This is a genomic window from Stenotrophomonas sp. KH_036_B (assembly GCF_057839485.1).
On record NZ_CM174491.1, the window covers coordinates 2,735,019 to 3,657,764 of the forward strand.

Annotated in this window: 776 protein-coding genes, 11 tRNA genes, 2 other RNA genes, 5 pseudogenes and 3 riboswitches (2 of these 797 running past the window's edge); of the genes and pseudogenes, 310 read left to right on the forward strand and 484 right to left on the reverse strand. The window is 66.9% G+C overall.

Annotated features, from left to right (window positions below; all coding sequences use genetic code 11):
• A protein-coding gene (locus tag AC3ITN_RS12295) for an NfuA family Fe-S biogenesis protein (protein ID WP_313346124.1) crosses the window boundary here: on the reverse strand, positions 1-290 show its start. It extends 310 nt beyond the left edge of the window; 290 of the gene's 600 nt are visible here — the first part of the coding sequence; its start codon is at positions 288-290; the stop codon falls past the left edge of the window.
• Positions 291-381: 91 nt separating this feature from the next.
• Here AC3ITN_RS12295 and AC3ITN_RS12300 point away from each other — a divergent pair, with 91 nt between their 5' ends.
• From AC3ITN_RS12300 to zupT, 3 genes are all read left to right on the forward strand, one after another.
• Complete coding sequence (locus tag AC3ITN_RS12300) at positions 382-723, forward strand: 4a-hydroxytetrahydrobiopterin dehydratase (protein WP_313346121.1); 342 nt, start codon at positions 382-384, stop codon at positions 721-723.
• Between the two features lie 11 nt (positions 724-734).
• Entirely contained in the window at positions 735-1,172 is a 438-nt protein-coding gene (locus tag AC3ITN_RS12305; protein WP_489392924.1) for an energy transducer TonB, read from the forward strand.
• 93 nt (positions 1,173-1,265) lie between these two features.
• Positions 1,266-2,075 (forward strand): zinc transporter ZupT, encoded by an 810-nt coding sequence (zupT, locus tag AC3ITN_RS12310; RefSeq protein ID WP_313346115.1) that lies wholly within the window; start codon positions 1,266-1,268, stop codon positions 2,073-2,075.
• 369 nt (positions 2,076-2,444) lie between these two features.
• Here the strand turns inward: zupT and AC3ITN_RS12315 are convergent, their stop codons facing one another.
• Positions 2,445-3,422: an RluA family pseudouridine synthase gene (locus AC3ITN_RS12315; protein WP_489390680.1), complete on the reverse strand. Its 978-nt coding sequence runs from the start codon at positions 3,420-3,422 to the stop codon at positions 2,445-2,447.
• Between the two features lie 404 nt (positions 3,423-3,826).
• Between AC3ITN_RS12315 and rne the strand changes: the two genes are divergently transcribed.
• The gene (gene rne, locus AC3ITN_RS12320) at positions 3,827-7,309 is read left to right on the forward strand and encodes a ribonuclease E (RefSeq protein WP_489390681.1); all 3,483 of its coding nucleotides are present in this window, start codon (positions 3,827-3,829) and stop codon (positions 7,307-7,309) included.
• Between the two features lie 290 nt (positions 7,310-7,599).
• On the opposite strand, the gene AC3ITN_RS12325 is transcribed toward rne, so the two are convergent.
• The 10 genes from AC3ITN_RS12325 to AC3ITN_RS12370 form a co-directional block, all read right to left on the reverse strand.
• Entirely contained in the window at positions 7,600-8,442 is an 843-nt protein-coding gene (locus AC3ITN_RS12325; RefSeq protein ID WP_489390682.1) for an endonuclease/exonuclease/phosphatase family protein, read from the reverse strand.
• Positions 8,439-11,573 carry a discoidin domain-containing protein gene (locus AC3ITN_RS12330; RefSeq protein WP_489392925.1) on the reverse strand — a complete coding sequence of 1,045 codons (3,135 nt, stop codon included), beginning with the start codon at positions 11,571-11,573 and terminating at the stop codon, positions 8,439-8,441. The genes AC3ITN_RS12325 and AC3ITN_RS12330 overlap by 4 nt, the downstream gene beginning before the upstream one ends.
• Positions 11,574-11,620: 47 nt before the next feature.
• The gene (locus AC3ITN_RS12335; protein ID WP_421570268.1) at positions 11,621-12,457 is read right to left on the reverse strand and encodes a carbohydrate ABC transporter permease; all 837 of its coding nucleotides are present in this window, start codon (positions 12,455-12,457) and stop codon (positions 11,621-11,623) included.
• Positions 12,454-13,335, reverse strand: a complete 882-nt coding sequence (locus AC3ITN_RS12340) for a carbohydrate ABC transporter permease (protein ID WP_313346100.1) — start codon at positions 13,333-13,335, stop codon at positions 12,454-12,456. Before AC3ITN_RS12340 ends, AC3ITN_RS12335 begins: the two co-directional genes overlap by 4 nt.
• A complete protein-coding gene (locus AC3ITN_RS12345) occupies positions 13,332-14,633 on the reverse strand; it encodes a sugar ABC transporter substrate-binding protein (protein ID WP_489392926.1) in 1,302 nt (433 codons plus the stop codon). The genes AC3ITN_RS12340 and AC3ITN_RS12345 overlap by 4 nt, the downstream gene beginning before the upstream one ends.
• 27 nt (positions 14,634-14,660) lie before the next feature.
• Positions 14,661-16,274, reverse strand: coding sequence for a glucoamylase family protein (locus AC3ITN_RS12350; protein ID WP_313346097.1), 1,614 nt, complete (start codon positions 16,272-16,274; stop codon positions 14,661-14,663).
• Positions 16,275-16,509: 235 nt separating this feature from the next.
• Complete coding sequence (locus AC3ITN_RS12355; protein WP_313346095.1) at positions 16,510-19,569, reverse strand: TonB-dependent receptor; 3,060 nt, start codon at positions 19,567-19,569, stop codon at positions 16,510-16,512.
• A gap of 114 nt (positions 19,570-19,683) precedes the next feature.
• On the reverse strand, positions 19,684-20,739 hold the full coding sequence (locus AC3ITN_RS12360; RefSeq protein ID WP_313346092.1) for a LacI family DNA-binding transcriptional regulator: 1,056 nt from the start codon (positions 20,737-20,739) through the stop codon (positions 19,684-19,686).
• A 148-nt stretch (positions 20,740-20,887) separates the two neighbouring features.
• Positions 20,888-21,157 carry a BolA family protein gene (locus AC3ITN_RS12365; protein ID WP_313346089.1) on the reverse strand — a complete coding sequence of 90 codons (270 nt, stop codon included), beginning with the start codon at positions 21,155-21,157 and terminating at the stop codon, positions 20,888-20,890.
• The gene (locus tag AC3ITN_RS12370; protein ID WP_313346086.1) at positions 21,154-21,453 is read right to left on the reverse strand and encodes a YciI family protein; all 300 of its coding nucleotides are present in this window, start codon (positions 21,451-21,453) and stop codon (positions 21,154-21,156) included. Before AC3ITN_RS12370 ends, AC3ITN_RS12365 begins: the two co-directional genes overlap by 4 nt.
• Before the next feature lie 374 nt (positions 21,454-21,827).
• Here AC3ITN_RS12370 and AC3ITN_RS12375 point away from each other — a divergent pair, with 374 nt between their 5' ends.
• From AC3ITN_RS12375 to AC3ITN_RS12390, 4 genes are all read left to right on the forward strand, one after another.
• Entirely contained in the window at positions 21,828-22,733 is a 906-nt protein-coding gene (locus AC3ITN_RS12375; protein WP_313346084.1) for a segregation and condensation protein A, read from the forward strand.
• A 15-nt stretch (positions 22,734-22,748) separates the two neighbouring features.
• On the forward strand, positions 22,749-23,843 hold the full coding sequence (gene scpB, locus AC3ITN_RS12380) for an SMC-Scp complex subunit ScpB (protein WP_489390683.1): 1,095 nt from the start codon (positions 22,749-22,751) through the stop codon (positions 23,841-23,843).
• Entirely contained in the window at positions 23,836-25,653 is a 1,818-nt protein-coding gene (locus AC3ITN_RS12385; protein WP_489390684.1) for a pseudouridine synthase, read from the forward strand. Before scpB ends, AC3ITN_RS12385 begins: the two co-directional genes overlap by 8 nt.
• Before the next feature lie 137 nt (positions 25,654-25,790).
• Positions 25,791-26,486: a hypothetical protein gene (locus AC3ITN_RS12390; RefSeq protein ID WP_489390685.1), complete on the forward strand. Its 696-nt coding sequence runs from the start codon at positions 25,791-25,793 to the stop codon at positions 26,484-26,486.
• Between the two features lie 73 nt (positions 26,487-26,559).
• Here AC3ITN_RS12390 and AC3ITN_RS12395 read toward each other — a convergent pair whose 3' ends face one another.
• The 3 genes from AC3ITN_RS12395 to AC3ITN_RS12405 form a co-directional block, all read right to left on the reverse strand.
• Positions 26,560-26,994 carry a hypothetical protein gene (locus AC3ITN_RS12395; RefSeq protein ID WP_489390686.1) on the reverse strand — a complete coding sequence of 145 codons (435 nt, stop codon included), beginning with the start codon at positions 26,992-26,994 and terminating at the stop codon, positions 26,560-26,562.
• Positions 26,995-27,160: 166 nt separating this feature from the next.
• A complete protein-coding gene (locus tag AC3ITN_RS12400) occupies positions 27,161-27,973 on the reverse strand; it encodes an amidohydrolase (protein ID WP_489390687.1) in 813 nt (270 codons plus the stop codon).
• Positions 27,973-29,121: a pyridoxal phosphate-dependent aminotransferase gene (locus tag AC3ITN_RS12405; RefSeq protein ID WP_489390688.1), complete on the reverse strand. Its 1,149-nt coding sequence runs from the start codon at positions 29,119-29,121 to the stop codon at positions 27,973-27,975. The genes AC3ITN_RS12400 and AC3ITN_RS12405 overlap by 1 nt, the downstream gene beginning before the upstream one ends.
• Positions 29,122-29,231: 110 nt before the next feature.
• On the opposite strand from AC3ITN_RS12405, the gene ccmA reads away from it, so the two are divergent.
• The 11 genes from ccmA (at position 29,232) to AC3ITN_RS12460 (ending at position 38,272) form a co-directional block, all read left to right on the forward strand.
• The gene (gene ccmA, locus AC3ITN_RS12410; RefSeq protein WP_313346064.1) at positions 29,232-29,894 is read left to right on the forward strand and encodes a heme ABC exporter ATP-binding protein CcmA; all 663 of its coding nucleotides are present in this window, start codon (positions 29,232-29,234) and stop codon (positions 29,892-29,894) included.
• Positions 29,891-30,586, forward strand: a complete 696-nt coding sequence (gene ccmB / locus AC3ITN_RS12415; RefSeq protein WP_489390689.1) for a heme exporter protein CcmB — start codon at positions 29,891-29,893, stop codon at positions 30,584-30,586. The genes ccmA and ccmB overlap by 4 nt, the downstream gene beginning before the upstream one ends.
• A 145-nt stretch (positions 30,587-30,731) precedes the next feature.
• Positions 30,732-31,508 (forward strand): heme ABC transporter permease CcmC, encoded by a 777-nt coding sequence (gene ccmC / locus AC3ITN_RS12420; RefSeq protein WP_489390690.1) that lies wholly within the window; start codon positions 30,732-30,734, stop codon positions 31,506-31,508.
• The gene (locus tag AC3ITN_RS12425) at positions 31,505-31,690 is read left to right on the forward strand and encodes a heme exporter protein CcmD (protein WP_489390691.1); all 186 of its coding nucleotides are present in this window, start codon (positions 31,505-31,507) and stop codon (positions 31,688-31,690) included. The genes ccmC and AC3ITN_RS12425 overlap by 4 nt, the downstream gene beginning before the upstream one ends.
• A complete protein-coding gene (gene ccmE / locus AC3ITN_RS12430) occupies positions 31,687-32,148 on the forward strand; it encodes a cytochrome c maturation protein CcmE (protein ID WP_489390692.1) in 462 nt (153 codons plus the stop codon). The genes AC3ITN_RS12425 and ccmE overlap by 4 nt, the downstream gene beginning before the upstream one ends.
• Entirely contained in the window at positions 32,149-34,068 is a 1,920-nt protein-coding gene (locus tag AC3ITN_RS12435) for a heme lyase CcmF/NrfE family subunit (RefSeq protein WP_489390693.1), read from the forward strand.
• Positions 34,069-34,072: 4 nt separating this feature from the next.
• The gene (locus tag AC3ITN_RS12440; protein WP_313346047.1) at positions 34,073-34,684 is read left to right on the forward strand and encodes a DsbE family thiol:disulfide interchange protein; all 612 of its coding nucleotides are present in this window, start codon (positions 34,073-34,075) and stop codon (positions 34,682-34,684) included.
• 247 nt (positions 34,685-34,931) lie between these two features.
• Positions 34,932-35,333, forward strand: a complete 402-nt coding sequence (locus AC3ITN_RS12445; RefSeq protein ID WP_489390694.1) for a cytochrome c-type biogenesis protein — start codon at positions 34,932-34,934, stop codon at positions 35,331-35,333.
• Positions 35,327-36,319, forward strand: coding sequence for a tetratricopeptide repeat protein (locus tag AC3ITN_RS12450; protein ID WP_489392927.1), 993 nt, complete (start codon positions 35,327-35,329; stop codon positions 36,317-36,319). Before AC3ITN_RS12445 ends, AC3ITN_RS12450 begins: the two co-directional genes overlap by 7 nt.
• 225 nt (positions 36,320-36,544) lie before the next feature.
• On the forward strand, positions 36,545-37,657 hold the full coding sequence (gene metX, locus AC3ITN_RS12455) for a homoserine O-acetyltransferase MetX (RefSeq protein WP_489390695.1): 1,113 nt from the start codon (positions 36,545-36,547) through the stop codon (positions 37,655-37,657).
• A gap of 3 nt (positions 37,658-37,660) precedes the next feature.
• Positions 37,661-38,272 carry a DUF1294 domain-containing protein gene (locus tag AC3ITN_RS12460; protein WP_489390696.1) on the forward strand — a complete coding sequence of 204 codons (612 nt, stop codon included), beginning with the start codon at positions 37,661-37,663 and terminating at the stop codon, positions 38,270-38,272.
• A gap of 185 nt (positions 38,273-38,457) precedes the next feature.
• On the opposite strand, the gene AC3ITN_RS12465 is transcribed toward AC3ITN_RS12460, so the two are convergent.
• Genes AC3ITN_RS12465 through AC3ITN_RS12475 form a run of 3 tightly spaced genes read right to left on the reverse strand, consistent with a single transcriptional unit; the run spans position 38,458 to position 41,610 of the window.
• On the reverse strand, positions 38,458-39,468 hold the full coding sequence (locus AC3ITN_RS12465; RefSeq protein WP_489390697.1) for a nuclear transport factor 2 family protein: 1,011 nt from the start codon (positions 39,466-39,468) through the stop codon (positions 38,458-38,460).
• Between the two features lie 38 nt (positions 39,469-39,506).
• Positions 39,507-40,625: an alkene reductase gene (locus AC3ITN_RS12470; protein WP_489390698.1), complete on the reverse strand. Its 1,119-nt coding sequence runs from the start codon at positions 40,623-40,625 to the stop codon at positions 39,507-39,509.
• 25 nt (positions 40,626-40,650) lie between these two features.
• Positions 40,651-41,610 (reverse strand): TIGR03571 family LLM class oxidoreductase, encoded by a 960-nt coding sequence (locus tag AC3ITN_RS12475; protein ID WP_489390699.1) that lies wholly within the window; start codon positions 41,608-41,610, stop codon positions 40,651-40,653.
• A gap of 154 nt (positions 41,611-41,764) precedes the next feature.
• Between AC3ITN_RS12475 and AC3ITN_RS12480 the strand changes: the two genes are divergently transcribed.
• Positions 41,765-42,685, forward strand: coding sequence for a LysR family transcriptional regulator (locus AC3ITN_RS12480; protein ID WP_489390700.1), 921 nt, complete (start codon positions 41,765-41,767; stop codon positions 42,683-42,685).
• Here the strand turns inward: AC3ITN_RS12480 and AC3ITN_RS12485 are convergent.
• The 7 genes from AC3ITN_RS12485 to AC3ITN_RS12515 form a co-directional block, all read right to left on the reverse strand.
• A complete protein-coding gene (locus AC3ITN_RS12485; RefSeq protein WP_489390701.1) occupies positions 42,655-43,428 on the reverse strand; it encodes a hypothetical protein in 774 nt (257 codons plus the stop codon). The two genes, AC3ITN_RS12480 and AC3ITN_RS12485, sit on opposite strands and share 31 nt — an antisense overlap.
• On the reverse strand, positions 43,425-44,486 hold the full coding sequence (locus tag AC3ITN_RS12490; RefSeq protein ID WP_489390702.1) for an LLM class flavin-dependent oxidoreductase: 1,062 nt from the start codon (positions 44,484-44,486) through the stop codon (positions 43,425-43,427). The genes AC3ITN_RS12485 and AC3ITN_RS12490 overlap by 4 nt, the downstream gene beginning before the upstream one ends.
• A gap of 3 nt (positions 44,487-44,489) precedes the next feature.
• Positions 44,490-44,969, reverse strand: a complete 480-nt coding sequence (locus tag AC3ITN_RS12495) for a nuclear transport factor 2 family protein (RefSeq protein WP_489390703.1) — start codon at positions 44,967-44,969, stop codon at positions 44,490-44,492.
• 604 nt (positions 44,970-45,573) lie between these two features.
• On the reverse strand, positions 45,574-46,485 hold the full coding sequence (locus AC3ITN_RS12500; RefSeq protein ID WP_489390704.1) for a CPBP family intramembrane glutamic endopeptidase: 912 nt from the start codon (positions 46,483-46,485) through the stop codon (positions 45,574-45,576).
• 234 nt (positions 46,486-46,719) lie between these two features.
• Positions 46,720-47,088 carry a putative quinol monooxygenase gene (locus AC3ITN_RS12505; protein WP_489392928.1) on the reverse strand — a complete coding sequence of 123 codons (369 nt, stop codon included), beginning with the start codon at positions 47,086-47,088 and terminating at the stop codon, positions 46,720-46,722.
• A gap of 255 nt (positions 47,089-47,343) precedes the next feature.
• The gene (locus AC3ITN_RS12510; RefSeq protein ID WP_489390705.1) at positions 47,344-48,549 is read right to left on the reverse strand and encodes an MFS transporter; all 1,206 of its coding nucleotides are present in this window, start codon (positions 48,547-48,549) and stop codon (positions 47,344-47,346) included.
• On the reverse strand, positions 48,546-49,604 hold the full coding sequence (locus tag AC3ITN_RS12515; RefSeq protein ID WP_489390706.1) for an alpha/beta hydrolase: 1,059 nt from the start codon (positions 49,602-49,604) through the stop codon (positions 48,546-48,548). The genes AC3ITN_RS12510 and AC3ITN_RS12515 overlap by 4 nt, the downstream gene beginning before the upstream one ends.
• A 107-nt stretch (positions 49,605-49,711) precedes the next feature.
• Between AC3ITN_RS12515 and AC3ITN_RS12520 the strand changes: the two genes are divergently transcribed.
• Positions 49,712-50,605, forward strand: a complete 894-nt coding sequence (locus tag AC3ITN_RS12520; RefSeq protein ID WP_489390707.1) for a LysR family transcriptional regulator — start codon at positions 49,712-49,714, stop codon at positions 50,603-50,605.
• Between the two features lie 81 nt (positions 50,606-50,686).
• Here AC3ITN_RS12520 and AC3ITN_RS12525 read toward each other — a convergent pair whose 3' ends face one another.
• The 3 genes from AC3ITN_RS12525 to AC3ITN_RS12535 form a co-directional block, all read right to left on the reverse strand.
• Positions 50,687-53,467 (reverse strand): XVIPCD domain-containing protein, encoded by a 2,781-nt coding sequence (locus AC3ITN_RS12525; protein WP_489390708.1) that lies wholly within the window; start codon positions 53,465-53,467, stop codon positions 50,687-50,689.
• A 42-nt stretch (positions 53,468-53,509) separates the two neighbouring features.
• Complete coding sequence (locus tag AC3ITN_RS12530; protein WP_489390709.1) at positions 53,510-54,160, reverse strand: imm11 family protein; 651 nt, start codon at positions 54,158-54,160, stop codon at positions 53,510-53,512.
• A gap of 299 nt (positions 54,161-54,459) precedes the next feature.
• On the reverse strand, positions 54,460-55,365 hold the full coding sequence (locus tag AC3ITN_RS12535) for a LysR substrate-binding domain-containing protein (RefSeq protein WP_489390710.1): 906 nt from the start codon (positions 55,363-55,365) through the stop codon (positions 54,460-54,462).
• A gap of 272 nt (positions 55,366-55,637) precedes the next feature.
• On the opposite strand from AC3ITN_RS12535, the gene AC3ITN_RS12540 reads away from it, so the two are divergent.
• The 3 genes from AC3ITN_RS12540 (at position 55,638) to AC3ITN_RS12550 (ending at position 58,857) form a co-directional block, all read left to right on the forward strand.
• Entirely contained in the window at positions 55,638-56,567 is a 930-nt protein-coding gene (locus AC3ITN_RS12540; protein ID WP_489390711.1) for an aromatic alcohol reductase, read from the forward strand.
• Between the two features lie 501 nt (positions 56,568-57,068).
• Entirely contained in the window at positions 57,069-58,364 is a 1,296-nt protein-coding gene (locus AC3ITN_RS12545) for a S1 family peptidase (RefSeq protein WP_489390712.1), read from the forward strand.
• Positions 58,365-58,689: 325 nt separating this feature from the next.
• The gene (locus AC3ITN_RS12550; RefSeq protein ID WP_313346013.1) at positions 58,690-58,857 is read left to right on the forward strand and encodes a hypothetical protein; all 168 of its coding nucleotides are present in this window, start codon (positions 58,690-58,692) and stop codon (positions 58,855-58,857) included.
• A gap of 125 nt (positions 58,858-58,982) precedes the next feature.
• On the opposite strand, the gene AC3ITN_RS12555 is transcribed toward AC3ITN_RS12550, so the two are convergent.
• Both AC3ITN_RS12555 and AC3ITN_RS12560 read right to left on the reverse strand, forming a co-directional pair.
• Positions 58,983-59,381, reverse strand: a complete 399-nt coding sequence (locus tag AC3ITN_RS12555; RefSeq protein ID WP_489390713.1) for a hypothetical protein — start codon at positions 59,379-59,381, stop codon at positions 58,983-58,985.
• Between the two features lie 70 nt (positions 59,382-59,451).
• Positions 59,452-59,934, reverse strand: coding sequence for a hypothetical protein (locus AC3ITN_RS12560; protein ID WP_489390714.1), 483 nt, complete (start codon positions 59,932-59,934; stop codon positions 59,452-59,454).
• A 1,061-nt stretch (positions 59,935-60,995) separates the two neighbouring features.
• On the opposite strand from AC3ITN_RS12560, the gene AC3ITN_RS12565 reads away from it, so the two are divergent.
• From AC3ITN_RS12565 to AC3ITN_RS12575, 3 genes are all read left to right on the forward strand, one after another.
• Positions 60,996-61,637 (forward strand): DUF1629 domain-containing protein, encoded by a 642-nt coding sequence (locus tag AC3ITN_RS12565; RefSeq protein WP_489390715.1) that lies wholly within the window; start codon positions 60,996-60,998, stop codon positions 61,635-61,637.
• 37 nt (positions 61,638-61,674) lie between these two features.
• On the forward strand, positions 61,675-64,311 hold the full coding sequence (locus AC3ITN_RS12570) for an XVIPCD domain-containing protein (protein WP_489390716.1): 2,637 nt from the start codon (positions 61,675-61,677) through the stop codon (positions 64,309-64,311).
• Positions 64,312-64,390: 79 nt separating this feature from the next.
• Positions 64,391-65,251: an OST-HTH/LOTUS domain-containing protein gene (locus tag AC3ITN_RS12575; protein WP_489390717.1), complete on the forward strand. Its 861-nt coding sequence runs from the start codon at positions 64,391-64,393 to the stop codon at positions 65,249-65,251.
• 130 nt (positions 65,252-65,381) lie between these two features.
• Here AC3ITN_RS12575 and AC3ITN_RS12580 read toward each other — a convergent pair whose 3' ends face one another.
• Entirely contained in the window at positions 65,382-65,714 is a 333-nt protein-coding gene (locus AC3ITN_RS12580; protein ID WP_489390718.1) for a SymE family type I addiction module toxin, read from the reverse strand.
• 640 nt (positions 65,715-66,354) lie between these two features.
• Here AC3ITN_RS12580 and AC3ITN_RS12585 point away from each other — a divergent pair.
• Entirely contained in the window at positions 66,355-75,066 is an 8,712-nt protein-coding gene (locus AC3ITN_RS12585) for a glycoside hydrolase family 94 protein (protein WP_489390719.1), read from the forward strand.
• Between the two features lie 14 nt (positions 75,067-75,080).
• Positions 75,081-75,323, forward strand: a complete 243-nt coding sequence (locus tag AC3ITN_RS12590) for a hypothetical protein (RefSeq protein ID WP_489390720.1) — start codon at positions 75,081-75,083, stop codon at positions 75,321-75,323.
• Between the two features lie 938 nt (positions 75,324-76,261).
• Here AC3ITN_RS12590 and AC3ITN_RS12595 read toward each other — a convergent pair.
• A complete protein-coding gene (locus tag AC3ITN_RS12595; protein WP_489390721.1) occupies positions 76,262-76,579 on the reverse strand; it encodes a hypothetical protein in 318 nt (105 codons plus the stop codon).
• Between the two features lie 118 nt (positions 76,580-76,697).
• Positions 76,698-77,126: an arsenic resistance N-acetyltransferase ArsN2 gene (gene arsN2 / locus AC3ITN_RS12600; RefSeq protein ID WP_489390722.1), complete on the reverse strand. Its 429-nt coding sequence runs from the start codon at positions 77,124-77,126 to the stop codon at positions 76,698-76,700.
• A 529-nt stretch (positions 77,127-77,655) separates the two neighbouring features.
• Between arsN2 and AC3ITN_RS12605 the strand changes: the two genes are divergently transcribed.
• Positions 77,656-78,810: a hypothetical protein gene (locus AC3ITN_RS12605; protein WP_489390723.1), complete on the forward strand. Its 1,155-nt coding sequence runs from the start codon at positions 77,656-77,658 to the stop codon at positions 78,808-78,810.
• A 223-nt stretch (positions 78,811-79,033) separates the two neighbouring features.
• The gene (locus AC3ITN_RS12610; protein WP_489390724.1) at positions 79,034-79,837 is read left to right on the forward strand and encodes a hypothetical protein; all 804 of its coding nucleotides are present in this window, start codon (positions 79,034-79,036) and stop codon (positions 79,835-79,837) included.
• Positions 79,838-79,949: 112 nt separating this feature from the next.
• Here the strand turns inward: AC3ITN_RS12610 and AC3ITN_RS12615 are convergent, their stop codons facing one another.
• The 3 genes from AC3ITN_RS12615 to cydD form a co-directional block, all read right to left on the reverse strand.
• Positions 79,950-80,276, reverse strand: a complete 327-nt coding sequence (locus AC3ITN_RS12615; protein ID WP_489390725.1) for a SymE family type I addiction module toxin — start codon at positions 80,274-80,276, stop codon at positions 79,950-79,952.
• A 267-nt stretch (positions 80,277-80,543) separates the two neighbouring features.
• Complete coding sequence (cydC, locus tag AC3ITN_RS12620; RefSeq protein ID WP_489390726.1) at positions 80,544-82,220, reverse strand: thiol reductant ABC exporter subunit CydC; 1,677 nt, start codon at positions 82,218-82,220, stop codon at positions 80,544-80,546.
• A complete protein-coding gene (gene cydD / locus AC3ITN_RS12625; protein WP_489390727.1) occupies positions 82,217-83,947 on the reverse strand; it encodes a thiol reductant ABC exporter subunit CydD in 1,731 nt (576 codons plus the stop codon). Before cydD ends, cydC begins: the two co-directional genes overlap by 4 nt.
• Positions 83,948-84,174: 227 nt before the next feature.
• Between cydD and AC3ITN_RS12630 the strand changes: the two genes are divergently transcribed.
• The 11 genes from AC3ITN_RS12630 to AC3ITN_RS12680 all read left to right on the forward strand — a co-directional run bounded on the left by AC3ITN_RS12630 (position 84,175) and on the right by AC3ITN_RS12680 (position 96,821).
• The gene (locus tag AC3ITN_RS12630) at positions 84,175-85,764 is read left to right on the forward strand and encodes a cytochrome ubiquinol oxidase subunit I (protein WP_489390728.1); all 1,590 of its coding nucleotides are present in this window, start codon (positions 84,175-84,177) and stop codon (positions 85,762-85,764) included.
• Positions 85,765-85,779: 15 nt separating this feature from the next.
• The gene (gene cydB, locus AC3ITN_RS12635; protein WP_489390729.1) at positions 85,780-86,934 is read left to right on the forward strand and encodes a cytochrome d ubiquinol oxidase subunit II; all 1,155 of its coding nucleotides are present in this window, start codon (positions 85,780-85,782) and stop codon (positions 86,932-86,934) included.
• An 81-nt stretch (positions 86,935-87,015) separates the two neighbouring features.
• Entirely contained in the window at positions 87,016-87,135 is a 120-nt protein-coding gene (cydX, locus tag AC3ITN_RS12640; protein ID WP_313345980.1) for a cytochrome bd-I oxidase subunit CydX, read from the forward strand.
• Between the two features lie 138 nt (positions 87,136-87,273).
• Positions 87,274-87,350, forward strand: a tRNA-Pro gene (locus AC3ITN_RS12645).
• A 139-nt stretch (positions 87,351-87,489) separates the two neighbouring features.
• Positions 87,490-87,566, forward strand: a tRNA-Pro gene (locus tag AC3ITN_RS12650).
• A gap of 226 nt (positions 87,567-87,792) precedes the next feature.
• Complete coding sequence (locus tag AC3ITN_RS12655) at positions 87,793-89,016, forward strand: CynX/NimT family MFS transporter (RefSeq protein ID WP_489390730.1); 1,224 nt, start codon at positions 87,793-87,795, stop codon at positions 89,014-89,016.
• Positions 89,017-89,457: 441 nt separating this feature from the next.
• Positions 89,458-91,494 (forward strand): poly-beta-1,6 N-acetyl-D-glucosamine export porin PgaA, encoded by a 2,037-nt coding sequence (pgaA, locus tag AC3ITN_RS12660; protein ID WP_489390731.1) that lies wholly within the window; start codon positions 89,458-89,460, stop codon positions 91,492-91,494.
• Between the two features lie 10 nt (positions 91,495-91,504).
• Complete coding sequence (gene pgaB, locus AC3ITN_RS12665) at positions 91,505-93,394, forward strand: poly-beta-1,6-N-acetyl-D-glucosamine N-deacetylase PgaB (RefSeq protein ID WP_489390732.1); 1,890 nt, start codon at positions 91,505-91,507, stop codon at positions 93,392-93,394.
• A 7-nt stretch (positions 93,395-93,401) separates the two neighbouring features.
• The gene (pgaC, locus tag AC3ITN_RS12670; protein WP_489390733.1) at positions 93,402-94,649 is read left to right on the forward strand and encodes a poly-beta-1,6-N-acetyl-D-glucosamine synthase; all 1,248 of its coding nucleotides are present in this window, start codon (positions 93,402-93,404) and stop codon (positions 94,647-94,649) included.
• Positions 94,646-95,122 (forward strand): poly-beta-1,6-N-acetyl-D-glucosamine biosynthesis protein PgaD, encoded by a 477-nt coding sequence (gene pgaD / locus AC3ITN_RS12675; RefSeq protein WP_489390734.1) that lies wholly within the window; start codon positions 94,646-94,648, stop codon positions 95,120-95,122. Before pgaC ends, pgaD begins: the two co-directional genes overlap by 4 nt.
• Before the next feature lie 382 nt (positions 95,123-95,504).
• A complete protein-coding gene (locus AC3ITN_RS12680) occupies positions 95,505-96,821 on the forward strand; it encodes an OmpA family protein (RefSeq protein ID WP_489390735.1) in 1,317 nt (438 codons plus the stop codon).
• A 100-nt stretch (positions 96,822-96,921) separates the two neighbouring features.
• Here AC3ITN_RS12680 and AC3ITN_RS12685 read toward each other — a convergent pair whose 3' ends face one another.
• From AC3ITN_RS12685 to AC3ITN_RS12735, 11 genes are all read right to left on the reverse strand, one after another.
• Positions 96,922-98,184, reverse strand: a complete 1,263-nt coding sequence (locus AC3ITN_RS12685; protein WP_489390736.1) for a glutamate-5-semialdehyde dehydrogenase — start codon at positions 98,182-98,184, stop codon at positions 96,922-96,924.
• A gap of 202 nt (positions 98,185-98,386) precedes the next feature.
• Positions 98,387-99,538, reverse strand: a complete 1,152-nt coding sequence (gene proB / locus AC3ITN_RS12690) for a glutamate 5-kinase (protein ID WP_489390737.1) — start codon at positions 99,536-99,538, stop codon at positions 98,387-98,389.
• 13 nt (positions 99,539-99,551) lie between these two features.
• Positions 99,552-99,812 (reverse strand): YciI family protein, encoded by a 261-nt coding sequence (locus AC3ITN_RS12695; protein ID WP_313344872.1) that lies wholly within the window; start codon positions 99,810-99,812, stop codon positions 99,552-99,554.
• Between the two features lie 59 nt (positions 99,813-99,871).
• Entirely contained in the window at positions 99,872-101,167 is a 1,296-nt protein-coding gene (argH, locus tag AC3ITN_RS12700) for an argininosuccinate lyase (protein ID WP_313344869.1), read from the reverse strand.
• Between the two features lie 12 nt (positions 101,168-101,179).
• Positions 101,180-102,139 (reverse strand): N-acetyl-gamma-glutamyl-phosphate reductase, encoded by a 960-nt coding sequence (argC, locus tag AC3ITN_RS12705; protein WP_489390738.1) that lies wholly within the window; start codon positions 102,137-102,139, stop codon positions 101,180-101,182.
• Entirely contained in the window at positions 102,136-102,735 is a 600-nt protein-coding gene (locus AC3ITN_RS12710) for a GNAT family N-acetyltransferase (protein WP_489390739.1), read from the reverse strand. The genes argC and AC3ITN_RS12710 overlap by 4 nt, the downstream gene beginning before the upstream one ends.
• A 4-nt stretch (positions 102,736-102,739) precedes the next feature.
• Entirely contained in the window at positions 102,740-104,068 is a 1,329-nt protein-coding gene (locus AC3ITN_RS12715; RefSeq protein ID WP_489390740.1) for an acetylglutamate kinase, read from the reverse strand.
• 72 nt (positions 104,069-104,140) lie between these two features.
• Complete coding sequence (locus AC3ITN_RS12720; protein WP_489390741.1) at positions 104,141-105,229, reverse strand: acetylornithine deacetylase; 1,089 nt, start codon at positions 105,227-105,229, stop codon at positions 104,141-104,143.
• Positions 105,230-105,621: 392 nt separating this feature from the next.
• Positions 105,622-106,818, reverse strand: coding sequence for an argininosuccinate synthase (locus AC3ITN_RS12725; RefSeq protein ID WP_313344856.1), 1,197 nt, complete (start codon positions 106,816-106,818; stop codon positions 105,622-105,624).
• Positions 106,819-106,995: 177 nt separating this feature from the next.
• Positions 106,996-108,006, reverse strand: coding sequence for an N-acetylornithine carbamoyltransferase (locus AC3ITN_RS12730; RefSeq protein ID WP_489390742.1), 1,011 nt, complete (start codon positions 108,004-108,006; stop codon positions 106,996-106,998).
• 327 nt (positions 108,007-108,333) lie between these two features.
• On the reverse strand, positions 108,334-108,894 hold the full coding sequence (locus tag AC3ITN_RS12735) for a hypothetical protein (protein ID WP_313344851.1): 561 nt from the start codon (positions 108,892-108,894) through the stop codon (positions 108,334-108,336).
• A 228-nt stretch (positions 108,895-109,122) separates the two neighbouring features.
• On the opposite strand from AC3ITN_RS12735, the gene cysS reads away from it, so the two are divergent.
• Genes cysS through AC3ITN_RS12750 form a run of 3 tightly spaced genes read left to right on the forward strand, consistent with a single transcriptional unit; the run spans position 109,123 to position 112,209 of the window.
• Positions 109,123-110,490 (forward strand): cysteine--tRNA ligase, encoded by a 1,368-nt coding sequence (cysS, locus tag AC3ITN_RS12740; protein ID WP_489390743.1) that lies wholly within the window; start codon positions 109,123-109,125, stop codon positions 110,488-110,490.
• Between the two features lie 25 nt (positions 110,491-110,515).
• Positions 110,516-110,959 carry a SufE family protein gene (locus tag AC3ITN_RS12745; protein ID WP_313344848.1) on the forward strand — a complete coding sequence of 148 codons (444 nt, stop codon included), beginning with the start codon at positions 110,516-110,518 and terminating at the stop codon, positions 110,957-110,959.
• Complete coding sequence (locus AC3ITN_RS12750; protein ID WP_313344847.1) at positions 110,956-112,209, forward strand: MFS transporter; 1,254 nt, start codon at positions 110,956-110,958, stop codon at positions 112,207-112,209. The genes AC3ITN_RS12745 and AC3ITN_RS12750 overlap by 4 nt, the downstream gene beginning before the upstream one ends.
• A gap of 164 nt (positions 112,210-112,373) precedes the next feature.
• Here AC3ITN_RS12750 and dksA read toward each other — a convergent pair whose 3' ends face one another.
• A complete protein-coding gene (dksA, locus tag AC3ITN_RS12755; RefSeq protein WP_489390744.1) occupies positions 112,374-113,597 on the reverse strand; it encodes an RNA polymerase-binding protein DksA in 1,224 nt (407 codons plus the stop codon).
• Between the two features lie 271 nt (positions 113,598-113,868).
• Between dksA and yidD the strand changes: the two genes are divergently transcribed.
• Genes yidD through AC3ITN_RS12770 form a run of 3 tightly spaced genes read left to right on the forward strand, consistent with a single transcriptional unit; the run spans position 113,869 to position 116,315 of the window.
• Positions 113,869-114,123, forward strand: coding sequence for a membrane protein insertion efficiency factor YidD (yidD, locus tag AC3ITN_RS12760; RefSeq protein ID WP_313344838.1), 255 nt, complete (start codon positions 113,869-113,871; stop codon positions 114,121-114,123).
• Positions 114,124-115,470, forward strand: coding sequence for a dihydroorotase (locus tag AC3ITN_RS12765; RefSeq protein ID WP_489390745.1), 1,347 nt, complete (start codon positions 114,124-114,126; stop codon positions 115,468-115,470).
• The gene (locus AC3ITN_RS12770; RefSeq protein ID WP_489390746.1) at positions 115,470-116,315 is read left to right on the forward strand and encodes a M23 family metallopeptidase; all 846 of its coding nucleotides are present in this window, start codon (positions 115,470-115,472) and stop codon (positions 116,313-116,315) included. Before AC3ITN_RS12765 ends, AC3ITN_RS12770 begins: the two co-directional genes overlap by 1 nt.
• A gap of 295 nt (positions 116,316-116,610) precedes the next feature.
• Here the strand turns inward: AC3ITN_RS12770 and AC3ITN_RS12775 are convergent, their stop codons facing one another.
• The 5 genes from AC3ITN_RS12775 to efp form a co-directional block, all read right to left on the reverse strand.
• Complete coding sequence (locus AC3ITN_RS12775; RefSeq protein ID WP_313344829.1) at positions 116,611-117,318, reverse strand: squalene/phytoene synthase family protein; 708 nt, start codon at positions 117,316-117,318, stop codon at positions 116,611-116,613.
• Positions 117,319-117,454: 136 nt separating this feature from the next.
• A complete protein-coding gene (locus AC3ITN_RS12780) occupies positions 117,455-118,159 on the reverse strand; it encodes a phosphoglycolate phosphatase (protein WP_489390747.1) in 705 nt (234 codons plus the stop codon).
• A complete protein-coding gene (gene ubiG / locus AC3ITN_RS12785) occupies positions 118,143-118,874 on the reverse strand; it encodes a bifunctional 2-polyprenyl-6-hydroxyphenol methylase/3-demethylubiquinol 3-O-methyltransferase UbiG (protein WP_489390748.1) in 732 nt (243 codons plus the stop codon). The genes AC3ITN_RS12780 and ubiG overlap by 17 nt, the downstream gene beginning before the upstream one ends.
• A 33-nt stretch (positions 118,875-118,907) precedes the next feature.
• On the reverse strand, positions 118,908-120,251 hold the full coding sequence (locus tag AC3ITN_RS12790) for a TRZ/ATZ family hydrolase (RefSeq protein ID WP_313344822.1): 1,344 nt from the start codon (positions 120,249-120,251) through the stop codon (positions 118,908-118,910).
• A 234-nt stretch (positions 120,252-120,485) separates the two neighbouring features.
• Positions 120,486-121,055, reverse strand: coding sequence for an elongation factor P (gene efp / locus AC3ITN_RS12795; protein ID WP_313344820.1), 570 nt, complete (start codon positions 121,053-121,055; stop codon positions 120,486-120,488).
• A gap of 100 nt (positions 121,056-121,155) precedes the next feature.
• Between efp and epmB the strand changes: the two genes are divergently transcribed.
• Complete coding sequence (gene epmB / locus AC3ITN_RS12800) at positions 121,156-122,184, forward strand: EF-P beta-lysylation protein EpmB (RefSeq protein ID WP_489390749.1); 1,029 nt, start codon at positions 121,156-121,158, stop codon at positions 122,182-122,184.
• A gap of 216 nt (positions 122,185-122,400) precedes the next feature.
• Here the strand turns inward: epmB and AC3ITN_RS12805 are convergent, their stop codons facing one another.
• From AC3ITN_RS12805 to AC3ITN_RS12815, 3 genes are read right to left on the reverse strand one after another with little or no spacing between them, the layout of a single operon-like run.
• Positions 122,401-124,527 carry a putative bifunctional diguanylate cyclase/phosphodiesterase gene (locus tag AC3ITN_RS12805; RefSeq protein ID WP_489390750.1) on the reverse strand — a complete coding sequence of 709 codons (2,127 nt, stop codon included), beginning with the start codon at positions 124,525-124,527 and terminating at the stop codon, positions 122,401-122,403.
• Entirely contained in the window at positions 124,524-125,453 is a 930-nt protein-coding gene (locus AC3ITN_RS12810) for a phosphate/phosphite/phosphonate ABC transporter substrate-binding protein (RefSeq protein ID WP_489390751.1), read from the reverse strand. The genes AC3ITN_RS12805 and AC3ITN_RS12810 overlap by 4 nt, the downstream gene beginning before the upstream one ends.
• Before the next feature lie 56 nt (positions 125,454-125,509).
• On the reverse strand, positions 125,510-126,280 hold the full coding sequence (locus tag AC3ITN_RS12815; protein WP_489390752.1) for an RNA methyltransferase: 771 nt from the start codon (positions 126,278-126,280) through the stop codon (positions 125,510-125,512).
• Between the two features lie 121 nt (positions 126,281-126,401).
• Here AC3ITN_RS12815 and AC3ITN_RS12820 point away from each other — a divergent pair, with 121 nt between their 5' ends.
• Positions 126,402-127,229, forward strand: coding sequence for an inositol monophosphatase family protein (locus tag AC3ITN_RS12820; protein ID WP_313344808.1), 828 nt, complete (start codon positions 126,402-126,404; stop codon positions 127,227-127,229).
• Positions 127,230-127,721: 492 nt separating this feature from the next.
• Here the strand turns inward: AC3ITN_RS12820 and htpX are convergent, their stop codons facing one another.
• On the reverse strand, positions 127,722-128,594 hold the full coding sequence (htpX, locus tag AC3ITN_RS12825) for a protease HtpX (RefSeq protein ID WP_489390753.1): 873 nt from the start codon (positions 128,592-128,594) through the stop codon (positions 127,722-127,724).
• A 92-nt stretch (positions 128,595-128,686) separates the two neighbouring features.
• On the opposite strand from htpX, the gene gluQRS reads away from it, so the two are divergent.
• From gluQRS to phaR, 3 genes are all read left to right on the forward strand, one after another.
• Positions 128,687-129,571, forward strand: coding sequence for a tRNA glutamyl-Q(34) synthetase GluQRS (gluQRS, locus tag AC3ITN_RS12830; RefSeq protein WP_489390754.1), 885 nt, complete (start codon positions 128,687-128,689; stop codon positions 129,569-129,571).
• 73 nt (positions 129,572-129,644) lie between these two features.
• Positions 129,645-130,385, forward strand: a complete 741-nt coding sequence (gene phbB, locus AC3ITN_RS12835; protein ID WP_313344800.1) for an acetoacetyl-CoA reductase — start codon at positions 129,645-129,647, stop codon at positions 130,383-130,385.
• 307 nt (positions 130,386-130,692) lie between these two features.
• Positions 130,693-131,223 (forward strand): polyhydroxyalkanoate synthesis repressor PhaR, encoded by a 531-nt coding sequence (phaR, locus tag AC3ITN_RS12840; RefSeq protein WP_489390755.1) that lies wholly within the window; start codon positions 130,693-130,695, stop codon positions 131,221-131,223.
• 85 nt (positions 131,224-131,308) lie between these two features.
• Here phaR and AC3ITN_RS12845 read toward each other — a convergent pair whose 3' ends face one another.
• The 6 genes from AC3ITN_RS12845 to AC3ITN_RS12870 all read right to left on the reverse strand — a co-directional run bounded on the left by AC3ITN_RS12845 (position 131,309) and on the right by AC3ITN_RS12870 (position 138,936).
• On the reverse strand, positions 131,309-132,244 hold the full coding sequence (locus tag AC3ITN_RS12845) for a TraB/GumN family protein (protein ID WP_489390756.1): 936 nt from the start codon (positions 132,242-132,244) through the stop codon (positions 131,309-131,311).
• A gap of 2 nt (positions 132,245-132,246) precedes the next feature.
• Complete coding sequence (locus AC3ITN_RS12850) at positions 132,247-133,185, reverse strand: DUF1684 domain-containing protein (protein ID WP_489390757.1); 939 nt, start codon at positions 133,183-133,185, stop codon at positions 132,247-132,249.
• Between the two features lie 11 nt (positions 133,186-133,196).
• Positions 133,197-135,062: a DNA mismatch repair endonuclease MutL gene (gene mutL, locus AC3ITN_RS12855; RefSeq protein ID WP_489390758.1), complete on the reverse strand. Its 1,866-nt coding sequence runs from the start codon at positions 135,060-135,062 to the stop codon at positions 133,197-133,199.
• 241 nt (positions 135,063-135,303) lie between these two features.
• On the reverse strand, positions 135,304-136,887 hold the full coding sequence (locus AC3ITN_RS12860) for an N-acetylmuramoyl-L-alanine amidase (protein WP_489390759.1): 1,584 nt from the start codon (positions 136,885-136,887) through the stop codon (positions 135,304-135,306).
• A gap of 82 nt (positions 136,888-136,969) precedes the next feature.
• Positions 136,970-137,452 (reverse strand): tRNA (adenosine(37)-N6)-threonylcarbamoyltransferase complex ATPase subunit type 1 TsaE, encoded by a 483-nt coding sequence (gene tsaE, locus AC3ITN_RS12865; RefSeq protein ID WP_489392929.1) that lies wholly within the window; start codon positions 137,450-137,452, stop codon positions 136,970-136,972.
• A 5-nt stretch (positions 137,453-137,457) separates the two neighbouring features.
• Positions 137,458-138,936: an NAD(P)H-hydrate dehydratase gene (locus AC3ITN_RS12870; protein ID WP_489390760.1), complete on the reverse strand. Its 1,479-nt coding sequence runs from the start codon at positions 138,934-138,936 to the stop codon at positions 137,458-137,460.
• 22 nt (positions 138,937-138,958) lie between these two features.
• Here AC3ITN_RS12870 and queG point away from each other — a divergent pair, with 22 nt between their 5' ends.
• Together queG and xseA are read left to right on the forward strand one after the other, a co-directional pair.
• A complete protein-coding gene (queG, locus tag AC3ITN_RS12875; RefSeq protein ID WP_489390761.1) occupies positions 138,959-140,047 on the forward strand; it encodes a tRNA epoxyqueuosine(34) reductase QueG in 1,089 nt (362 codons plus the stop codon).
• A 67-nt stretch (positions 140,048-140,114) separates the two neighbouring features.
• A complete protein-coding gene (gene xseA, locus AC3ITN_RS12880; protein ID WP_489390762.1) occupies positions 140,115-141,443 on the forward strand; it encodes an exodeoxyribonuclease VII large subunit in 1,329 nt (442 codons plus the stop codon).
• Positions 141,444-141,493: 50 nt separating this feature from the next.
• On the opposite strand, the gene AC3ITN_RS12885 is transcribed toward xseA, so the two are convergent.
• Entirely contained in the window at positions 141,494-142,408 is a 915-nt protein-coding gene (locus AC3ITN_RS12885) for a M48 family metallopeptidase (protein WP_489390763.1), read from the reverse strand.
• Positions 142,409-142,479: 71 nt separating this feature from the next.
• Positions 142,480-144,318, reverse strand: a complete 1,839-nt coding sequence (locus tag AC3ITN_RS12890; protein ID WP_489392930.1) for a formylglycine-generating enzyme family protein — start codon at positions 144,316-144,318, stop codon at positions 142,480-142,482.
• Between the two features lie 186 nt (positions 144,319-144,504).
• Here AC3ITN_RS12890 and rnd point away from each other — a divergent pair, with 186 nt between their 5' ends.
• Positions 144,505-145,587 carry a ribonuclease D gene (rnd, locus tag AC3ITN_RS12895; RefSeq protein WP_489390764.1) on the forward strand — a complete coding sequence of 361 codons (1,083 nt, stop codon included), beginning with the start codon at positions 144,505-144,507 and terminating at the stop codon, positions 145,585-145,587.
• A 268-nt stretch (positions 145,588-145,855) separates the two neighbouring features.
• Here rnd and AC3ITN_RS12900 read toward each other — a convergent pair whose 3' ends face one another.
• Positions 145,856-148,183 (reverse strand): TonB-dependent receptor, encoded by a 2,328-nt coding sequence (locus AC3ITN_RS12900; RefSeq protein WP_313344775.1) that lies wholly within the window; start codon positions 148,181-148,183, stop codon positions 145,856-145,858.
• Between the two features lie 329 nt (positions 148,184-148,512).
• Positions 148,513-151,065 carry a Cache 3/Cache 2 fusion domain-containing protein gene (locus tag AC3ITN_RS12905; RefSeq protein WP_489390765.1) on the reverse strand — a complete coding sequence of 851 codons (2,553 nt, stop codon included), beginning with the start codon at positions 151,063-151,065 and terminating at the stop codon, positions 148,513-148,515.
• 448 nt (positions 151,066-151,513) lie between these two features.
• Between AC3ITN_RS12905 and AC3ITN_RS12910 the strand changes: the two genes are divergently transcribed.
• Positions 151,514-151,589: transfer RNA gene (locus tag AC3ITN_RS12910), tRNA-Ala, on the forward strand.
• A gap of 174 nt (positions 151,590-151,763) precedes the next feature.
• On the opposite strand, the gene AC3ITN_RS12915 is transcribed toward AC3ITN_RS12910, so the two are convergent.
• From AC3ITN_RS12915 to AC3ITN_RS12950, 8 genes are all read right to left on the reverse strand, one after another.
• Positions 151,764-152,075, reverse strand: coding sequence for a helix-turn-helix domain-containing protein (locus tag AC3ITN_RS12915; RefSeq protein ID WP_313344771.1), 312 nt, complete (start codon positions 152,073-152,075; stop codon positions 151,764-151,766).
• A gap of 143 nt (positions 152,076-152,218) precedes the next feature.
• Positions 152,219-153,349, reverse strand: coding sequence for an alpha/beta fold hydrolase (locus tag AC3ITN_RS12920; RefSeq protein ID WP_489390766.1), 1,131 nt, complete (start codon positions 153,347-153,349; stop codon positions 152,219-152,221).
• Between the two features lie 76 nt (positions 153,350-153,425).
• Entirely contained in the window at positions 153,426-153,842 is a 417-nt protein-coding gene (locus AC3ITN_RS12925) for a response regulator (protein WP_489390767.1), read from the reverse strand.
• A 35-nt stretch (positions 153,843-153,877) separates the two neighbouring features.
• A complete protein-coding gene (locus AC3ITN_RS12930) occupies positions 153,878-154,039 on the reverse strand; it encodes a hypothetical protein (RefSeq protein ID WP_313344759.1) in 162 nt (53 codons plus the stop codon).
• A gap of 159 nt (positions 154,040-154,198) precedes the next feature.
• Positions 154,199-155,029, reverse strand: coding sequence for an alpha/beta fold hydrolase (locus tag AC3ITN_RS12935; RefSeq protein WP_489390768.1), 831 nt, complete (start codon positions 155,027-155,029; stop codon positions 154,199-154,201).
• 134 nt (positions 155,030-155,163) lie between these two features.
• A complete protein-coding gene (locus AC3ITN_RS12940; protein ID WP_313344754.1) occupies positions 155,164-155,544 on the reverse strand; it encodes a response regulator transcription factor in 381 nt (126 codons plus the stop codon).
• Between the two features lie 98 nt (positions 155,545-155,642).
• The gene (locus tag AC3ITN_RS12945; protein ID WP_489390769.1) at positions 155,643-156,299 is read right to left on the reverse strand and encodes a response regulator transcription factor; all 657 of its coding nucleotides are present in this window, start codon (positions 156,297-156,299) and stop codon (positions 155,643-155,645) included.
• The gene (locus tag AC3ITN_RS12950; RefSeq protein WP_489390770.1) at positions 156,296-158,233 is read right to left on the reverse strand and encodes a PAS domain-containing sensor histidine kinase; all 1,938 of its coding nucleotides are present in this window, start codon (positions 158,231-158,233) and stop codon (positions 156,296-156,298) included. The genes AC3ITN_RS12945 and AC3ITN_RS12950 overlap by 4 nt, the downstream gene beginning before the upstream one ends.
• 253 nt (positions 158,234-158,486) lie before the next feature.
• Between AC3ITN_RS12950 and AC3ITN_RS12955 the strand changes: the two genes are divergently transcribed.
• From AC3ITN_RS12955 to AC3ITN_RS12970, 4 genes are all read left to right on the forward strand, one after another.
• Positions 158,487-159,005 carry a Dps family protein gene (locus tag AC3ITN_RS12955; protein ID WP_313344746.1) on the forward strand — a complete coding sequence of 173 codons (519 nt, stop codon included), beginning with the start codon at positions 158,487-158,489 and terminating at the stop codon, positions 159,003-159,005.
• Positions 159,006-159,040: 35 nt separating this feature from the next.
• A complete protein-coding gene (locus AC3ITN_RS12960) occupies positions 159,041-159,553 on the forward strand; it encodes a peroxiredoxin (protein WP_489390771.1) in 513 nt (170 codons plus the stop codon).
• A complete protein-coding gene (locus AC3ITN_RS12965; RefSeq protein WP_489390772.1) occupies positions 159,550-160,068 on the forward strand; it encodes a DsbA family protein in 519 nt (172 codons plus the stop codon). Before AC3ITN_RS12960 ends, AC3ITN_RS12965 begins: the two co-directional genes overlap by 4 nt.
• Positions 160,069-160,141: 73 nt before the next feature.
• The gene (locus AC3ITN_RS12970) at positions 160,142-161,179 is read left to right on the forward strand and encodes a cupin domain-containing protein (RefSeq protein WP_489390773.1); all 1,038 of its coding nucleotides are present in this window, start codon (positions 160,142-160,144) and stop codon (positions 161,177-161,179) included.
• Between the two features lie 87 nt (positions 161,180-161,266).
• On the opposite strand, the gene AC3ITN_RS12975 is transcribed toward AC3ITN_RS12970, so the two are convergent.
• Positions 161,267-162,289: an NADP-dependent oxidoreductase gene (locus tag AC3ITN_RS12975; protein WP_489390774.1), complete on the reverse strand. Its 1,023-nt coding sequence runs from the start codon at positions 162,287-162,289 to the stop codon at positions 161,267-161,269.
• 149 nt (positions 162,290-162,438) lie between these two features.
• Positions 162,439-163,260 (reverse strand): AraC family transcriptional regulator, encoded by an 822-nt coding sequence (locus AC3ITN_RS12980; RefSeq protein ID WP_489390775.1) that lies wholly within the window; start codon positions 163,258-163,260, stop codon positions 162,439-162,441.
• 74 nt (positions 163,261-163,334) lie between these two features.
• Between AC3ITN_RS12980 and AC3ITN_RS12985 the strand changes: the two genes are divergently transcribed.
• From AC3ITN_RS12985 to AC3ITN_RS13030, 10 genes are all read left to right on the forward strand, one after another.
• Positions 163,335-164,534 (forward strand): YbfB/YjiJ family MFS transporter, encoded by a 1,200-nt coding sequence (locus AC3ITN_RS12985; protein ID WP_489390776.1) that lies wholly within the window; start codon positions 163,335-163,337, stop codon positions 164,532-164,534.
• A gap of 184 nt (positions 164,535-164,718) precedes the next feature.
• A tRNA-Phe gene (locus AC3ITN_RS12990) sits at positions 164,719-164,794 on the forward strand.
• A gap of 349 nt (positions 164,795-165,143) precedes the next feature.
• Complete coding sequence (locus AC3ITN_RS12995; RefSeq protein WP_489390777.1) at positions 165,144-168,032, forward strand: RHS repeat domain-containing protein; 2,889 nt, start codon at positions 165,144-165,146, stop codon at positions 168,030-168,032.
• A complete protein-coding gene (locus tag AC3ITN_RS13000; protein WP_489390778.1) occupies positions 168,032-171,085 on the forward strand; it encodes an RHS repeat domain-containing protein in 3,054 nt (1,017 codons plus the stop codon). Before AC3ITN_RS12995 ends, AC3ITN_RS13000 begins: the two co-directional genes overlap by 1 nt.
• 44 nt (positions 171,086-171,129) lie before the next feature.
• A complete protein-coding gene (locus AC3ITN_RS13005; protein ID WP_489390779.1) occupies positions 171,130-171,468 on the forward strand; it encodes a hypothetical protein in 339 nt (112 codons plus the stop codon).
• Between the two features lie 106 nt (positions 171,469-171,574).
• Positions 171,575-172,542, forward strand: a protein-coding gene (locus AC3ITN_RS13010; protein ID WP_489390780.1) for an IS5 family transposase whose coding sequence is annotated in 2 segments (ribosomal slippage) — positions 171,575-172,034 and positions 172,034-172,542 — 969 coding nt in all. Because the reading frame shifts where the segments join, the coding sequence is not laid out codon by codon here.
• A 121-nt stretch (positions 172,543-172,663) separates the two neighbouring features.
• On the forward strand, positions 172,664-173,716 hold the full coding sequence (locus tag AC3ITN_RS13015; protein ID WP_489392931.1) for an RHS repeat-associated core domain-containing protein: 1,053 nt from the start codon (positions 172,664-172,666) through the stop codon (positions 173,714-173,716).
• A 41-nt stretch (positions 173,717-173,757) separates the two neighbouring features.
• The gene (locus tag AC3ITN_RS13020; RefSeq protein ID WP_489390781.1) at positions 173,758-174,135 is read left to right on the forward strand and encodes a hypothetical protein; all 378 of its coding nucleotides are present in this window, start codon (positions 173,758-173,760) and stop codon (positions 174,133-174,135) included.
• 116 nt (positions 174,136-174,251) lie between these two features.
• Positions 174,252-174,509, forward strand: coding sequence for an Imm40 family immunity protein (gene imm40, locus AC3ITN_RS13025; protein WP_489392932.1), 258 nt, complete (start codon positions 174,252-174,254; stop codon positions 174,507-174,509).
• An 85-nt stretch (positions 174,510-174,594) separates the two neighbouring features.
• Complete coding sequence (locus tag AC3ITN_RS13030) at positions 174,595-175,017, forward strand: hypothetical protein (protein ID WP_489390782.1); 423 nt, start codon at positions 174,595-174,597, stop codon at positions 175,015-175,017.
• Here AC3ITN_RS13030 and AC3ITN_RS13035 read toward each other — a convergent pair.
• Together AC3ITN_RS13035 and AC3ITN_RS13040 are read right to left on the reverse strand one after the other, a co-directional pair.
• Positions 175,009-175,911, reverse strand: coding sequence for a nucleotidyl transferase AbiEii/AbiGii toxin family protein (locus tag AC3ITN_RS13035; RefSeq protein ID WP_489390783.1), 903 nt, complete (start codon positions 175,909-175,911; stop codon positions 175,009-175,011). The two genes, AC3ITN_RS13030 and AC3ITN_RS13035, sit on opposite strands and share 9 nt — an antisense overlap.
• Entirely contained in the window at positions 175,908-176,513 is a 606-nt protein-coding gene (locus AC3ITN_RS13040; protein WP_313344712.1) for a type IV toxin-antitoxin system AbiEi family antitoxin domain-containing protein, read from the reverse strand. The genes AC3ITN_RS13035 and AC3ITN_RS13040 overlap by 4 nt, the downstream gene beginning before the upstream one ends.
• A gap of 185 nt (positions 176,514-176,698) precedes the next feature.
• Here AC3ITN_RS13040 and AC3ITN_RS13045 point away from each other — a divergent pair, with 185 nt between their 5' ends.
• The 5 genes from AC3ITN_RS13045 to dxs all read left to right on the forward strand — a co-directional run bounded on the left by AC3ITN_RS13045 (position 176,699) and on the right by dxs (position 182,857).
• A complete protein-coding gene (locus AC3ITN_RS13045) occupies positions 176,699-177,238 on the forward strand; it encodes a lipocalin family protein (RefSeq protein ID WP_489390784.1) in 540 nt (179 codons plus the stop codon).
• A gap of 207 nt (positions 177,239-177,445) precedes the next feature.
• Positions 177,446-177,934, forward strand: a complete 489-nt coding sequence (locus tag AC3ITN_RS13050; RefSeq protein ID WP_313344707.1) for an LEA/WHy family protein — start codon at positions 177,446-177,448, stop codon at positions 177,932-177,934.
• Positions 177,935-177,991: 57 nt separating this feature from the next.
• A complete protein-coding gene (locus tag AC3ITN_RS13055) occupies positions 177,992-179,782 on the forward strand; it encodes an acyl-CoA dehydrogenase C-terminal domain-containing protein (RefSeq protein ID WP_489390785.1) in 1,791 nt (596 codons plus the stop codon).
• Between the two features lie 403 nt (positions 179,783-180,185).
• The gene (locus tag AC3ITN_RS13060; protein ID WP_313344702.1) at positions 180,186-180,845 is read left to right on the forward strand and encodes an HNH endonuclease; all 660 of its coding nucleotides are present in this window, start codon (positions 180,186-180,188) and stop codon (positions 180,843-180,845) included.
• Positions 180,846-180,958: 113 nt separating this feature from the next.
• The gene (gene dxs, locus AC3ITN_RS13065) at positions 180,959-182,857 is read left to right on the forward strand and encodes a 1-deoxy-D-xylulose-5-phosphate synthase (protein ID WP_489390786.1); all 1,899 of its coding nucleotides are present in this window, start codon (positions 180,959-180,961) and stop codon (positions 182,855-182,857) included.
• A 255-nt stretch (positions 182,858-183,112) separates the two neighbouring features.
• Here the strand turns inward: dxs and AC3ITN_RS13070 are convergent, their stop codons facing one another.
• The 4 genes from AC3ITN_RS13070 to AC3ITN_RS13085 all read right to left on the reverse strand — a co-directional run bounded on the left by AC3ITN_RS13070 (position 183,113) and on the right by AC3ITN_RS13085 (position 186,305).
• Positions 183,113-183,664 carry a DUF3011 domain-containing protein gene (locus AC3ITN_RS13070; RefSeq protein WP_489390787.1) on the reverse strand — a complete coding sequence of 184 codons (552 nt, stop codon included), beginning with the start codon at positions 183,662-183,664 and terminating at the stop codon, positions 183,113-183,115.
• Between the two features lie 138 nt (positions 183,665-183,802).
• Positions 183,803-184,006 (reverse strand): hypothetical protein, encoded by a 204-nt coding sequence (locus tag AC3ITN_RS13075; RefSeq protein ID WP_489390788.1) that lies wholly within the window; start codon positions 184,004-184,006, stop codon positions 183,803-183,805.
• A gap of 272 nt (positions 184,007-184,278) precedes the next feature.
• Complete coding sequence (locus AC3ITN_RS13080; protein WP_313344692.1) at positions 184,279-185,634, reverse strand: sensor histidine kinase; 1,356 nt, start codon at positions 185,632-185,634, stop codon at positions 184,279-184,281.
• Positions 185,631-186,305: a response regulator transcription factor gene (locus AC3ITN_RS13085; RefSeq protein ID WP_489390789.1), complete on the reverse strand. Its 675-nt coding sequence runs from the start codon at positions 186,303-186,305 to the stop codon at positions 185,631-185,633. The genes AC3ITN_RS13080 and AC3ITN_RS13085 overlap by 4 nt, the downstream gene beginning before the upstream one ends.
• 117 nt (positions 186,306-186,422) lie before the next feature.
• Between AC3ITN_RS13085 and AC3ITN_RS13090 the strand changes: the two genes are divergently transcribed.
• The 4 genes from AC3ITN_RS13090 (at position 186,423) to AC3ITN_RS13105 (ending at position 188,734) form a co-directional block, all read left to right on the forward strand.
• Complete coding sequence (locus AC3ITN_RS13090; protein WP_489390790.1) at positions 186,423-187,199, forward strand: MipA/OmpV family protein; 777 nt, start codon at positions 186,423-186,425, stop codon at positions 187,197-187,199.
• A gap of 2 nt (positions 187,200-187,201) precedes the next feature.
• A complete protein-coding gene (locus AC3ITN_RS13095; protein WP_489390791.1) occupies positions 187,202-187,435 on the forward strand; it encodes a hypothetical protein in 234 nt (77 codons plus the stop codon).
• A 38-nt stretch (positions 187,436-187,473) separates the two neighbouring features.
• Positions 187,474-187,896 carry a hypothetical protein gene (locus AC3ITN_RS13100; protein WP_313344682.1) on the forward strand — a complete coding sequence of 141 codons (423 nt, stop codon included), beginning with the start codon at positions 187,474-187,476 and terminating at the stop codon, positions 187,894-187,896.
• A 67-nt stretch (positions 187,897-187,963) separates the two neighbouring features.
• A complete protein-coding gene (locus AC3ITN_RS13105) occupies positions 187,964-188,734 on the forward strand; it encodes a transporter (RefSeq protein ID WP_489390792.1) in 771 nt (256 codons plus the stop codon).
• Positions 188,735-189,223: 489 nt separating this feature from the next.
• On the opposite strand, the gene AC3ITN_RS13110 is transcribed toward AC3ITN_RS13105, so the two are convergent.
• The 4 genes from AC3ITN_RS13110 to AC3ITN_RS13125 form a co-directional block, all read right to left on the reverse strand.
• Positions 189,224-189,397: a DUF1328 domain-containing protein gene (locus AC3ITN_RS13110; protein WP_313344673.1), complete on the reverse strand. Its 174-nt coding sequence runs from the start codon at positions 189,395-189,397 to the stop codon at positions 189,224-189,226.
• Between the two features lie 432 nt (positions 189,398-189,829).
• Complete coding sequence (locus tag AC3ITN_RS13115; RefSeq protein WP_313344670.1) at positions 189,830-190,228, reverse strand: response regulator; 399 nt, start codon at positions 190,226-190,228, stop codon at positions 189,830-189,832.
• On the reverse strand, positions 190,225-191,232 hold the full coding sequence (locus AC3ITN_RS13120) for an HWE histidine kinase domain-containing protein (protein WP_489392933.1): 1,008 nt from the start codon (positions 191,230-191,232) through the stop codon (positions 190,225-190,227). The genes AC3ITN_RS13115 and AC3ITN_RS13120 overlap by 4 nt, the downstream gene beginning before the upstream one ends.
• 264 nt (positions 191,233-191,496) lie before the next feature.
• A complete protein-coding gene (locus tag AC3ITN_RS13125; protein ID WP_489390793.1) occupies positions 191,497-191,934 on the reverse strand; it encodes a GNAT family N-acetyltransferase in 438 nt (145 codons plus the stop codon).
• 471 nt (positions 191,935-192,405) lie between these two features.
• Between AC3ITN_RS13125 and AC3ITN_RS13130 the strand changes: the two genes are divergently transcribed.
• The gene (locus AC3ITN_RS13130) at positions 192,406-192,861 is read left to right on the forward strand and encodes a hypothetical protein (protein WP_313344664.1); all 456 of its coding nucleotides are present in this window, start codon (positions 192,406-192,408) and stop codon (positions 192,859-192,861) included.
• Between the two features lie 53 nt (positions 192,862-192,914).
• Here AC3ITN_RS13130 and AC3ITN_RS13135 read toward each other — a convergent pair whose 3' ends face one another.
• The 12 genes from AC3ITN_RS13135 to thrS form a co-directional block, all read right to left on the reverse strand.
• On the reverse strand, positions 192,915-193,064 hold the full coding sequence (locus AC3ITN_RS13135) for a hypothetical protein (RefSeq protein WP_489390794.1): 150 nt from the start codon (positions 193,062-193,064) through the stop codon (positions 192,915-192,917).
• A gap of 1 nt (position 193,065) precedes the next feature.
• Positions 193,066-193,698, reverse strand: coding sequence for a hypothetical protein (locus AC3ITN_RS13140; RefSeq protein ID WP_489390795.1), 633 nt, complete (start codon positions 193,696-193,698; stop codon positions 193,066-193,068).
• 85 nt (positions 193,699-193,783) lie between these two features.
• On the reverse strand, positions 193,784-193,975 hold the full coding sequence (locus tag AC3ITN_RS13145; protein ID WP_489390796.1) for a hypothetical protein: 192 nt from the start codon (positions 193,973-193,975) through the stop codon (positions 193,784-193,786).
• A 305-nt stretch (positions 193,976-194,280) separates the two neighbouring features.
• A tRNA-Pro gene (locus AC3ITN_RS13150) sits at positions 194,281-194,357 on the reverse strand.
• 67 nt (positions 194,358-194,424) lie between these two features.
• Complete coding sequence (locus tag AC3ITN_RS13155; protein WP_068853353.1) at positions 194,425-194,781, reverse strand: MerR family transcriptional regulator; 357 nt, start codon at positions 194,779-194,781, stop codon at positions 194,425-194,427.
• Positions 194,762-195,061: an integration host factor subunit alpha gene (locus tag AC3ITN_RS13160; protein WP_005410432.1), complete on the reverse strand. Its 300-nt coding sequence runs from the start codon at positions 195,059-195,061 to the stop codon at positions 194,762-194,764. The genes AC3ITN_RS13155 and AC3ITN_RS13160 overlap by 20 nt, the downstream gene beginning before the upstream one ends.
• Positions 195,062-195,087: 26 nt before the next feature.
• Entirely contained in the window at positions 195,088-197,481 is a 2,394-nt protein-coding gene (pheT, locus tag AC3ITN_RS13165; RefSeq protein WP_489390797.1) for a phenylalanine--tRNA ligase subunit beta, read from the reverse strand.
• 58 nt (positions 197,482-197,539) lie between these two features.
• A complete protein-coding gene (locus AC3ITN_RS13170) occupies positions 197,540-198,535 on the reverse strand; it encodes a phenylalanine--tRNA ligase subunit alpha (protein WP_489390798.1) in 996 nt (331 codons plus the stop codon).
• A gap of 192 nt (positions 198,536-198,727) precedes the next feature.
• The gene (rplT, locus tag AC3ITN_RS13175; RefSeq protein ID WP_017355264.1) at positions 198,728-199,087 is read right to left on the reverse strand and encodes a 50S ribosomal protein L20; all 360 of its coding nucleotides are present in this window, start codon (positions 199,085-199,087) and stop codon (positions 198,728-198,730) included.
• 10 nt (positions 199,088-199,097) lie between these two features.
• Positions 199,098-199,295 (reverse strand): 50S ribosomal protein L35, encoded by a 198-nt coding sequence (gene rpmI, locus AC3ITN_RS13180; RefSeq protein ID WP_017355265.1) that lies wholly within the window; start codon positions 199,293-199,295, stop codon positions 199,098-199,100.
• 386 nt (positions 199,296-199,681) lie between these two features.
• Positions 199,682-200,221 carry a translation initiation factor IF-3 gene (gene infC / locus AC3ITN_RS13185; RefSeq protein ID WP_172407481.1) on the reverse strand — a complete coding sequence of 180 codons (540 nt, stop codon included), beginning with the start codon at positions 200,219-200,221 and terminating at the stop codon, positions 199,682-199,684.
• 48 nt (positions 200,222-200,269) lie between these two features.
• Positions 200,270-202,174 (reverse strand): threonine--tRNA ligase, encoded by a 1,905-nt coding sequence (thrS, locus tag AC3ITN_RS13190; RefSeq protein ID WP_313344649.1) that lies wholly within the window; start codon positions 202,172-202,174, stop codon positions 200,270-200,272.
• 452 nt (positions 202,175-202,626) lie between these two features.
• On the opposite strand from thrS, the gene AC3ITN_RS13195 reads away from it, so the two are divergent.
• From AC3ITN_RS13195 to AC3ITN_RS13210, 4 genes are all read left to right on the forward strand, one after another.
• Positions 202,627-203,058 (forward strand): hypothetical protein, encoded by a 432-nt coding sequence (locus AC3ITN_RS13195; RefSeq protein WP_489390799.1) that lies wholly within the window; start codon positions 202,627-202,629, stop codon positions 203,056-203,058.
• On the forward strand, positions 203,058-203,321 hold the full coding sequence (locus tag AC3ITN_RS13200; protein WP_313344643.1) for a hypothetical protein: 264 nt from the start codon (positions 203,058-203,060) through the stop codon (positions 203,319-203,321). The genes AC3ITN_RS13195 and AC3ITN_RS13200 overlap by 1 nt, the downstream gene beginning before the upstream one ends.
• 10 nt (positions 203,322-203,331) lie before the next feature.
• The gene (locus tag AC3ITN_RS13205) at positions 203,332-204,897 is read left to right on the forward strand and encodes a PepSY-associated TM helix domain-containing protein (protein ID WP_489390800.1); all 1,566 of its coding nucleotides are present in this window, start codon (positions 203,332-203,334) and stop codon (positions 204,895-204,897) included.
• Between the two features lie 215 nt (positions 204,898-205,112).
• Positions 205,113-206,189 carry a serine hydrolase domain-containing protein gene (locus AC3ITN_RS13210; RefSeq protein ID WP_489390801.1) on the forward strand — a complete coding sequence of 359 codons (1,077 nt, stop codon included), beginning with the start codon at positions 205,113-205,115 and terminating at the stop codon, positions 206,187-206,189.
• On the opposite strand, the gene AC3ITN_RS13215 is transcribed toward AC3ITN_RS13210, so the two are convergent.
• The 31 genes from AC3ITN_RS13215 to AC3ITN_RS13365 all read right to left on the reverse strand — a co-directional run bounded on the left by AC3ITN_RS13215 (position 206,158) and on the right by AC3ITN_RS13365 (position 239,388).
• Positions 206,158-207,735 (reverse strand): winged helix-turn-helix domain-containing protein, encoded by a 1,578-nt coding sequence (locus AC3ITN_RS13215; protein ID WP_489390802.1) that lies wholly within the window; start codon positions 207,733-207,735, stop codon positions 206,158-206,160. The two genes, AC3ITN_RS13210 and AC3ITN_RS13215, sit on opposite strands and share 32 nt — an antisense overlap.
• Before the next feature lie 74 nt (positions 207,736-207,809).
• Complete coding sequence (locus tag AC3ITN_RS13220; protein ID WP_489390803.1) at positions 207,810-208,982, reverse strand: glycoside hydrolase family 18 protein; 1,173 nt, start codon at positions 208,980-208,982, stop codon at positions 207,810-207,812.
• A gap of 660 nt (positions 208,983-209,642) precedes the next feature.
• Entirely contained in the window at positions 209,643-211,751 is a 2,109-nt protein-coding gene (gene pnp / locus AC3ITN_RS13225; RefSeq protein WP_313344625.1) for a polyribonucleotide nucleotidyltransferase, read from the reverse strand.
• 150 nt (positions 211,752-211,901) lie between these two features.
• Positions 211,902-212,162: a 30S ribosomal protein S15 gene (rpsO, locus tag AC3ITN_RS13230; protein ID WP_313344622.1), complete on the reverse strand. Its 261-nt coding sequence runs from the start codon at positions 212,160-212,162 to the stop codon at positions 211,902-211,904.
• Positions 212,163-212,322: 160 nt separating this feature from the next.
• Positions 212,323-213,231: a tRNA pseudouridine(55) synthase TruB gene (gene truB / locus AC3ITN_RS13235; protein ID WP_489390804.1), complete on the reverse strand. Its 909-nt coding sequence runs from the start codon at positions 213,229-213,231 to the stop codon at positions 212,323-212,325.
• Positions 213,232-213,307: 76 nt separating this feature from the next.
• On the reverse strand, positions 213,308-213,715 hold the full coding sequence (rbfA, locus tag AC3ITN_RS13240) for a 30S ribosome-binding factor RbfA (RefSeq protein ID WP_489390805.1): 408 nt from the start codon (positions 213,713-213,715) through the stop codon (positions 213,308-213,310).
• Between the two features lie 61 nt (positions 213,716-213,776).
• The gene (gene infB, locus AC3ITN_RS13245; protein WP_313344613.1) at positions 213,777-216,422 is read right to left on the reverse strand and encodes a translation initiation factor IF-2; all 2,646 of its coding nucleotides are present in this window, start codon (positions 216,420-216,422) and stop codon (positions 213,777-213,779) included.
• Between the two features lie 95 nt (positions 216,423-216,517).
• Complete coding sequence (nusA, locus tag AC3ITN_RS13250; RefSeq protein ID WP_313344610.1) at positions 216,518-218,029, reverse strand: transcription termination factor NusA; 1,512 nt, start codon at positions 218,027-218,029, stop codon at positions 216,518-216,520.
• A 4-nt stretch (positions 218,030-218,033) separates the two neighbouring features.
• Positions 218,034-218,624, reverse strand: coding sequence for a ribosome maturation factor RimP (gene rimP, locus AC3ITN_RS13255; protein WP_313344607.1), 591 nt, complete (start codon positions 218,622-218,624; stop codon positions 218,034-218,036).
• 440 nt (positions 218,625-219,064) lie between these two features.
• Positions 219,065-219,141: transfer RNA gene (locus tag AC3ITN_RS13260), tRNA-Met, on the reverse strand.
• A gap of 93 nt (positions 219,142-219,234) precedes the next feature.
• Entirely contained in the window at positions 219,235-220,119 is an 885-nt protein-coding gene (locus AC3ITN_RS13265; RefSeq protein ID WP_489390806.1) for an RHS repeat-associated core domain-containing protein, read from the reverse strand.
• Between the two features lie 69 nt (positions 220,120-220,188).
• A complete protein-coding gene (locus tag AC3ITN_RS13270) occupies positions 220,189-221,025 on the reverse strand; it encodes an RHS repeat-associated core domain-containing protein (protein ID WP_489390807.1) in 837 nt (278 codons plus the stop codon).
• Positions 221,026-221,227: 202 nt separating this feature from the next.
• A tRNA-Met gene (locus AC3ITN_RS13275) sits at positions 221,228-221,304 on the reverse strand.
• A gap of 126 nt (positions 221,305-221,430) precedes the next feature.
• Positions 221,431-222,891, reverse strand: a complete 1,461-nt coding sequence (gene nuoN, locus AC3ITN_RS13280; protein WP_489390808.1) for an NADH-quinone oxidoreductase subunit NuoN — start codon at positions 222,889-222,891, stop codon at positions 221,431-221,433.
• Between the two features lie 15 nt (positions 222,892-222,906).
• Positions 222,907-224,415, reverse strand: a complete 1,509-nt coding sequence (locus AC3ITN_RS13285; RefSeq protein WP_313344595.1) for an NADH-quinone oxidoreductase subunit M — start codon at positions 224,413-224,415, stop codon at positions 222,907-222,909.
• A gap of 23 nt (positions 224,416-224,438) precedes the next feature.
• Entirely contained in the window at positions 224,439-226,631 is a 2,193-nt protein-coding gene (gene nuoL, locus AC3ITN_RS13290) for an NADH-quinone oxidoreductase subunit L (protein WP_489390809.1), read from the reverse strand.
• A 7-nt stretch (positions 226,632-226,638) separates the two neighbouring features.
• Positions 226,639-226,944 (reverse strand): NADH-quinone oxidoreductase subunit NuoK, encoded by a 306-nt coding sequence (nuoK, locus tag AC3ITN_RS13295; protein WP_313344589.1) that lies wholly within the window; start codon positions 226,942-226,944, stop codon positions 226,639-226,641.
• On the reverse strand, positions 226,941-227,600 hold the full coding sequence (locus AC3ITN_RS13300; protein ID WP_313344586.1) for an NADH-quinone oxidoreductase subunit J: 660 nt from the start codon (positions 227,598-227,600) through the stop codon (positions 226,941-226,943). Before AC3ITN_RS13300 ends, nuoK begins: the two co-directional genes overlap by 4 nt.
• A gap of 6 nt (positions 227,601-227,606) precedes the next feature.
• Complete coding sequence (gene nuoI, locus AC3ITN_RS13305; RefSeq protein WP_017355930.1) at positions 227,607-228,095, reverse strand: NADH-quinone oxidoreductase subunit NuoI; 489 nt, start codon at positions 228,093-228,095, stop codon at positions 227,607-227,609.
• Between the two features lie 3 nt (positions 228,096-228,098).
• On the reverse strand, positions 228,099-229,190 hold the full coding sequence (gene nuoH, locus AC3ITN_RS13310; protein ID WP_313344583.1) for an NADH-quinone oxidoreductase subunit NuoH: 1,092 nt from the start codon (positions 229,188-229,190) through the stop codon (positions 228,099-228,101).
• Positions 229,187-231,433 (reverse strand): NADH-quinone oxidoreductase subunit NuoG, encoded by a 2,247-nt coding sequence (gene nuoG, locus AC3ITN_RS13315; protein WP_489390810.1) that lies wholly within the window; start codon positions 231,431-231,433, stop codon positions 229,187-229,189. The genes nuoH and nuoG overlap by 4 nt, the downstream gene beginning before the upstream one ends.
• The gene (gene nuoF, locus AC3ITN_RS13320) at positions 231,430-232,770 is read right to left on the reverse strand and encodes an NADH-quinone oxidoreductase subunit NuoF (protein ID WP_313344574.1); all 1,341 of its coding nucleotides are present in this window, start codon (positions 232,768-232,770) and stop codon (positions 231,430-231,432) included. The genes nuoG and nuoF overlap by 4 nt, the downstream gene beginning before the upstream one ends.
• Positions 232,771-232,773: 3 nt before the next feature.
• Entirely contained in the window at positions 232,774-233,301 is a 528-nt protein-coding gene (nuoE, locus tag AC3ITN_RS13325) for an NADH-quinone oxidoreductase subunit NuoE (protein WP_313344571.1), read from the reverse strand.
• A 94-nt stretch (positions 233,302-233,395) separates the two neighbouring features.
• Positions 233,396-234,625: an NADH-quinone oxidoreductase subunit D gene (locus AC3ITN_RS13330; protein WP_489392934.1), complete on the reverse strand. Its 1,230-nt coding sequence runs from the start codon at positions 234,623-234,625 to the stop codon at positions 233,396-233,398.
• A gap of 89 nt (positions 234,626-234,714) precedes the next feature.
• A complete protein-coding gene (locus AC3ITN_RS13335; protein ID WP_313344568.1) occupies positions 234,715-235,464 on the reverse strand; it encodes an NADH-quinone oxidoreductase subunit C in 750 nt (249 codons plus the stop codon).
• 32 nt (positions 235,465-235,496) lie between these two features.
• Positions 235,497-236,051 (reverse strand): NuoB/complex I 20 kDa subunit family protein, encoded by a 555-nt coding sequence (locus AC3ITN_RS13340; protein WP_019182677.1) that lies wholly within the window; start codon positions 236,049-236,051, stop codon positions 235,497-235,499.
• On the reverse strand, positions 236,042-236,398 hold the full coding sequence (locus AC3ITN_RS13345; RefSeq protein WP_038691968.1) for an NADH-quinone oxidoreductase subunit A: 357 nt from the start codon (positions 236,396-236,398) through the stop codon (positions 236,042-236,044). The genes AC3ITN_RS13340 and AC3ITN_RS13345 overlap by 10 nt, the downstream gene beginning before the upstream one ends.
• 113 nt (positions 236,399-236,511) lie before the next feature.
• A tRNA-Leu gene (locus AC3ITN_RS13350) sits at positions 236,512-236,596 on the reverse strand.
• 63 nt (positions 236,597-236,659) lie between these two features.
• Complete coding sequence (gene secG / locus AC3ITN_RS13355) at positions 236,660-237,100, reverse strand: preprotein translocase subunit SecG (protein ID WP_313344565.1); 441 nt, start codon at positions 237,098-237,100, stop codon at positions 236,660-236,662.
• 47 nt (positions 237,101-237,147) lie between these two features.
• Complete coding sequence (gene tpiA / locus AC3ITN_RS13360; RefSeq protein WP_489390811.1) at positions 237,148-237,903, reverse strand: triose-phosphate isomerase; 756 nt, start codon at positions 237,901-237,903, stop codon at positions 237,148-237,150.
• Between the two features lie 549 nt (positions 237,904-238,452).
• Positions 238,453-239,388 carry an isopenicillin N synthase family dioxygenase gene (locus tag AC3ITN_RS13365; protein ID WP_489390812.1) on the reverse strand — a complete coding sequence of 312 codons (936 nt, stop codon included), beginning with the start codon at positions 239,386-239,388 and terminating at the stop codon, positions 238,453-238,455.
• Between the two features lie 202 nt (positions 239,389-239,590).
• On the opposite strand from AC3ITN_RS13365, the gene AC3ITN_RS13370 reads away from it, so the two are divergent.
• The 3 genes from AC3ITN_RS13370 to AC3ITN_RS13380 are packed head-to-tail and all read left to right on the forward strand — an operon-like array spanning position 239,591 to position 243,475.
• Positions 239,591-241,450, forward strand: coding sequence for a sulfatase-like hydrolase/transferase (locus tag AC3ITN_RS13370; RefSeq protein ID WP_489390813.1), 1,860 nt, complete (start codon positions 239,591-239,593; stop codon positions 241,448-241,450).
• A 32-nt stretch (positions 241,451-241,482) separates the two neighbouring features.
• Positions 241,483-242,634 (forward strand): glycosyltransferase family 4 protein, encoded by a 1,152-nt coding sequence (locus AC3ITN_RS13375; protein WP_489390814.1) that lies wholly within the window; start codon positions 241,483-241,485, stop codon positions 242,632-242,634.
• Complete coding sequence (locus tag AC3ITN_RS13380; protein ID WP_489390815.1) at positions 242,621-243,475, forward strand: polysaccharide deacetylase family protein; 855 nt, start codon at positions 242,621-242,623, stop codon at positions 243,473-243,475. The genes AC3ITN_RS13375 and AC3ITN_RS13380 overlap by 14 nt, the downstream gene beginning before the upstream one ends.
• Positions 243,476-243,536: 61 nt before the next feature.
• On the opposite strand, the gene glmM is transcribed toward AC3ITN_RS13380, so the two are convergent.
• The 5 genes from glmM to trpB all read right to left on the reverse strand — a co-directional run bounded on the left by glmM (position 243,537) and on the right by trpB (position 248,836).
• Complete coding sequence (glmM, locus tag AC3ITN_RS13385) at positions 243,537-244,904, reverse strand: phosphoglucosamine mutase (protein ID WP_489390816.1); 1,368 nt, start codon at positions 244,902-244,904, stop codon at positions 243,537-243,539.
• Positions 244,904-245,782 carry an acetyl-CoA carboxylase, carboxyltransferase subunit beta gene (gene accD / locus AC3ITN_RS13390; RefSeq protein ID WP_313344545.1) on the reverse strand — a complete coding sequence of 293 codons (879 nt, stop codon included), beginning with the start codon at positions 245,780-245,782 and terminating at the stop codon, positions 244,904-244,906. The genes glmM and accD overlap by 1 nt, the downstream gene beginning before the upstream one ends.
• A 339-nt stretch (positions 245,783-246,121) precedes the next feature.
• The gene (gene trpA / locus AC3ITN_RS13395) at positions 246,122-246,931 is read right to left on the reverse strand and encodes a tryptophan synthase subunit alpha (protein ID WP_313344543.1); all 810 of its coding nucleotides are present in this window, start codon (positions 246,929-246,931) and stop codon (positions 246,122-246,124) included.
• 1 nt (position 246,932) lies between these two features.
• Positions 246,933-247,613 (reverse strand): hypothetical protein, encoded by a 681-nt coding sequence (locus tag AC3ITN_RS13400; protein ID WP_489390817.1) that lies wholly within the window; start codon positions 247,611-247,613, stop codon positions 246,933-246,935.
• Entirely contained in the window at positions 247,610-248,836 is a 1,227-nt protein-coding gene (gene trpB / locus AC3ITN_RS13405; protein WP_489390818.1) for a tryptophan synthase subunit beta, read from the reverse strand. Before trpB ends, AC3ITN_RS13400 begins: the two co-directional genes overlap by 4 nt.
• Before the next feature lie 96 nt (positions 248,837-248,932).
• On the opposite strand from trpB, the gene AC3ITN_RS13410 reads away from it, so the two are divergent.
• Positions 248,933-249,823, forward strand: a complete 891-nt coding sequence (locus AC3ITN_RS13410; RefSeq protein WP_489390819.1) for a LysR family transcriptional regulator — start codon at positions 248,933-248,935, stop codon at positions 249,821-249,823.
• A 44-nt stretch (positions 249,824-249,867) separates the two neighbouring features.
• On the opposite strand, the gene AC3ITN_RS13415 is transcribed toward AC3ITN_RS13410, so the two are convergent.
• The 12 genes from AC3ITN_RS13415 to prmB all read right to left on the reverse strand — a co-directional run bounded on the left by AC3ITN_RS13415 (position 249,868) and on the right by prmB (position 267,831).
• Positions 249,868-250,965: a toxic anion resistance protein gene (locus AC3ITN_RS13415; protein WP_489390820.1), complete on the reverse strand. Its 1,098-nt coding sequence runs from the start codon at positions 250,963-250,965 to the stop codon at positions 249,868-249,870.
• A 40-nt stretch (positions 250,966-251,005) separates the two neighbouring features.
• Positions 251,006-251,728 carry a hypothetical protein gene (locus AC3ITN_RS13420; RefSeq protein WP_489390821.1) on the reverse strand — a complete coding sequence of 241 codons (723 nt, stop codon included), beginning with the start codon at positions 251,726-251,728 and terminating at the stop codon, positions 251,006-251,008.
• Complete coding sequence (locus AC3ITN_RS13425; RefSeq protein ID WP_489390822.1) at positions 251,725-257,097, reverse strand: DNA repair ATPase; 5,373 nt, start codon at positions 257,095-257,097, stop codon at positions 251,725-251,727. The genes AC3ITN_RS13420 and AC3ITN_RS13425 overlap by 4 nt, the downstream gene beginning before the upstream one ends.
• 84 nt (positions 257,098-257,181) lie before the next feature.
• Entirely contained in the window at positions 257,182-259,200 is a 2,019-nt protein-coding gene (locus tag AC3ITN_RS13430) for a hypothetical protein (protein ID WP_489390823.1), read from the reverse strand.
• A complete protein-coding gene (locus AC3ITN_RS13435) occupies positions 259,200-259,880 on the reverse strand; it encodes a hypothetical protein (protein ID WP_313348343.1) in 681 nt (226 codons plus the stop codon). Before AC3ITN_RS13435 ends, AC3ITN_RS13430 begins: the two co-directional genes overlap by 1 nt.
• Positions 259,881-260,079: 199 nt before the next feature.
• On the reverse strand, positions 260,080-260,736 hold the full coding sequence (locus tag AC3ITN_RS13440; RefSeq protein WP_313348345.1) for a phosphoribosylanthranilate isomerase: 657 nt from the start codon (positions 260,734-260,736) through the stop codon (positions 260,080-260,082).
• The gene (truA, locus tag AC3ITN_RS13445; protein ID WP_313348346.1) at positions 260,733-261,506 is read right to left on the reverse strand and encodes a tRNA pseudouridine(38-40) synthase TruA; all 774 of its coding nucleotides are present in this window, start codon (positions 261,504-261,506) and stop codon (positions 260,733-260,735) included. The genes AC3ITN_RS13440 and truA overlap by 4 nt, the downstream gene beginning before the upstream one ends.
• Before the next feature lie 10 nt (positions 261,507-261,516).
• The gene (locus AC3ITN_RS13450) at positions 261,517-263,433 is read right to left on the reverse strand and encodes a type IV pilus assembly protein FimV (protein WP_489390824.1); all 1,917 of its coding nucleotides are present in this window, start codon (positions 263,431-263,433) and stop codon (positions 261,517-261,519) included.
• A gap of 121 nt (positions 263,434-263,554) precedes the next feature.
• Positions 263,555-264,580 (reverse strand): aspartate-semialdehyde dehydrogenase, encoded by a 1,026-nt coding sequence (locus AC3ITN_RS13455; RefSeq protein ID WP_489390825.1) that lies wholly within the window; start codon positions 264,578-264,580, stop codon positions 263,555-263,557.
• A 173-nt stretch (positions 264,581-264,753) separates the two neighbouring features.
• Entirely contained in the window at positions 264,754-265,809 is a 1,056-nt protein-coding gene (locus AC3ITN_RS13460; RefSeq protein WP_489390826.1) for a 2-hydroxyacid dehydrogenase, read from the reverse strand.
• Positions 265,802-266,905: a chorismate synthase gene (aroC, locus tag AC3ITN_RS13465; RefSeq protein ID WP_489390827.1), complete on the reverse strand. Its 1,104-nt coding sequence runs from the start codon at positions 266,903-266,905 to the stop codon at positions 265,802-265,804. The genes AC3ITN_RS13460 and aroC overlap by 8 nt, the downstream gene beginning before the upstream one ends.
• Positions 266,902-267,831 carry a 50S ribosomal protein L3 N(5)-glutamine methyltransferase gene (gene prmB, locus AC3ITN_RS13470; protein ID WP_489390828.1) on the reverse strand — a complete coding sequence of 310 codons (930 nt, stop codon included), beginning with the start codon at positions 267,829-267,831 and terminating at the stop codon, positions 266,902-266,904. The genes aroC and prmB overlap by 4 nt, the downstream gene beginning before the upstream one ends.
• Positions 267,832-267,960: 129 nt before the next feature.
• Here prmB and AC3ITN_RS13475 point away from each other — a divergent pair, with 129 nt between their 5' ends.
• Positions 267,961-268,611 (forward strand): SCO family protein, encoded by a 651-nt coding sequence (locus tag AC3ITN_RS13475; RefSeq protein ID WP_313348355.1) that lies wholly within the window; start codon positions 267,961-267,963, stop codon positions 268,609-268,611.
• Positions 268,608-269,450: an archaetidylserine decarboxylase gene (asd, locus tag AC3ITN_RS13480; RefSeq protein WP_313348357.1), complete on the forward strand. Its 843-nt coding sequence runs from the start codon at positions 268,608-268,610 to the stop codon at positions 269,448-269,450. The genes AC3ITN_RS13475 and asd overlap by 4 nt, the downstream gene beginning before the upstream one ends.
• 91 nt (positions 269,451-269,541) lie before the next feature.
• Here asd and AC3ITN_RS13485 read toward each other — a convergent pair whose 3' ends face one another.
• Both AC3ITN_RS13485 and AC3ITN_RS13490 read right to left on the reverse strand, forming a co-directional pair.
• Complete coding sequence (locus AC3ITN_RS13485; protein ID WP_489390829.1) at positions 269,542-269,904, reverse strand: ribonuclease E inhibitor RraB; 363 nt, start codon at positions 269,902-269,904, stop codon at positions 269,542-269,544.
• A 70-nt stretch (positions 269,905-269,974) separates the two neighbouring features.
• Positions 269,975-271,579 (reverse strand): transglycosylase SLT domain-containing protein, encoded by a 1,605-nt coding sequence (locus tag AC3ITN_RS13490; protein ID WP_489390830.1) that lies wholly within the window; start codon positions 271,577-271,579, stop codon positions 269,975-269,977.
• 135 nt (positions 271,580-271,714) lie between these two features.
• Between AC3ITN_RS13490 and AC3ITN_RS13495 the strand changes: the two genes are divergently transcribed.
• Both AC3ITN_RS13495 and greB read left to right on the forward strand, forming a co-directional pair.
• The gene (locus AC3ITN_RS13495; protein WP_489390831.1) at positions 271,715-273,220 is read left to right on the forward strand and encodes a helicase HerA-like domain-containing protein; all 1,506 of its coding nucleotides are present in this window, start codon (positions 271,715-271,717) and stop codon (positions 273,218-273,220) included.
• Between the two features lie 48 nt (positions 273,221-273,268).
• Positions 273,269-273,781 (forward strand): transcription elongation factor GreB, encoded by a 513-nt coding sequence (greB, locus tag AC3ITN_RS13500; protein WP_489390832.1) that lies wholly within the window; start codon positions 273,269-273,271, stop codon positions 273,779-273,781.
• Positions 273,782-273,913: 132 nt separating this feature from the next.
• Here the strand turns inward: greB and AC3ITN_RS13505 are convergent, their stop codons facing one another.
• Together AC3ITN_RS13505 and rimO are read right to left on the reverse strand one after the other, a co-directional pair.
• Entirely contained in the window at positions 273,914-274,738 is an 825-nt protein-coding gene (locus AC3ITN_RS13505) for a DUF3025 domain-containing protein (RefSeq protein WP_489390833.1), read from the reverse strand.
• The gene (gene rimO, locus AC3ITN_RS13510; RefSeq protein WP_313348365.1) at positions 274,735-276,102 is read right to left on the reverse strand and encodes a 30S ribosomal protein S12 methylthiotransferase RimO; all 1,368 of its coding nucleotides are present in this window, start codon (positions 276,100-276,102) and stop codon (positions 274,735-274,737) included. The genes AC3ITN_RS13505 and rimO overlap by 4 nt, the downstream gene beginning before the upstream one ends.
• Positions 276,103-276,317: 215 nt before the next feature.
• On the opposite strand from rimO, the gene AC3ITN_RS13515 reads away from it, so the two are divergent.
• From AC3ITN_RS13515 to AC3ITN_RS13525, 3 genes are read left to right on the forward strand one after another with little or no spacing between them, the layout of a single operon-like run.
• Entirely contained in the window at positions 276,318-276,989 is a 672-nt protein-coding gene (locus AC3ITN_RS13515) for a dienelactone hydrolase family protein (protein WP_489390834.1), read from the forward strand.
• Complete coding sequence (locus tag AC3ITN_RS13520) at positions 276,986-277,408, forward strand: HIT domain-containing protein (protein WP_489390835.1); 423 nt, start codon at positions 276,986-276,988, stop codon at positions 277,406-277,408. Before AC3ITN_RS13515 ends, AC3ITN_RS13520 begins: the two co-directional genes overlap by 4 nt.
• Before the next feature lie 16 nt (positions 277,409-277,424).
• On the forward strand, positions 277,425-277,589 hold the full coding sequence (locus AC3ITN_RS13525) for a LiaI-LiaF-like domain-containing protein (RefSeq protein WP_313348371.1): 165 nt from the start codon (positions 277,425-277,427) through the stop codon (positions 277,587-277,589).
• A gap of 127 nt (positions 277,590-277,716) precedes the next feature.
• On the opposite strand, the gene dcd is transcribed toward AC3ITN_RS13525, so the two are convergent.
• Both dcd and apbC read right to left on the reverse strand, forming a co-directional pair.
• Entirely contained in the window at positions 277,717-278,289 is a 573-nt protein-coding gene (gene dcd / locus AC3ITN_RS13530; RefSeq protein WP_313348372.1) for a dCTP deaminase, read from the reverse strand.
• A gap of 39 nt (positions 278,290-278,328) precedes the next feature.
• Positions 278,329-279,186 (reverse strand): iron-sulfur cluster carrier protein ApbC, encoded by an 858-nt coding sequence (gene apbC / locus AC3ITN_RS13535; protein WP_489390836.1) that lies wholly within the window; start codon positions 279,184-279,186, stop codon positions 278,329-278,331.
• 491 nt (positions 279,187-279,677) lie between these two features.
• Between apbC and AC3ITN_RS13540 the strand changes: the two genes are divergently transcribed.
• Positions 279,678-282,620, forward strand: coding sequence for a TonB-dependent receptor plug domain-containing protein (locus tag AC3ITN_RS13540; protein WP_489390837.1), 2,943 nt, complete (start codon positions 279,678-279,680; stop codon positions 282,618-282,620).
• Between the two features lie 95 nt (positions 282,621-282,715).
• On the forward strand, positions 282,716-284,749 hold the full coding sequence (locus AC3ITN_RS13545) for an alpha/beta hydrolase family protein (protein WP_489390838.1): 2,034 nt from the start codon (positions 282,716-282,718) through the stop codon (positions 284,747-284,749).
• An 82-nt stretch (positions 284,750-284,831) separates the two neighbouring features.
• Here the strand turns inward: AC3ITN_RS13545 and AC3ITN_RS13550 are convergent, their stop codons facing one another.
• Positions 284,832-286,427 carry a phytoene desaturase family protein gene (locus AC3ITN_RS13550; protein WP_489390839.1) on the reverse strand — a complete coding sequence of 532 codons (1,596 nt, stop codon included), beginning with the start codon at positions 286,425-286,427 and terminating at the stop codon, positions 284,832-284,834.
• Positions 286,428-286,646: 219 nt separating this feature from the next.
• On the opposite strand from AC3ITN_RS13550, the gene AC3ITN_RS13555 reads away from it, so the two are divergent.
• On the forward strand, positions 286,647-288,761 hold the full coding sequence (locus AC3ITN_RS13555; RefSeq protein WP_489392935.1) for a M13 family metallopeptidase: 2,115 nt from the start codon (positions 286,647-286,649) through the stop codon (positions 288,759-288,761).
• Between the two features lie 133 nt (positions 288,762-288,894).
• Positions 288,895-290,904 (forward strand): M13 family metallopeptidase, encoded by a 2,010-nt coding sequence (locus tag AC3ITN_RS13560; RefSeq protein ID WP_313348381.1) that lies wholly within the window; start codon positions 288,895-288,897, stop codon positions 290,902-290,904.
• Positions 290,905-291,407: 503 nt separating this feature from the next.
• On the opposite strand, the gene AC3ITN_RS13565 is transcribed toward AC3ITN_RS13560, so the two are convergent.
• The 7 genes from AC3ITN_RS13565 to AC3ITN_RS13595 all read right to left on the reverse strand — a co-directional run bounded on the left by AC3ITN_RS13565 (position 291,408) and on the right by AC3ITN_RS13595 (position 298,467).
• Positions 291,408-293,063 carry a saccharopine dehydrogenase family protein gene (locus tag AC3ITN_RS13565; RefSeq protein ID WP_489390840.1) on the reverse strand — a complete coding sequence of 552 codons (1,656 nt, stop codon included), beginning with the start codon at positions 293,061-293,063 and terminating at the stop codon, positions 291,408-291,410.
• Between the two features lie 34 nt (positions 293,064-293,097).
• Positions 293,098-293,769: a rhomboid family intramembrane serine protease gene (locus AC3ITN_RS13570; RefSeq protein ID WP_489390841.1), complete on the reverse strand. Its 672-nt coding sequence runs from the start codon at positions 293,767-293,769 to the stop codon at positions 293,098-293,100.
• Between the two features lie 85 nt (positions 293,770-293,854).
• The gene (locus AC3ITN_RS13575) at positions 293,855-294,325 is read right to left on the reverse strand and encodes an MGMT family protein (RefSeq protein WP_489390842.1); all 471 of its coding nucleotides are present in this window, start codon (positions 294,323-294,325) and stop codon (positions 293,855-293,857) included.
• Positions 294,232-295,146, reverse strand: coding sequence for a DMT family transporter (locus tag AC3ITN_RS13580; protein ID WP_489390843.1), 915 nt, complete (start codon positions 295,144-295,146; stop codon positions 294,232-294,234). Before AC3ITN_RS13580 ends, AC3ITN_RS13575 begins: the two co-directional genes overlap by 94 nt.
• 79 nt (positions 295,147-295,225) lie before the next feature.
• Positions 295,226-296,581, reverse strand: a complete 1,356-nt coding sequence (gene gorA / locus AC3ITN_RS13585) for a glutathione-disulfide reductase (RefSeq protein WP_313348992.1) — start codon at positions 296,579-296,581, stop codon at positions 295,226-295,228.
• A gap of 63 nt (positions 296,582-296,644) precedes the next feature.
• On the reverse strand, positions 296,645-297,889 hold the full coding sequence (locus AC3ITN_RS13590) for a DUF418 domain-containing protein (protein ID WP_489392936.1): 1,245 nt from the start codon (positions 297,887-297,889) through the stop codon (positions 296,645-296,647).
• Between the two features lie 98 nt (positions 297,890-297,987).
• A complete protein-coding gene (locus AC3ITN_RS13595; protein WP_313348996.1) occupies positions 297,988-298,467 on the reverse strand; it encodes an FKBP-type peptidyl-prolyl cis-trans isomerase in 480 nt (159 codons plus the stop codon).
• A gap of 111 nt (positions 298,468-298,578) precedes the next feature.
• Here AC3ITN_RS13595 and AC3ITN_RS13600 point away from each other — a divergent pair, with 111 nt between their 5' ends.
• The 3 genes from AC3ITN_RS13600 (at position 298,579) to AC3ITN_RS13610 (ending at position 301,610) form a co-directional block, all read left to right on the forward strand.
• Positions 298,579-299,118, forward strand: coding sequence for a C40 family peptidase (locus AC3ITN_RS13600; protein WP_313348998.1), 540 nt, complete (start codon positions 298,579-298,581; stop codon positions 299,116-299,118).
• Positions 299,119-299,249: 131 nt separating this feature from the next.
• Positions 299,250-300,029: a C40 family peptidase gene (locus AC3ITN_RS13605; RefSeq protein ID WP_313348999.1), complete on the forward strand. Its 780-nt coding sequence runs from the start codon at positions 299,250-299,252 to the stop codon at positions 300,027-300,029.
• A gap of 243 nt (positions 300,030-300,272) precedes the next feature.
• Entirely contained in the window at positions 300,273-301,610 is a 1,338-nt protein-coding gene (locus tag AC3ITN_RS13610; protein ID WP_489390844.1) for a sigma-54 interaction domain-containing protein, read from the forward strand.
• A gap of 434 nt (positions 301,611-302,044) precedes the next feature.
• On the opposite strand, the gene AC3ITN_RS13615 is transcribed toward AC3ITN_RS13610, so the two are convergent.
• The 7 genes from AC3ITN_RS13615 to AC3ITN_RS13645 form a co-directional block, all read right to left on the reverse strand.
• On the reverse strand, positions 302,045-303,352 hold the full coding sequence (locus AC3ITN_RS13615) for a transporter family protein (RefSeq protein ID WP_313343330.1): 1,308 nt from the start codon (positions 303,350-303,352) through the stop codon (positions 302,045-302,047).
• A gap of 46 nt (positions 303,353-303,398) precedes the next feature.
• Positions 303,399-304,181 carry a hypothetical protein gene (locus AC3ITN_RS13620; protein ID WP_489390845.1) on the reverse strand — a complete coding sequence of 261 codons (783 nt, stop codon included), beginning with the start codon at positions 304,179-304,181 and terminating at the stop codon, positions 303,399-303,401.
• 8 nt (positions 304,182-304,189) lie between these two features.
• Positions 304,190-304,891: a C39 family peptidase gene (locus AC3ITN_RS13625; protein ID WP_489390846.1), complete on the reverse strand. Its 702-nt coding sequence runs from the start codon at positions 304,889-304,891 to the stop codon at positions 304,190-304,192.
• Between the two features lie 136 nt (positions 304,892-305,027).
• Positions 305,028-306,509 (reverse strand): adhesin, encoded by a 1,482-nt coding sequence (locus tag AC3ITN_RS13630; RefSeq protein WP_489390847.1) that lies wholly within the window; start codon positions 306,507-306,509, stop codon positions 305,028-305,030.
• A 43-nt stretch (positions 306,510-306,552) separates the two neighbouring features.
• Positions 306,553-307,191, reverse strand: coding sequence for a hypothetical protein (locus tag AC3ITN_RS13635; RefSeq protein ID WP_489390848.1), 639 nt, complete (start codon positions 307,189-307,191; stop codon positions 306,553-306,555).
• On the reverse strand, positions 307,188-307,721 hold the full coding sequence (locus AC3ITN_RS13640) for a hypothetical protein (RefSeq protein WP_489390849.1): 534 nt from the start codon (positions 307,719-307,721) through the stop codon (positions 307,188-307,190). Before AC3ITN_RS13640 ends, AC3ITN_RS13635 begins: the two co-directional genes overlap by 4 nt.
• 309 nt (positions 307,722-308,030) lie before the next feature.
• Positions 308,031-309,362 (reverse strand): dicarboxylate/amino acid:cation symporter, encoded by a 1,332-nt coding sequence (locus AC3ITN_RS13645; RefSeq protein WP_489390850.1) that lies wholly within the window; start codon positions 309,360-309,362, stop codon positions 308,031-308,033.
• A 151-nt stretch (positions 309,363-309,513) separates the two neighbouring features.
• On the opposite strand from AC3ITN_RS13645, the gene AC3ITN_RS13650 reads away from it, so the two are divergent.
• The 4 genes from AC3ITN_RS13650 to AC3ITN_RS13665 all read left to right on the forward strand — a co-directional run bounded on the left by AC3ITN_RS13650 (position 309,514) and on the right by AC3ITN_RS13665 (position 313,816).
• On the forward strand, positions 309,514-311,226 hold the full coding sequence (locus tag AC3ITN_RS13650) for an alkaline phosphatase (RefSeq protein WP_489390851.1): 1,713 nt from the start codon (positions 309,514-309,516) through the stop codon (positions 311,224-311,226).
• A 138-nt stretch (positions 311,227-311,364) separates the two neighbouring features.
• Positions 311,365-312,651, forward strand: coding sequence for a tRNA lysidine(34) synthetase TilS (tilS, locus tag AC3ITN_RS13655; protein WP_489390852.1), 1,287 nt, complete (start codon positions 311,365-311,367; stop codon positions 312,649-312,651).
• Positions 312,652-312,687: 36 nt separating this feature from the next.
• On the forward strand, positions 312,688-312,948 hold the full coding sequence (locus tag AC3ITN_RS13660) for an exodeoxyribonuclease VII small subunit (RefSeq protein WP_313343313.1): 261 nt from the start codon (positions 312,688-312,690) through the stop codon (positions 312,946-312,948).
• The gene (locus tag AC3ITN_RS13665; protein ID WP_489390853.1) at positions 312,938-313,816 is read left to right on the forward strand and encodes a polyprenyl synthetase family protein; all 879 of its coding nucleotides are present in this window, start codon (positions 312,938-312,940) and stop codon (positions 313,814-313,816) included. Before AC3ITN_RS13660 ends, AC3ITN_RS13665 begins: the two co-directional genes overlap by 11 nt.
• A gap of 171 nt (positions 313,817-313,987) precedes the next feature.
• On the opposite strand, the gene AC3ITN_RS13670 is transcribed toward AC3ITN_RS13665, so the two are convergent.
• Positions 313,988-314,371 (reverse strand): DUF4870 domain-containing protein, encoded by a 384-nt coding sequence (locus AC3ITN_RS13670; protein ID WP_313343307.1) that lies wholly within the window; start codon positions 314,369-314,371, stop codon positions 313,988-313,990.
• 88 nt (positions 314,372-314,459) lie between these two features.
• The gene (gene pmbA, locus AC3ITN_RS13675) at positions 314,460-315,830 is read right to left on the reverse strand and encodes a metalloprotease PmbA (RefSeq protein ID WP_489390854.1); all 1,371 of its coding nucleotides are present in this window, start codon (positions 315,828-315,830) and stop codon (positions 314,460-314,462) included.
• A gap of 68 nt (positions 315,831-315,898) precedes the next feature.
• Here pmbA and yjgA point away from each other — a divergent pair, with 68 nt between their 5' ends.
• Positions 315,899-316,501: a ribosome biogenesis factor YjgA gene (gene yjgA, locus AC3ITN_RS13680; RefSeq protein ID WP_489390855.1), complete on the forward strand. Its 603-nt coding sequence runs from the start codon at positions 315,899-315,901 to the stop codon at positions 316,499-316,501.
• A 79-nt stretch (positions 316,502-316,580) separates the two neighbouring features.
• Here the strand turns inward: yjgA and tldD are convergent, their stop codons facing one another.
• Genes tldD through AC3ITN_RS13700 form a run of 4 tightly spaced genes read right to left on the reverse strand, consistent with a single transcriptional unit; the run spans position 316,581 to position 324,056 of the window.
• Positions 316,581-318,026, reverse strand: coding sequence for a metalloprotease TldD (tldD, locus tag AC3ITN_RS13685; protein ID WP_489390856.1), 1,446 nt, complete (start codon positions 318,024-318,026; stop codon positions 316,581-316,583).
• Positions 318,027-318,079: 53 nt separating this feature from the next.
• Entirely contained in the window at positions 318,080-321,949 is a 3,870-nt protein-coding gene (locus AC3ITN_RS13690) for a YhdP family protein (protein ID WP_489390857.1), read from the reverse strand.
• Positions 321,950-321,994: 45 nt separating this feature from the next.
• Entirely contained in the window at positions 321,995-323,482 is a 1,488-nt protein-coding gene (gene rng / locus AC3ITN_RS13695; protein WP_313343293.1) for a ribonuclease G, read from the reverse strand.
• Positions 323,475-324,056: a Maf family nucleotide pyrophosphatase gene (locus tag AC3ITN_RS13700; RefSeq protein ID WP_489390858.1), complete on the reverse strand. Its 582-nt coding sequence runs from the start codon at positions 324,054-324,056 to the stop codon at positions 323,475-323,477. Before AC3ITN_RS13700 ends, rng begins: the two co-directional genes overlap by 8 nt.
• A 130-nt stretch (positions 324,057-324,186) precedes the next feature.
• Here AC3ITN_RS13700 and AC3ITN_RS13705 point away from each other — a divergent pair, with 130 nt between their 5' ends.
• The 3 genes from AC3ITN_RS13705 to AC3ITN_RS13715 all read left to right on the forward strand — a co-directional run bounded on the left by AC3ITN_RS13705 (position 324,187) and on the right by AC3ITN_RS13715 (position 328,900).
• Positions 324,187-324,921 (forward strand): SIMPL domain-containing protein, encoded by a 735-nt coding sequence (locus AC3ITN_RS13705; protein WP_313343290.1) that lies wholly within the window; start codon positions 324,187-324,189, stop codon positions 324,919-324,921.
• A 309-nt stretch (positions 324,922-325,230) separates the two neighbouring features.
• On the forward strand, positions 325,231-325,890 hold the full coding sequence (locus AC3ITN_RS13710) for an energy transducer TonB (protein WP_489390859.1): 660 nt from the start codon (positions 325,231-325,233) through the stop codon (positions 325,888-325,890).
• Positions 325,891-326,074: 184 nt separating this feature from the next.
• Entirely contained in the window at positions 326,075-328,900 is a 2,826-nt protein-coding gene (locus tag AC3ITN_RS13715) for a TonB-dependent receptor (protein ID WP_489390860.1), read from the forward strand.
• Between the two features lie 199 nt (positions 328,901-329,099).
• Here the strand turns inward: AC3ITN_RS13715 and AC3ITN_RS13720 are convergent.
• The 8 genes from AC3ITN_RS13720 to AC3ITN_RS13755 form a co-directional block, all read right to left on the reverse strand.
• A tRNA-Asn gene (locus tag AC3ITN_RS13720) sits at positions 329,100-329,176 on the reverse strand.
• Positions 329,177-329,233: 57 nt separating this feature from the next.
• The gene (rlmH, locus tag AC3ITN_RS13725; RefSeq protein WP_313343283.1) at positions 329,234-329,704 is read right to left on the reverse strand and encodes a 23S rRNA (pseudouridine(1915)-N(3))-methyltransferase RlmH; all 471 of its coding nucleotides are present in this window, start codon (positions 329,702-329,704) and stop codon (positions 329,234-329,236) included.
• A 65-nt stretch (positions 329,705-329,769) separates the two neighbouring features.
• On the reverse strand, positions 329,770-330,207 hold the full coding sequence (gene rsfS, locus AC3ITN_RS13730; protein ID WP_313343280.1) for a ribosome silencing factor: 438 nt from the start codon (positions 330,205-330,207) through the stop codon (positions 329,770-329,772).
• Positions 330,208-330,265: 58 nt separating this feature from the next.
• Positions 330,266-330,931: a nicotinate-nucleotide adenylyltransferase gene (gene nadD, locus AC3ITN_RS13735; protein WP_489390861.1), complete on the reverse strand. Its 666-nt coding sequence runs from the start codon at positions 330,929-330,931 to the stop codon at positions 330,266-330,268.
• A 5-nt stretch (positions 330,932-330,936) separates the two neighbouring features.
• Positions 330,937-331,974 carry a DNA polymerase III subunit delta gene (gene holA / locus AC3ITN_RS13740; protein WP_313343274.1) on the reverse strand — a complete coding sequence of 346 codons (1,038 nt, stop codon included), beginning with the start codon at positions 331,972-331,974 and terminating at the stop codon, positions 330,937-330,939.
• Between the two features lie 27 nt (positions 331,975-332,001).
• Complete coding sequence (locus AC3ITN_RS13745; protein WP_313343271.1) at positions 332,002-332,598, reverse strand: LPS-assembly lipoprotein LptE; 597 nt, start codon at positions 332,596-332,598, stop codon at positions 332,002-332,004.
• A 152-nt stretch (positions 332,599-332,750) separates the two neighbouring features.
• A complete protein-coding gene (leuS, locus tag AC3ITN_RS13750; protein ID WP_489390862.1) occupies positions 332,751-335,390 on the reverse strand; it encodes a leucine--tRNA ligase in 2,640 nt (879 codons plus the stop codon).
• A gap of 188 nt (positions 335,391-335,578) precedes the next feature.
• Positions 335,579-336,190 (reverse strand): DUF998 domain-containing protein, encoded by a 612-nt coding sequence (locus tag AC3ITN_RS13755; RefSeq protein WP_313343265.1) that lies wholly within the window; start codon positions 336,188-336,190, stop codon positions 335,579-335,581.
• A 121-nt stretch (positions 336,191-336,311) separates the two neighbouring features.
• Between AC3ITN_RS13755 and trxA the strand changes: the two genes are divergently transcribed.
• From trxA to AC3ITN_RS13785, 6 genes are all read left to right on the forward strand, one after another.
• On the forward strand, positions 336,312-337,166 hold the full coding sequence (gene trxA, locus AC3ITN_RS13760) for a thioredoxin (protein WP_313343262.1): 855 nt from the start codon (positions 336,312-336,314) through the stop codon (positions 337,164-337,166).
• A gap of 221 nt (positions 337,167-337,387) precedes the next feature.
• Positions 337,388-339,052 (forward strand): FecR domain-containing protein, encoded by a 1,665-nt coding sequence (locus AC3ITN_RS13765; RefSeq protein ID WP_489390863.1) that lies wholly within the window; start codon positions 337,388-337,390, stop codon positions 339,050-339,052.
• Entirely contained in the window at positions 339,049-340,674 is a 1,626-nt protein-coding gene (locus tag AC3ITN_RS13770; protein WP_489390864.1) for a CHASE2 domain-containing protein, read from the forward strand. The genes AC3ITN_RS13765 and AC3ITN_RS13770 overlap by 4 nt, the downstream gene beginning before the upstream one ends.
• A 72-nt stretch (positions 340,675-340,746) precedes the next feature.
• A complete protein-coding gene (locus AC3ITN_RS13775) occupies positions 340,747-341,205 on the forward strand; it encodes a DUF4442 domain-containing protein (protein WP_489390865.1) in 459 nt (152 codons plus the stop codon).
• 249 nt (positions 341,206-341,454) lie between these two features.
• A complete protein-coding gene (locus AC3ITN_RS13780) occupies positions 341,455-342,132 on the forward strand; it encodes a DUF502 domain-containing protein (RefSeq protein WP_068853557.1) in 678 nt (225 codons plus the stop codon).
• Positions 342,133-342,289: 157 nt separating this feature from the next.
• On the forward strand, positions 342,290-344,194 hold the full coding sequence (locus AC3ITN_RS13785; RefSeq protein ID WP_313343249.1) for a DUF885 domain-containing protein: 1,905 nt from the start codon (positions 342,290-342,292) through the stop codon (positions 344,192-344,194).
• A 52-nt stretch (positions 344,195-344,246) separates the two neighbouring features.
• On the opposite strand, the gene AC3ITN_RS13790 is transcribed toward AC3ITN_RS13785, so the two are convergent.
• The 27 genes and pseudogenes from AC3ITN_RS13790 to AC3ITN_RS13920 form a co-directional block, all read right to left on the reverse strand.
• Entirely contained in the window at positions 344,247-344,537 is a 291-nt protein-coding gene (locus tag AC3ITN_RS13790; RefSeq protein ID WP_489390866.1) for a hypothetical protein, read from the reverse strand.
• Positions 344,534-345,223 carry a hypothetical protein gene (locus AC3ITN_RS13795; protein ID WP_489390867.1) on the reverse strand — a complete coding sequence of 230 codons (690 nt, stop codon included), beginning with the start codon at positions 345,221-345,223 and terminating at the stop codon, positions 344,534-344,536. Before AC3ITN_RS13795 ends, AC3ITN_RS13790 begins: the two co-directional genes overlap by 4 nt.
• Positions 345,204-345,752 carry a hypothetical protein gene (locus AC3ITN_RS13800; RefSeq protein WP_489390868.1) on the reverse strand — a complete coding sequence of 183 codons (549 nt, stop codon included), beginning with the start codon at positions 345,750-345,752 and terminating at the stop codon, positions 345,204-345,206. Before AC3ITN_RS13800 ends, AC3ITN_RS13795 begins: the two co-directional genes overlap by 20 nt.
• Positions 345,742-346,575 carry a type III secretion system inner membrane ring lipoprotein SctJ gene (gene sctJ, locus AC3ITN_RS13805; RefSeq protein WP_489390869.1) on the reverse strand — a complete coding sequence of 278 codons (834 nt, stop codon included), beginning with the start codon at positions 346,573-346,575 and terminating at the stop codon, positions 345,742-345,744. Before sctJ ends, AC3ITN_RS13800 begins: the two co-directional genes overlap by 11 nt.
• Complete coding sequence (gene sctI / locus AC3ITN_RS13810) at positions 346,572-346,859, reverse strand: type III secretion system inner rod subunit SctI (RefSeq protein WP_489390870.1); 288 nt, start codon at positions 346,857-346,859, stop codon at positions 346,572-346,574. The genes sctJ and sctI overlap by 4 nt, the downstream gene beginning before the upstream one ends.
• A 77-nt stretch (positions 346,860-346,936) precedes the next feature.
• A complete protein-coding gene (locus tag AC3ITN_RS13815; protein WP_489390871.1) occupies positions 346,937-347,230 on the reverse strand; it encodes an EscF/YscF/HrpA family type III secretion system needle major subunit in 294 nt (97 codons plus the stop codon).
• A gap of 27 nt (positions 347,231-347,257) precedes the next feature.
• A complete protein-coding gene (locus tag AC3ITN_RS13820) occupies positions 347,258-348,442 on the reverse strand; it encodes a PrgH/EprH family type III secretion apparatus protein (protein ID WP_489390872.1) in 1,185 nt (394 codons plus the stop codon).
• A gap of 176 nt (positions 348,443-348,618) precedes the next feature.
• Positions 348,619-349,230 (reverse strand): lytic transglycosylase domain-containing protein, encoded by a 612-nt coding sequence (locus tag AC3ITN_RS13825; RefSeq protein WP_489390873.1) that lies wholly within the window; start codon positions 349,228-349,230, stop codon positions 348,619-348,621.
• Positions 349,227-349,475, reverse strand: a complete 249-nt coding sequence (locus AC3ITN_RS13830) for an acyl carrier protein (RefSeq protein WP_489390874.1) — start codon at positions 349,473-349,475, stop codon at positions 349,227-349,229. Before AC3ITN_RS13830 ends, AC3ITN_RS13825 begins: the two co-directional genes overlap by 4 nt.
• Positions 349,472-352,168 carry a hypothetical protein gene (locus tag AC3ITN_RS13835; RefSeq protein ID WP_489390875.1) on the reverse strand — a complete coding sequence of 899 codons (2,697 nt, stop codon included), beginning with the start codon at positions 352,166-352,168 and terminating at the stop codon, positions 349,472-349,474. Before AC3ITN_RS13835 ends, AC3ITN_RS13830 begins: the two co-directional genes overlap by 4 nt.
• Before the next feature lie 175 nt (positions 352,169-352,343).
• Positions 352,344-353,411 (reverse strand): IpaD/SipD/SspD family type III secretion system needle tip protein, encoded by a 1,068-nt coding sequence (locus AC3ITN_RS13840; protein ID WP_489390876.1) that lies wholly within the window; start codon positions 353,409-353,411, stop codon positions 352,344-352,346.
• 11 nt (positions 353,412-353,422) lie between these two features.
• Complete coding sequence (locus AC3ITN_RS13845) at positions 353,423-354,700, reverse strand: IpaC/SipC family type III secretion system effector (protein ID WP_489390877.1); 1,278 nt, start codon at positions 354,698-354,700, stop codon at positions 353,423-353,425.
• Between the two features lie 41 nt (positions 354,701-354,741).
• The gene (gene sctE, locus AC3ITN_RS13850) at positions 354,742-356,553 is read right to left on the reverse strand and encodes a type III secretion system translocon subunit SseC family protein (RefSeq protein ID WP_489390878.1); all 1,812 of its coding nucleotides are present in this window, start codon (positions 356,551-356,553) and stop codon (positions 354,742-354,744) included.
• Positions 356,550-357,083, reverse strand: a complete 534-nt coding sequence (locus AC3ITN_RS13855; RefSeq protein WP_313343209.1) for a SycD/LcrH family type III secretion system chaperone — start codon at positions 357,081-357,083, stop codon at positions 356,550-356,552. The genes sctE and AC3ITN_RS13855 overlap by 4 nt, the downstream gene beginning before the upstream one ends.
• 84 nt (positions 357,084-357,167) lie before the next feature.
• A complete protein-coding gene (locus AC3ITN_RS13860; RefSeq protein WP_489390879.1) occupies positions 357,168-358,253 on the reverse strand; it encodes an EscU/YscU/HrcU family type III secretion system export apparatus switch protein in 1,086 nt (361 codons plus the stop codon).
• Positions 358,250-359,044: a type III secretion system export apparatus subunit SctT gene (sctT, locus tag AC3ITN_RS13865; protein ID WP_313343205.1), complete on the reverse strand. Its 795-nt coding sequence runs from the start codon at positions 359,042-359,044 to the stop codon at positions 358,250-358,252. The genes AC3ITN_RS13860 and sctT overlap by 4 nt, the downstream gene beginning before the upstream one ends.
• Before the next feature lies 1 nt (position 359,045).
• Positions 359,046-359,303 (reverse strand): type III secretion system export apparatus subunit SctS, encoded by a 258-nt coding sequence (sctS, locus tag AC3ITN_RS13870; protein WP_313343202.1) that lies wholly within the window; start codon positions 359,301-359,303, stop codon positions 359,046-359,048.
• 2 nt (positions 359,304-359,305) lie between these two features.
• Positions 359,306-359,953, reverse strand: a pseudogene (locus AC3ITN_RS13875) (EscR/YscR/HrcR family type III secretion system export apparatus protein); the annotation flags it as partial.
• Positions 359,954-359,967: 14 nt separating this feature from the next.
• On the reverse strand, positions 359,968-360,927 hold the full coding sequence (locus AC3ITN_RS13880; protein ID WP_489390880.1) for a FliM/FliN family flagellar motor switch protein: 960 nt from the start codon (positions 360,925-360,927) through the stop codon (positions 359,968-359,970).
• A complete protein-coding gene (locus tag AC3ITN_RS13885) occupies positions 360,924-362,009 on the reverse strand; it encodes a SpaN/EivJ family type III secretion system needle length determinant (protein WP_489390881.1) in 1,086 nt (361 codons plus the stop codon). The genes AC3ITN_RS13880 and AC3ITN_RS13885 overlap by 4 nt, the downstream gene beginning before the upstream one ends.
• 41 nt (positions 362,010-362,050) lie before the next feature.
• Positions 362,051-362,497 carry a hypothetical protein gene (locus AC3ITN_RS13890; protein ID WP_313343193.1) on the reverse strand — a complete coding sequence of 149 codons (447 nt, stop codon included), beginning with the start codon at positions 362,495-362,497 and terminating at the stop codon, positions 362,051-362,053.
• Positions 362,481-363,737, reverse strand: coding sequence for a FliI/YscN family ATPase (locus tag AC3ITN_RS13895; RefSeq protein ID WP_489392937.1), 1,257 nt, complete (start codon positions 363,735-363,737; stop codon positions 362,481-362,483). The genes AC3ITN_RS13890 and AC3ITN_RS13895 overlap by 17 nt, the downstream gene beginning before the upstream one ends.
• A 44-nt stretch (positions 363,738-363,781) precedes the next feature.
• Positions 363,782-364,177 carry an InvB/SpaK family type III secretion system chaperone gene (locus tag AC3ITN_RS13900; protein ID WP_489390882.1) on the reverse strand — a complete coding sequence of 132 codons (396 nt, stop codon included), beginning with the start codon at positions 364,175-364,177 and terminating at the stop codon, positions 363,782-363,784.
• On the reverse strand, positions 364,174-366,246 hold the full coding sequence (locus AC3ITN_RS13905; protein WP_489390883.1) for an EscV/YscV/HrcV family type III secretion system export apparatus protein: 2,073 nt from the start codon (positions 366,244-366,246) through the stop codon (positions 364,174-364,176). The genes AC3ITN_RS13900 and AC3ITN_RS13905 overlap by 4 nt, the downstream gene beginning before the upstream one ends.
• Positions 366,243-367,364 (reverse strand): type III secretion system gatekeeper subunit SctW, encoded by a 1,122-nt coding sequence (gene sctW / locus AC3ITN_RS13910; RefSeq protein WP_489390884.1) that lies wholly within the window; start codon positions 367,362-367,364, stop codon positions 366,243-366,245. The genes AC3ITN_RS13905 and sctW overlap by 4 nt, the downstream gene beginning before the upstream one ends.
• Positions 367,345-369,033, reverse strand: a complete 1,689-nt coding sequence (gene sctC, locus AC3ITN_RS13915) for a type III secretion system outer membrane ring subunit SctC (protein WP_489390885.1) — start codon at positions 369,031-369,033, stop codon at positions 367,345-367,347. The genes sctW and sctC overlap by 20 nt, the downstream gene beginning before the upstream one ends.
• 3 nt (positions 369,034-369,036) lie before the next feature.
• Positions 369,037-369,711 (reverse strand): helix-turn-helix domain-containing protein, encoded by a 675-nt coding sequence (locus AC3ITN_RS13920; protein ID WP_313343179.1) that lies wholly within the window; start codon positions 369,709-369,711, stop codon positions 369,037-369,039.
• A 178-nt stretch (positions 369,712-369,889) separates the two neighbouring features.
• On the opposite strand from AC3ITN_RS13920, the gene gloA2 reads away from it, so the two are divergent.
• The 5 genes from gloA2 (at position 369,890) to rnfB (ending at position 374,143) form a co-directional block, all read left to right on the forward strand.
• Positions 369,890-370,294: an SMU1112c/YaeR family gloxylase I-like metalloprotein gene (gloA2, locus tag AC3ITN_RS13925; protein WP_489392938.1), complete on the forward strand. Its 405-nt coding sequence runs from the start codon at positions 369,890-369,892 to the stop codon at positions 370,292-370,294.
• Positions 370,295-370,404: 110 nt separating this feature from the next.
• Positions 370,405-370,854 (forward strand): DUF2147 domain-containing protein, encoded by a 450-nt coding sequence (locus AC3ITN_RS13930; protein WP_313343173.1) that lies wholly within the window; start codon positions 370,405-370,407, stop codon positions 370,852-370,854.
• Positions 370,855-370,979: 125 nt separating this feature from the next.
• Positions 370,980-373,058: a methionine--tRNA ligase gene (gene metG, locus AC3ITN_RS13935; RefSeq protein WP_489390886.1), complete on the forward strand. Its 2,079-nt coding sequence runs from the start codon at positions 370,980-370,982 to the stop codon at positions 373,056-373,058.
• Between the two features lie 52 nt (positions 373,059-373,110).
• Positions 373,111-373,701 (forward strand): HAD family hydrolase, encoded by a 591-nt coding sequence (locus AC3ITN_RS13940; protein WP_489390887.1) that lies wholly within the window; start codon positions 373,111-373,113, stop codon positions 373,699-373,701.
• A 25-nt stretch (positions 373,702-373,726) separates the two neighbouring features.
• The gene (gene rnfB, locus AC3ITN_RS13945; protein ID WP_489390888.1) at positions 373,727-374,143 is read left to right on the forward strand and encodes an Rnf electron transport complex subunit RnfB; all 417 of its coding nucleotides are present in this window, start codon (positions 373,727-373,729) and stop codon (positions 374,141-374,143) included.
• A gap of 91 nt (positions 374,144-374,234) precedes the next feature.
• Here rnfB and AC3ITN_RS13950 read toward each other — a convergent pair whose 3' ends face one another.
• Positions 374,235-374,582, reverse strand: coding sequence for a RidA family protein (locus AC3ITN_RS13950; protein WP_313343162.1), 348 nt, complete (start codon positions 374,580-374,582; stop codon positions 374,235-374,237).
• Between the two features lie 193 nt (positions 374,583-374,775).
• Between AC3ITN_RS13950 and mprF the strand changes: the two genes are divergently transcribed.
• Positions 374,776-377,355: a bifunctional lysylphosphatidylglycerol flippase/synthetase MprF gene (gene mprF, locus AC3ITN_RS13955; protein ID WP_489390889.1), complete on the forward strand. Its 2,580-nt coding sequence runs from the start codon at positions 374,776-374,778 to the stop codon at positions 377,353-377,355.
• 48 nt (positions 377,356-377,403) lie between these two features.
• On the opposite strand, the gene AC3ITN_RS13960 is transcribed toward mprF, so the two are convergent.
• Genes AC3ITN_RS13960 through AC3ITN_RS13980 form a run of 5 tightly spaced genes read right to left on the reverse strand, consistent with a single transcriptional unit; the run spans position 377,404 to position 381,665 of the window.
• Positions 377,404-378,729, reverse strand: a complete 1,326-nt coding sequence (locus tag AC3ITN_RS13960; protein ID WP_489390890.1) for a hypothetical protein — start codon at positions 378,727-378,729, stop codon at positions 377,404-377,406.
• Positions 378,729-380,093, reverse strand: a complete 1,365-nt coding sequence (locus AC3ITN_RS13965) for a virulence factor family protein (RefSeq protein ID WP_489390891.1) — start codon at positions 380,091-380,093, stop codon at positions 378,729-378,731. The genes AC3ITN_RS13960 and AC3ITN_RS13965 overlap by 1 nt, the downstream gene beginning before the upstream one ends.
• Before the next feature lie 59 nt (positions 380,094-380,152).
• Positions 380,153-380,812 carry a DUF998 domain-containing protein gene (locus AC3ITN_RS13970; RefSeq protein WP_489390892.1) on the reverse strand — a complete coding sequence of 220 codons (660 nt, stop codon included), beginning with the start codon at positions 380,810-380,812 and terminating at the stop codon, positions 380,153-380,155.
• 12 nt (positions 380,813-380,824) lie between these two features.
• Positions 380,825-381,004 carry an oxidoreductase-like domain-containing protein gene (locus tag AC3ITN_RS13975; RefSeq protein WP_313343148.1) on the reverse strand — a complete coding sequence of 60 codons (180 nt, stop codon included), beginning with the start codon at positions 381,002-381,004 and terminating at the stop codon, positions 380,825-380,827.
• 58 nt (positions 381,005-381,062) lie between these two features.
• Positions 381,063-381,665, reverse strand: a complete 603-nt coding sequence (locus tag AC3ITN_RS13980) for an HD domain-containing protein (protein ID WP_313343145.1) — start codon at positions 381,663-381,665, stop codon at positions 381,063-381,065.
• Between the two features lie 236 nt (positions 381,666-381,901).
• On the opposite strand from AC3ITN_RS13980, the gene AC3ITN_RS13985 reads away from it, so the two are divergent.
• Positions 381,902-383,041 carry a tetratricopeptide repeat protein gene (locus AC3ITN_RS13985; RefSeq protein ID WP_313343142.1) on the forward strand — a complete coding sequence of 380 codons (1,140 nt, stop codon included), beginning with the start codon at positions 381,902-381,904 and terminating at the stop codon, positions 383,039-383,041.
• A 48-nt stretch (positions 383,042-383,089) separates the two neighbouring features.
• Here the strand turns inward: AC3ITN_RS13985 and AC3ITN_RS13990 are convergent, their stop codons facing one another.
• Complete coding sequence (locus AC3ITN_RS13990) at positions 383,090-383,425, reverse strand: zinc ribbon domain-containing protein YjdM (RefSeq protein ID WP_489390893.1); 336 nt, start codon at positions 383,423-383,425, stop codon at positions 383,090-383,092.
• A 118-nt stretch (positions 383,426-383,543) separates the two neighbouring features.
• Between AC3ITN_RS13990 and AC3ITN_RS13995 the strand changes: the two genes are divergently transcribed.
• The 3 genes from AC3ITN_RS13995 (at position 383,544) to AC3ITN_RS14005 (ending at position 385,642) form a co-directional block, all read left to right on the forward strand.
• The gene (locus tag AC3ITN_RS13995; protein ID WP_313343138.1) at positions 383,544-384,899 is read left to right on the forward strand and encodes an Hsp70 family protein; all 1,356 of its coding nucleotides are present in this window, start codon (positions 383,544-383,546) and stop codon (positions 384,897-384,899) included.
• A 252-nt stretch (positions 384,900-385,151) separates the two neighbouring features.
• Positions 385,152-385,451: a YkgJ family cysteine cluster protein gene (locus AC3ITN_RS14000; RefSeq protein WP_313343339.1), complete on the forward strand. Its 300-nt coding sequence runs from the start codon at positions 385,152-385,154 to the stop codon at positions 385,449-385,451.
• A gap of 11 nt (positions 385,452-385,462) precedes the next feature.
• Positions 385,463-385,642, forward strand: a complete 180-nt coding sequence (locus AC3ITN_RS14005) for a hypothetical protein (RefSeq protein WP_313343136.1) — start codon at positions 385,463-385,465, stop codon at positions 385,640-385,642.
• Between the two features lie 46 nt (positions 385,643-385,688).
• Here AC3ITN_RS14005 and AC3ITN_RS14010 read toward each other — a convergent pair whose 3' ends face one another.
• The 3 genes from AC3ITN_RS14010 to AC3ITN_RS14020 are packed head-to-tail and all read right to left on the reverse strand — an operon-like array spanning position 385,689 to position 387,666.
• Entirely contained in the window at positions 385,689-386,573 is an 885-nt protein-coding gene (locus AC3ITN_RS14010; RefSeq protein ID WP_313343134.1) for a DUF4097 family beta strand repeat-containing protein, read from the reverse strand.
• An 11-nt stretch (positions 386,574-386,584) separates the two neighbouring features.
• Positions 386,585-387,085: a hypothetical protein gene (locus AC3ITN_RS14015; RefSeq protein ID WP_489390894.1), complete on the reverse strand. Its 501-nt coding sequence runs from the start codon at positions 387,083-387,085 to the stop codon at positions 386,585-386,587.
• Positions 387,082-387,666: an RNA polymerase sigma factor gene (locus AC3ITN_RS14020; RefSeq protein ID WP_313343128.1), complete on the reverse strand. Its 585-nt coding sequence runs from the start codon at positions 387,664-387,666 to the stop codon at positions 387,082-387,084. Before AC3ITN_RS14020 ends, AC3ITN_RS14015 begins: the two co-directional genes overlap by 4 nt.
• Positions 387,667-387,800: 134 nt before the next feature.
• Here AC3ITN_RS14020 and AC3ITN_RS14025 point away from each other — a divergent pair, with 134 nt between their 5' ends.
• Both AC3ITN_RS14025 and AC3ITN_RS14030 read left to right on the forward strand, forming a co-directional pair.
• On the forward strand, positions 387,801-387,986 hold the full coding sequence (locus tag AC3ITN_RS14025; RefSeq protein WP_313343126.1) for a hypothetical protein: 186 nt from the start codon (positions 387,801-387,803) through the stop codon (positions 387,984-387,986).
• Positions 387,987-388,044: 58 nt separating this feature from the next.
• The gene (locus tag AC3ITN_RS14030; protein WP_313343123.1) at positions 388,045-388,626 is read left to right on the forward strand and encodes a mechanosensitive ion channel family protein; all 582 of its coding nucleotides are present in this window, start codon (positions 388,045-388,047) and stop codon (positions 388,624-388,626) included.
• A 182-nt stretch (positions 388,627-388,808) separates the two neighbouring features.
• Here AC3ITN_RS14030 and AC3ITN_RS14035 read toward each other — a convergent pair whose 3' ends face one another.
• Both AC3ITN_RS14035 and AC3ITN_RS14040 read right to left on the reverse strand, forming a co-directional pair.
• A complete protein-coding gene (locus AC3ITN_RS14035; RefSeq protein ID WP_489390895.1) occupies positions 388,809-389,075 on the reverse strand; it encodes a DksA/TraR family C4-type zinc finger protein in 267 nt (88 codons plus the stop codon).
• 142 nt (positions 389,076-389,217) lie between these two features.
• Entirely contained in the window at positions 389,218-389,775 is a 558-nt protein-coding gene (locus tag AC3ITN_RS14040; protein WP_489390896.1) for a DUF2058 domain-containing protein, read from the reverse strand.
• 72 nt (positions 389,776-389,847) lie between these two features.
• Between AC3ITN_RS14040 and AC3ITN_RS14045 the strand changes: the two genes are divergently transcribed.
• Complete coding sequence (locus AC3ITN_RS14045; protein ID WP_313343115.1) at positions 389,848-390,345, forward strand: YgjP-like metallopeptidase domain-containing protein; 498 nt, start codon at positions 389,848-389,850, stop codon at positions 390,343-390,345.
• Positions 390,346-390,348: 3 nt separating this feature from the next.
• Here the strand turns inward: AC3ITN_RS14045 and AC3ITN_RS14050 are convergent, their stop codons facing one another.
• Together AC3ITN_RS14050 and AC3ITN_RS14055 are read right to left on the reverse strand one after the other, a co-directional pair.
• Positions 390,349-390,660: an AzlD domain-containing protein gene (locus AC3ITN_RS14050; RefSeq protein WP_313343113.1), complete on the reverse strand. Its 312-nt coding sequence runs from the start codon at positions 390,658-390,660 to the stop codon at positions 390,349-390,351.
• Complete coding sequence (locus tag AC3ITN_RS14055; protein ID WP_313343110.1) at positions 390,657-391,376, reverse strand: AzlC family ABC transporter permease; 720 nt, start codon at positions 391,374-391,376, stop codon at positions 390,657-390,659. The genes AC3ITN_RS14050 and AC3ITN_RS14055 overlap by 4 nt, the downstream gene beginning before the upstream one ends.
• A gap of 107 nt (positions 391,377-391,483) precedes the next feature.
• Between AC3ITN_RS14055 and AC3ITN_RS14060 the strand changes: the two genes are divergently transcribed.
• Together AC3ITN_RS14060 and AC3ITN_RS14065 are read left to right on the forward strand one after the other, a co-directional pair.
• Positions 391,484-392,194 carry an rRNA pseudouridine synthase gene (locus tag AC3ITN_RS14060; RefSeq protein WP_313343108.1) on the forward strand — a complete coding sequence of 237 codons (711 nt, stop codon included), beginning with the start codon at positions 391,484-391,486 and terminating at the stop codon, positions 392,192-392,194.
• Positions 392,195-392,246: 52 nt separating this feature from the next.
• Positions 392,247-393,830, forward strand: a complete 1,584-nt coding sequence (locus AC3ITN_RS14065) for a phospholipase D family protein (protein ID WP_489390897.1) — start codon at positions 392,247-392,249, stop codon at positions 393,828-393,830.
• Positions 393,831-393,886: 56 nt separating this feature from the next.
• Here the strand turns inward: AC3ITN_RS14065 and AC3ITN_RS14070 are convergent, their stop codons facing one another.
• Complete coding sequence (locus tag AC3ITN_RS14070; RefSeq protein WP_489392939.1) at positions 393,887-394,972, reverse strand: HDOD domain-containing protein; 1,086 nt, start codon at positions 394,970-394,972, stop codon at positions 393,887-393,889.
• A gap of 361 nt (positions 394,973-395,333) precedes the next feature.
• Between AC3ITN_RS14070 and AC3ITN_RS14075 the strand changes: the two genes are divergently transcribed.
• Positions 395,334-396,431 carry a Glu/Leu/Phe/Val dehydrogenase dimerization domain-containing protein gene (locus tag AC3ITN_RS14075; protein ID WP_489390898.1) on the forward strand — a complete coding sequence of 366 codons (1,098 nt, stop codon included), beginning with the start codon at positions 395,334-395,336 and terminating at the stop codon, positions 396,429-396,431.
• An 81-nt stretch (positions 396,432-396,512) separates the two neighbouring features.
• Here the strand turns inward: AC3ITN_RS14075 and AC3ITN_RS14080 are convergent, their stop codons facing one another.
• On the reverse strand, positions 396,513-399,410 hold the full coding sequence (locus AC3ITN_RS14080) for a S8 family serine peptidase (protein WP_489390899.1): 2,898 nt from the start codon (positions 399,408-399,410) through the stop codon (positions 396,513-396,515).
• A 285-nt stretch (positions 399,411-399,695) separates the two neighbouring features.
• On the opposite strand from AC3ITN_RS14080, the gene AC3ITN_RS14085 reads away from it, so the two are divergent.
• From AC3ITN_RS14085 to AC3ITN_RS14095, 3 genes are all read left to right on the forward strand, one after another.
• Positions 399,696-400,871 (forward strand): thiolase family protein, encoded by a 1,176-nt coding sequence (locus AC3ITN_RS14085; RefSeq protein ID WP_313343096.1) that lies wholly within the window; start codon positions 399,696-399,698, stop codon positions 400,869-400,871.
• 124 nt (positions 400,872-400,995) lie between these two features.
• Positions 400,996-401,337, forward strand: coding sequence for a hypothetical protein (locus AC3ITN_RS14090; protein WP_313343093.1), 342 nt, complete (start codon positions 400,996-400,998; stop codon positions 401,335-401,337).
• A gap of 151 nt (positions 401,338-401,488) precedes the next feature.
• Entirely contained in the window at positions 401,489-401,893 is a 405-nt protein-coding gene (locus AC3ITN_RS14095) for a hypothetical protein (protein ID WP_313343090.1), read from the forward strand.
• A 107-nt stretch (positions 401,894-402,000) separates the two neighbouring features.
• On the opposite strand, the gene AC3ITN_RS14100 is transcribed toward AC3ITN_RS14095, so the two are convergent.
• Positions 402,001-403,632, reverse strand: coding sequence for an acyl-CoA dehydrogenase family protein (locus AC3ITN_RS14100; protein WP_489390900.1), 1,632 nt, complete (start codon positions 403,630-403,632; stop codon positions 402,001-402,003).
• A gap of 106 nt (positions 403,633-403,738) precedes the next feature.
• On the opposite strand from AC3ITN_RS14100, the gene AC3ITN_RS14105 reads away from it, so the two are divergent.
• Genes AC3ITN_RS14105 through pdeM form a run of 4 tightly spaced genes read left to right on the forward strand, consistent with a single transcriptional unit; the run spans position 403,739 to position 409,443 of the window.
• Positions 403,739-404,746 carry a ligase-associated DNA damage response exonuclease gene (locus AC3ITN_RS14105; protein ID WP_489390901.1) on the forward strand — a complete coding sequence of 336 codons (1,008 nt, stop codon included), beginning with the start codon at positions 403,739-403,741 and terminating at the stop codon, positions 404,744-404,746.
• Entirely contained in the window at positions 404,743-406,347 is a 1,605-nt protein-coding gene (locus tag AC3ITN_RS14110) for an ATP-dependent DNA ligase (protein ID WP_489390902.1), read from the forward strand. Before AC3ITN_RS14105 ends, AC3ITN_RS14110 begins: the two co-directional genes overlap by 4 nt.
• A gap of 14 nt (positions 406,348-406,361) precedes the next feature.
• On the forward strand, positions 406,362-408,809 hold the full coding sequence (locus tag AC3ITN_RS14115; protein ID WP_489390903.1) for a ligase-associated DNA damage response DEXH box helicase: 2,448 nt from the start codon (positions 406,362-406,364) through the stop codon (positions 408,807-408,809).
• Positions 408,799-409,443, forward strand: a complete 645-nt coding sequence (gene pdeM, locus AC3ITN_RS14120; RefSeq protein WP_489390904.1) for a ligase-associated DNA damage response endonuclease PdeM — start codon at positions 408,799-408,801, stop codon at positions 409,441-409,443. The genes AC3ITN_RS14115 and pdeM overlap by 11 nt, the downstream gene beginning before the upstream one ends.
• Before the next feature lie 157 nt (positions 409,444-409,600).
• On the opposite strand, the gene AC3ITN_RS14125 is transcribed toward pdeM, so the two are convergent.
• The 10 genes from AC3ITN_RS14125 to rlmD form a co-directional block, all read right to left on the reverse strand.
• The gene (locus AC3ITN_RS14125) at positions 409,601-409,873 is read right to left on the reverse strand and encodes a hypothetical protein (protein ID WP_313343073.1); all 273 of its coding nucleotides are present in this window, start codon (positions 409,871-409,873) and stop codon (positions 409,601-409,603) included.
• A gap of 128 nt (positions 409,874-410,001) precedes the next feature.
• A complete protein-coding gene (locus AC3ITN_RS14130) occupies positions 410,002-411,240 on the reverse strand; it encodes an FAD-dependent oxidoreductase (RefSeq protein WP_489390905.1) in 1,239 nt (412 codons plus the stop codon).
• 83 nt (positions 411,241-411,323) lie between these two features.
• Positions 411,324-411,884: a hypothetical protein gene (locus tag AC3ITN_RS14135; RefSeq protein ID WP_489390906.1), complete on the reverse strand. Its 561-nt coding sequence runs from the start codon at positions 411,882-411,884 to the stop codon at positions 411,324-411,326.
• A gap of 162 nt (positions 411,885-412,046) precedes the next feature.
• Positions 412,047-412,253: a cold-shock protein gene (locus AC3ITN_RS14140; protein WP_313343069.1), complete on the reverse strand. Its 207-nt coding sequence runs from the start codon at positions 412,251-412,253 to the stop codon at positions 412,047-412,049.
• A gap of 88 nt (positions 412,254-412,341) precedes the next feature.
• Entirely contained in the window at positions 412,342-413,088 is a 747-nt protein-coding gene (locus AC3ITN_RS14145) for an S-methyl-5'-thioinosine phosphorylase (protein ID WP_313343067.1), read from the reverse strand.
• A gap of 9 nt (positions 413,089-413,097) precedes the next feature.
• Positions 413,098-413,652, reverse strand: a complete 555-nt coding sequence (locus AC3ITN_RS14150; protein WP_489390907.1) for a hypoxanthine-guanine phosphoribosyltransferase — start codon at positions 413,650-413,652, stop codon at positions 413,098-413,100.
• Positions 413,652-414,659, reverse strand: a complete 1,008-nt coding sequence (gene nagZ / locus AC3ITN_RS14155; RefSeq protein ID WP_489390908.1) for a beta-N-acetylhexosaminidase — start codon at positions 414,657-414,659, stop codon at positions 413,652-413,654. Before nagZ ends, AC3ITN_RS14150 begins: the two co-directional genes overlap by 1 nt.
• Before the next feature lie 96 nt (positions 414,660-414,755).
• Positions 414,756-415,445 (reverse strand): DsbA family oxidoreductase, encoded by a 690-nt coding sequence (locus tag AC3ITN_RS14160; protein ID WP_489390909.1) that lies wholly within the window; start codon positions 415,443-415,445, stop codon positions 414,756-414,758.
• A gap of 62 nt (positions 415,446-415,507) precedes the next feature.
• Positions 415,508-415,999: a CYTH domain-containing protein gene (locus tag AC3ITN_RS14165; RefSeq protein ID WP_489390910.1), complete on the reverse strand. Its 492-nt coding sequence runs from the start codon at positions 415,997-415,999 to the stop codon at positions 415,508-415,510.
• Between the two features lies 1 nt (position 416,000).
• Positions 416,001-417,335, reverse strand: a complete 1,335-nt coding sequence (gene rlmD / locus AC3ITN_RS14170; RefSeq protein ID WP_313343053.1) for a 23S rRNA (uracil(1939)-C(5))-methyltransferase RlmD — start codon at positions 417,333-417,335, stop codon at positions 416,001-416,003.
• 137 nt (positions 417,336-417,472) lie between these two features.
• On the opposite strand from rlmD, the gene AC3ITN_RS14175 reads away from it, so the two are divergent.
• Entirely contained in the window at positions 417,473-418,195 is a 723-nt protein-coding gene (locus tag AC3ITN_RS14175; protein ID WP_489390911.1) for an Hpt domain-containing response regulator, read from the forward strand.
• A 204-nt stretch (positions 418,196-418,399) separates the two neighbouring features.
• Here the strand turns inward: AC3ITN_RS14175 and recO are convergent, their stop codons facing one another.
• The 9 genes from recO to rpoE all read right to left on the reverse strand — a co-directional run bounded on the left by recO (position 418,400) and on the right by rpoE (position 427,061).
• Positions 418,400-419,122 (reverse strand): DNA repair protein RecO, encoded by a 723-nt coding sequence (recO, locus tag AC3ITN_RS14180; RefSeq protein WP_489390912.1) that lies wholly within the window; start codon positions 419,120-419,122, stop codon positions 418,400-418,402.
• A gap of 30 nt (positions 419,123-419,152) precedes the next feature.
• Positions 419,153-420,049, reverse strand: coding sequence for a GTPase Era (gene era, locus AC3ITN_RS14185; protein WP_313343046.1), 897 nt, complete (start codon positions 420,047-420,049; stop codon positions 419,153-419,155).
• Positions 420,046-420,726 carry a ribonuclease III gene (gene rnc, locus AC3ITN_RS14190; RefSeq protein ID WP_489390913.1) on the reverse strand — a complete coding sequence of 227 codons (681 nt, stop codon included), beginning with the start codon at positions 420,724-420,726 and terminating at the stop codon, positions 420,046-420,048. Before rnc ends, era begins: the two co-directional genes overlap by 4 nt.
• The gene (locus AC3ITN_RS14195; RefSeq protein ID WP_489390914.1) at positions 420,716-421,099 is read right to left on the reverse strand and encodes a DUF4845 domain-containing protein; all 384 of its coding nucleotides are present in this window, start codon (positions 421,097-421,099) and stop codon (positions 420,716-420,718) included. The genes rnc and AC3ITN_RS14195 overlap by 11 nt, the downstream gene beginning before the upstream one ends.
• A gap of 33 nt (positions 421,100-421,132) precedes the next feature.
• Entirely contained in the window at positions 421,133-421,927 is a 795-nt protein-coding gene (lepB, locus tag AC3ITN_RS14200) for a signal peptidase I (RefSeq protein ID WP_313343039.1), read from the reverse strand.
• A gap of 102 nt (positions 421,928-422,029) precedes the next feature.
• On the reverse strand, positions 422,030-423,820 hold the full coding sequence (gene lepA, locus AC3ITN_RS14205) for a translation elongation factor 4 (RefSeq protein ID WP_313343336.1): 1,791 nt from the start codon (positions 423,818-423,820) through the stop codon (positions 422,030-422,032).
• Between the two features lie 147 nt (positions 423,821-423,967).
• Complete coding sequence (locus tag AC3ITN_RS14210) at positions 423,968-425,491, reverse strand: DegQ family serine endoprotease (protein WP_489390915.1); 1,524 nt, start codon at positions 425,489-425,491, stop codon at positions 423,968-423,970.
• Positions 425,492-425,580: 89 nt separating this feature from the next.
• Positions 425,581-426,432 (reverse strand): sigma-E factor negative regulatory protein, encoded by an 852-nt coding sequence (locus tag AC3ITN_RS14215; protein WP_489390916.1) that lies wholly within the window; start codon positions 426,430-426,432, stop codon positions 425,581-425,583.
• A gap of 8 nt (positions 426,433-426,440) precedes the next feature.
• Positions 426,441-427,061: an RNA polymerase sigma factor RpoE gene (gene rpoE, locus AC3ITN_RS14220; RefSeq protein WP_313343032.1), complete on the reverse strand. Its 621-nt coding sequence runs from the start codon at positions 427,059-427,061 to the stop codon at positions 426,441-426,443.
• A 238-nt stretch (positions 427,062-427,299) separates the two neighbouring features.
• Between rpoE and AC3ITN_RS14225 the strand changes: the two genes are divergently transcribed.
• The 5 genes from AC3ITN_RS14225 to AC3ITN_RS14245 all read left to right on the forward strand — a co-directional run bounded on the left by AC3ITN_RS14225 (position 427,300) and on the right by AC3ITN_RS14245 (position 432,333).
• A complete protein-coding gene (locus AC3ITN_RS14225; protein WP_489390917.1) occupies positions 427,300-429,363 on the forward strand; it encodes a 3-hydroxyacyl-CoA dehydrogenase NAD-binding domain-containing protein in 2,064 nt (687 codons plus the stop codon).
• A gap of 193 nt (positions 429,364-429,556) precedes the next feature.
• Positions 429,557-429,829 carry a hypothetical protein gene (locus tag AC3ITN_RS14230; RefSeq protein WP_489390918.1) on the forward strand — a complete coding sequence of 91 codons (273 nt, stop codon included), beginning with the start codon at positions 429,557-429,559 and terminating at the stop codon, positions 429,827-429,829.
• Positions 429,830-429,983: 154 nt separating this feature from the next.
• Positions 429,984-430,847 (forward strand): pirin family protein, encoded by an 864-nt coding sequence (locus AC3ITN_RS14235; protein ID WP_489390919.1) that lies wholly within the window; start codon positions 429,984-429,986, stop codon positions 430,845-430,847.
• Between the two features lie 59 nt (positions 430,848-430,906).
• Positions 430,907-431,629: an aquaporin Z gene (aqpZ, locus tag AC3ITN_RS14240; protein WP_313343021.1), complete on the forward strand. Its 723-nt coding sequence runs from the start codon at positions 430,907-430,909 to the stop codon at positions 431,627-431,629.
• 242 nt (positions 431,630-431,871) lie between these two features.
• Positions 431,872-432,333, forward strand: coding sequence for a hypothetical protein (locus AC3ITN_RS14245; RefSeq protein WP_313343018.1), 462 nt, complete (start codon positions 431,872-431,874; stop codon positions 432,331-432,333).
• Between the two features lie 116 nt (positions 432,334-432,449).
• On the opposite strand, the gene AC3ITN_RS14250 is transcribed toward AC3ITN_RS14245, so the two are convergent.
• Positions 432,450-433,301, reverse strand: a complete 852-nt coding sequence (locus tag AC3ITN_RS14250; RefSeq protein ID WP_489390920.1) for a pirin family protein — start codon at positions 433,299-433,301, stop codon at positions 432,450-432,452.
• A 238-nt stretch (positions 433,302-433,539) separates the two neighbouring features.
• Here AC3ITN_RS14250 and AC3ITN_RS14255 point away from each other — a divergent pair, with 238 nt between their 5' ends.
• A complete protein-coding gene (locus AC3ITN_RS14255; protein ID WP_313343013.1) occupies positions 433,540-435,621 on the forward strand; it encodes a carbon starvation CstA family protein in 2,082 nt (693 codons plus the stop codon).
• Positions 435,621-435,845: a YbdD/YjiX family protein gene (locus AC3ITN_RS14260; protein WP_068853636.1), complete on the forward strand. Its 225-nt coding sequence runs from the start codon at positions 435,621-435,623 to the stop codon at positions 435,843-435,845. The genes AC3ITN_RS14255 and AC3ITN_RS14260 overlap by 1 nt, the downstream gene beginning before the upstream one ends.
• Before the next feature lie 377 nt (positions 435,846-436,222).
• On the opposite strand, the gene AC3ITN_RS14265 is transcribed toward AC3ITN_RS14260, so the two are convergent.
• The 3 genes from AC3ITN_RS14265 to AC3ITN_RS14275 form a co-directional block, all read right to left on the reverse strand.
• A complete protein-coding gene (locus tag AC3ITN_RS14265) occupies positions 436,223-437,473 on the reverse strand; it encodes a DUF819 family protein (protein ID WP_489390921.1) in 1,251 nt (416 codons plus the stop codon).
• Positions 437,474-437,602: 129 nt separating this feature from the next.
• On the reverse strand, positions 437,603-438,916 hold the full coding sequence (locus AC3ITN_RS14270; protein WP_489390922.1) for a sensor histidine kinase: 1,314 nt from the start codon (positions 438,914-438,916) through the stop codon (positions 437,603-437,605).
• Positions 438,903-439,604, reverse strand: a complete 702-nt coding sequence (locus tag AC3ITN_RS14275) for a response regulator transcription factor (RefSeq protein WP_489390923.1) — start codon at positions 439,602-439,604, stop codon at positions 438,903-438,905. Before AC3ITN_RS14275 ends, AC3ITN_RS14270 begins: the two co-directional genes overlap by 14 nt.
• A 95-nt stretch (positions 439,605-439,699) precedes the next feature.
• Between AC3ITN_RS14275 and AC3ITN_RS14280 the strand changes: the two genes are divergently transcribed.
• The 4 genes from AC3ITN_RS14280 (at position 439,700) to AC3ITN_RS14295 (ending at position 446,039) form a co-directional block, all read left to right on the forward strand.
• Entirely contained in the window at positions 439,700-441,451 is a 1,752-nt protein-coding gene (locus AC3ITN_RS14280) for an ArnT family glycosyltransferase (RefSeq protein ID WP_489390924.1), read from the forward strand.
• A 121-nt stretch (positions 441,452-441,572) separates the two neighbouring features.
• Positions 441,573-442,337 carry a phosphatase PAP2 family protein gene (locus AC3ITN_RS14285; RefSeq protein WP_489390925.1) on the forward strand — a complete coding sequence of 255 codons (765 nt, stop codon included), beginning with the start codon at positions 441,573-441,575 and terminating at the stop codon, positions 442,335-442,337.
• Positions 442,334-443,986: a phosphoethanolamine transferase gene (locus AC3ITN_RS14290; protein ID WP_489390926.1), complete on the forward strand. Its 1,653-nt coding sequence runs from the start codon at positions 442,334-442,336 to the stop codon at positions 443,984-443,986. Before AC3ITN_RS14285 ends, AC3ITN_RS14290 begins: the two co-directional genes overlap by 4 nt.
• A gap of 76 nt (positions 443,987-444,062) precedes the next feature.
• A complete protein-coding gene (locus tag AC3ITN_RS14295) occupies positions 444,063-446,039 on the forward strand; it encodes a M2 family metallopeptidase (protein WP_489390927.1) in 1,977 nt (658 codons plus the stop codon).
• A gap of 581 nt (positions 446,040-446,620) precedes the next feature.
• Here the strand turns inward: AC3ITN_RS14295 and AC3ITN_RS14300 are convergent.
• Positions 446,621-447,007 carry a hypothetical protein gene (locus AC3ITN_RS14300; RefSeq protein ID WP_489390928.1) on the reverse strand — a complete coding sequence of 129 codons (387 nt, stop codon included), beginning with the start codon at positions 447,005-447,007 and terminating at the stop codon, positions 446,621-446,623.
• A gap of 84 nt (positions 447,008-447,091) precedes the next feature.
• On the reverse strand, positions 447,092-448,315 hold the full coding sequence (locus tag AC3ITN_RS14305; RefSeq protein ID WP_313342993.1) for a multidrug effflux MFS transporter: 1,224 nt from the start codon (positions 448,313-448,315) through the stop codon (positions 447,092-447,094).
• A gap of 292 nt (positions 448,316-448,607) precedes the next feature.
• Positions 448,608-448,709: riboswitch (glycine riboswitch) on the forward strand.
• Between the two features lie 54 nt (positions 448,710-448,763).
• Between AC3ITN_RS14305 and gcvP the strand changes: the two genes are divergently transcribed.
• Positions 448,764-451,634, forward strand: coding sequence for an aminomethyl-transferring glycine dehydrogenase (gene gcvP, locus AC3ITN_RS14310; protein ID WP_489390929.1), 2,871 nt, complete (start codon positions 448,764-448,766; stop codon positions 451,632-451,634).
• Positions 451,635-451,927: 293 nt separating this feature from the next.
• Here the strand turns inward: gcvP and AC3ITN_RS14315 are convergent, their stop codons facing one another.
• Both AC3ITN_RS14315 and AC3ITN_RS14320 read right to left on the reverse strand, forming a co-directional pair.
• The gene (locus tag AC3ITN_RS14315) at positions 451,928-453,322 is read right to left on the reverse strand and encodes an amino acid permease (RefSeq protein WP_489390930.1); all 1,395 of its coding nucleotides are present in this window, start codon (positions 453,320-453,322) and stop codon (positions 451,928-451,930) included.
• 84 nt (positions 453,323-453,406) lie between these two features.
• A complete protein-coding gene (locus AC3ITN_RS14320) occupies positions 453,407-454,117 on the reverse strand; it encodes an AraC family transcriptional regulator (protein WP_313342984.1) in 711 nt (236 codons plus the stop codon).
• A 154-nt stretch (positions 454,118-454,271) separates the two neighbouring features.
• On the opposite strand from AC3ITN_RS14320, the gene AC3ITN_RS14325 reads away from it, so the two are divergent.
• From AC3ITN_RS14325 to AC3ITN_RS14335, 3 genes and pseudogenes are all read left to right on the forward strand, one after another.
• The gene (locus tag AC3ITN_RS14325; protein WP_489390931.1) at positions 454,272-456,356 is read left to right on the forward strand and encodes a catalase; all 2,085 of its coding nucleotides are present in this window, start codon (positions 454,272-454,274) and stop codon (positions 456,354-456,356) included.
• Between the two features lie 65 nt (positions 456,357-456,421).
• A pseudogene (locus AC3ITN_RS14330) lies at positions 456,422-456,574 on the forward strand (HupB); the annotation flags it as partial.
• 167 nt (positions 456,575-456,741) lie between these two features.
• A complete protein-coding gene (locus tag AC3ITN_RS14335) occupies positions 456,742-457,281 on the forward strand; it encodes a hypothetical protein (protein ID WP_313342981.1) in 540 nt (179 codons plus the stop codon).
• A 42-nt stretch (positions 457,282-457,323) separates the two neighbouring features.
• Here AC3ITN_RS14335 and AC3ITN_RS14340 read toward each other — a convergent pair whose 3' ends face one another.
• The 5 genes from AC3ITN_RS14340 to hflK form a co-directional block, all read right to left on the reverse strand.
• Positions 457,324-458,580 carry a HipA domain-containing protein gene (locus tag AC3ITN_RS14340; protein WP_489390932.1) on the reverse strand — a complete coding sequence of 419 codons (1,257 nt, stop codon included), beginning with the start codon at positions 458,578-458,580 and terminating at the stop codon, positions 457,324-457,326.
• A complete protein-coding gene (locus tag AC3ITN_RS14345; protein WP_313342975.1) occupies positions 458,577-458,837 on the reverse strand; it encodes a helix-turn-helix domain-containing protein in 261 nt (86 codons plus the stop codon). Before AC3ITN_RS14345 ends, AC3ITN_RS14340 begins: the two co-directional genes overlap by 4 nt.
• A gap of 269 nt (positions 458,838-459,106) precedes the next feature.
• Entirely contained in the window at positions 459,107-460,399 is a 1,293-nt protein-coding gene (locus AC3ITN_RS14350; protein WP_313342973.1) for an adenylosuccinate synthase, read from the reverse strand.
• Positions 460,400-460,714: 315 nt separating this feature from the next.
• Positions 460,715-461,578 carry a protease modulator HflC gene (hflC, locus tag AC3ITN_RS14355; RefSeq protein WP_313342970.1) on the reverse strand — a complete coding sequence of 288 codons (864 nt, stop codon included), beginning with the start codon at positions 461,576-461,578 and terminating at the stop codon, positions 460,715-460,717.
• A complete protein-coding gene (gene hflK, locus AC3ITN_RS14360) occupies positions 461,575-462,708 on the reverse strand; it encodes an FtsH protease activity modulator HflK (protein WP_489390933.1) in 1,134 nt (377 codons plus the stop codon). Before hflK ends, hflC begins: the two co-directional genes overlap by 4 nt.
• A 205-nt stretch (positions 462,709-462,913) precedes the next feature.
• On the opposite strand from hflK, the gene AC3ITN_RS14365 reads away from it, so the two are divergent.
• Complete coding sequence (locus tag AC3ITN_RS14365) at positions 462,914-463,909, forward strand: YhdH/YhfP family quinone oxidoreductase (RefSeq protein WP_489390934.1); 996 nt, start codon at positions 462,914-462,916, stop codon at positions 463,907-463,909.
• Between the two features lie 89 nt (positions 463,910-463,998).
• Positions 463,999-464,382 (forward strand): twitching motility response regulator PilH, encoded by a 384-nt coding sequence (gene pilH, locus AC3ITN_RS14370; protein ID WP_313342962.1) that lies wholly within the window; start codon positions 463,999-464,001, stop codon positions 464,380-464,382.
• 45 nt (positions 464,383-464,427) lie between these two features.
• Here the strand turns inward: pilH and AC3ITN_RS14375 are convergent, their stop codons facing one another.
• Positions 464,428-465,321 (reverse strand): DnaJ C-terminal domain-containing protein, encoded by an 894-nt coding sequence (locus AC3ITN_RS14375; RefSeq protein WP_489390935.1) that lies wholly within the window; start codon positions 465,319-465,321, stop codon positions 464,428-464,430.
• Positions 465,322-465,580: 259 nt separating this feature from the next.
• Between AC3ITN_RS14375 and AC3ITN_RS14380 the strand changes: the two genes are divergently transcribed.
• Both AC3ITN_RS14380 and AC3ITN_RS14385 read left to right on the forward strand, forming a co-directional pair.
• Entirely contained in the window at positions 465,581-466,063 is a 483-nt protein-coding gene (locus AC3ITN_RS14380) for a peroxiredoxin (protein WP_313342957.1), read from the forward strand.
• Positions 466,064-466,093: 30 nt separating this feature from the next.
• Positions 466,094-466,693, forward strand: coding sequence for a ferritin-like domain-containing protein (locus AC3ITN_RS14385; RefSeq protein WP_489390936.1), 600 nt, complete (start codon positions 466,094-466,096; stop codon positions 466,691-466,693).
• Positions 466,694-466,900: 207 nt separating this feature from the next.
• On the opposite strand, the gene pbpC is transcribed toward AC3ITN_RS14385, so the two are convergent.
• From pbpC to prpB, 8 genes are all read right to left on the reverse strand, one after another.
• Positions 466,901-469,276 carry a penicillin-binding protein 1C gene (pbpC, locus tag AC3ITN_RS14390; RefSeq protein ID WP_489390937.1) on the reverse strand — a complete coding sequence of 792 codons (2,376 nt, stop codon included), beginning with the start codon at positions 469,274-469,276 and terminating at the stop codon, positions 466,901-466,903.
• Positions 469,277-469,328: 52 nt separating this feature from the next.
• On the reverse strand, positions 469,329-474,248 hold the full coding sequence (locus tag AC3ITN_RS14395; RefSeq protein WP_489390938.1) for an alpha-2-macroglobulin family protein: 4,920 nt from the start codon (positions 474,246-474,248) through the stop codon (positions 469,329-469,331).
• 96 nt (positions 474,249-474,344) lie between these two features.
• Entirely contained in the window at positions 474,345-475,802 is a 1,458-nt protein-coding gene (locus tag AC3ITN_RS14400) for a bifunctional 2-methylcitrate dehydratase/aconitate hydratase (RefSeq protein WP_489390939.1), read from the reverse strand.
• Between the two features lie 65 nt (positions 475,803-475,867).
• Positions 475,868-477,049 (reverse strand): 2-methylaconitate cis-trans isomerase PrpF, encoded by a 1,182-nt coding sequence (prpF, locus tag AC3ITN_RS14405; protein WP_489390940.1) that lies wholly within the window; start codon positions 477,047-477,049, stop codon positions 475,868-475,870.
• Entirely contained in the window at positions 477,046-477,267 is a 222-nt protein-coding gene (locus AC3ITN_RS14410) for a ribbon-helix-helix domain-containing protein (RefSeq protein WP_489390941.1), read from the reverse strand. The genes prpF and AC3ITN_RS14410 overlap by 4 nt, the downstream gene beginning before the upstream one ends.
• 89 nt (positions 477,268-477,356) lie before the next feature.
• Positions 477,357-479,972: a Fe/S-dependent 2-methylisocitrate dehydratase AcnD gene (gene acnD / locus AC3ITN_RS14415; protein ID WP_489390942.1), complete on the reverse strand. Its 2,616-nt coding sequence runs from the start codon at positions 479,970-479,972 to the stop codon at positions 477,357-477,359.
• Positions 479,973-480,089: 117 nt separating this feature from the next.
• The gene (prpC, locus tag AC3ITN_RS14420) at positions 480,090-481,247 is read right to left on the reverse strand and encodes a bifunctional 2-methylcitrate synthase/citrate synthase (RefSeq protein ID WP_489390943.1); all 1,158 of its coding nucleotides are present in this window, start codon (positions 481,245-481,247) and stop codon (positions 480,090-480,092) included.
• A 28-nt stretch (positions 481,248-481,275) separates the two neighbouring features.
• Positions 481,276-482,166 (reverse strand): methylisocitrate lyase, encoded by an 891-nt coding sequence (prpB, locus tag AC3ITN_RS14425; RefSeq protein ID WP_313342930.1) that lies wholly within the window; start codon positions 482,164-482,166, stop codon positions 481,276-481,278.
• Between the two features lie 157 nt (positions 482,167-482,323).
• On the opposite strand from prpB, the gene prpR reads away from it, so the two are divergent.
• The 3 genes from prpR to AC3ITN_RS14440 all read left to right on the forward strand — a co-directional run bounded on the left by prpR (position 482,324) and on the right by AC3ITN_RS14440 (position 490,143).
• Positions 482,324-483,934 (forward strand): propionate catabolism operon regulatory protein PrpR, encoded by a 1,611-nt coding sequence (gene prpR, locus AC3ITN_RS14430; RefSeq protein ID WP_489390944.1) that lies wholly within the window; start codon positions 482,324-482,326, stop codon positions 483,932-483,934.
• A gap of 473 nt (positions 483,935-484,407) precedes the next feature.
• Positions 484,408-487,026, forward strand: a complete 2,619-nt coding sequence (locus AC3ITN_RS14435) for a hypothetical protein (RefSeq protein ID WP_489390945.1) — start codon at positions 484,408-484,410, stop codon at positions 487,024-487,026.
• 696 nt (positions 487,027-487,722) lie between these two features.
• On the forward strand, positions 487,723-490,143 hold the full coding sequence (locus AC3ITN_RS14440) for a hypothetical protein (RefSeq protein WP_489390946.1): 2,421 nt from the start codon (positions 487,723-487,725) through the stop codon (positions 490,141-490,143).
• 12 nt (positions 490,144-490,155) lie between these two features.
• Here the strand turns inward: AC3ITN_RS14440 and pdxH are convergent, their stop codons facing one another.
• Positions 490,156-490,755, reverse strand: coding sequence for a pyridoxamine 5'-phosphate oxidase (gene pdxH / locus AC3ITN_RS14445; protein WP_489390947.1), 600 nt, complete (start codon positions 490,753-490,755; stop codon positions 490,156-490,158).
• Positions 490,756-490,795: 40 nt separating this feature from the next.
• On the opposite strand from pdxH, the gene AC3ITN_RS14450 reads away from it, so the two are divergent.
• Positions 490,796-491,626, forward strand: coding sequence for a kinase (locus tag AC3ITN_RS14450; protein ID WP_489390948.1), 831 nt, complete (start codon positions 490,796-490,798; stop codon positions 491,624-491,626).
• A 17-nt stretch (positions 491,627-491,643) separates the two neighbouring features.
• Here AC3ITN_RS14450 and AC3ITN_RS14455 read toward each other — a convergent pair whose 3' ends face one another.
• Positions 491,644-491,847: a dodecin family protein gene (locus AC3ITN_RS14455; protein WP_313342914.1), complete on the reverse strand. Its 204-nt coding sequence runs from the start codon at positions 491,845-491,847 to the stop codon at positions 491,644-491,646.
• A gap of 96 nt (positions 491,848-491,943) precedes the next feature.
• On the opposite strand from AC3ITN_RS14455, the gene AC3ITN_RS14460 reads away from it, so the two are divergent.
• The 5 genes from AC3ITN_RS14460 (at position 491,944) to mdtD (ending at position 496,651) form a co-directional block, all read left to right on the forward strand.
• Positions 491,944-492,486 carry a shikimate kinase gene (locus AC3ITN_RS14460; RefSeq protein WP_489390949.1) on the forward strand — a complete coding sequence of 181 codons (543 nt, stop codon included), beginning with the start codon at positions 491,944-491,946 and terminating at the stop codon, positions 492,484-492,486.
• Entirely contained in the window at positions 492,483-493,592 is a 1,110-nt protein-coding gene (gene aroB, locus AC3ITN_RS14465) for a 3-dehydroquinate synthase (protein WP_313346813.1), read from the forward strand. The genes AC3ITN_RS14460 and aroB overlap by 4 nt, the downstream gene beginning before the upstream one ends.
• Positions 493,593-493,667: 75 nt before the next feature.
• Positions 493,668-493,919, forward strand: a complete 252-nt coding sequence (locus AC3ITN_RS14470; RefSeq protein WP_313346811.1) for a WGR domain-containing protein — start codon at positions 493,668-493,670, stop codon at positions 493,917-493,919.
• Positions 493,920-493,980: 61 nt separating this feature from the next.
• On the forward strand, positions 493,981-495,054 hold the full coding sequence (gene hemE / locus AC3ITN_RS14475; RefSeq protein ID WP_489390950.1) for a uroporphyrinogen decarboxylase: 1,074 nt from the start codon (positions 493,981-493,983) through the stop codon (positions 495,052-495,054).
• A gap of 193 nt (positions 495,055-495,247) precedes the next feature.
• Entirely contained in the window at positions 495,248-496,651 is a 1,404-nt protein-coding gene (gene mdtD / locus AC3ITN_RS14480; RefSeq protein WP_313346805.1) for a multidrug transporter subunit MdtD, read from the forward strand.
• A 46-nt stretch (positions 496,652-496,697) separates the two neighbouring features.
• Here the strand turns inward: mdtD and AC3ITN_RS14485 are convergent, their stop codons facing one another.
• The 4 genes from AC3ITN_RS14485 to AC3ITN_RS14500 form a co-directional block, all read right to left on the reverse strand.
• Positions 496,698-500,195 (reverse strand): hybrid sensor histidine kinase/response regulator, encoded by a 3,498-nt coding sequence (locus AC3ITN_RS14485; RefSeq protein ID WP_489392940.1) that lies wholly within the window; start codon positions 500,193-500,195, stop codon positions 496,698-496,700.
• Between the two features lie 158 nt (positions 500,196-500,353).
• Positions 500,354-503,572 (reverse strand): two-component regulator propeller domain-containing protein, encoded by a 3,219-nt coding sequence (locus tag AC3ITN_RS14490; protein ID WP_489390951.1) that lies wholly within the window; start codon positions 503,570-503,572, stop codon positions 500,354-500,356.
• Complete coding sequence (locus AC3ITN_RS14495) at positions 503,569-507,063, reverse strand: ATP-binding protein (RefSeq protein WP_489390952.1); 3,495 nt, start codon at positions 507,061-507,063, stop codon at positions 503,569-503,571. Before AC3ITN_RS14495 ends, AC3ITN_RS14490 begins: the two co-directional genes overlap by 4 nt.
• A gap of 160 nt (positions 507,064-507,223) precedes the next feature.
• Entirely contained in the window at positions 507,224-510,784 is a 3,561-nt protein-coding gene (locus AC3ITN_RS14500; protein WP_313346797.1) for a hybrid sensor histidine kinase/response regulator, read from the reverse strand.
• Between the two features lie 152 nt (positions 510,785-510,936).
• Here AC3ITN_RS14500 and AC3ITN_RS14505 point away from each other — a divergent pair, with 152 nt between their 5' ends.
• From AC3ITN_RS14505 to AC3ITN_RS14515, 3 genes are read left to right on the forward strand one after another with little or no spacing between them, the layout of a single operon-like run.
• Entirely contained in the window at positions 510,937-511,623 is a 687-nt protein-coding gene (locus AC3ITN_RS14505) for a YceI family protein (protein ID WP_489390953.1), read from the forward strand.
• Positions 511,620-512,192 carry a cytochrome b gene (locus tag AC3ITN_RS14510; protein ID WP_489390954.1) on the forward strand — a complete coding sequence of 191 codons (573 nt, stop codon included), beginning with the start codon at positions 511,620-511,622 and terminating at the stop codon, positions 512,190-512,192. Before AC3ITN_RS14505 ends, AC3ITN_RS14510 begins: the two co-directional genes overlap by 4 nt.
• Positions 512,193-512,194: 2 nt before the next feature.
• On the forward strand, positions 512,195-512,767 hold the full coding sequence (locus AC3ITN_RS14515) for a YceI family protein (protein ID WP_489390955.1): 573 nt from the start codon (positions 512,195-512,197) through the stop codon (positions 512,765-512,767).
• A 39-nt stretch (positions 512,768-512,806) separates the two neighbouring features.
• On the opposite strand, the gene AC3ITN_RS14520 is transcribed toward AC3ITN_RS14515, so the two are convergent.
• Positions 512,807-513,052 (reverse strand): glutaredoxin family protein, encoded by a 246-nt coding sequence (locus AC3ITN_RS14520; RefSeq protein WP_313346786.1) that lies wholly within the window; start codon positions 513,050-513,052, stop codon positions 512,807-512,809.
• Positions 513,053-513,183: 131 nt separating this feature from the next.
• Between AC3ITN_RS14520 and AC3ITN_RS14525 the strand changes: the two genes are divergently transcribed.
• Positions 513,184-514,566, forward strand: coding sequence for an L-serine ammonia-lyase (locus tag AC3ITN_RS14525; protein ID WP_313346784.1), 1,383 nt, complete (start codon positions 513,184-513,186; stop codon positions 514,564-514,566).
• Between the two features lie 70 nt (positions 514,567-514,636).
• A complete protein-coding gene (locus AC3ITN_RS14530; protein ID WP_489390956.1) occupies positions 514,637-515,599 on the forward strand; it encodes an alpha/beta fold hydrolase in 963 nt (320 codons plus the stop codon).
• Positions 515,600-515,700: 101 nt separating this feature from the next.
• On the opposite strand, the gene AC3ITN_RS14535 is transcribed toward AC3ITN_RS14530, so the two are convergent.
• Genes AC3ITN_RS14535 through metX (AC3ITN_RS14545) form a run of 3 tightly spaced genes read right to left on the reverse strand, consistent with a single transcriptional unit; the run spans position 515,701 to position 519,034 of the window.
• Entirely contained in the window at positions 515,701-516,768 is a 1,068-nt protein-coding gene (locus AC3ITN_RS14535) for a homoserine dehydrogenase family protein (protein ID WP_489390957.1), read from the reverse strand.
• Positions 516,765-518,009: an O-succinylhomoserine (thiol)-lyase gene (locus AC3ITN_RS14540; protein ID WP_489390958.1), complete on the reverse strand. Its 1,245-nt coding sequence runs from the start codon at positions 518,007-518,009 to the stop codon at positions 516,765-516,767. Before AC3ITN_RS14540 ends, AC3ITN_RS14535 begins: the two co-directional genes overlap by 4 nt.
• On the reverse strand, positions 518,006-519,034 hold the full coding sequence (gene metX / locus AC3ITN_RS14545; protein WP_489390959.1) for a homoserine O-succinyltransferase MetX: 1,029 nt from the start codon (positions 519,032-519,034) through the stop codon (positions 518,006-518,008). The genes AC3ITN_RS14540 and metX (AC3ITN_RS14545) overlap by 4 nt, the downstream gene beginning before the upstream one ends.
• Positions 519,035-519,113: 79 nt before the next feature.
• Positions 519,114-519,233: riboswitch (SAM riboswitch) on the reverse strand.
• Between the two features lie 156 nt (positions 519,234-519,389).
• On the opposite strand from metX (AC3ITN_RS14545), the gene AC3ITN_RS14550 reads away from it, so the two are divergent.
• The 4 genes from AC3ITN_RS14550 (at position 519,390) to AC3ITN_RS14565 (ending at position 524,877) form a co-directional block, all read left to right on the forward strand.
• Positions 519,390-520,280, forward strand: coding sequence for a M23 family metallopeptidase (locus tag AC3ITN_RS14550; protein ID WP_489390960.1), 891 nt, complete (start codon positions 519,390-519,392; stop codon positions 520,278-520,280).
• Between the two features lie 75 nt (positions 520,281-520,355).
• Positions 520,356-521,960, forward strand: a complete 1,605-nt coding sequence (locus tag AC3ITN_RS14555; RefSeq protein ID WP_313346768.1) for a peptide chain release factor 3 — start codon at positions 520,356-520,358, stop codon at positions 521,958-521,960.
• A gap of 97 nt (positions 521,961-522,057) precedes the next feature.
• Complete coding sequence (trhA, locus tag AC3ITN_RS14560; protein ID WP_489390961.1) at positions 522,058-522,693, forward strand: PAQR family membrane homeostasis protein TrhA; 636 nt, start codon at positions 522,058-522,060, stop codon at positions 522,691-522,693.
• Between the two features lie 201 nt (positions 522,694-522,894).
• Positions 522,895-524,877 (forward strand): AsmA family protein, encoded by a 1,983-nt coding sequence (locus tag AC3ITN_RS14565; RefSeq protein ID WP_489390962.1) that lies wholly within the window; start codon positions 522,895-522,897, stop codon positions 524,875-524,877.
• 45 nt (positions 524,878-524,922) lie between these two features.
• Here the strand turns inward: AC3ITN_RS14565 and AC3ITN_RS14570 are convergent, their stop codons facing one another.
• Genes AC3ITN_RS14570 through mtgA form a run of 3 tightly spaced genes read right to left on the reverse strand, consistent with a single transcriptional unit; the run spans position 524,923 to position 527,122 of the window.
• The gene (locus AC3ITN_RS14570; RefSeq protein WP_313346763.1) at positions 524,923-525,354 is read right to left on the reverse strand and encodes a CBS domain-containing protein; all 432 of its coding nucleotides are present in this window, start codon (positions 525,352-525,354) and stop codon (positions 524,923-524,925) included.
• Positions 525,314-526,333 carry a glycosyltransferase family 2 protein gene (locus tag AC3ITN_RS14575; protein ID WP_313346760.1) on the reverse strand — a complete coding sequence of 340 codons (1,020 nt, stop codon included), beginning with the start codon at positions 526,331-526,333 and terminating at the stop codon, positions 525,314-525,316. Before AC3ITN_RS14575 ends, AC3ITN_RS14570 begins: the two co-directional genes overlap by 41 nt.
• Before the next feature lie 39 nt (positions 526,334-526,372).
• Positions 526,373-527,122: a monofunctional biosynthetic peptidoglycan transglycosylase gene (gene mtgA, locus AC3ITN_RS14580; RefSeq protein WP_489390963.1), complete on the reverse strand. Its 750-nt coding sequence runs from the start codon at positions 527,120-527,122 to the stop codon at positions 526,373-526,375.
• Positions 527,123-527,206: 84 nt separating this feature from the next.
• Between mtgA and hslO the strand changes: the two genes are divergently transcribed.
• The 3 genes from hslO (at position 527,207) to AC3ITN_RS14595 (ending at position 532,277) form a co-directional block, all read left to right on the forward strand.
• On the forward strand, positions 527,207-528,100 hold the full coding sequence (gene hslO / locus AC3ITN_RS14585; RefSeq protein WP_313346754.1) for an Hsp33 family molecular chaperone HslO: 894 nt from the start codon (positions 527,207-527,209) through the stop codon (positions 528,098-528,100).
• Positions 528,101-528,252: 152 nt separating this feature from the next.
• Entirely contained in the window at positions 528,253-529,077 is an 825-nt protein-coding gene (locus AC3ITN_RS14590) for an XOO1806 family protein (RefSeq protein WP_313346819.1), read from the forward strand.
• A 368-nt stretch (positions 529,078-529,445) separates the two neighbouring features.
• On the forward strand, positions 529,446-532,277 hold the full coding sequence (locus AC3ITN_RS14595) for a TonB-dependent receptor (RefSeq protein WP_489390964.1): 2,832 nt from the start codon (positions 529,446-529,448) through the stop codon (positions 532,275-532,277).
• Positions 532,278-532,422: 145 nt separating this feature from the next.
• On the opposite strand, the gene AC3ITN_RS14600 is transcribed toward AC3ITN_RS14595, so the two are convergent.
• Positions 532,423-533,025: a TetR/AcrR family transcriptional regulator gene (locus AC3ITN_RS14600; protein WP_313346748.1), complete on the reverse strand. Its 603-nt coding sequence runs from the start codon at positions 533,023-533,025 to the stop codon at positions 532,423-532,425.
• A gap of 156 nt (positions 533,026-533,181) precedes the next feature.
• Here AC3ITN_RS14600 and AC3ITN_RS14605 point away from each other — a divergent pair, with 156 nt between their 5' ends.
• The 3 genes from AC3ITN_RS14605 to AC3ITN_RS14615 all read left to right on the forward strand — a co-directional run bounded on the left by AC3ITN_RS14605 (position 533,182) and on the right by AC3ITN_RS14615 (position 537,114).
• Positions 533,182-534,102 (forward strand): alpha/beta fold hydrolase, encoded by a 921-nt coding sequence (locus AC3ITN_RS14605; RefSeq protein ID WP_489390965.1) that lies wholly within the window; start codon positions 533,182-533,184, stop codon positions 534,100-534,102.
• Positions 534,099-536,576, forward strand: coding sequence for an acyl-CoA dehydrogenase (locus AC3ITN_RS14610; protein WP_489390966.1), 2,478 nt, complete (start codon positions 534,099-534,101; stop codon positions 536,574-536,576). Before AC3ITN_RS14605 ends, AC3ITN_RS14610 begins: the two co-directional genes overlap by 4 nt.
• Positions 536,577-536,640: 64 nt before the next feature.
• A complete protein-coding gene (locus AC3ITN_RS14615) occupies positions 536,641-537,114 on the forward strand; it encodes a hotdog fold domain-containing protein (protein WP_489390967.1) in 474 nt (157 codons plus the stop codon).
• A gap of 656 nt (positions 537,115-537,770) precedes the next feature.
• Here the strand turns inward: AC3ITN_RS14615 and AC3ITN_RS14620 are convergent.
• Together AC3ITN_RS14620 and AC3ITN_RS14625 are read right to left on the reverse strand one after the other, a co-directional pair.
• The gene (locus tag AC3ITN_RS14620; protein ID WP_489390968.1) at positions 537,771-538,127 is read right to left on the reverse strand and encodes a DUF1304 domain-containing protein; all 357 of its coding nucleotides are present in this window, start codon (positions 538,125-538,127) and stop codon (positions 537,771-537,773) included.
• A 29-nt stretch (positions 538,128-538,156) separates the two neighbouring features.
• Complete coding sequence (locus AC3ITN_RS14625) at positions 538,157-539,494, reverse strand: NTP/NDP exchange transporter (RefSeq protein WP_489390969.1); 1,338 nt, start codon at positions 539,492-539,494, stop codon at positions 538,157-538,159.
• A 175-nt stretch (positions 539,495-539,669) separates the two neighbouring features.
• Between AC3ITN_RS14625 and AC3ITN_RS14630 the strand changes: the two genes are divergently transcribed.
• Positions 539,670-541,262, forward strand: coding sequence for a GMC family oxidoreductase (locus AC3ITN_RS14630; RefSeq protein ID WP_489390970.1), 1,593 nt, complete (start codon positions 539,670-539,672; stop codon positions 541,260-541,262).
• Between the two features lie 154 nt (positions 541,263-541,416).
• Entirely contained in the window at positions 541,417-542,814 is a 1,398-nt protein-coding gene (locus tag AC3ITN_RS14635; RefSeq protein WP_313346725.1) for a serine hydrolase domain-containing protein, read from the forward strand.
• A 322-nt stretch (positions 542,815-543,136) separates the two neighbouring features.
• Here the strand turns inward: AC3ITN_RS14635 and AC3ITN_RS14640 are convergent, their stop codons facing one another.
• The 10 genes from AC3ITN_RS14640 to nudE all read right to left on the reverse strand — a co-directional run bounded on the left by AC3ITN_RS14640 (position 543,137) and on the right by nudE (position 550,340).
• On the reverse strand, positions 543,137-543,676 hold the full coding sequence (locus AC3ITN_RS14640) for a histone (RefSeq protein ID WP_068853707.1): 540 nt from the start codon (positions 543,674-543,676) through the stop codon (positions 543,137-543,139).
• A gap of 581 nt (positions 543,677-544,257) precedes the next feature.
• Positions 544,258-544,452: a hypothetical protein gene (locus AC3ITN_RS14645; protein ID WP_489390971.1), complete on the reverse strand. Its 195-nt coding sequence runs from the start codon at positions 544,450-544,452 to the stop codon at positions 544,258-544,260.
• Positions 544,453-544,580: 128 nt separating this feature from the next.
• Positions 544,581-544,976 (reverse strand): glycine cleavage system protein GcvH, encoded by a 396-nt coding sequence (gene gcvH / locus AC3ITN_RS14650; protein ID WP_489390972.1) that lies wholly within the window; start codon positions 544,974-544,976, stop codon positions 544,581-544,583.
• Positions 544,977-545,072: 96 nt separating this feature from the next.
• Positions 545,073-546,185, reverse strand: coding sequence for a glycine cleavage system aminomethyltransferase GcvT (gene gcvT, locus AC3ITN_RS14655; protein WP_489390973.1), 1,113 nt, complete (start codon positions 546,183-546,185; stop codon positions 545,073-545,075).
• 171 nt (positions 546,186-546,356) lie between these two features.
• Complete coding sequence (locus AC3ITN_RS14660; RefSeq protein ID WP_489390974.1) at positions 546,357-546,788, reverse strand: NfeD family protein; 432 nt, start codon at positions 546,786-546,788, stop codon at positions 546,357-546,359.
• A gap of 1 nt (position 546,789) precedes the next feature.
• Positions 546,790-547,752, reverse strand: a complete 963-nt coding sequence (locus AC3ITN_RS14665; RefSeq protein WP_313346708.1) for an SPFH domain-containing protein — start codon at positions 547,750-547,752, stop codon at positions 546,790-546,792.
• Positions 547,753-547,847: 95 nt separating this feature from the next.
• Positions 547,848-548,171, reverse strand: coding sequence for a YnfA family protein (locus tag AC3ITN_RS14670; protein ID WP_489390975.1), 324 nt, complete (start codon positions 548,169-548,171; stop codon positions 547,848-547,850).
• Entirely contained in the window at positions 548,168-548,980 is an 813-nt protein-coding gene (gene mazG / locus AC3ITN_RS14675; RefSeq protein WP_489390976.1) for a nucleoside triphosphate pyrophosphohydrolase, read from the reverse strand. The genes AC3ITN_RS14670 and mazG overlap by 4 nt, the downstream gene beginning before the upstream one ends.
• An 11-nt stretch (positions 548,981-548,991) precedes the next feature.
• Positions 548,992-549,795, reverse strand: a complete 804-nt coding sequence (gene cysQ / locus AC3ITN_RS14680) for a 3'(2'),5'-bisphosphate nucleotidase CysQ (RefSeq protein WP_489390977.1) — start codon at positions 549,793-549,795, stop codon at positions 548,992-548,994.
• Positions 549,792-550,340: an ADP compounds hydrolase NudE gene (nudE, locus tag AC3ITN_RS14685; protein ID WP_313346695.1), complete on the reverse strand. Its 549-nt coding sequence runs from the start codon at positions 550,338-550,340 to the stop codon at positions 549,792-549,794. Before nudE ends, cysQ begins: the two co-directional genes overlap by 4 nt.
• A 62-nt stretch (positions 550,341-550,402) precedes the next feature.
• Here nudE and bioA point away from each other — a divergent pair, with 62 nt between their 5' ends.
• Entirely contained in the window at positions 550,403-551,794 is a 1,392-nt protein-coding gene (gene bioA / locus AC3ITN_RS14690) for an adenosylmethionine--8-amino-7-oxononanoate transaminase (RefSeq protein ID WP_489390978.1), read from the forward strand.
• Complete coding sequence (locus AC3ITN_RS14695) at positions 551,785-552,519, forward strand: 16S rRNA (uracil(1498)-N(3))-methyltransferase (protein ID WP_489390979.1); 735 nt, start codon at positions 551,785-551,787, stop codon at positions 552,517-552,519. Before bioA ends, AC3ITN_RS14695 begins: the two co-directional genes overlap by 10 nt.
• Before the next feature lie 79 nt (positions 552,520-552,598).
• Here AC3ITN_RS14695 and AC3ITN_RS14700 read toward each other — a convergent pair whose 3' ends face one another.
• The 7 genes from AC3ITN_RS14700 to pilG all read right to left on the reverse strand — a co-directional run bounded on the left by AC3ITN_RS14700 (position 552,599) and on the right by pilG (position 564,725).
• Positions 552,599-553,069 carry a chemotaxis protein CheW gene (locus tag AC3ITN_RS14700; RefSeq protein ID WP_489390980.1) on the reverse strand — a complete coding sequence of 157 codons (471 nt, stop codon included), beginning with the start codon at positions 553,067-553,069 and terminating at the stop codon, positions 552,599-552,601.
• A 34-nt stretch (positions 553,070-553,103) separates the two neighbouring features.
• The gene (locus tag AC3ITN_RS14705; protein WP_489390981.1) at positions 553,104-554,420 is read right to left on the reverse strand and encodes a chemotaxis protein CheB; all 1,317 of its coding nucleotides are present in this window, start codon (positions 554,418-554,420) and stop codon (positions 553,104-553,106) included.
• Positions 554,407-561,231, reverse strand: a complete 6,825-nt coding sequence (locus AC3ITN_RS14710; protein ID WP_489390982.1) for a hybrid sensor histidine kinase/response regulator — start codon at positions 561,229-561,231, stop codon at positions 554,407-554,409. The genes AC3ITN_RS14705 and AC3ITN_RS14710 overlap by 14 nt, the downstream gene beginning before the upstream one ends.
• A gap of 94 nt (positions 561,232-561,325) precedes the next feature.
• Complete coding sequence (locus tag AC3ITN_RS14715; RefSeq protein ID WP_313346678.1) at positions 561,326-563,362, reverse strand: methyl-accepting chemotaxis protein; 2,037 nt, start codon at positions 563,360-563,362, stop codon at positions 561,326-561,328.
• Positions 563,363-563,406: 44 nt separating this feature from the next.
• Complete coding sequence (locus tag AC3ITN_RS14720) at positions 563,407-563,937, reverse strand: chemotaxis protein CheW (protein ID WP_489390983.1); 531 nt, start codon at positions 563,935-563,937, stop codon at positions 563,407-563,409.
• On the reverse strand, positions 563,937-564,305 hold the full coding sequence (locus AC3ITN_RS14725) for a response regulator (RefSeq protein WP_313346673.1): 369 nt from the start codon (positions 564,303-564,305) through the stop codon (positions 563,937-563,939). Before AC3ITN_RS14725 ends, AC3ITN_RS14720 begins: the two co-directional genes overlap by 1 nt.
• A gap of 18 nt (positions 564,306-564,323) precedes the next feature.
• Positions 564,324-564,725: a twitching motility response regulator PilG gene (pilG, locus tag AC3ITN_RS14730; protein WP_017356958.1), complete on the reverse strand. Its 402-nt coding sequence runs from the start codon at positions 564,723-564,725 to the stop codon at positions 564,324-564,326.
• Positions 564,726-564,973: 248 nt separating this feature from the next.
• Here pilG and gshB point away from each other — a divergent pair, with 248 nt between their 5' ends.
• Together gshB and tolA (AC3ITN_RS14740) are read left to right on the forward strand one after the other, a co-directional pair.
• Positions 564,974-565,924 carry a glutathione synthase gene (gene gshB, locus AC3ITN_RS14735; protein WP_313346670.1) on the forward strand — a complete coding sequence of 317 codons (951 nt, stop codon included), beginning with the start codon at positions 564,974-564,976 and terminating at the stop codon, positions 565,922-565,924.
• Entirely contained in the window at positions 565,921-566,808 is an 888-nt protein-coding gene (gene tolA / locus AC3ITN_RS14740) for a cell envelope integrity protein TolA (protein WP_489390984.1), read from the forward strand. The genes gshB and tolA (AC3ITN_RS14740) overlap by 4 nt, the downstream gene beginning before the upstream one ends.
• A 46-nt stretch (positions 566,809-566,854) precedes the next feature.
• Here tolA (AC3ITN_RS14740) and tsaB read toward each other — a convergent pair whose 3' ends face one another.
• The 8 genes from tsaB to AC3ITN_RS14780 all read right to left on the reverse strand — a co-directional run bounded on the left by tsaB (position 566,855) and on the right by AC3ITN_RS14780 (position 578,702).
• On the reverse strand, positions 566,855-567,562 hold the full coding sequence (tsaB, locus tag AC3ITN_RS14745) for a tRNA (adenosine(37)-N6)-threonylcarbamoyltransferase complex dimerization subunit type 1 TsaB (protein WP_489390985.1): 708 nt from the start codon (positions 567,560-567,562) through the stop codon (positions 566,855-566,857).
• A gap of 5 nt (positions 567,563-567,567) precedes the next feature.
• Positions 567,568-569,622, reverse strand: a complete 2,055-nt coding sequence (yoaA, locus tag AC3ITN_RS14750; RefSeq protein ID WP_489390986.1) for a DNA repair helicase YoaA — start codon at positions 569,620-569,622, stop codon at positions 567,568-567,570.
• Positions 569,623-569,872: 250 nt separating this feature from the next.
• Entirely contained in the window at positions 569,873-570,403 is a 531-nt protein-coding gene (locus AC3ITN_RS14755) for a tetratricopeptide repeat protein (protein ID WP_489390987.1), read from the reverse strand.
• A 22-nt stretch (positions 570,404-570,425) separates the two neighbouring features.
• A complete protein-coding gene (mrcB, locus tag AC3ITN_RS14760; RefSeq protein ID WP_489390988.1) occupies positions 570,426-572,864 on the reverse strand; it encodes a penicillin-binding protein 1B in 2,439 nt (812 codons plus the stop codon).
• Positions 572,865-572,957: 93 nt separating this feature from the next.
• Positions 572,958-574,004: a glycosyltransferase family 2 protein gene (locus tag AC3ITN_RS14765; RefSeq protein WP_489390989.1), complete on the reverse strand. Its 1,047-nt coding sequence runs from the start codon at positions 574,002-574,004 to the stop codon at positions 572,958-572,960.
• On the reverse strand, positions 574,004-574,903 hold the full coding sequence (locus AC3ITN_RS14770) for an SDR family oxidoreductase (protein WP_489390990.1): 900 nt from the start codon (positions 574,901-574,903) through the stop codon (positions 574,004-574,006). Before AC3ITN_RS14770 ends, AC3ITN_RS14765 begins: the two co-directional genes overlap by 1 nt.
• Before the next feature lie 53 nt (positions 574,904-574,956).
• Positions 574,957-576,519: a hypothetical protein gene (locus AC3ITN_RS14775; RefSeq protein WP_489390991.1), complete on the reverse strand. Its 1,563-nt coding sequence runs from the start codon at positions 576,517-576,519 to the stop codon at positions 574,957-574,959.
• 29 nt (positions 576,520-576,548) lie between these two features.
• The gene (locus AC3ITN_RS14780) at positions 576,549-578,702 is read right to left on the reverse strand and encodes a RelA/SpoT family protein (protein ID WP_489390992.1); all 2,154 of its coding nucleotides are present in this window, start codon (positions 578,700-578,702) and stop codon (positions 576,549-576,551) included.
• Between the two features lie 128 nt (positions 578,703-578,830).
• Here AC3ITN_RS14780 and AC3ITN_RS14785 point away from each other — a divergent pair, with 128 nt between their 5' ends.
• Positions 578,831-579,367 (forward strand): hypothetical protein, encoded by a 537-nt coding sequence (locus AC3ITN_RS14785; protein WP_489390993.1) that lies wholly within the window; start codon positions 578,831-578,833, stop codon positions 579,365-579,367.
• Between the two features lie 44 nt (positions 579,368-579,411).
• Here AC3ITN_RS14785 and hrpA read toward each other — a convergent pair whose 3' ends face one another.
• On the reverse strand, positions 579,412-583,509 hold the full coding sequence (gene hrpA, locus AC3ITN_RS14790) for an ATP-dependent RNA helicase HrpA (protein WP_489390994.1): 4,098 nt from the start codon (positions 583,507-583,509) through the stop codon (positions 579,412-579,414).
• A gap of 88 nt (positions 583,510-583,597) precedes the next feature.
• Here hrpA and AC3ITN_RS14795 point away from each other — a divergent pair, with 88 nt between their 5' ends.
• The 6 genes from AC3ITN_RS14795 (at position 583,598) to AC3ITN_RS14820 (ending at position 590,089) form a co-directional block, all read left to right on the forward strand.
• Entirely contained in the window at positions 583,598-584,146 is a 549-nt protein-coding gene (locus AC3ITN_RS14795; RefSeq protein ID WP_313346639.1) for a Dps family protein, read from the forward strand.
• A gap of 230 nt (positions 584,147-584,376) precedes the next feature.
• On the forward strand, positions 584,377-586,179 hold the full coding sequence (gene recQ / locus AC3ITN_RS14800) for a DNA helicase RecQ (RefSeq protein ID WP_489390995.1): 1,803 nt from the start codon (positions 584,377-584,379) through the stop codon (positions 586,177-586,179).
• Between the two features lie 92 nt (positions 586,180-586,271).
• Entirely contained in the window at positions 586,272-586,673 is a 402-nt protein-coding gene (locus tag AC3ITN_RS14805; RefSeq protein WP_489390996.1) for a CopL family metal-binding regulatory protein, read from the forward strand.
• A gap of 103 nt (positions 586,674-586,776) precedes the next feature.
• Positions 586,777-588,561: a copper resistance system multicopper oxidase gene (locus AC3ITN_RS14810; RefSeq protein ID WP_489390997.1), complete on the forward strand. Its 1,785-nt coding sequence runs from the start codon at positions 586,777-586,779 to the stop codon at positions 588,559-588,561.
• Entirely contained in the window at positions 588,558-589,574 is a 1,017-nt protein-coding gene (locus tag AC3ITN_RS14815) for a copper resistance protein B (protein WP_489390998.1), read from the forward strand. The genes AC3ITN_RS14810 and AC3ITN_RS14815 overlap by 4 nt, the downstream gene beginning before the upstream one ends.
• Positions 589,575-589,576: 2 nt before the next feature.
• Entirely contained in the window at positions 589,577-590,089 is a 513-nt protein-coding gene (locus AC3ITN_RS14820) for a GNAT family N-acetyltransferase (RefSeq protein WP_313346628.1), read from the forward strand.
• Between the two features lie 29 nt (positions 590,090-590,118).
• Here AC3ITN_RS14820 and AC3ITN_RS14825 read toward each other — a convergent pair whose 3' ends face one another.
• The gene (locus AC3ITN_RS14825) at positions 590,119-590,418 is read right to left on the reverse strand and encodes a TFIIB-type zinc ribbon-containing protein (protein ID WP_489390999.1); all 300 of its coding nucleotides are present in this window, start codon (positions 590,416-590,418) and stop codon (positions 590,119-590,121) included.
• Between the two features lie 161 nt (positions 590,419-590,579).
• Here AC3ITN_RS14825 and AC3ITN_RS14830 point away from each other — a divergent pair, with 161 nt between their 5' ends.
• Together AC3ITN_RS14830 and AC3ITN_RS14835 are read left to right on the forward strand one after the other, a co-directional pair.
• Positions 590,580-590,981 (forward strand): response regulator, encoded by a 402-nt coding sequence (locus AC3ITN_RS14830; RefSeq protein ID WP_489391000.1) that lies wholly within the window; start codon positions 590,580-590,582, stop codon positions 590,979-590,981.
• Positions 590,982-591,124: 143 nt separating this feature from the next.
• Entirely contained in the window at positions 591,125-591,787 is a 663-nt protein-coding gene (locus tag AC3ITN_RS14835; protein WP_345785090.1) for a DUF3011 domain-containing protein, read from the forward strand.
• Between the two features lie 37 nt (positions 591,788-591,824).
• On the opposite strand, the gene AC3ITN_RS14840 is transcribed toward AC3ITN_RS14835, so the two are convergent.
• Together AC3ITN_RS14840 and AC3ITN_RS14845 are read right to left on the reverse strand one after the other, a co-directional pair.
• The gene (locus AC3ITN_RS14840; RefSeq protein ID WP_489391001.1) at positions 591,825-592,508 is read right to left on the reverse strand and encodes an MliC family protein; all 684 of its coding nucleotides are present in this window, start codon (positions 592,506-592,508) and stop codon (positions 591,825-591,827) included.
• 73 nt (positions 592,509-592,581) lie between these two features.
• The gene (locus AC3ITN_RS14845; RefSeq protein ID WP_489391002.1) at positions 592,582-593,472 is read right to left on the reverse strand and encodes an NAD-dependent epimerase/dehydratase family protein; all 891 of its coding nucleotides are present in this window, start codon (positions 593,470-593,472) and stop codon (positions 592,582-592,584) included.
• 694 nt (positions 593,473-594,166) lie between these two features.
• Between AC3ITN_RS14845 and AC3ITN_RS14850 the strand changes: the two genes are divergently transcribed.
• On the forward strand, positions 594,167-594,721 hold the full coding sequence (locus AC3ITN_RS14850) for a hypothetical protein (RefSeq protein ID WP_489391003.1): 555 nt from the start codon (positions 594,167-594,169) through the stop codon (positions 594,719-594,721).
• Positions 594,722-594,883: 162 nt separating this feature from the next.
• Here the strand turns inward: AC3ITN_RS14850 and AC3ITN_RS14855 are convergent, their stop codons facing one another.
• The 21 genes from AC3ITN_RS14855 to aspS form a co-directional block, all read right to left on the reverse strand.
• Positions 594,884-597,793 carry a TonB-dependent receptor domain-containing protein gene (locus tag AC3ITN_RS14855; RefSeq protein WP_489391004.1) on the reverse strand — a complete coding sequence of 970 codons (2,910 nt, stop codon included), beginning with the start codon at positions 597,791-597,793 and terminating at the stop codon, positions 594,884-594,886.
• A gap of 344 nt (positions 597,794-598,137) precedes the next feature.
• A tRNA-Lys gene (locus tag AC3ITN_RS14860) sits at positions 598,138-598,213 on the reverse strand.
• Between the two features lie 73 nt (positions 598,214-598,286).
• Positions 598,287-598,952: a 7-cyano-7-deazaguanine synthase QueC gene (gene queC, locus AC3ITN_RS14865; RefSeq protein WP_313346610.1), complete on the reverse strand. Its 666-nt coding sequence runs from the start codon at positions 598,950-598,952 to the stop codon at positions 598,287-598,289.
• Between the two features lie 52 nt (positions 598,953-599,004).
• Positions 599,005-599,087: non-coding RNA, sX9 sRNA (locus AC3ITN_RS14870), on the reverse strand.
• A gap of 50 nt (positions 599,088-599,137) precedes the next feature.
• Positions 599,138-599,836 (reverse strand): 7-carboxy-7-deazaguanine synthase QueE, encoded by a 699-nt coding sequence (queE, locus tag AC3ITN_RS14875; protein WP_489391005.1) that lies wholly within the window; start codon positions 599,834-599,836, stop codon positions 599,138-599,140.
• A gap of 148 nt (positions 599,837-599,984) precedes the next feature.
• Entirely contained in the window at positions 599,985-600,806 is an 822-nt protein-coding gene (gene ybgF / locus AC3ITN_RS14880) for a tol-pal system protein YbgF (protein WP_489391006.1), read from the reverse strand.
• A 3-nt stretch (positions 600,807-600,809) separates the two neighbouring features.
• Positions 600,810-601,328: a peptidoglycan-associated lipoprotein Pal gene (gene pal, locus AC3ITN_RS14885; RefSeq protein ID WP_313346603.1), complete on the reverse strand. Its 519-nt coding sequence runs from the start codon at positions 601,326-601,328 to the stop codon at positions 600,810-600,812.
• A gap of 66 nt (positions 601,329-601,394) precedes the next feature.
• On the reverse strand, positions 601,395-602,717 hold the full coding sequence (gene tolB / locus AC3ITN_RS14890; RefSeq protein WP_489391007.1) for a Tol-Pal system beta propeller repeat protein TolB: 1,323 nt from the start codon (positions 602,715-602,717) through the stop codon (positions 601,395-601,397).
• A 185-nt stretch (positions 602,718-602,902) separates the two neighbouring features.
• Positions 602,903-603,961 carry a cell envelope integrity protein TolA gene (gene tolA, locus AC3ITN_RS14895; protein WP_489391008.1) on the reverse strand — a complete coding sequence of 353 codons (1,059 nt, stop codon included), beginning with the start codon at positions 603,959-603,961 and terminating at the stop codon, positions 602,903-602,905.
• Complete coding sequence (tolR, locus tag AC3ITN_RS14900; RefSeq protein WP_313346595.1) at positions 603,951-604,379, reverse strand: protein TolR; 429 nt, start codon at positions 604,377-604,379, stop codon at positions 603,951-603,953. The genes tolA (AC3ITN_RS14895) and tolR overlap by 11 nt, the downstream gene beginning before the upstream one ends.
• Before the next feature lie 23 nt (positions 604,380-604,402).
• Positions 604,403-605,182, reverse strand: a complete 780-nt coding sequence (tolQ, locus tag AC3ITN_RS14905; RefSeq protein WP_313346592.1) for a protein TolQ — start codon at positions 605,180-605,182, stop codon at positions 604,403-604,405.
• Between the two features lie 10 nt (positions 605,183-605,192).
• Complete coding sequence (ybgC, locus tag AC3ITN_RS14910) at positions 605,193-605,624, reverse strand: tol-pal system-associated acyl-CoA thioesterase (RefSeq protein WP_313346589.1); 432 nt, start codon at positions 605,622-605,624, stop codon at positions 605,193-605,195.
• A complete protein-coding gene (gene ruvB / locus AC3ITN_RS14915; protein ID WP_313346586.1) occupies positions 605,614-606,654 on the reverse strand; it encodes a Holliday junction branch migration DNA helicase RuvB in 1,041 nt (346 codons plus the stop codon). The genes ybgC and ruvB overlap by 11 nt, the downstream gene beginning before the upstream one ends.
• Positions 606,655-607,015: 361 nt before the next feature.
• Positions 607,016-608,935 (reverse strand): potassium transporter Kup, encoded by a 1,920-nt coding sequence (locus tag AC3ITN_RS14920; RefSeq protein WP_313346583.1) that lies wholly within the window; start codon positions 608,933-608,935, stop codon positions 607,016-607,018.
• 49 nt (positions 608,936-608,984) lie between these two features.
• The gene (gene ruvA / locus AC3ITN_RS14925; RefSeq protein WP_313346581.1) at positions 608,985-609,572 is read right to left on the reverse strand and encodes a Holliday junction branch migration protein RuvA; all 588 of its coding nucleotides are present in this window, start codon (positions 609,570-609,572) and stop codon (positions 608,985-608,987) included.
• A 10-nt stretch (positions 609,573-609,582) separates the two neighbouring features.
• Positions 609,583-610,104, reverse strand: coding sequence for a crossover junction endodeoxyribonuclease RuvC (gene ruvC / locus AC3ITN_RS14930; protein ID WP_313346579.1), 522 nt, complete (start codon positions 610,102-610,104; stop codon positions 609,583-609,585).
• Between the two features lie 129 nt (positions 610,105-610,233).
• Positions 610,234-610,965, reverse strand: coding sequence for a YebC/PmpR family DNA-binding transcriptional regulator (locus AC3ITN_RS14935; RefSeq protein WP_489391009.1), 732 nt, complete (start codon positions 610,963-610,965; stop codon positions 610,234-610,236).
• 96 nt (positions 610,966-611,061) lie between these two features.
• Positions 611,062-611,694 (reverse strand): lipase family alpha/beta hydrolase, encoded by a 633-nt coding sequence (locus tag AC3ITN_RS14940; protein WP_313346575.1) that lies wholly within the window; start codon positions 611,692-611,694, stop codon positions 611,062-611,064.
• A 119-nt stretch (positions 611,695-611,813) separates the two neighbouring features.
• Complete coding sequence (locus AC3ITN_RS14945; protein WP_489391010.1) at positions 611,814-612,335, reverse strand: GNAT family N-acetyltransferase; 522 nt, start codon at positions 612,333-612,335, stop codon at positions 611,814-611,816.
• 20 nt (positions 612,336-612,355) lie between these two features.
• Positions 612,356-612,703 (reverse strand): DNA primase, encoded by a 348-nt coding sequence (locus tag AC3ITN_RS14950; RefSeq protein ID WP_489391011.1) that lies wholly within the window; start codon positions 612,701-612,703, stop codon positions 612,356-612,358.
• A gap of 290 nt (positions 612,704-612,993) precedes the next feature.
• Positions 612,994-614,745, reverse strand: coding sequence for an aspartate--tRNA ligase (aspS, locus tag AC3ITN_RS14955; RefSeq protein WP_313346570.1), 1,752 nt, complete (start codon positions 614,743-614,745; stop codon positions 612,994-612,996).
• A gap of 423 nt (positions 614,746-615,168) precedes the next feature.
• Here aspS and AC3ITN_RS14960 point away from each other — a divergent pair, with 423 nt between their 5' ends.
• Positions 615,169-615,837, forward strand: a complete 669-nt coding sequence (locus tag AC3ITN_RS14960; RefSeq protein WP_489392941.1) for a DUF3011 domain-containing protein — start codon at positions 615,169-615,171, stop codon at positions 615,835-615,837.
• A gap of 55 nt (positions 615,838-615,892) precedes the next feature.
• On the opposite strand, the gene AC3ITN_RS14965 is transcribed toward AC3ITN_RS14960, so the two are convergent.
• Entirely contained in the window at positions 615,893-616,531 is a 639-nt protein-coding gene (locus AC3ITN_RS14965; protein WP_489391012.1) for a hypothetical protein, read from the reverse strand.
• A 139-nt stretch (positions 616,532-616,670) separates the two neighbouring features.
• Between AC3ITN_RS14965 and AC3ITN_RS14970 the strand changes: the two genes are divergently transcribed.
• Positions 616,671-617,942, forward strand: a complete 1,272-nt coding sequence (locus AC3ITN_RS14970; protein WP_489391013.1) for an MFS transporter — start codon at positions 616,671-616,673, stop codon at positions 617,940-617,942.
• A gap of 62 nt (positions 617,943-618,004) precedes the next feature.
• Positions 618,005-620,251 carry a glucosylglycerol-phosphate synthase gene (gene ggpS / locus AC3ITN_RS14975; RefSeq protein WP_489392942.1) on the forward strand — a complete coding sequence of 749 codons (2,247 nt, stop codon included), beginning with the start codon at positions 618,005-618,007 and terminating at the stop codon, positions 620,249-620,251.
• A 163-nt stretch (positions 620,252-620,414) separates the two neighbouring features.
• Here ggpS and bla read toward each other — a convergent pair whose 3' ends face one another.
• Positions 620,415-621,323, reverse strand: a complete 909-nt coding sequence (bla, locus tag AC3ITN_RS14980; RefSeq protein WP_489391014.1) for a class A beta-lactamase — start codon at positions 621,321-621,323, stop codon at positions 620,415-620,417.
• A gap of 382 nt (positions 621,324-621,705) precedes the next feature.
• Here bla and AC3ITN_RS14985 point away from each other — a divergent pair, with 382 nt between their 5' ends.
• Positions 621,706-622,569, forward strand: a complete 864-nt coding sequence (locus AC3ITN_RS14985; RefSeq protein ID WP_489391015.1) for a LysR family transcriptional regulator — start codon at positions 621,706-621,708, stop codon at positions 622,567-622,569.
• Positions 622,570-622,707: 138 nt separating this feature from the next.
• Here the strand turns inward: AC3ITN_RS14985 and AC3ITN_RS14990 are convergent, their stop codons facing one another.
• On the reverse strand, positions 622,708-624,561 hold the full coding sequence (locus tag AC3ITN_RS14990; RefSeq protein ID WP_489391016.1) for an ABC-F family ATP-binding cassette domain-containing protein: 1,854 nt from the start codon (positions 624,559-624,561) through the stop codon (positions 622,708-622,710).
• A 344-nt stretch (positions 624,562-624,905) separates the two neighbouring features.
• On the opposite strand from AC3ITN_RS14990, the gene AC3ITN_RS14995 reads away from it, so the two are divergent.
• From AC3ITN_RS14995 to AC3ITN_RS15010, 4 genes are all read left to right on the forward strand, one after another.
• A complete protein-coding gene (locus AC3ITN_RS14995) occupies positions 624,906-627,299 on the forward strand; it encodes a TonB-dependent receptor plug domain-containing protein (protein ID WP_489391017.1) in 2,394 nt (797 codons plus the stop codon).
• Positions 627,300-627,541: 242 nt separating this feature from the next.
• Positions 627,542-627,853, forward strand: a complete 312-nt coding sequence (locus tag AC3ITN_RS15000; protein ID WP_489391018.1) for a hypothetical protein — start codon at positions 627,542-627,544, stop codon at positions 627,851-627,853.
• Positions 627,854-628,195: 342 nt separating this feature from the next.
• Positions 628,196-629,896: a YbaL family putative K(+) efflux transporter gene (ybaL, locus tag AC3ITN_RS15005; protein ID WP_313348252.1), complete on the forward strand. Its 1,701-nt coding sequence runs from the start codon at positions 628,196-628,198 to the stop codon at positions 629,894-629,896.
• Positions 629,897-629,993: 97 nt separating this feature from the next.
• Entirely contained in the window at positions 629,994-631,886 is a 1,893-nt protein-coding gene (locus AC3ITN_RS15010; protein ID WP_489391019.1) for a M28 family peptidase, read from the forward strand.
• Positions 631,887-631,924: 38 nt separating this feature from the next.
• Here AC3ITN_RS15010 and AC3ITN_RS15015 read toward each other — a convergent pair whose 3' ends face one another.
• The 3 genes from AC3ITN_RS15015 to clpB all read right to left on the reverse strand — a co-directional run bounded on the left by AC3ITN_RS15015 (position 631,925) and on the right by clpB (position 636,950).
• Positions 631,925-632,821: an AraC family transcriptional regulator gene (locus tag AC3ITN_RS15015; protein ID WP_489391020.1), complete on the reverse strand. Its 897-nt coding sequence runs from the start codon at positions 632,819-632,821 to the stop codon at positions 631,925-631,927.
• 122 nt (positions 632,822-632,943) lie between these two features.
• Complete coding sequence (locus AC3ITN_RS15020; protein WP_489391021.1) at positions 632,944-634,245, reverse strand: O-acetylhomoserine aminocarboxypropyltransferase/cysteine synthase family protein; 1,302 nt, start codon at positions 634,243-634,245, stop codon at positions 632,944-632,946.
• 119 nt (positions 634,246-634,364) lie between these two features.
• A complete protein-coding gene (gene clpB, locus AC3ITN_RS15025) occupies positions 634,365-636,950 on the reverse strand; it encodes an ATP-dependent chaperone ClpB (protein ID WP_313348244.1) in 2,586 nt (861 codons plus the stop codon).
• A gap of 185 nt (positions 636,951-637,135) precedes the next feature.
• Here clpB and AC3ITN_RS15030 point away from each other — a divergent pair, with 185 nt between their 5' ends.
• Positions 637,136-637,846 carry a glutathione S-transferase gene (locus AC3ITN_RS15030; protein WP_489391022.1) on the forward strand — a complete coding sequence of 237 codons (711 nt, stop codon included), beginning with the start codon at positions 637,136-637,138 and terminating at the stop codon, positions 637,844-637,846.
• 230 nt (positions 637,847-638,076) lie between these two features.
• Here AC3ITN_RS15030 and AC3ITN_RS15035 read toward each other — a convergent pair whose 3' ends face one another.
• From AC3ITN_RS15035 to AC3ITN_RS15045, 3 genes are all read right to left on the reverse strand, one after another.
• Positions 638,077-639,666 (reverse strand): SulP family inorganic anion transporter, encoded by a 1,590-nt coding sequence (locus AC3ITN_RS15035; protein ID WP_489391023.1) that lies wholly within the window; start codon positions 639,664-639,666, stop codon positions 638,077-638,079.
• 399 nt (positions 639,667-640,065) lie between these two features.
• Positions 640,066-641,787: a thiamine pyrophosphate-dependent enzyme gene (locus AC3ITN_RS15040; RefSeq protein ID WP_489391024.1), complete on the reverse strand. Its 1,722-nt coding sequence runs from the start codon at positions 641,785-641,787 to the stop codon at positions 640,066-640,068.
• Between the two features lie 116 nt (positions 641,788-641,903).
• Entirely contained in the window at positions 641,904-642,392 is a 489-nt protein-coding gene (locus AC3ITN_RS15045; RefSeq protein WP_489391025.1) for a DUF3574 domain-containing protein, read from the reverse strand.
• 236 nt (positions 642,393-642,628) lie between these two features.
• Between AC3ITN_RS15045 and AC3ITN_RS15050 the strand changes: the two genes are divergently transcribed.
• The 5 genes from AC3ITN_RS15050 (at position 642,629) to AC3ITN_RS15070 (ending at position 650,779) form a co-directional block, all read left to right on the forward strand.
• Positions 642,629-645,076: a TonB-dependent receptor plug domain-containing protein gene (locus AC3ITN_RS15050; RefSeq protein WP_489391026.1), complete on the forward strand. Its 2,448-nt coding sequence runs from the start codon at positions 642,629-642,631 to the stop codon at positions 645,074-645,076.
• 175 nt (positions 645,077-645,251) lie between these two features.
• Positions 645,252-646,016: a trehalose-phosphatase gene (otsB, locus tag AC3ITN_RS15055; RefSeq protein ID WP_489392943.1), complete on the forward strand. Its 765-nt coding sequence runs from the start codon at positions 645,252-645,254 to the stop codon at positions 646,014-646,016.
• Between the two features lie 21 nt (positions 646,017-646,037).
• Complete coding sequence (locus AC3ITN_RS15060; RefSeq protein WP_489391027.1) at positions 646,038-647,819, forward strand: glycoside hydrolase family 15 protein; 1,782 nt, start codon at positions 646,038-646,040, stop codon at positions 647,817-647,819.
• The gene (otsA, locus tag AC3ITN_RS15065; protein WP_313348231.1) at positions 647,816-649,183 is read left to right on the forward strand and encodes an alpha,alpha-trehalose-phosphate synthase (UDP-forming); all 1,368 of its coding nucleotides are present in this window, start codon (positions 647,816-647,818) and stop codon (positions 649,181-649,183) included. Before AC3ITN_RS15060 ends, otsA begins: the two co-directional genes overlap by 4 nt.
• A gap of 324 nt (positions 649,184-649,507) precedes the next feature.
• On the forward strand, positions 649,508-650,779 hold the full coding sequence (locus AC3ITN_RS15070) for an OmpA family protein (RefSeq protein ID WP_489391028.1): 1,272 nt from the start codon (positions 649,508-649,510) through the stop codon (positions 650,777-650,779).
• A gap of 93 nt (positions 650,780-650,872) precedes the next feature.
• Here the strand turns inward: AC3ITN_RS15070 and AC3ITN_RS15075 are convergent, their stop codons facing one another.
• The 3 genes from AC3ITN_RS15075 to rluD are packed head-to-tail and all read right to left on the reverse strand — an operon-like array spanning position 650,873 to position 653,087.
• Complete coding sequence (locus AC3ITN_RS15075) at positions 650,873-651,292, reverse strand: thiol-disulfide oxidoreductase DCC family protein (protein ID WP_489392944.1); 420 nt, start codon at positions 651,290-651,292, stop codon at positions 650,873-650,875.
• The gene (gene pgeF, locus AC3ITN_RS15080; protein ID WP_489391029.1) at positions 651,277-652,092 is read right to left on the reverse strand and encodes a peptidoglycan editing factor PgeF; all 816 of its coding nucleotides are present in this window, start codon (positions 652,090-652,092) and stop codon (positions 651,277-651,279) included. The genes AC3ITN_RS15075 and pgeF overlap by 16 nt, the downstream gene beginning before the upstream one ends.
• Positions 652,092-653,087 carry a 23S rRNA pseudouridine(1911/1915/1917) synthase RluD gene (gene rluD / locus AC3ITN_RS15085; RefSeq protein ID WP_313348224.1) on the reverse strand — a complete coding sequence of 332 codons (996 nt, stop codon included), beginning with the start codon at positions 653,085-653,087 and terminating at the stop codon, positions 652,092-652,094. Before rluD ends, pgeF begins: the two co-directional genes overlap by 1 nt.
• 116 nt (positions 653,088-653,203) lie before the next feature.
• Here rluD and AC3ITN_RS15090 point away from each other — a divergent pair, with 116 nt between their 5' ends.
• Positions 653,204-654,088 (forward strand): outer membrane protein assembly factor BamD, encoded by an 885-nt coding sequence (locus AC3ITN_RS15090; RefSeq protein ID WP_313348222.1) that lies wholly within the window; start codon positions 653,204-653,206, stop codon positions 654,086-654,088.
• 87 nt (positions 654,089-654,175) lie between these two features.
• Here AC3ITN_RS15090 and AC3ITN_RS15095 read toward each other — a convergent pair whose 3' ends face one another.
• The 4 genes from AC3ITN_RS15095 to sucC form a co-directional block, all read right to left on the reverse strand.
• Complete coding sequence (locus AC3ITN_RS15095) at positions 654,176-655,237, reverse strand: hypothetical protein (RefSeq protein WP_489391030.1); 1,062 nt, start codon at positions 655,235-655,237, stop codon at positions 654,176-654,178.
• Positions 655,238-655,345: 108 nt separating this feature from the next.
• Entirely contained in the window at positions 655,346-656,980 is a 1,635-nt protein-coding gene (locus AC3ITN_RS15100) for an NAD+ synthase (protein ID WP_489391031.1), read from the reverse strand.
• 603 nt (positions 656,981-657,583) lie between these two features.
• Positions 657,584-658,459 (reverse strand): succinate--CoA ligase subunit alpha, encoded by an 876-nt coding sequence (gene sucD, locus AC3ITN_RS15105; protein ID WP_313347966.1) that lies wholly within the window; start codon positions 658,457-658,459, stop codon positions 657,584-657,586.
• Positions 658,460-658,635: 176 nt separating this feature from the next.
• Complete coding sequence (gene sucC / locus AC3ITN_RS15110) at positions 658,636-659,805, reverse strand: ADP-forming succinate--CoA ligase subunit beta (protein WP_332808074.1); 1,170 nt, start codon at positions 659,803-659,805, stop codon at positions 658,636-658,638.
• Between the two features lie 349 nt (positions 659,806-660,154).
• Here sucC and AC3ITN_RS15115 point away from each other — a divergent pair, with 349 nt between their 5' ends.
• The 3 genes from AC3ITN_RS15115 (at position 660,155) to AC3ITN_RS15125 (ending at position 664,343) form a co-directional block, all read left to right on the forward strand.
• Complete coding sequence (locus tag AC3ITN_RS15115; protein WP_313347968.1) at positions 660,155-661,768, forward strand: ATP-binding protein; 1,614 nt, start codon at positions 660,155-660,157, stop codon at positions 661,766-661,768.
• A gap of 64 nt (positions 661,769-661,832) precedes the next feature.
• On the forward strand, positions 661,833-663,215 hold the full coding sequence (locus AC3ITN_RS15120; RefSeq protein ID WP_489391032.1) for a sigma-54-dependent transcriptional regulator: 1,383 nt from the start codon (positions 661,833-661,835) through the stop codon (positions 663,213-663,215).
• A 579-nt stretch (positions 663,216-663,794) separates the two neighbouring features.
• The gene (locus AC3ITN_RS15125; protein ID WP_489391033.1) at positions 663,795-664,343 is read left to right on the forward strand and encodes a SymE family type I addiction module toxin; all 549 of its coding nucleotides are present in this window, start codon (positions 663,795-663,797) and stop codon (positions 664,341-664,343) included.
• Positions 664,344-665,147: 804 nt separating this feature from the next.
• Here the strand turns inward: AC3ITN_RS15125 and AC3ITN_RS15130 are convergent.
• The gene (locus AC3ITN_RS15130; RefSeq protein WP_489391034.1) at positions 665,148-665,555 is read right to left on the reverse strand and encodes a hypothetical protein; all 408 of its coding nucleotides are present in this window, start codon (positions 665,553-665,555) and stop codon (positions 665,148-665,150) included.
• Between the two features lie 172 nt (positions 665,556-665,727).
• On the opposite strand from AC3ITN_RS15130, the gene AC3ITN_RS15135 reads away from it, so the two are divergent.
• Complete coding sequence (locus AC3ITN_RS15135; RefSeq protein WP_489391035.1) at positions 665,728-666,108, forward strand: helix-turn-helix transcriptional regulator; 381 nt, start codon at positions 665,728-665,730, stop codon at positions 666,106-666,108.
• Positions 666,109-666,331: 223 nt separating this feature from the next.
• Here the strand turns inward: AC3ITN_RS15135 and AC3ITN_RS15140 are convergent, their stop codons facing one another.
• From AC3ITN_RS15140 to AC3ITN_RS15160, 5 genes are all read right to left on the reverse strand, one after another.
• Positions 666,332-666,706: a DUF6869 domain-containing protein gene (locus tag AC3ITN_RS15140; RefSeq protein ID WP_489391036.1), complete on the reverse strand. Its 375-nt coding sequence runs from the start codon at positions 666,704-666,706 to the stop codon at positions 666,332-666,334.
• A gap of 508 nt (positions 666,707-667,214) precedes the next feature.
• A complete protein-coding gene (locus tag AC3ITN_RS15145) occupies positions 667,215-670,256 on the reverse strand; it encodes a spermine/spermidine synthase domain-containing protein (RefSeq protein ID WP_489391037.1) in 3,042 nt (1,013 codons plus the stop codon).
• A 314-nt stretch (positions 670,257-670,570) separates the two neighbouring features.
• Entirely contained in the window at positions 670,571-672,301 is a 1,731-nt protein-coding gene (gene pilB, locus AC3ITN_RS15150; RefSeq protein ID WP_489391038.1) for a type IV-A pilus assembly ATPase PilB, read from the reverse strand.
• 53 nt (positions 672,302-672,354) lie between these two features.
• Positions 672,355-672,768, reverse strand: a complete 414-nt coding sequence (locus AC3ITN_RS15155) for a pilin (RefSeq protein ID WP_489391039.1) — start codon at positions 672,766-672,768, stop codon at positions 672,355-672,357.
• A 128-nt stretch (positions 672,769-672,896) separates the two neighbouring features.
• Complete coding sequence (locus tag AC3ITN_RS15160; RefSeq protein WP_489392945.1) at positions 672,897-673,310, reverse strand: pilin; 414 nt, start codon at positions 673,308-673,310, stop codon at positions 672,897-672,899.
• 356 nt (positions 673,311-673,666) lie between these two features.
• Here AC3ITN_RS15160 and AC3ITN_RS15165 point away from each other — a divergent pair, with 356 nt between their 5' ends.
• The 3 genes from AC3ITN_RS15165 to coaE are packed head-to-tail and all read left to right on the forward strand — an operon-like array spanning position 673,667 to position 676,416.
• On the forward strand, positions 673,667-674,926 hold the full coding sequence (locus AC3ITN_RS15165) for a type II secretion system F family protein (RefSeq protein WP_489391040.1): 1,260 nt from the start codon (positions 673,667-673,669) through the stop codon (positions 674,924-674,926).
• Positions 674,927-674,933: 7 nt separating this feature from the next.
• Positions 674,934-675,797, forward strand: coding sequence for a prepilin peptidase (locus AC3ITN_RS15170; RefSeq protein WP_489391041.1), 864 nt, complete (start codon positions 674,934-674,936; stop codon positions 675,795-675,797).
• Between the two features lie 10 nt (positions 675,798-675,807).
• Positions 675,808-676,416: a dephospho-CoA kinase gene (coaE, locus tag AC3ITN_RS15175; RefSeq protein WP_489391042.1), complete on the forward strand. Its 609-nt coding sequence runs from the start codon at positions 675,808-675,810 to the stop codon at positions 676,414-676,416.
• A gap of 77 nt (positions 676,417-676,493) precedes the next feature.
• Here the strand turns inward: coaE and AC3ITN_RS15180 are convergent, their stop codons facing one another.
• The 4 genes from AC3ITN_RS15180 to rimK form a co-directional block, all read right to left on the reverse strand.
• Entirely contained in the window at positions 676,494-677,819 is a 1,326-nt protein-coding gene (locus AC3ITN_RS15180) for a sensor histidine kinase (protein ID WP_489391043.1), read from the reverse strand.
• Positions 677,820-677,823: 4 nt separating this feature from the next.
• Positions 677,824-678,501, reverse strand: coding sequence for a response regulator transcription factor (locus AC3ITN_RS15185; protein WP_017356179.1), 678 nt, complete (start codon positions 678,499-678,501; stop codon positions 677,824-677,826).
• 7 nt (positions 678,502-678,508) lie between these two features.
• A complete protein-coding gene (locus tag AC3ITN_RS15190) occupies positions 678,509-678,985 on the reverse strand; it encodes a hypothetical protein (RefSeq protein WP_489391044.1) in 477 nt (158 codons plus the stop codon).
• Positions 678,986-679,213: 228 nt separating this feature from the next.
• Positions 679,214-680,119 carry a 30S ribosomal protein S6--L-glutamate ligase gene (gene rimK, locus AC3ITN_RS15195; RefSeq protein WP_489392946.1) on the reverse strand — a complete coding sequence of 302 codons (906 nt, stop codon included), beginning with the start codon at positions 680,117-680,119 and terminating at the stop codon, positions 679,214-679,216.
• Between the two features lie 196 nt (positions 680,120-680,315).
• Between rimK and AC3ITN_RS15200 the strand changes: the two genes are divergently transcribed.
• The 8 genes from AC3ITN_RS15200 (at position 680,316) to AC3ITN_RS15235 (ending at position 689,865) form a co-directional block, all read left to right on the forward strand.
• Positions 680,316-680,702, forward strand: coding sequence for a hypothetical protein (locus tag AC3ITN_RS15200; RefSeq protein ID WP_489391045.1), 387 nt, complete (start codon positions 680,316-680,318; stop codon positions 680,700-680,702).
• A 37-nt stretch (positions 680,703-680,739) separates the two neighbouring features.
• Complete coding sequence (locus AC3ITN_RS15205) at positions 680,740-681,723, forward strand: ABC transporter ATP-binding protein (RefSeq protein ID WP_489391046.1); 984 nt, start codon at positions 680,740-680,742, stop codon at positions 681,721-681,723.
• Between the two features lie 110 nt (positions 681,724-681,833).
• Positions 681,834-682,796, forward strand: coding sequence for an ABC transporter permease (locus AC3ITN_RS15210; protein ID WP_489391047.1), 963 nt, complete (start codon positions 681,834-681,836; stop codon positions 682,794-682,796).
• Between the two features lie 743 nt (positions 682,797-683,539).
• Entirely contained in the window at positions 683,540-684,847 is a 1,308-nt protein-coding gene (locus AC3ITN_RS15215) for a YcaO-like family protein (protein ID WP_489391048.1), read from the forward strand.
• 583 nt (positions 684,848-685,430) lie between these two features.
• Positions 685,431-687,509, forward strand: coding sequence for a nitroreductase family protein (locus AC3ITN_RS15220; protein WP_489391049.1), 2,079 nt, complete (start codon positions 685,431-685,433; stop codon positions 687,507-687,509).
• A gap of 38 nt (positions 687,510-687,547) precedes the next feature.
• A complete protein-coding gene (locus tag AC3ITN_RS15225) occupies positions 687,548-688,375 on the forward strand; it encodes a hypothetical protein (RefSeq protein ID WP_489391050.1) in 828 nt (275 codons plus the stop codon).
• 22 nt (positions 688,376-688,397) lie between these two features.
• Positions 688,398-688,682, forward strand: a complete 285-nt coding sequence (locus AC3ITN_RS15230) for a hypothetical protein (protein WP_489391051.1) — start codon at positions 688,398-688,400, stop codon at positions 688,680-688,682.
• A 16-nt stretch (positions 688,683-688,698) separates the two neighbouring features.
• Positions 688,699-689,865, forward strand: coding sequence for an ABC transporter permease (locus AC3ITN_RS15235; RefSeq protein ID WP_489391052.1), 1,167 nt, complete (start codon positions 688,699-688,701; stop codon positions 689,863-689,865).
• Positions 689,866-690,053: 188 nt separating this feature from the next.
• Here the strand turns inward: AC3ITN_RS15235 and AC3ITN_RS15240 are convergent.
• Both AC3ITN_RS15240 and AC3ITN_RS15245 read right to left on the reverse strand, forming a co-directional pair.
• A tRNA-Gly gene (locus tag AC3ITN_RS15240) sits at positions 690,054-690,127 on the reverse strand.
• A 140-nt stretch (positions 690,128-690,267) separates the two neighbouring features.
• On the reverse strand, positions 690,268-692,097 hold the full coding sequence (locus AC3ITN_RS15245; RefSeq protein WP_489391053.1) for an autotransporter outer membrane beta-barrel domain-containing protein: 1,830 nt from the start codon (positions 692,095-692,097) through the stop codon (positions 690,268-690,270).
• Between the two features lie 200 nt (positions 692,098-692,297).
• Here AC3ITN_RS15245 and thiS point away from each other — a divergent pair, with 200 nt between their 5' ends.
• The 4 genes from thiS to AC3ITN_RS15265 all read left to right on the forward strand — a co-directional run bounded on the left by thiS (position 692,298) and on the right by AC3ITN_RS15265 (position 696,009).
• A complete protein-coding gene (thiS, locus tag AC3ITN_RS15250) occupies positions 692,298-692,507 on the forward strand; it encodes a sulfur carrier protein ThiS (protein WP_489391054.1) in 210 nt (69 codons plus the stop codon).
• Positions 692,508-692,605: 98 nt separating this feature from the next.
• Entirely contained in the window at positions 692,606-693,400 is a 795-nt protein-coding gene (locus tag AC3ITN_RS15255) for a thiazole synthase (RefSeq protein ID WP_489391055.1), read from the forward strand.
• Positions 693,400-694,134 carry a tRNA (guanosine(46)-N7)-methyltransferase TrmB gene (trmB, locus tag AC3ITN_RS15260; RefSeq protein WP_313347986.1) on the forward strand — a complete coding sequence of 245 codons (735 nt, stop codon included), beginning with the start codon at positions 693,400-693,402 and terminating at the stop codon, positions 694,132-694,134. The genes AC3ITN_RS15255 and trmB overlap by 1 nt, the downstream gene beginning before the upstream one ends.
• Positions 694,135-694,161: 27 nt before the next feature.
• A complete protein-coding gene (locus AC3ITN_RS15265) occupies positions 694,162-696,009 on the forward strand; it encodes an SLC13 family permease (RefSeq protein ID WP_313347987.1) in 1,848 nt (615 codons plus the stop codon).
• A 180-nt stretch (positions 696,010-696,189) separates the two neighbouring features.
• On the opposite strand, the gene AC3ITN_RS15270 is transcribed toward AC3ITN_RS15265, so the two are convergent.
• Entirely contained in the window at positions 696,190-696,543 is a 354-nt protein-coding gene (locus AC3ITN_RS15270) for a Rieske (2Fe-2S) protein (RefSeq protein WP_489392947.1), read from the reverse strand.
• A gap of 183 nt (positions 696,544-696,726) precedes the next feature.
• Here AC3ITN_RS15270 and AC3ITN_RS15275 point away from each other — a divergent pair, with 183 nt between their 5' ends.
• From AC3ITN_RS15275 to AC3ITN_RS15290, 4 genes are all read left to right on the forward strand, one after another.
• The gene (locus AC3ITN_RS15275) at positions 696,727-697,002 is read left to right on the forward strand and encodes a hypothetical protein (protein ID WP_313347989.1); all 276 of its coding nucleotides are present in this window, start codon (positions 696,727-696,729) and stop codon (positions 697,000-697,002) included.
• Positions 697,003-697,144: 142 nt separating this feature from the next.
• Positions 697,145-697,852 (forward strand): fumarylacetoacetate hydrolase family protein, encoded by a 708-nt coding sequence (locus tag AC3ITN_RS15280; protein WP_313347990.1) that lies wholly within the window; start codon positions 697,145-697,147, stop codon positions 697,850-697,852.
• A 54-nt stretch (positions 697,853-697,906) separates the two neighbouring features.
• Positions 697,907-698,311: a large-conductance mechanosensitive channel protein MscL gene (gene mscL, locus AC3ITN_RS15285; protein ID WP_489391056.1), complete on the forward strand. Its 405-nt coding sequence runs from the start codon at positions 697,907-697,909 to the stop codon at positions 698,309-698,311.
• Positions 698,312-698,491: 180 nt separating this feature from the next.
• Complete coding sequence (locus AC3ITN_RS15290; RefSeq protein ID WP_489391057.1) at positions 698,492-699,913, forward strand: M20/M25/M40 family metallo-hydrolase; 1,422 nt, start codon at positions 698,492-698,494, stop codon at positions 699,911-699,913.
• Positions 699,914-700,145: 232 nt separating this feature from the next.
• On the opposite strand, the gene AC3ITN_RS15295 is transcribed toward AC3ITN_RS15290, so the two are convergent.
• The 10 genes from AC3ITN_RS15295 to AC3ITN_RS15340 all read right to left on the reverse strand — a co-directional run bounded on the left by AC3ITN_RS15295 (position 700,146) and on the right by AC3ITN_RS15340 (position 715,338).
• Positions 700,146-701,618 (reverse strand): alanine/glycine:cation symporter family protein, encoded by a 1,473-nt coding sequence (locus AC3ITN_RS15295; RefSeq protein ID WP_489391058.1) that lies wholly within the window; start codon positions 701,616-701,618, stop codon positions 700,146-700,148.
• A gap of 19 nt (positions 701,619-701,637) precedes the next feature.
• Complete coding sequence (locus AC3ITN_RS15300; RefSeq protein ID WP_489391059.1) at positions 701,638-702,633, reverse strand: hypothetical protein; 996 nt, start codon at positions 702,631-702,633, stop codon at positions 701,638-701,640.
• 587 nt (positions 702,634-703,220) lie between these two features.
• Positions 703,221-704,060, reverse strand: a complete 840-nt coding sequence (locus tag AC3ITN_RS15305) for a TrmH family RNA methyltransferase (RefSeq protein ID WP_489391060.1) — start codon at positions 704,058-704,060, stop codon at positions 703,221-703,223.
• On the reverse strand, positions 704,053-705,570 hold the full coding sequence (locus AC3ITN_RS15310) for an alanine/glycine:cation symporter family protein (RefSeq protein ID WP_313347995.1): 1,518 nt from the start codon (positions 705,568-705,570) through the stop codon (positions 704,053-704,055). Before AC3ITN_RS15310 ends, AC3ITN_RS15305 begins: the two co-directional genes overlap by 8 nt.
• Positions 705,571-705,722: 152 nt before the next feature.
• Positions 705,723-706,262, reverse strand: coding sequence for a GNAT family N-acetyltransferase (locus tag AC3ITN_RS15315; RefSeq protein WP_489391061.1), 540 nt, complete (start codon positions 706,260-706,262; stop codon positions 705,723-705,725).
• Complete coding sequence (locus AC3ITN_RS15320) at positions 706,255-709,380, reverse strand: efflux RND transporter permease subunit (protein WP_313347997.1); 3,126 nt, start codon at positions 709,378-709,380, stop codon at positions 706,255-706,257. The genes AC3ITN_RS15315 and AC3ITN_RS15320 overlap by 8 nt, the downstream gene beginning before the upstream one ends.
• Entirely contained in the window at positions 709,377-710,573 is a 1,197-nt protein-coding gene (locus AC3ITN_RS15325) for an efflux RND transporter periplasmic adaptor subunit (protein ID WP_489391062.1), read from the reverse strand. The genes AC3ITN_RS15320 and AC3ITN_RS15325 overlap by 4 nt, the downstream gene beginning before the upstream one ends.
• 694 nt (positions 710,574-711,267) lie before the next feature.
• Positions 711,268-713,328, reverse strand: a complete 2,061-nt coding sequence (locus AC3ITN_RS15330) for a TonB-dependent copper receptor (protein ID WP_489391063.1) — start codon at positions 713,326-713,328, stop codon at positions 711,268-711,270.
• 77 nt (positions 713,329-713,405) lie between these two features.
• Positions 713,406-713,945, reverse strand: coding sequence for a DUF2946 family protein (locus AC3ITN_RS15335; RefSeq protein ID WP_489391064.1), 540 nt, complete (start codon positions 713,943-713,945; stop codon positions 713,406-713,408).
• A gap of 409 nt (positions 713,946-714,354) precedes the next feature.
• Positions 714,355-715,338: a LysR family transcriptional regulator gene (locus AC3ITN_RS15340; protein WP_313348920.1), complete on the reverse strand. Its 984-nt coding sequence runs from the start codon at positions 715,336-715,338 to the stop codon at positions 714,355-714,357.
• Positions 715,339-715,571: 233 nt separating this feature from the next.
• Here AC3ITN_RS15340 and cysK point away from each other — a divergent pair, with 233 nt between their 5' ends.
• Positions 715,572-716,531 (forward strand): cysteine synthase A, encoded by a 960-nt coding sequence (gene cysK / locus AC3ITN_RS15345; protein ID WP_489391065.1) that lies wholly within the window; start codon positions 715,572-715,574, stop codon positions 716,529-716,531.
• A gap of 238 nt (positions 716,532-716,769) precedes the next feature.
• Positions 716,770-717,369 (forward strand): O-acetyl-ADP-ribose deacetylase, encoded by a 600-nt coding sequence (locus tag AC3ITN_RS15350; RefSeq protein ID WP_313348924.1) that lies wholly within the window; start codon positions 716,770-716,772, stop codon positions 717,367-717,369.
• 12 nt (positions 717,370-717,381) lie between these two features.
• Here AC3ITN_RS15350 and AC3ITN_RS15355 read toward each other — a convergent pair whose 3' ends face one another.
• The 8 genes from AC3ITN_RS15355 to gap all read right to left on the reverse strand — a co-directional run bounded on the left by AC3ITN_RS15355 (position 717,382) and on the right by gap (position 729,249).
• Positions 717,382-718,692 (reverse strand): M1 family metallopeptidase, encoded by a 1,311-nt coding sequence (locus AC3ITN_RS15355; protein WP_489391066.1) that lies wholly within the window; start codon positions 718,690-718,692, stop codon positions 717,382-717,384.
• Between the two features lie 157 nt (positions 718,693-718,849).
• Positions 718,850-719,854 (reverse strand): class I fructose-bisphosphate aldolase, encoded by a 1,005-nt coding sequence (locus AC3ITN_RS15360; protein ID WP_313348929.1) that lies wholly within the window; start codon positions 719,852-719,854, stop codon positions 718,850-718,852.
• A 229-nt stretch (positions 719,855-720,083) separates the two neighbouring features.
• Complete coding sequence (gene pyk, locus AC3ITN_RS15365) at positions 720,084-721,550, reverse strand: pyruvate kinase (protein ID WP_313348931.1); 1,467 nt, start codon at positions 721,548-721,550, stop codon at positions 720,084-720,086.
• A gap of 157 nt (positions 721,551-721,707) precedes the next feature.
• Positions 721,708-722,391, reverse strand: coding sequence for an HAD hydrolase-like protein (locus AC3ITN_RS15370; protein ID WP_489391067.1), 684 nt, complete (start codon positions 722,389-722,391; stop codon positions 721,708-721,710).
• Positions 722,392-722,426: 35 nt separating this feature from the next.
• Entirely contained in the window at positions 722,427-723,602 is a 1,176-nt protein-coding gene (locus AC3ITN_RS15375; RefSeq protein WP_489391068.1) for a phosphoglycerate kinase, read from the reverse strand.
• Positions 723,603-723,756: 154 nt separating this feature from the next.
• The gene (locus tag AC3ITN_RS15380; protein ID WP_489391069.1) at positions 723,757-725,118 is read right to left on the reverse strand and encodes a DUF3999 domain-containing protein; all 1,362 of its coding nucleotides are present in this window, start codon (positions 725,116-725,118) and stop codon (positions 723,757-723,759) included.
• On the reverse strand, positions 725,115-727,766 hold the full coding sequence (locus AC3ITN_RS15385) for a DUF2339 domain-containing protein (RefSeq protein WP_489391070.1): 2,652 nt from the start codon (positions 727,764-727,766) through the stop codon (positions 725,115-725,117). Before AC3ITN_RS15385 ends, AC3ITN_RS15380 begins: the two co-directional genes overlap by 4 nt.
• A 478-nt stretch (positions 727,767-728,244) precedes the next feature.
• Positions 728,245-729,249, reverse strand: a complete 1,005-nt coding sequence (gene gap, locus AC3ITN_RS15390) for a type I glyceraldehyde-3-phosphate dehydrogenase (RefSeq protein ID WP_313345957.1) — start codon at positions 729,247-729,249, stop codon at positions 728,245-728,247.
• Between the two features lie 200 nt (positions 729,250-729,449).
• On the opposite strand from gap, the gene AC3ITN_RS15395 reads away from it, so the two are divergent.
• From AC3ITN_RS15395 to AC3ITN_RS15405, 3 genes are all read left to right on the forward strand, one after another.
• Positions 729,450-730,076, forward strand: coding sequence for an OmpW/AlkL family protein (locus tag AC3ITN_RS15395; protein WP_489391071.1), 627 nt, complete (start codon positions 729,450-729,452; stop codon positions 730,074-730,076).
• Positions 730,077-730,264: 188 nt separating this feature from the next.
• A complete protein-coding gene (locus AC3ITN_RS15400) occupies positions 730,265-731,089 on the forward strand; it encodes a S1/P1 nuclease (protein WP_489391072.1) in 825 nt (274 codons plus the stop codon).
• 9 nt (positions 731,090-731,098) lie between these two features.
• Complete coding sequence (locus AC3ITN_RS15405) at positions 731,099-731,905, forward strand: MBL fold metallo-hydrolase (RefSeq protein ID WP_489391073.1); 807 nt, start codon at positions 731,099-731,101, stop codon at positions 731,903-731,905.
• Positions 731,906-731,966: 61 nt separating this feature from the next.
• Here AC3ITN_RS15405 and AC3ITN_RS15410 read toward each other — a convergent pair whose 3' ends face one another.
• Genes AC3ITN_RS15410 through AC3ITN_RS15420 form a run of 3 tightly spaced genes read right to left on the reverse strand, consistent with a single transcriptional unit; the run spans position 731,967 to position 734,120 of the window.
• Entirely contained in the window at positions 731,967-732,527 is a 561-nt protein-coding gene (locus AC3ITN_RS15410) for an energy transducer TonB (protein ID WP_489391074.1), read from the reverse strand.
• On the reverse strand, positions 732,524-733,762 hold the full coding sequence (locus AC3ITN_RS15415; protein ID WP_489391075.1) for a M56 family metallopeptidase: 1,239 nt from the start codon (positions 733,760-733,762) through the stop codon (positions 732,524-732,526). The genes AC3ITN_RS15410 and AC3ITN_RS15415 overlap by 4 nt, the downstream gene beginning before the upstream one ends.
• The gene (locus AC3ITN_RS15420; RefSeq protein ID WP_313345943.1) at positions 733,755-734,120 is read right to left on the reverse strand and encodes a BlaI/MecI/CopY family transcriptional regulator; all 366 of its coding nucleotides are present in this window, start codon (positions 734,118-734,120) and stop codon (positions 733,755-733,757) included. Before AC3ITN_RS15420 ends, AC3ITN_RS15415 begins: the two co-directional genes overlap by 8 nt.
• Before the next feature lie 215 nt (positions 734,121-734,335).
• Between AC3ITN_RS15420 and AC3ITN_RS15425 the strand changes: the two genes are divergently transcribed.
• A complete protein-coding gene (locus tag AC3ITN_RS15425) occupies positions 734,336-736,288 on the forward strand; it encodes an acetyl-CoA hydrolase/transferase C-terminal domain-containing protein (RefSeq protein ID WP_489391076.1) in 1,953 nt (650 codons plus the stop codon).
• 249 nt (positions 736,289-736,537) lie between these two features.
• On the opposite strand, the gene tkt is transcribed toward AC3ITN_RS15425, so the two are convergent.
• From tkt to AC3ITN_RS15480, 11 genes are all read right to left on the reverse strand, one after another.
• The gene (gene tkt, locus AC3ITN_RS15430) at positions 736,538-738,547 is read right to left on the reverse strand and encodes a transketolase (protein ID WP_489391077.1); all 2,010 of its coding nucleotides are present in this window, start codon (positions 738,545-738,547) and stop codon (positions 736,538-736,540) included.
• Positions 738,548-738,838: 291 nt separating this feature from the next.
• The gene (locus AC3ITN_RS15435) at positions 738,839-739,264 is read right to left on the reverse strand and encodes a hypothetical protein (RefSeq protein ID WP_489391078.1); all 426 of its coding nucleotides are present in this window, start codon (positions 739,262-739,264) and stop codon (positions 738,839-738,841) included.
• Positions 739,265-739,345: 81 nt separating this feature from the next.
• Positions 739,346-740,671, reverse strand: a complete 1,326-nt coding sequence (locus tag AC3ITN_RS15440; protein WP_489391079.1) for a dicarboxylate/amino acid:cation symporter — start codon at positions 740,669-740,671, stop codon at positions 739,346-739,348.
• Positions 740,672-740,733: 62 nt separating this feature from the next.
• Positions 740,734-742,413, reverse strand: a complete 1,680-nt coding sequence (locus tag AC3ITN_RS15445) for a BatD family protein (RefSeq protein WP_489391080.1) — start codon at positions 742,411-742,413, stop codon at positions 740,734-740,736.
• Positions 742,410-744,122, reverse strand: coding sequence for a VWA domain-containing protein (locus AC3ITN_RS15450; RefSeq protein ID WP_489391081.1), 1,713 nt, complete (start codon positions 744,120-744,122; stop codon positions 742,410-742,412). Before AC3ITN_RS15450 ends, AC3ITN_RS15445 begins: the two co-directional genes overlap by 4 nt.
• Positions 744,119-745,126: a vWA domain-containing protein gene (locus AC3ITN_RS15455; RefSeq protein WP_489391082.1), complete on the reverse strand. Its 1,008-nt coding sequence runs from the start codon at positions 745,124-745,126 to the stop codon at positions 744,119-744,121. The genes AC3ITN_RS15450 and AC3ITN_RS15455 overlap by 4 nt, the downstream gene beginning before the upstream one ends.
• Entirely contained in the window at positions 745,123-745,584 is a 462-nt protein-coding gene (locus tag AC3ITN_RS15460; protein WP_489391083.1) for a DUF4381 domain-containing protein, read from the reverse strand. Before AC3ITN_RS15460 ends, AC3ITN_RS15455 begins: the two co-directional genes overlap by 4 nt.
• Complete coding sequence (locus tag AC3ITN_RS15465; RefSeq protein ID WP_313345920.1) at positions 745,581-746,507, reverse strand: DUF58 domain-containing protein; 927 nt, start codon at positions 746,505-746,507, stop codon at positions 745,581-745,583. Before AC3ITN_RS15465 ends, AC3ITN_RS15460 begins: the two co-directional genes overlap by 4 nt.
• Positions 746,508-746,514: 7 nt before the next feature.
• On the reverse strand, positions 746,515-747,549 hold the full coding sequence (locus AC3ITN_RS15470) for an AAA family ATPase (protein ID WP_489391084.1): 1,035 nt from the start codon (positions 747,547-747,549) through the stop codon (positions 746,515-746,517).
• Between the two features lie 121 nt (positions 747,550-747,670).
• Positions 747,671-747,961 (reverse strand): YkgJ family cysteine cluster protein, encoded by a 291-nt coding sequence (locus AC3ITN_RS15475; RefSeq protein ID WP_489391085.1) that lies wholly within the window; start codon positions 747,959-747,961, stop codon positions 747,671-747,673.
• Between the two features lie 656 nt (positions 747,962-748,617).
• Positions 748,618-753,306, reverse strand: a complete 4,689-nt coding sequence (locus AC3ITN_RS15480) for an RHS repeat-associated core domain-containing protein (RefSeq protein WP_489391086.1) — start codon at positions 753,304-753,306, stop codon at positions 748,618-748,620.
• 968 nt (positions 753,307-754,274) lie between these two features.
• On the opposite strand from AC3ITN_RS15480, the gene AC3ITN_RS15485 reads away from it, so the two are divergent.
• Positions 754,275-754,469, forward strand: coding sequence for a hypothetical protein (locus AC3ITN_RS15485; RefSeq protein ID WP_489391087.1), 195 nt, complete (start codon positions 754,275-754,277; stop codon positions 754,467-754,469).
• Between the two features lie 171 nt (positions 754,470-754,640).
• Here AC3ITN_RS15485 and AC3ITN_RS15490 read toward each other — a convergent pair whose 3' ends face one another.
• Genes AC3ITN_RS15490 through AC3ITN_RS15510 form a run of 5 tightly spaced genes read right to left on the reverse strand, consistent with a single transcriptional unit; the run spans position 754,641 to position 759,712 of the window.
• Positions 754,641-756,617: a type IV pilus secretin PilQ gene (locus AC3ITN_RS15490; RefSeq protein WP_489391088.1), complete on the reverse strand. Its 1,977-nt coding sequence runs from the start codon at positions 756,615-756,617 to the stop codon at positions 754,641-754,643.
• 20 nt (positions 756,618-756,637) lie between these two features.
• Positions 756,638-757,135 carry a pilus assembly protein PilP gene (locus AC3ITN_RS15495; protein ID WP_313345972.1) on the reverse strand — a complete coding sequence of 166 codons (498 nt, stop codon included), beginning with the start codon at positions 757,133-757,135 and terminating at the stop codon, positions 756,638-756,640.
• 35 nt (positions 757,136-757,170) lie between these two features.
• Complete coding sequence (locus AC3ITN_RS15500; RefSeq protein ID WP_489391089.1) at positions 757,171-757,845, reverse strand: type IV pilus inner membrane component PilO; 675 nt, start codon at positions 757,843-757,845, stop codon at positions 757,171-757,173.
• Positions 757,842-758,654 (reverse strand): PilN domain-containing protein, encoded by an 813-nt coding sequence (locus tag AC3ITN_RS15505; RefSeq protein WP_313345903.1) that lies wholly within the window; start codon positions 758,652-758,654, stop codon positions 757,842-757,844. Before AC3ITN_RS15505 ends, AC3ITN_RS15500 begins: the two co-directional genes overlap by 4 nt.
• Complete coding sequence (locus AC3ITN_RS15510) at positions 758,654-759,712, reverse strand: pilus assembly protein PilM (protein WP_038686523.1); 1,059 nt, start codon at positions 759,710-759,712, stop codon at positions 758,654-758,656. Before AC3ITN_RS15510 ends, AC3ITN_RS15505 begins: the two co-directional genes overlap by 1 nt.
• 224 nt (positions 759,713-759,936) lie before the next feature.
• Here AC3ITN_RS15510 and AC3ITN_RS15515 point away from each other — a divergent pair, with 224 nt between their 5' ends.
• Both AC3ITN_RS15515 and AC3ITN_RS15520 read left to right on the forward strand, forming a co-directional pair.
• Positions 759,937-762,366 carry a penicillin-binding protein 1A gene (locus tag AC3ITN_RS15515; protein ID WP_313345900.1) on the forward strand — a complete coding sequence of 810 codons (2,430 nt, stop codon included), beginning with the start codon at positions 759,937-759,939 and terminating at the stop codon, positions 762,364-762,366.
• A gap of 96 nt (positions 762,367-762,462) precedes the next feature.
• Positions 762,463-763,110 carry a hypothetical protein gene (locus AC3ITN_RS15520; RefSeq protein ID WP_489391090.1) on the forward strand — a complete coding sequence of 216 codons (648 nt, stop codon included), beginning with the start codon at positions 762,463-762,465 and terminating at the stop codon, positions 763,108-763,110.
• Between the two features lie 103 nt (positions 763,111-763,213).
• Here the strand turns inward: AC3ITN_RS15520 and AC3ITN_RS15525 are convergent, their stop codons facing one another.
• From AC3ITN_RS15525 to AC3ITN_RS15595, 15 genes and pseudogenes are all read right to left on the reverse strand, one after another.
• A complete protein-coding gene (locus AC3ITN_RS15525; protein WP_489391091.1) occupies positions 763,214-766,516 on the reverse strand; it encodes a YadA-like family protein in 3,303 nt (1,100 codons plus the stop codon).
• A 98-nt stretch (positions 766,517-766,614) separates the two neighbouring features.
• A pseudogene (locus tag AC3ITN_RS15530) lies at positions 766,615-766,719 on the reverse strand (ESPR domain-containing protein); the annotation flags it as partial.
• 34 nt (positions 766,720-766,753) lie between these two features.
• Complete coding sequence (locus AC3ITN_RS15535) at positions 766,754-767,461, reverse strand: pilus assembly protein (RefSeq protein WP_489391092.1); 708 nt, start codon at positions 767,459-767,461, stop codon at positions 766,754-766,756.
• Positions 767,462-767,484: 23 nt separating this feature from the next.
• Positions 767,485-768,612, reverse strand: a complete 1,128-nt coding sequence (locus tag AC3ITN_RS15540; RefSeq protein WP_489391093.1) for a CblD like pilus biogenesis initiator family protein — start codon at positions 768,610-768,612, stop codon at positions 767,485-767,487.
• A complete protein-coding gene (locus AC3ITN_RS15545) occupies positions 768,609-771,353 on the reverse strand; it encodes a TcfC E-set like domain-containing protein (protein WP_489391094.1) in 2,745 nt (914 codons plus the stop codon). The genes AC3ITN_RS15540 and AC3ITN_RS15545 overlap by 4 nt, the downstream gene beginning before the upstream one ends.
• Before the next feature lie 55 nt (positions 771,354-771,408).
• The gene (locus AC3ITN_RS15550; protein WP_313345882.1) at positions 771,409-771,927 is read right to left on the reverse strand and encodes a CS1 type fimbrial major subunit; all 519 of its coding nucleotides are present in this window, start codon (positions 771,925-771,927) and stop codon (positions 771,409-771,411) included.
• Between the two features lie 211 nt (positions 771,928-772,138).
• The gene (locus AC3ITN_RS15555; protein ID WP_313345879.1) at positions 772,139-773,416 is read right to left on the reverse strand and encodes a citrate synthase; all 1,278 of its coding nucleotides are present in this window, start codon (positions 773,414-773,416) and stop codon (positions 772,139-772,141) included.
• Positions 773,417-773,737: 321 nt separating this feature from the next.
• Entirely contained in the window at positions 773,738-774,004 is a 267-nt protein-coding gene (locus AC3ITN_RS15560) for a type B 50S ribosomal protein L31 (protein WP_313345876.1), read from the reverse strand.
• A gap of 108 nt (positions 774,005-774,112) precedes the next feature.
• Positions 774,113-775,051: a nucleoside hydrolase gene (locus AC3ITN_RS15565; RefSeq protein WP_489391095.1), complete on the reverse strand. Its 939-nt coding sequence runs from the start codon at positions 775,049-775,051 to the stop codon at positions 774,113-774,115.
• 288 nt (positions 775,052-775,339) lie between these two features.
• Positions 775,340-777,451 carry an ATP-dependent DNA helicase RecG gene (gene recG, locus AC3ITN_RS15570; protein WP_489391096.1) on the reverse strand — a complete coding sequence of 704 codons (2,112 nt, stop codon included), beginning with the start codon at positions 777,449-777,451 and terminating at the stop codon, positions 775,340-775,342.
• A gap of 8 nt (positions 777,452-777,459) precedes the next feature.
• On the reverse strand, positions 777,460-777,846 hold the full coding sequence (locus AC3ITN_RS15575) for a RidA family protein (protein WP_313345868.1): 387 nt from the start codon (positions 777,844-777,846) through the stop codon (positions 777,460-777,462).
• A 109-nt stretch (positions 777,847-777,955) separates the two neighbouring features.
• A complete protein-coding gene (locus AC3ITN_RS15580) occupies positions 777,956-780,115 on the reverse strand; it encodes a RelA/SpoT family protein (protein WP_313345865.1) in 2,160 nt (719 codons plus the stop codon).
• A gap of 146 nt (positions 780,116-780,261) precedes the next feature.
• A complete protein-coding gene (rpoZ, locus tag AC3ITN_RS15585) occupies positions 780,262-780,561 on the reverse strand; it encodes a DNA-directed RNA polymerase subunit omega (RefSeq protein WP_017357259.1) in 300 nt (99 codons plus the stop codon).
• Between the two features lie 112 nt (positions 780,562-780,673).
• Positions 780,674-781,339, reverse strand: coding sequence for a guanylate kinase (gmk, locus tag AC3ITN_RS15590; protein ID WP_489391097.1), 666 nt, complete (start codon positions 781,337-781,339; stop codon positions 780,674-780,676).
• Positions 781,336-782,196, reverse strand: coding sequence for a YicC/YloC family endoribonuclease (locus AC3ITN_RS15595; protein WP_313345860.1), 861 nt, complete (start codon positions 782,194-782,196; stop codon positions 781,336-781,338). The genes gmk and AC3ITN_RS15595 overlap by 4 nt, the downstream gene beginning before the upstream one ends.
• A gap of 121 nt (positions 782,197-782,317) precedes the next feature.
• Between AC3ITN_RS15595 and rph the strand changes: the two genes are divergently transcribed.
• The 7 genes from rph to pepQ all read left to right on the forward strand — a co-directional run bounded on the left by rph (position 782,318) and on the right by pepQ (position 789,676).
• Positions 782,318-783,046, forward strand: a complete 729-nt coding sequence (gene rph / locus AC3ITN_RS15600; RefSeq protein ID WP_313345857.1) for a ribonuclease PH — start codon at positions 782,318-782,320, stop codon at positions 783,044-783,046.
• Positions 783,043-783,432, forward strand: coding sequence for a VOC family protein (locus AC3ITN_RS15605; protein ID WP_489391098.1), 390 nt, complete (start codon positions 783,043-783,045; stop codon positions 783,430-783,432). The genes rph and AC3ITN_RS15605 overlap by 4 nt, the downstream gene beginning before the upstream one ends.
• Positions 783,429-784,022, forward strand: coding sequence for an RdgB/HAM1 family non-canonical purine NTP pyrophosphatase (rdgB, locus tag AC3ITN_RS15610; protein WP_489391099.1), 594 nt, complete (start codon positions 783,429-783,431; stop codon positions 784,020-784,022). Before AC3ITN_RS15605 ends, rdgB begins: the two co-directional genes overlap by 4 nt.
• A gap of 106 nt (positions 784,023-784,128) precedes the next feature.
• A complete protein-coding gene (hemW, locus tag AC3ITN_RS15615; protein WP_313345969.1) occupies positions 784,129-785,283 on the forward strand; it encodes a radical SAM family heme chaperone HemW in 1,155 nt (384 codons plus the stop codon).
• Between the two features lie 94 nt (positions 785,284-785,377).
• The gene (locus tag AC3ITN_RS15620) at positions 785,378-787,927 is read left to right on the forward strand and encodes a DUF1631 family protein (protein WP_489391100.1); all 2,550 of its coding nucleotides are present in this window, start codon (positions 785,378-785,380) and stop codon (positions 787,925-787,927) included.
• Positions 787,924-788,271 (forward strand): PilZ domain-containing protein, encoded by a 348-nt coding sequence (locus tag AC3ITN_RS15625; RefSeq protein WP_313345849.1) that lies wholly within the window; start codon positions 787,924-787,926, stop codon positions 788,269-788,271. The genes AC3ITN_RS15620 and AC3ITN_RS15625 overlap by 4 nt, the downstream gene beginning before the upstream one ends.
• A gap of 82 nt (positions 788,272-788,353) precedes the next feature.
• Positions 788,354-789,676, forward strand: coding sequence for a Xaa-Pro dipeptidase (pepQ, locus tag AC3ITN_RS15630; protein ID WP_489391101.1), 1,323 nt, complete (start codon positions 788,354-788,356; stop codon positions 789,674-789,676).
• A 361-nt stretch (positions 789,677-790,037) separates the two neighbouring features.
• Here the strand turns inward: pepQ and AC3ITN_RS15635 are convergent, their stop codons facing one another.
• Together AC3ITN_RS15635 and AC3ITN_RS15640 are read right to left on the reverse strand one after the other, a co-directional pair.
• Positions 790,038-791,363 carry an aminopeptidase P N-terminal domain-containing protein gene (locus tag AC3ITN_RS15635; RefSeq protein WP_489392948.1) on the reverse strand — a complete coding sequence of 442 codons (1,326 nt, stop codon included), beginning with the start codon at positions 791,361-791,363 and terminating at the stop codon, positions 790,038-790,040.
• A 7-nt stretch (positions 791,364-791,370) separates the two neighbouring features.
• Positions 791,371-791,919, reverse strand: a complete 549-nt coding sequence (locus AC3ITN_RS15640) for a UPF0149 family protein (RefSeq protein ID WP_489391102.1) — start codon at positions 791,917-791,919, stop codon at positions 791,371-791,373.
• A 152-nt stretch (positions 791,920-792,071) separates the two neighbouring features.
• Between AC3ITN_RS15640 and AC3ITN_RS15645 the strand changes: the two genes are divergently transcribed.
• From AC3ITN_RS15645 to AC3ITN_RS15680, 8 genes are all read left to right on the forward strand, one after another.
• Positions 792,072-792,293: a TIGR02449 family protein gene (locus AC3ITN_RS15645; protein ID WP_313345841.1), complete on the forward strand. Its 222-nt coding sequence runs from the start codon at positions 792,072-792,074 to the stop codon at positions 792,291-792,293.
• A complete protein-coding gene (locus AC3ITN_RS15650) occupies positions 792,290-792,586 on the forward strand; it encodes a cell division protein ZapA (RefSeq protein WP_489391103.1) in 297 nt (98 codons plus the stop codon). The genes AC3ITN_RS15645 and AC3ITN_RS15650 overlap by 4 nt, the downstream gene beginning before the upstream one ends.
• A gap of 102 nt (positions 792,587-792,688) precedes the next feature.
• A non-coding RNA gene (gene ssrS / locus AC3ITN_RS15655) (6S RNA) lies at positions 792,689-792,873 on the forward strand.
• A gap of 70 nt (positions 792,874-792,943) precedes the next feature.
• Complete coding sequence (locus AC3ITN_RS15660; protein WP_313345835.1) at positions 792,944-793,558, forward strand: 5-formyltetrahydrofolate cyclo-ligase; 615 nt, start codon at positions 792,944-792,946, stop codon at positions 793,556-793,558.
• Entirely contained in the window at positions 793,555-794,031 is a 477-nt protein-coding gene (locus tag AC3ITN_RS15665; RefSeq protein ID WP_489391104.1) for an EVE domain-containing protein, read from the forward strand. Before AC3ITN_RS15660 ends, AC3ITN_RS15665 begins: the two co-directional genes overlap by 4 nt.
• Positions 794,032-794,070: 39 nt before the next feature.
• Positions 794,071-794,718, forward strand: coding sequence for a ribose-5-phosphate isomerase RpiA (rpiA, locus tag AC3ITN_RS15670; protein ID WP_313345829.1), 648 nt, complete (start codon positions 794,071-794,073; stop codon positions 794,716-794,718).
• Between the two features lie 47 nt (positions 794,719-794,765).
• Positions 794,766-795,221, forward strand: a complete 456-nt coding sequence (locus tag AC3ITN_RS15675) for a DUF192 domain-containing protein (RefSeq protein WP_313345826.1) — start codon at positions 794,766-794,768, stop codon at positions 795,219-795,221.
• Between the two features lie 56 nt (positions 795,222-795,277).
• Entirely contained in the window at positions 795,278-796,123 is an 846-nt protein-coding gene (locus AC3ITN_RS15680) for a SirB1 family protein (protein WP_313345824.1), read from the forward strand.
• A 59-nt stretch (positions 796,124-796,182) separates the two neighbouring features.
• Here the strand turns inward: AC3ITN_RS15680 and AC3ITN_RS15685 are convergent, their stop codons facing one another.
• Positions 796,183-796,371, reverse strand: coding sequence for a rubredoxin (locus AC3ITN_RS15685; RefSeq protein ID WP_489391105.1), 189 nt, complete (start codon positions 796,369-796,371; stop codon positions 796,183-796,185).
• A gap of 72 nt (positions 796,372-796,443) precedes the next feature.
• Between AC3ITN_RS15685 and thiE the strand changes: the two genes are divergently transcribed.
• The gene (gene thiE / locus AC3ITN_RS15690; RefSeq protein WP_489391106.1) at positions 796,444-797,088 is read left to right on the forward strand and encodes a thiamine phosphate synthase; all 645 of its coding nucleotides are present in this window, start codon (positions 796,444-796,446) and stop codon (positions 797,086-797,088) included.
• Positions 797,085-798,374, forward strand: a complete 1,290-nt coding sequence (hemL, locus tag AC3ITN_RS15695) for a glutamate-1-semialdehyde 2,1-aminomutase (protein ID WP_489391107.1) — start codon at positions 797,085-797,087, stop codon at positions 798,372-798,374. Before thiE ends, hemL begins: the two co-directional genes overlap by 4 nt.
• A 50-nt stretch (positions 798,375-798,424) precedes the next feature.
• On the opposite strand, the gene azu is transcribed toward hemL, so the two are convergent.
• Entirely contained in the window at positions 798,425-798,883 is a 459-nt protein-coding gene (gene azu, locus AC3ITN_RS15700; protein ID WP_313345812.1) for an azurin, read from the reverse strand.
• Between the two features lie 114 nt (positions 798,884-798,997).
• On the opposite strand from azu, the gene AC3ITN_RS15705 reads away from it, so the two are divergent.
• On the forward strand, positions 798,998-799,609 hold the full coding sequence (locus AC3ITN_RS15705) for an HAD-IA family hydrolase (protein ID WP_489392949.1): 612 nt from the start codon (positions 798,998-799,000) through the stop codon (positions 799,607-799,609).
• A gap of 40 nt (positions 799,610-799,649) precedes the next feature.
• On the opposite strand, the gene AC3ITN_RS15710 is transcribed toward AC3ITN_RS15705, so the two are convergent.
• Entirely contained in the window at positions 799,650-800,879 is a 1,230-nt protein-coding gene (locus AC3ITN_RS15710; protein ID WP_489391108.1) for an acetylornithine transaminase, read from the reverse strand.
• A 64-nt stretch (positions 800,880-800,943) separates the two neighbouring features.
• On the opposite strand from AC3ITN_RS15710, the gene AC3ITN_RS15715 reads away from it, so the two are divergent.
• Complete coding sequence (locus AC3ITN_RS15715) at positions 800,944-801,816, forward strand: ion transporter (protein WP_489391109.1); 873 nt, start codon at positions 800,944-800,946, stop codon at positions 801,814-801,816.
• A gap of 57 nt (positions 801,817-801,873) precedes the next feature.
• On the opposite strand, the gene AC3ITN_RS15720 is transcribed toward AC3ITN_RS15715, so the two are convergent.
• The 3 genes from AC3ITN_RS15720 to AC3ITN_RS15730 form a co-directional block, all read right to left on the reverse strand.
• Positions 801,874-802,848 carry a YiiG family protein gene (locus AC3ITN_RS15720; RefSeq protein ID WP_489391110.1) on the reverse strand — a complete coding sequence of 325 codons (975 nt, stop codon included), beginning with the start codon at positions 802,846-802,848 and terminating at the stop codon, positions 801,874-801,876.
• Between the two features lie 76 nt (positions 802,849-802,924).
• Positions 802,925-803,740, reverse strand: a complete 816-nt coding sequence (locus AC3ITN_RS15725; protein WP_489391111.1) for an SDR family oxidoreductase — start codon at positions 803,738-803,740, stop codon at positions 802,925-802,927.
• Between the two features lie 94 nt (positions 803,741-803,834).
• The gene (locus tag AC3ITN_RS15730; RefSeq protein WP_313345797.1) at positions 803,835-804,497 is read right to left on the reverse strand and encodes a protein kinase family protein; all 663 of its coding nucleotides are present in this window, start codon (positions 804,495-804,497) and stop codon (positions 803,835-803,837) included.
• A 103-nt stretch (positions 804,498-804,600) separates the two neighbouring features.
• Here AC3ITN_RS15730 and AC3ITN_RS15735 point away from each other — a divergent pair, with 103 nt between their 5' ends.
• Complete coding sequence (locus AC3ITN_RS15735) at positions 804,601-806,592, forward strand: bifunctional DedA family/phosphatase PAP2 family protein (RefSeq protein WP_489391112.1); 1,992 nt, start codon at positions 804,601-804,603, stop codon at positions 806,590-806,592.
• A gap of 94 nt (positions 806,593-806,686) precedes the next feature.
• Here AC3ITN_RS15735 and AC3ITN_RS15740 read toward each other — a convergent pair whose 3' ends face one another.
• The 3 genes from AC3ITN_RS15740 to AC3ITN_RS15750 all read right to left on the reverse strand — a co-directional run bounded on the left by AC3ITN_RS15740 (position 806,687) and on the right by AC3ITN_RS15750 (position 809,608).
• Positions 806,687-807,298, reverse strand: coding sequence for an LON peptidase substrate-binding domain-containing protein (locus AC3ITN_RS15740; RefSeq protein WP_489391113.1), 612 nt, complete (start codon positions 807,296-807,298; stop codon positions 806,687-806,689).
• 5 nt (positions 807,299-807,303) lie between these two features.
• On the reverse strand, positions 807,304-808,668 hold the full coding sequence (mpl, locus tag AC3ITN_RS15745) for a UDP-N-acetylmuramate:L-alanyl-gamma-D-glutamyl-meso-diaminopimelate ligase (RefSeq protein ID WP_313345791.1): 1,365 nt from the start codon (positions 808,666-808,668) through the stop codon (positions 807,304-807,306).
• A 376-nt stretch (positions 808,669-809,044) separates the two neighbouring features.
• On the reverse strand, positions 809,045-809,608 hold the full coding sequence (locus AC3ITN_RS15750; protein WP_489391114.1) for an adenylate kinase: 564 nt from the start codon (positions 809,606-809,608) through the stop codon (positions 809,045-809,047).
• A 140-nt stretch (positions 809,609-809,748) separates the two neighbouring features.
• Between AC3ITN_RS15750 and AC3ITN_RS15755 the strand changes: the two genes are divergently transcribed.
• Positions 809,749-811,005, forward strand: a complete 1,257-nt coding sequence (locus tag AC3ITN_RS15755; RefSeq protein WP_313345786.1) for a 6-phosphofructokinase — start codon at positions 809,749-809,751, stop codon at positions 811,003-811,005.
• A gap of 136 nt (positions 811,006-811,141) precedes the next feature.
• On the opposite strand, the gene AC3ITN_RS15760 is transcribed toward AC3ITN_RS15755, so the two are convergent.
• Positions 811,142-811,681: a hypothetical protein gene (locus AC3ITN_RS15760; protein WP_313345784.1), complete on the reverse strand. Its 540-nt coding sequence runs from the start codon at positions 811,679-811,681 to the stop codon at positions 811,142-811,144.
• A gap of 301 nt (positions 811,682-811,982) precedes the next feature.
• Between AC3ITN_RS15760 and AC3ITN_RS15765 the strand changes: the two genes are divergently transcribed.
• Positions 811,983-814,010, forward strand: a complete 2,028-nt coding sequence (locus AC3ITN_RS15765; RefSeq protein WP_489391115.1) for a sodium-translocating pyrophosphatase — start codon at positions 811,983-811,985, stop codon at positions 814,008-814,010.
• Positions 814,011-814,296: 286 nt separating this feature from the next.
• On the opposite strand, the gene AC3ITN_RS15770 is transcribed toward AC3ITN_RS15765, so the two are convergent.
• Positions 814,297-814,659: a YbaN family protein gene (locus tag AC3ITN_RS15770; RefSeq protein ID WP_489391116.1), complete on the reverse strand. Its 363-nt coding sequence runs from the start codon at positions 814,657-814,659 to the stop codon at positions 814,297-814,299.
• A 28-nt stretch (positions 814,660-814,687) separates the two neighbouring features.
• The gene (locus AC3ITN_RS15775) at positions 814,688-815,284 is read right to left on the reverse strand and encodes a biliverdin-producing heme oxygenase (protein WP_313345775.1); all 597 of its coding nucleotides are present in this window, start codon (positions 815,282-815,284) and stop codon (positions 814,688-814,690) included.
• A gap of 179 nt (positions 815,285-815,463) precedes the next feature.
• Between AC3ITN_RS15775 and AC3ITN_RS15780 the strand changes: the two genes are divergently transcribed.
• Positions 815,464-815,724 (forward strand): DUF2789 domain-containing protein, encoded by a 261-nt coding sequence (locus AC3ITN_RS15780; RefSeq protein ID WP_489391117.1) that lies wholly within the window; start codon positions 815,464-815,466, stop codon positions 815,722-815,724.
• Positions 815,725-815,805: 81 nt separating this feature from the next.
• Here AC3ITN_RS15780 and AC3ITN_RS15785 read toward each other — a convergent pair whose 3' ends face one another.
• The 7 genes from AC3ITN_RS15785 to AC3ITN_RS15815 form a co-directional block, all read right to left on the reverse strand.
• Positions 815,806-818,730 carry a TonB-dependent receptor gene (locus AC3ITN_RS15785; protein ID WP_489391118.1) on the reverse strand — a complete coding sequence of 975 codons (2,925 nt, stop codon included), beginning with the start codon at positions 818,728-818,730 and terminating at the stop codon, positions 815,806-815,808.
• Positions 818,731-818,863: 133 nt separating this feature from the next.
• Positions 818,864-819,814 carry a FecR family protein gene (locus tag AC3ITN_RS15790; protein WP_489391119.1) on the reverse strand — a complete coding sequence of 317 codons (951 nt, stop codon included), beginning with the start codon at positions 819,812-819,814 and terminating at the stop codon, positions 818,864-818,866.
• 22 nt (positions 819,815-819,836) lie between these two features.
• Positions 819,837-820,334: an RNA polymerase sigma factor gene (locus AC3ITN_RS15795; RefSeq protein ID WP_313345765.1), complete on the reverse strand. Its 498-nt coding sequence runs from the start codon at positions 820,332-820,334 to the stop codon at positions 819,837-819,839.
• 78 nt (positions 820,335-820,412) lie between these two features.
• On the reverse strand, positions 820,413-821,081 hold the full coding sequence (locus AC3ITN_RS15800) for an NHL repeat-containing protein (RefSeq protein ID WP_489391120.1): 669 nt from the start codon (positions 821,079-821,081) through the stop codon (positions 820,413-820,415).
• Between the two features lie 44 nt (positions 821,082-821,125).
• The gene (locus AC3ITN_RS15805; protein ID WP_489391121.1) at positions 821,126-822,346 is read right to left on the reverse strand and encodes a helix-turn-helix domain-containing protein; all 1,221 of its coding nucleotides are present in this window, start codon (positions 822,344-822,346) and stop codon (positions 821,126-821,128) included.
• 56 nt (positions 822,347-822,402) lie between these two features.
• Positions 822,403-822,903, reverse strand: a complete 501-nt coding sequence (locus AC3ITN_RS15810; protein WP_489391122.1) for a hypothetical protein — start codon at positions 822,901-822,903, stop codon at positions 822,403-822,405.
• A gap of 31 nt (positions 822,904-822,934) precedes the next feature.
• Positions 822,935-823,441, reverse strand: a complete 507-nt coding sequence (locus AC3ITN_RS15815; RefSeq protein ID WP_489391123.1) for a hypothetical protein — start codon at positions 823,439-823,441, stop codon at positions 822,935-822,937.
• Between the two features lie 187 nt (positions 823,442-823,628).
• On the opposite strand from AC3ITN_RS15815, the gene ppa reads away from it, so the two are divergent.
• The gene (gene ppa, locus AC3ITN_RS15820; RefSeq protein ID WP_313345758.1) at positions 823,629-824,165 is read left to right on the forward strand and encodes an inorganic diphosphatase; all 537 of its coding nucleotides are present in this window, start codon (positions 823,629-823,631) and stop codon (positions 824,163-824,165) included.
• Between the two features lie 152 nt (positions 824,166-824,317).
• Entirely contained in the window at positions 824,318-825,436 is a 1,119-nt protein-coding gene (locus AC3ITN_RS15825) for an HDOD domain-containing protein (protein WP_313345755.1), read from the forward strand.
• 149 nt (positions 825,437-825,585) lie between these two features.
• On the opposite strand, the gene AC3ITN_RS15830 is transcribed toward AC3ITN_RS15825, so the two are convergent.
• From AC3ITN_RS15830 to thiC, 5 genes are all read right to left on the reverse strand, one after another.
• Positions 825,586-828,447, reverse strand: a complete 2,862-nt coding sequence (locus AC3ITN_RS15830) for a TonB-dependent receptor plug domain-containing protein (RefSeq protein WP_313345752.1) — start codon at positions 828,445-828,447, stop codon at positions 825,586-825,588.
• A gap of 68 nt (positions 828,448-828,515) precedes the next feature.
• Complete coding sequence (locus tag AC3ITN_RS15835) at positions 828,516-829,397, reverse strand: helix-turn-helix transcriptional regulator (protein ID WP_489391124.1); 882 nt, start codon at positions 829,395-829,397, stop codon at positions 828,516-828,518.
• A gap of 123 nt (positions 829,398-829,520) precedes the next feature.
• Positions 829,521-831,827, reverse strand: a complete 2,307-nt coding sequence (locus AC3ITN_RS15840; RefSeq protein ID WP_489391125.1) for a winged helix-turn-helix domain-containing protein — start codon at positions 831,825-831,827, stop codon at positions 829,521-829,523.
• Positions 831,828-832,087: 260 nt separating this feature from the next.
• Positions 832,088-832,765, reverse strand: coding sequence for an ion channel (locus tag AC3ITN_RS15845; protein WP_313345744.1), 678 nt, complete (start codon positions 832,763-832,765; stop codon positions 832,088-832,090).
• Positions 832,766-832,894: 129 nt separating this feature from the next.
• Entirely contained in the window at positions 832,895-834,772 is a 1,878-nt protein-coding gene (thiC, locus tag AC3ITN_RS15850; protein WP_489391126.1) for a phosphomethylpyrimidine synthase ThiC, read from the reverse strand.
• A 98-nt stretch (positions 834,773-834,870) separates the two neighbouring features.
• Positions 834,871-834,972, reverse strand: a riboswitch (TPP riboswitch).
• A gap of 221 nt (positions 834,973-835,193) precedes the next feature.
• On the opposite strand from thiC, the gene AC3ITN_RS15855 reads away from it, so the two are divergent.
• On the forward strand, positions 835,194-836,765 hold the full coding sequence (locus tag AC3ITN_RS15855) for a BCCT family transporter (RefSeq protein WP_489391127.1): 1,572 nt from the start codon (positions 835,194-835,196) through the stop codon (positions 836,763-836,765).
• A 644-nt stretch (positions 836,766-837,409) separates the two neighbouring features.
• On the opposite strand, the gene ggt is transcribed toward AC3ITN_RS15855, so the two are convergent.
• Together ggt and AC3ITN_RS15865 are read right to left on the reverse strand one after the other, a co-directional pair.
• Positions 837,410-839,128 carry a gamma-glutamyltransferase gene (gene ggt, locus AC3ITN_RS15860; RefSeq protein ID WP_489391128.1) on the reverse strand — a complete coding sequence of 573 codons (1,719 nt, stop codon included), beginning with the start codon at positions 839,126-839,128 and terminating at the stop codon, positions 837,410-837,412.
• 45 nt (positions 839,129-839,173) lie between these two features.
• On the reverse strand, positions 839,174-839,542 hold the full coding sequence (locus AC3ITN_RS15865) for a hypothetical protein (protein ID WP_489391129.1): 369 nt from the start codon (positions 839,540-839,542) through the stop codon (positions 839,174-839,176).
• A gap of 75 nt (positions 839,543-839,617) precedes the next feature.
• Between AC3ITN_RS15865 and ilvC the strand changes: the two genes are divergently transcribed.
• The 9 genes from ilvC (at position 839,618) to leuB (ending at position 849,304) form a co-directional block, all read left to right on the forward strand.
• Positions 839,618-840,592, forward strand: coding sequence for a ketol-acid reductoisomerase (gene ilvC / locus AC3ITN_RS15870; protein ID WP_313345730.1), 975 nt, complete (start codon positions 839,618-839,620; stop codon positions 840,590-840,592).
• 39 nt (positions 840,593-840,631) lie between these two features.
• Positions 840,632-842,365 (forward strand): acetolactate synthase 2 catalytic subunit, encoded by a 1,734-nt coding sequence (gene ilvG / locus AC3ITN_RS15875; RefSeq protein ID WP_313345727.1) that lies wholly within the window; start codon positions 840,632-840,634, stop codon positions 842,363-842,365.
• On the forward strand, positions 842,349-842,609 hold the full coding sequence (locus AC3ITN_RS15880) for an ACT domain-containing protein (RefSeq protein ID WP_313345725.1): 261 nt from the start codon (positions 842,349-842,351) through the stop codon (positions 842,607-842,609). The genes ilvG and AC3ITN_RS15880 overlap by 17 nt, the downstream gene beginning before the upstream one ends.
• A gap of 111 nt (positions 842,610-842,720) precedes the next feature.
• Entirely contained in the window at positions 842,721-843,818 is a 1,098-nt protein-coding gene (locus AC3ITN_RS15885; protein ID WP_489391130.1) for a threonine dehydratase, read from the forward strand.
• Positions 843,815-845,368: a 2-isopropylmalate synthase gene (locus AC3ITN_RS15890; RefSeq protein ID WP_489391131.1), complete on the forward strand. Its 1,554-nt coding sequence runs from the start codon at positions 843,815-843,817 to the stop codon at positions 845,366-845,368. Before AC3ITN_RS15885 ends, AC3ITN_RS15890 begins: the two co-directional genes overlap by 4 nt.
• 73 nt (positions 845,369-845,441) lie before the next feature.
• Positions 845,442-846,209 carry a methyltransferase domain-containing protein gene (locus AC3ITN_RS15895; protein ID WP_489391132.1) on the forward strand — a complete coding sequence of 256 codons (768 nt, stop codon included), beginning with the start codon at positions 845,442-845,444 and terminating at the stop codon, positions 846,207-846,209.
• Positions 846,210-846,253: 44 nt separating this feature from the next.
• Entirely contained in the window at positions 846,254-847,675 is a 1,422-nt protein-coding gene (leuC, locus tag AC3ITN_RS15900; RefSeq protein ID WP_489391133.1) for a 3-isopropylmalate dehydratase large subunit, read from the forward strand.
• Positions 847,675-848,253 (forward strand): 3-isopropylmalate dehydratase small subunit, encoded by a 579-nt coding sequence (leuD, locus tag AC3ITN_RS15905; RefSeq protein WP_489391134.1) that lies wholly within the window; start codon positions 847,675-847,677, stop codon positions 848,251-848,253. Before leuC ends, leuD begins: the two co-directional genes overlap by 1 nt.
• On the forward strand, positions 848,243-849,304 hold the full coding sequence (gene leuB / locus AC3ITN_RS15910; protein ID WP_489391135.1) for a 3-isopropylmalate dehydrogenase: 1,062 nt from the start codon (positions 848,243-848,245) through the stop codon (positions 849,302-849,304). Before leuD ends, leuB begins: the two co-directional genes overlap by 11 nt.
• A 250-nt stretch (positions 849,305-849,554) precedes the next feature.
• Here leuB and AC3ITN_RS15915 read toward each other — a convergent pair whose 3' ends face one another.
• Positions 849,555-852,737 (reverse strand): efflux RND transporter permease subunit, encoded by a 3,183-nt coding sequence (locus tag AC3ITN_RS15915; RefSeq protein ID WP_489391136.1) that lies wholly within the window; start codon positions 852,735-852,737, stop codon positions 849,555-849,557.
• A 4-nt stretch (positions 852,738-852,741) separates the two neighbouring features.
• Positions 852,742-853,872, reverse strand: a complete 1,131-nt coding sequence (locus AC3ITN_RS15920; protein ID WP_489391137.1) for an efflux RND transporter periplasmic adaptor subunit — start codon at positions 853,870-853,872, stop codon at positions 852,742-852,744.
• 122 nt (positions 853,873-853,994) lie between these two features.
• Between AC3ITN_RS15920 and AC3ITN_RS15925 the strand changes: the two genes are divergently transcribed.
• The 3 genes from AC3ITN_RS15925 (at position 853,995) to AC3ITN_RS15935 (ending at position 856,834) form a co-directional block, all read left to right on the forward strand.
• Positions 853,995-854,666: a TetR/AcrR family transcriptional regulator gene (locus AC3ITN_RS15925; protein WP_313345707.1), complete on the forward strand. Its 672-nt coding sequence runs from the start codon at positions 853,995-853,997 to the stop codon at positions 854,664-854,666.
• A 136-nt stretch (positions 854,667-854,802) separates the two neighbouring features.
• Positions 854,803-855,453 carry a protein-L-isoaspartate O-methyltransferase family protein gene (locus tag AC3ITN_RS15930; RefSeq protein WP_313345704.1) on the forward strand — a complete coding sequence of 217 codons (651 nt, stop codon included), beginning with the start codon at positions 854,803-854,805 and terminating at the stop codon, positions 855,451-855,453.
• Between the two features lie 16 nt (positions 855,454-855,469).
• Positions 855,470-856,834: a TolC family outer membrane protein gene (locus AC3ITN_RS15935; RefSeq protein ID WP_313345702.1), complete on the forward strand. Its 1,365-nt coding sequence runs from the start codon at positions 855,470-855,472 to the stop codon at positions 856,832-856,834.
• 186 nt (positions 856,835-857,020) lie between these two features.
• Here AC3ITN_RS15935 and waaA read toward each other — a convergent pair whose 3' ends face one another.
• Entirely contained in the window at positions 857,021-858,319 is a 1,299-nt protein-coding gene (gene waaA, locus AC3ITN_RS15940; protein ID WP_313345700.1) for a lipid IV(A) 3-deoxy-D-manno-octulosonic acid transferase, read from the reverse strand.
• Positions 858,320-858,416: 97 nt separating this feature from the next.
• On the opposite strand from waaA, the gene AC3ITN_RS15945 reads away from it, so the two are divergent.
• Complete coding sequence (locus tag AC3ITN_RS15945) at positions 858,417-859,337, forward strand: LpxL/LpxP family Kdo(2)-lipid IV(A) lauroyl/palmitoleoyl acyltransferase (RefSeq protein ID WP_489391138.1); 921 nt, start codon at positions 858,417-858,419, stop codon at positions 859,335-859,337.
• Between the two features lie 401 nt (positions 859,338-859,738).
• Here the strand turns inward: AC3ITN_RS15945 and AC3ITN_RS15950 are convergent, their stop codons facing one another.
• The 4 genes from AC3ITN_RS15950 to AC3ITN_RS15965 form a co-directional block, all read right to left on the reverse strand.
• Positions 859,739-860,173, reverse strand: coding sequence for an REP-associated tyrosine transposase (locus tag AC3ITN_RS15950; RefSeq protein WP_489392950.1), 435 nt, complete (start codon positions 860,171-860,173; stop codon positions 859,739-859,741).
• 149 nt (positions 860,174-860,322) lie between these two features.
• Positions 860,323-861,645, reverse strand: a complete 1,323-nt coding sequence (locus AC3ITN_RS15955; protein ID WP_489392951.1) for an O-antigen ligase family protein — start codon at positions 861,643-861,645, stop codon at positions 860,323-860,325.
• Positions 861,626-862,738 carry a glycosyltransferase gene (locus AC3ITN_RS15960; RefSeq protein ID WP_489391139.1) on the reverse strand — a complete coding sequence of 371 codons (1,113 nt, stop codon included), beginning with the start codon at positions 862,736-862,738 and terminating at the stop codon, positions 861,626-861,628. The genes AC3ITN_RS15955 and AC3ITN_RS15960 overlap by 20 nt, the downstream gene beginning before the upstream one ends.
• Positions 862,739-862,754: 16 nt before the next feature.
• On the reverse strand, positions 862,755-862,952 hold the full coding sequence (locus AC3ITN_RS15965; RefSeq protein WP_019183790.1) for a zinc-finger domain-containing protein: 198 nt from the start codon (positions 862,950-862,952) through the stop codon (positions 862,755-862,757).
• 325 nt (positions 862,953-863,277) lie between these two features.
• On the opposite strand from AC3ITN_RS15965, the gene AC3ITN_RS15970 reads away from it, so the two are divergent.
• Positions 863,278-866,619 (forward strand): GH92 family glycosyl hydrolase, encoded by a 3,342-nt coding sequence (locus AC3ITN_RS15970; RefSeq protein ID WP_489391140.1) that lies wholly within the window; start codon positions 863,278-863,280, stop codon positions 866,617-866,619.
• Between the two features lie 686 nt (positions 866,620-867,305).
• On the opposite strand, the gene AC3ITN_RS15975 is transcribed toward AC3ITN_RS15970, so the two are convergent.
• Together AC3ITN_RS15975 and AC3ITN_RS15980 are read right to left on the reverse strand one after the other, a co-directional pair.
• Positions 867,306-869,594 (reverse strand): NADP-dependent malic enzyme, encoded by a 2,289-nt coding sequence (locus AC3ITN_RS15975; protein WP_313345681.1) that lies wholly within the window; start codon positions 869,592-869,594, stop codon positions 867,306-867,308.
• Positions 869,595-869,849: 255 nt separating this feature from the next.
• A complete protein-coding gene (locus AC3ITN_RS15980) occupies positions 869,850-871,205 on the reverse strand; it encodes a dicarboxylate/amino acid:cation symporter (protein WP_489391141.1) in 1,356 nt (451 codons plus the stop codon).
• A gap of 260 nt (positions 871,206-871,465) precedes the next feature.
• Between AC3ITN_RS15980 and AC3ITN_RS15985 the strand changes: the two genes are divergently transcribed.
• Together AC3ITN_RS15985 and AC3ITN_RS15990 are read left to right on the forward strand one after the other, a co-directional pair.
• A complete protein-coding gene (locus AC3ITN_RS15985) occupies positions 871,466-872,638 on the forward strand; it encodes an OprO/OprP family phosphate-selective porin (protein ID WP_489391142.1) in 1,173 nt (390 codons plus the stop codon).
• A 56-nt stretch (positions 872,639-872,694) separates the two neighbouring features.
• Positions 872,695-875,343 carry a hybrid sensor histidine kinase/response regulator gene (locus AC3ITN_RS15990; RefSeq protein ID WP_489391143.1) on the forward strand — a complete coding sequence of 883 codons (2,649 nt, stop codon included), beginning with the start codon at positions 872,695-872,697 and terminating at the stop codon, positions 875,341-875,343.
• A 128-nt stretch (positions 875,344-875,471) separates the two neighbouring features.
• Here the strand turns inward: AC3ITN_RS15990 and AC3ITN_RS15995 are convergent, their stop codons facing one another.
• The 11 genes from AC3ITN_RS15995 to AC3ITN_RS16045 form a co-directional block, all read right to left on the reverse strand.
• The gene (locus AC3ITN_RS15995) at positions 875,472-875,807 is read right to left on the reverse strand and encodes a SymE family type I addiction module toxin (protein WP_489391144.1); all 336 of its coding nucleotides are present in this window, start codon (positions 875,805-875,807) and stop codon (positions 875,472-875,474) included.
• Between the two features lie 447 nt (positions 875,808-876,254).
• Complete coding sequence (locus AC3ITN_RS16000; protein WP_489391145.1) at positions 876,255-876,617, reverse strand: hypothetical protein; 363 nt, start codon at positions 876,615-876,617, stop codon at positions 876,255-876,257.
• 72 nt (positions 876,618-876,689) lie between these two features.
• Entirely contained in the window at positions 876,690-877,007 is a 318-nt protein-coding gene (locus AC3ITN_RS16005; RefSeq protein ID WP_489391146.1) for a hypothetical protein, read from the reverse strand.
• Positions 877,008-877,135: 128 nt separating this feature from the next.
• Complete coding sequence (locus AC3ITN_RS16010) at positions 877,136-877,528, reverse strand: hypothetical protein (protein WP_489391147.1); 393 nt, start codon at positions 877,526-877,528, stop codon at positions 877,136-877,138.
• Between the two features lie 218 nt (positions 877,529-877,746).
• The gene (locus tag AC3ITN_RS16015; RefSeq protein WP_489391148.1) at positions 877,747-878,193 is read right to left on the reverse strand and encodes a hypothetical protein; all 447 of its coding nucleotides are present in this window, start codon (positions 878,191-878,193) and stop codon (positions 877,747-877,749) included.
• Positions 878,194-878,298: 105 nt separating this feature from the next.
• Entirely contained in the window at positions 878,299-878,907 is a 609-nt protein-coding gene (locus tag AC3ITN_RS16020; protein ID WP_489391149.1) for a hypothetical protein, read from the reverse strand.
• A gap of 189 nt (positions 878,908-879,096) precedes the next feature.
• Entirely contained in the window at positions 879,097-879,573 is a 477-nt protein-coding gene (locus AC3ITN_RS16025) for a hypothetical protein (RefSeq protein WP_489391150.1), read from the reverse strand.
• Positions 879,566-879,934 carry a hypothetical protein gene (locus tag AC3ITN_RS16030; protein ID WP_489391151.1) on the reverse strand — a complete coding sequence of 123 codons (369 nt, stop codon included), beginning with the start codon at positions 879,932-879,934 and terminating at the stop codon, positions 879,566-879,568. Before AC3ITN_RS16030 ends, AC3ITN_RS16025 begins: the two co-directional genes overlap by 8 nt.
• Positions 879,935-880,067: 133 nt before the next feature.
• Entirely contained in the window at positions 880,068-880,466 is a 399-nt protein-coding gene (locus AC3ITN_RS16035) for a hypothetical protein (protein ID WP_489391152.1), read from the reverse strand.
• A 72-nt stretch (positions 880,467-880,538) separates the two neighbouring features.
• Positions 880,539-880,913 carry a hypothetical protein gene (locus AC3ITN_RS16040; protein WP_313345645.1) on the reverse strand — a complete coding sequence of 125 codons (375 nt, stop codon included), beginning with the start codon at positions 880,911-880,913 and terminating at the stop codon, positions 880,539-880,541.
• A 250-nt stretch (positions 880,914-881,163) separates the two neighbouring features.
• Positions 881,164-881,622, reverse strand: a complete 459-nt coding sequence (locus AC3ITN_RS16045) for an ankyrin repeat domain-containing protein (protein ID WP_489391153.1) — start codon at positions 881,620-881,622, stop codon at positions 881,164-881,166.
• A 114-nt stretch (positions 881,623-881,736) separates the two neighbouring features.
• On the opposite strand from AC3ITN_RS16045, the gene AC3ITN_RS16050 reads away from it, so the two are divergent.
• Entirely contained in the window at positions 881,737-882,192 is a 456-nt protein-coding gene (locus AC3ITN_RS16050; RefSeq protein ID WP_489391154.1) for a hypothetical protein, read from the forward strand.
• Positions 882,193-882,216: 24 nt separating this feature from the next.
• Here the strand turns inward: AC3ITN_RS16050 and AC3ITN_RS16055 are convergent, their stop codons facing one another.
• The 4 genes and pseudogenes from AC3ITN_RS16055 to AC3ITN_RS16070 form a co-directional block, all read right to left on the reverse strand.
• Positions 882,217-882,645 carry a YbbD-related protein gene (locus AC3ITN_RS16055; RefSeq protein WP_489391155.1) on the reverse strand — a complete coding sequence of 143 codons (429 nt, stop codon included), beginning with the start codon at positions 882,643-882,645 and terminating at the stop codon, positions 882,217-882,219.
• The gene (locus tag AC3ITN_RS16060; protein ID WP_489392952.1) at positions 882,642-883,085 is read right to left on the reverse strand and encodes a hypothetical protein; all 444 of its coding nucleotides are present in this window, start codon (positions 883,083-883,085) and stop codon (positions 882,642-882,644) included. The genes AC3ITN_RS16055 and AC3ITN_RS16060 overlap by 4 nt, the downstream gene beginning before the upstream one ends.
• Positions 883,062-883,586: pseudogene (locus AC3ITN_RS16065) on the reverse strand (RHS repeat-associated core domain-containing protein); the annotation flags it as partial. The pseudogene AC3ITN_RS16065 and the gene AC3ITN_RS16060, both read right to left, overlap by 24 nt.
• 1,095 nt (positions 883,587-884,681) lie before the next feature.
• Entirely contained in the window at positions 884,682-884,975 is a 294-nt protein-coding gene (locus AC3ITN_RS16070; RefSeq protein WP_313348752.1) for a hypothetical protein, read from the reverse strand.
• Between the two features lie 206 nt (positions 884,976-885,181).
• On the opposite strand from AC3ITN_RS16070, the gene AC3ITN_RS16075 reads away from it, so the two are divergent.
• The 3 genes and pseudogenes from AC3ITN_RS16075 (at position 885,182) to AC3ITN_RS16085 (ending at position 886,571) form a co-directional block, all read left to right on the forward strand.
• The gene (locus AC3ITN_RS16075; RefSeq protein WP_489391156.1) at positions 885,182-885,700 is read left to right on the forward strand and encodes a hypothetical protein; all 519 of its coding nucleotides are present in this window, start codon (positions 885,182-885,184) and stop codon (positions 885,698-885,700) included.
• A 54-nt stretch (positions 885,701-885,754) separates the two neighbouring features.
• A pseudogene (locus AC3ITN_RS16080) lies at positions 885,755-886,105 on the forward strand (DUF4288 domain-containing protein); the annotation flags it as partial.
• 205 nt (positions 886,106-886,310) lie between these two features.
• Positions 886,311-886,571 (forward strand): type II toxin-antitoxin system Phd/YefM family antitoxin, encoded by a 261-nt coding sequence (locus AC3ITN_RS16085; RefSeq protein ID WP_489391157.1) that lies wholly within the window; start codon positions 886,311-886,313, stop codon positions 886,569-886,571.
• 211 nt (positions 886,572-886,782) lie between these two features.
• Here the strand turns inward: AC3ITN_RS16085 and AC3ITN_RS16090 are convergent, their stop codons facing one another.
• The 6 genes from AC3ITN_RS16090 to AC3ITN_RS16115 form a co-directional block, all read right to left on the reverse strand.
• Positions 886,783-887,286 carry a hypothetical protein gene (locus tag AC3ITN_RS16090; RefSeq protein WP_489391158.1) on the reverse strand — a complete coding sequence of 168 codons (504 nt, stop codon included), beginning with the start codon at positions 887,284-887,286 and terminating at the stop codon, positions 886,783-886,785.
• Between the two features lie 111 nt (positions 887,287-887,397).
• Entirely contained in the window at positions 887,398-887,925 is a 528-nt protein-coding gene (locus tag AC3ITN_RS16095) for a hypothetical protein (protein ID WP_489391159.1), read from the reverse strand.
• A gap of 299 nt (positions 887,926-888,224) precedes the next feature.
• Positions 888,225-888,878, reverse strand: coding sequence for a LuxR C-terminal-related transcriptional regulator (locus AC3ITN_RS16100; RefSeq protein ID WP_489391160.1), 654 nt, complete (start codon positions 888,876-888,878; stop codon positions 888,225-888,227).
• Between the two features lie 340 nt (positions 888,879-889,218).
• Positions 889,219-890,271, reverse strand: coding sequence for an ABC transporter substrate-binding protein (locus AC3ITN_RS16105; RefSeq protein ID WP_489391161.1), 1,053 nt, complete (start codon positions 890,269-890,271; stop codon positions 889,219-889,221).
• Positions 890,268-891,653, reverse strand: coding sequence for a sensor histidine kinase N-terminal domain-containing protein (locus AC3ITN_RS16110; RefSeq protein WP_489391162.1), 1,386 nt, complete (start codon positions 891,651-891,653; stop codon positions 890,268-890,270). Before AC3ITN_RS16110 ends, AC3ITN_RS16105 begins: the two co-directional genes overlap by 4 nt.
• Positions 891,640-892,329 carry a response regulator gene (locus tag AC3ITN_RS16115; protein ID WP_313348768.1) on the reverse strand — a complete coding sequence of 230 codons (690 nt, stop codon included), beginning with the start codon at positions 892,327-892,329 and terminating at the stop codon, positions 891,640-891,642. The genes AC3ITN_RS16110 and AC3ITN_RS16115 overlap by 14 nt, the downstream gene beginning before the upstream one ends.
• Before the next feature lie 214 nt (positions 892,330-892,543).
• Between AC3ITN_RS16115 and AC3ITN_RS16120 the strand changes: the two genes are divergently transcribed.
• From AC3ITN_RS16120 to phbB (AC3ITN_RS16130), 3 genes are read left to right on the forward strand one after another with little or no spacing between them, the layout of a single operon-like run.
• Entirely contained in the window at positions 892,544-893,725 is a 1,182-nt protein-coding gene (locus AC3ITN_RS16120) for an OprO/OprP family phosphate-selective porin (protein WP_489391163.1), read from the forward strand.
• A 33-nt stretch (positions 893,726-893,758) separates the two neighbouring features.
• Positions 893,759-895,084 carry a CitMHS family transporter gene (locus AC3ITN_RS16125; RefSeq protein WP_489392953.1) on the forward strand — a complete coding sequence of 442 codons (1,326 nt, stop codon included), beginning with the start codon at positions 893,759-893,761 and terminating at the stop codon, positions 895,082-895,084.
• Positions 895,085-895,106: 22 nt separating this feature from the next.
• Positions 895,107-895,847 carry an acetoacetyl-CoA reductase gene (gene phbB / locus AC3ITN_RS16130; protein WP_313348772.1) on the forward strand — a complete coding sequence of 247 codons (741 nt, stop codon included), beginning with the start codon at positions 895,107-895,109 and terminating at the stop codon, positions 895,845-895,847.
• A 260-nt stretch (positions 895,848-896,107) separates the two neighbouring features.
• Here the strand turns inward: phbB (AC3ITN_RS16130) and AC3ITN_RS16135 are convergent, their stop codons facing one another.
• From AC3ITN_RS16135 to rsgA, 3 genes are all read right to left on the reverse strand, one after another.
• Positions 896,108-898,402: a TonB-dependent receptor gene (locus AC3ITN_RS16135; RefSeq protein ID WP_489391164.1), complete on the reverse strand. Its 2,295-nt coding sequence runs from the start codon at positions 898,400-898,402 to the stop codon at positions 896,108-896,110.
• 170 nt (positions 898,403-898,572) lie between these two features.
• On the reverse strand, positions 898,573-899,814 hold the full coding sequence (locus tag AC3ITN_RS16140) for a flavohemoglobin expression-modulating QEGLA motif protein (RefSeq protein WP_489392954.1): 1,242 nt from the start codon (positions 899,812-899,814) through the stop codon (positions 898,573-898,575).
• A 180-nt stretch (positions 899,815-899,994) separates the two neighbouring features.
• Entirely contained in the window at positions 899,995-901,086 is a 1,092-nt protein-coding gene (rsgA, locus tag AC3ITN_RS16145; protein WP_313348777.1) for a ribosome small subunit-dependent GTPase A, read from the reverse strand.
• A gap of 148 nt (positions 901,087-901,234) precedes the next feature.
• On the opposite strand from rsgA, the gene AC3ITN_RS16150 reads away from it, so the two are divergent.
• The 4 genes from AC3ITN_RS16150 to AC3ITN_RS16165 are packed head-to-tail and all read left to right on the forward strand — an operon-like array spanning position 901,235 to position 904,179.
• A complete protein-coding gene (locus AC3ITN_RS16150) occupies positions 901,235-902,509 on the forward strand; it encodes a pyridoxal phosphate-dependent aminotransferase (protein WP_313348779.1) in 1,275 nt (424 codons plus the stop codon).
• 1 nt (position 902,510) lies between these two features.
• Positions 902,511-903,134, forward strand: a complete 624-nt coding sequence (locus AC3ITN_RS16155; protein ID WP_313348780.1) for an SGNH/GDSL hydrolase family protein — start codon at positions 902,511-902,513, stop codon at positions 903,132-903,134.
• Between the two features lie 56 nt (positions 903,135-903,190).
• Positions 903,191-903,832, forward strand: coding sequence for a class I SAM-dependent methyltransferase (locus AC3ITN_RS16160; protein ID WP_489391165.1), 642 nt, complete (start codon positions 903,191-903,193; stop codon positions 903,830-903,832).
• Positions 903,829-904,179, forward strand: a complete 351-nt coding sequence (locus AC3ITN_RS16165) for a hypothetical protein (protein ID WP_313348783.1) — start codon at positions 903,829-903,831, stop codon at positions 904,177-904,179. The genes AC3ITN_RS16160 and AC3ITN_RS16165 overlap by 4 nt, the downstream gene beginning before the upstream one ends.
• Before the next feature lie 61 nt (positions 904,180-904,240).
• On the opposite strand, the gene AC3ITN_RS16170 is transcribed toward AC3ITN_RS16165, so the two are convergent.
• Positions 904,241-905,026 carry a polysaccharide deacetylase family protein gene (locus AC3ITN_RS16170; RefSeq protein ID WP_489391166.1) on the reverse strand — a complete coding sequence of 262 codons (786 nt, stop codon included), beginning with the start codon at positions 905,024-905,026 and terminating at the stop codon, positions 904,241-904,243.
• A 59-nt stretch (positions 905,027-905,085) separates the two neighbouring features.
• Here AC3ITN_RS16170 and grxD point away from each other — a divergent pair, with 59 nt between their 5' ends.
• Positions 905,086-906,012, forward strand: coding sequence for a Grx4 family monothiol glutaredoxin (gene grxD / locus AC3ITN_RS16175; RefSeq protein ID WP_313348785.1), 927 nt, complete (start codon positions 905,086-905,088; stop codon positions 906,010-906,012).
• A 565-nt stretch (positions 906,013-906,577) separates the two neighbouring features.
• Here the strand turns inward: grxD and AC3ITN_RS16180 are convergent.
• Both AC3ITN_RS16180 and AC3ITN_RS16185 read right to left on the reverse strand, forming a co-directional pair.
• Positions 906,578-907,117 (reverse strand): DUF924 family protein, encoded by a 540-nt coding sequence (locus AC3ITN_RS16180; protein ID WP_313347570.1) that lies wholly within the window; start codon positions 907,115-907,117, stop codon positions 906,578-906,580.
• A gap of 53 nt (positions 907,118-907,170) precedes the next feature.
• Positions 907,171-907,947 (reverse strand): AMP nucleosidase, encoded by a 777-nt coding sequence (locus tag AC3ITN_RS16185; RefSeq protein ID WP_313347572.1) that lies wholly within the window; start codon positions 907,945-907,947, stop codon positions 907,171-907,173.
• Positions 907,948-908,113: 166 nt separating this feature from the next.
• Here AC3ITN_RS16185 and AC3ITN_RS16190 point away from each other — a divergent pair, with 166 nt between their 5' ends.
• The 8 genes from AC3ITN_RS16190 to AC3ITN_RS16225 all read left to right on the forward strand — a co-directional run bounded on the left by AC3ITN_RS16190 (position 908,114) and on the right by AC3ITN_RS16225 (position 915,820).
• A complete protein-coding gene (locus AC3ITN_RS16190; RefSeq protein WP_313347574.1) occupies positions 908,114-909,523 on the forward strand; it encodes an amidohydrolase in 1,410 nt (469 codons plus the stop codon).
• A gap of 56 nt (positions 909,524-909,579) precedes the next feature.
• On the forward strand, positions 909,580-910,836 hold the full coding sequence (locus AC3ITN_RS16195) for an amidohydrolase family protein (RefSeq protein ID WP_489392955.1): 1,257 nt from the start codon (positions 909,580-909,582) through the stop codon (positions 910,834-910,836).
• Between the two features lie 79 nt (positions 910,837-910,915).
• Complete coding sequence (locus tag AC3ITN_RS16200) at positions 910,916-911,551, forward strand: 2-hydroxychromene-2-carboxylate isomerase (RefSeq protein ID WP_489391167.1); 636 nt, start codon at positions 910,916-910,918, stop codon at positions 911,549-911,551.
• A gap of 83 nt (positions 911,552-911,634) precedes the next feature.
• The gene (locus AC3ITN_RS16205) at positions 911,635-912,579 is read left to right on the forward strand and encodes a DegV family protein (RefSeq protein WP_313347577.1); all 945 of its coding nucleotides are present in this window, start codon (positions 911,635-911,637) and stop codon (positions 912,577-912,579) included.
• Between the two features lie 105 nt (positions 912,580-912,684).
• Positions 912,685-913,020: a hypothetical protein gene (locus tag AC3ITN_RS16210; protein WP_489391168.1), complete on the forward strand. Its 336-nt coding sequence runs from the start codon at positions 912,685-912,687 to the stop codon at positions 913,018-913,020.
• Positions 913,021-913,107: 87 nt separating this feature from the next.
• The gene (locus AC3ITN_RS16215) at positions 913,108-914,073 is read left to right on the forward strand and encodes a L,D-transpeptidase family protein (protein ID WP_489391169.1); all 966 of its coding nucleotides are present in this window, start codon (positions 913,108-913,110) and stop codon (positions 914,071-914,073) included.
• 4 nt (positions 914,074-914,077) lie between these two features.
• Positions 914,078-914,830: a M23 family metallopeptidase gene (locus AC3ITN_RS16220; protein WP_489391170.1), complete on the forward strand. Its 753-nt coding sequence runs from the start codon at positions 914,078-914,080 to the stop codon at positions 914,828-914,830.
• Positions 914,831-914,959: 129 nt separating this feature from the next.
• Positions 914,960-915,820, forward strand: a complete 861-nt coding sequence (locus tag AC3ITN_RS16225; protein WP_489391171.1) for a PA4780 family RIO1-like protein kinase — start codon at positions 914,960-914,962, stop codon at positions 915,818-915,820.
• Between the two features lie 158 nt (positions 915,821-915,978).
• Here the strand turns inward: AC3ITN_RS16225 and fghA are convergent, their stop codons facing one another.
• The 4 genes from fghA to AC3ITN_RS16245 all read right to left on the reverse strand — a co-directional run bounded on the left by fghA (position 915,979) and on the right by AC3ITN_RS16245 (position 919,928).
• A complete protein-coding gene (fghA, locus tag AC3ITN_RS16230) occupies positions 915,979-916,809 on the reverse strand; it encodes an S-formylglutathione hydrolase (RefSeq protein WP_489391172.1) in 831 nt (276 codons plus the stop codon).
• Between the two features lie 14 nt (positions 916,810-916,823).
• Complete coding sequence (locus AC3ITN_RS16235; protein ID WP_313347587.1) at positions 916,824-917,933, reverse strand: S-(hydroxymethyl)glutathione dehydrogenase/class III alcohol dehydrogenase; 1,110 nt, start codon at positions 917,931-917,933, stop codon at positions 916,824-916,826.
• A 55-nt stretch (positions 917,934-917,988) separates the two neighbouring features.
• Entirely contained in the window at positions 917,989-918,264 is a 276-nt protein-coding gene (locus AC3ITN_RS16240) for a metal/formaldehyde-sensitive transcriptional repressor (RefSeq protein ID WP_313347588.1), read from the reverse strand.
• A gap of 119 nt (positions 918,265-918,383) precedes the next feature.
• A complete protein-coding gene (locus AC3ITN_RS16245) occupies positions 918,384-919,928 on the reverse strand; it encodes an arylsulfatase (protein ID WP_489391173.1) in 1,545 nt (514 codons plus the stop codon).
• 446 nt (positions 919,929-920,374) lie between these two features.
• Between AC3ITN_RS16245 and AC3ITN_RS16250 the strand changes: the two genes are divergently transcribed.
• Complete coding sequence (locus AC3ITN_RS16250) at positions 920,375-921,325, forward strand: cation diffusion facilitator family transporter (protein WP_489391174.1); 951 nt, start codon at positions 920,375-920,377, stop codon at positions 921,323-921,325.
• Here AC3ITN_RS16250 and AC3ITN_RS16255 read toward each other — a convergent pair.
• Together AC3ITN_RS16255 and AC3ITN_RS16260 are read right to left on the reverse strand one after the other, a co-directional pair.
• Positions 921,288-921,533 carry a hypothetical protein gene (locus AC3ITN_RS16255; RefSeq protein WP_489391175.1) on the reverse strand — a complete coding sequence of 82 codons (246 nt, stop codon included), beginning with the start codon at positions 921,531-921,533 and terminating at the stop codon, positions 921,288-921,290. The two genes, AC3ITN_RS16250 and AC3ITN_RS16255, sit on opposite strands and share 38 nt — an antisense overlap.
• Before the next feature lie 66 nt (positions 921,534-921,599).
• On the reverse strand, positions 921,600-922,746 hold the 3' portion of the coding sequence (locus AC3ITN_RS16260; RefSeq protein ID WP_489391176.1) for a methyl-accepting chemotaxis protein. Its footprint extends 692 nt past the window's final position; only the last 1,147 of its 1,839 coding nucleotides appear in the window; the start codon falls outside the window, past its right edge; the stop codon is at positions 921,600-921,602.

Consider the following 922,746-nt stretch of genomic DNA (forward strand, 5'->3'; position numbering starts at 1 on the left):
TTCGGCGCCTTGATGGTGAGCTGCTGGCCACCGGTCGCGTTGGTGACGATGTCGATGTCCGCGCCGTCCATCCACGCCACGCTGGTGGCGGCCACGTACAGGGTGAAGCCGTCGCAGTCCACCGCCCACTCGTCACCGAGCAGGTCGGCCGGTTCGGCAAACTCCAGGCGCGCATCGGCACGGGGGGTGCCCGCGTCCACGGCGCTGAGGCGCACGCCCATGCCGGGCACGGCTTCGCGCTCGATGAGTTTGCGGAAATAGGTCTGGGCGGTGTCGGATATCTGGATCATGCGGCTATTCTAGCGGCTTACATGTTATGCGCTCATTCGGTTTATACACTGTCCAGCGCATTGTTCAGGCATACACGAGATGGAGAATTTCATGGCCGACCTGATTCCCTTGGCGCAGGCCCATTGCGTGCCGCGCAAGGGCAGCGACCACAAGCTGGGCGAAGCCCGGATCGCCGAGCTGCTGGCCCAGGTGCCCGGCTGGGAGCTGGCCGAACAGGGCCAGGCGCTGACCCGGACCTTCCGGTTCAAGGACTACCACGCCACCATGGCGTTCGTGAACGCCCTTGCCTGGGTGGCTCACCGCGAGGACCACCACCCCGACCTGGGCGTGCATTACGACCGCGCCGTGGTGCGCTTCTCCACCCACGACGTGGGCGGGCTGAGCGAGAACGACTTCATCTGTGCAGCCAAGGCCTCGGCCCTGACGGAGTGATACCCATGAAAATGCCTCACCCAGCCACCCATGCGGTGGCGCTACGCGTCTTGATCGCCAGCGCTGGCGTTGCCGCCCTCGCCAGCTGCAGCGGCCCGTCCGAACCGGCCGCGCCGGTGGCGGCGCCCACCGAGGTGGCGGCGGTGAAGACCCCGCCGCCGGAGTACCCGATCGAACTGGCCTGCCAGGGCATCGGCGGCACCAGCACGTTGAAGGTGGTGATCGGCACCGACGGCGTCCCCAGCGAAGTAACCCTCGCCAACGGCAGCGGCAACGGCGACCTGGATCACCGGGCGATGCACGCGGTGATGGGGTGGCAGTTCAAGGCCGCCACCCGCGCCGGCCAACCGGTCTCCACCACCATCCAGGTGCCGGTGAGCTTCAACCCGCCGCAGCCCAAGCCTGATGAGTGCTTCGCGGTCGAAGAGCGGCTACGCCGGGGCGGCTGAGCCGCGCCGCGCCCTCAAGACCCGCTGCCGCCAGTCTTCCCTTTGCGCGCCCCGACCGGGGCGCGCTGCACAATGACAAGGACACGGTGGCACATGCCGGACATCTCCAATGAAAACGTCTGGGTCGCCCTGCTGGTGACCCTGGCTGCCGGCCTGGCCACCGGCCTGGGCAGCCTGATGGTGTTGTTCTCGCGCCGCCCCAATCCCCGCCTGCTCGCCTTCGGCCTGGCCTTCGCCGGGGGCGCGATGGTGTTCGTGTCGCTGACCGAGATCCTGACCAAGGCGATCGATTCGTTCACCCTCGCCTACGACGCGCGGGTGGGCTACGCCTATGCCATGGCGGCCTTCCTGGGTGGCGTGCTGCTGATCGTGCTGATCGATCACCTCATTCCCAACCCGCACGAGAGCCTGGACAAGCAGGACCCGATGTTCCGCGAGAACAACAAGGCCTACATCAAGCGCGTGGGCCTGTTGACCGCCGTGGCGATCACCGCGCACAACTTCCCGGAGGGCCTGGCCACGTTCTTCGCGATGCTGGAGAGCCCGTCGGTGGGCATGCCACTGGCCTTCGCCATCGCCATCCACAACATTCCCGAAGGCATCGCCATCGCCGTGCCGGTCTATTTCGCCACGCAGAACAAGTTCTATGCCTTCGGCGCCAGCCTGCTGTCGGGGTTGGCCGAGCCGATCGGTGCCGCCATCGGCTACGTGCTGCTGTCCGGCGTGCTCAACCACGCCACCTTCGGCTGGGTGTTCGGGCTGATCTCGGGGGTGATGGTGTTCCTGGCGCTGGATGAACTGCTGCCGGCGGCCAAGCGCTACGCCAAGGGGCACGAGACCGTGTACGGCCTGGTGGCCGGCATGGCCACCCTGGCGATCAGCCTGGTGTTGTTCAAATGGTGATTGGCCACTCGCTCTCGATCCCGATGACCCCATATCCCTTCTGGGGAAATCGTTCATATGTCCCGAACCCAATGGGCACGTAACGGTTCGTAGATCCACGCCCTGCGTGGAGACCGCGCGCAGCGCGGCCCATGCGACCGGAGACCGTTGTGCAACCGGTCGCGATCAGGCGTCCGGGTGTGTAAACAGAACGAAACCGCGTATCAGGCGCCATGGACGCCTGACGGACGTCTTCGGTTGGTTCACACGCGGGAAAATCACCGTACCCCATGGGTTACGTGCTCCGGACGCTTGAGCCGGGCTTCGCGCGGTGTCCACGCAGGGCGCGGACCTACGCATTGCTACGTCACGTTCGAAGTTCCCGCCCCCTCACCCCAACCGGTTCAACACCTCGACCAGCTCGTCGGCCAGCGGTGCGTTGAGCAGATACGGGGTCTTGCCGGCGTCCAGCGAGAACTCCAGCGAGGCGGCGTGCAGGAACAGGCGTTTCAGCCCGATCTGGTCACGAAGCCGCTTGTTGACGTCCGGATCGCCGTACTTGTCGTCTCCGGCTACCGGGTGCCCGAGGTGCTGGGCATGCACGCGGATCTGGTGGGTGCGGCCCGTCTCGATGCGCACCTCGCAGTAGGAATGGCCACCGCGGCGCTCCAGCACCTTGAAGTGGCTGATCGATTCCTTGCCGATCGCATTGACCTGCACATGGCGCTCCCCGCCCTGGCGCAGGCCCACGTGCAGCGGGGCGTCCACGGTCATGGTGCCATCGGGCATGCGCCCCACCAGCAGGGTCAGGTAGCGCTTGCGGATGCCCGCGCCATGGTCTTCACGCAGCAGCGCCTGCAGCTCGCTCAGCGCCGAGCGCTTCTTGGCCACGATCAGCAGGCCCGAGGTATCCCGGTCCAGCCGATGCACCAGCTCCAGCGTCTTGCCCGGGCGCAGCGCGCGCAGGGTCTCGATGGCGCCGAAACTGATGCCGCTGCCACCGTGGCTGGCCACGCCCGAGGGCTTGTTGAGGGCCAACAGGCGCTCATCTTCGTAGACGATGGCGTCTTCGAGCCGCTTCATGAAGGATGCCGGCGGGCCGGCCTTGTCTCCTTCCTCAGTGAGACGGACGGGTGGCACGCGGACTTCATCGCCCTCGACGAGCTTGCGCTCGGCCTTGGCGCGCCCGCCGTTCACGCGGACCTGGCCGCTGCGGACGAGCTTGTAGACCAGACTGCGCGGCGCACCCTTCAGCTGGCCGAGGAGGAAGTTGTCCAGGCGTTGCCCGGCGCGGTCGGCCGGGACAGTCAGGAGACGGACGCTGGTCTTGCCTTCAGCGGGTTTGGGGGACGGCACGGTATCGGTCATTGGCCTTTTATTCTGTTACACTCGGCGGGCGAGATAAGGGATTGATTTCGTTGGAAGTTGCTGTGGGCCAGAAGCCCGGCTTCCCTCGATTCCGGCACAGTGCGCAGCCACCGCCCCCGGGGCGGCCATGTTAGCGGCTCACCGGCGGTCCCGGCCATCGCCGGATGCCTGACAAGCGTCTGCGCTGAAAAAATGTCCCTGTGGCGCTCCAGCCTGGCTGACAGCTGCCTCCGGCCCGCAACACCCAAACCAACACATAAAGAAGCGCTCCCGCGGCCTGCCGTGGTGTCGTAGCGCTGGAAACCCAAGCCGCCCTCCCCGCGCATGCGCGATGGGCGTCGAAGCGTGACCAGAAGCGAAACCCCATGGCGTTCCGCGCGGTAGCAGCGCGCGAGGAACGCAATATGAAGCGAATGCTGATCAATGCCACGCAGGCTGAAGAGCTGCGGGTAGCCATCGTGGATGGCCAGACGCTGTACGACATCGACATCGAACAGCCGTCCAAGGAACAGAAGAAGTCGAACATCTACAAGGGCCGCATCACGCGCCTTGAGCCTTCGCTGGAAGCGGCCTTCGTCGAGTACGGTGGCGAGCGCCATGGCTTCCTGCCGCTGAAGGAAATCTCCCGCGATTACTTCCAGGCCGGGGTCGACCACAACAAGGCCGGCATCCGCGAACTGCTGCGTGAAGGCCAGGAAGTCGTGGTCCAGGTCGACAAGGAAGAGCGTGGCAACAAGGGCGCCGCCCTGACCACGTTCATCTCCCTGGCCGGCCGCTACATGGTGCTGATGCCGAACTCGCCCACCGCCGGTGGCGTGTCGCGTCGCATCGAGGGCGAAGACCGCGCCGCGCTGAAGGAAGCGCTGGACAAGCTGAACATCCCCGACGACATGGGCGTGATCATCCGCACCGCCGGCGTCGGCCGCGATGCCGAAGAACTGCAGTGGGACCTGGATTACCTGCTGCAGGTCTGGAAGTCCATCGCCGAAGCCGCGCTGACCAAGCCGGCCCCGTTCCTGATCTACCAGGAATCGCGCCTGATCGTGCGCGCCCTGCGTGACTACCTGCGCGCCGATGTGGGCGAGATCCTGGTGGACACCCAGGAGCTGTACGACACCGCCCGCGAGTTCATGCAGCAGGTGATGCCGCAGACCCTGCGCAAGCTCAAGCACTACACCGACGACATCCCGCTGTTCAACCGCTTCCAGATCGAATCGCAGATCGAAGGCGCGTACGAGCGCAACGTGCGCCTGCCGTCCGGCGGCTCGATCGTGGTCGACCAGACCGAAGCCCTGACCGCCATCGACGTGAACTCCTCGCGCGCCACCAAGGGCAGCGACATCGAGGACACCGCGTTCCAGACCAACCTGGAAGCGGCCGAGGAAGTGGCCCGCCAGCTGCGCCTGCGCGACCTGGGCGGCCTGGTGGTCATCGACTTCATCGACATGTCCTCCAACAAGCACCAGCGCGAAGTCGAGAACCGCCTGCAGAACGCACTCAAGTACGACCGTGCGCGCGTGCAGCTGGGTCGCATCTCGCGCTTCGGCCTGATGGAAATGAGCCGCCAGCGCCTGCGCCCGAGCCTGGGCGAATCCAGCCAGATCGTCTGCCCGCGCTGCGACGGCCACGGCCGCATGCGCAGCGTTGAATCGCTGTCGCTGTCCATCATCCGCGTGGCCGAAGAGCATGCGATGAAGGAGAACACCGGGCAGGTGCTGGTCCAGGCCCCGGTCGAGATCGCCAACTACCTGCTCAACGAGAAGCGCAGCGCCCTGCGCGAGATCGAGCAGCGCCACGACGCGCCGATCGTGATCGTCGCCGACGAGCAGCTGCACACCCCGCATTACGAAGTGACCCGCCTGCGTGAGAACGAGCTGGGCGACGAAAGCGGCAAGCCCAGCTACCAGCGCGGCACCCCGCGCAAGCTGCCGGTGCATGCCCTGACCAAGGCCCAGCTGAACATTCCGGTCGCCCCGGCGGTGACCAACGTCAAGCACAGCTCCCCGGCGCCCGTCCGCGAAGTGGCCGAACCGGTGGCCGCACCGGCGCCGGTGGCACCCGCCCCGGTGGTCGCTCCGGCCGCCACCGGCGTGGTGGGCTGGCTCAAGCGCATCTTCGGTGGCGAGCCTGCCCCGGCCACCGCACCGCAGCCGGGCAACCGCCCGGCCCAGGACGGCAGCCGCAACGGCCGCAACAAGGACCGCAACGGCAAGGACCGCAACGGTCGCCGCGATGAGCGTGGCGAACGCGGTGGCAACGGCCAGGCGCAGGGTCAGGGCCGCAACAAGGACCGCCGTGAGGGCGAACGCGCCGGCAAGGGCGAGCGCCGCGAGGAGCGTCGCCCCGACGTGGCCGCACAGGCCGCGGCACCCGCCGCTGGCCAGGCCCCGCAGGGCAAGCCGCGCAACGAGCCGCAGCAGCCCAAGGCCCCGCGCAATGAGCAGCAGCCGAAGCTGAACCAGAAGCAGAAGCAGCCGGGTCAGCCGAGGCAGCAGAACGACGGCGACAAGCCGGCGCGCCAGCCGCAGGCCGACGCCGCCAAGCCGCTGCAGACCGGTGCACCGGTTGCCGAGGCAGCGCTGGTGGCTGCCGCCGCCGTGACCGTGGCCGATGCTGCGACCCCTGGCACCGCCGCACCCACCGCCCCGGTGGCAACGCCGGTACCGGCCGATGAGAACCTGACCACCACTGCAGTGGCTGAAGGCGACGCCGCCGAGCACGGCGAAGCGCCGGGCACGGGCGATGACGCCAGCGGCGAAGGCGCCTCGCGCCGTCGTCGTGGCCGTCGCGGTGGCCGTCGTCGTCGTCGTGGCAATGGCGAGCAGGCTGCAGGCAGCGATGGTCTGAACGATGACAGCGGTCTTGACGACGACGCGGACGACCAGGACGGCGAGCAGGACGGTGACACCGCCGCCCACGCCCCGCGCCCGGTGACGGGTAACGGCGAGCCGAACCCCGAGTTCGACTTCGACGACGATGGCGCAGCCCCGGCTGCACCGGCTGCACCGGTCCAGGCCCCGCGCCCGGCCCCGGTGGCCGCCGTTGCCGCCGCCGCGCCGCTGGCCGTGGTCAGCAGCCCGGTCGTGACCGCCGGCCATGCCACCCCGACCCCGGTGGCAACGCCAGCTCCGGCTCCGGCCCCGAAGGCAGAGCCCGAAGCCGAGCGCACTCCGTCGTACACCGACCGCGTGCCGTTCGTGGAGTCGCCGATGCCGGCGGCCCCGCCCAAGCCGGTGGAGGCTGCTCCGCAGGCACCCGTGGCTGAAGCGCCGAAGGCGGTTGAAGCCCCGGTCGTGGTTGAAGCACCGAAGGCCGTCGAAGCACCGATTGTGACCCAGGCACCGAAGGTCATCGAAACGCCGGTTGTCACCGAGGCGCCGAAGGCTGTTGAAGTCCCGGTCGTGGCCCAGGCACCGAAGGCCGTCGAAACCCCGGTCGTCACCGAGGCGCCGAAGGCTGTTGAAGCCCAGGTCGTCACCCAGGCACCGAAGGCCATCGAAACGCCGGTCGTCACCCCGGCCCCGGCCCCGACCGCACCTGCCGCCGTCGAGGCGCCGAAGGCAGCGGACGTGGCTGTCGATGCCCCGGCCGCCGAGCGCACGGGTCCGACCGAAATCGGTCGCCCGGTGCAGACCAGCATGCTGGACGCCGTGGACGCCGTACCGGCCCCGCAGGCCGCGCCGGCACCGGTTGCCCGTGTCGAGGCTGCCGAAGCCGCACCGGTGGTGCAGAACGGCCAGCTGTTCGGCACCGCCGCCAGCGACGCCGCACCGACCGATGCCGCCGCACAGGCCGCGCATGCCGAAGCCCGCGAAGACATCCCAACCGATGTCGCCAAGGCCGACGATGCCGACAAGCAGGACCCGGAAAAGACCGACAAGGCCTGATCCTGTTCCAGCGGTATGCGTAAACACAAACAGCGGCCTTCGGGCCGCTGTCTGTTTTTGGGTGGCATTCAAAGCTAGGGAGCCTTGGTCTGCCAATACGCGTGTTTAGGGCCGGCGGCGGTGGGTTTGCGGGGGACGCCGTGAACCCATCCATGGGGGCTTGGTCGCGGCATCCATGCCGCTCACACCCCCGCAAACCCACCCCCGCCGACCCTTTGACAGTTAGCTGGGGGCCATCGGCGAGCAAGAGCAGCCACGCATGGCGTGGCTCTACGCGTTGGCGTAGGCGTTTACGGGGCGAACTGCAGCCGTGTCCATACCCCGTAATGGTCCGAGGCCCAGCGGCCTTCGGCGTAGGGCTGGTCGAACAGGATGCGCGCTTCGCGGGCAAGCAGCTTGTCCTGCTGGAAGAAGATGTGGTCGATGCGCGAGGGCGCGTCATAGTAGTGGCGGTTCAACGTACTGATCTGCGCCAGCTCGTTGTTCACATGCACGCTGCCAAAACTGTCGCCGTAGCGCTGGCGCAACGCGCTCAGATCGCCTGCGTCCACCAGTGCGTTGAAATCCCCGGCGATCACCACCGGCGCATCGCCCGACGTGGTCGCGATGAACTTCAACAGGTCTGCCACCTGTTCACTGCGGGTCCGGCTGCCGCGCTCATCGGAGCGTTCGTTGAGGTGGGTGGCGTAGATGTTCACCGCCTGGCCCTCCACATCGATGCGCAGGTGCGCCACCGTCCGGTAGTCCGTGAGCGGTGCCAGCAGGTGCTCGCCACGCGCCAGCACCGGGCGCCGGGTCAGCAGCGCGTTGCCGTAGCGCTTGAAACGGCCCGGCGGATCGGTGGACACGAACGCGTAGTCGTACCCCAGCTTGCCCGCCAGCCACGCTGCCTGGTTGCGCACGTAAGGCTTCTGTATCACCTCCTGCAGCGCGATCGCATCCGGCTGCAGCGCCTGCAGCTCGCGCAGGATCACCTTGCGCCGCTGCGGCCAATCCTCGCGGTCGTGGTGCAGGTTGAAGGTCACCATGCTCATGCCCGGCGAGCCCGTGTCGGCGGCACGTGCGGGCGATGCCGCCAGCACACAGGCCAGCAGCGCCGTCGCAAGCGCGGTCAGCGACCCGCGCCCGCTCATGGCGCCTTGCGTTCGGCGCGGCGCACCGAGGCCGGAATCTGCACTTCGACCGTGGCCGGCACGCGCGCGATGCGCAGCTCGCCGTTCACCCACTGCGCCGGCTCACCGTCGATGGTGGTGTCGCCGGGGTCACCGCTGTACGGCCAGGGCAATACCACCCCGCCCGGCGGCGACATCAGCCCCGGTGCCACCTGCAGGGTCAGCACCTTGTCGCTGCGGCTGAGCGTGTAGCTCAGTTGCCCCTGCGGCGTGCGCAGCCCTTTCACCGCGATGCCCTGCCCTTCCAGCCAACGGCTGGGCACGCCGGCCGCCAGCACCAGGCTGTCGTCCACGTCGCGGTTGTAGGCGAACATGTCCAGCGCCGAACGCACGAAGTCCGACGCCACCCAGGCATGCGGCAGGTCGCCCACGAAGAACGGTTTGCGCGGCGTGTGCGAGACCACCTCGGCCCACTGGTTCCAGGCCTGCGGCGCGCGGTCCTTGAAGAAGAACTCGGTGGCCTGCCAGGCGCGATCGCGCCAGCCCAGGCGCACGAACGCGGCCACGTTGCGCCACTCGTAGGGCGTGTAGTCCTTCCACTCGCGCTTGCCGTCGCGGCGTTCCACGAACTGCGTCCAATAGCGTTCGAACGTGTTGTCCAGGTACGGTTGCGGCAACCGGCCCTGCTCACCGGCCGGGGCCAGCGCGATGGTGGTGGAGGTGGCGTCGAAGTCGCCCAGCTCCGCCGAACCCGGCAGGTAGTCGATCTTGTGCAGCGCCGTGGCCGCCAGCAGCGAGGCCTGCAGGTCGTCACGGAACTGGTCGCGCGATTCACTCATCTGCATCGCCTCCACCTTGCCCAGCGTGCTGGCGATGATGGCCGCGTCCTTGTACCCACGCAGCGCCCAGAAGTTGTCCCAGTACGAATGCATCGGCTTGGCCGAATAGCCTTCGTGGCTGATCGACACCGGCATCATCCCGTAGAACGCCGGGTTGCGCGCCCGGTTCTCCTCGGTGCGCTCGCTGAGGCGCAGCTGTTCCATGTATTGGTAGGCGCCCTGCACGTGCGGCCACATCAGTTCCAGGAAGGTGCTGTCACCGGTGTAGCGCCAGTATTCGGCAATGTTGAAGATCAGCTCGCCATGGCTGTCGTTCTCCGGCACCGGGTCGGCACCGCGCGGGTCAACGCAGCACGGCACCTTGCCGTTGTCGAACTGGTACGGCGCGTACCAGTTCACGTATTCGCGCACCGCGTCGCTGCGGCCCATGCGCAACAGGCCTTCGGAAATCATCGCCCCGTCGCGGATCCAGCTGCGCGAATACGACCGCGTGCCCGGCTGCAGGCTGGGGCCGATCCGCGAGATCAGCATGTGCGCCAGCGCCGTGCGCAGCGTGTCGGCCAGCGGCTTGCCGGCCGCCGGCACCTGCAGCGTCACCTGGTCCAGCTTGGTGCGCCACATCGACGCGACCTGCTGTTGTGCCTTGCCGGCATCGAAGTCCTTCGGCGTGGTCCACTGCCCCGTCTGCGGCAGCACGATGGCCACCTCGCGGCTCTGGCCCGGCTCCAGCCGCCAGCGGTACAGCAACGCGCCAGAGGCCAGGCCGGTGGGATCGCGGACCTCGGTGGCCGTGGGCAGCGTGCCGCTGGCCAGGTGCACCACCTCCAGCTTGCCATCGAACGGCGTGGCGAACGCCGCATCCGGTGCCTGTACCGGGTACAGCCGCGGCGCACCGTTGACCTCGACCTGGCCCGGCGCGATGTCCAGCGTGTCGATCCGGCTCACGCCGCCCACCGTGTTGAGGAACTGCCGCGGCGGGTTGACCTGCCAGGGGCGAACGGCCAGCGCCAGCGTGTAGTCGTGGGCGACCTTGTCCGGGTTGCGCAGCGTGTAGCGGCCCACCAGCTGCGCCTTGTCCGGCGTGCCCTGGACGAAACCGGTGACCTGCAGCGCCGCCTTGGCATGGCGCCAGTCCACGCTGGCGATCGGCAGGTAGTCGTCCTGCAGCGACTGGCGGCTCTCCACGTCGGCCCAGCTCAGCACCTTCTTGTCGACCAGCACGAACGGTTCAACGCTGAAACTGGCCTTGGCCACTTCCAGCGCCCCGTCCTCGCCGATCAACGCCTGCTCGCGGCCACCGTCCAGGCCCAGCAGGGTCCAGTACGGCTGCTCGCCGCTGAAGCCGCGCGGCACGAAACCGCGGGTCAGGTCGGCACCGACCGACGTGACGAATTCATTGGGGGTCTCGGCGAAATCCAGCGGCTTGATCGAAATGTCGCGGATGCCGTAGCGCCAGCTGCGCCCGGCCTGCAGGTCGAACCGCAGGTAGCGGGCCTCGGTATCGGGCAACGCCAGCCAGTCGCGGTCGCCACCGCCGCCGGCGGTGATCTCGCGCAGCATGCGCCAGTTGCGCCCGTCCCCGGACGCGCGCACCACGTACCGCGTGGCCTCCAGCCCCGGCAGCCACTGGATGACCGCGCCGCCGAACTCACGCACCTTGTGCAGGTCCAGGCTGATGGTCTGGTCGGGCACCCCGCCGCTGATCCACACCGTGTCCGGCTTGCCGTCGGCGATGCGGCTCTGCAGCGCCGTGGCGGTATCGGCGATCACCGACGGTGCCAGCGCGGACGTATCGGCCGGCGGCAGTGCCTGCAGGGTCAGCCGGTCGAAGCACACCGTGCCGCGCCCGCCCACCTTGTTGTAGATGGTGAACTCCACCGCCGCGCTCTTACGCAGCGTGGTGTCCGCATCCGGTCCCCAGGCCTTGTCGATCTGGCGCTGGCGGTACTGCACCGGTGTCCATGTCTTGGGGAACGTGTAGCCGGGCCGGTTCACCCACCACACGTTGTCGCCGCTGGCATCGATGAGCTTGAACTGCAGGTCGTTGCCCGGCGAGTCGCCGCGCAGCTGGAAGCCGATCTGGTAGTTCTCCGGATAGGCGATGGGCAGATCGCGGCGGATGCCGACGTAGCCGGAGACCTCGTGGAAGTCGTAATCCACGCACAGCGCGCGCCCGCCATTGGCACCGGCCACGCTGCGCAGTGAACCGCTGACCTGGTCGGACACCACGAGCTTCCAGGGCGACATGTCGTCGAAGCTGTCCAGGACCTTCGGCGCCGGCGGCGGCGCCGGAGGTGCGGCCGTTGCCGCCAGCGACCAGACCACACTCAGACCCAGAACCCCCGCGACGACGGCACGCTTCACCCTTTGACACTCCCCAGCAGAAGACCTTGGATGTAATAGCGCTGCAGCACCAGGAACAGGGCCAGCACCGGAACCACCGTGACCACCGCGCCGGCCATCATCATTTCCACGTCCATGATGTGTTCGCGCGACAACGTAGCCAGGGCAACAGGCAAAGTGTAGTGCTCCTGGTCGGTCAGCACGATCAGCGGCCACATGAAATCGTTCCAGGCGCCCATGAAGGTGAAGATCGACAGCGTCACCAGCACCGGCTTGAGCATGGGCAGCACGATCTGGAAGAAGATCCGCAGCTCCCCTGCCCCGTCGATGCGCGCCGCTTCCAGCAGCTCATCGGGAATGGAGCGCGCGTACTGGCGCACCAGGAAGATGCCGAACACGCTGGCCAGCGCCGGCACGATCACCCCGCCGAAACTGTTGACCAGGCCCAGCTGCTTCATCAGCAGGAACAGCGGCAGCATGGCCACCTGCGCCGGGATCACCAGCGCGGCCAGCAGCACCTGGAAGATGCGTTCGCGGCCGACGAAGCGCAGCTTGGCGAAGGCATAACCGGCCATGGTGTTGAGCAGCAGCGAGCCCAGCGTGATCGCCAGCGAGACGAACAGGCTGTTGACGAAGTTGTTGCCCATCCCGGTACGCGCGAACAGCTCGTGGTAGTTGTTGGTGGTCACCGACGAGGGCAGCAGCGGCGGCGGGAAATGCGCCGCCTCGCCGGTCGGCATGAACGACACCGACAGCATCCACAGCAGCGGTGCCAGGCTGACCGCCGCCAGCACCAGCAACCCGCCATTCACCCACCACGCATGCCAGCGCGACTGGCCAATCTCACGACTCATACCAACTGCCTCTTGCGGCCGAAACGCAGCATGATGCTGGTGACGGCCAGGATGATCAGGAACAGCAGGAACGCCACCGCCGACGCGCGGCCCAGGTTCCACCACTTGAAGCCTTCCTCGAACATGAAGTACAGCACGCTCACGGTGCTCTGCAGTGGGTCGCCGCGGGTCATCACGTAGGGCTCGGCGAACAGCTGGAAGTAGCCGGACACGGTGATCACCCCGACCACCAGCAGCACCGGGCCGAGCATCGGCAGGGTGATGTGCAGGAACTGCTTCCAGCGCGACGCGCCGTCGATGCGCGCGGCCTCGTACAGGTCATGCGGGATCGCCTGCAGACCGGCCAGGAAGATCACCATGTTGTAGCCGAAGTTCTTCCACACCGCGAACAGCATGATGGTCGGCATGGCCCAGTTGGGATCGCCCAGCCAGTCGATCGGGCTGATCCCCAGGTGGCCCAGCCCGTAGTTCACCAGGCCGTAGCTGGTATGGAACAGATAACGCCAGATCACCGCCACCGCCACCAGCGTGGTCACCACCGGGGCGAACAGCGCGGTGCGGAACAGGGCCTTGAAGCGCGCGGCCGGGGCATTGAGCAGCATGGCCGCGCCCAGCGATACGCCGATGGACATCGGCACCCCGACCACCACGAAGTACGTGGTGTTCCACAGCGACTTCCAGAACATCGGGGTCTGCAGCAGGTCGATGTAGTTGCCCAGCCCGACGAAGCGCAGGTTGCCCCCGTCGGCCAGGGCATACAGGTCGAAATCGGTGATGCTCAGCGCCAGCGCCGACGCCACCGGCAGGCCGAAGAACACGCCGATGACCAACAGGGACGGCCCGGCGAAGATCCAGCCGGCAAGCGAACGCTGCTTCACGGGCTCACCTCCGCCGCCGGGGCCGCAGGCGCGTCGGCCTGCGTGCGCTGTTCATGCATCCAGCGGCGTTTGGCCAGCACCTTGTCCACGCGGTCATCCAATCGATTCACAGCCACATCCTGATCCAGCCCACCGCGTACCACCTGTTCGGTGACGATGCGCATTTCCTGCACGATACGTTCCCACTCCAGCACCTTCGGGGTCGGTCGCACCCGCTCCAGCTGGTCGCGGAACGGCTGCGCCAGCGGGTCGTTGGCCAGCGAGGGGTACTCCCAGGTGCTGCGCCGCGGCGGCAGGTCACCGATGATGGAATGGAAGCGCTCCTGGATCGCCGGGCGCGACAGGAACTCGATCAGCTTCCAGGACGCTTCCTTCTGCTGCGAGCCGCGGAAGATCACCAGGCTGGTGCCGCCGGCGATGCCCGCACCGGGGCCGTCCGGACCCGGCAGTGCGGCGGTGCCCCACTTGCCTTCCAGCTCCTTGGGCTGCAGCTTCTTGAACTCGCGGATGTTCCAGGGGCCGGACAGATAGAACACGTTGAAGCCCTTGAAGAACTCGTCCCACACGTTGGAGATCTGCGTCTCGGACATGCGCGGTGCCCAGCCCTGGGCGAACATGTTTTCGTAGAACGCCAGCGTGCGGCGGAAGCCGGGGCTGCGGAAGTTGCCACGGGTGTCGTGGTCGCGCAGCAGCGGATCGGGCTGCTGCAGCGCGAACGACAGCTGCTGCTCGAACTCGTTGATCGGCATCAGCACCGCGTAGCGGTCCGGACCCTGCATCTTCTTGATCGCCGCCATCATCGTGTTCCACTCGTCCCACGTGCGCGGCGGGTGGTCGAACCCGGCCTTGGCCAGCAGGTCCTTGCGGTAGTACAGCAGGCGCGTATCGACATACCACGGCACGCCGACCAGCTCGTCATGGATGACGTTGGTGTCCCAGATGCCCTGGAAATAGTCCGCCGGGTCCACCACCTTGGACTGCGCCACGAACGGCTGCAGCGGCGTGAGCGTGTTGAGTTCAGCGAACTCGGGAATCCAGGTGTTGCCCAGCTGGCACACATCCGGCAGCCCGTCGGCCGCGAACGCGGTCAACAGCTTCTCGTGCGCGGCCGTCCACGGGATGTTCTGCACATCGACGTGGATGCCGGGGTTTTCGGCTTCAAATTCGCGGATCAGTCCGCTGACCACTTCGGCTTCGCGGCCCATGGCCCAGAAACGCACGGTCACCCCTTCCGGTTCCTTCCGGCAGGCACTCAACAACAGGCTGCCGGCAATCAGCAGCAGAACACTCACCCACAGCTTGGGGCGCGACGACAATGGCACTGCTTACTTCCCCTGGGGCTGGTTGCGGTTGGTGTTGGAACTGTTCTTCTGTTCCTGCGCGGCGGCCGCGCGCGATTCGGCGATACCGACCGAACGGGCCGACGCGGCTTTCTCGTCTTTCTGCAGTTCCATCGGCTGGTCCTCGCCTTCCGGGGTAAGCCAGCCGCCGTTGAACCCGGCGCGCTCAAGTCCCCGGCGGATGTGCGGGTTGTTCTTCATCGTGTCCCACACGAAATCATTGCGGTAGTTGGCGATCATGGTGAGGATCGGGCCCTGGTCGATGCCGATGTAATCACTGGCCACCCAGCCACGATCAGGCACCATGCGCCCGGTCTTGAGCGGGATGTCGAAGTTGAAGCTGGGGTTGAACGAATCCAGGAAGCCGTAGCTGGAATAGATGTAGTCGCCGTAGCGCTTGTGCATCTCCACCGTGGCCGGGATCACCTCTTCGGGTGCGAACACCACCGAGGCGATCGCAGCGGTCGGGGCGATGGTGCCGTCGTCGAAGTTCTCGCGCAGGCCCGCGCCGCGCGAGGAGTAGTGGCGGAACTGGCGCTGCTCGCCACGGAATTCCTGCGTGGTGTTCTGCGGACCGTCGCTGGCGGTCAGGCCCCACACGTTCTCACCGTAATCCTTCCACTGCATCGGGTTGGCGATGGCGTACTCGCGCTGGGCCAGTGCGGCCGAACGGCTGTTGAGGAAGTAGGTGCTGCCGCGTTCGCGCATGTACGCGTCCTGGATGTCGCGGAAGTCGATCCAGACGTGGGTGTACTGATGGCCGAACAGCGGGCCGAAGGACAGGTATTCCTGGCCCTGGAACACGCCCCAGTCGTTGTCGTAGGTCCGCGTCCACACCGTCCACGCGTCCGGGCTGACCGGGTGCGTGGGCGAGCCAAGGGCGAGGATGTAGACCATCATCGCCTCGTTGTAGCCCATCCAGTCGTGGTCGATGAAGCCGCTCTCGGGGAACCAGCCCATCGAGATCAGCGGCGCACGCTGCTGCAGCCACGGCCAGTCCACGCGCTTGTACAGCGTGTCGGCGATGTCGCGGATCTCCTTCTCGCGCGCATCGTCACCGGTGTAATAGGACTGCGCGAACAGCACGCCCATCATCAGCAGTGCGGTGTCCACGCTGGAAAGTTCCACCCAGCTGTCGTAGCGGCGGCCTTCCTGCATGTCCAGGAAGTGGTAGTAGAAGCCCTTGTAACCACCCTTGCCGGTGCGCTGCGGGCCCATCGGCAGGTCGCGGAAGAACTTCAGTGTCAACAGCGTGCGGTCCACCGCCTGGGTACGGCTGACCCAGCCGTTTTCCACGCCGATCGGATAGGCGGTCAGCGCGTAGCCCACCGAGGCGATGCTGGCGAACGGGCGCGATGGATAGCGGTCCGGGCTGAGCCCGTTCACTTCGTTGGTGGTGTCCCAGAAGAACTGGAAGGTACGGCGTTCGATATCGTCGAACAGCGGCGGCAGTTCCGGCTTCATCGGGCGCGGCGGGACGTCGGCCTCCACCAGGATCACCGGCGGCTTGGGCTTGGCGGGTTTGTCCTCGGCCTGCGGCGTGCACCCCACGACCGCCACGGCCAGTACAGCGAGAGCCAGAACACGACGTGCCTTCATCGACCACCACCTCTTGCGCTTGTTCGTACCGGAGAGCATAGCGTCCCACGGATTGAAACCGTTTACAGACCTGCCGTTAAAAAAATCCGCGTTTTCAGGCGGATCCGATGCCTTCACCACACACGCATCTGTCGATGATCCAACGACACATGCCTGTGCAGTCCGCCGGCCGATCGAGACCGGCAGGCGGTACCGCTCCGGCACCGTCCACGGGGGACGGTGCCGGATGTTGCGATCAGAAGCGGAAGCCGACTTCTGCCTTCACCTGGCGCGGCGTACCGACGATATCGCCGGTCTCGTTGTAGCTGGCCAGCAGCTTGCCGTTGGACTTGGTGTAGTTGTAGTTGGAGAAGTTGTCGAAGTTGAAGACGTTGATGATGTCGATACGCGCGTACAGCTCGGTATCGCCCGGCATCTTGAACGTCTTCGTCGCCTGCAGGTCGACCGAACGGTAGCCGAAGATCTTGCCACCGACCAGGAACTTGCCGTTGCCGTTGGGCACGGCGGCGCCCGGGGTCGGCAGGTCGAAGCCGGTGGACTGCTGCACCGGGTACCAGTCGTTCACCGCCGTCGGGGTGGCCAGGGTGATCTTGCCGCCGAAGGTGATGTCCCAGAAGCCGGCATACGAACCGGTGACCACCAGGCGGTGGCGCGGCGCGCCGTTGGAACGGATGGTCGGGTAATCCTCGATCAGGCCGCGGTCGAAGGCGTACTTCTCGTTGATGTCGCGGTTGTGGCGCGCGGTGGTCCAGGTGTAGGCCACCGAGGTGCCCCAGCCGCTTTCCTTGGTGAACGGCTTCTGCGCCGACAGCAGCACCTGGGTCGCACGGGTCTTGATGCCCTGCTGGCCAATGATCAGGCTGCCGAAGCCCGGCACGTTGCAGCTCCAGGCCTGGCTCAGGCCCGGGTCGCTGCCACCGCACAGGCGCGGGTCATCGAAGAACTGGCCGGTCGGGTAACGGTTGCCGAGGGTGAACGCGAAGCCGTCGTAGCTCAGCGTGCGGGCGATGGTGGCATCGGTCAGCCAGTCGCCGACCTGGTTGCTCATGCCCAGGCTGAACTGGTCGGAGTACGGCACCTTCAGGTTGTTGTTGAGCAGGTCCACTTCCAGGCCGGCGTTGCTGGTCGAACCCACCAGCGACTGCAGGTTGCCGATGCCGTTGAGCAGGTTCGGGTTCCAGTCATAGCAGGCGGCCTGGCCATTGAGGCAGGAACCGGTGGCCGGGTTGCGGAAGTAGATGGTCGGCTGCGGCAGGGCCAGCTTGGTGGTTTCCAGCTGCAGGTTGTCGAACAGGTCGCGATCGTAGGAACGACCGGCGCCACCGTGGATCACGTGCTGCTCGTCGGCATTGATGTCATACGAGAAGCCCAGGCGCGGCTGCCAGGCATCCTTGAATGCCTTGCGGTTGTGGCCGGTGCTGATGTAGTTGCTGATGTCCAGTCCGCCCAGCGCCAGCGAATCGGCGTAGGTCTGGCCAGCAGCAGCGCGGGGGTCCTGCGAGTAGATCGCGTCGACCACGGCCTGCGGGGTCACGAAGTCCAGGTAGGCCGGGGTCTTTTCGTAGTCCCAGCGCAGGCCGATGTTCAGCTGCAGGTGGTCGTTCACCTGCCAGTCGTCCTGGATGAACAGGCCGATCTGCTTGGACTTCGAACGCACTTCGCCCGACACGCCCGACACGCCGGTCACCGGCTTGACGAACTGCGCCTTGTACGGAATGTCGGACGGGAAGTCCGGATCGCCCAGCGTGTAGGTGAAGGCCGGGTTGATCTGTGCCGCATCCGACGCGTACAGGTCGATCTGCTTGTACTTGGCGCCCATCTTGATGGTGTGGTCACCGGCCCACTGGATGCCATCCAGGGTCAGGTTGTCTTCAATCGCCCAGCCCTTCTGGCCCTTCACCTGCGAATCCAGCGCCGAGGCACCACCGATCTTCACCAGGGTACGGTCTTCGGTGCCGTCCGGCGCGGTGTAGGTGATGCCGTTGGCCAGGGTCAGCGGCGTCGGGTTGTTGAACGAATCTTCATGGGTGAGCATCATTTCGTTGTAGAAACGCTCACCGCTGTGGTTCCAGCGCAACGCATAACGACGGTCGGTGTTGACCACTTCGCGGCCGGCTTCCGGCGCGGTCTGGCCACTGAACTGCTGCTGGGTCTCGTCGCGATCCTGGAAGCTCAGCTCGATGCGATCGTTGTCGGTCGGCTCGAAGTCGATCTTGGCGAAGATCAGGTCCTGCTCGAACGGCTGGCTGGCCGGGCCGAGGCCGGCGGCGGCGTCTGCCGGCAGCAGGCCGACGCGGTTGGTGACCGAGCCTTCCGGCGCGATGGTGACCGGCAGGTCGAAGCGCTTGGCTTCGTAGGTCACGAAGAAGTGCGCCTTGTCCTGGATGATCGGGCCACCCAATGCAAAGCCGTATTCCTTCTCGGCCGACGCTTCCTTGGTCTGGCCAACCTGACGCTCCGCCGGGGTCTTGGCGCGCATGTCTTCGTTGGTATAACGGTAGAAGGTTTCACCCTTGAACTCGTTGGTACCGGACTTGGTCGCCGCGGTCACGGCCGCGCTGGAGACCTGGCCGTACTCGGCCTTGTAGTTGCCGCTGATGACCTTGTATTCGCCGATGGCCAGCTGCGGGAACGGGTTGCCGGCGCTGCCGGACTGGCCGGCCACGCCGCCGCCCTTGACGTAGCTCTTCTGGCCCACGCCGTCGATGTAGACGTTGGTGCCGTCGGCATTGGTGGCACCGCCGCGCAGCGAGGTGTTGCCCTTGGCATCACGGGTGAAGATCATGCCCGGCACCGCGTCGGCGAACTCCAGGAAGTTGCGCGACACCTGCGGGGTGGTCTGGATCTGCTGCAGGCTGACCGTCTTGCCCACTTCGGAGGTCCGCACTTCCTGCAGCAGGGTCGGCGCAACGACGTTGACCGTGTCCAGGTTGGTGGCGTTGGCGGTGCTGCCGTTGGCCGGCGCGCCGCTGAAGTTCAGGGTCGCGGTCGAGGCCACGGTCACCGTCACCTTCTGGGTCTGGCCATTGGCCACGACGTCGTAGGTGCCCGGATCCAGGCCCATCAGCGAGTAGCTGCCGTCGGCGCGGGTGGTGGCGCGGCGCACGGTGCCGCTGGCCAGGTTGGTCGCGGTCACTTCGGTACCGGCGTCAGCCTGGGCAACCTGGCCGCGCAGCGACGAAGTAGCCGACTGTGCCATCAGGCTCGGTGCAGCGCCCAGCAACAGGCAGCTGACCAGTGCACTCGTCAGCAGGCGGCGTGCCGGCATGCGGGTGCTGTGATTGGAATACGTCATGTAAATCTCCGGGTGGTGGTGACCGTCTTTGCGGCCGCCTGTCTTTTTTTTGATTACGTGAATTACCGATACCGCGTTCCGACTTTCCAACGTGTCACGACCGACGGTCGTGACCTACCGCGTTCCGACCGCGTTCCGACCTGCGGTCGGAACGGTTGAATCACGCACGATCAGGGTCGGTACAAGTGTCTGCTTGTCACCGGCCGTTTCCGTGCTGTTGCCATCCATCAACTGCAACAGACGCGTCGCCGCCTTATCGCCAAGCTCGGCGATACTCACCTGCATCGTCGTCAACGATGGGTGAACGAAACGCGCCAGGGGGATGTCATCGAAGCCTGCCAGCGCCACATCGGCGGGCACGCGCACGCCGGCCTGCCCCAACGCGTACAGGCAGCCGAGCGCCATCATGTCGTTGGCCGCGAACACCGCATCGGGCAATGCACCGGCGGCCAGCAGCTCCTGCCCGGCACGGTGGCCGGACGCCTCATCGAAGTCGCCGGGCAGCTCGATGCCTTCGGCACCCGCACCAAACGCCGACAGCGCATCGCGGAAGCCACGCAGGCGTTCGCGCGCATCGAAGTTGAGGTCGGGGCCAGCAATGAACGCAATGCGGCGGTGGCCGACCTCGAGCAGGTGGCGGGTCATCGCCATCGCACCGGCATGGTCATCGATGCTCAGCACCGGATGATCCTGCTCGGGCAGATAGGTATTGATCAGCACCGTGGGCAGCGACTGCGGCAGGTTGTCGGTCAGGAACCCCGGGCTCTCCGCGTACGGCGACAGCACCAGCAGCCCATCCACCCGGCCGCGCATGGCACGCAGGGCGGCGCCCTGCTGCTCCTGGTCGCCGTGGTAGCTGGACACCAGCAGGTGCTGGCGGCGGGCACGGGCGACATTGTCGATGCCGCGCATCAGCTCGGAGAAGAATTCGCCATACAGGTCAGGCAGCACCACACCGATGGTGTTGGTACGCCGGCTGCTCAGGCTGCGGGCGGCCGCATGCGGGGTGTAGCGCAGGCGCGCCGCCACCTCCAGCACCAGCTTGCGCACGGGCTCGGCAACATTTTCATGGCCATTGAGCGCACGCGACACCGTCGCCACAGAGACTCTGGCTTCGCGGGCTACATCTTTGATAGTGATCGCTGCCTTGTTCACCTCGCCGCCCTCCACGGCTTAGAGATCTGGGCTTGGCGCGGAATGTAAGCGTTTTCAGCGCACGATGTAAACACTACGTTAGGCAAATGTCGCACGGCGGTAACCTCGGGATGTCTTGTGGAGGTCGCCCCGGGACTCACCGGGACAAGGCGGGACAAGGGTTTCAGCCCTTTTTGGGAGGTGCTTCGGCACGGATGGACAACGCGTGGATATCGGTCTCCATCAGGGTGCCCAGGGCCGCATAGACGGCCCGGTGGCGCGCAAGTGGCAGCCTGCCCTCGAAGGCGGCGCTGACCACATGCACATTGAAATGACCGCGCCCGTCGCGGGCGCCCTCATGGCCGGCATGGCGGTGGCTGTCGTCCTCCACCTCCAGCAGTTCGGGGTCCAGCGCCGCCTGCAGGGCCGCGCGGATGCGTTCGACCCGGTTCATGGGAGCACCTTGCGGAACGGGCGCACCTGCACCCGCGCATAGACACCGGCGTCCACGTAGGGGTCGGCCGCGGCCCAGTCCTGGGCCTCCTCGAGCGAGCCGAACGCGGCAATGACCACGCTGCCGCTGAAGCCGGCCGGGCCCGGGTCCTCGCTGTCGATGGCCGGACAGGGACCGGCCAGCAGCAGGCGGCCGGCATCGCGCAGGGCCTCCAGACGGGCCAGGTGGGCCGACCGGGCCGCAAGCCGCGCCGCCAGCACGTCGGTGCCGTCATACCCTTCAATGACATAGAACACAGGCAACTCCAAAGGCTCAGCTAAACGAACCGGGCGATTCTAGCCCGGCTCGCTGGACACTGCGGGCGTGAAGCCGTACTCTTGTCCCTATTGCACGTGGCTGGACGCAGCAGCCCGTCGGCAGATGGCTTCACCGCCAACCGACGATCGACCCGCTGCCCCACACCAGTACACGTAGACGACCTCCTGTAGTTCTGCCGCTGCTCCCTGTATCGACCCGCCGTCGATATCAACCCGCAGCGCGAGCTCCTGCTGTTTGAAATGTGAAACCACGCCGGCGCAGGCGTGTCATGGCTTGCGATCCAACCGCCCGGGTGTTCCCGATGCGGATCTGGCGCGGCAACCGGTCCGTTGCAATACAGACGTCAATCTTGATGACCTCCGAACTCGCGCTCGACGCGAACCCGCAAACCCGGCCGACCGCCCCACAGCAGCAGGAAATGCCGCTGGCCGTGGTGCATGGTCAACCGGTCCTGCAGATTCCGCAGGACCTGTACATCCCGCCGGATGCGCTGGAAGTCATCCTGGATGCGTTCGAAGGTCCGCTGGACCTGCTGCTGTACCTGATCCGCCGGCAGAACCTGGATATCCTGGACATCCCGGTCGCCGAGATCACCCGCCAGTACGTCGAGTACATCAACGTCATGCAGGAGCTGCGCTTCGAACTGGCGGCCGAGTACCTGGTGATGGCGGCGATCCTGGCCGAAGTGAAGTCGCGGATGCTGCTGCCGCGCCCGCCGAGCATCGAAGGCGAGGAAGCCGATCCGCGTGCGGAGCTGGTGCGCCGGTTGCAGGAGTACGAACGTTTCAAGCAGGCTGCCGAGGATATCGACGCCCTGCCCCGCCAGGACCGCGACACCAGCCTGGTGCATGCCTTCGTCCCCGATCGTGCGGCCATCAAGCTGCCGCCGCCGGTGGATCTGAAGGAAATGCTGGTGGCGCTGTACGACGTGCTCAAGCGCGCCGAGCTGTTTACCGGCCACGCGATCAAGCGCGAGGCCCTGAGCGTTCGCCAGCGCATGGGCGACGTGCTGGGCCGCCTGGAAGATGGCAAGTTCTACCGGTTTGAAATGCTGTTCACCGCCGAAGAAGGCAAGCTGGGGGTGCTGGTCACCTTCCTGGCCCTGCTCGAACTGGCCAAGGAACAGCTGCTGGACATCGTCCAGGAAGCTCCGCTGGCGCCGATCTACGTCAAGTCCCTGGCCGCCGGCAACACCAATGAACCGCTGCAGTTCAACAGCGAGTTCGACGACAACGACGCCGCCAACGAAACCGACTGAGCACCCGACCCACGCATGGATCAACCGCTGATCAACCGTATTGTCGAAGGCGCGCTGCTGGCGTCCAGCCAGCCGCTGACGCTGGCGCAGCTGCAGGGCCTGTTCCCCGAAGAGGAACCGGCACCGCCGGGCAGCATCGAACGCGCGCTGGAACTGCTGCGCGAGGGCTGCGCCGAACGCGGCGTGGAGCTGGTCGAGGTCGCCTCGGGCTTCCGCTTCCAGGTCACCAATGAAGTGCATGGCTACATCACCCGGCTGTGGACCGAACGCAAGACCCGCTATACCCGTGCCACCCTGGAAACCCTGGCGCTGATTGCCTACCGGCAGCCGATCACCCGCGGCGAGATCGAACAGGTCCGTGGCGTGGCGGTCAGCAGCAACATCATCCAGGCCCTGGAAGAGCGCGAATGGATCCGCGTGATCGGCCACCGCGACGTGCCCGGCAAGCCGGCGCTGTTCGGCACCACCAAGGGCTTCCTGGACTACTTCGGGCTCAAGCGCCTGGACGAGCTGCCGCCGTTGTCGGAACTGCGCGACCTGGGCGAACTGGAACCGCAGCTGCCGCTGGACCACGAAGGCCAGCCGGCCGGCCGCATCGCCGCCGGCGCCGCCAGCCCGGACGCCGAGCTGGACAGCGACGCGGCCAACGATGGCGATGTTGGCGACAACGACAACGCCGACGATGTTGCTGGCCACGACACTGTCGCCGCAGCGCCAGGCCAGGCCTCGCTGAACGACCAGGACGCCCAGCCGGAACCGGACGGCACGCCCGAACCGGACCAGGACCCGGCCGCCGTCCGGTCCGCCGCCCGCGCCGCACTCGCTGCGGCCCGGCTGGCGGAACAGGACGCCGAACAGGACAATACCCAGGCCTCCGCGGATGCGGATGCCGACGACACCTCATCCCACGCGCCGTTGTCGCTCCCCGACGACGACGCTGATACGACCGCCAGCGATGGCGAACCCGTTACCGCGCCGGGAGAGCGCGCGGCGCACCAGAACGAAACCGAAAACAACGCCGTCGCGAAGACGACCGTGGCTGTTGACGAAGCCGATCCCGAACCAGAGGCCGACGAAACCGTCGCCGGCCGGAGCCAAGTAAATGAGTGACACCCCCCGCAAGCTGTCGTTGAACAAGCTTTCGCTCAAGCGCGAATCCGACACCGACCAGCCCAAGCTCGAAGAGCGCCTGCACAAGGTCCTGGCCCAGGCCGGCCTCGGCTCGCGCCGCGCGCTGGAACAGCGCATCGCCGATGGTCTGGTCAAGGTCAACGGAGAAGTCGCCCAGACCGGCCAGTCGATCAAGAGCGGCGACAAGGTCGAACTGGACGGCCGTGGCTTCGTTGCCACCGCGCTGACCGAGACCTCGCGCGTGCTGGCCTACAACAAGCCCGAAGGCGAAGTGACCACCCGCGAAGACCCGGAAGGTCGCCCGACCGTGTTCGAAGCGCTGCCTGCCCTGAAGGGCGCGCGCTGGATTGCGATCGGTCGCCTGGACATCAACACCACCGGCCTGCTGCTGGCAACCACCGACGGTGAGCTGGCCAACGCGATGATGCACCCCTCCTACGAGGTGGAACGCGAATACGTCGTGCGCGTGCGTGCACCGGAAGGCGAAGAGAAGGTGCCGGACAACATCGTCGACCGCCTCGCGCGCGGCGTGGCGCTGGAAGACGGCCCGGCCAAGTTCGACGAGATCGAACGCATCGGCGGCACCGATTCGCACGACTGGTTCCGCGTGGTCGTCAAGGAAGGCCGCAACCGCGAAGTGCGTCGCCTGTGGGAATCGCAGGGTTGCCAGGTCAGCCGCCTGAAGCGCACCCGCTACGGCAAGGTCAGCCTGCCGCGCGAACTGCTGCGCGGCCAGTCCGTCGAGCTGCCGGCCAAGCAGGTGGAAGCACTGCGCGCCGAACTGAAGCTGGAAGAAGGCGCGCCGTCGGCGCTGACCCTGCAGCCGGTGATCGGCCAGCGCCGCGCCGCCAAGACCACCGTGCGCGTCTCGCGCGACGGTGGCCGTGGCAACGCCTACGTCAACGGCCACAACACGGCCGACGAAGGCCGCGAACTGCGTCGTTTCGACAACGTGCGCGAAGAGCGCGGCCGTGGTCGCGGTGGCAAGGGTGGCGGCTTCAAGGGTGGCCTGACGGTCAGCGGCGAAGCGGCGGCCAAGCAGTCGCAGCGTCCGTTCAAGGCGCGCCCGGACAAGGGCAACCGTGCCCTGCCGGAAGGCAATCCGGCCGCGTTCCGCAGCTGGTATGTGCCGGACGGCGTGAGCACCGGCCCGAGCAACCACCGCAATGCCGGCCCGGGCGCCGCCCGTGGTCCGGGTGCGCGTGGTCCGGGTGCCGGCGCAGGTGCCGGCGGCCAGGGCCGTCCGTACGGCAAGCCGAAGGGTCCGGGCGGTCCGGGCGGCGCAGGCGGCCAGGGTCGTAGCGGCTACGGTGAGCAGGGCCAGGGTCGTGGCGGCTTCGGCGGCGAGAGTCGTGGCGGGTACGGCGGTGAAGGCCGTGGCGAAAGCCGTGGCGGCTACGGCGGCCAGGGCCGTCCGGCCGGCGCCGGCGCTGGCGCGGGCAACCGCAGCAGCCAGGGCGGTCAGCGCCATCCGTACGGTCACCCGGGCAATGCCCCGAGCTTCCCGTCCGATCACGCCAATCCGGGCGCCAGCCCGTACGGCAGCGCGCGCCCGACCGGCGGCCGTCCTGCGGGCAACCGCGGTCCGGGCGGCCCGGGTGGCAATCGCGGCCCGGGTGCCCCCAGCGGCAACCGGGGTCCCGGTGGTCCGGGCGGCAACCGTGGCCCGGGTGGTCCCGGCGCACGCGGTCCGGGCGGCCCCGGCGGTCGCCCGAGCGGCGCACGTCCCGGCGGCAACCGCGGCCCGGGTGGCGGCGGTCACCGTGGCGGCGGCCCGCGCGGCGGCTGAAACCTGTCGGCGGACTGTGTAGAGCGGACTGTTAGTCCGCTGGCTCCGCTGGCTCCGCTGGCTCCGCCGATTCCGCCGGTTCCGCTGCTTTTGCGTCCAACCCACCGCCCTGATTCCCAACACGGCCTGGAGGCCATATGACAAGGATGTTGCGTGTATTGGTGCTGTGCGTGCTTGGCCTCGGCTTGGCCGCCTGCGGAAAGCTCCAGGAAGAACTGGCCGCGTCGCAGAACCCCTTCCCGAAGAGCTCCCCGCTGCACGCCCCGGTGGACCGGGTCACGCGCAAGCTGATCCACGAGCCGACGTACATGGCGCGCATGAAGGGCCTCGAACCGGGCAAGGCGCGGGAAATGGGCGCCACGCTGTCGATGAACGGGCTCGGCCGCCTGGAGCTGCCGATGCTGGAGCGTCGCGCGCTGCTGGTGGGCCAACTGCTGGAGAAGCTGCCGGAAGCGCAGTGCGGGGAAATCGCCAAGGCAGTCACCCCCGCCCAGGTCTCCCGCACCACCGACCGGATGCTGGAAACGCTGGCCACCCTGCCGCAGGGCGCGATCGACGAATGGTTCGACATCGCCTACGCAGCCACGCTGGCCGAGCTGCAGCAGCGTCCGAAGACGCAGGTGACCGAGGCGCAGGTCAATGCATCGGCCACAGCGCTGGTGGAGCTGCTTCCGAACGATGCCGAGCGCGAGCGCATCGGGCGGGTGATGAGCAACCTGCCGGGCGCCACCGACGCCGATGCCTGCTGGGCGGTGCGTACCATGTACACCACCCTGCCAGAATTGCCCGAGCCACAGCGCGGACATTTTGCCTGGGCAAGTACGCAGCAGTAACGAAAAAACCCGGCCAATGGCCGGGTTTTTTGTTGCTGCCGTCAACGCCGGCCGTTGGCCGGCCCACGTGACCTCAACGCCGCTCGATGGTAAACCGGCTGCCCGCCACGCCCAGGTCCCAGCCCTTGCCGGTGCCGGCCAGGGCCAGCGACACATCGCCCTTGGTCACCACCTGCGCGCTGCTGGATTTGTCGGCGCCGGCGTGCGCTTCCACCGATGCGTAGGAACCGATCAGGTCGTTGAGCGAATAGGCGCCGGAGAATTTGCCCTTGCCGTCGGTGATGGTCGACTTGCCCACGGACAGGCCGCCGCCCTTGACGCTGATCTTGACCGGAATGCTTGCGCCATTGTCGCAGGTGATCGTGCCCGTGCCCGACGCGGTCTTGTAGAACACCGACCAGCCGGACAGGTTGTACTTCAGCTCGCAATCGATGTTGCCGGCGGCCTGTGCGGCCGGCACCACCGCGATGCCAGCCAGCGCGATCAGTGCCAGGGAGAGTTTCTTCATGGGATGCGCTCGTACGGAGTGGAGAACGGCCCCGAATCTAGCAGCGCGCGCGTGTGGTCCGCATGAGACCGCCAGCCCGCATGCAACCACCGTTCAGTAGTGCCAGGCCCTGCCTGGCAACCAAGCGGTGCCAGGCGGCCCATGCGCCCCCATCCAACGCCTGCCGCTACCGGATATCAAAACTATCCGCATCCAGCATCGCCGGGAACCTTGCCCGGTGCGCGGCCAGTGCCGCCGCCGAGATCCTGGTGGTCACCACCTGCTCGCGTTCGCGGATCTCCACCTGCGGCTGGCCCAGGAAATCGATCACCGCGCTGTCGCCGGCATAGTGCAGGTCGTTGCCGTCCACGCCGATGCGGTTGACCGCCGCCACGTAGCACAGGTTCTCGATCGCACGCGCGCGCAGCAGCGTCCGCCACGGATAGGCCCGGGCCGAAGGCCAGTTGGCCACGAAGATCTGCAGGTCGAAGTCCAGGTCGTCGGCACGCTCCACGTTGTAGCGGTTGCGGCAGAACACCGGGAAACGCAGGTCGTAGCAGACCTGCGGATTGATCCGCCAGCCCTTCCATTCCACGCTCAGCCGCTCACTGCCGGCCGCGTAGCGCAGGTGTTCGTTGCCGTAACGGAACAGGTGGCGCTTGTCGTAGTACTGCAGCTCGCCATCGGGCGTCGCCCACAGCAGCCGGTTGTACACGCCCTCGCCCACCCGCAGCTGCACGCTGCCGGTGACCGCCGCGCCCAGCAGCGCAGCCTGCTCGCGGATCCACGCCACGGTGGGGCCCTGCATGTCCTCTGCCCGGTCGATGGCCTCGTTGGAGAAGCCACTGGTGAAGGTTTCCGGCAGGATCACCAGATCGGTGTGGCCGGCCAGCGGTGCCAGCAACGCACCGTAGTAGGCGCGGTTGCCGGCCGGGTCATGCCAGCGGGTGTCGCCCTGGATCAGGGAGACGCGCAGATCCGGGCGTTCGGCGGCGGTCATCAGAGCACCTGCAGGCGTTCAATCGCCGCGTCGAGGGTGGCGTCGTTCTTGGCGAAGCACAGCCGCACCAGGCGCTGGCCCTGCGGCGCGGTCTCGTAGAACGGCGACAGCGGGATGGCGGCCACGCCCTTCTCGATGGTCAGCCACTTCACGAATTCATGGTCCGGCAGGTCGCTGATCGCCGAATAGTCCACCAGCTGGAAGTAGCCGCCGGGCACCGGCAGCGGCGTGAGCCGGGTGGTGAGCAGCTGCTCGCGGAAGCGGTCGCGCTTGGCCTCGTAGAACGCGCCCAGTTCCAGGTGGTGCTGCGGTTCGTCGCGGATCATCGCGGCGAAGCCGTACTGGGCCGGGCCGAAGCTGGTGAAGGTGTTGTACTGGTGGACCTTGCGGAACTCGGCGCTCATCGCCGGCGGCGCGATGGCATAGCCGATCTTCCAGCCGGTGCAGTGGTAGGTCTTGCCGAAGCTGGAGATCACGAACGCGCGCTCGCGCAGTTCCGGGTAACGCAGCGCCGATTCGTGGCGGCGGCCGTCGTAGATGATGTGTTCGTAGACTTCGTCGGAGATGAGGTAGATGCCGGTGCCACGCAGCACGTCGGCCAGGGCCTGCATGTCGTCGGCAGTCAGCATGGCCCCGGACGGGTTGTGCGGCGTGTTGACCATGAGCAGGCGGGTGCGCGGGGTGATGGCCGCACGCACGCGGTCCCAGTCCACCGCGAAGGTCTGCGGGTCCAGCGGCACGTGCACCGCACGCGCGCCCGCGAGGTCGATGGCGGGTTCGTAGCAGTCGTAGGCAGGGTCGAGGACGATCACTTCCTCGCCCGGGCGCACCACGGCGTGGATGGCGTTGAAGATCGCCTCGGTGGCGCCACTGGTGACGGTGATTTCGGTATCCGGGTCCACCTGCGCGCCATACAGGTCCAGCGACTTCTGCGCGATGGCCTGGCGCAGCGGCGCTACGCCGGTCATCGGCGGGTACTGGTTCAGGCCAGCGTGCATGGCCTTGATGGTTTCATCGACCAGGCGCTGCGGCGCGGAGAAATCCGGAAAGCCCTGGCCCAGGTTCACGGCGCCGTGCTCGGCGGCCAGCTGGGACATCACGGTGAAAATGGTGGTGCCCACCTTGGGCAGCTTGGTCTGGGGGTTCATCGGCAACCGGGGGATCAAAGGCGGAGACCCCGAAGTGTACGAAATCCACCCCGGGCGTGACGGGCAGATGTGGCCAACCTTCCGGCCGGCTGCACCGGTACACTGCGCCGATGCTGAATTCTACGAACACCCCTCCGTTGCTGGCCGCACACGGCCTGGCCTTCAGTCGCAACGATGAACCGGTGTTCGGGCCGCTGGACCTGCATGTGGATGCCGGCGAAGCGCTGCTGGTACAGGGCGACAACGGTGCCGGCAAGACCACGCTGCTGCGGGTGCTGGCGGGCCTGTCGCGCCCGGGCAGCGGCCAGATCCAGATTGACGGGCGACCGGCCGGGCAGCGCGAGCGCGCCCAGTTCGTGGCCTACCTCAGCCACCTGCCGGCCCTGAAGCCGGACCTGGACACGCTGGAGAACCTGAACTTCCTGTGCGGCCTGCACGGCCGGCGGGCGCGCCAGATGCCTGGCAATGCGCTGGCGATCGTCGGCCTGGCCGGGTACGAAGACACCCTGGTGCGGCAGCTGTCGGCCGGCCAGAAGCGGCGGCTGGCACTGGCGCGCATCTGGCTGTCGCCCGCGCCCCTGTGGTTGCTGGACGAGCCCTACGCCAACCTGGACCTGGACGGCATCAACCTCGTGAACCGCATGATTTCCGCGCATCTGCGCAGCGGCGGTGCCGCGCTCGTCACCACCCACGGTGCGTATGCCGCGCCGCCGGTGCGTACGCGGGTGATCAGCCTGTCGGCCACCGCGCCCATCGCCGGAGAACCCGCATGATAGCCCCGGGTACCCAACCGGGCCTCTGGCAGACCGCCCGCGCCCTGGCCGGGCGCGACCTGCGCCTGCTCTGGCGGCGCCGCGGCGATGCGCTGCAGCCGCTGCTGTTCGCCCTGCTGGTGGTGGTGCTGTTCGCCCTGGCGCTGGGCCGCGATCCGCCGCTGATGGCCAAGGTGGCCGCCGCCGTGCTGTGGCTGGCGGTGCTGCTGGCCGGCCAGCTCGCGCTCGACACCCTGTTCCGCAGCGATGCCGAGGACGGGTCGCTGGAACAGTGGCTGCTCGCGCCGGTCCCGCTGGCGTGGCTGGTGCTGGTGCGGGTGCTGGTGCACTGGGCCACCACCGCCCTGCCGATGATCGTGATAAGCCCGCTGCTGGCGGAAATGCTGCATCTGCCACATGACCAACTGCCGATGTTGCTGGCATCGTTGCTGCTGGGGACGCCGCTGCTCAGCCTGATCGGCGGCGTGGTGGCGGCCCTGACGGTGAGCATCCGGCGCTCTGGTATTCTCGTGGCGTTGCTGGCGTTGCCGCTGTATGTACCGGTGCTGGTGTTCGGTGCAGGCAGCGTGGCCGCTGCGGCGCGCGGGCAGGATCCGGTGGGAGCATTGCTGCTGCTGGGAGCGGGATTGGTGGTGGCGCTGGTGTTGGCGCCGCTGGCGACGGCCGCTGCCATACGGATTTCGTTGAGTTGAGGTACGCCTCTTGTTCGCTGGGCCGGTTTTGACACGCATGGCGTGTCATTACGGCCGGATTCGTTCTCGATGACACGCATGGCGTGTCACTACGCCGGGATTGTTCTAGTTTGTTCGTTGCCCCTAGCTGGATAGCCATCGCTGCATGAATAGCCTCGTCCGCTGGTTCCACCAACTCGGTTCGCCGCCCACCTTCGATCGCTTCGCTGCGCGCTGGTCGCGCGTGTTCTACCTGGCCGCCGTGCCCGTGCTGCTGATCGGCCTGTGGCAGGGCCTGTTCGTGGTGCCGCCGGAGCAGAACCAGAACGACGCCTTCCGCATCATCTACATCCACGTGCCCAGCGCGTGGATGAGCCTGTTCGTGTTCGCGCTGATGGCCTTCTACGCGGTCATCGCGCTGGTCTGGCGGATCAAGGTCTGCGAGATCCTGGCCATGGCCTGCGCGCCCATGGGTGCCGGCTTCACCCTGATCACCCTGCTCACCGGCAGCATCTGGGGCAAGGGCACCTGGGGCACCTGGTGGGATTGGGACCCGCGCATGACCAGCGAACTCATCCTGCTGTTCCTCTACCTGGGCGTGATCGGCCTGTACCACGCCATCGAAGACCGGCGCAGCGCCGCGCGCGCCGCCGGGCTGCTGGCCATCGTCGGCGTCGGCCTGCTGCCGGTCATCCGCTACTCGGTGGACTGGTGGGGCGGCCTGCACCAGCGCCAGTCGATCAGCATGTTCGGCGACAGCGCCATTCGCCCCGAACTGATCGCGCCGCTGTGGTGGATGGTGATCGCCACCAAACTGTGGTTCGTCGGTTCGCTGCTGGGCAAGGCCCGCGCCGACAACCTGACCCGCGACGCCGGCAAGGCCTGGGTTGCCGAGCGCTTCGGCAGCCCCGCTGCACCGCCGCTGGAGGACCTGCCGCGATGACCCACCTGCCCTTCATCATCGCCGCCTACGCGGTGTTCGTCGTGGTCCTCGCTGCCGATGCACTGGGCACGCACCTGCGCCTGCGCGCGGCACGCCGCCTGGCCCTGCAGCGCCAGCACCGGCTGCAGGCGCGCGACAAGACCCGGCCCGCCGCCCCGCTGGCCACGGAGCTGAGCCGATGACCCCGGTCCAGCGCCGCCGGCTGGTGTGGGTGCTGCTGGTGCTGCTCGCCTCCGGCCTGGCCACCACGCTGGTGGCCTTCGCCCTGCAGCGCAATATCGCCTACCTGTACACTCCCGCCGAAGTGCTGCGCGGCGACCACGGCACCCAATCCAATTTCCGCCTCGGCGGCATGGTGGTGAAGGGTTCGTTCCAGCGCGCCGAGGGCTCGCTGGACGCACATTTCGTCGTCACCGACGGCGACGCCACGCTGCCCGTCACCACCTCGCGGATCCTGCCGGACATGTTTGCCGAAGGCACCGCCGTGGTCGCCAGCGGGCGGCTGCAGAACGGCACCTTCGTCGCCGATGAAGTGCTGGCCAAGCACGACGAGAATTACGTGCCCAAGGAAGTGGCCGACAAGATGGGCCAGGCGCACCGCAAGCACGATGTGCCGGTGCCCGCCGTGGAGGCACGCTGAGTGCTGCCTGAGCTGGGGCAGGTTCTGCTGGTCTGTGCGCTGCTGGCTGCCCTGCTGCAGGCGGTGCTGCCGCTGTGGGGCGCGCAGCGCCAGCGGTCGCCGTGGATGGCGGTGGCGCGCCCGGCCGCGTTCGCGCAGCTGGCCCTGCTGGTCGGTGCGTTTGTTCTGCTGACCGTTGCCTTCGTGCAGCAGGACTTCTCGGTGCGCTACGTGGCCGAGAACTCCAACACGCTGTTGCCGCTGGCCTACCGCTACTCGGCGGTGTGGGGCGCGCACGAGGGCTCGCTGCTGCTGTGGGTGCTGGTGCTGGCGCTGTGGGGCGGCGCGGTGGCGCTATGGTCCAAGCGCCTGCCCGACACGGTGCGTGCGCGGGTGCTGGGCGTGATGGGCATCATCAGCCTGGGCTTCATCGCCTTCCTGCTGTTCACCTCCAATCCGTTCGCGCGGCTGCTCCCGGCCCCGCTGGAAGGTCGCGACCTCAATCCGCTGCTGCAGGACCCCGGGCTGATCATCCACCCGCCGATGCTGTACATCGGCTACGTCGGCTTCGCGGTGCCGTTCGCGTTCGCCATTGCCGCGCTGCTCGATGGCGCCGTGGATGCGCGCTGGCTGCGCTGGACCCGGCCGTGGACCAATGTCGCATGGGGCTTTCTCACCCTGGGCATCGCACTGGGCAGCTGGTGGGCGTACTACGAGCTGGGCTGGGGCGGCTGGTGGTTCTGGGACCCGGTGGAGAACGCCAGTTTCATGCCGTGGCTGGCGGGTGCGGCGCTGATCCACTCGCAGGCCGTGACCGAAAAACGCGGCAGCTTCGCCAGCTGGACGCTGCTGCTGGCCATTGCCGCCTTCGCGCTGTCGCTGCTCGGGGCTTTCCTGGTCCGCTCCGGCGTGCTGACCAGCGTGCATTCGTTTGCGGCCGATCCGTCGCGCGGCGCCTTCATCCTGGCGTTCCTCGCACTGGTGGTCGGTGCGGCGCTGCTGCTGTATGTGCTGCGCGCCGGCGCGCTGGGCAGCGACGATCCGCGTCGCGGCTTCATGGCCACCTCGCGCGAGACCCTGCTGCTGGCCAACAACCTGCTGCTGGCCAGCGCCTGCGCCATGGTGCTGCTGGGCACCCTGTACCCGCTGCTGGCCGACGCGCTGGGGCTGGGCAAGGTCTCGGTGGGGCCGCCCTACTTCGGCACGCTGTTCATCGTGTTGATGGCGCCGCTGGTGGCGCTGCTGCCGTTCGGACCGCTGGTGAACTGGCAGCGCGACCAGGCCTCGCGGCGCGTGGCCATGCTGGCGCCGTGGGCGGTGCTGGCGCTGCTGCTGGGCGTGATCGCCTGGTTCATGGCGCCGCAGGGCAAGCTGAAGGCCGCCGCCGGCGTCACCGCTGCCGTATGGGTCGCACTGGGCACCGCGCGCTTTGTGTGGACGCGCCTGCGCGGCAACGGCCGCTTCAACGCGGAAATGGTGGGCATGCTGCTGGCCCATACCGGCGTGGCCGTGTTCCTGGTTGGCGCGCTGCTGGTGGAAGCCCTGAACGTGCAGCGTGAAGTGGCGCTCACCCCGGGCCAGACACTGGAGGTGAGCGGCTACACCCTGCGCTTTGAGGGCGTTGACCATCAACAGGGACCCAATTACGTGTCCGACCGCGGTCATGTGCGGGTGCTGCACGGCGGCCGCGAGCTGGCCCTGCTGCACCCGGAAAAGCGCGCCTACGCAAGCGGCGGCCAGATGATGACCGAAGCGGGCATCCTCGCCCGCGTGCGCGGCGATGTGTACGTGGCACTGGGCGAGCCGCTGGGCAACAATGCGTGGGCGGTGCGCGTGCACGTCAAACCCTTCGTCCGCTGGGTCTGGCTGGGCGCATTGCTGATGGCCCTCGGCGGCTTCGTTACCGCCGCCGACCGTCGTTTCCGCCGTTTCCAGGAGTAGCTCCATGTCCGATCCCCGCCCCGCCTCGCGCCCCCTGCCCCCCGTGGCCATCGTCATCGGCGTGCTGTTCTTCTTCGGGCTGCTCGGGCTGATGGTGTACGGGGTGATGAAATCCGGTGCGCCGGACCGCGACATCCTGCCCTCCGCGCTGATCGGCAAGCCTGCGCCCGCCTTCGAACTGCCGGTGCTGCATGACCCCACCATCAAGGTCAGCAGCAACCAGCTGCGCGGCGCACCGTATGTGCTCAACGTGTGGGGCAGCTGGTGCGCGGCCTGCCGCGAGGAACACCCGATCCTGACCCGGTTCGCCGAAACCAAGCGCGTGCGCGTGATCGGCTACAACTGGAAGGACGAACCGGCCGACGCGCTGCGCTGGCTGGAACAGCTGGGCAATCCGTTCGTGCTGGTGCTCACCGATATTGAAGGGCGCACGGCGATTGATTGGGGCGTGACCGCCGCACCGGAGACCTTCCTGGTGGATGCCAGCGGCGTGGTGCGGTGGAAGTACAGCGGCGCGCTAAGCCAGCGCGTGATCGATACGAAACTGCTGCCGGAACTGGAGAAGCTGGAGCGTGCCAATGCACAACCGCGTACTACGCCGCCGCCGGCGAACTGAGTCCGGGACCGGGGGCCGCACGACCAACGGTCGTGCGCTACCGGCTGGGACCCGTTCTGCGCGATGGGTCGGTCCGACGGGGGACCGTTCTGCGCCATTGGTCGGTCCGGCTGGAAACCGTTGTGCGCAACCGACCGGTCGCGCACGACCGTTGGTCGTGCGGCCAGCAACGCCGGCCCGGCGCGGGCGTGCCACCCCGGGACGATTCGGCCTGTTCGTTGCGTTGTTGGCGGTTGCCTTGTTTTTCATGCCCTCGCTCGCGCTGGCGCAGGCTGTCTCCGACCCCACCCCACTGCAGTACCGCGATGCCGCCGAGGAAGCCCGCTTCCATGCGCTGGCCGCCGAACTGCGCTGCGTGCAGTGCCAGAACCAGTCGCTGGCCGATTCCAACGCGCAGATCGCGCACGACCTGCGCCGCGAAGTGCTCGCGCTGATGCAGCAGGGTAAAAGCGATGCGCAGATCAAACAGTTCCTGGTGGATCGTTACGGCGAATTCGTGCTTTACCGCCCCTTGATGGACACGCGCAACAGCCTGCTCTGGTTCGGACCACTGGCGCTGGTACTCGGCGGTGCCGGGGTGCTGGTATGGGTGGTGCGCCGACGCAGCCGCCAGGTGCAGCCGATGGGCGACAGCGAGGAGCGCTGGTGAGCGGGTGGATACCCACCGTGGCTGCTGTAGCCGCGACGCTGGTAGCGCTGGTGGTCTTGTGGCCGCTGCGGGGCCACAGCCGCCGCCTGCCGTTTATCGGGGCGTGCGTGGCAATCGGCGTCGTTGGTTTTTCCCTCTATTCCCTCATAGGTACACCAGAGGCGGTCGATGCCGCACGCGAGGACCCCACAAGCCTGCGTGACGGCGTGCGCGACCTTGAACAGGCGCTGGCGCGCGAGCCACAACGCGCCGATGGCTGGGCGCTGCTGGGCCGTTCGGAACTGGCCTTGGGCAACATCGACAAGGCCAACCAGGCCTTCACCCGCGCCGTCGCACTTGCGCCGGACGAGGCCCCGTTGCTGGTGGAAGCCGCGCAGGCGCGCGCCGAAGGCGATGCCGCCAAACACTTCGACGACACCGCGCTGCAGTGGCTGCGCCACGCACAGCAGGTGGACCCGGCCAGCGAGCGCGCCGGCTGGCTGATCGGCATTGCACAGCGCCAGCGCGGGCAGGATGCAGAGGCGGCAGCCACGTGGGAAGCGCTGCTGCCGCGGCTGGAGCCGGCGGCGGCCACTGCGTTGCGCGAGCAGATTGCGATTGCACGGGCGAAGGCCGGGGAACCACCGGCTGCGGCTTCTGCCGCCGCTTCGGCGACGGCAGTGAATGTGTCGGTGACACTGGGTCCAGGCATCGACAGATCCAAGCTCCCCGCTGACGCCACGGTATTCGTCATCGCCCGCATGCCCGGCGGCCCGCCGATGCCGGTCGCGGTCGAAAAGCACCGGCTGGCAGACCTGCCGCTGCAGATCACCCTGGACGATAGCGACAGCCCCATGCCAACCGCGAAGCTGTCCTCGCTGGACCAGGTAGAGATCTTCGCCAGAATCTCGGCCAGCGGCCAGGCAAACCGCCAGCAGGGCGACATCGATTCCCCGGCGCTAACCGTAAAGCTCCCGCACAAAGCCACGGTAGACCTGACCCTGTAACGACATGCCATGCGTGTCTTCGGGGTGTTGGAACACCCGTAGAGCCACGCCCTGCGTGGCTGCGCGGCGCCCAAACGTAGAGCCACGCCCTGCGTGGCTGCGCGGCGCCCGAACGTGGACCAGCCACGCAGGGCGTGGCTCTACGCCGGTAACCAAACCCCCACCGCGATACACCATGCCGCCCATCACCACAGCACCGCCACCGCGCCCGTTTAGAATGCCCCCATGACCGAATTCATCCCCCCCGGCACCCGCTACCACGCCCTGCCCTCACCGTTCGCATTCAAGCGCGGCGGCCAGCTGCATGGCGCGCACGTGGCCTACGAAACCTGGGGCACCCTGAACGCCGACGCCAGCAACGCCATCCTGATCGTCACCGGCCTGTCGCCCGACGCGCATGCCGCCGCCAACACTGACAACCCGGCCCCGGGCTGGTGGGCGGGGATGGTGGGCCCGGGCAAGCCGATCGATACCGACCGCTGGTTCGTGGTGTGCGTGAACTCGCTGGGCAGCTGCAAGGGCTCCACCGGCCCGGCCACCATCGACCCGGCCACCGGCGAACTGTACCGCCTGCGCTTCCCCGAACTGTCCATCGAAGACGGCGCACGCGCCGCCGTGGACGTCGTGCATGCGCTGGGCATACAGCAGCTGGCGTGCGTGGTCGGCAACTCCATGGGCGGCATGACCGCGCTCGCCGTGCTGCTGCTCCACCCGGGCATCGCACGCAGCCACATCAACATTTCCGGCAGCGCGCAGGCGTTGCCGTTCTCCATCGCCATCCGCTCGCTGCAGCGCGAAGCCATCCGCCTCGATCCGCAGTGGAACGCGGGCAACTACGTGGACGACCAGTACCCCGAATCGGGCATGCGCATGGCGCGCAAGCTGGGCGTCATCACCTACCGCTCCGCCCTGGAATGGGATGGCCGCTTCGGCCGCGTAAGGCTGGACTCGGACCAGGCCGACGACGACCCGTTCGGCCTGGAGTTCCAGGTGGAAAGCTACCTCGAAGGCCACGCACGCCGCTTCGTGCGCTTCTTCGATCCGAACTGCTACCTCTACCTCAGCCGCTCCATGGACTGGTTCGACCTGGCCGAATACGCCGACGGCGACGTGCTCGCCGGGCTGGCGAAGATCAAGGTGGCCAAGGCCTTGGCCATCGGCGCCAACACCGACATCCTGTTCCCGGTGCAGCAACAGCAGCAGATCGCCGACGGCCTGCGTGCCGGTGGCGCCGAGGCGCAGTTCATCGGCCTGGATTCGCCGCAGGGGCACGATGCGTTCCTGGTCGACTTCGACCGGTTCGGGCCGGCGGTGCGCAGCTTCCTCGAGGCGCTCTGATCCATGCGGCAGCAGGGAAAGCTCAGCGAATGGGATGACGCGCGCGGCTTCGGCTTCGTGCAGCCCAATGGCGGTGGCGAGCGTTGCTTCGTGCATATCCGCGCGTTCACCGCGCGCGACCGGCGGCCGGCGCTGGGCGATGTGATCACCTACGAGGTGAAGCCCGACGCGCGGGGCCGGCTCAACGCGGTTGGCGTGCGTTTCGCGTTGCAACACAATGGTGCGCGCCGCACGGCAAGCAAGAGCACCGGCCACGGACCGGATCGACTGCCCCGTACGCCGATAGCGGTGGTGTTCCTCGCCGGCGTGGTCGCGGCGATGTTTGGCGGATTCCTGCCGCCGTGGGTGCCAGCGATGTACCTCGGTCTCAGCGGCGTGACCTACCTAGCCTATTGGCAAGACAAGACGGCGGCTAGGCGTGACCGGCAGCGCACGCCGGAGAACGTGCTGCAGATGCTGGCCCTGTTCGGCGGTTGGCCGGGAGCCTTGATCGCGCAGGCGACGCTGCGGCACAAGAACCGCAAGGTCTCGTTCCAGGTCACGTTCTGGGTGGTGGTCGTGGTCAATCTGGCGGGGCTTGTGTGGATTGCTTCCGGTGGACTGGCGACCACGTAGCCGGATGCCCGGCGAAGATTACGCCTGGATGTCAAATGTCTGCTTTCGGCCAAAAGCAGCCATATGCAGTGACCAAAAGTTTGAGTCGAGCCGAGAAGCGCCCTTTGATGAGAGCGCTCACGGTGGGACAGCAGCTCTGGGCGTGTCAGGCTATGCGGCGCGCCTATCAGGTCACTGGGACAATATCATGCTTCGCTCGTTCCGATCTCGAATCCTGGTAGCTGCGTTGGCGCGAACCAGCCTGGTCGATAGTCAGTCCACTGAATTCGCCACTTTCCGTCCGTCTCCAGGACAGCTTCGATTTGATAGTGCGCGCCGTACACTGGTCCGATGCCTGGCTCGTCCTGGCGTTCGGGAATGATGCGTGCCACGATCATCCGTCCACGTCGTTCACCAGGATCCACCTCAACCAGAAGCACGTCGGCAAAGTGCTGCATCCAAGGCCAGTGGCGTCGAAAGCTCTTGAGCTGCCCTATTACCGCGTGGCGCCCTTTCAGCTGCCCCATGGGTGAGAAGCCGCCACGCACATCGATCGCAAAGCTGTCTGCAAGCAAGGCCATGTCTCCTTGGTCAATCGCAAACGAATATTTGCTGTAGAGCTCGCGAAGCCCTTGCTCCGCTGATAGAGGAAGCGCCGAATGAGGAAGCTTGGCCCAAGGTGAGTCGAGCTCACTTACCAGCGTCGGCGGCTCATCACCGAGCTTCCACCCGGCCCCATCAGGCACGTGCTTCCAATGCTGGACGTCACGGCTCGAACCTCGATACCAGTTGACCGATACACGTATCTCGGTGAACGACCAAACATCATCCACCTTGGAGCATTCGAACACCACTGTGGCACCGAACAGGAAGGGAACCTGCATTCCGGAGCGTCGACCCACCGCGTAGGCACTGGCCACTGCCTTGGAGCCCAAGGCACCTACGTAGTGGTTCGAAGTGCGGATGTGCAGCGGGAGCGGGGAGGTGTCGGTACCCAAGACCGTGGTGATGCCCTCAAAACCCTTTGCGTCTCCGTGTTGGCCGCTGAGCAACACGGTGCCTGAGCCGATCAACGTCGCCATTGCCGACCAGTCGTTGGATGCCCATGCCAAGAAGAATGCCTCAATTGCGCCCTGCAGCTCAGCTCGCGCGTTATCCATCGTCCGTGTCCTATTGATGAAAGGGGCGGTGTACGAGCCGCCCATCTCGCTGATCACCGCATCGACCAGTCGTTTGGGATCCGCTGCTCAAGGCATCACCCTTCGTCGCAGAGTGCAGGCTCCGTGTAGCGGGTGTAGTCGGTGTAGCCCTTCGCTCCGTGCGGGCCGTAGAAGGTGGCTCGGTCGGCCTCCTCCAAGGGCCATCCATTGCGCATCCGCTCGACAAAGTCAGGGTTGGAGATGAAAGGACGCCCGAACGCAACCATGTCCAGGGTTGTGCTCTGCACCGCCGCTTGTGCGCCCTCCAAGGTAAATCCACCTGCAGAAACCAGCGTGCCCTGGTAAGCGCTCCTGAACGCAGACGCAAATTCACGTGGCACCGAGGTGTCGGCCATGCCGTCCCTGTCGCTGCAATGGAGATAGGCCAGCCCACGGCGGTTCAAGGCATGGGCGACTGCGAGCCACGTGTCGGCCTCGTCGGCGAATCCCTTCATGTCGGACATACGGCCGAATGGCGTGATACGGACACCGATGCTGCTGCTCCCAATCTCTTCGCTCATGGCATCAATGGTCTCGAGGAGCAAGCGGATGCGGTTCTCGATGGATCCGCCATATGCGTCGGCCCGGGTATTGAGTTCTCCATTGATGAATTGCTCGAACAGGTAAGCATTGGCGGCATGAAGCTCCACGCCATCGAAGCCGGCATCCATCGCACGCCGGGCTGCGCGCCGGAAGTCGGCAACCAGGCGAGGGATCTCCGCTGCCTCGAGCGCACGTGGTGTATCGGCGGGCACCATCCCTGCTACGTCAGCCTCCAACCATCCATAGGCTGAAGCGCCCGCTGCGGCGCGCGCCACCGAAGACACTGGCTTTCCGCCATGGGGTTGGAGTGATTGATGCGACATGCGGCCGACATGCCAGAGTTGGGCAAAAATCCGACCTCCCGCTTCATGCACCGCACGCGTGACGCCACCCCAGCCTGCCTGCTGTTCGTCCGTGTAAAGACCTGGAATGAACAGGAATCCCGTCCCCTCCTTGGACACAGGTATGCCCTCGCTGATGATGAGTCCAGCAGATGCGCGTTGCTGGTAGTAGAGCGCAGTCTCCCCATCCGGGACGCCTGAGCGTGCGCGGGCGCGGGTCATGGGCGCCATTACGATGCGATTGGGAAGGCGGAGTCCGGCAAGATTGATCGGATCAAATAGCGTTGGCATGGTTTGCTCCAGGGAAGAAGGTATGTCAGAGGCTGAGGTGGTCGCCGCGATCGAGCCCAGGCACGAACGGGAATACGAGCTCGGCCATCTCCGCCATGAGCTCGGCGTAGGGCCGGCGGCTGATCTTCGGATTCAATGCAACGTGCTCGATACCCGACGCTGCGATGGCTTCAAGCAGGGTGGCCAACCCGGCCCGCCCCGTTCTGAAGCCACCTCGGATCTTCTGCAGGGGATGATTGGCTTCCTCTACCAGGTCAAGGAAACCCGCCACGCCAAGAGGCCTGCGGATGCCCGGGTGGTTGACGCGCGCAGCCCGTGCGTTCCAGTCCTGGGAGAGCGCGGGCAGCTCGGACGGGTGCGGCGCGGGCACGATCAGTGCGTCAACGTGCTCCGCGAGCCAGTCGGTGGATTGCTGAGCCCGGCCGATTCCGAGCAGAGGCAACGCCTTGTCGACTGATTTGGGCAGCAGATCGAACTCGCCGCTGGATTTTCCGAACCGGGGTGAGCTGAACTCTGGAAAGTCCTGGTCCGTCACCGTCCGGAGTACCTCGAATGCATCCCGAAACCGTTCACCGCGACTCTCGAAATCGACGTCGAACAGCGGATACTCCGCCGGCCGGTCCCCCGACGAGAGACCGAGCAGCAGTCGCCCGTTGGAGAGCTGGTCGACCGAAGTGGCCTGCCTTGCAAGCAACTTTGGATCGCGAAGGGGCAGAACGATGCCTGCGGTGCCGAGCGCAATGGTCCGGGTTGCTGCCGCCAGCGCGGCCATGTACACCATGGGTTCGTAGATCTGCCCTGCATCGCCGTAGCGCGGGTCGTAGAACGGGATGTCCCGCAGCCACAGCGCGGAGAATCCCAGGGACTCTGCCCTTACTGCCATGGCCAGATGGTCCGCCATCGTGGGCCACGGTGCGCCGGGGTGGGTTTCCAGGGGGAGGATCAGCCCGACAGTGAGGCTGTCGGGCCGAAACACGCGCCCCATGGACGACTGCTGGACGGATATCGGTCCTGTGGGCTCGGTCCTGGAATCGGTGGCTGGCATGTGACTGGCCTGAATGGAAAGGCCACAGTCTATTTATGGTTCAATCGAAGATAATCGTAGTTTCAAGACGATCTTTTGATCCCGGGAGTCATCAATGTCCGATGGTGAGCGTTTCTCAGGCATAGAAGCTTTTGTCTCTTCCGCTCGGCATGGCAGCTTTACCGCGGCCGGAGAGGAATTGGACATGAGCCCCTCTGGCGTTGCCAAAGCCGTGACGCGGCTGGAAGCCCGGGTAGGACTCAAGCTGTTCCACCGCACCACCCGGCGACTGACCTTGACCCCGGAAGGTGAAGCCTACCTGTCGACCTGTCGCGGCATCATCAGCCAGCTGGACGACGTCGAGGCGGGACTCTCGCCCAAGGACACCGCGCCCCAAGGCCGCGTCAGGATCGAGTTGCCTGCGGCCTTCGGGCGGCGGCACATCCTCTCTTCGCTTCTTGCCATGGCTGTTGAGTACCCACGTCTGGATCTCACCGTATCGTTCTCCGAGCGAACCGTTGACCTCGTTGAGGAGCAGTTCGATCTCGCCGTACGGATCGGGGCATTGGCTAGTGACTACAACCTCGTGGCGAGGCGGCTGGGCACCCAGCGACTGGTTATCTGTGCCACCCCGGACTATGTCGCATGCCATGGCCGGATTGAATCGCCGCAGGACATCCTGCAACAGGACTGCATTACCGGCCCCAGACGAGGGCCCAAGGTACCGTGGCTGCTGAAGGGCAAGGATGGCAAACCGATGCGGCTGGAGGTCGAACCCCGCCATGAGTTCAGCGACGGCGAAGCGATGCTGCAGGCAGGACTGGCTGGCTGCGGGATCATGCAGATGCCCACTTGGCTGGTCGGGCAGGCCATCGCTGAGGGGCTGCTGGTTTCCCTGCTTGATGACCATGCCGGTGAAGAGATGCCCATCCATGCGGTATGGCCCAAGTCCCACTACGTGCAGCCGAAGGTGAGGGCAATTGTTGATCGCCTCACCTCACTCGCTCAGATGCCGCGTTCCGGATTTGTACCTTGACGCAAGGCATCTTCAGGGAGGTTCGGTCCGGTGGCGCATATCTCCACATGCGTGATGGTCGGCATGCTGGACTTCACATCATCGGACAGGGCCAGAGTGACCACCCGAACACCGTTCGGCTCTATACCCACCACCGCAACCACGGCCTGGTAGTCGCGGGCGCCTTCGGGGGCGACGACCACTACGTTCACTTCAGAAATCGCGGTGCCCAGCGCCTGGCGAAGCCGGGAATCGACAGGGTCAGGGCTTGCCAGTTCCGCGTGCAGCCGCGCCAGCACCCGGTTGACCGCCCAGGAGGTCTGATACCCATGCCGCGTGTTTGGCAGAACCGGCGTCTTGTCCAGCGACAGGAAGCGTGCCCCCTTTGGGGTGAACTCCACGCGCGTCTGGTAACTGATGATCGACCCATGCATTCCGTCTGGCGCTGGTGCCTGGTAGGCCACCACCATGGACAGTTGCCCGACCCCACCGCCAACCTCGACAAAGCTTGAGTGGACAATATGGTGCGAGCTGACCTCTTCAGGGATCGAAGCGAACCAGCGCACGAGGTTTTCGCGGCCATCGGCAAACACATGGCCACCACGGCGACCGGACAGCTGGACATCGGGATGGAATATCTCGAGGTGTGCATCCAGATTGCCCCCGGCTGCTTCCAGAAAGGCGAACCAGCGGTGTGCCAAATGAAGTGCCATGTGATGCCGAAGACCCATTGGCGCTGGGCCTGGCGAGATCATTGCGCTCATGCAGGCATCACCTTTTTGATTGTCGGTCCACCCATCGTCCCTCCGGAAATGGCGTCGTTGGCCTTGCTGATGGACTCGAGCGCGTACTGCCTTGCCTCCTCACCCGGCATCATGAAGTTCACCATCACTTCATCCGTTTCATAAGCAGCGGCCAGCGCGCGGAGCTGGGCAACGACCTGCGACGGCGTGCCCGAGATCAACCTGCCACGATTTCGCGAGCGGACAGCACGCTCTTCCGGCGCCCATTGATGCTTGCGCGTGGACTCAACTGTGGGAATGCGGTCGAAGGGCCTTGCACTCTCTGCATAGGTGAGCCACAGCTGGAAGGCGTCGGCGTACGCTTCCGCTTCTTCCTCCGTCCTGCCGACCGCCACAAATACGGCAACGATGACGGACGGCGCTGCGGCGAACTCGCCGGGTCTGAAGGCAGCGCGATACGCGTTGGCCGCATGCGCCCCAGTGCTGCCGGGATTGATGAAATGCGCGAAGGTGAAGCCCAATCCCGCCTGCGCCGCAATATCGGCTGTCGCGCCCGATGCACCAAGCACGAAGGGTTGAGGTTTGTGGCAGGTCTCGGGCTGGGCCTGCATGCCGTAATAGCGGGAAGTGGGAGGATGCCGGCCCGTTATGAAGCCCAGAAGGTCCGCAACTTTCTGGGGGTAGGGAATGGATTCCGTTCTCTCATCGTTAAGCGCTCTGTTGGTGCGCTGGTCTGCGCCTGGTGCGCGGCCGAACCCCAGGTCGACCCGGTCCGGGAAAAGCGCCTCAAGGAGCTGATAGTTCTCGGCAATCTTCAGGCTGCTGTAGTTGGGCAACAGCACCCCGCCGGATCCTACCCGTATCGTCCCGGTCGCCGAGGCAATCCGGGACATCAATATTTCGGGAGAGTTGCTTGCGGTCGCTTGGGCGCCATGGTGTTCAGATACCCAGTATCGATGATAGCCATTGGCCTCGGCCGACTGAGCAAGGCGCACCGTGGCCGCAAGCGCTTCGGTCGCGGAGAGGGCTTCGTCGACGGGCGAGTAGTCCAGGATGCTCAGCTTCAATGAACCTTGCATACCTCAGCCCTCCATGACGTCGAGGGCATGCGTTTCGCCACCGTCGGGCCGTTCCGGCCAGACAACTTCCAAGCGGGTACGGGCGATGCGCCACTGTCCACCAATGCGCTTGTATTCGTCTGCATAGAGGCCAAGCAGAAGCAGCGGATTGGGGTCTGACTTACTGGCGGTTTCAAAGTCGATCAGATAGCACCGACCTTCGGCCGTATCCGGCCCGGTCAGACGCACCGAGTGATTGACGATCGCGTGCATGAAGGGATAGCTGCCCCGACGATCACGATCAAAGAGCTTGAACGCATCGCCGAGGCCAGCGCGGATGGCATCAATGCCTTCCATCTTCCCAACGGTGACTTCCACCACCGCGTCGTCAGTGAAGACCTGGTCCATCGCCTGGATGTTGTTGCTGTCCAGGCAATGGGCGTAAAGGATCCGGAGGTCCTTGATTGCTTCCTTGTCCAGGAGTGATGCAAGTTCGGTGTTCATGGTCGATGTCCTCGATTGGCCAGTGCCGTAGCAGGACTCCACTTTAGTCTTGCCTTGGCGCCGGATAATCGGGCATTAGATCCATTCACCTGGGAACCCAGGGATCAAATCGCCCACTCAAAAGCGGTAGCTCATCAGCTCGGCGCCCACGATTCGCGGGTTGCCTGATGACATCAGGCACTCGTGCCGAAACCTTGTCCCGGCCGATGTCTGCTATCGGCCAGGAGCAGTCGTCGCGAAACGTAAGCCGAAGGTGGGCCTGGTCGAGCTTTATAGAGGAAGCCAGATCACCCTTTGTTGACACTTCAGCAAAGGCAGTCTCAGTTCCAGCCGGTATCCGTCTGCAGCTTCGCAGCAACCTCCGTTTCGAGGGCGACGCGCGCGGTGAGTGGAGCGATCTGGCGCGTCCGCCGCAGACGCAAGGCCTTCTCGATTAGCGAGGGCCCGGCCGCGGGTCGGTCGATACCGAGAAGCCCCGAGCGGAGCGTCGATCGGCCCACCGAGCGCTAGCAGACGCTCCATTGCTTGGTCGTCGCCAGTACGGCGCGAACCAGCATCCGATCGGCAAGGGCCCGGACGGGGGGATGCCGCCCGGGCAGTGGCGTTACCTGCTGGTCGGCGAGAAGTTCTGAGCTCCGCGCGTCTTTCGCCACTGGATCCACGCGATCGCGGCGACGAAGAAGACGCTGCACAGGTAACTGCCTTCCGGCCCTTGCGCGCCACCGGTCAGGGTGTCGAGGCCTTGCGGGCGCAGCGCCACCAGCAGCGCCGGCAAGTGCGTATCGATGCCGGTGACGGGCAGTTCGAAGCCGGTCGCGAGCAACCAGTTCCACCCCGCGTGCCAGCCCATCACGCCCCAGATATTGCCGGTCCGCAGCGCCCAGGCGCAGGCGAACAGCGAGAACAGGAACGTGCCGAGCATGACCCGGGGCGGCTGGTGCGGACTGTAATGCAGGAAGCAGAAAGCGAGCGACACCAGCAGCACTGCCACCGCGACATTGGTCTTGCGCGCCACCACCGACAGCATCCAGCCGCGGAAGATGACTTCCTCCACGCTCGCCTGGAACATGAAACTCAATAGCAGCAGACCGATGTGCAGCAGACTGACGGGCGACCGCCAGGCCTGCCCCAAACCCGCCGCCTGCATGCCGCCAGCCATCCAGATCGCGACTACGACCAGCGCGATCGTACCGAATCCAACGGCCATTCCGCGCAGGAAGGTTTTCAGCGGCGCCGGACCGGTCAGCCCGATACTCGCCAGCGAGCGCCCTTCGACGAAGCGTACCCAGGCGAGCACGGCCGCCAGCGTCGGCGCGAAGCCGATCCACAGCAGCGCATACACGCCAGCGAGGCCGATCGGATCGCCGCGCGGCGTCGACCAATGCTGCGACTGCATCCATCCGTCCAGCGCGATCATCGGTACCGCGTTGAACAGGATCATCAGGATCGGCGTCAGCCAGGCCCAGGGCAGCCAGCCGCGGGCCGGATCGGGCGAATACAGGGCAACGGGAGTCATGCGGGATTCCAGGACGGCGTGATCGCCGCTGCAAGTTGCCATCCGCGCGGGGGCGTGGCAACCCGTTTGCGACCAAGCCACAGAAGCCGCCGATGAATCACCCGGGTCGCCGACGAAATGGCGCTGAGTCGTCGCCCGTGGTGTCCGCTGCCGGGCCGACGTACTGACGGCGGTATGCCGTAAGTGAAAGAGAGCACTTGGCGGATCACACGTCCGCGCAGCCAAGCTGCACTGCTACTTGATCTTCAGCTCCGGCAGAAGAGGGTCAACATCAACCAGCTCCAGGGACTTGACCATGTGCAGCGTCGAGTTCTTGTACTTGAGGAAATGCGCGCTCTTCACATGCTGTTCGTATGCCTGCCGACTTGCATATATTTCAAGAATCGTCAGTCTGGTCGGTTCGTCTTTGTCGAAGACGGCGTACAGCGACAGCACGCCTGGCTCACGCTCCATTGAGGCGCGAACCTCTTCAGCCAGGGCGTCTCGATAGGCGGACAAATGGTCCGGGTTCACGGTGATCTTTGACAGCCTTGTCATCTGCACTTCTTCAGCTCCAACACTGAAGGCGCATGCAGCCATGCCGATCAAGGTTGCGATGAGCATCTTCTTCAATCAACCCTCCAATGTGCGCGTGCCACTCGGCGCAGCGTTTTCCGGAACATCATTCCTGCCGAGCCTCGAGCTGGCGTTGAATACCAACGCGGACACGTTCGGCAGCCTCCAGGCTGAAGCGGGCTTCGAGAACATCCGGGCGTCCAGTTCGGTTGTACAAACCCGGTTTGAATTGACGTTCATAGCTGCTCCTTCGTGTGCGAAAGCCATCTGTCCCGGACCGGAGGTCGGACGCAATGCGGACGTCTACCGGGACTCCACGGCGACCGCCGGCCCGGACGTGGGTGCGGCATCGGCCGCCGTGACATAGGCGAGCAGCGCCGCAAACAGCAACAGGCCAGCACTGGCCAGGAACGTACTGGCAAAGCCGAGGCTGTCGAACAGCAGTCCGCCGACGGTAGAGCCCAGCGCGATGGAGCACTGCACCACCGCTACCATCAGCCCGCCGCCGGCCTCTGCGTTGTCGGTGAAAGTGCGCGCCAGCCAGCTCCACCAGCCCACCGGTGCGGCCGTGGCCAGCAGGCCCCATGCCGAGAGCAGTGCGGCGGTTGGCCACAGATGCGGTCCCAGCGGAATCAATGCCATTGCAATCAGCGCCATCAAAGCTGGAATGGTCACCAGCGTGCGGTAGAGCCCGCGCCTGATGAATGCGCCGATGGCAAGCGTGCCCACGAAGCCGCTGACGCCGATGGCCAGCAGCACCAGCGGAACAGCAGCGTCTCCTGCACTGGTCACCCGCTCCAGGAACGGTCGCACATAGGTGAACAGCGCAAACTGCCCCATGAAGAACGCACCGCAGGCAATCATGCCTAACGCCACCACGCGCCGCCGGAACAGCGCAACCAACCCGTCTTGTGACTGCCTGCTCTCCGCGGCCATGGAAGGCAGACAAACCCACTGCCATGCCATGGCTACGGCAGCCACCGGCAGAAGACAGAGGAAAGCACCGCGCCATCCAATGATGCTGCCCAGGTAGCTGCCCAGTGGCGCCGCAACTACCGTTGCAAGCGCGTTGCCGCTGTTGAATATCGCCAAGGCACGCGGAACCTTCGCAGCCGGCACCAGCCGCATGGCCGTCGCCGCAGACAGCGACCAGAACCCACCGATCACCACGCCGATCAGCGCACGGCCCACCATGTAGACCGGATAGTTGGGGGCCAACGCCACCACCAGGCCAGACACCGCCATCAACGCGGTGAGGGTCAGAAGCAACGTTCTCCGGTCAATGGTGCCGGCCAACCGCGAGATCGACAGGCTGGTCAGCACCGCAAACGCACCCGAGATGGCAATCCCGTAGCCGGCAAGCCCTTCGGTCACACCCAGATCTGCCGCCAACGGAGTGAGCAGGCTCACTGGCATGAATTCAGAGGCGATCAATGCGAAGACGCACAGCGTCATTGCGAGCACGCCACCCCAATTGGCGCGACCTGCAGTAGCGTCGGTGCGGCTCATTGTCCCGCCAAGCCGCGCTGGAAGAACGTGGTCAGCTTGTCGAAAGGAATCAGGTTGGTACGGTCATACAGATCGACATGACCAGCATCCTTCACCCAGAAGAGTTCCTTTGGCTGACCGGCCCTTCGGTACGCGTCTTCGCTGAACTCGCGTGAATGTGCGGCGTCGCCAGAGATAAACAGCATCGGCCGCGGCGAGATGGTCTCAATGTCGTTGAAGGGATGGAAATTCATGAATTTGACCAAGCTGCTGAAGAGCGGCTGGGTCGTCAGCTCAGCGTTGTCGCCCTTTGGCGTATAGGCGCCGCGCGGGGTGCGGTAGAAGTCGAAGAACTCACGTTGTATCGCAGGAGTATCAGCATCGATTTCGTTCACCGTGCCGGGCACGAACACTGACGCCCCACCCTTGAACTCGACCAGGCGTTGGTCGATTGCCGACTGGATCACCGTCTTGCGCTGCTCCAGCGACTGCCCGTTGTTCAGCCCTTGCCGTGCCGCCGCCCCCATGTCGTACATGCTCACCGTGGCAATGGCCCGGATGCGCGGGTCGATCTTGGCGGCGCTGATCACAAAGCTGCCGCTGCCGCAGATACCCAGGCCGCCGATCCGGTCCGGGTCTACAAAGGCCTGCGTGCTCAGGAAGTCCACGGCTGCACTGATGTCGTCCGAATAGATTTCCGGCGCCACCAGGTGCCGGGGTTTACCGGCGCTCTCTCCCCAGAAGGAAAGATCGATCGCCAGCGTAACGAAACCCTGCTCGGCCAGTTTCTGTGCATATAGCTGCGAGCTCTGCTCCTTCACTGCGCCCATCGGGTGGCCGACCACCACGGCGGGTGCTCGGGTACCGCGCGCCAAGCCTTGAGGACGGTACAGCGTGCCCACCACTTCCAGCTGGTACTGGTTTCGGAAGCTGACGCGCTCGCCGGTGACCGTGGGGCTGCGGTAGAAGTTGTCGGCGCCGGTCTGACGGGCTGCCGCCGGCGTGTCAGCGGCCAGGGCGGGCAACGGCAGGAAGAGGCTGGTAAGCAGCGCCAACAGCAACGGGGTCGGTTTCATGTGCGGACGGCCTCGGGAGATCAAGGTCGCCACGATAGTCGCCAGCCGCACCCACGATAAGCCGGTTTAACGTTGATGCATTACTGAATTCAGCTCACAATTGACCCATGAGCGCCGTGAAGACCAATGACCTGCAATCCTTCCTGGTCGTGGCACAGGAGCAGAGCTTCACCAAGGCGGCCGCCCGCCTCGGTGTAACGCCCTCTGCCCTCAGTCACTCCATGCGGCTGCTGGAAGAACGCCTGGGCATCCGCCTGCTGGCCCGGACCACGCGCAATGTCTCCCCTACTGAAGCGGGCGAGCGGCTGATGCGCTCCATCGCACCGCACTTCGACGCCATCGGCGCCAGCGTCGAGGCACTGGGAGATCTGCGCGACCGCCCGGCCGGAACCTTGCGGATCTCGTGCACGGACGATTCCATGGAGACCATCATCCGTCCACGGCTTGCCGGTTTCGTGGCCGAGTACCCGGATATCACGCTTGAGTTCTACGTCGACTACGGGTTCACCAATGTGGTGGAGCAACGCTTCGACGCCGGCATCCGGCTGGGCGAGGCGCTCAGCAAGGACATGATCGCGGTCAGGGTGGGACCTGATTGGCGCCTGGTCGTGGTCGCATCTCCTGATTACTTCGAGACGCATCCGAAACCGAGGAAGCCCGCCGACATCATGCAACACCGTTGCGTGCACATCCGGCATCGCCCTAACGGTGCCATTTACGCCTGGGAGTTCGAAGAGAAAGGCAAGGAGTTCACCGTGCGCGGCGAAGGCCCACTGGTCTTCAACAGCATGACCCACGTCATCAATGCCGCCATCGACGGGCTGGGCCTGGCATATGCGCCCGAGCCGATGGTGGCCGAGCACCTCGCGCAAGGCAGACTTGTGGCCGTGCTGGACAAATGGTGCTTGCCCTTCCCCGGCTACCACCTTTACTACCCCAACCGCCGACAGCCCTCGCCTGCGTTTACGGCGCTGGTCGCTTGGCTGAAGCAGGACCAGTAGAAACAAGACGGGCTTACTGAAGATCACGCCGGCGACAGCCTCGGGAGCTTCGCCAGTGGTGGAAATCCGTGCGCGGGGGCATCAAGCCATCCTCGGCCCCTGGCGCGCCTGATCTTCCCGCTGCTGCTGGTCCTGAGCCTGCACCTGCGCGAAGTCCTGCGCACGATCCTGCTGCTGCGCCGTCCGGCTCTGGCTGGCAGCCGCATACTGCTGCTCGGGCGCAGCCGCCAACGCCTCCTGCATCGACATATGCGCCCGGTTCGCCGCCGGGTCCGCCGACGCACCTGGCCCGGACCGCAACACAAACAGAACGCTGCCGGCAGCACGTGTTTCGGTGGCTTCATTCAACGCCATGTCCACCTTGTCGCCGGCCTTGAAGCCTGCGTCGGCCGCAGTACGGTAGGCGCTTGCCAGCAGGCGTTCGCTGCTCTGGTCCCACGGCTTGTTGTGCTTTTCATCCAGCTTGGCCACAGAGGAGCGCAACTGCTCCACCAGGCCGGCGTCTTCCGGGCGTGGGCCCATGCTGTGTCGGCGATCAACGTCGGCCTTGTCCTGCGTGGCAGGTGCAGTGCCATGCGGCGCCGGCGCGCTGGGTGCGGGCGCAGGCGTGCCGGGGGCAGCGGGCGTCACGGTGGTCGGCGGCTGCGCCTCCTGGACTGTCGCGCGGCGGGTGTGCGCCTGTGCCATCTCGTCCGGCGTGGTGATGGATTTGATCTCCATCCGCTCGTCGTCCTTGCCGGCCAGGGTGACCAACGCACCATCCTTCCGCACCTGCAGGGAATACGGCATGCGCTCGGGCATGTCGCGTGCATGGTCCTGGGTCACCGCGTCCACGGCGGCGTCGATCTGTTCGGGCGTGCGGGCAACACCGGCGGCGCCATAGGCCGAGGTCACCAGGCCGCGCAGGCCCAACTCGGTGGGGGTGGGATTGTCGCGGGCAATCTGGGCCATGGTGGCGAGTTCATCCACGCCCGATCGCTGGCTCTGGCGCGTGCGGTTCAGCTCTTCCTGTACGTTTGCGTCGGCGGTGTTGGTGCCGTAGAGCATGCCAGGGGTGGTCCACGTCCCATCATCTCCCCGCGTATAGGCGTGACCATCCGAGGCCATCAACGGCTGCAGCTCGGTCTGGGCGTTGCGGATCACCTCGGGGACGGGCTCAATGCTGGCGAAGTCGCGCCAGGCATATTGCTCATACGCCACCTGGTAGCGGGCGGCGAGCGCCTCGGGCGTGTTGGCCGCGTTCTGGGCCGTGATGCGCAGTGATTCCACTTCCAGCTGCACCGATTGCTCCGGGCTTACCGCCACCGCGCGGTCGATCGGAATGCGGCCATCAATCACTTCATGGATGGAGAGATTCCATTCGCCATTCTGCGGGTTGCGCACGTAGTGGCGGCTGGTTTCAAACGGCTCCGGCGGTGGGGTGCGTCCTCCGCTGGCATCGATGCGGAACGGGTCCTTTGGTTCGGGCAGGTTGGCCATGCCCAACGAATAAGCATCGTTGGCCGATTTGTAGTTCAGCTCGTCCACCAGCCGGCCGCCGGCGACCATCCGCATCTCACGTACGCCACCTTCGGGCGTGGGCGCAGTGACCGTGCGTGTCCAGGCGCTGTCGGGCTTTTCCGGGTCACGGCTCCATTCGTTGCCGCTCCGGTCCACCTGGGTGTAAACGGTCTTCTTGTCTTCCTGCTGCGCCCAGTACTCCCCTGCGAACCCACCCACCACGCCACCCACCAGCCCGGTGACCAAGGCACCCGGGCCGGTTTCGGAGCCGGCAATCAGTCCATATATGAAACCCGCGCCGACGCCGCCGGCGATACCGCCGGTGGTGCGTCCCACGAAGTGGGTGGTCGCCGAGTCCGCCCCCGCCTGGTTACCCTGCGTGCGCAACTCGGCCACGCGGTGGCCGGTTACCGCAAAGTCCACCGCCAGCGCGGCAACACCGGCTGCGGTCAGCATGCCGGCGCCGCTGATGCGCGTGCGCGCGGCCACGGCCACCGCCTCGCTGGCCGCGCCTTCGGTTGCCCCTGCCCTGCCCGCCGTGCCGGCCAGTTCCGCTGCGCTGGCGCCGGGTCTTGTGCCATGACCGGCCACTTCCGCAGGGCTGACCCCAGCGCCGGGCGTGGGCGCAGGCCGCGTGATGGTCAGCGGCTTTTCAAAGGTGAAGGCGTTGCGGGCGCTCGCGGCGGTGTTCTCGGTGAGCGGCAGGCGGCCGGCCTGGTTGGCCTCTTCGATCGCGCTGCCCAGCGATGAATGACCGCCCCAGCGCGGGCTGAGCGCGGACGCGTTGGGCTTGTTGATCGCTTCCAGTGCCAGGTTGACGTTCGCTTCGGACTGGGTAACCGCACGCCAGCGCAGTTCGTCCGGCTTCATGGCCTTGAATTCGTTGATCTGCTCGGCGTGCGCGCGCTCGTAGGCATCCACGTCGCCAAAGAATCGGCGAACTTTGGCGTTGGCCACATCCGTTGACATGCCCTCCGGCGCGTTGGTGACCAGGTCACCGTTCACCAGACCGGCGCGCAGGGTGTGGTCGAGGTTCGCTACGCGCGCGCCCATGCGCTCGGCAGCCGCCGCCTGTTGCTGCGGTGTGCCCAGTTCGCCCAGCGTGGCCTTGCCGTCCGGGGTGTTCTCCAGGTCCTTGAGCAGGGTGGCCAGTTCGTCGGAGTAGCCGGCCAACGGACCGCCGCCATGCGGCGAAATGCCCATCTTTGCCGCCAATGCCTTGTCGACCGGCAGATTGAGGATATTGCCTTCACCGTGCAGGTCGAACAGGCCGCGCTTGGCCAGTTCCTGAAGCAGCCGGCTCTCCTTGAACGCGGCCTGCTCGAAGATGTGGTGTCCACGGAAAACCGGTGTATCAGGCATCGGTCAACTCCCGCTCAGAAGTCCATTTCAGGGGTGGGTGGCTTACAGCGCTGAAGCGTCCCGCAGTCGTACACCGTCCAACGCGGCGTGGCTGAGGGCGTCGAACATCACCCGGTCACAAATGGGGTCGAACCCGCTGTTGGGCTGGCGGAATATGTGCGCGCCGCACACCACCGTTTTCTTGAATACCAGCGAAGCACCGCCGGCAATACTGTAGAACCGGACGTCCTGTTCGGTGATGAAGTCGTGCTCCACCCTGACTTTCACCCGCGAGGCCGGCGCGTCGAGCGCATCCAGCTCGCGAATCACATTGCACAGGTAGTACTGCGGTCCTGCAGTGCCGTCGGCCAACGTGAAGTCACACGCGGCGAACGCGAAGCCCTGCGGGTCCACCGCATCGAACACGTCTTTCAACGCCTGCGAAACAATCCAGATGCTGGCGTACACCTCGAAATCGCGCGGCAGCCCGCCTTCGGCCGGTACGTGCACCAGATGGGGGCGCTCGGGGTATTGGGCAGGGTCGCCGTTGGGCGGATCGACCGTGCGCATACCCGGGCGGCAGAGCGCCGCTTCGTTGGCAAATTGCAGGCCGTGCCCGATGCCGTCGCTCCAGCGGCTGGGTTCCAGAAAGTAGAACTCGCCCTGGTGGGACTCCGTGTCAACCGAAACGGGAATGGCAGTCTGCTCGTTCATGGGCTTCCATCATGGATGCGGGGATAGAACAGTAAGCTGGGGCCGGCTGATCGTAGCTCGGGCGGGCCTTGCGGACAAGGTTGGCATGAAGACCGGCATTCCCGCGCGAATTCCAGTCAACTTGCCCGGCACCTCGAGCGAAATGTCGTGCGGCCGCTTTCGGCCAGGAGCGGACATCCACGATGTCTCGATAAATCCCGTGCATCGTCGCATTCGTAAGTGCTATCGGTTGCGTTTCACGCACGTCCAAGATAAGGAAAGCGGCCAGCGACGCTTTCCTTGGAGAGGCGTCAGCCATTTCACCAATGCTCGGACGCCTGAGCTACCACCTCACCACTCCAGTCAACGAAGGCACGAACGGCCGGAGAGAGGTGCCGGCTGTGCGGGTAAAGCACGGAGATCGGCTCAGGCCTGGCATGAGCGGCCTCTAGAACGCGCACCAGTCGGCCCGTGGCGATGTGTTCGCGCACCATGTAACTGGCCACCCGGATCAGGCCCAAGCCGGCGATGCCTGCGTCCACATAGGCATCTGTATCGTTGACGCGCAGGCTCTCCTGCATAGCGATGCCAATGGTCTGTGCGCCGTTCTGGAATTGCCAATGGGGCACGCGCCCGGCGTGGCCGCCGAGGTAGCCCACCGAGACGTGCGATTTCAAGTCGTCCAAACTGTCAGGCGATCCGTGCTGTGCAAGGTAGTCTGGGGCGCCGCAGACAATCCAGTGGAAGTGGCCAATGCGCCTGGCCACCAACTGTGAGCTGCGCAAGTGGCCGGTGCGTATAACGCAGTCCAAGCCCTGCCGCAACAAGTCTGCCGTCGTGTCAGATAAATGAAGTTCCAGGTCGACTCGAGGGTGACGGCGCGTAAACGCCGGCATCGCGGCTATGAGGCAGTGGCGGGCGAGCGACGAGGTGGTACCGATCTTGATCGTGCCACGCAGCGCCCCTGCCCGTTGGGATGCCTGGGCCTCCGCCTCCTGCAACTCTCGCAGGATCGCCTTACAGCTGTCGTAGAAGCGAAGGCCCGCATCGGTGGCGCTGACGGCACGCGTTGTTCGGTTGAGCAGCCGAGCACCCAGGTGCGATTCCAGCTCCTTGATACTGCGGGTAACGGTCGAAGGAAGCACATTCAGCGTGTCGGCGGCCTGTCGGAAACTGCCGGCCTCGATCACGCGCACGAAGGTCTCCATAGCTTGCAATCTGTCCATTCTGGTCGTCTCCAGGAAAACGCGAGCGAGTGGTGAGGGAGTAATCGCGCCCACTCAACAGAACACATTTGAGGCTGATCATTGTTGCATTTTTTCAAATAGTGAAAGTTGATCCGTCCTGTTTCTCAACTACTACCGGGAGCATAGGATGCGAGCACCTGGACTGTAGAAGCGCTGATATCGAGGCGGATACAGTCAAATAATGGTCCACTCCTCCGTCCAGCGCGCCGCTGCGGAATCACAAAATTATTGTAGTCAAGGGAATTATCGCAATGCATGACACTGAATCCAATCGCCGTGACCTGCTGGTTCTTGGTGCTGGTCAACTGGGTATGGCTGTGTTGCATGCGCTCGGCCCACTCGCGGCCGAGCGCCACCAATCCGTCACGGTTGTCGTCTCGCCACAGACACTATGCAGCTCGACGAGAGACGACATCGAGAGCCTGGATTCCCTGCGGGCGCTGGGGATTGAGGTCATCGGCTTCGATCTGGCGGGTGATGTCACCGCCCTGCAAGCCTTATTCGAGCGATATGGCACTGTGATCAGCTGCACCGGTTTCGTCGCTGGCCCCGGTACGCAGTTGAAGATCACCCGTGCCGCATTGGGCGCCGGGGTCCCGCGCTACTTCCCGTGGCAGTTTGGCGTCGACTACGATGTGGTCGGACAGGGCAGCGGCCAGCCGGTGTTTGACGAGCAGTACCAAGTGCGCCAACTTCTACGTGCTCAAAGTCAGACCGAGTGGGTGATCATTTCCACCGGCATGTTCACAAGCTTCCTGTTCGAGCCTGCGTTTGACGTGGTGAACCTTGCAGCCAAGACCATTAATGGACTTGGCACCTGGGAGACCAAGGTGACGGTCACCACGCCGGAGGACATAGGTAGGCTTACCGCGGAGGTCCTGCTGACCGAGCCCCGCGTATCCAATGAGGTGGTGTATGTGGCCGGTGACACGATTTCTTATGGTGAGCTGGCCGAGGTCGTCGAGCGGGTCACCGGGCAGAGGTTCGAAAAGGCGCTGTGGTCGCTCGACAAGCTGCGTGCTGACTTGGCACAGGCGCCTGATGATGTAATGACGCGCTACCGTGCGGCGTTTGCGCTGGGTGACGGCATGTGGTGGGACAAGGAAAAGACCTTTAATGCCCGGCATGGAATTGAGACTGTTGACGTCGCGGACTACCTGCGAGACCTGTTGAAGGCCTGATCCTGCTCTTCTATTGAGATGCAACATTTTCCAGATAGGGCTACGGAGTACTTCATATGCTCAACGTCCGCTTCCGGCCAAATGCGGACAAACAGATGAGCAGTAGCTGTTCAGAGTCCCCTGGGCGACTCACCTATCTCTGTGGCGCTCAGAAGAATGCCTGATTCGCCGAAGCTGACTAGCGGCTCGACTCGGCCCCCTATCGAACGACGTCGGAACAGTCCCGATTCGGGAGCATGATCACAAGTCGAAAATCATCTCAGTGTTACGGTCAGCCTTCCTCATGGACGAGTGGTACTGATGAACGCATGACACGCAGTCCAAACCTCATTCGCTGCCACGACAGCCGCTCTCTCTTCCGGCTGCCAACACTGGGATCAGATGGTCCAGGTGCATTCCTTTCGCCCGAGATTTCCAGCGCTGGCGGCTGGCGGCTGGCGGCTGGCGGCGCTAACTGGTACCGCCAGTTCGTCTGCAAGATGTTGACTACAAGGAAACGTAATGAGAAACGGAGCACTGCTACTACTCTCGATATCGCTTCTACTGGCGGCCAACGTGGCGGCCGAGCCTGCCCACCGGTCCGATTATCTTGAGCATGAGGCATCTCTGTCTTCGATAGAGGTGAAGACGTATGCGCAGGAAACCGGTCTCAGCGCCGAAGAAGCAAGACTGGCTTTGGCAAGAGAAGATTTGGCTGATCCGCAGATCAGCGCATTGAGAGAAGAGTTCGCGGCTCGGCTTGCAGGACTCTTCTGGGCGCGCTTGCCCGCGCAGCATATCGTGGTGCGCCTTACTGGTTCCGGGCACGTACCGGACAGGAAGATCCAGACAGATGCTGGTGCCGTGCCAGTCAAGTTCATAACCGGAGCAGCCGCCACTACCAAACAGTTGGCCGCTGCTCTTTCTGAAGCTGGTCCGAATCTTCGCAGTACAATCCCGGAACTCCACGGCGCATGGGTGGATGAGACTACTGGGAAGATCGTCCTGGACATCGCGTCGTCCCCGGCTTCCAAGCGCGCTTACGCAACGGAACGCGCAGACATTGAAAGAATGATGGGCTTCCCGGTGGAGTTCAGGTTCATGCCTGCGCCTCAAGACTTGATGTCGCCGCCTGCTGCTCCCAAGCCGGCTGATCAGCCAGGCGCTTCAGCACGAGCGCTACCAAACGTGGGGGGGAGGCAACTATCGGGCGGAGCGGGACAGTTCTGCACCGCCGGCTTTGCAGTAAAACACGCGATCACGGGTGTCAGAGGAGTTCTGACCGCAGGGCACTGCTTCAACGATGCGACGTACACCAACTACCCAGTGCCACCAGAAATCTTGCCTACAGTTATTGCCCCAACCGAGATGGTCATGGAGGCATGGGGCGGCATTGTGGACTTCCAGTGGCATACATTCCCGCCAGGACAGCCCGTAACTTCCGCTTACTGTGTTTCATTTACTGACTGCTCCAACGTGGTGATCTATAGACCCACTCATACCGTTGGCAGAAGTGTGTGCCACATGGGGCTCACTACAGGAAGAAGCTGCGGCATTGTGACCTCTGTTGAATACACGTTTCCCGGGGTCTGTCCAAATGAAGACCAGGCGACGTGCCCGTCAGGCTTCTGGACACGTGTTGAAGGCCCGAATCTGGCTTGCGCTGGTGGCGACAGTGGCGGGCCGGTCTTCAACGGCTATAACGCGTTCGGGTTGGCGAAAGCAGCTATAGGCACAGGGACTTTTCCCGGCGGATGCAATTTCATGATCGTAATGCCGATTGGAAGAATCGCTCCGTATAGCTTGCTGCTTCTCTGAGATGGTTTCACATGCCAGCGCAGCGAGCTTGGAATGTCTGCGCTCAGGTCTACGCGAATATCGCACAGCGGCCCGTAATCGGACTGGATCGGCATTGGCTTTTTGATCGGCACGCTGGCGTGGGCGCTGCTAGCAAGTCACTGCTTCATGGCATCACATGCAGTATGTTTGATCGCGTCAGGCGTCAGCTTGATGGCACAGCTGGTGCGTTGGTTAGCCTTGGGTTATGAATCGCCCAGGGTTCCGTAGACACCTCGCAGCCATAAACTGTGGCTTAGGCGGAGGTGGTTATTAGTACGAAGCGGTCTACCAAAAGCTAAAGATCATGGACCAGTCACTGAGTCGTGCTTCCCGTGAGTTGAGCGAAGCCGGTTGCGATGTACCTCAATACGTGCAGCGGGACGGCACCGTCAGCGATGGAAGCGCGGAGCCACGCTGGTGGCTGGGCCAGCAGGTTCCGGCCATTGCCCAGCTTCGCGCGTCCGAAGTCTGAGCGACGTAGATGGGCCCGTCCGCCACTGGGTGGCCTTTCCTGACGATCTTTGGTCAACGTCCGCTACCGGCCAGAAGCGGACGGTCGCATGAGAAGACTGTCCAGGTCGAAAGACAGTCTTTGCTTCAACGTCCCGTTTGGGCTGTCACTCCGCAAGCAGGCAAAGGCGATGGCGCCGGACTCATGAAGGTAACGCTACCTGCGCATATCTGATAAGCGAAAGAAACAGAGGCGAGGCCGGGATCAGAAACGTTTGCCGTGTGCACAACCTTACCGCCGGACGACACGAGTCTTATGCGGGCGCCATCCTGACTGGCCGGGTTTCCGGCCGTTGTCAGCTCCAGATTGAAGCCGCTGGACAATTGAAGCTTTGCGGCATCTCTGGACGGAAGCTGCAGATCAATTGCTACAGGCGTCAAATCGTTCTGCTGCAGCACTCCCGTGAATTGAACTGTCTCTGGAGTCGCTGCAGATGTAGCCAAAGAAAAGCAGCAAAGTGAGAAGAAGGAAACCAGACTTTTCATTATTCACCTCCAATGTGAAATCTCAAGTTTCGAGCCGAACGACACAATGGCTCATTCCGATGTGCGGCTACTAGCTCCGATTCCTCTGGATGGCTGCAAGCAGCTCAGCACGATCCTCCGCGGGGCCCAACATCAAGGTTCGGATAGCAGGCTTCCGGGCTGGCTCGATATCCAGCGGCAGCTCTTCACTGATGTACTTGGCTGCCGCTGACAGCGCATTGCGGCAGTATGGATCCAAGATGGATTGCCACGCCAAAGAGATCGCCAGCCTGACCCACGCGGGACTATCTGCTCTGGAACAGGCGCGGCGGACGGTGCTGAACAGAGGCACACCTTCCCGGAAAGCCAGCAGCTCGGCTGACATGCCATCAATCATTGCCGAACCGTCTTTGCTCGATGTTTCCTTCGCTTCCAGATGCTCAAACAGCTCAGTGAAAACTTCGAGCGCGATAGTCTTCTCAGCGCGATCTGTAAGCATCGGCGCAGGCTCGAAATGATGCCAGATCATGTCACGAGCCGAGACAACCTCGAGCTTGCCGTCTGCGAACGTCAAGCATATCTCAGGGTGGAAGGATGGCGTCAGCAGTATCCGAACCGAGCGCTTCGCACGCGTACACACCGGGTCATTCGCAAAGGACGGAAGACCCATGCATACGCAGATTGCATCAGCTGTGTAGGCATCTGTACGCATAGTCGTTACCGCCTAAGGTCTACAGGAACAGACGTCGTCCGGATTCTGGCATGGTCGCAGGAATCCGGTGAGAAGCGAAACTGCAGTCCCCATGCCTGTATCGCTTTGTCCACCGGGCGGTTGCCCGTACTTACATACGGCGGGGTCCCCAATGGGAATCTCACGAAGGTCGGCGTGCCATCGCTGGCGATCTCGATCATTACATTGGCATAGGTCCGGTACGCCGAATCTGGCGTTCGGACGCCGGTGGCTTCGTGACTGTGAGGCTGGAACCTGCTTGCAACCTCCCATACGGAATCGAGAGGCGGGCGATAGACGACCTTCGGCTCGCCATCTGACTGGCAAGCCGAGGCGGTCGCTACCGACGTGCAGGCAACCAGAATGAAAGCGCGGATGGATCCGGCGGTGAAGTACCTGGCCAACGAAGTCACGAAGCCCCCCTTCCTGGTCTAAGGATTCTGCAAACCGGACGTTTTCAAGTCACCGGTTCGGGTCCAGACCGGACATTAGCACTTCACCCGCGACTTTACCGGGCCTATTGGGCCTGCCGCGCCTGCAGACGCGCCAACTGGAGTCGGCCCATCTTTCTAAGCCTGGGGCGTCTGCTCCCGCTGGAGCAGGAATCACCACTGGTAGTGATGCCGACGGCATGTGGTTCATAGACGCCTTAGATATCTGACAGCCTAGCGATCGGTGACTGGTAAGGACTCTGAGCAGGGCTGACTTGCGAGAGTTCGACCTGGGAGCTAATTACGACACAAAGGGAAACCAGCTCCACGGCCACCTTAGGCGCTACGCAACCGCGCAAGTGACTCTCCAGCACAAGCCACCTCCTGGCTGCCTCTTGACCCGTCATCCATCCCATCGGGTTAAGCTGAACGCGCGCGGAGAGGCCGCGAGCACTTGGACAGGTCGCAGGGCAAATGGAACCAGCAATGGACAATCAACCCAAGGCGGGAGCGTTCTTCCAGCTCAGGCCAGATGTTGGCCGGGGAGGCAAGGGGCACGGGGTTGTCTTCGAAAACCGAGAAGCACTCCTCACTCCACCCCGACTGATCTTGAAACCTGAGTCGGGAGGATTTCCAACTCTGCGTGAGCAGCCTCGCTTGGTCTATCGTCCTCGCGAAGGCGTACCGCCTGAGGACCTCGAAGGCGGGATGAGTGGCTATTGGCTGGTCTCCGAACGGCTCCGCCAGGTGATGGAGGCAGTAGACCCGGAAGCCTTCGTTTTTGCTGAAACGGACTATCGTCTGCCTGACGGCTCCAAGGGCCCAACCTACTTTCTTTGCGATGTAGTTCGGACGTTGGATGCATTGGATGAAGAGGCCTCAACCCTCCATATCGAGATCAGCGACGAGTTCGAAGAAGGGAAGTACTACGACATGACGGGTGAGCTGCGCTTGGCCTTCAGGCGAGATGTGCTGGGCTCTGCACACGTCTTCAGGCTGCCATTTCACGGAGGTGTGTTCTGTGACCGCGCATTCAAGGATGCTGTTGAAGCAGCTGGCATCTCCACAGCGAATCGCTCTAATGGACTTTGGTTCTACGACGTAGTCAACCGATAGCTTGAGCGCAGAAAGCAGCAAGGAAGGAGCCTTACCGGTGCCCAGTTATCGCACGCATTTCCAAGACCACCACAACATCGAGCAGCAAACGCTGAAGAACAGCGAATTGCTTGACGAGCTACACCGCGCTGGAAGATTCGATATCCATGCCGCAGAAAACAGGCTATTCCTGCCGGCCAGCCCGCAGTTCGCGCAGGAAATGGGAGTCACGCCACATAGTGGTGGCCCACTTCGAGAGTACCAAGGTGGGATGCTGCTTCGCTTGGAGAGAATCCAGGACTCCCGTGATGGCCAGGCCGCGCTTCGGGGCGACCCTGCTGCGCTGGATCGCGTTGTTCAGCGTGTTGAGCAACTGCGTGACACGGTCAAAGTAGGGCTGATCAATGGCGATTTGAACACCAACACGCCAGTCGGCCAGTCGCCTGCACTGACCAATCAAAATATTCAGGAATTCTTTCGCAATGTCCCGGTTTATCAGCAAACTCATGCGCAACAGATTGCAGCCCTGAGAAGCTTCAACGGCGTCGACCATGCTTGGGGCGCCATCACACACTCCGAATCGCGCATCGTCACCACGCTCGACCAGATCCACATTGACGGCAGGGCACTGACGCGCGGCGGGGACATTGAGCTGCAGCGCAACGGCTTGTCCCTGGCCATTGCCAACGCTCATCACGACGGACGGGTGGTCATCTCAGAGCCGGGCATTCGCCAGGTTGAGCTGGTGCTGGGCGAGGAGTCCGGTTATCGGATCCGCGTTCCTCCCAGCCAGCAGGGCGCCGTTTCCCTGCAGCTGCTCATGGGCGAAGCCTCAGCCCGCACCCTTGTCCGCTCCGGGGGCCTGCTGGCCACCGGTGTCGATGCCATCTTGACGGCCCAGCGCACTGCCGAACTGCTGGAACAAGGCAATACTGCCGCCGCGCAGTCGGAGTTCAACCACGCTGTCGCGCGAAATGTCGGCGGATGGGGTGGCGGTGCCGCCCTGTCCTTGGCACTCGGAGGTAGTGGGTTTGTGCCTGCAGCCGTAGTAGCGGCCGATGCCCTGTTGCTGAGCAAGGCATTCGAGAAGGGTGCCGACCTGATGGACAACCGCACCATCTACCACCAGACCGACACGTCGGGCGTGAAGTGGGAGTTCAGCGGCCAACGCTGGGAACGACAGGCATCCTTTGACCTCACCGCGGATGGGCTTAACAACCCAACCCGTGAACGTGTGACGGCCAGTTATGAGAAGTCACAGGAATTGGGCGCCAGGGCCAGCGCAGTGGCGGTGGGTCTGGCACTCGGCAAGGTCCCGCCGCCGCAGGATCCTTTCAGGATTCCTGCCCAAGCCAGCGACCAGCGCGGGCTGGACAACCAGGACTGGCACCGCAATGCCGATACGTCAGCCTGGGAGCGCCAAGTAAAAACCGGCGTGTCCGGTGCCAGCGATCGAGGCACCTACGAAACCCAGACTGCAACGCCCGAGCGCGCCCAGCAACTCAACCAAGAGGCGCTGGGCCGCATCGAGACCAATATCGCCACCGGGCGGGAGTCGATTGCGGCAGCGTACTTGGAGAATCATGCCGCACAGCGGGCGCAGCAGCATGGCGTAGGCGTTCCGGCAGCAGTGTTGTCCGCTCTGGGCAGGCCCGATGCCGTGCTTGGCTCAGACAACCAGCTCTACCGGCGCTATGAAGCCGGGCAGTGGTCCGGGCGGGAGGGGGTCGCCAGCGGGAACCTGGCGATGGAGCTGGAACTGACCAGCCAGATGCGCCAACCCTCGCTGGAACGCTCACAGCAACAGCTGGCGGACATTGAAGCCCTGCCTGCGCCGACGACCGCTCAAGCGGAGAAGAACGAACTGCTGCACCGTTACCGCAGCGCAGGCATTGACCTGAACGTGAACCCGGACACCCAGCAGGCCATCGCCGTCGCGGTGCAACGCACGCGGGACTCCAACGGCATTACCGGCCACACGATGCAGCAGCTTAAGCCCGATGGCATGGACACGCGCGGATACGACAGTCCCATTGCCCACTACCAGGCCGGGCCAGACGGGATCGTCCGCCAGGTCGCAGTGACCAGCAGCGAAGAACTGCAACAAGCTTTGAAGGACGTCCAGGCACAGCGACTGGCCGCCCCTGCTCTCGATCCGTCGCAACTGCGCGCGCACGCTCCTCAAACGGAAACCCTGGCGCCCTCCGCAACGCGGCCAGCACCGACTGTCGACGATTCAGCCCGACCTGCCGCACCCGGCGCACGCGAGCCGATCACCCCCATGCAGGCAGGTCATCCAGACCATGCGTTCTATCAGCAGATACGTGAGCAGGTAACCGCGCTGGATGCCAAGCACGGGCGCAGCTTCGATGCCACCAGTGAGCGGATGACCGCCAGCCTGCTGGTGCTGGCAAAGGGCAACGGGCTGGACCGGGTTGACCACGTGATGTTGAGCAATGCCACCCCCGAGAAGGGCGCGGCGCACCATGTGTTCGTTATCCAGGGCGACCCGAGCAACCCCGCGCACCAGCGTGGCGTCATGCCCACGGAGCAGGCTGTACGGACCCCGGTTGAAGAATCGCTGCAGCGGTTCGAGGTGGTGAGCCAGGAACGCCATCAAGCGCAGCAGCAGGATCAGCAGCTGACACAGACCCGAGAGCAGCAGGGAAGCCAGGCGCGCGCAATGAGAATGTAGCGCGGGAGATTGCGAGCGCCCTTCCTTTTCTCTCAATTCGAGCGGTATTGTTATCGGGCTCCCTTCACTGGACTTCCAAATGATTGTTCCTGATCAGGACGACCTTGTGGGTCCACAACACGAAGTCCAACGCCTCCTCGGCCGATGCCTTCTGCGCCTACAGCAGTACGAGATACTGCTGAAGTCCATGATCGCTGCGCAAACGCTCTCTGGCACGCCGGAGACGCTCACGCTTGCTCTGGACGTCCGGAAAGCTGAAATTGGACGCAACACGCTCGGCAAGCTGGTCGGCCAGCTGATGGGCGACTACATCATGAAGGAAGGCGGTGAACTTCCTGAGGACGCACTGGATCACCACGGCGAATCGTCTCATTTCAGTTTCCGGGTGCAGCTTGATCTGCCAACCGAAAGTTATGAGGCCCTGAAGCACGATCTGCGCGAATTGGTGTCACTACGGAATAGCCTTGTACACCACTTCATTGAACTTCATGATCTCTGGACAGCCGACGGATGCCTGCGTGCACAAGATGCGCTTGGCCACGCTTACGGCGAGATTGATCGACAGTTCGAGCAACTGCGCACCTTTTCTGGCGACATGGACGCGGCACGGAAGGCACTTGCCGAGCTAGTGCAATCGCCCGAATTCGAAGACATGTTCGTCAACGGCATCGCGCCCGATGGCCAGGTTTACTGGCCCACGGCGGGCATTGTCTCAGCGCTGAGGCAAGCCTTCCAGGAACTGGCCACGGACGATTGGGTGAACCTGGAAGCGGCCGCACGCTGGGTGGCTAAAAGCCAACCGGAACAAACCCCGGGAAAGTACGGGTGTTCCAGCTGGCGTCAGGTCGTTCACGAATGCGGACAGTTCGAGTTGCGTCGCTTCACGCAAAACGGAGAAAGTGGGTCGTGGTTTCGTGAGCGGCCCAAGCCAGCTGACTGAAGCAAAAGCCGCGCAGGGCGCAATCGCCAGCCTGCCCTGACCAAGCCACGTTGGTGACAGCATTCCCCGGCCTCCAATCCGCTACGCCCGCTTCGGGCCGAAAACTCACAGCAGCATTGCGGCCAAGGATCTACAGATCTCGCGCAGCTTCCTGCGCCTGCAGCCGTGCCAACTGGAGGCGGCCCATATTTCTGACCTTGGGGGCATCTGCTGCGGGTGACTCCTGCACCGTAAGCAGGATGCAGCCGCGCTTGATGTCCAGCTTCACGCGCGCGCCTATCTCGAAGCCGGCTGCCTGCATCCAGAGGCCGCGCAGCTTCAGGCAGGGAAGGCAGATGTCGTCCGGTTCGGCCGGGCAGCCCGGGTAGTACAGGGTATCGACGCGCAGGCTGTTGGGCGGGTAGCGGTGCAGGGTTTGTTTGCGGCGTTCTAATGACGGCGCTTCAGGCAGTTTGCTGTGCATGGTTGACCTCCGATGGAAGTCTCCCTCGCCGGATGGAGAGGGAGTCGGGAGGTTGAGAACCGTTCAATCATCCGGCGCGACGTATTTCCACGAAGGTGTTGTATTTCGCCACCCTCCCGACGCAGGACATGCTACTTGGTGTTTCTGATTGAGGAGGTCTCACGCTCCGGGGTCAACAATGCGGAAGTCGTGCAGACAATGGAAATCGCTTGTTTCTGTTGGTCGGGGCGGATTGGTTGATGTTGCCTACAGTGGTGTCGTAATGCGCCTCGGCGTCAGCAGAGCAGCGGACTAACAGTCCGCTCTACCCCGTCGGTTCCCGTCGTATCCCGTCGTGTCGTGCCCCGTCGGTTCCCGTCGCATCTCATCGTGTCGTGCACCGTCGTGTCCCGCCGTGCCCGGTCGAGCACCGTCGTGTCCCGCCGCGCACCGTCGTGCCCCGTCGTGCCGCGTTGTGCCCCGCCGTCGCCCGCCGACCCAACCGGCCCAGAGCGCGGACGAGTGCGCAACGATGCCCTGGCGGCGTCGCTGAATTCGTCAGAATCAGGCGGATCGCTTGGTGCTGACCCCGCCTTCACAGGTTCCCCGGTACCCCAAATGCAAGGATGAGGACGCGACCTGCCCTCCCCCCCGGTACCCTATGCCCCACCTTCGTCGTCTTTTTGGTCGTTGGCTTCGCCTGCGTCGTCTCCTGCGTTGGCGCTGGCGTGAGCGCCAGGCCTCGGCCCCGGCCATTGAGGCCACGGAGGGCCCGCTGCGTGCGGCGTTGTACAGCGTTGAACAGATGGAGGTGTACGGCCGCGCGCTTGCGCGCCAGCACCGCGTGCGGACGCGTCCCAGCCCGGAGCGCCTGCTCGATCGGTTGCAGGCCAACGAGCGTGTGCTGGAAGACGCCAACACGCTGCTCAGCAGTGTGGTGCGCGAACAGCGCCCGGTGACGCCGGCCGGGGAATGGCTGCTCGACAACTACTACCTGATAGAAGAACAGATCCAGACCGCGCGGCGCCACCTGCCGCGTGGCTACAGCCGGCAGCTGCCGTCGCTCGCGTCCGGCCCCTCGGCCGGGTTGCCGCGTGTGTATGAATTGTCGATGCAGGCCATCGCGCATGGCGATGGGCGCATCGACGGCGATACGCTGGGCCGCTTCATCGCGTCGTACCAGTCGCTGGCGCCGCTGAGCCTGGGCGAACTGTGGGCCGTGCCCATCATGCTGCGCCTGGCACTGCTGGAGAACCTGCGGCGGATGGCGGCGCGGGTGATGCGCGATGGGGAAGACCGGCGCCTGGCGTCGCAATGGGCCGACGACCTCAATCGCGCGGCGTCCGACACCCCCACCGATGTGGTGCTGGTGGTGGCCGACATGGCGCGTTCCGCGCCGCCCTTGACCGGCGCGTTCATCGCCGAGCTGACGCGCTCGCTGCAGGGGCGTGGCGGTGCGTGGGCCATGCCCGTCGCCTGGCTGGAACAGTGGGCGGCAGCGGCTGGGCAGCGCATTGACGAACTGGTCGCTGCCGAGGGACAGCAACAAGCGGCCGACCAGGTCTCCATCGGCAACAGTATCGGCAGCCTGCGCTTTCTCTCCACCATGGATTGGCGCACGTTTGTCGAAGATATGAGTGTGGTGGAGCAGCGGCTGCGGGAAGACCCCATGGCCGTATATGCGCAGATGGATTTCGGCACCCGCGACGCCTATCGCCACGTGGTGGAGAAGATCGCGCGCGGCAGCCGCATCGCGGAGGAGCAGGTGGCGACCATCGCGCTGGACCTGGCACGGGCGGCCACGCCGCCTGAGGGCCCACGCACGCACGTGGGCTACTGGCTCGTCGGCGAAGGCATGCACGCCACAGTGGATGCAGTGGCCAAGGCGGCACCGCGCCACCGCAAGGCGCGGCGTTTGGCGCATCGCGTGCCGCTTGCGCTGTACCTGCTGCCGATCACGCTGCTGGCGGTGCTGGCCACCGGTGGCCTGTTGGCCACCGGCATTGGCGCGGTGCCCGTCTGGCTGGGCGCGCTGCTCGGGCTGCTGGTGTTCAGTGAGCTGGGCATCGTGCTGGTGAACTGGACCGCGACGGTGCTGGTCACGCCCAGGCCGCTGCCCAAGCTGGATTTCAGCGAAGGTATCCCGGACGCCTGCGCCACCGTGGTTGCGGTGCCGTCGATGCTGTCCAGCGCCGACGGCATCGACGTGCTGGTCGAAGCGCTGGAAGTCCGCTTCCTGGCCAACCGCGATCCGCAGCTGCGCTTCGTGCTGCTGACCGATTTCCTTGACGCCGCAGACGCCACGGCGCCGACAGATGATGCCCTGCTTGCGCACGCCGTTGAACGTATCGAGGCACTGAACCACCGTTACGCGTCCGAGCGCGGCGATCGCTTCTACCTGCTGCACCGCCCCCGCCAGTGGAACCCGGGCGAAGGGGTGTGGATGGGCCACGAGCGCAAGCGCGGCAAGCTGGCCGCGCTCAATGCCCTGCTCCGCCACGGCGATGCGGCCGCGTTCATGCGCATGGTCGGTGATACGGCTGCCCTGGTCGGCGCCCGCTACGTCATCACCCTGGACTCGGATACGCAGCTGCCGCGCGACGCGGCACGTGCGTTCGTCGCCACCCTGGCCCACCCGCTCAACCGCCCGCGCTTCGATCCCACGCTGCAACGCGTGGTGGAGGGCTACGGCATCCTGCAGCCCAGCGTGGGCACCAGCCTGGGCCGGCGCCGCACCTCGCGCTTTGCCCGGATGTTCGGCAGCGAGCCCGGCATCGACCCGTATACGCGCATGGTGTCGGACGTGTACCAGGACCTGTTCGACGAAGGCTCGTTCGTGGGCAAGGGCATCTATGACGTGGAAGCCTTCGAGCATGCACTCGAAGGCCGCCTGCCCGAGAACCGCATCCTCAGCCACGACCTGCTGGAAGGCTGCTATGCCCGCGCAGGGCTGGTCAGCGACGTGCGCCTCTACGAGGACTACCCCGAACGCTACGCCGCCGACGCCAAGCGCCGTGCGCGCTGGATCCGGGGCGACTGGCAGCTGCTGCCCTGGTTGTTGCCGTGGACACCGCGCCCGGGATCGGGCTGGGAACGCAACCGGCTCAGCGTGCTGTCGCGCGGCAAGCTACTGGACAACCTGCGCCGCAGCCTGGTGCCCATCGCAGCCCTTGTCCTGTTGGTGACGGGTTGGCTGCATGCCGAGAACCCGGCTGCATGGACCGCATGGGTGCTGGCGCTGTGGTTCGCACCGCCACTGATCGGCATGCTGCGCGATGCGCTGAGCGTTCCGGACGACACGCCACTGGAAGCGCACTACATCAAGGTCGGGCGCGGCACCTTGCAATCGTTGCTGCGCGCGGCCACCCAGATTGCCTGCCTGCCCTACGAAGCGCTGCTGGCCGGTGGCGCGGTGCTGCGCACGCTCTGGCGCATGACCATCACGCGCCGCCACCTGCTGCAATGGAACCCCTCCAGCGAAGTGGAGCGCCGTCTCGGCGGCGACCGCGGCGCGGAATGGCGGGTGATGGCGCCGGCGTCGCTGCTGGCGCTCGCGCTGGTGGCGGTGGTGGCCAGCCTGCGCCCGCAGGCGCTGCCGATCGCCCTGCCCGTGTTGTTGGCGTGGACCTTCGCGCCTGCGTTGATGGCGTGGCTGGGCCGGCCGCCCGCCGCGAGCGTGGCGGAACTGTCGGTAACCCAGCGGGCGTTCCTGGGCCGGTTGGCGCGGCGCACGTGGTCGTTCTTCCAGGCCTGGGTGCGCGAGCAGGATCATTGGCTGCCGCCGGACAACATCCAGGAGCATCCGACGCTGGTGGTCGCGCGACGCACGTCGCCGACGAACATCGGCCTCTCCCTGCTGGCCAATCTGTCTGCGTGGGATTTCGGCTATCTCCAGCAGGGCGAGGTAGCCGAACGCACCGCGCTCACGTTCGACACGCTGGACCAGCTGCCGCGCCATCGCGGCCACTTCCTGAACTGGTACGACACTGAAACCCTGGCACCGCTGCCGCCGCGCTACGTCTCCACCGTGGACAGCGGCAACCTTGCCGGCCACCTGCTTACGCTGCGCCAAGGCCTGCTCGCGCTGGTGGACGCGCCGGTGCTGGCACCGCACACGTTCGATGGTCTGGCCGATACGCTCGGCGTGCTGGACGAGGAACGGCAGCGCCATCGCCCGGGTGATGCACCCCTGGGCGAAGCACTGAACCAGCTTCGCCAGCAGCTGCTGTCAACGCTTGCCGACCGCCCCCAGGGAACGGCGCAGTCGCTCGCCCGGTTGCAGGCGCTGGTCGGCCTGGCCGACGCCGTGCTGGTGCAGTGGCCCGCACCGGAAACGCCTGAGGATGGTGAGCTGCACTGGCCGGCCCTGTTCGCGGCCGAATGCCATGCCGCCGTAGCGGTGCTCGCCGACCTCCCTGCCGATGCCAGCGCGGTCGCCGATGCGCCGGTGCCCAGCCTGCGCCAGTTGGCCACCCTGCCCGGTACGGCCGGTGCGGACGCGCGCGCACGCATCGAGCACCTGCAGAACCTGGCGCACCGCGCCGGGCAGTTCTCGCTGATGGAATACGGGTTCCTCTTTTACCGCACCCGCAACCTGCTTTCGATCGGCTACAACGTCGACGACCACCGCCTCGACAACAGCTTCTACGACCTGCTGGCCTCCGAAGCGCGGCTGTGCGCCTTCGTGGCCGTCGCCCAGGGGCAGTTGTCCCAGGAAAGCTGGTTCGCGCTCGGCCGGCTGCTCACCGAGGTCAACGGCACGCCTACGCTGTTGTCATGGAGTGGCTCGATGTTCGAGTACCTCATGCCGCAGCTGGTGATGCCCAGCTACCCGGACACGCTGCTGGACCAGACCGCGCGGCACGCGGTGGAGGCACAGATCGTCTACGGTCGTGCCCTGAACCTGCCGTGGGGCGTCTCCGAATCCGGTTACAACGCGGTCGATGCGCGCCTGAACTACCAGTACCGGGCGTTCGGCGTGCCGGGATTGGGTCTCAAGCGCGGCTTGGGCCAGGATCGGGTCATCGCGCCCTATGCCAGCATGATGGCGCTGATGGTGGCGCCGGAAGCGGCGTGCCAGAACCTCCAGGCCCTGGAAGGACTGGGGTTCTCCGGGCGCTTCGGCATGTACGAGGCCATCGACTACACCCCCGCCCGGGTACCGCCGGGGCAGGACCACGTGCTGTTGCGTTCGTTCATGGCCCACCACCAGGGCATGGGGCTGCTGTCGCTGGATTACCTGTTGCGCGACCAGCCGATGCAGCGCCGCTTCGTTGCCGATGTCGAGTTCCAGGCCACCTTGCTGCTGCTGCAGGAGCGCATCCCGCGCATCGGCGTGTTCCATCCCCATGAGGTCGAGGCGCTGGGGGAGCACTCCTCCATGGCCCAGCACGAGACGTCGCTGCGCGTGCTGCGCAACCCGGGTGGCCCGCGCCCGGAAGTGCAGCTGCTCTCCAACGGGCGCTACCACGGCATGCTCACCCATGCCGGCGGCGGCTACAGCCGCCACGGCGATCTGTCGCTCACCCGCTGGCGCGAGGATGGCACCACCGATGCGTGGGGGTCGTTCTGCTACCTGCGCGACATGGACAGCGGCGACTTCTGGTCTGCCGCCTACCAGCCCACCTGCGTGCCGGTGGACAATTACGAGGCGATCTTCTCTGACGCCAAGGCGGAGTTCCGCGGTGCACACCGCGGCTGCGAGAGCCACCTGCAGGTGGCCATCTCCGCCGAAGACGACATCGAGCTCAGGCGCCTGCGCCTGACCAACCGCAGCCGTCGCGCCCGCACGGTGGAGATCACCACCTATGCCGAAGTGGTGTTGGCACCGGCCGCAGCCGACGATGCGCATCCGGCCTTCAGCAACCTGTTCGTGCAGAGCGAGATCCTGGCGGCCAAGCAGGCCGTGCTGTGCACGCGCCGGCCACGGTCGCACGACGAGGTACCGCCGTGGATGTTCCATCTGGTCGCGGTACATGACGCGGAGCTGGTGGCCATCTCCTACGAAACCGACCGGGCGCGCTTCCTGGGCCGTGGCAATACGCCGCGGACGCCGCAGGCGTTGACCACCGATACCGACCTCTCCGGCACGGACGGCTCGGTGCTCGACCCGATCGTGGCCATCCGCGTGCGCGTGGTGCTGGAGCCCGAACAGACCGTGCAGCTGGACATGGTCTTTGGCATCGGCGCCGACCGCCCCGGTTGCGAGTCGATGGTGGACAAATACCGTGATCGCCGCCTGGCCGACCGCGTCTTCGACCTGGCCTGGACGCACAGCCAGGTCGTGCGCCGGCAGATCAATGCAACCCAGGCCGAGGCCTCGCTCTATGAGCGCCTGGCCAGCCACGTGCTGTATGCCGGCCCGCTGCTGCGTGCCGGCACCACCGTGCTCCAGCAGAACCAGCGCGGACAATCCGGGCTGTGGGGCCATGCCATCTCGGGCGACCTGCCCATCGTCCTGCTCAAGGTCACCGACGCGGAGAACGTGGAGCTGGTGAGGCAACTGGTGCAGGCGCATGCCTACTGGCGCCAGAAGGGACTCAATACCGACCTGGTCATCTGGAACGACAGCAAGGCCGGCTATCGGCAGGAACTGCAGGACCAGATCCTGGGGATGGTGGCCGCCAGTTCGGAGACGGGCCTGCTCGATCGCCCCGGCGGCATCTTCGTGCGGCCGGTGCAGAACATGACCCACGAAGACCGCATCCTGTTGCAGGCGGTCGCACGGGTGGTGATCAGCGACGAGGACGGCACGCTGGCCGCGCAGGTCGGGCGCCAGCTCCCGCCCGCACGCAAGATCCCGGCGCTGGTGCCGCCGGCGGTGCAGGACGACCTGGCACTGGCGATGGAGGAGACGCCTGGACTGCCTGTGGTCGCCGACCCGGGACCCGAGCCCGGGCTGCCCCCGGGCCCGGAGCACGACGAAGACGTGGACGACCCATGGCCGTTCCTTCCGTACCGCGGCGCCGGCCACTTCGACAACGGTACCGGCAGCTTCAGCGAGGACGGCCGCGAATACGTGGTGGTGATCCGCGACGGTGCCGAAACGCCGGCGCCCTGGGCCAACGTGATCGCGAACGCCCGCCTGGGCACGGTGGTCAGCGAGAGTGCGCCGGGCTACACCTGGTTCGAGAACGCACACGAATTCCGCCTGACGCCCTGGCTGAATGATCCGGTGTCCGACACGGGTGGCGAAGCCTTCTACGTGCGCGATGAGGACACCGGCCGTGTCTGGTCGCCGATGCCGCTGCCTCGCCGGGGCACCGGCGCGTACCGTACGCGCCATGGATTCGGCTACACGGTCTACGAACATATCGAAGACGGCATCGTCAGCGAGTTGTGGGTGTTCGTCGACGTCGACGCGCCGCTGAAATTCTCGGTCCTGCGCCTGCACAACCTGTCGGGCAGGCCACGGCGGTTGTCGGCCATCGGTTACGTTGAATGGGTCATGGGTGATCTGCGCGCGAAGTCGCGCATGCATGTGGTCACCGAACGCGACCCGCTGACCGGCGCGCTGCTCGCCCGCAACAGTTACAGCGCCGAGTTCGGCAGCCGGATGGCTTTCTTCGATACCGATGCCGAGGGCTGCGGCTGGACCTGTGACCGCTTGGAGTTCATGGGCCGCAACGGCAGCCTGCACGCACCTGCGGCGTTGCGCCGCGAACGCCTGGATGGACGCGCCGGTGCGGGCCTGGATCCGTGCGCGGCGCTCCAGGTGCCGCTGGCGCTGGCCCCGGGCGAGCGCAGTGAAACCACGTTCCGGCTTGGCGCGGGCCGCGACCGCGAGGAAACACTTGCGCTGGTACGGGGCCGCCAAGGCGCTCATGAGGCAAACGATGCGCTGGACGCCGTACGCATCCACTGGCGCCATGTACTGGCCACGGTGCAGGTGCGTACGCCCGATCCAGCGCTGGACGCCCTCGCCAACGGCTGGCTGGTCTACCAGACCCTGGGCTGCCGCTACCTGGCGCGCAGTGGCTACTATCAGTCAGGCGGCGCGTTCGGCTTCCGCGACCAGCTGCAGGACGCACTCGCTCTCGTACACGCGCGCCCGGACCTGGCCCGCGAACACCTGCTGCTCTGCGCTGCACACCAGTTCGCCGAAGGCGATGTGATGCACTGGTGGCACCCGCCGCAAGGTCGCGGCGTGCGCACCCGCTGCTCGGACGATTATCTCTGGTTGCCCCAGGGGGCATGCCGCTACCTGGAGGTCACCGGCGACACCAGCGTGCTGGACGAACTGGTCGGTTTCATCGAGGGACGCGCGGTGACGCCGGAAGAGGAAGGGTATTACGACATGCCCACGCCTTCGGCACTGCGCGGCACCCTGTATGCGCACTGCGTCCTCGCGCTGGAGCGCGGGTGCCGCTTGCTCGGCGAGCGCGGCCTGCCGCTGATGGGCAGCGGCGACTGGAACGACGGCATGAACCGCGTTGGCGACCAGCAGCGCGGTGAAAGTGTGTGGCTCGGTTTCTTCCTGCATGACACGCTTCGCCGCTTCATCGTGCTGGCCAACGCGCGTGGCGATGAACACCGTGCGCACTGGTGCCAGGAGCAGGCCGACACCCTGCGCCGGAACCTGGAACAGCATGCGTGGGACGGCGAATGGTATCGCCGCGCGTGGTTCGACAACGGCACCCCGCTGGGATCGGCACAGAGCGAGGAATGCCGTATCGACTCCATTTCCCAGAGCTGGTCGGTGCTGTCCGGCGTTGCCGCGCCCGAGCGTGCCCGGCAGGCACTGGATTCGCTCTACACGCATCTGGTGCGAAAGGACGCCAAGCTGATCCAGCTGCTCGATCCGCCCTTCGACAAGACCACGGAGGACCCGGGTTACATTCGCGGTTACGTGCCGGGCGTGCGCGAGAATGGCGGCCAGTACACCCACGCGGCCGTGTGGGCGGCCATGGCATTCGCACAGCAGGGCGATGCGCCGCGTGCCTGGGAGCTGGCCAGCATGATCAACCCGCTCAACCACGCGCTGGACCCGGAGGCGGTACAGACCTACCGCGTCGAACCCTATGTGTTGGCCGCCGATGTATACGCCGTGTCTCCGCACGTGGGGCGAGGCGGCTGGACCTGGTACACCGGTTCGGCCGGTTGGATGTATCGCCTGCTGGTCGAATCCCTGCTCGGCATACGTCGGGAAGGCGACCGGCTGTCGCTTGCACCTTGCCTGCCGGATCACTGGCCGTCATTCGAATTGAGCTACCGCTTCGGCCGCAGCCGCTATGAGTTCGAGGTGACCCGGAATGCGCAGGGGCAGCCTACGCTGCACGTGGATGGCACGTTGCAGCCAGACCTCACCGTCCTGCTTCGCGACGATGGTCATCACTACCGGGTGGCGCTCGACCTGGTGGCGCCCACGGCATGAGCGTGGGCTCGGACATGGCGGCAGAGCTGGATGGGCTGGACGCAATGCTGGCCCACTGGTTGGCGCACACGCGCCATCCGGCGCAGTTCTGGCCGCAGTTTGAAACGTTGGCGGCAGAGATCGTGGACCACTGCCCGCTCACGGAAAAGGATGAGGCCCGCGCGCACATAAACGCCATGCTCAAACGCCACGCGCTGGAGCTCCCAGGCTGGCACGAACGTGACGACAGCCTGCCGCCGGGGAGTCCAGGCGCGTGATGGCGCTGGGCGCAACGCCACGTCATGCGTGGCTGCGCGTTGTCATGCCACCAGGTTGACCGTGAGAGGTGAGACATTCGCTGCGCTGCTGCGAGACATGCAGCGCCCTACCCGTGTCCACGACCTCGTACTGCAGCGTCGGCGCCTTGCCGATGTCCGCCGCTACGGCCTCTTTCGGAATCCGATACGCTCGGCCTCCCGCACTGGTCGGCGCCTTCGTGCGGTACGCACCCACCGTGCCCGGCGCACACCACGGCAGCCATACCGCACTGTCCTCGGCGCCGATGTCGGCATGGTATCGCCGGGCCGCGGGCACTGGTACGTCTGCTACGAATGGGAGACGCGATTGCGCAGATGCTTCTGTCGGGTTCTGGTAATGAACTCCACCACCACGAGCGCCTTCGCCCAAGGTCGACCCGGTACACACCAGAGCCCACCAGGACCATGGCGAATATCCCATTCTTGGCCTTCGAGCGTGCAGTCTCGGTCGGGCTCAACATACCCGGCGCGATGAATGGCGTCTGCCATTGCCTCGACTGGGGTATCGAACCATCTGTACCCCAGCGCGCAAATCGCGACCGGCTGGTCTCCAATGCCCGGATACGCAGGCAGGAGCCTCATCTGCCATTGAATGGCATCTCTCAAGGCTTGCCTGCGAAAGCCGGGATCTTGCTGCCAGCGTTGAAAAACTTCTTTCTCTAAGCACTGCATGCGTCCATCCCAACGATAAAAGCAGTGGATGGATGTCTCCCCCGAGACTGAGAAAAACTTTGCTCCCACAAGCATTAAGGTGGCGCGAAGAACACAAGGAACGATGGCGACTGCCCGGGTAGGATGCTGATCGAGGGATCGTCGCAGGGGGCCTACCAGGTAAGACTGATAGCGTGGCGGTCAGCAAACTCTACTTCGGGGGTCCGCTTTCGGCTAGAAGCGGACGCTCATGCTCGCTCCTCGATGATTAAGAAACCAATGCCCTCCAGCTCTTCGCGGACGAGAGCAGCACCGCGAACAGATGCCTCTCGGAACCGTCCGACCTCATCGGCTGACCAGCGGTCGTCGGAGTCGCCCGGTGATGACCAGTCTATCGACGTGTCAAACCAGGCAATGAGGTAGCTGAGCCATCGCCTGGTGTTCTCGGACAGCGGAAGTGTCCAGTGTTCAACCGGATAGCCAAATCGCTCGCGAGCCTCATCATTGTGCGCCCAAAGGCAAATTCCACTACCCGGGTCAAAGAAATATCTAAGCTCTAAAGCCATGCAATAGGTTCCTATGCGCGTCACCTAGGCCCGCTTGGGACGAAAGCGGACTCTAGCATCCTTGGTCGCGTCGTCTGTCGCAAGCACGTCCGCTTTCGGCCAAGAGCAGACATTTTTGCTAAAGGCGCTTGACCATAAACGCTGCAGTGCCAGGACATATCCCTGCGAACTGGCGTGAGCTTCTGATTGATTCCGGCGCTTCGATCCGTGCCACATGGCGGTACCCGCAGCGCTCGAACAAGGGCGCTGCCGTTGTAGTCAGGAGGAACAACTCCGCAACACCCGCGTCGGCTGCCAAACGCTCCGCAAGGCCCACCAGGGCAACGCCAGTGCCCAGTCCCCGGTGGCTCTGGGCGACCGCTAAAGAACGCAGCAGGCCTGCTGGCAAATGAAGCTCCACACCAACAACACCAACAAGCTCATCCTCTTCGTAACCCCCAACAAACACCCGGGACATGCCGTCTTCCAGGTCAGCCACCGGCAACCCCGCCGCTGTCAGTAGCGACAGAGCATGGGCGTTTAGCGTGATCGGCGTGAAAGTTGTCATGGAGTCTCCGCTAAATACTGGGATAGGGAAGTGGGATGTCACGCTACGACTCAAGCGATCCCATTCTTTTTAACGCGACAGAACATTTGCTACGAATTATTGTGACTTACAGCCGCATATCGAACCAGATCATGGGTTCAGCCGACCTCGCTACTACGAGGCTGCGAAGCTTGGCCTGCAATGATCGCCCTCCAGCGGCGACCCAGCCGCATTGCACCATGGGTAGGTCGGCTCCAGCTGAGATCTGCAGTTGACTCATGCGCCCCCCCTTCGCTTCAGAATCGGGCTTCGTCGGCCGGATTTGCTCGAGTCACCTACAGCGGGGACGAGTCTCAGGGAACCCGCGATGGAGATTCAGCGCACCCTTGGAATCAGGGCAGCAGAGCGCATACACTAGCCGCGGCGCCCGCCTTGCTTGCACACGAGCAAAAACAGGCCGTACTGCCTGTTTGACTCTTCTTCTGGCCAGCTGCCGGGGACTTAAACGTGTGCGCCTGACCCGGATCGGCTTGGCCATCGAGGATCAGTCATGACCGTCAAGCAACATGCGTTTCTTGCCCATGCGCACCTTCGTGCGCAGGGCTCCGCGTCACTTACCCGCAGCCAGATCCATGAATTGCTGGCGGCCGCTGCAGGATTTTCCACCCATGCCGCGTTCCATCATCAAGCCGTGTGGTGCGATGTGGCATGGCGCGATACAGGCCTTACGCCGGATGAGTACGGGGTCATCCAGAGGTGTCTCCACTTTGGGATGTCGCCGGATGAGGCTGAGCGCTCAGCCCAACTCTTGGTCAGCTTCATCGGCGCATCCGGCTACGCCCCGGTGCGCTTGGAGGATCTGATTGCCGCGTTCGCAAGCGATGAAGACGATTGGGAGGAAGCTGAGGAACCGGGACCCGCCGTCGCTGCCGACTGGGTGTCGACCGACCTTGTGGGGCGTATGCAGCAAGGGTTCGATGCAATGCTCGGCGAGTTCCCCTTGCTGCTCGAAGGGTTGGAGGCGGCCGCAGCTCGGGGCGTAGCCTCTGCGCACCTTGCGATCGCCTACCTGATCGAGCCGCATGCGGGTCTGTCACACGAGGATGATCGCCGCTTTGGCCAGGAACTGCGCCGGCGTGGTCAGTGGTCGGCCGAGCCCGTAGGCTTCGCGGAGATCGCCGCAGGCACCGACAGGTTCGTTCGGGTGGTGGCCAAACATCGGTACCACCTCCTTGCAGCGGCACGAGGTGGGGATAGGCGCGCAATGCTGCTTACGGCTGAGAGCTACAGTGATCCTAGTGTACTCGACCTTGAGCCGTCGGATGATATGGATCCGTACGAGATGGCTGACCTGGCCGATGCGCATGGCCGACCCGAGCTGGCCTACCAATGGCTGACCGTGCTCGCAGAAGAGGGTGATGTATACGCCATGCGTGCGCTCATTGATGACCGCGGTGAGACACTCTTCCGCGCTTGGGTCTGGATGCACCTCTCGCGCCTTCTGGGTCGTGATCTGAGCCAAGACCGACATGTAGCGATCAACGAGGACGGTAGCGCCTATGACGATGACGTCGGCGGACCAGCGTACGTTGGGGGCGACGACGGAATCGAACTGGCGCCACTCGCGGCCGAGGAGAACACGCGCGCAACAGAGGAGGCTGCTCAGCTGTTCGCCATAATCGAAGGTCGCTACAAACTGACCTGATCAAGTCCGGTCGAGGGCGGGGCGCTCCCAGGCGCCCGTCCGTTTTCTCGCGTAATTGTGCGCGGCATGAGCGCCGGGGAGGTCAAAGGCTCAAAGCTCTGCCAACAGATCGCGTTTGGTCACCTCAGGCGAGCGGCTTTTCAGGAATCGGCGTACTTGAGCGAGAGTTGACGCAGTCGCTTATAAAGCATCAACTTTAAGCTTTCTGCCACCTTGGAAAGCAATGAAGATCGCTTTGTTCCAGCTCGATGCGCACGAGGTTGAGGCCTGTGCGAGCACCGGCGTGCCCACCGATCGCATATCGCAGTTACTCAGCAGGGCAGAAGACTATGACGCCGATCTGGCTGTGTTCCCTGAGGGATTCCCGTTCATAGCTGGAAATGAGGCAGCCGCCGCGCCGTCGCTCGACGAGGCCATATCCGGACTGCGGAAAATCCCGCCTCCGTCGCTGGCCTTCATCGTTGGCGGATACATCATGGAGGGAGGCGACCAGCGAAACGCCAGTTTCTTTGTCCATGACGGGAAGGTGCACGCACCTTACTTCAAGCGCATTCCCTGGTTGGACGAGCCCTTCAAGCCTGGCACAGCCCTGCTGCGGTGGAGCTGGAATGGGCATCAGGTCATTCCACTTATCTGTGCAGACGTCTGCGTCCCGTGGAATGAACCTGATGGCCGTGCAGCGCAGATGCCGGGAGAGGCTGCCTCATTGGGTGCCGGTCCTTCGTGCCCGATCATCGTCTCCACGTTTGGCACTGATTTGCGCACACCGTATTGGACCGAGCCGCTTCGGGCATGGGCACGTGCCTGCAACGCGCCGATGCTGATTTCGGCCATTGCAGGTCGGAGCACTGCTACGTTCATGGAGGGCAGCAAGCGTCGCCATTATGGTGGCGGTGGCAGCGGCATGTACTGGCACGAAGAGGGGCGGGACCGTGTCTGGCCGTGCACCAAAGACAGCAGGTTGGCGGGAATGTACCTCGTGGACACTCTTGAGCCCGAGAGCCTGTGGCTGCCGTTGCGCAATTGACGTTGCCTGCGCGGATGTCCGCTTCCGGCCAGAAGCGGACATCGATAGTCGCGCCACAGACTGTTCGCGCAGGTGATCACGACGATTCGCCGGCCACGAAAAAGGCCCGGAACTATGGGGTCTGCTGCGCCTGCTGTAGGCGCGCCAACTGCAGACGGCCCATCTTCCTGATCTTCGGCATCGCCGACGCGGGCTTTGCATCTACGGTGAGCAGGATTGCACCGGGCTTCACGTCCAGCATGATGCGCGCGCCGATCTCGAAGCCGGCCGCCTGCATCCAGAGGCCGCGTAGCTTTAGGCACGGAACGGATATGTCGCCGGGCTCGGCTGGATAGCCAGGGTAATACAGAGTATCGACGCGCAGGCTGTTGGGCGGATAGCGATTCAGTGCTTGTTTGCGGGGTTCAGACGATGGCGCTTCAGGGCGGTTGCTGTGCATGGTAGACCTCCGATGGAAGTCTCCCTCGCCGGATGGAGAGGGAGTCGGGAGGCTGAGAACCGAACAGAGATCCGGGCGCGGCGTATTTCCACAAGGGTGTTGTATTTCACCACCCTCCCGACGCAGGACGTGCAACGCAGTGTATCTCTGTCGGAATTCTCAGGCTCCGATGGATACCTTGCGAGATATCAGCGAGCGATGGAAATCGTTTGTCTCAGTTGATTGCCACGGATTAGTTAGCGTTGCCTACGATGGTGTCGTAATCGGTCACGCCGGTTGCAAGCTGCCGTCATGCAGCCTGTAGCTGCGATGCACGATGCCTTCAGGCAGCTGATCATGGGTAATCATCACCAGGCTGCGCCCCCCCAGCGCAGCCACCATGTCATGCAGCAACGCATGCGCGGTGTCCACGTCCAGCCCTTCTGTTGGCTCATCCAGCAACAGAAGGGGGGCGCCACGCAACAGCGCGCGCGCCAACGCCAGCCTTCGCACCTGCCCGGCCGACATCGTGGCGCCGTTCTCGCCCACCCACGCCTGCAGCCCACCCATGCGTTCGGCCCACTCGCGCAGGCGCACGTCGGCCAGCACCTGCCACAGCGTTTCGTCACTGGCCTGCGGATCACCCAGCCGCAGGTTGTCGGCAACGCTGCCGGCGAATACCGGCGCATGTTGCGGCAACCAGGCGATCTGCCGGTGCCAGTCCGCCTGCGCCAGGCTGCGGATGTCCTGCCCGCCGTACAGCAGGCGGCCACTGTCCGGGTCCCACAGCCGCAGCAGCAGCGATGACAGCGTGGTCTTGCCACTGCCGCTGTCGCCCCGGATGGCGATGCGGTCGCCGGGTTCAAGCGTCAGCGCTACGCCATCCAGCAGCGCGCGTGCCTGCCCCGGCCAACGAAAGCCGACCTGCTCCAACCGCATCGTTGCGGCCTGAGCGGGTAATGCCACCGGCGCGCTGGTTTCCTGCACGCCCGCCGGTTGGTCAACGATGGCTTCCAGTCGCCCGGCCGCGACGCGCCCCGACAACCACGACTGCCATGCCAGACCAATGCCGGCCCACAGTTCCAGCAACGCCACGGTGAGGAACACCAGCGCCGCCGCCTGTGCGGCATCGATGGCACCGCGCTCGAACCCATGCAGCGCCACCCACAGCATGGCGACCAGCCCGGCCGCCGCGCACAACCCATGCAGCGCGTTGCCGGCCACCAGCCGCCAGCGACGGCGCCGGTCGCGTGAGCGCAGCTGCTTGGCCGCCACCAGCACGCGCAGGTTCCAGTGTTCGCGCGCCTGCAGTGCAGTGAGATCGGCCGCGCCCTCCAGCCCTTCAAACGCCTGCGTGCGCAGTTGGCCGCGATGCAGCGCGCGGTCGCGCTCCTGGCCGCCGGCACCGCGTACGGTAAGCCACGGCACCCCCAGCCCGATCAGCAGCGCCAACACTGCCAGCAGCAGCGCCGCCGGCGGATGGATCAGCGCCGCCGACCCCACCGCCACCAGCGAGATGCCGGCCAGTGCCAGCAACGGGCCGATGGCACGCACCAGCAGCCCGTCCACTTCGCCGATGTCCGACATCAACCGTGCCAGCAGTTCGCCGGTGCGGATGCCGGCCAACCGCGCCGGGGCCAGCGGCAGCGCGCGGCGGAAGAACCACACGCGCAGGTCGCGGGCGATGCGCAGGGTGACGTCGTGGCCGACCAGCTTTTCGAAGTAACGCGACACGATCCGCGCCATGGTCAGGCCACGGATGCCGGCCGACGGCGAGAAGAAATTGAAGCCACTGCCCAGCCCGGCCGCGCCGGCCAGCGCGGCGGCGGTGAGGAAGCCGCCGGACAGGCCCAGCAATGCGGTGCCGGCCAACATCGTGGTCCACAGCAGCAGCACGGTGAGCAGCAGGCGGCCGCGGTGGCGGGTAAACACACTGCGCAGGCTGTCTTCGCGCGGCAGGCTCATGCGGGCTCTCCTGCAGGCTGTGCATGTCCACTGGCGCTGAGCGTCAGGCGCGTATCGGCCCAGCGCATGGCCGTCTCGCTGTGGGTGGCGATGACCACCGCGCGGTCGCGTGCGAACGCGGCGAGGGTCTGCAGCAAGGCCGCCTCGGTGTCCGCGTCGAGGAAGGCGGTGGGCTCATCGAGCAGCAGCACCTGCGGGTCGCGCAGCAGCAACCGCGCCAAGCCGATGCGGCGCGCCTCGCCGCCGGAAAGACCAAACCCCCGCTCGCCGATCACGGTGTCCAGCCCCTGCGGCAGGTGCCCGGCAAAGCGCATCACCTGCGCGGCCTCGGCCACGGCGCGCAGGCGCGCGTCGCTGGCACCGGGATCGGCCAGGCGCAGGTTGTCGGCAATGGTGCCGTGGAACAGATACGGGCGCTGCCCCGCGTAGCCCACTTCCAGCCCTGGGCGCAGCACGATGCTGCCCGAGCGCGGCGGCAACCAGCCGGCCAACGCTTCCAGCAGCGTGCTCTTGCCGCTGCCGCTGGGCCCCACCAGCGCGAGCCGTTGGCCCGCGTCGATCTGGAACGAGAGCTGCTGCACCACATCGTGTGACGCACCCAGCGGGCGCAGCACCAGGTCACGCACCACCACCGGCGGCGCGTGCGCTTCCAGCAGTTCCGGCGCGCGTGGCGGCGGCGCGGCGGCGGCATCGTTGTCGGCCGCAGCCGGCAGCTCGCCGAGCAGCCGCTCGACCTCTGCAGCGGCGCCCAGTGCATTGGCGCGGTCGTGGTAATGCGCGGCCAGCCGCCGCAGCGGCGCGTAGAACTCCGGCGCCAGCAGCAGGCAGAACATACCCGCACCCAGCGTGGGCACCTGTGCGTGCAGCGACATCAGGCCGAGGTAACTCAAGCCCAGGTACAGCGCCACCATGGCCACGCTGACCGAGGCGAAGAATTCCAGCACGGTGGAGGACAGGAAGGCGATGCGCAGCACTTTCATGGTGCGCTCGCGCACGCCCTCGGCCGCGGCGGCCACGCCTTCCAGCTCTGCCTCGCCACGGCCGTACAGGCGCAGCAGGCCCAGGCCCTTGATGCGGTCGGCGAAGTGGCCGCTCATGCGGGCCAGCTCGCCCAGCTGCGCGCGGCCGGCGGCTTCGGCACCCCAGCCCACCAGCATCATGAAGAACGGCACCAGCGGTGCGGTGAACAGCAGGATCAGCGCCACCACCCAGTCCACCCACGCCACCGCCAGCAGGATCAGCAGCGGCACCACCACCACTTCCACCCGCACTGGCTGGTAGCCGGCGTAGTAACTTTCCACCGCATCGGCGTGGGCCAGCATCAGTTCGCCCAGCTCACCGCTGCGCTGCTGGCGCAACCACAAGGGGCCACGCCCGAGCAGGCCACGATAGACACGCTCGCGCAGGGTCAACCGCGCGGTGTCGGCCACATCGCCCGCCGCCGCCTGGGTGGCACTGCCCAGCAGGGCGCGCACGCCCAGCACCAGCAGCAGCCCCAGCAGCGCCGGGGTGGCATCGGCCAGCGGGCGGTGCTCGACCAATACGGTCTGGATCAGCCAGGCGATGGCCGCCGCCTGCCCGATCAACAGCCCTCCGGACGCGCAGATGCACAACGCCGCCATCCTCTGGCGCCCCCGCGCGGCGGTGGCAAGCCCATTCAGCCAGCTGAGGCGCTGGCGGCGCAGGGCGGAGGTCTCGATGGCGGACGCGTCGGGGGGTATGCTCAAAGCGGTTCACTGGCGCCACAGGGAGGTGCCGACCATTGTAATGGGCGCCGGCCATCCTTCCGGTGCGGCGCGCGGTCGCAGGACAAGGATGCCTACGATCACCCTGGGATTCCGTTAAGACATTGATCTCAATCAAGGCTGTTTGAAGTTGCCGGTCACAGAATTCACCCCGTAGACCCCCTTCCCGCCACCTGAAACGGCAAAACCCCCAACGAGGTAGCCAGGCCATGATCGATTCGACAGTCGTAGAACTGTCGCGGCTGCAATTCGCTTTGACCGCGATGTACCACTTCCTTTTCGTCCCCCTCACGCTTGGCCTCTCGTTCCTGGTGGCCATCATGGAAAGCGTGTACGTCATGACCCGCAAGCCGGTCTGGCGCCAGATGACCCTGTTCTGGGGCACGCTGTTCGGCATCAACTTCGCCATCGGCGTGGCCACCGGCCTGGTGATGGAGTTCCAGTTCGGCATGAACTGGTCGTACTACAGCCACTACGTGGGCGATATCTTCGGTGCGCCGCTGGCCATCGAAGGGCTGATGGCGTTCTTCCTGGAAGCCACGCTGATCGGCCTGTTCTTCTTCGGCTGGAAGCGGCTGAGCCCGGTCAAGCACCTGGCGGTGACCTGGTTCATGGCGCTGGGCACCAACCTGTCGGCGGTGTGGATCCTGATCGCCAACGGCTGGATGCAGAACCCGACCGGTGCGGTGTTCAACCCCGAAACGATGCGCATGGAAGTGGTGGACTTCGCCGCGGTGCTGTTCAACCCGGTGGCGCAGGCCAAGTTCGTGCACACGGTCAGCGCGGGCTATGTGACCGGCGCGATCTTCGTGATGGGCATCAGCGCGTTCTACCTGCTGCGCGACAAGCACAAGGACATGGCACGCCGCTCGTTCGCGGTGGCGGCGGCGTTCGGGCTGCTGTCGTCGTTGTCGGTGGTGGTGCTGGGCGATGAGAGCGGCTATGCCGCCAGCGAACACCAGAAGATGAAGCTGGCCGCGATCGAGGCGATGTGGGAAACCGAGCGTGCCCCGGCCGACTTCACCGCCTTCGGCATTCCCAACCAGCAGACCCAGACCAACGACTTCGCGATCAGGATCCCGTACCTGATGGGCCTGATCGCCACCCGTTCGCTGGACCAGCCGATTCCGGGCATCCTGGAACTGGTGGACCGCGCCGAACACCGCATCAAGGGCGGGCAGCTGGCCTACGGTGCGCTGGAGCGCGTGCGCAAGGACAAGAACGATGTTGAAGCGCGCGAGATGTTCGACCGCCATTGGCAGGACCTGGGCCACGGCCTGCTGCTGAAGCGCTACCGCGACGACATCCTCAACGCCACGCCGGAAGAAATTTCCAAGGCCGCGATGGATACGGTGCCGCGCGTGGCGCCGCTGTTCTGGACCTTCCGCATCATGGCCGGGCTGGGCTTCTACCTGATCGCCTTCTTCGCGGTGGCCTTCTACTTCTCCTGCCGCAACAACTTCCATGAGAAGCGCTGGTTCCTGCGGTTGGCGGTGTGGTCGATGCCGGCGCCGTGGATTGCGATCGAATGCGGCTGGTTCGTGGCCGAGTACGGCCGCCAGCCGTGGGCGGTGGATGGCGTGCTGCCCACCTTCTACGCAGCATCGGGCCTGGCCCTGCATGAAATCCTGACCACGCTGGCGGTGTTCACGGCCACCTATACGGTGCTGCTGGTGATCGAGGTCAAGCTGATGCTCAAGGCGATCCGCACGGGTCCGGCCGACATCCTTCCGTCGCTGCAGCCCTCGCGCACCCCGCTTCCCCACAATGCCGCCGTACCGGCTCCCGGTCAGGCATAAGGCAGGAGAACCCCGATGGAAATTCTTGGACTCGATTACACCACGCTGCGCCTGATCTGGTGGCTGCTGCTGGGCATCCTGCTGGTGGGCTGGGCAGTGATGGACGGCTTCGACCTGGGCGTGGGCGTGCTGCTCCCGTTCGTGGCAAAAACCGATGACGAACGCCGCACGGTGATCAACACCGTGGGCCCGGTGTGGGAAGGCAACCAGGTGTGGCTGGTGCTGGGTGGCGGTGCGATCTTCGCCGCCTGGCCGCCGCTGTATGCGGTGAGCTTCTCGGGCTTTTATCTGGCGATCTTCGCCATGCTGTTCGGCCTGATCCTGCGCCCGGTGGGCTTCAAGTACCGCAGCAAGATGCCGAGCAAGCGCTGGCGCACCACGTGGGACTGGGTATTGTTCGTCGGCGGGCTGCTGCCGGCGCTGATTTCCAGCGTGGCGGTGGGCAACGTGCTGCTGGGCGTGCCGTACCACTTCGATGACAGCATGCGCATCTTCTACACCGGTTCGTTCTTCGGCCTGCTCACCCCGTTCGCGCTGCTGGCCGGCCTGGTGGGTGTGTCGATGATGGTGTCGCACGGCGCGGCCATGCTGGTGCTCAAGACCGACGGTGCGGTTGCCGATCGCGCGGCCCGCTATGGCAGCGTGGCTGCGCTGCTCAGCCTGGTGCTGTTCGCGGTGGGTGGTGCCTGGGTGGCCTTCGGCCTGCCGGGGTACCAGATCACCTCGCAGGTGGTGACCGACGGCCCGACCAACCCGCTGCTGAAGACCGCCGAAATTGGCGCGGTGGCCGGTGGCTGGCTGCGCAACTACAGCAGCATGCCGCTCACGCTGGTGTTCCCGCTGCTGGGCCTGGGCGGTGCACTGGCCAGTGCGGTGCTGCTGCGCGCTCGCCGGGGGTTGGCCGCGTTCCTGGCGTCAGGGGCGTCGATCGCCGGCATCATCCTGACGGTAGGCTTTGCGATCTTCCCGTTCCTGCTGCCCTCCTCCAGCCAGCCCAGCGGCAGCCTGACCGTGTGGGACGCCTCGTCGAGCCAGCTCACGCTGTTCATCATGCTGGTCGCCACGGTGATCTTCCTGCCGATCATCCTGGCGTACACGAGCTGGGTGTACCGCGTGATGCGCGGCAAGACCACGGCCGAAGACATGGCTGACAACCCGAACGCCTATTGATTCACCGTACCGACCAACGGTCGGTACACACATCTTGGTAGGTACCGACCGTTGGTCGGTACACATATAAGGAGACGCGTCATGTGGTATTTCGCCTGGATCCTCGGCACCGGACTGGCCTCGGCCGCCGCCATCCTCAACGGCATGTGGTTCGAAGCGCGCGAGGCGGGAAACGTCCCAGACGACGTTCCGCCTCGGTAGACCCGACGGGTAGAGCCGACGGGTAGAGCCGACGGGTAGAGCCGACTGTTAGTCGGCTGCTCCCCTGTCAATCGGCTGCTCCAATCGTAAAAAAGGGTTGCCGATACCACCTTCACACCGTATCCTTGTCGGCTCCTTCGGGGTGTAGCTCAGTCTGGTAGAGCGCTACGTTCGGGACGTAGAGGTCGCAGGTTCGAATCCTGTCTCCCCGACCACTCAGGTGGTCGCATTGAAGCCTGGAAACGCGATTTCCAGGCTTTTTTGTCAACGCCGTGGCAACACGGCACCCGAAGGTGAACAACACGGTCCCCCTTGCCGCCGAAGGGAGGGATCGATACAATAGGCGGCTCCTTACGGGGTGTAGCTCAGTCTGGTAGAGCGCTACGTTCGGGACGTAGAGGTCGCAGGTTCGAATCCTGTCTCCCCGACCATACAAGTGGTCACATTGAAGCCTGGAAGACGAATGTCCTCCGGGCTTTTTTGTATTTGGCCATGCCGCCTGGCCCGACACGGCAGGCGACACGTAGTGCCGGCCGCTGGCCGGCTCCTCGTGCTGCCGGCATCGCCAGGAGCCGGCCAGCGGCCGGCACTACCCTGCATCACGTGGAGCCGGCCAGCGGCCGGCACTACCCCCTGCTTCGTTTTCGAGATGTCCCCATGTCCTCCAGCGCTTCTGATTCCAGCCCCCGTTCCACCGCCCTGCTGCGCGGACGCGTGCTGGCGTTTTCCGCCATCCTGCTGGCCGCGCTGAACCTGCGTACGGCCGTCACCTCGGTGACTCCGCTGCTGGACCAGCTGGGCCAGACCTTCGGGTTCGGCACCACCATGACCGGCGTGTTCGGCATGCTGCCGACCGCCTCGTTCGCACTGTTCGGGGTTACCACGCCGATGGTGGCCCGCCGTATCGGGCTGGAACGCACCGCCCTGCTGGCCATGGCCCTGGCGTCGGCCGGCCTGCTGCTGCGCTCGATGGCCGGCGGCGTGGGCAGCCTGCTGTTCGGCTCGATCGTAGCGTTGGCCGGCATGGGTATCGGCAACGTGGTGGTTCCGCCGCTGGTGAAGCGTTATTTCGCCAACCGCGTGGGCACGGTCAGCACCCTGTACATCACGGTGCTGCAGATCGGCACGATGGTGCCGGCGCTGCTTGCCGTGCCGCTGGCCGAACAGACCGGCTGGCGCGTCTCGCTCGGCATCTGGTCGATCTTCGCCGTGGCCGCCGCCCTGCCCTGGATCGCACTGGCCCGCCGCCGCCCGCACCCGGACCCGCTGGAGGCCGTGGCCGACCCGACCGCCCAGCCACACGGCAAGGTCTGGCGCACCCCGCTGGCCTGGGGCATGGCACTGATGTTCGGCATGACCTCGCTGATGACCTATTCGATGTTCACCTGGCTGCCGCGCATCGTGGTGGAAGCCGGGGCCACGCCGCGCTTCGGCGGGATCATGGTGGCCATCTTCGCCGGGCTTGGCCTGCTGCCGTCGCTGACCATGCCGGCGCTGGCGGTGCGCCTGCGCAACCCGTTCCCGCTGGTGATCGTGGGCTTCTGCGCCTTCGTGATCGCGTTTGCCGGCTTGCTGTTCGCGCCGATGCAGGCGCCGTGGCTGTGGGCGGTGCTGCTGGGCATTGGCCCCTCGACCTTCCCGCTGGCGCTGACCCTCATCAACCTGCGCACGCGCACCCCGGCCGGTTCGGCGGCGCTGTCCGGTTTCATGCAGGGCGTGGGCTATGCCTTCAGCTGCCTGGGGCCGTTCCTGTTCGGCTGGCTGCATGCCGTCAGCGGCGGCTGGCACCTGCCGTTCGGCTTCCTGCTGCTGTGTGCCGTGATCCTGCTGTGCGCGTCGTGGGTGGCGTGCAAGCCGCAGAAGCTGGAAGACGTGTGGTGACCTGACAACACTGGGGCGTGTCTTCGCCGGGCATCGCGGGGACGTCGCTACGCCCAGACCCGTAGGGACACGCCATGCGTGTCCGGGCGTGGTGGGTGGCTCGATGTACACGCGTTGTACGCACCTTGTGACGTAGCGTGTCTGTAACTGACCTGCCGTGCGGGTGGCTGGGGTCGGCAGACCTCCGGGGATCCCGTCCTGCGGGGGCCGATGAACGGTTTCAGGGTGTACAGACCCCGGGAACAGCGCCGTGGCGGCGGCCGGATGGTCTTGTAAATCAATACGTTGAAGCATTGATCGCGTCTGTTCCCACAGCTGCGGAGGCCGAAGTGCGTGTTAATTATTTGTCAGCAAAGGCCAACTAAGGCACGATTGGCATGTGATGTGCGTCACATTTCTCGCACAACAAGATTCTTTTGAAGGGATGCTCCCGGGGGTTCCATGTTCAACCATCGGCCGCTGGCGCTCTGCGTCGGCCTGGCATGCGCCACACTCAGTCTGTCCGCTCCGGCCGCCCCTGCGGCAACGTCGCGGGCCGACCACCTGGCTGAGATCAGCCAGTACCGCGACCAGGCCCGCTGGCTCGACGCCCTCGCCGCGATCGAGCGCGCGCAGGTGGATGCGCCTGGCGATGACCTGCTGTACCGGCTGCAGGTGCTCAGCCTGTCCGATATCGGTAATGCCCACCGCGCGTGGCAGATGTACCAGGCGCGCCCGGACCTGTTCGACGACGCCCAGAAACAGCGCTTCGAGGCCAACTACCTGGCCAAGCGGGTGGGCTGGAGCCTGGCCTACGGCGCCAGCGAAGACACCCGCCTGGACGAGGCCGAAGACGCGCTGGCGCAGATGGAGCGCTACCTGCAGCGCGACGGCCTGACCGTGCAGACCGCGCCGCTGCGGATCCGCTACGACCGCCTGATCCTGCTCAACCGGCTGGGCCGGCATGAGCAGCTGCGCGACGAATACCGCGCCCTGCTGGCCGACGGCCACGAGGTGCCCAACTACCTGATGGCCGCCGTCGGCGATTCGCTGATGGCCAGCCAGCACCCCGATGAAGCCATTCCGGTGCTGGAAGCCGCGCTCAAGGCCGACCCCGGCCGCAGCGAAGTGCATTCCGAACTGGCCTACGCACACCTGGAAAGCGAGCGCGCCGACACCGCCATCGGCGTACTCACCCAATGGCAGGCGCAGGAGCCGGCGTGGCGCTGGGCCAAGGGCGCGCGCGCACCGTATGCGAACTGGCCGCGTTACGAAGCCGACCTCAACCTGTCCATGATCCGCGCCTACAGCGGCCAGCTGCCCACCGCCCAGCACGACCTGGAGAAGATGGTGGAACTGGCGCCGGCCAACGGCGGCACCCAGTCCTCGCTGGGCAACGTGTACATGATGCGCGGCTGGCCGCGGCGGGCGCTGGAACGCTATAGCATGGCCAACACGCTGGACCCGCGCGACGTCTCGGCGCGCCTGGGCCAGTACGACGCCTACGTGGAACTGCAGCGCGACGATCTTGCCCGCCCCATCCACGATTCGCTGCTGGAGCGCTACCCCAACCAGCCCTCGGTGCAGCGCATGGACCGCAGCTGGAAGGCGCACCGCGGCTGGCAGCTGCATGCCTATGCCGAAGGCGGGCGCAGCGAAGGCGGTGGCGGCACCTCGCCACTGGGCAACGACGATGCGCGTTACGGCGTGGAACTGCAGTCACCGGTGATCGACGACCGCTGGCGCGTGGTGACCTTCGCCGACCGCCGCAGCGTGGATTTCCAGGACCAGACCATCCGCCCGCTGTGGGTTGGGTTGGGCACCCGCTACCGCTTCGGCCAGGCCGATGCGGAGCTGTTCGTCAACCGCGCCAACGACGATATCGGCGACACCGGCCTGAGCGGCGCCTTCGGCTGGCAGTTCAACGACCGCTGGCATGCCGGCGTCACCGCCGCGCGCAACGCCGCCGATGCCTCGCTGCAGGCGCGCGTGTCGGGCATCACCGCCGACAGCGTGGCCGTCGCGGTGGACTATCGCCGCAACGAACTCACCCACTGGAGCGCCGGTGCCAGCCAGTTCCGCTACGACGACGGCAATCGCCGCGACACGCTCAGCACCAGCATCGAACAGCGGCTGCTGACCCGCCCCACCCTGCTGCTGGATGGCCTGGGCAGCCTGTACGCCAGCCGTGGCAGCCGCGATGACGTGCCCTATTTCAACCCGTCCGAAGACCGCTCGGTCGAGATCGGGCTGCGCGTGGACCAGCAGCTGTGGCGCCACTACGAGCGTCACTTCCGCCACCGTCTGACGGTGTCGCTGGGCAACTACTGGCAGCAGGGCTTCGGCAGCGCGCTGGTGCCTTCGGCCGAGTACCGCCACGAGTGGCAGCTGGCCGATGGCCGCATCTTCGAGTACGGCGTGAGCTGGTCGCGACCGGTCTACGACGGACAACGTGAACGACATATCGGCCTCGACGCCGGTCTGCGCTGGGGGCAATGAGATGCGACACATGGACTTGAAGCGCTTCACCTCCTGGCTGCTGCTGGCCGTGCTGGCCGTGTGTGCCAGCGCGCAGGCCGCGCCGCCGGTACTGGACTCGGCCGACAACGGCCTGCTGGTGCTCAGCTACCACGACATCCGCGATGACGTGGCGACCAAGGGCGACCCGGATGCGTATTCGGTAAGCACCCAGAACTTCGCCGCGCACCTGGACTGGCTGTCGGCGCATGGCTACCACCCGGTGTCGCTGTCGCAGCTGATCACCGCCTCGCAGGGCGGCACGCCGCTGCCGACCAAGCCGGTGCTGCTGACCTTCGATGACGGCCTGCGCAGCGTGTACACCAAGGTGTTCCCGCTGCTGCGCGCCTACAACTACCCGGCGCTGGTGGCGGTGATCACCGACTACGTGGACATGCCGGCCGGCCGCCAGATCGACTACGGCTACCGCCCCTTCACCCACGACGACTTCCTGACCTGGGAGCAGATCCGCGAGATGCAGCGCAGCGGCCTGGTCGAGCTGGCCAGCCACACCGACAACCTGCACCACGGCGTGCAGTCCAACCCGCAGGGCAACTCGACCCCGGCGGTGATCACGCGCACCTACGACCCGGCCACGCAGCAGTACGAAACCGCCGCACAGTACGAAGCCCGCCTGCGTACCGACCTGGGCCTGAGCGTGAAGCGCATCCAGGACAATGTGGGGGTCAGCCCGAAGGCGATCGTGTGGCCGTACGCGGCCTACAACGCACTCAGCAACAGGATCGCCGAAGATCTGGGCATGCCGGTGTCGTTCGACCTGGAAGGCCGCAGCACCCCGGTCACGCGCGACCTGCACGGGTTGGCGCGGTTGCTGGTGACCGGCAACCCGGCGGTGACCCAGCTGGCCTACGAACTGCGCCGCGACGTGGAACGCGACGGCATGCGCGCCCTGCAGATCGACCTGGACGCGGTGTACGACACCGACCCGGTGCAGCAGGCGAAAAACCTGGACGCGCTGATCGACCGGGTCAAGAAGATCGGCCCGACCCACGTGTTCCTGCAGGCGTTCGCGGATCCGGACGGCAACGGTTCGGCCGATGCACTGTACTTCCCCAACCGCCACCTGCCGATGCGCGCGGACCTGTTCAACCGCGTGGCCTGGCAGCTCAAGACCCGCGCCGGCGTGAAGGTGTACGCGTGGCTGCCGGTACTGGGCTATGAACTGAAGGACCCGGCCATCCGCGCGGCGCTGGCGATCGAGAGTCCGGAGAAGGACGGCATTTTCCGGCTCGACTTCACCCAACCGAAGGTGCGGCGGATCATCGACGACGTCTACGAAGACCTGGCCATCAACTCGTATTTCGAGGGCCTGCTGTTCCATGACGATGCCTACCTGCGCGATACCGAGCTGGCCAACCTGCCGCAGGAGGGCGACGACGGCGCGCGTACCCAGGCGCTGATCGACTTCACCCTGGAGCTGCGCACCGCCGCGCAGCGCTGGCGCCCGAAGCTGGCCACTGTGCGCAACCTGTACGCGCAGCCGGTGCTGCAGCCGCAGAGCGCCAGCTGGTTCGCCCAGCGCCTGGACCTGTTCAACAAGGCCTACGACCACACCGCGTTGATGGCGATGCCGTGGATGGAAGGCAGCCGCAATCCGGAGAAGTGGCTGGACCGGCTGGTGGTGGCCGTGCGCGAGCACGACCCGCAGTTGTCGCAGACGATGTTCGAACTGCAGACGGTGGACTGGCGCACGCAGACGCCGATTTCCGGGGAACGCCTGCGCGCGCAGATCCGACGCCTGCAGGCGCAGGGCGTGCGTCATTTCGCCTGGTACCCGGACGACTTCATTGGCGGCCGGCCGTCCACCTACGATGCGCGCGCAGCGATGTCGGCACGCACCTTCCCGTACGAGGAAAAGTGAGGCCGCCATGCATCCGCTCCTCTATCTGCTGTTCCAGTTCGCCTTCTTCTACCCGATGGTGATGGCGTTCTTCTGGATGTCCGGCGGGCTGTATTACTTCTTCCGCCGCGAACGCAAGGCGCGCCTGCGCGACGACCCGCCGCCGATGACGTACTACCCGTTCGCGTCGATCCTGATTCCCTGCCACAACGAATCGGACAACCTGGACGATACGCTCGGGGCTGCACTGGCGCAGAACTACCCGGACTTCGAGGTGATCGCCATCAACGATGGCAGCCGCGACGATACCGGCGCGCGGCTCGATGCCCTGGCGGCCATGCACCCGCGCCTGCGCTTGGTGCACCTGGACCGCAACCTGGGCAAGGCCAATGCATTGCGCATGGGCGCGCTGGCGGCGCGCTCGGAATACCTGGTCTGCATTGACGGCGATGCGATGCTGGAGGAACACGCCACCCACTGGATGGTGTGGCACCTGACCTCCGGCCCGCGCGTGGGCGCGGTGACCGGCAACCCGCGCATCCGCAACCGCTCCACCCTGCTGGGGCGGCTGCAGGTGGCGGAATTCTCGTCGATCATCGGCATGATCAAGCGCGCGCAGCGCGTGTACGGGCGCATCTTCACCATTTCCGGGGTGATCGCCGGGTTCCGCCGCACGGCGCTGCACCGCATCGGCTACTGGGCCGATGACATGATCACCGAAGACATCGACATCAGCTGGCGCCTGCAGCTGGACCATTGGGACATCCGCTACGAGCCCAATGCGCTGTGCTTCATCCTGATGCCCGAGACCCTCAAGGGACTCTGGCGGCAGCGCCTGCGCTGGGCCCAGGGCGGTGTGGAAGTGCTGCTGCGGCACGGCCGCTCGCTGTTCGACTGGCGCAAGCGGCGCATGTGGGGCGTGCTGCTGGAGTACATCCTGAGCGTGGTGTGGGCGTACACGATGCTGACCATCATCGTGCTGTGGGCGCTGGGCAAGTTCATCCCGCTGCCGCCGCAGCTGTACATCGCCACGCTGCTGCCGCAATGGCATGGCGTGATCCTGGCGCTGGTGTGCCTGCTGCAGTTTGCCAGCAGCCTGATCATCGACCGTCGTTACGAAACGCATATTGGACGTAATTACTTCTGGGTGATCTGGTACCCGATGGCGTACTGGCTCATCAGTCTGTTCACGACCCTGGTGGCCCTGCCCAAGACGCTGATGAAGCGCCGTGGCAAGCGGGCGATCTGGGTCAGTCCTGACCGGGGCATACGATGAACGCCACAAAGCCGACCCGCCGTTACGATTCGCGCCTGATCCGCAAGACGCGCCAGCAGCCCCGCCTGCAGCGCACCGCCTGGGGGTTTGTGACCATCGCCTTCTGGGGGTTCTACTTCTACCTGTGGGCGCCGCTGGTGACGGCGCTGTCCTGGCTGCTGGGTGGCCAGCTGGCGTGGCTGCAGCTGTACGAATACAAACAGCGGGTGGACCCGTTCATCGTGATCGCGCTGCCGGTGATGCTGGTGTGCTGCTCGGTGCTGCTGATCGCGTGGGCCGAGTACAACCGGCTGCGGTTTGCCGGCAAGGAACGGCGCAACCCGCGCGAGGATGTGTCGCTGGACGAGATCGCGCGCAACCTGGGCGCCAGCCCGGCGCTGGCCGCGCAGCTGGCCAGTGGCAAGGCGGTGACCCTGCACATGGACGACCAGGCCCGGCCGATCGGCCTGACCGAGCAGACCCTGCCGGGCTGATCGGGGCTGATCGGGGCTGACGGGCTGACGGGCTGATCGGGGCTAACGGGCCTGACGGGGGTAGAGCCACGCCCTGCGTGGCTGGTCTTCGGCAGGCACCGCGCTCAGCCACGCAGGGCGTGGCTCTACCGCGAAATCTGCACCGCTCAGCCACGCAGGGCGTGGCTCTACCGCGAAATCTGCACCGCGCTCAGCCACGCAGGGCGTGGCTCTACCGCGAAATCTGCACCGCGCTCAGCCACGCAGGGCGTGGCTCTACCGCGCGGGATCGGCATAGCGCGCGGTCACGTCCCCATGTGTAGACATCTTCACATCACTGACCCCGCCCGGGCGTACGCTCCGCCTCGGAGACATCCCGCACTTAACTGTGAGGGGTTATGACATGTCGTCTTTCCAGACTCTGGTCGATGAAATCGCCCGGGCAACCGGTCTTGGCCAAAACGCGCGGACGTTCATCGGTGTAGTCGCCGACTACATTTTCAAACAACCCGGCGGGTTCGCCGCATTTCGAAACAAATTCGAGAATGCCGGCCTCGGCAAGATCTTCACCTCCTGGCTGTCCGGCAAACCCAACATGCATCCGGTGGATGCCAGCCAGATCCTGGATGCCAGCCAGATCCGCAGCGCGTTGGGCAACGAGGATGTGCAGCACATAGCGGAGAAGTCCGGGATTGCCAGCGGGCTGGTGCCTTCCCTGCTGGCCACCACGCTTCCGATGCTGGTGCGGGCGGTGACCGCGGGCGGCGTCATGCCCACTTCGCTGCCGGCCGGGCTGATCGAGGGCAGGCGGAAGGCAACACAGCCCTTCCGCCTCTGGCGCTGGCTGTTGCCGATCCTGGCCCTGCTGGCGCTGGCCTACTGCGGCTGGAACATGCGCAACAAGACCCCCGCCCCGCCGCGGACCACCGCCAGCACGTCCGCACCCGCGACGCCGGCGACCGCCACGCCCGTGGCCAGCACCGAGCCACGCTTCAGCTTCAGCAACAACGGCGGCAAGATCAGCGTCGCGGGCACGCTGGCCAGCGCCGCGGAGAAGTTCCAGTTGTGGGAAGCCTTGGCCGCGACCTTCGGCCGCAGCAATCTGTCGGGCCAACTCGACGTGGATGCCAGCGTGAGACCGGCAGGGTGGCTGGACCGGCTCAAGACGATGCTGCCGGATCTCAAGGCGGACGGATTGAAGTTCGCGTTCACCGGCGACAAGGCGAAACTGGATACCTCGGCCCTGCCGGTCGCCGGGCGTGCTGCGGTCAGCACGCTGTTTCAGCAACGGCTGGGCAATGTGGAGGTGGAGGGCATGTTCGATCGCGGGGTGGAGGCCATCAACAAGCTCGAGGGCGGCTACACCGCGACCGACCTGACGGCGGCGTTGAACCTCACCACGGTCACCTTCGAGACCGGGTCGGCCAGGCTGACCCGCAGCAGCCACGACATCATCGTCAAGGCCGCCGACGCCATCGAGGGCGCGCCGGCCGGGACCAAGGTCGAGGTGGGCGGTCACACCGATCGGCAAGGCGATGCAAGGGGCAACCAGGCGTTGAGCGAGCAACGTGCGAACGCGGTGGTGGACGCGTTGGTGACCCAGGGTGTGCCAGCCGACCGGTTGGTGGCGCGCGGGTTCGGGTCGAACCAGCCGCTGGCCGACAACAACACGGACGCCGGGCGCGCGAAGAACCGGCGGATCAGCTACACGGTGCGGTGATCGCTTGCAGGACGGCGATGCAGGATGCCGGCCAAGGCCCGGCATCCTGCCGTAACGACCAACGGTCGTTACCTGCCCGGTAGGTGACGACTGTTGGTCGTCACGCCCGCACCTGCCCCGCTCCGCGTACCACGAAGCGCTCCACCGTCAGCGCTTCCAGCCCCATCGGGCCGTACGCGTGGAGGCGGGTGGTGGAGATGCCGATTTCAGCGCCCAGGCCCAGTTCGCCGCCATCGGAGAACCGCGACGAGGCGTTGACCATCACCACCGCCGACCGCAGCGCCTGCACGAACCGCTCGGCCGCGGCGGCATCCTCGGTGGCGATCACTTCCGTGTGGTCCGAGCTGTACTGCTGGATGTGCGCCAGCGCCTGCGTGATGTCGTCGACCACGCGCACGGCAATGATCAGGTCCAGATACTCGGCCGCGAAGTCCTCGTCGGTGGCCAGCGCTGCTTCGGGCAGCCACTGACGTGCGCGTGCATCGGCGCGGATCTCAACGCCGCGTTCGCGCAACGCGGCGTCGGCCAACGGCAGGAACGTGGCGGCCACATCGGCATGTACCAGCAGCGTCTCCAGCGAATTGCAGGCCGACGGGCGGCTGCACTTGCCATCCACCAGCAGCGCCACCGCCTGCGGCAGGTCGGCGGCGCGGTCCACGTAGAGGTGGCACACGCCCTTGTAGTGCTTGATCACCGGCACCCGTGCATGTTCGGCCACGAACCGGATCAGCCCTTCCCCGCCGCGCGGAATCGCCAGGTCGATCAGGTCACTGAGCTGCAACAAGGCAAGCATGGTCTCCCGGCGCAGGTCTTCCACGAGGGTCAACGCCGCGTCGGGCACGCCGGCCTCGCGCAATGCGCGCTTCAGCGAGGCGGCAATGGCGGTGTTGGACTGGATGGCCTCCGAGCCGCCGCGCAGGATCACGCCGTTGCCTGCCTTGATGCACAGCGCGGCCGCATCGGCGGTCACGTTGGGGCGTGCTTCGTAGATCATGGCGATCACGCCCAGCGGCACGCGCACCTTCTGCACGCGGATGCCGTTGGGGCGCACGTCGTCGCGGGTGACCGTGCCGACCGGATCGGGCAGCGCCGCTACCTCGCGCAATGCCGCGCTGACGGCGGACAGCCGGGCCGGGTTCAGTGCCAGGCGGTCGAGCATGGCACTGCCGACGCCGTTGGCTTCGGCGGCGGCGAGATCCCGGGCGTTGGCGGCGAGGATGGTGTCGGTGTCGGCGTCCAGTGCATCGGCCATGGCGGCCAGCAGCGCGGCCTTGGCGGCGGACGAGAGCTGCGCAAGGACCTGGGCGGCGTCACGGCAGGCCAGCGCCTGGGTGCGGATATCAGCTGCGGGGCTGCCAACCATCTCAATCTCCTGGGGATAAACAGTGTAGAGCCACGCCCTGCGTGGCTGCGTGGCTGCGTGGCTGCGCGGTGCGTCGGCTGCGTTCGGCAATGCAGCCACGCAGGGCGTGGCTCTACGGGGCAATGCAGCCACGCAGGGCGTGGCTCTACGGGTGAATGCAGCCACGCAGGGCGTGGCTCTGCGGGTGCGGGTGTCGTGATGTTCACACCAGCACCAGATCATCGCGGTGGATCACGTTGCCACCATAGTTGTAGCCCAGTACGCTCTCGATGTCGCGCGAATGCCGCCCGGCCACGCGGCGGATGTCGCTGGCCGAGTACTGCGTGACGCCGCGTGCAAGCCGCACTTCGCCACCGGCGTGGCGCAGCCGCACCTCCACCATGTCGCCGCGGCGGAAGTCGCCCTCGGCACCGGTCACGCCACCCGGCAGCAGCGAGGCCCCCTTGTCGCGCAGCGCGGCGGCGGCACCTTCATCGATGACGATGGCACCGGCCTCCAGCGGCGCATGCCGCAGCCAGTACTTTCGCGCCGCATCGCGGGTCTGCCCGGCGTGGATGCGGGTACCGAACAACCGTCCCTGGGCCAGCGCGCGCACCACGTCGGCATCGCGGCCGTTGAACAGGCAGGTGTCGATGCCCACGCGACCGGCCTTGGCCGCCGCCTCCAGTTTGGTGTGCATGCCGCCGGTACCCGCACCACTGCCGGCACCCCCCGCCATGGCCAGCACCTCGATGGTCAGCTCGGGCACGTCATGGATCGGCCGCGCCTGCGGGTTGCGGCGCGGGTCGGCGCTGTACAGGCCGTCGATGTCGGTGGCGATGAACAGCACGTCCGCATCGATCAGGGCCGCCACCGTGGCCGCCAGGTTGTCGTTGTCGCCGAGCTTGAGCTCGTCCACGGATACCGTGTCGTTCTCGTTCACCACCGGCAGCGCGCCCAGCCGCAGCAGCTCATTGAGCGTGGCGCGTGCGTTGAGATAGCGTCGGCGGTTGCGCAGGTCGTCGTGGGTGAGCAGCACCTGCGCCACCGGGCGTTCGAAGAAGCGCTGCCACAGCCCGATCAGCTGCGCCTGGCCGAGCGCGGCCAGCGCCTGGCGCGCGGCCATGGCGGCGCCTGCCTCGATCGCACGCGGCACGATCGCGCGCCCTGCGGCCACCGCGCCCGACGACACGATCACCACCTCGCGCCCGGCGAGCACGTTGGCCGAAACGAACTGCGCCAGGCCCAGCGCATGCCGCGGCGACAGCCCGCCCCCATCGGCAGCCAGCAGACTGCTGCCGACCTTGAGCACGGCGCGCTTCCAGCCAGGCACGGGCTGTTCGGGAAACGGGGACTGCACGGGACCCAGGCTCATCGCAGCGGCGCCCTCAGCGGGTGGACCATTCGTGGACGGTCGCGGTGGCGCTGCCCAGGGTCATCAGTGGATCGGCATCGACGATGGCCTGCGCGGCGGCGCAGTCGGCCACGTTGTGCAGCACGTAGGCGCCGCCGGTCTTGTCGGTGAAGCCGCCGGTGAGGAGCAGCTGGTCGCGGGTGCGCAGCTCGTCCAGGAAACGAACGTGCTCGGTACCCGCGTCATCGCGGAACTCGGGGGTGCGGGTAACCAGTACGAGATAGCAGATCTTCATGCGGATTTCCGTTGATTCATGCCGATACAGGAACGGCGGCCAGTGGCCGCCGTTCTGCGTTACACCAGCGCCGCCCAGCGCGCGCGCAGTTCATCCAGCCGCAGGTCGGCGGCCGCGCCGGGCGACACGCGCGCGGCCAGACTGCCTTCGGGCGTGCGCCCCTGCCCCGCCGTGTCCGATGCCGCCGCCGCGGCCTTGTAGGCCTCGCGGAACGGCACGCCGGCCACGGCCGCTTCCACGGCAACGTCAGTCGCATACATGCCGGAGTCGATGGCCGCGCGCAGCTTGTCTTCGCGCCACTCCAGGTTGGCCAGCAGCGCCGGCAGCAGTTCCAGCGCCGCCAGGCCACGGCCGAAGCCGTGGAAGATGGCGCCCTTGCTGCCCTGCAGGTCGCGGTGGTACCCCGACGGCAGCGACAGCAGCTGCTCGATCTCGGTACGCGCGGCGGCCACGCTGGCATGGGTGGCGCGCATCAGTTCGATCACGTCCGGGTTGCGCTTGTTGGGCATGATCGAGCTGCCGGTGGTGTACTGCGCCGGCAGCGCCACGAAGCCGTACTCGCCACTGGTGAACAGCGACAGGTCCCACGCCAGGCGCCGCAGGTCCAGGGTGGCACCGCCCAGCGCCTCCAGCGCGGCCAGTTCGAACTTGCCGCGCGACAGCTGCGCGTAGATCGGCGACACCTGCATGCGCGCAAAGCCCAGCGCATGGGTGGTGTGCGCGCGGTCCAGCGGCAGGTTGACGCCGTAGCCGGCGGCGGTGCCCAGCGGATTGGCGTCCACCAGCGCGAAGGTGTCGTGTGCGCGGGTGGCGTTGTCGATGAAGGCTTCGGCCCAGCCGGCCCACCACATGCCCGCCGAGGACACCACGGCGCGCTGGATGTGGGTGTAGCCCGGCACCGGCAGGTCCTTCTCGGCCTCGGCACGGTCGAGCGCGACCTTGGCGATCTCGCGGCTCAGTTCGCCCACACGCCGCAGCTTGTCCTTCAGCCACAAACGGGTAGCCACCAGGATCTGGTCATTGCGGCTGCGGCCGGTGTGGATCTTGCGGCCGGCATCGCCGAGGCGCTCGGTCAACCGCGCCTCGATGGCCGAATGGCAATCCTCGAACCGCTCGTCGAGCACGAAGGCGCCGCTGCGGAAATCGTCGGCCAGGACGTCCAGCTCGCGCTGCAGGTCGGTACGCTCGGCGGTATCGAGGATGCCGATGTTCTCCAGGCCCTGCGCGTGCGCCTTGCTGGCGGCAACGTCGTAGAGGAAGAACTCACGGTCCAGGATGACGTCATCGCCAGCCAGGAAGGTCTGGATCTTCGCGTCTACCGCCACGCCGGGCTTCTGCCAAAGAAGGTCTGCCATGTCTTGCTCCAATCAATGCGGAATTGCGGTGAGTTCGTCCAGGCCCAGGGCCAGGTTGAGGTTCTGCATGGCCTGGGTGGCCGCGCCCTTGAGCAGGTTGTCCAAGGTCGCCACGACGACCACGCGCTTGCCGCCCGGGGCCACGTCGAAGCCGCCGATCTGCACGCCGTGGCGGCCGGCGATGCGGCTCACCCACGGCGCTTCGTCGAGGATTTCGACCAGCGCCTCGTTGGCATAGAAGCGACGGTAGGCGTCCACGATCTGCTCGCGGCTCAGCGGCTGCTGCAGCCACAGGTTGACGGTCATGGTGATGCCACGGAAATGTGGTGCCACGTGCGGCATGAACTCCACCGGCACGCGCAGGTGCGCGGTGACTTCGCGCTCGTGCACGTGGTTGGTGAGCGCATACGGCATGAGGTTGTCGCGCAGCAGTTCGGGGTTGTTCTTGTCCGACGGGCTGGTGCCCGCACCGGAGTACCCGGAGACGCCGAAGCACTGCGGCGGGCCGGCCAGCTGGTCCAGCAGCGGGCTGATCGCCAGCTGCATGGCGGTGGCGTAGCAGCCCGGATTGCTGATGTGCGTCTGCCCGGTGTAGTCGCCGCGGGTCAGTTCGGGCAGACCGTAGTACCAGCTGCCCTCGAAGCGATGGTCGGCCGACAGGTCGACGATCACGGTGCCCGGTCGCGCGGCGTCCAGCGCAGCCACGAACGGCGCGGAGAGGTTGTTGGGCAGCGCCAGGATCACCGCGTCCACGCCCTTGGCGGCAACGGCGTCGGCATCGAGATTCTCGAAGGCGATATCGCCGGTGATCTCGGGATAGTGCTCACCCACGCGCTGCCCGGCCAGCTCGCGCGAGGACACGAAGCCCAGCGACAGCTGCGGATGCGCGGCGATCAGTTTGACCAGCTCGGCGCCGGTATGGCCACGGGCACCGACGATGCCGATGGTGAATGTTGCTTTGGAAGTGCTCATGCGTGTGCGTCCAGGCGGTCCTGCAGGGCGCGCTTCACGTCCTGCCATTCCGAATCGATGATGGAGAAGACGACCGTGTCGCGCGGGGTGCCGTTGGGGTGACGCTTGTGGTTGCGCAGCACGCCTTCCTGGGTAGCGCCCAGCCGCGCGATCGCCGCGCGCGATGCAGCGTTGTGCGAGCTGGTTTCAAACGCCACGCTGATGCACTTCAACCGCTCGAAGGCGTGGGTAAGCAGCATCAGCTTGGCCTGTGTGTTCACGCCGGTGCGCTGCGCGGAGGGGCCGTACCAGGTGTAGCCGATGCTCAGCCGCGGCACGTCTTCCTCCAGCGCGTAGTAGCGGGTGCTGCCCACCACGTTACCGTCTACGTTGAGCACCGCGAACGGCAGCACCTTGCCTGCGGCCTGGTCCTGCAGCGCCGCCTGCACATACCCGGTCATGGTCTTGGCGCTGGGGACCTGCGCGTACCACAGCTCGGACAACGCGCCGTCGCCCAGCGCACCGCGCAGACCGTCGATGTGGGCCATCTGCAACGGCTCCAGCCGTGCATGCCGGCCGTCCAGCGTAGGGACCTTGGTCCAGTCGGCATGATTCATGGGGTCAGCCCTCCAGGCTCGGGGTGCGCGTGGCGCAATGGTCGACATAGGTGCGGATGCGATCAAAGCCATCGGCGCCGAACCAGAACACCTTCCAATGGTCCTGCTTGTAGCAGCCATCGGATTCGGCGTAGTAGAAATGATTGATCGGGTTGCCGTGGCGCGAGCGCCAGAACAGCTGCGGGGTTTCGTCCAGCATCACGTTCCAGACCGCGCGGCCCAGGCCTTCGCCCTGCGCGTCGTCGAGCACGGCGAACTTGTCCAGGTACACGCCCTCGGCCTCGTCGGTGAGGATCACCGCGGCGCGGTAGTTCTCGCTGACGTAGGCGCGCAGCAGCCGGGTCTTGTCGAAGTAGTGCGGCACCAGCGTGCGGCCGAAGCTGGACTCGATCAGGCCCTTCAGCCGCGGCAGGTCGAGTTCGCTCCAGTCGGTGGCGCGCAGTACGCGCTCACCCTTGCGCACCAGCGTGCCGGAGCCCTTGTGGGTGAACAGTTCCTTGGCCAGGTCTGCGGGCCGAGTGATCGACACCGACGACTCCAGCGGCAGGCGGTCCAGCAGATCCTTGATCTGTTCGATCTTGACCCGCATGCCACCGTGGATCCACGGCTGCTGCATGAGCTGGTCGTACTCGGTGGACAGGTTGATCGAGTCGATCACGTTGCCCTCTTCGTCGAGCAGGCCACCGGTGCCGGTAAGGAAGATGATCTTGTACGGCTGCAGTTCCTGCACCAGCTCGTTGGCGGCGAAGTCGGCGTTGACGTTGAGGATCTGCCCGCAGCGGGTCTCGCCCAGGCTGGTGATCACCGGGATGGAGCCGGCCCGCAGGCTGGCTTCGATCGGTGCGAGGTTGACCTTCTTCACCTCGCCCACCAGGCCGTAGGTGGCCTGGTCCAGGTACTCGGCCTCGAACACGCCGCCGGTGATGGAGGTGGCGCGTGCGCCGTTCTGCTGCAGCGCTTCCACCAGCTGCAGGTTGGAGGCCTGGAACACCCGGCGCACGATGGCCAGGCCTTCCGGCGAGGTCACGCGCAGGCCGTTGACGGTTTCCTTGACGATCCCCGCTGCCGACAGCTCGGCATCCAGCTGCGGGCCGGCGCCGTGCAGCACGATCGGGGTGAGGCCGACTTCCTGCAGGAACGACAGCGAGGACGTCAGCGCATCGAGGTCGTCGCGCAGCACCGCGCCGCCGACCTTGACCACGGCGAAGCGCTTGGCGTCCACCTGTGAGAAGCGCTTGAGGTACTGGCTGATCTCTTTCGCGCTGGCCATGCTCGAGAGCAGGCGCACGATGGTCTGGCGGGTCTGGCGGTGGGGCTGGAGGGCAGGAGACATGTCGGTTTCATCACAGGCGGCGGTCGCCGCGTTGCAGGTCCGACCGGCAAAGCCGGGCGGCATGTTCAAGGGTCAGGCGCGGGCGCTGATGATGCGGTGCACGGCGTCGGTGTAACGCTGCAGCTGCTCAAGCGTCACGAACTCATCGGCGGTGTGGGCCTGGGCGATGTCACCCGGGCCATACACCAGGGTGGTGTAGCCACCGGCCGAGAACAGCGAGGCTTCGGTCCAGAAGTCCACGGCGTTGCCGATCGGCAGGTCCAGCGCATCGGCCACGTCGCGTGCGAGCAGGCGGCGGTTCTCCGCCTCGGCAATGTCGCCGGCCGGCAGGCTGGGGCCACGGAAGGTTTCGGTGAACAGCGCGGCCTCGGGCTCGGCGAAACCGGCAAAGGTGGCCAGCAGCGCGTCGATGTCCATCGACGGCAGCGGGCGGAAACCAAACCGCAGTTCGGCGGCCGGGGCGATCATGTTGGCCTTGATGCCGCCTTCGACCCGGCCGATGTTGAAGCGCAGCCCGGTGAGGCCGCCGAAGCGTGCATGCGCCAGCGATTCCACGTGGTCCAGCGCGCGGTTGCCCCAGCGCATGGCCTGGTGCAGTGCACTGGCGGCCGCGTCCTGCTTGCCGGAGGCATGCCCGGCGCGGCCGGCGAAGTTCATCAGCACCGAACTGATGCCACGGTGCGCGAGCACCGCTTCGCTCATGGTCGGCTCGGCCACCAGCACGGCGTCGTAAGGAATGCCGCGCGCCAGGAAGGCGGCGATGCAGCGCGGGTCGTTGGCTTCCTCGTCGCTGGAAAACAGGAACGCGGCGTCGCCATCGCTGGCATTGGCCGCGGCCACCAGTGCGGCGGCCGCGCCCTTGATGTCGCAGACACCCAGCCCGATCACGCGGTCATCGCTACGCCGCATCACGTGCGGGTCGGCGCTCCAATGCGGGGAATCGGGCACGGTGTCCAGGTGCACGTTGAACAGGTACCGCGGCGTGCCCCGCACCGCATACAGGCTGACCGCACCGTCGCCATGGTCGATCACGTCCACGTTGAACCCGGGCAGGTTCGCGCGCAGGTAATCGAAGATGCCACCGGTGGTGATCGCGCGCGGCGGATTGCGGGTGTCGAAGGACACCAGTGCCTGCAGGTGGTTGAGGGTCTGTTCCAACATGTGTCTGAAAATCCATCAAGGAGGGTAGTGCCGGCCGCTGGCCGGCTCTGCAAGCCCGTAGTGCCGGCCACCGGCCGGCTCTGCAAGCCCGTAGTGCCGGCCACCGGCCGGCTCTGCAAGCCCGTAGTGCCGGCCGCTGGCCGGCTCTGCAATGATCCGGCCGTGCTGGGAGCCGGCCAGCGGCCGGCACTACGTTAAATCGGCTTTACGAGGAGCCGGCCAGCGGCCGGCACTACGTTAAATCAGCTTTACGAGGAGCCGGCCAGCGGCCGGCACTACGTAAAATCGGCTTTACGAGGAGCCGGCCAGCGGCCGGCACTACGTGAAATCGGCTTTGCGAGGAGCCGGCCAGCGGCCGGCACTACGCGGAGCCGGGCACGCGTCAATCGCGGTCAGCCGCGATTGACCTGCGCGTACACGGTAGAGCTCATGCCGAACAGCTTGATGAAGCCTTCCGCCTCTTCCACGCCCCAATCGGCCGACTGCGCGTAGGTGGCGCCCTTGGTGTTGAGCAGGTGCGGCGACTTCACCGCCACCGCGTCCACGCGGCCACCACGGGTTTCCAGCACCACTTCGCCGTTGACCTTGGTCTGCGAGGACTTCAGGAATGCTTCGATGTCGGTCTTGAGCGGGTCGTGGTAGAAGCCTTCGTACACCAGCTCCACCCACTTGCGGGCCACGTCGGGCTTGAAGCGGTTCTGTTGCTTGGTCAGCACGGCATCTTCCAGCGCGCGGTGCGCGGCCAGCAGCGAGACCAGACCCGGCGCCTCGAACACGATGCGGCCCTTCAGGCCGATCACGGTGTCGCCGGTGTACACGCCACGGCCCACGCCGTAGGGCGCGAACAGCTTGTTGAGCTTGGCCAGGATCTGCTCACCCGGCAGCGCCTTGCCATCCAGCTCGACCGCTTCACCTTCGACGAACGTCAGGGTCACGGTCAGCGCCTCGGCCGGCCATTCGCTGCGCGGTGCGCACCAGCCGCGTGCGCCTTCGCCCGGGGCTTCCCAACGGTCGATCTCGCCGCCGGACATGGTCAGGCCCAGCAGGTTTTCATTGATGGTGTAGGCCTGCTGCTTGGCGCGCACGCCGAAGCCGCGCTCTTCCAGGTACTTCTGCTCGTAGGCGCGGGTCTGGGTGTGTTCCTTCTGGATTTCGCGGATCGGCGCGACGATCTGGTAGTCGCCCAGCGCCTTCACGGCCAGGTCGAAGCGGACCTGGTCGTTGCCCATGCCGGTGCAGCCGTGGGCAATGATGTTGGTACCCAGTTCGGCGGCGCGCTTGAGCGCGGCATCGACGATCAGGTAACGGTCCGACACCAGCAGCGGGTACTGGCCCTGGTAGCCCTCGCCGGCCCACACGAACGGCTTGACGAAGCCACTCCAGATCGCCGGGCCACCGTCGACGGTGACATGGCTGGCCACGCCCAGTTCGGCGGCGCGCTTTTCGATGAAATCGCGCTCTTCGTCATCCACGCCGCCGGTGTCGGCGAACACGGTGTGCACGGCATAGCCGCGTTCCTGCAGGTAAGGCACGCAGAAGCTGGTGTCGAGTCCGCCGGAGAAGGCCAGGACGATGTCTTTCTTGCTCATGGAGGTAGGGTCCGAAATGGGGGGCGGAAATGGGAAACGGTTATTGCGTTCTGGATCGTAGCGCCACGCCCTGCGTGGCTGCGTTTGGTTCTGGTGTAGAGCCACGCCCTGCGTGGCTAGCCGACTAACAGTCGGCTCTACCGTCGGCGGTAACCCGCCGACCGCGGCCGGTGGCCATCACCGGCCGGCCAGCGCCGACATGATCGCCTTCTGCACGTGCAGGCGGTTCTCGGCTTCGTTGATCGCAATGCACTGTGCGGAGTCCATGACGCCGTCGGTTGCCTTGACGTTGCGACGAAGCGGCAGGCAATGACTGAACACGCCGTTGTTGGTCATGGCCATCTTGGCCTCGTCCACGATGAAGTGCTTGTACTGGTCGCGGATGGGCTTTTCCGGTTCCCAGTTGCCGAAGAACGGCAGCGCGCCCCAGCTCTTGGCGTAGACCACGTCGGCACCGGAATAGGCGCTGGCGATGTCATGGCTGATCTTCAGCGAACCGCCGCTCTCGGCGACGTTCTGCTCGGCCCAGCCCATGTAACGGTCGTCCAGGATGTAGTCGGCGGTCGGGCACAGCAGGGTCACGTCCATGCCCATGCGGGTGGCGATGGTCAGCGCCGAGTTGGCCACTGCGGTGTTCAGCGGCTTGGGGTGATAGGTCCAGGTCAACACGTACTTCTTGCCGCGCAGGTCCTGGGTGCCGAAGTGTTCCTGCAGCGCCATCACGTGGGCCAGTTCCTGGCACGGGTGGGTGATGGTTTCCATGTTGATCACCGGCACCGGCGAGTACCTGGCGAAGGCCTTGAGCACGATGTCCTCGCGGTCCTGCGCCCAGTCGATGAACTTCGGGAACGCGCGCACGCCGATCATGTCGACGTAGCGGCCCAGCACCTTGGCCACCTCGGCCACGTGCTCTTCGGTGTCGCCGTCCATCACAGTGCCCAGGTTGAACTCGATCGGCCATGCGTCCTTGCCCGGCTGCAGCACGATCGCGTGCCCGCCCAGCTGGAAGGCACCCAGCTCGAAGCTGGTGCGGGTGCGCATGGAGGGATTGAAGAACACCAGGGCAATCGACTTGCCCTTGAGCTCGTCGCCCAGCTTGTTGCGCTTGAACAGCGCGGCCTGGGTCAGCAGGGCATCCAGGTCGGTGCGGCTCCAGTCCTGGGTGTTCAGGAAGTGCTTCAGGGACATCGATCGATCCTTTGAGGCGGGGTTCAATGGAAGAAAGGGTACAAATGCAACTTTTCAAATCGTAGAAACGAAAAAACCCAGCGCGGGGGCTGGGTTTTCCGAACAGACAGCACGAAGCTCCGGTTACCCAGCGAAAATGTGGGGTTCCGGTCGGCGGGCACGCGACGTCATGCCCGTGGCCATACGGGCGGCGCTGGTGTCGTGCTGGAAGTCGGTGAGTTTCATGGCCGCCAATCTTTGCATGTGGTTGACGCCGGCGCAACCCTTGGGTGGGGCATCGGGCCGGGCGGCCGCCAGGCAGGGCCTGGCGCTACCGGACAGGGGGGGTTACGGGTTGGCTGCGCTGCCGGGCTCGGCGCCGGTCCACGGGGTGATGGAGACCCGGATCTTGAGCCGGTTGCCGGGGTCTTCCGGCAGCCGCGAACGGTACTTGGTGCCCTTGTAGACGTAATCCACGTCGTAGGCGATGGGGCGGCGGAACTCGCGGCCGACCGGGATGATGCGGCAGTCGCGGGTCAGCAGCGGCCCGTTGTTGGCGGCCGGGGCCTCCACCAGCGGGGCGCCCTCCTCGGTGGTGCCGTCTTCACGCTTGAAGATGGAGCGCACCGAATCCATGAACCGGCCGAAACGCCCCTTGTCTTCCTGCGGCTCCTCGCCGGTCACGTTGACCGGGGCCAGGGTCCGCGTCGAGACGGGTTCGCAGTGCTCCTCGGTGCGGGTGGCCCGCAGGGTCTGGAACACAGGTTCGACATTGAGTACCTGCGCGTAGTCGAACTTGACGTTCTCCACGATCACCACCCGGTTACGGACCTCGCCATCCTGGGCGCACACCATGAAGGCGGCGCTTCCCAGCAGGCAGGCCAGCGTCAGCAACGAAGCGGATTTCATTGGCAACAGGAAAGAGGACAAGGTGGATAGTTTAGGCAGTGCCAGGCACAAGGGGCTGAACATTACCCTTCCGCGACGCATCTGCCCATAGCAGGGGGTGCCGTTTGCGACGCCCGGCCACCCCCGGGTCGGGGCAAAGGGTGCCCTGGCGCGGCACGGGGCCAGCGCTGGCGGCCGTTGTGATCTAAAATCGAGGGCTTGCCCCTACTCCGCCCGGCCCCACGCCCCATGACCCTGCGCCTGCACAACAACCTGACACGCCAGCTCGAACCGTTCACCCCGCTCGATCCGACCTGTCCGACCCTGTATGTGTGCGGCCCCACGGTCTACAACTATGTACATATCGGCAACGCCCGCGGCCCGGTGGTGTTCGGGGTGCTGGCCGACCTGCTGCGGCGCCGCTTTGGCGGCCTGCGCTACGCCCGCAACATCACCGACGTGGACGACAAGATCAACGCCGCCGCGCGTGAGCAGAACGTGCCGATCTCCACGATCACCGACCGCTTCGCTGCCGCCTACCGCGAGGACATGGCGGCGCTGGGCGTGGTGCCACCGGACATCGAGCCGGAAGCCACCGCGCACATTCCGCACATCATCACGATGATCGAGCAGCTCATCGCCGCCGGGCATGCCTATGCGGCCGATGGCCACGTGCTGTTCTCGGTGGCCTCCTACGCCGACTACGGCAAGCTCTCGCGCCGCGACCCGGACGAGATGCTGGCCGGCGCCCGCGTGGACGTGGCGCCCTACAAGCGCGACCCGGGCGACTTCGTGCTGTGGAAGCCGTCCAGCGACGACCTGCCCGGCTGGGCCTCGCCGTGGGGCCGTGGCCGCCCGGGCTGGCACATCGAGTGCTCGGCCATGGCCGCCGCGCACCTGGGCGCCACCATCGACATCCATGCCGGTGGCGTGGATCTGCAGTTCCCGCACCACGAAAACGAGATCGCGCAGAGCGAGTGCGCCCACGGCGGGCAGACCTTCGCCCGGTTCTGGCTGCACAACGGCATGCTCAACTTCGGCGGCGCCAAGATGAGCAAGTCGATCGGCAACATCGAGCGGGTCCACGACCTGGTGCGCCAGCACGCGCCCGAAGCGCTGCGCTACGCGCTGCTGTCGGCCCATTACCGGCAGCCGCTGGACTGGTCCGACGCGCTGATCGAACAGTCGGTGCGGACGCTGGACCGCCTGTACGGCACGCTGCGCGATCTGGTCGACGTGCAGGCGGCGGCGGTGATTCCGGCGGAGATCGAGGCGACGCTGGACGATGACCTCAACACGCCGCAGGCGCTGGCCGAGCTGGCCCGCATTGCCGGCGAAGCGCGCAAGGCCGCGGACAACGACAAGGCGCAGTGGAAGTCGGCCCTGCTCGGCGCGGGCCTGGCGCTGGGCCTGCTGCAGCAGGATCCGGCGGCGTGGTTCGGCACGGCCAGCGGCAGCAACGACGATGCGGCCATCCAGGCCCTGATCGATGCCCGTGCGGCCGCCAAGCAGGCGCGCGACTTCGCCCGTGCCGACGCCATCCGCGACCAGCTGGCCGCCGATGGCATTGTGCTGGAAGACACCGCCCAGGGCGTACGCTGGTCGAGAAAGCGCTAACCCCGCAACAACCGTAGAGACCGCTGTGACTGATTCCCCCTTCCCGCTCGAACCCACCGCCGCTGAAGCGCAGACCGCCATTGCCGAGGAGTTCGCCTTCTTCGGCGACTGGTCGGAGCGTTACCAGTACCTGATCGACCTTGGCCGCAAGCTGCCCGCCTTCCGCGAGGAATGGAAGACGGAAGAACACCGCCTGCTGGGCTGCCAGTCGATGGTCTGGATCGTGCCGGAGGGCAATGCGGACACGCTACGCTTCCATGCGATCAGCGATTCGGCCATTGTCTCGGGCCTGATCTACCTGGCGCTGCGGGTCTATTCGGGGCGTTCGGCGGCCGAGATCCTGGCCACCGAGCCAAGCTACATCCAGGACATCGGGCTGTCCCGCCACCTCTCGCCGACGCGCAGCAACGGCGTGGCGGCGATGCTGGCGTTCATCCGAGAGACCGCGCTGGCGCAGTCGGCACCGTGAGTTCCCCTGCCCCCACCGAGGTCGGCGAGAGCGCCCTTGGCCTGCTCGCGCGGCCGGGCTTTTCGCTGCTGCTGGCCTACCGCATCCTGGCGATGCTGTCCTACCAGATCGTGGCGGTCACGGTGGGCTGGCACATCTACGAAGTGACCCGCAATCCGTTCTCGCTGGGGCTGGTGGGCCTGGCCGAGGTGCTGCCGTTCTTCTGCGTGGCGCCGTTCGCCGGCTACCTGGTGGACCACCTGCCGCGCCGGCGGCTGGGCATGGTGGCCTGCGCGGGACTGGTGCTCACTGCGGTGGTGCTGACGGCGGTGGCCAAGGGCTGGCTGCCGTTCAACGGGGTCTGGCCGATCTATGCGGCGGTGGCGATGACCGGCATGGTCCGTGCCTTCCTGTCGCCCATCTACAACGCGCTGTTCGCGCGGGTGCTGGAGCGCCATCAGTTCGCGCGCGGCGCGGGGTTGGGTTCGGTGGTGTTCCAGGCCGGCATGGTCATTGGGCCGGCCCTGGGCGGCGTGCTGGTGGCCTGGGGCGGCAAGAGCGTGGCCTACGGGGTGGCGGTGGGCGTGGCGCTGGGTGCGTTGGGCTGCCTGGCCGCGCTGCGCGTCTCCGAGCCGGTCCATACCGGCCCGGCCGCGCCGATCTTCAAGAGCATCGCCGAGGGCGGCCGGTTCGTGCTGGGCAACCGGATCATGGTCGGAGCGATGGCGCTGGACATGTTTTCGGTGCTGCTGGGCGGCGTGGTGGCCATGCTGCCGGCGTTCCTGCACGAGATCCTGCACCACGGCCCGGAGGGCCTGGGCATCCTGCGCGCGGCCCCTGCGCTGGGGTCGGTCTGCGTGGGGCTGTGGCTGGCACGGCGCCCGCTGCAGCGCCATGCGGGGCGGGTGCTGCTGTTCGCCGTGGCCGGCTTCGGTCTGTGCGTGATCGGCTTCGGGCTGTCGCACAGTTTCTGGCTGTCGGCGGTGATCCTGCTCTTCTACGGGGCCTTCGACGGGGTCTCGGTGGTGATCCGTTCAACCATCCTGCAGCTGGCCACGCCCGAGGAAATGCGCGGCCGCGTGTCGTCGATCAACGGCATCTTCATCAGCTCCTCGAACGAGCTCGGCGCGTTCTACGCCGGCACGATGGCCAAGCTGCTCGGCCTGGTCCCCGCCGTGGTGCTGGGCGGCTTCGCGGTCTTGAGCGTGGCCGGCATCACCGCCTGGAAGAACCCGACCCTGCGCCGGTTGAATCTGCGCGATCTGCAATAACTGCACCTGCAACCGCCACAGCCTGGGTCTGCTGACCTGCGTGTAGAGGGCCGGCGGGTAGCAGCAAAGACGCTGCTGTTGCCTTCAGGCCGACGACCGCCTCCAAGGCAACAAAAAACCCGGCCGAGGCCGGGTTTTCTGCGTCAATCAACAACGCGTGGGGATCAGTCGCCCTGCTGCTTCTGCAGGTGCTCCCAACGCTCCTGGGCGTCGATGGTGCGTTCGGCGGTCAGACGCGCTTCGAGGCGGTCCAGGCCGATTTCTTCGCCGGTGTCCACGCAGTAGCCGTAGTCACCGTCTTCCAGGCGCTTGAGCGTGCTGTTGATCTTGCCGATCAGCTTGCGGTAACGGTCGCGGGTACGCAGTTCCAGCGAGTTCTCGGTCTCGCGGGTGGCGCGCTCGGCTTCGTCGCCGATGTCACGTACTTCTTCCTGCAGGTTGGCGATGGTCTGCTTGGATTCTTCGACCAGTTCATTGCGCCAGGTCTGCAGGCGCTGGCGGAAATACTCCAGCTGCAGGGGGCTCATGTACTCCTCTTCCGCGCTCGGCTTGTAGCCGGCAGGCAGGATCGGACGGCCGGTGGCTTCGTCAGTCTTGTATTCCACGACCTTGACCTTGGTGCGCGGGGCCGGGGCGGACGAACGCGCGGCCACGGCAACGGCGACCTTGCCGACCGGACGCGACACGGGCTTGGGGGCGGATTCGGACTTCACGGGGGTTTTTGCAGGCGATTTCGAAACGGGCACGGGATTCTTGTTTTGCGGGGCTTTTGGCGCGGGGGCTGCCGCCACCGGCTTCGGCGCGGACGCCGGAGCAGGAGCAGGCTTGGCCGCGGCCTTGGCCGGGACAGACTTGGCCGGCGCCGGCGGAGCCGGCTTCGGTGCGGACTTCACTACGGGTGCTGCGGCCGGCTTGGCCGCCGGCTTGGTTGCCACCGGCTTGCTGGCCGGCTTGACGGCCTTTACCGGCTTGGCCGGGGCAGGCTTGGCAACCGCTTTTTTCACCGGCGCGGGCTTGGCCGCCGGGGTAACGGATTTCTTGGCCACGGTCTTGCTGGCGGGCGCGACCTTCTTCACTGGTCCTTTGACGACCGGTGCTTTGGCGACAGCCTTCTTCGCCACCGTCGTGCTGGTGGCAGCCTTCTTCACCGGCGCTTTAGCGACCACCGGCTTCTTGGCCACGGCCTTCTTGACCGCCTTGGCCGGCGCCTTGGTGGCCGACTTCTTGACGGGTGCCGTCCTGGCCGCCGGTTGTTTGGATGCAGGCTTGCCCGCCGGCTTTGCGGCCGGTTTTTTGGCAACGGACTTGGCCGCCAACTTCGTTACAACAGGCTTGGCGGTTTTCTTGGCGGCCTTGACGGCCTTCTTTGCAGTTTTTTTAGCAGCCACGAAACGCTCTTCCTTGGTTTCCCCGGGGCCCGGGAAAGCGGGCCTTTATAGCCTACCCGACCAGCAGCAGCAACCACACCGCCCACTCCGTTCAGCCGCGGAGCCGGCGGTGCCCGGTCGTCGCCCGGCTGGGGCTGGACCGACCTGCGCAGTTCGGAACCTGACCCGGCGCTGTCGCCGGGGCGGCCCGCCGCATGGATGGTGCGGGCGGGGCCAACACCCCATCCTGCGACAAATGCGGCCTTCATGCCAACTGCTCTAAGATTGGGGGGTGATCTCCCACCTGCTCATCGCCCTGCTGCGCTTCTACAAGCGCTTCATCAGCCCGCTGCTGGGGCCGCGCTGCCGCTTCATGCCCAGCTGTTCTGAATACGCCATGCAGGCCATCGCCACCCATGGCCCCGCGCGCGGCAGCTGGCTGGCCGCCCGGCGGCTGGGGCGCTGCCATCCCTTCCATCCCGGTGGCGTGGACGAGGTGCCGCCGCGCACCGCGCCCGCCGACTGCCGCTGCACAGGAAAACACTGAATGTCCGCCACGCTCATCGTCAACGCCCGCCTGGTCAACGAAGGTCGCATCTTCGACGGCGACCTGCGCATTGAAAACGGCCGCATCGCGCAGATCGGCACTGGCCTGGAGCCGCAGCCCGGCGACAGCGTGGTCGACGCCGCCGGCCGCTGGCTGCTGCCGGGCATGATCGACGACCAGGTGCACTTCCGCGAACCCGGCCTGACCCACAAGGGTGACATCGCCACCGAATCGGCCGCCGCGGTGGCCGGTGGGTTGACCAGCTTCATGGACATGCCCAACACCAACCCGCCCACGCTCAATGCCGAGGCGCTGCAGGCCAAGTACGACGCCGCTGCCGGCCGCGCGCGCGCCAACTACGGCTTCTACATGGGCGCCAGCAACGACAACCTGGCCGACATCAAGGTGGTGGACCCGAAGAACTCGCCGGGCATCAAGGTGTTCATGGGCGCTTCGACCGGCAACATGCTGGTCGACAACCCGGAAACGCTGGACGCGATCTTCAAGTACGCCCCCACCCCGATCATCACGCACTGCGAAGACACGCCGATGATCGACGCCAAGGCGAAGGAATACGCCGAGAAGTACGGCGATGCGCTGAGCGCCGAACAGCACCCGGACATCCGGTCGCGCGAGGCCTGCCTGAAGTCGTCCGAGCTGGCGGTGGCGCTGGCGAAGAAGCACGGCACCCGCCTGCACGTGCTGCACATCTCCACCGCCGATGAGCTGAAGCTGTTCGAGAAGGGCCCGCTGGTCCGCGCCGACGGCAGCCGCAAGCAGATCACCGCCGAAACCTGCATCCATTTCCTGCGTTTCGACCGCAGCGACTACGCGCGCCTGGGCAACCTGATCAAGTGCAACCCGGCGATCAAGGAAGCCAGCGACCGCGAGGCGCTGACCCAGGCCGTGGCCGACAACGTGATCGACGTGCTGGCCACCGACCACGCCCCGCACACCTGGGAAGAGAAGCAGAAGCCCTACCCGCAGGCGCCCTCCGGCCTGCCGCTGGTGCAGTACGCGCTGGTGGCGGCGCTGGAACTGGTGCATGAAGGCAAGCTGGAGATTACCCAGGTCGTGCAGAAGTTCGCCCACGCCCCGGCGCAGCTGTTCGACGTGAGCCAGCGCGGCTACCTGCGCGAAGGCTATTGGGCCGACCTGGTGCTGGTGGAGGACGTGCCGTTCACCGTCAAGCGCGAAGACGTGCTGTCCAAGTGTGGCTGGTCGCCGTTCGAGGGCACCACCTTCCGTTCGCGCATCGCTTCGACCTGGGTCAATGGCCAGCTGGCGTGGGATGGCCAGCAGCTGGTGGGCGCACCGAACGGCCAGCGCATGAGCTACGACCGCTGATGCGGGCTACCGTTTTGGGCCTGGGCCTGCTGGCCCTGGCCCCGCTGGCGGCGCTGGTCGTCGTGCCCACCCCTGCCCTGGCCCAGGCCGACGCCCGCGTGGTGTTCCCGGCCAGCGCCTCGCAGGGTGCCATGGTGATCGGCAAGGTGCCGGCCGGCAGCACGGTGCAGTACGCCGGCCGCACGCTGCGGGTGAGCGGCTATGGCAGTGTCGTGTTCGGCATCGGCCGCGATGAGCAGGGCCCGCTGCAGGTGCAGGTACAGCGCCCCGACGGCGGCAGCGAGACGGTGAGCATCGCCGTGACCGCGCGCGACTGGCCGGTGGAGCGGGTCAACGGCGTGCCGCCCAAGACGGTGAACCCGCCGCCGGCGATCGCCGAGCGGATCAAGCGCGAGCAGGCGCAGGTCACCGCCGCCCGCGCCCGCGATGACAACCGTGCCGATTTCGCCCAAGCGTTCATCTGGCCGGTGCAGGGACGCATCAGCGGCCGCTTCGGCAATGCGCGCGTGTACAACGGCCAGCCCGGGTCGGGCCATTCGGGCATGGACATCGCGGTGCCCACCGGCACCCCGGTCAAGGCGCCGGCCGCCGGCGTGGTGACCTTTGCCGGCCCGGACCTGTACCTGACCGGCGGCACGCTGTTGCTGGACCATGGCTTCGGGATCAGCTCCAACTTCCTGCACCTGTCGCGTATCGATGTGAAGGTGGGTGATCGGGTGGAACAGGGCCAGGTGATCGCCGCGGTGGGCGCCACCGGGCGTGCCACGGGGCCGCACCTGCATTGGGGCATGAACTGGTTCGATACGCGGATGGATCCGCTGCTGGTGCTCGAACGCAATCGGTAGCGGCAAACGCCACGCCGTAGAGCCACGCCCTGCGTGGCTGCGTTTTGTTCCGGCACCGCGCAGCCACGCAGGGCGTGGCTCTACCGCTTGTTTCGGCACCGCGCAGCCACGCAGGGCGTGGCTCTACCGCTTGTTTCGGCACCGCGCAGCCACGCAGGGCGTGGCTCTACCGCTTGTTCCGGCACCGCGCAGCCACGCAGGGCGTGGCTCTACCGCTTGTTTCGGCACCGCGCAGCCACGCAGGGCGTGGCTCTACCGCTTGTTTCGGCACCGCGCAGCCACGCAGGGCGTGGCTCTACCCTCTTGCGGCCCACCACGTGCGCAGCAGCGTGCGCAGCGGCGTGGCCTTCAGCTCGCGGCCGTGCGCCCACGCCTGCTGGCGGGTGCGCGCCAGCGAGGCGTACAGGCGGCGCGGTCGTGGGCCGGACACCCGGGCCGGCCAATCACGCAGCAACTGCTGCGCCCAGCGCTGCGGCGCATGGCCATCATCCTGCGCCAACAGCGAACGCGGCACCGCCGCCACGCCGGCTTCGTGCAGGCGCTGGGCCAGCACCTGCAGCACCACCGGGGTGGCAACGTCGCCGCGGGCCGGCGTACCGAACATCACCGCTTCCACCGCCGCCACGGCCGCGCCGTAGCCCTGCAGCGCGCGCCGCGCCTGCTCCGGGTCGGCCGCCACCGCACGTGCCTCGATCAGGTCAGGCAGGGTCTCCGCCAGCTCGCCCCACGGCGCACGCACCGGCTCCAGCAGCCGCCCAAGCGGATGCCGCGAGCGCTGCGCGGACCAGCTGCGCAGCTCCTCGCCCCACCACGCCAGCTTGGCGTCGGCCGGCATCGGGTCGCCGGCGGTATTGAGGATGTCGTCGAACTCCTGCAGCAGCGCGAACCATGCCACCACGAGGGCGCGTTGGGATTCGGCGATGAACGGTTCGGCCACCTGCCATTCCGGCCAGCGGGTCCGCCATTTGTCGAGGAAACTGTCGAGGGCAGTGGAAGTGGTCATTGCAGATGTCCTGGTGAAGCGCGTACCGACCAACGGTATGCCCGCCTTTGGCGGGCACCCTTGCGGGCCGTCGCGGGCGACGTTGGGAACGACAGTGTCGTTCCTTGCGGTACCTACCCATGTTGAGCCGCCAGCGTTACCGGCGCGACGCTGGCCACGCGGCGGCACGCTGCAGCTTAGCCGGCTGTTCGATCATGACCTCGGCACCCCAGGCCAGCGGGTCGTCGGCGTCCAGGCGGTAGCCCCACAGCGCGGCCACCGAGGCCATGCCGGCGGCATTGGCCGCGACGATGTCGCGCTCGTCGTCGCCGACGTAGATGCAGGTGCCCGGGTCGATGCCCATGCGCTCGGCCGCCGCCAGCAGCGGCAGCGGGTGCGGCTTGCGCTGGGCCAGGGTGTCGCCGCCGATCAGCACCGCACAGCGGGTTTCCCAGCCGAGCTGCGGCAGGATCAGCCGCGCCAGGTACTCCGGCTTGTTGGTGACGATGCCCCAGGCACAGCCTGCCGCTTCCAATGCTTCAAGCATGCCGGCCACGCCGTCGAACAGCACCGCGTGCTGGCCGATCAGTGCTTCGTAACGGTCCAGGAACTCGGGCACCAGCGCATCACGCGCCTCCTGCCCCAGCCCCGGGAACGCCACGGACACCATCGCGCGCGAGCCCTTGGAGACCACCGGGCGCAACGCGTCCAAGCTGATCGGCGCGCGCCCGCGCACAGCCAGCATCGCGTTGGCGGTCGCCAGCATGTCCGGCGCGCTGTCCAGCAGCGTGCCATCCAGATCGAACAGAACCGCCTGCGGGAACAGGCCCGCGTGGACGCCGGACTCAGACACGGGCGGCATCGTCCGGCTTGACCGCGTAGGCCAGGTAATTGATGTCGGTGCGCGAGCTCAGGCGCGCGCGGTTGCGCCACGGCTCGTAGGCCATGCCGCTGACATCGCGCAGGTTGAAATCAGACTCGCGCAGCCACTTGCCCAGTTCGGCCGGCTTGATGAAATCCTGATAGTGGTGCGTGCCCTTGGGCAGCAGGCGCGCCACGTATTCGGCGCCCACGATGGCCACCGCGAACGCGGCCGGGGTGCGGTTGACGGTGGACAGGAACAGCTGGCCGCCGGGCTTGAGCAGGCGGTGGCAGGCGGCGATGATCGCGCCCGGGTCCGGCACGTGCTCCAGCATTTCCATGCAGGTCACCACGTCGAAGCTGCCCGGCTGTTCGGCGGCCAGGTCTTCAGCGGCCTGCACGCGGTAATCCACGCTGACGCCCGACTCCAGCCCGTGCAGGCGCGCGACCTTGACCAGCTCCGGCGCCAGGTCGATGGCAGTGACCTCCGCGCCTTCCTTGGCCAGTGCCTCGCTCAGCAGGCCGCCGCCGCAGCCGATGTCCAGCACCCGCGCACCGCGCAGGCGGGCACGCGTGGCCACGTACTGCAGGCGCACCGGGTTCAGCGCATGCAGCGGCTTCTGCGGGCCGTCGGTATCCCACCAGCGGTTGGCGAGCGCGGCGAATTTGTCCAGCTCGGCCTGGTCGAAATTGGTGGAAGCGTGGGGGGCATTCATGGGGAAATCCTCGGCGCGATCAGGCGCGCGCAATCAAGCACGGATGTGGCGGATACGCTCGCGCCACTGGCGGGCGTTGGCGACGATCGCGGCGGTGTCCATGCCAACCAGCTCGCGCTGGACCAGCTTGGGCTGCCCAGCGATCCAGACATCACTGACCTGGTGGCGGCCGGCGGCATAGACAAGCTGGGAAAGCACGTGGTGCAGCGGCTGGGTTTCCAGCGCGGACAGATCCACGCAGACCAGATCCGCCTGCTTGCCCACTTCGATCGACCCGATCCGGTCGCCGAAGCCCAGCGCGCGCGCACCGCCCAGGGTGGCCGCACGCAGCGTGGTGGCCGCGTCCAGCGCGGTGGCATCGTTGGCAACGGCCTTGGCCAGGATGGCCGCGGTGCGGTTCTCGCTGAACATGTCCAGATCGTTGTTGCTGGCGCAGCCGTCGGTGCCGATCGCCAGGTTCACCCCGGCGCGCTGCAGGGCGCAGGCCGGGCAGAAGCCGGAGGCCAGCTTCAGGTTGGACTCGGGGCAATGCACCACGCTGACGCCACGTTCGGCGCAGAGGTGGATTTCCGCCTCGGTCAGCTGGGTCATGTGCACCGCGATCAGGCGGTCGTTGACCAGGCCAAGACGGTCCAGCCGCGCCAACGGGCGCTGGCCGTGCAGCTTGATCGAATCGCTGATTTCCTGGGCGGTTTCATGCGTGTGCAGGTGCACCGGCATGTCCAGCTGGTCGGACAGCATGCGCACGCGTTCGAAATTGGCGTCGTTGACGGTGTACGGCGCGTGCGGCGCGAACGAGGTGCCGATCAGCGGATCGTTGCGCCACTGATCATGCAGTTCGCCGGCCTTGGCAAAGTACTCATCATCGGTCTTGGCCCAGGCGGTGGGGAAATCGATGATCACCGCGCCCACCAGCGCACGGAAGCCGTGCTGCTTGTAGACGGCCGCCTGGACGTCGCCGAAGAAGTAGTTTTCGTTGGCGCAGGTGGTACCACCGCGCAGCATCTCGGCGATGGCCAGGGTGGTGCCGTCGGCCACGAACTCCGGCCCGATCACCGCCGCTTCCACCGGCCAGATGTGCTGCTGCAGCCACACCATCAGCGGCAGGTCGTCGGCCACGCCGCGCAGCAGCGTCATCGGATTGTGCGTATGCGCATTGACCAGCCCGGGCATCAGCGCCGCATCGGGGCGCGACACCACCTGGCGCGCATCGAACCGCGCGCGGGCCTCGGCACGCGGCAGGATGGCGATGATCTCGCTGCCGCGCACGGCCACGGCATGGTCTTCCAGCACCACCGCATGCGGTTCGATCGGGACCACGTAACCGGCTTCGATCAGCAGGTCACAGGGTTCGGGAATGCGGGAGGTGTCGGTCATGCGGGCTCGCTGTAGCGGTCGGGGGGCTCGCCGGCGGGGCTCGGCGAGGGACTTTCTGGTAGAGCGGACTGTTGGTCCGCTGCCTTTTCCGTTGCTTTTTTGGTAGAGCGGACTGTTAGTCCGCTGCCTTTTCCGTTGCCCGTTGAGAGCCCGTTGAGAGCAGCGGACTAACAGTCCGCTCTACACAGTCCGCTCTACACAGTCGGCTCTACCGTAATCCGGCCTGCGGTCGGATTACTTTCCTGCGCGGGCGGAGTATTCGCCCGAGCGGGTGTCGACCTTGATGATTTCATCCTGGTTGACGAACAGCGGCACGCGGACCACGGCGCCGGTTTCCAGGGTGGCCGGCTTGCCGCCGCCGCCCGAGGTGTCGCCACGGACGCCCGGGTCGGTCTCGGTGATCTTCAGCTCGACGAAGTTCGGCGGCTGCACGAAGATCGGCTCGCCGTTCCACAGGGTCACGATGCAGACTTCCTCGCCCTTCAGCCACTTCTCGGCGCCGCCCATGCCGGACTTGGTGGCCTGGACCTGCTCGAAGGTTTCCGGGTCCATGAAGTGCCAGTACTCGCCGTCGCTGTACATGAAGTCCATGTTGGTATCCACGACATCGGCCTTCTCCACGTCGTCGGTGGCCTTCATGGTCATTTCGACCACGCGGCCCGACTTGATGAAGCGGTACTTCATGCGGGTGAAGGCCTGGCCCTTGCCCGGCTTGACGTACTCGGTCTCGGTGATGACCGCCGGTTCATTGTTGATCAGGATTTTCATCCCGTTCTTGACGTCGTTCATGCCAACAGTGGCCATGCTGAAACTCCTGAATGGGCAAACGCCGCGCAGGCGCGGCGAGCCGGATAGAATGGATGACCCGCCGGCGACGGCGGGTTGACGCGTTTTTCTGACCCATATGATAACCGCAGGCCCCCATTCCATGCAGCTCTCCGCCACACCCCTGCCCTCCCCCGTACGCTGGCAACAGCTGTGGCGCGAGGCGGTCCGCGACCCGCGGATCCTGCTGGGGCAGCTGGGGCTGGACCCGGACGAACTGCCGCTCTCGGCCGAGGCCGCGCAACAGTTCGCGCTGCGGGTGCCCCAGGGCTTCATTGCCCGGATGCGCCACGGCGACCGCCACGACCCCCTGCTGCGCCAGGTGCTGCCGGTCACCGATGAGCTGCAGCATGCGCCGGGCTTTACCCTGGACGCGGTCGGCGACGGCCTGGCGCGTAAAGCCACCGGGGTGATCCAGAAGTACCAGGGGCGGGCCCTGCTGGTGACCACCGGCAGCTGCGCGATCAACTGCCGCTACTGCTTCCGCCGACATTTCGATTACGGCACGGAGAACGCCGCCCGCGAGGGCTGGCGCGAGGCGGTGGATGCGATCGCCCAGGATCCTGCCATCGACGAGGTGATCCTGTCGGGTGGCGACCCGCTGTCGCTGGCCACCCACAAGCTGGTCGAGCTGACCGACGCGCTGAAGCAGATTCCGCACCTGCGCCGCCTGCGCATCCACAGCCGCCTGCCGGTGGTGCTGCCCGAGCGTGTGGACGACGAGCTGGTGCAGTGGATCGCCTCGCTGCCGTGGCCGGTGGCATTCGTGATCCACGCCAACCATGCCAACGAATTCGACACCGCAGTGGATGCCGCGATGGCATGCCTGCGTGGCGCCGGCGCCACCCTGCTGAACCAGGCGGTGCTGCTGCGCGGGGTCAACGATTCGCTGCAGGCGCTGCAGGACCTGAGCGAGCGCAGCTTCGCTGCGGGTGTGCTGCCGTATTACCTGTACCAGGTGGACCGGGTGCAGGGCGTGGCGCATTTCGAGGTGGACGATGCCACGGCCAAATCGCTGCATGCGCAGCTGACGGCCAGGTTGTCGGGGTATCTGGTGCCGAAGCTGGTGCGGGAAATTTCGGGCGATTCCAGTAAACGGCCGGTGTAACGCCGATTTCCACGTAAAGCCAACGCACACGGTCGCCTGCTCTAAATGGGCCGCGCTGCGCGCGGTCTCCACGCAGGGCGTGGATCTACGGATCATTTCCGCGGTCGCAATGGCATCGCGCCGAAACGCGGATCATTTCCGCGCCGGCGAACGCACCCCGCCGAAAAGCGACGCGCGACGCTGCGGGCAGGTCACCACCGAGGGTCGTCACGCCTTTCAGCGCCCGGATTCAATCATCTCCACGACCTCGGTCGCGGTGATCGGCACGCTCAGCAGGTACCCCTGCGCCAGGTCGCAGCCGCGCTGGCTGAGCAGGTCGAACTGCACTTCCTGTTCGATGCCTTCGGCTACCACCGTGATGCCCAGCGCATGGGCCATGGCGATGATCGCCGTGGTCAGGGCCAGGTCGTCCGGGTCGCGCTGCATGTCGGCCACGAAACTCTTGTCGATCTTCACCCCGTCCACCGGCACCTGGCGCAGGTGGCTCAGCCCGGAGAAGCCGGTGCCGAAGTCATCCAGCCAGACCTTCACGCCGGTGCGGTGCAGCTTGTCCAGCAATGCCGCGGCGAGCATCTCATCGCCGATCACCGCCGTTTCGGTCAGCTCCAGATGCAGGCGCGCGGCCGGCAGGCCGGTCTCGCGCAGGCAGTCGGCCACCAGGGTCGGCAGTTCGCCGCCACGCAGCTGGCGCGGCGAGACGTTCACCGAGACGAACATGCCTTCGCCGTCGCTCGAATGCGGCCACTGCACCGCCTCCATGCAGGCCGCGCGCAGCACCTTCGGCCCGATCACCTCGATCAGCCCGCTCTGCTCGGCCACTTCAATGAACACCGACGGCGGAATCGTGCCCAGGGTCGGGTGCTGCCAGCGCAGCAGCACTTCCACGCCGACCATGCGCCGGTCGCGGGTGCGGAAGATGGGCTGGTAGACCAGGCGCAGCTCGCCGCGTTCCCAGGCGCCGCGCAGCTCCTGCTCCATGTGCACGCGGCGCTCCACCGCATGGTCCATGGCCCGGCTGTAATACCGGTAGCAGTTCTTGCCCGCCATCTTGGCCTGGTACATGGCGATATCGCCGTTCTTCAGCAGCGTCGTGGCATCGGCGGCATCGTCGGGGAACAGGGTCACGCCGATCGACGTGCCCAGGAACAGTTCCCTGCCCTGCACCACCAGCGGCTTGCTCAGCTCGCGCACGAGGATCTCGGCGAGCTGGCGGGCACCGGCGGCCACGTCGCCATCGCCGATCAGGATCACGAATTCATCGCCGCCAAAGCGCGCCAGCAGGGCCTCGTCGCCACCGGCCTGCGCCACGGCGGCGCTGATGCGCTGGGCGAACTGCAGCAGCGCTTCGTCGCCGGCCTCATGGCCCAGGGTGTCGTTGACCCGCTTGAAATCGTCCATGTCGGCGAACAGCAGGCCCAACCGGTGGTTGGACGCACGGGCCGCCATCAACCGGTGGTCCAGCGCCTCGCGGAACGCGAGCCGGTTGGTCAGTCCGGTCAGGGCGTCGGTATACGCCATGTGCCGCACTTCACGGTCATGGCGCGCGATGGCCTCGCTCATCCGGCCGAACGCACGGACCAGTTCGCCGACCTCGTCCTTCCGGTCGCTCTGGCTCAGCTGCGGACGGTAGTCGCCCGCCTCGATCTGGCGCGCGGCCGCGGCCAGGCCACGGATCGGCCCCACCAGGGTGCGCTGCACATAGATCACCACCAGTACGCCGATCCCGACCAGCAGGCCCAGCATCAACAGCAGCCAGCCCAGGTGGCGCTTGCCGACCTGCTGCAGGCGCTCGCCCAGGGTCTGGTTGGCGCGCAGCTCCATGGCCTGCACGTCATCCAGCGCCATGCCGACGCGGACACCGCCGATGCGCTGGTTGCCGATCATGATGGGCATGGCGTTGTCGAGCACCTTGGGCGACTGCTGCACCACCAGCGCGCGCGCGCCGACGGCACCGGGCGCCAGCGGGTCCTGCATGGGCCGGCCGAAGTCGACCACCTCGGTGGAGCCGTCGTGGATGAGCTTGCCATCCTCGTCGAACACCAGCACGTAGCGCACCACCTGCTGCCGCGAGGTATTGCGCACCAGCGCGCCGACCTGCTCCAGGTCGTTGTAGTACAGCGGGTTGGCCAGCGCATCGGACAGTTCACGCGCCAGGGCCTCGCCCCGGCTGCGCACGCTGCGGTCGAACAGGTCATGGATGACGTTGCCGCTGAGGTGCTTGACCTCATCCTGCATCGTCGCCTGGCGCCCCAGCACCACCGCCACGATCGCCACCACCACCAACATTGCCCCGCCCATCGCCAATACGAAACGGGACTGCATTCCGGAACCCAACGGCCTCATTCCACTTCCATCCGCACGCGTGTAAGACCCTGTTTCAATTCATCCAAACGGTGCTGCATCTGCGCATCCACCCGATGGAACCCGGACGTACCAAAAAACTTTTCCAGCGCATCCTGCGCCTGCGGATCCGATGCTGCCTCCAGCAACACCTGCTGCAGCCGGTCGCGCACCTTCGGGTCCAGCCCGGCCCGCACCACTTCCACCGCACGCGGGTACGGCTCGGTGCGGTGGATGACCCGGAAGTCCCGACGGAACGTGGCCGGAATGCGGTGCGGGTCGGCCCAGTCCACGCTGCTCACGGCCCCGGCGTCGACCAGCCCCTTGTGCACGAAGGTGGCGATGTTGCCCTCCGAACGTGCAAATACATACCCCACGGTGTCCGGCGCGGCCGCGTCGCGCGCGGACAACAGGATCTCCGGGGTCAGCCCGTTCTGCAACAAGGTCATGACCGGCACCAGGTAGGCGCTGGTGGAGGCCACGTTCTGCAGGGCCAAGGTGTGGCCCTGGAGCTCGGCCAGCGAGGTGATCGCGCTGTCGCGGCGCACGAAGAACACGGTGTGGTAATCGCGCACGCCGCTGCGCTCGGTCAGCAGCAGCGGCTCGGCGCCGCTGCGCAGGCCCAGGTTCACGGCGGTTCCGGAGGTCTCGGTCACCCAGTCCACCCGGCCACGGCGCAGGTAACTGGCCATCTGCTGCGCATCGGGCGCCATCAGGATGCGGCCTTCGGTGATGCCGACATCCCGCATGCGCGGGACGACGTAATCCAGCAGGGGTTGCAGTTGCGCATAGTGTGACTTGGGGTTGTCGCTGATACGGCCCAGGACGAGCACATTGTCAGGGCCTGCGGCGGCCGTTCCGGTCATCGCGATGATGGCCAGACACAGCAACCCTCCCTGCAACAGCCATCGCAGCACCGGCAATCCCATTCGCTCCCCCCAAGGAATCGAAACAGCCTACCCGAAAAACTGAGACGTGCGTCAGCTCATTCGGGCTTCTGGTTCGCCAATCGAGCCATCCGCTGGGCGTCGGACAGGATGCCGCGCAGCAGGCGCACTTCCTGTTCGCTCAGTTCGGTACGCAGGAACAGGCGACGCAGCTTGCGCATGGCCGATTCAGGGGCGCGGCCCTTGTGGAAATCGATATCGTCCAGCGCCTGGCCGAGCTGGCCGAACAGGCCTTCGACCTGGGCGTGGCTGGCCGGCTGCTCACGGTGCTCCGGGTCGGCCGGGGCGGCCGCGTCCACACCGCCCAGGCTGGCCATGCGCAGTTCATAGGCCAGCACCTGCACGGCCGCCGCCAGGTTCAGCGAACTGAAGTCGGGATTGGAGGGGATGTGCACGGCCAGGTGGCAGAGCTGGAGCTCCTCATTGGTCAGGCCGGTGCGCTCGCGACCGAACACGAAGGCCACTTCGCCATCGGCCTCGGCGGTCCTGGCCAGGGCCCGCTGCGCGGCCACGCCGGGCAACAGCTCTTCCAGCTGAACGCGGCGGGCACGGGCAGTGCAGCCCAGCACGAGCCGGCAATCGGCCACGGCCTCGGCCAGCGTCGCCACCACCGGGGCATCGCCCAGCACGTCCTCGGCGCCGGCAGAGCGCCGGAAGGCCTCGTCGTCCAGGGGTTTTTCAGGCGCGACCAGCACCAGCCGGCCCAGCCCCATGGTCTTCATGGCGCGCGCCGCGGCCCCCATGTTGCCGGGGTGCTGGGTGCCGACGAGGACGAAACGAATGCGGGATGGAGCGGTTTCGATAGACATGAACAGGCCAAACGCGAGCAGGACAGTCACAAATGGTAAACTGTGTGACCGGCCTCTGCGCCGGGACCGCTCTTTTCCCCCGCCAGTACCCCCTACTCTGCCTTTCCGGGAGCTTTTCGCCATGCAGAAACCCGCCGTCACCGTCATGGTCAAGGCCGCCCGCCTCGCCGGCAACGTCCTGTTGCGCAACATCAACAAGCTGGAGGCGTTGAACGTCGTTCAAAAGGGGCGCATGGACTATGCCAGTGAAGTCGATGCGGATGCGGAAAAGGTCATCGTCAAGGAACTCAAACGCGCCTACCCTGAATACGGGATCATGGCCGAAGAAGGTGGCGTACAGGGCGCGAACCGCTACATGTGGGTCATCGACCCGCTCGACGGCACCAGCAACTACCTGCGCGGCTTCCCGCATTACTGTGTCTCCATCGCCCTGGTCGAGAACGGCGAGCCGATCGACGCGGTGATCTTCGACCCGCTCCGCAATGAACTGTTCACCGCCAGCCGGGGTGCCGGCGCGGTCCTGAACGACCGCCGCATCCGCGTCGCCGACCGCAAGGACCTGGCCGGCGCGATGATCCACACCGGCTTCGCCCCGCGCGAGCGCAACCGCACCAGCGCCCAGCTGAAGGCCGTCGACGCGCTGCTGGTACACGCCGAAGACGTACGCCGCACCGGTTCGGCCGCGCTCGACCTGGCCTACGTGGCCTGCGGCCGCGCCGACGCCTACTTCGAGGCCGGCGTGAAGGCATGGGACATCGCCGCCGGCGTGCTGCTGGTCCGCGAAGCCGGTGGTCGCGTCTGCGACTACAAGGGCGCCACCCCGGCCCGCATGGACAGCCGCGGCCCGGAGACCCAGCAGATCGTGGCCGGCAACGTGAAGAACACCGACATCCTGCAGAAGGTGCTGGTGAACACCGGTTACGCCGCTGAGTTCGATGCGAAGTTCTGATCGACCTGATGTGTGATTCAAGAACGGCGCCTTCGGGCGCCGTTTTTTTTTGCCTCCGCGCGTAGAGCGTTGGCTGTTTGGTTGTTCCCGCGCGGTGCGAGGACGGGGATGCCCTGGCCGGACACGCGTGAACCCATCCATGGGGCTTATCGCAGCATCCATGCTGCTCAAAGTCCGGCCAGGGCATCCCCGCCCTCGCCCCCTCAGTTCTCCACGACGACCGGACACAAGATCAAAAGCGGAACGCCTCTGCCTTTGACTTCCTTACCGCTGACGCATGCCCGTCTGGGGGAGCGGGGTGGAGGGGGTGGCGGGGCTTTGAGCAGCATGGATGCTGCGATAAGCCCCATGGATGGGTTTACGCGTGCCCCGCTACCCCCTCCACCCCGCTCCCCCGCGCGCAGACACATAAACAGCCAGCGCTTCTGAGCGGAAAAAGAAAACGCCCGACCAACCGGCCGGGCGTTTCGTCACCACATCAAAGCACCCGCGTTACGCCACCGTGTTGCTCGCCGCCTTCAGCGCCGCGATGCGCTCGTCGAGCGGCGGATGGCTCAGGAACAGCTTCTTTGCCGTGGAACCGGCAATGCCGAACGCCGCGATCTGCGTGGGCAGCGTGCTCTGGCCGTTGTTGAGCTTGAGCCGCTCCAGCGCCGCGATCATCTTCTGGCGGCCGGCCAGATGCGCACCGCCTGCGTCGGCGCGATATTCGCGGTGGCGCGAGAACCACATCGCAATCATCGTCGCGAACACACCCAGCACCATCTCCAGCAGGAACACGATGATGAAGTAGGCGAACCCGCGACCACCGCCTTCCCGGTTGCCCGACAGCGCACTGTCGATCACGCCACCGATGAGCCGCGCCAGCACGAACACGAACGTGTTCAACACGCCCTGCAGCAATGCCATCGTGATCATGTCGCCGTTGGCCACATGCGCGATCTCGTGGCCCAGCACCGCCTCGGCCTCGTCTTCGCTCATGTTGTGCAACAGCCCGGTGGACACCGCCACCAGCGCGTTGTTGCGGTTGGCACCCGTGGCGAACGCGTTGATTTCAGGACCCTCGTACACCGCCACTTCCGGCATGCCGATGCCGGCCTCGCGCGCCTGGCGCTCCACCGTGGTCAGCAGCCAGCGCTCGGTCGGGTTGCGCGGCTCGGTGATCACCACCGCCCGCGTGGACCGCTTGGCGAGCCACTTCGACATCAGCAGCGACACGAACGAACCGCCGAAGCCCAGAACGGCGCCAAAGACCAGCAGACCGCTCATCGTGCCGGGATTCACGCCCAGCAGGCGCATCACCACGCTGGCCAGGATCAGCACGGCGAAGTTGGTCGCTAGGAAGAGAGCAATACGACTGAACATGGGAAAAGGACGCTTGTTGGGGGTAGTTGCAGCAAATCTGCGGGGACTTCATGTTGAATTCAAGTCGCAACCTGACCGACGATTCATAGTTCATGTCCATGACTGCCTACCGCGGGCGCTTCGCCCCCTCTCCTACCGGCCCCCTGCATGCCGGCTCCCTGCTCGCCGCCCTCGGCAGCTGGCTGCTCGCCCGCCATGCCGGCGGCCAGTGGCTGGTGCGGGTCGAAGACGTCGATCCGCCCCGTACCGTGCCTGGCGCCATCGACCAGCAGCTGTCCGCCCTGGCCGCTTTCGGCCTGGCCAGCGACCGCCCTGTCGTTTACCAGCGCCAGCGCGATGCCCTCTACCAGGCCGCCCTGGATCGCCTGCTCGACGCGGGTACCGCGTTCGCCTGCCACTGCAGCCGCACCGACCTGGCCGAGCAGCATGGCGTCCACCATCACTGCGTCGCACGCACCGAGCGTGCGCAACCGGCCATCCGCCTGCGCGTGCCCCCGGGCAGCGTCGTGACCTTCCAGGACGGCCTGCGCGGCGCCATCCGCCAGGACGTCCACGCCGACGTCGGCGACTTCGTGCTGCGCCGTGCCGATGGCTACTGGGCCTACCAGCTGGCCGTGGTCGTGGACGATGGCGCCCAGTGCATCACCGATGTCGTTCGGGGTGCCGACCTGCTGGACTCCACCCCGCGCCAGATCCTGCTCCAGCGGGCCCTCGGACTGCCCACCCCGCGCTACCTGCACCTGCCCCTGCTGCTGGACCGCGACGGCCGCAAGCTGTCCAAATCCGACGCCGCCCAGCCACTGGACCCCGACGCTCCCCTGCCCGCCCTGAAACGCGCTTGGGCCCAGCTGGGCCAGGAACCGGCCTGCCTGGCCGGGTGCAGCACCGTCGAAGAAGCGCTTGCCCAGGCCCGCGCCGGCTTCGCCCCGGACCGATTGCCACCGGGAGACATCCGGCCTGACGGCGGTGTCCGTTGAGTCCCCATTCTTCGCCGCGATGTTGCAGAATCGCTGTCCCCCTTGTTGGTCCCGCCCTACGGAGTAGCTGCTCATGACATCTCGCGTCGCACTGGTCACCGGTGGTACCGGCGGTATCGGCACTGCCATCTGCCAACGTCTGGCCGACCAGGGCCATCGGGTTGCCACCAATTACCGCGACGAAGCCAAGGCCACCGCCTGGCGCGAAACGATGCTCGCGCGCGGCTGCGACGTGGCGATCTTCCCCGGCGACGTCTCCGACCCGAGCACAGCCGAACAGATGGTGCATGCCGTCGAGGCCGCGTTCGGCCCGGTCGAGATCCTGGTCAACAACGCCGGCATCACCCGCGACACCACCTTCCACCGCATGCGCGCCGACCAGTGGCACGACGTCATCAACACCAACCTCAATTCGGTGTTCAACGTCACCCGCCCGGTCATCGAAGGCATGCGCCGCCGCGGCTGGGGCCGGGTCATCCAGATCAGCTCGATCAACGGCCTGAAGGGCCAGTATGGCCAGGCCAACTACGCCGCGGCCAAGGCCGGCATGCACGGCTTCACCATCTCGCTGGCCCGCGAGAACGCCGGCTTCGGCATCACCGTCAACACCATCTCGCCCGGCTACGTTGCCACCGACATGGTGATGGCCGTGCCCGACGAAGTGCGTGCCAAGATCATCGCCGACATCCCCACCGGCCGCCTCGGCAGGCCGGAAGAAATCGCCTACGCCGTAGCCTTCCTGGTCGCCGAAGAAGCCTCCTGGATCACCGGCTCCAACCTCGACATCAACGGCGGCCACCACATGGGTTGGTAACGGTTACACCCACGCATTTTCGAATATCCAGCAGCCGGCCAACGGCCGGCGCCACCAGATCCCGACTGGAGGAAAGCCCCCTTCTTGTTGAAGGGGGCGCGCCAACGGCGCGGGGTTAAGGTGGCATGCCGCAGGGGCCCGAGCTTTGCGCAGCAACGCTTGGGCAAGCGCAGCACGCGTTGCGACCCCCCAAAAATGCTGCACCCATGCTGCGCAGCATGAAGAATGGGACTGAATGACCAAAGGCGGTTGCAACGCGTGCTGCGCTGCGCCATGCTTCGCGCTTACTGTGACGAGTGATTGCTTCATGGCTGCGAACCGCATCATCAAGAAGTATCCGAACCGCCGTCTCTACGACACCGAGATTTCCAGCTATATCACCATCGAGGATGTCCGCCAGCTCATCCTGGACGGCGAGGACTTTGAAGTCCGCGACGCCAAGAGCGGCGACGACCTGACCCGCTCGGTATTGCTGCAGATCATCGCCGACCAGGAGCAGGACGGTGAGCCGATGCTCTCCACCCAGCTGCTCAGCCAGCTGATCCGCTTCTACGGCGACTCCCTGCAGGGCTTCATGGGCAACTATCTGGAGCGCAGCATGCAGGTCTTCCTGGACCAGCAGCAGCAGTTCCGCCAGCAGATGGGCAACCTGCTCGGCCAGACCCCGTGGGCCATGATGAACCAGCTGACAGAACGCAACATGGAGCTCTGGCAGGACTTCCAGCGCAACATGGGCACCGGCTTTGGCGGCCGTCCGCCGGGCACGGGGACCGGAACGGGTACCGGCACGGGCACCGGCAAGCCGGAAGCACCCGCCGCGGGCAAGACCCGCCGCTGAGGGCTGCCTGCCCGGCATCGCCCGGGCAGCATGAAAAAAGGCGCAGCCTCACGGCCGCGCCTTTTTCGTGGGTGCCCCGCGCAGTTCAGCGCTTCGGCTTGGCGCAGCCCGTGCAGATGCGCTCCACCTGGTAACCCTTGGCGCGCAGCTTCTCCACCACGCCGTCCTCGCCCAGCAGGTGCAGCGTGCCCACCACCACCAGCGTGCCGCCCTGCCCGGCCTTCAGCTGCTGCTGAAGCTTGGGCACCCAGGCGTCGTTGCGGTCGGTGTTGATGCGCTTGTACAGCTGCGGGTATTGCCCGCGCATTTCCACGGCCATCGACGTCCACAACACCTTGTCGTCGCCACGGCGCCACGCATCGTGCAGCTTGCGCCCCATCACATCGGCCTGGCCGGCCTGGTCCAGCGCCTCGGCCACCATCTGCTGCTGCTCCTGGGCCGACATCTGCGAGAGCACCGCCACCTGCGTGTCGATGTCCTCAAGACCACTGGTCGGCTTGCCGGCGTCGCCAGCGCGGGTCATGAAATGCTGGTCCAGGCCCAGCGCCGGGTCCAACCCCATCCTGGTGAACTGCGCCAGGGTGATGGTCAGCCCCACGAACCAGGGCTTCATGCCCTGCAGCTGGGCCAGCGGCAGGTTGTTGTCACGTGCGTAGGCCTGCAGCTTGGTCCAGGTCGGCGCGTCCAGGTCACGCTTGAGCTCGCTGCCATCGGTGCGCATCGCCGCCTGCAGCATCTTGCGGGTCAGCTCCGGTGACTTCATGTCCTGCGGCGAGAGCTCGAACACCACCCGCTTGGACGCGGCAAACGCCTGGTCGACGTCGGCGGCCACCGGGTAGTCGTCCGCGCGCAGCATGTGGAACGAACCCAGCAGGTACAGGCGGCTGTCGCCCGGGCCGGTCACCTTCCACAGCAGCGGAACGGGCGGGGCGGCGGAGGCGGTCGCAACCGCACCGGCATTGCCCAGCAGCACGCTGCCGGCCAGCAGCACGGGAACCGCCAGTCGCTTCAACATCGACATGCTCAAACCTCTCCTTCAGGGGCGTGGTAAGCCTGCTCACCGGCCTCGACGCGCAGGTCCAGGCGGTTCTCAGGCGGCGTCAGCGGGCACGTGGCGAACGGTGTGAACGCGCACGGCGGGTTGTAGGCGTGGTTGAAATCGATGACGACCTGGCCGCTGGCATCCGGCGGCGGCAGGTCCAGGTAGCGTCCGGCCGGATAACTGCCATGGCCACTGGTGCGGTCGCCGAAGATCACGAACAGGTCGCGCCCCGGCTCGCCAAGCGCTTCCAGCTGCCATGTCTTTCCATCGCGCTCGAATTCCAGGGCGCCCGAATTGGGCATCTCGGTGGTGAGCCCGGTGATGTCCACGATCGGCAGGGTCTTGCCGGGCGGATGCGGCACGAAACGCGCGGTGATCCGCCAATCCGGGCCGCCCGGCCAATAGGTCAGGCCGGTGAAGCCGCTGCGCGAAAAGGCATCGGCGTGCTTCACCCGCAATGCGTAGCGCGCGCCGCGATGGATCAGGCTCAACTGGCCCTTGCCGTCGTCGAAGGCGATCAGGGTCGGCGCCGCGTCACGGTCGCTGTTGAAGCGGATCCGCCCGGTCAGCGGCGTGCCATCCACGCTCAACGCCACGCCGCGTTCCGGCGTGAACGTCACTGTGTCGCCATTGCGCGCCACCATGCCCAGCTTGGCCGGGCCCACCGCCAGGCGGATGCCGCTGCCCGGGCCGCTGCCGATGTAGTGCGCCTTGTGCTCCAGCCAGTGCAGGCCCACCAGGCTGGTCCAGCCGTCGGGGGCGTGCAGCTCGGTATACCGCTGTTGGCGCCATTGCTGCTGTTCGGCGGCAAACGTCGGGTCCACCGCCGCCGGCGCTGCCGGTGCAGCGTCCTTGTCGCCGCAGCCCACCATGCCCAGCGCCAGCAGTGCGGCGCCAAGTCCCCATCCCCATGTACGCATCGTGCTCCCCTTCAACGTCCGCGCAGGAACCAGCGGTCGATTTCCGCCAGTGAAAAACGGGCCCAGGTCGGTCGGCCGTGGTTGCACTGGCCGGACCGCTCGGTAATTTCCATGTCGCGCAGCAGGCCGTTCATTTCCGGCACCGTCAGGCGCCGGTTGGCGCGCACCGCACCGTGGCAGGCCATGGTGGACAGCAGTTCGTCGCGCGCACTGGCGATGCGCCGGCTCTGGCCGTGTTCGCGCAGGTCGGTCAGCACATCGCGCAGCAGGCCTTCGGGTTCGGCGTTGGCCAGCAACGCCGGAATACTGCGCACGTGCAGCGAACCGGGGCCGGACCGGGTGATCTCGAAACCCAGCGCGGTGAGGGTGTCGGCCTCGCGCTCGGCCGTATCGGCGTCGCGCTCGCCCACCGCCAGCGTGATCGGCACCAGCAGCGGCTGCGCATGCAGGCCCATGCCGTCGTGCGCGGTCTTCAGGCGTTCGTAGCCGATCCGTTCGTGGGCGGCATGCATGTCCACCACGATCAGGCCTTCGGCGTTTTCGGCCAGGATGTAGATGCCATGCAGCTGTGCCACCGCATAGCCCAGGGGCGGCACGCCGCTGTCGGCGGCGGTCTGCGGCAGGCCCTGCACGCTCGGCATCGGCGGCAACGCGGTGTCTTCGCTGCCCGCCGGGCGCGCGTACAACGCGGCGTAGGCGGACGGCGCGTCGGCCACGCGCAGCCCCAACGGCGACTGCTGCGGGCGCCACGACTGGCTGCCGCCCATGCCGCCACCGCCACCGCCGCCACCCAGTGCGTACCCCGCCCCGACGGACGCGGTGGCATGCGCCGGGGCGGACGCGTCGGCACCGCCCTCTGCGGCAACGCCTGCCGCCGTCATGCCGGCGCGTGTTTCGGCCAGCGCTTCCTTGAGCGTGCGGTAGACGAAATCGTGGATGAGGCGCGAATCGCGGAAGCGCACTTCATGTTTGGCCGGGTGCACGTTGACGTCCACCCGGGTCGGGTCCAGTTCCAGGAACAGCACGTAGGCCGGCTGGCGGCCATGGAACAGCACATCGCCGTAGGCCATCTTCACCGCATGCGCCACGCTGCGGTCGCGCACGGAACGGCCGTTGACGTACAGGTACTGCTGGTCGGTGCTGGCCCGCGAATAATGCGGCTGCGCGATCCAGCCGTGCAGGCGCAGGCCGGCACCGCTGTGGTCCACGCGCATGGCCTGCAGGGCGAAATCCTCGCCCAGGGTCTCGCCCAGGCGCGCATCGGAATACAGGTCGCCGGGCTTGTAGCGCCGCGACGGCTTGCCGTTGTGCGAGACGCGCAGCTCCACGTCCGGGCGCGCCAGGGCCAGCGAGCGCAGCCACTCTTCGATGTGGCCCAGCTCGGTGCGTTCGGCACGCAGGAACTTGCGCCGTGCGGGCACGTTGTAGAACAGTTCGCGCACCTCCACGGTGGTGCCTTGGGCATGCGCGCGCGGGGTCACCTCACCCAGCTTGCCGCCTTCGATCTGCAGCGCGGAGCCATGCGCGTCGCCGGCACGCCGCGAGGACAGGGTGAACCGGCTGACCGAGGCGATCGACGGCAGCGCCTCGCCGCGGAAGCCGAGCGTGGCCACCGCTTCCAGGTCGTCCAGGCTGGCGATCTTGCTGGTGGCATGCCGCGATACGGCCAGCGACAGTTCCTCCGGGGCGATGCCGCCACCGTCGTCGCGGATGCGGATCAACCGCACACCCCCTTCTTCCAGATCGATATCCACGCGCGTGGCACCGGCATCGAGCGCGTTTTCCACCAGCTCCTTGACCACCGACGCCGGCCGTTCGACGACCTCGCCGGCAGCGATCTGGTTGATGAGGATTTCGGGGAGTTGGCGGATGGTCATGCGGTGATGATAGCGGCAACCGGCGGTAGAGCCGACTGGGTATGGCCAACTGGGTATGGCCAACGTGATATGCGCGACGGGCGCGACGGGCGCGACGGGGTAGAGCTGACTGTTAGTCAGCTGCCGCGCGCAAGCGCGGTGGGTGCCAGGCGTTCATGTCATTGGGACGGAGAGCAGCCGACTAACAGTCGGCTCTACACAGTCGGCTCTACCGCAAATAAAAACCCGCGTTCGCGGGTTTTTATTTGCTTCCACCGGCGACGGTACCGGCGGCGTCTATTTCGGCTTGGGCCTTCGCCGCGTACAGGGTGCCTGGCGGGGGCTGGCGGCTGAAGAAGGTGTGCACGCCATCGAGCACCGCACCGGCGATCTGGCGCTGGTAGGCCGGGTCCATGAGGCGGCGCTCTTCATCCGGATTGGAGATGAAGGCGGTTTCCACCAGCATCGCGGGCATGTCCGAGGTGCGCAGCACCGCGAAGTTGGCGCGTTCGATGTTCGGCTTGTGGTTCTTGCCAATGGCCTTCAGGCCGCCCAGCACATGGCCGGCGGCGTCTTCAGACGCCTTCATGTAGCCGCTCTGGGCCAGGTCCAGCAGCACGTTGGCCAGGGTACCCTCGGTCTGCTGCAGGCGCACGCCACCCACCAGATCGGCGGCGTTTTCCTTGTCTGCCAGCCAGCGCGCGCGTTGCGACGAGGCGCCCTTGGTCGACAGCACATACACCGACGAGCCCTTCGCGGCCCGGTTCTCGGCCGCGTCCGCGTGGATCGAAATGAAGATGTCCGCCTTGGCCGAGCGTGCCTTCTGCGCGCGCATCGGCAGCGGAATGAACACGTCGGTGTCGCGGGTCAGGAACGCCTTCAGGCCCGGCGTGGCGTTGACCTGGCGCGCCAGCTCCCGCGCCACCGCCAGAGTGATGTCCTTCTCGCGCTTGCCGGTCGGGCCCACGGCGCCCGGATCCTGGCCGCCATGGCCGGGATCGATCGCCACCACCAGCGGGCGCATGCCCGGCTGCATCTTGATGCGCGACGCATCGCTGGGCATGACCGGGCGCGGCGGCACGGCCGGCGGCACCGGCGTGGGCGTAGGTACGGGCGCGGACACCACCGTAGCGGTCGAATGGCCCGCCAGGATGGCGGCCGGCGACGCGGAATTGCTGGCCGCATTGGCCGTTCCCGCCGCCGCCACAGTGGCGGTGGTCGCCGTTGGCGTGGCCGCGGTCGGCACCGCCGTTGCCGCGCTGGCACTGGCCTGCTGGCGGGCCGACGCGGTCAGCAGCGCCGTGGCCCGCGCGGCATCGTTGCGCGCCTGCGTGGCTTCGGCCGGGGTCAGCGGCAAGGTCTGGGTGGTCGCCTGGGCAGGGGCGGGCACGGGCGGCGCCGCCACCGGCGCAGGCGCGGCAGGCGTCGGCGCGGCCGCCACGCTGGACGGCGCGTCACCCGGCCACTCGATCACCAGCCGGGAGTCGTCCCCCTGCTTGACCATCTGCGGTTTGAACGGCGCGACCGATTCGGCCAGGTCGAACACCACGCGGAACGTGCCGGGTACCGGCTGGCCGCTGCGCACGGCGGTGACCACGCCCTTGGGCGCAGGCAGCTTGAGGTTGCGCACCGCGCTGGAATCGGGGAAATCCACCACCAGGCGGTTCGGACCGGACAGGGTGAGCGTCTTGTAGCCACCGCTGCCGGCCAGCGCGATCTCGGCGCGGGTGCCGGTGGAACCGGTCTCCAGCGCCACCTGGCGGACTTCGCCGGCCCACGACACGGCGCTCGCCAGACAGAGTCCGACGGCGGCGCAGATGGCGGTGAGCGGTTTACCCATTGGCATGGCTGAGGATTCAATCACCACGCTGAATGAAATGCAACACCTTTTCCCTTAATAATCCGTAACCTGGGGGTGTTTCCTACTGTCAGCCGACAGAAAGGGCCTGCAAGTCACCCCCTTGCGGCAGCCGAAGCAGCCAGTCACGTCCACCCTCGCTATGCGCGGAAAGCCGTGCCCGGCGCCCCTGCCCCTCGATCTCAAGGGCCACCACCAGGTCGGTGGGCGGCAGCGCGCCGGCGCCGCGTTCGGGCCATTCCACCAGCCACAGCGAGGCACTGCCTTCGTCCAGGCCGAGGAAATCCAGCTCTTCGGCCTGGCCGATGCGGTACAGGTCCAGGTGCCACGCCTCGTGGCCGTCGTCCAACGGGTAGCGCTCCACCAGCGTATAGGTCGGGCTGCGGATGGCGCCCTGCACGCCCAGCGCACGCAGCAGGGCGCGCGCCAGCGTGGACTTGCCGGCGCCCAGGTCGCCCTGCAGCTGCACCACCGCGTGCGGTGGCCGGGTGGCGGCCAGCCATTGGCCGAGCAGGTCGGTGTCCTGGGGCTCGGCGAGGAAGAATTCGATCATCGGGTTCATTGTTCTGGATTGACCAGGCGGCGCAGCGGCACCAGCAGGTCGGTGGGAAGCAGGCCGCGCTGGCCTTCACTGGCGGCGGCATCGCCGGCCAGGCTGTGCAGCAGGGCGCCGCTGCTGGCGGCGTCGAACGCCTCCAGTCCCTGCGCGCGCAGGGCCGCGATGATGCCGGTCAGCAGGTCACCCATGCCACCGACGGCCATGCCCGGGTTGCCTGCCGCGATCACCCGCGGCCGCGCATGCGGCGCGGCCACCACGGTGCCGGCGCCCTTGAGCACCACCACCGCGTTGTAGCGCGCCGCCAGCGCCGCGGCAGCCGCGAACCGGTCTGCCTGCACCTGTGCGGTGTCGCTGCCGAGCAGGCGGGCGGCCTCGCCCGGATGCGGAGTGAGAATGGCGTCGTGCAGCGGCTGCGGCGCGGCGGCGAGCAGGTTCAACGCATCCGCATCGATCACCAGCGGCTTGCCGCTTGCCAGCACCAGCCGCCAGAGCTCGCGCGCCCATTCGTCCTGGCCCAGCCCCGGCCCGATCGCCACCACCTTGGCGCGCGGCAGCAGTGCGCGCAGCTCCTGCGCCTCCTGCACCGCATGCACCATGGCTTCAGGAACGCGCGCCAGCAACGGGGCAACGTGCTGCGCCTGGGTCGCCACGCTCACCAGCCCTGCCCCGGCCCGCAGGGCCGATTCGGCGGCCAGCATCACCGCCCCGCCGCTGCCGACGTTGCCGCCCACGCACAGCACGTGGCCGGACTCGCCCTTGTGGGTATTGGCGCGGCGCGCCGGCAGCTGCCGCGTCAGGCGCGAAGCGGCCCAAACGCAGGCCGCAGCGTCCACGCCCGCCGCTGCGCCGTCGGGCAGGCGCAGTGGGGCAAGCCGGCGGTCGCCCACGTAGTCCAGCGCATCGCCGGTGTACAGGCCCTGGTGGCGGACGATGAACTGCAGAGTGAGCGTCGCGCGTACGGCCACGCCCGGCACCGCGCCGGTGCGCGCGTCCACGCCGCTTGGCACGTCCAGTGACAGCACCGGCAGTGCGCTGCCGGCGATGGCCTGGATCAGCCGCGCCGCCTCACCGTCCGGGGCGCGGTTGAGGCCGATGCCGAACAGCGCATCCACCAGCACGTCCGCCTCCGGCAGGCCATCGCCGAACACGTCGGCCTGGCCTCCATCGGCAAGAAAGGCGTCGCGCGCGCCGTCGGCCAACGCCGTCAGCGCTGGCGCGTCGGCCAGCCGCAGCAGTTGTACCCGGCGCCCCGCCTGGCGGGCCAGGCGCGCCAGCACGTAGCCGTCGCCACCGTTGTTGCCGGCCCCGACCACCACGCACACGCGCTGCGCCTGCGGCCAGCGCTCCAGCAGGCACTGCCAGGCGGCCGTGCCGGCCTGCTCCATCAGCGCGGCACCGCCATCGCCCAGCAGGGCGCTGGCCTGCGCATCGAGGCGGCGCGCGGCGGCAACATCGAACAGTTCAGCAAGCTCAGGCATGCCGGGATTCTATACTTACGCCATGTCCGCTGTTCCGCTGCCCGCCCCCCTCCACCTGGCCCGTGCCGCCGAGCGCGTGCGCGCGCTTGCGCGTGAACATGGCTTCCAGCGCTGCGGCGTGTCGGGCATCGACCTGGCCGACGACGAGGCACACCTGGCCGACTGGCTGGGCCAGGGCCTGTACGGCACGATGGAGTGGATGGCGCGCCACGGCACGCTGCGCGCGCGGCCTGCCGAGCTGCTGCCCGGCACCGTGCGCGTGATCTCGGTGGGCATGGACTACGGGCACAAGGACGACACCCAGGCCTGGGACACGCTGCACGATGGCGACCGCGCCTACGTGGCGCGGTATGCGCTGGGCCGCGATTACCACAAGCTGATGCGCAACCGCCTGCAGAAATTCGCCGATGCACTGGGCAGGGAAATCGGCGCGTTCGGCTACCGCGTGTTCGTCGATTCGGCACCGGTGCTGGAGCGCGCATTGGCGCGCAACGCCGGGCTGGGCTGGATCGGCAAGCACACCTGCCTGATCGACCGCCAGGGCGGGTCGTGGTTCTTCCTGGGCGAGATCTACATCGACCTGCCGCTGCCGGTGGATGTACCCGCCACCGCGCATTGCGGCACCTGCACGCGCTGCATCGATGTGTGCCCCACGCAGGCCATCACCGGCCCGCAGCGGCTGGATGCGCGACGCTGCATTTCCTACCTCACCATCGAACACGACGGCGCCATTCCCGAAGAGATGCGGCCGTTGATGGGCAACCGCATCTACGGCTGCGACGATTGCCAGCTGGTCTGCCCCTGGAACAAGTTCGCACGGCGTACCGACGAACCTGATTTCCGCGCCCGCAATGATCTGGACACGGCGTCGCTGGCACAGCTGTTCGCCTGGGAGGAGGATGAATTCCTGCGCCGCACCGAAGGCAGCCCGATCCGCCGCAGCGGCCACGAACGCTGGCTGCGCAACATCGCCGTGGCGCTCGGCAACGCGCCGGGCCACGCCGACACACTGGCCGCGCTGCAGTCACGCAGCGCGCACCCGTCCGCGCTGGTCCGCGAGCACGTGCAGTGGGCCCTGCACCAGCATGCCGCGCGCGGCAACGCCGGCTGACCGCCGCAACGACGCGCCCACCGCCAACATGCGACCATGGGCGCCCGTTCGTACCGTTTGACCGTCCATGGACCGTAGCGCGCAGATCCTCACGCCCAGCCAGCTCAACGTCCTGGCCCGCGACCTGCTGGAAGGCACGTTCCCGATGGTGTGGGTGGAGGCCGAACTGGGCAGCGTCACCCGGCCTGCGTCCGGGCACATGTATTTCACGCTGAAGGATGCGCGCGCGCAGATCCGGGCGGCCCTGTTCAAGCCCAAGAGCCAGTGGCTGAAGTTCGTGCCGCGCGAAGGCCTGCGTGTGCTCGCGCGCGGCCGCTTGACGCTGTACGAAGCGCGCGGCGAGTACCAGATGGTGCTCGACCACATGGAAGAAGCCGGCGAAGGCGCACTGCGCCGCGCCTACGAACAGCTCAAGGCGCGGCTGGAAGCCGAAGGCCTGTTCGCCGCCGAACGCAAACGCGCCCTGCCCGCCCATGTGCGCCGCCTGGCCGTGATCACCTCACCCACCGGCGCGGCGGTACGCGATGTGCTGAGCGTGCTCGAGCGCCGTTTCCCGCTGCTGGAGGTGGATCTTCTCCCCAGCCTGGTGCAGGGCGACAGTGCAGCGGCGCAGATCACCGCGTTGCTGCGCGGCGCCGATGCCAGCGGCCGCTATGACGTGATCCTGCTGACCCGTGGCGGCGGTTCGATGGAAGACCTGTGGGCCTTCAACGACGAGCAGCTGGCGCGCGCCATCGCGGCGAGCACGACCCCGGTGGTCTCGGCGGTTGGCCATGAGACCGACTTCAGCCTGGCCGATTTCGCGGCGGATCTGCGCGCAACCACGCCATCGGTGGCCGCTGAGCTGCTGGTGCCGGACCAGCGCGACCTGCAGCTGCGCCTGCGCCGGCTGGCCGCGCGGTTGGTGCAGCTGCAGCGCCACGGCCTGGGACAAGCCATGCAGCGCGCCGACCGTGCCCTGCTGCGCCTGAACGGCCAGAGCCCGCAGGCCCGCCTGCAGTTGCTGCAGCGGCGCCAGCAGGACCTGGCACGGCGGTTGGCCGGGGTCTGGCAGCAACAGCACGAGCGCCGCTTGGCGCGCCTGCGTCACGCGGCCGTGGTGCTGCGCAATGGCCATCCGCAGCGGCGCCTGGACGCGCTGGGCGAACGCCTGCAGCGCCTGCAACCGCGCGCCGAGGCGGCGATGGCCCGGCAGCTGCAGCGCGACAGCCTGCGCCTGCGCGCGTTGGCGCGGTCGATGGAGGCGGTGAGTCCGTTGGCGACCGTGGCGCGTGGCTACGCGATCCTGACCCGCGAAGAGGATGGGCGGCTGGTGCGCTCACCGTTGGACGTGTCGCCGGGTGATGCGTTGAAGGCACGCGTGCAGGACGGCGTCATCGACGTGGTGGTGTCGTAGGGACACGGATGGCGTGTCTCTACGGTGTTCCGCCCGGGGGTCCGCCCGCGTCATTGGGTCGCCGGCGCCCCCGCCGTTTCACAGAACCGCTGGCGGTATTCCATGGCCTTGGGCATCAATGCCTGCAGGTTCTGGATGCGTGTACCCGGGTTCGGGTGGGTGGAGGAGAACTCCGGCGGTGCCTGGCCGCCACTGGCCTGGCCCATCCGCTCCCACAGCGGCACCGCTTCGCGCGGGTCGAAACAGGCCGCTGCGGCCAGCATCAGCCCGACTTCGTCGGCCTGGGTTTCGTGGCTGCGCGCATACGGCAACAGGTAGCCATAGCCCATCGCCGACATCACCATCTGTTGCTGCTGCGGGTCCATGCCGCTGGCCGCCCCGGCCATCTGCCCGATCTGGGTGAGCTTCTGCTGGGCCATGCGCTGTGCACCATGCCGCAGCAGGGCGTGGGCGATCTCATGGCCCATCACCACCGCCATGGCATCGCGCGTGCGCGCCACCGGTATCAGCCCGGTGTACACCGCCATCTTGCCGCCCGGCAGGCAGAACGCGTTGGCCTGGTCGGACTGGATCACGTTGACCTCCCACTCGAAGTCACGCGAGAAGTGCGCCGGCGTCAGGCCGTGCTCTTCAGCCAGCGCGGTTTCCACCACATCCACCTTGCGAATCAACTGTTCGGCAATGGCGCGCACATCGCGCGACACCTGCGCATTGGGGTCCATCGGCCGCTCTTCGGCCAGGATCTGCTGATAGGCCTGCAGGCCCAGCGCCTTTTCCTGGTCGGCGTCCAGCGAGCTGTCAATCAGCACGCTCTCGCCGGTATAGGGATCGACGCTGCGGTTGGAGAACCAGTAGAACGCGGCATAGCCGGCGAACGCCAGCAGCACCCACCAGCGGATGTTGCCGAACAAGCCCGGGCGCCGTGCACGTTGCTGCTGCTGGCCGCCAAACGGATCGCTGCGCATGTTGGTGGTTCCTGTTGGGGGCCGGCGCACCCTGCCGGCCATGGGGTCAATCCTAGCGCCAAGCCCGGGGCTCAGATACCTCGGACCAGGCGGAAACCGATCCTGGCGCTGGTCGTGTCCGAATCCTGTGATTGCCGCCATGCCGCGCGGGTCTGCTCGGGCGCATTGGCCCAGTTGCCGCCACGGATCACCCGTTGCCGGCAGCCCGGGTTGAACCAGGCCAGGCCGTCGGCCGGCGCGCGCCGGTAGCTGGCATGCCAGCAGTCGGCCACCCATTCGCTGAGGTTGCCCGCCATGTCATGCAGGCCCCAGGCATTGGGCTCGAAGGTGGCCACCGGCGCCGGTCCCCACCAGCCATCGCCATAGCCCACGAATGCGTTGAACCAGCGCCGCCCGGACGGCGACACGTCCTCGGCGCCGGTGAAGTTGCCCGACCGCGGCGGCGGCGTGCCCTCGTCGCCCCACGGATACCGGCCGCTGCTGCCCGCGCGCAGCGCATATTCGAACTCCGCTTCGCTGGGCAGCCGGTATGACCGCCCGGTCTGTTCGGACAACCACATCGCATAGTGTTCGGCATCGCGCACGCTGACGTGCATGACCGGCGAATTGGCGATGGCCGGGGTGCCGTCATAGCCGGATTGCCAGTCCACCCCGCTGCTGCGGGTGAAGTTGCCGCTGCGTTCGTCGTAAATGATCGAATGCCCGCGCCGGGTGGCGCGTGGGCGCGCGTTGGTGGCGGTCACGTAGCGTCGATAATCGGCGACGGTCACCTCGGTGATGGCCAACGCGAACCCGCGCTCGAAGCGCACGTAGTGCGAGGGCTTCTCGGCATCGCTGGCGCCCGGCTCGCTGTCGCCTGCACCCATCTGGAAGCCGCCATGCGGCACCACGATCATCTGCGGGCCACGGCCACCATCGCGCAGCGCATCGCTGAACACCTGGCGCGGGCGGAAGCTGCCGTAATGCGTGACCAGCTCGATGCGTTCGCGCAGCTGCCCCACCACCGGGTCACCGGGCATGGCGATGCGCAGCGCGTCTTCCAGTTTCTGACGGGCCGCTTTCAGCCCCTGCGGCGTAGCCAGGTCGCGCAGGCCCTCGTCGCGCAGCCGCACCAGCGTATCGGCGCGGATTTTCTCGACCCGTTCAAAGGCCTCGACAATGGTGGGGGCGGAGTCGCGCACCTTGGCCGCTTCTGACAGCCAGGTACCGGCCGCGGTGAAGTCCGCCTCGCGCGCGGCCGTTTCGGCGCGACGGATCAGCGCGCTCTCGGCGGCGGCCATGCCCTGGCGGGCACGCGGGTTGTCCGCCTCCAGCGCCAGCGCCTCACGGAAGTTCGGGATCGCCCCATCGCCGTCTTCACCGATGCGGTCGGCGCGCAGGTCGTCCTCACCGGCGCGGTTGTAGGCGATCACCCGCTGGGCGAGCTCCACGCGCGATTGCAGCTGCCGCACCTGCTCGTCATCGGGCGCCAAGGTCAGCAGCACCAGTCCGATTTCGCTGGCCTCGGCCACTGCTTCCCGCTGCTTCAGGGGGCGCGCCAGCAGCGCGGTGGCGTCGGCAAGCAGGCGCTGCCGGGCGCGCTTGAGTCCGGCCTCGGCCTGGCGATCGGCAGGGTCGCGCGCGCGCAACGCCAGCCAGATCGGAATGGCGTCTTCGGCCGTTTCAAACAGCTGCCCCTCCTCGAAGGCCTTGGCCGCGTCACGCCGCGCCTGGGCCACGCCCGCATCCGTGAGGGTGACCGCCGGTGGCTGCCAGCGCTGTTCGGTCTCGGCCGCATCTTCACCGCCGATGGTGACCTGGGCCGGCGCAGGCGCTGGCGCTGGGGCGGCACGCTTCGCAGGCTCGGCCGGGCGCACGGCCGCTGGGCGCGGCGGGGGCGCATCGGGTGAACATGCCGTCGTGGCGGCCATCAGGGTGGCCAGCAACAGCGGAAGAGAACCGGTGGGACGCAAGATCGGGTTCCTCGGGCAAAACCAGGCGCTGCGGGGCGATTCGCCCGCGGCGTACGGCGACGGGTTCATCATAACGGCGCGCGGCTTCGTCGCGGCGCGCTATCCTCCCTCCCTGAGCAAACCTGCAGTAGACGGAACCCCTACGTGGCTTATTGGATCAAAACCCCGGCGGAACTGGACGAGCGCTACCGCCAGCGCCCCACCCGCATCGGGCTGGATACCGAATTCATCCGTGAACGCACCTACTGGCCCCAGCTCGCGCTGGTGCAGATGGCGGTCGGCGATGAAATCCTGCTGATCGACCCGCTCATTCCGGGCATGACCGACGCACTGGCGCCCTGGCTGGCCGACACCTCGATCCTGAAGGTGATGCACAGCGCCAGCGAAGACCTGGTGACCTTCAAGGTCGCCTGCGGCGTACTGCCGCGGCCGCTGTTCGACACCCAGATCGGCGCCTCGCTGGCCGGCATCGGTGGCGGCATGGGCTACCAGAAGCTGGTCACCGCGATCACCGGCGTGACCCTGACCAAGGGCGAGACGCGTTCGGACTGGATGCGTCGCCCGCTGTCCGACGCACAGCTGGAATACGCCGCCGACGACGTGGAGTACCTGTTTGCGATCCACGATGCCGTGGATGCCAAGCTGGGCGAACTGGACCGTCGCCAGTGGCTGCAGGACGATGCCGAACGCCTGCTTGCCAGCGTCGAGCATGACGAGGAGCGCTGGCCTCACGTGGCGATGCGCTCGGCGCAGTTCATGGATACCGCCGCGCAGCTGCGCCTGTTGCGCCTGCTGCGCTGGCGCGACGTGCAGGCCCGCGCCAGCGACAAGCCGCGCAGCTGGATTCTCGACAATGAGCTTGCCGCCGTGCTCGCACGCACCCCGCCGGCCGATGTGGAGGCACTGTCCACGCTGATGGAAGGCTTCCCGAAGGCACCGCGCAAGCTGGCCGCACAGGTGTGGGAGGCGCTCGTCACCCCGCACGCCGACGAAGCCGAGGCCCCGCTGGCGCTGCCGGCCAACGATGCCAACAAGCAGGCGCTGAAGCGTCTGCAGGATGCGGTGAGCGCACGCACGGCCGAACTCGGCCTGCCCGATGGCGTGCTGGCCTCGCGCAAGCATCTGGAAAGCTATCTGGAGAGCGGCCAGTGGCCCGCCGCACTCGCGGGCTGGCGCCAGCCAGTGCTGGAGCCGGTGCTGGCGCCGTTGTTGCCAGACGCAGGCTGATACCGTGCAGCCACGCAGGGCGTGGCTCTACGGAATTGCGGGTACAGCCACGCAGGGCGTGGCTCTACGGAATTGCGGGTACAGCCACGCAGGGCGTGGCTCTACGGAATTGCGGGTACAGCCACGCAGGGCGTGGCTCTACGGAATTGCGGGTAGCAGCCACGCAGGGCGTGGCTCTACGGAGTTGCGGGTAGAGCCACGCCCTGCGTGGCTGCGCACGACCGCGATGAAAAGGCCCTGCTCGCGCGGGGCCTTTTCGTTCAACGTGTTACCAGTTGAGGTTCAGCGAAACACCCACGGTGCGCGGTTCGTTGTACACCGCCGCCATGTAGTTCTCGATCACACCCTTCAGGTTCTTCTCGTTGGTGATGTTGCGCGCGAACAGCGCCGCTTCCCACGCACCGTAGTTGCCCGAGTAGCCCAGCTTCAGGCCGCCTTCGAAACTGCCCTTGGAGTTGAACTCGGCCGAGTCGTACAGCACGAAGCTGGTGTAGCCCTGCTTGTTCCAGTCGGTGGAAACGAAGAACACATCGCTGTCGTTGACCGGAATGTCGTACCGCGCGGCGAAGTTCAGGTTGTACTTCGGTGCGTTCGGCAGCGGGTTGCCGTTGATCTGCGCGAAGGTATTGGCACCGACTTTGATGGTCGGGTCGTTCACCGTGCACACCACCGCGCCGTTGAGCGCGCAGACCTGCGCGTACACGCGGTCATCCTGGATCTCGCTGTGCAGCAAGCTCACACCGGCGCTCAGGCTCAGGTTCGGGATCGGGCGCAGTTCCATGTCCGCTTCAAGACCGTAGGCCTTTGCCTTGTCGGCGTTGAACAGCACGCCGTTGCCGTCCGAATCGTTGCCATTGAGCTGGATATCGTTCACCGCGTAGGTGAAGGCGGTGGCGTTCAGGCGCAGGCGGTTGTCCCACAGGCTGCTCTTGATGCCCGCTTCCCACGACAGGATGGTTTCCGAATCGGCGGTGGTGAAATCGGCATTGAACACCGCCGAACGGCCCTGGATGGTCGGGCCACGGAAGCCGCGGGCCACCTTGGCGTACACGCTCACCTGCGGGTTGAACGCGTACATCGCGCTCAGGTCCCAGCTCGGCGTGGTGTCGGCCATGGTCACGTCGGTACGGCCACGGTAGGTGACCACGCCGGCCGCGGTGTCGGCGGTCTTGAGCAGGCGCGTGCGCTTCTCGTCGCGGGTCTGGCGCAGGCCGGCCGTCAGCGTGAACTTGTCGGTCACGTCATAGCTGACCTGGCCGAAGCCGGCCCACGAGGTGTTGGTGTTGCGCAGGCGCACCCAGTTGTTCGGATTGCGCGCGGCGCCCTTCAGGAACCAGGCGCGCTGGTAGAAATCGGTGGTGTCGCGGCCGTCGAAGTAGAACGCGCCCACCTGCCACTTCAGGCGGTTGTCATCGGCATTGGCCAGGCGCACTTCCTGGGTCCACTGGTCCAGGTCGCGGATCTGGCCCATCGACTGGCCGTAGCCATTGGGTACGCCGTTGACCGGAAAGTTCACCGCCGCGCCGCCGTCGGTATCGCCACGGCTGTAGCCCGAGGTGGTCTCGTAGGCAGTGATCGAGGTCAGCGAGACGTTGCCGAAGTCGTAGACCGCCTTCACCGAGCCGCCGTAGGTCTTGTACGCCTGCGGGTTGTTGTCCGCTTCGTCATAGGCCACCTGGTCGCGCGGCACATCGGTGGTGTTGGAGCCCTTGGTGATGGCATTGCGCAGGAACAGGGTCGAGGTGCCTTCGTAATCGCGTGCGTGCGCCGAGGCCAGCAGCGAGAAGTTGTCGCTCGGCTGCAGCAGCAGCTGCGCGCGTACGTTGCGGTCGTCGAAGCCGCCCATCGCGTTCTTCTTCGGCGCCACCGTGCCATCGGCGCTGGGGCCGGTGTAGGTGTTGTCGACGTAGTCGTCGCGGTGCTGGTACAGGGCCGACACGCGGAACGAGGCGATGTCGTTGATCGGGCCACCGAAGCCGCCGTCCACCGCTACGCTGCCGTAGCTGCCGTAACTGGCCTGCACGCGGCCGCTGTAGTCCTGGCTGGGCCGGATGGTGTCGAACTTGACGATGCCGGCGGTGGTGTTGCGGCCGAACAGCGTGCCCTGCGGGCCACGCAGCACTTCAATCTGGTCCACGTCGTAGACCGGGTTGGACTTCAGCACCACGTGCTCCAGCACCACGTCGTCCTGGATGATCGACACCGGCTGCGAGGCACCCAGGTAGAAGTCGATGTTGCCCAGGCCGCGGATGTAGAACCGCGGGAAGATGCGGCCGGTGGTGGTTTCGGCGTAGAAACTCGGCACGCGGCCGCTCAGGGCCAGCAGGGTGTCATCGCCGCCGGCGGTGTAGTCGCGGATGCGCTCGCCCTGCACCACCCCGACCGAGACCGGGACCTCCTGCAGGTTGCGCTCGCGGTGGTCGGCGGTAACGGTGATCGTATCGAGCGAGGTCGGGCTGGCGTCCTGGGCCAGGGCGGTCCCGCTCAGGCCAAGCAGCGCGGCACAGGCCAGCGCCAGCGCGTGGGGGCGCGGCTGCACGGCGGTGCGGGGGGAGGAAGCGGCGAAACGAACGGAGGTGGTGCGATGGGCAGACATTCAGGGGTCTCGGGCAGTACGGATCAAGGTGGCGTGCGGCGCACGCGGACGAACAACGGCAGCACCGCTGGGTGCGCAGCGATGCGGCAAGATATTGCGTACATGTTTCAAGGGGGTTTCAGGGCGATGCGGGGGACGGCCGTCCGTTCCCTACCCTGGTGTGCTGGCTGAGCCGCCGTAATTCTGGCGCGGATTATGCCTGCTCGGCGCGACAGTCGGAATAGCCGATCCTGTCCATTGCCGGATCCATTGCGGACCCGGCCGTTGCTTTCCGGTTTGATCCGGCGGTGGCGTCTGCGACTCCCCATCGCAGACGCCACCGCACCCGATCAGGCCGCAACGCGCTCCTTGCGCGCGGGCTGCGCGTCGGCCAGGCGGAAGCGCCCGACCGATTGCTGCAGCTCGGACGACTGCGCGTTCAATGCACGCGCAGCGGCCGAAGCCTCCTCGACGAGGGCAGCGTTCTGCTGGGTCACACCATCCATCTGCACGATGCTCTGGTTGACCTGCTCGATCCCTGCCGCCTGTTCCTGGCTGGCGCTGGCGATTTCCTCAATCAGCCCGCCCAGCTCACCTACCGATGCCACCACGCGCTGCAGGGTCTGCCCCGCCTGGTTGGCCAGTTCACTGCCGTCGGCCACCTGGGCCACGGAGGCCTCGATCAGGCCCTTGATTTCCTTGGCCGCACTGGCCGAACGCTGCGCCAGCGCGCGCACTTCCGAGGCGACCACGGCAAAGCCGCGCCCTTCCTCGCCCGCACGGGCGGCTTCCACGGCGGCGTTGAGCGCCAGGATGTTGGTCTGGAACGCAATTCCGTCGATGACGGTGGTGATGTCGGCAATGCGACGCGAGGAGGCCTCGATGCCGCTCATGGTGTCCACCACCTGGGCGACGGCCGCGCCGCCCTGCACCGCAACGTCCGCCGCTTCGGCAGCCAGGCGGTCGGCCCGGCGGGCGTGGTCGGCGTTCTGCTTCACCGCTGCCGTCAGTTCTTCCAGCGACGCGGCCGATTCTTCCAGGCTCGCTGCCTGCTGCTCGGTGCGGCGCGACAGGTCGTCGTTGCCGGCCGCGATCTCCGCCGAGGCGGTGGCCACCGACACGGCCGCCTGCTGGATGCCGCCGACAATGGCGGTCAGCTGCGCCACGGTGGCGTTGGCGTCGTCGCGCATGGTGGCGAACACGCCCTGGAACTGGCCATCGATGCGGCCACGCAGGTCGCCGGCGGCCAGCGCGCGCAGCAGCCCGGAAAGGGCGCTGAGGTTGCGGTCGGCGGTGACCATCAGGGTGTTGAGGCCCTCCACCATGACCCGGAAGTCGTACTGGTAGGCATCGGCGTTGCCGCGCACGCTGAAGTCGCCAGCCGCAGCCGCCGCCACCAGGTGCTTGATCTCGCCATTGATCGCCTGCAGGCGGTCGCGCACGCCGTTCACCGCTTCAGTGATGCGCGCCTTCTCGCCCGGCAGCGCTTCCATCGACTGCGACAGGTCGCCATCGGCGTAGCGACGGACCAGGTCGACCATGCGCATCTTCACCGAGATATGCGCGGCAACCAGTTCGTTGGTCCCGGTCACCATGGTGCCGAACTCGCCCTCGAAACGGCTGGCATCGATGCGGTGGCTGATCGCGCCCTCGGCATGCCGCTGGCTCATTTCGTTCTGCGCCTGGATGATCTCGCGCAGCTTGTCCTGCATCTGCTGCAGCGCACCCATCAGGCGCCCGACTTCGTCCTGGCTGCGCACCACGATGCGCTGGTCCAGGCGACCGGCCGCCACGTCACGCGCCACCTGCCCGGCCTGGGCCAGCGGCACGCTGACCAGGCGCCGCACCACCACGACCAGCGCCACGATCACCGCCAGCAGGCCAAGACCGGAGACCACGCCAATCTGCAGCATCAGCTTGTGCAGCACCGCCTGCAGCACCGAGGTCGGCTCCAGGCCCAGCACCGTCCACTGCCACGGGCCGTAGGTCTGGGCGGTGACGAACCAGGTCTGCGGCGCGGCGTCCTTGGTCGTGCGCAGACGCAATGTGCCTTGGGTGGCCTTGCCGGCCAGCAGTGCATCCAGCGTGGCCTGATCGGCAGGATCCACCAGCGCCGACAGCATTTCGCCTTCGCCGGCGAAGGAAGCAACCAACGTGCCGAGCTGGTCACCGGGGCGGGTGTTGACCGCCACGAAGTGGCCTTCCTTGCCCAGCTTGGAATCGCGCAGGCGCGTCTTCAACGCGGCCAGGCCTTCGGTGTAGTTCTGGCCAACGAAGGCAATGGCGGCCACCTCACCGGCGGCGTCCTTGATCGGCATGTAGTGGGTCATGTAGTCCACCCCGAACAAGCGCACCGGGCCGGTGTAGCCTTCGCCGGCCATCACCTTCGCGTAGGCCGGGCTGGCATGGTCCAGCACGGTGCCCATGGCGCGCGCGCCTTCGGCATTGCGCACCGAGGTGGACACGCGGACGAAGTCGTCGCCATCGCGCACGAACACGGTCGCCACGCCGCCGCCGGTGGCCTCGGCAAAGCGGTCCACGGCGGCTTCCTGCAAGTTGAGCACTTCGCTCCCGAGCCGCAGCGTCGGGGTCGGGCGCTCGCCCACGGTAATGGTTTTGGCGGCGTCCACGCTGACATCGCCGCTCGGCAGCATGGCGTGGAAGATGCCCGCCATGCGTTCGGTGCTGTCGCTCAGGCTGCGGTCGTACAGTTCCACCGTGTCACGCATCAGTTCGGTGGAGGACTGCAGCCCGGCTTCAACGCGCTGCTGGTAGCTGGTGGCAGCCTGGCGGTAGATCAGCACCGCCAGCGCCACGAAGGCCACGGTGGTGATCAGACCCATCAGCAGCGCCAGGCGCGCGCCGATGGAAGTGGAGAAAACGGTGGCGGCACGGGTCGTCATCGTTGGTACTCGAGGGGAAGGTTGTTTGAGAGTTGCGTCACATTTCTTATCGGCACCAAAGTGGTCCTCTTTACGTAAAAAAAGCCAAAATTCGAATTGCTTTCGCTTTACGCAAGTGATTGATTCGGCAGGGATTGATAGGAAACACCCCTTCACAAAGCCGGATTTCCGTTCAGAAAACTGGGTTTTTTTCTCAAGTTGGGCACCCTGCTGCCGCCAACGGCGCCGCCCTTCCCAGCCTTAGGGTCGGATTGAGGGGGGAGCGGTACCGGCCTGCCACGCCTTCCGCGGCGCACGCGTGCCCGGGTCGCTGCGGAGTTGGAAAGGTCGACACGCGATCCATACGCCTGCAGCCGACCGCGACCGCGGCGTGGCCCTTGGCAGCCCGGGGTGCTCGGCGCTACACTTCATTCATCGCGGCTCCCAACCCGCGTCGCAACACCACCACGGGGCCATAGCTCAGCTGGGAGAGCGCGTCGTTCGCATCGACGAGGTCAGGAGTTCGATCCTCCTTGGCTCCACCACATTCCCGCCCCCGTCGACCAGACGGCGGCGACAAAAAAGCCACCCCTCGGGTGGCTTTTTGTTTGCGCAGGCATCTCAACCTTCGCGCGGCGATGCCCCGTAGAGCGACGCCCTGCGTCGCTGCAGGCGATGCCGATCACTGCCGCCAGCCACGCATGGCGTGGCACTACGCGTCAGACCGCCATCGCTTCGTGCACTGCATCCGGGCGTATGGCCGCAATCTTCAACAGCGTCCTGGCTGCACCGGAAGGCTCCCGGCGGCCCTGCTCCCAATCCTGGAAGGTTCGCACCGACACACCCAGCATCCCTGCAAACTGCGCCTGGGACAGGCCCAATCGCTGGCGCGCCTCGGCCGCAATGGACACTGGAACCATGTTCACCTTGCCCACCTTGCCTGCCTTGATGGCACGAACAGACGCCAACAACTCGGCGCCGATATCACGCTTGGCGTCGCGAGCCTCCAACACGTTCTCATTCTTCGGCATGACCAAGCTCCTCTGCCAACTCGCGCAGGACGTGCGATGACATGGCGCGATCATACGGCACTGCCGTATGACTGGCAGAGCTGGGCAACAGCTCTGTCGAACGCAGTTGTTTTTTCTGCCCCATTCGACTGCAGAAAAACGATTCAGCGCGGCGCGTCCCCTGCCCGCTCGGCAATCGGCCGGACCTGCTGCACCAACGTCAGCAGGGTCTTGCCCGGTTCTTCGATCATCACCTCGTGGGCGGACTGCTCGAACCACACCAGCTGCTTGGAAGGTGCCTTCACCGTAGCGAACCACTGCGCCGCCAATTCGGAGGACACGTTGTGGTCGTGCCGACCCTCGAACAGGAACAGCGGCGTTTTCAGTTCGCGCACCGCGCTCATGTCCAGGGTCAACACCTCGCCCAGCAGGTGCTGCATCGAGAAGTCGTTGCCCTTCCAGACATCGGCCACGTCCTGGTCGGTGTACTCGGGCGAGAGCTTGACGGCCGCCGCCTCGGCGTCGCCGCCGCGGCGGTTGTGGACCATGCCGCCATAGTGATTCAGCCACCGGCGTTGCTTGAACAACGCGTCCAGCGGCACCGGGGTGCTGCCCTGCGCATACGGGGCCAACGCATTGAGTTCCGCTACGGCCTCGGCATTGCCATCGGCGCGCGCCTGCTGCAGCGTCCACGCCCAGCCGCGCCGCTCGCTTTCGGGCGCATTCGATATCTGCCCGATGCCAATATAGGCGTGCAGCCACTCCGGCCGGCGCTGTGCCAGTTCCAGACCCAGGTAACTGCCCCAGGACTGGCCCAACACGAAAATCCTGTCCTTGCCGAATTCGCCCCGCAGCCAGGCCACCATCTCTTCGCTGTCGGCGATCATCCGTTCGCGGGTCATGGTCGGCGCGACCACCGCCGGGTCGTTGGCGGCATAGGTCTTGCCCGCGCCGCGCTGGTCCCACTGGACCACCGTGAAATATTCCTCCCAGCCCCGCTGGAAATACCAGCTGGTTGGCATGGCCACCCAGCCCGGTCCGCCGTGCAGCATCAGCAGCACCGGGTTGCGGCGGTCATTGCCACGAATCGACACCCATTGGTCGATGCCGCCGATACGTACCTTTTCCAGACGCTCCACGCCCTGGTCGGACACGACTTTGCGCAGATTGGCGATGATGGCGGTGGACGCCTCGCGGCTGGCGGGCGCCACCGGCGCGGCGACCACCGGCGCGGCGGCCATCGCCGGAGCGACGGCGCTGGCAAGCAGGAACAGCAACGACAGCAGCGGCTTCATCGGCGTCCGGGTCCAGTCATGCAGGCGCCGATTGTGCCACGCCCTTCGGGATGCAGGATGCCCCCGCAGACGGCGCCTAGGACGTCGGCTTGGACCGGTCCAGCACCTCGCGCAGCGTATCCACCAGCTGCCTGGCGCGGTACGGCTTGGGCAGGAAGGCCTCATCCGCAACATCCGGATGGGCGCGGTTGACGAAGGCCGTGGTGTAGAAGAACGGTATACCGCGCTTCCTGAGCAATGCCGCTGCAGGGAAGCTGGTTTCCGAGCCCAGATTCACATCCAGGATGGCCCCATCCACCGACTCGGTCAGGATCAGCTCGATGGCCTCGGCCAACGTGGATGCGGGGCCGATGACCTGCACGTTGCTGTCTTCCAGCAGCTGCGAGGCGAGCTCGGAGATCATGCTGTCGTCTTCAACGAGCAGGATGCGTTCACGGGTGAAGCGGTGCGGCGGCGTGCGTGGCGCGCGCGGATCGACCTTGGATGCGTTCATTTCGATTCCTCGGCGGCAGGGAGACGTTCAGCGACTCAGTCGCTCGCGTTGTCCTTGCGCTCCGGGCGGCGCGTTTCAGCGTCGTGGATCTGCTGGTCGGTCTGCGCGGGCCGCTGCTTGGCCACCTCGTCCTGCTTCCGGTCCTGCTGTACTTCTTCAACGCCCTGCTGCTTGCCGGGCTGTTTTTCGCTGTTCATGTTGCGTGCTCGTCGCGTCAGCCCGCACTGGGCATGGGCTCAACCTAGCGACCCGGGCGTGACGCAAGGGTCAGGAGGATGTTCACTCCTGGTCAGTATGCGCCCGGGCCTGGCGGGTGGCGCCCGACGGTGGGGTCGGGCGACCACGACGGCACGGCATCAGCCCTGGATGAACGCCAGCAGCGCGGCATTGATCGCCTCGGCATGGGTGGTGCACATGCCATGCGGGTAGCCCGGGAACACCTTCAGCGTGCCCTGCGTGAGCAGCTTGATCGTCAGCTCGCTGGCGTCGGCGATCGGCACGATCTGGTCATCGTCGCCGTGCAGCACCAGCGTAGGGACGGTGATGGCCTTGAGGTCCTCGGTGAAGTCGGTCTCCGAGAACGCCTTGATCCCTTCGTAATGCGCCTGCGCACTGCCGGTCATGCCCTGGCGCCACCAGTTGCGGATGACGCCTTCGGACACCGCCGCGCCGTCGCGGTTGAAGCCGTAGAACGGGCCGCTGGCCAGGTCGAGATAGAACTGCGCCCGGTTCGCCGCCAGCTGTGCACGGAAGCCGTCGAATACCGACAGCGGCAGGCCGCCCGGGTTGGCCGGGGTCTGCAGCATGATCGGCGGCACCGCGCTGATCAGCACCGCCTTGGCGACGCGGCCCGGCGGAGCCTTGGCCACGTAGCGCGCCACTTCGCCGCCACCGGTGGAGTGGCCGATGTGCACCGCGTTCTTCAGGTCCAGGTGGTCGGCCACGGCCGCTGCGTCGGACACGTAATGGTCCATGTCGTTGCCTTCGCTGACCTGCGCCGAACGGCCGTGGCCGCGGCGGTCATGCGCTACCACGCGGTAGCCCTTGGCCAGGAAGAACAGCAGCTGCGCATCCCAGTCGTCGCTGGACAGCGGCCAGCCGTGGTGGAACACGATGGGCTGGGCGTCCTTCGGGCCCCAGTCCTTGTAGAAGATGTCGACGCCATCGGAGGTGGTGATCGTGCTCATGGGTGCTGCTCCTGGAGTGGGTGGGGACTGCAGGAACAGCGTAGGCGCGTGCATCACCAGAAAAAATCGTACGCTTGGGTCACCGCGTCATACACAGGTATGGGCGGAGTTGCTTGGCGGACTAACAGTCCGCTCTACACCGTGCGCGCTACACAGTGGAGCGCTTCTGCGAGGCACTGTGACATCGCCTCGCCGTCCACCGGCTTGACCAGGAAGGCGCGCCCGCCGCGGCCCATCACGCGATCGCGCACGGCGTCGTTCGGGAACGCGGTCATGAACAGCATCGGGAAGCGGCAGCCGCGCTCGATCAGCGCGGCCTGCAGCTGGTCGCCGCTCATCTGCGGCATCTGGATGTCGGTAAGCAGGCAGTCCGGCGCATCGCCGTCATCGGCCAGGAACGCCGCCGCCGAGGCATACGTGCGGACCTCGTGGCCCAGTGAACGCACCAGGCTGGACAGCGACTGGCGGACGCCGTCGTCGTCGTCAACAATCGCGATGCGGTAGAGCGGTTTCATCCGGGACATCCTGGGGCCAAGGGCCGGCCATGGCCGACGCTGCCTTTATGCCCCATCCGCGCGCGCGCCGGAACCATACACAGGTTTGCCCTGCCGCCTCAGCGCGCGCCCACGCCCACCCCAAGCAGCTCCGCGTGGCGCACCAGGTCGGCCAGCGAGCGCACCCCCATCTTGCGCATCACGTTGCCACGATGGATCTTCACCGTGATCTCGCTCAGGTTCAGCTCGCCGGCTACCTGTTTGTTCATCAGGCCGGCCACCACGTGCGCCATCACCTCGCGCTCGCGCGGGGTCAGCGTGGCATAGCGTGCGTCCAGGCCATCGCGTGCCGCCAGGGTGTGGCGGCGCTGGGTATCGCGTTCGATCGCCACGCTGACCGCGTCCAGCATGTCCTGGTCGCGGAACGGCTTGGCCAGGAAGTCCACCGCGCCGGCCTTCATCGCCCGCACCGACATCGGGATGTCGCCGTGGCCGGTCATGAACACGATGGGCAGGTGGATGCCCTGTGCGGCCAGCTGGCCCTGCAGGTCCAGCCCGCTGATGCACGGCAGCCGGACGTCCAGCACGATGCAGCCGGGAACGTCCGGCAGCTGCGCCTGCAGCAGTTCAGCCGGCGAAGCGAGCACGCGCGTCTGCAGGCCGATGGAACGCAGCAGGCTGTCCAGCGCGTCGCGCACGGCGCTGTCGTCGTCGACGACCACCACCAGCGGCGGGGCGGGCGCGGGTGTGCCGCGCGGCGGTTGCGGTGGACTCATGACAACAGCTCTCCTGCGTGGGAAGTACCCAGCACCAGCCGGAACGTAGCGCCACGGCCCGGCGCGCTATGCACGGTGAGGTGGCCGCCGTGAGCTTCCGCCGTGGACCGGCAGATCGCAAGGCCCATGCCCATTCCCTGCGCCTTGGTGGTGAAAAACGGCTGGAACAGCGTGTCCAGGTGCGCCTCGTCGATGCCGGGCCCGGTGTCGGTGACGCTGATTGCCACCTGCCCCGCCGCGTCCGGCTGTGCATCGACCAGCAGGTGGCGCCCGCCGGCCTGCCCGGCCATGGCCTGGCTGGCGTTGATCAACAGGTTCACCAGCACCTGCTGCAGCTGCACCGCATCGCCCAGCACCGGCGGAAGATCGGCCGCCACGGCCACGCGCAGCACCACGGCCTCGCGGCTGAGCTCGTGCTGCACCAGCCGCACCGATTCTTCAATGAGCGTGCCCACCGCCAGCGCTTCGCGCGGCGTGCTGCGCTTGGCCAGGAACGAGCGCACCCGCTTGACGATCTCGCTGGCCCGGCGCGCCTCGGCCACCGTGCGTGCGATCGCCGCGCCTACTTCCGGCAGGTCCGGAATGTCGCGGTGCAGCCAGCGCAGGCCCGCCTCACCATTGGTGACCACCGCCATCAGCGGCTGGTTGACCTCGTGTGCGAGCGATGCCGTCAGCTCGCCCAGCGTGGCCACGCGTGCGGCATGCGCGAGTTCGGCCTGTGCGCGCAGTGCGGCGTCCTGGGCCTGGCGGCGCTCGCTGTTGTCGACGATGAACACCAGCACGCAGGCATCGTCGTCGTCCGCGCTGGGGAAGGTGATCGCAAACAACACCGGTACGCTGCGACCATCGGCCGCCACGACCTCCGTTTCGCCTTCATGGAAGGCATCACCGGCCACGAACGCCGCCAACGCCGCCGCGAAGCTGGGGTCCTGCCGGTCCAGCACGTCGTCCAGCGAGGCAAGGTCGCGATGCTGCCCGTCGCGCCCCTGCACCATCGACACGAAGGCTGGATTCACATCAGCGATGCGGGTCAGCTGCCGCGCCTGCACGATGAACTCGGGATGGTCGGCAAGATGGGCCTGCAGTGCCTGCGGATCGGCAATGCCCAGCCGGTCCAGCAGCACGCGCAGCGCGCTCCAGTCTTCCTGCACCACGCCGATCCGGCTGGCATCGAACATGCGCCGGTAACGGCGTTCACTGCGGACCAGGGCCGCGTAGGTCGCGGTGCGCTCGGTCACGTCGGTATGCGTCTCCAGCACCCCGACCGCGCGCCCCTGCGCATCGCGCTGGATCACCCAGCGGCTGTCCAGCACCCGCCAATCACCGTCGCGGGTACGCTGCTCCAGCGTGCCTTCCCAGGTGCCCTGCGCCAGCAGCGCCGCTTCCACCGACTCCCGTGCCTGCGGATAGCGCGTGGCCAGCAACGTGTCGGCGACACAGCCCACCGCTTCGGCGGCGGACCAGCCATACACCTGCGCCGCAGTGCGATTCCAGAACGTGATCACGCCAGTACGGTCGCGCACGAAGATCATGTCGTGCGACAGGTCCAGCAGCGTGGCCTGCGCACGCAGGCGTTGCATTGCATGCTGGTGCTGCAGGGCCAGCACCGCGGTGATGCCGATGGCGGCCAGACTGACCAGCGCGCGGAAGGTCTGCGAACCCACGTGGTTCAGCCCGTGGGAATCCACGTACGCCGCCAGGGTGAGCACGATCCCGGCCAGCGCGGTCACGATGATGTCCGCGCGGCGACCGGTGCGCGCCACCAGCAGCACGGCCACCACGTACAGCACCGCCACCGCACCTTCGAGCGTGGTGAGCACATCGACCAGGAAAACGCCCAGCGTGAGCAGGCCGGCCGCGCACCGGTACAGCGTGCGGCGGCGGTGCGGGGGCACACCAGCGGAACGTTCGCGTTCGGAAGGGGCGGTGGTCACGGTCTGGCGTCCTGGCATCGCGCAGCTCCCGGCAGTGGGGTGACGCCAGTATCCCCCGCCTCCGGGGCCGGCTGATCCCTCCAAAGAGGGATGCGCGGGCAGGCGCGCGGCCGGACCCTCAAACCAAGGTATGAGACGGAGAAACGATGGCGCAATGTTCGCCGCCGCCGTCCCTGCCTAGTCTGGATCCGTCGGCCCCACCGCACTGTCCGCGGCGCCCGGCCCACCCCTCACCTGATGCCGGAGACCTGCCATGAACGAGCTTTCGACCCCGTCCCGCCGCGCCGCCCCGCTGCACACCCCGTCCGATCTCGGCCTGCAGGCCGGCAAGGACATCGCCGGTGCGTTGACCGTGCTGCTGGCCGATGTGTTCGCGCTGTACCTGAAGACCAAGAACTTCCACTGGCACCTGTCCGGGCCACACTTCCGCGACTACCACCTGATGCTGGATGAGCAGGGCGACCAGATCTTCGCCATCACCGACGCCATCGCCGAACGCGCGCGCAAGGTGGGCGGCAACACGCTGCGCTCGGTCGGGCAGATCCACCGCACCCAGCGCCTGCTCGACAACGACGCGGACTACGTCACCCCGGAAGACATGCTCGCCGAGCTGGCCGACGACAACCGCCGCCTGGTCCGGTTCCTGCGCGCCACCCACGCCGTGTGCACCACCCACAACGACGTGGCCACCACCAGCCTGATCGAGAACTGGATCGACGAAGCCGAGCGCCGCAGCTGGTTCCTGTTCGAAAGCACCCGCAGCACCCGCTGATCCACGCGCTGTCCTTCCTGTTCCAGGAGTCCGCCATGTCCACGTCCACCCGCACCACGGTACCGATCGGCACGCCTGCCCCGGCCTTCCAGCTGCCCGCCACGCCCGACCAGCGCGTCAGCCTGGACGAGCTGCGCGGCCACCCGGTGATCCTGGCGTTCTATCCCGCCGACTGGAGCCCGGTCTGCGGCGACCAGCTGGCGCTGTACAACCAGCTGCTGCCCGAGTTCCACCGCAGCGGCGCGCAGCTGGTCGGCATCTCGGTGGATGGCGTGTGGTGCCATGCCGCCTTCGCCGAACAGCGCCACCTGCACTTTCCGCTGCTGGCCGATTTCGAGCCCAAGGGCGAGGTCGCACGCCGCTACGGCGTATACCGCGAACAGGACGGCGTGTGCGAACGCGCGCTGTTCGTGATCGACGCCGAGGGCATCGTGCGCTGGAGCTACGTCTCGCCGCTGGGCATCAACCCCGGCGCCGACGGCATCCTCGAGGCGCTGGCGCAGCTCTCCCCCACCCCGCCTGTCCCCACCGCTGGAGCAACGTCATGAAAGGTCTGCTGATTCCCGTCGACGCACAGGACCATATCCAGGGTCCGGAGAGCGCCGCCATCACCCTGGTCGAGTACGGCGACTACCAGTGCCCGTACTGCGGCGAGGCCTATCCCGTGCTCAAGGCCGTGCAGCAGGCCATGGGCGAGCGGATGCGCTTCGTGTTCCGCAACTTCCCCATTTCCGAGATCCACCCCCACGCGCTGCCGGCCGCACGGTTCGCCGAGGCCGCCGCCGAAGCCGGGCTGTTCTGGGAAGCGCATGACCTGCTGTACCAGCGCCAGAACGCCCTGGGCACGGCCAACCTGGAGGACTACGCCCGCCAGCTGGGCGTGGACCCCGCGCTGGTGCAGGCCGCCGCCAACGGCGCGTTCGACGCACGCATCGAACGCGACTTCATGGGCGGGGTACGCAGCGGCGTCAACGGCACCCCGTGTCTGTTCATCAACGGCGTGCGCTACGACGGCGCCCGCGACGTGGACAGCCTGGTCGATGCACTGAGCGACCTGGCCTGACCTGTTCCGCCGGCGCGCCGGGGTCTTCTCCCTCCCCACCCCGGGCGCGCCGGCACCTGCCAAGGACACTGCCATGCCCGCTTCCCGTCACGTCCGCTCCCTGTGGTCGGCTGCCACCGTCCATGACGATGCCCTGGGCAGCATCCGCCGCCTGACCGCCGACGAATTCCCGTTGCTGGAGCGCCTGTCGATCAAACGCATGCTGCTCGCCGCGGGCAGCATCCGCGAGCCACACTGGCATGCCAACGCCAACGAACTGGGCTACGTGCTGGGCGGTACGGTATTGATCACCATCGTGGACAACGCCGACGCGGTCAGCTGCATCCGCGTGGCCGCAGGCGGGATGTTCCACATCGGCAGTGGTGCACTGCATGCCATCGAGAACGTCGGCGATGACACGGCCGAGCTTGCCATCGTCTTCAGCCATGAGCGCCCGCAGGACTTCTCGCTGCATGCGGCCTTTGGCGCCATGTCCAATGCGGTGCTGGGCAACACCTACGACCTGGCGGCCGGCGAATTCGCAGCGTTGCGTCGCGACACCACATCACCCTACCTGGTGCGGCGGCAGGGCCCGGCGATGGTGCCCGCCGATGCCGACCGCACCGACCCACACCGTTTCGCCATCGAAGCGCAATCGCCGCCGTTGGATTTCGCCTACGGGCAGGCACGCGTGTCGCGCACCCAGTTCTGGCCCGCGCTGCGCAACCTGTCCATGTACTCGCTGCGCATCGCCGACGACGGCATGCGCGAGCCACACTGGCACCCGGAGACCGCCGAGCTGGGCTATGTGCATCGCGGCAAGGCGCGCATGAGCATCCTCGACCCGGACGGTTCGGTGGACACCTACCTGCTGCAACCGGGCGATGTGTACTTCGTCCCGCGCGCGTACCCGCACCAGATCGAGGTGCTGGGCGAGGACGTGCATTTCCTGGTGTTCTTCGACCAGCCCACGCCGGGCGACGTGGGCTACCGGCTGGCCGCCTCGGCGTTCGCGCCCGGTGTATTGGCCGCCACATTCGGCGTGGCGGCGGCCGACCTTCCAACGTTCCCGAGGACCGTGCATGACCCGTTGATCGTGGCAAGGATCAACGCACTGGACCCTTCACCGTAGAGCCACCCATGCGGGGCCTGCTCTTCACCCATCACCGCTACAGCCACGCATGGCGTGGCTCTACAGGGGGATGCCCGCCCACGCCCCTCAATCCAGCTTCACCACCAGCTTGCCGAAATTGCGTCCCTTCAGCAGCCCGAAGAACGCCTCCGGCGCATTTTCCAGCCCATCCACCACGTCTTCGCGGTAGTGCACCCGCCCCTCGCGCAGCCACCCGCGCATTTCCTCCAGGAACCGCGGCTGCAGATCCAGATGGTCGAACTGGATGAAGCCGCGCACGGTCAGCCGCTGGCGAAGCACCTGGCTCATGAAGCCCGGCAGACGGTCCGGACCGGGCAGCACCGCGCCACGTTCGTTGTAGCTGGCAATCACCCCGCACACCGGAATGCGCGCGAAATCATTGAGCAGTGGCGCCACCGCCTCGAACACATGGCCCCCCACGTTCTCGAAGTACACATCGATGCCGTTCGGCACCGCCGCGCGCAGCTGCGCGGGGAAATCGGCCGCCCGGTGGTCCAGCGCCACGTCAAAGCCCAGCGTTTCCAGATAGCGGCGCTTGTCTTCACCACCAGCGATACCCACCGTGCGCGCACCCTGCAGCTTGGCGATCTGCCCCACCGTCGCCCCAACCGGACCGCTCGCAGCGGCCACCACCAGCGTCTCACCGGGCTGCAGCTTGCCGATCTCATGCAGCCCCACGTAGGCCGTGAACCCCGGCATGCCGTACACCCCAAGCGCAGTACTGGGCGGCAGGCCATCATCGGCCAGCGTGCGGGTGATGCGCGTTGCATCGACCACCGCATGGGTCTGCCACTGCCCCGGCGCCAGCACCCGGTCGCCCGCCGCATAGTCTGGATGGTTGGAGACCAGCACGTCCGACACGGTCTGCCCTTCCATGACCGCACCCACCGCCACCGGCGTGGCATACGACGGCCCTTCCTCCATGCGACCGCGCATGTACGGGTCCAGCGACAGGTACCGGTTGCGCAGCAGCACCTCGCCGGGGCCTGGCGTGGGCAGCGGCTGCTGTTCCAGCCGGAAGTTGGCCGCCACCGGTTCGCCCTGCGGACGCGAGGCGAGCACGATGCGGGCGGTCTGGGTGTCGGTCATGAGCGCGGCTCCAAAGGATCAGGTCACGACACTACGCCCTGCGGCGGCGCTCAGGGCGCCGCTGAAAACAGCGTTCCATCGCCGCACGCCCTGACACCGCCGCCCGCGGTGATCGTTGCGCCCACCGGCGCACAGCATTCCGCGCCGGGTCAGTCCACGCCGCGCTGCCGCCGCCACTGCAGCGGGCTCAGGCCCATCTCGACGCGGAACATGTAGTTGAATGCCGACGCCGAGGAATAGCCCAGCGCATGTGCGATCACCGTGGGCGAACGCCCCTGCGCCAGCCATTCGATCGCGCGCAGCAGCCGCAACCGCGTGCGCCAGGTGCGCAGGCTCATGCCGGTCTCGCGTTCGAAATGCCGCGCAAGCGTGCGAGGCGAGGCACCCAACACCCGCGCCCATTCGTCCACGCCACGCCCATCGGCAGGCTGGTCGTACAGCGCCTGGCACCAGCGCTGCAGGCGCGCATCCTGCGGCCACGGCAGGTGCCGTACATGCTGGCGCTGGCGGCGCAGCTGCACCATCACCAGCGCGCACAGGTGCGCGTAGTACGCCGTATCGTCTTCCGGTCGAACCTGCCCCAATTCCACGATCAACTCGCGCAGCAGCGGCGACACATCCAGCACCGCGCAGCGGTCGGGCATGCCCAGCGCCGGGTCATCGGCTACATACAGGTTGCGGAAGGCGGCCGCGCTCAATGCGCCGGTGTGGTGCACCATGCGCGTGGGCACCCACAACGCCTGCTGCGGCGTGATCACATGACGCGCGTTGCGCGCGGTCACCTGCAGCACGCCCTCGGTAGCGAACACCACCTGATTCCAGTCGTGCGCGTGCGGCGGGAAACGCTCGCCGGCCGCCAACTGCTGGCTGCGCGCCATCACCGGCCACGGCAGCGCGTGCAGGCTCGGCACCGGCACCTCGCGCCACGGACCCGCCGGCGACGCACTGCGGGATTGGCTGCTGGTCGACATGATGGGTCATTCTATCGAAAGACAGCCGCCCTGCCCGCGACCGACCATGGCCGCACCTTCTACCGGCCCGCCCCATGTCCGCCTCCCCTGCAGCACCCAGCACCCCGGCCCCCTTGAAGCCTTGGCAGGTCATCGGCGCCGGCATCTGCGCCCTGGTCCTCACCGTCGGGCTGGCCCGGTTCGCCTACACCCCGCTGCTGCCGCTGATGCGCGTGGACGCCGGCCTTAGCGCAGCCCAAGGCGGCTGGCTCGCCACCTTCAACTACCTGGGCTACCTGCTGGGCACGCTGCTGGTGGCGCGGGTGGGCGACATGCGGCAGAAATTCCGTTTCTACCGGGTCGGCCTGCTGTTGGCCGTCGCAGCCACCGCGCTGATGGGCGCCACCACCCAGCCGTGGCTGTGGAGCCTGCTGCGCTTCGTGGCCGGCCTCTCCAGCACCGCCGGGCTGCTGCTCGCCTCCGGGCTGGTCCTCAACTGGCTGCTCGCCCACCGGCAGCGCCCGCGCCTGGGCCTGCATTTCGCCGGGCTCGGCCTGGGCATCGCGGTGTCCGGGCTGGCCACGGCCGCCTTGGCCGGGGTCGCCAGTTCCAGCGCGCAATGGGGCTGGCTGGGCCTGCTCGGCGTGCTGTTCCTGGTGCCCGCCTGGTGCTGGATGCCCGCCCCGGCGCCGGCGTCAGCCAACCATGCGATCCAGGCGCCGACGCCGCCCGGCAAACGCTGGCGACGGCTGCTGGTGGCGGCGTACTTCTGCGCCGGCTTCGGCTTCGTGGTCAGCGCCACCTTCATCGTGGCCATCCTGGAGCAGACCGCCGCCTTCCGCGGCCACGGCAGCGCCGTGTGGGTGCTGGTGGGCTTGGCCGCCGTGCCGTCCACCTTTGCCTGGGACCGCATCGCCGCCCGCGTCGGCATCATCCGCGCGCTCATGCTGGCCTTCGCCCTGCAGGCGGCGTCATTCGTACTGCCGCTGCTGGACGACGGTCTTGCCGCCGGGTTGGGCAGCGCGGTGCTGTTCGGCCTGACCTTCGCCGGCATCGTCAGCCTCACCCTCACCGTGGTCGGCCGCCACTACCCGCAGAACCCAGCCAAGGCGATGGCCACCCTCACCCTCAGCTATGGCGTGGCGCAGATCATCGCCCCTGCACTGGCCGGCACTCTCGCCCGCGACAGCGGTTCCTACCAGGCGTCGCTGCTGCTGGCGGCGATCATCATGGCAATGGGCATCGTGCTGCTGGCGGTGATGCCGGAGGAGCGCAGCGATCACGCACGCCACTGACGTTGCGCGCAGCCTGCAGGGATGAACAAAAATTCATCAGCGGCGCGCTCGTGCGATCAAGCACTTAAGCCGCCGCAGCAGGCCCGCAGCAACGAATGTGAAATTTTTTGGTCGAAAGGCTTGCCGAACCCTGCAGACCTCCGTATTATTCGCGTCCTCGCCAGCGGCAACGCAGCGATGAAGTGGCCGAGTAGCTCAGTTGGTAGAGCAGGGGATTGAAAATCCCCGTGTCGGCGGTTCGATTCCGTCCTCGGCCACCATGATTTCAAAAAGACCTGCAGAAATGCGGGTCTTTTTTTTTGCGTCGCCGCCAGGACGCCGACCAGCACACCCGGAAGCAGACCGCTGCTGCCATTGGTCACACCTCCCTACCCCATTCACACTTGATATAGTCCGGGCAACCAACCGGGGTAGCGGTGCGCAATGCATCGTTGGTGGGGAGGCCAGACGATGCGAGTGACTCGCCATCTGCACTGGTCGGCAACAATGCAACGCGCTGCATGGGAAAAGTGGGGCTGATCGGTCGATGCATTCGTGCCACGGCGACGCCGTGGATGACGCATTGCCGCAGCCATGAGGAAGCTCACGTCTGCATCGATGGAACGTCAAATGCTTGGATCACTTCGGAAGCACTGGCAACACAGGGAACTGGCGAATCATTTGGGTCTCACAGCTGCGCTGCTTGCAAGCGCGATGTGCCTGACGGAATCGGCAGCTGCGCAGACGAGCGTGTCGAATTTTGTCTGGGAGGAGTTCCCTGACCGGATCAGCAAGACCGAGAAGATCACTCCTCTAGGCCCCGACCTGTTCGGCGACAACGTCCGGCTGGCTAACGGCGAGTTGGGATTTGAGATCACGGACGTCACGCTTCCCGGCAACAACGCGCTCGAAGTGAAGCTGACCCGTACTTACGAGGTCGTGAGTCGCAAGACCTACACCCCAGACGCCATGCTTGCGGACTGGCAGATCAGCGTCCCCAACATAAGCGGCAGCTACGCGGCCGACTGGGGAACTGGCGCTGGCGCAAGCGCACCCGGCCGCTGCACGACTAGCTGGCTACCTGTGGATCCATTGTATTTCGACACACGGGAGTTCTGGAACGGGTTGTCCGTGAGCATCCCTAACGGCGGCGGTGAAATGCTGCGGACTGCTCCAGGCGTTACGCAGCCCCAAGACGGCGCGACCTACCCGTGGACGACGTCCAACCAGATCTTCTTTGCCTGCCTTCCCTCCATCAAGAATGCGGGGGGCGAAGGATTCATGGCGATCACGCCGGACGGGACACGCTACTGGTTCGATTGGCTGGCACAGACCGTCGAGCCGACGCTGAAGAAGTACGAGTACTTCTATGACGACGGGTCAGAACCACAGCCGCAGCCCTGGCGCTTTTTGCAGCGCCGAAAGAATCTGCTGCTTGCCACCAAGGTCCAGGACCGCTTTGGCAACACGGTGCAGTACACATATACCAACGCGTGGAACGCCGCCCCCAGGTTGACGTCCATCACAGCAAGCGACGGAAGGCAGCTCACGCTCACTTATAACGGCGACAACGTCAGCAGCGTCAGCGACGGCACCCGCCAATGGCAGTATGTGTACAACAACAGCACATCGCGACGCAGCCTCTCTGCCGTTGTGCTTCCGGACGGAAGCCAGTGGTCGATAGATTTCACTGACCTCACCCGTGCCGTCCTGAAGTACGCCGACGTAATGTCGCCGGAGCCCGGCGAGATGTTCCGCAATTGCATTGAGAATGAGATCCCGATGACTTATCCATCGGCATCCATCACGGGAACCATGGTGCACCCTTCCGGTGCAACCGGTCGATTCACGGTCACTTCGCTTGAACACGGCCGCAGCCATGTTCCCCTCAACTGCCGGGGCATCGACTACTTTCCCGGGTTCGGGAACAATCCGAATGATGACGTGAACACGTACACGATCTCTGGCTACAGTCTGACGCTGACAGAGAAAGCCATCAGCGGCCCCGGGCTGCCTACATTGCGCTGGCAGTACGCGTACACCCCAAACATCAGTTTCGATCGCTATCCGGGCCAGACTGACGCCGATCAGGTGTGCCCATATGGAAACGCAGCCGCGTGCGCAGCGCCCCCCTGCACCAGCGAGAGCTGCGCGCAATCAAGTATCACCACCGTCACCGGACCGGGCGGGGAATGGATCCGCTACAGCCACGGCAATACCTATCGGTACAACGAAGGCAAGCTTCTCAAGGTTGAAGTTGGCACGGGTGCAGGCGACATCCAGCGCACCACTTCCTACCGGTACGATCTGCTCTCTGCCGGCCAGAATTATCCGGCCCGATATGGCACCAGCGTCCAATTCTCTGGTGAAGGGTGGGGAAGCGAGTACCACCGCCCCCAACTGGAGCGCCATATTGCCCAGCAAGGCACCGTCTTTTCATCGGTATCCAGCGAGCTGGACTACTTTGCGCGCCCGCACCGCGTTGCGAAGTACAGCACGCTCGGGTTCGCACGAACCGAGGGGTACACCTACTACGATGACACCTCGCGCTGGATCATCGGCCTGCGCCAAAGCAGCACATGCCTTGCACCCGCAAGCTGTGCGGGCCAAGTGACGTCCAGTGCGGTGTTTGATCCCTCCACAGCACTGCCAATCCAGTTCCATGCATTTGGAGCACTTCAACAGACGCTGACGTATCACCCCAACGGCAGCATCGCCACTGCATCGGATGCACGCGATGGCATGGGCGTAGACACCACCATGACGCTACTTGACTGGAAGCGCGGCATTCCCCAATCCGTCGCCTACGGTGACGGCAACATGGAACTGGCGACCGTGAACGATCAAGGATGGATCCTGCAGTACGCCGACGCCAATGGCTACGCCCGCAACTACGCCTACGACACCATGGGCCGACTGCAGCGAACGGACTTCCCACAGGGCGACACGGTGGCATGGAATCCGACGCTGTCCAGCTTCCAGGCCATACCCTATGAAGAGCACGGCCTGCCAGCGGGGCATTGGCGCGCCACCATCCAGACCGGAAATCAGCGCAAACAGGTGCTCTACGATGCACTTTGGCGTCCTGTAGTGACAATCGAGGAAGACGTCGACAACCCCCAGGCGACGCAGCGCTGGACAGCGACTCGCTATGACGAAATGGGGCGCGTCTCTTTCACGTCATACCCGCGCAATCTGTACCAGGAGGGCAATGCGAGTTACACCGACGCCGGCCTGCAGGGCATCTACACCGTGTCCGATTTGCTGGGACGCCCGTTGAGCGTTCAGCAGGACTCGGAACTGGGGTTGTTGACCACACGCAACGAGTACCTGACCGGCTTCCAGACACGCGCAACGTCCCCCAAGGGGCAGAAGACCACGACCCACTACATGGCATTGGATGAGCCAGACACCAGCCTGCCCGTCTATATCGATGAACCCGGCGGCGTCATCACGACAATTGACCGGGACGCATACGGAAAACCACTCGAGATTTCGCGCAGCGGGGGTGCCCAATGATGCACCAGCATGCCCACCAGAAATCTGACGCCGCGATACGGCTTTTCGGCCTCATCGCGCTTTTCCTGATGCTCCTGGTCGCCAGTGAAGCCTCCGCGCAGGCTTCACTCAAGCTGACAGCTCCGGGCGGCACGACCTTTACTGCACCCTCTGGGTTCGATCTCAAGATTGACGCAAGGGATGGCTACACCGGCAACAACTATGAACAAGTGGAATTCTATTGGCTGAAACGCAACGGGGTCCGTATCGACTTCGACGAAGCACTGCCCACCCGGATCTATAGCGAACCCGAGCTTCCCGCGGGCGTGTACCAGTACACCCTGGAAGGCCGGGCGATGTACTACGACCCGCTCAATGGCAATGAGCGCTATAGAACCATCTTCCCGATCCCGACGCTTACCATCACGGTCATTGCCGGCAGCGGCGGGATCACGGCCTCAACCGCCACCTGCACGATCCCCTGGGGCCAGTCCAACTGCCCAATCACCATCAACTGGTCTTCCAATGCACCAGCGGCCCAGGTGTTGATGTCCGGGTTGGACAACAGCGGCATGCAGCTTGTTGGACAAGGGCAGTCCGGTGCTATTACCGCCTGGGTGACCCAGAATGGTGCGCGCTTCCACTTACGGAATGGCTCAGCCACGTTTGCCACGACCGAAGCCAGAGGAATTCCGACGGTCAACCAAGCCCCAACCGTCAGCGTTGCCGCTCCGGTCCAAGGCGCACTCTTTGCCGCCGGTGCCAGCATTCCCATCAGTGCTGCGGCAGGTGATGGCGATGACGGAGTCAGCCGTGTCGAGTTCCGCGTAGATGGAACGACCGTGGCAACACTGGCCTCACCGCCCTACTCGACTCGGGTAGCCACTCTCAGCCCAGGCACGCATTCCCTCGTCGCCATTGCCACCGACACTCGCGGAACAAGCACAACGTCTGCACCGGTCGCATTCACGGTCTCGTCAATCCCGGGCACATCGCTGTCGCGCAAGTACGTGTACGACGCCCAGCAACGTCTCTGCAAGACCATCGAGCCGGAGACCGGCTCCACCGTCATGGCCTATGACCCAGCTGGCAACCTGATCTGGTCTGCCGCGGGCCTGGACCTGCCAAGCACCACAAGCTGTGATCTGGCTGCCGCCGAGGCGAGTGGCCGAGTTGTCCGGCGCACCTATGACGCTCGCGGCCGCATAGCCACCCTTCGCTTCCCTGACCATAACGGCGACGTTGATTACAGCTACACGCCGGATGGGCTGGCGCATCTGACCACGGCCTACAATGACGGCGGCACAACTACCGCCACCACGACCTATCAGTACAACAAAAGGCGGCTGCTCACTGGCGAAGCTCTTGCCCAGACCGGCGCGACGACGCGCAGCATTGGCTATGGGTATAGCCCCAACGGTCACTTGGCGGGGCAGACCTACCCCAGTGGACGCTTCATCGACTACGCACCAAATGCGATGGGTCAGGCCACACGTGCAGGCGACTACGCCACCGGCGTGAGCTACTACCCCAATGGCGGGATCAAGCAGTTCACATACGGCAATGGGGTCCTGCACACCACCCTGCAGAATGCCCGCAGACTTCCTTACCGTAGCGTCGACAGCAACATTATTGCCCTCGAAACGACGTTTGATGCCAATGGAAACGTAACTGCAATTGCTGATCTTCAGCTGGGCACGAGCTACAGCCGTCAGATGCAATACGACGATCGTGACCGCCTCATTGCGGCAGGCAGCCAGATGTTTGGCGGAGATGGCTGGCATCGCTTCACCTACGACGCGCTGGACAACATGCGTAGTTGGTCGCTCGGGGGAGTGAAGGCCGACCAGTACTGGTATGACGCTCGCAATCGGCTCACCAATGTTCGCAATGCGGACGGCGCGACCACGGCTGGCCTTTCCTATGATCTGCAGGGAAATCTCGAGATCAAGAATGGCCAGGCATTCCGATTCGACTATGGCAATCGGCTCCGAGAGGCATCGGGAAAAGCGAGCTATCGGTACGACGCAAAGGGACGCCGCACCCTTGCCACAAAGATAGCGGGAGCGCCCGAGGAATCACTTTACAGCGAGCAGGGCCAGCTCCTCCATCAGCTCAGCGCCGCCAGTGGCCTGCAAACCGAAACCATATACTTGGCCGGAAGTTCGATTGCACAGCTAGATGCCGGTCCAGGCATGGCTACAATCAGCTACGTACATACAGATGCGCTTGGAAGTCCGGTAGCGACCTCTGGCAGCGCTGGCCAACTATTGGAACGGACGCACTACGCACCCTATGGAAAGGCAATCAATCGCGACGTTGATGGAATTGGCTATACCGGCCACAAGATGGATGCTGACACTGCTCTAACCAACATGCAGCAGCGCTATTACGATCCGAGTTTCGGGAGATTCCTGAGCGTTGATCCGGTTTCCACCAACAGTGACACCGGAGCCAACTTCAACCGTTACTCCTACGCAAACAACAGCCCTTACAAGTTCACAGATCCGGATGGACGTCAGTCCCGAGAGTTCAACTTTGAAAACCGTCGACTTGGCGTTACCCCCCCGCCGCGAAGCGATGAAGACTGGCTAGGTCCAGCTATCGGCGTCAGTCTTGCGGTCGTATCAGCACCTGCCATTGTATTTGGCGGTTGGGAACTAGGAATGGTTGCGCTCGCCAACCCAACAGCGACCATCACGATTGTGAGCGACGTCGGGTCCGCCCTCGGAGTGACGGGTGGAACACGAATCGGAGGAGGGCCGGTATCTACTCTTAGCCCAGGTCCATATGCCGGGGCCTCTATCCCCGCAAGATCGACTGCACAAACCTTCACCGCCGCAGAGCGTGCGGAGATTAATGCAATAGGCAAAGCGACTGGATGCCACACCTGCGGCTCTCAGAACGCAGGAACCAAGAGTGGAAACTTTGTACCAGACCATCAGCCTGTATCATCCCTGAATCTCTCGGGCGCCTCACAAAGGTTGTTTCCTCAGTGCCTCGGTTGCAGCAGGCAGCAAGGGCTAGATTCAGCAAAATTACTCAGAACCATCAAGCAGGAAGAATCTGAATGAAAAGGTCGATAACCACCACGCCCCCAAACTCACTGATTCTGATAATGGATCATTCGACGGGAGTACTCCCAGACGACTTGGGGAGTGGACTGGTTGGAAGCACTCCCAGCTGCGTTGCTGTGGGAACCCTTTCCGAGTTCGACGGCCCAACAACGGTGATTGTTACCAACAATCCCCAGGCGAGCGAAGGAGGAGTGCTGATTTTCAATGGTCATTTGATCGTTCCCAGCCTTGAACTTTCCATCTGCAATGTTCTTGACGAACGGCTTCTTAGCGTAAATATCTCCAAGCCTGAAATTGACATTGAGGTGTACGCCAATGACACGTCGGAGCCGAGCCTTTTAGTGGTACATTTGGATTGCATGCCGACAATTCCAGAATGAGAAGGACCCTAAGGTTGGTCTGAACAATTCTGCGCGAAATATGATGGTAGTGCCGGCCGCTGGCCGGCAAGCTTGAGGTCCATCAGATCACGTCGAAGGATCCTCCATGCAGCTGACATTCGGAGATGCCGAAGGCCTGGGCCAGCGCAAGAAGACGCGCCGCGAGCTGTTCCTCAACGCGATGGATCAGGTGGTTCCTTGGAAGCGACTGCTGGCGTTGATCGAGCCGCACTACCCGATTGCAGGCCGGCGAGGCCGTCAGCCGTATCCGTTGGCAACCATGCTGCGCATCCATTTCCTGCAGCAGTGGTACGCGTTGAGCGATCCGTCGATGGAGGAAGCGCTGTATGACACGGCGGTGATGCGCCGATTTGCCGGCATCAACAGCCTGGACCGCATTCCTGACGAGACCACGATCCTCAATTTTCGCCGGTTGCTGGAGACCCATAGACTGGGCGCGAAGATGCTGGAGGCGGTCAATGCCCACCTGCAGCATCAGGGTCTGAGCCTGCGTGCGGGCACGATCGTGGATGCCACGATCATTCATGCGCCCAGCTCGACCAAGAAGCCGACAAGGCGCGTGATCCGGAAATGCACCAAATCAAGAAGGGCAACCAGTGGTACTTCGGCATGAAGGCGCACATCGGCGTGGATGAGTTCTCCGGCCTTGTACACCACGTGAAATGCACGGCTGCCAATGTAGGCGATGTCACAGTCACGCACGAACTTCTGCACGGTAGGGAGGACTGCGTGCTGGGCGACAGCGGCTATACCGGTGCGGACTCGCGACCAGAGTTACAGGACTCCAAGGCCGCCTTCTTGATTGCGAAGAAACGGGGCAAGGTAAAGGCGATCAAGAACGCACGGGATCGCCGGCAGCACGAGCGATGGGAGAGTTGCAAAGCCAGCATGCGCGCGAAGGTGGAGCACCCCTTCCGGGTCGTCAAACGCCAGTTTGGCTACACCAAGGTGCGCTACCGTGGCCTGGCCAAGAACAGCGCGCAGGTGCTGACGCTGTTTGCATTGTCCAACCTGTGGATGACCCGCCGGCAGTTCGTGCCGACCCAGGGATAGATCCGCCTGGAGGTGCCCAACGGCACCTTCAAAACCTCGTTTTCACCAAAATCTTCCGCTCAGGCAAGGCGCGGACACGCTCGGCTTACGAATTCAGCGCTGCGGACGATCTGCTCAGACCATCCTTAGGGCGGCAACCGGAAAGGCGAACTACCGCTACGACGCGAGAGGTCTGCGCACCATGACCGCAAAGTACTCTGGGGCGTCTGAAGAATCGATGTATAGTGAACAAGGAAAACTCATTTACCAGTTAGACGCTGCGAGCGCCAAGCAAACGGAAACAATCTACTTGGCGGAGAGTTCTATTGCGCAGCTCGAGTCCGTGCAAGGCACCCTCACCACGAGCTTCCTGCATACCGACGCCCTGGGCAGCCCGGTCGCGACATCAAACATTGCCGGACAGATCTTGGATCGGACCCACTTCGAGCCTTACGGGAAAGCAATCAACCGCAACGTTGATGGAGTTGGCTACACTGGCCACAGGATGGATGCAGATACCGACTTAACGTACATGCAGCAGCGATATTACGACCCGCAGATCGGTAGATTCCTGTCGGCGGATTCGGTTACCGCCTACAGCAATCCCGCCGAGGCTTTCAACCGGTACTGGTATGCGAGTAGCAACCCATACCGATTCACCGATCCTGATGGTCGCGAGGTCGACGTAGCTTCAGCGGCAGCAGACAGAGTGTCTGGATGGATTGCGAAAAATTCTGCTGGCAAATTCTCCATTTCGTCTCAAGGAAAGATGGCGCTGGAGCAGCTATCCGGCGGAGAGGGAAAGAGGTCAACCTACTTGCGAGACAGACTGTCACAAGCCATTGACTCACCGTTGACAATGCACATACAGGTATTAGAGGTGTATGTTCACCCTATAACATTTATGCCTATCGATGTCGACGCACAGGCAGGCGGCGGATTGACGGTGACCTATCCAAACGGAGACGTAGATGTGGTTGTTTCCGGAAATCCCAACAATTCGCTTAAGAACGTCTCTGGCGGAAGCTTGGTCGACGGACCAGCTGAGATCTTGGGGCACGAAATTGTTGCGCACGCCGTCCCAATTATTGTCGGCCCCGATACCGGAAATGGAATTAAGAACGAGAACAAATTCAGGAGCGAGGTCCCAGGACTGGACCAAAGGGCCCCCGATCCCGACCATCTTGAGGAATAACTTCCGTGAAAATAAGATCACTGCCAGCCAATTTAACTCTAATGCTCTACCTACTTACTGCGGCAGCTGCCTGCTCCGCGAACGAAGTCGCCACCAAAACCCTGGAAGAGAAGGTTTCCGAATCGGACCTGGTCGTGACTGGCGTCGTTGGGGAGATTTTGCCCTGTGGAACCATTGATGTTGGAGAGTGCTCAAAGTATTCGGTCACCGCCAAGGTTTTGGTACACGACATACTGAAAGGAACCGCGCCCAAAGAGATTCTTTTTCGATGCAAAGAGTCCATTCCCGAATTCAGCCCCCGCGCATGCAACCCGGGCGTAAAGTATCTGATGTTCTTGCAGCAAGATGGAAAGGGAGTGTTTCACTCGGTCAACGGCCCGCGTGGCATCTACAGCCTGACTGAAGTGAACGAAAAATGAGTACTCATGCGCTTTTGCTGCAAGCGAGACGACCCAACGATGAGGGCGCCTTCGTCGCAAGAGATAGACACCGTGCTATCAATCGGCACGTCAATCAATGACGCCAGAGTACACAACTGGCACCGAGCCGGGAGCAGGCCTTTGACGCGCCGGATGCCTTGCAAGCCATGGGAGTGGAGGTGCTAGCGGGCGACGTCTACCTTGCGAGCGGCAGCCAGATGCGTCCAACGCATGACAATTGGTACTACGACGCTGATGGGAGTGAATCGCATGACCAGCGGGTTGCCCACAGCGGCGAGAAGGCCAGAAGTTACATACTCAGGTATTCGGAACACCTGGCCTGTTTCGCACTGATTCCTCATCGAGAGAGTTAGGCTTCGCCGACTTTTTTGCTTCTGCATTAGCGTCGCACGCCGGCACAGGCACAATCCAGACACTGTCATTGAACAAGGATGTCCCATGCGCGTTGCCCTGCTCCTCCCGTTCCTGCTCCTCACCGCCGGTTGTGCACACCAGAGCCGAATGACCGCGCCGATAGCGCCCGGCTGGATAACACCCGCGGAAGCCGTCCATGCAGCCAATGACGATCCGCAACGCGGCATCAGTGGCACCTTCGTGTTTACCGTCAAAAACGTCGACGTCACCGAGCATCGCCTCTACCTCAACAGCGAGCAGGACTACCGCCACCAGGTTGCATTGAACGTGTCCTTGGATGCGTCACAACGCGAGGCCCTGCAGGCGCAGCTGGGCATGCCGCTGGACCGGCTGGTCAACCGCCGCCTGCTGGTGCAGGGCACGGCACGGCACGCCGCACGACCATCGACTTCACCAACGAAGGCAAGCCAACCGGGAAGTACTACTTCCAGACCCAGGTCAAGGTGACGGATCCTCGCCAGGTGCGTTTCGCGCCCTGAGGGGATTTGCGGCCACCAGAGCGGGCATCAGCGCGACCTGCAAGCGACCAACGACATCGCTCAATGGTTCGATCGGCAGACTATTCTTCCGGAGAAACGCAAGCCACAACGCTTGCCGGGATGCATCCTGTCCGAATTCGGAGGTCAGCCCTGCGGGTACACCGCTGGGAACTGCCAAGCCTCTGCGTTCAAAGGTGGCACTGATCGCCTCTGCCAGGAGACGCATATCCAGCGCTTCGCGCTCGAACAAGACCGAAAGGTCGAAGTAGTCCTTGAGTCGGCTGTTGGTCATGCCCAGCAACGCGATGGCATGGAACTTCTCGGCAATGACGGTGTATGTGGGATATACCCGCAGGTTGGGCGCAGGCAGGTCAGCCAAAAGCACCGGATAGATGCACGTTTGAGGCGCTGGGGTCACTGCATCACCAAAGCCGACATCAATCTGCACCTTGCAGCGTGCCCCGGCCAGATCTCCCGCAATGAAGACACGCACGCCGCCGTAGCCAGCCTCTTTGCGAATTTCCTTCACCGCCACCGAGGCAGGATCGAAGGAAACACCATCTTCGACAGCCTGTGCCGCAACCTCACGGAACAGCAGTGCTATCGACGTGACATCACTGGCGCCGAACCCAAGCAGATCAACATCGCGCGTGGCGCGGTGCGGCATGTCGTACCAGAGTGTAAAAAGTAGCGCACCTTTGAGAAGGAAACGCTCGCCATAAGGCGACTTCGCCAGGCGATACAGGATGCGCTCCAAGGCGAACCTCACCAGGATCTGGTTGAAATCGGCCTGTTGATCCCGTGCGACGTTCAGCAGTCGCGCACGAACAGAAGCGGCGACGTTCGTGCGCGGACTGCTCATCCCACGCTCTCAAGATAGGGGCGAATCACGTTGGCCACCCGGCATATCTTTGCGAAGCGCCAGATATCCTCGACGGATGCCTTCTCCCCTGCCCTGGCGTCCTTCAGTGCTTCCAATGCGACATCGAGCCCAATCTTGTTGCGGTACTTGAAGCAGTCGGCCACTGTCTTGGCTGCGCTGTATATCCGCAGACGCGCACCGTCGCGCTCCACTTCCTCGATGCCACTCGCATACGCCTCGCCACTGAACTGCACTGTTTTCAGGGGCGGGTAGTCGATTCGCGGCGGATGGCTGCCACGTGGCAGGGCGATCCAGAGCTGGCGGGGAAGCTGCGTTGTGAGCTCGTGGAACTGCAGCGCCGTAAGCAGGCAGAACACCGCGTTCGGTACTCTGGCGGCAACCGTCGCGAGGCTCGCATACTCCGACGTAAGCGCATTGGGCAGCCGATACATCCCCCTGCCTACCCGATCCAGCAGGCCTGAGGCCACCATACGGGTCAGCACGACCCGCGGCGTTTGAATGTCGTCCAGATCCGCCGCCCGCAGCAGCCCCTTCTGGCTCACCAGATCGAGTACGCGGTGATGGTGGGTCATACCGGTCATGGGGCGATGATGTTCCAATTTCACTTCATTTGCAAATATATGGAGTAACTATGGAACATCGACAGCGGATTTGCCCCATCTATCGTTGCCGTCCCAAGGCCCGCCCATTGCGCGAGGGATGACGAATCCTTTACACCTCGGCTCTTCACGCCCCCTAAGCTCTGGCCTCCTGCCGGGAGACCTCCATGCGCCTTCGCCCTGCCCTGTTTGCCGCTGGCCTGCTGCTGACGACACTCACCGCCCATGCGGCCGAGCCCGTGCAATCGGTGCCGGCCCTGGACATGGGCCGCTACGCCGGCCAATGGCATGAGATCGCACACCTGCCGGTCTCCTTCCAGAAGAAGTGCGTGGGCGACATCACGGCGGCCTATGCGTTGCGCGCCGACGGACGCATCAGCGTGCACAACGCCTGCCGCACCGGCGATGGCGGCCGTATTGCGGCCGAGGGCGTGGCGCGACCGGTGGAAGGCCAGCCCGGCCAGTTGCAGGTGCGCTTCGTGCCGGACTGGCTGGCCTGGGTGCCGCTGGTGTGGGCCGATTACTGGGTGATCGCGCTGGACCCGGACTATCAATGGGCGGTGGTGGGCGACCCGGGCCACAAGTACCTGTGGATCCTGTCGCGCTCGCCGAGCATGGACAAGGCGCTGTTCGCCAGCCTGAAGGCCAAGGCCGAGGCGATGGGGTATGACCTGGCACCGTTGAAGGTGATGGCGCCGCTGGATTGATGAGGCGTAGAGCCACGCCCTGCGTGGCTGGCGGCGCCCATGATCCCTGAACAGAGCGCAGCCACGCAGGGCGTGGCTCTACGCCCCTGCCACCTGAATGGACGTCGCATTGTCATACGATGCGTACCGGTCTCGACACACCCTCACAACCACCATACGCCGTAGTATGCTTCCACCTACGCGGCACCCTGCTCGAGGATTGCGCCCATGTTCCACCGCCTCCGTACCGCCCTCACCGTTGCCCTGCTGGCCGGCACCGCTCTGGCCCTGACCGCCTGCGGCGAAGGCGTGGTCAAGCGCGTCTCGCCTCCGGCCGCCAGCGTGCAGCAGCTGACCGTCGGCGCCAACGGCACCTGGACCCTGGCCCTGCGCCTGCAGAACTTCAGCTCCATGCCCATGACCTTCGACAGCGTGGACCTGCAGATGCAGGTCGGCGACCAGGATGCCGGCAAGGTGACCGCGCGCCCGGCGGTGTCGATCGGCGGTGTCTCGGCCGATGTCATCAACGTCGAGCTGCAGCCGTCCTCGGCCGCGCGCATCGTGGTGGCCGACGCGCTGGCCGGCAACCGCACCCTGGGCTATTCGCTCAAGGGCACGGTGAGCGCCACCCCGCAGGAAAAGAAGCAGCGCAGCTTCGATATCGACAACCGCAGCACCCTCAACCAGGCCCCCGGCCTGCCCGGCGTGCTGCGCTGAAACGCGCACCCTCCGCACCCCTTTGCCTGATTCCCTGCATCTGATCGAGACCTGACGATGAGCAGCTACACCGCCCCGCTTTCCGATATCCGCTTCGCCCTGCACGACGTGCTGAAGGTCGAGCCCTTGTTCACCCGCCTCGGCTTTACCGACGCGACCGCGGACGTGGTCGATGCCGTGCTGGAAGAAGCCGGCCGTTTCAGCACCAGCGTGCTGGCACCGCTCAACAGCGTGGGCGACGAAATCGGCTGCGTGCTCGACCAGGCCAGCGGCGAGGTCACCACCCCGCCCGGCTTCAAGCAGGCGTACACGCAATTCGTGGATGGCGGCTGGACCGGCCTGACCGCCTCGCCGGAGCTGGGCGGCCAGGGGCTGCCGCACACGCTGGGCGTGCCGCTCAACGAAATGATCAACGCCGCCAACCTGGCGTGGGGCAACTTCCCGCTGCTTTCGCACGGCGCGATTGAAGCGCTCAAGCAGCATGGCGAAGCGTGGCAGCAGGACGCGTTCCTCAAGCCGCTGATCGAAGGCCGCTGGACCGGCACCATGTGCCTGACCGAACCGCATTGCGGCACGGACCTGGGCCTGCTCAAGACCAAGGCCGAACCGAATGCTGATGGCAGCTACGCCATCACCGGCACCAAGATCTTCATCACCGCCGGCGAGCACGACCTCACCGACAACATCGTGCACCTGGTGCTGGCCAAGCTGCCCGACGCCCCGGCCGGTGCCAAGGGCATTTCGCTGTTCGTCACCCCGAAGTTCAAGGTCGACCGCGACGGCAACGTCGGCGAACGCAACGCGCTGCGCTGCGGCTCGATCGAACACAAGATGGGCATCAAGGGTTCGGTCACCTGCGTGATGAACTTCGACGGCGCCGAAGGCTACCTGGTGGGCCAGCCGCACAAGGGCCTGCAGGCGATGTTTACCATGATGAACACCGCGCGCCTGGGCGTGGGCCTGCAGGGCATCGGCCTGTCCGAGCGCGCCTACCAGAACGCCTTGAAGTACGCGCGTGAGCGTCTGCAGTCGCGCTCGCTGAGCGGCCCGAAGAACCCGGACAAGCCGGCCGACCCGATCCTGGTCCACCCGGACGTGCGCCGCATGCTGCTTTCGATCAAGTCGCTGGTGGAAGGCAGCCGCCTGCTCGCGCTGCACGCCGCGACGTTGATCGACGTGGCCCACCACGCCGAAGACCCGGCCGAGCGCGAGCGTGCCGAAACGCTGGTGAGCTTCCTCACCCCGATCTCGAAGGCCTGCCAGACCGAATGGGGTATCGAAAACACCTACAACGCGCTGCAGTGCTTCGGTGGCCACGGCTACATCCGTGAGCACGGCATGGAGCAGCTGGCCCGCGATGCGCGCATCACCACCCTGTACGAAGGCACCACCGGCATCCAGGCGCTGGACCTGATCGGCCGCAAGACCGCCGCCAGCAAGGGCGCGGGCCTGAAGCTGATGCTGGCCGAGATCGAGGCCTTCGCCAAGGCCAACGAGGGCAATGCGGCGCTGGCCGAGTTCATCGCGCCGCTGCGCGCCAAGGCCGATGAGTGGGGCACACTGACCGTGGCCACCCTGCAGCGCGCGGCCGCCAACCCCGAAGAACTGGGCGCGGCCAGCCACGACTACCTGTTCTATTCGGGCTATGTGGTGCTGGCGTACTGGTGGGCACGCAGCGTGGCCGCCGCCGACGCATCGGCGCAGAGCGAGGCCTTCAAGCAGGCCAAGCGCGAGACCGCCCGCTTCTATTTCGCGCGCATGCTCCCGCGCACCCTCAGCCACGCCGCCGCGATCCAGGCCGGCGCCGACTCGCTGATGGCGATGGAAGACGCGCGCTTCGGCGAGTAACCGACCCGTAGTGCCGGCCGCTGGCCGGCTCCAGGTAAACCCATCACCCTCCCGTAGTGCCGGCCGCTGGCCGGCTCCAGGCAAACCATCACCCTCCCGTAGTGCCGGCCGCTGGCCGGCTCCAGGCACACCCATCACCATCCCGTAGTGCCGGCCGCTGGCCGGCTCCTCGTGAACCTGGCACCGCGAGGAGCCGGCCAGCGGCCGGCACTACAGCGCGTGAACCTGGCAATGCTAGGAGCCGGCCAGCGGCCGGCACTACAGCGCGTGAATCTGGCACCGCTAGGAGCCGGCCAGCGGCCGGCACTACAGCCCTCGCGTTGTGGATGCGCGGGCAAATGGTCTGCGGGCGCGATCGCCCTATACACAATTCGTAACGATTCGGGTATAAGCTGTTTTCCCGATGGAGACAGACACTACACGCTTAGGTCTGATCGATACCGGAGCCTCGTCCGCCCCGGTCGACGAAGTGTCGCCCATCGCCACGCTGCACCGGCCCGGCAGCGTTCGGCTGCTGTCCCTGGATGCCCACGGGCGCGTCCTGGACTGGATCAACTGGCAGGACGCCGCCTGCCTCTACTCGCGCAATGCCGTTGCCTGGACCCTGGGCGATCCCTGCCTGCACATCCATGGCGGCACCAACCGGCTGACCGGCCTGCGCAGTGGCGTGGACCTGCACCCGATCATTGCCGCACGCGGCCACGCCCGTTCGCGCGCACTGGACCCCACCCCGAACCTGTCCAACCAGGCGCTGTTCGCGCGTGACGCCCACCTGTGCCTGTACTGCGGGCATCAGTTCAACCGCCCCCAGCTCACCCGCGACCACGTCATGCCGCTGTCCAAGGGCGGCCTGGACGTCTGGGAGAACGTGGTCAGTGCCTGCTTCCACTGCAATTCGCGCAAGAGCGACCGCACCCCGCAGCAGGCCGGCATGCCACTGCTGGCGGTGCCGTACCGGCCCAGCTGGATCGAACACATGATCCTGTCCAACCGAAACATCCTGGCCGACCAGATGGCATTCCTGAAGGCGCAGCTGCCCAAGCGTTCCAAGCTGGCCGCCTGAACTGCGTCAAACTGACGCAGCCTCCCTCACCGTTTACTCACTGCGGTGGCGGTTTGCTTGCCCCACCCCGGTTTGGGGGCGAAAATAGGCGCTTAAGAAGAAGCGCGATAAAAATGATCGATTCCGCACGCTATCCCCGCCTGTCGCGCATCCAGAATCCGGATGACCTGCGCAGGTTCGATGAATCCGAACTGCCCGCCATCGCAGACGAACTGCGTGCCTACCTGATTGAATCGGTCGGCAAGAGTGGCGGCCATTTCGGCGCTGGCCTGGGCGTGATCGAACTGACCGTCGCCCTGCACTACCTCTACCAGACGCCGGTGGACCAGCTGGTGTGGGACGTGGGCCACCAGACCTACCCGCACAAGATCCTCACCGGCCGCCGCGACGAGATCCACACCGTCAAGCAGAAGGACGGCGTGGCCCCGTTCCCGAAGCGCGAAGAGAGCGAGTTCGATACGTTCGGCGTCGGCCACTCGTCGACCTCGATTTCCGCCGCGCTGGGCATGGCCATCGCGCGTTCGCGCGAAGGCGACGAGCGCAAGGTGGTGGCGGTGATCGGCGACGGCGCGATGACGGCCGGCATGGCCTACGAGGCGCTCAACCATGCCGGTGGCATGGAGCAGGAGCCGAACCTGCTGGTGATCCTCAACGACAACAACATGTCGATCTCCGAAGCCGTCGGCGGCCTGACCAAAATGCTGGGCCGCGCCACCGGCAGCCGCACGCTCAACGCACTGCGCGAAGGCGGCAAGCGGATTCTCGGCGACAAGAAAAAGTCCCCCTCCGCACGCTTCGTCAAGCGGTGGGAAGAGCACTGGAAGGGCATGTTCGTGCCGTCCACGTTCTTCGAGGAAATGGGCTTCCATTACACCGGTCCGATCGACGGCCACGACGTGCCCGCGCTGGTCGCCACGCTGAAGACGCTCAAGGGCCTGAAGGGTCTGAAGCTGCTGCACGTGATGACCACCAAGGGCAAGGGCTACGAGCGCGCCGAGGGCGACCAGATCGGTTACCACGCGGTGGGTCCGTTCGACCCGGACAAGGGCCTGATCGCCAAAGGCGGCGCCAAGAAGCCGACCTACACCGATATCTTCAGCGACTGGCTGTGCGACGCCGCCGCGGCCGAACCGCGCCTGCTCGGCATCACCCCGGCGATGCGCGAAGGCTCCGGGCTGGTGCGCTTCAGCAAGGAATACCCGGAGCGTTACTTCGACGTGGCCATCGCCGAGCAGCATGCGGTCACGCTGGCCGCCGGCATGGCCACCCAGGGCGCCAAGCCGGTGGTGGCTATCTACTCCACGTTCCTGCAGCGCGCGTACGACCAGCTGGTGCACGACGTGGCGGTGCAGAAGCTGGACGTGCTGTTCGCGATCGACCGCGCCGGCGTGGTCGGCCCGGACGGTGCCACCCATGCCGGCAACCTGGACCTGAGCTTCCTGCGCTGCGTGCCGCACATGGTGGTGATGGCTCCGTCCGATGAGGCCGAGTGCCGCCAGATGCTCAGCACCGGCCTGCAGTACGAAGGCCCGGCCGCCGTGCGCTACCCGCGCGGCAGCGGAACTGGCGTGGCCGCCGGCACCGACCTCGCCACGCTGGAGATCGGCAAGGCCGAACTGCGCGTGCAGGGCAGCCGCATCGCCCTGCTGGCATTCGGCAGCACCCTGCCCGCCGCCGAGGCCGTGGGCCGCGAACTCGGCCTCACCGTGGTCAACATGCGCTTCATCAAGCCGTTGGACCGCGCCCTGCTGCTGGAGCTGGCCAAGACCCACGAAGGCTTCGTCACCATCGAAGACAACGTGGTGGCCGGTGGCGCCGGTTCCGGCGTGGCCGAACTGCTCAACGCCGAAGACGTGCTGCGCCCGTTCCTGCATCTGGGCCTGCCGGACAGCTTCCAGCATCACGCCAGCCGCGAAGACCTGCTGGCCGAAGCCGGCATCGATGCGGCGGGCATTCGTGCTGCGGTGTTGAAGCGCTGGCCGAAGCTGGGTAGTCAGGCATTGAGCGCGTAGCGCTCAGTGCGGCCGGGCCACGCCCGGCCAGGCGTCGTAGAGCCACGCCGTGCGTGGCTGCGTTTCGCTCGGGCACCGCGAAGCCACGCAGGGCGTGGCTCTACCCTCGGGTTCGGGCACCTCGAAGCCACGCAGGGCGTGGCTCTACCCTCGGGTTCGGGCACCGCGAAGCCACGCAGGGCGTGGCTCTACCCTCGGGTTCCGCCACCTCGAAGCCACGCAGGGCGTGGCTCTACCGTCCGGTCGGTGCCGTGGTTACCGCACCTCGAACTGGCCACGGCAGCCGCCGTTGACCCATACGCCGTCGCGGTCGAAGCCCCAGGTGCGGCCTTCAACGCAGGCGGTACGCGAGGTCTGGCGGACCAGCCGCGCGTCGCGGCGGATGCTCACGTTGCAGCGGCGCAGGCGCTGGTCGTTGGAATCGCAGCTGATCACCTGCCCGCCACCACCCCAGCCGCCGCCGTTGTTGTTGCCACCGTTGCCACCCCAGCCACCACCACCGTGCGACGGGCGCCGGCCTTCCGCGATGAACTCGGCGCGGCAGCCCTTGGTCACCCACACCCCGTTGCGGGCCTGGCCCCAGGTATCGCCTTCAACGCACGGCGAGCCGGAAATCTGCCGCACCAGCCGGGCGCGCCCCTGGATGGGGCACTGCTGGGTCCGGCCCTTGATGGATTCACAGCGCACCGGGCCATCGTTGTAGCCGTCATCACGGTACCGCTCATACTGCTGCGCCTGGGCTGCCGCGCCCATCGCCAGCATCGCCGGCAACAAGGCCCATACCCACTTCTGCGTTCCGTTCGCCATCGCGTCGCTCCTCATGCCTGCCTCGAAACCCTATGTGAATGGGGACAGGATCGGGGAAGACGCGCGCTTCGCCTATAGGCCGAAGGTCGCGGATTTCATGCGGGATTTATCTAGCCAACGGGCAGCTGACTGCACGGGTCAGCCGTAACGCACCGCGTCGACGAAGGCGTCCTGCACTTCCACCCGCACCGCAGCGGCGCTGCCGGTCTGCTCGTGGTGTGCCCGGGCCAGCGCGTCGGCCAGGTCGAACGCTGTCGCGCCGCACTCGAAGTCGGCGGCATCGGCACGGCCCGGCTGTACGACCCGCCAGCGGCGATCCTGGCACTGCACTTTGATCATCATGGCGTTCACGTCTCGTGCGGCGCCCTGCGGGCTGACGGCGCTTCATGCCCCGCTGCGCAACGGCAGCGGGGCGGGGTTCGGGTCGGAGGCGGATGCGCTCCTTGACCCGAACGATACGACCCGTCATAGCGCGGCACTATCGGATTAGTCTGATATTGGCACCAGACCTACGCCCCTATGCGGATTTGCCCGATGGCGGTAATCGCACCGCCGGGGACCTACCGGCCAAGCGCCCGGGCCGGTTTGATGCAACGGTGATGGACCCGCCAACGTCAGCCGCGCACAGGCTCGACGTGGTCCACCGGCAGCGTCATCACAAACCGCGCGCCGCCGCCGGCCGCTTCCTCGGCCACGATGCTGCCTGCATGGCGCAGCATGATCTCGCGCGCCAGGTACAGCCCCAGCCCGCTGCCGCTGCCGCTGGGGCGCAGCCGGTGGAACGGCTCGAAGATGGATTGCCGCGCCTGCTCGGGCACGCCGTCGCCTTCATCGCTCACCGACAGCAGACCACCGGGCTGCAGTTCCACCACCACCAGGCCACGGCCACCGCCATGCGCAATCGCGTTCTGCAGCAGGCCGCTGATCACCCGGTGCAGCGCATCGGGATCGCCGCGCACCCATACCGGTGCCTCCGGCGCCTCCACCGCGAATTCATACCCGGCATCGATGAGCAGCGGCGCGACATCGGCGGCCACTTCACGGATCAGGGCCGCCAGGTCGATGCGCTGGTGTTGGCTGCGGTGGTGGTCAAGGCGCTGCAGGTCCAGCAGCTGCTCGGCGATATTGCTCAACCGGCCCAGGTCGCGTTGCAGACGCGAACGCACCTGCCCCGGCGGCAGGTCGGCAATGCGCGTGGCCAGAATGGCGATGGGCATGCGCAGCTCGTGCGCCGCACTCACCAGGAAGCGATCCTGCGCGTCGTAGCTCTCGCCGATGCGGCGCACCGCCGCGTTGAACGCATCCACCAGCGGCACGATCTCGCGCGGCACCGCATGCGTATCCAGCCCGCGCCCGCGCTCGGTGATCTGGATCGACGCGGCCTGCGCAGCCACCCGGTTCACACCGCGCAGCGAACGGTGGATCGCCCACGGGGCCACCACCAGCGTGATCACGATCAGCGGCAGCGTGATCCAGCCGCCCAGGTAGCCGATCACCACCAGCACCTGCCGCCAGAAGCCCCGTTGCGGCAGCCCCCCGACCATCACATGCAGCCGCCCTTCCTCGCGGTCGGACACCCACACCCGCATGGCCAGTTCCAGCCCACGGCTGCGCGTGCGCACGTCGGTGGGTTCCACATGCGCCAACTGCGCCACCAGCGGGCGGTACACGGCGGGCACCGTGCCGTGCACGAGCTGGTGGCCCTGCTCGTCGGCCGCAGCAAACCAGAACGTGGACGGGCGGTCAGGTGCCGCCGCATCCACCGCCGCCCAGTCCACCTCCAACGCCGAGCCCTGCACGCGGATCGCATCGGCCACCGCTTCACTGGTCTTCCAGTCCACGTAAGCGGTGCTGCGGTCGCCGTAGACCAGCGCGATCCCGGTGAGCGCGATCAACACCATGGCCACCTGGATCAGGCAGATCTTCCAGGCCAGGCTGAAGGACAGCGAGCCGGGTTTGAGGAACTTCATGCACTCTCCTTGAGCAGGTAACCGATCCCGCGCATCACGTGCACTTCCACCTGCGCATCGGCATCGGCCAGCGCGCGGCGCAGTTTGGATACATGCGCGTCCAACGCATTGGACTGGATCTCATCGTCGAACCCATACACCGCCTCCTGCAGCGCGGCACGCGCCACGGTCCGGCCCTGTCGCAGCGCCAGCGCTTCAAGCACCAGCAACTGGCGGCGCGGCAGTGCCAGCAGCGCCCCGTCCACGCTGGCCTGGCGCGCCACGAAGTCGAACTGCAGCCGCCCCAGTGCCAGCACCGGCAAGGTGATCTGCGCCGGTCGCCGCGAAATGGCGCGGATGCGCGCCAGCAGCTCTTCCACCGCAAACGGCTTGGTCAGGTAATCATCGGCACCCACGTCCAGGCCGACCACGCGGTCGGCCACCGAATCGCGCGCGGTGAGCATGATCACCGGCAGGTTGGGCACGTGGCTGCGCGCCACCCGCACGAAGTTGGCGCCGTCGCCGTCGGGCAGCTGGCGGTCCAGCAGCAGCACCTGGTGCACGCAGGATTTCAGCGCTTCGGCGGCCTGCGCCATGGACACCACCACGTCCACCACCATGCCATGGCGGCCCAGGCTGGCCTGGATCGCATTGGCCAGTTCCGGATCGTCTTCGAGCAGCAGGATGCGCATGGCGTGGGGGGGCGGTGGGGGCAATGGGTGCCGATGGTACCGCGCTCTCCGGCGCAACGTTCCCACAATGTCCGGCCGACATCATGGGGGTTTGATCGTCCCCAGGAGCACCACCACATGCAGATCGGTTCACGGAAGACAGCGGCAGCGGGCATCGCCCTGATGGGCCTGCTGGCCAGCGGCAGCCTGCTCGCCCAGGCCGCCCCGGGGGCCAAACCCCGCAGCAGCGCGGGCTTGGCCGTGGCCGCGCAGAAGTCGCCCTACGCCGGCTATGACACCGATGTGTTGCCGGTGCCCGTGATCAACTACGAAGGCAGGAAGTTCCACTTCCGTGGCGGCAGCATCGGCTACACGCTGTTCAACACCGACCGCACCGAAGTCTCGCTGCTGGCCTCGCCCTACTTCATGCGCTTCAAACACAAGGACACCGACGACGTGCAGCTGCGCCAGCTGTCCAACCGCAGCCTGTCGGCGATGGCCGGCGTGGCGGTACGGCATACCGCGCCATGGGGCGTGCTGCAGGGCAACGTGCAGGCCGAGGTCAGCGGCCACGGCGGTGGCCTGGCCGCCGATGCGAAATATGCGTACCCGATCCCGACCGGCCGGGTCACGCTGATTCCCGGCGTGGGCGCGAATTACGCCAGCAGCAGCCTCAACGATTATTACTTCGGCGTCAGCACCGAAGAAGCACAGCGCAGCGGTCTTGCACGCTACCGCGCCGGCAGCGGCGTGGCGCCGTACATGGACCTCACTGCCTTCATGCCGCTGGGCCCGCACTGGACCGCCACCGCCTCGCTGCGCCGCACCCTGCTTTCCGATGCGGTCAAGGACAGCCCGATGACCGTGGGCGACCACATGGATTCGGCAGCGCTCGCACTCACCTACGGGTTCTGAGCATGCGCCAGGGCATCGTACGACGCGTGGCCACGCTGGCGCTGCAGATCGAGCCGGACCGCAACCGCGTACTGCAGTGGATCCTGCATACCCCATTGGCCGCACTGGGTGGCCAGACCACCTTCGAACTGGCCTGCAACGGCCAGGGCGAGCGGGTCGTCGCGCTGCTGCGCAACGTGCTCGCACAACCGGGCGCCACCACGCCGCAACTTCCGCACGCACACGCCGCGCAGTGAACCGCGCGGTGGGTCCTTCCCCGCCACCAGGAATCCGCATGAGCCGCCCCTTCCCCCTGCTCAGCACCACCGAACCGACCGATGCACCCGCGCTTGCCACAGCGCTGGTCGAGTTCGACCGCGCGGTCCAGGCGTTGGTGGACCAGGACCCGGACACCCATGGGCGCTTCTCGCGCGCCTATGTCACGGCGTTGTTCCGCGCCTGCCTGCAGCCGCACGATCCGGATGCCGGCGCGCCGCGCGGCCGGCCCGACCCGGAGATCGCACAGGCCCTCAAGCGCTGGATCCAGGCGCAGCTGCTGCGCTATCCCGGCGAAGGCGACGACCACCGGCTCACCGCCGCGCGCCGTGCCGCGCACGGGTTCTGGTTGCAGTCGATGGCCTGCCCCATCGATGACGATGGCCGCCCGCGTGCGGCACGCCTGCTGGACGGCCTGCTTGCGCTGACCCGTCCGGCCTGAAACGCCCTCACGGCGCGTTGCAGGCGCACCGCTAAGCTGCTGCCGTTTCCTGGCGGTGGATGCATCAATGCGTAGTTGGATGGGACTGTTGCTGGTAACGCTGGCCCTGCCCGCCTGGGCGCAACAGGACGACGAAGCGGCCCCCGCCTTCGACCGCCCGGGCCTGGGATTCTCGGCCGAATCACTGCCACGCGGCGGTGTCGCGCTTGAGCTTGGCCTGCCCGATTACGAACGTGACCGCGACGACGACGGCACACTGAGCACGCAGTTCGGCAGCGACCTCCGCCTACGCGTCGGCCTGGGCGCGGACCTGGAGCTGCAGCTGTTCGGCAACCCATGGAACCGCCTGCGCGAGGCGCCCCGCAACGCCCCTTCCACCACCACGCGTGGCGCGGGCGACACCGGCATCGCGCTGAAGTACGCCCTGCCCGTCGGCTCCGATCGCCACGCGCTGGCCGTGCTTGCCAGCAGCAGTTTCGACACCGGTTCGCGCGCGTTCGGCGAGGGCGGCACACAGTACGAACTGGGCGCCAGCTACGAGTACACCTTCAACGAGCGCTGGACCGGCGCGCTGTATGCCAACGCTACCCGCGGCGCCGGCGAGGATGCATTCACCTGGTCGCCCAGCCTCAACCTGGCCCTTACCGACACCGTAACCGGCTTCCTCGAAGCGGGATTCACCCATACCAACGGCGAGCCCTCCACGTCCGTCGCCGGTGCAGGCCTCACCTGGAGGGTGACGCCACGCACCCAGCTGGACGCCTCCGTCGATCTCGGCCTGGACCGCAACAGCCCGGATGTACAGGCCGGGCTGGGGGTGTCATTCTACTTCGATTGAGCGGTGGGGAGCGTCCGGCGCACCGTGGCGTCTGTGGATGCATCGATAGCGTGCTGGCGTCAGCCTGATCGGAATCCTCCGAACGCCAGCCAACTGCAACTCGTTTGGTTGAACGCTGTGCTCTGCCGCGCCACCGTGCTCGTCCCACCCTGTGGCAGCAAACGGCACGCGATGCGACTCCCCCCAACTGTTGAGCAGCAGCCCCCTGGCATGGACACAGATGAAGCCGATCCTGGCGGCGCGGAATCCGCCGCTGACGCCTTCGACGCCGTGCTGCGGCAGCTTCAGGTTGAGGCCGGCATGCCGTCAGGCGATGTCGATGACGAGGCTGCCCAACGTGGCAGTGCGGTGTGTCCTGAAGAAGAAAAGGACGCCCGCCGCCCGTATCTGGACAACGGCTTCTGGATTCTGCCGGACGTGCGCCCGCCGGGGCAGCGAGGGCCTGCGGTGACCCGCAGACCCTTGCTCACGGCTGTGCCCATGGCGATGTCAACTGACCTTCTTGGCCACCGTCATGCCCAGCAGGAACAGGATGACGGCAATGATGATGCCCGCCCAGAACAGGAACTTGGCCACGCCGATGGCCGCGCCACCGATGCCGGCGAAGCCCAGGGCACCGGCAATGAGGCCGATGATGGCGAAAATGATGGCCCACTTGATCATGTTGTTCCTTTACCCGGATCGGGATGACTGACAAGCCTTCACGCTAGCGATCGCCGTGTCCCACGCTCGTGAATGGGTCGCACGCGGCGTGTGAAGACGGCAGATTCGGCGTGAGCGCTAGCACGCTGTCTTCACACTGTCTGTAGGACTTTTCCGACGAACGGTAAGGTCAATGCGTTTGGGACAATCCACAAGCCACTGAATTTGCAGGCTTTTTAAACGCAAAGTCATCACATCGCTAAATGTGTGACCATTGCCGCAATTTCACAGCTTGGTCACAATGATGACGTCCCATCCAGCCCTCGAACGTCATGCGCGCATTCGTCTCCAAGCAGCATCCCGCACTGCTCAAGGTCTATTTTGTAGCCTGTTATGTCGTGCTGATTGAAGAAGTGATCCGCGCCATTACCTGACGCGCGTCGGCCTGCGCGCTCAGCGCAGGACCGGAGCGTCGCCGTCGGTTGCCGTACCGGCGCCGCTTTCCGGCGCCTGCAGGGAGTGCAGCGCGCTATCCAGATCGCGCATGCGGAAGGGCTTCTGCAGCCCATAGCGATGCTGCAGCGGTTCGGGAATCACGCTGCGGTCGTAGCCGGTCAGGAACAGATACGGAATGCCCCGCGCCTCCAGTGCCTGCGCCACCGGGAAGGACATCGTGCCGCCCAGGTTGACGTCCAGCACGGCCAGGTCGATGACCTGCTGCTGCAGCGCGTCCAGCGCACCGTCCACGGTGCCCGCCAGCGCAACAACCTCGTAGCCCAGTTCCACCAGGCAGTCTTCGACCATCATCGCCACCAGCGATTCGTCTTCGACCAGCAGCACACGGGCGCTCATGCGTGCACCTGCTCGCCATCGGCGGCCGGCGGCATCGACACCCGATAGCGCAGCCCACCCGGCTCGAATGCCAGGTCCACCTCGCCGCCCAGGTCGTGCTTGAGCCCGCGTTCCAGCAGGCGTGCGCCGAAGCCCAGCTGCGCCGGTGCCTGCACCGGTGGGCCGCCCAGCTCCTGCCACACCAGCTCGATGCGCTGCTGCCCGTCCACCTCGCGCCGCTGCCACTGCACACATACGCGCCCTTCCGGCGCGGACAGCGCCCCGTGCTTGACCGCATTGGTGCCCAGTTCGTGCAGCGCCATGGACAACGCCACCGCGCGGCGCGGGTCCAGCCGGCACGACTCGCCGTGCACGTCGAAGCGCTGGCCATCGCCTGTGCCGTGCAGCGCTGCCACCGCGCCGACCAGTTCGGTGATGTCCGCGCTGTGCCAGTTTTCGCGGGTCAGTACGTCATGCGCGCTGGCAAGCGCCAGCAGGCGGTCTTCTATCTTGTCGCTGGCATCGTCCAACCCGGCCGCGCTGCGCAGGGTTTGCCGGGCAATGGACTGCACCATGGCCAGTGAATTCTTGACCCGGTGGTTGAGCTCGTTGACCAGCAACTGCAGGTGCTCTTCATGCCGCTTGCGATCGGTAACGTCACGGGTGCTGCCGGCAATGGCCTCCACCGCGCCGTCCGGCCCGATCACGGGGGTGAAGATGTAATCGTAGGTGCGCACGCCCTCGGTAGCGTGCGGGAACGGCACATCGCCGCGCACCGGCAGGCGGGTGGCAATGACCCGCTCGATCTCCGCGTCGTGCATGGCCGCATGCCACGGCTCGTACCCCAGCTCCAGGCAGGTCTTGCCCATCGCCTGGTCCCAGCGCAAGCCCCACATGTCCAGCAGCGCCTTGTTGGCATAGATGAAGCGGTGCTGCAGATCGAACACGTAGGTCAGATCCGGCGTCGCCTGCAGCAGGGCCTCGTAGATGCGCCACTTCGCGGTGTTGTCTTCCTGCTCCAGCAGCACGGCTTGGACCCTGTTCATTTCCACGCAGGATAGGAGCGGCCGCGTGAAAATGGGATCACGTTTGCGGTTTGCCATCCCCATCGTCCGGCGCATGCAGCACTGCGTAGTGACACGCCGCGCGTGTCAACCGCGCGAAGCGCGGCACAAGCCCCCCGAAGCCACGCCAATGCCGCGCCGGGCACCCACCGACGTTTGGCCACGACCGAAGACGTCGATCCGTTCATGACCCCGGAACGAAGCGCAGACACGCATGGCGTGTCCCTATGGCCGCGCCAGCGCCCTCTCCATGGGCTGGTAGACCAGCCCCGCGTATTCCCCGACCGGCCCGGACACCCGGAACCCATACCGCTCGTAGAACGGAACCGACCCCAACGAGGCCCGCACCGTGACAAGGTCGCCACAAGCGCAAGCGAGCAAGGCGCCCATCAGCGCCCGCCCAATCCCCTGCCCCTGGCAATCAGGACGCACGAACAGGGTGGCCACGTGTTGCCCGCCCATCAGCTCGGCCACTCCCACCACGCGCCCAGCCAGCTCGAACACGAACATGTCATTTTCGTCCGACATGCGATTGGCGAACCCGTCAGCCGAGACAATGCCTGCAAACGTCTCCACGCCCAGCGGCGACAGCGACGGTGCAACGGCCGCCATGAAGGACGCCATGCATACCGCGCTGGCTTCCTCCAGATCTTCGGCGCGCAATCGTCTTGTCGTCATATGTTTATCTACCCAGCGTGGTCAGAAATGACGCTATAGACACTAGCTGATCCTGCGTTGCGAATCAGCGAATGGGCGCCACTGGTCCGTCCGATGGCACTTGCGACATAGAAGTCAGATTCGCGGAAGCGAAGTGGTATCCGCGCTCACAGTTCGAACCATTGCGCGTTGACTGCCCTCGCACGCCAAGCGCAGCATCCCCGTGTCGCCGCACAATCGGCGACCGGGTTTTGCAGCCCGCATTCAAAGGCGCACCAGCGCCCATCGACCGATGCACGGCGCTTTCTGCTCGCCGTGTATCGTCGATGGGCGATACTTGCCATGTTCATGGCGGGCGGTGCGCGGAGGCCGCAAGGCCTACCGGGTGTCCTTTGACCGGTCTGCAAACCGCGTACCGTCCGCCACCTCGATTTGCAGCGGGGCAGCGGATTCCAAGAACCCCAAAGGAATCCCGCCATGTCATACGACACCTTGGCCGCACCTACCGACACTACCGTTGATTACGCGAACGACCTCGGCCTGCTGGCTGACGCCCTGGAATGGAACAGCGCCAACTGGGCCGCGCTTGTGACCTATCTCGAAGACCACCTCGATGCCACCGGGAAGACATTCGGCGCCATGACGCTGGACGAACTCCAATTGGCCATCTGGTCCACAGGCCCCAAGGGCCCTTACGTGTCCCACGTGAACTGCCTGATAGGCAAGGACGACGCGACAAAGCACGACCTGTTCCGCGTAGCCCGCAAGCTGCTGCGCATTTACGACCTTCCGATGGTCCACCTGCTCAAGCTGTTTGAGGTACTTGAGCGCTGCCCCGGAACGGTCGAAGACCTGACGCTGAGGAATCTCCTGGCGCTGATCTCCATCGTGGATTTGGATGATGCTCCCTGCATGGCCCTACCGCTGTCGTGACCGACGGATAGCAGCGGACATACACGCCTGCCGGTCGCAGCCAAGCCACGGCATCACTTCGCCCGGCCATCAGATGTCAGGAGCAACGTGACCTTGGCATCGATCAACGCTACCAACTGCGGATCCATGTACCGGTAGTCGTCGGGAATATCAAGGCAGTGCAGGCGCTTGTACGCGAGCAACCGCGCGTAGCCCGCCTGCAACCTATGTTCCGTATTGGACAGTTACCAGTCGCACGCAGCTGTGTCGAGCCCTCTCGGGAGACAGGGACGCCTCACCAATGGAAGAGACGTTTATGCTGAGCCTTGGACGGTCAAAGCGGTCATACACCACAGCGCCGTGCTCTCCATAAATAGTGGTTCGAGTAAATCCACCCTTCTCCAGCTCGGAAGCAAAATGGTAGAAATCGACTTTACATATATCGGTGGCAGCTGCAGAGCGACCAGGCGTTGTATCAATGAAGTCGAGATCTAGTCGAACGTTTGGTGAGTTGCCATCCTCAACGTCAAACGTATAGCTCCATTCCGATGTGAGCCTTCCGCTATAGCCAAAATGATTGGGAGCAAAGATCGTCACCGGCCGCTGCATGATTTCTGCGACGCGATCAGGACTGAAATCCTGGGCAGACCTGCTTTGCTTTATCAGCTCGATAAGTCGAAGGAGAAGGAACTCTGCAGTGGCCCCTTGGTCCTGAGTCGGGTCGGGAGAACTTGTTGACATGCTGGAAGGCCCTTGGGTGATCGACAATTCGCTGGCGGAATGAACACAGGCAGAGAGAATCACCGCACCGAGCGCGGTGAACGCAAGCTGGATGAGTGGTTTTGGCTGCATTTCCATCCTGAGCGCACATACCGCACGCTTACGCACACTAGTGAACACGACCAATAAGAGTTTGGCTCTAGAGCGCTGCATCATTGTTCGATTAGGATCCCCGCCGGAGTTGCACGTCAGTGAAAGCAGAGAGCGCGCTCTCAAGGCCGAACGCCTGAGCAGGCTGGCGATGTAGTGCGTCGGCAATCGATTCGGCGGACGCCGCCAGCTTCTCAGCCTTTTTCTTGCGGATCACCGGCGCATGAGACATCGCGACATCAGCGCTTTTGTTCTGCATCGCCATACGAAGGCCCTGTGAGTGTTCTACTTGGCGATCGTAGCAACGAAGATCTGATTTGGTGTCAAGCGCTGACGAGGCGACTGTAGGGAACCCGCCATCCAGACTTCGAGAAAACACTTACACATCAGAGACGTATCCTGCCGACAGTATCCGTATCAGTGTCCTAAGCCGTTTGTGGCGTCCAGCCCAGAATCGGTCGCTTTCCGCCCAACAGTGCTATCGAGTGTGTCACCCGCATCACTCAAACCGCGGTGAAACAAAAAAGGGCTCGCACCTGAAGTGCGAACCCTTGATCGTGACACCAACAATGGTCGGGACGGCCGGATTTGAACCGACGACCCTCTGCCCCCCAGGCAGATGCGCTACCAGGCTGCGCTACGCCCCGATGATGCTGGTGTTGTCCCTGCTTTGCAGCAGGCCGACAAGTATAACGGGTTTGATCGAAAAATGGTTCAGCGACGGAGCAACTGCAGCACTTCTTCCAGCTCCATGCGCGTCTGCTTGATGATCTGGTTGCTCAGCGCCGACTCGTCGCGGGCGCCGGCACCTTCCAGGCGCAGGCGGGCGCCGCCGATGGTGTAGCCCTGCTCATAGAGCAGGCCGCGGATCTGGCGCACCATCAGCACGTCGTGGCGCTGGTAGTAGCGGCGGTTGCCGCGGCGCTTGGCCGGTTCCAGGCTGGGAAACTCGGTTTCCCAGTAGCGCAGCACGTGCGGCTTCACATCGCACAGCTCGCTGACTTCACCAATGGTGAAGTAGCGCTTGGCCGGTATCGGCGGAAGCTCGCGGTTACTGCCCGGATCCAGCATATGCCTCTACCCTTTCCTTGAGCTTCTGGCCCGGACGGAAGGTGACCACCGTACGGGCGGAAATCGGAATTTCCTCACCGGTCTTCGGGTTGCGGCCCGGGCGCTGGTTCTTGCGCCGCAGGTCGAAATTGCCGAAGCCGGACAGCTTCACCTGACGTCCCTGTTCCAATGCTTCACGCAGCACATCGAAGAACGCGTCGACAAATTCCTTGGCTTCGCGCTTGTTCAGACCCACTTCGTCGAACAGCTTTTCGGCCATCTCGGCCTTCGTCAATGCCATTGCCTGCTACCCCCCATGCTGCCCGCTCAACCGCGGATCCGGGCGTGGTGTTCACGCTCCATTGCAGCCACCGCCTCGGTGACCACCGCATCCACGTCGCGGTCCGTCAGAGTGCGCGACTTGTCCTGCAAAATCAAGCCCATAGCGAGACTCTTGAAGCCCGGCTCGACCCCCTGGCCCACGTAACGGTCGAACAGGGTCACCTGCCGCAGCAACGGGCCCACGGCACGGCGCAGGGTGGCTTCCAGGTCGGCCCAGGCCGCCGCCTCGGGCACCAGGAACGCCAGGTCGCGGCGCACCGACGGGAACCGCGACAGCTCGCTGGCACGCGGCAGGCTGCGGGCCGCCAGCGGGGCGAGGTCCAGCTCGAAGGCGAACACGTCCACGTCGATGTCCATGGCCTTGGCCAGGCGCGGGTGGATCTGGCCGATCCAGCCCAGGCTCACACCCTCGCGCAGCACCTCGGCCGAACGCGCCGGGTGGCCGTACGGGCGGGTCGAGGGCACGAAGCTGAGCGCGGCGCCGGACGCGGCGGCCAGCGATTCGAGGTCGCCCTTGAGGTCATGGAAATCGACCTTGCGGGTGGCCAGGCCCCACTGCTGGGTGTCGGCATCGCCACAAACGGCGGCCGCCACGCGCTGGGTTTCCAGCGGTGCGGGCGTGCCCTCCCCGGCCTGCGGGTGGAACACGCGGCCCAGCTCGAACAGGCGCACGGTGGCCTGCTGGCGGGCGGCGTTGCGGCCCAGCGTGGCCACCAGGCCCGGCAGCAGCGCCGGGCGCATCACGGCGAGCTCGGCCGAGAGGGGGTTGGCCAGTGCCACCACGTTGTCGTGCAGCTGCCAGTGGGCCAGCAGCGCGGCATCGACGAAGGCGTAGTTGATGGTTTCCTGCAGGTCGCGGGCGACCAGCTGGCGGCGGCTGCTCAGCTCGTCCAGGCGGGTCTCGCTGGGCATGGCAATCCGCGCGGCACCGCCCGGCAGGGTGGTGGGAATGCGCTCGTAGCCATGGATGCGGGCCAGCTCTTCAATCAGGTCTTCTTCGATGGCGATGTCGAAGCGGCGGCTGGGGGCGGTGACCTGCCAGCCATCGGCGGCGGCGGCGGCGGCGGCGGCCACGTCCATGCCCAGCGCGCGCAGGATGCGCTCCACCTCGGCATCGGCAATCTGGATGCCCAGCACGCGGGCGATGCGCGCACGGCGCAGCACGATGGTCGCGGTAGCCGGCAGGTCTGCCTCGCGCACCGCCTCGGTCACCGGGGCGGGCGTACCGCCAGCCAGGTCCAGGATCAGGCGGGTGGCGTATTCAACCGCGGTGCGCGGCAGCGCGGGGTCCACGCCGCGCTCGAAGCGGTGACCGGCATCGGTGTGCAGGCCCAGCTTGCGGCCACGGCCCATGATGGCGGCCGGCGCGAAGTGCGCGGCTTCCAGGAACACAGCGGTGGTGTCGTCGGTCACGCGGGTGTCGAAGCCGCCCATGAGGCCGGCCAGCGCCACCGGACGGTCGGCGTCGGTCACGACCAGGAAGCTGTCGTCCAGCGCGGCATCGCGGCCGTCAAGCAGCTTCACGGTTTCGCCGGCACGCGAACGGCGCACGCCGATGCTGCCCTGCAGGGTGCCCAGGTCGTAGGCATGCATCGGCTGGCCCAGCTCCAGCATCACGTACTGGGTGATGTCCACCAGCAGCGACACCGGACGCACGCCGCTGCGACGCAGCCGCTCGGCCATCCACAACGGGGTGGCGGCGCGCGGGTTGACGCCCTCGATGACACGGCCGACGAAACGCGGCGCTTCAGCGCCGGCGTCCAGGGCGATGCTCAGTTCACGGCTGCCCACGGCGGCGACGGGGGCGGCAGCGAACGGCACCACTTCGCTGGCGCACGCGGCGGCCACGTCGAAGGCGATGCCGCGCACGCTGAAGCAGTCGGCACGGTTGGGGGTGAGCTTGATCTCGATGCTGGCATCGGGCAGGCCCAGATACTCGACCAGGGGCTGGCCCACCGGGGCGTCGTCGGGCAGCTCGAACAAGCCCGATGCATCGGTGTCCAGGCCCAGTTCCTTGGCCGAGCACAGCATGCCGTTGGAATCCACGCCACGCAGCTTGGCCGCCTTGATGTTGAGGTCGCCGATCTTCGCACCGATCATCGCCAGCGGCGCGACCAGGCCCGGGCGCGCATTCGGCGCGCCGCACACGATCTGCAGCTGCTCGCCCTGCCCGGCATCGACCTGGCAGATCTGCAGGCGGTCGGCTTCGGGATGGCGTTCGGCGGCGATGATGCGCGCCACCACCACGTGGTCCAGGCCAACGCCGAGGTCGGTGACTTCTTCGACTTCCAGGCCGATGGCGGTCAGCACCGCGCCGAGTTCATCACGCGAGACGGTGGTGGGAACGTGGCTGCGCAGCCAGTTTTCAGAGAATTTCATGGTGTCACCCTGGGGGGCCCGGCGCAGGCGCCTGGAGCCGTGATGAATGTTTTCGGCGTTACGCGAATTGTTTCAGGAACCGCACGTCGTTCTCGAAGAACGCGCGCAGGTCGTTGACGCCGTAACGCAGCATGGCGAAGCGCTCCACACCCAGGCCGAAAGCGAAGCCGGTGTAGCGCTCCGGGTCGATGCCCACGTTGCGCAGCACGTTCGGATGGACCATGCCGCAGCCGAGCACTTCCAGCCAGCGGGTGCTGCCGTCGGGCTGCTGCCAGGCGATATCGACTTCCGCGCCGGGTTCAACGAACGGGAAGTAGCTGGGGCGGAAGCGCATGTCGAAATCGCGCTCGAAGAACGCGCGCACGAACTCGGACAGGGTGCCCTTGAGGTCGGCGAAGGTCGAATGCTCATCCACCAGCAGGCCTTCCACCTGGTGGAACATGGGCGAATGGGTCTGGTCGCTGTCGCTGCGGTACACCTTGCCGGCGGCGATCATGCGCAGCGGCGGCGCGTGGTCGCCCATGTAGCGCACCTGCACCCCGGAGGTATGCGTGCGCAGCAGGCGGCCGTCGCCGAAGTAGAAGGTGTCGTGCATGGCCCGCGCCGGATGGTGCGGCGGGAAGTTCAGGGCTTCGAAGTTGTGCCAGTCGTCTTCGATTTCCGGGCCTTCGGAGAGCTCGTAGCCCAGGCGGCCGAAGATCTCGGTGATGCGCTCCAGGGTGCGCGTGACCGGATGCAGGCCAGCGCGTTCGGCGCGGCGGCCCGGCAGGGTGATGTCGATTGCTTCGGCGGCCAGGCGCGCGTCGAGCGCAGCGTTCTCCAGCACGGCTTTGCGTTCGCCCAGCGCGCGGGTCAGCGCGTCCCGGGAGAGGTTGATGGCTTCGCCGGCGGCCTTGCGCTCGTCGGCGGGCAGCGTGCCCAGCTGCTTGAGCTGTGCGGTGATGCTGCCGCTCTTGCCCAGCAGGGCCACGCGCAGGGCTTCCAGCGCATCGGGGCTCTGGGCGGCGGCCACGTCGGCCAGCGCCTGGGTGGTCAGGGATTGGATGTCACTCATGGATAGCCTGGACCTCGCGTCGGTATGTCTTCGCGATGCGCGCCGGGCCGACCCCCGTCGCCACCGCTGTCGGGACGGCACCCGGTTGGGCTGCCGCCACCACAAAAAAGAATGGGGAAGGACTCGCGCCCTTCCCCATGCATTGCCTTACCCGCAGCCGTTGCGTTTGCACGGCAACGGCGGGGAATGGACTTATGCCGCCAGCGCGCCCTTGGCCTTTTCGGCCAGTGCAGCAAAACCAGCTGCGTCGTGCACGGCGATATCGGCCAGCACCTTACGGTCCAGGGTGATACCCGACTTGAGCAGGCCATTCATGAAACGGCTGTAGCTCAGGCCGTTGATGCGGGCAGCCGCGTTGATGCGGGTGATCCACAGCGAACGGAAGTTGCGCTTCTTCTGCTTACGACCGATGTAGGCGTACTGCTGTGCCTTGATGACGGCCTGCTTGGCAACGCGGAAGACCTTGCGGCGAGCGTTGTAGTAACCCTTCGCCAGGGTCAGAATTTTCTTGTGGCGGCGACGCGCCTGTACGCCACGCTTTACTCGTGCCATGGGTCAGTCCTCAGAGGTAGGGAAGCATACGGTTCAAACGGCCTGCGTCTTCTGCACGAACATGGTTCGTCTGACGCAGATTGCGCTTCCGCTTGGTCGACTTCTTCGTGAGGATGTGGCTACGGTTGGCGTGGCCAGCCTTGAACTTGCCGGACGCGGTCTTGCGGAAGCGCTTGGCCGCCGCCCGGTTGGTCTTGATCTTGGGCATTGCAATGTCCTTGATGATGTTTTGTCACTGACCAGGGCGGTGGCATTGCCACACTTTCCGTCCGTGCCCTTGCCTGCTTGTAAGCCCGGGATCCCCACTGGGAACCAGGCCGGTCCTGTTGCCGTTGAAAAGCTTGAAACCGTTCAAAACAGCAGCCCCGCAAAAAAACGGGGTCGCCCATTATGCATGGGTCGGGGAACGGGTGCAAGCTGTTGATCGGACGGGGTTTGCCGGGCTGAAGGCCGGAAACCTGAACGGGACGCCGCGCCGCTGGGCCACGCGCGCCGTGGCGGCGCGTGGTCCGGGTCCGCGAAGCCACGCAGGGCGTGGCTCTACCGGGCGGCAGTCCGGTACCGCGCAGGACACGCAGCGCGTGTCACCACGGGTTATTTCTTCTTCGGCGCGATCATCATGACCATCTGCCGGCCTTCCAGGCGCGGACGGGACTCGATCACGATGTCCTCGCCCAGATCACCTTCGATCCGGTTGGCCATTTCGCGACCCAGTTCCTGATGGCTCATTTCACGACCACGGAAGCGGATGTTCACCTTGATCTTGTCACCCTCTTCCAGGAAACCGCGCATCTTGCGCAGCTTGATCTGGTAGTCGCCTTCATCGGTGACCGGGCGGAACTTCACTTCCTTGATCTCGACCTGCTTGGTCTTCTTCTTGGCCTCGTTGGCCTTCTTCTGCGCTTCGAACTTGAACTTGCCGAAGTCCATGATCTTGCAGACCGGCGGATCAGCCTGCGGCTGAATCTCGACCAGGTCCAGACCTTCGTCTTCGGCCATCGACAGCGCTTCGTCACGCGTCAACACGCCAATCATTTCACCGTCACTGCCGATCACGCGTACGCGCGGCACCCGGATTTCCTGATTCTTGCGGTTCTGTTTGTTGTCAGGGGTACTGATATTGCAATCTCCCAGAGGAATCAAACCGGCCCTGAGCGGATCATCCGCAGGGCCGGGACTTTCTTACACAGACTGTTCTGCCTGCAACCGCTCGATGAAGGCCTGGACGGACATGCTGCCCAGATCCTCGCCAGAGCGCGTACGCACGGCCACGGCGCCGTTTTCCTTCTCACGGTCGCCCACCACCAGCAGGTACGGGACCCGCTGCAGCGTATGCTCGCGAATCTTATAACCGATCTTCTCATTGCGCAAATCGGCCGTTACCCGGAACCCTTGATCTGCAAGGGTTTTGGTTACTTCCTGGACGTATTCAGCCTGCGCATCGGTGATATTGGCCACCACGGCCTGGGTCGGAGCCAGCCAGGACGGGAACTGACCGGCATGGTGCTCGATCAGGATGCCGATGAAGCGCTCCATGGAGCCCACGATCGCCCGGTGCAGCATGACCGGGTGCTTCTTCTGGCTGTTTTCGTCCACGTACTCGGCGCCGAGGCGGCCGGGCATCATGAAATCGACCTGCATGGTGCCCAGCTGCCAGGTACGGCCGATGGCGTCCTTGAGGTGGTACTCGATCTTCGGGCCGTAGAAGGCACCCTCGCCCGGCAGCTCCTGCCATTCCACGCCACAGGTGGACAGCGCCGAGCGCAGCGCGCCTTCGGCCTTGTCCCAGGTGGCGTCGTCGCCCAGGCGCGATTCGGGGCGCAGGGCGATCTTGATCTGGATGTCGTCGAAGCCGAAGTGCTGGTACACCGCCAGCGCCTGCTGGTGGAAGGCGGTCACTTCCGCTTCGATCTGCGACTCGGTGCAGAACACGTGGCCGTCGTCCTGGGTGAAGCCACGCACGCGCAGGATGCCGTGCAGCGCGCCGGACGGCTCGTTGCGGTGGCACGAACCGAACTCACCGTAGCGGATGGGCAGGTCGCGGTAGCTGTGCAGGCCTTGGTTGAACACCTGGACATGGCCCGGGCAGTTCATCGGCTTGACCGCATAGGTGCGCTTCTCCGATTCGGTGAAGAACATGTTGTCCTGGTAGTTGTCCCAGTGACCGGACTTCTTCCACAGGCTCACGTCCAGGATCTGCGGGCAGCGCACTTCGCCGTAGCCGCTCTTGCGGTAGACCTTGCGCATGTACTGCTCGACCACCTGCCACAGCGCCCAGCCCTTGGGGTGCCAGAACACCAGGCCCGGGGCCTCTTCCTGCAGGTGGAACAGGTCCTGCTGCTTGCCGATGCGGCGGTGGTCGCGCATTTCGGCTTCTTCGATGCGCTTGATGTACGCCTCGAGCTGCTTCTTGTCGGCCCAGGCGGTGCCGTAGATGCGCTGCAGCTGCTCGTTCTGCGCATCGCCGCGCCAGTACGCGCCGGAGATGCGGGTCAGCTTGAAGGCCTTCAGGAAGCGCGTGTTCGGCACGTGCGGGCCGCGGCACATGTCCACGTATTCCTGGTGGTAGTACATGCCCATGGCCTGGATGTCAGGGGACATGTCTTCGATCAGGCGCAGCTTGTAGTCCTCGCCACGCGCCTTGAAGATCTCGACGACCTCGGCGCGCGGGGTGACCTTCTTGACCACGTCGTAGTCCTGGGCGATCAGCTCGCCCATGCGCTTCTCGATCGCGGCCATGTCTTCGGGCGTGAACGGACGCTCGGACTGGATGTCGTAATAGAAACCTTCGGCGATCACCGGGCCGATCACCATCTTGGCGTCCGGGTACAGCTGTTTCACCGCATGACCCACCAGGTGGGCGCAGGAGTGGCGGATGATCTCCACGCCCTCCTCGTCCTTGGCGGTGATGATGCGCAGGCTCGCGTCATGGTCGATGACGTCACTGGCATCAACCAGGGTGCCGTCCACCGAACCGGCGATGGTGGCCTTGGCCAGGCCGGCGCCGATCGACTGGGCGACGTCCATGACACTGACGGGGTTTTCGAACTCACGGCGGCTGCCGTCGGGGAGCGTGATCGCGATCATGACTGGGCTTTGGGCTTTGTGCTTGTGGGCCTGCGAGGCAGGCCGGGGAAACGGAGTCGAGGGTGTCCGGGTGCGCCGCCGGATAAAAGAAAAGCGCCACGAAGGCGCCTGGGCAAGGAGCCGTCGGACGTTCAGCGCTGGGCGGTGGTAGTGCTCATGTCACACGCTGGACCGGCGCTTGGCGCGGGTCACCTTGTTGCCTCGAGGTGGATGCCCTGATCTTAAACCAAACCCGTGGCGATGCCCAATCAGTAGTGCCGGCCGCTGGCCGGCTCCTAGGGTAATGCCGGCCGCTGGCCGGCTCCCTGTAGTGCCGGCCGCTGGCCGGCTCCCTGTAGTGCCGGCCGCTGGCCGGCTCCCTGTAGTGCCGGCCGCTGGCCGGCTCCTAGGGTAGTGCCGGCCGCTGGCCGGCTCCATGCACGACCGGCGCACGCGCGTCTGAATAGGCCCGTGTGGCGCGCGAAAACGGCAATGATTACCATGCGCAGGCTGCCGTCACGCCCGGCCCCTCCTGCTTCCCCAAGGACTCCCATGCCCTGCGCCGCCCCTACGGCCCGCACGCCCCTGCCCTGCACCGCACTTCCATGCTGAGCGCGGACGCCCTTGGGCTGCTGTACTGCGGCCTGGCCGGTGCCGCCTCGGCCTTCTCTGCACTGGCCTTCTACGCCGCCTCCCCGCACTGCCGCTGGCCACGCCTGCGCCGCGCCGGCCGGCTGGGTCGCCAGCTCGGGCTCGTCGCCGCGGCCACGTCGCTGTGGCTGTGGATGGGCCAGCTCGGCCTGGCCACCGGCTTCTGCGTGACGCTGGCCGGCTGGATGCTCACCGCCCTGGCCCTGCCCTACCTGGCCGCGTGGACGCGACCGGACGCGGAGGCGCGACGCTGATGTGGGCACGTGCACTTGCCGGCCTGTGTGCCGGGTTCTTCGTGGCCGCCGCGGCCAGCGGCCTGATCGCCTGGCTGCCGCCGGGCCCGTGGCAGTCGGTGATCGTGCCGAGCATGGTCGCGTTCACGCCCTTGTGGATGCTGGCAGCGCTGTGGGCGTTTGCGTTCCGTACCGGGCTGCGCGCATGGCTCTGGCTCAGTGCCAGCGCCGCGCTCGGCTTTGCGCTGCTGTGGCTGCTGCGCCACTTCCACTGGGTGCAGTGAGGCCTATCCGATGAAATTCAGCTCGCTCACCCTGCGTACGTTCACCACCCTGCACACCTGGGTTGGCCTGGTCGCCGGCTTTGCGTTGTTCGTGGCGTTCTATGCCGGTGCCATCACCGTGTTCCACCACGACCTGCCGCTGTGGCAGTCGCCGCAGGGCATGGAACAGCCCGCGCAGACGCTCGACGATGCGCAGCGCCTGCTCGATGGGGTGCTGGCCAGGCACCCCGATGCCCGCAAACACGTGGGCATGACCTTCCCCGGCGCGGAAACACCGCAGTCCATCGCCTACTGGCAGGACGCCAAAGGCACCTGGCTGTTCGCCTGGGCCGACCACGTGGACGGCAGCCCGACCCCACCGCAGGCCGGCCTGGCCGAGCTGGTCAACGAACTGCACTACACGCTGGGGCTGCCGGTGGCGGGCATCTACCTGATGGGCGTGGTGAGCCTGCTGTACGGGCTGGCGCTGTTGTCGGGGCTGGTGATCCACCTGCCGAAGCTGGTCGGCGACCTGTTCGCGCTGCGCCCGGGCCGCAACCTCAAGCAGATGTGGCAGGACGCGCACAACGTGATCGGCGTGCTCAGCCTGCCCTTCCACCTGCTGTTCGCGGTCACCGGCGCGCTGCTGTGCCTGATGTTCCTGCAGATGGCCGCGCTCAATCCGCTGATCTACGACAACAACCTGCTGGCGGCACTGCCGACGGCGACCGATACCGCGCCGATCCGCGCGCCGGCCAATGCGCCGGTCCGCGCGGGCAGCCTGGCGATGCTGCATGCACGCGCCATCGCGGTGGCCAACGACCATGGCCAGGCGCGGTTCGAGCCGGCCTACCTGAAGCTGGCCAATGCCGGCGATGCCAACGCGACCATCGAGATCACCGGCGACGGCGGCGTGTCGCTGGGTCCGCTGGGTGCGGTGGCGCTGGATGCCAATACCGGCGATCTGCTGCATACCCAGCTGCCCGGCCAGCGCGACGCCAACCACGCCACGCTGGCAACCGCCTATGCGCTGCACTTTGGCGAGTTCGGCAACGGGTTGGTGCCGTGGCTGTACTTCGCGCTGGGCCTGGGCGGTGCGTTCCTGTTCTATTCGGGCAACCTGCTGTGGATCGAGTCGCGCCGCAAGCGCCGCCAGGTCACGCAGGGGCGCGCGCAGATCAACATGGCGCGGGCCACCGTGGGCGTGTGCATCGGCCTGTGCGTGGCGGTGTCGGCGGCGTTCGTCAGCGTGCAGCTGCTGGAGCACCTGGCCCCGGCGCAGGCCGACCGTGGCATGCGCTGGACCTGCTTCCTGGTCTGGGGCGGCTGCGCCCTGTGGGCGGCGCTGCGTGCGCCGTCGAAGGCCGCCGTGGAGCTGCTGTGGGCGGCAGCCATCGTCACCGCGCTGATCCCGGTGGCGCACGGGGCAATGAGCGGGCTGTGGCTGTGGACCAGCGCGGCGCGCGGTTACTGGCCGCTGTTCTGGGTGGACGGTGTGGCGCTGGCGATGGCGCTGGGGTTTGCCGCGATGGCACGCGCAACGCGCCGCCGGGCACTACACGGCGACCCGAACAGCGTGTGGGCCGCAGCCACCTGACACGCGTAGAGCCACGCCCTGCGTGGCTGCTCTTCGGTGTGGACCGCGAAGCCACGCAGGGCGTGGCTCTACGGAATGTTCCAGCACCGCGAAGCCACGCAGGGCGTGGCTCTACCCCCCCCGGGGTGGGCGCCTTTCAGAAATCTTCAGGCGCTTTTCCAGCACTTCAGATGCGCTGCTGGCGTAGTGGGCCCCTCACCCAAGGAGCTCCACCCATGCGTCGAACTACACTGCGTTTCCCCGCCCTGATCCTGTCTCTCACCACCTTCCTGCCCATCGCCACCATGGCGGCGCCGGCGCGGCTGGACCCTGCCCAACTCACCGCGCTGGAAGCCGCCATTGCCAGCGAGGACATCAAGCAGGTCACCAGCGTGCTGCTGCTGGTGGATGGCAAGGTGGCCTACGAACACTACTTCAACGGCGCCGATGCCGAGACCCTGAACGATGTGCGCTCGGCCAGCAAGAGCGTGACCGCGATGCTGGTGGGTGCGGCCATCGGCGACGGCCACCTGCCCGGGGTACAGGCGCGCGTTTACGACTACTTCCCCGAATTCACCGCGCACCACACCGTCGATCCGCGCCTGCTCGGCACCACGGTCGAAGACCTGCTCACCATGAGCAGCCTGTGGGAGTGCGATGACCAGAACCAGTTTTCCAGCGGCAACGAAGAGCGCATGTATGTCACCGAGCGCTGGCTGGACTTCGCGCTGTCGCTGCCGGTGAAGGGATTCGCACCGTGGATGACCCGGCCCGAGGACAGCCCGCACGGCCGCGCGCATGCCTACTGCACCGCCAATTCGTTCGTGCTGGGCGCGGTGGTGGAACGGGCCACGAAGATGCCGCTGGCCGACTACGCCGCGCAGGCGCTGGAGCGCCCGCTGGGCATTGCCAACAGCCACTGGAACCGGTCGCCCGAGGGCATCGGCATGGGCGGCGGTGGCACGCGCTACCGCAGCCGTGACCTGGCCCGGTTGGGCGAACTGGTGCTGGCCGGCGGGCGCTGGCAGGGCAAGCAGGTCATTCCGGCCACCTATGTGCAGGCCATGATCCGTCCGCAGGCGCAGGCCGGCGATGGCAGCGACTACGGCTACCAGTGGTGGGGCTTGAAGCTGCCGGTGGACGGCAAGGAAATCACGGTGTGGGCGATGTCCGGCAACGGCGGCAACTACGTGTTCGTGATGCCGGAGAAGAAGCTGGTCGCGGTGGTCACCAGCCGGGCCTACAACCGCAACTATGCCCACCCGCAGTCGCGCCGCGTGCTTACCGAGTTCCTGCTGCCTGCGTTGCGCTGAGACCCTTCAGGTCATCGGGGCGCCACGGCGCGGACAGCACCTGTGCGCGCTGGGTGGCAACGTCCGCGTCGATGCGGGCGAGCAGACGCTCCCACCCCGCCGCGCTGCGCAGGGGCGCGAACAGCGGGCTGACGCGCAGCCACGCGGCGTCGCGGAAGCCTGCGTCCACGGCAGCGTGCAGGTCGGCCATCGCCGCGCCTGCATCGCCCTGCGCCTGGTGCAGCAAGGCACGCTCAAGCGCGGTGTCCGACCAGCCGTCGTCTGCCTGTTCTTTCAGGGCACGCAGGCGGGCGGTGAGCCACTCGGGCGTGGCCGTGCCGGCACCGTACAGTCCGGCCAGCGTCTGCCCCATCGACTGCTGCGGGCGCAGCTGGCGGCTGTGTTCGAAGGCCTGCGCCGCGCCCTGCGTATCGCCGTCCATCAACAGCAGCTCGCCCTGCAGGCGCAGCAACTCCGGATGCGGGGTGCCGCGTGCGAGGGCCTGGTCCAGTGCCTGCCGTGCCTTGCCCTGCTCGCCCATGGCCAGCAGGCTGCGCGGCCAGGCGATGTTGCTGAAGACGTTGTCCGGAAACAGCTGGAAGTTGTGCGCGTGGCGCCGGGCGGCGGCATCGGTGAAGCCGAGCAGCTCCAGTTCGCGCGCGACCTGCACATCGCGGAACCGGACCCGCTCGGGCGCCTTCAACGCGAGGTTGGCCTGGAGCGCCTGCGCCAGCCGCCCCTTCTCCTGCTGCAGATACGCAAGCGAGGCGCGCGTGCGCTCATCCTGAGGGTCGCGCCGCAGCGCCTGTTCGTAGTCGGCCATCGCCCGCGACATGTCGCCCAGGCAATCGTGTGCATAGCCGCGCGCCGCGAACGCCACCGCATCGTCGGGCGCGGCCGTCAGTGATTGTCCAGCCAGCACCAGCGCCTCCTCCGCATGCTCGCGGGTGCCGTTGAACAGACAGGCGTCGGCCGCCAACGCACGCGCGAGTCCGCGCCGGGCCGCCGCCGAATCCGGATCGATCTGCAGCGCCTGCCGGTACAGCACGATGGCGCGGTCGTTGTTGCTGGCCTGGCCGATGCCGGCGTAGTAGCCCGCACGCTGCAGCACCGGATCGGCCGGCGAACGTGGCGCGCTGCGCGGCCATGCGACGATCACGGCGACCACCGCGACGAGGGCAGCCGCAACACCGGTTGCCGGCCACGCCCAGCGTCGCTTCGGCTCAAGCGCGCGATCCTGCGGGGGTGCGGGTGCCGAATGCTGCAACGGTGCACACAGCTGGTAGCCACGGCCGCGCACGGAACGCACGTAGCGCGGCTGGCGGCTGTCATCCCCCAATGCCTGGCGCAGCAGTTTCACCCGCTGGCTGATGGCATCCTCGCCAACCACCGCCGGCGCCCACACCTGCCGGGCAAGCGTATCGAAGTCGACTACGTCGGTGCCGTGCTCCAGCAGGCAGTCCAGCAGGCGCCAACTGAGCCCGCTCACCGGCAACACCACGTCACCGCGCCGCACCTGTTGCGAGGCGCGGTCGATCTGTAGATCCAGCAGTTGAACGGTACTCATGCGGCAAGCATAGTGCAGGCCCACCCGGGGCGTTACACCCCAGCAACCGGGGTGCAATCAGCGTGCGGTCAACGTCACTTGAACGGTGCGGCCATGGCCTTCAACAGGCTGCCGCTGTCGTCGTCGCCGGTCAGTTCCCAGGTGAACACGCCGCGCAGTTTCTGGGCCTTGGCGTAGTCCGCACGCAGCGCGATCGAGGTCGGGTCTTCGTAGCTGATGAAGACCTTCTCGGCCGCGTTGTACAGCCACGGGGCCTGCGCCACCGGGTGCCAGTGGCGCTGCCAACCGGGCGTGTCCAGGAACTCGCGCTGGATGCGGCGCCAGTCGCCTGCTTCGAACGGGGCGCTGTACGGCTGGTACAGGCCATCGGCAGATTCCGTGGTGACCTTGAAGCCACGCCCATAGAACGGCACGCCCACCACCAGCTTGTCGTCCGGCACGCCGTGCTGGCGGTAGTACTGCACCGCGCCTTCCACGCTGTTCCAGCGGCGCTGTTCCGGTGCGAGCGGGTCCTGCGGCACCTCGCGCAGCGGCGCGTTGAAGGTGGACACCTTGGAGAAGCCGGTGCCCATGTCGTAGCTCATCAGGTTGATGAAATCGAGCGCCTGCCCCAGTGCCTTGAGTTCGTAGCTGAGCGCGGGATCGTAAGGACCATAGGTCTGCACGCGACCGGCGGGCAGCGCGGCGGTGAGCAGCCGGTGCGGCCCACGCCCAGTGTCGAGCGCGTCCAGCTGGCGGCGGAATTCCTGCACCAGCAGGGTCATGTTGCGCCGATCCTCCGGGCGGTCGGTAATCTCCAGCGGGCCGCCGTAGACGGGGAATTCCCAATCGATGTCCACGCCGTCGAAACTGCCGCGGTACTGTTCGAAGAACAAGGCGATGCACGAGCGGACGAACCGCTGGCGGCTGTCAGCGGTCAGTGCGGCATCGGAAAACCCACCTGCATTCCAGCCACCGATGGAGATCATGGTGTGCAACTGCGGGTGTTCGCGCTTGAGCGCGGCCAGCGCCTGGAAGTGCGCCGGGGCATTTTCATCCACGACACACCTGCCATCGTCGATGCGGGCGAAGGCGTAGAACAGATGGGTCAGCGTATCGGCCGGAATGGCGGATACCGGGTAGCGCTCGGCGGAGCCACCGGGGTAGTAGGCGCCGACCACCGCGCCTGACGGCGGCGCGGCATGGCCGGCGAGCGGGAGCGCGATCGCAATGGCGGCGCCCAGCAGGGCGACGAACGGACGGGACATGGCAGCTCCAGCAACGAGGATTAGCGGCAACGTTAGCAGGGCACGATCCCTGTTGGCGCGTTGTCCTGCGAATCTGTCCAGCGGACACGCCTGTGGGGCGCCTGCTGGTCGACTGCGTGGCCTCGGGCCGGGGCAGCTTAGAAGCGTGGTGCGCGGTCTTCGACTGGATCTGCCGCGCGCGTTGAGGGCCTCGCCGCGGCCGGCAGGCCCCTATGCAAATGTCCCCCGGCGTCGGCCTGCGCCGCCGCCTCCTCCTTTACTTTGCCAGGGACCTACCGCCCGCGACGGGGCTCGGCTTGCGGTTCGCAGGGAAAAGCCGGAGCACGACGCAACGCCCGTGGGTCGAGTGCCGGGTCGCCTTGCCCTTGTAGGCGAAGTAAAGGAGGAGGGGGCGGCCGCAGGCCGACGCCGGGGGACATTCGCCGGAAAGGGTAAGGCGGCCCGGCGCTCGATTCACCGGCAGCCGCTGTAGAGGAACCTTCGCAGGCAAGGGTATGGCGGCCCCGGGCTCGCCCCGCCGGCAGCCGCGTCTGACCAAAAAGCGCGCGCGCTCTTCTCGGATGGGAAAAGAACCAAAAAAAACGGGCCGAAGCCCGTTTTTTTCTTCAAGGAGTGACGACCAGCGGTCGTCACCTACCCTCGTAATCAGCCTTCGGCTGGTTACTCGGCGGAAACGCCTTCGCCTTCTTCGACGGCCTTCATCGACAGGCGGATACGGCCCTGCTTGTCGACTTCCAGCACCTTCACCTTGACCACATCGCCTTCCTTCAGCTTGTCGCCGACCTTCTCGACGCGCTCGCTGGAGATCTGCGAGACGTGGACCAGGCCGTCCTTGCCCGGCAGGATGGTGACGAACGCACCGAAGTCCATGATCTTGGCGACCTTGCCTTCGTAGATGCGGCCCGGCTCGACGTCCGAGGTGATCTGCTCGATGCGGGCCTTCGCCGCCTGCGCGGCGATGGCGTTGACCGAGGCGATGACGATGGTGCCGTCATCCTGGATGTCGATCTGGGTGCCGGTTTCCTTGGTGATGGCCTGGATGGTGGAACCACCCTTGCCGATCACTTCGCGGATCTTGTCCGGGTGGATCTTGATGGTCAGCAGGCGCGGCGCGTAGTCCGACAGCTCCTGGCGCGGGGCGGTCAGGCCGTGGGCCATTTCACCCAGGATGTGCAGACGGCCAGCCTTGGCCTGCTGCAGTGCCTGCTTCATGATCTCTTCGGTGATGCCTTCGATCTTGATATCCATCTGCAGGGCGGAGATGCCCTCAGCGGTACCGGCCACCTTGAAGTCCATGTCACCCAGGTGATCTTCGTCACCCAGGATGTCGGACAGGACGACGAAGCGATCGCCTTCCTTGACCAGACCCATGGCGATACCGGCCACCGGCGACTTGACCGGCACGCCGGCGTCCATCAGGGCCAGCGAGGAACCGCAGACCGAGGCCATCGACGAGGAGCCGTTCGATTCGGTGATTTCCGACACGACACGGATGGTGTACGGGAAGGATTCCAGCGACGGCATCACTGCCAGCACACCGCGCTTGGCGAGACGGCCATGGCCGATTTCGCGACGCTTCGGGCCCATCATGCGGCCGGTCTCACCCACCGAGTACGGGGGGAAGTTGTAATGGAACAGGAAGTTGTCCTTGTACTCACCGGACACGGCATCGATGACCTGGCCATCACGGGCGGTGCCCAGGGTGATGGTCACGATGGCCTGCGTTTCGCCGCGGGTGAACAGCGAGGAACCGTGGGTACGCGGCAGGATGCCGGTCTTCACGGCGATCGGGCGGACGGTGTCCAGCGCACGGCCGTCGATGCGGACCTTGGTGTCCAGCACCGAGTTGCGCATGGTGCTGTATTCCAGCTCACCGAATTCCTTCGACAGCTCGGCCGGGTTCCAGCCGTCGGCGGCAACGCGGCCGGCCAGCGACTCCGTCACGTCCTTCTTGATCGCCGAGATGGCGTCACGGCGCTGCAGCTTGTCGCGCACCTGGAAGGCTTCGCCCAGGCGCGGGCCAACGGCTTCCTGCAGGGCGCTGATCAGCGCGTCGTTCTTGGCCGGGGCCACCCAGGTCGACGGCTTGGTGCCGGCTTCCACGGTCAGCTCGTTGATGGCGTTGATGACCTTCTGCATTTCGCGGTGACCGAAGGTCACGGCGCCCAGCATCACGTCTTCGGAGAGCAGCGCGGCTTCGGATTCCACCATCAGCACGGCATTCGAGGTACCGGCAACCACCAGTTCCAGCTCCGAATCCTTCAGCTCGGTCACGGTCGGGTTGAGGATGTACTCACCGTTCTTGTAACCCACCTTGGCAGCGGCGATCGGACCCTTGAACGGGGTACCGGCCAGCGACAGGGCTGCCGAGGCGCCGATCAGGGCAGCGATGTCGCCATCGATGTCCGGGTTCAGCGACATCACGGTGGCGATGATCTGCACTTCGTTCTTGTAGTCTTCCGGGAACAGCGGACGGATCGGGCGATCGATCAGGCGCGAAATCAGCGTCTCTTTTTCGGTCGCGCGGCCTTCGCGCTTGAAGAAGCCACCCGGGATACGGCCACCGGCGTAGAACTTCTCCTGATAGTCACAGGTCAGGGGGAAGAAGTCCTGGCCCTCACGCGCGCTCTTGGCAGCCACGGCGGAGACCAGCAGCACGGTGTCGTCGAACTTGACGATGACGGCGCCACCGGCCTGACGGGCGATTTCGCCGGTTTCAAGCGTGACGGTGTGCTTGCCGTACTGGAAGGTTTTGGTGATTTTTGCCACGGGGGATGTCCTTGGGGAAATGCTGTCTTCGAATGGACCGCAGGCGACCCTTGCCGCCGGCGGGTGACCGGAAGTCCGGTCCTGGCGTTTGATGCGGTACTACCAAAACAAAACCGCGGCGCATTCCTGCGCCGCGGTCGGGGTGTCTGCTTAGCGACGCAGGCCGAGCTTTTCGATCAGGGCCTTGTAACGCACGACGTCTTTCTTCTTCAGGTAGTCCAGCAGGCTGCGGCGGCGGTTGACCATCTGCAGCAGACCGCGGCGGCTGTGGTGATCCTTCTTGTGGGTCTTGAAGTGGCCGGTCAGCAGCTCGATGCGGGCGGTCAGCAGGGCGACCTGGACTTCCGGGGAGCCGGTATCGGCCGAGCTGCGCTTGTTGTCTTCAATGACTTTCTGGGTGTCGATCGACATATCTGTTTTCTCTTGGATGCGTGGCCCGCAGAAACGTCCCATTGACGTACCGCGCGACTCGCCGTTAACGAAAGGATGAACCCGCCTACGCGGGAAGCCTGAAAAGGCCGCGAAATTGTAACGGTCGCGGCCTCCCGGAACAAGCTCCGGGTGACCGCAGTCACAGGTTGAAGCGGCGCTGCGGGGCCAGCAGACCGGTCTCGTCGACCTGGCCAAGCCCCTGGATACGGGCGTCCGGGCCGTAGACGGCCACCGTGCCCGGCGGCCAGGCCGGATCGCGCAGGCGCTGTCCCACGCAGAAGCGCGGTGCCTGTTCAGCGTCCAGCTGGACCTGCGGATAGTGCGCCAGGCCGTCGGCCAGGGGCAGCAGCACGCGCTCCATGGCCGCCTCGTCGCCCTGCTCCGCCAACGCATACAGGGCCTCAAGGGTCACCATGGGGGCGTCGCGGAACGGGTCCACCCACAGCCGCCGCAGCCCGGCGATGTGCGCCCCACAACCCAGGGTTTCGCCCAGATCGCGGGCCAGACTGCGGATATAGGTCCCCGAACCGCAGGTCACGCGCAGCGACAGGCGGGTCGGCTGCTGGTCCAGCACCTCGATGGCATGCACCTCCACGTCGCGCTCCGGCGCTTCGATGGTCTCGCCACGGCGGGCCTTCAGGTACAGCGGTTCACCGCCCTGCTTGAGCGCCGAGTAGATCGGGGCGCGCTGTCGTATATGGCCCTTCAGGGGCGCAAGGGCCGCGTCGAGCTGTTCACGGCTGATGGTCGGCACGGGCCGTTCCAGCAGCACGCTGCCATCGGAATCGTCGGTGTCGGTAGTCTGGCCCAGCACCACGTCGGCGTCGTACGCCTTGGCCGAGCCCAGCAGCAGGCCGGCAATCTTGGTGGCCTCACCGAAGCACAGCGGCAGCAGGCCGGTGGCGAGCGGGTCGAGGCTGCCGGTGTGGCCGCCCTTCTCGGCACGGAACAGACGGCGTGCCAGCTGCAGCGCGGCGTTGGAGCTCATGCCTGGCGGTTTGTCGAGCAGGAGGATGCCGTCGAGGCGACGGAAGGTAATTCGGGTCATGTGTTTCGCCGGGGTCTATCGCGCAGCCAGGCAGGGCCTGGCTCTACGTGACAACAGCCCTTGCGGGCTGTTTTTTTTATTCGGGTTTGGTGTCGCTGTCGTCGCCGTCTTCAGCTTCACGGTCTTTCTCGGCCGCCAGGGTGTCGGGCAGCTCACGCAGGAGGTTGTCGATGCGCTCGCCACGGTCGACCGAGTCGTCGTAGTGGAAGTGCAGCTCGGGCACGTGGCGCAGCTTCATGGCCTTGGCCAGGTCCATGCGCAGCTCCCAGGCCAGCTCCTTGAGCCCCTTCATCGCTTCGGCCGAACGTTCGGGCATCAGCGCGGTGACGAAGATCTTGGCATGGGCCATGTCACGGGTGATTTCGACGTCGGAAACGCTCACCGAAGGCAAGCCGTGCACACGCACAAGGTTATGTACGAGCGTACCCAGCTCACGGCGGATCTGGGCGGAAACACGGTCGGTTCGATGGAAGGTTTTTGGCACGAGGAACTCTTCGATATTGGAATTTCGGTAGGGCCCGACCGTTGGTCGGGCCCCGTCCACATTACAGGGTGCGCGGCACTTCGATACGCTCGAAGCACTCGATCTGGTCACCCGGCTTCACGTCGTTGTAAGCCTTCACGCCGATACCGCATTCGGTACCGTTGCGGACTTCCTCGACGTTTTCCTTGAAGCGACGCAGCGATTCCAGCTCGCCTTCGAACACCACCACGCTGTCGCGCAGGACGCGGATCGGCTTGCTGCGCTTGACCGTGCCTTCGATGATCATGCAGCCAGCGACCGCACCGAACTTGGAGCTGCGGAACACGTCGCGGACCTGGGCGATACCGATGATCTCTTCGCGGATTTCGACGCCGAGCAGACCGGAGGCCACCTGCTTCACCTGATCGATCACGTCATAGATGATCGAGAAGTAACGCAGGTCAACGCCGTTGGATTCAATGATGCGACGCGCAGAAGCGTCGGCACGCACGTTGAAGCCGATGACGGTGGCCTTGGAGGCCACGGCCGAGTTGGCGTCCGACTCGGTGATGCCGCCCACGCCGGAGTGGATCACGTTGATGCGGATGTCTTCGTTGGACAGTGCAACCAGTGCCTGGCTCAACGCCTGCACCGAACCCTGCACGTCAGCCTTGATCACCAGGTTCAGCACCTGCTGGCCATCGCCCTTGCCCAAGGTAGCCATGATGTCTTCCATGCGGCTGCCGGCAGACTGCACCAGGCGCGATTCGCGGCGCTTGGTTTCGCGCTGCTGCGCAACGTCCTTGGCCAGGCGCTCGTCCTCGACCACCACGAAGTCATCGCCGGCATCCGGCACACCGGACAGACCCAGCACCTGCACCGGAATCGACGGGCCAGCCTGGTCGGGCTGCTTGCCGGTTTCGTCGAACAGGGCGCGCACGCGGCCGTACTGGATACCGCAGACCAGGTAGTCGCCCTTCTTCAGCGAACCCTGCTGCACCAGCACGGTGGCGATCGGGCCACGGCCCTTGTCCAGCGAGGATTCGATGACCACGCCGCTGGCGCGGCCCTCGGCCGGGGCCTTCAGTTCCAGCAGTTCGGCCTGGATCGAAATCGCGTCCAGCAGGTCATCGATGCCGAGACCGGCCTTGGCCGAGATCTCCACCATCTGGGTGTCACCACCGAAGTCTTCGGACACGACCTGCTCGGTGAGCAGCTCGTTCTTGACCCGCATCGGGTCGGCGCCGGACTTGTCGATCTTGTTTATGGCCACGATCAGCGGCACACCGGCGGACCGGGCGTGCTGGATCGCTTCCTTGGTCTGCGGCATCACGCCGTCGTCGGCTGCAACCACCAGCACCACGATGTCGGTCAGCTTGGCACCGCGGGCACGCATCGAGGTAAACGCGGCATGGCCCGGGGTATCCAGGAAGCTGATGACGCCCTTGGGCGTTTCAACGTGGTACGCACCGATGTGCTGGGTGATGCCACCGGCTTCGCCCGTGGCAACCTTGGTGCGGCGGATGTAATCCAGCAGCGAGGTCTTGCCGTGGTCGACGTGACCCATGATGGTCACCACCGGCGGACGTGCCACCGGCTCGCCCTGCTCACCGTCGTTCAACGCCAGCAGCGCGTCTTCGGCGTCGTTGGTGTTGGCACGGATCACGTTGTGGCCGAGTTCTTCGGTCACCAGCGCCGCGGTGTCATGGTCGATGGTCTGGGTGATGGTCGCCATGACGCCCATCTTGAACAGCGCCTTGACCACGTCGCCGCCCTTGACGGCCAGCTTCTGGGCCAGATCGGCCACGGTCACGGTGTCGCCGATGGTCACATCACGCACGATCGGTGCAAGCGGACGCTCGAAACCATGGGCACCGCCACCACTACGCGACTGGTTGCTGTCGCGACGGCCACCATGCTGCACGCGACCGGTCGGACGACCACGCGAGTTGCTGTTGTTGCCGCGACGTGCGCGATCGGCGGCCGACAGATGCAGCTGACCGGCGAACCGGTTGCCACCGTCGTCGTCGCGCTTGGCGCCCGGGCGGTTGTTGTTGTTGTTGTTGTTCGAGTTGCGGTCATCCGAACGCGGGGCCGGACGGGCCGCCGACGGCGCAGACGGACGCGCAGCGCGGGCCGGGGCCGCAGCCTCGGCGGCAGGCTTGGCGGCGACCGGTGCAGGCGGCGCGTTCTTCGCGGCTTCCGCAGCGGCTTCGGCCGCCTTGCGCTCGGCTTCGGCGCGATCCTTGGCGTCGATTTCTTCCTGGCGCTTGCGTGCGATTTCTTCGTCACGCGCACGGTCCTTCTCGGCCAGTGCGCGTTGCTCATCCAGATTGCGCTGGCGGGATTCCTCCAGCTTGCGCAGGATGTCGGCGCGCTCCTCATCCGGCGTCATCGCCTTGCCACTCGCGTCCTTGGTGTAGGTGCGCTTCTGGCGCACTTCGACGTTGACGGTGGTCTTGCTGCGGCCGGCGCTGACGGTCACTTCCTGCAACTTGCGACGGTTGAGGGTGATCTTCTTGGCAGCTTCGTCGGCGCTTTCGACGGGCTGTTCGGCCTTGCCATGCGAACGACGAAGGAAGCCCAGGAGCTTCACCTTCTCGGTGCTGGTCACAACCTGGTCGGGACCGCTGAACTTCATGCCGGCTTCGGCAAGCTGTACAAGCAGTTTTTCGACCGGGGTATTGACCAGTTCGGCAAGCTTGCGGATGGTGGTTTGCTGCGACATTCGGATCCTATGATCTGGTTGGCGCTCCTCCGAAACGGGCGAAGGCAGCGCGGAGTCTAAGCCCTGATCGGGTCAGGGCACTGTTCATCGCTGGCTCATTCGCCGCGCTCCAGGCGGGCGATCTCCTCGGCTCGGGCGGCAAGGATCAGGGCGGCGGCGCGCTCCTGGTCCATGTCCTCGATGCCGAACTCGAGGATCTCATCGGCGGCCAGCTCCGACAGGTCCTCACTCGTACGCACGCCATGACCGGCCAGGGCGTAGGCGGTTGCCTCGTCCATGCCTTCCAGGGCGAGCAGGTCTTCGGACGGCGAACCATCTTCCAGACCCTCTTCCACCGCCAGCGCTTCGTTGAGCAGCGCGTCGCGGGCACGGGCACGCAGCTCTTCGACGATGTCTTCGTCGAAGCCTTCCACGGCCAGCAGTTCGCCGACCGGGACGTAGGCGATTTCTTCCACGGTGTTGAAGCCTTCGGTCACCAGGATGGCGGCGATTTCTTCATCCACTTCCAGCTTGTCCATGAACAACTGGCGGGCAACGCCCTGCTCTGCCTCGGACTTGGCGGTCACCTGGTCCTGGGTCATCACATTGAGCTGCCAACCGGTCAGGCGGCTGGCCAGGCGCACGTTCTGGCCGCCCTTGCCGATCGCCTGGGCCAGGCGCTCTTCCGCCACGGCCAGGTCCATCGAGTGCTTGTCTTCATCGACGATGATCGACTGCACTTCCGCCGGCGCCATCGCGTTGATGACGAAGTTGGCGGGGTTGTCGTTCCACAGCACGATATCCACGCGCTCGCCATTGAGCTCGTTGGACACGGCCTGCACGCGCGAACCGCGCATGCCGATGCAGGCGCCGATCGGATCGGTACGCGCATCGTGGGCGAGCACGGCGATCTTGGCGCGGTCACCCGGATCGCGCGCACAGGCCTTGATCTCGACCAGGCCCTGGCCCACTTCCGGCACTTCAAGCTTGAACAGCTCGATCATGAATTCCGGCGCGGCGCGGCTGATGAACAGCTGCGGGCCACGCGGTTCCGAGCGGACTTCGGCCAGGTAGCCGCGCACGCGGTCACCGGCGCGCAGCACGTCGCGCGGAATGCCCTTGTCCTTCGGAATGAAGGCCTCGGCGTTGCCGCCCAGGTCCACATAGATGTTGCCGCGCTCGGCACGCTTGACCACACCGGTGACCAGCTCGCCCACGCGATCCTTCCACGCATCGACAACCTGCTGACGCTCGGCCTCGCGCACGCGCTGGACGATCACCTGCTTGGCGGCCTGTGCGGCGATACGGCCGAAGTCCGGGTTTTCGATCTGCTCTTCGATGTAGTCGCCCACTTCCACGCCTTCGGCTTCGTCGATGGCATCCATCAGACGCACCTGGCGATCAGGCGATTCCATCACTACGTCATCGGCCACCACTTCCCAGCGGCGGAAGGTTTCGTAGGTGCCGTCCTTGTGGTCGATCGACACACGGGCCAGCACTTCTTCTTCCGGGTAACGCTTTTTGGCAGCCGAAGCCAACGCTGCCTCAATGGCATCGAAGATGACTTCGCGCGGAACGCCTTTTTCGTTGGCGACCGCATCCACTACCAGCAAAAGTTCCTTGCTCATTGGCTCACTCCGCGCGCGGCTTTTTAGCCGCCGGCTCGTTGGATGGTTTCTTGTTCGCCTTGCCACCCTGTTTGGGTGCCGGGCCAGTCGGTTTGGTCGGAGCCAGGCCGAGGGCGGCCCAGTCCGGCATGATGCGTGCCTTGTCGATGTTCTCGATATCGGCGGTGAACGGGGAATTGTCGACCTTGAAGGTGACATTGCCCTGTTCCAGGTCAACACTCAGGATTTCGCCCTGCAGGCGACGGCGGCCGTCCTGCGGCAGCTTCAGCGTCACCTTGGCCGATTCGCCGATGGCGCGCTCGAACTGTTCGCCGGTGAACAGCGGACGGTCCACGCCCGGCGAGGACACTTCCAGCGTGTAATTGGCGCTGATCGGGTCTTCCACGTCCAGCTGCGCCGACACTTCGCGGCTCACGCGCTCGCAGTCGTCGATGTTGACGATGCGCTCGGGCTGTTCGGCCAGCGGCACGTCGATATACAGGCGCAGGGTGGCACCACCCGGGGCGGTCAGATACTCCACACCCAGCAGCTCGAGACCCAGCGACTGAACGGTGGGGGCGAGCAGATTCGCGATTTCGGTTGCCTTGTCGCTCACAGTCTGCCTTGATTCGTTGAAAGAGGTACTGGGCCGGCCCGTCACGCTGGCCCGATCCCACTGAACAGGTTCCGGAAACAACAAAGGGCCCGCTGGGCCCCTTGTCCGGTACAACTCCGGTCATGCTGGATTCCGGTTGCGGCGTCACGCGCGGTGCGTGCTGCTGCGAGCCCAGCCTTCCGGGGGGTTACGACTACCTGAAGGGAAGTCGCACGGCCCGGAAGCCGGTCGCGGGACGGTCCGCATTCCGGGGAATGGGGCCAGTCAGGTAGTCCGCTAAGCCGTGGATGATAACGACTGGACGGTCGTGGCGCAATGGCAAGCGCCCTTTTCAGGGACAAAGCTGAACAGGCCGGTTAACGCGCACGCCCCAACGAAAAAAGCGACCCCGTTACCGGAATCGCCGTTTCGTCTACTGCATCTGCACTGCAGATTCTCTGTGGTAGCGGGGGCAGGATTTGAACCTGCGACCTTCGGGTTATGAGCCCGACGAGCTGCCAGACTGCTCCACCCCGCAGCAGAAGCGGAATTGTAATGGCTTTTGAAGATGCGTGCAACCCCAAGGGGTAGAGCCCAGATGAGGCCGGCTATCTCCTCAGAGCCAGTTGCATCAGGGATAGTGTAACCATGGCCCCTCCTCGTACCGATTCAACAATCTATTGCGAATCGCCGAGTTCAACCTTGCAGCGCCGGACTGGGGATAGTAGACGCGTGATGGACTGGGCACTGCCAGCTGTTTCTCACCGGCTCGCCCCGCTACAGGGCCGAGAGGCGCCTTGACCGGGACTCGGGCTGCATTTGCAAACCCTTGGCCTGGTGAGGCATCACCGCCCCACCCGCCCCAACACGATTGAAACTCGACGGGCACTTCTCTGGAGTTTCCGATTCCCGTGTTCTGGTACTTGATGCCTACCTCCTCTCCCGTCAGCCGGTCGGGGCCCCACATGGTCCGACCCTTCCCACCATGTACCCGCACGATGTCCTTGTCGGGGCTTCTCCAGATGATTACGTCGCCCGTCGCAAGATTCTTGTTAACCACCTTCACTGGCGGACGCATTGACCGAACTACATGCATTCCCCCAGCGGTCATCGCCACGGCCCCGAGCACCCCGGCGATCGCACCCAATATGCCGGCCTCTTTGCTTTTTCCCTGCACTGCCATTACCCCCGCTACAGCCCCCACCGCCACCGCACCGACCCCCATGAGTGCAGCAAGAGGCACCAGAAAGTGGCCACTGGGGTCGGTGTGGTTGATCGGGTCGCCTTCGCAGTAGGCGTATGCGTTGATACCGCCTTCGCCAAACGGACTCAGGCTGTCCGGGCTATGAAACCGCCTCAGCACCGGGTTGTACACGCGGTAGCCGTTGCCCAGGATCTGCCAGCAGCTGCGCGGCTCGTGCAACTGGCCGTTGTAGCCGAGTCGCGCCCGAGCGCCTGCGTGTGGAGTGGTGCCTGGGGCGCGTGTTCCGCCGGGCGTGGGGGATGTTGAAGACATGCTCAATCCTCGGTGCGCTGCCCGATGTTGCGTGTGCTCCTACGAGCCGAAGCACTACGCCCCATCAGATCAAAGCTCGGTGAACTGCGACGATTCTTCCCGCGTTACGGAGGGTCTCCGAATATCCGCCACGCGCATCGCAGCTGGCCGCCTGCTGGATGTCTGGTGCGCACGCAACGGCAGTGACCGAGCCGCAACCGCCGGAGGATTCACGCCCATTCCCCACATCTGCTGCTCGGGAATGTGTAACTCCGGACGGCGTAGAGACGGCGGCGGCGGTGTGCCTGGTACAGGTGACGTGGGCGATGGAATCGGCGATGCGGTCGCGGTCGAGAGAGGCGTTGAGCGCGTTGAGTCCGTATTGAGCGTTGACAACGTACTGGGCCTCCGCGCGGTACTGGGCCGCAGCGCCTTGGGATGCTTCCACGCGTAGCGGAAACCAAACCCCGCGCCCACGCCCGCTATGACAGTGCCAACAATCGCAAGTGCACGCTGCGCCTCTTTCTCGGTGGTCAGCGCCACGCCCAGAGCACCCACCGAAACAGCCGTTGCCGCCGACACCGGCGTCAGTTTCAGCGTCTGCAACCTGCGCAGATGGCTCCACGTTTCCTTCAGGGTGGGGAGAATCCTACTGATGAACCAGCGACCATTGGGGTCCAACCGGTTGACCGGGTCGCTCGCGCAGTAAGCGTAGGCATTGATGCCGCCCTTGCCGAAGGGACTCAGGCTGTCGGGACTGTGGAAGCGCATCAGCACCGGGTTGTAGATGCGGTAGCCGTTGCCCAGGAACTGCCAGCATTCGCCTGGCTCATGAAGCTGGCCATTGAAGCCCAGCCGACCGTGCAGGTCTGCGCGCGGGCCTGAATGCGGATGCCGGGGAACGGACATGGGAGACGGTGACGACATGGCAGACCCTCGGTGCAATGCCCGATGTGGCGTGTGTCCCCCGACCACCGCATCAATACGCCCGGGATGATCAAGGCGGGGTGAATGGAGCGGGTTGGGCCTGTCTGGTTGCCACGCCCGGCGTGGCACTACAACGAAAAAAGCGACCCCGTTGCCGGGATCGCTTGATTCGTCCATCACCCCGGTCTGCACCGGGTCGATATGGTAGCGGGGGCAGGATTTGAACCTGCGACCTTCGGGTTATGAGCCCGACGAGCTGCCAGACTGCTCCACCCCGCAACGGAAGTGCTTGAATTGGATTGATCACCAGCAGTGATCAGTACAGCAACGATATTCTGGCGAAACCGCTGCATCAACAACTCAGGAGACGAATATTACACTACTTGCGCAGTTTTGTATCGTTTTTTATGCAAGATGCGCAAAAGCCTGCTGGCACCAGACCATGATCGGGTTCCAGGCCAAGCCCAGTGCCAGCAGCGCCAGAGCGTTCACGCCCAGCACCACGCCCAGCACGCGGTCGTTGTTGGCCGGCAGGGGCTCGCCCACCGGTTCATCGAAGTACATGACCTTGATCACGCGCAGGTAGTAGAAGCAACCGATCACCGCGCAGATCACGCCCAGCAGGGCCAGCCACAACATACCGCCGTTGACGGCCGCGCCGAGCACCGCCAGCTTGGTCCAGAAGCCCAGGAACGGCGGGATGCCGGCCATGGACGCCATGATGCACAGGACCAGGCCCGCCATCCACGGGTTGCGGGCGTTCAGGCCCTTGAAGTCTTCGATCTTCTCGGCTTCAAACCCATTGCGCGACAGCGCGATGATGGCGCCGAAGGCCGCGGTCGACATGATCGCGTAGCTCAGCGCATAGAACAGCGCCGCCGCGTAGCCGCGTTCACCGCCACCGGCGATGCCCATCAGCAGGAAGCCGATGTGTGAGACGGTGGAGTACGCCAGCATGCGCTTCAGATTGCTCTGCGCGATCGCCATCAGGTTGCCGATCACCAGCGAGAGCGCGGCCAGGCCACCAATCAGATACTTCCATTCCGGCGACAGCGGGCCCACGCCCACTTCCAGCAGGCGGTAGGCCATGCCGAACGCGGCCAGCTTGGGGGCCGAACTGATGAACAGTGCGATCGGTGCCGGGGCACCCTGGTACACGTCGGGCAGCCACATGTGGAACGGGGCCGCACCGAGCTTGAAGGCCACGCCGGCGATCATGAAGACCGCGCCGGTGAGCAGCAGCACCTTCTCGTCCGAATGCGGGATGGCCGCATGGATCGCGTCCAGGTGCAGCGAGCCGGTGGCGCCGTAGATCAGCGACATGCCGTACAGCAGCAGGCCCGAGGCCAGCGAACCCAGCACGATGTACTTCATGGCCGCTTCGGTAGCCAGGCCGTTGTCACGGTTGCTGGCCACCAGCGCGTAGGAGCACAGGGCCAGCAGTTCCAGGCCCAGGTACACCATCAGCAGGCTGCCGGCCGAGACCAGGATCATCATGCCGGCGGTGCCGAACAGGATCAGGACCGGGATCTCGCCCTGGAACAGATCGCGCTCGCGCAGGTAGCTCCAGCCGTAGACCAGGGTCAGGCCACTGCACAGCACCACCACGGTCTTCATCACGTCGGCCGCGGTGTCGCGGACGAACATGCCGTGGAAGACCTCGCCCTGCCCGCCTACGCCGGTGGCGAGCATGAACAGCACGACCGCCAGTGCGGCAACAGAGAACAGGTGGGTCCAGATCTTGTTCTCTTTGCTGATGAACAGATCGAGGATCAACAGGGTGAACGCGCTGCCGATCAGCACCAGCTCGGGCGCGAGTGGCGGCAGGTCAGCGGCGGTCAATGGCAACAGCGGCGAGGTGGTCATCATCAAATCCTGGAGTTACAGCAACTTGCTGGATGCGATCTGCATCGCCAGCTTCGCGATCGAGGGTTCCATCAGGTCGGTCAGCGGCTTCGGGTACAGACCCAGCGCCAGCGTACCCACGGCGAACACACCCAACACCAGCCATTCACGGCCGTTGATGTCCTTCAGTTCGGCAACATGGGCGTTGGCCACTTCACCGAAGAACACGCGCTTGTACAGCCACAGCGTGTAGGCCGCGGTGATGACCAGCGTGCTTGCCGCCGCCAGGGCCAGCCACGGATTGCGCTGGAAGCTGGCCATGATGATCATGAACTCGCCCACGAAACCGCTGGTGCCCGGCAGGCCGGCATTGGCCATGAAGAACAGCATGGCGAAGGTGGCGAACCATGGCATGACGTTGACCACGCCGCCGTAATCGGCGATTCGGCGGCTGTGCATGCGGTCGTACAGGACGCCGACGCAGGAGAACATGGCACCGGACACGAAGCCGTGCGAGATCATCTGCACCATGGCGCCCTGCAGGCCCAGGCGGGCCGCGTCCGGGTTGCCGGCGTCACGCACCAGCCACAGCGCGATGAACGTGCCGAGGGTGACGAAGCCCATGTGCGCGATCGACGAATAGGCGATCAGCTTCTTCATGTCGTCCTGGACCAGGGCGACCAGGCCGACATAGATCACGGCGATCAGCGACAGGGTGATCACCAGCCATGCCCATTCCTGCGACGCGTCGGGGACGATCGGCAGGTTGAAGCGCAGGAAACCGTAGCCACCGATCTTCAGTGCGATGGCGGCCAGGATCACCGAACCGGCGGTGGGCGCTTCCACGTGCGCGTCCGGCAGCCAGGTGTGCACCGGGAACATCGGCACCTTGACCGCGAAGGCGATCAGGAACGCGAAGAAGATCCAGGTCTGCTCCTGGGCCGACAGCTGCAGCTGGTACAGGTCGGCCAGCTGGAAGCTGCCGCCCTTCAGGTACAGGTAGATCAGCGCCACCAGCATCAGCACGGAGCCGAGGAAGGTGTAGAGGAAGAACTTCAGCGCGGCGTAGATGCGGCGCGGGCCGCCCCAGACACCGATGATCAGGAACATCGGGATCAGCATCGCTTCGAAGAAGACGTAGAACAGCATCGCGTCCGTGGCGGCGAAGATGCCCACGGTGACGCCTTCCAGGATCAGGAAGGCCGCCACGTACTGGTTGACGCGCTTGTCGATCGCGCTCCAGGCACCGATCAGTGCCAGCACCGAGACCAGCGTGGTCAGCAGGATCAGCGCGATCGCGATGCCATCCACACCCAGGTTGTAGCCGATGTCGTAGGCGGGGATCCAGGCGCGGGTCTCGACGAACTGCAGCGCGTCGTTGCTCACGTCGTAGCCGCTGAGCAGGAACAGGCTGGCCGCGAAGGTGAGCACCGCCACGCCCAGCGACGCCCAGCGGGCGGTCTGCGCATCACGGATGGCAAGGATCAAGGCACCGCCGAGGATCGGCAGCCAGATGAGAACACTGAGTAGAGGCCAGTTCGACACGTCTTCTTATTCCGTACAGGTCATCAACGCAGGTAATGCATCAGGACGCCCAGGAGGGCAATCAGGCCGATGATCATCGCGAAGGCGTAGTGATAGAGGAAACCGGATTGGGTGCGACGCAGCAGGTTGGCCGCCAGGTCGATCAGGCGTGCCGAACCGTTGACCACCACACCATCGACGATGTTCGTGTCGATCGCGCGCGAAACCTTGCCCAGCTTGATGCCGCCACCGGCGAAGCCGCCGATCCAGAGTTTGTCGAAGCCGTACTTGTTCTCCAGCACCGACACCAGCGGGGCGAAGGTCTTGCGTGCCTTCGTCGCCAGTTCCGGCTTCCACAGGTAGAACAGGACTGCCAGCAGGAAGCCTGCCACGGTCAGGAAGAAGGCCGGAGCCATCATGCCGTGCAGGGCGAATGCCACGGGGCCGTGGAACTCTTCGGCCAGCGCGCCAATGGTGTTGCGGGCCGGATCGTAGAAATCGACGACGCCGGTGAAGAACGAATGCACCTGGCCCGGAATGCCGTGCTTGGCATGGTGGCCGGCCCAGTCGGTGCCGTACAGCATCGGACCGATGCTGAAGAAACCGATCAACATCGACGGGATCGCGAGCAGGATCAGCGGCAGCGTCACCACCCACGGGGTTTCGTGCGGCTCATGCGGACCGTGGCCATGGCCGTGGTCGTCATGGTGCGCGTCACCGTGGTGGGCATCGGCATGTGCGTCGGCGGCAGGATGGTCGTCATGGCCATGGCCATGATCGTCATGCGCGTCGCGGAAGCGCTCCTTGCCGTGGAAGGTCAGGAACAGCAGGCGGAAGCTGTAGAAGCTCGTAACAATCACGCCACCCAGCACAGCCCAGTAGCCATAGGTCGCCACCCAGCTCGAGGACATGTGCGCGTGGTGCTCCGCCGCCTCGATGATGGTGTCCTTCGAGTAGAAGCCGGAGAAGAACGGCGTGCCGACCAGGGCCAGCGTACCGATCCACATGGTGATGAAGGTGATCGGCATGTACTTGCGCAGGCCGCCCATCTTGCGCATGTCCTGCTCGTGGTGCATGGCGATGATCACCGAGCCCGCGCCGAGGAACAGCAGCGCCTTGAAGAAGGCGTGGGTCATCAGGTGGAACACGGCGGCCGAGTACGCCGACACGCCCAGTGCCACGGTCATGTAGCCCAGCTGGGACAGCGTGGAGTACGCGACGACGCGCTTGATGTCGTTCTGCACGATGCCGATCAGGCCGGTGAAGAACGCGGTGGTGGCACCGATGAACAGCACGAAGTTCAGCGCGGTCTGCGACAGCTCGAACAGCGGCGACATGCGGGTGACCATGAAGATGCCCGCGGTGACCATGGTCGCGGCGTGGATCAGGGCCGAGATCGGGGTCGGGCCTTCCATCGAGTCGGGGAGCCACACGTGCAGCGGCACCTGGGCCGACTTGCCCATCGCGCCAATGAACAGGCAGATGCAGATGATGGTGGCGATCGACCAGATCACCGGCTCGGCGGTCACCTGGATGCTGGTCAGGCCGAACAGGTTGATCGTGCCCGACCAGATCTGCAGCTGGGCTTCCGGATGGGCCAGGATCGAGGCATTGGCAAACACGCTGGCGTAGTCCAGGGTGCCGAACACCCACAGCACGCCGGCGATGCCGAGGATGAAGCCGAAGTCGCCCACTCGGTTGACCAGGAAGGCCTTCATGTTGGCGAAGATGGCGGTCGGGCGCTTGAACCAGAAGCCGATCAGCAGGTACGACACCAGGCCCACCGCTTCCCAGCCGAAGAACAGCTGCAGGAAGTTGTTGCTCATCACCAGGGTGAGCATCGAGAAGGTGAACAGCGAGATGTAGCTGAAGAACCGCTGGTAGCCCGGGTCATCCTGCATGTAGCCGATGGTGTACACGTGCACCAGGAACGACACGAAGGTGACCACGACCATCATCATCGCGGTGAGCTTGTCGATCATGAAACCGACATGCGCCGAATACTGGCCGACCTCGAAGAACGTGTAGACGTTCTGGTTGAACGGCTGCGCGCCGCCCCACAGCAGCTGGTAGAACACGTAGCTGGACAGCAGGCAGCTGACCGCAACACCCAGGATGGTGACGGACTGGGCGCCGACGCGACCCACCTGGCGACCAAACAGGCCGGCGATGATGCTGCCGAGCAGCGGTGCAAGCACCACGGCAATCAACAGACTCTTGGAGAGAGTGATTTCCATCTACGGATCAGCCCTTCAGCGAATCGACTTCGCCGACATTGATGGTGCGGCGGGTACGGAACAGGGTTACCAGGATCGCGAGGCCGATCGCGGCCTCGGCCGCGGCCACGGTCAGGATGAAGAAGACGAACAGCTGTCCGGCCGTATCACCCATCTCACGCGAGAACCCGACGAAATTGATGTTGACCGACAGCAGCATCAGCTCGACCGACATCAGCAGCACGATGATGTTCTTGCGGTTGAGGAAGATGCCGGCAAGGCTGATGCAGAACAGCAGCGCGCCGAGGGCCAGGATATGACCGAGGGTGATCATGGGGTGGCCTCCTCGTTGCTGGACGGCTTGGTGAGGGTGTGGACCACCGGCTTTTCGGCGTCCATCTTGACCACGCGCAGGCGGTCGTGGCCCTTGACCATCGTCTGCTCGGTCGGGTTCTGGGTCTTCAGGCCGGTGCGGCGACGCAGGGTCAGCATCACGGCGGCGACCACGGCCACGGTCAGGATGACGGCGGCGAACTCGAACGGCAGCAGGTACTCAGTGAACAGGCTGCGCGCCAGCCAGGTGATGTTGGAGCTGTCCGCGGCGACCGCAGCGGCGTTGTCGGCCGGGAACGGGTTGACCGCCCTGCCCTTCACGCCGATCAGGACCAGCATCTGCACCAGCATGGTCACGGCAACCACCAGCCCCACCGGCAGGTAGCGCACCCAGCCTTCGCGCAGGTTGGTGGCGTCGATGTCCAGCATCATCACCACGAACAGGAACAGCACCATGACCGCGCCGACGTAGACCAGCACCAGCGCCACGCCCAGGAACTCGGCCCCGACCAGGATCCAGATGCAGGCCACGGAGAAGAAGGTCAGGATCAGGCACAACACGGCATATACCGGGTTGCGCACGCTGATCACCGCCACGGCGGAGATGCCCGCCACGATGGCGAAGGCCCAGAAGAAGATATTTACCCAATCCATCATGCGACCTCAGCGGAAAGCGGCATCGGCGGCACGACGCTCGGCGATTTCGGCTTCAAGCCGATCACCGATGGCCAGCAGCTGCGGCTTGGTAACGATGTTCTCGCCACGGTTCTCGAAGTGGTACTCGAGAATGTGGGTCTCGACGATCGAGTCCACCGGGCAGCTTTCCTCACAGAAGCCGCAGAAGATGCACTTGAACAGATCGATGTCGTAGCGGGTGGTGCGGCGGGTGCCGTCCTCGCGCTTGGCCGAATCGATGGTGATGGCCAGCGCCGGGCACACCGCTTCGCACAGCTTGCAGGCGATGCAGCGCTCTTCCCCGTTGGGGTAGCGACGCAGCGCATGCAGGCCGCGGAAACGCGGCGACTGCGGGAACTTTTCCATCGGGTACATCAGCGTGTACTTCGGCTTGAAGGCGTACTTGAGGGTCAGCCACAGACCCCCGAGCAGCTCGAGCAGCAGCAGGCTTTTGAAGTAATGGGTAATTCGATTCATCACTTAGACGCCCTTCTGGATCACGCCGTAGAACACCATCACAGCCGTAACAGCAATCCACGCGATGGTGAGCGGGATGAAGACCTTCCAGCCCAGACGCATGATCTGGTCATAACGGAAGCGCGGGAAGCTGGCACGGAACCAGATGTAGGCACTGGCGAAGAAGAACACCTTCAGCAGCAGCCACGGGGCACCGCCCTTCCAGATCCAGTCGATCCACGGCGAGATGTCCGCCGTGATCCAGCCCTGGAACGGGCTCAGCCAGCCGCCGAGGAAGAAGATCGAGATCAGGAAGCTGATCAGGATCATGTTGGCGTATTCGGCCAGGAAGAACAGCGCGAACGCACCGCCGGAGTACTCGACCATGTGGCCGGCGACGATTTCCGATTCACCTTCCACCACGTCGAACGGCGCGCGGTTGGTTTCGGCCACGCCGGACACCCAGTACACGATGAACAACGGGAACAGCGGAATCAGGAACCAGTCGAAGAAGCCGGAGTTGCCGGCCTGCGCCATCACGATGCCGCTCAGGTTGAGGCTGCCGGCGGCGATCATGACACCGACCAGGGCAAAGCCCATCGCGATTTCGTAGCTGATCATCTGCGCCGAGGCGCGCATCGCACCCAGGAAGGCGTACTTGGAGTTGGAGGCCCAACCGGCCAGGATGATGCCGTACACGCCCAGCGAGGTCATCGCCAGCAGGTACAGCAGACCGGCGTTGGCGTTGGACAGCACGATCTGCGCGTCGAAGGGCACCACCGACCAGGCCGCGAAGGCCGGGGCCAGGGTGATCAGCGGCGCCAGGATGAACATCGCCTTGTGCGAGCTCGCCGGCTGGATGATCTCCTTGAACAGCAGCTTGAAGACGTCGGCGAAGGCCTGGAAGATGCCCATGCCGACGTACATCGGACCGTGCCGGACATGCATCCAGCCGATCAGCTTGCGTTCCCAGACCACGTAGAACGCCACCGAGATGATCACCGGCATGGCGATCACCAGGATCTTCAGGATGATCCACAGCAGCGCGCCGATCTCACCCAGGCCCAGGAGCCATTGGTGGAGCGGATCGACCGCGTTCAACAGCAATTCGTTCATGCAGCCACCACCGTTACGCGTGCGGCACCCAGCGGCGCGGTTGCACCGTGGCCCGATTCAATCCAGACCGACCCCACGGCGACGCGGGCGTCGACCACCACCGGCAAGGTGGCCTTGCCGGCATCGGTGCCGACCTTGGCCATCTGCCCTTCGACCAGCTGCAGGCGCGCGGCGTCATCGGCATTGAGCACGATGCGCGGCGCGGTGTTGAGCGGGTGCGACTGCAGCGCCTGGGCGCGACGGACGACCGCATCGGTGCGGTAGATGGCCGCGGTGGACGCGACCTCCAGGCCCTCGCCCGCCACCGGCGTGGCCGCCGAGGCGGACACGGTGACGTTGACCGGGGCCAAGCTGGCACGCAGGCCGGCCAGGTCGGTGAACTCGAAACCGGCCAGGGCCAGTTCGCCGCCCAGCGCGCGCAGCACGCGCCAGCCTTCACGGGCCTCGCCCGGCAGCTTGCCGCCGGCACGGGCCGACTGCTCGCGACCATCGAGGTTGGTCAGGGTGGCGTCGACTTCCGGCAGCGCGCCGATCGGCAGGATCACGTCGGCCACGTCGCGGGTCGAGGCGCAGGCGAACTGGCTGAAGGCCACCACCTGGGCACCGGCCAGCGCCTTGCGGGCGGCGGCGGTGTCGGCGAAATCCAGGCCCGGCTCGATGCCGTACAGGGCATAAGCCTTGCGCGGCTGGGCCAGCATGGCGCTGACGTCCTTGCCGGCCGGCAGTACGCCGGCGCGGGACAGGCCCACGGCATTGGCGCCCTGCGGAATGCGGCACAGCTTGGCACCGGTAGCGGCGGCGAAATCACGCGCGGCGGCGCGGATCGCGGCGGCCTGCGGGTGGTTTTCGGCGATGCCACCGACGATCAGCACGGCAGTGCTGCCGGTGACCGCCTGGCGCAGCTCGGCATTGCCCAGCGCCTCGACGAACTTCGACGGGGCCACGATCTGCTTGCCGGCCAGCTTGAAGGCGAAGTCGAAGTCGACCGGGTTGATCGCGTGGATCTTCGCGTCGCGCGTGGTCTGCGCCTTGCGCAGGCGGGCATGCAGCAGCGGCAGCTCGTGGCGGATGTTGCTGCCCAGGACCACGATGCTGTCGGCGCCTTCGATCTCGGCCAGCGACAGGCCGAAGACTTCGGCAGTGGCGGCATCGGAGAAGTCGCGGTTGTGGATGCGGTGGTCGATGTGGGTGGTGCCCAGGCCGGCGGCCAGACGGGCCAGCAGTGCGCCCTCCTCGTTCGAGGCCGACGGGTGCACCAGCACGCCCAGGTCATCGCCGGTGTTGGCGCTGAGGATCTCGCGTGCGGCAGCCAGGCCTTCGGCCCAGCTCACTTCCTGCCACTCGCCGTTGACCTTGCGCAGCGGCTTGACGGCGCGGTCGGCGCTGTACAGGCCCTGGTGCGAGTAGCGGTCACGGTCGGACAGCCAGCATTCGTTGACCAGCTCGTTGTCGCGCGGCACCGAACGCAGCACTTCGCCGCGGCGCACGTGCAGGAACAGGTTCGAGCCCATCGCGTCGTGGTAACCCAGCGACTCGCGTGCGGTCAGTTCCCACGGACGGGCGCGGAACTGGAACACCTTGTTGGTCAACGCGCCGACCGGGCAGACGTCGACGACGTTGCCGGACAGTTCGGTGGTCAACGGCTTGCCGTCGTAGGTGCCGATCTGCAGGTTTTCACCGCGGTACATGCCACCCAGTTCATAGGTGCCGGCCACGTCGGCGGTGAAGCGGACGCAGCGGGTGCACTGGATGCAGCGGGTCATCTCGGTGGCGACCAGCGGACCGATGTCCTCGTCGGGCACCACGCGCTTGCGCTCGTTGAAGCGGCTCACCGAACGGCCGTAGCCGAGCGACACGTCCTGCAGCTCGCATTCGCCGCCCTGATCGCAGATCGGGCAGTCCAGCGGGTGGTTGATCAGCAGGAATTCCATCACCGAGCGCTGGAACTTCAGGGCCTTTTCGCTGCGGGTGGCGACCTTCATGCCATCCATCACCGGGGTGGCGCAGGCCGGGGCCGGCTTCGGCGACTTCTCGACGTCCACCAGGCACATGCGGCAGTTGGCGGCGATCGGCAACTTCTCGTGGTAGCAGAAGCGCGGGATCGGAATGCCGGCCTTGTCGGCGGCCTGGATGATCATCGAGCCCTTGGGCACGACCAGGGACTGGCCGTCGATCTCGACGGTCACATGCCCTTCCGGCACGATCGCCGGGGTGCCACCAGGATTGTTGGGTTGCGCGCTCATGCGGCGGCTGCCTCCACCTTCTTGCCGTCAACCATCGAATGACCGTTGACGATGTAGTACTCGAATTCGTCCCAGAACTGGCGCAGGAAGCCCTGGATGGGCCATGCCGCCGCTTCACCGAACGCGCAGATGGTGTGGCCTTCGATCTGGCCGGCCACCGTCTTCAGCTGGTGCAGGTCTTCCATGGTTGCCTTGCCGGCGACGATGCGCTCGAGCACGCGGTGCATCCAGCCGGTGCCTTCACGGCACGGGGTGCACTGGCCACAGGATTCCTTGTGGAAGAACTGGCTGATACGGCAGGCGAACTTGACGCAGCAGACGCTGTCGTCCAGCACCACGATGGCGCCCGACCCCAGACCGGTGCCAAGGGCACGCAGAGTGTCGTAATCCATCTGCAGGCCCTTGAGCTCTTCGGCCTTCAACACCGGCATGGACACGCCGCCCGGCACCGCGCCCTTGAGGGTGCGACCCGGCTTGAGGCCGCCGGCCATTTCCAGCAGTTCGTCGAAGGTGGTGCCCAGCGGCACTTCGAAGTTGCCGCCCTGCTGCACGCAGCCGGACACGGAGAAGATCTTCGGGCCGCCGTTCTTGGTCAGGCTCAGGCCTGCAAACCATTCCGGGCCGTTGCGGATGATCGCCGGCACCGAGGCATAGGTCTCGGTGTTGTTGATCGTCGACGGCTTGCCGTACAGGCCGAAGTTGGCCGGGAACGGCGGCTTGTAGCGCGGCTGGCCTTTCTTGCCTTCCAGCGATTCCATCAGCGCGGTTTCTTCGCCGCAGATGTACGCGCCGGCGCCGAGCGCACCGTAGATGTCGATGTCCACGCCGCTGCCGAGGATGTCCTTGCCCAGCCAGCCGTTCGCGTACGCGTCGGCCAGGGCCTGCTCGAAGTTCTCGAACGGCTCGTGGTGGAACTCACCGCGCAGGTAGTTGTACCCCACGGTGCTGCCGGTGGCGTAGCAGGCGATCGCCATGCCTTCCACGACCGAATGCGGGTTGTAACGCAGGATGTCGCGGTCCTTGCAGGTGCCCGGCTCGGATTCGTCCGAGTTGCAGAGGATGTACTTCTGCATGCTGCCCTTGGGCATGAAGGACCACTTCAGGCCGGTCGGGAAGCCAGCGCCGCCGCGGCCGCGCAGGTTCGACTGCTTGACCATCTCGATGACCTGTTCCGGCGAGATCTTCTCTTCGAGGATCTTGCGCAGGGCGGCATAGCCACCGGTCTTGAGGTAGCTCTCATACGACCACGGAGTGTCGTAATGCAGGGTGGTGTAGACCACCTGATGCGGCAACGGTGCGGGACCGACCGGACCACTGGGTGCGTGATGATGTGCCATGTCTTACTCCAACCCGTCCAGCAGCTCGTCGACTTTCTCGACGGTCAGGCGCTCGTGGTAATGGCCATTGATGACCATCATCGGCGCACCGGCGCAACCGGCCAGGCATTCTTCTTCACGCTTGAGGTAGACGCGGCCGTCGGCGGTGGACTGGCCGGTCTTGCAGCCGAGCTTCTTCTCGGCATGCGCAACCAGGTCCTCGGCGCCGTTCAACCAGCAGCTGATGTTGGTGCAGAAGGCAACGTTGTGGCGGCCCACCTTCTCCAGCTCGAACATCGAGTAGAAGCTGGCCACTTCGTAGGCCCACACCGGCGGCAGGTCCAGGTACCTGGCCACGCCGGCGATCAGCTCGTCGGTCAACCAACCGGCGTTCTGTTCCTGCGCGGCGTGCAGGCCCTGCAGCACGGCCGAACGCTTGCGGTCCGGCGGGAACTTGGACAGCCAGTGATCGATGTGCGCGCGCGTCTTGTCGCTCAACACCACCATCGGGTCGACGTCGCGCGCCGCTTCGAAATTACCTGTCGCCTTCATCGGCCGACCTCAGCAAATACCAAATCGTTAAGAACCAGAACCTGCAGCGCCGGCAGCAGCCGGCGGGTGTCAGGCATCGTGCATGCGGTCGTCATTACCGGTCCACCTCACCGAACACCAGGTCGTAGGTGCCGATCATGGCCACCACGTCGGCGAGCATGTGGCCGCGCACGATGGAGTCGATCGAGGACAGATGGGCGAAGCCCGGCGCGCGCAGGTGCACGCGGAACGGCTTGTTGGCGCCATCGGACATCAGGTAGCAGCCGAACTCGCCCTTGGGCGCTTCGACGGCGGCATAGGTTTCGCCGGCCGGGACGCAGTAGCCTTCACTGAACAGCTTGAAGTGATGGATCAGCGCTTCCATGTCGTCCTTCATGTCCTCGCGGCTGGGCGGCGCGACCTTGAAATTCTTGACCATGACCGGGCCGGGGTTGGCACGCAGCCACTGCACGCACTGCTTGATGATGCGGTTGGACTCGCGCATCTCGGCCACGCGGACCAGGTAGCGGTCGTAGCAGTCGCCTTCCTTGCCCAGCGGGATGTCGAAGTCGACGGCGTCGTACTTGGCATACGGCTGCTTCTTGCGCAGGTCCCAGGCAATGCCCGAGCCGCGCAGCATCACGCCGGTCATGCCCCAGGCATGGGCCAGTTCCGGGGTGACCACGCCGATGCCGACCGTACGCTGCTTCCAGATACGGTTGTCGGTGAGCAGGGTCTCGTACTCGTCCACGCGCGAGGGGAACTCGACGGTGAAGTTTTCCAGGAAGTCCAGCAGCGAACCTTCGCGCGAGGCGTTGAGGTTCTTCAGGGCCTTGCCCTTGTGCCAGCGCGATTCCTTGTACTTGGGCATCTGGTCCGGCAGGTCGCGGTACACGCCGCCCGGACGGTAGTACGCCGCGTGCATGCGCGCGCCGCTGACCGCTTCGTAGCAGTCCATCAGCTCTTCGCGTTCGCGGAAGGCGTACAGCATCACGGCCATCGCGCCCAGATCGAGCGCGTTGGAACCCAGCCACATCAGGTGGTTCAGGATGCGGGTGATTTCGTCGAACATGGTGCGGATGTACTGCGCCCGCTCCGGCGCTTCGATGCCCATCAGGGTCTCGATCGCGCGCACGTAGGCGTGTTCGTTGCACATCATCGACACGTAATCCAGGCGATCCATGTAGCCGATCGACTGGTTGAACGGCTTGGACTCGGCCAGCTTTTCGGTACCCCGGTGCAGCAGGCCCACGTGCGGGTCGGCACGCATGATGGTTTCGCCGTCCATTTCCAGGATCAGGCGCAGCACACCGTGCGCGGCCGGATGCTGGGGACCGAAGTTCATCGTGTAATTGCGGATTTCCTGCCGGCTTTCGGCGGGATTGCTGGCGAAGGCCTGGTGGGCCTGCGGTTCAAGCTTGCTCAGATCAGCGCTCACTTTACTGCCTCCGTCTGCGCGCTTTCGCCGGCAGCGGTCTGGAAACGGGCGTCGTCACGGATCACGCGCGGCACGCCGACACGCGGCTCCACCGAGGTCACCGGCTCGTAGATCACGCGCTTCTTCTCTTCGTCGTAGCGCACTTCGACGTTGCCGATCAGCGGGAAGTCCTTGCGGAACGGGTGCCCCACGAAGCCGTAATCGGTCAGGATCCGGCGCAGGTCCGGGTGGCCTTCGAAGATCACGCCGAACAGGTCGAACGCTTCGCGCTCGAACCAGTTCAGGCCCGGCCACACGTCGGTCAGCGACGCGACCACCGGCAGTTCCTCGTTCGGCGCGAAACAGCGGATGCGCATGGTGAGGTTATGCTGGTAGGAACGCAGCTGGGCGACCACGGCGAAACGCTGCAGCGGAATGGGCTGCGCCTGGGTGCCGTCGCTGGTTTCGCGCGTGGGGAATTCACCCCACGCGAAACGGCCGACCGACTTGCCCTCGACGCCACGGCTGAAGCCGTGCGAGGAGACATCGGAGGTGTCCCACTCGTCACTGCCATAGCCGAGGTAGTCCAGGCCGCACAGGTCGACGGACTGCTCGAAACCGAATTCGTCGCGCAGCGCCAAAGCCGTGGCATGCCAGTCAGCGGCGGGCACTTCCAGCGTCACTTCGCCGCGGGGTTCGACCACGAAGACCTGCGCACCGGCAAAGCGTGCGGAAAGTCGGTCGATGAAGGATGCTTGCTCTGCCATGGGGGCTTGGCGTGCTCTTGTCAGGAGGAATGTCAGCGGGCGATGGTCTGCGTACGCCAGATCTTCTTCTGCAACTGCAGGATCCCGTACACCAGCGCTTCGGCGGTAGGCGGACAACCGGGGACGTAGATGTCCACCGGCACCACGCGGTCGCAACCACGCACTACTGCATACGAGTAGTGGTAGTAGCCGCCACCGTTGGCGCAGCTGCCCATGGAGATGACCCACTTCGGGTCCGGCATCTGGTCGTAGACCTTGCGCAGGGCCGGAGCCATCTTGTTGACCAGGGTACCGGCCACGATCATCACGTCGGACTGACGCGGCGACGGGCGGAACACCACGCCGTAACGGTCAAGGTCCAGGCGCGCGGCGCCGGCATGCATCATTTCAACCGCGCAGCAGGCCAGACCGAAGGTCATGGGCCACATCGAACCGGTACGTGCCCAGTTCAACAGCGCGTCAACGCTGGTGGTCACATAGCCCTTCTCGAGCAGCGGGTTGTCGCCTTCGGGGCGCAGGATGTCATCCACCCGCCCTTCCGGGACCGGGTTGTTCATCAGGCCGTCGAGCGTCTGAATTACTCCCATTCCAGCGCTCCCTTCTTCCAGACGTAAATGAAACCGAGGAAAAGCATGCCCACGAACAGGCCCATCGTGACCAGCGAACGTGCGCCCAGCTCCATGAAGACCTGGGTCCACGGCACGATGAAGATGATTTCCAAGTCAAATACGATGAACTGGATCGCGATCAGGTAGTAGCGCACATCGAACTTCATGCGCGCGTCCTCGAAAGCCTCGAAGCCGCACTCGTACGGCGAGAGCTTTTTCAGGTCTGGACGACGGGGACCGAGGAATCGGCCGACCAGCATCAGCGAAACGCCGATACCGGTGGCAACGATCAGAAACAGCAGAGACGGCAAATATTCGGCCAGCACAGCGATTCTCTCTTGCCTCTGCCGCTACGCCTGCAGGCGTGTTGGCATGGGGGAGTGGACGGATACCGCTACCTGGCGCTTTGCGCGCCAGACGAACCCGCTTACAAACAAAATGGTGCCCAAGAGGGGACTCGAACCCCTACGACCTAAGTCGCTACCACCTCAAGGTAGTGCGTCTACCAATTCCGCCACCTGGGCTTACGTATCGCACCGGGGGATGTCCAACTGGATTCCCCGATGCGCCGCATATTGTAACCGTCTTCAGCGAGTCTGGGAGCCTTCGGAAGGCTTTTCTTCACCCGATTTCGGCGTTTCCGCCTGAGCCGGCACAGTGGCCTGCGGAACCGGCTGCTGGACAGCGGTTTCGGGGGCCTTCGGCACGACCGGCAGCTCGCCTGCCGGGACGGCCGGCGCGGTTGCGGCCGGCGCAGACATCACGCCAAGGTCCTGCTGGACCGCCGGGCGCGCGCCATGGCTGGCGTACCAGGCCATGAAGAGGCTGATGCCGAAGAACACCACGGCCAGCCACTTGGTCGACTTGGACAGGAAGTTGGACGCGCCACGCGCGCCGAACACCGTGCCCGAGGCACCTGCACCGAAACCCGACCCTGCGGCCGCGCCGGAACCACGCTGCATCAGGATGAGCGCGATCATGGCCACCGCCACCAGCACGTAGACCACATTGAGGATCAACATCAGCATTTCGAATCCGTCCTCGGACATGTAATGCCGACGGTTAGTCGGCAACCTTAATAATTGGCCGCCGCATCGACGATGGCCAGGAAATCTGCGGCCACGAGCGAGGCACCGCCTACCAGCCCACCATCGACATCGGGCTGCGCAAACAGTTCCCCAGCGTTGTCGGGCTTGACGCTGCCGCCGTAAAGGATGGGCAGTGAATCCGCAATTCTAGCATCGAGCTTGGCCACTTCGCCACGGATGAAGGCATGGACCTGCTGGGCCTGCTCCTTGGAGGCGGTCCGGCCGGTGCCGATGGCCCAGACGGGCTCATAGGCGACGACGGCATGCTGGAAGCCGGCGGGACCCACCAGGTCAAGCACGGGGGCCAGCTGGCTGGCGATCACCTGCTCGGTCTGCCCGGCTTCGCGCTGCTCAAGGGTTTCGCCCACACACAGCACCGGGACCAGGCCGGCATGCAGGGCGGCGGCGAACTTGCGCGCGACCAGCTCGCTGCTTTCATGGTGGTACTGGCGCCGCTCGGAATGGCCCACCAGGCCATAGCGGGCGCCGACGTCAACCAGCATGGCGGCACAGACCTCACCGGTATAGGCGCCCTTCTCGTTGGAGCTGACGTCCTGGGAGCCAAAGGCGATGTTGCGGCCCTCGAAGTCGGCCACCAGCTCGCCCAGGTACGGCAGCGGCGGAAGGATGACCACGTCGACCCCGTCCTTCGGCAGGCTGGCGACGATATCGCTGACCAGGTCGGTCGCGAATTGGCGGCTGCCGTGCAGCTTCCAGTTACCGGCGACGATCGTGCGGCGCATGGCGGGGCTCCTTTGGGGTATCAACGGCCAATGATACCGGATGAAACGAATCGGCGTTTCTGCGAAAACGCTTACATTTCAAATGGATATTGCAAGACCGAGAGCAAAAGCAAGAGCCACGGCCAGAGCAGATCAAGGTGGCCGGCTCGTATGGGTTGCGGCGCCGGGGCGGGCGGGGTTACGGGACACGCCGTAAACCCGTCCTTGGGGGCTTGGCGAAAACATCCATGTTTTCGACAGTCCCTACACCCCACCCACCCCGACCCCGCCCACAGAGGGTCGGTGCGCAGGCGTTAGAGCGGTAGGCCACGACCGTTGGTCGTGGCGCCGTTTCCGTCCGGCATCGACCCACTTTCGGGGGCGAGGGCCGGTATGCCCCGTAGCGACTGTCAAAAACATGGATGTTTTTGACAAGCCCCCATGGATGGGTTCACGGCGTGTCGCGGAGGGGCATACCGGCCCTCGCCCCAGCCGATAGGAACGAATAGCCAAGCTCTTCGCGCAGAAATGACGCGCAGATAAAAAGGCCACCTCTCGGTGGCCTTTCGATCACTTCAGCTTGATCTCACGCAGTCGCTCTTCAAGGAAGCCATGCGCGGTGATCGGCTCCGGGTAACGGCTGGGGTTGTCCGGGGTGATGCAGGTGGGCAGCACGTCGATCAGGAAGTCCGGGTTCGGGTGCAGGAAGAACGGCACCGAGTAACGCGGATTGCGCGCCTGCTCGCCCGGGGGGTTGACCACGCGGTGGATGGTGGACGGGTAGACGTGGTTGGTCAGGCGCTGCAGCATGTCGCCGATGTTGACCACGATGGTGTCCGCGTCCGAGGTGAACGGCACCCACTTGCCCTCGTGCGACTGGACTTCCAGGCCCGCCGCACTCGCGCCCACCAGCAGCGTGATGAAGTTGATGTCGCCATGGGCACCCGCGCGCACGTTCGGGATGTCGTCGGCGGTGATCGGCGGGTAGTGGATCGGCCGCAGGATCGAGTTGCCGTTGTTGGTCTTGTCCGCGAAGAAGTCGATCGGCAGGCCGATGTGCAGCGCCAGCGCCGACAGCACCCGCGAGCCCAGCGTGTCCAGTTCCTGGTACAGGCCGTAGCCCTTCTCACGGAAGCCCGGGACCTCGCTCGGCCACAGGTTCGGCGCCATCACGTCGCGGTACTTCGAGTCGTCCGGAATCTCGCGGCCGATGTGCCAGAACTCCTTCAGGTCGAAGTGCTTGGAACCCTTGGCGGTTTCCACGCCGAACGGGGTGTACCCGCGCGCGCCGCCGGTACCCGGCAGGTGGTACTGCAGCTTGGTGGCTTCCGGCAGCGCGAAGAACGCCTTGAACACGCCATAGGCTGCGTCGATGTCTTCCTGCGGAATGCCGTGGTTGCGTATGCCTGCGAAACCCCATTCGCGGTAGGCCGCGCCCAGCTCTGCGACGAAAGCGTCACGGTCGCTGTCGAAACGGGTGATGTCGAGGGTGGGGATCTGGCTCACAGCGATTCCTGGCTTGTTCAAGGTGGGATATACGGCCACGCCTGTGGCCCCGCTGAACATTGTGCCAGATCAGACGATCGAGACCCCCGATACATTGATACACATCGATACAATGCGCCCTGCCCGCCACGATCCACGGCTGGGCGGTCATGGACGCCGCCGCCGCCACGTCTTCCGTATCCCCTTTTGCGTCAGACCCTGCATGGACGTTTCCCACTCTCCTTCCTACCTACGGGCGCGCTGGCAGCGCCTGGCCTGGCTGAGCCTGTTCACCGCCCTCAACGCCGGCATTGCCTGCGCCATTGCGCTGGGCAACACACCGCTCGGTGACAACCCCGGCGGCGCGCTGGGGCTGGGTTACCTGGCTCTCGCCCTGCCCGGCCATTTCCTCGCGTTCGGCGCGCTGGTGTCGCTGGTGCCCCTGGCCCTCGGGCTGTGGGCGCGTTCGCCACGCCCCCTGCTGGTGAGTGCGGTCGCGTTGCAGGGCCTGTGGCTGTGCCTGCTGCTGGTGGATGCGAAGGTGTTCGCGCTGTACCGCTTCCACCTCAATGCGATGGTGCTGAACATGGTCTTCGGCGGCGCCCTGCAGGACCAGGTCGCCCTGTCGTGGCAGAGCTGGCTCCAGGCTGCGGCGGTGGTCGGCGTGGTCGCCCTGGCCGAGGTGCTGCTGGCCTGGGCGTGCTGGGCGTTGCTGCCGACCGGCCCGCGGCGCCGGTCGGTGCTGGCCGCCTGGGCGGTGGGTCTGGCACTGATGGCGACCGGCCAGGCCGCCACCGCCTATTACGATGCACTGGGTGAACGCGCCGTCACCGGCCAGTGGGCCTACCTGCCTTGGGCGCAGCCGATCACCGCCAAGCGGCAGATGCGCCGGCTGGGCGTGCGCAGCCTTCCCCAGGCCACCCTGCCCGACCCGCGCCACAGCCAGTTGCAGTACCCGCTCCAACCGCTGCGCTGCCAGAGCCATACCCAGCCCAACGTGCTGGTGGTGGTGCTGGAGTCCCTGCGCAGCGACGCGCTCGATGCCACCACGATGCCGAACACCTGGGCACTGGCGCAGCGCTCGGAGGTCTATGCCCACCACTACAGCACCGGCAACGCCACCCGTTATGGCCTGTTCGGACTGCTGTACGGCCTCCCCGGCGGATACTGGCAGAGCATGCTCAGTGAACAGCGCGGCTCGCTGCTGTTCGATGTGCTCACGCGGCAGGGGTACGACCTGCATCTGTATGGCAGTGCCCCGCTGTACAGCCCGGAATTCGACCGCACGGTGTTTGCCCAGGTGCGCGGGCAGCTGCACGCCGCGCCGTCCAGCTTGTCGGTGGCCGACCGCGACCGCCACATCGTCGAGGCCATGCAGGCCGACATCGCCATGGCCGGCAGCGGACACTGGTTCGGGTTCGTGTTCCTGGACAGCACCCACGCGCCTTACCACCTGCCGGCCGGCACCCCGCCGCTGGCCACGCCGATGGCCACGCAGATCAATTTCCTGGCCCTGGACAAGGACCACGACCCCACGCCGGAGCGCAACCGCTACCGCACCGCGGTGCACTACGCCGATGCGCAGGTCGGCGCGCTGCTGCAGTCGCTGCGCGACAGCGGCCAGGCCGACAACACCATCGTGCTGGTCACCGGCGACCACGCCGAGGAGTTCAACGACCTGGGGCTGAACTACTGGGGCCACAACGGCAACTTCTCCGACCATCAGATGCAGGTCCCGTTCGTGCTGCATTGGCCCGGGCGCGCGCCCGGCCGGCAGGCCACCACCAGCAGCCATGAGGATTGGGTGCCCACGCTGCTGCGGCATGGGCTCGGCTGCGAGAACGCACTGGCCGACTTCAGCACCGGCCAGGACCTGTTCGACCCGGCCCGCACCGCGCGTCCACTGCTGGTGGAAAGCTGGTCGCAGCGCGGCATCCATCACGGCGACCGCACCTACGTGTTCGACAGGTTCGGTACCGCCACCACGCTGGACAACCACTACCTGCCCCTTCTCGACCAGCCACCCGACCCGGTCGCGGTACGCACCGCATGGGACGCGCTGACCCACTTCCGCAAGCACTGACGTTTACCGACGTAACCCCTGGATCGTTCATGATGAACAAACCCCTCAAAATCCTGCACACGGAAGCCGCCAAGGGATTCGGCGGCCAGGAAATCTATATCTACCGGCACATGCTGGCCATGCGCGAGCGTGGCCACGATGTCTCGCTGCTGTGCCAGCCCGGCGCGCGCCTGGGGGAGATGGCGCGGGAGGCCGGCTTCACCGTGCACGCACTGAAGATGGGCGGACTGCTGCGGCTGCTGCGCGGAATCTGGTCGGTGTCGCGGCTGGTCAGGCGCAACGCGTACGACGTGGTCAACACCACCAGCCGCCGCGATGCACTGATTGCCGCCGCCGGTGCGCGCCTGGCCGGCGCGCCGCTGGTGGTGCGGTCACGGCATCTGATGAGCCCGGTCAACTCGCTGCTGACCTATACCGGGCTGCCGCATCGTGTGCTGACGGTGAGCAGCTTCGTCAAGCAGCTGCTGGTCACCCGCGGCATTGCCGATGGGCATGTCGGCATCGTGCCGCCGATCGCGGTGCCCCCGCAGTGGTCGCAGGTGGAGAGCGGCGATGCCTGGCAGTGCCTGCAGGACACGCGCGCGGACGTGCGCCGCGAGCTCGGCTTCGACGAAGATCAGATCGTGGTCGGTTGCGTGGCGGTACTGCGCGAACCCAAGGGCCATGCCGACCTGCTCCGCGCGATCGCACCGCTGTGCCGCCAGCATCCGAATCTGCAGCTGGTGATCGTCGGGGACGGCCAGCCGGTGATGGACACGCTGGCGGCGCTGCGCGAGACGCTGGGCATCGCGGCGCAGGTGCACCTGCTGGGCTATCGCCTGGGTGCCTGCCGGCTGATGACGGCCTTCGACCTGTTCGCGCTGGCCAGCCACAAGGAAGCGGCCGGCACAGTGTTCCTGGAAGCGGCCTACGTGGGGGTGCCGATCGTGGCCACGCGGGTGGGTGGCGTGCCGGAAATGCTGGTGGAAGGCAGCAACGCGCTGCTCGCGCCGCTGGGCGACGAAGCGGCGCTGACGCGGGCGCTGCAGACGCTGGTGGAACAACCCGAGCGCCGCCGGCAGATGGGCCGCGCGGGCTGGGAGTGGATGCACAGTGCACACCGCTTCACGCCGACCGGGCACTCCGAGGCGACCGAATACTATTACCACCAGTGGCTGAAGGAGCTGGGCTATGGGCAACGCTAGAACCGTACCGGTGCTGATGCACCACCACGTGTCGCCGTCGCCGGGCATGATCACGGTGTCGCCGGAGAACTTCGAGAGCCAGATCGCCTGGCTGGCGCACCACGGCTGGACCTCGCTGACGCTGGAGCAGTACGCCGGCTTCCTGGCGGGTAAGCCGGTGCCGCGCAGGTCGATCGTGATCACGTTCGATGACGGCTACCTGGACAACTGGGTGTATGCGCATCCGATCCTGCAGAAATACGGAATGCACGCGGTCGTGTTCGTGGTCACCGGCTGGATGGGCGACGGTCCGCCGCGGCCGCATGCCGGCGAGGCCGGCGCAACCTTGCCTGACACGCCCGACCACCGTGGCTGCGAGGCGGCGATCCTGCGCGACAACCGCTGCGACGATGTGATGATGCGCTGGAGCGAAGCGCGCGCGATGATCGCGGCAGGCACGTTCGAGGTGCATTGCCACACACATACGCACACGCGCTGGCTGAAGCAGGACATCAGCCGCGAACAGAAGCGCGAGGGCATCACGCGCGACCTGGCAATGGCGAAGGCGGTGCTGCAGGAGCAGCTGGGCGCGGTATCCGACACCCTGTGCTGGCCCTACGGTGATTTCGACGAGGATTACCTGCCGATCGCACGCGCGCAGGGCTTCCGTTACCTGCACACCACGCACCCGTTCGGGCGCAACGTGGTGGGCGGCGATCCGGAACACATCTACCGCTTCGCCATCCGCAACCGCCCCGCCAGCTGGCTGCGCAAGCGCATCGCCTGGAGTTACCACCCGCTGATCGCACCGGTCTTCAACCGGTTCAAGGCCAGGCAGAAGAAGATGGTGCCGGGGCCGTAGTGCCACGCCCTGCGTGGCTCGCTTCCTGCACAAAAAAACCCGGCCGAAGCCGGGTTTCTCATTACGCTGCGGCGGCCGCCTTCACCGCGCCGGACAGGCTGTCCAGGGTGGCCTGCATCAGCTCGGCTGTGTCGGCCTCGACCGTGACGCGGACCACCGGCTCGGTGCCGGAGGGGCGCAGGAACGCGCGGCCGCGCCCCTTGACCGCCTGCTGTGCGCTGGCCAGTGCGGCCTGCACCGTATCGGCCTGCACGATCGCCTTGGCCGATACATCGCCCAGGCGCACGTTGACCGTCTTCTGCGGCACCTTGGTCAGACCGGCCAGCGACTCGCGCAGGCTCTTGCCTTCGCGGCGCAGCACTTCCAGCACCTGCAGCGCACTGACGATGGCGTCACCGGTCGTGGCGCGGTCCAGGCACAGCAGATGGCCCGATGCCTCGCCGCCCAGCACGCCACCGCCTTCGACCAGCGCCTGGTGCACGTAACGGTCACCGACGTTGCTGCGCAGGAACGGAAGACCGATGCGCTCCAGGGCCTGTTCCAGGCCGAAATTGGTCATCAGCGTGCCAACCACCGGACCGCGCAGGCGGCCCGTGCGTTGCCACGAGGGGGCCAGCACGTAGAGCAGGTCGTCGCCGTCCACCGGGTTGCCCTGGTCGTCGGCCATCAGCACGCGGTCGCCGTCGCCGTCGAAGGCAATGCCCAGATCGGCACCGACCTCGCGCACCTTCGCGGCGAGGTTGTCGATATGCATCGAGCCGACGCCGTCGTTGATGTTCACGCCGTTCGGCTCGGCACCGATCGCGACCACGTTGGCGCCCAGCTCGCGGAACAGCAGCGGCGCGATGTGATACGTCGCGCCATGCGCGCAGTCGAGCACGACCTTCAGCCCGCGCAGGTCGAATGCGCGCGGCACGCTGGCCTTGCAGAACTCGATGTAGCGGCCCACCGCATCGCGGGCGCGGGCGGCCTTGCCCAGGCGGTCCGATTCGGCGGTGGTGAATTCGCCGTCCAGCGCCGCTTCCAGCGCCAGCTCGGTGGCGTCGTCGAGCTTCTCGCCATCGGCGGAGAAGAACTTGATGCCATTGTCATAGTGCGGATTGTGCGACGCACTGATGACGATGCCGGCATCGGCACCCAGCGTGCGGGTCAGGAATGCGACGGCCGGGGTCGGCATCGGGCCGAGCAACTGCACGTCCGCGCCCGCCGCGACCAGCCCGGCTTCCAGCGCGGCCTCGAACATGTAGCCGGAAATGCGCGTGTCCTTGCCGATCACCACCACCGGGCGGTGGCCCGGGCGATGGCCGTTGCGTTCGGTCAGCACGCGGCCCAGCGCATTGCCCAGCCGCAGCACGAAGTCGGCCGAGATGACGCCCTGCCCGACCCGACCGCGGATGCCGTCGGTGCCGAAATACCTGCGCGCACCCATCAGGCAGCCGCGTCCGGTGCGGACTGGCGGCCCAGCATGGCCAGCAGCTCAGACAAGCGGTCGCGCAGTTCGCGGCGGTCGCAGATCTGGTCGATGGCACCATGCTCGAGCAGGAACTCCGAGCGCTGGAAGCCTTCCGGCAGCTTCTCGCGCACGGTCTGCTCGATCACGCGCGGGCCGGCGAAGCCGATCAGCGCCTGCGGCTCGGCGATGTTGATGTCGCCCAGCATCGCGAACGACGCCGACACGCCCCCAGTGGTGGGATGGGTGAGCACCGAAATGTACGGCAGGCCAGCGTCGCGCAGGCGACCGAGCGCGGCGGAGGTCTTGGCCATCTGCATCAGCGAGAACAGGCCTTCCTGCATGCGCGCGCCGCCGCTGGCGGAGAAGCACACGTAGGGCGCGCGCAGTTCCACGGCCTTTTCGGCCGCCAGCGCGAAGCGCTCGCCGACCACCGAGCCCATCGAGCCGCCCATGAAGGCGAAGTCGAAGGCCGACGCCACCAGGGGGCGGCCCTTGAGCAGGCCCTGCATGGCGATCAGCGCGTCGTACTCACCGGTGTTCTTCTGCGAGGCCTTGATACGCTCGCTGTACTTCTTCTGGTCCTTGAACTTGAGCAGGTCCGTCGGGCCCAGGCGTGCGCCGATCTCGCTGGTGCTGTCGGCATCGAACAGCGCAGCCAGGCGCGCGCGCGCGCGGATCGCCATGTGGTGGCCGCACTTGGGGCAGACTTCCAGGTTCTCTTCCAGCTCCGGACCGTAAAGCGCGCTGCCGCAGCTGCTGCACTTTTCCCACAGGCCCTCGGGGACGCTGCGCTTCTTGCTGGGGACGTTGTCGGTGCGGATGCCCGACGGCATCAACTTGCTGAGCCAACTCATGCGGGATGACACTTCCGTTCAGGGCGGCCCGGAGGCCGCAAAGGCGGACAGTCTAGCTCACCCGTTCCGTGGCCGGGACCCCCTGCTCCAGGGGTAACGCCGGCGTGAAAACCATGCTGGGCCGTACGTTGCGGCTGTGGTGCCGGCCGCTGGCCGGCTCCTCACGATATCTGCAGAGGATACGGTAGTGCCGGCCGCTGGCCGGCTCCTCACGATATCTGCAGAGGATACGGTAGTGCCGGCCGCTGGCCGGCTCCTCACGATATCTGCAGAGGATACGGTAGTGCCGGCCGCTGGCCGGCTCCTCACAATGTCTGCAGAGCCGGCCAGCGGCCGGCACTACGCGTCCAGGGCTGCGCGCAACGGCTGCAGGAAGCCGCGGGCGACGCGGGCTGCGGCGTCGGCATCGGGCGTCTCGCCCAACGCCGCCACCAGGGCGCTGCCGACCACCACGCCATCGGCTTCGACCGCCATCGCTGCGGCACTGGCCGCATCCTTGATGCCGAAACCGGCCACCACCGGCACCGTCGATCGGCTGCGCAGGTCACGCAGGCGCGCGCCCGCAGCGCTGCTGTCCAGCCGCTCGGACGCACCGGTGACACCGGCGAAGCTCACGTAATAGAGGTAGCCGCGGGCCATGCCGGCCAGCAGGTCCAGGCGCGCGTCTGCCGTGGTCGGCGATGCCAGCAGGATCAGCGCCAACCCGGCGGCGTTGAAGATCTCTTGGGTTTCGGCCGCCTCTTCCGGCGGCAGGTCGACCAGCAGCACGCCATCCACGCCCGCCGCGATGGCGGACGCGGCGAAACGCGCCGTGCCGTGGATCTCCACAGGGTTCAGGTAGCCCATCAGCACCACCGGGGTGGTCGTATCGTCACGGCGGAACGCGCTGACCGTTTCCAGCACGTAGCGCAGGCCCGCGCCACGGGCCAGCGCGCGTTCGGAGCTGCGCTGGATGGTCGGGCCGTCGGCCATCGGATCGGAGAACGGCACGCCGAGTTCGATCACGTCGGCGCCTGCCGCGGCCAGCGCGTGCATCACCGGCACGGTCGCCTCAAGCCCCGGGTCGCCCGCGGTGATGAAGGGAATCAGCGCCTTGCGGCCGCTGCTGCGCAGGCGGGCGAAACAGGCATCAATACGGTCAACAGGCATCTCAGGCACATCCTTCAATCAATTCAACGGCGCCACTGGCGCCCCAGTACAGCTTCGATATCGCCCCGTCGAAGATCTCCAGCCGGATCGCCAGATCCGAGCCGGGGTCCTGCCAGGTCAGGTATTCACCCGTTTCCGGGTCGTAGGCATGCGGCGTGCGGGTGCTGCCCGGCGGCAGGTGCCTGAGCGCCGCGTCGCGCGACATGCCCAGGCGCAGCCCGAACGGGCCCGGCTGGGCAATGGCCTCGGATGAGCCGTCGATCGTGTCCAGGTCGAAGCGCTGCACGTGGTCGTCCTCGACCATCATCGACACACCTTCAGGCAGGCTGCCGCGCTCGTAGTACTCGCAGGCGCCCTTCCCCAGCCCATCGCTCAAGCCCGCCGAATGCCAGGGGCCGTCGGCGTCGAGCTCACTGAAGCGCTGGCCCACCAGCACCTCGCCGGCATGGTCCAGCGCCACCGAGACCACCGCAGGCGCGTGATCGTCGGCCGCTGCCGCATCCGGGCCGTCCTCGAACGGACGGTTGGCCACCCCGTCGTCGTTGCTGGCCGGCGCGCGCGCGGGCGCGATGGGCGCCGGTGCCGCAGGCGCGGCGGCCAGTACCGGCGGGTCCGGCGGCGTGCAGGCGGTCAGGCCGACCACGATCAGCAGCGCACTTCCCTGGCGCAGCATTGGGTTCACAGGACGAGGCCCTCGCGTGCCGCGATGGTATGCACGTCCTTGTCGCCGCGGCCGGACAGGTTGCACAGCACCAGCTTGTCGCGGGGCAGTTCGCGCGCCAGCTTGATCGCCTGGGCCACGGCATGGCTGGACTCCAGCGCGGCCAGGATGCCTTCGCTGTGCGCCAGCTGATGGAACGCCGCCAGTGCCTCTTCGTCGGTGATGCCCACGTACTCGGCGCGGCCCGTATCGGCCAGGAACGCGTGCTCGGGACCGACGCCGGGATAATCCAGGCCGGCCGAGACCGAATGGGTTTCGATGATCTGCCCGTCGTCGTCGCAGATCACGTAGGTGCGGTTGCCGTGCAGCACGCCCGGGCGGCCGGCGGCGATGGAGGCGGCGTGGCGGCCGGTTTCGATGCCGTCACCGGCCGCTTCGGCACCGACGATGCGGACCTCACGATCGTTGAGGAACGCATGGAACAGGCCGATGGCATTGCTGCCGCCGCCGACACAGGCGGTGATCGCATCGGGCAGGCGGCCGTAATCGGTGAGCATCTGCGCGCGTGCCTCGCGACCGACGATGGCATTGAAGTCCCGCACCATGCGCGGGTACGGATCAGGCCCGGCAACGGTGCCGATGATGTAGAAGGTGTCGCGCACGTTGGTGACCCAGTCGCGCATCGCTTCATTGAGCGCGTCCTTCAGCGTGGCCGAGCCGGAGGTTACCGGCACCACCGTCGCGCCGAGCAGCTTCATGCGGTAGACGTTGATCTTCTGCCGTTCGATGTCGGTGGCGCCCATGTACACCACGCATTCCAGGCCCAGGCGCGCGGCCACGGTGGCGCTGGCGACGCCGTGCTGGCCGGCGCCCGTCTCGGCGATGATGCGCGTCTTGCCCATCCGCGAGGCGAGCAGCGCCTGGCCGATGGTGTTGTTGATCTTGTGCGCGCCGGTATGGTTCAGGTCCTCGCGCTTGAGCAGGATCTGCGCGCCCCCGACCTGCCGGCTGAGCCGCTCGGCGTGATAGATCGGGCTGGGCCGGCCCACGTAGTGGGTCAGGTCCTTGTCATAGGCGGCGATGAAGGCCGGGTCGCGGCGCGCCTCGTCATAGGCCGCGGCCAGCTCCTGCAGCGGCCCGATCAGGGTTTCGGCGACGAAACTGCCACCGTAGCGGCCGAAATGGCCCTGCGCGTCGGGGTAGGCGTGGAAATCAGCGATGGGGGATGCGGGGGATGCGGACATGACGCGACAGCCGGATGGAGACAGGCTGACAATTTAGCGCACATATCCGGACCGGAATATCGATATTATCTGCGATGAACCGTCAGGAAAACTCACATGACCGAGACACCCCTGCCGCCGCTGAACGCCCTTCGCAGCTTCGAGGCCGCCGCCCGCTTGGGCGGCGTGGGACGGGCCGCCGAGGCCCTGCACGTCACCCACGGCGCCATCAGCCGCCAGTTGCGGCTGCTGGAGGAGCACCTGGGGGTGGCGTTGTTCGAGCGCGATGGCCGCGGCCTGCGCCTCACCCGCGCCGGCGAGCAGCTGCAGACCGCCTGCGAGGGCGCGTTTGCCCAGATCCGCCAGGCGGTGGACGGGCTGCACCGACGGCAGCGGTCGGAGGCGCTGGTGCTGGGCTGCAGCGGCAGCATCCTGGCGCGCTGGATGATTCCACGCCTGCCCGCCCTGCAGGCCGACCTGCCACAGCTGCCGCTGCACTGGTCGGCGCAGGACGGTGCGTTCACCGACCACCAGCAGGGGCTGGATGCGGTGCTGCTGCTCGCCCAGCCGCCCTGGCCGCGCGGTTGGAACGTGCGCGAACTGGCGCCCGAACGCGTCGGCGTGGTGGTGAGCCCGCAGCACCCGGCCGCCGCACGCCTGCGCGGGCAGCCGCCGCAGGCACTGCTGGCCGAACCGCTGCTGCACACCACCTCGCGCCCGCATGCCTGGCCGGACTGGGCGGCGTCACACGGGCTGGACCCTTCCGGACTGGAGCTGGGCACCGGGTTCGAGCACCTGTATTACCTGCTGGAGGCGGCGGTGGCCGGGCTGGGCGTGGCGATCGCGCCGGAGCCGCTGGTGGCCGATGAGCTGGCGGCGGGACGGCTGCTGGCGCCGTGGGGATTCGGCGCGACGGGCGGGTTCTGGGTGTTGGCCACGCCGGAAGGCAAGGCCGATGCGCGGGTGGATGCCCTGGCGGACTGGTTGCGCGGTCAACTGGATCGGTGAGGCGCAGCCACGCAGGGCGTGGCTCTACCGGATGCGGGCCCGCGCTACACCGTGGGCTGCGCCAGGCGTTGCTGCACGTCGTCGCGCAGGCGCGCCAGTTCCACCTCGGCCTGCTGGCGCTGCTGCATGCCTTCGCGGTGGATGTTGCGCACTTCCTCCACCGTGGCGATCAGCTGGTCGTGGGCATGGCGCAGGGTGGCCACGTCGATCACGGCGCGCTGGTTGGCCTTGGCGGTTTCCACCGAGGTCTGGCGCATCAAGTCGGCGTTGCGGCGCATCAGGTCGTTGGTGGCATCGTCGATCGCGTTGGACAGCTCCACCGCGTTCTTCTGCTCGCTCAACGACAGCTGGATCGCGAACTGGCGCTTCCACGACGGGATGGTGATGTCGCGCACCGTGTTGAACTTCTCGATCAGCTGGATCGCATTGGCCTGGATCAACCGGATCATCGGCAGCGACTGGTCGGCCGCATGCTGCATCACCACCAGGTCGCCCACGCGCTTGTCGAGCAGGCGGATCGCGTTGTCCAGCTCACCCTGCCGGATGCGGACCTGCGGGTCCTCATTGCCCACATTGGCCTGCTGCTCCACGCGCAGCTCGGCCAGGCGCCACTTGCCGGCGGCAATATGCAGGCCGAGTGCATGGCGTTCTTCGCGCACGATGTCGTGCATGCGGTCGAACTCGCCCACGCGCTGGCCCATCAGTCCCTGCTGGCTGCCGACGTCACCGAGCAACTGCTCGATCTGGCGGTTGGTGTCGCTGAACTTCTGCACCAGCTCGCCCTTGGACGCGCGCAGTTTGTCGATCAGCCCGCCGATCACCGGCACCTTGGAACGTTCGGTCAGGCCCTCCAGCTTGAGCGTGCGCGCAATGCGCACCACTTCGCCGAGCTTGTCGCCGCTGGCATCCAGGTCGCGGTTGCGCACCTGGTCGAGCAGCTGGCTGGAGAACGCCGCGGTCTTGGCGGCCGCATCGCGCCCGAACACCTGCAGGTTGCCCGGGCGGATGTCCTCCAGCCCGCGCCCGATCTCGGCGATGCGCGGCAGATCCTCGCGGACCAGGCCCAGGGCCTGCAGCGTGGCGTCGTCCACGGTGTGGGTCGTTACGGCCAGCGCCGAGCTGTCCTGGGTGTCCTGGGTCATGGATGGATCTCCTTGAAGGGGCAACAGAGGGATGCGTGGATCATTCCAGTCTAGCCTGCGCCGAGGCGACCTCGGCGGCGATCTGCGCCTGCAGCCGCGTGGCCTCCGCGTTGCGCTGGCGCTGGCCGTCGGCATGGCGTGCCAGCATGGCCTGCTGCCAGGCGGGCACCAGCAGGTCGGCGATACGGCGGAAGCGGGCGAGCAGCGCCTCGTCCTGCGCCAGCAGCAACCGCCACTGCGCGGCCTCGGTCTGCTGCAGCGCGGCCAGCCGGCGCAGGTGATCGACGCGTTGGGCGAGGACCGCCTGCAGGGCGTCGGGCAGACCCGACGCCTGCTGCGCACCTGCCGCCGCCCAGGTGTCGAGCGCCAACGCACCGTCCTGTGCCCGGCCCAGGGCTGACTGGCGCAGCGCGCCCTGCGCGTGCAACGCGCGTGCGCAGTCTTCGGCCTGCACCAGCAGCAGGCCCAGCCGCGGTCGCCACGTGTCGCTGTCCAGCTGGTGCTCCACGTCGCGGCCCAGCAGGCGCCCCCACCAGCCGGTCTGCCGGCGCAGCTGGTCGGGATCCGCCGACTGCAGCGTCCGCGCGATCTGTGCCAGCACCGCAATCAACCCGTGCCCGCCAGCGACGTCTGCGGCGGGACATGCCACATCACGTGCGGCCATTGCCTGCAGCAGCACGTCGCCGTATCGCGACAGCACCGCCGCGTCGGCGGCCACCGTGGCCGGCGGTGCCGGCAGCGCAGGCAAGGCGGGCGTGCTCATGCAGGGGGGTCACCGCCGCCGCGCTCCCAACGGGGCGGCAGGCTCGATTCGCCATAGAAATGACGCATCAGCGCCTCATCCAGGGCGCGCTCCTCCGGCGTCGCGGCGCGCTTGGGGCGGGCGCCGATGCGTGGGGCCGGCCCGTTCTCCATCTGCTGACGCACCCAACCGGCCAACAGCGCCAAGGTCTCCCCCGTGCGCTGCTGCTGCTGATGCGAGTCGCCGAGCAGCTGCACCAGCGGTGCCAACCCGGCCTGCAGTCCGTCGGCGAGCGGTTCGGCCAGCGGCGGTGCCGCTACCGGCGCCACCGGCACGGCGGCGGCCGGCACCGGTTCCACGCGTGCGGCCGACAGCCGTTCCAGCGCGGCCAGCAGTGCCGGCCAGGGTGCCGGTTCCGCGGCGGCCACCGGTGACGGCGGCGGCAGCTGCAGCGCGCTGGCGATGTCGGCCAGCTGCGCCACCACGCGGCCGCCGACATCGGCGTCGCCGGCCCCCATCGACTTGTTGCGCAGGAAATCACGCTTGATCTGCTGCCAGCGCTGCGCCTGCTCCGCGTCGAGCGTGGCGCGCAGTTCGCCCAGCTTGAGCAGGTTCTCCTCCGCGCCAGTGGTCAACAGCTGCGCTTCGCCCGTGTAGTGGTCGGAGAGCAGCTGCTGCAGCTCGGCATCGTTCATCACCGGCGAGATCTTCTCGGCCAGCTTGTTCATGTTGCGGTAGCTGCCCTGCAACCGGAACGGCGGCTCGGTACGGTAGCGGTCGTCCTGCGCGGCGCTGGCGATGTACTGCTGGTTGACCCGGTAAACCACATCGCGCACACGCAGCATGCGCTGCAGGGTGGCGACGATCTCGTTGATCTCCGCACCGCTGTAGGCGTGGCTGAGCGCGTTGGTCGACACCTCCTTGCCCATCGCACGGTCCACCAGCAGGTACAGGTCGGCCATCTCGCGGGTGGCCAACGGTGCCAACACCGGGTTGGAGGTGAGGCTGTTTTCGATGTAGCTCAGGGTGAAGGCATCTTCCATGCCGCCCAGCACGTCGCCCAGGTTGTAGATGTCGGCGCGGTTGGCCAGCATGTCTGGAATCTTGAACACCTCGCCAGACTCGGTGTACGGGTTGCCGGCCATCACCACGCAGAACTTCTTGCCGCGCATGTCGTAGGTGCGCGTGCGACCCCGCCACACGCCTTCGATGCGGCGGGTGCCGTCGCAGAGTGAAATGAACTTCTGCAGGAACTCCGGATGGGTGTGCTGGATGTCGTCGACATACAGCATGGTGTTGTTGCCCATCTCCAGCGCCAGGTTGAGCTTCTCCAGCTCCTGCCGCGAGGTGGCGTCCGGGGCCTGTGCCGGATCCAGCGAACGTACCTCGTGGCCCAGCGCCGGGCCGTTGATCTTCATGAAGACCAGGCCAAGGCGGTGCGCCACGTACTCCATCAGCGTGGTTTTGCCGTAGCCCGGGGGCGAGATCATCATCAGCAGGCCCATCAGGTCGCTGCGCTTGTTCTCGCCCACGGTGCCCATCTGCTTGGCGAGGTTGTCGCCGATCACCCCGAGGTAGACATCGTTGATCAGCTTGTTGCGGACGAACGACGACAGCGGGCGCGCCTTGAACTCGGACAGCCGCAGGCTGTCGCGCTCGCGGCCGATGATGCGCTGGCGTACCCCCTGGTAGGCCTGGAAGGCCGGCACGAAGGTATCCACATGGTGCTGGAAGCGCGCCAGGAAATCGTCCAGCGACAGCGACAGGCGCCCCTGCACCACCCGCGCATGTTCGCCCAGCAGGCCGTCCACCTGCACCAGCAGGGCGACGTCGCTGGGGCGGTGCCGCACCGAGCGCTGCACGAGCAGCAGCGCGGCCGCTTCGTCGACATAGCCGGCATGGTCGGCGAACGCCGGCAGCCGGCACAGTGCGCGCAGCCATTGCCCCGCCAGTGCCCAGCGCAGCGCCAAGGGGTCCTGCTCGCGCTGCAGCGCGCGTTCGAACGCCTCGCGCTGGCCCGCCGCCTGCAGGTGCTGGGACAGTGCCTCCAGCAGCGCATGCGCATAGCGGCTGGTGCTGAACACCGGTTCGCCTGCCGACAGCTCCGCGCCCAGGTAGGCCGCGGCCGCCTGCGGATCGGACGTGTCCAGCGCCAGCTGCCGCGCGTCAACGAAGGCGGACAGCGCGGTGGTCATTTCCGCGCGCAGCGCCTGCTGGCCCTCGCGCGAGCCAAACAGCTGGGCGATGGCGTCGGCGCCGGCCTGGCGTGCCGGCCACTGCGCCACAGCGTCGCTACGCTGCTGCGCCGCCCAGAACAGCAGGGCCAGCGCACGTGCACGCGGCGCGTGCAGCAGGGTCCCGGCCGCCTGCTGCAGCGGCAACAACGCGCGCAGGATCAGGCACGCGTCGTGATCGTGGATGCCGCGTTCGTAACCTTCGCGGTAGCGGGGCGCGGCGAAGTCGCGCACGATCCGCTCCAGCGCCTCGGGCTCGGCCGTCGCATGCTGCAGCGCCGCCAGCTCCAGGCCATCGCGGCCGTCCATGGCCGCCTGCAGGACGCTGCCGGCCAGGTATTCGCCGCGGTACAGCGCCGCCGATTCCGAATCCAGCCCGACCTGCCAGTACGCCTTGAGCGCGGCCAGCTCCGGGTCGTGCAGCGTCTCCAGGAAGTCGGTGCCGGTCAGGTGGATGGCGAGCTCGTCGCCGCGCGGCAGCAGGGTCAGGTCCAGCGGCTGGGTGTTGACGCTGAAGCGATGGCGCGGTCCCAGCCGCACCACGTTGCCGCCGGCCTCGAACAGATCGCTGCGATCGCGCAGCGCGCGCACCGCCTGGTCACGCACGCCCTTCAGGCGCGACTCGATGTCGTCGGCCTTGACGCTGTCGCGCAGCTCGCGCAGACGCTCGGCCAGTTCGCGCAGTTTCAGTACCAGCGGGTCGCCGGCGAAAAAGGCATTGAGTTCGTCGGCGCTGGCGAAGCGCTCGGTACGCTTGGCCAGGCCGTCCAGAATGCGGCTGGCCGCGTCCAGGACCGAACGGGCCTTGCGCTGGCGCTCGTCGAGCAGCGCCTGCTTGTGGGTTTCAAAGGCCTCGATCAGCTCCTCGCGCTTGGCCAGGATGTCGCCCAGGAACTGTTCGTGCTCACCGAACTGGCTCTCCAGCTCCTCCAGCTGCACCAGCAGCCGCGACATCTGTTCGTCGGCACGCTCGGGATCGGTGGCCATCGCCAGCGCGCTGGTAATGGCCTGCGAGAACAGCGCGAACTGGGCCGCGAACTGGGCCACGGCCTCGGCCGAACCCAGGCTGCGCCGCCGCTGCTCGGCGCGGGCACGGGTCTGGTTGAGGCGGGCATAGACGGCGGAGATGGCCTCGACCACGCGCGTACGTGCGGTGGCATCGTCCACTTTCAGCCCGGCCATCAGGCCAGACAGCATGTCCAGGTCGGCCGCCATGTCGCGCATGCCGGCCAGTTGTTCGTCCAGCACCCGCGCGCTCTGCGCCTGTTGCGCCGCCTCGTCCAGCACCTGCAGGCGGTCGACCAGCGGGGCGAGCGCGGCGTCGCCGGCAAGGAAGCTGCCGGTGGCCGCGCCGATCGCATCGTGCGCCTGTTGCAGCGCCGCGGTCATCGCATCGATCAGGTCGGTGTCGATGTAGCGGAAGTCGCGGATGGTCAGCAGATGCCCACGTTGGGTGGAGATCGCATTGAGCGCCTCGACGAAGGCCTGCACCTCGGTCCAGTTCTCCGGCTGCAGGCGCGCCAGCAGGGCCTTCTGGCTCGACTGGGCCTGCGCCATGGCCTGCGCCGACTGCTGCCGGATCGACTGGACCTTCTCGTACTCGTCCAGGACCGACTCGCCGGTACCGCTGATTTCACGCAACAGGCCGGCGGCGCCATCGCACTGCGCGTCGTCCAGCCAGTGGTGCGCATCGAACAGGCGCCGGGTGTCCTGCACAAGCCGCTGGTAGCGCTGCACGGAGACGTCGTCGCCTTCGATGGTGCGGGCCAGGTCGAACAGGTTGGAAATGCCGCGAACCAGTTCGGCATTGCCGATGCGGCCCATGAAGGTGTTGCCCGGCGGCCGGCTGGCGGCGAACTCGTCGCTGCTGAAGGGAGTCTGCCAGACCTGCATCGGGTGGATGCGGGTCGGCTCGGTGCCTTCGGCATGGAACAGCACCATGCGCCCGTCGTGCATGAAGGCGTAGCCATGGCCGAACACCGGCACCTGCAGGATGCGCTGGATGGTGTTGTACACGAACAGCGCCGAGCGCCCGCCTTCGCGCTCATAGAAGATGTACAGCACGTCTTCGCCGTTGGGCGAACGGATGGCGCGCTTGAACTGCATGCCCTGCATGGCCGCGTCGAACGCCTTGTGCTCGCCGCTCTGCAGGTAGTAGCCCCCGGGGAAAATGATGCCGTGGTCTTCGGGCAGCTGCACGCAGGCCTGCACGATCGCATCGTTGCGCACCAGGGTGCCGGTGAGCGTGTTGTAGATCAGGCCGCGCCAGACGGTCTCGCGGTACGGCAGCACCTTGAGCAGGACCAGCGAGCCCACCCGGGCGAAATCGAACTGGGCGTCATCCAGCGACTGGGTGCTGTCGTCCACCGGCTCGCTGTAGATGCCCTGCCCGCTTTCGGTGTTGTTCTCGACCTTGATGGTGAGGTCGCCACCGGTGGTTTCGACGAACAGGGTGTCGAGGATGTTCAGGTGCGCATGGCGGCCGTTGACGGCCATGTCGCGCGTGGCACGGGTCCATTCGAAGTCGAACGGCGGCGGCAGCGCAATGTCACGTTCGCCGCGCGCGTCCAGGTAGGTCAGCGCACCGTCGCGGGCCAGCGCCCAACGGAACACGCGCACGTCGCTGCTGCGCTCGCCGATCTGGAAGGCGGCCAGCAGCTTGTCGCCAATGACGATCAGCTGCAGCAGGCGCGCATGCTTGTAGTACGCATACAGCTCGCTGAAGTCGTGGACGAAGCCGGGTTGGGCCAGGAAGCTGCCCTTCGCTTCGACCGGCACCACGTCGTAGCCCTCGCCGGTCTGCACCAGCCGGTACAGGCCGAACACATCTTCGACCCGGGTCTGGGTCTTGAGACCCAGAAAAACGTTGTAGCCGAACAGCAGCAGATCGGGGCCGACCTGCACGATGTCGCGGCCAACACAGTTGTTCTCGCTGCGGATGCGGAAGCGCCCGATGACCTCCAGGCGGCTGTCGCCGAACTCGGCCAGCCGCTGCCGGTTCAGGGCATCGGCAAGCCCGCGCAGGCGGGTGCCCTGCTCGCCCAGGCGGCGGCGCAGCACTTCATAGGCACCGCCCTGGGCAACGGCCTGGTCGACGGTGGCAGTGGCAGTGGCATCCGGCGACGACGGCTCGGGACGGTTGGCGTTCTCAGACATCGGCTTCCTTCCGGCTCACGGACAACCGGCCGGACAGGCCGGCCGGAGGTGGTGCGGCGGTGGCCCGTGGGCCACCGGCTGTTTTCAGCGGGCGTCGACCACGGTCGCCGACACCGTCTCGACCGCGACGGCGGCCTCGTCGGTGATCTGGCGCGGGGCTTCTTCGCGTGGGGCGACGCCGAGATAGCGCTGCATCAGGTCCTGCACGATCGGGCTCTTGCCGGCCAGGCCCTCGATCGACTTGCCCAGCGACACGGCCTTGATCAGGCTCTCGAACATGCCGCCGTCGCCGCCCACCAGGTCGATGTCGGCATTGCGCAGCGCGCTGGCGATGACGCCGGCGTTCTCGCGCGAGACTTCCTTGCCTGCCTCGATCGAGGCCAGTGCCTGCTTGAGGCTGTTGTCGAGCATCATGCGGAACTCCTCATGACCGCGCGCGGTGTCGCTCAGCGAGGCAATGGCCTCGAACTTGCGCACCAGGCCTTCGGCTTCGGCCAGCAGCTTCTTCTGCACGACGCCGGCTTCGGCGCCGCCCACCGACTCGGTCGCGGTGGCGCGGGCACGGCCCATCTGTTCCTCGCCCTGGGCCTGCGCCTGCAGGGTCTCGGCGAGCACGCGGGCCTCGTTGGTGCCCTGCTTGAGGTGGGCCTCGGCCTTGGCCTCGATCACGCGGGCCTCGGCGATGCCAACCTTTTCGATGGCCAGTGCCGATGCCTCACGCACCTGCGCCTCGGCCAGGCCGGGGGCGGCCTGTTCGGCGCGGGTACCGTCGGCAAGCAGGCGCTTGGCCTCGGCCTGCTTGCCGGCCGCTTCGTGTTCGGCCTGGGCCAGCGTGGTGATCTCCACGGCACGGTGCTTGGCGGCGGTCTCGGCGGCCTGCGCCTCCTTCACCTGCCGCACCAGCTGTTCCTGCGCCTTGCCTTCGGCGTCCAGGATCAGCACCTGCTTCTGGCGGTCGGCCTCGGAGACTTCGCGCACTTCCTTGATGCGCTCTTCTTCCTGCGCCACGGTCTTGTCGATGGCGATGCGTTCGCGGGTGATGTTGGCCACGTCCATCTTGCCGGACTCGACCACCTTGTCGCGCTCCACGCCCTGCAGCTGCACTTCACGCTGGGTGGTGACCTGCTCCAGCTGCCGCGCGCGCTCGACGCGCTCGGATTCGATGGCGACGGCGCGCTGGCGGTTCTGTTCGGCCACTTCCACTTCGCGCATGCGGTTCTGTTCGCGGATGTCGATGACTTCCTGCGCTTCGATGCGGGCCTGCTCGGAGAGCTGGCGCTGTTCTTCCTGGACCTTGGCGGTCTCGGCTTCTTCGCGCGCACGGATGGTGTCGATCTCGCGCTTCTGGCGCGCCTCGGCCTCGGCCTGCTGGCGCTCGAGCGCCAGCAGCGCCTCGCGCGCCTCGACATTCTTCTTGGTGATGGCCAGCTTCTCGTTCTGCTCCAGCTCGTTGGTGACCACGTTCTGGGTAGCGGTGAGCTCGGTGATCTTGCGGATGCCCTGGGCGTCGAGGATGTTGTTCTGGTCCAGCAGCGACTTGGGGGTCTGCTCCAGATAATCGATGGCGACGTCTTCCAGCGCGTAGCCGTTGAGGTCGTTGCCGATCACGGCAATGATCTCGTCGCGGAATTCCTGCCGCTTCTCGAACAGCTCGGTGAACTCGAACTTCTTGCCGACCGTCTTCAGCGCCTCGGAGAACTTGGCATTGAACAGCTCGTCCACGGCGTGCTTGTCCGAGGCGCGGTCGGCGCCGATGGCCTTGGCCACGCGCAGCACGTCGGCCTGGGTTTCATTGACGCGCAGGTAGAAGGCGACGGCGATGTCGGCACGCATGTTGTCGCGGCAGATCAGGCCTTCCTTGCCACGGCGGTCGATCTGCAGGGTGATGAGGCTGATCCGCATGAGCTCGGCGCGGTACAGCACCGGAATGATCAGCGCGCCGGTGAAATGCACCTTGGGCTGGGCGCTCATGTCGTTGACGATCAGCGCCACGCCCTGGTCGACCTTGCGGTAGAAGGCCTTGAACAGGCCGGCCAGGCCGAGCAACAGCACCAGCAGGGCGCCAACGCCGATCAGGAAGGGGGCCAGGGTCGCAACACTCATCAGTGGATCTCCTTGTCGCCCGCGAGCAGGCTGTCTTGAAACGAAAGCGCGGGGTGGCCGTGTTCACGGGCCACCAGGTAATGGTTGTGTTCGGGCAGGTAGTCGAGCAGGACCACGCGCTCACCGCGCGGCAAGGCAGCGCCATCCTCGCGCAGGCGCACCTGCAGGATGAGCCCGGCGCCGCCATCGTCGACGGTGGCGTAACCGGTCTGCGCGGTGACCTGCGGCGAGGCGACCACGCCGACCCGACCCAGCAGCGAGGTCTGGGGAACCGGACGCAGGCGCAGCAGCAGGCGGCGGATGGGACGCAGCAGGACGACGGTGATCGGCACCGCAGGCACCAGCGCCAGCAGCGCGGTGGCGCTGCCGGCCAGCCAGCGCATGGCGTCCGGCAGCGGCTGCAGCAGGAACAGGTGCACGAAATAGGTGGCGGTCCAGCCGAAGAAGGCCAGCAGCGCGATCACCAGCATGACCGGTGCGCCGCCCAGGCCCAGGCGCGAGAACATGCCGGAGATGCCATGCAGGCCGTCGTCACCGACGTGCAGGTCCATGCCGTCGCCGCCAATGCCGTCATCGACCACGCCGCACGCGGCCAGCAGCCAGTACACCATCGCGAACGCCAGCACGATGCTGTACGGCAGCGTGGGAAACGTCAGTGCAACATTGAGGAATTCCGCCATTCCACTACTTCCCTGCATCGATGCCGCCCCCGCGGCGTCCTGCGCAACGCACTCCGGCGTTCCGCGACTACGCGCCGTGACGGCCGCGCCCTGTCCTGTCGATGCTACGTGAAATCGGGGTTAGCGCCCATAGGGGTTTTCCGACGCGAAGCGCTCCCGACCAACGGTCGGGAGCTGCCGCGGAGCAGGCGCGTGGCGCCTAATCGGCCTCGTGGCAGTCGGCCCTGCGGACCTCTTCGACGAATTTGCGCATCTTGTAGCCGTCCTTGATGCCCGGCTCGATTTCGATGCCGCTGGAGACATCCACGCCCCACGGCAAGGTGGCGACGATGGCGTCGAAGACGTTGTCCGGGGTGATCCCGCCCGCCAGCAGGAACGGGCGGTGCAGGCCGGTGGGCAGGCGGGTCCAGTCGAACGCCACGCCGGTGCCGCCACCGCCGCCCGGGGCATGGCTGTCGAACAGGAAACCGGCCGCGCTGGGATAGCGCAGCTGCAGCTGGCGGGCGTTGACTTCTTCACGCCCGCCCATCGCCACCGCCTTCAGGTAGGGCATGTTGAAGCCGCGGCAGAACGATTCGTCCTCGTCGCCGTGGAACTGCAACAGGGTGGGACGGACCGTGCGCAGCACCTCGCGCACCTCTTCCTTGCTGTTGTCGCGGAACAGCGCGACCACGTCGACCATCGGCGCGATCGCCTGGCGCATGGCGCGGGCCTCGGCGGGGGCGACGCGGCGCTTGCTCTCCCGCGCGAAGATGAAACCCACCGCATCCACGCCGAGCTCGCCGGCCAGGCGTACATCGCCGGCGCGGGTCATGCCGCAGAACTTGATGCGGGTGCGGTAGAAAGAGCGGCTCATAAAGTGACCTCGGCGGGTAGATGCCAGTTGTCGGGGTATAGCGGACCAACGAACACCAATCCCTGCGGCGGCGCAGTGGGGCCGGCCACGGTGCGGTCCTGGCCAGCCAGCAGCTCGGCCATCCAGGACACCGGCTTTTCCCCCGTTCCGATCAGGATCAGTGAACCGACGATATTGCGCACCATGTGATGAAGGAATGCATTGGCCTGAACGCAGACCTCCACCACGTCGCCCTGGCGGGTCACGCTGATCGCCTGCAGGTCGCGCCGCGCATGCAGTGCCTCGCACTGGACGCTGCGGAACGCGCTGAAGTCGTTTTCCCCCAGCAGGGCCTGCCCGGCCGCGTGCATGCGCGCGGCATCCAGCGGGCGGCGCTCCCAGCTCAGGGTCTGCCGGTACAGCGCCGGGCGGATCGTCCGGTTCAGCAGGCGGTAGCGGTAACGGCGTGCCCGGGCGGAGAACCGCGCGTGGAAGTCGTCGGCCACCGGCACGCACCAGCGCACCGCGATGGAGCGCGGCAGCCGGGTGGTGGTGCCCAGGGTCCAGCCGCGCGGGTCGCGCACCACGTCGGTCTCGAAATGCACCACCTGGCATTCGCCATGCACGCCGGCGTCCGTTCGCCCGGCGCAGACCACCTGGATGGGCGCGTCGGCCACCGACGACAGGGCGTCCTGCAGGCTGGCCTGCACGCTGGGGCAGCCGCTCTGGCCCAGCTGCTGCCAGCCCTTGAATTCGCTGCCGTCGTATTCCACGCCCAGTGCGTAGCGCATGGTCAACCTCTCACCCCAGCCGCGCCAGCAGCTCGCGGGCCTGCAGCTGGCTGTGCAGGTCGCCGGCGGTCGCCACTTCCTGCAGCAGGGTGCGCGCGGTGTCGGCGTCGCCCAGGTCCAGGTAGGCGATCGCCAGTTCCAGGCGGTCGCGGCCCGGCGCACCCAGCGGCGCGGCAACGGGGGCAGGCGCCTCGGCGACATCTTCGGCAGCCGCAGCGGACACCTCGGGGGTCTCTTCCGGGAACTCGAACACACCTCGGTAGGACGGCTGCTCGGCCGCCTCCAGTGCGTGCGCCGGCACCGGGTCCAGGTCGGCGACGCGCGGCTCGGCGGCGTCGATCAGCGGCTCGGCGGCGAATGCCTCGCCCCGACCGGGCTGCGGCTCCAGGGTGAACATCGGCTCGCGGGGGCCTTCATCTACGGCGCGCTCGTTGGCGAGGACGTAGTCCGGGGCATCGCGCAGGTCGTCGCCCTCCTCCTCGACGTCCTGCTGCGCGGCCAGTTCGTCCACGTAATCGGCGGCGGGCACCGCAGCGGCCAGACTGGCGGCGTCCAGCCCCTGGCGGCGCAGCGGCGGCAACGGCGACGGCTTGCGGCGGCGGGCCAGTGCCCAGCCGGCGACCACCAGCAGCAGCACCCCCAGCCCCAGCCAGTACCAGCCTCCACCGCCGGCCTCGCGCGCGGCCGGCGCATCGCCAAGGCGTTGCTGCGCGGCGGCCAGGTCGCTGTCCTTCATCGCGATCAGCGAAGCCTGCTGCTGCTTGAGTTTCTCCAGATCGGCCACGCGGTTGCGCAGTTCCTGGATCTCGGCGTCGCGGGTGGCCACATCTTCCTTGGCCTGCCGCAGTTGTTCATTGCCCAGCATGTCACCCTCGCTGCCGGCGGCAGTGCCGGTGGTTGTCCCTGCATTGTTGTCGGTGGCGGCGACCGCCGGGGCGATCTCCAGGCGTCCGCCGCTGGCGGCTGGCGCGCTGGCCGCAGCCGGCGCAGGCGCGCCCGGCGTGGCAGCGACGCCGCTGCTGGCCGGCTGCGGAATCGCCGAACGGGCCTGGCGCCACTGCGCGGCATGCTCGCGCACGATGGCGGCAGCTTCACTTGGATCGATGGGGGCGCCAGCGTCACTGCCCGGGCTGCGCAGCACCGCGCCCTGCTTGAGCAGGTTCACGTTGCCGCGGATGAAGGCATCGGGGTTGGCGCGCAGCAACGCGATCATGGCCTGGTCGCGGCTGAGACCCTGCTCACGCGCCATGCCGCCGGCGATCTGCGACAAGGTCTGGCCGCGCTGCACGGTGATGCTGCCGTCGGCAGCCGCCGTCGGTGCAGGCGAAGCCGTGGCCTGGCGGCGCGACGGCGCGGCATTGCGCGGCGGCACCGGACTGGTGCGCGAGGGTGTGGTCTCGGCGGCCACGGGCTCGGTGGGTGCCGGGGCCGGCTCGGGCTCCCGCACGATCGCGTTGGACATCGCGCCGGCCGGGGCGACGATCTCGGGCTCGGCCACCGCCAATGCGCTGTCCGGCGCATCGACCAGCGCCGAATACTCCCGCACCAGGCGGCCCTGGCCCCAGTCGGCTTCGATCAGGAAATTCAATGAGGGCGTGGTGACCGGGGCCTGCGAGCTCACCCGCACCACGGCACGCCCATCGGCGTTGCGGGTCAGTTCGAACTGCAGTTCGCTGACCAGCCCGGTCGGGCGGTCCAGCCCTACCCGTGCAAACGTCACCGGCGAGGCCAGCGCCACGCGCAGGTTCTGCAGCTCGGCCGGGTCGGCCGAGATCACCGGGATTTCAGCCAGCAATGGCTGGCCGGGTTTGGAAAGCACCCGGATATCGCCCAGCCCGAGGGCCATGGCGGAACTGCTGGCCAGGGCCAGCAGCAGGGTCGACGCATACTTGATCGGACGCAATGCGCCCGGAACCCGGTTCTTCATGGCGGGCAATATAGCGATTCCCGACCAATACAGCCACGCAGGAATCTCGGCCACGCACGACGTGGCGCTACGCATGCCCACCGGGAAGGAGGTACCACGCACTGCGCGGTACCTTCGTCCGTCAGCCTTCGGCAGCCACCAGCTCGGCCAGCTGCACCGCATTGAGCGCGGCGCCCTTGCGGATGTTGTCGGACACGATCCACAGGTTCAGGCCGCGCGGATGCGACAGATCCTCACGGATGCGGCCGACGTAGACCGCATCATTGCCCGAGGCGTGCGTCACCGGGGTCGGGTAACCGCCGGCTTCGTGCCGGTCGACCACTTCCACACCCGGCGAGCGCGACAGCAGCTCGCGTGCGGCATCCGGGGTGACCTTGTCGCGGGTCTCGATGGTCACCGCTTCGGAATGGCCGTAGAACACCGGCACGCGCACGGCGGTGGGATTGACCAGGATGCTGTCGTCGCCAAGGATCTTGCGGGTCTCCCAGACCAGCTTCATCTCTTCCTTGGTGAAGCCGTTGTCCTGGAAGTCGTCGATATGCGGGATCAGGTTGAACGCGATCTGCACCGGGAAGCGCTGCGGATCGATTTCCTGGAAGCTGAGCAGCTGGCCGGTCTGCTTGCCCAGTTCCTCCAGCGCGGAGCGACCACCACCGGACACCGACTGGTAGGTGGCCACGTTGATGCGCTGGATGCCGTACTGGCGGTGCAGCGGGGCCAGCGCCACCAGCATCTGCATGGTCGAGCAGTTCGGATTGGCGATGATGCCGCGCGGACGGTTCTTCAGCGCCTCCGGGTTCACTTCGGAGACCACCAGCGGCACGTCATCGTCGTAGCGGAAGGCCGATGAGTTGTCGATCACCACCGCACCGGCGGCGGCAAACCTGGGGCCGAACTCCTTGGAGACGCTGCCACCTGCCGAGAACAGCGCGATGTCCACGCCGGCCGGGTCGAAGCTGGCCAGGTCCTGGACCTTGACCTTGCTGCCTTGGAAGTCGATCTCGCCGCCGGCCGAACGCGAGGACGCGAGCAGGCTCAGCGTGGCGATCGGGAAGTTGCGCTCGGCCAGGATGGCCAGCATGGTTTCGCCGACGGCGCCGGTGGCACCGACGACTGCGACGTGGAAACGACGATCAGGGTTGTTCATGGAAACCTCGTTTGATGGTTTGCCGAATGGTGCATTGCCGACTAACAGTCGGCACTACAAGGTCGGCATTAGCGGGATGGCTACCGACCGACGGTCGGTACCTGCCGTGGTGAAGAGGGGACACGCGCTGCGGATTGGGTTCGGGGAACCTCACGTGATGACCGCGCGGTTCCCTATCGTTTTGCGTCGTCGATTTTTTTCGCGCCCACGGCCTGGCCACCGGCTTTCACGGCAGCAACGGCGTCGGCGTTGATCGCGCTCGGCGGGTGGCCGGCGTGCGGCCCCTGCCCCAGCGCGGCAGTCAGGTTGTCCACCGCCAGCTGCACCATGGCCCGGCGCGTGGCCTGGCTGGCGCTGCCGATATGCGGGGTCAGCACGATGTTGTGCAGGGCCAGCAGTTCCGGGCGCACCGTCGGCTCGCCTTCGAATACATCCAGCCCGGCGGCGGCCAGGCGGCCATGGGCCAGTGCGTCGGCGAGCGCCAGCTCGTCGACGATGCCACCACGCGCGATGTTGACCAGGGTGGCGGTCGGCTTCATCTTCGCCAGTGCATCGGCATCGATGATGTGATGCGAGGAGGCGTTGTACGGCAGCACCAGCACGAGGTGGTCGGCCTGCGCCAACAGGCTGTCCAGGTCCACGTACTGCGCACCGACCTCGGCCTCGGTCGCCTCGGGCAGGCGCGAGCGGTTGTGGTAGAGCACGCGCATGCCGAAGCCGTGCGCGCCGCGGCGGGCAATGCCCTGGCCGATACGGCCCATGCCGAGGATGCCCAGCGTGCTGCCGTGGATGTCCGCGCCCAGCATGGTCTGGAAGGACCACTGGCCCCACTGCCCGTCACGCAGCCAGCGCTCGGACTCGGTGATGCGGCGGGCGGTGGCCATCAGCAGCGCAAAGCCAAGATCGGCCGTGGTTTCAGTCAGGACATCCGGTGTGTTGCTGGCCAGGATGCCGGCCGCGCTGAGCGCGTCGACATCCAGATTGTTGTAGCCCACGCCGACATTGGCGATCGCGCGCAGCTGCGGCGCGTTGGCGATCTCGGCCGGGCCGATGCGCTCGTTGAGGGTGATCAGCGCGCCGTCGACGCCGGCCAGCCGCTCGGCCAGCACCTGCGGCGTGTAGCGGGTGACATCGGCGGTCATGGTCAGGTCGAAATGCTGCCCGAGCTGCGCGATGACATCATCGAACAGCGGTTGGCTGACCCACACCTTTGGCCGCGTCTCAGCCATCGATCGACCCTGGAATGCGCGGGGTGATGTCGCCGACATCGCCGCACTGGGCGCGGTGGCGCAGCGCCTGGTCCATCAGCACCAGCGCCATCATCGCCTCGGCGATGGGGGTGGCACGGATACCCACGCAGGGGTCGTGGCGACCGGTGGTGATCACCTCCACGGCGGCGCCGCTGGCGTCCACGGTCGCGCCTGGCAGGCGCAGGCTCGAGGTCGGCTTGAGCACGATCGACGCCGTGACCTGCTGCCCGGTGGAAATGCCGCCGAGGATGCCGCCGGCATGGTTGCTGGCGAAGCCCTCGGGCGTGATCAGGTCGCGGTGCTCGGTGCCCAGCTGCGCGATGCTGGCGAAGCCGTCGCCGATTTCCACACCCTTCACCGCATTGATGCTCATCAGGGCCGCCGCCAGCTCACCATCGAGCTTGCCGTAGATGGGTTCACCCCAGCCGGGCGGCACGCCATCGGCGACCACGTTGACGCGCGCACCGACCGAATCGCCGGACTTGCGCAGCGCATCCATGTAGCTTTCGAGCGCCGGCACCTGTTCGGCCACCGGCCAGAAGAACGGGTTGTCTTCCACCGCCGACCAGTCATGCCCGGTCGGGGTGATCTCGCCCAGCTGCGAGAGGTAGCCACGCACGGTCACGCCGAAGCGCTGCTGCAGCCACTTCTTGGCGACGACGCCGGCGGCCACGCGCATGGTGGTCTCGCGCGCGGACGAACGGCCACCGCCGCGCGGATCGCGGATGCCGTACTTCTGCCAGTAGCTGTAGTCCGCATGCCCGGGACGGAACTGCTGGGCGATGTTGGTGTAATCCTTGCTGCGCTGGTCGGTGTTGCGGATCAGCAGGGCAATCGGGGTGCCGGTGGTGCGGCCCTCGTACACGCCCGACAGGATCTCGACCTCGTCGGCCTCGCGCCGCGCGGAGGTATGCCGGCTCTTGCCGGTGGCGCGGCGCTGCAGGTCGTGGGCGAACTCGTCGACGCTGATCTCCAGCCCCGGCGGGCACCCGTCGATCACGCAGCCGATCGCCGGACCGTGCGATTCGCCGAAGGTGGTGACCGTGAGCAGTCTGCCGAAGCTGTTGGAACTCACGGCCGCTGCGCCGCCAGTTCGGTGATGTGGGCGCTGTGGGCGATCAGTTCGCGGCACTCGACGGCGAAGATGCCCATCTGGCCGACCTTGAACTCGACCCAGGCGAAGTCCACCTCGGGCAGCAGCTTGATCAGGTGCTGCTCGGACTCGCCCACTTCGCAGATCAGCAGGCCGTCTTCGCTGAGGTGCAGCGGGGCGTCGCGCAGGATCTTCAGGACCAGGTCGAGGCCGTCGTCGCCGGCACGCAGGCCCATCTCGGGCTCATACGAGTATTCCTTCGGCAGCGCGTCGGTCTCGTCGTTGGTGACGTACGGCGGGTTGGTGACGATCAGGTCGTAGTGACGGCCGGTAAGACCGTTGAAAAGGTCGGACTTGAGCAGGGTGACGTTGTGCGCCTGCAGGCGTTCCTTGTTCTCTTCGGCCAGGCTCAGCGCATCGTCGCTGAGGTCCACGCCGTCCACGTCCCAGTTGGGGTAGTAGTGGCCCATGGCGATGGCGATGCAGCCCGATCCGGTGCACAGGTCGAGGGCGCGCTGGACGTCACGACCGGCCAGCCAGGGCTCGAAGCCGGTCTCGATCAGTTCGGCGATGGGCGAACGCGGCACCAGGGCGCGGCTGTCGCTCTTGAAGCTCAGCCCCGCGAACCAGGCCTCACCGGTAAGGTAGGCGGCCGGCAGGCGCTCGCTGATGCGGCGCTCGAACAGGGCCAGCACCTCGGCCTTCTCCGGCGTGGTCACCCGCGCCGCACCGTAGGCCGGGCCCAGGTCATGCGGCAGGTGCAAGGCATGCAGGACCAGCTGGGTGGCTTCGTCCAGGGCATTGTCGTAGCTGTGCCCGAACGTCAGCCCGGCGGCGTTGAAACGGCTGGTGCCGTAGCGGATCAGGTCGATGATCGTATGGAGTTCGGCGGCCGTTTCGGCAGTCATGGCAAGGCAACAGACAAAGTGGTCCCCGATTATAGGCGCTGCGGCGCAGCACGGCATCCGTTGCAGCCGAAACGGTGAGACCGGGGCCCCATCCCCTATCATGGTGGCCCCTTCCGGGAACGGGCTTCCATGTTCAATCGCAACGTCGGCATCATCCTGCTCATCGCGCTGGCCGCCGGGCTCGGCCTGGTGGTTGCCCAGAAGGTGTTCGCGCCCAAAGCGGCCGGCAACCGCCCCGCGACCGAGTCGATCACCTTCTATCCGCAGCCGCGGCCGCTGCCGGACTTCAACCTGGGCCAGTCCGACGGCACCCGCCTGATTCCCGGCGAGCTGAAGGGCCACTGGACCCTGGTATTCCTGGGTTTCACCGCCTGCCCGGATGTCTGCCCGACCACTCTGGTTGACCTGGCCCAGGCCCAGAAACAGTGGGAAGCGCTGCCGGAGACCCTGCGCCCGCGGCTGGTGTTCGTTTCCGTGGACCCCGAGCGCGACACCCCCGCCCGGCTGGGCGAGTACGCGCACGCCTTCCACAAGGACACCCTGGCCGCCACCGCAGACGTGCCGTCGCTGGAGCGCTTTGCGACCTCGCTGGGCTTCGTGTTCCAGAAGGTGCCAGGCAGGGACGTCGATACCAACCCCCAGGATTACACCCTGGAACACTCGGCCAGCCTGGCCGTGCTGGACCCGGACGGCAAGCTGGCCGGCCTGATCCGCCCCCCTTTCAACGCGCAGGCCATTGCCCGCGACCTGAACCTGTTGACCGAGAAATCCGCCCCATGAGCCTGACCACCACGCTGAGCTACGCCCTGCCCCACCGCCTGCTGTCGTCCATGGCGCGGCGCCTGGCGTATTCCAGCAATCCGCGTGTCTCGCGCTGGCTCATCGACACCGTGACGGCGAAGTTCGGCGTGAACCTGGCCGAGGCCGCCAACCCGGACCCGCGCAGCTACGCCACCTTCAACCAGTTCTTCACCCGCGCCCTCAAGCCCGGTGCACGCGTGCCCGACGCCGGTGCGCGCACGCTGGTGATGCCGGCCGACGGTCGGATCAGCCAGCTCGGCGCCATCGAGGACGGGCGCATCTTCCAGGCCAAGGGCCAGTCGTTCACCGCCGCCGAGCTGCTCGGCGACGCCGCCGACGCCGAGGTGTTCCACCACGGCCTGTTCGCCACCGTGTATCTCTCGCCGAAGGACTACCACCGGGTGCACATGCCCTGGACCGGCACCCTGCGCGAGACCGTTCACGTCCCGGGCCGGTTGTTCAGCGTCGGCCCGGCCGCGGTGAACAACGTGCCGGGACTGTTTGCCCGCAACGAGCGCCTGGTCTGCCATTTCGACACCGATTTCGGCCCGATGGTGCAGGTGATGGTCGGCGCACTGCTGGTGTCGGGCGTGGAGACGGTGTGGAGCGGCGAGGAGATTCCGCGTTACGGCGACACCATCACGCGCAAGGATTACCGCGGCAAGGGCATCACCCTGGAGCGCTTCGCCGAGATGGCGCGCTTCAACTACGGCTCCACCGTGATCGTGCTGCTGCCGCCGGGCGTGGCCGATTTCGCGCCGCACCTGGATGCCGAGCATGCCGTGCAGCTGGGGCAGGCATTGGCCACCCTTCGTTGAAACGCAGACACGCCATGCGTGTCAACGCCATGACCCTGCGCACATAAACCCGCAACAAAAAAAACGCCCCGCTTTCGCGGGGCGTCTGTTTTCAGGCATTGCCCGCGCCGTGCGCGAACTCGACGGGTCCTACATCCATCCCGTCGTAATCTTCCACGCCGTTGGCTTCGGCCAGCGCCTGCAGCTCGTGGTTGCGGGCATCCAGCGAGGCTTCGGTGTGCACCTCGGCGCGCTCCACGTGCAACACGTGGTACGGCGCCTCGCCTTCTTCCAGCTCCGGCTCGAACACCTCCACCAGGGTGTAGCCGAGGTCGACCAGCTTCTCGCCCAGACCGTGCAGGGGTTCCGGGGTGGTGTTGACGAAGAAGTAGCCCCACAGCATCGGGCCATTGAGGTCCCAATCGGTGTTTTCACGGATGTTGGCGAACATCTCGTTGATTGCGGTGATATCCATCCGTATTCCTCTGGTGTGCTGCTGCCGGTCGGCGCAGGCGCGATGGGGCCGAGCCTACCGGGTTCAGGTGTTATTTGCTGCATCCCTGCAGTTTGATGGCCTGGCCCTGGCGCAGCGCATAGGCCGGCGCCTTGAGCCCGTTGGCGCGCGCCAGTTCACGCACGTCGCAGTTGAACTTGTCGGCAATCCGGCCCAGGGTCTCGCCCTTGCCGACCTTGTGGCTGCGCACCGGCTTGGCCTTGGGCCTGGCCGCCGGCACGGCCACCGGGGCAACCGGGGTCGTGGCGGGCACCGTGGGCTGCACGCCGGCCACCGGCACCACGCTGCCCACCGCAACGTTGCCGGTGTAGCTGGCCGCAGTGGGACGCACGATGGCGGCATTGAGGTCGGCGGTGATCAGCGTACGGGCCAGGTCGGCGCGCGGGCCGCTCACGCAGTAGCGGTTGTACAGCCCGGCAATGCGGGTGGTCGCGTTGATCGTCGTACCGGCCGGAATCCAGCCGTCGGCCTCGTAGCGCGGATTGAGGTTGCGCAGGGCGCGCATGTAGCCATCACGCGTACCCGCGCTGCCCAGGCAGATGGTCAGTTCGTAGATGCTGGTGGACTTGGCCAGGCGGATGGTGGCCGGCTGCGCGTTGATCTTCGGGAACTCCACGCCGTACTGCTGCGGATGCAGGTAGATCCACGCTGCGGCGATCACCATCGGCACATAGTCCTTGGTCTCGGCCGGGAACTGGTTGTAGACGCTGTCGACCCAGAAGCCCTGCCCGGCGCTCTGGCGATACACCCGCGCCGCACGGCCTTCACCGCCGTTGTAACCGGCCAGGGAGAGCTCCACATTGTTGTTGAGCTCGCGCATGCGTTCGTTGAGATAGGTCGCGCTGGCCTCGGCGGCGCTGCGCGCGTCGAAGCGGGTGTCGAAGCCGGTGCCGTCCGGGCCCAGGCCGAACCGGCGGCCGGTGGCGGGCATGAACTGCATCAGGCCCGCGGCGCCGGCGCGCGAGGACGCATGCACGCGGCCGTTGGACTCCTTGGCCATGATCCCGAACAGCAGCGCCTCGGGCAGGCCACGCTTCTCCCACTCCGGCCACATCACCGCACGCAGGTTCTGGTAGTTCTCGTAGGTGGTCATCAGCGCCGGGCGCATGTCGGTCAGCCAGCGACGGATGCCGGCCTGCACCGCCGGGTTGTACTCCACCATGGTGTCGAAGGCGTGGCGCTTGTCATTGAGCAGCGCGGCAGCGCGCGCCGCCTCCGGCACGTCGGCCGTCAACGGACCGATATGGTCCGGATCGGCCTCGAGCAGGCCACCGTCGCTGGCGATCACATCGCTGTTGTCGTCGCGCGCATCGGCATTGTTCTTGAGCAGGCGCTTGTAGGTGACCAGCAGGTTGCTGACCTGGCAGCCCTTCTGCGCCACGCACGCGCTGATCACGTCTTCCATGTCCTCCAGCGCGGCATCGCCTTCGTTCTTGCCCTTCGGGTCGGCGTTGTTCACCAGCACCAGCGCATTGGCATAGCGCTTTTCGGCTGCCGCCATGCGCTGCTCGAGCGCCTCGATCTTCACCCGGTCACGGGAGGAGACGCGCTGGGCATGGGCCTCGGGCACGAACGACAGCACGGCGGCCAGCGCCAACAGCGGCCAACCACGGACAAGCAAGACAGGAACGGGCATTTTTGGCACTGTGGGCGAAAGAACAGGCAGAGTAGCCGCGCCACTCGCATCGGGGCAACCCGGTCAGGCCACCGACACCCGCCGACGTTTAGAATCCCGCCCATTCACATAGCCCGTCCACAGAGCGAGTTGACCATGGATCCGATCCTCCTCGGCAAAGGCATCACCGACGATATCGCCGTGACCCTGCTACCCCGGCTGGGCAATCGCCACGGCCTGGTGGCCGGCGCGACCGGCACCGGCAAGACCGTCACCCTGATGACCCTGGCCGAAGGTTTCTCGCGGATCGGCGTGCCGGTGTTCCTGGCCGACGTGAAGGGCGATGTCTCCGGTCTGGCCGTTGCCGGCGCCGGCACCGAGGCGTTGCTGCAGCGCGCGCGGGATCTTGGCGTGCCCGACTACGCGCCCGCCGGCAGCCCGACGATCTTCTGGGACCTGTACGGCAAGCTGGGCCATCCGGTGCGCACCACCGTCAGCGAAATGGGCCCGACCCTGCTGTCGCGCATCCTGGAGCTCAACGACACCCAGGCCGGCGTACTCGACATCGTGTTCAAGCTGGCCGACGACCGTGGTCTGCTGCTGCTTGACCTGGACGACCTGCGCGCCCTGCTCGGCCTGGTCGCCGATGAGCGCAAGGACATCTCCACCGAGTACGGGCTGGTCAGTGCGCAGACCGTGGCGGCCATCCAGCGGTCGCTGCTGCGCCTGGCGCAGGACGGCGGCGAGTCGTTCTTCGGCGAACCCGCGCTGGAGCTGGCCGACCTGATGCGGGTCAACCACGAGGGTCGCGGCGTGATCGGCATCCTCGCCGCCGACCAGCTGGTGCTCAAGCCGCGCCTGTATTCCACGTTCCTGCTGTGGCTGCTGTCCGAGCTGTTCGAGACGCTGCCCGAAGTGGGTGACCTGGAAAAGCCCAAGCTGGTCTTCATCTTCGACGAGGCGCACCTGCTGTTCGACGACGCGCCGGCCGCGCTGGTGCAGCGCATCGAACAAGTGGTTCGGCTGATCCGTTCCAAGGGCGTGGGCGTGTACTTCTGCTCGCAGTTCCCCGACGACGTGCCGGCCAACATCCTGGGCCAGCTCGGCAACCGGGTGCAGCATGCGCTGCGCGCGTTTACCCCGCGCGACCAGAAGGCAGTGAAGATCGCCGCGGAAACATTCGTACCCAATCCCAAGCTGGACGTCGCCGCCGCGTTGGCCAAGCTGGGCACCGGCGAGGCGCTGGTCTCCACGCTCCAGGACAAGGGCATTCCCTCGCCCGTGCAGCAGACCCAGATCGCGCCACCGCGCTGCCGCATGGGCGCGATCACCGAGGCCGAACGCGCGCAGGTGCGCGCGGGCAGCCCGGTGGGCAGCCGTTACGACACCGCCGTGAACCGCGAGTCGGCGGCGGAGCTGCTGGCCCAGCGCGCGGCCAAGGCCGTGGAACAGGCCGACGCGCCCAAGGCGCGTACCCGCGACCAGGACGAGCAGCAGGAAGGTGGGTTCGGGCAGTCGATCAAGGACGCCATCTTCGGTACGAAGCGCCGCCAGGGCATGATTGAAACCATGGCCAAGCAGACCACCCGGACCGTGGGCACCAAGCTGGGCAACCAGATCGTGCGCGGCATTCTGGGCGGTATTTTCGGCGGCAAGCGCTGATTCTTCGGCTGCGTTTCGGCGCGGCCCTTCCACGAGCACGAGTGATAGATGTCGCGTTGGCGTCCCCCCGCGGAAAAGAGTACGGCCCTGATCACCGCACAGGGCCATCAGCGGTTGAAGCATGAGCTGGACGACCTCTGGCGCGTTCGTCGCCCGGAGGTGGTCAAGGCACTGGCCGCCGCCGCTGCCGAGGGCGACCGTTCGGAGAACGCCGAGTACACCTACCGCAAGAAGCAGCTCGGTGAGATCGACCGGCGCGTGCGCTACCTGACCAAGCGACTGGAATCACTGCGCGTGGTGGACACCGTGCCCACCGACCCACAGGCGGTGTTCTTCGGTGCGTGGGTGGAGCTGGAGAATGTGGACAGTGGCGACACCAGCCGCTACCGCATCGTGGGGCCCGATGAGACCGACGCGGGCGCGGGCTGGATCAGCATCGACTCGCCGCTGGCGCGCGCGTTGCTGAAGAAGCGCGTGGACGACGAATTTGAGGTGGAGCTGCCGAGTGGGCGCACCGGATTCGCGATCCTGGCGGTGGAGTACGAGGCGGCGACTGGGTAGAGCCGACTGTTAGTCGGCTGCTTTCCACGCGGAACGCAACCTGCATGAAGACCGTCGCGCGTTGCGCGACCAGCCGACTAACAGTCGGCTCTACCCAGTCAGCTCTACTCAGCCGGCTCTACCCGGTCGGTATTACATGCTCGCCGGATACGCCCTGCCGTCGCGGACGGGCCGGAAATACCCGGCGTTCCGATAGAACGCCTCGTCCTGATCCGAATGCCACCCTGGAATGCCCATCAACGGCAGCGGCCGCAACTCCAGCGGGTCATTGAGCATGGCACCACGCGCAATCGCCCGCGCCACCTGCTCTACCGCCTCCGCATCATCATCGCCCCGCACCACCAGGCACTTGCCTACCAGCAGTCGCAAAGGCAACAGCGCTTGCTCCATCAGCGCATGCCCGAACACGGCAGCCACCGCGATGGCACCGCTGCGCCAATGCTCCGCGCCCTGCAGAAACAGCTCGCCCCAGGCATGCCGGTCCCACGCACGCAGCACCGCCGCATCGCACACCCGCACGATGACGCCGGTTTCGTCGAACTGGGTCAGCGCGGCCTGCGCGCGGGTACGGCCGCCCGATCCTTCGCGATCCAGGTCGCGGCACTGTCGCGCGTTGAGCGCCTGTTTGACTGCCGGGTAGCGCGCCCACACCAGCGCATTGAACAGGTCGTGCCAGTTCTCCGCGCGGGTGGCGATGCGCCCCTGTGCAATGCGCTGCTCGTAATGCAGGCCGTCGGCCAGCAACGCATCGTCCTGCTCGACCAGCTGCCTGCCAGGAATGGACAGCCGCTGGTCCAGCGCTGCCACGTCGGGCCAGTCGCCTGCGATCATCAGATCATTGACGTCCGCGAACGCAGCGAACACGGGATGCGTGAACCGCACCCGGTCCACGTCGCCGCGTGCCGGCGCAATGAAACGCCGGCGGCCGGCCGCCGGGCTGGCGGCCGTTCCGGTCACAGCACCTTGAGGTCGAGCAGCTTCTTTGCCGGGCTCTCGTCGATCAGCGCGTCGCCGTACAGATCGTGGTCGTCGCTTTCGGTGATCTCCACGTCCACGAACTGCCCCACGCGCAGGCGCGCCTCGTCGGCATTCTGGATGTGTACCAGGCCGTCGATCTCCGGCGCATCGGCCTTGGAACGGGCCACGGCGATGCCGTCTTCAATGGCATCCACCAGGCACTGCTGCACCGTACCGATCTTGGCTTCCAGGCGCGCGGCCGAGATGTCGGCCTGGCGGGCCATGAAGCGGGCCAGGCGTTCCTGCTTCACTTCCTCGGGCACCGCATCGGGCAGGTCGTTGGCCGTGGCGCCGGTCACCGGCGAGTAGGCAAACGCACCCACGCGGTCCAGCTGCGCCGCGTCCAGGAACGACAGCAGCTCCTCGAACTCGGCCTCGGTCTCGCCCGGGAAGCCGACGATGAAAGTCGAACGCACCGTGATGTCCGGGCACAGCTGGCGCCAGCGCTGCACGCGCTCCAGGGTCTTGTCGACGGCACCCGGGCGTTTCATCAGGCGCAGGATGCGCGGGCTGGCGTGCTGGAACGGAATGTCCAGGTACGGCAGGATCCGGTTCTCGGCCATCAGCGGCACGACGTCGTCCACGTGCGGATACGGATACACATAGTGCATGCGGGTCCAGGCATCCAGTTCGGACAGGCCTTCGCACAGCGACTTCATGCGGGTCTGGTAGGCCTTGTCGCGCCACATGCGCTCGGCGTACTTCACGTCCACGCCGTAGGCCGAGGTGTCCTGCGACACCACCAGCAGTTCCTTCACCCCGCCACGCACCAGCCGCTCGGCTTCGCGCAGCACTTCATCGACCGGGCGCGAGACCAGCTTGCCGCGCATCGAGGGGATGATGCAGAAGCTGCAATGGTGATTGCAGCCTTCGGAAATCTTCAGGTACGCGTAATGGCGCGGGGTCAGCTTGATGCCGTAGTCGGGCACCAGATCCACGAACGGATCGTGCTTGGGCGGCAGTGCGGCGTGCACGGCCTCCATCACGCTCTGGTAGTCCTGCGGCCCCGAGACGGCCAACACGTCCGGATACGCCTCACGGATCTGCTCGGGGCGCTTGCCCAGGCAGCCGGTGACGATCACCTTGCCGTTGGCGTTCATCGCCTCGCCGATCGCGTCCAGCGACTCGGTCACCGCCGAATCGATGAAGCCGCAGGTGTTGACCACCACCACGTCGGCCGAGTCGTAGGAGGGAACGATGTCGTAGCCCTCGGCCCGCAGCTGGGTGAGGATGCGCTCGGAATCGACAAGGGCCTTCGGGCAGCCAAGGCTGACGAAGCCGACTTTGGGGTTCAGCTGGGACATGGAATCGCGGGACTCTGGGGGCCTGGGCCCACGCCGGAATGGCGCGGGGACCTGGGGGCCGGAAACGGCGGCAAGTATACCGGCGTTGCGGCCCGAGCCCTGAATGCCACCAGCCGACGCCGCGGCACCATCCCGCCCGATCGTGCATGGCCCCTGACACCCCGCTAACCGGCTGCGCGCGGATAATGAACGCCTGAACCAACAGGAGTACCGCAATGGGTGAGTGGGTCACGCTTGATACGCATCATGGTCCGGTCCGGGCCTGGCAGGCCACGCCGCAGGGCAAGCCGCGCGGGGGCCTGGTGGTCATCCAGGAGATCTTTGGCGCCAACGCGCACATCCGTGAGGTGGCCGAAGGCTTCGCCGCGGAAGGCTATGCCGTGCTGGCCCCCTCCTTCTTTGACCTGATCGACGGCACCGAGGCCGATCCCGACACCCTGCCCTATGACCCGGACGGGGTGAAGCAGGGCCTCGACCACGTGAATGCGCTGGGCGTCGAGAAGGCGCTGGAAGTGGTGCGGGCCGCCGCCTCGCGACTGGCCCCGGCCGGCAAGGTCGGCACCGTGGGCTATTGCTGGGGCGGCAGCATCGCCCTGCTCTCGGCGCTGCGGCTGGGCCTGCCGTCGGTCAGCTATTACGGCGCCCGCAATGTGCAGTTCCTGGACGAAACCCCCAAGGCACCGGTCATGTTCCACTTTGGCGCGCACGACAAGAGCATCCCCCCGGAGGCCATCCAGGCCCACCGCGAGAAGCTGCCGAAGATGGACACCTTCGTCTATCCCGCCGACCACGCCTTCAACCGCAACGTCGGACATGCGTATGATCCGGACAGTGCCGAGCTGGCACTGAAACGCACCCTAGTCTTCTTTGCGGAGCATCTTGGATGAGCGATTTCGAACTGGATTCACGTCTGGCCGCCAACAGTGTGCTGGTGGACCAAGGCCCGTTGTCGCAAGTGCGGTTGATGAACGACGAACGTTATCCCTGGCTGGTGCTGGTGCCGCGCGTGGCGGGCATTACCGAATGGCTGGACCTGGATGGCAACCAGCAGGATCAGCTGCGATCCGAGTTGAACCGGTGCTGCAAGGCCCTCAAGGGCACCGACGGGGTCAAGAAGATCAATTTCGCCACGCTGGGCAATATCGTGCCGCAGCTGCACTTCCACGTGGTCGGCCGGCATGTCGGCGACCCGGCGTGGCCGGCACCGGTGTGGGGCAATGGCCAGCCTCGCCCCTTCGATGAGACGGTCCTGCAGGAACGTGTCGCGATGTGGAAGGAACGGCTAGGATATTCGCCCCAGCCCTAAGCGGACCCTGCCCCTGATGCGCTCCAACCTTGTCGCCGCCATCGTCCTGATCCTCGTCGGCCTGTTTCTGCTGGCCAGCAACCTGGGCTGGACCAACATGAACCTGGGTCGCCTGATCCTTACCTGGTGGCCGGTGATCCTGGTGGCCGTGGGGATCGGGTTGTTGTTCGGGCGGAAGTGATCGGACGGGCAGCGGACTAACAGTCCGCTCTACCGGTAAGGACCGGTAAGAAGAAGCGTTCCTCCGAAACAAGGAAAGGCGCGGACATGTCCGCGCCTTTTCCTTGTCCGGTGTCAGGTGCCGCCGCTTACGTACGCGGCAGCGTCACGCCGGTCTGGCCCTGGTACTTGCCGCCGCGGTCCTTGTACGAGGTCTCGCAGACGTCGTCCTGGTCAGCCTGGAAGAACAGCATCTGCGCCACGCCTTCGTTGGCGTAGATGCGCGCCGGCAGCGGCGTGGTGTTGCTGAATTCCAGGGTGACGTGGCCTTCCCACTCCGGTTCCAGCGGGGTCACGTTGACGATGATGCCGCAGCGCGCGTAGGTGCTCTTGCCCAGGCAGACCACCAGCGTGTCGCGCGGAATGCGGAAGTACTCCACGGTGCGCGCCAGCGCGAAGCTGTTCGGCGGGATGATGCATTCGTCGCCGACGATGTCGACGAAGCTGCCCGGATCGAAGTGCTTGGGGTCGACGATGGTGGAGTTGATGTTGGTGAACACCTTGAACTCGCGCGAGCAGCGCACGTCGTAGCCGTAGCTGGAGGTGCCGTAGCTGACGATGCGCTGGCCGTTGGCCTGCTTGACCTGGCCGGCCTCGAACGGCTCGATCATCGCGTGCTGCTCGGACATGCGGCGGATCCAGCGGTCACTCTTGATGCTCATGGGGGGTCCTGTGTGCGGGTAGGGACGATTCTAAAGCGATCAGAGCAGCGAAGAGAGGATCGGAATGCTGGCGCGCGGGCGCTTGGCCACTTCTTCCACCAGCCGCTCGGCGGCACGCAGGTAGGCCTGCGCGGCGGGGGAATCGGGCGCGGCCGCGGTGATCGGGGTGCCCTTGTCACCCTGCTCGCGGATGCCGATGTCCAGCGGCAGCGAACCCAGCAACGGTACGCCGTACTGCGCGGCCATGCGCTCACCACCGCCGTCGCCGAACAGGTGCTCGATATGGCCACAGTTGCTGCAGGTATGCACGGCCATGTTCTCCACGATGCCCAGCACCGGCACCTCGACCTTCTCGAACATCTTCAGTGCCTTCTTCGCATCCAGCGTGGCGATGTCCTGCGGCGTGGTGACGATCACCGCACCGGCCAGCGGGATCTTCTGGGTCAGGGTGAGCTGGATGTCGCCGGTGCCCGGCGGCAGATCGATCAGCAGGTAATCCAGGTCATCCCAGAGGGTATCGTTGAAGAACTGGGTCATGGCCGAGGTCGCCATCGGGCCGCGCCAGATCATCGGCGTCTCGTCTTCGATCAGGTAGCCGATCGACATGGTTTCCACGCCGAACGCGCGCAGCGGTTCGATCGACTTGTTGTCCGGGCTTTCCGGGCGGCCACTCAAGCCCAGCATCATCGGCACGCTGGGGCCGTAGATGTCGGCGTCCAACACCCCGACGCGCGCGCCCAGCCGGGCCAGCGCAACCGCCAGGTTCACGGCCGTGGTGGACTTGCCCACCCCCCCCTTGCCCGACCCCACCGCGATCACGTTGCGGATCCGCGGATGCGGGGTGAGCCCCTTCTGCACCTGGCTGGCGTGGGGACGACGGGACGGACTGGTGCTCACTGCGGGGACTCCGGGAATGCCAAACGGGGGACCCGCCACTATACAGGCCCCTTTTTCCCACCCCGCCGGAAACGCCTGTTGGCCGCGATACGCAGCGATCCAGCCCGCACGATGTCCCGGGCCTGTCCTGGGGCTGTCCGAGTCAGCCATGCTGAATGCCAAATGCACGCGGAACGAGAACCACGCCCCAAACCGGCCAAGGTGCATGGCAAACAAGTTGCCAATGAAACCAGTTTTATAGCCTTTTATTTCAGATACTTATAGAGCAAATGAGAACGAAAGCTCGGCTTTGCCTAGCTTGTCTTTATGACCTCTTGATGAACAGTTGACAGGTCGCGTTAAGGCCATGTTAACCTCGGGTCATCAGCTCGTGAAGCTGGTGAACAGGGGAAGCATTCAACGCCAAGACCTGTTCCGAGGGCACACGGAGACGCCTGCTGGTCCATGTCACCGGTGTTTGACGCAATCGATCGTTCCAAGGGGATCCACTCATGATGAATCGCAAGTCGCTCAGCCGTAACCCGCTGAGCTTCGCCCTGGCCACCGCGATGGTCTTCGCGGCTTCGGCACCGGTGTTCGCACAGGACAGCACCACCTCGACCGAAACGAAGGAAGAAGCCGCGGCCAAAAAGAAGGCCACCGACCTGAGCACCGTCACCGTCACCGGCTCGCGCATCAGCCGTGACGTGTTCAACTCGGTTTCGCCCGTCCAAGTCGTTACCCGCGAAGAAACCACGCTGGCCGGCTTCAACTCCACGGCCGCCGCCCTGCAGAGCAACAGCGTTACCGCCGGCAGCTCGCAGATCAACAACTCATTCGGTGGCTACGTCACCAACGGTGGCCCGGGCGCCAACACCCTCTCGCTGCGTGGCCTCGGCGCCACCCGTACCCTGATCCTGCTTAACGGCCGCCGTGTAGCGCCGGCAGGTTCGCGTGGTTCGGTCGGCTCGGCCGATCTGAACGTGCTGCCGAACGCCATGGTCGACCGCATCGAAATCCTGAAGGACGGTGCATCGTCGATTTACGGCTCTGACGCAGTTGCCGGCGTGGTGAATATCATCACCCGCAAAAACGTCGACGGCGTGGAAGTGGAATTCCAGCACAATGCGACCGAGAGCGGCGGCGGCGATGAAACCCGCTACTCGCTCGTCTTCGGCAACACCGGCGAGCGTTCGCACTTCTCCGGTTCGTACGAGCACTACCAGCGCAACGAAATGACCGTGGGCGACCGCGGCTGGGCCAGCTGCCCGACCGACAACCTGCGTGACATGGATGTCGGCAACTACTTCGGCAGCGGCGACTACATCGATCCGACCACCGGCAAGTCCAAGTGCTTCACCCTGGATTCCGGCGGCGTGACCATCAATACCTTGGGTACGGCCACTTTTGGTGGTGCGAACCGCTGGCGCCCGAACCCGGCCGTCACCACCGGCCGCCTGCCGGGCTATGAAGCCGTCGGTTATTACGACCGCGACACCTTCGACCCGGGTCTGCTTAAGGAATCGCTGGTCTCCCCGGCTACCACCCACACCCTGTTCTTCCAGGGCGGCGTGGACACCGGCGTGATGGGCGATGCCGAGTTCTACTACGAGTTCCTGGGCAACAAGCGCAAGTCAGAGCAGACCGGCTACCGTCAGCTGTCCTACGACTACTCGGTGGGCAACCCGCTCCTGGGCGGCTTGTCGACCCTGCCGGCCTTCGCCCTGCCGACAGAAACCTCCAACGGCCAGAACGTCGCAGCGCGTACCTTCATCGGTTTCGGCAACGATCGCAGCAAGCAGAGTGTCGACTTCTTCCGCGCTACCGCTGGCCTGCGCGGTGCCCTTAGCTCGGAGTGGAACTATGACTTCATGGTCAGCCACGCCCGCTCGGACGCCGACTACACCTTCAACTCGTTCCTGACCGACCGTCTGGCCCAGAGTTTGAACGTGGTCTCCAACGGTGCAGGCGGCTTCAACTGCGTCAACCCGGCCAACGGCTGCGTCGCCGCGCCGATGCTCAATGCCCAGACCCTGGCCGGCAACCTGCCGTACGCGTGGAAGAACTTTGTCTACACCTCGGTTACCGGCAACACCAAGTACCAGGAATCGACCGCCAACCTGAACGTTAATGGTCCGCTGTTCGACCTGCCGGGCGGCACTGCCGCTGGTGCGTTCGGTATCGAGTACCGCCGCGCGAAGATCGATGACACGCCGAGCATCGAGTCGATCAACCGCAACCTGTACAACCTGACCAGCTCCGATCCGACCCGCGGCAGCGACTCGGTGATGGAAGCCTACGGCGAAATCGAACTGCCGCTCCTGTCCGGCGTCACCGCTGCTGAAGAGCTGACCTTCAACGCGTCTGCCCGCTACACCGACTACAAGTCCTACGGTTCGGACACCACCTGGAAGCTGGGTGGCCTGTGGACCCCGGTCAAGTGGCTGTCGCTGCGTGCCTCCTACGGCACCTCCTACCGCGCCCCGGCGTTGTTCGAGCAGTTCCTGGGTGCCACCAGCGGCTTCCTGGCCGCGTCGAGCGATCCCTGCAACAACTACGGCTCGCGTAACCCGACCACCCCGCGCTACATCAACTGCGCCTCCGAAGGCCTGCCGACCACCTTCACCGCCACCAACTCGGTGCGCGTGGACTCGATCGGTGGCGGTCTGGTCGGCGCGAACCTGAAGGCTGAAACCTCCGACGCGTTCACCGTCGGTGCGGTGTTCCAGCCCGAGTTCGGCAGCGGCTTCGGCGATCTTTCCTTCGCGGTTGACTACTACGACATCGAAGTGGAGAACGGCGTCGCGCAGATGGGTGCAAGCTACATCCTGAGCACCTGCTACAACGGCACCACCGGCGACTTCGCCGCCAACAACGGCGTCTGCCGCCTGATCAGCCGCTCGGCCAACAACACGCTGACGGTTCAGAACGGCTATGCCAACCTGGCCACCGACAAGGTGCGCGGCCTGGACTTCACTACCCGCTTCGTGCGTGACATCGGGCCGGGCGAATTCCGCGCCAACGTCCAGGTCTCGCGGTTCCTGGAGCAGTCCGGCAAGGTCTTCCAGGATGATCCGCTGGTCGACTCCAACGGCCTGATCAACAACCCGAAGTTCACCGGCCAGCTGGACCTGACCTACAAGTTCAAGGAATGGCGCGTGCGTTACGGCCTGAACTGGGTCGACGACATGTCCAGCTACGAGTACTACGAGGAAGATCCCGCAACCTCGGCTTACGATCTGTCGGTGCCTAACTACATCACCCAGGACTTCTCGGTGCAGTACACCGCCGACAAGTGGCAGGCCACTGCCGGCGTACGCAACTTCGCCGACAAGGAACCGCCGACCATCAGCCCGGGTGCAGGCATCTACAACACCATCGGCAACTCGCCGCTGTACAGTGGCTATGACTACTTCGGCCGTACGTTCTTCGTGAACCTCAGCAAGAAGTTCTAAGCCCGCACTACCGGCCGCCGCCCTTCGGGGCGGCGGTCGCGTTTCAGGCAGGCTGCGCGCCTGCCTTCCCACTGCATGGACAAGTGAGACGTCGCATGAAGCATTACCTGCTGTTGGCCGCGCTGGCCGTCGCCGCGCCGCTGCATCTCAACGCCAAGCCGGCCGTCCCCACCATCGAGCAACTGGCCGCGTTCCCGGCCATCTCCAGCCTTTCCCTATCTCCAGACGGCACGCAGATCGCCGGGCTTCAGGCCCGTGGCGAGGAACGCGTGATCCTGGTCTGGAAGACCGCCGACCTCAATGCCCCGCCCAGCACCATCGGTGCGGGCCGCATGAAGTTCCAGAGCGTAAGTTTCATCAAGAATGGCCTGCTGGCTGTCACCCTGTGGCAGCCCTATGACCTGCGTACCGATCGCGTCAACAAGACCTTCATCAGCAAGTTCTTCATCACCGATACTGAAGGCAAGCAGTGGAAGGAGCCGATCAGCGTCCCGCGCGCCACCAGCCGCAATGAGGAACTTGAACAGGCGTTGTCCAATTCCACGGTGCTGGACACGTTGCCCAACGACCCGGACCACATTCTGGTGGTGAACGGGTCGGGCAGCAATTCCGGTGACGTGTACAAAGTCAACCTTCGCAGCTTCACCTCCCAGCGTATCCAGAAGACGGAAGAGCGCGTGGCGGGCTATGTCACCGACCTCAACAGCGAACTGCGCGCGCGCCTGCGCCAGGACGTCGACGGAACCGGCGCCTACATCTCGACCGAATTCCGCAACCCGGCCACGAATACGTGGGAGGAGCACTTCCGCTCGCACGTGAAGGACCGTGACATCACGCAGGTGGTGGGCTTTGCCGATGATCCGAACATTGCTTTCATCCAGAGCAACGTGGGTCGCGACAAGACGGTCATCTACGAGTACGACATCGCCGCGCGCAAGCAGAAGGAAGTGCTGTTCGAGCACAAGTTCTTCAATGCAGGCAACGTGCTTCTGAACCGCTACAAGGGCGTGGAGGGCGTACCGTTCGGTACCCTGCTGGGTGTAGGCTACAGCGGCCCGCGCCAGAATGAGATCCAGTGGACAAACCCGACATTCAAGTCGCTGGAACAAGGCCTGCGCCAGGCGCTGGGCATCACCGCCAGCGAAGTGGCCTTGGTCGACCCGGCAACCGGTCAGCGTGCCGCGACCCAGCTGGATACCGGCAAGGCCATCCGCCTGGTCGACTACAGCGCTGACCTCAAGACATTCCTGGTGGTCGTTTCCGGCCCGGCCAACCCGCCCGAGTACTATCTGTTCAGCAACGGCAAGCTGACCCTGCTCGCCAAGTCCTACCCCCAGCTCGATCCGGCCGCGCTGGGCGACACGAAGCTGGTGTACTACAAGGCGCGCGACGGCCTGGACATCCCGGCCTTCCTCACCACCCCCAGCACCGAGCTGTGCGGTGCCGGCCCGTGGAAGGCGGTGGTGCACCCGCACGGCGGCCCGTGGGCGCGCGATGGCATGGACTTCGACGGTTCCATGTGGGTGCCGCTGATGGCATCGCGCTGCATGGCGGTGCTGCGCCCGCAGTTCCGCGGTTCGGCCGACTGGAGCCGCAAGCTGTGGATGGCCGGCGACGCCGAGTGGGGCCAGAAGATGCAGGACGACAAGGATGATGGCGCCAAGTGGATGATCGAACAGAAGATCGCCCAGCCCGGCCACATCGCCATGTTCGGCTTCTCCTACGGCGGCTACTCCGCGTTTGCCGCCTCGGTGCGCCCGAACGGCCTGTACAAGTGCGCCATCGCCGGCGCCGGCGTGTCGGACATCAAGAAGATCTGGTCGCGCTTCTACACCAACCCGTTCTTCCGCCAGGCCCAGGCCAAGACCGTGGACGGCCTGAACCCGCTGGACAAGGCCGGCGAGATGAAGATCCCGCTGATGGTCTACCACGGTGATCGCGACCGTACCGTGCCGATCGAGCAGTCCGAATGGTTCGTGGCCAAGGCCAAGAGCTCCGGCCAGCCGGTCGAGTTCCACGCCATCGCCGATTACGCGCATGGTCCGGCCTGGACCCGGGAGATCATGGGCGACCAGCTGAAGCTGATCGACGATTACCTCGGCAAGGGCTGCGGCGGCGGCGGCTTGTAACGAACGGTCACCCCACCCACGGTGGGGTGCCACCGGCATGTATATCGGCCACCTTCGGGTGGCCGATGTCGTTTCACCGGTTTCAATCGCGCAGGATCACCTTCGCCGCGTTGTGTCCCGGCGCGCCGGTCACGCCGCCGCCTGGGTGCGTACCCGACCCGCACAGGTACAGGCCAGGCAGCGCGCCGCGGTAATTGGCCTGGCCCAGCATCGGGCGTGCGCTGAACAGCTGGTTGAGGCTCAGCGCACCATGGAAAATGTCGCCGCCGATCAGGCCGAAGGTCCGCTCAAGGTCGAGCGGGCTGAACACCTGCCTGCCCCGCACCAGTTCGGCAAAGCCCGGTGCGTGCTGCGCCACGGTGGCGATCATCAGATCGGCGACTTCCTCGCGGTGGTCGTCCCAGCTGCGCCCACCGGGCAGCACCGGTGCCACGTGCTGGCAGAACAGACTGGCCACGTGCTGCCCGGGCGGTGCCAGCGAATCGTCCAGCGTGCTTGGAATGAGCATTTCCACGATCGGCGCGCGCGACCAGCCATGCGTGCGCGCATCGCTGTAGGCGCGGTCCATGTACGCCAGGCTGGGCGCCATGATGATGCCGGCGGTGAGATGGTCCCCTGCCCCGGGCAACACCGTGAACGAGGGCAGCGCGGACAGCGCCACGTTCATGCGGAACGTGCCCGACCCGCAGCGCCAGTGCGCCATGCGTTCGCGCGTGGCCGCAGGCACCTGTTCGGGCGCGAGCAGCTGCTCATAAAGCAGCTTGGGATTGACGTTGGCGACCACCGCATGCGCGCGGATCACCTCGCCCTGCAGCGTTTCCACGCCCACCGCGCGGCCCTGCTCGACCAGCACCCGGCGTATCCCGGCCTCGGTGCGTATCTCGGCGCCGGCGGCGATCGCCGAGCGCGCCATGGCCTGGGTGATCGCGCCCATGCCACCGATCGCATGTCCCCATGCGCCTTTGACGCCGTTGCTCTCGCCGAAGGCGTGGTGCAGCAGCACGTAGGCAGAACCCGGCGCGTCCGGGCTGGCGTAGTTGCCCACGATGCCGTCGAAGCCGAACAGCGCCTTGATCGGCTCGCTCTCGAACCAGCGATCCAGGTATTCCGAGGCAGAGATGGTGAACAGGTCCAGCAGTTCCTGGCGCAGCGCCGGCGCCAGCCCGTGCAGCCGCCGCCCGAGCCGACCGGCCTGCCACAGCGCCGGCAGCTGGCTCAGCCAATGGCCTTCACCCACGTTGGGCGGCGCCTGCAGCGCCAGGTCGCGCAACACGTCGGCGAAGGCTTCCAGCCGCTGTTCGAACGCCGGCAGCCGCTCGGCATCGCGCGCGGAAAAGCGTGCCACCTGCGACTGTGTCAGCCCGGCCCCTGCCAGCAGGTAATCACCTTCCAGCGGCAGGAAGTTGTTGATGCGCCGTGGCACCACGCGCAGCCCATGCTCGGCCAGCGCCAGCTCCTGGATGATGCGCGGCTGCAGCAGCGACACCGTATAAGAGGCCACCGAATTGCGGAAACCCGGGTGGAACTCCTCGGTGACCGCCGCCCCGCCCACGACCGCCCGGCGCTCCAGCACCAGCACACGCTTGCCGGCGCGCGCCAGGTAGGCCGCGCAGACCAGGCCGTTGTGCCCGCCGCCGATGATGACCGCATCCCACCCACGTGTCGTTGAAGTGCCCATGTGCGGTTGTATACACCGGTGCCCGGGCGCTTGTCCCGCGCTGGCGGGCGGCTGTGCCGCAACAGGTCTTCAGGCGCACGGGGGCTGAACGCCGGCACCGCTTGCCTTCGTCCATGACCTTCGACACCCTTGCAGGCCGGGCCAGCGGCGTATCGTCTGGCCCACGGCCCCATCGGGGCCCATCCTGAAAGATTCTTCGGCCCGGAGGCCAAACCAGTGATCTCTCGTACTCCCAAGATTGTTCTGCTGACCCTGGCCGTTTCGGCCGCGCTGGTCGGCTGCGGCAAGAACGAAACCCCGGCTACGGACAGCGCGGCCTCCACCGCCACCCCGACGGCCGCCGCCCCGGCCGCCACCGAGTTCAAGCTCGACGAAGCCAAGCTGCCGGCCTACAACGCCTTCCACCCGTCCGACCTGGACAAGAGCCTGGACGCGTGCACCGCCTTCGGCGACTACGTCAACAGCAAGTGGCTGGCCGCCAATGAAATTCCGGGCGACCGCACCAGCTGGGGCGCCTTCACCATCCTGGACGAGCGCTCGGTCGCCGTGCAGCACCAGCTGGCCGAACAGGTCGCGGCGGTGAAGAACCCGACCGGCATCGAGAAGATCGTCGGCGACTTCTGGGCCACCGGCATGGACGAGGCCAAGATCAACGCGCAGGGCATCGAGCCGATCAAGGCCGACCTGGCCGCCATCGACGGCCTGCAGAGCAAGGACGCCATCGCCGATTACCTGCGCAGCAGTGCCGCCAAGGGCGACAACGTGCTGTTCGGTTTCGGTCCGGAGGCGGACTTCAACGATCCCACCATGAACATCGCCTACGCCAGCCAGGGCGGCCTGGGCCTGCCGGATACCACGTACTACACCGACGCCAAGAACGCCGACAAGCTCAAGGCCTACCAGGCGCACGTCGCCAAGGTGCTGGAACTGTCCGGCGTGGCTGCGGCCGACGCCGCCAAGCAGGCCGCGGACGTGGTGAAGTTCGAAACCCGCCTGGCCAAGGCATCCAAGTCCAGCGAACAGCTCTCGCGTGATGTCTCGCTGTTCTACCACCCGGTGAGCCTGGCCGACGCCGACAAGCTGACCCCGAACTTCAGCTGGACCAAGTTCTTCGAAGCGCAGGGCATTGCCGCGCCGGAGAAGTTCTCGCTGGCCATTCCCAGCTTCCACCAGGAAGTGAGCAAGGCGCTGGCCGACACCGACCCGTCGGTGTGGCGTTCGTACCTGCGTTTCCGCACCATCGACGGCGCCTCGCCGTACCTGGCTGACGCCTTCGTGCAGGAAAACTACGACTTCTACGGCAAGACCCTCAACGGCCAGAAGGAAATGAAGGCGCGCTGGAAGCGCGTGCTGGGCACCATCGAAAACGATGCCGGCGAAGCCTTCGGCCAGCTGTACGTCAAGGTCGCCTTCTCGCCCGAAGCCAAGGCCAAGATGGAAGAACTGGTCAAGAACCTGGCCGCCGCACTCAAGGAACGCATCCAGGGCCTGACCTGGATGAGCGATGAGACCAAGGCCAAGGCCATCGCCAAGTGGGAAACCTTCACCCCGAAGATCGGCTATCCGGACAAGTGGCGCGACTGGAGCGGCCTGACCACCGCCCGTGACAGCTACTTCGGCAACGTGCGCGCCGCCAACGAGTTCAACTACAAGTTCGCGCTGGGCAAGATCGGCAAGCCGGTGGACAAGACCGAGTGGGGCATGACCCCGCAGACCGTCAATGCCTACTACAACCCGCTGCAGAACGAGATCGTGTTCCCGGCCGCCATCCTGCAGCCGCCGTTCTTCGACCCGAAGGCCGACGACGCGCTGAACTATGGTGGCATCGGTGCGGTGATCGGCCATGAAATGACCCACGGTTACGACGACCAGGGCAGCCGCTTCGGGCCGACCGGCAAGTTCGAGAACTGGTGGACCGACGGTGACACCAAGAACTTCAGCGGCCTCACCGGCAAGCTGGTGAACCAGTTCGACGGCTACAAGGTCGGCGACCAGGCGGTCAACGGCAAGCTGACCCTGGGCGAGAACATCGCCGACCTGGGCGGCCTGGCCACGGCCTACGACGCCCTGCAGAAGGCCAGCGCCGGCAAGGAAGACGCGAAGGTCGACGGCTTCAGCCGCGATCAGCGCTTCTTCTTCAACTGGGCCACCGTGTGGCGCACCAAGTACACCCCGGAAAACGCCAAGGTCCGCCTGGCGACCGATCCGCACGCACCGGCGGCGTTCCGCGCCATGGGTGCCCCGTCGAACCTGCCGACCTTCGCGGCTGCGTTCGAGTGCAAGCCGGGTTCGCCGATGGTCCGCGCCGGCGACAAGCAGGTGGTGATCTGGTAATCCATCGCGCCCTGGCGTGATGTGTGAACAAGCAAGGCCCGGGGGAAACCCCGGGCCTTTTTGTTTGCATGCCGCGTTTTCATCGCAGCTTGCTATAGTTCCGCGGTCTTCAATCCTTCCGGATTTGTTTCACATGCCCAACCTTCGTCCGCTTGCCATTGCCCTCGGCCTGGGCCTGGCCACCCTGGTCGTCACCGACGCGTCCGCCGCTCCGAAGAAGAAGGCCGCCAGCCGCGCGCCTGCCGCCAGCGCCCAGTGCAGCGACTTCTACGAAGCCAACAACGCCGCCTGGCTGAAGGCCAACCCGGTCCCGCAGACCGGCGCGACCACTGCGATGGGCCAGCTGGCCGAGCGCGCCCGCGTTCAGCAGCGCGAGCTGCTCGACAGCGCGATGAAGGCACCGCAGGGCAATGTGCAGAAGCTGCTGGGCGACTTCTGGGCCAGTGGCCTGGATGAGGCCGCCGTGGAAGCCGACGGGTCCAATCCGATCGCCCCGCTGCTGACCCGCATCAACGCCATCAAGAAGCCGAAGGATGTGCCGGCGTCGATCGCCGCCCTGCACCAGGTGGGTATCCCGGTCGCGTTCAACTTCGCTCCGGACGTGGACCTGAAGGCGCTGGACCGCCACATCGGCTACTTCATGCAGGGCGGCATGGGCCTGCCGGACCCGGCCTTCTACACCCGCACCGACGCCGACACCGTGGCCCTGATGGCGCGGTACCGCAACTACGTCAAGCAGATCCTGGCCCTTACCGGCACCAAGCCGGCCCTCCTGGACGCCGAGTCGCAGGCGGTGATCGCGCTGGAAACCGAACTGGCACGCAACGCGCAGTCGCTGGCGGGCATCAACAACCCGTTCAACAACTACGCGCCGATTTCCACCAAGGACCTCAACAGCCGCTTCCGCAACCTGCAGCTGGATGCGTTCCTGAAGGTGCAGGGCGTCAACGACGACCTGGTCTCGCTGTCCGACCCGGAGCTGTTCAAGCAGCTTGATGGCATGGTCACCCGGATCAAGCCGGACCAGTGGAAGGCCTACCTGCGCTGGCGCGTTGGCGATGCGATGGCACCGTACCTGTCCAAGGCGTACCGCGATGCGGAGTTTGAATTCCGCGGGCGCGTGATCCGTGGCGAGACCCTGGCCCCGGCACGCTGGGAGCAGGTGCTCAATGCGATGAACGTCGCAGCGGGCCCGATGGTGGGTCGTGAGTACGCGTCGCGCTACCTGGCCGCCGACGACCGTCGCCAGGCGGCGGTCATCGTCGACAAGATCCGCGAAACGCAGATCGAGGCGGTCAAGCGCAGCGCCTGGCTGAGCCCGGAAGCCAAGGCCGAGGCGCAGGCCAAGCTGGCCGCATTGAAGATTGAAATCGGCACCCCGCTGCGCGACCTGGACTACAGCGTGCAGCCGATGGGCCGTGGCAGCTTCGGCGGCAACATGCTGATCGCCTCCACCTGGCGCCACCGCGAAGAAATGAAGCGCATCGGCAAGGGCAACGCCGACCGCCGCTGGGACGTGCTGCCGCAGCAGCCGGCACTGGCCTACGACATCGCGCAGAACCGCCTGATCGTTACCGCGGCGGTGCTGCAGGGCCCGGTGTTCAATGCGAAGGCCGACACCGCCGACAAGTACGGCAGCTACGGCGCGCTGGTGGCCCATGAGCTGAACCGTGCGGTCGACGCCAAGGGCGCGCTGGTGGATGCCAACGGCACGCTGCGCAGCTGGTGGACGCCGGCCGACAAGACCGCTTGGAACCTGCTGGGCAACCGTGTCGCGGCGCAGTTCAGCGGCTATGAGTTCCCCGGCGTGAAGGGCGCCAAGGTCAACGGCGAGTTGACGCGCGAAGAAAACCTGGCCGACCTGGCCGGTGTCGAGCTGGCCTGGGAGGCGTACAAGTCCGCCGAACCGAGCGCCAAGCCGGTCGCTCAGCAGGGCTTCTTCCGCGCCTGGGCGGCGCTGTGGCCGCAGCAGTTGTCGCCGAACGAGGCTGCCCAGCGGCTGACCTCGGACACGCTGGCACCGGGCAAGTGGCGCACCAACGGCGCGCTGTCCAACCTGCCCGCGTTCGGTGCGACCTTCAGCTGCAAACCGGGCCAGCCGATGCAGCGCGTGGACAACGACCAGATCAAGATCTGGCGCTGAGGCGAGCGGTGATCCGAAAAAGGGGCGCCCATTGGGCGCCCTTTTTTTGGTTCTTCCCCCCATCGAGCGGAGCGCCTCATTTCAAGGGCTTTGGAAGCTTGGTGCACGGTCTTCGATCAGGTTCATCGCGAGCGTTGAGGGCCCCGCCGCGGCCGGCAGGCCCCTATGCAAATGTCCCCCGGCGTCGGCCTGCGCCGCCCCCTCCTCCTTTACTTTGCCAGGGACCTGCCGGCCGCGACGGGGCTCGGCTTGCGGCACGCAGGGAAAAGCCGGAGCACGACGCAACGCCGGTGGGGCGAGCGCGGGGCCGCCATGCCCTTGCGGCGAAGTAAAGGAGGAGGGGGCGGCCGCAGGCCGACGCCGGGGGACATTCGCAGGCAAGGGTATGGCGGCCCCGCGCTCGCCCCACCGGCAGCCGCTGTTAAGCGACCTTCGCCGGCAAGGGCGCGGCGGCCCCGCGCTCGCTCCACCGGCAGCCGCGTCTGCTTCACGGAGCAGAACCGTTATTCCGGCAACAACGACCCACGATACGCGACGATCAATCCGACCAGCGGCGCGGCGATTTCCACATCGAATACGAACCGGCCGTCCACTTCGGTCTCGAAGGTGGTTCCCTTCGGCAGCAGCGCGTTGGGCAGCAGTATGCCCAGGCAGGACCAACGCCGCGGCACCAGCGACAGCCGGTCGCCTTCCACCACCAGTGCCAGGGCGACGTCGATCAGGCCGAAGCGCTCCACCAGCAGTGCATCGTTGCGCCCTGCCCCGCGCCGTTGCCACGAGGTGAAACGCCGGCCGCTGAAATCGCGCGTCCAGCGCTCGCCGCCGTTTTCCGGATGGAATGCGACCGTCACCGGCACGTTCGCACCGGCGGGAGGGAAACCGATCACGGCCGCGATTGCCCGCGCCAGCATGCCGCTGCCACGACGAACCTGCGACACCCCGCTCCAGCGCCGTGGTTCGCTCCCATGGTGCAGCGCCTGCACCTGCGGTGGCAACGTCGCGAACGCGCTGCCCAGCACCTGCCGGTACAGGCTCGCGCCCGCGTCCTCGCGGCGGAAGCCGGTATGGATGGAACGTCCGTCGAACAGCGCCTGGTAATCGGACAGTTCCAGCGCATGGATCGCGGCCCGCGCGCCCGGTGCCGGGCGCTCGCCATTGAGCAGCTTGCGGATCACCGCCTCGATCGCCATTGAGGGAATGTAGGGACCATCGTCGCCCTCGGCCAGCAGGTGCCAGCTCAGTTCGCACGGCTCGCCATCGCGCAGGCCCTGCGCGCGCACGTACATGCCGCCGCGGTGCTCGCCGAACTTCATCAGGTTCAGCACGCTGTAGAACAGGCGCGACAACGGCACCAGCGAAGGCAGCCTGAAACGCGCACGTGCCCGGGCCAACAGATTGAGCACGCGGTGCAGCACCTCCGGCACGGGGCCTGCGCCCATCCAGATGTCGGTCAGCGTGGGGTGCTCGGGCGGGATCACCTGCAGGTCGGGCACATCCACCAGCGAGAAATGCAGGTTGCGCAGCGGCAGCTTGCCGGGCACCGCGATGGTAAAGCGACGGCTCTCCGCCAGGCCCACGCCGTGCCCCCGGCGCCCGTCGCGCTGCAGCTTCACGGGCGCGCCCGCGTAGCCCACCACCGCGCGCATCACGTTCAGGCCGATGCCCGCGTAGGGCGACGGCGCGATGCCCCCCTCCACCGCGACCAGGTCCATGGTGTTGGCCATCTCGCGCAGCACCGCCGCCGTGAGCACCGGGAAACTGCTGACCCCCGACAGCACGAACACGCCCGCCGCGCGCGCCTGCGCATCGAACTGCGCCACATCGAACACGAAGTCGGCCGCGTCGGCAAAATCGAGATACGGAATGCGCGCCGCGATGCAGGCTTCCACCACCTGGTAGCGCTGCTCGCCATATTCCTGGAACGGTCCGGAGGCATCCACCACCAGGTCGGGCTGCTCGGCCTGCAGCGCCGCTGCAATCTGCTGGCGATCCATGACCCGGGGGCGCACCCGCGGTGCACCTTCGTAGTTGTCGCAGAAGGCCTGCGCGGCCTGCGCATTGCGCCCGCAGATGAGCAGTTCGATGCCTGAAAGATCCGACAGCAACCGGGCCAGGCGCCCGCCAAATACTCCGTACCCGCCCAGAATCAGGATCTTCAAGATCACGCCATCCCTGCAGCTGAATTCGCCTGCGCTACTTTACCCGTCGCAGGTGGTTGGGACGCCGCGGCCCACCCGGCGGGCGCGGCTTGAACGGTGGCTGCCCGCGCCAGTAGCGGATCAGCAGCCAGCCAAACAGCATGCCGCCCAGGTGTGCGAAATGGGCGATGCCCGGCTGCCACGACGTGGCACCCATCACCAGTTCGGTGATGCCGATGACGATCACGAAGGTGCGTGCCTTCATCGGGATCGGCGGGAACAACAGCATGACCCGCTGGTTGGGGAACAGCATGGCGTAGGCCATCAGCAGGCCGAACACCCCCCCGGATGCGCCAATCACCGGTGCCGGGTCGGCCAGCAGCGTGCCCACCATCAACTGGCAGAGGCCGGCACCGGCCACGCAGACCAGGTAGTAGGTCAGGAAGCGCTTCTCGCCCCAGGTCTGTTCCAGCGGCGCACCGAACATGAAGAGCGCCAGCATGTTGAAGAACAGATGGCCCACACCACCGTGCAGGAAGCCGTAGGTCAGCAGCTGCCACGGCTGGAAATTGCCGCCCGGCGAGAACGGATCGAAACCGCCGCGCAGCGGTTGCAGCATGAACGGCTCGAACGTGCCGTAGCCGAGCAGGAACGGCTGCTGCAGCAGGAACAGCACGACGTTGGCGATCAACAGTGCCTTGGTGACGGTGGGCAATCGCGGAAACATGGGGACATCCTTTGGAACCGCGACCATCATAGCCGCGCCGAAGGCGCGGCGTGGTAGTGCCGGCCGCTGGCCGGCTATTGGTCCTTCAGCCCGGCCCCCACAATGCCGCATCCAGTGCATCGCCGGCAGTGCGCGGCATGTGCTTCACCCGGCCGCGCTCCATGACCACGCCTTCGGCGCGCAGCCGCTGGCTCTGCTCGCGCCAGCCGCGCGAGCCTTCCGGCATGGCGATGCGCCCGTCCGAGCGCAGCACCCGGTGCCAGGGCAGGTCCGGGTCGTCATTCATGCCCAGGACCCGCGCCGTCAGTCGGGCCCGGCCCGGCAGCCCCGCCTTGGCCGCGACCTGCCCGTAGCCCATCACCTGCCCGCGCGGAATGGCGCGGATCACCGCCAGGATGCGTGCGCGCGCCTGCGCCGCCGGATCGTCGGCGGGATCTGCCGGCGCGGTGGCCGCGCGCGGGCTCACGCGCGTACGCGGCTGACCAGCAGCACGCCGACCAGCACCAGCACCGTCCCCAGGATCTGACCCGGGCCCATGGGTTCGTCGAGCAGCCATAGACTCATCACAATGGTGGACACCGGCCCGAGCATACCCACCTGGGCGGCCAGCGACGAGCCGATCCGCTTCACCGCCAGCATGATCGCCATCACCGGCAGCACCGTGCAGACCGTGGCGTTGATCAGTGAGAGCCAGTACACCGGCTCCGGTGCCTGCAGCAGCGCGGGCAAGGGGTGCAGCACGGCGAAGTGCAGCACGCACAGCACACAGGCCACGCAGCTGGCATAGGCAGTCAGGCGGATCGCACCGATACGCGCCACCACCTGCCCACTGCCGAACAGGTACAACGCGTAGCTCAGGGCGCTGGCAAACACCAGCACGCTGCCCAGCACGATGCGCCCGCCTTCCAGCCGCAGGTCATGGCCGAAGGCCAGCAGCACGCCCAGGTAGCTCAGCACCAGCGCCGCCAGTTGCCAGCGACCGGGCCGCTTCTTGAGCAGCACCAGGCTGATCAGCAGCACCAGGGTCGGGTTGAGATACAGGATCAAGCGTTCCAGGGTCACGCTGATGTACTGCAGTCCCTGGAAATCCAGCAGGCTGGACAGATAGTAGCCGGTGAAGCCCAGCCACAGCACGCGGCCGCGATCGGCCCAGGACAGTGCCGTGGCCCGCCGCGCCGACCACACGGCCAGCAGCGCGAACAACGGGAACGCCATCAGCATGCGCAGCGCCAGCAACGTGGTGGCATCCACGCCGTGGCGGTACGCCAGTTTCACGATCACCGCCTTGCCGGACGCGGCTATCGCACCGACGGCGGCGAGCAGAATCCCGGACGCGGCCAGGCGTGGGGAAGAGGTAGGGAGCGCATGTGCGGACATCGGCGATATTGTCGCACCGGCAACGACCCGTAGAGCCACCCCTTGGGTGGCTGCGTTCCCATCGGGGTGCTGATGCGCATCAACGCATCAACACCACCTCTTCCGCGCTGGTGGGGTGAATGGCTACGGTGTCGTCGAACTGCGCCTTGGTCGCCCCCATCTTCACCGCTACAGCGAAGCCCTGCAGGATCTCGTCGGCGGCTTCGCCGAGCAGGTGCACGCCCACCACGCGCTCCTCCTCACCCACGCAGACCAGCTTGAACAGGCTGCGCTGGGTGCCGTCGGCCAGGGCCTGCAGCATCGGGCGGAAGTTGCTGCGATAGACCCGCACGTCGCCGTGGCGCGCGCGCGCCTCTTCCTCGCTCAATCCCACCGCGCCCAGCGCCGGGTGCGAGAACACCACGCTGGCCACGTTCTCATAGTCCATCTTCGCCTGCGGCTGGCCGCCGAACAGGCGGTCCATCAGCTTGCGCGCCGCCGCGATCGCCACCGGGGTCAGGCCGACCTTGCCGGCAATGTCGCCCACGGCATGCACGCTCGGTACGGCGGTGGTCTGCCACGCATCGACCTCCACCTCGCCCTTGTCGCCCACCACGATGCCCAGCGCCTGCAAGCCCAGGCCGTCGCTGTTGCCGCGTCGGCCCGTGGCGAAGAACACCTCGTCAAAGCGCGCCTCGGCCGGGCCATCATGGCCGTAGGCGATGAGGTCACCCCCCTCGCGGCGCAGCTCGCGCAGGCGGTAGTTGAAGTGCAGCTGCACCCCCTGATGGCGCAGGTTCTCGGCCAACTGCGCGGTCAACTCCGCGTCGAACCGTTCCAGCAACCGCTCACCGCGCACCAGCAGCGTCACCCGGCTGCCCAGCGCCTGCAGCAGGCCGGCCAGCTCCACGGCAATGTACCCACCGCCCACGATCGCCACGCGCTCCGGAGCGCCGCACAGGTTGAAGAAGTCGTCCGACACCGAGCCCAGTTCCGCGCCGGGAATGTCCGGCCGCTGCGGGTGCGCGCCGGTGGCGATGAGAATGTGCGCGGCGGTGAGCTGCACGCCATCGCTGCAGGCCACCGTATGCGCATCGAGCAGGTGCCCCTTGCGCGGCACCCGCACCACCCTCGTCTCGTCCAGGCGCTTGAGGTAACTGGCGTGGATGTTGGCGATATACGCCTGGCGATGCACCACCAGTTCCTTCCAGTCCAGCGCCGGCCGCACCGGCACGTCGAAGCCCATGGCCGCCGCCAGGCCGATTTTCCCGGAGAGATCGGCGGCCAGCCACATCGCCTTCTTGGGCACGCAGCCCACGTTGACGCAGGTACCGCCGAGTTCGCCCGGCTCCAGCATCGCCACGCGTTGGCCATGCTGCGCCGCGCGGAAGGCCGCTGCCAGTCCGCCGGAGCCACCGCCCAGCACGATCAGGTCATAGTCGTATTGCGTCGTCATGGGCGTCAGCATGCCATGTCCCGCCGCGAGTCATGCGTGAGGACCCCATCGGCATGCGGCGGCTCAGCGCCGCAGCGGTGGCCATTGCCCATACGTCATCGCGCGCCAGATCCACTCCAGCGGACCGAAGCGGAAACGGCGAAGCCACGCATGGCTGAGCAGCACCTGCAGGGCAAACAACAGCAGCGCAAACGGAATCTGCCAGGCGCGCGGCATCGTTTCGAACGCGCCCAGCCCGTAGCCGTAGAACAGCCAGGTGCCCACCAATGACTGCAGGATGTACTGGGTCAGCGCCATCCGGCCCATCGGCGCCAACCCGCGCAGGCGGTGCCGCCACTGCACGATCCAGGCCAGGTAGCCGAGGCACATCAGCAGGCTGGCCAGCGACGACAACGCGTAGGCCGCGCCGGTGGACGCAGTGAACGTGCCCGGTGCGAGGTACGGCACCCACAGCGCGCTGAGCAGCATCAGCGCCAGCCCGCAGGGCAGCGCGCCCCAGCGCAGCCGCCGGTACAGGGGCTCGAAGCGGGCCGGGTCGGCCAGCGCACCGCTGCGCGCGAACCAGCTGCCGATCAGGAACATGCCCAGCACTTCCGGACCGATGATCAACGCCCCGGACAGTGACACGCCAAGATCGCTTGCCCGCTGCGCCACGGCCTGGGCGAAGCTGCCATGCCCGTACACCTGGCGCTGCAGTTCGATGGCCTGCTGGCCCTTCGCGATGGCGGTGCGCAATGCGGTGTCATCACCCTCCACCGGTGATGACAGCCCCAACAGCGCGCCCATCAGCAGCATCATCATCGCCGCACACAGATAGGTGGACACGCCCATCGCCGGCAACCAGCGCTGCGGTGCCTCGCGGCACGCCAGCAGCGGCAGCGACACCAGCGCGTAGATCACCAGGATGTCGCCAGACCAGATCAGCAGTGCGTGGCACAGGCCGATCACCAGCAGGCCCGCGCTGCGCCGCAGATAGAACGTGGTGAAATCGCGTCGCGCCGCCTCGGCGCGCTGCGCCATGATCGCGAAACCGGCGCCGAACAACAGCGAGAACAGGGTGAAGAACTTGCCCTGCACCAGCACGTAGACCAACGCATCGACGACGTAGTCCAGCCCCTGCCAGTGCGGATCGATCCCGGTGAAGGCCAGGTCCAGCGGCCCGCTCAGCGCCTCCATGTTCATCATCAGGATGCCGAGCAGCGCCACCCCGCGCAGGATGTCGATGACGTCGATGCGGTCGCCGATGGCCACCGGCTGGAGGGGTTGGAGAGCAGGCTTCACGGGGGACTCGCGTTCCAGGCCGGACAGTATGCCGTCGCGTTCCAGCACGCGCCCGGCGTTTCGGGGATCCGGATACGCAACGGCCCGCCGAAGCGAGCCGTTGCATCACACGGACGAAGCAGCACTCAGTGCTGGTGGCCGCCGTCGCCGTGCACGTGGCCGTGCTCCAGTTCTTCAGCCGCCGCTTCGCGCACGTCAACGATCTCCACCGAGAAGTGCAGGTCCTTGCCGGCCATCGGGTGGTTCAGGTCGACGTCGACCACGGTCAAGCCAACCTTCTCGACGGTGACCGCACGCGGGCCGAAGTTGGTCTGCAGCACCACCTGCGAACCCGGCACCAGCTTCTCGTTGCCGAAATGCTTCTTGGGCACGCGCTGGGTCAGGCCTTCCTTGCGCTCGCCGTAGGCGTCGGCCGCCTTGACGTCGACCTCGAAGGTCGCGCCGGCTTCCTTGTCCATCATGGCGTTTTCCAGGCCCGGGATGATGTTGCCGTGGCCGATCAGGATCGCCAGCGGATCACGGTCCCTGGAGCTCTCGATCGGCTCCTGGCCCTGCTCGGCAACGGTGTAGTGGAAGCGGACGACGCGGTCTTTTTCGATCTTCATGCGGAACTCTTGTTCTGGAGGCTGCCAAGGCAGACGAGTGGGACGGGTTGTCGCCCGCCGGATACGCCGCCATCATGACGGCCTTCTGAGGCCGCGCATTATCCGGACATCATGCACATGACGCCAGTTCCGCGCTTGATCCGCTCTGTTGCCCGGGTTGCCTCCCTGCTCGCGCTGGCCCTGCTGGCGGCCTGTGGCGGCGGCAAAACCACCCGTCCCAGCCCGCCGCCGGCCTCGACCCAGGTCTGGCCGACCGTGGTGCCCAATGACCCGCAGGCCGCCAACGCGGTGCTGATGCGCGCCATCGGCCTGGTCGGCACGCCCTACCGCTACGGCGGCAACACACCGGAGACCGGGTTCGACTGCAGTGGGCTGGTTGCCTATGTCTATCGGGAAATGCTGGACCTGAAGCTGCCGCGCACCTCGCGCGATCTGGCCGCGGTGCAGGGTCCGAAGATCGATCCGCAGCGGCTGGCGCCCGGCGACCTGGTGTTTTTTGGTGACCGCGGCAACGTGTTCCACGTCGGCATCTACGTGGGTGAAGGGCGCTTCGTGCACGCCCCCAGCACCGGCGGAACGGTCCGGCTGGACTCGCTGTCCGGGAGCTACTGGAAACAGCACTACACGGGAGCGAAACGCGTCCTTCACTGAAATGAACAGGGGGAAGGGTCAAAAATGTGAGGTCCGTCACATTCATGTAAACGGAAATTTAACGAAATTTGTACCTAATCACACGTCTTACACGGCATCATCACCCATCGTTTTTATTCAGTGACCGCCGCGTGACGACAGCCGACCTGACGTACCAAGGCCAGACCGCCGCTTCCAGGCGTATCGCCCGCCCCGCTTTTCTCGCCTTCGCCCTCTGCCTGGCCAGTGTTCCGGCTTGGGCACAGACCGCGCCGACGGCCGTCATCGACGCCGCGCAGGTCGCCACCGGAACTCCGGTTGAAGTCTCCGCCGCCGCCAAGCCGAAGGCTGACGCGCCGGCCCGCAGCAAGGCCGATGCCGCTGCCAGCGCCACCCTCGCCGCCCTGCTTCCGCACCTCGCGGCCAACGACACCATTCCGCTGATGGACCGCTCGGCCATGTTCGCCGGCGATCTGAGCCGCCTGCTGGCCAACTATGACGCCAGCACGGGCGCTACCGGTGCCGTGGTCGGCGGTGCCGCCGACAATGGCAAGGTGCAGTCGCTGCTGCGCCGCGCGATGACCCTGCTGGGCACGCCGTACCGCTGGGGCGGCACCTCGCCGGACAGCGGCTTCGACTGCAGCGGGCTGGTCGGCTATGTGTTCCGCACCGCGCTGGGCATCGAGCTGCCGCGCGTCTCGCGCGAGATGGCCCATGACGGCGAAGCCGAGCTGATCAACGACCGCAATGCGCTGGCCGCCGGCGACCTGGTGTTCTTCGGGCGCAAGGGCCGGGTTGACCATGTCGGCATCTATGTCGGCGAAGGCCGCTTCCTGCACGCCCCCAGCACCGGCAAGGACGTCCGCGTGGACAGCCTGGTCAGCGGTTACTGGAGCGGCAAGTTCATGCAGGCCCGCCGCGTCGAGCTCTGAGCCGGGCGGCCCGCCCGCCCCGCCTGAAGGCCGCTGCCCTGCAGCGGCCTTTTTCGTTTGGGGCGTCCGCGGTGGCCGCTGGCGGTGCCAACCGGCGTTGTTCCTTCTGTCGTAGCAGGAATTCCCTGCGTGCGATCTGCCCCATCCAGCGACGGAGGGGCCGTTGATCCCGGCGTGGGGCGGCACGGCTGGGGGACGCTGACCAGGAGACGCCGCCCGGGAACTTTCAAGTGAAGGTGACGCATGGCGGCAGTCCCTGATTTCCCGGCCCGGTGTGTAATCTGGTTTGGGCACCCCCACGCGGCTGAGCGCGCCGCATTGGCTGCGGCCGGTTGGCAGGTGCGCGGCGTGGCCAGCAACGAGTGTGTGGCCATTGGCATGCGCAGCAACGATCTGATCGTGGGGCTGCTGGATCTGCGCGACGATGCGGCCCGCAATGTCGACCACCTGCAGGCCCTGCTCGACCAGCACCGGCATATGCGCCTGCTGGCAATCCTGCCGGCGGGCCCACGCCCCTCGCACCCGCAGTTGCAGGCGTTGCTGGGATACTGCGTGGACACCTATACGGCACCGCTGGACCTGCCGCAGCTGGTGCAGCGCCTGCTGCAGCTGGCCGACGGCGACCAGGCACGGTCACCCGCCGGTGCGCAGGCGCTGGTCGGGGACAGTGCGGTGCTGCAGGTCGCGCGGGCGGCGTTGCGCAAGTTCGCGCCGGTGGAGCTGCCGGTGCTGATCACCGGGGAGACGGGCACGGGCAAGGAGCTGGCGGCGCAGGCGCTGCATGCGCTCTCGCCGCGCCACGCGCGGCCCTTCCTGGCGGTGAACTGCGGGGCGATTCCTGCGGCGCTGGTGCAATCGGAACTCTTCGGGCATGAGCGCGGGGCCTTCACAGGTGCGGCGACGCGGCGGCTGGGTCTGTTCGAGACGGCCAGCGGCGGCACGGTATTCCTGGACGAGATCGGGGACCTGCCGCTGGACGCGCAGACGAATCTGTTGCGGGTGCTGCAGGAGGGCACGATCGAGCGTGTGGGCAGCAATCATCCACAGTCGGTGGATGTGCGGGTGGTAGCGGCCACGCATGTGGACCTGGAGCAGGCGGTGGAACGCGGACAGTTCCGTCGCGATCTGTTCTACCGGCTCAATGTGCTGCGCCTGCCGATGCCACCGCTGCGCGACCGTGGCAGCGACATCGTGCTGCTGGCGGAACACTTCCTGGCCAGTTTCCGCCACCGGCATGTCACGCGGGCACGCGGCTTCACCACGGACGCGCGGCAGGCGCTGATGCATTTCAACTGGCCGGGCAATGTGCGGGAGCTGCTCAATCGGGTGCAGCGGGCGGCGATCGTAAGCGAGGCGGAACTGATCGGGGTGGCGGATCTGGAGCTGCTGCCACCGCAGGTGGAGATGCCGCAGCGGCTGCTGCACGATGCTCGCCAGGCGGCCGAGCGCGATGCGCTGCTGCACGCGCTGCGCCAGAACGCATTCAACATCACGGCCTGCGCGCGCACGATGCAGGTCTCACGGGTAACGGTGTACCGCCTCTGCCGCAAGCATCAACTCGCCTTGCCCGAGCTGCGCTGAACGTTCAATGCAAACGCCGAACGCTCTGGTCTGCGGTCTTCTGGAAGCTTGGTGCAGGATCTTCGATCGGGTTCATCGCGCGCGTTGAGTGCCCCGTCGCGGCCGGCAGGCCCCTATGCAAATGTCCCCCGGCGTCGGCCTGCGGCCGCCCCCTCCTCCTTTACTTTGCCAGGGACCTACCGGCCGCGACGGGGCTCGGCTTGCGGTTCGCAATGGAAAGCGGAAGTCAGGGTGCAACGCCGGTGGGTCGGGTGCCGGGGCGCCTTGCCCTTGTAGGCGAAGTAAAGGAGGAGGGGGCGGCCGCAGGCCGACGCCGGGGGCGTCGCCGGAAAGGGTAAGGCGGCCCGGCGCTCGATCCACCGGCAGCCGCTGTTGAGAAAGGGTACGGCGGCCACGCGCTCGCTCCACCGGCAGCCGCGTCTGCCCGATTTCGCTCAAAGCATGTACGGCACCTTGAATGCCAGGGTGAAGTCCGGGGCGTCCGGGGTCAGGCCGATGCCGAGCAGGCTGACCAGCGTGGTGTTCTGGTTCAACGCGTAGGTGATGCCCAGGTTGAGGGTGGCGGCGTTGGCGTCGCTGCCCACGATCTTGACCCACTGGCCGCCCTGGAAGCGGGTGGACGCGCGGGCGCTGAGCTTGTCGCTGAAGGAGATGCTCAGGCTGGTGCGTTCGTTGAACGCGAACGCGACGCCGGCGCCGAAGTAGATGGAGCCCCCCAGCTTCACGTCACCCGGGTTCACGGTGTCGGGGTTGGCGTCGAGATCATCGAAGCTGCGCTCGAACGAATGGATGTAGCCAAGGTTGGCGAACAGGATGGCGGGGTCGGCGGTCTTGACGGCGGACAGGCCGACGTTGGCCTGCCACACGCCGTTGCCGGTGGGTTGCTGTTCGGGCACGGCGAAACGGATGAAGTCGTCGTCGTCGCGCTCGAGCACCTTCCAGTCCACGCCATAGGGTGCGCGGCCGGTGGGTGCGGTGGCGCCCACGGTCAGCACCGTTTCAGGCCAGCGGCCGTGTTCGGAGAACAGTTTGTAGTTGCCGCTCAGGCTCACGTCGCCGATGCCGTTGCCGGTGGTTTCTTCCTGGGCAATGGCCGCGGCCGAGCCGCCGGCGCCGCCCTTCTGGAAGACGGTCTTGCGCGCCAGGTAGGGCACGTCCAGGTTCAGCGCCAGGCGTGGGGTGAGTCCCCAGCGCGCGGCCACGTTGTAGGTCAACGAGTCGGACTCGACGTTCTCGATGGCGATGTTGCCGAGGAAGATCGCATCCAGGGCAAGGAAGCCGTTGAGGGTGAGCTGTTTGCGGTCGTAACGCGAATAGCTGAGGCTGTTTTCGATGGTGAAGCGACGGGTGAACAAGGTCGCGGTCTGTTGCTTGACGTCATCCACGCTGCGCCGCGAAGCCTGTTTGGCCTGCTGGGCTTCGGCGGCGCTGCTGGCATAGCCGTCGCCGGTAGGCGGTGCCGCTGCGGTGGACGGCAGGGGTTCGGAGGGCGCGGCGCCGGCGATCGGCGCGGTCTTGCCGGTCAGGCGGGCCTGCATGGCCTGTACCTGCATGTCCAGTTCGCGCAGGCGGCGTACTTCCTGGGCGTAGTTGGCCTTGAGCAGCTCCAGCTGCTGGATGAGTGCCTTGACGTCGGCTTCGTCGTTCGGTGTGGCTGGCGCGGTCTGCGCGTTCGCCGCCGCCGACATCACCAGTGCCAGCGCCGCCAGCGCCAACGGTGTCGTGTGTATCGAGGTGTGCATGTCCCTGCCCTACGGTTCTGTGTCGTTCCCCCCGCCCGGCCGTGGGTTACTGGCCGGGACCCATGCCAACGCCGCGGACAAGCGTCATCGCCTGGGCCACGTTCTGGTTCAGCGATCCACTGCTGGCCAGCGTCTGCCGGACCAGGTCGATCTGCATGCGGTTGCTGACAGACTGCCCATCGCTGGTGACCGCGATGCTCTGGCCAACGCTGCCGCTGCGGATCCACTGCTGCACGGAGCCAATGCCCTGGATCTGCAGCTGCACGCTGGCACCGTTGCCGTCCCGCTGTGCAAGAGCGCTCACGCCGCCCTGCTGCGCGCTGACCTGTGGTGCGCTCTGCTCGGTGGCGGCCGGCGCGTTGCCGTCGCGCACGTTCAACTGGGTGGCATTGCTGGCCACGTTGTTGTCACCGGCCACCTGGATGCTCTGGGTGAGACCGGCCACGTTCTGCAGGCCGCTGGAATCCACGCTGCGCCCGGGCGTGACCGGCAGCGGAGCATCCGGCGCGGTCACCACCACGCTGGGCGTGAAGCTGACCTTGGGCGTGTTGCCGCCGTGGCTGAAGTCCATGCCGAGCGTCAACGCGCTCTGCGCGGACTGGTTGCCGGCCTGCCATTGCGAAATCATGGTGACGCCGAACCAGGCCACGGCATTGCCGTTGACCGTATAGCGCCCGCGCATGAGGTTCAGTTCCGGATCGGGGATCTCATTCAATCCCTTGCCGGGGCGTCCCTGCTCCTGGGGTGCTGGTGCATCGGCGGCGTGCGCCGGGGCGACGCCCATCAGGGCGAGGAGCAATGCACTGTGCGTCCAGATTGCGTTGTTCATGGTGCCTCCTAGAACAGATCGGCATGGGTGAAACCGAAATCCACCAGCTCTGCGTCGGTGATCGGGCCCTGCCGTGCATACAGCGACCGCGCGCTCGGCCGTTCGCCGGGCTGCAACAACACCGTGTTGCGGTCGAAATCGCTACCGATTACGACGAACACGGCGCGCGACGGCCATGATTCGAGAAATTCGCTGACTGGAATGCTGCGGTTGCCCAGGATCGGGTCGGCCACGTCCACCAGATCACCGCGGACCTGCTTGAGGACCACGAAATGGCGGAAGCCCCGCACATCCATCAACACCAGCCCGGGCACGCGCAGGGAGCGCAGGCGCTCTTCGTTGACGCGGTAACCGCGTCCGCGCATGCCCATGGATTCGACGTAACGCTTGATGTCCAGCAGCGAGAATCCCCGCTGGTGGACCAGTTGCGGGTCCGAGACCCCCATCATGCCTTCGATCACCGTGCCCTCGTCGGCGTCCAGGTGGTAGGCATAGCGCAGGAGCGTGGCCAGGGCGGCCGCACCGCAGCTGTAATCGGTGTGTTGCCGTACCACGTTGCGGAAACGGCGTTCCTGCATGCTCTCCACGCGCTGGGTAAGGACCGCGCCGTTGGGCAGCACGCCGCTGAAGGCGACGTCACCGGCACGCGAAGCGCCCACCGGCAGCATCAACAGCGACAACGCGCAGCACAGGGCTCGGGTCGACCACATCGGCATGGCTCCAGAAAAAGGAAGGAGCCCCTGCCCCAAAGGGGGAGGATGGAACAGGGGCTCCCGGGGGCCCGGCCATTGGCGGATGGCCGGGTTTGTTGCGCTCAACGCGTGTTGCTTGCGAAAGCGGACAGACTTACTCGCCGCCGCCCGGGGTCGGGCCGCCGGTGGACGGCTGGGCCACGGCCAGTGCCAGTGCATTGGACTGCAGGTTGCCCGAGCCGGAGGCGACGTTGACGCCGATGTTGCCGGAGGCGCCGGAGAACGCACTGCCGGACAGCGAAGCGTTGTTTTCCGCGTTGACGTTCACCCAACGGGTGGTGCGCACGGTGCCGCTCAGGCTGGCGTACAGATCGGCGATGCCCACTTCGACAAAGCCCAGCTGGCCCTCTTCATCCGTATCGAAGGCAATACCACCTACGCCTTCGTTGTACGGGTTTGCGGTTGCATTCTGGATCTCGTTGTCCATGTCGAGATGCCCGGTGCTGTCGCCGCCCGGATGCGGCAGCTCGCCTTCCCAGCTGTCCAGGTAGTAGTTGTCCTTCTGGTACGCGTTGCCGCGGCCCTCGTAGACACCGCCGCCGACGGCCAGCGTGCCACCGGCAACACGGCCACGCATGGTGACCTCGGTGGTGTCGGACAGGGCGCGCATGTAGCCCGCGTTCTCCACGCTGTTACCCGAGGAAACCTGGTTGGAACTGATGCTGGACGTTGCATAGGCGGCGGTGGCCACCGAGGCGGCGAGCGCGTTCTTCTGCTCGTTGTTGTTGCCCGCCGCGACATTGGCACCGATGTTGCCGCTGGCATTGCTGAAGGCATTGCCACTCAGGCTGGCGTTGTTGGCCACGCCCTCGTTCATCGTGGTGTTGCCCGCACCATACTGGTTGACGAAGACCTCCGCGTCGGACATGCCGAAGCTGAAGGAGGCATCCGCGGCGGACAGCGAGGCCGCGTTGTCCTGCGCGTTGTTGTCACCGGCGGCCACGTTGAAGCCCAGGTTGCCGGAGGCATCGGAACCGACGTCTTCACTGATCGACGCGTTGTTGTCCAGCAGCGCGTTGGACGCTTCGTTGTTGGTGATCGACTGGCGGTTGTCGATGATGGCGATCGCCGCCGAATCCAGGTCGATCGAACCGGTGATTTCCGGGTCACCCGAGAAGCTGATGTCCGAGCTCAGCCGGAGATCCTTTTCCAGGTTCACGTCAACGCCGTGGTTGTTCTTTTCCTGGCGCTCGTCGGCCTGGATGTTGCTCGTCTTATTGACGTTTTCGTTGACGGTGACGTCACGGGTGCGGGTCACGTTGTCGGTGGTGTTGCTGCTGGAATTGCGGGTGCTGTCGTTGCTGGTGGTGGTGCTGGTGTTGCGCACCCGGGTGCGGGAATCCCAATCATTGCGGATGTTGGTATCGATGTTGGTGTCGATATCGGTGTTGATGCTGGTATCAACATCGGTATCGACATCGGTGTTTACGTTGGTGTTGAGGTTGGTGCGCGTTTCAACCACGTTGTGCAGGTGGTTGATGAATGCACTCTGGTTCTGGTTGTCCTGCGCGGCCGCCGAAGCGGACGCGGCAGCGGCGATGGCCAGTGCAAGTACGGTCCTGTTCATGGTGTTCATGGTGCCCTCTCTCTCATTACGACAATCGGGTGGATGAAACTACTCACGGGGTGGACTGCACCGAGATGCCCAGTTGGTTGGCGGTGACGTTGCCGGTACCCGCGATCTGATTGAGTTGCAGAACCCCGTCGAAACCCTGCAGCGCGGTGTCCTCCACGGCGACACTGCGGGTTCCGGCGGACCGACCGCTGTTGGCGGTGCCCTGCCCCCCTGCTGACGCAAGCGCCCCTGACGCGGCCAAGGCCTCGTCGTTCGTCTCGCGTATGCCCTGTTGCGCCAGCGTGGCGGTGACGACGTTGAGCGTCGCGTTGCCGGTGCCGCTGGCCTGATTGATCATGGCGACGCCCCTGGCGCCGTTGAATGCCTGCCCGCCGATGCTGGCGCTGGCGTCCAGCGCGCCGTCGGCACGCACGCGGTTGCCGGCGTGGCGCTGGCGCGCATCGATGTTGATGTGTGCGTTGTCGCCGTTGGCGATGCCCAGCAGGTTGGCCTGCAGGTTGAGATCGCCGGCGGCCATGTTGACGGTCATGGCGCCGTCGGCGCCGCTCAGCGCGCGGCCATCGATACGACTGTGGTTGAGGTAGGACAGCATCGCGGCGTAGTCGTCAGCCTGCTGCGCGCACAGCGGCAGCGGCAGGACCAGCAGCAGTGCCAGCGGCACCCGACGCATCACGCGATTCATTTGCCGGGCCCGCCTGCAGGCTGGCCAAGCGGGAACTGCGCCAGCGCTCCGCGCACCTGGTCACCGATGCCGCGGGTGGCATTGCCCACCGCGCCCATCGGTCCGTTGATGCTGTTGCTGAGGGAGTTGCCCGCCAGCACACCACCGTCGCCCGTGACCTTGCCCAGGCTGTTGGTCACGGTGGTACCGGTGACCCGCTCGACCGTGGTCTGTGGGTGGCCCAGGCCGGCGCCGGTGCTCGAGCCGAGCGAGGCGTAATCGTCGTCGCTCAGTTCGTCCATCCCCGCGGGCGTACCCAGGGCATTGGCCACTTCGCGCTTGGGCGAAGGCTCGGCAATCAGTGCCATACCGGGCGGTGCGGGCCGGTAGGCAGGCCGCGCGGACACATCACGCAGCAGCACCATCTCACCCGGCTGGGACTTGACCCCTTGCCGTGCGCCGGATGCCTGCACGACAGCCGGCGCCATCACCGCAACCACCAGCAACCATGCCACTGCGGTTTCCCTGCTGCGTACGCCAACGCTGTCCATTGCGACCTCCGATAATCATGCGGAGGGGATGGAGCAGTAATCGTGCCAACTCCGAGAGGCCCGGATGACGGGCGTTCCGCGCTCGACGCGCGGTCCCGCTGCAACGCAGGTGTTACACCCGTGTGCAGGTTCACGCGGCCTGAACACGGACGGCAATCGTGCGGGAACCGCGGCAGTACTGGCGTCCCGGCGTGGTGTATCAGCGGTGTTACACCGTGCGATACACCTGTCACACCGCGCAGTCAGCAAAACGAAGACGGGCCAGCATGTGCTGGCCCGTGTCTGTTCGAGGCGACCGCTGGCGCGCCGTTACCGCGATGTGGACTCTTCGCCCTCGTCCACGCCCAGGTTGGTCGAGGGGTTGTCGTAGACCGCGCGGTCGAGCAGGCCGGTTTCCTTGGCGACCAGCACCGGCACCAGCATCTGGCCGGTGACATTGGTCATCGTGCGCATCATGTCCAGGATACGGTCGATCGCGTACAGGTACCCGATGGTCTCCAGCGGCAGGTTGGCCGCGCTCAGCACCACCGTGGCCATCACCACGGCCGTGCCCGGCACGCCGGCCGTGCCGAAGCTGCCCAGCACCGAAGCGATCAGCACCACCACGTACTGCTCCGGCGTCAACGGCACCCCGGTGTACTGCGCGATGAACACCGCGCACAACGCCGGGTAGATCGCGCCGCAGCCATCCATCTTGATGCTCGCTCCCAGCGGCACCGCGAACGACGCATAGTCCTTGTTCACGCCCAGGTTGTGCGTGATCGAGCGCATCGCCGCCGGCATCGCCGCGAAACTGGACGAACTGACGAACGCCACCTGCATGCCCGGGGCCGCGCCACGGAAGAACTTCAACGGGTTCAGCCCATGTGCCAGCAGCAGACCGCCATACACCAGCACGATGTGCAGGGCGCAGGCAACGTACAGCGCGAGCACGAAGTTGCCCAGCGGCAGCAGCTTCTCGAACCCGTAGCTGCCCACCAGCCCCGCGATCAGGCCGAATGTCCCCAGCGGCGTCATCTCCAGCACGAACCGCGTGACCTGGATCATGATGTCGCTCATCTGCCCGGTGAGCTTGCGCGCCTCGGCGACCTTGTCGCCCAGCTTGACCATCGCAAAGCCCAGCAGGCCGGCGAAGAAGATCACCGGCAGGATCGAACCGCGGCCCGCCGCCAGCACCGTCTCGCCGGCGGCGTTGACCCGGGTGCCGATCCCGGTGAGGGCATAGAACACATTGGACGGCACCACGTCCATGAGCACCTTGACCACGCTGGGCACATCGCGCGGCGTGTAACCGTGGTCCATGCTCAGGCTCAGGGCGCCGGTCCCCGGCTGCATCACCGTGCCCACGGCCAGCCCGATCCCCACCGCCAGCGCAGCGGTGATGATGAACCAGAGGAAGGTACGTCCCCCCAGCGCGGCCACCGACTTCTGGCCGTGCAGCGAGGAGATCGCATTGATCACCGCGAAGAACACGAGCGGCACCGCGATCATCTTGATCAGCGTGACATACAGGTCGCCCAGCGGGCCGAACCAGACCTCGGCGGCGGGACCGAGCAGCCAGCCGGCCAGCGCGCCCAGCACGAAGCCGCCAAGTACGCGCTGCCAGAACGGGATCCGCAACCAGGCAGACACCAGCGTCATGAGCATTCCAGGGAGAGAGTGTGACAGCGTGCCACCTTAGCCCAAGCCGCCAGCGGGGACGAGACGTACAGGGAAAATCAGCGTGTCATCGGCGTGCCTTGCGGCGTTCTGCATAATGAACGCCCGTTTCATCAATGAGATATGCGCGTCCATGTCCCGTTTCACGCCTCTGGTGGCCGCCCTCGCCACCACCCTGCTGCTTGGCGCCTGCGCCACCTCCGCCCCCGCGTCCCGTGCCACTGCCGGCGCCCTCCAGGTCGATGTCCCGGCCGTGGCCCATCCCGCCGGTGAAACCCCGCAATGGTGGTACCGCAGCGGCGCGGCCCGCGCTGCCGGCAGCGGTGCGATGGATGGCCGCGCCAAGAACGTGATCCTGTTCCTGGGCGATGGCATGAGCCTGACCACGGTGGCCGCCGCGCGCATCTTCGAGGGCCAGCGCAACGGCAACCCGGGCGAGGAAAACCTGCTGTCCTGGGAGCGCTTCCCGGCCACCGCGTTCAGCAAGACCTACAACACCGACTCGCAGACCCCGGACTCGGCCGGCACCATGACCGCGATCACCACGGGCGTGAAGACCCACATGGGCGCCATCGGTGTGAGCGCGGGTACCCGCAACGACTGCGCCGACAGCCTGGGCAAGGGCCTGCTGACCTGGCTGCAGCTGGCCGACAGCGCGGGCATGGCCACCGGCGTGGTGTCCACCGCGCGCCTGACCCATGCCACCCCGGCGGCCACCTATGCCCACTCGCCTGAACGCAACTGGGAAAACGACGCCGACCTGCCGGCCGAGGCCAAGGCCGCCGGCTGCACCGATATCGCCCAGCAGCTGCTCTCCACCTCGCGCTACGGGCGCGGCCCGCTGGTGGCCCTGGGGGGCGGCCGTGGCGAGTTCACCACGGTGGAAGAACGCGACCCTGAATACGACGACAAGGTCGGCCAGCGCCTGGACGGGCGGAGCCTGGTGAGCGAATGGCAGCAGGCGCACCCGCAGGGCGCGTATGTCTGGAATGCCAGGCAGCTGCAGGCCGCCGCCAACGCCCCGGCCATCCTGGGCCTGTTCGAGCCGGACCACATGCGCTATGAGGTCGAGCGCAAGGACGATCCGTCCGGTGAGCCGAGCCTGGCCGAGCTGACCCAGGCCGCCATCGCCAACCTGTCGCGTCACCAGGAAGGCTACGTGCTGATGGTCGAAGGCGCCCGCATCGACCACGCCAACCACAGCGGCAACGCCTACCGCGCATTGAGCGATACGGTGGCCCTGTCCGATGCGGTGCGTGCCGCCGTGGAGGCCACGTCCGACCAGGACACCCTGATCATCGTCACTGCCGACCACTCGCACACGCTGAACTTCGTGGGCTACCCGGCGCGTGGCAACCCGATCCTGGGCAAGGTGAAGGACAAGGGCGGTGAAGACGGTACCGGCGGCCTGGACGTGGCCCGTGACGGCCTCGGCCTGCCCTACACCACGCTCAGTTACGCCAACGGCCCCGGCTATACCGGCGCCACCAACCAGCAGCCGGCCGGTCACAAGACCTACCCGCATAATCCGAGCAGCTTCGACCCGGCATCCGGTCGCCCGGATCTGAGCCATGTCGACACCGAGCATCCCGACTACATGCAGGAAGCACTGGTGCCGACCAAGAGCGAAACCCATGGCGGCGAAGACGTCGGCATCTGGGCGCGTGGCCCGGGCAGCAAGGCGGTACGCGGCACCATGGAGCAGAACGCGATCTACCACATGATCGTGCAGGCCACCCCGCGCCTGCGCGAGCGCCTGTGCAAGGCAGGCACCTGCGACGCCAAGGGCGTGCCGGTGGACCTGCCGGTCCCGACCGCGTTCGAACGCAAGGCAGCCGGCAACTGATGCCGCGCCAGCGCACAGCGCAGCCGACCGCCTGCTGCGGTCGGCTGCGCTGGCGCTGCTGCCGGCCGCTGACCGCCGGTGATGGCGGCCGATGCCGCCAGGACCGATACTGCCCCTCTGCCCGACACGTCCCATTCAATGCCCACTGCCCTGCCACCCGCCCCTGACCTGCCCGCCCCCGTGCTGGTGGGCTTCAGCGGTGGGCTGGATTCCACGGTGCTGCTGCACTGGCTGGCCCAGTCCACCGCACAGCGCGCGGCGGGACTGCATGCGGTACACGTGCACCATGGCCTGCTGGCCGATGCCGACCGCTGGGCCGCGCATTGCGAAGCGATCTGCGCGGCGTGGTCGATCCCGCTGCAGGTGATCCGCGTGGCCGTGCCGCGTGACAGCGGCGAGGGTCTGGAGGCCGCCGCACGGCATGTGCGCCGCGAGGCGTTCGCTCGGGCACTGCGCGAAGGCGAGCACCTGGCGCTCGCGCACCACCGCGACGACCAGGCCGAGACCTTCCTGCTGCGTGCCCTGCGTGGTTCCGGCGTGGACGGGCTGGCGGCGATCCGCGCGCATGCCCCGTTCGCGGCCGGCTCGATCTGGCGTCCACTGCTGCAGTTGCCGCGCAGTGACCTGCTGGCGCATGCCCAGGCGCACGCCCTGCAGTGGATCGAAGACCCCAGCAATGCCAGCGATGCCGCCGACCGCAACTTCCTGCGCCTGCATGTGCTGCCGCTGTTGAAGCAGCGCTGGCCGCAGGCAGATGCGGCCTTCGCCCGCAGCGCCGACTTGAGTGCGCAGGCGCAGCGGTTGCTGGACGCCTCCGACCACGACGCGCTGCGGCGTTGCACGGTGTCGCCCGGCGTCCTCGACTGCGCACGCCTGCAACGGCAGCCGCGTGAGCGCCGTGCGCGCTTGCTGCGGCAGTGGGTGCGCGGCTGCGGGCAGCCGCCGCTGAGCGCCGCCGGCGTGCGGGCGATCGAACGCGAGTTGTTGCCTGCGGCGCACGATGCCGATGCGCAGTTCGCCTGGCAGGGCGTGCGTATCCGCCATTGGCGGGGCCAGCTGTACCTGCTGCCGATGGCGCTGGCGCTGCCCTTGGACTGGAGCGTGCACTGGGACGGGACGAGCCCGTTGGCGCTGCCTGATGGCGGCGAACTTGCATTGGTGGGCAGCCCACGGTTGGCCGAACCGGTGCAGGTGAGCGCGCGCCGCGGCGGCGAGCGCATCCAGCTTCCCGGGCGCAGCCATTCGCATGCGCTGAAGGACCTGCTGCAACAAAGCGGGCTGCCGCCCTGGCAGCGCCGCCAGCTGCCGTTGCTGTACGCCGGCCCGACGCTGCTGGCAGCGGGCGACCGCGTGATTGCGGCACCGCTGCAGCAGTGGCTGGATGAACACAATGCCCGGTTGCGCTGGACGCCCGGCGCGGCGTGAATTGACCCCTCGCAGCTGGCGCATCACACTTGCCGCATGGCCAAGAAATCCCCCACTGACGCCTCCCCGGTCGCCCACTTCGAGCAGTCGCTGGAAGAACTGGAGCAACTGGTGGAGAAGATGGAAACCGGCGAAATGAGCCTGGAGCAGTCGCTCAGCGCTTACGAGCGCGGCGTGGGCCTGTACCGCCAGTGCCAGCAGGCGCTGGAACAGGCCGAGCTGCGCGTGCGCCTGCTGAGCGATCCGGCCCGCCCGGAAACGGCCGAGCCCTTCGACCCGCCCGGCCATGACGGTTGAGCCCACGTTCGCGCGGTGGCGCGACCGCATTGAACGCCAGCTCGACGCCAGCCTGCCGTCCCCGGAACACGCCCCGCAGCGCCTGCACCAGGCGATGCGTTACGCGGTGCTGGGCAGCGGCAAGCGCATGCGCCCGTTGCTGGTGTACGCCAGCGGCCAGATCTTCGGTGCCGACGAGCACGCACTGGATGCACCGGCCATGGCGGTGGAGCTGATCCACGCCTATTCGCTCGTGCATGACGATCTGCCGGCCATGGATGATGACGCACTGCGCCGCGGCCGCCCGACCACGCACATCGCCTTCGACGAGGCGACCGCCATCCTGGCCGGCGATGCATTGCAGACGCGCGCGTTCGGGCTGCTGGCCGACGCCGCACTGCCGGCACTGCTGCGCGTGCATTGCCTGCAGGCGTTGGCCCACGCCTCGGGCGCGGCAGGCATGTGCGGTGGCCAGGCGCTGGATATCGATGCCACCGGCCATGCGCAGCCGCTCGAAGACCTGCAGCGCATGCATGCGTTGAAGACCGGCGCACTGATCCGCGCGGCGGTACGCATGGGTGCCCTGTGCGGCGAGGCGCCGCAGGCCGACCTGCTGCAGTTGGACGATTTCGCCCACGCCCTCGGCCTGGCCTTCCAGGTGCGCGATGACATCCTGGATGTGGAAGCCAGTTCCGAACAGCTGGGCAAGACGGCGGGCAAGGACCAGGCGCAGGCCAAGTCCACGTTCCCGGCGCTGTTGGGCATGGACGGCGCGAAGGCCGAGCTGGCCGCGCTCAGCGAGCGCATGCACGAAAGCCTGTCCGGCTACGACGAACGCGCCGATGCATTGCGCGCGCTGGGACGCTTGGCGGTAGAGCGCAATCACTGACGGCAGGTGCCGACCGTGGGTCGGTACGGCAGCCACGCAGGGCGCAGCTCTACGGATGGGACAAAAAAACGCCCGGCATTGCCGGGCGTTTTTTTGTCGAATACCGACCAACGGTCGGTCTCTACCGTGGCCATTGGCGGGCACCGGGCGTTACCCGGTACACGCCAACGGTCACTTGATCAGGCGCAGGGTGAACGGGTAGCGGTAGGCTTCGCCGTTGTTGGCCTTGACGCCGGCCAGGATGCACAGCACCAGGTTGGCCACCCACACGGCCGCCAGCATCAGCGTGCCGATCAGCACCACAACCAGAATGCTGGACACGATATAGGCAATGGCAATGGTGATCTGAAAGTTCAGGGCTTCCTTGGACTGGTCGATCACGAACGGCTTGGTGGTGTCGTCCTTGTTGATCAGCCAGATGATGAGGGCACCGATGAACCCGGTGAAGATACCCAGCAGATGGGCCACCAGCGCCATGGTGCGCTGGTCGCTGGGAACCGGGCCGGCGCTGGTCGGCGGCGGCGGCGGGGCGGTGATGTTGTCGAATTCGCTCACGTGAAACTCCTTGTCCAGTGTATGGGTGGTGCATGGCAGGCTCCCCGCCTGCCGAGGCAGCTGGAACAGGATACGTCAATCGATGCCGTCAATCGTTACCGGCAACAGTCATCCGGCCGACGAGGATCGAGCCCACGTGCACGTGCGAGCGGCGGTCGATGTCGGTGCCCACCGCCTCGATGCTGGCGAACATCTCCTTGAGGTTGCCCGCGATGGTGATGCCGTCCACCGGGTACTGGATCTCGCCGTTCTCGATCCGGAAGCCGCCGGCCCCGCGCGAGTAGTCGCCGGTCACGCCATTGACACCCTGCCCCATCAGCTCGGTGACCAGCAGCCCCTCGCCCATCTGCCGCGCCATCGCCGCCAGGTCGAGATCGGCGCTCGCGCGTACCTGCAGGTTGTGCACCCCGCCGGCATTGCCGGTGGTGGCCAGGCCCAGCTTGCGCGCCGAATAGCTGCCCAGCACATAGCGCTGCAGCACCCCGCCGTCGATCAGCGACGAATCCCGGGTGGCCACGCCGTCGCCGTCGAACGCGGTCGAACGCAGGCCGCGGCGCAGCAGCGGCCGCTCGTCGATGGCAAACCAGTCCGGGAACAGCTGGGTGCCCACGCTGTCGAGCAGGAAGCTGGCGCGGCGGTACAGCGCGCCGCCGGAAACGGCGCCCAGCAGGTGCCCGATCAGCGACCGCGCCACTTCGGGGGAATACAGCACCGGCATCTGCGCGGTCGCCATCGAGCGCGGCTGCAGGCGTGCCACCGTGCGTTCGGCGGCGCGACGGCCGATCGCGGCGGCGTCTTCCAGATCCTCGCGGGCCAGCGCACTGCTGTACCAGCCGTCACGCTGCATGCCGTCGCCCTGCCCGGCGATGAGCGCGCAACCGACCGAGTGGTGGCTGCTGCGCTCGCGGCCGATGAAGCCATGCGAGTTGGCATACACCGACAGGCTGGTGGCGGTGGCCGCCGAGGCACCGTCGGAATTGCTGATGCGCGGATCGGCCTCACGCCCGGCCGCCTCACAGGCCAGGGCCAGGTCCACTGCCTGGTCAGCCTGCAACGCCCACGGGTGCCAGCCGTCCAGGTCCGGGAACTCGCGGGCCATCAGCGCGGGGTCGGCCAGGCCGGCCGCCTCGTCGTCCTCGGTGTGGCGGGCGATCGCGCAGGCCTGGGCCACGGTCGATTCCAGGCTGCCCGGCTGCAGGTCGGCGGTGCTGGCGCTGCCCTTGCGCTGGCCGAAGTAGACCGTCACCGCAATGCCGCGGTCACGGGTGGACTCCACCGTCTCGACCTCGCCCAGCCGCACATTCACGTCCAGACCGCGCTCCTCGCTGCAGCTCACCTCGGCCTGGGTGGCGCCCAGCGCCCGGGCCCGGGCCAGCAGCTGTTGGGAGATGTCGGCCAGCTGTTCCAGCCGGTGCAGGCTGTCATCGGCGGCGGGGGCTTCAGGGGAGATCACGTTCAATGCTTTATCCTGTACGGGTGAGTGCCAGGCGCAACGCGGGGCACAGTTCTGGATGTGGAAAGAAGACGATGCGCGGACGCGACGAAGAAACCGGTGAATTCCTTGATATCAGCCGCAGCCAGAACCGGCGCGACGCGCTGGATGTCCTGGCCCTGGGCGAAAAGCTGGTGGCACTGACCCCGGCCCAGCTGGCCCGTGTGCCGGTGCCCGAGGACCTGCTGCCGCATATCGCCGAAGCCAAGCGCATCACCGCGCATATTGCCCACAAGCGCCAGCTGGCGTTCCTGGCCAAGCACATGCGCCGCGAGGACGATGCCACGCTGGACGCGATCCGCGATGCGCTCGACGTCAACAGCGAAACCTCGCGCCGCGAAGTGGCCGCGCTGCACCGTGTCGAAGACTGGCGCGAGCGCCTGCTCAAGGACGGCGACAAGGCGCTGGGCGCACTGCTTGACGAATACCCGGACGCCGACCGCCAGCAGCTGCGTACGCTGGTGCGCAACGCCCAGGCCGAAAAGGCCAAGAACAAGCCACCGCGCGCGTTCCGCGAGATGTACCAGGTACTGCGCGCCCTGCTGCTGCCGGCCGCGCTGGGTCTGGATACGGTCACTGCCAGCCCCGACGCGGACGAGAACGAAGACGAAGACGGCGACGAGACCGCCGACGACTGAGCCCAGCGTCAAACGCGGTGTCGCCAGCGAGGGGCTGGCGCACGCTTGAGCGGGCGGGCAGGACACGTGCATCCCGGGCTCAGGCCTGGGTGCCGCCCACGGTGATGCCGTCGATCAGCAGCGAGGGTTGGCCCACGCCCACCGGCACACTCTGCCCATCCTTGCCGCAGATGCCCACGCCCTCGTCCAAGGCCAGGTCGTTGCCGATCATGCGTACCTTCTGCATGGTCTCCGGGCCGTTGCCGATCAGGGTGGCGCCCTTCACCGGCGCGGTCACCTTGCCGTCTTCGATCAGGTAGGCCTCGGTGGCCGAGAACACGTACTTGCCGCTGGTGATGTCGACCTGGCCGCCGCCGAAGTTGACCGCGTAGATGCCCTTCTTCACCGAGCGGATCATTTCTTCCGGGTCGTGCTGGCCGGCGCGCATGTAGGTATTGGTCATGCGCGGCATGGTCATGTGCGCGAACGATTCCCGGCGGCCGTTGCCGGTCGGGGCCACGCCCATCAGGCGCGCATTGAGCGAATCCTGCATGTAGCCGACCAGGATGCCGTCCTCGATCAGCGTGGTGCATTGGGTAGGATGGCCTTCGTCGTCGATGTTCAGCGAGCCGCGGCGTCCGTCCAGCGTGCCGTCGTCAACGATGGTCACGCCCGGTGCGGCCACGCGCTCGCCGATCCGGCCGGCGTAGACGCTGGTGCCCTTGCGGTTGAAGTCGCCCTCCAGGCCATGGCCGACCGCTTCGTGCAGCAGCACCCCGGGCCAGCCCGGGCCGAGCACCACCGTCATCACCCCGGCCGGGGCCGGGATCGCCTCCAGGTTCACCAGCGCCTGGCGCAGGGCCTCGCGCGCGAACCCTTCCGGCCGCCCATCGGCGAACAGCGCTTCATAGCTGTAGCGACCGCCGCCGCCGGAGTAACCCGACTCGCGCCGGCCGTGCTGTTCGACGATCACCTGCACGTTCAAGCGCACCAGCGGGCGGATGTCGGCCGCGAGCACGCCATCGCTGCGCGCGATCAATACCGTGTCCACGCCCCCGGACAGGCTGACCATCACCTGCTGCACGCGCGGGTCGGCGGCGCGCAGGTAGCGGTCCAGCCGCTTGAGCATCTCCACCTTGGCTTCGTTGCCCATGCCGTCGATGGGGTCCAGCGCCGGGTACAGCGCGCGGCCACTGCCACGCATCAGCGAGCGGGCCGACTGTGCCCCACCCTCGCGGGAGATGGCGCGGGCCGAATTGGCCGCGGCCAGCAGCGCGTCGCCGTGGATGTCATCCGAATAGGCGAAGCCGGTCTTCTCACCGGCGATGGCGCGTACGCCCACGCCCTGCTCGATCGAATGCGCCCCATCCTTGACGATGCCGTCTTCCACGCTCCAGCTCTCGCGGCGGGCGTGCTGGAAGTAGAGGTCGCCAAAGTCGATTCCGGGCCCCAGCAGGGTGCCGAAGGTGCGTTCCAGGCCGCCGGCATCGAGCCCGGCGGGCAGCAGCAGACGGTCTTGGGCAAGGGTGAGTGCGTTGTCGGTCATGGTCTTGATCTGTGGGCGCGGGCCGCTATCGCAAGCCTGGCGCGGGAAAAGGGTCAGCGCGCCGCCGGCTGCGGCGTGGCCGCAGGTGGGCGTGGCGCGTCGTCGCGGTCGATCACCTCGACCTTGGGTTCAGCCCAGGGGCCGGTGACGCGGTAGGTCTTGGCGCCGATCTCGCCCAGCGGCTTGGACAGCACCGCATTGGCCGCCGCCCCCACCGCCGCGCCGATCGGGCCGCCGGCGACGGCGCCCACCACGGTGAGCAGGTTGCCGGCACGCGGGTTGACGTCGATGGTCTGGTCGAACTGCTGGCGGCGCAGGTCGGTCTGGCCGCGGATGTTGATGTTGGCCGCCGGCCCCTCGATCAGCACCTTGTCGGTGGTGGCCATGCCGTTGGCGAAGGCCAGGGTGCCTTCGATCTGGTTGAAGGCGAAGCCCTTGGAGAAGAAGTCGCGGAAGTCGAACATCAGCCGGCGCGGCAGCTGGGTCACGCTGAGCAGGCCCAGCACGCGGCCGGCGCCCGGCTCCAGCTCCAGCAGCTGGCCGTTGCGCGCATGCACCTGCATCTGTCCCTGCAGCGCACCCAGCTGGAAGTCGGACGGTCCGCCCTGCCAGCCGGCCTCCAGGCTCAGCTGGCCCTGTCCGCCGCGCAGCTGGCCGCCGTAATCCAGGTTCTGCATGAGCCCTCCCAGGTCCTCGCTGTTGACCTTGACCTGGACCTGGGTGTGCGCCGCCTCGCCCATGCCCAGCCAGCGGCCCTGGATGTCGATCTCCTGCTTGGGTGCACGGAACTGCAGCTGGTCCACGCTGAGTCCGTTGCCGAACGGACGGGTGCGCAGCACGGCCTGGCCCAACCGGGCCTTGCCGAACTGCAGGTCGTCGATGTCCAGCGACAGCGGCGGAATCTTCGCCGGGTTGGTGTCATTGGCACTGGCCTGCACCCGCGCCGGCAGCGGGGTGCCGCTGGGCAGCAGGATCGGCGCGCCATCGCCCGGCGGCTTCACCGGGGTCGGCAGTGACTGCCAATGCACCCGGCTCAGCTTGCCCACGATGGCCGCACCATCGGCATTGGGCACGCTCAGGCTGCCGGCCAGCGACGGCCCGGTCAGCTGAACCTCCACGCTCGTCGGCGTGGGCCGCAGCTGCAGGCGGGTCTGCTCGAACACACCACCGGCCAGCAGCAGCTGTCCCACCTGCACGTCGACCTGGCGCAACGGCATCGGGTCGGCGTCCGGCGTTCCGCCCGGCGAACGCGCCAGTGCGATCCAGTCCAGCGCATCCAACGAACCGCTGCGGCCGTTGACCACCAACCCGCTGGGCGGCGGCTCGCGGTCGACCTTGTCGCTGCCCAGCGTGACCTGCACGCCGGTCTGGTTGTTGTGGGTGCGCGCGGCGAGGGCCAGCCGCTGCCCGAACGCCACATCCACGCGACCGGCGCCCATCGGCAGCTGGGCGTTGACGGCAGTGGCCAGCGGCGTGTCGGCCGGCTTGTCCAGCGGCGCAGGAAGGTCCAGGCGGGTGCCGACCAGGTCCGAATGCAGCCTGAGCAGGGTCGGCGGCGCCGCCTTGCTGCCGGGCGGCAGCCTGGGCAGCGTCACCCCGATCGTCCAGCGCGAGGTGCCCTGGATATAGGGTTTGAGCCAGGTCAGTTCCGGCGCGCGATCCAGCAGCAGGCCGGCGTCCAGCGAGGCACTCAGCTCCGATTCGAACGCCTGCAGCGGATCGCGCACGAAACCACCGGCACGCAGGCTGAGCTGCCCGTCCTGGCCGAGGTGGCGCACCGCCAGGTTCTCCGCACCGAACCCATCGTGGCTGTAGCGGGCCTGCCCGCGCATGGCGTCGAACGTCAGGTCGAACCGCTTGTCCGACAGCGTCGCACCGTCGAGGTCGACCGTGCCCTGCAGGTGCCCGCCGCCCTCGCCAGGGTGCAGCGGCTGCAACAGGTCGAAGCTGACCGCCGCCGGCCCCTTGGCGGTGAGGTTGTCCAGCGAATCGGCATACGTCCTGTGCAACGGGCTCTGCTTGAGCATGGCCAGCAACGCGCCGGCATCGCTGCGGCTGGTCGCTTTCACATACAGTTGGGAGGCACCGAAATCGGCAATGCCCGCATCGAAGTGGTCCACCGCCACCCCCGCCAGGTCGCCGCGACCCTGCAGTTCGAAGCCCGGTCCGATGAAGGCGATGTCCGCATCGACCTTGTTCATGGTCGGCCACTCGCGCTGGAAGCGGATGTTGCCGTTATCGATACGGCCGGTGGCCTCGAAGCGTCCGTTGTTGTGGGCGAAGGGCCAGTCTTCCAGCTCGCCGGTGACCAGGCCGATGCCGCCGCGCACGTACCCCCCCACCAGCGCCGCGTCCAGCCAGTCGGTGGCGGTCCTGCTCATCTTGGAATGGATCCAGAATCGCTTGGCCGCGGTCATCGGCACATCGTCGATCTTGGCCGCCAGCTGCAGCCATGGGCGGGTACCGTTGCCCTGGAACCACACGGCACCGCGCACGTCGGCGGCGTAGTCGCTGCCCTGCACGCGCAGCGCCGGGGTGCCGATGCGCCAGCCGCCCCCTTCGTCGCGCCAGCCGATCATGCTGCCGGCCAGGCGCACGTCGTGGCGCACGCCGAAGCCGGTGGGCCAGTCGAAGTGCATCACGCGGCTGGGCTGCAGATCCAGCCGGAATCCGTTGGCGTCGCCATTGAAGTGACCGCCTACGCCACTCAGGCCCGGGGCACGCCCGGCCGGGGCGAAACGGATCTCCTCCAGTTCGCCCTCCACGCTCAGCGGGCCGTCGCGCTCGCCGGCCACGCGCACCCGGCTCATGCGTACCTGCGGCGCGGCGTCATGCAGCCAGGTGCGCAGGCCCGGATCGATCCGGTCGGTCAGCGCCAGGCCACGCAGCAGCGCCGTGGCGTCGATGTTGTCGCCGGCCAGCGCAATGTGCTGCCCGCCCGCGACCAGCAGCCCGTCGAGCTGCTCGGTACGCCCTTCCATGCCGATCCGCAGCCGCGGCGCATCGGCCCGCCAGCCGCCCTGCACCCAGCGCCAGCGCGCGCGCACCTGCAGCGTGTCCAGCCGCAGCGCCGGGCGCTTGCCATCGGCCAGGGCGGCGCCGTGCAGCTGCACGCCCTGCAGGTCGGCATCGGTGGTGATCATCACCGGGCGGTGGTCACGCAGGTCGACCCACGCATTGAATTCGCCGGTGCCCTGCTGCAGGGCCACGCCGCCGAACCGCAGCAGGCGCGACCACGCGCGGAAATCGGCCGGGTCAGCGCCCAGCCAGGCCTGGCCATCGCCACGCGAGCGTTCGAAGTCCAGTGCCGCCGTCAGCGGTGTGGCCTGCACGTCGGCCCAGGCCTGCGCACCCACACGCAGCCGCTGGCCATCCACCCGCAGCCGCAGGTCGATACGCGGCAGGTCGGCCTGCAGTCCCAGGGACGGTGCATCCACGCGCAGCCGGCCGCCGATCACCTGCAGTTCGCCCAGCCGGCGCAGTGCGTCCAACGGGTCGCCGCCGGCACGGGACTGCGGCAGGCCCTGTACCGACCAGCGCCCGTCCGGCGCGCGCTGGAGCACCAGCGCCAGGCCACGCAGGCGCAGCTCGGTCAGGGAGTGGCCGGGCAACAGACCGGCGTACATCGATACCAACACTTCGGCTTCGCCAATGCGCAGCCCCTCGCCTTCACCAATGCGCAGCCCCTTCAGCGCCAGCAGCGGGCCGCGTCGGGTCCAGCGGGTCTGCAACTGGTCGAAGCGGACCGGCTGCCCGGCGCGCGCGCTCAGCCACGCGGCCACCTTGTCCGGGTGGCGCTCGGCCACCGGCAGCAGCTGGCTGGCACTGCCCACCAGCAGCGCCACACAGACCAACACGATCGCCATGGCATAAACGGCATGGCGGCGAATCCTTCGCAGTCGTAGGCGCAGCGGCGCGCTCATCGGCACCGATGCGCGCCGGCGCACGACGGCGCAGGCGAGCCCAGGTCAGAGCAGAACAACATCGAACTGCTCCTGCAGGTACTGCTCGTCCGCCTGGAAGCGGATCGACTTGCCCAGGAATTCCTCCAGCTCGGCCACCGCCGTGGATTCCTCGTCGGTGATCCGCGCCACCACCTTGGACGAGGCGATCACCAGCAGGCGCGCCGCGTCGAACTGGCGTACCGCGCGGGTGATCTCGCGGAAGATCTCGTAGGTGACCGTTTCGGCGGTCTTGATCGAGCCGCGCCCGCTGCACTCCGGGCACGGCTCGGAAAGCTGCCGTTCCAGGCTTTCAACGGTGCGTTTGCGGGTCATCTCGACCAGGCCCAGTGGCGAGAACTCGTACACCGTGGTCTTGGCGTGGTCGCGCGCGAGCGCCTTTTCCAGCGTACGCAGGACCTGGCGACGGTGCTCGGGGTCGTCCATGTCGATGAAGTCGATGATGATGATGCCGCCCAGGTTGCGCAGCCGCAGCTGGCGCGCCACCGATTGCGCCGCCTCCAGGTTGGTGCGGAACACCGTCTCTTCCAGGTTGCGCTGGCCGAGGAATGAGCCGGTGTTGACGTCGATGGTGGTCATCGCCTCGGTCTGGTCGATGACCAGATAGCCGCCGGACTTGAGCGGCACCTGCTTGTCCAGTGCGCGGCCGATCTCGTCCTCGACCCCGAACATGTCGAAGATCGGGCGGTCGCCGCTGTACAGCTCCAGCTTCTCGGCCAGCACCGGCATGTACTTGGCGACAAACGCCTGCAGCTGCGCGAAGGTTTCCTTCGAATCGACCTTGACCTTGTCCACGTCCTTGCGGATCAGGTCGCGCACCGAACGCAGCGGCAGGCTCAGGTCTTCGTAGATCACGCTGCACGGGGCCGCCTCGCGGCCACGGCGCTCGACCACGTTCCAGACCCGCGACAGGTAGGCGACGTCCTCGGCGATGGCCTCGGCCGGCTGGCCCTCGGCATTGGTGCGCACGATGTAGCCGTAGCCCCCGTGCTGGGCCGACAGTTCGGTGACCAACGCCTTGAGCCGGGCACGCTCGCCCTCGTCCTCGATCCGGGCCGACACGCCCACCACCTTGGACTGCGGCAGCAGCACCATGTAGCGCGACGGAATGCTGATCTGGGTGGTCAGGCGCGCGCCCTTGGTCCCGATCGGGTCCTTGACCACCTGCACCACGATGTCCTGGCCGTCGCGAAGCAGCTCCACGATCGGCACCGAGGACGGCGGCGGCAGCGTCGTGCCGTCGGTATCGGGACTGGCGACCGGGGCCGGGCGCACCACGTCGTTGGCATGCAGGAACGCGGCGCGCTCCAGCCCCACCTCGACGAACGCGGCCTGCATGCCCGGCATGACCCGCTGTACCTTGCCCTTGTAGATGTTGCCCACCACCCCGCGGCGCCAGCCACGTTCGATGTGCAGTTCCTGCAGCATGCCATTTTCGATGACGGCCACGCGGGTCTCGCGTGGGGTGACGTTGACCAGGATTTCTTCAGACACGGGCGACTCCCTTCGATTCGAACGCCAGCAGCAACTGCTCGGTCTGTTGCAGGGGCAATCCCATCACACCCGAATAGCTTCCCGCCAGGTGGCGGATATAACGTTCGGCCCCGCCCTGGATGGCGTAGGCCCCGGCCTTGCCCATCGGCTCGCCGGTGGCGACGTAGGCGGCAATGGCCGCCTCGTCCAGTTCAATGAAGCTCACCTCCGACACCACCAGCACGCCCTCCGAGCGCCCGGCCGCGACCAGCGCCACGGCGGTGGCCACCTGGTGGGTGCGGCCGGACAGCCGGCCCAGCATGGCGCGGGCATCGGCGGCGTCCACCGGCTTGCCGAACACCTCGCCGTCCAGCAGCACTTCGGTGTCCGAGCCCAGCACCACCGCGTCCGGCTCGCCGGCCACCTGCGCCAGACCGGCGCGCGCCTTGTCGGCGGCCACGCGCTGCACGTAGTCCAGGGCGGGTTCCCCGGCGGCCCGTACTTCGGGCACGTCGAGGTCGAGCGCGCGGAACGGTCGGTCCAGGCGCGTCAGCAATTCGGTTCGGCGGGGCGAACGGGAGGCAAGATAAAGCATCGCGGAAGCATAACCCGCGGCCCCTGTCTGAATCGCGAGCAACAGCATCGAATCGTCACCAACCCCGATGAAGATCACCGGACGTTCATCGCTCCGACACCAACCTCAACGCCTTCACAAGGAGATGTACATGCGCCGATCGACCCTGTCCCCGTTGCTGCTCGCCCTGTCCCTTGCCCTGGGAACCTCGATGACCGCACATGCCCAGTCCCAGCCCGCCATCGCCGTGCCGGCCGACGGCACCCTGCTCAACATCTCGGCCAATGCCGAGGCCAAGCGTGTGCCCGACGTGGCCACCCTGTCGGCGGGCGTGGTCACCCAGGCCGCCGATGGCAACACGGCCATGCGCCAGAACGCCGAGCAGATGACCAAGGTACTGGCCGCGATCAAGGGCGCCGGCATCGCCGAGCGTGACGTGCAGACCAGCGGCGTGAACCTCAGCCCGCAGTACCGGTACGCCGACAACGAGGCGCCGAAGATCACCGGCTACCAGGCCAGCAACACCGTCAGCCTGAAGGTCCGTGACATTGCCAAGCTGGGCAAGGTGCTGGACGCGCTGGCCGCGCAGGGCGCCAACCAGATCAATGGCCCGCAGTTCGAGATCGACCAGCCCGAACCGGTGTACGACGAAGCCCGCCTGGCCGCGCTGAAGAAGGCCCAGGCCCGCGCCGAGACCTACGCCAAGTCGCTCGGCCTGCGCGTGCGCCGCATCGTCAGCATTTCCGAAAGCGGCGGCGGCAACTTCCGCCCCGTGATGATGCGCGCGGCGGCCGCACCGATGGCCGCGGACATCTCCACCCCGGTATCGCCGGGCGAGTCGAGCGTATCGGTGAACCTGGACGTGGTGTTCGACCTGGGACGGTAACAGCGCAACACGAAGCGCAACGACGGGGTAGAGCGGACTGTTGGTCCGCTGCTTTCTGGCCGGCCGAAGAGCAGCGGACCAACAGTCCGCTCTACCCCGCCGTGCCCTGGTGTGCCCCGGTGTGCCCCGCCGTGCCCAGGTGTGACCGCCCCCCAACGGGGCTACCTCCCACACATTCTGACCGCCAGCCAAACACTCGCGGGTGCATGACTTCCTGCCCGCGCTGGCCCGCGGTATTTCTGTCATCGCGGGGCCCCAGCCCCTGCACGTTGATGTTCCCGCACGCATATCTCGCAAGGAGAGTGGAGCATGGTCCGTACGCATCCCCCGGTGGTACCGCTGCAAATCGACGTCTCGCGCGTGCTCGGCTGGAGCACTGCGCTGGCCCTGCATCTGCTCGCCCTGATGATGCTGCTCATCCCCGCCGCCTACGTCGCCGCACCGCTGCCTCGCGACCGCACCGTGGTGCGCATCATCACCCCGGACATCCCCACCCCAACGCCTCCCGAACCGATCAAGCCCGAGAAGCCGGTCCCGGTGGTCCACGCGCCCACCACCGCCCCGCGCGTGGCCCCGCTGCCGACACCCACCGCCAGCGCCGACGACGTGCTGGCGGTACCGCCGCTGCCGGCCAGCGACATCCAGGCCCCCACCCTGGCCCCGGCCGATCCGGCGCCGGCAGCCGCCGGTGAAGGCGTGCAGCTGCAGTACCGCAGCGCGCCGCCACCGACCTATCCGATCGCTGCCATCCGCGACGGCCAACAGGGCACGGTGCTGCTCCGCGTGCAGGTCGACCCGGACGGCAAGGCCGCCAGCGTGGTCATCGAACGCAGCAGTGGCTCACGGGTGCTGGACAACGCCGCCCGCCAGCAGGTACTGCGTCATTGGCGCTTCGTGCCGGCCCAGGTTGACGGGCAGGCCGTGTCGGCGATTGGCTTGGTGCCAGTGAGCTTCTCGTTGCCGGAGTAACGTGAATGACGTGGGGTTCCGGACACGGTTCCCCACGTTTTTTGACGGGTGTCACTTATCGCGCCAATTAAGCAATTTTTCACTCTTACGTCACCTGCCGGAAACCTAGATTGTCGCCGACGCCAGCAGTTATCCCGGCGCCGACTACCCGACATCGCTGGTTTTCCCAGTCAGGAGAGACGCTGTGATACACCCGATCCAACGGCTCAACAGCAGCCGCCGCACCTATCTTTCCCGTTCCATCTCCTCGGCCCTCACTGGCGGCGCACTGCTGCTGGCCGGCGCCCTCGCCTCCTCCTCTGCCATGGCCCAGGAGGCCGCGACCAACCTGGACCGCATCACGGTCACGGGTTCGAACATTCCCCGCACCAACACTGAAACCCCTTCTCCCGTACAGGTGGTGACGCGCCAGGACATCGACCGCAGCGGCAAGACCACCGTGGCCGAGTACCTGCAGACGCTTACCTCCGATGGCGCCGGCTCTATTCCCAAGACGTTCGGCAACGGCTTTGCCGGTGGCGGCGCCGGCATCTCGCTGCGTGGCCTGGGCGCCGGGTCCACCCTGGTGCTGTTGAACGGCCGCCGCATGGCCACCTATGGCCTGGCCGATGACGGACAGAAGGTCTTCACCGACCTGAGCACCATTCCGCTCGACGCGGTGGAACGGGTGGAAGTGCTGAAGGACGGCGCATCGGCCATCTACGGCTCCGACGCCATCGCCGGCGTGGTCAACATCATCCTGCGCAGCGATTTTGAAGGGGCCATCCTGCGCGGTTCGTATGGCCAGTCCGGCGACGGCGACGGCGATGCCAAGAAGGCCACCCTGACCGCCGGTACCGGCGACATCGCCGAAGACGGCTGGAACGCGTTCTTCAGCCTGGACGTTGGCAAGACCGACGCGATCAAGATCAGCGACCGCAAGGATCGCAAGTGGATCGGCACCGGCGACCTGCGTCGCTGGGGCATTTCCGCCGCGGACTCCCAGTTCATCGGTGGCGCGTTCCTCAATGGCGGCACCAGCGGCGGCTCCGGTCCGAATGGCTCGGTGTTCGACGACCGCAATGTGACCGCCACCACCCCTGCCTTCCTGGTGCCGCTGCCGGGCTGCCAGGGTCTGACCACCATTCCCGGACAGACCGATGCCTCCATCGCCGAGGACGGCTGCCTGTGGGATCCGGCGCAGCTGTACCGCGACCTGAGCCCGAAGGAGGAGTACGTCAACGTGTTCGGCCGCGCCAGCTTTGCCTACGGCGAAGGGGGCGAGATCTACACCGAGATCGGCTACTCGAAGAAGGAAACGGTGTTCAGCAATACCCCGTCCGGCGTATCCGGCAGCTGGGGTTACCCGCTTGGCCCGCGCAACGCCAGCAGTGGCGACGGCGCCGTGGTGCTCTCGCCGACCCACCCGGACAATCCGATCCCCGGCCAGGCCTCGCGCCTGCGCTATTCGGCCTGGGACGTGGGCCCGCGCGTGACCACCAACACCAACGAGTTCACCCGGTTCCTGGTGGGCACCAAGGGCAACTGGGGTGAGTGGAGCTACGACACCGCGTACCTGCATTCGGGTACCGAACTCACCAACAAGCGCACCGGCTTCCTGCGCTACAGCGCCGTGCAGTGCGCACTGGGCGATCCGGCCTGCGCCGGTGGCACCTGGCGCATCGGCGACAACGCCGGCCAGAACTCGCAGGCGCTGTACGACTACATCTCCCCGGACATCAGCGCACGCGCCTCGTCCAGCCTGGACATGTTCGACTTCACCGTGTCGCGCAGCCTGACCGATCTCAAGGGCGGCCCGCTCGGTCTTGCCATTGGTACCGAGTGGCGCAAGACCAGCAACAGCCTCACTCCGCAGACCTACACCGACCAGGGCGACATCATCGGCCTGGGCTACTCGGCCTATGACGGCACGCAGAATGTCTATGCCGGCTATGTCGAACTGTCCGCACCGGTGCTGGAACAGCTGGAACTGTCCGGCGCGGTGCGCTACGACAAGTACGAAAGCGGCGACGGCAAGGCCACCCCGAAGCTGGGCATCAAGTGGACGCCGGCGGACTGGATTGCGCTGCGTGCCACCTATGCCGAAGGCTTCCGTGCGCCCAACCCGGCAGAGAACGGCGACGGTGGCCTGGCGGCGTTCTCCACCGCCCGCGACCCGGTCCGCTGCGCGGCCAGCCCGCCGGCCGATGTCACCACCAACTGCGGTGCCCGTCCGGTGGCCATCATCACCAGCCCGAACCCGGACCTGGTGCCTGAAGAGTCGAAGAGCTACTCGTTTGGCATCGTGCTGCAGCCCACGCCCACCACCTCGCTGACCGTGGACGCCTGGCAGATCAAGCGGACCGACGAAATCGCCCAGGGCAGTACCGCCGATGCGATCGCGGCGGGCGATGTGCTGCGCGATACCGACCTGATCAACGGCGTTCCGGGCACCGGCACCATCCTGGCGGTCAACACCGCTTACGTGAATGCCAACTCGTCGCGGGTACGCGGTATCGACACGGATATCCGCCAGACCTTCGACATCGGCCCGGGCCAGCTGGAAATGGACCTGCAGTGGAGCCACGTGCTCAAGTTCGAGCGCACCGAAGGCGACAGCACGGTGGATTACGTCGGCACCCACGGCAACTGCGACGTGACCAACTGCATCGGCACGCCGGAAGACCGCATCAACTTCGGCAGCACCTGGAAGCAGGGCGCGTGGAGCGTCAGCGGCGTGGTCAACTACATCAGCAGCCTGGAGAACAAGGACCGCCGCGGTGGCGACTACCTGGCCTTCTACGCCGATGGCACCCCGGTGGAGAAGATCGCCTCGTTCACCACCTTCGACCTGTCCGGCCGCTGGAACATCACCGACGCCTTCGAGCTCAACGCCTCGGTGCAGAACGCGTTCGACCGCACCGCACCACTCGACCCGACCACCTACGGCGGCGTGAACTACAACCCGCTGCATTTCAGCGGCGCGATCGGGCGTTACTTCACGGTAGGCGCGAAGTACACGTTCAACTGATCGACGTAGCGGTGACAGCAGAAAGCCCGGGCATTGCCCGGGCTTTCTGCATCCATCGCGCACCACGCCCGGCGACGCAGGGCGTCGCTCTACGGGGCATTGCGACCACCCATCGTAGAGCCACGCCCTGCGTGGCTGCGCGACCCGCCCAGACACGAGCGCAAAAAAAAGCCTCGCATCGCTGCGAGGCTTCCAAACTTGGCGCCCGAAGTTGGACTCGAACCAACGACCCCCTGATTAACAGTCAAGTGCTCTAACCGGCTGAGCTATTCGGGCGGGGTGCGCATTGTAACCAGTTTTTTGAGGCTTGTAACCCGTTTGCGGCGAATTTCTTCACGCGCGGTGATAGGGGTGATTGGCCAGCATCGCCGCTGCGCGGTACAGCTGTTCGGCCACCACCAGCCGTACCAGCATGTGCGGCAAGGTCAACGGGCCGATCGACCATTTCTCATCGGCCAGCGCCGACACCTCGGCCGAGTGCCCTTCCGGCCCGCCAATCAGAAACGCCAGGTCCCTGCCCTGCCCGCGCCAGTGCTCCAGCCGCTGCGCCAGCTGCTCGGAGCTGAGCTGCCGGCCGGGCACGTCCAGCGCCACCACGTACGCATTCTTCGGCAGTGCGGCGATGACCCGCTTGCCCTCGTCGTCGGTGGCACGGCGCGCATCGCGGCCCTTGCCGCGCAGACCCGGCTCGATCTCGACCAGTTCGAACGGCAGCCAGTGCGACAGCCGCTTCTGATACTCGGCGAAGCCCTGCGCCACCCAACTGGGCGCGCGCTCACCGGTAGCGATCAGTCTGGCCTTCATCAACGTGCTCCTTCAAATGACAACGGCGCCACCGGGCGCCGTTGTCGTTACCCCGTACGCGTGTTTCAGCGCGCGGCGTAGTCGTCTTCTTCATCATCGGCGGCGTCGAGCAGGCTCGGCGGCTGGTCGCCAACGGTCCACAGGCGCTCCAGCGCGTAGAACTCGCGCACGCGCGGCAGCATCACGTGGACGATCACGTCGCCCAGGTCGACCAGCACCCACTCGGCTTCACGCTCACCTTCCACGCCCAGCGGCATCACGCCCAGCTCCTTGGCGAACTTCACCACCGTGTCGGCAATCGACTTCACGTGGCGGCTCGAGGTGCCCGAGGCGATCACCATGTAATCGGCGACGCTGGACTTGCCGATCACGTCGATTTCGACGAGATCCTTGGCCTTGAGTTCTTCGGTTGCCTTGCGCACGCACTCCAGCAACTGTTCGTTGGACGGTGCGGGGCTGGGCAGTTGGACCTTGATGGTCTGGGGCTGGGCTTGGTTGCTCAAAGCGGGGAGACTCGATAAATGTGAGGCGGATTATACGACTCGAAGCACCTGAACGTATTCACGGTGCTGAGGCGCCGTACAGGCGGTGGTGGGCGATGTAGTCGGCCACCGGCGCCGGCAGCAGCACGCGCCAGTCACCGCCGCTGCCGATCCGCTCGCGAACGGCACTGGCAGACTCGCCACGCAACGGCGCCTGCAGGCGCAGGACCCGCCCCGCCGGGCGTGTGAACAGCTCGCGCTCATGGGTGGCCCAGCGGCCGTCCAGCGCCTGCGCCAGCGGCGCCGGCAGGCTGCGCTCCAGCGAGCTGCCCGGGCGGTCGGCCACGACGAAATGCGCCAGCCCGAACAGGGACTCCCATTCGTGCCAGGACGGCAGCGCCAGCAGGCTGTCAGCCCCAACCAGCCAGGCCAGCGGCTGGCGCGGCCCCAGTTCGGCGCGCACCTCGCGCAGCGTGTCCACGGTGTAGGACGGCAGCGCCGGCTCACGCTGTGCGCGCGCCAGCTCACGCCGGTCGAGCAGCAGTCCGGGCTCGTCGCCGATGGCCAGTTCGATCATCCGCGCACGCTGGTTGGCATCGGCGCCCGGCGCGGGCCGGTGCGGCGGGTCCGCCGCCGGCAACAACCGCACGGCCACCTGCAACTGGGCGCGCGCGGCGCGCGCGATCGCCAGGTGCCCCAGGTGCACAGGGTCGAAGGTCCCACCGTAATGGATGCGCAGGCCCATCGCGCTCAGGCACGGGCCAGCAGGCGTACCGCGCGTGCTTCGGCCACGGCCAGCAGCAGCCGCTCGATGCCCAGCCAGGGATCGCCTTCGGCGCGCCCCTTGGCCATGCGGTCCACCAGCCCGGCCTCGGCCACGAAACGCTCCCAGCGCTTGGCCTCCGGGTGGCGCTGCAGCGCGCGCTTGAACGGCGCCTGGCGCGACTCCCAGATGCCCCGGCTCTTCATTTCCGCCGCCAGGTTGCCGCCGCGCGCCTGCACCCGCGCCAGCGCGGCGGTGGACAACATCTCGCGGATCACCATCGGCATCAGCGCAGCCACCGCCTCGCCCTCACCCCGCAGGCCAGCCAGCATCCGCAGCACGGCGGCGGGCTGGCCGGAGAAGGTGGCGTCGAGCAGCCGGAACACGTCGTAACGGGCGGCGTCGGCCACCAGCGATTCCATCGTGTCCACATCCAGCGTCTGGCCGCTGGCCAGCAGCGCCAGCTTGTCGATCTCCTGGGCGGCAGCCAGCAGGTTGCCCTCCACCCGCTCGGCCAGGCGCTGCACGGCCGCCGGATCGGCACGGAGGGAATGCTGGCGCAAGCGGCGTTCGATCCATTCGGGCAGTTCGTGCGGTTTGATGGCCCACGCCACCGAGAGCACGCCGACGCGGCTGACCGCCTCGGCCCACTTGCCCTGGTGGGCCTTGCTCCATTCGTTGCAGGTAATCAGCAGGATGACGTCCGGGGCCGGATTGGCGCAGAACTGGCTGATGACCTCACTGCCCTCCTTGCCCGGCTTGCCGCTGGGCAGGCGCAGCTCGACCAGCCGGCGCGCGCTGAACAGACTGGGCGCGTTGAAGGTGGCGTCGAGCTGGTTCCAGTCGAAATCGCGCCCATCGGCATCGAACACCTCGCGTTCGCTCACACCATCGGCGCGCGCGCGGGCGCGGATGGCATCGGCCGCCTCCAGTACCCGCAGCGTTTCCGGCCCGGCAATGAGGTAGACCGGGGCCAGCGCCTGGCTGGCCGGTTGGCTGGCAAGTTGTTCGGGGCGAAGTTCCATTCGGCGGCCGGTCCGCAGGCGGGCCGGTCAGAGCCCCTGCGGCGGCGTTGCCGGGCTGGCCGGCACGGTGGCCGGCGGCGTGGTGCTGGCCGGCGCCGGCTTGGGCGGCTGCAGGCGACCACGTTCCAGCTCGGCACGCACCACGCTGTCGATGCGACGCATGATGGAGGCGGACATTTCCCGGCGCAGTTCGTCGGCGAGGATCTCGCGTTCGGTCGTGGTACCGGTGGCGTCGGTCGGCGGCGACACGTAGTCACGGGACAGCTCGATCACCTGCTGCGGCACCAGGTCACTGCCGTCTTCGCGACGGAACACGAAGATCACCGCGTAGCGCAGGCTGTATTCCTGGGCACGGCCTTGGGCATCGATCGCGATCGGCAGGTCGCCCCAGCGCTCGGAGAGGACCTGCAGCTGCGCGGCCGGTTCTTTGCTGTCGGTGTCGGCGATCTGCGCCCCGGAGGCCTGCAGGCCGCGGCGCAGCAGCTTGGCCAACTCGCTGTATGGCGCGGTGGACACCACCTTCACCGCCGCGGTATCGGCCGGCAGCATCAGCTTGTTGCGCATATGGAAGCCGCACCCGGCAAGGGTCGCGGTCAGGACAAGAGCAAGCAGGAATCGGGTCATGTTCACAGTCTGGATGAGCCGGGCGCGCCCGGCAACAGGAAAAATGGTTACCCCCTACGATGCCCGACCCTGCGTGAACACCGCTTGAGAAACCGCGCCATCGTCCTGCGCACGTAACAATGCGCACTGCGTGGCACGCGCCCACCGGCCGCTTACGCGGCCACGATATTCACGATCTTGCCCGGCACGATGATGATCTTGCGCACGGTCAGGCCGTCCAGGAACTTGGCCGCGTTCGGCTCGGCCAGGCCCAGCGCTTCGATCTGGTCGCGCGGGGCATCGGCGCCCACCTCGATGGTGCCACGCAGCTTGCCGTTGACCTGCACGGCCAGGGTGAGCGCGTCGCGCACCAGTGCGCTGCTGTCGACCTGCGGGAAGCGCTGGTCTTCCAGCAGCGTCTCGCCGTGGCCCAGCACCTGCCACAACGCGTGGCTGGCATGCGGGGTGATCGGGTTGAGCAGCAGCACCGTGGCCTGCAGCGCTTCCTGGCGTACCGCACGCCCCTGTTCGGAAGCGTCATCGAACTTGGCCAGCGCGTTCATCAGCTCCATCACCGCCGCAATGGCGGTGTTGAAGCTGTGGCGGCGGCCGTAATCGTCGCCGACCTTGCCGATGGTCTCGTGGGTCTTGCGGCGCAGCGCCTTCTGCTCGGCGTTGAGCGCGGCCACGTCAAGCGCCGGGGCGACGCCCTCGGCGGCATGCTTCTGCACCTGCGCCCACAACCGGCGCAGGAAGCGGGCCATGCCGTCCACGCCGGCTTCGTTCCATTCCAGCGACTGCTCCGGCGGTGCGGCAAACATCGAGAACAGGCGCACGGTATCAGCACCGTACTTGCCCACCATCGCCTGCGGATCCACGCCGTTGTTCTTCGACTTGGACATCTTCTCCGTACCGCCGATCACCACCGGCTGGCCGTCGGCGATCAGGGTGGCACCGATGATGCGGCCGCGCTCGTCGCGCTGCACGTCCACGTCGGCCGGATTGATCCAGTCCTTGGAGCCGTCCGGATTCGGGCGGTAGTACGTTTCCGCTATCACCATGCCCTGGCACAGCAGGTTCTGCGCCGGCTCGTTGCTGTCCACCATGCGCGCATCACGCAGCAGCTTGTGGAAGAAACGGAAATACATCAGGTGCAGGATCGCGTGCTCGATGCCACCGATGTACTGGTCCACCGGCAGCCAGTAGTTGCCACGCTTGTCCACCGCATCGCGGGCACCGGGCGAGGTGTAGCGCGCGTAGTACCAGCTGGACTCCATGAAGGTGTCGAAGGTGTCGGTCTCGCGCTCGGCCGCGCCGCCGCACTCCGGGCAGGTGGTCTTGCGCCATTCCGGGTCGGACTTGATCGGCGAACCGGTCCCCACGAAGTTGACGTTCTCCGGCAACACCACCGGCAGCTGTTCTTCCGGCACCGGCAGCGCACCGCATTTGGGGCAGTAGATCACCGGGATCGGGCAACCCCAGTAACGCTGGCGGCTCACGCCCCAGTCGCGCAGGCGGTAGTTGACGCGGCGCTGGCCCTGGGCTTTGCGCTCGAAACGTTCGGCCAGCGCCTCGAAGGCGCCCTGGAAATCCAGGCCGTCGAATTCTTCGGAATTGACCAGCTCGGTGTCGCGGGTCTTGTCGCCGTACCAGTCCTGCCAGCGGGTGGCGTCGTAGCCGCTCTCGTCCTTGCGCAGCGCCTTCACCGCGATGACCTGGCGAATCGGCAGACCGTACTTGTTGGCGAATTCAAAGTCGCGCTGGTCGTGGCCGGGCACCGCCATCACCGCGCCGGTGCCGTAGCCCATCAACACGAAGTTGGCGACCCACACCGGCACCTGGGCGCCGGTGACCGGATGCACGGCGCGCAGGCCGGTATCCATGCCGCGCTTTTCCTGGGTTTCCAGTTCGGCTTCGGACACGCCGCCCTGCTTCATCTCGGCCAGCAGCGCGGCCAGCGCCGGGTTCGACTTTGCCGCGTGCTGCGCCAGCGGATGCTCGCCGGCGATCGACACGAAGGTCACGCCCATCACGGTGTCCGGACGGGTGGTGAACACACGCAGCGGGTCCAGCGCGCTGCCGTCGGCATCGCGCACGTCGAACTGGATCTCCAGCCCTTCCGAGCGGCCGATCCAGTTGCGCTGCATGGTCTTGACCGAATCCGGCCAGCCCGGCAGTTCATCCAGGCCGTCCAGCAGTTCCTGGGCGTAATCGGTGATGCGCAGGAACCACTGCGGAATCTCGCGCTTTTCCACCAGCGCGCCGGAACGCCAGCCGCGGCCGTCGATGACCTGCTCGTTGGCCAGCACGGTCTGGTCGATGGGGTCCCAGTTCACCACCGCGTTGCGGCGGTAGGCCAGGCCCTTGCGCATCAGCCGGGTGAACATGCGCTGCTCGTGCACGTAGTACTCGGGCGTGCAGGTGGCGAACTCGCGCGACCAGTCGATCGCATAGCCCATGGCCTTGAACTGGCCACGCATGTGCTCGATGTTGGCGTAGGTCCACTTGGCCGGCGCGGTCTTGTTCTTGATCGCCGCGTTTTCGGCCGGCAGGCCGAATGCATCCCAGCCCATCGGCTGCAGCACGTTGTGGCCGGTCATCCGCTTGTAGCGGCTGATCACGTCGCCGATCGTGTAGTTGCGCACGTGGCCCATGTGCAGCGCGCCCGACGGGTACGGCAGCATCGAGAGGCAGTAGTACTTCGGCTTGTCCGAAGTCTCGCTCACCTCGAAAGCGCGCGTGGCGTCCCAGAATTTCTGGGCGGCGGATTCAACCTGCTGCGGATCGTAAACGTTGGGTTCGACGCTGGTCATGGAAACACGGATGCGGCGGCAAAGCGGCACAGCGTACCGCAGTGCGGCAAAGGGCTCCAATCGCCCCGTCGCATCTGCGTCGCCACCGACCACATCCCGTTGAAATATCAGGGAATTGCCATTCCCCGCTGAAACCCGGAACGCGCCCGTGCGCGCACCCCGGTCTCGATTTCAGCCGGAACCGACACTCAGCGGTGGCGAACGGTGGCCGCCACCGGCAATGCGGCGGCCAGCCACAACGCCCAGGCCACGAAAGCCACGCGCTGCGCCACCGGTGCGGGCATGACCGCCTGCAGCACGAACGCGCCCAGCAGGGTCGCCATGCCCGCCACCAGGTGCAGGGTGGCCAACCGGCCCCAGCCGGGCAGGCGCCGCGCACCCAGCCCGGACATCAGTGCGCCGGGCACGAAGGCCAGTACCCAGACCATCCACGCGCTGGCATGGAACTGGCTGGCCGGGCTCTGGATGTCATTGGCGTCCAGCGGCAGCACGCCCATCGCGGCGAAGGCCAGGCCGGACAGGACCAGCATCTGGCCGCCCACCCGCAGCGACCACGGCGCGAGGGCCGGCACCCGCGTCAGCAGGCGCACCGCCACCAGCGCGGCCAGCAGCCCCGGCAGCACGAACCCCAGCAGATCGAACGCGCCCGCGTGCGGCACGCCGATCGCGCCCAGCAGCGCCACCGGATGGCCCAGCGGCAGGAAGCCCGGCAAGGCAGCGCCGAAGCCGACCACCGACGCCAGGAACAGCACGGCGGCGACGGCGCCCAGCAGAGGATCGAATCGTTGAAGCGTCTTCATGCCGCCATTGTCCGCCAGCACGACGCCGTCGCCTATAGGTCGTCCGCACCGGCATTGGGGTTGCTTCTGAATATGGGCGACCTCATACACTGTGTACATCTATAACGCTGACCCTCCGACCATGAGCGAACTGCCCCACGTCTTTGACGCCACCACCGAGACCTTCGAAGCCGACGTGCTGCAGAAGTCGTTGCAGACCCCGGTCCTGGTCGATTTCTGGGCCACCTGGTGCGAACCCTGCAAGACCCTGGGACCGATGCTGGAGAAGCTGGCCGCCGAGTACAACGGCGCCTTCGAACTGGCCAGGGTGGACGTGGACAAGGAGCAGCAGATTGCCGCAGCGTTCCAGATCCGCTCGGTCCCGACCGTGTTTCTGGTCAAGGACGGCCAGCTGGTGGATGGGTTCCCGGGCGCACTGCCGGAAGGCCAGCTGCGTGAGTTCCTGACCCAGCACGGCATCAGCCCGGCCGAGTCACCGGCCGAGGTTGCCGAGCCGGCACCGCTGGATCCGCAGGCGCAGGTCGACGTGCTGCGTGCGGCCATCGTTGCCGAGCCGGACAGGGAAGAGCTCAAGCTCGATCTTGCCCTGGCACTGCTGCAGACCGGCGCGACCGCCGAAGCCGGTGCCCTGATCGATGCGCTGCCGGCCAATCTGTCCACCGATGACCGCGCCGTTCGCGCCCGTGCCCGCCTGGGCTTCGCCAGCGCCCTGCAGGACGCCCCGGCGGCCGAGACCCTGGATGCCCGCATCGCCGCCGATGGCGGCGACCTGGCGGCACGCCACCTGCGCGGGGTGCAGCTGCTGCTGGGCGGCCAGGACGAAGCGGCGCTGGAGCAGTTCCTTGCCATGTTGAAGCAGGACCGCAGTTACGACGCCGGTCTGCCGGCCAAGCTGATGATCGATGCCTTCAGGGTGATCGACGACGCCGTGCTGGTGGGACGCTACCGCCGCTTGATGGGCCAGCTGCTGTTCTGAGCCCGGCCACCGGCCGGATCGTGGCGCCCTGGCGCCACGTGTCGCTTTCAGCACTACCTGATCGCTGCAGCGTGCGGTGTGACGAGTATCACGTTCAGAAACCCTGCACATCGCCCGCGCAATAATGAAGGGGCGGCTGCGGAAACGCCGCGATCCATTCGGGGGGAATGAGGTCTGGGCCATGGGGGCCGCAGGGCTGAGCCCCTTCCTGCAGGGCCCTGATGACCGTGAGTTTGACCCGTTCGCCGCACCCTGCCTGGCTGTGCGCACGCCTGCTGATGCTGGCTGCACTGCTGCTGCCCGCGTTTGCGTCACTCGCCCAGGACTGGACCTACCGGGTCCGTCCGGGCGACACCCTGTGGGACCTCGGCGACCGCTATCTGCAACCTTCGGTGCCGTGGCAGCGCCTGCAGTCGCACAACCGGGTGACGGATCCCTACCGCCTGCCCCCGGGCAGCCAGCTGAAGTTTCCCATCGCCTGGCTGCAGGTCCAGCCCGCGCCCGCACGCGTGCTGGCCGTCCGCGGCCGGGTCCAGGCGCGTCAGGGCGACGCAGGATCGCTGCGCGACGTGCACGAGGGCGAACGGCTCGGTATCGGCCAGCATCTGCTGACCGGGGCGGACGCCAGCGTCACCCTGGCCTTCGCCGACGACTCGCGGCTGCAACTGCGTGAGCACTCGCACCTGCGCCTGGACCAGCTCAGCCGCTACGGCAGCACCGGCATGGTCGATACCCGCCTGCGGCTGGAACAGGGACGCAGCAGCAACCGGGTGACGCCGGCCAAGGGTCCCGCCTCGCGTTACATCATCGATGCCCCCACCGCGACCAGCAGCGTGCGCGGCACGGTGTTCCGGGTCAGTGCCGGCGACGCCGGGCGCAGCGCAGCTACCGAGGTGCTGGAAGGTCGGGTGGAGGTGGGCAACCGCCGCGGCCAACACCTGGTCACCCCTGGCCACGCCAGCCGCGCGCGCTCTGCGGACGCCGGCCCGGACGCGCCCGAAGACCTGCTGCCCGCACCGTTGCTGGACCCCGCCCAGCTGCGCTTGGACGCCTTGCCGGCGGCGCTGGCCTGGGCGTCGGTTGAGCGCGCGGCGCAGTACCGGGTGGAAGTGGTCCGCGCCGATCAACCCGAGGTGCTGCTGTTCGCCCAGCACACCACCGACACCCGCGCGGTCCTGCCCGACCTGGCACCGGGCGCGCTGCGCCTGCTGGTGCGGGCGGTCAGCGCCGACGGCGTGGAATGGCTGGATGCGCAGCAGGATTTCCTGGTGCTCGACCAGCCGGCGCCCCCGCTGACCCTGCGCCCGGTCAACACCGAGACCATCAATAGTGCGCGCCCGCGTTTTGAATGGAGCCAGGTGGCCGGCGCCGCGGGCAGCGTGCTGCAGATCGCCCGCGACCCGCACTTCCTTCAGCCCGTGCTGGAGCAGGAAGGCGGCGGCACCCACCTGCGCGCCGCCCAGGAACTGGCCCCCGGCGCCTACTTCTGGCGCGTTGCCTCGCGTGATGCCGACGGACGGCGTGGCCGCTTCGGCCAGCCGGTCGCGCTGACCCTCACCGACACCCCGGTGGACCCGGCATTGCAGCCCCCGCAGGCCGCCAAGGGCCAGCTCACGCTGCGCTGGCAGGCCGGTACAACGGGCCAGCGCTATCGGGTGCAGCTGGATCGCACCGGCGATTTCGCCCATCCCGTGCTGGATGAGCAGGTCGACCAACCGGAGATATCGCTCAAGCGCCCGTGGCACGGCACCCTGCATGCGCGTGTGCAGTACATCGACGACGATGGCTACGCCGGTCCGTTTTCGCCGGCGCAGCAGGTCCCGCTGCCCTGCCGCAGCTGCTACGGTGCCGCCGGCGGCACCCTGCTTTTGTTGCTGCTGCTGTGAGGCCGCTGACGCTCTCCTGGCCGAAGCGCATCGCGCTGTCGCTGCTGGTCGGCGTACTGGCCGCAGCGGCCAGCTACGGGCAGTGGTTCTGGAAGCAGGACGAAGCGGTATACGACACCTACGTGGGGTCGTGGGACTACGCTCCGGACCCACGGGTGCTGATCGTGGCCATCGACGACCACAGCCTGCAGCAGATCGGGCAATGGCCATGGCCACGCTCCACTCACGCCCGCCTCCTCGACCGCCTCACCCAGGCCGGCAGCCGCCGCGTGGTGCTGGACCTGATGCTGTCCGAACCGGACCGCCAGGACAGCGCGCAGGACGCCGAGCTGGCCGCCGCCATCCGCCGCAACGGCACTGTGGTGTTGCCGGTCCTCGCCGCCCCCGCCAGCGGCCCCAGCATGGCCGAAGAGCTGCTGCCCATCCCGCTGATCGCAGCCAACGCGGCCACCTTGGGCCACAGCGATATCGAGGTGGATGGCGACGGCGTGGCACGCGGCCTGTACCTGACCGCCGGGATCGGCTCACCGCACTGGCCCGCGCAGGGCCTGGCCCTGGCCGACGTGCGCGGTCCGCTGCCCGGCCTGCTTGACGCCGGCACGCACCCCGCTTCGCCGTACCAGTGGCGGCGCAACCATTTCGTCCGCGTGCGCTATGCCGGCCCGCCCGACAGCGTGCCGCAGGTGTCCTACGTGGACGTGCTCAACGGCGACGTCGATCCAGCGCTGCTGCACGACCGCCTGGTGCTGGTCGGCATGACCGCCAGCGGCATCGCGCCGCGCCTGCTGACGCCCACTACGCGCGAGCGCTGGATGAGCGGCACCGAATACCAGGCCAATGTGGCCTCCATGCTGCTGGGCGGCAAGGCCATCACTCCGCTCGCACCGCCGTGGCAGGCTGCACTGAGCGCCCTGCTGGTGGCCTTGTGCACGCTGGGCCTGACCCTGCCGCGTGCGGTGGCCAGCGCGCTGCTGGCACTGCCGTTGGCACTGCTGTCCAGCTTCGCGCTGCTGCGCCTGGGCAACCTGTGGTTCGCGCCTGCGGCGGCGCTGACCTGCACGCTGGCGGTGATCTGCGCGTGGACGCTGTGGCGGATCAGTGCATGGCGTCGCCAGGCCAACAGCGATGCACTGACCGGGCTGGGCAACCGCCTGCGCTTCGAACAGGTACTGCAGCAGGAGCATGGCGCCGCGCGCCGCAGCGGCCGCCCATTGACGCTGGTGCTGATCGACGTGGACCACTTCAAGCAGCACAACGATCTGTACGGCCACCAGGCCGGCGACGCGGTGCTGCGCCGGATCGCCACCACGCTGCGCGCGCATGCACGCCGCCCGCGCGACATGGCCGCGCGTTTCGGCGGCGACGAGTTCGCGCTGGTCCTGCCTGACACCGGCGCCGAGGGCGCGGTGCAGGTGGTGGAAGAGCTGATTGCCGACGCACGCGCCATCAGGGTCCCGGCCGGTCCCGGGCAGACCCTGCAGATCACGTTGACCGTAGGCCTTTACACCCGCGTTCCCACCGCGAGCAGCGAGCCGCGGCACTTCTTCGAAGGCGCCGATGCGGCGCTTTACCGCGCCAAGGACGCCGGCCGCGACGGCTATGCGGTGGATGCCGGCGGCTGAGCCGCTTCAGACGTTGTCCATACGCAGGCGAATGGTAGACTCCCCCCACCTCCCCTGCCCGACCTGCCCCCGATGAAGGCCAGCCTGTTCCGCCACGGCATCAACCTGTGGCCGCCGTTCCTGTTTGCCGGTATCCACGTCACCGAGGTCAGCCCGGACTACCGCCATGTGCGGGTCGAGCTGCGCATGCGGCCGTGGAACCGCAACTACGTGGGCACCCACTTTGGTGGCAGCCTGTTTGCGATGACCGATCCGTTCTGGATGCTCACCGTCATGCAGAACCTGGGGCGCGATTACTACGTGTGGGATCGGGCGGGTGAAATTGAATTCCTCAAACCGGGCCGTGGGACTGTCTCGGCCGAGTTCCGGTTGGATGAGGCGTTGCTGGATCAGCTGCGGGCGGCAACTGCTGGCGGCGGGAAATACCTGCACTGGTTCAGCAATGACATTGTTGATGCGCAGGGTGAAGTCGTGGCGCGGGTGCGCAAGCAGGTGTACATCCGGTTGAAGCCGCAGGCGCGAACCGCGTAGCGACACGCCATGCGTGTCGTTCCGAATGCCCGGGCACACGTGGGACACGCATGGCGTGTCGTTCCGAATGCCTTGGCACCACGTGGGACACGCATGGCGTGTCGCTACGCGGGGCAGCGCCAGCAACGCCAAGCCCGCCAGTGCCATGGCTGCCTAGTTCACTACCGTCAACACAGCATTCCCCCGACAGGCCACCTCCTGAGATGCCGGGCTGCGTAAACCGGGCCGGCGCCCCGCTACAATGCGCCGATGTCGCCTGAAGCCCCCCACCTCGTTCCGCGCCCCTCCCTGCAGCGCCTGTTCCTGACCGGCCTGCTCACCCTGCTGCCGATCTGGCTGACCTGGGTGGTCATCAAGTTCGTGTTCGTGCTGCTGTCGGGCATCAGCAGCCCGGTGGTGGTGCCGCTGTCGGCACAGATCGCCGCCTCGTTCCCGCACTACCTGGGTTGGGTCAAGGTGGAGTGGATGCAGAACGTGTTCGGTCTGCTGGCCACGCTGCTGGTGATCCTCAGCGTGGGCGTACTGAGCCGGCGCGTGATCGGCCAGCGCCTGCTGCGCTGGTTCGGTGCGGTGATCAAGCGCATCCCGCTGGCCAGCATCATCTATGAAAGCGCCAAGAAACTGCTGGACATGCTGCAGACCGAGCCGGGCACCACCCAGCGCGTGGTCCTGATCGATTTTCCGCACCGGGACATGAAAGCGGTGGGGCTGGTGACGCGGGTGATCCGCGAACAGGGCACCGGCCGCGAGCTGGCGGCGGTGTATGTGCCCACCACCCCGAACCCGACCTCCGGCTATCTGGAAATCGTGCCGGTGGAACTGCTGACGCCGACCGACTGGACGGTGGACCAGGCCATGAGCTTCATCATCTCCGGCGGTGCAGTGGCGCCCGAAACGGTGCCGTTTACCCGGGCTGGGGAGCGCTGAATAGGGGGCGGGTGCGTTGTCCTGGGCCGTTTTAGACCGTCTGGGACACGCATGGCGTGTCGCTACAGTGCATGAACCTGACCCGGGACGGGCGCTGGCCGTGCCCGGTCGATTCAGGCAAGCTTCCTCGTCTGTATAGGATTTACGGAAGTGCTCGATGCCCCATCCCGCCCGTGCCCTGGCGCTTGCCATCGCCTCTCTGCTGATCTTCAGCGCCGCCGCGCCGGCCGAAGCTGCCAAGAAGAAGGCCAACCGGCCGGCCGCCGCGCAGACGCGCAGTGCCGCCAAGCCAAAAGCCAAGCCACGCGCCCGGCCCGCCGCCGCGCCCGCCCGTCAGCCGCTGGTGCGTCAGCAGACCAAGGCCGCCCAGCTGGAACGCATCTACGATGAATACTGGGATGCCTCGATGCGGCTCAACCCGCTGCAGGCCACGTTCCAAGGCGACGCGCGACATAACGACCAGCTCCCCAACATTCTTTCGCCGGCCTACCGCCAGCAGTCGCACGACTTCACCGAGCAGTGGCTGGGCAAGGTCGAAAAGATCGGCCCCGACGGCCTCACCGGCCAGGACCTGCTGAGCTACCAGATCTTCGTGCGCGATGCGCGCATGTCGCTGGCGGCCGAAAAATTCCCCGGCTGGATGCTGCCGGTAAGCCAGTACTACAACCTGGGCAGCATCATGGCGATCCTGGGCTCCGGCTCCGGCGCGCAGCCGTTCAACACCGTGCAGGACTACGACACCTGGTCCAAGCGCTCGCTGGGCATTCCGCCGTTGTTCGACCAGGCCATCGCCAACATGCGCCAGGGCATGAGCGCCGGCGTGGTGCAGCCGCGCGACCTGATGGAAAAGGTGCTGCCGCAGTTGGACGCGGTGATCAAGCCCACCGCCGAAGAGAGCATCTTCTGGGCACCGGTGCGCAACATGCCCGACGACTTCTCCGAGGCTGACAAGGCGCGCATCACCGCCGAGTACAAGCGCATGATCGAATACCGGTTGATGCCGGCCTACCGTGCGTTGCGCGGCTTCATCGCCACCGAATACCTGCCGGCCACACGCAGCAGCGATGGCCTGGCCGCCCTGCCCAACGGGTTGGCGTGGTACACCCAGAACATCGTGCAGAGCACCGCCAGCACGCTCACCCCGCAGCAGATCCATGCGCTGGGCGAACAACGCGTGGCCAGCCTGCAGGAGCAGATTGCGGCGGTGATGAAAGAAAACCGCATCCGCGGATCGCAGCAGAAGCTGATGCGCAGCATGCGCACCGACAAGAACTTCCAGTACGCCACGCCCGATGCGCTGGTGATGCGCTACAAGCAGCTGCAGCAGCAGGTCGGTGCGCGCCTGCCGGCGCTGCTGGACACCCTGCCCAAGGCCCCGCTGGAGGTGCGCCCGGTGGAAGCCGATCGCGCCGCCAGCGCGGCGGCGGTGAGCTACCAGCCGCCGCTGCCCGATGGCATGCGCGCGGCGGTGCTGTACGTGAACACCAATGCCCTGCCCAGCCGCCGCACATGGTCGGCCCCGGCCCAGTACCTGCATGAAGGCATTCCCGGCCACCATGTGCAGCTGGGCCTGCAGCAGGACCTGGACAAGCTGCCGCGCTTCCGCCGCCTCGGGGGCGACGTCGCTTTTGTCGAAGGCTGGGGGCTGTACGCCGAATCGCTGGGTGATGCGCTGGGCGTCTATCAGGACCCGTACGCCAAGATCGCCTACCTGCAGGGCGCGCTGACCCGCAGTGCCCGCATGGTCGCCGACACCGGCGTGCATGCGCAGGGCTGGAGCAAGAAGCAGGCGGTGGACTACCTGGTCAAGACCGCCGACATGCCGGCCGACGATGCCACCGCCGAAGTGGAGCGCTTCATGGCGCTGCCCGGGCAGACCCTGTCCAATGGGCTGGGCGAACTGAAGATGCTGGAACTGCGCGACAAGGCGAAGTCGGCCCAGGGCGCAGGCTTCGACCCGCGGCGCTTCCATGCGGAAGTGCTGCGCGATGGATCGATGCCGCTGGATATCCTGGAAGCGAAGATCAATCGCTGGATGGCCGCGCCGGCGGCCACCCCCTGACACCACGGTGCGGGCCGCCCAGCGGCCCGCAGGTCACGTCAACACGGCGGGATCAATCGGTGTCGGGCTGGGTGCCAAGTTTTTCTTCGTCGCCCATCAGCATGAGCGCGATGAAGTCATTCACCACCCATTTCTCCACCATCGCCGCAATCACGTCTTTAGGGTCCAGCGGAACGGGAAGAATCACGTTTTCATCGACGGGAAGGATCACGTTTTCATCAATAGGCAGAATCACGTTGTCATCCACCGCCTGCTCAACCCGCTGCAGCAGGCTTTTCGAGGCTGCAATGCCATCGGCGGCAGCGTGGGGCATGGCAGCGCCCAGTCTTTCCAGCATCATCATTCAACTCCAGTCGGGTCAGCCGGGAACGGCAGGGTTTTGAGGCGGGAATCAACCGCCGCCAGGTACGCTTGGGCGCGGTGGCGCGCGGCCGCGTCCAGTGCGTCGGCGTCCACACCGGATTCAACCGCAGCGGTCAACGCGCCGGCCGGATCCAGTTCGAACAGCAGCGGGCCGACTTTCAGCAACGGCAGGGAAGCGCGCGTGGTCAGGATCCGGACGGTCGTGGCCGGCGACTGCCGGGCCAACTGGTCCAGCACCGCACTGCCCAGTCCAGGCGTGTCGTCCGGTACATACAGCACCAACTCGGTGTCGGGCACGCCCAACGCCTGTTCGCAGCGGCGCACGACCAGTGCCGCGTCGATGCCTTCGGCGTCCAGGCTGGCCGTGATCACCGTGCGGATCTGGCCCAGCACGGCTTGGCGCAGCGCCTGCACATCGGCCAGTGCTGCGGCCAGCGCCGGCACCGCCACGCCGAAGGCCTCGGCGTAGCCCTGCCGGAACCCGTCCAGGCGGGCATGCGCGGTGGCCTGTGCCACCTGCGCCGGAACGTCATCCAGCATCCCTGCCGCGCGTCGACGGGCGACCGTTTCCAGCTGGTCGGCACGGGCCGCCCGGCCCAATGCGCTGGGTGCGATCACGCCGCCCTGCGCGAATGCGAGGGCCTGCTCAGGATAGCTTTTCAACATACGTCACCGCACTCCAGAAGAGATCCATATCGGCACGCTCGCGCACGGGCGGGCGTTCGTCCTCCGCACCGGCAAAGGGCAGGCACAGGCGCGCCGACAACCACGCCGGCAGCATCGGGGCCATCGGCCGCAGTTCGGCCGCGCCCCACTGCAGCAGCGTGCCGGGCGCGTCGTGCAGTGCGCAGGCGGGCACCACCGTGGCTTCGTCGCGGGCGTAGCCCGCCCGCATGAACGCCTGCACCTGTGGCGGCAGCGCCACGCTGGCGCGCTGGGTGGCCAGCCAGCCCCGCAGGCGGGCGGCCGCCATCAATACGGCCAGCTGTGGCAGTTGGTCCCACAGGCCGATGAGGCGGCGCGGCAGGGGATCGGACGGCAGCGCCAGCGACGCCGGCAGCGGCAACCGCCGCTGCCGGATCAGGGTGCTGTTCAACCAGCGCCGCTGATCGCCCGAGGCGGTGGCATACACCGCCTGCCACGGCCGGTAGTAACGGGCGGGCGCGTAGGCGATGGTCAGCGCGTCACGCACCACGCCAACGGCTCCCGACCGTGCCGGCACCGCGCCTGCTGGCTACCCGCCGCCACGCGCTGCGAACGCCGTTGCCCACTGCGGGCACCAGGCGCGCCACCACCCAGGCCCCGAACAGCACCAGCAGCAGCACCGCCCCGCCCAACAACACCCAGGCCAGCGGCGGACCGCGTTCGGCACCCGGGGTCACGGCGAGCGTGCGCGGTCCTTCCACCTGGGTGAGGATGACCGAGACATTGTCGTATTCGATGCCATCGAAGGTATTACGCAGGAAGCGCTTCACCGACTGCAGCAGCACCTCCTCGTCCACGCCCGGCGCATGGGCGATCACCGCCGCCACATGCATGCGGCGGCGTTCGGCACGCCGGCCCTCGGTGCCCAGGTTGGCGTCGTAGTTGAGGTGGACGCGGGTGGACTGCACCCCATCCAGCAGCTGCAGCGATTCTTCCAGGCGCTGCTCCACTGCCGAGATCAGGCGCGCGCGCTCGCCCAGCGGGGTGCTGACCAGCGCGTCGGCGGGAAACGCACCGGACACCTGGCTGCGCGGTGCGGACGGCAGGTCGTTGCGCTGGATCAGGTCGATCGCCTCGGGCAGGTCCGGCGGCGCCACCTGCACCAGGTAGCCGGCCTTGCCCGCCGTCACTTTGTCCGCGTCGATGTTGTGGCGCAGCAGCAGCGCAATCACCTCGTTGGCCTGGCGCTCGTCCAGGTTCTCCAGCAGCGGCTTGCGCGCACAGCCGGCCAACAGCAGCAACATGAGCGGAAGCAGCACGCACAGCCGGGCCACGCGCCTGCGCAGCGCCCCGGCATTGGTCATTCTGGTCATGACTTCAGCAGCGTCTCGACGGTCTTGGTGGCATGGTTGGCCAGGCCGGCCGCCACGATCATCCGCTTCATGTAGTCGGCCATTGCGGTCTGCAGTTCGTACAGCGCGGCCGGATTGGCAGCGGTATACGGATCGTTGCTGGCTGCCTGGATCTGCGCCAGCTGTTCGCCCGAGCTGACGTACCCGTTGGCCAAGGCCTGGGTCATGCGGTCGGACAGCGGCACGGCGGCACCGTCGGCGGCGCCGACCGGATCTATCGCGGTAGCGATCTGGGTAATTTGCACGGGGGGCATCTCCTGCGGGCGGTCCCGCATGGGGTAAGCCCCGCGCCGACGGACGTGCCGTCGGCAACGGGGATCGATCAGCCCAGGTTGCGGGCGGTCTGCTTCTGCATGTCGGCCAGGCTCTTGGCCGAGTTGGACTGCAGTGAGCGGTAGGTCGTGTAGGCCGAGAGCTTGGTCTGGTACTCGGCCAGCGCTGTCGGGTTGGTCGGGTCGCCCTTGACATCATCAAAGGCCTTCGCCAATTTCTTCTTCAGATCGATCACACCGTCATTGAACTGCTTCGAGTGATCGCTGAGCCAGTCCTCGCCACCGGGATTGACGATGTCGTCCCAATTGGGATTGGTGGGTGTTGGCCTAAGTGTTTCAGTCATTGCATTGCTCCAGTCTTGATCAAGGAATCAACGGCTGCCTGCCGTGGAAAAATCCCAACGACCCTCACCCACAGAGAGCAGTTGATCGTGGGAATACTGATAGGAACGCCCCTTGAGCAGGTCGTCCCATAGCCGGATGCTGATGCGCACACGGCGCTCGCCCCACTGCTGCACGAAGTCGTCGCGGTAGCGCGCCATGGCATGCAGGGAGGCGTCATCCAGAAAAATGTCATTGGCCACGCTGGCCCGGCCCGCCTGCAGGCCGGCACGGGTGGAAATGCCACGTGCGCGCAGTTCGCTGCGGGCAAGGGCCACCAGCTGCGCGTCACCCATGGACCGCACGTCCATACTGGCGGCATAGGGCATCTGCGGTGCCAGCAGCGCCTGCACGTGGCGGCGGCGCTCGGCATCGTCGGCGCCCAGTGCCGTGATGATCACTTCCGGGCGCTGCGGCGTGCGCAGGCGGATCACCGCGTAGGGCACCGAGGCACTGTCCAGCACCGCGCCAATGCGGTCAGCTTCCTGTTGGCGATTGAGGTAATGGTCCAGCACACGCCCTGCCCGCTGGCTGGCACGCTGGCCCCAGGCCAGCGCCTCGGCACTGTCGGCGAAGGCATACAGGTGGCCCTTGTCGTCGTGCACCACGCTGTAGTCGTACGGCGAATGCGCCAGTGCGGCTTCCAGCGTGCGGACCTGGCTGGCCGGGCGCTGGCGGTCGTATGCCCACCAGCCGCCGGCGGCCACCGCCACCGCCACCATCACCACCGCCAGCGCGCCCCAGCGCGCCACACCGGCACCGCGCGCGTGGCGCAGCGCCAGGGCGGGCGTTGCCTCCGCCTCCACCAGCACCGGCAGGCGGTGGTCCAGCACGGCCGCCGACCAGGCGGCATCGCCCTCGCGCACGGCCAATGCCAGCCCGGCCACATGGATCACTTCATTGAGCGGCAGCGGCTGCGCCGCCCATTCGCCGGCGTCGCCGACGCGCACGTCCAGGCTGACCAGCGCATCCTGCACACGCACGCGGAACGAGCCGGGCGCGAGGTCGCCGGGAATGTAGAAGACGTTGTCGGCGTTGGCCAGCGTGGTGCCCAGCTGACCCTCGCCGAGCGAACGGGCCGGGCCGACGTGGAACACGTTGTCGCCGGGCGACAGGGTGAACTCCACGCCATCAAGCTGGCCGGAAAGCAGTTTCAACTTATGAGGGGAGAGCATCGGGGTTCCGTGGTGCGCGTTCATCGATTCAGCAAGGCGTGCGGTGTTTCAGCGGCGACGCGCAGACTGACAGCTGCCCAGCACACCAAACATGAAGAAAGTTTCAAAGTCCGCGCACTACAACTGTTTGCAGTGCGACATCCGTCATGATGCAGACATCGCATACCGCACAGCGATCAGTGCGCGGCACCGTGGTAAAGGGCTTTCACCTTGGCCACATAACGGCGCGTTTCGGCAAACGGGGGGATGCGGTTGCCATGGCGCTGCACCGCGCCCTCACCTGCGTTGTACGCCGCCAGCATCAGTTCCAGATCGCCGTTGAAGCGACGCTGCAGCCAGACCAGGTACGCGGTGCCGGCCCGCAGGTTCTGCAGGGGATCGAACAGGTCGCGCGCACCGAAGCGTGCGCCGGTGGCAGGGATGACCTGCATCAGGCCCAACGCGCCCGCATGCGAGCGGGCGCTGGGGTTGTAGGCGGACTCCACGCTGACGATGGCGTGCAGCAGGCGGGCGTCCACGCCGTGTTCGGCCGCGACCTGGTCGATCAACGGGGCCCAGCGGGGCGCTGCGCGGGACGCCGACGGCGGGCTGCGCGATGGGACCGGCGCTGCGGGTGCCTTCGCGTTGAACGGCCGGTGCGGATGAAACGCCTTGGCCCCCTCAAGGGGGGCCGTGGCCACCTGCAGACGCCCCTGGCTGTCCAGGCTGGCGAACACGGGAGACGAAGCGGTTGCGGGCGCCGCTGCCACCGCAGCAGCCAGCGCCACCCATAATCGAAGCGTGATCATGGCGCGGCGGCGTGCGCGATGATCGCATCATGCAGGTCGGCCAGCGTGATCACCCGGCTCAAGGCCTCCGGCGACGGAATCACGCCGCCGGCCTCCTCGATCTGGATCAGCAACGCGTGCATTTCCAGCGAATCCACGCCAAGGTCTTCCACCAGGCGATGCTGGGAACCGACCTCCTCCAGCGGCTGCCCGAGATGGGCAGCCGCCAGGCGACGGAGGTCCTGGAGGGTGAGGGAGATACTCATGAAGCAACCCGGAAGGACTTCAGCAACTCGGTCATGGTCTCCTGTTGAGCGAGCTCACGGGCGCCATCGAACAGCTGCTTCGCCTGCCCGCCGTGAGCCTGGAAATGCTCTCCATCGTCGCCGACCGCCTTGACCTGGGGCGGCCCATCGAAATCCACGCCCTCATCAGACGCATGCGTCTTCCATCCAGAGAAAAACGGGGTCATCTCGTCATCAGAATCATGCGATGTGGTTGACATTGAGTCCACATCGCTCAATTCCCGAACGATCCGGCTTTGATCAGACTTCGGGGAAAATATGCCCTGGAGCGGACGGCCGGGATCGCTCGCACGATTCTGGGCGAGCCGGAAGTTCACCCGCTCCAGTTCGTTCTCCCTTAGCAGAATCGTCTCCTTCCTCGGTGCAACGGGATTGACCGGCGGGCTGAATTCCTGCCCTCCGCCCGCTTGCCAATGCGGCCTGAATTCATCATCCCGCCTCTGGACCGGTGACAGCGATTGATTGTTGTCTTTACGGTAGTTCACCAACTCGTTGAACTCGGCGAGAATATTCTGCTTGAACGGCACCTTGCCTGCAGCCCGCTGCGAGCCAGAAGCCGGGATGGACATTGCGCCCTTCCCCGTTTTGCCGACAGCCGAATTCATAGCTTTGGCGCTGGAGGCAGCTTGATCGGAGGCCGTGCTGCTTGCGGCGCTCTTGGGCGGTTCTACCACCGGTACGCCCTCAACTCCCTTGATGCCCTTCGCGAGAGAAGAAGCCCAGGCAGCCTGCCCAATATCACGGCCTAACGTGGGGGCGGGCGACGCACCACGACTGGTACGTGTGGATTTCTGATCAGACGACGCGTCCGTCTGCGGAGACGAAAGCGATTCAAACTTCTGGATGATCGACCTCACCGAACCAGTCGATGAGTAATCAACCCCATCACCCGAACGACCACTTCGCTGCGCCGGCTTGCCGCTGGCCGCATTGAGCAGGTTGCCAAGGGCGTCCGACACGTTCCGCGCTGCGTCCAGCAGCTTCGTGCCGCCGGAAGGCGACTCAACATCCGGCATGAGGGGCTGCGAACCAAGCACTGGAACGAAAGCCGGGCCGTGCGGATAGATAACAGGAGTGAGCGGGATTTCCTCATGACCCATGCCCTCCTGGCGCTCGTCCAGCGAGTTCAACGCCTGATGGGAGGTATGCGCTTCCGATTCGTTTTCATCCGCTGAATTGGAAATCATCCTGATCTCCTCGAGAGACGTGTCCCAACGCACGTTGCGGCTGCTCGATGGACTCGTCCCGCTTGCCCCCTCATCCTGCTGGACACCGAGCAGATCCGAGGAGGTCAGAGACCCGTAATCCGAAGGAGACTGGGAGGAGGTCTCCCAAGTGTCCTTGGCGAGTCTCAGTCGAGTTCCAAAGCTCTTGCTCGAGGCGAGTGAATCATCACTCGCAATCGAAGAGGCATCGTCGCTCATAATGTCAAACTCTCGCACCGGCATCCCGATCCAACTATTCAGTCGCTGCTGATCCTTGGCATACTCTTCCTTGAAATTCCCAAGGCTTTTCAGAAGCTCCTGGTTCTTGTGCTCCAGAAGCGCGTTGCTTGCTTCCAGACGCACCAAGTTCTTGGCGTTCTGTACATCCTCCTTGCGACGCGCCTCCGCCTGGTCGAGCAGGTTGTATACAAGCTCAAGCGGTACTGTCGGCCCGTTCTGGCCGGGTATCAAATCCCTCAAGAACCCGAGGTCATTCTTCACATTCACCGGGGCGCCCTGCACATTCACCGGGGCGTAGTGCATGGGGCCATTGGAGTTCGCCAGCTTCCGCACTTCATCCGGTGAGAGCGGACGGTTGTCGTCCCGATTGCCTGGCGATTCAGGCGCGCCGGGCTCACTCCGGACCATGTACTGCGGCAACTTCAACAGATCGAAGATTGCGGCCGCGATGTGCTCTCCATCCCCCATGCTCAGATTGTGGCGTATCGCCTGATCTGTGCCGTCGAGGAAACCGCTGTGCAGCACCTGGGCGAGATCGAGCTCAAGGTCGCCAGCGTCGATCCTTGCCGCAAGCTCCGGCAAGCGCTCCTTAAGCGCGTCCATCATCGGACCGGGCAGGATGGCACCCGCAATGCAGGACATGAGGTCGGCAGCCTCCTCACCCTTACCCATGCAGATCCCAACGGTCTTTTCGGCTTCATCCAGCGCCTTATGCAACGCCTTGCTTTGACTGTCCGGGCGCCAGCAACCGTCAGCGACTCCCTTGACCCGGCCAGCGCGGAGGCCGACTTCAACAATGGCCTGATCCACCTTGGCAAGTCGAACGTCAAGCCGAGTCGTATCACCGGACCGCATTTGCTCCTCAATGCCCAAACGCAGCGCACCGAGGACGACCAACTGATTGATGATGATAGAGCCGAACCGGTCTGGGCCGCCCTGCAGGATGCTCAGCACCTTGTTCTTTGCTTCCACGTCGCGGGCTTTACAGGGACTATCGCGCAGGACCTCATACGCAGCACTGAACGCGATGTCGGACGCCTTGCGTTCATGCGGCCCTGGCGTGATGCAAACTCGGCTCGGCACCGAAGGCTGCTGCGCATTGCTCACACCATTCAGCTGGCGAGATACCCGCCCAAGGCCCTTGTGGATATCAAACCCCCGAACCTGACTGAAGCGGGGAGACTGAGGCGGATTGACTGCATTTGTCACGGTGTAATTTCTCTCTGTGGATGAAGCCGCGGTCGCAACGGCGCCAGCGCGCCTGCCCGCACGTCTATGATTGGGCGGCGCTGTCTACCTGGACCGAAACATGGCGAACGGGCTGAACGGGATGGGCCGGGGCCGTCTGGGCAGAACCTATGCGATGCATGCGAGGAACTCTCCCTTAGAGACCATTGACGAAGCTCATATCGGCATCGGTGATCTTGTCGATGGTGGAGCTCAGGATCTTGACGATGTTGTCGAACTTCTGGGTCATCTCGTTGAGCTTCTCACCCAGCACCTTGCTGACGTGCTTGATCTGCTCCATGTTGCTGTCCTTGGCTGACACCCAGGCGTTGTACTTGGCGCTGTCCATTTTCTCGCCATCTGGCCAAGGCTCCCCCTCGGTAGTGTCATCGCCAGGAGTGGTTTCATTCCACATGCTCTTGCGAATGTCCTTGACGGCGCTCAAGTCCATCTTCACGTGAAACTGCCCATCCGCAGACGGCCCGGAGATCGTCAACCCCGGTAAACCGAGCGATTCTTTGAATGCCTCTGCTGCGGACTCGCTTGGGAACGAGGCCAGCGCATTGGCGTCCAGACCGTATCGCAGCTCGAGTTCCTTAAGCTTGGCGTGAACTTTTGAAAAATCGATCACGATGTCGCCCTTGTCGCCGACCGCTCCAGGATTGAGCTCCTCCATGATGTCGGAGAACTCTTTGTAGAACTCGATGAACGTCTCCATCGCCTCCTGGTACTTGCTCAGCCATTCCGACTTCAGCGCTCCAAGCAGCGCACTGATCTGCGCATAGAAATCGCTGTGCGAGTCCCAGACCAGACCACTGGCATCCTTTGCAGCCGGATCTTCCATCGATGGTTCGAAACCAGGCAGAGAGATGCCATCGTCGTCCTCGACGGGGAGGATCTGCGGCATCAGAAATGCAAGGCTGCGCAACAGATCGGCGGTGGACCGCTCCGACCCCTGCCGAGCAAAGTCGGCGGCAAGCTGCTGGTCGGGATTGCGGCTGTCAGCGAGCAAGCAGATCGCAGCGTTCTGATAGCGCGCGGCGTCCGCTGCGGTCTTGAGCAGCAGGTTTTGAATCTTCTTCAGTTGGGAGCGAACTTCTTCCGTTTCGGTGATTGCGAGCGCTTCAGCCAACCCAGTTGCGGGGAGCTGCTGCGCGCCGGCCTGCTGACTGAACGGCGCGGACGGGGTCGCAATGGGACGAGCGGTAGTGATTGCGTCTGTCATGTCGGCGTTCCTTAGAAGTGTCTGATGATGTCGCCGCTGGTGCTGGCCTGCAGGCTCATGAGGCTTTCGACCAGTTGCGCGGTGGCATCGCGCATGTCGCGGGTCTTGGCCGCCTGGTCCTGCTGTTCGTCGGCAACACGCTTGAAGGTTTCGGCAACCAGCGCCATCAACTGCTGCTCGGACTCTGTAAATTTGGACTCGATCTCCATCGTCGCTGCGCCAATGTTGCCGACCGGCGCGGCAACCATGTTGCCCAGTACGCCCTGCGCAGCGATCTTCTGGGCGTTCGCCATGTTCTCGCTGTTTACGCGCTGACGATCGTTCTCGGTGGCCCCGTTGGTCTGACCCGATGCACTCGGCTTCATCGAACGCACGTCAACGTCGGTGTCGGCCTGGAGATCGGCGCGCGCGCGGCCACCATCGGCCCGTGGTGAGACGGGCGAGCCATCAATGTTTCGTGCCGGCCGCAGGTTTTCTGCCGGGGTGGCGTGCGCCTTGACCTGGCCGCGCGCGTCGCTGACCTGAATGCTGGTCTTGTTGGCTTTCAGCTGGTTCGTGGCCATCGAGCCGGTCTGCACGTTTGCCGAATCGTTCATCCTCTTCATTGCGAAGCCGCCGATAGCGGCCGTGAACATGGTCGCGGCCATTGCCCCGCCGAAACGTTCCCGGGCCGCTTCCACACCCAAGGCGCCCGCTACGACAGTCATCTGGCGCTGCAGCGTCACCATGTTCGCGCTGTTGTCGCGGTCCAGCTTTTCAAACTGCAGCAGAATCTGACGCAGCATGGCCAGCAGGTGGCTGAAGGGGCTGCTTTCGATCCAGACGCCTGCATTCGCCGATCGCGCCCCGAGGTCCGGGTCGGCCCCGGTGGCCGGTACGGCCGCAACGACGCTGGCCGTGGCCTCGGCCTGGGTGCGCGTCGGTTGCTGGGCAGCGACGCCCTCGGCGGCCCGCGTGGCAGCGCCGGCTTCGGTCTTCACAGGGTCGCGCGCGGGAAGCAACGACAGCAGCAGCGCCGGCAGTGAGCTTACGGCGTCGCCCAGCGTCTGCGATGCCGCTTGGAGCGTCAGGGCGGGCATGCGCAGTTGTACCGACGGCGCCGACCCGAGCAGGCCGGGGGCGGCCGACGAGTTGACCATGGTGCTGCCGATGGCCGCCACGATGATCGCGGCCAGCGAGGGGTCCACCGACCCGGCAGGGTCCGCCTGCTTCGCAGGCGTGGGCGATGCCGCTGCGGGCCACACGAGGGACGGGGTTGTCGGCCGCAGCATTACGGAAATGTCAGTCACGATAGAGTCCTGAAATAGAAAAAAAGGGGATACGCGCGGGCTCAGGCCGCAACGGTGCCGACCCGGGCGGTAACGAACTTGGCCGCCTCGTCCTGGCTGGCCTGGAAGTCGGTCATCTGCCGGAACAGGTCGGCTACCAGGGTGTTGGTCTGCATGAAGTACTGGAGGATCTTCTGGATGAGATCCCGGAAGATCTGCGAGTCGACCAGACCAAGCTCAAGTTTTTCTTTCAGCTCCTCCGCGTTGATGTACATGTCGGCGATGATGATGGCGCCCACGCCTTGGCTGGTCTGGTTGGCGAACTGCATGGCATGCATGGCTTTGGTCGCCTGACCGGCGCGCAATGCCGCGTTGTCCGCGGTGCTTCCCGTGATATTCGCCACGGCCTTGCTCAGCGCCTTGGCGACATCATCCACGGCCTGGCCGGCCGAACGCGCCACACTCTTGACGATCTGCGGCAACGCCTTGCTGATGGCTTCGGTGCCGGCGCGGGTGACGGCCTTGGTCACCTGCTGCACGGCCATGCTGCTGGCGAATTTCTTGCTCAGTACCGCGGCGGCGATGATCATCGCGGCCACGGCGATGACGCCGAGCACGTCCTTGATCTTGTCGGCGAAGGTCGACGACACCCCGAGCGAGGTCAGTACGTCGCCGATCACGTTGCCGACCGCCTTCACCAGTTCCATGATGAGTTTCATGACGGGCTCCATGATCTTGCCCATCACGTCCAGGCCCAGCTCTTCGCCGATGGCCAGGGCCAGGCCGATGCCGGCCAGTGCCATGCTGGCGCCGCCGGTGAACGGGGCGGCCACCACGGCCACCACGGTGACGACCCAGCCGATGATCTTGCCGATGCAGCCCATCTTCTTCTGGGCCTGTTCGGCCTTGGCCACCTCGTCCTGATATTCCTGCGAGCGGCGCATGTTTTCGGCCTCGCGCGCCTTCAGGACTTCCTGGATGAGCTTGGTGTCATTCTCCAACTTGGCGTCATTCATCTTGCCGATGATTTCCTGCAGCATCGCCAACAGTTCGCTCAACTTGGCGGCATTGGTGCGGGCGCCCTCGTCGCCGCCGGGGCGCAGGCTGTTGGTGGGGTCCAGCTTGTCTGCTTCGCCCTTGAACGCTTCCAGGTCCCCCAGCGCCTTGTCCAGCACGGCAGTCGCCTCGGCCAGCGCCGCCGTCGCGGTACCCACACGCGCCTGCTGCTGCGCCACGGTGGCCTTGGCGGCTTCAAGCTGGGCGCGGATGGCCTCCTGCTCTTCCGGCGGTGCCTCGGCCAGCGCCTGTTCCAGGCGGGCCACTTCTCCCTCAGCCTGCTTGAGGGCTTGCAGGGCGGCCGCCAGTTCGGTCTGGCCGGCACTCACCTCCCCCATCGCCGCGTCCACCAGTGCCTGCGCCACGCGGATCGCCTCGGACAACTCGGCACCGGTGGCGGCGCGCTGCGCCAGGCGGGCCTTGATCAACTCCAGCTGTGCCGACAGGCTGCGGCTGTTCTCCTGCGTGACAACTTCGCTGAGCTGCATCGCCAACATGGTCAGCACCGACTCGGGCGTCAGCTGTGATTGCCCCGGCACGCTGCCGGCCGACTGCTGTGCCGCGCGCATCAAGCGCGCGGTCTCGGCCTTGCGCAGCTCCGGCGTACCGGCCGTGGGCGTTGCGGCGGCATTGGCCTGCCCCGACTCGCTGGCGGCCTTCGCCAGCAAGTCGACGACCTTGGCGTCGATGGTCTTGACCTGCTCTAGCGAGACGGCGCCGAAACCGGCCGCGGCGACAGAGGCGCGCGGGCTGGTGCCCGGGCTGGTGCTGTTGGCAAACGCCACCGGGGTGGCGAAGCTGGAGGTGATGGTAGTCATTCGGGTACGGTTTCCTCGGTGGAATCGGGAGGGGCGGTATCGGTGGCCGACAGCGCCTGGAGATAGACCTTGGCGCGGCCGGCCAGATCGGGATCGGTGGAACGCAGCACGACGGTTTCAAAACAGCCGCGCGCCATGGCGAGCTTGCCCAGCGCCAGGTGGCACTGGCCGACATGCAGCATCGGGCGCTCGTCGCGCTTGAGCAGGGTGTAGGCCAGGGCATACATGTCGATGGCCTTGGCGTACTCCTTCTTCATCTGCAGTACGGCAGCCAGCCCAAGGGCGTAGTCGCCGTTGTAGAAGTCGTACAGATACAGAAAGCGGAAAAACGTCTCGGCCTCGTCCAGGCGGCCATCGGTGTAGAAGCGGTGTGCGTAGGCGTACACCCCTTCCAGCATGTCGTCACTGACACCTTTCAGATCCTTGATGGCGGCGCCGCTCTGGGCGCCTTCCAGCAGCAGCTGCGCCATCTCGTCAAGCATGGCCTGGTCGGTTTCGCCAGCGTCGGGGGTGTGGGGAACATCGTTCATTCGGGTTTACCTGGTCTTGGCCTCTGGCGCTGCAGGACAGGCACAGTCTGGCGTTCGTGGGAAGGGGGGGCTTTCGCAATTCACTCATTCGGACGCGCGGGGCGCGGCCGTGTCATCGGTATCCGCGCTGGACCCGGGCGCTGGGTCGGCGACGTGGCTGCGCTCGATGTCACGCAGCCACAGCAGGATCCGGGTGACCGGGGCGGTCAGTTCATACGGCACGAAGTGGTAGCGCTTGACCTGGAAGTACACGGCGCGGGCCAACGCGATGTCGCGCACCACGGGAACCCCGCGCCGTTCGGCCAGCGCAATGGCCTTGCGGGCGCGCGCGCCACGCTCGCGGACGGACACGAACTGCAGCGAGGGGTAGTCGGGGTGGGTATAGATGCCCACCGCGATGTGGGTGGGATTGGCCAGCACCATCGTGGAGCTGGCCACATCCATCTGGGTCTGCGCAGACAGCTCTTCGCCGATCTCACGCCGGCGCTGCCTGATCTCGGGGTTGCCGTTGTGGTCCTTGTGCTCCTGCTTGACCTCGTGCTTCTCCATGCGCATTTCGCGGATATAGAGACGGAACTCGACGAAGGCGGCCGCCAGCACGATGGGCAGCAGCACCGCCAGCAGCAGCGCGGTGCTTTTCCAGCCCACGCTGTACCACACCGCGCTGGCGGCTTTGTCGGGCATCTGCACCTGGGCGAAGATCGTGGGCGCGAACAGGCCCCACGCCAGCACCACGAATACGCCGCCCGCCAGCAGGTACAGGCTGGCGGTCACCACGCCCTTGACCGTCTTCAGCGAGAACAGGTTCTTGAAGCCGGAAATGGGATTGACGCGGGCAAGGTCCAGCCGAACGGCTTCGGCCGCGATCACCCCGCGACTCTGCACAAGCGAAATCAGCACGGCCCCGACGATGGCGGCGGCGCCGACGGGAACCGCCATCCACAGGAACGCCACCGTGGCCTGTGACGCGGCCTCGGCCGGGGTGAGCGAAAAGCCGCGTTCGGCCATGCCGCGGTAGAAGCCGTACAGCGCGCGGCTGGAGGTGGCGGTGGCCAGCGCCACCAGGCCGGCGATGAGCACGGCCATGGCCGCCAGGTCGCGGCTGACGAAGCTCTTGCCCTTGCGCGACTCTTTGAGCAGGCGGTGCGGTGTCGGCTTTTCGGTCTTCATGGCGAGAGGGGCAGCAACAGCTGCAGCGCATCGGTGCTGTCACGGATGAGCGGCACCTGCCGGGCCAGCGTGGGCATGAGGTAGAACAGCAGCCCGATGAAGGCAAGGAACGATTTGATGGCCAGCGAGAGGGAGAACGGATTCATCTGCTGGGCAAAGCGCGACAACACACCCAGCAGCACTTCCACCAGCAGGAGCAGCAGCAGCACCGGCAGCGCCATGCGCAGGGCCCCGGCCAGCAGGGTGCCGGCGAACGCCTGCACCCGGGACAGGTCGAGCGTGAACGCGCCGCCCATCGGCACCACGGCATAACTGGACTGGATCACCTCCAGCAGGACCAGCATGCCGTCGGTGGCCAGGAACACCACCACGCTCATGAGCTGGAGCAGGTTGGCGGTTTCGGTGGCCTCCACGCCACTGACCGGGTCCAGCATGGCGCCGATGCCGGCACCGCGCTGGTTATCCACGATCGCGCCCATGCCATGGAATATCTGAAACGGCAGCGCCACGACCAGGCCGATCGCGGTGCCGATCAGCACCTCGCGAAGGGTGGCACCGGCCATGGACACCATGTCCTGCGGCGGCACCACGCCGTCGGTGACCGGCCACAAGCCGATCATGACCATCACCGCCACCACGGAACGGGTCATCTTGGCAGGCATGACGCCGGGTGACAGGTAGGGAATCCAGACCAGGCACGCGCCAATCCGCGCGATGCCCAGCAGCGCCTGCACGCCGTGGTCGCGCGCGAGCGACATCAGTTCGACATCGAGGGAGGAAAGCTGGATCACCCTAGCCCGCCAGGGCGGACTGCAGCGCGAGCCGGGCGAAGTCGAGCATGCGCGCACTCATCCACGACATCAGCACGAGCAGGCAGGCGATGACCGCCAGCAGCTTGGCACCGTAAGGCAGGGTCTGCTCCTGCAGCTGGGTGACCGTCTGGAACAGGCCGATCGCCAGGCCGACGATGGTGGCCACGGCCACCGGCGCGGCCGACAGCAGCAGGATGAGCAGCAGGCTCTTGTTGCCCATGAACATGATCGTGTCCATGGCTACATCGGCACGTCGAGGTACTGGCGGACCAGGCCCTGCGACAGCAGGCTCCAGCCATCCATCGCCACGAACAGGATGAGCTTGATCGGCGCGGAAATGGTCACCGGGCTCATCATCATCATGCCCAGCGACAGCAGCACGCTGGACACCACCAGGTCGACCACCACGAACGGCAGGTACAGGTAGAAGCCGATACGGAAGGCGTCCTTCAGCTCGCTCAACGCGTAGGTGGGCATGAGCGCGAACAGCGAACGCTCGTGCGGTTCAAGCGCGGGAAGCGGTACGCCCGGCTCCGCATGGCGTGCGCGTTCGAAGAACTCCAGCAGTTCAGGGTCGGAATACGTGGCCAGGTAGACCTTGTAGCCGTCCAGGCTGCTGTCAAGAAAGCTGATGACGGCGGCGACCGAGTTCAGCGGCGCCTCCAACGCAAGGTAGGCGTCGTACATGTTCTGCACGATGGGCTGCATGACGTAGAACGCGAGCATCAGTGCCAGCGCGTTGAGCACCATGTTGGACGGCACCTGCTGGAGCCCGAGGCCGTTGCGCAGCAGCACGAACACCACCGAGAACTTGAGGTAGCAGGTGCCGGCCGCGATGAGGAAGGGCAACAGCGCGGCCATCGACATGACCGCGATCAGCGAGATGTCGTTGTTCACGAAGTTCATGGCAGCACGGGGACCTGGTGCAGCTGCACGCCAAGCTGGTCGCCCACCTGGACCAGCTCGCCACGGGCGATGAGCTGGCCGTTCACCCGCAGCTGCAGCTGCGTCCATGCGTCGGGCGGCACGTCGACGACGGTGCCGGGCTGGAGCACGGCGAGCGCGGCCACATGCTGCTGCAGCTGGCACAGCACCACGTCCACGGTGACCGGCAGACGCGACAGGTCCAGACCCGATGCAGGTGCGGGCGTTGGCGTGGGATCGGGGACAGGCTGGGACGCGGCGAAGCCGGCATCGCCGTCGTCGTCGAGGAAGTCGAAGGTGGTGTTCACGGTGATGGTCTCAAGGGTGAAATCGAAGGAGTAGAGGCGGCGGCGCCCGCTGCGGGCGACCGGAACGAGCTGGTCCAGCAGCAGCACGGCGCCGGGCGCGAGGGCGCGCAGGCGCTGCAGCGGAAGTTCGAAACGGGCGACGCCCAGATCCACCGGCACTGTCATGTCCAGCTGTCGCGCGCACTGAGCGGACCCGGCAACTGCCCGGGCCTGGAGAATCCAGGCGGGTCCCTGCGCGGTGTGCAGGCAGGGTTGACTGGCGCCCTGGCCGCCGAGCACACCCACCGGCACGACATCGCGCAACGTGCTGTGCGCGTCCTGCAGGTCAGGGGCGGCGATGTCCAGCAGGTCCCGCGCCGGCAACCAGCACGCCAGCGCGTCGCGGTCGACCAGCTCGGACCAGGCCAGATCGGCCAGGTCGGGCAGCATGGCCGGGCACCAGTCATCGGCCGCGACGGCGAGTTGCAGTTCACCGCGTGCCGAAACGACGTCGAAGCGAAGCATGCTGCCGCGCGCCGGCAAGGGTTGCGCGCTAACTGCTACCCCCATGCGCGCGCAGGCGGCAGCCACGGCTGCGCTGCCCGCCTCGGCCGGCGACAGTGTCCGCATGGGCCAACGATGCGCGCTCATTCGCCATGCCGCCGGTGCTGACGACGCCTGCGTTCGTCACTGGCCGCGTCGCTCTGTTCAACAGTGACCTGCAGCGCGTCGCCGACGGGCAGTGCAGCCGAGGTCAACGCGTTCGCCACCCGGCTGCTGGACGGCTGCAGGATCAGGCGGCCGCCATCCAGCCGCGCCGCAACCGACTGACCTGCGCCCCAGCTGTGGAAGGTGACGTTCACCTGGGACCCGGCGGCGGAGCGTTCGGCCATTGCGGTCTGCAGCTGCACGGCCCCCTGCGCCTTGCGGGCGATCTTGTCGGTAAACAGTTTGGCTTCGCCGCGTTCGGCCTCGCGCAGGGTTTCGCCGCCTGCCGGCTGGGACACGGCGGTGTCGAGCGCGGCGCCGACCACGCCTGCGATCGGCAGGCTGCCCGTATCGGCGCCCCCCTTCCGCTCCACCGGAGGCGGCGTCACCGTGGGTGACGGCTGCGCTGCCATGGGTGAAATGGGGCCCATGGGAGCCACGCGTGCAAGTGGCGCGGCAGTCGCTGAGGTGCGGGTCCGCGCGGGCGCTTGATCCACGCCCGCCGGTGGCACGACTGCGGCGGCGGCCGTCGCCGGCGGGGCGGCACCCATCGGTTGGCCCACGCTGGAGTGCGCGGGCGAATGGACAGGCGCTGCGGGCAAGGCCACTGCGGAGGCGGCAAGCGCAGGCGCAGGTGCAGGTGCATCTGCCGCCATGCCCGGGGCGATGTGCCCCGCCGGCGTGGCCAGCGCCACCGAGACGGTTGGCCCCGCCGGTGCGCCTGGCAGCCGGCCGCCTGCCCCGGGCGACGGCGGGCGTACCACGACCGGCTGCTGGGCCGCGTCCGCCGCCGGCATGGCAGCCGCCAGGGCGCGCTGCATTGCGTCGGTTGGTGTGCGCGGAAGGACGACCAGCACGTCCCGCTCGCGCGGCTCGTGCTGCTCCTCCACCGGCAATTCGTTATCCGGCTCCGCATCCAGCGGCAGGTCTGCGTCAGCGTCAGCCGCGGCAGCCGCATTGGCAGGCGGCTGCCTCTCGCCACGAACCCGTTTTTCGACCTGCTCACTCAGGGTCAGCGGCGTCACGGGCTGGGTTGCTGCGACGGAACTGCCCGCGCAGGGGATCTTTACCGACATCTGTATTCCTCTTGAATGATTCGCTCCTGGCGGCGCAGTCGCGCTTGCCGGCGCATGTGTTCATTGCGTTCGCCCACCGCCTGTAACCGGCGGGCACGCGATTGCTGTTCGATGGCGGCCTGGCGCAGCTCGGCTTCGCGCTCGCGCGCCAGCGCCGCCTGCTCCTGCAGGTGACGCGCGCGCAGGTCGCACTCCAGAACGTGCGCACGTGCGATGGCCACGCTGCGCAGCCTGTCGAACAGACGCTGGCGGTCCAGCCCGTGTTCCTCGACCAGCTGGGCCTGGTGCAGCTGCTGGTCGGCCTGCGTACGCACGCCCTGCGCCTGCTGTTCCTGCTGTGCCGCCAGGCTGGCCTGGGCGGTCGCGTCGCGGCGCAGGCGCTGGGCGCGGTGATCGACCACGGCAGACAACCGGGTGTGATCAGCGGGCGAGCGCATCCAGCCCCTCCCGCGCCGCAGCCAGTTCAACCTGCTCGTGCAGCGATTGACGCAGGAACGCCTGCAGACGCGGTTCACGTGCAACGGCAGCATCCTGTTCCGGCTGTGCGCCGGGCCGGTACTCGCCGATGTCCCGCAGCAGCTGCAGGTCGTCCAGCTGTCCCATCAGCACGCGGACCCGGGTCGCTGCGGCCGCCTGGCGCGCGTCGGCCAGCTGCGGGAACAGGCGACTGGCGCTGCGCAGTACGTCGATGGCCGGAAAGTGCCCGCGCTGCGCCAGTCGTGGACTGAGATAGATATGCCCATCAAGCAGCGACTTCACTTCTTCCCCGACCGGATCGGGATCGGCGTCGTCTTCCAGCAGCACCGTATAGAAGGCGGTGACACTGCCCACCCGCGCGTTGCCCGGGCGCTCGACCAGCCGCGGCAGGGCTTCGAACACCGACGCGGGAAACCCGCGCCGGGCCGGCGGTTCGCCCGCGGACAGCGCGACGTCGCGCAGTGCGCGCGCGTAACGGGTAACCGAGTCCATCACCAGCAGCACCCGGCTGCCCTGCTCCCGGAAGTACTCGGCAATCCGGGTGGCGACCATGGCGGCATTGACCCGGGTTGCGGGGGAACAATCGGACGTTGCCTGCACGACGATGGTGCGGGCGGCAGTCGGCCCATGACGGATGGCCTCCACGAACCCGGCCACTTCGCGGCCGCGCTCGCCGACCAGGGCCACCACACGGACATCGCACGCGGCGTTGGCCAGCAGCATCTCCACGAGGGTGGTCTTGCCGCAGCCCGCCGCCGCGAAGACGCCCATGCGCTGCCCTTCGCCGACAGTAAGCAGGGCGTCGACCGCGCGGATGCCAGTTGCGAACGGGTCCTGGATGGGGCGGCGTTGGCGGTAGTCGAGCGGCACGGCCTGGACCGGCTCAAGACGCCCGGCCGGCAGCGCGTCGGCGCCCTCGCCGGTCGCCAGACGCTCCACCACCTCACCGAATCCATCCAGCACGCACCCCAACAGGTGAGGTCCCAGCGCTACCTGCAGCGGCCGGCCCGTCGCGGCGACCACGACATCGGCAGCCAGACGTACCGGCGCGCCGATCAACGCCAGCGTCGCCACCCCGTGATCGACCCGTGTGACCACACCGTGGGTAACCACGTGGTCGTCGACCGCCGAGCGGCGGACGTGGCAGTGCTCACCAATGGCGACGTCGGCCAGTGGCACGCGCAGCTCACCGGCGCGCATCGCCACCGGCGACGCGCATGGCCGCCAGCAGGGCGTCGCGGCTGTCACCGGAGCAGGCCCTGCAGTTCGGCCACGCGGGCATGGAAGCCTTCAATGGCGCCCGCAAGCAGGCTCGATTCGGTGCGGCATTCCGGCTGCAGTGCACCGCCCACCAGGCAGCCCTGCTCCATCTGGCGCAGTGCCAAGCAGCCGTTGGCGAAGTGCGGCGCCGGCGAGGACAGCGCGGTGAGCAGATCGTCTGCGCGGTTGCTGAAACGTTCCGACGGCGAGGTGTCCAGGCGCCCCCACAGAAACACCACGTCGTCGACAGGATCGAGCAGAAGCTCGCCGATGTCGGCAAAGCCCATCACCACGGAGGAATGGGTGTCGAATTCGAACCGCGAGGGGTCACAGCCGAGCTCGTGCAAGGCCGCGTTGAGGGTGTCCAGCAAGGTACTCATAGGCTTCTCATGACATCAAGAGTGACGGCGTCGGAGATCTCGGCAAACGAGAGCACCGGCGTGGTGGGGAGGCGGGTTTCGATGAAGCGTTTGACGAAGCGGCGGATGTCCGGTGCCACCATGAGCACGACATCGGGACGGTGCGCGGCGACTTCACCGACATGCAGTGCAAAGCGGTCGATCAGGTCGCTGGCCTCGGCCGGCTCGAGGTTGAGGAACGACGCCCCCTGGCTCTGGCGGATACCGGCCCGGATCTGGTCTTCGATGGGCGTGGAGATGAGGATGGCGGGGATGCGCCCGCTGCGCGCGAAGCGGTCGGAGATGTAGCGCGACAGTGCGCCGCGGACGTGCTCCACCAGCAGGATGACGTCCTTCTCACGCTGGCCCCATTGCGCCAGTGTTTCCAGCACGACCTTCATGTTGCGGATCGAAACGCCTTCACGCAGCAGACGCTGCAGCACTTCGGCAACGCGCTGGATCGGCATGTGGCGGTAGGTTTCCTTCACCAGCTCCGGGAAGCGCTTTTCGAGTGCATCCAGAACGTGCTTGGCTTCCTGGATGCCGAACAGCTCACCCACATTGCGCAATACGGCGTTGTGCAGCAGCCGCGACAGCTCGTGGTAGTCGCTGCTCACCTCACAGCCAAGTGCCAGCACGTCGTCGTGCGATGCCACCGGCACCCACCGGGCGGTATGACCATCGTGAGGGACCACCACGCCAAGATTCAGCGCGTCGAGCTCGTCCTGTCGGCCAAACACGCGTACATGGGCGTTGACCACATGCGCGCCGCCGGCCGGGATTTCGTTGATGAGCACCTTGACTTCGTGCGCGTCGACGGGCGCGTGCTCACGCAGCACAAGCGGCGCAAGCTGCATGCCGGTGCTGATGAACGCATCCTGGCGCAGCCGCTCTTCCCATTGGCCGGCTTGGGCGGACTGGTGCAGGGGCGCGGGCAGGAGCAGGATCAGCGGCAGGGTTTCGCTGGTGAGCCGCGCAGTGCCGCCATCGGCCGGGGTTGTGCCCGGGGCGCTCAGGCCCTGCCCCTGGCCTTGGCCCTGCGCCGCACCGGCACCTTCTGCCTTGGCCTTGCGCAGCCGCCATACCAGCATGGCCGCCAGTCCCAGCGAAAGACCGGCGAACACCGGCAACGGGAAGCCGGGCAGCAGGCCCAGCAGCAGCACCAGCACCGCGCCGATCGCCAGGACGACATTGCTGTTGAACAGCTCGCCCAGGATGTTGGCGCCCAGGTTGTTGCTCTCCCCGCTCACCCGGGTGACGATGAAACCAGCGCTGATGCAGATGAGCAGCGCCGGGATCTGGGCGACCAGGCCGTCGCCGATGGTCAGCAGGGTGAAGGTGTTGAGTGCCGCACCAAAGCTCATGCCATGCTGCAGCATGCCGACGGCGATGCCACCAAACAGGTTGACGAACACGATCACGATGCCGGCAATGGCGTCGCCCTTGACGAACTTCATGGCGCCGTCATAGGAGCCGTACAGCTGGCTTTCGCGCTCGACGTCGCGGCGACGGATCTGCGCCTGTTCGGAGGTGATGGCCTCGGCGCGCAGGTCGGCATCGATGCTCATCTGCTTGCCCGGCATGCCGTCCAGCGAGAAGCGCGCGACCACTTCACCGATTCGTTCGGAGCCCTTGGTGATGACGATGAACTGGACCAGGGTGATGATGGCGAAGATGACCGCACCGACCACCAGGTTGTCGCCCACCACGAAATCACCGAACGCGCTGATGATATGGCCAGCGTCGGCATCGAGCAGGATCAGGCGGCTGGTACTGACCGACAGTGCCAGCCGCATCAGTGTGGTGAACAGCAGCACCGAGGGGAACGTCGAAAAGTTCAGGATGCGTTCGACGTAGAACGAGCTGAGGAAGATGACGATGGCCACGGCCATGTTCAGGCCGATCAGGAGATCGACCAGGAACGTGGGCAGCGGGATGATCAGCATGGCGACGATCACCGCCATCAGCACCACCAGCGCCAGCTCCGGGCGCAGCAGGACGCGGGCGCGGGCGCCCACGCCGGGCGCCGTGGCCGGGGTGATGGCGCTCATGCCATCACCCCGGCGATGCGGCCGGACGGGCCGCTTTCACGCTTCATGCTTTCCACCACCATGGCCTCCAGCGCCTGCGCCGTGCTGTCACGGGCGGTTGCGTCCACCCAGATCGCATCGGGCAGGCCAAGCACCGCGCGGCGCAATGCCTGCACCAGGCGCGCCCGCTCGGTCAGCGAGAGCACGACGCGCGCACCGGAGAGTGGACCGGCGAACAGGCCCGCCCAGTCCTGCACGCCGCGCACCACGTCCAGCAGCCCGGTGACGAGCGCTTCGGCGGTGGTCGACAAGCGGGTCAGGAGACGGGTACGACCCACTTCCAGCACCAGCAGTTCGTCCACCGAGCGCAGTACCGTGAGGTTGCGCACCTGCCGCAGCAGGCGGCCGAATTCGAGATGCGACCCGCTGGGATCCAGCGAGAACATGTCCGCGCCGATCGCCTGCTCCATGAAGTCAAGGACATGTGCGCGGCGATTGAATCCGTACATACCGATCCACCCGGCGTATTCGCCCACGCAGTCCTGCGGGTTGCCCAGCAGGTCGCGATAGCTCTGGCGGAGCTGGTAGGCGGAGAGCTGGCCGCTGCGGGCGGCCAGGCGCGCCTTGATGGCGGCGTTGAGGCCGCCTTTGAGGGCGGCCGTGTTGCCTTGGGCGGCCTGCTCCTGCTCCAGCTGCGCGAGCGCCAGCGTGAGCACCTCCTGGAGTTCCTCCAGCTCGTCATCGGACAGCCACGCACGCAGAACCGCCAGCACATCACTGGGATCGGGGAACATCTGCTTCAACAGGCCAAGGATCTGGGCCGGGTTGCGCATGCCGTCGAGCAGCTGACGCAGGCTGGCGAGCTTGTCGTGCACCTTGTCGTCGAGGACGTGGTCGATCCACGCCTGCGAGTCATTCGCAACGGCACTCTTCTGGCCATCGCGGCGACGCTGCAGCGTGGCCACGAGGGCGCCCAGGTCGTCCTGCATGTTCAGCGCGGTGTGCAGGGTGCCCGGCCGACGCGGGGTCGCTGCAGCAGGACCGCGCGCAGCCTCCTCGCGGTCGCTCTGGGCATTGGCCTGGCGCGGCGAAACCGGCACCGGGGCCGTGATCGGACGGTTAATCGCGGGGACGGCCATCGGCGGCCTCCGTGTGCAAGGACTCGCGATTGAGCTTCTGCAGCATTTCCTGCACCGGCGCACCGATCCCGGTGCCATACACGCCCGGAAGCTGCTCCGCGTCCAGCAAGTCGCGCTCGGCCAGGACCCGCGGCTGTATCAGGAAGACGCGCACGAGGTTTTCCGCCGACTGGCTGTCCTGCCCGAACAGCTTGCCCACGCCGGGCAGACGGCGCAGCCCGGGGATGCCGCTGTACCCATGGTCGAGCGAGCGACGGGTGTAGCCGCCCACCAGCAGGCTGAGCTGGTGCGGCACGCGGGCCACGGTGTCGATCATGGTGCGGTTGACCAACGGCAGCGCGTCGCCCGACCGCGTACCATCGGCTGCGCCATCTTCGATTTTCAGCTGCATTTCCACTTCATTACCGCGCGAGATGCGCGGCCGCACGCTCACCAGCGTGCCGTAGGTCACCTGTTCAAGCGACACGGCGCGCTCACCCAGCAACTGCGCGTAGAAGGTCTGGTTGCTGTCGAAGTAGGCCGGAATGTTCTCCTGGGTGAGCAGCACGGGACGCGAGACGATGTGGGCGTCGCCTTTGCTCGACAACGCCTGCACCGACGCCAGGAAGCGCGGCCCGTCCAGGGTGCTGACCGGCGGCGGCTCGTTGATGCCGATGGCGAGGCGGTTGCCGATGTTGATCCCACCACTCCAGTTGACGCCCAGGCGGTCGAGTTCGGTTTTCTTGATATCGATGATCCAGAGCGAGAGTTCGATCTGCTGGCGCGGGATGTCCAGTTCGGACACCAGGCGCTTGACCTGCTCGATCTGCGCCAGGGTGCCGCGCACGATCAGGCTGTTGGTTTCCGCATACGGCACCACCACGGCGGCCTGCGCGCTGTTGCCGGCCGGCTGTCCCACCACCGCGACGGGCGGCGCGGCCGGCCGTTCCAGCGGTTCTTCGAGGATGGCGGCGGGGTCGGCCGGTGCCGGCGGCTGCTTCATCACCGCGCCGAAATCGCCCAGCGCCAGCACCCTGGCCAGGACGTCGGCGACGCCCGGCAAGGAGGATTCGTCCGCGCGCAGCCGGAAGCGGCGCCCGTTGACGAAGCTGTGTTCCAGCCGGATGACTTCCACGTGGTGCGGGCTGGCGTCAGCCCCTTCGTACAGTTCGTCCAGGTAACGGGCGGCGTTGAGGACGATGTCCACGTACACCGGCGGGCCGGCGATGTAGAAGGTGCCGTCGGCACCGCCACTGCGCACGGGATAGCGCGTGTCGGCCAGCCGCGCCTTGCGCAGGAAGTCGGACAGGGTCGCCACCGAGGTCGAGCGCAGGCGGCCCACGGCGTTCTTCTGTTCGCTCGCGTCGTAGACGTAGATCGATTGGCCGTCGCTGTACCAGACCAGCCCCACTTCGGCGGCGACCTTGGCCAGCACGTCGAACGGCCGGGCCAGGTCGAAGTTGCCGCTGACCTTCTTTTTCTGCGCCTTCGGGCTGACGATGACGGCCTGGCGCGCACGCACACCGAGGGCGTTGAGCAGGTGGTCGGCGCTGTCGGCGCGGGAGACGAAACCGGTTGCGTGCGGAAGATCCGCACGGTCCTGGATGGGGGTGCCTTCCAGTGGCGTCTGGGCGGAGGCACTGGCAACAGGCAGCACCACGAACAAGAGGAACAACGACAGGAAACGCATGGTTTACTCGGTGGGCGTCGTGACGGCGCGGTAGACGGAGAGGGGAGAACGGCCGATCAGCGACTTGATGTCGGTGCAGAAGTGCGACAGCGAGGCGTAGCCGTGATCGGCGGCAAGGTAGGTAAAGGAGTGCCGACGGCCCGGATAGGCCAGCAGCGCGCGTGCAGCACGCAGGATCCGCAGTTCCTGCTTGAGCGGCCGGCCCAGTACCTGCCGGCAGCGCCGGTGGAACTGGGCCGACGACAGGCCGTAGCGCTCGGCCAGCGCGGCGACGGGGAGGTCGCTGCCTTCGTCCAGCAGAAACTGCACCAGGCCGTAGCTTTCGGTGCGCGCGAGATGGCACAGCAACCGTTCGAGCAGGCCGTCCTGGTGGTGGGTGCCTTCGCGGGCCAGCTGACCGATCAGCCAAGCAGCGGCGGCGTCCGGATCCTCCAGCGCCACCGGCAGCTTCCAGCACAGGGCAACAGGATCACCGGCCCGTACGGCGCCAGCGGCGTGGTCGTAATGGGCCAGCGCCCGCGGCATGCCACAGCCGGCTACGGGCACCACCGGCAGCGCCGGGTTGCGCGGCAACGGCAGCCCGGAGACCAGAAGGCGCTCACCGGGCAACAGACAGATGGCCAGCCCGCCAACATTGACGTCGGCGCGGCCCTGCCCTGCATTGACGATGACATGCATTCCACGACTCCGGCTCAGACACGGTGGGCAGCGGCGCATGGACAGCCCGCTCCCCGATGAGGCGTGCATGTTGGGGGCCGGCCCGGAGGATGGCTCTACAACAAGTTAGAATTCCCCCGCCACATGCGGTATTCCTGTTGGTCCATTCATACGGGTGGCGCACGCAGCGCTACCAGGAATCGATCCTGTGACCTCTCCCCTGCTGGGCATCCACCACGTCGCCCTGATCTGTGCCGATTACGACCGTTCTCGCGACTTCTATGTGCGCGTGCTCGGGCTGACGGTGAAGGCCGAGCACCATCGCGCCGAACGCGATTCCTGGAAGCTGGACCTGGCCCTGCCCGATGGCGGCCAACTCGAGCTGTTCTCTTTTCCTTCTCCACCGCCGCGACCCAGCCGCCCTGAGGCGCAGGGCCTGCGCCATCTCGCCTTCCGGGTTGAGGCCCTGGAGCCGGTGATCGCGCGGCTGGGGGCTGAGGGGGTGCCGTGCGAGCCCATCCGCACCGACGCGTACACCGGACAGCGCTTCACGTTCTTCGCCGACCCGGACGGGCTGCCGCTGGAGCTGTACGAAGTCGGCTGAATGTGGCTGTGGGTGTCGTCACCCACGCGTTCCGTACCGGAGCGAATGGGTATACAGTCCGCCTGTACCGGCGCCTCGCCGGCATTCACGGACATCCCTGGGAGGGGAACATGCGCAAGACCTTCAAGACCCTGCTGCTGGCACTGCCACTGATGATGGCCGCGATGTCGGCCAGCGCCGCCGACGGTGCCGCGGGCCGCTGGAAGACCATTGATGACAAGACCGGCAAGGTGAAATCGATCGTAGAGATCACCCAGGCCGCCAACGGCACGCTGACCGGCAAGGTGGTCGAGATCCTGCACTCGGACAAGGGCCCCAACCCGGTCTGCGACGGCTGTGAAGGCGCCAACAAGAACAAGCCGGTCAAGGGCATGACCATCCTGTGGAATCTGAAGCAGGACAAGGGCAGCACCACCCAGTGGTCCGGTGGCACCGTACTGGATCCGGCCAACGGCAAGACCTACAAGTCCAAGCTGGAGCTGCAGCCCGGTGGCAAGAAGCTGGACATGTCCGGCTGCGTGGCCTTCATCTGCCGCACCCAGACCTGGGTCCGCGAGTAAGCGTCCCGGATGTAAACCACTGCAACATCAAGGCCCTGGGGCCGAGGCGGGCTGACCGCTTCGGCCCTTTGCCTTTCTGGGGAGCATGCGATAATCCCGCGTTCCCCCTGGCAACAACGCTGACCATGACCCGCACCGCTCTTGTCACCACCGCCCTGCCCTACGCCAATGGCCCGCTGCATCTGGGCCACCTGGTCGGCTACATCCAGGCTGACATCTGGGTGCGCGCGCGGCGAATGAGCGGGGGCAGGACCTGGTTCGTGTGCGCCGACGACACCCATGGCACCCCGATCATGCTGGCCGCTGAAAAGGCGGGCGTGACCCCGGAAGCCTTCATCGCCAACATCCAGGCCAGCCACGAGCGCGACTTCGCCGCCTTCGGCGTTGCGTTCGACCATTACGATTCGACCAACTCGCCCGGCAACCAGGCGTTGACCGAAGCGTTCTACCTCAAGCTTGAGGCGGAAGGGCACATCACGCGCCGTTCGGTGGCCCAGTTCTATGACCCGGCCAAGGGCATGTTCCTGCCCGACCGCTACATCAAGGGCATCTGCCCCAACTGCGGCACCGCCGACCAGTACGGCGACAACTGCGAAGTGTGCGGCGCAACCTATGCGCCTACCGAACTGAAGGACCCGCGCTCGGTGATCTCCGGGGCGACCCCGGAAATCCGCGATTCCGAGCACTTCTTCTTCGAGGTAGGGCGCTTCGAGTCGTTCCTGCGCGACTGGCTGGCCGGTGACGTGGCACTGCCGGGCGTGAAGGCCAAGCTGGGCGAGTGGCTCAACGCCGAGGGCGGCCTGCGCGCCTGGGACATTTCCCGCGACGCGCCGTACTTCGGCTTCCAGATTCCCGGCCACCCGGGCAAGTACTTCTATGTCTGGCTGGACGCCCCGATCGGTTACCTGTCCAGCTTCCAGGCGCTGTGCGCGAAGAACGGCGAAGACTTCGACGCGCACCTGCGCGCCGGCACCAGCACCGAACTGCACCACTTCATCGGCAAGGACATCGTCAATTTCCACGGCCTGTTCTGGCCCGCCGTGCTGCATGGCACCGGTCATCGCGCCCCGACCCGGCTGCACGTGAACGGCTACCTGACGGTGGAAGGCGCCAAGATGTCCAAGTCGCGCGGCACGTTCGTGATGGCGCGCACCTACCTGGACGTGGGCCTGGAGCCCGAAGCGCTGCGCTACTACTTCGCGGCCAAATCCTCCGGCGGCGTGGATGACCTCGACCTCAACCTGGGCGACTTCATTGCCCGGGTCAACGCCGACCTGGTGGGCAAGTTCGTCAACCTGGCCAGTCGCTGCGCCGGCTTCATCAGCAAGCGCTTCGAAGGCCGCCTGGCCGATGCACTGGCCGACGCGGATCAGTACGACCGTTTCGTCGCCGCACTGGCCCCGATCCGCGAGGCATACGAGCGCAACGATCCGGCGGCTGCCCTGCGCCTGACGATGGCGCTGGCCGACGAAGCCAACCGCTACATCGACGAACAGAAGCCGTGGGTGATTGCCAAGCAGGACGGTGCCGACGCGCAGCTGCAGTCGGTGTGCACGCAGGGCCTGAATCTGTTCCGCGTGCTGGTCACCGCGCTCAAGCCGGTGCTGCCGGCCACTGCCCAGCAGGCCGAAGCCTTCCTGGCCGCGCCGGTACAGCGCTGGACCGATATCGCCTCGCCGCTGCTGGCGCACACCATTGCCGTGTACGTCCCGCTGTTCACCCGTATCGACCCCAAAATGATTGACGCCATGACCGATGCCTCCAAAGACACCCTCGCCGCGCCTGTTCCCGCTCCCGCCGCACCGGTCAAGCCCGCCGCGCCCGCACCCGCAGTCGCAGCCGCGGCGCCCGTTGCCGCCGGCGAAGGCCCGGCCCACATCGGCATCGACGACTTCGCCAAGCTGGACCTGCGCATCGGCAAGGTGCTGGCCTGCGAATTCGTGGACGGTTCGGACAAGCTGCTTCGCTTCGAGCTGGATGCGGGCGAGCTGGGTACGCGCCAGATCTTCTCCGGCATCCGCGCCAGCTACGGCGAACCGGAAAAGCTGGTGGGTCGCAGCGTGGTCTTCATTGCCAACCTGGCCCCGCGCAAGATGCGCTTCGGCCTGAGCGAAGGCATGATCCTGTCGGCCGGTTTCGATGGCGGCGCGCTTGCGCTGCTGGACGCCGACAGCAGTGCCCTGCCGGGCATGCCGGTCCGCTGATCGTCGACTTGCGCCACGACCAACGGTCGTGGCCTACCTGGGAGGGTAGGACGTGGAGTTGGCCCTCATCGACTTCGACCACACCGTGACCACGTGCGATACCTACGCGCGGTTCCTGCGCCGCGTGGCCACGCCCGAGCAGCTGGCCCAGGCGTGGTGGAAGGTGGGTCCGTGGCTGCTGGCCTATCGGTTGAAGCTCATTTCTGCCGAACGTATCCGTGCCCGCGTGACCCGGCTGACGATGCGCGACCGCCATGCCGACGACATCGCCACCCAGGCGGCGGGCTTCGCCCGTGAGGTACTGCCCGAGGTGGTGCGGCCACAGATGCTGGAGCAGATCCGCTGGCACCTGCAGCAGCGGCATACGGTGGTGATCGTGTCTGGATCGCTGGACCTGTACCTGCGCCCCTGGTGCGAAACGCTGGGGCTGGACCTGATCTGCAACCGTCTGGAAAGCCGCGACGGCCGCCTCACCGGCGGCTACGCCGACGGCGACTGCGCACCGCGCAAAGCCGACCGCATCCGCGACCGGTATGACCTGTCACGCTACCTGCGCATCCACGCCTACGGCGACAGTGTCGAAGATCGCCCCATGCTGGCGCTTGCCCATGAGCGCTGGTACCGCGGCAAACCGCTGACATGATGGTCCCGCGCAGCCGACGCCACGCATGAAGACCTCTACCGCCCTGATCGAACGCCTGGACCGGTTGCTGCCGCAGACCCAGTGCGGGCAATGCGGTTTCGATGGCTGCCGCCCGTATGCCGCGGCGATGGCCTGCGGCGATGCAGGCGTGGAGCGCTGCCCGCCCGGCGGCGACGCGGGCGCCCGCGCGCTGGCGCGGGTACTGGAGGTGCCGGCCGTCCCGTTCGACCGCAGCCGTGGCGAACACACGCACGCCCAGGTGGCCGTGGTGATCGAGGCCGACTGCATCGGCTGTACCAAGTGCATCCAGGCCTGTCCGGTGGACGCCATCGTCGGCGGGGCGAAGTACATGCATACGGTCATCGCCGACCTGTGCACCGGCTGCGGCCTGTGCATTCCGCCATGCCCGGTGGATTGCATCGATCTGGTGCGGGTGGCCTGATTCCGCGCAGCCACGCAGGGCGTGGCTCTACGCGTTACCGTCAGGCACGCCGGGCGCCGTAGAGCCACGCCCTGCGTGGCTGCGCCGACGGTTACGGCAAGGCCGCCGTAACGACGATCTCCACCTTCCAGCTGGCATCGGCCAGTTTGGCTTCGACCGTGGCGCGTGCCGGGGTCATGCCCGATACCACCCACTCGTCCCAGGCTGCGTTCATGCCGGCGAAATCACTGATGTCGGCGAGGAAAATTTCCGCGCGCAGGATGTGCTGCTTGTCGCTGGCCACCAGCGCCAGCAGCTTGTCGATCTCCGCCAGCACCTGGCGGGTCTGGCCGGTGATGTCCTGGCTGGTGTCTTCGGGGATCTGCCCGGACAGATAGGCGACCTTGTTGTGCACGGTCATCTCGGACATGCGCGGACCGACGTCGAAACGTTCCAACATGGGGATGGCTCCTGTGGGTGGTGCGGCCATTGTCACCGATGCCAGGGCCGGCTGTCGTTGCGCCGGGTCAAACCGGCCACAGCAGGCGCAGCCGCACGCTTGGCAAGCGTCGGCGGGAGGCGCACGATGCGCCGGCGAGGCACGCTGGCGTGCTTTGACTTTTTCATCGCCTGCCCCGGAGCACGCTGTACCGATGACCGAAACAACCCCTGCTCCCTCGTCCCGCGTCGGCTGGCGCCGTGCGGCGACTGTCCTCTTCAGCTTGGGCATCCTTGCACTGGCCCTGCGCGGCCTGGCTGGCGAGTTTGACGAACACGGCTACCGGGCCATCCGCGAGGCCTTCCGCGACCTCGGCAGTGGGCAGATCGCACTGACCGTGGTGCTGGGGCTGGCCAGCTACGCCTGCCTGATCGGGTTCGATGCGATCGGATTGCGCCGCAGCGGCAAGCGCCTGCACCCGGCCCGTATCGGCATCACTGCCTTTCTCGCGCACACGCTGGGGCAGACCCTGGGGTTCGCGGCGCTGACCGGCGGCGCGGTGCGCCTGCGCGGGTACGGGGGCGTCGGATTGAGCCTGGGCGAGATCGGCCAGGTGGTGCTGATGAGCACGCTGGGCTTCGTGTTCGGCGCGTGGCTGCTGCTGTCGCTGGCCTTCGTCCTGGAACCCGGCGCCGCCGCGCTGGCGCTGCCGGTGTCCGCGCAGGTGGTGCGTGGTTTGGGCGTTGCCGCCCTGCTCGCGTATATCGCTACGGTGCTGATGGTGGGCCGCAACGGCCGCAGCTTCCAGATCCGCGGGCACGCCCTGTGGCTGCCGGATCGCCGCACCATGCTGGGCGTCACCGCGTTGAGCGTGGTCGAGCTGGTGCTGGCCAGCGCGGCGTTCTACGTGCTGCTGCCGATGGATACCCCGACCGGCCTGCCCGGCTTTGTGGGGCTGTATCTGGTCGCAGTGCTGGCCGGGCTGGTGTCGAGCGTGCCGGCCGGGCTGGGTGTGTTCGAATGGAGCCTGCTCAAACTGTTGCCGCAGGTGGCGCCCGCCGCAGTGCTGGCGGCGGCGCTGATCTATCGGGTGACCTATTACGTGCTGCCGCTGCTGCTGGCAACGGTACTGGCCGTGGCCCCTGCGCTGCGCCGCCCGCTGCGGGTCGGCGCCGGGGCTACCCGCGCCGGCTGGACCGCGCTGCGGCCGTGGCTGCCGCAGATCATCGCGCTGGCAGTGTTCAGCGTGGGCGCGGCGCTGGTCATCGACGGCACCCTGCCCACGCCTCGCCGCCACCTGCTGCATGCCTCGTTGCCGGTCCTTGAGACCTCGCACCTGCTGGGCAGCCTGGCCGGCGTGGTACTGCTGCTGATCGGCCAAGGCCTGCAGCGGCGCAGCCATGCCGCCTGGATGCTGGCCCTGGGCATCTGCGTGATCGCGCCGCTGCCGATCTGGCTGCGCGGCGGCCAGGTGCTGATCGCGTTGTCGGCCGTGCTGGTGGCAATGGCGCTGTGGGCCTCGCGGCGCGAGTTCTACCGGCAGGGTGCACTGCTCGACGAGGCGTGGTCGTGGCCGTGGCTGCGCAACCTGGGCCTGGTGCTGGTAGCGGTGATCTGGCTGCTGTTCTTCGTCTACAGCCATGTCGAATACCAGAACGAGCTGTGGTGGCAGTTCGCCGCACAAGGCAATGCGCCGCGCGCACTGCGGGCGCTGCTGGTGGTGGCGATCGCACTGGCGATGTTCGGCCTGGCGCGCCTGCTGCACAGCACGCGCACGCCGCTGCCATCGGCGGATGCCGCGACCCTGGAGGCACTGGGCCCCATCCTGTTGGCGGCGCAGGACACCCAGGCCTGCCTGGTGCTCACGGCCGACAAGGCCGTTCTGCGCGACGAGGCCCAGCGTGGCTTTGTGATGATGCAGCGCTACGGTGGTTCGCTGATTGCAATGGGTGACCCGGTGGGACCGCCGGAGGTGGCGCGTGCGCTGATCTGGCGGTTCCGCGAAGAGGCCGACCGGCTGGGGCTGCGTCCGGTGTTCTACCAGGTGGGTGAGGCGCACTGGCAGACCTACCTGGACCTGGGCCTGACCCTGGTGAAGCTGGGCGAAGAGGCGATGGTGCCGTTGCAGGGTTTCAGCCTGGAAGGCCGCGAGCGCGCCGACCTGCGCCAGGCCTGGAACCGTGGCAAGCGCGGCGGCCTCAGCTTCCGGGTGGCCACGCCTGATGAAGTGCCGGCACTGATGCCCGCGTTGGCCGAGGTGTCCCAGCAATGGTTGGATGACAAGGCTGGCGATGAGAAAGGCTTCTCGCTGGGAAGCTTCGATCCTGCCTATCTGGCGCGCTTCCCGGTGGCTGTGGTGGAGGTCGAGGGCCGCATCGTGGCGTTCGCCAATCTCTGGCAGGCACCGGCCGGGCAGGAGCTGTCGGTGGATCTGATGCGGCACGTGGACGACGCGCCGAAGGGCACCATGGATTTCCTGTTCATCGAACTGTTCCTGTGGGGCAGCGCGAATGGATTCCAGCGCTTCTCACTGGGCATGGCGCCCTTGTCAGGCCTGGCCCAGCATCGGCTGGCCGGCCGCTGGAACCGCTTCGCCAACGTGGTGGCGCGGCATGGCGAACGCTTCTACGGCTTCAGTGGCCTGCGCCGCTTCAAGTCGAAGTTCGCGCCGGTGTGGCGTGCCCGCTACCTGGTCGCGCCGGGCGGCATGCACCTGCCGGCAGCGCTGCTGGATGCAACGCGGTTGATCTCCCTCGATCCGCGCCGAGGAAAGAATGAGGCGCCGGTGAGATGAACGCATCGCCCTGCGCCAATGTGAAGCGCCTTCCAGGCATTCAACGCTCTACAGCGGATCAACGGCCAACCGCGCGAACACCCCGGTGAAACGCGCAATACTGTCGCTGCCATGCACGGCATGCAGCGCCTGTTCGGCCAGCGCCTGTTCCTGCCATATCCATGCAAGACGGGGTTCCACGGCCAGGGCCTGCCACACCGGCATCAGCGCTTCTGCCGGCATCGGCGTTCCCGCCATCAATGCCTGCGCAAGATCGAGGCTCACTGGATGCTGGGTGAGATAGGCCATGGCCCGCTGCGACAGCGGGATGCCTGCAACGCACTCCGGCAGGAAGTAACGGGCACGGGCAGGCCATGTGGGCTGCGCATCCTGCGCGGGCGCTGCAGGCGATGGATTCAGGCGATTGAGCGAGGCACCGGAAATGTGCAGGAACTGCGGCGTGCCCTTGCCCACGAGCCGGAACGAATAGGTTTCGTCCGCCTGTGCACGTGCGGCCATTTCGACCACTGCGTTGTGGAACTTCACACAGTCCGCGCTGATCGCGGTGGCACCACCGGCCTTGGTTTCGCCGACGAGCACCACATCGTCGCCATGCATCAGCAGAAAGTCGATTTCGCCCTTGATGTGGCGGCTGTCCTCCGGCCTCAATGCGGGCGGCACATGCGCCCCTCGAGCGATCCGATAGCCCGTAACGGACGGCTCGCCAGACGCTTCGTTCATCGCCACACACAGCCGCGCCAGCACGCTGCCTACATGGTCCTCAACGCTGCGTCCGCGCGCGGCGCCGCCGGCCATGGGGCGGGTGGACCTGCGCAGCGCCAGATAGTCGATGACGCCGGGCTGCTGCTGCAGGTGCTGCTTCTCGGCCAGCAGCGCCACATGCGGGGTGGCGCCCTCTGCCAGCGCCACATCCAACGCGGCGGCGCTGGCAATGACCTGCGTCCAGTCGCCACGACCGGCGCGCGCGTCGCGTACGGCAGCAGCAAGGGACATCAGCATGTCCTTCCTGGCGACATCCGGTTCGCGCTCGATGCGGGCCGGATAGGCCAGATCGCCCAGCTTCTTTGCCGCATGCACGGCCGCGCGATAGGCTTCGCTGTCGATCAAGCGCGTGTACTGGCGCACCTCGGGAAACCGATGCCACACCATCGCCTTGTGCAGGTCGACGTCGTCTTCCTGGACAAGGTGCTCCAGACTCTCGCGCAGCGCGGCGCAGAACAGTGGCGCGGCGGTTTCATCGCCACCTCCAGATCGGCACGACGACAGGGCATCGGCCATCTTCTGCGCGCTCGACGGCCACGCGTCACGCCGAGCGCAACGGTCATCGGCCATCAGCTGATGCAACTGCGCTTCGACGCGTGGGGTGCGAGCCATCAAGGGCGCTGGGATCGTGCCGCCAGATGCTGCAGCAGCGTCTTCGCCAACCGGTCGTAATCACCCTTGAAGTGGTGGTCGCCGGGCAGCGCGATGATCGTTGCCTGGGCTGCGGGGACGTCAGGGCACAGCGCATCGTCATCATCCTGTCCGTACAGGCACAGCGTACGGTCGGCCGGCAGGCGGGCGATTTCCGGTGCAATGGGCAGGCCACCGCCGCCGCCGCCCAGCCAGTTGCTGACATGGAACTCATAGTCCGCCGTACGACCGACCGACATGAGCCCGATCATCGCCACCGCGTTGCGCGTGGCCGGGTCAAGCTGGTTGATCGCGGCGGGCAGCACGTCCGCCCCCTGAGAGAAACCGACCAGCACCAGGCGTTTGCGCTGCCACTGCGTACTGTAATGGCGGGCGATGCGTTCCAGGTCGCGGGCGAACCCTTCGGGCGTCCGTTCGGTCCAGAAGTAGCGTAGCGAATCCACGCCCACCACCGACACCCCTCCTTCGCTCAGGGCGGCCGCCACCTCCTTGTCCAGACCGGCCCAGCCACCGTCGCCGGAGACGAAGATGGCCAACGTATCGCCGGGCACGGGTGACGGGATCTCCACCACCGGCAGGCCGTTGAGGTCGTCCGGCGGCGGCGCCAGGCTCACACCTTTCTGCGCACCGATAACCTCCGCCGCTGCGAGCAGCCCGGGCAGGTCATCACCGGACGCGGTGCGCTGGAACTCGCGCCCCATCGCAACGCCGCGCACGAAGGCAGAGGCTTTGCCAGCCGCACACTGGCGGTCACCGGCGGCGTTCAACCAGGGAAAATTCAGTTCGGCCGGCTGCAGGCGGCCATGGCTGACGCCTGCGCCGCAGGCCTTTCGTTCACGCGTCTGATCGGGGCAGAAGTCCGTGGTCAGCAGGCCGGCGAACACCTGGGTATCGGCCTGCGCCGCCACCGCGTACGCCAGCTCGGCACCCGCACCGTCGCCAGCGACCAACGGCAGGTGGTAGCCGGGCACATGCAGGTAGGCCTGGAACCAGCGCGAGAAGTTCTCCACATCGCCGGCACCGAAGGCGCAGTCCCCGCCACCCTCGCGGGCGAGCGCTTGGCGCAGCCGGCCCACGTCCACCTCTGCCACCAGCGCGCCATGCGCACGCAGGGCCTCGATACGCTGCCGGGTCCGTTGCTGTTCACGGCCACCGTCGAACCAGACCACGACCCGTTGCGGGTGGCCGTCCGGCGCATGGATCGGGATGTCATGGAAACGTCCGTGGGTGACCTGCTGCGGGGCTGCGCAGGCCGCCATCGACACCACCGCGCTTACCAGCCCCAGCACCACCCCCAGCCCCCTGCCCACACTGGCTCGCCGCATCGTCACGCATCCCGGAAAAGTGGCCCCACGATACGCCAACAAAAAGGGGACGGAGGACGTTATTCCGCAGATAACGTCCTCCGTCCCCTTTTTTGTTCAGCCCGCCACAACTGCCACGCCGCGGCGGCCAGCCACAGCACCACGACCGCGATCACCAGCTTCTGGCCGGCGCCGCGCGGCGGACCGCGCCACAGCACGTGCAGCCACAACAGCGCAAAGCACAGCCACGCCCACCACCAGGCAGCTGCGGCCCAGCGCGACCACTGCGGATCGGCGCGCAGGTACCAGCTCTGCAGCAGCATCGCCACGCTCACGCAAAGAAACGCGGTGTTGGCCGCCACCGCATGGACCAGCGGTGCCAGCAGCGGCGCCCGCTCAGGCAGCCAGCTGTCGCCGATCGCCACGCCCAGCAGCCCCAGGCCCGCCATGCAGAACAGCAGGGGCGCAGCCACGCTCCGGCGGGCCGAACCGCTGGCGGCATGCAGCGCACCTGCCAGCAGCATGATCGCCACCGCCAGCACGCAGTAGGCAATACGCAATTCCAGCCCCCACGGACCGTGCAGGTACAGGCTCAGCGTGGCCTGGACCCAATCCAGATCCTGGCGCGTCCACTGCGTCCACAGCGCGGTGGCCACGAACCCGGCCAGCGCCAGCAGCGCCAGTCCCGCCACGTGGGCACGGAAGGAGACTGGCAGGCGCGGGTTCCCAGGTTGGCTCACGGGCGATCCGGTTCAGGGCTCGGCGTCGGGATGGCGCTGCCGCCACGCGGCCAGCGCGGCGCGGTAGCGCTGCAGCTCGTCGCTGTACATATCCAGCACGCACAGCGGGCAGCCGCTGCCGCAGCACTCGTTGGGGCCCGGTTCTTCCGGCGGTTGCGGGCGCGGGTCGGCATCGGGGTGGAGGGGCAGCATCGGAACGGGCATCGGCGCGGCGGGTGTGGAATCAGCCCGGCCAGTGTAATCGACCGGGTCAGTACCCGAGCCGGCGCCGCAGATTGGCGCGCGCCGCCGCGTCCAGCCGCCCATGGAAGAAATCGCTCAGGAAGATACGCGGGCTGCGCAGCAGCTGCTTCAGGAAGCGGCCCCGGTTGAGCCGGAACAGGAACCCCGGTACATGCCCGGCATATTCCTCGGCGATGCCCCGGTCATAGGCATCGAACACGTCCGCCGGCGCCCCCAGGATCGCCATGTCGCAGTCCAGGAACAGCGCCGCATCCGCATCGAGGTCCGCTGCGTCGAGCGTTCCATGGCGGGCGGTGAGCAGGATCAGCGCCTCCACCCGCGCCACGTCCACGCCCGCGCCCGGCAGCCAGCGCTCGATCTGTGCACGCGCCAGCGCCGCCGATCGCGCCTCGTTGTCGCTGCGCCCGGCGTCGTAGATGGCGTCGTGATACAGCGCGGCCAACTGCACTTCACGCGGGCGTTGCCAACCAGGCCCTTCGGCCACGGACTGGCAGTGCTGAAGCACCGCGCGCACGTGCGGGTAGCCGTGGTACGCCCGCGGTGGCGTGGCGTATGCAGCCTCGAGATCGGCCTGCATGGCAGGCGGCAGCGAGAGCGGTTCGAAGGTCATGGCGGCATCATTGGCCAACCCCGCCTTCGCTGGCAAGCCTGGGCGCGGTGGTTTTTTCACCACGGATGGGAGAGGGCCGCGCGGCGGGGCCTGGCGAAGGTTACCCACAGGTTTGCACGGTGCTGGTCCACATCCACTGTGGATGGCCGGATACGCCGATGAGCGGCATGCCGGTCACCTGCGTTGCGCCTAGACTGGCATGGCGAACGGCCTGTCAACCCGGCGAGGTGACTGCGATGTCTGGCTGGAAATGCGTTGCCCTGCTGGCCCTGCTGACCTGGACGCCGGCATTCGCCGCGCCACCTTCCACCGCCCCTGCGGCCCCGGCAGCGGTGGAGACGCTCGAACCGCTGCCTTCCCCGGAACAGATCCTGGCGATTCCACCCGGCCTGCAGGCCATGCTGCAGGAGCGCGTGATCGGCCCCGGCAGCTCGCGCGAACAGCGGCTGGATCGGCTGGTGCACCTGATCTTCGACGAAGACGCCATGCACCTGGAGTACGACCCGTATGCGACCCATACGCTGACCGAGACCTGGCAGACCCACCGCGCGAACTGCCTGTCCTTCACGCTGTTGTTCGTGAGCTTGGCGCGCGCCGCGGGCATCGAGGCGCACGTGCAGGAAGTGGCCCAGGTGGTGACCTGGAACGTGGACCAGGGCGTCATCTACAGCATCGGTCACGTCAACGCGGGTTTGTTTTTCAACGGACGCAATGCCGTGGTGGACCTCGACCGCAACGTGCTCTACGACCGTTACGGCCCGCGCCCCATCAGCGACCAGCGCGCGCTGGCGCACTTCTACAACAACCGCGGCGCCCACCACATGGCCGAAGGCGAGCCCGCGCAGGCACGTGCCTACCTGCAGGCCGCGCTGCGCCTGGCACCAGAGTTCACGGCGGGCTGGAACAACCTGGGGGTGCTCGACACCCGCGAAGGCCATCTCGACCAGGCGCGGCGCGACTATGAGACGGCGCTGCGCCTGCAGCCACGCCACGCCGCCGCGCTGAGCAATGCCACGGCGCTGTACCGGCGGCTGGGCGAACAGCGGCTGGCCATGCAACTGGCGCGGCGGCTGGAGAAGGTGCAGCAGGCCGATCCGTTCGCGCAGTTCCGCCTGGGCAACGAAGCCGAGCAGCGCCATGACTACGCGCAGGCGATCCAGTACTACCAACATGCGGTGCGCCTGTATGGCACCGCGCACCAGTTCCACTTCGGCCTGGCGCGCGCCTATTTCCTGGCCGGCGACACGCGCCGCGCATCGGCGGAGATGCAGCGCGCACGCGACCTCGCCGGCGAAGATGCCGGTGTACTGCGGGCGACCTACCAGGCCAAGCTGGACAGCCTGCAGAAGTGGCGGCAGCGGACGGCGACCAACTGAATGTGCCGGTAGTGCCGGCCGCTGGCCAGCATTCCCACGCGCGGGCGCTTACGCCTTCTTCAGAAAACAGGTCTTCAGGACCAGGCCCTTGATCTTGTCGGAATTGCCCTCGATGTGCTCGGCGTCATCTTCGACCAAGCGGATGTTGCGGATGACGGTGCCCTGCTTCAACGGGATCGAGGAACCCTTCACCTTCAGGTCCTTGATCACGGTAACGGTGTCGCCACTGGCCAGCGTGTTGCCGTTGCTGTCACGCACGACCTGGGCCTGGCCGCCGGCATCGCCTGCCGCCCACTCATGGCCACAGTCCGCGCAGATCCACAGCGCGCCATCGGCATAGGTGTTTTCCAGGGTGCATTGCGGACAGGCAGGAACGGCGGACATGGTGGAGCCTTCAGGTTTCAGAACAGCGGGCATTGTACCCGCCCGGCCCGATCGGGCCTTGCACCGACGGTCCGCTTGCCGCAAAGTGCGCGCCCCCTGACCACCGGCCCGGCCCTGCATGAAAATCGGCATCGACTTTGGCACCAGCAACTCCGCCGCCGCCGCCGTGGTGGACGGTCGGGTCGTGCCGATCCGGTTCGGCCAGGCCGAACAGTTCCGCACTACGGTGTATTTCCCGGAAGTAATGCGCGATCCCAACGACTTCGAGCTGACCCCGGCGCTGGAGCACGAGCTGGCGCGGCTGGTGGACGCGGCGGCGCGCGATGCGCGTGCGGCCGGGCAGGAACGCGCGCCGGACGCGCTGCGCCGCGAGGCCCTGCGGGTAGTGCGCCGGCAGTGGATGGAAGAACAGATGCGGGCGCCGTTGAGCTCAACCACCCTGCTGCAGAACGCGGTCTACGGTGACGAGGCGCTGGAGGCGTACTTCGAGGAGAACGAGGGCAACCTGGTGCAGAGCCCCAAGTCGATGCTGGGTTACAACCTGCACCCGCGCGCGCGCCAGACCATCACCGGCATCGCCACGCACATCCTGGAGCACATCCGGCTCACGGCATCGCGGCAGCTGGAGACGCCCGTGCGCACCGCCACGCTGGGCCGCCCGGTGCAGTTCCGCAGTTCCATCGGTGCGGCGGGTAACGACCAGGCCCTCGACATCCTGCACACCGCCGCGATCGCGGCGGGCTTTGACAGTGTGGATTTCCTTGAGGAGCCGGCGGCCGCAGCCATGCACTACCACGCCGAAAGCGTGCAGGAACACGATGCAGTCGTGGTCGATATCGGCGGTGGCACCACCGATGTGGCGTACGCACGGGTGGGTGGCACACAGGCGCCGAAGATCCACCGGGCGTGGGGTATCGCCCGCGGCGGTACCGATATCGACCTGGCCTTGAGCCTGGGGGGCTACATGCCGCTGTTCGGGCGCGGCGAGAGCCGGGTGCCGGCCCACCACTTCGTGGAAGCGGCGATGGTGCAGGACATGACGCGCCAGCGCGATTTCCGCCAGCACAGCTACCGCGACGTTGATGCCCCGTGGGGCAAGCGGCTGCAGGCCCTGCAGGAGACCGGCAACACGGCGCGGCTGTACCGCGAAGTGGAACGCTGCAAGATCGCCTTGAGCAGCGAGGAGCAGCACGACAGCGCGCTGGGTTTCATCGAGCGCGACCTGGGTGTGCGGATCGACAGCCCACGGCTGCAGAGCGCCGCAGGCGGCTACCTGGCCGAGCTCGGCACGCTGCTGGAGCAGGTGCGTGCGGACATCGGCCATGACCCGGCGGCGATCTTCCTCACCGGCGGCATGTCGCGCGCGGGCTATCTGCAGGCCGCGGTGGCCGCGGCCTTCCCCGCCTCCACCCTGGTGCGCGGCAACCCCTCGTTCGGCGTGGTGCACGGGCTGGCATGGTCGGCCGCCGGCTGATCCCTTGCGGCACAAGGGTTTCGGGCCGTGGAACCTTGGTATTAACAAAACGTTACGCCAGAAGCGCTATCATCTTTCGGCTTCGATGCGCAATGCGCATGTCGCTCCGGGCCTCGTACAGGCCACCGTCCCTGCCGATGCTGCCGCCTGTTGGATTCGTCCTGGGCGCCGGGATCGTTTTATCCAAGAGAGATTCGATTGGGCGAACGCCTGGCTTCACCAGCCCCTGCCTCACCTGCCGAGCCCGACCCCATCGACTGCCGCCGCTGCGACGCGGTGTGCTGCCGGCTTTCGGTCACGGTGATGCCCGATGACGCGGTTCCCGGCCACCTGCTGGATACCGACGAACTGGGGCGGACCGTCATGGCCCGCAACGAGGAAGGCTGGTGCGCCGCGATCGACCCCTACCATCTGCGCTGCACGATCTATTCGCAGCGCCCTGCGATCTGCCGCCAATTTGCGATGGGCGGCGATGACTGCCGCCTTGTGCGGCAGGACTACCGTCGACAACAGCACGATGCGTCGACGTTCTTTTCCACGTTACACCCATGACAGGAGCATCCATGGCCCGTTCGCCAAAGACCTCCCCCAAGGCAGCCAACACCGTTCGCGTTGACCGCAAGCAGGGTTCCAACACTGCACTGAGCAGTGCCAGCATTGCCGCCGACCTGGCCGCGTTCCGCAAGAGCGGCGGCAAGATCGAAGTTCTGGGCAACACCCTGGCGCTGAAAAGGGCCGGCTGATGCCGCAGCCGTCCGCACCGGCCCCAGGCCGGTGCGGGGGCCGCACTCAGCGGCCGTCCAGCGTGACCCGCACGTTGCCCGAATGGGCGTTGATCGAAATATCGCCGTCGCCGCCGCCCAGCCTTGTATCCAGGCTGCGACCCGGCCCGTAGCGCGGCCGCTCCACCTGGCCTGCATCCGACTGGATGTCACCACTGAACGTCTTCACCGCCAGCTGCGCCGACACTTTGGCCGACAGCTTCAGCGCGATGGAACCACTGACCGTCTGCAACGTCACCTTGCCACCCGGCGACAGACCGCCCGCCGCCACGGTGAGGCTGCCTGACACGGCTTCTGCGGCAAGCCGCTGCACCCGCGCGGTGTCCAGGCGGATGCTGCCGGACACGGTTTCCGCTGCCACTTCGCCGGCAATACCGCCGCCGGCCTGGATCGAACCGCTGACCGCGCGCAGTGACAGGCGCTGCGTCTGCACCTGCGAACGGATGCTGCCGCTGACGGTGGTCAGCGCGGTCTCCGCACTGCGACCGGCTGCCGCGACATCGCCGCTCACCGCATTGGCCTGCAGCCGACGCAGGTCCACATCGGCCACATCGATGTCGGCGCTCACCGTGCCCAGCTGCACTTCAACCGAACGCGGCACCCGCAGTTCCAGCGTAGCGCCGCCGTTGTTGCCGTTGCGCGGATAGATCACTTCCCAGCGAACCCGGTTGGCGCTCTTGTCCTGCTGCAGGCGCAACCCATCGGCCATGCTGCCGCTCAACGCCACTTCGTTGCGGTCCCAGCCGCGCACGCTGACCTTGCCGGCGATATTGCTGATTTCGACGCGTCCACCCGCCGCCAGCGGGTGGCGCTCGTCGACGCGGGTGGCGGCCTGTGCTGCCAGCGGCAGCAGCAGGCCCAGGGCAACAATCAAACGCAATGGATTAGGCATGTGACGCTCCTTCAGGATGGCAGGCCAGCGGCGTTCACAGCCTGCTGGGTGAGTTCGAGGCGCAGCGCATAGGTGCGCTGCAGTTGGGTGAGCAGATAGCGCGAGCGCGGGTTTTCGGCGATCGCGGCGCGGATGTGGGTGGCACTGGAATCGAGCTCGCGCAGCGCGGGCTGCCAGTCGGCACCGATCTGTGCGGGCGGCAACGTGGCCATCGCCTGCTGGTACTCGTCGGCAATGACATCGGCCTGCCGCTGCAGCGGGGTCGGGCGCGGCGTGGGCGGGGTCGCGGTGGGCACCACCATCAGCACTGCCAGGCCTGCAGCCAGGCCCAGGCCGATGCGCAGCGGCCAGCGGCGCGCCCGGCGGCGGGGCGCCACCGCGGGCTCCGCCTGCGCTGGCGGCAGCTGGGCCGCAATCTGCTGCCAGGCACGCGCGGGCGGCACCCGCTCGGTGGGCAGTGCACGCAGGCGCGCCTGCAGGTCGGGGTCGGTGTCGTGATCGTTGTTGTTCATGCAGGTTCTCCCAGGCGCGCGCGCAACAGGCCGCGCGCGCGATGCAGCTGTGCCTTGGAACTGCCGACGGCCATCTGCAGTTGTTCGGCGATTTCATGGTGTTTCCAGCCTTCGATGTCATGCAGCACCAGCACGGCACGCGCGCGGGGTGGCAGGGTTTCCAGTGCGCGCTCCAGGTCCAGCGAGGTGCCTGCGCAGCGATCCACCGCAGGCAGCGCCGCGAGCACCTCCCAACTGTCCTCGCCGGTTTCACCGGTCTCACGGGTCGCGCTGCCGCGCAGTTCCATCAGCGCCGCATTGACGCCGAGCCGGTGCAGCCAGGTGCCCAGGCTGCTGTCGAAGCGGAACCCCGGCAGCGCACGCCAGGCCTGCAGGAAGGTTTCCTGCAGCGCGTCCTCGGCGCGAGCGGCATGGCCGCCACACAGCCGCCACAGCACCGCATAGACACGCGGCGAATGCCGGCGGTAAATGCGTTCGTACGCAGCGGTATCGCCCGCCACCGCCGCCCGGACCAGGCTGGGATCGTCGGCGTGGTCGGCGTCGGTGGCGGCGCGGGGAGCGGGCATGGTCGTGTCGAGCATATCCCTTGGATGCGGGTGGGGCTGAAAAGGTTTAAAGCCGTACGACGGATCGCGTCATGGCGGGCGTTTAAACCTTTCGGGCACCGGCGGCATCCAACCGGTTGTCACCCGCACGCGTTGCCCCAGGAGTTGCCATGTCCCCCAGCTGCCTCGCCCTGCTGCTCTCGCTGGCCAGCGCCTGCACCCTGCCCTGGAGCCCGGTGACGCTGCGTGTGTCGCTGCCGCCTCGGCCCGACCTGTGCGTCCAGTACCAGCAGCACCCTGCGGTATGTGCCTCGCACCTGCTCGCGGCACTTGAGCAGGCGCACCGCCTGTCCTGACCCGGCGCGCTAAAATGCGGTTCCCCCGGCATTACCGCTGCAAGGAACCGCGCCACGCATGAAAGACCATCTGCCCGCCTGGACCCATGACTGGCTTCACTACGGGGTTCCTGCCCTGCAGATTCTGCTGACCCTGCTGGTGGCATGGCTGCTGCGCCTGATCGCGCGGCGCCTGATCCGTCGCGTCGGCGAGCACTACACCCTGCCCCTGGAAATGGTGATGGGCGCGCGCCGTGTCTTCACGTTCGTGGTGTATTTCACCGTACTGCTGGTGGTGCTCAACATCATCGGTGTACAGGCCAGCGTGCTGTGGACCGCCTTCACCGGCTTTGCCGCCGTTGGCGCGGTGGCGTTCTTCGCCGCGTGGAGCGTGCTGTCCAACATTTTCTGCACGCTGCTGATCTTCACGACCCGCCCGTTCCGGCTTCACGACTACATCGAAGTGCTTGAGAACGGCGAAAAGCCGGGGCTGAAGGGGCGCGTCATCGACGTCAACCTGATCTACACCACACTGCAGGAAAGCGGCGCCGGGCACGAGGGCACCGTGCTGCAGATCCCGAACAACATGTTCTTCCAGCGCACGGTGCGGCGCTGGCGCGATCCGGCGCTGGCGCCGGGCGGGATCCAAGGCGACGGGTGAGCGCGCGTACCCCCTACAGCAAGGACAGTCAGCGTAGCAGGCAACGACCGTCGGTCGTTGCTCGAATGGGTCCCCACCAGCGGTGAGGACCTACAGCAAGGACAGTCAGCGTAGCAGGCAACGACCGTCGGTCGTTGCTCGAATGGGTCCCCACCAGCGGTGAGGACCTACAGCAAGGACAGTCAGCGTAGCTGACTGTCCTTGCTGCCTCGGCGGTTATAGGTGCCGGCATCGTGCTGCGCCGCGTCTTCGACCTCCTGGCAGCGCACGCACAGCCGCACGCCCGGCACCGCACGACGCCGGGCGTCGGGGATGGGCGCCTCGCATTCCTCGCAGTGGGTCAGCCCCGGGCCGTGGCGCAGCTGCGCCCGGGCGCGCTGGATGGCGTCATCGACGGTGGCGTCGATCTGGTCCTGGACCGCGCCGTCGCCTGCCCAACCTGTGGCCATGATGTGTCTCCCATGCCGTTACCAGCAGACAGCTTAGACCTGCCTGCGGACGGCCTGCCAACGCGCGGCTGAACGCGGGCGCGGCAGCTGAATCCTTCATCGGGACACGCGCACCAGGCGGGCGCCGCCGCTGGCGCCATCGCTACCAGACCAGGTCGTCGGGGACCTGGAACTGCGCGTAATAGGCGTCATCCTCGGCGTTGCCGGTACTGGGTTCGGCCTGCGCCTTGCCCTGGCCGTTGTCCAGCACGATCGCGTCCGCGTCGCGTTCACGGATCCTGTCGGCGGCCGCGCGCGGCACCAGTTCGAACCCCTCGCCAACGCGCACGATCACCAGGCTGCCGCTGGCCAGTTGCCGGCGCAGCAGAGGATTGACCAGCATCGTGCGGATCAGGGTGCCATCGTTGAAGCGGTACTCGCTCTCGCCCTCACGCTTGACCTTGTTGGTCTCGATGATCTGGCGGACCTGCGCCTGCTGTTCCTGCACCCGGCCCTTTTCCTTGCGTTCGGCTTCCAGCGCACGGTCGCGCTCGGCCTTCTCCGCGCGCAGCCGCTCGGCGTCGCGCTGGCTGTCGGTCGGGGCGACGGGCGCCTTGCCGTGCCGGGCCTTGACCTGTTCGCGTGCGGCCTGCGAGACCTGGGACTTCTTGACCAGTCCGGCCTTGAGCAGCTGTTCCTGCAGGGGGTTTGCCTTCGCCATTGCGGTTGCATCTGTTGTTGCGGGATTCCGATGCCCATCATACTGCCCGGACCGCCGCACCCCAACTGCCCCATGACCGCCCTGAAATACCTCGCCGGCTACCCGGACACCCTGCAGCAGCAGGTGCGCGAGCTGATCGCGGGCGACCGGCTGGGGCCGTGGCTGGAGCGCCGCTACGCCGAGCTGCACACCGTGCGCAACGACCGCCAGCTGTACGACTACACCCAGGCGCTGAAGGAGCGCTACCTGCGCCAGTCGGTGCCGCTGTCAAAGGTGGTGTACGACAGCCGGCTGCAGGTACTCAAGCACGCGTTGGGCACCCACACCACGGTATCCCGGGTGCAGGGCAGCCGGCTCAAGGCCAGCCGCGAAATCCGCATCGCCAGTGTGTTCCGCGAGGCACCGGCCCCCTTCCTGAAGATGATCGTGGTGCACGAGCTGGCGCACCTGAAGGAATCGGACCACAACAAGGCCTTCTACCAGCTGTGCACGCACATGGAAGCGGATTACCACCAGCTGGAATTCGATCTGCGCCTGTACCTGACCCATCTGGATCTCGCTGGCAGCTGAGTTTCAACCCACCCCGGCCCAGCGCAGCATGGCCGCCGCGACCGCCCCCAGCACCACCACGAGCAGGAACGGCAGCCGCAGCAGCAAGGCGATGGCGGCCACCGCCAGCGCGCCCAGGCGTGCATCCAGGGCGACCGCAGCGCCTGACGCCACCGCATTCATCGCCGTCAGCGAGGCCAGCAGGCCGATCGTCAATGTCCCGGCCACCCGGCTCATCCGGGGTGATTCCAGCCAGCGCGCCGGAACCCGCCAGCCGGCCAGTTTGATCGCGTAGGCGGCCGCGCAGGCCAGCAACAGCCATCCCCACAGGCTCATGCCTGGCCCTCCGGCCGTTGCGGCGCAATGTCCGGCTCAAGCCCCTCATCACGCGGGCCAGGCACCAGGGCGCCCCACAGCGCGGCCACCGCTGCGGCGAGCAGGATCGGAATGCCCGGCGCCACCCACGGCAGCGCGAGCACGGTGACCAGGGCGGCGACGATCGCGACCGCCACGGCATCGCGCTGGCGCAGCCGCGGCCACAGCAAGGCCAGGAAGGCCGCCACTGCGGCGCCATCCAGCCCCCATCGGCGCGGGTCACCCAGCGCGTCGCCGGCGATCGCGCCCACGGCGGTAAACAGGTTCCAGAGCAGGAACACGCCGATGCCTGCGGCCCAGAATCCGCGCCGCTGCTCCAATGGCACCGATTGGCTGGACGCGGTAGCCGCCGACTCGTCGATGGTCACCTGCGCGCCCAGCCACTGGCGCCAGCCGCGCAGGCCCAGCATGCGGTTCATCTGCATGCCGTACACCGCATTGCGCACGCCCAACAGCGTGGCGGCGGTGAACGCGGCCGAGCCGGCACCGCCACCGGCGATCACGCCGATGAACGCGAACTGCGAGCCCCCGGTAAACATCAACAGGCTCAGGGCCTGTGCCTGCCACGGATTCAGCCCCGCCGCGACGGCCAGGGCACCGAAGGAAATGCCGTACAACCCGGTAGCCACGGCGATGGAGAGGCCGACTTTCACGGCGGGGGAGGCAGTCCAGTTCATCCTCCGATCATGCCAGTACCGGCGGGGGGCCGCAGCGACACAGCGCGCAGCTCCGGCGCCGAGCCAGTACACTCCCCGGCCGCGTCCTGTTTTGTGCTGCCTGCCTGATGACCGATCCGATCCGACTCGACAAACGCCTCACCAGCCTCATCGGCTGCTCCCGGGGCGACGCGCAGCGTTATATCGAAGGCGGCTGGGTCACCGTCAACGGCCAGGTCGTGGAGCAACCGCAGACCTTGGTCACCGACGAGCAGATCGTGCTGCGCGACAACGCGGAAGCGACCCGCGCCGAAACGGTGAGCATGCTGCTGCACAAGCCGGCCGGCATGCGGGCAGAGGCGCTGTGCGACCTGGTCACGCCGGAGAGCCGCAGCGAACTGGATGCCACCGGCGTAACGCTGCTGCAGCGGCATTTCCACGCACTGCAGCTGGTGATGCCGCTGGCCGACGAAGACAGCGGCCTGGTGGTGGTCAGCCAGGATGGCCGCGTGATTTCGCACCTGAAGGATCGCGGCGCGACGCTGGAGCAGGAATACCTGGTGGAAGTCAGCGGCGAGCTGGTGCCCTATGGCATGAAGCGGCTCGCCCACGGCCTGAGTTACCGCAGCTGGCCACTGCCGCCGTGCAAGGTCAGCTGGCAGAACGAAACCCGTCTGCGCTTCGCGATCAAGCCGGTGGCCCCCGGCCAGCTGCGCGACATGTGCCGCCAGGTCGGGCTGGAGGTGGTCAGCGTCCGACGCCTGCGCATCGGCCGGGTCGCGATGGGCAAGCTGGTGCCGGGCCAATGGCGTTACCTCGCGCCCGACGAGCGCTTCTGATCCACCGCCCCCTGCACTCGCAGTGCACGCTCGGCCCGCTTAGGATCGAGCCATGACTGACAAGAAACCGTTGTGGCGCAGAATGCTGCGCTGGCTGGGTATCCTGGTGGCGACCCTGGTCGTACTGGTGCTCAGCGGCCTGCTGCTGGCCGACCACCTCACGCCAAAGGCGATGGGCGCGCACAGCAGCGTACTTCCGCTGCAACCGGCGCAGAGCGCGATCGACCGCGAACTGGTGCGCCTGCAGGCCGAGCATCCCGATCACTCCGGTGTTGCCTTCCTGTCGGATGGATTGGATGCCTATGCGGCACGCGCGGTGATCACCCGCCATGCCGGGCGCAGCCTGGATCTGCAGTACTACATCTGGAAGGATGACCTGATCGGCCACCTGATGGCCCGGGAGCTGTACCAGGCCGCCGAGCGTGGCGTGCGCGTGCGCATGCTGCTGGACGACATGAACGCGCAGGACAAGGACGCGTTGATGATGGCGCTCGATGAGCATCCCAACATCGAGATCCGTCTGTACAACCCGTTCCGCAACCGTGATGGGCTGTGGCGGCTGGTGGAGATGGTGCAGCGGTTCTTCAGCGTCAACCACCGCATGCACAACAAGTCGTGGATCGCTGACGGCCGCGTGGCCATCGTCGGTGGGCGCAACATCGGTGAGGAGTACTTCAGCGCGCGCAGCGACGTGAACTTCCGCGACCTCGATCTGCTGGTGGCGGGCAAGGCGGTGCAGCAGGCCAACGACATCTTCGACGCGTACTGGAACAGCGATGCGGCGGTACCGATCGCCGCCCTCGCCTTCCATACCCCGGCGCAGCTGCGCCTGCTGATGCTGGAATCGGCGCACGAAGCCACGCTGACCGCCGCCCAGCCCTACCTGCAGCGCGTGGAGCGCTCGGCGTCCGCGCGCTCGTTCTATCGCAACGCAGTCGACCTGCACTGGTCGCCCAACGTTGAGATCGTGTCCGACCCGGCGATGAAGCACCGTCGCGATGACCCGGCCAACTGGCTGGTCACGCGGCTGGTACGCGAGTTGGAGGGTACGCGCCACAAGGCGCTGCTGATCTCACCGTACTTCGTGCCCGGCGACGCGGGCGCGCGCGGGCTGGGCGAGCTGGTGAAGCGTGGCGCGTATGTCGGGGTCGTCACCAATACGCTTGCCGCCAACGACGTGGCGGCGGTGCACAGCGGCTACATGCACTACCGCATTCCGCTGCTGCAGGATGGCGTTCACCTCTACGAGCTGCGCTCGCGCGGGCACGCTGGCGGCGGCAGCGGCGGCCTGTTCGGCAGCAGTGGTGCCAGCCTGCACACCAAGGCGTTCATGATCGATGACCAGCGCGGCTTCGTCGGATCGTTCAATCTCGACCCGCGCTCGGCCTATCTCAACACCGAGATGGGCGTGCTGTTCGATGATCCTGTGCTGGCGGCACAACTGCGTGGGGAATACCTGCGGTTGGCCGATCCCAGGCAGAGCTACTGGCTGACCCGGGACACGGACAACCAGGTGCGCTGGCTGGACCGCGCGGCGCAGCCGCCGCAGCTTCTCGACAGCGAACCCGATGCCTCGTTGTGGCAACGGGCCAGCGCGCGAGTGATCAGCTGGTTGCCGCTGGAGTCGCAGCTTTAGGACGCGCAGCCACGCATGGCGTGGCGCTACGACGGTCGCTGCGCAGGGCGTGGCTGTCAGCCGTCCGCCATCTCTTCCGCTTCCAACGTTTCCACCGAACGCCCATGCAGGCGGCGCCAGATCCACTGCAGCGCGTGCGCCGGGGTGCCCTGCTGCTGCTCCAGCAGGGCCAGCGCCTGGGCTTGGCTGATCCGTCCGTGGCGGCACAGCAGGCTGGCCGACGCCGCCGCGCGTGCAAACCGCAGGCTCGCCGCGAGGCCGCCACCGGCCGCGTCGGCATCCCGCGACAAGGCCTCGTGCACCGAGGGCGGCAGCTCCCAGGCGGCCGCGATGCGGCTGGCCACCGGCAACGTCCAGGCATCCAGCAGCCTGCTGGCCAGTGCCTGCGAGGGCGTAGCGGCCTGGCCATGCGCCGCGTCCAGCAGGTTGCGCATCACCAGCGCGGCACCCAGCCCCTGGGTCAGCCCCATCCACTGCGCCGCGAATCCGTCCTCGTGGGTCACCATGCGGGCGTGGTCGGCGGCCGCGCGCGACGCCAGCAGGGCGTGCTCCCAGATCACCGTCCCGAACTGCGGGAATGCCTCGCAGTGCAACTGCATCACCGGCTGCACCAGCACCGCGCTGATGATCTGGCGGATGCCTTCGGTGCCCACCAGGGTCACTGCCCGCTGCAGGCTGTCCACCGGCTTGGCCTGCAGGCGGTAGACGGGGCTGTTGGCAATACGCAGCAGGTTGCCGGTCAGCACCGCGTCTTGGCCGATGATGGCCGCCATGCTGCGGGCCGAGGCATCGCTGTCGTTCACGGTCTGGATCAGCTGTGGCAACAGCTGCGGGCGGCGCGGCAGGTGCCGGGCCGACCAGTCCTGGGCCTCCAGCGCGGCAACGACCGCCGCCTCGAGCACCCCATCCTGCGCCAGCACGGTGGGGCCGGCACCGCCACTGCGCGGCACCAGGGCCAACGCGTGAAAGCCGGCCTGCAGGATCTGGCCGGCGTCCCCGTCGGGAAGGGCCGGAAGCGCCACCGGCGTGGACTGGCGCTCTCCGGCTCTGGCCCCGCCCGGGTCCCGCACCGACCGACGCACCGCACCCGCCTGGCGCCCGTGCAGCAGCCATGCCACCACCGCCACGGCCAGCAGGCCCATTGCCCCCACCAGGACAGCCACCATCAGGGGGCTCCCTGACTGGCGCGGTTCCGCATCCGAGTTGTTGCCCCTGCACCCACGTCATCCATCCTGGCCATACCGGCACCGCGCACCGTTGCCACGGCATCGGCCCGGTGGGCGGCAACTTTAGCGGCACGGCCCCGGCGGGCGTGCCAGCGACCGAGCGCAGGTGTCTTCGGACGGTCGCGCGATGCTGACAACGCCGTCCTGCGGAATGCACTAGAATGGCGCCGCGCGACCCGTCCCCCCGATCAGACGACGTCGCTTTTTTTGTTTTACACCCCACCTTTTGCTGGTACGTTCGCCGGCGTTGGCCACCGTTCGCACCATCGGAGTCACCATGTTATTTGAAACCCTCGAAACTGCCGGTCACGAACAAGTGGTGTTCTGCCACAGCCGCGACGCCGGCCTGAGGGCGATCATCGCCATCCACAACACCACCCTGGGCCCGGCCTTGGGCGGCGTGCGCATGCGCCCCTACGCCAGTACCGACGATGCGCTGGCCGATGCGCTGCGGCTGAGCCGCACCATGACCTACAAGAACGCACTGGCCGGGCTGAACGTGGGCGGCGGCAAGGCGGTGATCATCGGTGACCCGCGCAAAGACAAGACCGAGGTGCTGTTCCGCGCCTTCGGCCGGTACGTGGATTCGCTGGGCGGGCGCTACATCACGGCCGAGGACGTGGGCACCGACGTCAACGACATGGAGAACATCTACCTGGAGAGCGAGTACGTGACCGGCGTACACCAGGTGCATGGTGGCTCCGGCGACCCGGCACCGTTCACCGCTTACGGTGCGCTGCAGGCGCTGATGGCGGCGCTGCAGCACAAGCTGGGCCACGAGGAAGTGGGCAAGACCAGCATCGCCGTGCAGGGCCTCGGCCACATCGGCATGGAGCTGGTGAAGCTGCTCCGTGACCGTGGCGCCAAGCTGTTTGTCACCGACCTGGACGCCTCGCTGGTCGAGCGTGCGGTCACCGAATACGGCGCCGAGGCGGTCAAGCCGGACGAGATCTACGACCTCAACGCGGACGTGTTCGCCCCGTGCGCACTGGAAGGCGCGATCAACCCGGAGACCCTGCCGCGGTTGAAGTGCAAGATCGTCTGCGGCACCGCCAACAACCAGCTGTCCAGCCTGGAAGTGGGCGACGAACTGCATGCGCGGGGCATCCTGTACGCCCCCGACTACGCGGTGAACGCCGGCGGGGTGATGAATGTGTCGCTGGAGATCGACGGCTACAACCGCGAGCGCGCAATGCGCCTGATCCGCAGCATCTACCACAACCTGGGCCGCATCTTCGCGCTGTCGCAGCAGGAAGGCATTGCGCCGCAGCGCGCGGCAGACCAGATCGCCGAAGCACGCATCCAGTCCATCGGCAAGCTGAAGATGCCGCTGGGCCGCGCCAGGCCGCGGCTGGGAACGCTGCGGGGCGGCTGAGTCGGCTGGCGTTGGAACGAAGAAGGGCGCGATCATCTCGCGCCCTTCCTGTTTTCCACTACCGCGCTGGTCGCGATGCGATCAGAACGCCGCAGAGTAGCGCAGCGCCACCTGGCTCATGTCCCCGCGCGGACCGAATCGCTGGTCATAGCCGAACGTGAGCTGCGCGTTGCGACGGAGCATGGCCGCCACCGAGACACCGAACAACCCGCCCGAACGCGCCGGCTGCAAGCCGGCCAGCGGCGCCCACGCATCCACGCCGACGAAGCTCGCGTCGAAGGCAGCTCCGTCGCTGGACAGCATCTGCTGCCATTCGGCATACCCGCGCAGCGACCAGTTGCGCCGCTGGGTCTCGCCACGCAGGCCGGCCAGCGCCTGGCTGCGACTGGCGGTGCTGCGCTCGGCACGCAGGCCGAAGCCGAAGCCGCCGTCTTCGCTGAAGCGGTCGTTGTCCACACGGGCATAGTCCGCGCCCAGGTACGGGGTGAGCGACGCGACCGCGCCGCCAAACCGGTAGCCCGACTCCACGCTGGCTGTGCTGAAGGTACCGCCATAGCGCGCGCTCACACCGTACTGCCCAGCCCCCAGCAGCAGCTGCCGGTCGAGCTCGCGGGTGAACTGGCCGGCACCGACCTGGCTCAGCGCATACGCGCCGCCCTGATTCCACCCGGCATACAGCTGCGCCTGCGACTGCCGGTCGCGGCCGTTGTCGCCGGACCATGCACGGCCGCTGCTGGTGCGCGTCTCGCCGAAGGCGAAGCCCATCACCCCGTTGCTGCCCAACGCCATGTCCTGGCCCAGCATCCAGCCCTGGGCCTGGGAACCGGTGCCGGCGAAGCTGCCTTGCCCGACCTCACCCAGCGCGCTGTGCCAGGCACCGCGAAGACGCGGTGCGGCCGACACGTCGTCAAAGCGCGACGACAACGCGCGCCGGTTCATGTCCAGCGAATCGAAGGTCATCGCCGTGGCCAGGCCATGCGCCTTGCCGGAGAGGCTCTCCAGGCTCGCCTGCAGCGCCGATGCACCTTCAACCCGCTGCAGTTCGCCTGCCGCATCGACAAAGCCCGGGCCGCTGTCGTTGCCCTGGTCGAGCTGGACAAACGCTTCCTCCACCCGCCCGGCAGACGCGGTGGCGATCGTGCCCAGACCGGCCGTGGTGGCCGTCGCGGTGACGTTGGCGCGACGGATGTTGAGCGACGCGCTGGTGGCGTCATACGCGAACGAGGCGTCCAGCAGGGACACCGTCCCGCCCCGGCGCATCGCCCCGAACTGACCGGTCAGACCCTGCGCGGCCTGGATGATGGGCTGCACCTGGTTGTCGATCGGCACATAGCCGGCCACTGCCTGCTCCACGACCAGGGTGCCGCCCTGCAGCGTCGCCGTGCCCGTCACCTGCAATGGCGAGGCGCCCAGCGCGGTGATGAACTCGGCGCTGGAACGCTGCGTGTAATTGCCGTCAATGACCGCCGTGGTGTTTGCGGTCACCAGCGCCACGCGCCCATCGTTCTCGACGTTGCTGGTGATCCTCGTGGTGCCCGCTCCGAACTGCAGCGCAGGCAAGGGGAAGCTGATGTCGTACGGTGAGATTCTGACCGGCGCGGTGAGCGTGGCCCCATCGCGAAGTGCCAGCGTTCCGCGGACGACCTCCACCGAGCCGGTGAAGGTGTTCTTGCCGGCCAGGGCAAGGACGCCGTCACCGTCCTTGTACAGGCCGCGGATGCCGCCACCGCTGATGTCATTGCTCCACACGCTTGTACCGACGCTGGTCGGCACGGAGACGGACAGCGTTCCGAAGTCCGTGGTGGCCGGGCCATTGAGTGCCTTGGCGACGTTCAGCAGGCCGTGTCCGAACACCGCATCCACGCCCGGCTCGCCGAGATCGGTGGCGGTGCCAAGAAGCGTCCGCTGTATGTCGTAGTTCTTGAAGTAGGGATATTTCTGCCAGACCAGCGCGGCCGCGCCGGAGACCAGCGGTGCCGCATAGGAGGTGCCCGCGCCCCAGAAATATTTCGGGTTGGGCGCGCCCTTGTTGTCGGGATCGATGAACACCGCTTCGCCCGGCGCAGCCAGGCAATAGTCGGCCGCCACGCCGCACGCGTTGGCGTAGGACGCCAGTTCATCCGGCTTGCTGGCGTTGACCGCGGTAACCGCCAGCCAGCCTTCTTCCAGCTCGCGCGCCAACGTACTTCCGGCCGGTCCGGGCTGGCTCGGCAGCGCCGCCATGTCTGACGGGTTGGCCTTGCTCTCGTTGCCCGTAGCGAATACCACCAGCCCGCCGTGCTGGAACACGAACGGCGCATACTCGGCCGCAATCGCGTCCGTGGTACTGGCATCGTTCCAGTACAGCCCGCCCCACGAGTTGTTCATCACCTTCACGCCGCTGGCGATCAGATCGGCGTGCACCGAGGCCAGCCCCAGTGCGCCTTCCACGCTGTTGCCCTGACCGGTCCCGTCATCGACCGGCGCCTTGTCGGAGATGATCCGGGCCGAGACGATGCTCGCCCCCGGGGCCACGCCGCCCGGCCAGGTGCCGGACGCGCTGCCCGCCGCGAGCGACGCCACGGTGGTGCCGTGGCCGACGACGTCGTCAATGTTGAGGTTGTTGGTGGCCGGGTCGACGTAGCTGAAGCGCTGTGTCACGCGACCGGACAGCGTGGGATGGGAGCGGTTGACACCCGAGTCCACGATGCCGATGACCACGCCTGCGCCGGTCAGCCCTTGCCGGTCGCCCGCATTGATGATCGACAGATGGGCATCAATCGCCGGTTCCTGCGGCTTCGCTCCGGTCGGCGGGGGCGTCACCGGGGGCGTCACCGGCGGCGTCACCGGCGGGTTGGTGGGAGCGGGCGTGGTGACCGGCGTACCGCCGCCCGGACCCTCCACGCGGACGTTACCGCCACCGCCACCACCACCGCATGCACTCAACGCCAGCGCCAGCGCAGCCGCCAGCGTGGTCCTGCTCATTGCGACCTGCTTCATCCCTGTTCCCCCAAACGTTTATGGAACCACGCCTGGCATCCTGCCTACCCCGAGGACACCCGTGGTGATCGTTGACCCGCTCCACCGGGCTACCGGCAGAGTCTGACTGGAATCCGGACAGCTTTCCACCGACGGTTCAGGCCCTGCGGTGGGCATCGCCCCGCGGCTGGACACCGGGGGCAAATCAGGACCCTCTATACTGGTCATCCCCCGCAGTCTGACGGGATTCGCGCCCGCATCCTGCGGCACGCGTCCCGAATCCGCTCACGCAACAACGAGATTGCCATGCCCAACATCGTCATCGCTGCCGCCAAACGTACCGCCATCGGCTCCTTCCTCGGCCAGTTCAACGGCGTGCCCACCCCGACCCTGGGCGCCACGGCCATTGCCGCCGCCCTGGAGCAGTCCGGCGTACCGGCGGCGGACGTCTCCGAAGTGATCATGGGCTGCGTGCTGCCGGCCAACCTGGGCCAGGCCCCGGCCCGCCAGGCGGCTGTCGCCGCAGGCATTCCCTATTCGACCGGTGCCACCACGCTGAACAAGGTGTGCGGCTCGGGCATGAAGGCCATCATGCTGGGCCATGACCTGATCAAGGCCGGCTCGGCCAGCATCGTGGTCGCCGGCGGCATGGAGTCGATGTCCAACGCCCCGCACATGCTGCCCAACTCGCGTACCGGCAACCGCTTCGGCAACTTCCAGGCGGTGGACCACATGGCCCACGACGGCCTGGTCAATGCCTACGATGGCAAGGCCATGGGTGAGTTCGCCGAATGTGCGGTGGACAAGTACCAGGTCACCCGCGAGGAGCAGGATGCCTTCGCGATCGAATCGGTGCGCCGTGCGCAGGCCGCGCAGGCCGCGGGCGCGTTCGACGACGAGATCGTCGCGGTCAAGGTCGCCGGCCGCAAGGGCGAGGTCGAGTACAACCAGGACGAGCAGCCCGGCCGTTCGGACGTCGCCAAGATCCCGACCCTGCGCCCGGCGTTCAAGAAGGACGGCACCGTCACGGCGGCCAGTTCCTCCAGCATTTCCGACGGTGCCGCCGCCGTGGTGCTGCTCGCCGAGGAGGATGCGGCTGCCCGCGGCCTGCAGCCGCTGGCCCGGATCGTGGCCCACGCCACCCACTCGCAGGAACCGGAGTGGTTCACCACCGCGCCGATCGGCGCCATCCACAAGGTGCTCGAAAAGGCCGGCTGGACCTTGGACCAGGTCGACCTGTTCGAAATCAACGAGGCCTTCGCCGTGGTCGCGATGGCGCCCATCCGCGAATTGGGCATCCCGCACGACAAGGTCAACGTCAATGGCGGTGCCTGCGCACTGGGCCACCCGATCGGCGCCTCCGGTGCCCGTCTGGTGGTCACCTTGGTCAACGCCTTGCGCAAGCGTGATGCAAAGCGCGGAATTGCTACACTGTGCATTGGTGGCGGTGAGGCTACAGCTATCGCCATCGAATTGATTTGATTGATTTTAACGCCCGTTTCGCAAAACTGAATGCGGGATCGCTTGACAGCCCAACGTGGCTTGTCATCATGTTGCCGGGCGCGCAATAGCGCGTTGCCTAATCTAACGACGAGGATTCACACAAATGAGCATCAACAAGCTGCTGATCGCAATGGCCCTGGGCCTGGCTCTGACCGCCTGCTCGAAGCAGGAACAGGCTGCTGACGCCGCCGCTTCGGCCAACGAAGCCGCTGCCGACGCCCAGGTCGCTGCCGACCAGGCCGCTGCTGCTGGCGCCCAGACCGCCGACGCTGCCCAGGCTGCCGCCGACACCGCCACCACCGCTGCTGACGCTTCGGCTGACGCCGCTGCCCAGGCTGCTGGCGCTGCCACCGACGCTGCTGCCGATACCGCTGCAGACGCTGCCAAGGCCGGTGAAGCCACCGCCGAGCAGGCCAAGGACGCTGCTGAAGAAGCCAAGAAGTAATAACTTCTTTCTTCAAGCAAGTCTGAAGAAGCCGCTGGTTCGCCAGCGGCTTTTTCTTTGGGCGGCATGTGCGCACCGCGGGTACCTACCGGACCTTCACGGAAGGGTGAATAGGCTGGCAGTCCGATTCTCAGTTCCTGTGGAGCCCGCCATGAAAATCCGTTCGATGACCACCCCGCTGCTGGCCGCTTCGCTGGTGCTGGCGCTCGCCGCCTGCCAAGGCCCGGAAGCAGAAAAGGCCCGCGCCGATGCGGCGCAGGCGGCTGACAGCACCGGTGCGGCCGCCCGTGAAGCGGTCGACCAGGCCGCGGCGTCCACCCGCAACGCCGCGGACGAAGCGGCGGCGGCCTCCGAACGCGCTGCGGCCGACGTGCAGCCGGCGCTGGACCGCGCCGCCGACGCGACGGCTGCTGCCGCTGCGGACGCAAAGGTCGCGGCACGCGACGCGGCCGCCCATGCCAGCGACGCGACGGCCAACGCGGCGGAGAAGGTTGCCGACAAGGCCCGCGACGTGGCCGACGATGCCAAGCAGAACGCCGACGCCGCCAAGCACTGAGCGCACGTCGGGGCCGATCGGGGTTGACCGTCGGCCCGGGAAACGCCGGGCCCTGCCCGGCGTTTGCTCGTGCGGTGACAGGTGCGGTTGCCGGGCGTGGCCCGGCACTACGGCAGGGCGCGCGCCATGATCGCCTGATGATCCACATCATCCGGCAGCGTGCCGAACGCCCTGCCCGTTTCGCCCCCCAGCCGCGTCCGGACGAAGGCTGCCGCCACCGGACTCCGCGCGCGCAACAACACCGCCGCCTGCAACAACAGCGCCAGGCGTTCGGTGACCAGGCGCGCCTGGGCCTCCGATGGCGTGGATGACAGCTGCGCCCACAGGGCCTGCAAGGCATCGTCATACCCCGCGTCATACCCCACCACCGTCTCCAGTTCCGCCTGCAGCACCGGCCGCACCTGCGGCTCGCGCGCCAGTGCGCGCAACACGTCCAGGCACTGGATGTTGCCGCTGCCTTCCCAGATCGAATTCAGGGGCGCCTGCCGGTACAGGCGCGGCAGCATCGATTCCTCCACATACCCGGCACCGCCCAGGCATTCCTGCGCCTCATTGACGAACACCGCTGCCCGTTTGCACACCCAGTACTTGCCTACGGCGGTGGCGATCCGTGCGAACGCCGCTTCGTGTGCATCGTGCGGGGACTGGTCGACGGCGCGGGCCACGCGAATGGCGAATGTGGTGGCCGCTTCGGATTCGATCGCCAGGTCGGCCAGCACGTTGGCCATCAGCGGGTGATCGCACAACCGGCGGCCGAAACTGCTGCGATGGCGGGTGTGGTGCAGTGCCTGGGCAAGCGCCATGCGCATTTCCGCCGCCGCGCCGAGCATGCAGTCCAGCCGCGTCATCATCACCATGCCGATGATGGTGGCCACGCCGCGCCCTTCGGCGCCGACACGGCGCGCCCAGGCCCCGCACAGCTCGATTTCGCTGGATGCATTCGACCAGTCGCCCAGCTTGTCCTTGAGCCGCATCAACCGGAATGCATTGCGGTTGCCGTCGGCAAGGCGGCGCGGCATCAGGAAGCAGGTCAGTCCGCCCGGCGCCTGCGCCAGCACCAGGAAGCCATCGGACATCGGCGCGGAGAAGAACCACTTGTGCCCCACCAGCGCATAGCTGCCATCGGCGCGTGGCTCGGCGCGGGTAGCGTTGCTGCGCACGTCCGAGCCGCCCTGCTTCTCGGTCATGCCCATGCCCAGGGTGATGCCGGCCTTGTCGGCAATCGGCACATCGCGTGGATCGTAGACCGGTGCCGCTGCCTTGTCGGCCCATTCGGCCAGCGCCGGATCCTGGCGCAGCACGGCCACCGCGGCATGCGTCATGGTCAGTGGACAACTGGTGCCGGCCTCGGCCTGGTGATGCAGGAAACTCAACGCCGCGCGCGCGACATGCGCGCCGGGGCGTCCGTCCTGCCAGGACAGGCCAGCCACGCCGTGGCGCTTGGCCGCGTCCATGAGCTGGTGGTAGGCCGGATGGAACTCGACCGTGTCGATGCGATGCCCCTGCGCATCATGGGTACGCAGGCGCGGGCGGTCGCGGTTGGCATCGAAGCCCAACCGGTACAGCGCGTCGCCTGCACTACCGCCATAGGCCTGCAGCGTGGCGATGAATGCAGCGCCGCCCTCGCGCTGCACGGCGTCGGCGAGGGCTACATCGTCGGCCCACAGATTGCGCCCCGCAAATGGCGGTGGCTGGTTGACGACCTCATGGGTCTCGAACGCGGGCAATGCAGACGTCATCACGCAGGCCTCCCAGGGGTGGAATTCGATTCTGCCGCATCCGCGCGGCAGGCGCCGTTCAGCCGGATTCTCACCTCGTGCACGAGCACGGCGGCACAGTGCAGGCATGACGGCGAACGTGGCACACAGCGACCTGGTGGTACTGCGTCCGGAAGGACTGTACTGCCCTGCAGGCGACTTCCATATCGACCCGTGGCGGCCGGTGCCGCGCGCGGTGATCACCCACGGCCACGGCGACCATGCGCGCAGCGGCATGGGCGAGTACTACTGCAGTACCAGCAGCGTGCCGATCCTGCGCTGGCGGTTGGGCGACGTGGCGCTTCAGTCGTACGACTACGGTGAACGCTTCACGTTGGGCGGCGTGCAGGTGTCGTTGCATTCGGCCGGGCATGTACTGGGCTCGGCGCAGGTGCGCATCGATGATGGGGTGCAGGTCTGGGTGGCCTCCGGCGATTACAAGCGCCAGCCCGATCCCACCTGCGCGCCCTTCGATGTGGTGCCCTGCGATGTATTCATCACCGAAGCGACCTTTGCCCTGCCCATCTACCGTTGGCAGGATACGCGCGAGGTGGCCGCCGAGATCGCGGCCTGGCGGCGCGAGTGCGAACAACGCGGCGAGGCCGCGATCCTGCTGTGCTACGCGCTGGGCAAAGCACAGCGGGTATTGGCCGAGCTGTTGCCGCTGGACGAACCGCCGGCGTGGCTGCACGGCGCCATCGCCAACGGGGTGGCCGTGTACCGCGAAGCGGGCATCCCGATGCTGGCCACGCACACGGTGGCCGAGCAGGGCCGCGAACCCGATGCCGCCGGCAAGCTGATCCTGGCACCGCCGTCGGCCGCCGGTACCACCTGGCTGCGCCGCTTCGGCAAACACCAGCTCGGCTTCGCATCGGGCTGGATGCGGCTGCGCGGCAATCGCCGCCGACGCAATTACGATCGTGGCTTCGTGGTGTCCGACCACGCCGACTGGCCGGCACTGCTGCAGACCATCGAACAGACCGGTGCGCGGCGCGTGATCGCCACGCATGGCAATACCGATGCGCTCATTCCGTTCCTGCGCGAGCGCGGGATCGCCGCCGAGGCATTCCGCACCGATTTCGGGAGCGAGGAATGAAGGCCTTTGCAGCGTTGTACCAACGGCTGGACCGCAGCACCGCCACGCTGGACAAGCGCGCCGCGCTGGTCGCGTATTTCCGCGACGCGCAGCCGCATGATGCGGCGTGGGCACTGTATCTGCTGAGTGGCGGCAAGGTCGGCGGCGCACGCCAGAAGATTGCCTCCAGCGGCGAACTGCGTGCCTGGATCGCTGACGCGTCCGGTTTGCCCGACTGGCTGGTGGCCGACAGCTACGACCAGGTTGGCGACCTTGCCGAAACCCTGACCCTGCTGCTGGACGACCCGCACGAGCGCGCGCCGGACCGGGCGTTGGCGACGTGGATCGAAACGCATCTGCTGGCCGTGGCCAACCAACCCGAGGCGGTGCGGCGTGCGGCGGTCGAAACGGGCTGGAAACAGCTGCCCGCGGCCGAACGGCTGGTGTTCAACAAACTGCTGACCGGCGCGCTGCGCGTGGGCGTGTCGCAGCGCCTGGTGCAGCAGGCACTGGCGGAGCTGTCGGGCGTCGACATCGCCCGCATCGCGCAGCGCATGCTCGGCGCGTGGGTGCCCTCGCCCGGCCTGCTGGCCAGCCTGCTCACCCCGGAGGAACTGCCCGGAGACCGGCAGCAACCGTATCCGTTCTTCCTCGCTTCGCCGCTGGAAGCGGAGGTGTCCAGCCTGGGAGCGATCGACGACTGGACGCTGGAATGGAAGTGGGACGGCATCCGCCTGCAGCTGCTGCGTCGCCAGGGGGAAGTTGCCTTGTGGTCACGCGGCGAAGAGCGGTTGGATGGCCGGTTCCCAGAGATCGAGAGCGCCGCGATGGCCCTGCCGGACGGTACGGTGATCGACGGTGAACTGCTGGCCTGGCGCGAAGATGACGCCCAGCCCATGCCCTTCACCGCACTGCAGACCCGTATCCAGCGGCGCAAGCCCGGTGCAAAGACGCTGCGCGATACACCGGTGCGCGTGCTTGCCTACGACTTGTTGGAACTGGGCGGGGAGGATCTGCGCCAGCAACCACTGGCGGAACGCCGGGCGCAGCTGGCCCTGCTGCTGGAGACACTGGGCGACGCCCGGCTGGTACTGTCCCCCACGCTCGTCGCCGCCGACTGGGTGGACGCGGCGACCCAGCGCGCGATGGCCCGCGAGCGCGGCGTGGAAGGACTGATGCTCAAGCGCAGCAGCTCGGTCTACCAGAGTGGCCGCCGTCGTGGCGACTGGTGGAAGTGGAAGATCGATCCGCTCACCATCGACGCGGTGATGATCTACGCGCAGGCCGGCCACGGCCGGCGCAGCACGTTGTACACCGATTACACCTTCGGGGTGTGGGACGGCGAGCGGCTGGTGCCGGTGGCCAAGGCGTATTCGGGTCTGGATGACAAGGAGATCCTGGCGCTGGACCGATGGATCCGCGCCAACACGCTGGAACGCTTCGGGCCGGTGCGCAGCGTGCGCGGCGAGCAGGTGTTCGAACTCGGCTTCGAGGCCGTCAATCGCAGTACCCGGCACAAGTCGGGCATCGCGGTACGCTTTCCGCGCATCCTGCGCTGGCGCCACGACAAACCGGCCAGCGAAGCCGACACCCTGGCGCAGCTGCAGGCGCTGGCCCGGTGACGCGGCGCGAGGCGATGGCACGGCTGACCGACTGGTTCGCCAACCGCGGCTGGGCGCCGCTGCCCTTCCAGAAGACCCTGTGGCGGCACTACCTCGGTGGCGCCTCCGGACTGCTGCACACGCCCACCGGGAGCGGCAAGACACTGGCGATGTTCGGCGGGCCGCTGCTGCAGGCACTTGCCGATCAGCCAGCACGCGCAACCAGCGACCGCAGGACCAAACGCATTCCGGCCCTGCAGGTGCTCTGGATCACCCCGCTGCGCGCCCTGGCCAGCGACACCGCGCGCGCGTTGCGCGAGCCGCTGGCCGCACTGGGTCTGGACTGGCAGGTGGGCCTGCGCACCGGGGACGCCAGCGCGCGCGACAAGCGGCTGGCGCGCGAGGGCCGCGTGGACGTACTGGTGACCACGCCCGAATCGCTGGCATTGCTGCTGAGCTATCCCGATACCCGTGCGCACCTGCGCCAGCTGCGCTGCGTGGTGGTGGACGAGTGGCACGAACTGCTGGGCAACAAGCGTGGCGTGCTGCTGCAGTTGAACCTGCGCCTGCTGCGCGATGCACTGCCCGCGCTGCAGGTGTGGGGCCTGTCGGCCACGCTGGGCAACCTGGAGGAAGCGCGTGATGTGCTGCTGCCCGATCTTCCCGATGCCCCTCTGGTGGCGGGTGCGCGGCCGCGCCCGGTTGCGGTGGAAACCCTGTTGCCGGCGCAGGGCGAACGCTTCCCGTGGGCCGGCCACCTGGGCCTGTCGCAGCTGCAGCGGGTGCAGGAAAAACTGTTCATGGTCGGCACCAGCCTGCTGTTCACCAACACCCGCGCCCAGGCCGAACTGTGGCACCAGGCGCTGACGGCCGTGTGGCCCGAAGACCCCGCCACGCTCGGCCTGCACCATGGCTCGCTGGACCCGGCGCAGCGGCGCGCGGTTGAGCAGGGGCTGCGCGACGGCGCACTGCGCTGCGTGGTCGCCACCTCCAGCCTGGACCTGGGCGTGGACTTCCCGGCGGTCGACCAGGTGCTTCAGATCGGCAGCCCGAAAGGCATCGCACGGCTGGTCCAGCGCGCCGGACGGGCACGCCATCGTCCGGGTGAATCCGGACACATCGTGTGCGTGCCTTCGCATGCGCTGGAGCTGGTCGAGTACGCGGCGGCACGGCGCGCGCTCGCCGACGGCGTGATCGAGGCGCGGCGCCCGTTGCGGATGTCGCTGGACGTGCTGGCGCAGCACTGCGTGAGCTGCGCGCTCGGGGGTGGCTTCGACGCCGACGCACTGCTGGCACAGGTACGCCGCACGCACGCGTTCGCAGCACTGGACACCGCGCAGTGGGAGGGCGTGCTGGACTTCATCGTGCAGGGGGGGCGCGCGCTCGCGCAGTATCCCGACTTCCACAAGGTGGTGCGCGACGACGACGGCATGTACCGCGTACACGATCGCCGCGTGGCGCTGCGCCACCGCCTGTCGATCGGCACGATCACCAGCGATGGCAGCGTCATGGTGCAGTTCATGCGCGGCGGCCGCCTGGGTACGGTCGAAGAGCAGTTCGTTGGCCGCCTGCGCCCCGGTGACCACTTCCAGTTCGCCGGCCGCCTGCTGGAGCTGGTGCGGCTGGAGAATCTCACCGCCTATGTGCGCCTGGCGCGTGGCGGCGACGGCGTGGTGCCGCGCTGGCAGGGCGGGCGGCTGCCGCTGTCGGAGGCCCTGGGGCAGGAGATGGAAGCGGTACTTGCCGCGCCTCCAACCAGCCCGGAGATGCAGTGGCTTGCGCCCCTGCTGCGCCTGCAGTCGCGCCTGTCGGCCCTGCCCGGCCCGTCGCTGCTGCTGGTGGAAACGCTGCGCCGGCGCGAGGGCCAGTTCGTGTTCGTGTACCCCTTTGCAGGCCGCCAGGTCAATGAAGGCCTGGCCGCGCTGATGGCGCTGCGCTGGACGCGGCTGCAGGCCAACACCTTCGGGTATGCCGCCAACGACTATGGCTTCGTGCTGGCGCCGGCACGTGCGGTTGAGGTGGATGCGGCGCGCATCCGCGCACTGCTGCATCCGGACGGGTTGTTCGAGGACCTGCGAGACAGCCTCAATCTCGGCGAGCTCGCACGCCGGCAGTTCCGCGACATCGCGCGCGTCTCCGGCCTGCTGATCCCGGCCCTGCCGGGGCGCACGCCACGCAGCCTGCGCCAGCTGCAGGCCTCGGCCGGCCTGCTGTACGACGTACTGCGCCAGCACGATCCGGACCACCTCCTGCTGGGCCTGGCCGAGCAGGAAGTGCTGCATGGACAACTCGACCTGGCCTGCCTGGCCAGCACGCTGCGCCGCTGCCAGGCACGTACGCTGTGCCTGCAGCAGCCGTCCACGCTGGGGCCACTGTCATTCCCGCTGTGGGCCGAGCGCCTGCGTGGGCAGCTCAGCAATGAAGACTGGAAAACGCGCGTGCTGCGTGCGGCAAGCCAACTGGAGACGCGCCATGCCCATTGATGCGGCCATGACCCTGGCAGGTGAGAACGTCCGGCTGCTGGGCGAACGCGCCCTGTACTGGCCGGCACGCGAAGCGCTGCTGATCGCCGACCTGCACCTGGGCAAGGCGGACCTGTTCCGGCGCGCCGGCATCGGCCTGCCCACCGGCGGCACCGGGGACGATCTGGAGCGGTTGACGCGGCTGGTTGCCGAGCGCCCGGTGCGCACGCTGTGGATCCTGGGCGATGTGCTGCACGGGGCCGCACATCGCGCGGCCTGGTACCGGCAGTGGCAGGGCTGGCGCGAGCAGCACGCCGGGCTGGAGATCGGCGCACTGGCCGGCAACCACGACCGCGTGCTGCCCAAGGCGGATCTTGGCATCACCCTGCTGGGTGAGCGGGTGCAGGAAGGGCCGTTCCTGTTGCGCCACGATCCGCAGCCGCATCCGGCCCTGCACGTCCTGAGCGGTCATCTCCATCCGCTGGCCAAGCTGCCCGGCATGCAGCGGCGTTGGCCTGCGTTCTGGCTTCGCGATCGACTGACGGTGCTGCCGGCGTACTCGCGCTTCACCGCCGGCATCGCGCCGGTACTGGATGCGGGCGAACAGCTGGTGGCGTGCGTGGAGGGCGATGCCATCGCCCTTCCTGCCCGGTAGCGGGGGGCCTTGACCGACGGGTCGACATTGGCGCGTTGCTGCGTTGCTGCGTTGCCGTGTTTGCCGTGTTTGCCGTGTTGCAGTGTGTGCCGACTAACAGTCGGCACTACAGGTTGGCAGTCCACGTCGGCAGCTCACGTCGGCAGTGTCCGCGCTGTTACGCCGCCGAGGGTAGCAGCACCTCCGGCATCAGGCGGATGTCCGGTGCATTCGGATTGGGTCGCACCGGGCGGCTGAGCACATCGGCCAGCATATCGCGTGCGGCGGCGCGGATCCGCGCGTGGTGATCCGGGGAAGCGTGGGTGATCAGACTGGTGACGTGGAATTCGAAGATATCTTCCATCACGTCCGGCTGATCCTCGTGCAACATCTGCAGCAGTCCACGCAGTTTGCATATTTCAGTATCGAGAACGTCGGCCGGAAACAACATGTCAATCTCCTTGGGGATCAGGTCCAGTAACGCTTCCTTTTTCCCATGGCCACGGTGATTTCACCGTCAACAGGCGTCATTCCGGCCTTCACACAGCACTCTACTCATCGCCATGCGTGGTCATGTCGTCATGCCCGTTCGGCAGCGCGCGGCGTCATCGCCTCGACGAACCCGGGCGACAGCCCCAGCGTCCCCCACCAGCCGCGCTGGGTGCCGCTGAGCACGCGCAGCATGTGGCCGCGACCGCCCGGCACACGGCCCATCGGTTTGAACAGGACATCGCGGGCCTGCGCCAGCGTATCGCGCTCGGACTGGAACAGCGGCGTCAGCCAGCGGCTCCAGAAGTGGTAGATGGCCACGTGCGCGCTGCGTTGCGCCTGGTAGGCCTGCAGCGCCGCATCACGGTCGGCGTGCGCGCGCAGTGCATCGCGCAGTGCCAGTGCATCCATCAGGGCCATGTTCACGCCCTGCCCCAGCTGTGGGCTCATCGCGTGCGCGGAATCGCCGGCCAGCACCATGCGCTCGCGATGCCAGCGCGTCATCACCGCATCGCGGTAGCCGGCGCGCGCAAGCTGCGCGCCATCGGGTACATCCTGCAGGCGCAGGTGCGCCTGCGGCCACAGCGTCGCGATCTCCTCCAGCCACCGCGCCATGCCGTCCTGTTCCCATTGTGCGAACTGGTTGCGTGGCAGGCTCCAGAAGAAGCTGAGCTGCGCCTGCGGATTACCCGGGCGGGTGCCCACCGGCAACAGGCCGATCATCTTGCGCGCGGCCACGTAACGCTGCCGCAGCTCGTCATGGTGCGCCCAGTCGCCGCACGGCAACAGGCACCACAACGCCCCCCAAGGGTACTCGCGGTCCAGCCGCGTGCCCTGCACCAGGCTGCGCAACGACGAGGCGGAGCCATCGGCGGCGATCACCAGATCGTACGGCCCGTGCCAGTGTCCCCGCGCATCACGGACACGGCCGTTGGCGGTATCCACGTCCACGATCGTGGTATCGGCCTGCAGGTTGCCCGGCTGTTCCCACGCGTCGGCCAGCAGCGAGAACAATGCGCCACGCTGCATGCCGATACCATGCAGATGCGCATGCAGGCCCGCATAGTGCATATCCATCACGGCGCGCCCGCACGGGGTTTCGCCATACAGACGGCGCACGGCGGCGCCATGCTGAAGCACCTGCGGGAGCAGGCCCATCTGCCAGAGAACATCCAGGCCGCTTGGCTGCAGCAGGAAGCCGGCGCCCACCGGGCCCGGGGCGGCCGCACGCTCGAAGACGTGTACCTGGTGATGATCGCGCGACAACAGGACGGAGAGCGCCTGGCCAGCAGTGCCGTAACCGACGATGGCGATGGTGCGGCGTTGCATGTGACGTCCTGTCGAGGTGCGGGACCGCCATTATCGGCGATCTGAACGGAGACCGGGGTTGCCGGTCCCGCGCATCGACACGCTCAAACCTTGAAGAGCTCGACGTTGCGAACGGCCATGGAACGGTCAGGCTGCTCCGGTTCGTCGGTGACCCAGATCACCACACGACCTGCATCATATCCCTCGGGAACGTCGAACCGGTGCCCTGACAGCCCCCAGTGGCGATACACACTGAATTCGAACATGGCCGTCCAGTATCCACCGTCATGGGACAGCTCCAGGGCCATCGCCGCTTGAAGCATCGGCGCTTGGCGATGTGGGTTGGACAGAATGGTCGGATCCCAGGGCTTGGTCGATATCTGTTGGACCGGTGGGTTGAAGGGGTGCTCGGCAACCTCGAACCGGAGCACCCAACCCGCGCCGCTCTGCATGCCAACGAGCATCTGGCTGATGGCCACGCGCTTGTCAATGCGCGCGTAAGACTGCCCGCCGTCCGTGCCGGTGTCGACGCCATGGTTGGCCTTCCAATGCGACAGCCCTGCGCTGAAATCCCCATTGCGGATGATATTGCTCATGATCATGGCCTTGTAGGTGATGGTGCGAACCAACGGGAAAACGATGTCCACAGCGACACGCTGAGACATCGACATTTCCCCCGTTGCATTGCAGATCACCTGGCCACCGAGCAGCGCAGGTACGGCGAACCTAAGGCACCGGATGTTCAGGGCGCATGAAGATCGCGCGCCCGGCCTTCGGACAAAAAAAACCCCGCCGAAGCGGGGTTTCTCAGCACGCAGCAGAGTGGATCACTCGGCCGGCACAATGTTCGACGCTTGGGCACCCTTGGGGCCCGAGGTCACGTCATAGGTGACCTTCTGGCCTTCCTGCAGACTGCGGAAGCCCTTGGAGTTGATCGCGGAGAAGTGCGCGAAGACGTCGGCGCTGCCGTCCTCCGGCGAGATAAAGCCAAATCCCTTGGCGTCGTTGAACCACTTGACGGTACCGTTCGGCATGGTGATGCGAGACCTTCTTCAATGAATGGGTGGTGTACGCTCAACCAGCGCACTGGCGGAGTATGCAAAGCTTGTTACGCAATGACAATCACCCACGTGCCAATTCGCCAATCAGTTCCGGCAATCCGGCCGAAGCCGCGTCCACATTGGCCAGTACTTCGGCCATGGTGATCTCGTCGCCATCGCCACAGCCGGCGGCCCAGTTGGCCACGATCGCCAGGCAGGCGTAGTCCAGGCCCAGTTCGCGGGCCAGGCTGGCTTCGGGCATGCCGGTCATGCCGACCAGATCGCAGCCATCGCGGCGCATGCGCGCGATTTCCGCATTGGTTTCCAGCCGCGGCCCCTGCGTGGCGCCGTAGCAGCCGCCGTCGTGCAGGCGTACGCCGGTCACTTTGGCCGCCGCCAGCACCTTGCTGCGCAGCATCGGCGTGTACGGATGGCCGAAATCGACATGCAGCACCTCGCTGCCCGGCTCTTCACTCAGGGTCGAGATGCGGCCCCAGGTGTAGTCGATCAGCTGGTCGGGACAGGCCAGCACGCGCGGGCCGAACTGCTCGGTGATGCCGCCCACGGTGTTGAGTGCGAGCACCCGGGTCGCACCGATTTGCTGCAACGCAGCAAGATTTGCGCGGTAATTGATCTTGTGCGGTGGCAGCGAGTGGCCTTCACCGTGGCGGGCCAGGAACGCCACACGCTGGCCGAGCAGCGTGCCCACCCGGATCGGACCGGACGGCGTGCCGTAGCGGGTCTCCACGGCATGGCTGCTCACGTCATCGAGCTGGGCCAGCTTGTACACACCGGTGCCGCCAATGACGGCCAGAGCGATATGTTCCATGGGCGCTGCTTATTCCTTCATCGCGTAGATGGCCGGCACGCCGCGCAGCGATTCGTTGACGTCCATGCCGAAGCCGAACACGTAGCGGTCCGGCAACGTGACGCCGGCGTAGTCGGCCTTGACGTCCGGCAGCGCGCGGTCGTGCTGCTTCACCGTCAGCGCGGCGATGCGCACGTCGGTGGCGCCCTGCTCCAGGCACCAGGTGCGCACGCCCTGCAGGGTGAAGCCTTCGTCCAGGATGTCGTCGACCAGCAGCACGCGGCGACCGAACAACGCGGTGGCCGGCTTGTGCTTCCACACCAGCTCGCCGCCGGTGGTCTCGCCGCGGTAGCGGGTGGCGTGCAGGTAATCGAACTGCAGGTCCTGGCCACGCGCGCCCAGCTCCAGCGCCAGCTGGCCGGCAAACGGCAGTGCACCGTGCATGATCGACAGGAACAGCGGCACTTCGCCCTTGTAGTCGGCGGCGATGGCGTCAGCGATGCCGGCAATGGCCGTGTCGATGGTGGGACGGTCGACCAGCAGGTCGGCCTGGGCCAGGGCCTGGGAAATGGTGAGGTTGGGCATCAGACGGTTCTTCCAAGGGTGTCAAGCAAACGGGATTGGGAGCTGCCGTAGCGGGTGTCGGCCAGCAGGCCGTCCCAGCCAAGCGCGCCACGGCCGATCAGGCCGAGCAGCGCAGCAGTATTGAGCGGGCGGCCTTCCACCGCGCGCAGGGCGTCGTCCACCAGTTCCGGGTGGCAGACCAGGACCACGTCGCAGCCGGCGTCCAGATGCGCATGCACGCGCGCCTGCACGCCCCCGGCCGAGAACGACGCGGCCATGCCGATGTCATCGGAGAACACCACGCCGCGGAAGCCCATCTGGCCGCGCAGGATCTGCTGGATCCAGCGCGGCGAGTAGCCAGCCGGTTCGGGTGCCACCTGCGGGTAGACCACGTGGGCCATCATCACCGCGTCGGCACCGGCGTCGATGCCGGCCGCGAACGGCACCAGGTCGAGCGCCTGCAGCGCCTCCAACGGACGCGGGTCGCTGGCGTTGTCCACGTGGGTGTCTTCCAGCACGCTGCCGTGCCCGGGGAAATGCTTGAGCGTGGCGGCCATGCCCACGCTGTGCATGCCGCGCACGTAGGCGCGGGTGAACGCGGCCACGACCTGCGGATCGGCGCTGAAGGCGCGGTCGCCAATGGCGCGGTTGCCACGGCCCAGGTCGACCACCGGGGCAAAGCTGAGATCCACGCCGCTGGCGCGCACTTCACTGGCCATCAGCCAGGCGTGCTGTTCGGCCAGGGCCAGCGCGGCGTCCGGGTCCTGCGCGTACAGCGCATCGAAGCCCTGCAGCGGCGGCAGCGCGCTGTATCCCTCGCGGAAGCGCTGCACGCGCCCGCCTTCTTGGTCCACGCAGACCAGCACCGGCCGGGGCGCGGCGGCGCGGATGGCCGCCGACAACCCGGCCACCTGCTGCCGGGAGGCGAAGTTGCGCTTGAACAGAATGACGCCGGACACGGCATCGTGCTGCAGCCAATCGCGTTCCTGGGCAGTGAGTTCGGTCCCGGCAACGCCGATCACGAGCATGGGCAATCTCCAAAACGGGGCACCAGCATGGCGCACCGCCGCATTGTCGCAGAACCCATGTGCGCTAGGCCACGGCCAGCGGCCGTGGCAGGCGGGTCAGGCGCAGCCCTCGGGCCCGCAGGCCTGGCCGTCGGCGGCCGCCGGGCGGTCCGGCATGTCCGCGGCGATCTGGCGCAGGGCCTGGGCGAACGCCTCCGGCGGCTGGGCGCCCTGCAGGGCGTAGCGGTCGTTGATCACAAACGTGGGCACCGACTGAATGCCCAGTGCGTGGGCCTGCGACAGCTGGGCCTGGATCTCCTGCAGGCCCTCGTCACCGGCCAGCAATGCGGCGATCCGCTCCGACGCCAGGCCACCGGCAGCCCCGGCGTCGGCCAGGGTCTGCGGATCGGCCAGGTTGCGGCCTTCGACGAAATGGGCGCGGAACAGCGCCTCGCCCACCGCGGCCTGCACGCCTTCACGCCCGGCCAGCCACATCAGCCGGTGCGCGGGCAGCGTGGTCACGCGCACCTGGCCCTGGTCGAAGTCCATCGGCAGGCCTTCGGCGCGTGCCGTGGCCTGGGTCTGGGAGAGGATCTGTTCGGTGCGCTCGGCGCTGCCGAATTTGGCGGCATACGCCTCGCGCAACGGCACCGGGGCGGTGCCGGCGTCCGGGTCGAGCAGGAAGGGGTGCCAGGTCACTTCGACCTGCGGGGCGTCGTCACCAAGCAGGGCCAGGCCCTGCTCGAAACGATGCTTGCCGATCCAGCACCAGGGGCATACCACGTCGGACCAGATATCGATTTTCATCCGACCGACATGGGGTCACCCCTCAAAAAACAAAGGTGTGCCGGCCGCTGGCCGGCCCCCCGTTACCGCGCCCAGCGACTGAACGGGTGCGCCGCCAGCGCCAGGTTGTAATAGCGGACCTGGTCGGTGACTTCCGCGCCCACCCAGCCGGGCAGCTCGATGGCCTGGTCGGCCGACTCCAGCTCCACTTCGGCCACCACCAGCCCGGCATTCTCACCCAGGAACTCATCGACCTCCCAGACCAGCCCGGCGTGATGGATCAGGTGTCGACGCTTGTCGATCAGCCCGCCCACGCACAGCGCCAGCAGCGCGCGCGCGTCGGCGACCGGGATCGGATAGTCGAACTCCTGCCGGGTGTGGCCGATCTCGCGCGACTTCATGTTGAGAAAGGCCTGCTCGCCCTGGATGCGCACGCGCACCGAGGCCTTCTGCGCGCCGCTGTCCAGCGAGGCGGTGTCGTTGATGTACCCCTGCGCCATCGGGATGACCGAATGCGCGGCGGTGCGCCAACCGTCGCCGGTGACGAGGTACTTGCGTTCGATTTCGATGCCCATGTCAGCGCTTCTCGAACACCGCGATGCTTTCCACGTGGGCGGTATGCGGGAACATGTCCATCGCGCCCGCCGATACGAGCGTGAAGCCCTGCTCGTTGACCAGGTAGCCGGCATCACGCGCCAGTGAACCGGGGTGGCAGCTGACGTAGACGATGCGCTTGAACTGCTTCAGCGGCAGCTGCTGCAGCACTTCGATCGCACCAGAGCGCGGCGGGTCGAGCAGCAGCTTGTCGAAGCCCTGGCGCATCCACGAGGCCTGGCGCTGGTCCTGGGTCAGGTCGGCAGCAAAGAACTGTGCATTGTCCAGGCCGTTGCGCGCCGCGTTTTCCTTCGCCCGCGCGACCAGACCGGCCTCGCCTTCCACGCCGACCACTTCGCGCACGGTGCGCGCCAGCGGCAGGGTGAAGTTGCCCAGGCCACAGAACAGATCGAGCACGCGCTCGTCCGGACCGGCGTCGAGCAGTTCCAGCGCCAACGCGATCATCTTCTCGTTGAGCGTGGCATTGACCTGGATGAAGTCGAGCGGGCGGAAGGCCAGTTCCACATTCCACGGTGCCAGCCGGAACGACAACGGCACCTCGCCGGGCACCAGCGGATGCACCGACTCGACGCCACCAGGCTGGAGGAAGATCGAGAACCCGTGTTCGGTACCGAAGGCCGCCCATGCGGCCTTGTCGGCGTCGCTCAGCGGCAGCATGTGGCGGATGGTCAGCACGATCGCATCGTCACCGGCGATGAATTCGACCTGCGGGATATCGCGCTTGCCGTCCAGCGTTTCGATGAACGTCGACAGCGCCGACACCTTCAGCCCGATGGCCGGAATGACGGTCAGGCACTGGGTCAGATCGGCAACGAAGCGCGGATCCTGCTCGCGGAAGCCCACCAGCGTCTTGTCCTTCTTCTCGACGCGACGCACCGAGAAGCGGCCCTTGCGACGGTAGCCCCAACTCTCGCCGACCAGCGGCGGCAGCACGGTGCCCGGGGTGACGTGGCCGATGCGGGTCAGGTTGTCGATCAGCACCCGCTGCTTGGCCACGATCTGCTGCGACTCCTCCAGGTGCTGCAGCACGCAGCCGGCGCAGACGCCGAAATGCGGGCATCGCGGGGTGACCCGCTGCGGCGATGGCTGCAGCACCTCCAGCGTGCGGGCCTCGTCGAAGTGGCGATTGCGGGCGGTGGGTTCGGCACGCACCACCTCGCCCGGCAGCGCGCCGGAGATGAAAGTGACCTTGCCGCCCTCGCCATCACGGCGGGCAACGCCCCGCCCGTCATGGCTGAGATCGAGGATGTCGGTCTGGAACGGGGTACGGTCGAGTCGGGAACGGGATCGGGCCACGTGGCAACAGGCTGCGGGCAAAAAGGGTGCGTATTGTCGCAGATACGGGTGCCCGGGGGCCGCGGGAAGCCGTTGTGATGCTTGCAGCACGCCACTTCGTGTTTAATATGCGCATAGCTGACAAGGAGGCAGCCCCAATGCAGATGACCCCGAGGGTTCCCGTGCCCCGATTCCTGCTCGTCGAGGACGACACCATCAGCCGCGGCTTCTTCAAGGCCGCGCTGGAAACCCTGCCCGCCCAGGTGGACACTGCCGATTCCCTGGCCAGCGCCATGGACCGCGGCCTGGCGGGCCTGCACGACCTGTGGCTGATCGACGTGAACCTGCCCGACGGCAATGGCGCGGAGCTGTTGCATGCGCTGCGCCGTTCACGGCCTGACACCCCTGCCCTGGCCCATACCGCCGATGGCGACACCAGCATCCATGCGCGCCTTCGCGATGCCGGGTTCAGCGACACCCTGGTCAAACCGCTGAGCCGAGAGCAGCTGCTCAAGGCCGTGCGCCGGGCGCTGGTGAACAGCCCGGGCGGCGCCCAGGCGTCCGCCGACAGCAGTGACGTCGACCGTGAAGACTGGGACGAGATCACCGCGCTGGCCGCCCTGAATGGGCAGCGAAACCATCTGATCGCGCTGCGCGAGCTGTTCCTGGCAGAACTGCCCGGCGTGCGCGATGCGGTAGCGCAGGCCGTGCTGCAGCACGATCTAGGCGCCTTGAAGGGCCAGTTGCACCGCCTGCAGGCGAGTTGTGGTTTCGTCGGCGCCGCGCGCCTGGCCCGCGCCGTCCGCCAGCTGCACCAGGCCCCGGAGTCCAACGGCGCCCACACCCGATTCCGCGCAGCTGTGGATTCCCTGTTGCATTAGGCACCCCGCAGACACGCATGGCTCGGTTACCTGCACAGGGTCATGGCGTTGACACGCATGGCTCGGTTACGTGCACAGGGTCATGGCGTTGACACGCATGGCGTGTCACCACGACCCTGGGTCGATCGGTTTGGGGTCGAGCGTTGATGCTGGGCTGCACCCGTCGCGTTGGGACATGCCATGCGTGTCCACGCGGTGCGCAAATCACCGCCGGCGCGCCAGATCCTCCAGCATTTCCCACGACTTCAACCCGCGACCGCCCAGGTGATGCAACAGCACCGCGCGCATGCCGCGGCGCAGGCTGGCCAGGTCGTCGCCTCCCGGCTGCACATCGCGTGCAAGCGCCAGCAGCGCACTGCCGGTGGCCGTGCCCCGGCGAGGGTCCATGCCACGCTCGCTGAGCAACCGCCGCGGGCCCTCCAGCGGGTCCAGTTCATAACGGGCCGCCGGATCGATCGGTTCGCCGTCGCTGCCATGGGCCAGATCGAAGCCGAACCCCAGCGCTTCCAGCAGGTCGCGCTCGAAACGCCGCAGGGTCCAGGCCAGCGATTCCGCGCCCCCCAGCCGCTGGCGGACCTGGCCGTAATGGTCGAACAGCTCCGGCAACGGATCCTGGCGGGGCGCCAGCCGCATCACCAGTTCATTGATGTAGAAGCCGGCGAGCATGGCATCGCCGGTCAAGCGGGGCGCGGCATCCATCGCCTCGGCACCGCGCAGCTGGGCCAGCTCGCCGCGCTGCACCGCCGTCAGGCGGATCCATTGCAGCGGCTGCAGCGCCGCCCGCAGCGCCTGGCTGCGCGGACTGCTGACGCCGCGCGCCAGTACCCCGATGCGGCCGTATTGTTCGGTAAGCACCTCGACCAGCAGGCTGGTTTCCCGCCAAGAGCGGGCGTGCAGCACGAAAGCCGGTTCGTCTTCGATGCGCATGGCCTGCGGTGCCGGAGTAGCCCGCCGGGCTTACTCGTAGCCGAACGCCTTCAGCGCGGCTTCGTCATCGGACCAGCCTTCGCGCACGCGCACCCAGGTCTCCAGGAAGACCTTGGCGTCGAACAGGCGCTCCATCTGCATGCGCGATTTGGCCCCGATGTCCTTGAGGCGGGTACCGCCCTTGCCGATCACGATCGCCTTCTGGCCTTCGCGCTCCACCCAGATCACCGCGCCGATGCGCAGCAGGTTGCCGTCTTCGACGAAGCGTTCGATCTCCACCGTGGTGGCGTACGGCAGCTCTTCGCCAAGCTGGCGCATCAGCTGCTCGCGGACCAGCTCGCCGGCGAGGAAACGCTGGCTGCGGTCGGTGATTTCATCCTCGCCGAACATCGGCGGGGCCTCGGGCAGCAGCTTGAGCAGGTCGCGCACCAGCGCTTCCAGGCCGTTGCGCTTCTGCGCGGAAATGGGATGGACCGACGAGAAGGTGCGGCCCTCGGTCACCTGCTGCAGGAACGGCAGCAGCGCGGCCTTGTCCTTCAGGCGGTCGACCTTGTTGACCACCAGCACCACCGGAATGCCGGCGTCGCTGAGCACGTTGAAGGCCAGGGTGTCTTCGTCATCCCAGCGGCCGGCCTCGATGACCAGCATGCCGGCATCCACGCCCTCGAGTGAGCCGCGCGCGGCGCGGTTCATCACGCGGTTCATGGCGCGCTTCTGCACGCGGTGCAGGCCGGGGGTGTCCACCAGCACCAGCTGCCCTTCCGGGTAACTGGCAATGCCCAGCAGCCGGTGACGGGTGGTCTGCGGCCGGTTGGAGACGATGCTGACCTTGGCACCCACAAGGGCGTTGGTCAGGGTGGACTTGCCGACGTTGGGGCGGCCGATGACGGCCACGCTGCCGCAATGATGGGGGGTTGCTTCGCTCACTTGGAATCCAGTTGCTCGAGGGCGGCCGCAGCCGCCTGTTGTTCGGCCAGCCGTCGCGAGGCACCTTCGCCTTCGGTGCTGACAGCGGGATCGGCTACGCCGCAGCGTACCCGGAAGGTCTTGGCGTGATCGTCACCCGATTCTGACACCAATTCGTACAGCGGCAGCGCCTTCTGTCGGCCCTGCAGCCATTCCTGTAACCGGGTCTTGGGGTCTTTTTCGGGCTTGCCGGTGGCCGGCAGGGCCTCCATGGAGGGGCCGAACCAGGGCAGCACCACGGCCTGGCAGGCGGCAAAGCCTGCGTCCAGGTAGATGGCGGCCACGACGGCCTCCAGGGCATCGGCCAGGATCGAGTCCCGCCGGTGCCCGCCGGACTTCATTTCGCCCGGGCCCAGAATCAGGCGCTCACCCAGTTCAAGCGTGCGCGCGATGACAGCCAGGGCACCTTCACGGACCAGTTCGGCCCGGGCGCGGGTCAGCGCGCCTTCGTCGGCCTTGGGCCAGCGCGCGTACAGCGCTTGGGCAACCATCATGTTCACGATGCTGTCGCCGAGGAACTCCAGCCGCTCGTTGTTCGGCGTGCCGGCACTGCGATGCGTCAGGGCCTGCTTCAGCAGGCCCGGGTCCTCGAATGGGTGGCCGATACGGTCACCGCGTTGGAAAGTGTTAGTCGGCACCGCTGAGGGTCAATTCCTGATGGGCATCAAATTTTCCAACCACGTCGAGGTTGCCGATCAGCGGGCGACGCACTTCGTAGTTGACCTTCATGTTCCAGCCGCCGCTGACGCGTTCGAACTTGACGTTGGCCGGCTTCACGCTTTCGGAGTAGCTGATGTCCAGGCGGCGGAAGAACATCTCCTGCACCTTGCCCGGCTCCATGTTGCCTACCCCGGGTTCCTTGGCGATCCCCTTCAGCGCGGTTTTCACCGCGTAGTACTCCGAGTACATCGGGAACAGCTTCATGCCGATGTACAGGCCGAAGCCCACGATGCAAAGGACCACCAGGAAGGAGGTCAGGGTCATGCCACGCTGCGTTTTCATCGTCTTCATTGCGTTCTCCCCAGATACGCGTGTGCCAAAGAATCAGTTGATCCCGGTACCGATCCGCGACGGCTCGAAACCGTCCTTGCAGAACCAGCCCGAGCAGTTCAGCCAGATCAGGAACGCCTTGCCACGGAGATTTTCCTCCGGCAGCAGGCCCCAGAAACGGCCATCATCGCTGTTGTCGCGGTTGTCGCCCATCACCAGATACTTGCCTGCCGGCACGGTCCACTGGCCTTCGCCACGCGGATAGTCGGTCTCCAGCACGGTGTGGGTGCGGCCCGGCAGGTGCTCGACCAGCAGCGAGCTGCCCTCGCCCTGGCCACGGTGACCAGCATACAACCCCTTGTTCTCGTACTTGACCGGGGTGCCGTTGAGGATCAGCCCGTCACCCTGGAACACCACCTCGTCACCGGGCACGCCGATGACGCGCTTGATGAAGTTCTCGCCCTTGTTGGGGTCGTTTTCGGAATGGCCGGGGAAGTGGAACACCACCACGTCGCCGCGCTCGGGCTCGCCGATCGGCACGATGCGCGCGTTGTTGAGCGGCAGGCGCAGGCCGTAGGCGAACTTGTTGACCAGGATGAAATCACCGATCAGCAGGTTCGGCATCATCGAACTGGAGGGGATCTTGTAGGGCTCGGCAATGAAGCTGCGCACCACCAGTACGATCGCCAGCACCGGGAAGAACGCCCGGGAGTAGTCCACCAGCACCGGTTCGGAGTCCAGCAGCCCGGCGCGCGCGGCGCGGCGCCTGGCGAAGTACAGCTTGTCGGCCAACAGGATCAGGCCCGAGGCCAGTGTCAGTACGACCAGGAGGATCTCAAACAGTTTCATGCAGTGTCCTTGGGAACGGGTGCAGCGGTGCGGTGGGTGATCCCCTGCCCGCCCGGCGGCACCCGAAGATGCCGCGCGGTGGCCGGGGATGGCCGTCCGGCCTTACTTGTCCATCTGCAGCACGGCAAGGAAGGCTTCCTGCGGAATTTCCACGCGGCCCACCTGCTTCATGCGCTTCTTGCCTTCCTTCTGCTTCTCCAGCAACTTCTTCTTGCGCGAAACGTCGCCACCATAGCACTTGGCCAGCACGTTCTTGCGCATCGCCTTGACCGTGGTGCGGGAGATGATCTGCGAGCCCACCGCGGCCTGGATGGCCACGTCGAACATCTGCCGCGGGATCAGTTCCTTCATCTTTTCGCACAGCTCGCGACCGCGACGGTCGGCATGGCTGCGGTGCACGATCAGCGAGAGCGCATCGACCTTGTCGCCGTTGATCAGTACGTCCACGCGCACGAACGGACCCGCTTCGAAACGCACGAAGTGGTAATCGAGCGAGGCGTAGCCGCGGCTGACCGACTTGAGCTTGTCGAAGAAGTCCAGCACCACCTCGGCCATCGGCAGCTCGTAACTGATCTGCACCTGGCTGCCCAGGTAGTTGATGCCGATCTGGCTGCCACGCTTCTCTTCGCAGAGCTTGATGATGTTGCCGATGTACTCCTCGGGGGTGAGCACGTTGGCGCGGATGATCGGCTCGCGGATTTCATCGACCATGTTCACCGGCGGCAACTTGGCCGGGTTGTCCATGTTGATGATCGTTCCGTCGGTCTTGAGGACCTCGTAAACGACGGTCGGCGCGGTGCTGATCAGGTCCAGGTTGTATTCGCGCTCCAGGCGCTCCTGCACGATTTCCATGTGCAGCATGCCCAGGAAGCCGCAGCGGAAGCCGAAGCCCATGGCCTCGGAGCTTTCCGGCTCGAAACGCAGCGCGGCATCGTTGAGGCGCAGCTTGTCCAGCGCTTCACGCAGGTCCGGGTAGTCCTCGGCGTCCACCGGGAACAGGCCGGCGAACACGCGCGGCTGCATTTCCTGGAAGCCGGGCAGCGGCTTGGCCGCCGGATCTGCCGCCAGGGTCAGGGTGTCGCCCACCGGGGCACCGTGAACGTCCTTGATGCTGGCGGTGACCCAGCCCACCTCACCGGCACGCAATGCCGGCAGCACCTTGCGCTTGGGCGTGAACACGCCGACGTTGTCGACCTGGTGGTTGCGGCCGGTGGACATGACCTGCAGCTTGTCGCCGGCCTTGATCTGGCCCTGCATCACGCGCACCAGCGAGACCACGCCCAGGTAGTTGTCGAACCACGAGTCGATGATCAACGCCTGCAGCTTGTCGGTATCACGCGGCACCGGCGGCGGAATGCGATGCACGATCGCCTCCAGCACGTCCACCACGTTCAGGCCGGTCTTGGCGCTGACCGGCACCGCATCGGTGGCGTCGATGCCGATCACGGCCTCGATCTCGGCCTTGGCGCGCTCGATATCCGCGGTGGGCAGGTCGATCTTGTTGATCACCGGCACCACTTCCAGGCCCTGCTCGACGGCGGTGTAGCAGTTGGCAACCGACTGCGCTTCCACGCCCTGGGCCGCATCGACCACCAGCAGCGCACCTTCGCAGGCGGCCAGCGAGCGGCTGACTTCATAGGAGAAGTCGACGTGCCCGGGGGTGTCGATGAAGTTCAGGTGGTAGGTCTGGCCGTCTTTCGCCACATACGGCAGCGAGACGGACTGGGCCTTGATGGTGATGCCACGCTCGCGCTCGATCGGATTCGAGTCGAGCACCTGCGCCTCCATCTCGCGGGCCTGGAGGCCACCGCAAAGCTGGATGATGCGATCGGCCAGCGTGGACTTGCCGTGGTCGACGTGGGCAATGATGGAGAAGTTGCGGATGTTCCGCATCGAATCAGAGGACATAGGTGGCGGCGGCGCGTCGCGTCGTCAGGGTAACGGCACATTATCGCATGGTGAGCGCCCTCCCGCGTGCCGGGGGGGGCAGATACGACCGGGCCCGCCGAAGCGGGCCCGGAAACGCAGCAATGGCGGGGCTTACTGCCCGGCCTTCACCGGCACGAAGGCGCTGTTGCCGTTGGCACGGACCAGCAACATGACCACATCGCCCTTCTTGTAGCCCCCCAGCGCCTTGTTCAGCGCGGACACGCTGCCCACCGGGGTGCGACCCACCTGCAGGACCACCATGCCCGGGGACAGCCCGGCGTCGCGGGCGGACTGGCCATTGACGCGGGTGACGCGCACGCCTTCGCCGGCGTCCAGGCCCAGCTGCTGGCGCTGCGGGGCGGTCAGGTCCGCCACGTCCAGGCCGAGCAGCGCGTTGGCCCCGGCCTGCGGCGCGGCCTCGGCGACGGCCGGGCCGGCGTTGCCGCGTGCGGCATCTTCGGCCAGCTCGGTGAGGGTAGCGGTGATCTCGCGCTCGCGGCCATCGCGCAGCACGCCCAGGCGGACCTTGCTGCCCGGCGGCTGCGCGCCGATCAGCGGCGGCAGGTCGCTGAAGGTGTTGATCGGGGTGCCGTTCACCGAGCGGATCACGTCGCCGACTTCCAGGCCGGACTTGGCCGCGGCACTGCCCGGGACCAGTTCGTTGACCAGCGCACCGCGGCTGTCGGGCAGGTTGAAGCCCTGTGCCACGTCACCGGTGATGGCGCCGACGATCGCGCCCAGCTGGCCACGGCTCACGCGCCCGTTCTTCTTGATCTGCTCGACCGCGCCCATGGCCAGGTCGATCGGGATCGCGAAGCTGATGCCCATGTAGCCGCCCGAGGCGGAGAAGATCTGCGAGTTGATGCCGACCACTTCACCGCGGGTATTGAGCAGGGGACCGCCCGAATTGCCCTGGTTGATGGCCACGTCGGTCTGGATGAACGGCACGTAGCGCTGGTCCTGGCCGCCGGTGCTGCGACCGACCGCGCTCACCACGCCGGCGGTGACCGAGTGGTCCAGGCCGAACGGCGAGCCGATCGCGACTACCCACTGGCCGGGCTTAAGCGTGTTGGAATCGCCCACGCGCACGGTCGGCAGATTCCTGCCGTCGATCTTGAGCAGGGCCACGTCGTACTGCTGGTCGCTGCCGACCACCTTGGCGGTGAACTCGCGGCGATCGCCCAGCTTGACCTTCACTTCGCCGGCATCGGCCACCACATGGTGGTTGGTCAGCACGTAGCCGTCGGGCGAGATGATGAATCCCGAGCCCATGCCGCGGCCGCGGATGCTGGGACCTTCATCGCCGCCACCCGGCTGGCCCGGCATCTGGAAGTCCGGGCCGAAGAAGCGCCGGAAGAATTCCGGCATTTCATCATCGCCCGGCCCCGGACCCGGACCGGCGCCGCGCGCCTGGCGGTTGCTGCGCACGATGGTGGTCTCGATGTTGACCACGCCCGGGCCGACCTGCTCCACCAGGTTGGTGAAGTCCGGCAGGCCACTGACCAGCGGTGCGGCGGGGGCACGCGGGGCAGCGGCCGCCGCGGGGGAGGCCGGGGCCGGCGCCTGGGCACAGGCCACCAGGGGAAGGGTCATGGCCACCAGGGCCATGGCATGCATGCGGATACGGGCGGTCATCAGACTCGAGCCTCCGGTCAGGGATCAGGGAGAAGGGGGGCGCTGCGGGGCAACCGCAGCGCGGAATGGAAACGGGGCGGGCAACAGACTCAGTCGCGGTGCCTGCGCGCTGGCGGGGGGCTTGCCCCCTCATCCTGCAGGCGCGGCTCAAACGGGTAGAACGCCGCCTGTGGTTCCTGCGCGGAGAAACTGGCGTTGAGCGCGCCATTACTGCCCACGGTAGACCGCGGCCATGGCCGGGCCTGCAGGCTGCTGACATCGCCAAAGGGCAACGGCCGGGACTCGGCGGTCGGCAGGGCCGGCGCGGCCTGGCTGGCCAGCGCACGCTGCGGCTCACCGGCGCGGCTGGCAACGCTGCGCGCGGCCTGCTGGGTGCGGGTGGCACTGGTACGGCGTGCGCCCACGGCCGCGGCCGGAACGGCGGCGACCGCCAGGGCGGCATCGGCCACCACGGCGACAGCAGGCGGCGCGGCGGGCGCGCCAGGCACCGGCGCCGGCAGTTGGGCCTGGCTGGCGATCACCGTGGTGGGGGTCTGCGGCGGGGCTTCGCCCGGCAGCTGCTCGCGGGTCATGAACAAGGCAATGGCCGCGACCGAGGCGGCCAGCGCGGCGCCGCCGCCCCACCGGCGCCATCCGCCGCGACGCTCGCGCGGGGTGGGCGCGGCAGCCGCCAGTACCGGTGCCGGTTCGGCCGCGACGGCAGCCTGGATACGATCGGCGAAGCCGGCGGGCGCAGGCGCGCACGCCTGGCCGCGCAGCACATCGCCCAGCAGCTGCCAACGCTCGTGGCAGCCCGACAGGGCCTCGTCGTGCTCGAGCCGGCGCAGCAGGAAGCGCGCCTCGTCGAGCGACAGCTCACCATCGATCAGCGACGACAGCTGCTGGCGGTGGTGCGCATCGAATTTGTCCGGCTCGGCGCCGGTGGATCCAGTGGTAGGCATGTGGTGACTCATACGCGGCCCTTCTCGCGGGTGGCACTGCCGATGTCCAGCAGCGGCCGGAGTTCAGTGTCGATCGCCTCGCGGGCGCGGAAAATCCGCGACCGCACGGTGCCGATCGGGCACCCCATCTTCTGCGCGATGTCCTCGTAGCTCAGGCCGTCCACCTCGCGCAGGGTGATGGCCGATCTCAGTTCTTCCGGGAGCGCAGAGACCGCCTTCATGACCGTCTGCTCCAGCTCCTGGCGCATCAGCTCGCGTTCGGGCGTGTCGGTGTCGCGCAGGCGCGTTCCGCTGTCGAACTGCTCCGCGTCCCCGATGTCGATGTCATCGGTGGGCGGGCGGCGGTTGTGGGCGGCGAGATGGTTCTTGGCAGTATTCACGGCGATCCGATGCAACCAGGTATAGAACTGCGCATCGCCACGGAAACTCCCGATCGCGCGGTACGCGCGGACGAACGTGTCCTGGGCGACGTCCTGACATTCACTCCAGTCGGCGATGTAGCGCCCGATCAATGCGACGATCCGATGCTGGTACTTGCGCACCAGGACATCAAACGCCGCACTTTCGCCGCGCTGCACGCGCCGGACCAGCTCCAGGTCCAGCTCCTGTGGTGTTTCAACCTCGGCCATGGGGGGCCGCACTCCTGTCAGCCCAACCGACGTCGGGCAATGAGACTGCCAATCCCGGGAAAAGTTCAGCGCCCGATCACGAGACGCCGTACCAGCTTTTAACCACCGTTCCGTTAAGGTTCCAGATCACGGCCATGAACCGGGTCCTCCGCTCCCCCAGCTATAGGGATTTGACGGGGAGGAAACAACCTCTGGATCATAGCCCCCTTCTCCATACACAACCGGATGGAACGTCCCCATGCTTTCAGGCTTCGATGGGCTCCGCTTCTCACATTGGCACCCCGAGATCCGTGACGATGGTGTCGTGGTGCTCAGCCTCGACCGCCAGGACAGCAGCGTCAATGCGATGTCGCAGGACGTATTGCTGGAACTGGGCGACCTGGTCGAACGCCTGGCCCTGGATCCGCCCAAGGCGGTGGTGGTGCAGTCGATCAAGCCGGCCGGCTTCATTGCCGGCGCCGACCTCAAGGAGTTCCAGGAATTCGACCGGCGCGGAACGGTGAACGATGCCATCCGCCGCGGCCAGACCACGTACCAGAAGCTGTCCGAGCTGCCCTGCCCGACCGTGGCGGCCATCCATGGCCACTGCCTGGGCGGCGGCACCGAACTGGCGCTGGCCTGCCGCTACCGCGTGGCGTCCAATGATCCCTCCACCCGCATCGGCCTGCCCGAGACCCAGCTGGGCATCTTCCCCGGCTGGGGCGGCAGCGCGCGCCTGCCGCAGCTGGTGGGCGCACCGGCGGCGATGGACATGATGCTGACCGGCCGCAACCTGTCGGCATCGGCCGCGCGCAGCATCGGCCTGGTCGACAAGGTCGTGGCGCCGGCGGTGCTGCTCGATACCGCCGTGGCACTGGGCCTGTCGGGCACCACCCGCCCGTTCAAGCAGCGCCTCACCGCCTGGGCCACCAATACCTGGCTGGCGCGCAAGCTGCTGGCCCCACAGATGGCAAAGCAGGTCGCACGCAAGGCCAAAAAGGACCACTACCCGGCGCCCTACGCCCTGATCAACACCTGGGCCCGCACCGGCGGCAGCGGCATCCAGGCCCGCCTGGACGCCGAGCGCCGCGCGGTGGTCAAGCTGGCCGGCACCCCGACCGCACGCAACCTGATCCGCATCTTCTTCCTGACCGAACGGCTCAAGGCGCTGGGCGGCAAGGATCACGGCATCCGCCACGTGCACGTGGTCGGTGCCGGCGTGATGGGCGGCGACATTGCCGCGTGGTCGGCCTACAAGGGCTTCGAGGTCACCCTGCAGGACCGCGAGCAGCGCTTCATCGATCCGGCCATGGAGCGTGCGCAGGCCCTGTTCGCCAAGAAGGTGCGCGACGAAAGCAAGCGCCCCGCCGTGGCCGCCCGCCTCAAGGCCGACCTGGCCGGTGACGGCGTCGCCGTGGCCGACCTGGTGATCGAAGCCATCATCGAAGACGCCGAAGCCAAGCGCGGCCTCTACCAGACGCTCGAGCCGAAGATGAAGGCCGATGCGCTGCTGACCACCAACACCTCCTCCATTCCACTGGTCGAATTGCGCGACCACATCCAGCGCCCGGCCCAGTTCGCCGGCCTGCACTACTTCAACCCCGTCGCGCAGATGCCGCTGGTCGAAATCATCCATCACGACGGCATGGCCCCCGAGACCGAGCGCCGCCTGGCCGCATTCTGCAAGGCGCTGGGCAAGTTCCCGGTTCCGGTCGCGGGCACCCCCGGCTTCCTGGTCAACCGCGTGTTGTTCCCCTACATGCTCGAAGCCGCCACCGCCTACGCCGAAGGCATTCCCGGCCCGGTCATCGACAAGGCCGCGGTGAAGTTCGGCATGCCCATGGGCCCGATCGAGCTGCTCGACACCGTCGGTCTGGACGTGGCCGCCGGCGTCGGCAAGGAACTGGCACCGTTCCTCGGCCTGCAGATTCCCGCCGCGCTGCAGACGGTGGAGCCGGGCAAGCGCGGCAAGAAGGACGGCCAGGGCATCTACACGTGGGACAACGGCCGCGCCCAGAAGCCGGACGTACCCGCCAACTACCAGGCCCCGGCCGACCTCGAAGACCGGCTGATCCTGCCGCTGCTCAACGAAGCCGTCGCGTGCCTGCACGAAGGCGTCGTGGCCGATGCCGACCTGCTCGACGCCGGCGTGATCTTCGGCACCGGCTTCGCCCCGTTCCGCGGCGGCCCGATCCAGTACATCCGCGCCACTGGCGCAGATGCCCTGGTCGAACGCCTGAAGGCGCTGCAGCAACGCTACGGCGACCGCTTCGCCCCGCGCCCGGGCTGGGACGCGGCGGTACTGCGCGAACCGGTGATGTGACGATTGATTGAGCGAAACAGAAACGCCACCGCCCGGTGGCGTTTCTGTTTCCGGCGCCGTTTCCCAGCCCACATCGGGGAATGCCCTGACCTCGCCAAGAGAGGCCTTCCGATTCAGCACTCGTGATGCTCAGCGCAAGCTCTGAACGCAGCCCGCCGAAGGCGGCACTGCATCCTTCAGATTGGAGTTCATCATGAAAAACATGCTTGCGTGTGCGCTGTTGGCCAGCGCGTTCCTGGCGCCTGGCCAGGCCTCTGCCCAGACGCCCGGTATCGGCGAAGTAAAGACGTTTTACGGCGAAGTCTATGGACACGACCGCCCCATGCTCGGTGCCGTGGCGCGCGTGCGTGCCCTGGAGCGGGCAGCGTCGGAAGGCTTCGGCAACTGCGTGGAAACCTACTTCAGCATGACGCCGAGTGCCGGTGGCTGGTACGTCATCTCGGCCCAGGAATGCACCCGCCAGTGACCTGCGCCTGAGCCACGCGCGCCGAGCGCACGCCGGGCACATTCTGCGGGCGCTCGCTTCTCCTGCTGCAACAGCCTGTTGTTCGTTCGGAGCACCCCGGAGGCACTGGGGCGTGCCATGCTTTCGCCCTGTCCCCGCCATCGAGAAAGCCCGCATGACGACCATCATCGCCCCGCGCGTCCATGACATCGGTGGACTGGAAGTGCGCCGCGCCGTGCCCAGCATCCAGGCCCGCAGCGTTGGCCCGTTCGTGTTCGTGGACCAGATGGGCCCGGCCGTCATGGGCGCCGGCGCCGGCATCGATGTCCGCCCGCATCCGCATATCGGCCTGGCCACCGTTACCTTCCTCTGGTCGGGCGCCATCGGGCATCGCGACACCCTCGGCTCCGACCAGGTCATCCGCCCCGGCGACGTCAACTGGATGACCGCCGGCCGCGGCATCGCCCACTCCGAACGCACGCCGCCGGTCGAACGCGAACATGACCACCCCATCCATGGCATGCAGACCTGGGTCGCGCTGCCGAAAAGCTTCGAAGAGGCCGACCCGGGTTTCTACCACCACGCTGCCGCCACCCTGCCCCAGCAGCGCCGCAACGGTGCCTGGCTGCGCGTCATCGCCGGCCGCGCCTATGGCGAGGAATCGCCGGTGAAGGTGTTCGCCGACACCCTCAACGTCGCTATCGACCTCGAGCCAGGCGCTGAACTCGACCTGGACACGGGGCACGTCGAACGCGCGCTCTACATCCTCGACGGCGATGCCCAGCTCGACGGCGTCGACCTGCCCGCCCAGCATCTGGTCATTCCCGAAGCCGGTGCCCGTGGCCGGTTGCGTGCCAAGACGCCGTTGAAGGCCATGCTGCTCGGTGGTGAACCGCTGGACGGACCGCGCCACCTCTGGTGGAACTTCGTGTCCAGCTCCAAGGAACGCATCGAGCAGGCCAGGCACGATTGGGCATCGGGACGTTTTGGCACCATCCCCGGCGATGACAAAGAGTTCATTCCGCTGCCGGAGCGCTGACCGCGCGCCAATACCCCCGCTCTCCGACGTGCTCCCCTGAGCCTTCGAGGAGATCGTCAATGAGCATGGGCAAGCGCGTGGCCGCCGAGTTTCTCGGCACCTTCTGGCTGGTCCTGGGCGGCTGCGGCAGCGCCGTCCTGGCCGCAACATTCGGCGGCGATGGCAACCCGCTGGGCATCGGGTTCCTCGGCGTGGCGTTGGCCTTCGGCCTCACCGTACTGACCGGCGCCTACGCGTTCGGGCATGTCTCCGGCGCCCACTTCAACCCTGCCGTCAGCGTGGGCCTGTGGGCCGGCGGGCGCTTTCCCGCCCGCGACCTGCTGCCCTACATCGTCGCCCAGGTGCTCGGCGGGCTGTTCGCAGGCTTCATCCTCCTGCAGATCGCCTCGGGCGCACCCGGCTTCCAGATCGATCCCGGCCAGGCCGGTGCCTTCGCCAGCAACGGCTACGGCGCCCTTTCCCCCGGTGGCTACAGCGTCGCGGCAGCTTTCCTCTGCGAAGTGGTGCTGACCGCCATGTTCCTGGTGCTGATCATGGGTGCCACCCATGGCCGCGCCCCGGCCGGCTTCGCCCCCATTGCGATCGGCCTCGGCCTGACCCTCATCCACCTGATCAGCATTCCGGTCACCAATACCTCCGTGAACCCGGCCCGCTCCACCGCCGTGGCGGTGTTCGCCGGCAGCGGCGCGCTCGGCCAGCTCTGGTTGTTCTGGGTGGCACCCCTGCTGGGCGGGCTGATCGGGGGCATCGCCTACAAGTGGATCGGCGCCGAGCCGCGATGAGCGCAGGATGCTCCGTGGAAGCCCGCCGAAAGGCGGGCTCTCTAACTCGATTTAGAATCATTTGAAACAGTTATTTGTAGATCGGGTCACATTCCGTTAAGGTCGAAATCACCGACCCGTCACCTGACGGGCAGGGTCTCGGGAGCGCATGGGGATATGCGCAGTCTCGGCCAGGGTTGTCCATGGCCACCGAAGCACCCTGCCAGTGACCAGGTGCGGCCAATCCGTCCTAGGGGGAAACAATGAACAACCTGCGCGCCACCGTGTGCCTGAGCCTGTTGTTGTCCGCTGCGGCCGCATCGGCCCAGTCGCCAACCGAGTGTCCTTCGCTGCCCACCGGCAGCGACCTGCAATGGCAGCAACAGGTCACCAGCAGCTTCATCCTGTGCAAGGCGAGCACGACCGACGGCCGTGAAGTGATGAGCCTGATGCTCAGCTCGCGCGATCCGGAGATCCCGCTGTCCCGCCCGCTGCGCCAGGAAAAGGGCACCTTCGCCGGTGAGACGCTGTACTGGTACCAGCCCGATCTGGGCGGGCAGCAACCGCCGGGCTATGCGACCCGACGCGTCACCGTGGTGAAGTTCGACAAGAACCGCTACGCACAGATTTCGCTGTATGCCGGCGATGCCGGCGAACTGGGCTCGCTCCAGTCCATGGCGCAGGGAATGAATCTGAATCCTTCGGCAGTCGCCGCGGGCCGGTGACACGCACGGAGATGCGGAATTCCACGCATCTCCGCACCGGTAGTGCCGGCCACTGGCCGGCTCCCGGCGAAACCAGGCAATCCAAGGCGCCGGCCAACGGCCGGCGCCACCGCAGTTCAGAAGCGGCCTTCCTCGAAGTCCACGAAGGCCTGCATCAGCTCCTGCTTGGTGTTCATCACGAACGGACCGTGGCGCATGACCGGTTCGCGCAGCGGGCGGCCGGCCACCAGGATCAGGCGTGCACCGGCCGGACCGGCACGCAGCTGCAGCTGCCCGCCACCGCCCAGCACCGCCATCTCCTGGCGGGACACCGGGCGCGCATCCTCGCCCTCCCCGATCGACAGCTCGCCTTCGAACACATAGGCGAACGCGTTGTGGCCTTCCGGCAGCACGTAGTCCCACCCGGCACCGGCATCGAGCTGGATATCCAGGTACAGCGGATCAGTGGCCGGCTGCACGATCGGGCCGCGCGTGTCGCCCACCTGCCCCGCAATCACCTTCACCTGGACGCCCGGCGCCGGCTGAGCCACGGGAATGCGCTCGGGCGCGAACTCCTGGTACTTCGGGTCGGTCATCTTGTCGCGCGCCGGCAGGTTCACCCACAGCTGGAAGCCGCGCATCTGCCCCGATTCCTGTTCGGGCATTTCCGAATGCACCAGGCCGCGGCCGGCCGTCATCCACTGCACGCTGCCCGGGGTCAGCAGGCCTTCGTTGCCATGGTTGTCCTTGTGCCGCATGCGGCCGTCGAGCATGTAGGTGACGGTCTCGAAGCCCCGGTGCGGGTGGCTGGGGAAGCCGGCGATGTAGTCCTCGGCGCGGTCCGTGCCGAATTCATCCAACAGCAGGAACGGGTCCAGGTCGGGCAGCGACGGGCCGCCGATCACCCGGGTCAGGCGCACGCCCGCCCCGTCGGACGTGGCCATGCCACGAATGGTGCGCTGTACGCGCGCGGGGGTTGGGCTGGTCATGTTGACTCCGACGAAAGGATTCCAGGTACAAGATGGGCGCAGCCCCTGGAGGCGCCAACCGTCATGCCCGCAACCGATTGTTCCAAGCGTGGTGTTTCGTTCCCGTGCATGCGGCGGCCGGAGGAGCCCGCCCTGCCGGATCTACTACCAAAGTACTAGCGGCAAGCCTCCGCACGCGCATTGACCCGGTCACTGCCAGGGCGGACCCTTACGGAGTTCTTCAGGGAGACGCAATCTCATGAAAGGTTTTTCCAAGCTGGGTTGGGCGGCACTCGCGCTGCTCGGCGCATTCTGTCTTGGCACCGTCGCATTGCGGCGGGGCGAACAGATCAACGCACTGTGGATCGTGGTCGCCGCAGTCTCCATCTACCTCGTCGCCTACCGCTTCTACAGCCTGTTCATCGCCGACAAGGTGATGCAGCTGGACCCGACCCGGGCCACCCCGGCGGTGCTCAACAACGACGGTCTGGACTACGTTCCAACCAACAAGCACGTGCTGTTCGGCCACCACTTCGCCGCCATTGCCGGCGCCGGTCCGCTGGTGGGACCGGTGCTTGCCGCGCAGATGGGCTACCTGCCCGGGTTGCTCTGGCTGGTGGTCGGCGTGGTGCTGGCGGGCGCGGTGCAGGACTTCATGGTGCTGTTCATCTCGAGCCGCCGCAACGGGCGTTCGCTGGGTGACCTGGTGCGCGAGGAAATGGGCCAGGTGCCCGGCACCATCGCGCTGTTCGGCGCATTCCTGATCATGATCATCATCCTGGCGGTGCTGGCGATGGTGGTGGTGAAGGCGCTGGCCGAGAGCCCCTGGGGCATGTTCACGGTGATCGCAACCATGCCGATCGCGATCCTGATGGGCGTGTACATGCGCTACATCCGGCCCGGCAAGATCGGTGAGATCTCGGTGGTGGGTCTGATCCTGCTGCTGCTGGCGATCTGGTACGGCGGCAAGGTCGCGGCAGATCCGGTGTGGGGCCCGGCCTTCACGTTCACGGGGATCCAGATCACCTGGATGCTCATCGGGTACGGCTTCGTGGCGTCGGTGCTGCCGGTGTGGCTGCTGCTGGCCCCGCGCGATTACCTGTCCACGTTCCTCAAGATCGGCACGATCATCGCGCTGGCGGTGGGTATCCTGATCGTGATGCCGGAGCTGAAGATGCCGGCGCTGACCCAGTTCGCGGCCAGCGGAGATGGTCCGGTATGGAAGGGCGGGATGTTCCCGTTCCTGTTCATCACCATCGCGTGCGGTGCGGTATCGGGCTTCCATGCGCTGATCGCGTCGGGTACGACGCCGAAGCTGCTGGCCAATGAGCGCCACATGCGCTACATCGGCTACGGCGGCATGCTGATGGAATCGTTCGTGGCGGTGATGGCACTGGTTGCCGCGTCGATCATCGATCCGGGCATCTACTTCGCCATGAACAGCCCGGCGGCGGTGATTGGTGCCGATGCGGTATCGGCGGCCCACTACATCACGACGACGTGGGGCTTCACGATCACGCCGGAACAACTGGAAGCAACGGCGGCCGCGATTGGTGAGCCGACCATCCTGCACCGTGCCGGTGGCGCGCCGACGCTGGCGGTGGGTATCGCGCAGATCCTGCACCAGGCCATTCCGAGTGGCAGCAACGCGATGATGGCGTTCTGGTACCACTTCGCGATCCTGTTCGAGGCACTGTTCATCCTGACGGCGGTGGATGCGGGTACGCGTGCGGGTCGCTTCATGCTGCAGGACCTGCTGGGCAACTTCATTCCGGCGTTGAAGAAGACGGAATCGTGGACGGCGAACATCATCGCGACGGCAGGCTGCGTGGCGCTGTGGGGCTACTTGCTGTACACGGGCGTGGTGGATCCGTTCGGCGGCATCCAGACGTTGTGGCCGCTGTTCGGCATCTCGAACCAGATGCTGGCGGGTATCGCGCTGATGCTGGGCACGGTGGTGCTGTTCAAGATGAAGCGTGACCGCTACGCGTGGGTGACGGCGGTGCCGGCGGTATGGCTGCTGATCTGCACGACGTATGCGGGTCTGATCAAGATCTTCGACAGCAATCCGGCCCAGGGTTTCCTGGCGCAGGCGCACAAGTTCCAGGACGCCATTGCCAGCGGGACGATCACGGCCCCGGCCAAGACGGTGGGGCAGATGCAGCAGATCGTAGTGAACGCGTACGTGAACACGGGGCTGACGGTGCTGTTCCTGTTCGTGGTGTTCTCGATCCTGGCCTATGCGATCAAGACGATCGTGGTGGCACGCCGCACGCCGCAGCGTACGGACCGTGAGACGGAATACGTGGCGCTGCAGCCGCACCAGATGGCGGACCTGTAATGAGTACCGGTCTGGTTCCCGTCGGGCAGTACCAGGCACACCGCCGCATATGGCGGCGCCTGGTGCAGACGGCACGGTTGTGCTGCGGGATTCCCGATTACGACAACTACGTGCGGCACGTGCTGGAGAAGCATCCGGACCGCACGCCGATGGACTACAAGACGTTCTTCCGCGAACGCCAGGAAGCACGGTACGGCGGCCGCAACGGGGGGCGCTGCTGTTGAGATGTCAGGTATATTGAAACGGTAGGTCTCGACCGTTGGTCGAGACGACTTTCAAGCGAAAAGGCGGCGCAATTGCGCCGCCTTTTCTTTGGCTCTGATGTGCCATGGGCTGTGGCGGGGCGGGGGTGGGGGTGCGGGACACGCCGTGAACCGCCCTCCGGGCTCCGGCCCAACCGCCAGCGGTTGCGCGTTCCGTCGCACGCGAGGCAGTGCCTCGCAAGCCGTGCGACTTCACCCATGGGGGCTTGTAGAAAACATCCATGTTTTCTACAGTCCCGCACCCCCACCCCCGCCCCGCCATCCACAGATGGCTGATGACGGAACGAAAACGCGGTAGCGCCGGCCGTTGGCCGGCCCTCACGATGCTGATCGGGCCTTTACGCTCCGGCCATCCATTTAAGGATCAAGCCGGTCACGTATGCCAGACCTGTTCCCGTTGCGTACCCCACCGTGCCCAACAGCACGCCAACCGGTGCCAGACTCGGATGAAACGCGGCCGCCACCACCGGCGCCGATGCTGCGGCACCGATGTTGCCCATCGAGCCGATGCCGAAGAAGAACAACGGGGCGCGGACGAGCTTGGCCGCGATCCACAGCACGAGGATGTGGGTGAGCATCCAGATCACACCGAGCAGGAACAGCCACGGGCGGTCGAGCAGTGAGAGCAGGTTCATCTGCATGCCGATGCAGGCGATGAGGAAGTACAGGAACACGGTACCCAGGCGTGAGGCGCCGGCGGATTCGAGCGTGCGGGCGCGGGTGAAGCTGAGGCCCAGGCCGAGCGCGGTGGAGAGCAGCACCACCCAGACGAAGGCGCTGTCGAGGCTGAACTGGCTCGCCCAGCTGATGTGGGCCTTGAACCAGGCACTGAGGGGCGCCGCGATGGCATGGGCCAGCCCCACCCCGCCAAGGGCGACGCCGACGATGACCATGAGGTCGCTGAGCGTCGGAATGCGGGCGTTCTGCGCCTCGTAGGCGGTGATGCGCGCTTTCATTTCGTCGATGGCGCGGGTGTCGGCACCGTTGCGGGTGTCTATCTGCTGGGCGCGATTGGCCAGGAACAGCAGGATCGCCATCCACAGGCTGGCGCAGGCGACGTCGACGACGGCGAACTGGCCGAAGGTCGTGGCATCGGTGCCGAATACTTCGCGCATGGCCACCATGTTGGCGCCGCCACCAATCCAGCTGCCGGCCAGTGCCGCCATGCCGGCCCAGGTGTCGCCGGCCACGGTTTCAGGGTGAATCCACGCCATCAGCTGGAACGAGACAACCGCGCCGAGCATGATGCCGAACGTGCCGGCGCAGAACACCAGCAGGAGCTTCGGGCCGAGCTTGAGCACGCCCTTGAGGTCGATGGAGAGGGTAAGCAGCACCAGTGCGGCCGGCAGCAGCACGTCACGCGCGATGGGGTTGTACAGCGAGGTGTTGTGGCCGTCGATGAGGCCGGTGGTGTTGTAGATGGCCGGAATGAAGTAGCAGAGCAGCAGTGCGGGCACCCACGCGAATATCTTTCTGAGCAGCGGTGTGGGCCCGCTGGCCGCCCAGAAGATCAGGGCCAGGGTGGCGGCGATGAGGCCAAGGCCAACGATGTCGTTGGTGATGAGGGCAGTACTGGGTTCGGTCGGCATGACGCCATCCTCTGTCGATCGAAGGGGCAAAAAAAAAGCGCCGCATAAGGCGGCGCTCGTTTGAGCTTAACACTCTCATCACGCATGACCACCCCGCACTGCAACGCACCGAGGCGGTGGCGACACCGATTACGTCACGCGATGCGCGTCTCCGGGTTCGGGCAGTGACGCGCCCAGGTCCAGGATCACGCGGGTGCCGCGGGGTTCGCTCGGCTCGATGGTCAGTGCCCAGCCGAGGTGTTCGCACAGGCGTGCGATGAGTTCCAGACCGATCCCGCTCTGCTCGTTGCGGTCGCCGCGTGCCATGCGCGCATAGACGGCGGCGATCTCCTCCGGGCTCATGCCTTCGCCGGGATCCTGCAGGGTCACCACCGCGCGATCGGACACGCTGACGGTGATGGTGCCGCGGCCGCTGTTCTCGATTGCATTGCGCAGCAGGTTGCCGATGGCGGCCTGCACCACGCCCAGCGGCGCGATGATGTCCACGCTGGCCAGGCCTTGAACCGAGATCTGCAGGTCCTTGTCGCCCATCAGGTGGCGATGGTCTTCGATGATGTCGGGCAGCAGCTGGTCCAGCGCGATGCGCTCCTTCAGTGCAGCCAGCCGCGCCGGTTCGCGGGCAAGCACGAGCAGCAGCTGGATCAGCTGCTCCACGCCTTGGGCGGTGCGATGCACGCGCTGCATCTGCTGGCGGGCGCGGTCGGGCAACGCCGGCTGCTCCAGGGCGAGTTCGGCGGCACCGGTGATCACCGCGATGGGCGTCCTCAATTCATGGCTGGCGGTGCTGATGAAGACGCGCTCGCGCTCGACGAACTGCTCGTTGCGGGCGAGGTAATCGTTGAGCGCCGCGGCAATCACGTACAGCTCGGAACTGCCGCGCGGGTCCACTTCGACGCGCTGCCCGGGCACGCCCGGCCTGAGGCCGTCGATGTGGCGCGCCAGCGAGCGCAGCGGGCTGACCAGCCGGCTGACGCCGAACGAGGCCATGATCACCGTGACCAGGATCATCACCACGCCGGCCAGCATCACCCAGCGCGTGGCGAACTCCTCCAGCTCATGGAAGTCGTTGATATCCAGCACCAGCGCCAGCCGCCCTTGGCTGCCGGTGTCGCGCACCATCACCGCGCTGGCACGGTCGTTGATCAGGACGCCATCGTGCAGGCCTGGATGCAGGGTACGCAGGATGGCGGGAACCCCGGGGCTGTCATCGATGGTGAACAGCCGCAGCGTGTCCGAATCCTGCCAGCGGTAATGCGGCTCGTGCTCGATGTGATTGACGATGCTGTCCAGCTCGGAGTTCAACAGCGCGCGCCAGGCGGAGTGTTCGGCATGCTCGTGCACATAGTTGCCGACGCTGAACACCGCCAGCGAGATCAGCCCCAGGTAGCCCAGCAGCCACCACAGCAGGCGGCGATGCAGGGGCGCGGGCTTACGCAGTTTCATGGCTGCCTTCTGCGCTGGTCGGGCCAAGCCGGTAGCCCACGCGTGGCAGGGTGTGGATCAACTTGCGCTGGAACGGGCCATCCACGCTGCGGCGCAGCTCGTAGACGTGCGAACGCAGCAGGTCGCCATCGGGCGGTTCGTCGCCCCACAACGCGAACTCCAGCTGCTGGCGGGTCACCGCGCCGGGGCTGGCACGCATCAGCACTTCCAACAGCTTGCGGCAGGCCGGGTACAGGTGCAGCACGTGGCCGTCGCGCTGGGCCTCCAGCGTGGCCAGGTCGAGCTTGAGGTCGGCCACCTGCAGCACCTTGCGCGGGTTGCGGCCGTTCGCGCGCACCCGCAGGGCCTCCAGGCGTACTTCCAGTTCGGGCAGCGCGAAGGGTTTGGTCAGGTAGTCGTCCGCGCCCGCGCGGAAGCCGGCGATCTTGTCCGGCAACTCGTCGCGTGCGGTGAGCATGATCACCGGCACTTCCGAACCGTGCTCGACCCGGAGGCGGCGCAGTACGTCGGGGCCTTCCATGCGCGGCAGCATCCAGTCCAGGATCAACGCGTCGTAGTTCTGGGTCGCGGCCAGGTGCAGGCCGGTGACGCCATCGGGCGCGACGTCCAGGACGTGGCCACGCGCTTCGAAATACTCGAACAGGTTGGCGACCAGTTGGCGATTGTCTTCGATGACCAGGAGCCGCATGCGCAGGGAACTCGGGGGTGGTAGCCGGCATGGTACTGCCGGGCATGTCGGAATCCGGTCGCAATCAACCCGATTCGACACCTTTCTTACACGCCATGCACGAAAGTGCCCGTTTTCCTCGTGAACGGCCGCCCTTGTCGACCTTCCTGCCGCGCCCCACCTGGCGCCTGTTGACCTGCCTTGCCCTGCTGCTGGCCCTGGTCGCCGGTATCGGATTGCGCGCTCCGACCCCACCGGACGAACCCCGCTTCGTGCTTGCCGCCCGTGCCATGGTGACCACCGGCCAGTGGCTGCTGCCCCACCGCGGCAGCGAGCTGTACGCAGAGAAGCCGCCGGTGTTCATGTGGATGCAGGCGGCCAGCTACCCACTGGTACGCAACTGGAATCTGGCCTTCCTGCTGCCGTCGCTGCTCGCCGCGCTCGCCACGCTGTGGCTGAGCTGGGACCTGGCCCGGCGCCTGTGGAACCGGCGCATTGCGTGGTGGGCAGTACTGGCGCTGTCCAGTTGCCTTCAGTTCGGCCTGATGGCCAAGCGCGCGCAGATCGACATGGTGCTGGTGGCGTTGACCACGCTGTCGCTGTGGGGTCTCTTGCGACATCTACTGGAACGACCGAACACGCGCGCCCTGTGGGTGGCCGGCTTCGCCGCCGGACTCGGCACGGTCACCAAGGGCGTCGGCTTCCTCCCGCTGCTGGTGCTGTTGCCGTGGGCCGCGTGGCGCTGGCAGCAACGCCACCCGCCCGGACCCGCCCTGCCCCGCGCACGCGCCCTGCTGTGGCTGCTGCCCGCCTTCCTGCTGGGCACGGCGGTCTGGCTGGGCCCGCTGGGTATCGCGCTGCTCGACACTCCCTCGCCGGAGCTGCAGGCCTACGCCCGTGAACTGCTGTTCAAGCAGACCGGCACCCGTTATGCCAATGCCTGGCACCACGTGCAGCCGGCCTGGTACTACCTGCAGGTGATCGCCACGTTGTGGCTGCCCGGCAGCCTGCTGCTGCCCGCGCTGTTGCCCGCATGGTGGCGGCGCCTGCGCCGCGGCGACGGGCGCTGGTGGCTGCTGCTGGGCTGGGCGTTGCTGGTGCTGGTGTTCTTCAGCGCCAGCCCCGGCAAGCGCGAGGTCTACCTGTTCCCGATGCTGCCGGCGTTGTGCGTGGCCGCCGCGCCGTTGCTGCCCGGCCTGCTGCGCCGCGCCGGCACCCGCTGGCTGTTGCTGGCCTATGTGCTGGTACTGGGTGTGGCCGCCACCGCCATGGGTGCGCAGCTGCTCGGCGATGGTGCCTGGGCGCATGCGCAGCTGGCCCGGCGGGGGATGCCTGAAACCCTGCTGCCGGTGCTGGGCGGGTGGCTGCTCGGCTTCGGCATCGTGGTGCTGCTGTTGTCTGCCTGGCTGCGCCAGCGTCGTGCCGGCCAACTGGTGGTGGTGACCGCCCTGCTGCTGTGGAACCTGCACGGCTGGGGGCTGATGCCCGCGCTGGGTCCGTACAGCTCGGCCTCGGCACTGATGCAGCAGGTGGGCGAGCGGATCGGCCCCGATGCCGAGCTGGGCGCACTGGCCTGGCGTGAACAGAACCTGCTGCAGGCCGACCGCCCGGTGACCGACTTCGGCTTCAAACGGCCGTGGGACGCGCAGTGGCACGACGCGGGCCCCTGGCTGATGCAGGCGCCGCATTCGCGCTGGCTGCTGGTGCTGGAACAGGCACTCAGTCCGTGCGTGGATCGGGCGCAGGCAGTGATGATCGGCAGCGCCAACCGCAACCGCTGGTGGCTGGTGCCGGGGACGGCGTGGAATACCGCCTGCCACGCGGATCTGCCGCCGGATGCGGCAGCGGAGACCGACGACGGCGACTGAATCGCAGATGCATCGCAGACGCACGGCGCGTCGCGATTAACGTGCGGGGAACATCGCTCCGACTGCGCTCCGACACGCCGCTGACGACCATGGCGCCGGTTTCCCCGCCGGCCCTGCCTTGATGCTTCGTGTTCCTGCTGTGCTCGTTTTCTCCCCGCCAGATGCACCCGTGCACGCGTCCTCCTTCCTGCGCCGTCATCTCGGCTGGCCGCTGCTGGCGACCCTGGCCGCCAGCGCGGTGCTGATGGCCGGCGGTGGCGACCAGTGGCTGGCCGACCAGCTGTACCGCCTGGAAGGCGATCAGTGGCTGCTGCAGAACGCATGGGCAACCAGCCAGCTGATCCACATGGGCGGAAAGTGGCTCAGTGCGGCCGCCACGCTGCTGGCCATCGGGCTGTGCGTCCGCGCGTGGCGATACCCGCGCGCGGCCGCATGGCGCTGGCCGCTGCTCTATCTGGTCCTGGCCGTGGCGCTGGGTACCGGCGTGGTGTCGCTGCTGAAGTCGGCCACCAACATGGACTGCCCGTGGGATCTGGCACGCTACGGCGGCCTGCGCGAGTACGTGGGCCTGTTCGCCCCCCGCCCGCACGGCATGCCACGTGGCGTGTGCTTCCCGGCCGGGCACGCCAGTGCCGGGTTTGCCTGGGTCAGCCTGTACTTCTTCGCGCTGCTGGTTCAACCAGCGTGGCGCTGGCGCGGCCTGGCGATCGGTCTGGTGGCCGGTGGCGTGTTCGGCATCGCCCAGCAGTTGCGTGGCGCCCACTTTCTGTCGCATGACCTGTGGACGCTGGCGACGTGCTGGACGGTGTCGCTGCTGCTGTACCTGCTGGTACGGCGCATCTGCACACCCGATCCACGCATCGGCGCAGAGGGAACCCGCGCATGAATGCCATCGCGTCGCGCGCGCCGCGCCTTACTACGTTCACCGCACTCCTGCAGTGGCGCCCGAGCTGTTCCACCGAAACGCTCATCGCGCTTGCCAGCCTGTTCTTCGCGCTGGCCTGCAATGGCCTGTTCTGGCACAGCGCGATGGCGACCCACCCGGGCAGCCTGCGCTTTGCGATGTCGTTGCTGCTGTTGCTGGTTGGCGCGCACAGTCTGTTGATGGGCCTGCTGGTGTGGCGCTGGAATGCCAAGGTGGTGATGGGGGTGTTGCTGCTGGGCACCGCCATGGCCGCCCATTACATGGGCACGTTCCACATCTACCTGGATGCGGACATGCTGCGCAACGTACTGGCGACCGACCACAAGGAAAGCCGCGAGCTGATCACCCCCAGCCTGATCGCGCCGCTCCTGCTGCTCGCCCTGCTGCCGATGACGGTGCTGTGGCGCGTGCAGCTGGTGCGGCGCAGCTGGGGCAAGGCGCTGCTGTGGCGCGGGGGCTTCCTGCTGCTGTCGGCGGCGGTCGCATTGGGCGGGGCGATGCTGTCCTTCCAGGAGATGTCGGCCCTGATGCGCAACCAGCGCGAAGTGCCTTACCTGGCGACGCCGGGCAACGTCCTGCTCGGCCTGCCCAAGGCGCTGCGCGGCGACAACCCGATCCAGCGCGCGCCCAAGCTGCCGATCGGCCTGGATGCCAAGGCCACCTCACGCAGCGCCGAAAGCCGCCCGCGGCTGCTGGTGATCGTGATGGGCGAAACCGCGCGCGCGCAGAACTGGGGCTTGAACGGCTACGGCCGGCAGACCACGCCCCAGCTGGCGCAGACCAACGCCATCAACTTCCCCGACATGCATTCCTGCGGCACCAGCACCGAAGTCTCACTGCCATGCCTGTTCTCGCCCTATGGTCGTCACGACTACGACGAGAAGAAGATCCGCGCCCACCAGTCGCTGCTGCACGTGCTCGAGCACGCCGGTATCGGCACGCTCTGGCGCGACAACCAGTCCGGCTGCAAGGGCGTCTGCGAAGGGCTGCCGATGCAGGCGCTGGACGATGCGAAGAACCCGCCGCTGTGCGCCAACGGCCGCTGCATGGACGAGATCCTGATCGATGACCTGGCCGCGCAGGTGCGCGCCCGCCCCGGCGACCGCGTGGTGGTGCTGCACCAGCTGGGCAATCACGGCCCGAGCTACTACGAGCGCTACCCTACCCGCTTCCGCCGCTTCACCCCCACCTGCGACACGGCCGACCTCGGCAAGTGCAGCCGCGAAGAGATCACCAACAGCTACGACAACGCGCTGCTGTACACCGACCACCTGCTGGCCCGGACCATCGGCGCGCTGCAGGGCATGCAGGACTACGACACGGCCATGATCTACCTCTCCGACCACGGCGAGTCGCTCGGCGAGAAGGGCCTGTACCTGCACGGGGTACCGTACGCGATCGCGCCGCAGGAACAGACCCGGGTGCCGATGACGATGTGGTTCTCGCCCGGCTTCGCGGCCAGCCGCGGCCTGGACCTGGCCTGCGTGCGGCGCCGCGCCACGCAGTACACCGACCACGACAACCTGTTCCCGTCGGTGCTGGGCCTGATGCAGGTGAAGACAGCGCTGTACGAACCCGGCCGCGACCTGTTCGCCGGCTGCGAACGCTGACGGGACCTCCGGGCCTTGCGGTGCGGCGGCGGCCCCACTAGCCTTCGCCGGTCTGTCACCACCCAAGGATGTCCCCGTGAACCACCGCCCGCTCCTGCTGGCCCTGGCTGTCGGTGCTGCCGCACTGACGCTGGCGGCCTGCCAGAAGGAACCGTCCCCGGCCGATGCACCGGCCGCAGGCACCGCCAAGCCGACCGAAACCGCGGACCAGTTCATCGCCCGCGTCAACGCCGAGTACAAGGCCCTGTACCCGGAAATGACCTCGGCGCAATGGCTGTCCTCGACCTATATCAACGACGATTCCGAGCGCGTGGCGGCCAAGGCCAACGAGCGCTGGCTGACCATCCTCAATGGTTGGATCGCCCAGGCCGGGCAGTACGACGGCCAGCCGATGACCGAGGACACCAAGCGCCAGATCCACCTGCTCAAGCTGATGACGGCCATGCCGGCACCGCGTGACCCGGCCAAGCTCGGCGAGCTGACCCGCATCGCCAGCCGCATGGAAGGCGCCTACGGCGCTGGCAAGTACTGCACCGACGACGCCAACCCGGCCACCTGCCGCCAGTTGGGCGACCTGGAGCAGGTGCTGGCGCGCAGCCGCGACTACGACGCGCAGCTGGACGCCTGGCAGGGCTGGCACGGCACCACCAAGCCGATGCGCGCCGATTACCAGCGCTTCGTAGGCTTGGTCAACGAAGGCGCCAAGGAAATGGGCTTCGCCGATGCCGGCCAGATGTGGCGCAGCGGCTACGACATGCCTGCCGAGCAGATCGGCCCGGAAACCGACCGCCTGTGGGAACAGGTCAAGCCGATGTACGAGCAGCTGCACTGCTATGCGCGCACCAAGCTGGACGCTACCTACGGCAAGGACAAGGCGGAGACCGAAGGCGGCCTGATCGCTGCACACCTGCTGGGCAACATGTGGCAGCAGGACTGGTCCAACCTGTGGGACCAGCTGGAGCCCTACCCGGGTGCGGGCAGCCTGGACATCACCGCTGCGCTGGAAAAGCAGTACCAGACCAACCTCAGCGGCGCGCTGGCCAAGGCCGGCGGCAGCAACCTCAACGTGGAAGCGCAGTTCAAGGCGCAGCGTGAGGCCGAACTGCGCACCGCCAAGCAGATGACCGAACGCGCGCAGGACTTCTACGTGTCGCTGGGCATGCCGGCGCTGCCGAAGTCGTACTGGGACAAGACCCAGTTCATCAAGCCGCTGGACCGCGACGTGGTCTGCCACGCCAGCGCGTGGGACATGAACATGGAAGGCGACGTGCGCACCAAGATGTGCATCAAGCCGACCGAAGAGAACTTCACCACGATCTACCACGAGCTCGGCCATATCTATTACGACCTGGCCTACAACCCGCTGCCGCCGCTGTTCCAGGGCGGTGCCAACGATGGTTTCCACGAGGCGATCGGCGACACCATCGTGCTGGCGATGACGCCGCAGTACCTCAACTCGATCGGTCTTGTGGACAAGCCGCAGGAGAGCCGCGAGGCCACCATCAACGCGCAGATGCGCATGGCGCTGAGCGGCGTGTCGTTCCTGCCGTTCGGCCTGATGATCGACCGCTGGCGCTGGGGCGTGTTCGATGGTTCGATCACCCCGGACCAGTACAACAAGGCATGGTGGGACCTGAAGGCGAAGTACCAGGGCGTTGCGCCGGCATCGGCGCGTGGCGAGGAGTTCTTCGATCCGGGCGCGAAGTACCACGTGCCGGGCAACACGCCGTACACGCGTTACTTCCTGGCGCGCATCCTGCAGTTCCAGTTCTACAAGGGCCTGTGCGATGCGGCCGGCTACAAGGGCCCGCTGCACCAGTGCAGCTTCTACGGCAACAAGGAAGCCGGCCAGAAGTTCTGGGCGATGCTGAGCAAGGGTGCCAGCCAGCCGTGGCAGGCCACGCTGAAGGAGATCACCGGCGGCGACAAGCTGGATGCCGGCCCGATGATCGAGTACTTCACCCCGGTCAACGAATGGCTCAAGCAGCAGAACCAGGGCCAGATGTGCGGCTGGCAGGCGCCGGGGGCCCCTGCCGCGCCGAAGGCACCGTAAACCCGAAAAGCCGGCCTGCATGGCCGGCTTTTTTTTTGGTTCTTCGCGCAAGGGAGCGGAACGTCTCGTTCCCACGGGCCGTCGAAGCTTGGCGCACGGTCTTCGATCGGATCTGCCGCGAGCGTTTAGGGCCCCGCCGCGGCCGGCAGGCCCCTATGCAAATGTCCCCCGGCGTCGGCCTGCGCCGCCGCCTCCTCCTTTACTTTGCCAGGGACCTACCGGCCGCGACGGGGCTCGGCTTGCGGTTCGCAGGAAAAGGCAAAATCCGGGACGGAGGACGTTAATCGGGGACGGTGAGGCTTAACCTCCTCCGTCCCCTTTTTAGGCATTGCCAGGGACCTACCGGCCGCGACGGGGCTCGGCTTGCGGTTCGCGATGGAAAAGCGGGGGCACGGTGCAACGCCGGTGGGGCGAGTGCGGGGCCGGCATGCCCTTGTGGCGAAGTAAAGGAGGAGGGGGCGGCCGCAGGCCGACGCCGGGGGACATTCGCAGGCAAGGGTATGCCGGCCCCGCGCTCGCCCCACCGGCAGCCGCGTCTGGTTGAGCGCGCGTGTTATGGCGCAGACACGCAGGGCGTTGCGTTACGCCTTGGGTTTTAGGGAAGCCGCGAGTTCTTCCTTGAACTGCTCGAAATCCTTGCCCTCGGCCTTGGCCTCGGCATGTGCGGCGTCTTTCAGCGCGTCCGAATACACCAGGCGCACCGGCGTGCCCTGGCGCTCCTGCAGCTCGGCGGCCTGCATGATCAACGCCAGCACGCGCGCGGCGCTGGTGGTCTGGCCGGCGATGCGGCCGTCCATGCCGAGCACCCATTCGCCATCGCGGCGGACCACGCCCGCCAGCAGCGTGCGTTGCTGGTCGCGCAGTTCGGCATGCGGTTCCACCGGCGAGGCATGCGCCTTCTCACGGTTGGCTGCTTCGGTTTCGCGGCGCCGGCGCAGGTCACGGCGCAGTTTGGAGGTGGTCGACATCGGGGACTTCCGGACTGCATCAAAGATCAAAGGATAGCGCACCGGGCCAGGCGCACCATGGGCCGAACCCGGCGCACCGGGGACTCAGGCGGCGCCTGCCAGCGCGTCGCGGCGACGCTCGCAGCGGCGTTCCCAGTACCAGAAGCTGGCACCGATGGCGAAGAAGCCGGCGTACCCCAGCGCCAGGTGCAGCGGCCGGGCGCTGAGCATGGGCGACACCACGCCCGCCACCACGGTGTTGATCATCAGCTGGATGAACATCTGCATGGACGAGGCCAAGCCGCGCTGGTGCGGGTACATGTCCAGCACCGCCAGTGCCAGGATCGGGAAGATCAGCGCCATGCCCACGCCACCAAGGAAGATCGGCAGCACCGCCCACGGCAACGCGATCTGCCCCACCGACAGCACGTACGCAAGATTGACCGCCGCCGACACCGCGCACAGCGCAAAGCCGATCCCGACCTGCCGCTGCGCCGTCATCCGCCCCGCCATGCGACCGGACAGGAACGAGCCCACGGTCATGCCGCCGATGGTGGGGATGAACAACCAGGCAAAACCGCCCTCGCCCAGCTTCAGGTGCTGCATCACGAACACCGGCGCCGAGGCGATGTACAGGAAAATGCCGGAGAAATTGAACGCACCGGCCGCCGCCAATCGCAGCAGTCGCGGGTTGGTGCCCATGCTCACGTAGCTGCGCAGCAGCGCGCGCATCGACAGCGGCGTGCGCGCCTCCACCGGGTGGGTCTCCGGCAACCACTTGCCGGTGGCCAGCAGCAGCACCACCGCGAACACCACCAGGAACCAGAAGATCAACGGCCAATCGCCGCCGCCGAGGAGGATCCAGCCGCCGATGATCGGCGCGATCGCCGGGGCGATGCCGAAGATCATCGACACCTGGCTCATCAGTCGCTGTGCGTCTGCACCGTGGTAGAGGTCGCGGATGACCGCGCGGCCCACGATCACGCCAACGCCTGCGGTCACGCCCTGCAGCGCGCGGAACACCAGCAGCGTGGTCAGGTCGCGCGACAGCGCACACCCCACCGAGGCGGCGATGAACAGTACCAGCCCGCCGATGATCACCCGGCGGCGTCCGAACGCATCAGACAGCGGACCGTGCGCCAGGCTCATCAGCCCATAAAACAGCAGGTAGACGCTCACGGTCTGCTGCACCGCGACCTGGTCCACCTGCATGCGTTCGCCCAGCAGCAGGAAGGCCGGGAAAATGGTGTCGATCGAGAACGGACCGAACATGGCCAGCCCGGCGAGCAGCAGGGCCAGGCGGCGGGTCGAAGGTGAGGCGGGCGTCATCGGGTCTTCCGTCAACGGCCATGCGCGAACGCATGGAAGGCGCCGGCCCGGAACGGGTGGCACCTGATGAATACGAGTATCCGGCCATGATAGGACGTCCGCCTGCCCGGCACCATGCCCGAGGCCCGGTGAGGGACGGGTTCGGGCCCCCTGTTCATGTGGCGGACGGGCGTTGACGGGCTGGCCGCTGGGCTATAATCGCCGGGCTACATGGTGGGAGAAGCGGACCGTTGTTTTGACACCCGCTGCCGAAGGCGCAACGCCCGTAATCGCTCAGGCCCGATACCACCCGCACCAAAACTCTGGAGAGACCGGCCACTGCCGGCGCCGAAGGGGCACGGAGCACGCAGATGCGCGCTTTTAAACTCTCAGGCAAAAGGACAGAGGGGCACCCAGGAAGGCCGCAAGGTCTTCTGACCGTGCGTGCCCACTCTCCGAGATGCCAGTCATGTCCAAGAACACCCCTTCCCTGCGCGAGCTTGAACACAGCCACGCGTTCGTCGAACGCCACATCGGCCCCAACGACGCCGAGATCGCGCAGATGCTCGATGTGGTGGGCCACGCCTCGCTGGACGCGCTGACCGACGCGATCGTGCCGGCCGGGATCAAGTCGCCGGCACCGTTGGCGCTGCCCGAGTCGCTGACCGAAGTGGAGGCGCTGGCCAAGATCCGCGCGATCGCCGACAAGAACCAGGTGTTCCGCACCTTCATCGGCCAGGGCTACTACGGCACCCTCACCCCGAACGTCATCCTGCGCAACGTGCTGGAAAACCCGGCGTGGTACACGGCGTACACGCCCTACCAGGCCGAGATCTCGCAGGGCCGCATGGAAGCGCTGATCAACTTCCAGACCCTGTGCGCCGACCTCACCGGCATGGAGATCGCCAACGCCTCGCTGCTGGACGAAGCCACCGCCGCGGCAGAGGCGATGACCCTGGCCAAGCGTTCGGCCAAGAGCAGATCCGACACCTTCTTCGTGCACGATGCCGTGCACCCGCAGACGCTGGAGCTGCTGCGCACCCGCGCCGAGCCGATGGGCATCGTGCTGCGCGTGGGCACCCCGGCCGAAGCCATGGAGGCCGAGGCCTACGGCGTGCTGCTGCAGTACCCGGACACCTTCGGCCACGTGGGCGACTACAAGGCGCTGGCCGATGCCGTGCACGCGCGCGGCGGCCTGGTGGCCGTGGCCACCGACCTGCTGGCACTGACCCTGATTGCCGCACCGGGCGAATGGGGCGCGGACATTGTGGTGGGCAACTCGCAGCGCTTCGGCGTGCCGTTCGGTTTCGGCGGCCCGCACGCCGCGTTCATGGCCTGCCGTGACGCCTACAAGCGCTCCATGCCGGGCCGCCTGATCGGCGTGTCGGTCGACGCGCAGGGCAATGCCGCCTACCGCCTGACCCTGCAGACCCGCGAGCAGCACATCCGCCGCGAGAAGGCGACCTCCAACATCTGCACCGCGCAGGTGCTGCTGGCGGTGATGGCCTCGATGTACGCCGTGTACCACGGCCCGGACGGACTGACCCGCATCGCGCGCCGCACCCACCGCCTGGCCGCGATCCTGGCCGCCGCGCTGCGTGGCGCCGGCGTCAACGTCGGCGAGCACTTCTTCGACACCCTGCACGTCAAGGACATCGACGCCAAGGCGATCCACGCCAAGGCCGCGGCCGCGCGCATCAACCTGCGCGCGATCGACAGCGAAGCGGTCGGCATCAGCCTGGATGAAACCACCACCCGGGCCGACATCGTCGCGCTCGGCCAGCTGTTCGATGCCACGGTGGATATCGATGCCTTGGACGCCGCCACCGCCGACGCACTGCCGGCCGGCCTGGTGCGCACCAGCGCCTTCCTGACCCACCCGGTGTTCAACACCCACCACAGCGAACACGAGCTGCTGCGTTACCTGCGCTCGCTGGCCGACAAGGACCTGGCCATGGATCGCACCATGATCCCGCTGGGCAGCTGCACCATGAAGCTCAATGCCACTGCCGAGATGATTCCGGTGACCTGGCCGGAGTTCGCCAACATCCATCCGCTGGCCCCGGCCGACCAGGCCACCGGCTACAAGGAGCTGATCGACGGCCTGGAAGCCATGCTGGTCGAATGCACCGGCTATGACGCGGTCAGCCTGCAGCCGAACTCCGGCGCGCAGGGCGAGTACGCCGGCCTGCTGGCGATCCGCGCCTACCACCGCTCGCGCGGCGAAGGCCATCGCGACGTCTGCCTGATTCCCGATTCGGCGCACGGCACCAACCCGGCCTCGGCGCAGATGTGCGGCATGAAGGTCGTGGTGACCAAGACCGACGCCAACGGCAACGTCGACGTCGACGACATCCGCGTCAATGCCGAGAAGTACGGCGACCGCCTGGCCGCGCTGATGATCACCTACCCCTCCACGCACGGCGTGTTCGAGGAGGAAGTGGTCGAGATCTGCGAGATCATCCACCAGCACGGCGGCCAGGTGTACACCGACGGCGCCAACATGAACGCCCTGGTCGGCGTCGCCAAGCCCGGCAAGTGGGGTTCGGACGTATCGCACCTGAACCTGCACAAGACCTTCTGCATTCCGCACGGCGGTGGCGGCCCGGGCGTGGGCCCGTGTGCGGTCAAGTCGCACCTGGCGCCGTTCCTGCCGAAGGTGCTGGGCGGCGAAGGCGATGTGGGCATGGTCAGCGCGGCCAGCTTCGGCAGCGCCTCGATCCTGCCGATCAGCTGGATGTACATCACCCTGATGGGCACCGCCGGCCTGCGCAAGGCGACCCAGGTCGCCCTGCTCAACGCCAACTACATCGCCAAGCGCCTGGCCCCGCACTTCAAGACGCTGTACACGGGCCGCAATGGCCTGGTGGCGCATGAGTGCATCCTGGACGTGCGACCGCTGGAGAAGACCTCCGGCATCGGCGCCGAGGACGTGGCCAAGCGCCTGATCGACTTCGGCTTCCACGCCCCGACCCTGAGCTTCCCGGTCGCCGGTACGCTGATGGTGGAACCGACCGAAAGCGAATCGCTGCATGAGCTGGATCGCTTCATCAACGCGATGATCCAGATCCGCGAAGAAATCGCCGCGATCGAAGACGGCCGCCTGGACCGCGAGGACAACCCGCTCAAGCACGCCCCGCACACCGCCACCGCCGTATCGGCCAGCGAGTGGTCGCATGCCTACCCGCGGGAACTGGCCGCCTTCCCGCTGGCCAGCCTGCGCCAGCAGAAATACTGGCCGCCGGTGGCGCGCGTGGACAACGTCTACGGCGACAAGAACGTGATGTGCGCCTGCATCCCGGTGGATGCGTACAAGGAAGACGAGGGCGTGGAGGTCTGAGCCTCCTGCCCTGCTGAAACGAAGACGGCCCGCGAAAGCGGGCCGTCTTCTGTTGGGTGCGATGCCCCGTCTTACCGGGCCCGGACCCGTAGAGCCACGCCCTGCGTGGCTGCTCTTCGTTCCGGGATCATGAACCCGGACGGTCTTCTTCGGCAGGGTCCAAACGTCGGGCGGTACCGTTGCGCCGCGGTGATCCTGCTTCGGACGCTTGTACCGCGCTGCGCGCGGTAGCCACGCAGGGCGTGGCTCTACGGCCGGTTGCTACGTCACGGGTCGCTGCGGGAGCAGAAGCATTACCCCTCATGGCCTTTTCGGCGTACGCGCCGCGCGATTTCGCTGGTGATCGCGATCACCGCCGTCAGCGCGGCCATCGACAGGAATTGAATGCGGGTGTGCGATTCGGACAGCAGCAGGCCGAAGATCAGCGCCAGCACGCCCAGGCCGAGCAGGGTCAGGTACGGGTAGCCGCTCATGCGGAACGGCAGGCGGGTGCCGTCGCGGTTGGCACGGTGGCGCAGGATCAGCTGGGACAGCAGCGAGATCGTCCAGACCAGCAGGCAGGTCGAGCCGACGATGTTCAACAGGACGGGCAGCACCTTGTCCGGGAACACCAGCTCCAGCACCGTGGCGGCGAAACCGAACAGCACGCTGGCCAACACCGCGATGATCGGCACCTGGCGCGGGTCGGTCCAGCCGAGCACCGCCGGCGCTTCGCAGCGCCGGGCCAGCGAATACATCATGCGCGAGGCGCCATACAGGTTGGCGTTGAGCGCCGACAGCAGCGCAATCACCGCGATCAGGGTGATGGCGGTGGCCGCACCGGGGATGTTGGCCACCTGCAGCACGGCGGCGAACGGCGACCTGAGCCCCTCGCTGGTCCACGGCACCACGGCGATGATCACGCTCAACGAACCAATGTAGAACACCAGGATGCGCCAGGCCACGGTGCGGATGGCACGGGCGATGCTGCGCTCGGGGTCTTCGGTTTCGGCCGCGGCCACCGCCACGATCTCGGTGCCACCGAAAGCGAACACCACCACCAGCAGCGCCGCACCGATCCCGGCCAGGCCGTTGGGCGCGAAGCCACCGTGTTGGGTGAAGTTGCTCAGCCCCGGTGAGGCCACGTCCGGCAGCCAGCCCAGCAGCAAGGCGGCGCCGATCAGGATGAACCCAATAATCGCCACCACCTTGAGGATGGCGAACCAGAACTCGAACTCGCCGAAGTTCTTCACCCCCAACAGGTTGATCGCGGTGAAGAACAGCATGAAGGCCAGCGCCGCCATGGGCACCGGAATGACCGGCCATACCGTGGCCAGCAGGCCGGCCGCGCCCACCGCCTCGGCGGCGATCACGATCACCAGCTGCACCCACCACAGCCAGCCCACGGTGGCCCCGGCGGTAGCGCCCATGGCATCGGCGGCGTACACCGAGAAGGCACCGCTGGTGGGCTTGGCGGCCGCCATCTCGCCCAGCGCATTCATCACGATGATCACCAGCGCGCCGGCGACCAGGTAGGACAGCAGCACGGCCGGACCGGCGGCCTGCACGCCGACGCCGGAGCCCAGGAACAGGCCGGCGCCAATGGCGCTGCCAAGGCCCATCATGATCAGCTGGCGGGGCTTGAGCGCGTGCCCGAGGCGGGTGTTGGCGGGTGCCGCAGCGGCGGCCGGAATCTGGGATGCGGGCATCGGAATCGAGGGGCGGGCAACAGGTGCGACACCATACCTTGTCCAGCCGGCGGACGGGATAGGGGTTCCCCTGCCCCGCCGCAATCAGGCCTCGGGGCGTTCGGCGATCTGCGCCCGGTAGGCCCGGGGCGACACCCCGACCTCGGCCTTGAACTTGCGGGTGAACGCACTCTGGTCGGTGAACCCGCAGGCCTGGCCGATGCTGGCGATGCTCTCACCGCCATGCAGCAGGTGGACCGCCATCTGGATGCGCAGGCGGGTCAGCACCTGCTGCGGGGTCATCTGGAACACCTTGCGGAACGTGCGCTCCAGCTTGGAGAGCGAGAACCCGGTGATATCCAGCAGGGTCTGCATGCGCACGTTCTCGGCGTAATGCGCGTTCAGATGCGCCAGGGCCAGGCGCAGTTGTTCGTACTGGGTGCCCAGGCTGTCCTTCTGGCCCAGATCGCGGGAAATCCCGATCAACCCCCGTACCTGCCCCTCCACCAGCAGCGGGCGCTTGCAGGTCAGGCACCACCCGGGCTCGCGGTTGGCGAACAGGTGCAGCTCCATCAGGTTCTCGATCACCGTGCCGGCCAGCACCTGCGCATCCTGGGTGGCGTAGTCGGCGCCCAGTCCGGTGGGATAGATCTCCGCCGCGGTACGCCCGATCACGTCCTTGCGCGACTTCAGCCCCAGCCGGCGCAGCATGGTCTGGTTGATGTGCGTATAGCGCCCGTCGCAGTCCTTCATGAAGAACAGCACGTCGGGGATCGCATCGAACAGGGCTTCGATGTCGGCGGGTTCAACGCGCATGCGGGCGTGCAGGGAAGGGGAACACGCCACCAAGGATACCTGTCCGGCACGCATGTGAAGCGCAGGTGCAAGCGGGGCCATGTTCTCGCACCTTCGATTAACGCGGTGGACGCCAGTGTGGGGCGTTGAATCCCCGCCAGCACGGAGTCGCCTCATGGCCACCAGCAAGCCCCGCAGCAAATCCGCCCCACCCACCGACCGCCGCGGAGACGGCGACGAACTGCACCAGCGTGCCGGCGGCGGGCATCCCGCGCTGACCACCAACCAGGGCATCCCGGTTGCCGACAACCAGAACTCGCTGCGCGATACCCCACGTGGGCCGACCCTGCTGGAAGACTTCATCCTGCGCGAGAAGATCACCCACTTCGACCACGAGCGCATTCCCGAGCGCATCGTGCACGCACGCGGCAGCGCGGCCCACGGCTATTTCGAACTGACCCGCTCGCTGCACGAGTTCACCCGCGCCCGCGTGCTCACCGAGGTCGGCGTACGCACCCCGGTGTTCACCCGCTTTTCCACCGTGGCCGGCGGCGCCGGCTCGGTCGATACCCCGCGCGACGTGCGCGGCTTTGCGGTCAAGTTCTACACCCGCGAGGGCAACTGGGACCTGGTGGGCAACAACATCCCGGTATTCTTCATCCAGGACGCGATCAAGTTCCCCGACCTGATCCACGCGGTCAAGATGGAACCGGACCGCGCGTTCCCGCAGGCCGCCAGCGCGCACGACACCTTCTGGGACTTCGTGTCGCTGATGCCCGAATCGATGCACATGATCATGTGGGCGATGAGCGACCGCACCATTCCCCGCTCGCTGCGCACCATCGAAGGATTCGGCATCCACAGTTTCCGCCTGCTCGACGAGGCGGGCGAGTCCACCTTCGTCAAGTTCCACTGGCGGCCCAAGCTGGGCCTGCAGTCCACGGTCTGGGACGAGGCGGTCAAGCTGCAGGGCGCCGACAACGACTTCCACCGCCGCGACCTGTTCGAGGCCATCACCGCGGGCGACTTCCCCGAATGGGAACTGGCGGTGCAGCTGTTCACCGAGGAGGAGGCCGAGGCGTTCCCGTTCGATCATCTGGACCCGACCAAGATCATTCCCGAATCGCTGGTGCCGCTCACGGTGATCGGGCGGATGGTGCTCGACCGCTGGCCGGACAACTTCTTCGCCGAAACCGAGCAGGTCGCGTACTGCCCGGCCAACGTGCCGCCGGGCATCGACTTCAGCAATGACCCCCTGCTGCAGGGTCGCCTGTTCTCCTACCTGGACACCCAGCTCAGCCGCCTGGGCGGCCCGAACTTCCACCAGATCCCGGTCAACGCACCCAAGTGCCCGTTCGCCAACCACCAGCGCGATGGCCACATGCAGATGGCGATCCCCAAGGGCCGGGTTGCCTACGATCCCAGCTCCCTGCAGGGCGACAGCCCTCGCGAGACCGCCGACGGCTTTGCCAGCCACGCCACGCCGGGCGATGACGGCCGCAAGGGCCGCGTGCGCGCCGCCAGCTTCGCCGACCACTACAGCCAGGCGCGCATGTTCTTCCGCAGCCTGGAAGCGCCGGAGCAGGCACACCTGGCGTCGGCCCTGGTGTTTGAGCTGTCGAAGGTGGAAACGGTCGCCGTGCGCGAGCGCACCGTGAGCCACCTGCGCAACATCGACGATGCGCTGGCCAAGCGCGTTGCCGACGGTCTGGCCATGCCGGCCCTGCCCGAACCGGCGCCGACCGCCACGCCGGCCAAGGACATGCCCAGGGCCCCCGAGGTGCGGGTGATCGGCCGCACCAAGGACCTGCTCAAGGGGCGCTGCGTGGGCATCCTGTTCGACGAAGGCTCCGATGCCGGGTTGATCGCCAACCTGCGCAAGGCGGCCGAGAAGGCCGGTGCAAAGGTCAAGCTGGTGGCACCCAAGGTCGGCGGTGGCAAGCTGACCGACGGCAAGCTGCAGCCGGCCGACGGCCAGCTGGCCGGTACGCCGTCGGTGGTGTTCGACGCGGTGGCCATCGTGCTCAGCGCCGACGCTGCCAAGCGTTTGTCCAAGGAATCGGCGGCGATCGACTTCGCTGCCGACGCGTGGGCTCACCTGAAGGCGATTGCTGCCGATGAGGGCGCGCAACTGCTGCTGAAAACCGCGCGCGTGGGCAAGGACAACGGCGTGGTGGAAGCAGAAGACGCCAAGGGCTTCGTCGCTGCGGCGGCGACCCGCCAATGGGCCCGCGAATCCAAGGTGCGCACCCTCGCCTGACCCACCCCGGTAGGAGCGGACCGTTGGTCCGCTCTTTCCTGGCTTCCCGACACAGGACGATTCCCATGCCCCGCGGAGACAAATCCAGCTATACCGACACGCAGAAACGCCAGGCCGAGCACATCGAGGAAAGCGAGAAAGCTGAAGGCCGCAGCGATGAAGCCGCCGAGCGCATCGCCTGGGCCACGGTCAATAAACAAGACGGCGGCGGAAAGAAGCATGCACCCAAGAAGGCCGCGGGCCGGTAGGGTTGGTTCCCGGACAACTGCTTCGGACGGGGTAGAGCGACGCCTTCCCACACCCCGTCTGTCGGCTTGACGCTCCCGGCCCGTCATCGGCGATACTCGGTGCATCGCCGCAGGATGCGGACAGGGGAACCACTTACATGAAATCTGCACGCACGCTGGCCTTGTTGGCCTTGCTGATGCCGTTGTCCGCACTGGCACAGACGGCACTCCACGATGGCCAGGGCAACGCCCTGCCCGACACGTCGTCGGCGAAATCCAGCGAAGGCTTCTCTGCCTCGATGGTGGTCACCGCAGACCCGGAATGGCAACAGAAGTGGGAAAACCCGGTCAACGGGGTGCCGCGCTTCGAACTGGCCACCGAGGTCAAGGAAGGCGGCTCGCTCTACATCCTTTCCTTCCTGACCAATCCGACGCTGGACGCCGCCGGCATGGCGCAGGTGCGCTGCGACCTGCGGATCACCCGTCCCGACGGCAGCCTGAGCGGCGACGAGCATGACCTGCCCTGCTTCGTCACCCAGCTCGATACCGACCCCAACAGTGTCTACCTCTCTTCGGTAGGGATGAAATTCACTGCTGAAGCGGGCGATCCGCATGGCACGTGGACCGTGGCGATCACCGTGCGCGACACCGTGCGCAACGTCAGCCTTCCGTTGCAGTCGTCCTTCGAACTGAAGTAAGCGGCAATGGGGCCGCTCACGTAGAGCACAATGCCGCCGGCGCTACTGCAGCTGAGCGAGCATGTCGTTGACCGGCCCATGGATGATCCCTCTGATCAGACGGGCTTCTCCCGGATCCACGCCGCGCGCGGCGCCGTTTTCGTACTCGTCGTAGAGCTTGCCGGCGTGCGCTTGAACGCGCTCAAGCAGGTAATCCAGCTCGCGTTCGGCCGCCCGGGCGTTGATTCCGATGGTGGCGCCAAACGCAATGGCACTGCCGCGACTCACCTGCTTGTAGGACACCCCGCCCGGAGGCGTAACGGGCACATCGTCCCCCCACGCATTGCCTGCCGCGTAGATGCTGGTACAGATCAAGTCGTAGTGCGGCGCCAATACCCATCCGTCCGGCCCGCCGAGGAAGCTGAGATTCTTCAGGTGCGCGTCGGAGTTGCCCGTGATCAGGTTGAACAGCCACCACCGGTAAAGTCGGGCGCGCGTGTCGGCTTTATGTACGCAACGTTCGATGAGCGCAGTCAATGCCGCCGACGTCGCTTCCCTGTATTTGAATACTGCGTCCAGGGAGAGCATCTGGCACGCGTCCAGCACCGGCAGACGTTCGACCGGTGTCCGGAAGGTACGATCAAAGCGCCGCACCAGATATACGGCCTCGGGAACGCGTCGAATGGTCACTTCCGCCGCATCCATTCCTACCGCCGATGCCAGTCGCATCACAAACCACTCGTTGATGGTGGTCTGCCAGTAATGGTCCGGCTGCGGGTGATCCGGCTTGAGGATGTGAGTGGAAGGCTCGGATCCTACCGGTTCGAAAATGCCTTCCTCCAGCACTGTCACGGCAAGCTTGTGCTGCGCACCCGCCAGCGACATGCGTTTGGGCGCGTCATGGCTCAAGGGAACCTGGGGCAGGCGCCGGATTCGCTCGGAGAGGGCTTCATCGCTCAACGGCTGGAGGCTGGCAGGCGAAATGCCTTCACCCTCGGGCAGCAGCGTCAGGGCTCCTGCTGATTCGCGGCCGTAGAATTGCAGCAAGCCGAAGTTGTCGGCAGCATCCACGCGCGCATCCTGCGCGAGGAGGACCTTCGCGCCTTCCTCTGGCAGCAGGTTGCTGAAAAACCACTGGACCGGTCGGAGCGATGCTCCGTCGAGGATGGAACCTTGTGAGCGGCGAATGGCGGGTGACAGGTCGCCCCCTTCCCACGCTGGTTCGTAGTCGAACCGCCAGATATTCCCCTCTTCGGAGAGCCGACCTACCAAGGCTGTATCCAGCCACACGCACAGCAGGCGCCGCGAGGATGCGTTCACTTGGCACCGGACCGCGTTGATTTGGGTTCCATGACCGCGTCCGGGACCTGCAGCGTGACTTTGATTCCCAGCTCATCCAGCGCGCGGAGCACTCTGCCCAGCTGCACCGAAGGCTTCCCGCGCTCCGCATCGCGCATGAAGACATGGCTGGAGTCGATGTATGCGGCCAGATCGTCCTGGCGGATCCCTTGGTTGCGGCGGACACGGCGGATGATCTCGCCGATGTCTTCAGGGGTTTTCACTTTGATGTCGATCACGACGGTCGCTACCGAATCTAAGCAGTTGTTTCTATCATGCTGGGCAATGAAGGTGTTTGCAATGGCTTCTAAGTAATTGTTTCGAAATGGCAGGGAATGGACGCAAAGAGCATTCCAACGAAACAATAGCTTCGAAATCGACAGGCTGTACCCAATATGGGTATGTCAGCGTCGCGGATAGCAGAAGCCCCGCTTGCGCGGGGCTTCTGGTTTGCCAGGCAGGGCCTGGCACTACGCCGGTGGGTGGCGGGAGTGGCCCGGCGCCTGAATCAGGCGAACGGGTCCTGCAGGACCATGGTGTGGTCGCGGTCCGGGCCGGTGGAGACGATGCTGACCGGGCAGCCCGCCAGCTCTTCCAGCGCGCGCAGGTAAGCGCGGGCGGCCGCCGGCAGCTTGTCCCACTCGGTGATGCCGTGGGTGTTCTCGTTCCAGCCCGGGAACTCCAGGTACACCGGGGTGCACTCTTCCCAGCCCTGTGCGTCCAGCGGCGCGTATTCGGTGCGCTTGCCACGGTATTCGTAGGCGATGCAGACCTTCAGCTTTTCCATGCCATCCAGCACGTCCAGCTTGGTGATGCACAGGCCGCTGATGCCGTTGATGGCCACGGCGCGCTTGAGCGCGACGATGTCCATCCAGCCGCAGCGACGCGGACGGCCGGTCGAGGCGCCGTACTCGGCACCACGGTCGCGGATGCCCTGGCCGATCTCGTCGTCCAGCTCGGTCGGGAACGGGCCGCCGCCGACGCGGGTGGCGTAGGCCTTGGCGATACCCAGCACGTAGTCGATCGCGTCCGCGCCGACGCCGGCGCCGGCCAGCGCGCCGCCGACGGTGGTGTTGGAACTGGTGACGTACGGGTAGGTGCCGTGGTCGATGTCCAACAGCGCGCCCTGGGCGCCTTCGAACAGCACGCGCTTACCCTGCTTGCGCAGGTCGTGCAGGATGCCGGCCACGTCGGACTTCATCGGCTGGACGTATTCGCCGAAGGCCAGTGCTTCGTCGTAGGTCTTCTGGAAGTCGACGGCGTCGGTCTTGAGGTAATTGGTCAGTACGAAGTTGTGGTAATCCAGCGCGGTGCGCAGGAGCTCTTCGAGCTGGGCCGGGTAGTGCAGGTCGGCGATGCGGATGCCGCGACGCGCCACCTTGTCTTCATATGCCGGGCCGATGCCACGGCCGGTGGTGCCGATCGCCTTGCCGCCGGCAGCGCGTTCGCGCGCCTGGTCCAGGGCGATGTGGTACGGCATGATCAGCGGCGCGGCCGGGGAGATCTTCAGGCGCGAACGCACTTCCACGCCGGAGGTTTCCAGCTCGGCGATTTCCTTCTGCAGGGCCGCCGGGGAGATCACCACGCCGTTGCCGATCAGGCACAGCGCGTCTGCACGCAGGATGCCCGACGGGATCAGGTGCAGCACGGTCTTCTTGCCATTGATGACAAGCGTGTGGCCGGCATTGTGGCCGCCCTGGAAGCGCACGACGGCGCCGATTTCCTCGGTGAGCAGATCGACGATCTTGCCCTTGCCCTCATCGCCCCACTGGGCACCCAACACGACAACTGACTGACCCATGACGGGTAACTCCTCGTTTTTTTTGCGGCCATCGGGGCCGCGGGTTTGGGACCGTGACAAGGCGCGGTTCGGCGCGGGGTGGCAGGCTCCAGCGGGGAGCGCGCCGGCGACGAGGTGCCCGGACACGGAAAAAGCCGGACGAGGTGCTCTGGAACAGAGGGCCCGACCGGCTTTTGTGCATTATCCGGGTTTCCGGGGGCGCATGCCACCCCATCCGGCCAGACCTTCATCCTGCGTACCGCGGTGGGGTTGACTTGGAGCCGGCCAGCGGCCGGCACTACTGCGGTTTGGGGCCGGCTGCGCCGGCCCCAACCCTTAACGATCGTTCTTGAGGTACTGCAGGAACGGGTCGTTCTTGTCCAGCACGATGACGCCGTTGCCGTCGGTCATGGAGTTCCGGTAGGCCTCCAGGCTGCGGTAGAACGAGAAGAACGACGGATCGGCCGAGCCGGCCTTGCCGTAGATCTGGGCCGCTTCGGCATCGCCGGCACCGCGCAGGCGCTGGGCGTCGCGTTCGGCCTCGGCCACGATCACGGTGCTCTCGCGATCCGCCTGGGCACGGATGGTGAGCGACTGTTCCTCACCCTCGGCACGCAGCTTGGCGGCTTCCTGCTTGCGCTGGGCGCGCATGCGCTCGTACACGTCATTGATCACCTGGCTGTCGGTCGGCAGGTCGATCTGCTTGATGCGCAGGTCGATGATGTGCATGCCCAACCCCTTCACCGCCTCGTTGATGCCGGTCAACTGCCCGGCGATCAGTTCGCTGCGGTCGCCGGACACCAGCTGCTGCAGCGAACGCGAGTTGATCTGGTTGCGCAGCGAGTCGGTGATGATCGGGGCCAGGCGCGCATCGGCAACGCTGGCGTCGCCACCCGTGGCGCGATAGTAATCGCGCACGTTGGAGATGTAGCCAATGGCGAAGAAGTCGACGCTGACGTCCTTCTGCTCGGCGGTGAAGTAACGCGCCGGGGCCGTGGCCAGCACCTTCAGGCGACGGTCGAACACGCGCACCGTTTCGACCAGCGGCACCTTGAAGTGGATGCCGGGCTTGATGTCCGCACGCACCACCTTGCCCAGGTTCAGCACCATCGCGGTCTGGTCCTCACGGACCACGAACACCGACCCCAGCAGGGCCAACAGCGTGGCGACGGCCAAGCCGATCCACAGCGAACTCTTCATCGGATGGCTCCTTCACGACCGCTCGGTCGCGTGGTGGGGCGCTCGGCATTGCGTACGCCATCCACCGGCGTACTGGCCGGCAGCGACGGCATCATCACTTCCGGGGTCACCAGCGGGGTGGCACTGCCGGCCGCGGCGTTGCCGGCACGGTTGTCGGGCATCGGCACGTAGATCAGCTGACGGCCATCGCCGCCGATGACCTTGCGGTTCTCCGACAGCACCTTTTCCACGGTTTCCAGCCAGAGGCGCTTGCGGGTAACGTCCGGTGCGTCCTTGTACTGGACCTGCAGCATGCTGAAGCGTTCGGCATCACCCTGGGCGCGGGCCACGGCAGCCTGCTTGTAACCCTCGGCGGTGGTACGTGCGCGCGAGGCCTGGCCACGGGCTTCGGGCACCACCTTGGCGGCGTAGGCCTGGGCTTCGTTGATCAGGCGTTCCTTGACCTGCTGGGCACCGTTGACCTCGTCGAAGGCCGGCTTGACCTCCTCCGGCGGACGGGCATCGGGCAGGGTCAGGCCGGTCACGACCAGGCCGGTGCGATACGCCTTGAGCGCGGCCTGCAGGCGTTCCTGCGCGACCACCGCCAGCGGGCCACGGTTGTTGAGCACGGCGTTGAGGTCGGCGCGGCCAACCTGCTCGCGCACGGCGCTCTGCGCGGACTGCTCGAGCACCTGGTCGGCCGAGACCGAACCAAACAGGTACAGGCGCGGATCGTCGATGCGGTACTGCACGTTGAGCGACACGCGCACGATGTTCTCGTCGCGGGTCAGCACCGGCACTTCGCTGCTGAAGGTCTTGATCTGGGTCGCGTTGACCTTGGTCACCGACTCGATCGGCCACGGCAGCTTGAAGTTCGGGCCCGGCTGCAGGATCCGCGAGAACTGGCCGAAGCGCAGCACCACGCCACGTTGCTGTTCGCCGATCAGCTGGAAGCTGGAGAACAGCAGCAGCAGAACCACCGCCACCGCCACCCAACGCAGGATGCCGCCGTCGAACAGGTCCTTCAGCGGTCCAGGCAAGCCGCCCCAACCCCCTCCGCCACCGCCGCCGCCGCGGGGCCCGAACGGCCCTCGTCGATTCTCGTCGGGGCCTTGTCCGCCCTTGTTGCCGCCGGGTGTGTTCCAGGCCATGCACGCTCCATCAGTAAAGGTTGCCTGCGGGCCATTCCCGCACCGTCAACCGTTGAATCCCGCCCGATTCTACTAGATGGGGCTGACCGACAGGATTGGAAGGGGCAACGACCGACAGGACGCGATTCATCACCGGCCCCGGACCGGCCCCGCTCCCTTGCGGCGTCGCTTGGTAAGGTGGAGCCCCCCATTTCAAGGCCTTCCCATGGCGATCCCCGACCCGTTCACCGCCTTCCGCATCCACCAGGACGACCGGGGCCATCACAGTGGCCTGGAGTCGATCGGACTGGACCAGCTCAACCCGGGCGAGGTGGTGGTCCGCGCCGAATGGTCGTCGGTGAACTACAAGGACGCACTGGCAGGCACCGGCAAGGGCAGGATCCTGCGCCGCTTCCCGCTGGTGGGCGGGATTGACGTGGCCGGCACGGTGGTCGCCTCGACGGACCCGGCCTGGCGCGAAGGCGATGCGGTGCTGGCCACCGGCTGCGGACTCAGCGAGACCCGCGATGGCGGCTACAGCCAGTATGTGCGGCTGGAATCGAGCGCGGTGATCGCCCGCCCCCCCGCGCTCAGTGCGCGCGAGGCCATGATCCTGGGCACCGCCGGCTTCACCGCCGCGCTGGCGCTGCTGCGCATGGTGGACAACCGGCTGACCCCGGCGCACGGCCCGTTGGCGGTGACCGGGGCCACCGGTGGCGTGGGGTCGCTGGCGGTGGACATCTTCAGCCGCGCCGGGTTCGAGGTGCATGCGATCAGCGGCAAGGCCGACCAGGTGGCATACCTGCGCGGGCTCGGCGCCCGCGAGGTGCTGCCGCGCGACGCCCTTGCCACGACCCGCCCGATGGAGTCGGCGCGTTTCGGCGGCGGCCTGGACAACGCCGGCGGCCCGATGCTGGCCAGCCTGCTCGCCCAGACCGTGCCGTACGGCAGCGTGGTCAGCGCAGGCCTGGCCGCCAGCCCGGCACTGGACATGACCGTAATGCCCTTCATCATCCGCGGCGTGTCGCTGCTGGGCGTGTCGTCGTCGTCGGCACCGCGCACGCTGCGCGAACAGGTCTGGGACATGCTGGGCGGTGCATGGAAGCCCCACCATCTCGACACGATCTGTACCCGCGAGATCGGCCTCGACGGGCTGCCAACGGTGTTCGACGGCATGCTGGCAGGCGGCTCGCTGGGCCGTACCGTGGTGCGGATCGACTGAGCGTTGCAGCTGGGCGACGGACGGCGCGGTGGATGCTTCACGCTGACACGGGCGCGGCACTACACTGCGAGCATCACATGGGGAACAACATGGCACGGATTCTGATCGTCGACGATTCACCGTCGCAGCAGCTGGGCATCAAGCGCATCGTCGAAAAACTGGGGCATGAGACGTTGACCGCTGAAAATGGCGCAGCCGGCGTGGAAGTGGCCAAGGCCGAGCTGCCCGACCTGGTGCTGATGGACGTGGTCATGCCCGAGCTCAACGGCTTCCAGGCGACCCGCACGTTGTCGCGCGAACCGACCACCAAGCACATTCCGGTGATCCTGGTGACCACCAAGGACCAGGACACCGACCGCATGTGGGGCATGCGCCAGGGCGCCAAGGCCTACATCACCAAGCCGTTCTCCGAAGACGAACTGTCCGAGGTGCTGGAGCGGGTGTTCAGCAGCCAGGAACCGCCGGCGGCCTGATCGCAGGCGAAGGACGTACCGACCCTGGTCGGTACGCCGCATCCCTCATATCTTCTCGCCGAAGGCCTTGGCCAACGCACGGTAGGCCTTCTTCTGCGCCTCGTCGGTGGGCACCGGGGCGATGATCTCCAGCTCCACGATCTGGTCGCCGTCGGGATTGCCCGGCAGGCCACGACCCCGCAGCCGCAGCTTGCGACCGGCATCCGAACCGGCCGGCACCTTCAGCTCCACCGCGCCGCCGAGCGTGGGCACGCTGATCGAGGTGCCCAGCGCCGCCTGCCATGGGGCGACATCCAGCGTATACAGAATGTTGCGACCATCCACCTCGAACTGCGGGTGCGCGGCATATTCCACTTCGAGCAGCAGATTGCCGCCGTTGGTGCCCTGCCCGGTCAGCCGGATCACCTGGCCGGGGCGGATGCCCTTGGGCACGCGCACGTCGAGCTGCTTGCCGTTGACCGTGATGCGCAGGCTGTCGCCACCGTAGGCCGCCTCCAGCGGCACCGACAGCTTGGCACGGGTGTCGCGGATCGGCTGGGGACCCGCGCCGGCGCCGCCGAAGCCACTGGCCCGGCCGCCACCGCCGCCGCGCTGGCGCGCGAACAGACTCTCGAAGAAGTCGCTGAAGCCGCCGCCCGCACCGCCACCGAACGTTTCCTCGAAATCAAAGCCCTGCGCCCCGCCGTAATTGGGCGGCGCATGAAACTCTTCGCCCGGGCGGTAACCCTGCGCTTTGAGCTGGTCGTAGGCGGCGCGCTTCTGCGGATCACGCAGGGCCTCGTAGGCCTCGTTGACCGCTTTGAACGTATCTTCCGCACCGGCCTCCTTGCTCACGTCCGGGTGGTACTTGCGCGCCAGCCGGCGGTAGGCGGTCTTGATCTCGGCATCGCCCGCGCTGGGTTCCACGCCGAGCGTTGCGTAGTAGTCCTTGAATTCCATCCATACACCTCGAATAAGTTCGGCCACCCGCGCCGGCGGGCACCGTCCGCGCAATTCTAGCGGCTGGCGGCGCGCCTGCCGTGATCCGGGGATGATCCTGCGCAATGCGGCGGCCCCATCACCCGGGCAGGGTCATCGGAACAGGGACCCGCGCCGTATCCGCCCGCCCCTCGAAGATGGGCGTGCACGCACCGTTTTCAACGTTTTGACGCCACCCTCCCATGCCGCTCACTACCCTGCCGGTGAACCAGGAGCTTCCATGACCATCCAGATTGGCGACCGTATTCCCGAAGTCACGCTCAAGCGGATCCGCGAAGGCATGGAGACCCTGGACACCCATGCCCTGTTCGACGGTCGCAAGGCCGTGCTGTTCGCCGTGCCCGGCGCCTTCACCCCGACCTGTTCGGCCCGCCACCTGCCTGGCTACGTCGAGCACTTCGCCGACTTCCGCCACCGCGGCATCGACGTGTTCTGCATGGCGGTCAACGACCCGTTCGTGATGAAGGCCTGGGGCGAGAGCCAGCAGGTGCCCGACGGGCTGCAGCTGCTGTCGGACGGCAACGGCGAATTCACCCGCGCACTGGGCCTGGAAATGGACGCCAGCAGCTCGGGCATGGGCCTGCGCTCGCGTCGTTTCGCGCTGTATGTCGACGACGGCGTGGTGCGCGCAACCTTCATCGAAGCGCCCGGCACGTTCGAGGTGTCTTCGGCCCAGTACGTGCTGGAGCATCTGCCCAGCTGACCCCCACGCAACAAAGGAAACCGGCCAGCCATGTCAAAGCCAGCCAAACAGACGTCACAGACCCGCCCCACCAGCCCCTCCCCGGACGCTTCACGGCCACCCGGCATCAGCGACACCGCGACGCTGCGCGAGAAGGCGCGCAAGGACATCGAGGATGGCGCGATCACCTCCAGCTACAGCGCCGACCGCGAGGCGGTGATCAAGCTGCTCAACGATGCGCTGGCCACGGAATACGTGTGCGTGCTGCGCTACTACCGCCACTACTTCATGGCGAAGGGCATGCTGGCCGACGCGGTCAAGGGCGAATTCCTTGAGCATGCTCAGCAGGAACAGGCGCACGCGGGCAAGCTGGCCGAGCGCATCGTGCAGCTCGGTGGCGAACCGGACCTCAACCCGGACACGCTGACCGCGCGCTCGCACGCGGAGTACAAGGAAGGCACGGACCTGCGCGACATGGTCCGCGAGAACCTGATCGCCGAGCGCATCGCCATCGACAGCTATCGCGAGATGATCAACTTCGTCAGCGACAAGGACACCACCACCAAGCGCATCCTGGAAGAAATCCTGGCACAGGAAGAAGAGCACGCCGACGAATTCGCCGACCTGCTGGAAGGCTGGATCGGCGAGTAGTGCCGGCCGCTGGCCGGCTCCTCGCACGACCAGACGCGCATCAGGATGCCGGCCGCTGGCCGGCTCCTCGCACGACCAGACGCGAATCAGAATGCCGGCCGCTGGCCGGCTCCTCGCACGACCGGACGCGAATCAGAATGCCGGCCGCTGGCCGGCTCCTCGCACGACCGGACGCGCATCAGAATGCCGGCCGCTGGCCGGCACTGGCTACCGCACTATGCGGAAGCGCACCTGGGTCCAGGCACCGTCGGCGGCCAGCGCGGTCAGGGTGTGTTCGCCCACCTCGTCGAAGTCGCGGCGGAAGGTACGTGCGCCCTCGGTGCGTGCGATCCAGCGGTCGTCGAGCAGCCAGTCCACCGGCTGCTCGCTGCCCAGTGCACGGAGCTGCAGGCGCACGCCATGTTCGGCATTCGGCGCGCGCGCCAGCGTGGCCCGGTCGTTGAGTCCTTCGATGTGCAGGCTGCCGGCACTGCTGCGCCCGTCGTCCCGGCAATCCGGCGACAGCGCGGGCAACTGCGCGGCCTGCCGCTGTGCCTGCGGCAGCCACGGCGAGACCAGCGCAGGCCAGCGCGCGATCTCGCGGGACACGGCCTCGTGCGGCAGCGTGCACTCCGGCGACAGCCGCAGGCCGCTGCGGGCGTCCACCTCGAAGCGCTGCCGACCGGCCTGCCACAGGCGCGCGTCGCGTTCGGCGAAGGTGGGCGGCACCACGTCGTCCAGCACGAAGGCCTGCAGCCGGCGCTGGCACAGCGCGGGCGGGATGGCGTCGGCCCGCTCGCCGGTGGGCCAGCACACCTCGGCCTGCGACACATTGGCCGGCATCGGCGCGGCGCTGGCGTCGCCACTCTGCCGCGGCAGGCTGTCCACCACTTCAAACATCAGCGGCAGCGCGGTCACGGCACCGTACTGGCCAGGCAGCGGGGTGCCGTCCGGTCGCCCCACCCAGACCCCCACGGTGTAGTGGCGGGTGGTACCGATCGCCCACGCGTCGCGGTAGCCGTAGCTGGTGCCGGTCTTCCAGGCCACGCGCGGACGCCCGGTGACGTCGAACGTGCCCGTGCCATACCCGGGGCGCGGATTGGATTCGAGCACCTCGCGGGTGATCCACGCCGCACCCGGTGACATCAGCCGACGCTCGATCACCGGGTCCTGCGCGGTATAGCGCACGCGCCCGGCGATGCCATTGCGGTTGAACGCGGCGAACGTTCCCACCAGGTCCTCGAGCCGCGCCCCGGTGCCGCCCAGGATCAGCGACAGGTTGGGCGCGCTGCCATGCGGAAACCGCAGGTTGATGCCGGCATGCGACAGGCGCGCGGCGAACCGCGCCGACCCGACACGATCCAGCAGGTCCACGGCCGGCACGTTCAGCGACAGCCGCAATGCAGTGGCCGCGCTGACCGGCCCGTTGAAGGCGGCATCGAAGTTGCCGGGGCGGTACCCCGAGAAACTCTGCGGGGCGTCCACCATCAGGCTCTCGGAATGGATCAACCCGTCATCGACGGCCATCCCGTACAGGAAGGGCTTGAGGGTGGACCCCGGCGAGCGCCAGGCCTGCACCATGTCGACATGGCCCAGCCGCTGCTTGTCGCCGAAGGCCACCGAGCCCACGTAGGCGCGCGCCTCCAGGGTGCGGTTGTCCACCACCAGCAACGCCGCCGAGGTACGCTCGGGCAGCTGCGAGAAGTACGACGACACCCGTTCCTCCAGCGTGCGCTGCAGGCCGATGTCCAGCGTGCTCTGGATGCGCGCGGCACGTGGCTGGGCCGAATGCAGCCGCTGCGCCAGCAGCGCGGCGTGCAACGGCGGCTGCAGCGCGCGGGTGACCACCGCTTCAATGCGTGCATCGTCCACTTCCTCGCGCGACCAGACGCCGAGGGCGACCATGCGCTCCAGTACTTTGTCGCGCGCGGCCTGCGCCGCCTCCGGGTGGCGGTCCGGGCGCAGCCGGCTGGGCGACTGCGGCAGCACCGCCAGCAGCGCGGCTTCGGCGTGCGACAGGCGCGCCGCCGGCTTGCCCAGGTAGGCCCAGCTGGCCGCCTCCACGCCCTCGATGGTGCCGCCATACGGCGCGCGTTCCAGGTACAGCGCCAGGATATCCGCTTTGCCCAGGTGCAGCTCCAGCTGCACCGCACGCAGCAGCTGCTTGGCCTTGCCCCATGGGGTGCGGGTATGCGGGTCGAGGATGCGCGCGACCTGCATGGTCAGCGTGGAGCCACCGGAAACGATGCGCCGCTCCAGCACCCACTGTTTCCCGGCACGCAGCAGCGCCCACGGGTTGACCCCGGGGTGGCGCCAGAACCAGCGGTCCTCGTAGTTGAGCAGCGCCTGCAGGTACAGCGGCGAGACGCTGTTGGCGCTGGCCGGGTAGCGCCACACGCCATCGGCATCGGCAAACGCGCGCAGGGGCGTGCCATCGCGCGCCACCACCAGCGTGCTGGTATCGCGCTGTCTCGGCAGTGGTGGTGGAAACGCCAGGTCCAGCACCAGCAGCACCGCCAGCAGCCCGGCAGTGCCCCAGCGCAGCGCACGCCACCACCAGGGTCGCGACGGCATGCGCGCGTGCATGAAAGAAGGGAACGTCATCGCAGCGATACCCGCAACGCGGACCCCGGCGCAGGCCGGGGTCCGCCAAGGATCAGGGCTGGACCACCGTCAGGGTGGTCGGGTTGCTGCGCCCCACCCCGCGCAGGTCCGGACGGTACATGTCTTCGACCAGCGGCGGTGGCACGGTGTAGGTGCCCGGCGTGACCGCACGCACCAGGTAGAACACCTTGGCGGTGCTGCCGCGCGAGAGCTTGAGCGCGGCCACGTAGCGGTCGTCGCGGAACTCTTCGTGGCGCACGGTGGCCGCTTCGCCGCGGTCGTTCACGGCCAGGCCGTCCACCACCACGTCGGCCCACTGCTTGGCATCGCCCAGGTTGAAGTTCTCGATCTCCAGGCCGGCCGGCAGCAGGTCGGTGAGCAGTGCATCGGGCATGTCCACGTTCGGGGTGACGCTGACCCGCACGATCAACGCCTCGCCTTCCTTCAATGCACGTGGGGTCCACGGCTTGCCATCGGTGGTGTACCAGGTGCGCTCCACGCCCAGCGTGCGGCTGTCAGGCTCCGGCGCGGTGCGCGGGATGCCGGCCACTTCCAGGCTGGCGAACATCGGCGGCTCGCCCTGCGGGCTGAACCGCACGCCCTTGGCCAGCGCGGCGTAGTCGAAGCTGCGGCCGAACATGCGGCGTGCGGCAATGGCTTCCACCTCCCCGCCGATGGCCAGCTCGCCGGACACCTGCTTCGTCTGGTTCGCGGCCAATGCCTTGCCCAGGCGGGCGATGGCTACCTGTTCCTGGGTGCTCAGCCACATCCAGCCGCTGTTGCGGCGTGCGTCCAGCGCGCGCCCCAGTTCCACCGCACGGGCGTCGTAGGCGGGCTTGGCCAGCTTGCGTTCGTGCAGCAGCGCGATCATCAGTGCATCGTCGCGCACGGCGCTGCCGTAATCGCCGAAGTACTGCGGGCGTTCGCTGCTGGGCTTGGCGAAGCCGGCCGCGATGGCCGCATCGCCACGCTTGCGATCGCCCTGCAGCGACAGCGCGATGCCCAGGTGCACCATCGACAGGCCGGTAAGCGACTTGCCGCGCTCGTTGTCGTACAGCGCGCGCAGCGTGCCCAGCGGAGCACGGTTGACCCGTGCCAGCACGTAACCGGAGTACGCCTGGTTGGCAAACTTCAGGTTCTCGCGGCGGTCTTCACCGTAGAACTGGTTGCCGCCGGAGAGCAGGTCTTCGCTGAGGCGGTTGAGCGCCTTCTGCAGGACGGTGTCGGGCACCGCGAAGCCGGCGTCCTTGGCATCCAGCAGGAACTCGGTGATGTACGGGGTCAGCCACGGGTTCACGTAGCCGTCGTCGCCCCACATCGAGAAGTTGCCGTTGGACACCTGCATCGAGGCCAGTCGGCCGAACGCACCTTCCATGCGCTCGCGGCGGGTCTTGGCGTCCAGGCCATCGGCACCGAGCATGGCCGAGGTGGCTTCATCGAGCATCAGCGCGGCATAGCCCTTGCTGGTGGTCTGCTCGGCGCAGCCGTACGGGTACTTCAGCGCACCGTCGAGGGCGCTGGCGAACGGAATCGGCGGCAGCGCGCTGACCAGCATGCGTGCGGTCACCGAGTCGTTCATCAGGCCATCGGCCAGGGCGGTGTCCATGCTGACGTCGGCCAGCGGGTCCAGCGTGCGCGTCTGTGCACGCAGCACCTGCGGCCAGGCGGCACGCACCGGCAGGTCATAGCGGCGGTCGACCTTGAAGCCGTTGCCGTCCACCCGCACCCGCACCTTGGCCACGGTATAGCCTTCGCGCGCCACCAGCGGGAAGCTCAGCGTGCTCTTGGCATCGGCGTTGAGCTTGAGCGTGCGGCTGGGCTCACCCAGCGTGAGCGGCCCGATGCCGTCGACCTGCACCTTGAACTCGCCCGGCTTGCCGGTGAAGTTCTGCACGTCCAGCGTGACCGTGCTGCGGTCGCCCGGCGCCAGCACGCGCGGCATGCTGGCCTCGGCCAGGATCGGCGCGCGCACCACGGTTTCCATGTCGCGCTTGCCGTACTGGTCATCGGAATACACCAGCGCGGAGATGCGCAGGGTGCCGTTGAAGTCCGGCACCTTCAGCGCGATGCGCGCGATGCCCTTTGCATCAAGCTTCACCGGCCCGGAGAACAGGTCCACGGTCTGCACCCGCGCGGTGGGCCGCTTGGCCTGCGGCAGGGCCGCCAGCGCCATGTCGCCACCGAACTTGAGCTTGCCGCTGCTGCCGTCGAAGCTTTCGATGACGCGGCTGTAGATGTCATAGGCATCCACGTCCAGGCGCCGCTGCGCGAAGAAGTGGCCCGCCGCGTCCGGTACCGGGAAGCGGGTGATGTTGAGGATGCCCACGTCCACCGCGGACACGGTGACATGCGCCAGCTTGCCCGCCAGCTGCGGCGCGCTGACCGTGACCGGCAGCGTCTGCTCGGGCCGCATCTGCTTGGGCGCGGACAGGCCCACGGCCACCTGGCGTGCCTTGCGGTCCATCGGCACGTGCACCACGCCGACCGCGCGGGCCGGGGTGATCTTGCTCGGCGCGCTGCCCCCGCGGAACACCAGCGCGGTGATGTAGACGTCGTGGCGTTCCCACTCGGCGGTGACCGGAATGTCGAACGTGCTGCCGGGCTTGGCGTCGATCTCCTGCACGTACAGCATCCTGTCGCTCTCCACCATCAGCACGCCCTTGCCGGCGTGCGGCGGGGTGACGGTGACGCGCACCTTGTCGCCGGCCTTGTAGCCGGTCTTGTCCAGGCCCAGCTTGACCTTGTCGGGGCGTGCATCCAGGCCGCGGTTCTCGTCGTTCCAGCTCCAGCCGGCGTTGAACGGGTAGCGGCTGGTCAGGCCGGTGGCCGGGTCGAACACATCCAGCCGGTACTCACCCCACTCCACCGGGAAGTCGATGCCCACGGCCGCACTGCCGGCGTCGACGGTGCGGGTTTCCTTGTTCTCGAAGCGGCGGCTGAAATCGTAGTCCCAGCGGTTTTCATTGAAGGTCCAGTGGTAGTCGCGCAGCTCGCGCACCAGGGTGACCTTCAGCCCCTTGGCCGGCTGCGGCTTGCCGGCCGCATCCACGCGCATCAGCTCGAAGCGCGCGTTGCTGTTGGCATCGGCGCCATCGTCGGGGTTGAACAGCGGGCGCACGCCCACCAGCACCGGGGCGGGCCACATCACCCGCTTCAGGGTGCGGCTGACGGTGCGGCCGCCGGTCTCGTATACGCTGCCGGACAGGACCACGGCGATCGGCGCGCTGGCCTTGACCTCGGCCGGCAGCTCCACGTCCTGGCGCAGCGTGCCGTCGGCCGGGAACTCGGTGTCGATCACATCGCGCGCTTCGCGCGGCAGGTCCAGGGTGGGGTCGCCGAAGAAGTAGCCCGGCAGCGATTCCACCGGCGACTGCTCGGCCGCCACCGCCAACCGCGCGGTGAAGCGGTTGCCGTCGGCAGGCGCGCCGTACAGATACGCCGCGTCGGCCTGCAGCTTCAGCGGCTCACCCGGCTTGAGGGTTTTCTGCGCGCTGTCCAGGTCCAGCTTCATGCGCTCGGGCAGGAACTCCTCGATGCGCAGGGTCATGCCCTGGATGGCTTCCTTGCTGGCCGGATTGGTGCGGAACTCCACCTGCCAGCGCCCGGTCGGGGCGTCCACCGGGATGGTCTGCTCGAAGTTCAGGTAGCCCTGCTCGCCCGGCTGCAGGCGGGTCTCGCGGAAGGTCTTGCCGTCAGGCTGCTTCAGACGCAGGAACACCGGCTGGGGCTTGACCGGCTTGCCGTCGTTGTCGCGCAGCAGCGCGGAGATGCGCACGGTCTCGCCCGGGCGGTACAGATCACGCCCGGACCAGGCGAACACGTCGAACCAGGCGTTGTCGCGGCCGGCCACGGCGAATTCGCTCAGGTCCAATGCCGGCTGGTTGAACGGCAGCATCGAGGTGTCCGGGCCGCTGCTGGCGATCAGCACGTGGCCTGCGTCCAGGGTGTAGTTCAGCAGTGCGTTGCCGTTGCCGTCGGTGGCGCCCTTGAGCACCACCTCGCCCTTGGCATCCAGGATGCGCAGGTCGATCTTCTTCAGTGCCGCGCCGCTCTGCAGCGATGCGGTATGTACGAACAGCTTGTCCTTGTAGGCACGGGTGTGCAGGCCGATGTCGCTGACGGTGAAGAACGCCGTATCGAATTCGCTCTCGAACGAGCCGCTGCGCTTCATCACGGCGAAGTACAGGCCGGGCTCCTGCAGCTCCTTGATGTCCTGGGTGGGCAGGTAGGTCAGCACGCGCTCGTTCTGCTTGCCGCCCAGCACGAAGCGGTTGACGTAGACCGGCTCGGCCAGCTCCGACATCGGCGACTTGTCGCCATACTCGCTGTCCAGTTCCCAGCTGCCACGGCGTCCGCCACGCTGGTACTGGCTGAAGAAACCGGGCAGCGACTTCTCGCGTACGCGCAGGAACTCCACGTCCACTTCCTTCACGTTGACCGACACCACCGGCAGGCCCCGGCTCTCGCGCGCCGGCAGCACGCTGCCCTGCGAGGCGAAGCCGGCCACCGGCTTGAGCTCGCCGCTGAATACCTTCTGGCGCAGCTCCTTGCCCAACCGGCTGCCGTCGGCGGCCAGCAGGTCCGGGGAGACGATCAGGCTGTATTCCTTGGCCGCCTCGACGAACGGATAGCGCAGGGTCTTGCCGTCATCGGACAGCGACCAGCTGCTGTCCTCGGTGCCGACCTTCTCGCCGAAGCGCACGAGCGTGTCGAAGTCCTGGGTACCGACCAGCGGGCGCGAGAACTCCAGCGCCAGCGACAGGCCGTCGCTCGTCTGGTCGGGGAAGGCCCGCACCAGGGTGAACTCGGTGACCGCCTCGGCCTTGGCCGCGATCGGGTCGCCGGACGCGGTCGGCAGCTGTCCGCTGTCGTTGCGCTTGCAGCCGCCGATCCCCAGCGCCAGGCCGGCAACGAGCGCCACGCCAAGGATTCCTTTCCAGCCCCATTGCCCGACTCGACTGCGCGTAGCCATGACGTCACTCCTTGATCAAGGCGACCATTATAGGGTCCGGCCCGACACGCGCGGCCACCTCCGGTACGACCGACCGTTGCTCGGCCTCGCCACCGATCAACCGGCCACGTACAACGCCACGTACTCCTGCACCGGCATGGCCTCCAGCACCACCGGGTCCAGCGAGGCGTCCAGGATGCGGCGCTGCTGGACGGTCGGGAACGTGGCGGCCAGGTGCGCGCGGAACTTGTCCTCCAGCCGTGGAATGCCTTCGGCGCGGCGGCGGGCATGGCCGAGCGGGTACTCCACGGTCGCCTCCAGGCCGCCGCCATCGACGAACCGGATCTCCAATCCGTTGGCGATGCTGCGCTTGTCCGGGTCGAGGTAATCGGCGGTGAAGCGCGGCTCCTCCACGCAGTGGATCTTCGCGCGCAGCGCGTCGATGCGCGGATCGGCGGCGACGTCGTCCTCGTAGTCCTCGGCCACCAGCCGGCCGAACAGCAGCGCGATGGCGACCATGTACTGCACGCAGTGGTCGCGGTCGGCCGGGTTCTGCAGCGGGCCGGACTTGTCGATGATGCGCAGGCAGGCCTGCTGGGTGCGCAGCGAGATGTGGTCGATGTCGTCGATGCGCCGGCCCTCCGCGCGCAGCCGGGCATGCAGCTGCATCGCCGCCTCCACCGCGGTCTGCCCATGGAACTCGGCCGGATAGCTGATCTTGAACAGCACGTTCTCCATCACGTAGCTGCCGTAGGCACGCTGGAAGCGGAACGGCTGCCCGCCGAAGGAGGCGTCGTAGAACCCCCAGGTCGGGGCGGTCAGCGCGCTGGGGTAGCCCATCTCGCCGGCGGCCGCCATCAGCGACAGCCGCACCGCGCGGCTGGTGGCATCGCCGGCCGCCCAGCTCTTGCGCGAGCCGGTGTTGGGCGCGTGCCGGTAGGTGCGCAGCGCCTGCCCGTCCACCCAGGCCAGCGACACGGCGTTGAGCATGCGCTCGCGGTCCAGCCCCAGCAGGTGCGCGACCACGGCGGTGGACGCGACCTTGACCAGCACCACATGATCCAGCCCGACGCGGTTGAAGGCGTTCTCCAGCGCCAGGCAGCCCTGTATCTCGTGGGCCTTGATCATCGCCACCAGCACATCGCGCATGGTCAGCGGCGGGCGACGCAGGGCCACGGCATTGCGGCTGAGCCAGTCGGCCGTGGCCAGGATGCCGCCCAGATTGTCCGACGGGTGGCCCCACTCGGCGGCCAGCCAGGTGTCGTTGAAGTCCAGCCAGCGCACCATCGCGCCGATGTTGAAGGCCGCCTGCACCGGGTCGAGTTCAAAGCGGGTGCCGGGCACGCGCGCGCCATTGACCACGTGGCTGCCGGGCACCAGCGGGCCCAGCAGCTTGCTGCACGCCGGGAAGGCCAGGGCGGCCAGGCCGCAGCCCAGCGTATCGATCAGGCAGTGGCGGGCGGTGGTGAACGCCAGCGGCGAGACGACCTTGTAGTCGCGTACGTAGTCGACGATGTCGGTCATGACCGCGTCCCATGCGACGCGGTCGTTGGCGGGAGGACTGGCTGGGGACATCGTCGCGCTCCTGGTTGGGCCGTCGGTTCCGCAGTGCAGCCGGGCAGAGCCCGGCGCTACGTCGTTCACGCCGGGACGCGGACGGCGCCCTCCATCAACACGCGTGCGCTGCGGCTCATGATGGCCTTGGTGACCGTCCACTGGCCGTCAACGAGGCGCGCCTCGGCGCCGACCCGCAGCGTGCCGGACGGGTGCCCGAAGGTCACCGCGCCACGCTCGCCGCCGCCGGCGGCCAGGTTCACCAGCGTGCCGGGGATCGCAGCGGCGGTGCCGATGGCCACCGCCGCCGTGCCCATCATGGCGTGGTGCAACTTGCCCATCGACAGTGCACGGGCGTGCAGGTCGATGTCACCCGCGGCGATCTGCTTGCCGCTGGACGACACGTAGTCCTGCGCGGGGGCAACGAAGGCCACCTTCGGCGTGTGCTGGCGGGTGGCGGCCTTTTCAATGCTGTCGATCAGGCCCATGCGCACCGCGCCATGCGCGCGGATGGCCTCGAAGCGGGCCAGCGCGGCCTTGTCGTCGTTGATCGCCGGCTGCAGCTCGGTGCCGGTGTAACCCAGGTCCGCCGCATTGAGGAAGATGGTGGGGATGCCCGCGGTGATCATCGTCACCTGGAAGCTGCCGACGCCGGGGACGTCCAGGGTGTCAACCAGGTTGCCGGTGGGGAACATCGAACCGCCCTCGCCTTCGCCGTCATCGGACGGATCGAGGAACTCGAGCGCGATCTCGGCCGCCGGGAAGGTCACCCCGTCCAGCTCGAAGTCGCCGATCTCCTGCACCTCCCCGTCCACGACCGGCACGTGCGCCAGGATGGTCTTGCCGATGTTGGCCTGCCAGATCCGCACGGTGCAGGTACCGTTGCGCGGAACACGCGTCGGATCGATGAAGCCGTTGCTGATCGCAAAGGGCCCCACGGCGGTGCTGAGATTGCCGCAGTTGCCACTCCAGTCCACGAACGCCGTATCGATGGAGACCTGGCCATACAGATAGTCCACGTCGTGATCCGGCACCGACGGCGCCGAGATGATCACGCACTTGCTGGTGCTGGAGGTCGCCCCGCCCATGCCGTCGGTGTGCTTGCCATACGGATCAGGCGAGCCGATCACGCGCATCAGCAGCGCATCACGCGCAGGTCCCGGGACCTGCGCGGCAAACGGCAGGTCCTGCAGGCGGAAGAAAACGCCCTTGCTGGTGCCACCGCGCATGTAGGTGGCCGGAATGCGGAGTTGGGGACGGTAGATCACGGTGCTTCCAGAATGGCTTGTTCAGAGAAAGGTGGCTGAGACCCATTGAAGCTATGCAGTACAACGCTGCGCAGGGCATGCTCGGCTTTGCGTTGCCGCCGCTGGCGAATCAGGTCGCGGATGTACTCGGATGTACTGAGATATCCACCCTCAACGACCTCGGAGCGGATGAAACTCTTTTGTTCGTCGGTCAGTGAAACATTGATGCTTTCCATCATGCCCCCGTTGACTATTTGGGAATGCCGGGTGCACCTCGCCGAGAACTTCGTACTCCGGGCGAGATGCACTCGAGTGAAGGCAAAGACTCTCACGCCACCTGCGAGGATTCCAGGAAGTCCTGCGCAAAACGCTGCAGTACTCCGCCGGCTTCGTAGATCGAGACCTCTTCGGCGGTGTCCAGGCGGCAGGTGACCGGCACGTTGAGCTGCTCGCCACTGCGGCGATGGATGACCAGCGTCAGGTCCGCGCGCGGCACGCGCTCGCCGACCACGTCGAAGGTCTCGGTGCCGTCGATGCCCAGCGACAGGCGGTTCACGCCCGGCTTGAACTCCAGCGGCAGCACGCCCATGCCGATCAGGTTGGTGCGGTGGATGCGCTCGAAGCCTTCGGCGGCGATCGCCTCCACGCCGGCCAGGCGCACACCCTTGGCGGCCCAGTCGCGCGAACTGCCCTGCCCGTAGTCCGCACCGGCAATGATGATCAGCGGCTGCTTGCGCTCCATATAGGTCTCAATGGCTTCCCACATGCGCATCACCTGCCCTTCCGGCTCCACGCGCGCCAGCGAGCCCTGTTTCACCTGACCGTCGACCACGACCATTTCATTGATCAGCTTCGGGTTGGCGAAGGTGGCACGCTGCGCGGTGAGATGGTCGCCGCGGTGGGTGGCGTAGGAGTTGAAGTCCTCCTCCGGCAGGCCCATCTTCGCCAGGTACTCACCGGCCGCACTGCTGGCCAGGATCGCATTGGACGGGGACAGGTGGTCGGTGGTGATGTTGTCGCCCAGCACCGCCAACGGGCGCATGCCACGCAGCGGGCGCTCACCGGCCAGCGCACCTTCCCAATACGGCGGGCGGCGGATGTAGGTGCTCTGCGGGCGCCACGCGTACAGCGGGCTGATCGGCGCGCCGTGTTCCACCTTGAAGGTGAACATCGGCTCGTAGACCTGGCGGAACTGCTCCGGCTTGACGCTGGCCGCGACCACCGCATCGATCTCCGCGTCGCTCGGCCACAGGTCCTTCAGCGTGATCGGGCTGCCGTCGGCGGCCACGCCCAGCGCGTCCTTCTCGATGTCGAAGCGCACCGTGCCGGCAATGGCGTAGGCCACCACCAGCGGCGGCGACGCCAGGAACGCCTGCTTGGCATACGGGTGGATGCGGCCGTCGAAGTTGCGGTTGCCCGACAGCACTGCCGTGGCGTACAGGTCGCGGTCGATCACTTCCTGCTGGATCTTCGGGTCGAGCGCACCGCTCATGCCGTTGCAGGTGGTGCAGGCGAAGCCGACGATGCCGAAGCCCATCTGCTCCAGCTCCCCGAGCAGGCCCGCTTCTTCCAGGTACAGCTGCACCGCCTTGGAACCGGGCGCCAGCGAGCTCTTCACCCACGGCTTGCGGGCCAGGCCCGCGCGGTTGGCGTTGCGCGCCAGCAGCGCCGCGGCGATGACGTTGCGCGGGTTGCTGGTGTTGGTGCAGCTGGTGATGGCAGCGATGATCACCGCACCGTCGGGCATCAGGCCCTGCTCCTGTTCAAGCTTGCCGGAGGCCAGCTTGCCCTCGTCGGCAATGCCGCGCGCGGCCAGTTCGCTGGTCGCCACGCGCTTGTGCGGGTTGGACGGGCCGGCCATGTTGCGCACCACGCTGGACAGGTCGAACTGCAGCACGCGCGGGTACTGGACCTGCGCCAGGTCGTCGGACCACAGGCCGGTGGCCTTGGCATAGGTTTCCACCAGCTGCACCTGGGCATCTTCGCGGCCGGTCAGGCGCAGGTAGTCCAGGGTCTGCTGGTCGATGGAGAACATCGCGGCGGTGGCGCCGAACTCCGGGGTCATGTTGGAGATGGTGGCACGGTCGCCGATGGTCAGCGCGGTGGCGCCCTCCCCATGGAACTCGATCCAGGCACCCACCACGCGCTGCTGGCGCAGGAACTCGGTCAGTGCCAGCACGATGTCGGTGCAGGTGATGCCCGGCTGCGGGCGGCCGGTGAGCTCCACGCCGATGATGTCGGGCAGGCGCATCCACGAGGCGCGCCCCAGCATCACGTTCTCGGCCTCCAGCCCGCCCACGCCGATCGCGATCACGCCCAGCGCGTCCACGTGCGGCGTGTGGCTGTCGGTGCCCACGCAGGTGTCGGGGAAGGCCACGCCGTCACGCACCTGGATCACCGGGGACATCTTCTCCAGATTGATCTGGTGCATGATCCCGTTGCCCGGCGGGATCACATCGACGTTCTTGAACGCCTTCTTGGTCCAGTTGATGAAGTGGAATCGGTCTTCATTGCGGCGGTCTTCGACGACGCGGTTCTTCTCGAACGCTGCCTTGTCAAAGCCCGGGTATTCCACCGCCAGCGAGTGATCGACGATCAGCTGGGTCGGCACGACGGGATTTATCTGGGCCGGGTCGCCGCCGGCATCGGCAATGGCATCGCGCAACCCCGCCAGATCGACCAACGCGGTCTGGCCAAGGATGTCATGGCAGACGACGCGCGCCGGGTACCACGGGAAATCCAGATCCTGCCGACGCTCGATCAACTGACGCAGCGACGCATCCAGCGTGGCCGGATCGCACCGGCGCACCAGGTTTTCGGCCAGCACGCGCGAGGTGTACGGCAGCGTGGCATAGGCACCCGGCTGGAGCGCGTCGACAGCGGCGCGGGTATCGAAATAGTCCAGCGAGGTGCCGGGGAGGTTCTTGCGGTAATCAGTGTTCATGGCTGGCGATAGCGGCTTCTGTTTGGCGGGCCTTGCAGGAATGCGGCGACCCGCCACCGTTGAACGATGGCGGGGTGCAGGGCGCCGGCCAGCGGCCGGCACCGCGCGCGGCGTGGATCAGCCGCGCTGGTCGATCGGCACGAAGACCTGGTCTTCCGGACCGGTGTAGTTGGCGCTCGGGCGGATGATCTTGCCGTCGATGCGCTGCTCGATGATGTGCGCGCTCCAGCCTGAGGTCCGCGCAATGACGAACAGCGGGGTGAACATCGCCGTCGGCACGCCCATCATGTGGTAGCTCACCGCGCTGAACCAGTCCAGGTTCGGGAACATCTTCTTGATGTCCCACATCACCGTTTCCAGGCGCTCGGCGATGTCGAACATCTTCAGGTTCTGCTGCTCGGCGGAGAGGTCGCGCGCCACTTCCTTGATGACGTTGTTGCGCGGATCGCTGACGGTGTACACCGGATGGCCAAAGCCGATCACCACTTCCTTGCGCTCGACGCGTGCCTTGATGTCGGCCTCGGCGTCGTCCGGGCTGTCGTAGCGCTTCTGCACCTCGAACGCCACTTCATTGGCGCCGCCGTGCTTGGGGCCGCGCAGCGCGCCAATGCCACCGGTGATGCAGCTGTGCATGTCGCTGCCGGTGCCGGCGATGACACGGCAGGCGAAGGTGGAGGCGTTGAACTCGTGTTCGGCGTACAGGATCAGCGAGGTGTGCATCGCCTTCACCCACGAATCCTGCGGCTTCTCGCCATGCAGCAGGTGCAGGAAGTGGCCGCCGATCGAATCGTCGTCGGTCTCCACGTCGATGGCGCGGCCGTTGTGGCTCCAGTGGTACCAGTACAGCAGCATCGAACCCAGGCAGGCCATCAGCTTGTCGGCGATGTCGCGTGCACCGGGATGGTTGTGGTCGTCCTTCTCCGGCGACACGCAGCCGAGCACCGACACGCCGGTGCGCATCACGTCCATCGGGTGCGCCGACGGCGGCAGTTCTTCCAGCGCGGCCTTGACCGCGGCCGGAATGCCGCGCAGCGACTTGAGCTTGGCCTTGTAGGCGACCAGCTCGGCGCGGGTGGGCAGCTTGCCATGCACCAGCAGGTGGGCGATTTCCTCGAACTCGCTGGTGTTGGCCAGGTCCAGGATGTCATAGCCGCGGTAGTGCAGGTCGTTGCCGCTGCGGCCGACCGTGCACAGCGCGGTATTGCCTGCGGCGGTGCCGGACAGCGCGACGGACTTCTTCGGCTTGAAGCCGGGGGCGGTGGTTGCTTCGCTCATGATCCCTCCAGAAAACAGTGGTGCAACGTTACTTCTTGGCGGCAAACAACGCGTCGAGCTGCTGCTCGAAGGCGTGGTAGCCGATACGGTCGTACAGTTCCTCGCGGGTCTGCATGCTGTCCACCACGTTCTTCTGGTGGCCGTCACGACGGATGGTCTCATAGACGTTCTCGGCGGCCTTGTTGGCGGCGCGGAACGCGGAGAGCGGGAACAGCTGGATGGCCACGCCGGCCGAGGCCAGTTCATCGCGGGTGAACAGCGGGGTCTTGCCGAATTCGGTGATGTTGGCGAGTACCGGCACCTTCACCGCATCGACGAAGCGGCGGTAGGTGTCCAGGTCGTAGGCGGCCTCGGCGAAGATGCCGTCGGCGCCTGCTTCCACGCAGGCGATGGCGCGCTCGATCGCTGCGTCCACCCCGTCCACCTGGATGGCGTCGGTACGCGCGATCAGGAAGAACTCCGGGTCGGTCTTCGCGTCGGCGGCGGCCTTCACGCGATCGACCATCTCAGACTGGGTGACGATCTCCTTGCCCGGACGATGCCCGCAGCGCTTGGCGCCCACCTGGTCCTCGATGTGGCAGGCAGCGGCGCCCGCCTTGATCAGCGACTTCACCGTGCGCGCGATGTTGAACGCGCTCGGGCCGAAACCGGTGTCGATGTCCACCATCAGTGGCAGGTCGCACACGTCGGTGATCCGGCGCACGTCGATCAGCACGTCTTCCAGCGTATTGATGCCCAGGTCCGGCAGGCCCAGCGAGCCCGCTGCGACACCGCCGCCGGACAGGTAGATGGCCCGGTAGCCGGCGCGCTGCGCCAGCAGGGCATGGTTGGCGTTGATCGCTCCGATCACCTGCAGGGGCGATTCGGCGGCCAGCGCGGCGCGGAAGCGTGCGCCGGCGGAGGAAACAGAGGAGCTCATGGGGCATTCCATCGTGAGTGACAGGAGCACAGGCGCAAGGCCCGTGCCAAGTCCCAACTGTCTGATTTCATTACGACGGGACCGTGGCAGGCGCGTTTCATGCCGACCCAATGAAACACATGTAACATGGATGCAACTGAAACGCTGAAACACAGCCATGTCGACCAGCCTGCCCCGCGCCCGCCCCCGCCTGTCCGATCCGGAGCCGGGCCACCTGCCGGTGATCTGGACGGTGAGCGTGTCCCGGCTCACCGGCCTGCTCGGCGATGTGATCCCGGAATTCGATCGCCGCGCACGGATCGTGCCGATCAACCTGGGCTTCGAGGAAGCGGTGGACGTGATCGGCCAGCGGCTGCGCCGCGAGCACTGCGATGTGGTCATCGCCGGCGGCTCGAACGCGGCCTACCTGCGCAGCCGGCTGGAGGTGCCGCTGGTGCCGATCCAGGCCAACGGCTTCGACCTGATGGAGGCGCTGGCCCGTGCACGCCGCATCGCGCCGCGGATCGGGCTGGTCACCCACGCCACCGATGTGCCCACCTTCGGCAGCTTCCAGCACAGCTTCGGACTGGACATCGAGCACCGCCGCTTCGTCACCCGCGAAGACGCCCGCGACTGCATCGCGGACATGCGTGCCAACGGCATCGAGGTGATCGTCGGCACCGGCATGGCCATCGACCATGCCGAGCAGGTCGGCCTGCCCGGGGTGCTGCTGTATTCGGCCGACTCGGTGCGACAGGCCTTTGAGCATGCGCTGGAGCTGACCCAGACCCTGGCCCGTTCCGGCGCGCCGTTACCGCGTCGCCGCAGTCCCGGCCGCCGCAACGATGCCGACCGCAGGCTGCTGGGCGACAGCCCGGCCATGCAGCAGGTGCGCGAGCGCATCGCGCTGTATGCGCCGCACGACAGCACCGTGCTGATCACCGGCGCGACCGGCACCGGCAAGGAACTGGTCGCACGCCAGCTGCACGCAGACAGTGGCCGCCAGGGCCGCTTCGTCGCGCTCAACTGCGGGGCCATCAGTGAATCACTGCTGGAAGCGGAGCTGTTCGGCTACAACGAGGGCGCCTTCACCGGCGCGCGTCGCGGCGGTCGGGTGGGCCTGGTCGAGGCCGCCGATGGTGGCACCCTGTTCCTGGATGAGATCGGCGAGCTGCCGCTGCCGTTGCAGACCCGCCTGCTGCGGGTGCTGGAGGAACGCGAAGTCCTGCGCGTCGGTGCGACCGAGCCGACGGCGGTCGACGTACGCGTGGTCGCCGCCACGCTGCAGGCGCTGGAGTCGCTGGTGGAGGCGCAGCGGTTCCGGCGCGATCTGTACTACCGCCTGGCCGCGCTGCGCATTGCGTTGCCGACCCTGCGCGAGCGCCAACAGGACGTTCCGCAGCTGCTCGCGCACTTCTTCCAGCAGCTCGGCCAGCGCCCTTCGCCGCTGGACACGGCCGCCACCCAGCGCCTGTGCGGGTACGCGTGGCCGGGCAACGTGCGTGAGCTGCGCAACCTCGTGGACCGCCTTCGCATCCATTGGCCACCACAGGCCGGCCCGCTGCCTTTGTCGGCACTGCTGCAGTGGGTACCCGAGCTCGAGGCACTGCCGGCACCGCCCACGTCACAACGCGCGGCACGCGACCACGCGCTTCACCGCCCGCCGCAGCATCCCGGCGGTGAAGCGCTCCAGCACCTGCTCGCCGAATGCGGTGGCAACCGCGAACAGCTCTGCGCCCAACTGGGCATCTCGCGTACCACCTTGTGGCGCTGGTTGCGCAACGACTGATCCGGGCAGATCGGCCCGCGTCGTGCCTTGCGTTGCGCTACGCGGTTCATTTCCGACGCCGGACCGCACTCTCCTCTCCCGCGATGGCCATTCAATGCATGCCCACGTCGCCGACGCTGCGGCCGCCGGGGCGTGATTGAAGGAGAGCGGACCCCGTCCAGGCGTGCCGACGTGCCGTGTCAGGGGAAACGCGCGCAAGACGACCCGTTTTGTCCGTACCAACCTGTTTCATCTCTCGTCGGACGCCGGTCGCCGCAGCGTGGTCGCCGCCGCCGCCGGCCCTTTCGAAAGATTGGCCGCAGTCGAATGCCGCAAACGAAAGTCCGTGGTCACGGGTTCCGTAGTCAGCAGTTTCAACTGGACATGAATCCAGAGCAGGCACCGTCCAGCACAGACGTTCCAGCGTCGTAGGTTCGGACACGCAGGCCGGTCATGCCGCCCTGCGATGCTCGTCCCAACCCAAGGAATTCCAGATGTGCCCAGCCATCGCCAAGGCCATTGTTCTTCTGTCGTATCGACCGCTGCGCGCCGCGCCCAACCCGCGCCCGGCCGGCACCAGGTCTGCCCGGCTGCGGTGCACCCGCATTGCCAACGGCGAGCAGCCCGGACAGCCTCCCTGCCCGCCGGACCCGGCACCGGCACCGGCACCGGAACTTGACGGGCCAGTGCCCGCCAATGCACGGGACGTGCTGACAGCACAGATCCATGCGCTGCTCAAGGAACTCCGTACGTACCGGGCAGTGCACGTTGCCGGGACCGTGCGCGCGGCAACATCGGCCGCGCCCGCCGCGCTTGACAGGGCACAGGTCGAGGCGCTGCTGCGTGCCATCGGACCGCTGCCGTCGGACCGAGCACTGCCGCCAGACCAGCACATGCTTCACGCTGCACTGTTCGACCTGCTGCGTGCCTTGCGCGCGGAGCAGATGCTGCATGCGCAGATCGAGCGTCATACGCGGAAGCAGCAGGCCAATGCACTGCCGGGCGCGCAGCGCGGCAGCGCCAGCAGTGGCGCGGTGGGTGCGGCGATCGGCCTGCCGTTTGCCGCCGAGGCGGGGGCCACACTCGGCGGTCAACGGGAGAACAGCACCGCCACGTTCGACGACCTCGCCATTGCCGTCGTACACACCACCACACTCAACGGCACACTCTCGGCCGGCGTCGGCCTGCAGGCCTCGCCGGGCGCTGAATGCAGCGTCGGAGGGGCGTACACGCGTGGCAACGCGATCATCGACATCAGCATGCGCAACCACATTCACGGACTGGCGCGCGCCTCGCTCGCCCGCCGCCTCGGAGGAAGCGCCGTGCTGCGCGGATTGAAGCGGCTCACCGGCCACCGGCGTGATCGCTACGCCGAACGCATCAGCCGGGCGCAGCAATGGCAGCCGAATGTACACCGGCTGCTCTCTCCCGCCGTGCGCGACAGCCGGGTGCAGGACAGCCAACCGGGTGCACTCCGGCCGGCGGATGCCGCCCTGCTGGATGCCGCCCTGCTGGATGCCGCACTGCCGGCCTGCGGCCTGACCTTCGCACCGCGTGCGCCGGACGTGCTGTTGGCCGAGCTGAGCACCACTGTCGGCACGGCCACCGCACGCGCCCGCTACGGTGTCGGCAGCGTCTCACTGTCGGGACAGTTGAGCCGGACCGCATTCCATACCGCGCTGCCGGTCCGACTGACCGAACTGGATGAGAACGGACGCCCGGCGACCGCCGATCCCAGCGTGCGATCCGCAGTGAAGGCACGCGTGGAGGCGTTGCTCGACGCGGCGCCGCCGCAACGTTCAACCGCGCTGGGCAGACTCCGGGACATGGGGGATGACGTGCTGCCGTCAAGCCTGGACGCGCGGTTGGCTGCGGTGGCGCAGGTGGCAGCCGAGTTTCACCATCTGGAAGCCCTTGCCCGCCATGCACTCAAGGCGCCTGCGCAGGCGCGCGCCCCGATGGCGTCGCTGGCCCGGGACTGGGGCTGCCCGTCAGCGACCTGCGAAGCGGTCATGATCAACATGCTGGACACGCTGGCCTGGCTGCAGGCGGTACCGGAGCCGCCGCTGGGTGATGAGGCCGCGTTGCCGACGTGGACAGAACTGCAGAAGCGTGCGCAGGCGGTCGCCACGACCCTCCACGGCAGCCAGATCCCGCACAACCGCAGCGACGTGCACCATGCCACACACGCCTTCCGCGACATGACCCAGCGCATCACCACACGCCGGGGCACCCTCGACGTCACCACCGAACTTCTGGCGGCCGGCGTCTCGGCGCAGGTGTCACTGGCCCAGCACGAACGCGATGACCCTAACCCGCTCCGCGACGGCACGTACCTGGAGATCGCGTTTACCGCCCAGCTTTCGACCAACATCGCCGGCGTGCTGGCCGAGGTGCAGAAGCGCCTGCCAGCCGAGTGGGGCGGGCTGTCGCTGGACGAGCCGCAGCGCCTGCTGGCACCGATCGCAGGAAGCATGACGGTGAGCGGCAGCGTCAACGTACTGGTGCGCTTCTTCAAGCCCAGCTTCCAGACCGGGCCCGGTTTTCCCGAGGAGGCCAGAGGAGCCCACCTGCAGGCCATCCGGCTGGGCACTGGCACCGCCCAGGCACTGGCAGTGAAGGTGCCTGTGCCGCTGATGGCCGGCGTGTCATCGTCCATCGCCATGACGCATGCACGCACTGCGCAGCGGACGCGGCATGAGCAGCTCTGTGCCGGCACACTGACCGGCCTGCTGCTGCGCTACCAGTCGCTGTGCGCGGACGACCAGGCCCCTGCAGAAACGTGGGCGCAGCTGGTCGCGTCGCACGGTGCCGACCTTGATCGGTTGGCCGACGCACTGGCCACTCCTGCATCGGTACCCGCACAGGAGGCCCGCTATTGGCTCCACCGCGGGGCATCTGCCGACGACGTGTCTCCGGCTTCGGCAAGCGGCACACCCGCACCCGCATGGGATGCAAGGTGCCCGGACCACGACGTGGACGCCCGGCGTGAACAGGTGCACGCGCTGTTCCAACGGCTGTTGACGGCCGTCAAGCGCGTCAAGGCCGCCTCGCCACTGGTAGGGCACGCCCAACTCACCTCGCCCGCCCCGGTCGCGCGCGCCAAAGGCTGAAACCGACGCTCCGCGCGGGCCGCACCAAGGAGCGGAGGTGTCGAGCAGGCACCGCCGCGTTCATCAACGCCCCGCCCAGCGCGGGGCCACCGGCGATGTTGCGCCGCTGCGATGCCCTCGCGCCCGTAACTCCATAGCAACCGTCAATCAAATCCAGTGAGCCAGCCGATGGGACGTTCAGCCATCGAAACGGCGAATGAATCTGCGCCCGTCGACGAAATTTCATTACACCACCCCGCCTCCGTAGTTTGGATCGGGCACCGGCCTGCGCTGCTGCTCCCCATTCCCTCGTCGAGACCGCTTCATGCCTTCCGAAACACACCCGTGCCTGCCGCCTGCGGCTGATTCCGCCTTGCAGGTCAGTCGCGCGGCGATCAACGACAGCGCCCACCATCGGCAGGCGCCTTCCACCTGCGCGGCACCTTGCCCGCCACTGCGGCTGACGCAACCACGGCTGCTGCAGATGCCGGACCTGGATGCCGCCAACGCCCCCTACTGACCTGGGCCAGCCGCGCCCCGGCGCGCCTGTTCCGGCACCACACCTTTCAGGAGCCACACGTGACCCCATCCACCATCAGGACCCGCAGGTCCCATAACGGGCACAATGCGTCGCGCGAACACACCGCGCCACCGGCCCGGTGCACTTCGCTGCCACTCAGCGGGGTGATCAACGCGTCCGCGAAGGCGCCCGCGACGATGCCGCCATCACCCAGGAGCCACCGCATTGAGGCGCTGGACCTGACGTACCTGCATGTCGCCCCTCAGCCCATCCAGGCCGCTGCCAACATGCCGTCGGCGTCCAGCCCGATCCTGCCGCCAGCGGCCAACGACGATGTCGTCGACGTCAATGTCGCGCAGATGCATGGCTTGCTGGCACAGCTGGCCGCACTCGACTCGGGGCGCTTCCGCCGCGCTGCGGCCACGCTGGACCCGACCGGGGCGAAGCCGCTGACCCGCGATGCGCTGCGCACCCTGCTGCGGACACTGAAAGCGTCACGCGCGGCCGTTGAGATGACGCCACAAGAACGGCAGCGGCACCGGATGCTGTGCCAGACGTTGCAGGTGCTGGCTCGCGCCGCCGATGCGGAACTGCTGCTGCAGTCCCAGATCACCCGGCATCGCAACGCCCAGATGGACTACGCCCTGCCCGGCTCGCAGACCCGCAGCACCACCACGGTCAGCGGCGGCGCAGGGTTCGGCATGCAGGGAGCGGTGGAAGCGCGCATCGAGGCACGTGGGCAACATGAAACCACCCTCTCCACCGGCGAAGACCTGACGGTGGCAACCCTCCGCACCCGCGCCATGCAGGCTGACCTTTCCGTGCAGGTCGGCATTGCCGACGGCGTCGGCACGGGAGCGGGCGCGTCCGCTGAGTACAGAAGCGGCCATGCGGACATCGCCACCTCCATGCGCACGCACGTGGAGGCTCTGGCGCATGCATCCACCGAGCGCAGGCTCGGCGGAAACCGGTTGCTGCGCGCAGTCAAGGAGGCCTTCGGCCCGCGCCGCGACCGATACGCCGAGCGCACCAGCCGGGCGTTGGCGGTGCAGAGCCAGGTCGCCATGCTGCTTGGCCATGCGGACAGCGGGCGCACGCTCGCGTTCAGCGCCCACGCACCCGTGCCGATCCAGGCCAAGGTGAGCGGCTTCAAGGGATCGCTGACCGCCAACGTTGGTTTCGGCGCCGGCGCGCTGCGGGTGACCGGCGAGGCGAAGAAAGACACCTTCATCGCCGCACTCCCCACCCGCCTGACCGAGCGCAACGGCAGCGGCATGGCGCCGAGCGGTGAACCTGCCATCCGCAAGGCGCTGGATACACGCATTGCGGCATTGCTTTCCACCCCACGGGCGGGGTCACCGACACTGGCGCTGGTCCGGGGCCTGCGCGCAGCGGCAGCCAACGACGACGCGCTTCCGCTGCGCAGGGCAGCGGTAGACCAGCTACGCAGCGAATTCGACCACGTCGAGGCACTGGGACGCCACGCGCTGGTCGCCCCGGGACAGGCCCGGCCGATACTGGCCTCCCTGCGCCGTGACTGGGGCAGCGCGACGGCGGCGAACGAACCGGTGATGATCGGCATGCTCGACACGCTGGCGTGGCTGCAATCGGTACCCTCTCCCTGCAGCGGGGCTGACTCGGCGGCATGGAGCGACCTTCAGGACGCCGTACAGGCGCTGGCCACCCGTATCCACGACACGCAGCTGCCACACGACGCCCGCCAGGTGCACCAGGCCACGCACGGCTTCCGTGAGATGACCCAGCGGGTCGCCACGCTGAGCTTGGCACTGGATGTTTCGGCCGCCGCGTTGCCAGGCAGCCTCGGCGCCACCGCGTCGGTGGCGAGGAGCGTGCGCGAAGATCCGGATCCGCTGCGCGCTGGCACCTATGTAGTGCTGACCCTGGGGCTGCAGGCCGGTGCCGAGCCGGGCGCGATCATCGCCGAGGTGCAGCGTCAGTGGCCGTCATCCTGGGAACCCCTGCCGGCCCAGGAACTGCTGTCGTCGCTGTCACCGACGCTGGCGGTCAACGGCACCGCGCAATACCAGCTGCGCTTCTTCAGGTCGGACCTCCAGCGCGACGTGGAGCGGCCCGAAGCGGCACGCGGCTTCCATCTGCAGAGCGTCCGGGTCAACACCGGGAATGCACGCCGCGCAGGGGTGAAGGTGCCAGTGCCGCTCGCCCCGGGCGTCGCGGCCAACCTGGGCGTGGCCTACGAGGTGGCCAGCACGCATACGCGCCGGGAAACGCTGCCCGCCAGCAGTCTCGATGGGATCCTGCTGCGCTACCAGTCACTGTGCACGAAGGTGCGCAGCAACGTCGATACCTGGGACGTACTGCTGACATCAAACGGGCCGGACCTGGCACGGCTCGGGAAGGCATTGGCCCTGCCCGGTTCAGCGCCCACCCAGGAGGCACGTTACTGGTTGAAACAGGCTGAGGTGAGCACCGTGGAGGCAGATGCCATGCTGGCGGGATTTGAACGCCCTGCCGACACCGCGATCCGGCACACGCAGTTGTTTGAACTGTTCGAGGCCATGGGCAAGGGCACGCAGCTGCGCAAGGCCGCCTCCCCCCTGCTGGGAGAACTGACGCTGTCGACCGCATCGCATGCCTGAGCCACGCCCCGATCAGGGGAACAGCAGCCGCTTGCTCCACTGGCCGTCGGCGTCGCTCTCGTAGCACCAGCGCTCATGCAGGCGGAACTGCGCGCCGTACCAGAACTCGATGCGGCGCGGCACCACGCGCAGCCCGCTCCAACCGGCCGGACGGGGCACGTCGCGGCCGGCAAAGCTGGCCTCGGCGGTGGCCACGCGGGTATCGAATTCCTCGCGTGAGGACAAGGTGCGTGACTGCAGCGAAGCCCATGCCCCGATCTGGCTCATGCGCGGACGCGATGCGAAGTAGGCGTCCGCCTCGGCGTCGTCGACCTGTTCGACGGCGCCCTCGATGCGCACCTGGATACCCGCTTCACGCAGACTGCGCCAGAGGAACAGCAGGGCCGCATGCCGATTTTCCTGCAGTTCGCGCCCCTTGTGGCTGTCCAGGTGGGTGTAGAACACGAAGCCCCGTTCGTCGTATGACTTGAGCAGCACGGTGCGCGCGGAGGGCCGTCCCGTCGCATCGGCGGTTGCCACGGTCATCGCGTTGGGTTCGATTTCGGCACTGGCCCGTGCTTCCTCGAAGAGGCCGGTAAAGGTCGACAGCGCTTCAGCGTAAAGATCGGTCATGAGTGGTTTCTTGCTGCTCGGTTTGGTTTATTGTCACCGCATGTCTGTTGCCGCGTACATGGCCCGCAACAAGGGCTTCCCGGAATCACTCGTCGCGCAGGCGCTGGACGATGCGCTCGCCACGGCGGGCAAGGTGCCAGTATTGGCGATCAGCGGCCTGCAGGGGAGCGGCAAATCGACGCTGGCCGCCCAGGTGGTCACGCTGGCGAAGCAGCGCGGGCTGCGCGCCGCGGCCCTGTCCATCGACGACGTCTACCTGACCCGCGCCGACCGCCAGCGGCTCGCGCGCCAGGTCAACCCGCTCCTGCTCACCCGCGGGCCGCCCGGCACCCATGACCTGCCGCTTGCCCATGCCACCCTGGATGCCATCGCCGCGCGGCAGCCGGTGGCGCTGCCGCGCTTCGACAAGCTGGCCGACGAACGCGTGCCCGAGGCGGACTGGCAGGTGCTGGACCATGGGCTGGACCTGCTGGTCTTCGAGGGCTGGTTCCTGGGGACGCCGGCGCAGGCGCAGGGTGAACTTGACACCCCCCTCAACGCGCTTGAGCGCGAGGCCGATGCGGATGGGCGCTGGCGGCACTGGTGCAACCAGGCGCTGGCCGAACGCTATCCCGCGCTGTGGCAGCGCTGCGACCGGCTGTGGTTCCTGCAGCCACCGGATTTCGCCGTGGTGCCGCGCTGGCGCTGGCAACAGGAACAGCACCTCCAGGCCGCCCAGCCCGGGCGCAGCAGCATGAGCCGCGCCCAGCTGGAACGGTTCGTGCAGTACTACGAACGGGTCAGCCGGCAGGCGCTGCGCACGTTGCCCGCCCTGGCCGACCGGATCGTGGTGCTGGACGAACAGCGCCGTGTGCTGCCGCCTCCCGGCTGACGCCGGTGGCGGCGTGCTCAACCGACCAGGAAGGTCACGCGCAGGTTGACACGCCACTCCGTGATGTTGCCCTCCCCATCGGTGACGACCTTGGTCTCGTTGATCCAGGCGCCCTGGATGCCCTTGACCGTTTCGGACACCTTCTTCAGCCCGCTGCGCACGGCGTCTTCGACACTGGTGGAGGACGAGGCGTTGATCTCGATGATCTTGGCTACCGACATTGGGATGCTCCGGGTGCGCGCGGGACATTCCGCGCCGGCCCATCCTGCGCGTGCGCGCGTAAAGAGGCCGACACGGAGGTGTTAGCATCGCGGGTAATGAATCCCGCTCCGAATCTGATCCTGATCGGCCCGATGGGCGCCGGCAAAACCTGCATCGGGCGCCGCCTGGCCGAGCGCTTCACCCTGGCCTTCGTCGATGCCGACCAGGCCATCGTCGACGCGACCGGTGCAAGCATCCCGGCCATCTTCGAGCACTCGGGGGAGGCCGGCTTCCGCCAGCACGAGCGTGAGGTGCTGCAGGACCTGCTCGCCGGCACCGGCCAGCTGATTTCCACGGGCGGCGGTGCGGTACTGGACGCCGGCAACCGCGAGGCCATCGCGCGCCGCGGCTTCGTGGTGTACCTGCGGGTGAGCGTGCCGGCGCAGCTGGAGCGGCTGGCCCGCGACCGTGGCCGCCCCCTGCTGCAACGCCCCGACCGCGAGGCGGTGCTGCACGACATGGCCGCGGCCCGCGACCCGCTCTACCATGGCCTGGCCGACCTCACCCTCGACACCGATCTCTACACGCCCGCCGAGGCCACCGCGCAGCTGGTACTGCGCCTGGCCGCGCAGTGGCAGCGACTGGACACTTCCGCATGACATCCGCCCCCCGCACCGTCGCCGTCGGCGGCGAAACGCCGTACACCATCCACATCGGCCCGGGCCTGCTCGCCCGCGGCGACCTGCTGGCGCGTCACGTGCGCGGCCGCCACGTGCTGCTGCTCAGCGACACCTCGGTGGCGCCGCTGTACCTGGCCGGCGTGAAACAGGCACTGCTCGGCGAGCGCCCCGACCTGCACGTGGGCGAACTGGTGCTGCCCGCCGGCGAAGCGTCCAAGACCCTGGCCAATTTCGGCGCGGCAGTCACCGCGCTGGCCACGCTGGGCGCCACCCGCGACGCCTGCGTGCTGGCGCTCGGCGGCGGCGTGGTTGGCGACCTGGCCGGGTTTGCCGCCGCCTGCTGGATGCGCGGGGTGGATTGCGTGCAGTTGCCGACCTCGCTGCTGGCCATGGTCGACTCGTCGGTAGGCGGCAAGACCGCCGTGGACATCCCCGAAGGCAAGAACCTGGTCGGCGCCTTCCATCCGCCGCGTGCGGTGATTGCCGATACGGCGGCCCTGCGGACCCTGCCGCCGCGCGAGCTGCGTGCCGGCCTGGCCGAAGTGATCAAGTACGGTGCCATCCGCGACCCGCTCTTCTTCCAATGGCTGCAGGCAGAACAGGCTGCGCTGCTGGCCGGCGACGATGCCGCACTGGCCCAGGCCATCGCCCGCAGCTGCGAGCACAAGGCCGAGATCGTCGCGCGCGATCCACTGGAACGCGGTGAGCGCGCGTTGTTGAACCTGGGCCATACCTTCGGCCACGCCATCGAAACCGAACAGGGCTACGGTGCACCGGACAACGACAACCTCAACCACGGTGAAGCGGTGGCGGTCGGCATGGTGCTGGCCGCGCGCCTGTCGGCCCAGCTCGGCATGAGCCACGACGACGATACCCGCCGCCTGCGCGAGCTGCTGCTGCGCTATGAACTGCCGGTGGAGATTCCCGCCGGCTTGTCCGCCGAGGCGTTGCTGGCGCGGATGCGCCTGGACAAGAAGAACGTGGCCGGCCGCCTGCGCCTGGTGCTGTGGCAGGGCATCGGCCGCGCCGAAGTGGTGGCTGACGTCGACGAAGCCGACGTCCTGCGCGTGCTCGGCGCGGGCTGAACTGCGACCGTTGGCCGCAGCCGCCCAGCGGCGTGGTGACGGCCACGTTCGCGGTTCGCGGCTACAATCGCCGGCATGCGCGTCTTCCTGCAGCAATCCCCGGGCGGGGCCGATCCGGCCCGATACCTCCAGCTGACCCTGCAACCGGACCTGTTCGGTGGCTGGGAGCTGCTGCGCGAGTCGGGGGTGCTCGGCGGCGCGTCCAAGCTTCGCCGCGAGCTGTTCCTGCAGGTCGACCAGGCCCAGGGCGCGTTCGAGAAGGCGCGCGATGCCGAACTCAAACGCGGCTACCAGATCACCTATACCAGTGGCGTGCCGCCGCGCTGAACCGCGCGCCGCGCCCCGCCCTCACCCGGCCCTGCGCCACCCGATTCCAAGGAAGCATCCCGTGACCAGCCCTTCCCGCCATGATCGCCTGCTGCGCGCCCTGCGCCGCGAACCGGTGGACTGCACCCCCATCTGGCTGATGCGCCAGGCCGGCCGCTACCTGCCGGAGTACCGCGCCACCCGCGCCAAGGCCGGCAGCTTCCTGGCCATGGCCAAGAATCCCGACATTGCCTGCGAAGTGACGCTGCAGCCGCTGCGCCGCTTCGATCTGGACGCGGCAATCCTGTTCTCGGACATCCTGACCATTCCCGATGCGATGGGCCTGGAGCTGTACTTCGTCGAGGGCGAGGGTCCGAAGTTCCGTCACCCGGTGCGCGATACCGCCGCGATCGCCCGGCTGGCCGTGCCGGACATGGAAACCGAACTGCGCTATGTCATGGACGCGGTGCGCGTGATCCGCCGCGAACTGGATGGCCGCGTGCCGCTGATCGGCTTTTCCGGCAGCCCGTGGACGCTGGCCTGCTACATGGTCGAAGGCGGCGGCAGCAAGGACTTCGCCCGCATCAAGGCAATGGCGCTGAACGAGCCGGCCGCGCTGCACCAGCTGCTGTCGGTGGTGACCGATGCGGTGGTGGCCTACCTCGCCGCGCAGCGCGCGGCCGGCGCCCAGGTCCTGCAGGTGTTCGACACCTGGGGCGGCGTGCTCAGCCCGTCGATGTACCGCGAATTCTCGCTGCGCTACCTGACCCGCATCGCCCGCGAACTTGAGCGTGGCGACGGCGACCAGCGCACCCCGCTGATCCTGTTTGGCAAGGGTACCGGCCTGCACCTGGCCGACCTGGCCGACACCGGCGCCGATGCGCTGGGCGTGGACTGGACCCTCGACCTGGCCGACGCGGTGGCCCGCACCGGCGGCCGCGTCGCACTGCAGGGCAACCTTGACCCGGCCACGCTGTACGGCAACCCGGAGGCGATCGAACGCGCGGCGGGCAAGGTGCTGGACAGCTACGCCCAGGGCAACGGCGGCTCGCGCGAGGGTCATGTGTTCAACCTCGGCCATGGCATGTCGCCGGACATGAATCCCGAGCACGTGCAGGTACTGGTGGAGGCGGTGCACGCCCACAGCCGACGTTGATCGAAAGGCCGGACCTTGCCAAACATCAACGTTCGACCCCCAACCCGGTCGACCAAGGATCGTAGTGACACGCCATGCGTGTCAACGCCATGATCCTGCGCACGTAACCGAGCCATGCGTGTCCAGGGCGTCCGTCACCGGACGTTGCCCTGCTTCTGCGATCATGTGCACCTCGTTGATGACGGTGCACACGATGACGACGCCCAGCTACGCCTCGTTCCGGCCCCTGTTGTGGCTGGTGTCGCTGGCGATCTTCATGCAGATGCTGGATTCGACGATCGTCAACACCGCCCTTCCCGCCATGGCCCGCAGCCTCGGCGAGAGCCCGCTGCAGATGCAGTCGGTGGTGTTCAGCTACGCGCTGGCGGTGGCGACCTTCATTCCGGCCTCCGGCTGGATCGCCGACCGCTTCGGCACGCGGCGGACATTCCTTGCCGCCATCATCCTGTTCACGCTGGGCTCGCTCGCCTGCGCGCTCGCCCAGACCCTGCACCAGCTGGTGGCCGCCCGCGTCCTGCAGGGTGTGGGTGGCGCCATGCTGCTGCCGGTGGGCCGCCTGGCCGTGATGCGATCGGTCTCGCGCGAACAGTTCCTGCGCGCCATGAGCTTCATTGCCATCCCCGCCCTGATCGGCCCGCTGATCGGCCCCACACTCGGTGGCTGGCTGGTCGAAGTGGCGTCCTGGCACTGGGTATTCCTGATCAACCTGCCGATCGGCGTCATCGGCTACATCGCCGCAGTGAAGGTCATGCCCGACCACTACGCCGAACACCGCACCCGCTTCGACATGGCCGGCTACCTGATGCTTGCCTTCGGCATGGTGGTGCTGTCCCTCGCGCTGGACGGCATCTCCGGCATGGCCACCCCGCACGCGCTGGTCATGCTGATGACCGTGGCCGGCCTGGCCGCGCTGGTCGGCTATTGGCTGCATGCGGCCAACTCCACCGCCCCGCTGTTTTCGCTGGCCCTGTTCCACGTGCCCAGCTACCGCATCGGCATCCTCGGCAATCTGTTCTCTCGCATCGGCAGCAGTGCCATGCCGCTGTTGATCCCGCTGCTGCTGCAGGTGGGCATGGGCATGAGCCCGATGAATGCCGGGCTGCTCATGATCCCCGTCGCCGCCGCCGGCATGCTGGCCAAGCGCTACGCGGTCAGGCTGGTGGAGCGGTTTGGCTACCGCCGTGTGCTGATGGTGAATACCGTGCTGGTCGGCCTTGCCATGGCCAGCTTCATTTTCATGGTGCCCGGCCAGCCGCTGTGGGTACGCGTGGTCCAGCTGGCCGTGTTCGGTGCGGTCAACTCGCTGCAGTTCACCGTCATGAACACCGTAACCCTGCGCGACCTTGACCGCGACTTCGCCAGTTCGGGCAACAGCCTGCTGTCGATGGTGATGATGCTGGCCACCGGCTTCGGCGCCGCCGCCGCGGGCAGCCTGCTGGCCGCCTTCGAACACCTCGATACCCTGCACGGGGCGACGGCCGCGCTGCACGCCACCTTCGTCTGCGTGGGCGCCATCACCCTGACCTCCACCGTCATCTTCTGGCAGCTCCCCGACACCCGCCCCTCCCCGCGGGACGTGGAGGAAGTCGCGGAATAACCGGCCAAGGCCGGATTGAACGGCATCGGACCTTCGGTCCGATGCGTTACAACCGCGCGTCCACCAGAACCCGCGCGATTGCCTGCTCCAGCAGGTCGCCGGTCACCGGCTTGCGCAGGAAGCCCTGCAGGCCGGCATCGCGCACCTGCTGTTCGATGCCCGGGTCCGTGCGCGCCGTGACGGCCACCAACGGCATGTCATAGCCCTGGTTGCGCAGGTGCCCGGCGAGCTCCATCCCGCCCAGTCCAGGCAGGTCAAGGTCGAGCAGCGCCACGTCGAACGGTGCATCACTGACTTCGCGCAATGCCGCCAGCGCATGCATGGCATGCACCACCTCATGCCCCCGCGCGCCCAGCAGGCCCACGATCACGCTCGCCACCGTCTCGTCGTCCTCGACCAGCAGGATGCGCAGCGGCGGCAGCGGCTGCCCTTCGGAAACACCGGCCGCGCCCACGCTCGCGTCCGCCATCTGCAGCGGCAGCGGCAGGCTCACGCTGAAACGCGTTCCCACGCCCAACTGGCTCTCCACGCCGATCTGCCCCTGCATCGCCAGCGCCAGTTCGCGGCAGATCGCCAGGCCCAGCCCACTGCCACCATACTGCGCCGCGGTTCGCGCACCGTCGGCCTGCTCGAAGCGTCGGAACAGCCGCTGCTGCTGGTCGCTGCTGATGCCCGGCCCGGTGTCGGACACCTCGAAATACAGCCCGCGCTCGGGCGACGCCGCACGCACCGCGAGGCGCACCTCGCCGTGGCTGGTGAACTTCACCGCATTGCCCAGCAGGTTGAGCAGGATCTGCCGCACCCGCACCGCGTCACCCACGCTGAAGATACCGGGTGGCAATGCGTTGTCGACCACGAAGCGAAGCTTCTTCTGCTCGGCCAGCGCCGCCATCAGCATGCACACATCGTCGATCAATCCCTGCAGCGGGAACGGCTGCGTCTGCAGCTGCAGGCGCCCCGATTCGATCCGTGCCAGGTCCAGCGCATCGTTCACCAGGTGCAGCAGGTGCTCACCGGCATGCCGGATGGACTCGGTATAGCTGCGCTGCTGCGGGCTCAACGGCGAGCTCAGCAGCAGTTCGCTCATGCCCAGCACGCCGGTCATCGGCGTGCGCACCTCGTGGCCCAGGTTGGCCAGGAAGCGGGTCTTGGCCGCCGATGCCTGCTCGGCCAGTTCCTGCTTCTGCAGCGCCAGCTGGTACGCATGTCGACGCTGCAGACGACGCCGGTACAGCCACGCGAACAGGCTCATCAGCAGCAGCGCGATGGAGGTCAGCACCAGCAGGCCGGACAGGCTGCGCCACCAGGGTGGCAACACGCGGAAATCGAGGACCTGCACGCGCGACCAGACCAGGTCGGCCGAGCGCGCCTGCACTTCGAGCCGGTAGCGCCCCGGCGGCAGGCTGGAGAACACGCGCTCGCCACCGGGCCCGACGTCCACCCAGTCCGGGTCGTAGCCGGCCAGGCGGTAGCGGTAGCTGTTGGACGACGAATCGGCGAAGGACAACAGCCGCGCCACGATGCGCAGGTCGCGATCGGCGTCTGCGATCTCCAGCGGGGCCAGATGGGTCAGGTCGAGCACGCGTTCGCCACGGCGCACTTCCACCCGCTCGATCACCAGCGGCGCCCGCCGCGTTGCCGGCCGCACCTGGTCCGGGTCGAACAGCACCACGCCGGCCGGGGTACCGCCGGCGATGTGCCCACTGGCGGTCCGGATCAACGTGCCCCGGCGGAATTCCTGGCTCGGCAGGCCATCGCGCACGCCGTACTGGCGCACGCTGTCCTGTTTGGTGTTCACCCGGATCAGGCCGCGCGCACTGGCGGCCCAGACGATGTCCTGTGTGTCGACCACCAGGCCCGTCGCCGACAGCTCCGGGTAGCCGGCGGCCCCACCGATCTGCGCCAGGCGTTGCAGCCGGCCGCCGCTCCAGCGGTACCGGGTCAGCCGCCCTTCCTCGGACACCCAGACGCTGTCGTCGTTGGCACGCGCCATGGCAAGGATGCTGGTCGTGGTGCCGCCGGGCATCGGCGCGAAGTTCGCGTGCGCGGATACCCACCGCATCACGCCCTGGCTGGTGGCCAGCCACAGTTCGTCCTGCGGGCCGCACATCAGGCCCTGCACCAGCTGCCCTGCCGCCAGGCCGGCCTGGCCGGGCCCGATCTGCTGCAGCACGCGTCCGTCCAGGTCGCGCTGCTGCAGGCCACCGGACGCATGGCTCCACACCGTTCCCCCATCGCACAGCACCAGCGTTTCCACCACGCCTTCCAGCACGGCATCCGCCGGCGCATCACGCCCCCAGCGACGCAACGAGGCATCCCTTGGGTCATAGCGCAGCAGCGCATCATGCGAACCGATCCACACCTGGCCGCGTGCGTCTTCCACCACCGACTGCAACCACTGCGAGCCGTCCACCCAGGTGCGATGCTGTTCAACGCGGCCCGTGACCGGGTCGAAACGGTCCAGCGCACCATGCGTGCCGACCGTCCACACCCCGCCGTTGGACGACGGCGCCATGCCCAGCACATAGCCGTTGCGCAGCGAGGCGGGATCATCTTCCAGCCGCGACAGCACCGAGAACTGCCACCAGCGCGGCAGCAGGTGCCACAGGCCACTGTTGGTGCTGGCCAGCCAGATGCCGCCCTCGCGGTCTTCATACGCGCCGGTCCAGTTGGGCCGGACCTGGCCGCGTGCAACCGCGCTGTACAGCGGCACCTGCTGGAACTGGTTCTGGTAGGCCCGGCCGAGTCCCGAGCGCGTGTCGAGCCAGTGCCCGCCCTGCTCGTCGCGCAGCATCATGCCCAGCACCTGGTCGCCCTCCCCCACCTTCCACGGCGCAGGTTCGAAGCGACCGTCGGGGCGCCGCACCACCACCCCGGCATTGGTGCTGATCCACAGGCTGCCGTCCAGCTCGGCGGTCAGTCCGTTGACCACCGGCGTGGGCAGCTTCGATGCCGGCACCCGTTCAAAGTCATGCCCGGTCCAGCGCGCCAGACCGGCCTTGGTGCCGATCCACAGGCTGCCATCGCGGGTGGTGGCCATGTGCGAGATCGAGTCCGCCGGCAGGCTGCGCGGATTGCCCGGCTCGGGCATGAAGCGGGTGATCGCACCGTTGCGATCCAGCCGGTGCAGCCCCCCGCCATAGGTCCCGAACCACAGCGCACCGTCACCGGTGGAGGCCAGGCTCCAGATCGTGTTGCTGCCGATCACCGGGTTGCTGGTGCGGTCGAAGAAACGCAGCTCGCGCCGGTCTGCCGACATCATCGCCAGGCCTGCGTTCTCCGTACCGATCCACAGCTGGTTGCGCGCATCCACGTGCACGCTCCATACGTGGTTGTCGCGCAGACCATCTTCGGCGCGCCATATCCGGTAGTTGCGCCCGTCGAACCGCGCCAGCCCGTCATTGGTGGCCAGCCACAGGTACCCGTAGCCGTCCTCGGCCATGCGGTTGACGGTGTTGGACGGCAGGCCATCGAACACGGTCAGTTGTCGCGGCGTCGGCGGTACAGGCTGCGCCGCCACCAGCGACGGCCACAGCCACAGCATCCCGAACAGGAGCAGCCAACGCGTAGGCACCACCAATGGATCTCCCGGAGCGGTTCAAGGTCGGGCCGCGCAGCACGGCCGACCGGGCAGGACCCGCCGCACGTGGCGCGGGCCCGCTGGGGTAGATGGTAAACGCTTCGCCCGGCGGCGACGAACCGTCAGCCAGGCCAGGCCTTGTCCAGCGCGGCCTGCAGCGTGGCGGTGCAGGCGGGCTTGCGCAGCAGTGCCGCGCCCCCGGCGGCGGTGACCTGCCCCTCCAGCCCGGGCGTGTCCCGGTCGCTCATCACCAGCACCGGGGCACTCACCCCTTGGGCGCGCAGCATCCCGAGCAGCGAGAGCCCGTCGACACCGGGCAACGCCAGATCCAACAGCACCAGGTCCACGGGCGCGGACGCCAGTTCGGTCAACGCCGCCAGCGCGTGCGCGGCATGCACGGCCTGGTACCCCTGCGCGGCCAACAGCCCGCAAACGCGCGCGCCGGCGGCCGCATCACCGTCCACCAGCAGCACCCGGCGACCCGGGCCGGAGGGGGCCACGGCGTGGGCCCCACACTGCGCCGGCAGGCACGCGTCGGCCGGCATCGGCAGGCTGACCAGCACCCGCCACTGCCGCCCCGCACCGGCATGGACACGCAGCGTGCCTCCCAGCGCCCGGGCCATGCGCCTGGCGCGCGCCAACGCCGTGGACAAGGCCGCCGGCGACGGCGCCGGTATGGCCCTCCCCGCACCGGGTCCGAATGGCATCCGGCGACCGGCCGTTCCGCTGGCCGCGAAGTCCAGCAGCAGGCCCTCGCGACCTGGCCGCCACCCCACCTGCAGGATGATGCGCCCGGCCCCCGTCCGCGACCCGAGTGTGCGTGACACGCTGTCCAGCATCTGGACCAGACGGTCAGGATCACCGTGCGCGCGCGCCCCCGGCGCCACATGCACGCAGAGGCTCAACGCCGTGCCATGCCTGCACGAGGGCAGCACCCGCCGGGCCAGCCACTGGCGGTGCACCTGCGCCACATCGAACGGCAACGACTGCACGGGCGCGCAGCCGGCTTCCAGCCGTGCTTCGTCCAGGGCCTGGTTGACCCGCTGAAGCACGCGCAGCCCCCCTTGCCGGATGCGCTCCATCTGCGCCCGCTGGGTGGCATGCAGCGGAGAAGCGAGCAGCAGTTCGCTCATGCCCAACATGCCGGTCAGTGGCGTCCGCACCTCATGGCCCAGCGTGGCCAGGTACTGCTCTTTGGCGTGCGCCGTGCGCAGCGCGAGCGCCAGCCGCTGCTCCGAGGCCTGCGCGCGACGGGTCCGCGCCAGTCGCCGCAGTGCGGCCCACGAACCACCCCCGAGCAGCAATGCGCCGGCAGTCGCGCGCAAGCCGACAGTCGTCGGGTGATGCCAGCCGCTACGGTCTACCTGCAGCAGCAAGGAGTGGGTGGCCGACCAGCCGCCGCCAGGCAGCCGTGCCTGGAACTCCAGGCGGTGTTCGCCTGGCGGCAGCTGCGGAAATCCGCGGGTGCCGGTAGTTCCCACGCGTATCCAGTCGCGGTCGAGCCCGCCCAGGCGGAAGCGATACTGCTGGCCCGCCTCCATCGCCGTGCCGAGCAACCGGATGCCGACCTGGATGTCGCGGTCGCCCGGTCGCAACTGCAGCACGGGCTGCGGCGCCAGCACCTGCAGTTGCCCATCGCGGTGCAGTTGCACCCGCTCGACCACCAGCGCGGGTTCGCCGGGGCACGCAGCCAATCCTGCGGGATCGAAGCGCACCGCCGCGCGTTCCTCCGGGAGCGCCAGCATATGTGCACCGTCTGCCCGCAACGCTGCGTTGAACACGGCCTCGGGAACACCATCGCTGCGCGTGTACAGCCGCACCTGCCCCTCGCGCGGGCGCAGCCGCAGCAGCCCTCGCGCGCTGGTGGCCCACACCGCGCCGTGCGCGTCGGTCGCCAACGCGTTCAGCTGCACCATCGGCAGGCCGTGCCGCGCATCCACGACCACGCCGGGTCGCGCCACGTTGCCGTTGATCTGGTAGCGCACCACGCGGCCCGCGCCGGCCACCCACAGCGCCCCGTCGTCGGCAACGTGCAGCGCACTGATCTCGCCCTCCACGCCGGCCACTGGATGGAAGCGCCCTGCGCTCCAGCGCGCGAGGCCATGCCGCCCGCCCCACCACAGGCCTTGCGCCCCATCGCAGTGCACGGCCGACGCGCCTTCCGGCCAGGCGTTGTCCGGATCCTCCCGGGCCCAGCGCCGTACCCGCGCACCGCCGGGGGGCAGGCGCTCCATCTCCCGCGTGCCGATCCGCCAGCGGCTGCCATCGGTACAGACCAGCGCCTGCATCGGCTGCCCGGGTGTCAGCCGTATCCCCGCCACGGCCGGCCGTGCCGACACGGCAGCCTCGGCCGGCATGAAGTGCTGCCAGTGCGGCGGCAAACGCCACACGCCGCGTTGGACGCCCAGCAGCCATACGCCGCCGTGCCTGTCCTCGAGGGCTGCGCGGAACTGCGGCACGGGACTGCCGGCCGGCGCAAGGGCCACCCCGGAAAGCGGTCCGCCATCGCTGTGCCACAGCAGTGCCCCGTCACCCAGCCAAGGCCCGCCACGGCGTGCGGCGCCCAGCGCGCGCGCGTCGGTGCCTGCATCCACTGGCTCCAGGCGCCCGCCCTGCACGGATCGCCACGGCCCTGCCGCGCCCCCCACCCAGAGCCGCCCCGTCGCATCGACCACCAGCGCCGTCACCGGCGCGGTGCCCAGCAGGCCAGGTTCAGTCGCGAAGAAGCGTCCGTCGCGCCAGCGCGCCAGCCCACGAGGGGTCCCCACCCACAGTGAGCCATCGGCAGTCATGGCCAGGTGCTCGACCGTGCGATCGGGCACGCCATCGCCGCGCCGGGTGGGCAGGTACTGGCGCAGCCGCCGCTCGGGTCCCAGCCGGAACAGGCCTGCGTCGCGCGTGCCGAACCAGATCGTGCCGTCCGGGGCGGGCAGCACCACGCTGATCGCGGTGCCCGCCAGCGACGGGAAACGCGCGCCGTCGAACACCTCGACATGCCCCCGATCGGGAGACATCCGCATCAGCTGGCCATCGCCGGTACCGATCCACAACTGGTCGCGTGCGTCGGAGGCAATGGCCAGCAGCTGGTTGTCGGCCAATCCCTGCTCGATCCGCCAGACCTTGAAACGATGGCCATCGAAACGCGCCAAGCCGTCCTCCGTGGCGAACCACAGATAACCATGGCGATCTTCCACGATCTGGTGCACGGCATTGGAGGGCAGCCCATCGGCGCTGGTGAAGCGCTGTGCGTCGTGGGGCGTCGCATGTGCCGCGCCGCTGAGCGCCAGCCCCAGCAGCACGCCGCACAGCGTCCTCCCGACGGCAGCCCATGTCTCCCTCACGCGGGCGCCCGGCATCGCGCGATACCGGCCGCCAGTCGCGCGCTGGTCAAGGGCAGACGCAGGAACAGATCGAAGCCTCCCGCGCGCGCATCCCGTTCGGCGCATGCGTCGGCCCGCGGTGTCAGGGCCAGCCGAGGCACGCCCGGCCACAGCCACGGCAGCCGGGCGTTGAGCCGCGCGCCGCCGGCCAGCATGTCCGGGTCGGCGGCGATCAGGTCCCACGGTCCGGGGTCGACATCGCGCATCCATCCGTCCAGGTCGTCCACCCCGGTCACCCGGTGACCTTGTGCACGCAGCAGCGCACAGACCACGTCGGCGGCATCGGCCGACGGCAGCAGCACCATCACCCGCAGGCTGCGCGCCTCCGCGTCGCCGCCGCTTGCCGTCTCGGTCGCCGCCGACGACGCCACCAACGAGGGCGCTGGCGACCACGGCAATACGAGCTGGAACCGGGTACCACGCCCGGGATGGCTTTCGACCTCGATGTCGCCGCCCATCGCCCGCGCGAGGTCGCGGCTGATGGCCAACCCCAGGCCGCTTCCGCCGTGCCGGGCCGCCGTCTGCGCGCCTTCGGCCTGACGAAAGCGCTGGAACAGCCCGTGCACCTGGTCGGCGCTCATGCCCGGACCGGTGTCGTCGACGCCCAGCACCACCCCCTGCCCATCGCGGCCCGCGCGCGCGCTCAGGCAGACCTGCCCGCGGGCGGTGAACTTCACTGCGTTGCCCAGCAGGTTGAGCAGGATCTGGCGCAGGCGCTGCACGTCGCCGTGGAAACACGCGTCCCCATCGAACGTGCTGCTCCAGTGCAGTGACAACCCCTTGCCGTGTGCGACCGGCAGCTGCAGCGCATGCAGCTCGCGCAGCAAGGGCTCGAGTGCGAACGGCGCGCCCTGCAGCTGCAACCGGCCCGACTCGATGCTGGCCAGGTCCAGTGCATCGTCCATCAGGTGCAGCAGGTGGTGGCCCGCCTGCTGCAGGCTGCCGATCTGTTGGCGCTGGATCGGCGACAGCGGGGAGTGCAGCAGCAACTCGCTCCACCCCAGCACGGGTGTAAGCGGGGAACGGACCTGCCGGCCCAGCTCGGCCAGGAAGCGGCTGCGTTGCGCCGAGTCCTGTTCGGCGCGTATCCGCCCGGCGCGCGCCTGCCTTCGCCGGTCGCGCCACCGACGCTGGCGCTGGTGCAGGCGGGCCAGCAGGATCGCCACCGTGCACAGCGCACCCACGATCGTCGCGCGACCGGCACCGGTCTCCCACCACAGCGGCACCACCCGCAGCGATACCTGCCGCACCGCCGACCAGGGTCCCTCGGCATGCCGTGCCTGCATCAACAGCACGTGCTCGCCCGGCGGCAGCCGCGCGAACAGTCGCTGGGCGACCGGACCGGTATCGATCCAGCCGGGGTCCTGCCCGAGCAGCCGGAAGCGGTACTGGATGCGATCCGGATCGCCGCGACCGAGCAGGCTGACGGCCACCCGCACCGTGCGATCGGCGGTGCTGAGCAACACCGGCACTGCATCCAGCGGTACCGGCAGGAGACGGCCCTGGCGACGCCGGCTGATGGCCTCCACCACCAGCACCGGCACCTGATCGGGCTCACGCAGCGCACGCGGATCAAAGGCCAGCAGGCCACCCTCACCCATCCTCGCCAGCAACGCGCCCGACCCCAGCCGCAGCAGCGCCTGGCCCAGTACTTCCTGCACCGGCAGGCCCTGCGCATGTCCCAGCAGCCGCACGTCGCCCCGGCGTGGTCCTACCCGCACCAGTCCACGCGCCGTGCCTGCCCAGGCGGCGCCGTCGGTGCCTACCGCAAGCGCGTCCGCACGCAGCTGCGGGTAACCTTCCGCCGCAGCCACACGACGCAGCCGCTGAAGGCGGCCCCGATCAAGGCGATAGTGTTCCAATGCGCCGTGGCGACTGACCCATAGCGTGCCATCGTCGGCTTCGGCTACTGCCGCCGCCATGCCCCCGCTGTCCCCGTCGAGCGGCTCGAACCGCTCACGGCCCGATGACCAGCGCATCATTCCCTCCGGATCGGTGGCGAACACGTTGCCATCCCGGGTACACAGCAGCTGCCGCGCCGGCACGTCGGCGGTCAATCCGAGCGCCGCCGGCACGGTACTGCGCAGCAACGTTCCCGCGGCCGACCACTGTTGTATCGCCTGTGGATGCGACAACCACAGCTGCGTGTCCGCGCAGCGGTGCAGGGTGATCGCGGCGTGGCGCGTACCCAGCCCCGTGCGCCATTCCTGCCACTGGCGGCGAGCGGGATCGTAGCGGGCCAGGCGGTCCGCGCTGGCCGTCCAGACCCGGCCGGCAGCGTCTTCGGTCAGGCCGATCGCCAGCGCGCCGTCACCTGCGTGCGCGTAACCGATGTGCTCGCTGCTGCGCCCGTCGCGCAGGTCCAACCGCTGCAGGCGGCCCCCCCTGCCCATCACCCAGGCATGGTGTTCGCCCGATGCGGCCAGCGCCACTGCGGGCGGGCTGCGTAATCCAGGCCCGCCTGCCTGCACGCCAGGCAATGCGCTGAACTGCCGCCAGCGCGCGGAAAGCCACCACACCCCATGCCGCTCGGTCACCCACCACAGATCGCCATGGCGGTCCTGCAGTGCCTGGCGCACGACCACCGGCCCGGGCGCCGGATGCAGCGCAACCGGACGCGCCTGGTCACCATCGCGCCATTGCAGCACGCCATCGCGCTGCTGCCAGAGGACCGCATCCGCGCTGCGCAGCACGCTGCGCGTCCGCAGCGGCCCGGCCCGCACCCGCTGCCCGGCATCAAGCGCCCAGGTTCCGCGCGCGGTGCCCACTTCGATGCCGCCCTGCGGGTCCGGCCACAGCGACTGCACCGGCGCCACCACCGGCAGCGGGACAGTCAGGAACGCGTTCCCGTCCCAGCGCCAGAGTGTCGTTCCTGCGCCCGCCCAGAGCGCGCCGGCGGCATCGCGGGCGAGCATGCCCACCGCGTCGTCCTTCAACGGATGATGCTGCCAGCGCGCCTGCCGCGGGGGTAAGCCATACAGGCGCCGGTCGTCGCCGATCACCCAGACCCAGCCGTCGCGCGTGCTCGTCACCTGACGCACGTGACCGGTACGGATCGCCGCCGGTGCCGACGCATCGACGCGCTGGAAGCCATTGCGGCTGGGGCCCATCATCACCAGGCCGCGCGTCGCCGTGCCCAGCCACAGCCGGTCCTGGGCGTCGACGTGCAGCGTGCGAACGTCGGCGTCCGGCAGGCCTTCGTCGTGCCGCCAAAGACGGTAGCGCTGGCCATCGAAGCGCATCAGCCCATCGCTGCCGGCCAACCACAGATAGCCGGTCGCATCTTCGGCGATCTCCCGTACGTGGGGATCGGGCAGGCCATCGGCGGCGCCAAGCTGGCGCGGCCACGGCACCTGCACGACGAGGGCGGAGACCAGACCCGGCCAGGCCAACCCCGCGACCAGCAGCAGGGTGGCCAGTTGCCCACGCGGGGCGACTCGCGGACGCGTCACCGTCTAACGCAGCGGCATCATTCTCATTCCTGCCACGGTAGAGGCACCCGTGCCAGGTTGCACGATGCGTTCTGTAAAGAGATCACACCAGCGCGAATCAAGTTTCAAATCAATTGCAGGATTCGACAACACGCAGACTATGAAAGGGCGACGCCCGCGCTCAGCGGTCGGGCATGCGGGCCGCGCGGGACGCACGGGCCTGCGCGATGGCATCGACCAGCAGGTCGCCGGTGACCGGCTTGCGCAGGAAACCGTCGAAGCCGCCTGCCAGCACCTGCTGCTCGGCATACGCGTCCGAGCGCGCGGTGACCGCGATGAGCGGCAACTCATAGCCCATCCCCCGCAGTTGCCCGGCAATGGCAATGCCGTCCAGCGCGGGCAGATCGAGATCGAGCAGACCCACGTCGAAGGCGCCAGCCGTTATTTCCGACAGCGCGGCAAGACCATGCAACGCGTGCACCACGGTGTGCCCGCGCGCGCGCAGCAGGCCGGCGATGACCTCGGCGACCGTGGCGTCGTCCTCGACCAGCAGGATGCGCAGTGGCGGCAGCTCGATCCGCGCCCCATCCTGAGGGGCATGGTTGTCCGCACCGCCCCGGACACGCCACGGCAGGGGCAGGTGTACGGTGAACCGCGCGCCCTGCCCCAGCTGGCTGTCGATGCCGATGCGTCCGCCCATCGCCACCGCCAGCTCCTGGCAGATGGCCAGGCCCAGCCCACTGCCGCCATAGCGCGAGGCGGTGCGCGGGCCGTCGGCCTGCTCGAAGCGATGGAACAGCCGATGCTGCTGGTCCTCGTTGATGCCCGGTCCGGTGTCGGACACCTCGAACACAACGCCCAGGCCCTCGCCGAGCAGTTCGATCCCCAGGCCGACGTGGCCCTGCTCGGTGAACTTGATGGCATTGCCCAGCAGGTTCATCAGGATCTGCCGGACCCGCATCTCATCGCCGCTGACCTGCACCGGACCGGGCAGGTTGAAGCTGCGTTCGAAGGCCAGGCCGCGGTGATGCGCCATCGGTTCCATCAGCGCTTCCACCTGGGTCAGCATCGACATCAGGTCGAACGGACGGATGTCCAGCTCCAGCCGGCCCGCCTCGATGCGTGCCAGGTCCAGCGCATCGTTGACCAGCCGCAGCAGGTGGGTGCCGGCGTGCTGGATGGACGCGGCATAGCCGCGCTGAAGCTCGTCCAGCGGCGTGGCCAGCAACAGTTCGCTCATGCCCAGCACACCGGTCATCGGTGTACGCACTTCGTGCCCCAGAGTGGCCAGGAAGCGGCTCTTGGCCTGCGAGGCCTGTTCGGCGATCTGCTGCTTGTGCACGGTCAACTGCCACTGCTGGCGTCGGCGCAGCCGTGCGCGTGCGACCAGCAGCAGTACCGCGATCAACAGCAGCCACAGGATCAGGTAACCGAAAATGGCCCAGCCGCTGCGCCACCAGGGCGGCTGCACCTGCACACTGATGGTGCGCGACGGCGTCCACGCGCCGTGTGGCGTGGCCGCCTGTACGTCGATGGCGTACTGGCCTGACGGCAGCCGCGAAAGCAGGCGCTCGCCCTCGGCACTCTGCATCACCCAGTTCTGGTCGTAGCCCGAGACGCGGTAACGGTAGCGGTTGCCCATGGGGCTGGCATACGACAGCAACCGCGCGGAGATGATCAGGTCGCGATCGTCCGGCCCCAGCAGCACCGGCGCATTGACCGGCAGCGACTGCTGACCCTCGGCGTCGTCGCGGCGCACCTGGATGGTGTCGATCACCAGCTGCGAGGGCGGCAGCTGCAGGTCGGCGGCATCCGGGTCGAACCCCACCAGCCCGGTCGCCGTCACGGCCAGCACCCGCCCATCGGCGGCGCGCACCGGCGGGCGTCCGCTGAACTCGACATCCGGCAGCCCATCGCGTTCGCCGTACAGCCGCAGGCGCCGCTCCGTGGAATGCCAGCACACCAGGCCACGCGGCGTGGTCGCCCAGACCTGGCCATTGCGACCGAGCACCACACCGCCCATCGACACCGGCGGCAGGCCCTGCGCGGCCCCGACGCGCTCGCGCAGGGTCATGCTCAATCCGTCCCAGCGGTAGCGCTCCAGTCTGCCGTCGCGCGCCATCCACACGTCATCCGGACCCGCCCACGCGATGTCGTAGACCATGCCCTCGGAGACGCCGGGTACGCGTTCGAAACGGTCCTGCTGCCAGCGCATCAGGCCCATGTCGCCCATGATCCACAGCTGGCCGCGCGGGTCGAACGCCATCTGCTCCACCGGGTTCTCGGTCAACCCCCGGCCCTCTTCGATACGGATGGAGTCGAGCAGGTTGCCCTGCGCGTCGCGGCGCTGGATGCCGAAGTTCATGATCGACAGCCACAGGTCGCCATTGGGCGCCTGGCGGATCAGGTCGATGCGTTGGCGCACATCGGCTCCCCCGCCGATCTTCCACTCGCGCAGCTGCTTCGACTGTGGCTGGTACAAGCCCAGCCGGCCGGCCCGGCCGATCCACAGCGCGCCGTCGGCACGCGGCAGCACGGACCAGATGGCGCCCACACCGAGCTGTTTGTCGTCGGCGATCTGGCGCAGGCGCCCCGTGTCGTCCAGGTGGTACAGCCCATGCGCGCCGGCAATGTAATACGCGTTGCCCGCGGCGGCCACGCCGAGCAGGTAGACGCTGTCGAGCGGCTTGCCCTCGAGCTGGTACCAGGTCGAGAAGCGCTTCCAGTCCGGTGGCAGGTAGGCCAGGCCTTGGGTCAGCATGGCCACCCACAGGCCGCCTTCGTGGTCCTGCAGCATGTCCAGCACGCCGCTGCGTTCGGTCAGGAAGCCACTGCCACCATCGCCGGCAAGCAGGCGAAGGGTGTGCTCATCGCCGCGATACAGGCCGTCTGCGGTGCCCAGCCAGTAGCCGCCGTTGCGGTCATGCACGACCGTGGCGGCGCGCACGTCGGCACCGAGCGTCCACGGTGCCGGGCGCACGCTGCCGTCGACGCCGATACGGAACAGGCCGCCTTCGGTACCGGCCCAGACCGTGCCGTCCGGGTCGCGGGTCAGGCGGAACACGCTCTTGCTGCCCAGCACGGCCGGTGCGATGCGGGTGAAGCCACGGCCGTCCCACCGTGCCACGCCGCTGCCGGTGCCCACCCACACGCGCCCTTGGGGATCGGTCAGCAGGCTGTAGATGGTGTCGTCGGGAAGGCTGCGCGGGTCGGCTGGATCGGCGCGGTACTGCAGCAGCGTGCCGTCCTCGTCGCGCCGGCAGATGCCATGGCGGTTGGTACCGATCCACAGCGACTTGGCCGCGTAGGCCAGGGACCAGAACTGTCCCTCGCAGCGCTCGTTGAGCTCGGGGAAGCGCTCGAAGCGCTCGCGCCCCGGTCCCAGCATGCTCAGCCCGACGCCATTGCTGCCAACCCAGACCCGGTCCAGTGGATCGATCAGCAGCGTCTCGATCTCATTGCCGGGCAGCGAACCCGGGTCGTCCGGCTCATGCCGCCACACGCGCAGGCCCACGCCATCGACACGGGCCAGGCCATCGTCGGTGGCCGCCCAGATATAGCCCTGGCGATCCTGCGCCAGCGCGAGCACCATGCGCGAGGGCATGCCTTCGGCCGCACCGAGGCGGCGCATCCGGGGTGTTTCTGCCGATGTCCCTGCGGCCCACAACACTGATGACACCGAATACAACGCCAGTGCCAGCAGCACGATGCCTGCCCGCCAGCCGCGCGTGCCCACTGCCATCGAGTTCTCCCTGTAGCCTGCGATTGTCACACAGCGGCCGTTGCAACGTCCCGCTGGACGCGCCGGGGCCACCACGATCTGTTGCATCCATGGAGCTGCCAGCCATCACGGAACAGCGCGTATTATCGGCCCGACCGCTTCTGGAGCCGGCCGTGATCAAACGCCTGACCCTTGCCCTGCTGCTGTGCGCTGCCTCGACGGCGGCCGCCGCCGCGCCCGAAACCTATCGTCTGGACCCGGTGCATACCCGGGTGATGTTCGCGGTGGAACATGCCGGCTTCTCGCATGCGCTGGGCACCGTGTCGGGCAGTGAAGGCACGCTGTCGTTCGATCCGGACGACTGGACCACGGCCAGCCTGTCGGTGCGCGTGCCGCTGCAGCGGCTCGATCTGGGCGATGACAAATGGAACAAGGCCGCATTGGCGCGCAACCTGCTCGATGCCGAGCGCCATCCCGACGCAACCTTCGTCTCCACCCGCGTCGAGCCGGTCGATCCGCAGCACGCCCGCGTGATCGGGCAGCTGACACTGCACGGGGTAAGCCGTGAGGTCGAGCTGGCCGTCACCCTCAATGCACTGAAGCGCCACCCGCTGCCGCCGTTTCGTCGTACCGCCGGCTTCTCGGCCACCGCCACGCTCAGCCGCAGCGCATTCGGCGTGGATGGGTGGCCGTCGATGATCGGCGACAACGTGCAGCTGCGTATCGAGGCCGAAGCACTGCGCGACCGCAACGCCACCGATCCGCAGGACACACCGTCCGTCGACGACGCGGGAACTCCCGCACCGGCCGATGACTCCGACACCCCATCCTCCTCGCCCGCCCGGAAGCGCTCGCCATGACCACCCGAAACACCCGTGACCGCTGGGGCGGCATCAGCCAGGGCCTGCATTGGCTCATTGCGCTGCTCATTCTCGCGCTGGGCATCGTCGGCCTGACCATGGGCGAACTGCCGCGCACCCCGAAGTACTTCTGGGTCTACACCGCGCACAAGTCGCTGGGCATCACCGTGCTGGCGCTGGTGGCGCTGCGCCTGGGCTGGCGCCTGTATGCCGGCGCCCCCGAGCCGGTGCCCGGCACGCCCACGTGGCAGGAACGTATCGCCTCGGCCACGCACTGGCTGCTGTATGTGTTGATGTTCGCGCTGCCGTTGTCCGGCTGGATCTACGATTCGGCCAGTGGCCTGCGTCCGTTCCGCTGGTTCGGGCTGGTGGATGTGCCGAAGCTGGTCGCCCCGGATCCGGCCGCGCGTGATATCTCCCATGCCATCCACGAGTGGGGCTTCTGGGTGCTGATCGCCGTGGTGGTCGCCCATGCCGGTGCCGCGCTGTACCACCACCTCTTCCAACGCGATGCCACCCTTGCGCGCATGTTGCCGCAGGGCTGGCTCGCTTCCCCCCAGAAGGATTGACGATGAACATCAAGCTCACCTCTCCCGCGGCCGTCGCCGCTGCCCTGGCCGGATTGATGGCCACCGCCCCGGTGCTGGCCGCCGATTACGTGCAGGCGCCGGGCGCAGGTTCGCACCTGGCCTTCGCCACCAAGTACGACGGCGAAGTCTTCTCCGGCAGCTTCCCGGGCTTCTCCACCCGGGTAAGCTTCGATCCGGCCAAGCCCGCCGCCGGTACGCTGGACGTGACCATTCCGCTGGCGGGCGCCAAGACCGGCAACGGTGACCGCGATTCGACCCTGCAGACGGCGGACTTCTTCAACGTGGCTCAGTTCGCCACCGCGAAGTACACCGCGAAGGGCTTTACCAAGAGCGGTGACAACACGTACGTGGCCAATGGCACGCTGGAACTGCGCGGCGTGAGCAAGCCGGTCACCTTCACCTTCGCGTGGACGCCGGGCGCCAACCCGGTGTTGACCGGCAAGGCCACGGTCAAGCGCCTGGACTTCGGCGTGGGCCAAGGCGACTGGAAGGACACCAAGACCATCCCGGACGACACCGCCATCAGCACGATCGTAAAACTGCAGGCGAAGTAAACCCGGTGGGGCCGCTGGCCGGCTCCCCGCGGTCAACGATCAGGCGAGCCGGCCCCCGGCCGGCACCACCGCGACGAACGCAGCCACCGCGCGGGCGTCAAAGGGCCAATCCAGCTCCCGGCCCTGCGCGTCACGCAGGACCGGGACGCGCGCACCGTAGCGCTGGTCCAGCGTCGGATCCTCGTCGATGAACACGCTGTTCAGCCCACGCACCCTCGCCTCGGCCAGAACCGCGAGGGCCAGATCGCACAGATGGCAGTCGTCACGCTGGTAGAGGGTGAACATCGGTCGGGTCCTTGCCAGGCAGGCCGTGGCACCCGGGGAAGGCGGCACGCCGAAATGGTGCGCCGCAGCCAGGGTGGCTGCCGCGAAGAGCATAGAATAGCGCTCCATCCGATACCCGCAGTTTGGCAATCATGGCTGTCAGCACGTTCGACGTTTTCAAGATCGGCATTGGCCCGAGCTCCTCGCACACTGTGGGACCGATGAAGGCCGCCGAACGCTTCGTGCACCGCTGGCTGCTGGACCCCGGTTGCCTGCAGGACGTGGTGCGCATCCGCGCCGACGTCTACGGCTCGCTCGCGCTGACCGGCCGCGGTCACGGCACCGACAAGGCGGTCCTGCTCGGCCTGGAGGGGCAGCGCCCGAACCTGATCGACCCGGACATCATTCCCGACACCCTGGAACGCATCCGCGGCAGCAAGCGCATCCGCTTGATGGGTACCCACGAGATCGCCTTCGACGAGAAACGCGACCTGGGCCTGAACAAGCGCCAGAAACTCCCGTACCACACCAATGGCATGCGCTTCACGGCGTATGACGCGCAGGAACAGGTGATCGCCACCCGTGACTACTACTCGGTCGGCGGGGGCTTCGTGGTCAACCAGGACGACGCCGCCGACGATCGCATCGTGCCGGATGAAACACCGCTGCCCTATCCGTTCAAGAGCGGTGACGAGCTGCTCGCACAGACCGCCCGCAGCGGCCTGAGCATTGCGCAGATGATGTTCGAGAACGAGAAATGCTGGCGCACCGAAGACGAGATCCGCGAGCAGCTGCGCGAGATCTGGGAGGCCATGCAGCAATGCGTGGCCCGCGGCATCCGCCAGGAAGGCACCCTGCCCGGCGGCCTGCAGGTCTCGCGCCGTGCGCCGGCGCTGTACCGCGAACTGTCGTCCAAGCCGGAAGCGGCCATGCGGGATCCGCTCACCACGCTGGACTGGGTGAACCTGTACGCGTTGGCGGTCAATGAGGAAAATGCCGCCGGCGGCCGCGTGGTCACCGCGCCGACCAATGGCGCGGCCGGCGTGCTGCCGGCGGTACTGCATTACTTCGACCGCTTCTGCCCGGGCGCCAACGAGCAGCGCGTGTTCGATTTCCTGCTGACCTCTGCCGCCATCGGCATCCTGTACAAGGAAAACGCCTCGATCTCCGGCGCCGAGGTAGGGTGCCAGGGCGAGGTCGGCGTGGCCTGCTCGATGGCCGCCGGCGGCCTGGTCGCCGCGCTGGGCGGCAACCCGAGCCAGATCGAGAACGCCGCCGAGATCGGCATGGAGCACAATCTTGGCCTCACCTGCGACCCGATCGGCGGCCTGGTGCAGATTCCGTGCATCGAGCGCAACGCCATGGGCGCGGTCAAGGCGATCAACGCCTCGCGCATGGCGATGCGCGGCGACGGCAAGCACAAGGTGTCGCTGGACAAGGTGATCAAGACCATGCGCGACACCGGCCGCGACATGCAGGACAAGTACAAGGAAACCAGCCGCGGCGGCCTCGCGGTGAACGTCATCGAGTGCTGATCGGTCACGCGCGGGCTGCCGCGCGTCGCGGCAGGCGGTTATCCTCGGGGCTCCCCCATTGGAGACCGCCATGCGCATCCTGGCCGCCGCCCTGCTTGCCTGCCTGCCCCTGACCAGCCTTGCCGCCGACACCTACGACGCGCGCCTGCAGACGTTCGACTACGGCTGGCCGGTCAAGACCTTCAGCTTCGAATCGCAGCGCCAGCCGCTGGAAATGGCCTACCTGGACGTGCCGCCGGCCGGCCGGGCGATGGCCGGCACCGTCGTGCTGCTGCATGGCAAGAACTTCTGCGCGGGCACCTGGCGCGACACGATCAAGGCGTTGAGCGCGGCCGGGTACCGGGTGATCGCGCCTGACCAGATCGGGTTCTGCAAGTCCAGCAAGCCGCTGCGCTACCAGTATTCGTTCGGCCAGCTGGCGTCCAATACCCAGGCCCTGCTCGCCCATCTCAAGCTGGACACGACCCAGGTGGACCTGGTCGGGCATTCGATGGGCGGCATGCTCGCGGCACGCTATGCGCTGATGTACCCGCAGCGGCTGCGCCAGCTTGCGCTGGTCAATCCGATCGGCCTGGAGGACTGGAAGGCCAAGGGGGTGCCGTGGCGCAGCGTGGATGCGTGGTATGCCAACGAGCTGAAGACCAGCTTCGACAGCATCAAGAAGTATCAGCTGGATGTGTATTACAACGGCGACTGGACGCCGGAGTACGAGCACTGGGCACGCATGCAGGCCGGCATGTACGCCGGTCCCGGTAAAGAAGCCGTTGCGTGGAGCCAGGCGCTGACCTCGGACATGGTGTTCAACCAGCCGGTGGTCTACGAGCTGGACAGGATCACGGTGCCCACCACGCTCTTCATCGGCCAGAAGGACCGGACCGCGATCGGCCGTGACCTCGCACCGGCAGGGTTGAAGGCCACGTTGGGCGACTACCCGACGCTGGTGAGCTTCGACGATCTGGGCCATTCGCCGCAGGTGCAGGATCCGGAGCGGTTCAATGCGGCGCTGTTGAAGGCGTTGTCGGGCAGGAAGTGATCGCGTCCGCCTCCGCAGTGTCCGGACTACCACGGGCGTAGAGCCACGCCCTGCGTGGCTGCGCGGTGCCGGAACGAAGAGCAGCCACGCAGGGCGTGGCTCTACGCGCCAGCTATCCGCAGCACATCGTCGAGGAGCGCCGCTGCGGTTACGTCGGCGCCTGCACCTGGCCCCTGGATCAATAGCGGTTGGGCGCTGTAGCGGTCGCTGTGGATGGCCACGCGGTTGTCGGTCTGGGCGCCGCCGGCCAGGGGATGGTCCAGCGCCACGATGCGCAGGCCGACACGGGCGCCATCACGGTCGAAGCCGCCGATGAAGCGCAGGCAGCCGTTCTGCGCCTGGGCCTGCTCCCACTGCCGTTGCAGTGGTGCATCCAGCAGCGACAGCTGGTCGATGGCCGCGGCGACGGGCAACACGGCCAGTGCATCGGGAACCAGCGATGCGACCTGCACCTGCTCGGCCCGCAGCGCAATGCCACTGGCGCGTGCCAGGATCAGCAGCTTGCGCCGCACGTCTTCGCCGGACAGGTCCACCCGCGGATCCGGTTCGGTATAGCCCGCGTCGACGGCGTCGCGCACCCAGGCCGAGAACGGACGCTGCCCGTCGTAGTGATGGAACAGCCAGGCCAATGAGCCGGACAACACCCCTTCCACCCGGTGGATGCGGTCGCCACCCGCGACCAGGCTGCGCAGGCTGCTGAGCAGCGGCAGGCCGGCGCCCACGGTGGCGCTGTCGCCATAGCGCGCGCCGCCGCCATGGCCGCTGTCGGCGATGGCCTGCGCCCGTGCCAGCTGCGCGCCCCGCCCCAGCTTGTTGGCGGTGACCACGTGCACGCCACGCGCCAGCCAGTGCTCGTGCCAGTTGGCCACCTCGTCACTGGCGGTGGCATCCACCACCACGTCCCCACGCTGCAGGCCGTCGGCCTCGGCCCAGGGCTGCAGCGCCGGCGTGCCGCGCTGGGCACGGTTGGCTTGTTCCAGCGCATGTTCGGGCAACTGTTCGCAGGCACGTGCCGTGCGCGAATTGGCCAGCCAGGAGAACCGCGGCAGCTCGATGCCGCGCGACTGCAGCGACTGATACCGATGCACGAACGCCGTACCGACCGTGCCGGTGCCCAGCAACGCCAGGCGTCGCGGCAGCTCACGGGCGAACGGGATCACCGCGCTCATGCGTCCACCTGTTTGCGCCGTGCCGCCTGCGACTGCAGGTCGATCACGGCCTGCGCGCGTTCCAGCCCGGCCTGCAGGTCAGCGACCAGGTCTTCCACGGCTTCGATGCCAACCGACAGGCGCAGCAGGCCCTCGCCGATGCCGGCGTGCGCACGCGCTTCGGCGGTCATGGCCGCGTGGGTCATGGTGGCCGGATGGGCCACCAGGCTTTCCACGCCGCCCAGCGATTCGGCCAGGGTGAAACAGCGCAGGCCATCGACGAAGGCGCGCACCGCCGCGTGCGGATCGTCGCCCGGGCACGAGGCCAGTTCGAAGGACAGCATGGCGCCGAAACCGCTCTGCTGGCGTGCAGCGATGGCATGGCCCGGATGCTCGGGCAGGCCGGGGTAGTACACGTTCGCCACCGCATCGCTGGCGGTGAGCAGCGCGACGATGCCAACGGTGTTTTCCTGGTGCACGCGCAGGCGCGCGCCCAGCGTGCGCAGTCCGCGCAGGGTCAGGAACGCGTCGAACGGCGATCCGGTCAGGCCCAGCGCATTGGCCCACCACACCAGCTGCTCGTGCAGCGCAGGCTCGCGCGCGATCACCGCACCACCGACGACGTCGCTATGGCCGTTGATGTACTTGGTGGTCGAGTGCAGCACCACATCGGCCCCGAAGGCGATCGGCTGCTGCAGTGCCGGTGACAGGAAGGTGTTGTCCACCACCACCTTCGCGCCGGCCTTGTGGGCGGCATCGATCACGAAGCGCAGGTCGGTGATGCGCAGCAGCGGGTTGGACGGGGTTTCGATCAGCACCAGCGTGGGCGACCCGGCCAGCGCGTCGGCCAGTGAACGCGGGTCGGTCAGGTCGGCGGTGACGAGGTTGAAGTGACCCTTCCTGGCCAACGCGTTGAACAGGCGCCAGCTGCCGCCATACGCATCGTGCGGTACCACCAGGGTGTCGCCCGGCTGCAGCAGCGCGTTGAGCACCAGGTTGATCGCGCCCATGCCGGTGGAGGTGATCACGCCACCGGCACCGCCTTCCAGCTCGGCCAGCGCCTCGCCCAGCAGGTCACGGGTCGGGTTGCCACTGCGCGTGTAGTCGTACTGGCGCTTGTTGCCGAAGCCGTCGAAGCTGAAGTTCGACGACAGCACGATCGGCGGGGTCACCGCCCCATGCGCGGTATCGCGGTCGATACCGGCGCGCACGGCGGCGGTGACACGGCTACAGGACGGTTCGGAACCGGCGGACAGGCTCATGCGTTTTCTCCCGGGGTACGAAATGCGGTGGCGAGGATCGCGTCGATGCGATCGGTTTCTTTCAGGAAGGCGTCGTGGCCGTACGGCGAGCGCAGCACGCGCAGGCTGCCGCGCGGGCCCAGCCCTTCGACCAGGCTGACCAGGTCGGCCAGCGGCACCAGGCGATCGCCTTCGACGGCCACCACCACGGTGGGCACGCTGATCGCCGCGGGGTCGACCCGGTGCAGGTCAATGGATTCGGACAGCCGCAGGTACGCCTCGACCGGCGTGCGGGCGACATACTGCGCGCCCGCCGCATCCAGGTAGTCTTCTGCGGCCACGCGTACACGGCCGTTGACGACTTCCGGCGGCGCATCGAAACGCTCGCCGAATTCTTCCGGCGTGCGGTAGCTGAGCATGGCGAACTGCCGGGCCAACGCCAGCCCATGGCTTTCGGCGCACTGCAGCTGGCCCAGTGCAACGGCCCGGCGCTGCAGCGCGCGCCAGGCGGCGGCATAGGGATGCGGGCGATGCGCGCCGCTGACCGCCACCAGTTTCAGCAGCCGCTGGCGATGGCGCACCGCGAACTGCTGGCCGACCAGCGCGCCATAGGAGTAGCCCACGAAGGCGTGCAACCGGGCGATCCCGAGATGGTCGAGCAGCAGCGCCAGCGCATCGGCCTGGTCGGCGGTATCGATCGGCAGGTCCAGTGCACCGTCGGCACCGATGAAGTCGAAGGCAAGGATGCGCAGCGACGCCGGATCGAGCGTGCGCCCGGCATCGACCAGGCCCTCGGCCCACCCCTTTTCGGGGAACTCGGTGTTGGCGGCAACGTGGCGGTGCGCCGAGATGCCACCGGCCAGGACCACCACCGGTGCGTCGGCACGGCCCACCAGTTCGTAGCGCAGTCGTACCGGACGGGGGCCGCCATGGCGCATCGACAGGATCGCGCCGAGTTCACCGCGCACGGCGCTGCGCCCGGCATCAACCGGAACGCTCAAGGGGGCGAAGGAGTCGGTGGCAACAGCGGCAGTGGCGAAGCTCATGGCGGTATCCCGATAAGGAGAAACGGCCATCGAGCTTTCGCGGAGCTCGCGTTCGAAGTGCACGTACGGTGCACGGTTCGAACCATCTTTCGGAAGACACCACGGTCCCCGCAGGATTTGGCACCTACGCAGGTCGCTTGCGCGCCTGCGGGCTGCCCCGGCTTCAAAGGGCCTGTCCCTCTGCCGGTCTCGATGGTGGAGCCACGATGCCAGCCTCCCGGCAGCGTGTCAATCCTTTCATCGGGATGAAGCGATATAGTTTTTTGTCATCAGGCCGGATGCGGCGGCTAACGGGCCTCTTTCCTGAACGAATGCAGTTGCGTAGAGTCCGCGCACCCTCACTGGAAGATCGACGATGCGCCGGATCCTGCTGCTGTCCCTGATGCTGTGCCCGCTGGTCTCGCTGGCGGCCGGCACCACTGCGGCACCCGAGTGGCGCTCCGGCTGGGGCCTGGTCAGGCCGGCCGATGGGGCCACGCAGGGTCCGACCGCCGGCAACATCGCGTCGATCAAGCTGGAAGGCGGCGCCAGCCGCTGGCAGGCCCGGGTGGACAACCATCTGGCCGGGCCGGTGCAGGTCGCCCTGCGCCAGGACAGCGGGGCCGCGCTGCTGCCGGGGCTGCCGATGCAGGCGGTGCTGCCCGGTTCGGCCAGCGTGGTGGTGGTGCGCCTGCAGTTGCCCCCAGACACCCAGGGCCTCAACCTGCTGCTGGATGCGGTACCGGGCGACCCGGCCGCGCAGCCGCGCGACGTGGCTTACCAGCTGCCCTTCGACGCCAAGCGCTTCCAGGTGACCCAGGCGCCGCAGGGACGATTCAGCCATACCGACGCCGAGAACCGCGACGCGGTCGACTTCGCGCTGCCGGAAGGCACGCCGGTGCTGGCCGCACGCGCCGGCAAGGTGATGCAGGTACAGGGCAACTTCACCGCCAATGGCCGCGACCCGGCGCGCGACCGCGAGCGCGCCAACTTCATCCGGGTGCTGCACGAAGACGGCAGCATGGCCGTCTACGCCCACCTGCAGGCCAACGGGGTGCTGGTCCGCAGCGGGCAACGGGTCGAGGCCGGCCAGCGCATCGGGGTCTCGGGCAACACCGGCTACAGCACCGCGCCGCACCTGCACTTCGTGGTGCAGGCCAATGTGGGCATGCAGCTGCGCTCGATTCCGGTACGGATCGTGGCCCCGCAGGGTGAGCTCCACTTCGCGCGTGAAGAGACCGACCCCGGCCGGGCCGCGTCGCCCTGACCCGCCGACCGCGGCGGCCCGGTATAATCGCCGGCTTATCTCTTTGAAGAGCGCCCCGGGCGGGCGCGTCACGCCATGTCCGAAGTCGCTACCGAAGCTGCGCGCCGCCGCACCTTCGCCATCATTTCCCATCCTGACGCCGGCAAGACCACGCTGACCGAAAAGCTGCTGCTGTTCGGCGGCGCGATCCAGATGGCCGGTTCGGTCAAGGGCCGCAAGGCGGCCCGCCATGCCACCTCCGACTGGATGGCGCTGGAAAAGGAACGCGGAATCTCGGTCACCTCCTCGGTGATGCAGTTCCCGTACGAAGGCAAGATCGTCAACCTGCTCGACACCCCGGGCCACGCCGACTTCGGCGAGGACACCTACCGCGTGCTCACTGCGGTCGACTCGGCGCTGATGGTGATCGACGTCGCCAAGGGCGTGGAAGAGCGCACAATCAAGCTGATGGAGGTGTGCCGCCTGCGCGACACGCCGATCATGACCTTCATCAACAAGCTCGACCGCGAAGGCAAGGAGCCGATCGACCTGCTGGATGAAGTCGAGAGCGTGCTGGGCATCCAGTGTGCGCCGGTGACCTGGCCGATCGGCATGGGCCAGCGCCTCAAGGGCGTGGTGCACCTGATCAGCGGCGAAGTCCATCTGTACGAACAGGGCCGCAACTTCACCCGCCAGGACTCGACCATCTTCCCGTCGATCGACTCGCCCGGCCTGGCCGAGAAGATCGGTGAGCGCATGCTGGCCGATCTGCGCGACGAACTGGAACTGGTGCAGGGTGCGAGCCATCCGTTCGATCTGGAGGCCTACCTGGCGGGCCGTCAGACGCCGGTATTCTTCGGCTCGGGCGTGAACAACTTCGGCGTGCAGCCGCTGCTGGACTTCTTCGTCGAGCACGCGCCGTCGCCGCAGCCGCGCGCCACCACGGGCCGCGAAATCGCCCCGCAGGAAAACAAGCTGACCGGGTTCGTGTTCAAGATCCAGGCCAACATGGACCCCCAGCACCGCGACCGGGTGGCCTTCATGCGGATCTGTTCGGGCCGCTTCGTGGCGGGCATGAAGACCTTCCACGTGCGCACGGGCAAGGACATGAAGCTGGCCAATGCGCTGACCTTCATGGCCAGCGACCGCGAGATCGCGGCCGAGGCCTGGCCGGGCGATGTCATCGGCATCCACAACCACGGCACCATTTCCATCGGCGACACGTTCACCGAGGGTGAGGCGGTGAGCTTCACCGGCATCCCGAACTTCGCCCCGGAACTGTTCCGCCGCGCGCGGCTGCGCGATCCGCTGAAGCTCAAGCAGCTGCAGAAGGGCCTGGCGCAGCTGTCCGAGGAAGGCGCCACGCAGTTCTTCCGCCCGCTCATGAGCAACGATCTGATCCTGGGCGCGGTCGGCGTACTGCAGTTCGACGTGGCGGCCTACCGCCTGAAGGACGAGTACGGCGTGGAAGCGAGCTTCGAGCCGGTCAGCGTCACGACGGCGCGCTGGGTCACCTGCAGCAACGAGAAGAAGCTGGAAGAGTTCCGCGAAAAGAACGCCAGCAACCTCAGCATCGACGCTGCCGGCCAGCTGGTGTACCTGGCCCCGACCCGGGTGAACCTGCAGCTGGCGCAGGAACGCGCGCCGGACGTGCGCTTCGCGGCAACCCGCGAAGCCGCCCACAGCGTCTCGGTCGGCTGACGGCTGACCGGGCGTTGGACGATGGCGCGTGCAAGCGCGCGTCATCACGGCGATGATAGGGGGGAGCGGGTCCCCCTCCCCGCGCAATCTCATCGCCATGACCTCAGTTGCTTCCGTACGTGAAGAAATCGCCAGCGCCCTGACCCACGGGTTGGGCGCCGTTGCCGCACTGGCTGGCAGCGCGGTGCTGATCACCCTTGCCGCGATCTACGGCGACGCCTGGCAGCTGGCCAGCGCGATCGTGTTCGGCGTGGCCCTGCTGCTGCTCTACACGGCCTCCACGCTCTACCACGCGATCCAGCACCCGGTCGCCAAGGGTCGCCTGAAGGTGTTCGACCACTGCGCGATCTATCTGCTGATCGCCGGCACGTACACGCCGTTCACGCTGATCGGCCTGCGCGGCGGTCCCTGGGGCTGGGGCATGTTCACGGCGATATGGGCGCTCGCGGTGTCCGGGGTGATCTTCAAACTCTTCTTCACCGGCCGCTTCAAGCTGCTCTCGACCATCATCTACATCGCGATGGGCTGGATGGTGCTGGTGGCGATCAAGCCGATGTGGTCCTCGATCGACGGCTGGACACTGGGCTGGCTGTTCGCCGGCGGCCTCTCCTACACGCTCGGCACCTACTTCTACCACCGCGAATCGATCCCCTACTCCCACGCCATCTGGCACCTGTTCGTCATCGGCGGCAGCGTCTGTCACTTCATAGCGGTAACCGCGCAGGTGCTGTAGCACCGGCGCGGTTTCCGCTATGAAGTGACACCCAATCCTGCTTCGCAGGATTGGGCCCCGTGGGCGTGCCACCTATCCCCGCGCCTGTAGGCGCGCCCCCTTAACAAAAGGGGGCTTGCACGTTCTGCAAGCTCACCTCGCTGACGTATCGCTTACGTAAGCTTCGCGTTACGTGCACGAAGAACGGGCAAGGATGGGTGGGTGAATACCGTTCCCGCTCCTGCGTCGCCTACTCCCTCCTCCCGCTCACGTTGGCGCCTGCGCCGCCCTGGCAAGCGGGGGCAACGCTGGCTGGCGGTGCTGGTGTTCCTGTTTGCGCTGGTGCTGGTGGTCATCGCGCTGTGGGATTGGAACTGGTTCAAGGGGCCGGTTGAGCGCGCCGTGCAGGCCAAAACCGGGCGCGAATTCCGTATTGGCGGCAACCTGGATGTTGACTTGGGGCGCACCCTGACCGTGCGCGCCGATGGGCTGACCTTTGCCAACGCCGAATGGTCCAAGAAGCCGCGCATGGCCAGTGCCGACCGGGCCGAGATTGATCTGCGCGCCTGGCCGCTGCTGCGGGGTGACATCCAGATTCCCGAAATTCGCCTGACCCGCCCGGACCTGCTGCTTGAAACCGCGCCCGGCAAGGATCAGCCCGGCAATTGGGATTTCCTGGGGCCCAGCGACGGCAACCCGCCGGTGCTGCGTCGTCTGCTGGTCGAGGACGGCAGACTGCAGTTCCTGGATGCTGCCGGCAAGACCGACATTCTCGTTGCCCTCACCAGCGGCAAGCCGCGCAACGCGGATGGTGCCCCGCCCCTGCTGGTCAACGGCAAGGGCCGTTGGCAGGGCAATCCGTTCACCCTGGACGGCAATACCGAATCGCCGCTGGAATTGACCAACAGCGATCATCCGTTCCGCATCCACCTGGACGGCCGCGCCGGCAATACCCACGCCATTGCCAGCGGCACCCTCACCAACCCGTTTGCACTGCGCACTTTCGATCTTGATCTGGCCCTGAGTGGCCAGGACATGGAAGACCTGTATCCGCTGATCGGCCTGGCGATTCCGTCCACCCCACCGTACCGGCTCAAGGGCAGGCTCAAGCGCAACAACGATATCTGGCGCTACGAGAACTTCACCGGCGTGGCCGGTGACAGCGATCTTGGCGGCACCGCCCAGATCGAAGTGGGTGGAGATCGCCCGTTGCTGAAGGCCGATCTGGTCTCCAAGCGGCTCGACTTCGACGATCTGGCCGGCTTCATCGGTGCACCGCCCAAGACCGGTGCCGGTGAATCGGCAAACGCCGAGCAGAAGGCCGAGGCCGCCGCGCTCGCCGTGAAGGCCAAGGTACTGCCGGATACGCCGTACAACCTGGGCAAGCTGCGCGCGATGGACGCCGATGTGCGGTGGAAGGCACAGCGCATCAATTCTCCGGTACTGCCGCTGGATGACATGGATGCGCACCTCAAGCTCGACGACGGCCTGCTGCGGCTGGAGCCGTTGAACTTCGGCGTTGCGGGCGGCGACATCCGCAGCACCATCCGCATGGATGCGCGCAAGCCGACCATTGCCACCCAATTCAAGGCCAGCATCCGCAAGGTGCAGCTCGGCGGCCTGTTCCCCGATGCCAAGCTTGCCGAGCAGGCGTCCGGCGGCATCAGTGGCGAGGTCAACCTGAGCGGGACCGGCAACTCCGTCGCGGCGATGCTTGGCAGCTCGGATGGCTCCGTTGCGATCGGCATCGGCCGCGGCCATGTCGGCAACCTGATCATGGAGCTGGCCGGCCTGGATGTGGCCGAATCGCTGAAGTTCCTGTTCACCGGCGACAAGCAGATTCCGCTGCGCTGCGCCTGGGGCGACTTCGGCGTGGCACGTGGCGTCATGACCTCGCAGCAGTTGGCCTTCGACACCACCGATACGCTGATCCTTGGCGAAGGCACAGTGGACCTCAAGCAGGAAAAGCTCGACCTGCTGCTGCGTCCGCGCCCCAAGGACATCAGCATCCTGGCGCTGCGTTCGCCGCTGCGCATCGGCGGCACGTTCAAGGATCCCTCGTTCCGCCCCGACTTCAAGGCACTGGGCGTGCGCGGCGTGATCGCGCTCACGCTGGGCAGCATCGCCCCGCCTGCCGCCCTGCTGGCCACGATCGAAACCGGGCCGGGTGAAGATTCGAACTGTGGTGGCCGCTACGCGAAATGAACACGTCCCGCGCGCCGGTCCACGACCGGCGCTGGCGGGCGGCGATCAGCCTGCCACGATGTACTGCTGCAGCTGGTCCAGCTTCTGCGCCTGCTCGTCGATCACCGACTTCACCAGATCGCCGATCGAGATCACCCCGATCACGCCGCTGCCGTCCACCACCGGCAGGTGCCGGATGCGGTAGTCGGTGACCAGTTGCAGGCAGTGCTCCACCTGCTCGCCCGGCGCAACGGTGACGACCTTGGCGGTCATGATGTCGCTGACCCGGGTAGTGCGCGAGGACCGCTCGTGCAGCACGATCTTGCGTGCGTAATCGCGCTCGGACAGGATGCCGACCAGCTGCCGGCCTTCCATCACCAGCACCGCGCCGATGCCCTTCTCGGCCATCAGCCGGATCGCGTCGATCACCGCCGATTCCGGGGCTACTGCGAAAACCTCAGGGGACTTGCCTTCCAACAGCTGTCGTACCGTGGTCATCTCGCTGCTCTCCACCGATGGGATGCAGGGCCGAGTCTGCCACGAACGGTGCCTGCCAGGTGTCAATCAGGTACAGCGGCCGCTGCTTGGATTCCTCATACAGCCTGCCCAGGTATTCACCGATCAGGCCCAGCGCGATCAGCTGCACGCCCCCCAGGAACAGGATCACCGCCATCATGGTGGGATAGCCGGCCACCCGGTCGCCGTACAGTGCCGCCTTCACCACCACCCACATGCCGAACACGAACGCGGCGGTGGCCGTGGCCAGCCCGAGATAGGTGGCGGCGCGCAGCGGTACCGTGGAGAAACTGGTGATCGCTTCCAGCGCCAGATTCCACAGCTTCCAGAGCCCGAATTTGCTGTTGCCGACCATCCGCGCCTGCCGGTGGTACGGCAGCGCCTTGCGCCGGAAGCCGACCCAGCCGAACAGCCCTTTCATGAACCGGTGGCGTTCACGCAACTGACCCAGCGCCTGCAGCGCACGCGGTGAGAGCAGGCGGAAATCGCCGGTATCGGCCGGAATGGGCGTCTTCGACAGACGCCCGATCACCCGATAGAACGCCGCCGCGGTGCTGCGCTTCAGCCAGCCCTCGCCGTCGCGCACCAGGCGCGTCCCGTAGACGTTGTCGTACCCCTGTTGCCACAGCGCGACGAAGTCGGGAATCAGTTCCGGCGGATCCTGGCCATCGGCGTCGAGAATCATCACCGCACCGTCCTCGACCCTGTCCAACCCAGCGGTCAAGGCGGTTTCCTTGCCGAAGTTGCGCGACAGGCGCAGCAGGCCCACCGCCGCATCATCGGCCGCCAGCTGCTGCATCACCCGCCAGGTGGCATCGGTACTGCCGTCGTCCACGTAGACGATCCGGCCATCGATACCGTCCAGCCCATCCAGCACCGCACGCAGCCGCGGGTGCAGCAGGGGCAGCGCCATGGCTTCGTTGTGGGCGGCAATGACCAGGGTCAGGCGTTGGGCAGGCATGCGCGGAGTGTACCGTTGCGCCGTCACGCGCATGCATCGTCAGTTGTCATCGAGGTAGGCACCGCCTCCCAGCTGGCGTGCCTGGCGCTGGATCCACGCAGCGCGGCGCTGTACGTAGGGCCCGGGCCTGGCGGCGCTGTAGCGGCGCGGCGCGGGCAGCACCGCCGCCAGCTTCGCACTCTCGCCCGGGGTCAGGCGCGCCGCGTCCTTGTTCCAGAACTGCCGGGACGCGGCCTGGGCGCCGTAGATGCCATCGCCGAACTCGGCGATGTTGGCGTACATCTCCAGGATCCGCGACTTCGGCCACAGCGCCTCGATCAATACCGTGTACCAGACCTCCAGGCCCTTTCGGATCCAGCTGCGGCCCTGCCACAGGAACAGATTCTTGGCCACCTGCTGGCTGATCGTGCTGGCGCCCCGGAGCCGGCCACCGCGCGCATTGTGGTCACGCGCCTTCTCGATCGCCTGCAGGTCGAACCCGTTGTGCTCCGGGAAGCGCTGGTCCTCCGCTGCCACCAGCGAGATCGGCAGGCTGGCCGCCATCTGGTCCAGGTCGCGCCACTGATAATGCAGCCGGTAGCGCCAGTCGCCCTGGCCCAGCGCCTCGCCGTAGCGCCAGAGCATCACCGTGGACAGCGGCGGATCGACCACGCGCAGCACCACGACCTGCAGCACGCTGCCCACCACGAACAGCACGGGCAGCCACAGCAGGTACTTCCAGCGCCAGCGGCGCGGGCGTGACGGTTCCAGGCCCGGATCGGCCTTGTGGTTGCTGCGCTCTGCCCCCATTACTGGTGCATCCTCTGCTTGCATGGTTGTCGGCGCATTATCCGGCAACACGCCCCCATTTAAATAAGCGCAGCCACCGACCCGATGACCGCCCAGACCGATTCCCTCGTCCGCTTCCTGCTCCCCGATGCCGGCGTCCGCGGCGTGCATGTGCACCTCGACGCCACCTGGCAGGAAATCCTGTCCCACGCCAGCTATCCGCCCGTGGCGGCTGAACTGCTGGGCGAAGCCAGCGTGGCCTCGGCCCTGTTCACCGGCCACACCAAGGTGGATGGACGCCTGTCCATCCAGCTGCGCAGCAGCACCGCCATGCGCACCCTGTTCACCGAGTGCACCGCCGCCGGGACCCTGCGCGGGATCGTGCAGATGTCCGACGAGGGCGATGCCCCACGCGACCTGACCGCCCTGGGCGACGACGCGCTGCTGGCCATCACCATCGAAAACCCCGGCCTGGACCCGCGCGAGCCGCAGCGTTACCAGAGCCTGGTCGGACTGGGCGCGCCGGGCCTGGATGAGGCGTTCGAAGACTACTTCCGCCAGTCCGAACAGCTGCCGACGCGCCTGCTGCTGGCCGCCGACGGCACCCGCGCCGCCGGCCTGCTGCTGCAGAAGCTGCCCGGCGACGGGGGTGACGAGGATGGCTGGGTCCGCGCCAGCGCCCTGTTCGAGACCCTCGGCAAGCAGGAACTGCTCGACGTGGACGCCGAAACGCTGCTGGTGCGTCTCTTCCACGAGGAGAACCCGGAACTGCTGGGTGCCCGCCCGCTGCGCTTTGCCTGCTCCTGTTCGCGCGAGCGCGTGGAGAGCATGCTGCAGTCGCTGGGCGAGGAGGAAGCGAGGGCCTCCGCCGAGGCCACCGGTTCAGTCGATATCCGTTGCGAATTCTGCGGACAGGAGTATCACTTTCCCTTGACGGAATTCGACATACTGTTCAGCGACGCCGTCGTTTCATCGCCGGCACCTGAACGGCTTCAGTAATCGCCGCGCGAGTTTTGTTCTGGGGAGAACCAAGACTTGTTAAGAAATCATAAACGCCCTAGGATCAGTGTCCCGCTTCGGCGGGAACTTGTGTTCATCACCGCTGTCTGAGAGTTCCCATGCGTGCCCTTCTGCGTCTACCGCTGGCCCTGATGATCGCCCTCGCCGCGATCCCGGGCGCGCATGCGCAATCCAAGGCACGCCAGGACAGCACGGTGATTCCGGTGTGGAACAAGGGCAGCGGCAAGGTCGAGGCCCTGCTGTACCTGGAACCCACCGGTGAGCAGGCGGCCGGCGCGCGCTGGCACTTCGGGCGCAGCTCGCTGGACGCGGCCTTCGGGCTGTCCTCCGGCGATTCGCTGGGCCTGCTGTGCAACAGCAGCCGCGGCACCAGCATCAGCGGACTGGCCAGCCATTGCATGCTGGCCAGCCTGGGCGACGATGACGACAACACCCTGAGTCGCCGGGTCACCGGCACGGCGGCGTTCAACCGCCCGGGCGGTCGCCTCGGCATCACCGCCGGGACCGGCAAGGACACGCTCCCGGCCTGGCTGGCCGGCCCGAACAAGTCGCCGGCGCTGCGCGCCGAGCAGAACGACCTGACCGTGTTCGGCCAGAAGAACATCGGCCGCGAGGGCTTCGTATCCATTGGCGGCACCTACGCCAAGGCGCGCCTGGTGCCCCTGTCCGATGTCTCCCCTGCCCTGGTGGACCGCTGGGACAGCAAGAGCCTCACTCTGGGTGCCGGCTATGGCAACTTCAGCGGCAACATCATCGGCCGCGTGGTCGATGTGCCGGGCCAGCCCGGCAAGTGGGAAGGCCTGGGCGTCGGCCTGACCTGGCGTACGCCCTGGAGCGGCCAGCTCACCGTGGGTGCGGAGAACGTCATCACCCGCGGCAAGAACCCTTTCGCCCCGCGCAATGAAAGCACCGACGAGGGCACCGTGCCCTACGTCCGCTACGAACAGGATCTCTGAGAGGGTCGCCCCTCCAGTCTGCTGACCAAGGCGCGTCTCCGACGCGCCTTTTTTCTGCGCGTCGCCTGTGACCGGCCCTCCATTCAGATAGGGCCGATGGCGCCAGATTTGAAAAAATGTGCTGAAAGTCATGTCTCAAGTTGACCCCCTCAAGACCCCATTTGCCCCCCTCGGTGACGGAAAGCCTTGTCCCGCAAGGACTTTGCCGAATTTCACCCAAAACACATGAAGTATTAACGGGTCTTTAATTTCTCTGACGACGTGGTTACTATCGAGTCAGCTTCACGATTTGGAGTCGCCTTTCGCCTCCGCGTCGAAGCCCATCCAATACCACGTAGCACCCAAGTCCCCTTGGAGAGAGAGAGCCAATGAATTGCAGGACAAACAAGCTGCGCGACGCCATCGCGTTCGCGCTGGTGGTCACCGCTGGCAGCAGCGGCGCCGCCTTCGCACAGGACAACACCCAGACCCTGGACAAGATCGAAGTCACCGGTTCGCGCATCAAGCGCGCTGACCTGGAGTCCTCGCAGCCGGTCTTCACCATGAGCCGCGAGCAGATCCAGGCCCAGGGCCAGACCTCGATCGGCGACATCATCCAGAACATCGCCACCAGCGGCTCGACGCTGAACAGCACCTACAACAACGGCGGCAACGGCGAAACCCGCGTGAACCTGCGCAACCTGGGTTCCAGCCGTACCCTGGTGCTGGTCAACGGTCGTCGTTGGGTCGGTGGTACCGGCCTGGGTGGCGCAGTCGACCTGAACACCATTCCGTCGGCCGCTGTTGAGCGCGTGGAAGTCCTGAAGGACGGCGCCTCGACCATCTACGGTTCGGACGCCATCGCCGGCGTGGTCAACATCATCCTGCGCCAGAACTTCGACGGCGCCGAAGCCAACGCCTACTTTGGTCAGTACGACAAGGGCGACGGTTCGCGTGAAGCCTATGACTTCACCATCGGCTCGGCCGGTGACAAGTGGCACGCCACCCTGGGTGTCGGCTACGTGAAGGAAGAGGCCGTGTGGGCGGGCGACCGTGCCATCTCCTCCGTGCCGGTCTACGGCGCAGTGCCGTACACGGGCAACAGCTCCACCACCCCGGAAGGCCGCTTCGGCTTCTACCAGCAGGTCGGCACCAACCCCGACGGTTCGCCGCGCTTCGGCGCTGCGCGTCCGAATGGCACGGAAGGCTACTTCATCACCGGCAACGGTGGCAGCACCTTCCGTAACTACACCCAGGCCGACAGCTTCAACCACGCGCCGGGCAACCTGCTGATCACCCCGCAGGAACGCACCTCGATCTTCGCCGACGCCGGTCTGAACATCACCGACAACGTGCGCTTCAAGACCACGGTGACCTACAACGAGCGTGAGTCCGAGCAGATCCTGGCGGCCATGCCGATCGTGCTGGGTCGCGCCGCACCGGGCACCAACGGCGCCAATATCGTCATCGACGCCGACAACATCTACAACAACACCGGCCGTGATATCGACTACATCCAGTACCGTGCAAACGAGACTGGCGGTCGTATCTACAAGCAGAACGTGAAGACCTACGCGTTCAACGGTGCGTTCGAAGGTGACTTCGAAGTCGGCAGCCGGTTCTGGAACTGGGAAACCGGTATGTTCTACGGCAAGAACGACCAGACCGACGTCACCACTGGCTTCTTCAACATCTCCGCGCTGCGTAACGCCCTGGGCCCGTCGTTCATCGATGCTGGCGGCGTGGCACGTTGCGGCACCGCAGCCAACACGGTCGACGGCTGCGTGCCGATGAACATGCTGAGCGGCGCCGGCTCTCTGACCCCGGAAATGATCGATTACGCCGGTTTCACCGCGCATGACGTCTACGGCTACGAGCAGAAGACCTATTACGGCAGCATCGGTGGCGAGCTGTTCGACCTGCCGGGTGGCGCGTTCGCCTTCTCGCTGGGTGCCGAACACCGTGAAGAGTCCGGCTTTGACGGCCCGGACGCCCTGATCAACTCCGGCGACACCACCGGCAATGCGCGTACTGCGACCGACGGCAGCTACAAGCTGGACGAAGCGTACCTCGAACTGGCGATCCCGCTGCTGTCCGGCGTGACCGGCGCGCAGCTGCTGGACTTCAGCGTGGCGACCCGCTTCTCTGATTACAGCAACTTCGGCAACACGACCAACAGCAAGTTCGGTTTCCGCTGGAAGCCGATCAACGACCTGATGATCCGTGGTAACTGGTCCGAAGGCTTCCGCGCTCCGACCATCAGCGAACTGTACTCGGGCATCAGCGACACCTTCGAAGACGTGGCCGATCCCTGCGCCGGCGTCCAGACGGGCAACGCCAACACCCCGCCGGCCAGCTGCGCAGGCGTGCCGGCGTACAACCAGTCCAACTCGCAGATCCGTACCACCACCGGTGGCAATCCGAATCTCGGGCCGGAAACCTCGACCTCCAAGACCCTGGGCTTCGTCTACAGCCCGAGCTTCGCACCGGGCCTGGACGTTTCGGTTGACTGGTGGAACATCAAGATCGAAGGTGCCATCTACGCGCAGACCGCCCAGCAGACGCTGGACTCCTGCTATGACCAGGGCGTGGCTTCGCAGTGCGACCTGATCGAGCGTGACAGCACCGGCCAGATCTCGAACCTGCTGGCCGTGCCGAGCAACGTCGGTACGATGGAAGTGGAAGGCTGGGACGTGACCCTGGGTTACCGCCTGCCGGATACCACCTACGGCAGCTTCAGCTTCGTGCTGGATACCGCGTACACCTCGAAGTACACCATCGAAGATCCGGTGACCGAAGGCTACAACCGCGTCGGCAACTACCTGAGCCGCGACAACTACTGGCGTGTGCGTTCCAACCTGCTGGTTGCCTGGCAGCTGGGTGACTTCGGTGCGACCGCATCGGCACGTTACTACTCGCGTCAGAACGAAGACTGCACCGGCACCGCTTTCGGTGGCGCCAACTTCGCTCTGCTGTGCTCGGACGCCGATCATATTGGCCTGGGTGGCGATGCGGATCCGCAGCGCAAGATCTCCAGCGTCACGTACACCGATCTGAGCGCCTACTGGCAGTCGCCGTGGAACGCCCGCATCACCGTGGGTGTCAACAACGCCTTCGACCGCGATCCGCCGAAGTCGTACACCACGTTTGCCAACAGCTTCGACCCGCAGTATGAAATCCCGGGTCGCTTCCTCTACATGCGCTACAACCAGAAGTTCTGATCTGGCTGTAACCGTGTAGTGTTGGACGACAACGGCCCCGCAAGGGGCCGTTGTTGTTTGTGCGGCAGGCAGTGCTCCGAGCACCGCGACGAAAAAAAACGGCCCTCGCGGGCCGTTTCTCGTCTGCATCGTGGTCGGCGGCAACTCAACCGATCGGAATCAACGTCTCGATCACGTGCTCCACATACGCCTCGAAGTCCTCGCGCGCCGGCTTGGGCTGCTGCAGCTGCAGCGACAACTGCAGGAAGCCCACATAGGCGGCGTACGCCAGACGCGCGCGATGCTGCGCATCGGTACGGCTCAACCCGGCCTGGCGGAACGATGCCACCAGGTACTCCAGGCGGCGGTGCGAGACGCGGTCGATGACCGGGCGCACCATCGGGTGATCCAGCGCCTTCAGCAGTTCGCTGTAGATGATGTGCGGCTGCACTTCATGGGCCACCACCTGGAACAGCTGGCGCAGGCGCGCACGCGGGTCCGGTACGTCTTCCAGGCTGCCGAACACCTGTTCCTGTTCGAACAGCTCCCAACGCTCCAGCGCGGCCTGCAGCAACGCGTCGCGCGAGGGGAAATGCCAGTAGAAACTGCCCTTGGTCACGCCGAGGCGGCGGGCCAGCGGCTCCACCGCCACCGCACCGACGCCTTGTTCAGCGATGAGGTCCAGGGCGGCCTGGGCCCAGTCTTCCGCGCTCAGGCGGCTGTTGCGGCCGGCACGTGGCTCGCCGGCGGAAGCGTCAGGTTCATTCATGACCATGATTTAACCATACGCCGGGGTCGGTTTGTATGGAATTGCGCGCCCATGGGACCCCAGACCCTGTAGAGCCACGCCCTGCGTGGCTGCCCCGCCACCCCAACCATACTAGAGAGTATTGACATGCCAAAAGCCAGGTCCATACTAGCAAGTATGGTAACCCCGACCCCCTCCCTGCCCGCCACCACCGACGAGAGGCTGACCGCCGCTCACGAGGCCGTGCTGGCCGCCACCCGTTCGGGCCCCGGTCGTCGCGGCACCGTGCTGTTCGCGCACGGCTTTGGCCAGACCCGTCATGCATGGACCGCCACTGCAGAGTCGCTGGCCAGGGCCGGCTATGAAACGCTGGCCTACGACGCGCGTGGTCACGGCGATTCGGACTGGAACGCGGCGGACCTGCCCTACCACGGCGAACAATTCGCCGACGACCTCATCGTGCTGGCCGGCGAACAGCCGCAGCCGCCCATTCTGGTGGCAGCATCGATGGGCGGGCTGTTCGGCCTGCTCGCCGAGGCACGCTGGCCGGGGCTGTTCTCGGCGATGGTGCTGGTCGACATCACCCCGCGCTGGGACACGGCCGGGGTCGAACGCATCCTGATGTTCATGACCGCCCATCCGGACGGATTCGCCTCGCTGTCGCAGGCGGCCGACGTGATTTCCGCCTATATGCCGCATCGTCCACGCAAGTCCGATGATTCGTTGCGCGCCCTGCTGCGCGAGGACGGTCAGGGACGCTGGCGCTGGCATTGGGACCCGCGTCTGGTCGCCGAACTGGCGCGCGACAGTGAACACCACCAGGATGCGCTCGCCGACGCGGCGCGCCAGGTGAAATGCCCGGTGCTGCTGGTCAGCGGCGGGCGCAGCACCCTGGTCACCCCGCAAACGGTGGCCGAGTTCCTCGCGTTGGTGCCGCACGCACGCCACGTGCAGTTGCCGGAGGCCACGCATATGGTCGCCGGCGACGACAACAACGCCTTTACCGCTACTGTGTTGGACTATCTGGACGTGTTGCCCTCGGCCTCCGCCGTGGCACAGTCCGCCACAACCGAGCACGTCACCGGAGCACGCTCATGAGCATTGTCGTCCCCTTCCTCGCCATCCTGCTGGCAGGCGCAGTCGTCGCCTACCATCGGATGCGGCTGATCACCTGGACGCTCACCAGCCTCGTGCTGCTGGCGGCCTGCTGGTTCATTCCCTACATCAACCAGACCGCAACGATCGTGGCCGCCGCCATCGTCGCCGTCATCGCCGTGCCGCTGCTGCTGCCGTTCATCCGCAAGCCGCTGCTGACCGCGCCGATGATGAAGGTGTTCCGCAAGGTGCTGCCGCCGCTGTCGCAGACCGAGCGCATCGCGCTGGAAACCGGCTCGGTCGGTTTCGAAGGCGAACTGTTCACCGGTGACCCGGACTGGAACATCCTGCTCAGCTACCCCAAGCCGCAGCTCACCGCCGAAGAACAGGCCTTCCTGGATGGCCCGGTGGAAGAGCTGTGCCGCATGGTCAACGACTGGGAGATCACCCACGTCTACGCCGACCTGCCGCCGGAACTGTGGAGCTTCATCAAGAAGAACAAGTTCTTCGGCATGATCATCCCGAAGGAATACGGCGGCCTGGGCTTCAGCGCGCTGGCCCACCACAAGGTGATCCAGAAGCTGGCGTCGGTGTCGAGCGTGGTGAGCTCCACCGTCGGCGTGCCCAACTCGCTCGGCCCCGGTGAACTGCTCAACCACTACGGCACCCAGGCGCAGAAGGACCAGTACCTGCCGCGCCTGGCCGATGGCCGTGAAGTACCCTGTTTCGGCCTGACCGGCCCGTTCGCCGGCTCGGATGCCACCTCCATTCCCGATTACGGCATCGTCTGCAAGGGCGAGTGGAACGGCGAGCAGGTGCTGGGCGTCAAGCTCACCTTCGACAAGCGCTACATCACGCTGGCCCCGGTGGCCACGCTGATCGGCCTGGCCTTCCGCATGTACGACCCGGATGGCCTGATCGGTACCACCCGCGACATCGGCATCACCCTGGCCCTGCTGCCGCGTGATACCGCCGGCGTGGAAATCGGCCGTCGCCATTTCCCGCTCAACTCGACCTTCCAGAACGGCCCGATCCGCGGCAAGGATGTCTTCATCCCGCTGACCCAGCTGATCGGCGGTGCCGAGAAGGCCGGCAAGGGCTGGAACATGCTCAACGAGTGCCTGGCCGTGGGCCGCTCCATCACCCTGCCCTCCACCGCCAGCGGCGGTGCCAAGGCCGGCGCGGTGGTGACCGGTGCCTACGCACGCATCCGCAAGCAGTTCGGCCTGTCGGTCGGCCGCTTCGAGGGCGTGGAAGAAGCGCTGGCCCGCATCGGCGGCAAGGCCTATGCGATCAGCGCGCTGTGCCAGGCCACGGCCGCTGCGGTGGATCGCGGCGACGTGCCGTCGGTGCCCTCTGCCATCGCCAAGTACCACTGCACCAGCATGAGCCGTGAGGTGATCTCGGACGTGATGGACGTGATCGGCGGCAAGGGCATCATCCTGGGGCCGCGCAACTTCGCCGGCCGCAGCTGGCAGGCCGCACCGATCGCGATCACGGTCGAGGGCGCCAACATCATGACCCGCAGCCTGCTGATCTTCGGTCAGGGTGCGATCCTGTGCCACCCGTGGGTGCTGAAGGAAATGAAGGCCGCGCAGGATCCGGACACCCGTGCCGGCCTGCAGGAATTCGACCGCAGCTTGTTCGGCCACATCCGCTTCGGCATCTCCAACGCCGTGCGTTCGTTCTGGTTCGGCCTGACCGGTGCCCGTTTCGGCGCCGCTCCGGGCGATGCCTACACGCGCCGCTACTTCCGCAAGCTGGACCGCTACTCGGCCAACCTGGCGCTGATGGCCGACATCTCGATGATGACGCTGGGCGGCAAGCTGAAGTTCAAGGAATCGCTGTCCGGCCGCCTGGGCGACGTGCTGAGCCACATCTACATGACCAGCGCCATGCTCAAGCGTTACCACGACGAAGGCGCACCGACGGCCGACCAGCCGCTGCTGGCCTGGGCCTTCCATGACAGCGTGCACAAGATCGAAGAGTCGCTGTCTGCAGCGCTGCGCAACTTCCCGATCCGTCCGATCGGCTGGCTGATGTGGCTGCTGATCTTCCCGTTCGGCCGCCGTGCCGAAGCGCCGGGCGACCGCCTGGGCCACCGTGTGGCGGCGCTGCTGATGGCCCCGAACGAAGCCCGCGACCGTCTGGCCAATGGCGTGTTCCTGACCCCGTGCGAGAACAACCCGGGCGGCCGCATCAACAGCTACCTGTCCAAGGCGATCATGGCCGAGCCGGTGGAGCGCAAGTTCATCAAGGCGCTCAAGACCAAGGGCATCGAGGCGCTGGACTTCGTCACGCAGCTGGACGAAGCCGTGGCCGAAGGCGTGATCACCCAGGACGAACGCACCCTGCTCGAAGAGCTGCGTGCCATCACCCTGGAAACGATCACGGTGGACGACTTCGACCCGAAGGAACTGCGCTCGGCCGGGTACTACGACCGCGAACAGAAGGACGTGCAGTCCGAAGCGGCGTAAATCCGCATCGACGCACCCCATACGGCGGACTTCGGTCCGCCGTTTTTTTTGAGGAGACACATCCATGGCCGCTCCCCTGTTGAACCTGTACCACCGCATGCAGCGCTGGCCGGCCGGCCAATGGCTCTTCTCACGTGCGGTCTGCTTCAAGGCCCCGTACTTCGCCAGCATCGCGCCGCGCATCACGGTGCTCGAACCCGGTCGCTGCGAGGGCCGCATCGCGCACCGGCGCAAGGTCACCAACCACATCGGCACGGTGCACGCGATCGCGCTGTGCAACCTGGCCGAACTCACGGCGGGCCTCATGGTGGATGCCTCGCTGCCCAAAGGCATGCGCTGGATCCCCAAGGGCATGGAAGTGAAGTACCTGGCCAAGGCCACCGGCCCGCAGCAGGCGGTGGCTACGCCGGCCCAACCGATCGTCGCTGCCGACGCCGGCTACGCGCTGCCGGTCAACGTGCAGATCCGCGACACCTCGGGCACTGCGGTGTTCGACGCGCGGATTGATATGTGGGTGTCGCCGGTCAAGAAGTCTTGAGGCTCCACGCGAAGGGCAGCGTTTCAATTCATACGAGCTGGGGCGGCCGTCGGGCAGCCCCGCTCCGGGATATCCCGTGCCTTCGGCCCGCGATATCCGCGCATTCCACCTCATCCCCGCGCCGTTGGCGCGCCCCCTTCAACAAGAAGGGGGCTCTTCCCCCAGCAGGGTCCGCGAACGAACTGCAGACACGCATGGCGTGTCTCTACGAGGGACGCCGAGCCCACCGCGACCCCGGCAGCATCACGCATGCTCGCGCACGCGTGCCCGGTAGGGTTGCTTCCCAAACAACCGCCCGCGATGCCGATCGCATGGCGACGACTAAAAAAACGGAAACCGCCGTCGCCGTTGATCTCCATAGGCCACCCGCCAACCGTCAAAGGGTCGGCGGGGGTGGGTTTGCGGGACTGTAGAAAACATGGGCACGGCGCATGCGCCGGGCGGGTTGGGCAGGACGCCCAACCCAGGCCTTGCCGTGTACGCAGGATTGCGTACACGAGCAAGTTTTCTACAAGCCTCCATGGACGGATTCACGGCGTGTCCCGCAAACCCGCACCCGCCGGCCCAGCGCGAGCACGTTCGCAGCCCTCGGCTTTTAGCGCGTACCGACCAACGGTCAGTACCTACCCGAGACCGACGACCGACGACCGGCGCCCTCAGGCCGGCACGAACTGCCAGGCAATAGCCGCCAGGATCGCCGGGACGGCCTGGATGAAGAAGATCCGCTTGTTGACGCTGTACGCGCCGTAGCAGCCGGCCACAATCACGCAGCCGAGCATGAAGTTCACCAGCATGGGCAGGTGGTCGAACAGTCCCCAGAACAGACCGGCGGCCAGGAAGCCGTTGTACAGCCCCTGGTTGGCCGCCAGCACCCGCGTGAGCTCCGCCTTCTCCGGCGTGTTGCGGAACGTCTTCAGGCCCAGCGGACGCGTCCACAGGAACATTTCCAGCACCAGGAAGTACACGTGCAACAACGCGACCACCAGGGTCAGGATCAGTGCGGTCCAGTACATGCGCAACCCTCGAACAAGATGAAGAGAGCTTACTCCGGCCGCTCGGCCGGCAGCTTCTTTTCTTCGCGCAGCACCCGGAACGCCGCCGCGGTCATGATCCCCGCCACCGCCAGCCCGCCCGCGAACACCGCGTGCGACCCGAACAGCGACAGCCCCTTGTGCACCCAGGCGAAGGTCAGGTCCGCACCGCGGTACACCACCGTGTCGATCGCCGCACCGGCCTTGTAGCGCCACTGCCGGTCCACACGCGTGTAGATCGTCTCGCGTGCCGGCTTGGCCAGCGAGAACTCGCTGGCGCGCGTCATCACCTGCACCATCGCCACCATCAACGGCAGCGGCGACGCAGCCAGCACCGAAAAACCGACGATGATCGCGAAGCCCGGAATCAACAGCGCCGGCGCGATTCCGTAACGCGACAGCAGCCAGCGGGTCAGCCCCAGCTGCAGCACCAGCGTCAGCGCATTGACCGCCAGGTCCACACGCGAGAAGAATGCCGTACTGGCCGCCGGGTCCGTGTACAGCCTGCGCACGATGGACGCCTGCTCGTTGTACAGCAGCGTGCCGATGCCCACCCCGAACACCACCATTACCGCCAGCCAGCGCAGCAGCGGCTCGCGTGCGATCAGCTTCAGCCCATCCAGCACCCCGCCGCCCATCGGGGTCTCACCCGAGACCCGGTTTTCCTCACGCTCGCGCGCCACCGCCCACAACCGCAGCCGCCAGATGCAGAGCAGGCACACACTCAGGAACCCCGCAGATACCAGCATCAGGTTGGCGATGCCCACCCGCTGCACCAGCGTCGACGTCAACGTTGGGCCGAGGAACGCCCCGATCGTGCCCGCCGCCCCGATATAACCGTAGAAAGCGCGTGCCTGGGTATTGGAGAACACATCGGCCATGAAGCTCCAGAACACCGCCACTGCGAACAGGTTGAAGACCGTGATCCAGAAGAAGAACAGCATGCCTCGCCCCGGCACCCCGCTGTCGAACAGCGCGTAGAAGCCCAGCAGCGTGACAATGAAGAAGCCGTAGACCACCGGCAGGAACACCCGGCGTGGGTAGCGGCTCACCAGCGCCCCGTACAGCGGCTGCAGCACCAGCATGATCGCGAACACACAGGTGAACAGGAACTGCAGCACGAAGTCCTGCAGCGCGATGCCGTGGGCGGAGAACCAGCCTATCAACGACGCCGGGAACACCGTCTGCAGGTCGGCCGAGGCCGCCATCGCCTCACGCACCGGCCGCAGCACGTAGTAGCCACTGAGCAGGCAGAAGAAGTACACGCTGGCCCAGAGCAGCGGCGGCGACTGGCGCAGCGACGCGCGCAGGCCCGGGCGCGCGGACGGGGAAGGCACCGGGGCGGTCATTGCACGCGGGTCCCGCGCAGGCGGCGTCGCAACGGCAGCATCGTGGGGATTCCGGGCAGCAAAGCGCGCAAGGTAAACGATGCACCGCAACATCGCCAGTGGTCGGCGTGCGCACCCGTGCAACGCAGTGCCGCGCGCTGGCTTATGCTCGTGGCATCACCGTTGGGGAACGGACATGTACGACTACATCATCGTCGGCGCAGGCTCGGCCGGCTGCGTGCTGGCCAACCGGCTCAGCGAGGACCCGCAGTGCCGCGTCCTGCTGCTCGAAGCCGGCCCCCGCGACCGCAACCCGTTCATCCACATGCCGGCCGGGCTGGCCCGGCTGGTCAACAACCGGCGCATCAACTGGAACCTGTACACCGAACCCGAACCGGCGCTGGACGGACGGCGGCTGTGGTGGCCGCGCGGCAAGGTGCTGGGCGGCTCCAGCTCGATCAACGCAATGTGCTACGTCCGCGGCGTGCCGGCCGACTACGACGCCTGGGCAGCGGACGGCGCCCTCGGTTGGGACTGGGCGCAGGTCCTGCCGTGGTTCCTGCACTGCGAGGCCAACAGCCGCGGTGCCAGCGCGCTGCACGGCGATGCCGGACCGCTGTCGGTGTCCGACCTTCGCCACCACAACCCCCTCTCCGACGCATTCCTGGACGCAGCCGTGCAGGCCGGCCACCCGCGCAATGACGACTTCAACGGCGCGCAGCAGCTCGGCGTGGGCCTGTATCAGGTCACCCAGCGTGACGGCGCCCGCTGCTCCAGCGCCACCGCCTACCTGCGCCCGGCGCGCCGACGGCGCAACCTCACCGTGCTGACCGGCGCCCACGCGCGCATGCTGACCTTCCAGGGCGACACCGCCAGCGGCATCTACTTCCGCCATGCCGGTGCGCACCGGCATGCCAGCGCCAGCACCGAAGTGATCCTCAGCGCCGGTGCCATCCACTCCCCGCACCTGCTGATGCTGTCCGGCATCGGCCCGGCACGGCGCCTGCGCAGCCACGGCATCACCCCGCGCGTCGACCTGCCCGGGGTCGGCGGCAACCTGCAGGACCATCTGGATATCTGCACGCTGGTGCACACCCGGCCCGGCGTCAGCTACGACCGCAGCAACCAGGCACGCATCGCCTTCGACTACTTCCTGCGCGGACGGCGCGGCGCGGGCACCAGCAATATCGCCGAGGCCGGCGGCTTCGCGCGCTCGCCGCTGGCGCCCGACGCCCGCGCCGACGTGCAGTTCCACTTCGTCCCGGCCATGCTCGATGACCACGGCCGCCACCGCCTGCCTGGCGATGGCTACACCCTGCACGCCTGCGCGCTGCATCCGCGCAGCCGCGGACGCATCCAGCTGCGCGATGCCGACCCGGCGTCGCCGCCGCGGATCGAGGCCAACTACCTGGGCGATGCCGACGGCCACGACATGGCGATGATGAAGGCCTGCGTGCGCATGTCGCGCGAGATCCTGCGCCAACCGGCGTTCGACCGCTGGCGGGGCGCGCCGATCTTCCCGGACCGCGATGACCTGGACGGTGCCGCGATGGCCGCCTTCATCCGGGCCAAGGCCGAGACCATCTACCACCCGGTGGGCACCTGCGCGATGGGCACCCATGCCGACGCCGTGGTCGATCCCCACCTGCGCGTGCACGGGTTGCGCCGGCTGCGCGTGGTGGATGCCTCGGTGATGCCGCAGCTGGTCAGCGGCAACACCAACGCGCCCACCCTGATGCTGGCCGAGCGGGCCGCGCACTGGATCCGTGCGGCCGCCACGCCAACCTGAACAGGGCTGCGCCGCGACGCTGGCTCGAGCCCCTCCCATTCGATGCAAAAACCGGGCCTTTTCAATGCGATACGCATTCATCTTCGCTTCGTTTGTGCAATCAGGAAAAGCAGCGCTAGAATCGGTCACAGCAGTTGCGCACGGGCCCCACACGATGAAACAGAACAGCAGGCGCCGACCGATCCGTTCGGCGGCAACCGGGTTGCTGGGCATGCTGATGCCCATCGCAATGTCTTCCACCGCACAGACGTCCAGTGCCGCGCCGGCCGCGTTCCCCGTCAACATCGAGAACAGCGCCGCGGCCAACGTGCCGCACACCCAGCCGGCCGCCTATCGCGCCACGGTGGCCAACCCGAAGGTGCTGCCGCCGGCGCCCGGCTTCAACGTCGCCGCGATCGAATCGATGGCCCAGCAGCTCACCTATGGCGAGCGCGTGCCGGGCATGGCCGTGGCGATCGTGCAGGGCGGCCGCGTGCTCAGCGCGCGCGGCTACGGCGTCACCGACGTCAACAACCCGCAGATGGTCGACGCGCACACCGTGTTCCGCCTGGCATCGCTGTCCAAGGCGTTCGCCGGCACCATGGCCGGCCTGCTGGTCAACGATGGCACCCTGCGCTGGGACAGCAAGGTCACCGACTACGTGCCGGGCTTCCAGCTCAGCTCGCCGGAGGCGACCGAGCGGCTGACCGTCGCCGACCTGCTAAGCCATCGCGTCGGCCTGCCGTACAACGCCTACGACCGCGATGTCGAGGCCAACGCCGAGTACTACACGCTCACCCACAAGCTGGCCTCGACCTCGCTCAAGTGCCAGCCGGGCGATTGCTACGCGTATCAGAACGTGGCCTTCAGCCTGATCGGCGACGTGGTTTACGCCGCCTCCGGCAGCTTCTACGAGCAGTCGGTCGAGCGCCGTCTGTTCAAGCCGCTGGGCATGGACGATGCAAGCCTGGGCCTGGCCGGCATCCAGGCCAGTTCGCGCTGGGCGCGTCCGCACGTACGCAGCCGCAACGGCTGGGTATCGCTGTCTCCCAAGCCGACGTACTACCGCCTCGCCCCCGCGGCCGGCGTCAACGCCAGTGCCAGCGACATGGCGCAGTGGCTGCTGGCCCACACCGGCCACCGCCCCGACGTGTTGCCCGCGCCGCTGCTGGCCACGCTGCATTCGACCCTGATCAACACGCCCGGCGAGATGCGTTCGGGCTGGCGCCGCGAACGCTTGAATTCGGCCGGCTACGCGCTGGGCTGGCGCAACTTCGACTACGCCGGGCATGAAGTGATCTTCCATGCCGGCGCGGTGCAGGGCTATCGCGGCCTGGTCGCCCTGATCCCGGAACGCGACCTCGGCATCGCGATCATGTGGAACGGCGAAAGCAGCCTGCCCAGCGGCCTGCTCCCCACCGTGCTGGACGCGGCAATGGGCCTGCCGAGCCAGCGCTGGCTGGACGTGGACACCGACTTCGGCAGCGACAACCTGATGACCGAAGACAGCAGCCCGGGCCCGGGCAAGCGCAAGGGTGTGTCGTCGGATCGCGCGGTGGCGTCGCCGAGGTAAGCGACGTTGGACGGATGAAAAGAACGAGGCGGCCAATGGCCGCCTTTTTCGTCTGGTAGTGCCGGCCGCTGGCCGGCGCATCGTATCGTCTGAACCAGGGTAGTGCCGGCCGCTGGCCGGCGCATCGTATCGTCTGAACCAGGGTAGTGCCGGCCGCTGGCCGGCTCCCGACACCGCCTGGGCCAGCCAGCGGCCGGCGCTACATGTCGGGATCAACATTCGTTGATCCCTCGCGGGAGGGGCCTTTTTTGCGCTGCAAAAAAAAACCCCCTCCCGCTGGGCTGCCGGGAAGGGGGTTTCAGGTACGGCTATCGGGAATGGATCAGATCAGCGGTGCCGGGGTTGCCGGCAGGGCGACCGGTGCAGCCTTCTTCTTGCGGACCGCCGGCTTGCGCTTGGCGACCTTCTTCACTGCCTTCTTGGCCGAGGCCTTCTTGGCTGCCGGCTTGCGCGCGGTGGCCTTCTTGGCGGTGGCCTTCTTGGCTACCTTGCGGACAGCCTTTTTGGCGGTCTTCTTGGCAGCCGCCTTCTTGGCTACCTTGCGGACGGCCTTCTTGGCGGTCTTCTTGGCGGCGGCCTTCTTGGCAACCTTGCGGACTGCCTTCTTCGCCGTCTTCTTCACTGCCTTCTTCGCGGTCTTCTTGGCGGCGGCCTTCTTGGCGACCTTGCGGACCGCCTTCTTTGCCGTCTTCTTTACTGCCTTGCGGGCAGTCGCCTTCTTGGCTGCCTTCTTTACCGTCTTCTTGGCCGCCGCCTTCTTGGCGACCTTCTTCACGGCCTTCTTGGCAGCCGCCTTCTTGGCGACCTTCTTCACGGCCTTCTTGGCGGCCGGCTTTTTCTTCGCAGCTTTCTTAGTTGCCATGGGATGGCTCCTCGTCAGTGATCTATGGAGTTGAAACGCCCAGGTAAAGCAAACCCGCCAATGGTGCTGCGCGGGGACCGCCGTCGCGTCGTGCGCGTCGTGACGGATACGGGGACACCTGCCGTGACCGATCGGGCAGGTGTCGAATCAGAAAGGGGGGTGCGGTTCGCCGAAGGAAGCGAAGCCATCTCCACCGTCATCGGACGCGAGGTGGATGTCCAGGTTGTGCTTCGCGACTTGATGTCGATTCTGCTCACTCTGCTCGCAGGCAAGGTCTGCTGGGCGAAACCTAATCACGCTTTTTTTCACTGTCAACAACCCCGGCGAAAAATTTTCACGCCGGAGCTCGGTCGCGCACCGCCTCGAACGCCCTCGCCGACCTCCCGCACGCCACCGCGACCACCCTTCGGCGAACCCCCGCATCGCCACCATGGCCACAACGTTGAAAAGAAAAGCACTTAAAAGAAGCACTTTGGTGTAACGCCCCTGCAAACCGCGCGCGCAACGGCCGGCACCGTCGCGGTGCGCGCGTGCGCCCGCCGCGACCACCCGAGCGGGCGCTAAACAGACTGCAAAACTTTTCACACGCCGGCGCGTTTTTTGACGCCGGATTCGCGCAACTGCGCAAACTTTTCCCGGTCCACGACCACCTCTTCCGACCGCGTTGATCGCCTTCGGGCACCCTCGAGTGGATGCAGCGATGCCTTCGCGTCGTCCTTGTCGGCGTCCGTTCCACGCTCATGAGGCGACCACGTCGAGATCCAACCGATCGTCATGAGCGTGGGTGCACCTGGCCGAACGCTGCCGCGCGCCGCGTTGATCATCACGTACCACTAACGCCGCCGGCGCGCGCGCAAAAAAAAACGGCCGCACGTGGCGGCCGTCTTCGTCGGGACGACGACGATCAGTGGTCGTCGTCTTCCAGCACTTCGGCGTAGTCGTCCGGTGCCAGCAGGTCGTTCAACTCTTCCTTGGCCGACAACTCGATCACGCAGATCCAGCCATCGCCGTAGGCGTCTTCGTTGATGGTTTCCGGCTTGTCGGCCAGCGAGGCGTTTACCTCGACCACGGTACCCGACACCGGGCTGTACACGTCCGAGGCCGCCTTGACCGATTCCACGACGGCGATCTGCTCGCCCGCCTTGGCTTCGGCACCGACGTCCGGCAGCTCGACATAGACCAGGTCGCCGAGCAGGCCCTGGGCGTGGTCGGAAATGCCGATGGTGACGCGGCCGTTGCCTTCAACGCGCGCCCACTCGTGGGACTTGAGGAATTTGAGGTCGCCGGGGATCTCGCTCATGGGACTGCTCCGAAGAATTTCAGGGGGTCAAGAAAACGGGGATAGTGTAACCAACCGGTGCGGACCGCTGACAGGCCGCGCCGGGAACTGCAGCACTCAGCCGTCGACCAGCACGCCGGGTTGGGCCTGGCCTTCGCGCACGAACGGGAACTTCACCACGCGCACCGGGACGTGCCGGCCACGGATGTCCACGCGGACCTCGCCCAGCTCGCCGGCCGGGACGCGCGCGAACGCAATGCCCTTGCCCAGCGTCGGCGAGAAGGTGCCGGAGAGGATCTCGCCCTCACCGCCTGCGGTCAGCACGACCTGGCCGTGCCGCAGCACGCCCTTCTCGTCCATGACCAGGCCGATCATCTGACGCGCGGTGCCGGCCGCCTTCTGCGCCTCCAGCACGTCGCGACCGATGAAGTCGCGGCCTTCATCCAGTGCCACCGTCCAGGCCAGCGCGGCCTCGTACGGGCTGATGGTTTCGTCCATGTCCTGGCCATACAGGTTCATGCCGGCTTCCAGGCGCAGCGTATCGCGCGCACCCAGCCCCGCCGGCTTCACCCCGGCGGCCGCCAGCGCGTTCCAGAACGCCACCACGTTGTCCTGGGCGACCAGGATTTCGAAGCCGTCTTCGCCGGTGTAGCCGGTGCGCGCCACGAACAGGGCCTCGCCCGCTGCACCGGTGGCGTCGATCGCGGCGAACCGGCCCAGCGTCTGCAGCGCCGCACGGTCACCCTCGCCGACCAGGCCGATCACGCGCTCGCGCGCATCCGGGCCCTGCACCGCGATGATCGCCAGGTCTTCGCGCTCGGTGACCTGCACGTCGAACGCGGCGGCCTGCTCGCGGATCCAGGCCAGGTCCTTCTCACGGGTGGACGCGTTGACCACCATGCGGAAGAAGTCATCGGCCAGGTAATAGACGATCAGGTCGTCGATGACCCCGCCGCCGGTGTTGAGCATGCACGAGTAGAGCGCCTTGCCCGGCACCTTGAGCTTGTCCACCGAATTGGCCAGCAGGCGGCGCAGGAATGGCCTCACCTGCGCACCACGCAGGTCGACCACGGTCATGTGGCTGACGTCGAACATGCCGGCACCGGCGCGCACCAGGTGGTGTTCGTCGAGCTGCGAGCCGTAGTGGATGGGCATGTCCCAACCGCCGAAATCGACCATCTTGGCGCCGAGCGCGCGGTGGGTATCGTTGAGAAGCGTCTTCTGCGTCATGACCGGATTCCGGGGGATTGAAAGCAAGACCGCGATTATCCCAGAAGCGCCCCATCAACGCCTGCGGCGGTGCGCCATCGCGGGATATCCGGCACGGCGCAGCCACGCAGGGCGTGGCTCTACGGCGCCAAACCGTGCATGGGTAGAGCCACGCCCTGCGTGGCTGCGCCATCAGGCGGGCTGCACCTTCAACGTCATGCCGTCTACCGCCACAACGCGCACCGGCGCCCCCACCGGCAGGTCCGGACCGGCGACCACCCAGAACGCATCGTCGACCTTGGCGCGACCGATGCCGGCCACGATCGGCTGGTCGAGCGCGACAACCCGGCCGACCAGCTGTTCGGCGCGGCGGTTCAACAGCGGCGCGTCGGTTTCCCGCGCACGCGTGCGCCCCCATTGCCGGTAGCACTGGATGGAGACCACGCTGAGCAGCACGAAGGCCACCACCTGCCATAGCAGCGGAATATCGGCGAACACCGCCACCAGCACGAACACGGCCGCCGCGCCGAGCCCGATCCAGAGCATGAAGGCGCCCGGTGCCAACGCCTCGGCGGCGAACAGCAGCAGCGCCAGCGCGCCCCATCCCACAACTTCCCAGCGCATCTCAGCCTCCCATGCGCGGTGGCACCGCGCGGGCGGACTTCTTCTCTTCCTGTTTGGCGAACGCTTCCCTGGCCAGCTCGGCCACGCCGGCGATCGAGCCGATCACGCCGCTGGCCTCCATCGGCATCAGCACCAGCTTCTGGTTCGGCGAGGTCGCCAGTTCCTTGAACGCTTCCACGTACTTCTGCGCGATGAAGTAATTGATGGCCTGCACGTCGCCGTGGGCGATGGCGTCAGACACCATCCGGGTGGCATTGGCTTCTGCTTCGGCCGAGCGCTCGCGCGCCTCGGCATCGCGGAAAGCCGCCTCCTTGCGGCCTTCGGCGTCCAGCACCGCCGCCTGCTTCTCGCCTTCGGCGCGCAGGATCGCCGACTGGCGCGAGCCTTCCGCTTCCAGCACCTGCGCACGCTTTTCGCGCTCGGCCTTCATCTGCCGCGCCATGGCATCCAGCAGGTCGCGTGGCGGCTGGATGTCGCGGATTTCGATGCGGTTGACCTTCACGCCCCACGGGTTGGTGGCATGGTCCACCACGCTCAGCAGCTTGGCGTTGATGACCTCGCGCTGGCTGAGTGATTCATCCAGGTCCATCGAACCGATCACGGTGCGGATGTTGGTCTGCACCAGCGCGATCATCGCGACCTCCAGATTGGCCACTTCATACGCCGCTTTGGAGGCGTCCAGCACCTGGAAGAACACCACCCCGTCCACGCGCACCGCAGCGTTGTCCTTGGTGATCACTTCCTGGCCAGGCACGTCCAGCACCTGTTCCATCATGTTCACCTTGCGCCCCACGCCGTACACGATGGGGATGAGGAAATGCAGGCCGGGCGACATGGTGTGGGTGTAGCGGCCGAAGCGTTCCACCGTCCACTCATAGCCCTGCGGGACCATCCGCACCGCCTTGAACAGAATGACCACGGCGACGAACGCGAGAATCAACGAGAACAGCACGGTCGGAAACATCACGCACTCCTTTCCCTGGGTCACGCCGAATATACCGCTTCACAAAAGGGGACGGAGGACGTTAAGTGCTCCACTTAACGTCCTCCGTCCCCTTTTTATGCGGCGCGCGGGGCTAACATGATCACTGCCATGCCGGCCAGGCACAGCCCGACCCCGAGCAGGTCCCATTTATCGGGACGGATGCCATCCACCACCCACAGCCATGCCAGCGCCGTGCCGATGTAGACGCCGCCGTAGGCGGCATAGACGCGTCCGCTGGCGGCCGGGTGCAGCGTCAGCAACCAGGCGAACAGCGCCAGGCTGAGCGCCGCCGGCAACAGCAGCCAGGCGCTGCCATCGCGGCGCAACCACACCCAGGGCAGATAGCAGCCGACGATCTCGGCCACCGCCGTCAGCAGGAACAGCAGGGCCGTCTTCACGGCTTCGCTTCGGCCGCCTTGGCCAGCGCCCACAGCCGCTCCTGCGCCTGCAGGTCGAGCTCGGCCATGTGCTGGCCATCGGCAGCGACCTGCGCCTCCATCGCGCGGAAACGGCGCTCGAACTTGTGGTTGGCCTGGCGCAGCGCCGCGCCCACATCGACCTTGGCATGCCGGGCCAGGTTGGCGCAGACAAACAGCAGGTCGCCCAGTTCTTCTTCCAGCCGGGCGTGGTTGTCCTGCACCGGTCCGCGGGCGAACTCAGCCGCCACCTCGTCCAGTTCCTCGCGCACCTTGTCCAGCACCGGCGCCGGTCCCGGCCAATCGAAGCCCACCCGCGCCGCGCGCGACTGCAGCTTCAGCGCACGCTGCCACTCCGGCAGGCCACGCGAGATACCCGCCAGCGCCGAGATATCGGACTCGCCCTTGGCCGCCCGCTCGGCGCGTTTGATCGCTTCCCAGTTCAGGTTGACGTCTTCAGCGCCATCGACCTGCACCTGCGCAAACACGTGCGGGTGCCGGCGCTGCATCTTGTCGCTGATCGCACGGGCCACGTCGGCGAAGGCGAAGGCGCCCTGCTCGCTGGCCATCTGCGCATGGAACACGACCTGCAGCAGCAGGTCGCCCAGTTCGTCGCAGAGGTCGTCCAGATCGCCACGGTCGATCGCGTCGGCGACCTCGTAGGCTTCTTCGATGGTGTACGGGGCGATGCTGGCGAAGTCCTGCTGCAGGTCCCAGGGACAGCCCTGCAGCGGGTCGCGCAGGCGCGCCATGATGCCCAGCAGGCGGTCCAGTTCGGCAGATGCGGACATCGGTGCTCCGGTCAGGCGGTAAGCCAGGTGCGCCACGGCAGGCGGGAGTCGCCCAGCGCGATGAAATCGCCGTTCAACAGGGTTTCGCGGCGGTTGTAGCGGAACGGCTTGCCGGTGGCGGCCGAGAGCACCGCGCCCCCGGCAGCGTGCAGCACGCATTGGCCGGCAGCGGTATCCCATTCGGACGTGGGACCCAACCGCGGGTACACGTCCAGCGTGCCTTCGGCGAGCCGGCAGAATTTCAGCGACGAGCCCTGGGCGACCACGTCGATCTCGCCCATGCGGTCGAGCAGCGCCTGGGTTTCCGCGCTCCGGTGCGAGCGGCTGGCGGCGACCTGCAACGGCGGCAACGCCGGGGTGCGCGTGCGCAGCACCGAGTCATGCATGCCGTCGCGGCGGTAGGCCAGCTCGCCCCGCATGGCGTGCCAGGCAACGCCGCTGACCGGCGCCAGCACCACGCCGAAGGCCGGTGCGCCCTGGTAGATCAGCGCGATGTTGACGCTGAATTCGTCGTTGCGCTTGACGAACTCGCGGGTGCCATCGAGCGGATCCACCAGCCAGTACGCGCCCCAGTGCCGGCGTACGTCCCAGGGCACCTGGGCGGACTCCTCGGACAGGATCGGCAGGTCCGGCGTGAGCTGGGCCAGGCCGCGTTCGATCACCGCGTTGGCGGCCAGGTCGGCCGCGGTCACCGGGCTGCGGTCGGACTTGATCTCGACATCGAACGGCGTGGCATACACCGCCATGATGGCGTCGGCCGCGTCCTGGGCAATGGCGATGACGGTTTCGCGCAGATCGGTGGTGAGTTTGATCATTCCCCGCGTCCCAACCACTGCCGGGCGATGAACAGCGCCGCCAGCGAGCGACCTTCGGAGAAGTCCTCACGCAACATCAGCTGGTCCAGCTCGGCGATCTTCCAGGGCACCACTTCCAGCTCCTCCGGTTCGTCGCCGACCAACCGCTCGGGGTACAGGTCACGGGCCACCACCAGCCACGATTGATGGCTCATGTAGGTGGGGGCCAGGGTCATGGCGCGCAGCACGTCCAGGCGCCGGGCACCGTAACCGGCTTCTTCCTTCAGTTCGCGGTCGGCCGCCTGCACCGGGGTTTCCCCCGCGTCGATCCGGCCTTTCACCAGGCCCAGCTCGTAACGATGCACGCCGGCCGCGTATTCACGGACCAGCAGCACGGTCTCGTCGTCCAGCATGGGCACCACCACCACCGCACCATGGCCATGGCTCACCAGGCGCTCGAAGCGCCGGCGTTCGCCATTGGAGAACTCCAGGTCCAGATGCTGCCGCTGAAACGGGCCGCTTTCCTCGTCCGTGATCTGGTGAATGGTGGGCAGCGGACGGCTCATGCGAACTGACTCTTGGAGACCGATAGAATGCAGGCAGGTGAAAACGTGTTCATGAGCTTGAAATGCTAGCAGACCCAGCCCCCCTTACGTTGGCCGACCGGTGGCGGCAACGCGACCTGGCCGTGTTGTGGCATCCGTGCACGCAGATGCGCGAGCACCCCGACACCTTGCCGCTGGTGCCGATATCACGCGGTGAGGGGCCTTGGCTGATCGATCACGACGGCCACCGTTATCTGGATGCGGTCAGCAGCTGGTGGACCAATCTGTTCGGCCACGCCGAACCGCGCATCGGCGCGGCCATTGCCGCCCAGGCCACCCGGCTGGAGCAGGTGATGCTGGCCGGCTTCAGCCACGAGCCGGCGGTGGAACTGGCCGAACGCCTGCTGGCGATCGCCCCGCGCCAGGCCGGACGTGCGCCGCTGGCCAAGGTCTTCTACGCCGACAACGGCTCGGCCGGGGTCGAGGTGGCGCTGAAAATGGCCTTCCACTACTTCCACAACCGCGGCGAGAGCCATCGCACCCGCTTCGTGGCGCTTGAGAACGGCTACCACGGCGAAACGCTGGGCGCGCTGTCGGTGGGTGACATTCCGCTGTACCGCCGCGTGTACGCGCCGTTGCTGACCGAGGCACTGTTCGCGCCCTCGCCGGACGCCTACCTGGCCGAACCGGGCCAGAGCGCCGCGCAGCGCGCGCACGAGGCCGCCGACCGCCTGGCCGACCTGTTCGACCAGCATCCCGGCGAGATCTGTGCGGTGATCCTGGAACCCCGCCTGCAGTGCGCCGGCGGCATGCGCATGCATGACCCGGTCTACCTCAAGCGCGCCCGCGAGCTGTGCGACGCCAATGGCGCCTTCCTCATCGCCGATGAGATCGCCACCGGTTTCGGGCGCACCGGCACGCTGTTCGCCTGTGAACAGGCCGGGGTCATGCCCGACCTGCTGTGCCTGTCCAAGGGACTCACCGGCGGCTTCCTGCCGCTGGCCGCGGTCCTGGCCACGCAGGCGCTGTACGACGCCTTCCTGGACGACAGCCGCGAGCGCGCCTTCCTGCATTCGCACAGCTACACCGGTAACCCGCTGGCCTGTGCGGCGGCGCTGGCGACCCTGGACATCTTCGCCACCGGCGATGTGATCGCCCGCAACCGCAGCACGGCGGAGGTCATGCGCACCTTGGCCGCGCCCTTCACCGACCACCCCCACGTGTCCGACGTGCGCCAGGCGGGCATGGTGGTTGCCTTCGAGCTGACCCGAAACGGCGACCGGCGCACGCCCTTCCCCGCCGCCGCCCGCGTGGGGCTGCATGCCTACAATGCCGCGCTCCGGCGCGGGGTGGTGCTGCGCCCGCTGGGCAATGTGCTGTATTGGATGCCTCCGTACTGTGTGGAGGACGAACACCTGGACCTGCTGGCCCAGACCACCCTGGCCGCGATCGAGGAAGCTGTCGCATGCGCGTGACCCGTTCCTATGTGGATGCCCCGCTGGCCGTGGGCCAGACCCTGTACCTGCCAGAAGAAGTGGCCAACCACCTGGTGCGGGTGATGCGCCTGCGCGAGGGCGACGCCTGCGTGCTGTTCAATGGCGATGGCCACGACTACAGCGCCACCCTGGCCGTGATGGGCAAGCGCGATGCGCAGGTCAGGATCGAGGCCGCCTCGGGACTGGACAATGAATCACCCCTGCGGATCACGCTGCTGCAGGGCATCGCACGCGGCGAGAAGATGGACCTGATCCTGCAGAAGGCCACCGAGCTGGGCGTGTCCGCCATCGTCCCGGTCAACGCCGAGCGCACCGAGGTGAAGCTGGACGCGGCGCGCGCGGAGAAGCGCCTGGCGCACTGGCGCAGCGTGGTGGTGTCGGCGTGTGGCCAGTCCGGGCGTGCGCGCGTGCCAGGCGTGGAAGCGCCGCAGGGGGTGCTGGAGGCGGCCCGCCGCGTGCCGGCCGAGGCGTTGAAGCTGACTCTGGATCCGGAGGGGGAGCACCGGCTGTCCACGCTGGACGCGGCGCCACACGGCGTGGTGATCGCGATCGGCCCGGAGGGTGGCTGGTCGCCGCGCGACCGTCAGGCGTTGGCGACGGCCGGTTTCCAGGGCCTGCAGCTGGGGCCGCGGATCCTGCGCACCGAGACCGCCGGCCTGGCCGCGATTGCGGCCTTGCAGGCGCGGTTCGGGGATCTGGGCTGATTCGGCGCCGCGCAGCCACGCAGGGCGTGGCTCTACCGCATCGCCCGTAGAGCCACGCCCTGCGTGGCTGCAGGCGATGTCAAACTACGGGAAGCGCTTCATCCAGCGCCGCTTCCAGCGCGTCAAGATCCGGCAACAAGGCACTCTGCTCGCCCAGCAGCACGCGCATGTGCACGCCCTGCGGCAGGGTTTCTTCCGAGGCGTCGGCCAGCAGGCCGTCACGCGGTACCGCGATCAGCTGCGGGAAGGTCTGGGTCAGCAGGGCGAAGTACGGGCGTTTGGCATTGCCGCCCAGCGCCTTGAGCACCACCACCTTGTTGTTGCTCAGCACCTGCTCGTCGCCCAGCCCGGACAGGCGTGCGAAGGACAGCAGCGGCACCTCCCAGCCATGCCAGCCGATCTGACCCACCAGCCATGCTGGAGTGTCCGGAATGGGCTGCACGGCGACCTTGGACATCATTTCGGCCACGGTTGCGTTGGGCAGGAGTACCCGTTCGTGCCCGGCCTGGATCAGGACCCCGCGGATTTCGTCGTTGCTGGCGTAACTCATGATCTGATTCCTGGAAGGGGGTACGGCGCGGCGATTACTCGCTCACGCCCCAGCGTTCGGCGATGGCGGCAGCCAGCTGCGGCGGATCACCGGCGGCCATGCCGGCGGCGATCACGGCACTGGCGGCCAGCGGGTCATAGCAGCCATCACCGGTCTGGCCGGCGACCCATGCGCCGGCCACGGCCAGCGCCAGCACATCGTCCACCAGCGCGGCGTCGCCACCGCTGAGCATCACCACGCCGCTGTGCGCGGGCGGCAACGCATCGACCCGGATGCCCTGTGCATCGGCACTGAAATGCAGGCCGCGGTTCTGCACCGCCACCCCCACGTCGTCGGGCAAGATGTAGGCATTGCCGGCCACGACCGGCTGGTCGCTTTCGGCCAGCAGCACCGGCAGCGCGGACACGCGCGCCATCTGCTTGACCAGGTTGCCGTAACGACCGCCATCCAGGCGCATGTAAACCATGATCGGCACCGCCAGCCCGGCCGGCAGCGCGGCCAGCAGGCGGCGCAGCGCGTCGGGGCCACCAATGCCGGCCAGTACAAGGACCGCGCCCGGCGCGGCGTCGCTGGGAATGCCTTCCGGCTCCAGCTCGACCAGCGACAGGCGTTCGATATCGAATGCAGTGGGTACGGCCGGCGCGCTCGGCGGCGGTGTTGCCGGCGCGGGGGCAGCGGCCACCGTGCTGTCTTCATCCACCAGCGACCAGCTGCTGTGGTCGCCCAGCGGTGCGGGCGGCGCGACAGGCACCGGCGGCGGCACGCTGGGCGGCGGCGGCGCGGCGGGCGCCTGCATGGCGGCCAGTGCCTCTTCCAGCGACATCGGCTCGCTGTAGCCTTCCGGGGCCTGGTACAGGCCGTCGGCAGGCACGTCGGTGGCGGCGTCGAAGGCTTCGCGCACGTGGAATTCCAGCGGCGCATCGGCGTGCAGTTCGGCCGGCGTGACCGGCAGGCCCGGTTCGGGCTGCAGCAGGCCGTCCTGCTCGGAGCCCGGCGGCAGCACATCCTGATGGCCGTGCAGCTTGGCGCCCAGGTGGCGGGCCCAGCGCTGCGCTTCCCAGCCTTCGCGACGCGCGGCCAGTTCGGCCTCGTCGAAGATCAGGGTCAGCCCCGGCGAGGCCAGCACTGGATCCAGGCGTTCAAGCGCATCTTCAATCGCCGGCTCGAGCGCGATCAGCACAGCGCCCACGTCCGCATCGCGCAGCGTTTCGGGCTGCAGGCTGTTGGGATCTTCTTCGAGCACCACGGTGGCGCCGGCCTGGACCAGCGCGTCGCGCAGCCGATCGCGCGCCGGGCCGACCCGCGCCAACAGCGCGACCGACAACAGCGAGGTCAGGTCATTCACGGGCACGGGCGATCCCCAGCAGGTCATACACGTTTCGCATCAGGTCCAGCTCCTGGTACGGCTTGCCCAGGTAACGCTGGACACCGATTTCAAAGGCGCGCTGACGGTGCTTGTCACCACTGCGCGAGGTGATCATCACGATCGGAACACCCTTGTAGCGTGGGTCGGCGCGCATGGTAGTGGCCAGTTCATAGCCATCCATGCGCGGCATTTCGATATCCAGCAGCATCAGGTCGGGCACGCGCTCGTCCAAACGCTCCAGCGCTTCGATGCCGTCGCGGGCGACGACCACTTCGAAGTTGTGGCGTTCCAGGATGCGGCCGGTGACCTTGCGCATGGTCAGCGAGTCGTCCACCACCATCACCACCGGTGCCTGGCGGTCGCTGGCCTGGGCGGCCGGGGCAACCGGCTTGAGCGGGTTGGCCTGGAAGCGACGCACCAGCGGCGCCACGTCCAGGATCACCACCACGCGGCCATCGCCGGTGATGGTGGCGCCGTAGATACCCGGCACCGACGCGATCTGCAGGCCGACCGGCTTGACCACGATTTCGCGGTTGCCGACCACCTGGTCGATCGCCACGGCCGCGCGCAGTTCACCCGCACGCACCAGCAGCAGCGGGACCTGGGCCTGGCCTTCGGCGCGGGCCTGGCCCTGGCCGACCAGCGTACCGAGGTCATGCAGCGCGAACTCTTCGCCGCCGTAGTGGTAACCGCCGTTGGCCGATTCGAAGCGCTCGCGCGAGATGCGGCCGATACCACTGACCGATGCCACCGGCACCGCGAACGTGGTCTCGCCGATCTGCACGAACACGGCCTGGGTGACGGCCAGCGTCTGCGGCAGGCGCAGGGTGAAGGTGACGCCCTTGCCCGGCACCGAGTGGATGTCCACCGAGCCGCCGAGCTGGCGCACTTCGTTGTGCACCACGTCCATGCCCACGCCACGGCCCGCCAGCTGGCTGACCTGGTCGGCGGTGCTGAAGCCGGGCGAGAAGATCATCGCGTCCAGTTCGGCTTCGCTCAGGACGGCCTCGGCGGCGATCAGGCCGCGTTGTTCGGCACGGCGACGGATCGCCTCGCGGTTCAGCCCGGCACCGTCGTCGGCCACTTCCAGCACGATTTCCGAGCCTTCGCGGCGCAGACGGATGGCGATTTCGCCTTCCTCCGGCTTGCCGGCAGCGCGGCGCTGGTCCGGGGTTTCCAGACCATGTGCGACCGAGTTGCGCAGCATGTGCTCCAGCGGCGCGACCATGCGGTCGAGCACGTTGCGGTCCAGTTCGCCGTGGGTTCCTTCCAGGGTGACGTGGACCTGCTTGCCGGTGTCCTGGCCCGCCTGGCGCACCACACGGCGCAGGCGCGGCACCAGGCCGTCGAACGGCACCATGCGCGCGCGCATCAGGCCATCCTGCAGTTCGGAGCTGACGCGCGACTGCTGCTGCAGCAATACGTCGTACTGGCGCGACAGATCGTCCAGCACGCCCTGCAGGCCGCCAAGATCGGCCGCGGACTCGTTCAGCGCACGGCTGAGCTGCTGCAGCGTGGAGAACCGGTCCAGTTCCAGCGGATCGAACTTGTGGTCGGCCTGGTCCTGTTCGCGCTGGTAGCGGGCGACGATCTGCGCTTCGGTTTCCAGGTCCAGACGACGCAGCTGGTCGCGCAGACGGGCGTTGGTGCGATCCAGTTCGCCCATGGCACCGCGGAACGCACCCAGCTGCTGCTCCAGACGCGAGCGGTAGATGGCCACTTCACCGGCGTGGTTGACCAGGCGGTCGAGCAGATCGGCGCGCACACGCACCTGTTCCTGCTGCGGACGGGCCAGGCTGTCGTCGTCGGTGGCGGCATCCAGCGGCACCGGCGCCGACAGCGGCGCGGCGGCGACGGCGGCATCCACCTCGACCGGCCCGACCGGGGCCGGCGCATCGATGGCGTCCTGCGTGTCCACGCTTTCGACACGGCCCAGCGTGCGCTGTTCGAACGCGGCGATGAGGTCGTCGGGCATCGCTACGCTGCGGTGCAGGCCGGTGCGGGTCAGCATCTGGTGCAGGCGGTCGAAGCCACGCTCCAGCAGGTGCACGTCACTGCGGTCGATGTCGGTGCGGTTGGCCGCGACAGCTTCCAGCAGCGATTCGATGCCGTGACCAAGGTCGCCGATCGGGTTGATGCCTGCCATGCGCGCGCCACCCTTGAGGGTGTGCAGGTCGCGCTGCAGGCCGGCCACGGCTTCGCGATCCTGCGGTGCTGCACGCAGCTCGCTGATCAGGCCGTCGCAATGGTCCAGCAGGTCCTTGCCTTCCTCGACGAAGATGTCGACCAGCTCGCGATCCAGGACAGTGAAGTCCAGCGATTCGGCGTCATCCAGCGGCTCGTTGCCGGCCTCGTCGGCCGACGCAGCACTCGTGCTGACCGCAGCCACCGGTGCGTCTTCCAGTTCGAACAGGGGGGCACGCGCGTCCGCGGCCGCCTCGGCGTCCACGTCGTCTTCGGCGAAGGCATCGCCTTCGTCCAATCCCTCGTGCGTGGCATCCAGGCCAAGCAAGCCGGTGTCGTCGGCATTCGCCTGGTCGGCCGTTGCATCCGGTGCGTCGATGATGGTCAGGCCATCGTCCAGCGCCTGCTGCTCATCCACGGCCTCGCCGAACGCCGGCGTCGGCGGCAGCACCTCGTCCAGGCTCTCGGCGACGTCATCGCCGGCGGCCCCGTCAAGGCTGTTTTCGTCCATCTGCCCGGGCAGGGAGCCGGCTTCCACGTCGGCCTGCGGCTCAGTGTCGATCGAGGCTTCAACGTCAGCCTGGGACTCAGTGTCGGTCGAGGCTTCAACGTCGGCCTGGGACTCAGTGTCGGTCGAGGGCTCAACATCGGCCTCGGCTTCAACGGCGGCTTCGGCGTCGGCTTCAACCTCGGTCTCGGCCTCAAGCTCGGCCTGGGCACCACTGTCGGCCGGCGCATCAACATCGGCATCCAGCGCGACGACGTCATCCACGGCAGGCACCGCGTCGAGCGCGACGTGATCCTGCAGCGCATCCGATTCGGCCGCCTGCAGTTCAATCGCCTGTTCCTGCTCGACGGAGATCTCGACCGCATGCACGTTGTCGTCCGCAACCACGGCGCCAGCGGCGTCCGCGGCCGGCTCGCTGTCGGCGGCGTCGGCCACCGGAGTGGTCGGCGTGCCGAAGGTCGGCAGGGTGTGTTCGTAGAAGCGCGACAGGTCGTCGGCGCCGGTCAGCTCAACGGCGTCCAGCCCGCTGTTGGCCGGTGCCTCCGCCGCGACCACGTCGTCTGCCTGCGGCACCACGGCCGGGGCGTCGAACGTGGTCGGCAGATCGGCATCGTAGTAGGCGGACAGATCGTCGCTGCCGGTGAGTTCTTCCACCACTGCGGCATCGGACTCCAGCACCGACAACCCATCGGCGTCGACGATGGCCTGCTGCACGTCGGCATCGGTGCTGTCGTCGGCAACGGCGAAACCGTCGCGCGTCTCGAACTGCGCCGACAGCGCGGCCAGTTCCTGCGCGGTGACGTCCTGCGCCTCCTCCACGGTGATGGCATCGACGTCGAGCGCCTCTGCCTCGTCCGCGTCCAGGTCAAGGTCATCGTCGGTGGCCAACGCGGGCCAGCGGGCTTCGGGCAGCGTATCGGCCAACGCCTGCAGACGCGCGGCGAGCGCATGCTGCGACGGGATCCGCGGCGCGTCGGCCTGCAGGGCGGTCATGGTGGCGCGGATCGCCGCGGCGGTGGCCGACAGCGCTTCGACGCCTTCGGTATCCGGCGTGGTATCGGCCGCCAGCGAACGCTTGATGTAGCTTTCCGCGCCGCCGGTGACGGCGGTGATCTCCGGCACGTCGGTCATCGCGAACGCGCCGTTCATGGTGTGCACGGCGCGCAGCAGCGAGTCGGTGACCGGCTGCGGCGCCACGTTGGCCTCCTGCAGCCAGGCCTGCAGCGTGGCCTGGTGGGCCTCGACTTCGGCCTCCAGGATCTCGCGCAGCACTTCATCGATGTTGGCCGGCGTACCGGTGGCTTCCGGGGCCTCCTGCACGGCGTCGGCGGCGAGGGTGTCCTCGACGACGATGCCTTCGGGAGCGGCGGCGACAGGCACGGCACGCTGCAGCGGGACGTGGAAGGTTTCTTCGCCGGCCGCAACGCGGTCGGCAATGGCCTGCATGGCCTGCAGATCGGCGGTGACGCGGCTGCCGTCGCGCAGCGCGGCATTCAGCTGCGGCAGCACTTCGTAGGCCTGGGTGACCATGGCCACCACCGCTGGCGACGCCGGACGGCTGCCATCCAGCACGCGGTTGAGCATGCCTTCGACCTTCCAGCTGAACTCACCCAGGGTGCGCGCGCCGACCAGTCGGCCGCTGCCCTTGAGGGTGTGGAACACGCGGCGGATCGGACGCAGGCGGTCCATGTTGTCCGGGGCCATGCGCCAGACCGGCAGCAGGTTGCCCAGGTTGACCAGTTCTTCGTCGAACTCTTCGATGAAGACTTCGCGGATGTCCTGGTCGATGTTCTCGCCATCGTCCTCGAAGCCCGCTTCGATGCTGCCCACCTCGTCGGCCGCGGCATCGACCGCACTGGCCTCGCTCGCGGCAACGGGCGCGGCCTCGACCACCGGCGCGGTGCTGAACTGAGCAGCCGCGGCATCCAGCTCGGCCAGGAACCGGGTCGATTCGTCGTCCAGTTCAATCGTGCCGATGACCGCTTCGTGCACGCCGCCAACGGCGGACGTGGTGACCGGTGCGGTGTCGACCGGGAGGATCTCTTCCTGGGCGGCAACGGCGTCGTCGGCGGCTGCCACGACGTCGTCGATCGGCTGCTCGGCGCTGACCACCGCCGGCGCTTCGGCCGGTTCGGCCTGCGCCTGCAGGAACGCCGGCAGGGCCTGGACGTCCAGCCCGGTGCCGCTGGCCGCATCCATGTCCACGCTGTCCACAACAACGCTGACCGACGCGTCCGGCGTATCGTCAATGGCCAGCGACAACACGTCGCCGGCATTGTGCAGGGCGTCATCGACGGTGAATTCGATCGGCTCGTCGCTCAGCTCGAGCGTGTCGCTCTCTGCGGCGACCGGATCGAACGCCGACCCAGCGGTGATCGTCGGTGCGATGTAGGCGTCGACACTCTCGATGTCGGCCGCCCCCGTGTCGAAGCCATCCAGGGCCACGGGCGCGATCTCGACCGCAGGTGCGGCGTCCCAATGACTGGCGCTGCCGGCGTCTTCGGCCAGCACCGGATCGAAGCTGGCAAAGGTCGGTGCCGCATCATCACGCGCGGCTTCGGCGGACAGGGTCCACTGCGGCGCATCGACGGCGACCGGTGCAGTGGACGCCTCGAAGACCAGCGTCGGCATCGCCTTGGCGACCGGCTCGGCCGGTGCCTGCGGCGCCACGTCGGGCAGCGGCTCGAAGGTGAAATCGGGCAGCGGCAGGTCCGCCACGCTGCCGGGCGGCGGCGCGCTCGCGGTCACCGGCGTCTCTACCGGGGCCAGCGACGGCGGTTCGTCCCATGCACTCAGTTCCACGTGCTCCGGTGCCACCGGCAGCGCTTCCGCGCTGACATCGGCCGGCGCGGCGTGCTCATCCGGCAGCGGCCAGTAACGCAGGGTTTCCAGGCTGGTGCGGGTGATGTCGAGGATTTCCTCCCGGCCCGGGCGGCGTTCGCGCAGGGCTTCGAGGTAGTACTCCAGGCTGGCCATGGCGTCGGCCAGGGTGTCCAGCTGGCGGCCGCTGGGCACGCGCTGGCGGCCGATCAGCTCGACCGCGATGTACTGGCGTACGCCCTGCAGGTAGTCCGCCGGGGTGCCCAGGTCGAGCATGCGCAGTGCGCCGGCGACCTCACCCAGCAGGCGCGGCACTTCATGCAGCTGCTGGTGGTTCCAGTTGGTCTCGATGAAGGCGACAAAGTGTTCGCGGGCCGCGGAGAAGTTGGCGATGGCCTCGTGGGCCAGCACTTCGACCGTGCGGCGGCCTTCCACCGCGCTCGGGTCGTCTTCGCCACTGCCGCCGGCGCCCAGGTGGGCGACCTGGTCGTCCAGCGACGCGTCCACGTACAGCAGCGCGCCGGCAATATCGAGCAACAGGGTTTCATCGATCTGCTGGTCGCCCTGGACCACGCTTCGCAGCGCGTCGCGCTGCTGCACGACCACGCCACGGGCAACGCCCAGGCCCATCATGCCCAGGGTATCGGCGACCGCGCCCAGTTCATTGACCTGGGTCTGCAGCTGGGTCGGGTCACCGCTGGTACGCAGGTGCAGGTCCAGCGCATCCTTGATGCGCAGCAGCTCTTCCTTGACCGCGTTGCCCACGGTGTCGAGCAGCTCGCGGTTGCGGCCGCTCAGGCTGCCGCGCGCATGGTCCAGCTCAGCCTCGGTGGCACTGGCGCTGTCCGGTGCGAAGGCGAACAGCACGCTTTCGTTGATGCCCGGCGCAGCACGCGCCGAACGGATGTCGTTGAGCAGCGGCAGCAGCACGATAGGAATATCGCGGTGGCCGTTCTGCAGGCGCTCCAGGTAGTCGGGCAGCAGCACGCTGCCGCGCATCAGGGTGGCGCAGGCTTCGTCGCGGTCGGGAACCTCGCCGGCGCCGATGGCGTTGGCCAGCTGCTCCATTTCCTCGGCCACCATCGCCGGGGCGTACAGCTCCACCATGCGCAGGGTGCCCTGCACCTGGTGCAGGTAACCGGCGCAGAAGCGCATACGGCTGCCATCGGCAGGATCTTCGGCGTAGTACTCGACCTCGTTGCGCACCTGGCGCAGGGTCTCGTCCAGCTCCGGCTTGACCCAGCCCAGGGCGGCGTGGCTCATGGCATCGCGCAGCGTGCTCATGCCGGGTCTCCCGGCAGGTGGGCGCGCGTGTCGTGCTGTGATTTCTCGCGATGCATCATCTGCTGATTCCTTCCCTCTCCGCCCTGCCCGCGGCTCACGCCGGCAGCTTGAAGTCGGCAACCGAGCGGCGCAGGTCGGCCGCCAGCTGTGCCAAATGACCGATCGACTCGGCGGTCTGTCCCGCGCCCTGCGAGGTCTGGCCGGTAATCTGCCGGATCACGCCCATGGTGCGGGTGATGTCCGACGCGGCCGACGACTGCTGCTGGGCGGCGATCGAGATGTTCTTGATGAGGTTGTTGAGCGCGTTGGACACGCGTTCGATTTCGGTCAGTGCGGTACCGGCATCCTCGGCCAGGCGCGCACCGGACACCACTTCAGCGGTGGTCTGCTCCATCGAGCTGACGGCTTCATTGGTATCGGCCTGAATGGCCTGGACGAGGCCTTCGATCCGTCGGGTCGCACCGGAAGTGCGTTCTGCCAGGCGCTGCACTTCGTCGGCCACGACCGCGAAACCACGACCGGCCTCACCGGCCGAGGCCGCCTGCACCGCGGCGTTCAACGCCAGGATGTTGGTCTGTTCGGAAATGTCGTTGATCAGTTCCACGATCGAGCCGATTTCCTGCGACGACTCACCCAGGCGCTTGATGCGCTTGGAGGTTTCCTGGATCTGGTCACGGATCTGGTCCATGCCCTGGATGGTTTCGCGCACCACGCCGGCACCTTCGGCGGCGATGACCACCGAGCGCTGTGCCACGTCGGCCGATTCGGCCGAGTTGCGCGAGACCTGTTCGATGCTCGACGCGATTTCGCCGATGCGGTCCGACGCCGAGGTGATCTGGTTGGCCTGGTGGCCCGCCGCTTCGGCCAGCTGCATCGCCGTTGCCTGGGTTTCCTGGGTCGACACGGCGACCTTGGCCGAGGTGTCGTTGATGGTGGTCACCAGGTGGCGCAGTTCGTCCACGGCGTAGTTGATTGCGTCGGCGATGGCGCCGGTCATGTCCTCGGTCACCGAGGCCTTCACCGTCAGGTCGCCTTCACCCAGCGAGCTGATTTCGTCCAGCAGCCGCATGATGGCCTGCTGGTTGCGGCTGTTGAATTCCACCTGGGTCTGGTAGCGCAGTTCCTGTTCACGCGAACGGCTGCGCACGGTGCTGCTGACGAAGCCGATGATGGCGAACAGCGACAGCGCACCGGACACCACGCCCAGCCAGAAGTTCGGGAACGGGCGCGTGTCGCGCACCGAGCCGAACGAAGAGAACGCCTCGAACAGCTTCTTGCTGTCGTCCAGCATCTTGCCCGAACCACCGGTCAGGGCCGCCGCCGAGGACTGCGCCGAGAACAGCTGGCGCGAGCTGGCCAGGATCGCGTCGGCGTCCTGCTTCATGGTGTCCCACTGCTTCTGGGACTGCTCCAGCGCCGCCAGCGCGCCGGCATTGCGGACCGGGGCGATGCCCAGCTCTTCATTGCCGTTGCGCAGCGCCTCAAGCACCTGGGTGAACACCACCGAGTCACGCGCCAGTGCGTCGCCGGCGGCGGCGGCATTGGCGCCACCGGCGCGCATTTCAGTGACGCGGCGGGCCATGGAGCCCACCACCACCACCTGCTGCAGCGCGTTGTAGACCTGCGAGGCCGGTGCACCACCGGCCGACATGGCACGCACCACTTCGTTCAGCTGTGCCTGCAGCGCCGGAACGCCGTTGACGAAGTTGTTGGCGTTGCCGGCCAGGGCCAGCACGGCCGGCTCACTGGCCACCAGCTGGGCGGCGCTCTTGCCGAGCGGCTCCCAGGTCTGGCTGAGCTGGTTGAGCGGTCCGGAAACGTTGGTTTCGCTGCCGTAGCGCCCCTGCAGGCTGCTCACGGTGCTTTCGATGCGCGTCTTGGTGTCCTTGAAGGCGGTGAACGCCTGGGCGTTACCCGAAACCGCTTCACGCCCCTGGTTGGCGAGCTGCTGGGACAACACCTGGAGATCGGCGGCACCGGTACTGGCGCCGGCGAGGCGGCTGCCCTGCCAGGTGGCCACGCCGGTATTGAGGCCGAACAGGATCATCGACACGGCCAGCAGGCCCAGCCAGAAATTGGTTCCCACCGTGCCCAGCTTGCCGGCCTTGGCGGTTTCCGAAGTAGTACTCATCGTTCAACCTCGATCTTCAAATGCAGTGAGGCAGGCAGCAGCGTTCACGCCGCGGCCTGCCTGAATTCGGGGGTACGCGACAACAGCGACAGGGAGAACACGCCCCAGTCATGGCCGTCGCCGTGGAACGCGCGGTCGATGAAGTGGGCATACCGACCGCTGGCCAGGTCACCGGTGCCGGTGTCCTGTTCCTGCTCGAAGCTGCGCTGGCCGAACAGTTCATCGATGGTCAGGGCAACGTCGCCGCCGGCCTGGCGCATGATGAGCACGCGCTGGCCTTCCTGCTGCACGGTGCGCTCGCCTTCCATGAAGTACTTCAGGTCGACCACCGGGAACAAATTGCCGCGCAGGTTGCCCACGCCGAGCAGCCACGGCTGTGCGCCGGGGACCGGGGTGATGGGCGGCATCGGCACGATTTCCACCACTTCGCGGAAGTCCGAAACGAGGTGGCGCTTGCCGACCCGATACCCCACGCCGCGCCACAGGTCCTGGGCGAACTGCCGTTCGGGCAGCTGCACCGCATGGGCCAGGCTGCGCCGTTCGTAGGCTTCGAGGATGTCGAAAGGAGAACGCATCAGGACACCAGTTCGTTGATCTGCGCGATCAGCTCGTCCTCGCGCGGTGGCTTGACCATGTAGGCGGACGCGCCCTGGCGAAGTCCCCAGGCCTTGTCGGTTTCCATCGCCTTGGTGCTCACGATGATGACCGGGATGCCCTTGGTCGTCTCGTCACGGTTCAGCGCGCGGGTGGCCTGGAAGCCACTCATGCCGGGCAGCACCACGTCCATCAGCACGAGCTGCGGCCGTGGGTCGAGCTCGTGGACGAGCTTGAGGCCGTCCTCGGCGTTGCCGGCCTCGAACACTTCGTGCCCGGCCTTGGTCAACCATTGGATGAACACCGCCCGGTCGGTCGGTGAGTCCTCGATCAGAACGATTCGAGCCATTGTGCCTTTCCCCCCTGGTCAGGCGTTTACGTATGTGCGGATGGCACCCAACAGTTCTTCACGTGTGAAAGGCTTGGTCAGGTACTGCTCCGAGCCCACGATGCGTCCGCGCGCCTTGTCGAACAGGCCGTCCTTGGAGGACAGCATGATCACCGGCGTGGACTTGAACAGCTGGTTTCCCTTGATCAGCGCGCAGGTCTGATACCCGTCGAGACGGGGCATCATGATGTCCACGAAGATGATCTGGGGCTGTTGGTCGGCAATCTTGGCCAACGCCTCAAAACCATCGGTCGCAGTCACCACTTCGCAGCCTTCGCGCTTGAGCAGTGTTTCCGCGGTCCTGCGAATGGTCTTCGAATCATCGATGACCATGACTCTGAGCCCTGCGAGTTCCCCACCCGCAGCCATGTTTTCAGTCATTACCTTTCCCCGAGCGCGCGACGCTTCTGCTTTGGTCCGGCGCCGCTGCGAAAGCGTATCTATATCCCACCACGCGGCCGTCATCAAGGGTGTGCTTCCCAAGCCAAGCCGGGTGCGCCCCCCGGGTCGGCGCCGCGCCCGGAATTGCGCAAACCGTGAAGGCCTCCGGACGCTGCGTTCCGGTCGCCAGGGCAGGCAGCGCGGGCGCATTGCCGCTACCATCAGCGCCTGCCCGCCAGGTTGCGACCATGCCGTTGAATGTCATCGTGGTGATGGACCCCATCGCCCATATCAAGATCGCCAAGGACACCACCTTCGCCATGTTGCTGGAGGCCCAGCGCCGTGGCCACGCCCTGCATTACGTCAGCCCCGGTGGGCTGGCGCTGCGTGACGGGGTGGCGGTCGCCCGTACCGCCCCGCTCCAGGTCCGCGACGACGCGCATGACTGGTTCACGCTGGGCGAATTCAGCCAGACCACGTTCGGCCCCGGCCAGGTCGTGCTGATGCGCAAGGACCCGCCGGTGGATGCCGAATTCATCTACGACACGCAGGTCCTGGGCGTCGCCCAGCAGGCCGGCGCGCTGGTGGTGAACGACCCGCAGGGCCTGCGCGACTACAACGAGAAGCTGGCCGCCCTGCTGTTCCCGCAGTGCTGCCCGCCGACCCTGGTCAGCCGCCGCCATGCCGACCTGAAGGCGTTCGTGCTCGAACACGGCCAGGCCGTGCTCAAGCCGCTGGACGGCATGGGCGGGCGCTCGATCTTCCGCAGCGGCACCGGCGATCCGAACCTCAACGTGATCCTGGAGACGCTGACCGACGGCGAGCGCAAGCTGGCCCTGGTGCAGAAGTTCATTCCGGACATCACCGCCGGCGACAAGCGCATCCTGCTGGTCGACGGCGAGCCGGTGGACTACTGCCTGGCCCGGATCCCGCAGGGCGACGAGTTCCGCGGCAACCTGGCCGCCGGCGGCCGCGGCGAAGGCCGCCCGCTGAGCGAGCGCGACCGCTGGATCGCCGCCCAGGTCGGGCCGGAGATGAAGCGCCGCGGCATGCGCTTTGTCGGCCTGGACGTGATCGGCGACTACCTGACCGAGGTCAATGTCACCAGCCCCACCTGCGTGCGCGAGCTGGACGCCCAGTTCGGCCTGAACATCGCCGGCACCCTGTTCGACGCGATCGAGGCCGGCCTGCCGCGATGAGCACCGTGGTCGCGCCGATGGTGCCGTTGCAGGCACGCGAATCGCAGCGCCTGGGTGCCACCCTGGCGCTGTCGGCACTGGTGCATGCGCTGCTGATCCTCGGCGTGGGCTTTGCCGTGAGCGACAACGCCGCGCTGGTGCCGACCCTGGATGTGATCTTCAGCCAGACCCAGACACCGCTGACGCCGAAGCAGGCCGACTTCCTGGCGCAGGCCAACCAGCAGGGTGGCGGCGACCACGACAAGGCGCAGCGTCCTCGCGACAACCAGACCGGTATCGTGCCGCAGCCGCAGGCCGGCGTGTCGCCAGTGCCGCAGCGGCGCCAGGATGCGGCCAGCCCGCCGCCGCCGCAGGCGCGGGTGGTGTCCACCCGCAACAGTCCCGACCGGATGGCCGACGCCCAGCCGCAGCCGCTGCCGGACCACCCGCAACCGGACGCCCCCATGACGGCGCGCGAGCAGCGTGATGCCGACATGGCGCGCCTGGCCGCCGAAGTGCACCTGCGCTCGGCGCAGTACGCCAAGCGCCCGAACCGCAAGTTCGTTTCGGCCAGCACGCGTGAGTACGCCTACGCCGGCTACCTGCGTGCCTGGGTAGATCGCGCCGAGCGCGTGGGCAACCTGAACTACCCCGACGAGGCCCGCCAGCGCCGGCTCGGCGGCCAAGTGGTGATCACGGTGGGCGTGCGCCGCGACGGCAGCGTGGAAAGCAGCCGCATCCTGCGCAGCAGCGGCACCCCGCTGCTGGATGAGACGGCGTTGCGGGTCATCCGCCTGGCCCAGCCGTTCCCGCCGTTGCCCAAAACCGATGACGGTGTGGACATCCTGCAGGTCACGCGGACATGGGTGTTCCTGCCGGGTGGCGAATTGCGCGACGACCGGTGATGCAGCACCCGCCGCGCGTAGAGCCACGCCCTGCGTGGCTGGGGCGTTACACGGATTGTTTCGCCGCCCGTGCGGCCTGCTGTTCCACCAGGGTCAGGGCCACGTTGTTGCGCAGGTAGGCCGGCTCGACCCGTTCCGGGGCCATCGCCTCGCCACGTTCGAACATCGGCACCGCCAGCGCCAGCACGTCCGACGCGCGCGGCAGGGCCTGCGCATCCACGCCATCCAGGCGATTCGCCAACCGGGTGGCCAGCAGGCCCTCGGCCGCGCCGAAGCCGGTGCCCACGCCGAACCAGCGGCTGCCATCGGGCAGCTCCACCGATTCGGGCGCGCACACCACTTCTTCGCCCTGCAGCTGCCACTGGCCGTCCACGCGCAGTTGCCGCGCCACGTACACCTCGCCCATGCGCGCATCGATGCTGCTCAGCACGTGCGTGGCATCCGCCGGCGCGCGCAACGCCAGGGCCTGCAGGGTAGACACGGGAATCAGCGGGCGGTCCAGCGCCAGCGCGATGCCCTGGGCGATGGCGATCGCCAGCCGCACCCCGGTGAATGCGCCGGGACCACGCCCCAGCGCGATCGCGTCGAGCTGCCCGCGCGCCAGGCCGGCCTCGGCCAGCAGCGCCTCGGCCCACGGCAGGCTCAGCTCGGCGTGGCGGCGCGGGGCGATCTCGAAGCGCTCAAGCACCTGCCCATCCACGTACAGGGCAACGGAACAGGCTTCGGTCGCGGTTTCAAAGGCGAGCAGTTTCATGGCGGTCAGAACAGGGAAGTGGGAAAGACATCGTCGGCGGTGGCCGGCACCGGCGCGGAGACGGGTGCAGCGGCAACGGCGGCCGGATCGGCGACAGCCCATTGTGGCGCAAAGAAGGCACGTACATCGTCCAGCGCGCGGGTGCGGCGGAAGGGTGGCAACGAATCCAGGAAGGTGCGCCCATAGCTGCGGCTGACCAGGCGCGGGTCGCACAGCACCAGCACCCCCCGGTCGGTCTCGCTGCGGATCAGCCGCCCTACCCCTTGCTTGAGCGCGATGACGGCCTGCGGCAACTGCTCATCGCGGAACGGGTTGCCGCCGTCGCGGCGGATGGCGTCCAGCCGCGCTTCGAACACCGGGTCGTCCGGCGCCGCGAACGGCAGCTTGTCGATCACCACCACGCTCAGCGCATCGCCGACCACGTCCACGCCTTCACGGAAGCTGGCCGAGCCCAGCAGCACGCCATTGCCGGACTCACGAAAGCGCTGCAGCAGCGTGGCGCGCGGCGCCTCGCCCTGGACGAACAGCGGCCAGGGCGCATCACGCAGCGCCTCGGCTGCCTCGCGCAGCGCACGATGCGAGGCGAACAACAGGAACGCGCGGCCGGCGGACGCCTCCAGCACCGGCGTCAATGCCCGGATCAGCGCGGTACCGAAGCCGCGCGCGGCCGGATCCGGCAGATCGGTGGGCAGATAGCACAGCGCCTGGCGGGACCAGTCGAACGGACTGGGCTGCAGCAGGGTGATCGGGTCATCCAGGCCCAGGCGCTGCGCGATGTGCTCGAAATGCCCATCCACGGTAAGCGTGGCGGAGGTGAATACCCAGGCGGCCATCGACTTCTGGCGGTGCTCGCGGAGCGGCCCCGACACATCCATCGGCGTGCGCTGGCAGCGGAAACCGCGCGGGGTCAGCTCGTACCAGAGCACCTCGGCCGCTGCCGGCGCGTCATCCGGCTCGGCGTCGAAGTCCAGCAGCGGCGCATCGTCGCCCAGCCAGCGCGACAGCCGCGACACCGCTTCGGTCGCGCGGGCATGGCAGGCATCCAGCCCCGGCGACGCCTCGCGCACCCCGTCCAATGCGTCGCGCACCGTCACCAGCGCAGTCATCGCCGCATCGAATCCATCGCGCACCTGTGGCACGGCCAGGGCACGCCATTGCGTACCCCGCGGCGGCAGCCCCTCCATTGCCTCACGCAGGTCGCGCAGGGTCTGCTCCAGCGTCGCCGCCGATGCCTGCAACGCGGCCTGCGCACCCGCCACGCTGCGGCTTTCGGCCAGGCAGTCGCGCGCCAGCTCCTGCCAGGGACGCATGCCGAAGCTCTCGCCGAAGAAGTTGGCGGCCAGTTCGGGCAGCTGGTGCGCTTCGTCGATCACGAACGCCTGCGCGCCGGGCAGGATCTCGCCGAAGCCCTCCTGCTTCAACGCCAGGTCGGCCAGCAGCAGGTGGTGGTTGACCACCACCACGTCGGCCGCCTGCGCACGCTGCCGGGCCTGGACCACGAAGCAGTCGTCCCAGAACGGGCATTCCGTACCCAGGCAGTTGTCCACCGTGGAGGTGACCATCGGATACAGCGGCGAGTCTTCCGGCAGCGCATCCAGCTCGGCCATGTCGCCGAATTTCGTGCGCCCCGACCACGCCAGGATGCGCTGGAACTGCGCGACCTGTTCCGGCGAGACGAAGCGGGGCTCACCCCGCGCCTGCTGCAGGCGGTAGCGGCACAGGTAATTGGCGCGCCCCTTCAGCAGCGCGCTGCTGTGGCCCACGCCCAGCGCGGCGCGCACGCGCGGCAGGTCGCGGTGGTAGAGCTGGTCCTGCAGGGCGCGGGTACCGGTGGAGATGATGGTCTTGAGCCCGGACAACAGCGCCGGCACCAGGTAGGCGAAGGTCTTGCCGGTACCGGTACCGGCTTCGGCCAGCAGCACTTCGCGCTGGTCGAATGCCTCGGCGATGGCCGTGGTCAGGCGCAGCTGCGCGGGTCGCGCGACGAAGGCATCGAGTTGGCTGGCGAGCGTGCCGCCCTCGCTGAGGGCTTCACTGCTGGCATGGGCGAGACGTGACATGAACGTATTGTAGTGCCGGCCGCTGGCCGGCTCCTCGGAACAATGGCAACCCGAAGAGCCCGGCCGCTGGCCGGCTCCTCGGAACAATGGCAACCCGAAGAGCCCGGCCGCTGGCCGGCTCTGCACGATCCGGACTTCACCGAGGAGCCGGCCAGCGGCCGGCACTACCTCAATAGCGCTTGAGGAGCCGGCCAGCGGCCGGCACTACCTCGATAGCGCTTGAGGAGCCGGCCAGCGGCCGGCACTACCCTCAATAGCGCTTGATCGCCGGCACCGTGCAGCCTTCCAGCTGGGCGTGCGCCGATACCGCGTTTTCCTTCTCACCGCGGGCCAGACGCGACTGCTCGATCGTGGCCCAGTGGCGGCGGCACAGCGGGCCGGTTTTCGAGCCCAGGTCCACCGCCTTGCGCGCCAGCGTTTCGGCGCGGGCCCAATCGCCCTGCAGCAGGGCGATCTCGGCACGTTCCTGCAGGATCGACGGGTCGCCTTCGGAAATAAGCAGCGCCTCGTTCAGCGCTTCAGCCGCGCCGGCCAGGTCGTTGGCCTGGCGTTTGGCCAGCGCGATCACGCGCAGGTCTTCGATACCCGCATCGCGCAGCGGCTGCACGGCCAGTTCCTTGTCATCGTTGCCGGCAGCCGCGTCCACTGCCGCCAGCCGCTGGGCCGGGGTGGTGGTGTCGACCGGCACCTTGACCGGCGGCGCGGTGGACACGCAGGCGGCCAGGGCGACGCCGAGCGCAAGCACGGCAGAGGTACGGATCACGGTGCGGGAAGGAATCATGCGGGCCAGCCTCTGGTGCGGTTCATCGAGCGGGGGGAGTGGCCGCGGGCGCGGCCTGGGCCGGCTCTGCGGCCGGCTCGGGCTTCTTGTCCAGACCGAACCAGCTGCGCCAGCCGCCGCCTTCATTGCCTTCGCCCCCCTCACCTTCGGGCAAGGCGGTCGGCGCCACGCAGGCGGTATAGGCCGGCGCGTAGCCGACCACGAACGGGAAGCGACGCGCACCCGGGCAGGATTCGTCGGTGGCAGCGGTGCCGCTGGCCTCCACCGGCTGCCAGTCCAGGCCCTTGTTGCTGACCTTCAGCGGCGAACTCGGCAGGCGGCTGAAGATGCCCGACCAGACCCGCATCGCACCGGTCGCACCGAACAGGCCGGTCTGTTCATTCTTGTCGTTGCCCATCCAGACCACCGCCAGGTGGTCGCCGGTGTAGCCGGCGTACCAGCTGTCGCGCCCGTCGTTGGAGGTACCGGTCTTGCCGGCGGCCTGCAGACGGCCCAGGCCATCGGCGTTGAGCCGTTGCGCGGTGCCGCTGGAGACCACCTGCTGCAGGCCGATGCTGATCAGGTTGGCGGCAATGGAGTCGCCCTCCTGCGCCGGCGCGGGCGTCTTGTCGTAGCGCTTGAGCAGCTTGCCCTGCGGGTCGAGCACGCCGCGTACGGCGTGCAGCGGCTGGATCTCGCCACCCGAGGCGAGGAACTGGTACAGCTGGGCCATCGCGTACGGGCTCTGGTCGGTCGCGCCCAGGATCACCGACGGGTTGCTCTCCGCCTTGAGTCCGGCCAGCACATGGATCAGCTGGGTGACCCGCTCCGGGCCCACCTGCATGCCCACGCGCACGGTGGCCTGGTTGTAGGAGTTGGCCAGCGCGTCGATCAACCGCACGGTGCCGTGGCTGCGATTGTCCGCGTTGCCCGGGGTCCAGCGCTTGCCGCGGCTGAGCTGCACGGTGACCGGGGAGTCATCGACGAAACTGGCCAGCGAATACTTGTCCGGTTGCGCCAGCGCCAGCAGATACACGAAGGGCTTGAGCAGTGAACCCACCTGCCGCTGCGCCTCGATGGCGCGGTTGAAGCCCGGCTCGGATACATCACGGCTGCCGACCACGGCCAGCACGTCGCCGTTGTGCACGTCGGTCAGCACCAGTCCGGCCTGCAGTTCGGGGCGTCGCTTGTTTTCCAGCGACTTCAGCGTCTTGGTGACGGCGCCTTCGGCATAGGCCTGCGCCGACGGCGCCATGCCCGTCATCACGCTCAGCCCGGCGCCCTGCAGCACCGATTCCGGGTAATCATGGCCCAGCTGGCGACGCACCAGGTCGACATAGGCGGGGAAGCGGTTGGCGGCGATCAGCCCCGGATTCTTCGGCACTCCGAGCGGCGCCTTGAGCGCACGCTGCAGCTCGGCGTCATCGATCAGGCCGTTCTCGTGCAGCTTGCCCAGCACGAAGTTGCGCCGGTCCAGCGCGCGTTCCGGGTTGCGCCGCGGGTCGTAGTAGGACGGGCCCTTGACCAGGCCGATCAGCAACGCGACGTGCTCGGTATTGAGCGAGGACAGATCGCGCCCGAACCAGAACTCGGCACCCGAGGACATGCCGTGGATCGCCTGGCTGCCGCGCTGGCCCAGGTAAACCTGGTTGAGGTAAGCCTCAAGGATGGTGCGCTTGTCGTAGCGCGCCTCCATGATCAGCGCGTACAGCACTTCGTTGAATTTTCGGGTGACGGTCTGTTCCTTGCCAATCCCCAGCAGGCCGCTGCGGGCCAGCTGCTGGGTCAGCGTGGAGGCGCCCTGGCGGCTTTGGCCGCCGGAACGAATGGTGACCCACACCGCGCGCGCGATGCCACTCAGGTCGATGCCGTGGTGGCGATTGAAGTCCTTGTCCTCCACCGCCTGCAGGCCAGTGACCAGCAGCTCCGGCGTTTCCTCCAGGCGCACCAAGCGGCGCTCTTCCTGCTTCTGTCCGTACAGCGTGGCGATACGCGCCGGATCCAGGCGTGCGGCCTTGACTGCCTTGCGGCTGTCGGCGTCGCGGAGCGAGGCGATCTGACCGCCGGAGACGCTCAGTTCAACCCGACGCGGCGCGACCCGACCGTCCACGTCGTTGTAGCCGCGGCTGGAGATGACGAAGCGACCGCCATCCTGGCTGAACGTGGCCGGTGACTTGCCGGTCCCGTCATCCCGGTACGCCGATGCCGCCAGCTCGGTCTTGAGCGTCTGCACGTCCATGGCCACGCCCGGCGCCAGCGCCAGCGGTCGCGCGTAGACACGCGTCGGGATCTGCCAGCGCAGTTCGCCAAAACGTTGCGTGACCTGCGTATTGAGGTAGACCGTGTAAGGGATCAGGAATCCGAGCGCCAGCGCGAACGCGGCCATGCCCCAGGTGATCAGGCGACGACGCCAGCGCGGCCAGCGGCTTTCGGTGTCGTCCTCGAACTCGTCGATGTCGTCGGAATCGTAGCGTGGGGGCACGGGCATTCGGAAGAATAAACTTTGCCGAGTCTAGCGCAGCTGCCGCTGCAGCAGGCGCCAGGCGATCCGCCGTTTCACCGCAGTTCAATCAGGTCAAACCCCGCCCCGCCAGCCGGTCCAGGCACCCCTGCAGGCGGCAACCCCGCCCCGCCAGCCACCGCCCGCCAGGCAGGCATTGGCGATGCGCGCCACCAGCCGCGGCGCGTCATGGGCGATCCAGCGCCAGTCCACATCCACCCGGCGATACACGTGCAGGCGCGACCAGGCCATGCGCCATGCGACCGCGGCCAGCCCCTGCAGGTCGTCGGGTGCGAACGTCACCCCACGCGCCTGCAACAGCGCCTGCAAGCCGCGCAGTCGTTCGGCGGTGCGCTGTTGCCCGCCCCGATCACGCAGATTCAACGCACGAAACTGATGCAGAATCGAGCGCCGCGATGCACCAATCTGGTTGCCACCGTGCTGGCGGTAGTCGATGGTCGAGCGCGGCAGCAGGTCCAGCCCACCCTTCAGCGATGCGATCACCGCCAACCATTCGTCATGACTCCAGCGCGGCGCGACGGGCAGGGCCTCCGCCAACAACGAGCGGCGCAGCGCACAGGTGGCGCCGGTGATGAAATTGCGCAGCAGAATGGCATCCATCGCCTGTCCGGAGCGCTCCAGCGCGATCTCGGCTGGATGCGCCCGCAGCACCTCCAGCAGCGTGGCGCCGAGCGGCGCGCCTTCGCCATCAACCAGGCGCGCATCGCTGTGCAGCATCAGCAGCGTTGGATCCGCGTCGAATCGGCTGGCAAACGCCTCCACGCGATCGGGATCCCAGACGTCGTCCTGGTCGCACAGAAACAGGACGTCGGCGCGACACCGCTGAAGCGCGTCGGAGAAGTTCGCGACATAACCCAGGTTCCGGGGATGCTGCACCACCTCCACCCGGATGCCGCGGGCCGATGCACGCACGGCGAAGGCATCGAGCATGGCCAGCGTAGCGTCGCAGGAGCCATCGTCACCCACGACCACTTCATCCACAGGCACGGTCTGCGCCAGAATGCTGTCCAGCTGCGCCTGCAGGTAACGCGCGCCGTTGTACGTGCACATCGCCACGCCGAACCGAGGCGCCGCTGCGGAACCGGTGTGGGCACTGGACATCAGGCGGCACCCTGCTGCTGCGGCGCAAGGCGGATGCGTTCCCCGGCAGCCGACAGCGGCATCGGCGACCACGTAGCCGCATCGGGCTGGAACGGCCGCGGATGAACGCCCAGCAGGCGCTGCAGCGGAGCGTTGTCGGCAACCAGGTCCTGCTCCAGCCGGGAAACCGGCCCGCGGGCGCGCGGAAGCAGCGCCGCGAGCAGCCGCAGCGCGTGCGCCGGCAGGTACAACGGCAACGTCCGCTCGGCCATGCTTGCCCGCACACGCTGGAACATGCGCTGGTACTGCAGGCGCTCGCCGCCGCCGATCTCCAGCACCGTCGACGCGACGGCATCGGTGTCCAGCGCGGCCATGACCGCCCTGGCGATGTCGTCGGCATGCACGGGCTGTCGCAGACCGTGGGTCATGGGGATCGGGAACATGCGCACGCGCCGTGCACGCGCCACGATCGGACTCAGGCTGCGGTCGATACCGGCACCGTAGATCAATGTGGGCCGCAGCACGGTCCACTGCATGCCCAGCCGCCCGGCCTGCTCGGCCAGCCCCTGCTCGCCCCGCTGCAGCCGGGCAACCACGCGCAGCTCATCGGTCTGCGCGGACGCCTGCTTGGTGACCACGCTCATCGAACTGGTGGCGATGATCTTCCGCGCCGGTGCCAGCGCCTGACCGGCCAGCCAGTCCGCCCAGGCCTCCATCGGGCTGAAGCTGACGATCGCCTGCCAGGTTTCTCCGGGGTGTGCTGCCAGGACCGTCTCGAGATCACCCATGCGCCACTGCACTCCCTCTTGGGGAGGTTGTGGCTTACGGCTGATGGCCAGCACCGGAATCCCTGCCATCGACAGGCGTGCAAGCAGGAAACGGCCGATCTGACTGGTCGCACCGGAAACAAGGACGGTCATGCCGGCCCCAGCTGGATATGGACCCCATACTATAGCTGAGGCCCGCCGCGGCCTCAGCGCGACGCGTCGATGTCGTTCAACCGCTGCTGCAGCGCCTGGTGGTCGGCCGACGCTGCGCTGCTGCCCAACGCCTTGGCCGCCTGCAATGCCGTACGGGCAAACTCGACATCGCCCCGTCCCAACCGCTCGCTGCCGATGGCCAGCCAACGCTGGGCCAGCCGCTGCCGGGCGGGGCCGATCGCGTCCGCGCCGGGAGCCAGGGTCTGCCATGCCTCCAGGCAGGCGCCGGCAGCCTGCACGCGGTTCTCGCGGAGCCGGTCCTCGAAACACGCGCGGGTTGCAGGCAGCAGGCGTTGCGCTGCCGCGCGCACGCGCGCGTCGCGGGGGGCCAGCGCCTGTGCTTCGCGCAACGCATCGTAGGCGCTGCGGCCGGGCGGGGCGAGGAAGTCACCGCGGGATTCGGCGTCGGCGAAATTCTCCAGCAGCTGCGCCAATGAACGCTCGCGCCGCGCCGGAGTGCCGGCCGGCGTATTCAATGCGCGCTCGGCCTGGCGCGCTTGCGCCATCGCCTGCCGCGCCGCCACCAGCGCGCGGTCGGAGGCACCCAGCGACTGGGCCGTCTCCAGCGCCTGCTCGGCGGGGCCGAAGCGGAAATCCGCGGCCTGTCGCGTCGCCGCGGCCAACAACGCATCGATAACGCGCTGCAGGCCCTGCTGTGCCGCCGGATCGTCGGGGCGGACGGCCAGCACGGCCTGGAAGTCGGACCCGGCCGCCTCCCAGCGCTGTCGGTTCAAGGCCGCCTGCCCCTGCCGCTGGCGCTGCTCCAGCGCGGTATTGAGTGCGGCCTCGCTGGCCGGAAGGTCGACATGGCCGGCATCGAAGCCGCGCGCACGCTGCAGCACTGCCGAGGACTGCGCCACATCACCGCGCGCGGCCGCCTCGCGCGCCCTCTGCAGCAGGTCGGACAACGCGTCCTCGCGCCCTTCCAGCGCGCGCAGGTGGTTGGGCGCGAGTGCCAGCGCCTGCTGGAACAACGGCAGCGCAGTGTCGTCGCTGCCATCGAGCCGCTGTGCCTGCAACGCTGCCTCTGCGCGGCCAAGCAGCACACCGAAACCGGCGCCGTTCTGCTGGTGCTCGCGCAGCAGGCGCGCCACCGCGTCCGCGTCGCGCTGTGGCACCTGCAGTTCGCGGGCCAGGGCGAGGGCGCGCTGCGCCGCGTCGGGATCGCCTGCGGCCAAGGCATCGCGCGCCTGCTGCAGCGCGGCCTGCGCGGTGCGCACCAGGCCGGTGCGCGCCTGCGTGCGGTCGCCATCCAGCGCGAGCGCCGCCTGGTACCACTCACGCGCACCGCTCCCATCGGCCGCACTCAGCCGCCCGGCGGCCAGCGCACGGTCACCGCGATCCAGCAGCTGCTCCACCTGCGGTTCGTTCCAGAACCAGTTCGCCAACGGACGCCTCGCGAGCACCAGCAAGGCGAACACCAGCACGGCCACAAGCGCTGCCCACCGCCAGATCTTCCGTGTGTGCCACGCCTGCAGCCACCACCAGCGTCCTTCACGGCGCACGCGGCGGAGCGCTGCATGCGCGGCGTCCTGGCGGTCGGGGTGATGGCTCATTCCGTGAGCCTGGCGCTGTTCACGTGATTTCAGCCCAGACGTCGCGCGTCGCTGACGCCCGGCAGCGCATCCAGCTTGCCCAGCAGCGTGGAAAGCTGGCCGTAGTCGCTCACCTTCAGGCGCAGGCGCAGGTGCGCGCGGCCGCTGTTGCGCACGTTGTCACTGTGGATGTCGAGTACATAGGCGTCTTCCTGGGCGATCAGGTTGGTGATGTCCTTGAGCAGCCAGCGCCGGTCCACGGCATCGACCACCACGTCCACCTCGTAGCCGCTGCCCGCCTGCCCCCACTCAACAGGAAGGATGCGCTGCGGGCTGGCCGCCGACAGGCGCGCCAGCGCGGCGCAGTCGGTGCGGTGCACGGTGACGCCGCGGGTACGGGTCAGGTAGCCGACAATCGGCTCCCCGGCGACCGGCTGGCAGCACCGCGCCAACTGCACCAGCAGGTTGCCCACGCCCTGAACGGTGAATTTGGACTTGCCCAGGCCGTCCCGGCGTGCGGTCGGGCGCGGCAGCGCGGGCGCCGCCGGCTGGCTGGCCGCGCGTTCGGCTTCGAGCAGCGCGCGGCTGACCTGGTTGGGGCCGGTGTCGCCCAGCGCGACCTGGATGTACAGGTCATCCACGCTGTCGGCATGGAACTTCCTGGCGGCAACGGCCAGGTCGGCGTGCTGCAGGCCGAGCCGCTTCAATTCGCGGTCGAGCAGGTCGCGGCCGGCCTGCACGTTGCGCGCGCGGTCCAGCTTGTGGAACCAGCCACGCACCTTGTCGCGCGAACGGTTGCTGGCCAGGAAGCCGTTGGACGCCAGCAGCCAGTCGCGGCGCGGATCGGCCTCCTTGCCGGTGAGGATCTCCACGCGGTCGCCGCTGCGCAGGCGGTAGGTCAGCGGCACGATGCGGCCGTTCACCTTCGCGCCACGGCAGCGATGCCCGACCATGGTGTGCACGTGGTACGCAAAATCCAGCGGCGTGGCCCCCTGTGGCAGGTCCATCACCTCGTCCTTCGGACTCAACGCGTAGACCCGGTCCTCGGTCAGCTCGGCGTCCAGCGCACCGGCCAGCTCACCCCCGTGGCCTTCCTGCGACTGCTCCAGCAACTGGCGCATCCAGGTGATCTTGCGGTCGAACGCCTTCTCCGCGCCCTTGCTGCCTTCCTTGTAGCGCCAGTGTGCGGCCACGCCGAGTTCGGCCTGCGCATGCATGTCGTGGCTGCGGATCTGCACTTCGATGGTGCGCCCTTCCGGGCCGATCACGGCGGTATGCAGGGACCGGTAATCGTTGGCCTTGGGCCGGGCGATGTAGTCATCGAACTCGCTTGGCACCGGCGCCCACAACGAGTGCACCACGCCGAGCGCGGCATAGCAGGCGGCCACGTCCTGCACCATCACGCGCACCGCGCGGATGTCGTACAGCTGCTCATAGGCCAGTCGCTTCTTCTGCATCTTCCGCCAGATGCTGTAGATGTGCTTCGGCCGACCGCTGACCTCGGCCTGGAGGCCCTGCGCCAGCAGCTCGCGCGAGAGCACCTTCTTCACCGTTTCCACGTAGCGCTCGCGCGCCAGGCGCGTTTCATCGACCTCGCGTGCGATGCGCCGGTAGGTATCCGGCTCCAGGTGACGGAACGCCAGGTCCTCCAGCTCCCACTTCAACTGCCAGATACCGAGCCGGTTGGCCAACGGCGCGTGGATGTCGCGGGTGAGCTGGGCCAGGGCGCGCCGCTCCTCCTCGGGCAGCCGGTCGGCCGCCCGCATGCGTGCCAGTTGCCGCGCCAGCAGGATGGGCACGACCCGCAGGTCCTGGATGATGGACAGCAGCAGCCGGCGCAGGCCTTCGCTGTTGCGCCCCGCGTCGCGCCCCGCATGCAGCGCCCAGACCTGGTCGGCGGCATCCAGCCCCTCGAGCAGCCCGACGACGCCGGCCTTGTGGTTGCCCAGCGGCAGCGCGTCCAGCCCGGTGCGCAGCCCGGGCAGGTCGAACAGCAGCGCGGCCAGCAGCGCGCTGTCGTCGGCCGACAGCAGGGCCAGCGCATCCAGCGTGTCGGCCAGCACCGGCCAGCCGGCCTGCATCGCGTGGTCGGCATCGTCCGCGCCCCAGCGCTGCAGCAGCGCCTCGCGCAGCACAGGCGGCAGCGATGCCGCCGAGGGTCGGTTCAACAGGGCATCCAGGCCGGGGAGAGAAGCGCGGTTCACAGCATCGTGCAGACAAGGCAGAGAGCCCTACACTAGCGCCGGTACCGCTGCCGGACAATCACCACCGGCGTTTGCAATGTTTTTTTGCCGGACAACATCCGGCGCCATCCCATTTACGGAGACCTGCCATGCGTTTTTCCCGTCTGAGAATGTTGGCCAGTGCGGCCGTCCTGCTGAGCATGGCCGGCCCGGCCCTGGCCCAGCGCGTGGTCGAAGGTGACCTGCAGCAGCAGATGTCGTCGGCCGAATTCAAGGCGGCCGGCCTGGACAAGCTCAGCCCGGCCGAGCTGGCCGCCCTCAACGGCTGGCTGCAGGGCAAGGTAGCTGCGGTCAGCGCCGACGTGCGCGAGCAGGTCCGCGAACAGGTGCGCGAGGAAGCGCGCGAAGAAGGCCGCCAGGAAGTGATCGTGAAGAACCGCGGGTTCTTCGCGTTCGGCACCAAGGAGCCGATCGTGAGCACGCTGGAAGGTGAGTTCCGTGGCTTCGGCAAGGGCCGCCGTTATGTGCTGGCCAACAAGCAGGAATGGGAACAGACCGACGATGTCACGTTGGCCGGCGTGCGCAAGACCAACCCGGAAGTGTCGATCTCGCCGGGCGTGGTCGGCACCTGGTACATGCAGGTGAAGGGCAGCAACACCCGCGCCAAGGTCCAGCGCGTCAAGTAAGCGTACGGCCCCGCGCCGCAAGGGCACGGGGCCGTATGGGTGGGTCAGGCCTGGCGCAGCGCCGCCACGCGCTGGGCCAGCTTCTTGGCGGAAATGCCGGTGCGAGCCCCAAGTTCCTGGGCAAACAGCGACACCCGCAGTTCCTCCAGGTCCCAGCGCAGGTCCTGCCACTGCGTGCGCTGGCGCAGGCCGCGCGCTTGGGCGTCGGCCAACGCGTCGATGAACGGCCGCAGCTCGAGCATGCGCGCCTGGTCGCGCGGTGGATCGCGCTTGGCACGCTCGCTGCGCAGGATCATCGCGCGCAGGTAGCGCGGGTACTGGGCCAGGGCATTGGCCGGGGTCTCGCGCAGGAACCCGGGATGTACCAGCCCCGCCAGCTGCTGCTCCAGATCGTCCAGGTTGCCGCGCGCCCAGCCCATCAGCGGAGACTCCAGCAGCGGCTTGAGCTCGGCGACGTGGGACAGAATGCTCTCGGCCAGCTTCAATCGCGCCATCGCCTCGCCGAACAGCTCACGGCCTGCCGCATCACGGCGCTTGGCGAATACCGCCGGATCGCGGATCTCCCCCAGCCCGTCGGCGAGCACGGCATTCATCGCCGCATCCACCAGGTCGCCGCGAAGCCGTTCCTGCGACTCGATCGACGCGTACAGCAAGCCGGTCTTGGCGGGCACCGGCAGCTGCTTGCGGGCGTGCTTGGCCTTCTCCGCCAGCGCGATCTCCAGCAGCCGGCGTACCCCGCGCGGATGCTGTTCAAGCGCCTCGTTGCGATCGGCGAAGATGCGCAGCGACGCCGACTCGCCGGCGTCGACCAGCGCCGGGTAGGCTGGCACGCCCGCCTCACCGGGCACCTGCAGCGGGATCGACGTGGCCGGGAAGTCGCGCAGCCCTTCGGCGGCCAGTGCACGCCCGGCCCGCGCAGCGAAGGCATCGCCGGCCTTCTCGCCGAAGCGCGCACGCAAGGCGTCCAGGTCGCGCGAGGCGGCGAGCAACGTGCCCTGCGCATCATGCAGACGCAGGTTCATGCGCAGGTGCGGCTCCAGCGCGCCCTCGTCGAAGTCGGTCGCCGCCACCTGCACACCGGTCGCACGCGACAGGAACCGCGCCAGCTCGCCGCGCAGGTCATCGGCGGACGGCGCGGGGAAGGCCTCGGCAAAGGCACGCCCGAAATCCGGCGCCGGCACGTAGTTGCGGCGCATCGCCTTGGGCAGGCTGCGGATCAGCGCCGACGCCTTGTCCGCCACGAAGCCGGGCGCCAGCCACGACAGCCGCGCCGGGTCGAGCGCGTTGAGCAGGTGCAGCGGCACATCCAGGCTCACACCGTCCTCCTCGCTGCCCGGTTCGAAGCGGTAGTGCAGCGCCAACCGCGCGTCGCCCAGCGGCAGGTAGGCTGGATAGCGCTCGGCGTCGCTGCCCTCGCCCGGCAGCAGGTCGGCCAGCGACCATGCCAGTGCGTGCCGCTTGTCCGGTGCCAGGCCTTTCCACCAGGTATCCAGCCCGGTCGCGGAGTGGATCTCCGATGGCACGCGGTCCAGGTACCAGCGCGCCTGCCAGCCTTCATCGGCGACGATGCCGGCACGGCGCAGCTTGGCCTCTTCCTCGCGCGCCTGATCGAGCACCTTCAGGTTGTCGGCGACGACACTGGCACGGGTGTTGATCTCGCCGGTCACCAGCGCCTGACGCACGAAAATGTCATGCGCCTCGCCCGGCGCGATGCGCCCGTAGTGGACCGGCTTCTTCGGGGCCAGCACCAAGCCAAACAGGCTGATCTGCTCGGAGGCCAGCACCTGGCCCTGCGCGCGCGACCAGTGCGGGTCGAAGTGCTTTCGCAGCAGCAGGTGCGGCAGTTCGGCGATCACCCAGTCCGGCTCGATCGCGGCATTGGTCATGCCCCACACCTTCTGGGTATCCAGCAGGGTGGCCGCCAGCAACCACGGCGGCGGTTTCCTGGCCAGCACCGAGCCGGGGAACGGCAGGAACCGGCGCTGGCGCGGCGCCAGGAAATCGCCCTTGTCACTGCGGTGCCCGATCTGGGTGGGCAGGCCGGCGATCAGCGCGCGGTGCAGGGTCTGGTATGCATTGGCGCGTACGCGCTCACTGAAACCGCCCCGGTCTTCCTGCACTGCGACCGGCGCCACCACCGGCGCGGCGGCGGGTGATTCGCTCTTGCCCTCACGGGCCAGCCGCGCGGCGCGATGTTGCTGGCCGCGGGTCGCCTTGGCCTTGGCCTCGTCGTCGCGCGCCGCTGCGGGCGCGGACGAGCCGGCCAGCAGCGGCGCCATGGCGGTATCCAGCGGCTCCTCGCTCCAGCCCAGCTCTTCGCACAGCACCCGCAGCTGGCGGTGCAGCTCGCGCCATTCGCGCATGCGCAGGAAGCCCAGGAAGTGCCGTTCACACCAGCCGCGCAGCTTGGACTGGGTGAGGTCTTCGTGGGCCTGCCGGTAGCCTTCCCACAGGCGCAGCACGCCGACGAATTCGGAGCGGCCATCGGCGAACAGCGCGTGCGCGTTGTCGGCTGCGGCGCGTGCCTCGGGCGGGCGCTCGCGCGGGTCCTGGATGCCCAGGAACGAGGCAATCACCAGCATCGGCCGCAGGCAGCCCTGCGCCTGCGCGGCAACCAGCATGCGGGCCAGCTTGACGTCCACGGGCAAGCGCGCCATCTGGCGGCCGATCGGGGTGAGGCGGCGCTCGGCGTCGATCGCGCCCAGTTCGCCCAGCTGCTGCCAGCCATCGGCGACGGCACGCTCGTCGGGCGCTTCCAGGAACGGGAAGTCCTCGATCCGGCCCAGGCCGAGCTGAAGCATGCGCAGGATCACGCCGGACAGGCTGGAGCGCCGGATCTCCGGGTCGGTGAACTCGGCGCGCGACTGGAAATCCGCCTCCGAATACAGCCGGTAGCAGATGCCTTCGGACACGCGACCGCAGCGGCCCTTGCGCTGGTTGGCGCTGGCCTGCGAGATCGCTTCGATATGCAGCCGGTCCAGCTTCTGGCGCGGGCTGTAGCGCTTGACGCGGGCCAGGCCGGGGTCGATCACGTAGCGGATGCGCGGCACCGTCAGCGAGGTCTCGGCCACGTTGGTGGCCAGCACGATGCGTCGCTTGCTGCCGGGATTGAAGACCTGGTCCTGGTCCTTCACCGACAACCGCGCGTACAGCGGCAGCACCTCGGTTTCGCGGTACTTGCGCCGCTCCAGGGCCTGGTGGGCGTCGCGGATCTCGCGCTCGCCCGGGAAGAACAGCAGGATGTCACCACGCGGATCCAGCCGGGTGATCTCGTCCACCGCACCGACCACGGCTTCATTGACGGTGCGTTCGCCGTCACGACCGCCGTCCTCATCGCCGCCACCCTCGCCTTCCAGCGGCCGGTAACGCACCTCCACCGGGAAGGTGCGGCCTTCGACGCTGATTACCGGGGCATCGTCGAAATGCTGGGCGAAGCGCGAGGTGTCGATGGTCGCCGAAGTGACGATCAACTTCAGGTCGGGCCGCTTCTTCAGCAGCTGCTTGAGGTAGCCGAGCAGGAAGTCGATGTTGAGGCTGCGCTCGTGCGCTTCGTCGACGATGAGGGTGTCGTACTGCGACAGCCAGCGGTCACTGCTGATTTCAGCCAGCAGGATGCCGTCGGTCATGAACTTGATGCGGGTGTCGTCGCCGACCCGGTCGGTGAACCGCACCTGGTAGCCGACGGTGGTCCCCAGCTCCGACGTCAGCTCCTGGGCCACGCGGGTGGCCACCGCACGCGCGGCGATCCGGCGCGGCTGGGTGCAGCCGATCATGCCGGCCACGCCGCGACCGGCCGCCAGGCACAGCTTGGGCAGCTGGGTGGTCTTGCCCGAACCGGTCTCGCCTGCGATCACCACCACCTGGTGGTCGCGGATCAGGGCGGTGATGGCCTCGGCTTCACGCGCAATCGGCAGGCTGTCGTCCAGACTGATCGACGGCTGGTTCAGCGCCCGCGCCGCCCGCCGCTGTACCGACGCCTGCAGGGCCTGCTCGAACGCCGCTGCCGCGCCCGCATCCGTCGGTTTGGCGCGCACGCGCGAGAGCATCCCCAGCAATCGACCTCGATCGCGGCTCATGGCCCCGTCAATGGCGGTCTGCTGCAGGTGCAGGGTGGAAGCGGAAGGTTTGCTGATAGAGGTCATCAATCGAATCGTTTAAAACTTTGAGTACTACTTGAAGAGTAGTCTGATCTATTGTGAAGGCCATCCAATCCACAAGGAGCACTCTCCCATGGCGAAGACCAAGACGCCGGCGAAACCCAAGACCGGCAAGCAGAAACTGGCAACGGCGGCTCCGTCGGCCCCGAACATTGATATCGGGATCAAGGAAGGCGATCGCAAGAAGATTGCCGACGGGCTGGCGGGCTTCCAGGCGGACGCGTTCACGCTCTACCTGAAGACCCACAACTTCCATTGGAACGTGACGGGCTCGATGTTCAACTCGCTGCACACCATGTTCGAAACCCAGTACACCGAGCAGTGGGCAGCCCTGGACGACGTTGCCGAACGCATCCGCGCACTGGGCTTCAACGCCCCGGGCTCCTACCGCGAGTTCGCCGCCCTGACCTCGATCGCCGAGGAACCGGGCCTGACCGACAGCGCGGACTGGCGTGAAATGGTACGCCAGTTGGTCGCCGCCAACGAGGCCGTGTGCCGGACCGCCCGCAAGGTGCTGGACGTGGCCGACGACGCCGACGACGCCCCGACCGAGGATCTGATGACCCAACGCCTGCAGACCCACGAAAAGTACGCCTGGATGCTCCGCTCCCTGCTCCAGTAGTGCCGGCCGCTGGCCGGCTGCTTTTCTTTTCCTGCCGCCGGCCCGCTGCTCTTCTTTTCCGGCCCCTGGCCGGCTGTTTTTCTCTGGTGACGCCGGGTCCTCCCGGCGCACCCTGCATTCCCGGGAGCCGGCCAGCGGCCGGCAGTACCGGGGCTTGATGGCTCCCGCCTACGTTCATATCCGGGTTTGGATGACCTGTCTCGGGTCGCCCAGCCCTGTAAACTACCGCGATGTCATCCCGCCCCGCGCACGAGCTGCTTCACCGCATTTTTGGTTACGACGATTTCCGCGGTCCGCAGCAGGCGATCGTCGAACATGTCGCGGCCGGCAATGACGCACTGGTATTGATGCCCACCGGCGGCGGCAAGTCGCTGTGCTACCAGGTGCCTTCCCTCCTGCGCGACGGCACCGGCATCGTGATCTCGCCGCTGATCGCGCTCATGCAGGACCAGGTCGAGGCCCTGCGCCAGCTGGGCGTGCGCGCCGAATACCTGAATTCCACCCTGGATGCGGAAACCGCCGCGCGGGTGGAACGGGAGCTGCTCGCCGGTGAACTGGAACTGCTGTACGTCGCGCCCGAGCGGCTGTTGACCGGCCGCTTCCTGTCGCTGCTGTCGCGCAGCCGGATCGCCCTGTTCGCCATCGACGAGGCACATTGCGTCTCGCAGTGGGGGCACGACTTCCGGCCCGAGTACCGCCAGCTCACCGTCCTGCACGAGCGCTGGCCCGACGTGCCGCGCATCGCGCTGACCGCCACCGCCGATCCGCCGACCCAGCGCGAGATCGCCGAACGCCTGGACCTGACCACCGCCCAGCATTTCGTCAGCTCGTTCGACCGGCCCAACATCCGCTACACCGTGGTCCAGAAGGACAACGCCAAGCGCCAGCTGCTCGATTTCCTGCGCGGTCATCGCGACGAAGCCGGCATTGTCTACTGCATGTCGCGGCGCAAGGTCGAAGAGACCGCCGAGTTCCTGTGCAAGGAGGGCATGAACGCCCTGCCCTACCACGCCGGCCTGCCCGCCGAGGTCCGCGCCGCCAACCAGCGCCGCTTCCTGCGCGAGGATGGCATCGTCATGTGCGCCACCATCGCCTTCGGCATGGGCATCGACAAACCCGACGTGCGCTTCGTCGCGCACACCGACCTGCCCAAGTCGATGGAAGGCTACTACCAGGAAACCGGGCGTGCCGGCCGCGATGGCGAACCCGCCGAAGCCTGGCTCTGCTACGGCCTGGGCGATGTGGTGCTGCTCAAGCAGATGATCGAGCAGTCCGAGGCCGGCGAAGAGCGCAAGGCGCTGGAACGCTCCAAGCTCGATCACCTGCTCGGCTACTGCGAATCCATGCAGTGCCGCCGCCAGGTACTGCTGGCCGGCTTTGGTGAAACCTACCCCCAGCCGTGCGGCAACTGCGACAACTGCCTGCTGCCGCCCGATGCGTGGGACGCCAGCGTGGCTGCGCAGAAGGCGCTCAGCTGCGTGTACCGGAGCGGGCAGCGGTTCGGCGTGGGCCACCTGATCGACATCCTGCGCGGTGGCGAGAACGACAAGATCCGTCAGTTCGGGCATTCCGAACTGAGCACGTACGGCATCGGCAAGGATCTGGATGCGCGCACCTGGCGCAGCGTGTTCCGCCAACTGGTCGCCGCCAGCCTGCTGGAGGTCGACAGCGACGCCTACGGCGGCCTGCGCCTGACCGACGGCAGCCGCGAGGTGCTGAAGGGCCAGCGCAAGGTGATGATGCGCCGGGAAAGCCCGAAGACCCGCGAACGCGAGCGCAGCGGGCAACGCACCGGCCTGTCGGTGCTGCCGCAGGACCTGGCCCTGTTCAACGCCCTGCGTGGCCTGCGCGCCGAACTGGCCCGCGAGCAGAACGTGCCGGCCTTCGTGATCTTCCACGACAGCACCCTGCGCAACATCGCCGAACAGCGCCCCACCAGCGTCGACGCGCTGGGCCGGGTGGGTGGAATCGGCGGCACCAAGCTGTCCCGCTACGGCGAGCGGCTGGTCGAGATCGTCCGCGAGGAAGGCTGATGCCCACGCGCCCCGACGGACCGGGCTCCAGACTTGAACCCGGCATTCAGCCACGGATGCGCCGCCCTCGCATTGGCGCTAAGGTGGCGCCCATGTCCGCCGGTGGCCTGCTCCTGCGAGTGGTACTGATGCTCAGCCTGTTGCTCAACGGGCTGAACGTGGCCATGGCCGGGCCGATGGCGATGGCGATGGCCCCGGCCCCCCACGCCGAGGCCGAGGCCGGCGCACCGCCCTGCCACACCCGCGCACCGGTCGCCGCCGGACACGACCACCACGCTCCCCTGGCGAGCGGACCCACCGCACAGGCGGCACACGACGGCGACGAGTGCCGCATCAAGGAATGCCTGCGCAGCTGTGCCCAGCAACCCGGCCTCACCGCCCAGGTCGCCTGGCGTGCGGTCCCGCCGCCGCTGTGGCGGCAGCCGCTTCCCAGCGCGCACCCGGCCCTGCCCACCCCGCCGCTGGACCGCATCACCCGCCCTCCCATCGCCTGACCGCACGTTCGCTGCGAACACCTGCGCCCCGCGATGCCGTGCCTGCCGCACGCGCGTCCTGCCGGCCACCCTGCGTGCCTTTCAGATTCGATGTGGAGTTGAAATGTCCCACCCCCATTTTCCCGGCCCGGGCGCCCCGCCCCTGCCGTCGCGACGCCTGTTCGTCCAAGGTGTGGCCGCCGGCGGCGTGGTCGCCGGCCTGGCCGCCAGCGGCCTGCCCGCGCGCGCCTTTGCCGCTGCCGGCCCAGGCCTGGCCGCGTCCCCGCAAGTGCTCAGCGGCCAGCAGTTCCAGCTGAGCATCGGTGAATCGCTGGCCAACTTCACCGGCCGTACGCGCCCGGCCATCACCGTCAACGGCAGCCTGCCCGCGCCGATCCTGCGCTGGCGCGAAGGCGACACGGTAAGCGTCCGCGTCGCCAACACGCTGCAGGCGCACCCCACCTCCATCCACTGGCACGGGATCCTGCTGCCGGCCAACATGGACGGCGTGCCGGGCCTGAGCTTCAACGGCATCGCGCCCGGCGAGGCCTACCAGTACCGCTTCACCCTCAAGCAGTCGGGCACGTACTGGTACCACAGCCATTCCATGTTCCAGGAACAGGCCGGCCTGTACGGCGCGCTCATCATCGACCCGCTGCAGCCTGCGCCGTACTGGTTCGATCGCGAACATGTGGTGCTGCTGTCGGACTGGACCGACCTCGATCCTGGGGCGCTGTTCCGGCGCATGAAGAAGCTGGCCGAGCATGACAACTACTACAAGCGCACGCTGCCGGACTTCCTGCGCGATGTGCGCCGCGAGGGCTGGGCCGCGGCCACCGCCGACCGTGGCATGTGGGGTCGCATGCGGATGACGCCGACCGACATCAGCGACATCAACGCCCACACCTATACCTACCTGCTCAACGGCACCGCGCCGGCGGGCAACTGGACCGGCCTGTTCCGCAGCGGCGAGAAGGTACTGCTGCGCTTCATCAATGGCGCCTCGATGAGCTACTTCGACGTGCGCATTCCCGGCCTGAAGATGACCGTGGTCGCCGCCGACGGCCAGTACATCCATCCGGTCAGCATCGACGAATTCCGCATCGCCCCGGCCGAGACCTTCGACGTGATCGTCGAACCCAGCGGCCAGGACGCCTACACGATCTTCTGCCAGGACATGGGGCGCACCGGCTACGCCGCCGGCACGCTGGCCGTGCGCCACGGCCTGCAGGCGCCGATCCCCGCGCGCGATCCGCGCCCGCTGCTGACGATGGGCGACATGGGACATGACATGGGCGACATGGGAAGCATGGCTGGAATGGGGCATGACATGGCCGGCATGCACGGCGGCCACGGCATGGTCCACGCCGCACACGGCGCCGCCCCGCCCCGTCATCCAGCCAGCGAGAAGGGAAATCCGCTGGTGGACATGCAGAGCATGGCCACCGATCCCAAGCTTGATGATCCGGGCGTCGGCCTGCGCGACAACGGCCGCCAGGTACTCACCTACGGCGCGATGCGCAGCCTGTTCGCCGATCCGGATGGACGCGAGCCAGGGCGCGAGGTCGAGCTGCACCTCACCGGCCACATGGAGAAATTCAGCTGGTCCTTTGACGGCGTGCCCTTCGCCAGCGCCGAACCGCTGCGCCTGAACTATGGCGAGCGCATGCGCATCGTGCTGGTCAACGACACCATGATGCAGCACCCGATCCATCTGCACGGCGTGTGGAGTGACCTGGAAGACGCCGACGGTGAATTCCAGCTGCGCAAGCACACCATCGACATGCCGCCGGGCACCCGCCGCAGTTACCGCGTACGCGCCGATGCGCTGGGCCGCTGGGCATACCACTGCCACCTGCTGTACCACATGGAAGCGGGCATGATGCGCGAAGTGAGGATCGAAGAATGAGCGCCATTCGTTCCCTCACCCCACGCCTGCTCGGCACCGCGCTGCTGGCAACGCTGTGCGGCCCTGCGTGGGCGCAAGCGCATGCACACGCTGATGCAGTTGCGAACGACACCCCGGCACCGGTCGACCAGGCGACGATGGATCACTCGAAGATGGATCACTCGAAGATGGATCACGGCGGCATGGATCACTCGGCAATGGGGCATGCCCCCGCTGAGCCGCCTGCGGTTGACCACGCGGCGATGGACCATTCGACAATGGACCATTCCACGATGGGGCATGGCACACCGCCCGGCACACCGCGCGAACCCATCCCCGTGGTCACCGACGCCGACCGCGCCGCCGCGTTCCCGCCGATCGACCACGGTGCGATGGAGCATGCCCCGGACGTGCACAGCTTGGTGCTGCTCAACCGCCTGGAACACTGGGACGGCCAGCACGGCGCCGGCCAGGCCTGGGAAGCGTCCGGTTGGGTAGGCGGCAACATCAACCGCCTGTGGCTGCGCAGCGAAGGCGAACGCAGCGGTGGGCGCACCGGATCGTCGGACCTGGAAGTGCTGTACGGCCGCAGCGTGTCGCCCTGGTGGGACGTGCTGGTGGGCGTGAAGCAGGACTTCCGTCCGGCGGACTCGCGCACCTGGGCCGCATTCGGCATCCAGGGCCTCGCACCGTACAAGTTCGAGACATCCGCCACCGCGTACATCGGCGAGGGCGGCCAGGTCGCTGCCACGGTGGAAGTGGAGTACGAGCTGCTGCTGACCAACCGTTTGATCCTGCAGCCGCTGGTGGAGGCCACGTTCTCGGCCAGGGATGAACCCGCCTACGGCAACGGCGCCGGCCTCAACAAGGTCGAGGCCGGCCTGCGCCTGCGTTACGAGTTCAACCGCCGCTTCGCACCGTATGTCGGCATCAGCCACGAACGCCTGTTCGGCGATACCGCCGATTACCACGAGGCGGCAGGCGAGGACGCGCGCGATACCCGCTGGGTGGCCGGCGTACGGGTATGGTTCTAGGCATGACCCTGCAGATCCGCCGCGCTGGCGTGGACGATGCGAACACCGTGTCGTCCATTGCCATCCAGACCTACACCGACACCTTCGGCGACTCGTATCCGCCCGAGGACCTCAGCCAGTTTCTGCACGACCACTACAGCCCGTTGCCGCAGCGGCGCGAGCTGGAGGATCCGCAGAGTGCGGTGTGGTTGCTGGAAGACGACGGCCGCGCGGTGGGCTATCTGGCGGCCGGCCCGAACGGGCTGCCGCACGCCGACGCACAGCCAGGCGATATCGAACTCAAGCGGCTGTACGTGCTGGCCAGCCACCAGGGCGGCGGACACGGCGCGCGCTTGATGGAGGCATTCCTTGGCTGGCTGGATCATCCCGCACGCCGCACCCTATGGGTGGGCGTGTGGTCGGAGAACCACGGTGCGCAGCGTTTCTATGCACGCTACGGTTGTGTCCCGGTCGGCGAGTACACGTTCGTCGTCGGCGAGAGCCGCGATCTCGAGTTCATCCTGCGCCGGCCCTGAGCGGGACCGGCGCAATCGTCCTGCGGCGGTCAGAAGTCGAACAGGTCCGACAGGAAGCTCTCTTTCTTCTTCTTGCGGTAGCCGTGCTGGTCGCCGTACGGCTGCTGCCCCAGATGGCGGGTGTCGCGGTGCTGCACGTGCTGCGGCGGCGGCGGAGGAGCGGCTGCACGCACCGGCGCCGGGGCGGCAGCACCGGCCGAGCGCTCGATGATCTTGTCCAGCTCACCACGGTCCAGCCATACCCCTCTGCACTGCGGGCAGTAATCGATCTCGATGCCCTGGCGCTCGGACATCACCAGCGCCTGGGTGTTGCATACGGGGCATTGCATCGATATGGCTCCATTCGGGGTCAGGAAGCGACTGTACCGTGTGCCAGCTGACCGCCGCACAACGGGCCAACCCCGGGCTTACATCATTTGCACGATCCCCTCACCTGCCGCTGCCCATACTGCGCCGCCTTTCCACCCATCCTGCACGGGAAACCCGCGTCATGTTGTTGTCCAAGCGCCATGTTGCACCGCGCGTGCTGTTGATCGAAGACACCGAGGACACCCGCGAACTGAGCCGCATGGCGCTGGAAAGCCAGGCCTGCGAAGTCGCTGCGGTCAGCTCCGCCGAAGCCGCCCTGGGCCTGCTGCAGGCCGGCGAGCGCTTCGACCTGGTGTTCACCGACGTCTGCCTGGGCGGGCTGAGCGGCATCGAAGCCGCCCATCGTATCCGCCAGCACCAGCCCAGCCTGCCGGTACTGGTCACCTCAGGGTTGCAGCCGGACCGGGTCACCCCCCAGCTCGCGCCAGGCATCCACTTCCTGCCCAAGCCGTACTCCATGAGCGAGCTGCTGGACGCCATCCGCGCCTGTTTCCGCGACCAGGACGTCGATCGCGCCGCCTGAGCGGCGCCAACGGCAGGGCACGCGGAGCGCGCTGCTTTCATCAGGATTTCATCGAACACTGCGCATCGTGCGCGGAACAGGGACGGATGCCCGGCCCTGGGACGCGTTGCATCCCGACCGACCTCCCTGCCGGAATCCTCGACATGCAGACCCGATTGCTGCTTGGTACTCCCCTGTTGCTGCTGGCCACGCTCGCCGACGCGCGCGCCGATGACTTCGTCACCTGCGAAAGCCGCGACAACCGCTATCAGTCCTGTGCATTGCCCTACGCCGGCTACGTGAGCCTGGACCGCAAGCTCTCCGGCGCCGACTGCCGCCAAGGGCGCAGCTGGGACTACGACCGCCGCAACGTGTGGGTTGATGACGGCTGCCGTGCGTCGTTCCGGGTGCGCGGCGACGACCGTCACCATGACCGCGATGACGACAACCATGATGCCAAGGTGGCCGCCGGCGTGCTGGTGGGCGCGGCGATCCTCGGCGCGTTGGTGCACAACGCCAACAAGCAGGATGAGCGCTACGACGACAACAACTACCAGGGCGCGCGGCACACCTCGTATGTGCCCAACTGGATGGTCGGCGAGTTCGAGGGTTACAACCCGATGTACAACGCCGACATCCGCATGCGGATCGAGTCCGACGGCCGCATGTCGGCGCAGGCGCGCGGCCAGAACCTGTCGGGCTGGGTGAACGGTGCGCAGCTCAACGTCGGCAACAGCGTGTTCGACATCGACCAGAGTCGCGATGGCTTCGTCACCACCGAGGTCGGCGACCGCCAGAACGAAGTGCGCTACCGCCGCGTGCGCTGAGCCGTGCCCGGGTGCCGGCGGCGCGCCGGCACCTGACTCAGCCGCCGACCTTGCAGCTCAGCCGCGTGCCGTAGAACGCCAGCGTGGCCTCGCCCTGGTGCTCCCAGAATTCCACGCCTTCGCGCGTGTAGCGGCTGCCACTTGCCGAGGGTGCGGCGAAGGCGATCGCCTGGTCGCGGCCCAACCGGATCACCGCCGCCTGCGGGTCCAGTTCATTGTGGAAGACCACCGAGAGCGGCTTGCTGGCGTCGTCGCAGCGGTACTGCACCGCAGTGGGTGCCGGACCCGTCGCCGCCGCCAGACGCAGCTCGACGATGCGGGTCTGGTAGGACTCCACCAGGCAGCGGTTGGCGTCCACCGCCTGCCAGCAGGCGTTGCGGCCCTTCACCCAGCCGCGCTGTTCGGCGGCGATATCCAGCTCGTCCGGGCTGGTCTGCAGGGTCTTGTAGAGCCCGGCAAGCTGGCGGTCCAGCGCAGACAGTTCCGGATCGGCGCAGATCATCGTCTCCGCATCGGACGCGGCCTTGGCGCAGTCGAACGACGGCCCCTGCGCCTCGCCGGTCCCCGTGCCCGGCGCAACAGCGGGCGCTGCCGGCGTGGCGGGAGTCGAGGCTGACGGCGGCGGCGACGGAGCTGCCGGTGCAGCCGGGTCGGTCGGCGCCGGCTTGGAGCAGGCCGCCAGCGCGAGCGCGGACAGGCCCAGAAGGATGAAACGGTTCATGGCACCTCCAACAGGACATTCACTGCAGACCGGCACAGTGTGCCCGCCGCGCCGCTCACGCCGCGTGTATGGCCTACTCAATCGTGCAATCGGCCACCTGCGCCGTATCGGGCAGCACCTCGATGCTGCCGGCGGCCAGCTGCGCCAGCACCGACTCCGGCCCGCGCTGGCTGCGCCACCCCAGGCCGATGCTGGCCGCGCGCGCATCATGGATGCGGTCCACCACGGGCAACGTCCAGCGACGCCGATCGTACTCGGCCAGCCACTGTGGACACCGCAGCGCCAGCACCTCGCGGGGACGACTCACCAACGCCTCGCAGTCGTCCTTCAGGAACGGCGTGCGGCCACTCACCACATAGCGCTGGAACGCTGGCCCATCGTTGACCAGCGCGGCCACATGCGCATCGGCCACGTCGCGCACGTCGATGCCGCGGTGCAGCCGGTACAGCAGCAGGCGGTCGGGCGTTTCCGGGAAGCAGCGCGACATGCGGACCACCCGCACCTGCAGCGCGTCGCCGGCGGCCTGCTCCAGCCAATGTTCGGCCGCGAGCTTGGAGCGGTGGTACACCGTACGGGGCTGTGGCGGCGTGTGTTCGTCCACCCACGTGCAACGCCCCGGCACGATCGCATGCCCATACAGCGCCGTAGTGCTGGTGAACACCAGACGCTGCACGCCCGCCTCGCGCGCCAGCATGGCCAGCGTGCGGGTGCCTTCGACATTGATGCGCTGGAATTCGCTGTCGCTGAACAGGCCCACGTGGGGTGCGTGCAACGCCGCGGAATGGATCACCGCATCCACGCCCTGCAGTGCCTTGGCCAGGGTGCGGGTATCGGTGAAATCGGCCACGTGGCGGGTGGTCGCAAAGGGACTGCGGTCGATACCGACCACGTCGTGGCGGGCGGCCAGCGCGCCGAAGATGGCGCGACCAACCCGGCCTGAACTTCCTGTCAGGAGAATCTTCACTGGTAGGCACATGTCAGCGCCCGGGAGCTACCGGGATGTGGGGATTGTAGCGAGTTGGGTGGATATGGAAATTCTGCGCTCTGAATGACACCGGTGGCGCGCATCGCGGGACGAGGGGGTTGGGGGCGCGCAGCAGATACATTTGACCTGAACCCAGCGCCCGCTGAGGCGAACGCATGACATTGCCAGCATCAACCCAGCTCAAGGATTCGAGATGTCATCGAGCACATTGTCGCCACTGCCTCTCGTAAGCATTCACAACGGCGTGTTCCAGTTCTCCCGCGGGGAATAGGCAATCGAGTGGCGATTGCGCCCGGCAGTAGACAAAGAAATCGAGCAAGGGAATCGCGAAAGGATGAAGCCGAAAAGGATCTCGAGATCACTACCTTTGACACTGGTATTGGTCTCGGTCGCCGCAGGAACAGGCCTGTCCCTCCACGGCCGCAGTGGCACTACGGATATCGCAACGCAGCAGATCGAGTCGCCTACGCCTCGCCCCCCGATGACGACACTGCATTCCACTGAATCATCACGCCATCCACAGCCCCAGGAGCACAGAACTGAACTCTCCGGCACGCGAGCATTCCGTCTCGCGTCGCATTTGCCGAGGCACAACATCCCTGCGCTGGAATACGTAAAACAACGCGAGTCGGCCTCGAGATCTGGCGACTCTTCAGCGACCTACGAGATATATATGCAGGTCAGCGCTTGTCGACGCGCAATCGCACCAAACGATCCCGAGCTCTTCCAAGCCTACGGACGTATCGGCATGGAGGCCCAGTACGCGAGCGGCATTGAACGCACACTCAAACAATGTCGAGAACTTGCTTCCCATTCCGAGGTGATGGGTCACAACTGGCTTGCCGTCGCCGCGGAGCAAGGCTCAACAGAGGCACGATTGATATACGCGATGGCACCAGAAGAATTCATGGGGGTGGACGCGTTCTCCCAGGCCACGCCTCAGCAGATTGAAAATCATAGAGAAGAAGCAACGCGCTATCTGCAGGAGTCGGCATCTGAAGGCAGCCTGGATGCCCTGGCGGCGCTGGGCCACATCTACGGCACTAGCGTTGGCGCCACCGAAGACGTCGTGCAGAGCTACGCGTACAAGCGAACTGTGCAGAGGGCCGATCCCACGCAAATTGCGAGCGAGGACCTGCAAAACCTCAGAGTTCGAATGTCACCACAGGAGGTCAGAGAAGCAGAAACGCGATCAGATCAAATCTATTCGGAATGTTGCGCACTTTAGTCTACAGAAAGGATGCTGGTGAAAAAGCGATACATTTGTGTCGCCAAACAGCGCTCCATCTTCGATTCAATCTGCAGCGGTGAGATGTTCAGCCTTGATCCCCTGCTGGCATCCACACACCGCAGGCCGGCCCCATGACGGGGCCAGCCTACCCACGCGACATCAGAACCGGTAGTTCACACCTGTGTAGAAGAAGCGCCCGACGTTGTCATACTGCGCGCTGCCGAGGCCGGTGCCGTAGAGGTTGTACGGCGGCTCGCGGTCGAACAGGTTGCGCACGCCCAGATAGACATTCAGGCGCTCGGTGGCCTTGTACCCGACGCGTGCGTCGGTGAAGGTCATCCAGGACACCCTGATCGGATCCTGCAGGTCCGGGTTGGTCGCGTACTGTTCGTTCGACACCAGGATCTGGCTGTCGACATAGCGGGTGCGCAGGCTGAGATCCCAGGCACCGCGGGCATAACCGATGGTCAGGGTCCCCTTCCACGTCGGCGTGCCCAGCACATTGCGCTCATCCTCGACTTCGTCCGGGAAGCTCTGGAACGGGTAGCTGAGGTACTCCTTGAGGTAGGTCCCCTCCAGCTTCGTGGTCAGACGCCCACCGAACACATTCTCGACCGCGTAGTCGATGCCGAAGTCGATGCCTCGCGCCCGCAGTTTCGAAATGTTGAGCGGCAGCACTTCCAGTCCGGAAATCGCGTACGGATCGTCCGTGGCGCCGGCGATGTCGCGGGTGATGCTGGCGCAGAACTCGTTGTCGATGCCGCCCGCCGCGTCCACGCAACGGTCAGCCAACTGCTGGCCGCTGACGGAACTGATGGCGTCCTGGATCTGGATGTCCCAGTAGTCCACCGTGATGCCGAAGCCTGGCAGCGCGGCCGGCGTGAAGACCGCGCCCACCGTGAACGTCCTGCTGGTCTCTTCCGACAGGTTCGGGTTGCCGCCGGACAGCCCGCGCCGCGTAGAGGTGTCGTTGGGCGTCCAGCCCACCGGCGCGCCGAGTGCGCTGCAGTTGGCCTGGCGCACGGCCGGATCCGCGCCGCGTCCGATGTTGGCGGCAGAACACGGGTCGCTGATGGAGAAGAAATTCACCGACTGCGGGTCGTAGAGTTCGGCGATGTTCGGCGCGCGCACCGCGTTGGAGAAGGTGCTGCGCAGGCGCAGGGCGTCATTGAAGGCCCAGTCCAGCCCCGCCTTCCAGCTGACTGTGGTGCCGACGGTCGTGTAGTCCGAGACGCGGCCCGCCAGGTCCAGGTTGACGTTCTTCGCCAACGGCAGGTCGGCCAGCAACGGGACGTTGATTTCTGCGAACGCTTCGCGGACCGAGTACTGGCCGCGCTGGTTCTGGATCGCATTGAGGAAGGTCAGGTCGGCCTGCTGCAGCGGGTCGGTAGTCTGCTGGCTTGTTTCCTTGCGGAACTCAACGCCCGAGGCAAAGCCCACGGAGCCGGCTGGCAGCGCGAACAGTTCGCCCTTGGATAGGTTGGCGGAGAAGACCTGCTGGGTCAGTTCGGTGCGGCTGGGGGTACGGGTGTTGAACCACGCCGCCGCGGCCGGAGAGACCGCACCTGCGCCGAAGATGCTGGTCGGGATGCAACCCGCCAGCAGGTCGCCACCCGTGACCGGATTCTCCGGACCGGCCACGCCATCGCGGGTGGCCCGGCACACGATGTTGCCGTCGTCGTCGAACACGGCATCGATCGAGGCGTTGAAACGGTCGGGCATCTGATTGTTCAGATTCGTCCGGGTCTCCACCGTTCGTCCATAATTCGCACTCGCCTCATACGACCAGTCCGAGCCGAACACGCCCTGGATACCTGCCACGACGCGCCCGGTCTTGCGGTTGGTGTCTTCGCCGCGGAACCCGGCATCGGTGTTGTTGCGACTGATGCGCAGACGCGTGAGTCCGTTGTCGTCCATGAACTGCCCCAGCTCGTCGCTGATGTAGGCGTTGTCACGCGGAACCAGGTACGTGCCGAACGACGGCCCGGACGTGGAGAACGCCTTGTTGCTGCTCTGCACCCACTTGCTTTCGACGAAGATCCGGTGGTTGTCGTTGAGGTCGAATCCGACGTTGGCATTGACTGCACCGGTGCTGTTGCTCGGCTGCATCTGGCCGTACTGGTTTGGGTCCAGGTTGTCGCAGTCGGAACAGCCGGTACGCGTGGTGTCGATGATTCCGTCGAAGCGCTGCGGGCGCAGGCTGCCATCCGGGTCGAATACGTAGCGATCGCCGGTAGTGGCACTGCGACCGTCGAGATCGAACACACCGCCGTCGGTATAGCTGTAGACGCTGGCGTTGCGGGCCAGGATGGTGCGGGTCTGGGTCGGATCGTCGGGATCGGTCAGATAACGCTGAGACTCGCGGCTGAAGGCCCGATCGCGCAGGTACAGCGGATCCTGGTTGTTGAATGCAGCCGAGAAGACAAACTGGCCACGGTCGTCCGCAAACGTGCCGCCGCTCACCACATTGACCGACCGCTCGTTGAAATTGCCTTCCTCGGAGTGACCCATCTGGGCGTTCACGACGGTGCCGCCAAACGACTTCTTGAGGATGAAGTTCACGACGCCGCTGACAGCGTCGGCGCCGTAGATGGCGGAGGAACCACCGGTAAGGATCTCAACACGCTCCACCAGCGCAGCGGGAATGGTGTTGATGTCCACGGCCGATGAGCCCGCGGCACTGGCGACGTGGCGACGACCGTTGACCAGCACCAGGGTGCGGTCCACGCCCAATCCGCGCAGGTCCAGCAGGTTCAGGCCGGCGGTGCCGATGAACCGCGTCGAGTTGCCCATCGAATAGGTCGTCGACATCTGCGGCAGCGCGTTGATCACATCGCCGAGCGTCACTGCACCGGTGGCGCGGATGTCTTCGGCGGTCAGCGTGCCGACCGGAGAGGCCGACAGGTAGTCCACCCTCGGAATGCGCGAGCCGGTGACCGTTACTGCATCAAGTCGTTTGATGTCGGAGCTTTCGTTGGTGGGCTGCCCTGCGTCCTGAGCCTGCGCCGTGGCCGCTGCGGCGACCATCAGGATGGTGCTGATGGCCGTAGCCAGTGTCCTCTTGTACATCCTTGATTCCCTCTTGCGTCAAGTATGGAGAGCCATCAACGCTGCGCACCTCGCGCGGAGGTAGCGACAACTGTTCGGCTATCCGGAGTCGATCCAAACGCCCGATGAACGATTCCAGCGGGAGCCCTATGACGCACTCAGCGGGGACGCTTCGCTATCAGAAAGCTCTCATCGCAGCGTGGAAGTCACTCCAGACTGCTGAAAGAACAGCAATTCGTTGAGCCCGGCGACCAGAAAGAGGGTACTGGCACGATCTTCGGCGCTGATCTCCAACGCCAATGGACCACGGTGTATCAGCAGCCATAAAAAAGGCGCCCTGAGGGCGCCTAAGTTGTTGATGCAATTGGTGGGCCGTGATGGATTCGAACCATCGACCAAAAGATTAAAAGTCTTCTGCTCTACCGACTGAGCTAACGGCCCATTGCATGCCCCGACTTCGCGCCGGGGGTGCGCATTCTAACCCATCTTGCCGCGCAGGCGTAGCCCGTGTGGATCAGGCGTAACGGGTGGGGTCGGCCACGCCGGCGTCGGCGAAGCCCTGAGCACGCAGGCGGCAGGCGTCGCAGTGGCCGCAGGCGGCGCCACGGGCGTCGGCGTTGTAGCAGGACACGGTCAGGCCGAAGTCCACGCCCAGGCGCACGCCTTCACGGACGATGTCGGCCTTGCTCAGGAACTGCAGCGGCGCATGCACCTGGATGCCCGCCCCTTCCACGCCGGCCTTGGTAGCCAGGTTGGCCAGCGTCTGGAAGGCGGTGATGAATTCGGGGCGGCAGTCCGGGTAGCCCGAATAGTCCACGGCGTTGACGCCACAGAAGATGTCGTTGGCGCCCAGCACTTCGGCCCAGCCGAGGGCGACCGACAGCATGATGGTGTTGCGGGCCGGCACGTAGGTGACCGGAATGCCCTCGCCGCCCGCTTCGGGCACGTCGATGTCGTCGGTCAGGGCCGAGCCACCGATGCTGCGCAGGTCCACGTTGACGGTCTTGTGCGCTACCGCGCCCAGTGCCTTGGCGACGGTGGCCGCCGCGTCGAGTTCGGAGGTGTGGCGCTGGCCGTAGCTCACGCTGAGCGCGTGGACGGCGAAGCCCTGCTCCCGGGCGATGGCGACGACAGCGGCGGAATCCATGCCGCCGGACAGGAGGACAACTGCATTCTTCATGGGGGTGTTTCCGGTGGGTTGCGGGAAAGCCAGCACGCTGTCCCGCGCCGGAGGTAATCAAAAAGCAAGGCGTAGCGAGCGGTCGTCAGGCGGGTGCGGACGGCGCGGAGGAACCGGAGTGTACAAAGCGTACATGAGGATTCCGAGCACCGGCCGCGCCCGCCTGGCGGCCGCTCGGTAGCCGGTCATCGTCCAGGTTCGTCGTCCCAGAGAATCTTGTGGAGCTGCATCTGGAAGCGCACCGGCAGGCGGTCTTCGACGATCCAGTCGGCAAGCTGGCGCGGGCTGATCTGACCCTTGCTGGGCGAGAACAGCACCATCGAGCACTCGTTCAGCCGGTGCTCGCGGACCATCGCGCGGGCCCAGTCGTAGTCCTCGCGGCTGCACAGCACGAACTTGATCTGGTCGCGGCGGGTCAGCAGCGGCAGGTTGTCGAGGCGGTTGCGCGCCATCTCGCCCGAACCGGGGGTCTTGAGGTCGACCACCCGCGAGACGCGCGGATCCACGGCGCTGACGTCCAGTGCGCCCGACGTTTCCAGCGACACGTCCAAACCCGCGTCGCACAGCTTCTCCAGCAGTACCAGGCAGCGCTTCTGCGCCAGCGGCTCGCCGCCGGTCACGCAGACATGGTGGACGCCCTGGGCCAACACCTCGCGCACGATCTCGTCGATGTCCCACCAGGTGCCGCCATGGAAGGCGTAGGCGGTATCGCAATAGGTGCAGCGCAACGGGCAGCCGGTCAGACGCACAAACACGGTCGGCCAGCCGGCGGTATCGGCTTCGCCCTGCAGGGAGGTGAAGATCTCGGTGATCTTCAGCCGTGGCAGGGGCGACTGCACGATCTCGCTGGGGAGCGCGGCGGCGGCGGACAGGGTGGTGGTCATCGTGGGCGTCTGGAAATGCGGTTGCGGAAACGAGAGCAGCCAGGCAGGGCCTGGCTCTACGGGGCCGCGCGGGCGTTTTCAGCCGCACGGGTGCGCCGGCTTGGCCGGCGCGTAACTGACGATTATACCGGCCTTGGCCGGTGGGGCCTCAGCGGATCTGCTGGCCGAGGCGGATGGCCTGCAGGCGGTCCTGCGCGGTGCGCGCGGCGTCGGAGCCGGGATAGGTGCTGGTGACCTGCTCCAGCGTCGCCTGGGCCTCGTCGATCCTGCCTTCGCCATACTGCGACAGGCCGATCTTGAGCAGGCCACCGGACGCCTTGTCGTGGGTCGGATAGCGCGAGATGAGGTCGCGGAACTGCGCCTCAGCCTGCGGGAAATTGCGGGTGGCGTAGTAGCTTTCGCCCAGCCAGTACAGCGCGTTGGGGGTATAGACGCCGTTGGGGTAGAGCTCGAGGAAGCTCAGGAACAACTGGGCCGAATCGTCGTACTTGCCGGCCTTGAGCGAGTCGAAGGCAACGTTGTACGCGGTCCGCTCGTCGCCGGTGGCGGCGAGACTGCCCGGGTCTCCGTGGACGGACGGCGGCCGCTCGGTAGCGGCCGTTGCCGGTTTTGGTGCGGCGGGCTTGGGGGCAGCCGGGGCGTTCGCGGCCGGAGCGGCCGGAAGTACCGGAGCGGCACCACCTTCAATACGGTTCAGGCGACCGTCGAGGTCCAGGTACTGGTCCTGCGAGGTCTGCTTCAGCTGGGCGTTTTCGTGCTGGAGCTGCTCAACGGTGCTCTGCAGTTGCTGCATCTGCTGGCGAAGTTGAGTCACCTGGTTCAACAGATCCTGGGCGGAGCTGTTGTTGTTGACCTGCTGCTCGAGCGCGCCCACGCGATCGGCCAGGCTCTGCCGCTGGGCCTGCGCCGGTGCGGCAGCCACGAGGGCTGCCGCAACGACCAGCATCAGTGTTTTGATGCCAATGCGCATGGATTACTGCGCGGTGTAGACGATTTCGACGCGACGGTTCTGCGACCAGCAACCTTCGCTCGACTCGGTGCAGACCGGACGCTCTTCACCGTAGGACACGACGGTCAGCTGCGAAGCCGAACCACCGTTGGCCTGCAGAGCCGAGGACACGCCATTGCCACGACGCTCGCCCAGGGCCTGGTTGTAAGCGCGCGAACCGCGCTCATCGGCGTGGCCCTGCAGGGTGATGCGGGCCGACGGACGGTCACGCAGGTACTTGGCGTGGCACGCCATGACTTCCTGGAATTCCGGACGCAGGGTGTCCTGGTCCAGATCGAACAGGACCACGCGCTGACGCAGGCAGGCGTTGGTGTCCAGGTCGCCCGGGCCGAACAGGCCGGAGGTCGACGGACCCGACGGCTGGGTGGTGCTGCTGCCGGTGTCAACCGACGAAGCCGGCACTTCCTTCACCTTCTTGGAGCAACCGGCCAGGACAGCCACGGACAACAGGGAGACAAGCAGAACACGGGAGGTCTTGTTCATAGCGATACCTTTTGAGGCTCCTAAAGCCGGATGTGGGATGAATACGGTGGAAATCTTAACACTCTGTTAGCGCTTTGTACGGTATGGCGACCAAGAAGGCTCACGAACATCACCGTCAGCCAGCACCAGCCGCTGGCGCACGCGCGCATCGGCCGAGACGGCATACAACACGCCACGTCCACCCTCGCGGGCGGCGTACAACACCATGCTTGCGTTGGGGGCAAAGCTGGGCGATTCGTCCAGCGAACCCGGCGACAGCGTGCTCCAGCGCGGGGAGCCCAGGCTGCTGTCCATCATCGCGATCTTGTAGGTGTTGCCGCTGCCCTGGGCGACCACCAGCTTCTTGCCGTCGTAGGACAGGCTCGGGGTGGCGTTGTAGTTGCCCTGGAAGGTCACGCGCGAGGCGCTGCCGCCACTGGACGGCACCTGGTAGATCTGCGGGCGACCGCCACGGTCGGAAGTGAAGTAGACGTTGGAACCGTCGGCACTCCAGGTCGGCTCGGTGTCGATGGCGAAGTGGTTGGTCAGCTGGGTGAGCTGCTTGCTGCCCAGGTCCATCACGTAGATTTCCGGGTTGCCGCTGCGCGACAGCGACAGGGCCAGGCGACGGCCGTCCGGCGAGAACGAGGGGGCGCTGTTGATGCCGCGGAAGCTGGTGACCAGCTCACGGGCGCCGGTGGAGATGTTCTGGATGTAGATCGCCGAATTGCCACGCTCGAAGCTGACGTAGGCCAGGCGGTTGCCATCCGGGCTCCACGACGGCGACAGCAGCGGCTCGGCCGAGCGGACGATGGTCTGCGGGTTGAAGCCGTCCGAGTCGGCCACCATCAGCGCGTAGCGCATGGCGTCGCCCTTGCCGCTGGAGGTGATGTAAGCGATGCGGGTCCAGAAGGCACCGCGAACGCCGGTGATCTTCTCGTAGATGGCATCGGCCATCTGGTGGGCAACGTCGCGCATGGCATTGCCGCGGGCGGTCATCGCCAGGCCCAGCAGGCGCTCGCCCTTGGGCACGTCATACAGCTCGTACTCGACGCGGTAGGCGCCGGCACCGGCGTCCATCACGCGGCCCACGACGATGTAGTTCTGCTTCAGCGCGCGCCAGGTGGCGAACTGGATCTCGCTGCCACGGGTGGGCTTTTCGATGATCTGGGCTTCGGGCAGGTTGCGGAACTGGCCGGACCGCTCCAGGTCGGCACGCACCACGGCGGCCACGTCGGTCTGCGGCGCACCCGCCGAGCCATGGTAGGCCATGGGCACCACGGTGATCGGGAGGGCGGAGGCATTGCCGCCGATGATGTCGATATCCAGGCCACGTTGCTGCGCGACGGCGGCAAAAGGCAGTAACAACAAGGCCGCGAACACGGCAAACCAGCGAGGCATCTTCTTCATGGGCGCTCTATAGGGGGAAAACCAGAACGAGGGATAACAGCAGTGCGGTGAACAGTTTCGCAATCATGAACCAACAGGGTGTGAAATCCGAGTGCTCACCCTGCGGAAAATCACGGTTCATTAACAGAACTGACCCCCGCCGAAGCACCTGCGACAAGCGCGGCCGTGCCGATACCCGCCCGGAATCAACGATCCTGGGCGGTGAAGTTGAAGTTGATCGTGCGCGCGAAGACCGTCTCGAACCCGCGATAGGGCAAGGGCTGGGCATTCAATACGGCCGCTTCGATCGAGCGCTTGCCGGCCTCATCGAACGGGCAGCTGGGGCTCACCTTGGCCTGCAGCACCTGACCACCCGGAATCTGGGTGATCACGATCTGACACCTCTGCCCCTGCGGCACGGAATCCGGGCGCTGCCACTGCGCCAGCACCTTCTGCTGGATGGCGGCAGCGTATTTGGCCGCCAGGTCGTCACTGGTGCCACCGCCACCGGCAGCCGGTTGCGCCGCCCCGCTTGAGCCCGCCGTCGATGCGCCTGCGGCCGCCCGCGCGGCGGTGACCTCCCGGAGCTTCGCCTCGGCGCGTTTGATTTCACTTTCCTGCTGGGCCCGCTTGGCGCGGAGCTCGGCCAGCTTCTTCGCGGTTTCCGCCGCCTTGGCGTCGTTGGCCTTCTGTTCCTGTTCGGCCAGCTTCTTCTTCTGGTCCGCTTCCTGCTGCTGCTTGGCCAGGCGAAGCTTCTGCTCGGCCTCTTCCACGCGCTTGCGCTCGGTCAGGTCGATCTGCTCCTGGCGGCGCTTGGCTTCCTGCTCCTGCTTGGCCTTCTCGGCCGAGATCGACATCGCGTTGACCGCGGCTTGGTCCACCGTATCCGGCTGGGCGATGCGTTCCTGGGCCTGCGACTGCTGCGGGGTGGGTGCGTCCTGCGGGCGCGGCTCGGCAATCGGCTGCGGCGGCGGCACGGTGTCTTCTTCCACCGGGGTCGGCTCGGCGACCGGTTCGGGCAGGTCAGGCAGCTTTTCGGAGGCGCGCAGGGCCTGGCGTGCGGCGGCGGCCTCGGAGGCCGACAGCTGCAGGCTGGCCTCGATGGCCGGGTCGCCGGCGGCGGCCTCGGTGCTGCGTTGTGGCGACCACAGCCACGCGGCGATGAACACCAGTGCAAGCAGGATATGGACCAGGATCGCAAGCGCGAGCGGCAGGCCCCACTCGCCTTCCGGCTGGCGCTGCGGTGGCAGGGCTTCAGCGTGCATCGGTCGCCAGACCCACCTTTTCAACGTTGGCGCGCTTGATCACATCCATGGCCGCGACCACCTTTTCATACGCCACGGCCTTGTCAGCCGCGACAATCACCCGCAGGTTCTTGTCCTGCGCGGCGAGCGCAGCGAGCTGCGCCTGCAGCTGGGCGGCGTCCATGGGTGCCGGTTCCTTGGCCTCGGGCAGCTTGAGGCTGAGCTGGCCGTCCAGGCGAACCGAGACGATCACCGGGTCCTGCTTGCTCTCCAGGGCCTTGGCCTGCGAGCTGGGCAGGTCCACTTCAAAGCTCAGGGTGAGCAGTGGCGCGGTGACCATGAAGATGATCAGCAGCACCAGCATGACGTCGATGTACGGCACGACGTTGATTTCGGATTTTAGCTTGCGGCGCTTGCGGCGGCCGATGGCAGCAGTCATGGCAGGATCCTTGTGCTCGGCGCTTACTCGTCGCCTGCGGACTGGCGCTGCAGGATCGAGCTGAACTCTTCGGCGAAGGTCTCGAAGCGCACCGACATGCGCTCGACGCGGGTGGTGAAGCGGTTGTAGGCCCACACCGCCGGAATGGCCACGAACAGGCCGATGGCGGTGGCGAACAGCGCTTCGGAAATACCCGGCGCCACCGAGGCGATACCGGCCTGCTCGCCGCTGTTGATCATGTCGTGCATGGTCACCATGATGCCGAACACGGTGCCGACCAGGCCCACATAGGGCGCGGTGGAACCGATGTTGGCCAGCAGCTCCAGGCTGCGCTCCATCTGGTCTACTTCACGGGTGTAGGTGGTGCGCATGGCGCGCTGGGCGCCTTCGAGCTGGGCACGGCCGTCCAGGCGACGCTTGTCGCGCAGGCGGGTGAATTCGCGGAAGCCGGCCTCGAAGATCGCCTCCAGGCCACCCACCTTGCGGTTGCGGTCGGTGGCAGCGCTGTACAGCTTGCCCAGGTCCGCGCCCGACCAGAAGCGGCTTTCGAACTCGTCGGCCTCGCGGTTGGCGACGTTGAACACGCGTGATTTGCGGAAGATGATCACCCAGCTGATGAACGAACCGGCCAGCAGCAGCAGCACGATGATCTTCACCGGCAGGCTGGCCTTGATCATCAGGTCCAGGTAATTGATGCCACCGCCATGCGCGGCTTGCGCGACGGTCTGCGACGCGGCGCTGGTGACTTCCTGCGGCAGCGCTTCGACCACCGTGGCCTGCAGGGCCAGGAGCATTCCGATCATCCGTTGTTCCTCAATATGCGTCTATTTGAATTACGTGGGGTTTCAACACGGCATGGAGAGCATCGTCCATGCCGCGCGGTTTGAATGTGGAGGCGTCCAATGCCGCGATCTTCACCTGCGCGGTCAGCAGCGTTTCATCGCCGCGACACACCGCCTGTTCGAACACCATGCTGGCGCGCTTGCACTGCACCAGCCGGGCGGTCACGTCCAGCGCGTCATCCAGCCGCGCCGGCTTGAGGAACTCCATGGTCATCGAACGCACCGCGAACACCAGGCCATGCTCGATGCGCGTGCGCTCCTGGCCGAAGCCCAGGGCCCGCATCCATTCGGTGCGCGCCCGTTCCATGAAGGCCACGTAGCGGGCGTGGTAGACCACCCCGCCAGCGTCGGTATCTTCCCAATATATGCGTGTCGGCCAACTGAACCGGGGATCAATCGCCATTCATCGACTCCGCGAACAGGTCCGCAGGCGGATTCTTCGGCTTCAGCCCCAGATGCCGGTAGGCCTTCTGGGTGGCCATGCGGCCCCGCGCGGTGCGCACCAGGAAGCCCTGCTGGATCAGGTACGGCTCCACCACGTCTTCCAGGGTGCCGCGCTCTTCCGACAGCGCCGCGGCCATGGATTCCACGCCGACCGGGCCGCCGTCGAAGAAATCGATCAGGGTCCTGAGCATGCGCCGGTCGAGGTCGTCGAACCCTTCCGGGTCGACCTTGAGCATCTGCATGGCGGCCTGCGCCACGTCCTGGTCGATATGCCCGGCCGCGCGGACCTGGGCAAAATCGCGGACCCGGCGCAGCAGCCGGTTGGCGATACGCGGCGTGCCGCGCGAGCGCCGCGCGATCTCGGCCGCGCCGTCGCCGGTACAGTCGATGCCGAGGATGGCTGCCGAGCGGCGGACGATCCTGGTCAGTTCCTCGGGCGTGTAGAACTCCAGCCGGTGCACGATGCCGAAACGGTCGCGCAGCGGCGCGGTGAGCAGGCCGGCCCGGGTGGTGGCGCCAATGAGGGTGAACGGCGGCAGGTCGATCTTGATCGAACGGGCCGCAGGGCCCTCGCCGATCATGATGTCGATCTGGAAATCTTCCATTGCCGGGTACAGCACTTCCTCGACCACGGGCGAGAGGCGGTGGATCTCGTCGATGAACAGTACGTCGTGCGGCTGCAGGTTGGTGAGCAGCGCGGCCAGGTCGCCGGCCTTTTCGATCACCGGCCCGGAGGTCACGCGCAACGCGACGCCCAGTTCGTTGGCGATCACGTGGCTCAGCGTGGTCTTGCCCAGGCCGGGCGGCCCGAAGATCAGCACATGGTCGAGGGCGTCGCCGCGGGCCTTGGCCGCTTCGATGTAAATCGACAACTGCTCGCGCACCGGGGCCTGGCCGAGGTAATCGGCCATGCGCTTGGGGCGGATGCTGGCGTCGGTGGTGTCATCCTCGCGGGTGGCACCGGCGCCAATGATGCGGTCGTCGGTCATTCCGCAATTATGCGGCAAAAGCGGCGCGATCCGCGGCCGGTAGTGCCGGCCGCTGGCCGGCTCCGCGCGATGCGGGCGTCGTGAGGAGCCGGCCAGCGGCCGGCACTACCCGGACTGCATCGGGCGTCGTGAGGAGCCGGCCAGCGGCCGGCACTACCCGGACTGCATCGGGCGTCGTGAGGAGCCGGCCAGCGGCCGGCACTACCCCGGACTGCATCGGGCGTCGTGAGGAGCCGGCCAGCGGCCGGCACTACCCGGACTGCATCGGGCGTCGTGAGGAGCCGGCCAGCGGCCGGCACTACCGGTGTCCCTGCGCCGAAGGCGGAGTGCCGCCCGCGGTCCCTGTAGCGCGCCGACGCCCTCAGATCTCTACCTGCGCGCCCAGTTCGACCAGCCGGTTCCCCGGAATCCGGAAGAACCCGGTCGCCGGGGCCGCATTGCGGTGCATGAGCGCGAACAGCTTGTCGCGCCAGATCGGCATGCCGCGGTTGGCGGTGGCCACGATGGTCTCGCGGCTGGCGAAGAAGGTGGTGTCCATCGGATCGAAATAGATGCCGCCGTGGTCGCACGATCGCATCAGCGCCAGCGGCACGTCCGGGGTCTCCATGAAGCCGAAGCGCACGTATACGCGGTAGAACTCGTCGCCCACCGATTCGATCTTCAGGCGCTGGCCTTCCATCGCATAGGGAATGGGCAGGGTCTTCACGTGCAGGAATACGTTGCGCTCGTGCAGCACCTTGTTGTGCTTGAGGTTGTGCATCAGCGCATGCGGGGCCACCGACGGGTCGGCGGTGAGAAACACCGCGGTGCCGGGCACGCGCACCGGCGGGGCCAGCATCAGCCCCGGCAGGAAGGTGTCGATGCGGATGCCGTCCTTGCGGATCTCATCGCGCAGCAGCTCACGGCCACGGCGCCAGGTCCGCATCATGGTGAACAGCACGATGCCCAGCACCACCGGGAACCACGCGCCCTGCAGCAGCTTGGCGCCGTTGGCGATCACGAAGCCCAGGTCGATGATGAAGAACACCACGCACAGCGGAATGATCCAGTAGCGCGAGGTCGGCCACAGCGCGCGGGCGACCAGCGCCAGCAGCAGGGTGTCGATGAGCATGGTGGCCGACACCGAGATGCCGTAGGCCACGGCCAGGTTGGACGAGCTGCGGAACGCCAGCACCAGGCCGATCACCATCACCGCGATGCCCCAGTTGATGCCGGGGATGTAGATCTGGCCGATGGTGTCGTGCGAGGTGTGGGTGATGCGCATGCGCGGGATGTAACCCAGCTGCATGGCCTGGCGCGAGACCGAGAACGCGCCGGTGATGACCGACTGCGAGGCGATCACCGCGGCCATGGTGGCCAGGATGATCATCGGGTAGAGCGCCCACTCCGGCACGGCCTCGAAGAACGGGTTCTTCACGGCCTCGGGGTTGTTGAGCACCAGCGCGCCCTGCCCCAGGTAGTTCAGCACCAGGCACGGCAGCACGAAGAAGTACCAGGCGTGGCGGATCGGCTTGGCACCGAAGTGGCCCATGTCGGCGTACAGCGCTTCACCACCGGTCACCGCCAGCACCACCGCGCCAAGAATGAAGACGCCGTGCCAGCCGTGGTCCATGAAGAAGCGCAGCGCCCACATCGGGTTGAACGCCTTGAGCACTTCCGGCGCATCGATGATGTTCCAGATGCCGATCGCGGCCAGCGAGATGAACCAGATGGAGGTGATCGGCCCGAACAGCTTGCCGATCTTCTCGGTACCGAAGCGCTGCACGGCAAACACCGCCAGCAGCACCACCACGGTGATGGGCACGATGAAGGCATGCAGGCCGGGCGCGGCCACCTCCAGGCCTTCAACGGCACCCAGCACGGAGATGGCCGGGGTGATCACACCGTCACCGAAGAACAGCGACGCACCGAAGATGCCCAGGATGCCCACCACGTAGGCCGAGCGCGACCCGTGGCGCAGGGTGCGCTGGGTCAACGCCATCAGCGCCATGATGCCGCCCTCGCCGTCGTTGTCGGCGCGCATGATGATGGTGACGTACTTGAGCGTCACCACGATGTTCAACGCCCAGAACGCCAGCGACAGCACGCCCAGCACGGTGTCGTGGTCGCTGTTGAGGCCGTAATGCGGCGAGAACGCTTCCTTCAGGGTGTACAGCGGGCTGGTGCCGATGTCGCCGAACACCACGCCGATGGCACCGACGATCAGCGCCAGACCACCGGCGGCCGGCGCGTGGCCGTGCCCGGCATGGCCGTTGTCGTGTTGGGTGGGAGAGGTGGACATGGAGCTCCGGACAGACGTCGGTCGGTAAGGGAAAGGGCCGGCGCGCGGGTCAGCGCAGCGCGGCCTGCAGGGCCTTGCGGATCACGGTGGCGACATCGTCGCCGTCGGCATTGGCATCGCGCGCCATGCGGGCGGCCTCGGTCGGCTTGTAGCCCAGTTGCTGCAGGGCCACGGTGGCCTCGGAAACCGGGTCGGTGGCCACCGCCCCGGCGATCGGCGCACCGCCGCCCCCGAAGTTGGCCGCACGGTCGCGCAGCTCCAGCACCATGCGCTCGGCGGTCTTCTTGCCGATACCGGGGATGCGGGTCAGCGCGGTGATGTCACCGGCCTGCACCATCCGCGCGAACTCGTCCACGCTCACGCCCGACAGCACCGCCAGCGCGATCTTGGCCCCGATTCCGCTGACCTTCTGCACATCGCGGAACAGGCGGCGCTCACCCTCGCGCAGGAAGCCGTACAGCGAAACGCTGTCTTCCTTCTGCGCGTAGTGGGTGAACAGCGTGACCTCGCGGCCCAGCTCGGGCAGGTCGTAGAAGGTGCTCATCGGCGCCTCCAGTTCGTAGCCGACGCCGTTGACGTCGATCAGCAGCCACGGCGGCGCCTTGTACGCCACGATCCCGCGCAGACGACCAATCATGCAGATGTCCTCATTTCCGGCTCCACGCCTGGCGCGTATTGACGCCCAGCCGCTGTGCCGTCGCCCGTACGTGGGCATGGGTGATGGCCACGGCCAACGCGTCGGCGGCGTCGGCCTGCAGCTTGGTTCTCAGGTTGAGCATAAGCCCGACCATGTGTTGGACCTGTTGCTTTTCCGCACCGCCGCGCCCGACCACGGCCAGCTTGATTTCGCTGGCCGCGTACTCGTGCACCGGGAGGTCGCGCATGACCACCGCCGAGATGGCCGCGCCGCGCGCCTGGCCCAGCTTCAGGGCCGAATCGGGATTGCGCGCCATGAAGACCTTCTCGATGGCGACTTCGTCCGGCCGGTACTCCTCGACCAGCGCATTGAGGCCCACGACCAGTACCTTCATCCGCTGCGGGAAGTCGTCCGCGCCCAGCAGCACCAGCGGCAGGTGGTGCACGTGCAGTACCTTGCCGGTCGGGTCCACGTCAATGATGCCCACCCCGGTGCGCTGGGAACCGGGGTCGATGCCGAGGATGCGGATCATGCGCGGCGCACCCGGCCGCCAGCGGTCCGGAGCGGAGATGTGCGGAAACGATGGCAGGGAACGTCAGGAGTCATCATGGTCCGCATTGTCCGCCCCCGCGTCGCACTTGGCGAGACGGGGGCGAAACGGTCAGGCGTAGGCGTCCGCGCCGAGGTCGGCGTTGGAGAACACGTCCTGCACGTCGTCCAGGTCTTCCAGCATGTCCAGCAGCTTCTTGACCTGCAGGGCGGTGTCGCCCTCGACCTTGATGTCGTTGTCGGCGCGGAAGGTGAGTTCGGCGTGGTCCGGCTTGAACCCGCCCGCTTCCAGCGCTTCCTTGACCGCGTGGTAGCTGTCGGCGGCGGTGAGCACGTCGATGGCGCCGTCTTCCGGGTACACCACGATATCGTCCGCGCCGGCCTCGATGGCCGCCTCGGTGATGGTCTCTTCATTGGCGCCCGCGGCGAAGTGCAGCACGCCCAAGCGCTTGAACATGAAGGACACCGAGCCTTCGGTGCCCATGTTGCCGCCGCACTTGCTGAACGCATGGCGGACATCGGCCACGGTACGCACGCGGTTGTCGGTCAGGCAGTCCACGATCACCGCCACGCCACCGGGCGCATAGCCCTCGTAGCGGATCTCTTCGTACTCCACCCCTTCCAACTCGCCGGTGGCCTTCTTGATGGCGCGTTCGATCACGTCCTTGGACATGTTCGAGGCCAGGCCCTTGTCCATGGCCACGCGCAGGCGCGGGTTGTTGTTGGGGTCGCCTCCACCGCCGCGCGCGGCTACGCCGATCTCACGGATGATCTTGGTGAAAATCTTGCCGCGCTTCGCGTCAGACGCGTTTTTGCGGTTTTCGATGGAAGGGCCTCTACCCATGGGTGTTTCCGTGCTTGCGTCAGGAACAGGGCGCGGATTCTACCTGATCGGCCGGTGGCAACGTGTTAGATCCCCCCGCAGCAGGGTGTCGCACCCTCAGGCGGCGTGTGCCGCCCGGTCGTGGCGGAAGCAGCCGTCGCGCAGGAAAGCGGCGGTCTGGCGCGCCGCGTCCGGGGAAAACACCAGACCGCTGTGACTGGCAGGGACCACGCAATGGTCGGCCAGGCCCGGCAGGCGGGTCTCGTCCAGCGCCACGGTGCCGTCGGACGCGTCGCCAATGGCCCCGAGCAGGCTACCCAGGCCGTGCGGAACCGAACCGGCCACCAGGCCCACCCGCGCCCTGCCCTCCCAGGCCGGCAGGCCGTCCAGCAGCATGCCACTGCTGCGGCCCAGGGCCAGTGCCCAGCCGTGGTCGGCCAGCGAGCGCGCCGTCCCGCTGCCGCGCAGCGGCGAGCCCAGGCAGACCACCCGCGACACCGGCAGGTCCGGTTGGCGGCGCAGCGCTTCGAGTGCCACCAGCCCACCCAGGCTGTGCCCGACCAGCGACACCGGACCGCTGCCCTGCAGGCGCTCCAGCAGCTGCGGCACCGCGACATCCGGCCCGCCGAAGACGCTCGAATAGCCGAAGGTGTCCACGCTGAACCCGCGGGCGCGGAGGCGCCAGGCCAACGGACCAACCCAGGCGCGGGCATTCCAGATGCCGTGCAGCAGTAAAACGGGGGGATTCATATGCTCAGCGTAGCCGGTGCGAAACCGTTCCAGTGATTGGATACGGTTCTATTAGACAAATGGACCGGGAAACGGCGAGTGAAGCCGTCGCCGCCAGGCAGTGAGGGGGTGCGCGCCGTTCAGGCGGCCCGCGGCGGACGGCGCAGGATGAACTCGAGGTCGTTGATCTGGCCCACGGGGAACAGGTACTCACCCGCCCGCTGGAACCCGTAACGGGCATAGAAGCGCTGCGCGCCGAAGTTCTCCGACCACACGCCCAGCCACAGCGTGCGCGGACCGTCGCGTTCGAGCCAGGTCAGCGCGGTTTCCAGCAGGCGGCTGCCCCAGCCACAGCTCTGCTGGTCCTTGACCAGGTACAGCCGCTTGAGCTCGCCGTCGCCGGGCTGCACCTCCGGATGCGGCAGTCCACAGGGGCCGGCTGCGGCGTGGCCCACGGCCTCCCCGTCCAGCTCCAGCAGCCACACCGCGTAGTCCGGGTGGGACAGGATCACGCGCTGGCGCTCCACCGCGTAGGACTCGGCCAGGAAGTCCTGCAGGTCCTGGGGCGGGTACAGGTGGCCGAAGGTTTCCACGAAGGTACGGGTGGCCAGCACCGACAGGGTCGGTGCGTCCTCGGGGCCGGCGCGGCGGATGGTGTACATGGACGGGATCGGGGCAGGCCTCAGGCCTGCGTCCCCTTGGCGGCGTCGTCTTCTTCGCCGTCCTCGTCTTCCTCGTCCTCGTACTCTTCCTCGTCTTCGTCCTCTTCCTCGCCTTCTTCGTCGCCCTCTTCGTACTCTTCGCCGTCTTCCTCGTCCTCTTCGTCGTCCTCGTAATCCTCGACGCCGAAGTCTTCACCGTCCCAGCGTCCTTCGCCGTCGGCGACGAAGGTCAGCGCCATCGCGGCGGGGTTGGTCCCCACGCGCACCAGCCAGCCACCGAACACGCGGGCGCGTTCGGTCACCAGATTGGCATCGGCGCCTTCATTGCCCAGCTTTTCCCATTCCAACACGAACGCAAACTCGGTCATTGCCTGGATCTCCTGGACGATGTGTGTGTGACGGGAGCCGGCCAGCGGCCGGCACTACCGGATCGTGTGGCCCGATGGGAGCCGGCCAGCGGCCGGCACTACCGGATCGTGTGGCCCGATGGTAGCCGGCCAGCGGCCGGCACTACTGGATCGTGTGGCCCGATGGGAGCCGGCCAGCGGCCGGCAATACCGGATCGTATGGCCCGATGGGAGCCGGCCAGCGGCCGGCACTACCGGATCGTGTGGCCCGATGGTAGCCGGCCAGCGGCCGGCACTGGGTGATTGCAGGATCACTGTTTGCGCGGGCGGACCTGGATGTGCACTTCGGCCAGCTGCTCATCCGGAATCGGCGACGGGGCGCCGGTCATCAGGCACTGCGCGCCGGTGGTCTTCGGGAACGGAATCACGTCGCGGATCGATTCGGTACCGGCCATCAGCGCGGCGATGCGGTCGATGCCGAAGGCGATGCCACCGTGCGGCGGGGCGCCGAAACGCAGCGCATCGAGCAGGAAGCCGAACTTGGCCTCGGCCTCTTCGGCACCGATGCCGAGCAGTTCGAACACCGCGCTCTGCATGTCCGAGCGGTGGATACGGATCGAGCCACCACCGATCTCGTTGCCGTTGAGCACCATGTCGTAGCCGCGCGAAACCGCGGTCTTCGCATTGGCGCGCAGGTCGGCGATGTCGTCCACCGCCGGCGCGGTGAAGGGGTGATGCAGGGCGACGTAGCGCTGTGCCTCGTCGTCGTACTCGAACATCGGGAAGTCGGTGACCCACAGCGGCGCCCAACCGGCGGCGACCAGGCCAAAGTCCTTGCCGGCCTTCAGGCGCAGGGCGCCCATGAAGTCCGACACCTTGTTGTAGCCACCGGCACCGAAGAACACGATGTCACCGTTGCCGGCACCGACGTGGGCCACCAGCGCGGCAAACGCGTCTTCGCTGAAGAACTTGGCGATCGGCGAGCTGACCTCGCCGTTCTCGGCGATCTTGATGTAGGCCAGGCCCTTGGCGCCGTACTTGGCGGCATGCGCGGCGTAGTCGTCGATCTGCTTGCGCGACAGGCTGGCACCGCCCGGAATGCGCAGCGCGGCCACGCGGCCGTCAGCATCGTTGGCGGCCGCAGTGAACACCGGGAACTCGCTGGTCTTGACCAGGTCGGCCACGTCCACCAGCTCCAGCGCGATGCGCAGGTCCGGCTTGTCCGAACCAAAGCGACGCATCGCCTCGGCCCAGGTCATGCGCGGGAAGCTGGCGGCCAGCTCCACATCGACCACCTCCTTGAAGATGGCGCGGATCATGCCCTCCACGAAGTCCTGCACGTCGCGCTCGCGCACGAAGGCGAACTCCATGTCCAGCTGGGTGAATTCCAGCTGGCGGTCGGCACGCAGTGCCTCGTCGCGGAAGCAGCGCGCGATCTGGTAGTACCGGTCGAAGCCGGCCACCATCAGGATCTGCTTGAACAGCTGCGGGCTCTGCGGCAGGGCGTAGAACTCGCCGGGGTGCATGCGCGCCGGCACCAGGAAGTCGCGCGCGCCTTCCGGAGTGGCCTTGGTCAGGATCGGGGTTTCGATGTCCTGGAAGCCCTCGCCATCCAGGTGGCGGCGCAGCGCCTGCACCAGCTTGATGCGGGTGCGCTGCATGCGCTGCATTTCGGGGCGGCGCAGGTCCAGGTAGCGGTACTTGAGGCGGGTTTCCTCGCCCGGGTTCTCATGGGCGTGGAACGGCAGCGGCTCGGCCTTGTTGAGGATGGTGATGCGGCTGGCCACGATCTCGACCTGGCCGGTGGCGATCTTGTCGTTCACCGCATGGCGCTTGCGCACCACGCCCTCGACCTGCAGCACGTCCTCGTAGCCCAGGCTGGCGGCGACCTTGAATACCTCCGCGTTTTCTGGCTCAACGGTCACCTGCACGATGCCCTCATGATCGCGAAGATCGATGAAGCACACGCCGCCCAGGTTGCGGGCAACGTCGGTCCAGCCGGCGAGGGTGACAGTCTGGCCAATCAGGGTCTCGTCGACCAGGCCACAGAAGTGGGTACGCATGGGGGTAAAGCTCCGCAGGAGATTGCCGGCGCCAGGCGGCACCGGTCAGCCCGTTATTCTGCGGCCGCCGACCCGATCGGGCAAATCGGGATGGTCACGCGGGCTTGATCCGGCCCAGACATATAGTCCGCGCACCAACGACCGCAAGGGGAAGTCGCCATGAACCGCCGCCTGACCGTCGCCTGCCTCACCGCCGTACTGGCCTGTACCGCCCCGGCCCTGCACGCCCAGATGGGCACCCGCGCCTACGCCCCGGAGAACCTGTCGCAGCTGTCCTCCAACGACCGCGCCCGGGTGATTTCCGAGGAATATGCCGACCAGTCCAATGGCCGGCGCATCCCGGACGACCAGCTGCGCTTCTACCTGGCCCAGGTCAACTCCGGCTGGGGGTTCTCGCGCATCAAGCAGGACATCGCCACCTCGCTGGGCGGCTCGGGGTCCGGCGGCGGCTGGAACGGGGGGGGTGGCGGCGGCAACAACGGCACGGTCCGCTGCGAAAGCCAGGACAACCGCCAGCGGGTCTGCACCACCGGCTGGCGCAGCGCACGGCTGTCCCGGCAGATTTCCGGCACCCGCTGCGTGGAAGGCAGCAACTGGGGGTCGCGCAACGGGCAGGTCTGGGTCAGCGGCGGCTGCCGGGCCGAATTCGCCGAAGGCCGTGGCGGGAGCATTGGCGGCCCGGGCGGCAGCGGCGGCACCATCCGCTGCGAGAGCCAGGACAACCGCGAGCGCACCTGTTCCACCGGCTGGCGAAATGCCACCCTGGTCCGGCAGATCTCCGGCACGGCCTGCGTGGAGGGCCAGACCTGGGGCGTGCGCAACGGCGCGATCTGGGTCAATCGCGGCTGCCGCGGTGAATTTGCCGAATCACGCGGCAACTGGGGCGGTGGCGGCGGCAACAGCAACTACAGCGTGACCTGCAGCAGCAACGACAAGCGCCAGCAGACCTGCGCCTGGGATTCGCGCCAAGGCCGGCCGGTCGTGGTCCAGCAGTTGTCCGGTACCGCCTGCGTGGAAGGCCGCAGCTGGGGCTATCGCAATGGCACGCTGTGGGTCAGCGGCGGCTGCCGGGCGAGATTCGGCGCGCGCTGAGGCGACGGCGGCCCGACCAATGGTCGGGCGAAGAACAGCCACCCATGCGGTGGCTCTACGGCGCCGGTGGCGCCTCCGCACCCCACGGGGCCGGTGGCAGCGCCACCGGCTTGCCGAGGTCGAACACCACCTGGAAGCGACGGCCATCGGGCCGGGTGAGCTCGTAGACGAAGCGTTCGTCAGGCTCCACCTCCATCGCCCAGGTATTGCGCACCGAGGCCTCCATGCCGGCCTTGCGGAACATCGCCACCGAATCGGCATCCACCGGGAACGCCTGCCGCTGGGCGGTGCCCGGCGGTGTGCTGTCGCCGCCGTACATCGTGACCGCATCGGGGCTGCCGTCGGCATGGCGGTGGTCGTGTTTCAGGCGCAGACCGGTGTCGGTGCGGCTGAGCACCCAGGTGCGTGAATGATCATCGCCTACATGGAACGGGATGCGCAGCTCGTGCGCCGAATCCTCGCACCCCCGCACATGCATCACCAGCCGCTTGCCGTCGAACGGATCCGGCGCGGCACTACGTGGCGTGTTGACGGCGACATGGCCTTCAAAGGCCTTGCCACAGTGAGCGGCAACCGCCGCAAGGAATGCATCGGCCGGGGCCATTGCAACGTCATGGGCAACGCTGTCGCGCTGGCCCGTGCAGGCGGCGAGCAGCATGGCAGCCGCGAGCGGCAGGAACGTGTACACAGTCATGCCCCACCCTAGCCCGCATGCGTGCGCAGCGCAAATTCGGACGTCATTCCCGACATGCACGCTCCGGACATGGTGTTTATTGCGACTGTGGTAGGGTCATAGTCGTGACCGGTTCGCCTTCCCCACGAAGGTCGCACGCGTGTTGCGGCTGACCGCCCTGCTGACGGGAGTAGCGCTGCTGTTGACTGGCAGCGGGCTTCTGGGCACGTTGCTGGCGGTGAGCGGCGGTGAGGCCGGCTTTGGTGCCGGTACGTTGGGCCTGGTGATGTCGGGTTACTTTGCCGGCTTCTTCATGGGTACCTTCTTTGCACCGTCGTTGATAGGCCGCATTGGCCATATCCGCGCGTTCGCCTTCTTCGCCGCCCTCGCCGCCATCGCGGTGCTGCTGCATCCACTGTGGCTGAACGCCTGGCTGTGGGGACTGCTGCGCATCGTGACCGGCATTGCGCTGGTGGGGCTGTACACGGTGATCGAGAGCTGGCTCAACGCCGAGCCCGACCCCCGCCAACGCAGCCGCGCGTTCTCGCTGTACATGGTGGTCAACCTGTCGGCGCTGGCCTTGGGCCAGATCCTGCTGATGGTCAGCAATGCCCCGGCCATGTCGATGTTCATGCTGATCGCCATGCTGGTCTGCGCCGCCGTGCTGCCGATCACCGCCACCCGCCTGACTCCACCGGACGTCCCCTCGGTGCCGCGCCTGAAGCTGTCCCACCTGTATGCCATGGCGCCCGTGGCCACCGTGGCCGCCGGTCTGTCCGGCCTGGCGATGGGGGCGTTCTGGGGCCTGCTGCCGGTGTATGCCGGCGAGGTCGGGCTGGACGACGACGGCGTGGCGCGCTTCATGTTGACCGCCATTGCCGGTGGTGCGTTGCTGCAATGGCCACTGGGACATATCAGCGATGGCCATGACCGCCGCATCGGACTGGTCGCGCTGTGCCTGGCCGCCGCCGGCATCGCCGTGGTCGCGGCACTGCCGATGATCCAGATGCAGACCCATCTGCTGTTCGCGCTGTTCTTCTTCTATGGCGGCCTGGCATTCGCGCTGTATCCGTTCGCCGTGGCCCACATGCTCGATTACCTGCCGCGCGAGCACCTGCTGTCCGGGTGCTCCAGCCTGCTGCTGGTGCACGGCGTGGGGGCCGCGATCGGCCCGGCGCTGGCCGGCGCGGCCATGCAGCAGTTCGGGCCAGCGGCACTGCCGCTGTACTTCGCCGCGGTGCTGGGCGTGCTGGCCCTGTTCACCACCGCACGGCTGCTCAGCTTCGCCCGCCTGCGCACGCACCCGGTGGTGTTCCGGCTGATGCTGCGCACCACCCCGGCGGCACTCGAACTGATGCCGGAAACGGATGCCGTCGCGCCGCCCGACACCCCTCCTCCCTCACCCATCGACTCCGATAAGGAAGTGCATTGACTGTTTCGACACCCGCCCTGCCCACCTCACCCCGCAAGCCGCCGGCGCAGCCGGCACCGCAACTGATCCTCGCCACCGATCTGGATGGCACCTTTCTCGCCGGCGACGCCGCCGCGCGCCACCGCCTGTACCGGCTGGTCGACCAGCACCCCGGTATCCGCCTGATCTTCATCACCGGCCGCGGCCTTGAAGCGGTGATGCCACTGCTTTCCGATCCCGCCATTCCGCGCCCGGACTACGTGGTCTGCGATGTCGGCGCCACCGTGGTCGATGGCCACACGCTGCAGCCGCTGCAACCCCTGCAGTCGATGATCGACGCGCACTGGCCCGGCGAACAGGTCGTGGCCGCCGCGATGCGGCCGTTCACCGCGCTGCAGCGCCAGGACGTACCGCAGGAACGGCGCTGCTCGTACTTCTGCGACCCGGCCACGCTGGCGCCCCTGCGCGCGCAGATCCAGGCCGCCGCACAGGCGCTGGGCTGCGATGTGCTGTATTCGGCCGACCGTTACCTGGACATCCTGCCGCCGGACACCGACAAGGGCCGCACCCTGGCCGCGCTTGCGCGCCTGCTGGACCTGCCGCGCGATCGCATCCTGGTGGCCGGCGACACCCTCAACGACCTCTCCATGTACACCGCCGGTTTCCGCGGCGTGTGCGTGGGCGACTCCGAGCCAGCGCTCACCGCCGCCACGGCCGCACTCGACCACACCTTCCATGCGCAGGCACCCGGCTGCGGCGGCATCCTCGAAGCGATCAAGCACTTCGGCCTGCTCCCCGCCGATGACGCCTGGCTACAGCCGCCGGCGCAGGCACGTGCGGAAGGCGCCGATCTGGTGATGGTCTACCACCGCCTGCCCTTCGACGAAGTCATGGAAGACGGCGTGCTGGTGCAGCGCCCACCGCGCTCGCCCAACGGCATCATTCCCTCGCTGCTGAGCTTCTTCGAAGGCGGCCAGAAGGGCTCCTGGGTGGCGTGGGGGATCGACGACCCCAAGCGCGGCCCGTTCCAGACCCACCTGGCGGTGGATGCGGACCGCTACCCCACCCTGACCGCCGCGCGCGTTCCGCTGACCCGCCAGGAAGTGGATATCTTCTACAAGCGCTTCTCCAAGGAAGCGTTCTGGCCGATGCTGCATGTGTTCTGGGAACGCGCGCGGTTCCGCGAAGACGACTGGCAGGTATTCCTGAAGGTCAACCGCCGCTTCGCCGAGGCCACTGCCGCCGAGGCTGCGCACGGCGCAACGGTGTGGATCCATGACTACAACCTGTGGATGGTGCCGGCGACGCTGCGCGAGCTGCGCCCGGACCTGAAGATCGCCTTCTTCCACCACACCTACTTCCCGTCCGCCGACGTGTTCAACGTGGTCCCGTGGCGCCGCGAGATCATCGGCAGCCTGCTCAGCTGCGACTACATCGGCTTCCACATCCCGCGCCAGGTGGAGAACTTCGTCGACGTGGTGCGCGGTGCGATGCCGGCCGAGCGCCTGGCCTGGGAAAGCTGCGCGCCGCGCTTCCTCACCTACGGCTGTGCGGTGGGCCTGGACACCATGACCACCCGGCTGCGCGTGGGCGATCGCGAGGTCGCGCTGGGCGCACATCCGGTCGGCACCGACCTGCGCCGCATCCACGACGTGCTGGCCCGCCCCGGCGTGCGCAACGACATCTTCAAACTGCGTCGCGAGATCGGCGCACGCAAGCTGGTGCTGTCGGTGGAGCGGCTGGATTACACCAAGGGCACACTGGCCAAGCTGGAGGCCTTTGAACGGCTGCTGGAACAGCACCCGGAGCGACAGGGCAAGGTCACCCTGCTGATGGTCTGCGTACCGGCCGCGCGCGAGATGACGGTGTACCGCACGCTGCAGAACCAGATCGAACAGGCGGTCGGCCGGATCAACGGCCGCTTCTCGCGCCTGGACTGGACGCCGGTGCGCTTCTTCGCCCAGGCGCTGCCATTCGAGGACGTCGTGGCGCACTACGCCGCGGCACAGGTGATGTGGATCACCCCGCTGCGCGATGGCCTGAACCTGGTGGCCAAGGAGTTCGTCGCCACCCATGGCATCGAGGGCAGCAGCGGCGTACTGGTGTTGAGCGAGTTTGCCGGCGCGGCGGCGGAACTGAAGGGCGCGGTGCTGACCAACCCGCACGACCCGGCCGACCTCACCGCCGGCCTGCTGCAGGCGCTGTCGATGCCCGATGACGAGGCCAGCGGACGCATGCGCCAGCTGTTCGGCAGCGTGGAATACCACGACGTGGACCGCTGGGGACGCGAGTTCCTGGAGGCGGTGAAGGAAACAGGCCAACCCGCGTAGCGACACGCCATGCGTGTCCCTCGCAATGCCCGATCCAAGCCCGCGAGGGACACGCCACCAAGCGTGTCCCTAGCGGGCGCGGCAACGCCCGGGCGCGTAGCGACGCGTTCATTGCGTCGGCGCCCATTGGTCAGAGGGCGCGGCGTGTCTCTACGCGGGTGCATCACCCTCGGATCATCCGCTCCGCAATCACCGCCACCTGGCGCAGCACGTCATTGCGCACATCGTCGCCTGCCGGCGCCCCCTGCAGGAAGCTGGTCAACACCCACGGCGCACCACCGGCCAGCGGCCACAGGATCGCGATGTCGTTGGTGGTGTCCTTGCCGTTGCTGCCGGTCTTGTCGCCTACCCGCCACGCCTTGGACAGCCCCGCCCGCAACCGCGCGTCGCCGGTTTCGTTGTCGATCAGCCAGTCGGCCAACTGCAGGCGCGAGGCCGGCGTCAGCACCTCGTGCTGCACAACGAAGCGCTGCAGGCTGCCGGCCATCGCGGCCGGGCTGGTGGTGTCGCGCGGGTCGCCGGCCTCGAAGCGGTTCATTTCCGGCTCCCGGCGATCATTGCGGGTCACCGCATCGCCATGCCCGCGCAGGAACGCCGTCACCCCGGCCGGGCCTCCCACCACGTCGAGCAGCAGGTTCGCGGCCGAATTGTCGCTGGTCACCATGGTCGCGCGGCACAGATCACGAACGGTCAGATCCTTGCCCACATGGCGCCGGGTGACCGGGGCGTGGGCGAGCATGTCGTCTTCGCGCACCGGCAGGCGGCGGTCGAGCGAGAGCGTACCGCGGTCGGCCAGGTGCAGCACCGTGGCCGATAGCGCGAACTTGAAGGTGCTGCACATCGGGAAGCGCTCATCCTGGCGATGTCCGACCCGGTGGCCGGTGGCCGTATTCAACAGGGTCACCCCGAGGCGGCCGCCGCTGGCCTTCTCCAACGCGGCGAAATCGGCGGCCTGCGCCGGCGCCGTGTCGTCGCCGGACGCACCGGAGGGCGCCTTGGCCAGCACGGTGGCGGCCAGGGCGGACGCGGCGGCGGCACCGGTCATCTGCAGGAACTGTCGGCGGGCAAGCATGGGCGTTTCCTTGGTGGGCAGGGCCGCAGTATCGGCATGCCACGACCGCCCCCACCAGCGCGGATTTTCATCAAGAGCCATGAGCCTCCCTAATGGGTAGTGCCGGCCGCTGGCCGGCTCCAGGCGATAACGATCCCGGTAGTGCCGGCCGCTGGCCGGCTCCAGGCGACCCAGCATCAGGACGAGCCGGCCAGCGGCCGGCACTACCCGCATAGGCAGCATCTGGACGAGCCGGCCAGCGGCCGGCACTACCCGTATAGGCGGCATCAGGACTAGCCGGCCAGCGGCCGGGACCACCCGTACAGGCGGCATCAGGAGAATGCCCGCCAGCGGCCGGCGCCGCCATCTGCGATGATCCATCAACCCCGCTCACGGCTTGGCCATGCTCCGCCCCCAGCTTCCACTCAACGCGCTGCGTGCTTTCGAGGCGGCAGCCCGCCATCAGAACTTCACCCGCGCCGCGCTCGAACTGTGCGTGAGCCAGGCCGCGCTCAGCCACCAGATCCGCGGCCTGGAGGACCGGCTCGGTGCCGTGTTGTTCCATCGGCTGCCCCGCGGAGTGGCGCTCACCGACGAGGGCGCGCGGCTCTATCCGGTGCTCAACGAGTCCTTCGACCGCATCGCGATCAGCCTGGACCGCTTCGTCGGCGGCCATTTCCGCGAGGTGCTGGGCGTGGGCGTGGTGGGCACCTTCGCCACCGGCTGGCTGCTGCCGCGGCTGGCCGATTTCAATGCACGCCACCCGGACATCGAGCTGCGCCTGCAGACGCACAACAACCGCATCGACCTGGCCGGCGAAGGCCTGGATCTTGCCATCCGCTTCGGCGACGGCGACTGGCAGGGGCAGGTGTCCACGCCGGTGCTGGCCGCGCCGTTCGCGCCGGTGTGCGCTCCCGCCTTGGCGCGCACACTGAAACAGCCGCGCGATCTGGCCAACGTACCGCTGCTGCGCTCCTATCGCAGCGACGAGTGGCCACGTTGGCTGCAGGCGGCCGGCGTGGCTGAGCTGGAGGCGCGCGGACCGGTATTCGATTCGTCGCTGACGCTGGCCAGCGCGGCAGCGTCGGGCGCAGGCGTGGCGCTGCTGCCGCTGAAGATGTTTGAGCAGGACCTGGCGCAGGGCCGGCTGGTGCAGCCGTTTGCGCCGACGCTGGAGCTGGGCAGCTATTGGCTGACGCGGTTGCGTTCGCGCGTGGAGAGCGAGGCAGGCAAGCGGTTCAGGGAATGGCTGGAAGCGCAGTCGTAGAGCCACGCCCTGCGTGGCTGCTCTTCGTTCCGGCACCGCGAAGCCACGCAGGGCGTGGCTCTACGGGATCGCGAAGCCACGCAGGGCGTGGGTCTACGGAATGCCCGTGCCGACGTTGACCGACAGGGGCGTTGCTCGTCAGGCCATCAACTCCATCCACGCCGCTTCGGCCTTTTCCAGCTGCTGCGCGGTGGCTTCGCGGTCGCGGCCCAGCACCGCCATGCGGGTGGCATCGGCGTAGTTGGTCGGATCGGCCAGCTGGCGATCCAGATCGGCCAGCTGGCCTTCCAGCTGGTTGACCTTGGTTTCAGCGGCGGCCAGCTTGACCGGGTTGACGGTCTTCTTCGGCGGCAGCGGCGGGGTCGGCGGCACCGGCTCGGGCGCCGCAGCCGCCATCTTCTGCTTGGTACCCTGCGCGGCCGGGCGCGAACGCAGCCACGCCGCGTATTCGTCCAGGTCGCCGTCGAACGGTTCGACCACACCGTCGGCAACACGCCAGAAGGTGTCGCAGACCAGGCCGATCAGATGGCGGTCGTGCGAGACCATCACGATCGCCCCTTCAAACGTCGCCAATGCTTCGGCCAGCGCCTCGCGCATTTCCAGGTCAAGGTGGTTGGTGGGTTCGTCGAGCAGCAGCACGTTCGGCTGCTGCCAGGCAATCATCGCCAGCGCCAGGCGCGCGCGCTCGCCGCCGGAGAAGCCGTCCACCGGCTCGAAGGCACGGTCGCCTGCGAAGTTCCACTTGCCCAGGAAATCGCGGAACGCCTGATTGTTGCCATCCGGCGAAATATCCCGGAAGTGATCCATCGGTGACTGGCCTTCGTGCAGGGACTCCACCGTGTGCTGGGCGAAGTAGCCGATGCGCAGGTCAGGGTGCGCCGACCGCTCGCCGGCCACCGGGTCAAGCTCACCCACCAGGGTCCTGACCAGCGTGGTCTTGCCCGCGCCGTTCGGACCCAGCAGGCCGATGCGCTGGCCAGCTTCCAGGCCGAAGCCGACGTTGTGCAGGATCACCGCGTCCGGGCTGTAGCCGGCCTCCACATCGTTGAGCCGGATCAGCGAGAACGGCAGCTTGGACGGCGGCGCGAACTCGATGCGGAACTCGCGCTCGGCGCGCACCGCTTCCGTGCCGGTCAGCTTGGCCAGGCGCTTCATGCGGCTCTGCGCCTGGGTCGCCTTGCTGGCCAGCGCCTTGAACCGATCAATGAAGCTCTGCAGGTGGGCGCGCTCGGCCTGTTCCTTGTCGTGGGCGATCTGCTGCTGGCGCAGCTGCTCGGCGCGCTGGCGCTCGAAGTCGGTGTAGCCGCCGGGGTACAGCTTGGCCCCGCCGCCATGCAGGTGCAGCGTGTGCGTGGCCACGTTGTCGAGGAACTCACGGTCGTGCGAGATCAACAGCAGCGTACCGGGATACTTCAGCAGCCACTGTTCCAGCCAGAACACTGCGTCCAGGTCGAGGTGGTTGGTCGGTTCGTCGAGCAGCAGCAGATCGCTGGGCATCATCAGCGCGCGGGCCAGGTTCAGTCGCGCGCGCCAGCCACCGGAGAACGTCGACACCGGGCGTGAGTGGGTGTCGGACGGGAAACCCAGGCCGTGCAGCAGCTTGCCCGCACGGGACTCGGCATCGTACGCCCCGATTTCGGCCATTTTCTGGTGCGCATTGGCCACCGCCTCCCAGTCCTCGCGCGCGGTCGCCTCGGCCTCCTCGCGCAGCACGGCAGCGACCTCGGTGTCGCCTTCCAGCACGAACTGCAGCGCCGGGTCCAGCAGCGCCGGTGTTTCCTGGGCCACGCTGGCGATGCGGATCTTGCCGGGCAGGTCGACATCGCCCTTGTCGGCCTCCAGCTCACCCTGCACGGCCGCGAACAGGCTGGACTTGCCGGCCCCGTTGCGGCCCACCACGCCCACGCGGTATCCCGCATGCAGGGTCAGGTCGACATTGGACAACAGCAGCCGCTCGCCGCGGCGCAAGGCGAAGTTACGAAGGGAGATCATCTGGGGGAGTCCATATAACGGAATGGAATGTGCTGGTAAGCACCTTTCCTGCGACGCAATTCTAGCGTTAACGAATACTTGACGGGCCCCGGGATGCGCGGCACGGCTCGTTCTCTCTCCCACGATCCTGCCTGCGCCCTCCCCGGGACCCTACCGCCAGATCCGCCAACATCACCTAAATTGTTGCTTTTGCAACGTTTTTTCTGCCGGCGTCGATTTGACAGCACGTAAATCTTCCGTTAATTCGTTCCTTGCGCACCGCAACACCCGTCCTCGCAGACCCGCCTCACCGCAGTCGTGATGTCGCCTCGGTGCCACCTCGTCCCAACCGGAGCCACATCCTGATGAACCGCAAGACCCGTACGCTCGCCGCCGCCGTCGCCGTCGTTCTCGGCGGCTCCGCGTTTGCCGCCGCCGCCCAGGACGCCCCGGCCCGGGCCACCGCCAACACCCTGGACACCGTGATCGTGACCGGCACCCGGGTTGCCGACCGCACGGTGGCCGAGTCGCAGTCACCGATCGACATCATCACCCCCGAGGCGCTGCAGTCCACGGGCACCACCGAGCTGGCCACCGCGCTGTCGCGCGCCCTGCCCTCGCTGAACTTCCCGCGCCCGGCACTGACCGATGGCACCAGCGGCATCCGCCCGGCGCAGCTGCGCGGCCTGTCGCCCGACCAGGTGCTGGTGCTGGTCAACGGCAAGCGCCGCCACACCTCGGCACAGATCAACGTCAACGGCAGCATCGGGCGTGGGTCGTCGGCGGTGGACATCAACGCCATTCCGATCTCGTCCATCGAGCGGGTGGAAGTGCTGCGCGATGGTGCCTCGGCGCAATACGGTTCCGACGCCATCGCCGGCGTGATCAACATCGTGCTCAAGGGCTCGTCGGCGGGCGGCAGCCTGGCGCTCGACGCCGGGCAGTACTCGGCGGGCGATGGCAACAAGTACCAGCTCTCCGGCGATGCCGGCATCGGCTTCGCCGACGGCCGCGGCAGCGTGCATGTGGCCGGCCAGATCCTCCAGCAGGACGAAAGCAACCGCGCCGGCCCGTACCAGGGCACCACGCCGAACACCGTCAACTACCCGGATATCGGCGAGACCGCCTTCGTGGTCGGCGATCCGCAGGTGGATGCCACCGCCGCGTCGGTCAACGCGAGCTTCCAGTTCAGTGATCACGTCTCGGCCTATGCCACTGCGTTGGCCAGCAATCGCGACATCACCTCGTTCGCGTTCTACCGCTCGCGCACCAACAACAACCAGGGGCCGCTGCTCGCACAGACCTACCCGGACGGTTTCGTACCGGAGATCAACCAGTACTCCAAGGACCGCTCGCTGGTGGCCGGGGTCAAGGGCGATACCGAAAGCGGCTGGACCTGGGACGTGAGCTACAACCACGGCCAGAACACGATCGACTTCCACACCCGCAACAGCATCAATTACAGCCTGGGGCTGGACAGCCCGCGCTCGTTCTACGCCGGCGCGCTGGAATATACCCAGGACATCGGCAATGTGGACATCACCAAGACCCTGGACTGGGGGCTGGCGTATCCGGTGACGCTGTCCTTCGGCGGTGAGTACCGCCGCGAGACGTGGGAACAGAACGCGGGCGAACCCAATTCCTACTTCGGCAGCGGCGCGCAGGGCTTCGGCGGCTTCACCCCGCTCAACGCCGTCGACGCCGACCGCGACAACTACGCGGTGTACGCAGGCCTCGAAGCGGACCTCACCGACAAGTTCTCCGCCGGCGTGACCGGGCGCTACGAAGACTATTCGGACTTCGGCGACAAGTTCTCCGGCAAGCTGTCGGCGCGTTACGCGTTCACCGACAAGGTCGCCCTGCGCGCCACCGCCTCGTCCGGCTTCCGTGCCCCGTCGCTGGCCCAGCAGAGCTACCAGGCCGTGACCAGCACGATCGTCAACGGCGTGTTCGTCGAACGCGGCACCTTCCCGACCACCAGCGCCGCCGCGCAGGCACTGGGTGCCAGCCCGCTGAAGGCCGAAAGCTCCACGTCCTACAGCGTGGGCCTGGTGCTGCAGCCGATCGACCGCCTCTACCTGACCGTGGATGCGTACCAGATCGACATCGACGACCGCATCGTGCTCTCCACCAACATCACCACCAATGCCGCCGCCAATTCGCTGCTGGCGGGGCTGGGCCTGCCGGGCGTCACCGCGTTCTCGTACTTCACCAATGGCGTGGACACCCGCACCCGCGGTGTGGATGCCGTGTCCAGCTACACCATTCCGTTCGCCGCCAGCTCGCTGGAGCTGACCGCCGCCTACAGCTACAACGAAACAGAGGTGAAGAAGTTCATCGCCTCGCCGGCGGTGTTCGGCACGCTGGGCATCACCCAGTCGCTGATCGGGCGCGACGAGATCGGCCGCATCGAAGACAGCTACCCGCGCGACAAGACCATCCTCAGCGGCACCTGGCGCTCGGACCGCTGGGACCTGAGCCTGGCCGCCACCCGCTACGGCAGCTTCACCGTGCGCAACTCGGCGACGGCGCTGCGCGACCAGACCTACGACGCCTCATGGGTGCTCGACGCGTCGGTGGCCTTCAAGCCCAGCGAAAACTGGACCCTCACCCTGGGCGCGGACAACATTCTGGACGAATACCCGGACCGCACCGTGGACCTGCAGAACTCCACCTGGGGCATGCTGCCTTACAGCAACTACTCGCCGTACGGCTTCAACGGCGCCTATGTGTACGGGCGCGTTGCCTACAAGTGGTGATACCGCCGGGGCATCCGGCACGGCAGGCCCTGGCGCCTGTCGTGCTTGCCCCGAAAGCCTCGTGTACTCCTGCCAACTGTGCCCCGGGGCACCCTATTGGCTATCGGCGCATGCCATGATCGAACCATGAATCATGGAGCCGTCCAATGACAATTCCCAACAGCGCACGCCGGTCTGTCGTTTCTGCGTTGACGTGGGCAACGTTGGCGGCCGTCCCGCTTTCCGGGTGTGCAGGAGATCACGTGAAGCCGAGCTACTCCAAGGCGAGCGTTGAGCCTGTCGTCGTGACGAAGGTGTCCGACTCGACTCTGCGGGTGCAGTTCAACAATCCACTTGAAAGCATGTATTACGCTGGGGGAATCAGCTACTCAGTTGAAGCGGGCATCATGAAGATCACCATCGACCGTTGTCCGATTTCCGGCAACTGCGCGACCATGCTGCGCCGTCGCATCGCGCCAGGCCCATCCAAGCCTGCAGTGCAGGATATTCCCCTGCTGGCGCCTGTCGTTGCAATGGTCTTCGTCGACGGCGAAGAACCGGTCTTTCCGCAATGATGCACCATCACTGAGAAGGCACTGCACAACATGCAGGCTCGTTCAATCAGTTGTTAAGTGACCGAATTGGTTCATCTGAAGCAGATGGACCGCCAGCAGGCTACACCCACGATCGCCGACCCTACCCAGGTACTTGAAGATATCCAGCCTCGGCGGGTGGAAAGGTTCCGCCCCACGAGGCGGCTGCTGGCCCGCGCCACAGCGAGCCGGTGGAAAGGCTCCCACCAGGAACCGGCGGCGTTAGGCCGGAGTGACAACACCTTCGCGGTCAAGCCACATTCCGGTTTGCCGGAACCGGCCGCATCGGTGAAAATCGGGGCATCCCCCAATCTGCGAGCCCCGATGCACCATGACACCGACCTGATCAACATCGTTGCCGTTGGCCTTGGGCTCGCCTTCATCCTGGGTGCGCTGGCCAACAAGCTGCGTTTGTCTCCGTTGGTCGGTTATCTAGTGGCGGGCATCTGCGTAGGACCGTATACCCCCGGCTTTGTCGCCGACGGGGCGCTGGCCAACCAGCTGGCCGAACTCGGCGTGATGCTGCTGATGTTCGGCGTGGGCCTGCACTTCTCGCTGAAGGACCTGATGGCGGTCAAGGCGATCGCCATTCCCGGTGCCGTTGGCCAGATCCTGGTCGCCACCCTGCTCGGCTGGGGACTGGCTGCGTTGATGGGCTGGCCGGTCATCCATGGCGTGGTGTTCGGCTTCGCGCTGGCCACCGCCAGTACCGTGGTGCTGCTGCGCGCCATGGAGGAACGCCGCCTGCTGGACACCCAGCGCGGCAAGATCGCGGTGGGCTGGCTGATCGTCGAGGACCTGGCCTGCGTCCTGGCGCTGGTGATGATGCCGGTGCTCGCCGGGGTGTTCGGCCCGGCCGCGGCCAATGAAACCCACACGATCGGCAGCGTGCTGGCCAGCATCGGCTGGACCTTCGTGCAGCTGGGCCTGTTCGTGGCCGTCATGCTGGTGGTCGGGCGGCGCGTGATCCCATGGATCCTCGAGCGCATCGCCGGTACCGGCTCGCGCGAGCTGTTCACCCTGGCGGTGCTGGCCATCGCGCTCGGCGTGGCGTTCGGTTCGGCGATGCTGTTCGGGGTGTCGTTCGCCCTCGGTGCGTTTTTCGCCGGCATGCTGCTCAACGAATCCGAGCTCAGCCACAAGGCCGCCAGCGACTCGCTGCCGCTGCGCGACGCGTTCGCGGTGCTGTTCTTCGTCTCGGTCGGCATGCTGTTCAACCCCAACATCCTGGTCGAGCATCCCTGGCAGGTGCTGGCCACCGCGGCCATCATCATGTTCGGCAAGTCCGCCGCGGCATTCGTCATCGTCCGCGCGTTCGGGCATCCCACCGGCACCGCGCTGACCATCTCGGCCAGCCTGGCGCAGATCGGCGAGTTCGCCTTCATCATCGCCGGTCTGGGCGTCACGCTGAAGATCCTGCCGCCCACCGGGCAGGCGCTGGTATTGGCGGGCGCGCTGATCTCCATCATGCTCAATCCACTGGTGTTCGGCCTGCTCGACCGCTGGCTGCTCAAACATCAGCAGACCACCCCGGCGGCGGTCGAAACCGAACTGCCCCCCGGGCCCTCGCTGGACCTGCACGACCATGCCATCGTCATTGGCTTCGGCCGCGTCGGCAGTGCGCTGGCCCAGGTGCTGCGCGACCGTGGTGTGCCGGTGCTGATCATCGATGACAACAAGGAACACGTGGCCGAGGCGCATGCCGCCGGCCTGCCCGGTATCCGCGGCAGCGCCGCCTCCGACCGCGTGCTGGCCGAAGCCCATCCCGAACGCGCCAAGATCGCGGTACTGGCCATTCCGCAGCCGCTGGAAGCCGGTGAGACGCTGGCCAAGCTGCGCGCGATCAACCCCGGGCTGACCCTGCTGGCGCGCGCGCACAGCGACGCCGAAGTGAAGCACCTGCTCGATCACGGTGCCGATGGCACGGTGATGGCCGAGCGCGAACTGGCCTATTCGCTGGCGGAGATGGTGATGGCCACGCCCCCGTACCGGAATCTCGGCAAGCACACCATTCCGGTGGTGTGAGCGACCACGGGCGTTGAGCCCGTGCAGATTGCAACGCTTCCTATAGGAGCCGCGTGCGCGCAGGTGCAACCCTGAGCGCCTCTTTCCTGCGGCGCTGATGACGATGCTGATCGATACCGTGAGCCAGGCACGCCGTGCGCAAGGCCGGTTCGCCGTCCAGCGGGGTGCGAGGCTTCCCGCCGCGGCGGAGGCGTACAGGCCGCTGGTGAGACCCCTGGCGCAGGCGGGGTTGCGCATCTGCAACGCCCACCCGCTGGTGACTGCGTCGCTGCTGCTGTCGGTGCTCGCACCCCGAACCGGGCCTGCGCTGCTGCCCGGGGCGCAGGGCGTAGCGCCCGGCACGCCCGCGGGAGGAACCCTCAATGAGGTCCTTGAGCATCTCGTCCCGGTGAACCAGATCGCGCCGTGCGCCGGCGGTCCCGCGGCGAGCCTGGTGTCGATCGGCAACGCCGCCGTGGGCACCTGCGTCGCAGCGCCCCGCCGGTGTCCACAGGCCTTGCTGGTGTCGAGTCTTGCTGGCGCCACAGTCCTGGCCGGCGCGGCCGTCGACAGCGCCGTGGAGGCGTTGTGGCGCACCGCCGATGACGCCGATCTGGCGCCGGGCGTCGCGCACTACGATGCGGCCGGCCGCGTGCTGGATCAGCTGCTGCCCCACGATCGCCGGGCACTGCTGACCCTCCTGCGCGACTGCGCTGACGCACCCACCTGCACCGCGCCGCTGCGGGCGCTGCTGCTGTCACTGTCCGCGCAGGCGCAGCAGGGCATAAAGCACGCCGTGGCCGCGGCCACGCCCGATACCCCGGCGGCAGGCTGGCCGCCTGCGGCGCAGGCCATCGCACCGCCCTCGCCGCTGGCCTGGGTGGACGCCACCATCGCACTGCTGGAAGGCGTCTACGATCCGGTCCGGGCCGCCTACCTGCTGGACCTGGAATACATCGCGCAGGCCACGATGGAGGCCCAGTCCGGGCAACCGCGTGGCACCCGTGAGGTGGTGGCCAACCAGCAACGCAGCGCCGCCATCGAAGCGCTGTTCAACGCCACCGGGCATCCACTTGAATCGCTCCCGTTCACCCTCAGCGCGCACGACCTGCGCGGGGTGCCCCGCACCGCCTGGGGCCGCAACCTGCTGCTGACCTTTGCGGGACCCGGTACGCCTGCACATACGCTGGTGCTGGTGGCGCATGGCGACATGACCGGTACGGATACCGGCTCCAGCGGCGCACTGGACAACGGCACCGGCGTGGCCGCGCTGCTGGCGCTCGCGCGCGAACTGCACGACACCGATCTGCCACGCGGCACCCAGGTGCAGCTGCTGGTCACCGCCCAGGGCGAGCGCGGCATGATGGGGGCCAAGGCGCATGTACAACGCTGCCTGGCGCAGCGGAACTGCCCGGACGCGGTGCTCAACCTGGACATGCTGGGGCACGGCGACGGTCTGGCGATCTGCGGTTCCGAACAGCGCCATTTGTTCGTCATGGACACGCAGCGGACCGATCAGCGGCACCCCGGCGCGGTCGACGCGCACGAGACCCACCTGCGCCAGCTGCTGCAGCGGGCAGCGACGGACCTCGGGGTCCGGCAGCACCCTTACACGGCATGGACGCAGGTGTCCGATCACCTTCCGTTCCAGCGCGAAGGCATCGCGGCGCTGGGCCTCACCCGGATGAACGCGGCGGAGCTGCGTGCGGAGGCGCACCGGCAGGCCACCTATGCCGAGCTGCTGCGCAGGCATGCGGCCGTGGACTGGACGCGGATGGACGACTATCTCAATGGTCGGCTCAGCCGCATCGAGAGCGACGACATGCGCGACCGGCTTGCCGAGCATGCCGCCGTCAGCCGGCAGTACCGTCGGCTCGGCGATTCCGCCTATCGCGGCACGGTCCACAACGGGCACGATCAGATGGGCCAGATACGACCCCGTGCCGCACTGGAGACGCTGGACGTGGTGCGCCGCACCGTCCATGCCTGGTTGGCAAACCCGGCTCCGTAACGGCCGCCGCCTCCAGGGAGCAGCGGCTAAGTGCCAGGTTAAACGGAGCGCGCCGCCTGCAGCGGCACGCAGATATCAGCGCGCAGTATGGCCTCCGGCACCGCTTCGGGATCATCGAGGTAGTGGTAGTACAGCGGCGCATCGCGCAACGCGTGGCCGCTCCCGCCAAGCCATTGCCGGAGCAGCGCATCGGTAGCCGCTTCCAGCCCGGCGTAGCTGCCCACATGCCGCAGCACCGCGTGTTGGCCGCCGCCCAGACGCAGTGACCGCAGCGGTGCCGGGACCGTTGCCAGCGCACGGCCAAAGCCCATGCCGCAGTCGAATTCGCACGCATCGGCGGGTACATCGCGATGGTCGTTCAGTGCAATGCCGACCAGCGCCTGCAGCTGCCCGGCGATGCCCTGCTCTGCGGCCCATGCATAGACCTGGCCGAACGCCTGGTCGAGGTCATCGAAGGCGCCGCGCGTGCGCAGCACCACCACGTCGAACGGCTCGAGGGTGGTCACCCGCACCTGCAGCGGGGCGCTGTCATCGGCGCTGTCTCCCGCAGGCAACGACAACTGCTGCTGCCAGTGCGTGCGCAGTACCGCGTCGTCGCGCAATGCGCTGGGCGTGGTCGCCAGCGCCTGTCGGCAGGCCCGTGCCAGCGCCTGCGAGCTTTCGTAGCCCACCTCCAGCGCGACCTCTGTGACGCGGCTGTCTGCCTGCGCCAGCAACTGCAGTGCCCGCAACAGGCGCAGCCTGGCCACGGTGCGTCCCGGGGTTTCGCCGGTCAGCGCGCGGTACAGCCGGTGAAAGTGGAAGGGTGACTGATGCGCGACTGCCGCCAGTGCGTCCAGGTCGGGCAACGGCTGGCCCGTACGCAGGCAGTCCTGCAGGTGTGCGATGACACGGTCGATACCGTGGCGGTGGCGTAGCTGGGCGATGCGGCTCATGACGGGCTCCGTGTCGGGGTGACGCTCAGCATGCGTCGGTCCCCGCCTCGGCGCGTGGCCGATCTTGCGCAGCATACAACCCCACCCCGGCCGGCCCGCACCGGCCAGGGTGGGTCCCACCTCTACGCGGTTGCCAACGCCTGCTGCAGGTCTTCCAACAGGTCGTCGATGTGTTCGATGCCGATCGACAGGCGCACTGTGTCCTCGCTGACGCCGGCCTTTTCAAGCTCGGCCGGGTCGAGCTGGCGGTGCGTGGTGGACGCCGGATGGGTGGCCAGGGACTTGGCGTCGCCCAGGTTCACCAGCCGGGTGAACAGCTGCAGCGCATCCAGGAAGCGCGCGCCGGCGGCGCGCCCGCCCGGCAGGCCAAAGGTCAGCACCCCCGAACCGTGCCCGCGCAGGTACTTCTGCACCAGCGCGTGCTCGGGGTGATCGGGCAGCGCGGCATAGTTCACCCAGTCCACCTTGGCGTGGTCGCGCAGGAACGTTGCCACCGCCAGGGCGTTCGCATTGATGCGGTCCATGCGCAAGGCCAGGGTCTCGATGCCCTGCAGGATCAGAAAGGCGTTGAACGGGGAGATCGCCGCCCCGGTATTGCGCAGCGGCACGACCCGCGCGCGACCGATGTAGGCCGCCGGCCCCAGCGCCTCGGTATAGACCACGCCGTGGTAGCTGACGTCCGGCTCGTTCAGGCGGCGGAAGCGCTGCGCGTGTTCGGCCCACGGGAAGCGTCCGGAATCCACGATCACCCCGCCCAGGCTGGTGCCGTGGCCGCCGAGATACTTGGTCAGCGAGTGCACCACGATATCCGCGCCGAAGTCGAACGAGCGCTGCAGGTAGGGCGTGGCCACGGTGTTGTCCACGATCACCGGCACGCCGTGCGCATGGGCGATCTTCGCCACCGCCTCGATGTCGGTGACGTTGCCGCGCGGGTTGCCGATGGACTCGACGAACACCGCCTTGGTACGCGCGTCGATCAGCGCGCCGAAGCCATCGGGGTCGTTGTAGTCGGCGAAGCGGGTCTCGATGCCGAACTGCGGCAGGGTATGCGCGAACAGGTTGTAGGTGCCGCCATACAGCGCATTGGAAGAGACGATGTTGTCGCCGGCCTCGGCAATGGTCTGGATCGCATAGGTGATCGCCGCCTGGCCCGACGCGAGTGCCAGCGCCCCGATGCCGCCTTCGAGCGCGGCGATGCGCTGTTCCAGCACATCGGTGGTGGGATTCATGATGCGGGTGTAGATGTTGCCCGGCACCTTCAGGTCGAACAGGTCCGCGCCATGCTGGGTGTCGTCGAAGGCGTAGGCCACGGTCTGGTAGATCGGCACCGCCACCGCGCGGGTGGTCGGATCGGGCCGGTAGCCGCCGTGCACGGCGATGGTCTCCGCGCGCCACGATGATTGGGGACTGCCGTGCTCTGACATCGCGCCTCCTCCGGTTGAACACGGACCATACCGGACAAAAAACCCCCGCCGTGGCGGGGGTTGATGGTCATGCAGCATGGCCTGAGCACGAACGGTTATCAGCCGTGCCCGCGCGCCGGTCAGCCTTTGTCGAAGAGCAGCCGCCCCTCGCCCGCATCGACCTGGATCACATCGCCCGACAGGAACTCGCCGGAGAGTATCTTCTGCGCCAGCGGGTTCTCCAGCTGCGCCTGGATGGCACGCTTGAGCGGGCGCGCACCATAGATCGGGTCGAAGCCGACGTTGCCCAGCAGCTGGAACGCCGCGTCGCTGACCTCGATGCGCAGGCCACGCTCGGCCAGCCGCTTCTCCAGCCCCTGCATCTGGATGCGCGCGATCTGCTTGATCTGCACCTTGTCCAGCGGGTGGAACACCACGATGTCGTCCAGCCGGTTGATGAACTCCGGGCGGAAGTGCGCCTGCACCACCCCCATCACCGCCGCCTTCATCTGCGTGTAGGCCTCCGGGCTGTCGTCGCTGGACATGTCCTGGATCTGGTGCGAGCCCAGGTTGGAGGTCATCACGATGACGGTGTTGCGGAAGTCCACCGTGCGGCCTTGGCCATCGGTGAGGCGACCGTCGTCCAGCACCTGCAGCAGGATGTTGAACACGTCGGTATGCGCCTTCTCCACTTCGTCGAGCAGGATCAGCGAATACGGGCGGCGGCGCACGGCCTCGGTGAGGTAGCCGCCCTCTTCATACCCAACGTAGCCCGGGGGCGCACCGATCAGCCGCGCCACGCTGTGCTTCTCCATGAACTCGCTCATGTCGATGCGGATCATCGCGTCGCTGCTGTCGAACAGGAACTCGGCCAGCGCCTTGCACAGCTCGGTTTTGCCCACGCCGGTCGGGCCCAGGAACAGGAACGAGCCGCTGGGGCGGTTGGGATCGGAGAGTCCGGCGCGCGAACGTCGTACCGCGTCTGAGACCACCTTGATCGCCTCTTCCTGCCCCACCACGCGCTGGTGCAGCATGTCTTCCATGCGCAGCAGCTTGTCGCGCTCGCCTTCCAGCATGCGGTTGACCGGAATGCCGGTCCAGCGCGACACCACCTCGGCGATCTCTTCGGCGGTGACCCGGTCCTGGACCAGCTTGAACTCGGTGTTCTCCGCCTCCTGCGCGGCGTGCAGCTGCTTCTCCAGCTGCGGCAGCTGGCCGTACTGCAGTTCGCTCATGCGGCCGAAATCCTGGCGCCGCTGCGCGGCTTCAAGTTCCAGCTTGACCTGCTCGATCTGCTCCTTGATGCGGGTCGTGCCCTGCAGCGCGGCCTTCTCCGACTTCCAGATTTCATCCAGGTCGGAGAACTCGCGCTCCAGCGTATCGATGTCGGCTTCCAGGTCGGCCAGGCGCTGGCGCGATGCCTCGTCCTTCTCCTTCTTCAGCATCTCGCGCTGGATCTTGAGCTGGATGAGGCGACGCTCCAGCCGGTCCAGTTCCTCCGGCTTGGAATCGATCTCCATGCGGATGCGCGACGCAGCCTCGTCCATCAGGTCGATGGCCTTGTCGGGCAGCTGGCGGTCGGCAATGTAGCGGTGCGACAGCGTGGCCGCGGCCACGATGGCCGGGTCGGTGATTTCCACGCCATGGTGCACCGCGTACTTTTCCTTCAGCCCACGCAGGATGGCGATGGTGTCTTCCACGCTGGGCTCGCCGACAAACACCTTCTGGAAGCGGCGCTCCAGCGCGGCGTCCTTCTCGATGTACTTGCGGTACTCATCCAGCGTGGTCGCGCCCACGCAATGCAGCTCGCCACGGGCCAGCGCGGGCTTGAGCATGTTGCCGGCGTCCATGGCACCGTCGGCCTTGCCCGCGCCCACCATGGTGTGCAGCTCATCGATGAACAGGATGATCTGGCCTTCGCTCTTGGACAGGTCGTTGAGCACGGCCTTGAGGCGTTCCTCGAACTCACCGCGGAACTTGGCACCGGCGATCAACGCGCCCATGTCCAGCGACAGCACGCGCTTGCCGCGCAGGCCCTCGGGCACTTCGTCGTTGATGATGCGCTGGGCCAGGCCCTCCACGATCGCGGTCTTGCCCACGCCCGGCTCGCCGATCAGCACCGGGTTGTTCTTGGTACGGCGCTGCAGCACCTGGATGGTGCGGCGGATCTCCTCGTCACGGCCGATCACCGGGTCCAGCTTGCCGCTCTCGGCACGCGCGGTGAGGTCGATGGTGTACTTCTCCAGCGCCTGGCGCTGTTCTTCTGCATTTTCAGACTGCACGCTTTCACCGCCGCGGATCTTGTCGATGGCCGCCGTGATGCGGGTCTTGTCGGCACCGGCGGCGCGCAGTGCCATGCCCAGTGTGCCGCCGTCGTCGACCGCAGCCAGCACGAACCACTCACTGGCGATGAACGCGTCGCCGTGCTGCTGGGCCAGCTTGTCGGTGTTGTTGAGCAGACGGTTGAGATCGTTGCCGATGGACAGGTTGCCTTCCTGCCCCGATACCTTGGGCAACGCCTCCATCGCCTCGTTGAGGCGCTCGCGCAGCACCGGCACGTTCACGCCGGCCTGGGCCAGCAGCGGGCGCGTGCTGCCGCCCTGCTGTTCCAGCAGCGCGGTGAAGACGTGCACCGGTTCGATGATGTTGTGGTCGCGGCCCACGGCCAGCGACTGCGCGTCCGCCAGCGCCTGCTGGAAACGCGAGGTGAGCTTGTCCATCCGCATGGTCAGATCCTCGATCAATTGCCGCTGGCCGAGCCAGCACTATCTGACAGATGCGGTTATGCAGGCGTGTTTCAAGGGGGGATGAGAACGCATTCAGCCGTCAGCCCACGTCGCGGTGACATTCCCCTCACGGCTGCTTGGCAGCGGATTCCGCAGGCTGGGGGCTCCCGCCACGGAGCACGCGCATGCACTACGAGCTTTACTATTGGACCGGCATCCAGGGCCGTGGCGAGTTCATCCGCCTGGCGTTGGAAGACGCGGGCGCAGCGTATACCGACATGGCCCGCGTGCACGGCGACAAGGTCATGCAGCCGTTCCTCGACGGCAAGGTCGAGGGACTGCGTCCGTTCGCGCCGCCGTTCCTGGTCAGCGGCCGGCAGGTGATCGCGCAGGTAGGCGCGATCCTGGCGCATCTCGGCCCCGAGCTGGGCCTGGTGCCGGAGGCCGCCTCACGTCGCGCGCAGGCGTTGCAGCTGCAGCTGACCATCGCCGACCTGGTGTCCGAGGTGCATGACACCCACCACCCGATTGCCGCCTCGCAGTACTACGAGCACCAGAAGCGGGAAGCGATGGCACGCGCCGCCTCCATGCGTGGCGAGCGGCTGCCCAAGTTCCTCGGCTGGTTCGAAAGCGTGCTGGAGGCCAATGGCGGGCTGCACCCGTTGCGCGAACACTCCTACGTGGATCTGTCGTTGTTCCAGCTGGTCAGCGGGCTGGACTACATGTTCCCGAAACGCATGCAGTCGCTACGGCCAACGCTGCCGTTGCTGCACGCATTGAAGGATCGGGTGGAGCGGCGGCCGAACATCGCCGCCTACCTGGCCTCAGAGCGCCGGTTGGCGTTCAACACCAACGGCATTTTCCGGCATTACCCGGCGCTGGATGCCGCGGATTGACAAGCGGATGCAACGTTTCCGGTTGGCGTAGTGCCGGCCGCTGGCCGGCTCCGCATCGACCTGTATCGCCTGGAGCCGGCCAGCGGCCGGGACGTCCTTGGGCGTCTGGGCCCGCTTGGAGCCGGCCAGCGGCCGGCACTACGCTGGGCGTCTGGGCCCGCTTGGAGCCGGCCAGCGGCCGGCACTACGCTGGGCGTCTGGGCCCGCTTGGAGCCGGCCAGCGGCCGGCACTACCGGGGGTCGGTTTTTTGCAGGGACAACAGGCCCAGCAGCGCGGCCAGCGCCACGTACGCGCCGGCGAACTGCCACATGATCAGCTTCGGCAGGCCGTCCAGCTGCCACGGCAGGTAGATGCCCCCGCGCGGATCGACAGAGTGGATCAACCCGAACAGGGTCAGCGCCGCCGCCACCAGCAGGATGCCGGAGGAGCGCAGCAGGCGTCCATCAATCATCGCCACCACCGCCGCGATCCACAGCATCGAGGTGATGATGAAGCCATTGCCCAGCGTGAAGATCACCGCCAGCTCCGGCAAACCGTGGCCGTCCAGCGTGGTGGTCATCGCAACGAGCTGCTCGGGCGGAATCCAGCCCGGCGCCTTGATCGCCAGCAGGTAAGCCACCGACGGCAGGAAGCCCAGCACCATGGCCCCGGCATGTTCGCGCGGCGTGGCCTGGAACGCTTGGGTGGTGATGTCGATGGCCACGTACACGATGATCGGGGCCAGCACCGCCAGCGGCAGCCACTGCACCAGGCCCGAGATCACGCCCAGCATGCCGCCGATGCCCACGAACAGGCCGGTCAGCAGCGTGTAACCACTGCGGGCACCCATGTGCTTGTACGCCGGCTGGCCGATATACGGGGTGGTCTGCGCCACGCCGCCGCACAGCCCGGCCACGAGCGTGGCCACCGCCTCCACCAGCAGGATGTCGCGGGTGCGGTAGTCATCGCCGGCCGCGCGGGCGCTTTCCGAGACGTTGATGCCGCCCACCACCATCAGCAGGCCGAACGGCAGCAGCAGCGGCAGGTAGGTGATGGCCGTGGGCAGGCCGTCGATGAAGCCCAGCGTCGGCCACGGCAGCACCACCTGCAGCGGCGTCCAGTCGGGCACCTTGAAGCCCGGCGCGCCCAGCCCGGCCAGGCCCAGTGCGTAATACAGCAGCGTGCCGAACACGAACGCGACCAGCACGCCCGGTGCGCGGATCGGCAGCTTGCGCTTGGCCACCAGCACGTACAGCAGCAGGCCCAGGGTCACGAAGCCGACCACGGGCGAGCGCAGCGTTTCCAGCAGCGGCAGGAAGCCCATCAGCACGATGGCGATGCCGGCGATGGAGCCCAGCAGCGACGCCCGCGGCAGCGCGCGGGTCACCGCCTCGCCGAAGAACGACAGCACGACCTTGAGCACGCCCATGATCACCAGCGAGGCCATGCCCAGCTGCCAGGTGGCGATGGCCGCGTCGTGCGGGGCCAGGCCGTTGGCCTTGAAGGCCAGGAACGCCGGGCCCAGCACCAGCAGGGCCATGCCGATGCTGGTGGGTGCGTCCAGCCCCAGCGGCATCGCGGTCACGTCGTCGCGGCCGGTGCGGATGGCCAGGCGCCGCGCCATCCACGTGTAGAGCACATTGCCGACCAGCACGCCGAAGGCGGTGCCGGGGAACATGCGGCCGAATACCACGTCCGGCGGGAACTGGAAGATGCCGACCAGTGCCATCGCGATGAAGCCGAGGATCGACAGATTGTCGACCACCAGGCCGAAGAAGCCGTTGAAGTCGCCGGCAACGAACCAGCGGGGGCGTCCGGAGACGGGAGCGGATGCAGGCATGCGAGGGGGCACGGGGGTGGGGGGTACCCGATGGTAGGCGTTCATTGCCCCGGGCAACAGACACACCGGTGGAACACCGACATACAGCGTAGTGCCGGCCGCTGGCCGGCTCCCCATGGACCGCGCATCACGCGACCCGTAGTGCCGGCCGCTGGCCGGCTCCCCAATGCACCCCCATCAAGCAACACGTAGTGCCGGCCGCTGGCCGGCTCCCCATGCACCCGCATCAAGCGACCCGTAGTGCCGGCCGCTGGCCGGCTCCCCATGCACCCCCATCAAGCAACACGTAGTGCCGGCCGCTGGCCGGCTCCATGCACCCCCATCAAGCAACAGGTAGTGCCGGCCGCTGGCCGGCTCCCCATGAACCCCGCATCACGTGGAGCCGGCCAGCGGCCGGCACTACGGTTTATTGAGGAAATTGTTCGCCAGCAGGGCGCGCACGTCCCCTACGCGACCGTGCAGCAGCGCCTTGGCCGCATACAGCGCGGTGCCGGCCACCTGCTTGGCCTCCACCTGCGGCGGCATCACCAGCTCGGTCGGGCTGGTATGCACGTCCAGCAGCGCCGGGCCTGGATGGGCCAGCACGTCCTGCACCGCCTGCTCCAGGTCCTCCGAACGGGTCACGGTGCGCCCGTAGAAGCCGATGACCTCCGCCAGGCGGCCGAAATCGGGGTTCTTCAGATCGGTGTAGTTATCCAGCAGGCCTTCCACCTTCTGCTCCAGCTCGACGAAGTTGAGCGAGCTGTTGTTGTAGACCACCACCTTGATCGGCAGGTTTTCCTGCACCGCCGTCAGCAGGTCACCGAGCAGCATCGCAATGCCACCGTCGCCCGACAGCGAGATCACCTGGCGGCCGGGATAGGCCTTCTGCAGGCCAAGCGCCTGCGGCATCGCATTGGCCATCGTGCCATGCAGCAGGCTGGTCAGGGTGCGGCGGCGACCGTTGACGCGGATGTGGCGCAGGATCCACACCATCGGCGAGCCACCGTCGGCGGTGAACAGCGCATCGTCGCTGGCATGGCGGTCGATCAGTGCGGTGAGGTGCTGCGGGTGGATCAGCGTGCCCTCACCCGGTTCCTCCTCCTTCGCACGGGTCGCCAGCGCCTTCTCCCGGTGACCGATGCATTCGTCCAGGAAGCTGCGATCCTCGCGCTCCGGCAGCAGTGGCAGCAGTGCCTCCAGGCTCGGCCCGATATCGCCCACCACCCCCAGCGTCACCGGGTGGCGGCGGCCAAGATGGCTGCCATCGCGATCCACCTGGATCAGCGTGGCCTTGTCCGGGTAATACTGGCCCCAGGCGAAATCGGCCCCGAGCAGCAGCAACGTGTCGCAGGCCATCAGCGTGTGGTAGCCCGACTCGATGCCGAAGATGCCGGTCATGCCCATGTTGTACGGGTTGTCGTACTCGACGAAATCCTTGGCCCGCGAGGTGTGCGCGATGGGTGCCTTGAGGCGGGCGCCCAACGCCACCAGCGCGTCGTGCGCATGCTCGCAGCCCGCGCCGGCGTAGATGCCCACGCGCTTACCCTCGCCGATCAGCGCGGCAATGCGCTGCAGTTCGTCATCGCTGGGGCGCAGCACCGGCTGGGCGTAGTGCACGGAGAACGGCCGGTCGTCTTTGACCTCCGCTTCGCTGATGTCGGCCGGCAGGATCACCACCGCCACGCCGCGCCGGCTGATCGCCGCCTGGCAGGCCAGCGCCACCACCCGCCGCGCTTGTTCCGGGTTGTAGACCTGTTCGCAGAACACGCTGCAGCTGGCGTACACCGCCTTGAAGTCCACTTCCTGCGGGAACTCCATGCCGAGCTCGGGGGTGACTACCTGGCTGGCGATCAGCACCAGCGGCGCGCGGTTTCGGTTGCTCTCGAAAATGCCGTTGATGAAGTGCAGCCCGCCCGGGCCACAGGAACCGGCGCAGGCCGTGAGCTGCCCGCTGATCAACGAATCGGCCCCGGCGGCAAACGCGGCCACCTCTTCATGGCGCACGTGCACCCAGTCGATGTCGCTGCGATGGAGGGCATCGGTGACATGGTTGAGGGTGTCACCGACGATGCCGTAACAGTGGCGCACACCGGCGGCCTGCAGGGTATCGACGACGATTTCGGCAACGCGCTTGCTCATGACGGCACTTCCACGCTCAGGGGGAAGTGCGAGCCTAGACCCGCGCAGGTGACACCGGCGTGCGATTCCGCGCGATTCATACCAAGGTAGGTACCGACCGTGGGTCGGTACGCCGTTTAGAACGACACCTCCACCGCCTGCTGCGCCCAAAGGACCGACTGGTGCTTGGTGGCCTGCTTCCATGCCAGGCGGATCGCCTCGATGTCCGCGCGGCGCTGCGGGGAGTTTTCGTGCAGCACTACCAGCACTTTGGTGCGCAGGCGGTTGGGCTCGGCGGCGCCGCGGAACAGCCACTGGCCGTAGGCATCGAACACGGTCAGGCCATCCGGGAAGCGCGGGGTGACCTCCTTGTCGAGGAACGCGCGCCACTGCGCCTCGGTGATGGCGTCGGTCTGCTCGCGCGCGGACGCACCGCTCTCTTCGCCCACGCCGAAGTAGAGCTCGCTGCGCACCCAGCCGGCGGCGGCGTCCGGGCGGGCGGCGTCGCCCTGCAGGCTGGCGGTGGTTGACGTGGTGGCGGGCTGGGCCTGATGGGCAAGCGGGGCGGTGGTTGCGCAGCCGCTTACGGCCAACAGCACGGCGAGCAGCAGGGGATGGGACTTCATGTTGCGGGTATCTCCGGGGGCGGTTGGGGCTGCGTGGGACACGCATGGCGTGTCGCTACCTTAGGGACATCGGCCGCCAGCATAGATGCCGAACGGCTATGAGCTGATGCCCCGGCGTACTGGGACTTGCATCACAAGGCCCCGTCACGCCAAGATAATATATCGCTTCATCCGGATGGATTGGTACATACATATCCAACCCTCCCCTCCCCCCTCGTCGTTCTGCTGGAGCCTGCATGTCCCGTCCGTCCGCGTCGCGCCTTGGCCTTGCCATTGCTTTGGTCCTTTCCTCCCCTCTGCTGGCCCAGGACCTTCACGCGCAGGACGCGCCCGCCACCGCCACCACGCTGGACACGGTGATCGTCACCGGTACCCGCGCGATCGACCGCACCGTGCTGGAGTCGACCTCGCCGGTGGACGTGTTGACCGCCGAGGACATCCGCCGCGCCGGCGTGGTCAATGGCGAGCTGGGCAGCGCGCTGCAGGCACTGCTGCCATCGTTCAACTTCCCGCGCCAGTCCAACTCCGGCGGTGCCGACCACGTCCGTGCCGCCCAGCTGCGCGGGCTCTCGCCCGACCAGGTGCTGGTGCTCGTGAACGGCAAGCGCCGCCACACCAGTGCGCTGGTCAACGCCGACAGCAAGATCGGCAAGGGCACCACGCCCGTCGATTTCAATTCCATCCCGGTCAGCGCGATCAAGCGCATCGAAGTCCTGCGTGACGGTGCCGGCGCGCTGTACGGCTCGGATGCGGTCGCCGGGGTGATCAACGTGATCCTCGACGATGCGCCCGAAGGTGGTGCCATCGAAGCCAGCTTCGGCGCCCACCACACCGATCTGGAGCCGATCGACCGCACCATCACCGACGGCCAGACCAGCTTCGTCAGCGCCAAGGTGGGTACCGCGCTGGGCGAAGATGGCGGCTTCCTGCGCGTCGGCCTGGAGCTGAAGAACCGCGAAGGCACCAATCGCGCCGGCTTCGACCAGATTCCGCCGTGGGACCAGAGCGATGCCAACCTGGCCCTGCAGGGACAGCGCAACTACGTGCTCGGCGATGGCAGCACGAAGGACCTCAATGCGTGGATCAACACCGAACTGCCGTTCGGTGAAACGTCCAAGTTCTATTTCTTCAGCACCTTCAACCAGCGCGACAGCGAAGGCGCCAACTACTTCCGTTACCCGGACAGCGACGCCAACTGGACCCAGATCTATCCCAACGGTTACCGCCCGATCTCCGAGGGCGAGAACCGCGACGTGCAGGCCGTGGCCGGTGCCAAGGGCCAGTGGGGCGAGTGGAATTACGACGCCAGCCTGGACTACGGTTTCAATGCGTTCACCTATCGCCTGCGCAACTCGCTCAACGCCTCGCTGGGCCCCACCAGCCCCACCACGTTCAAGACCGGCGACTACCGCAATGAACTGACCGTGGGGAACTTCGATCTCGGCCGGGTGTTCACCCAGGGCAACAACAGCCACAGCCTGGGTCTGGGCGTCGAAGCGCGCCGCGACCACTTCCAGACCCGCCCGGGCGATCCGGCCAGCTACGCGGCCGGCCCCTACACCGACCGCCCGACCGGTTCGCAGGCCGGTGGTGGCCTGACCCCGCAGGACGCCACCTCGCTGACCCGCGACGTGGCCAGCGCCTATGCCAGCCTGTCCAGCCAGTTCGGCGAGCACTTCTCCAGCGACGTCGCGGCCCGTTACGAGCACAGCGACGACTACGGCGGCGAGCTGACCGGCAAGCTCGGCCTGCGCTACGAGTTCACCCCGGCGTTCGCGCTGCGTGGCGCGGTGTCCAACAACTTCCGCGCTCCGTCGCTGGCGCAGATCGGCTACGAATCCACCTCTACCGGCTACAACGCCGCTGGCCAGCTGGTCCAAGGCCGCGTGCTCTCGGTGAACAATCCGATCGCGCGCGCACTGGGCGCCAGCGACCTCAAGCCGGAGAAGTCGCTCAACACCAGCCTGGGCTTCACCAGCCGCATCGGCGAGCACTTCGATCTGTCGCTGGACTTCTACCAGATCGACATCGATGACCGCATTGCACTGTCCGAAAGCATCACCGGCGACGCACTCACCGACACCGTGCTGCAGCAGTTCGGCGTGAGCGGCCTGCAGAGCGCCAGCTTCTTCGTCAATGCTGCCGACACCCGCACGCGCGGCGCCGAACTGGTGACCAACTGGCGCCAGGCGCTGGGCGATGGCCAGCTGCTGCTGACCGGCACCTATGCGTACAACAAGACCACGCTGAAGAACGTGCTGCCCACGCCGGCGCGCCTGCTCGCACTCGATCCGGATTACGTGCTCTTCGGCGTGGAAGAGACCAACACGCTCACCGACGCCACCCCGCGTACGCGGGCGCAGCTGGCCGCCAGCTGGGCCAACGACCGCTGGACGCTGAGCAGCCGTGTCAGCCGGTACGGCAGCGTGACGCGTGTGTTCAACTTCGGTGACGGTTTCGTGCCGCGCCAGACCTATGGTGCCGAATGGCAGCTGGATGCCGAGGTCGAGTACCGCATCACCCCGCAGTGGAGCGTGGCGCTGGGTGGGCAGAACCTGACCGACAATTATTCGGATCTTTCCAACGAGGACATCTACTATTACGGCAACCTGCCGTATGACGTGCTGTCTCCGATTGGCAGCAATGGTGCCTATTACTACGGGCGCGTTCGCTACACGTTCTAGGATGCGTGCGGACCAGCGGTCCGCCGCCGTCGGTGTGCAGGCGTCGCCCGACCGTTGGTCGGGCGACGCCGCACTCCGCCCCGTGCGCGTGACGACCCACGGTCGTTACCTGCCGCGCATCTGCGTGTGAACGCCGTTACCCGGCGATCACATACGCGGTGGCATGTTGGCGACCATGGCCAACGACTTCCCCCAACGTCCGCCGCCACCACTGCTGGACGATGCGTGCGCGCTGTTCCTGGACGTGGATGGCACCCTGATCGAATTCGCCGAGAATCCCGAGGCGGTCACCCTGCTGCCGGAGGTGCGTGAAGCCATCGGGCGCATCAGCGATCGCCTGGAGGGTGCGGTAGCACTCATCAGCGGGCGCCCGCTGGAGCAGCTGGACCGGCTGTTCGCCCCGCTCCACCTGCCAGCCGCCGGCCTGCACGGACACCAGGTGCGCGGCTTCGCCGGGCAGACCCACGCGGTCAACGCCGACCACGATGACACCACCAGCGAGTGGCTGCACGCCGTGCACCAGCAGGCCATGCGATTCGCACACGGCCATCCGGGCGTGCTGGTCGAAGACAAGGGCCACAGCCTGGCCCTGCACTGGCGTGGCGCGCCGCATGCCGCGCGTGATGTCCAGGCGTTCGCCGAACGGCATATCCGCGGCCATGGCGGCTACCGTCTGCAGCCGGGCGACCACGTGGTGGAATTCGTTCCCGAAGGCACCGACAAGGGTCGCGCCATCCGCCAGCTGATGCAGCAGTCGCCGTTCCGTGGCCGCATTCCGGTCTTCCTCGGCGACGACCTCACCGACGAATACGGTTTCGACGCGGCCAACACGCTGCACGGCTGGAGTGTCCTGGTGGGCGAGCGCGAGCCCAGCGCGGCCGTGTTCGCCCTGCCGCACGTGCACACCGTACATGGCTGGCTGCGCGAAAACGCCTACTGATGTCTGAGAGAACCACGCACCATGACTGAACCCAATCTGGACCTTGGCGTCGTTGGCAACGGCAGCTTCGGCGCACTCATCGACCGCAACGCGCGGGTCGTATGGAGCTGCCTGCCCACCTTCGACGGCGACCCGACCTTCTGCGCGCTGCTCCAGCCCAACCAGCAGACCGGTGGCGATTTCGCCATCGAACTGGAAGACATGGTCAGCAGCGAGCAGGCCTACCTGACCAACACCGCGATCCTGCGCACCGTGCTGCACGACAAGCACGGCGGCTCGCTGGAGATCATCGATTTCGCCCCGCGCTGGCGCCAGAACGACCGCTTCTACCGTCCCGTCAGCCTGATCCGGCAGGTGCGACCGCTGTCCGGCACCCCGCGCATCATCGTGCGCGCGCGGCCGCTGGCCGACTGGGGCGCGCGCGTGCCCGACGCCACCTGGGGCAGCAACCACATCCGCTGGGTGCTGCCGGACCATGTGCTGCGCCTGACCACCGATGTGCCGTTGCGCTTCGTGCGTGACGAACTGCCATTCGTGCTCAACCATCCGGTGCACCTGGTGCTGGGCGTGGACGAATCGCTCAACCGCTCGCTGAGCGGCTACGTGCAGGAATCGTTCCAGCGCACGCGCGACTACTGGCGCGAATGGGTGCGCTACCTGTCCATTCCGCTGGAGTGGCAGGACGCGGTGATCCGCAGTGCGATCACGTTGAAACTGTGCCAGTACGAAGACAGCGGCGCGATCATCGCGGCAATGACCACCTCGATCCCCGAGGCACCCGGCAGCATCCGCAACTGGGACTACCGCTATTGCTGGCTGCGTGACGCGGCCTTCGTCGTACGCACGTTGAACCGCCTCGGTGCCACCCGCACCATGGAACAGTTCCTCGGCTACATCTTCAACCTCGCCACGGCCGACGGCAGCCTGCAGCCGCTGTACGGCATCGGCTTCGAGGCGAAGCTGGAAGAGAGCGAGGTGGCCTCGCTGGACGGCTACCGCGGCATGGGCCCGGTGCGGCGCGGCAACCTGGCCTGGGTACAGCGCCAGCACGACGTGTACGGCAGCGTGGTGCTTGCCTCCACCCAGCTGTTCTTCGACCGCCGCCTGCAGGACCCCGGCGACAGCCATACCTTCGCGCGGCTGGAGCCGCTGGGCGAGCAGGCGTTCGCCCTGCACGACGTGCCCGATGCCGGGCTGTGGGAATTCCGCGGCCGCACCGAAGTGCATACCTACACCAGCGCGATGTGCTGGGCCGCGTGCGACCGCCTGTGCAAGATCGCGGTGCGGCTGAAGCTGGACCACCGCGCGGAGTACTGGCGCGACCGCGCCAACACCATCCATGCACGGATCATGCGCGAGTCCTGGAGCGAGGAACTGGGCCACTTCACCGATACCTACGGTGGCCATCGTCTGGATGCCTCGTTGCTGCTGCTGGCCGACATCGGCTTCATCGCCGCTGACGATGCGCGCTTCGTGGCCACCGTCGAAGCGATCGGCCGCGACCTCAAGCATGGCAACGCGCTGTACCGCTATGTGGCCCCGGACGATTTCGGCGAGCCGGAAACCAGCTTCACCATCTGCACGTTCTGGTACATCGATGCGCTGGCCGCGATCGGCCGCATCGACGAGGCGCGCGACATGTTCGAGACGCTGCTCGAACGCCGCAACCACCTCGGCCTGCTCTCCGAGGACCTGGCCTTCGACAACGGCGAGGCGTGGGGCAACTTCCCGCAGACCTACTCGCACGTGGGCCTGGTGACGGCGGCCATGCGCCTGTCGCGCAGCTGGCAGGAGGCGTCATGAGCCGTCTGGTGGTGGTATCCAACCGGGTGGCCGCGCCAGGTGTCGCCGCACCCGGCGGGCTGGCGGTGGGCCTGCTGGCTGCATTGAAGGAACGCGGCGGGCTGTGGTTCGGCTGGAGCGGCAAATCGGTGCGCGACCCCAGCGGCAGCCTGCACGAGCAGACCGAGGGTGACATCCGCTACGTCACCATGGACCTGAACAAGCGTGACGTCGATGGCTACTACAACGGCTTCGCCAATCGCACGCTGTGGCCGCTGCTGCACTTCCGCCTGGACCTGGTGGACTACGACCGTGCCACCCGCGAGACGTACCGCCGCGTCAATGCGCTGTTCGCCGAGAAGCTGGCGCCGCTGCTGCGCGAAGACGACATCGTCTGGATCCACGACTACCACCTGATCCCGCTGGCGTCGCTGCTGCGCGAGCGTGGCATCGGCTGCCGCATCGGCTTCTTCCTGCACGTGCCGATGCCCTCGGCCGACCTGCTTCAGGCGATGCCCGACCACCTGCGCCTGTTCTCCAGCCTGTATGCCTACGATCTGGTCGGCTTCCAGACCCAGCGCGATGCCGACCGGTTCCAGTCCTACGTGCGCCTGTTCGGCGGCGGCCGCGCCTTGGCCGACGGCATGCTCGAAGCGCCCGGCGGGCGTCGCTTCCGTGCGGCGGCCTTTCCGATCGGCATTGATACCGCGCACATCGAACGCCAGGCCAAAGCCGGTGCCAACAAGCCGGCCGTGCGTGACCTGCGCAACAGCCTGCGCAACCGCCAGCTGGCCATCGGCGTGGACCGGCTGGACTACTCCAAGGGGCTGCCCGAGCGCTTCCAGGGCTTCGAACGCTACCTGCAGCGCCACCCCGATCAGCGCGGCAGCCTGACCTACCTGCAGATCGCGCCGGTCTCGCGCGGCGATGTCACCGAGTACCGGCAGCTGCGCAGCCAGCTGGAACAGATCGCCGGCCACATCAACGGCGGGTATGCCGAGCCGGACTGGACCCCGCTGCGCTACGTCAACCAGAACTTCGCCCATGCCACGCTCACCGGCTTCTACCGCGCCGCCGCCGTGGGGCTGGTGACGCCGCTGCGCGACGGCATGAACCTGGTGGCCAAGGAATACGTGGCCTCGCAGGACCCGGAGAATCCCGGCGTGCTGGTGCTTTCGCTGCTGGCCGGGGCCGCCGATGAAATGAAGCAGGCGCTGCTGGTGAACCCCCACGACCTGGACGGCGTGGCCGATGCCATCGCCACTGCGGCCACGATGCCGCTGCGCAAACGCGTGGAACGCTGGCAGGCGATGATGGAACACCTGCGCACCTACGACATCAACCACTGGCGGCAGTCCTATCTGGATGCCTTGGAAAGCGGCTGATTACGACAGCCCTGTGATCGCGCGTGATGTCGCGATCACCACCTTTTCGCCGCTGCGCTGCGCATCAATCGCGTTGCTGCAGTGCGTTTAGGAACGTGTCGCTTTAGACACCATGCGAATGCAAAGCCCACCTGTGACAAGACGCCTGTTTGATAGGCGTCCTAGATGGTTGTAGCGGCCCGCAGATTCGTAACCTTCGGCCGCTGCAACTTTCATTTCGCATTGACAGGTCCTCACGACATTGACCCCGCAGAGCCCATGCATGCCGCATGGGGCGACCTGCGCAGGCCTGCCTGCGCGGTCCTGAATCCGGGAATCCGATTGATGTCACTGCTGGACCGATACATTGAAAACACCGCCCTGCACATGGGCCTGGGGCACCGCGCGCGCAACCTGATCGAGGTCCTGGTCGATTACATCCGCAGCCTGCCCGACGGCGTGCACGGCCTGCGCCGGCGCTTCGACGCGGTCGGCCTGGGCGCGGAATTCCCGTCTACCGGCCGGCCCCACCGCCTGCTCGCCAGCCAGCTCGAATCTGCGATCGGACGCGGCGAACTGGCCGTGCTGGCCCGCCGCGCCGCCTTCCCCACCGGCATGTTCGCGGTGGTCGCCGCCGACCTGCTGCCGGGCCTGCTCGACGTGATGGAACAGGATGCACGGCGTGTGCAGTCGCTGGAGGCAGCTGCGCGCACCCGGCGCACTGGCCCTGCGCCGGTGCCGAGCGCGGTGCGTGGCAGCGTGCTGCGCGGGCTGTCGTGGGTGCTGGTGGCCGGTGCCCTGCTGTGCCTGACCGGCTGGATCCACCAGAAGACCCGGGTCATTCCCGCCGGCACGACGGCGGCCGAGCGGCAGACATCGCCGCGGCTGTCGCTGGTCAATCATGGCGGGATCATCGATGTCCGCGGCCGCCTGCCGGGCGAGGCAGACCGGCGCAAGGTCTGGAGCGCGCTGGTCGGGCAGTACGGCCAGGCGCGGGTAAGCGGCGACATCCAGCGCGATCCGCATGCGCAGGCACCGCGCTGGCTGGACCGGCTGCTGACACTCACCCCGGTGCTGCGTCATCCGGGCCTGTCGCTGTCCTTCAGCGGTGACACCCTGCACGTGGACATGTCGGGGCTGCCGGACGCCGACCGCGTGGCCGTCTCCGAGACGCTGCGGCGTGGCTTCGGCCATCTGCACGTCACCGGGCTGTGGGACCCGGGCCGGGTCGCGCTGGCGCGGCTTCCCGCCACCCCGGAACCCAGCCGGCTGGTGGACGCGCTGAACCAGGGCGCGATCCGCTTCGAACACAAGTCGCCGGTGGTGCGTGCCGACGGCATGGACATGCTGCGCGCCAGCGCCTTGGCGATCCGTGCCGCCGACCCCGCGCTGCGCCTGGAAGTGGCCAGCCACACCGACAGCCTGGGCACCGCGGACAGCAACCTGCGCCTGAGCCAGCAGCGTGCCGAGGCCGTGGTGGCCGAACTGCAGGCGCTGGGCGTGCCGTCCAGTGCGCTGGTCCCACGCGGGTATGGCGAAGAGCAGCCGGTGGCCGACAACCGCCTGGAAGCCGGCCGCGAACGCAACCGGCGGATCGAGTATTCCGTGTTGGAGTGATCGACGGGGTGCCACGCTGGGCGGATCGCGCACCCGATCAGCGTAGCGCCACGCCATGCGCGGCTTCGCGGTGATCGGCACGCCCCTTGTCTCTCAATCGAGGAAGCGTCCCACCTGCCTGGGCGCCGGCAGCGCGCACACGTCATGCCGGCCGAACCAGCGATAACGGTTGCGTGCCAGCGTCCGGTAGGCGCGGTCGCGCCAGGTCCGTGGCACCAGCCGCAGCAGGCGGGCCAACCGCCAGGCACCGCCCAGACCGGCCAGCACCTGCACGATGGCGTCGGTATCGGACCAGGCGCGGCCCTGCTCGACCAGCAGGAACGACAGCGGGTCGTCGGGGTCCAGCCCATGCTCCTGAAGCAGGGCCCGGCCCTGCACGCCCTGCATGGCCGCGAAGCGGTAGCGGCCGCGGTGATCGAAACGCAGCAGGAAGCGCACCCAGCGGCTGCACAGGGCGCAGACGCCGTCGAACACGATCACCGGTCCGCCCGCCGTGTTCACCCTGCGATCCAGGCCAGGGTCGCCATGCGGCCGGTGCGACGGTCGCGGCGGTGCGAATAGAACCGCTGCGGGTCGGCGATGCTGCACCACTGCCCGCCGCTGATCGCGGCCGGGTCCAGCCCCGCACCGACCAGGCGCCGGCGGGCCAGCGCATACAGGTCGACCTTCCAATGCCCCGGCCGGGTGGCGCTGAACGCCGCGGCCGCCGCCGCGTCGCGGTCGACAAACGCGGTGAACACGTCTTCGCCGATCTCATAGTGGGCCGGGCCGGCGGCCGGGCCCAACCAGGCCTGCAGCGACGCAGGCTCGGCGTGCATGGCCGCCACGGTCGCCTCCAGCATGCCGTCGGCCAGCCCGCGCCAACCGGCGTGCGCCGCCCCGATCTCACTGCCATCGCGGGCGGCAATCACCACCGGCAGACAATCGGCGGTGAGGATGGCCAGGACCACGCCGGGCACCGAGGTGACCGCCGCGTCCGCCGTCGGCTCGCTGTCCAGTCCGCTGGTGCCGGGCGCGGCGTCGAAACGCAGCACCTCGGTGCCGTGCACCTGGCGCAGCCAGTGCGGGGCCGACGGCAACGCCAGGCCGGCCTGCAGCAGGTCGCGGTTGTGCTGCACCTGGGCCGGGTCGTCGCCATCGGCGGCGTGGCGGTTGCCCATGTTGAACTGGTCGAACGGCGCGCGCGAACCGCCTGCGCCGAAGCGCAGGGTGGTCAGCGCGTGCACGCCGGGCGGCGCCGGCCAGTCGGCTGCCAGCACCGGCACCTGCGCAGGTGCGGCGTCGGGCGGCGGGTGCGGCAGCGAGGTCACCATCAGCGGCGACCACGCTCCAGTTCGGCGAAACGCTTGCTGTCCTCGCGCAGCGCCTCCAGCAGTGCCAGCATGTCGGCCGGCACCGGCGCGCTGTTGCGGATCGGCTCACCGGTGATCGGGTGCGCGAATTCCAGCGTCTCGGCGTGCAGCGCCTGGCGCTTGAAGCTGCGCAGCTGCGCCACCAGGTCGTCGGTGGCGCCCTTGGGCAGCTTCAACGCGCCGCCGTACAGCGAATCGCCCACGATGGCATGCTTGAGGTGCGCCATGTGCACGCGGATCTGGTGGGTACGCCCGGTCTCCAGGCGGCATTCCAGGGCGGTGTGCGCGCGGAAGCGCTCGCGCAGGCGGTAATGGGTCACCGCGTCCTTGCCATCCTCGCGCACGGCCATGCGGATGCGATCGCGCGGGTGGCGGTCGATCGCCGCATCGGCGGTGCCGCCGGAGACCAGTGCGCCCACCACCACCGCCAGGTACTGGCGGTGCACGTTGCGCGCCGCCAGCTGTTCCACCAGCGCGGTCTGCGCCTGGATCGTGCGCGCCACCACCATCACGCCGCTGGTGTCCTTGTCGAGCCGGTGCACGATGCCGGCGCGCGGCAACACCGACAGTCCCGGATCGCGGAACAGCAGCGCGTTGACCAGGGTCCCGGTCGGGTTGCCCGCGCCCGGGTGCACCACCAGGCCCACCGGCTTGTTGATGACGAACACGTGCTCATCCTCGTACAGGATGTCCAGCGGGATGTCTTCGGGCTCGGCATGGGTCTGGGTGTCGAGCACGACATGCAGGCTGGCCACTTCGCCGCCGCGGACCGGGGCGCGGCCGCGCACGGGCTCGCCGTCCAGCAGGACGTCGCCCGACTTGATCCACTCGGTCAGCTTGGATCGGGAGAATTCGGGGAACAGTTCGGCCAGGACGGCGTCGAAGCGCCGTCCGGCGGCGGTGTCAGGCACGATGGCCTGGCGGGTGGATTCGGATTCAGAAGCGTTATCGGACATGGGGAGCACACCGCAGGGAGACAATTTTGGGGTCCGGTCGACCAGTTTCAGTCGCGGGACAGGCCACTAGGCTATCATCGACCCTTCGTATTCCAGCCGCGTCCCGCCCAGACCCCATGATCCGACGCTCTTCCCTGCTGTCCGCGCCCGTCCGCACCGCGGCCCTGATGCTGGTCCTGGCCCTCGTCTCCACCGGTTGCCACCGTGGCGCCAAGGGTGACAACCCCGAGGAAGGCCAGCCGGTCGAACAGATCTATGAAAAGAGCCACGGCCTGATGCAGAAGGGCAACTGGAGTGGGGCGGAAGCCACCTTCCGTCGCCTCATCGCCCAGTACCCGTATGGTCCGTACACCGAGCAGGCGATGATCGAAACCGCCTACGCGCAGTACAAGGCCGGCAAGCACGATGACGCGGTGTCCAGCATCGACCGCTTCATCCGTACCTACCCGACCCACCGCAACATCGCCTACATGTACTACCTGCGCGGGCTGGCCAACGGCAACCGCAATACGGTATTCCTGCGCCGCGTATGGTCGCTGGACCCGAGCCGCCGTGACCTGTCCACCCCGCGCCAGGCCTACGCCGACTTCAACATCGTGGTCGAGCGCTATCCCAACAGCCGCTACGCGCCCGACGCGCGCCAGCGCATGCTGGAGCTGCGCGACGTGTTCGCCCAGCACGAGCTGGACAACGCCCTGTACTACCTGCGCCGCGACGCCTGGGTGTCGGCCGCCGGCCGCGCCAACTACCTGCTGGAGACCTACCCGCAGAGCGCCTTCCAGTACGACGCGGTGGCCACCCTGGGTGAGGCCTATACCCACCTGGGCAACAAGGTCCTCGCCGACGACGCCCGCCGCGTGCTGGAGCTGAACCAGCCCGACCACCCCTGGCTGCAGGGCGACTGGCCGAACTACCCGTGGATGATCCGCAAGCTGAACCCGTTCGCCGGCGAGAAGTCCGCCAGCACCGGTGAGCGCAATGCGACGTTGAATCGCCGCTGATACAGCGCGGTGTTGATGCAGAAAGGGTCCCGCGAGGGACCCTTTTCTGTTTCGCTGTCGAGCCGGGCCCTGCCCGGCTGCTTCCGCTCAGTCGAAGCTGAGCCCAGACGCCTTGATGACCGCAGCAAGCACCGTTGCCGACGGCGGTACCGGCGCTTCCGGCCGAACCGCGGAAACGCCAAGCTGGTAGTTCGACCAGGCGCCAGGGTGTTCAAGCAGGCGGATCACGTCGTCCAGCGTCTCTCGCGGGATGACGGCGCTGATCTCAGGCACGGACAGTGCCGCCTCCCAGAAGCGGGTCATTTCGCCGGTGGAGAAGCGCGTTGCACTGCCCTCCTCCGCAAATTGCTTGAGCACCAGCGCGTCCTTCACCACGCCTGTCGAGCCGCCATCGGGCTGTGCCACCCGCCTCGGTGGGCTACCGCCATCCTCGCGTCGAGTCTGCACCCGGTAGCTCTGCGCTTTCCCGCCCACGACGGTAGCCAAAGAACCGTATTCAACCCGCTGATAGTCCGGGACAACCTCCGCACGTTCATAGTCCGGTACAGGTTCATAGTCCGGCGCAGGTAGGGACGGCTTGAGTATTGATCTGACAGTCTCAGGATCAGCCTCGCGCTCAGATTTCGGCTTGGAGGTGCTCTTGGTGACGAGTGACGGCGCCTCGTCATCGTAGTCCGGCTCAGGGTCCACGTTGGAGTCAGCGTCAGGCGTCGTGTGTGTGACCGGTGACGACACATCATTGGGGGAAGCGATGCTCAGTCCAGTCTCTGGTTGATCATAGTCTGGCGTCGGAACCGGGCGAGTATCAGCGGGCCACTGAGCCACCGCAGCCTGCTTGTTCGGCTGAGAATCCGGGCGCGCAATGGGAGTCGGCGTCCGGGCCTCGGCCATCTGTACACCCGGGACAGGCAGTTGCTTCAGGAATTCAATCGCAAGCTGCTTCAGGCGAGGCGAACGGAGACCATCAAGCTCGCCGGTGATCTCCTTTTGCAGGCCGCGAGCACCGCCCAACTGCTTGAACTGACCATTGAATATCTCCGTCAGCTTCATCACGGTGACTTTCGACGGCTCGTAGCTTTCTGACTTTTCGGCTTTGCACGCCAGCGCCTGGCCGAACGTATGGAACCTGGTGTTGATGATGGTGGACACGGGGGAGGCCCAATAACAGAGAGTCCGGCACTCTAGGTCCAGACCCTCCCCACCACTTTCAAGAACGCATCAAGGGCGTGTTGTACGCCCCGCCCCGCTGTAGATCATTCAGCCCTTGTAGCCGTTGCTGATCGGGTAGCGCCGCTCGCGGCCGAACGCGCGGCGCGAGACCTTCGGGCCCGGTGCGGCCTGGTGGCGCTTCCACTCGCTGGTGCGCACCAGGCGCAGCACGCGGTCCACCACCTCGGCGGCGTAGCCGGCGGCGACGATTTCCTCGCGTGACTGCTCCTGGTCCACGTAGCGGTACAGGATGCCGTCCAACACATCGTAGGCCGGCAGCGAATCCTGGTCGGTCTGGTTGGCGCGCAGCTCGGCCGATGGCGGACGTGAGATCACCGCTGGCGGAATCACCGGGGCACCGCCCACGGTATTGCGCCACTTGGACAGACCGAACACCTCGGTCTTGTACAGGTCCTTCAACGGCGCGTAGCCGCCGCACATGTCGCCGTAGATCGTGGCGTAGCCGACCGCGTACTCGCTCTTGTTGCCGGTGGTAAGCAGCAGCCCGCCGAACTTGTTGGACAGCGCCATCAGGATCACGCCGCGCGCGCGCGACTGCAGGTTTTCCTCGGTCACATCGGCCGGCTGGCCTTCGAACATCGGGCCCAATGCGGTCATCAAGCCTTCGAACACCGGTTCGATCGATACCGCTTCCAGTTTCACGCCCAGCGCGCGGCACTGCTCGGCGGCGAGGTCGTTGGACATGCCGGCGGTGTAGCGCGACGGCAGCCGTACCGCGGTGACGTTGTCCGCACCCAGCGCGTCCACCGCCATGGCCAGCACCAGCGCCGAATCGATGCCGCCGGACAGGCCCAACCACACCTTCTTGAAACCGTTCTTGCCGCAATAATCCTTGATGCCGCGCGTGACCGCGCGCCACGCCAGCGCGTCCATGCTTTCATCGCCGTCGTCGATCCACTCCAGCGGCTGGAAGCGGCGCGTCGGTGCGTCGTAGTCCACCACCAGCCACTGGTCGGTGAATGCGGCGGCGGCCGGATGCACCGTGCCGTCGCCATCGGCCACGACCGAGGCGCCATCGAAGGTGAGCGCGTCCTGCCCGCCGACCATGTTGAGGTAGACGATGGCCGCGCCGCTTTCGCGGGTGCGCTCGGCCAGCAGTGCATCGCGCTGGGCATGCTTGCCGCGTTCGTAGGGCGATGCATTGGGCACCACCACCAGCTGCGCGCCTTCGCGCACGGTGTCGGCCAGCGGCTCGGCGAACCACAGATCCTCACAGACCAGCACGCCCACCGGCACGCCCTTCAGCTCGAACACGCAGCTGCCACCGTCGGGGTCCACGTCGAAGTAGCGGCGCTCGTCGAATACCGCGTAGTTGGGCAGCTCGCGCTTGCGGTACGTGTGCTCGACGCGGCCCCCGCGCAGCACGCTGGCGGCGTTGTACACGACGGCACCTGCGGCTTGCGGCCACCCCACCACGGCGGTGATGCCCTGGGTGCTTTCGGCAATGCGGGTCAGGGCCTGCTGGCAGTCGTACAGGAAGCCGGGGCGCAGCAGCAGGTCTTCCGGCGGATAGCCGCTGATGGCCAGTTCCGGGAACACCACCAGCTCGGCGCCGTATTCATCGCGCGCCTCGGCGATCATCGCGATGATGGTGTCGGTGTTCTGCGCCACGGCGCCTACCGGGAAATCAAACTGCGCCATCGCGATGCGGATCGACGTCATGGGGTAAAGCCTGTGGTTGCGATGGGGCATTGTAGGCGTTTCGCGGCAATGATCGGCCGCGTAGTGCCGGCCGCTGGCCGGCTCCCCGCGGCGTCTGATCGGCCATGTAGTGCCGGCCGCTGGCCGGCTCCCCGCGGCATCTGATCGGCCATGTAGTGCCGGCCGCTGGCCGGCTCCCCGCGGTGTCTGATCGGCCACGTAGTGCCGGCCGCTGGCCGGCTCCCCGCGGTGTCTGGCGGCATCCTGGGGAGCCGGCCAGCGGCCGGCACTACCTTGGGGCGGGCGGCATCCTGGGGAGCCGGCCAGCGGCCGGCACTACCTTGGGGCGGGCGGCATCTTGGGGAGCCGGCCAGCGGCCGGCACTACCTTGGGGCGGGCGGCACCTTGAGGAGCCGGCCAGCGGCCGGCACTACCTTGGGGCGGGCGGCATCCTGGGGAGCCGGCCAGCGGCCGGCACTACCTTGGGGCGGGCGGCATCTTGGGGAGCCGGCCAGCGGCCGGCACTACGCTTGAAAGCAGAAAAGCCGCCCTTGTGGGGCGGCTTTTCCTTTGCCGACTAACAGTCGGCGCTACGCGTTGTCGGCCGCGTTGCGGCCGGCGCGCTTATTTCACCAGCTTGGCGATGGCAGCGCCCAGGTCGCCCGGCGAGCGGACGGTGACCACACCGGCAGCTTCCATGGCGGCGAACTTGCCTTCAGCAGTGCCCTTGCCGCCCGATGCGATCGCACCGGCGTGGCCCATGCGCTTGCCGGCCGGAGCCGACGCGCCGGCGATGAAGCCAACCACCGGCTTCTTCACGAACTGCTTGATGTACTCCGCACCGGCTTCCTCGGCGTCGCCGCCGATTTCGCCGACCATGATGATGCCTTCGGTCTGCGGGTCTTCGTTGAACAGCTTGAGGCAGTCAACGAAGTTCAGGCCGTTGATCGGGTCGCCACCGATGCCGATGCAGGTGGACTGGCCCAGGCCCACTTCCGTGGTCTGCTTGACCGCTTCATAGGTCAGGGTGCCCGAACGCGACACGATGCCGATCTTGCCCGGCTTGTGGATGTGGCCCGGCATGATGCCGATCTTGCACTCGCCCGGGGTGATCACACCGGGGCAGTTCGGACCAACCAGCACGGTGTCCGGATGGGCACGGGTCAGCACGTTCTTCACGCGCAGCATGTCCAGCACCGGAATGCCTTCGGTGATGCACACGATGACCTTGATGCCGGCAGCAGCGGCTTCCAGGATCGCATCGGCCGCGTACGGCGGCGGCACGTAGATGACCGAGGCATTCGCGCCGGTGCTCTTCACGGCGTCGGCAACGGTGTTGAAGACCGGCAGGTCGATGTGGGTCGTGCCGCCCTTGCCCGGGGTCACGCCGCCAACAACCTGGGTGCCGTACTCGATCATCTGAGTGGCGTGGAAGGTGCCCTGCTGGCCGGTGAAGCCCTGCACGATCACCTTGGTGTTCTTGTTAATCAAAACGGACATGTCTTGAAGTCCTTCGTAAATTATTTGGACCGGCTTCGGATGGGATGACATCGCCCATTGGTCGATGTCCGTACCGCATGCCACCAGAACCCCCGTCACTCCGCGTTGCGGAGTGCCAGCCCCCTTGACTCAAGGGGGCAAATCACGGTTCTGCCAGCGATCCGATGCCGTAAGAATTAGGCGGCGTTCTTGACAGCTTCGACGACCTTCTTGGCACCGTCGTTGATGTTGTCGGCCGGGATGATGGCCATGCCGCTGTCACGCAGCAGCTGCTTGCCTTCTTCTACGTTGGTGCCTTCCAGGCGCACCACGACCGGAACCTTGACGCCCACTTCCTTGACCGCAGCGATGATGCCTTCGGCGATCATGTCGCAGCGGACGATGCCGCCGAAGATGTTGACGAAGATGCCTTCGACCTTGTCCGAGGACAGGATCAGCTTGAACGCTTCAATGACGCGCTGCTTGTTCGCACCGCCGCCCACGTCCAGGAAGTTCGCCGGCTCGCCGCCGTTGAGCTTGATGACGTCCATGGTGGCCATGGCCAAGCCGGCGCCGTTCACCATGCAGCCGATGTTGCCGTCCATGGTGACGTAGTTGATGTCCAGCTCCGAAGCGGTCACTTCGGTTTCGTCTTCCTGGGTCTTGTCGCGCATGGCAACCAGCGCCTTCTGACGGAACGCGGCGTTGTCGTCGCTGTCGAACTTGCCGTCCAGCGCGTACAGGTTGCCGTCGTCCAGGATGGCCAGCGGGTTGATTTCAACCAGCGCCAGGTCCTTTTCGTTGAACAGACGGTACAGGTTCACCATGATGCTGGCGAACTGGCCGGCCTGCTTGGCGGTCAGGCCCAGCTTGAAGCCGAAATCACGGCCGTGGTAACCCTGCACGCCTTCAACGAAGTCGACGTTGAGCGAGTGGATCAGCTCCGGGGTTTCAGCGGCAACCTGCTCGATCTCCACGCCGCCTTCCGAAGAGGCGATGTAGGTGATGGTCTTGGTGCCACGGTCAACCAGCACCGACAGGTACAGTTCCTTGACGATTTCACCGGCGGTGGTCACCAGCACCAGGTTGACCGGCAGCTCGACGCCGGCGGTCTGGTAGGTGGCCATCTTGGTGCCGAGCATCTTGGCCGCAGCGGCCTTCACGTCGTCGGTGGTCTTGCAGAACTTGACGCCGCCAGCCTTGCCGCGACCGCCCGCGTGGATCTGTGCCTTCACCATCCAGGGGCCCTGGCCCAGGGCGTTGGCGGCAGCGACCGCTTCATCCGGGGTCGCCGCGACCTTGCCGGCCGGGACGGGAATGCCGTACTCGGCAAGCAGCTGTTTTGACTGGTATTCGTGGAAATTCATGCGTCACCGTGGGAATAGGAACGACCGCACGCATCTCCAAGGCTCCCTCACGGGTCACCGGCACGGACCGCGGCGGGCCCACTATTGTGGACGAGCCGGCGCGCAGGCGCAAAGAAACCCGGCCTGTGGCGTGAAGAGCCGGAGTTTTTCACGGTCATTCAGGCAGTTGCGCGGGTGGCGGCATGCCGGCGGTGGGTCGGGAATGGGCAGAATGCGCGACCGGCGCCCGGGGCTGGCCCGATCCGGGGATGGCGTGCCTATACTGGCCCCACAACGGGCCGGCCCGGTCCGTTGACGCAGCCGGGCATGGCCCGGCTCTACCAAGGGCAGCCAGAAGGGGAGTTCCGGCGTGTCACCCAATGCTTCACTGATCGACCGCATCGAGTCCATGCCGAAGCGGGAGCTGTATTTTTTCGCCCTGTACCGTGTGCTGATCGCGGCGGTGATCGCCGCCCTGCTGTTCAGCCCGCTGAGCGGGCTCGTGGGCGAATCCACCCACCCCCGGCTGGCATCCGTGGTCAGCGGCAGCTATCTGGCGCTGTCGATGCTGATCCTGATCGGCGGCCGCAACGACCGCTGGCTGCGCCCCATCGTGGTCGGCAGCCTGGCCGTGGACATCCTGGCCACCGTGCTGCTGGCCCATGCCCTGCCCGGCGCCAGCGCCGGCCTGTCGATGGCGCTGCTGTTCAACATCGCCGCCGCCGCCACGCTGCTGCCGCTGTCGATGGGCATCGCCATCGCCGTGACCGCCGGCGTCGCCACCGCCGGCGAGTACGCCTGGAACCTGCTCGAGAACGGCCAGCCCAACCGCACCCTGGCCGAGCTGGCGATGTTCATCACCAGCTTTCTGGCCCTGGCCTTCATCAGCTACCAGGTCGGCAACCGCGCCCGTCGCAACCAGCAGCTGGCCAACCAGCGCGGCGACGAGGTGGCCAACCTCTTCGAGATCAACGAACTCATCATCCGCCGCATGCGCACCGGCGTGCTGGTGGTCGATGCCGCCAACCGCATCACCCTGGCCAACGAGGCCGCCTCGACCCTGATCGGCGACAACGACGGCAACAGCGGCACCGGCCGGCTGGAACTGGGCAGTGCTTCGCCCGACCTCAGCCGCCGCCTGCAGCGCTGGCGCAACGGCTGGAACAACGAGGAAACCCCGCTGCAGCTCTCGCCCGACCAGCCCGAAGTGCAGCCCCGCTTCGCCCGCCTGCTGGCCGGCAGCGACCTCACCCTGGTGTTCCTCGACGATTCCAGCGTGGTCTCGCGCCGCGCCGAGTCGCTCACCCTCTCGGCCATGGGCCGCTTCTCGGCCAGCCTGGCCCACGAGATCCGCAACCCGCTGGCGGCCATCAATTACGCCGCGCAGCTGCTGGAAGAGTCCGCCGCCATCGGCGACACCGACCGCCGCCTGCTGCAGATCATCAACCAGCAGTGCCAGCGCACCAACGGCATCGTCGAAAGCGTGCTGGGCCTGGCCCGTCGCGAGCGCGCCAACCCCGAGAACCTGGACCTGGCCGCCTTCGTGCGCCGCTTCGTGCTGGAGTACAAGCAGAGCCTCACCCTGGAAACCGACAGCATCGAGCCGATCATCAGCGAATCCTCGGTGCATGGGCTGGTGGACCCGCGCCACCTGCACCAGATCCTCACCGTACTGGTCCACAACGCGCTCAAGTACGGCCGCACCGGCCAGGACCCGGCCCGCGTGCGGCTGCGGGTGGCCCGCCAGGACCGCTCGGCCGTGATCGACGTGATGGACCGCGGCCCGGGCATCCCTGAAAAGGTCGTGGAGCAGCTGTTCCGCCCGTTCTACACCACCTCCGAGCACGGCACCGGGCTGGGCCTGTATATCGCCCGCGAGCTGTGCAAGGGCAACCAGGCCAGCCTGGAGTATGTGTCCGTGCCGGCCGGCGGCGCCTGCTTCCGCCTGGTGCTGGCCGGCCCGCACACGATGTTGCCGCAATGAGGCGCTACGCTGCTGGCGTCAAATGTTTGTCGTTATCAACCGCACTCGGCTATCTTTCCCCCATATGAACGAAAACCGCAGCGCCCTCGTCGTCGACGACGAACGCGACATCCGCGAACTGCTGGTACTGACCCTGGGCCGCATGGGCCTGCGCATCAGTACTGCCGCCAACCTCGCCGAAGCGCGCGAGCTGCTGGCCAGCAACCCCTACGACCTGTGCATCACCGACATGCGGCTGCCCGACGGCAACGGCATCGAGCTGGTGACTGAAATCGCCCAGCACTATCCACGCACCCCGGTGGCGATGATCACCGCGTTCGGCAGCATGGACCTGGCGGTGGAAGCATTGAAGGCCGGCGCGTTCGATTTCGTCAGCAAGCCGGTGGACATCTCGGTGCTGCGCGGCCTGGTCAAGCACGCACTGGAGCTCAACAACACCGAGCGCCCCACGCCGCCGCTGACCAGCGACACCACCGCGCGCCTGCTGGGCGATTCGGCGGCCATGGACGTGCTGCGCAACACCATCACCAAGGTCGCCCGCAGCCAGGCACCGGTGTACATCCTGGGCGAATCGGGCGTGGGCAAGGAGCTGGTCGCCCGCACCATCCACGGCCAGAGCGCACGCGCGGCCGGCACCTTCGTGCCGGTCAACTGCGGCGCCATTCCGTCGGAGCTGATGGAGAGCGAATTCTTCGGCCACAAGAAGGGCAGCTTCAGCGGCGCCCACGCCGACAAGCCGGGCCTGTTCCAGGCCGCGCATGGCGGCACCCTGTTCCTGGACGAAGTGGCCGAACTGCCGCTGCAGATGCAGGTGAAGCTGCTGCGCGCGATCCAGGAAAAATCGATCCGCCCGGTGGGCGCTTCTGCCGAAGTACCGGTGGACGTGCGCATCCTTTCGGCCACGCACAAGGACCTGGGCGAACTGGTGGAGGACGGCCGCTTCCGCCACGACCTGTATTACCGCATCAACGTGATCGAACTGCGCGTGCCGCCGCTGCGCGAGCGCCGCAGCGACCTGCCGCAGCTGGCCGCCTCGATCCTCGCGCGGCTGGCAAAGACGCATGGCCGCCCGACTCCGCTGCTGGCGCCGTCCGCGCTGGAAGCGTTGGGCACCTATCACTTCCCTGGCAACGTGCGCGAACTGGAGAACATTCTGGAGCGCGCGTTGGCGCTGGCCGAGGGCGACACCATCGGGGCGACCGACCTGCGCTTGCCGCAGCAGGGTGTGCCCCGGCATGGCGGTGCGCCAGTAGCGCCGCATGAAGAAGCGGTGGTGGACCTGCCGGCCGGGAATGGCGCGCTGCCGTCGTACATCGAGCAGATGGAGCGCACCGCGATCCAGAAGGCGCTGGAAGAGAACCGCTGGAACAAGACGCGGACGGCGGCGCAGCTGGGGATTACGTTCCGGGCGTTGCGTTACAAGCTTAAAAAGTTGGGAATGGATTAAGCGGCACCATTGACCGTAGAGCCACGCCCTGCGTGGCTGCCACGTAAAAACGCAACACCCTCAATCCAACGGCCGCCAACCGGACCGGCATCGCCGGGCATTGCGATGGACACGCATGGCGTGTCGCTACCGGTTACGTGCACACCGGGCATTACGATGGACACGCACGGCGTGTCGCTACCGGTCACTTGGACGCCGTCACCCGCGTAGTGACACGCCATGCGTGTCCCTCGCAATGTCCGGCAAACATGACGCCAACACCCCAACAAAACGGCACCGCCGTCGCACTGTCCGCCAAACCCAAGCCGGTCGCGACATGCTGTGGGCAACGCCTACCAAACCCTGCAGAACCAACAGACACAACCAATTAGCCACCGATCACATCACAGCCCATGGTGTGCGACGGAGCTTCGAATCTCCAAGATCGGTCAAAATTATGGACGTCCCATGTCGGGAGGGTGGCTAATACAAGACCCCTCATCCGGGGAAATACGCCACGCCGCACGCTCGCACGCGGATTTGAACCTCCCGGCTCCCTTGCCCTACCGGCAAGGGAGATTTTCCCCATGGAGGCTTCCCATGCGCTCGGCACGCGACACCGCACTCTTCCCCGAAGTCCATCTACCCACAGCCGCACGACCGCGCCACTACACCGTGCGCGCCCACACCTATGCGTGGATGGACGCCTTCAGCGGCGGCACCGTGCCCTGCCTATCGGTACACGGCCACTGGCTGGGAAGTGCGGGCTTCAAGATCGGCGCAAGCGTAAGTGTCGAGGCGACCATCGGCCAGCTGGTGATCACGCGGGTGGAATTCCCCGAGGAAGACCGGCGGCGCCACTCCACCGCCTTCGAAAGACACATTGCCAACCGCAACCGCACAAAGGCGGCCAGCGACGTCGTGCACGAACATCCCGGCTGGCTGGTGCGCGAAAAAATCCTCGCCCCCATGGGCGCCTCCACCCTGGACTTCGCCCACGCCATCGGTGTCTCGCAGGACTTGGCCGAATGCTTTTTGGCTGGGGACCACGATGTAGACACAGACCTCGCTCAACGTTTGGGGCCGTTCTGCCGCACCTCGCAAAGGCTCTGGCTGGAACTACAGCACAGGCATCGGCCAGTGCGGTAGAGCAGGGCCCTAGCTGGCTGCTCTGCCCCGTCGCCGGCCAACGAGTGCCGCCCGAGGCGACAGCTTGCGGCCACTACATCAACTGGCAGCGCCGAATGGGCATGGCACTTTGTCATGAGAGGCGGGACAGTAGATACATACACAGGGCGACCAGACCCGCTACTGACAACCCGCATGCCAGTTTTCTAGTCGGCGCCACCCATGCAGCCACGCAACCAGCCGCAGCTACCGCAGCCACAAACGCGAACATCAACAACGCCATCTCGGCGCCAGGAAACCACGCCGCAGAACAGGTTGGCACGCTCACTGCGGGGTCGGGCCGCGATAGATCAGTGGTCCACTCCCTGCTTCGATAATGGGCAGGGCAAATTTGCATTAACAATCCGTGAAGCGATCCCAGCAGGATGAACATTGCAATGAAACTAACGAAGGCAGCAGGTACCAATGCGGCCCATCGCAATTTCCGGGTCATGATGACCTCTTGGATCGTGGAGGAAGGGGTCGGGGCGGCGCATGGAACTCACGCATGTATCCGGACGCAAATCGATTTTTCCACCCAGAGAAGGGTACCTTGTTGTAGATGCCTTTAATTCCATCATAGTTGAACCACATGAACTCCGTAGCCCCCCCCCACCGAGTCGATGATCCATACTTCTTGTGGAGCTGCTCCGCGATTGAGTTGTCACCTTGACCAGAGCGGCAACCTTTGAAATCCACCGGGTCGTCTGACTTCGACCCCGTGACAACCTAACGAGTCAGCCAGACCCGTGGATCGGTGCACAGCAGAGACTGTGTACGACTGGCTCACCTGCGACCTATCCCCTGACTGGGATAACTATCAATGTGGCAATGCACTTGCCAGTCACCCTGAGCCAATCGCTCAAACTCTCTGAATGATCTCTTATACTCGATCGAGAACAGATGACCGTCGACACACCACACTCTGCCGCGAAGCACCAACGCGCCAGCGTTTGAAGTGACATCGACCACGGCCATCTTGAATACGTCAGATCGCTCAAAGCAAAGTTCTTTGGGGAAATCCACTCCTCGCCATCCCAACACCCAAAAGTTGACCTCTTTACCGTCTGGGCTGCGATGAACCTTGTTGAGTGCAGCAACCTGTGCATTCCACAGCCGAGCTTCCGTTTCACGCAGCTCTCGACCGACTGATCCCAGGATGGCCATCTCCAACCTGGAGAGCTTCAGACGCATGCCTAGGAGGCGCTTTAGTACATCAATCACGGACATCCTTCGTATAGATGGGCAGAGCTTCTACCACTTTCGCTCTTGCCGACACGACGTCCAAGTGCATCGTAGCGGCACTCAGCGATGGTGATGCCAGACTTCAGAGCCTGCACGAGTTAGTTGCGCGAATTCCACTTCGTTGTTCGTCTACTGTCAATCAATTGTCGAAGCGACCATCGGCCAGCTGGTGATCACGCTGGTAGAACTCCCCGAAGGAGACCGGCAGCGCCACTCCACCGCCTTCGAAAGACACTTTGCCAACCGCAACCGCACAAAGGCGGCTAGATACGCCGTGCACGAACATCCCGGCTGGCTGGTGCGCGAAAAAATCCTCGCCCCCATGGGCGACTCCTCCTTGGACTTCGCCCACGCCATCGGCGTATCGCAGGACTTGGCCGAATGCTTCCTGGCCGGCGACCATGATGTGGATCTAGACATCGCACAACGGTTGGGGCCGTTTTGCCGCACCTCGCAACGGCTATGGATGGCGCTGCAGCAGAAGCATCAGTTGGTTAGGTAGTGTTAGACGAAAATGGGCCTCCAATGCACCTTTTGTAACTGTTGCCCTGATCAGCCTGCGGCAAACGTCAAGCCATTTAATCGCCTGCCGTGGACGCCGCGGGAACCCAGCACATCACGTCCAGGCTGCCATCGGAAACGCCTTGCCGCTGATGGTGCGTTGAACTCTTCTCAGCGAACAACGTTTCTCATCACACATCCAACGGCAGTGAATCCATGAGCTTTCACACCCGCTTTGATAAGGACGCTAACCCTTTTGCCACTTCTGGCGACAGTGCATGTGGCCATACATGGACTAAGACCCCCGAGAAGGCGTTCTTCTCCGACGTGTATGACTCAATGGCTTTCAATGTGAATTGGCCATGCAAGCTCAACAGAGTTTCCACAGGGCCAGCACCCAAATTCTCCAGTACCCAAGGGTCGGAGCAAGATTCAAAGATCTCGACAACCAGTCCCCATGCCTGTTCCGGCTCCTCAATACACATCATATTGAGCTCACTGGCGGACCATTGGGAGTCAACTTGTAAAGCGGACCCATCAGTGGCGCCCTGCAAGGCGACCCAAGCACTCGCCAAAGCTTGTCTCTTCGAAAATTCCATTAAAAGCTACCTCGGTGCAGGCTGATTGGGGACTGGCTTCGTTGCCCATTCCCAAGCATCGGAAGGATAACCTTTGCAATTCATTGCGTCTGCCACCTCAAGGTATCCGCGGAGGTTGACCTGCCAAGATCGGAACTGCTGCTGGTGCCCCGCCCATGACATCTTTCCGGTTGGCCGAGTTGTGAAAAGGTCCATGCCATCCTCGCGCATATCCCAGTATCGTTTCTTTACAACCGCAAGGATGGTCCGGATCGTCGCGTAGATTTTTTCACACTTATCTTGTACGGGGCACGCATCCTCAGTCTTTGCGCTATCTCTCGCCAGCGACGCCGCAGCTGCGAGCCCGGCTGCGCCTAGGCAACCTATCGACGCGACTACCGCTGGAGCCCACCTCGTCCACCATCAGAACAGCCGGACGGAAGCGCATGAGCCCCATCGCTCGACTGCGCAGCCGCCAGCTCACGCGCGAAGCCCATAACGAACGACGGCGCGGCAATACAACGCGATCTCACGGGGCGGATTCGTCTTTTACCCTCGTCGCCAGCAACGTCAGCAGGCGCAACGGCGCGTCACCTTGTGAGCGTCGATTCAGACGAGCCCAGTAACGCTCGACCAACCGTTCAGCCACCTGCGAATCGCGCCCCGAAAGCGCGGCATACTGCATCGCACCGAACACGTAGCGGCCAGAAACAGGATCCGCCAATAGTGCTTCGCCATGCTCTCCCTCGAACAAGGACACGCCACGTTGAATCACCTCAACATGACGATTCCCGGCTACCGCTGACATCAGCGCCAGCGCTCCATCTACCGTGTCGTCACCCGAAGTGCAGCGCAACCATTCGGGTTTACCCCACATACGCTGCAATCGCGCCGGATCCAGGCGTGCAGCTGTCTCGCCGCCAAGCGAGAAGATCATCGTCGTATCGCGCTCTGGGCGCGCGCCCAAGGTGCAAGCAGCAGCCAGCCCCCGCAAGGCCTCCACCTGAAGGCCGCTGAAGGAAGACGGCAGCTCACCAGCGCCGACGCCCGGCTCTACCAGTGCAGTGAAGATCCGATTCGACTCAGAGCTCTTCCTTACGGCCTCGAGCGGCATCGAGTACGGCTTATCGGCTGCAGGATCCATCCCCGGCTCGGGTCCGCCAAGGTAATGAATGATGGGCCACGGCGCCCTTTTAAGATCATAGAAGTCGTCGGTCAGTGCATTCTCGAAGCGAGCCTTTGGCGCCTCGAGCTTTAAGACCGGGAACATGTCGGAGTTCACTTTGTGCGGATATAGCCCGAGGTATGCCTCAAGCCCTCTGCGATCCATGACCATCGTGTCCTGCAGATCACGAAGGTTGTCTACGCCGATGCGGGCTAGATCCTTGGCAAGCGGTGGCTGCTCGAAGACAGCCGAACTCAGATCTGGCACCTTGCCGTGCGGCGACGCCACGAGAATGAGATCGGTGTCATTGGCCAGGAACGCCTTTGCGTCCTTGAAGTTGAGCAACAGAGCAGACAGTACCGAATTCACGAGCTCTGGCGTGATTTCGTATAGCTGCACCCATTGCACGAACAAACCATCCTCGTTCAACTGACGTGGAACGTATTGATAGAACTCCATACTAAAGAGCGAGGCAGTGCCTCCCATCCATGGGTTGGATGGCTCAGAGATGATCAAGTCGTACTTCTGCGGTACGGAAGCAAAGTAGGCTTTGGCATCGTCAATGACGACGTGTGACCGTGGATCGTTGAAGGCCCGCTCGACACGATTGCCAAGGTGGCGCGCTCCCTCCACCATCACAGGCTCGATCTCGACGGTATCGACGCGCCCAACCTTGCCATGCCCCAGCAAAGAGTGTGTGGTCATTCCCGAGCCGAAGCCGATCACGCCGACTCTGTCGAAGCCGTCGCGCATCGACAAGGGCAGAGCAGCCGCAAGCATCATCGTAGTCTCATCGGGAGGCACCACCGAAACATCGCTGTAACCAAGACCCGCATCCACCTTTCCATTCGTGGAAATCATGCGGATCTCTTGCCCCTTCTCACCGAACTCGAAAACGGCCACCGTTGCGGTTTTTCCGTCCTTGAAGAAGATCGGCTTGGCCGTTCCGCCCAGCGAAGTTGCACCCGTCCGGTACACCGACGAGTTGAGCACTGCGGGATCGAAGGTGACCAACATGACCGAAGCCACCACGGCCGCCGCAGACATAATCACCGCTGGCAGGAACGAAGGCAGCTTTCGATCGGTGAGAGGCGGTGCATATCGCGCGAGCAATACCAGACCCAACCCCATGTCGATCACTGCAGCGATCAGCAGCGCATACTTCAACCCGAACAACGGCATCAGCAGGTGCACAGCCGCCAGAACGCCAATGATCGCGCCTACGGTGTTGAACGCGTAGGCCTGACCTATCGCCTTCTCCCCATGCCCTTGGCGCAGCAGAGCAAGCGTCAGCAGTGGCAACGTCATTCCTGCGAAGAACGCTGCCGGGAACATCACCAGCAATGCGATGCCTGCGCTGGCAAGGTTATAGAGGCCGTAGCCCTCGGCACTGCGAACGATAACCCTCATCAACCAGCCAACCCACTCGAACGCGTTGGCATAGACAAACATTGAAGCGAGCGCTGCGATACCCATCAACACCTGGATCCAGCCAGCGGTTGCCAGCGGCGATACCAATTTATCGGCGCGGCTTTTCAGCCACAGCCCACCCAGCGCGATTCCCATGATGAATGAGGCAAGCATCAATTCGAAGGAATGTACGGTGGTACCCAGTGCAAGCGACAGCATCCGGATCCAGGTGATCTCATAGACGAACGAGGCTGCCCCCGTCAGACCCGCAGCCAGCAGGATTAATACTGGCGACGACAGTGCACTGCCTTTCGCTGTATCTATGGGCGACGGCCCGGCAGTCATATCTGCTATAGGCTCCGGCAGCTCCCGCTTGCTCAGCGGGTAAACCAGAATGGCCACGGCGATGTTGATCAGGCCTGCCGTAAATACCGTACCAGGCATACCGATTGCGGGCAGCATTACGTACGTAGATGCCAGTGCGCCGATCGCAGCGCCTAGACTGTTGGAGAAGTACAGGCCCGCCAGCACCCGACCTTGCCCGTGTTCCTGCAGCCGAATGTAGCCGGCGCTCATCAACGGGAATGTGGCCCCGAGCAAAATGCACTGCGGCAACACCATGGCCGCCGCCAAGAGCCACCGCACGTTTTGCAGTTGCCCGGCCGGAAGCATCGGCAACAACTGCTCATAGGCCCAACCGGTCAAGCCTTGGTAGATGCCGTCAAAGAAGAGGCCCAGCACACCGATCAGCACTTCGATCAGCGCATACGCCAGCAGTGGGCGTCGCACTCTACTGCTCCAGCGACTTACCAGCCAGGCACCAATCGCCATGCCACCCATGAACAGGATCAGCACCAGCGATTGAGCATATGAGGAGTGGCCGAGGAACAGGCCGAGATACTGCGTCCAGATGGACTGGTAGATCAGTCCGGAAAACCCTGAAAGCACGAATATCCACAACAGCCACGTACCTGCCCTGCTCTTTGCCAACGCCATGCGTGCATCCCCATCGCTTGCCACAAGGCCAAACGGCCTGCATTGAAGTCTGTCGCCAAGCACGGCACCACATTGAAGCGGCGGCAGCGCCTGGCAATCGAAGGTTGGGCCCAGCTCCCCGCCGGGCAATGTTGCGCTTGGATGGTAGCAGGTGATCGCCGTTCGATCATCGCGTCTGCGGCCCAAGGCAAGGATCGGCGGGGACAGACTGAGACACAGCGCGCAGCCGGTTGCGGCTCGCGCTGTGTGGTTGCCCGACATGGCCGGGCACTACGCGTGGGACATGCCCCGTTGCGCCAGGTGCAACGGCAGGCTTAGTCCTTGGTGACGCGGTTGATTTCTGCCAGGCTGGTGGTGCCGGCCGCGGCCTTCATCAACGCAGACTGACGAAGATCGTTGACGCCCGCGCGTTGCGCAGCCTCTGCGATCTGGATGGCATTGCCACCGGCAAGGACGATGACCGAAATTTCTTCGCTCATCGGCATCACCTGGTAGATGCCGGTACGACCCTTGTATCCCTCGGTACACTCTTCGCAACCCACGGCCTCGTACAAGGTGATGCCTGCATCCAGCTGGGCCTGGGTGAAGCCTTCGGCCAGCAGCGCATTGGCGGGCAGATCGACCGGGCGCTTGCAGTTGTTGCACAGTCGACGCGCCAGGCGCTGGGCGATGACCAGCGTCACCGAGCTGGTGATGTTGAACGGCGCGATGCCCATGTTCATCAGACGCGCGATGGTCTGCGGCGCATCATTGGTATGCAGCGTGGAAAGCACCATGTGGCCGGTCTGGGCGGCCTTGATGGCAATCTCGGCCGTTTCCAGGTCGCGGATTTCGCCGACCATGATGATGTCCGGATCCTGACGCAGGAACGAGCGCAGCGCGGCGGCGAAGGTCATGCCGCGCTTGTTGTTCTGCTGCACCTGGTTCACACCGGGCAGCCGGATTTCAACGGGATCTTCGGCCGTGGAGATGTTACGGGTTTCGTCGTTGAGGATGCCCAGCGCGGTGTACAGCGACACCGTCTTGCCCGAACCGGTCGGACCCGTGACCAGCACCATGCCGTACGGCTTGTGGATGGCCTCCAGGAACAGTTTCTGCTGCACGTCTTCATAGCCGAGCTTGTCGATGCCCAGCTTGGCGGCGCTGCCGTCCAGGATACGCAGCACGATCTTTTCGCCGAACAGCGTCGGCAGCGTGCTGACGCGGAAGTCGATCTGCTTGGTCTTGGACAGATTGAGCTTGATGCGTCCGTCCTGCGGCACGCGCTTTTCGGCGATGTCCAGCTGCGACATCACCTTCAGGCGTGCGGCAATGCGCTGGTTGAGCTTGACCGGGGCCTTGGCCACGTTCTTGAGCAGGCCATCGATACGGAAGCGTACGCGGTAGTCGTCTTCGTACGGTTCAAAGTGAATGTCCGACGCGCCCTTGCGGATCGCGTCGACCAGGACCTTGTTGACGAACTTGACCACCGGGGTATCGTCGCCCTTGGCATCGTGACCGGAGTCGGCGTTTCCCCCCTCCTCGTCGCCGGACGAGACGTCCAGATCGCCCATGCCATCATCATCGCCGCCCCCCAGTGAACCACCCAAGGCGTCATGTTTGGACTGCCATTGCTCAAGGGTGCGGCGGATCTGCTCCTCGTCCACAAGGATAGGTTCCACCACCAGGTTGGTGTGGAACTTGATTTCATCCAACGAATGCGTCGGATCGCTGGTGCCCACGAACAGCTTGCCGCCGCGCTTGAAGAGCGGCAACACGTGATGCTTGCGCAGCAGCTCCTCACTTACAAGGCTGATGGCACTCTGCGCGCTGTCGAAAACGCTAACGTCCAGCAGAGGCATGCCGAACTCAAGGGCGTTGGCCGCCGCCAACTGGGCTGCGGAGACCAACTTCTTGTCGGCGAAGTATTGCGGCAGCGGTTGTTTGGCTGCTGCGGCCTTGGCCATCGCATCCCGGGCGGCAGCTTCATCCAACGCCCCGTCCTGCACCAGACGACGAGCGATGCCGGTGATCCCGACGAGGTTGGCAGTGACGACGGCATTCATGGGCCGAATCCTTCAGTACGAGCCTGCATTATGGCCAGCTTGAGCGCCGGCTACTAGCACCCGGCTGGACGATAGCGTGCGTCGAATGCACTACCGTCGCAGGTCCAGACGCCGGCTGCGCTGCGCCGAAGCACCAAACTCTTACCATTGACAGGCGCGCCCCCCTTGACGGTGCAGCTGATGTTACCCACACCTGCTGCATTAAGGTCTGCCGCGACCACAGGGCAGCGCTCACTGACCCGCAGGCCGATGTAGTCGGGCGACACCACGCTCGCATCATTACTGTCCTGTGCGACAGCTTCGAGCATGGTTTTGCCGGGGCGGATTTCAGCCAACGCCGCGCCCAACTGGGCCTTTGCCATGTAATCCTGGTAAAGCGGCAGCGCAATGGCCGCCAGGATGGCAATGATCGCTACCACGATCATCAGTTCGATCAACGTAAAGCCTGATTGCCTTTTCCTACGCATGAATGTTCCCCCTGATGATCGACTCGTCGCGGCCGCCAGCCTCTGAAGCACTATCCGTGCCAACTACAACCCTCATAAAAAGAAAGCCCCGCAATGCGGGGCTTTCTCAACTCAGACGAAAGCCTGAATTACGGAGCTGCGCAGCCAGCCGGGATGTACTTCGCGTCCAGGCCACCGGTGGTGGTGCAAGCCCAGGTGCCAGCATCGGTGCGGTTCAGCACGATGCTCTTGCCGGCAACCTTCGAATTGCCCTTCAGTGCGCAGGCAAGCGACGCGGTACCAGCCGATGCGGTGCCGGTAGCGGTGATGTCGCAGCGCTGGGTGGTAGCGGTCAGGCCGACGGTGGCAAGGGTCACGTCCTTACCTTCGTTCAGCAGCACTTCTGCCTGGGTCTTGCCGGGGGTGATTTCAGCCAGGCCAGCGGTGGCCTGCGACTTGGCGACGTAATCCTGGTACATCGGCAGAGCGATGGCGGCCAGGATGGCGATGATCGCGACAACGATCATCAGTTCGATGAGGGTAAAGCCCTGCTGCTTCTTCATGAGTACATCCCCTAGAGGTGGTTTGAAAAATGAACACTGGGTCGAGCCTAGCCGGTCGACCGGCTGAGCAAGGCAATCGCCCGTGCGGGTGGTTGAAAGCAGGTTGCGTGCCAACTTCTCAGCAATGCTCCCCAGCATTCCCCGGCGCAATGATGGCAGCAATCTTCAGGATTGGAACCCCCCTCACAGCATTTTGCGACCCGAATGGCATTGTGACGCGTTGCGTCACCTTCTGACGGAGGCGGTCTTGGACCCCGGTCACGGATTGTCGTCAGGGAGGGATGCCATGACGGCCCGGAACCGGCTACCATTCGGCGCAGAAGCCCGCCTGGGGATGGCGTGGCTGGGGAGCCTGTATGTCTGTCAGCCGTAGTGCAGTCAAGAAAGAGCCCGTGGCGCGTAGCACCATGGAGTTGCAGCCGTTTGTCTGGGAGGGGACCGACAAGCGGGGTGTGAAGATGAAGGGCGAACAGCCCGCCAAGAATGCCAACCTGCTCCGCGCCGAGCTGCGGCGGCAGGGCATTACGCCTAACGTGGTCAAGCCCAAGCCCAAACCGATGTTCGGGGCAGCAGGCAAGGCGATCAGCGCCAAGGACATCGCCTTCTTCAGTCGCCAGATGGCGACCATGATGAAGTCCGGCGTACCGATCGTGGGCGCACTGGACATCATCGGCAGCGGGCACAAGAACCCCCGCATGAAGAAGATGGTGAAGAGCATCCAGACCGACATCGAGGGCGGCTCGTCCCTCTATGAGGCCATCAGCAGGCACCCGGTCCAGTTCGATGAGCTCTACCGGAACCTGGTGCGGGCCGGCGAAGGCGCGGGTGTGCTCGAAACGGTGCTGGACACCGTAGCCAATTACAAAGAGAACATCGAGGCACTGAAGGGCAAGATCAAGAAGGCCTTGTTCTACCCGATCATGGTTTTTGCGGTCGCCCTGCTGGTCAGCGGCATCCTGCTTGTGTGGGTTGTCCCGCAGTTCGAGGACGTGTTCAAGGGCTTTGGCGCCGACCTGCCCGCCTTCACCCAGATGATCGTGAACCTGTCCCGGTTCATGGTGTCCTATTGGTGGCTGATCCTTATTGTCACTGTAGGCGCCGCCGTCGGCTTCATAGCCGCGTACAAGCGATCACCGACCATGCAGCACACCATGGATCGCCTGATCCTGAAGGTGCCAGTCATCGGCCAGCTGATGCACAACAGCGCCATCGCCCGTTTCGCCCGCACCACGGCTGTGACCTTCAAGGCCGGTGTGCCGCTGGTGGAGGCCCTGGGCATCGTGGCCGGCGCCACCGGCAACAAGGTGTACGAAGAAGCGGTGCTGCGCATGCGCGACGATGTGTCGGTCGGCTTCCCGGTCAACATGGCCATGAAGCAGGTCAACCTGTTCCCGCACATGGTGATCCAGATGACGGCCATCGGCGAAGAGGCCGGCGCCCTGGATGCCATGCTGTTCAAGGTGGCCGAGTATTTCGAGCAGGAAGTGAACAACGCAGTGGATGCGCTGGCCAGCCTGCTGGAGCCGTTCGTCATGGTGGTTATTGGTACTATCGTCGGCGGCATGGTGATCGGCATGTATCTGCCCATCTTCAAGCTGGCCTCCGTAGTCGGATAATCAATCAATGGCATTTCTCGACCAGCATCCCGGCCTCGGCTATCCCGCCGCGGCCGCACTGGGGTTGCTGATCGGCAGCTTCCTCAATGTGGTGATCCTGCGCCTGCCCAAGCGGCTGGAGTGGCAGTGGAAGCGCGACGCCCGCGAGGTGCTCGAGCTTCCAGACATCTACGAGCCACCCCCGCCCGGGATCGTGGTCGAGCCGTCGCACTGCCCGCACTGCAAGCACAAGCTGTCCTGGTACGAGAACATCCCGCTGTTCAGCTGGCTGATCCAGGGCGGCAAGTGCCGCCATTGCCAGGCGCCCATCTCCATCCAGTACCCGCTGGTCGAACTGCTGACCGGGCTGCTGGTGGTGGCGAGCGTGTGGCAGTTCGGGTTCGGCTGGCAGGGCTTTGGGGCGATCGTGCTCAGCTGCTTCCTGATCGCCCTGTCCGGCATCGACCTGCGCACGCAGCTGCTGCCCGACCAGCTCACCCTGCCACTGATGTGGCTGGGGCTGATAGGCAGCATCGACAACCTGTACATGCCGGCCAAGCCCGCCCTGCTGGGTGCGATTGCCGGCTACCTGCTGCTGTGGTCGGTGTGGTGGCTGTTCAAGCAGATCACCGGCAAGGAAGGCATTGGCCACGGCGATTTCAAGCTGCTGGCGGCGCTGGGGGCCTGGTGTGGATTGAAGGGCATCCTGCCGATCATCCTGCTGTCGTCGGTGCTGGGCGCGATCATTGGCTCGATCTGGCTGTACTCGCGGGGCCGCGACCGCGCCACGCCGATCCCGTTTGGCCCTTACCTGGCCGTTGCCGGCTGGATCGTGTTCATGTGGGGCGAGCCGCTGATCAACGCCTACCTGAGATTGTCCGGCCTGCGCTGAGGGCACGCCGATGAGCGCGTTCGTGATTGGATTGACCGGCGGCGTGGCCGCCGGCAAGAGCGAGATCAGCCGTCGGTTCGAAGCGCTGGGCATTACGGTGGCCGACGCCGACGTGGCCGCCCGCGCGGTGGTGGCGCCCGGCAGCGAAGGCCTGGCGCGGATCGTCGATCATTTTGGTTCCCCTATCCTGCTGGCCGACGGCCAGCTTGACCGTGCCGCGTTGCGCGCGCGCATCTTCGCCTCGGCGCAGGAGCGGCAGGCGCTGGAAGCCATCACCCACCCGGCCATTCGCCAGTTACTGCGGCAGACCTGCGAGCAGGCCGAGGGGCCGTATGCGATTGCCGCGATTCCGCTGCTGACCGAGGCCGGCGGGCGGCAACAGTACCCCTGGCTGGACCGGATCCTGGTGGTGGATGTGCCGGTGGCGGTGCAACACGCACGACTGATGCAGCGCGACGGCATCGATGCCGGGCTGGCCGATCGGATGATCGCGGCGCAGGCCACCCGCGAGGCGCGGCTGGCGCTGGCGGATGACGTGGTGGTCAATGATGGCCACCCGGACCATTTGCAGGCCGAGGTGGTGCGGCTGGATCAGGCGTACAGAGCCCTGGCGCGGTAGAGCCACGCCCTGCGTGGCTGCGCGTTCCCCGGCGAAGAGCAGCCACGCAGGGCGTGGCTCTACGCAAAGGTGATCCGTCAGCCCGCCGGCGAAAACGTCAACGTCGCCACGACGCCACGCGCTTCACCCGGACGCACATTCACCTGCCAACCGTAAAGATCGCACAGGCGACTGACGATCGACAGGCCGATACCGCCGCCCTGCGAGTGGCCGGCGTGGGTGCCACGGTAGCCGCGTTGGAACAGCTTGGCCGCATCTTCCGCACTGAGCCCCGGACCGCTGTCGGTCACCTCGACCCGGTTGCCGGTGACCAGCACCCGGACCGAGCCTTCCTGGGAGTACTTCACGGCGTTGCCGATCAGGTTGCCCAGTGCCACCGACAACGCCGACTCCGGTGCGTCGATGACCAACTCGCGGTCGCCCTCCAGCACCAGCTCAAGCGGCTTGCCGCCCAGCTGGGCGCGGTGGGCATCCAGCAGCTGTTCGGCCACGCGCGCGACGTTGCTGCTGCCCTGCCCGCGCTCATTGCGCGACAGCAGCAGCAGTGCACCAATCAGGTCCGTGCACTGCTGTTCTGCACGCTGGATGCGCTGCAGGCGCTGCAGCACCTTGGGGTCCAGGTCCGGGCGGGTCAGCAACAGCTCGGTGGCGCCACGGATCACCGCCAGAGGAGTGCGCAGCTCATGGCTGACGTCGGCGTTGAACTCGCGGTCGCGCTGCACCACTTCGGTGAGCCTGGCCGAGTAGTCGTCCAATGCCTGGGCCAGCTGCCCCACCTCATCGTCCGGGAAGCGCGGTGCCAAGGGCGCAGGTTCGCTGGTGCCACCGCGATAGGCGCGCAGCCGAGCGGCCAAGTCGGAGACCGGCTTCATGACCTTGGAAGCCGACCACCAGCCCAGCACCAGTGACAGCGCGCTGAAGACCAGTACCGAGAAGAACAGCGCGCGGTTCAACTGCGCTTCGCCGCGAAGGCTCTCGGTCATGTCGTAGGCGAGGAAGAACCAGGCGTCGGGGGTCTTGCGCACGGCCAGCTTGTACGAGAACGGGTTGTTCTGCTCGTCCATGCCGCTGACGCTGTAGTTGCCATTGGAGAATGCCGCCCACTCCGGGCGCTCTTCGCGGACCCGGTCGAACTTGTCGCTGGGATAGGCAAATGCACGGATCTGCTGCACCGGCAGGTCCGGGCTGCGAGACGGATCCAGCTGGAAGCGCCGCGCGAACTCATCGATGTTGCGGTTCATTACGTCTTCGACGAGCTGGTTCTCCACGCGCGCGCGGGTCCAGTTCGTGGCGAACGCGAACAGTGTTGTCAGGCAGAAGCCCAACAACACGAACGAGACGATGATGCGGCTGCGCAGCCGCCGCCGGTATGGCGCGCGGCGACGCTCCCCCCTGGCCCTCACCGGATCAGGCTTCCGGGGCGGCGATGCGGTATCCGATGCCATGGCGGGTCTGGATCAGCGGTACCTCGAACGGCTTGTCCACCACGGCGCGCAGGCCGTGGATGTGCACGCGCAGCGAGTCGGAATCCGGCAGCTCTTCACCCCACACGCGGGTTTCAAGCTCCTGGCGGGTGACCACGGCCGGTGCGGCTTCCATCAGCGCCTGCAGGATCTTCAGGGCAGTGGGGTTGAGCTGCAGCAGCTTGCCCTGGCGGCGGACCTCCAGGGTATCCAGGTTGTATTCCAGGTCGCCGGTTTCCAGCACCCGCGTCTGCACGCCCTTGCCGCGGCGCGACAGGGCGTTCAGACGGACCTCGACTTCCTGCAGCGCGAACGGCTTGATCAGGTAGTCATCGGCACCGGAATCGAACCCGGCCAGCTTGTTGTCCAGCGAATCCCGTGCGGTCAGCATGAGCACCGGGGTCTGCTTGCGCGCTTCGTTGCGAAGCTTGCGGCAGACCTCGATCCCATCCATGCCCGGCAGATTGAGATCCAGCACGATCGCGTCGAACTCGTGCACGACCGCCAGATGCAGGCCGGTCACGCCGTCGGCGGCGAAGTCCACGGTGTGGCCGCGGTCTTCGAGGTAGTCGCCCAGATTGGCGGCGATGTCGCTGTTGTCTTCAATTACTAGAATTCGCATGTGACCTCTACTGTTTGAATTGGCCCATCCGCTGCGCGTCATCGAGGGTATTTCGACCCGCTTCCTTGGCGCGCGCACGTTGGGCAACGGTCATGCATTGCGTCGTGGCCCGGTTGGATCCCGTCACCTTCTCACGCTTGCAGATCAGTCGGCTATCTTCGCGCGCCTGCGTCAAAACCGTGTTCACAATTTGTTGGTCGTTCAACTGCTCGACCTTGGCTGACTCCGGGATGGACGTACCCTGCGGGTAGCGCTCGGTGATGGCACGCAGGCGCGACAAGGAGGTGCGCACGCGGCTGCGGTCATCCCCCTTGAGCTCTACATAGGTCTCGCCATCGTTCATTTGCTTCTCGATGCGATCAATCTGTTCAGCAAGCGGCTTGCCGGGGGTGAACACCTCCTCCCCCGCTTTCGGACCGGCCTGCGCCGTCCAGACAGCCAGCAACAGCGCAGCAGCTCCGGCCATCACCATCATTCGCTTCATTACAACCATTCCCTAGTCAGTAGAAGAAGCCGAATGTATCGCTGCGGGCGACGCCGCAGCAAGTGAGTTTCGGCAGGTCCAGAAAAAGGCCCAGACGGATCCCGCCTGGGCCTGAAGTCATTCCCGATTACCGTTTTCTGCTGAGGAGGGCAGAGCTGCGGTCCGTTGAAGCCTACGCCGGGGGCGATTAAACCCGTGTTAAAACCGGCAAATGCGCGCGAAAAATTATCAGGCCTTTGATTTTAAAGGCTTTTTCATCAAGGCCACCTGGCCAGCGACGTGTTCGATGATGCGCCCCGCCAGATCGTCCTGGCTGATCCCCTCGATGCCTTCCAGCCCGGGCGTTGAGTTGACCTCCAGCACCAGCGGGCCCCGGCTGGAGCGGATCAGGTCGACCCCGGCGATGCCCAGCCCCAGTGCCTTGGCCGAACGCACGGCCACCTGCTGCTCGGCGCGGGTCGCCTTGGCCGCGCCTGCGCTGCCGCCGGCGTGCAGGTTGGAGCGGAAGTCCCCCTCCGGGGCCTGGCGCTGCATGGCGGCCACCACCTGGTCACCCACCACCAGGCAGCGCAGGTCCGCGCCCTGCGCCTCGCCGATGAACTCCTGCATGAGGAAGTTGGCATACAGCCCGCGCAGCGCCTCGACGATGCCGCGCGAGGCGCTGGCCTTCTCCGTCAGGATCACGCCGCGGCCCTGGGTGCCCTCGTTGAGCTTCACCACGTGCGGCGGCGGGCCCAGCATGGACAGCAGGTCCACGGTGTCGTCGGGGTTGTCGCCGAACACCGTCACGGGCATGTCGATGCCCTTGGACGCCAAAATCTGGTGCGCGCGCAGCTTGTCGCGCGCGCGCAGGATGGCGTCGGACGGATTGGGCGTGCACGCCCCCATGATTTCAAACTGGCGCAGCACGGCGGTGCCGTAGCGGGTCACCGAGGCACCGATGCGCGGAATCACCGCGTCCACCCCGGTAATGGGCCGGCCCTTGTAATGCATGGTGAAACCGTCGGCCGCAATGCGCATGTAACAGCGCAGCGGGTCAAGCACCCGCACGGTATGGCCGCGCGTGCGCGCCGCGTCCACCAGCCGCCGGGTGGAATACAACTTGCTGTTGCGGGAGAGGATGGCCAGTTTCATCGCGGCATGCAGGGTGTGGGAAGCGCGAAGCATAGCGCGCGCCAGTGACGCGCAGGAGAGCCCCCCCTCCGTATATGAATACCCTGGGGCCCGATCCACTGTACAGGCTCCCTCTCTCTTCACCCCTACCTCATCGACAGCCAACCTTCACGGGGCCAAGGGAGGCCGTCGCTCAGTCCCGCCCGGGAAACCGTGCGTGCTTCACATCAACCGCGCTCTGCAACTTTTCCTACTCCGAAAATGCCAACTCAAGCATCTCGGGCCGAAAGCGCGGCAGCTACCCTCGCTGTGGCTGCAGGACACGACTGTAGTGAAAATGACACCACATGGAGGCTACGAAATGAATGCAATTGGAGCAGCAGGCGGATCGGAGTACGACATTCGAATGATCACCACCCCGGCCCGAATTGAAGAAATCGCAACGGGCTCGATTACTGCCTTTGAAAGCAACTGCTTCGGCACCTTTGGTACGGCGGGGACGCTGGGAACGGCGACGGGCTGCATGGGCACGGCAGGCTCTGCCGGAACCTACGGCTGCAGCGGTGGTGATGATGGCGGCGGGACCGACAAGCCAGAGCAATAACCCCCGACGCCATCCATGGGGCTGCCCAAGTCGGACGATGACTGCGGCGGCCCCAGCCCCCGCCCTGATCAAACAAACTGCAGAGATCACCATGGTCGCGCACCGGTCGGATAGCCTGCCCCTCTCAATCCACGCACTGACATGTCGCTACGGTGATACGACAGCACTGCAGGACGTATCACTACACGTTGCAGCTGGTGAGATTGTCGGACTGTTGGGCCCGAATGGTGCAGGAAAGACAACGCTCTTCGAAGTGATCGAAGGTGTGCAACGCGCAGCCATAGGCGAGGCTTTCCTGTTCGGGCACCCTCCGCGATCCATCCCTGCTCATGTCAGAGCCGCAACCGGCTTCGTTTTCCAACGGAATGCCCTTCCAGAGCATGTGCGGGTTTCGCAGCTTCTGACTCTGTACAAGCGCGTTCACGGATCGACCGAACGCATTGAAGAGCTCGCTCAACGGCTGGGGCTCGCGCACCTCACGACGCGTATTGTCGGGGAACTGTCTGTTGGACAACGCCAACGAGCCTCGGTCTTCACAGCACTGGCGGGTTCTCCACGACTGATCTTGATGGACGAGCCCACCGCCGCGCTCGACCCAAGGTCCAGGCGCGCAGTCTGGGATGTGCTGCTGGACATGAAACGTGAGGGTCTACTTTCTGGTCTTATCGCAACGCACGACATGGCTGAAGCCCAGACGCTGTGTGATCGCATCATCTTTATCGAGAGTGGAAGAATTTGTGCATCCCTCCAGACTAGTGAGGCATTGGAGTCCCTACACCTGTCCTTTGCGTTCTGGGCCCCGGGTGAGATCTTCGACTCTCACCAGATCTTCAGCGATCTTTCGCTTGATGCCACGCCGGGGCTGAACCGCTACCGGGTGTACTGCCCAAAAGAAAGGGCCTCCGACCTTGTCGCCGCCATCTTGTCTGCCGAGACGACGATGGGATTCGACGCTCGACTTGAGCTTGGCCAGCGCAGCCTGGAATCAGCCTACTTCGAGCATGTAACCACCGCAAACTGATTCGACTTCATATGTCCAGACCTCCACGCTTCTCCCTGCATTGGGCGGCATACCAAAGCTATGTATCCATGTCCCTTTCGCATTTTCTTCGGAACGGCGTAGGCGTGGCGATGACCCTGGCCGTACCACTCTTGTTCATCCTGATGTACGGCTACGCGCACCTTCTTGGATCCCCGGAAAGGCGCGTATCCGTCGGCCTGCTTCCCGCCGCAGCGCATACGCAGGAGTGGAGAACAGCGCTCCCCTCAGAAAGCTTCAAGATCAACGATATCGAAGAAGAAAAGCTGGTGTCAGCCATCCGCGAAGGGAACACGGCGATTGTTCTCGACAGGGATCCGGAGTCCGGGCAGGCAATCGCGCACTCCTCCCCGTACTGGAAGCCAGTCGCCCAACTTCTTGTCCGCGCCCTGGATGCTACAGCGACAGAGCACTCTGACATTGACGATAGGCTGCATCTGGTCGACCCCGACGACTCACCTTTCCTGATGCTTCCCGCCATCATGGTGATGGCACTACTCAACGTTGGGCTCTTCACTGCCGGCACGAAGCTGCTTCGCGAGCGATCACAGGGAACGCTTCGAATGCTTCGAATGCTTCCCATCTCAATAGGCTGGTACTTCCTTGCAGAACTCACGACAAAGTGGATCGTCTCAGCGACGTTGATCGCGTGCTACCTGGCTGCCGGAATGGCGATCTTCGGGGTGTCACTCACGTGGCACCAGATACTTGAGACGTCCCTTGTCTCAATGCTCATTGCGTCTGTATTCGTAACGATCGGCATCGTGCTGGCAAGCACGCTCTCCAGCCACTCCATCGGCATACATGCATTCACGCTATGCAATCTGCTGATTCTGTTCCTGGGAGACCTGTTCTTCTCCGCAAGCAAGTTCCCTGCAACCAGCTGGATCGCGCTGACTCTCCCGACCCCGTACGCAATGGATCTACTTCGTCATTCGATGTTCGAGAGCGAACTTCGCTTCTCCGTGGCTACGTCGCTTTCAGTCCTATTTGCTTGGCTGCTTGCGCCACTCGCCATTGCCATCCGGACCTTCAAGTACAAGACACGGGAGTAAGCAAATGACTTCAGCCGCGTATCTTGAGATTCAGGCGGGCGGTCGGCGGCGGGCCCTCCGGCACCTCGTCCCGGAACTACTGGATCGTCAGGACACCAATCGAGCGACGATGGTCGCCTTTCGCTTTGACTGGAACATGGACCAGCCAATGCTTCGCATTCGGCTGCCGGGGTGCCCTGGCGACGATCCCCGCCATACACGAATGATCACCATGGCGGAGTACGCGCTGGATGATGTCATGAGTCGCCACCCCTGGGACGATGCCCCCCTGATTGATTGGACCGGCACGGGAGGAAGCCGGCGGCTTTCTGTTCACGTGAGTGCTCATCGAGACCCTGAGCTCATGGCTGATCAACTGGATCCTGAGGTACGCAGAATGATTGTGCGGCAATTGGGTACGGGGGGAAGGGCGTTGAAGCACATCTCCCTTCACATTCTTCGCGATTCCTACCAAGACCATCCCGACCTACGCCCTGCTCCGGAAGCGCTCCTGGACCTCATTCCCGAGACAGCACGAAGGCAGGCATGGGATATAGCCAACAGCCCGGTCCGGCTCAGCGAGGGCACTGCGGAGGCTCGCGGAACCCGCCATGCCGTCAGGAATGCCTTGCTAGGCCTGCCGCATCGGAAGAGAGAACGGATGCTTCTGACTGTGTTGAGCTGCCTTGCATTCCGACCGGATGAGCAGGCGTACCTCAAGCTTGTCGCGGCACAGTCAGCGAATCCCCGCCATCGGAGGTGCAATGGGCATTGAGATGTTGAGTGGCCCCTTCCTGTCTGTGCTGGGCGTGCCAGAGAGACTGCCTCTACTGCACTTCAGCGACCGGGCGCTCGTAGCGGTTCAATGCAAGGGCGCAAGCATGTCCCAACTATTCAACTATGTGAGGGACTGGAGTGGGGAAGAAGCCTTGAACGGAGGCCTCTACGGTGCAGCGTGCGAGTTCTCCGCTGTGAATGCTGAGCTCAAGGCAATGGGAGAGGCCGCCGAGCGATACACGAGCGCCGCCGTCAGCACTTCCGACCTGCTGATCTCCACAGCCATGGAACTTGGAACCCAGGCATTCCAATGGAAACGGCTGCCAAGACTTTCCACCGAAGAGCGCTGCGATCCACGGCAGACACTTCATCCTTTTGACGAGAGCCATAGCATCCGCTGGATCCCGTCCATGGACATGCACGCGCAGACGCTCGCATACGTCCCCTTGATCCTTACTCATCTCTATCCAAGGGCGTGGACAAGCGAGCGCTTCGCATTCCCCATTTCCACGGGCACCGCCCTCCACCCCGATCCATTCCAAGCAATGCTGTCCGCAGTTCTTGAGGTAATCGAGCGGGACGCCCTGGCATTGAACTGGATACTCCAACGTCCACTTCGACGCATTCGAATTGAAGCGCACCACAAAGATTTATTCAACGATTCCACGTGGCAGCTCCTGAATCGCACCGACCTCGTTTTCTATGACGCAACTACGGATATTGGCGTACCTACCGTCTATGCAAGACGCCATCGACCGGCGCATCCGACAAGTGCCAATGTCTTCGGATGCTCTTCCAGCCTGGACCTCTGCGCGGCCTTGGACAAGGCGGCGCGAGAGGCAATCATGATCGGCCATGCCCTGGATGCAAATCCGCATCGCCCCCCGAAGATTCCCTCGGACTGTCATCACCTCGTTGATGGAGCAATGATGATGATGCATCCAGACAGCGCAGTCGCCTTCTCTTATCTGGATGCTGCCAACGAGGTTTCTCTCGAAGAGCTGCTCACGCCCGCCGGCGCCGCCTGTAAAAGCACCAAAGCCCAACTGGAGTGGGTGATCCAGCGCTTGGCGCAACGGGAGCAACCCGTATACCTCACGGACATTTCCTGCGATGAGATTCTGGAAGCAGGACTGCGCGCATTCAGGGCAGTAATTCCTGGCCTGATGCCCCTGTCCTTCGTGCATAGATCGAGGTTCCTTGGTTCAGCGCGGCTTGCTCAGATGCACAGGTACTGGTCGCTCCCAGGGACTCTGGCGCAGCGCATCACTCCGTGGCCACAGCCATTCTCATAGGAACTTCAACGATGAGCTACCAGTTCGTGGATCAAGGTGCTTTTGGTTTGGCCGTCCGGGCGTGCCATGAGTCCCGCCCCCTCGGCAGCTCTTGCCGCAAGGCAGAGCCCGTTGGCCGTCCTCTGCAGGGGGCGACTCTCATCGCTACGGGGCAGACCGATCTTGACTTCGTCGTGCGCGCCGCCACCCATGCGGCAGGACGCTCGGTTGCTGCATTCCTATGCGGCCGCTACCTGGTGATATCCCCATGCTTCGGCATCGACGCCGCGTGCCCGATCTGTTTTTCAAAGCGATTCCTCAGCAGTCCTCCGCCGGGGATTGACTCCGAGACTGTTCTGGCGATGACCAGTTGCGCCGGAGCCGGAAGCGGATTCGATGCTCCTGCCTTCGCACCTGCGCTCCCCCAAGTTGCAGTGGCGCTGTTGCAGAAGCAACTGGGATGCCGCTCGCGACTCTCCCTGCTGATCGATCAGGCAGGCATGCGTCACCTCAGCGCCCCACTCGTCCCGGTTCACGGATGTATCTGCCGGGGAGACCGCCCAGGCCCTGGACGCTTCATCTCATTTCACAGGGAGCTGTTCTGATGAGCCAGTCACGTTTCGCTGCCTTGACCGGCGACCCTGAGTTGGATGCGTGCGTACCCCGATTTCCACGGGTCATTCCCGAGATCACGTGGCTGGCGGTGTCGGAGGCGAAGGTCGTACCTGCGGGTGCGCTTGACCCCCTCATGCTCCCGGCCCAGATAGGGGGAGCACCACTGACAGAACTGGTCAGTCGTCTGGACGGGCAGGCGAGTCTGGATGAGCTGCTGGACAACGGCACCCCGCACTCCGCGAGCCTGCGTGAACTTTTGCGTCTCCTGTTCCGCCTGGGCATGATCGAAGACGGTCGCGTTCCACCTGGCTGCGCCACCGCGTTCGCTGCTCTAGCGATGGACCAGACGCGCTTGCATGGTGATCGAGCGCAGGCTGCGGCGGCAAGCACACGATCAGTGCATCTGGCGGGCGCTACCGCGTCCTTTGGCATGGCCATGGCCTCCGCTGGGATACCTGTTGATCAGAACCCAATCAGTGCCCACCCCGCCTTGCAGGTCGTAGTCCTCGACTGTTCAGGGCGGCCGTGCAACACACTGAACACCATCACGGGCGGTCGACTACTTCCAGTGAGGTTTCACGGCAGATCCGTCGATATCGGCCCTTGGTTGGCTTCCGAGTCACTGGTCACTATGCGCGCCCTCCAACACCACATCACAAACGAAGGCATCCGCACAGTCGAGCCGGATGCCATCGACGTACTGGAGGCTTTGTGCGCCCACACGCTAACCGGGATTCTGGGCAACACAACGCCGGTTGTCATACCGTCCAGCCTGCACCGGATTACCACGGACGAGTCAGGCCTGCGCACCGAGCGCATACCCGTGTCGGTCCACTTTACGCATCTGAATTCGTTCTCGGAGGAGGTATTGCGGAGGCTCTCCGATCGAGCGGCCGGCGCCATTCCCGCGTTGAGGGATGTTGGCACCAAAGCCCACGAGTCCCATCATTCCAGACGGAACATTCTGACCTCGCTTGAACTGCAGCGCGGAGGTGGCACTCCCTGCACGCAGCTTCCCTGCCACAACAGGCATTCACATGACGCGGTACTCACTGCTCTGTCGATGGCGTTTGGATACTCGCGCCAACCCGACGGATCGCATCGGCGAAACTGCCCGTCCGGGGGCAACCTCGGGTCGCCCGAAGCACTTGTCTGGGTCAATGCAGCCGGCGCCCTTCACGTGTATCGGCACCTGCCGCTTTCCAACGAGCTTGAGCAGGTACTCGGCACGCGTGCGGCAACGGGATCAGCGGTATCAACCGGGATCATCTGCCTGGGAAACAAGGAAAAGCTTTGCCGAAAGTATGGCCCCTTGGGCAACGCTTTGGTCGGTCTGGACGCCGGGGTTGCACGGGCCTTCTTTCGGGCGTCCGCAGAAAGCCTGTCCATTGAGCTTCAAACGGCTTCTCTGCAAGGCGATGTTCCAGAGGATATCTGCAAACTCATCAACGATCGCAGCTACCACTATGTTGCACCATGGGCATTTCTGGTTGAGGCCCCTTTCGCCAAGAGCAATCTGCACGCGATGCATGCACGTCGGCAGCACCGGTTCGCGTCGGCCTTGGCGAAACGGCGGTCCGTCAGGACATTTGATATATCTGCCCCAGACCTGTCGCAGTTCAACATGCTGGTGAGCAGTTCCAGGCCATCGCCCACAACGCCAATGGAGGAACTGCTGTTGAATGCGGTCGTTCCATTGGTGCGGCTTATAGATGATGGCCGGCAGTCACTCCACGCGACAGGACGGAATGGCGCCGTGGAGGTCTCAATGGCCGCCCAGCCCAATGAGCTCTTCCTGCAGAAGAGCCTCAACAGAGCGCCACTGGCGCTCTTCCTGGCTATAGATCTTCATGCAGTGCTCCTCCTCGAGTCCGAATACGGACTGGACACGTCCACCCTGCTGTGCGGGGAATGGATTGGTCGGCTATGGCAATCATTGTCTTCGCACGCGTTGGCGGGGTGTCCTTGCGGCGCGCCCGTCGAGACAGAGCTGCGGGATGCCCTGCCCCCCGGTTACCGACACTTGAGTGTGCTGGCGAGCTTTGTTGCGGGTCGCCCGGCGCAATGACGTACCTTCGTCTGAAAGATGAAAGGTCCCTCGTTTGCATGAACGACGGTTCGTTCGTGATCGCGTTGGGAGGCGGAGAGTCGATGCAGCTCGGACCCTCCATCGGCGTGGTTGCGCTACATCTCCAGGAGGGAATTTCGGAGCGCGATTGGAGCACGCTTGTCTGCGCGAATCCTTACGCCTCCCGGCTGGAAATCGCACTGAACGAGTTGGGATTGATTGAGACAGCTTCCCAGCGGCGAGAGCCCTGCATTGCTGGCTGCAGTCGACCCGCTGCAGCCCAGACGACGCGTACCTGCTGGAGTGATGCCGCTGTGATCGTGTTGGCTGCCGCATCCGCGACGGCCGGCATCCTGATCTCGAGCGAGGGTACCGAACTGATGCCAGGCTGGGGATGGCTGCTGTTGCTTCCCTGCATCTACCTGACTGGCTTCGCTCATGAGCTTGGGCATTACGTTGCAGCGAGACTGCTCGGCTTTCGGGCCTTCATGGAAATGTGGCATCGAGGAACGTTCCGACCGCGCTGCCTGCTTGTTCCAGCCCAACCCTCACCATCCACACTCGCAACCAGACTGGCGTTGTTGGCGGGCCCATTTTTTGATGGAACCCTGGCGCTTGGCTTCACAGTGCTGCAGAGCACCGGGAATGAACATCCTGCAGTCCGCCTCGTCGCACTCTGCGCCACGCTGAGCTTGATGTGCAACGTGTGGCCGACTGCGCTCTCGGACTGCGGCAAATCCCTGTCCCTGGTTGACGATTGCCGCCTTCGACGCGTGATGTTGGGCACCTATCGCGCGACCTCGATTGCGCTACTGGTCGCCTGCATCTATTCAACAGCATCGCTGCTCGGGTTGAACGTCCAATGATTTATAGCGAGGACCACTGACAATGAATATTCCCGAGAAGGGCACACCTGACAATGCAGCCCGCCGCGCTGCCCGGATTGGCATCATCATCGGCGCCATCCTCGGCGCGATTGGCACGCTGGCAGGCTTTTATGTCGGCATTCTCAAGCCGGCGATCAAGTCCGGGCAATGGCAGCAGTTGCCCGCCGGGACGATATGGCTGGGAGGCGCGCTGTTACTTGCGCTGCTTGTGATTCCCTGCGTCCTTCTTTTTATTCGGTCTCGTGCCAAGGCTACCGCAAAGGCTGATTCGCCGGACGACTGGTGACGAGGAGGCGGATACGATGACACTGGCAAGTCTGCTGCGTGCTGCGCTGGTCACGAACAAGATTCGCACTGGCCTGACCATCGCCTCCATTGCAACCGCATTTCTTCTGTTTGGCCTGCTGGGCAGCGCGCGCGCAGGATTTCTCAGCGCAGGCGACAGTGCGCATGGCGCCAAGCGGCTGATTACCGGTTCGCGCGCCTTCATGACAGACCCGCTCCCCTTCGTCCTTGGCGATAGGATTTCCGCAGTGCAGGGCGTGGACCGCACCGCCCATGCGACATGGTTCTCTGGCTATTACCGAAACCAGCAAAATCCTCTGAACGCTTATGCGGTATCCGATAGCTATCTGGAGGTATTTCCCGAGATAGACGTTGATCCGTGGTCAAGGACCGCGTTCTTTGAGGCGCGTGACGCGATTCTGGTGGGCGAGAGAATCGCCCGGAAACATGGCTGGAAGGTGGGCGATCGCATTCCACTGCGCTCGGGCTTCTTCGTCAATGGAGATGGCAGCAACGTCTGGCCATTCGTTGTGGCCGGTCACATCCGCGCCAACGTCCCCGAGCTTTCCACCTACTACGAAAACACGATCCTCCTGCATTGGGAACTGCTCTCCACCTCCTCGCCCTACGTAAACCATCGAGTTGGCTGGTACATCTCTACTGTCGAGGATGTTGGCCGCTCCGATTCGATCGCCAAGAGAATCGATGTGCTTTCGCAGAATTCAGCTCACGAGACGCGAACGATGTCTGAGAACGCACTGTTTGCGTCTCGACTCCGTCAAGTGGCCGATATCGATCTGATCACACGCTCCATCATGGCTGCCGTGTACTTCAGCCTGCTGCTTGTGGCGGCAACCACGATCATGCAGTCGATCAGAGGACGACGTCACGAGTTCGCGCTGATGCGCGCCATCGGCTTCTCCATGGGGACAGTCGCAGGGCTGATACTGGCCGAGTCTGTGGCGATCATGTTGATCGGGGGACTATCGGGTCTGGCCTTGGCATCATTGACGGCACTCCTGGCAACAAGCCTCAGCCAAGGCATGCTTTCGCTTCCACCTTTGTCGGCGATGAACTGGATCGCAGGCCTTGGACTGATGACTGCCACAGGCTGCGTTACCGCAGTGGCACCAATTGCCATACAGGCGCGCCTAAGCTTGGCGGAGACGCTTTCGGGACGATAAGCCGGAGTGGCGGGGCCCATTGAACCCACCCGATGCAGGTGCAGACGCTGCCGTCCGGGCAATCAGGTCAATAGCGCAACGGGTATCAGATCGACGTAACAGGCCCCTGGAGTCAAGGGCGCGCGCCGGCAGGCGCGGGGATCTGGAGGCATGCAATGCCACGCTCCATCGGCTTGCCGCGCAAACCGTGGAGCGGGTGAAGGGAATCGAACCCTCGTCAGTAGCTTGGGAAGCTACAGCTCTACCATTGAGCTACACCCGCGTGGTACCCCGCAAGTTTATGCGCCGGGGCGGTAAAAAGGCAACGGGCGGCACGAGCCGCCCGCTGCATTCGGCACGACCAACGGTCGTGCCCTACCGGGCGGTGCACGGCGAATTGGCCGTGCACCGCCGGCTTCAGGCTTAGAAGCTGCCGCTGACCGTGGCGAACAGGCTGATGTCGCGGGCGTTCTTCTGCGCCGCAGTGGTGCTCATGCCGATGTTGCTGTTCAGGCCGAACACGCTCATGCGCGCACCCAGCACGGCGGTGGCGTAGTTCTTGTCGAACTCCAGGCCCGGCACCTTGTACATGCCCACGTCCGGCATGGACTGCAGCCAGGCGCTGGCCTGCTTGCCGTCTTCGAACTCGTGGTCATAGGTGAACTGCACGTACGGCTTGACGCTGCCGCCGTCGAAGCGGGCCTGCCAGCCCAGGCGGCCGACGGTGGAATCGGTGTCCTGGTTGGCGTAGCCCAGCGCGGTGGCGCTCGGGTTGGACTCGGTGTAGCCGTCCAGCTTGACCTTCTGCCAGATCACGGCGGCAACCGGGCCGTGGCGGAAGCCGCCTTCGGTGCCGAACTCGTAACCGGCGTTCAGCGCGGCGGTCAGGTTGCTGCCTTCCGGCGAGCCGGTGTGGACGCGCTCGGCCGGGCCCAGCTGCAGGCGGCGGGTCACGTCGTAGTCCAGCCAGCTGTAGCTGACCTGGCCGTTGACCCACATGTTCTGCCCATACCAGCCGGCGAACAGGCCCACGGTGGCGTCGGACTGGGTGAAGTCGCCCTTGCTGTTGCCGAAGTCGGCATCCATGCGACCGTAGCCGCCGAAGCCGCCGACGACCATGCCGTCCTTCGCCCAGTCGATACCGAACAGGCCGGCCGGGGCCAGCCCGTCGTACAGGTCGGCGTGGTCGTAACGCTGCATGTCGCCACGCAGGCCGCCCCACCAGCTCAGGCCATCGGCCGGACGGCCGTCAAGATGCCCGCTGACCTGGTCGGCGCGCGCACGGCCCACGGTCTGCGCCGAGTGGGTCAGGATCTGCTGGTTGCGCGGTGCTTCCAGGATCGAGAGCGTGTACTGGCCCAGCATCTGGTGGGTGGCGGTCGTCGGGTGCACGCCGTCGGCGAACACATAGTTGTTGGCCGCGTTCGGGTTGGCGTAGGCGGTCGGGTTGCAGGTCAGCGACGAGGCCGTGGTGCAGGCCGGGCTGCTGACGTTGACGAAGCCGTAGGTGGTCGGGCTGGCGACGATTTCCTGCAGGAGGTGGAAGGTGTCCACCGGAATGACCTGCAGGCCGGCGGTCTTCAGGCCACCGAACAGGGCGTCATTGTAGGCCTTGGCCAGCGCGGTGCCCTGCGCCATGCCCACGGCACCGCCGGCGCGCGCGGCCGGGGTCAGGCCGATGTCCGGCAGGGTCGGTACCACGATGTACTGGGCGCCAGCGGCCTTCAGGGTGCCGACGATGCCAACCTGGTCGGTCACGGCCGCGCCGAGGGTGGCCTGCAGCGGTGCACCGGCCTGGATGGCGAACAGGTCATTGGCGCCGCCCCACACGGTGTACAGCGCGTTGGCGTCGGCCTTGCCGCCGTTGGCCGCGAGGTATTGCGCGGTCTGGGTCTTGAGCGAGTAGACCGGAATGGCCGGGGTGCCCGGGGCCAGGGTCTGGGTGGTGTCCACGCCGACGCGGGCGCCACCGATGGCGTAGTTGTCGCCGTTCTGGCCATTGCCGTGGGCGGTGGCATTGGTGCCGTAGTAGTCGGCGACGTACTGGGCCCAGACCCAACCCGGGTTGGTGGTGAACTGGCCGGTGACCGGCTGGACCGAGGCCGGCAGCAGCGGGCGGAAGTAGCCCTGGTCGGTCAGGCTGTCGCCGATGAAGACGGTCTTCGAATACGGCGACTGCGCCATCGCGGGCACGGCGGCCAAGGCGATGGCCACGGCCAACAGGGAACGGAGGGGACGCTTGCTGAGCAACATGTAAGACTCCTTGAGGGTGTAAACGGCCGACGTACGCCGGCGCACGGTGCCATGGTTTCACTGCACCCCGGCGACATCACGCTGCGCTGCGGCATGGACAGGGCCAGGGGCGCGCAGACAGCAGACAGGACGCATCGAGGCCGGCATCGGCAGGGGCGCAAGGGTACGCAGAACCGGCGACTTTGGGGGACAATCCCGTCATGAACCACGTCAACATCACGCTCAACGGCGAACCCCGCCAGCTTCCGCAAAGTGCCACCGTGCTGGACCTGCTGCACAACGAACACCTCACCGAGCGCCGGGTGGCCGTGGAGGTCAACGGCGAGATCGTCACCCGCAGCCTGCATGCAAGCCATCTGCTCAAGGAAGGCGATGTGGTCGAGATCGTGCACGCACTGGGCGGCGGCTGACGGTGGGACCGCCCGGGCCGGCCAACGGCCGGCGCTACCGTTCGGTGGGGGCGAAGGCGACCGGACAGGAATGGTCGGGTTGGGCGATAATTCGCCGCATGACTGCTCATTCTTCCCCCGATTCGCTGGTGATCGCCGGCAAGACCTACGCTTCCCGGCTGCTGACCGGGACCGGCAAGTTCAAGGACCTGGACGAAACCCGCATCGCCACCGAGGCGGCCGGGGCCCAGATCGTGACCGTGGCGATCCGCCGCACGAACATCGGGCAGAACCCGGGCGAGCCCAACCTGCTGGACGTGCTGCCGCCGGACCGCTACACCATCCTGCCCAACACCGCCGGCTGCTATACCGCCGACGACGCCGTGCGCACCTGCCGGTTGGCGCGTGAGCTGCTCGACGGCCACAACCTGACCAAGCTGGAAGTACTGGGCGACCAGAAGACGCTGTACCCGGACGTGGTGCAGACCCTCAAGGCCGCCGAAACGCTGGTCAAGGACGGTTTCGAGGTGATGGTCTACACCTCCGACGATCCGATCCTGGCCAAACGCCTGGAAGAGATCGGCTGCGTGGCGGTGATGCCGCTGGCCGCGCCGATCGGTTCGGGGCTGGGCATCCAGAACCGCTACAACCTGCTGGAAATCATCGAGAACGCCAAGGTGCCGATCATCGTCGATGCCGGCGTGGGCACCGCGTCGGATGCGGCGATCGCGATGGAACTGGGCTGCGACGGCGTGCTGATGAACACCGCCATTGCCGGCGCGCGCCATCCGGTGCTGATGGCCAGCGCGATGCGCAAGGCCGTCGAGGCCGGGCGCGAGGCGTTCCTGGCCGGGCGCATTCCGCGCAAACGCTACGCCAGCGCATCCTCGCCGGTGGACGGGATGATCGGCTGATGACCAATCCCTTCGACAGCGCAGGCGCCAAGGCGCCGCCCAAGCCCTTCACCGTGACCGAAGGCCGCCGCGAGGTGCGCAGCTTCGTGCTCCGCCAGGGCCGCTTCACCCCTGCCCAGCAGCGCGCGTTCGACGACCGCTGGCCGCGCTTCGGGCTGGACTTCACCGGCGAACCGCGCGACCTGGATGCGACCTTCGGGCGTGATGCACGCAAGGTGCTGGAGATCGGCTTCGGCAATGGCGCCGCACTGCGCTTTGCCGCGCAGCAGGATCCCAGCCGCGACTACATCGGGCTGGAAGTGCATGCCCCCGGCGTGGGCCGCCTGCTCAATGCACTGGCCGACGACAACGCCGACCACGTGCGCCTGTACCACCACGATGCGGTGGAGGTGCTGGAAAAGGAAATCGCCGATGGCGCGCTGGATGAAGTGCGCATCTATTTCCCCGATCCGTGGCACAAGAAGCGGCACAACAAGCGTCGCCTGATCCAGCCGGCCTTTGCCGAACTGCTGGTGCGCAAGCTGCGCGCGGGTGGCCGGCTGCACTGCGCCACCGACTGGGAAGACTACGCCGAGCAGATGTGGGACGTGCTGGACGCAACCCCCGGGCTGGTCAACCGCGCCGGTCCGCGCGGCCAGGTGGAACGACCGGCGTGGCGGCCGCAGACGCACTTCGAGACCCGCGGCCAGAACCTTGGCCACGGTGTGTGGGACCTGCTGTACGACCGTACCTGATCCCACCCCAAGGAACCGCACCACCCCATGGACACCACGCTGACGCTGACCACCGACATGAAGCTCGTTCTCGGGCTGGTGGGCTTCACGATGGCGATGTTCCTGTTCGAGCGCATCCGTGCCGACGTGGTGGCATTGGTCGTACTGGTGGTGCTGGGCGTGACGGGCCTGATCGCGCCGGAGGAAATCTTCGGCGGCTTCTCCGGTAACGCGGTGATGAGCATCATCGCCACCACCATCCTCGGTGCGGGCCTTGACCGTACCGGCGCGTTGAACCGGCTGGCTGCGTGGCTGCTGCGGCGCGGCCATGGCGTGGAAACGCGGCTGCTGATGATGACCACGGCCATCGCCGGCCTGAACTCGTCCTTTATGCAGAACCCGTCGGTGATGGCGCTGTACCTGCCGGTGGCCTCACGGCTGGTGGCGCGCACCGGGCTGACCCTGCAGCGGCTGCTGTTGCCGATCGCCGCAGCGATCGTGATGGGTGGTGCGCTGACCATGGTCGGCAATTCGCCGCTGATCCTGCTGAACGATCTGCTGGCCTCGGCCAACAACAACCTGCCCTCGGGCCTGGCCACCATCGAACCGCTGCGCATGTTCGCGCCGCTGCCGATCGGCGTGGCGCTGCTGGCCGCCTCGCTGCTGTATTTCCGCTATTTCGGCGACCGCAAGCTGGTGGAGGAGGAAACGCTGGCCAACGATGGGGTGACGCCCGCGCGGACGGAGAGTTACTTCGCCAAGACCTACGGCATCGAAGGCGACGTCTTCGAGCTGGTGGTGAGCGCCGAGAGCCCGCTGGTGGGCATGACCCTGGGCGAGGCCGAAAACGTGCATGACGCGCCGCTGCTGCTGGCGCTCAAGACCGGCAACGACACCCGCCTGGCGCCGCCGGCGGAGATGCGCATCTGGGTCGGCAGCGTGCTGGGCGTGATGGGCAGCCGCCAGCAGGTCACCGACTTCGCGCAGAACCAGTTCCTGCGCATGTCCTCGCGCCTGAAGCATCTGGGCGACCTGTTCAACCCGAGCCGCGCCGGTATTTCCGAAGCGGTGGTGCCGCCGACCTCCGAAGTGATCGGCAAGAGCGCCTCCGAACTGCGCCTGCGCAAGCAGCGCGGGATCAGCCTGCTGGCGATCAACCGCGACAAGCAGGTGATCCGCGAAGACGTGCGCAATGTTCCGCTGCGCGCCGGCGACATGCTGGTGTTCCACAGCATCTGGACCGACCTGGCGCAGGCCGCCAAGAGCCGCGACTTCGTGGTGGTCACCGACTACCCGAAGGGCGAACAGCGGCCGCACAAGTTCAAGATCGCGATGTCGATCTTCGCCATCACCATCCTGATCGCGCTGACCTCGAAGCTGCCTGTCGCGCTGACCCTGATGACCGGCGTGGCCGGCATGCTGCTCACCGGCGTGCTGCGCATGGACGAGGCCTACGCGTCGATCAACTGGAAGACGGTGTTCATGATGGCCGGCCTGATTCCGCTGGGCTGGGCCATGGACAGCAGCGGCGCGGCGGCCTGGGTGGCGGGCCACACCATCGACCGCCTGCCCACCGGCATACCGGTATGGGTGCTGGAGATCGCGCTGGCGTTGTTGACCACGGTGTTCTCGCTGGTCATCAGCCACGTGGGCGCAACGATCGTGATGGTGCCGATCGCGGTGAACCTGGCGCTGGCGGCCGGCGGCAGCCCGACGGCATTCGCGCTGATCGTGGCGCTGTCGGCATCCAACAACCTGATGACGGCGTCCAACCCGGTCATCTCGATGATCACCGGGCCGGCCAATTACACGCCCCGCGAACTGTGGCGGGTGGGCGCACCGCTGTCGTTGATCTACACCATGGTGGTCGTGGTGATGATCAATCTGATGTTCTGACAGCGTACTGACCAATGGTTGCCCCCACCGTCAGGACCTGTCACCCGTAGTGCCGGCCGCTGGCCGGCTCCAGGTGATGTTCATCGTCAAGGCGTAGCACCGGCCGCTGGCCGGCTCCAGGTGATGTTCATCGTCAAGGCGTAGCACCGGCCGCTGGCCGGCTCCCGGTGATGTTCATCGTCAGAGCGTACTGCCGGCCAGATAGACGCTTCCATCGCGGACGTCGAGCGGCACGGCGCGCAACCGGTCGCCTTTGCACGGCCCCGCCACGCAGCCGCCGTCGTCGAGCGAGAACGACGCACCATGCGCTGCGCACACCAGATGCCCATCTTTGCTCTTCAGGAACTGGCCCGGTGCCCAATCCAGCCGGCGGCCGGCGTGCGGGCAGATGTTCAGCCAGCCGCGCACGCTGCCGCCATCGCGGTACAGCACCAGCGACTCGAAATCGCCATCGATTCCCGCTTCGACCTCGGCAAATCCGCCGTCGGCAATACGCTCGAGCGCGATCAGCGGGGGTGCGGCGGGATCGGAAATGGACATGGGCAACGGCACTTCAGCGAGGACGCGTAGTGTCGCACGCCGTCACGTGGCTGGCTCTGCGATGAACACAAGTGATTGATTTCAAATGAACGGCAATCCGATTTAACGACTTTTTCACTCAATGGCAGAATCCAGCCCGGATACTGACATCTCGCTGACTTCAGCCAAAGAACCGCCATGTACAACCGCTTCCAGTTCAACCAGTTCCGTACCCTGTTCGCGCCGCGCAAGCCGCGCCACCCGCTCGTGCGCGTCGCCGTGGGTCTGCTGGGCCTGGCGATCCTGGCGGCACTGGTGTTCGTCGGGGTGTTCGTGGGTGCGGCGATGATCATCGCCGGGGTAGCGTGGAAGCTGCTCGCCCAGCGCAAGCAGAATGCAAACGCCGCCGATCCGCAGATCGTCGAGGGCGAGTACCGCGTGGTTCGCAAGCCGGCGCTTCCGTTGTCGCGTTGATGATTGTTTGGTTTGCCGGTTCGTTTGCCGGTTCGTTTGCCGATTGGTCTGCCGACTAACAGTCGGCGCTACAGTCGGCACTACAGTCGGCGCTACCTCGGCGCTACACTCGCGTGAACCTTGTCAGATACAGGACGCGCGCATGACCGATGTAATCCCCACACCCGAACAACCCCGCATCCCGGTTGCGGGTGGTGGCACGTTTCCGGTGCGGCGCATCTACTGTGTGGGCCGCAATTTTGCCGACCACGCCAAGGAAATGGGTGCAGCGGTTCCCGCCGCCGATGACCGCGGCCGCCCGATGTTCTTCAGCAAGCCGGCCGATGCGATCGTGGTCGGCCACGACGATGTGATCCCCTATCCGCCGGCGACCCACGACCTGCACCACGAGGTGGAACTGGTGGTGGCGATCGGCCGCGACGCGCCCGAGGGCGAGCTGCCGGTCGACCAGGCCGAGGCACTGGTGTTCGGCTACGGCGTGGGCCTGGACCTGACCCGCCGTGACCTGCAGGCCGCCGCGAAGGCCAAGGGCCACCCGTGGGATCCGGCCAAGGGCTTCGATCACTCCGCGCCGGTGAGCGAACTGGTGCCGGCCGGTGAAGTGGGTGACCTGTCCGCGCTGAACCTGTCGCTGGAGATCAACGGCGAGGTGCGCCAGCAGTCGCTGCTGGACCAGATGATCTGGAACGTGCCGGAGATCCTGCATGAGCTGTCCAAGCTCTGGGCACTGCGCGCGGGCGATCTGGTCTTCATGGGCACGCCTGCCGGCGTAGCGGCGCTGCATCCCGGCGATCGCTTCAGCGCGCGGCTCGAGAACGTCGCCGAGCGTCACGGCATCATCGCTGGATGACATTGGCTGGGTTAGGCTGCGGCGTCCTTTGCTACCCCGAAACAGGAGAACCCGATGGGAATGCTGACTGAGTTCAAGGAATTTGCCATGCGTGGCAACGTCATCGACCTGGCGGTCGGTGTCGTCATCGGTGCTGCGTTCGGCAAGATCGTCACCGCACTGGTGGACAAGATCATCATGCCGCCGCTGGGGTGGCTGATCGGTCGTGTGGATTTCTCCGAACTGGTGTGGACACTCGCCCCGGCACGGCCTGGCCCGGACGGGCAGGAGATTCCCGCCGTGGTGATCGGCTATGGCGATTTCCTGAACACCCTGGTCCAGTTCATCATCGTTGCCTTCGCGATCTTCATGGTGGTCAAGGTGATCAACCGCCTGGCCCGCAAGAAGGAAGCCGCGCCCGCCGCGCCGAAGGAAGAAATCGTGCTGCTGCGCGAGATCCGCGACAACCTGAAGCGTTGACCGCACGCCTGCCGATGGCAGGCACCGACCCGGTAGCGCCGGCCGTTGGCCGGCCCTGCCCGCGTCGCGCGGGGTGTCTGTGGAAAACAGCGTCCGCCCAACCATGACCTCCCGCCCATGTGCGGCGCGGACAGGCTGCTAAGCTCGAACGCTTCTGCCCTGCTCCCCCGGAGTTCGCCCATGCGTCGCCGCGCCCTTGCCCTCGCATCTTCCCTCGCCCTGCTGGCCGCCCCGGCGTTCGCGGCGACGGGCACCACCACGCTGCCCCCGAAGTCGCTGGCCACGGCCGCCGAACTGCGCGAGCAGGCGCTCAAGGATGACACCGGCTGGAAGGTGGTGGAGTCGCTGACGACCGAGATCGGGCCGCGCATCGCCGGCAGCGAGGCCGATGCCCGCGCCGTGGCCTGGGCCGAAGCCAAGTTCAAGGCACTGGGCTTCGACAAGGTGTGGAAAGAACCGGTGACCTTCCCCAAGTGGGAACGTCGCAGTGAACAGGCCCACGTCATCGGTACGCATGCCCAGCCACTGACCATCACCGCACTGGGCGGCAGCCCGGGCGGCAAGGTGGAGGCCGACGTGGTGCGCTTCGCCGATCTGGCTGCGCTGCAGGCAGCGCCGGCAGGCTCGCTCAAGGGCAAGATCGCCTTCGTCGATTACCAGATGACCGCCTACCGCGACGGTCGCGATTACAGCAAGGGCGGCGCGGTGCGCAGCAAGGGCCCCTCCGAGGCGATCCGCAAGGGCGCCGTAGGGTTCGTGATGCGTTCGGCCGGGACCGATTCGCACCGCGTGCCGCACACGGGCATCACCCGCTTCGATGACGGCCTGACGCCGGTGCCGTCGGCCGCGCTGTCAGTGCCCGATGCCAACCAGCTGGCGCGCCTGGTCGCGCTGGGGCCGACCCGGATCACGCTCGACCTCGACTGTGGCTGGGACGGCACGGCGACCTCGTACAACGTGATCGGTGAGATCACCGGGCGCAGCCTGCCCAAGGAAGTGGTTGTGATCGGTGGGCACCTCGATTCGTGGGACCTGGGCACCGGTGCGATCGACGACGGCGCCGGCGTGGCCCTGACCATGGCTGCCGGCCATCTGATCGGCCAGCTCAAGCAGGCCCCGAAGCGCACCATCCGCGTGGTGGCCTTCGCCAACGAAGAGCAGGGCCTGTATGGCGGCAAGGCGTACGCCGAGGCGCATGCCAAGGATGTGGTGTTGCACCAGCTGGCCGCCGAGAGCGACTTCGGTGCGGGGCGCATCTATGCCTTCAACACCGGCTCGCCGAACCCGGAACAGTCGCGTGAGGCGACCCGCCAGATTGCCGAGGCGCTCAAGCCGCTGGGCATCGAGTACGCCCCGGACAAGGGCGGCCCGGGCCCGGACGTGGGCCCGCTGGCGGCCAAGGGCGGTGCGTGGGCATGGCTGGCGCAGGACGGCACCGACTATTTCAATCTGCATCACACCGCCGACGACACCCTGGACAAGATCGACCCGGCCGCCTTGGCGCAGAACGTGGCCGCGTATACGGTCTTCGCCTACCTGGCTGCGGAAGCCGATGGGAGCTTCGGCAGCGAAGCCAAGGCGACCACACCGCCGAACGAGTGACAGCGCGACGCGCTGTCACTCGCGGAGCGGACCTGTGTAGAGCGGACTGTTAGTCCGCTGCCGTTGATCCGCCGCCATTGATCCGCCGCCGTTGATCCGCCGCCGCCGATCCGCCAACGTCCCCCATCAACAGCAGCCGTCTAACAGACGGCTCTACCTGGGTTGGGCCACGCCCGGCATCAACAGCAGCCGTCTAACAGACGGCTCTACCGGGTTGGGCCACGCCCGGCATTTACGGCCGCCGTCCAGCAGACGGCTCTACCGGATGCGCGGTCCACACGCAGGTGGCGGGCCCTTGCTCCGTATCCGGGCGGTAGACCGGGTCCCGGCCCGCGCGCTTGCTCGCCTCATAGTCGCGCAACGCGGCCAACGCCGGCTTCTGCAGCAGCAGCAACGCGATGATGTTCAACCAGCACATCAAGCCGACGCCGATGTCGCCCAACGACCAGGCCACCGTGGCCGTGTTCAATGCCGAATAGAGCATGGCGCCAATGAAAGCGACCCGGAACAGCCCCATCGCGAGCCATGACGGACGATTGCGGCCCAGGTACACCACGTTGGTCTCGGCGTTGTAGTACAGCGCCAGGATGGTGGTGAAGGCGAACGGCAGGATCGCCAGGGCAATGAACGACTTGCCGAAGCCCGGCAACACCGACTCCACCGCGTGCTGCACGAAGGCCGGGCCCGCCTCCAGCGCTGGCACATTGGCGACCACCCATTGCGTCGGCGCGGCCGGGTCATACACGTTGTACGCGCCCGTGGACAGGATCAGGAACGCCGTGGCACTGCACACCACCAAGGTGTCGATGTAGACCGAGCACGCCTGCACCAGGCCCTGCTTGACCGGGTGCGAGACCTCCGCCGCCGCTGCAGGATGCGCACCACTTCCCATGCCGGCTTCGTTGGACAGCACGCCGCGGCGCACACCCCACTGGATCGCGGTACCGATCATGGCGCCGAACGCGGCATCCTGCCCGAGCGCACTCCGCACGATGAGGAGGAACATCTCGGGTACGGCGTCCAGGTTGAGCACCATCACCACGCCCGCCACCACCAGGTAGGCCAGCGCCATGAAGGGCACGATCACCTGGGCGACCTGCGCGATGCGGCGCACGCCGCCGAACACGACCAGACCCACGACCGTGCCGATACCGGCGGCGCTGACCCACCCGGGCACGGCCCACGCCTGGTCCAGTGCACTGACGATGGCGTTGGACTGGGTGCCCGGCAACATCAAGCCACACCCCACCACGGTGCTCAGCGCGAACAGCACGGCATACCAGCGCTGTCCCAGGCCCTTCTCGATGTAATAGGCCGGTCCACCGCGATACATGCCGGTGCCGTCGCGCTGTTTGTAGATCTGCGCAAGCGTGGATTCGACGAAGGCGCTCGACGCGCCCAGGAACGCAACGATCCACATCCAGAAGATCGCACCGGGCCCGCCGTAGGCGATCGCTATCGCCACACCGGCGATGTTGCCCACCCCTACGCGACTGGACAGCGACAGGCTCAATGCCTGGAACGAGGACACACCGGATGCCGAGCTGCGGCCCTGGAACATGAGCTTGAGCATGTCCGGCAATCCGCGCAGCTGGATGAAGCGGGTGCGTACGCTGAAGTACAGGCCGACCACCAGGCACAGGGTGACCAGCATGGGGCTCCAGACGATGCCCAGCACGCGGGCAACGATCTCTTCGATGTTCATGATCCGCTCCTTGCCGGCATCAGAAGAACATCCCCAAGGCGACCTGGGGATTGATGTAGCTGCCGGTGTTGCGGCCTGCGACGGTGAACTCGACGCCGGCGATCAACCCGACATTCGGGCTGAAGTGGTACTGCACCGCAGGGGCGAGGGTGAGATTGCGGCTTCCCGGCAGGCGCAGGTCGATCCGTTGCGCCGAACCGTCCTCGGCCGGCGCATAGCCGCTGATGTGGCGATCACTCTGGCGGCTGGCGGCGACCTCGAACACGCCGACCCAGCGTGAGTTGACGCTGTACTCGCCGGCCACGGAGAGGCCCACCAGCGACCCGGGCGCGACGTTGCCGCGGAACCCTTCCGGCGTGCCGTAGACGCTGTTGTCGTTGAGCGCCACGCGGGCCGGAGCCGGGCTGGCGCTGAGCTGGCCGCGCCAGCGCAGCGGGCGTCCGTTGGGCAGCCACAGCACCTGCTGCACGCCCAGGCCGAAGGTGGTGCGCTGCACGCCATCGCCCTGTGCGTTGAGTGGATTGCCGCCAATGCGGTCATAGCTGCCGGTGGCATAGCGCTGGCTCAGCGACACCGATACCGCCGGGCGCGACCCGTCCTCGTTCGGCGCCTGCAGCAGGTACTGGATCATCGCCGTGGTATCGCCGGCGCGGAACCCGCGGCTGCGCTCGGCGCCGGTCTCGGCACGCGCGGCGCTGAGGTTGACCTGGGCAGTGACGCGCTGGCCCAATCCGTAGGCAATCGGAACGACGGTCAACCACGCGCTGCTGCGCGCGGCGCTGTCGTGGCGGCGGCCTTCACCGTCGAAGTAGCGGTCGCTGTCGATGCGGATCAGGTACGGCTCGACATAGGCGTGGCCCTTGGGCATGCCGGCCGGGTTCGGCGTGATCAGCGGGCCGGTGAAATTGACACCGTCCAGGCTGTGCCCGGTGGCAGCGGCGAGTGCAGGCGCGCACAGGCCGACGATCAGGGCGAGAGGAATCAGGCGCGGGGAGCGCAGCGCGGTGGGCGTCATGGTGAGTTTCCTTGGTGGCAGTAGTGATGCGGCAGGCCAGCCCGCCGCAGGGGCAATCTGCACACGAAGCACCAAGGGAAAAATCGGTAAATCCCGCGACTATTCGAATGTGTGAACCAACGCACGCACCAATGAGCGCATCACGCCATAGGCAGCCCTCACTCCATAGATAGCGTGCGTAGCGCCTGGTTTTTCAATACATTTCGGCAATGAAGATGGGGTGGCGGATGCGGCACGCACACGCGATTCAACGCAACCGCATGTCGCAAGATGCCTGCACAAAAAAAAAGCCCGGCCACACTGGGCCGGGCTACCGGGATTCATCACACCCCACGCGGTGAGCGACACGGACAACCGTGATCCGGACAACGGCGCCGCACTGGGTGGGTGTCTCTCCTCACCTACACAGTACAGCGCCGATTTGCACTGTGACGCAGCGCCAAAGCTCGCCACAATGCGAAAAATCCGAATCGACTGTAGTCACCTTTTCATTGGAGCAGTCGATCACACCACGAGGCGCCGCGCGCGCATGCGCTGCCCCCGGTCAAACAGCGAGGTCAGCAACGGCAACGCCGTTACCCACCCGCTTATCTCGTCTGCTGCGCGTACCAATGCGACAACAACACCGCCGTTGCCGATGCCACGTTGAGGCTTTCCACCGCGCCGCTGCCGGGAATGGATACCTGCAGGTCGCAGGCCTGCGCCAACGCGCGGTCCATGCCCTCGCCTTCGGCACCCATCACGTACACCAGCCGCGCCGGCAGCGCACTGGCGAACAGGGTGTCGCCGCCCTCCACCAGGGTGGCGGCCAGGCCGAAACCGGCGTCACGCAGCGCGTCCATCGCCTGCGGCACCGCCGGCAGGCGCACCAGCGGCACCGCCTCGGCACCGCCTTCGGCCACGCGCGCGGCCGCGCCGGACAGGGCCAGCGTGGCCTCCGGCGGCAGCAGCAGGCCGGCCACGCCGAAATGCGCGGCCGAACGCAGGATCGCGCCGAAGTTGTGCGGGTTGCCTACGCCGTCCAGCCACAGTGCGAGCACCGGCTGGTCGGCGGGCAGGCCGGCCAGCCACGCATCCAGCGCCAGCATCGGCGCGCGCAGCACGTCGGCCACCACGCCCTCGTGGTGGGTGGTGGCGGCCAGCTTGTTGAGATCGCCCTCCTCCACCACGCGGTAACCGACCCGGTTGGCCACGCACCACTTCAGCAGCGGCTGCAGGCGCGGGATCAGCGCCTCGGCCAGGTACAGCTTGCGCAGCGCCTGCGGACGGCGTTCGAACAGCGCCTGCACGGCGTTCCAGCCATACAGGCGCAGCTCGTCGTTGCCACGACCCGGCGGCGGCGGCGGGCCGCCATCACGGGGCGGCAACGGGGTCGCCCGCGGCGGCCGTGCGGACGGCCGGCGGGCATTCTTCCAGGGATCATTCACTACGGGACGGCTCCAGCTTGCGGTTACGCCAGAAATCGGCGTTCTTGATGCCCAGGGCATCGGGGTCGAAGGTCGGATCCAGGCCGAGCTTCTTCTGACGTTCGTAGTCGCGCAGGGCCAGCATTGCCGGCTTCTGCACGATCAGGATGGCGACGATGTTCAGCCACGCCATCAGGCCCACGCCGATGTCACCCAGTGCCCAGGCCATCTTGGCATTGTGGAAGGCACCGAACACGACCATGGCGATGATCCCCAGGCGCAGCGCGAGCACGGTCAGCGGGCGCTTGCGGTTGTTGTTGAGGTAGCTGAGGTTGGTTTCGGCCATGTAGTAGTAGGCCATGATGGTGGTGAACGCGAAGAAGAAGATCGCGATGGCCACGAAGCCCGAGCCCCAGCCCGGCAGCACGGTTTCCACCGCCGCCTGGGCGTAGCCCGCGCCTTCGGCCACGCCAGCCAGGCCGGCGAACACCGGCTCGGCACCGGCCACCGGCGAATACACGTTGTAGGTGCCCGCGGCCAGGATCAGGAACGCGGTGGCGGTGCACACCATCATGGTGTCGAAGTAGATCGCGAAGGCCTGCACGTAGCCCTGCTTGGCCGGGTGCGAGACTTCCGAGGCGGCGGCCGCGTGGGGACCGGTACCCTGGCCCGCTTCGTTGGCGTAGATGCCGCGCTTGACGCCCCACTCCACCGCCAGGCCCATCATCGCGCCGAAGGCGGCATGCGCACCGAAGGCGCTGCTGAACACGGTACGGAACATGTCCGGCACGCGATCGTAGTTGAGGATCATGATGACGATCGCCATCAGGATGAAGCCGGCGGCCATGAACGGCACGACCACTTCAGCGAAATTGGCGATGCGCTTGACGCCGCCGAAGATCACCACGCCCAGCAGCAGGGCCACCACGACGCCGATGCCCAGCTTGAATGCCTGCACCGTCTCCATGCCCATGAACTGGCCATCCAGCGGCCCGCACAGGGCGCCGCCACGGCAGGAATTGATGATGCTGTCGGCGATGGCATTGGCCTGCACGCCCGGCATCAGGAAGCCGGCGGCCACGATCGTCGCCATGGCGAAGGCCATCGCATACCACTTCAGGCCCATGGCCTTTTCGATGTAGTACGCCGGGCCACCGCGATAGCGGCCTTCGGCGTCCTTGGTCTTGTATATCTGGGCCAGGGTGCACTCGACGTACGAGGTGGATGCGCCGAGGAAGCCCATCACCCACATCCAGAAGATCGCGCCCGGGCCGCCGAAGGCGATCGCGGTGGCGACACCGGCGATGTTGCCGATACCCATGCGGCCGGCCATGGACATGGCCAAGGCCTGGAACGACGACACACCGGCTTCGGACTTTTCGCCCTGCACGGTGAGCCGGCACATCTCGAAGAACCCGCGCAGCTGCATGAAGCGGGTGCGCACACTGAAGTACAGGCCGGCGGCCAGGCACAGGAAAATCAGCGCCTTGCTCCAGATGATGCCATTGATGAAATCAACTACTGCTTCCACGCGCTCTCTCCAGTCGGCGGAAAATGAAGGACGTCCCGTCGGCTGGAAGGGACCGGGTCGATTCTCCATCATCGCGGGCCAACCCGATAGGGCCGATCTCTCACGCCGGCCGTTGCGCCACGACCAACGGTCGGGACGAAGGCCGGCGGCCCTCAGGGCAGCCGGTCGCGCACGCGGGCGAACCGCCGCAGATCGTGCAGCTGCCCGCGCTTGAAGACGGCGGCACGGGCCGTCCCTTCCTCCACGAACCCGTTGCCCAGCAGCACCCGGGCCGAGCCCTCGTTGAACGCGAGCACCTCGGCCTGCAGCCTGAACAGGCGCAGTTCGTCCATCGCCCACGGCGCGAAGAGGGCCACTACGCGCGACATCCAGCCCTGCCCCCAATAGGCGCGACCCAGCCAGTAGCCCAGCTCGGCCGCATGCGCGCGCTCGGCCACGCCCGGCAGGGCTCCGATGCTGCCGCAGGCCGCGCCATCGATCTCGATGGCCAGGCTGAGGGTACTCGGCGCCAGGATCCGCCCGCCCAGGAAGGCTTCGCCGTCTTCACGGGTATACGGGAACGGGAAGCGGTCGCGCAGGCCGCGCGAGACCGCTTCATCGTTGGCATGCCGCAGCAGCGCGTCCAGATCGTCGCCGCGCCAGGGGCGCAGCACGAACCCGTCACCCTGCAGCCGCGGCAACCCGTCAGGCATGCCCACCCACCGACGGCGTGTCGGCCTCCTGCTGCTCAAGCTCGCGGGCCACCGCTTCGGGCGACCGCGTGTACGGCGCCAGCAGCGCATAGAAGGCCGGCACCACGAACAGCGAGAGGAAGGTGGACACGGTGACGCCGAAGATCACCACGATGCCGATGGTGCCGCGGCTGGCCGAGCCAGGTCCGCCGGCGACCACCAGCGGGATCGCGCCCACCACGGTGGCGATGGAGGTCATCAGGATCGGACGCAGGCGCACCATCGCCGATTCAACAATGGCCCGGTGCACATCGCGGCCTTCGTCGCGCAGCTGGTTGGCGAACTCGACGATCAGGATGCCGTTCTTGGCCGCCAGCCCGACCAGCATGACGATGCCGATCTGGCTGAACAGGTTGATGGTGCCCCCGCTGACATACAGCCCCAGCAACGCGCCGAGCACGCCCAGCGGCACGGTGAGCATGATCACCAGCGGATGGATGAAGCTTTCGAACTGCGCGGCCAGGACCAGGTACACCACCAGCAGCGCCATGGCGAAGGTGAGCAGCACCGCGCTGCCGGCGTTCTGGTACTCGCGCGATTCGCCCTTCCAGTCGATCTGCGCGTGCTGCGGCAGTTCCTCGCGGGCGGTCTGCTGGGCCCAGGCAATCGCCTCACCCAACGGATAGCCCGGCGCCAGGCCGGCGGTGATGGTGATCGAACGCAGGCGGTTGAAGCGGTTGAGGTTGCCCGCTTCGGCCACTTCGCTGAGCGTGACCAGGTTGGACAGCGGCACCAGCTCGCCGTTGGTGGCGCGCACGCGGATCGCGGCCAGGTCGTCCGGGCTGGCGCGCCCGTCGCGGCCGGCCTGCACCAGGACGTCGTACTCCTCGCCGTTGTCGACGAAGGTGGTGACGCGGCGCGACCCCATCATGGTTTCCAGCGCCGAACCAATCGCGGTGACCGACACGCCCAGGTCGGCCGCACGCTGGCGGTCGATATTCACCCGCATCTGCGGCCGGGTTTCCTTGTAGTCCGAATCGGGACCGACCAGGCCGGGGTTGTCGGCCATGCGCTCCAGCATGCGGTCGCGCCACTGCGCGATTTCGGCGTACTCGGGCCCACCCAGCACGATCTGGAACGGCTGGCCCTGGCTGCGGACCAGGCCACCACCGACCTGGGTGCGCACGCGCACGCCACGGATGCCATCCAGGTCCTTCTGCAGCTCGGCGGCCACGTCGGGGGTGGCGGCAGTGCGTTCGCGCCACGGCTGCAGGAACACGCTGATGCGGCCGGTGTGCATTTCCTCGCTGGCCCCGAAACCACCGGGCACGCGCGGGTTGGCACGCACGATCGGCTTGTCGTTGCCGACGAAGCCGGCCACGACCTTCTCCACCTGCTGCACCTGGGCAACGGTGTAGTCGTAGCCCGCGCCTTCAGGGCCGTCGATCATGATCTGGAACGAGCCCCGGTCTTCGGCCGGGGCCAGCTCGGAGGGCAGCACCTTGAGCAGCAGCGCGCTGGCCAGCAGCGACAGCAGCATGACCACCACGTAGATCCAGATGCGACCGACATGCGCGTCGAGGAAGCGCCCGTACGCGGCAGAGACGCGGTCCAGGTTGCGGTTGATCAACCCGTGCAGGCCCTTCGGCGGCTGGCCGGTATGCGGCTTGAGCAGTTTGGAGGCCATCATCGGGGTCAGCGTCAGCGACACGAACGCCGACAGCGCCACGGCGGCGGCGAGTGCAACCGCCAGTTCGCGGAACAGGCGGCCGGTGTTGCCTTCCAGGAAGCCGACCGGCAGGAACACCGCCACCAGCACGGCGGTGGTGGCGATGACCGCGAACGCCACCTGCGCGGTGCCGCGCTTGGAGGCGACCAGCGGCGGTTCGCCCAGGTCGATGCGGCGCTGCACGTTCTCCACCACCACGATCGCATCGTCCACGACCAGGCCGATGCACAGCACCAGCGCCAGCAGGGTCAGCAGGTTGATGGAGAAACCGAAGGCGTACAGGGCGATGAACGCGGCGACCAGGCACACCGGCACGGTCACGGCGGGAATCAGGGCGGCACGGAAGCTGCCGAGGAACAGCCAGATCACCACCAGCACCAGCAGCATGGCTTCCACCAGCGTGGCGTAGACGCGGTCCACGGCGGCTTCGATGAAGGTGGTGTTGTCGAACGCGACGAAGATGTGGGTGCCTTCAGGCAGGGTCTGCCCGACCCGCTCGGCCTCGGCGCGCGCGGTGCGCGCCACGTCCAGCGAGTTGGCGGTGGAGGTCTTGACGATGCCCAGGCCGATGCCCGGCTCGCCGTTGCTGCGGTAATACGCGCGGCGTTCGGACGAGGCCAGTTCGATCTTGGCCACGTCGCCCATGCGCACCACATAGCCGTCGGCGCCCTTGCCCAGCGGAATGGTGGCGAAGTCTTCGGGCTTCACATAGTTGCGCTCCACGCGCAGGGTGAAGTCGCGGTCGGCCGATTCGATGCGGCCGGCGGGCAGTTCGACGTTCTCGTTGCGCAGCGCGGTTTCCACGTCACCGACGGTGAGGCCGCGCGCGGCCAGCTGGTCGCGGTCCAGCCAGATGCGCATGGCATAGCGCTGGCGGCCGCCGATGCGCACCTGGGCCACGCCGTCGAGGCTGGAGAAGCGATCGACCACGTAGCGGTCGGCGTAATCGCTCAGCTCCAGCGTGTCCATGCTGGAGGAGGTCATGTTGAACCAGATGATCGGATCGGCGTCGCTCTCGACCTTGGCGATTTCCGGCGGGCGCGCTTCCTCGGGCATGCGGTCGGCCACGCGGCTGACCGCGTCGCGGACGTCGTTGGCGGCCGCTTCGATGTCGCGGTTGGAGGTGAACTCGATGCTGACCTGCGAGCGGCCGTTGGAGCTGCGCGCGTTGATGGTGTCGATGCCCTCGATGCCGGCCAACGCGTCTTCGAGCACTTGGGTGATACGGCTTTCGATGACGGCGGCGGAGGCACCGGTGTAGTCGACGGAGACCGAGACGATCGGCGGGTCGATCGCGGGCAGTTCGCGCAGGGTCAGGCGGGTGAACGACATGATGCCCAGCACGACCAGCAGCAGGCTCATCACCACGGCAAAGACCGGCCGCTGGATGGAGATGTTGGAGAGCTTCATCCGGCAGTGCCGGTGGGGGCCACAACGGCGGTCGCGCCGGTCGGGGCGCGGACGGTGCCTGCGGGCGCGGGGTCGGTGGCCTTTTCAGCCGGCGCATCGGCCGGGGGTGCCGCAGGAGACGCGGCAGGCGCGGGCGGCGACGGGGTAGCTGCCGGCGCGGCACTGTCATTGACCTTCAGACCAGGACGCAGCTTGCCAGTGCCGTCGACGACGATGCGATCACCGGCCTTCAGTCCTTCCCGGATCTCGACGACGCCGGAGCGGCGCGCGCCGCTGACCACGTCGAGGCGTTCGACGGTATGGTCGGCCTTGACGCGGAACACGTACGAATCGCGCCCGACCTGGACCACGGCGATCTCGGGAATCACCACGGCCTGGCGTTCCGGGCGGAACATGTGCACGTCGAGCAGCATGCCCGGGCGCAGGGCGTGGTCGGCATTGATGAAGTCGGCACGGACGGTCACGGCACGGGTGCCGGGATCGACACGGGTGTCGATGGTGGCCACCTCGCCCTCGAAGGTGCGCCCCGGGTAGGCGACGCTGGTGGCGCTGACCTTGTCGCCGTTGGACAGCGAGGCCAGCTCGGCTTCGGGCACCTGGAAGTCGACGTGCATGCGCTCGATGTCGTCGAGGGTGGCGATGACGGTGGTCGGTGTGACCAGCGACCCCTCGCTGACCTGGCGGATGCCGAGCACGCCGGCGAACGGCGCGCGGACGCGGCGATCGCCGATGTCGGACTGCATTTCACGCACGCGGGCGTCGGCGGCATCGCGGATGGCGCGCTGGGTATCGAGGGTGGCGCTGGCGACAAGCTGCTGGGCGGCCAGTTCGCGCTGGCGCTTGTAAAGCTGGTCGGCTTCGGCAAACGTGGCCTGTGCCTGGAGCAGAGCGGCTTCCTGGGCCTGGCCGCGCAGGGTGACCAGCGGGGTACCGGCAGAGACCTGCTGGCCGCTCTCGAAGTGGACGGTCTCGATGATCTCGCTGACCTTGGCGGTGATGGTGACCGACTCTCGGGCCTTGGCGGTGCCGAGGGCCTGGAGGGTGTCGCTCCATGCGGAGGTCTGCACCACCTGGGTGGTCACCGGCACAACGTCGGCGCCCTGTCGGCGGCCGCCGTCCTCCTTGCTGCCACACCCGGCCAGGATGACCAGGCCGAGGCCAACGGCGATGCGCGCGGTGATGCGTCCCAACATGAAGATGAATCCCTGGTATTCCACGACCGCCAAGTGTAGCCATGGGTTGCGTCAGGCATATGTGCCAAGCGTTTACCGGCGCCTTCACATTGCCGGGTTACACGCGCAACCCCTTTCGTGCTGGGGCATTGCGGGTGTGTAACGGCGTGTGTCAGCGAATGTCGGATTACGTCGTTGGTCAGCGGCAAGGTCAAGGTCAACTGCAAAAGCGCTGCGTTTCCATTGCGACGGGCTGGGGAGGCCGACGGGTGGCCCCGCTCCGGGACACGCCGTAAACCCATCCATGGGGGCTTGGCGAAAACATCCATGTTTTCGACAGTCCCTACGGGGGCCACCCGCCGGCCTCCCCCGACAGTTGGCTGCGTGGGGTGGGAAAGAGCAGACACGCATGGCGTATCCCTACGCGTGTAACAGCTCGCCGTGGCCGGGGTTTTGTGCTCTCCCATGGCCACCGGCACACTGTCTAAGGGTCGGCGGGGGTGGGTTTGCGGGACCGTAGAAAACATGGGCCCGGCGCATGCGCCGGGCGGGTTGGGCAGGACGCCCAACCCAGGCCTTGCCGTGTACGCAGGATTGCGTACACGAGCAAGTTTTCTACGAGCCCCCAGGGATGGGTTCACGGCGTGTCCCGCAAACCCGCACCCGCCGGCCCAAGCCAGGCACGCTCGCAGACCAAGGGCTTTTGCTTTTTGCCTCAGTACCGGTAGTTCACCTTCATCCAGACAGTGCGACCGGGCTCGTTGATGCGGACGGGGTCGGCCGGGAAGCCGAAATCGGCGCTGCCGGCCAGGTTGAGGTGTTCGCTGTAGGCGCGGTCGAACAGGTTGTCGATGCCGGCGCTGAGCTGCAGCGCATCGCTGATGCGGTAGCCCGCGTTGAGCGCCAGCGTGGCGAAACCGGCGCTGGGGCCCAGGTCGCGGGCGACTACATTGCCCTGCCCGGTGGCCACACGGTGCTGGCGCGACACCGCCCGCGCCAGTGCACCGACGCTCCAGCGCGCGCCCTCCCAGCCTGTACTCAGGCGCGCTTCCAGTGGCGGCATCTGCGGCAGCGGACCGCCATCCGTGCGGTTCTCGCCCCATGCGTAGGCCAGCGTGCCGCCCAGCTTCCAGCCCTGCCCGAACGCGAACTCCGCGCCGGCTTCGGCGCCGGCGATGCGTGCATCGATATTGCTGGCCTGCGTCGTGCTGCCCATCATGCCGCCGTCGCGGTAGGTGAACAGGATGTAGTCCTGGAGGCGCCCGGCATAGGCCGACACCCACGCGTTCATGCCCTCGTCGCGGTACTGCAGGCCCACATCGAGCTGGGTGGTCTTCTCCGGCTGCACCGCGCTGAATGCGTTGATGCTGCCCGCCGGGCCCATCGTGGGCGAGAACAGCTCCCAGTAATCGGGCATGCGCTCGCTGCGGCCTACGCCGGCATAGGCGGTCAGCGCGCTGCTGGCGTCGTGTTCGTAGCGCAGGAAGCCGCTGCCCAGATCCTCACGCCTGCGCTGGCCTGCCGTCGGGTTCGGCATCGCCATCATGCCGCGGGTCGCCCGTTCGTCGGTCACCTCGGCGCGGTCGATGCGCAGCCCGCCGACCCAGCGCTGCGGCGTGCCCTCGCCGAGCGTGATCTCGGTGAACGCGCCGCGGTTCTGCTGGCGCGCATCGGTGCTCCACGGCGTCTGCCGGTAGGTATTGCGGCCCATCCCGTTGCGGCTGCGGTGACGGCTGTCCAGCACATCGACACCGGCAACGATGGCGATGTCCTGCCAGCGCCACTCGGACGCGATGCGGCCGCCCGTCGTGCGCCGGTCCACGTTCGAGGCCATCGGCATGGGCATGCTGCTGGCGGGGTTGGGGTCGCGCAGCGTGTAGTTGTCCATCACGTGGTCGGCGTCGTTGTAGTAGACGTTGGCCTCGATCGTGTCCCATGCACCGGGCAGGTTGTCGCGCTCGAAACGCGCGGCGTAACTGGTGCGCCTGAAGGCTGCACCGTCCATGCCGCGCCCGGCGTAGCGCGCGATGGCATCGCCGGTGCCGGCCGACAGTTCCAGCACCGTATCGGCATCGGGCGTCCAACCGACGGCGACATCGCTGTTCCACTTGCGCCACTTCGACGGCACCACGTCGCCATTGCCGTCCTTGTAGTCGTCGGCTTCGGAGCGGTTGCCGTTGACCCGCACGTAGCCCTGCGACGCGCCGGCGGTGAGGTCCAGCACCTGGTCGTTGCGGTCGCGCGAGCCGACCAGCGCACTGGCGTCCAGGTCGATGCCGGGCGCATCGAAGCGCGGCGTATCGCGTTCGAAGCGGATCGTGCCGGCCGATGCGCCGGCGCCCCAGCGCACGCTCTGCGGGCCTTTGATGATGGTCAGGCGGTCGAAGGTTTCCGGCGCGATGTAGGACAGCGGGTTGTCCATCCGCGAGGGGCACGCACCGATCAGGTTGCCCTCATTGCTGACGATGTTCAGGCGCGAACCAAACATGCCGCGCAACACCGGGTCGCCATTGGTGCCGCCGTTGCGGATGGCAGCGAAGCCGGGCACGGTCTTGAGGTAATCGGCGCCGTCGCTGGCCGGCACCGGCTGGCGCGGCAGGCGTGGGTCGGTGACCCAGTGCAGCGGTGACGACGGCGCACTGGCGGTGACCACCAGGGTGTCGAGGGTGCGCGCATCGTCGCGTTCAGCGGCCTGCAGCGGAAGGGCGGCCAGCGCAAGCGACAGGGAAACAGCCAGGCGCGTCGATGCGCCCGCACTGCGGGAAGACATGGTCATGGTGGAACTCCGGAAAACGCACAGGCGCGCGGCGCCATGACGGCGTCGCGCGGCAGGAAAATGAAACGGGGCGGTTTTCAGGCGTGAAGCGGTGGACCACGCGCGCCGTGTGCGGGCCAGCGCAGGCTGCGCGGCGCGGCGACGGCGCGCAGCACCGCAGGGGCGATCACCGGCAGGGCCGGCAACAACAGGATCAGTACCGCCAGCCACGGCATCAGCCGCGAGGCCATCATGCAGTATTCGCACGCCTCGCCATGCCCGGCATGCGGGTCGACCGGTGCGGCGGGCGCAGTGTCGGCCGCTGCAGCGGAATGCGCTGACCCGGCGTGCAGGGACATGTCGTGCGTCGACATCGCCTGCGGGGTCATGTCGTGATCGGCCATCCCGTGGTGAGACATGCCCGGCTGGGGAACATTGTGGTGCGTGGCAGCGTGCGGTGGCGGGCTGCCGGCAACGTCAGCGCCGGGCATCACATGGGCCATGCCACCGGGCATCAGCATGATTGAAGGGCCCTGCGCCTGCTGCCAGCGGCTGACCAACGGCGCCAACGCCATCAGCAGCGTCGCCACGAAGGCGAGCTGGAGCAGGACGGCATACGGGGCACGGCAGCGGTTCACGGTGCGATTGTAGCGGCCGACCTTCACGGCAATGACGCTGAACGGGTCACTGCGACGAACCGTCGCACGTGCAGGCGTGCCGCCCCACGGTTGGCACCTACCTTCGCTGATGGCGGTGGTCGGCTCCGGGGCATCTTGAGGAGCCGGCCAGCGGCCGGCGGGTGCTCGGCTCTGCGGCATCTTGAGGAGCCGGCCAGCGGCCGGCGGGTGCACGGCTCCGGGGCATCTTGAGGAGCCGGCCAGCGGCCGGCGGGTGCTTGGCTCCGGGGCATCTTGAGGAGCCGGCCAGCGGCCGGCGGGTGCTTGGCTCCGGGGCATCTTGAGGAGCCGGCCAGCGGCCGGCACTACGGAATCCGGCTGCGTGCCAACGGGGCGGGGTGGAGGTGGAATGCGCGGACCATCACCGTTTTCAAACGGTGATGGTCTGCGTCAACGACTCCCACGTCGGCGGCACCGGCCAGTTGGCTTCCTGGTTGCCGTCGATCACCCGGCGCAGGTCGCGCGTGTCGATCTGCGGCGCCAGCACGTGCACCAGCTCCAGCGCGTAGTCGCGCAGCACCCGGTCGCGCGGCAGCACCGCCCAGGCGATGCACTCGTCGATCGGCGCCGGTGCCGGCCAGGAACGCAGGTCCTCGTCGCTGGCGTTGACCGCCATTTCCGCCAGCAGCCCCACGCCCAGGCCGGTGCGCACGTAGGTCTTGATCAGGTCCGCGTCGAGTGCGGTCAGCGCGATGTCCGGGGTCAGTCCCGATGCCGCAAAGGCGCGCTGCAGCGAGGAACTGCCGCGCGTGGAGGATTCGTAGCTGATCAGCGGCTGGGTCGACAGCGCCTGCAGGTCCGGCGCGGCACCGGGGCGGTCCAGCGCGTGCCCACGCGGGACCAGCACCAGCCGGCGCCACCGGTACAGCGGGATGGCGATGCCCGCCGTGGGCTCGGCACCGGCGGTGCTGATGATGGCGATGTCCGCGTCGCCCTGGCTGAGCAGGTCCAGCGCGTCGCTTTCTGCCGCCTGCTGCAGGTGCACGCTGACCTGCGGGTAGGCCTGCTTGATGCGCGCCACCGCCGGCGGCAGCACGAAGCGCGCCTGGGTGTGGGTGGTGGTCAGGATCAGCTGGCCCTGGCTCTCGCGGCGCTGGTTGGCGGCGTAGGTGCGGATGTTGTTGGCTTCGGACAGCACCGCGCGGGCGCGGCCGATCACCTCCACGCCGGCCGGCGTGACGGCCTCCAGGCTCCGGCCTTTGCGGACGAACAGGAGGAAGCCCAGTTCATCTTCCAGCTGCTTGAGCTGCTTGGACAGGCCGGGCTGGGTGGCGTGCACGCGCGAGGCCGCCAGCGTGATGTTGAGCTCGGCGTCGGCGATGGCGACCAGGTAACGGAGTTGGGTCAGCGTCATGGGCGTGCGCACAGGCGAAGGGAGGGGCCACTGGACTGTAAGGCAGTTGCCGTCACCAGCTTATAACCAAATGTTGTTTATGAAGGTAATCAGGTCATTTCGCGCGGTCATATGCCGGCGCTACGGTCTGCCGGAACCCGGTCGCGCCCGGCACGCGCCAACAGCGGCTGCCTTACCCCTCCCCCGCCCCGGCGCGTCCGCGGCGTACCCTCGACTCTCCGTGGAGCATTCCCATGGCCTTGTACAACTCGATCCTGGACACCATCGGCAATACCCCCGTGGTGCGCCTCCACCGCCTCGCCCCCGAGCACGTGACCCTGTACGCCAAGGTGGAGTCGTTCAACCCCGGCGGCTCGATCAAGGACCGCCTGGCGCTGGCGATCATCCTCGACGCCGAAGCCCGGGGCCTGCTCAAGCCCGGCGACACCATCGTGGAGGCGACCTCCGGCAACACCGGCGTGGCGCTGGCCATGGTGGCCGCCGCGCGCGGCTATCACTTCGTGGCCACCATGGTGGAGACCTTCTCCATCGAGCGGCGCAAGCTGATGCGCGCCTACGGCGCCAAGGTGATCCTGACCCCCGCCGCCGAACGCGGCTCGGGCATGGTCCGCCGCGCCCGCGAGCTGGCCGAGGAACATGGCTGGTTCCTCGCCAGCCAGTTCACCAACCCCGCCAACCCGGCCTACCACCGCAATACGACGGCCGCCGAGATCCTGCGCGACTTCGCCGGCAAGCGCCTGGACTACTTCGTCACCGGCTGGGGCACCGGCGGCACCCTGACCGGCGTGGGGGAAGTGCTGAAGGTGGCCCGCCCCGAAACCAGGATCGTCGCCACCGAACCGGAAGGTGCGGCGCTGCTGGGCGGCGCCGAGTGGAAGCCGCACAAGATCCAGGGCTGGACCCCGGACTTCGTGCCGGAGGTGCTCAACCGCGGGATCTTCGACGAGCTGCTGACCATCGACGATGCCCGCGCGATCGAGACCTCGCGCCGGCTGGCCGCCGAGGAAGGCATCTTCGTGGGCATCTCGGCCGGCGCCACCGTCGCCAGTGCGCTGGACGTAGCGGCCCGGGCCGCGCCGGGCAGCGTGCTGTTGGCGATGCTGCCCGATACCGGCGAGCGCTACTTCTCCACCCCGCTGTTTGCCGACATCAACGAAGGCTCGGACGACGACTGGCTGGCCGGCCTGCCCTGACCCCTGCGTTGTTGAAGATGAACGCGACGCCCACCCTTGCGGTGGGCGTCTGCGTTTGAAGCGCCGCCTTCATGGGCCGTGAAGCCGGCGCGCCGCAAGGTAGGGCCATCGGTCGGTACCTGCCGGGTCGCACCGCCTGAGACGACGATGACGCAGCCTAGACTCCCTGCCGGGTACGGTGCAGGCAGGTTGGCGACATTCCGTTGCATGGACCCGGTATCAAGAAGGAGCGGTACGCATGAAGATCGAAGTGTGGCAGGGCGACATCACGACCCTGGCGGTGGATGCGATCGTCAATGCGGCCAACGAGTCCCTGCTTGGCGGCGGGGGTGTGGACGGGGCGATCCATCGCGCCGCAGGCCCCCAGTTGCTGGCCGAATGCGAGGCGTTGCCGCAGGTGCGTGCCGGCGTGCGTTGCCCAACAGGCGAGGTGCGCGCCACCGGCGCCTACAACCTGCCCGCCCGCCACGTGTTCCATACGGTCGGCCCGGTCTGGCAGGACGGCCAGCGTGACGAACCGGCGCTGCTGGCGAACTGCTACTGGAAGTCGCTGCAGCTGGCGGAAAAGCTGGACCTGCAGTCGATCGCCTTCCCGGCCATCAGCTGCGGCGTGTTCGGCTACCCGCTGCACCAGGCGGCACAGATCGCGGCGACGGAAACCGTCGCCTGGCAGCGTTCGCACCGCGAACCGCGGCGGATCATCCTGGTGGCCTACAACTCGGCCACGTTCAAGGCCTACCAATCCGCATTGGCCGCGCAGGGGCAGCCGTTTGAAGCAACGCCCACGGCCTTCCTGCCAACGCTGGAAATGTCGCTGCCTCCGGCCGCGCTGGGATAACCCGGCGCGGTATTACGGGGTGGCGCTGTACACCCATTGCGCGAAGAACGGCTGCAATGAACGGCCCGCGCTTTTTTCCATGGCGTGCTGGAAATCGGCGGTCACCACACTCTGCCCGTCATGGTGGCGCGTGTAGTCGCGGACACCCCGCCAGAAGGCCTCCTCTCCCAGCTCGGCTCGCAGCAGGTGCAGAACATACGCGCCCTTCTGGTAGACCACCGCACGGTCGTCCGCTGTAGGCGCGTTCCAGCTGTCGTACACCAGCGCATGATCGGCCCCATTGGCACGCAGCGCCTCCAACCGGCTGCGCCAACGCTGCACCTGCGCCTGGTACGCGGTTTCGCCCTGTGACTGCTGCAGGTACGCCGCGGTCATGAAGTTGGCAAACCCCTCGTTGAGCCAGAAGTGCTCCCAGCTTGCGCAGGTCACGCGGTTTCCCCACCACTGATGCGCCGCCTCATGCGCGATCAGTGCGACATGGTCGGGGTCATCCAGCACCTCCTGCCCATACGCTTCGGACATCAGCGACAGCCCGGCCATTTCCTGCCCAATGGTGTCGGCCACCAGCGCCTGCTGGTAATCGCCCCGATACGGCAGGCCGGCCCGTGCGGCGAAGAAGTCCAGCATGCCGCCGGTGCGCGCGAAGATCGCCTGCAGTTGTTCCGGCGAGCGCTCGGCGGACAGGAAGCGCAGCGCAATGCCCGCTTGTTTGGCCTGCGCCTGCTGGTAGCGCCCTGCAGCAAAGCCGTACACGTAGCCGGGCATCGGCGTATCCAGCTGCCAGCGGTGTTGCACGCGGCCATCAGCCAAGGTGCGCGCTGGCAGCGCGCGCCCGGTACCGGTGGCGAGCAGGCCCGCCGGCAGTGTCACCGACAGGCGCAGGGTTGCGCGCTCGTCCGGTGCGTCCACCGACGGCATCCACTGGCGGGTGGAGAAGATCGTGTAGACCTCGTCGCGCTCGGGGGCGAATTCGAGGCCGTACGGCGGGCTGCCGGTATAGGTGAGCTGTAGCGTTGCGACCGCATCGCGCTTGAGGGCGCGGTCGAGGGTGATCTGCAGCTTTCCCTCGCGTTGCTCAAAGCGTTGCGGGCGGCGCTGGACGCTGATCGCACTGACCTTGAGCTCGCCGCTGTCGAGCACGACCTGGGTCAACCCGGGGCTTTCAGAGCGCAACTGTATCGCCTGTGTGCCGGCCACCTGCTTGCCTGCGATGTCAGGCACGAGCGCGACGTCGTAATGCAGCACGTCGAAGCCGCGCGCCGCGGAGGCATGGGCCCCGCCGGAGGTGGATAACAACAGCAGCACCATCCATTCCGCACGCATCAATACACCCTCCCTGTAGAGCCACGCCCTGCGTGGCTGCACAGGGTGCCAGAGCGCAAGCAAAGCAGCCACGCAGGGCGTGGCTCTACGAGCGAAAGGCGGAAAAAAAACGCCGGCACTGAGCCGGCGTTCCTTCATTGCATGCGAGCGGGGCGGATCAGCCGTTCCACTTGCCCTGCGCGGCCTGGCCGTTTTCCTTGGCGCGGTCGTAAACCGTCTGCTGCGCCTTGGTGACGTTGGCCTTGGTGTCCTTGGCCCACAGCTTCAGCGCGGCCTGCTGCATGGCGCGGCCGTAGGAGAAGCTCAGCGGCCACGGCAGGTTGCCCATCTGGTTCATCGCGTTGAGGTGCGCGGTGGACTGCTCGTCACCCTGGCCGCCGGACAGGAACACCACACCCGGCAGGATCGCCGGCACGGTGCTCTTGAGGCACATCACGGTGGATTCGGCCACTTCCTCGACGTCGGCCTGCTCGTCGCAGCCCTTGCCCGAGATGACCATCGAGGCCTTCAGGATGGTGCCTTCCAGCAGCACGTTCTGCTGGTACAGCGCGTCGAACAGCGAACGCAGCGTGGCTTCGGTCACTTCGTAGCAGGTCTCGATGTCATGGTCGCCGTCCATGATCACTTCCGGCTCCACCATCGGCACCAGGCCACATTCCTGGCACAGGGCCGCATAACGGGCCAGCGCGTGGGCGTTGGACTCGATGCAGGTACCCGACGGAATGCTTTCACCGATGTTGATGACCGCACGCCACTTGGCGAAACGCGCACCCAGCTTGTAGTACTCCTGCAGGCGCTCACGCAGGCCATCGAGGCCTTCGGTGACCAGCTCGCCCGGGCAGCCGGCCAGCGCATGGGCGCCCTTGTCGACCTTGATGCCCGGAATGATGCCGTTGTCGGCCATGTACTTGGCGAACGGCACGCCGTCCTTGGTGGACTGACGGATGGTTTCGTCATACAGGATCGCGCCGGAGACATGCTCGTTCAGCTTCGGCGTGGTCAGCAGCATTTCGCGGTAGGCGCGACGGTTCTCCTCGGTGTTCTCCAGGCCAACGCTGGCGAAGCGCTTGCCGATGGTGCCGGTGGATTCGTCGATGGCGATGATGCCCTTGCCCGGGGCGACCATGGCCTGGGCGGTTTCGGCCAGCTGTTCGATGCTCATGTATTTCCTGTGGCGGGTGCGGGAAAACGCCGATTATAGCGGGCCGCAGTGTCACGGACGCGCCAAACCGGTGAACGCGTCCCCACGCGTCCATCCGCAACCGCACACGCGGTGAAACCGCTTCACAGAACCAATTGATTCTGCTGGAATTTAGAATCCGGGAACGGTTTCAGCCGTCCCCTGACGCATAGGTAACGCCGGGCGGCGCCCGGCGTTACCCGCCCCGGAATTACAGGTCGCCCAGCCCGCTGGCGCGACCGTCTTCACCCACTTCCAGCAGGCGCAGGGTGTTGGTGGCGCCGTGGGTTTCCATGTGCTCACCGCTGGTGAACACCACGCGGTCACCGGCCTGCAGCTGGTTGGCTTCCACCAGCAGGCGGATGCTGCCGCGAGCGGCTTCGCGCGGGGTGAAGCCGCGGCTGTCGAAGTTGATCGGGAACACATCGCGCATCAGCGCCATCTGGCGGCGTGCGCCGTCATGACGGGTCACCGCGAACACCGGCGCCGAGGCACGGAAGCGCGACAGGTAGCGCGCGGTGCCACCGGATTCGGTCATGGCCACGATCGCGCGCACGCCCACGTGCTGGGACAGGAACATGGTGGCCATGGCGATGGCCTGGTCGGCACGTTCCAGGTTGCGCGGCGAGGCGCCGAAGTCGGTTTCGGTCTGGAACTGGCGTTCGGCACCCAGGCAGATGCGGGCCATGGCTTCCACGGCCTTGACCGGGTAGGCGCCGGCAGCGGTTTCGGCCGAGAGCATCACCGCATCGGTACCGTCGATGACCGAGTTGGCCACGTCCAGCACTTCGGCGCGGGTCGGGATCGGGCTTTCGACCATCGACTGCAGCATCTGGGTGGCGGTGATCACCACCTTGTTCTGCGCCAGCGAGGCCTTGATGATCTTCTTCTGCAGGCCCGGCAGCTCGGCATCGCCGATTTCCACGCCCAGGTCGCCACGCGCCACCATCACCACGTCGCTGGCGTCGACGATCTCTTCCAGGTTCTCGATCGCCTCGGTGCGCTCGATCTTCGAGACCAGCGCGGCATAGCAGCCGTGCGATTCGGCGATCGCGCGGGCGTCGTTCATGTCCTGCGCGTTGCGGCAGAACGAGACGGCGATGAAATCGACGCCGATCTTGGCCACGATGCCGATCAGTTCCTTGTCGCGCTCGGTCAGCGCGCCGAGCGACAGGCCACCGCCCTGCTTGTTCAGGCCCTTGCGGTCGGACAGCACGCCGTCGTTGAGCACGGTGTTGATGATGCGCTCGCCCTGCACTTCGATGACCTGCAGCTGCATCAGGCCGTCGTCGAGCAGCAGCACGTCACCGGCCACCACGTCCTGCGGCAGGCCCAGGTAGCTGACGCCCACCTGGGTGGTGTCACCCGGCGGCGGGTTGGCCGAGGCCACCAGGTCGAAGCGGTCGCCCGCCTTGAGCTTGATCTTGCCTTCGGCGAAACGCTCGATACGGATCTTCGGGCCCGGCAGATCGGCCAGGATGCCCACTTCCACGCCCACGCGCTGCGCGGCGGCACGGACGTCGGCGGCACGCTTGGCCTGGCCGGACGGATCGCCGTGGCTGAAGTTGAGGCGGACCACGTTCACGCCGGCGCGGAACAGATCCTCCAGCACGCCCGGCGGGTCGGTTGCCGGTCCGAGGGTGGCAAGGATCTTGGTACGGCGCTGACGCTCAATCATGGTAAATGGGCTCCCGGTAAAGGAGGGAAATTAGCACACCCTTCACGTCCCATGAATACGTTTACAGCATTGTCGCGTCTGGGTTTCGCCGATGTCCTGCAGACAGCGATGGACGCGCATGCGACATGCGGCGGCGTACGGAACGCCGCCGCACCGTTCAGTCGATCAGCGAGAGCAGTGCATCCGGGGTGGCCGCCAGGTGCTGCGCGCCCGCCGCCTGCAGCTCTTCGGCACCGCCAAAGCCCCACAGCACGCCGACGTTGCGCATCTGGTGGTGGCGCGCGCCTTCGATGTCCATGCGCCGGTCACCGATCATCCAGCACTGCTGTGGCGGCAGCATGAGCCGGCGCAGCGCCTCGGCCACCAGCTGCGGCTTCTCGCTGCGGCTGCCGTCCGGGGTCGCGCCGATCACATCCTCGAAGCACCCGCCAAACGGCAGGTGCTCGACGATACGCCGCGCATGTGGCTCGTTCTTGGCGGTGACAATCGCCAGCCGGTGGCCACGTGCATGCAGGTCCTGCACCACCTGGCCGATGCGCGGGTAGACCTCATGCTCGCGCCAGCCGACCACATCGAAGCGCTCGCGGTAGTACGTCACCGCCTGCTCGACCTGTGCCGGATCCTCGAACAGCGGCGCGAAGCTGGTGCGCAGCGACGGGCCGATCCAGCGCCGCAGCTCTTCCTGCGGCGGGACCGGGCGCCCCATCTGCGTAAGCGCGTGCGCCACGCATTGGGTGATGCCGACCGCCGAATCGATGAGGGTGCCGTCGAGGTCGAAGAAGAGCGTTGTTCGCTCTTCTTTGGTTTCAGGACCTGGAGCTTGACGACTAACAGTCGTCACTACTTGACGACTAACAGTCGTCACTACTCCGTGGGTCATGCGCCGCGGGCCTCGAGGGCCGCTACGGCCGGCAGGGTCTTGCCTTCCAGGAATTCAAGGAACGCGCCGCCGCCGGTGGAGATGTAGCTGACCTGGTCGGCGATGTCGTACTTGTCGACCGCGGCCAGGGTGTCGCCGCCGCCGGCGATGGAGAAGGCCGGCGAGGTCGCGATGGCCTGTGCCAGCGCCTGGGTGCCGTGGCTGAAGGCCTCGAACTCGAACACGCCGACCGGACCGTTCCACACCACGGTGCCGGCCTTGGCGATCAGCCCGGCATAGTGCTGCGCGGTCTGCGGGCCGATATCGAGGATCAGGTCGTCCTCGGCCACCGCGTCGACCGCCTTGACGGTGGCTTCGGCGTCCGGATGGAACTGCTTGGCGACCACCACGTCGGTCGGCAGCGGAATCTCCGCGCCACGGGCCTTGGCATCGGCCACGATCTTCGTCGCGGTCTCCAGCAGGTCCGGTTCGTACAGCGACTTGCCCATCGGATGACCGGCAGCGGCGATGAAGGTGTTGGCGATGCCACCACCGACGATCAGCTGGTCGACCTTGCCGACCAGGTTGGCCAGCAGTTCCAGCTTGGTGCTGACCTTGCTGCCGGCCACGATGGCCAGCAGCGGCTGTGCCGGCGCGTGCAGCGCCTTGGCCAGGGCGTCCAGCTCCCCCATCAGCAGCGGACCGCCGGCGGCGACCGGGGCGAAACGGATCACACCGTGGGTGGAAGCCTGGGCGCGGTGCGCGGTGCCAAAGGCATCCATCACGAACACATCGCAGAGCGCGGCGTACTTGCGCGCCAGCGTCTCGTCATCCTTGCCCTCGCCCACGTTCATGCGGCAGTTTTCCAGCAGCACGATCGAGCCGGGGGCAACGTCGACACCGTCGACCCAGTCGCGCACCAGCGGCACGTCAACACCCAGCAGCGCGGACAGACGCAGCGCCACCGGCGCCAGCGAGTCGGCTTCGCTCCAGACGCCTTCTTTGGGCCGTCCCAGGTGCGAGGTCACCATCACCGCCGCGCCCTTTTCCAGGGACAGCTTCAACGTCGGCAGCGAGGCGGTGATGCGCTGTTCGGAGGTGATGCGGCCATCTTCGATCGGCACGTTCAGGTCCTGGCGGATCAGCACACGCTTGCCGGAGAGGTCGAGGTCGGTCATGCGAACGATGGACATGGGGCAGCAACTCTTTGGCGGAAAAGGAAAGGGCGCCGCGCACGGCGCAGACGCCCATTGTAACGATCCCCCGTCGCGTAACGACCAACGGTCGCTACCTACCGCGGAAACCGACCGGCACGGAAACCGACCGGCAGGTGATCACCGTGGGTGATCACCCGCTCTGTTGCGGCTTCTGCCGCAACAGGCTCATGGCGAACCCGCCTACGATGAGCACCCCCAGCAGCAGCAGGCCCCACAGCAGCCAGCGCTTCCAGTCGCGCGCGGCCTGCACTGCGGCGTCGCCGCCCAGCGGCTGCGCTGGCCCCTGCACCGTGGCCAGCGCGGGCTGCCACTGCGCGCCCTGCTGCTCGCGCAGTTGCGCGATCACCGTGCCCACCGGTGCGTCGATGCGGGCGGCACGTACGCTGCCAGCCGCCACGCTGAACGGTGCCTCGCCCTGGCTCAGGAACACCAGTGCCTCGGGCTGGTAGCCCAGCTTGAGGGTCGGTGCGGCCGCGACCTGCGCCTGCGACGCCGTGAGCTTCCAGTAACGGTCGCGCGTGGGCACCGCCAGCGACTGTGCCTGCGACTGCCGACGCTGCGCAATGTCCTGCAGCTGGTAGGCCACCCACGGCCCGGTGCGCACCTGCCAGGGCTGGTTGGGATCATCGCGGCTGAGCAGCGTCCATTGCACGACGCTGTTGTCGGCGGTGGTGATATCCGCCTGGGCAATCGGGAAGCGGCCGTCCAGCGTGTACTCGAACTCGCCCGGCTTGCCGGCGCTGCCGGCCAGGGCGCGCCACTGCCAGTCGATTGCCTGCGCGACCGGCACCCGTTCGGCCTGCACCGACGACAAGGCAGGCAGCGCATCGCCGCTCACCGGCACGATGCGGAAATACTTCGCCTGGCGACCGATCTCGATGCGCCGCTGCTGCAGGCGGCGCCCCTCGTGCTGCAGGTCCACCAGCGCCACGTCATCGGCCACGCGCTGCCAGTCGCGCAGGTCGTCGCTGGCCTCCACGCGCACGCGCACCTGCAGTGCCTGCGAGGCCTGCCAGTCCAGGCGCAGCGCCTGCACCCCGGTGCGCAGCGCACTGGCGTCCACCAGCCAGCCGCCCGGCCCGGCGCCGCCGACGCTGCGGCCCAGCCGTGCCTCGACCCGGCGCACGCTGCCATCGGTATTGCGTTCGGTCAGCAGCTGCAGGTCGTCGCCGGCCCCACCGCCCTGGGCTGGCAGCGGGAACCACGCCAGCGTCTGCCACTGCGCCGCCTGGGCCAGCGGCTGGTCCGCCGAGAACAGCGCCGCGGGCAACGCCTGCCCCTGTGCGTTGAAGACCTGTACATCGGCCAGTTCGGGCGACACCGCACTGCGGTACTGCGCCTCGCCCAGCATCAGCCGGTAGGCGCCGGCCTGCGGCGCGGACAACTGCAGGGGCCACTGCTCGCGGTAGTCCTGGCGGGCATCGGCCGCCCACAGCGCCGGGGCGGCCAGCGCGAGCGAAAGGCCTGCGATGAGGCGAGGAAGACTGTTCACGGCGGCGACTCCACGGCGATGTCCGGTGCACGCGGCGGCGCCGGTGCCAGGTAACCCACGACCGTGCACAGCAGGCCATAGGCGATGAAGGAAGAAATACCCAGCAGGTTGCCCAGATGCTGGCGGTCGATCAGCACCAGCTTGGCCAGCACAACGCCCATCAGCACCGCACCGACCAGCCACAGCGCGCGTTGCCCGCGACGCGAGCCCCACACCCAGCTGATCACCCCAAGCACGCTCCAGACCACGGTCAGGCTGGTCTGGGCCAGCGTGGACGACCACAGCCGGTCGTTCCACGGCACCCCACCCCAATGGTGCACGGCGTGCAGGGTGATGCTGGTGAGGGCGACGAAGCCGGCCACGGCCAGCAGCGGAATGCGCCGGGCCTGCAGCGACGCCGGCGCCTGGCCGGTCCACAGCCAGCGTGCGAGCAGCGCCAGCACGGCCAGCTGCGCCAGCTCCAGCGGATTCACCAGCGGCACCCACGGCAGCGGCGAGGCCGCACCGGGCGCGAACAGGAAGCCCAACCACGCCCCCCCGAGTATCGCGAACAACGTGCCCTGCAACGCGTGCCGCGCGGCGTCGAAGCGCTCGCCGAGCGGCACCGCCAGCCAGCGCCAGCGCTGCAGCGACACGGCGACAACGGCCAGCCACGGCAGCAGCGCGGCGGCCAGCGCCCAGCCCTGTGCCAATGCGAAACGGTCGGCCAGCCACGACGCGGCCAGCGACAGCACCGTGGGCCACAGCAGCCACCAGATGAACTGTGCCGCGATCGCCGCGCGGTCCTGCCCGCCGCGCAGGCACCACAGGCTGCGCACGCCGAGTACCGCGAACGCCACCCACGCCAGCACGCCCCAGCCGGCGAACGGCTGCCCATGCGCATCCACCTGCCACAGCGCCAGCGGGAACGCCGCCAGCAGCATGCCCAGCGTGGTGAACACCAGCGCACGCGCCGGCATGCGCCGGTGCACTTCGGCCGCGAGCCACGCCGTGACCGCAACCACGCCCAGCAGCGCGTCGGGACGGCTGTCGGCCGCCACGAAGCGGCTGATCTCGTGGCTCGCCACACCCAGCCACCAGAGCAGGCCCCATCCGTAATAGACGACCGCCGGCTCGGTGCGGCCGGCACGCCGGTAGCTGAAGGCCGAGGCGAAGCCGGCCAGGGCCAGCAGCAGCCCACTCATGAAGGTGGGGTTGGCGATGGCGGTGGCATCGTGCAGCCAGTAGTCCGCGCCCACCACGAACCCGAAGGCCGCCCCCAGCTGCAGCAGCGCCCCGGCGATCTGCGGCAGCAGCCGCTGCTGGCGCAGGCCCAGCCAGACCAGCGCCGCACCTTCCAGCGCAAACACGCTGGCGGTGGCACGCGCGGACAATGCCAGCGGCACGGCGAGCGTGGCAAAGCCCACCGCCAGCACCGCATGCGACTGCCCCAACGCCGCATAGCGCTCGCGTCGGATCAGCGCCCACCCCAGCCCGGCATACAATGCCGCCAGTCCCAACGCGCACAGCGCCAACACCAGGCGATCGTCATGCAGCATGCCCGCCTGCAGCGAGAACGCGATCAGCGGCGTGCCGAACACCAGGCTTCCATCGACCAGATCGCGCTTCTCCGCCGGCTGGCGGCGCGCGTAGAGGATCGGGATCAGCAGATAGAACCCGAAGAACAGCAGCAGGAACGGCTCCGTGCTGGCGAACTTGTCGGCGTTGTACTGCAGCACGCCCCACGTGGTCCCGATACCGAAGGTGAAGGCGAAGCCCAGCAGATTGAGCACGCGCCACGGCCGCCACCAGGCAATGGCCAGGATGGCCGCGTTGAGCACGGCGTAGTAGGTGAACAGCGCCACGTGATTGCCACTGCCGGTAGACAGCCAGATCGGCGCCATGAAGCCGGCCAGAACGCCCAGCACCGCCAGCGTGCGCGAGTTCTGCACCACCGCCAGCACACCCATCCCGGCGATCAGCAGGATGCTCATCGCGAACGCAATGCCGGGGTCGATCAGATCGTAGCGTTTGAACGCGGCAAAGATGGTCAGCAACAGGATGCCGATCGTGCCGCCCTGCAGCGCCAGCGCGAACAGACGCCGGCGTTCGCGCTGCATCCAGCCGAACACCAGCCCGCCCAGCGCACCCGCCGCAATGGCCGCCAGCCGCAGCTCGATCGGCGCGTTGAGCCAGCCCTGGTCACTGGCGTACTTGAGCAGCGCCGCCACACCCGCCAGCAGCACCAGCATGCCGATCTTGACCGGCACGTTGCCTTCGGTGAACCAGCGTTTGATGGTGCCGACGATGCGCTCGCCCAGGTCCGGCCCGCGCGGCGGCGGCGGAATGAACGGCTGCGCGTCGGGCGTTGGCGTGGGGGGCAGCGGTGGCGGCGCGGCGGTCGCGGCGCGCGCGGCAACCACCGGTTCTGCGATGGAGGGCTGCTCGGTGGCCAATGGCGTCGCCACCGGCGCGGGCGCGTAAGGGCGCCCCACCCACGGCACCGCAGCGTCGGCAACGGGCTCTGGCCTTGGCACCGCAGCGTCGAAGCGCGCCTGTTCCAGCGCTGCCACCCGCCGACGCAGGCCGGCAATCATCACCAACCCCACCACCAGCAACACCGGTACGGCCAACAGCAGCAGTACCGCCAGGACAATCAAAGCTTCCATTCCGCGTCATCCTCAAGGGAACGCCACGGTCCACCTGGACAAGCGTGGCGCCAGCGGCACGCCGACATGCTAACTGAATCGGGGGCGGGCGCTTAACCAGACGCGGCTGCCGGTGGATCGAGCGCCGGGTCGCCTTACCCTTTCCGGCGAATGTCCCCCGGCGTCGGCCTGCGGCCGCCACCTCCTCCTTTACTTCGCCTACAAGGGCAAGCCGACCCGGCGCTCGACCCACCGGCGTTGCACCCTGACTTCCGCTTTGCCATTGCGAACCGCAAGTGCAGCCCCGTCGCGGGCGGTAGGTCCCTGGCAAAGTAAAGGAGGAGGCGGCGGCGCAGGCCGACGCCGGGGGACATTTGCATAGGGGCCTGCCGGCCGCGACGGGGCCCTCAACGCTCGCGGCAGCTCCAATCGAAGACCGTGCGCCCAAAAAAAACGGCGGACCCAAGGTCCGCCGTTCTTCAGGATCACAGAGCCGCGATTACTTCGCGGCAACGACCTTGGCCATTTCCAGGCACTTGTTGGAGTAGCCCCACTCGTTGTCGTACCAGGACACCAGCTTCACGAAGGTGCTGTCCAGCGCGATGCCGGCGTCGGCATCGAACACCGAGGTGTGGGTCTCACCGCGGAAGTCGGTCGCCACGACCTTGTCTTCCGTGTAGCCCAGGATGCCCTTCAGCGCGCCTTCGCTCTGCGCCTTCACTTCCGCGCAGATCTCGGCGTAGGTCGCTTCCTTTTCCAGCTCGACGGTCAGGTCGACCACCGACACGTCCGACGTCGGCACGCGGAAGCTCATGCCCGTCAGCTTCTTGTTCAGTTCCGGAATCACCACGCCAACGGCCTTGGCCGCACCGGTCGAGGACGGAATGATGTTTTCCAGGATGCCACGGCCACCGCGCCAGTCCTTGTTGGACGGACCATCGACGGTCTTCTGCGTCGCAGTAGCCGCATGCACCGTCGTCATCAGGCCGCGCTTGATGCCCCACTTGTCGTTGATCACCTTGGCCAACGGCGCCAGGCAGTTGGTGGTGCACGACGCATTGGAGATGATCGCCTCACCAGCGTAGGTCTTGTCGTTCACACCGAACACGAACATCGGCGTGTCGTCCTTCGACGGCGCAGACAGGATCACCTTCTTCGCGCCCGCATCGATGTGCTTCTGCGCGGTTTCCTTGGTCAGGAACAGACCGGTGGACTCGATCACCACGTCCACACCCACCTCGTCCCACTTGAGGTTGGCCGGATCGCGCTCCTGGGTCAGGCGGATCTTCCGGCCGTTGACCAGCAGGTCGCTGCCCGACACTTCCACGTCGGCCTTGAAGCGGCCATGCACCGAGTCGTACTTCAGCATGTACGCCAGGTAATCCGGCTCCAGCAGATCGTTGATGGCGACGATTTCGATGTCATTGCCGAAATTCAGCACCGCCGAACGCAGCACGTTGCGCCCGATGCGACCGAAACCGTTGATGCCAACCTTGATTGCCATGTTCACAAGCTCCTGCAGCCGCGACAGTGCGGCGCCGATGGAAAGGGCCGCCATTCTATCAAAGCCGGACCCTGCCCGGCCCCCGGCATCGCCCCGGGAAGCGGTTACATGCCGAAAACCCCAGGATTGATCCGGATCAAGGCGCCGCAGGCCCGGCCCGGGAAAACTGGCCCCATTCCACCCCGCCACGAGACCGCCACATGCGCACGACCTCCCCCCTCCTGCCCGCCAGCCTCGCCGCCGCCCTGGTCCTGGCCGCCAGCCCCGCCATGGCCCAGTCCAAGGGCGACTGGACGATCGCCGCCGGCGTGCACCAGGTGGCCCCCACGTCCAACAACGGCACCCTCGCCGGCGGCCTCAAGGTCGACGTGGACAGCGACATCAAGCCCACCATCACCGGCGAATACTTCATCGCCGACAACCTCGGCATCGAGATCCTGGCCGCGCTGCCGTTCAAGCACGACATCAACATCGACGGCCTCGGCCGCGTCGGCAGCACCAAGCACCTGCCGCCGGTGGTCTCGCTGCAGTATCACTTCAACAGCAAGGGCAAGGTCTCTCCCTTCATTGGTGCCGGCCTGAACTACACCACCTTCTTCAGCGAAGACACCACGGGCGCGCTGGCCGGCAGCACGCTCAAGCTGGACGATTCGTGGGGCCTGGCCGCGCATGCCGGGCTGGACTTCGCCATCGCCGACAAGGGCTCCCTGCGCGTGGACGTGCGCTGGATCGACATCGACAGCGACGTCTCGCTGGACGGCACCAAGCTGGGCACCGTCAAGATCGACCCGCTCGCCTACGGCGTGGCATACGTGTTCAAGTTCTGATCGGCGGATCTGAACCAGCGAAGCAACACCGCTCGCAGCAACGCATTTCCCCGGCTCCGGCCGGGGATTTTTTTTTGTGCTGCACCGGCGGGCGTTGCCGCCGCCGCGTCAAGCCGCCCGCATAGCGACGCCATCAGCGGCCATCCGGCCAGATCCTGGCAAGGACCCGCCGCGGTCGGCCCGCTAGAATGCAGACGATGAACATTGCTCCCCTGCTTCATGCCGGCGCCCTCGCCCTGGCACTCACCCTGGTTTCCACCGATGCGCTCGCCTGGGGCGCCCAAGGCCACCGACTGGTCGCCCGCATCGCCGAGCCGCGCCTGACCCCGCAGACCCGTGCCGAAGTCGCCCGGCTGCTGGCCAATGAGCCCACCCCCACCCTGGCCGCGATCGCGCCTTGGGCCGATGAACTGCGCGCCAAGGACCCTGGCCTGGGCAAGCGTTCGGCCAGCTGGCACTACGTGAATATCGGCGAGGACGACTGCCACTACGAGGTCGAACGCAACTGCCGCAATGGCAACTGCGTGGTGGAAGCACTGAAGACGCAGACGGCCATCCTCGGCGACCGCAGCCGCTCCGACGCCGAACGCGCGCAGGCGTTGAAGTTCGTCGTGCATTTCGTCGGCGACATCCATCAACCCATGCACGCCGGTTACGGGCATGACAAGGGGGGCAACGACTTCCAGGTGCAGTTCAACGGGCGCGGCACCAACCTGCATTCACTGTGGGACAGCGGCATGCTCAACACCCTCAAGCTGGACGACGACGCCTACACCAAGCGACTCTCCGCCCTGAAGGCACCCAGGGTAGCCAAGCGCTCGGTCATTGCCACCGATGCGGTGCAGTGGGCTCAAGCCAGCTGCCGTATCGCCATTGCACCTGGCGTTTACCCGGCCCAGCGTAGGCTGGCACCCGAGTACACCGCGACTTACCTGCCCGTGGCCGACGCCGAGCTGCGCCTGGCCGGGGAACGCCTGGCGGTGCTGCTCAACGACACGTTGGGTAAACGCTGAGGTTTCACCATGCCACTGCTCGTCGCCAGTTTCTTCCATCCGGACAGCCACACCTTCAGTTACGTGGTGCATGACCCGGCCACGCGGCAGGCGGCAGTGATCGACCCGGTGCTGGATTACGACCCGGACACCGACGTGCTGGGTGGCGAGCCGCTGCAGCCGCTGCTGGCGCATGTGCGCCAGCACGCGCTGGACGTACGCTGGCTGCTGGAGACCCACGCGCATGCCGACCACGTCAGTGCGGGGCGCTGGCTGAAGGCGCAATGGCCGCACGCCATGCTGGCGATGGGCCGTGGCATCGTGGAGGTACAGAAGACCTTCGCGCCGCGCTACGCGCTGGACGTGCCTACCGATGGCTCGCAGTTCGACCGGCTGTTCGCCGACCGCGAACGCTTCGCGCTGGGCACTCTGGAGGCCGAGGTCATCGCGGTGCCCGGACATACCAGCGACAGCGTTGCCTACCGCATCGGTGATGCGGTCTTTACCGGCGACTCGCTGTTCATGCCCGACGGCGGCACGGCACGCTGCGATTTCCCGGGCGGCGACCCCGCCCTGCTGTACCGCTCCATCCAGCGCCTGCTGGCCCTGCCGGATGCCACGCGGGTGTTCATCTGCCACGACTACGGCCCGGGCGGTCGCGAGGTCGCCAACGAGACCACCATCGGCGAGCAGCGCGCGCGCAACATCCACCTGCACGCAGGGGTGAGCGAAGCGGAGTTCGTCGCGACCCGCCAGGCCCGCGATGCGACCCTGGCCGAGCCGACGCTGATGCACGCGTCGGTGAAGGCCAACCTGCAGGGCGGCCCGGAACCGTAGCGCCACGCCATGCGTGGCTGCGCGGCGCCTGGCGAAGCAACACGCCACGCATGGCGTGGATCTACCGGGTCGTGATGGTCTGCGTGCCCTTCACGATTTCGAACGTAAACGCGTAGAACAGGCTCACCGGCACCGGCTCAACCTGTTCCGCACCGGTACAGCCGCCGTTCGATGCCGGCCCCCTGCCCGCTGCGAACCGGCAGACGGCCGCCGGTGTGTACCGCCACATCGCCACCGCGTCCTGCGCGGCCTGCACAAGCGCTGCGTTCTCCGGCGCCTTGCCTGCGGCGCAGTCGTCGCGATCGGTCAACGGCAGGCTGCGCTGCACGTTGCCCTCCGCATCGACCACCACCTGCAGGCACACCTTGGTCGGCGCCAGTTCGCGGCGTGGATCGCGATCGCCCAGGACCGGGTCGGGTGCCGCATACAGTTGCGGCATGCGGTAGCCCTCCCCGGCATTGAGTACATACGCCTCGACCCGGCCTGCACCGCCGCCCCCTTCAGGCCTGAGCTGCTGCAGATCGACCGTCTCCGCACGCGTATCGACCGTACGGAGCCGGTCGTGACCGGCACAGCCGGCCACCCCCACCAGCAACGCAACCGCCGGCAGACAGTGCCTCACTGTTCGGTCACCGTTTCATCCATGGCGAACGTCACCGGAATGCGTACCGCCGCTGCGACCGGCTTGCCATCCTTCAGCGCCGGCCGATAGGTCCACTGCCGTGCCGCAGCGATCGACACCTCCTCGAACACGCCCGGATTGGTCGCGCTGAGCACGCGCACGTCGCTGACCTTCCCCTGTGCATCGACGTCCACGCGCAGCATCACCTGGCCGGTCTGGCTGTTTTCGAACGCACTGCGCGGGTAGCTCGGCGGCGGCATGTTCTCGACCGTCACCGGCCGTTCCAGCGCGGCGCCGGAGGTATCGTCCTGCGTGGACTGGAACGAATGGGTGCTGATCGGCGGGCTGCCACCCGCGCTCCCCTGGCTGGCCCACGCCACCGTTCCCACGCCAACGCACATTCCCAGCACCAGCACCTGGCCCGACAGCCACGGCAACGCCTTCGTCCTGTGTTCCTTCAACATGGCAATACGCTCCTTCAACAGCGGTTGGCTGCGCCAGTGGCAGGCCATCGGCGCAACCGGGTGGACCAACTGCGCCTTCAGCAGCGCGTTGGCATAGAGCCGGCGCAATGCCGGATACGGTTCAACCGTGCGCGCGTCGCAGGCCAGCTCCTGGTCGCACAGGAAGCGGCGCGCCGCCCACGGCAGCAGCGGATGGAACCAGAACAGGCAGCGCAGCACCGCGAGGGCGGCATTGGCGATAGGGTCGCCATGCCGGCGATGACTGCGTTCGTGCTGCAGGATCAGGTCGCGCTCGGCCACGGTGAAGCGGGCGTCGAAGTCGGGCCCGACCACGATGCGGGGCGACCAGACGCCCACCAGGGCAGGCAGCCCCGGATCTGCGCTGGCCTGCCAGCTGCCATCCTGCCGCGGCTGCAGCACGCCCAGCTGTCGCTCGAAACGCCGCTGTGCCCGCCAGTAGCGACCGGCCAGCAGCGCCGCGCCCGCCATCCAGAGAGCCGCCAGCACGACCGGCCACGCCGATGCATCGGCCGGCAGCGCCGGCGCCCGCAGCACCGCCCCCAGTGCCAGCACCGGGGCGCTGTCGGCCAGCGGCAGGCGCGGCACCGGCAGCAGCGGTGCCACCAGGACCAGCGGCAGCAGCCACCAGCTGCGGTACACCAGGGGCGCGCCGCCCAGGCGGCGCAGCACGGGGCGAAGCGCAGCCAGCAGGAGCACGGCGATCGCCAGCCAGACGCTGGCCAACATCAGGGACGCGAGCAGGTCAGTCATGGTCCAGCGCCTCGATCAGCGTCCTCAGTTCGGCGATGTCCTGTGCGCTCAGCTCGCCGCGCTGGCTGAAATGCGCCACCAGCGGGGCCACCCGGCCGTCGAACAGTTTGTCCAGCAGCCCGCTGCTCTGTTCGGCCACCCAGCGTTGGCGCTGCAGCACCGGTGAGTACAGGTAGCGGCGGCCGTCGCGGGCGGCGCTGATCGCGCCCTTGGTCAGCAGGCGGTTGAGCAGGGTCTTGATGGTGGGCTCGGCCCAGTCGCGCCCGGCCAGCGCCGCCACCACCTCATCGGCGCCCAAGGGGTGGCGCCCCCACAGTACTTCCATCACCACGGCTTCGGCTTCGCTGATCTGGCTCATCATTTACATCCGTAATCGACAGTCCGATTACGCACGTAATCAATTCGCGTGTCAACCCTGCGTCGGGGCATCCGATGCATCGCACGCCCTGTCGCATACAGGGCACCCGCGCGGAGCGCGCGCGCTCATGGTGTCCAGCAGGGAACGGTCGCGTCGCGGTCTGTTCAAGACGGAAATGCTGTAATGGTGCGAATGAATCTGCAGGATGGCGCTGGATGACCGAGCACCTCACCGACCTCGACGCGGCGATCGACTGGCTGCTGCAACGGGTCGACGGCCCGTTGCGCATTGGCGCGCCCTTGGCGCTGGGCAAGCCGCACCGGCTCCTCAACGCGCTGTATGCGCGGGTGGAGAATGACCCGTCGCGGCCATTGCAGTTGTACACGGCGCTGTCGTTGAACCCGCCCCGCCCCGCGCCCGGCGGGCTTGAAGGGCGTTTCATGGCACCGTTTGCCGAACGCCATTTCGGTGCGGACTTCCCGCGCCTGGCCTATGCCGATGCGGTGGCGCGCGACCGCCTGCCTGCCCACGTGCAGGTGGAAGAGTTCTACATGCAGTCCGGCGCGCTGCTGGGTTCGACGCAGGCGCAGCGGGGCTACACCAGCCTCAACTACACCCATGCCGCCGACGCGGTGGCGCAGCGCGCGCCGAATGCGATCGTGCAGAAGGTGGCGATGCGTCCCGACGACCGCCGCCTGTCGCTGTCGTGCAACAACGACATCACCCAGGACACGCTGGATGCCATGACCGCGCGCGGGCTGCCGCGCCCGCTGCTGATCGCCGAAATCGACCCGAACCTGCCCTACCTCGGCGGCACGGCGACGGTGGACGTGTCGTTCTTCGATCTGGTCATCACGCCGCCCGGCCCCTACCCGGACCTGTTCGGTTTGCCGCGCCAGCCGGTCAGCGATGCCGACTACGCCATCGGTCTGTATGCCAGTGCGCTGGTGCGCGACGGCGGCACGCTGCAGATCGGCATCGGCACGCTCGCCGACGCGATCAGCCACGCACTGGTGCTCCGCCATACCGACAACGCGCGCTACCGGCAGATCCTGCACGCGCTGGACCCGACGTTGGCCAGCCATCCAACGGTGCTGGAATGCGGCGGGCTGGAGCCGTTCGAGATCGGCCTGTACGGGTGCAGCGAGATGCTCAACGAGGGCTTCCGCCGGCTGGTGCAGACGGGTGTGATCCGACGCAAGGTGCACGATGACCTGGCGCTGATGGAGCGGATCGAGAGCGGCAGCACGCTGACCATCGACCACGCCACGCTCGATGCGGAAGGCGAGTACCTGCATGGGGCGTTCTATTTGGGTTCGCCGGAGTTCTACCAATGGCTGCGCGAGCTGCCGGAGGACGAGCGCCGTGCGATCGGCATGCGTCGCATCAGCGAGATCAACCAGTTGTACGGCGGCAACGAAACACTGGAGCGGCTGCAGCGCCGGCATGCGCGATTCTTCAATTCCTGCATGATGGCCACGGCGCTGGGCGCGGCGGTCTCCGATGCGCTGGAAGATGGCCGCGTGGTGTCCGGGGTGGGCGGGCAGTACAACTTCGTGGCGATGGCGCACGCGCTGCCGGAGGCGCGCAGCGCGCTGATGTTCCGGGCGGTGCGCGAGGACAAGGGCGCGCTGCAGTCGAACGTGCGCTGGAACTACGGCCACACCACCATTCCGCGCCATCTGCGCGATATCTACATCAACGAATACGGCATCGCCGACCTGCGCAACCTCACAGACGAGGACTGCGTGATCGGCATGGCGGGCATCACCGACGCGGCGTTCCAGCCCCAGCTGCTGCAGACCGCGACATCGTCGAAGAAGCTGGCCACCGATTTCGTGCCGCCCGAGCACTGGGCGCGCCGCAATACCGCGCGCGCGGTAAGCGCGTCGCTGGCGTCGTTCCGCCAGTCGGGCGCCCTGCCCGACTACCCGCTGGGCAGCGACTTCACTGACGTGGAGCAGCACCTGGTCAAGGCGCTGGGCTGGCTCAAGCAGAACACCCAGACCCGCGGCGCGAAGCTGCGCACGGTACTTTCCGCGTTGACCCAGCCCGCAGCCGACGGCGATGTGGTGTACCTGCAGCGCATGGGACTGGAGGCACCGACCACGTTCGGCGAACGTATCGAAGCGCGCCTGGTGCGGTTGGGGTTGGCGCGGACGGCGTAAGGCGCATCCTGCTTGCAGGCGATGCTCCATGGACGGATTCACGGCGTGTCCCGCCAACCCGCACCCGCCGGCCCAGCTCGGGCAATGCATCACGTCGATGGCTGTTCGCCCCAATGCATGAAGCTGCCGTGTGCAGCACGGCACTCTGGGATCAACTGCAATCTGACGCCCCCAGGCGCGGAACAAACAAAAACGGCGCTCCCCTTTCGGGAAGCGCCGCTCTTGCTTGCATCACCTGGCAGCAGGCGATCAGTTCGCCAGCTGTGCCTTGGCTGCAGCCACCACGTGGTCGGTGGTGATGCCGAAGTGCTTGTACAGCGCTTCGGCCGGTGCCGAGGCACCGAAGGTGTCGATGCCGATGACGGCGCCGTCCAGGCCCACGTACTGGCGCCAGAAACCGGTGACGCCGGCTTCCACTGCCACGCGGTTGCGCACCGCGTTCGGCAGCACGGACTCGCGGTAGGCCGCGTCCTGGCGTTCGAAGACGTCGGTGGACGGCATCGAGACCACGCGGGTCCTGATTCCGGCTGCATCAAGCTCGGCCTTCGCCGCCACGGCCAGGCCCACTTCCGAACCCGTACCGATCAGGATCACGTCCGGCGTGCCGCCTTCGGCGTCGGCCAGCACGTAGCCGCCGCGCGCGATCTGCGCGACCTGCCCGGCGCTGCGCGGCTGGTGCGGCAGGTTCTGGCGGCTGAACACCAGGCAGCTTGGACCGTCCTGGCGGGTGATCGCCGACTTCCAGCTGACGGCCGACTCGACCGCATCGCACGGGCGCCACACATCGTTGTTCGGGATGTAGCGCAGCGACGCCAAGTGCTCCACCGGCTGGTGGGTCGGGCCGTCTTCGCCCAGACCGATCGAGTCATGGGTGTAGACGTGGATCGCGTGGGCCGGGATCAGCGCGCTCATGCGCACGCCGTTGCGCGCGTAATCGCTGAACACCAGGAAGGTCGCGTCGAACGGGATGAAACCACCGTGCAGGGCCAGGCCGTTGGCGATGGCGGTCATGCCGAACTCGCGCACGCCGTAGTACACGTAGTTCGCGTTCGGATCGTCAGTGGCGACCGACTTGCTCGCCTTCCACAGCGTCAGGTTCGAGTGCGCCAGATCGGCCGAACCGCCCACCAGCTCCGGCAGCAGCGGCGCGAACGCCTCGATCGCCAGCTGCGACGCCTTGCGCGACGCGATGGTCTGGCCATCGGCCTGCACCTGCGCGATGTACGCGTCGGCCTTGGCGATGAAGTCGGCCGGCAGCTCGCCGTGCGAACGTCGGGTCAGCTCGTCGGCTTCGGCCGGGAACTGCGCCGCGTACTTGTCGAACTGCTGCTCCCATTCGGCCTGGCGCAGCGTGCCCGTACCGCCCGCACGCCAGCCGGCGTAGATCTCTTCCGGAATCTCGAACGGACCGTAGTTCCAGCCCAGCTGCTTGCGGGTGGCTTCCAGCTCATCCTTGCCCAGCGGCGCGCCGTGGCTGGATTCCTTGCCGGCCTTGCCCGGCGAACCGAAACCGATCGTGGTGCGGCAGCAGATCAGGCTGGGCTTGTCCGACTGCGCCAGCGCGCTGTCGATGGCGGCCTTGATGCTCTCCGGATCGTGGCCATCGACGCCGCGCACCACGTTCCAGCCATAGGCCTCGAAACGCTCGGGGGTGTTGTCGGTGAACCAGCCGGCGGTGTTGCCGTCGATGGAGATGTGGTTGTCATCCCAGAAGCAGACCAGCTTGCCCAGGCCCCAGGTGCCGGCCAGCGAGGCGGCTTCGTGGGACACGCCCTCCATCAGGCAGCCGTCGCCCAGGAATACCCAGGTGCGGTGGTCGACGATCGCGTGCTCGGGGCGGTTGTAGCGCTGGGCCAGCAGCTTTTCCGCCAGCGCGAAGCCGACCGCATTGGCCAGGCCCTGGCCGAGCGGACCGGTGGTGGTTTCCACCCCGGGGGTTTCATGGTGTTCCGGGTGGCCGGCGGTCTTGCTGCCCAGCTGGCGGAACTGCTTGAGCTGCTCCAACGGCAGGTCATAACCGCTCAGGTGCAGCAGTGCGTACTGCAGCATCGAGCCGTGGCCATTGGACAGCACGAAGCGGTCGCGGTTGAACCACTTCGGGTTGTTCGGGTTGTGACGGAGATAATCGTTCCAGAGGACTTCGGCGATATCGGCCATGCCCATCGGCATGCCGGGATGCCCGGACTTGGCGGTTTCGACCGCATCAGCGGCAAGGAAGCGGATGGCGTTGGCCAACTGGCGGCGGGTAGGCTGCGTCATGGTTCTGTCGGGTCGGGAGGCTCCCGCGGAGCTGCGGGCTAGATATTGTCGCAGCTCCAGCGCTCACGCGCTTGCGCTGCAACAACATCTGCCCACGTTTCGCCAGGCGAAACGCGGGCCCCCGGGCATGCCTCGTATCCCCGCGCCTGTCGGCGCGCCCCCTTAACAGAAGGGGGCTGTGCCACCCGACGAATCGCGCTCAATCTTCACATTTGTAAACAAACCCTGTCCGCTTCAGAAACAAAAAACGCCCCGCTGGTGGGCGGGGCGTTTTCGGGTCAGGCGAGGTGATCAGGCCTCGCCGGTGGCCGCGTTGATCACGGCGCACATGGATTCGCGCTGGAACTTTTCGCCGGTCATGTAGCCCGACGGGGTGGTCTTGACGATCTTGACCGTGGATGAGTTCTTGTCCTTCGGGGTAATCACCACATTCCAGGGAAGCGTGATCTGGCTCCCTCGGCCACCGGACACGCTTTGCTCGAACATCAGCAGGCCCGATTCCTTGTCTTCCGACTTCACGGTCAGACCGGACGTCACACCCTCGATCTTGATGCGTTTGAAGGCCACCTCGGCGCTCACCGGGACCACGTCCCAGTTGCTGAACCGGCGGCCGGCCAGATAGCTGCCTTCCACCTGGTAGTTCGCGCAGTCCGATTTCGCGCTGACGTCAAACGCCACCATGCCCAGTACGGCCACGATCAGGTACATCTTCCTCATTGACTTGCTCCTTTCCCCGCACGACGCCAACCCCGGCGCCTTCCATGCGCGGGGTCAGTATCCATGGCATCGATTGCGCATTCAATCGCGGGAAGCGACAGGTCCAGGAATGTGACTTTCATCACTCTCACCCTTCGCCACCAGGGTGGTCAGGGCAAGATCGCCGGTGACATTGAGTGCGGTACGGCACATGTCGAGGAAGTGGTTCACGCCCAGGATCAGGCCGATGCCCATCGGGTCGACCCCGACCATGGCGCAGATCATCGCCACCACCGGCAGCGAACCCGACGGCACGCCGGCGGTACCGATGCCACCCAGGATGCAGACCGCCATCACCATCAGCTGCTGGGTGATGCTCAGGTCCACGCCGAAGAACTGCGCCAGGAAGATCACCGTCACGCCTTCGAACAACGCGGTGCCGTTCTGGTTGGCGGTGGCGCCCACGGTCAGGACGAAGCGCGATACCTTCTGCGGCAGCCCCATCTGGTCGGCCACGCGCAGCGCGGTGGGCAGCGTGGCGTTGCTGGACGCGGTGGAGAAGGCCATCACGGTGGCCTCCTGGGTATCGCGGAAGAACGCGATCGGCGAACGCCCGGACAGCCACACCGCCGCGCCGTAGGTCACCACCATGTGCAGGCCCAGCGCCAGGACCACCACACCCACGTAGGCGCCCAGGCGCACCAGCAGGTCGAAGCCGAAGATCGCCGCCAGGTTGAACATGAAGCAGGCCACGGCGTACGGCGCCAGGCGGATGACCAGGTTGATCAGGGTCATCGAGACCTCGAACACCCCTTCAATCACCTTGCGCAGCGGCGCGGTCTTCTCGTCGGGCGAGAGCACCATGCCGATGCCGAACATCAGCGCGAAGAACATCAGCGACAGGATCGCGCCATTGCTCGAGGCCGCCGCCAGCACATTGCTGGGCACGATCGACAGGAGCATGTCCATGCCCTTGGGCTGCTCGCCGATGTTGGCCACGATCTCGCGGCTGCGTTCGACGTTTTCGTGCAGCAGCTGCGCGGCCATGGCCGGGTCCACGCCGACGCCGGGCTTGAGCAGGTTGACCAGCAGCAGGCCCAGGCCCACCGCGATGCCCGACAGCAGCACGGTGTAGGCCAGGGTCTTCCAGCCGATCCGGCCGAGCGAGCGGATGTCGCCCATTTCGGACACGCCCATCACCAGCGCCGAGAAGATCAGCGGCACGATCAGCATGAAGATCAGGTTGAGGAACAGGCCCGAAAGCGGCGTGGTCAGGTAGGTCATCACCGCGCGGGCGGCGTCGGGCAGCCAGGGAATACCCGGCCCGATGGCGTGCACGATCAGCCCAAGGATCAGACCGAGCCCGAAGCCGATGGCCATTTTCCAATGCAATGGCAGCTTCTGCCGGGGGGTTGCGGCCTCAGTCATGGGCGGTGTTCCTTTGAAGATCGATCAGCTTAGCAAAGCCGGGCCCAGGCCCGGCGTGGGCCTCAGCGGCCCGGGGGATACAGCGGTTCGAGCCCAGTCTTCTCCGTGCCGGCCACCGGACGCCAGTGTGGTCCGTCATGGAAGGCCCGGCGCAGCGCCTGGCGGGCCGGCGCCACATCGCCCCCGTCGCGGCTCCAGCGGGCCGCCTGCATGGCCCGCAACGCGTCGCGCTGTGCCTCGTCGGCCAGGCGCGCGAGCAGCGCATCCAGGCCGCGTACGCCGCCCATCGCACCGAGGAGGGACACGATCTCGTCCAGCCCGCCGGTGTCCAGCGCGCGCCGCAGGTCCGCGCGCGACGGCGCCGCCGGCAACGGGGTCGCGGTGCCCGCCGTGGCGGCCGGCGCGCCCCTGCGGCTACGTCGCCAGCCCCAGATCAGGGTGAGCAGCCACAGCACGGCGAACCCGGCCGCAGCGGCGATCCAACCCCAGGGGCGGCCATGCACGGCGGTGACAGCGACCGCATCGGACGGGGTCTGCTGGGTCCCGGGCAGTGCCGCCGTGGTGTCGACCGCGACGGGCGCCGGGGTGCTGCCGGGGACCCCGGCGGCGACCGCCAGGGTCAGGTCGGGCAGCGTCGCCGTGCGCGGCTGCCCTGCCTTCACGTCCCACCAGGCCATGCGCGGGCCGGGTATCACCAGGGTGCCTGCCTGCCGCGGCACCACCGAATAGCGCCGGGTCAGGGTCAGCCGCGGCGTGCTGCCGTTGAAGGCCTCGTCGTACTGCGGCGGCTCGGCGAACACCTGCGCGCCCGGGCCCACGTCCAGGGACGGCAGCTCCGGGAACTGCGCGCGGGTGGCGCCGTCGGCCACCGCCTCGACCACCACCGTGGCCGCCTCGCCGGCACGGGCGCGGGTCGGCGCCGCCGTATAGCGCAGGCGCAGGTCATGCAGCGGCAGCCACGGCTGCGGCGCCGCATCGGGCTGCGCACGCACCTGCAGGGTACGGTCCGGCGCGTTGGCGCGCAGCCGCCCATCGCCCCCGAACATGTCGTCAAAGAAGCCGCCGACGCTGCGCCCGTTGAAGCGCGCGCCTGCAAGCAGCAAGGGGCCGCTGCGCTCGGGAATCAGCAGGTAGCGGCGCTCCACCAGGTTGTAGCGGCGCCCGTTGACCTCGCGGACCAGGCTGCGGTCCTCGCCGACGCGCTGGAGCGAGGCTCCCTCCGGCGTATCCAGGCCCAGCTCGCCGGACAGCAGCTGCGAGGCGTAGTACAGCCGCACCACCACGCCCACGCTCTGCTGCACATAGGGATTGGCATCGTCCACCTCGGTCTCGACGAACGCGGTGGCGTTGCCCGGTACGGCAGCCGAGGCCGACGTGCTGGCGGACACCGTCAACGGCAGGGCCGTGGTGCGCGTCGCGCCCACCTGCAGCGCGGGAACGGTCAGCACGCCGCTGCGCCGGGGGCTGAGCACGATGCCGTAACGCGAACGCGCGCTCATCGCGCCCTGGCTCCACTGCACCTGCCGGCTGCTGGTCTGCCCACTCAGCTCGAAGTCGGCCTGCAGCGGCGCATAGTCCGGCGCGCCGGCATCGGTCTCGATGGTGAGGGTGACGGTGTCGGTGTCGCTGATCGCATCGCGGTCCAGCCAGGCCCGGGTCTGCGCGTTGGCCACGCCGCTCACGCCCAGCAGCAGCCAGACGCAGGCGCGCCACCAACGTCGCGTGGAGATCGCTGCGTTCATTTTCCTTCCCGTTTCCTGCGTTCGTTTTCCAGCTGGAACTTGCTGCGCAACAGGCTGCCAGGATCGTCCGGGACCCGCCGCATCCACGCCTCGACCGCCTGGCGCTGTTCGCGCTGCTGGGGCGTTTCGGTGGCCTCGCGGCGTTGCGCCGGCGATTTTCCTGCCTCGCCCTGCTGTCGCTGCAACGCCTCGCGCATCTGCTGCCGCTGGGCGGCGTCGGCACGGGCCTGCTCGGCTGGATCGGGCTTGCCGGGATCCGGTTGCTGCGGTGGCTGGCCCTTCCCTTGCTGCGGCTGGCCCTGCTCGCCCTGCTGCGGGGGTTTCTGTTGGGATGGCTGCTTCGATTGCTGCTGCGATGGTTGCTGCTGCGACTGCTGCTGTTGGCCCGCGCCCGGCGGTGGCGTGCGCTTGCGCGCCGCGTCCACCGCAGCGCGGTTGGCGACCGCGTCGGGCATGCCCGGGCGAAGCTTCAGCGCTTCGTCGTAGGCGGCGATGGCCGCGTCGTATTGACCCTGGCGGGCCAGCGCATTGCCCAGGTTGTAGCGGCCTTCGGCGTCGTGCACGTTCTCAAACCGGCGTTGCGCCGACTGGAAATCGCCACGGCGGTACGCCTCCACGCCACCGGACTGGGTGGCCTGGTCACGCTGGTCATCGCGCTGCCACCAGGAGCGCTCCGCGGCCTGCGCCGGGACCGGTGCGGCCAAGGGCAGCATCACGCAGAGCACGGCCAGCGCGGTCAGTCCGCGCCGCCGGAAGGCGCACAGCGACAGCAGCATCAACAGCGGCAGCAGCCAGAAGCCTTCATCGCGCCACGCCATGCCCTGCCCCTGCCGGCTCTCGCCGGTGCCGGTGCCGCTGCGCGGGGTCAGCACGCCCAGGCCCCGCAGATCCGAATCATCGTCGGCGATACCTGCATAGCGACCGCCACCGGCATCGGCCAGTGCGCGCAGGCTGTCTGGATCCAGCTGCGCCCGGGCGATCTGGCCATCGCCGGCGCGATAGGCGGCACCGGCCTGGCTGCCCAGGCCGAGCACGGACACCTGCATGTTCTGCGCCGCCGCCGCCGCTGCTGCTGCGCGAGCGGCGTCATCGGCCTGGTCGGTGAGCAGCAGGATATCGCCGCCTTTGGCACCGGACTGCTGCAGCAGCAACACCGCCGCCTCGATCGCCCGGTCGGCACGCTGGCCGTCGCGCGGCATCACCTCCGGCGCCAGCGCGTCCAGGTAGAGCGCGACGTTGGCGTGGTCCTGGGTCAACGGCGCCACGGTGAAGGCATCGTCGGCATACACCAGCAGGGCCAGCTCGCCGCCCTTGCGCTCACGCAGCAGGGTGGCCAGCTTGGCCCTTGCCTGGAGCAGGCGCGACGGCGGAAGATCGGTCGCGGTCACCCGCGAGGACAGGTCCAGCACCACCACCAGCGGTGCCGGCGACTGCCAGAGCGGCTGGGCCAGCTGGCGCCATCCGGGCCCGGCCAGCGCCAGCACCGCCAGTACCCACCCGCCCAGCAGCAGGAACAGGCCAGCCCAGCCACGGCCCCGGCCATTGCCGGCCACCAGCAGGTGCGGCAGCAGGTGTGCGTCCACGTTCTGCCGCCAGACGCTGCTGCGCCGACGCCGCCAGCGCCACAGCAGTGCGATCAGCGGCAGCGCCAGCAGCGCCCAGAGCGCCTCCGGTCGGGCGAAATGCACGGCAGCGAGCGACAGGTTCATGCCCAGCGCCTCGGCAGCAACCACGCCAGGCCGCCAAACAACATGGCCAGCGCCAGTGGCCAGGCATAGCGTTCGATCCGCGGGCGCACGGCGGCGCCGGCCGCGGCGACCGGCTCCAGGCGTTCCAGCTCGGCGTAGATGCCGGCCAGCTCATCGGTGTTGCGCGCCCGGAACGAACGCCCACCGGTGAGGTCGGCGATCCGGCGCAACGTCGCTTCATCCACCGGGTCGTCGCCGCCAGGGATCTGCATGCCGAACAGCCGGTAGCTGCCATCGCCGCCAAAGGCCACGGTGTACACACGGACGCCTTCGGCCTGGGCCAGCTCGGCCGCGCGCAGTGGCTGCAGCACGCCGGCATTGCTCACCCCGTCGGTGAGCAGGATCAGGACGCGCTGGCCCTCGGGCTGTTCGCGCAGGCGTTTGACCGCCAGCGCAATGGCGTCGCCGATCGCGGTGTCGCGGCCGGCCAGGCCGACCTCGCTGTCGTTGAGCTGGTTGCGCACCGTGGTCAGGTCGCCGGTGATCGGGGTCAGTGTGTAGGCGCGCTCGCCGAAGATCAGCAGGCCGACCCGATCGCCGACACGCCGATCCAGGAAGTCGGCCAGGACCGCCTTGGCGGCGGACAGGCGCTGCACCACCTGGTTGCCGAGCATCATGTCGGTCTCGCTCATGCTGCCGGACACATCAACGGCCAGCATCATCTGCCGACCCTGCTGGGGCGGCGTGACCGGCTCGCCCAGCTGCTGCGGTCGCGCCAGCGCGATGCACAGACTGATCCAGGCCAGCCACAGCAGCAGTCGTCCGGCGCGGAGGGCCACCGCCGCACCCGCCGTACCAAGCGAGGCCAGCGGTTCAGCGGCGTAGGGCACGCGCAGTGCCGGGGCCGTACCCGCGCGTGCAGGCAACAGGTGCATCAGCAGGGGCAGCGGCAGCGCCAGCAGCGCCCACGGCCAGGCCAGGGCATCGAACCAGGGCAGCCAGGCGGGGAGTGCCACGGCCATCATGCCGCGCGCCCGAGCGTGAGGTGCAGGAAGCGCTCGCGCGCCAGCGGCCGCAGGCGCTGTACGGACTCTGCGTCGAGGGCGCGACGATACCCGCCATCGAGCAGCAGCCGACCCTCGCCATCGGAAAACGCGCGGCTGCCCGGCGCATCCAGGAACTCGAGCCACGCCTGGCCCTGCAGCAGTTCGGCGCCCGGCTGGCGCTGGCGTGCGGCGCGGCGCAGCAGTTCGGCGATCGCGGCCACTTCTTCAACCGGTGTTGCGGCGGCGGCCAGTGCGGTGTCGAAGATGCCCGACCAACGCCGGTACTGGCGACGGCGATGCGCGTGCCACGCCCATCCAATGAGCGCACACAGCACCACCACGCCGAGCACGGCCCACCAGCCCAGGGGCAGCGGCCACCACGACGGCACGGCCGGCAGATGCACGTCGCGCAGCGGCAGCGAGGTGGCGGCACTCATGCGACCACCGCCGACGGCAACGGACCGAGCCACCCATCGCTGGCATCGTCGCTGCTGACCACGTGCACCTGCACGCGGCGCGCGCCAAGGGTCTGCTGCAGTGCGTCCAGCGGGGCAACGAAGCGGTCATGCCAGTGCTGGCGTACGGTGGGGCTGTCCAGGTCCAGCACCACCCGTCGCCCCTGCGACAGGAACGGCAGCAGCGCATCGGGCGGCTCCAGCTCAAGCGGGTCGACGAAGAGCATCAGCTGTACTTCATGGTGCAGCGCCAATGCCGACCATCGGGCCGCGTCGATGGCGGCCGCACGTGCAGGATCGGCCAGCACCACGACGCGTGCGCCGGGCCGCAGCAGGCGGGCCGCCTGCTGCAGGGCGTGGTCCAGGCCGGCATCGTCGGGCGGCGGCGCGGCATACCAGCGGGTCAACGCGTCCAGCACGCGCAGCACGCCGCGGGTGCCGCCCGCCGGGCTGAGTGGCGCTTCATTGCGACTGCCGCGCAGCGCGGCCAGGCGGTCGCCTTGGCGCTGCGCCAGCCAGGCCGCCACGGCGCCCACCCGCGCGGCCTGGACCGATTTGAAGCGGACCCGGGTACCGAAATAGAGCACCGGGTCGGTGTCGGCCACCAGCAGCGTGAGCCGCTCGCGCTCGGCCTGGAACAGTTTGGTATGCGCACGACCGGTACGTGCGGTCACGCGCCAGTCGATGTGCCGCGCATCGTCACCGGCCACGTATTCGCGCGACTCGGCGTACTCCATGCCACGCCCACGCATCGGCGAAGGCGCCTGCCCGGCGTGCGCCATGCGACCGCGTCGGGCCGGCGCCAGCCGGTGTGCACTGCGCCGCAGCGCGACCAGCTCCGCCAGGCTGGGCTGCACGCCATGGCCAAGCAGCGCCGCCGCACCATTGTCATCAGGAGACGTCATCGACGACTCAGGGCACCGGCACGCGGGCAATCAGTTCGGCCACCAGCCGCTCACCATCCCAGCCTTCGGCAGTGGCTTCGTAGCTGGGCAGCACGCGGTGGCGCAGCACGTCAGGGGCCACGCTGCGGACATCGTCGGGCGTGACGAAGTCGCGGCCGGCAAGCCAGGCGCGCGCCCGGGCGCAGCGTTCCAATGCAATCGAGCCACGCGGGCTGGCGCCCCAGGCAATGCGTCGTGCCAAGGCCGCGTCGTAGCGGGCCGGGTCGCGCGTGGCCAGCACCAGTTCGATCAGGTAGCGCTCCAGCGCCGGGGCCATGTGCAGCGACAACACCGCCTTGCGCGCGGCGAACACGTCGTCCAGCGGCATCCGCGTTGGCGCCGGCGGGGCCGTGCCCAGCGCATCGCGGGCGCGTTCGCGGGCCAGGCGCAGGATCTCCGCCTCGGCGTCCGAATCGGGGTAGCCGATGCGCACGTGCATCAGGAACCGGTCCAGCTGCGCTTCGGGCAGCGGGAAGGTTCCTTCCTGTTCGATCGGATTCTGGGTGGCCATCACCAGGAACAGCGGTGGCAGCGCGTAGGTGTGGCGCCCCACGGTGACCTGGCGTTCGCCCATCGCCTCCAGCAGTGCCGATTGCACCTTGGCGGGGGCACGGTTGATCTCGTCGGCGAGCAGGATGGGATGGAAGATCGGGCCGGGCACGAACTCGAAGCGCCCTTCCTGCTGGCGCCAGATCTCGGTACCGGTCAGGTCGGACGGCAGCAGGTCCGGGGTGAACTGCACACGCGAGAAGTCTGCTTCGAGCCGCGCCGCCAGGGCGCGGATGGCCGTGGTCTTGGCCAGGCCCGGCGCGCCCTCGACCAGCAGGTGGCCATCGGCCAACAGTGCGGTCAGCAGGCGCTCGACCAGTTCGGCCTGGCCGACGATCTCGGCCGACAGGCCGTCGCGCAGGGCACGGAAGCCGTCATGCAGGCGATCGTGGTCCACAGCGGTGGAGGAGGAAGGAGGGGCGTCGAGTCCGGGCATGGGGGGTGGCAGGTTCATGGCGTCCATCTGACCCACGCAACAGGCGTAAGGTTCCGCCTACATGATGGCAGGCTGGGAGCCGGGCCGGTATCAAGATTGCCTGAACGCAAGCGCCTCGACCTCACCTGCGAGCCGGCACCTAGCGCGGTTCGGAGGCAGCCTCGGCACCGCGGTCGGTGAAGATGGCCCTGCAATACGCTCCGCCCATCACAAACTTACGGCACACCGTCGGGCGGCTGTCGTAGATCCCGCAGTTCCTGTTGACGCGATCCAGCGCGACGCACCAGCCATCCGCTGCCTTGGCCATCACCCGCACGCCGTCTGACAGCGTGGTGGTGAGATGCGGTGGAATGTGCCCGGAGGATGCATCCAGCACGACGGTCAACCGACAGCACTGGGCGATGCATTTCGAGCAGCTTGCTGCCGCCATGTGGATCACCTGCTTGGATCGGCACGACCGGCACGATGCCCGCCGGTCCCGGAATGCAGCGTGAAGCACGAACCCGCGGGCCTGAATGGAGGGCCGCACGCGGACGGCCTGAAGCTCGAACGAGACCCAAAACAAACACAGCCGATGCTGATCGTTTTGCAGGCAGCAACCTGGTAGATCTCGTGCATTCCCGGGTTACGTATTGCCGTGCTCTCAAAATCGTGGATGTCCGCTCTAGCTTTCAAGCCACTCACCTTGAAACGCGGCTTCGGGGAAGCGGGCTACAACAGAAGCAAGGTCCCCAAGCGCGACGCGGACGTGTCCGGAAAATGCTGCCATACACCGAGATCACCGCTTTCTTCTCGTTCCGGATGACGCAAGCAGAGCCAAGCCAACCACGCTGAAGAAGATGACGGCGCGGCGAGGAATGGTCTGTTGATCCCTCTCTACCATTCCAGCAATGAAGTCTGGCGAGCGCCCCGCTCCCTTGGCTTCAGAGCCATGCGCTCGCATGTCGTTCATAGTGAAGACGACCGTAAAAATGGCTATAGAAGCCAAGAAGGCAACGGCTACCTGTCGCAACCATGGTCGGGAGGCAAACAATCCCACGACGGTCGCAACGCCTGCCAGTGATATCAACGCGACAGTAGCACTCATCATTTCGGGCACCCGCACAATGCGATCGGCGAGCCATTGACTTCCATATTGGCGATGACTGCACCATTGTGAATATCCTTAAGGCTGTCCGCATCAAAATCGAACTTGCCGCTCCCGCCCATCGCATCTGTAGCGTCGAAATAGATGCCACCAGCGATCACCAACGCTAGACCTGTACGGCCACCGTAGTGAATTCCAGAATAGCCGGCTATGAAGTTGCCAAACTCGGCAGCAGATAGCTTCCCGACCAATGGCGCCACAAAAGTGCTGTTCGACTGATTCATCTTGAAATCAAACTTGCCAAATCCCCCGTGATTACTGAGTGCGTTGGCTGTTCGCTGCGGCAACGGAGCAGACATGTCTTGTTTCGCCTCATCAAGGATCGCTCGCGTCTCGCAAGCGCTGTAGTCTTTCAAGCCCCAAGGATCAATCCGATCAACTGGATTGCCCGACACGTAGCCATAGGTATTCAGCCCGCCAATCAGACCTATGGGATCACTCTGCGAATACCGACCCGCCACCGGATCATAGTCCCGCTGGTAGTTGTAGAACATCCCACTTGCATCGGTCGCCTGCTGCCCAGGGAACCGCAGCGCCAGATCGAATGCCACTCCATCCCCATCCGGATCGCTGCTCGGGATCTGGTTCCCGAACACCTCGCTCTTGTTGCTCCACTCCCAGATCGCCACGTCACGCACCGGGTCGATGACCACGCGCGGGGTGCCCAGGTGATCGGACTGGATGTAGGACAGCTCCGGCACACCAGTGGCCGCGGTGTTGAGCAACGCCACCGGATAGGTGTCCAGCCAGATCGCCTGCTGCAGCGGTGCGCCGGTAGCGGCGTAGCTGCCCAGCCACTGGCCGGCCTCGTCATACAGAGTGAGCTGCGCGTCACCTGCCGTCGGCGCGCGCAGCACCCGCTCGCCACGGTGGTTGTAGGTATACGCCTCCAAAACGGCACCCCCCTGCTTCACCTGGCTCATGCGGTTCGCGTCGTTGTAGAGGTACTCCTTACCGCCGATGCTGACGGTGTTACCGGCCGCATCGTGATTGCGCGCCTCACCGTCCACCGCCAGCAGGCGATGGCTGTCGGCCGGGTACGTGTAGTTTGCGGTGCCGTTGGCGGTGGTCAGCGAGGTGCGGTTGCCGGTGGCGTCGTAGGCGTAAGTCTCAATCGGCGTGCTGGTGGGGCCGTCCTGGGTCTGAGTGAGCCGGCCCAAGGTGTCGTAGCCATACCTGGCTTGAACTACGGAGCCGGTGCCGTTCTTCAGCTCGGTTATGCTGCCGACCGGGTCGTAGCCGAAGCCCAGCGACAGGCCGCCGGCGGCGGGGTCATGCACCGCCTGCGGGCGGTAGTCGGTGTCCACCGGGCGCTGCAGCTGCCGACCGTTGCCGTACGTCCAGCCAGTTGCCGGGCCAAAGGGCGCGTGCGTGACGTTGCTCACCACCAACTGGCGCGACTGCCCGGGACGGGTCAGGCCAATCTGGCTGATGCGACCAAGGCTGTCTCGCACGTAGTCGGCAACGCTGCCATCGGGATAGGTCAGCTGCGCGAGGCGGCCGCCCCTGGTGTAGCCATAGCGCAAGGTGGTGCTTACACCCTTGACGATCTGCACCTTGCGGGTGACCTGCCCGAAGCGGTCGTAACAGTATCCCGTGCTGCCGCCTGCGTGCAGCACCTGGCCCAGGCGGCCCTTCGCAAAGCGCTCGCTGACCTCGCAGGCCGCAGGCGCTGTGTCATACGTATAGCCCACGCCAAGGTTCGGGTCCGGGTACGCAATGCCTGTCAGGCGATTGAGCGCGTCGTAGTAGTAGGTGGCTGTAACGCCGCGTGCATCGGTGCGGGTCTTGCGGTTGCCCGCTGCATCCACCGTGAAGCCGGTGCCGCCGCTGTCCGGGCTGGCCTGCCCGGTGAGGTCGCCGAGGCCGTTGTAGGCATAGCTGGTGTGCAGGCCCTTGGGGTCGGTGACTTGGGTGACCTGATCCAGCGCGTTGAAGCTGGATGTGATCTCCGCCTCGATACCGCCCACGTCCTGCAGGGTACGGGCGAGACGGTTCAACGGGTCGTGTTGCTGGGTGGTCACCCGCTGCAGGGCGTCGGTCACGCTGGCCGGATTGCCCTCTGCGTCGTAAGTGAAGGCGGTGGCGTGATTGCCGGCGTCCTTCAACGTGGTCAGCTGGCCCAGCGTGTTGTAGATACGGGCCAGCGTGCGGCGCAGCGTGCCGGCGGTGTCTACCGTATCTTCCTTGAGGCGGTTGCCGGCGTTGTCCAGGGTGTAGTGGACGGTATTGCCCGCGCTGTCGGCAATGTCGGTGAGGCGCTGGGCAGCATCGTAGACGTAGGTGACCGTGCTGCCGTCGGGCTCGGTGACTTCCTGCACCTGCCCCGTGGGCCAGTAACTGATCTGGGTGGTGCGGTTGCTGGCCGGCGTGTCGCCGCGCACGCTGACCGAGGTGGGCCAGCCGCGCGGGTGGTAGGTGTAGTCGGTGACGACGCCGTTGCTGTCCACTACCGAGAGCGGGCGGCCCACGGTGTCGTAGGCAAGCGTCTGCACGGTCTGGGCCAGTGCGTTGCTCACGCTGAGCAAGTCGCCCTTGCGGAAGCTGCAGCTGCCCGTGCTGCCAGTCGCGCACCCGGCATCGTCGGCGGCGTAGTAGCTGTAGGTCACCACGTCGCTCACGTCGGTGCGCGGGCCATCCACCTGCTTTAGCAGGCCCAGCACCGGGCAGGTACCGCCAGCAGCCACATCGGCCGCCTCGCAGTAACTCAACGTGGTGGTGCGCACCTGGTTGGTGGTGGTGTCGCGTACGGCGATGGTGGCCGGCTGCAGGCGTGCGTTGCGGGTAATGTGCGTTTCGCGGTTGCCAACGCGGCTGAGCGCCACCCGGTTGCTGGCCACGACGGTATGGGTTTCGATGACGCGCTGTTCGGGCAGGCCGACCGCCTCGGTGGCAGTCTGCACGCTGACCGGTTGCCCGCTCACCGCGTCCGTGCCGGCACCATATACGTACTTGGTCTGGATGCCACGGCGGTCGGTGACGGTGTTGACTCGGCGACGGAAGTCCTGCGCGGCCGGATAGTAGGTGCGGCTTACGGCGCCTTGGGTGTCGGTCACGCCGGTCACCTTGCGCGGATAGCCCTCGCCGGCAGTCCCGCTGATGCCATAGGTGGTGACGTGGCCAAGGGCATCGGTGACGACGGTGGTGCCGGCGGGCGTGTAGACCAGCCGCGTGCCGTCGATGCCCACATCGGCCTGAGTGCAGTCACCGGAGTGACGGCTGCAGATTACACGGCCTTTGGGGTCGTAGTTGTACCAGCTGTAGCGGCGTGCGTCTTCAGCAGTGATGCCGGTGAGATAACGCGGGAAGTTGGTGTTTTCGTAGTGGTACACGCGGGACGACGCACCGGCGTATGCCACGTTTGCTACCTGACCATTGGCGTTGTAGGTATAGCTGGCGACCCGCTGGCCGCCCACCGAAAGCGCATTGATCAGGGCCTCGTCGCCTGCCACTTCGTAGTGGAACAATAAGGCTCGCCCGCTTGAATGGGTAATGGACAGCAGACGGCCACGCGGGTCGTAAAGATATACCAAGGTCGTGCCGTCTTCGCGGGCGCGCAGTTGCAGGCGGCCGTCGGCATCGAACGTCATTACCTCGTCGGCGCGGTAGAGCGTCCACGTGGTGCCCTGCTGAACGAGGCGATCACCGCTGCCATTGATGGCTTCATAGCTGGTGCCGAGCTGGTTGAACGCGGTATGCGTGCCGTCAATATCCACCATGCCCACCAGCAGCGTGTTGCTGGGCGGGAATCCGCCGCTGTCCACGCCGATGGCGAGGCGGATGTTGTGCGAGTGGGTCCAGTTGGGCCCGAAGCCCCCCGCGGGTGCGGAGGTCATGGAGTTGAAGTGGCGCACAAACTGGATCCAGCCCAGGTCCAGGTCAGGCTCGGCTTGCGTCTTGTTGCCGGTGGTCGGCTCGCAGGGGTTTCCTACCGGGCATTGCTGGGTCAGCGGCGTAGTGGAGTAGTGGAGCAGCATCTGCGCGGCCTGCTCCTGCCGTGGATCCATGCCGCAGGCGTTCAATTCCGGACGCCAAGCCATGAGCATGGTGTTGGGGCACTGCACTGTGCGCTTGCGCAACAACGAGACAGTCGCCTGAACTACGTCGCAGCCACCAGTGTCTGGGTTGGTCAGGTAGTACGGGGTGGCATACTTGGCGGACTCGCCAGTGTTGCTGCCATCTGCACCTTCACCCTCGCCAGCGCCGGGGATGCCGGACCATGGGCCGGGTATGACCTCTGTAGCCGGGCAACCCGGTGCGGAGATCCTGTCTGCTTTGATGGCAGCGATGACCGCCTGCTCGGTGGCGTAACTCTGGCTCTTGAACGTGTAGACCCAGTCGGTGATTACCAGCTTGACAGGCTTTATCTGGTAGTCGTAAGCGACCTTATCCTTGCCCACTTTGGAGCCGGCAACGTGCCATGTGAGAGGACCAGCCTGCTCATACACGGAGAAATTCTTTTCGATTGCCCGCTGGGCCTCGCCCTCAGTTGTGAGCGCCTGGCCGTAGGCTGCGATGGTCTCCCATTTCTTTCCGACCTCCTGCGCGCCTGCAAGCGGGGTTGATGAGAGGGCGACGAGGACCACGAATGCGCGTTGGCGCGGCGTATACGGCACGAAGCGGGACATTCCGGTGCTCCTTCCTGGAGGGGAACTGCTCGTTGATTGAGATGGGCGTTTGAGTCGACGTGCGCAGCTTTCCGGCTGGGCGGCGACGAGTGCCGGCAAGGTATGAATCGAAGGGCTGCCTGGTCAAGGTTGAAACCGACAGGCTTCTCACTTTCTTAGGTATTCGAGGGTTGGAGCAACCAACTTTCGGCAACATTTCAGGAGTTGCGCGGAGGTTTCCCAAGGCAGTTGCCGCCATATCCATGCACTTCCTCCCCGCGGTTCCGCCACGCGGGTGAGGACGAACGGCCCTGAGTGGGCACGAAGGGTACGCCCGACCAGGTCGGGCGCACCGCCACGAACGATCAGGAACGTCGAATCAGGGGACCCCGGCCTGCGCCAATGCGTCATTCACGGCAGACGTAATCGAACTTCCGTATCCGCTGTAGGCGTTGCTGTTGCAGCTAAGCCGAGCGCGGAAGATGACTCCATTGAGTTCTGCAGGCTCAAACCGACACGTACGCCGGGTTCCTGCACTGGACGGAAGCATGCGCACCACAGCGGCGTTTGCATCATCAATACTCGACCCCAGGCCAGCGACGGACCAGCTGCCCCCTCCTGACTTCCCGCAGCTGTAGGTGAATCGAAATCCATGTAGCTCGGGGTAATACGCGCCCTGCGCGGGGGCACTGCAATAGGCACCCGTTGCTGCCATTTCAGTCGCGATCGCCAACGCATTGTTCGCTGCGATCGTCGGGGAGCTGCCTACTGCCGTGATCGGACGTCCTCCGCACGAGAAATTTGCGTAGACACCGACTCCGTAGCTTCCCGTAGAAACGCTGCCCGTATTCGCCGAGCAGTTGAGGCCGGCCTCCCTGACCGCCAGGAAGCCTGCAAGATTCTGCAGGGCCTCCTCATGCGACACCCCAATGCCGTACACCTGGGCACCATCACAGGATCGCGTGGCGAGTGTTGCAGAAAGACTCGACATGGACGTGAACTGGGCGGCACCGCAGCTGAGCGCTGCAGCCCTTATCCCAGCAGACTGCGCAGAGGCTGAATTGTTTGGAACCAATGCCACCAAAACAGCTGCAGCGGCCGCTGCGATTAAAGATGACTTCATCATGTGGATCTCCGGTGTGCTATCCAGAGATGCTATTGATGATGACGACTTGCTCTCCTAAGGCTTTGCCCTCCGGGCGTGTAGGGAAACTACCCGCCACTGCCAAACCGAGCAACCGGTCACCAGCCAGCCTTCATCTCATGCCCGGTTTGGCTGCCAATGGCTAAAAAAAATCCGATGCAGCAACAGCCGCATCGGATTCTCTGACAATCAGAAACTGCGCTGAAGTGGTTTAGTTGGTCTTGGCCACGCGCAGCACCTTCGGGGTGACGAAGACCAGCAGTTCGGCCTTGTCCTTGTTGCGGCTGCGCTTCTTGAACAGGTTGCCGAGGAACGGCACGTCGCCCAGGAACGGCACCTTGTTGACGCTGTTGCGGTCGGTGAACTCGTACACACCACCGATCACAACCGTCTGGCCGTCATCCACCAGCACGGCGGTGTTCACTTCACGGCGGTTGATCGACGGGACCTGGCCGTAGCCGTCCAGCACGATGTAGCTCTCGACTTCATCCTTCTTGACCGACATGTTCAGGAACACGCGGTTGTCGTTGGTGATGGTCGGGGTGACCTTCAGTTCGAGCAGCACTTCCTTGAACTGCACGTTCGGCGTGGCAGCCTGGCCACCGGTACCGCCGGTGATGGTCACGTAGCCGATTTCCTTACCCTGCTTGATCACCGCCTCACGCTGGTTGGTGGTGACCACACGCGGGTTGGAGATCACTTCGCCGCGCGATTCCTGCTGCATGGCCGACAGTTCGACGTCGAGCAGGTAGCCCGCGTTGAGGATCGACAGCGCCAGCGAACCCGGGTTGCTGGCCGCCGCAACCGGCAGGTTCCAGTTCAGGTTCGGGGTGTTGAAGACCCGGCCCGGTGCCACCGGAATCGGACCGCCATTGGCATTGTATTCGGCCAGTGCTTCCTGGTACTCGGCGTTGGCCTCGGAGTTGTCATTGATGTTCTTGTGGTTCTGATCGGTATTGCCGCCGAACCACACGTTGTTGCGACTGCCGGAGATACCGAACTTGGCACCCAGCTCACGCGCAAACGTATCGGTGGCGATGACGATGCGGCTTTCGATCAGCACCTGGTCGACCGGACGATCGATCACGTTGATCAGCTCACGCATGCGCGCGATCTTCTTCGGGATGTCGCTGATCATGAGCGTGTTGGTGCGCTCGTCGGCGACGATACGGCCGCGCGAGGACAGGAAACCACTGTCTTCCTGCGACGAACCACCACCACCACCACCGCTGCCGCCACCACCACCGCCACCGCCGATACCCTTGGCCTCGGTCAGCGCTTTGAAGATCGCCGCCGCGTTGTGGTAGTTGATCTGGATGTAGTCGGTGATCAGGTCTTCGCGGTTTTCAATCGCGATGCGGGCGTCTTCCTTGTCCTGCTCGAACTTGGCCAGCTCCGGCTGCGGAGCCACCCAGATCACGCCGCCTTCGCGACGCTTGTCCAGGCCCTTGGCGCGCAGCACGATGTCCAGCGCCTGGTCCCACGGCACGTTGACAAGGCGCAGGGTGACATTGCCTTCGACGCTGTCGGAGGCCACCACGTTCAGGTTGGACTCCTCGGCGATCAACTGCAGCACGGTGCGTACCGGCACGTCCTGGAAGTTGAAGGTCACCGGCTTGCCGCTGTAGCCGCGCTGGGCCACTGCTGCCGCGGCCTGGGTCACGGTGGTCGCGTTCATCGCGCCGGAGGCCGGAGCACTCTTGCGCGGGGTGATCTCGACCACGTACTCATTGCCGGTCTGGTAGGCCAGCGAGTCGAACGCGGTGTTGGTGTTCAGCACCAGCTGCGTGCCGCCGCCATAGGGCTTGGGCTCGATGCGCTGCACCGGGGTGGCGAAGTCGGTCACGTTGATCGACTTCTGCAGGCTCTCCGGCAGGGTCGCGTTGCCAACGTCGATCACGACGCTGTTGCCCTGGTTGCGCAGGTCCGGATTGGCGCCCTTGCCGTCGAACTGCAGGATCAGCCGGCCCGCGCCGTCTTCACCACGCTTGAAGTCGATCTTGGACACCGCCAGCGAAGCCGGTGCGGTGGCCGGCGCAGCGCCAGCCGCCGGAGTGGTGGCAGGTGCCGCCGGCGTTGCCGCCATCAGCGTGCCATTGGCCACCATGAGCGCGACTCCCAGCGCGCACAGGTGGATCAGCTTCGGGCGCCGGGCGGGACGCTGCAGCATGGCGTTGGAAAAGGTCATCGTGCTATCCCCATAATCATTCATTGATCTTCAAGCGCAAGCGATGCAGGCCGTTCCAGCCAGCCGCCCGCGCCATCCGGCACCAGTTCAATCAGTTCGATCCGGTCTTCGAAGACCCCGGTCACCCGGCCGTCGCTCTGCCCCAGATAGACGCCCGGACGCACCCGATAGGTGACCTTGTCCGGCGCCATCACCAGCGCGACGAGTGCGCCGCCCTTGCCAATCGAACCGACCATGTCCAAGGCGTCCAGCGGGAAGGCTTCCAGCGGCTCCTTGCGGCGGTTCGGATCCGGGCGCAGGCCCGAGCCACCGGCCTGGGGGTTGGCCCAGGCGTCGGTGAACGGATCGCGCATGCCCTGCGCGGAATACTCGAACGTCTCGAACTGCTGCATTACCGGCAGCGGTTCCAGCGGTGGCGCCGGGCGGGCGCGCACGTCGGCGACCCACTTTTCCAGGTTCGGCGCGTCGCCCGGGGTGCTGGTGGTGCTGCGTGCGCAGCCCGCCAGCAGGACCAGCATCAGCAGGCCGCAGATGCGCGCGGTGCTAACCAGGTTCATGGCTTGCCTCCGTTCGGGCCTGCTGCCTGTGCGGCGGCTTTCTCCTGCGCTTCCATTTCCACGTCGTCCAGGTAGCGGTAGGTCTTGACCGTGCCGGAAAGCTCCAGCGCACCGCTGCGGGCAGTGATGCCGGTCTTGGGGTCCTTGGGCTTCAGGTTGATGTCGTGCATGGTCAGGATGACCACGCGCGGCAGCGAGGCCACGCCGCTGACGAACGCACCGAACTGGTGGTAGCTGCCCACCATGCGCAGAGCGATCGGCTTCTCGGCGTAGAACTCCTTCGGCACTTCTTCACCCGGCTGGAACAGCTCGTTGACCAGGCCGCTGGACAACGCGGTCTGCGAGATGTCGATGATCAGGTCCGGCATTTCGGTCTTGCTGGGCAGCTGGCGCAGCATCTGCTGCAGCACCTGCTCCATCTGGGCCAGCTGCTGCTTGAGCGGCTCCAGGTTGACTGCACGCCCCTGCTCCTTCTCGAAGTCCGCGCGCAGGCCGACCTCGGTCTGTTCCAGCGAGGCCAGCTCGTCGCGCTTGCCACTGATCAGCACGAACCAGGAGGCAACAATGATCAGCACGGCCAGCAAGGCACAGAAGACGATCTTCGCCTGCTGCGGCCAGCTGCCGATGTTGTTGAAATCCAGGTCCTTCAGATTGACTTTCTTCTGGCTCATGCGGCCCCCTTCTGCGGCGTGCTCGACGCGGCCGGTTGTGCGGTCGGGGCGGGGACGATGCGGCTGCCCGATGGCGCCGGCGGTGCCGGCGGCGGGCCTGCGGGCGCACTGCCATCAGCCGGTGCAGGTGCCAGCGGCGCTACACCGGGCGCAGCCGGCGGTGCAGCGGCCGGATCGGTACCCGGTGCCACCACGCTGCCATCCGGCGCAATGCCGTCAACGGCTTCGCTCTGCGCCGGCAGGGTCACCTTGACCACGAACATGTACGGCAGGGCCGAGATGTCCGAGACCGGGCCGATCGGCTTGTCCTTGTCCTCGTCAGGCTTCTTGGCTTCGATCACCGACAGTTCCGGCTTGGTCATCCAACCCGAATTCTCCAGGTTGCGCATGTACGCGCTGACCCGGGCATTGGACTGGGTACGACCTTCCAGGGTCAGGATGTCGCCTTCCTGCTTGATGCCGGTCAGCACCAGACCATCCGGAATGGTGCGGACCAGGGCGTCAAACAGGTGCACCATCTGCGAACGCTTGGCCTGCAGCTGCTCGATCACCTTCTTGCGCGCCAGCAGGCGGTCCTTCTGGCGATCCAGGCGGTCGATTTCCTTGTTCTGTTCCTTGACCCGGTCGATCTCGGCCTGCAGGAAGGTATTGCGATCCCCCTGCCCGCTGACCTGGCGGTCGTAATAGAACCAGATCAGCGCGGACAGCACGACGCCCGCGATGGCCGCAAAGCCAAGCATGGTCATGAACTCGCGCTGGCGTTGCTTGCGCCGCTCGGCGCGCCAGGGCAATAGATTGATTCTTGCCATCAGTCAAAGCTCCTCAGCGCCAGACCGGTGGCGATCATCAGCGCCGGGGCGTCCTGGGCCAGGGCGTGTGCCTGTACCTTCGGACCCAGCGTCATCTGTGCCAGCGGATTGGCCACCACGGTGGCCACACCCAGCTGCTCCTCCACCATCTCCGGCAGACCGGCCAGCGCCGCGCAACCGCCGGCCAGCACGATGTGGTCGACCCGGTTGAACTCACTGCCTGCATAGAAGAACTGCAACAGGCGGCTGATCTGCTGGACCGTGGCTTCCTTGAACGGCTCGAGCACTTCCATCTCGTAGCTTTCCGGCAGCCCGCCCTGGCGCTTGGCCAGACCGGCTTCCTCGTAGGTCAGCCCGTAGCGGCGCATGACCTCGTCGGTCAGCTGCTTGCCGCCGAACACCTGCTCACGGCTGTACAGGCTGCGCCCGCCGCGGAGGACGTTCAGGGTGGTCATGGTGGCACCGATGTCCACCAGCGCGACCACGCCATCACTGGCGATCGGCAGTTCGCTGGCGACCAGCGCGAAGGCGTTTTCGACCGCGAAGGCCTCCACGTCCATCACCCTGGCGGTCAGTCCGCCCAGCTCCAGCGCCGATTGGCGCAGCTCCACGTTCTCCGAGCGCGAGGCCGCCAGCAACACCTGGACCATCTCCGGGTTGTTGGGAATGGCGCCCAGCACCTCGAAATCGAGGTTCACTTCCTCGATCGGATACGGGATGTAGTTGACCGCCTCGAGCTCGACCTGGGCTTCCATGTCGTTCTCGTCCAGGTCGGCCGGCATCGGGATGAGCTTGGTGATGACCGCCGAGCCAGCCACGGCCGCGGCAGCATGCCGGGCCTTGGTGCCTGAACGGTTCACCGCGCGGCGGATGGCCTCACCCACGGCCTCCACTTCCACGATGTTCTTCTCCACCACCGCATTGGGCGGAAGTGGTTCCACAGCATAGTGTTCCACACGGAAACGATTGCCGCTGCGGGAAAGCTGCAAGAGCTTTACTGCAGTCGAACTGATATCGACGCCAATAAGCGGCGACTGGCTTTTTGGGATAAGCCCCACGGTTTCTCCCCTGCCGACGGGCACTTGGACGCATAACCTGCGCCCGCGCATTAATAACGTTTTTTTTGCAAATCGCAACCATCAACATGCAAAGCGTGCACTGCGGCACGTTTCACACGTCCCCTGACGGTGATCGAAATGCGCTCCCCGGGAACAACCCCAGCCGTTCCCTTGCGTAATCTATACTCTGCGGCCACGAAATTCGCAATCGGAATCTGACACTGATGACTCGCCTTCGCCGCTGGCTGCGCTGGTTGCTGGTCGCCTTCCTGGTCCTGGCACTGATCGGCGCCGCGGTCGCCGGGGGCCTGTACTACGCCGTTTCCTCCCGTCTCCCGGACGTCCAGACCCTGCGCGACATCGAGATGCAGGAGCCCATGTACGTCTATGCCGCCGACGGCAAGCTGATGGCGGTCTTCGGCGAGTCCCGGCGCACCCCGATCACCATGAAGGAGGTCCCGGAGCGCCTCAAGCAGGCCTTCCTGGCCACCGAGGACGCCCGTTTCTACGAGCATGGGGGGGTCGACTACAAGGGCATCGGGCGCGCGGTCTGGCTGCTGGCCACGACCAACGACAAGCGGGTGCCGGGTGGGTCCACCATCACCCAGCAGGTCGCCCGCCAGTTCTTCCTGAGTTCGGAGTACAGCTACACCCGCAAGCTGGCCGAAATCCTGCTGGCGCGCAAAATCGAGCAGGAACTGAGCAAGGACGAGATCTTCGAGCTGTACCTGAACAAGAGCTTCTTCGGCAATCGCGCCTACGGCGTGGCCGCTGCGGCCGAGTTCTACTACGGCAAGAAGCTGGGCGAGCTGGACCTGGACGAAATGGCCTCGCTGGCCGGCATCCCCAAGTTCCCGTCCAGCGGCAACCCGATCAGCAACCCGGAACGGGCGCGCGAACGCCGCGACTACTACGTGCTGCAGCGCATGGCCAGCCTGGGCTTCATCACCCAGGCCGAGGCCGATGCGGCCAAGGCCGTGCCCATGCACGCCAGCGCGCATGAGCCGCCGGTCCAGGTGGAGGCCCCCTACGTGGCCGAACTGGTCCGCCAGGAGATGATCGCCCGCTTCGGCGGCGACGTCCTCAACAAGGGCTACCACGTCACCACCACCATCAACGGCGACCTGCAGACGGCAGCCAACCTGGCCGTGCGCGATGGCCTGCTGGCCTACGACCACCGCCATGGCTGGCACGGGGTGGAGCAGCAGGTGGCGCTGGGCGCGGGCGATGACAGCGCCGCCCTCGCCGCCCATCTGCGTGGCATTACCGCGCAGACCGGGCTGCTGCCGGCGATTGTCGCCGGCACGGCGGCCGACGGCAGCGCCACCGTGGTGCTGGCCAACCGCAGCGAGATCGTGCTGCCGGCGTCGGCGGCCAAGTGGACCAACAAGACCCCGGCCAAGCTGGTGCAGCGCGGCGATATCGTGCGCGTGCGCGCCGGGGACAAGGAAGGCCAGTGGCTGCTGGACCAGATCCCGCGCGGGCAGTCGGCGCTGGTCTCGCTGGACGCCGAAAGCGGTGCACTGAAGGCGCTGGTGGGTGGCTTCAGCTTCTCGGGCAACAAGTTCAACCGTGCCACCCAGGCGCGCCGCCAGCCGGGCTCAAGCTTCAAGCCCTTCATCTACGCGGCGGCGTTCGACAAGGGCTTCAACCCGGCCTCGATCGTGCTGGATGCCCCGGTGGTGTTCCGTGACCGCCGCGGCAAGACCTGGCAGCCGCAGAACGACGGTGGCGGGTTCCGCGGTCCGATGCGCCTGCGCGAGGCGCTGGTGCAGTCGCGCAACCTGGTCTCGGTGCGCCTGCTCGACGGCATGGGCGTGGACTACGCGCGCAAGTACATCAGCGAATTTGGCTTCGCCGAGGCGGAACTGCCGCCGAACCTGTCGATGTCGCTCGGCACCGCGTCGCTGACGCCGCTGTCGGTCGCGCGCGGCTACGCCGTGTTCGCCAATGGCGGGTCGCGCGTGGACACCTGGCTGATCGACCAGGTCACCGACCGCGATGGCAACCTGGTGTTCAAGGAGAACCCGGCGCTGGCCTGCCGCGATTGTGCCGGTACCAGTGGCGGCGCTCCGGTGAGCCAGGTGGTCGACGGGTTCAACTTCGGCGCGGCCGCCGCGCCGGCCGCCACGGCCGCCACGGGTCCGGCCAAGCCGGAGCAGGCGCCGGAACCGGCGCGTCCGGTCAATCCGGATGCCCGCGTGGCACCGCGTGCGATCGATGCGCGCACCGCCTACCAGCTGGTCTCCATGATGCGCGACGTGGTCCAGCGCGGCACCGGCACCGCAGCCAAGGTGCTCGGCCGCGAGGACGTGGGCGGCAAGACCGGCTCCACCAACGACCACCGCGACGCCTGGTTCTCGGGCTTTGGCGGGACCTACGCCACCACGGTGTGGGTGGGCCGCGACGACTTCCGCTCGCTCGGCTACCGCGAATACGGCGGTCGCGCCGCATTGCCGATCTGGATCGACTACATGCGCGTGGCGTTGAAGGACACCCCGGTGGCGCAGAACGAACCGCCGTCGGGGATGGTCCAGGCCACCCTCAACGGCGCCACCGAATGGGTCAAGGTCGAGGATATGGAGAAGCTGGCGGAGTACGATTTCAACACGCAGACCCCGCAGGCTGACGACGCGGCGTTCGATATTTTCTGAACGCAGGCACCCGTCGCGTAGGGACACGCCATGCGTGTCCTGGCCGTCACATGATCGGTGTACATTCGGTGGCAGGTCTGATGGGGAGAAATGCGCATGCATCGGGCACGACAGCACGCTGAGAGCCAGACCCGCGAACGCCGCCACCGTCTGGCGCACGAAGCCGCCCGGCTGATGGCCGAAGGCGGCATCCGCGACTACCACCAGGCCAAGCTGAAGGCCGCCGGGCGGCTGGGCATCCACGACGATGCCTCGCTGCCGCGCAACAGCGAAATCGAAGACGCCCTGCGTGAGTACCAGCGCCTGTTTGCCGGCGCCGGCCACGGCACGCAGCTGCGCCAGCGCCGCGAAGCGGCCCTGCGCGCGATGGAGTTCCTGCATGGCTTCGCGCCACGGCTGTGTGGACCGGTACTGGACGGCACCGCCGATGCGAACAGCCCCGTCCAGCTGCAGGTGCACAGTGACGACGCCGATGCGGTACAGCGCTTCCTGGAAGACCACCGCATTCCGGCCGAGTCGCGCTCGCGCCGCCTGCGCCTGGACCGCGAGCGCAGCCTGGACGTGCCGGTCTGGGTGTTCAGCGCCGAAGACCTGACCTTCGACATCGCCGTACTGCCGTATGACGCATTGCGCCAGCCTCCCTTGTCGGCCATCGACGAACGCCCGATGCGCCGTGCCTCGCAGACCCAGCTGCGTGAGCTGCTCAGCGAGGACGAGATCGCCGGTTACCTTGGCGACGCGTGATCGCCGACCGGGCCGAGGCGCGTAAACGAAAGCGCCCCGTGCGGCGGACCGCACGGGGCGTCGATTGATCCGGGGCGGCCAGCCGACGCCGCCCCTGCAGGACTTACCAGCCCACGCCGAAGCCCACCCCCATCGTGCGTTCGCCGCTGTTGGTGAACGCGCCGTTGAGGCTGAAGGTGGCTGAGCCGCGCTCATTGAGCACGCGCTGGTAGCCCACCGCCAGCGCCGACTCGCCGTCGGCATGGCCCACACCCGCGCCGAGGCGGTTGTAGGTCTGCAGGCCGGCGGTGTTCATCGCCATCGCCGCCTGCGCACTGCCCATCGCGGCCATCCGGTTCAGGCGCTTGTCCATGCGGTCCAGCTTGCGGTCCACGCTGGCCATTGCCTGGTCGGTATACGCGTTGGCCTGGTTGACCGCTTCGTCTACCGCACGCGAGTCCACCGCCGGCAGCGGGTCATCGGCTTGCGGGGCCGGCGTGGGCGCATCAGCGGAGGCCACGGTTGGCGCCCCCTTGACCGGGCCTGCGGGCGCCTGTGCAGCGGTGGGCGCCTCCGCGTTGGTGGCTGCCTGCGCACCGGCCGGTGCATCGCCTGCCGCCGGACTGTCCACCGCCGCGTGCCGGCTGCCGGCCGTCGCGGGGCCCTCGATCTGCGACTGCAAGCCGTCGATGCGACCGTTGATCTGCTCCTGCACCGCGTGCAGCTGCCCACCGTTGACCGCATCGCGGCTGCCCGCCGCGATCAAGCCGTTGGCCACGTTGCCCAAGTGTGCTCCGCCGAAATCGACCGTGCTTCGGTCAGCGTCGAAACGCACGGCGGTGGCGTCGGTCGCTGCACGCGCCCGGTCCAGTGCGTGCAGGCGTTCGCCCACCGCGTCGAGCCCGTTCTGGGTGCTGTTCACTTCCACATCGAGCGCGCTCAGCGCCGCGCCGACGCTGCCGTGTGCCACGCCCTGCACGCTGTAGGACGGTGCGATCACGCTGCCGTCGGCCGCAAAGCCCGCGCCACCGCCGAGGGCGTTGACCACGCCGGAGAGCTGATCGACGGTGGTGAGATCGTGCCCCTGGATGCCGTTGGCTGCATTGGTGATGCGACGCTTGAGATCCGAGTGTCCGATCGAGACCTCATTGGCGCCGTAGGCAATCGAATCGTGTCCGAGTGCGACACTGTTTGCAGCCCCCGGTTGCACCTGACTGCCTCCGCCCAGGGCAACGCCATTGCGAATGTGCACCTGGGCGCGCGCACCCAATGCGAACCCATCTTCAGCGCCTTCGTTTACCAATGCGGCACGGCCCAACGAAACAGAGTTCTTGCCCAATGCCCTGGCATAGCTACCGATTGCAGTAGCCCCCTCTTCCATTGCCATGGTATCGCTGCCCATCGCAATGGCCAGGAGACCGGCCTGTGCGCCTTCACTGTATTCGTCGTGCCCCACAACGGCGTACTTGCTGACGTCTTCCAGCACCGAGACCCGCTCATTGGTCACGAACAACTGGCCACCTGTGACGGCCTCGCGGCTGCCGTCACTGAGGTCACCCTCGGCAAGCGCGACCAGACGCCCACCGTCGAGACTCACACTACCCTCCTCGTCGAAGCGCACGACACCGCTGAGATCCGGATCGAAGTCGGCGAAGTCGCTGCGCAGGCTGTCAATATCCTCCCGGTTGAGCGCGATCTGCACGTTGCTGGCGAACAGCTGGCGGCCGCTGACGGCCTCGTTGCTGGTCGCAGCCAGCACGCCCTCGGCGACGCCGCGGATGCGACGATTCTGGTTGTTCTGGTTGCGAACATCCAGCACCGCGCCCGCGTTGCCGGCGCCCAGACGTACATCGCCATTGGCCGCCAGCTGGCTGATCAGGCCCCCCAGCACAATGGCCTTGGACTGCGCGTCGTTGGCGGTGGTCTGTGCGAGGTTGGCCACCGTGTGCGCCGTATTGGCCAACGTGGTGGCAGCGCTGACCTTCAGGTTGGTGGTGTTGAGCTGGCGGCCACTCACCGCGTCGGTGCTGCTGGTGCTCAGTACCGCATCGGCCACGCCGGTGACCCGACGGTTGGCATTGGATTGATTGCGCATGTCCACGACACCACCGGTGTTGCTGGCACCCACCCGCACATCGCCGTTGCCAGCGCTCTGGCTGAGCAGCCCGCCCAGCACGTTGGCCTTGGCCAGCGCATCGTTGGCAGTGGTGCGCGCCGTAGTGGCGGTGGTGGTGGCGGTGGTGACGTTCTGGTTGGTCGCGTGCAGCTGCTTGCCCGTGACCACTTCCGCGCTGGTGGTGCTCAGCGTCGCGTCGGCCACATTGACGATCTTCCGCTTGAGGGTGGCACTACCCACGGAGACCTGATTGGCTGCGGTCGCCACCGATCCTGCACCAAGCGCCACACTGTTGCCTGCCTGTGCCCCCACCTGGGCCCGGTCACCCAGGGCGACGCCGCCGCCAGCGCCGGTATCGACCCCACTGCGGTTACCCAGTGCCACGGAGGCGCTGCCGGCGGCAGTCGCCAGCGTCCCCAGGCCAACCGCGTTGGAACCCGCTGAGCTGGCCTGGTAACCGAGTGCGTTGCTGTGGGTTCCCTCGGCCTTGGCGGCGAAACCGACGGCCACCGCATTGCTGCCTGCGGCCGTCGCGCTCTGGCCGATGGCCGTCTTCGCACTGGCCAAGGCGGTCAATGCGCGATCGGCATGGGTGCGGGCCGTGTTGGCCGCGTTGGTCGCCGTGCTGACGCTCTGGTTGGTGGCGTGCAGCTGCCTGCCGGTGACCGCCTCGCTGCTGCTGGTGCTCAGCGCGGCATCCGCGACGTTGACGATCCTGCGCTTTGTGCTGGCGTTGCCGACGGAGATCTGTCGATCGCCCGTGGTGACCGAGTCGCGCCCCAACGCCACCGAGCTTTTGTGGGTCGCCTGGGAGGCATAGCCGAGCGCGACGCTGTCATGGCCGGCCAGGGACTCTCCGCCCAGCGCAACGGCGCCGGTCCAGCCGTAGCTGCCTGCCCGTGCGTTGCCGCCAATGGCGATGCCGTTGATCCCGCCACCGGTGCTGACCTGCGCGCCGCTGCCCAAGGCCAGTGCGTTGCCACCATCGGCAATGGTGTCATTGCCCAGCGCGGTAGCGCCGTGCCCCCCAGCGCCTGCGCCGCATGGCCGACTGCCGTTGCGGAGGTAGCCTGCACCCTCACGCCGTCGCCCACGCCCACCGAGCGCGAACCGCTGACGCTGGCATGGTTGCCATACAGCACGCTGCGGCTGCCGGAGATGCTGGCACGGGAGCCCAGCACCATCAGGCGATCGCCACTGGCGGTCGCATTGCGGTAGTCGAGGTCGGTGACGATGGCGGACTGATACACCGTGTTCTGGGCAATGATGGCACCGGCGCGTGCGCCAGACACCGGGGCCAGCGGGTGCCACGGCAGCGCCACGGGCGGCAAGGACGAGTGGAATTCATCGTCGGGCACAGTGTCGTCTGCAGCCACGGCATACGGCAACGCGCAGACCAGTGCGCAGGCCAGCGCAAGCCGCCGCGGTGCCTTGCCGCGCCGCGCGCCCAGTTCGCTGGCGACAACCCAACCTTGCCTGGCAGCGCTCCAGATCAGACGGAAAATGCGATTCATCGCGATGTGCTCCTGTGATGGAAGAAGGAAGGGATCAGGGTGTGAGGGTGTGGCGGTGATCGCGGTAGCCGGCGCGACTGAGCCGGTAGTCGATGTCCACGCGCCCGCCGGACTGCGGCACGAACGGCAGCGTCATGGCGGCGCCGGGATAGAGGCTGCGCTTCACCTCGTGCGTGATGCAGGCACCGTCCGCGTCGCAGTCCTGGACCTGGTTGATGCCCAGCCGCAGGCTGCCGCGGTTGACCAGGCGGTCGCCCTCCAGCTGCATCTCCACACGCCCATCGGCAGGCAGCACGTTGACCAGCACGCCCCAGACCAGGCTGACGCCCAGCGTCGCGTTGGCCCCCTGTACGGTCACCCCCGGGTCGCTGTCGTCGGGACCGCGCACGCCTTCGAAGTACACGCGGAACGCCGTTTCCTCCTCCACCGCGCGCAGCGGAATGATCCGCACCAGACGGTTGCCGCCCCCGGCCAGGCCGAACTTGCCCGGGGTTACCGCCATCACCGTGGCCGCGCCGACGGCTTCGTCGACCTCCTGTTCGTGGTCGGTGGCCGGGTCCAGGATGCGTTTCACCGTGGCCTGCACGTACTGCGGCTGCGGGGACTGCGAGTGCACGCGTACCGTGGCGGTCCTGCCGGCTTCTGCATGCACGCGCATCGGGTGGACGTTGAGGTTGGCCAGCGCGGGGGCAGCGGGCAACAGGGCGAGCAGAAGCCCGCCGGCAAGGCAGATCTTGATCATCGGACAGGGTTCCAGTCGGGGGGTCACAGGCGGGTGGTGGGCAGGCGCATCTCGAGGGTGAGCCGGCCCTCGTAGTAGCCCTCGCGCTTGTCGGCGGCGGGCACCCGGGGCGTGTCGAGGGTCAACGGGGTGGGCACGCAGTACACCCACTGGTTCATGTCGGGCAGCATCACCAGGCGCAGTTCGGCGGTGTCGATCCCGCGCAGGAGGACTTCCTCGTTGTTGCGCAGGGCGATGCGCTGGCCGTTGTGGGCGAGGGTGAGCTGGTAGTCCACGCGGTCGTGCAGCTCACGGCCGCCATCGCGATGCCAGACCGAGTACTGCGTCTCCGGGCGGCCGGGAGCGGCCGGGCCCATGTCGCGTGCGGTGATGCCCAGGAACTCGCTCTGTGAGCCCATGCCGTCATACAGGCACATGTCCAGCACGGTGCTGCCGCCGATCGTGGCCGGGTACGGCACCGGGCGATAGTCGAGCTGGAGGCCGACCACCGGCGCCGCCATGCCGAACTCGGGCAGGTAGATCATTACCCGGTCGCGGTCGGTGATGGTCAGGTCGAACTTGAAGACATGGGTGGCGATGACCGGGCCATCCGGGTCGATGCGCAGATGCAGGTGCAGTTCTGCCAGCCAGCGGCCTGCCACCAGCTTATGGAGATCCTCTTGCTGCACGCCAAGCGCTGCTGCAGTACCGCTTGGTGGCACCAGGCAATCGACATTGAACGATGTCCAAAGTGGGTACTCGCGCGGGTCCCAGAAGTCGGCGCTGCAGTAGCGCTGCCATTCGGCACGCTCCAGCCAGCCAGTAACGTTGACCTCTGTGTGCTGACCGCTTCGTTGTTCACGGAACTGAAGAGCAATCGTGCTTCTGGACGGAGGTCCTCCCGTATCCCGCGTAGGGCATCGTCCCAACGAAGGATCCGACCCGCAGGTCAGATGGAGCTTTCCGTAGTTCAGACTCGTTTCGCCGTACCCCAGCATCGTGCGCCGCGCCCACAGCTCCAGCGCTTCCGGCGCGGAACGGTCGAAGCTGCGCGTCACCTCGGTGGTAATCACCCCCGTGGCCGGGGTGGTGAGCGGCGGGCGCTGCGCGTGTGCCACCGCGCTGGACAACACACTCCACACCAGCACCGTCGCCAGCACCCACGTCTTCATCGCACCTCTCCCATTGCATTGCCATCGTTCCGGCTCGCCACCGGGGTGTGTTCGTTCAACAGCCGCTGCACCCGGGCCTGGCTGCGGATCGGCCCCGGCAACCGGTCCAGCGCCAGCGGTTCGCACTGCACCTCACCGACCAGCAGCATCACGCTGCGGCGGTCGCGCACGGTCAGCGGGCACTGCAGCAGGCGTTCGGCCTGCAGCAGGTACAGCACCCGTTCGCGCTGCGGGAATTCGGCGATGAAGCCGCCGTCGCTGCCCAGCGAGGGCACCGGTGCATTGAGAATGCGGGCACCCTCCAACGGTGCGCCGGCGATATCACGCGCGTTGCCGATGAAGGTGTAGGTCACCTCCAGTTCGATCGGCAGGGCGATCACCTTGCCCGGCGGCAGGAACGCATGCTGCGCCGCGCCCAGCCGCGCCACGCGCACGGCTGCGTCACTGTCATGCGCGCTGATGTCCTGCACTTCGACACGATGGCGCTGGTAGCCGCCGAGCGGCAGCAGGCGGCGCTCGCCGAAGCGCAGGGTGCGCCTGCGCTGGCTGCCGGCGCGGACGTCGGCGGCAGCGCCGCGCAGGTCCAGGTCCTGCGCATCGCCCACGCTGATCGCCACCCCGGCATCGGCACCGTGCGCGCCACCCCAGTAAAGACCGCGCGCGGACAGCGCCACGCCGGAGGTGTGGCTGATGCTGTAGGACATCTCGCCGTCACCGGGCTGCCGGTAGTAGGACACCGCGGCGCTGGTCTGCCCCATCGCGTTGTCGACGCGCGCGGTGAGCAAGGCGTTGTAGCGGTCTTCATTGCGTCCGCTCAGTTCACCGCCCAGCTCGCGGTTGTCGCCGTCGTGCTCCTGCCGCAGCGACTGCGACAGGCTCAGGCGGTTGTCCGCCGCGCCGTGCTGCGGGCGCCGCATGTCCAGCCCGATGCGCTGCTGCAGGCTGCCACTCTCGGCCCGCCGCAGCCGCGACACGGCCAGGTTGAGGTAGATGCCGCGGTCGCGGCTTGCCCCCGCGCCGTTGCCGGTGTCGTTGTCCTGCTGCCACACGCCCAGCCGGCTGCCCAGAATCAGGCCACGCCATGGGTGGGTCCGGCTGTAGCCTGCCTGCACGCTGCGCGCGGTCTGCGCCGGCCGCAGCGTCGGCACCGACGGCGGCAGCAGGCCGGGCGGCAGGCCGCTCCAGGCATCGTCAGCGCCGTCGGGAGGCGCCCACTCCGGGGTGTAGCTGCGCCGCCGGGTGTGGCCCAGATACAGGCTGCCGCCGAGCAACGGCAGCGACACGGACGCGCTGAGCGAATCGGTGCAGCCGAAGCGGTCCGCCCGCACCGGCGTGGTGGCACGACACGCGCCGCCGCGCAGGCGCTGGCGGTAGAGGTTCCACGAGGCGTAGTGACGGTAACTCAGCTGCTGCTGGGTGCCGTGGCTGCCATCGCCGCCACTGAGCGCGCTGACCGTGGCCTGCAGGTCATGATCGCGCAGCCGCTGCCGGCCTTCCAGCCGCACTTCGCCGTAACCGGTGTCGGCCAGCCGGGCCACGCCGAGGGTCATGCCGTAGTCGCGCGCGAACGGGATGCGCAGCCCGGCCTGCACGGCGGTATGGGAGGCGGCCGGGTCGCCGTCGCGTGCACTGTGCGCGCGCCGCCGCCCGCCCTGCACGAACCACTGCATGCTGCGGTCGGACCAGTCGCCGCCGCGGCTGAACGGTGCTTCTTCGCTGCGCACGAAGCGGCCATCTTCGTAGATGCGCAGGGTGATGGTGTAGGTGCCGCCGGGAAAACGGCGGGTGTCCAGGTCGTTGATGCCGGCCTGGAGGTAGAAGGTCTGCAGCAGGCGGTCGCCATCGAAGGCGTCGACGCGTGCGTCTCGACCGAGCAGCACCGTGAGCGGCGTGGAGGCGATGCTGGCGTCGGCGTCGACATAGGCCTGGGTGGTGCCCACGCGCAGGCCTTCGAAGCGGTCCAGCGGCAGCATGCCGAAGCTGAAGGTGCCGCCCTGCTGGCTGGACAGGTTGCGCCGGTCCATGCGCCCCAGCTGCAGGTAGTGACGCTGGGCCAGGTCGTGACGGTAGTAGAGGTCATCCAGATGGAAGCGGTCGTGTGCGAGGTGGCCGCTGCGTTCCTGGCGGCTGAAGTTCCAGCTGCCCGCGACGTGGCCACTGCGCAGCACGCCGAGCGCGCCGTTGCCCTGCACATTCAGGGCACGGTAGCCATCGCCGCCACTCACATTGAGGGTCTGCTGGTGCAGCAACGCGTTCTGCGCGTTCTGGCTGACCTGGTGGAACGGGGAGCGCACCGCGGCGTCCTGCGGCACCCATTGGCGTGCAGGAAACAACATCAGCACGCCTTCGCTCTCGTCGAAGATGGCGCGCAGCTGGTTCGGATCGTCATGGGCGTCGATCCAGCCGCAGCCCGGCTGGGGCTGCCCGTACGGACATGCAAGATGGCTGTTGCGCGGCAGCGGGGACGACAGTGCCGCACGCAGCGCCTGCTGCGCGTCGGCAGAGAGCTGCAGGGCATCCATCACCTGCACGGGCTGGTCCAGCTGGACCGAGTCGAGGGTGACCCAGGCCGACCAGAGCCCCGCCGAGCGGCCGAACAGGCGGACCTCCACGCGCTCGGACTGGCCGCTGGCGAGGTCTTCGAAACCAGCAGGCGCCGGGCGCGCCGCGACGGCCGGTATGGCCAACGTCAGGGCAAGCGCCATCGCCAGCCGGGTGAGGGCAGGTGCAGATGGGGACATCACAGGGGGCATTACCGATGGCCGGCCGGCCCGCGAACGGGCCGGCACGGGGGACTTACGGGTTGCTGGCGTCCTGGGCGACGACCAGCGCAACGGTGCCGCTGTACAGACCAGCGAAATTGATTTCGCCGGACGTGGTCTGTGCCACCTTCAGCGGCATGGCGATCGACGCGCCCGGAATCGCGCTTTCGAACAGGTCGTCCGCATTGAACTCGATGGCAGTGGTATCCAGGGCGCGGCCATTGAGGCTCACGGTCAGCGGCACGTTGATGGCACCGGGCGCAGCCAGGTCCGGGCTGAGCACGGCAGCGGCGGCCAGGCGCACGCTGACGTTCTTTTCCACATCATTGCTGAAGATGCGCACGTTCTCGCTCCACGGCGCCAGACCGGCCCCGCCTGCGCGGTAGACGAGTTGAACGGCGTCCGGCAGTGCGGTGCCGTCGGCCTTCAGCAGTGACAGCGTCGGATCGACATTCGCCCAGACAGTGATGTTGGCTTCCACGGCGGCGTGGGCCGACAACGAGGCAGCGGCAAGCGCTACCGTCAAGGCAGCCTTCTTCAGGAGTTGCGACATGGTTTCTCTCTCGAAATGTACATGGGAGCTTTCATTGCGAAAGCACCGCCGGAGCAGGCATGCCTCACCGGCAGCGAAACCAGAGTAGTCATTGCCACCGAAGCGACCCATGCAATCATTCTCAAATCGATCGTGGCGCCACTGCAATTTCTTTTACCCAAAAAAAACGCCTCCGTGCGGAGGCGTTCTTTACTGCACTACAGAGGGCTTATCAGCTCTTGTAATCGCGTACGTCGCTGCCGGTGTAGACCTGGCGCGGGCGGCCGATCTTCATTTCCGGATCGACCTGCTGTTCCAGCCAATGCGCGACCCAGCCGGAGGTGCGGCCCAGGGCGAACATGACGGTGAACATCTCGGTCGGGATCTGCAGCGCCTTGTAGATGATGCCGCTGTAGAAGTCGACGTTCGGGTACAGCTTGCGGGCGACGAAGTAATCGTCCTGCAGCGCGGCCTGCTCAAGCTTGACGGCCACGTCGAGCAGCGGATCCTGCACGCCCAGCTGCTTGAGCACCTTGCCGGTCATCTCGCCGATGACCTTGGCGCGCGGATCGAAGTTCTTGTACACGCGGTGGCCGAAGCCCATCAGGCGGAAGCCCGAGGTCTTGTCCTTCGCCTTGAGCACGGCCGATTCGACGTTGTCGGCCGAACCGATTTCTTCGAGCATCTTCAGCACGGCTTCGTTGGCACCGCCGTGGGCCGGACCCCACAGCGCGGTGACGCCAGCGGCGACCGAGGCGTACGGGTTGGCACCGGTCGAGCCCACCAGGCGCACGGTCGAGGTCGAGGCGTTCTGCTCGTGGTCGGCATGGAGGATGAACAGCAGGTCCAGCGCCTTCACCACATCCTGGTTCAGCTCATACTGGCCGTCGGCCGACTCGAAGGTCTGCTTCAGGAAGCGGCTGACGTAGTCCAGCGAGGTGTCCGGCGTGTTGGCCGGCAGGCCCTTGCCATGGCGGTAGATCAGCGCCGACAGGGTCGGCACCTTGGCGATCAGGCGCACGGCGGCCTGGCGGCGCTGCTCGGCGTCGGACAGGTCCAGCGAGGCATGGTAGATACCCGACAGCTGCGCGATGGCGGCGGTCAGGATGGCCATCGGATGGGCATCCTTGGCGAAGCTGCCGATCAGGGTGTTGATCGACGCATCGACGTTGGCTTCGGCAGCCAGCTCGTCGGTGAAGGCCTTCAGCTGCTCGGCGCTCGGACGCTCGCCGTTGATCAGCAGGTAGGCCACTTCGACGTAGCTGGACTTTTCCGACAGCTGCTCGATGGGATAGCCGCGATACAGCAGCACGCCCTTGTCACCGTCGATATAGGTGATGGCGGACTTGCAGCTGGCGGTGGCGGTGAAGCCGGAGTCGTAGGTGAAGAGACCGGTTTCCTTGGTCAGCTTCGAAATATCGACGCAATCGTTGCCGAGCGTGGGTTTGATGACAGGCAGAACAACCGACTTTTCGCCGGCGTTGAGCGTGACCTGATCAAGATCGGACACTGTGTGCGCTCCTCAGGGGAAGGCGCCCACCCAAGCGCATGGGGCAGGCACGTGAAAGAAGTCCACAGCCTGTGCTGTGGATCACGCCATTATCGCACAGCAACATTTGCCACGCCCTAGGACGGAAGTCGTAGACGGAGGGCCGCCCCACCCTGTCCGCGCACGCCTGGCGGCCCTCCAGCCGGGCTGATATGGACACTGCGTTGCGCAGGCCCGGTCAATTTATGAATCGCCGTTCATCCGCCAGCAGGGTTTACCGCAGGCATAAAAAAACAACGGCCGCCAAGGCGACCGTTGTTCTCATGCAGCAGCGTCGACAGCTTACTCGGCAGCAGCAGCCGCAGCCGGCTTGCCGAAACGCTTCTGGAACTTGTCGATACGGCCGCTGGTGTCGATCACCTTGTGCTTGCCCGTGTAGAACGGGTGCGAAGCGGAGGAGATTTCGATCTTGACGAGCGGGTACTCTTTGCCGTCTTCCCACTGCACGGTTTCTTTCGACGCCATGGTGGAACGGGTCAGGATCTTGAAATCGGAGGTAACGTCCTGAAACACGACGTCACGGTAGTTCGGATGGATATCGGCCTTCATGGACACACCGTAGAGAGTATGAAAAACGTAAGCGCGGCATTATAGTCCCGGCGCCCTGCAAGGGCAAGCCGGGATGTCCGCTACATGAACAGGCGCGCCGTGGCGGCCTTACTGGACCCCGAGGGCGGCACGGACCTGGGCTTCGAAGCGCCCCTGGTCGTACGCCATCAGCAGCTGGGTGTTGTCCGGCTGCCCGGTCTGGCGGTTCCAGTCGACGATGGTAGCACCGCGGCTGTGGACGCCGGCCAGTTCCACGTTCAGCGGCCGCGACTCGACCCGCAGCGCGCCCTCGGGCTGCAGCGCCCAGGCCATGGCCAGGGCATCGGCGGCGAACCAGCGCTCGCCCCGGCTGTCTTCAGACCACAGGCGGGTCTGGCGCGAGATCAGCTCATAGAAGCGCGCCTTGTCGCTGTCGGCGGCCAGCCACTGCTCGACGTCCGCGTGCAGCAGGCCGTGGGCGACGGTGGCTTCCCAGTCGGCCACTTCGATAAGCGGGAAGCCGGTGAACACCACGTGCGCCGCCTCCGGGTCGAAGGCGATGTTGAACTCGGCGGCCGGGGTGATGTTGCCGTGGCAGGTGACCGCACCGCCCATGACCAGGAAGCGCTTCACGCGCTGCGGCAGGGTCGGGTCGAGCTTGAGTGCCAGGGCCAGGTTGGTCAGCGGGCCCAGCGCCACCAGGAACAGCTCGCCGGCGTACTGGTGGGACAGGCGCAGGATGGCCAGCGCGGCATGTTCGGCTTCCGCCTGACGCGTTGCGGCCGGCAGGTTGACGTCGCCGAAGCCGTCCGCGCCGTGCACGTGGGCGGCATCGACGGAGGGATGCAGCAGCGGGTCGGCGGTGCCGGCGAACACGGGCACGTCGTCACGACCGGCTACTTCGCACAGCTTCAACGCATTGCGGACGGTGTGGTCCAGGCCGACATTGCCGGCGGCAATGGTGAGGCCGACGACGTCGTGGCGTTCATCGGCAAAGGCCATCAACAGGGCCAGGGCATCATCGACGCCCGGATCGGTGTCGATCAACAGCGGGATCTTCTTGGTCATGCGTGCCGTCTTCATTAGCGGCAACGGAATGTCTCACCCCTACATGACAAATACAAGGCCAGCCCCGGCCATGTAGCCGGGCGCAAGCCCCGGACGGCTGATGCTGCCTGCCAGGCACGGAACAACGGGTGTAGATCCACGCCCTGCGTGGAGACCGCGCGCAGCGCGGCACACGCCTCCGGAGCCAGCAGACCAAGGCAAACGGCCACTCGCCGACGTTTGGACCAGAACGAAGAAGTGCATCAGAAATCCGGACCCTGTCCAGGTGCGGCCACGCAGGGCGTGGCTCTACGCGCCCGCGTATCGAACAGCGCTGCCAATCCATCTATGGACGATGCTGTCGGCTGCTTCCGGCGCATCGGCCAGCATGCGCTCGGCCAGCGCATGCACCCCCGGCAGCAGGTCGGCATCACGCGCCAGGTCGGCCATGCGGAAGCCGGCCAGCCCGGTCTGCCGCGTTCCCAGCAGTTCACCGGGGCCGCGCAGCTCCAGGTCCTTCTCGGCAATCACGAAGCCATCGTTGGTCTGGCGCATGGTTTCCAACCGCTCACGCGCCATGGACGACAACGGGGCCTGGTACAGCATCACGCAGCGCGACACCGCCGACCCGCGACCGACGCGTCCGCGCAGCTGGTGCAGCTGCGCCAGCCCGAGGCGCTCGGCGTTCTCGATCACCATCAGCGAGGCGTTGGGCACGTCCACGCCGACTTCGATCACCGTGGTGGCCACCAGCAGGTCGATGTCGCCGGCCTTGAACGCGACCATGGTGGCCAGCTTTTCGCTCGCCTTCAGCCGCCCATGCACCAGCCCCACGCGCACGCCGGGCAGCAGCGCCTGCAGCGATTCGAACGTGGCCTGGGCCGGGGTGGCGTCGAGCTCCTCGCTCTCCTCGATCAGGGTGCACACCCAGTACACCTGGCGACCCTCGCGACAGGCCAGCGCGATGCGCTCGATCAGCTCGGGACGACGATCATTGTTGAGCGCCACCGTCTGCACCGGGGTGCGGCCCGGCGGCAGTTCATCGATGGCCGACACATCCAGGTCGGCGTATTCGGACATCGCCAGCGTGCGCGGGATCGGGGTCGCGGTCATCACCATCTGGTGCGGCACGCTGCGCCCACCAGCGCCCTTGTCGCGCAGCGCCAGCCGCTGGTGCACGCCGAAGCGGTGCTGTTCGTCGACGATCGCCAGCGCCAGGTCCTGGAACACCACCGCTTCCTGCATCAGCGCATGGGTACCCACCACCACCTGCGCGTCGCCGTTGGCCACCTGTTCGAGCACCTTGGTGCGTGCCTTGCCGGTGACCTTGCCGGCCAGCCAAGCCACGCGCACGCCCAGCGGCTCCAGCCAGCCACGCAGGTTGTTGAGATGCTGTTCGGCCAGCAGTTCGGTTGGTGCGGCCAGGGCCACCTGCTTGCCCTGCTCCACCGCCAGCATGGCCGCCAGCGCGGCAACGACGGTCTTGCCCGAGCCGACATCGCCCTGCACCAGCCGCAGCATCGGACTGGGCCGGGCGAGGTCGTCGCGGATCTGCTTGAACACGCGCTGCTGCGCGCCGGTCAGGGCAAACGGCAGCTGCTTGAGCAGTGCCTTGGCCAGCCGCCCCGGCCCGGCCAGCGGCGGCGCGTGGTGCGCCTGCAACGCGATGCGCTGACGGCGCAGGCTCAGGTGATGGGCCAGCAGTTCTTCCAGCGCGAGCCGGCGCTGGGCCGGATGGATGCCGGCCGCCAACGCGCCCAGGTTGGCGTCCGGCGGCGGCCGGTGCACGGTCAGCAGCGCGCTGCGCAGCGACGGCAGCGCCAGCCCGTCGAGCCAGCCCGACGGCAGAAGTTCCAGCGTGCTCTCTTCCGGCAACCGGTCCAGCGCCTGGCCGATCAGCTTGCGCATCGTGGCCGGGCCCATGCCCTCCACCGTGGGGTATACCGGGTCCAGGCTGTCGCCCAGCGCCGGGTCATCCGTGCGGCCGAGGATCTGGTAGCTGGGGTGGACGATTTCCAGCCCGAGCTGGCCCGGCTTGGGCGTACCGAAGCAGCGCAGCCGGGTACCGACCGCGAACTGCCCGACCTGCTGCTGGCGGAAGTGGAAGAAGCGCAGCAGCAACGTCCCCTGCCCTTCATCCTCCACCGCCACCTTGAGTATCGGCCGGTAGCGCATGCCGCGCTCGACGGCCACCACGCGCCCTTCGATCTGGGCCGGCACACCGTTGCGCAGGTCCTGGATGCGGGTCAGCGCGGTGCGGTCTTCATAGCGCAGCGGCAGGTGCAGCCAGAGGTCCTGCAGCGTGACCAGCCCCCGCGCCTGCAGCTTGCCGGCCACGGCCGGGCCGACCCCGGCCAGCATCGCCAAAGTGGCTTCACCGGCCGGCGCCAGTGCCGGGGTCGCGACCGACTTGCGCGCCACGTGGCAGGTCAGTCGATGACCATCACCGCGTCAACCTCGAAGTTGGCACCCTTCGGCAGACCGGAGACTTCGATGGTGGAACGGGCCGGGAACGGTGCCTGGAAGTAGTCCTGCATGACCGCGTTGACCTTGGCGAATTCGGCCAGGTCGGTAAGGTACAGACCCAGACGGACCACCTTGTCCAGCGAGCCGCCGGCGGCTTCGGCCACGGCCTTGAGGTTGTCGAAGGCACGACGTGCCTGCGCCTCGATGTCACCGGCACCGACGATGTCGCCGGTGGCCGGGTCGAGCGGAATCTGGCCGGAGAAATACACGGTGTTGCCGGCGCGCACGGCCTGCGAGTACGGACCGATGGCGGCCGGGGCGTTTTCGGTGTTGATGATCTGGCGGGACATGGGGTGCCTCGATATGTCGAACAATGGTGGCCATTGTATCGGTTTCGATCATTGCCGCGCCTCGCGCGGCCAGCCACGCAGGGCGTGGCTCTCCCCGTCGGCAACGCGCCTATTGGCGCCTTACCGACTGCACGACCGACAGCCGGCGCAGGCGCCGCATCACTTCGGCCAGGTGGTTGCGGTCGCGGACCTGCACGTTGAAGCAGAGCACGGCGGCATTGAAGTCGCGGTCCAGGTAGTCCACCCGCTCGATGTTGGAGTGGCTCTGCGCGATCGCCGCGGCCAGCTGCGCCAGCACGCCCGTACCGTTCTCCACTTCCACCACCAGCGAGGTGTCGTAATCGCCGGACACGGTGGTGTCCCAGCCGATCGGCACCCAGCGCTCGGGCGACTTGCGCAGCTCGGCCAGGTTCGGGCAATCCAGGCGATGCACCACGATGCCCTTGCCGGCAGTGTGGTAGCCCATGATGTCGTCACCGGGAATCGGCTGGCAGCAGTTGGCGAAGCTGACCACGCCGCGCTCGCTGCCATTGATCAGGATCTTCTCCTGAGAATGCTTGGAATGCGCGCCACCGCGCAGCTCCGCATAGGCCATGAGCGCCTGCGCGGCCTGGTTGGGCATCCAGTTGCCCAGCGCCACTTCGGCCAGCAGGGCTTCCAGGCGCGGATAGCGGTGCTCGGCCAGGAACGCATCCAACCGGCCCTTGGGCAGGCGCTCCAGCGAACTGTCCATCGCTTCCAGCGCGCGGTCCAGCATGCGATGGCCCAGCTGCACGGCATCTTCGTGTTCCAGCTGTTTGAGCTGGTGGCGGATGGCGGTGCGGGCCTTGGAGCTCACCACGAATTCCAGCCACTGCGGCTTGGGCGTGGCCGAACGCGCGGTGATCACTTCCACGGTCTGGCCACTGACCAGCTTGGTGCGCAGCGGTACCAGCTTCTTGTCCACGCGTGAGGCGACCGCCATGTTGCCCACGTCGGTATGCACCGCGTAGGCGAAATCCAGCGCGGTGGAGTTGCGCGGCAACGCCAGGATCTTTCCCTTCGGGGTGAACAGGTACACCTCGTCCGGGAACAGGTCGACCTTCACGTTGTCAAGGAATTCCAGCGACGAGCCGGCGGCCCGCTGCGAATCGATCAGCTCCACGATCCAGGCATGCGCGCGGCTCTGCGCACTGTTGGGACTGTCGCCGCCGAACTTGTAGGTCCAGTGCGCGGCCACGCCGCGCTCGGCGATCAGGTCCATTTCCTCGGTGCGGATCTGTACTTCGATCGGCGAGCCGTAGGGCCCGAACAGCACCGTGTGCAGCGACTGATAGCCGTTGGCCTTGGGAATGGCGATGAAATCGCGGAAGCGCCCGTCAAGCGGCTTGAACGTGGCGTGCACCGAGCCAAGCGCGTGGTAGGCGTTGGGCACGCTGCGCACCACCAGCCGGAAGCCGAACACGTCCATGACCTGGTCGAAGGATTTGTTCTCGTCGCGCATCTTGTTGTAGATGCTCCACGGGGTCTTGATCCGACTCACCAGACGGTGCTCCAGACCTTCCTTGGCCAGCCGCTGCGAGAGCTGCACCTCCACCTGCGCCATGGCCTCGCGGCGTACCACCGGCTGGCTGCGGATGTGCTTTTCCAGGATGGCGTGGCGCCACGGATACAGGGCCTTGAAGCCCAGGTTCTGCAGCTCGCTCTTGACCAGGCTCATGCCCAGCCGCTGCGCGATCGGGGCGTAGATTTCCAGCGTTTCGCGGGCGATGCGGCCGCGCGCCTCGCGGCTCTGCGCGCCCAGCGTGCGCATGTTGTGCAGGCGGTCGGCGAGCTTGATCATGATCACGCGCAGGTCGCGCGACATCGCCAGCAGCATCTTGCGGAAGCTCTCGGCGGCCGCTTCCTGGCGGTCGCGGAACTTCAGCTTGTCCAGCTTGGTGACGCCGTCGACCAGCTCGGCCACCGCTTCGCCGAACTCGGCGGCCAGCTCCTCGCGGGTCAGCGGGGTGTCTTCGATGGTGTCGTGGAGGATGGCCGCGATCAGCGCTTCCACGTCCAGGCCCAGTTCGGCCAGCACCTGCGCCACCGCCACCGGGTGGGTGATGTAAGGCTCACCGGACTTGCGGGTCTGGCCGGCATGCGCCGACGCACCCACTTCCCAGGCACGGCGCAGCAGCGGCAACTGATCGGGCGGCAGGTAGTGTGCCGCGCGTTCGAGCTGGAGGACGTAGTCGGGTACAGCCGCGCCGGGCGAGGCGGCGACCTTGGCAGAGGGGCCTGGGTTCATGGCTGGAAGACTATTCCAGCCACGGGATATCGGCAAATTATTGCGTCATGCGCGATGGGCAGAAGCGTTGTCAATCGCGAGACGAAACGCAGACAGCCCGCCAAGGGCGGGCTGTCTGGAATACCAGCGAACCATCGCGTGAGCGATCAGTCGTCGTTCTTGGACATGTCTTCGTCGGCAACGACTTCCGCCGCAGCCCACTCCAGCGCTTCACGCTCGGCACGCTCGCGCTCGGCCTTCTCGACTTCGTCGATCAGGGCGTTGTCGATCTTGCGGGCGGCAATTTCGCGCAGCGCCAGCACGGTCGGCTTGTCGTCGGTTTCGCTGTTGTCCAGGGTGGCCTGGACGCCATTGGCCAGCTGACGGGCGCGCTTGGACGCCATCATGACCAGTTCGAAACGGTTGTTCACGACTTCCAGACAATCTTCTACGGTGATGCGGGCCATGCGGGCTCCCGGCAGCCGGTAAGGGCTGCGCAATCGAATGAGGGAAAGGGGACGGATTGTACCGGCGGGGGCTGGACAAAATCAAGCCGACCCGCTACCCGCCCCTTATGAATCAGTCAGTTGTCGCCGAATCCTGGGTCAACAAGGCCTGGATCAGGCCCGCGTGGCGGACCTTCTGGGCCTCCCGGCGCAGGCGGCTGGCCGTGAAGATGGCGCACAGCTCGTCCACGGCGGTCTCGAACAGCTCGTTGACGATGACGTAGTCGAAGTCGTTGAAATGCAGCATCTCCTCGCGCGCCGCCGACAGCCGCTGGGCGATCACCGCCTCGCTGTCCTGCCCGCGCTTGCGCATGCGGTCCTGCAGGGCCTGCCTGGACGGCGGCAGGATGAACACCGTCACCGTGCCGGGCACCAGCTGGCGCACCTGCTGGGCACCCTGCCAGTCGATCTCCAGCAGCACGTCCTGGCCCGCGGCCAGCTGCGGTTCCACCGACTGCCGCGCGGTGCCCTTCCAGTCCCCATGCACCCAGGCATGCTCGAAGAAGTCGCCGGCGGCGATCATCCGCTCGAACTCCTGGGCGCTGACGAAGTGGTAGTGCTCACCATTGACCTCGCCCGGCCGCATCGCCCGCGAGGTGAACGAGATCGACAAGGCGATCTGCGGATCGCGCGCGAGAGTCGCGTTGACGATGCTGCTCTTGCCGGCCCCGGAGGGCGCGGCCACGATGTACAGCGTGCCGCGGGCCGTTTCCGGGCTCTGGATGGGCTGGCTGCTCATTCGATGTTCTGCACCTGTTCGCGGATCTGGTCGATCAGCACCTTGAGCTCGACGGCCGCGTTGGACGTACGGCTGTCCACCGACTTGGAGCCCAGCGTGTTGGCCTCGCGGTTGAACTCCTGCAGCAGGAAGTCCAGGCGGCGGCCGACCGGCTCGCGCTGCGTGAACACCCGGCGGATCTCGACGATGTGGCTGCGCAGGCGGTCCAGCTCCTCATCCACGTCCAGCTTCTGCAGCCACATCACCAGCTCCTGCTCGGCACGACCGGGGTCGACCGGATGCGGCAGATCGGCCAGGCGCGCGGCCAGCTTGCTGCGCTGGCCCTCGCGGATCAGCGGAATCAGCGTGGTGACCTCGGCGGCGATGCGCTCGACACCGTCGACCCTTTCCTGGATCGCCGTGGCCAGCTTGTCGCCTTCGCGTTCGCGCGCGGCGACGAAGCCGTCCAGGGCCGCATCGAGCAGCGCCAGCGCTTCGGCATGCAGCGCGGCGGCATCGACCGCCTCGCCCTGCATCACGCCCGGCACCTGCAGCAGTTCGGTGAAGCTCACCTGCAGGCTGGGGAAACCCGAGGCCAGGCGGGTGGCGAGCTCACCGAGCTGGGCCAGCAGCGCGTCGTTGACCACCAGCGCGCCGGTGACCTCGGGCGCACGCAGGCGCATGACCAGATCGATCTTGCCGCGGCTGCAGCGGTTCGCGACACGTTCGCGCAGCTGCGGCTCCAGCGCACGCAGCTCCTCGGGCAGGCGCACGCCCACCTCCAGGAACCGGTGGTTGACCGAGCGCAGCTCACAGGCAAGCGTGCCCCACGGGGTGGCGCGCTCGCCGCCGGCGTAGGCGGTCATGCTTCGAATCATGGGGGGTTTCCGGTGCTCTCAAAGTGCAAATGGTACCCTAGCGGTTCCTTTGGAGCCTCCTCGCCTGCCGGTCACCGGTCCGGGCGCGGTCCCGCATCCCCCGTCATACCGGAAGCCATCCATGTCCGATCCCCGTCCCAGCGGCCGCCAGGCCGACCAGTTGCGCGAAGTGCGCATCGAACGCGCCTTCACCCGCCATGCCGAAGGCTCGGTGCTGGTCAGCTTCGGTGAAACCCGCGTGCTGTGCACCGCCAGCGTGGAGAACCGCGTGCCGGGCTTCCTGCGCGGCAAGGGCGAAGGCTGGGTGACGGCCGAATACGGCATGCTGCCGCGCTCCACCCACACCCGCAACGACCGTGAAGCGGCCCGTGGCAAGCAGGGCGGCCGCACGCTGGAGATCCAGCGCCTGATCGGCCGCACGCTGCGTGCCTGCGTGGACCGTGGCGCCCTGGGCGAGCGCACCATCACCCTGGACTGCGATGTGCTGCAGGCCGATGGCGGCACCCGCACCGCCGCCATCACCGGCGCTTACGTGGCCCTGGTGGATGCGGTCAACTTCCTGCTCAAGCGCGGCGACATCAAGCGCAACCCGATCTTCGGCGCGGTCGCGGCGGTGTCGGTCGGCATCTACCGCGGCACCCCGGTGCTGGACCTGGATTACGCCGAGGACAGCGACTGCGATACCGACATGAACGTGGTGATGAACGACGGCGGCGGCTTCATCGAACTGCAGGGCACCGCTGAAGGCCACGCGTTCCGCCGCGACGAGCTGGACGCGCTGCTGGCCCTGGCTGAAAAGGGCATCACCGACCTGTTCGCGGCCCAGCAGGCTGCCCTGGCCCAGTCGTGAGCCGGCGCATTGCCCTGACCACCGTGGTGGTCGCCGAGTACGACGAGGCGATCGCCTGGTACACCGGCATGCTCGGTTTCAGCCTGATCGAGGACATCGACCAGGGCAGCAAGCGCTGGGTGGTGGTCGGCCCGACCGACGGCAGCGCCGCCGCGCTGCTGCTGGCGCGCGCCAGCAACGATGAACAACGCAGTCGGATCGGCAACCAGACCGGTGGGCGGGTTGCCTTCTTCCTGCATACCGATGACTTCCACCGCGACCATGCCGCGATGACCGCCCGCGGCGTGGCGTTCCTCGAACCCCCGCGCGAAGAGCCCTACGCGACGGTTGCGGTGTTCCGCGACCTGTACGGCAACACGTGGGACCTGCTGGAGCCCAAGCCATGAAACTGGTCCTGGCCAGCGGCAACGCTGGCAAGCTGAAGGAACTTCAAGCCATGCTCGGCGGCCTGCCGCTGCAGATCGTGGCGCAGGGTGACCTGGGCGTGAGCGATGTGCCGGAGACCGGCCTGACCTTCGTCGAGAACGCGCTGATCAAGGCCCGCCACGCCAGTGCCAGTACCGGCCTGCCGGCACTGGCCGACGACTCGGGCCTGATCGTGGACGCGCTCGACGGCGCGCCGGGCCTGTACAGCGCGCGCTACGCCGGCAGCCCCACCAACGACGCCGCCAACAACGCCAAGCTGCTGGAGGCATTGCGCGACGTGCCGCCCGAGCGCCGTACCGCGCGCTTCTATGCAGTGATCGTGCTGCTGCGCCATGCCGAGGATCCGCAACCGCTGATCTGTGAAGGCACCTGGGAAGGCGAAATCCTGGATGCGCTGCGCGGCAGCCACGGCTTCGGCTACAACCCGCTGTTCCTCGACCCGGTGCTGCAGCAGACCGCGGCCGAGATGGCACCGGACCTGAAGAACGCCATGAGCCACCGCGCCAAGGCACTGCAGTTGCTGAAGCAGAAGCTGCCGGCCCTGATGTGACTGGAATGCTGATCTTTTCCTGGAAGCCGGACAGCGGCCGGCACGACCCGTGAACACCGCACACGACCATTGCCCCCCAGGCGAACACTGCGACCACGACCATGGTGTGTCGCTGGTGACCCCGCCGCTGTCGCTGTACGTGCACCTGCCCTGGTGCGTGCGCAAGTGTCCGTATTGCGATTTCAATTCGCATGCGGCCAAGGGCGAGCTGCCGTTCGAGGCCTACATCGATGCGCTGATCCGCGACCTGGACCAGGACCTGCCGCTGGTGTGGGGACGGGTGGTCAGCAGCGTGTTCTTCGGCGGCGGCACGCCCAGCCTGTTCCCGCCCGAGGCGATCGACCGCTTCCTGCAGGCGGCCGCGGCACGCCTGCGCTTCGCGCCGAACCTGGAAGTGACCCTGGAAACCAACCCGGGCACCGCCGAACATGGCCGTTTCGACCGCTACCGTGCGGCCGGGGTGAACCGGATCAGCTTCGGCATCCAGACCTTCAACGACGCGGCACTGCAGCGGCTGGGCCGCATCCACGACAGTGGCGAAGCCGAGCGCGCGGTGAAGCTGGCCCAGGATGCCGGTTACGACAACTTCAACATCGACCTGATGTACGCGTTGCCGGAGCAGACGCTGGCGCAGGCCGAGTACGACCTGGAGCGCGCGTTCGCCCTGCAGCCCACCCACCTGTCGCACTACCAGCTCACGCTGGAGCCCAACACGGTGTTCTTCGCACGGCCGCCCCAGGGCATTCCCGACGACGACTCGGCCTGGGACATGCAGGAGCATTGCCAGCGTCTGCTGGCCGAGGCGGGGTATGCGCAGTACGAAGTCAGCGCCTACGCGCGGCCCGGACGGCAGAGCCAGCACAACCTGAATTACTGGCGCTTCGGCGACTACCTGGGCATCGGTGCCGGCGCGCACGGCAAGATCAGTTCCGGCGCCGAACAGCACGTGCTGCGCCGCTGGAAGCACAAGCACCCGCAGACGTTCATGGACACCGCCGGCACGGCGGCGGCGATCGGGGGCGATGATGTGATCAGCGCGGACCGGCTGCCGTTCGAGTACATGCTCAACCTGCTGCGCCTGCATGAAGGGTTCGCGCTGAAGGACTTCGAGTCGCGCACCGGGCTGGACCGCGCGCAGATCGCCGCACCGTTGCAGACGGCCATCGCACGCGGCTGGATGACCCTGGAAGGCGGACACGCGCAGCCCACGGAGCTGGGGCGTCGGTTCACCAATGACGTGGTGGAGCTGTTCCTGCCGTAGGTCTGGCCCGGGCGGCCGGCCAGCGGCCGGCACTACCGGGAATCGTGTGAAAACGGTAGATTCCGGGGTCTCAGGGGAGCCGGAACTACAACGGATGTCTGCGTCCGCACCTTCAACACCGCCCGACATGGCCCGCTTCGCCGGCGTCAACGCACCGCCGCGCGTGCGCCGCCTGCTGGCCACGCTGCATGCATTGGCCGCGCAGACCCTGGGCAACCCGCTCAAGCTGACCATTGTCGAGCTCGAACGCGAGCTGTTCCGCGACGCCGAGCGCGCGCGCAACAGCCAGATCCAGGCCGATATCCTCGCCCAGACCCGGCGCCTGCAGGAGGTCAACGCGCAGTTTGCCGTGCGCTTCCTGGACGCACTGGCCGCCGCCCTGGCCGGACTGCGCGAACCGCGCGTGAGCCACCTGCCGGTCGCCAACGCACCGGTGCTGGCGACCACGCTGACCCTGGTGACCGATACCGACATCGACCGCGACATCGTGCTGGCCGACATCACCCGCCGCGAGGCCCAACGCTCCGCAAGCGCGCTGCAGCTGCTCGGCCAGCGTTTCGGGGTACTCGCTGCGGGCCCCGAGTTCGATGTCGAGGACCTGCCGTTCGGGCCCGTTGTGATGTGCCGCATCACCCGCGAACTGGGTGAACAGTTCGGACTCGGCCTGGAAGCCCAGCTGGCCCTGTACCGGGTGTTCGACCGCCAGTTGATCGAGCGGCTGAGCGAACTGCTGGAACGCGCCAACATCCTGCTGGCGCATGAAGGCATCCTGCCCGGCCTGGTCTACACCCCCTACCTGGCACGCTCGGCCACGACCCGACGGATCGTCACCGGCCCGGGCGCCGATCGGGCCAGTACGACCAGCCCTGCCCGCGAGCCGGGCACCGGCGGCCGACCGCTCACGGGCTGGAGTGGTTCGGCCAGCGCCGGCAACTGGGCGGCGATGACCAGCGAGGCGATGGGGGCGCCGCCCTCCTCGCCTGCGTCCGCATCGGGCGGTGCCACGGTCGGGAGCGGCGCGGCCGCGGACACCGCGCCGGCGCACACGGGTGCCACCCCGGACATGAACGCGCCGGCGCTGTCGGCGCTGCACCAGCTGCTCGACGCTGCACGCCATGCCCAGGCCGGCACGGGCGGCGCAGGCAGCGCAGGCGCCGCCAATGCCCTTGCGCCCCTCCAGACAACCGGCGGCGCCCCGGGAGCAGCCGCGTCCGGCACGGCACCGGTTGCGTCCGGCGGCACGTCCGCGACAGCGCAGCACGGCACCGGGACGGACAGCGCGCCGTCCGCGACGCCTGCGGCGGCGGAACAGCCAGCCCCGGTGGCGATCTCCAGCACCACCCTGCATGCCACCCTGGCCAAGCTGCAAGCGCAGTCGGCCAGCGCCGGCACCGTCCGCCGCAGCATGGCCGACCTGCACAACGCGTTGCTCGCCCAGATGCGTGCCGACCACGGCCCGCAGGCGACGCTGACGGTGAAGGACAACGACACCTTCGACCTGCTCGACATGCTGTACGGGCAGATCCAGCGCGAGGTGCGGCCCGATGCGGCCGCCGTCGACCTGCTCACGCGCCTGCAGGTGCCGGTCGCCCGCGCGGCGTTGTCGGACCCGGCGTTCTTCGTCCGCGACCAGCACCCCGCACGCGAGCTGCTCAATGCAGTCGCCGAGGCCGGCGCCAACTGGCTGGGTGAGGACGACGTCGACCCGCAGCTGGTGCAGAAGCTGGACCGGGCCGTCGACAAGGTGGTCAGCGACTACGAGGGCGACGCTGCGGTCTTCGAAGCGGCCAACGACGAGATCCAACACCACTTCCGCGCCTTGGCACACAAGGCCGAGCTGGCCGAGCGCCGGCACGTGGAAGCCGCGCGCGGCAAGGAACGGCTGGAATCCGCCAAGCAGCAGGCCGGCGCCAGCATCGAACAGCTGTGCGCGCAGACCGCACCGCCGCGTTTCGTGCAGTCGCTGCTGAAGCAGGCCTGGTCGGACGTGCTGACCCTGACCCTGCTGCGCAACGGCGAGGGCTCGGAGCAGTGGCACCTGCGCGAACAGGAAACCGCGCGCATCGCCGACGTCACCTGCCAGCCGCCCGGCAGCGCCGACAGCGATGCCGAACTCGGCCAGCAGGTCGAAGCGGCGCTGCTGCAGGTGGGGTACCACCAGGACGAAGCCGCGGCGATCTCGCGCCGGCTGTCCACCCCGGGCGGGGAGGACGACAGCAGTTCGCGCACCGAGCTGACCGCACGCATCCGCGCGCGGACCCGGCTGGGCGAACAGAGCGAGGGTGGCGAGACCCGTCGCGTCGCGCCCCTGGCCCGTACGCCGGCCGAGGAAGACTGCTACCGCCAGCTGCGCACCCTGCCGTTCGGGACCTGGTTTGAATTCACCACCAACCAGCAGGGCGACCTGCGCCGCCAGCGCCTGTCCTGGTACAGCCTGATCACCGACAACGCGCTGTTCGTCAATCCGCGCGGGCAGAAGGTCGGCGAGCATTCGCTGGACGCGCTGGCGCGGCTCATGGCCCACGGCCAGGTGCGCCTCGTCAGTGAAGACAAGAGCCGCCTGATCGACCGCGCCTGGCAGGCCACGCTGCGCACCCTGCGATCACTGGCGGGCAACAGCACCCCTGCGGAGGCCGCACCATGAGCACCGATACCCGCCGCGCCCCACGCCGCCAGGTCGCCGAACTGGTGCCGGTCACCGACATGATGGCCGAGGCGGTGGTTGGCCGGCTGGGCAACGTGTCCGAGACCGGCATGTTGATGCTGGCCTCGGTACCGATGAACGAGGACGCGCTGTACCAGCTGCGCTTCGCCATTCCTGGCCCACAAGGTCAGCCACTGCTGCTGGACGTGGGTGCCCACCTGCTGTGGTGCGAGCAGACCCACGCGCCGGGCCAGGCCTGGGTGGGCTTCCGCTTCCTGACCTTGGCGCGCGAGCACCGTGAACAGCTGCGGAGCTGGATCGCGCAGGAATCATCGGCGGTCTGAGTGCCGGTTCCGGCACAGCGCGCGCGGGCCGATTGCGGCAGAATCAGGGGCTGCAATCCGCACCGTTGAACGAGTCCACGCGATGAACCAGCCCGACCTCGCCGCCCTGTATTCCCACCATCTCAGCGTGCTCTGCCAGCGCGCCGACGAGGCGCTGGCGCGCGGCGGATTCGACCACCTGGTCATTCCGAGCGGCACCCTGCACTACCAGGCCTTCGACGACCGCGATTACCCGTACGCGGTGAATCCCCACTTCAAGGCCTGGCTGCCGCTGACCAAGGTGCCCAACAGCTGGCTGGTATACACCCCGGGCCAGCGCCCGAAGGTGATCTTCCACCAGCCGTTCGACTACTGGCACGTGGTGCCCGACGCGCCCAATGGCTGGTGGGTGGAGCACGTCGACATCGAGATCATCCGCACGCCGGACCAGGCGCTGGCACTGCTGCCGGCCCACGCTGCGCGGTGCGCGATCCTGGGTGAGCCGCAGAGCGCGCTGGGCGCGTTCATCCCCAACAATCCCGAGCCGGTCCTGCATTACCTGGATTGGCACCGCGCGTACAAGACGCCATACGAGATCGCGCTGATGCGCCAGGCCCAGCGCCTGGGCGTGCGCGGCCACCGTGCGGCCGAAGCGGCGTTCCGCGCCGGGGCCAGTGAGTTCGAGATCCACATGGCCTACTGCAGCGCGGTCGGGCAGGATGCCAATGAGCTGCCGTACGGCAACATCATCGGGCTCAACGAACACGCGGCCGTGCTGCACTACACCGACCTGGGCCGCACGGCGCCGCAGCCGCTGCGCAGCTTCCTGATCGATGCGGGCGCCAGCGCGCTGGGCTATGCCAGCGACATCACGCGTACCTATGCCGCCACCGGACATGACGAATTCCAGGCGATGATCGACGCGGTGGATGCCGCCCAGCAGCAGATGGGCGCAGGCGTGCGCGCGGGCGTGGACTACAAGCAGCTGCACGTCGACGCGCACCTGTCGCTGATGGGCATCCTGAAGGACGTCGGCGTGCTCAGGGTCTCGCCCGAGGCCGCAGTGGCCACCGGCGTCAGCGCGGCGTTCTTCCCGCACGGCCTGGGCCATCTGATCGGCCTGCAGGTGCACGACGTGGCCGGCTTCGCCGCCAGCGACCGCGGCGGCCGGGTCGAGCGCCCGCAGGGCCACCCCTACCTGCGCCTGACCCGCGTGCTGGAGCCGGGCATGGTGGTCACCATCGAGCCGGGCCTCTACTTCATCGACATGCTGCTGGACGAAGTGAAGCAGCGTGGCCAGGCCGAGAGCATCGACTGGAGCCGCGTGGACTTCTTCCGCCCCTACGGTGGCATCCGCATCGAAGACGAAGTGCTGTGCACCGACGGCGATGCCGACAACCTGACCCGCCCGGAATTTGCCAGATGACCCCCGTAGTGCCGGCCGCTGGCCGGCTCCTCATGGAATCGAACACTGCCGCAGTAGTGCCGGCCGCTGGCCGGCTCTTCATGGAATCGAACATGCCGCGGTAGTGCCGGCCGCTGGCCGGCTCTTCATGGAATCGAACATGCCGCGGTAGTGCCGGCCGCTGGCCGGCTCCTCATGGAATCGAACATGCCGCAATAGTGCCGGCCGCTGGCCGGCTCCTCATGGAATCGAACATTGCGTGGAGCCGGCCAGCGGCCGGCACTACGCCATGGAATCGAACATTGCGTGGAGCCGGCCAGCGGCCGGCACTACGCCATGGAATCGAACATTGCGTGGAGCCGGCCAGCGGCCGGCACGGCGCTCAGCGGCTCGCCATTTCTTCTTCGATTTCGTCGGCACTTCGTGCCAGCGCAGCCGTCAGCACGTGGTGGCCGCTGTCGGTGATCACCACGTCGTCTTCGGTGCGGATGCCGATGCCGCGCCAACGCGCTTCCACGCTGCGGTCGTCGGCGCTGATGTACAGGCCCGGTTCAATGGTGAACACCATGCCCGGCTCCAGCAGGCGCGAGTCGCCGGCCAAGCGGTAGTCGCCTACGTCGTGCACGTCCAGGCCCAGCCAATGGCCGGTTTTGTGCCGGTAGAAGCGCTGGTAATGCGCCTCGGCGATGTTTTCCTCCAGGCTGCCCTTGAGCAGGCCCAGCTGCAGCAGCCCTTCGGTAAGCGTCTGCACCGCTGCCAGGTGCCCGGCCTCGTACGGCACCCCCGGGCGCGCCTGCGCCAGCGCGGCCGCCTGCGCCGCGCCAACCAGATCGTGCAGGATGCGCTGCTCGGCGGTGAAGCGGCCGTTGACCGGGAACGTGCGGGTGATGTCGCTGGCGTAACCGCGGTATTCCGCACCGGCGTCGATCAGCACCAGGTCGCCATCACGGCTGCGTGCGTTGTTGTCGCGGTAATGCAGGATGCAGCCGTTGGCGCCCGCGCCGACAATGCTGCCGTACGCGGCCCACGCATCGTTGGCGCGGAATTCGCGCTCCAGGTCGGCCTGCAGCTCGTATTCGTGGATACCCGGCCGCGCCACCCGCATCGCCACGCGGTGGGCCTGCACCGTGATGTCGGCGGCGCGCTGCATCAACGCGATTTCCGCCTCGGACTTGAACAGCCGCTGCTCGTGCAGCAGGTGGCCCAGCTCCAGGAACTCATGCGGTGGCTGCGCCCCATGGCGAACCTGCGCGCGCACCCGGTTGACCCAGCCAATCAGCTTGAGGTCGAAGTCCGCGTCACGACCGAAGTGGTAGTACACCCGCGACCGGCCTTCGAGCAGCCCGGGCAGGATGTCGTCCAGGTCGTCGATCGGGTAGGCATCATCCATTCCGTACCGCGCCACCGCCCCTTCCTGGCCCGCGCGCGCACCGTCCCAGGCTTCGCGGTCGGCATCGCGCTCGCGGCAGAACAGGATCACCTCGCCATGCCGGCGGCCCGGGATCAGCACCAGCACCGCATCCGGCTCCGGAAAGCCGCTCAGGTACCAGAAGTCCGAGTCCTGGCGGAACGGATAGTGCGTATCCAGGCTGCGCACACGCTCGGAGGCGGCCGGCAGCACCAGGATGGCGTCATCGCCGGCCATCTCCATCAACTGCTGGCGACGACGCGCGTACTCGGCAGCGGAAATGCCGGTCAGCGGCTGGATATACATTTCAATTCAGGCGTTGACGATGACGCGCCGCCATCACGCCGTCACCGTGCAGGATCAGCACGGCCACGCGGATGAACTCCTCGATCTCGGCCAGCGCATCCTCGTCGTCATCGTTGCCGCTTTCGAAGTCCTCGCTCGATGCCTGGGCCAGCTTGGCCAGGTCGTTGAGGGCTTCGTCGCCTTCCTCGGACAGCGTCGGGCGGTTTCGGCCCGCGCCCAGGCCGAAACCGCCCAGGAACGCGCGCGCCCAGGTGAACAGCGCATCGGCCTGCGCAGCGGTATCGCCGGCATCGGTCAGCAGCAGTTCGAAGGCGAAGTCGCGGTCTTCCAGCTGTGCCACGCTGGCATGCAGCAGGCGGTCCAGCGCATCGCCTTCGACGGGCGTGGGCAGGTTGTCATCGGCCAGCACCCGTGCCGGCCATTCACGCACCGGCGCGCCGCCAGCGGACAGCCAGCCGCACAGGCCGCCGTGGAGCTCAGCGGCATTGGCGCCCAGGCCCGATGCCTGGCTGGCCTGGTTTACGTCGTCAACACTGGGAAGTTCGGTCATCTTGGGCTCGATCAGGTGGGGCGCCAGCGCAGCCGGCGACCCCGGGTTGGCAGCGTCACAGTGTACCAATCCGCTGGTGGCAGCCGGATGGCGGACGCCCCTGCTTATTATTCGCTTGACCGCCTCCACCGCCCTTGCCTATCGTGCCGGACATGGAACCCCTCGACGCCATTACCCAATTGCAGGCCTTCGCCGCCCGGGTGGAGGCGTTGCTGGACCGGAACCAGCGCCTGGCCGAGGAGAACCGCAGCCTGCGCCATCAGCAGGAGCAGCTGGTCGCCGAGCGCTCACAGCTGCTGGCCAAGAACGAACAGGCCCGCTCCCGGGTGGAAGCGATGATCACCCGGCTCAAATCCCTGGAGCAGCACACATGAGCCAGACCGAACCGGTCAGTGTCCGTATCCTGGATCGTGAGTACACCGTGGGCGTGGGCGCCGAGGAACGCGAAAGCCTGACCGCCGCCGCCCGCCTGCTCGACGCCAAGATGCGCGAGATCCGCGGAAACAACCGCATGGCGGCCGTGGACCGCGTGGCCGTGCTGGCCGCGCTGAACCTGGCACATGAACTGCAGCAGCTGCGCGATGAACACGCGCGCCAGGCGGTGGCCCTGCAGCAGACGCTGGCCGACCTGAACCGGCGGCTGGATCGTGCCATTGATGGCGCGTGACGCGCCGACGCTGCATACGCAGTCTTCATCGATCTGAATTCACCTGCAATCCGACCGACGAACGGCCTATCGCTCGGGACGCGGTTGGCTATAATGGCCGTGCGTTCTCTGCTGTGAACGACGGCGTGTGCAAACATTCGCCTTGTCCCTTAATTACGACCACGGGTGCGCGACGGCGCCGGGAGTGCAAGTCCGCCTTGTAGCGGGAAGCCCGATGGAGTCCCAGCGTACCCACTTGAACCCCGGGTTCAAGGTCGTTTCGCACGCATCGTCACCGCGGAGAATGCAGTATTCCTGCAAGAGCGACGTTCCATCGGGACGTCGCTCTTGTTTTATCCGGCCCCAACGGACCCAGGCATGACCGACCCGCGCTCCGCACTGCGCCAGCAGCTGCGCCAACGCCGCCGAGACATTCCCGCCGCGCAGCGCCTGGCCGCCGCCGAACAGCTCGCCGATGCACTGCTTGCACTGCCATTCGCGCCATCGCACGGCCACGTGGCCGGGTATTGGGCGCTGGATGGCGAGATCGCCCTGCACCGCTGGCAGATGCGCCTGCCCGACACCGCCACCTACTGCCTGCCCGTGCTGGCCGGCGACACGCTGCGCTTTGCGCCGTGGCGCCCGGGCCAGCCGCTGACCGCCAACCGCTTCGGCATTCCCGAACCCGACCTTGCGCTGGACGACACCCTGTCGCCCGAGCAGATGGCGCTGGTGGTGGCACCGCTGGTGGGCTTCGACGCGCAGTGCCGGCGGCTGGGCATGGGAGGCGGCTGGTATGATCGCAGCTTCGCCTTCCGCCACCAGCGCCCGGCGCCACCGTGGCTGGTGGGGGCCGGCTTCGCACTGCAGCAGGTCGACGACCTGCCGGTGCAACCGTGGGACGTGGGTGTGGATGCGATCTGCACCGAGACGTTCACCCAGTTTCCGCGTACCGGCCCCCGGCCGGTACCCACCACGACAGATCCCGCATGACCGCACGCAAGCGTTACTGGCTGATGAAGTCCGAACCGGACGCCTTTTCCATCGATGACCTGAAGCGCGTAGGCCAGGAGCCCTGGAACGGCGTGCGCAACTACCAGGCGCGCAACTTCATGCGCGACGGCATGAAGGTCGGCGACGGCGTGTTGTTCTACCACTCCAACACCAAGGTGCCGGGCATCGTCGGCGTGGCCACGGTAGCCACCGAGGCCTATCCGGACGAAACCCAGTTCGACCCCACCTCCGACTACCACGACCCCAAGGCCACCCGCGAAACGCCGCGCTGGCTGCTGGTGGACGTGGCCTTCGAGCGCAAGCTGCGCGACACCATTTCGCTGGACGAAATCAAGCTGCATGCCGACGCGCTGGGCGAGGGCTTCCCCTTGATCGCGCGCGGCAACCGGCTGTCGATCCTGCCGGTGACCGCGGCGCAGTGGAAGCTGCTGCTGTCGCTGGAAAAGCACTGACCCCTTTCTCTTCACCATTGCCATAGAGAGTGTCCCGCCATGTCCGAAGCCAAGCGCCTGGCCGCAGAAAAAGCCCTGGAATACGTTGAAGACGGCATGATCGTCGGCGTCGGCACCGGATCCACCGTGGCCTACTTCATCGACGGCCTGGCCCGCATCCAGCACCGCATCAAGGGCGCCGTGTCCAGCTCGGAACAGAGCACCGCGCGGCTGAAGCAGCACGGCATCGAGGTGCTTGAACTGAACCACACCGGCAACCTGTCGCTGTATGTGGACGGTGCCGATGAGTGCGACGGCAACAAGTGCCTGATCAAGGGCGGCGGCGCCGCGCTCACCCGCGAGAAGATCATCGCCGAGGCCAGCGAGCGCTTCGTGTGCATCATCGACCCTAGCAAGCGCGTGCCGGTGCTGGGCCGCTTCCCGCTGCCGGTGGAAGTCATTCCGATGGCACGCAGCCTGGTCGCCCGCCGCATCATGGACATGACCGGCGGCCAGCCGGCCTGGCGCGAAGGCGTGGTGACCGACAACGGCAACGCCATCCTGGACATCCACCACCTGCAGATCACCGATCCGGTCGCGCTGGAGCGCGAGCTCAACCAGCTGCCCGGCGTGGTCTGCGTGGGCCTGTTCGCGCGGCGCCCGGCCGATGTGGTGATTGTGGGCGGCGAACCGCCCCAGGTGTTCTGATTGCCCTGGCCGGCACGCCCGTGCCGGCCCAACCGCGAGGATTACGTATGCCCTTCATGCGTCTGCTGCTGCCGCTGCTGTTGCTGCTCACCCTGTCCGGCTGCGCCAGTGCCGGCGCCAGCCATTGGGTGGAACTGGGCGGTGCCCGCTACCAGGTCGAACTGGCCACCAATGACGAAACCCGCGCGCGCGGGCTGATGTTCCGCGACGAGATGCCGGCCGACCACGGCATGCTGTTCCTGCACGACCGCCAGGAACTGCAGGCGTACTGGATGAAGAACACCAAGATCGCCCTGGACATCCTGTATTTCGACGACCAGCGCCGCCTGGTCAGCCAGCAGCGCGACGTGCCGCCGTGCTCGGCCGGCGATCGCTGCCCGCCCTACCCCAGCAGTGGCCCGGCGCGGTACGTGCTGGAGCTCAATGCCGGGCAGGCCGAGAAGCTGGGCCTGCAGGACGGCGCCGTTGTCACCTTCGGCCCGGGGATCGCCGATCGGCCCTGAGCCGGCTTCACACGACGACGCTTGAATCGCGGCGCATTTGTCGCCAGTCTGTGCCCATGCAGGCGCGAATGACATTGCCGGCGTGGGACTCCCTGGCCGAACTGGACGACGAGGCGCTGCCGCTGTTGCCGACCGCGCTGCTGATCGCGCAGGACGAGTACCCCGACCTGGACCCGCAGGTGTATGACGCGCTGGTCCAGAGCCATGCCGACCACCTCCGCACGGAGGTGGACACGATCGAGCCCTGGCCGCTGAAGATTGCCGCCGTCAACCGCCACCTGTTCGACGAACTGGGCTACGGCGGCGACCACGGCGAGTACTACGACCCGCGCAACAGCTACCTCAACCAGGTGTTCGAGCGCCGCCTGGGCAACCCGATCTCGCTGGCGATGGTGCAGATGGAAGTGGCCCGGCGGCTGGGCATTCCGCTGGACGGTGTGTCATTCCCCGGCCATTTCCTGGTGCGGCTGCCGGTCGACGACGGGATGCTGGTGATGGACCCGTTCAACGGCGGGCGCCCGCTGGACGTGGAGGAACTGCGCGAGCGTGCGCGTTCGCACCTGGGTGGCGAGGTGCCTGACGACCAGGTGCTGGCACAGATCCTGGATGCCGCCCCGGCCCGCGCGATCCTGATGCGGATGCTGCGCAACCTGCACGGCGTGTACGTGGAGCGCGGTGAATGGGACCGCGCCGCACGCAGCGCCGACCGCCTGCTCAAGCTCGCCCCCGAACAGGACGACGCCCTGCGCGACCGCGGCCTGGCCTACCTGCAACTGGACTACCAGGCCGGCGCGCACCGCGACCTGCGCCTGTACCTGCAGCGCAATGGGCAGGCCACCGACGCGCAGTGGGTACGCGAAAAACTGGTGGAACTGGGCGGGCGCCTGCCGCGTCTGCATTGAGCGGGGTTCGACCTGCGCGGTGGTGACGGGGATACCGCGCGGGGATCGCCGGCGGCGCTTCAGATCTCGACCATCTCGAAATCGTCCTTGGTCACGCCGCAGTCCGGGCAGGTCCAGGTCTCCGGGACGTCGTCCCAGCGGGTGCCCGGCGCGATGCCCTCTTCGGGCAAGCCATCCACCTCGTGGTAGATGAAGCCGCAGACAACGCACATCCAGGTGCGGAAGGTGGTGGCGGTGGCGTCGGTCATCGGATAATCAGCGGCTGGACAGTACGGTGAATGGTCATTGTCCCACTCCCGCCGCCCTACCGGTAGCCATCCATGAATGCCCCCGCTTCCCCCGCCGCCCGCCCGCGCGGCCTGTACCTGATCACCCCCGACGACGCGGACACCGCCCGCCTGCTGGCCCGCGTGGCCTCGCTGCTGGCCGGAACGACGTGGCTGCAGTACCGCAACAAGACCGCCGACGCCGGCCTGCGCCGCGAGCAGGCCATCGCCCTGCAGGCGCTGTGCGCCGGGCATGGCGTGCCGTTGATCATCAACGACGATGCCGTGCTGGCCCAGGCGGTCGGCGCTGCCGGCGTGCATCTGGGCGGAACCGATGGCGACATCGGCGACGCGCGCGCCCTGCTCGGCCCGACCGCCATCATCGGTGCGTCCTGCTATGACCAGCTGGCCAACGCCGAGCGGGCCATCGCCGCCGGAGCCAGCTATGTGGCGTTCGGCGCCTTCTTCCCCACCACCACCAAGGTCACCCGCAGCCGTGCCACGCCGGACCTGCTGCGGCACAGCGCCGCACTGGGCGTACCGCGGGTGGCGATCGGTGGCCTGACGCCGGACAATGCAGGCCCGATCATCGCCGCTGGCGCCGATCTGGTGGCCGTGGTCGGCGGCGTCTTCGCCGCGGCCGACCCGCTCGCCGCCCAGCGCGCCTATCTCGCTTGCTTCCAGGATCCTTCCGCATGAACCACGACCAGTCCCACGCCCTGTTCACCCGCGCCCAGGCGCTGCTGCCCGGCGGCGTCAATTCGCCGGTGCGCGCGTTCAAGTCGGTGGGCGGCGAGCCCTTCTTCGTCGAGCGCGCCGACGGTGCGTACCTGTATGACGTCGACGGCAACCGCTACATCGACTACGTCGGCTCCTGGGGCCCGATGATCGTCGGCCACAACCACCCGACCGTGCGCCAGGCGGTCAAGCATGCGATCAACAACGGGCTGTCGTTCGGTGCGCCGTGCGCGGCCGAAGTGACCATGGCCGAGACCCTCACCCGGCTGGTCCCGTCGTGCGAGATGGTGCGCATGGTGAACTCCGGCACCGAGGCCACCCTGTCGGCCATCCGGCTCGCGCGCGGCGCCACCGGCCGCAGCTGCATCGTCAAGTTCGAGGGCTGCTACCACGGCCACGGCGATTCGTTCCTGGTCAAGGCCGGCAGCGGCATGCTGACCCTGGGCGTGCCCACCTCGCCGGGCGTACCGGTCGGCCTGAGCGAGCTCACCCTGACCCTGCCCTACAACGACTTCGACGCGGCCACCGCGCTGTTCGCCGAACAGGGCGCGGACATTGCCGGCCTGATCATCGAGCCGGTGGTGGGCAACGCCAACTGCATTCCGCCGCGCGAGGGCTACCTGGAGCACCTGCGCGCGCTGTGCACCCAGCACGGCACGCTGCTGATCTTCGACGAAGTGATGACCGGCTTCCGCGTTGCCCTGGGCGGTGCGCAGGCCCACTACGGCATCACCCCGGACCTGACCACCTTCGGCAAGATCATCGGCGGCGGCATGCCGGTGGGTGCCTATGGCGGGCGCCGCGATCTGATGTCGCAGATCTCCCCGGCCGGCCCGATCTACCAGGCCGGCACGCTCAGCGGCAACCCGGTGGCGATGGCCGCGGGCCTGGCGATGCTGGAACTGGTGCAGGAACCGGGGTTCCACGACCGGCTGTCGGCCGCCGCCGCGCGCCTGTGCGCCGGGCTGGAAGCCGCTGCCGCCGAGGCGGGCGTGGCGGTGACCACCAACCAGGTCGGCGCGATGTTCGGGCTGTTCTTCACCGACCAGAAGGTGGACACCTACGCGCAGGCCATCGCCTGCGACACCGCCGCGTTCAACCGCTTCTTCCACGCGATGCTGGAGCGCGGCGTGTTCCTGGCGCCGTCCGCGTACGAGGCCGGCTTCCTGTCCAGCGCACACGACGACAGCGTGATCGACGCGACCCTTGAAGCCGCACGCGAAGCGTTCAAGGTGGCCAAGGGGTAACGGCAAGCGGGTTTGCGGTCGTTACCTACCGGCCGCTTTGTCTCCGGGTTTCACCCGAAGACAAAGCGGCCTTTCATCAATGCGAAATGGCCGGGGAACGAGCAGAAGAAGGTGTAGTCGCCGCCCTTGCGCAGCGCGGCCGTCGCGAAGGTCACGCTGGTGCTCTGGCCGCCACCGATCACGGCGGTGTGGGCCAGGACGCGCGCGTCCTTCTTCGGCAGGTAGCTGTCGGCCAGCGTCATGCGCATGCCGGCCATCGCCACCGGTGGGTAGTCCGTGGTCTTCGTCAGCACCCAGTTGTGGCCCATCGCCGTGGCCGCCAGCGTGCCGGTATGGCGCAGGGTCAGCTTCACCTGGCTGCAGTCGGCCGCGACCTTGATCTCCTTCTGGCTGAAGCGCATCTGGTCGGTGCTGTCGACGCTGACCGCACACACACGGGCATGCGCGACAGGGGCAAGCATCAGGCCGGCGAGCAACACGGGGGCAAGCAGTTTCACAGCGTTCTCCATCAAGCGGTCGCAGCGATTCTAGACAGCGTCGGCGCAGGTGACGTGCGACGGGATGTCGCAGCGCAGGGCAGCACTGCGTTACCGTAGACCATCGCGCTGCCCGTGAGCTCATCAATGCCGGTCGCCCTGGACTGCCTGCTGCTGGATTTCGATGGCGTGCTGGTCAACTACGCCCGGCAGCTGCGCGTGCGCCATCTGGCCGCTGCCTGCGGGCGCACGTCGGCGGAGGTGCACGCCGCGTTGTTCGACAGTGGCCTGGAGCAGGAGCACGACGCCGGGCTGGACAGCGCGGTGTACCTGCAGCGGCTGGGCGAAGCCCTGGGCGTGCCGGTCAGCGTGGCGCAGTGGCAGCAGGCGCGGATTGCAGCGTCACCACCGCAGGAAGGCGTGATCGAGCGCGTGCAGCAGATCGCACGCACCCTGCCGATCGCGATCCTCACCAACAATGGCGGACTGATGGCGCAGACGATACCGCGCATCCTGCCCAGCCTGGCCCCGATGCTGGCGGGACGTATCCTGTGCAGCGGCGAGCTGGGTGGGCGCAAGCCCCATCCAGCGATCTATCTGCAGGCGATTGAACGGCTGGGCGCACGGCCCGGCCATACCCTGTTCGTGGATGACCTGTTCGTCAACGTGCGCGGTGCACGGCAGGCAGGCCTGCACGCCGAAACCGCGCGCGACAGCCGCAGCGTGGGGAAGGTGCTGCGCCGCTACGCGTTGGCGTGAGGGTGGGTGGTACCCCGCCTGCGCAACCGCCACGCCCTTCTCAGCGAGACGCAATAAACGACTGCACCGCCGCGCGAAGCCGCTTCAGCCCTTCCGCGATCTCTTCATCGGTGATGTTCAACGCAGGCACGAAGCGCAGTACATCCGGGCCCGCCTGCAACGTCAGCAGACCCTGCTCGGCAGCATGATCCAGGATCGCGCCGGCCTGCCCGGCGAAGTCCTTGTCCAGCACCGCGCCCAGCATCAGGCCACGACCGCGGACCTGGCTGAACACCTTGAACTCGTCATTGATCTTCGCCAGCCCATCGCGCAACGCCTGCGACTGGCGGCTCACGTTGCGCGCGATCTCCGGCGAGGACAGCTTGCGCAGCGCCACCCGGGCCACCGCGGCCGCCAGGGGGTTGCCGCCGAAGGTGGTGCCGTGCGCGCCGAACTGCATGGTCTCGGCGACCTTGGGGCCGGCCAGCATCGCGCCGATCGGGAAGCCGCCGCCCAGTGCCTTGGCCAGGGTCACGATGTCCGGCTTGATCTCATCCTGCCAGTGCGCGAACAGCGTGCCGGTGCGGCCCATGCCGACCTGGATCTCGTCGAGCACCATCAGCGCGTTGTGCTGGTCGCACAGCTCGCGGATGCGCTTCATGAAGCCCGGCTTGGCCGGCATCACCCCGCCCTCGCCCTGGATCGGCTCCAGCATCACCGCGGCCACATCGCCGGCGGCCATCGCCGTTTCCAGCTGCACCTCGTCGTTGAAGTCCACGTAGCGGAAGCCACCGGGCAGCGGCTCGTAGCCTTCCTGGTATTTCGGCTGGGCAGTGGCCGTCACCGCCGCCAGGGTGCGGCCGTGGAAGCTGCCGCGGAAGGTGACGATCACGCGCTGGTGCGCCGGGCGCCCCTGCGAGGATGCCCACTTGCGCACCAGCTTGATCGCCACTTCATTGGCTTCGGCGCCGGAATTGCACAGGAACACGCGCTCGGCGAAACGCGAGCTGGTCACCAGCTCTTCGGCCAGGCGCAGCGGCGGTTCGCTGTAGAACACATTGCTGGTGTGCCACAGCTTGCCGGCCTGCTCGATCAGCGCCGCCGTCAGATCCGGATCGTTGTGGCCCAGGCCACACACCGCGATGCCGGCGGCCAGGTCGATGAACTCGCGCCCCTGGTTGTCCCAGACGCGGGCGCCCTGGCCGCGTTCGAGCACCACCTGGCGCGGCTTGTAGACCGGCAGGTAGTAATGCGACAAGGACAGGAGCGGGTCGGAGGCAGCGGCGGTCATGGCGGTCAGGGGTCCGGGAAAGCGTCCATTCTCCCCCTCCACCGGCTGGGGCACAATGCGGCCCATGCAACCCTTCCGTGCCCCCCAGCTCAATCCCGCCACCGAGACCGGCTGGCGCCGGACCTGGTTCGACATCATCTACCGCCACGACACCCGGCCGTCGCGCAACTTCGACCTGCTGCTGGTCTACGCCATCATCGCCAGCGTGCTGGTGGTGATGTTCGACAGCGTGCAGCGCTTCCACATCGAACATGCCGACTGGCTGTACGTGGTCGAGTGGGGCTTCACGCTGCTGTTCACCGCCGAATACGTGCTGCGCCTGGCGGTGGTCAAGCGCCCGCTCCGGTATGCCTTCAGCATCTGGGGCATCATCGACGTGGCCTCGATCCTGCCCACCTACCTGTCGCTGTTCATTCCCGGCGCGCAGAGCCTGCTGGTGGTGCGCGCGCTGCGCATCCTGCGTGTGTTCCGCATCCTCAAGCTGACCCGCTACATCGAAGAAAGCGGCGTGCTGATGGAGTCGCTGTGGCGCAGCCGGCGCAAGATCCTGCTGTTCCTGTTCACAGTGATCACCATCACGATCATCGCCGGTACCCTGATGTACGTGATCGAGGGTCCCAACCACGGCTTCACCAGCATCCCCAGCAGCATGTACTGGGCCGTGGTGACCATGGCCACGGTGGGCTTCGGCGACATCGTGCCGCAGACCGTGCTGGGCCGTTTCGTCACCTCGGTGCTGATCCTGATCGGCTACAGCATCATCGCCGTGCCCACCGGCATCTATACCGCCGAACTGGCCAGCACCATGCGCGATGCCGATCTGGCCGCGCGCCGCGATGCGCGCGGCTGCCCGAAGTGCGGCCTGGAAGGGCATGAGCCGGATGCGAAGCATTGCCGGCGGTGTGGGCATGGGTTGCCGGAGACGTTCAACCAATGAACGCCCTACGCAATGGGTGGTGCGTAGGGACACGCCGCGCGTGTCTGCGCGATAGGCTTACAGCAGGTTGCTGCGTTGGACGAGGTCGTTGTACCTGTTCAACAGCCTCAGCGGCGAGCCGCTGGGGGCCAGGGTCGGGTGATCCAGCCACTGGGTTTCCAGCTTGCTGTACGGGGTCTTGTCACGCACGCGCGCCAGCCGTTCCTTGCTCTCGCGACGGAACTGCTCGGCCGACATCTCGAACGTGGACCACTTGGTGTCGTTCTGCGCCGGCTTGACCTTGGCATGCGCCTCGTCGGAGATCGCGTTGAACGCCGCAACCCGCTCGGCGCCTTCGGCCACGTCGAAGCCATCCTCGCCCATCGTCTCCACCAGCGTCTTGGCTTCGAGCATCATCGACAGGCGATAGAACTCCATCGTGCGCCCTTCGGCCTTCTCCAACGCAGCCAGCTGCTCGCGCTGGGCCTGGTCGTTCTGCTTCTCCAGCGCGTCACTGAAGGTCTCGCTGGCCGTGACGAAGGCGGTCAGCGCGGCCATCAGCGGCGGATGCATCTGCTTGCCCTTGGCGAAGCCGTCGTCCTGGAAATCCTCACGGTCGTAATAGTCGTGCGCGTCTTTGGCCAACGGCGCCATCGCGTGCAGTTGTGCCAGGTAGTCCTTGGCGGCGGCATCCAGTGCCGGTAGCGTCGGCTCGGCGGCCAGCGCGCGGGCGATGCTCTCGTCGCACTGCTTCAGCCGGAAGTCGTCCACCACCGTCGGGCCATAACCGCGCGATTCGCGCCCGGTCGGACCGACGTTTACGTCCTTGATCCAATCGGTATACAGCGCGATACCGCGATGCAGGTTGGCATCCATGCTGTTGTAGCAGTCGATGTAGTCATTGAGCTTGACCGTCAACGACTGCTGCGCGTCCAGCTGCCCGGTAGCCGCCGCGGCGGCCGGATCGGCCTTGGCCGGGGATTTGTCGCCGCAGGCCGCCAGGGCCAGGGCGATCGAAGCGGCCAGCACGGCCGCAGATACCACGTGCTTCATCAACATCTCCGTGTTGAAAACGTTTCCAGAGAGGTGATTCTACCAGCCTACGGCGATGCCGGTCGCCGCGCGCAGGTCACAGGAACAGGTCGGGCAGCAAGGGCCGCGACGGATCCACCGCATAACCGCTGAGGTCGGTGATACCGGCCTGCGCCAATACCTCGTCATCGAGCAGGAACTGCCCGCTGAAACCGGCCGCATCCCGCGTGAGCACCGCGTGGGCGGCGTCGGCCAGGATCTCCGGCGTGCGGCAGCCGCCGATATCCACGCCTGGAATCATGTTGATGGCGTCAGTAGCGATGACCGTACGCGGCCACAGCGCATTGACCGCCACGCCCTGCGGCCCGAATTCCGCGGCCAGGCCCAGCGTAACGAAGCTCATGCCCACCTTGGCCAGCGTGTAACCGGTGTGCGGCGCCCACCACTTCGGGTCCAGGCTCGGCGGCGGCGCCAGGGTCAGGATGTGCGGGTTGGGCGCCTGCAGCAGGTGCGGTAGGCAGGCCTGCGCGCACAGGAAGCTGCCGCGCGAATTGACCTGCTGCATCAGGTCGAAGCGCTTCATCGGCGTATCCAGCGTACCGCGCAGCCAGATCGCGCTGGCGTTGTTGACCAGGATGTCGATGCCGCCAAAGGTATCCACCGCAGCGGCCACGGCCGCGCGTACCTGGTCTTCCTCGCGGATGTCGCACTTCAGCGCCAGCGCCTGGCCGCCCGCAGCGGTGACGGCCTCGGCCGCGCTGTGGATGGTGCCGGGCAGTTTGGGATTGGGCACCGCGGACTTCGCCGCGATGGCCACGTTGGCGCCATCGCGCGCCGCGCGCAGGGCGATGGCCAGACCGATCCCGCGCGAAGCGCCGGTAATGAACAGGGTCTTGCCTTGCAGACTGGCCATCTGGAATTCCTCGGGACGTAGGAACGCATTATGCCGCGCCCGTCAGGCGTTCATGCCCCCGAACGAAGCGCTGCCGGCTGGTTGATCCACCCGATCACGGCTTCGGCCCCTGCCCCTCGTTGTCTTCCCAATGCAGGATCTTCCGGGTCACGAACCGGTACACCGGCTTGCCCGTACGGAACCACAGGTCGCGCACCCACGAATGCCGCTTGAGCAGGCGCTTCTCGACCGGGGTCAGCGACTCGCGGCAGTACATGCGCTTGTGCTTGAGCAGGTGGCGCAGGTCTTCCCGTGCCAGCAGGCGCATCCAGCGCGAGCGCGGGTTGCCGATCACCGCCAGCTGGAAATCGATCAGCGCCGGTGAGCCGTCCTCGCGAACCAGCCAGTTGGCCTCCTTGGCCAGGTCGTTGTGCGCGATGCCGTGGCGGTGCACGCGTTGCAGCAGGCGGCGCGCGGCGCGGAAGTAGGCCAGGTCGCCGCGCGGCGGGCGCTGGTACATGGCGTCGCCGGCCATGTAGCTGCGGTCCAGCCAGCGGCCGTTCCAGGCCAACAGCGAAGGGGTGTCGGCCATGCCATCCAGATGCGCCAGCGCGCGCGCTTCGCGCCGGGCCAGCCACCACGCCGGCAGCCGCAACCACCACGGCGTGGCGCCCAGATCGCGGCGGACGAAGCGCTGGCCGTCCTGCTCCATCAACAGGATGCGGCCGAAGCTGTCGGCCTTCAGGGCGTGTGCGGCGGGCGGGAGCGGGCGATTCATGGTCGCCATTCTAGGCGGCAGATCACGTTCATTGACGACAGATGCCGCACATTGACCGCCGCTGGCCGGCAGTCAGTCACTTTGCTCCCCCTATAATCGACCGATGGACTCGTCATGGATCGATGCCACGCTTGCGTGGATCTCAGCTCACCCGGTGCTTGCCGGCGCGGTCATCTTCCTCATCGCCTTCTGCGATGCGGTGATCGTGCTGGGCGCCATCGTGCCTGCCCTGCCCCTGCTGTTCGCAGTGGGCGTATTCATCGGCCTGGGCCAGATCTCGGGGCCGTATGCGGTGGCGTGCGCGGCGCTGGGCGCCTTCGCCGGCGACGGCATCAGCTACTGGATCGGCCGCCGCTGGGGTGACCGGCTGCGCGGGGTGTGGCCCTTCAGCCGCTACCCGCAGCTGCTCGACCGTGGCGAAACGATGTTCCGCCGCAATGCCTTCAAGAGCATCCTGGTGGCCCGTTACGTCGGCGCGATCCGCCCGTTCGTGCCCGCCATCGCCGGCATGATGGACATGCCCGCGATGCGCTACGTGCAGGCCAGCGCCATTGCCAGCCTGTCCTGGGCCGTGCTGTTCCTGGCCCCGGGCTGGGTGCTCGGCGAGGCCTACGACGCCGTGGCGGCGGTGGCCGGACGGCTGGTCATGGTGCTGGCGCTGGTCGGCGTGGTGATGGGCGTGGTCTGGGCCATCGTGCTGTACGGCTACCGCTGGTCGGCCGCACGCATGGACAGCTGGCTGGCCAGCCTGCTGCGCTGGTCGCAGCGCCATCCCACCCTGGGTCGCTATTCGGTCTCCGTCTTCGATCCGCAGCGCCGCGAGTCGGTGCCGCTGGCGATGCTGGCGCTGATGCTGCTGCTGCTCGGCTGGTGCTGGTTCGCGCTGCTGATGGCGGTGGTCGCGCACGGCGAGCCGCTGACGCTGGACCTGGCCGTACATGACGCGATGCTGGCGCTGCGCAATCCGCTGGCCGACTACCCGATGGCCGCGCTGGCGTCGCTGGGGGCCTGGCAGGTGCTGATGCCGGCCACTGCGGTGACCATGGGCTACCTGATCTGGCGCCGGCGCTGGATGGCGGCCGCACACTGGCTGGCCGCGCTGGCCTTCGGGCTGGCGCTGACCAAGCTGCTGGGTGCCACCGTGCACGTGGTGCGCCCGCCGGATGCGAGCAGCGGCTTCGGCTTCCCGTCGGTGTCGGTGACCATGGCCACCATCACGTTCGGCTTCTTCGCGGTGCTGATCGCCCGCGAGCTGCCCGGCCGTACGCGCGTCTGGCCGTACCTGCTGTCGGGCATCATCGTCAGCCTGATCGGCTTTGCCCGCCTGTACCTCGGCGCGCACTGGCTGAGCGATGTGATCGGCGGCATGCTGTTCGGCATCTTCTGGCTGCTGGTGCTGGGCATCGCCTATCGCCGCCGCTTCAACCGCTCGTTCTGGGTCAAGCCGGTCTCGTGGCTGTTCTACGGCACCTTCGCCGTGGCGGCGCTGTGGTATGCGCCGCGCAACATCGCCGTGAAGCTGGAGCGGTTCGAGCCGGCCCAGCCGGCGCCGGTCAATGTAGCCGCGCAGGCGTGGTGGGGCGAGCAGTGGCGCGAGCTGCCGTCGCGCCGCAACGAATTCGACGATGACCAGCGCTGGCCGCTGGATGTGCAGGTGGCCGGGCCGCTCGAGCCGCTGCGGCAGCGCCTGGAAAGCCAGGGCTGGCGCGTGCAGCCGCAGGCCGGCTGGGAGCAGGCGCTGCTGATGCTGGACAAGTCGGCCACGCCGGAAGAAGTGCCGGTACTGCCCGCTACGCTGGATACCCAGGTCGAATCGATGCTGTTGCTGCGCGCGGGCAATGCCCCCAACGAGATCTTCGCGTTGCGCCTGTGGCCGGCGCCCGCGCAGCTGCAGCCCGGCGACCAACCGCTGTGGCTGGGCAGTGCACAGACATTGCACTACCAGCAGCACTTCCACCTGATTGGCATGTGGCGGCCGATGCGCGGCATCGATCCGTCGCTGAAGGCGGTGCGCGATGCGCTGGAGGGGCTGCCGCAGCAGGTGGAAACGCATCCGGAAACCGGCATGCCGGTGTTGCGGGTCAGGACATATTGAGGCATCACGACCAACGGTCGTGATCTACCGGGGGGCGACCCGGTTGTGATTTAGCAGGTGTGGTCGACCCGGTCCTGATCGACCGGGTGGCGCATCACCAGTTTTCGTCGATGCGGGTCGAGTTTGCCGGGATCCAGCGCAGCAGGTCGTCCAGGCGCTGGTGCGGGTCGTCGTGCTGCAGCAGCTGCAGCCGCTGCGATTCTTCCAGCGGCAGCAGCTCGGCCAACCGCCAGCCCACCCACGCCGCCTCGTCCAGCTGCGCCGGATGGGTCGGAGCGAATGCACTGCCCGCCTGTTCGATGATGTGGCCCAGCACGGTGGCCAGCAACGCATGCTCCGGCCGCAGCTCGTCGTCAGGGTCCGGCAGCGCCCATTCGACCTCGGCCATGATCAGGCCGTTGTCGCGGACCCGCACCTGGCGCACATGGAAACGGCGGTGGCCGCGCAGCCGCAGCACCAGCACGCCATCGGCGCCCATGTCGAAATCATCGATGCGCGCCTCCACCCCGTGCGCCGCCGGTGTCGCCGGCGCGCCCACCTCATTGCCTTCCAGGATCAGGCAGACCCCGAACGGGATGTCCTGCCGGCTGCACTCGCGCAGCATGTCCAGGTAGCGGCGTTCAAACACCCGCAGGCCGAGCGCGGCACCGGGCAGCAGCACCGCGTGCAGCGGGAACAACGGCAGGGTGGCGGTGGAATCGGTCATGGCCATCAGGCCTGCTGCAGCTGGGCCAGGAAGCGACGCGGCGCGCCGTCGAAGCCACCGTTGGACATGAACACCACCTGGTCGCCCGGCTGTGCGACCTGCCCCAGCTGTGCAAGCAGCGCGTCGGTATCGGGGACGGCATGCGCCTGCCCGCGCACCGCGGCAATCACGCCGGCCGCATCCCAGGCCAGCTCGGGGCGGTGCAGGAACACCACCGCGTCGGCCAGCGCCAGCGACGGCGCAAGCGCGTCGGCATGCGCGCCCAGCCGCATCGAGTTGCTGCGCGGCTCCATCGCCACCACGATGCGACGCGCCCCCACCTTCGCGCGCAGGCCTTCCAGCGTGGTGCGGATCGCGGTGGGGTGATGGGCGAAGTCGTCGTACACGGTGATGTCGGCGGCGGTACCGATCACCTCCAGCCGGCGTTTGACGCTGCGGAAGGTGGCCAGTGCCGGCATCACCGTGGCCGGGTCCACGCCCACCGCATGCGCCGCCGCCAGCGCGGCCAGGCCATTGAGCACGTTGTGGCGGCCCAGCAGCGACCAGCGCACTTCGCCCAGGGCCACGCCGCGGTGATGCACGATGAAGGCACTGCCATCGGCATTCACCAGTTCGGCGTGCCATTCCAGCGACGGATCGAAGCCGAACCGTTCCACCGGCGTCCAGCAGCCCATGGCCAGCACCTCGGCCAGGTACGCGTCTTCGCCGTTGACGATCAGGCGACCGCGCGCGGGCACGGTGCGCACCAGATGGTGGAACTGGCGCTGGATCGCGGCCACGTCCGGGAAGATGTCGGCGTGGTCGTATTCAAGATTGTTGAGGATCGCCACCAACGGGCGGTAGTGCACGAACTTGCTGCGCTTGTCGAAGAAGGCGGTGTCGTACTCGTCGGCCTCGACGACGAATTCGCGGCCCTGCCCGACCCGCGCGGACACGCCGAAATCCTCGGCGACGCCGCCAATCAGGAAGCCAGGCTCACGGCCGGCCGCCTGCAGCAGCCAGGTGAGGATGGTGGTGGTGGTGGTCTTGCCGTGCGTTCCGGCCACGGCCAGCGTGTCACGACCGGGCAACACCTGCTCGGACAGCCACTGCGCACCGGAGATGTAGCGCTGGCCAGCGTCCAGCACCGCTTCCACGGCGGGATTGCCGCGCGACAGCGCATTGCCGACCACCACCTCGTCGCAGTCGCGGCCAACGCTGTCCGCCCGATAGCCCGGGTCCAGTGCAATCCCGAGCTGTTCAAGCTGGGTGGACATCGGCGGATAGATCGCCTGATCGCTGCCTCGGACCGTATGGCCCAGTTCCCGCGCCAACGCGGCCACGCCGCCCATGAAGGTGCCGGCAATACCAAGAATGTGGATCGTGCTCATACCCGATTGTCGCCCAAAGCCCACCACCTTGGGGAGATGAGGCTGTAGCGCACCATGCCCCCTGAGTCAGGGGCCGCCGCGAAGCGGCGGGGTCTGGAGGCTGATAAGAAGGGGCCCATGGTTTGCGCAGCGAACCGTGGGGCGACAGCGCGCATGCGATGCCGCTCCCCTGTCAGGGAATCCCCGATAGCGATGTACTGTGAAGACGGACACAATTCACAGCGCCAGCCGCAGTACCCCCGACGGTCCTACTCCCCAAGAGGCCATCCCCAGGGGGGCTCATATTGTGGGGCTCTGAGCAAGCCCGATCGCTGGCGCCTTACACCGCACGCCCGGATCCAACAGGACCGGGCGTGCGTGTGTAGGTTGAAGGGCTTCAGCCCTTGATCGCCGCGTGGATGCGCGCTTCCACTTCTTCCAGCCCGCCCACGCCATCGACGCGTGCCAGGGTGCCGCGACCCGCATAGAAATCCACCACCGGCGCCGTCTGGTCGGTGTAGACCTGCAGGCGCTGGCGCACGGATTCGGGACTGTCATCGGCGCGGCCCTGCTCGGCCGCACGGCCGGCAATGCGCTCGACCAGCAGCTCGCTCGGCACATCCAGCTGCACCACGGCGTCCAGCGGCTGGCCGATCTTGGCCAGCACGGTATCCAGCGCGTTGGCCTGGGCTACGTTGCGCGGGTAACCATCGAGGATGAAGCCCTTGGCCACGTCGGCCTGGCCCAGCCTCGACTCGAGCATGCCCAGCAGGATGTCGTCGGACACCAGGTTGCCGGCGTCCATCACGGCCTTGGCCTGCTTGCCCAGCTCGGTGCCGGCGGCCACTTCGGCGCGCAGCAGGTCACCGGTGGAAATGTGCGCAATGGAGAAGTGTTCCTTCAGGCGCGTCGCCTGCGTCCCCTTGCCCGAACCGGGCGGTCCCAACAGAACCAATCGCATCAACCTGACTCCAACTTGGTAAAAAACGGAAGGGCGCGCGCCCCGGGATTGTCCACAATCACGCTGCACCGCAATACACGCACTTTACCTCATACCGGTAATGTCGCTGCAATGTCCTTCCCCCAGACCAAGGCCACACCATGTCCAAAGGTACCCTCCTCTACGCCCAGTCAGGCGGCGTCACCGCCGTCATCAATGCCACCGCTTCGGCGGTGATCAGTACCGCCAGGGCCAAGGGAATCAAGGTCTTGGCCGCGCGCAACGGCATCCTGGGAGCGCTCCGCGAAGAGCTGATCGACACCTCGAAGGAGTCGGCCGCCGCCATCGCCGCCCTGGCCCACACCCCCGGCGGCGCCTTCGGGTCCTGCCGCTACAAGCTCAAATCGCTGGAGGCCGACCGTGCCCGCTACGAGCGCCTGCTCGCGGTGCTGCGTGCCCACGATGTGCGCTGGTTCCTCTACAACGGCGGCAACGATTCGGCCGACACCGCGTGGAAGGTATCCCAGCTGGCCAAGGCCTTCGATTACGACCTGACCTGCATCGGCGTCCCCAAGACCATCGACAACGACCTGGCGGTGACCGACACCTGCCCCGGCTTCGGTTCGGCGGCCAAGTACACGGCGGTGTCGGTCCGCGAGGCAGCCCTGGACGTGGCTGCCATGGCGGAAACCTCCACCAAGGTCTTCGTCTACGAGGCCATGGGCCGCCACGCCGGCTGGCTGGCCGCGGCCGCCGGGTTGGCCGGGAACGGCCCCGACGAGGCCCCGCACATCATCCTGCTGCCCGAGCGCGCCTATGACGAGGCCGCGTTCCTGGCCAAGGTGAAGCAGGTGGTCGACCGCGTGGGCCACTGCGTGGTGGTGGCGTCCGAAGGCATCCAGACCGCCGATGGCCGCTTCGTCGCCGATGCCGGCGGCGGCACCGATTCGTTCGGGCATACCCAGCTTGGCGGCGTGGCCTCGCAACTGGCCGCCCGGGTCAAGGACGCGCTGGGCTACAAGGTGCACTGGACCCTGCCCGACTACCTGCAGCGCTCGGCACGCCACATCGCCTCGAAGACCGACTGGGAACAGGCGCAGGCGGTCGGCAAGGCGGCCGTGCAGTACGCGCTGAAGGGCCAGAACGCGGTGATGCCGGTGATCGTGCGCAGCAGCGACGCGCCGTATCGCTGGAAGATCGAACCGGCGCCGCTGCACAAGGTGGCCAACCATGAGAAGAAGATGCCGGCCGGCTTCATCCGCCGCGATGGCTTCGGCATCACCGACAAGGCGCGCGCCTACCTGTCGCCGTTGATCAAGGGCGAGGCACCGTTGCCCTATGGCAGCGATGGATTGCCGAAGTACGTGACGCTGAAGAACGTGGCGGTGAAGAAAAAACTGCCTGCGTTCGAGGCCTGAGGGACGCGCGGGTCAAACGTCGGTGAACCGCCACCCCACCGACGTTCAGACCTCCCGAAGCCGTGCGTCAGGCGTTCATGACCCCGGAACGAAGAACAGACACGCGCGGCGTGTCCCTACGCACGGGGGATTCCATTCACCGGCACGCCTTCCCTTCCACCGTCAGCTTCGCCGCGAACATCGGCACCTGCGCGATCTTGCCGGCGGCGGCCTGCTTCTTGGCGTCTTCCAGGTAGATGCGCGACTGGCCCTGGCCGTCGAGTTCGGTCTTCTGCGCGACCGGCATCCGCCAGACCCGGACCACGGCCTGTTGCGCGGGACACGCGGCGCTGGGGACCCGGATCACGTCGTTGAGTTTCCAGCCCTTGGCTTCACTGGGCTGTGCCTTGTCGTAATCGACAAAGCGGGCGCGCGGCTGGCACTGCTCGCTGGTGCGCACCACGGCAAATCTGTAGGGCTGCGCGGCGTCACCGGTAAACACACCTTCCAGGCGGGCGCAGGCCTCGGGGATCTGGCGCAGGGTGTGGGCGGCGTTGACGGCCTGGGGGGCACCGACCGCGCGCTGCAGCTCGGGGGTCTCGGCCGCGGTGGCGGTGAGGGTGGGCAGCAGGGCCAGCAGGATGAGGTGGCGTGGGGACATGGATAAGTCTCCGTTTGGGTGCTGGGAGGCTGGCATTGGGTGGATGAACGGTGTGGCAAGGCGTCGCGCCGGGTGGGACGTGTCTGGTTGCCCGCCATGGGCTGGCACTCCCCCTCGCGCGTGTTGCCTTTGCCGCGGGGTGGGGTGTCTGGCGACGTGAGGTGGTGGTTTCGCTCCATTTCACTGCATACTCGGGCCACCAGGGATTGCTGAACAAAGCCACACGCTTGATGACCGGGCACGGTCTGAACGGGTTGGTCCACAGTTGCAGCCCGTTGTGCCCCGCGTGGTGAGGTTCATCCGTCGACTGGATGCCATCCATCACCCGGGAGGGGACATGCTGGAACGTTATGGGCTTTCTCTGGCGCTGTTCTGCGCCATTCTCGCGATTCTCTACGGCATCGTGTCGGCACGCTGGATCCTCCGGCAACCGGCTGGCAATGCCCGCATGCAGGAAATCGCCGCCGCCATCCAGGAAGGCGCGCGCGCCTACCTCAACCGTCAATACCTCACCATCGGCATCGCCGGCGTGGTGCTGTTCGTGCTCGTCGGCATCTTCCTGAGCTGGTACACGGCGATCGGTTTCGCCATCGGTGCGGTGCTGTCCGGCGCGGCCGGTTACATCGGCATGAACGTGTCGGTGCGCGCCAACGTGCGCACCGCCGAGGCCGCACGCAACGGCCTGAGTGCGGCCATGGACGTCGCGTTCCGCGGCGGCGCGATCACCGGCATGCTGGTGGTCGGGCTGGGCCTGCTCGGGGTGGCCGGTTACTACGCGCTGCTGCTGCGGCTGGGCCTGGAGACCGCGGAGGCGCTGCACGCCCTGGTCGGGCTGGCGTTCGGTTCGTCGCTGATCTCGATCTTCGCGCGCCTGGGCGGCGGCATCTTCACCAAGGGCGCCGACGTGGGTGCCGACCTGGTGGGCAAGGTCGAAGCCGGCATTCCCGAGGATGACCCGCGCAACCCGGCGGTGATTGCCGACAACGTGGGCGACAACGTCGGTGACTGCGCCGGCATGGCCGCCGACCTGTTCGAGACCTACGCGGTGACGGTGATCGCCACGATGCTGCTCGGCAGCCTGATGATCGCCGAAGCGGGCCGCAACGCGATCCTGTACCCGCTGGTGCTGGGCGGCGTATCGATCATTGCCTCGATCATCGGCGCGCTGTTCGTCAAGGTGAAGCCCGGCGGGTCCATCATGGGCGCGCTGTACAAGGGCGTGATCGTCTCGGGCGTGCTGGCCGCGATCGCGTTCTATCCGATCACCCTGCAGCTCATGCCGGACAATGCGCATGGCGCCTTGAACCTGTACATCTGCGCGCTGATCGGGCTGGTCCTGACGGGGTTGATCGTGTGGATCACCGAGTACTACACCGGCACGCAGTACAAGCCGGTGCAGCACGTGGCGCAGGCCTCCACCACCGGGCACGGCACCAACATCATCGCCGGCCTGGGCGTGTCGATGAAGTCCACCGCGCTGCCGGTGATCGCGGTGTGCGCGGCGATCTGGCTGGCACACTTCCACGGCGGGTTGTATGGCATCGCCATCGCCGCCACCGCGATGCTGTCGATGGCCGGCATGATCGTGGCGCTGGACGCGTACGGGCCGATCACCGACAACGCCGGCGGCATTGCCGAAATGGCCGAGCTGCCCCCGGAGATCCGCGAGATCACCGATCCGCTCGATGCCGTAGGCAACACCACCAAGGCAGTGACGAAGGGTTACGCGATCGGTTCGGCCGCACTGGCCGCGCTGGTGCTGTTCGCCGACTACACCCACAACCTGCAGGCGGCCAATCCCGGCGAGGTCTTCGCCTTCGACCTGTCCGACCACACGGTGATCATCGGCCTGCTGATCGGCGGCCTGATTCCGTACCTGTTCGGCGCGATGGCGATGGAGGCCGTGGGCCGGGCGGCCGGCGCGGTGGTGGAAGAAGTACGCCGACAGTTCCGCGAGATCCCCGGCATCATGGAGGGCACCGGCAAGCCGCAGTACGACCGCGCGGTGGACATGCTGACCCGCTCGGCTATCCGCGAAATGATCGTGCCCTCGCTGCTGCCCGTGGCAGTACCGGTGGTGGTCGGCCTGCTGCTCGGGCCGCGCGCGCTGGGTGGGCTGCTGATCGGCACCATCGTCACCGGCCTGTTCGTGGCGATTTCGATGACCACCGGCGGCGGTGCCTGGGACAACGCCAAGAAGTACATCGAAGACGGCCACTTCGGCGGCAAGGGCAGCGAGGCGCACAAGGCGGCGGTCACCGGCGATACCGTCGGCGATCCCTACAAGGACACCGCCGGCCCGGCGATCAATCCGCTGATCAAGATCATCAACATCGTGGCGCTGTTGCTGGTGCCGTTGCTGTAGAAGGTTCCGGGGCCCCCGACCCACGGTCGGGGGCTACCCTGCGCGGCGCCGGAACCCGGTAGAGCCACGCCCTGCGTGGCTGCGCAGTGCCCGAACCCGGTAGAGCCACGCCCTGCGTGGCTGCGCGGCGCCGGAACCCGGTAGAGCCACGCCCTGCGTGGCTGCGCGGCGCCGGAACCCGGTAGAGCCACGCCCTGCGTGGCTGCGCAGTGCCCGAACCCGGTAGAGCCACGCCCTGCGTGGCTGCGCAGTGCCGGAGCGGAGAGCAGCCACGCAGGGCGTGGCTCTACGGTAGCGGGGTCGGGCGTGAGAGCACATACGCCGCGCTTGCGGCGAAGAACACGCCCACCCCCAGCAGCAACGGCCACGATGGCCTTGCCCCCCAGCAGAACATCGCAAAGCCGAAGGCCATGCCGCCGGCGGCAAATGCCTTGCCTTTGCGGCTCACCGCGCCCTGCTCACGCCAGGCCCGCAGCGACGGACCGTAGCGCGGATGCTCCAACAGCTTGCGTTCAAAGCGCGGTGAGCTGCGCGCGAAGCACCCCACCGCCAGGATCAGGAAGATGGTGGTGGGCATCACCGGCAGCAGCGCGCCGATGACGCCCAGCGCCACCATCAACCACCCCAGGCAGAACCAGAGCCAGCGCATCAGCGTGAGGCGAAGCGGCGGCGCGCGGTCATGCGAATTCCAGCTCGACGTGGTCGTGGACGCTGCGAAACGCCGCGTCGGCCGCGTCGATCACCTGCTGTTCCTCCGCCTCGCTGAGGACCACGCCATCCAACGCGGCGGTGAACGCGCGCCAGTGACGCGCGGCGCCGTCCGGGTGCGCGGCCAGATGGCGCGCGCCGAAATCGGCATCCAGGCCCAGCCGCGCCGCCATCTTGTAGAGGATGGTGCCGCCGAGGTTGGAGCCTTCGGCGACGTACAGCCAGCCCAGCGCCGAGGCCAGCGGCAGGTCCGGGGCCAGCCGCAGCGGCACCGGTCCGGGCAGGCTCTGCTCAAGGTCGCGCAGGTCGCGGGTGACCTGCGGCAGGCGCCGGCGTTCGGCAAGGTCGGGCAGCAGCGCATCCAGCGCCGCGTTTGCGTACAGCGCGTCGATGTCGCGATGGAAGCGGAACTGCACGCGCAGGAACCGCGCGAAGTTCGCGCGGTCGGCAAAGATGTCGCCTGCCATGATCCGCTTGTCCAGCGCGCCATGGCTGTCGCGGGTGGCAGCCTTCAGGCGCTGGCTGCGGGTGGCTTCTACGGTATCGGTGGCAATCATGGCATTCATGCTGGAAGGGATCGGCCGCGCCGCACGCCGCCGGGGATGCCCCGACAGTGTGCACACGCGGATAAGACGTGCGCCAGACCCGCAGCCCCAAGACGGAATGCCCGCTCCCCCATTCCGGCGATGCGCTCGTCACCTGGCAATGCGGATAATGGCGCCTACCCACGCCTACGAGGATTGCCATGATGGACACCACCGAGACGCGCATGACGACCCTGTTCCAGCAGTTGGGCCTGGACGAGAGCGAGGCGGCCATTGCCGCGTTCATCGAGCAGCACCAGCTGGCGGCCGATGTGCGGGTGCATGAGGCGGCGTTCTGGAGCGACAGCCAGCGCCAGTTCCTCAACGAGCAGCTCAAGGCGGATGCCGAGTGGGCCATCGTCGTCGACGAGCTCAACGAAGCCCTGCATGTCGATGCCGTAGCGGCCCAGACCGGCCACTGACGCGGGTCAAGGGCGGGGCACGGTCGCTGCCGTGCCACGCCCTGTTGTTGATGCGGTCACGCAGGGCGTGGCCCTACGCCATCAGTAACGCCAGGTGACGGCCAACCGCATGATCCGGCCCGGTGCCGGCATCACGCCCAGCGCCAGCGGGTCCAGGTAGTAGCGATCGGTCAGGTTGTCCACGTTGACGTCCAGCGCGAGCCTCTCGCTGGCCTGCCAGCTGGCGAACACATCGACAATGGTGGCCGGACGGTAGAGCTGCTGGATCGCCGACAGCCCCACGTTCCATTCCTTGTCCAGGGTGCTGATCGGGCCGCCGTTGTGGATGACGCGGGTGCCGAAGCTCAGCCGCTGGTCGAACAGGCGCGCGCCCAACGTCAGGTTCGCGGTGTAGCGCGGCGGGTTCTGCGTGTTGCTGTACGAGCCTTCGAAGCCACCATCCACGCAGTCCGGTGTGTTGGCCAGCTCCTCGATCTTGCGCTGCACGCCGTACGCGCGACGCTCGGCGGCGATGTCCGGGGCGCAGGTCTTGGCCTCGAAGTAGTAATGCGCCGACAGGTCGGCGAATACCTTGCCGCCGTCATAGCTGGACTGGAATTCCAGGCCGGACACCTTGAACCGGTCGATGTTGCGGATGTACCCCGCCGACAGCGTGCGGTAGTCGCGGGTGATCAGGTCGTCGATGCGGGTGTTGAAGTACGCCAGCTTGAACGCCGCCTGGTCGCCCGCCCCGAACAGATCATTCCTGACCGTGCTCACGCCCACTTCCCAGGTGCCCGCGCGCTCCGGCTTGAGCTCGTCGCCGACCGGCTTGGCGGCGGTGAACAGGCCCAGCGTGCTTTCGAACAGACTTGGCAGCTTCACGCCTTCGGCGTACTTCACGTACACCATCGTCTCGTCATTGAAACGGTAGGTGACGCTGGCCGTGGGCATGAACGCGTTGTCGGTGCGCCGGATCGGCTGCGACCAGGTCCAGCGGGTGGGCACGATCAGGTCTTCGGTGGCGGCCACATCGTGGAAGTTCCAGCCGCTGATGTCGGCCACCATGCCCTTCTTGTACGGCGAAGCCAGCAGCGAGGCTTCGGTGAACTGGCCGTTCGCATCCGGATACCAGTTGAGCATGGCGATGCGCTGCGCACGCCACGCCGGCAGCGCCGGGTTGCCGTTGAGCAGCTGGGTGTAGCGGTACTGCCCGATCACCTCTTCGCCGTCCGGGGTGGCCAGTCGATTGCGGTCATGGATGCTGACGCGGTTGAAGCGCCCGCCCACCAGCAGTTCCCAATGCGCGTCGGGCAGCCACTTCATCGAGGCCACCGCACTGTATTCCTTGCGCCCGGCATTGCGCAGGAATCGGTTGTTGATCAGGTCGTCATGCATGATCGGCGCGTTGCGGCCCGGGCCGACGTCCTCGTCGCTGTAGGACACGCCGTAGTCGAAGGTGAACAGACCGGCGCTGTCGGTGGCCACGTGGGTGGTGTTGGACACGTCCAGGCCGAACCGTTCCTGCGTCATGTCGTTGCGGTAGGCGTCCTTGTAGCCCGGGTCGGTATTGAAGGTCGGTCCGTCATACCACTCCGTGCGGCGGTCGAAATACCACGGAGTGATGCCGGTCAGCCCGTTGTACATCAGGCTGTTGGCGTCGGTGTACCAGAGGTTGGCCTTCAGATCGACAGCGTCATTGTCCGGATTGAAGCGGTAGCGCAGGTTGTAGGCATCCATGTCCACGCTGCCCGGCTCCCACTGCGGCACCCGGTCGCGGTCCACACGGATGATCTGCGACGCCATGATCTCGCCCTGGCGGCCGCTGTAACGGCGGTAGCCGGCTTCCAGGGTCTGGCTGTCATCGATCCGCCAGGTGCCCTTGAGCAGCACCGAGTTGGACTTGGACGAGGTGTTGAAAACCTCGGTGTTGGGCGGATTCAGCGGTGCCAGCGTGCGCCGGGTCTGCGGGAAATCGTCGTAACCGTGTTTGCCCGCGTAGTAGTTGCCGGTGTCGCGCCAGGCGTAGGCGGCGACCAGGTCGAACCGGTCCCAGTGCTTGGCACCGGCAATGTTGAAGAACTGCCCGCCCAGGCTGTTGCGGTGGGTTCCCGGCGTGCCGCCGTAGGCCGGCAGGTCACGCGCGCTGCCGTTGGACACGCCGCTGCGCACGCGCACGCCGCTGTCCTGCCCGTCGCGCAGCACGTCGCCGGCGTTGAGCGTCTCCATGTCCACCACGCCGCCGATGCCGCCGGACGCGTTGGCGCCCAGGCTCGGGCCCTTGGTGACGGTGAGGCTGGAGATCAGGTCCGGGTCCAGGTAGGTGCGTTGCGACTGCCCGGCATACCCGCGATAGGTATCCATCGTGGACTGGCCGCCGTCGATGATCACCGGGATGCGGCTCTGCCCCTGGATGCCGCGGATGTTGAGGTCCAGGGCGTTGGCGCTGCGCGGGTCGCCTGCGGTGACACCCACCACACCCTTGACGATGTCGGCCGTGGAGGTGCCGCGGAAGCGCTCGATGGTGGCGCGCGGCACGAATACGCTCGAGCCGGTGGTGCGGTAGACATCCAGGGCGCGTTCGGCATCGCTGCCGGCATCCATCAGGTCGCCGGCCACGCGCAGTGTGTCGGTGAAGATCACGCCATCGGCCTGCGCGACGGGCGGCGCACGCTCCAGCGTCACCGCGCCGGGACCAACCTGCCGCACCACCAGCCCACTGCCCTGCAGCAACTGCGCCAGCGCGGCGTGGGCATCGAGCGAGCCGCTCACCGCCGTGGAGTTCACGCCTGCGGCGAGGGACGCCGGATAGGCGATCTGCACGCCCGACTGGCGCATGTAGCTGCGCAGCGCGTCGGCCAGCGATTGGGCGGGAATGTCGAAGCGATGCGCGGCGGCCATCACGCCGCTGTCAGCAGACTGGGCCAGTGCGGGCAGCGCGGTCAGCGACGCCAGGCCGGTGGCGAGCATCGCGATGCAGAGACGGGACGGGCGCGGAAGCCGGCCCGGTCGGGAAGTAAGTCGCATGATGAAACCTGTTGAAAAGGCGATGCCGTGGACACGGCGTCCCCGCACGGGGTGCGGGCGCTGCGACGTACGTGGCGGCGGCGGGTACGTTCGGGGGTAAGACGGATGGAAAAGGTGCTTCCCCAAGACCACTTCAGCGCGCCGCAGGCGCCACGATCGCCACGCCCATCGGCAGGCGCGTGATCTGCAGCCCGGCAGACACGGCCAAGGCATCCAGCGCCTGCTCGGGCTGGTCCACCCGCAGCGCGGCATTGACCGCCGGCAGCGCCGACAGGTCGCCACGCACGAAGGTGGGGCCGGCGCGATAGCGCGCGATCTGCGCCACGGCAGCGTCCACGTGGCTGGCATCCAGCAGCAGTTCCCCCTCGCGCCAGGCGGCGATCTGGTCCGGCGCCACATCACTGCGCCGCAGGACCGTGCCGCCGGGCGAGAAACCGGCGCGTTGCCCGGCCAGCAGGTAGGTCCAGCCGCCGTCGCCGGTTGCCGCGACCCGCACCTGGCCCTGCGAGACCTCGGTGTCGACGCCGTGGGGCGTGCGGGTCACCACGAACGCGGTCGCGATGTCTTCCACCACGCCGCCCTGGGCGGTGACCCGGAACGGCTGCGGGTGGCCGGGCGCGACCTCGAACCAGGCCTGCCCGCGCAGCAGGCGGATGGTGCGCTGCGCGTCGTCGTAATCCACGGCAATCGCCGACCCCGCATCCAGGACCGCGCGGCTGCCATCGGGCAATGCAACCGTGGCCACATCGGTGGTCGTCACGTAGTCGGCGCGCAGGCGCAGCCAGGCATCCGGTGCGACCCAGACCAGCGCCAATGCCGCCGCTGCAGCCATGGCGATGCGCGCCACACGACGACGCGGCCGCATCGGTTGTGCCGGCGCCTCACCCACGGCGCGCCATAGCTGGCGCTCGAATTCGAAGGCGCGCCGGTGCCCGGGGGCCGACAGCCAGCGTTCGAATTCCTGCATGCGCGGCTCATCCACCGCGCCGGACGCAAGCCATGCGATCCAGGCCTGCGCTTGTTCGGCGAGCAGGTCGGAATGAGGCGGCGATGGTGGTGGCGTTGTGATGTGCGGCGGGCTCATGGCTGGCGTGGCAGGGGCGGCGTCAGGCGTTGCGTGCCCACGCCAGTCGTCGCAGCGCGGCACGTACATGGTTTTCCACGGTGGTCACCGACACCCCCTGACGCCGGGCGATGTCCGCCTGGGTCAGCCCCTGGAGCCGGTTGAGGCGGAAGATCGTGCGGGTGGGCTCGGGCAGATGATCGGCCGCGGTCAGTACCCGCTGCAGCGCATCCTGTGCCATCGCCTGCTCTTCCGTAGACAACACCTCATCCGGCCCCCACAGGTAGTGGTCGGCGAGCAGCCGCGCGCGGCGGCTGCGCTCCCGGCCATGGTCGGTGGCAAGGTTGGTGGCCAGACGGTACAGATAGGCGCGCGGGTTGTCGATTGCCACGCCGCCCTCCACGCCGCGCGCCTTGAACCAGATGGCCTGGATCACATCTTCGGCACTGCCATCGGTGCCCAGGATGCGCTGCACCAGGCGCAGCAGCGCCGGGCGTTCGCGGATCAGCAGTTCGGTCAAGAGGGATGCGTTGGACGACATGCGGTTGCGGCGGGCCGCGCCGGTCAAGCCTGGGAAGGGAGCCGCGGCATGTTACCCCTCAAATGAGAATGAGTCACGTTAAGGGGCGGGACGACGCACCGCGCGCAGCCGTCCGCTGCGCCCGCCACCGCAATAGAAGAGATCGCTGCCGTCAGACTCCAACCCGCTGACATGCATGTGCGCGGGCATGCGCAGCTGTTCCAGCACCCGCCCGCTGTCTGGATCCACACGGCGAACCTCGCTCTGCTCTCCATCATCGGTGCCGTGCCAGAGCTGGCCATCGACCCAGGTCACGCCGGTAACGAAGCGATCCGATTCAATGGAGCGCAGCACCCGGCCCGTCGCCGGGTCGACCTGGTGGATGCGACGCTCCCGGTACTGCCCCACCCACAGGCAGCCTTCGGCCCAGGCCATGCCCGAGTCGGTACCCGCGCCCGGCGCGGGAATCGAGGACAGCACCGCGCCGGTCTGCGGGTCGATCTTGTCGATGCGGGACCCGGCAATCTGGTAGAGGTGGGTGCCATCGAACGCGGTGCCGGCGTCACAGGGCACGGCAAGCGAACGTACCGGCTGGCCGTTGTCGGGGTCGATTGCCAGCAGCGCCGCGCCCGTGGCTGCCCACACCTGCCGGCCATCGAAGCTGACGCCATGGATGCACTCGGCGCCGGCAAAGGGCCCGTACTCGCGTACTACGTCCGCATCGCGCACGCGTGGCCCGGCGGAATCGGCAAGGGTTGCAGTTTTCATTGCAGGATCTCCTGGCACGTCCGGATGGGTGCCTGCGAAAGACACTAGTCGCCCGGCAGGGATACCGGGAGTAACAAGATTGTCGTGCATCCGGACAGCGGCGCCGCCCGCCATCGCTGTGTTCGCCCCTGCCCGTGCGCCCGCACCCGCCCAGTGGCTTCCAGCCCCGCCAGCGCGCGCTGCACCGTACGCTGGCTGGTGCCCAGCGCCAGGCCAAGTGCCGAGGTGGACCAGGCCGCGCCATCGGCCAGCAGTGCCGCCACCGCCGCCTGCTCGCCTTCGACCGGCGGCGCCAGCACCACTACGGCCTGCCCGGGCGCCGCCTGCAGCCGGTAACCCGTGGCGGTCGCGTCGATCTGCAACTGCCCCTGCACCAGTCCGCGCACCCGCCCGATATCCACCCGCAGCCGCGCCCGGTGCGTCTCGTCAGCATCGCGTGTGCGGAATACATCGGCGATCAGCGCGTCGCGGTCAACGCCATCGGGCCACGCCTCACCCAGCGCGCGCAGCAGCGCGAACGGTACGGGTCGCCGCGCCAGGGAACGCCAGCGGGCGCCCGCCCACACGCCGCGCCGGCACCCGTCGATCACGCAGCATGGCGATGCAAGCAGGTCCTGCACCGCCGCCAGATCCAGCAGGCGCTCGGCACCGCCGTCTGTACGGCGCGCGGCAGGCTGTGCCAGCTGATGGCGAGCCTGCGCGACCTCTGCCTGCAACGTCGCGATCCCGGACGCCTGCGCCGCCGCCGTTGCCGTGTCCAAGGCGGCGACGGCCCGTGGCATCTGCAGGGCGTGTGCGGCAAGTGCCGCGTCCGTCAGTGCAGCCATGGCCGCCAGCGCCGGCGTCAGCGCGCGTCCCTGCAGGTTCTGCAATGCATCGGCCGCCTGTTGCCGCCGCCCCAGCAACAGCCACCGGCGCGCCAGAATCAACCACGCCTGCAACGCATTGTGAGGATCGGCACGCGCTTCCAGCGCCTCGGCCGCTGCCAGCAGCGGCGTGCTGGAACCGGCCAGATCGCGTAGTGCCAAGGCCACTTCCGCCTCTGCCACCACGCAGCGTGCCCGTGCCAGCACTTCCTCCACCCCGAAGCCGCGCCAGGCCAGCCGAAGCAGCTCACGGGCCCGTTCCAGCTCACCCAGCTGGGCCATGGCCACGCCGCGCAGTGCCAGCGCCGGGGGATCGGCACGCAATGCCACATTCCCCAGGGCGGTCAGGACATCGCCTGCGGCGAGGGCGCGTGCGGCGGCGGCAAGCAGTGAGTCCATGGGCGCAGCCTAGCGCAGGCACTCACCCGCGTCCGCGATCACGGTCTTGCGTTACCTCAGGACGGCGGCTGGTGCAGGGTGAGGCAGTCGCCCACCGCTTCGTAGACACTGGCATCGGCACCGGGAAGGCGCGCGAAGATCGCGTTTGGTCCGGCCAACGCGCTGAACAATGTCTCGATCGATGTTCCTGCCGGAATCGGCAGCCGACACAGCCAGGTGGGCTGCCGCGCCACGATGCGGCCGGTGTCTTCGTCAACCTCGACCTCGCTGGCGGCAAACGCCCAGCGGCACTCGCTGACCGTTCCGGTGGCACGCTCCACCGCGCAGCGCAGCCGGAAGGCTTCGATGTCGCTGAACTCGCCTTCGCAGAAGGTGTCGGCACAGACATCGTCGAACCCGCGTTCCAGCCGGCGACCGAGGTCATGGAACCTGTCCCAGTTGGCCTGCACCGTGGGGAAATCGACCAGGTCGATGTGGGTGGGTGCCGCAGCGGCCGGCGCCGGGGTGAGCGCAGCGGCCAGCAGTACCGGCAGCAACAGCAGTGACGTCTTGATCATCGAATGACTCCTTGAAGGTGGACAGCGGGCATCAGGGCAGGCAGGCCTGCAACGCGTCGAACATGGAACGACCCGATCCCGGGAGGGGGTTGAACAGGTGGCCCGAGCTGCCCGGCTGCCAGTCGATCGCGGCCAGGAAGGTGGTCACTGGCAGCCCGCGCGGCAACGGGACCGGGCAACGCCAGTGGCGGATGTCGGTTCGCAGGGCGCCGGTGCCGGGGTGGACGTGGTCGCGGCTGGCCGCGACCGGCAGCCGGCACTCCCGGATGCTGTCGGTGCGGGTATCAACGACGCAGCTGAGGCGCAGGAGGCGGTAGTTATCGTAGCCCCCCTCACAGAAGAAGTCCGGGCATATGTCATTGAATTCATAGATGATCCACCCATTGAAACCATGGAATGGACTATCGCCGAGCGGCTCACCGGGCCCCCGCCAGTCGGCCAGGTCGATGTAGCGCGGCGGCGCGGCCTGCACGGCGAGCGGCAACAGCGCGGCGGCACCGGCGACCAGGCAGCGGAGCATGAAATGGGTAGCAGGCATGGACGGCCTCGGGGTTCCAGGGGCTTCCACGGTGCGCCTGGGCCACGGCGGTGAGGATCAGCCACCACCGCGCTGGAGGGTCGGGAAGCGCCGCCGGACGGGGTCAGTGGCGGCCGGCCAGCACGGCGGGCGGCAAACGCATAAAATGGGAGGTCTTATCGCGCCATCCCCCCTCTCGGAGCACACCATGGGTCTGGAACTCGTCTCGCCCGGCAAGAACCCGCCGGAAGAAATCAACGTCATCATCGAGATCCCGAAGGACTCGGAGCCGGTCAAGTACGAAGTGGACAAGGAAACCGGCGCGATCTTCGTCGACCGCATCCTCTCCACCCCGATGCGCTACCCGTGCAACTACGGCTACGTGCCGAGCACTCTGTGCGGCGATGGCGATCCGGCCGACGTGCTGGTGGTGCTGCCGCTGCCGCTGGTGCCGGGTTCGGTGGTGCGCTGCCGTCCGGTGGGCGTGCTGAAAATGAGCGACGAAGCCGGCAGCGACGAGAAGATCCTGGCCGTGCCGATCTCCAAGGTGTTCAGCGGCTACGCGCACGTGGAAGACATCGAGCAGGTGTCCAAGCACTGGCTGGAGCGCATCGGCCACTTCTTCGAGCACTACAAGGACCTGGAGAAAGGCAAGTGGGTCAAGCTGGACGGCTGGGGCGGCGCCGCCGAAGCCAAGCAGATCCTGGTCGAAGCGCACCAGCGCTACCTCTCCAGCAACGCCTGAGTCTGAACCACCACGCTCCGGCGCCCGCCGCCGGAGCGATGGACATCACGTTTCTACAATGCGGCACATCACTCTTTGTGCCGGATTGGGTACATTGCGACTTCAACACCGTCCACGGTGCGTTTCACCGTGGTCACCCAGGGGACTGTGTCGTGCGTATTCTGCTAGTTGGGGACGAAGCCAGCCTGTCGGCTGAGCTGATGGATTTCATTGCCGATCTTGGGGAAGAGTGGCAGCCGATGACCGCGGCCGATGGCCAGTCGGCCATGACCATCGTGGCGTCCACGCCGATCGATGCGGTGATTGCCTGCCCTGTTCTGGCCGATCTCACGGCCACCACGCTGCTGGGCCAGATCCGGACGCTGCGTCCGGAGACGATCCGCATCGCGCTGGTGGATGCGGCCCAGGGCAACCGCCCGCCGCCGGCCCGCCTGATTGGCGTGGCCCACCGTTTCCTGCCGTTGCCATTGGCACCGGAAGTGCTGCTTGAGGCACTGACCAGCCTGGAAGAGCTGCGCGAACTGCTCGACAGCGCGCGCCTGCGCAGCGCCATCGGCCGCATCGAGAAGCTGCCCTCTCCGCCGCACCTGTACCTGAGCCTGACCCAGGCCCTGGAGCACGACGACGACACCGACACCGCCGATATAGCCAAGCTGGTCTCGGCCGACCCGGCCATCGCGGCGAAGGTGCTGCAACTGTCCAATTCGGCCTTCTTCAACAGCGGCCGCACCATTTCCGACCTGCGCAGCGCGGTGAACCGACTGGGTCTGGCGACCCTGCGCGACCTGGTGCTGGCCAGCGAAGTGTTCTCGGCTTCGCCGTTGTCCGGTGCCGAGCGCAATGCGCTGCAGCAGCGTGCGCTGCTCGCGTCACGACTGGCGGCCAAGCTGTTGCCCGAATCCAGCGCCGAACTGGGCGCCACCGCCGCGCTGCTGGCCGACATCGGCCTGCTGCTGCCGGGTGTGCGCAACGAACGCACCGAGGCTGAGAACGACGACCTGCGCCCGGGCCACAGCGAAGCCGGTGCCTACCTGCTCGGCCTGTGGGGCCTGCCGATGCCGATCATCGAAGCGGTGGCGTTCCACCTGCAGCCACAGCGCTCCAACACGCGCAGCTTCTGGGTGACCGGTGCGGTGCACGTGGCATTGGCGCTGGTCAACGGCGACCCGGTGGACGAAGAGTACCTGCAGCGTGCCGGCGTGCTGGCGAAGCTGCCGCAGTGGCGCGACCACGCCAACGGGTTGATGGGGTTGGCTACTGCGGACGCCTGAGGCGTCCTGCGAAAACCAACGGCCCGGCCAACGGCCGGCGCTACCGGAAAAGCCGACCTTGAAGGTCGGTTTTTTTTTGCCTGTCGGGCAAAGAAAGAGGGCGGACCTTGCGGTCCGCCCTCCGGGTGTTGCTACAGCAGTTCGATGGATCAGAACTTCTGGGTGTACTTCAGGTAGTAGAAACGACCGATGTCGAAGCCGCCGTAGTACGAGAAGCTCGAGTTCGGCTGGCTGTACATGACCGGGCCTTCGTGGTTGAACACGTTGTTCGCGCCGGCCGAGATGGTGGCATCCCACGGGGTGTTGTAACGCACCTGCAGGTCGTGGAACGTGTTCGAACCGGTGTTGCGCACCGGAATGGCCAGCGTGTACGCCGACTGGAAGCTCGGGTTGTTGCACTCCGGGCCGCCGTCGATGTCGTACGCGCACTCTTCCTTCAGGCCGGAGTAGTAACGCACGCCCCAGTTGACGCCGAAGTTGCCGTAGCTCCAATCGACATTAAGGTTCGAGCGGACGCGGAAGTTCGCACCCCAGTCGCCCGTGCCCCAGCCGGTGTGCTGCTCGACGGCGGTCTGGTCTTCGTTGTCACGCTTGTACTCGAGGTAGTCCACATAGGTGGTCTTCCAGTCGATGAGGATGTTGCCGAAGGACAGTTCCGGCAGACGGTACTTGACGCCCAGGTCGTAGCCAGCAGTTTCCTGGTAGCCGCCGTTGATCAGCGTACGGGTCACGTCAACAACCTGGCCCGAATCGGCGTCACGCACGAAGCGGTTGCAGGCGTTGGCGTTGTTCAGCACGTAGCACTGGTTGAGGATCGAGGTGACCGACTCCGCTGCGATGACGTTGTTGATCCGGATCTTCCACCAGTCGAGGCTGATATCCAGGCCCTGCACGAAGTTCGGGCTGTAGACCAGGCCGACGGTCCAGGTCTTGGAGGTTTCCGGGGTCAGCTCTTCATTGGAGCCGGACAGGTACGCGTAGTTCGACTGCGCACCGGCGCCCGAGGCGTCAACACCGCCCGACGCTTCCTGACGGAAGTTGGCCGGCACGACAGCCGCGCAACGAGCCGCAACGTCGCCGTTGCGCACGGCTGCACCGAAGGTGGTGTCGCACGGATCGGTGTACTTGTCGAAGGTTTCCGAGGTGCCGCCGTACAGATCAGCCACGGTCGGCGCACGGAAGCCGGTCGCGTAGGTGCCACGGACCAGCAGGTCGTCGATCGGCTTCCACTTCAGGCCGAACTTGCTGTTGATCGTGTCGCCGAAGGTGTTGTAGTCCGAGTAACGGCCAGCCATGTCGACCGACAGTTCTTTGGCGAACGGCAGGTCAGCCAGGATCGGCACGTTCAGTTCGAGGTAGTACTCGTCCAGCTTGTAGCCGCCGGTGGTCGGCGCGCCGGCCAGATCGGTGCTCAGACCCGACTGCAGAAGGGCGTCCGGGCTGTAGTTGGCATCCTCTTCACGGTGCTCGTAGCCGGTTGCGAACGACAGGTCGCCCGCCGGCAGGGTCACGATGGAGCCGCTCAGGTTGGCGCTGTACACCTTGCTGGTGGTAACCGAGGTGTCGTGGCTCGGCAGGAACAGGTAGTTCCGCAGTGCCTCGTTGTCCAGCGAACCCTGGCCTGCGGTGCCGTACGGCAGCAGCGGGTTCCACGGGGTGCAGCCAGCGATCGGGGCGGCGGCCGAACCGCACTGAGCCACGCCATTGGCATCGATGTACGACGCACCCACGGCGTTCTGCACATTCGGAATGAACAGGTTGCCGGTGCCGGTCTTGACGCCCTTGTTCCGGTTGTAGACGTAGCCCACATCCCAGTCGAAGTACTTGTCAGCGAACTCGAACGACCCTTCCAGACCACCGCTGAAACGGAAGGTGTTCAGCTCGGACTTGGTCTGGCGCGGCATTTCCCAGGTACGACGCATGAAATTGACGTCGGTATCCAGCGGGTTGAAGACGCTGTCGGCCGACAGCGGGGTGTCATACGCGACCGAACGGTACGGATAACCGGCGATCTGCTGCAGTGCTTCGCGCTCGGTGTACAGAACGCTGGCGGTACCGCGGATGCTGTCGGTGAAGTCGAACTGACCGTTGCTGAAGACCGAGCGACGCTTGATACCGGTCGACAGGAACATCTGCTGCGACGGATTCGACAGGTCGGCGTTGGTCAGCCCGTGGTAATCGGCAAAGTTGGTCGGATCGCCACCCGGATTCAGGGTGTAGTTGCCGCCCGGGGTGACCAGCACGCCGTTCTCGGTGATGGCACTCCAGCCGTTGGAGTTGTCGTCGGTCGGAGTCGGATGACGGTAACCGTTGGCGGAGGCGCTGTAGCGGCGATCCTTGGCCAGGACCGGCTCTTCTTCGCTGTACTCGGCGCCGAAGGTCAGCGAACCGCGCTCACCGGTCTGGCCATAGACGAAGTTGTAGGTGGTCTTGTCGCCGTCGCCCTGGCCGTACTGGCCCTTGTAGAAGCTGGCTTCCAGACCGTCGAAGTTCTTGCGGGTGATGATGTTCACCACGCCGGCGATCGCGTCCGAGCCGTAGATGGCCGAAGCACCGTCGGTCAGGACTTCAATGCGCTCGACCACCGAGGTCGGAATCGACGCCAGGTCAGTGTAGCCGCCCGAGCTGACGCCCATGCGCTTGCCGTCCAGCAGTACCAGGGTACGTTCCGGACCCAGGTTGCGCAGGTCGACGTACTGGCCGCCCACTTCTTCGCCCGACGACAGTGCGTCGGCGCGGCTGATGGCCGGGGAGCCGGTGGCAGACAGGTTCTGCACGATATCGGCAACGCTGGTGAAGCCCTGCTTCTCGATGTCGGCACGCGTCAGCGCGATGACCGGCTGAGCGGTTTCCATGCTGGCCTGGCGGATGCGCGAGCCGGTGACCGAGATGCGATCCAGGTCAGTGGTGCCGGAGGCTGCTTCCTGTGCCGAGGCAAGGCTCGGCACGAGCGCCAGCGCAATGCTGGCCGGCAGAAGACCCAGCCGCACTGCGGGAGTACGAAAATTCATCAATCTCTCCAAGGTACGTTAGTAGCGTGTTAAACCGCCTCGGAAAGTTACGATTGCGTTACCGTTAATTATTTGCGCGATGCCACCGGACTCTTTGCCGACTTTGGCGGAAGCATTCCACCGGCCTGGCGGAAGCCCGACGCAGACTGCCCATAACGTGCGCGAAACGCCCGCGCGAAGCTGCAGCAGTTGTCGAATCCGCTGGCCGCGGCGACTTCGCCGATCATCATGTCGGTATCGCGCAGAAGGTCAGCAGCGCGCTCCAGGCGCAGGCGCGCCGACAGCGACTGCGGGCTTTCTTCGTACAGGCTCTGGAAGGTCTTGGACAGGTACCAGCTGGAGAAGTTGGTCAGCTCCGCCAGCTCGCCGATACGCACCACGCGGTGGCTGTTGCCTTCCAGGAACAGACGCGCGCGCTGCATGCGCCCGAACACCTGGCGCTTGCGGATGCGCGAACGTCCCGGGCAACGCTGTACGCCGGTGGCCAGCACGCGCTGAAGCGACGCCAGGTGCAGCAGCACCGGGCGCAGTGCCTGCGCCGGCTGACCGCTGGCCAGCGCATCGCGCCACAGCCGCAATGCCACGCGCAGTTCGCCGCGGCTCATGCTGCCACGGCCCGCATACAGGCTGCAGTCGGCCAGCTCACCCAACGCACGCAGCGCTTCGGGTGCCAGGCTCAGGCCGATGCACAGGCCATCGCGGCCGGCCTGGATCATCGGCTTGGATTCCTTCTCGAACGCGATCCATTCGCGCTGGCGCAGCCGGAACCTGCCCTCCTTCGACTCCACCCAGGCGCTGCCGCGCAGCTGCATCCACACGGTGAAGGTGGTGCCTGCGGTCTGCAGGCTGCCCAGCCGGGCCACGCCCAGGCAGGTGGGCAGCGGACCGTCGTCGACGATCTTGTCCAGGGAGAGCGATTGGCCGCGATCGGCCAGGGAAAGCTGACGCATGACGTGCACCGGTGTTTGCCATTACAGGGCAACCGTTTTGCCAAATCAGGCGGGCAGCGTCAGGAACGAACTACGAGATTGATCCGAATTCGACACGAGACCAACACGAAGGAAACACGATGCTTACTTTCCCTTCCAGAACAACGGGTTGGGGATGACCGAAAACACCGTCCGCGGCGGCTCCGGCAGCGTCATCACCCCGATGTCGGCGCCGTCGGCGACGGCCAGGGCCAGGTACAGCGCGCTGCCATCGGGCTGCGCACTGAATCCGTTGCCGGCGCTGAGCCGATCGGCATCCAGGCAGTACTCGGCGCCATCGGACGGCGTGTTGATCCGCGCGAAGACCGTCGCGCAGTCTGCGCGGGTGGAAAGATAGTCCAGGCTGCCGTCGCGGGCCACGGCCCAGGTGCGGTAGCGCCAGCGCGACGGCCGATCCTCACTGACCTGCTGGATGCTGGACGGATCCAAGCGCGCATCGGCTGACCAGAGTCCACCCGCAGACAGGCGGGTGAACAGGACACGTTGGTGCGCCGCGTCGAATCGCGCCTGCGATACGCCATCAATATGCGCCAGCAGTTTCCAGGGCGTGCTGCGCCGGTCGAACAATGAGAGGCGCATGCGCTCGTCCTCGTCACGCTCGACCACCAGCACGTGGTCGTTGTCGCCGGCGTACAGCGCCTGCAGCGGTTGTGCCACCGGTACCGGCAGCGCCACCACCTGTTCGTCGCGCGGCGATACTTCATAGATGACCGGCTGCGCCTGCGCGTCGCGGCCGGAGACCAGCAGATGCTTGCTGTCCGGCGACCAGTCTGCGGCCTGCCGGGTTTCCGGACGCAGGCCCTCGACCGGGCGCAGCGAATCCGGGCGCGACAGATCCGCCCACCACAGGCCGTAGTTGCCGGAACGGTCGGAGGTGAAGACCAGTTGCTGCCCATCGGGCGCCAGCATCGGCTGGCCATCGCGGCCGTTGGACGGGAACAGGCGTTCCGGTGTGCCCGGGCGTCCGTCCGTGACCGGCACCCGGAACAGGCCGAACTGCGCCTTGCGGTGCACGAAGGCCAGCATGTTGTTGTGCCGCGACAGCGCCGGCGACTGCGCGTCGTCGATGCCCACGTCACGCAGCGTGCGGGTGTCGGTATCCAGCTCGTACAGGCGCGCCTCGCTGTCCACGCGGCGGCCGAACACGATGTGGCGGCTGTCGCTGCGCCAGGCCCAGCCGCGGATCTCGGCCGAATCATTGGTGAGCTGCTCGGGCACCCCACCCTGCGCCGGCAGGCGCCACAGGTCACCGATCTGCGGATTGCGCACGAACACGATCCAACGCCCGTCCGGAGAGAAGCGCGGGGCGTAGTCGAAACTGTCCTCGGCCACCGTATAGTTCACCGGGCGCCACTGACCGCTGGCGATGTCCAGGACCCGGATGCCCCGGTACGCGTGGCGACCGGCGAGGGAGCCGAACACCAGGCCACGCCCGTCAGGGGTCCAATCGAAACTGAGCAGCTCGGTGCCGTCGCAGCGCGTCACGTGGCGGACCGCGCCGCCCGTGGCGCTGCCGATCAGCACCTCGCAGCTGCCGTCCGGGCCGACGCGGGCGAACGCGATCTCGCGGCCGTTGGGCGACCAGCTGGGAAAGCGATCCGAATGACCCGGCGGGGTATCGGCCAGCGCGCGTGCCGGCGAGTTGCCCGATGTCTGGACCTTGATGGTGCTGCCGGCGTGGCCATTGCCGTCGGCCTCATAGGCAACCTGCGAGCCATCCGGCGACACCGTGGGATAGGTTTCAAACCCTGCGGTAGCCGTGATCAGACGATACGGGCGCTGCGGGCTGCCCACCACCCGGCTGCCGTCGGCCAGCACGCCACTGCCTGCGGCGCCCTGGGCGGGGCGTTGCAGCAGCAGCGCCGTCATCACCAGCAGCGCAATGACCATGCCCAGCCCGATCGCCAGCAGAACGTAGCGGCGCATGCGCCGCCAGAGACTGCGTGGGCGCGGGGCAGGTGTGGCCGCCGCAAATTCTGCCGCCAGCGCATGGCGTTCGTCCTGGTTCGGGGCCGCGTCGACATCGACGTCCGCCTCCACCACGCCGGTTACCGGCTGCAGCAATCGATAGCCGGTCTTGGCGATGGTTTCGATATAGGCCGTACCGGCCTCGTCGTCGCGTGAGAACGCCTTGCGCAGCTGCGTGATGGCCTGGGTGAGCACATCGTTGGTGGGCAGCGTGTCCGGCCAGACTTCGGCGAACAACTCGTCGCGGGTCACCACGGCGCCGGGGACGCGCATCAACACCTTCAACACGCCCAACGCCTTGGGAGTAAGCCGACGCGGACGACGCGCACCGTCCACCGCTACCTCACGCGATGACAGCGTCAGGGTGCACTCTCCGATCCGGAGGCGGTCAGCAAGGGGTGTCACACTTTCTATGAGGGACATTCCGGTGAAACAGCAACTTCAGGTGCGCGGGATCCGTCCAACCGCTGGACAAACCAACCGCCAAATTATGCAAACAGCATCAGCGCAACGCGCAAATTCTGCCAATGCTGATAAGCCTAGCCTATAGCGGTTAAACCGCGCCTGTGCGCCGGGACAACATCAGGCCCTCTCTCGCCGACGAATCCACATAAACTGCTTCACTATTCGCGCCCTTTGGCGCGAATTTTTTATCTGCGATTCAGAATAACTTTATCTTCGATTCAGTTTCGCGCATTGCGGATCATCGTCAGTCCGACCAGTCGCGACACCACCAGCGCCACGTACATCACGCCTGCGAACTGTTCCAGCATGACCAGCGCGCGTGCCTGCGGATGCACCGGCACGACGTCGCTCAGGCCTACCCCCGAAAGTAAGCTGAAGCTGAGATAAAGCAGCTCCATCCAGGTGCGCAGTTCGTTTTCGCTGGTCGCCACGAAACTGCCGGGATACCACTGCTGGCAGACGGCGAACGCGAAGGCGAACGCCCACGCCAGCAATGTGAAGGTGGCACCGGCCGCGAACAGTTCGTCGCGGGTGACCTTGTGGTCCTGGAGCATGTACGCGATCAGGCTGCCGGCGGTGTAGAAGTACAGCAGGCATTCGAGCAGCTGTGCGGTGGTGACCAGGGCCGGGCGGCCCAGCACGGCCCCGGTGATGGAGAACACCACCGAGGGGATGGCCAGCACCAGCGCCACCCACATGCCCAGCGGGCTGCGCCGTACCACCCACAGCGCCAACCCGAGCACGGCGATGCCGAACGCACCGAACAGCGCGCGGCTGGCACCGGCCTCGTCCATGGCCGGGTACAGCAGCACGCCCAGCAGCTGCACGCCGAGCAGCCATGCCGACGGATGCCGGCGGGCGATGGCCAGCCATTTGGTGGTGCGTGCTATCGCCATCGTCCAGTCCCTGTCCCTGTATCGGTGCGCCGAAGCTTAACGGAGCCCGCACCGAGGCGGCATGACGGCCGCCCCGGCACCTGCGCTTGGCCAGTCACGACCCGTGGCGTCACGACCAACGGTCGTGACCTACCCCGGTTGGTAGACCTCGGCGCCGAGTTCGCGGAACTGCGTGGACTTCTCGGCCATGCCGGCCGCCAGCGCCGCCTGCGCGTCCAGCCCCTGCCCCGCCGCATAGTCGCGCACGTCCTGGGTGATCTTCATCGAACAGAAGTGCGGCCCGCACATCGAGCAGAAGTGGGCGAGCTTGTGCGCGTCCTTGGGCAGGGTTTCATCATGGAACTCCTTCGCCTTCTCTGGATCCAGCCCGAGGTGGAACTGGTCTTCCCAGCGGAACTCGAAGCGGGCCTTGCTCAAGGCGTTGTCGCGCACCTGCGCGCCGGGATGGCCCTTGGCGAGGTCGGCGGCATGTGCGGCGATGCGGTAGGCCATGATCCCGTCGCGCACATCCTGGCGGTTGGGCAGGCCGAGGTGTTCCTTGGGCGTGACGTAGCAGAGCATGGCCGTCCCGAACCAGCCGATCATGGCCGCGCCGATCGCGCTGGTGATGTGGTCGTAGCCCGGCGCGATGTCGGTGGTGAGCGGCCCCAGCGTGTAGAACGGCGCTTCACCGCATTCGTGCAGCTGCTTGTCCATGTTCTCCTTGATGAGCTGCATCGGCACATGGCCGGGACCCTCGATCATGGTCTGCACATCGTGCTTCCAGGCGATCTTCGTCAAGTCGCCCAGCGCTTCGAGCTCACCGAACTGGGCGGCATCGTTGGCATCGGCGATGCACCCCGGGCGAAGGCCGTCGCCGAGCGAGAAGGTCACGTCGTACGCCTTCATGATCTCGCAGATGTCCTCGAAGTGCGTATAGAGGAAATTCTCGCGATGGTGGGCGAGGCACCACTTGGCCATGATCGAGCCGCCGCGCGAGACGATGCCGGTGACGCGCTTTGCGGTCAGCGGCACATGGCGCAGCAGCACACCGGCATGGATGGTGAAGTAATCCACGCCCTGTTCGGCCTGTTCGATCAGGGTGTCGCGGAAGATCGCCCAGCTCAGTTCCTCGGCGCGGCCGTCCACTTTCTCCAGTGCCTGGTAGATCGGCACCGTGCCGATGGCCACCGGCGAATTGCGCACGATCCATTCACGGGTTTCATGGATGTGCTTGCCCGTGGACAGGTCCATCACCGTGTCGCCGCCCCAGCGGATGGCCCACACCAGTTTCTCCACCTCTTCGGCGATGCCGGAGGAAACCGCGCTGTTGCCGATGTTGGCGTTGATCTTGGTCAGGAAGTTGCGGCCGATGATCATCGGCTCACTTTCCGGGTGGTTGATGTTGTTGGGCAGCACCGCACGCCCACGTGCGATTTCAGAGCGCACGAATTCCGGCGTGATCAGCGCGGGAATGGCGGCGCCGAACGATTGCCCGGGGTGCTGCATCAGCAGCGCGGTGTCGCGGATCTCCTGCAGGCGCTGGTTCTCGCGTATCGCCACGAACTCCATTTCGGGGGTGATGATGCCGCGCCGCGCGTAGTGCATCTGGGTCACGTTGGCGCCACCGACGGCGCGCCGCGGCTGCAGGCGTGCCGGGAAACGCACCGCATCCAGGCGCGGGTCATCTTCCCGCGAGCGGCCGAACGCCGAGCTCAGCCCATCCAGTAATTCGGTATCACCACGCTCGGCGATCCATGCCGCACGCAGGGCCGGCAGGCCGCTGGACAGATCAATACGGGCCTCCGGGTCGGTGTAGGGGCCGGAGGTGTCATAGACGGTGACCGGTGCGTTCTCCTCGCCGCCGAACAGGGTCGGGGTGCGGGTCAGCGGGATTTCGCGCATCGGCACCTGCAGGTCGCTGCGCGAGCCCTGCACGTGGATCTTGCGCGACCCGGGAATCGGCCGGGTGACGGACGTGGAGAGTTGTTGGGCCTGTTGCTGCAGGGCAGAGAGCTGTGCGTTCATCGGGCATCGTCCTAATTTCACGGGCAGGGACGAAGCGGCGGCGCACGGCAGACGGATCGCGCACGTGGATCGGGCACGGAGAGCCCGGGGCGCAATGCATCGGCAACGGCGAAGCTTCCCTACGCCGGTATCAACCGGATCAGGTTCGAAGGGACTGTCTCAACCTTGGCCATGTGGCCGCGGTACCCCCGCTTCGGGGCGGATTAAAGCACACCCACGGCCGATGTGCGCCGTCCCGCGCCGCCGATGGCGTAACGTGAACGGGGTGGTCATGTCGCATTGGCTAGACTGCCGCGCAGCGACACCGCTGTTCCGCTGTCCGCTGTGTCCGGCTCGACCGGCCCGAATCACGCCAGTCGTTGCCGTCGTGCCGCTGGAGACCGCGAGCCCCGGCTCGTCCCCCGTACGGAGACACGCCTGCATGGTGTTCCGACTTTCGATTGCACTGGTCCTGTTGCTGGTGCTGGTGGCCGGCGTCGCGCCGGGCCCCTTCAATGCCGTGGTCCAGAGCGGCCTGGTGCACATCATCCGCAGCACCGGCTGGCTGTACCTGCTGGTGGTGTTCATCACCCTGTCGTTCCTGCTCTATCTGGCCTTCGGTCGGCTGGGCTCGCTGCGCATCGGCGGCGAAGACGCCGAGCCGGAGTTCTCGAACGCCAGCTGGATGTCGATGCTGTTCGCCGCCGGCATGGGCATCGGCCTGGTGTTCTGGGGTGCGGCCGAACCGGTCTCGCACTTCGTCACCCCACCCGAAGGCCTGCCGCCGCAGAGCATGGAAGCCGCGCGCGCGTCGATGCGGTACGCATTCTTCCATTGGGGCCTGCATCCGTGGGCGATCTACGCCCTGATCGGGCTGGCGATGGCATGGTTCCAGTTCAACCGCAACGGGCGCGGGCTGATCAGCGACCTGCTGCAGCCGCTGATCGGCGCGCACCACCGCGGCTGGATCGGCACAGTCGTGAACGTGGCCGCCGTGGTCGCCACCGCGATAGGCGTGGCCACCACGCTCGGCTTCGGCACGATCCAGATCGCCGCCGGCCTGGAGCGCGTCTTCGGTCTGCACGCGGGCGCCCCCTTGCAGCTGACCATCATCGCGGTGGCCTTCGTGCTGTACATGGCCTCCACCACCAGCGGCGTGCACCGCGGCATCAAGTGGCTGTCCAACTTCAACCTCGGGCTGGCCGCCGTGTTGCTGGCGCTGGTGCTGGTGCTGGGCCCCACCGGCTTCATCTTCGACACGTTCACCACCACGATCGGCGCCTATCTCAACCAGCTGGTGACCATGAGCCTGCGCATGTCGCCGTTCTCGGGCAGCACCTGGGTGGCCGACTGGACGATCTTCTACTGGGCCTGGTGGATTGCCTGGGCCCCGTTCGTGGGCTCGTTCATCGCACGCGTGTCGCGCGGCCGCAGCATCCGCGAGTTCGTGCTGGGCGTGGTGATCGCACCGAGCGTGCTGGGCTTCCTGTGGTTCTCCGTCTTCGGCGGCACCGCGTTGTGGTCGCAGATCTTCGGCCATGTCGACCTGGTGCAGGCCCTGGGCAACGGCTACGAGACCGTGCTGTTCACCATGTTCGACAGCCTGCCGATGCCCACCGTGCTCTCGGTGCTGGCGCTGGTGCTGCTGATGATCTTCTTCGTGACCTCGGCCGACTCGGCCGTGCTGGTACTCGCCAGCATGTCCACCGACGAAGCCGGCGACCCGCCGCTGTCGCGGAAGATCACCTGGGGCGTGGCCATCGCCCTGATCGCGGGCGCACTCCTGCTCGCCGGCGGCCTGGACGCGCTGCAGGGCATGATCACCATCGCCGCCCTGCCCTTCGCACTGTTGATGCTGGCGGTGATGTGGTCGCTGTACCGCGTGCTGGACATGGAATACCAGTTGCAGCGCCGCCGCGCCCAACGCGCGCGGCGGATGATGGATGCCTGGATCGAGCGTGAGATTGCCGCGCAGGAAGAAACGCGCGATGAGGCATCGCGGGCGGATGGTTAGCGCGTAGAAGCAGCGTTTCAGTTGCTACGTAGTGGGGCGGGCGGCGGGTAGCCACGCTCCGGGACACGCCGCAAGTACGTCCATGTAGGCTTGGCAAAAACATCCATGTTTTTGACAGTCCCTCCGGTGGCCACCCGCCGCCCGCCCCCGACAGATGGCCGCGTACGGTGGCAAAAGGCAGCCACGCAGGGCGTGGCTCTACGCGGTGTCGCTGGTAGGTTCGGTTCCCGAACGAACGCACGGAATGTTCCAACGTGCGGTAACGCATGAAGATGATCGGCACCGCCGTTGATCTACCGTGGCCACCAATACACCGTCGAGGGTCGGCGGGGGCGGGTTTGCGGGACCGTAGAAAACATGGATGTTTTCTACGAGCCCCCATGGACGGGTTTACGGCGTGTCCCGCAAACCCGCACCCGCCGGCCCAGCTCAGAGCACGATTGAACCAACGGCTGTTCGCCAAAATGCGTGACGCAGCCGGGCAGGGCCCGGCTCTACGCTGTTGATGCGTGAAGCAGCCGGGCAGGGCCCGGCTCTACGCTGTTGATGCGTGAAGCAGCCGGGCAGGGCCCGGCTCTACGACGGTCGATGAGTGAAGCAGCCGGGCATTGCCCGGCGATGCGGCGATCCAGGATCGCCGGTGATCAATAGCCCGCCGCCTGCCCATCCTTGCGGCTTTCCGAGGCGCCGTAATACACGCCGGTGTCCGGGTCGCGCATGATCGCCTGGTAGCCGCCGTAGGGACCGTCGGCAAACACCACGCGGTGGCCCTTGCGCATCAACGCGCGCACCGTTTCATACGGGTAGCCGGTTTCCAGATTCACCTCGCCACCGTCACTCATCGCGGTCGCCTGCCCGGTCGGCTCGGTCGACCCCTCGTGCTGGATGCGCGGCGCGTCGCCGGCCTCCTGCAGGTTCATGCCGAAGTCCACCAGGTTCATCACGATCTGCGCATGCCCCTGCGGCTGCATCGCACCACCCATCACACCAAAACTCATCCACGGCTTGCCATCCTTCGTGACGAAGCCAGGAATGATGGTCTGGAAGGGACGCTTGCCCGGCGCGTAGCCGTTGGGATGGTCCTTGCGCAGCACGAACATCTCCCCCCGATCCTGCAGGATGAAGCCCAGCCCCGGCGGCGCCATGCCGCTGCCCATGCCACGGTAGTTCGACTGGATCAGCGAGACCATCATCCCGTCCGCGTCGGCCACGGTCATGTAGATCGTGTCGCCCTCCTCCAGCTGCTTCGGCGTGCCCGGCTGCACCTCGCGCAACGCCTTGTCCATCGAGATCAGCGTGCGACGCTCCGCCGCGTACGCCTTCGAGACCAGCTTCGCCACCGGCGCCGGCTGGAAGGCCGGGTCGGTGTAGAACCGCGCGCGGTCGGCGAAGGCCAGCTTCTTGGCCTCCACGAACAGGTGCACGTGCTCGGGTGAGCCAAAGGCGATCTTCGAGAAATCGTAGCCCTCCAGCACATTGAGAATCTGCAGCGCCGCGATGCCCTGGCTGTTCGGCGGCAGCTCCCACACATCGTAGCCCCGGTAGTTGCTGCTGACCGGCTCCACCCACTCCCCATGGTGGCTGGCCATGTCGTCATAGCTCAGATAGCCGCCGTTGGTCTTGAAATACGTGCCGATGGTGCGCGCGATGTCGCCCTTGTAGAACGCATCGCGACCGCCCTGCGCGATCTGCTCCAGCGTGTTGGCCAGGTTCGGGTTCTTCCACAGCTCGCCCTTGCGCGGCGCGTGCCCATTGACCGTGAACTGCTCCTTGAAACCCGGGTACTGCGACAGCTTCGGCACCGAACGATCCCAGTAGTAAGCGATCACCTCCGCCACCGGATGCCCCTCGCGGGCGTAGCGGATCGCCGGTGCCAGGTTGTCGGCCATCGGTTTGCGGCCGAACCGGTCGTGCAGCGCGAACCAGCCGTCCACCGCGCCCGGTACCGACACCGGCAGCGGCCCCGTGGCCGGGATCTCCTTCAGGCCGCGGCGCTGGAACTCGGCCAGCGTCAGCGATTTCGGGGAACGGCCCGAGCCGTTGTAGCCGTACAGCTTCTGCGTCTTCGGGTCCCATACGATCGCGAACAGGTCGCCCCCGACCCCGTTTCCGGTGGGCTCCATCAGGCCCAGCGCCGCGTTGGCGGCGATCGCCGCATCCACGGCCGAGCCGCCGCCCTTCATCACGTCCAGCGCGATCTGCGTGGCGAGCGGCTGCGAGGTGGCCGCCATGGCGTGCGGCGCGATCACCTCCGAGCGGGTGGCGAAGCCCTGGCCGGTCACCCGGTCGGCGGCGGTGGACAGCGTGGGCAAGGCACACAGCAGGGCGGTGGCCAGCAGGGCGCGGGCAAAGGGTCGGGACACGGGGTCTTCCTGGAGGGTGGTAGCCCGTGGATGGTCGCCCCTTCGTTACACCGTGCACATCCGACAATGGTCATGCACGACAGGCAGAACGCCCTGAAATCCGCGCAGAAACCCTGCTTCAAAACTTGAATCGGGGTTCAGCCGAACGATTTCAGCCGCAACCATCGTTGTGCGACGGGGCTTTGCGCTGGATACAGGCGAAACTGTTGGAAAATGCGGTGCGACGGTTGACAGCGGCAAAACCGCTGTGGTTTTCTCGATCACATGTTGCAGCGCCACACGCCCATTCGCGAATCCATCGAGCACGCCGGTCCCGGCGCGGCCTCCATCCATTCGCTTCTCGTCCTCGTACTTATTACCCAACCAACAGGTGCGGGACGGACCGGCGTGTAAGTAGAACTGCCAGGTATCCATCAAAACCCGCACCCCGCCAGGTGCGGGTTTTTTCGTTTCAGAACCCTCCGATTCTTCCTCCAAAGGACCTCCCCCATGAGCACCAACGACCTGCCCCAGATCAAGATCGCTGTTGTCGGCTACGGCAGCCAGGGCCGCGCGCACGCACTCAACCTGCGTGAATCCGGCTTCGACGTCGTCATCGGACTGCGTCCGGGCGGTCCCACCGAGGTCAAGGCCCAGGCCGACGGCTTCACCGTGAAAGCGCCGGCCGACGCGGTGAAGGACGCCGACCTGGTCGCCGTGCTGACCCCGGACATGGTGCAGAAGAAGCTCTACGAAGACGTGCTGGCACCGAACATGAAACAGGGCGCGGTGCTGCTGTTCGCGCACGGCCTGAACGTGCACTTCAACATGATCGCCCCGCGCGATGACCTGGACGTGGTGCTGGTCGCGCCGAAGGGCCCGGGCGCACTGGTGCGCCGCGAGTACGAGATCGGCCGCGGCGTGCCGTGCATCTGGGCGGTCTACCAGGACCGCAGCGGCAAGGCCGCCGAGTATGCGCTGGCCTACGCCACCGGCCTGGGCGGTGCGCGTGCCAACCTGATCGAGACCACCTTCAAGGAAGAAACCGAAACCGACCTGTTCGGTGAGCAGGCCGTGCTGTGCGGCGGCGCCTCCGCGCTGGTCCAGGCCGGCTTCGAAACCCTGGTGGAAGCCGGTTACCAGCCGGAGATCGCGTACTACGAAGTCCTGCACGAACTGAAGCTGATCGTCGACCTGTTCTACGAAGGCGGCATCACCCGCATGCTGGAATTCATCTCCGAAACCGCCCAGTACGGCGACTACGTGAGCGGCCCGCGCGTGATCGATGCCGGCACCAAGGAGCGCATGAAGGCGGTACTGACCGACATCCAGGACGGCACCTTCACCAAGAACTGGGTGGCCGAATACGAAGCGGGCCTGCCGAACTACAACAAGTTCAAGCAGGCCGACCTGGAGCACCCGATCGAGAAGGTAGGCAAGGAACTGCGCGCCAAGATGGTCTGGTTGCAAGGTCAAGCCGCGTAACCGCGCGGCTCCCCCACCCGCTTTCGCAAAGGTCACCGCATGAACACCTCCGCACACAGCACCGCGCCCCGCAACGGCGCACGCTGGTTGACGCAGGCCCTGGAAGCCGAGGGCGTCGATACGCTGTTCGGCTATCCGGGCGGCACCATCATGCCTTTCTATGACGCCCTGGTGGATTCCGGGCTGAAGCACATCCTGGTACGCCACGAGCAGGGCGCCGCGCTGGCCGCCAACGGCTATGCCCGCGCCAGCGGCCGGGTCGGCGTCTGCGTGGCCACCTCCGGCCCGGGCGCCTCCAACCTGGTGACCGGCATCGCCGATGCGATGCTGGATTCGGTGCCCATGGTCTGCATCACCGGCCAGGTCGCCACCCCGCTGCTGGGCACCGACGCCTTCCAGGAACTGGACGTGTTCGGGCTGACCCTGCCCATCGTGAAACACAGCTGGCTGGTGCGTTCGGTCGATGACCTGCCGCGCGTGGTGCGCGAAGCCTTCCGCATCGCCCGCGAAGGCCGTCCCGGGCCGGTCCTGATCGACCTGCCCAAGGACGTACAGGTGGCCGATGCCTCGCACCTGCCGGTGCACGTGCCCGAGGCGGTGAATCCGCCGGTGGCACCGCAGGATGCCGCGCTGGCCGACGCCATCGCGGCCATCGCCAACGCCGAGAAGCCGGTGATCTATGCCGGTGGCGGCGTGGCGCTGGGCGATGCGGTGGAGGACTTCCGCGCCTTCGTCGACGCCAGTGCCATTCCCACCGTGCTGACCCTGCGCGGGCTGGGTGCACTGCCGCCCCAGCACCCGCACTACCTGGGCATGCTGGGCATGCACGGCACCCGCGCGGCCAACATGGCCGTGCAGGAAAGCGATCTGCTGGTGGTGGTGGGCGCGCGTTTCGACGACCGCGCCACCGGCAAGTTGAACGAGTTCGCGCCGTTCGCGCGCGTCATCCACATCGATGCCGACGCGTATGAGATCTCCAAGCTGCGCAGCGCCGACATCGCCGTGCCCGGCAACGTGGGCACCGCACTGCGTGCACTGACCGCCGCCGCGAGTGCCCACGCCAGCCAGGCTGCCTGGCGCAAGCGCTGCGCTGGCCATCGCGAACGCTTCACCGCGCGCTATGACGCACCGGGCAAGCACATCTACGCCCCGGCACTGCTGAAGCGGCTGAGCGAACTGGCCCCGTCCGACGCGATCATCGCCTGCGATGTCGGCCAGCATCAGATGTGGGTGGCCCAGCATTGCCGCTTCAACCACCCGCGCAACCACCTGACCAGCGGCGCGCTGGGCACCATGGGCTTCGGGCTGCCGGCCGCGATGGGCGCGCAGTTCGCCTGCCCCGACCGCACCGTGGTGCTGGTCTCGGGTGATGGCAGCTTCATGATGAACGTGCAGGAGCTGGTCACCATCGCCCGCTGCCGCCTGCCGGTGAAGATCGTGCTGCTGGACAACAGCTCGCTGGGCATGGTCCGTCAGTGGCAGGAACTGTTCTTTGCCGAGCGTTACAGCGAGATCGACCTGTCCGACAACCCGGACTTCGCCGCGCTGGCCAAGGTGTTCGGCATTCCGGCCACGCGCATCGACGCCCGCGACGATGTGGAGGGCGGCCTGGCCGCCCTGCTGGCCGAGCCCGGCCCGGCCCTGCTGCACGTGGCCATCGACGCGCGCGCCAACGTATGGCCGCTGGTGCCGCCCAACAACGCCAACAGCACCATGCTGGAAAGCAACCCTGCCCATCAGTCCCAGGAGTTCCCCAATGCAATACCGGCTTGACCTGGTGCTGGTTCCCGCCGAGGGCGCGCTGCTGCGCGTGATCGGCATGGCCGAACGCCGCGGCTTCGCGCCGCGCGCGATCGTCGGCGCACCCAATGCCGCTGATGAGGGCCGCTGGCACCTGCAGCTGGTCGTGGACAGCACCCGGCCGCCGGAGACGCTGTGCCGGCAGATCGAGAAGATCTATGACTGTGTTTCGGTGCGGATCAGTGCGCTGGAGCCCGGTGCTGGAGTAACCGTATGAACGCCCGCGCCGTGATTCCGGTGCCGGTACGGAGGGGTCTTCTTCCGGCGTGCCTGTGGGTCCGCGCAGCCACGCAGGGCGTGGCTCTACCCGGCGCGTGTTGGAGCGGCCATGCCGGCTAGCCGTGCCCCGCAGGAACCGGAGGTAGGCGATGTAAGCGTCGCCGACGTGCTGGCCGCGCAGGCGCGGCTGCGCCGTTTCCTGCCGCCCACGCCGCTGCATTACGCGGAGCGCTTCGGCACCTGGCTGAAGCTGGAAAACCTGCAGCGCACCGGTTCCTACAAGGTGCGCGGCGCATTGAACGCACTGCTGGCCGGGCGCGAACGCGGCGATGATCGCCCGGTGATCTGCGCCTCGGCCGGCAATCATGCCCAGGGCGTTGCCTGGGCCGCGTACCGACTGAACATTCCGGCGATCACGGTGATGCCGCATGGCGCGCCGGCCACCAAGATCGCAGGCGTGGCCCACTGGGGCGCCACCGTGCGCCAGCACGGCAACAGCTACGACGAGGCCTACGCCTTTGCACGTGCGTTGGCCGACCAGCACGGCTACCGCTTCCTGTCCGCCTTCGATGACCCCGACGTGATCGCCGGCCAAGGCACGTTGGGCATCGAACTGGCCGCGCATGCGCCGGACGTGGTGATCGTGCCGATCGGCGGCGGCGGACTGGCGTCGGGCGTCGCGCTCGCGCTGAAATCGCAGGGCGTGCGCATTGTCGGTGCGCAGGTCGAGGGCGTGGACTCCATGGCCCGCGCGATCCGCGGCGATGTCCGCGAGATCGCGCCCGTGCCCACGCTGGCCGATGGCGTAAAGGTGAAGATCCCCGGCTTCCTGACCCGCCGCCTGTGCAGCGCGCTGCTGGACGACGTGGTGATCGTGCGCGAAGCCGAACTGCGCGAGACCCTGGTGCGGCTGGCACTGGAGGAACACGTCATTGCCGAGGGCGCCGGTGCGCTGGCACTGGCCGCCGGCCGCCGCGTCGCCGGCAAGCGCAAGTGCGCCGTGGTCTCGGGCGGCAACATCGACGCGCTGGTGCTGGCCCAGCTGCTTGCCGACATCCGCCCGCGCGCCCCGCGCAAGCCACGCCGCCGCGCGAGCGAGCGCACACGGCCGCCGCTACCGACCGTACTCGCCCCTCTCCCGAATTCCTTACCCCTTCCTTCTTCCGCCATCCCATCCGACCTTGTTGTCGAGGAGACCTCCTGGTGACTACGCCCAACTCCCCCCGAATTCGAATTTTCGACACCACCCTGCGTGACGGCGAACAATCGCCGGGCTGCAGCATGAGCCCACAGCAGAAGTTGGTGATGGCGCGTGCGCTCGACGAACTGGGCGTGGACATCATCGAAACCGGCTTCCCGGCCAGCTCGCAGTCCGACCGCGATGCGATGGCGATGATCGGCCGCGAAGTCCGCCGGCCAACACTGGCGGTGCTGTCGCGCTGCCTGGCCGCCGACATCGAGACCTCGGCCAAGGCGCTGGAGGCCGCCGCCAACGCGCGCCTGCACGTGTTCCTGTCGACCAGCCCGCTGCACCGCGAGCACAAGCTGCGCATGAGCCGCGAGCAGGTGCTGGAGTCGGTGCACAAGCATGTCAGCCTGGCCCGCAGCTACATCGATGACGTGGAGTTCTCCGCCGAGGATGCCACCCGCACCGAGGAAGATTTCCTGGTCGAGGTGGCCCGCGTGGCCGTGGCCGCCGGCGCGACCACCATCAACCTGCCCGACACGGTCGGCTTCACCACCCCCGAAGAAATCCGCGGCATGTTCCAGCGGGTGATCGCCGGCGTGCCGGACAGCGACCGCATCATCTTCAGCGCCCACTGCCACAACGACCTGGGCCTGGCCGTGGCGAATTCGCTGGCCGCCATCGAAGGTGGCGCGCGCCAGGTGGAGTGCACCATCAATGGCATCGGCGAGCGTGCCGGCAACTGCTCGCTGGAAGAGCTGGCCATGGTGCTGAAGGTACGCAACGCCTTCTACGAGGAAGACACCCGCATCAACACCCCGCGCATCGTCTCCACCTCGCAGCTGCTGCAGCGCCTGGTCGGCATGCCGGTCCAGCGCAACAAGGCGATCGTGGGCGCCAATGCGTTCGCGCACGAATCGGGCATCCACCAGCACGGCATGCTGCGTCATCGCGGCACCTACGAAATCATGCGCCCGGAAGACGTGGGCTGGGAGAACTCGCAGATGGTGCTGGGCCGCCACAGCGGTCGCGCGGCGGTCGAAGCCCGCCTGCGTGCGCTGGGCTTCTGGCTCGAAGAGGACGAGCTGAAGCTGGTCTTCGAGCAGTTCAAGGCACTGTGCGAGCAGCAGCGGGTGGTCACCGACGCCGATCTGCAGGCGTTGATGCAGGGCAGCGCCACCCAGAACGGCTACCGCCTGGCGTCGATGACCATCAGCGATGTCGGCAGCCGCGCCAACGCGCTGGTGGAGCTGTCTGACCCGGACGGCAACCGCGTCGCCGAGACGTCGCAGGGCGATGGCCCGGTGGACGCCTTGTTCGGCGCCCTGTCCGCCGCCACCGGCGTGCAGCTGATGCTGGACAGCTACCACGTGCACAGCGTGGGCATCGGCGCCGATGCGCGCGGCGAAGCCAACCTGAGCGTGCGCCATGAGGGCGTGGAGTACGAAGGCACCGGCACCAGCCGCGACATCATCGAAGCCTCCGCGCTGGCCTGGCTGGACGTGGCCAACCGCCTGCTGCGCCAGCGCCAGGCCAGCACCGAACAACCCGCGGCCAGCGCCGCCGCCTGAGGAACCTGTCATGAGCGCCTTCGACAGTCTGGTGGGACAAGATCCATCCTGCTTGCCCACCACTTGCACAACCATGTGCGGCGCCGCCAATGAAGGCCAGCACTGGAACGCCCACGACTACGCGATCGACGCCGGCTTCGTGCCGGTGCTCGGGGGCGCCGCGGCGCGCCTGCTCGATCCGCAGCGCGGCGAGCGGATCCTCGACCTGGGCTGCGGCGATGGCGTGCTGAGTTTCGACCTGGCGCTCAGCGGCGCGCGCGTGACCGGCGTGGACAGCTCACCGGAGCTGATCGGCGGCGCCCGGGCGCGCGGCATCGATGCGCACCTGATGGATGCCCATGCCATGACCTTCGAGCGCCGCTTCGATGCGGTGTTCAGCAACGCCGCCCTGCACTGGATGCGCGAGCCGGACAAGGTCATCGATGGCGTGCGCCGCGCACTGCGCAGTGGCGGGCGCTTCGTCGCCGAGATGGGCGGCCAGGGCAACGTGGCCACCATCACCAGCGCGCTGCAGGCGGCCCTGTGCAGCAACGGCCATGCCCTTCCCGCGTTCCCGTGGTACTTCCCCTGCGCAGACGAATACGCAGACCGCCTGCGCGCGCACGGGTTCCAGGTGCGCTACATCGAGTGCCTGCCCCGCCCCACGGTGCTGCCCACCGGCATGCAGGGCTGGCTGCGTACGTTTGCCTCCCCCTTCCTGGCCGGACTGGACGCGCAGCAGCGCCAGCGCGTGCTCGACGACACGGTGGCGCTGCTGGCGCCGACCCAGCGCGATGCCCACGGCCAGTGGACCGCCGACTACGTGCGGCTGCGCTTCGATGCGCGGCTGCGCGCGTTCTGACCCGATCCGACGTATCGTCACATGAACCCTAGCAAGGCCATTCCATGACCCCAGCTCCCCGCACCCTGTACGACAAACTGTGGGATGCCCACGTCGTCGTGCCCGAATCGGACAGCGCGCCCGCCGTGCTGTACATCGACCTGCACCTGATCCACGAAGTGACCTCGCCACAGGCCTTCACCGAACTGCGCGAGCGCGGGCTCTCCCCGCGCCGGCCGGACCGGACCAAGGCCACGATGGATCACTCCACCCCCACCCTGCCGGCCGGTGCCGACGGCAAGCTGCCCTACGCCAGCGCCGCCTCCGAGGCCCAGGTGGACATGCTGGCGCGCAACTGCGCCGAGCACGGCATCGAATTGTTCGACCTGCAGTCGGCCAGCCGCGGCATCGTGCACGTGATCGCGCCCGAGCAGGGCTTCACCCAGCCGGGCATGACCATCGTCTGCGGCGACAGCCACACCTCCACCCATGGTGCGTTTGGTGCACTGGCCTTCGGCATCGGCACCAGCGAAGTCGGCCACGTGCTGGCCACGCAGTGCCTGCTGCAGCGCAAGGCGAAGACCATGGCGATCACCGTCGATGGCCGCCTGCCGCTGGGCGTGGGCGCCAAGGACGTGGTGCTGCACATCATCGGCGTGATCGGCGTGAACGGCGGCACCGGCCATGTGCTGGAATTCCGCGGCAGCGCGATCGAGGCGATGGACATGGAGCAGCGCATGACCCTGTGCAACATGTCGATCGAAGCCGGCGCGCGCGCCGGGATGGTCGCACCGGACCAGGTGACCTTCGACTGGGTGGCCAACACCCCGCGCGGCCCCAAGGGTGCCGAGTTCGACGCCGCCGTGGCGCAGTGGTCGCAGCTGCGCAGTGATGCGGGCGCGCGCTTCGACGTGGACGTGCACATCGACGCCGCCGACATCCGCCCCACCCTGACCTGGGGCACCCACCCGGGGACCGCCATCGCGGTGGATGCGCCGATCCCGGCCGCCAACGATGCGGCCGACCAGAAAGGCCTGGACTACATGCATTTCCATGCCGGCCAGACGTTGGCCGGTACGCCGGTGGACGTGGTGTTCGTCGGCTCCTGCACCAATGGGCGGTTGAGCGACATGCGCGAAGTGGCGCAGGTGCTGCAGGACCGAACGGTGGCGGCAGGCGTGCGCATGCTGGTGGTGCCGGGTTCGGAGATCGTCAAGCGCCAGGCCGAGGCCGAAGGCATCGACGTGATCGTGCGCGCGGCCGGTGCCGAGTGGCGCGAGCCGGGCTGCTCGATGTGCATTGCGATGAACGGCGACCTGGTCGCGCCGGGCCAGCTGGCGGTGAGCACCAGCAACCGCAACTTCGAGGGCCGCCAGGGCCCAGGTTCGCGCACCCTGCTGGCTTCGCCGATGACCGCCGCATGGGCGGCGGTGAACGGCCGCGTGGCCGATCCGCGTGAACTGTACGCCGCCCAGGAGGTGGCCTGATGCCCGGCTTCCGTACCCTGAGCTCGACCAGCGTGGTGCTGCGCGAGACCAACATCGATACCGACCAGATCATCCCGGCACGCTTCCTGTCCACCACCGAACGGGTAGGCCTGGGCAGGTTCGCCTTCAATGACTGGCGCTGGCAGGCCGATGGCACGCCGAACCCGGCGTTCGCCTTCAACCAGCCGCACAACGCCGGGCGCAGCATCCTGCTGGCCGGGCGCAACTTCGGCTGCGGCTCCTCGCGCGAACATGCGCCGTGGGCGCTGACCGACCTGGGCCTGCGCGCGATCGTGAGCAGCGAGATCGCCGACATCTTCCGCGGCAATTCGCTGAAGAACGGGCTGCTGCCCATCGTGCTGGCCGAGGCCGACGTGCAGGAGCTGATGCAGCGCCCGGACGACGTGCTGACCATCGACATCGCCGCGCGCGAGTTGCGCACCCCTGACGGTCGCGTGTATTCCTTCCCGCTGGACGGCTTCTCGCAGACCTGCCTGCTGGAAGGCGTTGATCAGCTGGGCTACCTGCTGGCCCGCACCCCTGACATCGAACGTTACGAGAGTGAACATGCACGCTGAGATTGTCGTACTGCCGGGTGACGGCATCGGTCCGGAAGTCGCCGCCGCCGCGGTGGCCGTGCTGGGCGCCGTCGCCACCCGTTTCGGCCACACCTTTGCGTTCCAGGAACACGACATCGGCGGCATCGCCATCGATCGCCACGGTGAGCCGCTCCCCGCCGCCACGCTCGATGCCTGCCGCGCGGCCGATGCGATCCTGCTCGGTGCGGTGGGCGGGCCGAAGTGGTCCGACCCGAATGCCAAGGTGCGCCCGGAACAGGGCCTGCTGGCGATCCGCAAGGCCCTGGGCCTGTACGCCAACCTGCGCCCGGTGCGTACCCACCCCGCCGCGCTGGGCGCCTCGCCGATCAAGGCCGAGCTGCTGGAAGGCGTGGACTTCGTGGTGGTGCGCGAACTGACCGGTGGCATCTACTTCGGCGAGAAGACCCGCACCGCCGACACCGCCAGCGACCTGTGCAGCTACAGCGTGGTCGAGATCGAGCGGGTGATGCGCAGTGCGTTCCGGCTGGCGCAGCAGCGGCGCGGCAAGGTTACCTCGGTGGACAAGGCCAACGTGCTGGAGACCTCGCGCCTGTGGCGTGACGTGGCAGCGCGGATCGGCCGCGAGGAGTTCCCGGAGGTCGCACTGGAGCACCAGCTGGTCGATTCAATGGCCATGCATCTGCTGGCCAAGCCGCGCGAGTACGACGTGATCGTGACCGAGAACATGTTCGGCGACATCCTCACCGACGAGGCCTCGATGCTGGCCGGTTCACTGGGCCTGCTGCCGTCGGCGTCGCTGGGTGCCCCTGGGGCGGTGGGGATCTACGAGCCGATCCATGGTTCGGCACCGGATATCGCGGGCAAGGGGATTGCCAATCCGTACGCCACGATCTTCAGCGCCGCGATGCTGCTGCGACATTCGTTGGGGTTGGAGGCGGAAGCCGCGGCGGTGGAAGCGGCCGTGCATGCGGCGTTGGATGATGGGGTGTTTACTGCGGACCTGGCTGCGAAGGGCCAGGCGGTGAGTACCACGCAGGCCACTGACGCGGTGCTGGCGCGATTGGGCTGACGTTCAAACGCCCTCGTTTGATCGTTTACGAGTGATGGGCCGGCGGGTGCGGGCCAAGGTAGAGCCACGCCATGCGTGGCTGCTCCGGCTTTTGATCACCGTCTCCGCCCACGACCATCTGTCTGGGGCGGCCGGCGGGCAGCCCCCGTAGGGACTGTCAAAAACATGGATGTTTTTGACAAGCCTCCATGGATGGATTCACGGCGTGTCCCGTAGGGGGCTGCCCGTCGGCCGCCCCTCCAGGAATGAATCAAGGCGCCGATGCTTCTTCGGCTTTGCCCGCTTCATCCGGTTTCACCCGGAACCACGCGGCATACAACGCCGGCAGGAACACCAGCGTCAGCACGGTGCCGACAATCAACCCGCCCATGATCGAGATCGCCATCGAGCCGTAGAACGCGCTGCGCGACAGCGGGATCATCGCCAGCACCGCCGCCAGCGCGGTCAGCACGATCGGACGGAAGCGGCGCACCGTCGCGTCGATGATCGCGTGCCAGCGGTCGTGGCCCGCATCGATGTCCTGCTGGATCTGGTCGATCAGGATCACCGAGTTACGCATGATCATGCCGGCCAGCGCGATCGTGCCCAGCAACGCCACGAACCCGAACGGCGCGCGGAACAGCAGCAGGAACAGCGTCGCACCGATGATGCCCAAGGGCGCCGTCACCAGCACCATCGCCGCGCGCGAGAAGCTGCGCAGCTGAAGCATCAGCAGCGTCGCCACCACGATCAGGAACAGCGGCATGCCGGCCTTGATCGAATCCTGGCCGCGCGCCGAGTCTTCCACCGTGCCACCGGTCTCCAGCAGGTAGCCCGACGGCAGCTGGGCCCGAATGCCTTCCAGCGTCGGCAGGATCTGCTGCACCACGTCCAACGGCTGCTTTTCATCGGCAATGTCGGCACGCACCGTCACTGTCGGCAGACGGTTGCGGTGCCAGATGATGCCGTCCTCGAACACGTACTCCAGGCGCGCCACCTGCGACAGCGTCACCGACGTGCCACTGGCCGTGGGAATGGCCAGGCTGCCCAGCATGTCCAGCCGGACGCGTTCATTGTCCGGCCCACGCAGCAGCATCTCGATCAGGCGGTTGCCCTCCCGGTACGTGCTCACGCTCATGCCCGACAGCGATGTGCCCAGCAGCTGGCTCACCTGCGCACTGCTCACGCCCAGCGCGCGCGCACGGTCCTGGTCGATCACCAGCCGCACCACCTTGCTCGGCTCGCTCCAGTCCAGGTTGACGTTCATCACGTGCGGGTTCTCGCGCACCTTGGCTTCCACCTGCCGGGCAATCGCCTGCACCTTCTCGACATGCTCGCCCGAGATGCGCATCTGCACCGGGTAGCCAACCGGCGGTCCGTTCTCCAGGCGGGTCACGCGCATCTGCACGTCCGGGAACTGCGGAATCACATCCTTCAGCAACCAGTCGCGCGTCGCCTCGCGTGCCTCCGCATTCTCCGTGAGCACCACGAACTGCGAGAAGTTGGTGGCCGGCAGCTGCTGGTCCAACGGCAGGTAGAAGCGCGGCGAACCGGTGCCCACGTAGGCCACGTAGTTGCTGATGCCCTCGCGGCCCTTGAGCAGCTTCTCCAGCTTGCCCGCCTGCGCCTGTGTGGCCTGCAGCGACGCGCCTTCGGCCAGCTCGATGTCCACCATCAGTTCCGGCCGGGTCGAATCCGGGAAGAACTGCTGCGGTACGAAGCGGAAGATCAGCAGCGAGAACACGAACAGCGCCGCGGTTGCCGCGATCACCCACCAGCGATGACGCAGGCAGGCATCCAGGAAGCGACGGAAGCGCGTGTAGAACGGGCGCTGGTAAGGATCGTGATCGTGCGCGTGCTCCTTCGGCGCGATCCAGCGCGACAGCGCCGGGTAGCGGTCCGCCCAGGCCAAGCGACGCGCGCGCCAGCGCCCGGCCAGACTCTCCGGCTTGGGCAGCTGCGGATTGAACAGGTCCGGCAGCATCTTGTCGCCGAGATAGGGAATGAACAGCACCGCGGCAATCCACGACACCACCAGCGCGATCGTCACCACCTGGAACAGCGAACGGGTGTATTCACCGGTGCTGGACGCGGCCGTGGCAATCGGCAGGAACCCGGCGGCGGTGATCAGCGTACCGGTCAGCATCGGGAATGCGGTCGATTCCCAGGCGAAGCTGGCCGCGCGCAGGCGGTCGTAGCCCTGCTCCATCTTGGTGGCCATCATTTCCACCGCGATGATCGCATCGTCCACCAGCAGGCCCAGCGCCAGCACCAGCGCGCCGAGCGAGATCTTGTGCAGGCCGATGCCGAAGTAATGCATGACGAAGAACGTCATCGCCAGCACCAGCGGAATGGTCACGCCCACCACCAGGCCGGTGCGCAGGCCCAGCGAGAAGAAACTGACCAGCAGCACGATCACCACCGCTTCGGTCAGCACCTGCACGAACTCGCCCACGGACTCTTCCACCGCGTGTGGCTGGTCGGAGACCTTGCGCAGCTGCATGCCGGCCGGCAGCGTCTTCTGCAGGCGTTCGAACTCCGCATCGAGCGTGCTGCCCAGCTTGAGGATGTCGCCGCCGTCCTTCATCGCCACGGCGATACCGATCGCGTCCTCGCCCATGAAGCGCATCTTCGGCGAGGAAGGGTCGGCGAAACCGCGCTTGATCTCAGCGATGTCGCCCAGGTGCACGGTGCGTTCGCCCGCCTGGATCGGGAAGCGGCGGATGTCGTCGATGCTCTGGAACTGGCCGGTCACGCGCAGCTGCACGCGGTCGGTCGGGGTCTCGAAGAAGCTGGTGGCGGCAATGGCGTTCTGGTCGGCCAGCGCCTGCTGCACCTGCTGCAGGGAGACGCCCAGGGTGGCCAGCTTGGTGTTGGACAGCTCGATCCAGACCTTCTCGTCCTGCAGGCCTTCCAGCTCGATCTTGCCCACGTCCGGCACCCGCTGCAGCTCCAGCTGGATGCGGTCGGCGTAGTCGCGCATCACCGCGTAGTCGAAGCCCTGCCCGGTCAAGGCGTAGATGTTGCCGAAGGTGTCGCCGAACTCGTCATTGAAGAACGGCCCGACGATCTCGCGCGGCAGGGTCGGCTTGATGTCGCCCACGCGCTTGCGCACCTGGTACCACAGGTCGGGAATTGCCTTGGAGCGCAGGCTGTCGCGGGCCACGAAGATCACCTGCGATTCGCCGGGGCGCGAGTACGAACGAATGAACTCGTACTGCCCGGTGTTCAACAGCGCCTTCTCGATCGGCTCGGTGACCTGGCGCGAGACCTGCTCGGCGGTGGCGCCGGGCCACATCGTGCGCACCACCATGACCTTGAAAGTAAACGGCGGATCCTCGGACTGGCCCAGGTGCTTGTACGACCACGCACCGATCACCGCGAAGGCGATCATGGCAAACAGCACCAGCGCGCGGTTGCCCAGCGCCCATTCGGAGAGATTGAAGCGGCGCACGGGGTCAGTGCCCCTTGCCGCTGGCAGCCGGCGCGGCGGCCGGCTTCAGCAGCGGCCGGTTCTGCCGGTCCACCGGCGTGACCGTCTGGCCCTCGCGCAGCAGGTGCCCGCCCGCAGCGACTACCCAGTCCTGCGCACCGACGCCGGACAGCACCGGCACGGCATCCGGCCCATAGGCGCCCACGGTCACCGGCGTGGCCTTGATCGCCCCGTTGGCCGGGTTGACCACCCACACGCTGGCCGTGCCGTTGGCGCCACGCAGCACCGACGCCAGCGGCAGCTGCAGGGTGCCGCTGCGGCCGGCGGCGGCGAACACGCGCGCGCTCTGGCCGAGCTCGACCTCCTTCACCGCGTCCGCCGACAGGCTCACCCGCGTGGCGTAGGTGCGGGCCTGCGCATCGGCGGCCGGCGCGATCTCGCGGATCGTGCCGTCCAGCATCTGGCCCGGCGTGTTCCACAGCTCCACCTGCACGGCCTGGCCCACCTGGTAATCGCGGATGTTGCTTTCCGGCAGCGCGATCAGCACTTCGCGTCCGCCGTCGGCGGCCAGGGTGAACACGGTCTGCCCGGCGCTGACGACCTGCCCGGCCTCGGCCTGGCGGCTGGCGATCACGCCATCGGCAGGCGCGCGCAGCTGCGCATAGCCGGCCTGGTTGCGGGCCACGGACAGATTGGCGCGGGCGGCATTGGCTTGGCCCTGGGCCGCCTTGAAGGCGGCGGTCTGCGCATCCAGCGTGGATCGGCTGACCAGTTGCTGCTCGGCCAGTGCGGCGTAGCGCTTCTGGTCATCGCGGGCGCGCACCAGGTCGGCTTCGGCCGCGGCCAGCTGCGCCTGCGACGCGCTTGCCTGCGATGCGAAGTCGGCCGCGTCCAGTTCGGCCAGCAGGTCGCCCTTGCGCACGCGCTGGCCGGCATCGACATGGCGCTTGACCAGGTTGCCACCTACCCGGAACGACAGCGGGCTTTCTTCGCGTGCCCGCACCTCGCCCGGATACGCCGCCACTTCCTGCCCGGCCACGGTGCCGGCCTGCACGACCAGTACCGGGATCGGCGCGGCCGGTTCGGCATCCGGTTTGCCACATGCCGCCAGCATCAACGCCAGCAGCCCACCGCCCATCCATCGCATGTTGTTCATGAGGTCCTGGACCTTGAGTACCTGGGGGAGCCGCACGGAAGAGACACTCTATTCCAGAACGGCCAATAGTGAACCAGCCGGTATAGTATAAATATCGAACCGATTGGTCTAGTATTGTTTCAATGATTGATCAGCCCCCTCCCGACGCCCCCTCCAAGCCCGCCGCCAAGGCTGCCGGACCCGGCCGGCCGAAGGATCTGGGCAAGCGCGCGGCCATCCTCGATGCGGCCAAGGCATTGTTCGTCGAACAGGGCTACAGCGGCGTCAGCATGGACAGCATCGCTGGCCAGGCGGGCGTATCAAAGCTGACTGTTTACAGCCATTTCGGCGATAAAGAGACTCTTTTCACCGAAGCTGTGAAGTCCACCTGCATCGAGATGCTGCCCGATGCGCTGTTCGTCACCGACGCCGACGGGGCGCTGCGCGAGCAGTTGCTGGGCATCGGCCGGGCGTTCTTCAACATGATCACCTCGCCGGCCGCCGTGGCCGTGCAGCGGGTGATGATGGCGCCGGACACCGACGACCGGATCCGCGAGATGTTCTGGCTGGCCGGGCCGCAGCGCACCAGCGACGCCCTGGCCGAGTTCCTGCGGGCCCGCACCGAGCGCGGGGAACTGGAGATCACCGACTTCCAGACCGCCGCCCTGCAGTTCTTCACCCTCATCAAAGGCGAGCTGCATACGCATATGATGTGCGGGCTGCGACCGGCCCCGGCCGAGTGCGACGCAGACGCCCACGTGGATGCCAGCGTCGCCTTCTTCCTGAGGGCGTACGCCACCCGCCACGGGCGGTGATAACAACATGAATGGACCGGAGGTCGCGGTGACTTCCGGCACTGCGACCCCGGCGCGACGGCAGCGATGCTCTCAGCGCGCCGCCGGCTCCCGGCACCGGTAAAATGGCCGGCCCACTGCGCTGGATTAGAACCTCATGACGATCGATTACGCCCACGCCCGCGAACTGATGGTTGAACAACAGATCCGTCCCTGGGACGTGCTGGAAATTCGCGTGCTCGATGTACTGGCACGTTTGCCGCGCGAGGCGTTCGTCGCCGACGCGAACCGCAACCTGGCCTACGCCGACATCGAACTGCCGCTCGGCAACGGGCAGAAGATGATGAAGCCGGTCGTCGAAGGCCGCACCCTGCAGGCGCTCAACCTGCAGGCCGGTGATGAAGTGCTGGAGATCGGTACCGGCAGCGGCTTCCTCAGCGCCTGCATGGGCGAGCTGGCACGCGAAGTGCTGAGCCTGGAAATCGATCCGGCGCTGGCCAGTGCCGCGCGTGCGCGCCTGGATGCCGCCGGCCTGGGCAACAACGTCCGCATTGAAACCGCCGATGCCTTGGCTTGGGACACCGAGCGCCGCTTCGATGCCATCTGCGTGACCGGCGCGGTGGACACCGTCCCGGCCCGCTTCACCCAGTGGCTGCGCCCGGGTGGCCGCCTGTTCGTGATTCGCGGCCGTTCGCCGGTCATGGAAGCAGTGCTGGTCAACGCCGACGGCAGCATCAGTGAATCCCTGTTTGAAACCGATATCGATTACCTGCGCGGTGCCGCGCCGGCACCCCAGTTCCAACTCTGAGTCCAAGGAAGCCGCAATGATCCGCCGATCCCTCGCTATTGCGCTGGCCGCCGCCCTGCTGCCGATGACCGCCTCTGCCGCCGACCTGCTGCAGGTCTACGAAATGGCGCGCAACGGCGATCCGCAGCTGTCCGCAGCAGAATCGACCCGTCTGTTCGACAAGGAAGGCGCCGTGCAGGCCCGTGCCGCACTGCTGCCGCAGATCAACGGCGAAGCCTCGTTGAACCGCAACCGCACCAATCCGAACCACGACGTGAGTTCGACCACGTATACGACCAAGAGCCGCAACTACGGCCTGTCCGGTTCGCAGACGCTGATCAACTTCACCCAGTTCGCCAACCTGCGTGCGCAGCGCGAGCTGAGCAAGGCGGCCGACTTCACCCTGGATTCGGCCAACGACGACCTGATCGTGCGCACCTCGGCGGCGTACTTCAACGTGCTGGTGGGCATCGAGTCGCTGTCGGCGGCGCAGACCAACGAAGCGGCGGCCAAGAAGCAGTTCGACTTCGCCGACAAGCGCCTGGAAGTGGGCCTGGCCCCGATCACCGACGTGCATGAAGCACGCGCCCAGTACGACCAGGCGCGCGCCAACACGATCATCGCGCAGAACACCCTGGCCGACGCCTACCAGGCGCTGACCGAACTCACCGGCCAGCCGATCAACGACCTGCGTGCGCTGCCGGCCGACTTCCGCCCGGAACTGCCGCCCAAGTACGCCACCGTCGACCAGCTGGTCAACGAGGCGGTCGCCCAGAACCCGGCGCTCAAGTCGCAGGAGCTGCAGGTGAGCGCCGCCGAAGCCAGTGTGTCGGCCGCCCGTGCCGGCCACTTGCCGACCCTGTCGCTGGGCGCTACTGCAGGCCGTTCGGCCAGCTGGGGCGATATCGTCGGCAGCGGTTCCAACTTCAGTCCCGACCAGCGCACCAACAGTGTGGGCCTGACCCTGAGCGTGCCGATCTTCTCGGGCGGCGCCACCCAGTCCGGCGTGCGCCAGGCCCTGGCCCAGCGCGACATCGCCCAGGACGGTTACGAGCAGCAGAAGCGCGCCCTCGACCGCAATACCCGCAACGCCTACCAGACCCTGGTGGCCGGCATCAGCGAAGTGGAAGCGCGCCGCCTGGCAGTGGTCTCGGCACAGAGCGCCTACGACGCCTCGCAGGTCGGCCTGGAAGTGGGTACGCGCACCGTGCTGGACGTGATCCAGAACCAGCGCATCCTGTTCTCGGCCCAGCTCGATTACGCCAACGCCCGTTACACCTTCCTGCAGAACCGCCTGCAGCTGGGCCAGGCGATCGGCACGCTGGACATCGCCGAACTGCAGGACATCAACCGCCTGCTGACCCAGCAGGCCGCCACGCCGAGCACCCAGGTCAATAACTGATCGGGGTGTAGGGCGGGAACGAAAAAGCCACCCAACCGGGTGGCTTTTTTGTGGGAGTTTTTCAACGACTGCGGCTCTATCCGACGTAGAGCCACGGCCTGCGTGGCTGCCTTTCCGTCAGGCACCGCCACGCCACGCAGGGCGTGGCTCTACCGCGTCGGGGCCGTCCGGTGGCCGGCGGGTCGTTCAATTCAGCGGCGGTGGCAATTGCGGGGCAATCAGCTCCACCGTGCGCTTCAACGCGCCACGGCCGTTGCTCACCAGCGCGCAGCCGGCGCTGGCCATGTCTTCGCGTGCGTCGGGATCGCGCAGCAGGGTAAGCAGTGCGTCGCCCACGCCCTGCACGTCCTCGGCAATCAGCACCGCACCGGCTTCGCGCATGCGCCGGGAAATCTCGGCGAAATTATGCAGGTGCGGGCCGGTCACCGTGGCGGTGCCCATCGCGGCCGGCTCGAGCAGGTTGTGGCCGCCGATCGGCTGCAGGCTGCCCCCGACGAACGCCACCTGCGCGCAGCCGTAGAACGCCATCAGTTCGCCCAGCGTGTCGATCACGAACACGTCGCTGTCGGCCTGCGGCCACTGCTGCTGGCGGCGGGTGCTGACCTTCCAGCCCTGCTCGCGCGCCAGCGCCTCAACGCGCGGGAAGCGCTCGGGATGGCGCGGTGCCCAGAGCAGCAGCAGCCCCGGAATTTCCTGGCGCAGGCGGCGGTGCAGGTCGATGGTGGCCTGCTCCTCGCCTTCATGCGTGCTGGCCGCGATCCATACCGGGCGCGTGCCAGGCACCGCCGCATGGAAGTGCGCGGTGAACTCGCGCACGTTGGGGGTGGCGATGTCGAATTTCAGGTTGCCCAGCGGCTGCACCTGTTCGGGCAATGCACCGAGCTGGATGAAGCGCTCGGCATCGTCGGCAGACTGCGCGGCCACACAGGTGACGGTGCGCAGCGTGCGCCCGATCAGCGGGCGCAGCAGGCGGTAACCGCGCAGCGAGCGGGCCGACAGCCGGGCGTTGAGGATGTACACCGGAATGCTGCGGTCGCGGCAGCCGAACAGCAGGTTGGGCCACAGCTCGGTTTCCAGGATCAACGCCAAGCTGGGCTTGAAGTGGCCCAGGAAGCGGCCGACGCTGCCCGGCACGTCGTACGGCAGGTAGACATGATCTACGGCCTCGCCCCACAGCGCGCGAACCCGTTCCGAGCCGGTCGGGGTGATGGTGGTGATCACCCAGCGGATATCCGGGCGCAGCTGCCGCAGCGCGTTCACCAGCGGCGCGGCCGCGTTCACTTCGCCCACCGACACCGCATGCAGCCACACCCGCGGCTGCGCGGTGGAATCGGGGTAGGAGGCATAGCGCTCGTCCCAGCGCTGGAAGTACTCGCGCACCCGAAAACCGCGCCAGACCAGGTGGTACACGGTGATTGGCAACAGCAGGTACAGCACGACCGAATACAGGCCGCGCAGGATCCATTCGACAGGGCTTTTACGCATGCGCAGAGGATACGGGAGCGGCCGCGGGAAAGACATGCAGGGCGCCCCGTCGGCCCGTCTGACGCACCGTTGGGGATGCATGTCTTAGAATCGGGGCATGTCAGACAACGCTTCCACCGCCACCCGCCCGTCGCTGCGCGATCCCCGCCACTGGCCGACGTTCGCCTTCATGCTGGGCGCCTTCGCGGTGGCCCGCCTGCCGTGGGGCCTGCAGCGCGCCCTGGGCCGGGGGGTGGGCACCGTCGCCTACCGGCTGGCCAGCAGCCGCCGCCGCGCCGCCGAGGTGAACCTCAAACTCTGCTTCCCGGAGAAGGACGACGCCTGGCGCCAGCGCCTGCTGCGCGACAGCTTCGACGCGCTGGGCGTTGGCATCTTCGAGTTCGCCCGTGCCTGGTGGGGCAGCATCGACAGCATCCGTCCGAAGGTGCAGATCGAGGGCCTGGAGCACCTGCACCGCATGCAGGCCGAGGGCCGCGGCGTGCTGCTGGTCTCCGGCCACTTCATGACCCTGGAAATGTGCGGGCGGTTGCTGTGCGACCACGTGGATCTGTCGGGCATGTACCGCAAGCACCGCAACCCCGTGTACGAGTGGGCGGTGAAGTTTGGCCGGTTGCGCTACGCCAAGGCGATGTACGCCAACGAGGACATCCGTGCGACCGTGCGGCACCTGAAGAAGGGCGGCTTCCTGTGGTACGCCCCGGACCAGGACATGCGCGGCAAGGACACGGTGTTCGTGCCGTTCTTCGGCCATACCGCCTCGACCATCACCGCCACCCACCAGTTGGCGCGCATGACCGGTTGTGCGGTGATTCCGTACTTCCACCGTCGCGAGGGTGGGAAGTACTTCCTCAAGATCGGCGCGCCGCTGGAGAACTTCCCCAGCGAAGACGTGGAAGCGGACACCGCGCGGGTCAACCAGGCGATCGAGGACATGGTCCGCGAGGCCCCGGACCAGTACCTGTGGATCCACCGCCGCTTCAAGCGCCAACCCGGCGGCCGCAGCGATTTCTATAAATGACGCCACGCCCTGCGCGTGGCTGGCACTCTCGTTTCCTGCCGTAGAGCCACGCCCTGCGTGGCTGGCCGCTCGATTCCTGCCGTAGAGCCACGCCCTGCGTGGCTGGCCGCTCGATTCCTGCCGTAGAGCCACGCCCTGCGTGGCTGGCCGCCTCGATTCCTGCCGTAGAGCCACGCCCTGCGTGGCTGGCCGCCTCGATTCCTGCCGTAGAGCCACGCCCTGCGTGGCTGGCCGCCTCGATTCCTGCCGTAGAGCCACGCCCTGCGTGGCTGGCCGCCTCGATTCCTGCCGTAGAGCCACGCCCTGCGTGGCTGTTCTTCGACGGGCAGGGCGCTCAGCCACGCAGGGCGTGGCTCTACCCGTTGGAATCAGCTTCGCGCTCAGCCACGCAGGGCGTGGCTCTACAGTTCCCAGCGCGTCCACGCGTAGGGGTATTCTCCGATGTTCTCGGCGAGCCCGGCGCGCAGCGGATTGGCGATGATGTACCGCGCCGCAAGCTCCAACGATTCATCGGTGCGCACGGCATGGTCGTAGTAGCCCAGCTGCCAAATTCTTCCGCTACCGAGCTTGCGGCTGCTGTACGACTTGAACACATTCATGCACGTGGCCAGCGTGCCGTGCCGCAGCTCCATCAGCCAATGCACGTGATCGGGCATGACCACCCACGCCAGCGAGTGGCTACGGCCACAACGTTCGACGTGGCGTAGTGCGTCGATTACGACCTGCGCGTTAACGGGATCATCAAACAACCGGTGTCGACCGTTCACGACAGTGGTGAGGATGTAAACGTAGCCGATTTCGGAAACGCGGCCATGGCGCAGGCGTGGGCTGGACATGGCACCACGATGAGGTCGCCGCCATGGGTACGGTATCGACGAACGCCGTGCCAACGCGTCAGCCGTTACCGCGTAGAGCCACGCCCTGCGTGGCTGTTCTTCGTCGGACATTCCGCCAGCCACGCAGGGCGTGGCTCTACAGCCCTTCGTCAGGCTTCGTCGCTGGCCAGCAGGCTGCCCGCATACAATGCGGCCAGCAGCAGGGTCAGGCCGCCCCAGAAGGTGGAATAGAACGCCAGGTGGGTATTGAACGGGAACACGGTGACCGCCAGCGCCAGCGCTGCCGGGCGCGCGCGGTCGCGGGCCGCCAGTGGCGCGAAGCGCCATGCGCGCCAGGCCTGGGCTGCCGCCGCCAGCCACAGCAGCAGACCGAGCACGCCGGTTTCCGCCAGGATTTCCAGCACGATCTGGTGCGCGTGCAGCGCCGGTCCCGCGCCCCACACCCCCGCCGACTCTGGTCGCGGGTTGCAGGCCGGGTAGGCATCGCGGAAGCCGCGCGCGCCCACGCCGTTGATCGGATGCTCCCGGATCATGCAGCCGGCAGCCGCCCATATCTGCGCGCGCCCCGACAACGCCTGGTTGACGCCATCGCTTTCGCCCTCCCACGCCATCGCGGTACGCGCAACGCGCTCGCGCACCTGCGACGAGCCCAGCGTCAGCGCCGTCATGGCCACCAGTGCCACCGCCAGGCAGGCCATCAACCCGCGTGCACCGAGCAGGCGCCAGCCGGAGAACGCCAACACCAGCGCGTACGTGATCCATGCCGCGCGTGAGCCGGCCAGCACCAGCACCACACCCAGCGCGGCAGCGACCAGCACCCAGCCCGCCTTGCCCAGCCGCTGCGCCGCGAAAAACAGCAGGAACGGCGACAGACTGGCCAGCACCTGGCCGAACTTGAGATTGCACGCGCCCAGCACGCCGCTCAGGCGGTCCGCCGCGGCCATTTCCGCAGGCGAGCACAGACCATGACCGCTGACGGCCCACTTCAGCTGGTCCATCGACCAGAACAGTGGGCTGGTGCCGAAGGCCGCCTGCGCCAATCCATCCACCGTCCATGCGGCGGTGATCACGGCAATCCCCTTCAGGGTCAGCGCACGCCGTTCCGGGGTGGCCACCGCAATGGCCACCAGCCACATGAAGGGCAGGTAGCGCAGGCCTGCGGCGGCCTTGCGCCACGCAGTGGCAGGATCGATCGCATCGAAGGCCGAAAACGCCTGCGGCAGCCAGTAGCCCAGGAACAGGATGCTGGTCAGCGCCCAGGCCGGGCTGCTGAGCATGCGCTGCTTGCCCTGCAGCCGCAGCTGCACCATGCGCGTGGCGGCATACAGCGCGCCCAGCACCAGCACGGTTTCGGCCAGGCCCGGCAGCGGCCACAGCGCCACGAAGGCGATCACCCACCACGGCGCCCAGCGGCCCGCGCGGAACGCTGGCGAACGGGGTGCCTTGAGCGGCTCAGCCAGCGAGGGAGGTATAGAGCTGGAGCGTGTCACGTTGCATTGCCTGCAGGGTGAACGGAATACGCGACGGAAGCGCGGGTGGCTGCGCCAGCAACTGCTGCGCACGCGCCAGCAGCGCATCGGCGTCACCCAAGGGTACCGCGCCGGACGGCTGCAGTTGCTCCAGCAGCTCGCCCACGCCGCCCTGGTTCCAGCCCAGTACAGGTCGACCGACCGACAGCGCCTCGATCACCGTACGGCCGAACGCCTCGGGCTTGTCGGACAGCTGCAGCACCAGGTCGCTGGCCGCGTAGGCCTCGGCGATGCGCGAGGTGGGTGGTGTCATCAACACCGCCTCGCCCACGCCCAATGCACGCGCCTTGGTTTCCAGCTCCTCCACATAGCGCTCGCGGCCCGGCTCGCGGGTGCCGGGCATCCACAGCCGTGCCGGGCGGCCCGTCGCATGCAGCCCCGCCAGCAGCGTCAGCGCATGGTGGTGGCCTTTCAGGCGGGTGCCACGCCCCGGCAGCAGCAGCAGCGGCGCCTCACCGGCCAGCTGCGGGTGCTGCGCAGCCACGGCCAGGCGCGGGCGACGGTCCTGCCGTCCCACCCGCGGGAACTGGGCGGTATCCACGCCGCGCGGAATCACCTGCAGACGCTCGGGCGGAACACTGGGGTAATGGCTGCGCACGAAGTCGCGCACGCAGTTGGAAACGCAGATCACCCGTTCGCCGCTGGTCATCACCGCGCTGTAGCGGCTGGGCGAATTCAGCCCATGCACGGTGGTCACCCAATGCGGGCGGGTGGCGGCAGGCAGGTTGCGTACGGCGTACAGCCCCAGCCAGGCCGGCAGGCGTGAACGCGCATGCACGATGTCCGCGCCGGTCTCGGCAAACAGGCTGCGCAGGGTGCGCACGTGGCGCAGCGTCCACAGCGACTTCCTGCCGATATCCAGCGTGAGGTGTTCGGCGCCACTGGCCAGCAGCGGCTCGACCAGGCGGCCGCCTGCCGACACCACGATGGCGCGGTGCCCGGCCGCGACCAGCGCGGCGGCAATCTCAAGGGTGGAGCGCTCCACGCCGCCGGAGTGCAGCGCCGGCAGCAGCTGCACCACGGTCAGTTGGCGCACGATCGGCCCGGTCCGCTCAGTCGGCCAGCACGAATACCGCGCCGCAGTACGGGCACGCGGCTTCGCAGTTGGGCTCGTCTTCGATCGGCAGGTACACGCGCGGGTGCGAGTTCCACAGCGCCATCTCCGGCGTCGGGCAGCTCAGCGGCAGGTCGCTGCGGTGCACGGTGTAACGCTTCTCGGCATTGGCAGGCGCGGTGGCGGTATGGCTCATGGCGTGGACACGGAATGGAATTGCGAGGGCCTCGATTCTAGCACCCGGGGCGTACGGCGCGACGTGGGCGGTTCGGCACGGGGCGCCCCCGCGAAAACGTCGATATACGATTTTCCCGGGTTTAGATCGAACTAATTTCACTTGCCAGACCCGCTCCGGGTGTTGCAGGATCGGGGCGTTCCGATCAAACACCCGATCGCATGGCCCGTCCCCCGCCGGACCTGCATCGCTTCGACTGCCCCCGCGGGCGGCCGGCGCGCTGCTGTCTGCCGAGGTCGCCGATGCGGGCTTCGCCTGCCGCCAGTCCCTTCCGGGAGATCCCTGCATGACCCAGCCGCACCCCCGCCCTGCCCGCCGCGCCCTGCTTCCGCTCGCGCTCGCCCTGGCCTGCTCGCCGGTCGCCCTGCCCGCCTTCGCGCAGGGCCTGCAGACCTCCTTCGAGCCCGGCGAACCGGCCCCGCAGGCCAGCAAGGGCGGCGTGCAGGTGAAGATCGGCAAAGGCCCCGAGGCGCCCTACGCGGCCAAGCCCGGGGTCGGCTACAGCGGGCTGCGCGCCCTGCACTACGCCAGCCCCGGCGGCACGGCCAGCACCCGCCTGTTCGCCACCGATGTGACCATCGATGCCGACACCACCCTGTCCTGGCTGGTGCTGCCTGAAATCGTCGGCGGCGACACCGTTGCCTCCACCTACGTCTCGCTGGACCTGGTGCTGGACGACGGTAGCCGCGTGTCGGCCAGTGCCGCGCGCGACCTGCACGGCATTGCGCTCGGCGCCACCGCGCAGGGCGATTCCAAGACCCTCTACCCGCAGCAGTGGGCGCACAAATCGGTGCGGCTGGGCGATGTTGCCGCGCTGCGCGGCCGCCGCGTGGTCGCTGTCGAGCTGGCTGTGGCCAGCGCCGCCAACGCCCCGGTGTCGGGCTGGATCGACGATGTGCGCCTGGACAGCCAGCCGCGCACCGCCCCTGCCCGCCCCTCCGACTGGGTGCTCACCACGCGTGGCACCCAGGCCAACGGCACCTTCTCGCGCGGCAACAACTTCCCCGCCACCGCAGTGCCGCACGGCTTCAACTTCTGGACCCCGGTAACCGATGCCGGCGCGCTGAACTGGCTGTACCGCTGGAACGAGCAGAACAACGCCGCCAACCGCCCGCAGCTGCAGGCACTGGCGCTGAGCCACCAGCCCAGCCCGTGGATGGGCGACCGCCAGACCTTCCAGGTGATGCCGTCGGCCAGCCGCGGCGTGCCGGACGCGGACCGCAGCAAGCGTGCGCTGTCGTTCTCGCGCGACAACGAAAGCGCGCGCCCGTACCGCTACGGGGTGCGCTTCGACAACGGCATTGCCGCCGCCATCGCGCCAACCGACCACGCCGCGCTGTTCCAGTTCGACTTCCCCAAGGACGGCGATGCCAACCTGCTGTTCGACAACGTCGACGCACGCGGCGGGATCACCCTGGATGCCGCCACGCAGACACTGTCGGGCTACACCGACACCCGCAGCGGCCTGTCCAACGGCGCCAGCCGCATGTACGTGGTGGCCAGCTTCGACAAGCCCTGGCGCAGCAGCGGCCGCATCACCACCGGTCGGCCCACCGGTTACATCAAGTTCGACCCGGGCAGCGACCGCCGCGTGACCATGCGCATCGCCACCTCGCTGATCTCCATCGAACAGGCACGCCACAACCTGGCGCTGGAGCTGGCGGCCGCCGACACGCTCGATACCGTTGCCGCACGCGCGCAGGACGCATGGGACCAGCGCCTGGCCCGCTTCGACATCGGCCAGGCCAGCGACGACCAGAAGACCACGCTGTATTCCAGCCTGTACCGCCTGTACCTGTACCCCAACTCCGGGCATGAAAACGCCGGCACCGCCGCCGCACCGGATTGGCGCTACGCCAGCCAGGCCAGCGCGGCCGAGGACAACACGGACGGCAGCGCCGTGCGCAGCTTCGCGCCGATCCGCGATGGCAAGGTATACGTCAACAACGGCTTCTGGGACACGTTCCGCACCACCTGGCCGGCGTACGCGCTGTTCACGCCGGACGATGCCGGCGCGCTGGTGCAGGGCTTCCTGGAGCAGTACCGCGCGGGCGGCTGGGTTGCACGCTGGTCCTCGCCGGGCTATGCCGACCTGATGGTGGGCACCAGCTCCGACGTCGCCTTCGCCGACGCCTACCTGAAGGGCATCAAAGGCTTTGATCCCGCCGAGGCCTACGACGCAGCGCTGAAGAACGCCACCGTCGTTCCGCCGGACCGTCATGTCGGCCGCAAGGGCATGGACCGTTCCACCTTCCGTGGCTACGCCAGCGCCGATGTGCACGAAGGCATGTCGTGGACGATGGAAGGCGCGCTCAACGACTTCGGCATCGCCAACATGGCGCAGGCACTCGCCAAGCGCGCAGACAGCCCCGCCGCCCGTGAGCGCTACACCACCGAAGCCGACTATTTCCGCGCCCGTGCGGGCACCTACGCCACGGTGTTCGATCCGGCCGCAGGCTTCTTCCAGGGCCGCCAGCAGGATGGCAGCTGGCGTGTGGACGCCAAGGACTACGACGCGCGCGTCTGGGGCCACGACTACACCGAATCCAACGGCTGGACGTTCGCCTTCACCGCCGCGCATGACGGCGAAGGCCTGGCCGGGCTGTATGGCGGACGCGCCAAGCTGGCTGAAAAGCTCGATACGTTCTTCAGCACGCCGGAAACCGCCGACCCGGCCTTCTCCGGGTCCTACGGCGGCACCATCCATGAGATGACCGAAGCGCGCGACGTGCGCATGGGCATGTACGCGCACAGCAACCAGCCCTCGCACCACATTCTCTGGATGTACCTGTACGCCGGGCAGCCGTGGAAGACCCAGCAGCACGTGCGTGAGATTCTCTCGCGCCTGTACGTGGGCAGCGAGATCGGCCAGGGCTATCCGGGCGATGAAGACAACGGCGAGACCTCGGCGTGGTACGTGCTGGCCTCGCTGGGCCTGTACCCGCTGCGGATGGGGTCGCCGGAGTACGCCATCGGCTCGCCCGCGTTCCGCCATGCCAAGGTGGAACTGCAGGGCGGCGCGGTGTTGACCGTCAACGCACCGGCGAACTCGGACCGCAATATCTACGTGCAGTCGCTGAAGATCAACGGCAAGCCGTGGACGAAGACCTGGGTGCCGCACGACGTGATCGCCAAGGGTGCAACGCTGGACTTCGAGATGGGCCCGGCACCGTCAACGTGGGGCACCGGCCCGGACGACGCGCCGCGCTCGTTGACCGCGCGTGGTGAGAAGCCCGCGATCCTGCATGACCTGCTGGGAAGCGGTGCGCGTGCGCAGCTGGACGATGGGCGCGCGTTGGCGGCATTGATCGATGACGATGCCGGCACCGTGGTGCCGTTCGGTGGCACCGGCAGCGTCGTGTTCAGCGGCGTGGCCGAAGGTGCGCCGGCGATGTACACGCTGACCAGCGGCAATGCGCCGATCCGGGGCGGCAAGTGGACGCTGGAGGCACGCAAGGCTGGCGGCAGCTGGACCACGCTGGACCAGCGCCGCGGGGAAACGTTCGAGTGGCAGCAGCAGACGCGCCCGTTCCGGATTGCGAAGCCGGGCCGTTATGCAGAGTACCGGTTGCGGATTGAAGGGCCGGGACGGATGCAGCTGGCCGAAGTGGAGTTGCTCGCGCAATAAGGTCGAATGACGACGTAGAGCCACGCCCTGCGTGGCTGTTCTTCGGTCAGGTCTACGCAAGCCACGCAGGGCGTGGCTCTACCCCGGTGGGGTTATGTGCAGCCACGCAGGGCGTGGCTCTACTCCGGTGGGGTTATGTGCAGCCACGCAGGGCGTGGCTCTACCCCGGTTGGGGTTATGTGCAGCCACGCAGGGCGTGGCTCTACTCCGGTGGGGTTATGTGCAGCCACGCAGGGCGTGGCTCTACCCCCGGTGGGGGCCGCATGCCCCCACCCGGGCGTTCCTCGCCGATCAGCGGGCGCCGATCAGCCCGGCATACAGCGCGAACAGCTGCTTGAAGTACCGCTTCGTGGGACGAGTGCGCATGGCGCGGTTTCCGAGGGGGGTGGGGAAGTGGTCGGGCCCAGGGTGGCGGGGTCCAGCGGACCACCGCCACGGCCGGGCCGCGTGGGGGTATTGGGCGCTTGGGAGGTTGCAGGCCGGTGACGCTGGGGCTGCGGTGATATGTCCGGTAGCGCCGGCCGTTGGCCGGCCTGCGGGGTCCTCAAACGCAAAAGGGATCGGTGCGGTGCACCGATCCCTTTTTCAATGTCGTCCGGCCAGCGACCGGTCGCTACGCATCCGCGTTTCGCGCTGCGAAACCGGACCGCACGTTATGCGGTCCGCAGCTTGAAGCAGTGAAGGCGTTACGCCTTCTCTGCTTCAAGCTGTTTGCGGATTTGCGCATCCACCGCCGCAATGGCGGTCATGTTGAGCACGCGGCGCGAGGTCGCGCTGGTGGTCAGGATGTGCGCCGGCTTGGCCACGCCCATCAGGATCGGACCGATCGCCACACCGTCGGTGAACACGCGCACCAGGTTGTAGGCGATGTTGGCCGCTTCCAGGTTCGGCAGCACGAACAGGTTGGCGCGGCCCTTCAGCGTGCTGTCGGGCAGCAGCTTGTGGCGCAGCGCTTCGTCCCACGCCGTGTCACCCTGCATTTCACCATCCACATTCAAACGCGGGTTGCGTTTGAGCAGCAGGTTGCGCACGGTGCGCATCTTCAGCGCGTCCTTGGAATCGTGGCTACCGAAGTTGGAGTGCGACAACAGCGCCACCTTCGGCTCGATTCCGAACAGCTTCATGCGGTAGGCCGCCTGCAGCGTGGCCTCGCAGATCTGTTCGGCGGTCGGGTCTTCCTGCACGTGGGTGTCCACGAAGAAGAACACGCCCTGCTGGTTGATCACGCCGGTCATGGCCGAGGTCGAGGTGACCTTCGATTCCAGCGGCAGCACGCTGCGCACGTAGCCCAGCTTCTTGTGGAAGCGGCCCACCACGCCGGTGAGCATGGCATCGGCTTCGCCGCGCGCCACCATCACCGCCGCGATCAGCGTCGGGCGCGAGCGCATCAGGTTCTTGGCCGCCGCCACCGTCACGCCGCGGCGGCCGGTGAGGTTGTGGTAGTACTGCCAGTACTCGTTGAAACGCGGGTCATCGTTGATGTTGGTCACGTCGAAATCGACGCCGGCCTTCATGCGCAGCCCCATGCGCTCGATGCGCGACTCGATCACGTCCGGGCGGCCAATCAGGATCGGCAGCGCCAGGCCTTCATCGACCACGTTCTGCACCGCGCGCAGCACCACTTCTTCTTCGCCTTCGGCATACACCACGCGCTGCTTGTCGGCGCGCGCTCGGTCGTACACCGGCTTCATCATCAGGCTGGTGCGGTAGACGAACTGGGCCAGCTTTTCGCGGTAGGCCCCCATGTCGGCGACCGGGCGCTCGGCCACGCCCGAATCCATCGCAGCCTGCGCCACGGCGGCCGACAGCTCCACCAGCAGGCGGCGGTCGAACGGACGCGGAATCAGGTAGTCACGGCCGAAGCTGGGCGTGTCATCGCCGTAGGCCGAACCCAGGTCGCTGGCTTCGCGGCGTGCCATCGCGGCGATCGCGTGCACGCAGGCGATCTTCATCTCTTCGTTGATCGCCGTGGCGCCCACGTCCAGCGCGCCGCGGAACAGGTAAGGGAAGCACAGCACGTTGTTGATCTGGTTCGGGTAGTCCGAACGACCCGTGCCGATCAATGCATCCGGGCGCACGCTGCGCGCCACTTCCGGCATGATTTCCGGCGTGGGGTTGGCCAGCGCGAAGATCACCGGATCCTTGGCCATGGTCTTGACCATGTCCGCAGTGAGGATGCCCGGGGCCGACAGGCCCAGGAAGATGTCCGCGCCGTCGACGATCTCGGCCAGCGTGCGCTTGTCGGTCTCGCGTGCGTAGCGGGCCTTTTCCGGGTCCAGGTCGGTGCGGCCCGTGTGGATCACACCGTCGCGGTCGAAGGCCAGGATGTTTTCCTTGCGCAGGCCCAGCGACACCAGCATGTTCACGCACGAGATGCCCGCCGCGCCCATGCCGGTGGTGGCCAGCTTCACGTCTTCGATCTTCTTGCCGGTGACCACCATGGCGTTGAGCACGGCGGCGCCCACGATGATCGCGGTGCCGTGCTGGTCGTCATGGAACACCGGAATGTTCATGCGCTCGCGCAGCTTGCGCTCGACGATGAAGCACTCCGGCGCCTTGATGTCTTCGAGGTTGATGCCGCCGAAGGTCGGCTCCAGCGAGGCGATGATGTCGACCAGCTTGTCCGGATCGTTCTCGTTGATCTCGATGTCGAACACATCGATACCGGCGAACTTCTGGAACAGCACGCCCTTGCCTTCCATCACCGGCTTGCCGGCCAGCGGGCCGATGTTGCCCAGCCCCAGCACGGCGGTGCCATTGGAAATGACCGCGACCAGGTTGCCGCGGGCGGTGAGCTCGCTGGCCTGCTGCGGGTCGGCCAGGATCGCTTCGCAGGCATGGGCCACGCCCGGCGAGTAGGCCAACGACAGGTCACGCTGGGTCAGCATCGGCTTGGTCGCCGTGACCTTGATCTTGCCCGGCGGCGACATGCGGTGGTAATCGAGTGCGGCCTGTTTGAAATCTTCGTTGGACATCGCTTTCTACAGATGAATGGGCGAGAGGAACAAGGGATCATACCCCCGTTGGCGTGGGTGGACCTGTCGCTACGCTGTCGCAATCATGCTGCAACCGCACATATCGAAGGCCGTGCGCAGGCGTATGCAACGCCAGACTGCCGGAACCCGATGACAGCCCGCATCACCAGAATACCCGTGAAAAAAGCCAGGGTCGTGCCACCCAAGGGGGAGCGGCACGACCCTGCAACACACACATCGGGGGGAGGGGCGTGGTCAGTGGGCGGGCAGCGGCGCGGTCAACGGCGAGGGCTGGTCGTCGGTGGCCAGCGGCGGCAGCTCGGCTTCACGGCCGTCCAGGGCCAGCGCCAGGCGGTCGCGGTCCAGCGCATTTTCCCAGCGCGAGACCACCACGGTGGCCACCGCGTTGCCGATGAAGTTGGTCAGCGAGCGGCATTCGCTCATGAAGCGGTCCACGCCCAGGATCAGCGCCATGCCAGCCACCGGCACGTCCGGCACCACCGCCAGGGTGGCGGCCAGCGTGATGAAGCCCGCACCGGTCACGCCCGCGGCGCCCTTGGAGCTCAGCATCGCCACCAGCAGCAGCGCGATCTGCTGGCCCAGGCTCAGGTCGATGTTGGTGGCCTGGGCGATGAACAGCGCGGCCAGGGTCATGTAGATGTTGGTGCCGTCCAGGTTGAACGAGTAGCCGGTCGGGACCACCAGCCCCACCACCGACTTGCTGCAGCCGGCCTTTTCCATCTTTTCCATCAGCGAAGGCAGCGCCGATTCCGAGGACGAGGTGCCCAGCACCAGCAGCAGCTCGGCCTTCAGGTAGCGGGCCAGCTTGAACACCGAGAACCCGCACAGGCGGCAGACCGCGCCCAGGATCACGGCCACGAACAGGAACGCGGTGATGTAGAAGGAGCCCACCAGCCAGGCCAGGTTGATCAGCGACCCCACCCCGTACTTGCCGATGGTGAAGGCGATGGCACCGAAGGCGCCGATGGGCGCGGCCTTCATCAGGATGTGGACCAGGCGGAACACCGGCGCGGTCAGCGCCTCCAGGAAGGTCAGCACCGGGCGGCCCTTTTCACCCACCAGGGCCAGCGAAATGCCGAACAGCACTGCCACGAACAGCACCTGCAGGATGTTGCCATCCACGAAGGCGCTCACCAGCGTGGCCGGGATGATGTCCATGACAAAGCCGGTGAGGGTCAGCTCGTGGGACTTCTCCACGTAGCTGTGCACCGCGGTCTGGTCCAGGTCGGCCGGGTTGATGTTCATGCCCGCGCCGGGCTGGACCACGTGCGCCACCACCATGCCCACGATCAGCGCCAGAGTGGAGAAGAACAGGAAGTAGGCCATCGACTTGGCGAACACCCGGCCCACCGTGCGCAGGTGGGTCATGCCGGCGATGCCGGTGACGATGGTCAGGAAGATGACCGGGGCGATGATCATCTTCACCAGCTTGATGAAGCCATCGCCCAGCGGCTTGAGCGATTCGGCGAAGGCCGGCTCGAAATGACCGAGGGTGGCGCCCAGGACGATCGCCACCACCACCTGGAAATACAGCTGGCGGTAGAACGGCAACGGCTTGGCCGCAAGGGGGGCAGCGGTGGGAACGTGCATGGGAAGCTCCGGCAGTGTCACGATGGATGCCGGCCGCGGACGGCGGCATCGGGCGAGGCCTTTTTACGCCCGGCGCACCGCTACGCAGATAACCTATTGGTACTAGCCCCCCGGTTCAGCCGGCGCCAGTACCTACACTGCAACGGCACCGCGCCCCCACGGCGGCGGGTTGCCGCGTCGTCCGGGCCCACGTGGCCCCACAGTTTTGCCGCACGCGGCCGTTGTTGTTCTGCCCCCTTATTGAAGCCAGCCCTGAACCCATGCGCCTGACCCCCCTGTTTATTGCCCTGACCGCCCTGACCGCCCCCGTGGCCGCCTCTGCCGCCGACTACGACTGGGACAACTGGCCGACCAAGGTCGCCTTCAGCGACGGCACCGAACTGGCCGCCACCGCCAACATCGCCTACGACCTGAACGACTTCTCCGGTGACAGCGGCATTGAAGATGCCGACGCCGTGCGCCGCAAGGAGTTCGGCGCGACCCTGAAGAAGAAGGGCGTGTACGACGCCATGGTCTATTACGACTTCCAGGCCGACACCTGGCTTGACGTTTTCGTCCGCTTCGAGAGCAAGGCCGTGTTCGGCAAGGACGTGGGCCGCTTCCGCTTCGGCTACATGAAGACCCCGGTCGGCTTGGATTCCAACACCTCGTCGCGCGCCGGCAGCTTCATGGAAACCGCCCTGCCCGTGCAGGCCTTCTACGCCGGCCGCCGCACCGGTGCCGAGTGGGTGCTGGAGCGCCCGCAGTACCTGATGCAGGTGGGCGCCTACGGCGGCAAGGACCTGCAGGGTGACAACCCGGGCACCACCCAGGCCGTGCGCGGCGTGTGGACCCCGGTGAAGGCACCGGGCGACGTGATCCACCTGGGCCTGGCCTATTCGCAGGAAAACCCGCGCGGCTACCGCGATGGCCGCGATGTGCACCATGAAGCCAGCGCCCGCCTGCGCGCGCGCCCGGAAGCCGGCCTGACCGACATCCGCCTGGTCGATTCCGGCGCCCTGGTCACCGCCGACCAGATCCGCCGCACCGGCCTGGAAGGCATCTACATCCATGGCCCGTTCTCGGTGCAGGCCGAAGCCCTGCGTGCCACCGTCACCCGTGACGGCAAGCCGGACTTCACCGGCGACGGCCAGTACGCCATGGCCAGCTGGATCGTCACCGGCGAATCGCGCCCGTACGCCGCCGGCGCGGTGGCCAACGTCAAGCCGGCACACGGCTATGGCGCGGTGGAACTGCTGGCCCGCTACAGCCGTATCGACCTGGACGATGGCGACGTGCTCGGCGGCCGCCAGCATGACTGGACCGTGGGTGCCAACTGGTACCTCACCAGCCACTTCAAGTTCCAGGCCAACTACGTCTGGGCCGACGCCAGCCGTCGCGGCGTACGCACCAAGCCGGAAATCTTCGAACTGCGCGCCCAGGTTCACTTCTGATCGGCAACGGCGGGTGCACGCCACGTGCACCCGCCGGCGCACCGTAAACTGACGCCATGTACCGCGTCTCCCGCTACCGCCCCCTGCTGTTGACCCTGCTGGTCATGGTGGGCGGCACGCTGCTGGCCGCCCTGGTGGCCGGCCGCTATGCACAACAGCGCGCCCTGGCTGCCGAAAGCACCCAGGTGCGCCGCCAGCTCGACCTGTACGCACAGACCCTGCAGCAGCGCATCGACCGTTTCGGCACCCTGCCCCAGGTATTGGCGCTGGACCCGGACCTGCAGCAGGCGCTGGGCCAACCGCTGGACGCGGGCGAACGGCAGCGGCTCAATCTCAAGCTGCAGCAGGCCAACAACGTCACCCGCGCCTCCACCCTGACCCTGATCGACCGCCATGGCGTTGCCGTGGCCGCCAGCAACTGGGACCAGCCCACCACCAACGTGGGCGAGGACTACAGCTACCGCCCGTACTTCCAGCAGGCCATGGCCAAGGGCAGCGGACGCTTCTACGGCATCGGCATGACCACCGCCGTGCCGGGCTACTTCCTGTCCCAGGCGATCCACGCCGCCGACGGCGAGCTGCTGGGCGTCATCGCCATCAAGATCGAACTGCGCGCCCTCGAACAGGAATGGCTGCAGAGCACCGACATCGTGCTGGCCAGCGATGCCCACGACGTGGTGTTCCTGGCCAACGGCGATGCGTGGCGCTACCGCCTGCTGCGTCCGCTGGCACCGGCCGAACGCACTGAGATGCTGGCCACCCGCCAGTACGCCGACCGCTCGCTGCAGCCCCTGCAGGCGCGCACCCTGGACGTACTGCAGGATGGCGGGCGCATGGTGCGCGTGCAGCAGCCGGCGCTGCCGCGCCCCGTGCTGTGGCAGACCTACGTACTGACCGACCCGAACTGGACGCTGCACCTGCTGCATGACGCCAGTGCCAGCGCCGCCGTGGGCCGCAGCACCGCGCTGGCGGCCGGCGGCATCTGGCTGGCGCTGTGCTTCCTTGCCCTGTTCGTGCAGCAGCGGCGGCGGCTGGCCTCGCACCGGCAGCGCAGCCGGCGAGAGCTGGAGGCGGTGCTGCAGCAGCACGCGCAGGAGCTGCGCACCGCCCAGGATGGCGTGCTGCAGGCCGCCCAGCAGGCCGACAGCGGCCTGAGCCGCAGCCTGGCGCACCTGCCGCAGGGCGTGGTGGTGATCGACAGCGAACAGAAGCTGGTGGCGTGGAACGCACGGTACCTGGAACTGTTCCGCTTCCCGCCGGACCTGATCCGGGTGGGCCGCCCCATTGAAGAAGCGTTCCGCTACAACGCGCGCCGTGGCCTGCTGGGCCCCGGCCCTGTGGATGAGGCCATCGAGCGCCGCCTCAATCACCTGCGCAGCGGCCGCCCGCATATGCGCGAGAGCGAGAAGGACGACGGCACCGTACTGGAGATCCGCGGCAACCCCCTGCCAGATGGCGGCTTTGTCACCAGCTATGCCGACATCACCGCCTACAAGAACACCGCCCGTGAGCTGCGCTCGCTGGCCGACGCGCTGGAACACCGCGTGGCCGAGCGCACCCGCGACCTGGACGAGGCAAGGCGCGAAGCCGAGCGGGCCAACCGCTACAAGACGCGGTTCGTCGCCTCGGCCGTGCATGACCTGCTGCAGCCGTTGAATGCCGCGCGGATGTTCGTCTCGGTGTTGCGCGGCAAGTTGAGTGGCGATGCGCGTGAGCTGAGCGAGCATGTGGATGCCGCGCTGGCCGCGCAGGATTCCATCCTCAACAGCCTGCTGGATATCTCGCGGCTGGAGTCCGGCACATTGCAGACCCACGTGCATGCGTTCGCGCTGTCGCCGCTCCTGGAAACACTGGCGCGCGAATTCGGCATTGCCGCAGAGGGGCGTGGCCTGCAGCTGGACTGGGTGGATACGCGCGCCGTGGTGGTGAGCGATGAAGCACTGCTGCGGCGCATCCTGCAGAACTTCTTGTCCAACGCGCTGCGGTATACGCCGCGTGGGCGGGTGCTGATTGGCTGCCGGCGCGTGGGCGACCAGCTGCGCATCGAAGTGCACGATCAAGGCCCCGGCATTCCCGAGAGTCTGCAGGGCGAGATCTTCGAGGAATTCCGCCGGTTGGATGACGGTGTGGACCAGGAGCGCGGCGCCGGGTTGGGGTTGGCGATTGTGGAGCGTATCGGCCGTCTTCTGGGGCACCGCATCAGCCTGCGGTCCACGCTGGGGCGCGGCAGCGTATTCGCGGTGACGGTGGCGCTGGGCGATGCGGCCGATATTCCCGCGCCTGCTGCGGTGCCGGTGGCCGCGCCCGAGCAGGGCGACGACAGCCCGTTACGCCGCTGCCGGGTGTGGAGCATTGATGATGATCCGCGCGTTTGTGCGGCCACGCGCGCGTTGCTGGAACGTTGGGGCTGTTCCGTCGAACTGGCGGACGGACCGCAGGCGGCGCTGGAGATCGCGTCTGCACTCAACGTGCCGCAGTTGCTGCTGCTGGATGTGCGCATGGGCCAGTGGCATGGGCCGGATCTGTATGAAGAGCTGTGCACGCTGTGGCGGGCGCGCCCGCCGGTGATTCTGGTTACCGCCGAACGCGATGATGCGTTGAAGGCGCAGGCGGTGGAGAACGGGTGGGGCTTCCTCTCCAAGCCGGTACGCCCGCCGGCGTTGCGCGCGTTGATGACGCAGTTGCTGGTGCGCCACCGGGCATAGCGCAGACCGGGTACGGCCGACCGGGTGCAGCCGACCGGGTAGAGCGGACTGTTAGTCCGCTGCTCCACCGCCGACCGCGCTTCGCGCGAAGCGGACTAACAGTCCGCTCTACCCCGTCGCTCCACTACTTACTCCAACACTTCGCCCGTCGTCACATCCAATACCCGCCGCTTCTTCTTCGGTACGTGATCCTGATAGCGGTAGGGCACCACCACAGGGGTCTCATCCAGCGTCAGCGTGACCCGCCTGTGCGCCACCTCCACCAACACACGCGCACCCACTGGCAGCTCGAACCTCTCCAGCCACATCCCACGCAGAACGACGCACGGAATGCGGCCACCATCCGGCAGATCATGGCCTGCGGGGTGCTTGAGCGATCCAACACGCAGGCGCTCAGGCGCACACATGCCTATGCGCGTCTGGGGCTGTTGGGGTGAGGGTGAATCCGATTTTGAACGACGCATCTGCCACCTCCGAGGAAGTCTCCCTCGCCGGAATGGCGAGGGAGTCGGGAGGCTGAAACCGTTTAGAACATCGGCATGGCGTATTTCCGCGAGGGTGTTGCATTTCGCCACCCTCCCGACAAAGGACTTCCACGTTGCGTTTGTTCTAAGGAGGTTTCAGGCTCCAGAGCACACCTTGCACAATGCTGCACGCGAAGTGAAATCGCTTGTTCCGAATGATAGACGAGCTTCGGTTGACAGGAACTACCGCATGTCGCAATGCGCCTGAAGCCGCAAACGATCATTGGACGCACGAATAGCCACCAAGCCCGACTGGGTAGAGCGGACTGTTAGTCCGCTGCCGTCCACATGAACGCATGCCCCACCCGCAACCCAGCGGACTAACAGTCCGCTCTACCCCGCCGGCTTGTGAGCTGCCACCCATGGCGGATTGCCCACGCCCCCTCATCAGTAAGCACCGACACAGCTCCAGTCGTCGGACCCCAACTCGCTTGTCCGCCCGCACGTGTTGCTCCCCGGGCCGAAGTATTTGAAATCAATCTCATATCGCTCTGGGGATGAAGAGCGGTAGAAAATCCTTACCGGATTCTCAGGCGTTCCCAGCTCTTCGCCTTCAAGGTTCGGATCGATTTCACTGAGTTCGGTCGGATACCTTCCGTACGCTTGGTAGTACACGTCTATCCGCTGCACGATGCCATTGGCGATTGCCCTCGCCTGCTCAGCACGCGGCCCCTCCCCTGGCGCATCACAGCCCGAGAGCAACATGCTCAGCGAGAGCATCGCCAGCCCACACGTGAACCTGGATCTCATGCCCTGCGCCAAGAGATGGGAAGTCGACTCCCAGAAGCTCGGCCGAAGACACATGAAGCGCGCTCCGCTCATCTACTCCCCATCGTGCTTGAGGAGGCGCCTGACCAGGTCATCGGCGTGCGGAGACACTGCAATGTGAGACCGGACATCGGCCGCCATCAGCTGATCGGGATCCAAATAGCTCAGAGCGATCAACTGCGTCAGCACAGTCTTGTCCGGCGAGTTCTTCAGCCACCAATGAAACACGCCGTTTCTATCGTGTTCGGAGGCGTTCTCCATCCCTGGCTCGTACGTCGCAATGAGCTGGCTCAACAACACCTCCGGAATGAGACCGTAGTCCTTCCACTCCTTCGGGAACCGCATCAAATCAAGATATTGGTCCTTAGTCATTCTCAACCCTTTCCGTCTGACGAATCCGCCAGTCGCTCTACATATAGGTTATCTGGAGGGGCTGTCCGCGAACTCCATCTCGGGGGGCTGTCATCCTCCACACCATCAAGCGATGAAGAGGCCCTGGACTATTCCGGCTGCAGCTCTATGAAGAACGCCAGCGACTCGGGCTTGATTCCGACATCTTGCTGGGACTTCACCTGCCCCCACGTTTGACCCAAGTAGTCCGTCCTGAAGGCGACTGGGTTCAACGCTACGCCGCCGCGTGAGCAACTGGCATGAATCATGCTCACTTTCGAGCAGATCATCTTCACCAGCGCACTCTGGCTGATGATGGAGGTCAGTTCGGCAGTCACTGCCCTGGATTGTTCGCGCACCACAAGCGAATCAGACAGCTTCGACCCCTTCAGCTTTGCAATGACTTCCTGCTGAAACGAAGGTGAGCTGCTCGTCTCGAACCTGATGCTATCCAATCTGGCTTCGTGATCTTCGAGAACCCGATTCAGGAGTTCTACGATCACCTCCTCATCCTGCGAGTGAAATGATGATGCATCGATTCGAAGTACCCACCTGTCACCCGGAGATATCCGCCCATAGACTTGGGAGTCAACCAGTTGACCGCCGTCTACACTAACCGGAAGCAGGTACCTTTCCTTGTACACGGAGCCAGATGCACCCAGAGGCAAGACAGCAGAGAGAAGCGCGGCCCGCGCCAACGTAGACGCCGCCAGGATGGGCATCAATCAACTCCCCTGTCGCTGGCGGAGGAACGCAGCGGAATTCCCGCTCCTGCGCAGAACGCCAAGGACGAGATCAATCCAAAGAAGGCGCCGAACAAGCCGCCCCGCGTGGCAGCAACCAACGCCCGTGCCACCGCGACCATCGGATCGTTGACCTGCGGCCAGTAGTTCGTCCATCCGATGATGGACCCGAGCAACAGTGCGCACGACGCTATGCCCACCGCACACAGGGGAGCGGCGGAAAGCCTGCTCCTCGCCCGCAACCAACGCGCCACAGGAATGCCCACCGACGTGGTGATCAACGCCGATGCCGCCATGGCGGCTACCGCGATCGCTGCCGATCCGACGAGTGCAGGCTCAGACCCACTGACCATCACCGGCGCCAGAGCACCGCAACACGCTGCGCCCGCCAGCACGCCAACCTTGAACGGCCTCTTGTTCTGCATGCCCCGCCCCCTACGACCGTTAGACACTCGCGCCTTGAGTTCGCCCCACCTCCTGCAAGGAAGTACGTGCAGCGCTCCATGTCCCCATGCGGCTACGACCTTCAATCACCCCATGATATTCGCTTCTTCAAAGGGTGAGTCGTCGGGATCCGGCCGACCTTCCCATGCGTCCAAGCTGTCAAGCTGCGCAGGGGCAGCTTGGATTACCATATCTACGACCTCCGGCCCAGTGCAGTCCTTTGGTATGCGGAGCGGTGACTTCATCGGAATGGATGCACTCACTCTGATGGAGATCGCCTTCCTGGTCCGCGATACAACCTCAACGTGACCTGACTCCGCCCGCCCATAGCAGCCCCGCTTGCCGGCGAACGCACTTGACCCTCTGCTGAAAAACACCCGTGCCACGCCGTCGTCCAGAGAGAATCTATCTCCCGGCTTGAAGCGCTGCGGCAGATGCACAGTGAGCTTGCGAAAGGACGTACCGTCTATATTCCAGGACCGCTTGTAGCCCCTGAAGGCGATGACGGTACCCACACCGGGCTCGATCCGATGGCAGGAAAACTGCAGCTCCCGGGACCCTACATCGATGCATCCATCCGTCACTGAACTGGCATTCTCGACAAAGAACGCCGTCTTCTCGGCGGCAGCGCCACTACCCGAGATCACCAGGCCGGCAAGGATTGCCCAGACTCGAAAGCTACCCACAGTATCCATACCCCCTCTCCCTGATTCGCTCCGACCTTGGAGACCCAGCCAATCTTGCCACATCAGACTTGGGCGAGGTTTGGCGACTCGCTGACGTCAGGCGCCGCCTTTGCAGGGTCCCAGACGGGCCAGCAGTTTCGCATCGGCGTACGCCTGCGCCATCTGCATTGAGCGCTGGCGAACCATTCGCACCTTCGTCTAACGCCCCCCACCGCAGTCTGCGAAGACCCTGCGCGGCGGCGCGTCCAGTCGAATGGCTACAACACGACTGTAAAGCGGCTTGCATGACCCCAGCTTGTTGTACACCACATAGACATCGGCGCCGCTCTCAAACCCCGAGAACACCCCTCCGCCTCCATCGCCAATTGCCCTGACAAGATACCAGGTCGAATCCGGCCCACCGAGCCCATCTCTGATGACAACAATTGACATTTCAGCATTGAGGTCGCTTATGGGAATCGACTCAACGCCAGTGTTCTGCATCCAATCGATGGCCGCGGCCTCAGCGGCGGCGCCAAGCAGAACGATTCGATCTGAGCCAATTGGCACCCGCTTTGCGCCTCCTTCTCTGCCGTTGCCTGTCTCAACCCAAGACAATTCGATACCGGCCGAGGTTGCGCATGAAGTCAGCGAGGCCGAGAGCAGCAACACCAGCGCCAGCTTGCGCTTACTCATGAATCGCCTCCTCTCCAGAGCCACGCGAGCGTTGTGACTTCCCGCCGACAACCTGACGCTCCTGTCCGATGCAGATTGCGACGAGTGCTCCCACTTCACTGAAGCCAAAAATCGCAGTCTCAGTTCGCTGACCAGTGTTCATGCCGGCCGCTAGGCAAATAGACACAACATCGTCTTCTTCGTAAACACCGAGGCTCAGCACCTTTGCCCTCAACCACTCAAGATCGGACGACGTCCACTCACCTCCGACGATGAATGAGAAGCCAACGATCTCGATCGAAAGAATGAAGTCGTCCTCCATGTCGAGCACCACGCTCGCCAGCTCTTCTCGAAACGCTGGCACACCATCCTTCTGCAGCACTACACACATTGTCGCCCCCTCATCTCACTTCGGCCGTAGCAGCCATCCCCGCGATGGCACACCCCACCTCACGGCCAATCAAAGACTCTAGCGAACCAGTCTCCGGGCCAATGCCGCGCACCACCGATCAACCTCAGGGCGCAGAACAAGAAGCTTCTTCTACAGCATCGACACTCTCACGAACTGCATGAGGCAACTCCTTGTCGCCAAGGAGGCAGGCAATCTCTGCACCAGAGGCAGCTTCGATGAGAACTATGCTACCTGCCTCTAGTGCCGACTCGGCTTCCGCGGCATCCAGCCCAAGCATCCCGCAGGCGCGCTGAAATCCGAAGTCACTGGATGACTGAGCGTAAAAACTCAGATCGAGAACGATGTTCTGCAAACTGAATCCATCCACGTACAACTTCCGCACGTTGGTAAAACACATCACGTACGGCTCCGGACCTTGAGCGCCGATCATCCTTAGATCGAAAGCGTTGCCGCCGGATGTACGTATTGCTGTTATCTCGAAGTCGTGGATGTCTTCCCTCATACCTACGCCCTTGCATTACCGTCTGAAGATGAAAACTGCCGATTCAGCGAACCGCCCTCCGACACGCAATCTTCATAGAGGGGCAACATGGATCACGGGATCTTCCTGAGTGATCACATCGATGATCTCCTCGCCAATCATGAAGGTGTAGTGGGCGAGTTCAATACCATCTCTGGTGTGCATCGACTCATCCGCAAAGTACTTCCGCAGAGATCCCTCTTGAGACTTCAACAAGGCACCACGGATACCGCCCAGCTCCATCAGAAGCCGAAGCCTGGAGCCCTCATCTGAGACACCAAGGAACTCCACCGAAGGGAATTCCACCCCAAGCACCACTGCCTCATCAGATCTTCGCCCTTGAACCAGCACAACTCCATCATCGAAGACGACATTGGAACTGCATGGATGCAAAAGCGGCCCGATTACAACGACATATTTATCTGACATATCTCACCTTCACTCTTGTTCTATTCCCCGACTGAATCTCTATCGTCGGCGAGTCATCTGATGAGAGATGACCAACGTCGTCCTCTCGGCGGCAGCGCCGCTACCCGAGATCACCAAGCCGGCAAGGATTGCCCATACTCGAAAGCTACCCACAGTATCCATACCCCCTCTCCCTGATTCGCTCCGACGTTGGAGACCCAGCCAATCCTGCCACATCAAGAGCTGGGCGAGGCTTGGCGACTCGCTGACGTCAGGCGCCGCCTTTGCAGGGTCCCAGACGGGCCAGCACTTTCGCATCGGCGTACGCCTGCGCCATCTGCCTTGGTGTCTTTCCACCCTTTCCTGCACCGCAGGGATCGGCACCGGCTCGAAGGAGGATATCGATGACACGATCATTCTTCATGCTCACCGCCCAGAGGAGCGGGGTATTGCCCCCGCCATCCTTTGATTCCACGTCTGCGCCGTGAGCAAGAAGCCAGTCAACTGATGCCTCCGCTTTGTTCGCGATGCTGAAGTGAAGCGGACGGAAACCGTCCAGACGCGTCGCATCCACATCCGCGCCCCGCGCGACAATCTCACTGATCTTTTGTTGATCCTGAAGCCTTAGGGCATCGTAGAACTCCTGCACTTGGGTCGTAGGACCACACGCCGCGACCGATAGCGCGAGGACAATAACGAGGCTACTGGTGGCGATAGTTCTTCTGGTCATTGTGTAGGCTCTAACTGCAGAAGCTCCCAAGTGATGCCTAGAGGTCGCACGGGCACCCGGCAAGCCAACCTTTCAGGGCCCAGCGCCCACCGCCATTGTTACTACGCGCCCGTCATGAGCATAGAAGCAAATGCTCGAGCTGGATCGACCAAGCTCGTTGCAGGCGTATTTCTTGTAACGCTATCCCGCATAGACCTCCACGCCCAACTCAATACCGAGGTACGAGAGAGACTCAAGCAGAGAGTTATCGAGCTTGAATCCTACGTGGTCATCGACGAGTACACCCACGTAGAACAGCAGCCTACCACCGCTCTCCACCAGCCCATGAGGATAGCCGCGGCGCGACTCGACGAGTTCAATCGCGCACCGAAGCGTGCCTACAAAGCATCCATCCTCTCGATCATAGAGTCCAAACCCCGCAACCGTTTCGTTGCAACAGCTTTCGGCCGAGCCCACGGCCGTTGGCTGCCGTGGTTCGCCAGCCGTGTGATCACTTTTCACATGCATGCCCGTACCTTCCGCAATTTCTCCATGACAGCGTCGCGGGCGAATGACTCTGAGGGCAATTGAACCGCGGCCTATCGCCACGACGGCCTATCCCCACATGAAGAACTTGCACGTGGCATCGGATTGACGGCACAGGAATATCCATTTCACACCTCGCTCGGCATATCCATACGCTGTGTAGTCCTGCCCCAGCAAAGCTTCTATTTCCGCATTGTGGCGAGCCACCGGCGAGACTCCAATCCGTTTTGGATCGAGCTGATGAATGAACGCCGCGTAGTCGGCCGCATCGAACTCGAACTCTCCGTATCCAGCGGGACCTTCGACGTCTGAGACAACCCGAATCTTTTCCGATGAGGCAGGAAGTATGCCTGGAAGCCAACCCTTGTCGAACAAGTGCCGGCTCCTCGCATCGCCCATGTCCGCATAAGACTCTGACCTGTCCCCGCATCCAGTTAATAGTGAGAAGATCAGCAGAGTCAGAAGTGTGGCCGTACTGCCAGGCAATCGAATCTTCATTTTATTCCTGGCAGGTACCGTTGATTGATTCCGTTGACTATGTACTTGGAGCAGATCTCCTGACAAGACCCCGCCTGCCCGGCACTGTCTCGTCCGTAGGCATTGGCCGCTTCGTCCGCCAGCCTGTCTTCGTTGTGCCAGTTGGCAACCTCCTGCGAATCCTCTCTAGCAGTTGCTACCGCACATGCCGCCAAGCTTCCCGCTACCCGTCGCGACTGGCAATTCGCCACACAGTGAAAGTATTTGTCATTGAAGGTCGTGTTGTCATTTCGCATATCCCGATACCCCGATGTCTGTACCGCCGCAGAGGCGGGGACAGTTACCGGGTACCCGATGGCTTCCAATGTCCGGTCAACGTAGTACCTCCAGTTGAAGCCAGGGCCAGCACCCTCTGAGCCAGTGAGTTGTGGAATTGACTCTTCCAGCCCAGCGGGGTCCACTCGTTGAATGGGAGAAGAAGACACATACGCGAATGTACTGAGCCCGCCTCTCAACCCAATTGGATCGCTCTGCGAGTACCGCCCTACCGCCGGATCATAGTCCCGCTGGTAGTTGTAGAACATTCCGCTCGCATCGGTAGCCTGCTGCCCCGGGAAGCGCAGTGCCAGCTCAAACGCTACCCCATCGCCGTCAGGGTCCACGCCCGGCGCCTGATTTCCGAACACCTCGCTCTTGTTGCTCCACTCCCAGATCGCCACGTCACGCACCGGGTCGATGACCACGCGCGGGGTGCCCTGGTGATCGGGCTGGATGTAGGACAGCTCCGGCACACCAGTGGCCGCGGTGTTGAGCAGCGCCACCGGATAGTTGTCCAGCCAGATCGCCTGCTGCAGCGGTGCGCCGGTAGCGGCGTAGTTGCCCAGCCACTGGCCGGCCTCGTCATATAGCGTGACCTGCGCGCCGCCCGCAGTCGGCGAGCGCAGCACCCGCTCGCCACGGTGCTCGTCAAGAATGGCTCCGATTTCTGGCGCTAAACCGGTGGATTAAAGCAATTCAACTGAACTTCATTCTGCACCAAGCAACCCGTTCTCAGACAGCTCTTCCATGCACAAGAGCACTCTCCGCCGTGGCTGCAGAGTTCAAGAGCCCAGTCATAGACCTCGAAGTGACCATGACTAGCCCTCCATCATCTTCGTTGATCCGGGCACTATCAGACGGACACCTTGGCGAACCATTCTTTGCGGGCCTGCGGGAAAGCCATGCCACAGCAAAGCCAAAAAGATGGACCGTCTCGTCATTCCGCGTTGGGAGCGTGCTCCGAGTAGTCAATCGTCCTTGTCACCACTCCATTTCGGTCATACCACCGCCATACCCCAGTCTTTTGTCCAGACTCGAACTGCCCCCGCAAATGAATGTATCCATCCTCTGCAGCTACAAAAGGCCCGTCAGCGATTTCGCACGCCTTTGATGCGCCGCCCTTTCCCCATGGCTCTATCTTAAGACGAGCGGGCTTGGCGCATTCGACTTGCTCATCTTCCAGTTTATTTACTGGCGCCCCTCGTTGTTCTTCAGCGCACGAAGAACATAGAAGCGCGATAGAAATGAGAACAGAGTGTTTACGCATAATCACCTCAACCCCGGAACTTTCGAATTCAGCAATCGCTCGTTCTGCTCCGCCTGTTGGTCAACAGTGCCTGCATTCCAAAGCGTCTTCGCAACAAATGATTGGCAATGATTGGTCGGCCCCCATCTACCGAGTGACCGCCCTATCTGAAGCTGGGCATTGACCCTCGCCTCGTTGACGTTCGCAACCGTCTTGCAGGATGCCCCGGGCTCATTGCTACGGCCGGTGTGATTGGTGACCTGCACGGGGTCGCCCGGCCTGTCACCGCTATCATTGCCAGGAACGTTACCACGAGTCCCGCCCATTCCCGCCTCGATTGTATCGGTGCGAATCCTGCGATGATCTGGCTGTCGGTGAAGCGTGACTTCTTCATGGGATCTCCTCGGGTTAGGTTGCGAGAAGATTCCACTTTTGGCTGCTGCTAACCTGCGGGGGGGGATTACCAGTACTCCTTCCTCGATTAAGCGAATATCTACGCTCTTCTCTTAGAAACGCAGGCCATCACAAGGACGAAGCAAAGAAGAATCTGCAACAAAAGTACTGGGCGTATCTGATAGAAGAAGGCAGCGGCACTCATGCTCTCCAGTCCAGAATCCACACGTGAAGACGCGGCGCGCGCCAGTATTTGTATCCATACAAAAGTACTGACCTGCATGAGAAGCATTCCCATTACCGCTACCACTCGTCGCGTGCCCGTCTTCGCGGAGATTGCGAGGTAGCACAGCAGCACCAGCAACACAACGAAACCGATCACCAGCATTGTCATGATCTATTCCCCACATCCACAGTCAACGTAACGCATTCCCGCGATTTGTCGCGTTGGCGCGTGCGACAACGGCCTTGGCATCTATGTTGATCATATGCGAGCCAAGGCAGTACGCGCCTGGCCAGGTCCTTGATGCATAATCCGCTGGGCGCCACCCTGCACTCGCTGGGAATCGCCTAAACGGTCGGCGGGGGGCCGGCGCCAAAATGAGCGAATCAAACAGATATACCATCCTAATGGTCCTGGCGATTGTCGGCGCACTACTGACATTGTTCGTCATGGTCTTCGACAGATACCACTACTACGACTACGAGACGGCGGAGTGCAAGGCTGGACCTGTCATTGTGCAAGCCAGGCTGGTGGACGATGCCTATGAAGACGATCCAACGACCGGACCTACTCCCTACCGCCTGAGCCTGACGGCCAACGGCGGTGGCAGCCAGTACACGCTCTCCGGCGTGACGCTCACTTCGTCGCAGTCACGCGGCCGGATTGCCGTTCCCAGTGTTGACGCTACGTCGCGTGCGCATGCGGGGACGGGGCTGCCAGAGAACGTTTTGCTTTCGCAGACACTACGGCTGAGCTATGACGACTACACACTCGACGGAATGCTCCATGCCTCGACTGACGACGAACACCCCGCCGTAGTGTTCAGCTGCGCCTTGAAGCGGAACTATCGAAGCGAATGGCGTTCATCTTGGCTGGATGCATGGATGAGCGTTTGACGACGAGCGCTTGCTCTTGATCGAATGAAGAGGTGAGACAGGTGGTACTGCGCACACGCAATTTTCCACTATCGTTACGAGGGTCAGACTTCAATACCGGTGCACGAGAACGTGTACCTCATTGATGCGATCGACCCTGACGAGGCCCTGCTGAGCGCACAGAAGATCGCACTGGAGCGCGAGATGGTGGGGGCTGAGAGTACATTGGAAGCGAATGGAGTGAGGGCGGAGTATCGCTTTTCAGGGATACGCAAGCTGATTGCCGTCGAGTCGGATGAAAACACCGCTGCAGGCAAGATCTGCTCAGGAGTTGAAGCGACGTACTCGGTGATGGAAGTTGGCAGCCTGCGCGAGGTTGACGCAATTGCCGCGGGAGACCGCACGACTGTCGTATACATAGAGTAGAGATGGCGCCCCATGGTTGCTACCAGGTCCACTCGGCGCAACCGCGTGCGCGTCCTGATGCGGCGCGGGTAATGGCGAGGCATGACGATTGGCTCTGGCCCATCAGGGTTGAACAGGTTGAAGGACCCTTGTCAGGACGATTCCTCCCACCTTGGCAGGACGAGATTCGGACGGCATTCTGACCTTAAGCATGTGGAGCACCGCCATGGCACTCGCCGAACCAATTAGACCAACCTCCCACCTGAAGTCCCGCGCGGCAGAGATCGTCAAGGATTTCCGAACCCATCCGGAGCAAATCATCATCACCCAGAATGGCGAAGCCAAGATGGTGGTGATAGATATTTCGCAGTTTGAACGCCAGCGGGAGACGCCTGCTCTTCTTAAGCTGATCGCACAGGGCCAGAAAGAGTTTGCTGACGGAAAGTTCGGCGATGCCGATGCCTTCATGGAAGAGATGGACGACTGAGACTGGCTCGCGGGCACTTCGGTAGCCACCTGCTCAGTCCCGCCCTTGGGGCCTGATGCCGGGTTTGTGATCGGAGCACTGCTTTGAGGCGTGGTCGGCCTTGCTGCACCGCGTAGAGCGGAGTGTTGATCGGCTGCCTTTCGTGTGATGGTTGGCCTTGCGCGGAGAGCAGCGGACCAACAGTCCGCTCTACCGGCGCCCGGCTGGCGGGTCACCGCAGTTGAATCGCCGCTTCGATCAGCGCGATCCCGTCTTTCAGCACTTTTCCTGCATTTTCTAGATCCTCTGCTGAAATCTCGCCTTCTTCCAGCCCGACGAACTCCGCCACTTCGCAGCGTGAGAAGTACGCGTCGTAGGTGTCGAAGAGATCGGCGCGAAAGAACTCGCTCCGGCCGGAGTGTGTGCGGGAAAGGTCCGTCAACAGGTTCCAGATATCGATCATCAACTCCGGATCAACCGCCGCGTGCTCACGAAGGCACCGCAAGGCACCGTCCACATCGAAGTACACATCGATGCCGACCTTTACGCCACCATCGACGCGATGGATCTCTTCGAGTATCCCGGACCGACTTTCAGCGTGCAGGATCCCTTCTTCTGTTGCCCAGAAGTAGTCCGCGCCGCTGCCAGGACTTTCCCATGCGAGCCATACGTCAACGTGATTGGCGCGGAGTCCAACGGGAAATACTTCTCGGTCGTGGGTTGGATTGCTGGCCATGGGAGCGCCTTGGTCATGGTGGGTGCCCATCCGTTCATGATGGACCCTAAGTGCGGTTCTGCGGAGGAGCGAAGAGCAGCGGACTAACAGTCCGCTCTACCCCGTCGCGGGCTATCGCCTGCGCTTCCTGCTGCGGCGCGGGGTGTGGCGCGGGATGGCGATTGGCTTTGGTCCGTCGGGGTTGGCGAAGTCGAACGGCCGTCTGCCACGGCGGAGAACGGTGCGAACCACGCCGAGCCAGCCGTCGCCGAACAGCAGCGAGATCGCTATTGTCGTGTAGAGCATGAGGAAAGCGGCCGGCGGGACGATCGCGCCTTCGTTCACTTCCTGGCAGGCCGAGAGCTGAGAACCCAGGTGCGCGGCGACTACCACTTCGGTCGATAGCAGACATGCAGCGGATATGCGCACGTAGGTTACGTCGGCCTTGAAGAGCCCCTTCGACAGGATGTCGACCCTTGCGTACAAACCTACGAAGGGGAGCGAGAGCAGCCATGACCACATGAAGACGCCCGAGGGGCCGGTTGATGTGCAATCCATCGTGACCATCAGGCTGCCCAATGCGAACAGGAAGTAGCCTGCTCCGATCAGGAGGGCTGCCTTCAGGCATTTTGCGAAGAGCTGTTCGCCGGTTGGTGGCATGGTGTGGCTCGTCCTTGAGGTTGTTATCGGGTTCGCGCGAACGGAGGTTAAAGCGCGCCTTCGGTTTGGGTCATGCCGTTACCGCGATGATGGGCCATATCGGCAGGCGATTGGGATGCGACCCTACCGGAGCGCGGGCGATCATCTGTTCGGGGGTCGCCGTGTCTGCGCCTCCGACGGGTTTGTTCGGGGGACGCCGTGTCTGCACATGCGACGGATTTGTCCGGCGGACGCCGTGCCTGCACATGCGCCGGGGTAGAGCGGACTGTTAGTCCGCTGACGTCCGCATCGTGCTGGTTCTACGTCAGATCTGCTCCTGCGTCGCCTTCTGGTTCGAGTGCCTTCACCAACACTGCCGCCTGCGTGCGGCTGTGGCATTCGAGTTTTTTCAGGATGGCGGTGACGTGCACCTTTACGGTGTTTTCGGCCAGGCCCAATTCGTACGCGATCTGCTTGTTGAGCAGGCCGTCGGCGAGGCTCAGCAATACGCGGAATTGTTGCGGGGTGAGCTGGGCGAGGCGGGCTGCCAGCAGGGCGTCGGATTCGGAGCGCTCGGGGGACATGGCCGGGAACCATAGGCCGCCGTCGAGTACCGCCTGGACGGCCTGGCCGATGGCCTCGGCGGGGGCGGATTTGGGGATGAAGCCGGCGGCGCCGAACTGCTGGGCGCGGCGGATGACGCGCGGGTGGTCGTTGGAGGAGACGATGACCACCGGGATGTCGGGGTGTGAGCCGCGCACGTGGAGCAGTGAGGAGAAGCCGCGGGCGCCGGGCATGGTGAGGTCGAGCAGGACCAGTTCGATTTCCGGGGTCTGGTCGAGGGCCGTTTCCAGGGATTGGGCGCTGGCGACTTCGATCACCTGTACGGCGGGGAGTGCCTGGCGTAGGGAGTGGACGACGGCGGCGCGTAGCAGGGGGTGGTCGTCGGCTACGAGGATGGTGATTTCGCTCATGGGGGGATTGTAGGGGCAGTTTGATGGGCTGGTTGGGGGTGGCAGGCGGGCGTGGGTGTACGTGGGGCTGATGGGCTGAGGGCAGCCACGCAGGGCGTGGCTCTACGGGGGGGGGTGGCGTGCGGAGGCAGCCACGCAGGGCGTGGCTCTACGGGAGGATTTTGGCGTGCGGAGGCAGCCACGCAGGGCGTGGCTCTACGTGGGGGGCGCGTCGTTGGACAGAGGGCAGCCACGCAGGGCGTGGCTCTACGGGAGGGTTTTGGCGTGCGGAGGCAGCCACGCAGGGCGTGGCTCTACGGGAGGGTTTTGGCGTGCGGGGGCAGCCACGCAGGGCGTGGCTCTACGGGGTGGGCGCCTGGTGGCGGGTGCTGCCCTTCCAGGCGTCCAGGAACTGGCGGCGCTTCAGGCCGTCCAGGTAGACGAGCAGGCCTGGGCCCAGTTGGATCGGGCGGTAGCTACGGCCCGGGGCGCGGTCGCGTTGGGTGGGGAGGATCGACATCAGGCGGGCTTCGCGTGAGAGGACCTGCTGGCCTCGCGACGACAACAGGTAGTCGAGGAAGCGGCGGGCTTCGGCGGCGTTGCGGGTGGTTCGCGGGATCACGGCGGTGCGCAGGACGACCAGGGTGTAGTCCTCCGGTTCGACGATGCCCAGCGGGGCGCCGGCATCGATGCGGGCCTGCGCGTAGGAACCCAGCACGTTGTAGACCAGCGAGAGCTGGCCGCTGCTGACACGGTCGAGCAGGACGCCGGTGCGCTCTTCCAGCTGCACACGGTTGTCGCCCAGCGCGCCCAGCAGTGCGCCAGCCATGCTGCCGCGCTGGCCGTCCTGGGTGGCCAGCAGGTAACCCACGCTGCTGCGTTCGACGTCGTAGGTGCCTACCTTCCCCGCCAGCAGTGCGTCCGGCGCACGCAGCAGTTCCAGCAGCTGGCGGCGGGTGCGCGGTACGCGTGCGGACGGCAGCATGCGGGTGTTGTACACGATCGCCACCGGTTCGTAACTGATGCCGAAGGCCTCATGCCGCCACTGCGCCCATGACGGCAAAGCCTCGGTCTGCGCGGAGCGGTGGGCCAGCGCATACCCGTCGTTGACGAGCTTGGCCTGCAGGTCCATGCCGCTGCTGATCAGCATGTCCGGCCCGTTCGCACCGCTGCGCTCGCGCAGGTAGCGCGCATACATGTCCTGCGCGATCACGTCCTCATAGATGATCTCGGTACCCGGATGCAGGCGCTGGTAATCGGCGATGACGGTGGCGAAGACTTCGATGTCGGTCGAGCCGTGGATGCGCAGCTGCGCCTGCACCGGCCCCTTGGCCGCGAAGCGCTGGGTCTGGCCGGGCTCGGCCGCAACGCTGCCGGCCACGAGCAGGAGCAGCAGGGAAAACAGGATCTTCATGCGTGCAGCCTTGGCAGGCGGATGGTGGCCACCAGCCCGCCCGCGGGCCGGTTGCTCAGGTCGATATGGCCGCCGTGGCTGTCCACCACGCGCTTGACGATGGCCAGGCCCAGCCCTGCCCCGCCCGGCGCGGCATCCTCCCCGCGCGCGAAGCGCTCGAACACGCGCTCGGCATCACCGGGCGGAATGCCCGGGCCGTGATCGGCGATGGTCACCACGCATTGCCGCGCATCCTCGGTGAGGGCGAGCTGCAGCACACCGTTGCCGCCGTACTTGAGGGCGTTGTCGATGAGGTTCTTGATGGCCTCGCGCAGCAGCAGCGCGTCGCCCTGCACCCACGCCGAAGCCACGCCCACGGCGAGCTGCACGCGCGGGGCGGGCAGCGCTTGTGGCAGTGCTTCATGCAGGGCCTGGTGCACGGTTTCCACCATGTCCACCGGCGCGAAGCGCTGCAGATTGGAACGGTGGATGACACTGGCATCGCTGAGCAGCTGGTTCAGCAGGCGGCTCATGTGGGTGGCGTTGCGGTCGATGGCCACCAGGCTGCGGCGCATGTCTTCGGGGTCTTCATCGTCCAGCGCCAGCTGGGCCTGGGCGCGCAATGCGGCCAGCGGGGTGCGCATCTGGTGCGCGGCCTCGGCCATGAACGCGCGCAGGGTCTCGTTGCTGCTGGACAGGCGCGCCATGAAGCGGTTCAGTGCGGCCACCATCTGGTCCATCTCGCGCGGCACGCGTGCGTCCAGCGGGCTCAGATCGGACGGCTCGCGCCGTGACAGCTCCCGCTCCACTTTCACCAGCGGGCGGAACGCGCGGTGCACGCCAAAGCCGACCAGCGCCAGCGATAACAGCGAGAGCACGCCGATGGCCAGCAGGGCGCGGTTGACGATGTCCTGCGCCACCGCTTCGCGCGCGCGGCGGGTCTGGCCGACCTGCACGCGTATATCGGCCTGGGCCGACGGCGAGGACACGCGCCGCGACACCACCACGAAGCGCACGGTCTCGCCGCTGTAAGGCGCGTCGAACAGCTGCGGCTGGTCGCTGGGTGCGCGCGGCGGTGCGGGCAGGTCGCCGTAGCCGGTGACGGTCTGGCCGCGTGCATCGAACACGCGGTAGAACACGCGGTCTTCCGGCGCCATGGCCAGCAGATCGAGCGCGGCATACGGCAGGTCCACCTGCCACTGCGCCTCCACCAGCGCGACCGAGTCGATGATCGACAGCGCCGAGGACACCAGCAGGTGATCGTACGAACGGTTGGCGGCGCGCTGGCCGTAATCGCGCGCGCCGAACAGCAGGGCTACGGCGAACACGGCCAGCAGCGCGCCCAGGTACAGGGTGAGGGTGCGCCGCAGCGAGCTGGGCGCGCGGGTCTCAACCGTCGGCATCGGCAGCGCCGGTGATGGCCTCAAGCAGGTAGCCGCTGCCACGCACGGTGACGATGCGCAGCGGTGCGTCGGCCAGCTTGCGGCGCAGGCGGCCCACATACAGTTCGATGGCATTGGGGCCGGCTTCGTCGTCGAACCCGAACAGGCCGTTGCCGATCTCGTCCTTGCCCACCACGTGGCCCAACCGGCCCATCAGGATCTCGAGCAGGCGGTATTCGCGGTTGGGCAGTTCGATCGGCTGGCCGTCCAGGCTGACCCGGTGCGAGGCGTTGTCGAACTGGAAGCCGCCGATCTGCACCACCTCGCTGGCCTGCCCGCGGGTACGCCGCAGCAGCACGCGGCAGCGCGCCTCGAATTCGCGGAAGTCGAACGGCTTGCCCAGGTAATCGTCGGCGCCCACGTCCAGCGCCTGCACGCGGTCTTCGATGCCGTCGCGTGCGGTGAGCATCAGCACCGGGGTGGCATCGCCACGCTCGCGCATGCCGGCCAGTACGCGCAGGCCGTCCAGCTTGGGCAGGCCGATATCCAGCACCACCAGGTCGAAGCTCTGGTAGCGCAGCACGCTGGCGGCGGCCAGGCCGTCGTTCTGCCAGTCCACCGCGTGGCCACTGCGGCGCATGCGGCGGACGATGGCGTCGGCCAGGTCCGGATTGTCTTCGACCAGCAGGATGCGCATGGGGTGGTGTGTGGAAACGGTGCGGGAATCCTAGCGCGAGCAGCGTGTTCCGTGGGTTGCGCTGCGCTGCAGCAGGCGCCGACAGGTGGATGACAGCTTGCCCGGACTAGGCTGCGCCATCGCCAGGCACCCGGTGCAGCGGCGTCCTTACCACCTGCGGGTTGGCACGGCCACACGGCCTTGCCCGCCCACCGCCATGTACCTGGGAGGGTTCATGCATCTCAATCTCCTGCGCCGCCGCGGGCTGGCCGCCTGCGCCCTGCTGTTGCCCATCGCCCCGCTCTGGGCCGCCGACGATGCCGATGCGGACCGCCCGGTGACCGCTACGCTCGGCGGGCGCCTGCACCTGGATTTCGCCGATTTCGACAACGATTCGCGTGGCACCCCGAACAAGGACGACACCGAGATCCGCCGTGCATGGGTAGACGTGTCCGGCCGGTTCTTCGCGGTGGACTACAAGCTGGAAGCGGACTTCTCCGGCGACCAGGTGGAGGCCAAGGACGTCTACATCAGCCGCGATTTCAGCGGCGGCAAGCTCAGCGTGGGCCAGTTCAAGCAGTTCTTCTCGCTGGACGACCGCACCGGTTCCAACTACGGCAGCTTCCTGGAGCGCGGCAACGCCGGCACCACGCTGGCACCGCTGTACCGCTTGGGCGCATCATGGCAGGCAGCCAAAAACGACATGACCTGGGCCGCGAGTGCCTACAGCCTGGAAAGCATCGACGCCTGGCAGGTAAAGGGCCGCGCCGCCGGTGGCCGGGCCACCTGGGCGCCGGGCGCCACCGCCGGCGACGTGCTGCACCTGGGGCTGTCGCTGGCGCACGAGCGTTACGACCGCCCTGGCGCCAATGGCGCGCCCGCGCTGCGGATCCGGCCGCGCCCGGCGGGCCACCTGTCCGACAACAGCCGGCTGACGCTGGCCGACTTCTCCGCCGGCCGCGATACCGACGTGAACAAGTGGTCCCTGGAATACGCGCAGGTGCGCGGACCGCTGTCGTGGCAGGGCGAGTTCAGCGGCGCCACCTTCGATGACGGTAGCCAACGCGGCACGGTGCTGGCCGGCTACGGCATGCTGAGCTGGTTCGTCACCGGCGAGTCGCGCGGGTACGACCGCAAGACCGGGCGCTTTGCACGCATCCAGGACATCCGCCACACCGCCGGTGCGTTCGAGCTGGCGCTGCGCTACGACCAGATGCGCGGCGAACAGCACCTGATCGGCCAGCCCGACCTGATCGACGCGCGCACCGACGCGTGGACGCTCGGCGGCAACTGGTACCTGCGCCCCAACCTGCGTTTCATGCTCAACCTGATCGACAGCCGCAACCGCGACCATCTCGCCGCGGCCACCGTGGACCACACGCGCGCGGTGACCGGCCGCCTGCAGTTTGATTTCTAACCCTACCCCTACGTTGCAAGGAGTCCGCAGATGATGCTCAGCATCCTCGGCTTTGGCATGGTCATTACGTTCATGTACTTGATCATGAGCAAACGACTGTCGCCGCTGGTCGCCCTGATCACCATTCCCATTATCTTCGCGTTGCTCGGCGGCTTCGGTGCCGACATCGACGAGATGATGCTGGAAGGCATCAAGAAGATCGCGCCCACCGGCGTGATGCTGATGTTCGCCATCCTGTACTTCGGGGTGATGATCGATGCGGGGCTGTTCGACCCGCTGGTGCGGATCATCCTGCGCCTGGTCAAGGGCGACCCGATGAAGATCGTGCTCGGCACGGCCGCACTGGCCATGCTGATCTCGCTGGACGGCGACGGTTCGACCACCTACATGATCACGGTGTCGGCGATGCTGCCGCTGTACCAGCGGCTGGGCATGAGCGCGTTGAACATGACGTGCGTGACCATCCTCGCCGGTGGCGTGATGAACCTGACCCCGTGGGGCGGCCCGACCGCGCGCGCGGCGACGGCGCTGCACGTGGACCCGGCCGATGTGTTCGTGCCGCTGATTCCGGCGATGGTGCTGGCCTGCCTGGCCGTGTGGGGGCTGGCCTGGTACCTGGGGCTGAAGGAACGCCGGCGGCTGGGCGTGGTCAAGCTGCCGACCGGTGGAAGCTGGATGGACGCGAGCGTGTCCGACGACGGCGCGCTGCCGACGGTGGAAGATGCCGAGGACATCAAGCGGCCCAAGCTGCTGTGGGTGAACCTGGCGCTGACGCTGGCGCTGATGACCGCGCTGGTGATGGGCGTGCTGCCGATGCCGGTGCTGTTCATGGTGGGCTTCGCGATCGCGCTGGTGATCAACTACCCGAACCTGGCCGAGCAGCGCCGCCGCGTGGTGAACCATGCCGGCAACGTGCTGTCGGTGGTGTCGTTGATCTTCGCCGCGGGCATTTTCACCGGCATCCTCAACAACACCGGCATGGTGGAGGCGATGTCGCGCAGCTTCCTGGCGATCATTCCCGACGCGTGGGGGCCGTACCTGGCGGTGATCACCGCGCTGGCGTCGATGCCGTTCACCTTCTTCATGTCCAACGACGCGTTCTACTTCGGCGTGCTGCCGATCCTGTCCGAGGCCGCCGGCAACTACGGCATCACGCCGGTGGAAATGGCGCGCGCTTCGCTGGCCGGGCAGCCGGTGCATCTGCTGAGCCCGTTGGTGCCTTCAACCTACCTGCTGGTGGGCCTGGCCAAGGTGGAATTCGCCGACCACCAGAAGTTCACCCTGAAGTGGGCGGTGCTGATCTCGCTGGTGCTGATGGCCGGCAGCCTGCTGTTCGCGCTGTATCCCTTCGCTGCCTGACCCGGTTCAAGGAGATTTCGACATGACGCTTCGTATCGCATACGTCACCAGTGGCATGGGCAGCGTGGGCACGGCCATCTGCCAGAAGCTGGCCCGCAACGGCCACACGGTGGTGGCCGGCTGTGCACCCAACTCGCCGCGCAAGGCCGGCTGGCTGCGCGAACAGCGCGAGCTGGGCTTCGACTTCATCGCTTCGGAAGGCAATGCGGCCGACTGGCAGTCCACGGTGGCGGCCTTCACCAAGGTCAAGGCCGAAGTGGGCGAGATCGACGTGCTGGTCAACAACGCCGGCGGCAGCCGCGACGTGCTGTTCCGGCAGATGACGCAGGACGACTGGAACGCGGTGATGGGGTCGAACCTGCACGCGCTGTTCAACATCACCAAGCAGGTGATCGACGGCATGGCGTCGCGTGGCTGGGGCCGGATCGTCAACATCGGCTCGGTGAGCGCGCACAAGGGCCAGATCGGCCAGGTCAACTTCGCCACCGCGAAGGCGGCGATGCATGGGTTCAGCCGTGCACTGGCCAATGAGGTGGCCACGCGCGGGGTGACGGTGAATACCATCTCGCCGGGCTACATCGCCAGCCAGTCGATCAGCAGCTTCCCGCCCGACGTGCTGGACCGCCTCGCCGGTTCGGTACCGATCCGCCGCCTGGGCAAGCCCGAAGAGGTGGCCAGCCTGTGTGCGTGGCTGGCCTCGGATGACGCGGCGTATGTGACCGGGGCCGATTACGCGGTCAATGGCGGATTGCATATGTTCTAACCGGCCGAAGCCGCGTAGGGACACGCCATGCGTGTCCGCGCTTCGTTCGGGGGATATGGACGCCTGAACGGCGGTTTCGGTTTGGGCTAAACGCCGGTTGGATGTTCCCAACCGGCGTTTCAGTGGCTTCGGATGCTTGTGCCGCGCTGCGCGCGGTGGACACGCATGGCGTGTCCCTACGAGTTGTTACGGGCCCATTGGGAATTAGAGCGGTTTCCGTGGATCCGAATTTCCCCGTGATCATTGGGCATCGCGCGGAATCAGAATTCCGCGCTGAGGGTCATGAACAATTGCCTCGGCGCGCTGGCGTGGATCGCGTAGCGGGTGCCGGTCGGGTCGGTCGGGGCGAATGAACTCAGCTGCCCCGCGTACCGCTTGTTGGTCAGGTTGGTGGCGTTGAGCGAGACCTTGACGTCGCGCAACCCCAGCCCCGGCCCGAACGCGTACCCCAGGCCCGCATCGAACGTGGTGACGCCCGGCACCGACTGGTCGTTGGTGTAGGTGTAATAGCGCTTGCCGGTGTATTTGGCGCGCAGGCTGGCCGACCAGCCATCGCGGTTCCAGCTGATTTCGCTCGATGCCATGCGCTGCGGGGTGTCCACGGTGATCTTGCCGGCCACCGGCACGATCGCGCCGCCGGAGGTGTAGTCGTCCTCGTAGGTGCTCTTGTTCCAGGACAGCGCGTTGTACCACTGCAGGCCATCCACCGGCTTGAGGATGAAGGTCAGTTCCGCGCCCTGGCTCTTCACCGAGCCGACATTGATGAAGCGGGTGATGCACTCCGGGCGCGTGCCCACTTCAATGCTGGTGCACGGGTTGAGCGAAAGCAGCCGGTTGTCGAACATCACGTGGTAGGCGGCGATCGAGGCCTGGTAGATCTCGCCGAAGGTGCGGAAGCCGGCTTCGAAGGAACGCGACTTCTCCGGATCCAGGTTGTCCACGCTGGCCGCGAACGATTCCGGCGACACCTGCAGCGGGCCACCGCTGCCACCGCCGACGAAGGCGGCAATGTTCTCCGAGTAGGAGGCGAACAGCTCGTTGTTCGGGCTGAGCTTGAAGCCGATACCCGCCTGCGGCAACACCGATTCCTTCGCGGTCAGGGTGCCAGAGGCATAGCTGGCCTCGGTGCCCGGCTTGGACACCGCGGTCATGCGGGTGTTGGGGCTCTTGATGCCCACATCCACGGTGAGGCGGTCGTCCAGGAAGCGCATGCGGTCCTGCACGTAGAACTGGCGCGTGCGGATGTCGTAGTCCTGGTCGAACAGGCGGCGGTTGGGGTAATTCAGATAGCCATCATCCAGGAACGGCCCGCTGATGTAGTAGAAGTTGCGTTCGACGTTGTGGTCGTTGCGCTCGTACCACAGGCCCGCTTCCAGTTCGTGCAGACCCAGCTGCCAGCTCAGCGCGGCAGTGACGCCCTGGCGGTTGATGGTGTAGTTGGTGCTGCGGATGGAGATGGGCAGCGCCTGCGGGGTGCCCGGGTTGGACGGTTGCCCCGGCGCCCACCAGTGGCCCTGGCCACGGTTCTCGTGGTGGTAGGCCAGCAGCTTCAGGCGGGCGCTGTCGCCCAGCGCGAGGTCGGCGTCGAGCGAATACAGGTTGTCATCGCGCAGCGCGCGGCTCTGGTAGTACGCATCGTCGATGCTGTTGACGCCACCGCTGAACGCACAGCGCTGCGCGTTGTACGTGGCCGGTGCGCAGTAGGCGGCCGCCACGGCGCGGTCCCAGTCCGGTGCGTAGATGTTCCAGTCGTAGCCCAGGCCGCGCGCCAGCATGCTCTTGGAGAGATAGGCGTAGTTGGCCTGGCTGACCCGCGAGGTGGCGGCGAAGGCGCCGAAGCGATGGTCGCCCACGTTCCAGACCGCCTTGGCGTTGAATTGGCGGGTGGTCTGGTTCTGGTTGGGCTCGGCCCACATGTCGGCGTCCTGATGCACGCCGGACACGTACGCGGAGAAGCCGTTGAGGTCGCCGGTGTCCACGCGCAGGAAACTGCGGCGCTGGTTGTCATCGCCCACGGTGACGCTGGCGCGGCCGCCGAATTCGGTGGCGGGGTCCTGCGAGAAGTACTGGATGGTGCCGCCCAGATTGCTGGTGGACGCCACGCCGAGCGAGCCGATGCCCTGCGACAGCTCTGCGCCGGCGAGGTTTTCAGGAATCAACGCGCGGGCGATGCTCAGGCCGTTGTAGTTGCCGTAGCTGTTGTCGCCCAGCGGAATGCCATCCAGCGTGTAACCCAGGCGGCTCTTGTCGAAGCCGCGCAGGCTGATGGTCTGCGACTCCTCGTTGGCACCGAACGCATCGTTGGACTGCACCGACACGCCCGGCAGGCGGTCCAGGATCTTCTGCGCGCTGGTCCCCGGCGGCAGCACCTGCTTGTCCACGGCGGTGATGCGCTGTACCTGGCGGGTTTCGCCCTGGCCGATCACCGATACGGTGTCCAGGGTGCGTGCGCTGGGCGCGCCGCTGGCATCGAGGGTGGTGTCCACGTCGGCAGCGTGCGCGTTGGCGGCGCACAGCGCGATCGCCACGGCGATCGTCAGGGGTCGGTTGAGCATGGGGGTCCGTTGCGTATTGGAGATGGCCTGCGCGGGGCAGGTGCGCGGCCATGGTGCAGACGGAAGATGAAAGGATTCTTACGGGTGGGTGCCGGGCCATTCAAAATGCGACGCGGCGCATGGATTGCGGAGGGGGCAACGGCGTACGCACCAACGGTGCGCAGCTACCGTCACTCTGCCGCCAGCTGATCCATGCGGATTCGGTTGGCGAACAACGAAAACGCCAGCATGCCGGCCAGTCCATTGGCGCGGCTCACCCAGTGCGGCAACCAGCGCGGCGGGCGCAGGATGCCTTCTTCGAACAGCGGGGCGAAATCGATGGCGTCGGTGAGCGACATCTTGCCGGCGAACAGCCAGCGGCAGACCTGCAGGCGGTCTTCAGCCAGCATGTGGCGGAAGAAGGTGTGCACCGACACCAGCCCGCGCAGGTACACGGTGTCCTTGGTGAACGCTGCACCGCCGGTGGCGGGCACGCCACGGAACACGCGCTGCGCCGAGGCGAAACTCTCTTCGTTGTTCTGCCCGGCGTTGCAGAAGTAGCGGAACACCTGGATGAAGTCGGCGCCCTCGCGCGCCATGGCGATGGCTTCGGTGCGCAGGCTGATGCGCTTGAGCCGTTCGATGTCGATGCTGCCGGTGATCTGTTCGGCGAAGGTGGCCAGGCCTTCCTGGGTGGCGGTGACGCGCGGCGAGGACAACGCCAGGCTGGGCAGGTGCGGCTGCTCGCGGCCGTTCAATGCGGTGAGCGAATGCACCAGCGCTTCATGATGGAACAGCTGGGCGCGGTCGTAGGCGCTGAAGCGCGCACTGGTGCGCAGGCGGATGCGGGTGGGGCCTGCGGCGGCCTTGGAGATCAGCTCCGGATCGAGCTGCACGCTGATGATGCGCGATTCGAAGAACGCATCCAGGTCGCTCTGCAACTGGAGCTGCAGCGCGGTGGCCGATACCGGCACCTGCTCCTCCGGGGCGAGCAGCTCGTGGTCCAGCTCCTCGGCGATCTGGATGAAGTGGCGCGCCGCATCGCGGGTGCTGGGGCCGTTGCCGGGCAGCGGCTGTTCGGGCGAGCCGAACAGTTCCACCGAATAACGATCCACCGCGGCGGTGCCGAGGGATTCCAGCAGGCCGGCGGCCAGGTCCCAGCTGTGCGCGGACCGGCGCACATACAGGCCGATGGGATGATTGGGGTCGCATTGGGCGCTGATGGCGGCCAGTTCGCGGCGCGTATCGGCGTAATCCAGCTTGGGGTAGTCCAGCACCGGCAGCACCGGCTGGCCCCGCGCAACGCTGGCCAGGAACGGCGCCTGCAGTGACGCGGGCCAGCTGGTCAGGCCCAGCAGCTTGATGCCGCCAACGGCGTCCACCAGGCGCGCATCCAGCGCGGTGTGGTGGGCCACGTCACGATCGACGGTCATCGGCGTGCTGCGAGGAGCCATGCTCATGACGCGGACATTAGCAGGGTCGGAAGCGAGGGTGAACCGCAGGCGTTCATGACCTTGGAACGAAACGCAGCCACGCAGGGCGTGGCTCTACGGGCATCAGCAGCCACGCAGGGCGTGGCTCTACGGGGCATCAGCAGGTGCCCGCCGTCGGCGTCAGCGCTTCTTTCCCGGTGGGCGCCACTGCGCGCCCTTGCTCACGTGCTTGCGTTCCAGCGCCTGCTGGGCCTGGCGCACCGCCAGCTTGGCGGCGGCGGCGGCGACTTCGTCCTTGAGCTTGAAGTAGTTGAGCAGGCGTTCTTCGTCGAGCTCGCCGGAGTCGATCGCCGCGCGCACCGCGCAGCCCGGCTCGCGCTGGTGGGCGCAATCGCGGAAGCGGCACTGGGCGGCCAGCGCTTCGACGTCGGCGAAACCGGCTTCGCCCAGCGCCTCTTCCCCGGTGGGCTTGAGTTCGCGCATGCCGGGGGTGTCGATCAGGCAGGCGCCGGACGGCATCGGAATCAGCGCGCGGTGGGTGGTGGTGTGGCGACCCTTGGAGTCATTACCGCGGACTTCGGCGGTCTTCATCAGCTCGTAGCCGAGCAGCGTGTTGGTCAGGGTCGACTTGCCGGCGCCCGAGGAACCCACCAGCACCACGGTCTGCCCTGCTCCCAGCCACGGCAGCAACGCACTGGCACTGGCCGGGTCGCGGCCGTTGATGGCCAGCAGCGGGATGTCCTGCGCCCCCAGTTCTTCCAGTACCGCCAGCGCGTCTTCGCTGTACTCGGTCTGGTCGGCCTTGGTCAGCACCACCACCGGCTGCGCGCCGCCCCCGCCCACCAGCATCAGGTAGCGCTCGATCCGGCGCGGATTGAAGTCGGCATCGAGGCCGCAGACGATGAACACGGTGTCGATGTTGGCCGCGATCACCTGCTGGTGGTAATGCTCGCCGGCCGCGCCGCGCTTGATGGCGGTGCGCCGCGGCAGCAGGGCCACGATCAGCTTGCCGTCCAGCAGGACCCAGTCGCCCACCGCCGCACGCTCGTGGCTGGGGAAGCGCGGGCGCTGCCATTCGGCGGGGGATTCGGTCTTGATGGCCGCGCCGGGGGCGTCAGCCACCACATAGCCGGTGCGGTGCTGTTCGACCACCCGGCCCGGGCGGGCCTGCGGGTGCGCATCGAACAGGGCCTGCCAGGCAGGCAGCTCGGGGGCGCCTGCCCAGGGCCAGCCCATGGTCTGCAGGGCACGGTAGTCGATCGGTTCGCTCATCCGCCCATTCTAGGGGTCCACCTCCCCCTGCGTCTCAGCCATGGGTGGCAACTGCCCGCCAATGCAGGGAAATCACTCCGGAGCCCTTGCCCTGCAACGCAACATTTCCGCTACCATGCGGTGTCCAAGCCCGAACCACGGCCCAGTCATGTCCACGCCCCCGCTGAAGCCGCTCGCCACCCGCGAGCGCCTGTCCGAAGTCCGCTACGAGATCCGGGGCGAACTGGCGCGGCGAGCGCGTGAGCTGGAGGCGCAGGGCCGCAAGCTGATCAAGCTGAACATCGGCAACCCCGGCAACTTCGGGTTCCGTGCGCCCGAACACCTGCAGCGGGCCATTGCCGACGACATGGGCCGTACCGACCCGTACACCCACCAGCAGGGGCTGCCCGAAGCCCGTGAGGCCATCGCCGCCGCGTATGCGCGCCGCGGTGCGCCCGATGCGCACCCGGACCGTGTCTTCATCGGCAACGGCGTGAGCGAGCTGATCGACCTGTCGCTGCGTGCCCTGCTCAACCCCGGCGATGAAGTACTGGTGCCCTCGCCCGACTACCCGCTGTGGTCGGCGGCGACCATCCTCAACGACGGCCGCCCGGTGTACTACCGCTGCGCGCCGGAGAACGGCTTCCAGCCGGACCCGGTCGAGATCGAGACGCTGGTGTCGTCGCGCACCCGCGCCATCGTGCTGATCAACCCGAACAACCCAAGCGGCGCCAGCTATTCGCGCGAGCTGCTGGAACGCATCGTGGCCATCGCAGCGAAGCACAACCTGCTGCTGATGGTTGATGAGATCTACGACCAGATCCTGTACGACGGCGCGCAGTTCCAGCCGGTTGCGCCGCTTGCCGGTGAGCACCCGTGCATCACCTTCAGCGGGCTGAGCAAGGTGCACCGCGCCTGCGGCTGGCGCGTGGGCTGGGCGATGCTGTCCGGCGCCGCCGAGCGCCTGGGCGAGTTCCGCGCGGCAATGGACCTGCTCAGCGCACTGCGCCTGTGCGCCAACGTGCCGGGCCAGTACGCCATCGACGCGGCGGTCAACGGACCGGACACCGTCTCGGCACTGTGCGCGCCGGGTGGCCGCCTGTACGAGACCCGCCGCGCGGTGATCGAGGCCTGCAACGCCAGCGAACACCTCTCGCTGGTGGCACCGGCCGGTGCGCTGTATGCGTTTCCGGCGGTGGTCGGGCCGGCCGCGCGCAGCTTCGACGACCATGATTTCGCGCTGGAACTGATGAACGAGGAAGGCGTGCTGGTGGTCCCGGGCTCGAGCTTCAACGTGCCCTACCGGCACCACTTCCGCGTGACCCTGCTGCCGGAGGCCGAGGTGATGCGCGACGTGTTCGCCCGCATCGACCGGGCGCTGGCACGGCGCGCCGAGGCCAATACCAAGGTGGTACCGATCAAGCCGCGCAGCGCGGTGGCCTGAGGTGGCGCTGGCGTACCTGGCACTGGGCGACTCGTACACCATTGGTGAAGGCGTCGCCCGGGCCGACCGCTGGCCGGTGCAGCTGGCCACGGCCCTGCAGGAAGCCGGCCTGGTAGTGGCCGAACCGCAGATCATCGCCACCACCGGCTGGACCACCGACGAGCTGGACGCGGGCATCGATGCAGCCGCGCCGCAGGGGTCGTTCGGCCTGGTCAGCCTGCTGATCGGGGTCAACGACCAGTACCGGGGGCGCAGCGTGGACGACTATCGCCCGCGCTTCACCGCGCTGCTGCAGCGGGCGCTCGGCTTCGCCGGGAACCAGCCGCAGCATGTGCTGGTGCTGTCCATTCCGGACTGGGGCGTCACCCCGTACGCGCGCGAGGCCAAACGCGACCCCGCGCAGATCGCGCGCGAGCTGGACGCCTACAACGCCGCAGCGCAGGCGATCTGCGCCGAACATGCGGTGGCGTTCGTGGACATCACCGCCGTCAGCCGCGCACGGGGTGCCGAGGCGGGCATGCTGGTCGACGACGGCCTGCATCCTTCCGGCGCGATGTATACCGAATGGACGCGACTGGCCTTGCCGGTTGCCCGCACGCAACTCGATGACGAGGCCACACGCTGAGCACGGACGCCCTACCACTGGCCAGGGAACAGGCCCGCCGCATCGCCGATGCCTTCATGCCGGCCCAGCGCTTCGGCAACCGCCGCGATTACTACTACAGCCGTGGCAAGCTCGGCAGCGATCCGCTGTACCCGGGCGTGCTGGCCGCGCTGGCGCCCTGCGCGCAACCGCTGCTCGACATCGGCTGCGGGCTCGGCCTGCTGGCCCATGTGCTGCGCCAGGACGGGCGCTCCCAGCCCTACCGCGGGGTGGACATCGACGCTGACAAGATCGCCCGCGCACAGCGTGCCGGCACGCGCGCGGCGCTGGCCGATGCGCGTTTCGACTGCGTGGACGCCAGCGCGGGGTTGCCCGACCACCACGGCAGCGTGGCCCTGCTCGACGTGCTGCAGTACCTGCCCGCCGACGCCCAGCCCGCCTTGCTGCGCGAGGCGGCGGCCCGGGTCGCGCCCGGTGGCCGGCTGGTGATCCGCACCACGCTGGCCGACAACAGCGGCCGCGACCGCACTACCCGCATCACCGACATGCTGGCCCACCTGGTGGGCTGGATGGGCACGCGCCCGCGCCACTACCCCGATGCCGCCAGCGTGCGCGCGCCGCTGGAAGCGGCGGGGCTGCAGCTGGACATGGCGCCGCTGTACGGCAACACGCCGTTCAACAACTGGCTGGTCACGGCCGTGCGCCGGGAGGCCGCGTGACCCCGCCGCGCCCACGCCATTCCGCGCTGGGCATCGCCGCACTGGTGGTGAGCCTGGTGGCGCTGGTGGTGTTTGCCGCCACTGCGCATGTAGCCCACCTGCCCCGCTATGCGGGCATGCACGAGGTGCCGGTGGCGGTGCTGGTAATGCTGTTCGTGGGGCTTGGGGTGACGGTAGTGGCCCTGCTGCTGGGCATCGGCAGCGCGCTGCAGCACCAGCGCCGCCGGGTCACCGGGGTGCTGGCGCTGGGGTTGTCGATCACCTTGTTGTGGGCGCAGGCCTCGCTGGGCAGCTGGGTCCACCAGCAATGGCAGGATGCGCATCCGGTGGCGGCACACCGAGGGTAGAGCCACGCCCTGCGTGGCTGTTCTCTGAATCCGGCACCGCGAAGCCACGCAGGGCGTGGCTCTACGACGGGGCGTGCGGCAGGCTCGCCTGCAGGCCGCGTGCCTGGAGGGCCTGCAGCACCGCTTCGATGATGGCGAGGTTGTGGCCGTGGGCGGCACCTTCGTGCACCAGCACGATGGCACCGGGGCGCAGGTCGGCCACGATGCGGTCGATGACCTGCTGCGGCTGGCAGGTCACGCCGTCGAACCCGCGCGCGCCCCAGCCCACCCGGGTCAAGCCCCACCGCTTCAGTGCCGGCGCCACGAACGGGTTGGTCATGCCGACCACCGAGCGGTACCAGCGCGGCGGGGCGCCCGCGATGCCGGCCAGCGCCTGCTGGCACAGGGCGATTTCGTCGGCCATGGTGGAGGGGCCCAGCCGCCAGAAGCGGGTCTGCGGGTGCCGGTGGCTGTGGTTGCCCAGGTCGTGGCCGCGCGCGAGCACCTCGCGCACCATGGCCGGCTGCGCCAGGGCGCGCTCGCCGACCATGAAGAAGGTGGCCTTGGCCTGGTAGCGGTCCAGCAGGTCCAGCAGCGCCGGGGTCTCGGCCGACGGGCCATCGTCGATGGTCAGCCATACCTGCGGCGGATCACCGGGCAGGCGGCTCAGCACCGGCGCGTAGAAGCGGCTGTTGGGCAGGAACACCGGCACCATGAACAGGGCGTGCGAGGCCACCAGCAGCGGCAGCCCGACGGCCCAGCCCAGCGCCCACCAGACCCCTGCCACGGCCAGCTGCGAGGCCACCAGCCAGGGCAGCCAGCGCCACGGGCGGCGGGGAATGCGATACAACGTTTCCGGTTCGGTCATGCCCCATGATGCCATGCCGCGTAGAATGGACGGTTCGAAAACACCCGGACCCGACCGTCATGTCCCTTGATCCCGCCCTGCGCTCGCGCATCGAATCCATCCTCACCGCCAACCGCGTCGTGTTGTTCATGAAGGGCCAGCCGAGCATGCCGCAGTGCGGGTTTTCGGCCAAGGCCGTCGGCGCGTTGCAGGACCTGGGCGTGGAGTTCGCCCACGTCAACGTGCTGGCCGACGCCGACATCCGCGAAGGCATCAAGGCCTACGGCGACTGGCCGACCATCCCGCAGCTGTACATCGACGGCGACCTGGTCGGCGGCAGCGACATCATCCTGCAGATGGCCGGCAGCGGTGAGCTGAGCAGCGTGCTCGGCCTGGCCGCGCCGGACCGTACCCCGCCGCGCATCACCGTGACCCCGGCGGCGGTTGAGATGCTGCGTGGCGCACTGGCCGATGCGCCGGGTGCATCGCTGCAGCTGGGCATCGACGCCCAGTTCCAGCCGAACTTCCAGCTGGCCCCGCACGACGACAACGCCATCGCCGCCGAGTCCAACGGCCTGCGCGTGCAATTCGACCTGGCCAGCGCGCGCCGTGCCGACGGCATCACCATCGACTGGGTGGACGACATCCGCGGCAAGGGCCTGGCCATCGACAACCCGAATGCGCCCAAGGCGGTGCAGGAACTGGCCGTGCGCGACGCTGACGACCAGCGCCGTGCGGGCAGCGTGATCGTGGTGGACGTGCGTCCGGCCGACGAGCGCGCCATTGCCGCGATCAACGCGCCGTTCGAGACCTTCGATGGCGACAACCGCGCGCGCCTGGAAGCCCTGCCCAAGGACACCGCGCTGGCCTTCCTGTGCCACCACGGTGGCCGCAGCGCGCAGGCCGCCGAGCAGTTCCGTGCGTTGGGTTTCAGCAAGGTCTACAACATCACCGGCGGTATCGACGCCTGGTCGAGCGATGTGGACAACAGCGTGCCGAAGTATTGATCGCGGGTTGATTCGCGATGGATGAGGAGGAACGCCGGCATTGCCGGCGTTTTTTTTTGCTTCGATCAGGTTCATCGCGAGCGTTGAGGGCCCCGTCGCGGCCGGTAGGCCCCTATGCAAATGTCCCCCGGCCGACGCCTGCGGCGACGGCCTCCTCCTTTACTTTGCCAGGGACCTACCGGCCGCGACGGGGCTCGGCTTGCGGTACGCAGGAAAAGGCAAAAACCGGGACGGAGGACGTTAGTCGGGGACGGTGAGGCTTAACCTCCTCCGTCCCCTTTTTTAGGCATTGCCAGGGACCTACCGGCCGCGACGGGGCTCGGCTTGCGGTACGCAGGGAAAAGCGGATGTCACGGTACCAACGCCGGTGGGTCGAGTGCGGGGCCGCCATGCCCTTGCGGCGAAGTAAAGGAGGAGGGGGCGGCCGCAGGCCGACGCCGGGGGCGTCGCAGGCAAGGGTATGGCGGCCGCGCACTCGGCCCACCGGCAGCCGCTGTCGCAGGCAAAGGCATGGCGGACCCGGGCTCGCTCCACCGGCAGCCGCGTCTGGTTTAGAAGAACCTTTTCAGCCAGCAAACCCGCCCTCGGCGAGATAATCCAACTCTTCGGGCGTCGGCATCCGCCCCAGCACCGCATTGCGGTGCGGGAAGCGCCCGAAGCGGCGGATGATGTCGCGGTGCAGTTCGGCGAACTGCAGGTATTCCTTGTCGCCCAGCACGTCGAACATCGCCACCGAGCGTTCCTGGTCCTGCGGATCTTCCGAGTGCTCGAACGGCAGGTAGATGAAGGCGCGCAGCTTGGGCACCAGCTGCAGGTCCAGCCCCTCTTCCACCGCGCGCATCGCGTAGTGGCGGGCCAGGCCGTCGGTGGCATAGGAATGGGCCGTGTCGCGGAAACAATTGCGCGGGAACTGGTCGAGCAGGATCATCAACGCCAGCGCGCCATCGGCCGATTCCAGCCAATGCTCGCGCGCGCGCCGCGCGGCCGCGTAGTGTTCGTCGAGGAATGCCTCGCGGAAACGCGCATCGAACGCGTCATCGCGCGCGAACCACTTCTGTGGCCCCGCGTTGCGCCAGAATTCCACTACCTGTGCCGCCACGTCCATTCAATACCCCTGCGGGCGGCGCGCCCCCAGGGCGCCCACCCAAGCCATTGCCATCACTCGTCAAAGCGCAGGTGGCGGACCGACTTGCCGTTGCGCCGTATAAGCTTAAGCGCCTCGATACCGATCTGGATATGGTTTTCGACGAACTGTGAGCTCACCTTGGCGTCGGAGGCCTCGGTCTTGACCCCGTCGGGGATCATCGGCTGATCGGACACCAGCAGCAGCGCACCGATCGGAATGTGGTTCGCAAAGCCCGCCGCGAACAGCGTGGCCGTCTCCATGTCGATGGCCATGCAGCGCATCAGCCGCAGCTTCTCCTTGAACGCCTCGTCGTGCTCCCACACCCGCCGGTTGGTGGTGTAGACCGTGCCGGTCCAGTAGTCGTGGCCCAGGTCGCGGATGGTGGTCGACACCGCACGCTGCAGCGCGAAGGCCGGCAGCGCCGGTACTTCCGGCGGCAGGTAGTCCGACGAAGTGCCCTCGCCACGGATCGCGGCGATCGGCAGGATCATGTCGCCCAGCTGGTTCTTGCGCTTGAGCCCGCCGCATTTGCCCAGGAACAGCACCGCCTTCGGCATCACCGCCGACAGCAGGTCCATCACGATGGCCGCGTTGGGACTGCCCATGCCGAAGTTGATCAGGGTGATGTCGTCGCTGGTCACGCTGGCCATCGGCCGGTCCATGCCCTGGATGGGCGCGCCGGTGAGCTGGGAGAAGGTGTGCAGGTAGCCACCGAAGTTGGTCAGCAGCACGTGCTGGCCGAACTGGTCCAGCGGCACGCCGGTGTAGCGCGGCAGCCAGTTTTCCACGATTTCCTGTTTGTTCTTCATCGCGCTTCCGTCATGCAGGTCGTTCAGTGCGGCAATTCTGGTGCAGTTGCACGAATAAGCAAGCCAACCACGCAGCGGCCGGCACCGCGCAGGCGGTTCGCCACTTGGCAAGGCCGCGGCCAGCGGATAGCGTCAACGGGTTCGTTCATGCCACACCGGGGAAAACATGCGCACTCGATTGACCGCTGGGCTCGGCCTGGCGCTGTTCACACTGGCCGCACCGTCCGCGCCGGCCGCCTCGCGGTTCACGCAGGATCCGTATCCGAGCACCTATGCGCCCATCGCCTCGGCACCGGTGCTGATCCGCAATGCCACCGTGCTGACCGGCACCGGCACGCGGCTGGAGCAGGCCGACGTGCTGCTGCGCGACGGCCGCATTGCCGCGGTTGGCACAGCGCTGGCCGTTCCCGCCGATGCGGTGCAGGTCGATGGCAGCGGCAAGTGGGTCACCCCGGGCATCATCGACGTGCATTCGCACCTGGGCGTGTACCCCAGCCCCGGCGTCAGCGCGCACAGCGATGGCAACGAGATGACCGCACCGGTCACCGCCAATGTCTGGGCCGAGCATTCGGTATGGCCGCAGGACCCGGGGTTTGCCGCGGCACTGGCCGGCGGCGTGACCTCGATGCAGGTGCTGCCCGGCTCGGCCAACCTGGTGGGAGGACGCGGCGTGACGCTGAAGAACGTTCCGGCCACCACCTACCAGGCCATGAAATTTCCCGGTGCGCCGTGGGGCCTGAAGATGGCGTGCGGCGAGAACCCCAAGCGCGTGTACGGCGGCGGCAAGGGCGTGGCACCGGGCACCCGCATGGGCAACGTGGCCGGTTACCGCGCCGCCTTCATCGATGCCAGCGAGTACCTGGCCAAGAACGCACCGAAGAAGGTCAAGCGCAAGCGCTGGTTCGGCGGCAGTGACAAGGGCGACAGCGCCGGGGACACCGGCGGCAAGCGCGACCTGAAGCTGGATACGCTGGCCGGCGCCATCGACGGCGACATCCGCGTGCACATCCACTGCTACCGCGCCGATGAAATGGCGACCATGCTGGACCTGTCCAAGGAATTCGGCTTCAAGATCGCCGCCTTCCACCACGGCGTGGAGGCCTACAAGCTCGCCGACCGGCTGGCCGCCGAGGGCGTGTGCGGCGCGCTGTGGGCCGATTGGTGGGGCTTCAAGATGGAGGCATTCGATGGCATCCAGGAGAACATCGCACTGGTCGACCGCCCGGCCAACAGCTGCGCGATCGTCCATTCCGATTCGCCCGAAGGCATCCAGCGGCTCAACCAGGAGGCTGCCAAGGTGATCGCCAACGCGCGCCGTGCCGGCATGCAGATTGCCCCGGAACGCGCGATCGGCTGGCTGACGTACAACGCCGCGCGCTCGCTCGGCGTGGAGAAGCAGACCGGCAGCCTGGAGGTGGGCAAGATGGGCGACGTGGTGGTCTGGAATGGCAGCCCCTTCAGCTCCTACGCACTGGCCGAAAAGGTCTACATCGACGGCCACCAGGTCTATGACCGCAATGACGTGCGCCGCCAGCCGCTGTCGGACTTCATGCTTGGCCAGGAGGCACGCCCGTGACCGTTCGTTCCCATGATCGACGCGCGCGCAGCGCCCGCACCCTGCAGCGCAGCCCGGTGCTGTTGGCCCAGCTCGCCCTGCTGGCCTTGCTGGGCGCCGCGCCCGCCAGCTGGGCGCAGGATCTGCTGATCCGCAACGCTACCGTGCACACTGCCAGCGCGCGCGGCAGCCTGGAGCACAGCGACGTGCTGGTCCAGGGTGGGGTGATCCGCGCCGTGGGCACCGGCCTGGCCGCACCGGCCGGCGCCACGGTGGTGGAGGCCAACGGCCGCCCGCTGACACCGGCGTTCTTCGGCGGCATCACCGATATCGGCATCGACGAGGTGTCCGGCGAGTCGACCACCGTGGACAGCGGGCTGAAGCTTCAGGACCAGCCCATGCGCCCGGAGTTCGACGTCACCCTGGCCTACAACCCGGCCTCGGTGCTGATTCCGGTCGCGCGGCTGGACGGCATCGGCTTCACTGCATTGGGGGCCAACACCGACGGCAGTTTCATCGCCGGCCAGGGCGGGGTGATGCGGCTGGACGGCAGCGCCGATCCGATCGGCCCACGGGCGTTGTTCATCCGGCTCGGTTCGTCCGGCGCCGAACTCACCGGCAGCTCGCGCGCGGCGCAGTGGATGCTGCTGGAGCAGATGGTGAGCGAAGCCCGCAACCGGGTGCCGGTCGATTCACCACATGCCCTGCTCACCCCCGCCGGCCGCGCCACGTTGGCGCGCTACCTGGCGGGCCAGGGCCGGCTGGTGGTGGAGGTGGACCGCGCGGCGGACATCCGCCAGCTGCTGCGCTGGGCCGCACGCGAGAACGTCAGCATCGCCATTGCCGGCGGTGCCGAGGCGTGGCGGGTGGCGCCGTTGCTGGCCCAGGCGAACGTTCCGGTGTTCGTGGATGCGCTGGGCAACCTGCCCGCCAGCTTCGACCAGTTGGGCGCAACGCTGGAAAACGCGGCACGCCTGCAGGCCGCCGGCGTACAGGTCAGCTTCGCCCAGCGCGACGACGCCTCGCACAACGCGCGCAAGATGCGCCAACTGGCCGGCAACGCAGTGGCCAACGGTCTGCCCTGGCAGGCCGGCCTGGCGGGCCTGACCCGGGTGCCGGCGCAGGTGCTGGGCGTGGGCGACCGGCTGGGCAGCATCGAGCCGGGCAAGCTGGCCGACCTGGTGTTGTGGGACGGCGATCCGCTGGATGTGGCCCACTACGCCGAGCAGGTCTGGCTGGGCGGGCGGGCGATGCCGATGCGTTCGCGCCAGACCGAGCTGCGCGACCGCTACGCCGCACCGGCTGGCACCGAGCCGCGCGCATACTCGCGCTGAGGACGGGAACCGGGCCCGGCCCGGCAGCCCCCCGTAGCGCCAGGCCCTGCCTGGCTGACGCCCGCCGCCAAGGAAATCCATGAACCTGCGTTGGTACTTCGATTTCGTCTCGCCGTTCGCCTACCTGCACTGGCAGCAGCTCAAGACCCTGCCGCAGTTCGAGCGGATCACCCCGGTGCCGATCGCCTTCGGCGCGGTCCTGCACCACCTGGGCAACCTCGGCCCGGCCGAGATCCCGGCCAAACGCCGCTTCGCCTACCGGCAGGTGCTGTGGCAGGCGCAGCAGCAGGGCGCCATCCTGCGCTTTCCACCGGGCCATCCGTTCAACCCGCTGCCCGCACTGCGCCTGTGCCTGGCCGCAGGGGCGACGCCGGCGGCAGTGGACATCCTGTTCAACTGGATCTGGCGCGACGGTCGCGCCGCCGATACCCCGCAGGCGCTGGCCCTGCCCGGGGCGATGCTGGACATCGCCAACGTCGCAGCGGCGGTGGCGGCGCTCTCGGTGAAGGAACAGCTGCGCCAGAACACCGAGGCAGCCATCGCCGCCGGCGTGTTCGGGGTCCCCACCCTGGCCATCGACGGCGAGCTGTTCTGGGGCAACGAGGCCCACCCGCTGATCGAGGCGGTGCTGGCCGATCCGGGCCTGCTGCTGCAGCCGGAATGGCAACGGGTGCTGGACCTGCCGGTCGCGGTGGAGCGCAGCCGCCCAAGCTGACCGGCCTGGTCAGGCAACGGGACCGTTTTTGAGATAGCTTTCACACTTTCGAACCGACACCCTGCCTGGAGGGGGCAAACAGGATGCGCATCGGAATCGTGGTCGACTCTGCCTGTGATCTACCGCAGGACTTCATCCAGCAGCACAACATCGTGCTGCTGCCCATTACCGTGCGGATCGGCGAGGCCGTGCTGGCCGACCACCGCGACGAACAGGCGACCTTGAGTTTCCTGCATGCCCATGTCGCCGAGAACGGCGCCGAGGCGGAAACCATTCCCTTCAGCGTGGTGCAGATCCGCGATCTGTTCCTGGGCAAGCTGGTGATCGATTACGACCATGTGTTCTGCATGACGATCACCAAGACCCGCAGCCCGATCTACGACAACGCGATGCAGGCCAGCTTCGCGATCCTCAACGACTACAAGCCGGTGCGCCAGGCGGCAGGCTTCAATTCGCCGTTCGCGCTGCGGGTACTGGACACCCAGAACCTGTTCGCCGCGCAGGGCATCACCGCCGTGGAAGCCGTGCGGCTGCGCGACAGCGGCGCCGGCGTGCAGCAGATCCGCGAACGGCTGGAACAGCTGGCGTTGAACGTGCACGGCTACATGGTCACCCGCGATCTGTACTACATGCGCGCCCGCGCCCGCCACAAGGGCGACCGCAGCGTGGGCCTGATCAGTGCCGCGCTGGGCAGTGCGCTGGACATCAAGCCGGTGCTGCACGGGTACCGCGGCACCACCGGTCCGGTGGCCAAGATCAAGGGCTTCGACAATGCGGTGCAGAAGCTGTTCGACTTCGTCGGCCAGCGGGTCAAGGGCGGGCTGATGACCCCCACCGTGTGCGTCAGCTACGGTGGCGAACTGGCCGACCTGCAGGCGCTGCCGGGCTACGCCAGCCTGCGGGATACCTGCAAGGCACATGGCGTGGACCTGTACGAATCGGTGATGAGCCTGACCGGCATGGTCAACGTCGGCAAGGGTGCGGTCACCATCGGGTTCGCCGACGAACCGCATACGTTCGCCGCCTGAGCCCGCACGCTGGGCCGCCATCATGGCGGTCCAGCCACCCGGCCGTTCCTGCACACCGATTCCACCGCGCGTCTGCCAACCTTGCCGCATTCAATGGAGGCAACCATGTCGCAGTACTTCATCAGCCTGCCGGACCCGTCCAAGGCCCGTGGCAACGATTCCGAACTTTCCTTCCACTCGCAGAGCGCGGCCGGCTTCGCCGAGGAGCTGCAGGACGCGCTGCGCACCACCTCGCTGTTCGACCGCTGGCGCGCCAAGCAGCCCGACCCGGACGCGGTCGACGCGCAGTGGGGCGTGACCGATCCGGCGGCCACCGTCACCGGGGAACAGAAAGACCTGCGCATCAACCTGGTGGCGACCACCACGCTCAACAGCGATGTGTTCAAGGAACGCCTGCGCCTGCTCGCCGGCCACCACTGGGAACTGCGCGACGTGCGCTGACTGGCGGTCAGCTTCCCGTCAGGCATTTCACAGGGCTCGTGCAGGGCGCTCCGGCATGGTGAGGTTGAACCTGCCCTGGAGTACCCGATGCGACTGCGATTGCCTGCTTCTGCTTCCCTCCTCGCCCTGGCATTGGTTGCCGCGGTCCCCGCGATGGCGCAGGCACCCGCTGCACTGCCGGCCCCGATCGCCGAAGGCAGCACGCTGGCGACCGGACCGCGTTCGGATCTGCATGCGCAGGTATTGCTGGACCGGGCGCACTTCTCGCCGGGCCAGATCGACGGCCTGCTGGGCTCCAACCAGAAGCGCGCCGTGGCCGGTTTCCAGGCCGCGCGTGGGTTGAAGGTGACCGGTGAGCTGGACGATGCCACCTGGCAGGCACTGCAGCCGGACAGCGCGCCGCCGCTGGTGAGCTACACGCTCACCGCCGACGACGTGGCCGGACCGTTCCAGCCCATTCCAAAGAAGCCCGCCGACCAGGCCAGGCTCAAGACGCTGGGCTTCAGCTCGGTCGGCGAGGCGCTCGGCGAGCGCTTCCATGCCGATCCCAGACTGCTGCAGGCATTGAACCCCGGCGTGGACCTGGGCAAGGCCGGCACCGCGATCCAGGTACCCAACATCGCACCGGCGGCATTGCCGAAGGCGGCCAAGCTGGTGATCGACAAGTCCGATTCCACGCTGCGCCTGTACGACGCGGCGGGCAAGGTCTACGCGCAGTTCCCGGTGTCGTCGGGCAGCAAGCATGATCCGCTGCCGATCGGGGAATGGAAGATCCTGGGGATCTCGCGCGATCCGCCCTTCCATTACAACCCCAAGCTGTTCTGGGATGCCAAGGCCGGTGACCGCAAGGCCACCCTGCCGCCGGGCCCGAACAATCCGGTCGGGAAGGTCTGGATCGACATCTCCAAGCCGCATTACGGCCTGCACGGGACGCCCGAGCCGGGCCATGTGGGCAAGACCGAATCGCACGGCTGCGTGCGCATGACCAACTGGGACGCACTGCAGGTGGCCGACGCGGTAGACGCCTCGGTGCCTGTGGTGATGCAGGAGTAATCCGATGATGCTGACGCGACTGCTGGCACTGGGTGTGGTGGTGGGCGTTGCTGGCTGGTGGTTGCTGGCGCCGGATGGGGATGCTGAGGGTTCCGCGGCGGCGCCTGCTGCGTCCGGGGTGCTGCAGAGCCGGCCAGCGGCCGGCACTACCGGGCGCCTGACCGCTACCGCCGAGGGCAGCCAGGCCGGGCCTGGCGCTGCGGGATCGTCGACGGCGGGCGTTGCCGGGGGGGCCGAGGGCCGGCCGACGGCCGGCGCTGTAGGGGGGACCATGGCTTCCGAGGGTCGGCCTGCGGCCGGTGCTGCCGCAGCTCCTTCCGGGCTACTGCTGCCTGTGCAGGGGATCACCCCTTCGCAGCTGCAGGACACCTTCACCGACGCGCGCAGCGAAGGGCGGGTGCACGATGCGATCGACATCCTGGCGCCGGATGGCACCCCGGTGCTGGCAGTGGCCGACGGCACCATCGAAAAACTGTTCAACAGCGAGCGCGGCGGGCTGACGGTGTACCAGTTCGAGCCCGGCGGCACCTACTGCTACTACTACGCGCACCTGCAGCGGTACGCGGACGGCCTGGCCGAGAAGCAGGTGGTCAAGCGCGGCGACGTGATCGGCTATGTCGGCAGCACCGGCAACGCCAGCCCCGATGCCCCGCACCTGCACTTCGAGATCCACCGGCTGGGCGCGGAAAAGCAGTGGTGGAAGGGCGAGTCGCTCAACCCCTACCCGGTGCTGCGCGGCGAGCAGGCCCTGCCCTGACCGGGTCCCGGGCGCGGTGAGCTGAACCGGGATGCCCGCCGGATTGGCCCCGTCGTCCCGAAGGTGCGAGAATCCCCGACCCTCCCTTGCAGGCCGGCGCACCGTCGCCCGCCCCTTACCCGAGCCTACGTGAAGACCCCCGAAAGCCTGCAGGCGCTGATCGAAGACGGCGTGATCGACGAAGTACTGCGTCCGCTGAAGAGCGGCAAGGAAGCAGCCGTGTATGTGGTACGCAGCGGCGACGACGTGCGCTGCGCCAAGGTCTACAAGGACATGGCACAGCGCAGCTTCAAGCAGCGCGTGCAGTACCAGGAAGGCCGCAAGGTGCGCGGCAGCCGCGAAGCCCGTGCGGTCGGCAAGGCCAGCAACTACGGCCGCAAGCAGCAGGAAACCGCCTGGAAGAACACCGAGGTCGATGCGCTGTACCAGCTGCGCGACGCCGGGGTGCGCGTGCCCGAGCCGCATGGATACTTCCATGGCGTGCTGGTGATGGAACTGGTCACCGACGCCGAAGGGTTCTCCGCCGCCCGCCTGGGCGAAGTGGAACTGGAGGCCGACCAGGCCCGTGAGTTCCACCAGGTGCTGGTGCGCCAGGTGGTGCTGATGCTGTGCTGCGGCCTGATCCACGGCGACCTGTCGCCGTACAACGTGCTGGTCGGTCCGGATGGCCCGGTGGTGATCGACTTCCCGCAGGTGGTCAGCGCCGGCGGCAACAACGCCGCACGCAGCATGCTGCTGCGCGACGTCAACAACCTCACCGCCTACCTGGGGCGTTCGGCGCCGGAGCTGCTGGACACCTGGTACGGCGAAGAGATGTGGGCGATGTTCGAGGCCGGCGAGCTGCTGCCCGACAGCCCGCTCACCGGCACCTTCGTGCACGACGAGTCCACCATCGACCTGGACAGCGTGCGCCACGCCATCAACGACGCGCGCGAAGAGGCGCTGATCCGCCAGCAGGGCCGCGAGGCCGCGGAAGAAGACGACGATTGATCTGCCGCAGGACACGCATGGCGTGTCCTTACGCCCGGTGATCCGCTGGACACGCATGGCGTGTCCCTACGTGGTGCCGACCCGGCGGTAGAGCCACGCCCTGCGTGGCTGCGCGGTGCCGATCGAAGAGCAGCCACGCAGAGCGTGGCTCTACGCCGTTACGCCTTCAGCGCCTTGGCGTGATGCGCGATGTGCTCACCGATGAAGCTGGCAATGAAGTAGTAGCTGTGGTCGTACCCCGGCTGCAGGCGCAACTGCAGCGGATGCCCCGCCGCCGTGCACGCCGCCTGCAACCACTGCGGCTGCAGTTGGGTATCGAGGAACTCGTCGCCACCGCCCTGGTCTACCAGCAACGGCAGCTTCTCGCCCGCCGTGGCCACCAGTTCGCTGGCATCCCAGGCCGACCAGCTGGCCCGGTCCTCACCGAGGTAGGCCGCAAACGCCTTCTGCCCCCACGGCACCCGCGTCGGTGCCACGATCGGCGAAAACGCCGACACGCTGCGGTAACGGCCCGGGTTGCGCAGCGCGATCACCAGCGCGCCGTGCCCGCCCATCGAATGCCCGCTGATACCGCGCGCGTCGTTGGCCGGCAGGTGGGCCTCGATCAGCGCCGGCAGCTCCTGCACGATGTAGTCGTACATGCGGTAGTGCTTCGCCCACGGCTGCTCGGTGGCGTTGAGGTAGAACCCGGCGCCCTTGCCGAGGTCATAGCCCTCGGCGTCTGCAACGTCGTCGCCGCGCGGGCTGGTGTCGGGCGCCACCAGGATCACCGCGTGTTCGGCGGCATAGCGCTGCGCACCGGCCTTGGTGATGAAGTTCTGCTCGGTGCAGGTCAACCCGCTCAGCCAGTACAGCACCGGCAGCTTCTGCGTGGCCGCCTGCGGCGGCAGGTAGACCGCCACCTTCATGTCACAGCCCAGCACCTGTGAACGGTGCTGGTAGACGTCCTGCCAACCGCCACAGGCGGCGCGATGTTCGATGCGTTCCATGGGCTCGGGCCTGATCAGTAGTGGACGACGGAGCGGATCGACTTGCCTTCGTGCATCAGCTCGAAGGCGTCGTTGATCTGCTCCAGGTCCATGGTGTGGGTGACGAACGGCGCCAGCTCGATCTCGCCCTTCATCGCGTCCTCGACCATGCCCGGCAGCTGGCTGCGGCCCTTCACGCCGCCGAACGCGGTGCCCTTCCAGGACCGGCCGGTGACCAGCTGGAACGGACGCGTGGAGATTTCCTGGCCCGACCCGGCCACGCCGATGACCACCGACTGGCCCCAGCCACGGTGCGCGCATTCCAGCGCGGCACGCATCACGTTGACGTTGCCGATGCACTCGAAGGTGTGGTCCACGCCCCAGGTGGTCATCTCGACGATGACCTGCTGGATGGGCTTGTCGAAGTCCTTCGGGTTGATGCAGTCGGTGGCACCGAACTGCTTGGCCAGTTCGAACTTGGACGGGTTGGTGTCGATGGCGAAGATGCGGCCGGCCTTGGCCTGGCGCGCACCCTGGATCACCGCCAGGCCGATCCCACCCAGCCCGAACACCGCCACCGAATCCCCTTCCTGCACCTTGGCGGTGTTGTGCACCGCGCCGATGCCGGTGGTGACGCCGCAGCCCAGCAGGCAGACATGCTCCGGGTTGGCCTCCGGGTGGATCTTCGCCAACGAGACCTCCGCCACCACGGTGTACTCGCTGAAGGTGGAGCAGCCCATGTAGTGGTAGATCGGCTCGCCGTTGTAGCTGAAGCGGGTGGTGCCATCGGGCATCACGCCTTTGCCCTGGGTGGCGCGCACGGCCACGCACAGGTTGGTCTTGCCGCTCTTGCAGAACAGGCATTCGCCACACTCGGCGGTGTACAGCGGAATCACATGGTCGCCCGGCTTGACGCTGGTCACGCCCTCGCCCACTTCCACCACGATGCCCGCGCCTTCGTGGCCCAGCACCGCCGGGAACAGGCCTTCGGGGTCATCGCCGGACAGGGTGAACGCGTCGGTATGACAGACACCGGTGTGGGTGATCCGGACCAGCACCTCACCCTTCTGCGGCGGGGCGACGTCGATCTCGACGATCTTCAGCGGCTCGCCAGCGGCGAAGGCAACAGCAGCACGGGACTTCATGGGGAATACTCCAGGACAAGGAACAGGACAGGACAGCGCGCGGTCGCCCGCACGCTTACTTCAGGTAGGAACGGATCAGCGCGCTCATGTCGCGCACGCGCTCGGCGCGCTGTGCGTCGGACTGCGCCGGCTGGCCGAATTCTTCGCGCAGGTGCGCTTCCATCACTTCGGACATCAGTCCGTTGACGGCGCCGCGGATCGCGGCGATCTGCTGCAGTACCGGCCCACACTCGGCCCCGGCCTCCAGCGCGCGGTCCAGCGCATCGCACTGGCCGCGGATGCGGCGCACGCGGGCCAGGACCTTCTTCTTTTCGTCGGGGGAATGCGGCATGCCGGGCAGGCCCAGAGAACTATACTGGGGGATAGTATACACACCCGCCCGGCGGGGTCACCCTGCCGCACCGCTGGGTGGCGCTGGAAGGCGCCACCCAGGGGCTTGCGCGCGCGGGCCTACTTGCCCGTGACCGCGTCCTGCAGCTTCTCGATTGCCTGGTCGGCGGTGAACGTGTTCGGCTTCTGGATCTTCGGGAAGTCCACGAACGTCTCGTTGAACTTCGTGAGCAGCGCGATCGCGCCGTACACGATGTACACGTGGTTGATGTACCAGTCCCAGTACGTGTTCGAGGTGACGTCGGCAAACTCGTACGGGTCGGTGCGCAGGTTGTAGATCTTGGGAATGCGCATGGAGGTGAACGGTTCGCCCCAGATCTGCATCGTGCCCTTGCAGCGCTGTTCGATGAACGTGACCTTCCAGTTGTCGTAGCGGATGCCGAGGATGTCGCCATCATCGGAGATGTAGACGAACAGCTTGCGCGGGGATTTTTCCACCTTGCCCGTCAGCAGCGGCAGCAGGCTCACCCCGTCGATATGGTTCTTGTAGGTGCGCCCCAGTGCCTTGACCCCTTTCTTGAGGTCATCCACCACGCCGGTGTTGCCGGCCAGCTCAAGGAAGGTGGGCAGCCAGTCGTGGTGCTGCACGATCTCGTTGGAGACCGTGCCCGGCTTGATCTTGCCGGGGTAGCGCGCGACCAGCGGAATGCGGAAGGCGCCTTCCCAGTTGGTGTCCTTCTCGCTGCGGAACGGCGTGGTGCCGCCATCCGGCCACGAGTTGCGGTGCGGACCGTTGTCGGTGGAGTACACCACCAGGGTGTCGTCGGCGATGCCCAGCTCATCCAGGTAATCGAGCAGCGAGCCCACGTTGCGGTCATGGTCGATCATGGTGTCGTGGTACGGCGACTGCCAGCGCCCGGCCTGTCCCAGGCTCTCTTCCTTGGTATGGGTGTACAGGTGCATGTGGGTGAAGTTCACCCAGACGAAGAATGGGGTGTCATCGTCGGTGGCCTTCTTGATGAAGTCCTTCGCGCGTTCGGCGAACTCGTCGTCACAGGTCAGCATGCGCTTGCGGTCGAGCGGGCCGGTGTCCTCGATCTTCTGCTTGCCCACCCGCCCCCAGCGCGGCTGCTCGGTGCTGTCATCGGTGTCGGTGGCGAAGCTGTGGATCACGCCACGCGGCTTGATCGTCTCGATGAAGTCGCCGAACTCCTCTTCCGGGAAGTAGTCGTACATCTCCGGCTCTTCCTCGGCATTGAGATGGTACAGATTGCCGTAGAACTCATCGAAGCCGTGGTTGGTGGGCAGCATCTTGTTGAGATCGCCCAGGTGGTTCTTGCCGAACTGGCCGGTCGTGTAGCCTTCGTTCTTCAGCAGCGCGGCGATGGTGACGATCTTCTCGTTCATGCCCACCGGTGCGCCGGGAATGCCCACCTTGGAGAGGCCGGTGCGCAGCACGCTCTGCCCGGTGATGAACGAGGAACGGCCTGCCGTGCAGGACTGCTCGCCGTAGGAGTCGGTGAACCGCACGCCCTCGTTGGCGAGGCGATCGATGTTCGGCGTCTGGTAGCCCATCAGCCCATGCGTGTAGCAGCTGAGGTTGGAGATGCCGATGTCATCCCCCCAGATCACCAGTATGTTGGGCTTTCCAGATGTGCTGGCCATGCGTTTCTCCAAGGGGCGTGAAGCCCAGATGGTCAACGCTCACGCTGCTGGCGGCCAGCGTGTTTCTACTTAAAACGTCTCAGTAAGTCTTCGACCGGGCGGACATCGGTGTCCGCACAGGGGTCGCTGCAGCGGCAGGCCGCACCCCGGCGGAGTGAAGCCTGCCATGCGCCACGACGCGGGCCGATCAGGTCGGTGCGAAGCCGCGGGTGGTCTTCTTCTCGTTCTTTTCGGCCTTCTTTTCCTTGGCCGTCTTTGCAGGTTTCTTCTTCTGCTCTTTCTTGCTGTCCATACCCTTGGCCATGGTCGTACGCTCGCGGTTGGTAGGGCGCCAGCATGGCACATCCCGGGCGGGCAGGCGCACCGGTGGTCGGCGCCCCCCGCTGTGCACGCCACCGGTACGGCGGCAGCCGGATCATGGGCCTCCCCCCGCCCCTGCGAACACCATGGCCACACCGTCCGGCTCCCGTCTCGTCGTCTATGCCGCGCTGGTCGGCAACCTGTGCATCGCCATCGCCAAGTTCGTCGCCGCCGGCATCTCCGGCAGTTCGGCGATGCTGAGCGAGGGCGTGCACTCGCTGGTCGACACCACCAACGAAGTCCTGCTGCTGTACGGGCTGCACCGCGCGGACAAGAAGCCGGACACCGCCCACCCGTTCGGCTACGGCCGGGAGCTGTACTTCTGGAGCTTCATCGTGGCCCTGCTGGTGTTCGCCGCCGGCGCCGGGGTGTCCGCCTACGAAGGCATCCAGCACATCCGCCATCCAGAACCGGCCACCAACCACCTGCTGAGCTATGCGGTGCTGGGCATCTCCTTCCTGTTCGAAGGCGGCTCGTGGTGGATAGCGCTGCGCGAGTTCCGCGCCACCAAGGGCAGCATGGGGTACTTCGAGGCGTTCCGGCGCAGCAAGGACCCGTCCACCTTCACCGTGCTGCTGGAAGACAGCGCCGCGCTGCTTGGGCTGGGCTTCGCGGCGATGGGCCTGGCCGCCGCCCAGCTGCTGGACATGCCGGTCCTGGATGGCGTGGCCTCGCTGTGCATCGCCGGGGTGCTGGCGGTCACCGCCTTCCTGCTGGCGCGCGAGACCAAGGGGCTGCTGGTTGGCGAGCCCGCCCATCCGGCGGTGGCCCAGCGCATCCTGGCCGTGGCCAACACCGACCCCGACCTGCGCACCGCCAACGGGGTCACCACCATGCAGATGGGCCCCGACCAGGTTGTCGCGATGCTGAGCGCCGAGTTCGAGGACGACCGCACCACGCCGCAGATCGAGGCCTGCATCACCCGCATCGAACGGGCGGTGAAAGGCGAGTACCCCGAACTGGTCGCCCTGTTCATCAAGCCGCAGACACCGGAAGTGTTCAACGCCCGGCGGGCGGCGCTTGCCGCTCCGCACTGAACGTGCGGACCCGGCGGTGGGGGTCGGCGCTGGAGCGGAACAGACCGGCCAGCACCGCCCCACCGGGGAGCGCAAGCAGATACATGGTGCCCGGGCTGTCCGCCCAGCGACCGTCGGCATGCGGGTAGCACATGTAGCCGTAGATCCCGGCCGCAAACAGAATGCCCGCCGCCAGGAACTTGAGCATCTCCTTCAATCCCACGTCCATCGTCCTCCTTCTCCTTACTGCATCCCTTGCCGGTGCCGTTTGTGTGTCGCCGGGGACCGGCGCGCGTCAGCGCACCGGCCTCGCCGCGTTCGCCATGCCGCGGCCGCCGAGCAGCGCCTGAACCGCACGCGCCGCGGAGGCTTCGCCCGCGTCGGTGCGGAACGCGGCCACCGTGCCCAGCAGCTGGGTGGCCTGCTCTTCCATGCTGCGCGCCGCCGCCGAGGCCTCCTCCACCAGGGCGGCGTTCTGCTGCGTGCTCTCGTCGATATGGTCCACGGCCTGGTTGATCTGGACGATGCTGTCGCTCTGCTGCTGCGCGGCCGCGCTGATGCCCGACATCAGCGCGCTGACCCGCTTCACGCCCAGCACGATCTCGTCCATGGTCCGCCCCGCCCCTTCGGCCAGCCGGCTGCCGGTGGCCACCTTGTCCACCGAGTCGCCGATCAGCTGCTTGATCTCCCGCGCCGCCGTGGACGAGCGCTGCGAGAGCGAGCGGATCTCCGAGGCCACCACCGCGAACCCCCGCCCATGTTCGCCCGCACGGGCGGCCTCCACCGCCGCATTGAGGGCCAGGATGTTGGTCTGGAACGCGATGCCGTCGATCACCCCGATGATGTCGACGATGCGATGCGACGACGCGGCGATCAGTGACATGGTCGAGACCACCTCCTGCACCGCGTGCCCGCCCTGCGCCGCCACGTCCACCGCCCCACCCGCCAGCTGGCTGGCCTGGCGCGCGTTGTCGGCGGTCTGCCGCACGTGGTCGGTGAGCCCCTGCAGCGATACCGCGGTTTCCTCCAGCGACGCAGCCTGCTGTTCGGTACGCCGCGACAGGTCATTGTTGCCCTCGGCGATCTCGCCCGCGCCGAGCGCCACGTTGTCGGCCACGCGCTTGATGCGGGCGATGATGGACGCCATGGAGTCCACCAGCGCATTGATGCCGTTGCAGAGCTCCGCGATCTCGCCGTGCATGCCGGCCGTGGCGATGCGACCGGTGAGGTCACCCGCCTGCGCGGACGCCACCACCGCACGCGTCTGTTCCACGGCACGCTGCAGGGCCTGTGCATCGCGGACCTGCGCGGTGATGTCGGTGGCGTACTTGACCACCTTGAACGGCCGACCGTTCATGTCGCGGATCGGATTGTAGGACGCCTGGATCCACACCTCGCGGCCGTCCTTGCCCAGCCGCCGGTACTGGCCGGCGTCGTACTCG

What these genes read in the sequence shown, in the direction of transcription:
- AC3ITN_RS12300 (WP_313346121.1), top strand. Translation starts at nt 382, where the DNA reads ATGGCCGACCTGATTCCCTTGGCGCAGGCCCATTGCGTGCCGCGCAAG.
- AC3ITN_RS12305 (WP_489392924.1), top strand. Translation starts at nt 735, where the DNA reads ATGCCTCACCCAGCCACCCATGCGGTGGCGCTACGCGTCTTGATCGCC.
- zupT (WP_313346115.1), top strand. Translation starts at nt 1,266, where the DNA reads ATGCCGGACATCTCCAATGAAAACGTCTGGGTCGCCCTGCTGGTGACC.
- AC3ITN_RS12315 (WP_489390680.1), bottom strand. Translation starts at nt 3,422, where the DNA reads ATGACCGATACCGTGCCGTCCCCCAAACCCGCTGAAGGCAAGACCAGC.
- rne (WP_489390681.1), top strand. Translation starts at nt 3,827, where the DNA reads ATGAAGCGAATGCTGATCAATGCCACGCAGGCTGAAGAGCTGCGGGTA.
- AC3ITN_RS12325 (WP_489390682.1), bottom strand. Translation starts at nt 8,442, where the DNA reads ATGAGCGGGCGCGGGTCGCTGACCGCGCTTGCGACGGCGCTGCTGGCC.
- AC3ITN_RS12335 (WP_421570268.1), bottom strand. Translation starts at nt 12,457, where the DNA reads ATGAGTCGTGAGATTGGCCAGTCGCGCTGGCATGCGTGGTGGGTGAAT.
- AC3ITN_RS12350 (WP_313346097.1), bottom strand. Translation starts at nt 16,274, where the DNA reads ATGAAGGCACGTCGTGTTCTGGCTCTCGCTGTACTGGCCGTGGCGGTC.
- AC3ITN_RS12355 (WP_313346095.1), bottom strand. Translation starts at nt 19,569, where the DNA reads ATGACGTATTCCAATCACAGCACCCGCATGCCGGCACGCCGCCTGCTG.
- AC3ITN_RS12365 (WP_313346089.1), bottom strand. Translation starts at nt 21,157, where the DNA reads ATGAACCGGGTCGAACGCATCCGCGCGGCCCTGCAGGCGGCGCTGGAC.
- AC3ITN_RS12375 (WP_313346084.1), top strand. Translation starts at nt 21,828, where the DNA reads ATGACCTCCGAACTCGCGCTCGACGCGAACCCGCAAACCCGGCCGACC.
- scpB (WP_489390683.1), top strand. Translation starts at nt 22,749, where the DNA reads ATGGATCAACCGCTGATCAACCGTATTGTCGAAGGCGCGCTGCTGGCG.
- AC3ITN_RS12385 (WP_489390684.1), top strand. Translation starts at nt 23,836, where the DNA reads ATGAGTGACACCCCCCGCAAGCTGTCGTTGAACAAGCTTTCGCTCAAG.
- AC3ITN_RS12390 (WP_489390685.1), top strand. Translation starts at nt 25,791, where the DNA reads ATGACAAGGATGTTGCGTGTATTGGTGCTGTGCGTGCTTGGCCTCGGC.
- AC3ITN_RS12395 (WP_489390686.1), bottom strand. Translation starts at nt 26,994, where the DNA reads ATGAAGAAACTCTCCCTGGCACTGATCGCGCTGGCTGGCATCGCGGTG.
- AC3ITN_RS12400 (WP_489390687.1), bottom strand. Translation starts at nt 27,973, where the DNA reads ATGACCGCCGCCGAACGCCCGGATCTGCGCGTCTCCCTGATCCAGGGC.
- AC3ITN_RS12405 (WP_489390688.1), bottom strand. Translation starts at nt 29,121, where the DNA reads ATGAACCCCCAGACCAAGCTGCCCAAGGTGGGCACCACCATTTTCACC.
- ccmA (WP_313346064.1), top strand. Translation starts at nt 29,232, where the DNA reads ATGCTGAATTCTACGAACACCCCTCCGTTGCTGGCCGCACACGGCCTG.
- ccmB (WP_489390689.1), top strand. Translation starts at nt 29,891, where the DNA reads ATGATAGCCCCGGGTACCCAACCGGGCCTCTGGCAGACCGCCCGCGCC.
- ccmC (WP_489390690.1), top strand. Translation starts at nt 30,732, where the DNA reads ATGAATAGCCTCGTCCGCTGGTTCCACCAACTCGGTTCGCCGCCCACC.
- AC3ITN_RS12425 (WP_489390691.1), top strand. Translation starts at nt 31,505, where the DNA reads ATGACCCACCTGCCCTTCATCATCGCCGCCTACGCGGTGTTCGTCGTG.
- ccmE (WP_489390692.1), top strand. Translation starts at nt 31,687, where the DNA reads ATGACCCCGGTCCAGCGCCGCCGGCTGGTGTGGGTGCTGCTGGTGCTG.
- AC3ITN_RS12440 (WP_313346047.1), top strand. Translation starts at nt 34,073, where the DNA reads ATGTCCGATCCCCGCCCCGCCTCGCGCCCCCTGCCCCCCGTGGCCATC.
- AC3ITN_RS12445 (WP_489390694.1), top strand. Translation starts at nt 34,932, where the DNA reads ATGCCCTCGCTCGCGCTGGCGCAGGCTGTCTCCGACCCCACCCCACTG.
- metX (WP_489390695.1), top strand. Translation starts at nt 36,545, where the DNA reads ATGACCGAATTCATCCCCCCCGGCACCCGCTACCACGCCCTGCCCTCA.
- AC3ITN_RS12460 (WP_489390696.1), top strand. Translation starts at nt 37,661, where the DNA reads ATGCGGCAGCAGGGAAAGCTCAGCGAATGGGATGACGCGCGCGGCTTC.
- AC3ITN_RS12470 (WP_489390698.1), bottom strand. Translation starts at nt 40,625, where the DNA reads ATGCCAACGCTATTTGATCCGATCAATCTTGCCGGACTCCGCCTTCCC.
- AC3ITN_RS12475 (WP_489390699.1), bottom strand. Translation starts at nt 41,610, where the DNA reads ATGGGGCGCGTGTTTCGGCCCGACAGCCTCACTGTCGGGCTGATCCTC.
- AC3ITN_RS12480 (WP_489390700.1), top strand. Translation starts at nt 41,765, where the DNA reads ATGTCCGATGGTGAGCGTTTCTCAGGCATAGAAGCTTTTGTCTCTTCC.
- AC3ITN_RS12485 (WP_489390701.1), bottom strand. Translation starts at nt 43,428, where the DNA reads ATGAGCGCAATGATCTCGCCAGGCCCAGCGCCAATGGGTCTTCGGCAT.
- AC3ITN_RS12490 (WP_489390702.1), bottom strand. Translation starts at nt 44,486, where the DNA reads ATGCAAGGTTCATTGAAGCTGAGCATCCTGGACTACTCGCCCGTCGAC.
- AC3ITN_RS12495 (WP_489390703.1), bottom strand. Translation starts at nt 44,969, where the DNA reads ATGAACACCGAACTTGCATCACTCCTGGACAAGGAAGCAATCAAGGAC.
- AC3ITN_RS12500 (WP_489390704.1), bottom strand. Translation starts at nt 46,485, where the DNA reads ATGACTCCCGTTGCCCTGTATTCGCCCGATCCGGCCCGCGGCTGGCTG.
- AC3ITN_RS12505 (WP_489392928.1), bottom strand. Translation starts at nt 47,088, where the DNA reads ATGCTCATCGCAACCTTGATCGGCATGGCTGCATGCGCCTTCAGTGTT.
- AC3ITN_RS12510 (WP_489390705.1), bottom strand. Translation starts at nt 48,549, where the DNA reads ATGAGCCGCACCGACGCTACTGCAGGTCGCGCCAATTGGGGTGGCGTG.
- AC3ITN_RS12515 (WP_489390706.1), bottom strand. Translation starts at nt 49,604, where the DNA reads ATGAAACCGACCCCGTTGCTGTTGGCGCTGCTTACCAGCCTCTTCCTG.
- AC3ITN_RS12520 (WP_489390707.1), top strand. Translation starts at nt 49,712, where the DNA reads ATGAGCGCCGTGAAGACCAATGACCTGCAATCCTTCCTGGTCGTGGCA.
- AC3ITN_RS12525 (WP_489390708.1), bottom strand. Translation starts at nt 53,467, where the DNA reads ATGCCTGATACACCGGTTTTCCGTGGACACCACATCTTCGAGCAGGCC.
- AC3ITN_RS12530 (WP_489390709.1), bottom strand. Translation starts at nt 54,160, where the DNA reads ATGAACGAGCAGACTGCCATTCCCGTTTCGGTTGACACGGAGTCCCAC.
- AC3ITN_RS12535 (WP_489390710.1), bottom strand. Translation starts at nt 55,365, where the DNA reads ATGGACAGATTGCAAGCTATGGAGACCTTCGTGCGCGTGATCGAGGCC.
- AC3ITN_RS12540 (WP_489390711.1), top strand. Translation starts at nt 55,638, where the DNA reads ATGCATGACACTGAATCCAATCGCCGTGACCTGCTGGTTCTTGGTGCT.
- AC3ITN_RS12545 (WP_489390712.1), top strand. Translation starts at nt 57,069, where the DNA reads ATGAGAAACGGAGCACTGCTACTACTCTCGATATCGCTTCTACTGGCG.
- AC3ITN_RS12550 (WP_313346013.1), top strand. Translation starts at nt 58,690, where the DNA reads ATGGACCAGTCACTGAGTCGTGCTTCCCGTGAGTTGAGCGAAGCCGGT.
- AC3ITN_RS12555 (WP_489390713.1), bottom strand. Translation starts at nt 59,381, where the DNA reads ATGAAAAGTCTGGTTTCCTTCTTCTCACTTTGCTGCTTTTCTTTGGCT.
- AC3ITN_RS12565 (WP_489390715.1), top strand. Translation starts at nt 60,996, where the DNA reads ATGGAACCAGCAATGGACAATCAACCCAAGGCGGGAGCGTTCTTCCAG.
- AC3ITN_RS12575 (WP_489390717.1), top strand. Translation starts at nt 64,391, where the DNA reads ATGATTGTTCCTGATCAGGACGACCTTGTGGGTCCACAACACGAAGTC.
- AC3ITN_RS12580 (WP_489390718.1), bottom strand. Translation starts at nt 65,714, where the DNA reads ATGCACAGCAAACTGCCTGAAGCGCCGTCATTAGAACGCCGCAAACAA.
- AC3ITN_RS12585 (WP_489390719.1), top strand. Translation starts at nt 66,355, where the DNA reads ATGCCCCACCTTCGTCGTCTTTTTGGTCGTTGGCTTCGCCTGCGTCGT.
- AC3ITN_RS12590 (WP_489390720.1), top strand. Translation starts at nt 75,081, where the DNA reads ATGGCGGCAGAGCTGGATGGGCTGGACGCAATGCTGGCCCACTGGTTG.
- AC3ITN_RS12595 (WP_489390721.1), bottom strand. Translation starts at nt 76,579, where the DNA reads ATGGCTTTAGAGCTTAGATATTTCTTTGACCCGGGTAGTGGAATTTGC.
- arsN2 (WP_489390722.1), bottom strand. Translation starts at nt 77,126, where the DNA reads ATGACAACTTTCACGCCGATCACGCTAAACGCCCATGCTCTGTCGCTA.
- AC3ITN_RS12605 (WP_489390723.1), top strand. Translation starts at nt 77,656, where the DNA reads ATGACCGTCAAGCAACATGCGTTTCTTGCCCATGCGCACCTTCGTGCG.
- AC3ITN_RS12610 (WP_489390724.1), top strand. Translation starts at nt 79,034, where the DNA reads ATGAAGATCGCTTTGTTCCAGCTCGATGCGCACGAGGTTGAGGCCTGT.
- AC3ITN_RS12615 (WP_489390725.1), bottom strand. Translation starts at nt 80,276, where the DNA reads ATGCACAGCAACCGCCCTGAAGCGCCATCGTCTGAACCCCGCAAACAA.
- cydC (WP_489390726.1), bottom strand. Translation starts at nt 82,220, where the DNA reads ATGAGCCTGCCGCGCGAAGACAGCCTGCGCAGTGTGTTTACCCGCCAC.
- AC3ITN_RS12630 (WP_489390728.1), top strand. Translation starts at nt 84,175, where the DNA reads ATGATCGATTCGACAGTCGTAGAACTGTCGCGGCTGCAATTCGCTTTG.
- cydB (WP_489390729.1), top strand. Translation starts at nt 85,780, where the DNA reads ATGGAAATTCTTGGACTCGATTACACCACGCTGCGCCTGATCTGGTGG.
- cydX (WP_313345980.1), top strand. Translation starts at nt 87,016, where the DNA reads ATGTGGTATTTCGCCTGGATCCTCGGCACCGGACTGGCCTCGGCCGCC.
- AC3ITN_RS12655 (WP_489390730.1), top strand. Translation starts at nt 87,793, where the DNA reads ATGTCCTCCAGCGCTTCTGATTCCAGCCCCCGTTCCACCGCCCTGCTG.
- pgaA (WP_489390731.1), top strand. Translation starts at nt 89,458, where the DNA reads ATGTTCAACCATCGGCCGCTGGCGCTCTGCGTCGGCCTGGCATGCGCC.
- pgaB (WP_489390732.1), top strand. Translation starts at nt 91,505, where the DNA reads ATGGACTTGAAGCGCTTCACCTCCTGGCTGCTGCTGGCCGTGCTGGCC.
- pgaC (WP_489390733.1), top strand. Translation starts at nt 93,402, where the DNA reads ATGCATCCGCTCCTCTATCTGCTGTTCCAGTTCGCCTTCTTCTACCCG.
- pgaD (WP_489390734.1), top strand. Translation starts at nt 94,646, where the DNA reads ATGAACGCCACAAAGCCGACCCGCCGTTACGATTCGCGCCTGATCCGC.
- AC3ITN_RS12680 (WP_489390735.1), top strand. Translation starts at nt 95,505, where the DNA reads ATGTCGTCTTTCCAGACTCTGGTCGATGAAATCGCCCGGGCAACCGGT.
- AC3ITN_RS12685 (WP_489390736.1), bottom strand. Translation starts at nt 98,184, where the DNA reads ATGGTTGGCAGCCCCGCAGCTGATATCCGCACCCAGGCGCTGGCCTGC.
- proB (WP_489390737.1), bottom strand. Translation starts at nt 99,538, where the DNA reads ATGAGCCTGGGTCCCGTGCAGTCCCCGTTTCCCGAACAGCCCGTGCCT.
- AC3ITN_RS12695 (WP_313344872.1), bottom strand. Translation starts at nt 99,812, where the DNA reads ATGAAGATCTGCTATCTCGTACTGGTTACCCGCACCCCCGAGTTCCGC.
- argH (WP_313344869.1), bottom strand. Translation starts at nt 101,167, where the DNA reads ATGGCAGACCTTCTTTGGCAGAAGCCCGGCGTGGCGGTAGACGCGAAG.
- argC (WP_489390738.1), bottom strand. Translation starts at nt 102,139, where the DNA reads ATGAGCACTTCCAAAGCAACATTCACCATCGGCATCGTCGGTGCCCGT.
- AC3ITN_RS12710 (WP_489390739.1), bottom strand. Translation starts at nt 102,735, where the DNA reads ATGAATCATGCCGACTGGACCAAGGTCCCTACGCTGGACGGCCGGCAT.
- AC3ITN_RS12715 (WP_489390740.1), bottom strand. Translation starts at nt 104,068, where the DNA reads ATGTCTCCTGCCCTCCAGCCCCACCGCCAGACCCGCCAGACCATCGTG.
- AC3ITN_RS12720 (WP_489390741.1), bottom strand. Translation starts at nt 105,229, where the DNA reads ATGTTGGAACAGACCCTCAACCACCTGCAGGCACTGGTGTCCTTCGAC.
- AC3ITN_RS12725 (WP_313344856.1), bottom strand. Translation starts at nt 106,818, where the DNA reads ATGAGCAAGAAAGACATCGTCCTGGCCTTCTCCGGCGGACTCGACACC.
- AC3ITN_RS12730 (WP_489390742.1), bottom strand. Translation starts at nt 108,006, where the DNA reads ATGTCCCTGAAGCACTTCCTGAACACCCAGGACTGGAGCCGCACCGAC.
- AC3ITN_RS12735 (WP_313344851.1), bottom strand. Translation starts at nt 108,894, where the DNA reads ATGAAATCCGCTTCGTTGCTGACGCTGGCCTGCCTGCTGGGAAGCGCC.
- cysS (WP_489390743.1), top strand. Translation starts at nt 109,123, where the DNA reads ATGACCCTGCGCCTGCACAACAACCTGACACGCCAGCTCGAACCGTTC.
- AC3ITN_RS12765 (WP_489390745.1), top strand. Translation starts at nt 114,124, where the DNA reads ATGTCCGCCACGCTCATCGTCAACGCCCGCCTGGTCAACGAAGGTCGC.
- AC3ITN_RS12770 (WP_489390746.1), top strand. Translation starts at nt 115,470, where the DNA reads ATGCGGGCTACCGTTTTGGGCCTGGGCCTGCTGGCCCTGGCCCCGCTG.
- AC3ITN_RS12775 (WP_313344829.1), bottom strand. Translation starts at nt 117,318, where the DNA reads ATGACCACTTCCACTGCCCTCGACAGTTTCCTCGACAAATGGCGGACC.
- AC3ITN_RS12780 (WP_489390747.1), bottom strand. Translation starts at nt 118,159, where the DNA reads ATGCCGCCCGTGTCTGAGTCCGGCGTCCACGCGGGCCTGTTCCCGCAG.
- ubiG (WP_489390748.1), bottom strand. Translation starts at nt 118,874, where the DNA reads ATGAATGCCCCCCACGCTTCCACCAATTTCGACCAGGCCGAGCTGGAC.
- AC3ITN_RS12790 (WP_313344822.1), bottom strand. Translation starts at nt 120,251, where the DNA reads ATGACCGACACCTCCCGCATTCCCGAACCCTGTGACCTGCTGATCGAA.
- efp (WP_313344820.1), bottom strand. Translation starts at nt 121,055, where the DNA reads ATGGCCACTGTTGGCATGAACGACGTCAAGAACGGGATGAAAATCCTG.
- epmB (WP_489390749.1), top strand. Translation starts at nt 121,156, where the DNA reads ATGATAACCGCAGGCCCCCATTCCATGCAGCTCTCCGCCACACCCCTG.
- AC3ITN_RS12805 (WP_489390750.1), bottom strand. Translation starts at nt 124,527, where the DNA reads ATGAGGCCGTTGGGTTCCGGAATGCAGTCCCGTTTCGTATTGGCGATG.
- AC3ITN_RS12810 (WP_489390751.1), bottom strand. Translation starts at nt 125,453, where the DNA reads ATGGGATTGCCGGTGCTGCGATGGCTGTTGCAGGGAGGGTTGCTGTGT.
- AC3ITN_RS12815 (WP_489390752.1), bottom strand. Translation starts at nt 126,280, where the DNA reads ATGTCTATCGAAACCGCTCCATCCCGCATTCGTTTCGTCCTCGTCGGC.
- AC3ITN_RS12820 (WP_313344808.1), top strand. Translation starts at nt 126,402, where the DNA reads ATGCAGAAACCCGCCGTCACCGTCATGGTCAAGGCCGCCCGCCTCGCC.
- htpX (WP_489390753.1), bottom strand. Translation starts at nt 128,594, where the DNA reads ATGTTCAGTCGTATTGCTCTCTTCCTAGCGACCAACTTCGCCGTGCTG.
- gluQRS (WP_489390754.1), top strand. Translation starts at nt 128,687, where the DNA reads ATGTCCATGACTGCCTACCGCGGGCGCTTCGCCCCCTCTCCTACCGGC.
- phbB (WP_313344800.1), top strand. Translation starts at nt 129,645, where the DNA reads ATGACATCTCGCGTCGCACTGGTCACCGGTGGTACCGGCGGTATCGGC.
- phaR (WP_489390755.1), top strand. Translation starts at nt 130,693, where the DNA reads ATGGCTGCGAACCGCATCATCAAGAAGTATCCGAACCGCCGTCTCTAC.
- AC3ITN_RS12845 (WP_489390756.1), bottom strand. Translation starts at nt 132,244, where the DNA reads ATGTCGATGTTGAAGCGACTGGCGGTTCCCGTGCTGCTGGCCGGCAGC.
- AC3ITN_RS12850 (WP_489390757.1), bottom strand. Translation starts at nt 133,185, where the DNA reads ATGCGTACATGGGGATGGGGACTTGGCGCCGCACTGCTGGCGCTGGGC.
- mutL (WP_489390758.1), bottom strand. Translation starts at nt 135,062, where the DNA reads ATGACCATCCGCCAACTCCCCGAAATCCTCATCAACCAGATCGCTGCC.
- AC3ITN_RS12860 (WP_489390759.1), bottom strand. Translation starts at nt 136,887, where the DNA reads ATGCCAATGGGTAAACCGCTCACCGCCATCTGCGCCGCCGTCGGACTC.
- tsaE (WP_489392929.1), bottom strand. Translation starts at nt 137,452, where the DNA reads ATGATCGAATTCTTCCTCGCCGAGCCCCAGGACACCGACCTGCTCGGC.
- AC3ITN_RS12870 (WP_489390760.1), bottom strand. Translation starts at nt 138,936, where the DNA reads ATGCCTGAGCTTGCTGAACTGTTCGATGTTGCCGCCGCGCGCCGCCTC.
- queG (WP_489390761.1), top strand. Translation starts at nt 138,959, where the DNA reads ATGTCCGCTGTTCCGCTGCCCGCCCCCCTCCACCTGGCCCGTGCCGCC.
- xseA (WP_489390762.1), top strand. Translation starts at nt 140,115, where the DNA reads ATGGACCGTAGCGCGCAGATCCTCACGCCCAGCCAGCTCAACGTCCTG.
- AC3ITN_RS12885 (WP_489390763.1), bottom strand. Translation starts at nt 142,408, where the DNA reads ATGCGCAGCGATCCGTTTGGCGGCCAGCAGCAGCAACGTGCACGGCGC.
- AC3ITN_RS12890 (WP_489392930.1), bottom strand. Translation starts at nt 144,318, where the DNA reads ATGGCCGCCACGACGGCATGTTCACCCGATGCGCCCCCGCCGCGCCCA.
- AC3ITN_RS12900 (WP_313344775.1), bottom strand. Translation starts at nt 148,183, where the DNA reads ATGTCTGCCCATCGCACCACCTCCGTTCGTTTCGCCGCTTCCTCCCCC.
- AC3ITN_RS12905 (WP_489390765.1), bottom strand. Translation starts at nt 151,065, where the DNA reads ATGACGACCCGTGCCGCCACCGTTTTCTCCACTTCCATCGGCGCGCGC.
- AC3ITN_RS12915 (WP_313344771.1), bottom strand. Translation starts at nt 152,075, where the DNA reads ATGCCGAAGAATGAGAACGTGTTGGAGGCTCGCGACGCCAAGCGTGAT.
- AC3ITN_RS12920 (WP_489390766.1), bottom strand. Translation starts at nt 153,349, where the DNA reads ATGAAGCCGCTGCTGTCGTTGCTGTTCCTGCTTGCCAGCGCCGTCGCT.
- AC3ITN_RS12925 (WP_489390767.1), bottom strand. Translation starts at nt 153,842, where the DNA reads ATGAACGCATCCAAGGTCGATCCGCGCGCGCCACGCACGCCGCCGCAC.
- AC3ITN_RS12930 (WP_313344759.1), bottom strand. Translation starts at nt 154,039, where the DNA reads ATGAACAGCGAAAAACAGCCCGGCAAGCAGCAGGGCGTTGAAGAAGTA.
- AC3ITN_RS12935 (WP_489390768.1), bottom strand. Translation starts at nt 155,029, where the DNA reads ATGAGCACGATCACCACCTCCGATGGCGTCGACATCTTCTACAAGGAC.
- AC3ITN_RS12940 (WP_313344754.1), bottom strand. Translation starts at nt 155,544, where the DNA reads ATGAAACCGCTCTACCGCATCGCGATTGTTGACGACGACGACGGCGTC.
- AC3ITN_RS12945 (WP_489390769.1), bottom strand. Translation starts at nt 156,299, where the DNA reads ATGAGTCCACCGCAACCGCCGCGCGGCACACCCGCGCCCGCCCCGCCG.
- AC3ITN_RS12955 (WP_313344746.1), top strand. Translation starts at nt 158,487, where the DNA reads ATGAACGAGCTTTCGACCCCGTCCCGCCGCGCCGCCCCGCTGCACACC.
- AC3ITN_RS12960 (WP_489390771.1), top strand. Translation starts at nt 159,041, where the DNA reads ATGTCCACGTCCACCCGCACCACGGTACCGATCGGCACGCCTGCCCCG.
- AC3ITN_RS12965 (WP_489390772.1), top strand. Translation starts at nt 159,550, where the DNA reads ATGAAAGGTCTGCTGATTCCCGTCGACGCACAGGACCATATCCAGGGT.
- AC3ITN_RS12970 (WP_489390773.1), top strand. Translation starts at nt 160,142, where the DNA reads ATGCCCGCTTCCCGTCACGTCCGCTCCCTGTGGTCGGCTGCCACCGTC.
- AC3ITN_RS12975 (WP_489390774.1), bottom strand. Translation starts at nt 162,289, where the DNA reads ATGACCGACACCCAGACCGCCCGCATCGTGCTCGCCTCGCGTCCGCAG.
- AC3ITN_RS12980 (WP_489390775.1), bottom strand. Translation starts at nt 163,260, where the DNA reads ATGTCGACCAGCAGCCAATCCCGCAGTGCGTCGCCGGCGGGTCCGTGG.
- AC3ITN_RS12985 (WP_489390776.1), top strand. Translation starts at nt 163,335, where the DNA reads ATGTCCGCCTCCCCTGCAGCACCCAGCACCCCGGCCCCCTTGAAGCCT.
- AC3ITN_RS12995 (WP_489390777.1), top strand. Translation starts at nt 165,144, where the DNA reads ATGCTTGGATCACTTCGGAAGCACTGGCAACACAGGGAACTGGCGAAT.
- AC3ITN_RS13000 (WP_489390778.1), top strand. Translation starts at nt 168,032, where the DNA reads ATGCACCAGCATGCCCACCAGAAATCTGACGCCGCGATACGGCTTTTC.
- AC3ITN_RS13005 (WP_489390779.1), top strand. Translation starts at nt 171,130, where the DNA reads ATGGATCATTCGACGGGAGTACTCCCAGACGACTTGGGGAGTGGACTG.
- AC3ITN_RS13020 (WP_489390781.1), top strand. Translation starts at nt 173,758, where the DNA reads ATGCTCTACCTACTTACTGCGGCAGCTGCCTGCTCCGCGAACGAAGTC.
- AC3ITN_RS13030 (WP_489390782.1), top strand. Translation starts at nt 174,595, where the DNA reads ATGCGCGTTGCCCTGCTCCTCCCGTTCCTGCTCCTCACCGCCGGTTGT.
- AC3ITN_RS13035 (WP_489390783.1), bottom strand. Translation starts at nt 175,911, where the DNA reads ATGAGCAGTCCGCGCACGAACGTCGCCGCTTCTGTTCGTGCGCGACTG.
- AC3ITN_RS13040 (WP_313344712.1), bottom strand. Translation starts at nt 176,513, where the DNA reads ATGACCGGTATGACCCACCATCACCGCGTACTCGATCTGGTGAGCCAG.
- AC3ITN_RS13045 (WP_489390784.1), top strand. Translation starts at nt 176,699, where the DNA reads ATGCGCCTTCGCCCTGCCCTGTTTGCCGCTGGCCTGCTGCTGACGACA.
- AC3ITN_RS13050 (WP_313344707.1), top strand. Translation starts at nt 177,446, where the DNA reads ATGTTCCACCGCCTCCGTACCGCCCTCACCGTTGCCCTGCTGGCCGGC.
- AC3ITN_RS13055 (WP_489390785.1), top strand. Translation starts at nt 177,992, where the DNA reads ATGAGCAGCTACACCGCCCCGCTTTCCGATATCCGCTTCGCCCTGCAC.
- AC3ITN_RS13060 (WP_313344702.1), top strand. Translation starts at nt 180,186, where the DNA reads ATGGAGACAGACACTACACGCTTAGGTCTGATCGATACCGGAGCCTCG.
- dxs (WP_489390786.1), top strand. Translation starts at nt 180,959, where the DNA reads ATGATCGATTCCGCACGCTATCCCCGCCTGTCGCGCATCCAGAATCCG.
- AC3ITN_RS13070 (WP_489390787.1), bottom strand. Translation starts at nt 183,664, where the DNA reads ATGGCGAACGGAACGCAGAAGTGGGTATGGGCCTTGTTGCCGGCGATG.
- AC3ITN_RS13075 (WP_489390788.1), bottom strand. Translation starts at nt 184,006, where the DNA reads ATGATGATCAAAGTGCAGTGCCAGGATCGCCGCTGGCGGGTCGTACAG.
- AC3ITN_RS13080 (WP_313344692.1), bottom strand. Translation starts at nt 185,634, where the DNA reads ATGAAGTTCCTCAAACCCGGCTCGCTGTCCTTCAGCCTGGCCTGGAAG.
- AC3ITN_RS13085 (WP_489390789.1), bottom strand. Translation starts at nt 186,305, where the DNA reads ATGCGCATCCTGCTGCTCGAAGACGATCCGGAACTGGCCAATGCGATC.
- AC3ITN_RS13090 (WP_489390790.1), top strand. Translation starts at nt 186,423, where the DNA reads ATGCAGATCGGTTCACGGAAGACAGCGGCAGCGGGCATCGCCCTGATG.
- AC3ITN_RS13095 (WP_489390791.1), top strand. Translation starts at nt 187,202, where the DNA reads ATGCGCCAGGGCATCGTACGACGCGTGGCCACGCTGGCGCTGCAGATC.
- AC3ITN_RS13100 (WP_313344682.1), top strand. Translation starts at nt 187,474, where the DNA reads ATGAGCCGCCCCTTCCCCCTGCTCAGCACCACCGAACCGACCGATGCA.
- AC3ITN_RS13105 (WP_489390792.1), top strand. Translation starts at nt 187,964, where the DNA reads ATGCGTAGTTGGATGGGACTGTTGCTGGTAACGCTGGCCCTGCCCGCC.
- AC3ITN_RS13110 (WP_313344673.1), bottom strand. Translation starts at nt 189,397, where the DNA reads ATGATCAAGTGGGCCATCATTTTCGCCATCATCGGCCTCATTGCCGGT.
- AC3ITN_RS13115 (WP_313344670.1), bottom strand. Translation starts at nt 190,228, where the DNA reads ATGAGCGCCCGTGTGCTGCTGGTCGAAGACGAATCGCTGGTGGCGATG.
- AC3ITN_RS13130 (WP_313344664.1), top strand. Translation starts at nt 192,406, where the DNA reads ATGTCATACGACACCTTGGCCGCACCTACCGACACTACCGTTGATTAC.
- AC3ITN_RS13140 (WP_489390795.1), bottom strand. Translation starts at nt 193,698, where the DNA reads ATGGAAATGCAGCCAAAACCACTCATCCAGCTTGCGTTCACCGCGCTC.
- AC3ITN_RS13145 (WP_489390796.1), bottom strand. Translation starts at nt 193,975, where the DNA reads ATGGCGATGCAGAACAAAAGCGCTGATGTCGCGATGTCTCATGCGCCG.
- AC3ITN_RS13155 (WP_068853353.1), bottom strand. Translation starts at nt 194,781, where the DNA reads ATGCTGGATCCGGGCAGTAACCGCGAGCTTCCGCCGATACCGGCCAAG.
- AC3ITN_RS13160 (WP_005410432.1), bottom strand. Translation starts at nt 195,061, where the DNA reads ATGGCATTGACGAAGGCCGAGATGGCCGAAAAGCTGTTCGACGAAGTG.
- pheT (WP_489390797.1), bottom strand. Translation starts at nt 197,481, where the DNA reads ATGAAATTCTCTGAAAACTGGCTGCGCAGCCACGTTCCCACCACCGTC.
- AC3ITN_RS13170 (WP_489390798.1), bottom strand. Translation starts at nt 198,535, where the DNA reads ATGAGTGACATCCAATCCCTGACCACCCAGGCGCTGGCCGACGTGGCC.
- rplT (WP_017355264.1), bottom strand. Translation starts at nt 199,087, where the DNA reads ATGGCACGAGTAAAGCGTGGCGTACAGGCGCGTCGCCGCCACAAGAAA.
- rpmI (WP_017355265.1), bottom strand. Translation starts at nt 199,295, where the DNA reads ATGCCCAAGATCAAGACCAACCGGGCGGCGGCCAAGCGCTTCCGCAAG.
- thrS (WP_313344649.1), bottom strand. Translation starts at nt 202,174, where the DNA reads ATGATCGCGATCACGCTCCCCGACGGCAGCCGCCGTGAGTTCGAAAAC.
- AC3ITN_RS13200 (WP_313344643.1), top strand. Translation starts at nt 203,058, where the DNA reads ATGTGGGCACGTGCACTTGCCGGCCTGTGTGCCGGGTTCTTCGTGGCC.
- AC3ITN_RS13205 (WP_489390800.1), top strand. Translation starts at nt 203,332, where the DNA reads ATGAAATTCAGCTCGCTCACCCTGCGTACGTTCACCACCCTGCACACC.
- AC3ITN_RS13210 (WP_489390801.1), top strand. Translation starts at nt 205,113, where the DNA reads ATGCGTCGAACTACACTGCGTTTCCCCGCCCTGATCCTGTCTCTCACC.
- AC3ITN_RS13215 (WP_489390802.1), bottom strand. Translation starts at nt 207,735, where the DNA reads ATGAGTACCGTTCAACTGCTGGATCTACAGATCGACCGCGCCTCGCAA.
- AC3ITN_RS13220 (WP_489390803.1), bottom strand. Translation starts at nt 208,982, where the DNA reads ATGTCCCGTCCGTTCGTCGCCCTGCTGGGCGCCGCCATTGCGATCGCG.
- rpsO (WP_313344622.1), bottom strand. Translation starts at nt 212,162, where the DNA reads ATGTCGATCGACACCCAGAAAGTCATTGAAGACAACAAGCGCAGCTCG.
- truB (WP_489390804.1), bottom strand. Translation starts at nt 213,231, where the DNA reads ATGACCCGAATTACCTTCCGTCGCCTCGACGGCATCCTCCTGCTCGAC.
- infB (WP_313344613.1), bottom strand. Translation starts at nt 216,422, where the DNA reads ATGTCGCAGCAAACCACCATCCGCAAGCTTGCCGAACTGGTCAATACC.
- nusA (WP_313344610.1), bottom strand. Translation starts at nt 218,029, where the DNA reads ATGAGCAAGGAACTTTTGCTGGTAGTGGATGCGGTCGCCAACGAAAAA.
- AC3ITN_RS13265 (WP_489390806.1), bottom strand. Translation starts at nt 220,119, where the DNA reads ATGTCTTCAACATCCCCCACGCCCGGCGGAACACGCGCCCCAGGCACC.
- AC3ITN_RS13270 (WP_489390807.1), bottom strand. Translation starts at nt 221,025, where the DNA reads ATGTCGTCACCGTCTCCCATGTCCGTTCCCCGGCATCCGCATTCAGGC.
- nuoN (WP_489390808.1), bottom strand. Translation starts at nt 222,891, where the DNA reads ATGACCACCTCGCCGCTGTTGCCATTGACCGCCGCTGACCTGCCGCCA.
- nuoL (WP_489390809.1), bottom strand. Translation starts at nt 226,631, where the DNA reads ATGGAAATCACTCTCTCCAAGAGTCTGTTGATTGCCGTGGTGCTTGCA.
- nuoK (WP_313344589.1), bottom strand. Translation starts at nt 226,944, where the DNA reads ATGATCACCCTCGGTCATATCCTGGCCCTCGGCGCGCTGCTGTTCTGC.
- AC3ITN_RS13300 (WP_313344586.1), bottom strand. Translation starts at nt 227,600, where the DNA reads ATGATGGATTGGGTAAATATCTTCTTCTGGGCCTTCGCCATCGTGGCG.
- nuoI (WP_017355930.1), bottom strand. Translation starts at nt 228,095, where the DNA reads ATGAATCGAATTACCCATTACTTCAAAAGCCTGCTGCTGCTCGAGCTG.
- nuoH (WP_313344583.1), bottom strand. Translation starts at nt 229,190, where the DNA reads ATGAACGAATTGCTGTTGAACGCGGTCGATCCGCTCCACCAATGGCTC.
- nuoG (WP_489390810.1), bottom strand. Translation starts at nt 231,433, where the DNA reads ATGAGCGCGCAACCCAACAATCCTGGTGGCACCCCGGCGATCGTGCCG.
- nuoF (WP_313344574.1), bottom strand. Translation starts at nt 232,770, where the DNA reads ATGGCACATCATCACGCACCCAGTGGTCCGGTCGGTCCCGCACCGTTG.
- nuoE (WP_313344571.1), bottom strand. Translation starts at nt 233,301, where the DNA reads ATGAAGGCGACAGGTAATTTCGAAGCGGCGCGCGACGTCGACCCGATG.
- AC3ITN_RS13330 (WP_489392934.1), bottom strand. Translation starts at nt 234,625, where the DNA reads ATGAACTTCGGTCCCCAGCATCCGGCCGCGCACGGTGTGCTGCGCCTG.
- AC3ITN_RS13335 (WP_313344568.1), bottom strand. Translation starts at nt 235,464, where the DNA reads ATGGCAGAGCAAGCATCCTTCATCGACCGACTTTCCGCACGCTTTGCC.
- AC3ITN_RS13340 (WP_019182677.1), bottom strand. Translation starts at nt 236,051, where the DNA reads ATGGGAGTAATTCAGACGCTCGACGGCCTGATGAACAACCCGGTCCCG.
- secG (WP_313344565.1), bottom strand. Translation starts at nt 237,100, where the DNA reads ATGCTGATGTTGATCCTCAATGTGGTCTACGTGCTGGTGGCGGTGGCC.
- tpiA (WP_489390811.1), bottom strand. Translation starts at nt 237,903, where the DNA reads ATGCGCCGCACGATCGTCGCCGGTAACTGGAAGCTGCACGGCAGCCGC.
- AC3ITN_RS13370 (WP_489390813.1), top strand. Translation starts at nt 239,591, where the DNA reads ATGGACGTTTCCCACTCTCCTTCCTACCTACGGGCGCGCTGGCAGCGC.
- AC3ITN_RS13375 (WP_489390814.1), top strand. Translation starts at nt 241,483, where the DNA reads ATGAACAAACCCCTCAAAATCCTGCACACGGAAGCCGCCAAGGGATTC.
- AC3ITN_RS13380 (WP_489390815.1), top strand. Translation starts at nt 242,621, where the DNA reads ATGGGCAACGCTAGAACCGTACCGGTGCTGATGCACCACCACGTGTCG.
- glmM (WP_489390816.1), bottom strand. Translation starts at nt 244,904, where the DNA reads ATGGGTGCGCGCAGGTATTTCGGCACCGACGGCATCCGCGGTCGGGTC.
- accD (WP_313344545.1), bottom strand. Translation starts at nt 245,782, where the DNA reads ATGAGTTGGCTCAGCAAGTTGATGCCGTCGGGCATCCGCACCGACAAC.
- trpA (WP_313344543.1), bottom strand. Translation starts at nt 246,931, where the DNA reads ATGCCTGTTGACCGTATTGATGCCTGTTTCGCCCGCCTGCGCAGCAGC.
- trpB (WP_489390818.1), bottom strand. Translation starts at nt 248,836, where the DNA reads ATGTCCGCATCCCCCGCATCCCCCATCGCTGATTTCCACGCCTACCCC.
- AC3ITN_RS13410 (WP_489390819.1), top strand. Translation starts at nt 248,933, where the DNA reads ATGACCGAGACACCCCTGCCGCCGCTGAACGCCCTTCGCAGCTTCGAG.
- AC3ITN_RS13415 (WP_489390820.1), bottom strand. Translation starts at nt 250,965, where the DNA reads ATGACCCAGGACACCCAGGACAGCTCGGCGCTGGCCGTAACGACCCAC.
- AC3ITN_RS13420 (WP_489390821.1), bottom strand. Translation starts at nt 251,728, where the DNA reads ATGAGCACGCCCGCCTTGCCTGCGCTGCCGGCACCGCCGGCCACGGTG.
- AC3ITN_RS13425 (WP_489390822.1), bottom strand. Translation starts at nt 257,097, where the DNA reads ATGTCTGAGAACGCCAACCGTCCCGAGCCGTCGTCGCCGGATGCCACT.
- AC3ITN_RS13430 (WP_489390823.1), bottom strand. Translation starts at nt 259,200, where the DNA reads ATGAGTGTTGCGACCCTGGCCCCCTTCCTGATCGGCGTTGGCGCCCTG.
- AC3ITN_RS13435 (WP_313348343.1), bottom strand. Translation starts at nt 259,880, where the DNA reads ATGGCGGAATTCCTCAATGTTGCACTGACGTTTCCCACGCTGCCGTAC.
- AC3ITN_RS13440 (WP_313348345.1), bottom strand. Translation starts at nt 260,736, where the DNA reads ATGAGCCGCTCTTTCTACCGCACCCGCATCAAGTTCTGCGGCATGACC.
- truA (WP_313348346.1), bottom strand. Translation starts at nt 261,506, where the DNA reads ATGCGCTACGCACTGGGCGTGGAATACGACGGCAGCGAATTCAAGGGC.
- AC3ITN_RS13450 (WP_489390824.1), bottom strand. Translation starts at nt 263,433, where the DNA reads ATGAAGAACCGGGTTCCGGGCGCATTGCGTCCGATCAAGTATGCGTCG.
- AC3ITN_RS13455 (WP_489390825.1), bottom strand. Translation starts at nt 264,580, where the DNA reads ATGAACAACCCTGATCGTCGTTTCCACGTCGCAGTCGTCGGTGCCACC.
- AC3ITN_RS13460 (WP_489390826.1), bottom strand. Translation starts at nt 265,809, where the DNA reads ATGGCTGAGACGCGGCCAAAGGTGTGGGTCAGCCAACCGCTGTTCGAT.
- prmB (WP_489390828.1), bottom strand. Translation starts at nt 267,831, where the DNA reads ATGACTGCCGAAACGGCCGCCGAACTCCATACGATCATCGACCTGATC.
- AC3ITN_RS13475 (WP_313348355.1), top strand. Translation starts at nt 267,961, where the DNA reads ATGTTCAATCGCAACGTCGGCATCATCCTGCTCATCGCGCTGGCCGCC.
- asd (WP_313348357.1), top strand. Translation starts at nt 268,608, where the DNA reads ATGAGCCTGACCACCACGCTGAGCTACGCCCTGCCCCACCGCCTGCTG.
- AC3ITN_RS13485 (WP_489390829.1), bottom strand. Translation starts at nt 269,904, where the DNA reads ATGGATATCACCGCAATCAACGAGATGTTCGCCAACATCCGTGAAAAC.
- AC3ITN_RS13490 (WP_489390830.1), bottom strand. Translation starts at nt 271,579, where the DNA reads ATGCCCGTTCCTGTCTTGCTTGTCCGTGGTTGGCCGCTGTTGGCGCTG.
- AC3ITN_RS13495 (WP_489390831.1), top strand. Translation starts at nt 271,715, where the DNA reads ATGGATCCGATCCTCCTCGGCAAAGGCATCACCGACGATATCGCCGTG.
- greB (WP_489390832.1), top strand. Translation starts at nt 273,269, where the DNA reads ATGTCGCGTTGGCGTCCCCCCGCGGAAAAGAGTACGGCCCTGATCACC.
- rimO (WP_313348365.1), bottom strand. Translation starts at nt 276,102, where the DNA reads ATGTCCCAGCTGAACCCCAAAGTCGGCTTCGTCAGCCTTGGCTGCCCG.
- AC3ITN_RS13515 (WP_489390834.1), top strand. Translation starts at nt 276,318, where the DNA reads ATGGGTGAGTGGGTCACGCTTGATACGCATCATGGTCCGGTCCGGGCC.
- AC3ITN_RS13520 (WP_489390835.1), top strand. Translation starts at nt 276,986, where the DNA reads ATGAGCGATTTCGAACTGGATTCACGTCTGGCCGCCAACAGTGTGCTG.
- AC3ITN_RS13525 (WP_313348371.1), top strand. Translation starts at nt 277,425, where the DNA reads ATGCGCTCCAACCTTGTCGCCGCCATCGTCCTGATCCTCGTCGGCCTG.
- dcd (WP_313348372.1), bottom strand. Translation starts at nt 278,289, where the DNA reads ATGAGCATCAAGAGTGACCGCTGGATCCGCCGCATGTCCGAGCAGCAC.
- AC3ITN_RS13540 (WP_489390837.1), top strand. Translation starts at nt 279,678, where the DNA reads ATGATGAATCGCAAGTCGCTCAGCCGTAACCCGCTGAGCTTCGCCCTG.
- AC3ITN_RS13545 (WP_489390838.1), top strand. Translation starts at nt 282,716, where the DNA reads ATGAAGCATTACCTGCTGTTGGCCGCGCTGGCCGTCGCCGCGCCGCTG.
- AC3ITN_RS13550 (WP_489390839.1), bottom strand. Translation starts at nt 286,427, where the DNA reads ATGGGCACTTCAACGACACGTGGGTGGGATGCGGTCATCATCGGCGGC.
- AC3ITN_RS13560 (WP_313348381.1), top strand. Translation starts at nt 288,895, where the DNA reads ATGCCCAACCTTCGTCCGCTTGCCATTGCCCTCGGCCTGGGCCTGGCC.
- AC3ITN_RS13570 (WP_489390841.1), bottom strand. Translation starts at nt 293,769, where the DNA reads ATGTTTCCGCGATTGCCCACCGTCACCAAGGCACTGTTGATCGCCAAC.
- AC3ITN_RS13575 (WP_489390842.1), bottom strand. Translation starts at nt 294,325, where the DNA reads ATGGCTGCTCGACGAACCCATGGGCCCGGGTCAGATCCTGGGGACGGT.
- AC3ITN_RS13580 (WP_489390843.1), bottom strand. Translation starts at nt 295,146, where the DNA reads ATGTCCGCACATGCGCTCCCTACCTCTTCCCCACGCCTGGCCGCGTCC.
- gorA (WP_313348992.1), bottom strand. Translation starts at nt 296,581, where the DNA reads ATGACGACGCAATACGACTATGACCTGATCGTGCTGGGCGGTGGCTCC.
- AC3ITN_RS13595 (WP_313348996.1), bottom strand. Translation starts at nt 298,467, where the DNA reads ATGAAGATCGAAAAAGACCGCGTCGTCCGCTTCCACTACACCGTTGCC.
- AC3ITN_RS13600 (WP_313348998.1), top strand. Translation starts at nt 298,579, where the DNA reads ATGCACATGACGCCAGTTCCGCGCTTGATCCGCTCTGTTGCCCGGGTT.
- AC3ITN_RS13610 (WP_489390844.1), top strand. Translation starts at nt 300,273, where the DNA reads ATGGCGGCAGTCCCTGATTTCCCGGCCCGGTGTGTAATCTGGTTTGGG.
- AC3ITN_RS13615 (WP_313343330.1), bottom strand. Translation starts at nt 303,352, where the DNA reads ATGCACACCTCGATACACACGACACCGTTGGCGCTGGCGGCGCTGGCA.
- AC3ITN_RS13620 (WP_489390845.1), bottom strand. Translation starts at nt 304,181, where the DNA reads ATGAACAACGCAATCTGGACGCACAGTGCATTGCTCCTCGCCCTGATG.
- AC3ITN_RS13625 (WP_489390846.1), bottom strand. Translation starts at nt 304,891, where the DNA reads ATGTGGTCGACCCGAGCCCTGTGCTGCGCGTTGTCGCTGTTGATGCTG.
- AC3ITN_RS13630 (WP_489390847.1), bottom strand. Translation starts at nt 306,509, where the DNA reads ATGAACACCATGAACAGGACCGTACTTGCACTGGCCATCGCCGCTGCC.
- AC3ITN_RS13635 (WP_489390848.1), bottom strand. Translation starts at nt 307,191, where the DNA reads ATGAATCGCGTGATGCGTCGGGTGCCGCTGGCACTGCTGCTGGTCCTG.
- AC3ITN_RS13640 (WP_489390849.1), bottom strand. Translation starts at nt 307,721, where the DNA reads ATGGACAGCGTTGGCGTACGCAGCAGGGAAACCGCAGTGGCATGGTTG.
- AC3ITN_RS13645 (WP_489390850.1), bottom strand. Translation starts at nt 309,362, where the DNA reads ATGACGCTGGTGTCTGCCTGGTTGCGGATCCCGTTCTGGCAGCGCGTA.
- AC3ITN_RS13650 (WP_489390851.1), top strand. Translation starts at nt 309,514, where the DNA reads ATGTCCCGTTTCACGCCTCTGGTGGCCGCCCTCGCCACCACCCTGCTG.
- tilS (WP_489390852.1), top strand. Translation starts at nt 311,365, where the DNA reads ATGCCCACTGCCCTGCCACCCGCCCCTGACCTGCCCGCCCCCGTGCTG.
- AC3ITN_RS13660 (WP_313343313.1), top strand. Translation starts at nt 312,688, where the DNA reads ATGGCCAAGAAATCCCCCACTGACGCCTCCCCGGTCGCCCACTTCGAG.
- AC3ITN_RS13665 (WP_489390853.1), top strand. Translation starts at nt 312,938, where the DNA reads ATGACGGTTGAGCCCACGTTCGCGCGGTGGCGCGACCGCATTGAACGC.
- yjgA (WP_489390855.1), top strand. Translation starts at nt 315,899, where the DNA reads ATGCGCGGACGCGACGAAGAAACCGGTGAATTCCTTGATATCAGCCGC.
- tldD (WP_489390856.1), bottom strand. Translation starts at nt 318,026, where the DNA reads ATGACCGACAACGCACTCACCCTTGCCCAAGACCGTCTGCTGCTGCCC.
- AC3ITN_RS13690 (WP_489390857.1), bottom strand. Translation starts at nt 321,949, where the DNA reads ATGAGCGCGCCGCTGCGCCTACGACTGCGAAGGATTCGCCGCCATGCC.
- AC3ITN_RS13700 (WP_489390858.1), bottom strand. Translation starts at nt 324,056, where the DNA reads ATGCTTTATCTTGCCTCCCGTTCGCCCCGCCGAACCGAATTGCTGACG.
- AC3ITN_RS13705 (WP_313343290.1), top strand. Translation starts at nt 324,187, where the DNA reads ATGCGCCGATCGACCCTGTCCCCGTTGCTGCTCGCCCTGTCCCTTGCC.
- AC3ITN_RS13710 (WP_489390859.1), top strand. Translation starts at nt 325,231, where the DNA reads ATGGTCCGTACGCATCCCCCGGTGGTACCGCTGCAAATCGACGTCTCG.
- rlmH (WP_313343283.1), bottom strand. Translation starts at nt 329,704, where the DNA reads ATGAAGGCCAGACTGATCGCTACCGGTGAGCGCGCGCCCAGTTGGGTG.
- nadD (WP_489390861.1), bottom strand. Translation starts at nt 330,931, where the DNA reads ATGGGCCTGCGCATCCATTACGGTGGGACCTTCGACCCTGTGCACCTG.
- holA (WP_313343274.1), bottom strand. Translation starts at nt 331,974, where the DNA reads ATGGAACTTCGCCCCGAACAACTTGCCAGCCAACCGGCCAGCCAGGCG.
- AC3ITN_RS13745 (WP_313343271.1), bottom strand. Translation starts at nt 332,598, where the DNA reads ATGACCCGATTCCTGCTTGCTCTTGTCCTGACCGCGACCCTTGCCGGG.
- leuS (WP_489390862.1), bottom strand. Translation starts at nt 335,390, where the DNA reads ATGACCAGCGTCGAACCCAACGTTTACGATCCGCAGCAGGTTGAATCC.
- AC3ITN_RS13755 (WP_313343265.1), bottom strand. Translation starts at nt 336,190, where the DNA reads ATGAAGACGCTTCAACGATTCGATCCTCTGCTGGGCGCCGTCGCCGCC.
- trxA (WP_313343262.1), top strand. Translation starts at nt 336,312, where the DNA reads ATGAGCGAACTGCCCCACGTCTTTGACGCCACCACCGAGACCTTCGAA.
- AC3ITN_RS13765 (WP_489390863.1), top strand. Translation starts at nt 337,388, where the DNA reads ATGACCGTGAGTTTGACCCGTTCGCCGCACCCTGCCTGGCTGTGCGCA.
- AC3ITN_RS13775 (WP_489390865.1), top strand. Translation starts at nt 340,747, where the DNA reads ATGAAGGCCAGCCTGTTCCGCCACGGCATCAACCTGTGGCCGCCGTTC.
- AC3ITN_RS13780 (WP_068853557.1), top strand. Translation starts at nt 341,455, where the DNA reads ATGTCGCCTGAAGCCCCCCACCTCGTTCCGCGCCCCTCCCTGCAGCGC.
- AC3ITN_RS13785 (WP_313343249.1), top strand. Translation starts at nt 342,290, where the DNA reads ATGCCCCATCCCGCCCGTGCCCTGGCGCTTGCCATCGCCTCTCTGCTG.
- AC3ITN_RS13790 (WP_489390866.1), bottom strand. Translation starts at nt 344,537, where the DNA reads ATGATGATGCTGGAAAGACTGGGCGCTGCCATGCCCCACGCTGCCGCC.
- AC3ITN_RS13795 (WP_489390867.1), bottom strand. Translation starts at nt 345,223, where the DNA reads ATGTTGAAAAGCTATCCTGAGCAGGCCCTCGCATTCGCGCAGGGCGGC.
- sctJ (WP_489390869.1), bottom strand. Translation starts at nt 346,575, where the DNA reads ATGACCAGAATGACCAATGCCGGGGCGCTGCGCAGGCGCGTGGCCCGG.
- AC3ITN_RS13815 (WP_489390871.1), bottom strand. Translation starts at nt 347,230, where the DNA reads ATGACTGAAACACTTAGGCCAACACCCACCAATCCCAATTGGGACGAC.
- AC3ITN_RS13820 (WP_489390872.1), bottom strand. Translation starts at nt 348,442, where the DNA reads ATGCTCTCCCCTCATAAGTTGAAACTGCTTTCCGGCCAGCTTGATGGC.
- AC3ITN_RS13825 (WP_489390873.1), bottom strand. Translation starts at nt 349,230, where the DNA reads ATGATCACGCTTCGATTATGGGTGGCGCTGGCTGCTGCGGTGGCAGCG.
- AC3ITN_RS13830 (WP_489390874.1), bottom strand. Translation starts at nt 349,475, where the DNA reads ATGAGTATCTCCCTCACCCTCCAGGACCTCCGTCGCCTGGCGGCTGCC.
- AC3ITN_RS13840 (WP_489390876.1), bottom strand. Translation starts at nt 353,411, where the DNA reads ATGACAGACGCAATCACTACCGCTCGTCCCATTGCGACCCCGTCCGCG.
- sctE (WP_489390878.1), bottom strand. Translation starts at nt 356,553, where the DNA reads ATGACTACCATCACCTCCAGCTTCGCCACCCCGGTGGCGTTTGCCAAC.
- AC3ITN_RS13855 (WP_313343209.1), bottom strand. Translation starts at nt 357,083, where the DNA reads ATGAACGATGTTCCCCACACCCCCGACGCTGGCGAAACCGACCAGGCC.
- AC3ITN_RS13860 (WP_489390879.1), bottom strand. Translation starts at nt 358,253, where the DNA reads ATGAAGACCGAAAAGCCGACACCGCACCGCCTGCTCAAAGAGTCGCGC.
- sctS (WP_313343202.1), bottom strand. Translation starts at nt 359,303, where the DNA reads ATGGACACGATCATGTTCATGGGCAACAAGAGCCTGCTGCTCATCCTG.
- AC3ITN_RS13880 (WP_489390880.1), bottom strand. Translation starts at nt 360,927, where the DNA reads ATGAGCGCGCATCGTTGGCCCATGCGGACACTGTCGCCGGCCGAGGCG.
- AC3ITN_RS13890 (WP_313343193.1), bottom strand. Translation starts at nt 362,497, where the DNA reads ATGCGCTCGCCCGCTGATCACACCCGGTTGTCTGCCGTGGTCGATCAC.
- AC3ITN_RS13895 (WP_489392937.1), bottom strand. Translation starts at nt 363,737, where the DNA reads ATGCGCGCCGGTGAGCTGCGCGTGCCACTGGCCGACGTCGCCATTGGT.
- AC3ITN_RS13900 (WP_489390882.1), bottom strand. Translation starts at nt 364,177, where the DNA reads ATGAGTACCTTGCTGGACACCCTCAACGCGGCCTTGCACGAGCTCGGC.
- AC3ITN_RS13905 (WP_489390883.1), bottom strand. Translation starts at nt 366,246, where the DNA reads ATGAGCGCCATCACCCCGGCCACGGCGCCCGGCGTGGGCGCCCGCGCC.
- sctW (WP_489390884.1), bottom strand. Translation starts at nt 367,364, where the DNA reads ATGGCCGTCCCCGCGATTAACCGTCCGATCACGGCCCCGGTGCCGGTT.
- sctC (WP_489390885.1), bottom strand. Translation starts at nt 369,033, where the DNA reads ATGCGTTTCCTGTCGTTGTTCCTCTTGTTCGTGGTGCTGCCTGTTGCC.
- AC3ITN_RS13920 (WP_313343179.1), bottom strand. Translation starts at nt 369,711, where the DNA reads ATGCATGTCATCGTCAATGCAGGGCAGGGCCGCGCCGACGTCAATGTT.
- AC3ITN_RS13930 (WP_313343173.1), top strand. Translation starts at nt 370,405, where the DNA reads ATGCGCAAGACCTTCAAGACCCTGCTGCTGGCACTGCCACTGATGATG.
- metG (WP_489390886.1), top strand. Translation starts at nt 370,980, where the DNA reads ATGACCCGCACCGCTCTTGTCACCACCGCCCTGCCCTACGCCAATGGC.
- rnfB (WP_489390888.1), top strand. Translation starts at nt 373,727, where the DNA reads ATGAAGACCTCTACCGCCCTGATCGAACGCCTGGACCGGTTGCTGCCG.
- AC3ITN_RS13950 (WP_313343162.1), bottom strand. Translation starts at nt 374,582, where the DNA reads ATGTTGGAACGTTTCGACGTCGGTCCGCGCATGTCCGAGATGACCGTG.
- mprF (WP_489390889.1), top strand. Translation starts at nt 374,776, where the DNA reads ATGACCGAAACAACCCCTGCTCCCTCGTCCCGCGTCGGCTGGCGCCGT.
- AC3ITN_RS13960 (WP_489390890.1), bottom strand. Translation starts at nt 378,729, where the DNA reads ATGGCTCGCACCCCACGCGTCGAAGCGCAGTTGCATCAGCTGATGGCC.
- AC3ITN_RS13965 (WP_489390891.1), bottom strand. Translation starts at nt 380,093, where the DNA reads ATGCGGCGAGCCAGTGTGGGCAGGGGGCTGGGGGTGGTGCTGGGGCTG.
- AC3ITN_RS13975 (WP_313343148.1), bottom strand. Translation starts at nt 381,004, where the DNA reads ATGCTGCCCCTCCACCCCGATGCCGACCCGCGCCCGCAACCGCCGGAA.
- AC3ITN_RS13980 (WP_313343145.1), bottom strand. Translation starts at nt 381,665, where the DNA reads ATGACCTTCGAACCGCTCTCGCTGCCGCCTGCCATGCAGGCCGATCTC.
- AC3ITN_RS13985 (WP_313343142.1), top strand. Translation starts at nt 381,902, where the DNA reads ATGTCTGGCTGGAAATGCGTTGCCCTGCTGGCCCTGCTGACCTGGACG.
- AC3ITN_RS13990 (WP_489390893.1), bottom strand. Translation starts at nt 383,425, where the DNA reads ATGTCCGCCGTTCCTGCCTGTCCGCAATGCACCCTGGAAAACACCTAT.
- AC3ITN_RS13995 (WP_313343138.1), top strand. Translation starts at nt 383,544, where the DNA reads ATGAAAATCGGCATCGACTTTGGCACCAGCAACTCCGCCGCCGCCGCC.
- AC3ITN_RS14005 (WP_313343136.1), top strand. Translation starts at nt 385,463, where the DNA reads ATGGCCCGTTCGCCAAAGACCTCCCCCAAGGCAGCCAACACCGTTCGC.
- AC3ITN_RS14010 (WP_313343134.1), bottom strand. Translation starts at nt 386,573, where the DNA reads ATGCCTAATCCATTGCGTTTGATTGTTGCCCTGGGCCTGCTGCTGCCG.
- AC3ITN_RS14015 (WP_489390894.1), bottom strand. Translation starts at nt 387,085, where the DNA reads ATGAACAACAACGATCACGACACCGACCCCGACCTGCAGGCGCGCCTG.
- AC3ITN_RS14020 (WP_313343128.1), bottom strand. Translation starts at nt 387,666, where the DNA reads ATGCTCGACACGACCATGCCCGCTCCCCGCGCCGCCACCGACGCCGAC.
- AC3ITN_RS14025 (WP_313343126.1), top strand. Translation starts at nt 387,801, where the DNA reads ATGTCCCCCAGCTGCCTCGCCCTGCTGCTCTCGCTGGCCAGCGCCTGC.
- AC3ITN_RS14030 (WP_313343123.1), top strand. Translation starts at nt 388,045, where the DNA reads ATGAAAGACCATCTGCCCGCCTGGACCCATGACTGGCTTCACTACGGG.
- AC3ITN_RS14035 (WP_489390895.1), bottom strand. Translation starts at nt 389,075, where the DNA reads ATGGCCACAGGTTGGGCAGGCGACGGCGCGGTCCAGGACCAGATCGAC.
- AC3ITN_RS14040 (WP_489390896.1), bottom strand. Translation starts at nt 389,775, where the DNA reads ATGGCGAAGGCAAACCCCCTGCAGGAACAGCTGCTCAAGGCCGGACTG.
- AC3ITN_RS14045 (WP_313343115.1), top strand. Translation starts at nt 389,848, where the DNA reads ATGACCGCCCTGAAATACCTCGCCGGCTACCCGGACACCCTGCAGCAG.
- AC3ITN_RS14050 (WP_313343113.1), bottom strand. Translation starts at nt 390,660, where the DNA reads ATGAGCCTGTGGGGATGGCTGTTGCTGGCCTGCGCGGCCGCCTACGCG.
- AC3ITN_RS14055 (WP_313343110.1), bottom strand. Translation starts at nt 391,376, where the DNA reads ATGAACTGGACTGCCTCCCCCGCCGTGAAAGTCGGCCTCTCCATCGCC.
- AC3ITN_RS14060 (WP_313343108.1), top strand. Translation starts at nt 391,484, where the DNA reads ATGACCGATCCGATCCGACTCGACAAACGCCTCACCAGCCTCATCGGC.
- AC3ITN_RS14065 (WP_489390897.1), top strand. Translation starts at nt 392,247, where the DNA reads ATGACTGACAAGAAACCGTTGTGGCGCAGAATGCTGCGCTGGCTGGGT.
- AC3ITN_RS14070 (WP_489392939.1), bottom strand. Translation starts at nt 394,972, where the DNA reads ATGGGCCTGCTGGCCGTGGCGGTGGTGGCATGGCTGCTGCACGGGCGC.
- AC3ITN_RS14075 (WP_489390898.1), top strand. Translation starts at nt 395,334, where the DNA reads ATGTTATTTGAAACCCTCGAAACTGCCGGTCACGAACAAGTGGTGTTC.
- AC3ITN_RS14080 (WP_489390899.1), bottom strand. Translation starts at nt 399,410, where the DNA reads ATGAAGCAGGTCGCAATGAGCAGGACCACGCTGGCGGCTGCGCTGGCG.
- AC3ITN_RS14085 (WP_313343096.1), top strand. Translation starts at nt 399,696, where the DNA reads ATGCCCAACATCGTCATCGCTGCCGCCAAACGTACCGCCATCGGCTCC.
- AC3ITN_RS14090 (WP_313343093.1), top strand. Translation starts at nt 400,996, where the DNA reads ATGAGCATCAACAAGCTGCTGATCGCAATGGCCCTGGGCCTGGCTCTG.
- AC3ITN_RS14095 (WP_313343090.1), top strand. Translation starts at nt 401,489, where the DNA reads ATGAAAATCCGTTCGATGACCACCCCGCTGCTGGCCGCTTCGCTGGTG.
- AC3ITN_RS14100 (WP_489390900.1), bottom strand. Translation starts at nt 403,632, where the DNA reads ATGACGTCTGCATTGCCCGCGTTCGAGACCCATGAGGTCGTCAACCAG.
- AC3ITN_RS14105 (WP_489390901.1), top strand. Translation starts at nt 403,739, where the DNA reads ATGACGGCGAACGTGGCACACAGCGACCTGGTGGTACTGCGTCCGGAA.
- AC3ITN_RS14110 (WP_489390902.1), top strand. Translation starts at nt 404,743, where the DNA reads ATGAAGGCCTTTGCAGCGTTGTACCAACGGCTGGACCGCAGCACCGCC.
- AC3ITN_RS14115 (WP_489390903.1), top strand. Translation starts at nt 406,362, where the DNA reads ATGGCACGGCTGACCGACTGGTTCGCCAACCGCGGCTGGGCGCCGCTG.
- pdeM (WP_489390904.1), top strand. Translation starts at nt 408,799, where the DNA reads ATGCCCATTGATGCGGCCATGACCCTGGCAGGTGAGAACGTCCGGCTG.
- AC3ITN_RS14125 (WP_313343073.1), bottom strand. Translation starts at nt 409,873, where the DNA reads ATGTTGTTTCCGGCCGACGTTCTCGATACTGAAATATGCAAACTGCGT.
- AC3ITN_RS14130 (WP_489390905.1), bottom strand. Translation starts at nt 411,240, where the DNA reads ATGCAACGCCGCACCATCGCCATCGTCGGTTACGGCACTGCTGGCCAG.
- AC3ITN_RS14135 (WP_489390906.1), bottom strand. Translation starts at nt 411,884, where the DNA reads ATGTCTCAGCGTGTCGCTGTGGACATCGTTTTCCCGTTGGTTCGCACC.
- AC3ITN_RS14140 (WP_313343069.1), bottom strand. Translation starts at nt 412,253, where the DNA reads ATGCCGAACGGTACCGTCAAGTGGTTCAACGACGCCAAGGGATTTGGC.
- AC3ITN_RS14145 (WP_313343067.1), bottom strand. Translation starts at nt 413,088, where the DNA reads ATGGAACATATCGCTCTGGCCGTCATTGGCGGCACCGGTGTGTACAAG.
- AC3ITN_RS14150 (WP_489390907.1), bottom strand. Translation starts at nt 413,652, where the DNA reads ATGCCCAACCTCACCATTTCCCAGGCCCTGGCCCAGGCCGACCTGCTG.
- nagZ (WP_489390908.1), bottom strand. Translation starts at nt 414,659, where the DNA reads ATGCTCGTGATCGGCGTTGCCGGGACCGAACTCACTGCCCAGGAACGC.
- AC3ITN_RS14160 (WP_489390909.1), bottom strand. Translation starts at nt 415,445, where the DNA reads ATGAAAATCGATATCTGGTCCGACGTGGTATGCCCCTGGTGCTGGATC.
- AC3ITN_RS14165 (WP_489390910.1), bottom strand. Translation starts at nt 415,999, where the DNA reads ATGGGCATCGAAATCGAACGCAAGTACCTCGTCACCGGCGACGGTTGG.
- AC3ITN_RS14175 (WP_489390911.1), top strand. Translation starts at nt 417,473, where the DNA reads ATGCAGATGACCCCGAGGGTTCCCGTGCCCCGATTCCTGCTCGTCGAG.
- recO (WP_489390912.1), bottom strand. Translation starts at nt 419,122, where the DNA reads ATGCGCATCGAAGACGAACCGGCTTTCGTGCTGCACGCCCGCTCTTGG.
- AC3ITN_RS14195 (WP_489390914.1), bottom strand. Translation starts at nt 421,099, where the DNA reads ATGAAGACGATGAAAACGCAGCGTGGCATGACCCTGACCTCCTTCCTG.
- lepB (WP_313343039.1), bottom strand. Translation starts at nt 421,927, where the DNA reads ATGAAACTGTTTGAGATCCTCCTGGTCGTACTGACACTGGCCTCGGGC.
- lepA (WP_313343336.1), bottom strand. Translation starts at nt 423,820, where the DNA reads ATGCGGAACATCCGCAACTTCTCCATCATTGCCCACGTCGACCACGGC.
- AC3ITN_RS14210 (WP_489390915.1), bottom strand. Translation starts at nt 425,491, where the DNA reads ATGACCGCCCGTATCCGCATGCATGCCATGGCCCTGGTGGCCATGACC.
- AC3ITN_RS14215 (WP_489390916.1), bottom strand. Translation starts at nt 426,432, where the DNA reads ATGCCTACCACTGGATCCACCGGCGCCGAGCCGGACAAATTCGATGCG.
- rpoE (WP_313343032.1), bottom strand. Translation starts at nt 427,061, where the DNA reads ATGGCCGAGGTTGAAACACCACAGGAGCTGGACCTGGAGCTGGTCCGG.
- AC3ITN_RS14225 (WP_489390917.1), top strand. Translation starts at nt 427,300, where the DNA reads ATGCTTTCAGGCTTCGATGGGCTCCGCTTCTCACATTGGCACCCCGAG.
- AC3ITN_RS14230 (WP_489390918.1), top strand. Translation starts at nt 429,557, where the DNA reads ATGAAAAACATGCTTGCGTGTGCGCTGTTGGCCAGCGCGTTCCTGGCG.
- AC3ITN_RS14235 (WP_489390919.1), top strand. Translation starts at nt 429,984, where the DNA reads ATGACGACCATCATCGCCCCGCGCGTCCATGACATCGGTGGACTGGAA.
- aqpZ (WP_313343021.1), top strand. Translation starts at nt 430,907, where the DNA reads ATGAGCATGGGCAAGCGCGTGGCCGCCGAGTTTCTCGGCACCTTCTGG.
- AC3ITN_RS14245 (WP_313343018.1), top strand. Translation starts at nt 431,872, where the DNA reads ATGAACAACCTGCGCGCCACCGTGTGCCTGAGCCTGTTGTTGTCCGCT.
- AC3ITN_RS14250 (WP_489390920.1), bottom strand. Translation starts at nt 433,301, where the DNA reads ATGACCAGCCCAACCCCCGCGCGCGTACAGCGCACCATTCGTGGCATG.
- AC3ITN_RS14255 (WP_313343013.1), top strand. Translation starts at nt 433,540, where the DNA reads ATGAAAGGTTTTTCCAAGCTGGGTTGGGCGGCACTCGCGCTGCTCGGC.
- AC3ITN_RS14260 (WP_068853636.1), top strand. Translation starts at nt 435,621, where the DNA reads ATGAGTACCGGTCTGGTTCCCGTCGGGCAGTACCAGGCACACCGCCGC.
- AC3ITN_RS14265 (WP_489390921.1), bottom strand. Translation starts at nt 437,473, where the DNA reads ATGCCGACCGAACCCAGTACTGCCCTCATCACCAACGACATCGTTGGC.
- AC3ITN_RS14270 (WP_489390922.1), bottom strand. Translation starts at nt 438,916, where the DNA reads ATGAAACTGCGTAAGCCCGCGCCCCTGCATCGCCGCCTGCTGTGGTGG.
- AC3ITN_RS14275 (WP_489390923.1), bottom strand. Translation starts at nt 439,604, where the DNA reads ATGCGGCTCCTGGTCATCGAAGACAATCGCCAACTGGTCGCCAACCTG.
- AC3ITN_RS14280 (WP_489390924.1), top strand. Translation starts at nt 439,700, where the DNA reads ATGCACGAAAGTGCCCGTTTTCCTCGTGAACGGCCGCCCTTGTCGACC.
- AC3ITN_RS14285 (WP_489390925.1), top strand. Translation starts at nt 441,573, where the DNA reads ATGCTTCGTGTTCCTGCTGTGCTCGTTTTCTCCCCGCCAGATGCACCC.
- AC3ITN_RS14290 (WP_489390926.1), top strand. Translation starts at nt 442,334, where the DNA reads ATGAATGCCATCGCGTCGCGCGCGCCGCGCCTTACTACGTTCACCGCA.
- AC3ITN_RS14300 (WP_489390928.1), bottom strand. Translation starts at nt 447,007, where the DNA reads ATGTCGACCACCTCCAAACTGCGCCGTGACCTGCGCCGGCGCCGCGAA.
- AC3ITN_RS14305 (WP_313342993.1), bottom strand. Translation starts at nt 448,315, where the DNA reads ATGACGCCCGCCTCACCTTCGACCCGCCGCCTGGCCCTGCTGCTCGCC.
- gcvP (WP_489390929.1), top strand. Translation starts at nt 448,764, where the DNA reads ATGTCCAAGAACACCCCTTCCCTGCGCGAGCTTGAACACAGCCACGCG.
- AC3ITN_RS14315 (WP_489390930.1), bottom strand. Translation starts at nt 453,322, where the DNA reads ATGCCCGCATCCCAGATTCCGGCCGCCGCTGCGGCACCCGCCAACACC.
- AC3ITN_RS14320 (WP_313342984.1), bottom strand. Translation starts at nt 454,117, where the DNA reads ATGCGCGTTGAACCCGCCGACATCGAAGCCCTGTTCGATGCGATCCCC.
- AC3ITN_RS14325 (WP_489390931.1), top strand. Translation starts at nt 454,272, where the DNA reads ATGGCCACCAGCAAGCCCCGCAGCAAATCCGCCCCACCCACCGACCGC.
- AC3ITN_RS14335 (WP_313342981.1), top strand. Translation starts at nt 456,742, where the DNA reads ATGAAATCTGCACGCACGCTGGCCTTGTTGGCCTTGCTGATGCCGTTG.
- AC3ITN_RS14350 (WP_313342973.1), bottom strand. Translation starts at nt 460,399, where the DNA reads ATGGGTCAGTCAGTTGTCGTGTTGGGTGCCCAGTGGGGCGATGAGGGC.
- hflC (WP_313342970.1), bottom strand. Translation starts at nt 461,578, where the DNA reads ATGAAGAGTTCGCTGTGGATCGGCTTGGCCGTCGCCACGCTGTTGGCC.
- hflK (WP_489390933.1), bottom strand. Translation starts at nt 462,708, where the DNA reads ATGGCCTGGAACACACCCGGCGGCAACAAGGGCGGACAAGGCCCCGAC.
- AC3ITN_RS14365 (WP_489390934.1), top strand. Translation starts at nt 462,914, where the DNA reads ATGGCGATCCCCGACCCGTTCACCGCCTTCCGCATCCACCAGGACGAC.
- pilH (WP_313342962.1), top strand. Translation starts at nt 463,999, where the DNA reads ATGGCACGGATTCTGATCGTCGACGATTCACCGTCGCAGCAGCTGGGC.
- AC3ITN_RS14375 (WP_489390935.1), bottom strand. Translation starts at nt 465,321, where the DNA reads ATGGAATTCAAGGACTACTACGCAACGCTCGGCGTGGAACCCAGCGCG.
- AC3ITN_RS14380 (WP_313342957.1), top strand. Translation starts at nt 465,581, where the DNA reads ATGACCATCCAGATTGGCGACCGTATTCCCGAAGTCACGCTCAAGCGG.
- AC3ITN_RS14385 (WP_489390936.1), top strand. Translation starts at nt 466,094, where the DNA reads ATGTCAAAGCCAGCCAAACAGACGTCACAGACCCGCCCCACCAGCCCC.
- pbpC (WP_489390937.1), bottom strand. Translation starts at nt 469,276, where the DNA reads ATGACGTTCCCTTCTTTCATGCACGCGCGCATGCCGTCGCGACCCTGG.
- AC3ITN_RS14395 (WP_489390938.1), bottom strand. Translation starts at nt 474,248, where the DNA reads ATGGCTACGCGCAGTCGAGTCGGGCAATGGGGCTGGAAAGGAATCCTT.
- AC3ITN_RS14400 (WP_489390939.1), bottom strand. Translation starts at nt 475,802, where the DNA reads ATGTCCCCAGCCAGTCCTCCCGCCAACGACCGCGTCGCATGGGACGCG.
- AC3ITN_RS14410 (WP_489390941.1), bottom strand. Translation starts at nt 477,267, where the DNA reads ATGATGGAAAGCATCAATGTTTCACTGACCGACGAACAAAAGAGTTTC.
- acnD (WP_489390942.1), bottom strand. Translation starts at nt 479,972, where the DNA reads ATGAACACTGATTACCGCAAGAACCTCCCCGGCACCTCGCTGGACTAT.
- prpC (WP_489390943.1), bottom strand. Translation starts at nt 481,247, where the DNA reads ATGAGCGAAGCAACCACCGCCCCCGGCTTCAAGCCGAAGAAGTCCGTC.
- prpB (WP_313342930.1), bottom strand. Translation starts at nt 482,166, where the DNA reads ATGAGCTCCTCTGTTTCCTCCGCCGGCGCACGCTTCCGCGCCGCGCTG.
- prpR (WP_489390944.1), top strand. Translation starts at nt 482,324, where the DNA reads ATGTCGACCAGCCTGCCCCGCGCCCGCCCCCGCCTGTCCGATCCGGAG.
- AC3ITN_RS14435 (WP_489390945.1), top strand. Translation starts at nt 484,408, where the DNA reads ATGTGCCCAGCCATCGCCAAGGCCATTGTTCTTCTGTCGTATCGACCG.
- AC3ITN_RS14440 (WP_489390946.1), top strand. Translation starts at nt 487,723, where the DNA reads ATGCCGCCATCACCCAGGAGCCACCGCATTGAGGCGCTGGACCTGACG.
- pdxH (WP_489390947.1), bottom strand. Translation starts at nt 490,755, where the DNA reads ATGACCGATCTTTACGCTGAAGCGCTGTCGACCTTTACCGGCCTCTTC.
- AC3ITN_RS14450 (WP_489390948.1), top strand. Translation starts at nt 490,796, where the DNA reads ATGTCTGTTGCCGCGTACATGGCCCGCAACAAGGGCTTCCCGGAATCA.
- AC3ITN_RS14455 (WP_313342914.1), bottom strand. Translation starts at nt 491,847, where the DNA reads ATGTCGGTAGCCAAGATCATCGAGATCAACGCCTCGTCCTCCACCAGT.
- AC3ITN_RS14460 (WP_489390949.1), top strand. Translation starts at nt 491,944, where the DNA reads ATGAATCCCGCTCCGAATCTGATCCTGATCGGCCCGATGGGCGCCGGC.
- aroB (WP_313346813.1), top strand. Translation starts at nt 492,483, where the DNA reads ATGACATCCGCCCCCCGCACCGTCGCCGTCGGCGGCGAAACGCCGTAC.
- AC3ITN_RS14470 (WP_313346811.1), top strand. Translation starts at nt 493,668, where the DNA reads ATGCGCGTCTTCCTGCAGCAATCCCCGGGCGGGGCCGATCCGGCCCGA.
- mdtD (WP_313346805.1), top strand. Translation starts at nt 495,248, where the DNA reads ATGACGACGCCCAGCTACGCCTCGTTCCGGCCCCTGTTGTGGCTGGTG.
- AC3ITN_RS14485 (WP_489392940.1), bottom strand. Translation starts at nt 500,195, where the DNA reads ATGCTGTGGCTGTGGCCGTCGCTGGTGGCGGCGCAGCCTGTACCGCCG.
- AC3ITN_RS14500 (WP_313346797.1), bottom strand. Translation starts at nt 510,784, where the DNA reads ATGGCAGTGGGCACGCGCGGCTGGCGGGCAGGCATCGTGCTGCTGGCA.
- AC3ITN_RS14510 (WP_489390954.1), top strand. Translation starts at nt 511,620, where the DNA reads ATGACCACCCGAAACACCCGTGACCGCTGGGGCGGCATCAGCCAGGGC.
- AC3ITN_RS14515 (WP_489390955.1), top strand. Translation starts at nt 512,195, where the DNA reads ATGAACATCAAGCTCACCTCTCCCGCGGCCGTCGCCGCTGCCCTGGCC.
- AC3ITN_RS14520 (WP_313346786.1), bottom strand. Translation starts at nt 513,052, where the DNA reads ATGTTCACCCTCTACCAGCGTGACGACTGCCATCTGTGCGATCTGGCC.
- AC3ITN_RS14525 (WP_313346784.1), top strand. Translation starts at nt 513,184, where the DNA reads ATGGCTGTCAGCACGTTCGACGTTTTCAAGATCGGCATTGGCCCGAGC.
- AC3ITN_RS14530 (WP_489390956.1), top strand. Translation starts at nt 514,637, where the DNA reads ATGCGCATCCTGGCCGCCGCCCTGCTTGCCTGCCTGCCCCTGACCAGC.
- AC3ITN_RS14535 (WP_489390957.1), bottom strand. Translation starts at nt 516,768, where the DNA reads ATGAGCGCGGTGATCCCGTTCGCCCGTGAGCTGCCGCGACGCCTGGCG.
- AC3ITN_RS14540 (WP_489390958.1), bottom strand. Translation starts at nt 518,009, where the DNA reads ATGAGCCTGTCCGCCGGTTCCGAACCGTCCTGTAGCCGTGTCACCGCC.
- metX (WP_489390959.1), bottom strand. Translation starts at nt 519,034, where the DNA reads ATGAGCTTCGCCACTGCCGCTGTTGCCACCGACTCCTTCGCCCCCTTG.
- AC3ITN_RS14550 (WP_489390960.1), top strand. Translation starts at nt 519,390, where the DNA reads ATGCGCCGGATCCTGCTGCTGTCCCTGATGCTGTGCCCGCTGGTCTCG.
- AC3ITN_RS14555 (WP_313346768.1), top strand. Translation starts at nt 520,356, where the DNA reads ATGTCCGAAGTCGCTACCGAAGCTGCGCGCCGCCGCACCTTCGCCATC.
- trhA (WP_489390961.1), top strand. Translation starts at nt 522,058, where the DNA reads ATGACCTCAGTTGCTTCCGTACGTGAAGAAATCGCCAGCGCCCTGACC.
- AC3ITN_RS14570 (WP_313346763.1), bottom strand. Translation starts at nt 525,354, where the DNA reads ATGACCACGGTACGACAGCTGTTGGAAGGCAAGTCCCCTGAGGTTTTC.
- AC3ITN_RS14575 (WP_313346760.1), bottom strand. Translation starts at nt 526,333, where the DNA reads ATGCCTGCCCAACGCCTGACCCTGGTCATTGCCGCCCACAACGAAGCC.
- mtgA (WP_489390963.1), bottom strand. Translation starts at nt 527,122, where the DNA reads ATGGGGGCAGAGCGCAGCAACCACAAGGCCGATCCGGGCCTGGAACCG.
- hslO (WP_313346754.1), top strand. Translation starts at nt 527,207, where the DNA reads ATGACCGCCCAGACCGATTCCCTCGTCCGCTTCCTGCTCCCCGATGCC.
- AC3ITN_RS14590 (WP_313346819.1), top strand. Translation starts at nt 528,253, where the DNA reads ATGATCGCCCTCGCCGCGATCCCGGGCGCGCATGCGCAATCCAAGGCA.
- AC3ITN_RS14595 (WP_489390964.1), top strand. Translation starts at nt 529,446, where the DNA reads ATGAATTGCAGGACAAACAAGCTGCGCGACGCCATCGCGTTCGCGCTG.
- AC3ITN_RS14600 (WP_313346748.1), bottom strand. Translation starts at nt 533,025, where the DNA reads ATGAATGAACCTGACGCTTCCGCCGGCGAGCCACGTGCCGGCCGCAAC.
- AC3ITN_RS14605 (WP_489390965.1), top strand. Translation starts at nt 533,182, where the DNA reads ATGGTAACCCCGACCCCCTCCCTGCCCGCCACCACCGACGAGAGGCTG.
- AC3ITN_RS14610 (WP_489390966.1), top strand. Translation starts at nt 534,099, where the DNA reads ATGAGCATTGTCGTCCCCTTCCTCGCCATCCTGCTGGCAGGCGCAGTC.
- AC3ITN_RS14615 (WP_489390967.1), top strand. Translation starts at nt 536,641, where the DNA reads ATGGCCGCTCCCCTGTTGAACCTGTACCACCGCATGCAGCGCTGGCCG.
- AC3ITN_RS14620 (WP_489390968.1), bottom strand. Translation starts at nt 538,127, where the DNA reads ATGTACTGGACCGCACTGATCCTGACCCTGGTGGTCGCGTTGTTGCAC.
- AC3ITN_RS14625 (WP_489390969.1), bottom strand. Translation starts at nt 539,494, where the DNA reads ATGACCGCCCCGGTGCCTTCCCCGTCCGCGCGCCCGGGCCTGCGCGCG.
- AC3ITN_RS14630 (WP_489390970.1), top strand. Translation starts at nt 539,670, where the DNA reads ATGTACGACTACATCATCGTCGGCGCAGGCTCGGCCGGCTGCGTGCTG.
- AC3ITN_RS14635 (WP_313346725.1), top strand. Translation starts at nt 541,417, where the DNA reads ATGAAACAGAACAGCAGGCGCCGACCGATCCGTTCGGCGGCAACCGGG.
- AC3ITN_RS14640 (WP_068853707.1), bottom strand. Translation starts at nt 543,676, where the DNA reads ATGGCAACTAAGAAAGCTGCGAAGAAAAAGCCGGCCGCCAAGAAGGCC.
- AC3ITN_RS14645 (WP_489390971.1), bottom strand. Translation starts at nt 544,452, where the DNA reads ATGACGATCGGTTGGATCTCGACGTGGTCGCCTCATGAGCGTGGAACG.
- gcvH (WP_489390972.1), bottom strand. Translation starts at nt 544,976, where the DNA reads ATGAGCGAGATCCCCGGCGACCTCAAATTCCTCAAGTCCCACGAGTGG.
- gcvT (WP_489390973.1), bottom strand. Translation starts at nt 546,185, where the DNA reads ATGACGCAGAAGACGCTTCTCAACGATACCCACCGCGCGCTCGGCGCC.
- AC3ITN_RS14660 (WP_489390974.1), bottom strand. Translation starts at nt 546,788, where the DNA reads ATGCGCTGGGAAGTTGTGGGATGGGGCGCGCTGGCGCTGCTGCTGTTC.
- AC3ITN_RS14665 (WP_313346708.1), bottom strand. Translation starts at nt 547,752, where the DNA reads ATGTTTCCGACCGTGCTGTTCTCGTTGATTCTCGCGTTCGTCGCCGTG.
- mazG (WP_489390976.1), bottom strand. Translation starts at nt 548,980, where the DNA reads ATGTCCGCATCTGCCGAACTGGACCGCCTGCTGGGCATCATGGCGCGC.
- cysQ (WP_489390977.1), bottom strand. Translation starts at nt 549,795, where the DNA reads ATGATCAAACTCACCACCGATCTGCGCGAAACCGTCATCGCCATTGCC.
- nudE (WP_313346695.1), bottom strand. Translation starts at nt 550,340, where the DNA reads ATGAGCCGTCCGCTGCCCACCATTCACCAGATCACGGACGAGGAAAGC.
- bioA (WP_489390978.1), top strand. Translation starts at nt 550,403, where the DNA reads ATGCTAGCAGACCCAGCCCCCCTTACGTTGGCCGACCGGTGGCGGCAA.
- AC3ITN_RS14695 (WP_489390979.1), top strand. Translation starts at nt 551,785, where the DNA reads ATGCGCGTGACCCGTTCCTATGTGGATGCCCCGCTGGCCGTGGGCCAG.
- AC3ITN_RS14700 (WP_489390980.1), bottom strand. Translation starts at nt 553,069, where the DNA reads ATGAGTTACGCCAGCAACGACGAAATCCGCGGGGTCCTGATCCAGGCC.
- AC3ITN_RS14710 (WP_489390982.1), bottom strand. Translation starts at nt 561,231, where the DNA reads ATGAGCACGCTGCGCGATGCCATGAGCCACGCCGCCCTGGGCTGGGTC.
- AC3ITN_RS14715 (WP_313346678.1), bottom strand. Translation starts at nt 563,362, where the DNA reads ATGAGTACTACTTCGGAAACCGCCAAGGCCGGCAAGCTGGGCACGGTG.
- AC3ITN_RS14720 (WP_489390983.1), bottom strand. Translation starts at nt 563,937, where the DNA reads ATGCGTTCTCCTTTCGACATCCTCGAAGCCTACGAACGGCGCAGCCTG.
- AC3ITN_RS14725 (WP_313346673.1), bottom strand. Translation starts at nt 564,305, where the DNA reads ATGGCTCGAATCGTTCTGATCGAGGACTCACCGACCGACCGGGCGGTG.
- pilG (WP_017356958.1), bottom strand. Translation starts at nt 564,725, where the DNA reads ATGACTGAAAACATGGCTGCGGGTGGGGAACTCGCAGGGCTCAGAGTC.
- gshB (WP_313346670.1), top strand. Translation starts at nt 564,974, where the DNA reads ATGCCGTTGAATGTCATCGTGGTGATGGACCCCATCGCCCATATCAAG.
- tolA (WP_489390984.1), top strand. Translation starts at nt 565,921, where the DNA reads ATGAGCACCGTGGTCGCGCCGATGGTGCCGTTGCAGGCACGCGAATCG.
- tsaB (WP_489390985.1), bottom strand. Translation starts at nt 567,562, where the DNA reads ATGAAACTGCTCGCCTTTGAAACCGCGACCGAAGCCTGTTCCGTTGCC.
- yoaA (WP_489390986.1), bottom strand. Translation starts at nt 569,622, where the DNA reads ATGTCACGTCTCGCCCATGCCAGCAGTGAAGCCCTCAGCGAGGGCGGC.
- AC3ITN_RS14755 (WP_489390987.1), bottom strand. Translation starts at nt 570,403, where the DNA reads ATGATTCCTTCCCGCACCGTGATCCGTACCTCTGCCGTGCTTGCGCTC.
- AC3ITN_RS14765 (WP_489390989.1), bottom strand. Translation starts at nt 574,004, where the DNA reads ATGTCCAGTGCCCACACCGGTTCCGCAGCGGCGCCTCGGTTCGGCGTG.
- AC3ITN_RS14770 (WP_489390990.1), bottom strand. Translation starts at nt 574,903, where the DNA reads ATGACCGTCCTTGTTTCCGGTGCGACCAGTCAGATCGGCCGTTTCCTG.
- AC3ITN_RS14775 (WP_489390991.1), bottom strand. Translation starts at nt 576,519, where the DNA reads ATGAGCCATCACCCCGACCGCCAGGACGCCGCGCATGCAGCGCTCCGC.
- AC3ITN_RS14785 (WP_489390993.1), top strand. Translation starts at nt 578,831, where the DNA reads ATGCGTTTTTCCCGTCTGAGAATGTTGGCCAGTGCGGCCGTCCTGCTG.
- hrpA (WP_489390994.1), bottom strand. Translation starts at nt 583,509, where the DNA reads ATGACCTCTATCAGCAAACCTTCCGCTTCCACCCTGCACCTGCAGCAG.
- AC3ITN_RS14795 (WP_313346639.1), top strand. Translation starts at nt 583,598, where the DNA reads ATGGCGAAGACCAAGACGCCGGCGAAACCCAAGACCGGCAAGCAGAAA.
- recQ (WP_489390995.1), top strand. Translation starts at nt 584,377, where the DNA reads ATGTCATCCCGCCCCGCGCACGAGCTGCTTCACCGCATTTTTGGTTAC.
- AC3ITN_RS14805 (WP_489390996.1), top strand. Translation starts at nt 586,272, where the DNA reads ATGTCCGCCGGTGGCCTGCTCCTGCGAGTGGTACTGATGCTCAGCCTG.
- AC3ITN_RS14810 (WP_489390997.1), top strand. Translation starts at nt 586,777, where the DNA reads ATGTCCCACCCCCATTTTCCCGGCCCGGGCGCCCCGCCCCTGCCGTCG.
- AC3ITN_RS14815 (WP_489390998.1), top strand. Translation starts at nt 588,558, where the DNA reads ATGAGCGCCATTCGTTCCCTCACCCCACGCCTGCTCGGCACCGCGCTG.
- AC3ITN_RS14820 (WP_313346628.1), top strand. Translation starts at nt 589,577, where the DNA reads ATGACCCTGCAGATCCGCCGCGCTGGCGTGGACGATGCGAACACCGTG.
- AC3ITN_RS14825 (WP_489390999.1), bottom strand. Translation starts at nt 590,418, where the DNA reads ATGCAATGCCCCGTATGCAACACCCAGGCGCTGGTGATGTCCGAGCGC.
- AC3ITN_RS14830 (WP_489391000.1), top strand. Translation starts at nt 590,580, where the DNA reads ATGTTGTTGTCCAAGCGCCATGTTGCACCGCGCGTGCTGTTGATCGAA.
- AC3ITN_RS14835 (WP_345785090.1), top strand. Translation starts at nt 591,125, where the DNA reads ATGCAGACCCGATTGCTGCTTGGTACTCCCCTGTTGCTGCTGGCCACG.
- AC3ITN_RS14840 (WP_489391001.1), bottom strand. Translation starts at nt 592,508, where the DNA reads ATGAACCGTTTCATCCTTCTGGGCCTGTCCGCGCTCGCGCTGGCGGCC.
- AC3ITN_RS14850 (WP_489391003.1), top strand. Translation starts at nt 594,167, where the DNA reads ATGCAGGTCAGCGCTTGTCGACGCGCAATCGCACCAAACGATCCCGAG.
- AC3ITN_RS14855 (WP_489391004.1), bottom strand. Translation starts at nt 597,793, where the DNA reads ATGTACAAGAGGACACTGGCTACGGCCATCAGCACCATCCTGATGGTC.
- queC (WP_313346610.1), bottom strand. Translation starts at nt 598,952, where the DNA reads ATGAAGAATGCAGTTGTCCTCCTGTCCGGCGGCATGGATTCCGCCGCT.
- queE (WP_489391005.1), bottom strand. Translation starts at nt 599,836, where the DNA reads ATGACCACCACCCTGTCCGCCGCCGCCGCGCTCCCCAGCGAGATCGTG.
- ybgF (WP_489391006.1), bottom strand. Translation starts at nt 600,806, where the DNA reads ATGCGCATTGGCATCAAAACACTGATGCTGGTCGTTGCGGCAGCCCTC.
- pal (WP_313346603.1), bottom strand. Translation starts at nt 601,328, where the DNA reads ATGAACAAGACCTCCCGTGTTCTGCTTGTCTCCCTGTTGTCCGTGGCT.
- tolB (WP_489391007.1), bottom strand. Translation starts at nt 602,717, where the DNA reads ATGAAGAAGATGCCTCGCTGGTTTGCCGTGTTCGCGGCCTTGTTGTTA.
- tolA (WP_489391008.1), bottom strand. Translation starts at nt 603,961, where the DNA reads ATGCACGCTGAAGCCCTGCCACCGCAGCGCCAGCCGGAAGGCGAGTGG.
- tolR (WP_313346595.1), bottom strand. Translation starts at nt 604,379, where the DNA reads ATGACTGCTGCCATCGGCCGCCGCAAGCGCCGCAAGCTAAAATCCGAA.
- tolQ (WP_313346592.1), bottom strand. Translation starts at nt 605,182, where the DNA reads ATGATCGGAATGCTCCTGGCCCTGCAGGCCACGGTGGTCGAAGCGCTG.
- ybgC (WP_313346589.1), bottom strand. Translation starts at nt 605,624, where the DNA reads ATGGCGATTGATCCCCGGTTCAGTTGGCCGACACGCATATATTGGGAA.
- ruvB (WP_313346586.1), bottom strand. Translation starts at nt 606,654, where the DNA reads ATGACCGACGACCGCATCATTGGCGCCGGTGCCACCCGCGAGGATGAC.
- AC3ITN_RS14920 (WP_313346583.1), bottom strand. Translation starts at nt 608,935, where the DNA reads ATGTCCACCTCTCCCACCCAACACGACAACGGCCATGCCGGGCACGGC.
- ruvA (WP_313346581.1), bottom strand. Translation starts at nt 609,572, where the DNA reads ATGATTGGTCGTCTGCGCGGGATCGTGGCGTACAAGGCGCCGCCGTGG.
- ruvC (WP_313346579.1), bottom strand. Translation starts at nt 610,104, where the DNA reads ATGATCCGCATCCTCGGCATCGACCCCGGTTCCCAGCGCACCGGGGTG.
- AC3ITN_RS14935 (WP_489391009.1), bottom strand. Translation starts at nt 610,965, where the DNA reads ATGGGTAGAGGCCCTTCCATCGAAAACCGCAAAAACGCGTCTGACGCG.
- AC3ITN_RS14940 (WP_313346575.1), bottom strand. Translation starts at nt 611,694, where the DNA reads ATGAATCCCCCCGTTTTACTGCTGCACGGCATCTGGAATGCCCGCGCC.
- AC3ITN_RS14945 (WP_489391010.1), bottom strand. Translation starts at nt 612,335, where the DNA reads ATGTACACCATCCGCCGCGCCGGCCCCGAGGACGCACCGACCCTGTCG.
- AC3ITN_RS14950 (WP_489391011.1), bottom strand. Translation starts at nt 612,703, where the DNA reads ATGACCGAGTTTGCGTTCGTGTTGGAATGGGAAAAGCTGGGCAATGAA.
- aspS (WP_313346570.1), bottom strand. Translation starts at nt 614,745, where the DNA reads ATGCGTACCCACTTCTGTGGCCTGGTCGACGAGACCCTGATTGGCCAG.
- AC3ITN_RS14965 (WP_489391012.1), bottom strand. Translation starts at nt 616,531, where the DNA reads ATGACTGTGTACACGTTCCTGCCGCTCGCGGCTGCCATGCTGCTCGCC.
- bla (WP_489391014.1), bottom strand. Translation starts at nt 621,323, where the DNA reads ATGCTTGCCCGCCGACAGTTCCTGCAGATGACCGGTGCCGCCGCCGCG.
- AC3ITN_RS14985 (WP_489391015.1), top strand. Translation starts at nt 621,706, where the DNA reads ATGCTCCGCCCCCAGCTTCCACTCAACGCGCTGCGTGCTTTCGAGGCG.
- AC3ITN_RS14990 (WP_489391016.1), bottom strand. Translation starts at nt 624,561, where the DNA reads ATGATCTCCCTTCGTAACTTCGCCTTGCGCCGCGGCGAGCGGCTGCTG.
- AC3ITN_RS14995 (WP_489391017.1), top strand. Translation starts at nt 624,906, where the DNA reads ATGAACCGCAAGACCCGTACGCTCGCCGCCGCCGTCGCCGTCGTTCTC.
- ybaL (WP_313348252.1), top strand. Translation starts at nt 628,196, where the DNA reads ATGCACCATGACACCGACCTGATCAACATCGTTGCCGTTGGCCTTGGG.
- AC3ITN_RS15010 (WP_489391019.1), top strand. Translation starts at nt 629,994, where the DNA reads ATGACGATGCTGATCGATACCGTGAGCCAGGCACGCCGTGCGCAAGGC.
- AC3ITN_RS15015 (WP_489391020.1), bottom strand. Translation starts at nt 632,821, where the DNA reads ATGAGCCGCATCGCCCAGCTACGCCACCGCCACGGTATCGACCGTGTC.
- AC3ITN_RS15020 (WP_489391021.1), bottom strand. Translation starts at nt 634,245, where the DNA reads ATGTCAGAGCACGGCAGTCCCCAATCATCGTGGCGCGCGGAGACCATC.
- clpB (WP_313348244.1), bottom strand. Translation starts at nt 636,950, where the DNA reads ATGCGGATGGACAAGCTCACCTCGCGTTTCCAGCAGGCGCTGGCGGAC.
- AC3ITN_RS15030 (WP_489391022.1), top strand. Translation starts at nt 637,136, where the DNA reads ATGCACTACGAGCTTTACTATTGGACCGGCATCCAGGGCCGTGGCGAG.
- AC3ITN_RS15035 (WP_489391023.1), bottom strand. Translation starts at nt 639,666, where the DNA reads ATGCCTGCATCCGCTCCCGTCTCCGGACGCCCCCGCTGGTTCGTTGCC.
- AC3ITN_RS15040 (WP_489391024.1), bottom strand. Translation starts at nt 641,787, where the DNA reads ATGAGCAAGCGCGTTGCCGAAATCGTCGTCGATACCCTGCAGGCCGCC.
- AC3ITN_RS15045 (WP_489391025.1), bottom strand. Translation starts at nt 642,392, where the DNA reads ATGAAGTCCCATCCCCTGCTGCTCGCCGTGCTGTTGGCCGTAAGCGGC.
- AC3ITN_RS15050 (WP_489391026.1), top strand. Translation starts at nt 642,629, where the DNA reads ATGTCCCGTCCGTCCGCGTCGCGCCTTGGCCTTGCCATTGCTTTGGTC.
- otsB (WP_489392943.1), top strand. Translation starts at nt 645,252, where the DNA reads ATGGCCAACGACTTCCCCCAACGTCCGCCGCCACCACTGCTGGACGAT.
- AC3ITN_RS15060 (WP_489391027.1), top strand. Translation starts at nt 646,038, where the DNA reads ATGACTGAACCCAATCTGGACCTTGGCGTCGTTGGCAACGGCAGCTTC.
- otsA (WP_313348231.1), top strand. Translation starts at nt 647,816, where the DNA reads ATGAGCCGTCTGGTGGTGGTATCCAACCGGGTGGCCGCGCCAGGTGTC.
- AC3ITN_RS15070 (WP_489391028.1), top strand. Translation starts at nt 649,508, where the DNA reads ATGTCACTGCTGGACCGATACATTGAAAACACCGCCCTGCACATGGGC.
- pgeF (WP_489391029.1), bottom strand. Translation starts at nt 652,092, where the DNA reads ATGGTGACCTCGCTGCCGCACCCGCCGCCCGACGCCGCACCTGCGCAG.
- rluD (WP_313348224.1), bottom strand. Translation starts at nt 653,087, where the DNA reads ATGTCCGATAACGCTTCTGAATCCGAATCCACCCGCCAGGCCATCGTG.
- AC3ITN_RS15090 (WP_313348222.1), top strand. Translation starts at nt 653,204, where the DNA reads ATGATCCGACGCTCTTCCCTGCTGTCCGCGCCCGTCCGCACCGCGGCC.
- AC3ITN_RS15100 (WP_489391031.1), bottom strand. Translation starts at nt 656,980, where the DNA reads ATGACGTCGATCCGCATCGCGATGGCGCAGTTTGATTTCCCGGTAGGC.
- sucD (WP_313347966.1), bottom strand. Translation starts at nt 658,459, where the DNA reads ATGTCCGTTTTGATTAACAAGAACACCAAGGTGATCGTGCAGGGCTTC.
- sucC (WP_332808074.1), bottom strand. Translation starts at nt 659,805, where the DNA reads ATGAATTTCCACGAATACCAGTCAAAACAGCTGCTTGCCGAGTACGGC.
- AC3ITN_RS15120 (WP_489391032.1), top strand. Translation starts at nt 661,833, where the DNA reads ATGAACGAAAACCGCAGCGCCCTCGTCGTCGACGACGAACGCGACATC.
- AC3ITN_RS15125 (WP_489391033.1), top strand. Translation starts at nt 663,795, where the DNA reads ATGCGCTCGGCACGCGACACCGCACTCTTCCCCGAAGTCCATCTACCC.
- AC3ITN_RS15130 (WP_489391034.1), bottom strand. Translation starts at nt 665,555, where the DNA reads ATGCGTCTGAAGCTCTCCAGGTTGGAGATGGCCATCCTGGGATCAGTC.
- AC3ITN_RS15140 (WP_489391036.1), bottom strand. Translation starts at nt 666,706, where the DNA reads ATGGAATTTTCGAAGAGACAAGCTTTGGCGAGTGCTTGGGTCGCCTTG.
- AC3ITN_RS15145 (WP_489391037.1), bottom strand. Translation starts at nt 670,256, where the DNA reads ATGGCGTTGGCAAAGAGCAGGGCAGGTACGTGGCTGTTGTGGATATTC.
- pilB (WP_489391038.1), bottom strand. Translation starts at nt 672,301, where the DNA reads ATGAATGCCGTCGTCACTGCCAACCTCGTCGGGATCACCGGCATCGCT.
- AC3ITN_RS15155 (WP_489391039.1), bottom strand. Translation starts at nt 672,768, where the DNA reads ATGCGTAGGAAAAGGCAATCAGGCTTTACGTTGATCGAACTGATGATC.
- AC3ITN_RS15160 (WP_489392945.1), bottom strand. Translation starts at nt 673,310, where the DNA reads ATGAAGAAGCAGCAGGGCTTTACCCTCATCGAACTGATGATCGTTGTC.
- AC3ITN_RS15165 (WP_489391040.1), top strand. Translation starts at nt 673,667, where the DNA reads ATGTCTGTCAGCCGTAGTGCAGTCAAGAAAGAGCCCGTGGCGCGTAGC.
- AC3ITN_RS15170 (WP_489391041.1), top strand. Translation starts at nt 674,934, where the DNA reads ATGGCATTTCTCGACCAGCATCCCGGCCTCGGCTATCCCGCCGCGGCC.
- coaE (WP_489391042.1), top strand. Translation starts at nt 675,808, where the DNA reads ATGAGCGCGTTCGTGATTGGATTGACCGGCGGCGTGGCCGCCGGCAAG.
- AC3ITN_RS15185 (WP_017356179.1), bottom strand. Translation starts at nt 678,501, where the DNA reads ATGCGAATTCTAGTAATTGAAGACAACAGCGACATCGCCGCCAATCTG.
- AC3ITN_RS15190 (WP_489391044.1), bottom strand. Translation starts at nt 678,985, where the DNA reads ATGAAGCGAATGATGGTGATGGCCGGAGCTGCTGCGCTGTTGCTGGCT.
- rimK (WP_489392946.1), bottom strand. Translation starts at nt 680,119, where the DNA reads ATGAAACTGGCCATCCTCTCCCGCAACAGCAAGTTGTATTCCACCCGG.
- AC3ITN_RS15205 (WP_489391046.1), top strand. Translation starts at nt 680,740, where the DNA reads ATGACTGCGGCGGCCCCAGCCCCCGCCCTGATCAAACAAACTGCAGAG.
- AC3ITN_RS15210 (WP_489391047.1), top strand. Translation starts at nt 681,834, where the DNA reads ATGACCCTGGCCGTACCACTCTTGTTCATCCTGATGTACGGCTACGCG.
- AC3ITN_RS15215 (WP_489391048.1), top strand. Translation starts at nt 683,540, where the DNA reads ATGGGCATTGAGATGTTGAGTGGCCCCTTCCTGTCTGTGCTGGGCGTG.
- AC3ITN_RS15220 (WP_489391049.1), top strand. Translation starts at nt 685,431, where the DNA reads ATGAGCCAGTCACGTTTCGCTGCCTTGACCGGCGACCCTGAGTTGGAT.
- AC3ITN_RS15225 (WP_489391050.1), top strand. Translation starts at nt 687,548, where the DNA reads ATGAACGACGGTTCGTTCGTGATCGCGTTGGGAGGCGGAGAGTCGATG.
- AC3ITN_RS15230 (WP_489391051.1), top strand. Translation starts at nt 688,398, where the DNA reads ATGAATATTCCCGAGAAGGGCACACCTGACAATGCAGCCCGCCGCGCT.
- AC3ITN_RS15235 (WP_489391052.1), top strand. Translation starts at nt 688,699, where the DNA reads ATGACACTGGCAAGTCTGCTGCGTGCTGCGCTGGTCACGAACAAGATT.
- AC3ITN_RS15245 (WP_489391053.1), bottom strand. Translation starts at nt 692,097, where the DNA reads ATGTTGCTCAGCAAGCGTCCCCTCCGTTCCCTGTTGGCCGTGGCCATC.
- thiS (WP_489391054.1), top strand. Translation starts at nt 692,298, where the DNA reads ATGAACCACGTCAACATCACGCTCAACGGCGAACCCCGCCAGCTTCCG.
- AC3ITN_RS15255 (WP_489391055.1), top strand. Translation starts at nt 692,606, where the DNA reads ATGACTGCTCATTCTTCCCCCGATTCGCTGGTGATCGCCGGCAAGACC.
- trmB (WP_313347986.1), top strand. Translation starts at nt 693,400, where the DNA reads ATGACCAATCCCTTCGACAGCGCAGGCGCCAAGGCGCCGCCCAAGCCC.
- AC3ITN_RS15265 (WP_313347987.1), top strand. Translation starts at nt 694,162, where the DNA reads ATGGACACCACGCTGACGCTGACCACCGACATGAAGCTCGTTCTCGGG.
- AC3ITN_RS15275 (WP_313347989.1), top strand. Translation starts at nt 696,727, where the DNA reads ATGTACAACCGCTTCCAGTTCAACCAGTTCCGTACCCTGTTCGCGCCG.
- AC3ITN_RS15280 (WP_313347990.1), top strand. Translation starts at nt 697,145, where the DNA reads ATGACCGATGTAATCCCCACACCCGAACAACCCCGCATCCCGGTTGCG.
- mscL (WP_489391056.1), top strand. Translation starts at nt 697,907, where the DNA reads ATGGGAATGCTGACTGAGTTCAAGGAATTTGCCATGCGTGGCAACGTC.
- AC3ITN_RS15290 (WP_489391057.1), top strand. Translation starts at nt 698,492, where the DNA reads ATGCGTCGCCGCGCCCTTGCCCTCGCATCTTCCCTCGCCCTGCTGGCC.
- AC3ITN_RS15295 (WP_489391058.1), bottom strand. Translation starts at nt 701,618, where the DNA reads ATGAACATCGAAGAGATCGTTGCCCGCGTGCTGGGCATCGTCTGGAGC.
- AC3ITN_RS15300 (WP_489391059.1), bottom strand. Translation starts at nt 702,633, where the DNA reads ATGACGCCCACCGCGCTGCGCTCCCCGCGCCTGATTCCTCTCGCCCTG.
- AC3ITN_RS15315 (WP_489391061.1), bottom strand. Translation starts at nt 706,262, where the DNA reads ATGCCTGACGGGTTGCCGCGGCTGCAGGGTGACGGGTTCGTGCTGCGC.
- AC3ITN_RS15320 (WP_313347997.1), bottom strand. Translation starts at nt 709,380, where the DNA reads ATGAAGCTCTCCAACATCTCCATCCAGCGGCCGGTCTTTGCCGTGGTG.
- AC3ITN_RS15325 (WP_489391062.1), bottom strand. Translation starts at nt 710,573, where the DNA reads ATGTTGGGACGCATCACCGCGCGCATCGCCGTTGGCCTCGGCCTGGTC.
- AC3ITN_RS15330 (WP_489391063.1), bottom strand. Translation starts at nt 713,328, where the DNA reads ATGACCATGTCTTCCCGCAGTGCGGGCGCATCGACGCGCCTGGCTGTT.
- AC3ITN_RS15340 (WP_313348920.1), bottom strand. Translation starts at nt 715,338, where the DNA reads ATGACGCTGACCCAACTCCGTTACCTGGTCGCCATCGCCGACGCCGAG.
- cysK (WP_489391065.1), top strand. Translation starts at nt 715,572, where the DNA reads ATGGCCTTGTACAACTCGATCCTGGACACCATCGGCAATACCCCCGTG.
- AC3ITN_RS15350 (WP_313348924.1), top strand. Translation starts at nt 716,770, where the DNA reads ATGAAGATCGAAGTGTGGCAGGGCGACATCACGACCCTGGCGGTGGAT.
- AC3ITN_RS15355 (WP_489391066.1), bottom strand. Translation starts at nt 718,692, where the DNA reads ATGCGTGCGGAATGGATGGTGCTGCTGTTGTTATCCACCTCCGGCGGG.
- AC3ITN_RS15360 (WP_313348929.1), bottom strand. Translation starts at nt 719,854, where the DNA reads ATGAGCATCGAACAGCTGGCCGAAACCGCCCAGGCCATGGTCGCCCCG.
- pyk (WP_313348931.1), bottom strand. Translation starts at nt 721,550, where the DNA reads ATGATTGAGCGTCAGCGCCGTACCAAGATCCTTGCCACCCTCGGACCG.
- AC3ITN_RS15375 (WP_489391068.1), bottom strand. Translation starts at nt 723,602, where the DNA reads ATGTCCATCGTTCGCATGACCGACCTCGACCTCTCCGGCAAGCGTGTG.
- AC3ITN_RS15385 (WP_489391070.1), bottom strand. Translation starts at nt 727,766, where the DNA reads ATGGAAGCTTTGATTGTCCTGGCGGTACTGCTGCTGTTGGCCGTACCG.
- gap (WP_313345957.1), bottom strand. Translation starts at nt 729,249, where the DNA reads ATGGCAATCAAGGTTGGCATCAACGGTTTCGGTCGCATCGGGCGCAAC.
- AC3ITN_RS15395 (WP_489391071.1), top strand. Translation starts at nt 729,450, where the DNA reads ATGCGCACGACCTCCCCCCTCCTGCCCGCCAGCCTCGCCGCCGCCCTG.
- AC3ITN_RS15400 (WP_489391072.1), top strand. Translation starts at nt 730,265, where the DNA reads ATGCAGACGATGAACATTGCTCCCCTGCTTCATGCCGGCGCCCTCGCC.
- AC3ITN_RS15405 (WP_489391073.1), top strand. Translation starts at nt 731,099, where the DNA reads ATGCCACTGCTCGTCGCCAGTTTCTTCCATCCGGACAGCCACACCTTC.
- AC3ITN_RS15415 (WP_489391075.1), bottom strand. Translation starts at nt 733,762, where the DNA reads ATGACTGACCTGCTCGCGTCCCTGATGTTGGCCAGCGTCTGGCTGGCG.
- AC3ITN_RS15420 (WP_313345943.1), bottom strand. Translation starts at nt 734,120, where the DNA reads ATGAGCCAGATCAGCGAAGCCGAAGCCGTGGTGATGGAAGTACTGTGG.
- AC3ITN_RS15425 (WP_489391076.1), top strand. Translation starts at nt 734,336, where the DNA reads ATGACCGAGCACCTCACCGACCTCGACGCGGCGATCGACTGGCTGCTG.
- tkt (WP_489391077.1), bottom strand. Translation starts at nt 738,547, where the DNA reads ATGACGCAGCCTACCCGCCGCCAGTTGGCCAACGCCATCCGCTTCCTT.
- AC3ITN_RS15435 (WP_489391078.1), bottom strand. Translation starts at nt 739,264, where the DNA reads ATGAGGAAGATGTACCTGATCGTGGCCGTACTGGGCATGGTGGCGTTT.
- AC3ITN_RS15440 (WP_489391079.1), bottom strand. Translation starts at nt 740,671, where the DNA reads ATGACTGAGGCCGCAACCCCCCGGCAGAAGCTGCCATTGCATTGGAAA.
- AC3ITN_RS15445 (WP_489391080.1), bottom strand. Translation starts at nt 742,413, where the DNA reads ATGAACGCAGCGATCTCCACGCGACGTTGGTGGCGCGCCTGCGTCTGG.
- AC3ITN_RS15450 (WP_489391081.1), bottom strand. Translation starts at nt 744,122, where the DNA reads ATGAACCTGTCGCTCGCTGCCGTGCATTTCGCCCGACCGGAGGCGCTC.
- AC3ITN_RS15455 (WP_489391082.1), bottom strand. Translation starts at nt 745,126, where the DNA reads ATGATGGCCGTGGCACTCCCCGCCTGGCTGCCCTGGTTCGATGCCCTG.
- AC3ITN_RS15460 (WP_489391083.1), bottom strand. Translation starts at nt 745,584, where the DNA reads ATGAGTGCCGCCACCTCGCTGCCGCTGCGCGACGTGCATCTGCCGGCC.
- AC3ITN_RS15465 (WP_313345920.1), bottom strand. Translation starts at nt 746,507, where the DNA reads ATGACGTCTCCTGATGACAATGGTGCGGCGGCGCTGCTTGGCCATGGC.
- AC3ITN_RS15470 (WP_489391084.1), bottom strand. Translation starts at nt 747,549, where the DNA reads ATGAACCTGCCACCCCCCATGCCCGGACTCGACGCCCCTCCTTCCTCC.
- AC3ITN_RS15475 (WP_489391085.1), bottom strand. Translation starts at nt 747,961, where the DNA reads ATGGCGGCAGCAAGCTGCTCGAAATGCATCGCCCAGTGCTGTCGGTTG.
- AC3ITN_RS15480 (WP_489391086.1), bottom strand. Translation starts at nt 753,306, where the DNA reads ATGTCCCGCTTCGTGCCGTATACGCCGCGCCAACGCGCATTCGTGGTC.
- AC3ITN_RS15485 (WP_489391087.1), top strand. Translation starts at nt 754,275, where the DNA reads ATGGACGTGAACTGGGCGGCACCGCAGCTGAGCGCTGCAGCCCTTATC.
- AC3ITN_RS15490 (WP_489391088.1), bottom strand. Translation starts at nt 756,617, where the DNA reads ATGACCTTTTCCAACGCCATGCTGCAGCGTCCCGCCCGGCGCCCGAAG.
- AC3ITN_RS15495 (WP_313345972.1), bottom strand. Translation starts at nt 757,135, where the DNA reads ATGCTGGTCCTGCTGGCGGGCTGCGCACGCAGCACCACCAGCACCCCG.
- AC3ITN_RS15500 (WP_489391089.1), bottom strand. Translation starts at nt 757,845, where the DNA reads ATGAGCCAGAAGAAAGTCAATCTGAAGGACCTGGATTTCAACAACATC.
- AC3ITN_RS15505 (WP_313345903.1), bottom strand. Translation starts at nt 758,654, where the DNA reads ATGGCAAGAATCAATCTATTGCCCTGGCGCGCCGAGCGGCGCAAGCAA.
- AC3ITN_RS15515 (WP_313345900.1), top strand. Translation starts at nt 759,937, where the DNA reads ATGACTCGCCTTCGCCGCTGGCTGCGCTGGTTGCTGGTCGCCTTCCTG.
- AC3ITN_RS15520 (WP_489391090.1), top strand. Translation starts at nt 762,463, where the DNA reads ATGCATCGGGCACGACAGCACGCTGAGAGCCAGACCCGCGAACGCCGC.
- AC3ITN_RS15535 (WP_489391092.1), bottom strand. Translation starts at nt 767,461, where the DNA reads ATGATCAAGATCTGCCTTGCCGGCGGGCTTCTGCTCGCCCTGTTGCCC.
- AC3ITN_RS15540 (WP_489391093.1), bottom strand. Translation starts at nt 768,612, where the DNA reads ATGAAGACGTGGGTGCTGGCGACGGTGCTGGTGTGGAGTGTGTTGTCC.
- AC3ITN_RS15545 (WP_489391094.1), bottom strand. Translation starts at nt 771,353, where the DNA reads ATGTCCCCATCTGCACCTGCCCTCACCCGGCTGGCGATGGCGCTTGCC.
- AC3ITN_RS15550 (WP_313345882.1), bottom strand. Translation starts at nt 771,927, where the DNA reads ATGTCGCAACTCCTGAAGAAGGCTGCCTTGACGGTAGCGCTTGCCGCT.
- AC3ITN_RS15560 (WP_313345876.1), bottom strand. Translation starts at nt 774,004, where the DNA reads ATGAAGGCCGATATCCATCCGAACTACCGTGACGTCGTGTTTCAGGAC.
- AC3ITN_RS15565 (WP_489391095.1), bottom strand. Translation starts at nt 775,051, where the DNA reads ATGACCAAGAAGATCCCGCTGTTGATCGACACCGATCCGGGCGTCGAT.
- AC3ITN_RS15575 (WP_313345868.1), bottom strand. Translation starts at nt 777,846, where the DNA reads ATGTCCCGCCAGATCATCAACACCGAAAACGCCCCGGCCGCCATCGGT.
- AC3ITN_RS15580 (WP_313345865.1), bottom strand. Translation starts at nt 780,115, where the DNA reads ATGAACCCAGGCCCCTCTGCCAAGGTCGCCGCCTCGCCCGGCGCGGCT.
- rpoZ (WP_017357259.1), bottom strand. Translation starts at nt 780,561, where the DNA reads ATGGCCCGCATCACCGTAGAAGATTGTCTGGAAGTCGTGAACAACCGT.
- gmk (WP_489391097.1), bottom strand. Translation starts at nt 781,339, where the DNA reads ATGAGCAGCCAGCCCATCCAGAGCCCGGAAACGGCCCGCGGCACGCTG.
- AC3ITN_RS15595 (WP_313345860.1), bottom strand. Translation starts at nt 782,196, where the DNA reads ATGATTCGAAGCATGACCGCCTACGCCGGCGGCGAGCGCGCCACCCCG.
- rph (WP_313345857.1), top strand. Translation starts at nt 782,318, where the DNA reads ATGTCCGATCCCCGTCCCAGCGGCCGCCAGGCCGACCAGTTGCGCGAA.
- rdgB (WP_489391099.1), top strand. Translation starts at nt 783,429, where the DNA reads ATGAAACTGGTCCTGGCCAGCGGCAACGCTGGCAAGCTGAAGGAACTT.
- AC3ITN_RS15620 (WP_489391100.1), top strand. Translation starts at nt 785,378, where the DNA reads ATGTCTGCGTCCGCACCTTCAACACCGCCCGACATGGCCCGCTTCGCC.
- AC3ITN_RS15625 (WP_313345849.1), top strand. Translation starts at nt 787,924, where the DNA reads ATGAGCACCGATACCCGCCGCGCCCCACGCCGCCAGGTCGCCGAACTG.
- pepQ (WP_489391101.1), top strand. Translation starts at nt 788,354, where the DNA reads ATGAACCAGCCCGACCTCGCCGCCCTGTATTCCCACCATCTCAGCGTG.
- AC3ITN_RS15640 (WP_489391102.1), bottom strand. Translation starts at nt 791,919, where the DNA reads ATGACCGAACTTCCCAGTGTTGACGACGTAAACCAGGCCAGCCAGGCA.
- AC3ITN_RS15645 (WP_313345841.1), top strand. Translation starts at nt 792,072, where the DNA reads ATGGAACCCCTCGACGCCATTACCCAATTGCAGGCCTTCGCCGCCCGG.
- AC3ITN_RS15650 (WP_489391103.1), top strand. Translation starts at nt 792,290, where the DNA reads ATGAGCCAGACCGAACCGGTCAGTGTCCGTATCCTGGATCGTGAGTAC.
- AC3ITN_RS15660 (WP_313345835.1), top strand. Translation starts at nt 792,944, where the DNA reads ATGACCGACCCGCGCTCCGCACTGCGCCAGCAGCTGCGCCAACGCCGC.
- AC3ITN_RS15665 (WP_489391104.1), top strand. Translation starts at nt 793,555, where the DNA reads ATGACCGCACGCAAGCGTTACTGGCTGATGAAGTCCGAACCGGACGCC.
- rpiA (WP_313345829.1), top strand. Translation starts at nt 794,071, where the DNA reads ATGTCCGAAGCCAAGCGCCTGGCCGCAGAAAAAGCCCTGGAATACGTT.
- AC3ITN_RS15675 (WP_313345826.1), top strand. Translation starts at nt 794,766, where the DNA reads ATGCCCTTCATGCGTCTGCTGCTGCCGCTGCTGTTGCTGCTCACCCTG.
- AC3ITN_RS15680 (WP_313345824.1), top strand. Translation starts at nt 795,278, where the DNA reads ATGCAGGCGCGAATGACATTGCCGGCGTGGGACTCCCTGGCCGAACTG.
- AC3ITN_RS15685 (WP_489391105.1), bottom strand. Translation starts at nt 796,371, where the DNA reads ATGACCGACGCCACCGCCACCACCTTCCGCACCTGGATGTGCGTTGTC.
- thiE (WP_489391106.1), top strand. Translation starts at nt 796,444, where the DNA reads ATGAATGCCCCCGCTTCCCCCGCCGCCCGCCCGCGCGGCCTGTACCTG.
- hemL (WP_489391107.1), top strand. Translation starts at nt 797,085, where the DNA reads ATGAACCACGACCAGTCCCACGCCCTGTTCACCCGCGCCCAGGCGCTG.
- azu (WP_313345812.1), bottom strand. Translation starts at nt 798,883, where the DNA reads ATGGAGAACGCTGTGAAACTGCTTGCCCCCGTGTTGCTCGCCGGCCTG.
- AC3ITN_RS15705 (WP_489392949.1), top strand. Translation starts at nt 798,998, where the DNA reads ATGCCGGTCGCCCTGGACTGCCTGCTGCTGGATTTCGATGGCGTGCTG.
- AC3ITN_RS15710 (WP_489391108.1), bottom strand. Translation starts at nt 800,879, where the DNA reads ATGACCGCCGCTGCCTCCGACCCGCTCCTGTCCTTGTCGCATTACTAC.
- AC3ITN_RS15715 (WP_489391109.1), top strand. Translation starts at nt 800,944, where the DNA reads ATGCAACCCTTCCGTGCCCCCCAGCTCAATCCCGCCACCGAGACCGGC.
- AC3ITN_RS15720 (WP_489391110.1), bottom strand. Translation starts at nt 802,848, where the DNA reads ATGAAGCACGTGGTATCTGCGGCCGTGCTGGCCGCTTCGATCGCCCTG.
- AC3ITN_RS15725 (WP_489391111.1), bottom strand. Translation starts at nt 803,740, where the DNA reads ATGGCCAGTCTGCAAGGCAAGACCCTGTTCATTACCGGCGCTTCGCGC.
- AC3ITN_RS15730 (WP_313345797.1), bottom strand. Translation starts at nt 804,497, where the DNA reads ATGAATCGCCCGCTCCCGCCCGCCGCACACGCCCTGAAGGCCGACAGC.
- AC3ITN_RS15735 (WP_489391112.1), top strand. Translation starts at nt 804,601, where the DNA reads ATGGACTCGTCATGGATCGATGCCACGCTTGCGTGGATCTCAGCTCAC.
- AC3ITN_RS15740 (WP_489391113.1), bottom strand. Translation starts at nt 807,298, where the DNA reads ATGACCGATTCCACCGCCACCCTGCCGTTGTTCCCGCTGCACGCGGTG.
- mpl (WP_313345791.1), bottom strand. Translation starts at nt 808,668, where the DNA reads ATGAGCACGATCCACATTCTTGGTATTGCCGGCACCTTCATGGGCGGC.
- AC3ITN_RS15750 (WP_489391114.1), bottom strand. Translation starts at nt 809,608, where the DNA reads ATGCGATTGGTTCTGTTGGGACCGCCCGGTTCGGGCAAGGGGACGCAG.
- AC3ITN_RS15755 (WP_313345786.1), top strand. Translation starts at nt 809,749, where the DNA reads ATGTCCAAAGGTACCCTCCTCTACGCCCAGTCAGGCGGCGTCACCGCC.
- AC3ITN_RS15760 (WP_313345784.1), bottom strand. Translation starts at nt 811,681, where the DNA reads ATGCCAGCCTCCCAGCACCCAAACGGAGACTTATCCATGTCCCCACGC.
- AC3ITN_RS15765 (WP_489391115.1), top strand. Translation starts at nt 811,983, where the DNA reads ATGCTGGAACGTTATGGGCTTTCTCTGGCGCTGTTCTGCGCCATTCTC.
- AC3ITN_RS15770 (WP_489391116.1), bottom strand. Translation starts at nt 814,659, where the DNA reads ATGCGCTGGCTCTGGTTCTGCCTGGGGTGGTTGATGGTGGCGCTGGGC.
- AC3ITN_RS15775 (WP_313345775.1), bottom strand. Translation starts at nt 815,284, where the DNA reads ATGAATGCCATGATTGCCACCGATACCGTAGAAGCCACCCGCAGCCAG.
- AC3ITN_RS15780 (WP_489391117.1), top strand. Translation starts at nt 815,464, where the DNA reads ATGATGGACACCACCGAGACGCGCATGACGACCCTGTTCCAGCAGTTG.
- AC3ITN_RS15785 (WP_489391118.1), bottom strand. Translation starts at nt 818,730, where the DNA reads ATGCGACTTACTTCCCGACCGGGCCGGCTTCCGCGCCCGTCCCGTCTC.
- AC3ITN_RS15790 (WP_489391119.1), bottom strand. Translation starts at nt 819,814, where the DNA reads ATGAGCCCGCCGCACATCACAACGCCACCACCATCGCCGCCTCATTCC.
- AC3ITN_RS15795 (WP_313345765.1), bottom strand. Translation starts at nt 820,334, where the DNA reads ATGTCGTCCAACGCATCCCTCTTGACCGAACTGCTGATCCGCGAACGC.
- AC3ITN_RS15800 (WP_489391120.1), bottom strand. Translation starts at nt 821,081, where the DNA reads ATGAAAACTGCAACCCTTGCCGATTCCGCCGGGCCACGCGTGCGCGAT.
- AC3ITN_RS15805 (WP_489391121.1), bottom strand. Translation starts at nt 822,346, where the DNA reads ATGGACTCACTGCTTGCCGCCGCCGCACGCGCCCTCGCCGCAGGCGAT.
- AC3ITN_RS15810 (WP_489391122.1), bottom strand. Translation starts at nt 822,903, where the DNA reads ATGATCAAGACGTCACTGCTGTTGCTGCCGGTACTGCTGGCCGCTGCG.
- AC3ITN_RS15815 (WP_489391123.1), bottom strand. Translation starts at nt 823,441, where the DNA reads ATGCCTGCTACCCATTTCATGCTCCGCTGCCTGGTCGCCGGTGCCGCC.
- ppa (WP_313345758.1), top strand. Translation starts at nt 823,629, where the DNA reads ATGGGTCTGGAACTCGTCTCGCCCGGCAAGAACCCGCCGGAAGAAATC.
- AC3ITN_RS15830 (WP_313345752.1), bottom strand. Translation starts at nt 828,447, where the DNA reads ATGAATTTTCGTACTCCCGCAGTGCGGCTGGGTCTTCTGCCGGCCAGC.
- AC3ITN_RS15835 (WP_489391124.1), bottom strand. Translation starts at nt 829,397, where the DNA reads ATGCGTCAGCTTTCCCTGGCCGATCGCGGCCAATCGCTCTCCCTGGAC.
- AC3ITN_RS15840 (WP_489391125.1), bottom strand. Translation starts at nt 831,827, where the DNA reads ATGTCCCTCATAGAAAGTGTGACACCCCTTGCTGACCGCCTCCGGATC.
- AC3ITN_RS15845 (WP_313345744.1), bottom strand. Translation starts at nt 832,765, where the DNA reads ATGGCGATAGCACGCACCACCAAATGGCTGGCCATCGCCCGCCGGCAT.
- thiC (WP_489391126.1), bottom strand. Translation starts at nt 834,772, where the DNA reads ATGAACGCACAGCTCTCTGCCCTGCAGCAACAGGCCCAACAACTCTCC.
- AC3ITN_RS15855 (WP_489391127.1), top strand. Translation starts at nt 835,194, where the DNA reads ATGGTGTTCCGACTTTCGATTGCACTGGTCCTGTTGCTGGTGCTGGTG.
- AC3ITN_RS15865 (WP_489391129.1), bottom strand. Translation starts at nt 839,542, where the DNA reads ATGGATACCTGGCAGTTCTACTTACACGCCGGTCCGTCCCGCACCTGT.
- ilvC (WP_313345730.1), top strand. Translation starts at nt 839,618, where the DNA reads ATGAGCACCAACGACCTGCCCCAGATCAAGATCGCTGTTGTCGGCTAC.
- ilvG (WP_313345727.1), top strand. Translation starts at nt 840,632, where the DNA reads ATGAACACCTCCGCACACAGCACCGCGCCCCGCAACGGCGCACGCTGG.
- AC3ITN_RS15880 (WP_313345725.1), top strand. Translation starts at nt 842,349, where the DNA reads ATGCAATACCGGCTTGACCTGGTGCTGGTTCCCGCCGAGGGCGCGCTG.
- AC3ITN_RS15885 (WP_489391130.1), top strand. Translation starts at nt 842,721, where the DNA reads ATGCCGGCTAGCCGTGCCCCGCAGGAACCGGAGGTAGGCGATGTAAGC.
- AC3ITN_RS15895 (WP_489391132.1), top strand. Translation starts at nt 845,442, where the DNA reads ATGTGCGGCGCCGCCAATGAAGGCCAGCACTGGAACGCCCACGACTAC.
- leuC (WP_489391133.1), top strand. Translation starts at nt 846,254, where the DNA reads ATGACCCCAGCTCCCCGCACCCTGTACGACAAACTGTGGGATGCCCAC.
- leuD (WP_489391134.1), top strand. Translation starts at nt 847,675, where the DNA reads ATGCCCGGCTTCCGTACCCTGAGCTCGACCAGCGTGGTGCTGCGCGAG.
- leuB (WP_489391135.1), top strand. Translation starts at nt 848,243, where the DNA reads ATGCACGCTGAGATTGTCGTACTGCCGGGTGACGGCATCGGTCCGGAA.
- AC3ITN_RS15920 (WP_489391137.1), bottom strand. Translation starts at nt 853,872, where the DNA reads ATGAACAACATGCGATGGATGGGCGGTGGGCTGCTGGCGTTGATGCTG.
- AC3ITN_RS15925 (WP_313345707.1), top strand. Translation starts at nt 853,995, where the DNA reads ATGATTGATCAGCCCCCTCCCGACGCCCCCTCCAAGCCCGCCGCCAAG.
- AC3ITN_RS15930 (WP_313345704.1), top strand. Translation starts at nt 854,803, where the DNA reads ATGACGATCGATTACGCCCACGCCCGCGAACTGATGGTTGAACAACAG.
- AC3ITN_RS15935 (WP_313345702.1), top strand. Translation starts at nt 855,470, where the DNA reads ATGATCCGCCGATCCCTCGCTATTGCGCTGGCCGCCGCCCTGCTGCCG.
- waaA (WP_313345700.1), bottom strand. Translation starts at nt 858,319, where the DNA reads ATGCGTAAAAGCCCTGTCGAATGGATCCTGCGCGGCCTGTATTCGGTC.
- AC3ITN_RS15945 (WP_489391138.1), top strand. Translation starts at nt 858,417, where the DNA reads ATGTCAGACAACGCTTCCACCGCCACCCGCCCGTCGCTGCGCGATCCC.
- AC3ITN_RS15950 (WP_489392950.1), bottom strand. Translation starts at nt 860,173, where the DNA reads ATGTCCAGCCCACGCCTGCGCCATGGCCGCGTTTCCGAAATCGGCTAC.
- AC3ITN_RS15965 (WP_019183790.1), bottom strand. Translation starts at nt 862,952, where the DNA reads ATGAGCCATACCGCCACCGCGCCTGCCAATGCCGAGAAGCGTTACACC.
- AC3ITN_RS15970 (WP_489391140.1), top strand. Translation starts at nt 863,278, where the DNA reads ATGACCCAGCCGCACCCCCGCCCTGCCCGCCGCGCCCTGCTTCCGCTC.
- AC3ITN_RS15975 (WP_313345681.1), bottom strand. Translation starts at nt 869,594, where the DNA reads ATGTCCAACGAAGATTTCAAACAGGCCGCACTCGATTACCACCGCATG.
- AC3ITN_RS15980 (WP_489391141.1), bottom strand. Translation starts at nt 871,205, where the DNA reads ATGCACGTTCCCACCGCTGCCCCCCTTGCGGCCAAGCCGTTGCCGTTC.
- AC3ITN_RS15985 (WP_489391142.1), top strand. Translation starts at nt 871,466, where the DNA reads ATGCGCCTGACCCCCCTGTTTATTGCCCTGACCGCCCTGACCGCCCCC.
- AC3ITN_RS15990 (WP_489391143.1), top strand. Translation starts at nt 872,695, where the DNA reads ATGTACCGCGTCTCCCGCTACCGCCCCCTGCTGTTGACCCTGCTGGTC.
- AC3ITN_RS15995 (WP_489391144.1), bottom strand. Translation starts at nt 875,807, where the DNA reads ATGCGTCGTTCAAAATCGGATTCACCCTCACCCCAACAGCCCCAGACG.
- AC3ITN_RS16000 (WP_489391145.1), bottom strand. Translation starts at nt 876,617, where the DNA reads ATGAGATCCAGGTTCACGTGTGGGCTGGCGATGCTCTCGCTGAGCATG.
- AC3ITN_RS16005 (WP_489391146.1), bottom strand. Translation starts at nt 877,007, where the DNA reads ATGACTAAGGACCAATATCTTGATTTGATGCGGTTCCCGAAGGAGTGG.
- AC3ITN_RS16015 (WP_489391148.1), bottom strand. Translation starts at nt 878,193, where the DNA reads ATGCAGAACAAGAGGCCGTTCAAGGTTGGCGTGCTGGCGGGCGCAGCG.
- AC3ITN_RS16020 (WP_489391149.1), bottom strand. Translation starts at nt 878,907, where the DNA reads ATGGATACTGTGGGTAGCTTTCGAGTCTGGGCAATCCTTGCCGGCCTG.
- AC3ITN_RS16025 (WP_489391150.1), bottom strand. Translation starts at nt 879,573, where the DNA reads ATGAGTAAGCGCAAGCTGGCGCTGGTGTTGCTGCTCTCGGCCTCGCTG.
- AC3ITN_RS16035 (WP_489391152.1), bottom strand. Translation starts at nt 880,466, where the DNA reads ATGAGGGAAGACATCCACGACTTCGAGATAACAGCAATACGTACATCC.
- AC3ITN_RS16040 (WP_313345645.1), bottom strand. Translation starts at nt 880,913, where the DNA reads ATGTCAGATAAATATGTCGTTGTAATCGGGCCGCTTTTGCATCCATGC.
- AC3ITN_RS16045 (WP_489391153.1), bottom strand. Translation starts at nt 881,622, where the DNA reads ATGACCAGAAGAACTATCGCCACCAGTAGCCTCGTTATTGTCCTCGCG.
- AC3ITN_RS16050 (WP_489391154.1), top strand. Translation starts at nt 881,737, where the DNA reads ATGAGCATAGAAGCAAATGCTCGAGCTGGATCGACCAAGCTCGTTGCA.
- AC3ITN_RS16055 (WP_489391155.1), bottom strand. Translation starts at nt 882,645, where the DNA reads ATGAAGATTCGATTGCCTGGCAGTACGGCCACACTTCTGACTCTGCTG.
- AC3ITN_RS16070 (WP_313348752.1), bottom strand. Translation starts at nt 884,975, where the DNA reads ATGACAATGCTGGTGATCGGTTTCGTTGTGTTGCTGGTGCTGCTGTGC.
- AC3ITN_RS16075 (WP_489391156.1), top strand. Translation starts at nt 885,182, where the DNA reads ATGAGCGAATCAAACAGATATACCATCCTAATGGTCCTGGCGATTGTC.
- AC3ITN_RS16085 (WP_489391157.1), top strand. Translation starts at nt 886,311, where the DNA reads ATGGCACTCGCCGAACCAATTAGACCAACCTCCCACCTGAAGTCCCGC.
- AC3ITN_RS16090 (WP_489391158.1), bottom strand. Translation starts at nt 887,286, where the DNA reads ATGGCCAGCAATCCAACCCACGACCGAGAAGTATTTCCCGTTGGACTC.
- AC3ITN_RS16095 (WP_489391159.1), bottom strand. Translation starts at nt 887,925, where the DNA reads ATGCCACCAACCGGCGAACAGCTCTTCGCAAAATGCCTGAAGGCAGCC.
- AC3ITN_RS16100 (WP_489391160.1), bottom strand. Translation starts at nt 888,878, where the DNA reads ATGAGCGAAATCACCATCCTCGTAGCCGACGACCACCCCCTGCTACGC.
- AC3ITN_RS16105 (WP_489391161.1), bottom strand. Translation starts at nt 890,271, where the DNA reads ATGAAGATCCTGTTTTCCCTGCTGCTCCTGCTCGTGGCCGGCAGCGTT.
- AC3ITN_RS16110 (WP_489391162.1), bottom strand. Translation starts at nt 891,653, where the DNA reads ATGCCGACGGTTGAGACCCGCGCGCCCAGCTCGCTGCGGCGCACCCTC.
- AC3ITN_RS16115 (WP_313348768.1), bottom strand. Translation starts at nt 892,329, where the DNA reads ATGCGCATCCTGCTGGTCGAAGACAATCCGGACCTGGCCGACGCCATC.
- AC3ITN_RS16120 (WP_489391163.1), top strand. Translation starts at nt 892,544, where the DNA reads ATGCATCTCAATCTCCTGCGCCGCCGCGGGCTGGCCGCCTGCGCCCTG.
- AC3ITN_RS16125 (WP_489392953.1), top strand. Translation starts at nt 893,759, where the DNA reads ATGCTCAGCATCCTCGGCTTTGGCATGGTCATTACGTTCATGTACTTG.
- phbB (WP_313348772.1), top strand. Translation starts at nt 895,107, where the DNA reads ATGACGCTTCGTATCGCATACGTCACCAGTGGCATGGGCAGCGTGGGC.
- AC3ITN_RS16135 (WP_489391164.1), bottom strand. Translation starts at nt 898,402, where the DNA reads ATGCTCAACCGACCCCTGACGATCGCCGTGGCGATCGCGCTGTGCGCC.
- AC3ITN_RS16140 (WP_489392954.1), bottom strand. Translation starts at nt 899,814, where the DNA reads ATGACCGTCGATCGTGACGTGGCCCACCACACCGCGCTGGATGCGCGC.
- rsgA (WP_313348777.1), bottom strand. Translation starts at nt 901,086, where the DNA reads ATGAGCGAACCGATCGACTACCGTGCCCTGCAGACCATGGGCTGGCCC.
- AC3ITN_RS16150 (WP_313348779.1), top strand. Translation starts at nt 901,235, where the DNA reads ATGTCCACGCCCCCGCTGAAGCCGCTCGCCACCCGCGAGCGCCTGTCC.
- AC3ITN_RS16160 (WP_489391165.1), top strand. Translation starts at nt 903,191, where the DNA reads ATGCCGGCCCAGCGCTTCGGCAACCGCCGCGATTACTACTACAGCCGT.
- AC3ITN_RS16170 (WP_489391166.1), bottom strand. Translation starts at nt 905,026, where the DNA reads ATGACCGAACCGGAAACGTTGTATCGCATTCCCCGCCGCCCGTGGCGC.
- grxD (WP_313348785.1), top strand. Translation starts at nt 905,086, where the DNA reads ATGTCCCTTGATCCCGCCCTGCGCTCGCGCATCGAATCCATCCTCACC.
- AC3ITN_RS16180 (WP_313347570.1), bottom strand. Translation starts at nt 907,117, where the DNA reads ATGGACGTGGCGGCACAGGTAGTGGAATTCTGGCGCAACGCGGGGCCA.
- AC3ITN_RS16185 (WP_313347572.1), bottom strand. Translation starts at nt 907,947, where the DNA reads ATGAAGAACAAACAGGAAATCGTGGAAAACTGGCTGCCGCGCTACACC.
- AC3ITN_RS16190 (WP_313347574.1), top strand. Translation starts at nt 908,114, where the DNA reads ATGCGCACTCGATTGACCGCTGGGCTCGGCCTGGCGCTGTTCACACTG.
- AC3ITN_RS16200 (WP_489391167.1), top strand. Translation starts at nt 910,916, where the DNA reads ATGAACCTGCGTTGGTACTTCGATTTCGTCTCGCCGTTCGCCTACCTG.
- AC3ITN_RS16205 (WP_313347577.1), top strand. Translation starts at nt 911,635, where the DNA reads ATGCGCATCGGAATCGTGGTCGACTCTGCCTGTGATCTACCGCAGGAC.
- AC3ITN_RS16210 (WP_489391168.1), top strand. Translation starts at nt 912,685, where the DNA reads ATGTCGCAGTACTTCATCAGCCTGCCGGACCCGTCCAAGGCCCGTGGC.
- AC3ITN_RS16215 (WP_489391169.1), top strand. Translation starts at nt 913,108, where the DNA reads ATGCGACTGCGATTGCCTGCTTCTGCTTCCCTCCTCGCCCTGGCATTG.
- AC3ITN_RS16220 (WP_489391170.1), top strand. Translation starts at nt 914,078, where the DNA reads ATGATGCTGACGCGACTGCTGGCACTGGGTGTGGTGGTGGGCGTTGCT.
- fghA (WP_489391172.1), bottom strand. Translation starts at nt 916,809, where the DNA reads ATGGAACGCATCGAACATCGCGCCGCCTGTGGCGGTTGGCAGGACGTC.
- AC3ITN_RS16235 (WP_313347587.1), bottom strand. Translation starts at nt 917,933, where the DNA reads ATGAAGTCCCGTGCTGCTGTTGCCTTCGCCGCTGGCGAGCCGCTGAAG.
- AC3ITN_RS16240 (WP_313347588.1), bottom strand. Translation starts at nt 918,264, where the DNA reads ATGCCGCATTCCCCCGACGAAAAGAAGAAGGTCCTGGCCCGCGTGCGC.
- AC3ITN_RS16245 (WP_489391173.1), bottom strand. Translation starts at nt 919,928, where the DNA reads ATGGCCAGCACATCTGGAAAGCCCAACATACTGGTGATCTGGGGGGAT.
- AC3ITN_RS16250 (WP_489391174.1), top strand. Translation starts at nt 920,375, where the DNA reads ATGGCCACACCGTCCGGCTCCCGTCTCGTCGTCTATGCCGCGCTGGTC.
- AC3ITN_RS16255 (WP_489391175.1), bottom strand. Translation starts at nt 921,533, where the DNA reads ATGGACGTGGGATTGAAGGAGATGCTCAAGTTCCTGGCGGCGGGCATT.